Origin of the sequence: Pedobacter foliorum (genome assembly GCF_013266735.1) — a bacterium.
In the GTDB taxonomy this organism is placed as follows: Bacteria; Bacteroidota; Bacteroidia; order Sphingobacteriales; family Sphingobacteriaceae; genus Pedobacter; species Pedobacter foliorum.
In genome coordinates this window covers 1-689,608 of sequence record NZ_JABSNU010000003.1, presented here as the reverse complement: position 1 = coordinate 689,608, position 689,608 = coordinate 1, and the positions used below count along the sequence as shown (strand labels likewise).

The window sequence follows — 689,608 nt, the reverse complement described above, 5'->3', positions numbered from 1 at the left end:
TTTGTACACTTCAAGAAATATTCAAAGAAAAAAGGCATAGTAAGGAAATACTCAGGACGGATCTCACAACAAACAAAAAAGGAAGCCGTATCATCTTTTGATTAATGATACGGCTTCTTTTCTTTACCGTTAAAGTATAGTTAAACTTTAATTTCTACTTCAACACCGCTAGGTAATTCAAGTTTCATTAAAGCATCAACTGTTTTAGAGTTAGAGCTATAAATATCTAACAAACGTTTGTATGCGCATAATTGAAACTGCTCACGAGCTTTTTTGTTCACGTGTGGTGAACGTAAAACTGTGAAGATTTTCTTTTCTGTAGGCAACGGAATTGGTCCGCTAACCACTGCACCCGTAGGTTTAACAGTTTTTACGATTTTCTCAGCAGATTTATCTACTAAGTTGTAATCGTAAGATTTCAATTTAATTCTGATTCTTTGGCTCATGGTATTTATTTAATTAAGGCGCCGGTTAGAGCTATTAATAACCGGCAGCCAATTTATTTTTAATCTACAGATTTAATTCTGCCTTTCGATTTAGCAATTACTTCGTCCTGAACGTTTTTCGGAGCTGGCTCGTAGTGATCAAACTCCATTGTAGAGGTTGCACGACCAGAAGTAATGGTACGTAACTGAGTTACATAACCAAACATCTCAGAAAGAGGTACAGTTGCTTTAATTACTTGAGAACCATTACGTGTATCCATACCTAAAAGTTGACCACGACGACGGTTCATGTCACCGATTACATCTCCCATGTTTTCTTCAGGAGTAAGGATCTCGATTTTCATGATTGGCTCCATCAATACTGGATTACATTTAGGTAATGCCTCACGGTATGCCATTTTAGCTGCAAGTTCAAAAGATAAAGCATCTGAATCGACTGCGTGGAATGAACCATCAATTAAGCGAACTTTCATGTCTGGTAGTGGGTAACCAGCCAATACTCCATTAGCCATAGATGCTGCAAAGCCTTTTTCTACAGAAGGGATAAATTCACGAGGAATTGATCCACCAGTGATTTCGTTAACGAACTGCAATCCACCTTTTTCAAAATCAGCATCGATAGGAGAAATAACAACTTGGATATCCGCGAATTTACCACGACCACCAGATTGTTTTTTATAAGTCTCACGATGTTGAACTGATCCATGAATAGCTTCTTTGTAAGCTACTTGCGGCGCTCCTTGGTTAACTTCTACTTTAAATTCACGTCTTAAACGATCGATCAAAATATCTAAGTGAAGCTCACCCATACCTGAAATTACAGTCTGGCCAGTTTCCTGATCAGTTTGAACTCTAAAAGTAGGATCCTCTTCAGCTAATTTACCTAAACCAATACCCAATTTATCAACGTCAGCCTGAGTTTTAGGCTCAATTGCTAAACCGATAACTGGCTCAGGGAAGTCCATTGACTCAAGAATAATTGGGTTTTTCTCATCACAAAGTGTATCACCCGTTTTGATATCTTTAAATCCTACTACAGCAGCAATATCACCAGCACCTACATTAGGAATTGGGTTTTGCTTGTTAGCGTGCATTTGGAAGATACGAGAGATACGTTCTTTATTTTCAGAACGTGCATTATATACATATGAACCAGCATCTAAGTTACCTGAATAAACACGGATAAAGCACAAACGACCTACGAAAGGATCTGTTGCAATTTTAAATGCTAAAGCTGCAAAAGGCTCATTAACATCCGGTTGACGAGTTACCTCTAATCCAGTTTCTGGGTTAGTACCTGTGATACCATCCACATCCATTGGCGAAGGCAATAATTCCATTACCAAATCAAGCATGGTTTGAACACCTTTGTTTTTGAAAGATGAACCACAAACCATAGGAACGATTTTTGCATCTAAAGTAGCTTTACGTAATGCATCAAGAATTTCGCGCTCAGTGATTGAGTTAGGGTCTTCGAAGAATTTCTCCATCAACGACTCATCATAATCAGCAACAGCTTCTAATAAATTCTCTCTCCATTGAGCAACTTCTTCAACCATATCAGCAGGAATTGGAACCTCAGTAAAGGTCATTCCTTTATCATGCTCATTCCAAACAATACCACGGTTATTGATCAAATCAACAACACCAGTAAAGTTATCTTCAGCACCGATTGGTAATTGCAATGGTACAGCATGACTGCCCAACATATCTTTAACCTGCTTAACAACTTTTAAGAAGTCAGCTCCAGAACGGTCCATTTTATTAACGAAACCAATACGAGGAACTGCATAGTTGTTAGCTAAACGCCAGTTAGTTTCAGATTGAGGCTCAACACCATCAACAGCTGAAAATAAAAACACCAATCCGTCAAGTACACGTAATGAACGGTTTACCTCTACGGTAAAATCCACGTGTCCAGGAGTATCGATAACGTTTACCTGATATTTATTACCGCGGTAAGGCCAGAAAACAGTAGTAGCAGCAGACGTGATTGTTATCCCACGTTCAGCTTCCTGTACCATCCAGTCCATGGTAGATGCACCTTCGTGTACCTCACCAATCTTGTGGTTTACCCCAGCATAATAAAGGATACGCTCAGTAGTTGTGGTTTTACCCGCATCAATGTGAGCCGCGATCCCGATATTTCTAGTAAATTTTAAATCTCTTGACATTATAATAATTTCAAATATTAGAAACGGAAGTGAGAGAACGCTTTGTTAGCTTCAGCCATTTTATGCGTGTCTTCTTTTTTCTTAACTGCTGCACCTTCACCTTTAGCTGCTGAAACGATTTCACCTGCTAATTTTTCTTTCATGGTTTTTTCACCACGTTTACGTGCATAAGAGATTAACCATTTCATGCCTAAAGCAATCTTACGGTCTGGTCTTACTTCTGTAGGAACCTGGAAGTTAGCACCACCAACACGGCGTGATTTAACCTCTACAGCAGGCATTACATTAGCTAAAGCACGTTTCCATACTTCTAAACCGTTCTCACCAGCTTTTTTCTCAGCTAATTCAACAGCATCGTAAAAAATTGAATATGCGATAGATTTTTTCCCATCGTACATCATATTGTTTACAAAACGGGTCACCTGAACATCGTTAAATTTTGGATCAGGAAGGATAATTCTCTTTTTTGGTTTTGACTTTCTCATTTTTCTTTCCTCCTAATTATTTCTTTTTACCTTTTGTTGGTGCCGCTGCTACTTGTCCTGGCTTAGGACGTTTAGTACCATATTTTGAACGACGTTGGTTACGACCAGCAACTCCTGAAGTATCTAAAGCTCCACGGATGATGTGATAACGTACACCTGGTAAATCTTTAACACGTCCACCACGGATCAATACGATTGAGTGCTCCTGTAGGTTGTGACCTTCTCCAGGGATGTAAGCATTAACCTCTTTACCATTGGTTAAACGTACACGTGCAACTTTACGCATTGCTGAGTTTGGTTTTTTAGGGGTAGTGGTATATACACGTGTACATACACCTCTTCGCTGTGGACAGCTGTCCAACGCTGGAGACTTACTCTTGAACTCCAGTGCTACTCTACCTTTTCTAACTAATTGTTGAATGGTTGGCATTGTTCTTTTTTGTTTTTCTTATTTTATTATTTAAAAACTTTACCCCTCAATAAGGGACTGCAAAGGTAAGACAATACATTTTATAAATCAAGGGGTTAACACAAAATTATTACAGCTCTGCAATTAATCCTCATCTAAGCTACCTATTGGCAACCACGGCATTACAGATGTATTTCTTCATTTAAGATATCCAGACAAAGGCCAAAAGCTACATGGCATCTGGTTGTACCGCCAAAAAAAAAGCCCTAACTGGATGCGTGTTAACAAAGGATTAAGATGTAGGACTAAAATGCATAAAAAAGGTATTTTGTAGGACTACAAGTCCTAGCAGAGTCCTATGAAACTCCTTTCAAAGTCCTACAAAAGTCCTTTATGCTATAGGGTATTAATGGAATGTATTCAGAAACAATTTCTCAACTTTTTTCCTTGCCCAGTCAGTCTTACGTAAAAACTTAAGACTTGAGTTCATTGTAGGATTATTGTTAAAACAAGCGATCTTAACAAGAATTCCCAATTCTTCCCACCCATAATGCCATACAAGTTGTTTTAGAATAAACTCGAGTGTTTTTCCGTGCAACGGATTATTTTTCTGCTCATCAATGGCCATGCTACAAAAATAATAAGAATAACTAAATTTGAATACAAATAAAAATATATGAATTTCAAACTAGGAGACTTTGTTCGTTTTGTAGACGAGAACTTAGAAGGATATATCACCAGAATTATCGATAAAGATACTATTGGTGTTACTGATGCAAATGACTTCGAGATACCTGTTTTGGCATCTAAAGTAACATTAGTACACGGGGAAGTTCCTGACGATGATATTGTAACCAATCGTCCCATCGCGGTTATTCCGCAAGCTGAGTTTATTAAAGACGGTGTATTTCTTGCCATTGTAACCGATCAGCACAGTAATTCGGTAGCACACTTTCACATTGCTAACGAAACATCTTTTCAATTACTGGCTAGCCTAACTACAGAAAAGGGCGGAAATTTCAAAGGTGAGTTTGCGAACATCATCCCTCCCCATTCAACTAAAAAGATTTACTCAGACCAACTTGGAGATATACAGATTTGGCCAAAATTTAATATCGAAGTGCTATTTCACACAGCGGCTAATGTTGAACCAAAACCACCGATCATACTAAACAGAAGTATAAAAGGGAAGGATCTTTCGGTAGCAAAAGAAGACATCAGTTTACTTAAACAAAAAGGATGGTTAATTCGCCTTGATGAAGCGGAAACATTAATTGATGCTCAAAAATTAAAAGAAAGCTTTTTCAAAGGCCGTTAGGCAATTTTGTTTAATCGATGGTCATCCTGAGAGCCTAGCATTGGAAAGAATGCAAAAAAGTGGTAATGACAATTTTGTTTAATCGGTCGTCATCCTGAATTTATTTTGCTTCGCAGCTTCTTCGAGGTCAGGACCCCGCAAGAGAAAGGAAGCCTCGCTAGTGCGAGATACCGCTCTTCAGCGGCATGACGACCGCTATATACAACGAGCAGAATAACCTCTTTGTCATTGGTAATTCGTCATACCGGCGAAGGCCAGTATCAGGATCCCTCAAGAGAAAGTCAGCCTTGCTACTGCCAGATACTGAAATAAATTACCAATGACAAAGAGGTTATTCTGCTCGTTGTATATAGCGGTCGTCATGCCGCTGAAGAGCGGTATCTCGCATTTGCCAGAACTTACTTTCTCTTGCGGGATCCTGAAATGAATTCAGGAGGACGACCGAGTATACAAAATTGTCATTACCACTTTTTTGTATTCTTTCTAATGCTAGGCTCTCAGCATGACGAAGTAGCAAGGCCGACTTTACCTTATTTTTTCTTCCATTTATTGTTATCACTATTTATATCCGGCAATAAATTTTCAGGGTCTAATGTAACCGACACAACTTCCTCGGTGGTAGGATAAGGAACCGTCCAAGTGTTATTTCTCATCCAAACATCTACAGGAATCTTTATCTGATCAGTTTTTCCGCTTTTGGTTTTAATCTCCAAAATAATTGGCATTGGCATTTTTTCCAGATTGGCGACTACTATGTTATAGCCTCTAGCTTCTGCCCTGTCAGATTCCGTTACACTAACAATAGCCTGATCCATTTTCCAGTTTTCCAGGAACCAACCTTTCCAAAACCACGAAAGGTCCTCGCCAGCACCATTCTCCATTGAGCGGAAAAAGTCATCAGGCATAGGATGTTTAAAAGCCCAATGATCTATATATTGTCTGAAAGCATAATCAAAACGATCAGCTCCCAGCACCACATTTCTTAAAATATTTAAACCCTGAGCAGGTTTGTAGTATAAGTTTCCACCAATATTGCGTTCTTTCATCGCATCCGGGCTCAACATGATATACTCTACTTCTGGATTTTGCAGTTTTTCGGCAACCTTGTGCATATCTTCAGGAGCCTTTTTGTATTCGCCATTATTAAAGGCAGATGATGATATCCCATTAATGAAAGTATTAAATCCTTCATCCATCCAGCCGTACTTACGCTCATTGCTACCCACAATCATAGGAAACCAGGTGTGGCCAAATTCATGATCTATAACTCCCCATGCACTGCCTTTTTTAGCATTCCAACCACAAAAAACAATTCCAGGATATTCCATCCCTCCAACATTACTGGCTACATTTACCGCCATTGGATATGGATACTCAAACCATTTATTAGAATAATGTTCTATTGATGTTTTAACATATTCTACAGCTCTGCCGTAGCCATCACTCCCATTACTTTCAACAGGGTGTACCGAAACAGCCAACGACTTCTTACCACTTGGCAAATTAATACGCGCTGCATCTAAAACAAATGCTTTTGATGAACCCCATGCAACATCCCTGGCATTTTTGATTCTAAATTTCCAGGTGAGTTTATCTTTAGCTGGGCGAGATTTAGGATCCTTAACTTCAGACTCCGATCTTATTGTGATTGTTTTATCACTTGATTTTGCTTCATTCCATCTCTGTAGTTGCTCTGCTGTAAAAACATCTTGTGGATTTAACAACTCGCCAGACCCCATAACAATATGATTTGCAGGAGCTGTTACAGCGAAATCATAATCGCCATATTCGCAATAGAACTCCCCTGCTCCCCAGTAAGGCAAAGTATTCCACCCTAAAACATCATCATAAACACACATGCGAGGGAACCATTGAGCTATAGAGAATATCTCTCCATTTTTAGTGGTTAAATGCCCCATACGGTCAGACCCATTGATAGGAACAACAAAAGAAAAATTCATTTTAATGGTAACCACATCTCCACCAGCAGCCATCGGCTCATCCAATCTGATCTGCATGCGTGTATCTTCAATCAGGGAACTGAACTTTACCGGCTTCTGTTTTTGTGAAACAGATAATCCTTCTATTTTATATCCTCCGTTTAATTTTTCTCCCCTGGCCCCATATCTACTTCCTGCTGCAATTAATGACGCGCCTCTGGATTCTGGAGAAAACAAATTCTGATCTAACTGCAACCATAAATAAGGTAACTTATCCGGGCTATTATTTTTATAGGTAATGGTAACAGAACCTGTTATTGTATTATTTGCATCATCAAGATTTGCACTTATGGTATAATCTGCATGATTCTGCCAGTATTTTGGCCCTGGGTAACCACTTGCCGATCTATATTCATTCCCATTTTTTGTATAAAACAGCGGACTAAATGCAGCATGAGCGTCGTAATTACTAGAATTTGAATCTGTTTGCTGTGCAACTGTAGTCAAAGCAAATGCACACAACAATACCATTAGTATGGTTGACCTGTAAGACATATAAAAGTTTAAGTTAAAGATTTAGGATTAAAGATATAAAATCCCTTTAATCCACGGGTAATGTAACGGGTTTATTCGTTTTTCTTTAACTTAGGTACTTGGGGTGGTCTTCTTTGAGATGGAGGTAATTTTAACCATTTATGATAAGCCTGAACTGTATAGAACTTATAGTTAAAAGGTCTGGTTGCTTGTACAATACCAACAGTTGGGCGATACAAGGTCATGAAATCTTTTAACTCCTGTCCTTTTAATTTTACCAGATCAGACACATATGCTTCCGTAAAAACACTGTTTATTTCCGCCTCATATCTATCCTTTTCTTCTAACTCTTTCGCCTTAGCCTGTTGCTCTTTATACTTGCCATATCCCAAATTGAGCTTAATACCACCTGCTTTAGAAACATTAGGTTTACCTCTATAGTCATCAGCTTCAACTCGTTTAAATTCTTTGGCCTCTGGATCTGGGCTTAAAATTGTAGGATTTATTTTTGCACTCAAAATCTTTACTTCCTTCAAATTGGTTGAACTTGCCGGAAGGTATACGGTTTTTGGAGAGAGGTTTGTAACATATAATGTATCGTTATGATACCCATTTAATGAAAACTCTAACACATCCCCAACTTTAGCAGCAAGGGTAAACTTACCCGACGCTTTTGTTTTTGTACTTTCACTACTATTGAGATTTCGAACATTTACTTCCTGTAACGGCAAGGTTTTTATTTCAAAATCATAAACAGTTCCCAAGAGGGCATCTTGTGCCAATAATGTTACGGGAGCAAATAGAATCAGTATTAACAAAAGTTTTTTGAGCATATTCAAATATAACGCAGTTTAAAGTATGCGTTAGTTATTTAACAAATATTAACAGCAAAATGTTCGGACTTAATAAGGTATTTTTTTCCTAATTCTATTTTAAAATGTTTTGGTAATTTTCTTCGTTAAAACTAACTAGAACAGCTTTCCCATCTACCTCTACTATTGGACGTTTAATAGCACTGTTATGCATTAGCAAAACCTTAATGGCAGTTTCTTTGCTATTTACTTCCTGCTGTTCTTCAGCACTTAGTTTTTTCCAGGTGGTACCTTTTTTATTAAGCATAATTTCCCAACCAAAAGTATCACACCACTCATTTAATTTTTCGGCAGTAATGCCCTTCTTTTTAAAATCATGAAATTCTGATTTAAAACCATTTTCAACCAACCAAGTCATGGCTTTTTTAACTGTATTGCAATTTGGTATTCCGTATACGATCATACTAGCAAACTTAAAAAAAAGATTTCAAATCATAATTCATCACATTTTTTTAGGGTTTCATCACATTTTAAACTTTAAAAGAAAAAGCCTTTGTAGTATTGCTCCATCAAAATTAATCAACAATCATTAACCTCTTAATTTTACATAAATGAAAAACCTAAACGAATCAACAAAAATTGAGCTATGGACAGCAACAGCGCTCATTATATTTGTCTTTATATTTTCAGCTATCCAAGCCGTCAACATCCATAGCACTTTCCCACAGCCTATTCCATATGAACCTAACTTCTGGGTAAATATGCTGTTTAGGCATATCATTTCTGCCACTTGTTATTTTCTTCTTGCATTATTTGTTAAGCCTGAGCTACAAAAAAAGGACACCAACCCCTCGAATGCTATTTTCTTCGTTTATACGCTAATTCAGGTTTGTGCTTTTACAAACCTTATTGACCACTATCTGCTAATCTTACTGTCTGTAAAAATGATTGCAAACTATTTCAGCAGAGAACTTCAAAATAAAAAAAATTGGCTTCACAGCGACATCACCGTTTTATTTGCAATAACTATATTTCTGCAGGCTTGCTCACTGTTACTTAACAATCCAATAATTATCAGAGCTTCATTCTTCTTTATTTTACCAATTGCAATAGCAAATTATGCGATCCTTGTTTTCGCTGTAATTCCCAATTTGATTGATAAAAAATATCGCTTGCTAAAATTTTCAGGCTATTCATTTCTAACCACAATTCTTTCTTTTGGCATATTAGTGCTTTTATTTAGCATCTTCGATTCCATAGAAAACACCGATATTTTAGGCCCATTAATGGGAATCAATCCTGCTATCCAACTTTTCATAGTCCCAATCTTTGCCTGGAACGTCTATAAATCAAGAAACCGAAAAAACATTGAAGAAATCACATCCTTAAAAACTGAACTTGGTAAATCTGATGCCACACTTAACTTCCTCAAATCACAGATTAATCCTCATTTCTTATTCAATGCGCTAAATACACTTTATGGAACCGCATTACAAGAAAATGCCGAACGCACAGGAGAAGGCATCCAAAAATTGGGAGACATGATGCGTTTTATGCTTCAGGAAAATGTAGAGGATAAAATCTCACTATCACGGGATGTTGAGTATTTGAACAATTACATTGCTCTTCAAAAACTAAGAACTTCAACTTCTTCAGATATCACTATTGAAACTCAAATTGATGAACAGCTCAATGATTTTCAAATAACCCCCATGCTCCTAATCCCATTTGTTGAAAATGCTTTTAAACATGGCATCAGCCTCAAATATCCATCCCATATTAAGATCACGCTACAAACACACGAAAACAAGCTGTTTTTTGACGTTCACAATAGCACACATCCTAAACCAGACAATGACCCGGAAAAATTAAAAAGCGGGATTGGCTTACAAAATGTAAAACAACGTCTGGCACTTCTGTACCCTAATAGTCACGAATTGATCATCAGAGAAAATGCAAAGGAATTTTTTGTCCACTTAACACTTCAGTTGACCAATAATCACTAATTTAGGGCATGATTGCTATTGCAATAGATGACGAACCCATTGCCTTAGATGTAGTAAAAGTACACGCATCTAAAGTACCCTTTATTGAATTGAAAGCCACTTTCACAAATGCGTTTGAAGCCATCACTTACTTGCAGAAAAACAAAGTAGACTTAATTTTTCTTGACATCAAGATGCCTGACATCAGCGGCATTGATTTTCTAAACATCTTAACAAACCCTCCAATGGTAATTTTTACCACAGCATATTCTGAACATGCGGTTAAAGGTTTTGAATTAGATGCAGTTGACTATTTACTAAAACCATTTTCATTGCCCCGCTTTTTAAAAGGTTGTAACAAAGCCCAGGAAATTTATAACCTTAGAAATCATTTAGAAACTGAAGAACAGCCGGCAACAATTTTTATTAAGGATGGCTATGAGCAAATAAAAGTACATATTGAAGACATTCTATTTATAGAAGCTTCTGGAAACTATACACTTGTACACCTTACCAACAACCCTCTTCTGAGCACTAGAATACCAATTGGCGATATGTTATTACTATTACCTGCAGGTAAATTTATAAGAACCCACCGTGCTTTTATAGTCGCAAAAAATAAAATCACCAAATTTGATCGATCACAAATCTGGATCAATCAAGAGACCATTCCAATCGGAGTAACTTATTCTCAATGTTTAAGAGAATTACATTAAATTTATATTTAAATAGTTACCTAACTTGTCTTAACAAGCGCTATCATTGTATTTATTTTTAATTACTTCTATACTTATTAACTTATAATATGTTTAAATTATCTTTTAAACAACAGGTATTAACGGGATTCGCAGTGTCCTTGTTATTTGTTTTGGTATCTGCAATTACATCATATCTAAGCATTGATAAGCTAAGCAAAGATACAAGGTGGCAAAGCCATACCTACGACGTTATCAACTTGGCAAAAGATATTGAATTTCAGGTTTTAAATTCTGAAACAGGAATCCGCGGATTCGTTTTATCTGGAGATAGACAGCACCTCAATCCTTACAATGTTAATTCTTCAAAAATTTTACCAACAATAGCTGAATTAAAAAAATTAACAAGTGATAATCCCGAGCAACAAATCAGGATTGATTCTCTAAATCAGTATGCCCATACTAAGATTGATGAGATGAGAGAAGTGTTACGTATTTATGATTCTAAAGGAAAAGAAGCTGCCGCATTAAGAGTAATGACAGGTTTAGGCCAATTTTACAAGAATCAGATTTTAAAAACAGGGAATCAGATTATTCAGGTTGAAATTCAATTACTCGGAAAAAGAAAATCAGCAATTGTTGAAAGCAGTAAACAAAGTGAATGGGTAGTTTTAGCAAGTGCTATAATTATTTTTTGCTTAATCCTCTTTCTATTCTCTTACATCCGAAAAACTTTTGATCAACAAAAACTGACAGAAAAACAAATTAGAGATTCAAACCTTGAATTAGAAAGAATCTCGGCCGAAAACGAACAAAAAAACTGGCTGCTTTCTGGAGCAACAACTGTTAACGAGGCCATGAGGGGAGAGCAAGAAGTTGAGGAAATGTGTACTAAAATAGTAACATCAATATGTAACTACATAAATGCTCCTATGGGGTCGTTGTTTTTGGTGAACGGTACAAAAAAGACTATTAAATTTATTAGCGGTTATGCATTCGAAATCGCAAAAGGTTCAATAAAAGAATATCAATTTGGTGAAGGACTTGTTGGTCAAACTGCCTTTGAAAAGCAACCAAAACTCCTTAGCAATGTCCCAACTGATTACATTAAAATTCAATCAGGTTTAGGAAATACGCTACCTAGCTCCATATTCCTTCTTCCCATATTATTTGAAGACGAAACGCTTGCTGTAATAGAGTTAGGTCTAAACAAAGAACCGGACTCATCTGTACTATTATTTTTAAATACAATATCCGAGAGTATTGGGGTAGGGATAAATAGTGCAGTAGCCCGAGTTAAACTAAGAGCCTTATTTGAACAAACCCAGCAACAGGCAGAGGAACTGGAAAGCCAACAGGAAGAACTGCGTACAACAAACGAAGAGTTAGTATACAAATCAGAACAACTCCAAGCATCAGAAGAAGAGCTTAGGGTTCAACAAGAAGAACTACGCCAGACCAATGCTGAACTTGAGGAAAAAGCACAATTACTTGAGGAACGTAATATCCTTGTAAACCAGGCCCGTGAGGCGATGAGTTTAAAGGCGGAAGAGCTCGAAATTTCCAGTAAATATAAATCTGAATTTTTGGCTAATATGAGTCATGAATTAAGGACGCCATTAAATAGCATTCTAATTCTGGCAAGAATATTAAAAGAGAACAGACCAGAGAATTTAAATGAAGATCAAATTAAATATGCTGGTGTTATACACAATGCCGGCTCCGATCTTTTAACACTTATTAATGATATTCTCGACCTTTCTAAAATTGAGTCAGGCAAAATAGATCTTACAATTGAACCTGTTAAACCTGATTCCATTAAACAAGATATGGAATCATTGTTTGGTGAGCTTGCCAGAAGCAAAAAAATCACATTTAAAACTACCGTTGAACAAGGTTTACCAGCAGCAATACTCACAGACCTATCAAGAGTTGAGCAGATTGTAAAGAATCTATTATCAAATGCTTTTAAATTTACTCCTGAGCACGGCGAAATATCACTCAGTATAGAAAATACGTCAAGAAACACTCACTTTTATTCTGAGCAATTAAGAAATTCTAACAAGAATATAATAGCAATTGTTGTAAAAGACACAGGAATTGGAATTCCAGAAGATAAGCAGAAGCTAATCTTTGAGGCATTTCAACAAGCCGACGGATCTACAAGCAGAAAATATGGAGGTACCGGTCTTGGGTTATCAATAAGTAAAGAACTTTCTTACATACTTGGCGGTGAAATTCAGGTTCAAAGTGAACCTGGCTTAGGAAGTACATTTACATTATTTATTCCGGAAGAAAACCCAATAAATACTCCTCAGCAAATAATTAATCACTTAAGCGAAGAAGTTAAAGTTACTCCATCTGTTCCGGAACCAGCATTGCATCCAGTTAAAAATAGCACTACGCAAACCTTATTAATTGTTGAAGACGATGTTGTTTTTGCAGATGTGCTAAATGACTATGCAATTGAAAAAGGATTTAAACCACTTCTCGCCCATAGTGGAGATATAGGCCTCGAGATGGCCATTTCGCATTTACCAGATGCAATTGTACTTGACATTATGCTTCCAGTTATGGATGGCTGGACAATACTTAAAAAGCTAAAGGCAGACCCAAGAACTAAACACATCCCTGTGCATATGATGTCGGCGGGCAATGAAAAAGAAAGTAAAGCTAAAAAAGAAGGTGCAATAGGCTTCCTTAAAAAGCCTATTGAAAAGGATCGACTTGATGAGGCATTTGAGTTACTTAGCTCTGCTTATATAAAATATAATTTTAATACTGTATTGGTAATTGAAGATCAAGAACTACATAGCAAAGTTTTAACTCAGCAGCTTACAGAAAAAGGTGTAGATGTAAAACAAGCTTTTACCGGTAAAGAAGCTTTAGCATTTTTAGATAAATATACTTTTGATTGCATTATTTTGGATCTAAAACTTCCGGATATTTCAGGATTTGATTTATTGGATATGATTAAGGCAAAACCTGCCTTGGTTCATGTTCCTGTAATTATAAATACAGCAATGGAATTAAGCGACGAAAAAATGGCTCATATTATGAAATACACTGAGGCCATGGTTTTGAAGTCTAACAAATCAAATGACAGATTAATTGATGAAGTAAGTCTTTTCATGAACAAACTTAAGCAAGACGACAAGCTTACCGTTCAAACGCAAAGTAAAAGTAAAGGCGCAGCTACCATTGAAAAAGCATTAAAAGATAAAACCGTGCTAATAACGGATGATGATATGCGTAATATTTTTGCGCTATCCAGTGCATTGCAACTCTATGATATGAATATTGTAATTGCAAATAACGGACGAGAAGCACTTGAAAAATTAGCAGAAACTGAACAAATAGATCTTGTTCTTATGGATATTATGATGCCTGAAATGGATGGTTACGAAGCTATGAAAGCAATTAGAACAGAGAAACGATTTGCAAAACTTCCAATCATTGCCTTAACTGCAAAAGCTATGAAAAATGACAGAGAGAAATGTATCGAAGCCGGTGCAAATGATTATATTTCTAAACCGGTAGACATGGACAAACTGTTATCAATGTTAAGAGTTTGGCTAAGTTAATATGAATCATCCATCAGATACCATAACATATGAAGAACTGACAGACCTTGTTGATTTTATCAGGAACGTACATGGTTTTGACTTTGGAGATTACTCGGCCGCTTCTCTGAAGCGTAGGGTTACCAGAATTATGCAGCTTCAAAAACTCTCTCTTTTTGATCTAAGAATACTTCTAACAAATGACCCAGATTACTTTGAATCTTTTTTAGTTGAGGTTACTGTAAACGTGACTGAAATGTTCAGAGATCCTCAATTTTATAAATCTGTTGCCACTAATGTAATCCCTTACTTAAGATCTTATCAAAGAATTAAAGTTTGGAACGCAGGTTGCTCTACCGGTGAAGAACTTTATTCATTTGCGATATTGTTCTCAGAAGAGAATTTATATGAAAGATGTTTTTTTTATGGAACAGATATTAATGTGGACGTTTTGGAGTATGCCAGAGATGGTATATACGATTTGCAAAAAATGAAGCAATATTCTGAAAACTTCCATAAAACAGGAACTATACATACGCTATCAGACTACTATACGGCTAAATATGATGCTGCAAAAATCAATCATTCTTTAAAAAAAAATGTATTGTTCTCGGTCCATAATCTAGCTTCGGATGGCGTTTTCAACGAATTTCAAGTAATATCGTGCCGTAATGTTCTTATCTATTTTAATACAGAACTACAAAAAAGAGTAATTGAACTATTTTACAATAGTTTAGCTAATTTTGGTTTTTTATGTTTAGGTTCAAAAGAGACTTTGAGAAGTACAGAAATAGGGCGGTTTAAAACCATTGATAAAAAAAACAACATTTACCAAAAAGTAGGTTAAGCATTAACACTCAGATTAGATAAACCATGGAGAAGATTAACATATTGATTGTTGATGACAGACCTGAAAATATAATAGCGCTTGAGGCTCTATTGCAGAGAAATGATATTAATTTAATAAGTACAACAAATCCAAATGAAGCGCTTAGAATATCCTGGGAAATGGATATTGCCATAGCCTTAGTTGATGTTCAAATGCCAGAAATGGACGGATTTGAGCTTGTTGAAATACTAAAAAGCAACCCTCGTACTAAAGACATATTGATCATTTTTGTTACCGCTATTTCTAAAGAAACAAAATATGCGGTAAAGGGATTAAATACAGGTGCAGTTGATTATTTGTACAAACCACTTGATCCTTTTATTACCTCGGCAAAAGTTGATTCATTTATTCAGTTTGTAAGAAATCAACGCGAAATAAAGGCGAAGAATAAAGAACTTGAAGCTTATCAGAAAGAGCTCATAAAGGCTAAAGAAGAAGCTGAACAAGGTAAAAGAATAAAAGAAAACTTTCTTGCCAATATGAGTCATGAGATACGTACTCCTATTAATGGGATTATTGGTTTGGCTCATTTGTTAGAAAGAACGGAATTAACAGAGGAGCAAAGAGAAATGATCTCTTTACTTGAAATATCTTCTAGTTCATTATTGGGTGTTATTAATGATATATTGGATTTATCAAAAATCGAAGCTGGTAAGTTTAGAATTAACCGAACTCCTACCGACATTGTGAACATATGCAATTCAGTCATTAATCTTTTACGCATAAGAGCCAAAGAAAAAAAACTTGACTTAGATATTGAAATAGATCGCGAATTGCCTACCCATGTTCTTGCAGATTCATTGCGTTTAAACCAGATTTTAATGAATCTGATTGGAAACGCAATAAAGTTTACATCTCAAGGTGGTGTTACCTTAAAAGTAGAAATTATAGACCATAAGGGCAATAATATTAGAGTTCGCTTTTCTGTAGTAGATACAGGAATTGGGATAGCTCCGGAGAACATTGACAAAATATTCGAAACCTTTGAACAAGCTGATGAGCAAACTACCGTGAAATTTGGTGGCACCGGCTTGGGCTTATCTATAGTGAAAAATCTGGCTAAACTTAAAGGTGGTCACTTGGAGGTATTTAGTGAAGAGGGCAAAGGAAGTACCTTTTGTTTTACAAACTGGTATGAGGTTGTAAAAGAGGTATCCCCTGTTCAAAAAGTCATTAAAGAAAACTTCACTCCCTTTAATAACATTAAAATTCTTGTTGCTGAAGATAATCCCATCAATAAATTCTTAATTGTGAAAATCTTAAAAGATTGGATGATTGATACAGATGTTGTAGAGAATGGTAAAGATGCAATCAATAAGCTTAAGGAGAATGATTACGACCTTATTCTGATGGATACATTTATGCCTGTATTAAATGGTCTGGATGCTATAAAGCTGATTAGAGAAGGCTATGCTCAAGGAAAGGAAAACATCCCAATTATTACTTTCTCAGCAGCAGTTATGGAAACCGACACCAAAACAGCTATGGATGCCGGTGCAAATGATGTAATAAGTAAGCCTTTTGAACTGGTAACCCTTCACGAAAAAATAACCAAATACACCACTACTTATTAAAGGCAGTCATCGTTTTTGCTGGTCCGATAGTTACAAAGCTTTTAATTAATTCAATGCTAGTATCTATAAGTGCCGGCAACTCCGGTTGCTCATCCTTATCAAAATTTGATAAGACATAGTCGGCTTGTCTGCCTTTTGGGAAGTCATCACCAATACCAAAACGTAATCGCGGGTAGCCTTGTCCGCCGCATAAGCCCTCGATACTTCTTAGGCCATTATGTCCGGCGCTGCTTCCTTGCATTTTTAATCTAAGCTTCCCCAAAGGTAAAGCGAGATCATCTACAATTACCAATACATTCTCTAATGGAATTCTTAGCTCGTGCATCCAATAATTTACAGCCTTACCGCTTAAATTCATAAAAGTTGTTGGCTTAATTACGTGCATTTTTTTCCCTTTAAACGAAACTTCAGAATAATAAGCAAGTCGTAAATTAGAAAAAGTACCTCCCAGCTGTTTCACTAACTCGTCCGCTATATTAAATCCGATATTATGCCTGGTGTATGCATATTCAGGGCCTATGTTCCCCAAACCAACAATTAAGTATTTCATTATTGCAAAGATAATAGTTTACACGACATAGGTTTTCTATTAGTCTATTTTCACAAAAAAAGCAGCACTAATTATCTTAGTACTGCTTTTTTTATGTTTAGCTAATTCGAATTATTTCTTGTTAGCTACTTGTTCTGCTTGTTTTAACGCTCTTGACATACCAACTGAAACGATAGTATCTTCAGGAGTGTTAGTAATAACGTATTCACCTTTTTGAAGATCACGAACACGGAATAGGTTACCTACTTCTAATTTCGCAATACTAACTTCAATAGTTTGTGGCATGTTTGCAGGCAATGCTTTAACACGAAGTTTACGTAATTTTTGAACTAGTTTACCACCCATTTTAACACCTGGAGAAGTTCCGGTTATTTTAACTGGGATTTCCATAAGGATTTCTTTGTCATCAAATAACTGAAGAAAATCTACATGTAATAATAAGTCCGTTAATGGGTGAAATTGTAATTCTTTGATGATAGCTTTGATTTTTGAACCACCTAAAGTGATTTCAACAAAGTTAGCTTCAGGAGTATAAATAGCATCCTTTAATTCAGTAGTTACTACAGCAAAATGTGCTTGTTCTTTACCACCATACAATACTGCAGGAACTTTACCTTCGTAGCGAAGCTCTTTAGCATCGCGTTTCCCTACGTTCTCTCTTGGAGAACCGCTAATTGCGATTGTTTTCATTTTTTGTTGTTTAAATGTATTGAAACCTTACGGTTTCTATATTATAGTTGTTAATATTAAACGTTAAAAAGGTCACTAATAGAACCATGCTCATTCACATTAGCAATTGCTTTTGCAAATAATGGAGCCGTAGAAAGTACCCTTATTTTTGAACTTTCCTGTTTCAAAGGAATAGTATCCGTTACAATCAGTTCAGTTAACATTGAGTTCTCAATAGTCTCATATGCTTTACCTGATAATACAGGGTGTGTACAAACAGCTCTAACGCTTCTTGCACCTTTTTCCATGATTAAAGCAGCAGCTTTAGCCAATGTACCTGCAGTATCACAAATGTCATCCATTAGAACCACATCTAATCCCACTACGTCTCCTATGATAGACATAGATTCAATCTCATTAGCACGTTTACGACGTTTATCGCAAATCACTACCTCAGCATTAAAGAACTTAGCAAAGGTACGTGCACGGTAAGATCCACCCATATCCGGAGAAGCAATAGTCAAATTTTCAAGTCCTAAACTTTTAATATAAGGAACAAAAATTACTGAACCATCAAGGTGATCAACCGGGATATCAAAAAATCCCTGAATCTGAGCCGCATGCAAATCCATGGTCATGATCCTATGGATACCAGCTGATTTTAAAAGATTTGCTACCAATTTGGCGCCAATAGCTACCCTTGGTTTATCCTTTCTGTCCTGTCTTGCTAATCCATAGTAAGGTACAACCGCTGTTATATAATGTGCAGATGCTCTTTTGGCAGCATCAATCATTAATAACAACTCCATTAAATTATCAGAAGGCTGGTAAGTAGACTGTATAAGGAATACATCACATCCCCTTACTGTTTCATCATATGAAGGTTGGAACTCACCATCGCTAAACTTGCTTAAGGTTACACTACCGAGTGGTTTGCCGTAACTTTCGGCAATTTTATGGGCTAAATCTTTAGTACCGCTACCGGCGAAAAGTTTAACGGGGTTAAATTGCAATGGCATTATTGAAAAGTTTCAATACTGGTTAAAAAAAATCGGATTGTGGTTTAATTCACAATCCGAATATTGTTTAGTTGTCCGACCTGGATTCGAACCAAGACAAACGGTACCAAAAACCGTTGTACTACCCTTATACTATCGGACAATCTCTCATTTAAAAACGGTTGCTTTGAAATGGGAATGCAAATCTACGCACATTTTTCAATTCTGCAAGGGCTGAGCCAAAAAAAATTGAAATAATTTACAACAACTCGTTTTGATCATTTATTACTCCCAATAAATCAAACAGTTAATATCTCACTTTTTTAAAATATTTTTTTTCTTTTATTAGCACAAATGCGACATACTGCCTCAGATTCCGCACAAAATCAGATTTTAGCCCTCTAGATTTTTAAAATTTCAATCCTAAAAACACACTAAAATTTGCGAACAGACAGAAAAAAATCTCTTCTCTGCACAATTTATTTTTAAATGAGACCTCGGGAATTAATGACATTTAAGACAAAGCACACCAGATTTCCTATAGTATTATGGTTAGTAAGGTTTAGAAGGGGCGGAGGCAAAGCCCCAACAACTTCCCAAAAAACAGACAACTTGTCCTAATAGCAATAGACATTTATGTTATAGAGATAAGTTAAATTTGTTAAAGCCGCCATTAGATTATACGATTATCAATCTTATTCTTTATTTTCGGAGGCAATTAATCGCCTTTATATTAGTAACTACTTGATATCGAAATGAATTATTCAAAAATCAATAACATTACCGGTTGGTTCTGTTTTGCAATTGCTACTTTAACCTACATTTTAACACTGGAGCCCTCTGTAAGCTTTTGGGATTGCGGCGAGTTTATCGCCTCTGCTCTAAAAATGCAGGTAGTACACCAACCAGGTGCACCTTTGTTTTTAATGATACAACGCTTTTTCTCATTATTAGCATTTGGAGATAATACTAAAGTAGCTTATTTCATGAACGTTGGTTCTGCAGTTGCTAGTGGTGCTACTATCCTATTCTTGTTCTGGACAATCACTGCGCTGGCCAAAAAGATTTTAGTAAAAGCAAACGAAGAGATATCTAAAGCTAATCTAATCTCGATTATGGGAGCTGGTCTTGTTGGTGCTCTTGCCTACACTTTCTCTGATAGTTTCTGGTTCTCTGCTGTTGAATCTGAAGTATATGCTTTATCTTCATTATTTACAGCTATTGTTTTCTGGGCAATATTAAAATGGGAAGCTCATGCTGATGAGCCTCGTGCCGATAGATGGTTACTATTTATAGCCTATATTATGGGGCTATCTATAGGTATCCACTTACTAAACTTATTAACCATACCTGCAATTGCTTTTGTTTATTATTTTAGAAAAACTAAAAAAGCAACAACTGCAGGCATTGTAAAAACAGCAATAGTTGGTATTTTAATTTTAGCATTTATCCAATATGGTATAATTCAATATGTAGTTTCTTTTGGGGCGTATTTTGACTTGTTCTTTGTAAACACTTTAGGTTTCGGTTTCGGTTCTGGTGTTATTTTCTTTGCGATATTATTAATAACAGGCCTTGTATGGGGTATTAGATATTCTATAAAACACCAAAAGAAAATCTTAAACCTTGCACTATTATCTACCGTACTTATCATATTTGGTTATGGATCTTTTGCAATGATCATTATTCGCGCTAAGGCAGATCCAAACTTAAATAATAGTGATCCAGACAATGCTTTCTCATTTTTAGGTTACCTAAACAGAGAGCAATATGGCGACAGACCTTTGCTCTTCGGTCCGAATTATAACTCTCAAAAAGTTGATATTAAACAAGGTAAAACTATATACAGAAAAGGTGCTGAAAAATACGAAGCTGCTGGTAAAAAAACCGACTACGAGTACGACAGAACTACGCCATTCCCAAGAATGTATAGTGATGACCCCCGACATGTAGCATATTATAAAGATATGATGGGCTTGGATGACACCCACTTCCCTAATCTAATTGATAACATTGGGTTCTTTTTTGGCTATCAAACCGGTCAGATGTATATGCGTTATTTCATGTGGAATTTCGTAGGTCGACAAAATGATGAACAGGGACAAGGAAGTCTCTATGATGGTCAATGGCTAAGCGGTATCAAGCCAATAGATGCTATGCGTTTGGGCGATCAGAGTCACTTGCCTCCGACTATAGTTGACAATAATGCTTACAATAGGTTCTTCTTCCTACCACTTATACTTGGATTAATTGGTGCTATATGGCATTTCCAACGCAACCAAAAAGATGCAGGTATTATAGCCCTATTATTCTTCTTTACTGGTATGGCCATTGTATTGTATCTTAATCAAAAACCTTTGGAACCAAGGGAACGAGATTATGCTTATGCAGGGTCCTTTTATGCCTTTGCCATTTGGATAGGCCTGGGAGCTTTGGCCTTAAAAGAGTGGCTATTTAAAAAGTTAACTCCGGCAACCGGTGCTGCTTTGGCAACAGTGGTAGGGTTATTTGCTGCTCCAGTTATTATGGCTGCACAAGGATGGGATGATCATGATCGTTCTACAAAACTTGTTGCTCATGATATAGCGGTTGATTATTTAGAATCCTGCGCACCAAATGCAATTTTATTCACATACGGTGATAACGACACTTACCCTCTTTGGTACATACAAGAGGTTGAAAATGTACGCCCAGACATCAGACTTGTGAACTTAAGCTTATTTGATACCGACTGGTATATTAATGGCATGAAACGTAAGCAAAACGGGTCTGAGCCATTGCCTATATCAATGAAAGAATCTCAATATGTACAAGGCACAAGAGATGTAATGTACTATCAGGATTACAAAATTAATGGCCCGGTTGAGTTAAAAAACATTTTTGAGGTATTAACTTCTGAAAATGATGAAGATAAAGTTCCTTTAAATGATGGCACAAAAGAAAACTTTATTCCTACTAAAAACTTTAAACTTACGGTAAACCGTGCAGATGTTATTAAAAATGGTGTAGTTAGTGCTGCAGATTCAGCTAAAATTGCTCCGGTTATTGAATGGAAATTCAATAAAAATTACGTTACTAAAGGTACCTTGGCAATGATAGATATTCTAGTTCATAATGACTGGAAAAGACCAATCTATTTCGCTAGTACTGTCCCATCAGAGCAATATAATGGCTTAGATAACTATTTATATAATGAAGGTCTGGCAATACGCTTACTTCCATTGAAATTAGATACTGCTGCCGGAAAAAGCGATCTTATTAATACTCCAGTTCTATACAATAACCTAATGAACAAGTTCAAATGGGGTAATGTAAAGAATGCTCGTTATCTTGATACTCAATCTGCTGATGATGTGTCTATTTTTACAAGTATGTTTAATAATGCCATTACAGGGCTTCTTAAAGAAGGAAAAATTGAAGATGCTAAAAAGGTAGCAAATCGTTATTTCGAGGTAATGCCTGATAAATTTTACGGCATGCGCTCTATGATGGGGGTTTACTATATGGCTGAAAACCTTTACGCTTTAAATGATACCAAAAGAGCTAATGCATTGATTGAAAAGTCAGCTGATTATATACAGAAGGAACTTACCTACCTGGCAGATATATCTAAAAGCAAGAACAAATATGTTGGCGGACAGAATGTACAGATTGGTATGTCGTTCTTAAATCAAATGGCAAAAATCACTGAAGCAAATAAGGAAGTTAAATTGAGTCAGGCTTTGACCAAGCAATTTAACGAACTAGAGGGACGGTTCTCTCAGTACTTTGCACAACAGTAAAGCTCGCATTCTGCTCTTCGGCTGCATTAATTTGGCTCAGAAAAAGAGCCAAAAGAACGCTAGGCCGCTTCGCAAAAAACTCGCTTTCTAGTTCCAAAAAGCATAATGATAAGTTTCTGGTTAATAAGCCAGAAACTTTTTTTTGTCATAAATCTATTATAGATCTAAAACTTAATAACTCTATGTGTAGATTCAAATTTAACATTGATCAACACATAGATATTTACCTGATTGGCTATGAAGTGTGTTAGCTCAACAAATGACTTATTCCACGACTGGAGCTGAATAGATAAATAAAAAAGGCTTGCAATTTTAAAATTGCAAGCCTTTTTTATTTATCTATTCTATTGATCTTTATTTATCTATTCTATTGATCCTTTTGTTCCTTTGAACTAATTATTGACTGAGTCTTTTTTGTTTGCTCCTTTCAACTTGTTACTCCAAGTTGGTTTAACCTTGCATCGGTTAGAAAGCGAGTTTTCTGCGAAGCGGCCTAGCGTTCTTTTGGCTCTTTTTCTGAGCCAAATTAATGCAGCCGAAGAGCAGAATGCGAGCTTACCCTTCTACAACCACTCCCATTGCGCAGAATTTATCAATCCTGGCAGTAATCATTTTCTCAGTTTTTTCTTTAGTAAGCACTTTCAAATCGTCCAGAATCTGTTTTTTGATAGTTCCGGCCATTTGCTCAGGATTCTGATGTGCACCACCAAGAGGTTCTTTTATGATACCATCAATAAGTTTGTTTTTGAACATATCATCAGAAGTCAGCTTTAAACATTCAGCTGCTTTTTCTTTGTAATCCCAACTTCTCCAAAGAATTGAAGAGCAAGATTCCGGAGAAATTACTGAATACCAGGTATGCTCCAACATATATACTTTATCGCCAATACCAATACCTAAGGCACCACCAGACGCTCCTTCACCAACCACAAAACAAATGATTGGCACTTTTAGCACTGACATTTCTAATAAATTTCTTGCAATAGCTTCTCCCTGACCACGCTCTTCAGCTTCAAGCCCAGGATATGCTCCCATCGTATCTATAAAAGAAATAACAGGCTTATTAAACTTCTCGGCCAGTCGCATTAAACGAAGTGCTTTTCTGTAACCTTCAGGATTAGCCATCCCGAAATTGCGATACTGACGCTCTTTGGTATTTTTACCTTTCTGATGACCAATAACCATTACTGTTTGACCATCGATAGTAGCAAAACCACCAATAATTGCTTTATCGTCTCCAACTGTCCTATCGCCATGCATCTCAATAAAGTCATCGCAAATCATGCTGATGTAGTCTAAAGTCTGAGGCCTTTCAGCATGACGAGACATTTGAACTTTTTGCCAGCCTGTTAAATTGCTGTAAAGCGTTTTTTGCGTTTGTCCTAATTTGTCTTCAAGTTCTGCTAAGGTAGCAGACATGTCTACTTTAGTCTTATCAGCAACCTGTTTAACCTTCTCAATTTGCTGAACAAGTTCAGCTAAAGGCTTTTCAAAATCAAATGATGTTTTTATCTGTTCCATAAGCGGGCTGTAAAAATAGACATTTTATTTTAAAAACCTTATTTATTTCAACCTCCATTCAAGGCAGTCCTGCTGTAAATATGATACTCCCCGGGTACCAATATTTTATTATAACTATTTCCGTATAAGGTTATTGATCCACCTCCAATTGCATCGTACCATGTCCCCCCAGCACCGAAGTCTATAATAGCTTCCTTACTTACCACATCAAAATTCCCAATTACCACCACTGTATTTGAACCTTCAATGAGCTTAACATATTTTATCCCTGAACTAAGATTATATGTCGCATCTACTGCATTAAAGATGTTATTCTTCTTTTTCAGATTGATGATTTTTGAATAAGTATTGTATAACGCTTTTCGCTCTTTTTGTTGAAAATACTCCCAATGTATAGGCTTGTTACCTGTTCTTCCATTAAAATCAATGCTAATATCATAACCTAATTCTTCAAACTGCCAGATCATTTTTGGGCCAGGTATAGCAAATAATAAAGCCGCAGCCATCTCTTCTCTTTTTAATGCTGTCGCTAAGTTTTTTACATCGTATGTTGCGGATGCATTGCCATAAGCAAGGTTCTTATACATTGTTCTCTCTTCATCGTGACTTTCAATAAAATTGACCAGGTTCTCAGATTTCCCAAAACCATGTTTTGCAAAGAAAGCCCATGAGAAATCAGAATTATTTAACCACCCCATGGTTGCTTCATTCATATTTACATTTAAATTATTCCAAAGCATCATCCCCTCATCTGCCAATACCTTTTCCTCAGTCGCATCAGCAAAATGCTCCAGTATCACATAAAAATTATTGGCATCTATACTTCTAATATAATTATTATAATCCTTCCAAATTGCTATCCTGCCAGCATCATATGCACTAAAAGCCTCATCACCAACTGAGGCTTTTTGAGTGAAGCCTTTCGACAAATCAAAACGGAAACCATCGATTTTATATTCCTGCATCCAGAACTTCATTACATTTTTAGCAAAAGTTTTTGTAGCACTACTCTCATGATTAAAATCATAGCCCACATTGTAAGGGTGCGTTGCATTGGAATTGAACCAGGGGCTAGTAGCTAATGGCTTACCTGATGACTGATCAAAATAAAGTTGCACCATAGGCGATTGACCAAATGAATGATTCAGAACCATATCCAAAATAACCGCTATCCCACGACCATGGCATTCATCAATAAAATTCTGAAGGGCTGGTTTTGTTCCATAGTATTTATCTGGAGCAAAGTAAAAAGAAGGATTGTAACCCCAACTCAAATTGCCCTCAAATTCATTTACCGGCATCAATTCAATAGCATTGATTCCTAACCCTACTAAATAATCTAGTTTTTCCAGAGTAGATGCATAATTATGTTCGTTTGTAAAATCCCTCAGCAATAGTTCATAAACTACCAGATTATTTTTGGCAGGTCTGATAAATCCGTTCGAATTTTTCCAAGTGTATAGAGACTTATTCCCTTGCATCACACTCACAATACCTGTGGTTTTCCCAACCGGATAGGGTTTTAAACCTGGATAAGTAGTATTGTCAATATAGCTATCATTAGATTGATCCAATACTTTTTCGCAATATGGATCTGCTACCTTTAAATTATCATCCACAAGAAACTGATAGGCATATTCTGTATTAGGATTCAAGTTATCAACCTGTACCCACCATACATTTCCATCTTTAGTATTTTTCATGACTGTAGCTTGCCAGTTATTAAATTCTCCAATTAATGCGACTGACTTCTTTAATGGGGCATAAATGGTGACTATTGCAGAGGTTCCATTATTAATAAACACGACTCCATCCTTTGCCTCCACAGGTAAGTCATTATTAACCGGAGGAACAGGAGTTACAGGTGTAACCGGAATTTCGGGCTCGGGGCTAACTTTAGCTTTTTTGCATGCAGTGGCCAATGCCGATAAAATCAGCACCACCAGATAAATCCTTTTCATGATATTAAAGTTTAAATTCTATTGATCTCTTTCTTCTATCGCAAACTTGTCCGCTAAAGTTGGGTCGATGTTTCGTGGTTCTCTGATAAAAACATAACAAATAATAGCGGCTATAATCATTAATCCTCCACCTAGCTGAACAGCCAACAATCTATCATTATGTAGCACTTCGCGCATTAACCACCCAAAGCCTAAGGAGGCAATTATCTCAGGTAATACAATAAAGAAATTAAAGATCCCCATGTATATTCCAATCTTATCTTTAGGCAAAGACCCGCTCAACATCGCATAAGGCATAGATAAAATACTTGCCCAGGCTACCCCTACCCCCGTCATGCATAAATAAAGCATGTTTTTATCATGTACCCAAGCCACACTAATTAAACCCATTGCACCACATAACAAGCATAAAGCATGTGTAGTCTTTCTGCCTAGTCTATCAGCTATTTTGGGCAAAACAAGTGCAAACAAAAAAGTAACAACACTATAATAAGCCAAAGTTAAACTCCCAAAATCGGCCCCATGCGCATAAACAGGATCACTGGCATCTTTACCACCAAAAACATTTACAGCAACGGCAGTAGTATAATAAAACCACATTAAAAACAGGCCTGGCCATGTAAAAAACTGAACCAATGATACGATTTGCATCCTTTTAGGCATGTTCAATAAAGAATGCCAAATCTCTTTTGCTCCTGCTCCAAAACCCTTGTTACTCTCCAACACTTTTTCTTTATAATCAACATCAGCAGGTGGATATTCATTAGTTGTAAAAACAGTGTACAGTACTGCTGACAAAAAAAAGAAGGCACCAATATAAAACGAGAATTTCACATTTTCCGGGATATGCCCCTGCGCTGCAGTATTACTCAAATGAAAAACATTGTTCATTAACCAAGGCAAAGCCGATGCAATACTTCCGCCAAGGCCAATCATCATACTTTGCATAATAAAACCTCTGTTTACCTGGGAGTCTGGTAATTTATCTGTAACGAAAGCCCTAAAAGGTTCCATTGCCACATTACCTGCAACATCTAAAATCCATAGTAAACCAGCAGCCATCCACAATGCACTACTATGTGGCATAAACACCAAGGCTATAGAACTGATAATAGCACCAGCCATAAAATAAGGCCTCCTCCGCCCCCATTTAGGATGCCATGTCCGATCGCTCAAATAACCAATTATAGGCTGCACAAGTAATCCGGTTAATGGCGCAGCTAAGAACAAAAGTGGCACCTGATCTGGATTTGCACCAAGATTCTCATAAATGCGCCCCATATTGGCACGTTGTAAGTCCCACCCAAACTGAATACCGAAAAAACCGACACTCATGTTAATAATTTGAACTAAACTAAGCTTTGGATTTTCGGTTAGTGTTTTTAAACTCATTTAAGTCGTATTAAAATTCTATAATCTGCGCAGAAACCGGCAGTATTTGTACTTGTATGATGAGCTGGCGATGTAATTTTGATGAGCGTAATCATACCAATTGTTCATTATAAGTAATTGCCTTTTCACCAGAAGGAAAAGTATAAGACTGATTAAATATAGTTATTTCCAATATCTGATTAGAACCATTTATAATCCGAACCTGATCAGCAGTAATTTTCACCTTTAATTGAACACCTCTAAATCCTATGCTAAAGGAAAAATAATTCCATGCTTTTGGTACAAAGGGATTGAATACTAATTGTCCATTACGAACCCTCATTCCTGCAAAGCCCTCTACAATACTCATCCAGGTACCTGCCATAGAAGTTATGTGCAATCCATCCTCGGTATCATTGTTATAATCATCCAAATCTAAACGTGCGGTACGCAGATAAAACTCATATGCTTTCTCTTCATCGTTAAGTTTTGCTGCCAAAATGCTATGTACACATGGCGACAATGAGCTTTCATGAACTGTTCGGCTTTCATAAAAATTGAAGTTTTTCCTTAGCGTTTCCAAGTCATAATCATCTTCAAAGAAGTACATTCCCTGTAGCACATCAGCCTGCTTAATATAACATGATCGTAATATCCTGTCCCAACTCCACTTTTGATTAAGAGGTCGGTCTTCCGCAGGTAAATCTTTAACCAATATCTGCTCCTTATCCATAAACCCATCTTGCTGAAGAAAAACATCTGCTTTGGCATCATAAGGATAATACATTTGATCGGCAACAGCAGTCCAATCGCTAAATTCTTTCTCTTCTTCCAATCTGGTCTTAGCTACTATTTTTTTGTATTCCTTAGGAGCAATCTGTTTTACAACAGATGAAGCTTCTATTGTATATCTTAAGCACCAAGCGGCTAGTTTATTTGTATACCAATTGTTATTAATGTTGTTTTCGTATTCATTAGGCCCTGTTACACCAAGCATTACGAATTTATTCTTATCAGCACTCCAGTTTACACGTTGTTTCCAGAAACGAGCAACCCCTATTAATACTTCTAATCCATATTGAGCAAGATAACTTTCATCCCCTGTATAACGGATATAATTGAAAATAGCAAAAGCTATTGCTCCATTCCTGTGGATTTCCTCAAACGTGATCTCCCATTCATTGTGGCATTCTTCACCATTCATAGTCACCATTGGATACAAAGCAGCACCATCAATAAAACCTAACTTTGCTCCATTTTCAATAGCCTTATCCAATTGTTTATAACGATAAACCAGCAAGTTCTTAGCCACCTCTTCTGGGGCAGTTGACAAATAAAAGGGAATGCAATATGCTTCTGTATCCCAATAAGTAGAACCTCCATATTTTTCGCCAGTAAAGCCTTTTGGACCAATATTCAATCTTGCATCCTTACCTGTATACGTTTGATTCAATTGAAAGATATTAAAGCGAATTGCTTGTTGAGCCGCCACGTCACCATTAATGATGATATCGCTTTCTTCCCATTTTACCGTCCAGGCTAACACCTGCTCTTTCAATAACTTGTAAAAACCTTTATTTACAGCTTTCCCAAGCTTTAATTCAGCAACTGCTAGCAATTGCCCCTTCTCATAATTTTGAGAAGAAAGCGTTGTCACTATTTTATAAATATTTACGGAATCTCCCTTTTTAATCTGAACATTAACTGTCCTGCCAACATATTTATCTTTAGTTACAACATCCAGACTCAATTCTTTACCATTGTAAAGTACAATCGACTTACCTGCGGTGCAAACATCAAACTCGGTTTTCTTGGTCCGTAAAACCAGGTAATCTGCATTACTATCTTGCTGTTGCTTTACTTCATTCCAAAATTTTTCATCATAATTTGCGTCCTGATTTTTCACGTCTCCATCAATAAAAGAAGTGATTGTGATTATTCCTTCAAAATTAACCGGACTAATGCAATAATGTAAAGCCGCTAATTCATCATCAGCAATACTACAGAACCTCATAGCTTCAACACGTACTACTTTCCCATTTTTTAGTTCAGCTGTAAAACTCCGACTTAATGTACCTTCCTTCATATTCAGTACCCGTTTAAAAGCAGATACTCTACAAACATTAAGATCAAGAACTTCATCATCAACTTTAATATCAAGGCCAATCCAATTCGCAGCATTTAGCACTTTAGCAAAGTACTCTGGGTAACCGTTCTTCCACCAACCTACACGGGTTTTATCTGGATAATAAACACCCGCCACATAATTACCTTGCAAGGTTTCTCCAGAGTAGGCTTCTTCAAAATTAGCACGTTGCCCCATACGGCCATTACCAATGCTGAACAAGCTTTCTGATATTTTATTTAGATGAGGATCAAAACCGTCCTCAATAATATTCCACTCATCTGCTTTTATATAATTCTTCATCTTTATTCTACTCTGATATACAACCTGTTGTTACTCTGGTTTACTTTTTATATTTATTAATTGTACAATGACAAGATTTCCTCAATTGTAATTGCTGAGAGATCTTTAATAACCAACTGTGCGCCTGGTAAATTTCCTGTTTCACCAACTCCTATAATCTTCATACCTGCTGCTATAGCTGCCTGTACACCTGCAATGGCATCTTCAAAAACAACGCAATCCTTATTTGCTACCTTAAGTAATTCGGCTCCTTTTACAAACACTTCCGGATCTGGCTTGGAGCTAGTTACTGCGTTACCATCTACAATAGCATCAAAAAAATCTACCAAGCCGGTACGCTCTAAAATGAGCGCCGAATTTTTACTGGCAGAACCCAATGCGGTTTTAACACCTTGTTCCTTCAAATCCTGTAATAGCTTTAACGAACCAGGTAAAACTTCGGCTATAGTCATTTTGCTAATCATAGCTACATACCATGAATTTTTTAAACTAGCCAGTTCTTCTCGCTCTGATTCAGATTTATCTAAGTTTCCCCATTTAAGAATCATATCAAGAGAACACATACGGTTTACTCCTTTCAACTGCTCATTTTGTGCATGGGTAAAATCAAATCCCAAAGAATTTGCCAATTGCTTCCAGGCCTTATAATGATATACTGCAGTGTCTACCAATACACCGTCCAGATCAAATATGCAGGCCATATTTTTGATAGTATTATTCATTTAATTTAATTCAAGTACCAACGTTGTTTTAGCAGGTACAGTAATAGATTTTATGTTATCGAGTCTTTCTTTAGTGATGACATTTGTTGCAGAAACTGCCTTTTCTATTCGTTCTGCAAATCGAGAGGTATTTAGGCTCTTTGCCTGATCATCTACATTTACAATCACCATAACCGTTTTACCACCTTCAGGTTGGTACCTGAAATAAGTATACATCCCGTTTTCTGGCACATACTGCATTAATTTACCTGTTTGTAAAGCAGTGTTACTTTTACGGTAGTTGGCAAGCGTTTTCACAAAATTGAAAGCCTCGTTTTCTTGTGCAGTCCTACCCGATTCAATAAACTTATCTGATTTGTCTGACGGCCATCCTCCAGGAAAATCAGAGCGTACCAAACCATCAGGATTAGAATAGTTTTTCATTAATATCTCTGTACCATAATACAATTGTGGTATACCACGCATGGTTAATAATAAGGCGATCCCAGATTTAAACTTGTCGATATCTTCATTTACCATAGAATAAAACCTACTCATATCATGGTTATCCATAAAAATGACATTACGGTCGGCATCCTGATAAAGAAAATCTTGCGCCAGGGTTGAATAAAGTCTAAAAATGCCATCTGTCCAGCCTGTTTTACCATTCAACGCCTCATAAATAGCATTTTTAATTACTGCGTCAGTTATACCTGGCAACTCTGTATCAAAACCACGGTTTACAGTGTTGCCCCCGGTAAAGAAGGCTTGAGCCGCAGCTGTATGAACCAAAGTTTCACCAAAGATGGAAAGTGTTGGGAACTCTGCTTTTATCTTTTGTGCCCAGTCTTTCATATAGTCAGGATCGTTGTAAGGATAAGTATCCAATCTCAACCCATCAATACCTGCATACTCTACCCACCAAATATGATTTTGAGTAATGTAGTTTTGTACAAACGGATTTCTCTGATTAAAATCAGGCATGGAAGGCACAAACCAACCATCTAGCATTTTCTTTTTATCAGCTTCAGATACATGAGGATCCATAACAGGTTCATCTCGATAGCTAGTTTGTGTGTATACCGGCCATTGATTTACCCAATCTTTCATTGGCATATCATTGTAAAACCAATGTCCTGTACCCATATGATTATGTACAATATCTTTTACAATCTTCAAGCCTTTTTGATGTGCTTTATCTACATAGGTCTTATAAAGGTCTAGAGTGCCATAACGCGGGTCGATCTTGTAGTGATCGGTTGCAGCGTAACCATGATATGAAACCAAAGGCATATCATTTTCTATTTCCGGAGTCATCCATATTGCTGTTACACCAAGATCTTTCAAATAATCCAACTTATTAATCAAGCCCTGGATATCACCACCGTGACGATAATACATAGAATCACGATTCAATTTGGTTTCTCGCATTCCCTTTATCACATCATTTTTAGGGTCACCATTTGCAAAGCGGTCAGGCATCAACAAATAAATTAGATCCTTACTGGTTACACCCTGAATACGGGAAGGGCCATTTTCTCTTTTCTTAAGTTCATACACATACTGCAATTTCTTTTTGTCCCCTTTTGTAAACGCAATAGGAAATTTACCTGGCTTCGTTTCAGCAGCAATTTCAAGATCAAGGAACAAGTAATTTGGATTTTCAACCTTGTTTACCTTTACCAATTTAACCCCTGGATAATTTAACTGCACATCCAAAGTAGCAATATCAGTTCCATGTACTAATAACTGTAACTTTGGGTTGTTCATCCCAACCCACCAAAACATTGGCTCTATACGCTCTAATTGCTGCGCTTGAGACCAATTGGCAAAAAGGGTAAAAAATAAGGCAATAAGTATCTTTCTCATTTTAAAATGGGTTACGTGTCAATTGTATTAAGAACTTCTTTTTTCAAGTGATATCATCCTGAGCTCATTGTATTTTAAGCTCAGGATGAAGACGCCTTTATGTCATTTTTATTCGAATCACATTACTTCGTATAGAAAATATAGTCACCGGTCAAATCGTTGAATAGGATTTTATAGGTCCCTGCCTTCACAATCAGGTTACTTCCATCTCTAACGCCTTTACCATATTTACCTTCTTTATTTGTTGGAGCAGAACCCCAGTTCACATCCCAACCTGAAGCAATTCTGAATTTCAGCTCCGTATCGGCAGCGAATATTTGGGTAATCATCCAGATATGTGGATTAAATGCCGTTTTGCTCATTGCAGTAATATCACCCCAACCATTAAAATTCCCAATAATTCCGATAGAAGGATATACTGTTGCTCCAGTGGTACTGTAAGGAGTGATAGAGAAAGTCATAGCATTTATATTGATCTTTACTGTATAAAATCCCGCAGTTGTTACTTTATAAGTTCCCGGATCAGGGTCAGATCCTTTAGCTTTGAGAGATACACCGTTGCTACCATTATTGCCATATTGGGTATCCCAACTGCCAACAACAGTAATAAATTTAAAGTCGCCGGCATTTAAATATCCAGTATAGATATATGACCCTCTGTCGGTCTCATCACGATACATATAAGTTGGATTGCCGTTGTCCCAACCAAATTCAGAAGCATCACCAACCATATATAGGTTTACATCTCTTAAAATGGAAACGTCATTTGTATAATCAGAGAATTTAGTGAAAGTACCAGAAGTAGCCTCAACACTCCACTTTAATTTAGCAATAGCTGACTGATCCGCTAAGCCCGCAGCAGTAAGCGCAGCATCAAAATCTTTATAGCTTACAGATAAGTTAGAATCCAATCCACTATTGTTTGATGTAAATTCGAACAATGGTGTAGTAAAACTTCCATCAGGTTTTATGAATTTCACCTTATAAGTTACGCTTGCACCAGCTTTTCCTGCAAAAGATTTCTGCCATTTAAAGTTTAATGACTGTGCAGTTAAAATCGGATTGATGGTAATTACGTCCGCACTTGAAACCGGCCCATACAATATAAAGTTAGATACACCATCACCAAATCTGGTTATAGAAATATTAAAGGTATCTCCATTTACTTTTATCGAACCATTGTCGGCAATTACTCGCCATATCAATTCAGCTTTAGCACCATCGGCAATGCCTTTGGCTTTTAAAGCATCATCCAGTTGCTTTTGCGTTAAAGTTAGCTTAGTCGCGTTACCACCATTATCCGACGGGAATTCAACAATAGGCTGCTCAATTGAACCTGTTTTTAAAGCGGCAACAAATTTATAAGTTGGTGCGGTATTTACCCCTGGTTTAGCAGCCGACCAAGTGATTGTTATTGCTTTATTCGGGGTGGCCGAATTTAAGACCAGCATGGTATTGTTAGCTGGAGCTGTTACCGCAAAAGCACCTAGTGCCTCACCCTTCGATGCTTCGTCAAACGTTGTTTTTTTACACCCACATGCAATTATTCCAAATGCCAGAAGTGTATATAATATTTTGTATTTCATCGCCTTAAGATTAATTGAACACTGTATAAATCACTTCTGTAACAGGACCATTGGCAGGTATATCCAGGCCATTAGCATCTTTTACCGTACCTGTAAACTGGTAGGTAAACTTGCTCAATTTGGTTCCTGCAGGTAGTGTAATCACTCTTCCAGGTATAAAAGATGAGGAGAACAGAATAGTTGATTCCTTTACTATAGCAATACCTTGTTTTGAACCAACGACATTACCAGCTGCATCATAAAAGCTAAGTGATACTTTTATATTGGCCATTCTTTGCAGGTTTATATCGGTAGCCAGATTCTGATGAAAATATACCGTCGCCATATCCGTATAATCCAGTTTTGCAGGAAATAGTCTGAATTGTGAAGCAGTAAATACTAAGGGATCAAACTTAAATGGCTTATAATCGGGGGTTTGTTTCGAACCGTCCTTAGCTTTACCTAAAAACCCGAAGTTAATGAGCTCAGCAGGACTCTGACCAAACAATGTTGTTGCGGTAAACTTAAATGTAAATATATTGGTAGCTGTCTTAGTCATCTTCGCATCCTCCGATGAACTACCCCACTGTCCGTTGGTAGTAGCATCTTTACCACCGCCCACGCCATCATTAGAAAAGGCCCATATGTAAACATCATTGGTTCCTGCCAATGGTGTACCGGTAACATCCAATGTTATGGTTACTTCATCCTCAGAGGTAAATGTTGCCGGACTAAAAGTAACCTTTCCCTGTCCTGACGCCCACATTGCACCAAAACTGCATATAATTAGTAATAATATTTTTTTCATGATCAGGTTACTTTTTAGTGAATTCATACTGATAAGAAAGAATTACTTTCCCATTCAATTTTTTATCTTTTTTGATAATCAACTTGCCTGACTTAAGGCTTACATAGGAACCTATGCTTAGACTATTAGTTACTTCCCCATTCTTTAAAGAAATGATAGACGGTGCTTTTGCATCATCTACAGTCCAGCTACCTGAAGTTAACTCTGCTATTTGAGGTGAATTACCCGAATTGATGGTAAATGTAGAAGGATTCCCTTCCGCATCACCCTGAAATGCAAGTACTAGATCAGTATAAGGATATACAGCAGTAATGTCTAACTGTTTATAAGGGAAACCCTTTGTATTAGCATCCTGGTCAATTTGTGTCACTTTAGTTAATCCCCATGTACCCTGAATAGATTTAACAACATTTTGGGGTTCGCCAATCGGGGCAAACTTTTCAGGCTTGCAGCTCCATATCGATAGAATACAGATGGCGAATAGAATATATTGAATACGTTTCATACGTTTATCTTTTAAAATTTAGATTAAAAACAATTGCCTTCTGGATTGCGTTGAAAACTTGTGTTAGTTGCCATCTCTCCTTGAGGAAACTGAAGGACAAATCCTGGGCAGTTCCAAACTGAACCTCTTTTATCAACATTTTCTCCTCTGGCACCAATCCTTTTAATCTCTGATATTCTATTGCCTTCTCCAGCCATTTCGATACTGTGCTCAAAACGGGCATTTGTTTTTATCAATGCAGCACTTGAGTTTGAAGGAATACTTTTTGTACCTGCATACGCCCTATTCAAAATGTCATTAACATCCTTAATAGCTACATCCAGATTGGCGTTATTTTCGGCAGCTGCCTCGGCTCTGATTAGCTTCATTTCAGTAAGATGAATCACCGGCACATTAAATCTATCACTGTTGTATTTGGTTATAACAATATTGCCAGGATATTTCACAGCGTTAAACCATGTTTTTCGTACATCTGAAGAGGTATTTACAGAAGCATAAAAAGCTGATGTAAATTTCATAGTAGGTAGACTAATATCTGATCTAAACTGAGTACGTAATTCTCCTCCTGCTTCATAAGCTCCCCTGGTACTTATAATTTGAAAAATACTTTCTGCTGATCCAGCCTCGGAAAACCGAAGTGAATAAGTTGCATCCAATGTAAACTTTTTGCTTTCAATCACCTGATTGGCATAAGCATAGGCATTGTTAAAATCGTTCATTTGAAAATAAACTTTAGCTAATAGGGCTTTAGCAGCCCACTTGGTTGCATAGCCACCATTAACCTCTGGTAGTTTAATTTCAGCGGCTTTCAAATCTTCTATGATCAAATCATAAACTTGCTTTACTGTGGCTCTAACACCGGCATTAATAGCTGTATTTAATCTTAAAGGAACACCTAGATGACTATTATCAGAACTAAAGCCATACGGCTGCGCAAACAACTTTACTAATTCAAAATGAGAAAGGGCTCGAATAAATTTAGCCTGTCCTTCAAGATTATCGCGCATCGTAGTTGCCTTATCAAGATTCTCCAAAACAGTATTGGCTCTAAAAATAGCTTGATACATATCTTGGTACATATCATTTTTGTAAGCACCAAACACTGATGTTTTACGGCCATAAATTTCACCGAAATCACCATTAAACAATATGCCTTCTAATTGATCAGCCAACATTTCATTAATAGCCTGAATCTTACCCCCAAACATATTTCCTCCACCAACAATTTGGTATGCTGAATTCATTACAGACTTCACTCCTGCCTCATCGGCCAACGCCACTTCTTTAGGAATTGATTCGGGAGGGGGGGCTTCTAAAAATTTCTTACAGCCAGTCCCAGTCCCTGCCAGTACAGATAGTACAATCACCGATTTTAAAATATTTTTATAATTGATTTTCATCTTCTTAGCTTTTATAGTTCATAATTAAAATGAAGTTGACAACCCAAATGTCAGGCTCTTTTGCTGTGGGGTTGTTAAATAAGTAACATTCGGACTTAAATTCCTGTCCTGTGGATTCTCAAAATCTCTTGCTATTTCTGGATCGCCCCCTGGGTATTTACTAAAGGTAAGTAGGTTCATGCCTGAGGCAAATACCTTCAGATTTTGGAGCCTCAATTTATTTGCAAAGCTAACAGGAAGGTTATATGACAATGTTACTTCTCTTAAGCGAACAAATGTTGCATCATATAAAAACATAGTCGAGTTGTACTGCCATTCACTTGAAAGACCAGAATAAGTATTAGTATTCATCGTTAGTCTTGGAAATCTGGCAATATCACCTGGCTTTTGCCAGCGATCAGAAATATCCGATCTTATATTCCAATCTGTAACAATCCCTAACTGGCGTTTTGCAGATCCATCGTACAAATTACCTCCAATGGCGAAAGTAAACAAGGTATTTAATTCAAATCCTTTATAGCTAAAGGTATTGGTTAAACCACCAACATAATCAGGTAGAATCTTTCCAGCAGGCACTCTATTATCCAATGAAAATGTTTTTGTTTCATAACCATCTTTATCTAACCAAATAGGTAAGCCATCAGCCGGATCAACCCCTTTAAAGCGTACAAGAAAGTTCACACCAATAGGATACCCGATTGCAATCCGGGTATCATTGGTACCACCACCTACAGCATCTGGAGTTAGTGCACCCAAACTTAATACCTCATTCCGATTTTTAGAGATATTTAACCTGGTTATCCATTTAAAACTATCCGATTTAATATTAACAGTATTTAAGCTAAGTTCAACTCCTTCATTCAGGATTTCACCAACGTTAACGTAGCCATTTGGGAAACCTGTAGATGGTGAAACTCCACCGTTAAGCAAAGCCCCCGTTGTTTTTTTATTGTAATAAGAAATTTCTCCACTGATCCGGTTATTAAACAAACCAAAGTCAAGACCTAAATCATAATTACGACCTTCTTCCCATTTCAGATCAGGGTTAGCCACATTGGTTGGAAATAAAACAGGATTTCCATTGTAGCTATCTTTAAATTGAAACTGTGGATAATATTGGCCAGGCGGGAAGTTTGCACTACCAACAAGCCCATAACTTGTTCTAAGTTTCAAATTACTAATAACTTTATTACCCTTCAAAAAGTCTTCTTCACTGATATACCAGGATGCAGAAGCTGCAGGGAATGTCCCAAACTTATTATTTGGGCCAAACTTAGATGAACCATCCTGTCTAACTAAAACCTGTAAGTAATATTTGTTATCGTAAGCATAATTAATACGGGCAAATAATGATCTGAAAGTGTCCTTATTAGAACCTGCATAATAAATTAGCGCATTATTAGCTGCTAAATTGGCTACTGCTTTGTTATAACTTTCTTTGTCTTTTGAAAACGGCCCATTTGCATCTCCGCTAATTCCGTTTGTAAATAGGTTTCGGTATGAGTTCTGAGTTTCTGCACCAACGAGAAAATTTAGTTTGTTCTTCTCGGTTAACTGCAAATCATAATTCGCAGTTGCAGTCAAAGTATTATTAAATACCTTAACGGGATATGAATTTGCATTTCCGATGGTAGAATTTCTAAGAGAAGCTGGAGTAAAAATATCATCTTTAATATCCATATTATCGATATTACCAATCAGCTTTACACTTAAATTCTTAACAGGTTTAAATTCCAAAGTTAAACCTGCCAGTGTTCTCTGATTTTTTGTTTTCCAATCTAACAGGTCAACATTTCTTACAGGATTTGCACCTCCACTGAAATAAGTCCCATCTGCGTTATATACAGGATAAATTGGCAAAGCAGTTGACATGGCATCTCCAAGTCCTCCCCCCCAAGCAGCATTTACCCGGGTATTTGTTCCTTTATCATAACCTATGTTTACGCTTGCTCCAAAATAAGATGTAGGCTTTACGTCTATGTTTGTTCTGAAGCCATACCTCTCATAAGAATTTCCCCTCAAGAAACTTTCGTTATTACTGTAGTTTGCAGAAACATAAGTCTTCAGCTTTTCCGTTCCTTGCGTAAAAGACGCGCTTTGATCGTTGCTCCGTCCAGTTTGTGTTAATAAGTCCCACCAATCAGTATTATTTTGTTCTGCCTGCGCCCAGCTTAAACCACCTGGCAAAGGAGCCAAGCCTGTATTGCCGTCATTTGTCCAAGCCTCCTGACGCAATTGCAACCACTCAGGGCCATTCACAAATTCAGGACGATTTGCATAAGTACTTAAACCGTATTTTGTAGATAAATTTATAGTTGGTCTGCCTAATTTCCCTCTTTTCGTGGTAATTAAGATAACCCCATTAGCGCCACGTGAGCCATATATACCGGCTGCCCCAGCATCTTTCAAAATCTCTACGGATTCAATATCATTAGGATTGATAGTTGCCAGAGGATTTTGGTTCATCGCGCCACGATTACCTCCAATAAATGGATCCGCTGTAACCGGAATACCGTCTACTACATAAAGGGGATCTCCTCCAGCACTAATTGAACCAATACCGCGAATCCTGATAACAGAACCGCTTCCGGCTAACCCACTACCTTGAGTTACCTGCACACCAGGAGCCTGTCCTTGTAAGCTAGCCTCAAAACTAGGTGTTGGAATAGATGTCAACTTGTCTCCTGTTATCTTAGAGATGGAACCGGTTACCTCACGTCTGGTTTGGGTGCCATAACCAACAACAACCACTTCATTTAGACTTTGGTTATCCGGTTTCAAGCTAAAATTAGCTACAGTGTTACCGTTAATCCTCACAGATTCTTGTTTGGGCTGATATCCGATATAGCTGATCAACAAGAGTACTTCTCCGTTGTTTAATCCTACAATTTTGTAGGTACCATCGGTACTTGTAAGTGTGCTCTTATTTGAACTTTTAATCTGTACAGAGGCTCCTGGCAAGGGCAGTCCGGCTTCATCGAGTACTTTTCCAACCAGCGAACCGGTCTGGGCTTTTGCCCCAAGTGCTGCTAAAACCAAAAGCACCAAAAGGTAATGCTTTTTTAGGTAAAATACTTTCATATTTAAACTCGTTTTTATGGTGTAATATTTGGTTAACATTAAGTGTATGTAACACTTATGGTAAATTTAGCGCGAACAATGACAATTCAAAATTTTATATCATATTTTTTTTTGACGCCATATTTTATACTTCAAAACATCAAAAAAAGGCAAATAAATTTGCAAGTCGATTTTTCAAAAAACCAAATAAAAAACACATAAGTAACTTAAAATAAGGTTATTAAAAAACAAAATCAATAAAACAAGTGTATAAAATACACTTATCACTTTTCTCTCGGTTTTTCGGGAACGATCCCGGGAACGTTCCCGACACTTTTGAAGTATTTTGTAAAACTTACTAAGCAAGGGAAGAGAAATTCTGCGTGAAATCAGAAAATCATCAGAATTATTTTTCAAAACCGACTATTTTTAACCACTAGAAAAGACCTATTTTTACCTGCTAAAATTATTGATTTTCTATATCAATGATTCCCAAAAAAAATAAGTATTAAAACTAAAAAAACTTAGGATAAAAGGTGTTGTTAGAGAGGAAGAAATCAACACTCTTAACTTGTTTCAGTAGAACGTCTTTTAATCAGCTTTGAGTTCAACACAATCTGTTCATTAGGATCCACTGATTCTGGTGATTCGAGCATTTTAAATAAAAGATTCGCAGCTTCCATACCAATTTTAGTTGCAGGCTGAGTAATTGTTGTTAAAGATGGATTTAACAAGGGCGCAATTTCCAAACTTGAAAAGCCGATAACCTTTAATTGCTCAGGCACAGCTATGTTTAAATCATAACAAGCGTAATAAGTAGCAAAAGCCAATCTTTCTACAGAGGTAAATACTCCATCTGGCTTTAGCTCGGCTAGCATCTGCTTTAAGATCACATTATTTTTATTATAGCTATTTGTACAATCTATCACATAACGATCATCATATGGAATATTATATTTCAAAAGTGCATCAATATATCCCTGCATCCTGAATTTACCAATAGACAAGTTCTTGTTGATTACAAGGTAAGCAATTTGTTTACACCCTTGCTTAATAAGGTGCTGGGTAGCCGCAAAGCTACTGTCATAGTCATTCGTGATTACCCTTGGTGTGATGATATCCTCATAAACCCTATCAAAGAAGACCAAAGGGAGTCGTTTCTGGGTCAATTCATTCAGATAATTATGATCATTTGCTTCTCCAGATACAGACATAATGATCCCATCAGCTCTCCCATTATGCAAATGCCTAATAAAAGAGACTTCTTTCTCGTATACATCATCTGTAGCATAAATCAATATATGATACCCTTTATCACGGGCAATCCGTTCTATACCATGTATGGCTTGAGAAAAGAAGTTATTAGCTAACTCTGGAACAATCACCGCAATAGTTTTACTGCGCTGCTCTCTTAAATTACTTGCGTAATGATTGGGCTGATAATTCAGTTCTTTAGCCATCGCCAATATACGCTCCTTAGTTTCTTTATTAATGTCGCTATTATCTCTAAAAGCTCTTGAAACTGTTGACGTTGATAAATTTAGTGCCTTAGCTAATTGCTTAATATTAACGTTATCCATCCAATTTTAATGATTTATATAGAATCACTAATCCACAGTAAATATAGACGAAAATCCAAACTCATAGCATTAACGTAATTAAATAATATAGCGATTACACCATGTTTGCATATTTATGGTACATTAGCTAAATATCACAGGGATATATATTCTATTTAAGAAGAGGGAGATAATTCATGGCTAAGAAAGTCAAGTTCACTAATGCCAATAAATCTGCATTTTATGCCACAGTACGCTCAAGAGTTGATACCTACTTCACAGAAAATGAACTTTCTACCTTTGCCAATGGACAAATGTGGTTTAAAACATGTTTCTTTCTATCTGGTCTTTTAGCTACATATCTATTAATACTTCTAGGCAATTTAAGCCTACCTGTTATGCTTTTGCTGGCCATTCTATTGGGGATGTTTGGAGCTTTTGTTGGTTTTAATGTTTGTCATGATGCAATACACAAGGCATTTTCACGCTATCAACCAATTAATAAAATATTCAGTTTCGTGTTTAACCTGATCGGCGCCAGTCCTTATGTTTGGAATATCTGTCATAATATAGTGCACCATACCTATACCAATATTGCAGGCCATGATGAAGATATAGATGTTGCTCCTGGCTTAATTCGTTTCTCAGATTCTGAAACTGTTAACAAAGTTCAACGCTACCAACACTTTTATGCTTTTATACTTTATAGCTTTGCTATGCTATCATGGGTATTTAGAAAAGATTATAAAAAATTCTTCCAGAAGAAAATTGGCGAGCATGTTTTAACCCATCCAAAAATCGAATACTTTAAGCTTTTTTTCTACAAAGGAATCTACTATTTTCTGTTTATAGTGCTTCCTTTGATGATAATTGATATCACATGGTGGCAGTTTCTAATTGGTTTCTTAGTGATGCAATTTTCGCAAGGACTCGTACTAGGTCTTGTTTTTCAATTGGCACATGTGGTAGAGGGTACCAGCTTCCCAAATCCCGATAGTTATGGAAATATAGAAGAGGCCTGGGCAGAGCATCAAATGAGAACAACAGCTAATTTTGCGATTGACAGTAAACTAACAGGTTTCCTATGTGGTGGATTAAACCGACAAATAGAACATCACCTATTTCCCAAAATATGTCATATTCACTATCCTGCTATCGGTGGAATAGTTAAGGAGACCGCAGCAGAGTTTGGTCTTCCCTATATTGAGAGTTCTACTTTTGGAGCTGCTTTGGTATCCCATTATAAGACACTTCGCAAACTAGGAAAAGAAACCTATGCTGAGAATAAATACATTAATAAGTCTTCGTGCTTGTTTACCAGAAAAGTTTCTGCAGCTTACTTATAGCTGCTTTAATCAAGTACAAAAAATAAAATACGAGGGGAATAACTAATCATTCAATAAGTATTGCTTTGCAATGGCTTTAAATTCGGCAATCTGAAGATCTATCCAATTTCTATCCTTGTTCAACTCTTCTGCCATTATTTCTGCTATTGCAGGGGCAAGCAACAAGGCTAAACGAGTATCTAGAAATAAAAGCCGCATTCTTCTTGCAAGTATATCTTCTATATTCATCACCAGCTCATTTCTAATCATCCAGATGATTTCCGCTTTAACATACTCAAAATCTGGATGAAGCCTCTCTTTTAAAGCTGGCTCAATTTTCATTAAGTTAATTATTCCGACAGCATCTGCCCCATATAAACTCAAACTACCGGATTGTATTTCTGAAGTATAGCCATGAATCTTAATATTCTGAGTGTTACATTTCTTTTCAATCAATTTACCTAATGATATAGCCCTATCTACCACATCCATTGCCATCCTACGATAAGTGGTCCATTTACCCCCGGTAATGGTAATCAAACCCGATTTGCTAACTATAAGTTTATGGCTTCTGGAAATTTCCTTAGTACTACCGGTGTCTTTATCAGGTGCTGCCAATGGTCTTAATCCGGCAAAAGTTGCCAGAACATCAGATCTTGATGGCGATTTAACAAGGTATTTACCTGCAGTACCTAATATAAAATCAATCTCTTGATCTAGTGGTTTAGGTTCCAGACTATGCTCATCAAGTGGTGTATCAGTAGTTCCCACAAGAACTTTTCCATGCCATGGAACGGCAAACAATACACGCCCATCAGAAGTTTTAGGGATCATTAACGCGCTGTTACCTTGCAAAAACGAATGGTCAAGCACCACATGCGCACCTTGACTAGGCCTCACAATTGGTCGGCAAGTTGGGGTATCCATTTTTAAAATATCATCTACAAATACACCCGTAGCATTAACTACAACTTTTGCCTTTAAAACATACGACTGCCCGCTTTCCAAATCCTGAACAGTAACCCCATTCACTGAATTCTGTTCTTTTGTTAAGCCGGTTACTTTCATATAGTTTAGGGTCACGCCACCATATTCAGAAGCGGTCTGAGCCAAATTCAAAGCCAGCCTGGCATCATCAAACTGACCATCACTATAACTAATACCTCCTATTAACCCATCGATCTTTAACCCTGGAATTGCTTTTAAAACCTTATCCACTGATAGAAAAGATGATTTTTTAAACCCACTTTTCCCAGCCAATAGATCATAAAACTTTAATCCTATCAAATATTTATATTTCGAAAACCAAGAATAGCATGGTATTATAAAATCCTGATCTTTCACTAAATGAGCAGCATTCTTTAAAAGCAAGCCGCGCTCATGCAATGCCTCATAAACCAATCCAATATCTCCCTGAGCTAAATATCTAACACCCCCATGTACAAGTTTAGTACTTCTGCTTGATGTTCCTTTCGCAAAATCAGACTGTTCCAAAAGCAATGTACTATATCCTCGGGATGCAGCATCTACTGCGGTCCCTAATCCTGTAGCGCCACCACCTATAATGATAATATCCCAATCCTGCTGTTTCTCAATACGCTCAATAAATACCGCCCTGTTAAATATCATTTCGATTGTTTTTATATAAGCCATCAATATTTCGTAAACTTTCGTTTAAAACAGAAAGGACAACAAAACGAAACTAAACATAATTATTTTACTATGAAAACAAAATGATTTTTTACTTTTACAAATCCTAGCGAAAGACCCCTAATGATAAACATTGTAGAAAGACACCAGCATATTCTAAACAAAATTCAAGTAAACGGATCACTTGATGTTCATAGTTTATGCAAAGAACTAGATGTTTCCTCTGTTACAATCCGTAAGGATTTGAAACTTCTTGAAGATAAAAATCTTTTATACAGAACTCATGGTGGCGCAACATTAAATAATCCATATACTGTTGATAAACCTGTAAATGAAAAAGAGCTACTACAATCGGCAGAGAAAACAAGGATAGGAATTCTTGCTTCAGAGCTAATTGAAGACAATGACTCAATCATAATAGCTTCTGGCACAACTGTTCTGGCTTTGGCCAGATACATAAAACCAAAAGGCTCATTAACTGTAATCACATCCGCTTTAAATGTTGCTCTTGAGCTTGTTCAGAATTCAAACATAGAAGTGATACAGCTAGGTGGCCTATTGAGAAAAAGCTCATCGTCTGTTACCGGCCCCTATTCCGACAATGTACTAACCAATATTTTTTGCAGCAAACTATTCCTAGGCGTAGATGGAATCGATCTAGAATTCGGACTTACCACAACCAATGCTCTTGAAGCTCATTTAAACCGCCAAATGATAGCGTCTTCGCAAAAAATAATTGTCCTTGCAGATTCTACGAAATTTGGCAAGCGAGGCTTCGGAAGAATATGTGGTATGGAAGAAGTTGATCATATAATTACCGATAGTGGAATTTCAGAACATACAATTAAATCTTTGGAAGGTATGGGAATTAAAATATCTATAATTTAAATGACCTAATTTAAAGTTCACAATAGATTAATATAGCTGATGTACATTTACTATATACATCAGCCCTATGAACAGCGTTTTCAAATTCTTTATCCCGCACGACAAAAAATTTCAGCCACTCTTTGAGCAATCTGGTAAAAATCTAATTACTATTTCAGAAACGCTTTTACTCGCCCTCAGCACGAACGATGTGGACACCCGCAATAAGCACATTAAAAAAATTGAACAGCTAGAGCGAAATGGGAATAAAATCAGACATGCCGCATTTCTAGGACTAAGTAAGAGTATGATCACACCTTTTAGCAGAGCGGATATACACACTCTAGTTAGTGCGCTTTATGATATTTCTGACTACATCCGAGCTGCTGCAATAAGTATCGAAATGTACAATATTATGCAACTTGATAAAACAATGATCAAGCTGGCAAAGCTACTAATAGAAATGTGCAGAGATCTGGATAGTGCCCTTAAAGAATTAAGGAATCTTAAAAATAAAAGCATTATATCCGATGTTTGTTTAAGAATATACAAAGGTGAAAGCAAGGCTGATCAATTATGTAATCTCGCCGTAGCCGGGCTCTTTAAAACTGAAGCTAACCCTATAGAACTCATCAAGCAAAAGGAATTACTACAAACACTCGAAATGGCTACAGACAGGTGTGATGACGCTGCTAATGCACTTGAAGCTATTCTTGTGAAAAATTCTTAATTATCTAAAAAAATAATACTCGAGCTATTGCATATCTAAACATTATTACTTTACTTTGAATCACAAAGTACTTTTATGAAAGAGAAAGAAATCTATACCGAACTAAGCTCTATCAGACATCTGATGGAACGTTCTGCTAAATTCATTTCCTTAAGTGGTTTATCAGGGATTCTGGCGGGTATTTATGCGCTAATAGGTGCCGCATTAGGTTACTATCTCGTGTATGGCCCCTATGGTGGTTTGCAATACCGTAATTATTATATTTCTGAGCAAGAAGTACTTTGGAAGCTATTTCTTATTGCCATTGTAGTTTTGATACTATCATTAGCTACATGCATTGTCCTTACTATAAGAAAAGCGAAAAAGAAAAACCAAAATGTCTGGAATCCAAGCAGCAAAAAATTACTTACCAGTGTTTCTATACCATTATTAACTGGAGGCATTTTTATACTTATCCTTCTACTTAGAGGATACTATGGTGTAATTGCTCCGGCATCCTTAATATTTTATGGCCTTTCGTTAGTAGCAGGCAGCACCTATACTTATACTGATGTTAAGTGGTTAGGCATTCTCGAGATTATACTAGGCTTGTTTGCTACCTTAGTGCCCGGTTACGGAATTGTCTTTTGGACTATCGGATTCGGAATACTACATATTGTTTACGGTACTATCATGCATTTTAAATACGACAGGTGAAATTAGTGTTAGATCATTTTGACAAAGCATTTGAGAACCGGATTCGCCTACAGATTATGAGCGTACTGGTTGCTAATGAGAATTACGACTTTAATTCCCTTAAAGAATTATTGGAAGTAACTGATGGTAACCTTGCGTCCCATTTAAAAGCTCTGGAGAAAGAAGATTACATTATCATTTACAAATCTTTTCAGGGGAAAAAACCAAATACCACTTATGCTGCTTCAGAAAAAGGGAGAGCTGCTTTTATTAAGCATCTTCAGGCTCTCGAAAATTTAATTAAACAACAAAAAATATAATTTTTTTTATCTATTTACTTTGAAAATAAAAGTACTTTTAAAATAACAAAACCATGGACACACTACAAATACCACAACAGAAATCAGCCTTTAGTCAACTCTTAGACTCGGTTGGCGCAAAACTCTTTCTAATCGGAGTCCTTACCTTGCTCCTACTTATTCCTTCTTCTTGGATTCAAATGCTCATTTCTGAAAGAGAAACCCGCCAAGATGAAGCAACAGCTGAAATCGCAGAAAAATGGTCACGCACACAATTAATAGAGAGTCCAGTAATGCAATTGCCTTACAAAACAATGGTTAAAACAATTGATGCAAATGCAAAAATCACTTATAAAGAGCAATTATCAACTATCTATGTGCTTCCTGAAGATTTAATAATCAACAGCCAGGTTAATCCTGAAATCCTACACAGAGGCATATTTGATGCCGTTGTTTATAATACCACACTTAAGATTAGCGGTAAGTTTAGTGAGCTCGAACTAAAGAAATCGGGTATCAATCCCGAAATGATATTATGGGACAAGGTCAAGGTGGTAGCGGGCTTAAGTGACTTTAAGGGGTTAAAGAATAACCCTTCTATAAAACTAGCTAACTTACAGTACACCGCTGAACCTGACTTTGCTACTGAAAACCTTTTTGTCAACAGTCTGGCAGTGCAAGCCAACCTAAGCACAACTAAAAGTTCAGCAATAACTTTTAACTATGACATAAACCTGAGAGGAAGTGGCGAACTTAACTTCCTGCATCTTGGAAAAAGTACATCAGTAGATATAGCGGGAAATTGGGAAAATCCAAGCTTTACCGGAAACTACTTACCAGAAAAACGCAACATCACACAAAAGCAATTTACCGGCAATTGGAAAATGTCAAACTTCAACCGCCCATTTCCGCAGCAATGGGAAGGAAAAAGTAATGCATTTACTCCTCAGAATATAGAAAAAGCCACATTTGGAGTTAAATTCCTTCTGCCTGTTGATCAGTATCAAAAAACGATGCGTTCAGCTAAATACTCCATCTTAATCATCCTATTAAGTTTCATATCTCTATTTTTTATAGAGCTACTAAATAAAATCAAGGTCAACTTACTTCAATATGTACTAATAGGTGCTGCTATGATTATATACTACACCCTACTATTATCTTTTACAGAGCAGATAGGTTTTGCTTTTGCTTACCTAATAGCCTCAATTGCTACAATTATCTTAGTCAGTTCTTTTATAGGGGCATTTCTAAGAAACAAAAAAGCCGCACTCGTTTTTGCTGCTATACTTAGCATTTTTTATGGGTTCATTTATGTAATCATTCAATTACAAGACATGGCTCTTCTTTTTGGAAGTATCGGATTATTCATTACAGTAGCTTGCCTAATGTATTTCTCAGTTAAAATCAACTGGAATAAGCCAGAGCCAACCCAAATTTAGCAATCAATACGCTTCTCAATATATGAGGGTGTCCAAAAAAGGTATTGTCGTCGTCCTGAATTTATTTCAGGATCTTGTTTAAGCAGGTTTGAATAGCACTTGCGAGATCCTGAAATAAATTCAGGACGACGGTGAGCAGAATTAAATAGTAAAAAACCTTTTTAGATGCCCTCACTATATCAAATCACTACCACCTCCATTCACCGGCAATCTTTAGCGGAATTTCCAGATTATTCTCTTTTAAGAAACTCTTTATTACGTTTTCACTTTGCCTCTCTACCGGTAAAACAGGAGTATTTGCTAAACCATAAACTAGCATAGCACTATAGCGTACTGTATTTTTTAGTTCTTGCTCGTCAACCAGTTTAAAAACGTCTCCATCAGAATGGTAATAAGGGCCTGAATTATTAGGCAAATCACCCCCGGTACCACCACCTATTGGAATTCCTTGCAGCATAAAAGGCTGATGATCGCTATGCAACCATGCCCCAGAATAAAACATATTTTTAAACCCTGTATCTATCTTAACAATCTGGCTACCCCATGAAGAAAATAAGTCTTTCATTTCAATTCTGCTGGTAGCAAATCCCTTTGGATCATTGGTCATATCATAGTTCAGCATAAATTTTATCTGATCTAGCGTATTTAAATGCTTTGCAGCTTCTACATATGCTTTGGAACCTAGCAGCCCTTGCTCTTCACCCATAAACAATACAAACTCAACTGTTCTTTTATTCTCAAGTTTCAGCGCTTTATATGTTCTTGCCATATCTATAATCGCAAAGGAACCAATACCATTATCAATAGCTCCTGTAGCCAAATCCCAACTATCTAGATGGCCACCCACTACAATCTTCTCATTAGGCAAATCTGTTCCCTTTAAGGTCGCAATTACATTTCTAGCTTTAATTACTCCCGAGAAATTAGTCATATTTAAACTTGCAAATTGCTGCTGAACTTTCAGTTTCTCCTTAATTCGCATCCCATTTTCCAAACCAATGCAAACCGCAGGTATGGTAATTAACTTACCCGTTACAGATGCAGTTCCCGTAAGCAATACTCCGCCTTTTACTCCATTAATAATAATAATTCCTGAAGCACCATATTTTATAGCAATCGCAGCCTTTTCAGAGCGATGAAGAGCTGGCGTACCTTCTGGAGAACCAGGAAGCACTCCCAAAAACACCAATGCAATTTTTCCTTTTACATTTCCCGCATCTCGCTTATAATCTTCTTCCAGGCCATTACCCAAATCAACCATTTCAGCAATTACATTTGCCTTTACCGGAGAATGGGCAAGCGTTACAGATGTTATTTTAGTTAGGCTATCTTTACTGCCACCAATCTTAGTTTCATTGGTTAAACGGCTCCAACTCTCTACCTCAAAAGGTTGAAATTTCACATCATACCCATAAGATGCCAACAATTTATAAGCATATTCTTCAGCCTTTTCACCATTTGCAGACCCTGTTAATCTATGGCCGATTGATTCAGTCGCATTTTTTAAATTAATGTATGCCTTTGAGTTACTTTGTACCTCTGTATTAATTTTATTAAAAGCAGCACTAAAATTATCCTGTGCCTTAACTTTAATAAAGGCACAAAAAACAAGTAAAAAGAGAGAAATTCTCATAGAAAAACTAATATTATTTTTTACGCTCAGTAGTATATCTTACCAGCTGTTCCAAACCTGTTCTGGCATCTCCTGGTTCAAAACTATGCAGAATATCAAACGCTTCCTGCTGATATTGTATCATTTTCTGATTAGCATAATGTACACCTTCATTTGCATTTACAAAATCAATGATTTCCTGTATTTTCTTAGGATCATCTTCATGATTCTTTACCAGGTTGATCATTCTTTTCCGTTCAGCCTTCTCTGCCCTATTTAAAGCATATATTAAGGGTAGTGTAACCTTTTTCTCTTTAATATCGATACCTAAGGGCTTGCCAACATCATCCGTTCCAAAATCAAAAGTATCATCTTTAATTTGAAAAGCTATCCCTACCTTTTCACCAAATAGGCGCATTTTTTCGATGGTCTCATCATCTGCACCCGCAGATGCGGCGCCACAGGCACAACAAGAAGCAATTAAAGATGCAGTTTTCTGTCTGATTACATCAAAATACAAAGCTTCACTGATATCCATTCTACGGACCTTCTCAATCTGAAGCAATTCACCTTCGCTCATTTGCTTCACAGCTTCAGAAACTATTTGAAGCAAACGAAACTCACCATTATTAACAGATAACAATAAGCCTTTGGCCAGCAAGTAATCACCAACCAAAACAGCAATTTTATTCTTCCAAAGCGCATTTATGGAAAAGAAGCCTCTTCTTTCATAGGCATTATCTACCACATCATCGTGAACTAGTGTTGCCGTATGAAGTAATTCTACCAATGCAGCTCCACGATGTGTAGATTCTATAATACCCCCACAAAGTTTTGCAGCAAAAAAAACGAACATCGGACGGATTTGTTTACCCTTTCTTTTAACAATATAGTGGGTAATACGGTCTAATAACGGAGCATCACTGTGCATCGAGGCTTTGAACTTTTCTTCAAAGACATCAATGTCATTTGCTATTGGTAATTTTATCTGATCTATTCCAGGCATTCAGGTAAAAAATGTGTGTGCAAACATAAATTAAATTCCTTTAAAAGCGTACTTTTAGTAAAAAGTTTAAGATGAAAACAACATTTATAGTACTATCGTCTCTACTTGCACTAGTAATAGTGGTTTATCTGCTAGGTCCAAAACCAAAGCATCCGATCTACGCAACAACGCTCCCTTCAGTTCCTGCGGTTAATCAACTAGAAGATTATGTTAAAAATATAGAAAGCAAACATAAAATTAAACCCAATAATGAGGCTGAGATTGTTTGGGCAGACACAGCCAATAAACAACAAACAGAGTATGCTATAGTTTACTTACATGGCTATTCAGCTTCTAAAGAAGAAGGGAACCCTACCCATATTAATCTCGCCAAAAAGATAAAAGCTAATCTTTACCTCGCACGATTAGCTGATCATGGCATAGATACTGTTTCAGCAATGGAATATTTCACTGCCGACCGCTTATGGGAAAGTGCTAAGCAAGCGCTTGAAATAGGGAAACGACTTGGTAAGAAAGTGATTTTAGTAGGCACCTCTACAGGAGGTACACTGACGCTTAAACTTGCTGCAACGTACCCCGACATTTATAGCATTATTCTTATTTCGCCAAATGTGGCGATTAATGAACAGCTTGCCTTTCTTGCCAACGATCCCTGGGGCCTGCAGATGTCGAGAATAGTAAGAGGTGGGAAAGAAGAAGTAGTAAAGGGTAAATCCGATGAGTACAAAAAATATTGGTACACCCAGTACCGTCTCGAATCAGTAGTGCAGCTAGAAGAATTAGTTGAAACTACTATGAACGAAGAAACCTTCAAAAATGTAAAACAGCCAACACTACTTGTGTATTATTACAAAAATGAGCAGGAACAAGACCCCGTTGTAAAGGTTGATGCCATGCTAAAGATGTATGACGAATTAGGGACCCCAGCCAATTTGAAATCAAAAGTAGCTATTCCTAATGGGGGCAACCACGTTTTGGGTTCGCACATCACGTCCAAGGATCTTGAAAGCGTTCAAAAAGCTATTGATGGTTTCGTAACAAAAACCCTAAAAATAACGGTAAATTAACCCTTCATTGCTTTAGACGGGCAAGCAAAGTCAGTTCTTTTTAATCCGGTAGATTTAATTGCTCCGTAACCACCTGCAATATCCACAACGTGATCAGCTCCCCTGGCTTTAAGAATAGAGGCAGCTATCATAGAACGATAGCCTCCAGCGCAATGAATATAATAAGTTTGCTTAGTATCAATTTCTTTAGTCCACTCATTAATATAGTCCAACGGACGAGTTAAAGTGTTTTCTAAATGCTCTGCCTCATACTCTCCCGGCTTCCTAACATCAAGTGCATTAACATTTGGATTTTCATTAACGATATCCTCAAAAGCATCCGCAGAAATAGAAGTAATCGTATCTACATCCTTTCCACTAGCAGCCCAGGCAGCAATACCGCCTTCTAAATAGCCAATAGTATTATCATATCCTACACGAGCTAAGCGTGTAATAGCCTCTTCTTCTTTTCCCTCTTCAACAATTAGCAATAGGGGTTGCTTCAAATCTGTTATTAAAGCCCCTACCCATGGAGCAAACTGCCCATTAAGCCCAATATTTACTGATGAGGGGATAAAGCCCTTGGCAAACGCCTGAGGATCTCTGGTGTCAAGAATCAAAGCTCCTGTATGATTAACCATCGCTTCAAATTCATTTGGGGCTAAAGGAGTAGATCCTTTTTCATAAACCTCATCAAAACTCTCATAACCATGTTTATTCATAGCAGCATTTTTAGCAAAATACTGTGGTGGAGGTAAAATACCGTTTGTAACCTCCTCTATAAACTGTTCTTTTGTTGCTGCTTTTAGTGCATAATTCACTTCCTTTTGATGCCCAAGAGTATCAAAAGTTTCTTTACTCATGTTCTTACCACAAGCAGAACCAGCGCCATGTGCAGGATAAACCAGTACATCATCGGGCAAGGTTAATATCTTGTTATGCAATGAATCGTATAAAGTACCAGCCATATCCTCAACAGTTAAAGAACCTTGCTGAGCTAAATCAGGCCTACCAACATCACCGATGAATAAAGTATCTCCAGTAAAAATGCAATAAGCTTTGCCGTCCTTATCAGTTAACAAATAAGTTGTAGATTCCGGTGTATGACCAGGTGTGTGTAAGGTAGTAATCGTTAAATCTCCAATTTTAAATTGCTCACCATCTGTAGCAATATGAGATTTAAAGGAAGTTTTAGCAGTGGGTCCATATACAATTTCAGCGCCCGATTTCTCGGCCAAATCAACATGCCCGGATACAAAATCTGCATGAAAATGAGTCTCAAAGATGTACTTTATTTTAGCATTATCTTTCTCAGCTTTCTTTAGATACGGTTCAACTTCGCGCAAAGGATCTATTATAGCCGCCTCCCCATTACTTTCAATATAGTAAGCCGCTTCGGCCAAACAACCCGTATAAATCTGCTCAATATTCATTCCCATATACAAATTTAAGATTATAATCTTCCAGCTAAAAACCTACGCCGCAAATTTACTTTAAACAGTTAATTCGCCTCTTAAAGGCTGTTCTATTAAACGTACCAGTTCATTTCTCTCCAGTCCTTGCCCCATTAGGTACATTAATTTAGTAGTGGTGGCCTCAAAAGTCATATCATAACCACTTATCACTCCCATTTGTTGTAACTGTTTACTGGTTTGGTACATCCCAAGTTCAACAGAACCACGTTGACATTGAGTAATATCAACGATCAGCTTGCCTTTATCGATTGCCTTTTGCAGACATTCAATAAACCATTCAGCTGTAGTTGTATTTCCTGAACCAAATGTTTCCATAATTATAGCATCAACCGGCGAATTGGTTATTGCTTTAACCGCCTGTGGCGAAATGCCAGGATACAATTTAAGCACCCCAATATTTGGATTGAATTTCAAATTCACCTTTATTGCTTTCTCTGGCTGTGGCAAAATATAATTCTTGAAAAAAGAAAGCGTTACGCCTGCTTCTGCCAAAACCGGATAATTTGGCGATCTGAAAGCTTCAAATTTTTCGGCGTTATATTTTATAGACCTGTTACCCCTAAACAATTGGTAATCAAAATATATACATACTTCCGGAATCATTGCTTTTCCAGAATTCTTAGTGGCAGCTATTTCAAGAGCTGTAATTAAATTCTCTTTAGCATCCGTCCTGATTTCCCCGATAGGAAGCTGAGAGCCGGTAAGCACTACTGGCTTTCCAAGATTCTCTAACATAAAGCTTAAAGCAGATGCGGTAAAAGCCATCGTATCCGATCCGTGCAAAATCACAAAACCATCAAACTCCTCATATTTATCGCAAATCAGTTGTGCAAGATCAGCCCAAATCTCTGGTGTCATATTAGAAGAATCCAGAATTGGATCAAAAGAATACACATCAAGATCATAGTTCAGTCGTTTAAGCTCCGGAACATTTTGTTGAATCTGCTTAAAATCAAAAGGGATTAACGTACCTGTTACCGGGTCATTAACCATCCCTATGGTACCACCTGTATATATGATAAGTATTTTAGTCATTATTAAACTTTAAAAACGCTGATAGAGTTTGCTGTAGTTACTGAGGCAATTTCTTCAATACTTGTATTGTAAATCTCTGCTAAGCGCTCTGCAACATGAATAAGGTAGCTGCTTTCATTAGGTTTTCCTCTAAAAGGAACCGGTGCTAAATAAGGAGAGTCTGTTTCCAAAACAACATTTGTTAGTGGAATATTCATTAACACCTCATCTAATCCTGATTTTTTATAGGTTACAACACCTCCAATACCCAGATAAAAGCCAAGATCTATAGCCTGCTTAGCTTGCTCCAAATTTCCTGTAAAACAATGAAAAATACCTCTTAATTTTTCGCCTTTTTCTTGTTCAAGCACTTCAAAAACTTCATCAAAGGCTTCTCTGCAGTGAATCACAATAGGCAAATCAAGATCTTTAGCCCAGTTAATCTGCTCTACAAATGCCGTTTTCTGAATTTCTAAGGTGCTTTTATCCCAGTACAAATCAATCCCTATCTCCCCTATCGCATAGATTTCTCTGTCGACAATACTCTGGCAAATTTCATCCAGTACCAACTCATAATCCTCTTTAACTTCACAAGGGTGAAGTCCTGCCATAGCAAAACAGTTTTTAGGATATTTCTTTACCATTGCATCTATACTGGCAATTGATGCGATATCAACATTAGGTAAAAATAATCGTCCTACATTATTATCAAGGCAGCGCTGCATTAGCAAAGCTTGTTTTTCCTCGTCTGTTTCGTAATACAGGTGCGTGTGGGTATCTGTTAAAAGCATGAGCAAAGTTAATAAAAAACAACAGTAAGCTGACAACAACTGAAAGCCTATCCAAAAAGGATTAAGTCCCAGCTCTATTCAGCATAAATATTGTATCATATTAGACAATAGTCTAACAGAGTCTGACCTGAGTCTAAGGAGAGTCTGAGTTGAGTCTGTCAAGTTAGAAAATGCGGGGGGTCTTATAGCTTTTTTAGGAATCGACAGAGGGCTTTTAAAGGGGGGAGCAATTAAACAAAGTCAATATCATGAATCTTTTCGTCGTCCTGAATTTATTTCAGGATCACTAAAGAGAAAGAAAGCCTTGCTAGTGAGGGGTCCTGAAATAAATTCAGGATGACGACTGTATAAAAAAAGAGCCTTATCAATTTAATGATAAAGGCTCTTTTTTATTCGACTGTTTTTACAGTCTACTTATTATTTTTTAGTTGCAGGAGCAGCAGGAGCTATTGGAGCAATAGTTGCACCAGCTTGAGCTGAAGGTTTTTTAATATCTACAACTTCAATTTCAAAACATAAAGGAGAGAAAGGAGCGATTCCAGCTTGTGGCTGACCACCTTCTCCGTAACCTAATACCGAAGGAATGATTACAGTGATTTTTCCACCTTTACCAATTAATTGGTAAGCTTCGTCAAATCCTGGGATTGCAGCACCGATAGTAAACGGACGTGGAGCATATTTTGCCATAGCGTTATATTTTCCAGCTTCTTTAGCAACAGATTCGATAGAAGTATCAAAAATATTGTCTTTACCGTTTGCTTTTTTAGTAAGCAATTTACCAGTGTAGTTTAACATGATTGTATCACCCGCAACTGGTTTTTGTGCACTACCTGGAGTATTGATTACATAATGTAAACCAGATGCAGTAGTTTGAGTTTTAAGGCTATTATCCTCAATGAATTTTTTAATCTTACCTGCTTCAGAATCTTTTGCTTTAGCAATAGTAGCCTGGTAATCTTTTTGGAAAAACTCCTGAGCTTTCTTTTGGAAAGTTGAATCTGCTTCGCCAGCAGCTTTTTTCAATACTTTTTCAATTTTAACAGTAAACACCATGTAAGTATCTTTTGCATTTGCTGGTGGTTTTGGCTGACCAGAATGCTTAGCCATAGTATCAAGATTTAACTTAAATGTTGCACTATCACCTTCACCAAATAAATAAAGTACATCGTTCATATCACCCTCATAAGCTTTTTTTCCTACTGGAAATATTTGCGGCTGACCTAAATCGAACGTACTTACAATTGTTGAATCTTTTTCAGTTTTTTGGATAAAGTTAATCTTAACAATATCGCCTTCTTTAATTTTTTCAGCTCCTCCAGATTTGTGTATTTGATACATCAAACCGCCCGGTCCTTTTTTGTAGTTGTTACAAGCAGCTAATCCTAATGTTGCTGCGAAAAGAATTACTATACCTTTCTTCATGTGGTTTTATAAATTATTTTTGGTTTCTATTTATACTTTTTAATTATACTTAAAAGGGTTGCCCCTGTTTATTGTAACAATTGGGTTTTATATTCTATCAATACAGATTTAAACTGTTCTATTGTATCTTCTAAATTCTTATCCGACACCCCACCTGCAGCGTTTCTGTGTCCACCGCCGTTAAAGTATTTCTTACAAATCTCATTAGCAGGAAAATCGCCGGTGGAGCGCAAAGATAATTTAACTTTATCAGTTCTTTCAATAATAAATGCAGCAAGTCTGATCCCATTTATAGACAGCGCATAGTTTACTATCCCCTCTGTATCACCTGTAGCAATGTTAAATTTATTTAATTCCTCCTTGGTAACGGAAATAATTGCTGTATTAAACTCTCTGAAAATCTCTAACTTGTTACTTATACAATGACCCAAAAACCTCAGTCTGTTTTCAGTCGCATTATCATATACCAGCTGATGAATCCTCCAGTGCTCAGCACCTAAGTCAATTAAATCGGCAGCCATGCGGTATACATCTGATGTTGCCGAAGGGAACCGAAAAGAGCCCGAATCCGTCATTATACCAGTATACAAACAAGTGGCGATGTCTTTATTCATCCTTGCTCCATCTCCCAGTTCATTTACAATAAACTCATAAACTAACTGAGCTGCTGCACATGCACTAATACTCCAATGACGATAATCATCAAAATCTTCAGGTTCCAGATGATGATCTATCATTAATTTATAGGCATCTGAAGCTCTAACTAACTCACCTAATTCATTAATTCTGGTAAGACTGTTAAAATCAAGACAAAAAATCATTGCTGCTTCTGCAACCAATTCAGCAGATTGCTCTGGTTGCTCTGTATAAATGATCACATCAGAATTGTTAGGAAGCCAGTGCAAAAAATACGGATAGTCAGTTGGGGTAATCACCTTTACATGATGCCCAAGCTGAATCAAATACGCATATAGCCCCAAAGAGGAACCCATTGCATCCCCATCAGGTTTATGATGAGTAGTGATTACTATTTTTTGCGGCGTAGCCAGCAACGACTTTATTTCTGAAATGGACAACATAATTTTCGGTCGCAAAGCTAATGATTTAATGATTAATTGAACCTATTATATTTCTTCTGTAAATCTATTTATTTTAACCCTGCGGAGAGATCGCTGTAATTGTTTTACGCAGTACGGATTATATCTAAGTTTCAAACTTTAATATTAACAGTATAAAACGTAATTTTGCAAAAAAATTGAAATAAATAAAATGACAACGAACAGAACTTTTACCATGATCAAGCCTGATGCTGTTGCAAATGGGCATATCGGTGCAATTATTAATGATATAACTGCAGCTGGCTTTAAAATCATCGCATTAAAATACACTCAATTAACGCCTGAAACTGCTGGTAAATTTTACGAAGTACATAAAGAACGTCCTTTTTATGCTGATTTAGTAAGCTTCATGTCTTCAGGACCTATCGTTGCTGCTATTTTAGAGAAAGATAACGCTATCGAAGATTTCAGAACTCTTATTGGTGCTACCAACCCTGCAGAAGCAGCTGAAGGTACTATCCGTAATAAATATGCTAAATCTATTGATGCAAACGCTGTTCATGGTTCAGATTCTAACGAGAATGCTGCTATCGAAGGTGATTTCTTTTTCACCGCTGCAGAGCGTTTCTAAGACCCGTTTTCATCATTAATCTGGATATGCATCCTTTATGCCTATCGGCATCCTGAGAGCCTAGCATTCGAAAGAATGCAAAAAAGTGGCAATGACAATTTTGTATACTCGGTCGTCATCCTGAATTTATTTCAGGACCCCGCAAGAGAAGGGAAGCCTCGCTAGTGCGAGATACCGCTCTTCAGCGGCATGACGACCGCTATACACAACGAGCAGAATAACCTCTTTGTCATTGGTAATTTATTTCAGGATCTCGTTTAAGCAAGGTTTGAATAGCATGTTCGAGATCCTGAAATAAATTCAGGATGACGACCGTATTAAAATAAGCACCTCAAAAAAAGGTGCTTATTTTTTTATAAAGTTTGTACCTTTCGGAACAAATTTATTAAAATGAAGAAGATCGCAATCGCACTTTTATTACCATTATGCTCTGTTGCAGCACTCGCTCAAACAAGCAAAAAAACTACCCCTGCAAAAAAAGCACCTGCTGCTAAAAGCACAAAAAAACCAATCTCAGCACCTACTTTCAAAACTACACTGGATTCAGCTAGTTATTCTTTTGGAATAACAATGGCCTCTAATATGAAAAAAGATGGCTTGAATGCTCTTAATTACGACTTGTTTGTAAAAGGTCTTCAGGATGCTTTCAACGAAAAGCCATTTGCGCTTACAACACCAGCATCACAAGCTGCCATCAATAATCTGTTTGCAACTTTAAGTAAAAAGAAATTCGGACCTGCAATTGCAGAAGGATCAACATTTCTGGAAAACAACAAGAAACAACCAGGAGTTCAGGTAACAGCAAGCGGATTACAATACCAGGTTATTACAAAAGGTACTGGCATTATGCCTAAAGCTACAGATACTGTACTTGTGCATTACAAAGGTACTTTGTTAAACGGAAAACAATTTGACAGCTCTTACGACAGAAATGAGCCTATATCATTCCCTTTAAATGGTGTAATTGCCGGCTGGACTGAAGGCGTACAATTAATGCCTGCAGGTTCAAAATACAAATTCTTTATCCCATATAACCTTGCCTATGGCGAGCGTGGAGCAGGTCAGGACATCCCTCCTTACAGCACACTTGTATTTGAAATTGAACTACTTAAGGTAAACGGAAAGTAAATATAAAACCATTGGCGTAAGATTTTGTTAAGTAATAAAACAGAAAGCTTATGATGACCAAAAGATTTTTTCCACTTGCAATTATAGTATTTCTAACAACCACATTAACCAGCTGTAAATTAATTGAAGGAATTTTTAAGGCAGGTGTAATGACGGGGGTAATCGTTGTTGTTCTGGTTCTGGCACTAATCATTTGGCTGATCAGTAGAATATTTTAAAGCAAGTACAAACAAAACTACTACAGAAATACAATATCTGTAATCACTTCGGAGCCGGCACGTTCATTAATTTTTTGAATGATGCCGGCCCTAACCATCAGCAATTCATTTTTAACCACTGATGATTCAATCCTTACAAACAACTTTTTATGTGCTATATAAATTTGTGTAGTTCTGTTTGCAACCGCCTTGCCCATTAACTCTGGCCAAAAAGCTACTACAGAAGTCTCATCAAACCGCCCCTTTAATTTGTATACATTAAGTAATTTACCAATACCTTCTTTTAAGGTAATATCTTTAGGTTTACGCATGATTTACTGATCCGTTAATTACTTCAAATAATGTTACCGGCACATTTATCTTATTAAATAATGCCAAAACTCTCTCTCTTCCTGTATCTGTTATAAAAATCTGTCCAAAGTCCTGATGAGACACCAACTCCATTAGTTTGTGCATCCTCCTATCGTCCAGTTTATCAAAAATATCATCTAGCAACAGCAAAGGCTTAAACCCTTTATGTTCCTGAAGATAAGTATATTGAGCCAATTTCAATGCAATTAAAAACGATTTCTGCTGTCCCTGAGAACCGAACTTCTTTAAAGGCATTCCTGTAATGGTAAATAACAGTTCATCTTTATGAATTCCAGTGGTAGTTCTTTCTAAAATCTTATCCTTTTCTATAGATTGTGCTAGCAATTGTTCAAAAGGGGTATCAATTAGCTGACTTTGGTATTGTAAACTTACCTGCTCATTATCCTCTGTTAAAAACTGATAATACTTATCAAACAGGGGAATAAAATCAAGCATAAACTGCTTTCTTTTGGCGAATATCTTCATGCCTGATTGAACCAACTGCTCATTATAAATCTCCAGTAGAGTCGGATCATAGCTTCTGGTTATTGCTATCTGCTTAAATAGCGCATTCCGATTTAACAAATGACGGTTATAAAGAATAAGCTCATCCAAATAATGTGTATCTGTTTGTGAAATCACATTATCCATAAAACGCCTACGTTCCTCACTCCCATCGGTAATGATATTCGTATCATATGGAGAAATCATTACCAAAGGGAACAATCCTATATGATCAGCCAGTTTATCGTATTCCTTTTTATTTCTTTTAAACTGCTTTTTCTGATTTCTTTTTACCCCACAGGTAATTTTTTCATTCTTTTCCTTACGATCAAAATCGCCTTGTATTAAAAATAAATCTTCGGCTGTTTTAATCTGCTGACTATCTATTGGATTAAAATAACCCTTGCAAAGGCACAAATAATGTATTGCATCCAGCAAATTAGTTTTACCGGCGCCATTATTTCCAACAAACGCATTTACTGTTTTCGAAAAACTAATACTCGCATCTGCGTAGTTCTTAAAATTGAGAAGTGTAATATTTTTTAACCACATATTATCAGTAGCCAAAGTTACCGTTTAGCTTTGTTAAATCAGGCTGATGTTAACCTATTTATTTACCCACAAACTTTGGCGTTTTTGATGGTCTGTTACTACGTTAGATTAAGATATTAAACCATCGGTCGGTTCTAATTAACGCTCAGTTCATTAAAGTTTATTTAAATACTCAAAAAAGGGGTTGATACTTTAATGTAAAAATGTATTTTTGCAGTCCTTAATTTTTTTAAATAAAATGTCCACAACAGAAAAAGAAATAAATCAACCGGTAAGAAAGGGTTCTTTTTTACAAGAAAACTCGAAAAGCCTTTTGTTCATTGCAGGTGCTATCATTGTACTAATTGGAATTTACATCTGGTATCAGAGTGTTTATTTAAAAAACAGAGCGGAAGAAGCTTCAGCTAAAATGTATAAAGCAGAGCAATTCTTAGGAGTTGACTCATTAGCCAGCAAAGCTATAAACGGCGAAGGCGGTTACCCAGGATTTGAAAAAATTGCTGATGAGTATGCAAATACTAAATCTGCTAACCTAGCTAATCTTTATTTAGGTGGTATCTATTTACGTAAAGGTGAATACCAAAAAGCGATTGAGTCTTTAGGCAAATATTCTGAAACAGGAAGCCCTGTTGCAGATCCTTTAGCTTTAGGTTTACTTGGTGATGCATATAGCGAGCTAAAAGATTACAAACAAGCAATCACTTACTATAAAAAAGCAGCTGATAAAGCGAGCAACAAATTTACTTCTCCATTGTTCCTTAAAAAACTTGGTTTAGTTTATGAAGTTCAAAAAGAATATAAAGATGCTGCTGAAGCGTATACTAAGATCAAAACTCAGTATCCTCAAAGTCAGGAAGCACAAATGATTGACGAATATATTGCCCGTGCAGAAGCACAAGTAAAATAAGTCATCACAACTTTTATACAAAAGGCCGGTACATTCTGTACTGGCCTTTTTTGTTTAATCGATTGTCCTTATTTAATCGATCGTCATCCTGAATTTATTTCAGGACCCCTCAAGAGAAAATCAGCACCCCTCAAGAAAAAATTAGAGCCTCTCAAGAGAAAGAATGCCTTGCTAGTGCGAGGTCCTGAAATAAATTCAGGATAACGATTGACTAAATAAGGACGATCGATTAAAAAAAATGTCATTACCACTTTTTGCATTTCTTCTAATGCCAGGCTCTCAGAATAACAAATCCCTTATTTTGAAGAACCTTTGCTTAAACAATGCTGGGGAATTATTAGGGCGTTATTAGGGCGATTGGCCCTACCAAGGCCCTAGCAAAGCCCTATCAAGGCCCCAATAACAGAAGCCTCTAAAAACCCAAGAAAAACTCCTGGCTTACAACAGAACAGATGCTTTAATGAATTAGCAGATCATTACTTTTCAATTAAAAAACTTTTATGAATTTTCCCTAAATTTGCCGCATGGCAACACAATTAAAAAACCTGTCTGATTTTTCTCATACAACAGTACCGAATGGAAGCGCTTATAAAATAGCGATAGCAGTAGCAGAATGGAATGCAGAAATTACCGGAAGCCTGTACAATGGCGCGTTAGAAACACTAGTTAAACATGGCGTTGCTGAGGAGAATATCCTTTCAATTGCTGTACCCGGCAGTTTTGAATTAACATCCGCAGCCGATCTTCTTTTACAAAAACACAAAGATCTTGATGCTGTTATTTGTCTTGGCTGCGTAATTCAGGGAGACACTAAACACTTTGATTTTATTTGTGATGCAGTTGCAAATGGTATCACTCAGGTAAGTGTTAAACATAGCAAACCTGTTATTTTTGGTGTTTTAACCACCAATGATCAACAACAAGCGATAGACAGAGCAGGTGGTAAACACGGAAATAAAGGTGATGAAGCCGCTATTACCGCATTAAAAATGGCTGAGCTATCGGCTACAGTCTAAAATTACTTTGATACTTTCTTCAAAAGGTGTAGATTAGAAGAATATATCAATTAAAGATTCATACAGATGAAGAAAGTAGCTATTTTATTACTCGGCGTATTTTTTGCCATATCTGTTTTAGAAGCATGTTCTAACAAGATTTGTCCCGCTTACAATTCGTATCCGGAAGGCAAAAGAAGAAGATGATAACTAAGGCTAAACTTTAGAAAGATATTAGATGCAGTGGAAAAACATTACTGATTTAACTCAAATCAGCGAAATACAACAAAAAGAGGGTTATAGTTTAATATTTAAACACAGCACCCGTTGTTCAGTTAGCTCAATGGCTAAAAGACGTTTTGAATTGGACTGGGAAGCAATACCGGCTGATACCTCCCTATATTTTTTAGATCTAATCAGCTACAGAGATATTTCAGCACAAATAGCTGAGACCTTCCAGGTACATCATGAGTCACCTCAAATCTTATTGATTAAAAATGGCGATTGTATTTTGGATGCTTCTCATAGCGATATCTCTGCTGATGAAGTTGCAGAAGTGATAAAAGAATAACATTACACCATTCAAACATTTCAGTTTTGCAACAATTCAAACCTATTGCTTAACTTTGCCCCATGATCGCACTTCCGGTTGTTTCAGAAAACCCAGTACAACGTAAACCAGATTGGCTTAGAGTAAAGCTTCCTGTAGGTAAAGAATATGCACAAGTTCGTAGCCTTGTAGATACACACAAGCTCCATACGATCTGCGAAAGCGGTAATTGCCCAAATATGGGTGAATGCTGGGGTGCAGGTACTGCCACCTTTATGATTCTTGGAAATATCTGTACTCGCTCCTGCTCATTTTGTGCTGTAGCTACAGGCAGACCTTTGGCTGTTGATTTAGACGAGCCTAACCGTGTTGCTAACTCTGTTAAATTAATGCAGGTAAAACATTGTGTTATTACTTCTGTTGACAGAGATGATTTAAAAGACGGCGGTTCTATTATCTGGGCTGAAACACTACAAGCCATCAGAAGAGAAAGTCCTGAGACTACACTTGAAACACTGATTCCTGATTTCAGAGGCGTATGGGATAACTTATACCGCGTTTTGGAAGAAAGACCTGAGGTGATGTCGCACAACGTAGAAACCGTTAGACGATTAACCAAACAAGTCCGCATCCAGGCAAAATACGACAGAAGCTTAGAGTGCCTAAAACGTATCTCAGAATTTGGATTAAGAACTAAAACAGGTATTATGCTTGGCTTAGGAGAAACAGAGGATGATGTTTTAGAGGCTATGGATGATCTGGTAGCAAATGGGGTTCATATTTTAACCCTTGGCCAATATTTGCAACCTACACGCAACCATCACCCTGTGGTAGACTGGATCCACCCTGATCAGTTTGCTAAATACAAAGAAATAGGATTAGCTAAAGGCTTAAGGTATGTAGAAAGCGGCCCGTTGGTACGTTCTTCTTATCATGCTGAAAAGCATTTGTTTGATTTTTAACTGCCGGTTAATAAAAAAACAAATACTCCTTTCATCTTGTTGTAGTTTCTGTATATTAGCAAACCATTGGCAACTACAAAAAAAATATCGCTATCTGAAGAAGAGCTAGTTAGTAAACTGAAAAATCGGGATACTATTGCTATTCAGGCTTTGTATGATATGTACTCTGGTGCATTGCTAGGTGTTATCTCAAGAATTATTGAGCAAACTGAGGTAGCCGAAGATCTGTTACAAGAAACCTTTATAAAAATATGGAATTCGGCAGATAGCTACGACAGTACTAAGGGCCGACTATTTACATGGATGATGAACATTGCACGCAACTTATCTATCGATAAGGTACGTTCAAAAGATTTTAAAAACTCCAGTAAAAACCAAGATATAGAAAATAACGTAGATTTCATTGACGCACAAAAAGAAGTTACCTTTAATGCGGATATTCTGGGTATTAAAGATATGGTTACTGCGCTCAAGCCAGAATTTAATGATGTACTAAATATGGTGTATTTTAAGGGATATACACATGTGGAAACGGCAGAAGAACTAAATTTACCATTAGGTACCGTAAAAACGCGTATCAGAATGGCTATTATGGAATTAAGAAAGCATTTCAATTAAAGTGGAAGAAGTAAAAGCATATATTGAATCAGGCATACTTGAACTTTACGTTCTGGGGCAATTGAATGCTCAGGAGCAGAAAGAAGTTGAAGCAATGGCATCAAAACATCCTGAAGTAAAACAGGAAATTGAAGCCATTGAAATTGCTATGGAGCAATATGCGCTACAAAATGCCATTAAACCTTCTGAGGGTCTTGGTGATAAGATATTTGAAAAAATTGGACTATCTGACAACCTTGAAAAAGCTGAGCCGATAGTTGCTAAAGCAGTTAATGAGGTTAAACCAACTAAAGAAGCTGTAATTATTCCTTTAAATACAGCTCCATACGAATCTAAAATAAAAACGTTACGCATAGCTCTAGTGGCATGTATTGCACTTTTAGTAGTAAGTGTTATTGCACTTTACAATGCACACAATCAATTAGGTAGTGCAAAAGACCAGATAGCAGAATTAAACCTCAATAACGAGAAGTTTACAAGCACTGTTAATTTCATGAAGCAAAGCAATGCTGATCTGCAAAAGATTATTGACATGGCTAATGATCCTGATTGGAAAACAGTAAAGCTTGCAGGCACAGCTATGGATCCAAAAGCTAAAATGACTGTTTACTGGCATGCCAAAGGTAAGCATGTTATGGTTGACAACTCTAAAATGGATTTACCAGTAAACGATCAACAGCATCAGTATCAACTTTGGGCTATTGTAAACGGGAAACCGGTTGATTTGGGTGTATTTGATGTTAAAGCAGACTCTACCCACATTTTGGTAAATATGAAAGAAACCGGCTCTGCTGCTGCGTTTGCGGTAACTCTTGAAAAAAGAGGAGGCAGCGTAAACCCTACCATGAATCAAATGGTTGTAATAGGTAACGTTTCTATCTAAAGCTTAGCTTAACAGAAAATCTTTTATAGTTCTTGGAATTTGTTCTGCAACCTGAGAAGCGGTTACATTAAAGCTTTTTATTGCCAGATCATCACCTGCTTTACCGTGGAAATAGCAGCCCAGTATTGCAGCATCTTTTGCCGCATAGCCTTGTGCAACATATGCAACAATTATTCCGGTAAGTACATCACCCATTCCACCTTGTGCCATTGCAGGGTTACCTGTAGAATTAATAAATACCTCACCACGTTGACTTACAATGAAGGTATATTGGTTTTTTAAGACAATAACTATTCCTAACTGAATTGCTTTCTTTCTTGCAGTTTGCAATCTATCCCACCAATTGGTATGCTTACCAAATAAACCATCAAACTCTTTTACATGTGGGGTTAATATAGAGTGCTTTTCTATTATAGCCAACAGATCAGGGCGAGATGCCAATATGTTTAAAGCATCAGCATCAGCAATAAAATCTCTTTTTAAAGTGAATAACTGAGCTAATGTTTGCTCTGCTTTTGCTCCCTTACCTAGCCCTGGACCAATAGCAATAGCGCTATACTTAGTTAATGCGTCGTTTTTAAGAAGCGCCTTTCTTTTTATGAACATCACTTCCGGGAGCAATGTATTTAATGCCGTCAATCCACTTTCAGGCATCGAGGTTGTAGTTAAACCTGCCCCTGCATACAAACACCCCTTAGATGTGAGCAATGCAGCCCCCATGGTTTGCTGAGCCCCGGCAATGATTAGCGCATGCCCATAGCTTCCTTTATACGAAAATGCTGCTCTAGGCTTAAATAGCTTTTTAATATCCTCTGGTTCTATTAAGCGAAAAGGAGATGTTTCTTCTTCTTTAGTGGTTTGTTTGCCTAGTCCCTTCCCTACTATCTGCGTTTTACTTTGCGGATCCGAATCAGGGAGGAAAGAGTTTAAAAAAGTAGCCATATGCTTAAAGTCCCATTTCTTTTTTCAAAAATTTACCGGTAAGGCTTATTGGGTTTTGAATTAAGCCCTCAGGAGTACCCTCAAAGATAATTCTACCACCACCTACTCCACCCTCTTCACCAAGATCTATAACCCAATCAGCAACTTTTACCACATCCAGGTTATGTTCAATAACTAATACTGTATTTCCCTTCTCAACCAATTCGTTTAGTACTCCTAATAAGACACTGATGTCTTCAAAGTGTAGTCCTGTAGTTGGTTCATCAAGGATGTAAAATGTTCTTCCTGTATCCTTTTTAGAGAGTTCAGTAGCTAACTTAACACGTTGCGCTTCTCCCCCAGATAAAGTTGTAGATGATTGACCTAAAGTAATATAACCTAAACCAACATCCTTTAAAGTCTTAATTTTACGATAAATTGCCGGCATGTTCTCAAAGAAATCGCAGGCCTCCTCAATACTCATATCCAATACATCACTGATGGACTTACTTCTGTAACGTACTTCTAATGTTTCACGGTTATATCTTTTTCCACCACACTCTTCACAAGGCACTTGCACATCAGGTAAAAAATTCATTTCTATAACCTTCATTCCTCCACCCTGACAGGTTTCGCAACGTCCTCCTTTTACATTAAAAGAAAAGCGACCTGGTTTATACCCTCTGATTTTAGCTTCGGGTAGTTGTACATATAAATTTCTAATGTCTGAAAATACGCCAGTATAAGTAGATGGATTTGACCTAGGTGTACGGCCAATAGGTGCCTGATCTATTTCAATTACTTTATCTATCTCTTTTAAGCCATTGATCTTTTCATAAGGCAATGGATGCTTTTTAGCCCTAAAGAAATGATGATTTAATATAGGATAAAGGGTTTCTGTAATTAAACTTGACTTACCACTGCCTGATACTCCGGTTACAGCAATGAACTTGCCCAATGGGAAATCAACTGAAACATCCTTTAAGTTGTGTCCACTAGCCTTAATAATAGAAAGCTTGTGCCCATTTCCCTTTCTGCGTTTTTCGGGCACTATTATGCCCTTTTTACCATTCAAATAGGCGGCAGTTAAAGTATCTGATTTTAAAATCTCCTCAGGAGTGCCTTGAGCAACAATTTGTCCCCCGTGAGCACCTGCTGCAGGGCCTACATCTATTACATGATCTGCTTCCAGAATCATATCCTTATCATGCTCAACAACAAGCACAGTATTTCCAAGATCCCTAAGATTCTTAAGGGCACCAATTAAACGTTCATTATCACGTTGGTGCAATCCAATACTTGGCTCGTCCAAAATGTACATCACATTCATCAGTTGCGAGCCAATCTGAGTAGCTAACCTTATTCTCTGTGCTTCACCACCTGAAAGTGTACGTGCTGTACGATCTAATGACAGGTAGTTTAAACCTACATCGGTAAGGAACCCTAATCTTGCACGGATTTCTTTAAGGATTTCCTTTGCAATAGTATTCTGTCTATCGTTTAACCTGCTTTCAACATCTACATACCAATTTTTAAGGCTTACGATGTCCATTTCCGCAAGTTCAAATATATTCTTGCCGTCAATTTTAAAGTTCAGGCTTTCTTTCTTTAAACGTGCTCCATTACATACAGGACAGGTTTTTAGCTTACGGAAACTCTCCATATCATCAACCGCACCTTCGCCCTTACGCTCATGTTGTTCTTCTAATAGTTTAATGATCCCGTCAAAAGAAATCTGGTAATTCTGAACGTTCCATTTATTGTATTCAACAGCAACACTTAGCAATTCATGAGTACCGTTAAGAAGGATATTGATATTTTCCTCACCCAGTTTTTCAAGTGGCGTTGAAAGTGAGAAGTTGTATTTTTTTGCAAGAGCCTTTAATACCTGGAAAACCCAAACTTCGCGGTACTCTCCCAAGGGAGCTAACCCACCATTTAGAATACTTAGTTTAGGGTTTGGAATTACCGACTCCTTATCGATTACAAAAATATAACCCAGGCCGTCGCAATTTTCACAGGCTCCATATGGAGAGTTAAAAGAGAAACTATTAGGCTGTGGCTCATCGTAAGAAATACCCGTAGTTGGGCACATTAAAAAGCGACTAAAGTGCGAAACATTATTAGCCTTATCGCTTATTTTAATGATTCCCTTACCCAAGCGCATAGCGGTTTGGAGCGAATCTTGAAGGCGCTTTACATCCTTCCTATCAACAACAAGTCTATCTACTACAATCTCAATATCGTGAATTTTATACCTATCGACCTGCATTTTAGGCGTGATATCTTGTATATCACCATCAATACGAACTTTTACATATCCTTGTTTACGAATCTGTTCAAAAAGCTCACGATAGTGTCCTTTACGACCTTTAACAACGGGTGCCAGTATGTTCACCGGCATGTCATCATATTTATTAAAAATGTTATTCAGAATCTGGTCTTCACTCATGCGCTCCATTTTCTCACCTGTATTATAAGAAAAGGCATCAGCTGCACGAGCATAAAGCAAACGCATAAAATCATAGATCTCAGTAATTGTACCCACAGTAGATCTTGGGTTTTTACTGGTTGTTTTTTGCTCTATTGCAATCACGGGACTTAAGCCAGAGACTTTGTCTACATCAGGTCTTTCCATCCCGCCCATAAACTGGCGCGAATAGGCACTAAAGGTTTCCATATATCTACGCTGTCCTTCGGCATAAATAGTATCAAAAGCCAATGATGATTTACCACTCCCACTTAAGCCGGTAATTACTACCAGCTTATTTCTTGGAAAGGAAACATCTATATTCTTAAGGTTATGCACCCTGGCACCATACACTTCTACATCTTTTTGCTCGCCCAGGTCAATGGTATTTTTGCTCATATATATATTAAAACCAATATGGATATCTGATGATTAAGATAACAATTTCAAAGGCACAAAGGTAAGCCATTATAAGGAAAGATTATCTATTTACCAAACTATGGTTGTGTCATTTTCTGTAGGATGACCGGTACAAACCAATACTCGTCCGGCGGCAATTTCATCGTCCATTAAAATCTCATTATAATCCATACGCACATTACCTTTGATACAATTTGCAGTACAGGTACTACAGATTCCTGCCTTACAACTGTAAGGAACGTCTATATTTTTTTCAAGAGCTGCATTAAGAATCGTTTTATTGTAAGGTACCGAAAGATGATATTCCTTACCTTTTAGATTTAAAACAACTGAATAAGTATTGGTATCCTTTACTTCCTTTTCGGTAGTATCATCCTCATCTACCTCATCTTCAGGCATCACAAAAGTCTCCCTTTTAATCTGAGTTATATCAAACCCCAAATTAAGGAGTGTAATACGACAGGTAACCATATAATCTATTGGCCCACAAGTATAAAACAAAGCCTCTTTACTATCAAACTCCATGTATTCCTTTACTATTTTTTCAATAAGAAACACGTTTAGTCGGGCCATAAGCAGGTTTTTGGATTGACTGGATACATATATTATCCTAAACCTATCCGGATATTTCTCCTGTAGTACATTAAGCTCCTCATAAAAAAGTGTCTCTTCCGGGGAACGACTACTATATATAAGGACGATCTTTGAATTACTTTCTCTTATAAGCGCCGTTTTAATGATTGCAAAAAGAGGTGTAATACCCACTCCGGCTCCAAAAAGAAAAACCGTTCTTTTAATGAGATCTTGTGGGACATAGGTAAACAAACCATTAGGATGCAGAGCATACAAAATATCACCTACAACAGTTCTGTGGTGTAAAAGCCTGGATATTTCTCCATTTTCCACACGTTTTATTGCAATAGCAAGTGGCTCATCAACATCAGGAGAACTACAAAGCGAATATGACCTCCTAAGTTCTTTTCCCTGAATATCAAATACTAATGTTAAAAATTGACCTGCCAAATATTCCGGTCTCGGCCCATCTAAAACATCGAAGGTAAGAACAAGTGTTTCTCCCGGACCATATTTCATGTCTTTTATGCGCAATTTCATCAATCCCATAGGGCAGTAAATTAGCAATTTTCAAATAAAACAAAAAGCCGTTCCAATAATTTGGAACGGCTCTCCCCATTTGCACGTATCTTTCTGTTTCTAGTTTATAGAACTCTGAGTATTACTCTCGTTCACTGCTAACAATCCTCTTGGGGCTGTATAACCGTGACGAACAGGATCTTCCACTATCTCTTTCATGGAAATCAATTTATAAACATAACCACCTGTTTCGTGATTCAGTTTCATTTTGAAATAATTATCCTGATTTTGTTTGTCTATCTGTCTCCTCATGTGACCATCACCTACATTATAGGCTGCTGCTACGAGCGTCCAGCTATCAAAAATACCATAAAGTTCTTTGATGTATTTAGCGGCAGCTATAGTTGATTTACGTAAATTCTTACGTTCATCTACTTTTGAGTTGACTTTTAAACCATATGTACGGGCAGTTGCCGGCATAAATTGCCAAAACCCTGCAGCACCTTTTGGTGATACTCCCGATTTTAATCCTGATTCTACTAAGGGAACATATTTGAAATCCTCAGGAATGCCATATGCGGCAAGGATTGGTTCTATCACAGGGAACCATTCTGCTGCTTTTCTATGCAAGCGATTAGTTTGTAAATTATCGAAGTTAAATTCAGCTAGAATCTTCTTCATTTTACGTTCCACTTTGGCATCCCCTAGTGGTAATGTTTCTTCTGCGAAACTTAATCTTGCCATCAGAGATAATGGCTTTTCAATTGATGTTACTGTTGTATCTTTTGTTGTTGTTTTTTCTTCTTTTGAAAGATTTTTTGTTGCTTGGGGCATGTTGTAAGCAAACACTTTTGCCATAACCAGTAATGAAATAATTACCGTACATGTTATTATGTGTTTCTTTATCATTTTCCTCCTTTTTTTGGTGAATAATATAAAACGCCTGCAAACATACAACATATTTATCTAATTATCAACCTTTTACAAAAAACACCTCCAAAATCCGCGTTTAAACGCTCTGAGGCAAGTTTATTTCAATTGAATGACAACAAGAGAATAAATGTCCAAAAACAGGTGTTTTTCACTAAAAAACCCGGGCCTAAAACCACGAAAACTGAATTAAAAAAACCATGCATTTTTAGAAGAACATTAAGTTGGACTACTGAAATTTATCAAGTAAAAACTACAAAGCTATTACAGTTTCTGCACACTTAAAATTGTGAATTAGAGCAATTTTAGGTAAGTTTGCACCCGCATAAATTATGCAGTTAAAATCGTATCATGATAAAAAACAACAACAGGAACAGTCGGGATGACAAGTCCAAACCGGGAAACCGAAGCACAACTGGCAAAAGACCAAGTGGAACAGAGAGTTCTTACAAAGGAAAAAGCAAGTTTGACGATAGAGAAGGAAAAGATAATAAATTTGGCGCTTCGAAGGACTTTAAGCCAAGAGCGGCGAGAGAAGGAGACAGCAATAGAGAGTACAAACCAAGAGAGGGAGATAGAAAGGATTTTAAACCTAGAGAAGGAGACAGAAAAGATTTCAAACCAAGGGGAAGCAGAGATGGAGATTCCAGAGGCTTTAAACCAAGAACTGAAAATGACTCAAAAGATTTCAAATCAAGAGGGCCAAGAAGTTCAGGTGGTGATTTCAAACCAAGAACAGGTAGAGATGGTGACTCTAAAGGCTTTGCCCCTAGAGGAGCAGCTGGTAAAGATTTTAAACCAAGAACACCAAGAGACGGAGACAGCAGAGATTACAAGCCAAGAGCTTATAAAGAAGGTAGCTCAAGAGAAACTCCTCCAGGAGAAAAAACTCGTAGTTACATAAAGAAAGACAATTTCAGTACTGGTGGTGACAAGCCTTTCAGAAAATTCGATGACAAAAAAAGTCAGACTTCAAGAAGTACTGACAGCAGACCTTTCAGAAAAAGAGATGGAGAAAGTCCTAAATCAGACTTTCAGGCTCGTCCAGATCGCGGAGAACGCGGTGCACGTCCTGAGCGTTTCGATAAAGAGACTGTAATGCGTAGCAGGAAATCTCCTGTTATAAAAGATGATGGTTTAATTCGTTTGAACAGATACATTGCAAATTCAGGAATTTGTTCTCGTCGTAAAGCCGATGAGCTGATCGCTGCAGGTGTAGTATCTGTTAATGGAATGGTTGTTTCTGAATTAGGTCAGAAAGTTGATCCTTCAAAAGACGAAATCCGCTACAATGGCGAATTGCTTAAACGCGAGAAAAAGGTTTACGTTTTATTAAACAAGCCTAAAGATTACATCACTACCACTGATGATCCACAAGAACGTAGAACTGTTATGCAACTTGTTGAAAAAGCAAGTAGAGAACGTATTTATCCTGTTGGAAGATTAGACCGTAACACTACTGGTTTATTATTAATGACCAATGATGGTGATCTGGCTGATAAATTATCTCATCCTAAAAATGGTATTACCAAAATTTACCATGTAGAGTTGAGCAGAAGTTTAAGTCAGGGAGATTTGAATAAAATTCAGTTTGGACTAGAATTAGAAGATGGTATAATTAAACCAGATTCAGTATCTTACGTGACTGGTGGTAGTAAGCGTGAAGTTGGTATTCAGATCCATAGCGGTAAAAACAGGATTGTTCGTAGAATATTTGAACACCTGGGCTATGATGTAGTGAAATTGGATCGCGTAGTTTATGGCAACTTAACTAAAAAAGATCTTCCACGTGGAAGATGGCGCTTCCTTGAAGAACATGAATTGATACAAATCAAACATTTGATTAAATAATTTAAACATGAGAAAATCCTTCCTTTTGCCCATTATTCTTTTAACAATGCAAAGTTGTGCACAGTCAAATGATTACAACTTGATAATTGGTACGTATACGAATACAGGTAAAAGTGAAGGTATCTACACTTATAATTTTAACACCAAAACAGGTGAATCTAAACAGCTAAGTATTGCAAAAGGTGTTGAGAATCCAAGTTACCTTACTGTAAGTCCGGATAATAAATTTGTTTATGCTGTAAATGAAACCGGTAAAACAAGTGCTGTTAGTGCATTTAGTTTTGACGCAGTAAAAGGCGATCTTAAGTTTCTGAATAAACAGGCTACAAATGGTGAAGATCCTTGCTATATCGTTACCGATGAAAAAAATGTAATCTCCGCTAATTATTCTGGAGGTAATGCATCCATTTTTGGCATTGAAAGGAATGGCTCATTAGGCGCGGTGAAACAAATTATACAACACTCTGGAAAAAGCGTTAATAAAGACAGACAAAACAGTCCTCATGTGCATATGGTGTTTTTTACACCAGATCACAAATACCTAATCATTAACGATCTTGGGACTGATAAAGTTTATCTATATAATTACAATATCAACGGAACTAATAATGTTCTTACGCCTCACGACAGTGTAGCAGTTACACCTGGTGCCGGACCTCGACACATTACTTTTAGCAAAGATGGTAAATACGCGTACCTGATTCATGAGATGGATGGAGGCATAACCGTTTTTAGTTACAGCAGTGGTTCTTTAGAAAAAATACAAGAAACAAAAATTACTGAAGACGGATTTACAGGCGAAAATGGCGCAGCAGATATTCACATCTCTCCAGATGGGAAGTTCTTATATGCAACCAACAGAGGCAGTGAAAACAACATCACAATTTTTGCTATTGAAAAAGGCGGCTTATTAAGTAAAAGAGGTCAAACCAGCACTTTAGGCAAAGGCCCAAGGAATTTTGTAATCGACCCTACTGGAAAATACTTGCTGGTTGCACATCAATACACAAATGATGTGGTAGTCTTTGAACGTAATTCACAAACAGGCGAATTAAAAGATACCGGCAAAAGGATTGAAGTAGGCGCTCCTGTGTGTCTGGTTTTTGCACCTAAGAAATAAGACAAAATATAACTTGACTAGTCAACTCATTAAAAAAGAGGGTATATCATGATTTATGATACACCCTCTTTTTTTGCTTTCGTCATTCTGAATTTATTTCAGAATCTCACAACAACTATTCAAAAAACATACTCAAGAGAGATTCTGAAATAAATTCAGAATGACGAAACACTCTTTTTTTACTTTTTAAGCGGCTTTTATACTAAACCGCTTTTACCTTATGCTGTGCTTCGATAACCTTATTATAATAATTAATGTAGTATGGAAGGATCTTTTTCAAATCAAAGTCTTTAGCCCTTATAAAGGCATTTTCTTTAAACTGCTTTAATATCTCATCATTTTCCAAAATATGAATAGCTTTTGACGCCATATCATCAATATCACCAACGTTACTCATGTATCCGCAAAAGCCATCAACATTTAATTCAGGCAATCCACCTGCATTTGAAGTAATAGCCGGAACCTTGCAAGCCATTGCCTCTAATGCTGCCAAACCAAAGCTTTCTGACTCTGAAGGCATTAAGAATAAATCAGAAACAGAAAGGATCTCTTCGATAGCATCTTGCTTTCCCAGGAACCTCACATGCTCACAAATACCCAGATTCCTACAAAGTTGCTCATCATAAGCTCTCTCTGGCCCATCACCAACCATTAATAATTTGGAAGGAATTTTTGCCTGAATCTTTTGAAACATCCTAATTACGTCGGCTGTACGCTTTACCTTTCTAAAGTTTGAGGTATGAATTAGTATCCGCTCATTGTTAGGTGCTATTGCTTTTTTAAAATGATCCTTTGGTTTTAAGCTAAATCTTGAAAAATCAATAAAATTCGGGATAACCTGAATCTCATTTGTAATTTCAAAATGCTTTTCTGTATCATCCTTTAAACTTTGAGATACCGTGGTAACCCCATCTGATTTATTAATAGAAAAAGTAACCACAGGCTTATAGGTCGGATCTTTACCCACAAGTGTGATATCTGTACCATGCAGGGTAGTTACAAATGGAATGTTAATTCCATAGGTTTCTAGAATCTGCTTTGCCATAAATGCTGCAGATGCATGAGGAATTGCATAATGAACATGCAGAATATCCAATTTCTCAAAACGTACTACATCTACCAATTTACTTGCTAATGCAGATTCGTAAGGTGCATAATCAAACAAAGGATAATCCCTAACTGATACTTCGTGATAAAATAAGTTCTCAGAGAAAAAGTCTAACCTAGCAGGTTGACTATATGTTATGAAGTGTACCTGATGACCTTCGTCGGCAAGTGCCTTGCCTAATTCAGTGGCAACTACACCACTACCTCCAAAAGTCGGGTAACAAACGATACCTATTTTCATGAATATTTTTTTACGATGCAAAGTACACTACTTAAACTGAGCTTTATGTTAAACAATTGCAATTATTTAACTTTTTAGTTAATCCTAAGTGTCAATTTAAGATTTCATCTCGGCTTGTATCACAAGATACATTTCATTTGGTCTTTGTGTACCAATGTAATATTCAAATCCATCAGTATCTGTAAGTACTATGGCATCCTTTCCAGAGGAATAGAATCTTATGCTTCCTTTGCGGTGAAGATTGTAAACGGGGTTATTAAATAAGTAATTGCTATAAGTGTCCTTTCTTACCTTAACGATAGAGTTCAAATCTATTTCTACCTTTTTTGCAGACCACAAACCACTAATAATGATTTTCTTATTATCGATAATAGTTTTGTACTGTATTAAAAAAAGTAAAGCAATAGAAACCCCAATGATGCCAAAACCTACTACAAGAAACAAATCCTGTGTATTATCTCGGTCACGTTCATATACATAAGCGGCAAAACAAAATGCGGACATAACCAGCCTGATGCAAATCCTGATATAATCACGTCCGATGTACTGTTTTTCAAAAAAAGCGTAGCGGTTGCTCATTTGTGTAAATTTCAATAAAGTTACTTTTTTTTTGTTTGCGCAGTACCCCTATCTCAGTTAAGATTGTTTAAAAAATGTAATTTGATTATTTTAGATCAAAAATAGCCACTCTTTTTGTGGTAGAGGTTACTTTATACCTATTATCCTGCCTCATCCCTCCTAACCAAATAACTTCTCCATTTCCATTTATCAGAACAGGAATATTATTTTTTTCAATAAGAGGAACTTTTTCATCTATAAAAAAATCACTTAACTTTTTATGGGTTTTCATCCCAAGAGGTATAAACTTATCCCCAGACTGCCATGCCCTTACCACCAAAGGATATAAAAGTTTATCTGCATCAATAAATGCTTTATGCGTATTTTTTTCAAAGTAGGGTTTATCATCAAAAGACATAAATATTTCATGATTCCTCAGAGCCACATTCTTATCATTAACGTGAATAAATGCAATTTCCTGATGTTCATCTTTAGCAGGACTTAAGATTAGGTCATCTCTATCTATAGTAATCCGATGCGTGTTACTATAAAAAGAAGTTCCACTCTGCTTACCCAAGGCTTGTAACAGTTCAACTACTACCAGTTCAGAAAACCCGAAAGGTTTTAGTAGCTCAAACATCAACAAGCGCTGAGGTGTTAATGCCTTAATCTTATCAATTGAGAGATGAATGATACCCTTTCTTTCGATTAGTACTTCTCGTTTTAATTCAGAAACTGCATTTTGAAGTACAAGTTCTGTCTCTGCAAATCTTTGTATATTTTGTGCAAATGTCAGTTCCAGATTAGGATTGATTTCTTTAAGATGAGGAATAACCTTTAAGCGCACCTTATTACGCGCATAATCTGTTGACAAATTTGAACTGTCTTCAACAAAATCAATGTTATTATTTGATATTATTTTATTGATTTGCTCTCGCGAAAGAAAGAGCAGAGGTCTGATAAGTTTATCCCTTTTAGGTAAAATACCATGCAACCCAGCAATTCCGGTTCCTCTTGTTAAATTTAACAAAACAGTTTCTATGGCATCGTCCTGGTGCTGTGCAAGCGCTACAAAACTATAATCATTAGCTCCCCGAATTTCTTCGAACCAGTTGTAGCGCAAATCTCTTGCTGCCATTTGTGTTGAGATCCTTTGTTTTGAAGCGTATTCCTTAGTTTTAAAATGAGTTACATAAAATGGTACCTCTAAAGCCCCCGCAAGCATTCGCACAAAGCTTTCGTCGCGCCGAGATTCATCTGCTCTTAAACTAAAATTGCAATGTGCTATACCAAAATCAAAACCTGCGAGTTTAAAGAGATGAGCCATTAAAACAGAATCCTTTCCCCCGCTAACAGCAAGTAGAATTTTGTCGTTAGCAGTGAAGAGCGCATTATGGCTAATAAAATCTTTAAAATTTTGAATGGGTAACATCTTTCAAAAATATTTAATTAAAATGGTAAGCAAAAAACTAACTTTGTAAAGTGCAGAAAATACGCCTTTTCGTTATCTTTTTAATGTTTCCTTTCTCTTTGCTAGCGCAACAGAGAACCAAAATTATTTTGGATAGTGCTAAACAAGGACATACAGATGGGAAGAAAAACATTTCCTATTTAAACTTCCCTGTATTTATCCATGAGAATGCTACCCTAACTTGTGATAGTGCCGTTTTTTACCAAAACGACAATGTTTTTGAGGCTTTCAATAATGTACACATCAATCAGGGAGATACCATAAACATTTACTCTGACCATCTAACATACAACGGAAACACTAAGATAGCCCATTTAACCAGTAATGTGCGAATGATTGACAAAGAGTCTGTCCTCACTACTAATACATTGGACTATAATATGGCAACCAAAGTTGGCACATATGTAGATGGGGGGAAAATAGTTAACAAAGATGTAACACTAACCAGTAAAAACGGCTATTATTTTTCAAATAGCCGAGACTCATATTTTCGTTATAATGTAGTGGTAGTTACTCCTCAAAGCACCATTAAATCAGATACGCTTAGATATAACACCCTCACCAATTGGGCTTATTTCTATGGACCTACGAATATAAAAGGCAAGGAAGACAATCTTTATACTGAAAATGGAGCCTACAATACTAAAACAGAATACGCTTATTTTGGAAAAAAGAACCTGTATACCAATGGCACAAAATCCTTAAAGGGAGATAGTTTATACTACGATGGAATAGCAGGCTATGGTAAAGCTGTAAGGAATATAATATTTAAGGATACTGCAGATAAGACTATATTATATGGTCAACTTGGCTATTATTACAAAAAAGATGAACGTGCTGTTGTAACCAAAAATGCATACGTGGGTATGGGGACTAAAGACTCTGTGACCATAAACAACAAATTACAACCTGATACTTTATGGCTGGGATCTGATACTTTGGAAACTCAAATGGTGCTTCAAAAAACATTAAGGTTAATTGAGTCACCCGTTCTTAAAAAGAACAATGAGTTAGGCGATCCAGAAAAGCCAAAGAAACAAGACGGATCAACAAAAGCATCTGGCATGACAGCAGAAGAAATCGGACTTTCACCAAAAAAGAAAGATAAAAAGTCAAGCAAAGAGCCTCCTAAATTTGACAGAAAAGCTAATAAAAATATAAAACCGGTAGATAGCACTACTATTAAAGCGGTTAAAGACACATTAACAAAGAAAATTAGCGTACCAAAAGATAGTCTTTCAAAAGACACTATCGCTCAAAAAAAGCCTAATATTCCTCCACTAATTAAAGATTCTTTAAAGAATGTTAAAGATCCGCTAAAAGTTATTAAAACTGATATAGCGGTCAAGAATCCTGATACTTTAGTTAAAAAGGCTGATAGTTTGGTTAAATCAGGAAATCTGGTTAAAAAAGTAGATGGCGCAATTAAGGCTACAGACAGTTTATTAAAGAAAAACGTAAAAGACTCAACAGTTTTTAATCCCTTGGACACAGTAAAAACACGTTCTATTAAGGCTTACCATAATGTTAGGGTTTACAAATCTAACATGCAGGCTATGGCCGATTCGCTATTTTACACCAGTGCAGATTCTACACTAAGATGGTACGGAAGTCCTATTTTGTGGTCTCAAGGTTCCCAACAAACAGGAGATACTATTTATCTGCGATTAAAGAACAACAAACTTAATACACTACAAGTTATCGAAAATGCGTTTCAAGTAAATGTAAATGCAGACTCTGCAAAATTTAATCAGATAAAGGGGAAACTTATCACAGCTTTCTTTAAAGATGGTGAATTAAGTACCATGTTTGTGGACGGAAATGCTGAAAGTGTCTATTACAACAGAGGCAAAGACAGCACCTATACGGACATGAATCAAACTGTAAGTAGCAGGATAAAGATCATGTTTAAAAACAAAGAGATAAACCACATACTTACTGTTAAAGAGCCTGAAGGGGTTCGTGTGCCCGTAACGGAGATGAAAGAAGATGTCTTATTAACAGGATTCACCTGGAAACCCGAATTCCGACCACTTTCTAAAAAGGAGGTCATCAATGGTAAACCAAAGGCTAAGCAACCGGCTTCGAAAAAGCCTGCTATTGGAACAAAAAAATCAGGCCCTCCGGTTAATAAAGTCAAAGGTAAAGGCTCGGTAACTCAGAAAGATTTAGTAAAAACAGCCGTCAAGGAAATTACAAAAGCGGCGTCCAAAGTTGATTCTACAACGCTGGATTCTGTAAAAGCTATTATACCTCAGATTAAGAATTTACCTACTAAAGTTGATTCTTTAAAGAAAATTATTGCTCCTAAAAAACCTGATTCTCTTAAAGCTGATACAAGTAAAAAAATTACGCCTGCTCCTTTAAAAAAGCAATAAGCTTTTTCATTGCAATAGCTCTGTGACTTATAGCATTCTTTTCGGTCATGCTCATTTGGGCAAATGTTCTATCGTAACCATCAGGCATAAATATTGGATCATAGCCAAATCCATCCTCGCCAATAGGAGTATGCGTAATGTTACCATAAACAACTCCTTCAAAAAGATATTTCCTGTTGTTTTTATTTAATGAAATAACTGTTTTAAAATGTGCTTTTCTATTGGCTACCCCCTCCATTTTTCTTAAAACAAGATTAAGGTTTGCTACATCATCTCTAACACCAGAATACCTTGCCGAGTAAATTCCCGGCTCATTGTCTAAAGCATCAATCTCCAAACCGCTATCATCAGCAAAACAATCCAACTTAAAATTTTCAGTTACATAACTGCTTTTAAGTTCAGCGTTTGCTGCAAAAGAATTTCCGGTTTCGGGAATATCAACATCACAACCAATATCTTTAAGATTTAAAACCTTATATTGATTTATAAGAAACTTCCCAACTTCTTCTGCTTTGTGCTTATTATTAGTGGCAAATACCAATTCAGGTAAAATCATAATCCCAATTGTTTCAAACTCCCCCACAATACCTTTTTCCCATTTGTATCTTCGTCCAGCTTTTGCAAAGCCGAAGAAAAGATAAGCTTTACACCACCTTCAGTTACTACCATGTTTTCAGGATGTTTTTTTAACCCCAATTGTTCAGCAGACACACCAAAAGCGAAAACAATAACGCTCGAAAAACGAACTTTCAGCTGCTCATAACTTGCTCCTTTGTATCTAGCATAATTTAGCAAAGCGAAATCACTAGCTGATAGATTAATGGATTTAACAATCTTTCTTAACAACTCTCTCCCCTTTTCGTCACTAACATCATTCTGCTCATCATTAACCAAAATTAGGATATTGCGATTATTGTTACCTAAAAATTTAAAATCCGGTTGCTCCTTTATTAACGAAACCACTGGCTCAGATACTACTGATGGTTGCGCAAGTGAAGGCACCTCTTCTTTTAAGTAAATTTGACTTTCTTCTTTTAATGTGCTATCTGGCTCATTAACAAGGTAAATATCATCTGTAAAAAATAAACGCAGACCTTCTCCGTTAGTTGTAAGTTGGCTAACCATTAATGATAATTTTATTGGAAATCTTTTTTCTGTTAAAATTAGTTAAATATCTCATTATAGTACCTTTATTTATTACTTTTATGCCTTAAAATTATATACCATAAGTCTTTTGTGAGAAAAGTTTACTGTGCCATCATAATCAGTCTTTTTATTACCAGTGCATTCGCTCAAAACGTTGCTGTAGTTAATGGAAAACCAATAAGCAATAAAGAGTTTATGTGGGTCTATAAGAAAAACCATTCTGGCAACGGAAATGCAGCCTATGAAGATTTGCAGACATATTTGGACTTATACATAAATTTTAAACTTAAAGTACTAGAAGCTAAAGAATTAGGCTTAGATAAAGATACAGCATACCTTTCTGAGGTAAAAAATTATGAGCATGCATTGCGCGCGCAAAAGAGAATATCAAAAACAAAACCTGAATATCTTTTCATAATGAATGAATATAAGGATGCTGTTTTAATGTTCAATATCTCGGAGATTAAAGTATGGAACCAAGCGCAGAGCGACGAAAATCAGCTCCGCATTTTTTATGATAAAAACAAAAGCGTTTATTTGCAGAGTTCTTTTGAGGAAGCTAGAGGCCAGATAGTCACAGATTATCAGCAGGAACTGGAAAATGAATGGATAAAAGAATTAAGAAAAAAGTATCCTGTAAAAATTAATCAGGATGAAATAAGAAAATTGGCTAAACAATAAACTCTCAGCCAACAGTATAGTAGTGTTAGATTTGCAAAAAGAATATAATTGAATAACCATATAATGAGGAAATTTTTAATAGTAGCAAGCGGATTGATTTGTTTGTTTTTCAACGTACAGGCTCAAAAGAAAAATATAGATAAAGTTGTTGCTGTCTTAGGTAATAACATCATTTTATTATCAGATTTAAATCAGCAATATGCACAATATTTAAATTCTGGAAACCCTGACGATGAAAAGATAAAGTGCTATATACTTCAGCAGATGCTTGCTCAAAAGCTTCTTAAACAACAAGCTGAGATTGACTCAGTGGTAGTGGAAGAAGGACAGGTTGATGAAGAAGTTGAAAAACGTATGCGTTATCAGATTCAAAAAGCTGGTGGACAGGAAAGATTAGAGCAATTCTTAAATCGTTCTGTGCTTCAGTATAAAGATGAGATCAGACCTGACATTAAAGAGCAGTTGATCTCTAATAAAATGCAACAAAAAATAACTCAGGATGTGAATGTAACTCCTATTGAGGTTAAACGTTATTTCGACTCTTACCAAAAAGATAGTCTTCCTGATATTCCTACTGAATTTGAAGTAGGAGAAATTGTTCTTCATCCAAAACTTACCAAAGCAGAAAAACAAAAATTTTATGATAAGATTGACGCTTTAAGATTAAGGGTAAAAAGTGGTGAAGATTTTGGATTCCTGGCTAAAACCTATTCAGAAGATGGCGGATCTGCTCCCGATGGTGGTGATTTAGGGTTTTTCGATCGTACAAGAATGGTTAAAGAATTTACAGCTTGGGCTTTTAAATTAAAACCAGGTGAAATGTCTCCTGTATTTGAATCTGAGCATGGTTTTCACATTCTTCAGGTTATTGAACGTCGTGGAGAACAAGTTCAGGCACGCCATATCCTTATACGCCCTGAAACTACACCAGCTAGTTTAGAAAGAACTAAACTACAGGCAGACACTATCTACAAAAACATTATAGAGAAGAAACTTCCATTTTCTACAGCAGCTTCTTTATACTCTGACAACAAAGAGTCCCAGTATAATGGAGGAATGCTATTATATGCAGACAACGTTACTGCCAGAACTACATTTATTCCTGCTGACAAACTTGATCCAAAAGTATTTATTGTTGTTGATACAATGAAAGTAGGTGAAGTATCTCAGCCTGTTGCTTTCTCAGATCCTGATGGCAAACAAGGATATAAAATTTTATACTTAAAATCTAAAATCCCACCTCACAAAGGAAACCTTGAGCAAGATTATGCTAAATTCAAAGAAAAAGCACAACAGAGTAAAGTCGACCGTATGCTGAGTGAGTGGTTTGAAAAAAGAAGAGAAAATACTTACATCAGAATTGACGAAGATTATGACAATTGTGATGAATTAAAAATATGGGTTAAAGGATCAACTGCCAAAAAATAACGCTCATGCAGTTTGAAAATGATATAAAAGCAGTAGATGCATTGCATCAGGCATATAATAACATCAAGGCCGAAATAGGAAAGGTTGTTATAGGGCAAGAAGAGGTAGTGAAATCTGTTCTGATTTCCATCTTTAGTAACGGACACTGTCTATTAGTTGGTGTACCGGGTCTAGCTAAAACACTGCTCGTTCAAACTGTTGCAGATGTAATGGATCTTAATTTTAACAGGATTCAATTCACACCAGATTTAATGCCTAGCGATATTATAGGTGCTGAAATATTGGGCGAAGACAGGAACTTTAAGTTCATCAATGGCCCAATATTCTCTAATATCGTTCTTGCGGATGAGATCAATAGAACACCTCCAAAAACTCAGGCTGCATTACTCGAAGCCATGCAGGAGAAAGCTGTTACAGCAGCCGGACAAAGGCATATACTGCCTAATCCATTCTTTGTACTGGCCACTCAGAACCCTATTGAACAAGAAGGAACATATCCTTTACCCGAAGCTCAATTGGATCGATTTATGTTCAATGTCCTATTGAGCTACCCAACGTTTGCTGATGAGCTTACAATTGTCAAAAGTACCACCAGCAATAACGACATTAAGCTTAAAAAGATAATAGATGCTAAGCAGATTCAGTATTTCCAAAAATTGGTGCGCAATATACCAGTAGCGGACAATGTAATTGAATATGCAGTAAAACTGGCGAGCAAAACACGCCCACATACAGCATTAGCGACTGAAGATATTAATAAATATATAAGTTGGGGTGCTGGGCCAAGAGCTTCACAATTCCTTGTTATTGGAGCTAAATGCCATGCGGCAATATCCGGCAAGTACTCCCCGGATATTGAAGATGTTCAAGCTGTAGCTGAAGCAATTTTACGTCACCGTATTGTTCGTAACTACAGAGCTGAGGCTGAAGGGTTATCAATTGAACAGATCATTAAAAATCTGTTTTAGTTTACTATTCTTCTAACGCCTTTTTATAGATATTAGGATAATCCGTCACTATTCCATCTACCCCTAGCCCGATTAAGTATTTCATATCCTTAAAAGAGTTTACAGTCCATGGTATAATCTTTACTCCTGCTTTATGGCAGCGTTCTACTAGCCCCTTACCAACCAATACAGAGTAAGGACTGTAAACAGTCGGCATAAAACCAAGATCGGCAACGTTAGTCTCAAAATCTATCTTTTCATCAATAAGCAAAGCAGTTTTTACCTTTGGATAATTTTCGTGCAAATATTGTAGTGTTCTGATATCAAAAGATTGTATAGTAACCCTCTTAGTAATCTTTTTTCTAATTACAACCTCCATAATCAGATCAACAAACTCTGCCGGTTCCGGATGGAATTCATTATCTCCTTTAGGTATTGTTTTGGTTTCAATACTAAAGTTCGGTTTTGCTAGCTTATTCTTTTTCACATAACTCTCTACAGAATCTATTGTTTCTTCCAAGAGAGGTTTATAGGCACTTATCTTCGCTTGGTATGGAAATCTGCTATGCACTTTACTTCCAACATCAAACTTCTTAATATCTGCATAGTCCATCTTATACATATTATAACTCTTCTGATCTTTAAGAGTTATAGGCTTCCCGTCTGGTCTGGTACTGATTTCAAAATTAAAATAGGGTTCCTGAGACAGCACAACCTTCTTATCCTTAGAAATTACCACATTCATGTTTAGAGTATTCACACCTAAATCAAGCGCACTTAACATCCCTCGGACCGTATTTTCAGGCATTATTCCACGAGCACCCCGATTCCCTTGCAAATCGAATTTCTGCGCCATTGTTTGAAGTGCAGTTAATAGTATTGCTATTGCCAGTATCGTTTTCTTCATTTAATTCATTATGTATAAAAAAGGGCTTCTTAAATCAATTCTTTAAGAAACCCTTTCGTGATAAAATATGATTTATAAAATAACGCTTTCCAGCGCAACATGTTGTTAACGTTCTGCTGGTGTAAATACCAATGCAATAAGATTCCAGTTAAAATCAGCCTGACGTTCATAAACAAACACATAATTGAAACTCTCTCTTAAATCAGCCTTATAATCTACGGTTGCAATGCCATATGTATATGCCAAATCGCCACCGTCAGCTTTATCCACATTCGTAGTTTTTAAAGCCACTTTGCTCATCATGCTATGAAGAAAAGCGATTGCTTTATCTTTACCAATAATAGGTTCATAACCTGGGAACAGCACTCTTGCATCCGAATTCAAAAATCCTGCAAAAGCTGAAACACCATAAGATTTAAGTGTCGCATTTAAAGTCTTCTCTGTGGTAGCAATAATGTTAGCTCCGGTTGCCCTTTCTTTATCATTTAAAAACTTAGGTTTATAGGAATCTTTTGGCTCAATAAATTCTTCATTTACCTTATTTAATGGTTTATTATGTGTTGTACCTAAATCCAAAACAAGTTCCCACTTACCATTTACAGCTTTCCACACAGATAAATACTGTCCGTAAGTAGTTTCCTTGCCTCCTAATGTAAAAGGGCCAGTAGTAAATCCCCAATCTCCACTTCTAGATACTTTTGCATATGCTGGTGTCCAGGTTAAATCTTTAGTATCATCTCCAGTTGCATAAAATGTTTTGGCATTTACAGGATTTGGTCTGAAAACTAAGCCATTTTCAGCCGAAAAGCTGGCAAATGCAGATTTAGCTCCATTTTTAGCCAAAGTAGTGGCAAATTCTTTTTCTGCTTTAACAAGTGATTTAGTGCTACCATCTGATTTTTGAGCGTAAGCACCAATCGTCATGGATGCAACAGCAATTGTATAAAGAAATTTATTCATCATAGTTTTAAATAGTTTCGGTGCTAATATAAGGTTTGAGTATTTTTTTCTTTTAAAAAGTAATTAACAATTGCACAAAACTAGATTTTATTCCATGTTGTACCATCTTTACTGTCTTTCAATTGGATACCCATGCTTTGTAAGCCCAGTCGTATCTTATCTGAAGTAGCATAATCCTTATTTTCTTTAGCCCCTTTCCTGATATCTATTACAAGGTCAAGAACAGAATTTAATTCAGTATTTGAAGTCTCTTCATCCTTTAGACCAAAAATATTAAACACAAAATCATTCATAAGCTTTTTCAACCTTTCAAGCTCAATTTCCGAGATATTACCCTTTCCATCATGAATGGTATTGATAATACGTACTGCTTCAAACAGCTCTGCAATAACAACAGGACTATTAAAGTCATCATTCATTGCTTTTACACAATTGTTGGCTATAGGTTCAATCTCAAAGTCACTATTTGCTGAAGGTGTTAATTTTTCTAATAAATTCACCGCATTCATTAGTCTTCTAAAGCCCTTTTCTGACGCATCAAGTGCCTCATTCGAAAAATCCAAAGTACTTCTATAATGCGCCTGCAACATAAAGAACTTAACCGTCATAGGACTAAAGCCTCTTTCAAGCAATGGGTGATTCCCTGTAAATAGTTCTTCAGGTAAAAAGCCATTTCCAGCAGTTTTTGACATACGCGTCCCGTTTACAGTAAGCATATTAGTATGCATCCAATACTTCGCAGGTTGTTTGTGACTGCAAGCTTCAGATTGTGCAATTTCATTTGTATGATGTGTTGCGGCAAGATCCATACCTCCACCATGAATATCAAATTCATCTCCGAGGTATTTAGCACTCATTGCAGAACATTCTATGTGCCATCCTGGGAAACCAACACCCCAGGGAGATGCCCAACGCATTAGCGTTTCAGGTTTCGCTTTAATCCATAATGCAAAATCCAATCTTCCATGCTTTTCATCTTGTCCGCCTAGCTCTCTTGTGTTAGCCAGCATATCTTCCAAGTTTCGATTGGTTAATATGGTATAATTATATTCCTTACTATATTTTTCTACATCAAAATAAACAGTACCATTTCTTTCATAAGCATAGCCGTTTTTTATGATCTCTTTGATCATTTCAATCTGCTCTATAATATGTCCGGTTGCAGTAGGCTCAATGCTTGGCGGCAGCGTATTAAACATTCTTAACACATCATGAAAACCGAGAGTATATTTCTGTACAATCTCCATCGGCTCCAATTGCTCTAGCTTAGCTCTTTTGGCAAATTTATCATCTCCTTCATCCCTATCTCCTTCCAAATGACCAGCATCAGTAATATTCCGTACGTAGCGCACTTTATACCCACTATACTTCAAATACCTGAAGATTAAATCAAAGGAAATAAAAGTACGACAGTTCCCCAAATGAACATCACTATAAACAGTGGGACCACAAACATACATTCCTACATTAGGAGCATTAAGTGGTTCAAAAAGTTCTTTCTTACGTGTTAGGGTATTATATAAATGTAAGCCTGTATTCATTCTGCAAATGTAAAAATTTTAAGGGTTTAATCTCAAGTCACTACGAACAGGGAAGTGATCTGATAACTTCGCATCAATTATGTGATAATTCATCACTTTTATATCCTTGGTTGTAGCAATATAATCGATTTGAAAATTAGGAAATTTACCATTATAGGTACGCCCCAAGCCCGTTCCTTGTTCTTTAAATGTGTTATTTAACGACTTTGTAAGCTGTGTTACTGCATAAGACGCTGGCGTATCATTAAAATCACCGGCTATCAGAAAAGGCGTATTACACGTTTTCATATGGTCTTTCATGATATCAACCTGCCCGCTTCTTTTAACGAAAGCATTCTTAAGTAGTGTTAAAATTCTTTTCGATGGTACAAGATCTGCATCCATCTTTTGGGTAACCTTATCTATATAGCTGTAATCCTGTTTATCAAATGAAATAGACTGTAAGTGTACATTGTAAACCCTTAGCTTTTGCTTTTTGATTAAGATATCAATATAAATACTGGCATTACCTCCAAAATTTTCTCCAAATGCGATTATACCTCTATTTTTTATTGGATACTTCGAAAATATAGCCAATCCGGTTGCCTCATAATCATTAGCAGAAGAGGGAACAAAGTAGTAATATGGAGTTTTTAATATTAGCTTAAGACTATCTGTAATATCATAAGGGCCTTTACGCCGGGTAAAGTACTCCTGAAAACAAATGATGTCTGGATTTTCCTTTTTTATCAGATCCAGCATCTGTTCTTTAACCGATTCAATGTTCTCCAAACCGTAGGGTTTAAAACTGTGAACATTGTAAGTCATCATTCTAACATGTTCAGGGTCCTTATTTAATTGATCTCCGGATTTGCCAAATATACCTACCGTTGCCGTTAAAGCACCCCAGCCAACAAGAATTAGCAAAACAGTTGCTATTGCAAATGTCCATCTTTTCCTAATACACCACCAGCCAATCATTAAGATGTTAAAAAGGAGAATAAAGGGATAAGCTAAACCAAAGAAAGGAATATACTTATATTCCCGCGGATCAAACCTTCCCGCTACAAAACCAAGCACCAAAGTAATTGCCAAAACAATAGCTGCTAGGCGAACTACTTTATCAATAAATGTTGGTTTGTTTTTCTTCATTAGTCTATATTCCCTACCTCGTGCTAAACTATAAGCATTAGTGATTACTTGCCTTAAACAAGGTCTCCTTTTCCTCTTTTGTTAGTTTATCATATCCCGATTTAGAAATTTTATCTAAAATCGCATCAATTTCATTCTGATCGACCGATGGTTCTTTTTTCTTTACCGATGATTTCGGTGAATTATTTTTAACCACCCTTAATTTTGGCCTTTTCTTAAAGAGATTACTCCAGTCTGTTCCATTCTGAAGCATCTTGATATAGGTAAATCCAATAATTGCCCCTCCAATATGTGCAAAACTCCCTCCCGCATTTTGAGATGTGGTTCCAATCAAGTCGAGTACTATGTAGGCAATTGCCAGATATTTCAATTTCACATCACCAAATAATAAAAGCCTGATGCTATAATCCGGAACCAATGTAGCTGCAGCCACAACGATAGCCATAACAGCTGCCGATGAGCCAATGACATTGCCAGTAGAAATGCTCCCAATAAATACCGGGAAAATATTAAAAGCCAAAGCAAATAATATCGCTCCTGCAAAACCTCCAGCCAAAAACACAAAATGGAATTGACGTGGTTTCAGAAAATCTAAAAAGATTCTGCCCACCCAATAAAGCCACAACATGTTAAATAACAAATGCAGAAAGCCCTCATGGAAGAACTGATAGGTAAGAATCGTATAAAACCTAGTAGGCAGCTTTGCCAATGAAGCAGGAAAACCAAAATACTCTCTTATTATTCCGTCGAAATTAACTCCATTTCCTGACAGGAAAAACGGCACATTTATGAGTGCTACTACAACAAAAACAAGCGTGTTTATGCCAATGTATAAATATGACGGATCGCCGGAATGAAATATTTTGTTCTTTATATCCTTAAATACACTATTATTCATAATACGTATAGAATCTATTATTGTCTTTATCTTTCCAAAGCTTAACCAAAATAAAGCCAATTAATGCGCCTCCCAAGTGGGCATAATGAGCAACCGAATCACCCTGTACTTGTGCAACCCCCATTGTTAATTCAAAAAGAATATATACTGGTATGATATATTTGGCTTTAATTGGCACCGGAATAAACATTATATATAATTCCGTATTAGGATAAAGCATTCCAAAAGCTACCAATAATCCAAATACTGCGCCCGAAGCACCTAACATTGGTCCGTTATAAATGCCAGATAACGTTTCAACTTGAGATGCAGTAAGGTTTTGCAAATGATAGAGTGTTTGTCCAGGTATAGCCGTACCCACTATTTGGTGCACTTCAAATGCCTGAACCGCCCATTGAAGTCCTAATGCACCAAGACCTGTAATCAAGTAAAAATTAAGAAAGCGCTTAGCTCCCCATCTCGATTCCAATACCCCTCCAAACATGTATACAGCAAACATGTTAAAGAAAATATGCATAAAATTTTCGGGACTATGCATAAACATATAGGTAATCGGTTGCCAGATCTTAAAAAAAGGAGAGTCGAAATAAAATACCGAGAGTTTTTCAACAAGTAAATAACCACCCTGACTATCTTTGAACATAAAAGTTGCAGCAAAGAAAATCACATTGATGATCAACAGATTCTTTACTACTGGTGGTATATGTATGTTATTCATTATTTATCAAATTTTTTATCAAGTTCTGTCAATCCAATTGTTTGTATAACCGGCTTTCCACTTATGCTAAAGTTAGGAGTTTTACAAGCAAAAAGTTGCTCAATAAGCATATTCATTTCCACCTGTCCTAGTACTGTACCGCTTTTAATAGCACTATTCCTTGCCATACTTCTGGCCAATGCATCTCTTTTATCCAGTTTCAATTCCTGCTGAGAGTTTTTAAACCCTTCTATCAGGTGCTCAAATAACTGAGTTTCATTTATATTATTACTTCCCAGATCAACAGGAATTCCCTCTATAACTAACGTATTTTTGCCAAACTCTCTTACTTCGAAACCTAAACTTTTTATATCCTCCAGTAAACTTTTTGCCAGTTCATAATCATTGGGGCTTAAAGTAACGGTTTGCGGAAATAAACTTTGCTGTGATGCACCTTTTCGGTCTTCAAGATGCAAAATAAAACGCTCATATAAAACCCTTTCATGTGCGGATTGCTGATCTATAAGCATAAGGCCCGACTTAATCTGTGAGATGATATAGCGATTATGAAGTTGCATCAATTGCTTCTGCACAGGAACAAATTGGTCGTCAGCCTCAGTACCTGCTAATTCAAGAGCAGACTGTTGGGCAGGACTGTGATTTGCAATCTCATAAAGAGAGCCCCAATTTTTTGTACTTGTCGGCATTTTACCACCTCCAGATCCATAGCTTTTAGAAAAACTTGCGTATGAGGTATCTTGACTATAAGATGAATCTCTTGGCGCAGGCTTATCCCCGGCAAAAGGATTAAAATCAGGATTAAAACTAATACTAGGTGGCACTATCTCCTCAGGTGCTTTATGAGTAATCATGCTACTAAAGCCGGTCTCCTGATCAAAATCTATGGTTGGGCTAATATTAAATCTTCCCAACGACCGCTTTACAGCAGAGTGAAGAATCGCATAAATCGACTTTTCATCCAGGTATTTAATCTCAGTTTTAGTAGGATGTACATTTACGTCGATCTTCGCAGGATCGATATCTATAAACAAAACATATAACGGAAAGTTATCATCAGGCAACAACTCTTCATAAGCCCTATTTACGGCGTGATTAAGATAAGGATCTTTAATAAAACGATTGTTTACAAAAAAGAACTGCTCACCCCGGGTCTTTTTAGCAAATTCCGGTTTCCCTATAAATCCTTTTAAATTAATGATAGAAGTATCTTCCTCTACCGGAATTAGGCGTTGATTGTAGTTATTACCAAACAAGTGAACAATACGCTGCTTTAAAGCTGAAGCAGGCAACCTGTAAATTTCAACCCCATCATGATGAAGACTAAAGCCAATGGCAGGGTTTGCCATTGCTACCCGTTGAAATTCGTCAATAATATGACGCATTTCTGCAGGATTGCTTTTTAGGAAGTTCCTTCTTGCAGGAGTATTATAAAATAAGTTCTTTATGCTAATGCTTGTTCCTTCAGCCGCGGCCACAGGTTCTTGCTTTATAAAAGTTGCTCCCTCAATCTCAATCAAAGTTCCTACTTCATCTTCATGCCTGCGAGTTTTCATTTCTACCTGAGCAATCGCTGCAATAGAGGCCATTGCTTCTCCCCTAAAGCCCATCGTTCTAATTGCAAAAAGATCTTCAGCTTTTCGAACTTTCGAGGTAGCATGACGCTCAAAACACATACGAGCATCCGTAATGCTCATCCCACACCCATTATCTATAACTTGTATTAATGCCTTACCGGCATCCTTAACAATCAATTGAATTTTATTGGCTCCTGCGTCTATAGCATTCTCCAATAGCTCTTTTACTGCCGATGCCGGGCGCTGCACCACCTCTCCTGCCGCAATTTGATTAGCAACACTATCGGGTAAAAGTTGTATAATATCTGACATTTATATTCCTTGGTAAAGGTTGCTAATTTATGCAAAATAAGCCTCATATCGGCTCTTCTTTTCAGATAATTGATGTTCATGGACCAGATATTACCATAAAATTACCATTATATTTACAACGCCCTCAACACATCAAAAATTTAATAATTACGTTTACCATAACAAAACCTACATTAAGGGAGAAATACATATATGAGAAAGAATAACCTGGCAGGTATCATTGCAATTAGTTTCCTTGCATTATTTACATTCACGGCCTGTGCTCAGAACCACCAACAAAATGAACAAACCCTTACTATTTTAAACACTATCGAGAACAATACAGTACTTTTAAATAACCATGAAAACATAATCCCTCTGCTAAATCTCGACAAAAAGAACATCGCATCTGTTAGCCTTGGTCTAACCAACCAGACTATATTCGACAGTCTTTTAAATAAATACACAAAAATCACTTCTTTCTCTTCGGCCAACTATCAAAACTCTGCAGCGCTAAATGATCTTGAAGATGACTTAAAATACTTCAACACCATCATTATCTCCCTCCCATCAACTGCAGCAAATGAGATACGGAATATTAACCTTATTAAAAACTTAGCTAGCAATAAGCAAGTTATAGTTTCCTTATTTGGCGATGGCAGAACACTTCCGTCTTTTGATGAAATTAAAGCTCCAATTGTTTGGACTGATCAAAACACTCCTTTAGCTGCCGAAATTATCCCACAGGTAATTTTTGGAGGAATAGGAGTTAGTAAAAAACTTACGGCTAATTTTTCTCCGAAGTACACTGCAAACTCAGGATTTACAACCCTTCCTATTCGCCTAAAATATACGCTTCCTGAAGATGCCAACGTAAATACTGAAAATCTAAAGGAAATAGATAAAATTGCCAACGAAGCCATTAATGCCCGAGCCACCCCCGGAGTTGTTGTCCTTGTAGCTAAAGATGGGAAAGTTATTTTCAATAAAGGCTACGGCACCCACACTTATGACGACAGAAGTCCTGACAAGGTCAATGATATATTCGACCTTGCTTCTGTAACCAAAATTGCTGCTACCACCCCAATTGTTATGCATCTTTTCGAAGAAAAGAAACTCAAACTGGATACAAACATAGGAGCCTACATTCCTAAGGCAAGAGCAACTGCTATGAACAATATTCAGGTAAGAGAGGTAATGTTACATCAGGCAGGATTTATCCCTTACATTCCTTTCCACGACGCCATCAAACCCACAGATCATAGCGCCGATTCATCAGCAGCTTTCCCAACAAAAGTGGCTGATGGATATTACATAAGAAAAGATTACTTCAAAGATGTGATGTGGCCAAAAATGCTAAATGCACCTATCAAAACAAGAGGTAAATATGTATATAGCGACATTAGCATGTATGTAATGAAAGATATTGTTGAGCGCATTAGTGGCGAGCCTTTAAATCAATATGCAAGTGAAATTTTCTACCAACCCCTAGGCATGCAAACTGCAGGATTTCTGCCTAGAAATAGATTCAACAAGGATCGGATTATCCCTACAGAAAACGACACCTATTTCAGAAAAACACTGTTAGTAGGATATGTGCACGACCAGGGAGCGGCCTTAGTTGGTGGTATTTCGGGCCATGCAGGTTTATTTGCAAGTTCAAATGACTTAGCCATTTTATATCAAATGCTACTAAATAAGGGCACTTATGGTGGTCAGCAATATTTCAAACCCGAAACAGTCGATATGTTTACTCAACGACAATCTCCGGTTAGCAGACGAGGCTTAGGGTTTGACAGATGGGACCCTGACCTAACAAAAAAATATCCTTCAGAACTTGCTTCTTCACAAACATATGGTCACACGGGCTATACTGGCACCTGTGTATGGGTTGATCCATCAAGAGATTTAGTCTATATATTTCTTTCTAACAGAGTTAATCCTTCTGTCACCGATAAACTAAGCACAATGAAAATCAGAGGCAGAATAGAAGACGTAATAAACAAGGCAATTGACAAGGGAACAAAATAGCCTAAAACAACAACACAAAACACTGATACACAAACATTACACACCTTTACACATTCAACCACCACAGTCGATATAGAGTCGTTTTTTTCGTAAATTAGATATAACCTTAAATCTATAATTATGAAAAAAATATCAATTATTGCGGCTCTGCTTATGCTTGTCATAGTCTGTAGAGCTCAAACCCCTGATGACGCTATGATGAAAGCCTGGCAAGCATACATGACACCCGGCGAAGTACATAAAATGATGGCTAATGACGATGGTTCATGGAAGGCCGAGGTAACTATGTGGATGAGCCCTGATGCTCCACCCACAAAAAGCCAAGGTTCCTGCATGCAAAGTATGATTCTTGGTGGTCGTTATCAACAATCCTCCTACAAAGGAACAATGATGGGAAAACCTTTTGAGGGCATGGGCCTTATGGGCTACGATAACGCAAAAAAAGTATTTGTAAGCTCCTGGGTTGATAACATGGGCACCGGTATGATGCAAATGGAAGGCACCTGGGATGATGCAACTAAATCAATTACCCTTAAAGGTAAAAGCGTAGACCCAATGACAGGTAAAGACATGGATGTACGGGAAGTACACAAAATAGTTGACAACAAAACCCATATCATGGAAATGTATATGACCACTGATGGAAAAGAAATGAAAACCATGGAAATTAAATTCACCAGAGAATAAAGAGCACTCCAATAAATTTAATTTTACCACAAGGCCCAATTTTGCTCAGAGAAATAGCAAAATTGGGCCTTGTTGCAGACTACTAAATTTATTTTTTTAATCCAATCTCTCTTAATCTTTCATCAAGATATTCACCTGCAGTCATGTCCTCGTAGGCTTTAGGATGACTTGCATCTATACAAGATTCAAGACTTGTTAAGTCCATATCAGAACGTGGGTGTAAAAAGAAAGGAACCGAAAAACGTGAGGTTTTCATTAATTCCCTTGGTGGGTTCACCACTCTGTGGGTAGTAGATTTTAATTTATTATTAGTTAAACGTTGCAACATGTCACCAACATTTACAACAATATCAGTATGATGAGCCTTAATTGGCAACCACTCATTGCTTCTTGTCAACACCTCTAAACCATCGGCACTTGCGCCAATTAGTAAGGTAATCAAATTGATATCTTCATGTGCACCTGCACGAACAGCATCATCAGGCAATGCTTCAGGATCTTGAATAGGAAAATAATGGATACCTCTTAAAATTGAATTTCCATTATGCACATGTTTATCAAAATAATCTATAGGTAACTCAAGATAAGTAGCTATTGCACGCAACAAATGCTTACCGTTACTCTCCAAACGCTGATAAATTTCGCGGGTTACCTCATTAAATCCTGGGATTTCTTCAAGAAATTCATTATCCGGATATTGGCTTTTTATCGGATCATTATCGGTCACTTCCTGACCAATTTGCCAAAACTCCTTTAAGTCAGCCGTTTTAGCTCCCTTTGCCGTTTCTTTTCCTGGACTGGTATAACCACGTTGTCCTGCCAGCTCAACTCTTTCGTATTTTTTCTTCTGTTCAGGAGAAAGCCCAAACATTGACTGAATATTTTTATACAATTGATCAATTAATTCCTGACTTACCCCGTGATTAGTGATGGTTACAAAACCAGAATCATTAAACGCCCGACCCAGTTCGTCAGAGAATTTTTTACGCTGTTCTTCATTTCCATTGATGTATGAACCAAGGTCCAAACAAGGAATATAAGGTGTTGACATAGTAATTTATTTTATGAGTAATAACAATCTAATTTAAGAAACAATTGTTAATAAACCTTAAACGAGAAACCGTAACTTGTATAACATTCTACAAATAACTACCTTAAGTTATTCACATAAACACACCGAAAACAAAATTATCAGATAATTGTAAAGTTAGAATAGAATTGAAATTAATCGAAAACTATATCGCCTCAAGCAGCGTAAGTTTACTTTACAAAAGATTTTCAAATTAGTATTTGAGTTATGAAAAGTATATTCATTATGACCCTAGTCCTTTTATCAGCAATTGGCGCAGATGCACAGTCTAAAAATTCACAAAAGGCCACATTTGGCATGGGATGTTTTTGGTGCTCCGAGGCCCTTTTTCAACGTTTAAATGGAGTTAAGGAGGTTAAATCAGGCTATGAGGGTGGCAATGTGGCTAATCCATCCTACGAAGATGTGTGTACCGGAACTACCGGTCATGCAGAAGTAATCGAGGTTACATATGATCCGGCAAAAATAAAATACGAAGAGCTTCTCGAAGTATTTTGGAAAAGCCATGATCCAACAACCTTAAATCGTCAGGGTGCAGATGTTGGTACCCAGTACCGTTCAGTCGTTTTCTATCATAACGAAGAGCAGAAACAGCTTGCCGAGAAATATAAAAAAGAACTGAATGACACCAAAGCATTTGATAAACCGGTAGTAACTGCTATAAACAAAGCATCTACATTTTATGTAGCAGAAGGATATCACCAAGACTACTTCAATAAAAATTCGAACAAACCTTATTGTCGCCTTGTGATTTTACCTAAAATGGAAAAACTTGAAAAGGTATTTAAAGCAAAGCTTAAACCCTAGAAGTAGCTATAGTAATAACCAAAGAGGCTTTTCAAAAAGGTGGTAATGACGGGTAACGACAATTATATAAGCGTTCGTCATTATTTATTTGATCGTCCTGTTATTTGATCGTCCTGTTATTTGATCGTTATCCTGAATTTATTTCAGGACCTCGCACTAGCATGGCTTCCTTTCTTTTGAGAGGTCCTGAAATAAATTCAGGATAACGAACGCTTATGACTCAAGATTATGACGGCCGCCCATAGCGAACACTTATAACGGCCGCTCATAACGAAAGCGCATAGCCACCCTACCTTTTTTGAACACCACCTTTTTCTTGGTTTAATATTTGATGCCCTCAATCAAAACAGATATCATTCCCTATGAAAAAACAATTCCTATCGATGGCAATAGCTTCAACACTACTATGGAGCTGCAGTAACAACAACAAATCACAAAAAAACACTGATGCATCCTTAATAGATACAGCAACAGCAAAAGATCCAAAAACAGTTGTGGATGCTCACAATGCCAAAACTTCTCTTGATTGGAATGGCACCTATAAAGGCATCACACCATGTGCAGACTGCGAAGGAATTGAAACAGAAGTAACACTAAACAAAGACATGACTTTTATAGTTAAAACAACATATAAAGGTAAAAGCGATAAAGTATTCGAAGAAAAAGGAAGCTTTAAATGGGACGCAACCGGGTCAAAAATTTCTCTTGAAGGCCTAAAAGACAGGCCAAGTCAGTTTTTCGTTGGAGAGAATACCCTAACCCAACTTGATCTTGAAGGAAATAGAATTACAGGAGCATTAGCCGAAAACTATATTCTCAAAAAATAGATGAGATTAAATAAGGCCATTCATAAAGTTATAAAAACACTTTCTGAATGGCCTCAATAATGTACTTATATTCCAATTTTAACGCCAACGTTCAATCCAAGTCCACCTATATTAATGTACGACCTCAAATCATCAGATGGTTTAGTAGAGTCATAATTGGCCTGTCCCTTAACGTTCATCGATGAATTTATAGTTTTGTGATAATTAACATCCCTATCCCCTTTGGGTTGATCATTAAGCGTAAGTTGTTTTGATCCTGCCGGAGTATTAGTTGCGTTCACAACCACAGTTGCTGTTCCATCATATTTCCTAAGCTCTTTATCTTTACCACCAACAGAAACATTTCGATATTCAATTTCAGAGAACAAGCTTATATTATTGCCAATCTTATAATCAAATCCTAAAGCACTCTGAAAACCGATAGTAGGTCTTGGGTTAATGCGCTCTTCCCTTGCCAAAACAAGAGTTGTGCGAGTGCCCGGAGGCGATACCGTTCCCTGCGAGGCCGCGATCTGCCCTGTTTTATCATCTACAGAAGTATTAATCTGCAAATATCCTCCAATAGGAACTATTACACCAATTTTACTATAGGGTTGTAACTTTCCTGCATTCGGAATTCGGAAAACCAATGCAGGCGCAACGTCAAACGCTTTCACCATTCCTACCGCATGCAGACTTAACACATTTGTACCGTTATTGATTACAGTCTGTTTCAGCATGTCTTGCTCTTCGCTCTTAAAATAATTCAGCCCTACTTCAACACCAATAATCTTGTTGAACTGATAACCGCCTATTAATCCCACCCTAAAGCCCTGTCCAAAGGAACCTGTCAATGCAGTTTCAGAAGTAGTCGTGGTAGCACTTGCACCAGTTCCGGTAATAGTTGTAGTTTTATCTCTTGCTAATTGGCCGTTTATTGCAGGAAATTCAACCGGAGTTACTTTCATAAAATAACTACCTGTTGGCTTAATGTAAAAGCCTTTTTCTTGTGCTAATGATGACAGAGAGGCAGTGGCTAATAATACTGCTGATAGAATTAACTTTTTCATATTGGTTAGATTTATTTATATGCATGCATAGCAATAAACGTATCAAACCCGAAAAAAGTTTGTTATCATTTAAAAGTCATAAGCTTTAGTTTTTTTTATTGTTCAACCTAACGTTACTACATTTGCTAACACTGTTATTTTTAAAGCTCCCGTTAGAGCTAAATATAAGTGCAAACAACAAGGAAATAAACTAAAGAATTTGAATATGAGCTTAATTGAAGCCTTAAACTGGCGATACGCCACAAAAAAAATGAATGGTGAAACAGTTTCACAAGATAAAGTTGATCAGATTTTAGCTGCTGCACACTTAGCGCCAACATCTTCAGGTTTACAACCATTTAAAATTATTGTAGTTACCAACCCAGAATTAAAAGAAAAAATTAAAGAAGTGGCTTACGGACAATCTCAAATTACTGATTGTTCTCACTTATTAATCTTTGCTGCATGGGATAATTATACAGAAGAACGCATCAAAGCGGTATTTAATCATACCAACAATGAGCGTGGATTACCTGAATCTGCAACAGCTGATTATGTAAATAGACTTATAGGTTTATATACTGCAAAAACTGAGGAAGAAAACTTCCATCACGCAGCAAAACAATCTTACATCGCTTTTGGTGTTGCTTTAACAGAGGCTGCCATTTTAAAAGTTGATGCTACTCCAATGGAAGGTTTCGATCCAGCAGGAGTTGATCAATTGTTAGGCTTAAGAGAACAAGGATTACGCAGTACTACATTACTTCCATTAGGATACAGAGATGCAAGTGGCGACTGGTTAGCAAACCTTAAAAAGGTACGTACACCTTTATCAGATTTTGTAATCGAGTTTAAATAAACCGGCCAGAAGGTTGAACTAAGTTCAACGTAACAAAAAAAATAAGAAGATCCTGAATTCATTTTCAGGGTCTTTTTTTGTATTAGAGCCCTTCCTGAGTCGCAATGATATGTCAAAATATGTTAAAGATGCGATCCAACTAACCTATTCAGTTCATAAATGAATATATTAGCGTGATTAACAGCATATATTCATTTTGATGAGATTCGTAAAATTTGTAATTGCCCTTATATTCATTTCAACTGCCGTGCAACTTTCTTCATATGCACAGCAAGACAGTATTGTTTTAGATAATATCATGAATAAATCCAAAAAACTCGCGGAAGAACGTCCGACGGAAAGGGTTTATGTGCATTTTGATAAACCTTACTATAGCGTAGCCGATACTATTTGGTTTAAAACATACTTAACAATGGAACAAAATCTTCCTTCCATTTTAAGCAAGGTAGTTTATGTTGATATTATAAATAATAGAGACTCTTTAGTTCAAACCGTAAAATTACCTGTTGTAAAGGGGATTGCTACCGGAAATATTCCACTTACCCCAGGCACATACAAACAAGGGAACTACTACATTAAAGCATATACTTTATGGATGCTAAACTTTGGAGAAGACTTTTTCTTTAGCAAAACCATTCCGATTGGCGAAGCGATAGATAAACAACTGATTACACATTTCAGCTATAAAACGAATCAAACAGATAAAAACCAGAGTATTGAGGCCATAGTTCAATTTAAGAACAGCGAAAATGTTGCACAGGCTAATAAAACCGTAAACTGGAAAGTTACCTCCAATTTTGACGTTGTAAGCAAAGGTAAAGGTACTACAGATCAGAATGGAATCTTAAAAATCAAGATTGACTCACGTAAAAACGAGCCAATTACAAACGGTGAACTTATAACCGATGTAACCTTAAGTGAAACGGATATAGTCACCTCAAACTTCAAACTTAAACCGGTTAAAAACACCAATGACATTCAATTCTTTCCAGAAGGTGGGGATTTAGTTAGTGGTGTAGCCACAAGAATCGGCTTTAAGGCAATAAATGGTGCAGGCTTAGGTATCGATGTAAAAGGTACAATTACTGATAACGGAGGGAATAAACTTACAGACTTTACATCTGCGCATCTGGGTATGGGCTCATTCTATTTAAATACAGAAAATACAAAAACATACACTGCTAACGTTACGTTTAAAGATGGTACTACCAAGAGTTTCGAATTGCCAAAATCAGTTCCATCCGGTATAACACTTCAAGTAACCAATACAGATCCATTAGCTATAGCGCTTAAAATATTTGCCAACGAGGAGTATTTTGCAGCTAACAAAGGAAAATCAGTATTTATTGTTGGTTCCAATGGCGGAATTGTTTATTACGCAGCTAAAACCAAGCTAAACGGCTTAGCTACAAATGCCAAAATCCCTAAAGACAAATTTCCTTCAGGTATCACGCAAATCACCCTATTCAACGAAGCAGGCGCCCCTGTAAGTGAAAGACTTGCATTCAATTATCCAAAAAGCACAGTAAACATAGCCTTAAAGACGGATCTACCTACTTACAAACCAAGACAAAAGGTAAAAATGACCGTAACGGCAAAGAACGGAACAACACCTATTGACGGAAGTTATTCTATCTCTGTTACTGATGATCAGAAAGTACCTGTAAACGAAGACAACGAGATTACCATATTAAGTTCCTTACTCCTTACATCTGAGTTGAAAGGTTATATTGAAAAACCTAATTACTATTTCAACAAACCTGACGAAAAGAAATCATCCGATCTGGATGTATTAATGCTTACCCAAGGTTACCGACGTTTTAATTTCAAAGACATCATGACGGGTCAGCTTACGCCACTAACCATGTTACCTGAACAAGACATGCGAATTTCAGGTACACTGAGAGATCGTACTGGTATGCCGGTAAGAAAAGGAGCATTAAGATTAACTGTTACCGGAAGTAAATATGCCGCAGAGGCATTAACAAATAACACAGGAGTATTTGTTTTCCCTAACCTTAACATTCCCGATTCATCAGAAGTAGTTATCAATGCTAAATACAGCGCCAATGGCTCTAACCTAATGATAATGCTTGATGGACAGGTAGCCGCCCCTATTTCCAAAAACCCTAAACAACTCGACGAAATAGTTAATATAGACAGTGCCCTTGCCCCTTATTTAAACAACAGTAAAAAACAATACAACTACCTGCGCACACTTAAAGAGGTAAAAATTGAGGGAGCTAAAGTAAAGAAACCTAGTCATGCCGATTATCCTTCACTATCCGGATTAAGCAATATCACAGGAACTACTATAGATGGAGATCGTTTTCAGGGATGTAATACATTCGCACTCTGCTTGCAAACTTTAGCTATGGGCTTAACCTATTTTGAGAATAACTTCTATGTAACCAGAGATTACAATCAGGGGAACAAAACACCTGTACAAATTTTCATTAACGGATCACCAAGTGATTACTTTGCATTAACTGCCATTCAATCTTCAGATGTAGAATCGGTTGAAGTATTCCCTAAAGATGAATTGGGAACCGTAAATAGATTGTACGGAACAAATGGTGTATTAGTTGTAAACTTGAAAAAAGCACCTAAGGGTACAAAAATGAGCTTAGCAGAATTTAAAAAGCTTATGCCTGAGGCAAACATTACAAAGTTTAGTCCTAAAGGATTCAGTACTCAAAGAGAATTCTATTCTCCTAAGTATGTAAATGCCGCCAGCACTTATAATTTTAATGACTTAAGAAGCACAATATATTGGAACCCTAAAGTAGTTCCAGATGCTACCGGAGCATTGTCTTTAGAATATTATAATGGAGATGGTAATGGTACATATAGAGCGGTAATAGAAGGGGTAGACAAAGATGGAAATGTATCCCGCTCAGTCTACCGCTATACTGTTAAATAATCGGTTATTCCCCGTTATTTTCAGTCTCTTCATGCTCGCATTTAATTCCGGCATCGGTCATTTTCCATGCCGTGAATTCACTATTTGAATCGTGATTACAATCCCAATAGCCGTAGCCATCTAAGTATCTGCTAAAGTCTTTGCTTATGTTAAGTTTAGTCCCAACAGGTACTTTTAATGTTAAATCAACTTCCTGACCGCGCCAGTTGCCCGTTTTGGCAAATTGCAGCATCGGACTAAATGTTAATAGTGAATCATGCTGTAAGAAATCATAATGAATATTCTGAGCGTTCTTTAATGCTACTTCAAAAGTTTTACCTCTTGCTTTATAGTACTGACTTAAAGAGACTTTTCCGTTTTCACTTTTCTCAATATTCAACCTGATGTTTCTAGGGGCATCAAAATTATGGTCAAGATCAGTTAAGATTCTGCGTCCATTATAATTTCCAGGATCAATACTATAGCGCAAGCTATCCTCTTTTGTAAAAAACCTGGTTCTGTCAATATTCAAAGTATAAGTCTGAAATGCTTTAACATCATTCACCTGAGTAAATTCGGCTCCCTCTTTAAATTCAGAACCTATTTTTACCACATAAAATGTAGTTACAGCCACACCTGCAAGCCAAATAATCAACAATCCAAATGAAAGCGACTTATTCATTGGTCTGCTATTAAATGCTACTCTAATTGAAAAAAGAACTAGAGCCAAAACAGGAATTACACAAACTACAAATGCTGCAAACACTGATACAGTTATATATTCTTGATTAATGATGCTAAGAGGGAACATCTGATAAATATTCGAGTCCCATATCCCAAGCAATGCAGCAAGTATTACTATTAGAGATAAAATAGCTATTCCTCCAAAAGCAATGATACCGGCAGCAATAATTTTGAAAATAACCTTTCCCGTTCCATTTATAAAATTGCCCAATACATCCAAAAATTCAGCGATAAAACCTCTCGAATGATGAACCAATGGTTGCAAATAACTATTGGCAAATCCGCGTAAATTTGCTTCTTCACCCCTCATCGTCATCTTCTCAGCTTTCGTTACCGCTCTTGGAATCATGATCCATAACACTACATAAGCTAATATACCAGACCCACCCAGAAAAATAGTAGCAATAGCAATCAGCCTTACCAAGCGAGATTCTACATCCAGATAATGAGCTAAGCCAGAGCATACACCGGCTATCATTGCCTGATCTGTATCTCTGTAGAGTTTTTTTACACTAAACTGTGGAGGAGCAATATATTCTTCTGTTTCATCTTCTTCAGATGATTCAAAGTCCTTTACCGATCCCATCTGAGCAATAACAGATTGAACGTCCTGAATATTAATCACCTGCTTTTGCTGGTTGTTTAACATTTCGCCAAACATCTCTGCAATTCTGTTCTCTATGTCGGTTACAATTTCGAAATCATCTGCGCTTTTTGCAAAATGCTGTTTTACTTCATTTAAGTAAATTGTCAGCATTTCATAGGCATCCTCTTCTATATGAATAATGGAATTGCCAATATTTATGTTGAGTGTCTTCTTCATTACTTGTTAAGATTTATTTGGTCGTTGGTTTCATTATCGGCAACTTTCTTTGAAGTATTTATAGCATAGGCAAGCTCCTGCCATGTAGAGTCTAGCTGCCCTAATATTGATTTACCCTTTTCAGTAAGTAAATAATACTTTCTGGGCGGCCCAGATGTAGACTCAACCCAGTTATAGCTCAATAGTCCGTTGTTCTTTAAGCGGGTAAGCAAAGGATACAAAGTGCCCTCCACCACAAGCAACCTTGCCGATTTCAATTCGGCTATAATATCCGAAGCGTAAATTTCACCTCTGGATATGATAAGAAGCACACAATATTCCAGTATGCCCTTTCGCATTTGCGTTTGCGTATTTTCTGCTATCATAATACAAAGTTATATGTTTTGTATAGTAATATGCAATACATAGTACTATAAATAATCAAACTTTCATCACAATAACCTGATATACAGCATAATAATTTTAATCAAAAAATCTAATGCTACCTTAAAAACCAAAAATTTGGTTAGAAATGTTAACGAAAAATCATAATTATCAACATTTTAGCGGACAAACATAAGTTTGGCTCACAGTTTGCATTAATCAAATGCATCTACCTGAAAACCATCTACCTATGTTAACTAAAACTCACTCCTTCATTAATTTTTTCGCCAGGCGAAAAGAGGAGGAAATACACAAAGAATTAACGAGAAAACAATGGATTACCGCTGATCGTATAGTAATGATCCTCCTGTTTATAAGTGTAATTGTTGGAGCGATTATTTTCTCCTGATTTAGAGCAGAAGCGTATCTATTCTGTGGGCCTGTACCCTATCCTGATATTCAGACCAGGTATAAATCGTAAAATGGCCATCCTGAGAGGCAACTAAAGCTGTAGCATCTCTCTGATCATGAACAAATTGAGCAGCCGAAAGGTGCCTTGTTCCACCAACTTTAGACGGATGCATTACGATTGCATCACCACCTGTTATCGGCTCTGAAAAGGAAATTTCATCAACGTTATCCTTACCTTTTGCCCGTCCTATTTTTGCTCCAAAAGCCAACAATTCGTACTGACTACTGATAACCGTTGCCCCATCAACAGCAGTTAAACCTGCCAGATGCTCAACTTCTCTTTTTAAAGCAGTTTGCCAGAAAATCTGACTAGCTTCTTTACGATCTTGTTGCAACAATTTAGACAAACCCGAAAAAGATGGCTGCACATAATATTGAATAGGCTTTATAATAGATTGCAACCAATTGCTTGTTTCATTAGGCACAACCAGTAAAGTTCCCCCTCTTCCATGAGCCCTCATAGAAACGGCCAATTGAATAAGCACATTTACAGAATCGTTCCAATAAGAAGGAGCAGTAAGATCTAGCAATGATAAAAGCATCGGCGGACAATCGGGTACGCTCGTACTCATTCCATCAACCATTTTTACCTGATCACCTTTAAGAACAGCGATGTTAGTGAATTTACCGAAACCATAAATTCTTCTATGCTTTATTACCAGCAAAGCCGGTTCAGAAACATCAAGTACAAAACAAAAATTTGGAATGCTAACTGTGGTTCCCCAAATGTAAAGCGCACCATCTTCTTCCCAAACGCCAAGGTGTATACCTGCCCGTTCAACACCCGGTGCCAATTTGGTTAATGTGCCTGGATTTAAGGGTAATCTATTCTTAAATAACAGTGGATTTCCTGCCTGTTGAGGTGGTAAAAACGCGAGCGATATTTTTGGAGAATGCCCTTCCTCTTTACGTAAACTAGCCCAAAAAGTAGCATCAATTATAGCCTCTACAATGCGTGCAGTAGGCAAAGGGGCCAGATCATCCTCTCCGCTATCTCTGGCAGCTGCAAGGTGCGCGGCAAAAATAGCCTCAACTTTAGGGGCAATAATCCTTGCTGCCTGATAGGTAGATTGGTAGATCATGCCCTAAAGTTAACGTATTGAATTTAAAAGTTACAATTTGATATTTATTATCTTTATTTCCTCCACAAAGCGATAAGTTTGTACGATGCTATCTTATACAGAAGAAAACTATTTAAAGGCTTTATTAAAACTGAGCTTTCAAAACGATGAAAAACCCGAGGCAGGCACCAATGAAATGGCAGCCCTTTTGGGTGTTAAGCCTGCTACAGCAACAGACATGTTAAAAAAGCTGAAGGAGAAAGATTTGGTTACCTATAAAAAGTATGGCAAAATATTACTTACAGATAGCGGTAGAAAAAATGCCATCGCTATTTTAAGAAAACACAGGCTTTGGGAAACTTTTCTATATGAAAAGCTTGATTTTAGCTGGGATGAAGTTCATGAAGTTGCCGAACAGTTAGAACATATACAATCAGCCAAATTGGTAAACAAGCTTGATGAGTTCCTTAACTTTCCTGAATTTGATCCGCATGGCGACCCAATTCCAAAAGCAAATGGCGATATGCCGGCCATTGCAAAAACACTGTTATCAGAATTAAAAGCCGGTCAAAACTGCAAAGTGGCCGCAGTTAAAGATACATCTACTTTATTTCTTCAATATCTCGAAAAATTAAAGATTACCATTGGCACTAAAATAAAAGTGCTTGAAGTAATTGCTTTTGATGGTTCATTAAACGTTCAAATTGAGAACGATGAACCCAGAAGTGTATCAATGAAATTTGCAGATAGTTTATTTATTAACCAACTTCCATAATACCCATATATGTCAACCGAAATAAAATGTCCTAACTGCGCACATACTTTCCCTATTGAAGAGGTAATGGCTGAACAATATAAGAAGGAGCTTAGAGAGAAGATGGTTTCCTTTACCAAACAAAAGGAAGAGGACTTTGCAAAAAAACAAAACGAATTTCTAACTCAGCAGAAACAACAGGAGCTTGCCTTTGAAGAACAACAAAAAAAGCAAGCCCAGATCTATGAAGAGAAATTAATTGAAGAAAAGAAACAACTTCAAACTGCCTTGGAAGAAAGCTTGCGCAAAAGCATCGCTACAGATTTCGAGAACAAACTACAAATGCTCGGCAATGCCAATAAAGAAAGCGAAGAGAAGCTAAAGTCTGCCCGCGCCAAAGAGCTCGAATTCCTAAAAAAGGAAGAAGCCATGAGGCAAAAGGAAGAAGAAATGGAGCTTCAATTGCAACGTAAGCTACAAGAGCAGCGTGCTGATATGACCGACCAAATCAGAAAGCAAGAAGCAGAAAAAAACAGCATAAAAGAAACTGAACATCAGTTAAGGGTAAAAGAACTGGAAAAACAGCTCGACGATCAGAAAAAGCTAGCCGAAGAGATGAAGCGTAAAGCTGAGCAAGGCTCCATGCAATTGCAGGGTGAGGTACAAGAGTTAATCCTGGAAGAATTACTTAGAAACGCCTTCCCTTTCGACCTGATTTCTGAAGTTGGTAAAGGTGTTAGAGGTGCAGATTGTGTACACCACGTTAGAAACCAATTTGGGCAAGAATGCGGTAAAATCATCTATGAAAGCAAGCGCACCAAAGATTTCTCAATGGAGTGGATTGAGAAATTAAAAAAGGATATGCGCAGCATGGGTGTTGATGTTGCCGTTATTGTAACCCAGGCCTATCCAAAAGGAATGGATTGCTTTGGCGAAAAAGATGGCGTTTGGATTTGCTCATTTGATGAGGTAAAAGCAGTCTCTTACATCCTTAGAGATGGCATAGTGAAGCTTTTCACTGCTTCAAAATCTCAAGAAAACCGTGGCGATAAAATGCACATGCTTTATGACTATTTAACCAGCAACGAGTTCTCTGAGCAATGGAAAGCCATTAGAGAAGGTTTTATGAGTATGAAACTATCTATTCAAAAAGAACGTGATGCCATGGAAAAACTATGGAAAGCAAGGGAAAAACAGCTTGAAAAAGTATTACTGAATGCGGCACACATCAGAGGCTCTATTGAAGGTATTGCAGGAACAGACAGCATCCAACTGAGCCTTACAGATGACGAAGACGACGCCTTATTGTTAGAATAAAACTGGCTTATGATATACGCAAAAAAGAAAGTACAGCATACCGCACATTTGGCCGCTCAAACGGCCAAAATTATTGCCAATGTTAAAGAACTTCAGGAAAAGAACCTCTTAAGAATTGAAGAAAACGAAGTCCACGTATACCCCGAAATTTGGAAAGACAAGGCCACAGCCCTAAACTGGATTAAATGCCTCCATTTATATTGTATGCTAAAATTGCGATTTAAAGAAAGTGATTCGCTTCTCTTTAAAAATTATACTACCGGAGAACAAATTGGAGCTTATAAAAACAAAAAGGCTAGCGTTTCTATTTTCCCTTAAACCTGCTGGCCCCACCTGGTTTTAACCCAGTTATCCTGTTTCTGCAAGTCCATAAATGTCCATGCTACAAAACGACTAATCTTTTGTCCTTGTGCCATTTCTACAGTTCTAACTTCCGCAACCTTAGCGTATTGAAGCATTTTATGAATAAACGGTAAATTACTGCTCTTCGAAACTAAAGTCGAAAACCAAAGGCATTGATTTGCAAAAGCAGCACTTTCTTCGATCATATTTCTAATAAAACCAACCTCACCACCTTCGTACCAAAGCTCTGTATTTTGTCCGCCAAAATTTAGTGTTACACCCTTTCCCTTTTGCTTGCCCAGGTTGTGCAATTTCCTTTTCGTACCCGCCTGCGCCTCCTCTGCCGAAGAATGGAAAGGTGGATTGCACATACTAAAATCAAACAAATCACCGGGCTTAATAATCCCTTTAAAAATATGGTGCTTATTACTTTGAGGCCTGCAAACCACAGCATTTGCCAACTCCGGATTAGCTGATATAATCGCTTTTGCAGCTCTAATGGCTCCAGAATCAATTTCAGAGCCAACAAAACTCCACCCATACTCCTGATGCCCCACAATCGGATAAACACAATTGGCGCCTATCCCAACATCTAAACCACGTATAGATTTTCGCGTAGGCACAACCCCATTGTTAACAGAAGCAAGCAAATCTGCCAGATAGTGAACATAATCTGCCCTCCCTGGTATAGGCGGACAAAGATAGCCCGCAGGAATATCCCAATAAGAAATGTCATAAAAATGCTTAAGAAGCGCTTTATTAAGGCTCTTAACCGATTCCGGATCAGAAAAATCTATAGATTGATCTCCATACGAATTAACTGCAACGTAGTTTTTAAGCTCTGGATGACTCTTAATCAATTCAGGGAAATCGTACCTAAAGCGATGCTTATTTCTTGGATGTAAGGATGTTTTTTCTGTAGACATTAGTATAAAAATTACCCAAAGTTAAGCGTTCTAGCTAAACAATTGGATATATAAGAAAGCATACCGTACTTTGCGTCTATAATTTCTCAATTTTGAAGATACTATGCTAAAGTTTATAAAAGGATTTGGGTACGCGTTTTCGGGTGTTGCTTATGCCTTTAAAACACAGCTCAATTTTAAGTTTCATGTTGTTGCCCTGTTATTGACTGCCCTGGCCGGATGGTACTTTAAATTATCTGTAAATGAATGGCTTTGGATAGTTATTGCCGCGGCCATTGTATTGATAACTGAACTGATAAATACCGCTATTGAGGTACTTGTCGACTTGGTTTCGCCAGAATATAACCCTAAAGCCAAAATAATTAAAGATGTTGCCGCAGCGAGTGTACTAATAGCAGCAATTGGGGCTGCAATAATTGGCCTTATTATTTTCATTCCTAAAATTTATTAGGTCATGTTGCACAAAACAAGAGGTATTGTTTTAAAAACCACGCTTTACAGCGAAAGCAGTGTGGTGGTGCAGATTTTTACCGAAAAGTTCGGAATCCAGTCGTACATGATTAATGGCGTTAAAAAGCCAAGGGCCAAAATCAGGATGAATATGCTGCAGCCTTTACATCTTGTTGATATGGTAGTGTACCATAAGGCCAACACTGGCATTCAACGTGTTTCTGAGCTCAGACCCTCTCCTATTTTTAGCAGCATCCCGTACGACATTATAAAAAGTACAATGGCCATTTTCATTAATGAAGTATTGTACAAAAGCATAAGACAACAAATGGCAGATGACCATCTGTTTGATTTCATTTTTAATTCCATTTGCTGGTTGGACGAGAGTAATGAACAAAACGTGAATTTCCACCTCGCTTTTCTGCTAAAACTATCAAGGTATTTAGGCTTTGCACCCAGTATGCAAACAAAAAGTGACCAAAGTTACTTCGATTTACAGGAAGGTGAATTCAAGTCGATGCTCCCTGTACATGCCCACTATTTAGAAAAAACAGATGCGATTCTCTTCATTTCTCTATTTGCTTCGCCTTTTGAAAAAATAAATGAAATAAAATTAGAAAATAAAACCCGCAGAGCCATTTTAGATAAAATACTGATTTACTACACTTTACATACAGCTTCTTTTGGAGATATTCGTTCGCATCAAGTTTTAGAAGATATACTTGCGTAAAATCTCACAAAAGTTTTGGAGTTTTAAATTAGAGGTGTATATTTGCACTCCCTAACAATTAGGGCACAATACAGCTAACTCGGCTGGCCTTATAGCAAAAGAGTAGAACCAAAGGGGAGATTAGCTCAGCTGGTTCAGAGCACCTGCCTTACAAGCAGGGGGTCACTGGTTCGAACCCAGTATCTCCCACCAAAACCTAACGAGGATTCGAAGGTTAATGACAACAGCTTACTCAGCTGGTCTTTTCAAACAAAAGAGTAGAACCAAGGGGAGATTAGCTCAGCTGGTTCAGAGCACCTGCCTTACAAGCAGGGGGTCACTGGTTCGAACCCAGTATCTCCCACCAATTAAAAAACCTTTAGAATATTCTAAAGGTTTTTTTGCTTTAAAAGCAATTCGAAGCACCACACTCTTAGAACCACTTGTACTCACTCCAGAATCAGTTAACGCTGATTCCACGGATCAACACCAAATGTTGTGGAGCAGGGATTAAAAATATAGTTTTGTATTTTAATACATTTTTATATTTATGCCATCAGCCACCGCATCCTTGCTCAGATTATTTCTGCCAGACTCTACATTAGAGAACTTCGAATTCAAAGGGGTTATTGAAGATAGTGAAACTTTCCATATCGAACTTGAAGAGTCGAATAATCCTCCTTCTGAATGGGATGGTATTAAAGTTTTATCCAAAGGCTTTTTCCCTCAGATTGTGATTCAGGATTTACTTTTTCGGTTCGATAGCACCCAGAGCCCAAAATATTAAAAAAACCACTTGAAAGGCACTAGCAGGGTTTCAGTTGTTGAGAAAAATGGTGCTCACAAAGTCAGCATAAATCAGCAAAAGTTACGGAGAACCAGATTCACTGAAATACGAAAATGTAGAGCGTATTAATAAAACTATATACTTTTACCCTTTTTTCGTGGTTTAAAACTCATGATAAAATTTTGGGTCAGATTTTTCTTTTGCTCAAGTTCTTTTTGCATTCTGCTAATCGCTGTCTGGGCAAAAAAAGCAGTTAAAATCTCTGTATCCTTATGTTTGGCAGATTGTTTCAAGGCATCAATATAAGTTGATTTTTCAGTTGCACCAATGATTACATGAGGCTGATTGAATTTAGCTAGTATAAAGTTTGATATCAATCGGCCAGTCCGTCCATTCCCATCAGGAAAGGGGTGTAGGTATATAAAAAACTGGTGGAATCTAGCACTAATGTCCATAGGGTGGAGCTCTGCTTTTTCAATCGCATTTTGTGTAGAATTGATTAAAGCCGGCATACGTTTAATACTGGTTTTGTAATCACCAAAGACCGTATCTCCGGCAGCCATTTGTGTATCGGTATATTCGCCTGGTTCGTAGCCCTTTGAAAATTTGATAGTATTTTCAGTTAATATTTTTTGAGTTTGTTTGATCAACACCTCGGTTAAAGGCTGCTGAAGGTTGTTAAACAAAAATTCGTATGCTTTGAAATGATCCAGAATCTCATAGGCTTCATATAGAGATCGGTTTTGTAACTTTAAATTGATTCCATATTCCTTTAATTCTCGGGTTTCGTCGACAGTAAAAGTATTACCCTCCACAGCACAACTATGGGCTGAAAATAAAACCTCGTTGTATTCCCTGAAATCTTCTGTACTAAAACTTTCAGCAATTGTCTTGTTGTATTCTAGTACCAGTAAGTCATATTTCCTAAGCAATTCCTCCATCAGTTACATTTGTGTGCTAAATGAGATGTTATTTTGTCTACATTAATTAACCTTGCAGTATGTAAATCATCAAATGTAGTATTGTAATACTACAAAAATAGCCTATTTTCTCATACTTGTGTTATGTTAATCTTGTAATGACGGAAGCATTTTAAGGAAAAGTGCTTCTCTTTAAAGTCTTTTTTTAGCCCGCACATCAGTTTCAATTAACCGCGCTGTATTGTATCTTGTTTTGAATTCGTTACAATCTGTCTCTAAGTCAATTCTTTCACTAATTTCTTTCTTAATAATTGCGGCTATTTTTTCCAAATCTTCAATAAATTGGTTCGACAAACGTACCATAGGGATCACCAGATTAAATATCAAAACGTAACCATTGGTGAGTTTTTGTAAACCACCCCTAGTCCACCTTTTTTCTAGAAAAACGTGGACTCACCGTGGACTGACTCATACAACATATTAGCTTATTTACGGGTTTCAGTTACAATCAAAAAACAACTTAATAGGGCGTTTATAAATATATTAACCAACATCTCTATTTAATTTAGTATCATAATTAGTACTTTTACTAACAATAACGCAAATAGTTAAGATGAAAAGAAAACTATCTTTAATTGAAGGGACAATGTATGCCGGCGGTAAAACAGCCGTAAACGTTGTCTCATCGGTTACCGTTAAAGGAACCATAAAGGAATCTGATTTACATGCCGCGCTTTTAAAAATTCAAACCAGACATCCCCTATTGAGTGCCAATGTTTGGGAAGATGAAGCACGTATCTCCTATTTCGTTAAGCAGAACCCAATTCAGAAAATTTCAGTTCGTATAGTTAATCGCCAAGCATCCAATGATTGGGAAAAAGAATCTATTACCGAATGCTTAGCACCATTTGACACAAGTGGCGGTACATTGTTTAGATTGGCATGGATAAAAGATGCCGATGTTTCGGACCTAATCTTTGTTGCTCACCATTGCATTTGCGATGGCAGGTCCATTTTAAATCTTATGGACGAAACATTGACCTTGCTGGGACAACCCGAAAAGGAATTAGGCACTTATGAATCCTTTTCTTCAATTCAGAACTTTATTCCAACAGAGATAAGAGATAATAAAGCCAACAAATTAAAGGTTCGACTATTCTCTAAAGTTGCAAAAGTGGTTTTACTGCTTGTGGCTTTCAAAAAAGAGATTAAAAGAGAAAAGCCTTTTTTTATGCATTGGAGATTGAGCAAAGAGGAATCGTTACTAATTGCTGAAAAATGTAAATCGAAAGGAGTTTCTGTGCATGACGCTTTAAGCGTGGCATTTTTAAGAGGCTTTAAGGATATTGAAACCATTAAATCAAATTCCAGGCTTTACTGCGCTGTAGATATGCGAAAGTTTCTTCCCGACGTTAAAAACGACATGCTTTTCGCTTTCCCGGCAATGGTTGGTTTAGATCTACCAAAAAAGAAAACCACGGATTTCTGGAGTCAGGCTAAAGCATTTAAAGATGAGCTGTCAAAAAAAATTGACGAAATGAATGTGAATACGGTATTACTCTATAGCGAATGCCTCTTACCTTCATTGCCCAGAATGACACAATATGCCAAAGCCGACAAAGGAACACATGATTTTACATTATCAAATATGGGAAAAGTAAGTATCAGTGAAAGGTACAATGATCTGGAAGTTGAATCGTTACAGTCTCCATCTACAATTTTTCCTTTTGGCAACCCTACTACCCTATTTACCACGTTTTTTAAGGGGCAAATTGATTTCATCTTCACTTCTGATGAATACTTTATACAACATACCGATGCGCAAACATTAAAAGAAAATGCAATGCTTATGATGCTAAACTAACAGCAAAATTAGGAGGCTTTAGTTAGCTACACTTTCTCAAAAAGTGTAAAAAACAGGATGGTTTTAAAAATACCCGTGGTAAAAATATTTATTTATATTTAAATAAATATTAACGAAATCAAACATGAAACTACTATCAGTATTAGCCTTTTCTGCGCTTGCATTGGCGTCTTGTACCAGTCAAACAGAAACAAAAAAAGCCACATCAGAGCAGCCTATAAACGGAACTTGGAAGCTTATATCAGCAAAAACTATAACAAAAGGAGATACCGTAAGTTCTTTCCCAGTTGAAAACCAGGAAATGATTAAGCAGTTTAATGATACTCATTTCTCTTTCTTCAAGCACGACATTAGTAAAGGCAAAGGAAAAAATGCTGTTTTTGATGCAGGCAGTGGCACCTATACTTTAAACGGAGATAAATACGAAGAACATCTACAATACTGCAGTTACAGAGACTGGGAAGATTTGAAGTTCAGTTTTACGGTAAATATAAAAAACGACACCTTGGTACAACGTGGAATTGAAAAAATAGATAGCCTTAATGTTAATCACGAAATTGTTGAGACCTACGTAAAGGTGAAGTAAGTTGCTTATGGAATTTGACATCAAATTCCATCCTTCTGTAAATTATTGCTTATGAAAACCGCTCTACGTTTAGCACTAGTATTTGCTTGTTGCATTTTTACTTTCACCAATGTTTTTTCGCAACAGGGCAATCTGGTTGGGTACGAAAAAACTTTTAACAAGGCTGATTCACTCGCTTCAAACCAAAATGTAAAAAGTGCGCTTTTTCTTGTTAATGATTTAAACGCTAAGGCAAGAAAAGAGGGGAACACAGTTGCTCTAATTAAGTCGGTTATTTACAGAATCCTTTTTCAGCATTATCTCGACCCAACGAATCTTGCTAAGCTTAACGCTGATTTAAAACAAGATATTCTGGTGGCCAAACAGCCGGAGAAGAGCATACTTCAATCGCTACTCGCTGAAAGCTATTGGAACTATTATCTTCAAAATGTTTATAGAATAAGCCAGAGAACATCCATAGAGGCCGAAACAGGAAATGACATACAGACCTGGTCGGTAAAAAAACTAATCGATGAGACTGGAAATACCTATATGGCTTCCATCGCTGAAGCTAGTTTATTACAGAATACTAAAATCGATATTTTTACTACACTCCTTAACGGAGATAGTACAACACGCTATCTACGGCCTACACTTTACGATCTTTTGGCTCATCGCGCCTTATCTACTTTTAGCAATACGCAAATTGATTTAGTTACTCCACCAATTAACCCTATAAGTTTAAGGGCTAACCTATTTACCGATACCAAAAGTTTTATTGAAGAATCTTTACCAACGGGAGATAGCACTTCAACCAAGCAAAAAGCTTTCATAATTTTCCAAAATCTTTTAAAATTTCATAGTAGCCAAAAGAATACTGCGGCTATGGTTGATTTAGACCTTAAGCGGATAAAATTTGTTTATCAAAGATCCATAAAAGAAGGTATCGGCACTTCGTATTTCGATGCGCTTCAGCAGTTATTGGATAAAGCCAAAGAAACTGAAATCTATTCGGATATACTTTATGAGCAAGCACTGCTTTTCAGAAATGGTTTCTCTAAAAATGGCGAAGAGAAATTAAATTTAGTTAATGCCGTTAAACTGGCAGAGGAAGCAATAAGGGTATACCCTAAGAGCAATGGCGCTATTAACGCAACTAATTTAATTAAGCAAATTAAAGCAAAATCATTGTCAATTCAGCTAAAAGAATACGCACAGCCGAATGCGCCAATGCTAATTGAATACAGCTATCAAAATGTTGACCGAACAACCTTGAGGCTATACAAAATTACTGCAAGTCTAGCTGAAAACACGCAGAACTTTAGAGATACAACCGAATATTTAAGTTTCTTAAAAACACATAAAGAAATTAAGTCATGGAACGTTGATCTGCCATCTACTGCCGACCATAAAAACCATAACATAGTTGATAAGATTGATGGTTTACCAATAGGGAAATATTTATTAATTACTCATAATGAGAATATTAAGGATACTATACCTGATAATTTAGTAAGTAATTTAGCAATTTTCACTGTATCGGGAATGCACTTCAGCACAAGATTTTTAGCTGATCACACCCGACAATATGCGGTTGTAAACAGCACTAGTGGTGAACCTTTAAAAGATGTGAGCATACAGGAACATCAATACCGCTACCCTGGGGAGGAGAATATGTTGCCTCCTCTTAAAACAGACATCAATGGTTTTGCCGCTTCCAATCAATCTCTACGTATAAATTGGGCTACCGCTACATTAAATACTGATACCGTTAATATTGGGGTGAACTCTTACAACTACGGAGAGAAGACACCCACTAAGCGAGTAGTGCTTTTTACTGATCGCCCGATTTATCGTCCTGGTCAAATTGTATATTATAAGGGACTATTCCTCGAGGAATTTGATGGCAAAAACAAAATCCTACCTAATGAAGATATGGAAGTTGTTTTCAGTGATGTAAACAACGAAGACATTAAGACTGTTAACTTAAAAACAAACGAATACGGTACTTTTCAGGGCTCTTTTGATATCCCTATGGGAAAACTAAACGGCCAGATGAATATTAGCACAAAATATGGGCAAGTAGAAGTACAAGTTGAAGAATACAAAAGGCCTACTTTTCAAGTAATCTTTGACAAACCCACTGAGCGGTATAAATTTAATGATACAATTACAGTTAAAGGCAAAGCGATGGCATTTTCTGCCTATACTATTGGAGGTGCTACCGTGAAATATAGAGTTGAGAATAATGGCGACTCAATATCTGATGGAACCACTAAAACTAACCCCGATGGTACCTTTAGCATTAAGTTTTTTGCGACAAGCGAAGAAGACAAAAGCCAAATTATCAATTATGAGATAAATGCCGATGTTACCGACATCAATGGAGAAACAAGATCTGCTAATACAACCATTTATGCAGGCAAAAAAGACATCCGGTTAAATTTGAATTTACCTGAACGAATCTTTTCAAACAACAAAACTGATAGTATTCGTTTCAGCATAAACAACCTGAATAATCAACCCATAAAATCATCCCTTAAGGTACAGTGGTACCAACTTCAATATCCTGGCCGTTTAGCCACTAAAAGCTTTTCTTTTAAAACCCCGGAAAAATATGCTTTAAGTAAGGAAGAGTTTATCAAAAACTTCCCAAATGAGGATTATGGAGGTGATAGTAATCCGGCAAACTGGAAGTCTGTTAAAACAAATGGTGATCAGAATATAAACGCCGAGCTTGGTGTGGGGGCAATAAGTTTAAATAACAACGATTTAAAGCCCGGATACTATAAAGCTTTGTTTACAGCTAAGAATTCGGATAATGACACCATCAACATAGAGAGGGTAATTAGAATCTTTGGTAACTCTCTTGATACCATCCAAACCATGGACGAATGGCTAGTATCGGAAAAGACAATTATAAATCCTGATGAAAGTGCTGTATTTAGAGTTGCGGCATTAAATGCCCGCGCTTCAATATATTATGAGACAAATTATAGAGGGAAAATTAGTGAGAAGTTCTGGATTAAAGGATCGCCAAAACAAAGCATCGTAAATATAGCTCCCAACCCAAACTACGAAGGCACTTTTGCAGTTCAGTTTACCATGACTCAAAACGGCGTAAGCTACAGCTCTCAACAAATTGTAACTGTGGTAAATGAGGCAAAACAATTGGAAATCAAATTTCTAAGCTTTAGGAACAAGTTAGAACCGGGCGAAAAAGAAACATGGAAGCTAAAAATCAGTAATAAGGCCGGAGAGAAACAAATGGCAGAACTTGTTGCGACCTTGTATGATGCCTCGCTTGATGAGCTTAAACCGATGAGCTGGCAAAACATTTATAATGATTATTACACCTATTATAGTTTTAACTGGAATTCAGGTCTCAATAAAGTGAGTCGTGGTAATGATGTGTGGTTTTTACGTAGAAATCAATATTACGGCGGGATTACAGATCGCAAGTATGAACAGCTTAATTTGTTCGGCTTTCAATTCAATGAATACGACAAGAGCTACTTTAATAACTTCGTGCAATACGTCAATCTTAAAAAGATAAATGCCGATATATTGGCATCTGAAAAACGGATTGCTTTGTTGAAAAAGGGAAATCTAGTTTATGGAATTGTAAAAGACGACCAAGGGCTCCCTATTCCGGGTGTGCAGGTTAAGATATCCGGAAAAAGAATGACCTCAACAGATAAGTACGGAATATATGCGCTAAACGCCAAACCAGGAGAGGTATTGAATTTCAATACCCCAGGCTTTTTCAAGCATTCAACAAAGATAACAGCCACCCGAAGAATGGATGTTTCTTTAAGGGAGGACAAAAAAAATCTAGAGGAAGTTGTAATTAGAGGCTATCAAAAAAGAACGAGAGAGGCAACAACAGGCTCTATAATGATTGTATCAGGAAAGGAAGTGCAGGATGTCCCCGTTTCCAATGTAGAACAGCTACTACAAGGAAAGGTTGCCGGATTAAATATACAGAGCGCACCTAAAGTGGCAGGAATAAGCAGCAAACTAGCCAACATTGTAACCCGAACAAATTTCAATGAAAGTGCTTTTTTCTACCCTCAGTTACATACTAACGAATCAGGAGAGATTGATATTGAATTCACCATTCCCCAATCTCTTACGCGGTATAAAATGATGGGTTTTGCTCATACCAAAGATCTCAAAACGGCAAGGATTAGTAGAGAACTGATTACTCAAAAACAACTATCCATTTCTGCTAATGCTCCTCGTTTTTTCCGCGAAGGGGATACCATTTTATTCAGTGCTAAGCTGAACAACCTATCAGGCAAAAAACTTAAAGGTAAAGCTGCATTGGAGTTATCTGATGCGCTAACAGGAAACATCATACAAATCTTTGCGGCGAACACTACTGCAACTCAGAAATTTGATCTGAAAGATAAAGGCAGCGAAGCGATTAAATGGACTTTAATTATCCCCAGAGGAATAAGTGCTCTCGGTTATAAAGTAGTTGCAGAATCGGGGAAATTTAGTGATGGAGAAGAAATGATTATCCCGGTTTTAACTAACTCGATCCTGATTACCGAAACAATGCCCTTAAATGTTCGTGGAAATACCACTAAAACATTTAAGATGGAAAAGCTATTGGAGTCTGGAAAGTCAACTACGATGCGAAATCAGGCGCTGACACTTGAATATACTTCTAACCCGGCATGGTATGCCGTTCAGGCATTACCCTATTTAATGGAATACCCGTATGAATGTGCAGAGCAAACTTTTAGTAGGTTTTATGCCAATAGTTTTGCTTCGGGAATAATTAACAGCTCACCGAAGATAAAGCAGGTATTTGATCAATGGCAACTGCCGGAGAGCGATGCACTATCCTCAAATCTTGAAAAAAATCCGGAACTAAAATCAATATTACTTGAAGAAACGCCTTGGGTAAGAAATGCCAACAATGAGCAAGAGAGAAAAAAACGCTTGTCTGCATTATTCAATTTAGCGCGCATGAGCAATGAGCTCAAAAGCAATTTTGAAAAGCTGCAAAAAATGCAGTATCCAAATGGTTCGTTCCCTTGGTTTAGTGGCATGAGGGAAAACAGGTACATCACCCAGCAGATTGTTTTGGGGATGGCACAACTAAAATTCCTTAAGCTTACTGATGAACAAAACTACCCTGAGTTTAACTCAATGCTGAATAAGGCTATCATTTACTTAGATGGGGAGTTCACTAAAGATTATACTGCGAGCCAATCAAAAACTACTGCCGACTATTTACCGCTGCACTACCTGTATGCACGCAGTTATAGTAAACAGATTAACACCAATATCAACTTCAACAAGGCCTTAGATTATTATCTGAAAAACATCTCTAAAGAGTGGCCAAAAATGGGGATTTACCAGCAAGGTCTTTCTGCGCTTGTATTACACCGAAATGGAAATCATGCCGAGGCGTTAAAAATAGTTAACTCATTAAAAGACCGAAGTCAACAGAGTGATGAAATGGGAATGTTCTGGAGCAGCAATACCAGAGGCTGGTGGTGGTATCAGAGTCCAATAGAAACACAGGCATTACTAATCGAGGTGTTTAACGAAGTAGCTTCAGACATTAAATCAGTGGAAGAAATGAAAATCTGGTTGCTTAAAAACAAGCAAACAAATGATTGGAAAACCACTAAAGCAACTACTGCAGCATGCTATGCCCTATTAATGCAAGGCCATAATTTACTTGAAGAAACGGGTGAATCGAAAATTCTAATAGGCGATAAATCCTTTGAGCAGCTTGGCATAGCTGAGCCAAAGAAAGAAGCTGGTACAGGTTATCAAAAGGTAAGTATTGCCGGCCCTAAGGTTAAGCCTGAAATGGGTAAAATTGAAATCACAAATAATAACAATTCAATTGCCTGGGGAGGCGTATACTGGCAGTACTTTGAGCAACTGGATAAAATTACACCAAGCGAAACAGGCGTAAAGATTAAAAAACAATTGTTTTTAAAGCGTCGAACTGCAAATGGTGATCAGCTTGCCCCATTAAATACATCAATCATACTACAAACAGGAGATTTAGTAAAAGTAAGGATAGAGATCAGTGCAGACCGTGACATGGAATACATTCACCTAAAGGACATGCGATCGTCTGGTTTTGAGCCTGTAAATGTAATCTCTCAATACAAATATCAGGATGGTTTAGGGTATTATGAAAGTACCAAAGATGCCTCAACCAATTTCTTTATGGATTACATGCGTAAAGGGGTTTATGTATTTGAGTATGAATTAAGGGTAAGTCAGGCAGGGAATTTTTCTAATGGGATAACAACGTTGCAATCTATGTACGCTCCGGAATTTAGTACACATTCAGAAGGTATTCGTGTAACAGTAAAACCTTTATAATGCTAAATTTGTAGGATATGTTATTACCTACTGTTGGCATTGAGCAGATCTTCAACCTCCCTTATACCGGAGAGGACTTTAAATTGTTGCGTCATGATCCCATTAACATGCCTCATATTCCTCATGCGCATAAGCATGATTTCTATATGCTGCTAATTATAGGACAAGGTAGCGGAACGCATACTATAGATTTTAGAGAGCATAGCGTGAGCGAAAAGATGGTATTTTTTCTTGCTCCCGGTCAGGCACATCAATGGGATCTTGCAGGAAACACTTCCGGCTATCAATTGATGTTTTCACAAAAATTCTTGACAGCAGGTAGTCAGCGATTGCCTTATTTTAATCTCTCAGCTTTCCCGGTTCTTACTCTCGAAAACGATCAATACCAAACCTTAACGCTAGAATTTGAGCAGATATTAAAAGAGATGTCTACCACAGCACAATTCCAAACAGAATTACTGCAAACCAGATTACAGCTGGTTTTAATTTTATTAAAACGATGGTATTCGCACAGTTTTAACCTGCAAGACACAGCTACCGACAATCGTCTGATTAACTCCTTCCTTACACTTCTAGATCAGCACTACATGGTGCATAGTGAAGTGTCCTTTTATGCCGATGAATTGCATGTTACACCCAATTACCTCAACCAGATTTGCAGAAAGAAATCTGGAATAACCACAGGAGACTATATTCGGGAACGTATTTTACTCGAAGCCAAACGAATGCTTACGCTGACCAACCTCGATATTAAAGAGATTGCTTACGCTCTTGGCTTTAATGACACCTCATATTTCTCCAGATTTTTCAGAAAAAACACCGGAGTTAGTCCGCAAGAATTTCGAAAAACAAATAATTAGTACCCATATTGAGATAATCAGTCCTATTGAGCTGGCTGGTTTAAAGTTAAATTTGCGTATGAATTTTCGAATTGCATCAATCATAGTGCTTACTTGCCTTACAATGAATGCTTGTTCGCAGAATAAAAAAATGGAACAAAATACCTCAGAAATATTCAGCATTATAGCTGCAAATGATAGCACTAAACTCTCGCAATGGCTATCCAACCACAAAAACCTTGAACTCCAAAACAGCAAAGGAGAAACGCCTTTAATGAATGCTACTTATAGCAACAAGGTTACACTTGCAAAAATGCTGATTGATGCCGGAGCTAATGTTAACAAACAGGATAACATGTTAAACAGTCCTTTTTTGTATGCGGGAGCATCGGGTTATCTGGAAATTCTTCAGCTATGCTTAAAAGCTGGAGCTGATTACAAAGTATTTAATCGCTACAATGGCACGGCACTAATTCCTGCTTGCGAAAGAGGTCATATTGCAATCGTTACCGAATTACTTAAAGATAAAAACTATCCAATTGATCACATGAACAAATTGGGCTGGACGGCCTTACTGGAAGCCGTTATTTTAGGTGATGGAAGTAGTAAATACCAAACAATTGTTCAACTTCTGGTAAATGCGGGCTGCGACATTAGCATTAAAGATAAAGATGGCGTTGATGCACTAACGCATGCTAAAAACAGAAATTTTAAAGAAATAACAACAATACTTGCTAAGGCCACTAAAAAATAATCTTCCCCAATGAAAAAACTAATACTATCCATGCTCTTCCTTTTTACCTGTGCCTCTGTGTTTTCACAAAAAAAAGAGGTCGATTTAATTATTAAATCTGCAAATATCATTGATGTTAAAACCGGGGAAATAATAACGGGAAAAGCCATAGCCATTAAAGGCGGTACAATCATTAATGTTTTTAATGAAAAACAGATCAGCGGCTATAAATCCAAGCAAATATTGGATGGAAAAGGCAAATACCTGATCCCTGGACTTTGGGATATGCACATGCATTTTGGTGGCGGCGACTCTTTAATAAATGAGAATAAAAACCTGCTTCCTTTATTTCTAGCATATGGTATCACCACTGTGAGAGATGCTGCTGCTGATATTAGCCCTAGTGTTTTGCAGTGGAGAGATCAAATTGCGGCAGGCAAGTTACTAGGCCCACGCATTTTTACTTCAGGCCCTAAATTGGAAGGCTACAAATCTGTTTGGAAAGGAGATATTGAGGTTGGCAACACCAAGGAAATAGAACTAGCATTAGATTCTCTGCAAAAAATGCATGTTGATTTTGTTAAAATCACAGACAATACATTAAAACCTGATCTCTTTTTAGAAGCGATAAGACTAGCCCGCAAGCGTGGATACAAAGTATCTGCACACATTCCAAGTGCTTTAACTATGGAACAAATTGCAGACGCAGGACTGAGCTCAGTTGAACATTTAGGTTATGCACTTAAAGCCGGTTCGAAAGTTGAAAAAGAGATTTCGGATGAAGTAGCCGCAGGAACTTTAAGAGGTAAAGCGTTTAACCAAAAAGTAATGCAAACTTTTGATGAAACAGCTGCACTTGCTGCCTACAGAAACATGGCCAAACATGGTATGTACCTTACACCAACCCTATCACTAAATTATATACTTACCTATTTTGAGAAAGACAATCATAAAAATGACAGTTACTTGCAATACATTGGTAAAGGTTTGCAAAAAACTTATGAAGGTCGTGTAAAAAGAGTAGAACAAGATGATGCAGAAGCCATTGCTTTTAGACATGAGTTATTCGAAAAAACAGTAACTACGCTCCCTCTTTTACAAAAAGCAGGAGTTAAGATATTAGCAGGAACAGATGCGGGATACTTAAATTCTTATGCATATCCGGGTATTGGCTTACATACTGAACTGGAGCTTTTGGTTAAATATGGTTTAACTCCGTTACAGGCTTTACAAGCATCAGTGGTAAACTCTCCTGAGTTTCTTGGTAAAAAAGAATATGGTAGCATTGCTTCGGGCAAAAAGGCAGATATATTATTACTGGATGAAAACCCTTTGAAAAACATAAGTGCTACTCAAAAGATTTTCACAGTAATTACTGCAGGTAAGGTACTCAACAGAAGTACTCTTAACAGTATGCTTGAGGAGGTTAAGAATTCGCAATAACCTCCTTAAACAATTTTATTTTAGCTGGTATGCCATTATACTTTTCTTGAAAAAAGTAGGGATGTAAACTATTTTCTTAACTGGATCATAACCGATATCGGCAGTGTTTTTCTTTTCCAAATGCGTATCTAGCAACAGCTCAGATGTGCCGTTTGCGAATACGTAATAAATATAACCGCCCCAACTTGAAAATAAGAAATCGCCATTTCCAATAGGCTCAATCCCATCACCACCATTAGGTAATCCGGCTACTTTAATCAGGTCTTTTTTAGCATTTGCTTTTAAAAGGTTTTTACCTCCACCAGCAATGTACAAATCAGCACCAATAGCTTTAAGACCGTTAACTCCATCTATATTTTCTAAATAAACAACGTCTTTATTGTTGATGATCTGATGGATCTTTTTTGTTCTGGAATCTGACACATATACCACCCCTTTATCGCTAACAGTAATGTCGTTCAAAAAAGCTGAACCTGCTATTGGTATAGTAAGTTCCACCTTACCTTTAGGAATATCAATAACAACTACATCCGTTATATCGGCTACATACAATTTGTTACCGTGTATGGCTAATCCTTTTGGAGAATTAAGTCCTGTTACCCAGTCCAGGTTAATCACCTTTCCGTTCATATCGAGCTTTCCTACTCCACCAATTCCATCTTTGGCATCAGCGCTGTTGCCCATAATTGACACATACAATACTCCTGCTTTTGTATCAGGCAGAACAGATTCGGGAAGATTAATAATACTATCTGTTTCCCAGATTTTTTCCAATTTGTGCTGGGCATTTACACTTAAACCAACCAACATTGCAAAAACTAAACTTAAATATTTATTCATAGCGTTTCCTTTAATTGAGATACTTTGGCTATGAAATTACATAAAAACCAACAGATTAGGATAAATATTTTTATGCATTCTATTTCATTTTTTACAATACACACTTACAAATCGAGTTAATTATCTGTTTATTTGTATTTATTAATTTAATACACACACAAATTTAATCTTCTTTGTTATGCTGCTTAGCATTTTAAACTCCGTTTTTTGCGTTGCGTTTATACTATTCGCATATGTGAACCTCAATGACAGCGACTCATGGCTGTGGGTACCCATCTATATGGTGGCTTCCATTTGTTGTGGATTTGCCATTTTTAATCTTTTTTACCCTATCGTATACCTTGTTGCCATATCTTTCTATCTTATTTACGCAATCAAACTCTTTTTTGCGAAAGACGGGGTGCGTGACTGGATAATGAAATACCGAAGACCAAGCTTAGTAGAGAGTATGCAGGCTACCAAACCTTATATTGAAAAAACCAGAGAATTCTTTGGCCTTTTAATCATAAGTGGTGCTCTTGCTATCAACTATTTTGCGGCAATCAATTTATAAAAAAAGAACATCATGCTTTTGATAGATATAGAAGGGATAAAAAGCCTTAATGATCTTTTTCTTCAAATCATTAAACAAAACCTTAGCAGCGATGCTTTGCAATGGCTGGAAACTAAAGTTGAATTGATTAAAACAGAAGAAAAATCGATACAATTAAACCTTACATTTTCGCATCTTCCAAGATTGGCCGGTAAACAGCCAATAGTGTTGCAACCTGAAGACGAAGCAAAGATAGCGCAGCTATTACCTGGCTTTTCATTAAAAGAATGGACTGCTGACAGGTTATCGCGTGTTTGGCTATTGATGCAGGTACCTAATGAAAATAAAGAGGCTTACATCAAAAAAATAAGCGGCTTATTTATCGGTTCAGAAATGAATGAGCAAATAGCACTGTATTCGGCATTGCCATTTTTAAGCTATGCAGAAGAGTGGGTATCCAGATGTGAAGATGGAATTAGAAGCAATATTGGCACCGTACTGGAGGCCATAATGTATCATAATCCTTATCCTGCTCACTTCCTTTCGGAAGGTGCATGGAATCAACTGGTATTGAAAGCATTTTTTACAGATAAAAATGTAAATCATATCGTTGGATTAAATGAAAGATCAAATCAGGCATTAACAGATACATTAAGTGACTATGTGCAAGAGCGTTTAGCTGCTCATAGAACCGTTAATCCGGAAATCTATAAATTGATAGAACAAAAAAATCAGACAATATAAATTTTGAATTATGTGCTGTAATGATAATTTTCAGGAAAGAAATGAAGGAGAAAAAATTCAAACTTCCCTTGATTTAAATGACATCAGCGGGATGAAGTTTTTTGACCCGCATGTTCACATGACCTCTCGTACTACCGATGATTACCAGGCTATGGCTGATGCTGGAATTGTTGCATTAATTGAACCGGCCTTTTGGCTTGGTCAGCCTCGTACCGGCGTAGATAGTTTTACCGATTACTATAGCAGCCTTATTGGTTGGGAAAGATTCAGATCTTCGCAATTCGGTATTAAGCACTATTGTACAATAGGCTTAAACTCTCGTGAGGCTAACAATGAAAAACTAGCTGAGCAAGTAATGGAAGTACTACCTAATTTCATCTTTAAAGAAGGAGTTGTTGGTATTGGCGAAATTGGTTTTGATGACCAGACTGCTGCTGAAGAGAAATATTTCCGTTTACAATTAGAGCTTGCAAAAGAATCAGGTTTGCCTGTACAAATTCATACGCCACACAGGGATAAGAAAAAAGGTACTCAACGCAGTATGGATATTGCTATTGAACATGGCCTTTCGCCATATTCGGTAATTGTAGACCATAATAACGAAGAGACTGTTAAAGAAGTTTTAGACAGAGGTTTCTGGGCGGCATTTACAATTTACCCTTTTACCAAAATGGGCAATGAGCGCATGGTAGAGGTTGTAAAACAATACGGTTCTGAAAGGGTTATGATCAATTCGGCAGCCGATTGGGGTATCTCCGATCCACTTGCTGTGCCTAAAACTGCTGCGCTAATGAAGAAATCAGGAATTAGTCTTGCCGATATTGAGCTGGTTAGTTACCGCAATGCGATTACTGCTTTTGCACAGAGTGGACAGATTGATGAGAATGATTTTCTTTCAGTTAAAAACATAGATCAGAGTCAGAAATTTGAGAGCAATTCAATTCTACGTGGCGGACAGCAACCAAGGGTAGATAAAAACTCTATCATCATCTCCTAATAAAAGTTTGAATTGAAAAAATTATTAGGATACATAAGGCTAATGAGGCCTGCTAATGTGGTTACTTCTGTTGCTGATGTACTTGCTGGTATAGCTATATCGGGTTCTTTTGCTATGTCCACATGGGACAATTTACAGCTACCCGTTATACTGCTTTGCATTTCAACAATAGGCTTGTACAGTGGAGGGATCATCTTTAATGATGTTTTTGATGCTGATCTGGATAAGGTAGAGCGCCCTGAACGTCCAATCCCAAGTGGATTGATCAGTAAAAAAGCGGCTACTATATTTGGAGCGGTATTCTTCTTTATAGGAATTTCGGCAGCAAACCTGTTTAACACTACAACATCTGTATTGGCAGTTGCTATTATGATTGCCTGCCTTACCTATAACAGGTGGGCTAAGCATCATTCTATACTGGGCCCGCTAAACATGGGTTTATGTCGTGGCTTAAACCTTTTACTAGGTGTAAGCATCATTAGTACACAGGTACAACAATGGTGGTTTTTAGCCATTGTGCCTATCATTTACATTGCATCTATTACCATGATTAGCAGAGGCGAGGTACATGGCGGAAGTAAAAAGATGCTTTATTTTGCTGCTGTACTTTATGCTATAGTAATTGCCAGCATACTATTTTTTGCAGTTACCCAAGGCGATTTGCCAATTACCCTGGCATTTATTGTCCCATTTGCAATTATGATATTCACCCCACTCATAAAAGCGATGCAAAATCCAATAGGCCCTAATATAGGTAAAGCGGTAAAATCCGGAGTTATTGCCCTAATATTAATGAATGCAGCCTGGGCAAGTGTATTTGCTGACTGGAAAGTAGCCTTATCAATTGTTATTTTATTACCATTATCAATATTACTAAGTAAGGCATTCGCTGTTACTTAGTCAGGAATTTTCAACTATGAGTTATTTAGAACAGTCGTTTAGTGTAAAATTTGAGTATAAAATATACTTTACCGCTTCGCTATTCGAAACCGGCAATCCCATCTTGGCAAACTTCTTTAAAGAGAAGCCTTCAGAGGCCTTGCGCAAAATATTTTTCGTACTGGATAAGGGTGTTGCTGATGCTCATCCTGAACTTGTACCATCAATTAAAGCTTACTTTGAGCAAAATAAAGATGTACAACTGATAAAGGACATCATGATTGTTCCAGGTGGTGAAGCATCAAAAAATGATACTGCACTTTTTGACCAACTGGTTGAGGCTGTGAATGTATATGGTATCGACAGGCATTCGTACATTGCCGCAATTGGTGGTGGTGCAGTACTTGACCTTGTTGGTTATGCTGCTGCTGTTTCGCACCGTGGCATCAAACACATTCGTATACCAACTACTGTACTTTCACAGAACGATTCTGGTATAGGTGTTAAAAATGGCATTAACTACAATGGTAAAAAGAACTTCCTTGGTACTTTTGCTCCACCTTCGGCTGTATTTAACGACGATAAGTTTTTGCTTACTTTAAGCGATAGAGATTGGCGTTCGGGTATCTCTGAAGCAGTAAAAGTAGCACTGATAAAAGATCCTGAATTCTTTTACTGGATTGAAGACAATGCAGCACAATTGGTTGCACGTGATTTGGATACGATGAATTACCTGATCAAGCGTTGTGCTCAATTGCATTTAAACCACATTGCCGGTGATGATCCATTTGAAACGGGATCAGCCAGACCATTAGATTTTGGTCACTGGAGTGCACATAAACTAGAGCAGCTAAGTAACTTCAGTGTTTTACATGGAGAAGCTGTAGCAATGGGTATTGCTTTAGATAGCACCTATTCTTTCTTAAAAGGAATGTTAACGGAAGAGCAGTTACACCGCATATTAAATGTAATGGTTCACCTATCTTTCGATATTTCTAATCCATTTATCCAGATTAACGATACTGAATCTCCAATTCTTCGTGGTCTTGCAGAATTTCAGGAGCATCTTGGTGGTAAGCTTACCATTACCCTGCTTACTGATTTAGGTACAGGAAAAGAGGTGCACGAAATGGACCATCAGTTATTGATAGAAGCAAGTAATTATGTTTTAAACTTTACCAGAACACACGCTGGTTTACCTATAAGCAGTCACTAAAAATGAAAGTAAACACAGGCCATTTAACCTATTGCACAAACATTCATCCGGGTAAAAACTGGGACGACGATTTTAAAGCACTACAAGAGAATTTCCCGGTTATAAAACAATCTGTTTCTCCAGACCAACCTTTAGGCTTGGGGCTTAGATTGTCTAATGCTTCTAGCCTTGAACTTATTCAGGAAGATACTTTAGCGGAGTTTAAGCAATGGCTTAAAGATAATGATGCCTATGTTTTTACCATGAACGGTTTCCCTTACGGGGAATTTCATCGTACTGTGGTTAAAGAAGATGTACACACGCCGGATTGGACAAACGATTCGCGTAAAGAATATACAATCAGACTTTTTAGAATTCTTGAATCCATATTGCCTGAAGGCATGAATGGCGGAATTTCCACGTCACCACTTAGTTACAGACATTGGTTTAAAACTACTGAGGAATTTATGCAGGCAAAGCGTACTGCTACCTTAAATGTAGTGGAGGTTATTAAAGAACTGGTTACAATCGAGGAGCAAACAGGTAAAACCATGCACCTTGACCTAGAGCCTGAACCAGATGGCATTCTTGAAACAGGGAGAGAGTTTATAGACTGGTTTGAAGCTGATTTATTGCCTCTGGGTATTCCTGCGATTGAAGCTTCATTTAATGTTTCGGCTGCTGAAGCTGAATCATTAATTAAAAAACACCTTTGCTTGTGTTATGATGTTTGTCATTTTGCAATAGGCTATGAAGCTCACGATGAAGTGTTAAAAGAGCTTGAAGCAAAAGGCATTAAAGTTGGTAAAATACAAATCAGCGCGGCTTTAAAGGCTAGTCTTGATAAATCGGAGGCCGACAGAGAAATTATAAAGAGCAGCTTCCAGACTTTTAATGAGCCGACTTACCTGCATCAGGTAGTGGCCTTGAAAAAAGATGGTGGTTTGATTCGCTATTCAGACCTCACTCCTGCCCTTGCAGATTTTGAAAATGAAGAAGCAGCACAATGGAGAGCACATTTCCATGTTCCAATATCAATTAAAGAGATCGGATTATTAGAATCTACTCAGGATGATATTACTGCCGTTCTTGATCTTCAAAAAAACGCTCCGTTTACTGAGCACCTTGAAGTAGAAACCTATACATGGGAAGTACTTCCTGAACAATTAAAAATACCGATCGCCCAATCTATCAGCAATGAATTAAACTGGGTAATTAAAACAAATATATAAGATGAAGAAGACTGTAGTAATAGATGTTGTTGGCTTATCCTCAAACCTTATTGGCAAGCATACTCCCTTTTTAGAACAATACATAAAAGATAAAAACCTTGGTGCAATTGCTCCAATGCTACCAGCAGTAACTACTAGTGTACAATCAACTTATTTAACAGGGAAACAACCTACAGAACATGGCGTAGTTGGAAACGGATGGTACGACCATATCGATTCTGAGATTAAGTTCTGGAAACAATCAAACAAACTGGTACTTGCAGAGAAAATATGGGACAAGGGTAAAAAGGAAGATCCCAATTTTACCTGCGCCAATATGTTCTGGTGGTACAACATGTATTCGAATGCTGATTATAGTGTAACCCCTCGTCCGAACTATTTGGCTGATGGCAGAAAGCTTCCTGATTGCTACTCGGAACCCGCCGAACTACGTGATATTTTACAAGAGAAATTAGGTCAGTTCCCACTATTCCAATTTTGGGGGCCTGGTGCAAATATAAAATCGAGCCGCTGGATTGCTGACGCCTCTATGATTACTGAGGATCTTTACAACCCTACGCTTACACTTATCTATTTACCGCATCTTGATTATTGCTTACAGAAGTTCGGCAATGACTTTAGCAAAATCAGCAAAGAACTTGGTGAGGTAGATGAATTAGTAAAGGATTTGGTTACGTTTTATGAAAAGAAAGGTGCCAACATCATTATCCTTTCTGAATATGGTATCGTTCCGGTAAGTAAACCTGTCCATATCAACAGAGTGTTCAGAGAGAATGGATTATTACAGATTCGTGTAGAGCGAGGTTTGGAGCTTCTGGATGCAGGTGCTTCTAAAGCATTTGTGGTATCAGATCATCAAGTTGCTCACGTTTATATCAATGATCCATCAGTAACTGATCAGGTAAAAGCTATTCTTGAAAAAACTCCTGGCATCGCCATGATTTTAGATAAAGAAGGTAAAAAGAAATACGGAATGGATCATGAAAGAGCCGGTGACTTTGTATTGGTTGCTGAACCGGAAAGCTGGTTTACATACTACTTCTGGCTTGACGATGCTAAAGCTCCTGATTATGCCAGATGTGTGGATATCCATAAAAAACCGGGATATGATCCTGTAGAAATGTTTATGTCTTCGAAACCACGTGCAGCCTATAAACTGCTAAGAAAAAAGGCTGGTTTCCGATATGTAATGGATGTTATTCCATTGGATGCTACTTTGGTGAAGGGATCACATGGAAGTATCAATACACCGGCAGAGTTTCATCCGGTTTTAATTACGGATCAAAAGCTAAACACCGGCAATCTACAGCCTACAGAGATTCATGATCTAATTTGGAAAGCGCTAAAAGGATAACCCTATAGCATTACCAACTTATTTCTATTCTTATTACATTTGGTTCAAGCACACTTAATACAAATGAACCACTATGGACTCAAGAAGAGACTTTATTAAAAAAGCTGCGCTATTGTCTGGAGCAGTAGGATTACCAAATGTAATTCCTATGTCCATTCAAAAAGCAATGGCAATTGAAGCAGATCCCGGATCTACCTTTCACGATGCAGAGCATATTGTAATCCTAATGCAGGAGAACCGCTCATTTGATCATATGTTTGGTAAACTTAAAGGTGTTCGTGGCTTTAATGATCCAAGGGCTTTTACACTTCCTGATAAAGACAAAGTTTGGCTACAAAAGGATAATGAAGGTAAAACCTATGCCCCATTTCATGTAGACATTAATAAAACCAAGATTACCTGGCAAGGTGGACTTCCTCACTCCTGGTCGGATCAGCTTGCCGCCCGAAATAATGGTAAATATGATAAATGGGTACCCGTAAAATCATTGATGTCATTAGGATATTATGATAGAACAGACATCCCATTTTATTATTCTATGGCTGAAGCTTTCACCATTTGCGACCACAACTTCTGCTCATCGCTAACCGGTACTACTCCTAATAGATTATTCTTCTGGACAGGAAATATCCGTCCGGAACTAAACGGAACTTCGATAGCAGCTGTTAACAATTCTCAGGCAGAATCCAGAGACAATGCTTTTGTAGATTGGGATACCTTTCCAGAAGTACTAGAAGACAATGGAATCGATTGGAAAATTTACCAAAATGAAATCTGGACTGCCGATTTGCAAGGGGATAATGTAGACGATTGGTTAGGAAATTATGGAGATAATGCCATTGAGTATGTAAAACGCTACAATGTTAAACTTGCGGCCTATTTTAGGAAGAATGGGGATACGACAAGCAAACCTCCACTTACTGCCGCTCAGGTAACAGAGAAGTACAATAAGCTATCTACACGGGAAAAAAATTTAATAGACAAAGCATTTGCGAGCAACATCAATGCACCGTTTAATTATCTGGAACTTGCTCCGTTTACCTTTACTAATGACGAGGGAAAAGAAGAAACTGTAAGCATTCCTAAAAACGATATATTTTATCAATTCCGATCTGATGTGGATAGTGGCAAGCTCCCTACTGTTTCTTGGCTGGTGGCTCCGCAGAGATTCTCAGATCATACAAGTTCTCCATTGTATGGAACATGGTATGTTTCTGAAGCACTTGACATTTTAACGAAGAACCCAGAAGTATGGAAAAAGACGGTATTCATCCTTACTTATGATGAAAATGATGGCTACTTTGATCACATACCTCCTTACGTAGTTCCAAAACCTAATGATCCATCAAGTGGTAAGGTCTCTGCCGGAATTTCTGTTGATGCAGATTACGAATTTAAAAAGGATAGTCCAATCGGCCTAGGTTATCGTGTACCGATGATTATTGCATCGCCATGGAGCAAAGGCGGCTATGTAAATTCTCAGGTTTTTGACCATACATCCACATTGATGTTTTTAGAAAATCTACTTAGTAAAAAAACAGGGAAGAAAATTCGAAGCAATAAGATTAGCAGTTGGAGAAGAACAATTTGTGGCGACCTTACATCAGCATTCAGACCATCAATTGGAGCTTCATCCATTACACCAACACCTTTAAAAAGAGAACAGGTAGTAACCAATATTCAAAACGCAAAAAACAAACCTGCACAAGTTAAACCAGATCCTTTATCGAAAGCTGAAATAGCATCGGGAGCCTATTTACCACAACAGGAACGTGGAACTAGCAAAGCCTGTGCTTTACCATATCAGTTATTCGCTGAATGTAATTTGGATAGTTCGAAAACTAAAGTTGAACTTCAGCTAGAGGCTGGCAAAGGTAATTTCGGTCAAAAAATAGTGCCTACGGGCGCCCCATTTAATGTTTACACAACCAATCTATATGGTGGACAGGCTGGAAAAACATGGGCGTATGCAGTAACTAACGGAGATAAAATTACTGACAATCTAATGCTGCAGAACTTTGGGGACGGACAATACAATTTATGTATAAGTGCTCCCAATGGATTTTTTAGAGAATTTAAGGGCGACAAAAATGATCCTGCTTTAAAAGTTAGCAGCAAATATGAAGTTAAAGGGTTCTTAAGCAAAAAGCCAAGTGGCAACATTGAACTTATTCTCGAAAACGAAGGTGACCACGATTTAAAAATAAACATTATCGATAATGCTTACAAAAGCGATAATGATAAATCGCTATCCTTAAACTCTAAAAGCAAAAAAGCATTGGTTATTGACCTCCAAAGAAGTTCCGGATGGTATGATTTCACTGTAAAAGTGGAAGGCGCCAGTTTATTTTCTAAGCAATATGCCGGTCATGTTGAAACTGGAGAAGATTCGATAACAGATCCATACATGGGTGGGGTGGTTTAAACCTCTCCCATTTTTTCTTTTGTGGCTACGATTTCCGTTGTTGCAACCTCATTAGCTGCGGTTTTTTCAATTTCAGACACTTGCTCTGTTGAATCCATTTCCTCTTGTATTTCAGGATCAAGTTCCACACAACCTTCCTTATCTTTTTTTGCAAAAATGATGGGATAGATGAGCATCAAGGCACCGGCAATAAATAAAATGCCTGCTAATGACAACATATAATTACTTGATTCCATTTTATTCACACTCATCACTCTATAAGCAATTAGTGCCAGTACGCCCAGTATAAAGGCAATTACTGCTTTCTGAAGTTTTAGTGTTTTAATCATGACCAGAGGGTATTAAGATAGTTTTAAATAATAAACAAAAATCAAACCATTCACGTTAATTACTCGTTGGCCAAAGCAAACATAAATAACCTCTTCACCATCGAAAGTTAAGAGTTCTCTTTGTACAACTATTTTGTCCTTATGTATCAACAATTATCTAGTTATAACATTTAGCTGTCACATTGCCAACATAAACACCTATTTATCACGGCAATAGATATTATTATATGTATCTTGTGCGTTATTCAAAATATGAGCGAAATTACAGACGAAACGCAAGTCGGAACTAACGACAAAAAGAAACTGGCTTTTGAAGAAAAGCTTCAGGAAATTGATAATAAATACTCGAGATGGTTTGGTACAAAAAATAATCCATTTACCGGTGCTCCTGATAAAATCAACAACTATTTCCGTTATTTCTATACCGCTGAAGGCGATATTCAACTTTATCTAAAAGATGGATTACCTCTTGAAATAGGTAAGGATTGCAGAAATGCTTTTAAAGCAGTTTTCAATAACTAATACTGCTAAATCCAATTCTCGACTTTATTTTTTTAAAGCCGATATAATAAGAAAAATAGGTCTCCGCAACTCATCTTGCATTCCAGGAATAGTCTTTAAAGATATTTCATCCGGCTCTGGTTCTACCAGGGCCGTTATTTCAAACCCACTTTTCAGTAAACCATTAACGTATGTGGTTAAGGTTTTATGGTATTTTACAACTTCTTGCCCTAAGAAGTTAGCTTTTCTAATTCCTTCTTTATAGTAATTATCAACCGGCCAATGAATTGGTTCACTATTTTCATTATAAAACCAATCCTGACTCCCGTATGCCGTAAAAACCGGATGCTCAACAGAGAAAACAAATGTTCCGCCAACAGAAAGACATTTGTGTACTTTACGGCAAACATCATCAAAGGATTCCAGATAATGGAAAGCCAAAGAACTCAACACCACATCAAAAGATTCTGCAGGAAAATCAAAATCTTCAATTGCCATCTGCTTATATTCAACAAAAGAAAACTGATTCTTCTGTTTTGCAAAGTCTAGCATTTTTTCTGACAAATCTATTCCAAGAACTGACTCTGCTCCTTGTCCTGCCACATATTGACAATGCCATCCAAAACCGCAGCCCAAATCTAAAACACGTTTACCCTTAGTAATAGGCAGTATTTTCTGAAGCACATGCCATTCTCCGGCGCCTTCCAATCCTTTCACTGAGCGCGTCATCTGACTATACTGATTAAAAAAAGCAGGATTATCGTATTTATTCTCTTTCATAAATCTTGTTAATTATGACTACCTAAAGTTAACTCTTAAAATCTATTCTAACATTTTTTACAACAGCAGATAAACATTAGCATGTGCACTAAAAAACAGACAGTTATTTTTGCTAAAACGACTTATTAACTTCGTGCATTGATTAAAAAATAAATTATATTTGTTTATCATGACCAAATTAAAACATTTACTCCTACTAGTTTGTATTGCGGGATGCCTTACAGCTTGTGAAAAAGATTTCCCTGTAGACAACCATGATCCAATTGCTCAGTTTACAACTGATACAAATGCGATTAGAGCTTTTGTTACAAAAAACGATATTGCTACCAAAAAAGATGATCAATTTGGCATGTTTTATCAGATCATTGCACCTGGTACAGGAAATATAGAGTATAAATCCACTACACAGGTAACGGCAAATTATACTGGAAGATTATTAGATGGAACTGTATTTGAAACCAAGAATGGTGCAGTATTTACAATGGGAGGTTTGATTGGCGGATGGCAAATTGGTATTCCGTTAATTCAAAAAGGTGGTAAGATTCGTTTATTAATCCCTTCTTTTTATGCCTACGGAAATAGAAAAAATGGTCCGGTACCTGCAAATTCAGTACTAGATTTTACAATAGAAATAACTGATTTACAATAAGTAACAAATTAATTTATCGGATTTATCGAATAAAAAAGGAGGCAATAGCCTCCTTTTTCTATGAATAGATTTGCCATAATATTGTCATTTGAAAAATAACTTAGTGTATTTATTACACTATCTAAAAAATATCCTTACATTTGTATTGTTAATACAGCGCAGCTGATTAGTAAAAGATTAAAACAGGCAATGGTGCGATTATTGTCTTAAAGAAAAAGATCCCGTTCATACTGGGTTTATATTTGGTTAAAAAGAGGTAGTGCTTGGATAAGACTACCTTTTTTTTTGTGCCTTACTTTAAGGTTAATCCTTCTTTTCTTTGAAAGCTTTTAAATCCGACTTAATTTTCAGTATCAAATTATAATCTGATACACCCAATAACTCTTCTTTAGTAGGTCTGTATTGCTCTAGGAATAAATCAAGAGAATCGCCTTCCAGTTTAGTAAGAGATGAAATAAAAGACCTTCCAAACCTTGAATCTATATAAGCCTGTTTTTCGTCTTCATGGAGTCTTTTCTTTAATTTATACTGCACATCATTTTTTCGTCCTAATAATCTGGCCAGTTGCAACACATCAATCTTTACAAATTCAAACCGACCTCTTTGCTGATAAGAATTTATAAAAACATCCTTAAACCTAATAGGCCTATAGCTAAACTCCTTTGCAAAATCTTTTCTTAGTTTTAGTGAATCTGCTTTATGATCTCGTTGACCGGAAATAACTACTTCGTTAAGGTTTATAGTGGTTGTATTAAGAAAAACTGTCATTAACGGCAATTTCCAGTCCTTTACGAGAACATATTTCCGATCGTAGCCTAATCCTGAGAACCATATCGTATCCGTTGCCGAAACAATTAGCGTAAAATCCCCCTTAGGGCCACTCATTTTTTGTGTGTGATTCAACTGTATCAATATACCTTCAAGCGGACGTTCAGTTTGGGCATCTACAACCTTACCTTTTATTAATTGCCCACTAACACATAGACTTAACAGCATGAATAACAAAAAGATGGAAGCTTTCAGCATTAGATTTTGTATGGATAAACTAAGCTAACATATTCCCATCAGGCTAATAAAATTTTAACAGTATTTAACTGATGACAATCATATGATAAATAAATGTTTAAACATTTATTACATTTGTACCCGAGAGCGTTAATTTAAAGGGGGTAAGTCGAAAGGCCTATCCCCTTTTCTTATTTCATACCTTTTCTGGTTGCCAATCAAACTCATTTAATTTTTCTTTTCCAGTTCGTCGAATCCTTTTGACCGTTCGTCGTGTATTACACTCTGCTGGTATAAAACAGCTAATCTCTGTGCAACTTTTCCTTTGCTGCAAGCATCTTATTGACAAACAATTAAGAATCTCAAATACACAAAACCATGAAAACCCTTACAAAAACCTTAATCGCTACTGCATTAACAGGAATTATTTTAACATCTTCAACAATGGCGACCTTTGCAGCAACCCCCAGCCACAAACTAGTATCATTTAAAACAGGCACTTTAACCTTTAATAAGGTTACTATTAGTGGAAATGTAAAAGTTATTTTAGTTAAAGGTCAGGAAGAAGAAGTTAGAATTGATGATTACTACAATACTTCGAAAACTACCATCACCAGAAAAGGTTACAATTTATTAATCAATTCAACCGAAAAGTATCCTGTAGTCATTACCGTAACAGTAAAAGATTTGACCAGGATCCAGGCATTTGGCAATGCGTCGGTAGTTACAAAAGGCACACTCAACCTAACATATCTTCAAATCTTTTTAAACGACAATGCTACTGCTGATATAAAAACTAATGCAAACAGCATGTACACCATTCTAAAAGATGCATCGACACTAAAATTAAGTGGAACAGCCGATTCGCACACTTATATGGCCAATAATATGGGGAATATAAATTTTGAAGACTTTGTATGCCAGAAAACTGATAAGCTTACTGCAGAGCAAATCGCATCCAAATAGAAAACACCTCAGGCTTTTAGTATTTCTTTATGATTTTAACCAGCATATCCGCAATAATTTGATACCCTTTATCTGAAGGATGTAAACCATCGTAAGTATCATTAATCGCTTCAGCAGGATAAGGATACTCGTCCGTATCGGGGTTAAAAGGAATATCTTTAAAATCAGGATAGCTATAATTTTTATAGGCTCCTGTTTGAGGATCTTTTAACCTCTTAAATTTTACTAAAGTTTTAAGCTCCATGCCACTCTTATTGTAAAGATCCACGATTTTGAAATGTTCATAACGGCCAATATTATTAACGGCAGCGGCAAATTGAGATAGCATTTGTCCATTTTTGTCTTTGTACGAACCCCAGGCATTGTTATGACTGTCCCCTACATATACGAAATCTACCCGTTGCATAGGAGTAATCAGAACAATTTTAGCATCAGGATTAAGGGTCTTAAGTTTATTAATGATAATGCGGTAGGCTCCATAAACAGTTTTGAGACCGGTGTTGTTAATGTAATCACTAAGAGTTCCCAAAGGCTGTCCTGACCACCAATCATTTGTCCCTAAAAAAACTGAATACACATCAGATTTTTGAATACCCAGATTCTCTATTTCTTTTGCTATACCAACAGCAGTCCAACCATTATGACCTTGGTTAGTGAATTTAACATTGGGCAATTCCTTTACCACTCTACTCATATAACCGCTTGTAATTCGATTACCGGTTTCATCCTGATGATCATTTAAATAAGTAATAGAGTCGCCAATGGCTGTCCATGTAGTTTCTTTTTTGGTAAAGGATGCGAGGGTACAAACAAGAACAAACAGCAATAATATTCTTTTCATTTGGTTACAAATTAGCATTTACTATCTAGTAAACATAAGAATAAAATGCCATGCAATCTACCTCACTACGCTTCTTTTATAAACGGTTTTCACAAACAAAATGGGCTTATCTAATCGGCCAGACCTTACAAGGTAATTTATGATGATTAAAAATATCATATCTTTTTTATTTTACAATACCTGCGAAACGCTGGTAGAACACTGTTGGACTATTTTCATTTTTAGGAGCATACTTGCCTGCAATAATAGGAATGTAAATCACCCTTCTACGGCTCTGTTCACCTATTACAGACGATTGTGCCACACGATGCCATAACCTTCCATCATGAATAGTAAGATCACCTACCTCAGGCACAACTGCAATTTCCTCTGCATCTTCATCATGATCCAGAAAGTACTTCTTTCTAAAAAGCATTTGGTAAAGTCCTTGCTTGTGCGTTCCGGGAATTATCCTTAGTCCACCATTTTCGGGCTCCAGGTTATTTAGGTGTATCCCTACATTAAGCATCGGATTTAACTTTTGTCCATAAAAAACATCCCTCAACCCATCTGTATGCCATCCCATTTTGGTGAATTTACTATCAGGTCCATTTACATAATGATTAAAAACCATCCCATCCTTTTCACTTTCACCAAGTCTGGCTCCAGCACCGGCCAGTTCAAGTAATCCGTTTAATCTTGGGTCAAGCAAAAGACCACTAAAGGTTGAATGATGTTGATTAATAAATGCAAAGCGCTGAACAATAGAAGAACCATCAAGATCACGACCGTACTTAATTGGGACGCCATTGATCTTGTTTACATCTTTTTCTAACCATTTTTTTTGCACCTCAAGTGATGCATCTATAATTGATTTTACAGTTTCGGGTGTAATGAAATTTTTGAAATGGATAAAGCCATTTGTGTTAAAAAAGCTTTTTTGCTCAGCGGTTAAAGTTTCAGCTAATGAAAACTTTGGATATGAAGTTGCCATAGGTCTATTTTATAAAAAATTAAAAGAAGGTATTATTTGAAATCAGAGGTTGGATCTGGAAGACCCTAAGAAATTAACAGCAACAACACTGCATGGGCTTCATCATCTGAAGCATTGCCATGGAGCGATTTAATGAATAGTTGTTATCTGTTTTAATAGACATAGTCTATGTGTTTAGTAGTTTATTTTACAAACATACAAAATATGTTGAATACCAAGCATTTATTTTAAAAAATATTTTCTCACGCTAATTTATTTGATCTTGTAGATTCCGGCGGTAATCTTTTCTATAAGCGATTTGGGCAAAATCCTGTTAGCATATGCGGATATAATATTGGTAAAGCCCGGTATCACTTCTGCCTTTTTATTGAACATTGCTTTAACTCCAATTTCTGCTACAACGTTAGCATCCATATTAAATTTCTCTGCAATATCATTGATAACCGAAAGCCCTGCCCTCTCGGCAAAGCCTGTACCAACAGGGCCTGGACTGATACAGGTTACTGATACTGATGAATCTTTAAGTTCATACCTTATTGCTCTACTAAAAGACAAAACATATGATTTAGTTGCTGCATACATTGCCAGTGTAGGCACCGCCTGATAAGCGGCTGTACTGGAAACATTGAGTATGTAACCTTGTTGGTTTCGTTTTAAAAGAGGCAGTAAATGATAAGTAAGCTCTGTAAGTGCTGTCACATTAAGCTGCAACATATTAAGCTGTTCATCTATTGAAAGACTATCGAATTTGCCCCAAACACCAAACCCCGCATTATTAACAAGTACCGATACAGGAAAAGCATTGTCCTTACACCACTCTGCCACACGCTTAGCCGCTCCCTGTGCAGAAAGATCCATTGCATAAACTTCTACACTAATACCGTATTGAGTAGAAAGCTCCGATTTAAGAGCTGCAAGTTCAGGAGCCGACCTTGCAACAAGCAAGAGGTTATATTTTCTTTTAGCCATAGAAATAGCTATAGACCTTCCTATCCCTTTACTTGCTCCCGTTATTAATGCGTATTGATCCATAAGGCTAAAAATGTAAATTTACAATAAATCAGCTCTAAATATTTTGAAAAACAAAACACTAATTAAAATCATTTCTATCTACTTAGCTTTAGGTGGAATATGGCTACTTACCGGAACACAATTTATTGGCTGGCTTGACCGCCAATACCCGGCTACCGATCTGCGGAGCTTGTATTACTTTAAAAACATCGTATTCTTAATCGGCTCAGCTATGGTTGCCGTAATTGGATTAAATCGCCATTACAGGGGTTTGCTAAGCGCCGAAAGGAAACATAAGATGGAACTTATAGCGCATAAAAAACAACTTAATGACCAGGTAAATCTATATAATACCGTTACCAAGGCTACCAACGATGTAATTTGGGACTATGACATTGTAAACGATAAATTAACCTGGATGAGTGGTTACAAGGAAGTTTTTGGACATGATGACACCCAGATAATCCACAACTCTTTCTGGAGTATGAAAAGGGTACACCCCGATGATCAAGCACGTATTATTTACGAGTTTGAGAGAATTATAAAAGAGGAAGAGTCGAACTGGAAAGCTGAATATAGATATCTTTGTCAGGATGGTAATTACAAACACATTTCAGATCGAGGTTATTTGATCTTTGATGACAATCGTAATCCTATTAGAATGCTTGGCGCAATGCAAGACATTGATGTAAGGGTAAAATATGAAGAGCAGCTAATTGCTCAAAATGAAAAACTGAAGGAAATTGCATGGCATAACTCTCACGAAGTGAGACGACCACTATCTAATCTGCTAGGATTAATTCCCTTGTTAAAAGATGCAGCAGGCAATAAAGAAACATTTGCCAACTTAGTTGGTTTTTTAGAGGTATCTGCAGGGGAACTAGACAATGCAGTATTGAAGATTAATGATCAGATTGACTAATCTTCAAAAGTTAGTATAGGCCCAAAAAAGAAGGGCGGTTCCCAATGAATACTCATTTTGAACCGCCCTTTTTCTTTACTTTACAATTTTATTTAACCGCTAAAGCTTTATCAATTAAAAAATTCAGGTTTGTACGGTGAGCTTTTGTTTGCTCATCAGCTGAAACCGCTCCAACAAGCTGAGTTTTCACTTTTTTCAAAGTAGAAAGTGCAGCAGCTTTACTAGCGTTATCATATCCGCCAGGTGCAGCAACGATACTAGCAATTGCCTTTACAAATTCCGTTTGAAGATTTTGGCGGAACAGGTTAACATTTGTTTTAAGATCCGCAGCAAAAATATCATTTGACAAATCGCTCATTACACTCGCTACAGAATAAGTATTGCCATAAAGACCACTATTGTTTATTCTGCTTAATGTATTTGGGTGCAAAATCTGCGCTAGAGTACTCAACTGTATACCTATAAACATATTCTGAGGTTTAAAATCCTCATTATTACCAAAAAATCCGAATCCACGTCTCTGAGCTTGCAAATAAGGGTACAATGTTTTATCTGCATCAAAGGCGTTAGGTGCAAACACATACTTACCTAATAATGCCATTGCCTTTTTCTGATAAGCCACTGGAACTGGTGTGAATGGTGCAGTGGTTGTTTTCTGTCCAACAAAGCTTCTGTCTACATACACACCGCCAACAAAACGACTCACCGCAGCAGCCATACTTACACGCTGGCCATTAAGCTGCGAATAACGTTGACGTAACTCCTGATAGCTTTGACCAGTTTTACTAAAGCGAGCTTTCAACTTTGGCATCATTGTGTTTACCAACTTGAATCGGTCTTCACCATAAGCCACCATATCATTGGTTTGATCATTAACGTTTACACGTGGATCAATTCCACCACCTGGACTACGCATATCATCCGCATCATTACCAAAGGCAAGTTGTGGGTCAGTACTACGGCTAAGAATCTTGTTTAATCCAGCCTCCTCTTCTGATTCACTAAACGGAGTGTAACCATATTCAATTGCCCATAAATCATACGGTCCGGCTTTTGTAGTATAATAATCACCTTGTTTGCTACGATCACTGCTCACGTTTATTGCAGGGTAATCCATTACCGATCCCTGTAATCCAATTTTACGTGTAAGTGCTACGTCATTCATCTGAGCAGGGGTTAACATTTGGCTGGCTTTCATATTATGATTAAGCCCAAGCGTGTGTCCCATTTCGTGCATGATAAGGTAATACAAGAACTGTTTATGCATTTCACGAACAGTCTCTGCCCTTTTTGCTTCCGGCACATCGGCATCCAGCGCTTCAATAGCTGTTATACCAGCCTGATACTGCATGCTTAATTCCTGAGCCAATGCACAAGAAGCCATGTGGTTTTTATCAAAACCATGTGCATGATCTGGTTTTGAAGAAACAGCTTCAATTGGATTTTCCCAAGGCAGTTTTAATGCAGCATTACCGCCATTAAACAAATCATCGGTAACAACTGTACCTGCTCCCGAACGCCACTCTACAGTGATATCGGCACCAAGAATCTGACCGGTTAAGGGGTTATAAAAGCTTGGACCTATCGCTCCATAAGAAGGATAAGCCGACGATACCCAACGGATTACATTATATGCTATATCAGCAGGGTCCCAACTAGCTGTATCAGACATTTCTTTCATGACAACAGCATTTTTGAAACCTGCTTTCTCGAATGCCTCATTCCATTTCTCCCCAGCTTCTTTTATAATTGGGCGATACTCCAGCGGAGTAGTATTCTCAATCCAAAATACAATAGGCTCAACAGGCTCACTTAAAGCAGCTGAAGGATCTTTCTTTTTAAGGTTCCAGCGACTTATAAAATCTTTGTACGGTGTTGAAGATAAAGAAGTCAGGTTATCTACTTCTGCACCAAAATAACCTACCCTTGGATCATCACGACGTGGACGGAAATCATTTTTAGGAACTTCAAGGAAAGAGTGCTGCATTTTAACCCTCACATAGCGTGCATCAGTAATGTCTTTTCCTCCACCATTCATAGGCACAGGATTATCGTAAGCCAGTTCTACAACTACGTCTGTATTTCCTGGAAATGAACGAATCTTTTGATATTTCGACTTAGAGGTGTTCAAATTCCCTAGATTAAACACAGCACCCGGAGGTAATGTTGGAGGGAAAACAGGTTTAACCGGATCTAGTTTGTCGCCAAGGAAAAGACCATCAACCGAAATTAAGTAGCCTAACGAATCTTGCGCTGCAACTTTATCGCTATAAAAAACAGCATCAGAAACATCAACATTTGCAGATTTACTTACCGGATTTGACTTATCATAATAGAAGTTCGTATTCTTTTGAAGAAGTTCAATTTTATCATCAGATTTCTGAATATAGAATAACCATGTGGTTCTAATCATATTCTGATTCAAGAATAAAGTGGTTGGTCCACCCATCGAAAAACTCTGATAAATATAGTCCTTGCCCAATTGATCTTTTTTAATGTACATCTGAAGACTACCCGTTACAGTATCTCTATACATTGAAAAAAGACCATCAATTTTTTTACTCGATTTAATCTTATCGTTAATACTTGGTTTGGGAGGAGTTGCCTGCGCCTTCTTTAAGGAATCGGCTGCTAATGCCTTTTTTTTCTTTTGTGCAAAAGCGCCACTGGCCAAAAACAGGGCCAGCGATAATAAAGTAATGGTTTTTTTCATAATAATTTAATTGTTCTTTTATAGTTGTAGGTTAGCTATGGGAGTTTGATCGTTTCACGCAAAAAATGTTACTAAAAATATGAAATTTAGCGAACAAAAGAATAAGTGAATATCCCTTTTCTAAAAGGTTCTTTTGGCGGGTTAACCTACCCTTTCAGCTTGTAATTGATACCCAGAATAATGAACATTATAATGAGCCCTGCAATCACGTAGCGGCTTTCATATAAATCTATTTGGGTAATATTAGTTATGGGGGTATTTATTGGAATATTTTGAGGCTCAGCTCTTTCAGCTTCAGTATATTTCCACATTCCGAGCTGTTGTTCTTTTGCTACTGTTTCAGCTTCACTGTAGGCTTCGGGTTTATCAAAACGGAATTTAAGTAAAGCATAAGCATAGCCATCACGTATCATTTGTTCGTTTATATCCACTTCATTAAGCACAACGTACCTTAACAATCTCGAATACCTGTCTCTGTCTTTTGATTTATGATCACTGGTAAGTTCAACGTCTTTACCCTCAATCAGATCTTTCAAATGCTCCTTTGCTTCAATACCATAAAACTCCTTCATCTCAGGAGCATTCATACCTATTAACCTTACACGTTCACCAGACTCGGTTACAAAAGTATCACCATCAACAACCCGTTTAACCTTTGTGAGCTGCCCGAAGCATACACTATGGCTTACAACAATTAAAAAAAGAATTATATACCTCATTTGAGGCGGCAATGATAAGCATAAAAAATTGCTAATTCAACTTAAGATATAGGAAGCGACAACAATGGTATTTTTAATCCCGAGGCCATTATACGTGTTTTACTTCGATGAATAATCGAGGCCCAGAATCCGTATCTTTTGGGAACCATAATCAATAGATCTGCTCGGAATTCAACAATTTCCTTTTCAATCTCTTTGATTACCGCATTGGAATTTACGTTTTTATAATAGTAAGATATTCCTTCTAAGCCATCGTCAATAACACCTACCTGAGGCAAAGCTGCATTCAAAGTTTTTAATTCCTCTACTTTCTCACTTACATTAAAAACCTCTACTTCTGCACTCAAGGCTATTGCCAACTCTTTAATATTAGCTAGTACTTTTTCAGATATACCACTCAAAACATCACAAGCAAAAAGCACATTTTTTGTACCTTCAAATCGGGCTCCCAAAGGCACTGCCAACACAGGTAAGTTAAGCCTCTTAATTGCAGAAGTTGTTGTATTACCCCAAAGATCTTGTTCCAGGGTTTTAGTATTCATCCCCAATACAACAAGAGTAGCCTGATGCTTATCAATTAAGATTTTCAAGGCATCCTGAACAAAAGAGAGGTTCGATTCGTGCTCGGTTTCTATATCATAATCGATAGACAGCGATAATGCTCTTTCAATCAACCGAATCTCATTATCTGTTATCAGTTTTTGTATGCTGGCTGCTGGCAAAAGGGTATTAGCAGCGTGGGTAGGGATTACAAAAGAATTATACAATACAAGCTTTGCGTTATTATGTTTAGCAATAGCAGCGGCATATTCTACAGCATTTTCAGCCACTTCTGAAAAATCTGTGGCTACAATCAGGGCATCCATATTTGAAGTATTTATTACCTATAAATTTAAGCATATACTCTTTCAAAATATAGATTAAAGCCCTGTTAGACCTTTATTTTACTTTAATTTTAGATTTCAATAAAGGTCTCCCAAAAAAACACTTTTACCCATTGCCATTCTTAGGTCATATATAACGTTCAAAACGACACATTAAGACAAATTGCGTTGAATAGTACCATAAAGTGCACGGCCATTTTAGCCACACACTTATCTTTTCTTATCTTTAATTCTTGGTCTAGGAATAATCCAATTGATTTGAAAAATTAAATTGGATTTGCTACTTACTTAAATTATTATCACCATGGTTTTGAATCGAAATGAGATTTTAGCTGCAGCCAATAATATAGTCGTTCCACGCACCACCTTAAAACGCACCTTGTTCGGACCTCGTTCGACCAGGGCCGAACAAAGGGCGAACAAGGCAGCTAGAAAAGCCGTAACAGTCTTAAGAGCCAAAAAAATATTATTTGCTATGTGTAATTATTGTAGCGCTTACTCCAGCTCCACCAACACTTCCATTTATAAAAACAGTGTATATCTTCCCAGCCTCAAAAGTCACATTAGATAGCCCATTACCAACTATCGGAATTACCGCCTGAGTGGTATTGTTTCTAACCTCAAGATTCTTAGCTGCTACAACATCAACTTCCTTAAAAGGCCCAAGTGTTTTCCAACTCAAACCCGGTATTGTGGCAGGAGCCTTTCCATTTGCATCATAGGTAATGATTGTCTGATCGCCAAAGTTGCCATAAGCAACATTAGAAAAAACTGCACCACTACCAGCTAAAGTTAAATCTACATTAGGTGCATCAGGAGAAAAGTTTGCAAACCGAACCTTGGCTTTTCCCGCCACAGGTGCCGTCAAATCATCATAAACTAGCACCAGGCTATCTCTATTTCCAGGGTTCAATTTACTTGGCTTACGTTTAGCTACAGCAAATAAAGTATGATAGTAGCTTGCTATAGGACCATTAGGACCTGCAAAAGAAGCTTTATCTGTTTCCTGAGCAAAGGCAGCACTTCCTCCAAACACGTATGATGATTTATAGCTTGTATTACTCCCCTCTGTGGTATTGTATTGAACTTTGCCGTATTGAGTATCTAAATAACCTGTAGAAGCATTATGAATAACCAAGGCCGTATTTACCTGCCTGGTAAAGTCAAGAAAATTGATTGGTGCGGTAATAGATAATGCATTTACCAATTTAACTTTAGCACTTAGCGGCGGCCTGTCGGCATTATCCGAATCCAGGTACTCCGCTTTTTTGCATGATGTAACAATAGCAATCACTCCTAATATTACTGCAAACTTTATCTTTAAAAATTTCATGATCTGTCTGTTTATTTAGTTAGAACTTAGCCGATAATCTTACAAATGGCTGTATACCTGTATTCGTTCCGGCCTGAGTACCACCGGGTCCCGGATTACGCGTTATATTACTTCCCGGTGCAGGAATACTATAATCACCCAGAACATTAAATAAATTGTTGGCACCTATGGTTGCTTGTATAGTCGGGGTAATCCTATAGCCGGCCGAAACATCAGCTATCCAGATTGGACTAAATACCTGATAGTAATAATCCGGTTTAGGAAAATTGGCATTGAGCTGTGATACTGAAGTTACAGATCCGAAATATACTGCTCGCACAAGAAAGTTCAGTTTATTTAGATTGTATGTTCCCTGTAAGGTTATTTTCTTTGATGGAATGTTGTTTGTTACCCTTGCTTTTTCTGATTCATCAAAAATAATGTAACGGTAAGCCTCTAATCCTTTGGGTGTATTTACTTTGGTCAGCTTAGTTTCAAGGAAATTTGCACTAGCAAGAAAGGTCGCATTTGCTCCATTATTGAACAAGAACTTGTAGCTACCCGTTAACTCAACCCCCTTTGTACTTGTACTAAATGAATTGTAAAAAAACTTAGCCTGTACTGTACCTGTCTGTATAAACAAGGCTCTCACATCAGCGGGCAAATTAGTATCTGTTGCCGAAAAGCGTCCTGTATTACCTACCCTATCTTTAATATCAATCTGATAAGCATCGACCGTAAACTCCACATTTGGTATAGGCGATGAAGTTAGACCCGCAGTATACCCTTTAGATCTTTCCGGTTTTAATTCCGGGATTCCTAATGCCTTTGTTGCGGGATTTACATTATTTGCGGTAACCTGATCAATAGCTACACCATTTTGAAAAGTTGTTGAGGTTTCCGTATAATAAAACTGAGCCAGATCAGGTGCACGGAAACCTGTATTTATCGACCCTCTTACTCCAAGCCAATCAGTAACACTATAACGAGTGGCCCCTTTATATGTAAATACACTTCCGAAATCAGAATAATTCTCAACACGTACAGCGCCCGAAAGCAACCATTTCGAAGTAACATTTAACTCAAGATCTAAATATCCTGCAGAAATAGATCGATTAACATTCACCTCATTTGATGGTCTAAAACCAGCATGAATCTGCGAACCCGGTGATAACCCATTCAGTGGAGTTAAGCCTAACGAAGTGGTATAAGGAATTCCTCCAGACGTAGTATCTATCCCATAAATTGTCCTTAAATCACCTTTTGAATAAGATGCCTCCTCACCTGCAATGATCTGATAACTCTCCACTCGGTACTGTCCGCCAAAGGCAACGTTAAGCCCCTTTAGTACCTTCTCAAAATAACGACTAAAATCTAAACTGGTTGTATTCTGACTTGCATTATAACTACCTGCATCAAACTTACGTGGGGTACGTTGCCCCAAACTTGCATTCAAAGAGTTACTGATCACATTCGAAAAGTCATTAATACCATACACATTGGAAATGTCAACCTTCCAATCTTTTACTTTAGCTTTTACCCCTAAAGCGAATGATTTGTCCGAAATAATGTTATCCATTGCAGGTAAAAAACCGTCAGGATAGATAAAAGTATTGTTACGCTCAGTCCATCCTGGCAACCGATATACTGCTGTAAATTGCGAATTACGGTGACTAATCCCCCCAAACGAATACAGCTCCACATCCTCCTTTAAAGGGACAGAAGCATTAAAGAAAAGCAATCCATCTATAGCCTTATTTGTACTCCCCCGCTGATCAAAATAGTGCCTATCAATACCCCTGCTAGCTATAATGGCATTATCAATTTCCTTTGTATAGATCTGATCAAAACCACGGGTATTGGCTCCGCCGCCATATGCCGGTCCTATATATAAGCCTGCCTCATCATTGCCAACAGGTAGCGATACAGCCTGAGTAGCAAACTCTCCGGTTACATTCAAAAAGCCACCCTTACTTCCCAGTTTCACGCCATAATTGCTGCTAGTTCTGGTGGTTAATCCATCTCCTCGTCTACGAGAACTAGCAGTTGAACTAAGCGACAACTGATCAGTGCTTTTCTTTAACACAATATTGATAACCCCGGCAATTGCATCAGATCCATATTGGGCCGCAGCGCCATCACGCAGTATTTCAATTCTTTCAATAGATCCTGTCGGAATGGAATTCAGGTCGTAACCTGTAGCGCCATTCCCTAATCCACCCCAACTGATATTCGAACTTTTATGTCTTCTTTTACCATTAATCAGCACCAGTAACTGATCTACTCCCAACCCTCTAAGCTGGGCTGTGGATGTTGCCGAAGCAGCGTCACCACCACCTGAAACCGAAGAGTGAAATGACGGAGATACATATTGCAGCAATTGCGTAACTGTTACCTGTGGTGCCGATTCCTGAAGTGCTTTTATATCAATAATATCAACAGGATTTGCTGATGTAAGCTTAGTTCTGTTTGCATTGTTAGACCCTACAATATTCACCTCGCTCAATGAGCTTGATGAGGGTTTAAGGCTAATGTTGATTACCTCTTTACCATCTATTTCGGCCTCCTGTGTTTCATATCCGATATAGGAGAAAATCAACACCCGGCCATTCTTAATGGTAATCTGGTAGGTTCCATCCTCCTTTGTAGCTGGGCCATCATCAAGGCCTTTTACCCTTATAGAAACTCCCGGTATAGGCAAATTATCATCCGAAGAGGTGACAACACCTTTAATTATGCGCCTTTGCGCATATAAGTTTTGCCCATAAACAAGGCTAAAGAACAACAGTACCGGTATAATTTTTTTCATTACGATTTTAGTTAAGTTTAGACAAAAGGTATCCCCTACATGCTTTTGAGCATGCATCCCGTATTGTCATCAATGTTTTAAGATTTAATAATCCGGATCAGTACCTTACTTGTTCAACAAGAATCTGTCGTCAGTGAGCGCCCCTAAAAATGCTACAATATCATCCATGTCCCGATTAGATAGGTTCAAAGGTTTATCTAATGATAAGTCTCTGTTTATACCATCTTTAACCACCACAGACGGATCGTTATAGTATTCCACTACACTGCGTAGCGTTTTAAATTTCCCATTATGCATATAAGGGGCTGTTAAAGCCACGTTACGCAATCCTGGTATTTTAAATTCTCCCAAAACAGTACTGTCCTTTGTTATGCTGAACCTGCCGGCATCATTCAAAGTTTTCCCATTATACAACCCGATATTTTTAAATCTATCAGCTGTAAAATCTTCACCCGAATGGCAATTGTTACAGTTCCCTTTACCTATAAACAGAAGGCGTCCGCGTATGGCAGCTTCCGACATAGCGTTGTCATCTCCATTTATATAGCGGTCATAGGGACTGTTATTTGTTTCCAGCGTCCGTTCAAAAGCAGCAAGTGCTTTCAACAAATTATCTTTATTTGGCGCTGTTTTAAATACTTTTTTAAAAGCGTCTGCATAGAATTTATCATTATTAAGTCGTTCTATTGCCTCATCAATGGTTAAGCCCATTTCATCAGGCGAAGTTATTGGGCCCAAAGCCTGCTCCTCTAGTGATGAGGCACGGCCATCCCAAAAAAAATGGGTTCGACCGGATAAATTGGTTAATCCCGGAGAATTCCGGGATGTTAATTTTCCTCCAATACCCTTACTAAACACTGCTGTATCAGCAAAAGCAAATTCCGGTCTGTGGCACGACGAACAATTAATTGTCCGGTCTTTTGACAATATATTATCAAAAAACAGCTTACTGCCAAGTTGCTCCCTGGTTTGTATCTCGTCGCTACCCGACATGAAACTTAACTGGGTTATCAACAGGAAAACAAAGGCTATCAGTATAAGTATGGTATTTCTTCTTTTCATGATTCTTTTTAAACCGGGCTATTACTGAGCGTTAGCTACCAAGGCTACATCAATATCAAAATCATCATAGATGACTTTATCGCCCAGGTTCTCAAAGAAATTCTTAGAGCGGAACTTAATGTCGTATTTGGTGCGGTCTATCGTTATCTTGGCATTAGCCGTAAGTTTTTTACCATTCACAGCAATCACAGCAGGAAAGCTAACCTCATTGGTTATCCCTTTAATTGTTAGTTTACCTTTAACATTGTATTGATTACCTGTAATTTTAGTGGCTGAGCTGATTACAAAGTTTGCTTTCGGAAATTTCTCTGCACTAAAAAAATCATCACTTTTAAGGTGTCCAACCAATTTAGTATTTGCACTTTCATCAGTAAGATCGGTGACAGTTATAGTACGGGTATCAATATCAAAGCTCCCTGTTTTTAAAGTATTATTATCTACGGTAAAACTGCCATTGCTAACTTTAACAGATCCATTATGTTCGCCCGTGGCTTTTTTTGCCAGCCATGTTAATTTGCTGCCTTCATTGTCTACTTTATACACCAATGCTTTAACAACATGTGTTTTTACAGATGCTATTTTTTTAGCGGAAAAAGCCGAATTATTAGCGTTTTTAGGTTTTTCAGGCCCTGTAAGGATTAGCAATGAAGTTGCTGTAATTGCAGAAAGAGTTAGTATTATTTTCATGTTCTTTATTTAATTTTTTAATGATTTTAAATTCCCTTGGCACAAACCTAAGTTTGCACCAAGGGGGGGGAGAGGGATTTATGTTATTTACCTTTTAAAGTCTCTGCAGATTTTATTGATGCATTTGAAGGCGCTTCTTCAGCAATCAATACATCTAACAAATCGTTAAACTTCTTTTCGTATTCTTTATAGTATTTACCGGTTACTGTGCCTGTATAACCTGTATAAATCTCACGCACCTCACCTTTTCTGTCGATAATTATCGTAGTTGGAAAAGCAATGAATTTGTTAAGTGCCGGTAGTTTCTGAGATACCACCTTTTTATCAGCCAGGCCACCAAACAAGATGTCGTACTTTACATTATACTTGTCCCTTAATTTGCCAAGTGTATACTGCGCATATTGCAAACTATCCTTTTGCTCAAAACCAATAGCAATAGCTTCTACACCACGTTTTTGGTTCTTATTAAACCAAGGCGAAAGAAATATGGTTTGATCTGTGCAGTTAGGGCACCAGGTGCCAACAATTTCAACAATAACCACTTTACCTTTATACTTATCGTCACTTAAAGAAACCGATTTACCGGTAAGATCAGGAAAGGTAAAGTCAAGCTTTTTATAGCCTTCTTTTAAAAAAGTAAGCTTATACGGATCAGGCAATTCAGCCTTATCATCCTTTACACCATCAAATTTAGTATTGTCGTAAATACCTGCCGATATTACACCACTAATGGTACCATCTGCATTAATTTTTCCTTTATAAATTTTAGGACTTGGACCTGTAAAACCAGATAGCACAAACTCATCACCTTGTACAGTACCTTCCAACTCACGACTATCGCCTGTTACCTGCAAAATTACACCGGTAAGCTTATTTCCATTTTGCTTCAATAGCGCTACTTTATTAGGCACTTGTTCTTTCGAATAAAACTTCAATTCCCATTTGCCACTAATGTTTGCTACTGGAGCTACATCTTTACCCGGTTCAACAAAGCGATAATTCTTACCGTGTTCTGCTGTAAATGGGAGCGAATTACCTCTAAAACCTGGAACCAAACTGCGATACTCACCACTTAATGTTCCATCGTCTTCAATTTTGGCAACAAGTGCCGCATCATAGGTATTCATTTTAATAAAAACCGAATCTTTACCTAAGCGAGTTACATGGAAATCATCACGTCTGGTTCCATTCAATAAAGTAAATGTCCCGTGTTCCAAATCCTTACCTTTAAATTCAAAGTTGAATGGCACCTGAGTTTCACTCACATTAAATACACCGCGCCAAACTCCTTCTCTAATTACTTTTCCTACCGGATTCTTATCCAGGGCCCATACTGTAGTACCGAAAAGCAGAGCCAACGATAGTAGTATTAATTCTTTTAAAAAATTGCTCTTATTCATGGTTTAAGTTTTATGATTATACTACTATTTACCTTTTATGGTATTACTTGTCTCCGTAGTTTTCAGTGCTGCTGTTGGTTCTGGTTCAGCCAGTAATTCATCCAATACTTTATTAAATTTCTTTTCATAATCATCATAGTATTTACCTGTTACAGTGCCGGTATAGCCAGTGTAGATTTCTCTTACCTCACCTTTTCTATCGATAATTATGGTTGTCGGAAAAGCAATAAACTTGTTAAGTGCAGGGAGTTTCTGAGCCACCAGCTTTTTATCAGCCAAACCACCAAAAAGTATGTCGTACTTGATATCATATTTATCTCTTAATTTTCCTAGTGTATATTTAGCATACTCCAAGCTATCTTTTTGTTCAAAACCTATTGCTATGGCTTCTACACCACGTTTTTTGTTCTTATTAAACCATGGCGACAAAAACACAGTTTGGTCAGTACAGTTAGGGCACCAAGTACCAATAATCTCTACAATTACCACCTTACCTTTATACTTGTCATCGCTTAGCGAAACAGAGTTGCCTTTCAAATCTGGAAAAGTAAAGTCGAGCTTTTTATAGCCTTCTTTTAAAAAGGTTAGTTTATAAGGATCGGGTAAGTCTGCAACATTATTTTTAGTTGCATCAAATTTGATGTTCTTATAAATTCCAAACCCCTGCTCTCCTGAAAGACTTCCGTCCTCATTTATTTTACCTTTAATGATAAACGGGCTAGGGCCTGTAAAACCAGATAATGCAAATTCATCACCTTGTACTGTACCTTCAATTTCGCGACTATCTCCAACAACAGTCATCACCACGCCTGTAAGTTTGTTTCCGGTCTGTTTTAGTACTGCAATTGAAGCAGGAACCGCTTCTTTACTATATAGTTTAAGCTCCCATTTTCCTGTTAAATCGGCTTTTGGAGCTACATCTTTACCTGGTTCAACAAAGCGATATCCTTTGCCATACTCTGCGGTAAAAGGGAGTGCATTTCCTCTAAAATTTGGCACAAGGCTACGATACTCACCTGTCAGTCTGCCATCATCTTCTATCTTGGCTACCAAAGCGGCATCGTAAGTATTCATTTTAACAAATATGGAATCTTTACCAATTAACTCTACGTGGAAATCATCGCGACGTGTACCATTTAAAAGTGTGAATACCGCATGCTGGGGGTCTTTCCCTTTAAGCTCAAAATTGAATGGAACCTGCGATTCACTCACTGTAAATACACCACGCCAGACACCTTCTTTAATAAATTTTACAGGTCCGGTCTTGGTGCCTGCAAGTGCTGCACCGCTTAATAAAATACCTGCCGACAGGCATTTAGCTTTAAATAAATAATCTTTTAAGTTCATTGTATAGGGTTTTTTAGGTTGTTTAGGAGAATTTTGGACATAAGGATTCCTGCGTCAATAGCCTGGCTATTAAATTCTGACGAATAAATTCAAGAAAATCAATCAGGGAATGCTGTAGAAGCTACATGCACATACAACAACAGAATTTTAAATTTTTCATATCACTAGTCAATTTATATTTCTAAAAATCATTTTTTAGAAAACTTTATAAATCATCTATTAATGGTGGAGTTACTAGATGTTGTCAATAAAAATCATCTACTAAGTGGTGGAGTTTATTAGATTGATGTAAAGGTAATGCTTAGAAATAACAATTCAAAAAAAATCTACTAATTTAGTAGTATTTATTTTTTCTGTTATAATCAACTTATCTTTTGTCCGTTATTGTATATTGTTATCCATTATTAATTAACATCCCGGCATGTTGCAGAAAGCGAGCTGAATGAACTTTCCACCATTGCATAAAGCCACGCAATCTACACAGCCAGGATGTTAATATTTACCATTAAGCTCATTATACATTTACGGGGTTGTATATTGCAGAGAGCCTTTCAACGGTGTAATCTATTTCTTCGATTGTATTATACTTACTAAACGAAAAGCGTACGGTATGTCGGGAAGGGTCTGCATTAATTGCTTTTAGCACATGCGATGCTGAACCTGTAGCACAAGCACTCCCTCCTGAAACTGAAATATTATTCCTGTCCAAGTACCCAAGCAAATCTTCGGCACCTTCATGTTGTGGTAAGCTAACACTTAATACGGTGTAAAGACTGTTATCCGCATCGGCTGAATTCCCGTTAAATTGCACGCCATCAATTTCAGCTTTCAATTTAAAGATCATCCTGTCTTTTAATTTCTGTATATACTTTCCGTGCTCATCAATATCGCGGTAAGCAATCTCCAAAGCTTTTGCCAGACCAATAATCCCATGAATATTTTCCGTTCCGGCACGTAGTCGTCGCTCTTGAGATCCCCCATGAATCAATTTTGAAAGCTGTATTCCGTTTTTGCAATAGATAAAGCCTACTCCTTTCGGCCCATGAAATTTATGTGCCGAGGCAGCTATAAAATGTGCTTTCAGTTTTGAAAGATCATGGCGATAATGCCCAATGGTTTGAACTGTATCCGAATGAAAAATGGCCTTATTGCTACAACAGAGCTGACCAATCAATTCAATGTTATTTAAATTCCCTATTTCATTGTTAGCATGCATTACCGACACAAGAGAACGATCTTTATTCTTCAATAGTTGTTCTAAATGCTCAATATCAAGATTTCCTTTATCATCAGTATTTATAAAACTAAGACATATTTCACCGCGTTTCTTAAGCGCTTCTAGTGTATGCAAGACCGCATGATGTTCAAACGGAGTAGTAATTACGTGTTTTACCTGTTCAGAATACACACTCGATAAGATCGCAGTATTATCAGCTTCCGTACCACCACTTGTAAAAATAATTTCATTTGGGGCCGTATTTAAAAGATTGGCGATGGTATTTCTGGCATTTTCGATGGCGCTTTTTACAATTCTACCATCTTCGTGATGAGATGATGGATTGCCAAAATACTCCAACAGGTAAGGAATAATTTCCTTGTAAACCTCTTTGTCAAGTTGGGTGGTTGCAGCATTGTCTAGATAAATTCTCATTTCTTCCTCCTCTTTTTAATTAATCGTTTATAATTAATCATTCTGTGATGTCAGCTTATGCAGAAGAGGTATAACTCTTTATCATTTTATCTTTCCCCGCATTAGCGGAGCAGGAATTAGCACCTTTTACAAGCACATAAGCCTGTACAGGTTGCTAAGACGTCGTAGGGCCTTTCCCTCTGTCTTTCTGGATAAGTAAATTACAAGAACAACTATTGAGTCGCAAATGTATAAATAAAAACTACTAATTTACTAGACTTTATTAAAATAAATTTTAATCATCACATAATCTTTGGTTTACACAAAATAAAAACCAATATTGAGACTATCCATAAGCAACTTTGGAGCGTGTAAACAATCAATGAGGAAACCGAATTCTTCGCTAAAAGCTATTTAAATATAAATACTACTAATTTAGTAGTATTTATATACATTTGGTCAGGAGGAATTGAATTATGATTAGCCATTTTAACTATTTAGCCTTTGCTATTCCAGCTTTCTTTGTGTTTCTGTTTTTAGAGTATAGGCTTGCTTTAAGTCTAAAAAAAGGGCACTTATTCAAATATGAAAGTTCCATCTCCAACCTCAGCATAGGTATTGCTGAAAGACTTCTTAATCTTTTTATATCTGCAAGTTTCTATAGCCTATTTTTTTGGATTTACACCAACTATGCACTTTTCAGTATACCGAATACATGGTGGGTATGGTTATTATTAATCCTGGTTACTGACCTTGTTTGGTACTGGTACCACCGTTTGGGGCATGAGGTAAATATACTTTGGGCAGCTCATATTGTACATCATCAAAGTGAAGAGTTTAACTTTACCGTATCAGCAAGGATCACCGTTTTTCAGGCCCTGATCAGAAATCTTTTTTGGTGCGTAATCCCACTACTGGGATTTCATCCTGCCATGGTAATTACTATTCTGGTTGTTCATGGTGGATACTCCTTTTTTACCCATACTCAACTGATAAAAAATATGGGTTGGCTGGAACACATACTGGTTTCTCCTTCCATTCATGGCATCCACCATGCCAGCGATGAAAAATATCTTGATAAGAACTACGGCGATGTATTCGTGTTTTGGGACAAAATCTTTGGAACATTTCAAAGAGAAGAAGAACCACCAAAATATGGACTTACACATCCCGTAAAAAGTTACAGCTTCTTATGGCAACACTTCCACTATTATCTGGAAATCTTAGCAGCATGTAAGAGAGAATCGGGCTTAGCCACTAGATTAAAAATAGTCTTTGGCCACCCATCAAGATTGAACCAGGAAATCAGACCCATGCTCGAAAAGAAATACTTGCAACACAAAGTATCTTCTTCATACCGATTCAAATACAGAGGTTATCTGAATATACAAATGATTGTTAGCATAATTCTGTTAACATTAATTACTGGTTTGTATCCCTTCTTTGAAATTTCAGATAAACTATTTGTTGTTGGTTTTATTCTGCTTACACTGATCAATTGCGGAGCCTTAATGGAACAACGAAAATGGATTTACAACCTTGAGTACACTCGTGTGCTTACTATATTCATCTACATTTTTTGGAAACTAGACCATATGGAACTGTTGTTGCCCTTAGTAGTTGTGCTATTCATAGCAGAACAACTATTTCGTATCAGTCATTTGTATCGTCATTATGTACTTAAATACGATAAAATATGACCTCATAAATATTTTGCTATTCCAACCTTTCTTTCTTAAAAAACAACCCCATAGTTTCTCCACTATTCAGGTCAAAGCCGAGAACCTTATTTTTAGCATCACGTCTGATCAGTATATGGCTCAAAAAATCGTAATCCGTAAATAAATGATCTGAGCCCAAAAGGGTTACCTTCCTGTCATTATATCTTTTATTTGAAATCCAAAGCTCCGCTCCCTTTTGTTTAATTTGAAAGCTACAGTCCAGCTCGTCAGAATAATAACTTCCTACATAGGCACCAAGTTCCACTGCCGACAAAGGTCTTTCTGCAACCCGAGAAAGCTCCATTGGTTTTGATAATGCAGGAGTTATCAGCAAAGCTTGTGTTTTTTTCGTTTTAAGATCTGTGCTAAACTGATATTTTACGGATGGTCGGGCAATAATATGGAATAGATTAGTCGATTCCGGCGCTAATGCCGAATTACCGTTTACCACTAGCTCGCCTCCTTTTGAAGCAATGCTAACTTTATATCCATTTGCTGCCAAATAAGTCCCCACCCATCTATTTACAAACATTGAATCCTTTAAAACAATAGTCTGCACAGCAGCCTCCACTACCCCTTGTGGCGGCACTATATTAGTAGGAATAAAAAGTGCAGATAGTTCATCAATCTTCTTGTAAATTTCCGCGTCTCCGCCATTGCCAAACACAACAAATCCCATTTTTAAATCCGGGTAAACTGCAATAATAGTGCGATATCCTGCTAGGCCTCCATTATGCATAAAGCGTTTCTGCCCACGGTAGCTATCAACACTAACCCCCATGGCATAATTAATAGTTTTACCATTATTAAGTTTACCTTGTGTGGTCAACATTTCTATATCCTGCAAGTCTCCTGCCATGGGAGCATAAAAATTTGTGACCCATTTAGCCATATCATTCACATTAGTAAACAGGCCGCCATCACCTAAAGTGTAAACATTTTGCGAAGAGTTATAGAACACACCATTATTATTCCGATAGGAAACTGCTCTATTTTTGATTACCTCACTATAGTCATCGACAAATTTGCTGGACGACATACCCAACGGTTTAAAAATTATTGAGTCTACGTAGTCTCTAAAACTCTTTTTACTTACTTCTTTTACAATCTCAGCCAGCAACACATAATTCGAATTAGAATAAGAAAACTTCTCACCTGGTATGAAATTTAAAGTACGTTGACGCTTGAGTATCTGAATCGCCAGATCTTGAGTGAGCATCCCATCCAAATTTAGCCCAAAGTATTGAGAAAGACCTATGTCATCTCTAATTCCACTTGTGTGGTTTAACAAATTCCTAATTGTAATCTTCTTACCGAAATCATGCATCCAAGGCAAGTAATCTTGAATCTTATCATCTAGCTGCAGTTTTCCACCTCTTGCCAGCAACGCAATAGCATAACCTGCAAACTGTTTGGAAACTGAGCACATGTAAAAGATTGTTTGTGACGTATTTGCGGTTTCATTTTCAAGATTGGCCAATCCAAACCCTTTAGCATATACAAGATCGTTTCCCCTTACAATACCAACAACACAACCGGGAATATCGTTCTTATTCCATTTTTCGAATAGGCGGTCGACCCGGACTATAGTGCTATCTGATAATTTTTGTGCATCTGTAGTTGTACCAAAAATCACAATCACCAAAATTATGATAGCTATTCTTTTTGGAATGAGTTTTTTAGTTATCATCACTATAATAATTTAATAAAAGCTTACTCATACTTCAGGGCATCAACTGCATTTGCCTTTGCAACCTTAACTGTTTGAAAACTCACTGTTATTACCGCAATAAATACAGATAAGAATAAAGCAATCAAAAACGGCCATGCAGTCATTCCAACTTTATAATCATATTTCTGAAGCCACTTTACCACAATTACATAAGCAGCAGGAATAGCAATCATATTGGATAGAATAACCAGTTTTATAAAATCCTTGTTTAAAAGAACAAGAATGCTTTTCAAATCAGCACCCAAAACTTTTCTTATACTAATTTCTTTGCTCCTCTGCTCAGCCATATATAAAGCAAGTCCCAGCAAACCTAAACAAGAAATAAAGATTGCAAAGCAACCGAACAAGTTAGAGAGCACACTCAATAACCGCTCTGTTTTAAGCTTCTCTTCCATACCTTGACTTACAAATTGTAAATCGGCAGGATATGATGGATTAAGTCGCTGACTAATATCTTTGATAGATTGAATGGATTTGCTTAGCGGTTGGTCCGGATTAAGACGAAGCAGTAAAACTTTGCTTTGAGCGATGTTGCAATAAAACACAGTAGGTTTTGACTTTGCACCCAGTTGTTCGTTTGTATAGTCTTTAACAACACCAATTACATTTAGCGATTGATCGCCCCAAGTAATCTTAGAGCCCACCGGATTTTTAAGACCCATAGTTCTCACGGCACTTTCATTTAGCAGTAATGATGTCGCTGTATCAGCAACAAATTTAGGAGAAAAGTCCCTTCCCAACACCATAATCGTCCCTATCGTTTTTACAAAATCAAAGCCTGTACTTCGATAATCTATAATAGAATTATCATTTGCCGCCTTGCCTGGCCAGCTAATGTCCCCTGTTATTGTTCCTCCCTGAGTAAATGAACTTGCAAATTCTGTTGCTGAAACAATGGCTCCGACATTTTTCAGCTCCGTCTTAAAGACCTCCAGTTTCTGCGGCTTTGACCACTCACCTTCCAGATCCAGTTGCACCAGGTTATTCTCATTAAATCCTAAAGGCTTATTCTTTATAAATTGGATTTGGGAATAGATTACAATAGCACAAACGATCATACAAATTGAGATGGTAAACTGTACCACAACAAGTATTTTACGCATTGGCAGTGAGGATTTACCCACTCCTGTAAAGCCTTTTAATACTTTTACAGGTGTAAAGGACGACAAATAAAATGCGGGATAGCTCCCTGCAAGTACACCTGTGAATATGATTAGCGAGAGCAATGTAATCCATGTGTAGGGTGAATTGTAATTGATTCGAATAGAGATATCTAACAGTCTATTAAAATAAGGCAATACTCCTTCCAGCAATACAAATGCGATCAAAATACCAATTAGTGAAAGCACAAGTGATTCCATTACGAACTGTCCAATCAGCATTTTTCTGGAAGCACCAAGTGCTTTACGAACTCCTACTTCTCTTGCCCTTTTTTCTGATCGGGCAGTTGAAAGGTTCATATAATTAATACAGGCGATCAGCAAAACACAGAACGCCAAAAATATAAATAACCTTACATGATCAATCCTTCCTCCAGCAGATTTACCGTTTTCAAAATGATTATAAAGATGAAATTTCCCAAAGGGAAAAAGAAAAGCCTGGAGAGTAGTTTCCTTATCATTTTTCTTGATCAACTGTCTTACCCCAGCATCTGTAGTCTCGAAATTAGCTTTATCTTTTAGCTTGAATAAAGTAAAACAGGTAATGCTTCCCCAACTATTGTTCTTCTCTCCGGGATGCTCCTGCTCAAAAAATGACCAGGGTTGCAATGCTTCGAATTGATGGGTCATATTCTTTGGCAGATCTTCGACTACCGCGGATACCTTAAGAATCTTACGATTATCCCACTTAACACTGCTGCCTAAAACATTAACACTTCCAAATAACCTCTTAGCCGCTGAAGCGGTAAGTAAAACCGAATTGGGCTCACTTAAGGCTGCTTCTGGGTTTCCCTGAATAAACTTATAATTAAATATCTTCAAGAAGTCAGGGTCAACATTTAGGGTCGTCAACTTGAAGTTGTTATTGCCAGTACCAAATAACTTTGTTGACTCGCCCATCGCTATCCTGCTGGCAGTTTCTACCGAGGGTAGGCTTACCAAAGCAGCACCTGCAAGCTTATTGGGAGTTGCGTCTGTTGTTAAAAGTTTCCCATTTACATTTAAGGTAAGTTTAGCGGCGTATATGCGATCTGCATCTTTAAATTGTTTATCGTAGCTCCATTCGTAACCCACATACATCAGGAGCATTAAACAACAGGTCATGCCAATGGCTAATCCTCCGATATTGATCAGAGAAAAACCTTTGTTTTTCCAAAGGTTTCTTAAAGCTATTTTAAAGTTGATTAAAAACATATTTTGGGGTTTTTAATCTCTTACGCCAAAGATATGCCATTCTAAAAAACAAACACACACACTTAAATATCAACAACTTACGTTTACGCCGACAATTTATTGTTCATTTCCGTACAATCTATGTTCATAAATGCACAGGTGGGTTTTTAATAAGAAAAGCGGCTCAGGAAGCCAAAGCCCTCACCGCTAAACTAACTAAACTAACAAATTATGAAGCTGTTATCGTTTTTTTTACAATGATGTAATTATCATTTACTACCGTAATTATAGTTTGGCTTACTTCCCATAGTGATTTTCAATGTACCACCCTTCATGATATCAGCATGCTGTAAATAGCTTTTCCCATATTTTTTTCCATTCAACAAAATGCTTTGGATATAAATATTTTTATCGCTGTTGTTTACGGATTCAACAATAAACTTTTTACCTTCTTCTAAATTAATGGTCGCTTTGTCAAACAGGGGGCTCCCTATGGCATAAGTTCCCGATGCAGGAAATACAGGATAAAAACCTAAAGATGAAAATACATACCATGCCGACATCTGACCACAATCTTCATTTCCAACAATACCATCTGGACGGTCATGATACATTTCTTTTAGAATGTACCGTACTTTTTCAGCTGTTTTCCATTGCAGTCCACCATAGTTGTACAAGTAAGGAATATGATGTCCCGGCTCATTTCCATGTGCATACTGTCCTATCAGGCCTGTCATATCTTCCAACCCTCCCTCATCCTGAAATGGAATTGTAAAAAACTGATCAAGTCGCTTACTAAACTCTTCCTTACCACCCAGTAAACCAACTAATCCATCCACATCCTGTGGTACAAGCCAATTGTATTGCCAGGCGTTCCCTTCTGAGTAAAGCACATTTTTACTTTTAAACGGATCAAAACCAGAAGTCCAATTACCATCTGACAGTTTTCCTTTAAAGAACTTATCCGTAGGATCGAAATATAGTTTATAATTTTCTGCCCGCTTTTTGAAATTGCTATATTCAGTAGTCTTACCCATCTTTTTTGCCATCAAGGCAATGCTTCCATCTCCTACAGCATATTCCATTCCTTTTGCCGTTGAGATTTCCTCTTTATCACTAGGAATTATCTGAAAGTCCTTAGCATACCCCAAGCCAAGCAAGTTAACATCAGAACTCTTTTTTAAAGCCTCAAAAGCCCTTTCACCATCAAATTTTATCCCTTTAATATACGCTTCTGCAACAATCTGTCTGCTAGCCATACCAACCATTGTGCCTGTTTCATTTCCCATAAGGTGCCAAATCGGCAAATGTCCTTGCTGATCATAAATTGCCAGCATTGAGTTTATCATATCAGACGCACGTTTAGGCTGTGTAAGTACGTAAAGTGGATGAGCTGCCCGATAAGTGTCCCAAGTAGAAAAGACGCTATAATTGGTGAACTGAGCATTTTTATATACTTTTTTGTCAGTCCCTCTATAATCTCCGTTATGATCATTAAACAATGACGGGTTAATCATAGTATGATACATCGCTGTATAAAAAATCTTCTTGTTTGCTATATTTTTAGACTCAACTGTTAACTTGGATAATTCCTTGTTCCATTTGTCATCCGCCTGTTTTACCACCTGAGCAAAGTTCCAATTAGGAATTTCTGCTGTTATGTTATCAAGTGCATTCTCTGAACTTACAGGTGATATGCCAACTTTAAGCTCTAGAAGTGCAGGTGCCTTTTCAAAATTAAAGAGTCCTTTAATGGCTTTATCTGTGGCGGTTGTTCCTTCCAATAACGTATTGTTATTATACAATGCAAAGTTTTTTATAGCTATTGATGATTTTATAGCAAAATAGATCCATTGATCTTTAGCCCAGCCTGACGATTTGCGGTATCCCTTGAACGTAAAATCATCTATTTGCTCAATATGAGTTTCCGTAGATTGATCATTTATTCCTTCCTTTAAATCAATGATAACATGTGCTTCTTTTCCCACTGGAAAATGATAGCGATGATATCCTACCCTCTCGGAAGCAGTTAATTCTACATTAACCCCATTGGCAAGCTTTACCGAATAAAACCCAGGCTTCACACGTTCGTTCTTATGCGAAAAGAGGGAGGCATAACCGCTGCCCGGAACATTTTCCTGCCCCTTATCTGTTTTAATGCTTCCTGTATAGGGCATAATGGCTATGTCCGAAAGGTCGCCTATTCCGGTGCCACTTAAATGTGTTTGGGCAAAGCCTCTGATCACACTATCCTGATAGTTATATCCGGAACACCAGTCCCAGCCCTTATAAAAATTATCAGGTCCGACCTGCACACCTCCAAAAGGAACACTGGCGCCAATAAAAACATGACCGTGTGAGCCTGAACCAATAAATGGATCAACAAAATCGGTCAGTTTTTGACTGTTTTTACTTTGTGAAGTGGCTGCATAGGTTATTCCAAAAAGGATAAGGGCAATACAAATACTAAATTTCGTTCTCGTTCTGCAATAAAAAAGATTCATGAATTCTAATTAATGGTTTACTAATGGATTTACATTTGGTGTACTCCACAAATAAAGCAGACAGGATTAATTACATCATAATAAATCCTTAATTGCAATAGAATTATGAAAAAAAACTTAGTTTTTTATGCTATTCGGGTAATGTTAATGAAAATGTAAGCACATTAACTACATTATCATGAACATTTGGATAGTCCTTCTCCTCTCTTTTAAATCCGGCCATTTTTAGAACCTTGATTGAGCTGGCATTGTTTGCCGAAGGAAAAGCTGTTATAGTACTTACACCTAATTCTTCAAACCCATAATTTATAACAGCCGCAATGGTCTCTCTCATCATGCCTTTTCCATGAAATTCAGGAAGTAGCTCGTAACCTATTTCTACGACTTCATTTTCTACATCAAAATTCCACAGGCAAATTGTGCCAATTAAAGTCGGATCGTCCAATAAAGAAATTGCCCAGTAAACACTGGCATTATTTTCAATAAGCTCTCTAATCTTACAAATATGTACCATGGCATCTTCTATGCCTGTGGAGGGTATTCTGCCGGTCATTGCCGCTATTTTTGGATCAGATCGCAATGCATGAAGTTGCAGGGCATCCTGCGCGCATAATTCCCTCAGTACAAGACGGGATGTCTTTAATACCGGGAAAGTTGAAAAGTTAAGTTGTTTCATTAATTAGATAGGGATGTATATTTTAGATAAGGCAAATATAATGTTAAGTCTGACGTGATTAGCTTCATACTTAATACAACTACCACACTAACTGCGAAATTGCAAATTTATTTTGTTCCTATCCACAATTAGCCAAGATACCAGAGCTATCCGGGCTGTTTAAAAGCTTTAAACAACACTTCAATTTCTCATTCTAATAACTTAACTTTGCATCCTTAATTTTTGGAGATACTTGATTGATGTATAGGGAATTTAAACAGTTAGAACTAGCTAAAATAGGAAAAGAGATACTTGATTTTTGGAAAGCAGAGAACATCTTTGAAAAAAGTATCTCTACACGCTCAAAATCAAACCCATTTACTTTTTATGAGGGTCCGCCTTCTGCAAATGGAATGCCTGGTATTCACCACGTAATGGCGCGTGCTATTAAAGATATTTTCTGTCGTTATAAAACCATTAAAGGATTCCAGGTAAAAAGAAAAGCAGGATGGGATACGCACGGACTTCCTGTAGAGCTAGGAACTGAGAAGGAACTTGGCATCACCAAAGAAGACATTGGTAAAACCATTTCAATTGAAGAGTACAACGAAGCCTGTAAAAGGACCGTAATGCGCTATACCGATGTATGGAACGACTTGACTGAAAAAATGGGCTATTGGGTAGATATGGATGACCCATACATTACCTATAAGTCGAAATATATGGAGTCAGTATGGTGGCTTTTAAAACAGATTTACGATAAAGGTTTACTTTATAAAGGTTATACCATTCAACCTTATTCGCCAAAAGCGGGAACAGGATTAAGCTCACACGAGGTAAATCAACCTGGAGCATACCGAGATGTAACCGACACTACTATTGTAGCTCAATTTAAATCACTACCAGATACATTACCTGCATTCCTGAATGGTTTTGGAGATATCCATTTCATGGCATGGACAACCACTCCATGGACTCTACCGTCAAACACCGCCTTAACGGTTGGCCCGAAAATAGACTATGTACTCGTAAAGACTTTTAACCAGTACACTTACCTTCCAGTAAATGTAATCTTAGCTAAAAACCTGGTTGGGAAACAATTTAACAAAATCTATTTTGAAAGCACAGATGCTGAAGATTTCAGCAATTTCAAAGAAGGTGACAAAAAGATCCCTTATCAGATTTTAGCAGAATGCAAAGGTGCTGATCTGGTAGGCGTTAAATACGAACAGCTATTACCTTATACCTTACCTTACCAAAACCCTGAAAACGCTTTCCGCGTGATTTCAGGAGACTTCGTTACAACTGAAGATGGAACTGGTATTGTACACACTGCGCCAACCTTTGGTGCAGATGATGCTAAAGTAGCTAAAGAAGCTACACCTGAGGTTCCCCCTATGTTGGTCTTGGATGAGAATGGCTCTCCTGTTCCGTTGGTAGACTTACAAGGAAGATTTACTTCTCACCTAGGCGATTTGGCTGGTAAGTATGTAAAAAACGAATATTACAATGAAGGCGAAGCTCCGGAAAAATCTGTTGACGTAGAGATTGCTATCCGCCTGAAGGAAGAGAACAAAGCTTTTAAAGTAGAGAAATATGTTCACAGTTACCCACACAGCTGGAGAACTGATGAGCCTCTTTTATATTACCCGTTAGATTCCTGGTTCATCAAAGTAACTGACATCAAAGACAGGATGTTTGACTTGAACGAAACCATTAACTGGAAGCCAAAATCTACAGGCGAGGGACGTTTTGGAAACTGGCTGAAAAATGCAAATGACTGGAACTTGTCGCGCTCAAGATATTGGGGAATTCCATTGCCAATCTGGAGAACAGAAGATAAGAAAGAAGAAATATTAATTGGTTCCGTTGAAGAACTTTATAATGCTATAGAAAAATCCATAGAAGCCGGCTTTATGACTAAAAATCCTTTTAAAGGATTTGAAATAGGTAATATGTCGGAAGCTAACTATGGTTTAATAGACCTGCATAAAAATGTTGTGGATGAGATTGTATTGGTTTCGCCATCAGGAAAATCAATGAGTCGTGAAAGTGACTTGATTGATGTATGGTTTGACTCTGGCGCAATGCCTTATGCGCAATGGCACTATCCTTTTGAAAATAAGGACAAAATTGATGAGCAAAAGGATTTCCCTGCTGATTTTATAGCTGAAGGTGTTGACCAAACCCGTGGATGGTTCTATACTTTACATGCCATCAGCTCACTGGTATTTGACAAAGTTGCCTATAAAAACGTAGTTTCAAACGGACTAGTGCTAGACAAAAACGGGCAGAAAATGTCGAAACGTTTAGGTAATGCGGCTGATCCGTTTAAAACATTAGAAGAATACGGCCCAGATGCTACGCGTTGGTATATGATATCTAATGCAAACCCATGGGACAACTTAAAGTTCGACATTGAAGGAATAGCAGAGGTCCGTCGTAAGTTCTTTGGAACACTTTACAACACCTACGCTTTCTTTGCACTATACGCAAACATCGACAAGTTTGAAATAGATCAAAATAACCTGACCCCAGTTGCTGAGCGCAGTGAGCTTGACAGATGGATCTTATCTCTATTACAAACATTAATTGCCGAAGTTGATGAAAGCTATGCTGCTTATGAACCGACTAAAGCTGCAAGAGCAATTCAATCATTTGTAGACGAACACTTAAGTAACTGGTATATCCGCTTATCTCGCCGCCGCTTCTGGAAAGGTGAAATGACTGCGGATAAAAAAGCTGCCTATGAGACTTTGTATGCTTGCTTAACAAGTATTTCACAACTAATGTCGCCTATTGCTCCTTTCTTTGCTGATTGGTTATTCCAGAATTTAACTGCAGGTGATGCTGAGAATGAAGTTGAATCTGTACACCTTGCTCTACTTAAAGAAGCTGACCAAAGTTTGATTGATACAGAGCTTAATGAACGTATGCGCTTAGCACAAGACATATCATCAATGGTATTGTCGTTGCGTAAAAAAACAAGCATTAATGTTCGTCAGCCCTTGGCTAAAATATTGATCCCGGTATTGGATAGTAAATTTGCAGAAAGAGTTGAATTAGTTAAAGAATTAATCTTGTCGGAAACGAATATTAAGGATATTGAGTATATTACCGACACTGCCGGTTTCATTACCAAAAAGATCAAACCTAACTTCAAAGCGTTGGGTCCTAAAGTTGGTAAAGACATGAAAATGGTTGCTGAAGTAGTAAACAACATGACACAGGAACAATTGAGTCAGTTTGAAAATGACGGCAAATTTGAAATTACTGGCACTAATTATGTGATCGAGTTGAGCGATGTGGAGATCATGGCTGAAGATATACCAGGATGGCAAGTAACAAATATGGGTAACTTAACTGTGGCTCTTGACGTTACCATAACTGACGACCTGAAGCAGGAAGGATTATCTCGTGAACTAATTAACAGAATACAGAATTTAAGGAAAGAACTTAATTTCGAAGTTACAGATAGAATTACTGTGACTTTACAAAACCATAATTTAGTAGCTGCAGCGGTAGCTCAAAATAAAACATACATTTGCTCGGAAATTTTAGCAGATGACCTTAAATTAACAGAAAGTTTAGATAATGGAAACAAAATAGTAATCGATGATGTTGAATTACAAATTTCGATTGCCAAACAATAATTATTATGGAAAAAGCTACAAAAACAAGGTACTCTGACAGTGAACTTCAAGAATTTAAAGAATTGATTCAGGAAAAACTACGTATGGCCAGAGAAGAGTTTCTTGACTTAACGAACTCTCTAAGCAGTCCTAATTCTAACGGAACAGAAGATACTTCTGGCACTTACAAAACGCTTGAAGATGGCTCTGCAACTCTTGAAAAAGAACAATTAAACCAACTGGCTGCACGTCAGAAAAAATTCATCGAGAATTTAGAGGCTGCATTGGTACGTATTGAAAACAAAACCTATGGTATTTGCAGAGAAACGGGTAAACTAATTCAAAAAGAACGTTTACGTGCTGTACCTCACGCAACTTTAAGTATGGAAGCTAAACTGAAGCAGTCGTAATGAAAGGCTATACAAAACCTTTAATAATAATTTTCCTGGTTTTACTTGCTGATCAGGTTTTAAAAACCTGGATCAAGACCAATATGTTTATGGGTCAGGAATTTAAGATCATAGGCAACTGGTTTATTATCCATTTCACGGAAAACAACGGAATGGCCTTTGGCCTCGAATTCGGTGGCGAGTTTGGCAAACTAGCTTTATCACTATTCAGAATAGCCGCTGTTGCCGGAATTGGTTATGGATTGCATTACCTGATACAGAAAAAATATCATCGTGGTCTGATCCTAAATGTGGCACTTATATTTGCCGGTGCATTAGGTAACATTATAGACTCTGTACTATATGGTAAAATATATGGGTATGCAGGATGGTTTCATGGCAGAGTGGTGGACATGTTCTACTTCCCTATCTGGGAAGGTCATTTCCCTACATGGTTTCCAATATGGGGTGGAGAAGATTTCATCTTCTTTAGACCTGTATTCAATATTGCAGACGCGGCCATATCTGTTGGTGTAATTATTATACTTGTGTTCCAGAAAACTTACTTTAAGGAAGAATTTAAAGAAGAAATTGGGCCTAATAATGAGATAGTTGAAGAATAATTTTATGTTTTACGCTAATAATTTGTGGAATTGGTATGGTAATTTCATCTAACTATTAAATACACAAAAGAAAAACATTTATCATTATGAAAAAGTTATTAACCCTTGCCTTCGTTTCCTTATTAAGTATAAGTGCTATGGCTCAACAAGTAGATTTAAGAAAAAAGATTAGTGTTAGTGGTTCTGCGGAAACTGAAGTTACTCCAGACATTATTTACATCAGTATCTCTTTAAAAGAATATTTAAAAGATAACAATAGTAAGAAAAAAGTAGAGATTACTACTTTGGAAAGCCAGTTGTATGCTGCGGTTCAAAAAGCAGGTATTGAAAAAGGAAACCTAACAATCAACGACTTATCAAGCTATGCTATGGTAACTGAGAAGAAGAAAAACCCTGACTATCTGGCTAGTAAACAGTATCGCTTAAAAGTATCTGATTTGAATAAATGGAATGACATCATTGGTGCTATAGACCCTAAAGGAATTGCCTATACCAATGTTGATAGTTACGACTATTCAAAAATTGAAGCACTTAAAAAAGAACTGAAAATTAAAGCACTTCAAGCTGCTAAAGAAAAAGCATCTTACCTTGTTGAAGCCCTTGGCGATAAGCTAGGTAGTGTAATTGACATTCAGGAAGTAAACAATGAGCAATATCCACAGCCAATGTATCGTAATGTAATGATGATGAAAGCCGAAAGCGCTGATATGGCTGGAGGAGCTGCTCCTGAGATTGATTTTAAAAAAATAAAACTGAACTATATAATGAATACAGTATTCGAAATTAAATAGTAGTAGTGACTACTTGAGTAGACAGTTTTAATAAAATACCTTTAAAAAACCTATCAATAACTTTTGGTAGGTTTTTTGTTATTTAGATATTATCACAAAATTCAAATCGTATGAAAAGATTAATTTACTCTTTGGTGCTAGTTTTCACATTGGCAATCAGCGCAAACACAGTTTCAGCAGCAGGAAAGACAGACAAGATTAAAACTGAAATGACTGCCGAGCAACAAATTCAGCTTAAACAGATCACTGATCGTGTTCAAGAGATTAAATCGATGGATAAATCAAATTTATCGAAATCTGAAAGAAAAGAGTTACGTCAGGAATTGAGAGGATTGAAAAAGCAAGCTAATGCATTAGGTGGCGGTGTTTACCTTTCTGTTGGAGCAATCATTATCATCATCTTATTGTTGATTCTTATTCTATAGAACATCCTATTAACATCTACCTATAAAAAAGGCTTCTCAAGTTGAGAAGCCTTTTTTTGTTGATAATGTTTTATTTAGTTAATCGATGTATTCAAAACCTGTGTATTTTACCAATGCCTCAGGAATTTTAATGCCTTTTTCAGTTTGATTATTTTCAAGAATAGCGGCAACAATACGAGGCAACGCTAATGCGCTTCCATTTAATGTATGTGCTAATTGCGTTTTACCAGAAGCGCCTTTAAACCTTAATTTAAGTCTATTACTCTGGTAAGTTTCAAAGTTAGACACTGAAGAAACCTCTAACCAGCGTTGCTGTGCTGCACTCCAAACTTCCATATCGTAAGTCATCGCTGAAGTAAAGCCCATATCACCACCGCACAAACGCAAAACACGATAATGTAAACCTAACTCTTGAAGTAATGATTGAACATAAGCACTCATGTCTTCTAGAACCTCATAAGATTTATCAGGATGAACAACTTGTACAATTTCAACTTTATCGAACTGATGCAAACGATTTAAGCCACGTACATGTGCACCATATGATCCAGCCTCTCTACGGAAGCATGGTGTATATGCTGTATTTTTTACTGGAAGCTCTTCTTCTTTTAAAATAACATCACGATAAAGATTGGTTACAGGTACCTCAGCAGTCGGGATAAGATATAAGTTATCTACACCGGCATGGTACATCTGTCCTTCTTTATCCGGTAATTGTCCGGTACCAAATCCTGAAGCTTCGTTAACTAAATGTGGCACCTGCATTTCTCTATAGCCCTTTTCTGTTGCATGATCTAAAAAGAAATTAATAAGAGCCCTTTGCAAACGCGCTCCTTTACCTTTATACACGGGGAAACCAGCACCTGTTATTTTTGTACCTAGTTCAAAATCTATAATATCGTATTTAGCTGTTAATTCCCAATGTGGCAATGCACTTTCTGGTAAGTCAGCCGGGCTACCATGTTCATAAACAACTTCATTGTCTTCCGCTGCACTTCCTGTTTTAACCAGGTGATGTGGCAGGTTAGGCAATTGTACAATCAAACCATATAATGTAGCTTCTACTTCAGTCAACTGATCTGAAAGGTTTTTATGTTCTTCCTTATTTGATGTAGTTTCTGCTTTAAGCACTTCTGCTTCTTCTTTCTTACCACTACGCATTAACTCACCAATCTGTTTTGCAGCTGCATTAGCTACAGCGGAAAGGTTATCCAGCGAGGTTTGAACTTGTCTTCGTTCTTCGTCAATTTTAATAATTTCATCAACCAATTCAGGGTGCTTAAAATTACGTACACTTAGTCCTTCTAAAACTTTCTCTCTATTTTCGCGGATATAGTTAACTTGCAGCATTATTTTATTTTTTAAACAAAGATAATAACTTAACTCGTGATTGCGAACGCAGTAGCACAATACGAGCCCTAAAATTATGGAAGGTAAACTATTTCTTGTGCCCACCCCTATCGGAAACCTAGAAGACATGACCTTCAGGGCAATCCGAATTTTAAAAGAAGCTGATGTGATCCTTGCTGAGGATACTCGTACCAGCGCCCCTATGCTAAAGCATTTCGGAATCGACAAAAAAGCGTATTCACATCACCAACACAATGAACATCAAGCTACTTCAGAAATCATTAAATTTCTGAAAGAGGGAAAAACAGTAGCCTTGATTTCAGACGCAGGAACTCCTGCAATATCCGACCCGGGCTTTTTTCTGGTTAGAGAAGCAATCAAAAATGATTTGGCAGTAGAATGTTTGCCTGGAGCTACAGCATTTGTACCCGCTTTAGTAAATTCTGGACTTCCTTCGGACTCCTTTGTTTTTGAAGGTTTTTTACCTGTTAAAAAAGGTAGACAAACACGCTTTAAAAAACTAGCAGAGGAAGAAAGAACAATTGTATTATATGAAAGTCCGCATCGGTTACTTAAAACACTTGAAGAATTTGCACAATATTTAGGTGCAGACCGCCAGGCATCAGTAAGTCGTGAGTTGACAAAACTTTATGAAGAAACTGTGAGAGGCACTTTAGCAGAAATTAAATCACATTTTGAAAACAATATATTAAAAGGAGAATTCGTAATTTGTATTTCAGGAGCTGAAGAACAAGTGAAGAAAAAGAATAAATATAAAGCCGACGAAGATTAGGGTTCAATTTTTGATAACTGAAACTGAAATTCTTATAAAGAAACACCATGATACTAATAGATAGATTTTTAAGTGATGAGCAGGACCCAAAAGCTGTAGAAAAAGTTTTAGGCAAACTGAATGACATGTTAACCAGCAACGAGGAATTAATTTACATAGCTGTACAAAAAAAACCAGCTGTAAACCTTTTACCTGACTGCATTGCTGTAAGTAACAAACGTATATTTTATTGTGAGCCCGGCAATTTTGGGATCACCATGAACTTCAAAGACATTTCATGGAAGAGCATCAAAGAGGTTTCTTTTAAAGAAGAATTATTCGGCTCTAAATTTATCTGCGTACCATTACACGGAGAAAATATCATTACAGAATATATTCCTAAAGTTCAAGCTCGTAAATTATACCAAGCTGCTTATGAACAATTGGAAAGCTTTAAAGAACAACAAAGACAACTTGATCTTGAAGAAAGAAGATCATCAACATCGCCAGTAACCGTAAATACTTTACCTGCCCCAGAGCCAGTACAGGAAGAAGAGCCACAAGCATTCTTTTCTCAACCCCCAGCGGCTCCAGTAGTAGTACCGGTTGAAGAGCCAGAAGATGAAACTACATTAAAGCTAAGAAAATTAAAAAGCCTGTACGATAAACACCTGATTACTCAGGAAGAATATGAAGCCAAGAAAGCTGATATTTTAGATAGCTTATAATGAAATTTAAAAACACTGCTCTCCTTGCTTTACTAAGTGCGTTTTTAATGTGGCTGGCATGGCCCCCTATTAAGTTTACCACTCCGTTGTTATTAATTGGCCTTGTTCCACTACTTATTGCCTTAGAAAAGATTATACAAAGTGACGTCCCTAAAAAGGGGAAGCGTGTTTTCTTAACAGCCGGATTAACTTTTCTTATTTGGAATACAGCATGTATTTACTGGGTGTATAATGCCATTAGTGCGGTAAATGGCCCTGTGGTATCATTATTTGTATCACTTATTCCATTTGGCTTAGGTGCCTTATTAATGACCTTTGCCTTCTGGCTATATTACAGATTAGGTAGATTGGTAAATAAATACATCGCCTATCTGGGGTTAATATGCTTTTATATTGCCATGGAATTTCTGCATCAGAGCTGGGATCTTGCCTTTCCATGGATGAATTTGGGTAATGGTTTATCTGGAATGCACCAGCTGGCACAATGGTATGAATATACCGGTGTTTATGGTGGTTCATTTTGGATTTTATTAAGTAACATTATTGCTTTTGAGGCTTTTAAAGCACTTAAATCCAGAGAGACTGTGGGATTTGCAAAATTCAAATTTGCGCTCATCTGGTTTATTACTTTGGCATCTCCTATTGCATTATCCTTAACCTTATATAATAAATACGAAGAGAAGTCAGTTCCGGTTAATGTAGTAGCGGTACAACCAAACATAGATCCATATAAAAAGTTTGGAGGTATTTCTGCAAGTGAGCAACTTAAAGTTCTTACCTACTTATCTGATTCTGTTGCCCAACCTAGTACAGAATATTTTATCTGGCCTGAAACAGCTATTCCAAGTGGTTCTGATGAAGACAGAATCCGTACCAATTCTGAATTTTTAGCTGCTCAGCAGTTCCTTGAAAAGTATAAAAATGGCAGCATAATTAGTGGAATCGAGAGTTTTAAGTTCTATAACAACAAACAAACCCCTTCTGCAAGACAATATGATAACAGCACCTATGTAGATGTTTTTAATGCTGCATTACAGATTGAGAACTCTGCCAACGTGCAGTTTTACCATAAATCTAAATTGGTACCTGGAGTAGAGAAAATGCCATTCCCTGAAGCATTATCCATATTGGCTCCTGTTTTTGAAGGTTTTGGTGGTACAGTTGGTGGTTATGGTTGGCAAAAAGATCCTCAAGTATTTTATTCATATGGAGGCGTTGGCGCTGTTCCTGTAATTTGCTACGAATCAATATGGGGAGGTTGGGTAGCTGAAGCTGTCAAGAATGGCGCTCAGTTTGTCGCTATTGTAACCAATGATGGTTGGTGGGGAAACACATCAGGAAAAGACCAACACATGCTATATGCCACGCTAAGGGCTATAGAAACCCGAAGATATGTGGTAAGATCTGCCAATACCGGCATCTCTTGCTTTATTAACCAAAAGGGTGATATCATTAAGCAAACCAAATGGTGGACCAGGACAGCTATTAAAGCAGATATAAATTTAAACGATGACCTCACCTTTTATGTAAGAAACGGTGATTTTATCCCTAAAATCTTGTCTGTATTAGCTGCACTAATTGCTTTAATTATTCCTTATAGGAAATGGGTTAGGAAGTAATTACGAAAGGTATTTCCCTACAATTGGCATCCTTCGCCCCATACCAAATGCTTTAGGAGAAACCCTCAATATCGGCGGTGTTTGATAACGTTTAAACTCCGCTGAATTTACCATTTTAAGGATTCTTCTTACCAATGCTTCATCATAACCTTGTGCAATGATTGCGGATGAGCTTTGCTTAAGCTCTATGTATTGAAACAAAATCTTATCAAGAACATCATAATCAGGCAAGGAATCAGAATCTTTTTGACCCGGTCTTAACTCGGCTGATGGTGGTTTAACAATAGAATTCTCCGGTATTACTACCCCATCCTTATTGATATAATTTGCAAGTTGATATACCTGAGTTTTATATACATCACCAATTACACCGATTGCACCACACATATCACCATATAACGTTCCATACCCTACGGCACATTCACTTTTATTTGATGTATTCAATAAGATATAGCCAAACTTATTAGACATTGCCATCACAATAATCCCTCTACATCTTGCCTGAATGTTCTCTTCAGTAAGGTTAAATGGTAATCCCTTAAAAGCAGACGCCATCATACTATCAAATGCATTAGCTGCTTCTTTGATTGGAATAATTTCATGCTGACAACCAATATTTTTAACCAGATCAAGCGCATCCTGTATAGAGTGGTCCGACGAATATTTTGAAGGCATTAACACAGCCATTACATTTTCAGCTCCTAATGCACGACAAGCCAAGGCACAAACAATAGCAGAATCAATCCCTCCGGAAAGGCCCAATACTGCTTTTTTAAAGCCTGATTTAGCAAAATAATCCTTAATCCCTAAAACCAACGCTTCATAAATCTGCTCAATATCTGGAACTGCCCTATGTGTTTTAGGCGCATATCCTTTAATCACATCGCCTTCAACCTCATAAATCTTTAGCTCTTCCTTAAAATAAGCCATCTCATCCAAAAGATTGCCTTCCTTATCAAATGCCAAAGAACCACCATCAAAAACGATTTCGGTTTGTGCCCCTACCTGATTTACATACAACAAAGGAAGCTTATATTTCTTAGCATTATCTGCAAGAACCACTACCCTTTCGTCGTCATGACAGTAGGAAAACGGTGATGCAGCAATATTGATCATCAGATCAGGACCTTGCTTAATCAGTTCATCCATTGGATTAGAAACATACAATGGATTATTGTTGATGTTCCATAGGTCTTCACAAATGGTTAAAGCTATTTTACGACCTTTAAACGTTATACACTCAAACTGAGTAGCAGGTTCAAAATAACGGTATTCATCAAATACATCGTAATTAGGAAGCAATGCTTTTTTTGCAATAGCTTTTACTTTACCCTCTTCAATAAAATATGCAGCATTGTACAGGTCTTTACCCGCAAGCACTTCATTTTTTACAGGTAGGCCAACAATACAAGCGATTCCTTTACAATGAGTGGCAATCTCCTGAGCAGCAGTTTCGCACAAGCCAATAAATTCATCAAACTCTAAAAAATCACGTGGCGGATAACCACAGATGGCCAGTTCAGCAAAAACAACAAGATCAGCTCCTTTATCCTTTGCCAGCTGGATATTATCAATTATTTTTTTTGTATTGTATTCAAAATTACCAATGTGATAGTTGAGTTGCGCAAGTGCTATATTCATGTGCTTGTAATTGTAGAAAATTCTGTAACAGGAACCTAAGTAAGATTATTAAAAGAAAACACCAAAATTAATACCAATATAATGATTACGGACATTGTTGTTTTTATCAGTTGTAATGTCGGTAAATCCATTATTATAGGTAAGTCCGGCAGCGATACTTGCATTTCCACTAAGTTCGAATTCTGCACCTCCGCCTAATATCAAACCTGCGCGATATAACTTAATGGTTTTAGAAATGTTCTCGTCACGAGTTGTTGCTTTTCCACTAGCATCAGAATCTTGTTTAGCTCCAATATTAAAATCGTTTGATAATCCAAACTGGCCATACCATTTAATATCATTCATTTTAACAGTTTTTAGCTTAAGCGTAAGTGGCACTTCGATATACTGGAGCTTATATTTAAGCTCATAAGGTATTTGTGTTGGGGGATTAGTTTCCTGAGTAATGACCTGTGTACTTTTACCATTAATGGTGGTAATGGTAAGCCCTGTTGCAAAGCTATAATTCTCAGCAAAATTGAAATCGCCCATTAAACCGTATGAGAATCCAAGTGCAACTCCATTACTTTTACCTACTTGTGGTTTTACCCAACCAATTGTTGGATGAGCGGTTAATCCAAGTCTGAAACCATAATTTGGAGATGGTGCGTATTGTGCGAAAACACTTCCCGTTACAAACAATAATAGTATTGCGATAAATGTGCGTTTCATATAAATATATTTTCCTTTAATGCCTATGAAGCTTGAATAAACTTACTTTATATTTGTTTATAATGATATATAACGTAAAATTTCATCAAAGCTATCTATTTTTTCTATTTGTGTCCGTTTTTTTTTCGTCGGTGCTGGTTTCATGTACTCAAAGCACTAAACCTGATGTGAGCTCAGTACAATTAGAGATTAAGATTGCGCGGTTTGACAAAGATCTGTTTGCCGGAAAATCCAAAGATCTTAAGGAAACTGATGAGCTTCTCAAAAAAAAATACGGTGCCTTTTATGATGATTATGTGCACAGAATGGTTGGTAATTTTGACTACACGAATGAGCAAATTCTAACAACACTATATCAGGACTCTGCTTACTCTGATTTAAACAAAGAGGTTGATAGTGTTTTTAAGGATATTAAACCCATAGAAAAAGATTTATCTGAAACATTTAAATATATCCTTCATTACTACCCAAAAGCAAAAGTCCCTCAGTTTATATCTTTTGTTTCCGGTTTTGCTGTGCAGACTCCAATTGGTGATAGTTATATGGGTATTGGACTGGATATGTTTATGGGTAAAAACAATAAGTTTTACAAAGCAATAATACAAAGTGTACCAACTTACCTATCGCGACGTTTTACTCCTGAATATATTGTTCCACGAATAACTGAAACATATGCACGTGAAGAACTGTTTCATGAACGTGACGAAGACAGAACGTTACTTTCAAAAATGATTCAGAACGGAAAGATTTTGTATTTTATGGACAAGGTACTCGATGATAAAGTTGCAGACTCAGTTAAAATAGGGTACACTCAAAAACAATTAGACTGGTGTAAAACCTTTGAAAGCGACATATGGGCCTATTATCTTCAGAACAACCTGTTATTCGAAACAGATTATCAGAAAATACAAGTGCTTTTGAGCGAGGGGCCTTTTACTCCCGGACTTGGCGAAAGAAACGAATCTGCACCTAAACTGGGCATTTGGACTGGATGGCAAATTGTAAGAAAGTACATGCATGAAAATAAAGAAGTTACCTTGCAACAGTTAATGGCTGATCAGGATGCTCAAAAAATATTAAATTTATCAAAGTACAAACCTAAATAATGCTAAATGACTAAAATTGGGATCGTATTATCTGGTGGCGGAATCAGAGGGATTGCACACCTTGGCGTTTTAAAGGCATTTGGAAATGCAGGTATTAAGTTTAGTCACATTAGCGGCACCAGTGCCGGTTCAATTGCAGGTGCACTATTTGCCTCAGGTATCGACCCGGAGGATATTTTAAATATTTTTATAAAAACAAAACTGCTGAAATTTTTAAGGCCTGCAGTTGGATCATTAGGTATAGTAAACATCGAAAATACATCGAGTTTATTTAAAGAATACTTCCCTGATGATAGAATAGAAAGCCTCAAAATTCCACTTACCATTGCTACTACTAACTTTAGCAAAGGAGAACTCGTATATTTCAACAAAGGCCCACTCATTAGAAGTATACAGGCATCAAGTTGCATTCCCGGAATTTTTAGGCCAATTATGATTGATGATGAAATGTATGTTGATGGTGGTATTTTAAATAACTTTCCGGTTGAACCCCTATTAAACAACTGTGATTTCATTATCGGATCGTCCTGCAACCACTTAAAACCTGTAGAAAAGATCACCAATATTACAGCTTTAATGGCAAGAGCTGGATTAATGTCTGTAAATAAAGATATGGAAGAAAAGGCTGCTTTTTGCAATGTGCTAATTGAACCAAAAGGCATGGGCGAAATCAGCACCTTCGATATGAAAAAAGCGGAAACGATCTACTGGCTTGCGTACGAAGAAACGCTAAAAGCTATTAAAAATAATGAAAGCCTCAAGAACCTAATACAAGTTCCGATTAAAGAACTGAAATAGCTTTTAGAGGAACCAAAGCATCGCCGTCCATAACCGGAATAGCTGTACAAAGATTTAACTGCAAACAGAACTGTACATCTTCTTCTATGTTTAGTTCGGCCAATCTGTGACTATGAGAAGACTTATGAAGGTAAGTCCTCAAGTCATCTTTCGCTAGTTGATATAGGTCTTCGGCTGCTACAGAAGAATCATCAAAATGTGTAAACTCCTTACGCAATTCGGCAACTACTGCCCCTGCAAACAAGGTATCTTCCAGATTAAATTTATCTTTCCAACCGGCACAAAGCAGTAAAACACTTTTATCCTGAGTTTTAAGCCAGTTGCACAAAGCCTGTAAGTTTAAAAACGAGCCCATCACAACCTGATGCGCTCGTTTTCTTGCCAAATGAAGGGCTTTTGTACCATTAGTGGTAGTGAGTACTACAGTTCTGCCTCCAACTTTTTCAGTTGTATATGAAAATGGTGAGTTTCCAAAGTCGTATCCTTCAACCACCTGCCCATCTCGTTCAGCTGCCAACAAAAATCCTTTATCAGAATAATTAAGACAATCTTCAACATTTGCTACCGGTATAATTGCAGTTGCGCCGTTATCTATTCCGTATACAATGGACGATGTAGCTCTGAGTACATCAATAACTACTACGATGCTATCTTCAATTGCATACAGATCTAATAATGCGGGCGTTAAACAAACTTCTATACTTTTGTGCATTGACAGGATTGGCTTTTATTTATAAAAAGGGAACTTAACTACTTTAGCTTTAATTTTATTGTTACGGATATTGATAAAAATCTCAGTTCCTTCTTTATCCATACCTTTTGAAATGTAGCCCATTCCAATTGCTTTTTGTAAAGACGGAGCTTGAGTACCGGATGTAACTTTACCAATTACATTACCTTCTGCATCAACGATCTCGTAATCATGACGAGGAATTCCTCTGTCAATCATTTCAAATCCAATTAATTTACGGGTTATTCCAGCTTCTTTTTGAGCCAATAAAGCATCAGAATTAGTGAATTTCTTAGTGAATTTAGTAATCCATCCTAATCCAGCTTCAATTGGTGAAGTGGTATCATCAATATCATTTCCGTATAAACAAAAACCCATTTCTAAACGTAAAGTATCACGGGCACCTAAACCAATAGGCTTAATATTGAAAGGTTCACCAGCTTCAAAAATTGCGTTCCAGATTTTCTCAGCATGTTCATTATCAAAGTAGATTTCGAAACCTCCGGCACCAGTGTAACCAGTAGCAGAGATTACTACATTATCAACACCTGCAAATGTACCTTTAACAAAGTTGTAGTACTCCATAGAAGCAAGATCAACATCTGTTAAACCTTGTAAGGCTTCTGCTGCTTTAGGGCCTTGTATTGCAAGCAAAGATGTTTTATCAGAAATATTGTGCGTTTCTACACCTTTATCATTGAATTTCTGAATCCAATTCCAATCCTTATCTATGTTAGAAGCATTAACAACCAGCATATAGGTTTTTTCATCTATGCGATAAACCAATAAGTCATCAACAATACCTCCATCTTCATTTGGAAGGCAAGAGTATTGCACTTTTCCATCGTAAAGTTTTGAAGCATCATTGCTGGTAACACGTTGAATTAAATCAAGCGCATTTTCGCCCTTTAAAATAAATTCGCCCATATGGCTAACGTCAAAAACGCCAACACTGTTTCTAACCACGGCGTGTTCTGCATTTATACCTTCGTATTGAACCGGCATATTGTAACCTGCAAATGGCACCATTTTAGCCCCTAAAGAGATGTGTTTTTCTGTTAATGCGGTATTCTTCATATTCTATATCTGTAAAAACGTGGGCAAAGGTATATAAAATTTAAGCACTTACTAACTTTTGGTAGACTTTCAACATCCTTTTGGAGATCGTAAAAAAGTCGTGATCACGTTCTACTGTTTTCCTTGCATTTTCACCTATTTCACGCCATTTTTTAGGATTGGTGATGCATTGCAGAATAGACCTGTAAAACTCATCAGCGGTATTAGCAATAAGAATATCTTTACCATGCTCGCACTTGATCCCTTCGGCGGCCATACTTGTAGCAATAATACATTTACTCATGGCCATACCTTCAATAATCTTTACCCTCATTCCACTACCAGACAAGAGCGGAACTATCATAATCGCTTTAGAATTTATAAACTCTACGGCGTCAAAAATTTCACCTTCTACTACCAGATTTTCTGAGTCGTACTCAAAAAACTCTCTGGGCATATTTTTTCCGGCAATATAGAAACGGAGTTCACTACTTAATTTTTCTATATCAGGCCATATTTCATCGAGAAACCACTCCAATCCTTCCTTATTTGGTCGCCAATCCATTGCCCCCAGATGGAACAATGTCGGGAAGCTAGTTTTTGAAGGATCAGTAACATATTTTTCAAAATCAAGCGCCACAGGAAAAACTTCAAGAGCAGTTTCACAACCGAATCGAAGAATACTTTGTCTATCCTGCTCACTGATGGCAAACACCTGATGAAACCTGTTCATTTGTTCCGTTTCATAAACCTTTAACCGGCGCGCAAGAAATTGCAAATATCTGCGGCGGGGTGTAAACTTTTCTGTTCTGGCAATACGTTCCCAAACATCAAATTCTATATTATGTGCCCGGTAAACTACTTTAGCTTTACTGTTTTCCTTAACAACATCTAAATACGGCACAACAAAAAGCCCTTCAAATTGAATAATATCAAACTCACTCTCCTTTAAAATCTCTTCTAGAATTTTAGCCGCATCATCATCAAAATACCTCGAAACGTTATAAGATTGATTCGAGAAAATATTAAATAATGCACCCCACACATTTACTTCGGTGTCTAAACTGAATGAGTGAAATTTTATACCATCAAAAACAGGATCATAAATATCATCTACATCGACTCTATGCTTGTTAGTGTTGATACTAAATAGCGTAATTTCAACACCAAGCTGTAGCAATCCCTTAATAGTATTGTAAACTACTATCGGATATCCGCTGTTTGGCGGAAAAGGGACCCTATTTGTAAGAATTAATATTTTCAAATCATGTGAAAATACTAATTATCCTTCGTTTTCAGAAAACAGAGCCAGTTGCGGATTACTAATTGTGAAAGTTTTACGATGAAATGGCGACAATCCATGCTCTAAAGCTGCCATTCTATGTACAATTGTAGGATAACCTTTATTCTGTTGCCACTGATAATGAGGATATTGCAAAGATATATTCTCCATAAACTCATCTCTATGTGTTTTAGCAAGAATAGAGGCTGCTGCTATATTTAAATACTTACCATCACCCTTAACAATGCAAGTATGAGGGATATTTGGATATGCTTTAAAGCGATTTCCATCTATACTCAGGTATTGTGGTTGTACAGTTAACTTTTCTACAGCCCTGTGCATCGCAAGAAAGGACGCATTTAAGATATTAATATTGTCAATCTCCAGGTTATCAACTTCTGCTACCGCCCAGGCAATTGCTTCCTTTTCTATAATTACTCTTAAATTACAGCGTTGTTTATGGGTAAGTTTCTTAGAGTCGGTTAACTCTCCTGCAATAAAATCAGGAGGCAAAATTACGGCAGCTGCAAATACAGGCCCTGCCAAACAACCTCTTCCAGCCTCATCACATCCGGCCTCTAATAATTCATTCTGATAACTGTTCAATAACATATTACAACAAAGTTAGTAAATTTAAAAGGTGCAGCTACACGGAGATATTTTGTGACTTGACATCAAATGCATCCCGTAATCCTATTGCCAATAAATTAAATGCATATACGGTAAGCATAATTGCAAGTCCGGGCAAAATGGCTAGATATGCCGCATCCATAATTATGTATCCATAATGCTCCTTAATCATACCACCCCAACTTGCCATTGGTGGTTGGGCCCCAAAGCCTAAAAAGCTCAACCCTGATTCCAAAAGTATTGCCGAAGCAAAATTTGCTGAAGCAACAACCAATATTGGACCAGCAATGTTTGGCAAGATATGTTTTATGATGATTCTTGGAGAAGAGTACCCAAGTGCTTTTGAGGCTTCTACAAACTCCACTTCTTTTAGTGCCAATACTTGTCCGCGAACCAAACGGGCTACATCAACCCAGGTAGATAAGCCGACAGCAATAAATATTTGCCAGAAGCCTTTACCAAGCGCAAAGGAAATTGCAATAACGAGCAGCAAGGATGGCAACGACCAAATTACATTCATAAACCAGCTAATAGCCACATCAGTTTTACCCCCAAAATAGCCAGCCAATGCGCCTAAACTAACCCCAATAAAAAGAGAAATGAGGACGGCCATTAGTCCAACAGATAAAGAAACACGAATTCCAAGAATAAGCCTACTTAGGAGGTCACGTCCATAAACATCTGTACCCAACCAAAAGGTTTGGTTGTAATGATTACTCCCTTTAAGCAAAGGGAAGCTTGTCTCCTCAGCCTGTTCATCATCACCAATATATGCCCTTGCATAAACCTTCCCCTGATATTCACGATAAGAAGTAATAGGTATACTTTTAAAATCGGCCTCCTGACCATAGAGCATCTTCTCAAAAAAGTTAACCTGCCTAATGTTTTTACTTCTGCTGATGATTAAAAAATCAAAAGATCTTCCCGGTTTCTTATTGGTAAGTTGAAGATGCATGGTATTGGCATTCGGGGTCTGATCAGGAGTAATTGCATAACCCAGAATACCCATAAGGATAAGCATGATGATAAATAATAACCCTCCCAAAGCCAGTTTATTTTTCCTAAACCGTCTCCAGACTTTTCTTGAAGGGCTATTGCTTATTTCCACTATTTTACCATTCTTCCTTTCCAGTTATATTTCCCGGAGTTCCCGGCAATACCAATGTAAACGATATAAACCATATGCAATATGTTCAGAACCGGTAGTAGAACCAATAATTTTCGTCGTTTTGCAAAACCAGTCACGTCATATAAAAATAAGAATTCGACTATAATTTTTGCTAATATCTGAAAGATGGCAAGTTTAAAATAGAACCCTATAAACAAACCAACACCAAGGTTCATCAGTACACTTAGGTTAAACAGCCAAATGCAAACACCTAAAACTATAATAGATTTGTTTTTATACCTCGTACTTTTCGAAGCCCAGCGTTTCCTCTGCTGAATAAATTCCTTTAAAGTGGATTTGGCATGAGTGTAAACAATGGCATTCCTGTTTTTTAAAAATCCAATGTTATTACTATATCGGGCTGCTATTTTATGCAAAAGCAACTCATCATCGCCCGAAGCCAGATCATCAATCCCCTTAAAGCCACCAACTTCATAAAAAGCTTCCTTTTCATAAGCCAGATTGGCTCCATTACAAGTAGAAGGCTGTTTATTTCCTATTGTTGATGCACCTAAACCTATCAAGTAAAGGAACTCCAGTGATTGAGCACGCTCAAAGAAACTTCTCTCCTGAAAATAAGCAACCGGCGAAGAAATCATTTTATAATCTCCCGCTTCATAAAACTGGACAACCGTTTTTAACCATTCGGGCCCCATTCTACAATCTGCATCTGTAGTAATTATTAAAGTACCACTTGACTGTCCTATCGCAGTTTGTATTGCCTTCTTTTTATAAGAATTTAATGGTTGATCTTCATTAAGGCAAATTAGCTTAATGCCTCTATTTGCATACGACCCTATAATTCCAGCAGTGTTGTCTGTCGAATGATCATCTATAAAGATGATTTCTGTAAGGGCTTTACTATAATTTTGTTCAAGCAGATCTTCTATTGTTTTAGAAATATTTGTTTCTTCATTACGTGCAGCCACCAAAATAGATACTTTAGTTTTCCCTTCACTTTCCGAAGTCTTAAAATACACTAGACTGTGCCATCCTTTTATGAACGCAATAACCACTATTACATATAAAATGGTCAAAAAAGAGGAGAGGTAACTAACTGCGCTGAATATTTCCAAAGAAATTAAGTTTAAAAACGAAATAAGTGCCTAATATAGCAGGAATTATAATATTTATTAACCAGATACTAGCTGTACATGCTATAACTGCAACATTCTGATCTGTTATTGAACTAAAGAAGTACGATGCAGTAACACTCCTAACGCCAATATCAAAAAGATCAAGAGAAGGTAAAGTAGATTGAACAAAAAACAGAATACTTACCATCATCAAAATATCCAAATAATGTAATTCTGGTATCAGCCAATAAAAAAGGATAAAATATTGCGTACTAAACACAACATATCTTGCCAAACAAAACAAAAGTATATTTAATAATTCCTTTTTCTGATAACGTGCAAGAATACTATAGAACTTTTTGTATTTACGTGTAAAACGCATGGAAACCAAAATGCCGTTTAGCCATTTTATATTGAAATAGAAAATGATAAAAAACGAGCAAAACATTGTAGAAAGGATTACCAGTGCATAAAACAAACGATAATCTATATTGACAAATTTGTAAATGAATAAGCATAATGCAATGGCACCGAATACATTGGTAAGCACCATTTGGCCAATATTCCCGACTGCCATGGCCACCACCCCCACAATCCTTCTTTTGGGCGATAAAAAGAAAACCCGGCCACCGTATTCCCCAATTCTATTAGGTGTAAAAACTGCCCAGGTTAAACCACAAAATACGGACTCAATAGATCTCCAGACACTAATTTTCTCTATTCCTGAAATTAACCTTCTCCATTTTAAAGCCTCCAGACCCCAGTTCAAAAACATGAGTACAACAACCGTAGTCATAACCAAAATGATTTCTGACTGAGGAATTTGTTGTAACAGGCTTCTAAATGAGCTTAAATTCTCATTATCTGACAGTTTGTTATAAATGATCCAAAAGGCAAATACAACAATTGCTGTTTTTATGAAGTAAGAAAGTAGTTTTTTGTACTGCGATGTCAACTTTTTTGCATTTACTATCTGCAAATATGCTTAATATTGTTTTATGTTGGCTGAAAAAAAGGAAAGGGTGATTATGGGTATAGACCCGGGAACTTCAATAATGGGCTACGGAGTAGTACTGGAGAAGGGAAGTAAAATTGAATTAGTTACCATGGGGATAGTGAGGATGGATCATATGGACGACCACTTTTTGAAGCTTCAGCGTATTTTTGAAAAGACAGTAACACTTTTGGATGAATTTAAACCCGATTTTCTGGCACTTGAAGCTCCTTTTTATGGGAAAAACATTCAGGTGATGCTAAAATTAGGTCGTGCGCAAGGTGTAGCAATGGCAGCGGCCCTGTCCAGAAATATTCCGATCACAGAATATGCACCTCGAAAAGTTAAGCAGTCTATAACAGGAAGCGGAAATGCCAGCAAAGAACAAGTAGCTGCCATGCTGCAACGATTGTTAAATTTTAAGGAAACACCCGAATTTCTGGATGCTACCGATGGACTAGCTGTTGCTGTTTGCCATTCATTTCAGAAGGTAAGCACCAGCGGAGCAGGTAAATCCTACTCCGGCTGGGAAGCGTTTGCTAAAGACAATAAAAAGCGCCTTAAGCAGTAACTTAATTGGCGCTTGCTACTTTTCTTTTTCGATAGTATTTAAAGCTGAAGTATGCGGCTACTCCAATTAATATCCATACCCATAAGTTCATCGCAACGAGTATAAATTCTTTAAAAATATACCATCCGTTCTGAAAGCTTAATCCTAATCTGGTAAAAAAGTTTGGGCGGTAACTATACAAATCATCATTTCCAACTAGAATGCTCTTAACTGTATTGTCCTGATAAAAATTAAGTGTAATTGTGCTATACTGAACCTTGCTATCGATCATCAGATTTTCAATCTTTTTATCTACGTAATCATCTTTAAGAGATAGGGAGGTTTCAACATTATTACTTTTCTTATTGGCATGCTTATTAAGCTGATCCACGGCCTCAACTCTATTCTGATTCTTTAGTTTATTACTCAGATAAACAATACTCTGATCATCCATTTTCAGTGATTGCTGGTCAATAAATACAGCCATCTTCGCCACTTTATTTGTAAACTCATCCAGCTTTTCTGAAGGAACTTTTGCTATTATTAATCCTTCAGTCCGATAAGAAGTAAGTTCCAATAATGAGTCGGCCGAATACTTTACCTTTTCAGTTTGCTGAATATTGCTTTGCACAGTAAACTCTGCAACAGTTCCTCCTTCTGCTTTGATAGCCGAGCTTAATTTCTCTTTCGTATTCTGCACATCCTTAACCCGGAAACGCATATCTGCCGTCTTGATAATTTTTTCACTTAAAAGTGAATCCGTTGTTTCGATATTTGCAGAAGTTGAATCTGAATTATCCATTTTTGATTCTTTATTTGCATTACAAGAAAACAAAGCTATTGTGAATACACAATAAATTAAATATTTTTTCATAGTATTAATAGTTGACGTTTCTTCTTAATACAAAATATGAAATTAGGTAACCTTAAAATTCCTTCAAATAAGACCCTTAATACTTTAATCTATATAAATGTTACAAAAAAACGTCCTCACTAGCCATTGCTAATGAGGACGTTCCTAAAAATTTATGTTTTAAATACTATGCGTCTAATATTTTAAATACGCCTTTACAAGCGATTACAGCTCCTACACCCAAGATTGCCCAAGAGATAATAGAAAGTGTGGTAGAGTCACCAGCAAAGCGTAAAAAAACGCCTAAAATACCAACTAAAACCCCAATGGTTATCAATTTATAAATTGATGTATCATTAGCCCTTTTCATGCTTTCTGTATTGTGCTTTGGTGTCTGTTCCATTCTACTGTTTTTATTTACTGCGCAAAAATAATATTTTTTAAACTAATACAGCATATTACGCTGATCTTTTTATATCACTCAATTCTATCCGTTCAAAGCAGCTGCACCACTTACAATCTCTGTAAGCTCTGTGGTAATTGCAGCCTGACGAGCCTGGTTGTATGAAAGTTTTAAAGCTTTCAATAAGTCACCGGCATTTTCAGTTGCTTTATCCATTGATGTCATACGGGCACCATGCTCTGAAGCATGAGAATCCAATACAGCTTTGTACAATTGAATCTTAATTGACTTAGGTATTAACTGCTCAACTATTTCCTCCTGAGAAGGCTCTAAAATATAGTCTACATTAGAAGATTTCTCTTCTGCAGCATCCTGCCCGTTAGTTAATGGAATTAGTTGTTCTGTTGTTAAAATTTGAACAGCAGCATTTTTAAATCTGTTGTATACCAATTCAACTCTATCATAATCGCCTTTAGCAAAGCCTGCCATGATAGTATCAGTGATTTTGGTTACATTTTCGAAAGTAAGATCAGCATATACTTCGTTATTGTTTCCAATTACGCTGTAGTTACGTTTTTCGTAGAAATCCTGAGCTTTCTTACCGATAGCAACTATACTTACATTACCGTTTTTAAACTGTTCGCTATACTTATCGGCAATTAAATTATTAGTAGCTTTAATTACGTTCATATTAAACGCACCAGCCAAACCACGGTTAGAAGAAACCACAATGATCAAAACCTTGTTAGGCTCACGCTCTTGTATAAAAGGTGATGATGATCCTTCTAAACTTGCAGAAAGATTTCCTAAGATCTCTTTTAGCTTGGTAGCATAGGGACGTAACTGTATGATAGCATTAGTTGCACGCTTCAACTTAGCAGCCGAAACCATTTTCATGGCTTTGGTAATCTGCTGAGTAGATTGTACTGATGCTATTCGAATTCTTACTTCTTTTAAATTAGCCATTCTTCTTTATCTTCAGTTCAGCTTTATTAGTATTTACTTGAAAGCTCTTTAGCCACAGTTTCTAATACTCCAGTGATTGAATCATCTAACTTACCAGCTTTTAACGCTTTTAAAGTTTCTGGATGACGCAATTCTAATTGTTGTAAATATTCAGCTTCAAACTCTCTTACTTTATTTACAGGAACTGAACGCATTAAGTTTTTAGTACCGATGTAAATAATAGCAACTTGTTTCTCAACAGTCATTGGAGAGAACTGACCTTGTTTCAAAATCTCTACGTTACGAGAACCTTTATCAAGAACTGATTTAGTAGCAGCATCAAGATCTGAACCGAATTTAGAGAAAGCCTCTAACTCACGGTATTGAGCCTGATCTAATTTTAATGTACCTGCAACTTTCTTCATCGACTTGATCTGAGCGTTACCACCCACACGTGATACCGAGATACCTACGTTGATTGCCGGACGAACACCTGCGTTGAATAAGTTACTTTCTAAGAAGATTTGACCGTCAGTAATTGAAATTACGTTAGTAGGGATATATGCAGAAACGTCACCAGCTTGAGTTTCGATAATAGGTAATGCAGTTAATGAACCACCACCTTTAACGATACCTTTTAATGATTCTGGTAAATCGTTCATTGCTTGTGCGATCTCGTCATTTGAGTTGATCTTAGCAGCACGCTCTAATAAACGACTGTGAAGATAGAACACGTCACCTGGATAAGCCTCACGACCCGGTGGACGACGTAATAACAATGACACCTCACGGTAAGCAACAGCTTGTTTAGATAAATCATCATAAACAATTAAAGCTGGTCTTCCAGTATCACGGAAAAACTCACCTATCGCTGCACCAGAGAAAGGAGCATAAAACTGCAATGGAGCAGGTTCGGCAGCAGAAGCAGCAACAACTACTGTATATGGCATTGCACCGTTCTCTTCAAGAGTACGTACAATGTTTGCTACAGTACTTGCTTTTTGACCGCAAGCTACATATATACAGAATACAGGGTTACCTGCTTCATAAAATTCTTTTTGATTGATAATGGTATCAATACATACAGCTGTTTTACCAATCTGACGATCGCCAATAACAAGCTCACGTTGACCACGGCCAATAGGAATCATCCCATCGATAGCTTTAATACCAGTTTGTAAAGGCTCAGTTACCGGCTGACGATAAATTACACCAGGTGCTTTACGTTCAATCGGCATTTCATAAGTCTCTCCTAAAATAGGACCTTTACCGTCGATTGGCTCGCCAAGTGTGTTAACAACACGACCTAACATACCTTCACCAACTTTAATAGAGGCAATTTTTTTAGTACGTTTAATAGTATCACCTTCTTTGATTTTGTCTGAAGGGCCCAATAGAACCACACCAACATTATCTTCTTCAAGGTTCAAAACAATACCTTGCAAGCCGGTTTCAAATTCAACTAATTCGCCCGATTGAACTTTAGTTAAACCATAAACACGGGCAATACCATCACCCACCTGCAATACGGTGCCAACTTCTTCAAGTTCTGCTTCTGATTTGAAGCCCGCCAATTGTTGCCTGATAATTGCCGATACTTCGTCTGGTCTTACCTCTACCATAATTTTATATTATTTCTTTTGTAAATTCAGTATATGTTATCTCTTGTTATATCATCTCAGGATTAAACAATCCCCAGAGTAAATTCTTTTTTAAGTTTACTTAAACCACTTGAAATACTTGCATCAAATTGTTTATCTCCAACTTTTAAAATAAAACCACCAATTAGTTTGTCATTAACTTTTTCTTTAACAACAACTTCATTAGCTCCTATTTCCTTTTTAACAATAGCTATGATTTCAGCTCTGCTTGCAGGTGTAAGTTCAACTGCAGAAGTTACCTCTGCTGTAACAATACCTTTAATTGCATTGTATTGTGCAATAAAAGATTTTGTTGTATCAAATAAAATCGAAGAACGACCTTTGCTTACAAGCAATTTCATAAAGGCAGTTGTAACCTTATGAACTTTAGCACCAAATATGTTCTCTAAAATCCCTGCTTTTTTATCTAGGGGAACTATTGGGTTTTTAAGGATAGCTTCTAATTCAGAATTATCATTAATTACCTTTTCTAAAAAGACCATATCATTTTTGATCTCTTCTAAAGCGTTTTGCTCAATAGAAAGATCTATTAGTGATTTGGCGTATCTCGATGCTGCTTTATTTTCTGACATTTTCTTTGGTATATCTAGCTAAACAAACTATAAATTAGTTTAATTCAACATCTTTTAAAAGATTAGCAACTAAATCCTGTTGTTTTGCTTTATCTTCAAGCTGACTACGTAATACACGCTCAGCAATTTCTAAAGATAAACTTGAAACTTGACTCTTAAGCTCTGCTAAAGCAGCTTTCTTTTGATTCTCGATTTCAATTTTAGCCTTTTCAATTAATTTAGCGCCTTCAGTATGAGCTTGTGTTTTTGCTTCATGAACAATGCTATCTTTTAATGCTTTTGCCTCTTTTAAGATATGATCACGTTCTGCACGAGCTTCTTTCATCAACTCCTCATTCTGAGCAGTTAAACGAGCCATTTCATGTTTTGCAAGTTCAGCTTTGTTTAAAGCTTCATCAATTGATTGCTCACGTTCATGAATAGCAGCAAGAATGGGTTTCCATGCAAATTTCTTAAGCAATATTAATAAGCAAACAAATGCGACTGCTGTCCAAAAAACTAATCCTATGGTAGGGGTTACTAATTCCATTTTATATAATACTTTTAAACTTATTCTTCTTTATTAAGGCAGGTAGATAACCAATCGTTATATACCCGCCTAAAATTTTTCAGTTTGAGTTATTAAACACCTAAGCCTAATAATGCAACTACTACACCGAATAAAGCAGCACCCTCAATAAGAGCGGCAGCAATAATCATTGCAGTCTGAATTTTTGATGCAGCTTCTGGCTGACGAGCAATACCTTCCATTGCTTTTCCACCTACTTGACCGATACCGATACCGGCACCAATTACTGCTAAACCGGCACCTATCGCCGCGATTGAACCTACCATAACTAATTTAATTTATATAATTTGTAAAAAATAGTTTCTAATTAATGATGTTCTTCTACTGCCATACCAATAAACAAGGCAGTAAGTAATGTAAATATAAAGGCTTGTAAAAATGCTACCAGTAATTCTAACACATCCATAAACAATACGAAAGCAACAGATACCGGCGCAATAGCCAATGTTTTAAAAATAAATATCAATGAGATCAAACTCAATACGATAATGTGACCAGCAGTAATGTTAGCAAACAAACGAACCATTAATGCAAAGGGCTTAGAAATTACACCTACAACCTCAACTACTACCATAAGTGGCCATAACCAGAAAGGTACGTTAGGTAAAAAGATGTGTTTCCAGTAATATTTGTTACCGTTAATGTTTACAATAATCATAGTAAACAATGAAAGCACAAAGGTTAATGAGATGTTACCAGTTACGTTGGCACCTCCTGGAAAAATAGGAATCAAACCTAAAACGTTGTTAATCCAGATAAAGAAAAACACAGTTAATAAGTAAGGCATAAACTTAGCGTGCTTATGTCCGATATTTGGTTTAGCAATATCATCTCTTACAAAAAGAATGATCGGCTCAACAAATGATTGCAAACCTTTTGGCGCTTTACCAACACGTTTTTTATACGCAGCAGCAACAGATATAAATATTACAAGGATAATCGCTATTGCAATAAACATTGCAGCAACATTCTTAGTAATAGAAAAATCAAGGATTTTAGATGAAGCAGCTTCATCTACCTGACCGTCAGCACCAACAATTTTAATCTTGTCGTTAACTAAACGGTAAGTATTCTTTGCACCTGCATAATCATGTTCACCGTGATGAAATTGACCTGAAGAGAAAAACTCTAAGCCGGCATCCGGAGTATACAATATTACAGGAAGCGGGATCGATAAATGACCCCAAAGATGCCACATATGCGAATCCGCAATATGTTCCATAATCACTTTGGTAGGTTCAAACTTCTCTTCTCCATGTCCGGCGCCATGAGCACCTTCGGTATGAGCTGCATTTACAGCAGTATCAGCAGAAACAACGGCAGTATCCGCTTGAGCAAAAACTCGAGACGAAACCGACAGAAACGCTAAAAAAAGCGTAAAAACAACAATTAACCTTTTCACTTTAAACTCAAAAACGTGGCTACAATCCATTTAGTCGCAGATTTTTACTATTTATTTTGGTGGCGCAAGTTACGTAACAAAGAGTATATTTCAAAGAAGCTGAACAATAAATATAAAGAAAAAAAATTCAGCACAAAAATTAGCCCCTTTTCCTTAGCATTTAGACTGTAAATCAGCACGAAAGCCAAAGAAAAAAACATTTTCACTGCAATAGCCCCCATAATCGCCATAATCCCTACTTCTGGATTACGTTTCAGGCCCAAATCAGCACAGAAATAAGCAACATAGGTAATGCCGGCAAAGAAAGAATATATGAGCCAGAACTTACTAGTCAGAATGCGGGCATCAGGGAAAATTATCGGCAACAAATAGGCTATACCAGCCAAAACTATACAATACAGTAAATAAGAAACAGTAAAACGCGCTAGACTCAAAATTTATATTTTTTTACAAAAGTAGGTATTTACCTTGGCTTAAAATAATCAACTTTAGTTTTTATTCAACTGTTTTACAACTTGATACATAGCTACGCCAACTCCTATCAAACTAAATATTGCTGTTATAATAAGCGTCTTACTCCCTCTATGTTTATCAATTTTATAACCGATAAAGGCAAATACACCTATTATAGCAATCATTTGAAAACTAATTGAAGAATATTTAGCAAACGTGTTTAAGCCTTTTTTCTTTTCTTCAGGATCTGTCATAAACTGATATAGTTAAATAAAATCGGTTTTGTTAAGAAGTTATAGTTGAATAAAATACTTTTGTATATATTTTGTATATATTTTGTTTTTATAAGCATCAACTAAATCTGTATTTTTTGAAAAATTACGCGATCTACAATTTAAAGGTAATATTATTTAGCTTATGCGTCTGCATAGTTTACTCCTGCAGCACTCACAAAGATACTGCTTCAAGCAGAGGCATGCAAAACTTAACCGCTCGCTACAATTACATATATAACTCTAAGGTTCTTTTAATAACTCACCAACAAGAACTTGCAGAAACCTATGTGGACAATTATGACCAGATATTACCCGTATTTTTAGGTCCGGTAACAGACAACAATGAGGTAAATACCTCACTGAATCTAAAGCCAATGGATGATATTATTAAAAAAGCACAAACCATCATCCTCGAAAAAAGTTATAGCAACTATACCGATGATGCTTATATATTACTAGGAAAAGCTAACTTTTTTAACGGTAATTATTTTAACGCCGCAGAGTATTTTGATTATACTGCCAGAACCTATAAAAAAAACATAAACAGTTATCTGGAGGCACTGAACTGGAAAGCGCGTAGTCTTATGCAACTTAAAAGAATCAGTGAGGCCAACAAAGTACTAGATACTCTTGAATCTATCCTTCCAGATATTAAAAAGAAAAGAAATCTAGCTGAGCCCTTTGCTACCCTGGCACAAATGTGCATCTATCTGGATAATAATGCAGCAGCTATTTCTTATTTAAAAGATGCAATTAAAGCTGGTGCAGGAACTGACAATAGAATAAGGTGGACTTATATTCTTGCTCAACTTTATGAAAAACAAAAAAACTATCCTGACGCGTTAATAAACTACAGAAAGGTAGTAAAAAGCAATGCACCTTTTGAAATGTATTTTAATGCTAACCTAAATCAAATTAAGTTAAAAACACTTGAAGGTGGTCCGCGGAAGGCCAACAAACAGAATCAATTGCTTGGTTTGTTAAAAGACGATAAAAACCTGGATTATAATGATCAGGTATATTTTCAAATCGCGGAAAGTCATGCTGCTGATGAGGAATTCAAAGAAGCACTAAAATATTATGAATTATCTATTCAGAAAAGCACAACAAACCAATATCAAAAGGGTCTTTCTTATTTAAGAATTGCCGATTTAAACTTCAAGGTTTTCAAGGATTACCTTAAAGCAAAATCTTATTACGACAGTACTGTGAATACGCTTCCTAAAACCTATCCGGGATATGATCTTATTCTTAAGAAAAACTTAAACCTTCAGTATTTAACCAATCGGTATCAGATTATAAGTATTGAAGACACGCTACAAAGCATTGCAAAATTACCCGAAGCTAGTCGTGCAGAAAAAATAAAGCTGTTAGCTAATCCTGTAGCAGCCGCTGTTCAGGCTTCAAATACAAATTCCTCTTCAACTGGGGGTTACCAACCTACTTATGGACGTAACAACAATGCTCAGTTACAAAGTTCATTTTATTTCAGCAATCCAACGGCAATCACCATTGGATTTTCAGACTTCAAAAGAAAGTGGGGAAATAGAAAATTAGAGAACAACTGGCGCCAAAGTATCAGAACATCTGCACAGGAAACTTCACAAGAAATTGCCAACAACATAAACACGCCAATTAGTCCTGATGAAGCAGCACCTGTTGTGAAAGACGCCCAAACTCTTGTAAAACAATACACAGACTCTCTACCTGTTACGCCTGAACTGCTGGCAAAATCTAACCAAAAGATAATTGATGCATATTACGAAATTGCGAGTTTCTACTTACAGGAGCTAAATAGCCCTAAAGAAGCAGCAGAAGCGTATCAGTTGTTGCTAAACCGATTCCCGGCAAACAACCATCTTGATGCAACTTATTATAGCTTGTTTTTAATAAACAAAGGTATTGACGAACCTAAATCAATCGACTTTAAAAACAAAGTACTTAAAGATTTCCCTTCATCTATTTACGCAAAGATCATTATTGATCCGTCATTCTCTCTAAGACAGTCTGAGCTTGAAACGGCAATCAATACACAATACAATGAAATCTTTGATCAATACTTAAAAAAAGATTTCAATACGGTTATCAGTCGGGTAAACGAAACTTCAAAAAGTAGTTCAGGTAGTTTTCTTGCGCCACAGTTTGCTTATTTAAAAGCAATTGCTATTGGAAGAACAAGCAAAGTAGATGCTTTATTAACAGCCTTCGGTAGTATTACTGAACAATTTCCGGACGACAAACTGATTACTCCATTAGTTAAAGGGAATCTTACCTATATAAATGAACATCTTGCCGATTTTCAGAAAAGAGATACGGCTCTTATAGATTTTGATCCAAATGAGCCACCTTATTTTGGTCCACGCATACCAACCCCTACAGTTTCAAAAGCCAAGGAGCCGGTTGCGCTTGAAAAACCAGATCAGACGGCAAAAATTCAGGAAATAGCTAAACCTGTAACGTCACAACCAACAACTCCAGATGCTCCAAAAGCTCCGGCAGTAAAGGTTGATGGTCCTTTCAGTACGGCTGTATCAACAGTTTATTACTACGTAATAGATGTGGCTGATGGCTCGTTAACTCTTAGTTCATCTCGTTTTGGCATTGGCCAGTTTAACCGCGGAAACTATGCTGGGAGTAATCTAAAACACCAGTTAAAAGAATTTGACAATGATCAACTCATTTATGTGGGGAACTTTAGTAATTTTGACGACGCAAAAACCTATGCGGCCGGAATCACTCCACAGCTAAAACAAATTATGAAAGTTCCCGTTAATATTTACACCGGTTTCATCATTAGCAAAGAGAATTTCGATAAGCTTACCAGTAAAACTTTGTTGGATAAGTATATAGAATTTTATAAAAACAACTATTAAAAATGAGGAAAGCACTTTCCCAGGAGGACATTAGAAAGTATAACTTTACATTATGGAAATTATTAATCGGGGGAATCGCTTTGTTTGCCCTGTTTATTGTTTGCATTGGATTTGGATTATTTGGAGAGCTCCCATCATTCAGAGATATTGAACACCCTAAAAGCAATCAGGCATCAGAAATTGTAACTGATGATGGCAGGGTTCTAGGCACCTACTTTGTACAAAACCGATCAAATGTAACCTACCCGGAAATTTCACCAAATGTAATTAATGCCTTAATTGCAACCGAAGACATCAGATTCAGGGAACATTCGGGCATCGATTTCAAACGTACATTTACTATATTCCTTTATGCGATTGTAGGTAAAAAACAAGGAGGTAGTACCATTACTCAACAACTTGCTTTGAATCTATTTTCTGAAGAAGGAAGACAAAAAAACTTTGCCAAACGTATCCTACAGAAATTTCAGGAATGGGTTATTGCAGTAAAATTAGAGCGCAACTACACCAAGGAAGAGATTATTGTTATGTACCTTAATACGGTAGATTTCGGGAATCAGGCTTACGGAATTAAGTCAGCTGCAAGAGTTTATTTCAACACAACTCCCGATAAATTGAGTGTTTCACAAGCAGCAACTCTTGTCGGTATCCTAAAAGGTATTACGAGATACTCTCCTACCCGTAACCCTGATCGTGCTTTAGCCAGAAGAAATACAATTATGGGGCTCATGGTTAAAGAGGACCTCCTTACTCAGCAACAATTTGATACCGAACAGCAAAAACCTTTAGGTTTAAGGTTTAGCGCAGCAACTGTAAACGACGGAATTGCGCCATATTTCAGGGCAGTATTAAAAAACGACATTAGAAAAATATTTGAAGAACGATCGATAACAAAACCAGATGGCACCCCGTATGACCTTGACAGAGATGGTTTAAAAATCATCACAACCTTAAACTACGATATGCAGGTTGCAGCTGAGGATGCGCAAAAGGAATACATGAAAACCCTTCAGCAATCATTTACAAACAGCTGGAAAGGCAGAAATCCATTTAAAGGAAAAGAAGCCCAGATAGAGCAAGGTGTTAAAAGATCTGACAGATATAAAGCATTACAGCTTGAAGGCAAATCAGAAGCGGAGATTAAAGAAGACTTTAATACACCAACTCGCTTAACCATCTTTACCTGGAAAGGTAATATAGATACTTTAATGAAGCCAATTGACTCAGTAAAGTACTACAAAATGCTATTAAGAAATGCAATGATGGCCATGGACCCGCAAACAGGATATGTTAAAGCCTGGGTTGGCGGCATTAATTATGAGCATTTTAAATATGATCAGGTTAAAATGGGAACAAGACAGGTTGGTTCAACAGCGAAACCTTTTACCTATGCTGTGGCAATAGAAAATGGTTACTCGCCTTGCTTTTCTGTACTTAATGAACCTGTTACTATTGAGATTCCTGGCAGTCCACCATGGACTCCTCGCTCTGGAGGTACTGTTCCCGGTTATTTAACTCTACAAAAAGGACTCGCACTTTCACAAAACTATATTGCCGCCTATTTAATGAAGCAGGTAGGACCAACTGCTGTAGCCACTCTTGCTAAAAAAATGGGTATTACATCAGAGGTTCCCGCTTATCCATCAATAGCATTAGGCTCATTTGATGCTTCTGTTTATGATATGGTTGGAGCATACAGTGTTTTCGCGAATAAAGGTGTTTGGACCAAGCCAATGTATATTCTAAGAATAGAAGATAAGAACGGTGTAGTACTGCACAGCGAAAAAGCTATCCCGGTTCCGGCGATGAATGAAGAAGTTGCATATGTAATGACTCGTATGCTAAGAGGTGTAATAACGAATGGAACTGGCTGGAGGTTAGCCGGTAAATTTGGCATCAAAACACCAATTGGCGGTAAAACGGGAACGACACAAAACAACTCAGATGGATGGTTTATGGGTATCAGTCCGCAACTGGTTGCAGGTGTATGGACAGGTTGCGAAGACCGTGCATTTCACTTTACCAGTACCGCACAAGGTGATGGAGCTACCACAGCCTTACCTATCTTTGCCGGTTTCATGAAACGCGTATATGCAAATCCTAAAATAAATATCTCTAAAGCAGATTTCGAACCTCCTAAGAGTGGCGTTTCCATCACTTTTGACTGTAACCAGTACCAACAACAGGAGCAAAAAACTGAACTTGATGAGAAATTAGGTTTTTAACCACCTTAATCTGTCTTAAATTCAATGAGTGCTTTTGACCATAAAAAGGCTGTTAGTGATATTCCTCATAAACCTGGTGTATACCAGTTTTGGGATAGCGAAGGCATCCTAATTTATATCGGTAAAGCAAAAGATTTAAGGAACAGGGTTGGCTCCTATTTCAATAAGGATAATCAAATGAATGGAAAAACAAGGGTACTTGTTTCCAAGATCAGAAAGATTTCCTTTACCATTGTTGATACAGAAATTGATGCGTGGCTGCTTGAAAACAGTTTGATAAAGAAGCATCAGCCAAGGTATAATATCATGCTTAAGGATGATAAAACATACCCTTGGATTATTATAAAGAAGGAAGCTTTCCCACGTGTGTACTGGACCCGAAAGATGGTTAAAGATGGCTCCACTTATTTTGGCCCTTATGCTTCCGTTGGCATGATGCACACCATTCTGGATCTAATTAAAGAAACATATCCGCTACGTACCTGTAACCTCCCACTTACAGATAAAAACATAAGCGATGGCAAATTTAAAGTTTGCCTGGAATATCAGATTGGTAACTGCAAGGGGCCTTGTCAAGCTTACCAAACACATGAGGACTACGACAACAGCATAGAAGAGATTAAAGACATCCTCAATGGAAAAATCGGGAATGTAATACGTGATGTAAAACAGGTAATTAAAAATGCTGTAGATCAGCTAAATTTTGAATATGCACATCAGTACCAGTTAAAACTTCAAGTACTTGAAAAATATCAAAGTAAATCGACTGTAGTAAATAGCGCCATTACCAATATAGATGTCGTGAGTATTGCTTCTGATGAACGGTACGCTTTCGTGAATTATCTGAAAGTAATGAATGGTAGTATTATTCAAACGCAGACCATTGAAATCAAGAAACGATTAGATGAAACTGATGAAGAATTATTAACTATTGCAATAACAGAGTTCAGAACAAAATTCCACAGTACATCTAAAGAGATTATCGTTCCCTTCGACATTGCACTTCTTGACACTAACCTTAAATTCACAGTACCCAAGCTAGGGGAAAAGAAAAAATTACTGGAACTCTCTCAAAAGAACGTACTATTTTTCAAGAAGGAAAAGTTAAATCAATACGAAAAGCTTAATCCGGACTTGAGAACAGACCGCATCCTTAGTCAAATGCAGAAGGATTTAAGGCTAACTCAGTTACCAAAACATATAGAATGCTTTGATAACTCCAACTTCCAGGGCAAGTATCCTGTGTCGGCAATTGTAGTTTTTAAGGATGCCAAGCCTTCAAAAAAGGATTACAGGCATTTTAATGTAAAAACAGTTGAAGGTCCTAACGATTTCGCTACAATGGAAGAGGCCGTTTACAGGCGATATAAGCGCATGTTGGAAGAAGAGAATGCATTACCTCAACTTATCATCATTGACGGCGGTAAAGGCCAGCTATCATCTGCATTAACAAGCTTAAAAAAGCTGGGTATAGACAAAAAGGTTACGGTAATAGGAATTGCCAAGCGCCTGGAAGAGTTATATTATCCTGGAGACTCTTTTCCGTTATACCTTGATAAGAAATCTGAAACACTAAAAGTGATTCAGCAATTAAGAGATGAAGCCCACAGGTTTGGTATTACTTTCCATAGAAAGAAGCGGGATCAGGGAACTTTAAAAACGGAATTAGAGCAAATAGAAGGTATAGGTAAAACTACTGCCGATAAATTATTGAGGCATTTCAAATCTGTAAAGAAAATAAAAGAAGCCTCAGAGGCCGAACTGGCCGAGGTTTTAAACAAGGCGCAAACTCAAAAGCTTTTGAGTTATTTTACTAAACAAAACGCCCCAATGTAAAACATTGAAGCGTTTATAATATCTAAATCTTGTCTTAGTATTCCCAAAGACTTTGCTCGAAGTCAGAAATTGATTTCTTTATACGTTCAGACTCATATAGCTTCCTGGGATCTTTAGGATCTGTAAGTCCTAACATGTCCACAATGTTTTTATTTCCAGGGTTTGTTTCCTTAACTACATAACTAGAGAATAACCTTCTAACGAAGAAATCATCGAAAGTTAAAGTAGAAGCATCATTCCCAGGATTGGTTAGGCGCTTTTTACTTAACAACTCACGGGCATCATCGTAGTAAACCCAAAATACTGGCTGCCAGTGCCCTTCAATCTCTTTCATTGGAGCAATACCAACTATTCTAGGCTCAAACACAGAACGTTTGGAATCTAAAATCCAATCTTCCTTTATTCTATATTTTAAAAACTCATCTGATCTTAATCTCCTCAAAGAAGGCTCAGCAATTTTACCGGTCGCAGAATCAGCCACTCCTTCACTCACCCCTCTTGCACTTTGTAAAGCTTCCTGAGCTGTTAAAGCAATGCGGAATGAATCATTATCATCAAGAATCTTACCAGCTGTTGTATCTTTATTAGAATACACTGTTAGTTCCTCGTTTCCAATTGCTTCTAACAATACATCAATTAATTTAGCATCTTCAGATTTAAGCACTGAGTTGATCGTATCTCTTAAATCAATTTCACGCCAAATTCTTTTAGCATAATAAACATCCTCTTCCCTTACATCAGCATAGGGAACCATTACGTTACTATCGATATCCTTTCGCACAGCAAACCCATCCTTCGGAGGGGTTTTGATCTTAGTTTTCTTAGCTGAATCCGCCTTAGCCGGAACCGCAGGAACCTGAGCATAAGCACCAACACTTAACAACAATAATGCAACAATACCTAAGACATTTTTCATAATATTCTATTTTGCTACAAATGTAATTCCATCTAAAACTTTCTGTCTCCCATCTGGCCCTTCGCAAACAATATCCTTAAAGATAACTGTTGCATTAGGTTTAATAGAGTTTAAAGCCCCTTTAATCTGTCCGCTAAATCCACCACCATTACATTGAATGGTAACAGCATCGGCTTTAGGGTTAATAAAAGTAGCAGAAAATCTGATCACTTTGAATTTAACGTCAAATACGAAATCTTCAAGTTGAGTTTCAATTCCACCAGCTCCTTCCAACCATTCCAAAGGAACATTTCCTCCAGCTTTTCCTTTAACATATGCTCTAGGTGTAGGCAAACCTTTAACTCTGAATTGCTGGGACCCTAAATTTAATGTTTTACCTGCATTAGTTGCAGAAACACTTATATTCAATGTTTTGCCAACCTGTCCACCGTCAACATTAACTGTATACTTACCGTTGCTTCCTGAAATAGATCCGCCCGAAATAGAAGCGTGAACGCTCTCTAAAGGAAAACCTGCAGCCGAAACTGAGAAAGGGTTAGGTATACCTGCATAAATAACATTCATTTTATCAGGAGATACCGTTGCCGAAGGTTTCGCTACCTGATAACTTTGTTCAGCAGTTGGATATTCTTTAATCTGACCATCAGTTTGTCTAACTCTGATTATACCTTTCCATCTGAAAACACCAACACTACCAGTACTTCCTGAATAAGTTCCTTTTCCTTCTTTAACAGACAATGCACTTCCACCCACAGAAATCTCAGGATTAGATCTTGAATCGCTGGCAGTTAAGAAAACCTGAGCAGTGTATGGCTGGCCTTGTACCACATATGAACTTGGTGCAACAGCAACAGCCTCGAACTGGTCTAAATTTACAAGTGCCTTATCCATATTACCGAATAATTTCTTTACAATTTCAGCTTCCGCATTTTTAACATCAGATTGGATCTTAGTTAAAATGGTATTAGCTGCAGTAAGCGGAGTACCTTCGCTAAAATTAATGTCTTCCCATTTTTTATTGCCATTGATACTTTTCTCAGCATCCTTAGCTTCAAGCGTAAAAGTTACCCCTGCACGATCTTTTTCATCCAGCAAAGTAATTAATTTTTCGCGGGTCTCATTTATTTTAGTTTTTAGCTTCTGACCTTCCTTCTGGTTAATCATAATGCCTTGTGCAATATCAAGGTTTGCTCTTTCAACAAGATCACCTGTTTCTTCATCAATACCTTTGCCTTCAGCATTAAACTGATCTTTCAGCTTTTGCACATAGTTATTCAACTCATCTGCATATGCTTTGGCTTTATTTGCTTTTTCCCAAATTGGTTGAGCCCTTGCAGGTTCATCCTTCAGCTTTGTATTTTGAAAAGATGTAAATAATTGCTCTATACTTGTGTTTACATTATTTTTTGAGCTAACTAAACTGTCGTTGATATTTTTAAAAGCATTTAGTATAGTATCTGATACGTTTAAAGCGAGCATAGCTAACAATACCAAATACATGATATTGATCATCTTCTGTCTCGTTGTTTGTTTTCCTCCGGCCATTCTAAATAAGGTCTGTTTGGTTAATTAATAAATAAGTAATTACTAATTATCCGCGAGGCTGATTCATAGCAGATAACATATTGCCATAAATAGCATTCAATGATGCCAGGTTTTTAGCCAGTTTACCCACTTCGTCTTTAAACTGTTTAGAGTCTTCCATCGACTCATTAAAGTTATTCATAGTAAGTGATAAGTTCTGGTAAAACTTATTCATAGATTTCAAGTGAGCGCTTGAATCCTGCAACTCTAATTCATATACAGCATTTAAAGCCGATAAATTTTTAGCTAAAGTATTAACCTGCTCATGGTAAGATTTAGAAGCAACATTGCTTTCACCCATTTCAACCAATTGAGAAGTGGCTTTTTCAAAAGCGTTGTTTAAGTTATCAAAACTTGCAGATGCACCTTTAATTTTACCTGTAAACTCAGCTGTTGCTGTTGAAACATCAGCAACGTTAGATATAGCAGCAACTTTATCACCGAATGTACGTAGACCTGTTCCCAAACTTTCAATCAATTCCGGACCAATCTTAGCATCTACTAACATTTTATCTAAAGCAGCGGTTGAAGAAAAACTTGCCGCAGGTGCAGCAACGGGTCTTGCCGAAGCCTTTGGTAATTCACCATCAAAATCATCTCTTAATTCAGGATATACTCTTTCCCATGCTGGTTCTGGCTCAGGCTGGATAAATCCGGTAAGTGCAAAAAGAATTGCCTCTACTCCTAGTCCGGCACCAATCATATAGTTACCCCAAACACCACCAAGGTGAAGGATTTTGAAAAGTGCACCAAGAATTACAACACTTGCACCAAGCGATATAGCTAAGTGCATCTTATCAAATTTTCTATTTGCTGCCATGTTTATTAAATAAGGATTTTTGGTTTTAAAGTTTTAGTGGTTTGTTAGTTTTTGTAAGAAATATCAGTTCCAGGATATGCAGAAATACATCTGAAACCAATATAGGATCTTGCTTCATCCTGATACTCATAAGTACCAACAGAGTTTTGAAGGAAGAAACCTATATCTTTCCATGAGCCTCCTCTTACAACTTTACGTTTTTTGTATTTGCTGTCAGAGGTTTTGGCTACATAAGTAAAATTAGGGTTAAAATCGTGTAGCATCGGAGCAGATGATGGATTGTATGCTGTTATTGTCCACTCGGCAACATTACCTGCCATATTATACAACCCATAGTCATTCGGGAAATAAGATTTAACATTTACGGTATATAAACCCCCATCATCAGAGTAATTTCCTCTACCAACTTTAAAGTTCGCCTGCATACATCCTTTGGTATTGCGCACATAAGGTCCGCCCCATGGATATTTTGTTTTCACATTACCACCTCTGGCAGCATATTCAAACTGTGCATCACTTGGCAATTGATACTCAGGTCTGGCATTAAGGGGTTGTTTTCTAGCTACAGCAACAGATTCATAGAACCTTGTACGCCATACACAAAATGCAGAAGCTTGTTCCCAGTTTACACCAACTACAGGATAATCATCATATGATGGATGATTAAAATAAGTTTTAACCATAGGGTCATTCTGAGAATAAGAATAATCTACCTTCCAAACCATCGTATCAGGATAAACCGGAATAGATGAATGGTGATTAGGATTGGAAGGATCAGGCAAATCAGTGTAAGTAACTATGAAATCCTGTCTTTTTTTAGATGGATCATTCCTACCTTCAGCAGCCAGATCAGTACTTACATAACTATAAGCATATCTTAATTTTCTGATATCAATTTCATTTCTTCCAGGAATAGCATCAGCACCGCTATAGTACATATCGGTTAATTTACTGCCATATCCGCCACTTTTATTACTCCACAATTGCGATCCGTTCCCAACCTTTCTCCAGTCGATATTTCTTGTTCCACCAAGAGGAGTTGAGCCTGCCGGACCTTGTGGCTGTGCCTGAAAATAAGCAGGAGCACCAGATGGGCCTAAAGAAGTTACAGCTATTGAATCTCTAACCCAGTTTACAAACTGCCTGTATTCTGCATTTGTAATCTCGGTCTGATCCATGAAAAATGCGCTAAAGGAAGTCATTTTACTTGGAGAACTCTGTGAGTTATTAATATCTTCATCAGATATACCTATAAGAGTTCTGCCAGGAGGTATATATACCATCCCCAAAGGAATCCTATTATTTCTGAATTTCTTATTGTATACCCCAACCAGTTCTCCCTGGCCTCCCTTTCCACAACTAGAAAGTAATATTGTAACAATAAAAAAACCTAATAAGTATCTGTTTCTCATATTAGCGTCAAGCAATTTCCTAACAATTTTATCAATAATGATTGATATATACAATTATTGAGGGCAAAAATATGCTTAAAGACTAAAATGAACAGAATTTAATTCGAAATAATACAACAAAAAACACTTTAACGAAATAAGGCTTAACAAAAAGTTAAGCCTTATTTGCTATTTGTTAGACTTTTTTATATAATTCTCTATAGCCATAATCATCGAAGGGGCCTCCGGTGAAGGTGCAGCTATATCTACAATCAAACCTGCATCTTTAACAGCTTTATGCGTATTTACTCCAAAAGCAGCGATACGCGTGTTGTTCTGTTTAAATTCAGGGAAATTGGTAAACAACGACTGAATACTTGATGGACTAAAGAAACCAATGACGTCATAAAATACCTCAGCCAGATCAGAAAGATCCGAAACTACTGTTCTAAATAGCACGGCTGGTGTAAAATCATAACCATTCTTTTGCAAGAAATTCATTGTATCCTCTGTAGCCATATCTGAGCAAGGGTAAAGGAATTTTTCTCCGGCATGTTTTTTCAACACTTCAGCCAAATCTGCTGCAGTTTGCTTTCCAAAAAAGATTTTACGTTTTCTATACTGAATGTACTTCTGCAGATACAAAGCAGTAGATTCTGAAATACAAAAATACTTCAGATCGGCAGGCACTTCATATCTCATTTCTTCACAAATTCTGAAAAAATGATCAACAGCGTTTCTACTGGTAAATACCACTGAAGTGAAATCACTTAATGTAATCTTGTCCTTTCTAAAATCCCTGGCAGGCACTCCTTCAACATGAATAAATGATCTGAAATCAATTTTCAAGTTATACTTTTTTGCCAAGTCAAAATAAGGAGATTTCTCCGTTTCTGGTTTAGGTAATGTGATTAAGATACTCTTTACCTTACGCAACCTATCTTCTGTCTTTTCTTGCATTTTACAAATTACACGGTTATAATCCTATTGCCTTGATTAAAATTAATATAGGGCAAATTTCGAGGGCACAAAAGTACAAAAACAAATAGACTTTTGAAAATCGATGATGAGATAAAATATTAACTCCTGCCCTTATAAATTGAAAAGCAAAGATCACGCCTAACAGTATAAAAGAGATCGCAATGTAGTAAGGGCCATACTTTAAGGGGGATAATGCGAAAGCCACAACCAGCGGAATAAAGATTAATGAGAGGTTAAAATAACTCAAATATAATATTGTAACATATTCATTAACCGGTTTCTGAATGTTAAAAAGATGCCCTAATATCCTTAAAAGAACAATTTTCATAATATACAAAACCACAATAAGGATAGAAATACTGAGGTAAAATTGAAAGCCAGTCCCTGGAAAAGAAATGTGATAAAAGCCCGAAACGAGATAAAAAAACATTCCGATTGTAAATCCAAACTGAACGAATAAAAGCAAAAATGGCCACGATGTAAACAGATTATCCTCCTTATTTAGGTTGTTCAATACCCTGTTACTAAAAAAGGATTGCACAATTGTTTGCAACTGTTTATTAAAGGATATTTTCAGCACTGCAAATAAAACTAAGAGTAGAGCAACTACAGCAGGCACCCAAAGCGCACCTTTTGGCACCGGTTTCCCTAACCGATACTTGCTCACTTTCATTGTCGTAAGCTCCTTATATCTTGAAAGTAAATTAGACCGACCTTCCACATTTGCTTTAATGATGCTGTCCATAATCATATGTTTATTGATCATGGAATCTGGAAAAAGCCAGCTATGAGTCATTATGGAGTCCGTCACAAATTTTTGGCGCGCCAGAAAAGCCGGATCCTTTACAAATTTACGTGTATAGGTATTTGCTGCTGCAACAGTATCTACAACCTCCTGTTCTACCTGCGCATAAGCTCGGTTAAAGCTCAAAATAAAAAAAAACGAGACAACAAGAATAATACGACTCAAATTCATTGCTCCAAATTTAGATAAAACTTTTGAAGATCATACCAAGACCTTCTTCTATGCTCGCTGCAGGTTTGGTTCACACTCCTCTAAAAAACTTTACTATTTAGCATTCATCAACTAACCGTTGTCATTTAAAAAAAGTCGTTTTTTTACTATTAATCTAACCATCATAACTTGAAATTTGAATACATCCTTATTAAATTTTCTTGTATGAAAACTCATCAATCACTATTACTCCCTATCCTGGTACTACTGGGTCTAGGAATGTTGATGTTACTCACTGTAGCATCGTTGCTAAGTTGATCAAATATTACTGTGGCTTCGGCAAAAAAGCTTAAAGGACTCTATAATTTTTGATGTTCTGCCATGCAGCTGAATAAACTGAAACGCACGAAACATCTCAACTCCCTTTATATCGACAATACTAAGTTCATTCCTTTTCAATTCACCAACAATAGTTTGCATCGACAAAAATGCTGCAGATTCTGAGTGTAAAAGGTATTGTTTAATGCTGACATTACTTTCGAGTTGCAATTCAATTCGTAGATCTTTAAGGTTTATACCAACCTCACTTAATGCTTTCGAAATCACATCAAGTGTACCAGAACCATGCTCTCTTAGCACCAACGGTAAATCCAATAACTGTTGGGGAACAATCTCTCCTTTTCTAGCCAAAGGATTCCCAGATTTTGTCACCAAAACCAATTCATCATCACTAAATTTCTCATAATTTATCTGCGGATAGTGCATTTGCCCTTCAACTATTGCCACATCAATCTTTTCCCCTATTACCTGTTGGGTTATAGATTCTGTATTACCTCTTGTAAAGGTGAATTGAATTTCGGGATATGCTGTCTTAAATAAAGCCAGAATTTTGGGCATAATAGTTTGAGCCAATGTGGTACTTGCCCCTATACGAAGATTTCCTTTAAGCCCATCATTTAACTGGGCTAGCTCACTTTCAAACAATAAATATGTTTCAAATATTTTTGTAGCATATTTTAATAAAATATTCCCGGCAGTAGTAAGGGCAATATGATTCCCATTGCGAACAAATAATGCCGTATTTAACTGCTTTTCAAGTTCACGAATATGCCTGGTTACCGCAGGTTGCGTAATAAATAGCTCGGCAGCAGCCTTAGTAAAACTAAGTTTTAACGCAACTGTCTGGAATACCTTTAACCGGAAATCAAATATCATATGCGCAAGATATAAATATCCATAGAATTATGTAATGACTAGTGATAACATTTCGTTATACCCTATAACGATAAACATCTTTAGAGTTAAATCCATTAATGCCATCTTTGATTTACACACAAACGAAAGATCATGTTAAGAAACCAATTAAAATTTCTAGAACGGCAATGCGCAATGATTCCAAAGAAAGTAGTTACGGCTGCTGTTCTCCTTGAAATCTATTTCGCCGTTATTGGAGCTGCATCTTTAATTAGCGGCTGTAACGGAGAAAAGAAACCCGTACAGCAAAATGTAGCTCAAACCACAAAGGATATTGCAATGGCCCCCAAAGAGGTATGGCAAGCTCCTGATGAAAGCACTATTCCCAAAAATACCAAGGGCGAAATGATCCGCTATGGCAAAGATTTAATTGCTAATACCTCTGCTTACTTTGGACCTAAAGGTAGATTAGGTATATTTACTAACGGATTGAATTGCCAAAACTGCCATTTAGATGCCGGCACAAGAATATTTGGAAATAATTATGCCGCAGTGATGAGTAGCTACCCTAAAGTTACTGCACGAGCTGGAAAAGTAACCAGTCCTGCTGCCCGGATTAAAGGTTGCTTTGAGCGCAGTCTGAATGGTAAAATGCCTGATTCTACATCCAAAGAAATAAGAGCAATGCTAGCTTACATGGAATGGCTTAATCAGGGTGTAAAATACCCAGAAAATATGTACGGAAGAGGAACAGAGAAAATAGCATTAATGGATCGACCAGCCGACCCTAAAAAGGGTGCCTTGCTTTATTCTTCTAAGTGCCAAAGTTGCCATGGAGGAAAAGGTGAGGGTATTGCTATTGCCGGAGGAAAAACCTTTGTTTATCCGCCGCTATGGGGCAAACTAAGTTATAATGATGGCGCAGGAATATATCGCCTCTCTAATTTTGCCGGATTTATTAAGAATAATATGCCATTTGGAGCTACTTATAAAAATCCAATATTAACAGATGAAGAGTCATGGGACATCGCAGCTTTTGTTAACTCGCAGCCACGCCCCCATAAAGACCAACATGCTGATTATCCTGACTTAAAAAAGAAACCAATTGATGCACCATACGGTCCATACGGCGATCAGTTTTCTGAAAAACAACATAAATACGGACCATTTCAACCCATTAAAAACACATATAAAACCAAAACATAAATGAAAAATTTAACTAAGTACATCTTTGCGATCTTATTATTTATCGCCATAAAACCTGCAATGGCTCAAAACGCTAAAGAGTTTCAAGCAGCAAAAAGTAAAAACAAACAATACAATGCCTTATACGCGCTAAACAGTGGAGATGAGCAAAAGATAACCGGAACTTTAAGAAATATTAAAAACGCATTGGAAGATCCACGCCTAAAAGGAAAGCTTCATATTGAGTTGATTGCCTTTAGTGCTGGCGTAGCAGTTTATGATAAAAACAGCCCTTTTAAAGAAACCTTACTTGATTTAAAATCCCGAGGAGTAGACCTTGTTCAATGCGAAAATACCATTAGAGAACGCAAAATTGAGAAAAGCTCTTTATATGATTTCATAAACTATGTTCCTAGCGGCAACGGTGAAATTATCCTTCGTCATTATGACGGATGGGCAATTGTGCACCCATAACCATCTTTTAATAAAGCCTTAAGCACTTAATAATGAATAAAACAAAACTAATCATACTTATACTAACGGTACTATTTTTCAATAATTCAATTGTAAAAGCACAGGATCATCGTTTCGATCCGCCATGGAATACACCTCCAGAAGCAAAGGTTCAGTTTACCATCCCCGGGATCGATAATATCCCTGACATTTATGGCGATATAAACGACCCTCAATTGGTTGTATTTTTTGCTGGCAACCAGTTTATGGTTATCGACGATTTAATGAAGGCTTTTAAACTTAAATACCCTCAGTATACCCGTGTGCTTGCAGAAACCCTGCCTCCAGGCATTTTAGCAAAGCAGATTAAAGAAGGCAGTATTGTTATTGGCAATATGCGCATAACCTTAAAACCGGATGTATACACAGCTGGTAAAACCAGAATTGATGAAACCCCTGAATGGTTTAGCAGAACTGAGCTTTATGCTAAGAACAAACTCGCTATTATGACCCGTAAAGGAAACCCAAAACAGGTAAAAAAACTAGCGGACCTTGGCCGCAGCGATGTTCGCGTAAGCATGCCAAATCCTGAATGGGAAGGAATTGGAAAACGTATTGAAGAAGCTTACAGAAAAGTGGGTGGTGAGGCGCTTAGAAACACCATTATGCAGACTAAAGTAAAAGACTCTACCACATACCTAACTCAAATTCATCACAGACAAACGCCTATGCGTATTTTGTATGAGCAAAGCGATGCAGGACCCGTTTGGTACTCAGAAGTGCATTATCAGAAAATGATTGGCCACCCAATTGAGTCAATCGAAATTCCTGAAAATGAAAACATCAAAGCTCAATATTATGCCGGACAACTTAAAAAAGCACCACATCCTAAAGCAGCAAAAGACTTTATGGATTTTCTAGTAAGTAAAGAAGCTAATGCCATTTACAGCAAATACGGTTTTGAACTCCCTTAAATAAAAGGGAGTTCAAATCTCATCTAAACGCATACCAATAAGTAGTTGCGGCACAGTCAGCCTCACCATCTGCCCAACCCAACATTTCCAGATCATATTTAAAATCTGTTTTAAAGGTTACTCCATCAAGATTTCTTGTTCTGGTAAAAGTGTTATGTCCATAAGAGTCTTCCTTATCTGCTCTGGGTGCGTTGGCAAAAGGAGATTGATAAAGTACTACCGGTGCCCATGAAGTGTTATAGTAATCTTCTGCACCGGTGCCAAATTCAGAAGGGAAAGTTTCACCATCTACATATAACTTCTGATCACCCTCTCCATACCATGTATGCATGTAATTGAAAACTGCAAAGCTATCCCCTAATAAAATACCTTTCCCCTTAATCTTATTAAGCTGCCACTCAATTGCTCCTGTTCCATCCCATTTCTTTATAGGCACTTTTTCCGAAAACTTCCAGAAAGCATTAAAATACATGCTACTACTATTCCATGAATAAGGTTGACTAATTGCTTTTAAGGTTATCGACACCGATTCATCACCTTGATTTTCCAATGATATTGTAGCAGATTTTTGGTAAGGCATTGTCCATCTGGATATAATTTTTCCCTCCGCAGTAACAGTTCTATACCAACTTTGAAGAGGTTTGCCGCCGACTCCAGATCCAGAAAAATCGCCTATGGGGCATTTCACACTTTCCTCGCCATCAAACTTAATCTTAAGTATCGTTGACCTCAATAGCTTCTCCAAACTACTGTTATCTTTACCAGAAACCTCTATACTCAAAAACTTAACCGCATTAGATCCTTTAGGCAAGTTTACAGAAGCCACCTGCTTTGGCAAAATAGTCTGGTTTATTAAAGATTGCTTTCCTTTAGTAATGTTTACAGGATTTAAAAGCTGAGCATTAACCTTTTCCATTAAACCGGTTAAATTACGAGTCTCTTTTAGGCTGAAAGTCCTAACTGTTGTATTAGGTGCATATTTTCGGAAATTAATTTGATAGTACCTTGGTTCTTTAACTTCAGGTTCGGCATCTTCCCAGGTAACCTTACAATGTTTTGCATAAGGCATGGGTAGATAAAGTGTACTTCCTCCCTTTTCTAAAGGTTCATAGCTCGAATGTGGAATCAGTAAGGCAGGCCCTGGTTTTAGGTCTATCTTCATCAGATCGTAAGAGGGGATAAGAATTTCCGGTGTTGAACTATTATCAAAATAAATCCTCAGTTTGCCTGCCCTTTTAAAAGTGGTTATCCAGAAACGCACTAACGCGCCCGGCCCCTTTTCATCTAACATTACATATTCTTTACGCCCATCCTTTTGCTCAACTCTTATAAATTGTGATTTATCGCCATTGGCAAACCATCCAGGTTTATCCGGTGAGATAGAAAGACGGTCGTAACTGCTAGCCATACCGGCACTATAATAAGGCTCGGGCCAATAAGTAACAGTATTAAAATCTGTCATTTCTTTAAGTAAGGAGGCTGTGGTTACAGTTTGAGCATGCCCTATCAATCCGACAGATACCAGCAGTAGGATTAAAATACCTTTTGTAAACTTTTGCATATGATCAAACTCCTCTACTTTTTACCAGAAAAATCAACCTGAACAATGTTCTTATTCGGCTTTATCCTGAAAACTGTTTTATCATTAGGCTTGCTAAAAGCACCTTTAATGGCCTTAATAGAATAATCCATTCCCTCAAACTGGCAATCAATTTTATTAGCATTAATTGCTTTAAAAGGAAGTACAGCATTTTCCGCAGCAGTCATATCTAAAAACCAATCCATAGGCTTGCCTCCTTTTACACTTAGAATCATTTGTTTTTCATCAATATCCATCACCAAAGTGGCAGTCTTGTCTTTTAGCGGCCATACTACATGCAGTTTTCCAGCGGTCGGGCTTTCTATAATTGGCGCACCACCTTCAAGCAATACTTCTTTGCCATCTATCAATGCTTTAAAACGCATACCTGCTATTGTTCCTGGCTTACTCCAAATATAGCCATCTACAAATGGAAGCGTAAAAAAGGAGCATTCATTAGATGTTGCTTTGTTCTTTGTATAAACCGACGGGAAGTCCTCATTAAAAATATGAATATCGCGGAAGTTTAAAGTCCCATTTTCCCACAATAAATTAACACGATAAAACCTGCTGTTGAACCAAACTGTTTTACGGTTGCTTCCTGGGAGATCATTATTTACCGTAACAGAAGTTGCCGGAGTAACCTTGTAATTGTCTTTAAACCATTGTCCAGATTCTGCCAGTGTTTCCACTTTTACTTTTTTCTCATCTCTAAGCTTAGCAATTAATGGCAATTGAATTTGAAATCCTTTCGACATAGCATCCCATGTAAAGGAATTCTCCTGACCTGCCTGTGTGTAGGCAAATTCCATCGATTCCCCTTCAACAAATTCTTTAAAGAACCAGTTTACCCATGTAGCATCACCTCCTGCAGCAGGATATACAGGCTCTAGGGTTATCACACCTTGTCTGTCGCTTCCCAAACCATTATCATACTGACGAATCGGATCGCTACCCAGCATCCTGAAAATAGGAACCGGCAATTGATTCTTTTCATTTTGTGCCGGCATATAAGAGTTTATTTTACTTGGGTAATAAGCCTGGTTCCAATAGCCGCCCCACAAGGTATAGCCATCTGTACCCACCTGATCTTTACAATTGCTGGATGCTACGATGTGGTATTTTTCGTACAAATAATTTAAGGTATGAGAATCGATAAACCATGAGCCTACCGATTTAGGATAATAGCCAAAAATGTTTTTAAAATCTGCCATGTATACATCTGCCAGTTTTTCGCGTTCTTCAGGAGTATATCCTGTAGAAAAGCCGATATCAGCATGCCAGTCCCAAGGATAGCGACCACGCCATTTGAGCCCTGCCTTCTCTACCATTGGCTGTGGAATTTCCCACCAAGCCCCAATTTCAAAAGCATCCTTAGGTAAGCTTTTTAACAGTTTTTGATAACGGCTATCCATCAACGCATCATACTGCAATAAAAAAGTACCACCTAAGTTGTATTTTTTCATCATCTCAACTTGCTTAACTACGGTTTGATACAACACTTCTTCCGTAATTTTCGGATCTCTGGGTTCTAGCAAACGGATAAAGTTTACAATATTGATGACCTTAGGTTTAGGTTTTTCTTTTGTATGGCCAGATAGTGGGGTAACCACTCCTGCAATGAAACAAAATAAATAGAGAAAGTTGGTTTTTATCAGTGTGTAATTGGTTTTCATTGATTATGAAACTATCAAAAGGTGCTTTTGAGTAAGAAAATATTTGGTTAAACTACAACCACAAATTTAATGTTATGAAATCTTTAACCATCCTGTACTGTTATGTATACCCCACCCTATATATCAAAAAGTACAAAGAAAATGTACTTTACTATAAAAGCCCTATTTTAATTTCAATTTAGCTTTGGTACATATTCCGATAATACACTCATTATGAAATTCACCCTCTTACTTTCCGCTTTTCTATTTTTCTTTTATAACACTTGTTCTTCTTTTGAAGGGAGCAATAATGACATTAAGCACAACCTTAAGGCTAAAGCCATTACTATCACTACTCCTGACAAAAAAACATCGATTACAATTGATTATTCGAGTGGCTGTGTAATTAAACAATTGAGTTTAAATGGCAAAAATGTACTGTCCTCTTCAGGCGTTTACACCGGAATCAGAACCAACAAGGCTAGCTTCTCCTCTTCAGATCAGAATAGCGGTGTAACGGTAGCAAAGAACACAAACGGGGTAGTATTAAGTGGTATTAGCTATGGTAATGAGGCTATCTCAGTTAAGGAAGTTTGGGATTTTAAACTGAAAGGCAATAAAATAACTTGGAATATCACCCGTGAGTACACGAATACTATCCAGTTGGAAGAAATGGCTTTCCCTAAGTGGAACTTTGCCAACCTATCAGTTTGGAAAGGTGGAATTATGGATAATGGAGGTATGGTTTGGTGCAAATACCTTAAGCAGGTAAATGATACTTACGGTGTACATACAGGCGGAGTTACATTCTGGAATACCGACTCCGGGGATGCACTAAGAATCGCAGCAAAAACAGAAAAGGGGGAAGAGATTGCTGCAAAATATTCGCACAGCGATAAAAATGAATTCACCTGTACACAACTAGTAACCGATACACAATTAAAACAACGCTATGATTTAAGCAGATTTGTCTCACAAAGGGCTGATGTATTTGCTCCTTTTGAAGTTAAAAAGGGAAAAGTAAAAGTAAGTTTCGAATTGCAATATGTTGACTATAATCGTGAATACTCTAAAGGCACATTACCCGGCATTGACGCTATCGCCGTACGCGAGCTCCTGAATACAACCGGAAGATATGGTGTAGTGGATAATAATATAATAGGTGCAAATGGCTGGCTAACCAATTGGAAGTGCCTACACGAGCCTTTCTTTGCTCAGATTGGGATGGCGGTTAACGACCCTAACTATACCAAAAACATGTCATCAACACTGGATCAGGAACGTGATCTAGCCATGCTTAGCGATGGTCGTGTTTTATCACGCTGGCACAATGCCGCGGGTGACGAGATACCAGGAACCTACAATTCCAAAACCGGATATTATGAGGCAATGTGGGGCTATACTATAGATTCTCAAACTGGCTATGTAATTAATGCAAGTGAACAATTTGATTTGAATGGAAACATTGATTGGTTGCGCTCACATCAATTGAGTTGTGAAAAAGCTTTGGATTGGCTAATCAGACGCGACTCAAACAATAACGGCATTTTTGAAATGATGAACAATGGTATTGCGGATCAAAAAGCCAGCGACTGGTTAGATATTGTATGGGCAAGTTTTGAAAACTCTTTTGTAAACGCTCAATTATATGAAGCATTAACCCTATGGTCAAAATGTGAAAAGGTATTGGGCAATCAGCAGAAAGCAGATTATTATTCAGCAGTGGCTTCACGTTTAAAAACTGCATTTAACAAGCCTATTGAAGAAGGTGGCTTTTGGTCGTCATCCAAAAAGCAATATGTATACTGGCGCGACAAAGATGGCTCCGTACATGGTGACAACCTGGTTACCCCGGTAAATTTCGCAGCTATTGCATTTGGTATATGTGATGATCCAGAAAGAACAGCAATGATCCTTGATCAGATAGAGCAGAGAACTGCCGCTGAAAATCTTTTTCACTGGCCTTTATGTTTTGATTCTTTCAAAAGAGAAGAAGTTAGTGAAGGCAACTGGCCTTTTCCACGATACGAGAATGGCGATATATTTCCAACCTGGGGCTACCTTGGCGTAAGGGCTTATGCAAATTACGATAAGGCCATTGCACTCAAATACATCAATAATCTCCTCAACCAATATAAAAAGGACGGGCTTTCTTCTCAGCGATATAGCAGAACTACCCAACTCGGATTAGGAGATGATATATTGGCCGGCATAAGCACAAGTATAACCGCTCTGTATAGAGATATCTATGGAATTCGCCCCAAATGGAACAGAATGGGTTTAGAACCGAACATGAGTAATACCCTGAATGGAACAAAGTTCTCCTATACAAACCGCAACACGGTTTATAACCTTGAGCTAAGTGTTAACGACTACTTAATGCGCACCCCTGGTTTTTCAATCAAAAGCAAAGAAGGCTTTGGGGCAAATAAAACAGGCAATGTCCTTACCTATTATCCCAACAACGAAGAAACTATGGTTCTTCAGATTAGTGCTGCTACCAATCGAAGTATTAAAATGGAAATCAATTCATGGGAAACCAATGCTTTTGCATGGATGGTTACCTCACTTGATAAATATCAATTTACAATTAAAGGATTGGAAGCCAATCAAAATTACCAATTAACCATAAATGGTGTGATTAAGAAGATAAAATCAAAAGGTGACGGTAGTTTTTTAGTTGAGCATCTTTGCAAATCAGCCACTAAATTTGCTATTGAAAAGTCTTAGGTCCAGTTAAAGATTAGGTGTCGAAAACCTATATTTTCAGTTACCTTTGCCTTTATGTCCAGAATAAAACTAGACCCTGAATATCAATGAATTAAACCACAAAAATAACAAACGAGTAACACAAAACACTACATCTGAGGATGTAAATTTTATCTGTAAATACCAAAGTGAAATCTCGGTTTCGTAGGTCGCAAATGCACGAGGAGCATAATTATCTGCTCAGCCCACGATTTCGGGATTGCTTTTGGTCCCGCTGCTTTAATTCATAGATTTGAGTGAAAACCTTTGTAGGATGCAAAGTCATTTGTCCTAATCTCTGCTCGATATCCTTCCACTTATATTTACCTTCAAGCATTTCAATAGGCTCATTAAAATTAATGTCCTTATGATAATCTAGTGCTTTAATCACCATAGAGGGATTTCTTGATGAATATTTCGCCTCATAAGCATCAACCATTTGTGATAGTGTCATGAAAGAAGAAAGATATGCAATATCAATAAAGTCCTTTAATCTCGTTCCATTACCAGAAATGGCATTAAGTTTCATTGCAGCAATATCATCAGGAGAAGCCATGCGCACACTATCAAAGTTTAATAATGGTTTAACCAATGGATAATTGTGTGTAATAAGGTCAACTTTAACCCCATCAATTTCTCCCTTAAGGGTGTTTTTAGATTGATAATCCAACTGAAATTTATATTTATCTTCCAGATCAGACAGCATCTGGTTGTCATCAAATGAAGCTATAGTAAACAAATCCAGATCAATGCTTATCCGATGGCCAATTTGCAAAGACAAGGCCGTTCCGCCGACTAGGAAAAAAGCCCTCAGCAATTCATCATTCATTAAAGTGTTTAAGAGTTCCAGTGTAGATTCACTGACTGTTTCTTTTCGTAGCATTTCATTGAAGTTAAGGGTATATTAAACTGATGGCTTACAAAGCTCATATCTTTATCATTTAGATAAGCCAAATTTTTAATGGCCAATTTTACCCCTGCAACCCCATATTTGTTTAATATAAAATACCAGTCTTTTGGCCATCCTCGCTCAATTACCCTTTGAACAACTAAATCACGCATTTCGTTATAATCAAAATCACTGAGGTTAAACTCCCAGAGCAATTTTGGATTAAGGGTTACATCAGGAAAATTTTTATAGTCACCAAAATACATAATCTTTCTTTCCTACACTATTTAACAAAAATACGGAATATCCATGTTAAAGGCAATAAAAATATAAAGAATGAGAGGGATCGTCGTAGACTGATTTTACTAAAAAAATCTCTCTATAATCTCAAAACAGCATCTCTTCGGGTTTAATCGGATCAGCTCCTTATGACCTCCATATTCCTGACGAAAGACATTATCTTCTGCACACAAGTCATTTTTATACCTTATTTTTGCCAGATGTCCAGCATTTATATCCACATTCCATTTTGCAAGAAAGCCTGCACCTATTGTGACTTTCATTTCAGCACCTCATTAAAGTATGTAGATGAGATGACTGATGCTATTTGCGAGGAGATTATTCGTAAGAAATCCAGAATAACAGACCAGGTTGGCACTATTTATTTTGGAGGAGGAACCCCATCGGTACTCCCATCTAAAGGGTTTGAGAAAATATTTAATACCATAACCAAGCACTTTTCGGTATCATCAGATGCGGAAATTACCATAGAGGCAAACCCTGACGATCTTGATGCTAAAAAGATCAGTGAATTAAGGCAACTACCCGTTAACAGATTCAGTATTGGAATACAATCTTTTTTTGATGAAGACCTAATCTGGATGAACAGGGCGCACAATGCAGGAGAAGCCGAAACTTGTATTAAACGCAGTCAGGATGCAGGATTTGAAAACTTAAGTATCGACCTTATTTATGGTTACCCGTTACTAACTGACAACAAGTGGCTCAGCAATATCAATAAAGCCATTGAGTTCCAAACGCCACATATTTCGGCATATTCATTAACAGTTGAGCCTCGCACAGCACTTGCAAGTGCTATAAAAAAAGGCAAACAAACTCCTGTTAACGACGAACAAAGTGCGTCACAGTTTATCACGCTTATTGATAAATTAAAAGAAGGTGGCTTTGAGCATTATGAGATTTCTAACTTTAGCAAACCCGACAACTATGCCGTGCATAACACCAATTACTGGCGCGGCATTCCATATTTAGGAATAGGGCCTTCTGCTCATGGTTTTAGTGGTACAACGCGATACCTTAATATTGCAAACAATGCTGCTTACTTAAGCGAATTACAAGCAGGTAAGCTTGCTGAAACCATCGAAGAACTTAGCCTTTACGATAGGTTTAACGAGTACATAATGACTTCACTCAGAACAATGTGGGGCACTAGTTTAAATAAAATTGAAGCAGATTTTGGTAAAGTCTTTTTAACAGACACGATTAAAAACATAAGGCCATTCATAGAAAAAAACTGGCTGCTAAATCAGGATAACCATCTTATTTTAACTTCAGATGGAAAGTTATTCGCAGATCATATCGCATCTGAGTTATTTGTAACAGAAGATGATCACCTTAAATATTAAGTAATGAATAATAAAGTTGTTTGGATTACCGGGGCATCATCGGGAATTGGCGAAGCTCTCGTTTATGAATACAATAAAGCAGGTGCAAAACTAATCATCTCCTCACGCAATCGCGATGAGTTATATAGGGTTAAAACTACTTGCAAAAACCCTGTAAACATTCATGTGTTGCCGTTAGATCTTGAAAATACGGCTTCCTTAAGTGGAAAAGCAGAAGAGGCCATTCGTATTTATGGTCGCATTGATATTTTAATCAATAGCGGTGGAATTAGTCAGCGTGGATTGGCATTAGAGACTGACCTTGAAACCGAACAACGATTAATGAATGTTAACTTTTGGGGAACCGCTATTCTAAGCAAGGCTGTATTGCCCAATATGATTGCAAATGGAGGTGGTAATATTGTTTGCGTAAGTAGTTTGGTTGGAAAATTTGGAACAAGAATGCGTTCTGCTTATTCGGCATCTAAACATGCATTACACGGATATTTTGACTCGCTTAGGTCAGAAGTGTATGACAAGAATATAAACATTACTATTATATGCCCTGGGTTCATTAAAACCAAGGTAACTCTTAATGCTTTAACAGCAGATGGCACTCCTCAGGGCACTATGGATAGCGCACAGGAAAACGGAATGCTGGCAGAAGATTGTGCTAAACAAATCGTTCAAGCGGTTAAAGCAAACAAGGAGGAAGTATATATTGGAGGCAAGGAAGTGAAGGGTGTTTTATTCAAAAGGCTTTTCCCATTAAGATTCTCTAAATACCTTAGGACAGCAAAAGTTACCTGATATAATGGCAATGATTTGTAATGTCTCAAAATTGCAAACGTTTGCGCAATCATTTCTATATCAAAGCAGTAATAAAGCAAAAAGGGAACGTCATGACGTTCCCTTTTTGCTTTATTACTTTATTGGTTTAATCCAGTAAGAATACTCATGCTTTACAAAAGGAACCCTATATTCCTCAAGTGGCATAGAACCCCAACTGTCAATTCCCTGAACGCCGCTTTGAATCAAATCCAGGTGCATATAAATTTTATCACGTTTTACCAACTCTCCTGAATGGTATTGCTGTTTCTGCTCCTCCGGATCCAAATCATTTAATGAATATGGTAGTGCCGAGAAATTCAATAAACTATCAGCCATACCAAAGCTTAAGCCTTTGCCTTTTTTATCAGTAAAGTTTACCCAACGCACATCTGTTTTGTTCCCACTTTCTTGAGGGCGAGCATATGGAAAATATTGCTCATCAATAGTCTGGGTGTACAAACCAACAAATGAACCTGTTTTACGATCCCAATAGTTCTCTCCGGGGCCACGACCATAGAATTTTATATTATTAAATTCCTTACTCAATTGCAGATCATTACCAATGCGCTGCATTAATGGATATTTCCCTTTGATGGCTGTAAATCTGTTGTCAACTTTAACTGTTCCGTCAGCTTTGATTGTAAATATTTGCGTTACACTTGCATCACCGTTTATCAATTCTTTTGTAAAAGTTGCAGTTACATCGCCAGAGGTTTCTTGCTTAACATCTGCCAGACTTAGTTTACCCTCAGTATAAGCATTACGCCATTTTCTTAAGCTACTGTTAAAACCTGCACCGATATCATTATCTGTAGGTGCACGCCAAAATGCAGGTGTTGGCCCCTCACTAAGCAATTGAGTTCCTTTAACATTGTAACCGCTCATAGTACCATTTGTCGCATCAAATGTTATAAAAAAGTCTTTACCCTTTACAAGGGTTTTTCCCGACTCTTTTTCAATGGACAACTTGCCATTAACAGGTGTTACCTCAAGAGGTTTAGCAGAGCCACTCCATACAAACTGTTCGGCCGCTATATTGTATGCAACAGGAAGAAATGGTTCTTCTTGTTTAAGGTTATAATAAACATTTAAGAAGTACTCTGCACCATGCTTAGCCTTGGTTTTAATAGGCAAACTTATCTCCTTTTCTGTTCTAGGCGTTATATTTAAAGTATTCAGATTCCCTTTTTCTATCACCTTTCCGTTCTCCAGAAGCTCCCAAACAAGGCCCACGTTATCAAGGTTTTTAAAGAAATAAGAGTTATTGATGTTGATCTTATTGTCGCCTTTGTAAGCAGTTTTGATGTATTGATAAACCTTTTTCACTTCAACCGCCATAGGTGTCATTCCTCTGTAGTTGGTAACCACACCTTTTACGCAGAAATCATTATCGCTAAAATCCTGATTAACCGGACCACTTAGAGGGAAATCCCCACCATAAGCATTGATGCGTTTACCATTTTTCACCGTATCAATTGCCTGATCAATCCATTCCCAGATAAAACCACCCTGTAAATTTGGCTGACTTTCTATCACGTCCCAATATTCTTTAAAGTTACCCAAGCTGTTACCCATAATGTGAGCAAATTCGCTCATAATTAGCGGTCTGTCTGGTTTGCTGTTTGCATACTCTTTAAGCCAGTTCGGATCTGGATATTGAGGAACAATCATATCAGTGTTGTAATCCTCCTCTGCACGTTCATATTGTACTGGCCTGATGTCATTTGATTTTAACCAATCATACCCCTCATAGAAATTCGAACCATTACCGGCTTCGTTTCCTAACGACCACGTAATTACTGATGAATGATTTTTATCGCGCTCATACATTCTTTTAATACGTTCCAAATGAGGGATTCTCCACTGCTTATCATTACCTAACGTATACGCCAAGTCATAATAACGACCATGAGATTCTATATTTGCCTCATCAACAACATAAAGACCATACTCATCACAAAGCTCCATCCAATACGGATCAGGAGGATAATGAGAATGTCTTACTGAATTTACATTCAGCTTTTTCATCATCTCCATATCTTTTCGCATATCAGCATGAGTAAGGGTATGCCCTTGTGTTGCATTGTGCTCATGTCTGTTAACCCCTTTAAAGAATACCCTCTTACCATTCACAAGGAAATTATTATTCACAAGCTCAACAGTACGGAAACCTATTCGCTGAGGAATAACTTCTAATACCTCTCCTTTTTTATCTTTTAAAGTGATGAAAAGCGTATAAAGATTTGGTGTCTCTGCTGTCCATGATGCTACATTCTCAATCTGAGTGCTAAAGCTTACAGTACTTTTATAATTTCCAAGAACTGTTTTAACACCCTTAGTTTCGTCTTTATAAACCGATTTCCCTTTAGGGTCTACTAAGTTCAGTTCAACAGCAAAAGTATCCGGCTTGCTGTGCATGGCATTTTTCTCTATCTTATAGTTGTCTATTTCCGCTGTTAAAGAAAGAACTCCATTTTTATAAGATTTATCAAGTGTGGCTATTGATTTGAAATCTCTTATGTCCAATTTCGGAGTGGCATACAAATAAACATCACGCTCTATTCCAGATATGCGCCACATATCCTGGCACTCCAAATAACTGCCATCACTCCAACGGTAAACTTGCAAAGCGATCAGATTCTCTCCCGGTTTTACATATTTTGTAATGTCGAATTCTGCGGCAAGCTTACTATCTTCACTATAGCCTACTTTTTTACCATTAACCCAAATATAAAAGGCTGATTTTACAGCTCCAAGATGAATAAACACCTGTTTTCCGTCCCAGTTTTTTGGGATGGTAATTTTTTTCCTGTAGGATCCAACCGGATTATTATCTACAGGAATATCAAATGGAGGATTCATTCTAGCCCCGGTATTTTTGCGCCCTGCAAATTCGTAAGGTTGATTTACATAGATTGGTAAGCCATATCCGTTGGTTTCCCAATTCGCTGGAACTTTAAAATTGTCCCACTTACTATCATCAAAATCCGTTTTAAAGAAATCTTCCGGTCGCTTACGCGGATCCTGAACCCAATTAAATTTCCATTGACCGTTTAGTGTTAAAAAGTAGCTAGATTTCTCTTTCTCTCTTTTAGAAGCCAGATCCTGATTTTCAAATGCAAACGCTGATGCCCGCATTGGCATTCTATTTACAGAAACCACTTCGGGTGTTTGCAATTCAGTAGGTAATTGCTGCCCAATTACTGCCGAAGTGGCCAATAATAGAGATAGGGTGGTAAAAAAAGTTTTCATCTGAATAATTAGATTGTATTATCTGCAGTCGAACCTAAATATATTTTGGCTAAAACATTAGCGCAAACGTTTGACTTAATTTTAGTTTAATGTTTTTATCATCGTTTTCATACATTTAATTTATAACACAAACTACACATAAATGAACACGAAAAGAACCACATTGTTTCTGCTTGCATTTCAGTTTTTACTTAGCACCATCTGCCTGGCAAAAACAAAAGATAAAGCAGAACCTGAAACCATTACCATACCGATTGGCGGCAATGGATGGGTAAACGAAAATGCTACCGCCAAGATTAAAAATGATGGTATTGCCAATTGGTCGGCCGCTAGCGATGTAATTACCATTTATTTTAGAACCGAAGCTGCAGGAACTGCAGAATTTGCGCTAAAATTGAGCGTCCCTGAAGGAAAAAGTAAAATAAGTTTAACAGCAGAAGGCACTACTCTTGTTAAAGAGGTAGGAAACCTTGGCTCTGCCGTTGTTAAAATAGGAAGTATTAACATTAAAAACCCTGGCTATGTAAAAGTAGAATTAAAGGGCTTATCGAAAACCGGTGGTGTTTTTGCAGAAATATCTGACCTATTAGTTAGCGGAACTGACATTTTAAAAGGAGCAGCATACGTTAAAAACAACGAAGGAAATTACTTTTACTGGGGTCACAGAGGCCCATCTGTACATTTAGGATACAAAATACCTGCCGAAGCAGAAAATAATACAGAATGGTTTTATAATGAAATCCAGGTTCCAGTTGGTGAAGATAAACAGGGAACTTATTTCATGTCTAATGGATTTAGCGGAGGATATTTCGGAATGCAAGTGAACTCACCGACAGAACGTAGAGTGTTGTTTTCTATCTGGAGCCCTTTCTCTACTGATGATCCTAAATCTATTCCTGATAGCATGAAGGTAGTATTACTTAAAAAAGGTAGTACAACTAAAACAGGCGAATTTGGCAATGAAGGCTCTGGCGGACAAAGCTATATGCTTTATCCCTGGAAAGCAGGTAAGAGTTATGCTTTCTTAATAAGAGCACAGCCTGATATGGCAAAAAAGACAACTACCTATACTGCCTATTTTAAAGATTTAGAAAAGGGAAACTGGCAGCTTGTAGCCAGCTTTGACCGTCCAAAATCTGGAGAATACTTAAAAGGGCTTCACTCCTTTCTAGAGAACTTCAACCCATCAACCGGCGATCAATCGCGCAAGGCAAATTATAAAAACCAATGGGCTATTGATTCCGAAGGAAACTGGCATGAAGTTACCGCAGCAACATTTACTGCTGATAATACTGCGAGAGAAAACTACAGAAAAGATTATGCAGGAGGAACAGAAGGTTCATCGTTCTTTTTAAAGAATTGTGGCTTTTTTAATGATTTCACTCCTATAAGGACTCCTTTACAAAGGAAAGCATCAGGAAAAGAACATCCTGAAATTGATTTCAAGAAACTGCCGTAAGGGGTAGTTTCTTGAGGATGGTGTCAGATCCTTAAATAAATTCAGGATCTGACACCATCTTTTTAACTCATCACTCCTATTTTCGTGCCGTTCCAGTCAGGAAAAAGCACTTTATCATTATTGATTTTTAAATGCTTGTCTGCCACTTCGCTAAATACCGCTCTAAAATCGGTGGTAACAGCAAGGTCCCTTCCATCTTCAAGGTTTTCAATTGCCATCGGATTTACTATTCCATGCACCAGCCCGCCATTTACTCCATTTCCAAGAATAAAATTGCATGAAGCCCGACCATGATCAGTACCACCTGTTCCGTTTTGTTTTACCGTACGGCCAAATTCAGTCATAGTCATAACCGTTACATCATCCTGCATAGTACCCATATCTGCCCAAAAAGCCATAATACTCTCACTAAGGTCATTTACATTTCTTGCAAAGATTCCCGTTTCTCTACCCTGATTAAAGTGCGTATCCCAACCTCCCGATTCAGCAAATGCCACTTCCATTCCTACATTCATCTTAATGAGCTGTGCAATCTGTTTTAATGAATTCCCTAAAGCCGAATTAGGATAAATAGCTCCATTGATAGGTTTATAATTTTTTACATCCGTTTTTTGAAGCATTTTTATGGCCTCAAAACTCTCCTTTCCAGTTTCTTTTAATAGTCCCGAAGAGGTTTTATCGTACAAATCTTCAAAGCTTTTGGCCGCCATATTAGCTCCATTAACATTACCCTTCATTTGAATATTGAAATCTTGTAAACTGCCAATGGCTACAGCAGGGTTATCACCATAAAATGATCTTGGCAAAGATGATGTTAGGCTTACTCCCCTAAGAGCTGTCTCCCCATCATGCCCAAGCAAACCAACAGCCCTATTTAACCATCCGCTATCAGTGCCTTTTTTAAAAGGTGTACCCGACTCCATGTAATCCTGTGCATCAAAATGTGAACGTGTATTGTTTGGAGATCCTATCCCATGTACTATCCCCATTCTTTTCTCCCTAAATACCTTCTCAAAAGCACTCATCGAAGGGTGTAACCCAAAACGACCATCCAAATCTATTAATGGATTATTGCCTGATGACTTAGCCGCAGACATGAACAACGAGGGCCTTGCGTTTTTTAAATATTCGTCAGTAAACGGTGTTACTGCCATGAGGCCATCCATCGCTCCGCGCTGAAAAATGCAGACTAATATTTTCTTTCTTTCAAAAAGGCCAGGTTGCTTTATACCTGCAACTGCATTTACAATAAAACCTGGTATTCCTCCCATCCCTATTCCGAATAAGGCTAAACCTCCCGCTTTTAAAAATCCTCTTCTTGATGTCATAATAGTTCTTCTAGTTTAAACCTATTTACGCTGAAATTCCGGAGAGCCAAGGATTATACCTACTACCTGAGCAAGTTCCGACCCTTTTTTATTGATTTTGTTATTTTTTACAATAGCCATTCCATCATCATTACCCATCGTATTAGCAGCTTTTTCTACTTTCTTATCTAAATCAGGTTCTTTAAGCAAAGGTTTCAATCTTTTTATCGTAGCATCAAGATTACGCTCCGGCATAATGATCTTACTGTATGTCGTTAGCGCCGCTTCAGCACTTTCCGGTTCATGGTTGTTGTTTAACGCTTCCAGATCAATCTTTACTCCGGGGATACGTTGTGAGGCAAGCGCTAAACCAAAATTCATTCGATTTAATAAAGCACCTGTATTGATCCAATATTGTCCTCTATCAGGAAACCCCGTAGGTGCCTGATAATAGTACATCTTCTGGCCCATTTTACTAATCCAGCTAAACAATTGATAGGGTTGTGTAATTTTAGCATCCAAGCTACGTACTGCGCTAATGGCAAGTTCAAAAGGCGATTTGGTTTTTTCCCTTAAAGCATCGGCATTCCAGAACTCAGAAGAAGAAACCATAGCAATCAGCACCTGTTTTATATCTCCATCAGTTTTCATAAATGTTTTTGACATTTTATCTATCAATTTTGGAGAAGGCTGATCGCTCACAAACCTTGTTGCTATCTTTTTTGAAATAAACTTTGCTGTAGAAGGATTGTGAGCAAGCATGGTTAATAAGGTTACCCCCTCTTCATACCCACCATTGGCAGAGAAACGCTTACCAAGAACTGTTTTCTCTCCATTGTCATGTTTAGTCGGTACGAATAAGAAATCTCCCTGATGCACAAAACCTTGCTTTTCGAGGTTATCAGCGCCCACCTTATCCATCAATTTTTTCATTGCTGAGCCATAACCTTCCTCACCCATTGGAGCGATGGTCCATCCGGTTAATACTCTTGCAGCCTGAGTTACATCATTCTGAGTATATCCTCCATCTACACCAAGGGTATGCAATTCCATTACCTCACGGGCATAGTTCTCATTTAATCCGCCCTGTTTCTTTTTAAACTGCATTTTCTTAACCCTTGTCTCTCCATTCATTAGGCTCGAGTCCTTTTGGGCTATCGGAACAGGCTGTCCGCTACTGTTAAAATTATCCAGATAAATGAGCATTGCAGGAGATTTTGCTGTAGCCAATAGCAGATCACTGAATTTCCCGGTTACATTAGGTCTGATTACATCCCGCTCAAAAGCAGGGATAAATGGCGCACACTGATTTTTGATAATGGAAACATTAAAGTGATTGAACCAGAAATCGGTAAGCAGTTCCCGTAATTGATTATTGGTATAGGTAGCTCTTAATATTTTTTGGTTAATAAACTGACGATACAACTCCTGTGGAGCTTTTAATCCGTTCATTTCCATATAATTTTTAATCTGTTTTCTATAAGCAACCTGATCTCCTTTATTTACGGAATCTTTATTTATCACACCATCTTTAATAGCCATACGTAAAACCCTTGCTCCTCTAGGGTACTTATTTTCTACCTCTGTATTGGTTAAATTGATATCATCAAGCTTAGCTAGCATTGTATCGAGCTCCTTGTCCTCAATATTCCCTTCTAATTGTTGCATAAACCATTTCTCCAAACCGGTTTTCAGAACACGATCTACATCTCCTATGCTAGCACCATAAGTAAATCTGCTTAAAAGATGAGCCGCAGCCTGCCGTTCGGTTAAGCCGGCCTGCTTGTAAGGAAACTTGAATTTTAAGGACATTGGCTCTCTCTGAAATGAAGAAAAGAGGATAGTGAGAAACAAGACAAATAGAAACGAAAAGAAAATCCTTATTGGTGCTTTCATAGTTATCTTGTTGAATTATATTGGTATGACAATTAAAACGTCAAAAAGATTAATCAGAATATAACTTATTCTAAAATAAGCAAATCCATTAAAGAACTTCCATCGTATATATTGCTAGAGCGTTGAAAATTTAATATCTCGATGACTTTTAGGGTGGTGATCGAGATGGCCGGTGTAATTGAAAAAGCACCGGCTTTTGTTTTATCAGAATTTCCCAATTCACACATCTATTTGAAGGGTACCGGCTCTATACCGAGTATGCCGGCTCGAGAATAATCAGGCTTTTCTGAGGGGTTTCTCAGGCTCTTCCCAGGCCTACCTGAGGTAAAACGCCTGAGTTGTCCCTGCTCAAAACCTGCTTTAGCCCTGGGTAATCTGCCGATGGATTCAGCCCGGCTTTACACATATTTTGAGGATTTGATAGCTGTTCATAGAATGACATATTCAAGATTCTGACCTCTTGGAAGCTGCGAGCAAAATAAATTAAGAATGGGGTTATGGAGACAAGGATTTTTTTCTCTAAGTTTGCTTTAAATAAGGTCGGTAAACAGGCATTTAGTCGTTAACAAGTATCTTATCATTAAAACTTATGAGCTTTATTTTAAAGCCGGTAGATACCGTTGAGAGCATCAGCCCTGCTGATTTTAAGAAAAATTATTTAGATGCCAGACGCCCTTTAATTATTAAAGGACTAACAAAAACATGGCCGGCGAGAGAAAAGTGGACTACTGACTATTTAAAAGAAATAGGTGGCGATTTGAAAGTAAGTTTAATGGACAACTCTAAAGCTGATCCATCAAAGCCTATTAATGCATCGGTAGCTGAAATGAGATTTGGAGACTATCTTGATCTTATTAAATCTAAACCAACTGAATTAAGAATCTTTTTCTTTAATCTGTTTAAGCATGTTCCCGGCTTGGTTGATGACATCGTTATCCCTAAAGATTTGATGGGTGGCTTTATTGAAAGCATGCCTGCAATGTTTTTTGGAGGATCAAACTCAGTTACTTTTTTACACTACGATATAGATTTACCTCACCTTTTCCATACTCATTTTGGTGGAAGAAAGCATATTATTCTATTTGATAACAAATGGAAAAAACGCCTATACTGTATTCCTAACGCAACTTATGCCTTAGAGGATTATGATGTAGCTAACCCAGACTTTGAGAAATTCCCGGCACTTAAGGGAGTTGAGGGTTATGAGGTTTTCCTTGAACATGGAGATACTTTATTTATGCCTACTGGTATGTGGCATTGGATGAAATACCTTGACGGGTCTTTCTCACTAAGCTTAAGGGCTTGGGACGCTTCGATTACCAGAAAAGCTCAGAGTGTATTTAACCTGGCAATAAAAGGTGGTTTAGATAGTGTGTTGAAAATGGCTTTTAAAGCTCCATATGCAAAATGGAGAGAACGTTTAGCAATAAAACGCGCTGAGAGAGCATTAGCAAACGGCAGCCCTAAATAGGCTGTCGAAACATCTCTGTCTGAGGTATTTTTACAACTGGATAACATTATTAACACCTCAAACTTTTACCTTCGATAATTCGTTTATAATGAATATATGAGAGGTTTCCATTTTTCTAATTTCCAACCGGATGATCTGCCTAAAGGTGGCTTTGATGAATTGCTTAAGCTTTTCACCCAGCTACTGAATTACACTGCGGGTGATGCAGCAGAAACACTTGCATGGATGAACGAGTTGGACAAGAAATACAAGTTCACAAACAATGAGTATGGGATGGGCAACTTTATTGATGATCTTAAAGAAAAAGGTTATCTGAAAGAAAACCCAGCCAATGGAGACTTAAGCATAACCGCAAAAACAGAGCAAACCATACGTAAGTCTGCCCTTGAAGAGATCTTCGGCAAGTTAAAAAAAGCCGGCAAGGGAAATCACAACACCAATATATCAGGCATTGGTGAAGAAAAAAATGCAGACAGAAGAGAATTTACTTTTGGTGATAGTTTAGATCAGATTGACATTACTGCATCCATTCAAAATGCTCAAATAAACCATGGCATTACCAACTTCACTTTAACAGAACGAGATCTGGAAGTAGAAGAAAAAGACTATAAAACTCTTACTTCTACTGTATTAATGATAGATATCTCGCACTCTATGATCTTGTATGGTGAAGATAGAATTACTCCAGCCAAAAAGGTGGCAATGGCGCTTGCTGAGCTTATAAAAACAAGATATCCTAAAGATACACTCGATATAGTAGTATTTGGCAATGATGCCTGGCCTATATCAATAAAGGATTTGCCTTATTTACAGGTAGGGCCATATCATACAAATACTTTTGCTGGATTAGAGTTGGCAGCCGATTTATTACGCCGCCGCAAAACTCATAACAAACAGATCTTCATGATCACTGATGGTAAACCTACTTGTTTAAAAGAGAATGGCAGGTACTATAAAAACAGCATGGGGCTTGATAGAAAGGTGATTAATAAAACGCTGAATATGGCCGCGCAATGCAAACGCCTCAATATTCCAATCACCACATTTATGATAGCTCAAGACCCCTACCTTCAACAGTTCGTAAGAGAATTTACACAAATTAATGGTGGAAGAGCCTTTTATAGTTCTTTAACTGGTCTGGGAGAGTACATATTTGAAGATTACATAAAGAACAGACGCAAAACGGTGAGATAAAAATAAGACATGGATTACAACAACATAAAAACACTTGGCCAATTAAAAGCCTCAAGCTATAAATCGTTATCCGTAAAAGACGAGCTCCGTAAAAATCTGATCATTCAGCTCCAAAATAAGGATGCTGGATTTGAAGGTATTTTAGGTTATGATGAAACTGTAATTCCTGAGTTGCAAACAGCTATTCTATCACGCCATAATATTTTATTACTGGGTTTACGTGGGCAAGCAAAAACACGAATTGCCAGGTTAATGGTAAACCTTTTAGATGAATACATACCATACATAAGCGGAAGTGAGATTTTTGATGATCCATTGAACCCTATTTCCTGGTATGCAAAGCACGAAATTTTGATTCATGGCGACAATACTCCTGTGAGCTGGCAACACCGTAGCGAAAGGTATACTGAAAAGCTAGCTACTCCTGATGTAACTGTAGCCGACTTAATTGGTGATGTTGACCCTATTAAGGCTGCAACCTTAAAATTGACCTATAACGATGAACGTGTAATTCACTTTGGTTTAATACCCAGAGCACACAGGAGCATATTTGTAATTAATGAGCTGCCAGATTTGCAAGCTCGCATACAGGTAGCATTGTTTAATATGCTTCAGGAAAAAGACATTCAGATAAGAGGTTTCAAATTACGTTTACCTTTAGATGTTCAGTTTGTTTTTACAGCAAATCCTGAAGATTATACCAATAGAGGTTCAATTGTAACGCCTCTTAAAGACCGTATTGAGAGTCAGATTTTGACCCACTACCCCAAAACAATTGAGATATCAAGAATGATCACTTTTCAGGAAGCCAAGCTAACTGAAGAGCAGAAAGCAAATATTGAAGTAGACGGGTTAGTAAAAGACCTGATAGAGCAGGTAGCATTTGAGGCGAGAAAAAGTGAATTCATTGATCAAAAATCAGGAGTATCAGCTAGACTAACTATTACTGCATATGAAAATCTGATTAGTACTGCAGAGCGAAGAATGCTAATAAATGGAGAGAAAAGCACTTCTGTTAGGCTTTCGGATCTAGTTGGTATCATCCCGGCTGTAACAGGCAAAATTGAGCTTGTTTATGAGGGAGAATTGGAAGGCCCGGCAAAAGTTGCAAATACACTTATTGGAAAAGCAATTAAAACATCTTTCGCCAGATATTTCCCTGATCCGGAAAGAGCCAAAAAAAGCAAAACTGCAAATCCATATAATGAGATTACAGAATGGTTTACTGAAGGAAATACTTTAGACATTGCAGACTCCCTCGGCCAGAAAAAATATGAAAAACAGCTTATGGAGGTTAATGGATTATATGATCTTGTTAAGAAATTTCATGCTAAGCTAAGTGAGGCTCAAACTTTATTGCTAATGGAATTTGTATTACATGGCTTGGCAGAATATTCGCAATTAAACAAAAAATATCTTGAAGGAGGATTCGGATTCTCGGATATGTTTGAAAGCTTATTTAACACTGAGTTAGGGGATGATGATGACGATATTAATTTCAGATAGTTTTACTATAAAAAACACTTAAATGGGAAGATTACCCGCACTTATACTTTTATCTATTTTTCTGCTGGCTTTTGATTACTACTGTTACCGTGCAGTGTTATCAGTATTTAAAAAATGGAAGCCTGCCACAAAAAAAACATTCTCTGTAATTTGGTGGACTTATACTGGCATTCTTGTAATAGGGGTATTTGCGGCTATCTATGTACCATCTTACTTACCACTATACTTAAGCCTACGCTCTGTTATACTTGTGGCTTTCTTTTTAACGCTGATTTGTAAGGTAGTAATGTTACCGTTTTTATTAATAGATGACATCAGAAGATTAATCATTAAAATAAACAGACATTTTAAAAATAAGAATACCGTTCGTTCTAGTGAAAAAGTTGCTGTTGCTGACCCTATTGGGGAGCCAATAAGCCGCTCATCATTTATAATCAAAGCAGGTTTACTTACTGCGGCAGTCCCCCTAAGTTCTCTTACATGGGGCATCTCCTCAGGAGCATACGACTACAAGGTAAAACGGAGAACATTAATTCTCCCTAATCTACCAAAGGCATTTGAAGGTATTAGGTTTGGTCAGATTTCAGACATTCACTCAGGAAGTTTTTACAATAAGAAAGCTGTACAGGGTGGCGTGGATATGTTGTTGGCAGAAAAACCTGATTTTATCTTCTTCACAGGAGATCTTGTAAACGATATGGCTACTGAAATGCGTGATTATCAAGATTTGTTCAGCAAGGTTAAAGCACCTCTGGGTGTTTATTCTGTGTTGGGTAATCACGATTATGGTGATTATCATTTCGGTGGTGGCCCCTCAGCTGCTAAAGCCAAAAATCTGCAAGACGTTATTAAAACCCATAAAGTAATGGGTTGGGATTTATTAATGAATCAACATCGACGCCTAAAAGTAGATGGTGAGGAGATTGGAATATTAGGAATTGAAAACTGGGGAATGGGTCGTTTCCCTAAATATGGCAGGATGGACCTGGCAACTAAGGATACTCATGATTTACCGGTGAAACTCCTTCTATCTCATGATCCTTCTCACTGGAGGCAAGAGGTGCTGAAAAAATATCCGCAAATAGATGCCATGTTTAGCGGTCACACACACGGTATGCAATTTGGGGTTAGAACTGAACATTATCAGTGGAGCCCAATACAATACATTTATAAAGAATGGGCAGGCCTTTACCAAGAGCAAAATCAACAACTGTACGTAAATGTTGGTTACGGATTTTTAGGCTACCCAGGAAGGGTTGGAATTTTACCGGAAATAACGATATTTGAGTTGAAGCGGGCTTAATTAATCCGCTTCATGCAAATGATTAAAAGAGTACTCCTTTCTATTCTTGATTTCTTACTGTTTAGCAACCTGTTCATTGGCATTTGCGCCGTTGCTCAGGGCTTGGTAACTTATCATCTTTTGCATGTTCCAGCCGATAAATATATCCTTGCTTTCCTATTCTTTTCTACTGTAGGGCTTTACAATTTTAGTATGCTGTTAGCAAAACCCAAAGACCCGGGAAACTCTCCCTATATTAGGGTTAGGTGGATATTCTCGCATCATCGTCTAATCATTTCGATTACCTTGATCTGTATTTTGTGCTTAATCCCTTTGGGTTTATGGTATCTCAGTTTTGAATCAAAACTGCTAATGGTGTTTACAGGACTAATGGCCGCTGGGTACAATATACCTTTCTTAACACTTAACAAGCAGCAAATTGGTTTAAGAAACATTCCTGGCATTAAGCTATTCCTTATAGCCCTGGTATGGTCTGTCAGTTGTGTACTATTACCAATAGTAGAACTGGAGCGTAGCAGTCCGATCAATATTTCCACAGCTGAGACACTTTTGTTGATCGCCAAGCGCTTTTTATTCATTGCAGCTATCACTGTTCCATTTGACATTAGAGATCTGTTCCAGGACAAGCTATATGCCCTTAAAACAATACCTGTAATGCTAGGAGAGAAAAAAGCATACCTATTCTGCCAATTCTTATTGGGTCTCTATATTGTACTCCTGGTTCTGTTTAAACAAGCAACAACTGGAGATATCCTTGCGCTCAGCCTAACCATAATCCTAACAGGATGGTTAATTTTTAAATCAAACATCAAAAAGAATGAATATTACTATTTCTTCTTTTTAGATGGCACCATGCTCTTACAATATCTCGCGCTATTATTATTTGCTTCTTTTACGTTCCTTTAAATTACGCAGGATTAAAGCGGTAACCAACACCCCTTACTGTTTGTAGCAATTGTGGGTTATCGGGATTAAGCTCTATCTTTTTACGTAAGCGCACAATATGCATATCAAGAGTTCTTGTATTCACATCAGAATTATATCCCCAAACAACTAACATAAGTTCATCTCTATTAATTACTTTATTAGGGTTTCTTAAAAAGTAAAGTAAAATTCTGTTCTCAAGAATAGTAAGTTCGATCTTTTTCCCATTTCTGAAAAGGGTGTGAACATTAGGATGATGTTCCATATTTCCAAAACGATGAACTTCCGAGCGATCATTATTAAGCAAATATTTAACCTTACTATCTAGCATCGCTACCAAAACATCCATATTAAATGGCTTGGTTACATAATCAGAAACACCAAAATTATATGCATCTATTTTATCTACATCCTGGGCTTTAGCTGTCAGCATGATAATAAGATTTTCAAATCCTTGTTTACGAACTTCTTCGCAAACTTCTGCTCCCTGCTTGCCTGGCAACATCCAATCTAAAAGAACAATATCTGGTTGCTCGTCCATTATCATTTTTTCTGCCGCTAAGCCGTCACCAACCTCTAAAACATCATAACCTTCAGCTTTTAAACGATGTACAACCAGAAAGCGTAAATTCTCGTCATCTTCAACTATCAGTATTTTAATTCCCTTAGACATATTTTTTTATTTATTTCACTATAAATGCAAACGTATAATGACTCTAGTCATTATATGGTAATACAATTTTAAATTCTGTTCCCTTATCAATTTTACTTTTCACCGTAATCTCGCCACTCATAAAGTTAACGAGTTCCTTACAGAAAGCCAAGCCAAGCCCCACACTTCCATTTTGGTTGTACTGGTTTTGAATGCGGAAAAACTTCTTAAAGATATTATTAATTTCTGACGAAGGAATCCCTATTCCCTGATCAATAAACCGAAATACTACCTTTCCCTTTATTAAACGGGCAGATATATGAAGACGTTTACGTTCTACAGGTGAATATTTATATGCATTTTCTGCCAGATTGTCGAATAGACTTCCAAGCAACACCGGATCAGTAATAAATGTTTTGAAGCCATTGACATCAAAGGTAAAATCAAAGTCAGGGTATTTAAGCCGATGCGATTCAACCGTACTCTCAATAAAATCAGCAATATTAATTTTCTCTGAATTTAGCTGTATTGCTTTGTTTTCTATTTGCGTAAAAGCAAGCAGCTTATTCATTAATCCATTCAGTTTATCAGCCTCCTCATCAAGGATTTTTCCATAAAGTTTTAATTCCTTATCTGTAAGGCTCGAAGCACTTTTAATATTGTTCCCCGCTATTTTAATTACACTCACGGGTGTTTTAAATTCATGAGTAAGGTTATTCATGAAATCATACTGAAGTTTAAACATCTTCTGATTAATGTTCAGGTTTCTATAAATCAAAAATGCCACCAATACCAAAATGCTGTAAAAAAGAAAAACTCCTAAAGCTATCGGCAAAAAATAACTCAGAATCTCTTTATCAATAAAGGATTTTGAAGAAATGAAATAAAGTTTATAGTCCGAAAATGGCCCAGGCAACGTTATTTCAGTAGTAACATACAATGAAGATGTTTCAATGGGATCGTAAGTTAGAGGCTCAATTTTGATATATTGATATAGCAATGGCCTGGAATTAATAATCCTTATTTTATATGGATCTAACTGGAAGGAAAGCATATCCTGCTGATAAACAGGCTGTGGATTTAAAACCCTCCTCATCATGGCTTTGTACATTTTAAGATCCTCTATTCTTGGGATATTCAAATAGGTAATCTTGTTGGATCTTACATTACTAAAGTTACTAAAGAGTTCATCCTGACTAGGTATACGATTAGTATCAAGACTTTCGATATAGGTAACCAGCTTTAGGGCTAAAGCATTAAAATCGTCTCCAGCAATAAAATTACGCGTATTCTCACTCGAAAAAAGCTTAACAGAATCCATTGGCACCAAGCTTCCAAACTGATAAATACTTTTAGGTCCAAAGGAGAACTTTCCAATATTTAATCCGTCGCTTACAGGAGTATTTTTAACTTCAGAATCATAAAATATCACTTTAGATACAAATGGATACTCCAGCAGTACAGTATCAACAAAGCTTGCGGCAGTTGCCGAATCCAGATAGCCGTTGTAATAAGAAACTTCGGGAAGTTTTTTCTGAAAGAAATCGTTATACGGTTTAATGCTTTGCTCCAATACATTTACTTTCTCAGAGACAAATTGATTTTCTATATACTTTGTACTAAACCTATGAGCCAACAAAAGAGATAGCGAAAAAAGCACCAACATCAGAATGATGAAGGTGAGTATTAATGGGAAATTCTTACGATAACCGCTTTTCTTCTCTGAAGACATGAGGTTGAATTTACTTCTTTTTTAGGTTAACTTCTAAAAACGATTCAAGGGCAGTATATAGTTTCTGTCTTCCTTCATCATTTTTACTATGAAACGGATCGCCATCATTTTCCAAATAGGTTACGCTTATATTTCGCTTTTGGAGATTTTTAACGAACTGCATCGTTTCGCCGGCATTCATATTAGGGTCTTTAGTATTTTGGGCAATAAATATGGGTTTCTCTATCCTATCAACCTGAAATAAGGGTGAAGATTGACGCATCTTATCTACATCCGTTAGCGGATTGCCTATAACCTCATAATACATTTGCAGTTTCGGTTTTAAGAACGGCGGTATCGATTTTAGATAAGTGAATAAATTAATAACTGCTGAATTTGATGCTCCGCAAGCATAAGTTTTATTTTCAGAATACAAGCCATTAAGTGCAATGTATCCACCGAAGCCACTTCCGTATATTCCAATCCTTTTAGGATCTGCTATTTTCTTACTTATCAGCCATTTAACACCGTCGTTAATGTCATGTTGTATTTTACACCCCCATTGTTTAAAACCTGCGGCCATGAAAGCTTTTCCATAGCCTGAGGAGCCTCTGTAATTTACCTGAAAAACAGCATAACCCCTATTTGCCAGGAACTGCACTTCGGGATTATAACCCCAGCTATCTCTTGCTACAGGTCCATCATGGGGCAACACTACAACAGGTAAATTCTCGGACTTTTTGTTTAATGGCAGTGTTAAATACCCCTCTATTTTCATCCCATCTCTCGTCATGTAGCTAATGGGTTTCATTTCACACATGTCTTCTTCATTAATGGCAGAATTGAAGTCGCTTAACTTTCTTATTTTTCCTTTTGCCTGGAAATAAATATAGTATGATCCCGGATTCCGATCTGTAAACGTTCTAACTATAAAAACGGTTTCGGCTTTATCTCGATCTATTATCCTTGTTTCCGTTTTAGGCAGTAACTTATCTAAATTATTATATAATAACTTTACTGAATCGTCAAGATAATGCTTCTCCTTTTTCCAGGTTTCATAAACGACAAAAGACATTTTCCCTTTTCTTCTGGAGTATTGGGCATCTGTAATATTAATGTTTTCATCACCAAACAAAACCTTAATTTCTTTACCAGATTTACAATCAAGTTCAACAAGGGCTGCTTTATCCCTGTTTACATTAGAAATCGCATAAATAACATTGGGCTTATTTTTAGAAAAAGCTATTGGTCGTAATGTAGTTTTAAAATTATTGGTTACTATAGGCTTAAAAGCCTGATCCTCTTTTTCTCTATACAGCAAGGTCTCATTTACGCCATCGCTGCTAGTTGCCAACCGGAGTTTACCTTCAGAGTCTGTTGTCCAATCGGTAATATTTCCTGGGTTTTTAGCGGCCATATCCATTTTTCCATTACGAACATTTAAGCGATAAACATCAAAAACTGTCGAATCTCTTTTATTAGATGATACAAGGAGGTATTTATCATCCATAAGTTGATCATCCAAAACCTTTATCCTGCTCTTTTCATTATTGGTCAGTTGTCGCTCATTACTGCCGTCCTTGTTAATAATGAATATATCAGAAAGTCTTAGCGCCTGATCTGTTTCTTTATAATAAATGAGTTCATCTTTATTTACCCAAAAATAAAAAATGATGCTCTTTTCCTTTAATTGAGTTATCCTTTTCCCCTTACCAGTTTCAATATCCTCTACATACAAATTTTGATTCTTGCCATCTAACCTTAAGTAAGACAAGTTTCTTGCATCAGGAGAAATTCTATAGCCGATCCTATTTTGCGATTTAAAAAAATCGTCGATAGGCATTACCCTCACTCCTTCCTGTTGTGTACAAGCTAAAGCAAAAAGTGATAAGAAAAGAAGAAAGTACTTTTTATATACAACCATATCATTTTTCTGCTTACAAAGCTACGCAACACTGTTAGTGTAAGTTTAGTTTACACTAATATTGTTACCGTATAACCAAATATCAATATGCTCAAAATAAATTAAATATTTACTTAATGTGAATTATCTATTAGGCACAATTAAGCTTTAAACCAATAAAAAAACTAATAAAAGCCTCATAACCAAAGGGAATAAGTATTAAGTAATACAAAACATTCTTTGAGTAACATTTAAAATACGTATTGATGTTTTTACCAATAGAAAGGAAATTAGGATTCAAATCATTATTTTAGGGTCTCTATTGATAGCCCCCCCGATGAAAAAATTAATCCTGTCCTTATTTTTCTGTTATGCAAGCTTTCTTTGTTCTGCTCAAAGCAATGCAGATGAAGGGTTGGCTTTTCAATATTACCAACAAGGTCAATATCAGGAAGCATCCATTTTACTGGAAAAACTATTTAATACAACCAAAAACGACACCTACTTTGATCTGTATTACACCTCTCTTATTAAGCTCAAAAAACTGGAAGAGGCTGAAAAAATTGCAAAAAAACTGATTAAGCAGAATCCGAAAAACCTACATTATACCATGGCACTTGCTCGGGTTTATCAGGAAAAAGGACAATTGGATGCTGCAAATAAGGCATACATGGAAACGTTGAATAATTTACCTGCCGACGAATTCAAGATAAGAGAGGTTGCAAATATCTTTTATAGTTTTCAGGCCTATGACCTCGCCATATCAACCTTTCTACAGGGCAGAAAGATCTTAAACAACGAAAAAATCTTCACTTACGAACTTCTAAGCATCTATCGCTACAAAAAGGACAAGAATATGCTTGTACAGGAATATATCAATGCACTTCCACAAATGCCCGAGCTATTACCTCAGGCAGAAAGTGTACTATCCTCCGTCCTGGAAGACAATGCTGATTATCTTATTCTACAGGCTGCCTTATTAAAAAAAATACAGAAAGAGCCACAAACAGAAATCTATACCAAACTTTTGATATGGCAATACCTCCAGCAGCAGGAGTATGAAATGGCATTAAGACAATTGATAGCACAAGACAAGCGTATAAAAGACGATGGCGCAATATTGTTTAATACGGCTAACACTTTTCTAGCTAACCAGGCTTATACTACAGCCATAAAGGCCTTTGAATACATCGTTAGCAAAGGCAAGGAAAACCCATACTTTTTATCAGCGAGGATAGAAATGATAAGTGCAAAATATCAGATGGCAACTACCGGTCAATTTGACAAAAAGGCTATTACTGATTTAGGAGCTGAGTATACTGCTATCATTGAAGAGTATGGAAAAACAGCACAGACAGTGTTTGCAATGAAGAAATTGGCTAATCTGCAAGCATACTATCTTAATGATTTAAGCAAAGCGGAAAAAACACTTGAAGATGCATTAGCAATTAACGGTCTCTCAGCAGCCGAGACCGGCCAAATGAAACTTGATCTCGGTGACATCTATATTTTAACACAACAACCATGGGAGGCTTTTTTAATTTATGAGCAGGTTGCTAAGCAATTTGAAAATCAGGCTGTAGGCAATGAAGCTCACTTTCGTTCGGCTAAACTTTCCTTTTATCAAGGTAATTTTTCTTATGCAAAATCTCAGGCAGATGTTTTAAAGGCATCTACTTCTCAATTAATTGCAAACGATGCGTTAAACTTGAGTTTAATGATTTCTGATAATTTGCAGTCAAAAACAGATAGTAATGCACTTAAGATGTATGCAGATGCTGAGATGCTTGAATTTAGAAATCTGCCGGCTAAAGCCCTCACAAAACTGGACAGCATTGCATTAGCTTTCCCAAACAATAGTTTAACGGATGATATTCTAATGGCGAAATCAAGGATATACATCAAAACAAATGATATAAACAATGCAGTAAAGGTGCTTAAAGAGCTCATAGATCAACAAGGAACTAGTCTTTGGGCTGATGATGCCTTATTTACATTAGCAGATCTCTACGAGAGAAATTTAAAGAATAATGAAGAAGCCAAAATACTATATCAAAAACTAATTAATGATTATCCCGGAAGTATGTTTACCACAGAAGCGCGAAAGCGTTTTAGAAAACTTCGTGGAGATAATATTGGTACATAGTTCTATCTTTGTACTATGTTATTATACAATGTAACCACAATTATTGAAGATAATTCGGCAGACCGCTGGCTTCAATGGATGCAGGAAATCCACATCCAACAAGTAATGGAAACAGGCCTATTTGTATCCTACAAACTTCTAAAAGTAATCGACTCCCCAAACGAAGGTGTAACGTACTGCGCGCAGTATATAACTGAGAACATGGACAATTACTTAGAATATAAGGATAAACATGCCCCTTCGTTACAAGACAAAGTAAATGAGAACTTCAAAAACCAACAAGTTTCCTTTACTTCTTTAATGGAATATCTCGCTTAAACTCTTTTATGAATATTACAAAAACTCCTATTTCCGATCTTTTAGTTATTGAGCCCAAAGTCTGGAAAGACAATCGTGGATATTTTTACGAAAGCTATAATTCAAAGTTGTTTGCTGATGCAGGCATAAATGCCGACTTTGTTCAAGACAATCAATCATTTTCTCAGAAAGGTGCATTACGTGGGCTTCATGCTCAAAAAGCGCCCTTTGCACAAGGAAAATTAGTACGGGTTTTACAAGGAAAGGTTTTAGATATAGCAGTAGATATCAGAAAGCAATCAGATACATACGGCCAATATTTTAGTATTGAGCTAAGTAGCGAAAACCATAAGCAATTATGGGTACCTCCTGGGTTTTTGCATGGATTCTTAACTCTTGAAGATAATACTATTTTCACCTATAAAGTAACCAGTTACTACGATAAAGCTTCAGAAATTGGTGTAATATGGAATGATGCTGACTTAAATATAGACTGGAATAGCAACATTACAAAAGAAGATTTATTGCTCTCTGAAAAAGATCTGGTACTACCAGCTTTCAAAGACTTTGATAGTCCTTTTTAAGTCTTGTTATATTTACAAATAAACTTAAATAAAAGTGCCCCGTTAAAATCTTAACGGGGCACTTTTATTTTTGCCAAAAAGCGAGTTTTCTATGAAAAGGCCTTAGAACTTCCCCTTCGAAGTTCAGCCTTAGAATAGAACAGCGAGCTTTTATTTTATTGCTTGATCAAATCGTAAAGTTCATCCAATTTTGGAGAAAGTACAATCTCTATTCTACGATTCTTGCTTCTACCTTCTGCCGTTGTATTCGCATCAAGAGGTTGAAATTCTCCCTTACCTGTTGCTGTCATACGAACACTTTCAACCTTACTAACTTCAGTTAAGTAACGAACTACAGAGGTTGATCTTAAAACACTTAAATCCCAGTTGTCTTTAATTTGCCCAAGGTTAGTGATTTTTTGAGAATCAGTATGTCCTTCAACGGCTATATTAATTTCCGGCTGCTGTTTCAATACATCCGCCAGTTGACTCAAAGCCTGTTTTCCCTTTTCATCAATAATGATACTTCCGGAAGGAAATAATAATTTATCCGTTAGCGACACATATACTTTCCCGTTTCTAATTTCAACAGTTAAACCATTTTTAGTAAAGCCTAAAAGAGCTTGCTGTAATTTTTCTTTTAACTGATTTGTTGCTTCATCGCGCTTACGCAAGATTTCTTCAACTTCCTTTAAGCGTTGTTCTCGCTTTTTAAGATCGTTAGAAAGCTTACTGATCTCTGTAGAGCTGTTATTCTTTAGCTTGGCATAATTACTATCCATTTCAGAATACTTGCCCTTTAAATCATTTAATGCACTACTTAAGCCAGTAGTATCTTTTCTTAATCTTGCGATAAGACTTTCAAGGCTCTCATTCTTCGCTTGCGAATCACTCCAGCCAGTGCGTAATGAATCTTGAGTGGCAAGTAATGACTTGTATTTTTTAGGAGATAGAACAACGCAGGAGCTGAATGCACTGACAAACAGTCCAACGAATAAGAATAAACTAATTTTTTTCATTAATGTGTTATTAATTTAGTGATTAAGAAAACGCGCACAAGCCTATTGATTTAGGCTCTAACCCTATACGCGTTTTTCGATAAATTTATTGCGCTACTGCGTTTCTCAAAAATAGAATAAAAGGATAAACACTTTCAAAAGCAGTTTTCAACTTATCAACGATTTCTGGTTTTAAGAACTCGTCATCTTTTAAAGGGCAGATTGCAATAAAGCTCTTTAATTTTAACAACTCTATTTGAGGATGATCCGTTTCATAGCCTTTTGGAGCTTTTTTTAGCTTATCTTCTTCACTTAAACTAAAAATATTCTTAAAGCTTTTTGCTTCAATTATGCTCAGAAATTCTGAAGTATTATAATCAATTTCTTCTCTGACACTTTTTAAAACTGATGCTTCAGGCATCCAGAACCCTGCTCCTAGAAAGCACTCCCCTGGCTGTATATGAAGATAGTATCCAGGACCATGAATATCACTTCCTTTGATATTAAAGGAAATACCAAAATTATTCTTGTAAGGGTCTTTGTTTTTACTAAAACGAACATCCCTATAAATACGAAGCAGACATTTTTTAGCGGGGGTATCAATAGAAAATTCAGGATCTATTGCAGCTAGCTTAGGAATCAGCTGATCAATAAAAGCCAATACATCAGCTTTTGCAGTTTCATACCTGTTTTTGTTTTCGGCAAACCATTCACGGTTGTTGTTTTGAGCTACATCAGTAATAAAAACGAGTGTTTCTGGCTTAATCATGGTTTATCGTAATAGGCGTTATACTTTATTTTTGGAGATAGCCAATGTAATAAAATCACCCGGGAATAACGATAATTGAATGGAGCTAAAATTAAGCATCCGGTAAAGATTACAGAGAGATAAAGCCATAAAGATTCGAACTCAAGGTTTCCACCTGACAATACATAAGTCGCTATTCCTAATGCAATCATTTCAGCGCAATTCATTGCATAACTCACATACATTGCTGCATAAAAATAACCAGGTTCTATTTCAAAGCGCTGACCACAATGTCCGCATACAGTATTGGTATGCTGTATGTTAAAACCGTAAAGACTTCCGGTAAAGATGTCTCCTCTTCTGCATTGAGGGCATTTTCCATGAACGAGCGCATATAACTTAGATGTTTTCTGCATAGCTGACAGTTTTTTTTCGGTACTTCACATACCACAACACGCCCATTCCGGATATTAGAAGATATGGGATAGCCAAAAGATATAAAATACCTGAATTTAGACCTTTTCCCTGTGTATTACCATTCTTTACACTTTGTTCTGCACTTACAGTACACATTGCACATTGTGCATTCGCACTATTCGAAGATGATACTGTCAACAGAATCATAAAGAGGAAGATAACTGCTATCTTTTTCATGTTGCAAATATAGGTAAAGAAACATTTATAAAAGGAAATGAAGCGCAATAAGCCTGTCATTAAATAAAAAAGCCCTCTGCCTTATAGGGCAGAGGGCCTAACAGAAGCTGGTTAAACACAGCTTCTCAAAATATCTTAAAAATTATAATAGGGAGATATCATTAGATATACAACTACGCCTGTTACAGCTACATATAACCATACTGGGTAAGCCCATCTTACAATCTTCTTATGACGCTCCACTTGCATATTAAATCCTCTTAAAAAGCTTACAAGGATTAATGGCAGTACGATAATAGCAAGGATAATATGGGTGGCAAGGATAAAGAAATAAATATAACGGGTAGAGCCTACAGCAGCCAATTCAACTGCCGATAGTATACCATCATGATCTATATCTCCAAACTTAGTGTCTTTTTCATAAAGATGAAAAACGATATAAAAAAGTAGAAAGATTGCTGAAAGGATAAATGTAATTACATTAGTCACCTTGTGAGCTTGTATGTTCTTTCTTTTTATAAAAATTAAAGATACCACAAGCAGTACTGAACAGGTTGCATTAATACCTCCAATAATATGAGGAAACAGATATATGAACGATGGCTTATTTTCCGGTGGTGGAATTAGCTTTAATGCAATAACAACAAGTAAAACAACTGCCGTTACAATCCATATTAATCTTAAAAAAAACTTATCGTTAAAATTCATATCCTATCAATTTAGAACTTCTTATCTACCGTCTCTAGAGTTCCTTAACTCTTCTGCTAACAACACTTTAATTTCATCATCTAGTTTTAATAAGGCTTCACGGCTGGTAGCCTCGTAATAACCTCTTATGCGACGATGAGTATCAAGCAATACAAGCATATTGCTATGAATAAATTTACGCTCAGAACCAATCTGCTCTTGATGCGCATCTAAGGCCAATCCCTTTTTTACTAATGTAAATAACTGGGTACTATCTCCAGTTAACAAATCCCATTTTCCTGCATTTGCGGAAAGTGTTTTAGCGAAATTCGAAAGCACTTGAGGTTTGTCAGTCTGAGGATCAATACTGATTCCTACAAAATGAATAGCCTTATTATGCTGATAAGTTTCATTAAAACCCTTCATTGCCTTTGTAGTAAATCCTGCGCCATTTACCTCGCCTTTACTATAGAACAAACTAACTATTAAAATCTTATTGTTATAGCTACTTAAGCTAACAGAATCACCATTTTGATTAACTAATTTAAAATCATTAACCTCATGGTAAATTGTATCCGGCACTTTATTACCCCTCACAGAATGAAATGTACTGGCTACTACTTTCTCACCAAAAATAGGAAGTGGTTTATACCTGTTTTTCCCTTTTTCCTGGAGTAAATAATACAAAAATCCTGGTACCGCTAATATGGTGACCAGGATTAAGATTTTTTTTATTGGAGTACCCTTCATTAAACTAAAGGCATATGTAAGTGTAAGTATCCGCCTTCAATTAACATCAAAACAATAAAGTAAAAGATAAAAATAAACACAACGGATAAAGAAACCTGAAGTCCTACTTTCTCATATTTAAGGTGCATAAAGTATGCAACAATATAAAATGCTTTTAATAAAGTTAATGCGATGTAAACGAAGTTACCTACGTGCTGAGACATATGACCACCTGGTATAAGAACCAAGGCAATAATAAACTCAATTACTGTGATTGCAAGCAGGATACCAAATACCTGCCATATTTTCTTTTTGTCTAACCCAGCATGTTCACCATGTGCATGCTCGTCGTGAGAGTGATCTGTATGTATTTCTGACATAATATTTTAATTGAGAAAGATTAAACTAGATAGAAGAATGTAAACACGAATACCCAAACAAGATCAACAAAGTGCCAGTATAAACCAACCTTTTCAACCATTAAGTAATGACCGCGTTTTTCGAAAGTACCATTAATTGTCATACATAAAATGATGATATTAATGATCACACCACTAAATACGTGGAATCCGTGGAATCCTGTAATTGTAAAGAACAGGTTTGAGAACTGAAGTGCAGATACTGTAGATACTTCACCAGTAAACAAATGATGTAAGGTTTCCATTGTTGGAATCTTTCCCCAACCAAACCCTTCATGGAACAAATGCGTCCATTCTGCAGCCTGACAACCAAGGAACATTAAACCACCTATAATAGTAGCAACCATCCACCATACTACTTCTTTTTTAGAGCGTCTGTGACCGGCCTCTACTGCAAGTACCATAGTTACCGAGCTCATGATCAAAATAAACGTCATAATACCCACAAAAACCAGTGGTGCACCTTTATCGGCTATGCCTGGAATAGATTGGAAAACCAAATCCGGATCTGGCCATGTAAACTTACTGAAGCGCTGTGCTCCGTAATAGATCAATAATGACGAAAATGTGAATGCATCAGAAACCAGAAAAAACCACATCATTATTTTGCCGTACTCTACTGACCACGGCGAGCGGCCCCCACTCCATGGAGTAGTTTTTACCTGATCTAATTGTGATAATGAACTCATTTTGTAAATAGTAATAGTTTGTTAAAAATTCTAACTGTTCAAAAGTAAAAAAACATACAGATATATCCATAATATATCTATAAAATGCCAAAATATAGAAGCAATTTCCATCCGGTACTTGCGCGTTTCTACGGGCATTTCTTTATAAGCCCCAATAAGGGCATTTAATACAATACATAAACCTGCGAAAATGTGTAGTAAGTGGAAACCTGAAACTACATAGATAACAGAGATAGCAGCATTATTATTTACCATTGCTGCTCCGCTATTATATAGAGACGACCAAGCTTCTACCTGCAGATATCCAAATACTATTCCCAGACCAATTGTTAGCCATAAGAACAATCTTTGTTTTGAAATTTGACCATTTCTTAATGCTCTTGATGCCAGAAATAAGCAAATACTGCTACATAATAATGCAGCTGTGCTATAAATGAAAACATCAGGCAGTACCAATCCGTGGCCCTTACCTTTTGAGGCTGCGAAAACAATATAATAACTTGTCCAACCCCCAAACATAATAGTAGAAGAAACAACAAACAACCAGATAACAAACTTTTTAGGTCTGGTATCTATAGGTGTTGAAGAATTCATGTCTTCTTTATTTAATGTGTGTACCATTTTTAATTATTTAGCTATAAAATCAAAAAATAAAATCACTTGCACTAATGGCAGATAAAAAAAGGAACAGAACATTACCTTTCTTGCACTTGCCAAATCCATATTAACCCACATTTTAAACGCTAGCCACGCAAATATCAATCCTGCAACTAATGATACTCCGGCTATATAATATCCCCCAAATCCATAAAATGTAGGCAATAAACTAACCGGTATCAATATTAACGTGCTGAGAAACGTTATAAATGCACTTGTTTTATCTCTTTTTGTAGTCGGCAATAATCTAAACCCTGCCTTTTTGTAATCATCATCAAGTACCCAGGCAATCGACCAGAAATGTGGGAACTGCCATACAAATTGCACCAGGAAAAGTATAACTGCTATTTCATCTATTTTTCCATGAGCTGCAACATATCCAATAAGCGGAGGCAAAGCTCCCGGAATGGCACCAACAAACACAGCAATAGGCGACTTACGCTTTAAAGGAGTATAAGCAAAAGCATACAAAAATATCGAAAACACTGACAATAGACCAGTTTCGATATTTAGTTTACCCAATAACCATGTTCCAAGCATCCCCATTACTAATCCAGATACTAAACCTTGACCTGTAGTCATATGTCCTGCAGGCATAGGACGATCTTTTGTTCGAGTCATTAGCTTGTCCAGGTCAACTTCAATTACTTCGTTGAAGCAATTTGCCGCAGACGTAACAAGGAATCCACCTGCTATCAGAATAAGCCACTTAGTCCAGTCTATACCAGGAACTACTCCGGCAATTTCTACCTGCGATCCAATTAAAAAAGTAACCGATGCAGAAAAAACAACCAGAAAGGTAAGTCTGAATTTAATGAGCTTAGAAAAATCTGTTAAAAACTGTTTCAAATTATATATAATTAATGCTCTTGATTGTAAGTATCTGTTTTGTAAACCAACAAATACAGATAATATTGCAGACTAAACAATAAGGTTGAAAATAAAATATGTAATGCCTGAGCATAAGGTGGTAATGCAAAGTTCGACAATATTAATCCGCTCACTATCTGAATAATCAAAACGATTGCTATTGAATTAGCTACCATCAAAGCTGTCGCTTTACCATTAAACCTGTCTTTAACCAGTTTATAGATAATAATGTTCAATATTAGAACCAACATTGCCGAATCCCTATGATAAGAGAAAATCTTGCCCACTTTAGTTAGCCAAATTTCACGGTCATTATACATTAAGGCTTTTGAAACTGCATCTACAGCTTCTCTTACTTCTGTCCCTAAAACAATTTGTAGTATACTTACTACTATCGCAAAAAAGATTAAAACCTTTAACCAAACAACCTTTGCCATAACTATTGTTACTGACTTATGCATTTGTTGTGCATAATTATAGGTATAAACCAATATGGCAAGAATAACTAAAGCGAGTAACATATGAACGGTAACAATCCATGGAACCAGATTAGTCGATACTACAATAGATCCCAGCCATGCCTGAAAAGCAACAACTACTAAATTTAACCAACTTAGTACAAGTATACGCTTTGCTGTTTTACGGTAAGTAAAAGAATAAACAAAAAGTCCAACTAATAGAAATCCCGTTATGGCACCCATTAACCGATTAATATATTCAGTCCAGGTTTTCCCAACATTAAAAGTCTCAGGCTGTAAAATAGATTCATCATGTCTGATACTATCAGCAAGGTGTCCTTTACCCAACTTATCAAGTGTTTTAGCAAAACGCTCGTTCTTTACAACGCGTTCAGCTACATACTTTTCTTTGTAATCAGCGGGTAACTGCGAAGCTGAAGTTGGAGGTACGTACTGATCAAAACACTTTGGCCAATCAGGGCAACCCATGCCGGAACCGGTACTACGTACTATCCCCCCTGCTAAAATTAGCAGCAAGGTTACAACTATCGTTATAAGGTTTAGCCTGATAAATCTCTTCTCAGATTTAGGAACCATGGTATGTATTAGATTTAAAAAAAATGAGGTATCTGTTGTAAGTATTTACCTACTGCAGATACCTCATCATATTATAAACTATAAGCTAGTCTAATTTTGTTTTGCCTGTAGCTGCTGCTTCTTTCTCTTCCCATTCTCTTTGTATACGCTCAGCTTCAGCGTTTCCTTCAAAATCATGAGGCATATTTGAGCTCATAGTTTGAGAGAAAGGCACTGTTTGAGGAATAAAGTCTTCCTCAGCACCTGGTTTGCTATAGTCATATGGCCAACGATAAACAGTTGGAATCTCACCTGGCCAGTTACCATGTAAACGCTCTACAGGAGTAGTCCACTCTAGTGTATTTGCGCCCCAAGGGTTTTGAGATGATACCTTACCTTTGAAGATTGAATAGAAGAAGTTAAATAAGAATGCAACCTGAGCTAAAGCAGCAATAATTGCAGACCATGTAACTAAAATATTTACAGTAACCCATTTCTGCATAAACTCAAATTCAGTGAATGCATAATAACGACGAGGAACTCCATCAAGACCTAAGAAGTGTAATGGGAAGAACACTAAATAAGCACAGATAAATGTGATCCAGAAGTGTAAATAACCAAGTTTACTGCTCATTAATCTTCCAAACATTTTAGGGAAGTAATGGTAAACACCTGCAAGCATACCAAATATTGCAGCAGATCCCATTACAAGGTGGAAGTGAGCAATAACAAAGTAAGTATCATGCAAGTTAATATCTAATGAAGCATTACCTAAAAATATACCGGTTAATCCACCAGATATAAAGAAAGATACCATACCAATAGCAAATAACATTGCTGGAGTAAATCTGATATTACCTCTCCATAATGTTGCTAACCAGTTGAATGTTTTAACCGCTGAAGGAACAGCAATAATCAATGTGGTAATCATAAACACACCGCCTAATAATGGGTTCATACCCGTTACAAACATGTGGTGACCCCAAACGATGAATGATAATATTGTGATACCGATTAATGAATAAATCATCGCATGGTAACCGAAAATTGGTTTTCTTGCATTCACAGACATGATCTCTGAAGACAATCCCATCGCAGGCATAATTACAATATATACCTCAGGGTGTCCTAAGAACCAGAATAAGTGTTGCCATAAAATTGGTGATCCACCTTCATTAGGCAATACCTGAGTACCCATAACAATATCAGAAAGATAGAAACTCGTTCCAAAGCTACGGTCAAATACTAATAATACAACACCTGCAACTAATACAGGGAAAGATAAGATACCTAAAATAGCTGTTAAGAAAAACGCCCATATTGTTAATGGCATTTTCCATAAGTCCATTCCTTTTGTACGCATGTTTAAGATAGTACTTACATAGTTGATACCACCCATTAAAGATGAAGCAACGAAAAGTACCATACTAATTAACCATAAGGTCATACCTAAACCAGAACCACTAATAGCAGTTGGTAATGCAGATAATGGTGGATAAACCGTCCATCCAGCACTTGCAGGTCCAGTTTGGATAAAGAATGAACTCATCATGATCACACAAGCTGTAAAGAAGAACCAGTATGAAAGCATGTTAAGGAATGGCGATGCCATATCTCTTGCTCCAATTTGAAGCGGGATTAATAAGTTACTAAAAGTACCACTCAAACCAGCCGTCAATACAAAGAATACCATGATGGTACCATGTATGGTAACTAATGCTAAATAAAAGTCAGGTTTAATCCTTCCACCTTCAGCCCATTTACCTAAAAATGTTTCTAAAAGAGGGAAACTTTTATCCGGCCAAGCCAATTGTATACGGAACAATATAGATAAGCCCATTGCTATAACAGCCATGATAATACCAGTTATCAAGAACTGCTTAGCGATCATCTTGTGATCCTGACTAAAGACGTACTTCGTTAAAAAAGTCTCTTTGTGATGACCATGATCATCATGGCTATCGTGGTTATGTGTATCGTGTAATGATATAGTTGACATAATGTGCTATTCCAGTATTGTTATTTTTTTAAAGCTATTTGATTCGTTTTAACTGCAGAAGTATCTTTTGCAGCGCTATCAGCAGGAGCTGCAGCAGCTGGTTCAGTTGCAGGAGCCGAAGCTACAGGCAAATTAAATTGCTTCCTTAAATCATCAGTTAAGTATGTTGGTAATTCAGCAACCCAAGCATCATATTCCGCTTGTGAAACAACTTTAACCTCTCTTTGCATTTTGTAGTGACCATCACCACAAATCTTGTTACATAAGAACAAATATTTAAACTTAGGATCATTTGTTTTAGCTTTCATCTCCTCAGTAGTAATTGTAGGAGTGAATTCAAAATATGATGTCATACCTGGTACAGTATTCAACTGAACTCTAAAATGTGGCATATAAAAACTATGGATCACATCTTTACTGGTAAGAATCAAACGAACCGGCTTATTAACTGGAATAACCATAACTTCTGCAAGTTGATCATCCAATGTCTTTTTATCTTTAAAATCAATTCCCAAAGCATTGTCTGAAGTAATTAATTTATAGTTTTTTAAACCAACTACACCATCAGCACCTGCATAACGAATTGCCCAGGCAAACTGAGATGAAGTTATCTCAATACTAATAGGCTTATTGTTAGGGTCTTCAACTTTATAGAAAATAGATCTCCATGTAAGGAATCCCATAAGCACAAGAACTGTTAGAACTAAAGCTGGAATGATAGTCCAGATACGTTCAATAGTATTGTTATGAGGATAGTAATAAGCTTTTCTTTTTCCGCTATGTTTATAGAAATAAGCGAAAGCAAATAAAAGAATATGTGTTACAATGAAAACAATAGTAGTAAGAATCAATGTAATATTGAACATCTGATCGATTTTCTTACCATGCTCAGAAGCTGCCTCAGGTAAGATCATGTTTCCATGAACTGTATATTCCCAATATACTCCATATAAACCTACTATAAGGAACAAGGCGAATAAACCTCCGTTTACTGCATCCCAGTTAATTCCTTTCGGTTTATCTTGAGCCTCACGGGTCAATTCATAAACCTTTAATGCCTTACCAACTATTGCTACAAATAAGCAAACCAGTAAAAATGCAAGAACATAGAACGTTGCCGTTTTATAAATCGGCCCCATATCAACAGGTTTCTCAGCGGTTGCAGCGGCCGCCTGTGCAAACGCGCTTGTATTTGCAAATGCAGTTACAATCACTGCTAGTGCCGCTATTGTTTTATTACTTATTAATTTTCTTAGACTCATTTCCTTAAAAGTAGTAACACTGTACTTCTATTATACTATTATTTATTATATCCTATCCAGATCACCTATTACAAATGGTGATTTAAACTTTCTTGTAAAAATGGATGGTTTTTTGCAATCAAAGGTTTCTTGCTTAATCCATTTAAAACGGTAAAGGTAAACAAACCTACAAAACCTATTGCAGTACCAACTTCAATAATACCAAAACCATGGTGTTCCTCAACAGTTCCTGGCATAATCATTTGGTAATAATCAACCCAGTGACCACATAATACAATGATCGATACTGTCAATAAAATATTTTCCTGTCTTTTATTATCTCTGTCCATTAACAGCAATAACGGTGCAAGGAAGTTTAAAACTAAATTCAGGTAGAACCAGAACTCATAGTTATCAAATCTTTTGTAAAAATATACTGTCTCCTCTGGCATATTTGCATAGTAGATAAGCAAGAACTGAGCAAACCATACATAGGTCCAGAAGATAGAGAAACCAAAGATAAACTGACCTAAGTTATGTAAGTGACTGTTGTTTACCCAAGCCATATAACCTGATTTCCTTAAAAGGATAAGGATAATAGCTATAGTAGCTAAACTGCTAACCCACATTGCTGCAAAGTTATACCATCCAAACATTGTAGAGAACCAGTGTGCTTCAAGTGACATCACAGTATCGAAAGCAAATATTGGTGTAGTAAATCCGTAGATCACAAGAAATACACATGAATACTTAAAGCTTTTTCTGTATGAATTTAAGCCACCCTCTAAATCTTCGTTATTAGATAATTTAGCAAGTAATAAAGCGAAAAAGCTATATACACCTAAGAAGATTACCTGACGGGCCATAAAGAAAGGCACATTTAGAAATGCTGACTTACCTTGTATTAATTTATCAAAGTTTTCGCTTTTAGGATCGGTTAAACCCGGAGCATTCCAATGATGATATAAATTGTGAGTATATAAACCTGCAGCCATAACAGCAATTAAAATCACTACCGCAATTGGTAATGCTTTAGCCATTGCTTGAGGTACACGTAGTATAGCTGCAGACCAACCAGCCTGTGCTACAAATTGAACAGCTAAAAAGAATGCGCCTGACATACAAACACAAGCGAAGTAATAAGCCATTAATAACAGGTTAGCAAAAGTACGCTCGTGAAGCGCCTCAGCCGAAAAGCCGTAGCCTATAGCCAATAATCCTATTACTATAGCGATTATGCTTAGGTTCTTTGCTTTACCTGTAAACTCAAACTGCTCAGTTAAATTATAATTGTGAGTTCCCATTTATTTCTTCTTTTCTATTTTGCTTTTTGTAATTGTTGTACATAAAGTACTACTTTCCATCTCTCTTCTGGTGACAATTGAGAACCATAAGCTCCCATCATGTTAACACCATATTTAATTGTATGATAAATCTTACCTGCAGAAAGATCTTTCATTAAACCTCCTCTTGAAGAGGTTTTCTCAGGATCATGAAATGATGGAACACCATTAATTTTTTCCAATTTAACAAGGTGACCTTGTCCATCACCTTCTTTACCGTGGCAAGGAGAGCAAAATGCATTAAATAAATGCTGTCCTTGTAAAAGGTTTTGTTCAGTTAGTGGCAAACTGTTAATCAATTTAACGCCCGCATCTTCGTAACCTTCTTTTGTGTTTGGATAAACATCCTCCTCAACAAATCCAACCGGAGCAGTATGCTTTGGTGGAGTCTGTGCGGTTTGTCCGTTTGCAAAGTTTTTATTTGCCTGATCCGGATTGTAAGCAATCGGATCATACATATTCCTTGCGTATTCTAAGCCCGTACTACGTTTATCTCTGCATGCTGAAAAAATTACAGCAGTGGCAAGAATACAAAACGAGGTTAAAACTACTTTATTCCTATTCATAGCTAACATACTTCCTTTCATTATACTTTACTTCTAAAGCACCAGCTTCTTTTAATAAATTATCAATTTTACTGTGCTCAGCATTTTCTTTTGCATCAATTGCAATAATAAACCTGTCATCTGTCGCTCTTAAATCCATTACTCTTGGAGCTCTTCCCGGGAATAAATGGGTTGAAGCATAATAAGAACCAACAAGACCAAAAGCACAAAATAAAATGGTAAGCTCAAACGTAATTGGAATAAAATCCGGCAATGCGAAATGCGGTTTACCACCAATGTTAATTGGCCAATCATACGCTGCAGCAAAGTACACAAATGACAACATGGTCATTGTACCAGTAATTCCAAAAAAGAAAGCTGCTATATCCAACCTTGAACGTTTAACACCAAGCTTTGCTTCAATACCGTGGATAGGCATCGGTGTATAAACATCATGTATCTTAATGTTATTATCCTGCAATTTTTGAATTCCATGCATCATTTCATCAGGATCACCAAAACTGCCTAAAATATATTTGATATTATTCATTGTTATATTTTTGCGTAATCTTCTTGTTTAACACTATCAAATTTCTCTAAAGACTCAATGTATTCTTCTACATGTTCTTTTTCAAGATGACCTTCTTTAATCTGTTCTAATTTAGATTGCTCACTTGCAGTCTTAAGTAGTAATTTAACCTCTGCAATAGCAATTGAAGGCAATACCCTTAAGAATAATAAGAACAAAGTAAAGAACACTCCTATCGATCCTACAAAGACACCTACGTCAACCCAAGATGGATAGAACATAGCCCAGCTTGATGGAAGGTAATCACGGTGTAATGAAGTTACAATGATTACGAAACGCTCAAACCACATACCTATGTTTACTACAATAGATAAAATCCATGTTGCAGCAATGCTGGTACGAATCTTTTTGAACCATAACAACTGCGGAGAAATTACGTTACATGTCATCATCATCCAGTATGCCCACCAGTAAGGTCCAGTTGAACGGTTGATGAAAGCATATTGCTCATATTCAGAACCTGAATACCAGGCGATGAAGAATTCTGTTAAGTAAGCAACACCTACGATAGATCCTGTTAAGATGATGATTTTATTCATCGACTCAATGTGGAACATGGTGATGTAGTTTTCAAGACCTAATACTTTACGTGCAACCAATAATAAGGTTAACACCATCGCAAATCCTGAGAAGATCGCCCCTGCTACGAAATAAGGAGGGAAGATCGTAGTGTGCCATCCTGGAATTACTGAAGTTGCAAAGTCCATAGATACAATCGTGTGTACCGAAAGTACAAGAGGTGTCGAGATACCTGCTAAGATTATAGATACAGCTTCAAAACGTTGCCAGGTTTTAACGTTACCAGCCCATCCGAATGACATGATTGAATAAACTTTACGTCTTAAACCCGTTGCACGGTCACGAATAGTCGCGATATCAGGTAATAGACCTGTATACCAGAATAAAAGTGATACCGAGAAGTAAGTAGAGATTGCAAACATATCCCAAACCAAAGGAGAGTTAAAGTTAACCCAAAGTGATCCGAATTGATTTGGTAAAGGAAGCACCCAATATGCTAACCATGGTCTACCCATGTGGGATACAACATATGTAGCCGCACAAATAACGGCAAATATGGTCATCGCCTCAGCAGAGCGGTTAATAGAGTTTCGCCAGTTCTGACGGAAGAGTAATAATACCGCCGAAATCAACGTTCCTGCGTGACCAATACCTACCCACCAAACGAAACCGGTGATATCCCATGCCCATCCTACTGTTTTATTTAAACCCCATGCTCCGATACCGAACCAGAAGGTATAACCTACGGATACTACCCAAAGGGTAGCACCGCAAAGTGCAACTATAAATCCAATCCACCATGCCCTGTTAGGCTTATTCTCTACAGGCATTAAAATATCATCCGTAATTTTTGCATACGTGATATTCTTGCCGGTGATTAATGGTTCTCTTAATATTGATTCCTTATGTCCTGACATAATTTATTTTCTTTAATATCAGCTTACGCTTGTACTGTTGTATCTGTATTTCTAATTTTTGTCATATAACCTATACCCGGTTGTACGTTTATCTCTTCTAAAACATAGTAAATGCGTTCACTACGTAATGCTTTAGATACTTCCGAGTCAGGATCATTGCCATCTCCAAATATGATTGCATTTGCAGAACAAGCTTGCTGACAAGCCATTTTGATATCACCATCTTTCAATGGACGTTTCTCAATTTTAGCTTGTAATTTACCAGCCTGAATACGCTGAATACACATAGAGCATTTCTCCATTACCCCTCTTGAACGTGTAGTTACATCAGGGTTAAGTACCAACTGAGTAAATTCATTATTCAAGTAGTTGTCAAAGCGTGAATCATTCCAGTAGTTAAACCAGTTGAAACGACGTACTTTATACGGACAGTTATTTGCACAGTAACGAGTACCTACACAACGGTTATAAGCCATATGGTTCAAACCATCTGATGAGTGTACTGTTGCCAATACCGGACAAACAGTCTCACAAGGTGCATGATCACAGTGCTGACAAAGCATTGGTTGGTGTACTACAGAAACATTATCAAGATTGTCTAAGTGAGCAATTTCTTTTTCTTTAGTTACTGAATTGATACCATTTCCATGTTCACCATGAGCTTCTTCTGCATGACTTTCACCTTCAACATTAAAGCTGTAGTAACGATCAATACGAATCCAGTGCATCTCTCTACGTCTGCGAACTTCAGTCTTACCTACAACAGGAATGTTATTTTCCACGTTACAAGCAACAATACAAGAACCACAACCAGTACAAGCATTCAAATCGATTGCCATAACCCAGTTGTTACCTGGTTTCTCATATTTATCCCACAGATCGTAAGATTTATGTTTTGCATGGTCATTACCTGAACCAGCAGCAGGATTCTTTTTATATTCTGTAAAAGTAGCTTCGCGAATAATATTTCTACCCTCAAAAGAGTGGTGAGTTTGCGTTTGAGCTAATTCTTCAGTCTTTCCTGTTCCAGAAAGTTTAACTGTAGTGGCATATTTAGATGTACCATTAGTAAAGCTCACAAATGGATAAGCATTTTTACCAACGTTATCTCCAGCTTTACCAACCTTTGTACGTCCGTAACCTAAAGCGACAGAAGCAGTTCCTTGAGCTTGTCCAGGCTGAATAAGCACTGGTAACTCAATTTCATAACCTTTATCATCTTTTATTGAAACAATATCAAACTCTTTAAAGCCTAATTCTTTTGCAAATTTAGGAGCTAAAGCAATGTAGTTATCCCAAGTTACTTTAGATACAGGATCAGGAAGCTCTTGTAAGAATGCGTTGTTAGCATGCTTACCGTCTCTCATTGGAATACTTTCGTAAACCTGTAATTCGATATCCTTAGCTAAAGCTTTGCTGTTGTTTATAATTGATGGAATTACAGCAGTAAGTGATAAACCAAATGTATAAGTACCTGCTGGTTTCAATGCCGAAGCAAAAACACCTTTTTGCAATACATCTTGCCATGTTTTACCTAAAGCAGGTAAAATACTTTTCTCCCAGTTATTACGTACATACTGATAATATTCTTTAACCGGACCATTAGACCAGATTAAAAGACTTTCCTCAGCCTGACGTGAATTAAATACAGGGTTGATAGTTGGTTGTACAATTGAGTAATATCCTTCGTATGCATTAGCATCACCCCACGACTCCAAATAGTTGTTGTTAATGGCGATTACATTACATAATGTAGAAGTCTCATCTCTTCTGTCAGAGAAAGAAACTTTTAAATCTACTTTAGCTAAACCATCAGTAAATCCTTTAGCATTAGCAACATCGTAAGCCGGGTTGCTATCTAAGAAAAATACTGCAGCAACTTCACCTCTACCCATTTCGTTGATAAATTCAGCAAATTCTGCGTCATTACCTGCGTAACGTTTACAAGGATTATCAAGATCTATAGTAGTACCGTAGCTACCAATTGCCGAATTGATTGCATTTACCAAGATTTGGGTAGATACATCATTCGAACCTGAAACTACAAGTGACTTTCCTTTATTTTGTAATAACTCTTTAGCTATTAATTTAAGTGCTTTATCAGCAGTAACATTATTAGGTAAAGCAGCACCCGCTAAAGCGTTTCCTGTAATTGCATTATACAAAGCAATTAAAGCAGGGCCTTCTTCTGATAATTTAACCGGAACACGAGTATCTGCGTTTGTTCCTGTTAAACTCATACCAGCTTCAAATTGGAAATGGCGAGACATTTTACCAGCTTTCAAAGATTTGTGATCTCTGTTAGAAACATATTGAGAAGTAAATTCTTCTCCGCTAATCCAGGTACCTAAAAAGTCTGCCCCGAAACTTACAATCAGGTCAGCCTTATCAAAGTTATATTTAGGAATAACAGCTTTACCAAAGCTATTTTCATTTGCTTTAATAATACCTGTATAAGAAACTGCATCATACTGAACATGCTTAGTAGTAGGATAAGCAGTTGTAAAGTCAGCAACAACCGCTTTAGTAGAAGGGCTGCTTACTGAAGATGAAACAATACGAATTTTCTTTCCAGATGCTTTTGCTTTATTTAACTCTGCTTGTACAAACTTATCAATCTCAGCCCAGTTAGTTTCTGCATCTTTTAATACAGGAGCTTTAAGTTTTGAAACATCATAAAGATCCAACACAGAGGCTTGAGCCTGAGCATCAGTACCACAATTAAACGTTCCTGCATTAGGATTTGGTTCAATCTTAATTGGTCTTCCCTCTCTGGTTTTAACTAAAACACTTTGTCCGTTAAAACTTGAAACATAGTAGTTCGGTATCCCCGGAACCACTTCTTCAGGTTTAACCAGGTAAGGAATTGATTTGTGAACAGGAGCAGTTTGACAAGCTGCCAGTGTTACCGCACCTAACCCAAAGCCTAAAGCTTTTAAAAAGTCACGGCGTGGAGTTACTGTACTTAACCCTGCTTCATTTAAAACATCTTCTATTGGAAGTGGCTCAGCAAATTCGTTTTTGTTATTTTCAACAAAATCCGGAGTGTTTTTATACTCTTCTAAGCCTTTCCAGTATTTTTTATTGCTTTCCATTTAAGCTATATTACTGTTTATCGAACGTTCTTTTATTAAACTCTAATTAATAGTGGCACTTACCACACTCTAAACCACCCAAAGCTGCAGGAGTGATTTTCTCACCTTTCTTGATTTTCTCATGCGCTTCTATAATTTTATCATAGAATGCATTTCCTTTAGTCTCAAGTTTAGCGTCTTTATGACAGTTAATACACCATTTCATGGTAAGTGGAGAGTACTGATAAATCTCATCCATTGTATCAACCGGACCATGACATGCGAAACAAACAGGTTCATTAGGTTTTAAGCCTTTTTCTTTTCTGATAGCTTCTTCACCTACAACAACGTGTTGAGAGTGGTTAAAGTAAGCAAAGTCAGGAAGGTTGTGAACACGAACCCACTCAACTGGTTTTTCTTTCGAGTGATCGTAAGTCATAGTCGCAGGATCATATCCAAGCGCCGTATAGATCTTTTGAATCTCTGGAGAAATCTCACCATCATATTTTTCTGTTGCCTGTACTGATTTGTGACAGTTCATACAAACATTCAAAGATGGAATAGTTGAGTTTTTTGATTTAAATGCACCAGCATGGCAATACTGACAATCAATCTGATTGGTACCAGCATGAAGCTCATGTGAGAATTTGATTGGTTGAACCGGTTGGTAACCTGTATGAACACCTGTATTCCACATTCCCATCCATCCAAATGAACCTAAGGTTACAATTAGACATAGTATAAAGAAGAATACAAATTTCTTGTTTTTAAATAACCCTTTAATACCTGCTCCGAAAGAAACGTTATCTTCCTCAGCAAGAACAACTCCTTGCTTTTGAAGTATTAAACGCTCTAACATTTTCACTGCACGACCTAAAACGACCAATACAAGAATAGATATTAGGATAATTGCGGCAACACCTGCAAGTGAAAAATTAGAAACACCTTCTGAAGCTCCTTCAGTCGCTGCTTTCTCTCCTTCTTTCTTCGGCTCACCCGCTTTAGCGTAAGCTATAATGTTTTTAATTTGATCATCAGTCAAACGTGGAAATGTTGTCATCTCTGCAGCTGAGAACTTCGAAGCCTCTATAGCTTGTTTGTCTCCTGCGTCAACTAACGACTTCCAGTTTCTGATCCACTTGATTGCGAAAGCTTCATCAAGTTCATTAAGTTTTGCTGTTAGTGCAGGACCAGTACTGTTACGATCTAACTGGTGACAAGAATTACAATTATCCTTAAATAGTTTGCGGCCCTCTACTACATCTTGTGCCTGTGTTGCAGAAACGATTAAAACAGATAGAGCCGTAAACATGAATGCCGACTTCCAAACTCTTCTAACGATCAATGAGATATCCCTCATAATGAGTATTTTATGCTATTTTTTAAAAAACTTTATAAACGTTACTGGCTTCTAAACTTAGGTCCTCCACCAAAACGTCCACAAAAGTAAAATTTATTAACTTACCAATGACAAATAAATGACAGTAAATACAATTTATAATCAATCTAAATAGTTCGTTTTTTATGCTTTAAACGACGAAAATCAGCAATTTTTTAAAAATCACTGATTCTCTTTTAAGTCCTACTTTCAAAGCAGGACTTGTTAATTTAAATTACATTTTTAATATCCACGCAAAGATCAACGGCGCAACGATAGTTGCATCAGATTCTACGATGAATTTAGGTGTATGTATATCTAGCTTACCCCAAGTAATCTTTTCATTAGGAACTGCTCCTGAATACGACCCATAAGAAGTAGTCGAATCAGAGATCTGACAGAAGTAACTCCAGAATGGAATATTCTCCATTTCCATATCCTGATATAACATAGGAACTACGCAAATAGGAAAATCTCCGGCTATACCACCACCAATTTGGAAAAATCCAATTCCTTTACCTTCGCTATTATTGATATACCAGTCAGCTAACCAACCCATGTACTCAATACCACTTTTCATTGTAGTTGCCTTAACTTCTGATTTCATTACGTAAGAAGCGAAGATATTACCCATTGTAGAGTCTTCCCATCCTGGTACCACGATTGGCAGATTCTTTTCTGCTGCCGCCAACATCCATGAGTTTTTAGGATCAATTTCATAATACTGCTCCAAGTCTCCACTTAAAAGCATTTTATACATAAACTCATGAGGGAAATAACGTTCACCTGCATCATCAGCATCTTTCCAGATTTTGTAAATATGCTTTTGCAATCTACGAAACGCTTCCTCTTCAGGAATACAAGTATCAGTAACACGGTTGTAATGGTTCTCTAACAAATCCCACTCGTCCTGAGGGCTCAAGTCGCGATAGTTAGGTACTCTTTTATAATGTGAGTGCGCAACAAGGTTCATGATATCTTCTTCCAGATTTGCACCTGTACATGAAATAATTGAAACTTTATCCTGACGAATCATCTCAGCCAATGAAATTCCCAACTCCGCGGTACTCATCGCGCCAGCCAGCGTGATCATCATTTTACCACCTTCATCTAAGTGTGTTTCATATCCTTTAGCAGCATCCATCATTGCGGCTGCATTAAAATGGAGATAATTGCGCTCCATGAATTGAGATATAGGTCCTCTTGTTGTACTCATTTTGATCTTAATTTTGTTGTCGCAAAAATAGGCAAATAATCTTAATGCCCTAATTGTACTTCATCTCAACTTTAAAACCTCAATAATTATCCCCATCCCTCCCTCCCCTATTCTACCTTCATGACATCAAAACAAGCATATCTCCTCATTTAAATCCACTTCTAACCCCTTGTAAAATTATAGTTAACCTAACTCAATAACATTCAATTTCAATTCGAAATACTGGCCTCAAACTTGCTATGCAGAACAGATAATTAAATATTTCTACTATTTTAGGCCAATGAAGAAGATTTCCCTTTGCACCATATTTGTTTTAATAGCCGTAAACTCGATGGCGCAAAAGAAACTAATAGAACGTTACCTATCCAATAAAACAGATTCCTCCCGCAGGGCGAGCTTTATGCCTGTTCCTGTTTTTAGATATACTCAAGAAATAGGACTTGAGTTTGGTATCGGGGCGCTTTACTCTACTTACCTCGATAGAAAAGATCTTAATAATAGAAGTTCTAATTTCTCTACAGTTCTTTCCGCATCTACTAAAGGCCAATATAACATATCATTAAAAGGAGATGTTTGGACTAAACAAAACACACACCATTATATTGCAGAGGTACGTTTCAAAAGAATGCCATTTAACTTTTATGGTGTAGGCAATGAAACTCTGGCGGCAAACGAAGACAGACTAATACAAGGTTACGCTAAAGTTGGACTGGAAGCTGAAAAGCTACTTGCACCCCATCTGTACACAGGACTATCTCTTGGTTTTGAGAACTATCATTTTACAGATAAAGAGGTGGGCGGTATTTTTACTACCGATCAAACATTAATACACAAAGTTGGAGGCTCTGTATTCTATGTAGGAATTTCTCAAACCTACGACACCCGAAATTCTAACAATTACACCACTAAAGGATTCTACGGAAAGGTAACTTATCAGTACGCTCCTGATTTCTGGGGAGGCGAGAACTTTACAGGAAGCTTAATAAAAGCCAATGTTCGCAACTTCTGGTCATTGTCGCCCAAATTTGTAATCGGAGTAAACGGCTTATTCCATTCTGTTCAGGGGAAGAACATTCCATTTTATTTATTGCAACAAATGGGTAATGATGAAATGATGAGGGGCTATTATACCGGACGATATAGAGAACAAAATTTACTTGCCGGCCAGGCAGAACTACGCTATCGTTATAACAACAGATTTGGAGCAGCCATATTTGGTGGCGCAGGACAGGTATTTCACAACGGTGATCTATCTCTTAAAAGTTTCAAACCTTCCTACGGAGCGGGCGGGCGCTATTTCTTTGATCCTGAAAAAGGCTTAAGTGTTCGTGTAGATTATGGCATCGGCGAAAAACGTGCAAATGAGAAACGCCAAACCGGTTTTTACATCAGTTTGGCGGAGGCGTTTTAAATTCATTTAAAATTCCTTGATTTCCTTTAGTACTTTATAAGTGCCTGCCCTCAAATTGAATCTTACAAAAGGAACATCTTTAACTTCCGCTTTCCCTTTTTCGGTAAAGCTTACATTCTTTGCCAATGCGATATGCTCAGTGCCGTTAAATTTAATCTTATCTGCTTTGATACTGATCCGATCATTACTCATTTTTACATCACCATAAAGCAACACGTCTGCAAACCCTTTTACATAAATCACAGAGTCCTGTGCTGAATAAGAAAATTTACCATAACCATCGTCTACATCCAGACCCATTGGTCGGCGAAATACTTTTTGCTGTCCATCTGATTGGAACCTGTAGGAGATAGTATCTGAAGGGGGCACTTCCTTAACTCTGTATATTTCTATCATGGAGCCGTATCCCTTGCCATATTTAGCTTTTATTTCTTCATCTTTATCCAAGCCGCTCCTAAAACTTATATTATAACCTTTGAATTGACCAGCCCCCAAAGATTTAAACTCCTGCTCAGAGTATTGCTTACCATTGAAAACAAGTAGTAACTTTTCACCTCTGTCTAAACTTACCGATCCTCCAGCACCATTCTTCAGCATTATACTGATCTTATCATAACGACTTCCATCCTGACGTTTCTGCGGATATCGAATGTAGACCTTGCCCGACGCAAAGGCTTTATTCCTTATAATCGCGTTTTCTTTGTCAATTTTTGTGGCATACTCAATTTCATTGTGATGAGTAGTGATCTTGATTTTGCTACCAATGCTCGTCGTCCCACTTATACAAGCAGGACTTATCTTTGTGAGAATGTCTTTATCATAAGATTTGCCATCTATAATCACCTCAGAATATTTGTTGGCCGAAGGATCATCAATCATCCACAGGGTATCAGAGGAAGCTTCCATGACGTCAGGCTTTTCCGTTTTTAATGCTTCCTGAGTCATAGTAGGCTGTAAAGAAACACTTTCATTATGGGAAGGTGTAACAGGTCTTTGTTTTATTGTTTCATCAGGAAGACGTGCATAAACTACTTGCACAGCAAAGGCCCATGTTAGTACCAGCCCTACGGGTAGCACTGCGAGATACGTTAACTTTTTCATATTTTTTGATTGATTTGTGAAAAGCATTTTGATTCTTCCTTTTAGTGGGTTACGGACAAAACTATGCGCCAAAGAAGGATTATTTTTCTTTACTGCCATAGCCAGCAGCAGATTGGCGTAAGGTGTATCGCCTATAGTCAAAGAAGTTTCCCTATCAGCTTCATATTCATGCACTTGTTCCAGCGCGCTATCGTACAAGTAAATTAAAGGGTTGAACCATAACAGCGCTTTACAGGTAGAGAGGAGGAGTTTGTCGACTGAATGATATCTGGCAACATGTACTTGCTCATGCTGTAGGATCACCTTCATTTCTTCCTCAGTTAACTCCTCCTGGTCTACAAAAACGTAGTTTAAAAACGAGCAGTTGGTAAAACCATCGGGTTTAAAAACAACCTTTAGTCGGCCGACCTTCAGGTTCACCTTTCGGGTATATTTTAGCAGTTGCAGAGCCTGAAAGATAAACACCCCAAACATAATAACCGCGATTATCCAGTAACAGGCAAAAAGAACTTCCTGCCAATTGATTGGCATTCTGCCTTCAATAGTTTGGGGCAACGGGCTTGGATTAGCCAGAGCAGGGTTTCGAAGGTCTGTAAAGTTGTTGGTATGAACTGTGACATCCTGTTTCAACTGCGCAGGGTCAATGGCAGATCTTTGCACCTGAAGCTGCATAGCCGGTATGACAAAACTAATGATCAGCGTAGTTAGCAGGTAGGTCCTGTTGGTGCTGAAAAAAGTGAGCCGTTGCAGGCATAAATGATAAAAGGCATAAAACAGCGCCATGCAGGCGCTTACTTTTAGCAGGTAGACTAACCATTCCATATTACTTTTTACTTTTGTAAGTGAGCGAATCTTTTATTCTATCAGCCACGCTGGGACGTTTTAGAAATCGTTTTTAGTGAACACCTAGAAATCAGGAGTTCCCGAAAGCACTTCGTAGGCTCCCTTGTCAATATCAATTTTCAGTAAAGCACCCTCAACGGCTTTCTTTCTTCCTTGGAAAGTAACACTCGCATTTTGCACGATCGCCGTGCGTGTTTTTGCATCAAACTGGATTTTGTCCCCATTCAGGGTGCTCCGCTTACCGTTAATGATTTTAGCATTTCCAAACAGTGTGATATATTGCTTATCTTTGCTATAGACCACGGAATCCGTCGCCCTATATTCAAATTTCTCATCCCCGTTTTCTGAAATGACTGTTGAAGAACCTCGTGTCACGCTCGGTCTTTGCCTTGTTGTATTGATATCTTCATTCTCAAATAACAGGATCAGGTCGTATTGATCACCGTATTTGCTGAACAACTCCGGATCATCTTTGGTGTACCCATATTTTATGCCGGTCATGTTATAGGCATAGTTACCGCTCATTTTTAGTGCTTGTTTTTCAGAAAAGATCTTTCCGTCAATAGATAAAGCAATCCGATAATTCTTCGGGAAAGAAGCTTGAGCGAAACTACTGCCGAATCTGACAAGGATTTCATCCTGTTTATGTCCATACAACGTAACTGGATACCTGCTGTAAAACCTGCCTTCGGCTTTCATTCGTCTTCTGATTTTTGCAGTTTTTATTTCTGCTTTCGTCGCATACGTTATTTCGTTTTTCCAGGTAGAGATTTCAGCCTTTCTATAGGAAAACTTTGCATGACTCATACAGGCAGGACTGATCCTTGTCAATATTTCTGAGGGGTATTCTTTTCCATCGATGAACACCTCTGGATTTTCGCCCAATTCAACGTTGTCTATAAGTCTTACCCGGGCCTCAGGTTCTTCCTTGGTTTCCGGCAACGGCTGCTTGCTGACGGTAGCTTCTTTACCTCTGGTCAAGGCCACGCTGAGCGGGGTTGACCGTTGCAGTACAAGCTTTTGAGAAACGGACGAGTCGTCCACAGCGCTTTCTTTACTTTCAGCATATACGATCTGTACGCCAAACAGCCATAGCAGTGCCAGCCCAGCCGGCACAAAAGAGAGGTACGTTAATTTTTTCATACTTTTTGATTGGTTAGTAAACAACATTTTAATACGTTCCTTTACAGGGTTCTTCACGAAACTATGTACGAGTGGCGCATGTCGGCTGCTGACAGCAAGTGTTAGCAACAGGTTCGCGTAAATCGTATTGCCCATGAGGGAGGAAGTTTCTTTATCTGCCTCATACTCATGAGCCTGCTCCAGGGCCCTACCGTAGAAATATATAGGCGGACTGAACCATAATAATGCTTTGCAAATGCCGAACAATATCTTATCTGCAGAATGGTACTGTGCCGCATGTACACTTTCATGATGCATAACTGCCGTCAGAGTATCTTCATCAAGTCCCTCCTGGTCAATAAAAATATAGTTCAGGAAGGAACAATTGGTGAACCGCCCGGTTTTCTGTACAATCTTGAGTGGTCCCACTACTGCTACAACTTTCCGGCTGTGCCAGAGTAGCATAGCAATTTGTAAGAGTAATACTAAAAGGATAGTCAGAGCTACGCCAAAATAAACTGTACTGAGAATATTTACCCAGTTCAACTCCGGAGCGGGAACAACTGGCCGGATTGGTAACGACGCTGACATTTGACCTTCGCGAATGGGCCTGGCATTTGCAATTGGAAATACCTCCACTGAAGACTCACTAGCATAGCCCACTGTAGCCAATGGCCGCGGTGCATCTGATTTTAGCTGCACCTGCAGCACTGGGATCAAAAAACTCAGGAGCATTGTACTTAGCAGGTAAAACCTGTTCAGGCTGAAGAAGGTGAGCTTTTGAAAGAAAAAATGATAGAGCGCATAAAACAAACCAAGACAGGCACTTACTTTAAGCAGATAGCTAAGCCATTCCATATTATTTCTTGTTTTTGTTGATGAGCGATTGCAATTCTTCTATATCGGCGGGGCTGAGCGTCTGTTCCTTCACCATAAAAGAAAGCAAGCTAGCAGGTGAACTATCAAAGTAGCCTGAAAACAGTTTATTGAAAGTGGTCTTAGTATAGTCATCCTTGCTAATAGCAGGGAAATACTCATAAGTTTTACCATAGGCCTTATATCCCAGATAACCCTTTTTCTCTAGAAGTCTTACTATTGATGAAATGGTATTATAGGGAGGCTTAGGTTCCTCTTCCATTTCTTCGATGATATCTTTTACAAATGCTTTCCGGAGTTTCCAGATGATTTGCATAATACGTTCTTCTGCTTTGGTTAATTCTTCCATAACCTAAAGCTATAACTTATATTTCAGTTTTACAACTGCTTTTTAAGTTTATAAACTGAAAAAGCAGTTGTAAAACATAACAAACTGATTACCAGTTCGATTATTTTAAAACTTTATTTTAAAGTGTTCTTTTGCTTGTCCTTTTCTAAAATAAACCAGCCCTATCCAGAACAAATCAACTGTAACAACCACATCCGAATGATTCTTAATCTCCTCCCAGGCTTCTTTCATCCCCTTGCTCCAATAAATATCATCAAATATCAGCAACGAGTTTTCTTGAACCTTAGGCAAACACCATTTGAAATAATTTAATGTAGCCTCTTTTCTATGATTGCCATCAATATATACAAAATCGAGCTTTTCTGCATTTGCTATAACATCAGGAAGCAACACATCAAAATTCCCAACCTGCAACTCAACATTTTCTAAATCCAGCTCCTTAAAATTATTATAAGCGACCTTTGCAGTTTCCGGGCAACCTTCAATTGTAATAACCTCAGCTTCAGGGCATGCTTTCGATAAATAAGCCGTTGTTATACCCAAGCAAGTCCCCAATTCAATAATGCTTTTTGGATTATTATCCTTTGCTAAACGATAAATCAATTGCGCTAAAGCAGGGTTCTTCAATGCGTTCTTTGCAATCTGACTTACCTTCTTTGTGCGGTTCTTATTTAAATGAGAACCTGCTCCCAAATCAGTCACAGTAATTAAAGAATCGTCATTAAAAAGTTTTTTTCTCTGCGCTTCAATACTTTTGTATTCAATTTTAGACTTAAAATCGTAAATTACCTCATCCGTAAGTTTATAAACAAATGGGGAATGGGTACCATGCCTACTTTTTGAGGTAAAGCGATGCTTCAGATAATCACTGATAAAGTTAAAAACCATAGCCGCAAAAATAGGAATTCAAATTTGTATGTTTAATGGAAAACATTAAAGAAATAACTGCTTTAGTAAAACTTCTTGATGATCCCGATCAGGAGATCTATCAACACGTTGAAGGACGACTGCTTGAATATGGCAATGAGGTCATCGATTATCTTGAAAATGTATGGGAGCATTCATTAGATTCTTTACTTCAGGAAAGAATTGAAAACCTTGTTCACAAAATACAGTTCGCTAATGTAAAAGAAGATCTCAATTTGTGGTATCAAAGTGGGGCATTTGATTTATTACAAGGTGCGCTGGTTATTAACAGATATCAATATCCAGACCTTGATGAAGATAAAATAATTCTCCAGATCGAGGAAATAAAAAGAGAGATCTGGCTAGGGTTACAGTATGAGATGAGTTCTATAGAAAAGATAAAGCTCATTAATCATATCTTTTACAATATTTACGGCTTTAGTGGAAATACCAAAAACCACCATGATCCTCAAAACTCTTATATTAATCAGGTACTAGAGAGTAAAAAAGGAAATCAGATTTCTCTTGCCATCATTTATTCTACACTTGCACAAAAGCTAGACATCCCCGTTTATGGAGTAAATCTGCCTCAGCACTTTATTTTGGGATATATAGATGAAAGTAAACGTGAAGAACAAGAGTTCGGTGTACTTTTTTATATCAACGCATTTAACAAGGGGGCTATATTTGGTAAGCACGATGTAGACCAATTTCTTCGTCAGCTAAACCTTGATCCTCTTCCGGGCTTTTATGCACCTTGCAGCAATGTAGAGATCATTAGACGCGTAATTCGTAACCTAATATCCGCTTACGAAAACCTCGGTTCAAAAGAAAAGGTCCAAGAGCTTAAAGAGTTACAGGATATCCTGGCAAACACCGAGCTTTAAGCTATAGAAACCTATTACTCTTCATCCAATTCGTTAGCCTTTCAAACCAATCGTCTGACGTAGTAGTATTCTTCAAGCCAAAACCATGTCCGCCGTTCTGATATAAATGCATCTCAGCTTTAACTTTATTAGCTACCAAAGCCTGATTAAAAATAATGCTATTTTGCACAGGCACTCCATAGTCATCATTAGCATGAACCAGAAATGTAGGTGGTGTTTCTGGCGTTACATGACGCTCATTCGAAAAGTATTCTTTCTGCGCTTGTGTAGCATTTGCTCCGGCCAAATTATTAGCAGAACCTGTATGCGGCGATTCTAAAAAAGAAACAACAGGGTATATTAAGATAGAGAAATCTGGTCTCAAGCTTAGCTTCTCCTTGTTCTCAATTTTTATATCATTATAATGAACTGTTAATGTAGATGCCAAATGTCCTCCTGCCGAGAAACCCATAATCCCAATTTTTCCTGGATCAACGTTCCATTTCTTGGCTTGCTTTCTTACCAGATAAATAGCTTGCTCAGCATCCATTAGCGGCCCAAATGACTTATCAACCATAATAGCATCATCTGGCAAACGGTACTTTAAAACAAAAGCAGCCACCCCTACATCAGTAAACCGCTTTGCAACATTATACCCTTCATGATTAATAGCTAAAATACCATATCCACCACCAGGGCAAATTATAACAGCTGCTCCGGTAGCTTTTTCCTTTGCAGGCAAAAACACAGTGAGTGTGGGTTCAGACACTTTACTAACGCGTATTATCCCATCTTCTCCCACAGGAGCTGTTTCTTTAAAATCAGCAGGTGTTGGTTTTGATCCCGGTATTGCGCCGGGATACAATTTAACTATTTCCTGTGCCTTCAAACTAACTGTACACATTAGTATCATCAAAATTGAGGTAAAACATTTCATCTTTAAAATTCCATTAAATATGCCTTTAAAAAGTCGTTAATATCTCCATCCAACACAGCCTGCGGATTTGAGGTCTGGTAATTGGTCCGATGATCTTTCACCCTCCTGTCATCCAGCACATAGCTCCTGATCTGCGATCCCCACTCTATCTTTTTCTTGCTTCCTTCTACCAAAGCTGTAGCTTCCATACGCTTACGCATCTCAATCTCATAAAGCTGCGATTTCAATAAACGAATAGCATTTTCTTTATTCTGAAGTTGTGAACGCGACTCCTGATTCTTAATGATGATCCCAGAAGGTTTATGATACAGACGAACTGCGGTTTCTACCTTATTTACATTCTGTCCACCAGCACCTCCAGACCTAAAGGTCTCAAACTCTATCTCTGAATCTTTTACTTCAATCTCTATAGTGTCATCTACTAATGGATATACATAAACTGATGCAAAAGAAGTGTGTCTTCTTGCATTGGAATCGAATGGAGAAATCCTCACAAGGCGATGCACCCCATTTTCCCCCTTCAAATATCCGTAAGCAAATTCACCTGAAATTTCAATTGTAACTGTTTTAACACCTGCAACCTCCCCTTCCTGATAATCTTGTTCACTTACTTTATATCCATTTTTCTCTGCCCACATTAAGTACATACGCATTAGCATATAGGCCCAATCGCAACTTTCTGTACCTCCGGCTCCGGCTGTGATCTGCATTACTGCATTCAGCTGGTCTTCCTTGGTTTTAAGCATATTCTTTAACTCCAGATCTTCTACAGCATTTACGCACAGATCAAATTGTTCCTGCATTTCTGCTTCAGTGGCGTCTCCACTCTGCCAGAAGTCGAAAAGAACCTGAGTATCTTCCATCAGGCTATTGACATGTTGCCAGCCATCAGTCCATACCTTTTTCGAGTTAATTTCAGCAATATGTTTTTCAGCTTTCTTTGGGTCGTCCCAAAAATTTGGTTGCAAGGTAAGTTCCTGCTCAATACGGATATCTTCTAATCGATTCTCGACGTCAAAGATACCTCCTCAGCGACGCTACTCTGTCCCTTAAATCCTGAATTTGTTCTTTTGTCATAATCACAAATATATAATTATAAAACAAAAAAACAGGGTGCATCATGCTTATGATACACCCTGTTTTTTGATACAGCCCGTTTTTTTTGTCCCCGTCATCCTGAATTTATTTCAGGACCTCTCAAGAGAAAGGAAGCCATACTAGTGCGAGGTCCTGAAATAAATTCAGGATGACGACAGATTTAAACAATCTGTGATTGCTAATCAATTAAGCCAATTAATTAAAAAGTCCCTTTAATTTATCAATAATCCCATCACCTTTACCTTCTTCACCTGCGGCGGCATCCTTATTACCTGTAAACATTCCGGTAATATCCGAAAGATCAAATTTACCGTCAGGGCCTGCAATATGTCCTATTACATCTTTAAAATTAAATGAACTATCGTTTGGATCATTCGTCTTATTTACAAACTTCTCCATTATCCCTGGTATAATGGAAGCCGCTATATTTTTAGCAGAATCCAAATTAATACCTAAACCTGCCAACTTTTCCGTAAAACCTGAGGATGCCTGCTCAACAACAGAGCTTACATTCCCACTTTTAAACGTATCTACTAAACCTGCAATATCACCTGATGACAGCTTTTCTTTAAGCGCGTCAATAATAGAACCTGATGCAGCACTAATAGCTGCTTCGTTTTGTTCATTTGGAACTTCACTATTATTCACAATAGCGTCCTGAACATTTTCTGTTACTAATTGTTTTAAATTCTCAATCATAGCTAGTTTTATTTAACAGCAATTGCATTGCCTTTTATATTTAAATATACCTAAAATAATTCTCATGTATATACTTCATATTAAACTATGTTTATCATTAAAATATTAAATCTCAACTTTCAAATTTTGTGAAATAAAATAAACCGTTACATTTACAAAAACACTAATAATATGCTTCCTACAGTAAACTTTACAGAAACGGCCGCCTATAAGTATCTGGCAGATCACTTTATAAACATCAATGAAAAAAGCTTAAAGCAACTATTTGCAGAAGATGAGGCACGCTTTGAGAAATTCTCATTAGTATTTGAAGATATCTTGGTCGACTATTCGAAAAACAGAATTGATGATACCACTATAGCTTTACTTATTCAATTAGCAAGAGAATGTAAATTAGACGAGGCTATAAAAGCAATGTTTGGCGGAGATAAAATTAACCAAACAGAGGGCCGACAAGTACTTCACGTTGCATTACGTGAACCTGCTGATGGCGAAATTTTAGTAGAAGGAAAGAATGTTGTTAAAGATGTTCACCATGTGCTTTCCAAAATGGAAAAATTCAGCAATGCAATCATATCAGGTAGCTGGAAAGGTTATACAGGTAAAGCTATTACTGATGTAGTAAACATTGGCATTGGCGGTTCTGATTTAGGCCCTGTAATGGTTACCGAAGCTTTAAAGGCATATAAAAACCATTTAAATATGCATTTCGTATCAAACATAGATGGTACGCACATTGCAGAAACATTAAAACAGGTTAACCCTGAAACAACACTGTTCTTAATTGCTTCAAAAACCTTCACCACTCAGGAAACAATGACCAATGCAAATACTGCAAGAAGCTGGTTCCTGGATAAAGGTGGTAAAGCAGAAGACGTAGCAAAACATTTCGCAGCCTTATCAACCAATGCAAAAGATGTTTCCGCATTTGGAATCGACACGGAAAACATGTTCGAATTCTGGGATTGGGTTGGCGGAAGATATTCTTTATGGAGTGCTATCGGATTGCCAATTTCATTGAGCATAGGCTTCGACAACTTCAAACAATTATTAGCAGGAGCTCATGCTGCAGATCAACACTTCGAAACTGCAGAATTTGAAATCAACATCCCGGTACTATTGGGGCTTATAGGTGTTTGGTACATCAATTTCTTTAACGCAGAAACACAAGCTATTTTACCTTACGATCAATATATGCATCGCTTTGCTGCTTATTTCCAACAAGGTGATATGGAAAGCAATGGCAAACATGTAGACCGTAATGGCAATGATGTAACCTACGAAACAGGTCCCATTATTTGGGGCGAACCAGGAACAAATGGTCAACATGCCTTTTATCAATTAATACACCAGGGTACACGCCTTATTCCATGCGATTTTATCGCCCCTGCTCAAAGTTTAAATCCTATTGGAGATCATCACCCAATTCTTTTGTCAAACTTCTTTGCTCAAACAGAAGCATTGATGAATGGAAAAACCAAAGAGCAAGTAGTTGCAGAACTTAAAAAAGAAGGAAAATCAGACGAGGAGATCAATAAACTAGCTCCATTTAAAGTTTTTGAAGGCAACAGACCAACTAACTCAATCCTTTTAAAGAAAGTTACGCCGTTTAGCTTAGGAAATTTAATAGCTATTTACGAGCACAAGATTTTTGTGCAAGGAATTATATGGAATATCTTCAGCTTCGATCAATGGGGTGTTGAGCTTGGAAAACAGCTTGCAAAAAGTATTTTACCAGAACTTACAGATAATAAAGATGTTTCATCTCACGATGGATCAACCAATGGATTGATCAATCAATATAAGGCCTGGAGAAGCTAGTTATCAAACATGTGACAATAAAACGCGTTTCGGCATTAAACCTTTTGTATGTTAATTTGTTCTAATACAACAGAGTAGCATGATCATATTTATGATTAAAAAGGTTTAATGCTATTTTATTTGTAAATTGATTATATATAAACATTTAAAAGAACATATCATGAAGACGCTTAAAAACACATTATTACTAGCTTTTTTGTTTGTAGCAGTACAAGTTTCCGCGCAAACAGATAAAGAAACTACAGCTAAATTGGTAGATGCCAAAACATTGGTATTTAATGCTACAACTGCATTACCAATGGCAAACATGGATCTTAATAAGGTTATGGCGAGATTTCCGGGTGGACAAGGAGCTGGAGCAATTCAACTTAGCGGTTCTCAATATCAGCTAATAATAGCTAAAGATAGTGTAGAAGCATATTTACCATATTACGGTAGGGCTTTTAGTGCAAACATTGGCTCTACTGATTCCGGAATCAAGTTCAAATCTAAAGATTTCACTTACAAAACCGATAAAAAGAAAAAAGGTGGATGGCTGATAACCATTAAACCAAAAGACGTTAAAGATGTACAAACACTTACTTTAAGTGTTGGAGAAAAAGGATACGCAGTGTTAAATGTGACCAGTACCTACAGACAACCAATTGCATTTAACGGCTTCATTAGCGAGCCTGCTGCACCATCTAATAATACACCGGCTAAATAATTCAAGAAAGGCGTTAGTTCCCTTTTACAGGAACTAACGCTATTTCAAATAACTTAGGCCATTTCTTTCCCGTAACAAACAAGCGCTTGCCTTGTTTATCCCAGGCTATACCGTTTAAAACATCATTTAAGATACTATCTTCCGATTTAAAGTATCCTTTAGGCAATAAACCATTCAAATCAATCTTTTGCTCTACAATGCCTGTTTTAGGATTTATTACTACTAAATAATTCTGCTGATAGATATTAGCGTAGATCTTTCCGTCTATATATTCAAGCTCGTTAATAGAATCAACCGCTCCAAGGTTATCATAAACATCAATCGCACTCTCATCTTTAAAAGTATCTTTATTCATGAAATAAAGGCGGTTTGAGCCATCTGACATGATTAACTGCTTACCATCAAAACATAAGCCCCAGCCCTCTCTACTTGTTTGATAAGGAAAAGTGCCCAGTTGTTTAAAGGTTTTGGCATCATATACAAAACCCTGGTTTGCTTTATAAGTTAACATTACAACTTTATCACCAACAAGTGTAGATCCTTCACCAAAATACTGTTTATCAAGATCTATCTTTTGCAAAGCTTTACCGGTAGCCAAATCCACCCATCTCAATGTCGAAAAACCATTTTCACCTGTACTTTCAAGGAGCCTTCCATTGTGATATTCTAATCCTTGAGTATATGATGAGGTATCATGAGGGTAAGTTTTAACAATTTTATAGCTGAACATCTCAGGCTTTAAAGCCGACTTTAAAACAATATTAATCGTAGAGGTATCTTTTTGACTTCCATCATCAGTTATCGCCGTAATCAACTTATAACCTACTGCAAATCCATCTGTTTTTACAGTTATGGGTTCAACACCATTTTTCGTTGTAATCACCTTACCATCTACCAGGTAAGTAACCGACTTAATCTGGTTGTCTTTGGGAGCATCCAGTTCAACTTTTACGTCATCACCCAAACTAAAGGTCTGTCCTTGTTCAGGAGCCTTAAATCCCACTATAGAAACAGTAGGCTCATTCTTACATGAAATGACAACTGAAACACCGAATAGCAGAGAAAGAAACGGTATTACCTTAAAGAAATTGGTATTATTTTTAACTTGGCCAGAATGCATCTTCTATATGATTTATTTTATAAAGGTGTTTATTTTCAAAAACAATTGCAATAACATCGAAGCGAATTTCTCCCTCATGGTTATTCATTTCTATATAGGCAGATGAAGCATACTCCAATTGCCTTTCCTTCTTAATGCTTACAAAATCCTCGGGTTCGCCATAATCTGTTGAGCTTCGTGTTTTTACTTCAACAAAAATTATTGTTCCCCCTGGTTAGCTATAACGTCAACTTCAACTCTTCCGTGTCTCCAATTCATTTTTAGTATCCGGTAACCCAGATTTTCTAAATATTCCTTGGCAATATCTTCACCGCGCTTACCTAAATCGTTATGACTAGCCATTACTTTAATATAACTGTCCCCAAATATTTAGAGATATCTCTTTCCACGCCTTTTATCATAATATGGCGCTGCATTAAAATCTCCTGATTTACAGGATCTGTCTCACTGGCAAGTTCCTTTGTTATATCGGTAAGCATCTTGCCAATTTTACCCTTTTTAAGATGATAAAGACCTCCAAAAATCGTCTTCTTTAAGTTTATACTTTCATCCCTAACGTAAATATTATGTCTGTTTTCCCAGTTTTCACTCAATGAATAAGGAGAAGTTGATAGTGTAATCGCAAGATCGACAATCCTTCTGTCCTCATTCTTAATAAACTGACTTGCAACAGGAAGATGCCCGTTCTCTATTTCATCCCTGTAAGTGTTGATAATAAGCTTACATATTTCATCTTCAAAACTAACATCAGCTAAATTCTGTATGATAAAAGATCCAATGTACATATTATCTATCTTATCCCAGGTAACCAGCTCATGCCCAAATGCCAATAGCAATCGAACAATTTCTCGCTCCTGTATCAGGTTATGATCTGTAGGTTCAACCTGCTCTACCGGTCCGGCCGACTCACCCGGATTCTCAAAAAGATTATCCGGCGGTCCATCCTGCTGATAAGGATTTTGCTGATATGAGCTTGGTTGAAATGACGATTGCTGAGGTTGATTACCTCCACTTGCCTTTTTAAATTTGGCAGCCCTAATTTTATTTAACTCAGAAAGTAATATCCTTTCCTCAACCTGCAACAAACCACTGCACTCTCTAATAAAAACAGAGGCCTTAATATCATCAGGTATCTTAGCAATACTTTCTACAATATCCCTAATAATACCAGCCCTTTTTATCGGGTCAGTTCCAGCTTCTTTTAATAAGATGCTGGCCTTGTATAAGATGAAATCCTTCCGGTTATCTTCAATGTATTTCTTAAACTCTCCCGATCCTACATGATGCATGTACGAATCCGGATCATGTCCATCAGGAAAAAGAACAACCTTAACGTTCAATCCCTCTTCAAGGATCATATCCAATCCACGCAAAGAGGCTTTTATACCCGCAGCATCACCATCATAAAGGATAGTAACATTTTCAGAGAACCTACCTATCAGCCTTATCTGTTCAGTGGTTAACGACGTTCCGGAAGATGCCACAACATTTTCTATTCCTGCCTGGTGAACAGCCAAAACATCGGCATATCCTTCAACCAGATAGCAGTTGTCAGCATCTCTAATTGCTTTCTTAGCATGAAACAAACCATAAAGCACATTAGATTTATGGTAAATGTCACTCTCCGGAGAGTTTACATACTTAGGTACATTTTTATCAGTTTTTAATGTTCTACCACCAAAACCAATTATCCTACCCGTAAAATTATGAATCGGAAATAGAACCCTCCCCCTAAAGCGATCGTAAAGCCTGCCCTTATCATTTCTGATTGCAAGACCCGTTTTTTCCAGATACTCTTCCTTATGTCCTGCTCCAACAGCACTCTGAATCAAAGCATCCCATGAATCAGGCGAATAACCCAGTTGGAATTTCTTTAGTATATCCTCTCTAAAGCCACGTTCCTTAAAATAACTTAAGCCAATTGCCCTGCCATCCTCGCCTGTCCAAAGTTCATTGGCAAAGTAATTTGCAGCAAACTCAGAAACGATATATAAGCTCTCACGAGCATTTTGCGCTTCTATATTTTGAGGCGACTGAACAGTCTCCTCTACTTCAATATTGTATTTATTGGCAAGAAATTTAAGAGCCTCCGGATAGGAGTACTTCTCATGATCCATGATAAAGTGAACAGAGTCGCCCCCTTTACCACATCCAAAACACTTATAAATACCCTTAGCCACCGATACGTGAAACGAAGGTGTTTTCTCATTATGAAATGGACAATTTCCTATTAAACTTGTACCGCGTTTTTTTAGAGTTACAAAATCACCAACCACCTCCTCAATACGAGCGGTTTCTGTGATTTTATTTATGGTATCCTGATCAATCATTCCCTATTATTTATCCTCTCCCTTCCAAATGCAGCAAAACGCTGAAATCTATTTTACCAATGGCAATAACTTATCAGCTAAAGTTTGATTGCCTTTTTCATTTAAGTGCACACCATCAGAAGTTAAAATGCCTTTATCCTTATCTTCAGAATTATGCTCTGTGTTGTAAGTTTTAAATATTGTCCTCAAATCGCATAGGGGAAGACTATTTTTAGCTGCCAGTTCTCTTATTGCTCCAGAATACTTATCTAAATCTCCATCCATTTCATTTGCGCCATTCTTTTTCTCTCCAATTACTGCCGGAGTACAAAGAACAACCTTTGCTCCATTTGCCTGAATCTTATTGATTAATGCCTGATAGAACTTAATGAACTTATCGTAATCAGTTCCTGTTCTGCTCGACTGCTTATGCCAAACATCATTAACCCCAATATAGATAACTACCAGATTTGGTTTTTTATTTAACACATCTTCTTCCATACGAAGATAAAGGTCGTATACTTTATTACCTCCAATACCCGCACCAATAACCTCATACTTTGTCGGATCAAGTGCCTTTTTTATCAGATCAACATAACCACCCGGCTCTACACCGGCCTGAGTAATAGAATCACCAAAGAAGATGATCTTTTTGGGTTTATTATTCATGGCAGAAAAAAATAACACAACAAGAAATGCAGACAGTAATGCTAGTGGTTTGAAGTAAGTTTTCATCATTATAATTTTTAATAGCAAAAGCCTAAAGAGCTTATTACGAAGTTAAAAAATTACTTGCCTTTTCCAAGGTGATAATCTTTATGTACTATCAAAAAGCTAGCTCTTTCTTCCTTCTTTAAAGGATAATCCCAATTCCCTTGATAAGAGATTTTAGTAGGCAGCTTCTCATCACCAAAATAACTGGTTTCTATGTTCATCTGTACATTAAAATCAAACAGCATATTGCTATACTTCATATCAACATAGCGACCAAGGATTTCAAAATTACGTTTATCAAAAATAGTAGTAAGCTCCTTAATCATCAATCCGTCTTTAGTCCAATTGCTCAAATCTTTCTTCATTGTAACTTTAAACCGATATACAGGAATAGAATCCAGGTAGGTACCACTGTAATAACTATAATCGTAGTATTGGCGCATATTAGCAGTAAATATTGCTGTTTTATCACCTATAAAAGGCAACCCTTTAATTGGCTTTCCCGGTGCAAATATTAAAGTCTTTAATTTATCCTTATATCCTGCATTTGCTCCGTCTGCCTTGCCTTTCGCATCCTCTTCAGAAAACTCAGTTTTGTAGGCATTCAGAAAGATAAAATCAAACATTTCAATCGTGTATAATTGATATTTACCATTCTTTCTATATAGCTTTCCGGTGTCCTGTTTTGCAATATACACCATCTTTTCAGGGCCCTCTGCAGTATGTTTAATCTTACGATAAATCCTGCCATCTACCTTGTTTTTTTTATCATAAGAGTAGATGTTGTTCTCTGCCGTGAAATTATACTTTTTCATATTCTTGAAAGCTTTATAAAAGCTTTCATCAGTAATAATGGCGTTGATAAAAGTCTCTACCCCAAATTTCTGAGCAGAGATATTTACAGCAGAATCGAGTTGTATTGTTTTAATGGTATCCGGATTAAAACGATCAATCTCCTGAGAAAATCCTTTTAAAGTAAATCCCATTAAATTAATTCCAATTAATACTGCTAGCAAAAGTATTTTCTTCATCTATTCTAATTTTGTAGTCGCCATTAATGGTTAGCGCTCATTGTAATGGGCGTTTCGTCGTAATAAACACACGTTGTAATAAACACCCGTCATCCTGAATTTATTTCAGGACCTCGCACATAACAGATTACCTTTCTCTTGAGAGGTCCTGAAATAAATTCAGGATGACGAGAGTATCAACATAACGAGTGCAAGCACCCTATATTACTAATTTCCCAATTGCTTAAGCGCAATAAAGGCCATTAACCCTGTAGAGGTCTTTAAAGCATCCTCATCAATATCAAAGTTAGGCGTATGAACAGAATACGTAGTTCCCTTTTCTTTATTCCCGGTACCCAATCTGTAAAAACAAGCATCAGTAACCTGCGAATAGTAAGCGAAATCCTCGGCAGCCATCCATATATCCAAATCAATCACATTCTCTTTACCCAAGTAATCCTCTGCAAAAGCACGTGCATTTGCAGTTAGTTTTTCTTCATTAATCAGGTACGGATAACCATCCATGATTCTAAAATCACAGCTACCACCCATACTTTCGGCAATACCTTCAGCCATTTTCTTCATTAAACGCTTAGCCTCTTTACGCCATTCTTCGTTTAAAGTTCTAAAAGTACCTTCAATTTTCACCTCATTAGGGATGATGTTTGTTGCACCATTTGCCTGTACCTTTCCAAAAGAAAGCACCGAAGGCAATCTTGGATCTGCATTTCTACTCACAATCTGTTGCAATGCAATAATAATATGCGAAGTGATCAATACAGGATCTATATTTTGATGAGGTTGTGCACCATGTCCTCCTTTTCCATGAACTGTAACATACAATTCATCGGTAGATGCCATATAAATACCCGAACGGAAACCAACTTTACCGGTATCAATTAAAGGCATTACATGCTGTCCAACTATCGACTGTGGCTTAGGATTCTCTAGTACTCCTTCTTTAATCATAATGCTAGCACCGCCAGGTAAAACTTCCTCAGCAGGCTGAAAGATTAATTTTATAGTACCACCAAATTCAGCCTTTAAGCTATTTAAGATGTAAGCACTTCCTAATAAAGAAGAACTATGTACATCATGCCCACAAGCATGCATTACCCCTGCATTTTTAGATGCATATGGTTTTTCATTAGCTTCCAATATTGGCAATGCATCCATATCGGCACGCAATGCGATGATGTTATCAGATGGAAGATCTCCTTTAATAATCCCAACAACACCCGTATTGGCCATATCAGAAAAAGGAATACCCCAATCTGTTAAATGTTTTTTAATAAATGCTGAAGTTTCGAACTCCTTAAACGAAAGTTCCGGATTTGAATGAAGATGCTGACGGTAGCCAACAACCTGCTCAAATATATCATTAGAGAGTGCCTGGATCTTATCTTTCTGTATCATCGCTGTATTCTAAATTAGGTGCATTAATTTTTTCCCTGAAAACAAATAAAGTAGGGAAAGTACTTCTTAGTTCATTCATAAATCGCTGAGCTTCCAGGCGTGTCCGAAAATCTCCAACCCTTAAATAATAGTTTGGCTCTTTATAAGTGATATAAGTATTAACAGATGGGTAAAGTGAATTAAATTTTGATTGCTCGTTAAAAACCTGTCTTCTGTCTGAACCATAAAACACCTGAACTCTGTATCCCATTTGAGAAACCACTGGTCCCGGTTTAACAGTTACAGCACCAGAGCCTGCAGGCTTAGTATTTAACGCAATGCGTTTTGCTATTAAACTATCTATCATCGGATCCTTAATTATGGTAACCTGACCTCTAGTTTGAGCAAACAAACCGAAAGAGGAACAACAGAATAACGCAGCAAATAGTAGTTTCATGAACAAGGCTTTAAAAAAAGAATGCCGATTTTTTACAAAAATCGGCATTCTTTATCTTTATTACAAATTACAATCCTGCACCGTGACAGTTTTTGTATTTCTTACCACTTCCGCAAGGACATGGTTCGTTTCTTCCAATTACAGTATCCTTACGGATTGGCTGCTGAGGCACATGCTCACGGGTATCATCCATTTGAGCAACATCAGCTGAACTTGTAGCCTGAGTAAATTCAGGTTTAGACATTTTCAATTTGCTTGGTGCCGGTCTTGGAGCCTGAGCTTCTCTTACATCATTAGGATCGGTTTGTACCGGAATTCCGCCTTTATATAAGAAACTAACTACCTCTTTATTTACCGCATTTAACATATTTTTAAATAAGTTAAACGCTTCCATTTTATAGATGATCAATGGATCTTTTTGCTCGTATACCGCATTCTGTACAGATTGCTTTAACTCATCCATTTCACGTAAATGCTCTTTCCACGACTCATCAATAAGCGCAAGAACAATTGTTTTCTCGAAAGATCTTGTAACCTCACGACCACCATTGTCAATCGCTTTTTTCAAACCTACAGGAACCTGAACACTACGGATACCGTCAGTAAATGGAACAATAATTTGCTCTATCTGCTCACCGCGCTCCTGATATACCTGCTCTAATACCGGCATTGCCTGAGCAATAATCGCATCAGATTTTCTTGAATAGAATGCAGTTACTTCATCAAATAATTTATCAGTTAAATGATTAACGCCTTTAGAACTGAATTCAGCCTCATCAATAGTAGTATCAGCAGAGAAGTTTTTAATTACTTCAAGTTTAAACCCTTCGTAATTTCCTTCTTCTTTGTATTCAGTTACAATATCTTCAGCAACATCAAACACCATATTGCTCATATCTACATCTAAACGCTCACCGAACAAGGCGTTTTTACGTTTAGCATAAATAACAGAACGCTGAGAGTTCATAACGTCATCATACTCAAGCAAACGCTTACGAATACCAAAGTTGTTTTCCTCTACTTTTTTCTGTGCACGTTCAATAGATTTGGTGATCATAGAATGTTGAATCACTTCACCATCCTCAATACCCATTCTAACCATGATATTAGAGATTCTTTCAGAACCAAATAACCTCATTAAGTTATCCTCAAGTGACACGAAGAATTGAGATGAACCCGGATCTCCCTGACGACCTGCACGACCACGTAACTGTCTGTCAACACGACGAGACTCATGACGCTCTGTACCAACAATTGCCAAACCACCGGCATCTTTAACGCCTGGGCCTAATTTAATATCCGTACCACGACCAGCCATGTTGGTTGCAATAGTAACCTGACCAGCTTGTCCAGCTTCAGCAACAATATCTGCCTCTTTCTGGTGCATCTTAGCGTTCAACACATTATGTTTAATACCTCTCAGCTTCAACATACGGCTAAGTAACTCTGAAATCTCAACCGAAGTTGTACCCACCAATACAGGACGGCCAGCTTCTGTTAATTTCACAATCTCTTCTGCAACCGCATTGTATTTTTCACGAACTGTACGGTAAACATAATCCTGATGATCTTTTCTTGAAATAACTCTGTTTGTAGGTATCTCTACCACATCCAATTTATAGATAGACCAAAACTCGCCAGCTTCTGTTGTAGCTGTACCCGTCATACCGCAAAGTTTGTGGTACATACGGAAGAAGTTCTGTAAAGTAACCGTAGCGTAAGTTTGCGAAGCATCTTCAACTTTTACGTTTTCTTTTGCTTCAATTGCCTGGTGTAAACCATCAGAATAACGACGGCCATCCATAATACGACCAGTCTGCTCATCTACAATTTTAATTTTACCTTCATCAATGATATACTCAACATCGATTTCAAATAAAGTATATGCTTTCAATAACTGGTTCACAGAGTGAATACGTTCCGCTTTGATTGAATAATCACGCATCAAGGCATCTTTCTGAGCAATTTTCTCTTCGTTGCTCAATGCAGATTTCTCTATGTCAGCAATCTCAGTACCTACGTCTGGTAATACAAAGAAATTGTGGTCTTCACCAGATTTGGTGATCAGCTCAATACCTTTTTCAGTTAATTCAACCTGATTGTTTTTCTCATCAATATGGAAATACAATTCAGCATCAACCTTAGGCATGTTCTTAGACTGATCTGCCATGTAATGGTTTTCAGTTTTCAATAAGGTTTGTTTTACACTACCCTCACTTAAAAACTTGATCAACGCTTTATTTTTAGGTAAACCACGGTGAGCACGTAAAAGCGCAACACCACCTTCTCCCTCATCAGGACCGGTTTTACCATCATTAATTAACTTCTTAGCTTCATTTAAAGCTTTAGTTACATATTCTCTTTGTGCAGCTACCAAACGCTCGATGCGTGGTTTTAATTCATGAAACTCATGCTGATCGCCAAAAGGAACCGGACCTGATATAATTAATGGAGTACGGGCATCATCAATTAAAACTGAATCGACCTCATCCACCATTGCAAAATGCAATTTACGTTGTACCAGTTGGTCAGGAGTTTGCGACATATTGTCACGCAAATAATCGAAACCAAACTCGTTATTAGTACCATAAGTAATATCAGCAAGGTATGCATCTCTACGTTCCTGAGAGTTTGGCTCGTGTTTATCGATACAATCAACCTTTAAACCGTGGAATTCGAATAAAGGACCATTCCACTCCGAGTCACGTCGTGCAAGGTAATCATTCACCGTAACGATGTGAACACCTTGTCCCGCAAGTGCATTCAGGTAAGCAGGCAGCGTACTTACTAAGGTTTTACCCTCACCCGTAGCCATCTCTGCAATTTTACCATTGTGCAACACCATACCACCAATCAACTGAACATCGTAGTGTACCATGTTCCATGCAACCTCAGTACCTGCAGCATCCCATTTGTTAGCCCAAAGTGCTTTATCCCCTTGTATTACAACATTCTTTTTGCGAGCAGCGTAATCACGGTCAAACTGAGTAGCTGTAACTTCTAGTTGATCATTTTCAGAGAAACGTCTTGAAGTTTCTTTTACCACTGCAAATGCAGCAGGCAAAATTTCCGACAATACCACTTCTAATTCTTTATCACGATCTTTAATTAAAGCATCAATCTGATCATAAATAGCTGTTTTCTCAGCTAATGATAATTCCTGATTCTCTGCATCGGTTTTTAAACCGCTTATTTTACCGTCTATTTCCGTTAAAGCTTTTGCAATAACATCTTTAAAGTAAACTGTTTTATTACGCAATTCATCATTGCTTAGTGCAGAAAGCTTTGCGTATTCTTCGTTTATTTTAACTACTATAGGCTGTAATGCCTTAATATCTCTTTCTGATTTGCTTCCAAAAACTTTGGCTAAAAATCCTAACATGTTTTATGTTTGTGTTTGTTTATTATTCTTATTAAAAACTATAAAATGACAACAACCAAGCCATTACAGGCCTATAAGCCAGAATGTCAGTTGTCAGTGCGCTCAATGCTTTTGCCTCACGCTCATCCTGAATTCATTTCAGGACCTCGCATCTGCAAAGTCGTACCTTTCTCTTGCTAGATCCCGAAATAAATTCAGGATGACGTGGCATCAGAATAGCGTAACTTCTTTGAGTTCAGGATGACGACGAATACTAAAAATTAGGGGCTGTTATTCTTGGGCTTTTCCCTTATTTCAAGGTCAGAAATACTTTGATTATGAGCCCTATATTTGATGATATGTGTTTCAGGAAGTACTCCTATAGCCGTTAAAGCACTATAAGATAAGAAAAACGGGTACCTCGAATCGTCAGGCTGACTTGAGCGAACAGTTGCCTGTTCAGTGCTCACCTGCTGCTTGTTGCAGTACTTTTCAGTTATGAGTCTTAGCCCCTCAACCCGCTCAGCTTTGGCCAAATGGGTAAGACTAAAAAATACAAGTGATAAAGTAACAATGTGTCTCATGTTGGCGGCAAATCTAATTTTAATCTTTTAAAAACCGAAATCTATTGACAAACAACCTTTTCTAAGCATATTTTATGCCGAATATTAAACTTAAACTGTGATAATTTAGCTAAAGCGGTATATTTGCCCAAACAGACCCAACAATTAAATCATATATAGATGAATATCTTACTATTAGGATCAGGAGGAAGAGAAAGTGCCTTTGCCTGGAAAATGAGCCACTCTCCCCTTTGCTCTCAATTATTTATTGCACCTGGTAATGGTGGTACAGGCGCTTATGGAAAAAACATAAACCTTAACATCAATAATTTTGAAGCCGTAAAAGCATTAGTTCTTAAAGAAAATATCGAACTGGTAGTGGTTGGCCCCGAAGAACCTTTAGTAAATGGTATTCATGATTTTTTTGCTGAAGATGAAAGCTTATCAAAAATCCCGGTTATCGGGCCAAAAAAAGAAGGTGCAATTTTAGAAGGCAGTAAAGACTTCTCTAAACAATTTATGGCGCGCCATGGCATCCCTACGGCAAGCTCACGTTCTTTCACAGCTAAAACTTTAGAAGAAGGCTTAACTTACCTACAGTCTCACCCACTTCCTGTTGTATTAAAAGCAGATGGATTGGCTTCAGGAAAAGGTGTTTTAATTATCGACAACGCTGAAGAAGCGCAGGAAGAATTAAAACTAATGCTTAGCGGTAAGTTTGGCGATGCCGGAACAACCGTGGTAATTGAAGAATTTTTGAGCGGTATCGAGCTTTCGGTATTTGTACTTACAGATGGCGAAAACTATGTAATACTTCCTGAAGCAAAAGATTACAAACGTATCGGACAAGCAGACACCGGCTTAAACACAGGTGGTATGGGCTCAGTATCTCCGGTTCCTTTTGCAAACAAAGCATTTTTGGATGAGGTTGAGCGTGATATTATTATCCCAACTGTTAATGGTTTAAAGAAAGACAAAATCAATTATACCGGTTTCATCTTCTTCGGCTTAATTAAAGTAAACGAGAAACCTTTTGTAATAGAATATAACTGTCGCATGGGCGATCCGGAAACGGAAAGTGTAGTTCCAAGAATCGAGAACGACCTTGTAGAACTTTTCATGGCTACTGCTAAAAAGAAATTAAAAGACTATAAATTAAATATCAGTCCTAAAAACGCTGCAACTGTAATGATTGTTGCTGGTGGATATCCAGGAGAATACGAAAAAGGTAAAGCCATTACGGGTATTGATAATGTACGCCAGTCTTTAGTATTCCACGCAGGAACAGCTCTTGAAGGTGGTGTTGTAAAAACGAATGGTGGTCGTGTTATCGCCATTAGCAGCTTACAAGATAGCCAGTTTGAAGCATTGCAATCAGCAACAGCTGATGCAGCCCGTATTTACTTTGATGGCAAATACTTTAGAGAAGATATCGGATTCGATTTAGTGTAATTAGAGGCTTCGGTTATGGGGGCCTTGGTAGGGCCCTGATAGGGTGTTGCTAGGGCCTTGATAGGGCCATCGCCCTCTGAACGCCCTGATAATACACCGGCATTACTTAACCATGATACTTTAAAGGAAAGCATACTATAAAAAAAGCCTCCGATCAATATTGATCGGAGGCTTTTGCTTTTACATTCGTTATCCTGAATTCATTTCAGTACCACTCAAGAGAAAGAACACCTTACTGGTGCGAGGTCCTGAAATGAATTCAGGATAACGAATGATTAGATAATAATCGAATAAATAACGATCAATTAAATACCGATACTACTTAGATTTTGCAGCGCCTAATACTTCAGCTAGTTTAGCTTGTAATTCTTCACCTCTTATATCTTTAGCAATAATTTTTCCTGTTGGATCAATCAGATAGTTAGCAGGAATACTGCGGATGCCATACAGCTTTGCAGCAGCATTGTCCCAGAATTTAAGATCTGATACATGAGTCCATGTTAAACCATCATCTTTAATCGCTTTTAGCCAGTCTTCTTTTTTACCTGGTCTGTCTAAAGAAACACCAAGAACAGTAAAGTTTTTGTCTTTAAAATTATTGTAAGCTTTAACTACGTTAGGGTTCTCACCACGACATGGTCCACACCATGAAGCCCAAAAATCAAGCAACACATACTTCCCTTTAAAGTCAGATAACTTAACAGGCTTATCATTTACATCATTTTGAGTAAAATCAATGGCTATTGAACCAACAGCATTCTTTTTAGATGCAGAAAGCATTGTAGCGATACTCTTACCGAGTTCTGTAGCTTTAACTTCGGCAGAAAACTTATTAAAATCAGGCTCCAAAACAGTTGGGTTAACATCAGGGCCAATTGTACCGGCAAATGCTACCAAAGCAACATAAGAATCGCGGTTAGCTAAATAAAACTGTTTATTGATATCGCCAAGCTCTTTCTGAATTGCTTCATCACGAGCATAAACGGTTTTCAAATAGTTTTCATCCTTTTTCTCTTCGGCAGTTTTGGCGCTGTATTCAGCATGTAATGCCGCATTTTTCTCCATTACAGATTTAGTGATGGCCTTATATTTAAGGTTGTCATCATTTACGGCTGATGCTTTTACAACTGCATGCTTAACAGAATCGGTAGCAGAATTTATCGCTACAGTCTTAGGCTCCAGGTAAAAAGTGAAAACATCTACAGATGCAGGATTTTTAGCATCAGGAGCTGTGTTATCATGAGCAACCCTGATAGCAGCTTGAGTAACTCCTGCCAATGGGCCAGTAAACGAAAATTTTCCTCCGGTGATAACCGCCGAATCAACAACCTGATTTCCTCCGGCACTATAGTATAAAAATGCTTTGGCTGGAGTATTTAAATTCCCAACCTTAGCCTGCAATGTAAATTTACTCTGAGCCATAGCTGCAACGGGCAATAAACAAACTGCAGTAATCAATAATTTCCTCATATTTTGTTCTTTAATTTTATCAAGCATTCAATCCTTTTATTATATAATGATGTGCCTGAACTCAAATATAAAATTCAAGTCCCTACATAACGCAATAAAAAATGTAAAATTATAATAGCTTTTGGAAGGTACGCCACCATAAATCGGGCATTTCTCCATTTACAGCAGTGGTATAATCGTCGTAACGACACGGTACTAAGTGAAAACGCTCATTTTTAGAGATCCCTGTCGGATAAGGCACCTGCATCCACCATCTGTCTGATTTTTTACTTTTCACAAACAACATCTCCCCTGTTCCATCATTTAAACTGGCTCTATAAATAAGGTATTGAGATTTAGGCGTAAGCGGGAAATCCTTTTTACGGTTGTAAAAGCCGTCAACAAAATACCAAACCATTTGAGCAAGCAACATAGCTGTCTGTCCATTAGTATCGAAGGCAGGATTAAACTCGTAAAACCCGATAGAAGTAAGCTTATCGCTCATCCCCGCATATCTTGCTATACGACATGCCTGCTCACCATAAAAACCATTTGGACCCGCGTTTGCGTTTGCCGCTGCATCTGATGAGCGGATAGCACCAATATCAAAGCTGATCATATTCGCGTTGCGAACAATGGGCTCTGTTAAACTGATATCATCTGCAAATTCACCTAACCGGTGTACATCAAAATATAGCTTATTCATTACCTTTAAACTTTCCTGATTCACATAATAGGTTTGGTAACCGATATTGCTAAAATTGAAAAGGTAATTGGGTTGGTGTAATAAAATCTTATTTAAATAGGTGTCTGATTTTGCAGCAAGTCCTTCCTGATCTTCTTCATCAAGGTCAAATCTACTATCTACAACTACCAGATCGACTTTTTGTTCCAGACTTTCGTAAGCCAGATATTGAGCATAAGTTAAGTCTTGTCCGCCACCAATAATGATAGGAACAATGTTTAGCTTAATCAGTTCAGATACCACCATTTTTAATGCTACATAGGTATCCGAAATTGAAGCTCCCGCTTTTATATTACCCAGATCTATAATTTTACTGGTGTAAGCGCCCTCATTTAAGCTGTAAAACTGTGCGCGCAAATAGTCGGGAGCCAAGCCACAGCCCTCATTATTTACAGAAGCGCGGTCATCTTGTACTCCAAAAATGGCAATATCGTATTCATTTTCTTCAAGGTCAGGAAATTTATCTGTGTAAAAAGTGGCCTTCAAACCTAGCTGACTGGTATAGAATCCCGCTTTTGGCGAAAATTTCTCTGGACTTAAAGGTGAAAAAAAATCTGATAAAGACATATAGTACTATAAATGTATGCCATCAAATATCTATTTTTGAGAGCATATTTTAATGAACATCCTAAAAAAAATGAAATGATATTAGTTACCGGCGCCACTGGATTTTTAGGAGCAGAATTAATAAATCAATTAACTGAGTCGGGTGTAAAGGTAAAAGCATTAAAACGCGAGCACTCTATTATACCCCAATCAATAAGTAACAACGTCAATATTGAATGGTTTGTTGCGGACATAAATGACATTTCTTCACTTGAGGATGCCTTTGATGGCATCGATCAGGTTTACCACTGTGCGGCATTGGTTTCTTTTAATCCGAAGGATAAAACCAAATTGCTAAAAGTTAATATCGAAGGCACCAGCAACATTGTAAACCTTTGTGCAGAAAATAACGCACGTTTGGTTCATGTGAGCTCAGTTGCCGCTTTAGGAAATGCTAAAAAAGGACAACTGATTACTGAAAAAGATTTCTGGGAGTACGATTCGAAAGCACATTCATACGCTATCTCTAAATACGAGGGTGAAATGGAGGTTTGGCGTGGAATAGCCGAGGGCTTAGATGCTGTAATTGTAAATCCATCAGTAATTATTGGTAGCGGAGCAGGCTTTGAAGGTAGCGGTGCAATATTTAAACTGGTAAAAGACGGCTTGTCGTATTATACCAAAGGTGCTACCGGAATTGTTGATGTGTATGATGTGGCGAAAAGTATGATTTCGTTAATGAACAGTAAAGAAACCGGCGAACGTTACACCATTTCGTCGGAAAATTACCATTATCAACAGTTTTTTGGAGAAATTGCGCAAGGTTTTAACGTAAAAGCGCCTGCTAAAGAAGCCAAACCATGGATGCTTGGCATTGCATGGAGGGCTGCTAAACTGGCCTCGCTATTTACAGGAAAGCCTGCAGCATTAACAAGCGATGCTGCAAGAAGTAGCTTAAATGAAAGTTTATACAGTAACGAAAAAATAAAGAATACAATAGGAATACAATTTAAACCACTTAAGCAAAGCATTGGAGAAGTTTGCGAAGGGTTAAAGAACAACTAAAATGAAGCAGAAAAACATTTACATTATTGATTTTGACAGCACCTTTACACAGGTAGAGGCTTTAGATGAGCTGGCCCGTATCTCTCTTAAAAAACATCCTGAGAAAGACGCTATCTTTCAGAAGATTGAGGATTACACCAACCTTGCAATGGAAGGAAAGCTTTCTTTTGGCGAGAGTTTGGCTCAAAGGGTTAAACTTTTGGAGGCTGATGAAGATCATTTAAAACAACTCATTAAGCATTTAAAGAAAAAAGTTTCTGCCTCTTTTTCGCGTAATGCCGAATTCTTTAAAAAACATGCAGATGAGGTTTTAATAGTTTCCGGTGGTTTTAAAGAATTTATCACTCCTGTGGTAAGTAAGTTTCATATTAAAAAAGAGAACATTTACGCCAACACTTTTGTAACTACCGGTGATGGTAAAATAATTGATTACGACCACTCCAACCCTTTAAGTGAAGAGGGCGGTAAGGTTAAATTGATGCAACAACTAAACCTTGAAGGCGATCTTTATGGTATTGGTGATGGCTATTCTGATTTCCAGCTTCGTGAAAGTGGTATGATCAAGAAATTTTATGCTTTCACTGAAAATATTTCGAGAGAGAGTATTGTTAAAAAGGCCGACCATGTTACCCCAAGTTTTGATGAGTTCTTGTATGTAAACAATTTACCAAGAGCGATATCTTATCCTAAAAACAGGATTCTATGCCTGATTATTGGTGATGCTGATCCAATGAGTATTGAATTGCTTAAAAAAGATGGTTTCTCTGTTCGTCATAAAACTACTTTCGAGGAGAAATATGTTGCCGATGTACACATGATGCTTTTGGCTGATGGCGAGAAAATTGAGCATGAAAAACTTAAAAGAGCAGTTAAGCTTAAAACCATAGGTTGCATTGGAAGTGCAAAAAACAAGATTGATATTGCTACCTGTACTGAACAAGGTATTGTAGTTTTTGAAGATCCAAAACATAATCCTCGTAACATAGATTTCATTCCGAAAAGGATGATTGATTTTATGAATACGGGCACAACTTATCTTAGCAGTAACTTCCCTAACCTGCAATTACCTAGAATCGAGAAATCGCACAGGTTAATTCACATTCATAAAAACGTGCCGGGTATTATGGCTAAAATAAATACCGTTTTTGCCAAGCACGACATTAACATTGTTGGTCAGTTTTTGATGACTAATCCTGAAATAGGTTATGTGATTACAGATATTAATGCGGAGTACGACAAGCAATTGTTTAAATCATTAAAAAAGATTGAACACACTATAAAATTCAGAGTATTGTATTAGGCCTTTGCCCTCAAACTTGATTAGATTTATAGTATGGAACTTACACCTCAGATAAAAGAAAAACTGGACAAGCTGCAGGAAAAGTATGCCGCTATGGGGCAGGATATGTCGGCCTATTTGGATGGTTTGTTGTATGCTGATTTCTTAACTTATTGGGATTACATCCACCTGGATACTTTGCTGAGTTTACAGAATCCGAAAACGCCTTTTCCTGATGAAGAGATTTTTATCATGTATCATCAGATTACTGAGCTATATTTTAAACTTGCGCTTCATGAGTGTAAACAGATTTCGGGTAATGAGGAATTAACAGCTGAGTTCTTTACTGATCGGGTAAGACGCATTAATGCTTACTTTAATGCCTTGGTTACTTCGTTTGAGGTGATGGTTAACGGGATGGATAAGGATCAGTTTCTGAAATTCAGAATGTCGTTGTTACCGGCAAGCGGTTTTCAATCCGGACAGTATCGCATGATTGAGATTTCGGCAACTGATTTTATAAGGCTGGTAGATAAAAGTAAAAGAGAAGAGCTTGCGGATAAAAGTGTTGAAGAGCAATTTGAATTTATTTACTGGAAGTTTGGCGCTACAGAATTGGCAAGCGGCAAACAAACGCTTACTTTAAAGCAGTTTATTAATAAGTATGCCGCTCAGTTTTTACAGCTGATAAAGGACAGACAGGAAAGCAATTTCTCTGCCCTATATCATAAACTATTAAAGCAGGGACACGACGTTTCTGCTTTGGCAGATGAGCTTAGAAAGCTAGATTTATACGTGAATGTAGAATGGCCATTGTCTCATTACAAATCGGCAGTGAGGTATCTGGAAAGAGATCCTGTTGATATTGCAGCTACCGGAGGTACCAACTGGCAGAAGTATTTACCTCCCCGTTTTCAGAAAAGAATATTCTATCCTTTCTTGTGGACTGAAGAACAAATTGAGGAATGGGGTAAGGGATGGGTACTTAGTGTGTTGAAAACACTTAGAAATGAGGGATAAACATCATCAAATTGCAAAATAATAGAGAATAAACATTGCTTTTTTTACTAAATTTGCAGTAATAAAATACAAGTCAAAATGAACGAGACATTGGATATAACAGTAACCAAGACTGAGCAAACCAGATTAACAGTAACAGATTTCTCTCAATTACCTTTCGGAAAGGTATTTTCCGATCACATGTTTATCGCAGAATATGAAAATGGTGAGTGGACAAACCTACAGGTATTACCTTACGGTCCCATTCTAATGAGCCCTGCAATTTCTGCCCTTCACTATGGACAGGCAATTTTTGAAGGGATGAAAGCTTATCGTTTAGCTGATGGCAAAGTCAGTGTTTTCAGACCAGAGAAAAACTTTGAGCGTTTCAATAAATCAGCAACTCGCATGGCTATGCCGAGCATCCCTCAGGATATTTTTATGCAAGGGATTGCAGCGCTGATTGAGATCGACAACAAGTGGATCCCTAGTCAGGATGGTTATTCTTTATACATTCGTCCGGTGATGTTTGCTACAGATCCTTATTTGGGTGTTAAAGCTTCTGACAAGTATACTTTTGCTTTATTAACTACCCCAACAGGCCCTTATTACAGCAAAGCTTTAAAAGTTAAAATTGAAACTGAATTTACCCGTGCTGATGAGGGTGGTGTTGGTTATGCTAAAACCGCAGGAAACTATGCACGTTCTTTATATCCATTTGCAGAAGCTCAAAAAGAAGGCTTTGATCAGTTAATCTGGACAGATGCTGTTTCTCATGAGTATATTGAAGAAGCAGGAACTGCTAATTTAATCTTCGTAATTGATGGTAAATTGGTAACTCCCTCTGTAAGAAGCACTGTTTTAGATGGTGTAACACGCGACACAATTATCAAACTTGCTAAAAACGCAGGTATTGAAGTTGAAGAAAGACGCGTTAGTGTGAAAGAAGTAATTGAAGGAATTGAAAATGGCAGGTTAACTGATGCTTTTGCAGCAGGAACCGCAGCAACAGTAACTCCAATTGGTGAAATCGGATATGAGGGTAAGGTCTATACTTTAACCGATCCTTCTACTCGTACCGTTTCGGCAGGTATTGCTAAAACATTGAATGATATCCGTTACGGATTGATTCCAGATGAATTTGGTTGGAACTGGATCGTATAATCGTTAGATTATCTTTGTAAGACTACCTTTTAAAATTATATAGCGCCCGTTAAAAAGGGCGCTTTTTTTATGCAATCGTCATCCTGAATTTATTTCAGGATCCCTCATTTGCTAGGTTACCTTCCTCTTGTGAGATCCTGAAAATAAATTCAGGAAGACGTGACACATATGGATTTTCAGGAATGTAAACCAGATGATAACCGCCATCTTGCAGCCCCTTTAAGAGTGCTTCATCAGGAACTTCTTTAAAAACAATAGTTGACAACACCTGGCTTGGAATTAGTCTTATCTTCACCAATGCATCGATCAATTTCTTCTTGAAATAGACCTCCCTGAATTTCTTATTTTTAAGACTACATTCTATTTCCTCTGCTCCCTTGAAATAAAAATTAGGATTAATCTTTTTAAATGCGACCAGAGGTAAATTAAGTCCAGCTGCAAATTTCTCCATTTCACGCTCAGATATTTTATATACAAAGTTTCCTACAGGCTCGTAGGAGAATCTGTTTTTCCATAGCAGATTTGCGAATTTGCTTTTAACTGCAGAAAAGATATTCAACAAAAAAAGCAATCCTGACATTTTAGAAATCGGGTCTTGAGGCTCTATCACCAAAATACCTTTCTTGGCTACCCTAATCATTTCATATAGGGCTGCATATGGCCGTGGAAAGTGATGATATGCTTCCTTACACAACAAATAATCAAATTGATCATCATCATAAGACAGTTGCTCTGCATTTTGCATACTAAAGCTATCTATTACACCCTCCTTTTGAGCAATATGAAGAAAATCGATATTTAAATCAGATGCAGTGGCTCTGATGCCCTTTCTAAGGATATACTGAGCATCAAAACCATAAGCGTCACCTACGGTAAGCCAAGTTTTGTGTCTATTTTTTAATAATGGATCAAGGCAACTAAAAAATATACTTTGAAGCCAAACACCCAGATTATCTTTAACACGAACATCTTTGCTTTTCTTTAAGTAATCAACTTTAGACTGTTCTGTTGGAAATTGCAGATTGTACCATCCTTCGTGTCTTTCGTAGCTTTCTTTGTTGAACATTTGTTGTACCTCCATAGAAAGATTACGCCTTGAAATGATAAAATGTTGGGAGAAAAATTTATTTATTATTTACCCAACGTTTGGCTATCAGCTCACGTAATACCTATAAGAAACTTATGTATATTCGACTCCTTAACCATTTAAATGAGCCCTTCCGCTAAAAAAACCATAAAGCTCGTAAAAGGCTGCATGGCCAATGAACGCTCGGCGCAGGAGGGTTTGTATAAGCAATTTTATACAGACATGCTACGGTTATGCATCAGATATCTCAAAACAAATGACCTTGCAAAAGAGGCATTAAATCAAGGCTTTCTAAAGGTATTCCAGAACATTAATTCATTTGATGATAAGAAAGGAGAATTGAACGCATGGGTAGCAACTATCATGATTAGAACATGCATAGACATTAAGCGTAAGGAACTTAAGTTTACAACAGACATTGATGAGGCTGGAATTACTGAAAATGTATTTGTATCGCCAGCCATTTTGGATAAGCTATATGCAGAAGATCTAATAGGTATGATCAGATTTCTACCTGATGCTACTCAAATGGTATTCAACTTATCTGTAATTGATGGATATTCCCATAAAGAAATTAGTGAGCAATTAAACATAACAGAAAGCACTTCCAGATGGCATTTATCTGAAGGAAAAAAACAATTAAGAGTTTTACTTGAACCTCGTGGAGCGGGTCATGATTATCCAACTGAACATAAAAAAGGAGCAAGATGAGAAATTCAGGATGGAATCATAAACTTTGGAAGAAAAAGCTCAATGAGCTTCCCGTAGAAATAGATTTGAACTCTGCCTGGTCGGAGATGCAGTCTATTTTAGATCATAACTTACCACTTAGTGACTTACCTAAAAGTGATGGCTTAGCAAAAACAATTGGCAACAAAATAGTTTCTATGCTTGGATATATATTACCTGCCGCAGCAATGATTGCCGGATTAATCTATTTTACGACGAAACAACCGAAAGCAGAAAAATCTATAAACGCAAAACAGATTAATAAGAATTCTCTGTTAAAAACCCCTGATATCTTAAAGGTAAATGATAGCGCAAAAGACAGCAATCAGCCTAAGGATAGTCTATCCTCCCATACCGCGTTTAGCATTAAGATTAATCAAAACACACTGCATTCTTCTCACTCTGAGAAAGATATCACTGAGGATCAGGCAGTATTAACCCAAGCTAGTTCGGCCAATCCCAACAGTACTGAGGCTATTAAAACACTTCCTGATCTTTCAAATCAACAAATAACCAGTTCAATTGACCATGCTGGATTTAATTCAAATGTTTCCTTATTTACTAATCGAAATGTGGGGTTCTTTAATATAAATACACGGATGATCAATTTGAGTGCTTATAACAAGCGGAGCGAAAAGGATGAAAGGATTTACAAAAAGACCAAACGTAAGAAAAGCGTAAAAATTAAGGAGCAGAAAGAAATTTATACCCCTCAATACAATTATAGCTTTGAAGCAGGGCTTAATGTTTACCAGTCTAACCAAAATATTTTTCTTGGTGCAAATGCTGCATATGCAATAAACAAACGACTAATCGTAAACGCAGGCCTTAGACTTAGTTTGGCTAATGTTGTGGAGGGAAGCTATACACACCCGAGTTACAATTTAAAAGATTCAGCTAAAAAAGAAGACTTAACAATACTAGACCACCGACAATTAACCACTGCAGACATACCTCTAGGCTTGGAATATAAAATTTCAAATAGAGTTAGCATAAAAGCCGGTCCAGTTCTTAGTTTCCTAATTAAAAACGGTGGAATGGGAAGTAAATTAGGTACTGTTAAAAACCTATTTGATACTGTTTACAACAGTAAAAAGATTAACAACTCACTTGCCAATTCAACTACAAACAAACTTAACATTGGTTTCTCGACAGGATTAAGCGTCCGTTTCAAACAATTTAATATTGAAGCCGGCTATAGGCAAAATTTTGTCCCCTATAAAGTAAGCAGCGACTTAGGTTCTTATAAAAAAGATTTTAAAACCTTTCAGATTGGAATAGGATATAACATTAAATAAGTCTTTTTTCAATAAATAAGACAACATCTTGCTTACATTTTTCGGAAAGTACTTATACTTTAGTAATTTCCGCGGCGCTTAGGCGCATTATTAAAACTAACAGTACCCACAGCATGAAAAAACTATTACTTACCTGTTTAGCGATGTCGTTATTTATTACCAGATCAGAGGCTCAGCTTAAAAAACTTTCTCAGCAGCAAATCTTTGGCGGACAGCCTTCACTAACTAAATCTATTAACACAGTAACCGGCTGGAGTGATGACAATCATTACATCGAAGTGGACTCCAAAGATCATAGTTTGTATGCCGTAGATGTTAAGTCTGGTAAAAGAACACCTTATACTCCACCTCCAAAAAGCAATGTAAATGTAACAGTAAAAGACAATGACGTTTACATTCAATACGGCAAAGATGAAGCAAAACGCTTAACTAATGGCAAGGATGAAGAGAAAAACCCAACCTTATCTCCAGATGGAAAACATGTAGCGTTTACACGAAATAATGATTTGTATTCGGTTGATGTTGAAACAGGAAAAGAGATCAGATATACCAATGATGGGACTGATGTAATTTATAACGGTTGGTCTTCTTGGGTATATTATGAGGAGATTCTCGGCAGGTCTACCAACTACAAAGCTTTCTGGTGGTCGCCAGATAGTAAGAACATTGCATTTATGCGTTTCGACGACACCAAAGTTCCTATGTTTCCAATTAATGGATCGACAGGGCAACATGGTTATACGGAAAAAACACGTTATCCTAAAGCTGGGGATCCAAACCCAGAAGTAAGAGTAGGCTTTGTTCCGGTAACCGGAGGCTCTGTTGTTTGGGCTGACTTTAATGAAAAAGACGATCAATATTTCGGTACTCCTTATTGGAGTTTTGATGGAAGTAATTTAATGGTGCAATGGATGAACCGCGGACAGGACAACTTAAAGTTTTATGCTGTAAACCCTATTAATGGTTCTAAAAAGGAAATCTATGATGAGAAACAACCTTCATGGGTAGACTTAGATTATGATGGTCGTATTGAATATTTAGGTGATAAAAAATATTACATCCTTAAAAGTGATAAAACAGGATGGGCACATTTCTATTTATATACTTTAGACGGAAAGTTGGTAAACCCATTAACTAGTGGTAAATGGCAGGTTACCAACCTTATTCATGTTGACGAAAAAAATAAAGTGGTTTACTTTATGGCGCGTAAAGAAGCTTCGACAAGAACAGATTTTTATAGCGTAAGCTACAATGGTAAAAACTTAAAGCGATTAACATTTGGTGATTATTCTAATCAAGTATTGATGTCACCTAATGGGTCGTATTTTATCACTACCTATTCAAATGTTTCTACTCCAACTAAAAGAACATTACTTAACAATAAAGGAACCATAATTAAAGAGCTTGGCGATAGTAAATCTGATGATTTTGCACAGTTCAACTATGGCAAAACAGAAATGATTAGCATCCCTACTGATGACGGCTATAACTTACCTGCTGTGATCACCTACCCTACTGATTTTGATCAGAATAAAAAGTACCCTGTAGTAATGAGTATCTACGGCGGTCCTAATGCAGGAAACGTAACTAATACCTGGAAAGGAACTGGTGGACAATGGTGGGCTAATGAAGGAATAATACAGATATCTGTAGATCATCGCGCATCAGGTCAGTTTGGTAAAGAGGGCGTTGCTTTAATGCACCGCAACTTAGGTAAATGGGAAATGAAAGATTATACTACTGCCGCCAGATGGTTAAAAGCTAAAAACTGGGTTGATAATAAAAAACTATTAATTACCGGCCATAGCTATGGTGGTTACATGACTTGTCTTGCATTAACTAAAGGAGCTGATGATTTTGATTTTGGTTATGCCGGAGCTCCTGTTACCAGCTGGGAATTATACGACTCTCATTATACTGAGCGCTTTATGGATACCCCACAAGAGAACCCTGAAGGATATAAAAATGGATCAGTATTAACTTACGTTGACAATTACAAAGGCTTACTTAGAATTATGCATGGAGATATGGATGATAACGTGCATATGCAAAACACCATACAATTGATAGATAAGCTTCAAAACGCGAACAAACATTTTGAATTAATGATCTACCCAGGTGGAAGACATGGATGGGGTGGAGTTAAATCTGCTCATGATAAAGCCGAACGTTTCCGTTTTTACTATCAGAACCTTTTGAATAAACCGGTACCAGAAGAGTTGCTTAAATAAATAGTAAATTTTTATCATCTTTAGTTATGAAATTATTTAACTGTTTTATTGGAACTGCATTGTTAATGTCGGCCTTTTCGGGTATGGCACAAACTAAATCCGCACCTCTTGAAAAGGGCAGAACTTTAATATGGAGTGATGAGTTCAATTACAAAGGCCTTCCGGATTCTACCAAATGGGATTATGAGGAAGGATTTGTAAGAAACCGAGAAAAACAGTTTTATACCAGGGCAAGATTAAAAAACTGCTATGTAAAACATGGTAAACTTGTTATTAAGTCGCTAAAGGAAAAATATAAAGATGCTGAATATACGTCGGCAAGTATCAACACACTTGGCAAACAGCAGTTCGCTGGAGATCTCCGTATTGAAATAAGAGCAAAGATCCCATCAGGAAAGGGCATTTGGCCCGCCCTTTGGATGATGGGATCAAATATAAAACAGGTAGGATGGCCTAAATGTGTAGAATTTGACATTATGGAATTTGTAGGCCATACGCCATCAACCATTCATGGAACTCTACATTGGTCGGACACCAGTTTAAAAGATCCTAATGGGCACAAAAGCAGTGGTGCTCATATAAAAATGGATGATATCCATAAAAAATACCACATTTATGGCTTAGAGAGAAAAGGTGATAGTGTAAAAGTTTTTGTTGACAACCAGTACTACTTCAGTATGGCGGCTCCGGCAGCTGCATACAAGGATTCATTTACCTCTCCATTATATCTTCTTATGAATACCGCTATTGGTGGTGAATGGGGTGGTGATATTGACGATTCTATATTTCCTCAAAAGTTCCAAGTGGATTATGTGCGGGTTTACAAATTAGATTAAGGTTACACCTAAAGCGTCAATCGTTTTAACTTAACGCTGAGTTAATACTGTAAGTTTACTTTTAACAGGTGAAGAAACTTACTTTAAATAGTATTACGATTGGTTTAATTCTACTTAGTTTTTCATTACCTGTTTTTGGAGTTTACAATCAGACAGCTACAAAAGGTGATATCAATACACTGATCAAGAAAGATCCCAATTCTGCCTTTATAAATATAAAGGCGCAATTAAATATTGCATTAAAGCAAAATGATCTAATGACTGCTGCAAAATACTATCAATATTTTGGAGAGATATTCTATCATCAGGCAGCCTATTCTCAAGCTATAAATTATTACTACAAGGCAGATCGCATATTCAGAAATCAGAAAGATCAAGCTAATCTGGCTGAAAACCTCAACAAAATAGGAGAAACATATTACTACAGCAGGCAATATAAAACCGCACTGTCTAAATTTCAAGAAGCTTTAAATATCTTCAAAAAGATAGGTAACGGGGCAGGCATAGCAGAGTGTTATGGCCTTATTGGCCAAACCTATGAGAAAAGCAGCAAGTATGAAAGCGCTATGAAATATCAGCAATTAGCTCTTACTGCTTACAAGAAAGAAAAGAACCAAACCGGCATTGCAAAGATTTATGAAAACTTAGGCAGCATTTATGAAGACAAGCTCCATCTTGATTCTGCCCTCAAATACTATTCATTATCATTAAAACTAAATGAAGCCGCAGCAAATGATCTTGCCCAAATAGAAATCGTAAATAACATTGGTGACGTTTACAGAAAAACAGGGCGGTATGCTGAAGCAATGACTTATACCCGCAAGGCCGAACATATGGCCTTAGTTATGAATGACCAATATCAGCTAAGTAGTGCCTATAGAGATTTATCAAAAACATTTGATCTGATTAAAAAATATGATAGCGCCTATCATTACAGCGAGCTTGGCCGTAATATTTTCCTAAAAATCTATACTGCTGACAATAACAAGCAATTAGCCTTACTGCAAACCTTATTTGAAATGCAACAAAAGGACGATGCGATTGTAAGGTTTGAGAATGAAAGAAAGGCAAATCAATATATCATCATTGCTATTGTAATGATCATATTATTATTGGTTCTACTAGGGATAAGTATCATTAGCCGACAGCGCTTAAAGCTCCGAAACGAACAGAAGCTTAATGAGCAAAATAACATGCTTTATGAAATACAGAAGAAAGCAATAAAAGCTGAACTTGAACTTAAAAGCAAGGAATTAACCAACAATACACTTCATGTAATTCAAAGCAATCAGTTTCTGGACGAGTTAAAAGAGGAAATCTCGGCTATGATAAAGGACGAAAAAAGAGATCAGAAAAGACAACTCCAGCAGATCATGATGAAAATAAATCAAAACATTAATCATGACAGGCATTGGAAAGAATTCTCTGCCCTATTTGAACAAATTCATCAGGTCTTTTTTGATAATCTGAAAAGTCACAGCGATGATTTAACAGCAAACGACATCCGTTTAGTAGCTCTTATAAAGATGAATGTAAGTTCGAAAGATATGTCCGTTATTTTTGGAATTTCTCAGGATAGCTTACGTGTTGCGCGTTACCGTCTGCGTAAAAAACTGAACATCCCTCAAGGAGAAAATCTAAGTTCTTTTATACAAACCCTCTAACAAAACCATCACCTCCCAGGGCTTAACAAACTGTTAACATAACGCTAACTGAATGATAATGGCGACTTTAGTTACACACAAACACCTAAACAACAGCAACTTAAAAACATTATGTTCACGCTGTATCCGTTCTGTATACAGCATTTGTAACGCTGTATACATTTTGTACACGCATCAAATATAAAACCTCATTCCTTGATTGACACATTTGCACCATAGTTTAAAAACACAACCACCACAAACAAATTATCAGGAAAATGAAGTCAATTTTACAAGTTCTTTTTTGCTTATTAATGGGTGTTGCCACAGCCAGTGCAACCAGTTTAAAAGGCTATGTTTTTGATCAGAAAACAGGTGAAGCTTTAGTAGGCGCGTCAGTATATCTGGAAAATACTGACAAGGCAGTATTAACAGGATTGGATGGCTCGTTTGAGATCAAACACCCACCCGCCGGAAACTTCACTTTAAAAGTATCGTACATTATGTACAAAGTATTATCTAAACAGATTACAATACTTAAAGAAGATAATCCAACCATCAAAATCTACCTTTCCGAAACGAAGGAGAAAGAATTAAGTGAGGTAGTTATTTCAGCAAAAAATGATGGTTCTGCAGAAAAAACTGCAAGACGTATTGAGCAGAAATCTACCCAACTAATTAATGTCGTATCCGGCAAAGCAATGGAGATCTCGCCCGATTTAACGGTTGCAAATGTTATTCAACGTGTATCAGGAGTTTCAGTTGAAAGGAGCAATAGTGGCGATGGGCAATACGCTATTCTTAGAGGAATGGACAAAAGGTACAACTACACCCTGGTTAATGGAATAAAAATACCTAGTCCAGATAATAAATACCGCTATGTGCCTTTGGATATTTTCCCATCAGAACTTCTAGACAGATTGGAAGTATATAAAACCTTAACCCCGAACCTAGAAGGCGATGCCATAGGTGGTGTGGTAAACATGGTAATGAAAGATGCACCGCAAAAACTACAGATCAATGCAAATCTTGCAGGGGGCTATAGTCAGTTATTTATTGATCGTGATTTCACCACATTTGATGCTTCGTCAGTTCATCCTAAATCTCCATATGAGATTAACGGAAAAGACTACAAAGCTACCCAGGCAGACTTCCCAAGGGGCACTGCAGACTACAAGTCGAGCCACCCCTCTCCTAATATTGTAGGGGGATTATCTATAGGGCAACGTTTTCTTGACAATAAGCTTGGGGTAATCATTGCAGGAAGCTATCAGAACACTTATCGTGGTAGTGACGGCACTTTCTACCGCTCATCTGCAGCCAATGCATCAAACAAATTTGCGACAATCACAAGCATGAATGAACGCCAGTATTCTGAGCAACAGAAACGTTATGGTTTTCATGGCAAGTTAGATTACGCATTTAATGAGAACAACAAACTAAGTCTTTACAATGCTTATGTAGATTTGAATAGCATACAGGTTAGAGAGGAGAAATCTACAGATTTCTCTACCGGTTATGATCCTATAGCAGGAAAAGCACAACTAGAATATGCTACACGATCACGCGTAACAGAGCAACAGATTTACAATAGCACACTACATGGAGAACATCAGATCATTCCTGATAAATTAAAGGTATCCTGGTCGGCCGTTTATTCGTCTGCTAAAAATGAAGTGCCGGATAATACCACCATCACCTTAAGCGGAAAACGTGAGAACTTTATGGATAGCCGTACTGTTGCAAAAACAAACGGAACTACCCATCGTTGGGAACGTAACACAGATGAAGACAAGGCTGGATATCTTGACATCAGCTATAAAGTTCCTGTTGGAGGATTAAAAGTAGAGTTCTCTGCCGGGGGATTATACCGTGATAAACAACGTAGCAGTTTCTTTAACAATTACACCTTAACTCCAGTAAATACTGCTGCTCAATATGGTATTGATTTTAATAATTATACTGAAATAGACTGGACAGTTCAAACTCCGGGTGGAGCGGTAAATAATCCACTCACTTATGATGCTTCAGAAAAACTAGCTGCCGGTTATGGAATGTTTAACATCAGCAAAGATGACATCGAGGTAGTTGGTGGATTACGTATTGAACATACCGATCAAGGTTACACAATGCTTTTCCCTGCCGGAGAACTTCGCCCGAAGGGTAATCAGATTTATACAGACTTTCTTCCGTCTTTAAATGTGAAGTATAAACTGAGCGGAAAGCAACAATTAAGAGCATCCTATTTCCGTTCTTTAAACCGCCCGGGATTTTATGAGCTTATTCCAGGAGGTGTGGTTCAGGATGATTACAAAGAAAAGGGAGATCCGGATCTTAAGCGCGCCATTGCCGACAACTTCGATTTGCGCTATGAATTATTTCCAAACAGTAGTGATCAATTGCTAGTTGGAACATTCTATAAGGCCATTAAAAACCCTATAGAATATAGCTTCCAGGCAGACCCAACCCGTCCGCAGGATACCTATTATTTACCGGGTAATTTCGGAACTGCAAGAAATTACGGTTTGGAAATTGACTATATCAAATTTATAAACCAGTTCGGAATAAAGGCCAACTATACCTATACACATTCCAGAATTACAACTCCAAAAGATCTGTTAACTATAGATCCGGAAACTAATGATTCAAAAAAGATCTCGGTGATGCAATCGCGACCACTTTACGGACAATCTGAACACATTGCCAATCTTTCCCTAATCTATAAAAACAGTAAAAGTGGATGGGATGCACAAGTTTCAGGATCCTATACTGGCCCGCGAATTAATACGGTATCGCAATTTCTGGACAATGACCTTTGGCAAAAAGGCTTTATTCAAATGGACGCATCTGCTGAGAAAAAATTCAAGAAAAACATTAGCATATTCATAAAAGCCGGGAACTTGTTAAACACTCCATCTAAGCTATTTATTAAGGGAATTAACCCAGCAAATGCAGACACAGGCAATCAGTTTGATGGTAAAACACTGATTCGCAATGATTATTATGAGCAAACATATTTGCTAGGCTTGCGCTATAAATTATAAATCAATCTTATTCATTATAAAAGAGAAAAAAAATGAAAGTAAAATATTTATTTATCTACCTGGTCATAGCAACCTCCATCTTTACAGGATGCAAAAAGGCCAATATTGATGTCGATCCTGATACTGGGAATGGAACTGTTGTAGGTGATGTTTCAGGAATCTGGCTAAAAGGAAGTACACAATTCATTAAAGGCGACATTATAATTCCGGAAGGTAAATCTCTAACCATTGAAGAGGGAGTTACCATTATAATGGATACCATTGCAAAGCCGGAGATTATTGTAAAGGGGAATTTATATGCACAAGGTACTGCTGCTCTTCCTATAAAATTCACAGTAGCTGAAGAATTTAGAACTGAGGCAAAAAAATTTGGCAGACTTTGGGGAGGTATTCTTGCTGCACCAAGCTGTGAAGAATTATTACTTGACCATACCATAATAGAATATGCCGGTGCCACCACTTCTGATGCCTCAACTTCTGTTAAGCAACATTTGTACAAAGCAGTTGCAGGAGAAAACTTACCTGCGCTTTGGTTTTCGAATGTAAATGGCAAATTGGTAGTAACAAACAGTATTTTCAGAAACCTACAGGAAGATTGCACTTACATAGACGGGGGTAAAGTCATATTTGCAAACAATTCCTTTTACACTACAGGAGTTACCGGTGGCGAGGCCATCAACTTAAAATCTGGTTGTTTGGCTGATGTAGCCTATAATTTAGTTTACAGCACAAATACCAATGCCTTAAAATTATCAAATAGTGGCGATCGTACGCCACAGGCTTACATTGTGGTTTACAACAACACCATGGTAAATACTGGATGGCGACGCCCTACTGCAAAGGGAGGATCAATCTGGGTAGAGTCAACAGTACGTGTAAGCGTTTACAACAATATGTTTGCGAATACGCGTTTTGGAATTAAGAGAGATACCAAAAAGCCAGAGGATGACAGATCTGTATTTGGGAATAATTACTATTATGGATTTAATCAGACCACTGTTGATCAGTTTCAACCGACAAAGGAAATCATTGCAGGCACTAATGATGTAATCAGTAAAACAGCTGGCGACAATGATCCTATGTTCTCAAACTACCCGCTAAATACTCCTGTTGACAATTCAGCTTTTAATACCTCATGGGACTTTCATTTGAAGCCTGGGTCTCCGGCCCTTGGAAAAGGCACGACAAGTTTTACCAGACATTATGCCTCAGGATTGGTTTTGAATGGAATCACCTACAAATCACCTGAACCATCTGGTTACATTGGCGCATTTGGCACAAACTAATTTATAAATCGAGAGCAAAGAATAAGAAAAATATTAAATCAATACTAATGAATAAATTTAACCTGATTACTACACTTTCGACAATACTTATGTTGTTGAACATTGCCTGTACCCAACAAAAACATGATACTACTGAAGCAGTAAAACCTTTATATGTTACGGAACCTGTACAATTTGATTCTGATGATCCTGCAATATGGGTTAACCCTGAAGATCCTTCCAAATCATTAGTGATTGGTACGGATAAAGATGAAAATGGGGGACTATATGTTTTCGACCTCAAAGGAAAGATCATTAAGGATAAAACTGTAAAAGGATTAAAAAGACCCAACAATGTAGACATTGCCTATGGTCTGGTACTAGGTGGCAAAAAAGTTGACATTGCTGTAGCTACAGAACGAATGACTCACAAACTACGGGTATTTTCTTTACCCGATATGAAGCCAATAGACAATGGGGGGCTACCAGTGTTTGAAGGCGAAACGGGAGAAATGTATAGGGACCTAATGGGCATTGCTTTATATACTAATCCACAGGGGCAGATTTATGCTGTTGCCGGTAGAAAGACAGGGCCAAAGGATGGTTCCTACTTATGGCAGTACTTACTTGAGGACGATGGTTCAGGAAAACTTAAGGCTACACTAAAAAGGAAATTCGGAAAGTACAGCGGCAAAAAAGAGATCGAAGCTATTGCTGTAGATAATGAGCTAGGATATATCTATTACTCAGATGAGCAATTTGGAGTTCGCAAATATTATGCGGATCCTGCTAAAGGAAACGAAGAGCTTGCTCTTTTTGCAAAAGAGGGCTTTACAGAAGATAATGAGGGAATCAGCATTTATAAAACATCGGATAGTACGGGCTATATATTAGTATCTGACCAGTCAGCAAATCATTTTCAGGTGTTTACCCGCGAAGGTGATAAAAGCCCTAACAACCACCCAATGATCACAAGTATCAAGGTTTCAACCAATCAAAGTGATGGTTCTGACATTTATTCAAAACCACTTAACGATGACTTTAAGCACGGTATTTTTGTAGCAATGAGCGATAACAAAACGTTTCAATATTACAGGTGGGAAGACCTGGCAGGTAAATTATTAAAAGTAAATTGATAGTAGATTTATTGTCGCTCGGATTTTAATTTCTGGGCGACAATAATTAAGAAATCATAGCCCATGCTTTTCTCTAATCGCCTTGCGTTTTTGCCTGATAAGTCTGCGCTTTTCTCTATCCGCTTTGATCTTCTCAAATTTTGCGATTTGCTCCCGTATCTTTTTTTCCTTTTCAGGTGTTACACCAACACTATATTTTATCCCCTGAAAAAGTGTTTTCCAAATAAAACTAAAGAATGATGCTGTTTTTTCCCTTTCGAATTTTATTGGTGCAGCTACTAGTACGCCATCTGCTTTAGGATTATCAGAATTAATGATCATTGCGTTTGCCAAAAAAGACATCAAGCCTTGCCTTACTAAATGATCTCTGCCTTCTTCCTTTTTAAGCAGTGCGACAGAAAGATCATTGAAAGCAAATTTAACTTTACCGGTTGCAAGGCTTTCATTAGCATCAATATTAAACTCAAGCTTTTTTACGTGGCCGCTTTTAACTTCAACCATGCCTAGTGGCCGGGTAATTCTATTTAAAACCCTTCCGTCCATACCACCTAAAGTTCCTGAATAAGAAAAAGCGCCGTCTTTAGCTGTAAGATTAAACTTGAATTTCACATCCAATTTACCCTGCCCCATCATATAGCTTGTTAGATTGGCAAACATAAAAGGGTTTTTGTCTTTAATTTTTTCGGAATTGGTGATGTTGGTAATGCTTCCGGAAGTTTTCTCAAAAGTGATTCTCCCCTTTTGCTTACTACCTCTATCAAACTCAGCATAGGTTAAATCTATATCACTTAGATTAAGTTGCTTAACCGTTAACAGCCCATTAACTTTTTGTAATAGTTGATGAGGGTACTTCCCTATCTTAATTTCGGTTCTTTTAGGTAGCTCATTATTATTAAAAACAGAAATGGAACCATTGCTTATATTCATCTCGGTAGCATACAGTTCCTGTTTACGTACATACAAAGGCAGGTTTATCCCTTCCAGGCTAATGTTACTCATTTGGATATCAAACCTATCCTTTGAATAACCGACAGTCTTTCCAAAACTCATTTCATCAAAACGCGGAACAACACTAAAACTCTTGATGTTCAGCTTGCCAGATGATGCCACAAAATCAAGTTGATTAAGGTTGATGTGATATAAACTATCCGGTGTTGCGAAAGTGTAATTATTTAAATTTATCACCACATCTTTAAGCAGATAAAACCGACTGGTATCTCTGACTGAGTTTTTATCAATCAGCCAGTTTTTTAATGTGACGTTAAGATTCTTAATAGAATCGACTTCTGGAATCGCCGAATTTTTATTAACGTATTTGAAGCTTATATTTTTAAGGTCGATGGTTTTTACTTTAAGCTCCTTTACAAATTTAGAAATGTAGTCGTAAGGAGATTTATCGGAAAATGGTTTTTTGAGTTCATTAAATGGCAGCTGTTTATTTACCATTACAATGTTAGGATTATCAAACAAAAGGAGATCAATTTTCACCTTTTTATATCTCAGCAAATCAAAAGGATGGAAATTTTTTATAGCAAGTTCCTTTAGCTGTATATAGTAGATGTTATTTGGCGCATGTTTTAGGCCAACCATCTTCTTTAGGATATTAGTATCCGGTGTAATTTTAACGTCCGATAATGAAGCTCTTCCCGTAATAAAATTAGTGCTGACATCAGAGAATTCTATACTATATAAACTGTCCGTAGAATTTAAAACAAGGTCTCTAACTTGTGCTTTAATTATAGGCTGAAATTTGGAACTTAGGTGCCTGGATGCCACAACCAGCAATAAAATAAAAAAGAGCATGATCCCGGAAACCCATTTAAGTGTACTATAACTCTTTCGGACTTTTTTGATCATAGGCCTTAGTGGTTTAACCTAATATACGAATTTATTAATCAGACGTTATAAATCGGCCTTTTTTCTTTCTGTACGTTCTTTTCTTCTTGCTTCTCTTTTTTCACGTCTCTCTTGTTTTTTATCCTTTATTTTCTCCATTGCTTCTTCAGGTGTTTTTACAGGCACACTCCCTAATCCAACTGTTTCGCGCATGCCTATAAAAATACCTTTCCACAATAAATTAAAAAATGAAGCGGCGGGCGTTCTCTCAAAGACAACTCTAGCTTTTCGAGGAGCGGCGCCTTTACTTGGATTGGCATCTTCAATTAGCAGACTATTTGCTAAGAAAGACAAGAACCCCTTCTTTTTACCAATGCCTCCATTTTCACCCTCTTTAAGAAGCTTTATCTTAAGGTTTTTATAATAGAAGTGAACTACACCTGAAGCCCCTTTCACATTAGCCTGGATATCGAAATCAGTTCCCTGCATTTGCCCGCTTTCAATTTCAACTAAGCCCATGTTTTTTACCATAGGGTTTAAAACCACCATATCCATCGGGCCTACATTTCCCTTATAGCTAAAAGCGGCATTTTTATCTGTTAAATTAAAGTTTATGGTAATATTTATACGGCTTGTTTTCATTACCAAGGCAGTTAATTTAGCAATGGCATGATTGCTCTTTACTAATTGAAGGGAGTCGTTAGTTAGGTTGAGAATATTTCCGCTAAGATTCTGAAAATATACTGTCCCTCTTTTTTGAGTGATCGGATTATACTCTGTATAAGCAACATCGATATTAGACAACTTTACACTATCAATAATTGTTTCAATAGGCAGTCTTTTGAGTGCTATATGAGGGAAGTTTCGAGCCTTATCGAAATTAGGCGGAGCAGGTAATTCTCTATTCACAAAAATACCTGCTTTTGCAGGACCAATACTCAGGCTCCTTGCATATAAATTGCCTTCTGAACTTAATTTAGTAAAATCTACTCCGTTAAAAGCAATCTCATTAAACGTTAAATCACATCGGTCTTTTCCATATTTATATTTCCTTGTAAAGGTAAGGTCCGGGTAAAGAGGAATCATTTGTAAGCCCTTTATACGAATAGCTTTATTTTTTACAGAACCTGCAACAGTATCTATCTTAATTGTGTACATTTTATCTTTACCTGTAGACCGATAACCTGTCAATTCAAAATTGATATCCTTGGTGTAATAAAAACGAGTGGTATCAAACTGAGACAGAGAATCGACAAGTAGGTCATTCACATTGATATTTAAGTGCTTTATAGAATTCAATGGTTTTGAAGTAGCTCCATTGATATAATCAAAATCGGCATCTATTATTTTAATAGTTTTTACATGAATAGATTTTAATGATTTAGAGATTTGATCATACAAACTACCTTTATATGCAACTGTATCTGTTTTTTTTACAACCTTATAATGGATCACATTAATGGAGGGTTGCTCCATGATAATGGAATTCATGGTTATTCGTTTCTTAAAGTAGGCAGTAAGCACGCCTATCCGACTTAATTGAAGGCGTGCCAGCTTTATCTGAAATAGATTAGTTGGAGCAAGTTTAAGCTCTTTTAACTGATTAAAAACAGTCGTATCAGGAGTTAATGTAACGCTATCTAACACGGCGCTACCAGTTATGAGGTTAAGGCGAATATCTCTAAAATCAATTCTATAAAGTTTCTGAGAGCCCTTGTAAACGCCATCTTTGATCTTTTCGGTAAGAAGCGGTTTCCATTTTGCACTAAAATATAAAGCCGCACTTCCAACGACAAGGATCAGGACGGCAACAACGCCTCCCAGCCATTTTAATAATTTGTATTTTCCATATTTTTTAGTCGCCATATATAGTGTAACCTGCAATATCAAGGCCATAATGAAAAATAGAGTTGGCTATTGTCACAAAATATTCATTTAGCATTCTGCCAATTTGTCATTTGTAAATTAAATTACGTATTTTTGAAGCCCATAAAACAATTGACCATTTATGATTGATTTACAGTTGACAGATAAGAAACATGATGAAGAGCGCCAAGGCGAGGCCTTAATTGTTGATGCACCATTGGTGCGCAATGGCCGCAAACTGTATATCGAAAGTTATGGTTGCCAAATGAATTTTGCGGATAGCGAAATTGTTGCATCTATATTATTAGATCAGGGATTTGAAACTACCGGTGACTATAAGGAAGCCGATGTAGTCTTTATAAACACTTGTTCCATTCGTGAAAATGCGGAGCAAAGAGTTCGTAATCGTCTGTCGCAATTTGGTGTAGAAAAGCGTAGAAACCCGAAACTTATTGTAGGTGTTTTAGGCTGTATGGCTGAACGCTTGAAATCTAAATTTCTTGAAGAAGAAAAATTGGTTGATGTAGTGGTTGGCCCGGATGCATACCGTGAATTGCCGCAGCTGTTAAGTGAGGTAGAAAGTGGCCATAAAGCCATCAATGTATTACTATCACGTGAAGAGACTTACGCGGACATTAGTCCTGTTAGATTAAACGGCAATGGCATTACCGCATTTATTTCTATTATGCGCGGTTGCGACAATATGTGTTCTTTTTGCGTAGTACCTTTCACAAGAGGTCGCGAGCGCAGCAGAGATCCGCATTCGATTATGGCTGAGGCTCAAGATCTATTTGACCGTGGCTATAAAGAAGTTACTTTACTTGGTCAGAATGTAGATTCTTACAAATGGAAAGGTACTGATAGTGAAGAAAGCACTGAAATTGAGGTTAACTTTGCTCAATTACTTGAAAAGGTTGCCTTGATTAGCCCTGAATTGAGAATTCGTTTCTCTACCTCACACCCTAAAGACATTACTGACGAAGTTTTATATACTATAGCTAAACACAATAATATCTGCAATTACATCCACTTACCTGTTCAATCAGGAAGTAGCAGAGTATTGGAATTAATGAATCGTACTTACACAAGAGAATGGTACATTAACAGAATTGATGCCATTAGGAATATTATTCCTGATTGCGCAATTTCATCTGATATCATTGCTGGTTTTTGCACCGAAACGGAAGAAGAGCACCAGGAAACACTTAGTATTATGGATTATGTGAAATATGATTTCGCATTTACCTTTAGTTATTCTGAGCGTCCGGGAACTCTTGCAGCACGGAAATTTGAAGATGATATTCCTGAAGAGGTAAAAAAACGCAGATTAAGTGAAATCCTGTTAAAACAACAAGAAACTTCTTTATATCGTTTACAACAATTTGTTGGCAAAACTGTTAGGATTTTAGTAGAGGGCACTTCTAAGAAATCGGATAAAGATTTCTGTGGAAGAAATGATCAGAATGCAATGGTAGTTTTCCCGGCAACAGAAGGGGTTACGGCTGGTCAATATGTTAATGTACATATAGATCGTTGTACTTCGGCAACCTTACTGGGAACTGTTGTAGTTGAAGAACCTGAGATTGTTTAATTAAACACAGATTACATTGGACGTACAAGACATAAAAAACCGTTTTGGGATAATTGGTGGTTCTCCGCTGTTAAACCGGGCTATAGATATTGCCAGACAGGTGGCACCAACTGACATGTCTGTTTTAATTACCGGTGAAAGTGGTAGTGGTAAAGAGGTATTTTCTCATATCATTCACCAAATGAGCACACGTAAACATGGAGCTTTCATAGCAGTAAACTGTGGTGCTATCCCAGAGGGAACAATTGACTCTGAACTCTTCGGACACGAAAAAGGATCTTTTACTGGAGCCCACGAAGCCCGTAAAGGCTATTTTGAAGTAGCTAATGGTGGTACAATATTTCTTGATGAAGTTGCTGAGCTGCCTTTAGGCACTCAAGCCCGCCTGTTACGTATTCTTGAAAGCGGCGAATACCTTAGGGTAGGATCATCCAAAGTACAAAAAACTGATGTAAGGATTATTGCAGCTACAAATGTTGATGTTTATAACCGCGTTAAATCGGGTAAATTCCGTGAAGACTTATATTATAGATTAAATACTGTTCCATTACGTATTCCTGCTTTGCATGAACGTAAAGAAGACATTTATTTATTATTCAGAAAATTCTCTGCAGATTTCAGCGATAAGTACCGCAGTCCGGGTATACAACTTGAACCTGATGCGATACAAATACTAAGCAATTATAGCTGGCCGGGAAATGTAAGACAGTTGAAAAATATTGCAGAACAAATTTGCGTTCTGGAGAAAGAACGAAATGTAAGTGCCGCAGCTTTACTAAACTATATTCCTAATGAAAGCGCCAACAATTTACCTGTAGCAATTAACGGCAATAGTAAAGAAGACTATACAGAAAGAGATATTCTTTACAAGGTTCTTTTTGATATGAAAAAGGACATGATGGAATTGAAAAAGCTTGTAGCTGAAATCATTCAGAGTGGAGGAAATACTTCACACATCATGGCTGACAATCCTCATTACATCAACCAGCTTTATCAAGAGGTAGATCAGACGTTTGGGAATGAACAAGCTACACTGACTATTAAAAAGCCAGTTCAGAATACCCCTGTGGACTACAACTATACCCATGAAGCGGAGGAAGTAGAAGAATCTTTATCATTAATAGACAAAGAATCTGATCTGATCAAAAAAGCCTTAAAGAAACATAAAGGCAAACGTAAATTTGCAGCTCAGGAACTAGGCATCTCAGAACGAACGTTATATAGAAAAATTAAAGAACTGAATTTAAACTAAGGATGAAAAATTTATCTATAATCATATTGTTATTCTTTTTAATCGGGTGCAAAATAAGCCTAGACGGAGCTTCTATTCCCCCTGACATGAAAACAATTAGCGTTAAAGTTTTTGAAAACAACGCTCCATTAGTCGTAGCATCTTTAAGCTCGCAGTTTACAGAGGAATTGAAAACACGTATCAGAAACCAGACGAAGTTAAGTATTACTCCAAATGACGCACAGGCCATTTTCACTGGAAATATTACAGGGTACGGCATCACTCCGGTAGCAATAACAGATAATAAGCAACCTACAGCCGGTGCAAACAGGCTATCAATAACAGTTAATGTTAAATACGTAAACAATCTTGATTCCACAAAAAACTTTGAGCAATCTTTTGAGCGTCATAAAGATTTTAAACTAGCTGGAAACCTTCAAGCACAAGAACCTGGCTTAATTAAAGACGTTACTGCTCAGCTCACTGAAGATATTTTTAACAGAGCTTTTGCACAATGGTAGGCTAAAGTAGAGATCAATTATTAACTTAGCAACGTGGAGCAGGATATAAATATTAAAGAACAGCTAACAGGATTCATTGCCGTACCTGAGAAAGTATCTCAGTATGATATAGCTATGCTAAAAAATCTTGCAGAGCAGTACCCTTATTTTCAACCTGTTCATCTTCTACTTGCCAAAGCTACCTTAAACGCAGATGAAAGCAATCGTAGCCTAGCTACTGCTGCTTTATATACTAATGGCCAGTTACTGCATAACTTTCTTCATGAAACGGAAAGCCTGGAATCAGTTAATTTCAATATCATTAACTCTTCTTCTTTCGGTGTTTTTGACAATAATCCTGAAACTTTAGATGAGGTTATCATTGATGAAGTGCCAGCGGAATCGGAAGAACTCAAGGTAACAGATGACCAGGAGACTTTTGACGAAATTGGCGAAGTTAATATACATGACTATAAAGCGCATGAAATTGATCAGCCTCCAATTAATGAAAACAAAGAGAACCCAGAGGACGATCTTGTATTAGAGAATATCGTTGCTACAGACTTCTTTGCATTTCAGGAAAACTTTAAGGTTGAACCTTTATCTGAAACAATAGCATTCACAGAGCCCCAGATAGAAGAATATAAAGAAGAGGAATCCATCACTGAAGAGGAGCCGATTATAATCAGCAAATATGATGATGATCAGTTGCCTTATACGTTTTTATGGTGGCTGGCGAAAACAAGGAAAGAGCATCAGCAAATATTTCAACCTTATGCTTCACCTAAACAAGTTAAACATCACCAGGAAGCTAAACCTGATAGAAATAGAAAATCCAATGAGCTTCAGCAGCAATATGTGGAGAACATATTTCACATGCAAAGCCCGTTTGAAGAAGAGGAAGAAAGCGAATATTCTCCCAATGAATTCAGAAATCGCTCAAAAGGCGATGAAATTATTGAAAGCTTCATAAAGAATGAGCCTCAGATAAGTCCGCCAAAACCGGAACAAATCAACAACGAAAACAAAGCGAAAAAAAGTGCAGAGGATCATAATGACCTGGTATCTGAAACGCTGGCAAACATCTATATTGAGCAGATGCTTTATGACAAGGCCATAGAGACTTATGAAAAATTAAGTTTGATGTTTCCAGAAAAAAGCCGTTACTTTGCCGACCTTATTCAATCGATAGAAAAAAAAATTTAACAACCTAACATACTATGCTTTTCTTAATTATTTTATTAATCATCATTTGTATTGCCTTAGCGCTATTTGTTTTGATACAAAATCCTAAAGGTGGTGGTCTGGCAACAGGCGGATCTGGCAGTAATATGTTTGGTGTTCAACGTACAGGCGACGTTTTAGAAAAAGGAACCTGGATTTTATTAGCCCTTGTTGTAGTGGTTACTTTATCAATTACAACTATTGCTAAATCTGGAGGTTCTTCATCAACTGGAGCCGGTTCTAAAATTCAAGAGCAACTTGACAAAACTCCTACTCCATCTCCAATTGGAGGCGGTGCAACTACAGCTCCTGCTCCGGCAAATACGCCACCAGCTGCTGCTGACACTACAAAAAAATAAGTTCTTATATCCATAAGAATGCAAAATCCCGGCAGGTTTAATACCTTCCGGGATTTTTTATGCCCCTGCCACTCTGACACAAAAATAGTTTACGATAATCCATTAGCTGACAAGGCTACGTAAATTTGTCAACCTTAAGCGCGTTGGCATAAAAACTGATATGTTCTTTCCTGCGTAATTAATTTACTTTTACATTTATAAATCTAAAAACAAAACAATAATAAGTTATGGCTTTAAACTTTAAACCTAATGCAGATAGAGTAGTTGTTGAAGCTGCTGCTGCAGAAGAAAAAACAGCTTCTGGTATTTATATCCCTGATACCGCTAAAGAAAAACCTCAACAAGGAATCGTAGTAGCTGTTGGACCTGGTAAATATGCTGACCAAACCGGAAATCTAATCCCATTAAGTGTTAAGGTTGGTGATCAGGTTTTATATAGCAAATATGGTGGCACTGAAGTTACCATTGAAGGTACTGAGTATTTAATTATGAGAGATTCTGATATCTTAGGAACTCTTTAATCCAAGTATAATTATTGAAATGAAATTGGCTAAGCCTTAACTCGTCTTAGCTTAAACAAGAATCAAAAAAAATAAAATGGCAAAACAAGTAAAATATAATGTAGAAGCCCGTGACGCGCTGAAAAGAGGCGTTGATATTTTGGCTAATGCTGTAAAAGTAACTTTAGGACCTAAAGGTCGCAACGTAATTATTGACAAAAAATTTGGCTCACCTGCTATCACTAAAGATGGTGTTACGGTAGCTAAAGAAATTGAATTGAAAGATCCAATTGAGAACATGGGTGCTCAAATGGTTAAAGAAGTAGCTTCTAAAACTGCTGATATCGCAGGTGATGGAACTACAACTGCAACTGTTTTAGCTCAGGCAATTGTAACTGCAGGTATTAAAAACGTAGCTGCGGGTGCAAATCCAATGGACTTAAAACGCGGTATTGATAAAGCCGTTACTGCTATTGTTGAGAACTTAAAAGCTCAATCACAAACTGTAGGTGAAGACAACAACAAAATCAAACAAGTTGCGTCTATCTCTGCAAACAATGACGAAGTTATCGGTGCATTAATCGCTGAGGCTATGGGCAAAGTTGGTAAAGATGGCGTTATCACTGTTGAAGAAGCAAAAGGTACTGAAACTGAAGTAAAAACAGTTGAAGGTATGCAATTTGACCGTGGTTACTTATCTCCATATTTTGTAACCAATGCTGATAAAATGGAAGCGGAATTAGAAAACCCTTACATTTTGATCTATGACAAAAAGATCAGCAACATGAAAGAATTGTTGCCTGTATTGGAAAAACAAGTTCAAACTGGTAAACCTCTATTGATCATCGCTGAAGATTTAGATGGTGAAGCTTTAGCTACTTTAGTAGTTAACAAAATCCGTGGTTCTCTGAAAGTTGTTGCTGTTAAAGCTCCAGGTTTCGGTGACAGAAGAAAAGCAATGTTAGAAGACATCGCTATCTTAACTGGTGGTACTGTTATCTCTGAAGAAAGAGGTTATAAATTAGAAAATGCTGACCTTACTTATTTAGGTACTGCTGAGAAAGTTATTGTTGACAAAGACAATACTACAATCATCAATGGTGCTGGTCAGTCTGAAGACATCAAAGCTCGTGTTAACCAGATCAAAGCTCAAATTGAGACTACTACATCTGATTATGACAAAGAGAAATTACAAGAGCGTTTGGCTAAATTAGCTGGCGGTGTTGCAGTTCTTTATGTTGGTGCAGCTTCTGAAGTTGAAATGAAAGAGAAAAAAGACCGTGTTGATGATGCTTTACATGCAACTCGCGCAGCGGTTGAAGAAGGTATCGTAGCTGGTGGTGGTGTTGCTTTCATCCGTGCTATTGAAGCATTAGATGGCATGAAAGGTTCAAATGATGATGAAACTACTGGTATCCAGATCATTCGTCGTGCTATTGAAGAGCCTTTACGTCAGATTTGCCAAAATGCAGGTATCGAAGGTTCTATCGTTGTACAAAAAGTTAAAGAAGGTAAAGCTGACTTCGGTTACAATGCCCGTACTGATGTATATGAAAACTTAATTGCTGCTGGTGTTATCGATCCAACTAAAGTTGGTCGTGTAGCATTAGAAAATGCAGCTTCTATTGCAGCTATGTTATTAACAACTGAAGTTGTTTTAGCTGATGATCCGGAAGATGCTCCTGCAGGTGCTGGTATGCCTCCAATGGGTGGTGGTGGTATGGGTGGAATGATGTAATCATCATTTCCCTTACACTTAAACAAAAAGACCCGCTGAGAACAGCGGGTCTTTTTGTTTTAAATCTTTGTTATATTTAGATAGTTAAAATATGATGGAGAATATCTTAGAAAACAGTCATTTCATTACAGCTACTGAAGTGAATAAATTTTTAATGGCAACATTGCTATGTGGTTTAATTGGTGCTGAGCGAGAGTTTAGAAGCAAACAGGCTGGATTAAAGACAATGATTATGATTGGCCTTGGTTCTACCCTCTTCACAATTCTATCTGTAAAAATTGGACTTAGCAGTCATGACCGTATAGCCTCCAATATTGTTACCGGCATAGGCTTTTTAGGAGCGGGAGTTATCTTCAAAGAAGACAATCAGGTCAAAGGTTTAACTACTGCCTGTGTAATATGGATTGTAGCGGCAATTGGGATGGCTATTGGGGCTGGATATTATGAACAGGCAATTGGAGTAACTCTGGTGGTTCTTGTAGCATTATTCACTTTTCCCTATCTGGAAGAAATGGTGGAACAGCGCTTTACCAAAAGGGTCTACAGAATAGTTAAAAGGTTCGAAAATGAAAGCCTAGAGAAGTATGAAGAGGACATTAAAACTTCTAAACTAAAACTCACCAGAGGCAAACAGGAACTCGCCAACGGCATCATTAGTGGAACATGGATAGCTATAGGGAGTCCTAAAAATCACAAAAGATTTGTAGATCGGATGCTTGAGGATAGAAATATCATAGCATTTGACTTTTAAGTTTTAGCTTTGCATTATGCAAAGGGAACAGATCTCGGTATTCGATATTTTTAAGATAGGAATTGGACCATCAAGTTCACATACACTTGGGCCATGGAGAGCGGCACAACAATTTACTGCTTCATTAAAGCAACAAAACTTATTAGATGATGTAGAGCAAATAAAGATTTTGCTTTATGGATCATTAGCCAAAACTGGTAAAGGGCATGGCACTGACATTGCCATATTACTGGGATTAAACGGAGCAGATCCAGTCACTTTTGACGTGAATGCAATTGACTGCACAGTTGAATCTATCAAAAAAGATCAATTGCTAAACCTGGCAGGAGAGAAATCTATTGCCTTCAATTACACCGAAGATCTTGTATTTCTTTTTTTTGAAAGCCTACCCTTTCACCCCAATGCAGTTACATTTCAAGCTTTTCTAACAACCGGGAAAGCTGTATCAGAAACTTATTACTCTATAGGTGGTGGTTTTGTAGTTAAAGAAGGTGAAGACGGCAAAGAAAAAGAACAGGTAGACTTACCTTTCCCTATTGAAAAGGCAGGAGACCTATTACACTGGTGCCTAACTACGGGACTTAAGGTTTCTGAGGTGGTAATGGAAAATGAACTCGCCTGGCGCACAGAAGCTGTTACCAGAGCAGGGATTTTACAGCACTTTAATGTAATGAAAGATTGCATCTACAGAGGATGTCATACTTCCGGCTTTTTACCTGGCGGATTAAATGTAGCGAGGAGAGCCGCAGCGCTCAATAAAAAATTAATGTGCAATAGTGTTTACACCAACTATGAAAATTGGGTAATGGCCATTAGAGCCGGCGGTAATGGCTTTAATTATACGCTGGACTGGGTAAGTTGTTTCGCGCTGGCTGTTAATGAAGAAAATGCTTCATTTGGCCGTGTAGTAACCGCACCAACAAATGGTGCCGCAGGAGTTATCCCGGCAGTATTGCAGTACTTTATCACCTTCTGTAATGGCTTTGACGAAGAAAAAATTACACAGTTTATTGCTTGTGCATCTGAAATAGGAAGCATCTTCAAAAAGGGAGCTACTATATCAGCCGCGATGGGCGGTTGTCAGGCGGAGATTGGCGTATCTTCAGCAATGGCGGCTGCTGCGCTTACTGAGTGTTTAGGAGGGTCTCAGAGACAAGTTTTAATGGCCGCTGAAATAGCCATGGAACATCATTTAGGCCTTACCTGCGATCCTATTGGCGGTTTAGTTCAAATACCTTGCATAGAAAGAAATACTATGGGTGCTATAAAAGCCATTACGGCAAGCCAACTTGCATTGCAAAGCAATCCGGATAAAGCAAAAGTAAGTTTAGATGCTGTAGTAAATACAATGTGGGAAACAGCTTTGGATATGAACTCAAAATATAAGGAAACATCAGATGGTGGTTTAGCTACCAATATTCCAATAAGTTTACCTGAGTGCTAAAATCTTATCATTAGATTTTCTGTTGTGCTTTAATAGAAAGATATCTGTTGATTACATTAATCGTTAGCTTTTCTGGCGGCGTAAGGATGCTTAATATTCCATGCTTGGCAAGTTCTTTAACGATTAGTTTTTTCTCATAAGCGAATTTACTGGCAATGGTTTTAATATAAATCCCTTCCACATCTCTTACTTCTTCCTCAGTAAGAGATTTTAGTTCTGTATTTTCAAAAAATACAATTAGTAATAAATGGAATTTAGCAATGCGCTTTAAGAACGGTAGCTGCCTGTTTAATGCAGACATACTTTCAAAATTTGTAAAGAAAACAATCAGGCTACGCTGTTTCATAACACCGCGGATACTGGTATATAGAGCTTCCATATTCGTTTCAAGATACCTTGTTTTCTCTTTATATAATACGCTCATAATTTTACCAAGCTGAGCAGGTTTTCTATCAGCAGGCACGATACTTCCGGTTTTTTCAGCTATTGTAATTAAACCTGCTTTATCCTCTTTTAACAAGGCTACATTAGAAAGAACCAAACTTGCATTAATGGCATAATCCAATAAGCTCAAGCCTTCAAAAGGCATTTTCATGGCTCTTGATTTATCTATTACACAGTAAACATGCTGAGCTTTTTCATCGGTAAAAGAGTTAACCATCAGCTCTCCTTTTCGGGCAGTTGCTTTCCAGTTAACCGTCCTATAATCATCACCTTGCACGTAGTTTTTTACCTGATCAAACTCCAGACTATGGCCAATCCTTCTTATCTTTTTTATTCCAATTTCATTTAATCTATTCGAAATAGCCATCAATTCATACCTTCTTAACTGAAGGAAAGAGGGATAAACAGGAACTGTTACTTCTTCTCCAAAATTGAATCTTCTTACAATTAAGCCAAGAGGCGAACTAACGTATAAACGAATGAGGCCAAATACATATTCTCCTCTTTTAGTTGGACGTAAAGTATAATTGATTGTTTTATGCTCACGGGCCTTTAAACTACTGCTAAACCAGATATCCCTTTTTTGAAACTGTAAAGGGATTTCATCAATAATTCCCACTTTGGTTGCAAAAGAATAAAAGCTTTCAATGTAAATATGTAGTTCGTTTTCGTCACCGTTACTTAGTCTTTCCGGAAGATCTCTTCTTAAAAAGAATCCTTTCTCCTGGCGATAAAGCATAATTAGATCTATAACCATCATTGACATCAATATCCAAAAAATAATGAATGGAATATCGCCAAGCCATGGCAAAAAGAAGGAGAACAGGAACAAAGTAACACACAGCCCAATTCCTGCAAATAGCCTTTTACCTAAAAACAGGTCTTTATAATATGTCTTAAAAAAGTTTTTCAACAGCTTAAGTATTACCTTGGGATCTCTAATTTTTGAATAATCTGTGCAACTACATCAGCAGGTGTAAGCCCCTCCATTTCCTTATCCGGTGTTAGCATAATTCTGTGTGCAAGTACAGGAGCCGCTACTTTAATAATATCTTCTGGTGTAACAAAATCACGTCCCTGCATTGCGGCAATAGCTTTAGCACTATTAATCATGGCCAGAGATGCACGCGGCGAAGCGCCCAGGTAAAGTGACTTATTGTTTCTTGTCTCGTGAGTTATCCTTGCTGCATATTCTATTAGCTTAGGCTCAACATGTAAAGCCTTTATGATGGCTCTGCATTTTTTGATTTTATCAATGCTTAAAACGGCTTTAACTGCATTTATTTCTACCTCCAGCTTTTGCTGATGTTGATTTTGAAGAATGATAATCTCTTCTTCCAAAGTAGGGTATTTTACCTCTATTTTAAATAGAAAACGATCAAGCTGAGCCTCAGGCAATCTATAAGTACCTTCCTGTTCAATTGGATTCTGAGTGGCCAAAACCATAAAAGGTTCATCCATTGGATAAGTGTGGCCATCGACAGTTATCTGTCGCTCTTCCATCACTTCAAACAAAGCTGACTGTGTTTTTGCCGGAGCCCTGTTAATTTCATCTACCAATATAATATGGCCAAATATTGGCCCTTTCCTATACTCAAATGATGAAGATCTTGGATCAAACACTGAAGTCCCCAACACATCTGAAGGCATTAAATCAGGAGTAAACTGAATTCTAGAAAAAGAGGCATCAATACTCTTTGCAACAAGTTTAGCACTTAAAGTTTTAGCTACCCCAGGAACACCCTCAAGCAAAATATGGCCATCAGCTAGTAAAGCCGCAATAAGAAAATCAATCGTTTCCTTTTGTCCAATAATAATACTGCTCAGTGATTGTCTTATCTGATCAACAGCCTGATTAAGTTCAGTTAAGTCGGTTCTTTCATTAAAAATTTCCGGTTCCATAGTTTATTGAGCTTGTTTGTAAAATCTTTCAATTAGTTTATTAAGGTTAATCAGTGAGCTATCATCAACACGTTGATTATTGTTTATCTCGTTTACGATGAGAAACAATTGATCAATTGTCTCCTCAGGAACACCTGATTTAAAATGTAATGCTTGCTTCAATTCGTTATCCAGTGATCCCGTTTTCAGCGCATAAGTGCTTCTGATATGTTCAAGAAAATAGTTTATCTTCTTTCTTGCAATATCCCTGTTATCTCTTTGTTGATAGTATACTTTGCCTACCACTTTAACAAAATCCAGCGATGAGTTTTTTAGTGGTTCTATTACAGGGATTATCCGCTGTCTACGCTTCATTTCAAACAAGACAAAGATGATCAATCCTGCCATTGCTATATAATATGCCCAGCGTAATGACTCATTCTTAAAGATGACACGCAGAATTGCTGAATCATCAATATTTCCCCTCGTATTATGTTCGTCCCAGAGCAAACTTGCTGAAGCTGGGAGGTAAGATAAAGCCTTGGCTGCATAATCAGCACCCAGAGGATTTAGTAAGCTGTAATTAGTTAACAGTTGAGGATTAGGCAAAATGTATATGCTGCCTTTGCCATAGGTGTATTTAATAAAGTTAGGTTTCCCTTCAATATTTTTGCCCAGTACCGTTACCCTTGAGGTATCAAACGAACTAAAATACTGCTCGGCTATTTGCTTTCCAAAAGTATAATCAGATTTAGCTTTTAAAGCCGGATTGGTAAAATTAACACCTGTCGACTTTTCAACTGAATAATTATAAGATGATCCTATCTCTAATTTAAGGGTATCTCTCAAAGTTTTGCCAAAATCAAAAGCAGCAATAAATGCATTATTACCTTGTTCTACAAAGTTTATCAGCTCCCTAAAGTCTAACTTATCAACTTCAATTGAATGAGAGATAAAAAGATAATTAACGTTTTTAAAACTGCTATCCTTTAAAGTATTGTATATAGGATCTCTAGTTACCCTCACATCTTTTTTGGGAAATAACTCGTGTATTTGATGAAACAGAATATATGTGCCGAACGGAATCTTGTCCTCTTTTAAATAAGTAGATGTCCAATTTGTTGGCGTCGGCTTATAATATTGAGCCACCAGATAAGCCACCAAAAGCACTGCACTCACAATAAGGTATCTTCTTAATCCTTTCATGAGCTATGCAAATTAAACCGTTCAAAAGTATCCTTTATCGTATTAAAGTTCTCCTTATCAATAAAAAACTCTCCATACCAAACATATTCAAATTGATGAGTAAGCCTACTGAATTCTCTTTTTTTATCCGGATCATTAATTTCACTAATATAAGTCTGATTCGTTTTTTCCGGAAGCCAGTGAATAAGATCTTTATCACTCAAATTCTTAAGTGCCCGTAAATATAAAAGTCTAACAGCTAGCCTATAATTAGAACTTGAAATTGCCTTTTCAATCTCTTCATTAAAATTGATTTCATGAATATTATCATCAGATTCACTATAAGGAACTTCTACTTCTTTAGACTTACGGGAAAATATCTTAAGGTCAGCTCCTGCTATCTTCAACACTATAAAAACCACTAACGCAATAAGTGCAACAATTACGAAATACTTTATTGCTCCTCCAGACACTTTATTCCTCAAAATCTGGTTTATCATATCCCAGAACCATTTCCAAAATCTGTCCCATAAACTAAGTTCAGGAGCAGGGGCATCATCATAAATGAAGTCTGCTTCTTTACTGTATGTACTAAGCTTATTTTTATCAATCTTCCGCAATTCAACTTTAGTCATATCCAATCTAACCTCCATTTTTTTTGCAGTAGAATCCATCGCCCCTGCTTCAGCATGAACCTGTGGAACTCCAAAAAAAAGAAAGATAAAGAGCAGTAAACGCATATTAGTAATCCTCAGGTGTAGAGTTTACGTCAGCCCCTGACTTCCCTAGTTGATTTATTCTTTCAAATAGTCCAGTATTATCCATACGCTCTACCAAATTGAAATAGCACAACGTTACACCTATAATTGGCAAAATCATAAACACCTGACATACATATTGAATAATAGTAGATACAATAATAGCTAAGCTATTAAAACCACCTGCTCCTTTGGCAAAACCAGAAACCAAAGTAAGTATAATTGCCGGCAGAGAAGCCATTGACATACATGCGTAAGAGATAATCCAAATTACAAATATTGCTCCTGCAGTTGCCCACCATTGATCTTTTAATAACTTGAAAGAACGACTAAAGGAATATTCAAAGCTCCCGTTTTCCAATACCATTACTGAATAAAAAATAGACATTGCCGGAAAAACATATACAAAGGGGAAAAAGCAAAACAGAAAGCAAATGACAAGAAAAATAACTATAGCAAAACTGCTGGCGAAAACCCTAAGAAAATAGTATTTGAAATATGCCCAAACCTCCTCTACCGTAGGCGCTTGATTGCCTTTTTGTACATATAAAGCTATAAAGCACAAGATCGAAACACTTATAGCTGTATAATTTAGCATAGACAACACGATCACAAGGAAATAATTTAACGTAAACACATCGTATAATCTTTGAATTCCATAAACAGTCGACTGACCGTTCCCGTAACCAAATGCCACTTTTTGAATTCCCAGCTGATACATTATTGCTGCTATCATTCCTGCCAGTACAAAGAACCCGCATAAATAAATGTATGTTTTCATTAATGGTTTAAAGTTCTGTTTCAAAAACTGAAACATATCATTAATGATCTCTCCAAACTCTCTAATTTTTCTAAATTCTAATTTCTCCGACATTGTTTATATTTTGATTGCGCTTAACAAGTTGGGCCGGGTATAAAACTACATACCAAACCATAAATAATAGTGATCCTCCAAGAATGGATACACTTAACCAAACTGGCATATTAGTATGCCTTGTAACAAAACTTTCAAAGATTGCTGCCACCACAATTATGGGCAATATCCCTAATGCTATCTTAGTCCCATCTTTTGCACTATTGACAAATGCCTGAAGACGAGTATATGTTTTAGGAAACAACAAGCCATGGCCTAAAACCAGACCTGCACCACCGGCAATAATAATAGCAGATATTTCTAAAGTTCCATGAATCCATATTACTAGGATAGATTCCATTCCAAGCCCCTTACTAAAAAAGTAATACTCAAATGAGCCTAGCATAATTCCATTCCTTAGAATAAAAAAGACAGGCCCAATAGACAAGAAAATTCCGCTCACAAACATTATTAGTGATACATAAATATTGTTTGCCGCAATCATAAAAAACATACTAATCTCACCTTGTGTTTTATAAACGCCAAATGGATCACCCTTTGCAATATTTTCATTGGTCATATTAACATAACCATCTCCGAGAATTAACCTTATAAAAGTATCATCGTATTTCGCTGATAAAACCCCGATTAAGCTTGAGATCACAAAGAAGATTAAAGAATATAAAAGTTGTTTGCGATAAGTATAAAAAAGCATGGGAAGTTCAAATTTCCAAAACTCAACAAATGCATTGCGGTCTTCTTTTTTGTTCTTGTAAATAGACTGGTGTAGTAATGCCGCTATTCCATTTAAATACTCCGTTGTCTTAGACTTTGGATAAAATGTTTTGGCGTAGGCCAGATCATTCGTAATGTCTACAAACCTATCCGCAAGTTCATCAGGTGTTGCTACGCTCATTTGCTCGTATGACTTCCACTTAGCGGAATTCTGTTTAACAAACAACGATTCTCTCATAGGTTTTGCGAGGGCTTTAATTTTTATGTAAAATAGCACAAAAAACAATCTTACAAGAAAAATTCACAATCATTATTTTATTTCTCCTGAACATTTCTTTCCTTTAAATTTTATCTAAGTTTGAGTTTATATGGAAACAATACAGGTAAACACTAGTCAGCATGTAGCAATTGATTATCCGGTGGCAGGATTAGGAGAACGAGTGGCTGCCCGATTAATTGACCTGGGCGCATTTATAGTAGTTGGAGGCCTACTCATGCTATTAACTATGCTTGGCATAAGCGTTCAATCAAACATCCTCATCATTTCCATCTGGTCAATTTTTGGAGCTTGTTATGTTTTCTACAACCTTATTACCGAAATCTTTATGAATGGCCAAAGCATTGGAAAAAGGCTTCTAAAAATAAAGGTGATTAGCTTAAATGGGGGCCAACCCAGCATAGGACAATATTTCATTCGCTGGGTATTCAGACTAGTAGATTTTTCGTTAACTGCTCAGGTAGGTGGGCTAATTTGCGTTGCTGCAACAGAAAAAAAACAACGAATTGGTGATATAGTTGCTGGCACTACGCTCATAAAAACAGTTCCCCGTACTGATTTTAATCACATTGCTTTTCATCCTGTGGAAGATGCGTATACCCCTGTTTTTGCATACGTCGATCAGCTCACTGATAGGGATGCGGAACTAATTCATGAAGTGATAAGCACCTTTCATAAAACAAATAATGCTGATTTAATTTACACCATGTCCGAAAGAATCTCGACACATCTTGCCATCACTATCCCTGCCGGCATGAACGAGTTAGATTTCTTAAAAACAGTAATTAAAGATTATAGATATATCACTTCAAGAACAGATTAAGCAAAGGCTATTTCAAATTCTTTAAGACCTCAGGAGCCACATTTACCGCCCAGCTCATATACATTTTACCCGAAGGATGTAAACCGTCACTGGCTACCAGCGATCTATCTGAGAGCGCTAATCTGGAAGCCGGAGTAATGTCTGTATAACTTAAGCCAGCAGCTAATGTTTCTTCTTTATTAATTGCGTTAAAAGCGTCAATCTCTTCAGCAATAGTTTGTTGATCTCTGCCACTTTGCAAGCCAAATGTAGTAACTCCCCAATCTGGAATTGATATTACAAAAACATGCGTCTTTTTATCTTTGGTAAAGTTAATTGCGGTTTGTAAAAGCTCCTTAAATTCTTTCCGATAAACATCTTTTGATTCGCCCCTATATTGATTGTTTACCCCGATTAGTAATGTAACAATATCATATTTATGTTCAGGAAATCCTGAATCCTTAATACCTGCTTGCAATTCACTCGTCGTCCAACCGGTTCTTGCCACTATAGCCGGTGGATTTATGATAAGTCCCTTTGCTGTAAGCTCCTTTACCAATTGACTTGGAAAGTTCTCATTACGCGGCACAGCTTCGCCAATGGTATACGAATCACCAAGAGCAATATAGTTAAGCTGTTTGCCTTTATTTGGATCTATTGGAGGTATTGTATCTACGGGTTTTACCAATGTATCGACAGGCTTGATTATGGTATCAACTGGCTTCACAAGAGTATCCGCAGGTTTATTGTCATCCATAGATTTTAAATCTCCCTTTTTACAGGATAATATTAGTAAAAATGAAAAGATTAATATTGAAAATCTCATATTCCATACTTACGCAATAATTATAGTTACAGATTTCCTGAGTACAACTGTATTAATGATTATGAGGCACCCACATTTTATAAACATAGCTTATCAACACAATTGAACCTGTAATGAGGTACAGTGTCTTAACTAATTTATCGCTTCTTTTGCCAAACCAGTAATTAGCCGATAAGCCCACAATAAAAGTAATAAGAAGAGGAACTGTCGGCGGATACATATCAAAACCCTTTTCCCAATCCCCTTTCAGGAGAAATAGCAATGAGCGTTGAAAGCCACACCCCGGACAGTCAATATTGAAGATATATTTAAACGGGCAGGGAATAAAAAAAATATCCGCCTTGTCTAAAAATGAAGACCAGGCGGATAAGATATATGTTATAAATACTAACAATTAAACTTCTGGTGTGGTTGGAGGTTTGTTAAATGGATCGTTGAATGGATTGTTATTACCAAAAGGATTGTTAGGATTATTAAAGCCATTTTGTGCTTCTTTGGCAGATGGGCCTAAATATTTGGCATCCCCAAAACCTAATAGTGGTATAAAAACAAATGGCAGAAGAACCATTCCAACTGTATACCCTTCGGTTTTCCCGAAGCTTTTACTCAACAGATTCACAAGCCAAATACCAAATATAGGAGAAGTACAAGGTATAATTAACCAAAGAATCCAAATTGTGGGTTTACCAACAATTTCTATCAGTACAATAGCATTATAGATAGGAATAATAGCAGCCCAGCCTGGTTTTCCGGCCTTTTCAAAAATTTTCCATAATCCTATATAGGTTAAAACTAGAAGGAGAAGGTAAATGGTTATTGCGCCTGCGCCTATACCGGCAGCGGCTGAAGAGTACTCTGAATTGTAGTCCATAGGGTTTTTGAGTTTTAATTTATATAAAGATAATCTTTATGTCAAAAAATCAAAATTTATACCCTCTTTTTCTCAACTAGAAGATCAGACTAACTGCATATTAAAAAGGCTGGCAATATGCCCTTTAAGTTTACCTTCAACCTCTGCAACATCTACAGGATAACCCAATTCACGCTGTATTGATGTTACGTCCTTATCATCAATACCACAAGGAACAATGTTTTTAAAGTAATTCAAGTCTGCATTTACATTAAATGCAAATCCATGCATGGTTACCCATCTGCTGCACCTTACACCTAGGGCACATATTTTTCGCGCCTTCTCATTATCAGCATCAAGCCACACACCGGTATAACCTGTATACCTGCCAGCTTTAATTCCATAATCGTTCAGTGTTAAAATAACGGCCTCTTCAAGTGTTCTTAAGTAAAGATGGATATCCGTAAAGAAATTATCCAGATCAAGGATCGGGTAACCTACAATTTGTCCGGGGCCATGGTATGTTATATCTCCACCACGATTAATCTTATAATAAGTAGCCTCTTTTTCTAATAATCCTTGTTCGTCAAGTAACAAGTTCTCAGGATGGCCGCTTTTACCCAAAGTATAAACATGAGGATGTTCGCAAAACACCAGATAATTTGGCGTTTCCAGCGTAGTATTATTTGATCGGTTTTGTGTCTTTAAAGCCACGGTCTGATTGAACAAGATCTCCTGCTTATCCCAGGCATCCTGATAATCAATAAGGCCCCAATCTATAAATTCAACTTTTTTATTCATTTTTATGAAGAGTTAAGCTACCACATAGCCTAACATATAGCCATCGTTAGTTTTAAAATAATGTACGGTGAGTTCCTGAGTTCCTTCAGGAAGGTCTACAAGCGCATTAAGACTTCCCTCGTCTTTAAGTTTAAAAGGCTTAATATGAATGTCACGTTTAAACTCAAGTCCTTTCCTACCATGCCATTTGTAAATGGCTTCTTTTGCACACCAGCAAACATATAATCCATTGGTATTGTCACCAATCTGTTTTTGAGAAAGTTCCGAGTCAGAAAGAAACTTATTTCTAATGCTCTTTATTTTATGCTTAATAAGTTCTATATCAACTCCCACCTTTTTCTTTTTCCCAACAATAACCGAAGCATAATCATAGGAGTGACTTAAAGAAATATGGTAGCCAAGATTCGGGAGATAAGGCTTACCATGCTCGTCCATACGACAATCAATATACTCCGAAGTATTAAGCATTGTTCTTAGCAGAACCCTTGTACTTAACCAGTGAAGTAAACGCTTTCCATTATTTAACGATGAAATAACATCAAGCTCATGCTGTTTCAGTTGTAACCCTGACATCAGTTGCTCTTCAGTTTCTTCGATTTTCCATACGGCAAGTATGGTATCGTCGTCAATATTTTTATTAAAAACTACAGGCATCTCTATTTTAGAAAAACTATGCAAAAGTATCTTAAATTAATCATAATTTCGTCCAAATACTATATAAAATGATACTTTCGGATAAACGAATTCTTCAAGAAATAGATAAGGGAACCATTATAATAGAGCCTTTTAATCCAGAATGCCTTGGCACAAACTCATATGATGTTCATTTGGGCAAATACCTCGCTACTTATAAAGACAGAATTCTTGATGCAAAAGCACACAATAAAATAGAACATTTCGAAATTCCTAAAGACGGATTCGTACTTCATCCCGGCACATTGTACCTTGGTGTAACTTTAGAATATACAGAAACCCATGCCCACATTCCTTTTCTCGAAGGAAAATCAAGTACCGGTCGTTTAGGTATCGATATACATGCAACAGCGGGTAAAGGTGATGTTGGTTTTTGCAATACCTGGACTTTAGAAATTTCATGTGCACAGCCAGTGAGGGTGTACGCAGGCATGCCAATTGGACAGTTAATCTATTTTATGGTTGAAGGTGATATTCAAACCATGTACAACACTAAAATCAATGCTAAATACAACAATAAAACTACAAAACCCGTAGAAAGCATGATGTGGAAGAATAAGTTCTAAGCGTAATATTTCGTATATTGAGACTTTATTTGGTAAGGCTCATATTTATGAAACGTAAGCTAATTCTTCCTCTGTTATTATTGTTTGGGGCATTTATAATTTTTGCCTATACAGCAGATGACGATCCTTTTACAGAGCTGATAAAAAAGCTTGAGGTATATATTGAAAAGTATCCTCAGGAAAAAGTACACATTCATCTGGATAAACCTTACTACGCTATCGGCGATGATATTTGGTTTAAAGCCTACGTTATAAATGCCCAAACAGGAAAGCCCTCAACAATTAGCAATGCGATATATGTTGAGCTGATCAATGAAAAAGATTCAGTAAAAAAGCAAATTAAACTACCTCTTATCTCAGGATTTACCTGGGGTGACTTTAAGCTTCCGGATTCCTTTACCGAAGGAAACTACCGAATTAGAGCATATACTCAGTGGATGAAAAATGCAGGTACTGAGTTTTTCTTTGATAAAACTATAAAGATTGGCAATTCGTGGGCAAATAATGTTTTCACTAACACTAATTATACCTATAGCAAACAAAACGAAGCTGAAAAAGTAGATGCCCGAGTTAAGTTTACCGACAAAGAAGGCACACCATACGCTCAAAATGAAGTTACCTACGAAGTTCAGCTAAATTTTAGAAGTTTAGCAAAAGGAAAGGCCCTTACCAATGAACAGGGCGAAGTAAACATCAGTTTCTTAAACACCCAGCCCACACTATATAAATCAGGAAAGATCATTACCACACTAACCCTTCCTGATAAGAAAAAGATCATTAAAGAAATCCCCGTTAAAGCGACATCAAATACTGTTGATGTTCAGTTCTTCCCGGAAAGTGGAAACCTGGTAGAAGACTTACCAAATAAGATTGGAATCAAGGCGGTAAATGCATCAGGATTAGGCGAAGATGTAAAAGGTGTAATCATAGATAACGATGGACAAGAGGTTACTCAATTTAGCACTCAACACTTAGGAATAGGCAACTTTGTACTTAACCCTCAGCCAGGCAAAACTTATACCGCCAGGGTTAGTTATAAAGACGGATCTGAAAGTTCTGTAAACTTACCTCGGGTATTACAAAGCGGCTACATTATTACAACCAACACTACTACGGAAAATGTAATAGTTAAAATCATGCTAAGTACCGGTTTACTGGGGCCAGGCGAATTAAAACTAGTAGCTCAAAACAATGGAAATATTTGTTTCGTATCTAAGGCTTCATCTCAAAAACAAATTATTACTGCTTCTATTCCAAAAAAAGATTTGCCTTCAGGCATTATCCAACTAACACTATTTTCTGCTCAGAATACTCCAGTTGCTGAACGCCTTGTTTTTGTAAATAATATGACGGACAGGATAACAACAACCGTCTCTACAGCTAAAAAGACTTATGGACCAAAAGAAAAGGTTAGTGTAGATCTTCAGGCTGCCTTTGCCGATAAACCTACCCAAGCAAGCTTTTCTATCTCTGTTACCAATACCGCATCAGTTAAGCCTGATGAAGAAAATGAAAGCAATATTTTCACTACCCTCTTGCTTACATCTGACCTTATTGGGTACATAGAAAAACCGAACTATTACTTTTTAAATGATGATCCGAAAACCCAGCAAGACCTAGACAATTTAATGCTAACCCAAGGCTGGCGCAGAATATTATGGAAAAACATCATTAATAATGCCGCCCCAAACATCCGTTATGAAGCCGAAAAATCACTAAAAATCAGCGGTGTCATTACAAGTTATGGGGGTAAACCAATACCCAATGCCAAGGTCTCCTTACTTTCTTCTTCAGGAGGACTTTTCGTTATAGATACAATATCCGACGCTCAGGGTCGATTCAATTTTGACAAGTTGTCCTTTAATGATAGCACAAAGTTCATCGTACAGGGTAGAACCGCTAAAAACAAAAAAAGTGTAGAGATTGTACTTGATGTTGTTTCTGGGCAAGTAGTTACCAAAAACAAAAATACCGGAGACATTGAAGTTAATGTAAATGAGGCTTTATCAGGGTATCTGAAGCAAAGCGAAAATTACTTTAACGATTTAACCAAACGAGGAATACTCGAGCGAACTATCCTGTTAAAGGAAGTCAATATTGTTGAGAAGAAAAACAAGGCCAAGAACTCTTCAAATCTAAATGGTGCCGGAAACGCCGACGCTATAATTAGTGCTGACCAGCTTCAATACTGTACAACACTATCGCAATGTTTACAGGGGCGTGTTGCCGGTTTAATTATTAAAAACGGTGTTCCGTATTTACTGAGAAACGGAAACACACCTATGTCTATTGTTCTTGATGGCATGCGCATGGAGGCTGAGTTTCTTGACAACATAAACCCTGTTGATATTGAAACCATTGAAGTATTAAAATCTGTTGGCAATACAGCAATTTATGGCAGCCAGGGTGGTGGTGGCATATTGGTAATAACCACAAAACGCGGTGGCGGCTATTCAAGTGCGTCAACATTTACTCCAGGCATCATACCCTTTACACCTAAAGGTTACTATACCTCAAGAGAATTCTACTCTCCTAGATATGACGTTCCAGATAACAAACCTGATTACAGAACCACTATTTATTGGAGTCCAAATATTATAACAAACGAAAGTGGAAAAGCTGAGTTCAACTATTTCAATTCAGATGAACCGGGAACCTACAGAGTAGTTATAGAGGGCATGGATATGCTCGGAAATTTAGCGCATACAGTTTACACCTATGAAGTAAAATAAATATAAATGAATACAATTAAAGTCACCATAAAAGACCACCTAAGCATCATCACACTCGACAGAGGCAAATCGAATGCACTAAACCGAGAAATGATTACTGAGTTAAATGACATACTAATAAACATCTCTGGCGACCCAAATATCGCAGGTGTCATTATCACAGGCAAGGAACATTTCTTTTCCGCAGGATTGGATCTTATTGAATTGTACAACTACTCGGAACAAGAAGCTGAATCTTTCTGGCACCTGTTTCTAAATTTCACAGCAACCATAACTTCGTTTAAAAAGCCATTAGTTGCTGCTGTAAATGGCCATAGTCCAGCTGGGGGATGTGTAATTGCACTTGCCTGCGATTACAGAATTATGGCTGAAGGGAAATACATTATTGGATTAAATGAGGTTCCGGTGGGTATAATTGTACCGAACAGTATTTTCAACCTTTACTCATTTTGGATTGGCCAGGCCAACGCTACACGAAGCCTTTTAGAAGGCAAACTATTTACTCCAGAAGAGGCGTTACAGGTTGGGTTAATTGACGAGGTTGTAAACCCGGCAAGTATTCTTACAGCTGCTGAGAGAAAAATAAGAAAATACATGGCCATGGAGCGTAATACCTGGGAACAGAGCAAGCTCAACATCAGAAAAGATTTAATAGCAGCGACTACTGCAGATCAGAGCGAAGCACTACAAGTAATGCTAAAACAATGGTGGGCACCTACAACCCGTAGTATTTTAAAAACAATTATTGATAACCTGCAAAAGAAATAAGCGATGTTCAATCAGCCGATGTTAAGAGACGATGCTCTAAAAGGAAAAACAATTGTAATTACCGGAGGTGGTACCGGCTTAGGTAAAGCTATGGGTACTTACTTTCTTAAATTAGGTGCTAATTTGGTTATCACCAGCCGCAAGTTTGATGTGCTTCAGAAAACGGCATTGGAAATGGAAAAAGAAACTGGTGGCAAAGTACTCGCTCTTGCCTGCGATGTAAGAGAATATGAACAAGTGGAACATGTATTGGCAGAGACTTTAAAAACCTTTGGAAAAGTTGATAGCTTGCTTAACAATGCTGCCGGAAATTTCATTTCACCAACCGAGCGTCTATCAGCCAATGCATTCTCATCCATAATAGATATTGTTTTAAAAGGCTCGGTAAACTGTACATTGGCTTTCGGTAAACACTGGATAAAGGAAAAACAACATGCCAGCGTTTTAAACATTGTAACTACTTATGCTTTTACAGGGTCTGCTTACGTAGTACCATCGGCATGTGCAAAAGGCGGTGTGCTAGCTATGACTCGTTCTTTAGCGGTTGAATGGGGTAAATATGGTATCCGAACAAACGCCATTGCACCGGGTCCTTTTCCTACTAAGGGCGCGTGGGAACGCTTGTTACCTGGAGATTTGGCAGAGAAATTCGATTTCAAAAACAGAGTTCCATTAAAACGTGTTGGAGATCATCAGGAACTGGCTAATCTTGCAGCATTTCTAATCAGTGATTTTGCAGGTTACATCAATGGAGAAGTAATTACCATCGACGGTGGTGAATGGCTACAAGGAGCTGGTCAATTTAATGGTCTCGAAGCCATTCCAAACGAAATGTGGGATGCCTTTGAGCAAATGACAAGATCAGCAAAGGGAAGCTAGCACTTAAACACAAAGTAAGCTTACCATCTGATTAATGCACTGGCCCATGTAAAGCCAGAGCCAAAGGCTGCTAGACAAACAAGGTCACCATCTTTAATTTTGCCTTCTTCCCAAGCTTCGCAAAGCGCAATAGGGACGGAGGCGGCTGTGGTATTTCCGTATTTCTGAATATTATTAAACACCTTATCATCACTTAGGCCTAACAGGTGCTGTACATACTGACTTATTCTAAGATTAGCCTGATGAGGCACCAACATATCAATATCCTTCTCCGTAAGATTATTGGCACTAAGCGCTTCTTTTATTACCTCAGGAAATTTCACTACAGCTTTTTTAAACACCGCAGGCCCATCCATGTATGGTAGCGCTGCGCCGCTTTCTAACTGCTCAGTTGTCATAAACAGTCCACCTAGCTCCTTATCAGGATAGCTTGGTTTATCTTTAAGCCATTTATTTGCCGAAGCACCTGGATAATACATAGCCAAAATCTCAGCATCAGCACCATCACTATGTAAATGCGTGCTTAATATCCCCTGATTTTCCTTTTGTGTTGGTTGCAAAACAACTGCACCTGCCCCATCGCCAAATATTACAGAAACATTTCTACTTCGTGTTTCAAAATCCATAGCAAAGGAGTGCTTTTCACTACCCACCACAAGTATGTTTTTATACATCCCGGTTTTGATAAACTGATCTGCTACCGATAGCGCATAAACAAATCCTGAGCATTGATTTCTGATATCCAACGCACCTATTTCCTTCATCTTCATTTCGCGTTGCAGCAATACCCCGCAACCCGGGAAGTAATAATCAGGACTAAGTGTAGCAAAAATAATGAAGTCGACATCCTGTGCAGTAATGCCTGCTCGCTCTATGGCAATTTTAGCTGCCTCAACACCCATAGTTGTGGTTGTTTCTTCGAACCTATCGGCAAAACGGCGCTCCTTGATTCCCGTACGCTCCTGTATCCATTCATCGTTTGTATCCATAAAACGAGATAAGTCGTTATTAGAATAAACATTTTTGGGCACATAATAGCCAATACCGGCAATCTTTGAACGCTGCATTATATTTGAGTTTAATACAAATTTTAAGCAAAAATAACTTTAACTGCAACATTATTTTGAAATAAGCTTATTTTTGTAATATGTCAACAGAAACCAAAGAGGAAACATTTACATTAGAAGAGATTCTTACCTCATTAAAAACAGTTCACCGCCTAATATTATGGAACGATGATGTAAATACTTTTGACCATGTAATTCATTGCATGATGAAATATTTGGATTATTCTGAAACTCAGGCAGAAAAAATTGCATGGGAGGTTCACAACAAAGGCAAATGCGCTGTTTTAGAAGGTTCCTTTACTGAAATGGAAGTTTACCGTAAAATTCTTCAGCAAGAAGGATTAACAGTTTCTGTAGATTAAACTGTACTCTTAAATATTTCAAGTAATTCCTGCTGCGTACTTTGGGTTTTATCCTTAGCATACCATCCGTGGAGTTTTTCGGCGATTTCCATCATATCGGTAGTCTCCTTTTTCCATTTCGCTAATAACTCCTGCAAGACATCAGGTCTTGGACCCCATTTTTTCACTACATCTCCATTTTCATCCAATATCAGCAATACTGGAATCGCTCTGCCACCATTAGTAAGATGCGCATCAATTAGCGGCAAATTTTTATCCCTCAACACAAATTTCAGTTCAAATTTATCGCCAAAAGAAGTAGCAATTTTATCGAACACAGGCACAATCTGAGCTGCATCTCCACACCATCCTTCAGAAATCACTAAAAAACGATACTTGTTTTTTACAGCGTTAAGTACATTTAGAAAGTCATCATTTAGTTTAACAGTCTTATCAACTCTGTTCATCCGCTGCACATTCATTTTAGTATAATGTAACATTGCATCAGAATCATCTGGACCAGTTGTTTTATGCTGTAACAAAAGTTCATTAATCAGGTTCCTGTACTCCTGATAAGTCATTCCTTCGTTAAGGAAAAATTTATTGTAGTCAATCATATCCTTGCTGTAATAAAATAGTTACTCCTTTATAATTAAACTTTCCCGCCGTTTCTTTGTCCCTCCTTAAACAAACCTAAAAAAAGAAAGATCCGAATGAAGAATTCTACGTGCAAAGTACTGTTTTTAGCGATTGCCTTTTGTATTACAACTGTAAAACTTAATGCCCAAACTAATACAGAGGGCCAAATTACAGCTAAAGTTGTAGATGCTCAAAGTAATGAAACAGTACCATTTGCTACTGCTACTATCCTTAACAGAAAAACAAAAGCAATTATTAAAGGTGCCCAAACTGATGTTAATGGCAATTTATTAATCAAGGGACTACCAAAAGGAGTCTTTACTTTCAAAATAAGCTATGTTGGCTACCAAACAATGGTTAGAGACTCTGTTTCTATTTCTGATGCTCAAAACCAAATCAATCTGGGAACAATCAAAATGAAACCGGCCAAAGGAACGGTATTAAATGAAGTTGCCATAACAGCTCAAAAAAGTGCTATCCAACTTGGTATAGATAAAAAAGTTTTCTCTGTTGATCAAAGTTTGGTTAGCGAAGGTGGATCTGCTTCGGATTTACTTCAAAACGTACCTTCAGTCCAAACAGATATTGATGGCAATGTAAGCCTTAGAGGTTCAACCGGAGTAAAGGTACTGATAGATGGTAAACCATCATTAATAGCAGGCGGAAACGTTGCGCAAATCCTGCAATCAATTCCAGCTAGCTCTATTGAAAGCGTTGAACTGATTACTAACCCATCAGCAAAGTATGATGCAGAAGGGCAATCAGGAATTATCAATATCGTATTAAAGAAGAACAAAAAATTAGGCCTAAATGGATCTGTAGCATTAAGTGCGGGTAATCGCGATAACTATAATGCGAGCACAAACATGAGCTTTCAAAACAAAAAGATAAACCTTTATGGTAATTATGGTTACCGTTATGGCAATCGTTTGGGTGGTGGATATAGCAATATCACTTATTTAGACACCCCTTTCCCAACTGTTTTTGCCAATCAAAACACAGATTCAAAATCACTGGACAAGGGCCACAACCTAAAAGCGGGCATAGACTACAGTATTGCTGAGAAAAGCGTAATTAGCTTCTCAGGGGGCTTTAATGCAAGAGACAATGACAGGAATGAGTTTCTTAACATAGACAAGCTTGACGGTCTTAAAAACCCGCTAGAATTAAGCAACAGAAACAACTCCAATAAAGGTTTCGGGAACAGTTACGATCTTAATCTTGACTTCAATCAGAAGTTTAAAAAACCAAGGGAAGAACTAACCTTTAATCTAGGCTTCTCTGAAGGCACAAATGACAACGATCAGGTTTACAGTACAAACATTTACAATGTTGATGGAGACCCCGTTAATTCATTGCCGGCTATCCTACGAAATGATGGAAGTGGTTTCAACAGAAACTATAACATCCAAACCGATTATACCTTGCCAATTGGCAAAGCCGGGAAAATCGAAGCGGGTTACAGAAGTCAAATCCGTTTAGCAGAAAATACTGCATTCTCTGACCAATTTAATAACCTGACCGGAGAATATGAGGTAAACTATGCCTTAACCAACGAATTTAATAGCAAAGATCAAGTGCATGCCCTTTATTTCAATTACCAGAATCAGGTTAAAAACTTTGGCTATCAGGTTGGTGTAAGAGCTGAAGACGCAACACTAGATACTCGTTTAGGGATGTACAACAAGTTTAATCAGATAGATTATATCCCTGGAAAGGTAGCTTACACAAGATTATACCCAAGCGTATACCTAACTCAAAAATTTAAAGGAGAACAACAAGTACAACTTAGCTATAGCAGAAGGGTTAACAGACCAAGAGGATGGGATACAAACCCATTTCTTGATGTATCCGATCCGCTTAACTACCGTCAGGGTAATCCTAATCTAAAACCAGAGGATGTACACGCTTTTGAGCTTAGCTATAGCAAATTTTGGCCTAAAGTAACATTCACTTCCAGCGCTTATATGCGTCAGACTAACGACGTAATCCAAAGAGTAAGAACAGAGCCAGATGAAAATGGGATTACTATTGTTACCCCACAAAACTTAACCAGACAATTAGCTAGCGGAATTGAATTAATAGGTAGAGTTGACGTAGCTAAGGCCTGGAACTTTACAACCAACGTAAACTTGTATCAAAGTAAAATTAACGGAGTTCCTGCTTTTGGAATTGTAGAAAACTCAGGTTTTAGCTGGAATGCCAACTTAACCAATAACTTCGTTTTACCTTATAATATTTCACTTCAAATAAGAGGCGACTACCGTGCACCTGAAGTAATGGCGCAAGGTAAAAGAAATGCAATGTACGGTGTAGATGCAGGCGCTAAGTATGATTTCAAAAACAAAAAATCATCATTAAGTTTAAACATTAGAGACGTATTTAGCACCAGAAGATGGAGTATGACTACAAATGGAACCAATTCTGTAATCGACTTCAGAAGATTCATGCAAGGAACCATGGCCAATTTAACTTACTCCTATCGCTTTGGTAAAAATGATTTTAGCTTCAAAAAGACTAAGAAACAAGATCAACAGGACTCCAGACCTGACGAAGAATCATTTTAGTTAATTTGTATATTGCGGACATGGAAAATACAAATCCCTGGAAAACCATCGAAAGCAATAAGATATATGAGAACAACTGGATCGGTTTAACCGAACACCAGGTTATCAATCCATCAGGTGGCAAAGGGATTTATGGTGAAGTGCATTTCAAAAACATCGCCATAGGAATTTTGCCACTTGATAATGAACTCAACACATGGCTGGTTGGGCAATATAGATTCCCAATAAAAGCATATAGTTGGGAAATCCCCGAAGGCGGCGGAGCGCTATCGGCAGACCCTTTAGATGGCGCCAAGCGCGAACTAATTGAAGAAACCGGACTTATAGCTACCGACTGGATTGAAATTCAACGGATGCATCTGTCAAATTCAGTAAGTGATGAGCTTGCCGTTATTTACGTTGCTAAAGGACTAACCCAAGGTGCGTCATCACCCGAAGAAACCGAACAGCTTGTTATAAAAAAACTGCCATTTAATGATGCCTATCAAATGGTTATCAATGGAGAAATTACCGACAGCATGAGTGTTGCAGCCATTCTGAAAACTAAAATTCTACTACAGGAAGGTCATTTATAATCAAAATACAGTAATTTTGTTCAGCTTATACCGAATAAACTATGAATAAGTTTTTAGGCTATATCTTTAGCCCCATCTTTTATCTTTTTTTCTTTTTATCGCTCGTTATATTCCAGCCAATTCAGTGGGTTTGTTACCGCCTGTTTGGATATAAAGCCCATAAAACTTCGGTTGACATCCTGAATTTCTTCCTAACCTACTGTGATATATTCTTAGGCTCATCGATAACATTTAAAAACGATCATGACCTTCCTTTAGACAGACCTATCATCTTTGTTGCCAACCATCAAAGTATGTACGACATCCCAGCTTTAATTTTCTTTTTAAGAAAGCACCATGTTAAATTCATTTCTAAAATTGAATTAACAAAAGGTATTCCGTCAATTTCATTTAACCTGAAACATGGTGGTGGCGCAAACATAGATCGTAAGGACAGCAAGCAAGCCATTTCTGAAATTATAAAACTTGGCAGAAGAATGAAAGATAACACATGGTCCACCATGATCTTTCCTGAAGGCACGCGTGCAAAAGACGGTAATATGAAAAGCTTTCAGGTTGGTGGTATTGCAACCTTGTTAAAGATTGTACCTAACGCCCTGATAGTTCCTGTAGCAATAGAAAACTCCTGGAAACTGGTTCAGTATGGAGCTTACCCTTTAAGCTTTGGAGAGCGCTTAAAATGGACTGTTTTAAATCCAATAGAACCCGCGGGGAGAAATCCTGAGGTTGTCGTTCTTGAAGCTGAAAATGCAATAAGAGCTAAGCTAAATCAAGCTGCTGCTCTGTAACGATAAACGGCTGTAACAGTAAGCACTATCGTCATCCTGAATTTATTTCAGGACCTCACACTAGCAAGGCTTTCTTTCTCTTGAGAGGTCCTGAAATAAATTCAGGATGACGAAAACCCCAGAGCTTTAATGACAAAAACCAAAGGTTTGATGATAAAAACCGTACTTCTAATTATATATTCTTATTATCAATGTGTTTAAAAAACTCATCACGATAAGTATCGCCAATTGGGATAATCTTACCACAAATAGAAATACGACTCCGTTCTATGCTCTCTATTTTATCAAGAGAAATGATATAAGATTTATGAACCCTTACAAACTGACCCTTTGGCAAAGTCTCGTCCATTTTTTTCATATTCTGTAAAGTAATAACCCGTTCTGCCTTAGTATAAATAGAGATATAATCTTTTAATCCCTCTATATAGAGAATATCATCAAGTTGAATCTTTTGAATTTTATGCTCTGTTTTAACGAAAATAAAGTCCTGAATAGGATTTGCAGGTGTCGAAGAAGGAGCAGATGCTACAAATGATTGCGGAGCAGCCACCGGTTCTGCAATTTTAACTTGATTATGAACCTTCTCTACCGCCTTGTAAAAACGATCAAATGCAATCGGTTTTAACAGGTAATCCGATACATTTAAATCATAGCTTTCAAGCGCATATTGCGAATAAGCGGTAGTTAATATGTAATTAGCCTTCCCGTTAGCTATCTTAAGAAACTGTATACCTGTAAGCTCAGGCATCTGAATGTCTAGAAATACCAAATCAATGCCTCCAGCCTGAACAAGCTGTAAAGCCTCAATAGCGTTCTCAGTGCGCTTCACTAATTCTAGAAACGGAACCTTCGAAACGTAGTCCTCTATAATATCAAGTGCCAACGGTTCATCATCAACCGCAATACATTTTAACTTTATCATATATCAAGCATTAACTCACTGGTGTAATGGGTAGCCGAATTTACAATATTTAATTTATACCTATCGGGATAAAGTAATTGCAATCTTCGTTCAACATTGTTTAAACCTACGCCGCCCACTTCATCCTTATTATATTTATTCTTTTTATTGGTTATACTAAAATGCAATATCTTCTGATTGGCGATAATATTGATCTTAATTGGATTTTTAGGATCATTAGCTACTCCATGCTTAAATGCATTCTCTACAAATGATATCAATATTAAAGGCACAATCTGTTGATTATCAATTTCGCCGTTCATAGTAAATTCTACAGCAGCCCCATCCTTAAACCTTAATTTCTGCAGTTCTATAAAGCTTTGAACGTATTCAATTTCCTTACTTAAGGAAACCCAGCTGTCGTTACTTTCGTAGATCATGTACCGCATTATTTCCGAAAGCTTTAATATCGCATCAGCAGTTTTATCAGATTTCTGATAAGCCAGTGAGTAAATATTATTTAAGGAGTTAAAAAGAAAGTGAGGGTTCAATTGCGATTTTAAGAATTGAAGCTCCATTTCCTTCTTTTCACTTTCCAGATTTCTTTGAGTGCGTTCGTTTCCAAACCAATCAATAGCCAGTCTAAGCAAGGAACTAACCACAATGAAAAAGCCCGAAATAAACAATGCACTAATTGCATAATTGGCAATAGACCTTTCCTGAACAACCCCATTACTATCCATGTGTTGTAAGATAGTTTCGGGATGTAATACGGCAATTACAGTTTTTAAGAAACTCATTACCACCATTAACAGAATAATGGATACGATATAAAGGCCATACCGCTTATTCTCTTTAATCAATAAAGGAATTAGTAGGGTATAATTAATATAAAAAATGGAAATGTGGATTAATCCGGAATAACCAAAGTTTACCGCAAGGCTATACAAAGACACCGGTTCTTTACTATAAATAACCACCGCAGTTACAAACAGAAGAATAAAAAGCCAGAAGAGAATATGTACAATAACAGAGTTTCTACTTTTCATTTAAACAACAACTAAACTTAATTCCATAGGTCCAAAATAAATTAATCTGCTTGTTTAAGCAGTTTGCTTTCGACGAACTGGCATTTTTTTTCTACCAAATCGCAAAATAGAGCAACTAATCACAAAACTATTCAATTTAACCGTTTATCTAGGATAATATACACTTGGTCTAAAAGATTTTAGTAGCATTTTTTTATTTATTCTATTTGTTTCATCAAAACAAAACGATTATGAAAAAGTTAGCAAACGTGTCGCCATTTTTACTTTTACTAGTTCCTGTTTTTATCATGGTATTATTAACCGTTACTACTAGTATATCAAATAGCCACAGTGAAGATGTTGCTTTAAAAGCTTCATCAGCTGCCAAAACCGAAATGGTAAAAGTAAGCAACCCTTTCTCTAAATAAGAGAATGGTACTATATATAGGTGCAATAAAATCATTTCATGCCTTAACAGGATTGATGATGGATAGCAAGCAATAAAGTGGATTTATTGCACCACAAAAAATAAGTTTAGTTTTAGTTAATAGTAAGGAATGGCGGTTTATACCGCCATTTTCTTTTACACATTAGTTTTCCCTTCGTACTTCCTCACGCGATACTTTATTTTAATAAACACTTAGCTTCACTAAAGATTTTTCCTCAAATATTTTGAAAACTAAATAATTAGTTTTAAGTTTATACTAAGGATTTAGTTATACAAATATTGCGCAGTATAAGTAAAGCTAAAAACCAACTAAAAACTAAACTAATAATTCATGGAAATTAAGGATTTAACAAAGGCAGAAGAACAGATTATGCAGATTTTATGGCAGATAGAGAAAGGATTCGTTAAAGATGTAATGGATTTCCTGCCAGAGCCTAAACCGGCCTATAACACTGTTTCTACAATTATCCGAATACTGGAAGTAAAAGGATTTATTGCTCACGAGGCCTTTGGTAAGGCTCATAAGTATTACCCTTTAATTAGTAAGGAAGAATACAAACGCCATGCTACAGAGAAGCTGTTGGGCAATTATTTTGAAAACTCAGTGGAAAGTATGTTCTCTTTCTTTGTTAAGGAAGAAAAGCTTGATCTGAGTGATGTTGATGAAATTCTTAAAATGATTAACAAAATTAAAAACAGACCAAGATGACCTGGGCACATTATATTCTTCAAGTCAATATCTACTTAGTTGTATTTTATGGCTTTTATAAGTTATTGTTAGACAAAGAAACTTATTTTTTACTAAACAGAATCTATCTGGTTTCTGCCGGGATATTCTCACTCGCCATTCCTTTTATACGGCTCGAATGGTTTAGCACACAACCAGCTGTTCAACCGGTTTACACCGGAGCTGTTCAGATAAACGACTTCATTACACAAATGGCAGTCGTACAAGACGACCCGGAGCGATTTAATCTGGGGAATACACTTGTATTTATTTACCTCACGGGCATCTTGTTCTTTGTAATCAGATTTATAGTTCAGTTAATCTCTGTTCAAGTATTATTGAAGGCAAAAAAAAGTGGATCGGCATTCTCATTTTTCAAGAAAAAAGTAGTTGACCAGGATCTTCCTGAGGTTCAAACGATTCAAAAACATGAGGAAATTCACATCAGACAGTGGCACACCCTTGATGTACTCTTTTTTGAACTGCTGGGAATAATCACATGGTTTAATCCTATAATCTATTTCTATAAAACAACGGTTAAGCATATCCACGAATATCTGGCCGATGAAGAGGCCGCAAACTTTCAGGGAGATAAAGAGGAATATGCGTTATTACTACTAAGCCGTGCATTTAAAGTTCCCACAAATACACTCACAAACAGTTTTTTTAATAAATCACTAATTAAAAAAAGAATTTATATGTTACACAAACAACGCTCTCGCAAAACTGCTATACTAAAATATGGAATGTTTGTTCCTCTGTTTGCAATTGCCTTAATCATGTCTTCGGCAACCATCCGTAACAATGAGGAAATTAAAAAAGTGGCTGAGGAAATTCCAATGGAAGAACCTTTAAAACTAGTTCAAGAAGCTATCAAAACAACCATTGCTGCTCCCTTTGTATCAGATTCTAAGTCATTAATAAATGAAGCAAAAAAAGAACTTTTAACATCAAATACTGCAGGTATAGATTCATCATGGAACGAATTTTATAAATACTTAAAAAAATCAGTAAGGTATCCTGTAAATGCTCAAAATTCGAATATTCAGGGAGTGAGTCAAATAAAATTCACCGTTAAAAATGGAGCAATTGAGGGTGTAAGTGTTGCTACGAAAGCATTAGGTGGAGGATGTGATGCAGAGGTAATGAGAGCTATATTAACTTATCCGGGCTTTAAAGCAAATAATGACGGAAAGTACAGCCTCCCCTTTTCATTCGCACTGATGGGTAGCGAAAACACTACTACTTCCAATAAAGTAAAACCTGCTGTTGTTAGTGGTTATAGCCAATTGAGTGAGCTTTCTATATTCGGCTATAAACCGAAAACAACTGACAAAAATGAAAGCTTGAGCGAAGTGGTTATTAGAGCAGGCGAAGAAACCGCAAACGCGCAAAGTGGGAAAGTATATGATTTTGTATCACTAGAAGCACAACCTACTTTTCCTGGAGGAATGGATCAGTTTTATGAGTACTTAAAGAGAAGTGTTAGGTATCCAAAAGAAGCTTTTGAAAATAAAGTAGAAGGTAAAGTATTTCTAAGTTTTGTTGTTGAAACAGATGGCTCATTAACAGATATCAAGGTAGATAGAAAACTTGGCAGCGGTACAGATGAAGAAGCAGTAAGGGTGCTAGAGGAAAGTCCAAAATGGAATCCAGGAGTTCAGGATGGTCACAAGGTAAGGGTAAAATATAACATCCCTATAAGCTTTTCATTAAACAAAACCACTCTCAATTTGCAAGGAAAAGTACAAGGAATACAAATCATAGATAATAAACTCGAAGTTAGCGATAGTAATCTAAAACCATTGTACTTCGTTGATGGAGAAAAAGTGGAGGGACTTAAACTATCAAGCATAAATCCGAATGACATTGCTTCAATCGAAGTACTTAAAAGTAAAACAGCAACAGAAATATACGGGGAAGAGGCAAAAGATGGAGTAATAAAAATTACTACTAAAGCTAAACAAACACCTGATTTAAAGAAGAAAGAAACCAATGAGAAAGTTTATGACTTTGTCTCAACAACTACACAACCTTCATTCCCAGGTGGCATGAAAAAGTTCTACGACTTCTTAAAGAAAACAGTAAGATACCCTAAAGAAGCACAGGAGAAAAACATTCAGGGAAAAGTTTTCGTTTCCATGATCGTTGAAACAGACGGTTCTTTAACTGACATCAAAGTAGACAGAAAACTTGGTGGAGGCACAGATGAGGAAGCAGTAAGGGTTCTGAAAGCAAGTCCTAAGTGGACTCCCGGAACTCAGGGAGGCAAAAAAGTAAGAGTTAAATACAACATACCGATTTCGTTTACGCTCTCAAAATAATGCTCTAAAAACACAAAACCCCAGCTAAAATAGCCGGGGTTTTGTGTGTAATACCCTTGTCTCGTTAGATAAATCTATTAAATAGATTCCTCAGATACAAATTTTGCAGAATAAAAATCTCTATTCATACGTGCGATATTCTCTAATGATATTCCTTTAGGGCATTCAGCTTCACATGCTCCGGTATTAGTACAGTTACCAAAACCTTCTGCATCCATCTGAGCAACCATACTCTGAACCCTGCGGTAACGTTCTGGCTGACCCTGAGGCAATTGTGCCAATTGAGATACTTTTGCAGATACGAATAACATTGCAGAAGCATTTTTACAGGTAGCAACACAAGCACCACAACCTATACAAGCCGCAGCCTCAAAAGCTGAATCTGCCTGAACTTTAGGAATAGGCAAGTTGTTAGCATCCTGAGCATTTCCCGTATTTACTGATATAAACCCTCCTGAAGCGATAATTCTATCGAATGCAGTACGATCTACCATCAAATCTTTTATTACCGGAAAAGCCTTCGCACGCCATGGCTCAACAACAATGGTATCACCATCATTAAATGAACGCATGTGTAACTGGCAGGTAGTGATACCTTCTTTTGGTCCGTGTGGTCTTCCGTCGATGAACATAGAACATGCCCCACAAATTCCTTCCCTGCAATCATGATCAAAAACAACCGGTTCTTCACCTTTAGCAACCAGGTCTTCGTTAAGCACGTCGAACATTTCTAAGAAAGACATATCAGGAGATACTTCTGATATTTTGTAATCTACTAAACCGCCTTTGGCTTTGTTATTCTTTTGACGCCAGATTTTTAGCGTTAAATTCATATTTCCTGTACTCATAATATTGAGATTTTAGTACTTAGCTATTTATAACTTCTTTGTGCAACTTTGATATTTTCGAACTTCAATTCTTCTTTATGAAGTTCAAAAGTTACATCACCTTTATATTCCCATGCAGAAACGTAAGCATAGTTTTCATCATCACGTAATGCTTCACCTTCTTCAGTTTGATATTCTTCTCTGAAGTGGCCACCACATGATTCATTCCTGTTCAATGCATCCATACACATCAACTCACCAAGCTCAATAAAGTCTGCCACACGACCAGCTTTCTCAAGTTCAGGGTTCATTTCATCTGAACTGCCCGGCACACGTAAATCGCTCCAAAACTCTTTACGAAGCTGCTGAATCTCAGCAATACCTTCTTTAAGACCTTTTTCATTACGTGCCATACCACATTTATCCCACATGATCTTTCCTAATTTCTTATGGAAATGATCTACAGATTTAGTTCCTTTAATAGATAAAAACTTGTCAAGGATTGCTTTTGCACTAGCTTCAGCTTCTACAAACGCAGGGTGATCCTGTGGAATTGGTTTAGTAGCCAATTCTTTTGAAAGGTAAGCTCCAATAGTATATGGAAGAACAAAATAACCATCTGCTAAACCTTGCATTAATGCAGATGCCCCCAAACGGTTAGCACCGTGATCTGAGAAGTTAGCCTCACCTAAAGCATATAAGCCAGGTACAGTAGTCATTAAGTTATAATCTACCCATAAACCACCCATTGTATAGTGAACAGCAGGATAAATACGCATTGGCAATTCATAAGGATCTTCTCCGGTGATTTGCGCATACATATCAAATAGGTTACCGTATTTTTCTTTGATTACCTCACGACCTAATTTCATACAGGTTTCTTTATCCGGATTGTGGATATTGTGCTTATTAGCCTCAATGCGGCCATAACGCTCTGTATTCTCTTTAAAGTCAAGGTAAACAGCAAGCTTAGATTTACCTACACCATAACCTGCATCACAACGCTCTTTAGCTGCACGAGAGGCAACATCACGAGGAACAAGGTTACCGAAAGCAGGATATCTGCGCTCTAAGTAATAATCTCTTTCATCTTCAGGAATTTCTGAAGCTTTACGTGTATCGTCTTTTTTCTTAGGAACCCAGATACGTCCGTCGTTACGTAACGACTCAGACATCAAGGTCAGTTTAGACTGATGATCTCCAGAAACAGGGATACAAGTAGGGTGAATTTGAGTGTAGCATGGGTTGCCAAAGAAAGCACCTTTTTTGTGCGCTTTCCATGCTGCAGTTACGTTACTTCCCATTGCATTTGTAGACAAGTAGAATACGTTTCCGTAACCTCCACTGCACAATAATACAGCGTGACCAGAATGACGCTCAAGCTCGCCGGTAAGTAAGTTACGTGCAATAATACCTTTTGCTTTTCCTTCAACTACAACCACTTCAAGCATTTCATGGCGGGTAAACATTTCAACTTTACCCATTCCTACCTGACGCTCTAAAGCGCTATATGCTCCTAAAAGCAATTGCTGACCGGTTTGTCCGGCAGCATAAAATGTTCTCTGAACTTGTGTACCACCAAAAGAACGGTTGTCTAACAAGCCACCATATTCTCTTGCCAAAGGCACACCTTGTGCCACACACTGATCAATAATATTAGTACTTACCTCAGCCAAACGGTGTACGTTAGCTTCTCTTGCACGGTAATCACCACCTTTTATTGTGTCATAAAATAAGCGATAAGTACTATCACCATCATTCTGATAATTTTTTGCTGCATTGATACCGCCTTGAGCTGCAATTGAGTGCGCTCTTCTTGGCGAATCCTGAAAACAAAAACATTTAACCTTATAACCCATTTCGGCAAGGGTTGCTGCCGCAGAGGCACCAGCTAATCCAGAACCTACTACAATTATTTCGATGCTTCTTTTATTGGATGGATTAACCAATGGCATAGACGAACGTAGTTTAGTCCATTTATCGGTTAATTCTCCTTCGGGTATATGAGCATTTAATTCTGCCATGTTATTTAAAGTTAAGATCAAAAATTATTTAATACAACCCAGGTACATCACAATGGGCATCAATGCAAAAAGCAAAGGAATAATGATAGAAAACCAAAAGCCGAATCCTTTGATAAGCGGAGTATATTTCTTGTGGTTCCAGCCTAAAGTCTGAAATGCAGAAGAAAAACCGTGTAATAAGTGATAAGCCAATGAAACCATTGCTAATACATAAAGTAATACCAACAAAGGATCTTTAAATGTCTCTACCATTACAGCAAACAAATCATGATTTCCATTCGCATCTACTGTAGGAATACCTGTAAAACGAGACATTACCCAGAATTTAGAGATGTGAACAATAAGGAAGATCAACAATAAAGTACCTAACAAGCCCATTGAGCGAGAGTACCATTTACTGTTAGCTGAACCGTTATTTACCGCATACCTTTCAGGTCTTGCTGCACGATTTTGAAAAACAAGCCTAAATCCTTGAACAATGTGAGCAAGTAAACCGGCAAACAACACAACTTCCATTGCGCGGATTATCCAGTTAGTACCCATAAAATGTGCTCCCATGTTAAAGGTTAAGCCACCGTCATTAACAATTATCAAAGCATTGATGAAACAATGCACGACAAGGAATGAGATAAGGAACAGGCCGGTGATACCCATTATTAATTTTTTTCCTATAGATGAGGAAAAAGCGTTTCCGAAACTAGCCATTAGAATTATATTTTAGTTCTGTAGTGCAAAAGTATTTAATAAAAGAATTAATTGGTTAATTTCAAGGACAAATCGGCTATTTAGAAACATTCTAATATTACAATATTATGATAAATGAAAAACGGGGAACAACTTTCGTTGTCCCCCGTTCCAATTATAGAAAAATGCGATTAGAAGCTGAATGTATAATTTCCATTCGGTCCAACACCTGAAATGGTAGTCATACCATTTTTAGATGATGGCAATGCGTCTTCTACGTCTTTAGCATTGTTTACCGACTTACCATTCACTGTTGTGATCAACATTCCATTAGGCACATCTACAGAATCAAACAGCTTACCTGTTTGAATATTAGTAACAACAACGCCATTTTTAACGCCATACTTAGCTTTCAATTCCGAAGGAGCAGGTATAAACGAAGCTCCTAGTTTACTAATTGTAGCCCCTGTTGGTTTTCCGCTAGCAGCTAACGTTGGTGAAACTTTCTTCACATCATCCCCTTTCAAGGTAATAGATGTGCTTTTTTCTGAGCCGTTTCTTAAATAAGTAAGCTGAACTTTATCACCAGGACTCAAACGTCCAATTTTCTCTTGCAAATCTGGTGAGTCGTAAATCACAGCTCCCTCAACTTTTTTAATGATATCTCCTTTTTGTAAACCTGCAGCTGCAGCTCCACTGTTTGGAAGTACACCGGTAATATAAAGCCCGGTATTTTCTTTAACCTGAAATTTCTCAGCCATATCTGCATCTAGCGGTGCAAACGTTACTCCAATGTAGCCACGTCTAACTTCACCATACTTTCTGAAGTCATCAAGAATCTTTTTCGCAAGGTTAATCGGAATAGCAAAGCCATAACCAACATTAGTACCTGTTTGCGATGCAATAGCGGCATTAATACCAATTAATTCTCCGTTTGCATTTACCAATGCACCACCGCTGTTACCTGGGTTAATAGCAGCATCAGTCTGAATGAAAGATTCTATACTGGTATTAGTACGATCAGGCACCTTACCTGTTCTTTGGTATTCTTCATACTCTTCTTGAGTCGGTTGATTCTGATTTTTTGCTAAAATACCAATGCTACGAGATTTCGCACTTACAATACCTGCCGTAACAGTTGTTTGCAAATCTAGCGGGAACCCTACAGCCAATACCCATTCACCAACCTGAACGTTGTCAGAATTTCCCATTTTTATCACAGGAAGATCTGTAGCATCTACTTTAATAAGGGCCAGATCAGTATTTGGATCTTTACCAATCACTTTCGCACTCACCTTACGTCTGTCCGACAAAACAACTTCAATTTTATCTGCATTATCAACCACGTGGTTATTCGTTACGATATACCCATCCGAAGTTAATATTACTCCAGAACCCGAAGCTGCCTGAGGTGCACGTTGCATTCTTCTGCCACCGCCACCACCAAATAATTGATCAAACATATCCATTGGAGATGAATCTCCATTAGATGCCGAGTATGAAGTTCTGATGTGTACTACAGCAGGCGAAACTGCCGCCGCCGCCTCAACAAAATCAACTGACCCTGCTGAAGACACCTTTGAATTACTTGCAAAAAGTACTTTTTGCTGATCTTGAAACGATAATTGAGCAGTCCTTGGCTCAAATAATTTATAACCGCCAATTGCAGCCGCACCACCTATAAATGCAGCCAACACTATTAATCCTATTCTTTTCATTTATATATTGTTTAATTTTATCTTTTATTATAAACTCATACGATTCTCATATTTGCTTACAAATGCTTTTCTTTTCATTGATTTAATCAAATTTAGTACCATATCAACGATATTTGCATCTGTAATAAGTCACGAATACTGTTAAAAAATGTTAAATGAATATCACCCATTAAAGATGAACACTCACTTCTTCAAATACCAAGGCGCAGGTAACGATTTCATTCTGATTGACAATCGGGATCTTTCCTTTAAATATACGGATAACAATGCTGTTTTACAACTATGTAACAGGCGTTTTGGCATTGGAGCAGACGGTTTAATGCTTTTACAGAACCATGCTGACTATGATTTTGAGATGCTTTATTTTAATGCTGATGGCAACCTTGGAAGTATGTGTGGCAACGGAGGCCGATGCATTGTAGCATTTGCCAAACACCTGGGTATAATTGACCAAGAGACTGATTTTTTGGCAGTTGACGGCCCGCACTATGCCAAAATTTCAGAAGAAGGCACTTGGGTAGACCTTCAAATGATCGATATAGATACCATTAATAAAGATGGTGATGCTTATGTTCTAAATACAGGCTCTCCCCATTACGTAGCAGAAATGCAAAATTTAAAGGACTACGATGTCTATCAGAATGGCAAAGCCATTAGAAATAACGAGACCTATAAAAAAGAAGGGATCAATGTGAACTTTGTAGAGGACAAAGGTGATCACTTGTTCGTACGTACTTTCGAAAGAGGCGTAGAAGATGAAACTTATGCATGTGGAACCGGAGTAACCGCCGTTGCACTTTCAATGGCTCAACACAATCATCAAAGCGGACACATAGAAACCCCTATTAAAGTACTGGGCGGAGACCTTAAAATCCAGTTCGACTACGATGGCAAACAGTTTACCAACGTATTCTTATGTGGACCAGCTAAACAAGTTTTCGAAGGAGAGATTAGTATTTAACAAATACTATCTCTCTGCAAGATGAGCCGCAACAGCAATCTTAATTTCCCCAAAAGAATAATCTCTACCTAAGTATTCTCTTATTGGATTCATCTGTAGCGTCTTTAATTCTGTTATAGCATCCAATATCTTATCCAGTTTTTTCGAGCCAATGATATCTTTTGCTGAGATTTCTTGCTTAGCAACATAATAGGCCAGATGACCTTCAATAGTACCTATTACCATTTTACGTTCAGAAGCTATCTCTGCTATTGTTTTACCTTCTTTTAGCAACACAAGCGACAGCTCTTTAGTATCAACTTTAGGCGCTTTTTCAACTTTAGCTTTACTGCTGCCCGATTTTGCTTTAGTCGTTTTAGATTTCTTCTCTGTAAAATCAAGTGTACCTGTCATAGCAAATACCTTTTCCATTTGAGATGCACGCTTAGCCTGATCAATCAGTTCGTTAACATCCTTTTTAGTAAATTCTACCCCATCTATGGTAGCCTTCAACAAAGCCGTTGCTTTACTGATCTTCTTTACTTGCTCATAAAACAAGGCTTCCATCTCTAATAGCTCTGTTAAAAAGGCAATAACTTGTTTATCCTGCTTTACCAATTCCATCCGCTCAAAGATTCGTTTAGAGAATCCAGATAACAATGGATTAAAATAGTTCTCGGCGGCAGCAGTCCGTTCTAGCAATGCAGATAACCCATCCTCAGTTTTAACCTGCGACAAGCGCTGTATTTGCCCCAAAAACTTATTTGCATGAGCTTTCACCTCACTCAGATCTTTTAACAGCTGCGCAGCCCATTTATGGTGCTTTTGCTTAGCAGATTTATTGATGTCCTTAGTATAAGAATGTACATGATCGTACACATAGTTATCAAGCGGATTCAAATCGAAACACTGCAACAGATAGTTACGCAAGAACATATCACTCTCCTCTTTAATCTGAGCTTCCAAGCGAGCGGGCTCTTGCTTATTTCTGGAGAAGAAAGTAACATTTTGATCCTGTCGGATGCCAGATCCTGAAATCAAAGAAGTAAGTATCAAACCATCTAATGACCTAAGACGCGAAAGTGCCACATAAATTTGTCCCGGTGCAAATGCATTTCCAATATCTATGATCGCCTTTTCAAAAGTTAAACCCTGACTCTTGTGCACTGTAATCGCCCAAGCCAGTTTTAGAGGGTACTGAGTAAAAGTACCGGCCAAATCCTCATGTATTTCGCCTGTAACCTTATCAGTAGTATACTTTATATTTTTCCAGGTATACTTCTCCAGAATGATTTTCTCTCTACTCCCCTCCGCCTGTACCTCAATCTGGTCTGTTTTTAATGATGTAACAACCGCTATTTTACCATTAAAGAAACGCTGTTCTCCGGTAGGATCATTTTTAATGAACATTACCTGGGCACCCACCTTAAGCTCCAAAATATGCTCTGCTGGGTATGAGTACTCACTAAAATCATCTTCAATTTTAGCAACATATAAATACGAGGCGGCCTTTAATTCCTCAAGACTTTGTTTATTCAACGTATCAGCCTTATTATTATGAGTAGTTAAAGTGATGTATTTATCATTTATTGATGGCTTAAAATCTGCTTTATAATACCTCTCCAACAAAGCCACATCCTGAGCCGTTACCGTATTATTCCTTAAATTATTAAGCAGATTTATGAAAACTTCATCTGCTTGCCTGTAAATCTTTTCAAGCTCTATGTATATCGGCGGACTACTTTGCAATGCAAGAGCGTCAAAGAAATAAGCACTTTTATAAAACTGCCCTAGTAAATTCCATTCGTTAGATTTTACCACTGGCGGCAACTGATGCAAATCACCAATAAACAAAACTTGCACCCCGCCAAAACTCGCGGAGTTATTTTTTCTGATGTAACGCAAAATCATGTCTATTGCATCCAGCAAATCTGCGCGCAGCATACTTACCTCATCAATAATCAGCAGTTCCATATCAGTAATCACCTTACGCTTTGCGGCAGTCATATTTAAATGCCTTACAATAGATTTTGGTGTGTTGTACTGTTGATTGTAATGATCTCCATCGGCATCAGGTTGTTTTGGCAAATAGGTTCCAAAAGGCAACTGAAACAAAGAATGTATAGTAACTCCCGCAGCATTTATTGCAGCAATACCTGTAGGTGCAGCAATAACAGCTTTTTTATGGGTAAGCTCAATTAACTTCCGCAGAAATGTGGTTTTACCTGTTCCCGCCTTTCCGGTTAGGAATATATGTTTAGAAGTATAATTGACAAACCTTGCGGCAAGTTCTGCAGGATTAGCACTCTCAGAATTCGACATGGGCCAAAGTTAACAAGAACTACAACTTAAACCTAATCGGTAAAAAATGCGTTACAATCAACATTTTAACATTGTTTAACAAACTTTAACAATTCCGTAATTTAATTACTAAAGTTTTAGTTATATCTTGTGCTGACCAAAATTCATGCTATGAAACTAACCTCTCTAACACTCCTGCTGGTATTTAGCTCGATGTTATTGTTTGCACAAAACCCCTATTCCATAAAAGGGGCTGTAGTAGATACCGCTGCTACCTACAAAATGGTTAATACCACAATAACCGTATTAAACCAAAAAGATTCAACCCTTGTAAAGTACACCCGAGCTACTCCCGAAGGAACCTTTGCTTTAAACAACTTAAAGTCGGGTAAATTTATCCTCATGGTAACGTACCCCGGTTATGCCGATTATATTGAGGATTTCGACCTAGACTCTGCCAAGTCAAGTAAAGATTTCGGAAACATAAATGTAATCCTTAAAGCTACCCTTTTAGAAGGCGTCATCATCAAAGGGAAAGTCGCCGCAATTAAAATAAAGGGCGATACCACAGAATTTAATGCAGGCAGCTATGCCATACAACCCAATTCAAAAGTAGAAGACTTACTAAAACAACTACCCGGCATACAGGTCGATAAAGATGGAAAAATCACAGCCCAAGGGCAAACAGTAAATAAAGTATTGGTAGATGGTGAAGAGTTTTTTGGCGATGACCCTACCCTTGTAACTAAAAACCTTCGCGCCGATATGGTCGATAAAGTGCAGCTTTATGATAAGAAAAGTGATCAGGCCGCATTTACCGGAATTGATGATGGAGAAAAAAACAAAACAATTAACATCAAATTAAAAGAAGACAAGAAGAACGGCTACTTCGGAAAAGTTGAAGGCGGCATAGGCACCGACAAATTCTATAAAGGGCAGGCTATGTTTAATGCATTTAAAGGCAAGCAGAAGTTTTCCGCCTATGGCATTACCGGCAATACTGGTCAAACCGGATTAGGCTGGGGCGACAGAGATAAATACGGAGGCAGTAGCATGGAGTTTTCTGATGACGGCGGAATGATGTTCTTTTCCGGGGGCAATGATGATTTCGAATCATGGGACGGCCAATACAATGGCCAGGGTATCCCTACTGCTCATAGCGGAGGATTGCATTACGAAAACAAATGGAATAGCGATAAACATGCTATTAACTCAAACTACAAAATAGGCTCAATCGGCGTAGAAGGGACGAGAGAAAATCTGACTCAAAACAACCTTCCGGGTGGACTAATAAACAGTAGCTCTAATCAGACTTTTGATAATCTAATGTTCAGACAAAAAGCTGATGTAACCTATACTATAAAAATGGATTCAACATCAACATTAAAGTTAATGATTGATGGAACATTGAAAAACAGCAAAACAAGAGAAGACAATATTTCAGCAAGTTTAAGAGGGGATAATACCCGACAAAACACAGGCATGAGGTCATTAAATAACGATGGCAATCAGCAATTGTTTAATGCAAGCGCCTTCTGGACCAAAAAACTTAAGAAAAAAGGAAGAACACTATCTGTAAATGTTAAACAGGCAGTAAATGAAGATGACACAAAAGGTTATCTGGATTCAAAAAGTGAGTTTTTTGATATCCAGGGAGTTTTAGACAGCACATTATTGGTTAATCAATATAAAACCAACAAAACCAGTAATTCGGCATTTAACACCAACATGACCTATACAGAGCCACTTTCTAAAGCGTTGTCTCTCGTGTTAAGCTATGGCCTTGGAATCAACAACAGCAATTCTGATCGCAAATCTTTTAATAAAGGAGCATCCGGTGAGTATGACATACTAGATAGACAGTTCAGTAACGACTTTGATTTGGATCAACTCTCAAACCAAGGTGGGGCAACATTCAACTTTAAGAAAGATAAGTCAACAATAAACTTAGGCACCAAGGTAAGTACTGTAAGCTTTAGACAGTTTGACGCTTATACGAACAAAACCTTTAAGAGAAATTTCATGAACTGGAATCCTCAAGTGTCTTATCAATATAGGTTTTCTCAGCAAAAATCGATATACCTGGGTTATTACGGTAATACAAGCCAACCTAGTATAGATCAGATCCAACCGGTAAGGGTAAATACCGATCCATTAAATGAAAGTATCGGTAACCCAAATTTAAAACCATCTTTTAGAAGCAGTATAAACCTATACTACAACTCTTACAAGGTATTAAGCGATCAATACGTATATATTAATGGTGGATATTCGTTTACAACAAATGCCATTATAAACCATACTACAACTGATGGTCAGGGTAAAAACTTTTATCAATCTATAAACCTGCACGACAAAAGCCCTTACAACTACAACTTTAACTTTGGCACGAACAAGAAAATTAAAGCTTTAGACATGAACGTAGGCCTTAACCTTCGTACAAACGGAAGTGTAAACTACACACAAGTGAGTGACACGGTTAGAACTGAACTAAACACCAGTAAATCTTACAGCTATTCTGGCGGACTGAACATTTCCAAATACAAAGAAAAGAAATATGATTTCCGAATTTCGGGTGGTCCAAGTTATAACATCATCACATCTTCTTTGCAAACCAGAAGTAACAATAAAGGATGGGGATTTCAGGGCGATGCGAGCTTTAACGTATATCTGCCTGGTAAAATACAGATTGGCTCAGATGCAGATTATCAGTTTACTGCAAAAACTCAAACCTTTTCTCAGGATTTGGAACGTTTCATCTGGAATGCTTCTATATCTAAGAAATTCTTTAAGCAAGAAAACTTAAGAGTTTCACTTTCCGGAAACGATTTACTTAACCAGAATGTAGGCTTTAGCAGGTATGCAAATGGCAACATGGTTACTCAAAACAGTTACACAACTATACAAAGGTATTTTATGTGCACACTTAGTTGGGATTTTAATAAAATGGGCGGTTCAGCTCCTAAAAAATAAGAATATGAAACAGAAACTTATAATATTCAGCGTTTGCTTACTATTTAATATAAGCAGCCTGTTTGCACAGAATGTAAGATTTGCTACCGATGGCGTAATAGAATTTGAGAAAAGCGCGAACATGTTTGCCATCATGAAGAAACGAGTAGAAAAGAGCTCGAGCAGCTATATGCAAGATGCTTACGATGCTTACAGAAAGAATCAACCTCAATTCAAAGTATTAAAAAGCACGTTAGCTTTTTCAAAGGATAAAACTTTATATACCCCTATAGCCGACGAAAATGCCTCAAGAGGATATTTCTTTAGCGATCCTGCAACCGAACAATGCAACGTAACCTATACTGATCTTGCGTCGGGCATGTTTACCACTCAGAAAAAAGTTTACGAAGAAACCTTTTTGGTAAAAGACACTACAAGAAAGATAAATTGGAAAATAACCAGCGAAATGCGTACAATAGCAGGCTATGAGTGCCGCAGAGCGAATGCTATTATTCTCGATTCTATTTATGTAGTAGCATTTTACACTGATAAAATTCCTGTATCAGGAGGTCCCGAGTCATTTACAGGCTTACCAGGGATGATCCTTGGTGTTGCCTTACCTCACGAAAACATAACCTGGTTTGCAAAAACAGTAACAGACAAACCTGTAACTGCAAATGAGCTAAAGGTTCCTGTCAAAGGCAAAGCCTCAAACAATAAAACCTTAAGAGAAACGATTAACGCGGCTCTTAAAGATTGGGGAGATTATGCTCAATATGCTTTAAAAGCCTTTCTGCTTTAATAACTTTTCTTCTTTAATTTACAAGCAGTTTATACCCCTTACCATGAACATTAAGAATCTCTACCTTAGGGTCTTCCCTAAGGTATTTTCTTAACTTACTTAAAAACACATCCATACTGCGGCCATTAAAGTAATTGTCATCATGCCAAATACTTAATAAGGCTTCCTCTCTGGTAAGAACAGCATTCTTTTTTAAGCATAACAGCTGAAGCAATTCAGCCTCTTTAGTAGAGAGTTTTTGCTGTTGACCTTTATAATCTATCAGCTGAGTGGTATAATCAAAAGTATAATCACCAATTTGAAATAACGTTTGGGCACTACCAGGCTCAGGCGTGTCCTTTACAGCTACCCTTTTTAATAAGGCATTTATTCTTAATAAAAGCTCTTCAATTCTAAAAGGCTTAGTAATGTAATCATCGCCGCCAAGATCATAGGCTGATGCCTTATCTTCCATCATAGCTTTAGCTGTGGCAAAAATAATAGGCACATCCTGATTGATCTTTCTAATTTCTTTACCTAGTGTAAATCCATCCTTTTTAGGCATCATCACATCAAGTATACACAAATCGAAATCCTGCTTTGTAAAAGCTTTTAATCCTTCATCGCCATCAACACACAGAACAACGTCAAATTTGCCCTTAAGCTGGAGGTAATCCTGTAAGAGAAGCCCCAAATTCGGATCGTCCTCTACCAATAAAATTCTTTTCATGTGTGTGTCGTTAATTATGGTTTAATGCTAAGCTTATTTCAAATACAGTTCCCTTATCCTTTTCACTATGCACCTTTATTGTCCCACCCATCTGGTTAACTATATCCTGCACATAATTTAATCCAAGGCCAAAGCCTTTTACATCGTGCAGGTTACCCGTTGGAACTCTGTAAAACTGATCAAAAATACGTTTGGTTTGATCTTTAGTCATTCCTATACCTTCGTCTGAGATTTCTATAATCAGATTTTTGGCAGTATTTCTTGTACTAATATTTATTTTAGGGATTTCTCCGCTATACTTATTTGCGTTATCTACTAAGTTATAAATCACATTAGAAAGATGTAGTTCATCTCCATAAATAGTAGAGTTTTCGGCATTAAGATTTAAGTTAACTATTGCATTTCTCTTTTGTAACTGTAGTCCCATGCTATCTACAACCGCAGCAATTACATCATTAAGATTAACCTCATTTTCTTCCAGCTTCAGTTCTTTTTTCTCTAATCTGGCGATACTTAAAACACGCTCAATGTGATTACCGAGGCGAACATTTTCATCGTATATGATCCCTGCCAATCTACTGATCCTAGCCTTATCCTCAACAATCTCCGGGTCTTTGAGGGCCTCGCTGGCAATCATAATTGTGGCCACCGGCGTCTTAAATTCATGGGTCATGTTGTTAATGAAATCTGTTTTCATTTCAGAAATCTTTTTCTGTTTCATGATTGCATAAATGGTATAAGCAAAAATGAAGATCAGCACAAACAGTAAAGCTGCTGATGAAGCCATAGTGGCCCACATATTACTCAGAATTAAAGAATTTTTATCAGGGAAGCTAATGTATAGCATTCCGGGATCTCTAATTACATAATTATAAAGAGTAGCTTTAAATGTATTTTTAGGCAGCGCATTGTTGATGTTGTTTACCGCTTTTATATATACCAGTGAGTCCTTTTCTGCAAGACTTACCCAAAAATCGTAATTCAGGGTAATGTTTCTATTCAAAAGTTCCTTTTGAATCAATGTATCCAGGCTCTCTTTCGAGATCATTTTACTTAAGGGTACATTAGCCTCCCTCATTTCCTGGGCAACATCCTTAACCTGACTAAAAATATCTGACTCACTCTTTAAAGGAATAGTGTCCGACATCAGTCTTGCCATTCCATCTTCATATTTCCTTTTAGCAAGGTTATTTTCGAGCTGAAATTTACGTGCAAGTTCATCGCTTACTGTTGGCACGCTAATCAGTACACTTTTTTCCGTTACGGGGTTCAGTGCATGATACCTAATTGTATCCGGCAACTGGTTGGAAGCAATTATAAACGAATTTGTTTCCTGTGGAATAAAGATTGATTTGCGTTGCTCTCCAAGAAAGTTTCCGTATGCATCTAGCCTAACATTCACATCTAAATGTATAGGTGATTTTAAAGGATTATTCAAATCAGATGCAGCAAGGTATTCTGCTTCTGTAATTAATATTGGATCGCGATATGATTTTTTAATCTCTAAATCATTCTGATTTAAGTCAGCAACGATTAATTTACGTTGCTCAAGCAATCGCTTTTGTTCCTGATCTTTAAAGTGTTCTTTAAATTCGACCAGCAATTCAGCCTGATTACGTACATCAGCCTCACGATCTCGCTCTAATTGCTTATCTCTTTTGTTAATATAAAGGGCCGCAGTTCGTTTCTGAACTTTATTAACCACACTATTAAGTGCTTGATTAACATCCTGTTCAAAAAGCTGAGATTTAAGATTATAAGCCTCCCTTATATAATACAACTGCATTACAAACACCCCAAGCAAAGCTATGGTCATAAGGCCGGTGATTAACCAAAGGCTTCTTTTCTTCATATTGAATATTCAAAATTAACGAAGCATTAACAGAAACGCTTTAATTTAACAAATTTTAACAGTCGAATCAGACTTCATCCAGACATTTTAGTTTTTCTTGCTGCAATTAAACCGGTCACTTTCATACAGTATCCAGAGGGAAATCCGATCGGGATCAACCAGGTTTTGCCCAGGTATTACGCAGGCTCAACTCAGGCGATTTACCTCACGTTAGCCTGAGAAGAGCCTGAGAAACCCCTCAGAAAAGCCTCATTATTCCCGAGCCGGTATACAGTCGGAACCGAGGCGAAACCGAAACCAATGTTAAAAAAAATGCCGCCCTAATTTAGGACGGCACGGTGGTCAATTTGTTTATTTAAAAAAGATCTTTAGAAAGGAAGATCATCTTCCTCGCCCGGTGCGCTGCTTAAATCAGCAGGCGGAGCATATGCTGGAGTAGATGCTGCTGCGCTATTTGTTAACGCATTAATACGCCATACTACTAAACTGTTAAAATAAGATGTTTTTCCGGCTTTATCAGTCCACGGACGACCACGTAAGTTAAATGCTACTTCTACATCATCTCCTGGCTTTAAGCTATCAAACAAAGCTGTTTTATCTTGTAAAGCCTCAAACCTGATGTATTCAGGATAGGTAGGGTTTTCTGCATATTCTATGATAAGGTCGCGTTTCTTAAAAGTCTCACTCACCTGCTGTAATGCACCAATTTCATGCACTTTTCCTTTTAATTCCATAACAAATACTATTTTATTCTACTACGAAGTTCAAATCTCTATATTTTTATTGATAACTTCGTACAATTAATTATGCAAGTTTTCCACACAAAAAGTAAGGTTATCATAACCTGCAATAAGCGCCTGTCGCCGTATTTGCTAGAAGAAGTTAAAGCCCTTGGCTATGACGTAGTAAGGGATTTCCCTACGGGCCTAGAATTAGACATCACTTTGTCTGAATGTATTCGATTAAATTTGAATTTAAGGTGCGCCAGCCAGATTTTATACTGCTTAAAGAGCTTTAAAGCCGGAAACCCGGAAGAGCTTTACCGCGAAATGGTTGACATGCCATGGGAGGAATTAATTGATTTCTCAGGTTATTTTTCTGTAACCTCAAATGTTGATAACCCAACTATTACTACTCCACTTTTTGCTAATTTAAAAGTAAAAGATGCAATAGTTGATCGCATTAAAGACAAAAAAGGTATCCGTCCTAATTCAGGTTCTGATGCCAATAAAGCTGTGGTACATTTATATTGGAAAGATAACGACGCAGATGTATTTATTGATACATCAGGCGAAACGCTAGCCAAACATGGTTATCGTAAAATTCCGGGTAAAGCACCAATGTTAGAAGCCCTTGCTGCCGCAACAGTATTGAGCACAAAATGGGATCAAAAGTCTCCTTTTGTAAACCCAATGTGCGGTTCAGGAACACTAGCCATCGAAGCCGCTTTAATTGCCACAAACCGCAGACCAGGCTTATTTCGTATGAACTATGGCTTTATGCACATCATAGGATACGACGAGCAGGTATTTTTTAATGAAAGAAGAATCTTAAAAGATCAGGTAATAAAAAATGTTGACTTACAGATTATCGCTACCGACATCTCTGAAGATGCAGTAGATGTAAGTCGCAAAAATGCGAAAACGGCAGGTGTAGATACCATGATCACTTTCGAAGTTTGTGATTTCGCTGAAACACAAGTTCCAGAAGGTGGCAAAGGTGTAGTAGTATTTAATCCGGAGTATGGTGAGCGTTTAGGGGTACATTCTAAATTAGAATCAACCTACAAGCGTATGGGTGATTTTATGAAACAAGAATGCAAAGGGTATTTTGGATACATCTTTACAGGAAACCCTGATCTTGCTAAAAAAATCGGACTAAAAGCTACCCGCAAAATAGAATTCTATAACGGAAAACTAGATTGTCGTATGCTTGAGTATGAATTGTACGACGGTACAAGAAGACCTGAAGGCGAAAGACCAACTAAGGACTAAGCCTATGAATCCGATAATTGAGAAAACTATTCAATTTGTTAAGGAAACATTAGCAGGTGCAGAAGCCGGACACGATTGGTTCCATATTGAACGTGTTTATAAAACTGCCTTAACAATTAATGCCCAAGAAAAAGGCGATGAATTAATTGTTGCACTGGCTGCTTTGCTGCATGATATTGCTGATCCTAAATTTAACAATGGTGATGAGGAAATTGGTCCGCGTATAGCCGGTGATTTCCTTAAAAGTATCAATGTCGATTCAACAATCATTGAACACGTAAAACAGATTATTATAAACCTAAGCTACAAAGCTAGCTTAGGTACTGTTACTTTTCATTCGAAAGAGTTGGATATTGTTCAGGATGCCGACAGGCTTGATGCCATTGGCGCCATCGGGATTGCCCGCGCTTTTACATATGGTGGCTATAAAAATCGTGTGCTTTACGATCCCGAGATTAAGCCTAACCTGAATATGAGTAAAGAAGAATATAAAAATAGTACCGGACCTACCGTTAACCATTTTTACGAAAAACTATTCTTACTCAAGGACTTAATGAAAACTCCTTCTGGAAAAAATATCGCCCAGCAACGTCATAATTTCATGCAGGAATACCTCGATCAGTTTTATGCTGAATGGGACGGAATAAAGTAAAATAATTGTAAATTGCCTGCACCCTGTAAGCGCTCTATCTTACAGTTAATTTGAACAATAAAATGAAATTAAGTGTATTAGTTTTAATTGCAGCATTGGCTGTTGGTATGTCAATAGGCCTTGTAAATTTCTACTTTCAGCATAGCTGGTACTTTATGCTGATGTCTTTCGGCGTTTCCTTTTTAACATGTTTTATTGTTTTTTATTACCTGCTCGAGAAATACATTTACTCTAAAATAGTACTTATATATAAGTTGATCCACAACCTAAAATTAGGTAAGGATCTTAAAGATGCATTAGGCGAATATGTAAGTTCCGACCCAATTAATGATGTACAGCAAGAGGTTAAAGAATGGGCCGGCGCAAAAAAACGTGAAATTGATGTTTTAAAGAAACAAGAACAATTCAGAAGAGAATTCCTTTCTAATGTTTCGCATGAATTTAAAACACCTCTTTTCGCTATACAGGGCTACATAGACACCTTACAGGATTGCCTGGTTGACGATCCTGAAATGGCCGAAAAGTTTTTAAAAAAGGCCGGTAAAAATGTTGAAAGATTAAGCTATTTAATAAATGACCTCGACTCAATCTCTAAATTAGAAACCGGAGAAATTCCAATCAATTACGAGAAGTTTGACTTTGTTTTATTAGCAAAAGAGGTAATGGATGTTTTGGAAGACAAAGCCAAAATCAGAGAGATAACCTTGTCTTTTAAAGAAAAATACACCCATCCGGCTTTTGTAAACGCTGATAGAGAAAAAATAAGACAGGTAATGATAAACCTGATCCAGAATTCACTTAAGTACGGTAAAGAGCATGGAGGCTCAACTGCAATAAAAATATTTGAGCTTCATGACCAGTATTTAATTGAAGTAACTGATGATGGAATAGGTATTGATGAGAAACATCTGCCTCGCCTATTTGAGCGTTTTTATAGAATTGACTCGCACAGATCAAGAGAAGAAGGTGGAACGGGGCTTGGTTTAGCTATCGTAAAACACATCCTGGAAGCTCATCAGCAAATCATTTCTGTAAGAAGCACGTTACAGATTGGAACCACATTTGCCTTTACACTTCAAAAGGTTGGCTAACCATAATTACCTTAGTTAAAAAAACTTAACACTTAACATTAACTTAACATTGTACTCATACTTTTGTATCATATTTTATAAAAGATGAATAGTATTTTTAAGTTCTTCACCCCTAAAGACAAAAAGTTCCAACCGCTATTTGAACAAGCTGGAAGTAATATATTGAAAATTTCTGAAGCCTTATTGCTTGCTTTAACAGCAACTGATATGGAAAAAAGAAAAGAATATATTAAGGAAGTTGAACGCTTAGAGCACGTAGGTGATGATATTACTCACTCAATTTTTCTTGAGCTTAGTAAAAATTTCATCACTCCGTTTGACAGGGAAGACATCCATGCATTGGCTAGTGCTGTTGATGATATCGCAGATTACATCCATGCTTCCGCAAGCAACATTGAATTATACAATGTGAAAAACATTGGTGATGCAATGATCAAACTTGCAGAACTATTGGTAGAAATGTGTACCGACTTAGATAAAGCAATCAAAGAATTAAGAAGTTTTAAAAATATTCGTGTTATCGCTGATGCCTGCGTAAGGATCAACAGTGGCGAGAATCAGGCTGATTATGTTTGTAATTTAGCAATTGCCCGTTTGTTTGAGTTTGAAACCAACGCAATTGAATTGATCAAACAAAAAGAGGTTCTTCAAACCCTTGAAATGGCTACTGATAAATGTGAAGATGCGGCTAATGTGCTGGAATCTATTTTGGTAAAGAACGCTTAAACCTTCAAAAAATGGTAACTACCTTATTGGTTGTTGTAATCGTTCTGGCAATAGGATTCGATTATATTAATGGCTTTCACGATGCGGCAAATTCAATTGCTACCATCGTTTCTACAAAAGTGCTTTCTCCTTTTCAGGCAGTGCTATGGGCAGCGGTATTTAACTTTGCTGCTTACTTTTACTTTACAGATCATAAAGTGGCTAACACTATAGCCAAAACAGTGGTTGAGAACTTTATTACACTTGAAGTTATTCTTGCAGGCCTTATTGCTGCTATTACCTGGAATCTTTTTACCTGGTGGTTTGGTATCCCTTCAAGTTCTTCGCATACCTTAATTGGTGGTTTTGCTGGCGCCGGAATGGCAAAAGCTGCTACTGTAGGTGCAAGTGTAATGTCGGCAATTAACCTGGCTCCAATTTTAAAAGTTGTTGCTTTTATAGTTCTGGCACCGGTAATTGGTATGGTAATCTCAGTTATTATCTCGATCATCATTTTACATATATCTAAAAATGCAAGGCCTTCTGTAGCCGAGAAATGGTTTAAAAGATTACAGTTAATCTCTTCAGCTGCGTTAAGCTTTACCCACGGCGGCAATGATGCTCAAAAAGTAATGGGTATTATTTATGTTGCCATGGTTGCTGCAAACGTGTTAAAAACTGGAGATACAATGCCTGAATGGGTTCCAATTTCTTGTTACGCTGCAATTGCATTAGGTACCATGAGCGGTGGTTGGAAAATTGTTAAAACCATGGGTTCTAAAATCACTAAAGTAAATGCTTTTGAAGGTGTAGCTGCAGAATCTGCAGGTGCGGTAACCTTGGGTATTACTGAGCATTTTGGTATTCCAGTTTCTACAACCCACACCATTACAGGATCTATTGTAGGTGTTGGTTTATTAAAAAGGGTATCAGCAGTACGTTGGGGAGTTACAGTTAGCTTACTATGGGCATGGGTTTTAACCATCCCTGTATCTGCAACATTAGCCGCAATTGTTTACGGCGTAATACACTTGTTTTTCTAGAATTCTATTAGAATAGATACATTAGGATTTCCTGTTTCAGGCACAATCCATTTAGAGCCATCCGTTATTAAGCGGATGGCTTCTTTATTATATTTCTCGTTGATACCGTTTACTACGGTAATATTTCTCGGCTTGCCGTTCTTAACAGTAAACTTAAGCTCTACAGATTTACCAATTTTAGCTTCTTTATTGAAACGGTTTTCCTTTTCCAGATATGCTTTAAATTCGGCCCAGCCTATCGCCGGAGCAGAAGCTGCTTCAATATTCACCCCAGCTACTTTACCTTGCAGCAATTGTTCTACATTGGCAACCGGAACATCCGGTACCACGTTACCACTAGCAACAACGGCTTTCTTATCTTGCTTCTGAAAGCCTCTAACTGCAACCTCATTCAATGCTTTTCCCTCTTCCGCTGGGTTCGCATTCGTATCGCTTACCTCTTTTGCTACAGCTGCCGGAGCTGCCGATACGGTTATTGCTTCTGTAGCCCTGGCATCTGCTCTTTCTGCAGACACACTTCTCACTCTTGCTTTTGAATTGGCTGCGTAAGCATTAGTTTTCAAGTCCTTTATCGCCTTATCAATTTCTGTGGGCACTTGATCTGCGGCTTGAGTTCCTATTGCTCCTTTATCAACTTCGGAAACAGCTTTTTCAGTAGTTTTAGCTTTTACAGCAGCTATTGCATCCGCACTTTTAATTGCGGTATCATCATTAGCTTTTGGGGCAATATTTATATCAATCTTTTTAGGTCGTTTAGATGCCATCTCCTGATAGCTCACCTGTTTCATCCAGAAAATAATTCCAACAGAGATAAATATCACCGCCGCTGTAGCTGCAATACTTAAACGCTGCCAGGTAATTACTGTTGCTTTCTTAGTAGAATTATGCTCAGCAACACGATCGTGTAATTGTTTTTGGAGTAATGATAGAGATTCAAGAGATCGCTTAGGCGACATACTTAACCCAGCCAGAGCTTCTGCCACAAAAGGATCTTCGAGCGCTTCCCGCTCAACCCTGTTCATAGTTTTTGCATCAAGCTTACCATCAAGATAATCTTCTAAAACTGCTATATCTAACCAATCGTTATTCACCACTATTCTTTTCTATACAAATTTTTAAGTTCCTTTTACCGTTCTGAATATAGCTCTTAACTTTAAGCATCTCATAACCGGTAATATCTGCTACTTCCTTATAACATTTCTCTTGCAAATAGAACAAGTCTACACTCACACGCTGTTCTTCTGGCAGTGTTTCCATACACTTTTCCATAACGGTTAGCTTCGTCTCTTTTGTATCATCAATATCAAGATGCACAAAATCTGTGTTTTCCACAAAAGTATCTTCTAATGAAACGGTTGTATTCTTTGAATTCTTGCGTAAAGCCATTAAACAGTGGTTACGAGACAAAACATGTAACCAGCTTTTAAAGTTTTGAACTTCGTGAAGTTTAAGCTTCAGAACCAGTTCTTCAAAGATCTGCATTACTGCATCTTTGCTCTGTTCCTCATCTTTCAAATAATTTAAACAAACCCCAAATACAAGGTGCATGTATTTGTTATAAAGAACACCCAATGATTCCAGATCGCCGCTTTGCTTGTAGCGTGCAATTAAAGCAGCGTCGTCCTGCTCCTGTATTCTGGCATTATTCTTTATGAACTTCAAAGGGCTTTTCAGGTATAATTTTCTCAAGTATAAAAATATTTTTCGAGACTGTTATGGAAATTCTTTATTGGACACATCATCAGAACAAATTAAAGATTATGAAAAAGTTATGGCTACCCTTAATTGTTGTCTTGTTGCTTACTTCCTTCAAGGCGGCTGAAGTTTCTGTTAAAACGATTACTGGAACGGTAACAGAAAAGAAAACCGGAGCTCCATTAAAAGGTGTGCTCATCACCTCATTGCCCGATCAGAAAAGTACAACAACTGACAAGCGGGGGAAATATACAATAACGGTTTCAAAAGAATCGACGACGCTCATTTTCACTTACATTGGATTTGAGTCTGCAAAGCTTAAAATCAATGGCAAGGTAGTAAACGCAGCCCTTGATGAAAATAAAAAAATATTGAATGAGGTTGTTATTAAGGCAGATCAGATACAAAGAGATGAAGTTCCAATTCCTGAGTCATTTACTGTTAGGGGTAAAATGGCCCAAAATGTTCCGGTTGCCAACGTGGAACAAATGCTGCAAGGTAAGGTTTCGGGAATTAACATGGTGTCAAAAGGAAAGGCATACATTATAAATCAGCCCACTGAAAGCGAAAGCTATGCTTCAATAAATGAAAACCAATTCAAAACAGCTTTAAAAAATCCACTTTCTACATTCTCTATTGATGTAGATGCGGCCTCTTACTCCAACGTGCGCAGGTTCATTAACAATGGCGGATTGCCTCCTGCTGATGCAGTAAGGATAGAGGAAATGATCAACTACTTTGATTACGATTATCCTCAGCCAAAAGGTAAAGATCCAATTAATATTATCACTGAGATAGCTGATGCCCCTTGGAATACCAGCCATAAACTGGTTAAAATAGGCTTACAGGGCCGTAAAATTTCGACAGAGAAACTACCTGCTTCCAATTTGGTATTCCTTATCGATGTATCCGGATCGATGAATCAAGCTAATAAACTTCCGCTACTTGTTTCATCTTTTAAACTGTTAACTGAACAACTAAGATCATCAGACAAAGTAGCTATTGTGGTATATGCAGGCACTTCAGGCTTAGTACTGCCTTCAACTCCGGGCGATCAAAAGACCAAGATTAAAGATGCCTTAGATAAGCTAAGTGCCGGTGGATCTACCGCGGGTGGTGAAGGAATAGAACTGGCTTACAAAGTGGCGTCGGAAAACTTCATCAAAGGAGGAAACAATAGAGTGATCTTAGCTACAGATGGAGACTTTAACGTCGGCTCATCAAGCGATGAGGATATGGAAAAGCTAATTGAAAAGAAACGCAAAAGTGGGGTATTTTTAACCACTCTAGGCTATGGAATGGGAAATTACAAGGATAGTAAAATGGAAGTTCTTGCGAACAAAGGCAACGGGAATTATGCTTACATCGACAATATCACAGAAGCAAGAAAAGTTTTGGTAAATGAATTTGGCGGAACGCTATTTACTATTGCAAAAGATGTAAAACTACAAGTAGAATTTAATCCATCGAAAGTACAATCCTACAGATTAATTGGCTACGAAAACCGCATGCTAAAAGCAAGAGATTTTAATGATGACCAAAAAGATGCAGGTGAGCTTGGATCTGGCCACACTGTAACTGCTCTATATGAAGTTATACCGATTGGCGTAAAGAGTGCCTTTTCTGGCAGTGTGGATGATTTAAAATACCAAAGTAATAACAAGCCTGTTATTATGGGAAATAATAAAGAGCTACTAACTGTTAAACTTCGTTATAAACAACCTGATGGTAATGTGAGCAAGTTAATTGAACAACCGGTAATTGATAACAGGATTCCTTTTGATAAAACGACTAACAATTTTAGATTTAGTGCCGCAGTTGCTGAATTTGGAATGTTATTAAGACAGTCTGATTTCCGCCAGAATTCAAGTTTTGATCAGGTAATTCGCAATGCGCAAAATGCTGTGGGCACTGACAATGAAGGCTATCGATCTGAATTCATCAAATTAGCTAAATCAGCCAAATTATTGGCTAAAGATTTGTTAAGTTTGGAGGATAAGACAGCATTAAATGAAAAAAACTAAAATTTATCTGATAGCATTATTAGCCGCAACATTAAGCAGTTGTGATGTACAGAGCCAGGCACAAATAGGAAAGATATTAAATCAGGTTCAAACCGGTGGTACTCCATCAACTTCTGAAATGGGGTTGGGAATTAAACAAGCTTTAGAATTAGGTACTTCACGCGGGGCAGATTTACTTTCGGCAAAGGACGGTTTTTTAGGCAACATGGCTGTTAAAATACTTTTCCCTCCTGAGGCACAAAAAGTAGAGAAAACCTTACGTAGCGTTGGCTTAGGTTCTCTTGCGGATAATGTAATTACCAGCTTAAACCGTGCGGCAGAAGATGCAGCTAAAGAGGCTAAGCCAATTTTCATATCTGCCATAAAACAGATGACAATTGCTGATGCCACAAATATTTTACTTGGCAGTAAAGATGCAGCAACTAATTATTTTAAAAGGGTAACTACAGACCAGCTAATGGAAAAATTTAAACCTGTTATTACAGCCAGTTTAAGTAAGGTAGGCGCTACAAAATATTGGGGTGATGCTGCTGGTCAGTACAATAAAATTCCTTTGGTTAAACCCGTATCAACAGACCTTTCGGCCTATGTTGCACAGAAAGCCATTGATGGAATGTTTATACAGGTAGCTCAAGAAGAATTAAAAATCAGAGACAATCTTGGAGCAAGATCTACCCCATTATTACAGAAAGTTTTCGGCTACGCGGATAAGAAAAAATAGCACAAACATCCTCGCCATTTTGTACGGATGCTTTATATAAAGCTGAAAATGATATATTTGCAGCCGTACAAATTTTAAATTCTTAAATTATGGCAAGGAAGAAGGATAGAACAACCATCATCTTTGTAAACAACAATCAAAACTCAAATAAGCCTATACAGGTTCCAAGCAGCTATATAGTTCACTGGAAAAAGTATGTATTTGGACTGTTGGGTATCTTTGTTTTTTTACTAGGAATGATAGTCTATCTGTCATACAATATGACATTAGTTGAATCATCAAAAGAGCTCCTGAGCAAACAATTACTGGAGACTAAAAATATATCTAAAACCTCTACCGCGTTAGATACTTCGGCATTAAAAAAGCATTACGAATCAATCGACAAGAAGCTATTGACTATAAATAAATTTCTGAAAGCACGTGGAATAAAAACTATTCATAAAAATGAAGGAGGAGAGGGTAATTCCGATCTGTTGTCTGTTGATGAAATAGGTAAATTCTATGAAGGTTATCTGAATAAGATGATTGATTATGTTGCTTTTACTCCAATTGGCTATCCTCATTTTGGCGCAATCACTTCCGGTTATGGGCATCGTGAAAACCCCTTCTCAGGTCAAAACATTGAAACACACAAAGGCCTGGATATTAAAGGAAAGCAAGGCGAGCTAGTTAAAAGTACCGCCAGCGGAAAAGTAACTTATGCCGGCCGCAGAGGCGGTTATGGCAATTGCATAGTAATTAACCATGGCAATGGCTTTGAAACTTACTATGGTCATTTGTCGAGAATATTAATTAGTCAGGGCGAGCAGGTAAAAGCAGGTGAGAACATTGGAAAAATTGGCTCTACAGGCAGATCTACAGGCCCGCACTTACATTACGAAATCCATAAGAACGGTAAAATAATCAATCCCAGATCTTTTTTAACACTCGAATAATGTTCAAGAAAACAAAACAAACTCAGTTGCCGGATATTAATCAACAGGAAATTTCGACATTAATAGGCGATGGCTTTGTGCTCAACGGAGAGCTTACAGGTGCATCGGTAATAAGAATTGATGGCAAGGTAACTGGAAATGTAAAAACCGGAAACGGCATTATTCTTGGCGAAAAGGGCATAATTATAGGTGATATTGAAACTACCTCCGCAATTATTTACGGAACGGTTAACGGGAAAGTAAAGGTTAGCCAACTTGAAATAAAAAAAACCGGAAAGGTAAATGGTGACATTAAAACTGAAACACTAGAAATAGAATTAGGCGCTCAATACAACGGAAATCTGGAGATGAAAAAGCTAATCCACGTTGAAGAGAAAACCGTTTGATGTGTGACGGAAAAAGGTTACTTTTATACAGATAATGCAAACAACATAAAAGTATATTGGATTTTAAAGATTTTAATTTTAACCCTGACTTATTTGAAGGGTTATCGGCAATGGGTTTTCGTGACGCCACACCTATCCAGCAACAGGCAATTCCACTAATTTTAAGTAAAAAAGATTTAATTGCCTGTGCACAAACGGGAACTGGAAAAACCGGGGCCTACCTTTTGCCAATCATGAATATGATTGCAGCAACTGAAGAACGTCACAACAATACTTTGATTCTTGCTCCTACAAGAGAGCTTGCCCAGCAAATAGACTTGCAGGTTGAAGCACTTTCCTATTTTACAAACATCAGCTCTTTAACTGTGTATGGTGGTGGTGATGGGATTGCTTATGAGCAACAAAAGAGATCGATGCGTGATGGGGTTGATATTATTATTGCCACCCCCGGCCGCTTAATTTCTCACCTTTCATCAGGTGTTTTAAAGTTAGATCAATTGCAGCATCTTGTATTGGATGAAGCAGACAGAATGCTTGATATGGGCTTTTATGATGACATTATGCGCATCGTAAGCTATTTACCTGAACAAAGACAGACAGTGATGTTTTCTGCAACCATGCCTCCAAAAATTAGGAAGCTGGCAGGAACGCTACTGAAACATCCTGAACAAATTAACATAGCACTTTCTAAGCCCGCCGAAGGAATATCACAACAGGTTTATCTTATTCATGATGAACAAAAAGTGCCTTTGCTTACCGCTATTCTAAAAACCGATGAATTTAAAAGCATCATTGTTTTTGCGTCGACTAAGGAAAAGGTAAAAAATCTGGGTAAAGTTTTCAGAAATCTGGGACTTAAGGCTGAAGCTTTCCATTCTGATCTTGGTCAAAAAGAAAGAGAGAGCATATTACTGAAGTTTAAAAACAGACAACTCCCTATAATTATTGGTACGGATGTTTTAAGTCGTGGTATTGATGTAGAGGGAATTGATTTGGTAATCAACTTTGATGTACCTCACGATGCTGAAGACTATGTACACCGCATTGGCAGAACTGCAAGGGCGGCGACTAAAGGCACTGCCATCACATTGGTTAACAATAGAGATAAGCGCAAATTAGCCAGTATTGAAAAGCTAATTGAAAAACAAATTGAAAGAATGCCTTTACCCGAACACCTGGGAGAAGCACCTCTTGAAACAGCTGCTGATACTTCAGAAAAACCAGCAAATAGCGCTAAACCAAAACGTAAATTCTGGAAGAAAAAGCCCGCTAAAAAGACAGGAACGTAGTATAAAACTATGATATTTTAAACTGGGGTTTTGTATCTTTACTTTTATGCAAAACCTCCCTCCTTTAGCTGAACGCATGCGTCCGCAAAATCTGGACGAATATGTCGGCCAGAAACATTTAGTAGGGCCTGATGCTGTACTAAGAAAGGCCATACAAAGCGGACAGCTCCCCTCAATGATTTTTTGGGGACCTCCGGGTGTTGGCAAAACTACCCTTGCTTATATTATTTCTCAAACACTTGATCGTCCGTTTTTTAATCTGAGTGCTATAAATTCAGGAGTAAAAGACATCAGAGATGTTATTGATAGAGCCGCCCAGCTTAAAAACAGTTTAATGGGCTTACCCATTTTATTTATTGATGAGATTCATCGCTTTAGCAAATCACAACAAGATAGTTTACTTGGCGCAGTTGAGCGTGGCCTGGTAACTTTAATAGGTGCTACAACCGAAAACCCATCTTTCGAGGTAATCTCCGCTTTGCTTTCCAGATGTCAGGTTTATATTTTGAAGGCATTAGATGAAACTGAGCTTTCCGGACTATTACAAACGGCAATTAAAAAGGATGTTGTTTTAAAGGGAAAGAAGATCACTATTAAGGAACATGAAGCATTAATCAGGCTATCTGGTGGAGACGCCAGAAAGTTGTTAAATGTTTTAGAAATTGCTGTAAATGGAATTGGAGGTAATAAACTGACCTTAAATAATGAAAACGTTCTGGCTCATGCCCAACAGAATCTGGCATTATATGACAAGGCTGGGGAACAACATTATGATATCATATCAGCTTTTATTAAATCCATAAGAGGTAGTGACCCTAACGCGGCTGTTTATTGGTTGGCAAGAATGATTGAGGGTGGAGAAGACCCCTTGTTTATTGCCCGAAGACTACTAATTCTTTCATCAGAAGATATAGGGAATGCCAATCCAAATGCATTGTTACTGGCAAATAATTGTTTCCAGGCAGTAAACGTGATCGGGTATCCTGAGTCAAGGATTATCCTCTCTCAGGCGGTTACTTATCTGGCTTCTTCTGCAAAAAGTAATGCCTCTTACGAAGCAATAAACAGTGCACAGGCTTTGGTGAGACAAACAGGTAATCTGCCTGTCCCACTACATATAAGAAATGCACCAACCAAGCTCATGAAGAACATTGGTTATGGCAAAGACTATGAATATTCGCATGCTTATGAAGGAAACTTTTCTGCCCAGGAATACCTTCCTGAGGAAATAAGCGGCACTAAACTATATGACCCGGGGAAGAATCCCGCAGAGGAAAAGTTAAGAGAAAAATTAAAACAGAACTGGAAAAACAAATACAATTATTAATATGCTCATCACTTTTCTAAATCACCAATGGAAAGCCTTTTGGCGCTCAAAGAATAAAGGGGGCTCTATTGCTGCACAAATCTTTATTGGCCTTATTCTTCTCTATTTACTTGCTGTAGCAGTTTTAGTTGGGCTTAGCCTCGAGATTTTGATTGAGAAATCATTTCCCGGAAAGGATGTATTGGTGGTATTTAATGGCTTCATTTTATATTATTTTGCCGTTGAAATGATCATGAGACTGCAGTTGCAGGACTTGCCTACATTGAGCATCATCCCTTATCTGCATCTTAAAATTCCGAAACAAACCATTGTTAACTTCTTAAATGTAAGGGCACTATTTTCGGCATTCAACATCTTACCTTTATTTATATTCATTCCCTTTTGCGTTACGGCAATCGCTGATATTTATGGGTCATTTACAGCCATAATGTATATTGTCGCAATTATTTCACTTGCAATTTTTAATAATTACACTGCGCTTTACGTAAAGAGATTAAGCATATCTAATTTAAAAGTGGTCCCGATAATGCTTGCGCTGATTTTCACACTCGGACTCCTGGAGTATTTCAAAGTATTTTCAATTGCAGCAATATCAAATAGTGTATTTAGTATAATTTCTACACATCCATTAGCTGCATTAGGGTTTAGTTTATTTGCCCTTATCATGTTTCTGGTAAACTCCAAATATCTTCGCATGAATCTCTATACTGAGGAACTTAGTAGAAATGACGAAAAAAAAACCAGCACAGACTACCCTATCCTTGGTCGTTTTGGAGAGATAGGAAACTTGGCTGCTTTAGAGCTAAAACTAATTCTAAGACACAAAAGAACACGTTCAAGTATCATTATGTGTGTGATCTTTGTTTTTTATGGCTTTCTTTTTTATAAGAAAGACTTTTTGAAAAATGACAATTTCGCTGCCGTGCTATTTGCCGCAGTTTTTATGACAGGAAGCCTTATCAGTATTTATGGTCAATTTATGTTTGGTTGGCAAGCCGCTCATTTTGATGGGTTGTTAGTTAACAAAATCGACTTTAGAAAATTCATTAAAGCCAAGTTTCTACTGTTCACCATCATGTCAACTTTTACCACATTGATTATAAGTTTATATGGTTTTATCAGTTGGAAGATATTGGCCGTACAGTTTGCTGCATATCTATACAATATTGGCATAGGCACTATAATAGTATTGTATTTTGCAACTAGAAATTACAGAGCAATAGACTTAACCAAAGCAGCTGCATTTAATTTTCAGGGTGTTGGTGCCAGTCAGTGGGTATTAGGTTTACCTTATTTTTTGCTGCCTTACGTAATTTTTATGCCTTTCTATTTTGCAGGCCTACCCTATTGGGGACTTATTGCTCTAGGAGTATTGGGTGCCGCAGCACTTTTAACCCGAGAATTTTGGGTAACCTTTTTGCTGAATCAATTTAATAAAAGAAAATATAACATTGCCGAAGGCTTTAGAGAATAATCATGATGCTAGAAATTTCAAATCTTAAAAAAGTATACGGAAACAAAACCGTTGTAAATATTGAGGAATTACAGATCAATGCAGGAGAGACTATTGGCTTGGTGGGAAATAATGGTGCTGGAAAAACAACATTGTTTAGAATGCTGCTCGATTTGATCCGTCCTAATACCGGACAAATCTTATCTAAAGGTGAAAATGTAGCAAAACATGATAAGTGGAAAGATTATACCGCCTCTTATCTGGATGAAGGTTTCCTGATAGACTACCTAACAGCTGAGGAATATTTCACTTTCATAGGTGGCTTGCATAACTTTAGTCCGGCTCATGTAATGGATTATTTAACTCAGTATACTGAGTTCTTTAACGATGAGATATTGAGTAAAGGGAAATATATTCGAGATTTTTCAAAAGGCAATCAGAATAAAATCGGTATTGCCGCTGCGCTTATGCAAAATCCGGAACTACTGATACTGGATGAGCCTTTTGCTAATCTTGATCCGACTACTCAAATCAGATTAAAAGCTTTGATTAAGAATTTAAAGCAGGAACATAAAATGACAACCTTAATATCCAGTCATGATTTAAACCACGTTACAGATGTGTGTGACAGGATTGTTCTTTTAGAAAAGGGCTTAGTAATTAAAGATTTCCTTACTGATGAAAACACATTGAAAGAATTAGAAGAATATTTTTCAGAATAATACTTGATTGTACTGAATTCTAGTCGCTTTCATACAAATTAAAATACGAAGTTGTCCTTTTGTAACATTTATGTTGGTTAAAATTGGTGATACAAGACAATAAAAACAGAAAAAAATAAAACTGGCATTAGGTTTGAGTTAGGCTCAAAGTAAAACAAACAATTATATTATGATTACTTCAAAGTTTAAAATAGCAACATTTAGTATCGCTCTTTCTCTTGGTGCAATGGCATTTCAAGGTTGCGATAGTTTAACAAAAACACAAAAAGGAGCTGGTATTGGTGCTGCAGCAGGTGGTGTTCTTGGTGCTATTATTGGTAAAAAAGCTGGTAATACAGCTGTTGGTGCTATTATTGGTGCTGCAGTTGGTGGTACTGCCGGTGGTTTTATTGGTAAAAGAATGGACAAACAAGCAGCTGAAATACAGAATGCTATTCCAAATGCTGAAGTTATCCGTGAAGGAGAAGGTATTATTGTTAAGTTCGATAGCGGTATCCTTTTTGGTTTCGATAAAGCAGATTTAACTGCTCAAGCTAAAACAAACGTTAAATCATTAGCAGGATCGTTAAACCAATATCCTGGAACAGACATTAAAATCATTGGTCATACTGACAACAAAGGTACTGAGACGTACAACATGGCATTATCTGAAAGAAGAGCTGCTGCCGTTAAAGCATATGCAGTTTCTCAAGGTGTTCCTGCATCTCGTTTGATCACTTTAGGTAAAGGTTTTTCTGAGCCAATTGCTGACAACGCAACTGAAGAAGGAAGAGCTGCTAACCGTAGAGTTGAGGTTGTTATCGTTGCTAACGATCAATTGAAAAAAGAAGCTCAACAACAAGGCAAATAAGAACATTTACATCTACCTATAAAATAAAACCCCGTCGTACTATGTACTTCGGGGTTTTTACTTTTTATGATATATCTTCCTTATTGGTAGATATCTTCAAAATAATCTATAGCAAGGGATTTAAGAAGTAATTCCTGCTCCATCATTGCAAATGAAGGAACTGCTTTTACAAGTTTCCAATGGGGCCATCCGTCCTGGTCTAATCCTTCCAATTCATAGAATCCCATTTCACTTAATAAACGACAAGTAGCAATATGCATTAGCTCTTCCTTTTGGCGTTTACTATACTTCCCCGGGCCTTTCCCTAACTCCTGAACACCAATCAAAAACAATATAACTTTTAGATCGGGTACATCAGAATCAAATTCCTGTGCTATCTTTTGTTGCAAAATTTTCCATTTCGCATGTATTTCTGCAGGTTTCATATTACAAAGATACAATTAGACGTGAAGCTTTATTACAATAATATTAAGGGTTTAGTAAAGTGATTTCTTATTTTTAGCGGAATGTTATAGAGGTTACAATAGCTTCGAGGAATTAAAAGGAAATTATATTAAAATGGAAAAAAAAATTATAACAGGCGTAATGGCCTACGGAATGTCTGGAAAGGTATTTCATGTCCCTTTTGTTGATGCACATCCAGGTTTTAAATTACATGCTGTAACTGAACGTAACCAAAAGCAGGCTGCTGAAGATTATCCGGGTGTGATTAGTTATAATACAATTGATGATTTGATAGCTGATGATGCGATTGAACTTATCATCATAAACACTCCTAACTATACACATTTTGATTATGCTACCAAATCATTAAGTGCCGGAAAGCATATTTTGGTTGAAAAACCATTTACTGCAACTTCTGCAGAGGCAAAAGAACTTTTTGAGTTGGCCGACCGTATGGGGAAAAAGATACTCTTTTACCAAAACAGAAGATGGGATAGTGATTTCATCGCAGTTCGTGAGGTTATTGAAAGTGGGAAGCTTGGAAAATTAAACGAAATTCACTTTCGCTACGACAGATATAGATTAGCTATTGGCCCTAAAACTTTTAAAGAAGAGCCTATTGCAGCAAGTGGATTAATGTATGACCTGGGACCTCACCTTTTGGATCAGGCCATCAGCATATTTGGAAAACCTGAAACATTCCATAAAATCCTTGGCAAAAACCGTGCAGGCACTAAGGTTGATGATTATTTCACTATCCATTTGGGTTACCCGAACAGTGTCAATATTTTTGTTCATTCAAATCTACTGGTAGTTGATCCGCTACCTGCTTTTACCTTACACGGAGAAAAAGGTTCATTACATAAAGAAAAATCTGACATTCAGGAAGAGCAATTGTTAAAAAGAATGAAACCTTCTGATCCTGCCTACGGAATTGAGCGTGAAGGAAAAGAAGGAAAATTGACATTAATTGATGAAGAAGGAAATAAAACAGTACATACCGTACCTTCTTTAAAGGGAAGCTACCTATCTCTATTTGAAACAGTTTATCAAAGTATTGTTAATGATGCTCCATATCCGGTTACTCAAGATCAGGTGATTACTCAACTAGAAATTCTGGAAGCATAAAAAATGGAAAGTTTATTTATTCTTATACCAATATTATTACTGGTAGTTTACTTTATTCTTAGAAAAGATAATCGCCATAGTTATGTGCGTTTAAGCGAGGGGGATAAAGAGTTACTATTTAAAAACGTAAGTTATTACCAGCAATTGGAAGTGGATGATAAACTCAAATTTGAAGAGAAAATTTCAGAATTCTTAAGCTATGTCCGAATTGAAGGTGTTGGAACTGAGATTAGTGTTTTAGATAAGCTTTTAATTGCTTCAAGTGCCATTATTCCGATTTTTAGCTTTAACAATTGGAAGTATAATAACTTGAGCACTGTAGTTTTATACCCCGACACCTTTAATACTGAATTTCAATACGAAGGTGGAGAAAGAAGGGTTATGGGCATGGTTGGAAATGGTTTTATGAATGGGCAGATGATCTTATCGAGATCTGCCCTTCTACAAGGTTTTTCTAATAGTGCGGATAAGGAGAACACAGCAATTCATGAGTTTGTACACCTGTTAGATAAATCTGATGGAGCCACAGATGGTGTTCCACAAAACCTGATGAAACATGAATACACCATTCCATGGGTTAAAATGATTCATGAGGAAATACAACGGATTGAAAAGGGAAAATCAGATATTAACCCTTATGCAATTACAAATGAGGCTGAGTTTTTTGCTGTTGTTTCAGAATATTTCTTCGAAAAACCTGATCAGTTTAATGAAAAACATCCTGAACTATACGATACCTTGTCTAAAATATTCTTACAAGATCCTGCAAAGAAAACGCTATAAACTTCCTAATAGTGCGACATTAAATTCTGTTGGTATTTCTATATGTGGGATATGACCACAAGCTTCGAATTCTATAATCTTAGCCCCAGGAATTTTGGCTGCAGTTTGTTTACCCAGAAGCTTGTATTGTCCGTATAGTGCCTGCTGATCAGGGCTAAGTAACCCTTTACCCACAACTGTCTTATCCTCTTTACCAATAAACAGAATTGTTGGCACCTTAATATTATAGAATTCGTAAACCACCGGTTGTTCATAAATCATAGTATACGTCATGGCTGCAACCTTAGCCCATCGAGGGAAATCACCGCTATAAGTTACACCTCCGGCAATGCGAACAAGCTCTTCATACTCCGCTTTCCAAACAGTGAAATACGAACTTTGATAATATTTCCTTATGCTTTCTGCAGTTGCAGTTAGTTCCTTTTTATATTGATCCTCTGTACTTCCATAAGGTATAAATCGACGATAGTCCTCTAATCCGATAGGGTTTTCCAACAATAACTTCTCTGTTTTCTCAGGATACATCAGTGCAAATCGCGTAGCTAACATACCCCCCATAGAATGACCAAGAATACTGGCTTTTGTAATACCCAGGGCATCCAATAATTCTTTATTCCATCGGGCCATTTCATGAAAACTATAATGAATGTAAGCCTTTGAAGATTTACCAAACCCAATTTGGTCAGGTACTATAACTCTGAACCCTCGGCTTGTCAATGCCTTTATGACATTCGTCCAATAATATCCGGCAAAGTTTTTACCATGAAACAATACCACTGTTCTTCCGTTTACTAACTGAGTTGGTGGAATATCCATATACGCCATTCTAAGGTCTTGCCCCTCAGTATTAACTGCAAAATATTTTACAGGATAGGCGTACTTAACATTTTCTAAATTGATAGATATGGTATCACTTTTTTGAGCGAATACAGCAGTCGCTGTACATAATAAAACAATGATAGATAAGGATATCGCTTTTAACATAGGTTAGTTTTAAAATGAAACAATAATAAGGTAGTGAAAGTTCTAAACTTAAGCATTATTTATAATTTTGCTTAAATATAAACAAAGAATGAGCATTCATTATTTAGGTTTGGAAAGGTTAAGCCTTAACCAGATCACAAAAATCGTTGCTGAAAAGCAATCCATTGAATTATCTGATGCTGCTATCGAAAGAATTGAAAAGTGCAGAAAGTATCTGGACAATAAATTGAATCATAACGATGCCCCCATCTATGGAATAAACACAGGTTTTGGTTACTTACAAAATGTAAAAATTGAGGCAGAAATGCTATCTCAATTACAACATAACCTACTTTTATCTCATGCTTGTGGTACAGGAGAAGAAGTGCCGACAGAAATTGTTCGGCTGATGCTTTTACTGAAAATACAATCGCTCAATTATGGTCATTCTGCAATAGCCTTAACTACAGTTCAAAGACTTGTAGCCTTTTATAACAATGATATTCTTCCGGTAATCTATACCCAGGGATCATTGGGAGCCTCTGGTGACTTAGCCCCCCTTGCGCATCTGGCATTGCCATTAATAGGTGAAGGTACCGTAACCTATAAAGGAGAGAAAACTACTACTGCTGACTTATACCGTACATTGGATTGGCAACCACTTGTTCTCCAATCTAAAGAGGGTTTGGCACTAATAAATGGTACTCAGTTTATGAGTGCGTACGGAGTTTACTGCCTTTCAAAGGCACAAAATCTTGCAAATTGGGCTGATGCTATTGCAGCTACCTCTATTGATAGCTTTGATTGCAGAATTGATCCATTTGATGACCTCAGCCACCTAATCAGACCGCATGCCGGTCAAGTGCAGACTGCGGCAAATATTAGCAAATGGCTGGAAGGAAGTGAGCTGATTAAGCAGGAAGGCAAGCAGACTCAAGACCCTTATTCATTTAGATGTGTACCACAAGTTCACGGAGCAAGTAAAGACAGCATCAATTACATACAGTCAGTTTTTGAAACGGAGATAAACTCTGTTACTGATAACCCTAATGTTTTTCCTGATGAAGACAGGATTATCTCTGCTGGCAATTTCCATGGTCAGCCATTAGCATTAACACTTGACTTTATGTGTCTTGCTTTGGCAGAATTTGGATCGATATCTGAAAGGCGAACTTTTCAACTGATCTCAGGACAGCGAGGCCTGCCTCCTTTTCTTGTTAAAAATGCCGGATTAAATTCTGGGCTAATGATAACTCAATATACTGCTGCATCTATTGCCAGTGAAAACAAGCAGCTATGCACACCGGCATCTGTAGATAGTATTGTTTCGAGTAATGGACAGGAAGATCACGTAAGCATGGGTGCTAATGCAGCCACCAAATGCTTGAGGGTTGTAAATAATTTGGAGAGAATTTTGGCGATTGAGTTGTTAACCGCAGCACAGGCTTTAGAATTTAGAAGACCTCTTAAAACATCTCCTGAATTAGAAAAATTGATTTCAGCTTTCAGGAAAGAAATACCAGCTCATGAAAATGATAGATTACTCTCCATTGAGATTCAGAAATCTGTGCAGTTTTTAAGGGAATATAGAGGGATTTAGAAGCTTAAAAGCATGTGGTATTAAAGCGAATGTTTTTACCGCGATCGTTATCCTGCTGAAAATACTATCGCAGTAAAAACATTCTTTTAATACCACATACCTTAACACATTACTTTTTCAAAGTAAACGGAATATTCACCCCAAAAGTGATATTGCGTCCCTGATTGTAAATACCAAGCGTCTGATCTTCATCACTTAATCTTCCAGGCTTAAATCTACTTAAATGGTCATAATATGCTTTATCCAGTAAATTCTTACCTGCAACATAAATCGTGATATCTTGATTTTTGCTCAACTTAACTGTTGTTCCAATTGAGGCATTTAAGAGTGTGTAACCTGATGAAGGTTGCTCAAAACTATCTACTTTGCTTTGCTTAAAGAAATTATCTATCCCTACAGAAAGATAAGAATGATCCAAACCATTTATTTTTGGCTCAAAGCGCAATTCATTACGCAACGTTGCTGCCGGAATAAAAGGTAACGATTCTTTGGTAGTACGATTTGTTGCGCGAGTAAAAGAAAACCCATTCTCTAAATGGATAAAGCTAACAGGGTGTAAAGTTAAAGATGCTTCTATCCCTCTTAAAAAAGCATTGTTCTGAACAAAGTTATACACAGGAAAGTTTCTACCATCCACTTCTTTTGTAGCTCCATTAGTACTGTAATAAATGTAATCGTTGATGTAATTTGCGAAGCCGCCTAAGCTGGCACTTAGGTATTTGTTCTCATAATCGAATGAGGCATCAAATTGATAACTCTGCTCAGGCTTAAGGTTCGGATTACCTACCTCATAACGAAATACTCCCTCGTGAACGCCATTAGAAGATAACTCTGCAATATTTGGTGCTCTAAAAGCACTTCCCAAATTCGTTTTAAAGCTAAGCTCATCATTAAACTCATGTGTATAACCAAGGGCACCGGTAATATGAGAAAACTTATTACTAAAAGCATTAAAGTCTACATCATCAGTATGAAAATCTTTACCTGTCATTTTTCTATAGTCGAAACGGGCACCCACATTAAATGTGTTCTTGTCCCATGTTTTCTTAACAAAAGCAAAGCCTCCAAATGCTTGACTATCAAAATCTGGAATTAGCTGTTCTAATCCACCTGTATTTAAACTATGAATAAACTCACCCGAAACACCAATTACGGGTGCCCAGCCATTTATTTCATTAAAAGAATACTTTAGATCATAACTATAGGTATAACTGTTTAAAAACAGACTAGGATCCTCTCCTGCTGCCGACAGCTCTCTTCTGAGGTTATGCTGATAGCCTAAAGTTGCCTTTAAACTTCCATCTCCCAATAAAATATTACTATTTAAAGCGATTTTATAGTGACGAACGTCTTGTTTTGGAAATGCCAATGTTCTATCCTTATTCTGATCATCAGTAAATACCGCACCTTCATCATTTGCAAGCTGCCCTTCTTCATTTCTTACGGGCTCATAAAATCCAATATTTGTACGAAAACTGGATGCATCTAAATGTGCATATCCCCATCTTTTGTTCAGCCCAATCTGACCTTCAAAATTAGATTCATTGAATCCAGAATTAGGGACATATTCTGTTGGTGTTTGATATGAATAAGCATTTTTATAGGAACCTCTAGCTCTATAAACAAAACCATTTTCATTACCCTGAAGCATTAAAGAGCTACCTGTTAAACCATTATTTGTTGCATAGTTAGTTAAGAATTCGCCTTTCAAATACCCCTCAGGAACCGGAAGCGCATCGAGTATATTAATAACTCCCCCTAAAGCATCTGAACCATACATTAAACTTGCAGGCCCTTTTAATACCTCAACCCTATCTGCACTGTACTGATCAATTTCAATACCATGTTCATCTCCCCATTGCTGTCCTTGTTGCTTCACCCCATTATTTAGCGTTACCACCCTGTTGTAGCTTAATCCACGAATAACCGGTTTTGATATACCAGCTCCAGTTGTGATCTGAGATACCCCTGGAGTACGGGATATCGCGTCTATTAAATTGGTTGATGGGCGATACAACAGATCAGCCTTGCTAACAGTTGCAATAGATGTACTATTTTTCTTATTATCGGAACTATTCGCCGATCCTGTAATAACCACTTCTCTTCCCTCAATTACACTCGACTTTAAAGCGAACTCCATTGAGCCTACCGTCTTAAAATCGACAGTTTGTGTTATAGTTTGGTATCCTACATACCTAATCTGCACCAGGAAATTTCCGTGTGCAGGAACATTTTTGAGGATAAATTCACCTGATTCATTTGTCATAGCGGATACTCGAAGATCAGGGATTAAAATTGACGCTCCTGGTAGTGGTTGCTTAGTTTCAGCATCAATCACTTTACCCTTCAATTCTATTAATTCAGCGGCAAAACTATTAGCTGATAATAATGTATATAGTAGTACAACTAGCAAAAATTGTATCTTTTTCATGAATGTATTTATATGAGTACAAAACCAGCTCTAAGATTAAACAGGCTTTATTTGAGTGTATAAAAATCATGAAGCACCGCATAAAAAATGCAGCCTCATGAAAACAATAAATTATTTAAGAATTAAACTACAGGAGGGCCTCTTAACCCTAAGCTAATCAACTCAGCATAAGAACTGCTGATTGCTTCTACGGGTTTTAAAACAGGTTTGCTAACCTGATATATAGTGTAGTGAGAATGTGTAGTGATGTAATCTTTTTCGAAATGAGCCGCACAAATTAAACAAGTATCAGCATGGTTGCGAATATGATATTGATGTTTACAGGTTTCCCCATTTTTGGCACAGGTAGTCTCTTCCTCATGATGATTATGAAGAATGCTAAACGGAGTAAGTGCAATGGAAAAGACCATTAACAAAACAACCGAGATAGCTCTATTGATATGTAAAACCTTTTCTTTCAATTTCAAAGACCAAACTTAACCAATTCTATATAATTCTATACATTTGTCTGGTAACATTGCCTTTATATGACTGCTATTATGAATTTAAATCTTGATCTCAGTAAAAAAAATACACCAACAGGCACCACATTAACCTGTAAAGGGTGGGTGCAGGAAGCTGCATTAAGAATGTTATTAAACAACCTTGATCCAGACGTAGCTGAACGTCCTGAAGAGCTTATTGTTTATGGTGGTCGTGGTAAAGCTGCAAGAAATAAAGAAGCCCTGGCGCTAATCATTAAAGCCTTGCAAAATCTGGAAGATACAGAAACCCTGTTAATACAATCTGGGAAACCAGTTGGAGTATTACCAACACATAAGGATGCACCAAGGGTTTTGATATCAAATTCTCAGCTGGTTCCTAAATGGGCTACCCAACAACATTTTGATGAGCTGGAAGATAAGGGTTTAATGATGTATGGCCAGATGACTGCAGGTTCATGGATCTACATCGGTTCGCAAGGCATAGTACAAGGCACTTACGAAACCTATTCCGCGTTAGCGAAAAAACACTTCAATAGCAATTTAAAGAACACTTTAAATGTTACAGCTGGTCTAGGTGGCATGGGTGGTGCCCAACCACTAGCAATAACAATGAATCAAGGTGTTTGTTTAGCCGCTGAAGTTGAAGAATGGCGTATTCAGAAAAGATTGGAAACACGCTACATCGACGAAATTGAACACAATATAGATGCTGCAATTGACAGGGCATTACAATACAAACAAGAAGGCAAAGCATTATCAATTGGTGTAGTTTGTAATGCAGTTGAGTTACTACAGCGATTGATTGATAGAAATATTACACCAGATACATTAACAGATCAAACCTCTGCACATGATCCTTTAATTGGATACTTCCCTGAAGGATTAAGTGTTTCAGAAGCTAACACTTTGCGCAAAGCGAATCCCGAAAAGTATGTAGAATTGTCTTATGCTACCATGGCTAAGCATGTGCGACAAATGCTGGAATTACAGCGTCGTGGCGCTATCACATTTGACTACGGGAACAATCTGCGTGGCCGGGCACTGGAGGTAGGGGTTAAAGATGCATTTGACTTCCCTGGTTTCGTTCCGGCTTATATCCGTCCACTATTCTGCGAGGGAAAAGGTCCTTTTAGATGGGCGGCCTTAAGTGGTGACCCACAAGATATTTATGAAACCGACAAACTGATTCTTGAGCTATTCCCTGAAAATGAAAGCTTAAAACAGTGGATTACCATGGCTCAGGAACGTATTGCCTTTCAGGGCTTACCCGCCAGAATTTGCTGGCTTGGACAAGGAGAACGAGAAAAAGCAGGTGTGGCATTTAACAAACTAGTAGCCGAAGGAAAAGTAAAAGCTCCAATTGTAATTGGTCGAGATCACTTAGATACAGGCTCTGTCGCCTCCCCTAATCGGGAAACCGAAGCTATGTTAGACGGTTCCGATGCTGTAGCAGATTGGCCTATTCTTAACGCACTCATCAATACTGCGGGTGGAGCAAGCTGGGTTTCATTACACCATGGTGGTGGAGTAGGAATCGGATACTCTATCCATGCGGGGATGGTAATAGTTGCAGATGGCACAGCTGATGCCGAAGTTAGAATTAAAAGGGTATTACATAATGACCCTGCAATGGGGGTTATCAGACATGCTGATGCCGGATATGATATTGCAAAAGACACTTTAAGAAAACACCGTTTAGGCTTATGACAACGAACGAAGAACTTATCCGCCACTTTTACACCAGTTTTCAAAATAAGGACGTAAAGGCAATGCAAAACTGCTACGCTGATAACGCAACCTTTAGCGATCCGGTTTTTAGTAATTTAGATGCAAATCAGGTGCGTGCAATGTGGGCCATGCTCATCAAAAGCGGTAAGGATATGCGAATTGAATTCAAAAATATCTCCGGCAATGGGACCGGAGGCAGTGCTGAATGGGATGCATATTATACTTTTTCTGCTACCGGGAACAAAGTGATCAACCGTGTTAAAGCTTCCTTTCTAATTGAGAATGGCAAAATTGTAAAACATACGGATGATTTTAATTTCCATACATGGGCCAAACAAGCCCTTGGATTTACAGGACTTGTATTAGGATGGACAGGATTTTTAAGAAACAAAATCAGTACAAAAGCAAAAGGAAACCTGGAAGCCTTTATGGCTTCCTCAAAAGGCTAACTAACTTTTAACTGCTCAATGATAGCCGCAACAGTTAATTTCTCTTGCTGACCACTGTGCATGTCTTTTAATGTTAACACACCGGTGCTCATTTCATCGCTACCGATCAATACTACATAAGGGATATGCTTATCATCAGCATAGCTCATTTGCTTTTTAAGCTTCGCTGAAGAAGGATAAAGCTCTGCGGCTATATTTGCGCTACGTAGTTGCTGTAAGATCGGCAGAGCGTATCTTTCAGCGTCCTTATCAAAGTTACTGATCAGAACCTTGGTACCAGCAGCAGTAGATTCAGGAAAAAGATTCAATTCCAACAATACGTCATAAATTCTATCTGCTCCAAAAGACACACCTACCCCGGTTAAGCCTTTTAAACCAAACATACCGGTTAAGTCATCATATCTTCCTCCACCTCCGATGCTACCCATGGCAACTTCATTGGTTTTAACTTCAAATATGCAGCCCGTATAATAATTTAATCCTCTTGCAAGGGTAATATCTAATTCAACGTTTGGCTTTAAAGATGTATCAGCTTTAAGCATTGAAGCTACATAATCAAATACCGATTCTATCTCTTCAACACCTTTAAGTCCCGTTTCCGAAACTGCCAATACTGTTTTCAAACTAGCAAGCTTTTGCTCATTGGTTCCTTCCAGCAAGATAACAGGCTTTAACCTATCAATATCCGCCTCAGTAAACCCACGTTCTAATAACTCTTTAATTACACCATCCAAGCCAATTTTATCAAGCTTATCGATAGCTACAGTCATGTCTATAATTAGCTCAGGCTTACCTACAACTTCAGCAATTCCTGATAATATCTTACGGTTATTGATCTTGATTGTGAAATCCTTTAAACCAAGATTGCTTAACGCTTCCTGATAGATCAATATAAACTCTGCTTCATTTAATAAACTATCCGAACCTACAACATCCACATCACACTGATAAAACTCTCTGTAACGTCCTTTCTGCGGTCTATCAGCACGCCATACCGGCTGCACCTGAAAACGTTTAAAAGGAAGAGAAATATCATTCTGATGCATCACAACGTAGCGGGCAAAAGGCACCGTTAAATCATAGCGTAATGCTTTTTCACTAATAGATGAAATAACAGCATTTGAGTTTGCCTGTGCAAGTAACTCAGGCTTTACTTTCGAAAGGTAATCGCCACTGTTTAAGATCTTAAATATCAGTTTATCACCCTCATCGCCATATTTACCAGTTAAAGTTGATAGGTTCTCCATTGAGGGAGTTTGTATCTCTGCATAACCATATTTTTTAAACACCGTTTTAACAGTATCAAAAATATAGTTGCGTTTCACCATTTCTTGTGGAGAAAAATCTCTGGTTCCTTTTGCTAAAGAGGGTTTGATATTCGACATGAGCGCAAAAGTACAAAAAGTAACAGTTATGCTCCTCGTCATCCTGAATTTATTTCAGGACCCCCGCACCTACTATTCCCAACTTTTATGATAGCTGCTCCTTCTCGGATCCTGAAATAAATTCAGGATGACGTAAATAAAAAAAGGTTGTCTGCTTTATGGGCAAACAACCTTTAATATTTTATATGATTTACCTGTTAAAATCTAACTGGTATATTTTCCGATTAAACCAATAATCTGATTGGCTCTTCTAGCAATCCTTTAAGTGTTTGTAAGAAGGCAGCACCTGTAGCGCCATCAACAACGCGGTGATCACAGCCTAAGCTTAGTTTCATCACATTACCTGGTACAACTGCTCCGTTTTTAACAACCGGAATTTGTTGTATTGCACCTACTGATAAAATTGCACCATCCGGAGAGTTGATGATTGATGTAAATTCATCAATACCAAACATACCCAAATTAGAAACAGTAAAAGTAGAACCTTCCCAATCTGATGGTTGTAATTTTTTAGCTTTCGCTTTCTGTCCGTACTCCTTAACTTCTGCTGAGATATGAGATAATGACTTACCATCTGCAAAACGAACTACAGGAACTAACAAACCATCTTCTACAGCCATAGCAACACCAATGTTAGTATGCTCATTGAAGCGGATTTTATCTCCACGCCATGAAGAGTTAACTGCTGGATGTTGTTTTAACGCAACAGCAACCGCTTTGATTATAATATCATTGAACGAAACCTTAACCGGAGCTACAGCATTAATAGCCGTACGTGCAGTCATTGCATTGTCCATATCAATACTAATATTCAAGTAGAAATGTGGAGCAGTGAACAAGCTCTCTGCTAAACGTTTGGCAATTACCTTACGCATTTGCGATACTGGTTTCTCAGTAAATCTTTCTTCACCAACATATTGAGGAATAACTGGCGCAGCTTTCCCTGCAGCTGGAGCTGAAGAAGATTCAGCAGCTTTAGCGGCAGGCTTAAAGTTCTCAATATCTTTTTTAATGATACGACCACCATCTGCACTACCTGCAACCTGGCTAAGATCAATACCTTTTTCCTGAGCAATTTTTTTAGCTAATGGAGATGCTTTTACGCGATCTGTACTTGCAGAAGCAGCAGGAGCTTCTTCTTTCGCAACTGATGTAGAAGATTTCTCTTCAACAGGAGCGTCAGATTTTTTATCAGCAGCAGGTTTTGCCGGAGCATCACCCTGATTAAGTATTCCACTAATGTCAGTTCCTTGCGGACCTACAATAGCAATAATACCATTTACTTTAGCCGCTTGTCCTTTTTCAACACCAATATGTAATAAAGTTCCGTCTGCATAACCCATTACTTCCATAGTAGCCTTATCGGTTTCTACATCAGCAAGAATATCATCATTTTTAACTGTATCACCTACTTTTTTATGCCATTCAGCAATTACGCCTTCAGTCATTGTATCACTTAATAAAGGCATACGAACAACAGTAACACCTTGTTTTTCAAGATCTGCGTCAGTTAATGCAGGAGCTGAAGCAGTTTCTTTTTTCTCTTCAACAGGTTTACTTGCTGCAGGCTCTTCTTTAGCAGGTGTTGCACCAGCTTCAGCATCTAGAGCTGCTTTATAATCTTCACCTTCTTTACCAATTACAGCAATTATAGCATCAACAGGAACAGCTTTACCTTCTTCTACACCAATGTACAAAATGGTACCATCCCAATATGATTCTAAATCCATGGTTGCCTTATCGGTTTCCACTTCGGCCATAACATCGCCGCTTTTAACTTTATCGCCAACTTTTTTATGCCACTTAGCCATAACACCTTCTGTCATGGTATCGCTCATCTTGGGCATTCTAACTATTTCAGCCATTCTATATATCTATTGAAATGCGTTCTAAATTAATCTTGTACGTATGGGTAGTCTTGTTGCACATAAACATCAGTAAATAATTCTGATGCTTCAGGCCAAGGTGACTCTTCAGCAAATTTAACAGACTCATCAACAATCTGTTTAACTTTATTTTCGATTTCCTCGATCCAAGCCTGATCTGCATATTTCTCTTTAAGAATAGCTTCTCTTACAGTTTCAATAGGATCTTTAGCTTTGTACTCTTCTAATTCGTCTTTAGTACGATATTTAGCAGGGTCAGACATAGAGTGCCCTCTGTAACGGTAAGTTCTCATTTCTAAGAAAGTTGGTCCTTCACCGTTTCTTGCACGTTGAGCAGCCTCATCCATTGCATTGTGAACAGCAACAGGATCCATCCCGTCAACCGGTGCACATGGCATATCGAAACCTAAACCGATTTTATAAAGATCAAGCATGTTAGTGGTACGCTCAACTGAAGTTCCCATTGCGTAACCATTGTTTTCGCAAACAAATATTACAGGTAATTTCCAAAGCATCGCCATATTGAAAGTCTCATTTAAAGCTCCCTGACGAACTGCTCCGTCACCCATATAGCAAACATTTACATTTTTAGTGCCTTTATATTTTTCAGCAAATGCAATACCTGCTCCAAGAGGAATTTGTCCCCCTACAATACCGTGGCCTCCATAAAAATTAAATTCCTTACTAAACATGTGCATAGAACCACCTTTGCCTTTTGAGCAACCTGTAGCTTTACCATACATTTCGGCCATAATGCTGTTAGCACTTACGCCTTTTGCCAATGCATGAGCATGATCACGGTAGGTAGTAATCATGGAATCTTCCTGATTTAATGCAGAAATAGCTCCCGCAACTACGGCTTCCTGGCCAATATACAAATGACAAAATCCACGGATTTTCTGTTGTCCGTATAATTGTCCAGTTTTTTCTTCGAATTTGCGCATCAGCAACATCGACTCAAACCACTTCAGATAGGTATCTTTATTAATTTCTACTGCACTCATTGTTGGGTGTTGATTTTTATTTACGAGAGCAAATCTACTTCTTTATTGCAACATATCGAAGAAAATGATGTAAAATGCACACTAAGGTTACAAAAAATGTTAATAACTTTTAATATTAGGTCTGTGACATTTGGATAACATTTGTAAAATACATATGTTTGCCATCCAAACAATAAGCCCGCAGTGGTGTACGTTTAAGTGTAAGTGCTTTTTACCCAAACTTAACAGTATAACATGATAAAAAAGTTTTTGTTGTCTTCCCTAGTTGTATTGTGCAGCCTCTCGGCCTTAAACGCACAAACAAAAACAAAAGAAACTAATAAATTAGAAGATCCTGACAATTTAGCCTCACAATATTTTTCGCAAGTGATGGGCGTTGCCGTTGATGCAACTTCTAACATTAAACTGTATAAATTCATTTACGAATGGATTGGAACTCCCTACAGATTTGGTGGAAATACGAGCAAAGGCATTGATTGTTCGGCATTTACAAAAGCCATTTACGATAAAGTTTTCAACACTACTATATTAAGAAACTCAAGAGATATTTTTAGCATGGTTGATCCATTGTCTAAAGATGAACTGAAAGAAGGTGATCTTGTATTCTTTAAAATAAAAAGCAGAAGCATTACGCACATCGGAATCTATTTGGGGGATAACCGTTTTGCTCACGCTTCATCAACACGTGGTGTTGTAATCAGTAATTTAAATGAACCTTATTACTCTAGATATTTCTATAAAGGCGGAAGAATAATTGATGCTGTAAAGAATGATCTAATTGAGGAATAAGATTCTTTTTGAATATAAAGCATTTAAGTCCTCCTGATATTTTGGGAGGATTTTTTTTTATCAATTAAAAATGAGACTTCTAAGTATAAGCCTTTTAAACATCTTGTTTAGCTTAATCCTGCTAAGCTGTACCACAACAACAGCATCCACCGCTGATCTTTCACAAATTCAGGACACCACACAAAAAGACACTACAGTTTTAAAAAAAGATACCCTTTCCATAATTGCTGTAGGCGATATTATGATTGGTTCTGCATATCCTGATAAATCAAACCTACCAAAAGACGATGCGATAAATAGCTTCAAAAATGTAGACACTTTTTTAAAAGGAGATATTGTCTTTGGAAATCTTGAAGGATGTTTCCTCAACAGTGGTAAGTCTACAAAATGCAAAGACACCATTGGGAATAGCTGCTTTGCATTTAGAATGCCCGAAAGGTATGCCGGAATCATAAAAAATGCAGGATTCAATTTATTAAGTATTGCAAATAACCATGTTGGTGATTTCGGCCTTAAAGGCAGAGAAAAAACCGCAACTATCCTTGATTCACTAAACATAAATTATGCGGGGCTGCAGTCGCACCCATCAGTTATTTTCGAAAAGGATAGTATCAAATATGCATTCTGTGCCTTTGCACCTAATGAGAATACCGTTTCAATCAATAAGCTCGACAGTGCTAAATCGCTTGTAGCAAGGTTAAAAACGCAGGCTGACGTTGTTATTGTTTCCTTCCATGGCGGTGGCGAAGGCGCCAAATTTGAACATGTACCAAGAACAAACGAAATATTTTACGAAGAAAACAGAGGCAATGTATATTCCTTTGCTCATGGTGTAATAGACGCAGGGGCTGACGTTGTTCTTGGTCATGGCCCCCATGTTACCAGAGCAGTAGAGGTTTATAAAAACAAATTCATTGCTTATAGTTTAGGCAATTTTTGTACTTACGGAATGTTTAGCCTTAAAGGCCCTAACGGCTTTGCCCCATTGCTACAGCTTAAAATCAAATCGAACGGCGACTTTATTCTTGCTGATATTATTTCAGTAAAGCAGAATAAGATTAGCAATTTAACTCTGGACACCAACTATACCGCCTTTAAAAAGATCCAATGGCTAACTAATACCGATTTCCCTGAACATCAGTTAAATTTCTCTGGTAACGGTCGTATTGAATTAAAAAAAGACTAAGCCTCATCTTTTGTATTCTTTATTAAACCTATACCGGATACAAAGAATATAACCCCAATAACGGCAACTACAATCAACTCTCTAGCCTGTACAGTGTGCTGAACATACCCGTACCCAGCATAAATAAGCCCTACTATTCCCAAAACAGTTAAGATAGTTCCAAAAGTTCGTTTAACATTCATAAGGTAAATTTTAGTTAGATTAATTAACTAATGCAATATCTATGCCCGATAGTTCGTATCTTAACTTATTCATTATCATAATTAACAAAACGCTATGGAATACACTTTTTACATCATTCTTTTTATTGCAGCAGTGATATTAATCAGTTCATTTGTAACTGTTAAACAAGGCACAATTGCAGTAGTAACTATTTTCGGAAAATACAGGAGACTACTAAGTCCCGGGCTAAGCTTAAAAATACCCTTGATTGAAAATATTCACTCCAGAATTTCAATACAAAACAGATCTGTAGAGCTTTCTTTCCAGGCAGTAACGCAGGATCAGGCCAATGTATATTTCAAAGCCATGTTACTTTATTCTGTAATTAACCATGATGAAGAAACAATTAAGAACGTTGCCTTTAAATTCGTTGACTCTACAAACTTAATGCAGGCACTAATCCGTACCATTGAAGGCTCCATAAGAGCCTATGTAGCCACACAAAAGCAAGCAAATGTACTTGCCCAAAGAAACGAAATAGTAGACCACGTTAAGCATCAGATAGATCAGGTATTAGAAAGCTGGGGTTATCACTTACAGGATTTACAACTTAACGACATTACATTTGATGAAGAGATTATGCGCTCTATGAGTCGCGTGGTAGCCTCAAACAACTTAAAAGCCGCAGCCGAAAATGAAGGTCAGGCTTTATTGATTACAAAAACAAAAGGAGCAGAAGCAGATGGTAATGCCATTAAAATTGCAGCCGCAGCAGAACGTGAGGCAGCTCAACTTAGAGGTCAGGGTATTGCGTTATTCCGTGCAGAAGTTGCTCATGGTATGACTAAAGCAGCTCAAGAAATGGAAGAGGCTAATCTGGATATTTCAGTTATTCTTTTCACAATGTGGACTGAATCTATTAAACAATTTGCTGAAAACAGCGATGGCAATGTGATCTTCCTTGATGGATCTACTGAGGGTATGAACCGAACAATGAAAGAAATGATGGCGATGCAAATGCAAAAAACCGCTGAAAAGAAGAAATAAAGTTCAAGACAAAAACTCTATTAAAACAAGAGCGGCGACTAGAATTCTAGTCGCCGCTCTTGTTTTACACTCATTTATAACGAATCGTTATTTGAATTCTGCGTTTGTTGTTTTAACAACCGCTTTATCTTTAGGGTTAGTAACCTTCATAAGGTCCAACATTACTTTTAAGCTTTCTTCTTCAACAAAGTCAAAGCTCTCTTCCTTATTTATTTTATCACCTTTTTTAACTGGCGGAAGACCTCTTTCTGCTCTTAACAAATTCGTTTTCTCCAATGCTTTAGCTTCTAGGCTATCGCGTTCAGCTTTAAGTTTTGCTTCATTTAAAGTAATTGAGACTTCTTTCTCTCTCTTCTTCATATCGGCAATATCCTGATTAAGGATTTTGTAATCTAAAGATTGAGCCATTCTTTCCTCATGAAGTTTAACCAATTCAGGTTTAATCGGATTAAGATCTGCTACAGGCGTAAAATTAGATCTCTTAATCTCATCCCATGGTAGTGCCGATTTTTCAGTATCCTCTCCTATTTTATCCATTGGATATAAAGAAGGGAATTCAATATCCGGCATTACACCTTTATGCTGTGTACTACTTCCGGTTATACGATAGAACTTAGCCATTGTCAAATTGATCTGACCTAACTGAGGAGGTGCCACACCATCTTTACCTGCTGCTCCACCCGCTACATTTTTACCAACCAAAGCGGCAAGTCTTTGCAAAATAGATGGATTTACCAGCTGATTCATATCTATAGACGACTGTACGGTTCCTTTACCATAAGTTTGAGTTCCCATGATAATACCACGACCATAATCCTGAATTGCACCTGCAAAAATCTCAGATGCAGAAGCGCTCAATCGATCAACCATCACACCAAATGGACCAGTCCAAAGTGCACCTGGATTAGTGTCCTCATCAACTTCAATAGCGCCTTTGATATCCTTAACCTGCACAACAGGTCCTTTATCAATAAATAAACCAGTAAGATCGATGGCTTCTACCAATGATCCACCGCCATTAGCTCTAAGGTCCATTACAATGGCATCAACCTTATCACGATTTTTAAGGGTATCAATTAATAACCTTACGTCACGAGTTGTACTTTTATAATTAGGATCACCTGCTCTTGCAGCTTTAAAATCAGCATAGAATGCAGGAACGGTAATTATACCAATCTTATATGGTTTTCCATCAGATTGAATTGTTTTAACTTTTTTCTTAGCAGACTGCTCTTCCATAACAATCTTTTCTCTCACCAGCTCAACAATCACCGGTTTAGAAGAAAGATCCATACCTACAGGAATTATTTTCAATCTAACCTTAGTTCCTTTAGGACCTTTAATTTTAGCAACAGAGTTTTCTATTCTCCATCCGATAATGTCCTCAAACTCTGCACTTCCTTGTGCTACACCCACAATTCTATCGCCAGCACTCAATAGCTTGCTCTTAAAGGCGGGACCACCCGGAATGATCTCCGAAATCTTAAGAACCTCATTCTCTAATTGTAGTCTTGCACCGATTCCTTCAAAAGAACGTGCCATATCTTCATTAAAAGCCTGAGCATTAGTAGGATTAAAATAATTAGTATGTGGATCAATAGTTTCAGTAAAAGCATCCATAATGGTCTGGAAGATGTCCTGATTATTAACTTTGGCTGCCTGGGATTTTAAATTTTGATATCTCTTGGTTAAGGTCTCAACATTTTTAGCTTCAGGTGTACCTGCAATTTTCAGGTTAACAAGTTCATACTTTACTTTCTTTTTCCAAATGTCATTTAATGCGGTAGTTGATGTTGCCCACGGCATCTTTTCACGATCAAAAACGTAACTATCGTTCTGATTAAAATCATACTTAGTTTTTATTTGATTCAATGAATATGCAATCCATTCATTATATCTTTTTAGGTACACATTGAAAATATAAAATGGAGCATTTAGACTACCCGCTCTGAAATCATCGTCCAGAGAAAATCTAAACTTCTCAAATTCCTTTATATCAGAAGCAAGAAAATAATACTTATAAGGATCCAAATCCTTAATGTATTTGTCTAACACCACAGAAGATATTGAATCGTTAACTTTTATTTTTTTGTAATTATAGTTCTCTATGAGGGTAACTATCTCCTTACATACCAGTGCTTGTTTTTCATCGGGCACAATATTACTTACACCCTGCACCATTTGCTGTGGTTGTGGTGATGCATGACATGCGAGTACAGCGGCGGTAAAGGTTACCAATAATATTCTTTTCAACATCTCTTTTGCTATTTTAAAATCCATTTTTATAATCCAACACTAATATGATACCAATTTCATAAATAAACAGAAAAGAGACAGTATTATTACTGTCTCTTTTCTGTAAACTTACGAAAGTTATCGAAATACTATTAAAAAAATTAAACTTAAAAACACCTTCAAACACAGAAGATTACAATAATGTATTTTTATTTCTTCTTTGATGATTTTTTTACGGCCTTAGTAGCTGCAATAGCAGGAAGCATTGATCTGGCATCTTTAATCTGATTTTTAAATTCGACGTTATTAGCCGATTTGGCCAAAATCTCCGCTCTGTCCAGATCCTTAGCCGCCAAAGAATACTCCTTTTTCCTGATCTTTACATTTGCTGAACCTAAAACCGACTCTATATAAGCTGAACTATTCCCTAGCTGCTTGGCCAAAATGCCTTGCTGAGTATAAAACCATAATGATTGAACAGGCTTATTTAAGGCAAGGTAAATCCTACCCAATTGGCTATAAGATTCCATCTGACCGTTTCTACTACCCATTTTCGAGTAGTTTTTTAACGCCACATTTAAAACCACTTGTTCCGCTTCAACAAAATGCGCCAGCTGATAATGAGCATTACTTAATCTCATCAAGGCTTCGCCATAGCGAGCAAATTGCTTAGAACTATTGTATTCAAAAGCAGCCTTACCAAACAATGTTACGGCTTCATTTAGCTCCCCATTTTTTTCATTTTTCTCGGCTTCAGCAAAATAAGTGTCTCCCTCTTTCTCATCGAGATTAGATACTACAATATTTATAGCTCCACTTCCCTGTAGGGGTTGCTGAGGCAGAAAATGACTGGTTTGAGTCATTGCTCGATTTGATATAATCAGAAAAATGATTGCTAACCAACTCTTGTTCATACGGTAAAGATATAACAAAAGTAGTAAACAAGCACTATCTCTTTGGGCTAACTTGCTAAGAAACAAGCTCAGATGCTAAACAGTTCCTCCCATTAAAGGATCTGTTTTAGTCTCAACACCGGTTTCTACATGTCCCGAAAATCGTTCTTCAAAAACATCATTCCCTTGTAGTCTTACGCTGAAATCATACCAGTTATAAGATTTTGAAAGGTCTAAAATAACACTCACTTTCCCTCCTGCAGCCACTAATTTATTTTGATGACCTTTACCATAGCTATTGTCCACTATTATAAACGTTTGTGGTTTGGAGCTGTTATTAGCAACATCAACTTTAATATTACCGGTTAGCTTATTTGGATTAAGCCGGTTACGCTCATAGCCCACATTTACCTTTACTTGAGGGCTATTCCTATTTCCAATAAATTCTCTATAAAACCCATTTGGACCATTCACTCGCAAATGGTAAGCTTCATTTTCAAATGCATTAACCGGCCAACTATAACTTAACTGATCTCCAGCAGAAACAGCAAACGACCAATTTCTTGAAACTTCATCTTTACTTATTTCATCGTTATACTTTACAGGAACACTTACCGTAAATGGAGAACCTGCCGCTTTCTCATTAAATACTTTATTAGCCGATATAAAATTGATTTCGAAACTATTTTTATCCCCCCTTAATCCTCCATCCACATACAATTCATAAGGTAAAGCACAGGAAGATCGTATTCCTTTTTCCTGCAGTAACATTCCCGCTTTCTGATCTGCAATTTTTCTGATCTCTGTATCAGAAAGCTTTTTGAATCCTATTGGATCTGCTTTAAACTTGGCATTGTATATAGTTTCCACATTTTTATCTCGATCAAGAAAAGCGATCTTTTCTAACTTATTGCCATTATAAGGACTAAAAGCAGAGGTAAGATCTCCGCAAATGGTACGGCGCCACTTGCTAATATTATCAAGCTTTATGTTCTTTTTGAATTTTCTATTTACAAATCCTTCCAAAAACTGTAAAGACGAAGTGTGGTCAAAAACTTCAGAACACACCTTACCTCCTCTGCTCCACGGAGAAGCAATAACCATCGGCACTCTAAAACCAAGTCCTATTGGAGCCTCACGTGCCTGATTTTTAGGAATCCCTTGTTTTAGTTCATTCTCTAAGCGAACATGCTCTATTTCGGTTTCTATTCCCTTTGAACATTTTCCGGTTCCGGGTATTTTGGCATCTGAGATTGAAAAAGGAGGAATATGATCATAATAACCATCATTCTCATCATAAGTAACAATAAATATCGTTTTCTTCCAAACCTCAGGGTTCTTAGTTAAAATATCGAGAATCTCTGATACATACCAGGCGCCATACCACGGAGCACTTGGATGGTCGGAGAAGTTTTGCGGACCAGCAAGCCACGATACAACAGGTAGTTTCCCTGTATTTACATCTTGCCTGAATTGATGAAGCAAATCGCCTTTTGGCACAGTCACCTTACGCTCTGCACCTTCATCATTATAGGTAAGCGCTGTAATGGATCGAAAATTAGCATCACCAGAATTAATTACAAAAGCACTTTTATAGAGATGCTTTTCTTTGTCAGTTAACTTCTCATAGCTTTCTCTGTTCCATTTTGAAAGTTCGCTACGGGCATTATCTAATACTTCCTGTTTTTTTCTAATACTTTCAAGAGCCTTTTTCCCATCCTCCTCACTAGATGGAGTTCTTTCCTGCAGTTTATTAATTTCACCGGGAAGCCCCTCTGCTTGTTTCTGTAGATTTGTTATGTACCGCTCGGAGAACTTAACATTATAAGCTTTAAAAAATTCAAGGAGGTTACAGCCAAAGTTGGATAACCATGAACGTTCTTCGTCGACAAAACCGCCCCCACAACTTAGATCATTTTGATAGAATTTCCATGGAATGTTATTCTCTGCCAATAATTCGGGGAACGTGCCCCAAGGCATATTTCCATAACCAAAGTCTGTATTTCTAATGTTTGCTTTTGGGATGCCGTCTTCTTCATGAGTAATTTTACCTGTCCAGAAGAAAGAACGATTAGGTGTAGTACTAGTCATTGCAGAACAAAAGTTCTGATCGCAAACCGTAAAGGCATCAGCCATACTATAATTAAATGGCAAATCTTCTCGGGTATAATAACCTAAAGTTAAAGGCATATCAGCATATGCTTTATTGCCCGATCTTTTTGCTGGAAGCCACTTGTCATACTTCCCAAAGTTATTGGCATCTACCTGGCTAGCTCTCGAATGAGGCAAATCGCCCATCCAGGTAACTTTTGTATCTTTTATATTTAATCGAAATGGAGAGTAGGTATTGCCCGCTGCATCAGTTTGAAACCATACCGGTTTTTTATCCGGTAAATGAACGGCCCGAGGATCATTAAAACCTCTTACCCCCTGCAAGGTTCCAAAACAGTGGTCAAATGAGCGATTTTCCTGCATTAATATAACCACATGTTCAGCATCAAGATAGGTACTACCCATTTCGGGATTTATGGCAAATGCCCTTTGTATTGCCGAAGGCATAACAGTTGCCATGGCTGTACCGCCAGATAGTAACGCTACCTTTTTTAAAAAATCTCTACGTGAATCCATTTCGTTAATAATTAAATGTTCGTGCAACAAAGCCGCAGGTCAAATATCTTTCACGAAATTAAAATTAGTGTTAGCTGGTAGTTAATCTACAACAAATACAGTATTATAGCTGTTACGTTAAACTCAATTATCAGGTATTATTATGGGAAGACCTGCAGGCTGTCATCAAAAGAAGCCCAAACCATATACGGATGAGAATCCAGATGATAAATCTCTCCTTGCGAAGAAATACCTATTACACCTGCAAAACCATCAATTAACTTCAACTCTGCAAATGATTTTTCACAAGCATCCTTTAAGCTAAAACCATCTGTTACACGGGTAACTATCTTTGCTGCCAAAGCAGTATTTACAATATCCTCTCCAACCCCCGTACAAGAAATGCCGGCAAACGGATTGGCAAAATTGCCTGCTACAGTTGCAGAATCACTAACCCTGCATGGAATTTCGAAGCCTTTTCCACCTGTTGAGGTTGCTGCAGCAATATTTCCGTCGGCATCTAATGCAACACATCCAACAGTTCCCTTTCTTTCTTGCTGGTTTAATTTAGCCTGATATTCTAGTCTTCTTTGCGAGGTAATTGGATCAAAATATCCAAATCCGTTTTTGGTTGCAAAAGCTGAAGCTCCTTCACCACTTAGAACCCTGTCTTCATAGCCTAACAATTTCTCAGAAACCTGAATAGGATTTTTTACATCCTCAATATTGATAACTCCACTAAATTTTTGAGTTTTCCCATCCATTAGGGAGGCACTTAAACGGACTTTTCCGTCACTTTGGATTTGCGACCCCAAGCCAGCATTAAACAATTCGTCATCTTCCAGCAAACTCACAGTATAAACTACCGTTTCCAGCGCTGTATGAGTTTGCAAATAATTATGCGCTTGTGTAACTATAGCCGACAGGGCTTGCTGTTTTGCTTTTTTCGTTTCCTGATTGGTATCCGATTCACTAAAGAATCCACCATGTATAATTACTTTCATCCTAATCTGCTGAAACAACTTTTGGATGATGAATAGTTAATTTATGTTCTGTAAGATTATAAGTGTCGCCATCACACATTACATGTACAATCATGTTTTTAATAGAAACAGGTTGACCCATTTCAACGTCGGTTAAGTTCGTATCAGCCATATCTCTACCATCAACCAAAATAACCATTCCACTACCTATAGCTTCCATGTTATTTCCTTCAGATATATATAACCCTGTATCTTCACCTAAACCAATACCTAAAATACCCGGATTACTTGCCGTAGCATATAACAAGCGACCTATTCTACCTCTTTGTACAAAATGTGTATCTACAATTACTCCATCAATAAAGCCTAGTCCACCGGTAATTTTAACCTCTCCTTTTAAAAGTGCATCCTTAGAACTTCCCTGATAGATCATATTTTTGGAAGATGCCGCAGCCCCAGCAGATGTTCCTGCAATTACTACAGGTTCATTCTGATATTTATCTAATAAAATTTGATGAATGGATGTACCTCCAAATATTGATGACAACCGAAGCTGATCTCCTCCGGTAAAAATGATTACATCGGCAGCTTTTACCCTTTCACAATTCTCAATTGAGTTGGCTTGTTCACGATTGTTAATGTTTAACACACCAACATCTTGCACATCAAGTTGAGCAAATGCCTTTATATACTCTTCGCCAACTTTCTCTGGAATAAGTGATGCCGTGGTGATGATTTCGAATCTTGATTTATTATCTTTTATAGATTCAACAGTGATTTTCTTTAAAATACCCCTTTCAAAAAAGTTCATATTTTGGGGCAACCCGAACTGAGTTTCAGTAAAACTTCCGGTATTTATTGCACCCCCTATAATAATTAATTTACCCTTCGGAGTCATTTCAAATATTTATATTTCCAATAGGGCCAAACTTAGATAAAATTGATTTGTAATGCAATTTTATCATCTATTCAGAAAAATTTCAGCTTTTAAATCGAACCGTATTGTTAACTATAACAAATAAGACTAAACTAGGACTCTTATAGGACTTTCGTAGGAGTTTTGTAGGACTATAGTCCTACAAAACTCCTTTTTTATACATTTCACAGTCTGGCCTATCACCCTTTTTAAATAAGGCCCGCTCAAGATCCTCTCATTCCTACCTCTAAAGCCGCGGAGTTAACTTTAAATAATAGCCCTTAAAACAGGTCATATTCTTGCTTTTCATCTGTTTAAAACACCAATTAACAATTTCATTATTTAAACTTTACCTCTAAATTATTTACACAAAATATATTCACAATTAATTGGATTAATAACAGCATAATTCTCGGAAAATATTTATACTTTAATCTCTCCATTTAAAGCATAGAGTAATCCGGGTAAAAGTTCGAAATACTTTTAAAAATATGCTATAAAAAAGCCAAGAGCATTTTCTTCAAAGAGAACAACAGTAAACAATAAACTTATTTAAGCTTAGCGTGTTATAGAACTAACGTTAGGCAACGTTAATCATAAAAGAACAAATTTATACCAATGAAAATATTAGGCATACAGGTGCTCCGTGGACCAAACATTTGGTCGATAAACAGAAAAAAATTGATCCAAATGAGACTGGATCTGGGAGAAATGGAGCAGAGGCCAACCAATCTTATCGAAGGATTTAGAGAACGTATTGAAAAATTGATCCCATCCTTGCAAACACATCGATGCTCTAAAGGCGAACCCGGTGGTTTTTTAGCAAGGATTGAGGAAGGCACCTGGATGGGTCATGTAATTGAACATATTGCATTAGAAATTCAAACTCTGGCAGGAATGGATACCGGATTCGGAAGAACTAGACAAACCAAAACAGAAGGCATTTACAATGTCGTTTTTAGCTACATTGAGGAGAAAGCTGGTATTTATGCCGCCGAAGCCTCTGTTCAAATTGCTGAAGCACTAATCAACGACCATGAGTATGATCTGGAGACAGATATACAGCGTATGCGTGAGCTTAGAGAAATGGAAAGATTGGGGCCAAGCACAGGTTCTATCGTAGATGAAGCAATTTCAAGAGATATCCCTTGGATAAGGCTAAACAAGAGTTCTCTTGTACAGTTAGGTTATGGCAAAAATCAGGTACGCTTTCGCGCAACCATGACAGAGAGAACGAATAGCATAGCCGTTGATATTGCCGGCAACAAGGACGAAACCAAAAGGCTATTGCAGGACTCAGCTATTCCAGTTGCCAAAGGAGTAACCATATCTGACATTGAAGACCTGCCGGATGCAATAAGAAAGGTAGGTTTTCCATTGGTATTTAAACCTTTAGACGGAAATCATGGTAGAGGGGCTACCATTAATGTAAAAACGGAGGAAGCAGCCAAAGAAGCTTTTGAATATGCTAAAAACTACTCCAGAAGAATAATCATTGAACGTTTTATTACAGGATATGATTTTAGAATTCTGGTAATAGATCATAAAATGGTTGCAGCGGCTTTGCGTGTGCCTGCACATGTTACAGGCAATGGGCAAAGCACTGTTCAGGAATTAATAAATAAGGAAAACGAAGACCCAAGAAGAGGCTATGGCCACGAAAACGTTTTAACCGAAATAACGGTAGACAGGGATACTTTGGATTTGCTTGCAAAAAAGGATTACACACTAGATTCTATCCCTCCGCAGGGCGAAACCGTTTATTTAAAATCAACTGCCAACTTAAGTACAGGAGGTACATCAATTGATGTTACAGATCTGGTTCATCCACAAAACATATTTATAAGTGAGCGTATTTCCAGAATAATTGGCTTAGACATATGTGGGATAGATATCATGGCAGAAAACTTAACACAGCCACTTCCAGAAAATGGAGGTGTTGTTTTGGAAGTGAATGCTGCTCCTGGTTTCAGAATGCACCTTGCGCCAAGCGAAGGCCTGCCTAGAAACGTTGCTGCTCCTGTTATTGACATGTTATACCCTCCGGGTAAAGATGCGCGGATTCCGATCATTGCCGTTACCGGTACCAATGGAAAAACGACTACAACCAGACTAATTGCTCATATTGTTAAAAGCAATGGAACAAGGGTTGGTTTTACAACTTCTGATGGTATTTATGTCCAAAACACTAAGCTAATGAAGGGGGATACAACAGGCCCGATTAGTGCAGAGTTTATTTTAAGAGATCCTACTGTAGAGTTTGCGGTATTGGAAACTGCACGTGGTGGTATTTTAAGAGCCGGATTAGGATTTAACAAGTGCGATATCGGGGTTGTAACCAATATTCAGGAGGACCATTTGGGAATATCAGACATCCATACTTTGGATGATCTTTGCAGGGTAAAAGCCGTAGTAATTGGTGCAGTAAAAAGAAATGGTTGGAGTGTGCTTAACGCAGATAATAAATACTGTATAAAAATTGCCAACAATGCAGATAGCAACATTGCCTTTTTTAGCATGGATGAGAAAAATCCGGTTATTACAGAGCACTGCAAAAAAGGTGGCATTGCGGCTATTTATGAGAACGGTTACATCACCATTAAAAAAGGCGATTGGAAAATAAGAGTAGAAAAGGTTACACACATTCCTTTAACCTTTGGTGGCAGTGTCGATTTTATGATCCAGAATGTACTTGCTGCTACGCTTGCTACTTTCTTATGGGGATATAAAATTGAAGACATCAGAATGTCATTAGAAACCTTTATACCTTCGGCAGCTCAAACTCCGGGCAGGATGAACACTTTTAAATTTAAAGAGTTCAAAATTCTTGTTGATTTTGCTCATAATCCCGATGGTTTTAACGGCATAAAAGCCTATTTACAAACTATTGAAGCTACAGAACATGTAGGTGTAATATCTGGCACAGGCGACAGAAGAGATGAGGATATAAAAGAAACAGCCAGAATTGCAGCGCAGATGTTTGATAGAGTTATCATCTGTCAGGAGAAATACCTGAGGGGTCGTGATCAACAGGAGATAATTGATTTATTGATAGCGGGTATTCGCGAGGTAAAACCAGAGATGGAAATTACGATTAATAATAACGGAAATGACTGTTTGAAATACATTATCGCAACTGCGAAATCTGGGTCCTACATCACCATTTTAAGTGACACAATTGACAATGCAATTGGTAAGGTTTCAGAATACTTAGATAAGGAATTTGGGGTATAGCCCAAGAATAACAGGCTAAAATGATGGCATGTATCATTAGCCCGTCGTCATCCTGAATTTATTTCAGGACCTCGTTTAAGCAGGTTTTGAATAGCTTCTACAAGGTCCTGAAATAAATTCAGGATGACGTTCTTACCTTTTTGTACGCCCTATTTTTTAATTTCCTTATAGTTTACTAAGTATCAAATACCCTAAATGCATTTCATCTTTTGGGAGACCTGCAGCTGGACTGATATGTAGCATATAATGTTCTTTCATACTAGCAGGAAGTATGTCCTCAATTTCAAACACATCATCCACATCTACGCCATATTTATCATCAATGTGTGATGTTGCACCTTCAAAACCGGCATGCTTGTAGAATGCTGTTTCTTTTGCTTGTTTAATAGCAATGGCCTTTTCATTAGCAACAGCTAACATTTTATAATGTAGCTCATCAAACTCACCCTCCTTATATCCACCCAGGTTTAAAAAGAAAAGTTTATCAGCTGTTACTTGTTCATTTCGGTTTACCACCTTAACCTGATACCCATCAACTTCTGTTACCTCGCGCCAGGCATCGATATGTATTTTACCATTTGCCTCTGGCCAAAAAGCCATGATCTCTTCTTTGATATCCTTTAATGAATTACCTACTGTAAAGAAAACATCATGCTGCTCAGTAAACCTGCCTCGAGGTGTGCAGCCCAATAGCAACATAAATAGTTTCGGCGATTCCATTATAAGTTACGATTCTTTAAGTTCTTCAATCAGTTGTTTACAACGTGCTTCTATTTCTAAAAACACCGGTTCAAAAAGGGCGCTATCGAAATATGGATCTGTTACTTCATTTTCGTCAAGTAAAAATAGTTTAACTTTTTTACGCTGTTCTTCGCCTGTTGCCAGTCGTTGAACATCTCTTAAATTATTGCTATCCATTACAAGAATGCTATCAAATTCGTCAAACATTTGTTTATTGAAATGTCTGGCTCTTTGCTTAGAAATATCGTATCCAAAGTTTTTGGCAACCGCTATGCTCCTTTTATCAGCAGGTTGATTTACATGCCAATCACCAGTTCCTGCCGAAGCAACTTCCCAACCTAATTCTTGTTCATTTACCAAATGCCTCATAATACCCTCAGCCAATGGCGAGCGACAAATATTACCAAGGCAAACCATTAAAATCTTCATTATTTATAAATATCGTTAAGAATGTTTGCCAAACAAACACCTCCTTTTAACAGTTGTTCATTTAAAAGGTTTACAAAATCGAAGTTGTATTTATAACTTAGCTTATCCTCTGGCTTTGTGTTCTCGTAAATTCTATTACAAGCCTGGTAAGATCCATAAACAAAATCTTTAAGGGAACTGCTTTTCCATACGGCCAATTGCTCATTATTAGGATAGTTAATAGCATTTGCATACTCAGTATAACTTAGCTGCTGGTATTCTATTAATGACTCATCCCACACCCTATGCAAATTAGATTTCTCAGCAAACCAGGTAACAAAAACTTTATTACCACCTAAATCTTCTTTGCGAGCCGTGTGCATTGGTTGATTTAAATCGCCAACAAGGTGTACCAGCAAACGCATAGCAAGTTTTTTTTGATCTGGTGTACTTTGCTTGTTTTTCAAAACAGAGATCATTTGTGGAACCTTGTTGTAGACATTGGCCGCAGTGTCTTTGTCTAAAAAGTCAAACACCCCTTGTTTATCCAATCCTCCGGGTAAGTTTACAAAATGCCAATTGTACAAGTAATTGTAAGACGGGTCTGATTTAATGAAATCACCCCAATTACTTGCCATTGCTAGGCTTTCATTACCCAAAACTTCTTTAATCCCCTTTTTTGCTCTTTTAGTAAGATGACTTTCAGCTATCTGCCCTACTATTCTATGGCCAAGCATTCCCCAAGCACCTGCACTTAATGGCATATAGGCTATTATTGAGAAAACTATAATACCTTTAAAAATCTTACCTACTCTTTTCATCTTTATCTACTTTTTAATTGCTCAGCATTTATTATAAGCTCTGCGGAGTACAAATTATCTTCTCCTGAAGCTTCAAATCAACTTCTCTTTGATTATCTGTTCCTTGAAGTACCAACCTACTTGTATCTGCCGTCTTAATTTTAAAGGTTTTAATATATTGTCCTATTTGATAGCATCCTGAAATCTTCTGTTTGTAATTGGATTTGGTGAAAGTACCAGTTAAGAAAATACTATCAGATTTAACCTGATAAGTCCCCTTAGCATATTCCTGCCATACTCCATTATTAAAGCAAGAATCAGCATAGTAATTCACTTTCGAATGGGTAACAAAGTCAACATAAAATGAATCACAGGTGAATTTGAATTTATGCTGTGTATAATTCAGTAATTTATCTGCATTTGGCACACTATCCTGATTCCAAATTCCCTGTAAAATTGGTGATCCCTCTCCTTGTACATTAGGCAGCCTCCTACAGGAGAATACAACGCACAGGATAAACAACACCGGAAACAATAATCTCCACATATATGGGTATTTATTCATTTCCTATTTTAAGCTACCTACCATGTCTTCCGGACGAACCCACTCATCAAATTGCTCTCCTGTAAGCAAGCCTAATTCTATTGAAGCTTCACGTAGGGTTTTGTTTTCTTTATGCGCTTTCTTAGCTATTTTAGCAGCATTTTCATATCCAACATGAGGATTTAAAGCCGTAACCAGCATCAAAGAATTTTGTAAATGTTTCTTGATTTCAGGCAGGTTAGGTAAAATACCTTCAGCACATTTATCATTGAATGAAACACAAGCATCACCAATTAATCTTCCTGATTGCAAAACATTAGCAGCGATAACCGGCTTGAAAACATTCAATTCAAAATGGCCGTTACTACCACCAATACCAACGGTAACATCATTACCCATTACCTGAGCACAAACCATAGTCATAGCTTCTGGCTGAGTAGGATTAACTTTACCCGGCATAATAGATGAACCTGGTTCATTATCAGGAATAATGATCTCACCTATTCCGCAACGAGGACCAGAGCTTAACATCCTTACATCATTTGCTATCTTCATTAAAGAAACAGCTGTACGCTTGTAAGCTCCCGAAAGTTCAACCATTGCATCATGAGCCGCAAGCGCCTCGAATTTATTAGGGGCAGTTACAAAAGGAAGTCCGGTTAGTTCTGCAATTTTCTTAGCAACCAAAACATCATATCCTTTAGGGGTATTTAATCCGGTCCCAACAGCTGTACCACCTAAAGCAAGCTCGCTTATCATTACCAAAGCATTTTTTACAGCCCTGATGCTATTATCTATTTGTTGTACGTATCCGGAAAATTCCTGACCCAATGTTAAAGGAGTAGCATCCATAAAATGGGTACGTCCTGTTTTAACGATGTCATTAAATTCAATTGCTTTTTTATGTAATGTGTTGCGCAATTTTTCTAATCCAGGGATGGTAATTTCTACTGCTTGTTTGTAAGCAGCAATATGCATAGCTGTAGGATAGGTATCGTTTGATGATTGAGATTTGTTGACATCATCATTAGGATGTAACACTTTTTTATCATCAGCCAATGCGCCACCGTTTAAAACATGAGCACGGTTTGCAATTACCTCATTGGCATTCATGTTACTTTGAGTACCAGAACCTGTTTGCCAGATTACTAATGGAAACTGATCATCTAAGCTACCTGCAACTACTTCATCACAAGCTTTTGCAATTAACTCAGCTTTTTCTTTTGTCAAAACACCAAGCTCAGTATTCGCTAAAGCTGCCGCTTTTTTCAAATAACCAAATGCACGTATAACCTCCTTTGGCATTGAAGCCTCCGGTCCAATTTTAAAGTTATTGCGCGAACGTTCTGTTTGTGCACCCCAATATTTATCAGCAGGCACTTGTACCTCGCCCATGGTATCGTGTTCTATTCTGAAACTCATAGTATTGAAAAATTATTTTGTTCAAATTTAACCTTTTTGCCCCTTAAAGGAAATTTATTTAGAAACGTTACACAAACATTAACATTAGAAAGTGATTATTAGTAAAACGAATACTGCGCAAAACAATACCTCTACTATTTCAAACACTGCCTTTACTGTTTTATGCTTTTAGTTTTGCTATTATTGTTACAGGTTTGATGAGAATTAAACTTAACGCTATGAAAAAAATCATCTTCCTATTTCTCAGCTTCTTTATTTCGGTTTTTATAGTAAATGCGCAAAAAGGCATCAACTTTTCTCGAACCTCCATGGCGGGAGGGAAACTACTCATGTGTGTAGACAGTTCAGCGAAAAATGTCTTTTATGCACAGATGTTCCCCAATCAGCCCCGCACATCCTTTAATTATTTACCTGAAGTCAACGATGTTAGTATCCAGATTTATTTTAGAAAGAATATTAATACACAGCACTTTCGGTACACAATTTTAGCCGATAATAAGCCAATAGTGGTCAATAAGTCGATCGACAGAACGCAACTAAAAGATGTGGACAGGGGGGACGAAGAAGTATTCAGGTCTACAACACTTGGCGTTTTTCCTATAAAAGGAAAAACCATTACAACATTAATCTACAGCATAGAAAAACCTCTCGATATTGACAAAGCTGTTTTTTACGGGAAGCCTATTCCAAGAGCAAGGATTAAAGCTCTTTCAAAGCGCTTCGCGACTGACAAAGGCGTTGACTATAGCTATATAACCGACCCTAAAGAAAAAACAAACCTTTTTTTTGCCGAAAAAGACAACGAACTAACCATTGTAAAAGACAGATCCGATATTGATTATGTCTACTACACCTCAATTAAAGATAAGCAAACAAATAAAATAATCTTCGAATCAACTGCCTGGAATTATGGCGGCTACGTTGATGAATCGCATGAGTTGTCACCTTATGTAAAAATCGATAAAAATGTTTTCAAAAAATCTGGGGATTATGAAATCATAATTCAGCCATTAATTAAATGGAATGGATGCCATGATTGTGATATTTCACCAAAAGAAATAGAAAAATACATAACCAGATATACGCTTGTTATATCTTTAGATAAGGAAAACTATACCAAAAAGGAACTTTTAATCTATACGCTTATCGTCGCATTTTCAATTGGATCGGCCTTTCTTGTGATCCTTTACTTCAACAAAAAAAGAAACAAAAAAAAACTGGCAGAAAAAGAGCAGCAAAAAAACATTGCAAAGCTCCAACTGAACTCCATTCGTTCTCAATTAAACCCTCATTTTCTATTTAATGCCCTCTCTGGCATTCAAAATTTAATGAACAAGAACGAAATAGACAATGCCAATAAATACCTTTCTAAATTTGCGCGGTTAACTCGTAACGTACTTGATGACAAAGAACTGATTAGTTTATCACAAGAAAAGACTTTACTAGACGATTACCTACAAATGGAGCAATTGCGGTTCGGCTTTAAGTACGAAATTATTCACTCTGAAGACTTAGATCTAGCTAACATAGAAATACCAAGTATGCTGTTGCAACCTTTTGTAGAAAATGCAGTGAAGCACGGCATATCGCAAAAAGCTACTGATGGAAAAATTATGATCACATTTATTAAGCAAGCAAATGATTTGGTGTTAACTGTTACCGATAATGGAAATGGATTTGACACAGAAAAAAAACACAATGGTTTGGGTTTGCTATTAAGTGACAGTAGACTAGCACTCTTAAATAGTATTTATAAAGAAAATCGCTTTACTTTAGATCTACAATCATCCACTAATGGCACTAAAATAAGCTTAGCATTAACCGATTGGCTGTAATATAATGAGGGCAATTTTAATAGATGACGAAAATTCTAACTTAGAAAACCTACGGACTTTGTTAGGAAAGCATTGTCCGCAGGTAACTATAATGGCAACAGCACAAAATGTTAGTGATGCGGTTGATGCCATTGGAAAATATTTACCTCATTTAGTGTTTCTGGATATTCAAATGGGCAAGCAAACAGGCTTTGATGTACTAAAACTGCTCCCAATGCGTAATTTCGAAGTTATTTTTGTTACCGCTTACGACCAATATGGCATACAAGCAGTAAAATTTGCTGCCTTAGATTATCTTTTGAAACCCATTGATATTGAAGAATTGATAATTGCTGTAAGCAAAGCCGAACATAAATTGGCGACACAAATACAAACTTCGCAGCTCGATTTTTTACTGCAACAACTAAAAAAGCCAGAAACGAATGTTAACAAAATTGCCCTACAGATGCAAAGCGAAATAAGGTATGTTACTTTATCAGAAATCATACGCTGCGAAGCAGATAATACCTATACCTATTTCTTTTTGGCGAATACTGAAAAAATATTGGTTTCTAAATCGCTCAAAGAATATGCAGATTTACTACGCCCCAAAGGATTTTTAAGAACTCACCAAAGCCATTTAGTAAATCCAAAATATGTAAAAAGCTGGTTAAAAGAAGACGGTGGTATTCTACTCTTAACCTCTGGAGAAAAAATACCCGTCTCTAAACCCAACAAAGAAACAGTTAAACAAGCATTGCAACAGCTCTAGACCAATTTACTTTTACTCAAAGCAATGTTTAAAACTCTTTTACGTTAAAAGCATTAATATTCCTTATTTTTCGGGCTTTTAAACTGTACACACAATTCATGAGTTATCGTAATATTTTAGCAGTGGCTTCAGTGGCCGCCTTTTTATTTATTGCCTGTTCAAATTCCAGAAAAAGCACAACATTACAAGAGCCGAGTAAAGAACGGACTGCTTCCGACGATAAAGCTGACAGTGTCCTTTTATCATACGATCCTGCCAAAGGTGATAAGTGGATCGCTGATTTTGTACAGAATCTTCATAAGAAATATGGTTTTAATGGAAATATGCTGGTTGCTAAGGACGGCAAGATTCTTTACGAAAAGGCAATTGGATGGGCAGATTACCTACACCGCGACAGCTTAAAGATAAACTCTGAGTTTGAACTTGCATCGGTAACTAAAACTTTTACCGGAACTGCCATCATGCAATTAGTAGAGCAGGGTAAACTCTCATTAGATGATGATGTAAAAAAGTTTTACCCTAACTTTCCGTACGACGGAATTAAAGTAAAACTGCTTCTTTCACACCGCAGTGGCATGATGAACTATGTATATTTCATCGATGATATATGGCGCAAAGAAAAGCGCGATATGAAAAAAGGAGTATCTAATCAAGAGGTTATGCAAGTAATCGCTGACAAAAAACCAAACCCATACGCCAAACCGGATACTCGCTTTCATTACAACAACTCGAACTACATGGTGCTTGCCGCAATCATAGAGAAAGTTACAGGTAAGACTTACGCCGACTATATGATGGAAAACATCTTTAAACCGGCCGGTTTAAAGCATACTCATGTTTATTCAACTACAGTTTACCCAAAAATACCTGTCGATGTTGTTGGACATGACCGTACATGGAGATACTCCGTAGCACAAAACTTCCTTGATGGCCCTGTTGGTGATAAAGGTATTTATAGTACGCTGCATGACTTGGTTCTGTTTGACAAGGCTTTAAAAAATGGAAGATTACTAAAACAAGCTAGCCTTGATTCTGCTTATGTTGGTCGTAACAAAGCAATCAATGGTCACTTTAATTACGGTTATGGGTGGCGCTTATTTGATGGAGAAAATGGTCGTAAAGTAGTTTATCATACAGGATGGTGGCATGGATTCAGACACATTTATGTGCGTGATGTTCAGAAAAACATTGTTATTATATTCTTAGGCAACCTTACAAACGGAAGTTTGTTACATCTGGATGAGCTATACAAATACCTTAAAACACCTATTATACGTAAAGGTGCTTATTCAGGTTCAGGATCACTACCAGGAAGCGACGAGGATTAATCTTTAAGATATTTTATCAAATGCTATACCTCTGCTCCTTTTAGAGAGGTAAGTTTTTAACAGGCTATTTTGAGGATTCTCCAGGTGAGGATCCTCAGAAAGTGTCTCAATAACAGTATTCCGAGCTTCTTGTAATATCAACTGATCTTTTGCAAGATCTGCAAGCTTAAGTTCCAACACACCACTTTGCTGCGTTCCTGAAATATCACCAGGTCCTCTAAGCTGTAAGTCTATTTCTGAAATCTCAAATCCGTTATTGGTTTTTACCATAGTATCTAAACGGAGTCTGCCATCTGCACTTAACTTATTCCCCGACATTAGAATACAAAACGATTGCTCGGCACCCCTACCCACTCTTCCACGTAACTGATGTAGTTGAGATAATCCAAAGCGCTCTGCATTTTCAATAACCATTACGGAAGCATTTGGCACATTTACACCAACCTCAATTACAGTTGTTGCAACCATTATCTGTGTTTTATGATCAATGAAGCGTTGCATTTCATATTGCTTATCAGCATTGCTCATTTTTCCATGCACTATACTAATCTGATAATCGGGCATTGGAAACTGATAGCTTAGCTGCTCGATTCCTGCTTCGAGATGTAAAAGATCTAATTTCTCACTCTCCTTTATCAAAGGGTAAACAATATAAACCTGACGACCTTTCTTTATCTCTTCTTTCATGAAGCCAAACATCCTCAGCCGTTGGCCTTCATATAAGTGCTTTGTTTCAATTGGTTTTCTTCCTACTGGTAATTCGTCTATTACAGATACATCAAGGTCTCCATACAACGTCATAGCCAGTGTACGAGGAATTGGTGTTGCCGTCATCACCAATATGTGCGGTGGTATAGAATTTTTTCTCCAAAGCTTAGCTCTTTGCTCAACTCCAAAACGATGCTGCTCATCAATTACAACAAGAGCTAAATTCTTAAATACTACCTTATCTTCTATTAATGCATGCGTACCAACCAGAATATCAATTTCACCTGCCTCTAACTCTTTATGAAGCTGTGTTCTTTGCTTTTTTGTACTGCTTCCGGTAAGGATAGCAACTTTCACTAAGCGATCCTTTAACAGATCAACAATGGACTGATAATGTTGACGCGCCAATATCTCTGTAGGGGCCATCATACATGCCTGATAACCATTGTCGCTTGCAAGCAGCATACTCATCAAAGCAACAACTGTTTTACCACTACCTACGTCACCTTGCACCAATCGGTTCATTTGAATTCCTCGTTGGGTATCCAGCCTAACCTCTTTTATCACTCGTTTCTGTGCATTTGTTAATTCAAACGGCAGAATTTCTTTATAAAAGGTGTTTACTCTTTCTCCGACGATATCAAATGAATGCCCTTTAAATCTCATCTCCCTCAACTGCTTATTATGTAGCAATTGAAGCTGAATAAAAAACAGCTCTTCAAATTTCAACCTTCTCTCGGCAGACTTTAGCGACTTAATATCCTTAGGAAAATGTATGTTTAGCAAAGCTTCTTTTCTGCCAACCATTTGGTACTTGTCCAGAATATATGGGGGAACTGTTTCTGTGATTTCCTTTAGATTCTGCTCGATTAATAAGGTCTGCAATTTTTGAATCCCCTTACTATCTAAGAAAAACTTCTTTAACTTTTCAGTTGAATGATATACGGGTTGCAAAGTTAAATTACCAGTGATGGTTGCAGGTCTTGGATAGGTCTCTAATTCTGGGTGTGAAATACTAAAAGAACCATTAAATACAGTTGGCTTACCAAATACAATGTAAACCTTTCCCTTGGAGACATTTTCATCAACCCATTTCAAGCTTTGAAACCAAACCAGCTCTATTGATCCGGTCTCGTCAGTAAGTCTTGCTACGAGGCGCTTTTTGTGTTTCTCGCCTATTTGTTCCTTACCCGTAATTCTACCCAATATTTGCACATAGGGTAGTTCAGGATCTAACTCACTTATCTTATAAAATCGGGTTCTGTCAATATATCTGAAAGGATAAAAATTCAGAAGATTTTCATAGGTGAAAATACCTAACTCTTTTTGAAAAAGTTCAGCACGTTTAGGCCCTACGCCTTTAAGAAATTCTATAGTCGTATCTAAGGTAGAAACAAACAAAGCTTTAAATATTTTTTCTATTAAATGTAAAGATATCTTTTATTATGCCCCAATTAAATACAATAACTGAAACTAATAATAGCAAATAGGCTGATAGCTTATGAGAATCAATATGCTCATCAAAATAAAAGATAGCGACAGCAAACGCAATAAGCGGGTTTATATAAATAATAATCCCAAGTGTAGATGAAGGGATTCCTATTAATGCATACAAACTCAGGAATAATGGGATGATAGTAAACACTACAGCTACCACAGTTATATTCCCCCAGAACCATAAATCAGATGGAAAAGACTCGTGCTTGCTAATGTAAAATGGCAGCATCAAAAGTACCGCGAATCCAATTTGAGTGGCCAATACATTTAGCTTATCCAAGTTTTGCATTTTACGTTGAAGAATCAAGTAGAAAGCATATAATGTTGCAATAACTACAGACCATGCTACTTCTACAAAAGATCCACTGGCCAGCAGAATAATGCTAAATAAAGCGATACCTAAAGATATAAGCTTTAACCTTGACAACTCTTCTTTTAAAAGGACAAAACCACCAAATGCTGTAATTAATGGGCAAACCATATAAGCGAATGCAGCAGACTGTAAGCTAACATTATTTACCGCATAGATGTAGGTATACCAATTTGATGTTAAAAGCATAGTTGACCCTACAACCTGTAGCGCAATTTTTCTCTTCTCCTTTCCTGTTATTGAAGATAGATAGGCTATGTCCTTTTTTAGGTACTTTCGTCTGAAAAGAAAAATAGCTATCCAAATAAAAACTAATGAAGTAAAAATCCGATAGTATAAAATCTCCTCGGAAGGAAATTCTTTAAGATTTCTTAATGGAATCGAAAAGAATCCCCAGATTGCAAAAGATAAAATGCCAGCAAAAAAATACTTAAGATTAGACTTTGGCAAAACTTAACCTTTGTATGCGGTCATAGATATCTCTACGTTCACGCCTTTTGGTAAGCCTTTCACAGCTACTGTTTCACGTGCAGGATAGTTCTTATGAAAGAATGAGCCATATATTTCATTTACTTCAGCAAATAAAGACATATCAGACAAGAAAATAGTTGTCTTAACTACATCTTCAAAACCATAAGAAGCTTCTAATAGAACAGCCTTAATATTTCTCATTACCTGATGGGTTTCTTCCGCAATTGAAGATTGCATCACCTCTCCTGATTCAGGATTTATTGCAACCTGACCAGATAAAAATAAAAAGCCATTAGCTATTACTGCCTGACTGTAAGGACCTATTGGAGCCGGAGCATTCGTTGTGTTTATTATTTTATTCATTTCAGTAAAATCAAGTCAATTAGTTTCCATAAAATACCTGCAACAAAAATCGTAATAGCTATTGCATTGATAATGTGCATTATCTTAATATTAGTGTTAGTGGGCCTATTAGGGTCTTTTTTTCTAAACAAGTACATACGACTACAAACTTAGAGAAAATAGTTTTAAATACAATTTATTAGCATTTTGACAGCCTCAATTATACGACCAGAATTGTTATCTATCTGATAAAATTTATGATTGAGTTATTCCAATTGCATAGACCATATAAATAAAAAAAGAGGGCTCCAATCTGGAACCCTCTTTTTAGTATTGTTGTTAGAAATTATTAGTTTCTAGCTGTTTCAACACGACGATTTTGGATACGACCTTCTTCAGTATCGTTAGAAGCAATTGGATTAGCTTCGCCAAAACCTTTAGTTACAACTTGACTAGCGTTAACACCAGAGTTAACTAAGTAAGTTTTAACAGAGTTAGCTCTGTCTTTAGATAATTTCAAATTGTATGCAGCAGTACCTTCGCTTGAAGCGTAACCGTTTACAGCTACTTTACCACCGTTTTCACGCAATACTGAAGATAATTTATCTAAAGTAGGGTAAGCTTCAGTTTTTAAAACTGATGAGTTAAATTCAAATTGGATAGTTTCAAAACCAGTTACATTGCTAACAGGAGTTTCAGTTACTTTAGGTAGAGGACATCCTGAACCATCAACAGCAGTACCTGCAGGAGTTCCTGGGCATTTGTCAAATTGATCAGAAACACCGTCACCGTCAGAATCTTTTTTCAAACCTTCAACAGCTTGCTCAACATTTGCAACACGAGCTTTTAAAGCTTCAACTTCTTGACGTAATGAAGGATCTTTCAATTCATCATACATTAAAGCAAGTGGGTTAACCCAATCCAAGTTCGGTTTAGATTTAGATCCTAAAGAGAATTCTAAACCAGCATATCCATAAGAGAATTTATCTTTGTTAGAAGCACCATTTTTGTAAGTAGCATCAAAGTTATCTCCGTCGATGAAGTGCATAGTATAACCTAAGTTAAATGATACACGCTCAGAAACTTTGAACTTAACACCAGCACCAACTGGAATATAAGCTTCTTTAACATAAGTTTTAGAATCATGTCTGTTATTTGCATCACCTATAGCATTGTCTTTCCAGTCAACACCGTCAACTTTAGGAGCATAAGCGATTAAACCGTAACCAGCAGTAACGAAGAAGTTAACTGAGTTCTCACGACGTAAAAAATCAACAGTTGCAACGTTAACAACACCTCTGATGTCAGCTGAATAACCGATTTCAGTTTCGAATTCTTTAGGAGTAGTTGAAGCATTTTGGTTAGATCCAGATACTTTTCCACGGAAAATGTTACCTTCAATACCAAATGCATGACCTAATTGTTTTCTCAATGAAATACCGTAACCTAAGTTTACGTCCATTTTATTGAAATCATTAGTACCACCGATAGCAACAAATGGAGATAAAACACCACCGTTGATTCCGAAGGACCAAGATCTGTACTGTCCTCTTCCACCAAATACCTTGGCTGAAGAAGAAGAACCAGTAGCTTCCTGAGCGTTAGCAAGAGAGGTTACTCCCATTAACGCAACAAAAGAAACTGCTAGACTCTTTTTTAAAGTAGAATAATTCATAATTTTCTTTTTTAAGGTTAAACAAATTTTAATTGTATGTTTTTTTTGTGTAGCAAAATTAAACAAATTTTTAATTTCTCAAAACACTTGTACAAACTCTGTTCCAAATTTATTAAATACCGACAATTATGCAAACATAATGCGAATACTATTTATATTTTATATTAAAAAAATGTCAAATGAAATGAATCTACCCTGCCAAGCACTCAATTAAGCCCAAAAACAATGCTTACAGGCATGTACAACAGATTTTCAACAACAAACATATGTATGAACAAGCAAACAAAAGAGTCCTCTAAAATCAAAACAATCGCAGCTTCTTGGTGTTTGTCCTAATCACGTACACATCAAAGTCCTGTTTTTAAGACAAATTTGTGTCCTAAACCCATTGGTCTGTAAACTTATAAATGTTAAAATCCGGTCTTTTTAGGGCTTCAGCCATTTCTGAGTGAAGTTTAACTTTATCAACATTCCTCATTCGATGGTGTTGTATAATTTTAAATGCCTTTTCAGCTAGTAAAGACACCTTTCTGGTATTATCAGATTTAATGGGCTCCATTAGCCAATCACACAGTTCATTTATACCTTCATTTTTATCCGCTACGGTTTTAAAGACTGGTATTTGCTGATGAGACACCAGTTTTTTTAAATTATTAGTAAATGTATCAGCCCCTTCCCGATCCGCTTTATTAACAACAAACCCTTGAGCTATCTCCATAATTCCAGATTTTATATTCTGAATCTCATCACCTGACTCCGGAACAAGTACTACAACCGTTTTATCTGCAAGCCCAGCTATTTCAATTTCAGATTGTCCTACACCTACCGTTTCGACAAAAATCATATCAAAGTTGGCCGACCTCATTACGTCAATCATCTCTATCGTTTTTGCGGAAATCCCCCCCAAAGTGCCCCTTGTTGCTACAGATCGTATGTACACATTCGGGTTATTAAACTGCTGAGACATCCGTATACGGTCGCCAAGCAATGAACCAAAATTAAATGGAGATGTCGGATCGACTGCCAAAATGGCTATTTTCTTATTCAGCTTAACAAATTGGTCAGTTATGGCATTAACCAACGTACTTTTCCCTGCACCAGGAGGCCCTGTAATTCCAATTACCGGAACTGCTGATTTAACATTAAGCATACGCAAAATATCTGCAGAAGGCGCAATATCATTTTCAACCAATGTTAAAGCTCTTGCTAAGGCAATAAAGCTGCCTTCCTCGATTCCTTTTAAAAGAGCATTCATTGTTTTCATCAATAAAACTATCTTTGTTCTACAAAGGAATAGAATTTATTCATTACTTAACCAGTTATTCCTAACATCTTTTTTTACGCCAAAATGTCGATACCAAAAATTATACACCAAACATTCAAATCAAAGAATTTACCATTAATTACGCGATGGCATATCTCCAAATTTCTAAAGAGAAATCCGGACTATATTTATGAGTTTTATGACGATGAAAGGATTGACAAGTTCATCTCCGAAGAGTTTGATGAAGAAACATATAGGCTATATAAAAGATTGAATATTGGTGCTGCCAAAGCAGACTTTTTCAGATATGCCATTTTATTAAAAAAAGGGGGAGTATATCTGGATATTGATTGTAATGTTAAAAAGAATTTTAGTCATTTTATCAACCCTGATGATGTGGCGATACTATCTCCTGAAAAGAATCCTATTTGCTATGTACAATGGGCATTATTTTATGAAGCCGGCCACCCCTTCCTTCAAAGAACCATGGAGCTGATGCTGGAGAATATTAGAAGAAATGAATACCCACATGATGTACATAAGATGACAGGGCCCACTGTATACACCGCCGCGATTAATGATTGTTTATCAAAAAACCCGGACATACCACACAGAGCATTTGGCATAGAATATGCACCATACCTAAAAGATAAGTACAAACTAGCAAAGTTTTTCTTATATGAAAAGAAGTCGAATCACTGGAAAAAACTACAGGTCACTTCAACTGTATTGAAACCCGAATAAATTCAAACAAGATAACACTCATATGGAAGTGACAAATTTTACTGAATTATAAATTAGTCTGCACAAGTTGTAAATTTGAGCCTTCATCCCAATCTACCTAATGCAAAAAAAAATAACAGCTGCTTTATTAATCTCTACTTACAACTGGCCTGAGGCATTGGATTTAGTTCTATCCAATGTTCTACTCCAGTCAAAAATGCCGGATGAAATACTTATTGCAGATGATGGGTCTACCGATGAGACCAGAACAATTATTGAAAAGTACAAAAAACTATTCAAAGTTCCAATAGTCCATTTTTGGCAGGAAGATAATGGATTTAGGAAAACGCTTATATTAAATAAAGCTATTGCTGGTGCAAAGAGCGACTACATTATTGAAATAGATGGCGACATCATCATTCATAGAAAGTTTATTGAAGATCATTTAAATTTCGCTAGGGCTGGTTCCTTCGTAAGGGCAAGTCGTGGTTATATAAATGAAGAGTACTCGGCCAAGTTGATCAACAAGGACACTTCTAAAATTAATATCTTCAGTAAAAATATAGCCAATTTTTTCAGTGTTATACGTATCCCTTTTCTATGGCCTCTTTTCCAAAAAAAATACAAAATCAAAGGCGCCGAACTATATGAAATTCATGGGTGCAATATGGCCTTTTGGCGTTCGGATGCGATAAAAGTAAATGGCTACAATGAGAGTTTTATTGGGTGGGGTCCAGAGGACAAAGAATTCATTGCTCGTTTACTAAATATAGGAATAAAAAAACGTTTTCTGAAATTGGGAGCCGTTGCATTCCATATATATCACAAAGAAAATTCCAGAGCTCAGTTAGCGGAAAACGAGGCTTTATTTAAGGAAACTATAGCCCTTAAAAAGGTTTATTGTGAATCTGGCATAAACAAATACCTATAGTCATGAACAACAAAATCTCCGCAACTCTTGTTATATCCACATATAATTGGCCAAAGGCACTTGAACTTGTCTTCAAGAGCGTTTTGAATTTAAGAGTCCTCCCTGATGAAATCATTATTGCAGATGATGGCTCAGATGAAAGAACCAAATCAATAATTGAAGCATTCAAAAAACAGATACAAATTCCTGTAAAACACTTTTGGCAGGAAGATATTGGCTTTAGGAAAACCATTATCATGAATAGAGCTATCTCTTCTGCATCTGGCAATTACATCATACAAATAGATGGCGATATTATTTTGCATCCCAAATTTATTGCCGATCACATTGAAGAGGCTCAGCATGGTTACTACATAAAAGGAAGCCGATCAATGCTTTCTCCTAACCTGACCAATACAATTATAAACACCAAAAATATACACATCAGTTCCCTAACTCCAGGAGTCGGCAGTAAAATAAATGCAAGCTACTTACCCATCCTTTCGGGCTTATTTAAAGGCAACCACTTTCGGTCAAACAACCTTAGAGGTTGTAATTTTTCATTTTGGAAAAACGACTTTATTACAGTAAACGGTTACAACAATGAATTAGAGGGTTGGGGTCATGAGGACATTGAGCTTGCCGCCAGGTTAACAAATCTTGGGATAAGACAAAGACAATTAAAATTGAAAGCAGTTTGCTTCCACCTTCATCACAAAATAAACTCCAGACATAATGAAGATATAAACTTCAAAAAATATCTAAATACTGTAAAAAAGAAAACAGTCCGTTGTAAGAATGGAATTATAGAAGAGTCAGTGTAACCATTGTTACTAAAAGCGTCATCTTTATTATCTTCCATTTATTTAATCTAAACCAGCTAGGTTTTTCCTTAACAAACCCCATTTCAATACGCTCTCCAAAACCTGACAGGTTACCCTTTAATAAACTTTCAAAAAGGTAACCTGCTTCATAACAGTTCTTGATCCAAAAAAGATTCAACGCAACAGAAAACGAAACCTCCTTTGATTTATAAAGCATCTTAATCACATTCGTTAAAACCTCTGCAAAAAGAATTAGGAACATCAATAGAAACAACTCATTAACCGAAGAAAGAATCACAACTAGAGGCGAAAAAATCAATAAAAGAAAAAGACACTCTGAGGTATTCAGGAAATCATGATAAGTATAAGGCTTAATTGTGCTGAGGATGGCAATATCTGCTGCACCACGCCCATATCTAAAGATTCTCTCCGTTTGGACAGCCCCATTATTCCACCACGGATGTTCTACAACTGCGTCTGGTACGGGAATATACTTTTCCTTGTGTAATAAGCTATTCCGAAGTAGAAACTCGATGTCCTCTCCCCCTTTACTTAGCTTTTCGTTAAATAAAGTTAGATCCATTTTTTCCCTATTTAACATAACATTCGCTGTAGGCACCCAGACCAAAGGTTTGTTCTCTAGAGCGGCCTTAAAATGCCCAGTTGTCCCACTGATATCCATAGCTAGAGTAGCCGAATTAAATGGCTTAGGGAAATTGGTTACCCCCGCAAAACCAATTGAATCCTGATTCTTTTGAATCGCTTCAACATATGCAGTCAATAGCCTTTTAGAAGGAATAATATCGTCATCCAGTAATAAGACCCATTTACCACTACCTAAACGAATACCATTATTACGGGTTTTAGAAAACCCCAAATTCACTTCATTTCTAATCAGATTAATTTTATTGTCTGTAGCTAATTTTAAAATCTGATCCGGTATAACTAATGATGGATTATCTGCAACAATGTAAAAATTTACTAAAAACCCATTGGGCCTTTCAACATTATAAATATTTAAAAGTATATTTTCATCTAACCTAAAAGAAGGTATAACTATGTCAATTGAACTGCTTTGATACATGAAATACAAATATACACCGTTTTATACTACGTCGCCATTTTAACAAACTTGAACATGGCAAACTACCCGGCTTCTGCTGATAATAACAAAACCAAAATTAACGATAATTATAGCAAAAAAATAATTTCAACGGTTATTGTCAAAAGAAGAGTCGCAGAAATATAGGTAGGTTAAATGAATCCTAACTCAAAAAAACTAAATAGTGTGTACCTTTGCTTTTTAATTACTTGTTTTACACAACAAAATTAGCATAACAGATAAACTACTAAATATATCTCGATGAAAATCTATTTCAGATTACTTTCCTTTGCAAAACCGATAGAAAAATTTGCTATACCCTATGTTATCACCACAGTTCTTTCTGTTATATTTAGTGTACTGAACCTTACTTTACTAGCGCCATTATTTGAAACTTTAATCTCTAAAACGCCCACTAAAAGTGCCGGACTGGCCGACAATGCAGCTTCAGCATTTAATATTACTGCTCAGTTCAAAGAGTTTGTAAACTCATCAATAATCACAAACGGACAAGAGAAAACCTTAACTTATATCTGTATCATTATTGTCATCTCTGTTTTACTTTCTAATATATTCAGATATTTCTCTCAACGAACAATGGAAGATTTAAGGGTTCACACCTTACTTAATCTACGGAAAACAGTGTTTGAAAATGTAATGAACTTACATGTTGGCTATTTCAATAACGAACGTAAAGGAGACATTATATCAAAAGTTTCTGCCGATGTACAAGTTGTACAATTTACAGTTACAAATACACTACAAGTAGTATTTAAAGAGCCTCTTACACTCATTTTCTACGTTTTGGTGCTCTTATCAATTTCCGTAAAGCTAACACTATTCTCCTTACTAGTCATTCCAATTTCGGCTTTTGTAATAAGCAAAATTGTAAAAAGAATAAAACATCAAGCTAAGGAAGCTCACGAGTCATTTGCAAAAATGATTGGGTTTTTGGATGAAGCTCTGGGCGGGATAAAGATTATCAAAGCATTTAACGCTTCTGAGAGAGTAAAGGACAAGTTCCACAATGAGAATGTTTTTTACTCAAATATTAATCGGAAGATGGTAAGACGCCAGCAACTTGGATCTCCCCTCTCTGAATTCTTAAGCATTGTAATGGTCTCATTCATAGTTTGGTATGGGGGGCGTTTAATTATTAGTAATCAACCAGGAGCATTATCAACAAGTCAATTTATCGCATATATAGCTATATTTTCGCAAGTAATGCGCCCGGCTAAAGCCCTTACTGATTCCTTTAGCGGAATACATACCGGAATAGCTGCCGGAGAACGTGTTCTCGATTTAATTGACACCAAGCCAGAACAGGTTAACAAGCCAAATGCAAAAGAAATATCTTCTTTCAATAATTCCCTGGTTTTTGAAAATGTCTCATTTTCATATGAATCAAAAGAGGTACTAAGGAACATTAATCTTACTATTGAAAAGGGTAAAACTGTAGCATTAGTTGGACCTTCGGGAGGGGGAAAAAGTACCCTTATGGATTTGATACTCAGATTCCATGACCCTAAATCAGGGCATATTAAAATTGATGGACTCGACTATGCAGACTTAACTGTAGAGAGCATTCGTTCTCAACTGGGTATGGTTAATCAGGAATCTATTTTATTTAATGATACCATATTTAACAATATAGCCTTTGCCAAACCAAACGCAACCGAAGAGGAGGTAATTGCCGCTGCAAAAATTGCTAACGCACATGAGTTCATCCTACAGACTGAAAATGGTTATCAGACTTATACCGGCGATAGAGGAAACAAATTGTCAGGCGGTCAAAAACAGCGCTTATGTATTGCAAGAGCCGTTTTAGCAAACCCACCGATTATGCTTCTTGACGAGGCAACCTCAGCCCTAGATACAGAATCAGAAAAACTTGTTCAGGATGCTCTAAACAAATTGATGGAAAATCGTACTTCAGTTGTAATTGCTCACAGATTAAGTACAATACATGGTGCTGATCTTATCATTGTTATTGACAAGGGAGAGATTATTGAAACCGGAACACATCAGGAGTTGGTTAACTATAATGGCCTCTACAAAAAGTTAATTGAATTACAAACATTTAGCTAATTCAAAAAGAAGGAATAAAATTCAATGAAAAAAGGCATTACCGTTATTATTTGTACTTATAATGGAGCACCTAGGCTTTCAGAAACACTAAATCATCTTGCCGCTCAGGTTGTTCCAAAAAACTTAAACTGGGAGATTCTCCTTGTAGACAATGCATCAACAGACGGCACATCCGTCCTCGCAACAGAGATATGGGAAAAACATAATGTTAAAAATGTTCCCTTAAACATTGCCTACGAAAGTACCCCTGGCAAATTATTTGCTTTTCAAAAAGGAATAACCTTAGCTAACTATGAGTATTTTATAATCTGTGATGACGATAATTGGCTAAGCCAGGATTATGTGAATATTGCATTTAACATTCTGGATAAAAACCCTAGAATTGGAGCCGCTGGCGGTCAGGCTATTGCTGTAGCAGAAGATGGCGCTAACTTCCCTGAATGGTTCGAGGCAGCTAAAGAAGGATATGCTGTAGGAGAGCAAGCCAAAAACACGGGTAGTATCACTTATAGAGCGAGCCTATGGGGAGCAGGGTTAGCATCAAGAACACAACTCTACTTGGACACCTACAAGACATTCCCTTCACTTTTAATAGATAAAAATAATCAAAGAATATTAACGGCAGAAGATACCGAATACTGCTTAAGGATCGTTCTTAAAGGGTATCAATTATATTATGATTCTAATTTATCTTTGAAACACTATATCACATCAGGAAGGCTGACATTGAATTATAAAAATAGTTTATATGACAATTTTAGTAATGCCAATTCAATTATGGACGATTACTATTTGGCATTAAAATTTGGCCCTAATGGTACATTGAGCCTATTTAATAGAGTAAGGTTAACTTTAATCACTCCAATTAGATATATTTTCTCTTCATCCACAAAAAAAACAAGACAAAGAAAGATTCTGAGTTATTTACTACCATCTATTATTTCTCCGGATTCAATTACCTCGAAAATAAAAAAACTCATGTCGGGATAACTGAATCTTTACATCTAATCCTATAAAACAAGAGTCCAAAAAATTCATTATGCTTAAAAAGATTAAAAGATTCGCAGAAAATATTACTGCTTTATCCAAATATTCTAACATAAAAACACAACTTTCAAAGAAAAGAAATATTTACTTTTTCTTTCCCTCCTGGTCTTTTGGAGGTGCAGAACGTGTCCATGTAGATATTATGAATCTTTTTAATGACCCTAAACCACTTTGTTTTATTACAGACAGGTCCATAACTAACGGATTCCAAAAAGAATTTCAGGCAGCCGCCGATGTCATTGAGCTGGGCAGGTGGGCTGAGAAAAAAGAGCTTAAACAACACCTGTTCAAAAAGTTAGCTGAAGCAATAAACGCACAGGAAAGTCCGGTAGTTTCTGGTTGGTGTAGTAGGTTTATGTATGATCTGATTCCTCTTTTGGAGCCTCATGTTCAGGTAATAGATATCATGCATAATTTTACAGATGATGACAAAGGGATAGAATGGTACAGCATCCCTCATGTGCCTAGAATAAACAAAAGGATAGTGGTAGGAAAGGTACTGATTCAACAATTTAAAGAATTGTACCGACTAAATAATGTACCAGATAAGTATTTAGAAAAATTGACAGTCATCCAGAATAAAATCGCCTTTGACGATTTTTTTCCTGTAAAAGATTACGAAGGGGTATTACAGATTCTTTTCGTTGCCCGAAATAGCCCAGAGAAACGACCTAATGTGCTTATCAGGATTGCAGAAATCTGTCACCAGCTAAACCTGCCTATTGAATTTAAAATTATCGGCGATTTTAAAGCGGAAGAAACAGCCGTTCCGCCGAATTCACTGATTATTGGAGAGGTCCACGATAAAACTATCTTAAATAACTATTACAAAGAAGGACATTTATTACTGCTTACCTCGCATAGAGAAAGCTGGGGACTTGTTGTTTTTGAGGGGATGAACATGGGCGTTGTGCCAATATCAACGAATGTTGGCGAGCTTTCAAATTATATTTCTACCAAAAAAGAAAATGGAATTCTAGTTGAGAATCTCGATAACATAGAGGATCTTGCAATGTTATTTGTTAAGGAACTAGAAATCTTTGTCAAAAACAGATCGCTCTTAAAGAGTTTTAGTAACAATGCTTTTAATACTATAAAGCAACTCTCTGATGAATGTGATTTTGATGAGGCATACAGAAGGGAATTGTCCGTAGTGGCCAAATAATATCCTTTTTTATATAATTATCGCTCATAACCCTAATTCCGCGCATCAACATTATCCTGTTCAGCATGAATCCAAAAATAACAGTTTTTATGGCTGCTTACAACGCAGCAAATTATATAAGTGAGTCTATTCAAAGTATTTTAGACCAAACTTTTGAAAACTTTGAATTATTGATCGTGAATGATGGCTCTACAGATAAAACGGTTGATGTAATAAACAATTTTAAAGATCCCAGGATTAGGTTAATTCATAATGATAAAAACCGAGGCTTAACATATACGAGGAATGTAGTTGTAAATGAAGCTATGGGCGAATATATCGCTATATTGGATAGTGATGATGTTGCTATACATAATCGCTTAGAACTTCAATACAACTTCTTTCAGGAACATCCGGATTTTGCATTATGCGGCGGACATGGTGCTGTTATAGACGAAGTTGGTACTCCAGTAGTTGATAACCGATTTACTGTTCCTACAGACCCCGATAAAATAAAAATGACGCTGCTCTTTCAAAATACCTATATCAACTCAACAGTAATGTATAAAACAGCCGTATTAAGAGAATTAAACGGCTACAACGACTATGCCCCGGCTGAGGATTATGAACTATTTATACGAATTTCGGACAAATATCCTGTAGGTAACTTAGATTCCATTCTGGTAAAATACAGAATTCATGGCAGCAACACCTCCATAGTACAATCCGAACTCGGCAGGACAAAAGTTCGTTCAATTAAAGAGAAGCAGCTTAATAAGCTCCAAATAAAGGCTGACAAAAAATTAACCGATGCATTTCTCAGCATATTAGAATGGAATTACAGCGCATCCAATTTCACAGACTATATTTCCTTATTCACCAAATTAAAGGCAGCAAACAGGTCTTTAAATAAATATCCTGAAATACCCTTTGAAATGATGTTGTTTAACTATTGGTTTGAAATAATCTATGCCAAAAAAGCCAAAATGAATGCGCTTTCGCTATTACTAAATAAGAATATTTTTAAATGGTCTTATGTAAGTTTCCGTCAGCTTAGAAAGGCATTTAAGCTTTCAATCAAAGGACTAGGCCAATTATCTAACTAAAAGAGTATGATGCCTGGCCACAATATCCCCCATTTTACTAAAATATTATAAACAATTCAATGAAAGTTATCAGATTTCTAGGTGGTTTAGGCAATCAAATGTTTCAATATAGCTTGTATAAGTCCTTGCAGAATAAATTCCCAAATGTTAAGGCAGATTTACAAGGGTATAATGACTACCCACTACATAATGGGTTTGAATTGGAGAATATCTTTGGTGTAAAAATAAACAAAGTCTCTTCGTTTACGAGTAACTTATATTACAATAAAAAATGGGTTTATAGAAAACTTAGGCGAATACTTGGTCTCAAGAATACTTATACAGAAGAAAAAACACTCTTTTCTTTCGACGAATCGATTCTGAAGAACCCAAAAACAGGATACTATTGGGGCTACTGGCAAAATCTTGAATATTTTGAGAATATTGCCGATGAGATAAGAAGCGATTTCAAATTTACAGCCCCTCTTTCTACGGAAAACCAACAGATTTTAGATCAGATTAAACTTAAGAATAGCGTTTCCATTCACATCAGAAGAGGAGATTACCTTATAGACCCACTTCTTGGTGGATTATGTGGCCTCGAGTATTATAAACAGGCACTTAACTTCATCCAATCCAATATAACCTCTCCTGATTTCTTTATTTTCTCTGATGACATCCTTTGGTGTACAGAAAATCTAAAGCTAGATAACTGTACCTTTATCTCTTGGAATAAAGGATTGTCTAGCTACATTGATATGCAATTAATGAGCGCCTGCAAGCATAACATCATTGCCAACAGCAGCTTTAGCTGGTGGGCAGCCTGGCTTAATCCAAACCCTAATAAGATTGTTGTCGGCCCTAAAAAGTGGGTAAATCATACTGATCCGGATGTCCGTATGTCATTTCCGAAAAACTGGATCAGCTTGTAGTTGTTCTTCTCAAAATATTAACCTAATACATTAATGAAAAAAGTTGCCTATATCTATCAAACAAATAACAAATGGAGTTACGCAGCTAAAACTGTGGCCAATGGGTTTAAAAATGCTTTTATAGATCGTGGTGATACCTTTAGATTTTTTGACATAAGTAAGCTCGAAAATTCTTTTTGGCCAGCAGAAAAGCTCAAACTCCTCGCTTTTAGCCCTGATATTATATTCACTTCAGTAGACAATATTCCTTATCTACCTTTAAATAGGCTTAAATCTACAGCTCTTGTTCTTTGGGGGTCTTTCTATTCACCTTGTGATTACGAACCACAAATTGATACAATACTTAAAAAGACCAAACAGACCTTAAATAAATACAGCTCAAAACACAATATATTGATTTGGTCTCAGCATGACGAGCTGATTAATGAAAGGTTTTTTTCAGGCTATCAAAAAGAATTGGGCCTAAAATTTATTCAGGTGCTCCATTGTGCAGATAAAACAAAGTACACAAAACCGCTAATAGCCCCTGAGTTCGACTTTTTATGGGTCGGAAATGTTGGTCACCGCATCACAACATACAAGTCTTTTATAGAGCCTTTAAAAAGAGAATTCAGCAACTATCTGGAATATACAGAACATAACATGATTAATCCTGAAACAATTGAAACCAAGCAATTGTACAGCCGTTCATTTATCACCCCAAATGTTCATACAGAAGCCCAAATTAAAAACAAAATATTACTTAACGAACGTGTTTTTACCTCAACTATGCTTGGTGGGTTTCAAATCTGCGACAACTTGCTAGCCAGGAAATATTTTAATGAACATGAATTGGTAATTGCTACTAAAAGCAGCGATTTTATAGAAAAAACAAACCACTATATTTCTCATCCGAATGAGCGAATCGAAATGATCGAAAAAATGCAGCTAAGTATTCTAAAAAACCACACTTATTTTAATAGGATTGACGACATATTAGCCGCTTTATAAAACATAAAAAAAGGCGCTTTAAAAAATTTTAAAGCGCCTTTTATATATTATCAAGTTTTTACAACTTCCTTTTAACTTCTACTTGTTCGTAAGCTTCAACAATGTCACCTACTTCAATATTGTTAAAGTTATGGATATTCAATCCGCACTCGTAACCTCTCGATACTTCTTTCACATCATCTTTATAACGTTTCAATGAAGCTAGTTCTCCAGTGTAAATTACTACACCATCTCTAACGATACGGATCTTACTGTTACGTGTAATTGTACCATCCAATACCATACATCCGGCGATTGTACCCACCTTAGTGATTTTAAAGGTATCTCTGATCTCCACGTTAGCGGTGATTTTCTCTTCAAATTCTGGAGCCAACATACCTTCCATCGCCGCTTTGATCTCGTTGATCGCATCGTAGATGATAGAATATAAGCGGATATCTATCTGCTCAGCTTCGGCCAATTTACGCGCTCCTGGCGAAGGACGTACCTGGAAACCGATGATGATCGCATCAGAAGCAGAAGCTAACAATACATCAGATTCAGAAATCTGACCTACCGCTTTACCAATAATATTGATTTGAATCTCTGGAGTAGACAATTTCAATAATGAGTCAGATAATGCCTCGATTGAACCATCCACATCACCTTTAACGATCAAATTAAGCTCTTTAAAGTTACCGATTGCCAAACGACGACCGATCTCATCAAGAGTAATGTGTTTCTGAGTACGAAGACCCTGCTCACGCATTAATTGTAAACGTTTGTTTGCAATCTCTCTTGCTTCAACTTCACTTTCAAGTGCATTAAATCGATCACCTGCTGTAGGTGCACCTTGCATACCCAATACCTGTACTGGTACTGATGGGCCTGCTTTATCTACTTTCTGTCCACGTTCATTAAATAACGCTTTAACTTTTCCACTGTAGCTACCTGCTAAAATAGGATCACCTATTTTCAACGTACCTGCTTGTACAAGAACTGTAGTAACAATACCACGACCTTTATCTAGTGTAGCTTCAATTACGCTACCTGTAGCACGTTTGTTAGGGTTGGCTTTAAGATCAAGCATTTCTGCTTCTAATAATACCTTTTCTAATAACAAGTCTACGTTTAATCCACTTTTACCTGAGATCTCCTGCGACTGGAAAGTACCTCCCCAATCCTCTACCAGGATATTCATTGTTGATAATTGCTCGCGTATTTTTTCTGAGTTAGCACCCGGCTTGTCAATTTTTGTAAAGGCAAACACCAATGGTACACCAGCAGCCTGCGCATGGTTGATAGCCTCTTTTGTTTGAGGCATCACTGCATCATCCGCCGCTACAACAATAATTGCAATATCTGCTACCTTAGCACCACGAGCACGCATCGCTGTAAAGGCTTCGTGACCCGGTGTATCTAAGAAAGTAACTTGTTTACCAGTTGGCGTAGTTACCATGTAAGCACCAATGTGTTGGGTAATACCACCCGCCTCACCGGCAACCACATTCGCTTTACGAATATAATCCAGTAGTGATGTTTTACCGTGATCCACGTGTCCCATAATGGTAACAACAGGAGCTCTTGGTAATAAATCTTCTTCCGAATCTTCTTCTTCGATAACAATATCGCTTTCATCATCCGGTTTAACGAATTGAATTTCGTAACCAAACTCATCAGCAACAATTGTTAAGGTTTCAGCATCTAAACGTTGGTTTATCGATACAAACATTCCCAAACTCATACAAGTTGCGATAATCTTTGTAACCGGCTCATCCATCATTGTAGCCAATTCATTTGCCGTAACAAACTCAGTAACCTTTAATACTCTAGATTGCAATTCTTGTTCCATTGCAGCCTCATCAGCTGAAAGGGCAACATCATCACGTTTTTGACGACGCAATTTAGCACGCTGAGCAAATTTACCAGATTTACCAGCTCCACTTAAACGAGCAAGTGTTGCTTTAATCTGATCTTGTATTTCTTTTTCCGTAGGTTCTTCTTTCGGACCGCTATGACCAGGACCTCCTGGTTTACTGTTCCTAAAGTTAGGCCTGTTGGCTGTATTATTAGTGTTATTTCTAAAATCCGGTCTATTGCTAAACGTAGGAGCAGGTTTTGGCTGCCCTGGTTGTCCAGGCTGTGCACCTTGCTGATTACCAGCTGCAGGTTGTTGGCCATGACCACCTTGTCCCGGATGTCCTCCTGGAGTTTTCTTACGTTTACGTTTTCTCTTCGCATCTGCGCTATCTGCAGAAGATGCTACTGGCTGAGACTTACGATCAGGTGTAGTTGGTAAAACAATTTTACCAATAATATTAGGTCCAGAAAGTTTTACAGAACGAGCTTTAATTACTTCTGTTTCTTCAGGTTTTTCAACCTTAGGAGCTACAGGAGGAGTTGCAGGCACTACTTTAGGTGCCACAGGCTCTGGAGCTTTCACTACAACAGGCTGTTCTACAACTTTAGGCTGCTCAACCACTACCGGTTTAACTTCTTCTACTGGTTTTACAACTTCAGCTTTAACCTCTTCAACCGGTTTTTCAACTTTCTCTACAGGTTTTTCTTCCTTCACAACTTCCTTAGGAGCTTCTACAACTACCGGAGCTTTAGGCTCTGGTGCCGGAGTAGGCGCTGGGGCAGCTGCTGGAGCTTCTTCAGTTTTAACCGGGCGTGTTTTAGAATTTAAATCATCAAGATTTATTTTTCCAACTATTTTAACACCTGGTAAAGAGCTTTCTTCTACCTTTTCTACCGGAGTTTCCGGAGCAGCCGGTTTAACCGGAGCTTCTTCCTTAGGCTTCTCAGCTGGAGGAGTATACGAATGAAGATTCTTAATTAAAACGCCTTCGTTTTCGAATTCAACATTTTTTCTAGGAGCCTCAGCAACTTTCTCAGTTACTTCTGGTTCATCACGACGAATTTTACCAATAACAATTTGATTGGCTTCTTCTTTAACGATTTTATCGCCCTGAAACTCTTTTAACAGCGCATTATACATGTCGCGAGAGAGCTTAGTAGTGGGTTTATTCTCAACAGAAAAGCCTTTCTTTTCCAGGAACTCAACGGCCGTAGCTATCCCTACGTTAAGTTCCTTAACTGCTTTAAATAAAATTATTGGTTTGTCGTCTGACATTGATATCCTATTTTTTCTTTAATTCTTATACAAAAGTAACGTTTATTCTTATTTATTTCATCTGTAAGTCATGAGTTTTTGTATTATTCAAATTCTGATTTTAAAATACTCATCACTTCCTTGATGGTTTCTTCCTCCAAATCGGTACGTTTAACCAATTCATCAACAGAAAGTGCTAACACACTTTTAGCAGTATCACATCCAATGGCTTTCAGCTCATCGATGATCCAGCTATCAATCTCATCCGAGAATTCTTCTATATCCACATCCTCATCTTCTTCACCAGCTTCACGGTAAACATCAATCTCATAGCCGGTTAACTTACCTGCAAGTTTAATGTTATGACCACCGCGACCAATTGCAAGTGATACCTGATCAGGCTTCAAATAAACAGAAGCATGTTTTGTTTCATCATCTAATTTAATAGATGTGATTTTAGCAGGGCTTAATGCTCTGGTGATATATAATGAAATGTTGTTTGTAAAGTTAATTACGTCAATATTTTCATTTTTAAGCTCTCTTACAATACCATGTATACGAGAACCTTTCATACCAACACAAGCTCCTACCGGGTCAATTCTATCATCGTAAGATTCTACAGCAACTTTAGCTCTCTCTCCTGGCTCACGAACAATTTTCTTAATGGTAATTAAACCATCGAAAATCTCTGGAACCTCGATTTCGAATAAGCGTTGTAAAAACTCAGGTGCAATTCTAGAGATGATAATTTTTGGAGTACTATTTACCATATCCACTTTAAGGATTACGGCACGTACAGTATCACCTTTTTTGAAATAATCAGCAGGGATCTGTTCAGTTTTAGGCATCATTAATTCGTTGCCTTCATCATCAAGAACCAAAGTTTCTTTTTTCCAAACCTGATAAACCTCTCCAGTTACAATCTCACCAACTCTGTCTTTATATTTTTTAAAGATTTCGTCTTTTTCAAGTTCTAATACTTTCGAAACAAGAGTTTGGCGGGCAGCTAAAATAGCTCTTCTTCCAAAACTCTCTAAAGTGATCTGCTCAATGTAATCGTCACCAACTTCCATATCCGGATCCAACTGTTTAACCTCAGCAAGTTCAATTTCTAAATCGTCGTCCTCAGAAAAGCCATCTTCCATCACTTTTCTAGTACGCCAGATCTCTAAATCTCCGTTATCCGGGTTAACAATTACGTCACAATTCTCATCAGTACCATATTTTTTGCGCAACATACTGCGAAATACCTCTTCCAGCACACTAATTACTGTAGGGCGGTCGATGTTCTTGAACTCCTTGAACTCCTGAAATGAATCGATTAAATTAATATTGCTCATTTTTATTTAAATGAAATTAAAACCTTTGTTTCTGTTATACTACTAAAGTCGATTCCGGTTTCTACCAGTATCGCCTTTTTTCCTTTTTCTTTCACTTTTGCCTCTATAGTGATGCCATTATCATCTACAGAAAGCAATTTACCTTCTTTCACATCGCCACCAGTAAGCTTTACACTTAACTCGCGACCAATGTTTTTATCATATTGTCTTTTCAGTCTCAATGGCTCACCAACACCGGGAGATGAAACTTCTAAGTTATAAGCTTTATCAATGGTGTTTTCTTCTTCCAAATGAAAACCAACATGTCTGCTAATGGCTGCGCAATCCTGTATAGTGATTCCTTCATCGCCGTCAACATGGATAATCAGTTTATTATTTGGCAGCATTTTCACCTCAACAAGAAACAGTTCCGGTCTGTCCGAAATTTTTTCTTCTACTAATTCTGTTACTCTTTTTTCTATCTGCATAACCAATTCACCAATAATAGAAAAGAGGGGACTTCTGCCCCCTCTTACCTCTATTACCGTGCAAATGTAAGAAATATTTTTGCAAATTAAAAATGCTATAACACAATCACTTCTAAAGTGATATAGATCTACTTTCTTCGCGCCTGCTTCGGAGCTACTGCGAGCTTTGTTCGGAGAAAGGCACCTGTTCTCCGAACAAAGCTCGCAGAAAGTACGTCTATGGTACGAATCAGCCAATAAACTGTTACGATTGAATTCTTATCTGGTTAATACCCTCTGTGTGGGTTTTACTCCGTAACTCAATTCGCCTTTCATAATATCTTCAGCATTACCAAAACGCGCGTTTAAATACGTTATCACTAAGTAATCGCGGTTCTTTACAAATGGCTTTTCGGGAACAAATACTACTTCATTGCCCTTAACGCTTATATTTCCATCAATGGGCATCTCCTTTATAGCAGTGTCTTTTTCAGATGGCGTTTGCAAAACTGAGATCAGATTATGAAAAACCGAGTCGGCCGCGGGAGCATTTTTTAGCTGTAAAAGGCCTACCTCGTTTATATTGCCAAATACAATGGAAGAACTATCAACAGAGAAACCTATTAAAAGTGGCTTACTATTTGTAGATGTACATGCAAAAACAGAGGAAATGGCACAAAATGCCAGGAACACTTTAACAAAATACTTAAGCATAACACTAAATTACGCATTATGAAACTAATTGTAGAAATTTTATTGATGGGCCTTGCGGTATTTCTGGGCGCCAAAATTGTACCCGGAGTACAGGTAGACGGCTATGGATCTGCAATTATTGCAGCTGTACTAATTGCCTTGGCGAATTCAACAATTGGCCTTATCCTAAGGGTATTTACATTTCCGATCAACTTCCTTACACTAGGATTAATGTCATTCATCATCAGTGTTTTAATGATAATGCTAGTTGATTATTTAATGGCTGGATTTAATACTACCGGATTTTGGGCTGCCGCTTTGTTGGCAATAGCAATCGCTATAATTAAGGCGGTATTCGGAGCTATCGCCGGTTCTGATAAAGATTAGGGTTAAAAAGCATCCTGTTAAAAACGAGAACGTTTTAACAGGATGCTTCTTTTAATTTACCTAAAGAATACTCACAAGATCTGCTGGCGAATAATTTATAGATTTTAATGTTTTATCATCCTTAGTTCTATAAACTAAAAACAAAGAATCCTCCTCTTTGAAATACGAATCACTATCGTCCTTAGCTTTATAATGAGCTATCGTTTGGTTTGCCTCTTCTTCTGATTTACATGCTTTGCTCATATTTGAACGATGTACTTCATCAAATAGGTCTTTAAATTTATCCGCAAGTCCGAATTCTAAAATAGCTCCGGCCAAAACGTATTGAATATCACATAAAGCATCAGCTACCTCAACCAAATTATTGTCTTCAATTGCTTGCTGTAGCTCTTTTACTTCCTCAACAAGTAATGAAACTCTTAAGTCACTTCTTTGTTTTGATGGAATAATTGGCGATTTCTCTATAGGGTGCTTAAATGTTTTGTGAAATTCGGCTACCTGATTCAATGAATTTGACTCTTTCATGCTTTAATTTGATTTATTAATTCTTCTATTTTTTACTGCTTTATTACCCAATTCAAGGCGCTACTTAGTTACCTTTTTCTTTTACATGATCGGCCAGTTCATATCCACCTTGCTCACTTTTATCTTCTAAAAACAGCAATACTATTAATGAAATGATAGGAATAAGAAATGAGATAAAAAACCAGAACCAAAACTTCCTGCCCATGCTTTTTGCAAGTATTCCTGCAACAAGCTGAGGTATCAGCATAACACATAAAAGAAGTATTTCGGGCATAATTCTTTGTTTTTACAAGCCATAATAGACTTATAAAAACAAAGATAGTAAATACGATTATTTAACGAATAATCTCTCGGGAGATTACCATTTTTTGAATTTCAGATGTTCCTTCGTATATCTGGGTAATCTTGGCATCTCGCATCAATCGTTCAACATGGTATTCTTTTACAAATCCATAACCACCATGTATTTGAACAGCCTCAACCGTTACATCCATAGCTACTTTTGATGCATAAAGTTTGGCCATTGACCCCGCCAAAGTATAAGATTGCCCTTGATCTTTTAACCACGCTGCTTTATAAACCAGCATCCGTGCTGCTTCAATACTAGTTGCCATGTCGGCCAGTTTAAAGGCGATAGCCTGATGTTCTGAAATAGGCTTACCAAATGACTTGCGCTGTTTAGCATAACTTAATGCCAATTCATATGCCCCTGCAGCAATGCCGAGTGCTTGTGCAGCAATACCAATTCGTCCACCTTCAAGAGTTTTCATTGCAAACTTAAACCCGAATCCGTCTTCACCAATTCTGTTCTCTTTTGGCACTTTAACATCGTTGAACATTAAAGAATGGGTATCTGATCCGCGGATTCCTAGTTTATTCTCTTTAGGGCCAACAGTAAAACCTTCCGTGCCTTTCTCAACAATAAACGCATTTATACCTTTATGTTTTAATGCCTTATTGGTTTGTGCAATCACAAGATATGTTGAGGCAGTGCTGCCATTGGTTATCCAATTCTTAGTGCCATTTAACAGGTAATAATCACCCTTATCTTCGGCAGTTGTTTGTTGCGATGTTGCATCAGAACCAGCTTCAGGTTCCGACAAACAAAAGGCTCCAATCTTTTCGCCGGATGCCAAAGGCTTTAAATATTTTTCTTTTTGAAACTCAGAGCCGAATGCCTCCAAGCCATAACACACCAACGAGTTGTTTACAGAAACAACTACAGAAGCGGATGCGTCTACTTTAGACAACTCTTCCATTACCAGTACATACGAAAGCGCATCCATACCGCTACCGCTATACTTTTCTGAAACCATCATCCCTAAAAAGCCTAGCTCACCAAGCTTTTTTACTTGTTCTGCAGGAAACTTCTGGTGTTCATCTCTTTCAATAACTCCAGGCTTAAGTTCATTTTGTGCAAAATCCCTCGCAGCCTGTTGAATCATCAATTGTTCTTCACTTAGTTGAAATAGCATAATTATATATAATAAAAAAATACCTACCGCCAAATTTAGTATTTCTCAACCAAATTACTATGGTAGCATAGTATTATTTTTTATAATGTAATTACAGCCTATTTCAGCAAATGATTATTATCATCAGGAAAAACCAATATAGGATGGTATTTTTTTGCTTCTTCTATTGGTAAAGATCCGTAAGACATGATGATAAGTATATCACCTACCTGAACTTTACGGGCTGTAGCTCCATTTAAACAAACGGTTCCTGTTCCTCTTTCACCTTTTATTACATAGGTTTCAAAACGCTCGCCGTTATTGTTATTTACGATCTGCACTTTCTCGTTTGCAATAATTTGGGCCGCATCCATTAGATCTTCATCAATGGTAATGCTACCAACATAATTCAGTTCTGCCTGTGTTACTTTAACACGGTGGATCTTCGATTTTAATATCTCGATAATCATAACGCAAAGTTAGATAAAGTTTGTGAATGAATGTTTCCCGTTTTTCAGCTAAGTATCATATTATCGATAAGCCTTGTTTGGCCAACTTTTGCCGCTACAAGTGCTATAATATTCTGGTCTTTTTTATCTGTTTCCGGAAGTAATGTTTTACCATCAGCAATGGTAAAATAATCAAGCTCAACCCCAGGTGTTTCTTCAATTAGCTCTTTAGCCTTTTGTAATAGCTCTGGTATACTTTTGCTCTTGAAATTTTCGTGTACATAATTAAGGGCACGACTTAAAACTAACGCGTTTTCTCTATCGGTAGTATTAAGATGGATATTTCTTGAACTCATAGCTAGTCCGTCATCTTCTCTAATGATTGGGCAGGAGATAATTTGAACCGGAAGTTTAAAATAGGCTACCATGTTCTGAATCATGAGTACCTGTTGATAGTCCTTTTGTCCAAAAAATGCAATATCAGGCTCCACAGCATCGAACAGCTTTTTTACGATTTGAGTAACCCCTTGATAGTGCCCTTTTCTAAATTCGCCTTCTAAAAGAAATTCTGCAGGACCAAGATCAATATGCCATGTCTCCTCGGTTGGATACATTTCCTTTACCGAAGGCATAAATACTACATCGCATCCAGCTTCTTTTAGCATAGCCATATCATGCTCTAAAGGGCGCGGATACTTCTCTAAATCTTTAGGATCTGTAAATTGAGTGGGGTTAACAAAAATGCTGCATACCACTATATCAGCCTGCTGTTGAGCCATCTTTATTAACGACACATGGCCTTTATGCAGCGCACCCATAGTTGGCACTAAAGCAATTTTCTGCTGAGCCAATTTAATTGGACCAAGCAACGACTTTAACGCCGCGATAGTATTTAGAACTTCCAAACCAGCTTATAAAATTTCAGGGGGCAAAGTTGGTTATTTATCCATTCCCAACAAAACATCTTGCGTATTATATTGATAAATGTTATTATTTTGCTTACCTTTGCCCCTTGATAATCTTTTCTTTAACATAAATTTTTATTTACGAATATGGAGATGGCAAAAACGAAGCTACTGATTGTTACACACGAGATGTCGCCTTTCCTTGAACTCACAAAGATTTCAGAAATTACCCGTCAGTTACCTCAGGCAATGCAGGATAAAGGTTTTGAAATCCGTATTTTAATGCCAAGGTTTGGGAACATTAATGAAAGAAGGAACAGATTACACGAGGTTATCCGTCTCTCAGGTATGAACATCATTATTGATGACAATGACAACCCATTGATCATTAAGGTGGCCTCAATTCCGGCAGCGAGAATGCAGGTTTATTTCTTGGATAATGAAGATTATTTCCAACGCAAGTATGTATTTAGAGATAAAGAGGACAAGTTCTATGCTGATAATGACGAGAGAACTATTTTCTTCTGTAAAGGTGCACTTGAAACTGTTAAAAAATTAGGTTGGTCTCCAGATATCGTTCATTGCCATGGCTGGATGACTTCTTTAGTACCTGCATACATTAAAACTACTTATAAAAACGATCCTACTTTTAAAAATTCAAAAGTGGTGTATTCAATTTATGAGGACTGTTTCTCTGAAACAATGAACACTGATTTGTATAAAAAAGCAGTTATGAACTCTATGACTGTTGAAGATACCAAAGCATTTGAAAAAGCTGATTGTAGCGCTTTGCATATTGGAGCCATAACTTACTCTGATGCAGTAGTGTTAGCTGATGAGAAAATAAATGCTGATGTGTTAAAATTTGTTAAAGATTCTAATAAGCCAACTTTAGCTTTTAATTTAACCGAAAATTTCGAGAATTTCTATTCATTGTATGAAGAGATTTCTGACGAAGAATTGGTTTCACTAGCATAAACTCAGGTATTTTAAAATATGAAATTTATAAAACAAGACTTATTGACCCTGTTAATAGGTCTTTTTCTTTTTGCATCTTGTAAAGATGCCAATACTATCGGTCTTACACCTGAAGGCGACTCTCCTATTAAAGGTGTTTTAGATAATACCGTGCTTGTTGAATCTAAAACTGTTCTTGATTCTCCAACTGCTTCAATTGGACTGGTTAGACATCCCCTAGGAAACATAACTGGCGATCCTATTTTTGGAAAAACTGAGGCCAGCCTTTCGATGACAGTATCACTTCCTTCTAACAGCTACAGCTTTGGTGGAATTCCTGCAGTGGATTCGGCAATACTTGTTTTGCCTTACTCTACTCAATTTTACGGCGATACAACAACTACTGAATATACTTTTACCGTTAAACAACTTAAGGATGATCTTTCTGCACAAAAGGTCTTTTTAAGTAATAAAGTTTGGCCTGTAGAAGCTGATGCGGCTCCTGCTTTTACCACAAAGCTGAAACCAAAAACTCCTTTAAAAATTACTGATATAGTGAACGGGAAACCGGATACACTTAAAGTTGTTGTCCCTCAATTAAGAATAAAACTTAGCAATGCATTTATTCAGTCTAAAATTGTAAACTTAGACTCGGCATTGAGATCTACCAATCTTAAGTTTGCTGCTCAATTTAAAGGCTTACAGGTAACTGCTAAAGCAAACGGACCTGGTGGTGTAATGTTTGTTAATTTTGGTGGTACTGATTCTAAAATTGAGATCTACTACAAAAAACAAGTTGGCACAAGCGTTATTGAAAAAGATACTGTAGCGGTTAATTTCCCAATCTCATCAGGCTCAGGCCCAATTGCAGCATACGTTAAACATGATTATGATGGCACTGTGGTTAAAGAACAACTAGATGTTCCAAGCCCTGCAACCCCTTATAAGGTTACTTACCTGCAAGCACTTTCTGGAGTAAGAAATAAAATTGCTTTCCCTGATCTAAAAGCTTTTGTAGAAAAAGTAAAGGCTGGTAATCCAAATGCTCGTGTGGTTATTAACAGAGCTGAATTGGTTGTTAATATTAGCAATGGAACTGATGTATCTCCATGGAATCCGGCACAAAGATTGTCACTTTACAGACTTGACATAGCCGGACAAAGAGTGAATTTAATAGATAACATTGCTCCTACTCAAGCCAGCAACAATCCATCTTATGCTGGATCAGAAGCTGCATTTGGTGGCTTTTACGACACTGTAAATAAAAGATACATATTCACTGTAACGGCTTATCTACAATCTTTGATTGATGAGAAGACTAAAGATTACGGCACTTATCTTTCGCCAAGTTCACTTACAGAATACAATATTTTCCCTTCATTAACCTCTGGAGCACGCTCAATCATTAACACGGCGACTCCCGGAACGAATGAAAAAGGCCTTAAGTTAAACATCTACTATACCAGAGTTGATTAACTAAATTAATTTAACACACTATTGCGTTTATATCCTCCGAGATCATTAATTTCGGAGGATACTTTTTTTAAACCCATTTAGTATGTGCGGAATAGTTGGTTATATCGGTCACAGAGAAGCTTGGCCAATCGTTATTAAAGGATTAAAAAGATTAGAATACCGTGGGTACGACAGTGCCGGTATTGCACTTATTTCTGACACGAAATTAAACATCTACAAGAAGGCGGGCAAGGTAACGGAATTAGAAAATTTTGCCGCAGGTAAAGACCTTTCCGGAACTATCGGCATCGGCCACACCAGATGGGCAACCCATGGCGCTCCATCAGATAGAAATTCCCATCCACATACTTCTAATAATGGCAAGCTTACCATAATCCACAATGGAATTATCGAAAACTATGCTACGCTTAAAGAAGAGCTAAAAACAAGAGGACACGAGTTTAAAAGTGATACCGACACTGAAGTTTTAGTTCACTTAATTGAAGAGATTTATAAAAATGAAAAGGTAGATCTGCTTGAAGCAGTTCGATTAGCCTTGCGCGAGGTTAATGGGGCTTATGCCATTGTTCTAATGGACGAAGAACATCCTGACCAATTAATAGCGGCAAGAAAAGGTAGTCCAATGGTAATAGGTGTTGGAGACGGAGAGTATTTTATCGCCTCGGATGCCACCCCCATCGTTGAATACACTAAAAACGTAATCTATTTAAACGACAACGAAATTGCTTTTATCAAACGCGATGAGCTATTGATTAAACGATTGGATAATGTTGTTCAAACCCCTTACGTGCAAGCGCTAGAGCTTAAACTCGAAATGCTTGAAAAAGGTGGCTATGAACATTTCATGCTAAAAGAAATCTTTGAGCAATCGCGCTCCATAAGGGATTGTATGCGTGGGCGCATTTACCCAAATGAAGGTAAAGTACAATTAGGAGGAATAAAAGAATACGCCGACAAGCTAAAAAATATTGATCGCATTATCATTGTTGCTTGTGGCACTTCCTGGCATGCAGGCTTAGTAGGAGAATATCTAATTGAGGAATATGCACGAATTCCTGTAGAAGTTGAATATGCCTCAGAGTTTAGGTACAGAAATCCTATAATTACTGAAAAAGATATTGTAATTGCTATTTCTCAATCGGGCGAAACCGCCGATACAATGGCGGCTATTGAAATGGCAAAAGAAAAAGGAGCTACCATTTTTGGTGTATGTAATGTTGTTGGCGCTTCTATACCAAGGCTTACTGATGCAGGCGTTTATACACATGCAGGCCCTGAAATTGGAGTTGCATCCACCAAAGCCTTCACCGCTCAGGTTACGGTACTTACTTTGATGGCCTTTTACATGGCCCAGCAAAAAGGCACCATCGCTAATTCCAAATTAATTGAATTACTTACTGAGTTAGATTGTATTCCGGAAAAAATTCAAATTGCACTTGAATCCAATGAACTCATAAAGGAAATTGCCCAGAAATTTAAAGATTCAAGAAATTGCTTATTCCTTGGTAGAGGAAGTGGCTTTCCTGTGGCGCTAGAAGGAGCTTTAAAGCTCAAGGAGATCTCTTATATACATGCAGAGGGTTATCCGGCCGCTGAGATGAAACACGGGCCCATTGCCTTAATTGACGAAGAAATGCCTGTAGTTGTTATTGCTACTAAAAACTCCTCTTACGAGAAGGTAATTAGTAATATTCAGGAAGTAAAGGCTAGAAAGGGAATTGTTTTGGCAATTGTTACCGAAGGGGATGTTGAAGTAAGAAAGATGGTTGACTATTGCATAGAGATTCCTGATGCCAGCGAAGCATTTTTACCATTGCTGGCTACAATCCCCCTTCAATTACTATCTTACCATATAGCAGTTTTGAGAGGTTGCAATGTTGATCAGCCAAGGAACCTGGCCAAATCAGTTACTGTAGAATAAACGAGAGCATCTGAGATAAAAATGGCTGCCTTATTAAGTTGAGGCAGCCATTTTTTATATCCGGTTTAGAAAGGTAGATCTCCTGAAGCGTCAGTAGGATCTATATAATCCGTTTCGCTTTTTGGTGTACTATTTTCTCCCGTGGCAGGTGTTTGTTCAAAATCACTTTTTCTGCCCAGAATAGTAAAATTCTCTGCAACCACCTCGGTAACATACTTTTTTACTCTCTCTTTGTCTTCGAATGAACGGGTACGAAGCTTACCTTCAATGTAAACAAGCTTACCCTTTTGCAAATACTTTGAGGCTACTTCTGCTAAACCTCTCCACAAAACAATGTTATGCCATTCTGTTTGCTCTATTCGTTTGCCATCTTTGTTATACGTTTCTGATGTTGCCAATGGGAAACTAGCTACTGTTACACCACCATCTAAATGTCTGACTTCAGGATCTTTTCCTAAATGTCCTACTAAAATAACTTTGTTAATACCTGACATGAATTCTGAATTTACTAATTAACTGAATAAGAGCTTATAAAATTTGTGATCACTTTAGGTTGCGGCAATTCGTCGAACTCTTGTAATGAAACCCATTTTATTTCTGCATTCTGATTAAAGTTAATGATATAATTATCTAAAGCAAAAAATTGAACATATATAGTTTGGTGGGTTAATAAATGTTTTTTCTGCTCTAAAGGAGTGATTGTACAGGTATCGCCAAAACCATCCTTTAACTTATCCAGGAATTGTCCTTGTACCTCAGTATAATTATCATCGGTTTCTATCAAAGGAAAATCATACAGTTCCTGCCAGATATCTCCCGGATTCCTTTTATTAACTAAGATTTCATCACCCTCAATACACACCAAATAATTAAAATAACGGGTGCGTTTTTTAAGTTTCTTCTCCTTAACGGGAAGTACATTTACAAGTTCATTTTTGCTGGCAAAACAATCAGATTGAACAGGGCATGATTGACAGGAAGGAGATTTAGGTTTACATTGCAATGCGCCAAACTCCATAATTGCCTGATTATATACAGAAGGCTCCTGCCCGACTATTAGTTTTTGAGCCAGTTCTATAAATTGCTTTTTACCTGAAGTACTATTTATTGGTGTATCGATTCCAAAATACCTAGACAATACCCGAAAAACATTTCCATCAAGAACTGGTTTCATCTCATTGGAAGAAAAGGATGATATTGCTGCCGCAGTATAGTCGCCTATCCCCTTTAAACGGATAAGATCGTCGTATTTAGTGGGAAACTTTCCGTCATAAATTTCCTGAATTTGTCGTGCAGTATAAAGCATATTTCTTCCTCTGGAATAATACCCTAAACCCTGCCAAAGTTTTAAAATTTGGGTTTCAGATGCTGCAGCAAAAGCGGTAATTGTTGGATAATTTTCTAAAAACCTATTGAAATAAGGTAACCCCTGTTCAACCCGTGTTTGTTGAAGAATGATTTCGGATAACCAAATAACATAAGCATCCGTCGTACCCCGCCATGGCAGATCTCTTTTATTATTTAAATACCATTTTACTATTTCCGTTTGAAAAATCATAAGGACAAAAATACAGCGTTATTAATTTGTTTTCGGCAAAACTTGCAATTCTCTGATACAATGTGAAACAAATAAATCATCTTTTATTTTCCTATCTCATTAAAAAGCAATACTTTTGCAACCCCAAATCACTTATAAAGTATATAATACACTATAAATAAATAATAGAATATGACTAAGGCAGATATTATTTCAGAAATATCAACAAAAACAGGAATTGAAAAGGTAGATGTACAAGAAACCGTTGAGGCATTTTTCAAAGTGATCAAGAACAGTATGATCGGAGGAGAGAATGTATATGTTAGAGGTTTTGGTAGTTTTGTTGTAAAAAAGAGAGCGCAAAAAACTGCGAGAAATATTTCTAAAAACACTGCGATTATTATCCCAGAGCACTTTGTTCCAAGTTTTAAACCAGCAAAAGTTTTTGTTGACAAAGTAAAGAACAATTCAAAAAAAGTAAGCGTAGAAGCTTAATCAACTTATGCTAAACAATATCCGTTCAAAACAAATTATCATAATTGGAGCAATAGTATTGCTTGGAGCGTTTTTGTTTACAAGGGATATTAAAGGTTTAGTTAAGCCAAAAGAGCAAACGAGCAATGTTCCTGCTGCAGGGCCAATGGCTTCAGAGGCTCCTCAGCCAATTAGTTTGGAAGAAGTTTCGGCTTCTGGGAAAACTCTGATCAGCCCTAACTTTGCTGCTGAAATCACTTCACTTGAGAATGCATTTAAAGCTGCTGCTGATAAAGATAAAATCGCGTCGGCAAAAGTACTTGCTCAAAAATGGGATGATGTTGAACAAAGCGCACCAAGTGCTTTATACCTTGAGATTATAGCCAATCAAGAGAAAACCTTAAACAGTTGGTTAGTTACCGGAGACCGCTTCTTAAAAGCGTTTGATAGCTCTAGAGACAGTTTATTACAACCTGCATTATTACAGAGAGCAAATGCTGCTTATACTAATGCAATGAGTATTGACTCGACAAGCAATGATGCGAAGACCGGTTTAGGTATCACAATTGTGGATGGATTGGGAATGCCGATGAAAGGTATTGCATTATTAATGGATGTGGTAAAAAAAGACCCAAAGAATTTGAAAGCGAATATGAGTTTAGGTACATTTGCAATCAAATCTGGTCAGTTTGACAAAGCCATCACCAGATTTAACAACATTATCACCATTAAGCCTTCTCCAGATGCTTACTTCTATTTAGCTACAGCTTACGAAAGCCTCGGCAAAAATACAGATGCAATTGATGCTTATTTGAAGAGTAAAAAGCTAGCTGCAAATCCTAAGTTATCTAAATTTATTGATGACAAAGTATTGGAGCTAAAGAGTAAAAATTAATAAACAGATTTAAAAAATATTTAAAATTCAAGACTATGCCAAGCGGTAAAAAAAGAAAAAGACATAAAATGGCTACCCACAAACGCAAAAAACGTTTAAGAAAAAACAGACATAAGAAAAAATAATTTTTCTTATTGATTTGCACAGAAATAAGGCTACGATGAGATCTTAGCCTTATTTTTCGTTGCAAATGTTTTTTTTATTTGTCCATGTGTTAATAAGGCATTTATTGCCTTAAAATCTGTAGCTTTTGGTAAAAGAATTAATTATAGATTCCTCTCCACTGGGAGTAACCATAGCTTTAGTTGAAGACAAACAACTTGTAGAACTTCATAAAGAACAGATCAACAACAACTACGCCGTTGGCGACATTTATTTAGGCCGCATTAAAAAAATTATGCCGGGTCTAAATGCTGCGTTCGTAGATGTTGGTTATGAAAAAGATGCATTCTTGCATTATTTTGATCTCGGTCCTCAAGTTCAATCTTTAATTAAGCTAACTAAAATCAAGCGTAACGGCTCTGTTAATGGCACTCTACTGGATAATTTCAAGCTAGAAGGAGACATTAACAAAGCAGGCAAAATATCAGAAGTGGTAAGCAAGAATCTTGTTTTACCTGTTCAGATAGCAAAAGAGCCAATTTCAACCAAAGGTCCTCGTTTAAGTTCAGACCTTTCAATAGCCGGCAGATATATTGTATTAGTTCCTTTCTCTAATGTAATTTCTATTTCCAAAAAGATTAAAAGCAATACCGAACGTAATCGTTTAAAAAAGATTATTGAAAGTATTAAGCCTAAAAACTTTGGGGTAATTATCAGAACCGTTTCAGAAGGTAAAGGTGTTGCAGAACTCCAGAAAGATCTTCTAGATTCTGTAGCTAAATGGGAAAGCTTCATTAAAAAGCTTCCTGATGCAGAACCATCTAAACGGGTTTGGGGAGAAATGGATCGTACATCAACATTAATCCGTGATATTTTAAGCACTGATTTTACTAATGTTTATGTAAGCGATAATAACCTGTTTGAAGACATTCGTTCTTATGTTCATGAAATCTCTCCAGAAATGGAAAAGATTGTAAAATTATACAAACATAAGGAGCCTATTTTTGAGCATTTCGGTATTGAAAAACAAATTAAGAACTCTTTCGGTAAAACTGTAAACTTAGCAGGAGGAGCTTACCTTGTAGTTGAACATACCGAAGCCCTTCATGTGGTTGATGTAAACAGCGGAAACAGAACTGCGAGCAAAGAAAATCAGGAAGACAATGCTTTACAGGTTAATAAAGAAGCCGCTAAAGAAATTGCCCGCCAACTTCGTTTAAGGGATATGGGTGGTATTGTAGTAATCGATTTTATCGACATGCACAAACCTACCAATCGTAAAATGTTGTTCGATTATCTGAAGGATCTGATGTTGCTGGATCGTGCCAAGCACACCATATTGCCTCCAAGTAAGTTTGGCCTTGTTCAAATTACACGCCAGCGTGTAAGACCAGAAATGAACATTGTAACCAGTGAGAAATGCCCTACCTGCGACGGTACGGGGGAAATTAAGGCCAGTATTGTTTTAATGGATGACATTGAAAATAACCTGACCTATATTTTGCAGGAGCAAAACGAAAAAAATATTACGCTTTGTGTACACCCGTATATTGAAGCTTTCATTAAAAAGGGTTTTATCTCTTTACAGTGGAAATGGTTTTTTAAATTCGGACAACGAATCAAAATCAGAGCAGTCTCATCTTATAATTTGACTGAGTTTCACTTTCTTTCTTCAAAAGACGAAGAAATTAAATTGTAAGTTTTAACTTAATTAACAAACAGGCCCGATTTCTATGAAATTGGGCCTGTTTGTTTTAATAGAATTAAGCATAAATTCGTAGAATTAAATCGTAATCAAATTGGCTAAAACTAAATCAGCATATTTCTGTCAAAGTTGTGGATATGAATCGGCAAAGTGGCTTGGAAGATGTCCATCTTGTAATGAATGGAACACCTTTGTAGAGGAAATCATAGAGAAAACAAGTGCTAAAGTTCCTTCCTGGAAAACATCAACCGGTACCCAACGCTTAAATAAACCATCTAAAGTTGATGATATTCAATCTATAAGTGAAGACAGAACTTTAACAGGAGATCTGGAGCTCGACAGAGTATTAGGAGGCGGCCTGGTTGCCGGATCAGTTATTCTAATAGGTGGAGAACCCGGCATTGGGAAATCTACACTGATGCTTCAGTTGGCGCTAAATATCTCCGGCAAAAAAATCCTATACGTATCAGGTGAAGAAAGCGAACAGCAGATCAAAATGAGAGCAGAACGCATCACTAAATCACCTAAGGCTGATTGCTATATCCTTACAGAAACTTCTACTCAAAATATTTTTAAGCAAATTGAGGCCCTTGAACCGAACATCATAATAGTTGATTCGATACAAACCCTTCACTCCTCAAATATTGATTCAACCCCAGGAAGTGTGTCTCAGGTTAGAGAATGTACCGCCGAATTACTCAGGTTTGCAAAGGAAACTGATACCCCTGTATTTCTAATCGGCCATATCACTAAAGACGGAACCATTGCAGGACCAAAAATCCTTGAACACATGGTTGACACTGTTTTACAATTTGAAGGCGACAGACATCATGTATACCGTATTTTACGCTCTATAAAGAACCGTTTTGGTGCAGCGGCTGAATTGGGAATTTATGCCATGCATAGTACCGGTTTGAGAGAAGTATCCAACCCATCTGAAATCTTATTATCACAACGTGATGAAGAGATGAGCGGAATTGCCATATCAGCTACTTTAGAAGGCGCCAGACCAATGTTAATAGAAACACAGGCGTTGGTTAGCGCAGCGGCATACGGAACGCCTCAGCGCTCAGCAAATGGCTTTGACACTAAAAGAATGAATATGCTCCTTGCCGTGCTGGAAAAAAGATGTGGTTTTAGATTAAGTACTCGTGACGTATTCTTAAATATCGCCGGTGGTATTAAAGTTGAAGATCCAGCGATTGACCTCGCTATTATGGTTGCAATAATCTCTTCCCATGAGGATATAGCCATTTCTTCTAAAATTTGCTTTGCAGCTGAAGTTGGTCTATCCGGAGAAATCAGAGCCGTTAATAGAATAGAGCAACGTATCTCTGAGGCAGAAAAACTTGGGTTCGAAAGAATCTTTATCTCAAACTATAATTTAAAAGGGCTAATATTAGATCGATTTAAAATTGAGATAACTCCGGTAAGGAAAATTGAGGATGTATTTTCATTACTATTTGGGTAACTAATTAAATGTTTAAACAGCTATCGCTGTGTATATTTTACGTTTAGTTTCCACATGTTGGGGATATTATTTCCCTTTAAAATATTTGCCACAAATCCACATAAAACTCACATAAACCTAATTACAAGCAAGTTACACCACGTAAAAAGGCTTAAATATAAACTGGCCGGCTAATTGCAATTACCTACATGTTATCAGTCATTTATGAATGGTAATAAACAATAGGGATGATTATCCTCGTTATCGTAAGATAGCGAGGATTTTTTCATTTTAAGCCAAAGTAATTGTAATTTAGAACCCATTAAAAAGGTTCTCCTTTTTGATATTTGATTGATTAAACCCTGCCTTCTCCGAGGCAGGGTTATTTTTTATATCCCGTATTCATTCCACGAATTAAATGGTAGAGGAAAGTTAAATTTTAATACCTTTAAATCTTAAAATCTCTTAACCTTATAATAATGATTATAATATTTATTATCCTCTCCGTTATTTTGATATTTGGCGTCAGCATATATAATTCGCTGATTGGCAAAAAAAATCAGGTAACCAATGCTTTCTCTGCCATTGATGTTATGCTTAAAAAACGTTTCGATTTACTTCCTAACTTAATTGAAACTGTTAAACAATATATGCAGTACGAAGGAGACCTATTAACCAAGGTAGTAGAATTACGTGCCAAAGCCGGTAGTCCAAACTTAAGTAACGAAGAAAGGTTAGACCTTGACAAGCAATTAAGTTCAAGTGTGAAAGGCCTAATGGTAAACGTAGAGAACTATCCGGATCTAAAAGCAAATCAGAACTTTTTGAACCTACAAAGTACATGGACTGAAAGCGAAGAACAAATTGCTGCTGCCAGAAGAACTTATAATGCTTCGGTTACAGACTACAACAATGCCATCATGATGTTTCCCGGAAATATTTTTGCAGGGATGATGAACTACCAACCTATTGCTGTACTAGCCAACACTGAGGAGGAGCGTAAAAACATAAGTGCTAAAGACCTTTTTAATAACTAATGGCAGAAGAAACTGCAGCTCTACCTTCTCTACAAACTGTACTCAATGAACTTGAAGTACAAAGAAAAGAGCTCTCAAACTTAAAGATAAAAGCATATTTATTCCTTGCTTCGGGCATAACACTTATAGCTATAGGTGCTATGTTGGGTAGCCTGGTAATTGCCGGAGCCATTTGTGGTGGTATACTCATAATTTTTTCCATTGTATTTTTCAGTAAAGCCGGCCAAAAATTTAGTGATTACAGAGATCAATTTAAACAAAGAGTAGTTTCTTCAGCATTAAAATCTATAGATCAAAGCCTCAAGATTGAATATAAGTATGGATTGCCCGAGAACGACTTTATTAATTCTCAGTTATTTACCCAACGTCCGGACAGATACACTAGTGAGGATCAAATTTATGGCAATGCAGGTAAAACGCAGTTCGCTTTCTCTGAAGTTCATGCAGAGTACAAGACTGAGACTCAAACAAAAAACGGTAGACAAGAGCATTGGCATACCATTTTAAAAGGAATCGTATTTTGGGCCGATTTTAACAAGAACTTTAATGGATTGACAGTAGTTAAGCCTAAAGACATGGGTAACGCTCTGGGCGCCTGGATATCCGACAAAATGCCAATCTTCTCTTCGTCTAGCAAACAGCTTGTAAAGCTTGAAAGCCCTGAATTTAACAAGGCTTTTGTTACCTATTCGACCGACCAAGTGGAAGCCAGATACATTCTGACTCCTGCAATGATGGAACGACTATGCGAACTAAACGACAAAAGTGGCGCAACAATCTCTGTATCTTTTATTGGCTCTTACGTTTACATTGCCTTCCCACTAGAAAAGGATTACTTTGAACCTCCTGTATTTAAAAGCCTGCTCACCACCAAATCATTAGATGAAGATCTTAGCATAATTCGTTTTATGTATTCAATTATTGCCGAATTGGACCTTAACACAAGGATCTGGGGCAAGGAATAAAAATTAGTTAAAATAAAAAAAGTCCCTTTCGGGACTTTATATTATTTAGATAAATACATTGATTTGTCTTTAATCAATTTCCTGAAGTAAGGATCTTCAGTATCTTTGATAAACCTGATGGCCTCACCTGTCGATTTCATTTCCGGACCTAACTCCTTAGTAACTTCAGGGAATTTGTAGAAAGAGAATACCGGTTCTTTAATTGCATAACCCTCCAGCTTACGCTCGATTGTAAAATCTTTCAGTTTATTTACACCCAGCATCACTTTGGCAGCAATGTTAATATAAGGAACATCATAAGCCTTAGCAATGAAAGGAACAGTCCTTGACGCCCTTGGATTAGCCTCAATTACATATACTTTCTCATCTTTAACCGCAAACTGAATATTCAGCAAACCGATCACATTTAGTGCTCTTGCAATCTTTTTAGAGTAAACCTCCATGTCGTTCATTACCTTTTCAGATAAGCTGAAAGGTGGCAACACCGCACTAGAGTCTCCGGAGTGAATACCGGCTGGTTCAATATGCTCCATCAATCCAATGATATGAACATCTTCACCATCACTGATTGAGTCTGATTCTGTTTCTTCAGCTCTATCAAGGAAGTGATCAATAAGCACCCTGTTTCCAGGTAAGTCACCTAATAATTTTACTACAGCTTTTTCAAGATCCTCATCGTTAATAACAATGCTCATCCCTTGTCCGCCCAGTACATAACTTGGTCTTACTAATACCGGATAGCCTACTTCATTTGCTACAACAATTGCTTCTTCAGCATTCTCTGCAACACCATATTTTGGATATGGAATCTCTAGTTCTTTTAAAAGATCAGAGAAGCGACCTCTATCCTCGGCAACATCCATATCATTATATGAAGTACCAATTATCTTAATTCCATTCTCTTGAAGCTTTTCAGCCATTTTTAAGGCAGTTTGACCACCAAGCTGAACAATTACTCCAACTGGATTTTCAAGTTCTATAATTTCTCGTACATGCTCCCAGAACACAGGCTCAAAGTATAGCTTATCTGCCATGTTAAAGTCTGTAGAAACAGTTTCAGGATTACAGTTAATCATGATAGCCTCGAAACCGGTTTCTTTAGCTGCTAATAGTCCGTGTACACAAGAGTAATCAAACTCGATACCTTGTCCGATACGGTTAGGTCCAGAACCTAAAACAATCACTTTCTTTTTATCAGACGGGATCGACTCATTCTCTTCTTCAAAAGTTGAGTAGTAATAAGGTGTTTGTGCAGCAAACTCAGCAGCACAAGTATCTACCATTTTATAAACACGTCTAATACCTAAAGATTTTCTGCGCTCATAAACCTCATCTTCCGTTACATTTCCAAGCAGATAAGCGATCTGAATATCAGAGAAGCCTTTCTGTTTTAAGGTAAAGAAGAAATCTTTAGGGATATTATTTAGCGAATAACGTTTCAATTCTGTTTCCAGCTGAACTAATTCATGAATTTGCGATAAGAACCATTTATCGATACGGGTAACTTTCCTGATCGACTCCAATGGTACACCCATGCTCATGGCATCTTTAATCAGGAATAAACGATTCCAGCTTGGATGCTCAAGACCATGCATGATCTCTTCGATACTACGGCTATGTTTACCATCAGCACCCAAACCTGCTCTGCCAATTTCCAAACTCTGACAAGCTTTTTGTATTGCTTCAATAAAAGTACGTCCGATGGCCATTACCTCACCTACAGATTTCATCTGTAAGCCCAATTCCGTGTTAGCGCCTTTAAATTTATCGAAGTTCCAACGAGGAACTTTCACAATCACATAATCAAGTGTTGGCTCAAAATATGCTGATGTAGTTTTTGTAATCTGGTTTTCTAATTCATCCAGATTATAGCCTATAGCCAGTTTAGCTGCAATTTTAGCAATTGGATAACCGGTAGCCTTACTTGCCAATGCTGACGAGCGAGATACCCTTGGGTTAATCTCAATTGCGATAATTTCATCGTTATCAGGATTAACCGAGAACTGCACATTACAACCTCCAGCGAAGTTTCCTATTGCACGCATCATTTTGATCGCCTGGTTACGCATATCCTGGTAGCAGCGATCAGATAATGTCATTGCAGGCGCCACAGTGATCGAGTCGCCAGTATGGATGCCCATTGGATCAAAATTTTCAATAGAACAGATAATGATCACATTGTCATTACTGTCCCTTAACAATTCCAATTCATATTCTTTCCAACCTAAAACAGCTTGTTCTACCAACACCTCATGTGTAGGAGAAGCTTCAAGTCCTCGTTTTAAAGCCTGGTCAAATTCTTCCTTCCTGTGTACGAACCCACCACCAAAACCACCTAATGTATATGAAGGGCGAATTACTAGTGGATAACCAATTTCCTGGGCAGCTTCTTTACCTTCGAGGAAAGAATTGGCAATTTTTGAAGTTGCAACTCCTACACCTATATCAACCATTAACTGGCGGAAGGCTTCACGGTTTTCGGTTTTTTCGATTGCAGCAACATCTACACCGATCACCCTTACTCCATATTTCTCCCATATTCCACGTTCAGATGCTTCAATACAAAGATTCAATGCTGTTTGGCCACCCATGGTAGGCAATACTGCATCAATTTTACGTTCTTGTAAGATCTGCTCGATAGAATCTACGGTCAATGGCCATAGGTAAACATGATCACCGATTACTTTATCGGTCATAATGGTCGCAGGATTGGAATTAATGATCGAAACTTCGATTCCCTCTTCTTTTAAAGATAAGGCGGCTTGAGATCCTGAGTAATCAAACTCACAAGCTTGACCGATGATAATAGGACCTGATCCGATGATGAGTACCGAGCGTATGGAGGTGTCTTTAGGCATAAGGCTTTAAAAAGTCTAAAGTTATAAGGGTAAAAAATGCAATTATTGTAGACTGGAATTGTCTTAGAGATTTCTTTAGTATCATTAAAGATCCCCGACTCTTCTGTCGGGATGCAAAGTTACGCTTTTGATCATTATAAATCAGGTATTTTTTCAAAAACCCTCATAAACAGAAAAAGAGGCTCAATAGCCTCCCATTTAAACTTTAATCCACAGATTTATTGCTTAAGTCTTATTTGTCCAACATCAGTTGTGGTACTATCCAACACAGCAACGTTTATTAAAGATGCATCTCTACTAGGAAGCTTGCCTTTAATCCATACTACATAGGTTCCCGGTTTTACATTACTAATGGTAAAATTCTCTCCATTAATATTAGCCTTTAATGTATCACTTCCCGATATGGCTATCACCTGTACTACGCTGTCTACAGAGGAAACTTTCCCTTTAATACCGCCATCTTTAATTGTAACGAATGCAAATAATAACAGCGAGAATGCTGTAATTAACAAAAAATTCACACTTATCCTTTTCATGGGTAGTCAATTAATCCTTTACCATTTCTCCTATCAAACGTTCAATCGAATAGTATCATTACGTAGTAATCATATTATTTTTTCAAATACAGCTTTAATTACAATCAGATGATTATAAGTATAAGAGGTATAATATTGTGAATACGTTTAGGATAATTACTTTTGGCAAATGTTTGATGTTTTAAAAGACAGTTTTACGCAGTTATTTCTACAAACCGGATTACTGGAATGGTTCGGCGTTTTCACAGGAATATTGTGTGTGTGGCTAGCAGCCAAAAACAATATCTACAACTGGCCTATTGCCATAGTTAGTGTTGTTATCTATATCTTCATCTTCTTCGAATCTAAGTTGTACGCAGATATGGGTTTACAGGTCTATTTTTTTGCCATGAATGTTTATGGCTGGTACTTTTGGAGTAAAAACAGAAATAATCCCGAAGCATCTAGACCAATTGCGATTATAACCCAAAAAGAAATTATCCTGTCTATTTTAGGCGTAATTGTTTTTACGGCAATACTAGGTTTTGTACTTAAGAAAAACACAGATGCCTCTTTCCCATTTTTAGATAGCTTTTGTACTGCATGTAGTTTAATAGCGCAGATATTTCTTGCAAGAAAGGTATTGCAAAACTGGCTAATCTGGATTTTTGTTGACATTATATATGTAGGCATGTACATCTCGAAAGATTTGTATGCTACAGCAGTTATGTATGCGTTATATGTCTATATTGCCTCAGTAGGCTATTTAGATTGGAGGAGAACTTATCGTGAACAGACCCATTAAAAAGATAGCTATTGTTGGTCCGGAGAGTACCGGAAAATCAACCATTACCCAGCAACTTGCAAAACAGTACAATACCTTGTGGGTACCAGAATATGCCCGTTATTATTGTGCAGCATTAACTGAGCCTTGTAATTTACAAGATGAGGTGAATATGTTTCACGGACAGTTGGCACTTGAAGATTCTATCCTTGCTATCGCCGAAAAAGATCTGATTTTCTGTGATACAACCTTCATCACTGTAAAAATATGGAGTGACGAGGTTTTTGGAGAAACTCCGCAGATTGTTCTGGATGCACTTCCAAAATACAATTACGACTTATACTTACTGATGGATATTGATCTGCCATGGCAAGAAGATCCTCTTCGTGATTTCCCTCATAAACGCGAGCATTTCCTGCAAGTTTGGCACAAAGAACTTAACACGCTAAACGCAGCATATGTTATCGTTAGCGGACAGGGAGATGATAGGCTAAATAATGCAATTACAGCTGTAGAAACATTCCTTAAAAACGCCTAGCAATCTCATTATTCTCTTGTTCTTGAACGCAAATATACTGTTATAAAAAAAATCAATACCTTTGTGCTATCAAAAAGGGGTGCCTTGTTTTGTAAAAAACACAAAAACAGGCTGAGAGCATACCCATTATATCTTTAAACAGATATATGCACCTGATCCGGATAATGCCGGCGGAGGGATTGGAGTTATGGAGTTTAACTGGGCTGTAAGTACCCCTTACTTGCAGTGGTTTAACTAAAAGAAACAAGAAATTGAAAAAATTAATGATCACAGCGCTTGCTGTGTTGCTATTACCAGTCTTGGTAAAAGCGCAATTCACCATTTCGGGTAGTATATCCGAAAAATCAAATGCTACATTACCTGGCGCTACTATTAAGTTAAAAAACAAATCCGCCGGAACAACTGCTGATAAACAAGGAAAATACGAATTAACCAATTTAAAATCAGGAAGCTACACTCTATTAATAAGTTACCTTGGGTATCAAACAATAGAAAAAAACATAACCATTAATTCAAATCAAATATTCGATTTTGTTTTAGTACAATCAGCTTTCCTTGCTGATGAGGTTATTGTAAGTGCAACCCGTGCAAATGAAAAATCTGCAACCACTTATAAAAACATTAGCAAAGCAGACATCGAACAAAACAACTTCGGACAGGATCTTCCCTTTATACTAAACAACACACCTGGTGTGGTTGTTACTTCTGATGCCGGTGCAGGTGTAGGGTATACAGGCATTAGGATACGAGGTAGCGATGCAAGCAGGATAAACATTACTGTAAATGGAATCCCGTATAATGACAGCGAAAGCCAGGGCACATTTTGGGTAAATATGCCTGATTTTGCTTCTTCAGTTGACAACATCCAAATCCAACGTGGTGTGGGTACGTCAACAAATGGCGCTGGTGCATTCGGAGGAAGTCTGAACATTCAAACTACATCAAGTTCAGAAAATCCTTATGCAGAAATAAATAATACTTACGGAAGCTTCAACACGCTTAAAAACACGGTTAAGGTAGGTACCGGTCTTATAGATGGTAAATGGAGCTTTGATGGCCGTTTATCAAGAATTAATTCTGACGGGTTTATTGATCGTGCAGCATCTAATCTTAAATCATACTTCCTATCAGGCGCTTACCATGGAAAAAGTGATATACTACGTATAAATGTATTCTCAGGAGCAGAAGAAACATACCAAGCCTGGAATGGTGTTCCAGAGGCTAAACTGCGAGGAGATATTGAAGCTCTAAAAGAACATTACAATAACAACCTTGGTTATCTATACAATACGAAAGCAGATTCTTTAAATCTCTTTAATTCGGATAACAGAAAATACAATCAGTTCCTTTACAAGGATCAAAATGATAATTACAAACAAAATCATTATCAGGCTTTATACGCAAAGCAGTTTAACGAGAAATTCTCATTCAATGGTGCTCTGCACTTAACTCAAGGTGAAGGCTATTTTGAAGAATACAAAAACGATCAGAAATTTAAGAAGTATGGATTGCCAAATGTAGTAGTTGGCGGAACCACTATCGAAAAAACAAATCTGATTCGTCGCCGTTGGTTAGATAATGATTTTTACGGAGTTACTTATGCCTTTACTTACCAACCTCAGTCTAGTTTAAATTTCACCCTTGGAGGAGCATATAATCAATACAGAGGTAAACATTTTGGACAAATTATATGGGCAGAATATGCATCTACGGCAACTAATGACTACCATTACTACGATGGCAAAGGAAATAAAGATGACTTCAATAGCTACTTTAAAGTAAACTATAGTCCAGTATCTCAATTAAGCTTATTTGCAGATGTACAATACAGAAATGTACAATATGATATCTCTGGAACTGACAAGAATCGTAGAAATTTAGACTTCAAGAACAACTACAATTTCTTTAATCCTAAAGTCGGAGCAACTTATTTCTTAAATGATTTAAGCAATTTTTATGCATCATTTAGTGTTGCCAATAAAGAGCCAAATCGCGACGATTTCACAAACTTAAAAGAAGGACTGGCAGTTCCCAAACCAGAACGCTTAAACAATGTAGAGGCTGGTTATCGTTTTAAAAACAGCGACTTTAATGCTGGCGTAAACGTATATGGGATGTTCTATAAAGATCAATTGATCTTTACTGGAGAAATCAATGAATACTCTGATGCATACCGCCAAAATGTAGACAAGAGTTACAGGATTGGATTAGAGCTCGATGCTTCTTACATTATCAGTTCCCACTTTGCAGTTAATGCCAATGCAGCATTCAGTAGAAATAAGATCAAGAATTATATAGATTATGTATCTGAATATGATGCAGATTATAACTTAATTAATGTACAAGCTACAAATTATGCTAATCCAGACATCTCTTTTTCACCAAATGCGGTGTTATTCGGAGAGTTAGTTTATAAGCCGGTAGCTGGTTTTGCTATTGCTTTGCAAAGCAAATATGTGAGCAAACAATACATGGACAACACTCAAAACGAAAGTCGCAAACTCAATGCATATTGGGTAAATAATGCAAGGTTAGGTTATGATTTTAATATTAAAGGAATTAAAAACATAAACATAGGTCTACTGGCCAACAACATTCTGAACAAAAAATACGAAAGTAATGGGTACACCTACAGTTCAATTTACCCATGGGGAACTACAACAGAGAACTTTTACTTCCCTCAGGCCGGAACTAATTTCTTACTTTCGCTAAATTTGAAATTTTAATACCATGAAGAAGTTCATCGAAAAACTACATTTTATTACGCACGACATTGATCAGTTAACGCATACCGAACAAGCACAAATAGCTTGTGAGGCAGGGGCAAAATGGATTCAATATCGCTGTTTAACTAAAAACGACGATGAACTTTTAGAAGATATCAATGTGATTGCTGAAATCTGTGACGATTGGGGGGCTACCCTAATCGTTACAGATCACATTCACCTTAATGGTAAAGCCGACATACAGGGTTTCCATATTGAGGATATGGATGCTGATTTCACAAAGCTTAGAGCTCAATTAGGAGAAGCAGTAACTATTGGTGGTTCTTCGAACACGGTTGAAGGCCTAATCAGACTTGCTAAAGAGGGTGCAGATTATGCCGGATTTGGTCCCTTTAGAGAAACCACAACAAAACCCAACAATGCTCCCCATATTGGTATAGAAGGTTATAAAAAAGCAATGGCAACACTAAATCAAAATGGCATTACCCTGCCTGTTCTAGCAGTAGGTGGCGTTACCTCCGATGATATAGAAGCCATTATGGAAACTGGTGTTTTTGGCATAGCTGCCTCAGCAGCAATAAATCAGGCTGAAGACATGCGAGAAGCATATCTTACATTTTATGACAAGATTATGTAATTGCAGTAAAAATAATCTCAATATTTATTTGTCTATCCACTACATTTGTTCAAAACATTTTTCCTTTTGGACAATACCGAAATCATAAAAAAACCGGATCCTTTTTACGCTGTTCTGCTTTATAGAGAATTCAGATCTTACCTGGGCATGCGTTTCTTTTTTACATTCGCTTACCAAATGCAAGCCGTTATCATTGGCTTTCATGTCTATCATTTAACAGAAGATCCCCTTGCCTTAGGGCTCGTTGGCCTTTGTGAAGCCATTCCCGCAATTGGGATAGCCTTATACGGAGGATATATTGCAGATAAATCAGAAAAAAGGGGGCTTTTACTTAAAGTATTCTTTGGTGTTTTTCTGTGTTCCCTAGTAATGCTTATTGTTACATCTAAACAGATGCATACTTATATCCCCTCAAGTTACATTGTACCCATCATGTACCTTATGGTTTTCGGGATAGGAATAGCCAGAGGGTTCTTCAGCCCTGCAACATTCTCTTTAATGGCGCAGATAATTCCTAAAAGATTGTATCCTAAATCCAGCACCTGGAATAGTACAAGCTGGCAGCTTGCTTCAATACTTGGACCAATGGCTGGCGGTTTAATTTACGGCTACTATGGCATAACGGTAACTTACTATGTAATCATTGCCTTCATATCGATCTCATTAGTTTGTATTTTCTTTTTAAAATCTCATCCACCAACCTTTATTCCAAAAGAAAGTATTGTAAAAAGCCTAACTGAAGGAGTACAATTTGTATTTAAAAATAAAATGATGCTTGGTGCAATGAGTCTCGACCTGTTTTCTGTGTTTTTTGGTGGGGCAGTAGCCCTGCTACCGGTATTTGCCAATGACATCCTTAAAGTAGGCCCAGAGGGATTAGGACTTATGCGAGCAGCAGCCTCTACAGGCGCTGTACTCACCATGCTTATAATGACCGTTTATTCTCCTATGAATAAGCCATGGAGAAATCTTTTAATTGCTGTCACAGGATTTGGAACGAGTATCATCTGCTATGGTCTATCTAAAAACTTCTATTTAACACTTGCGCTTCTATTTATGGAAGGTGCCTTCGATAGTGTTAGTGTAATCATCAGATCCACCATCATGCAATTGCTAACACCAGACGATATGCGCGGACGTGTATCCGCTGTAAATAGCATGTTTATTGGTTCTTCAAATGAGATAGGAGCATTTGAGTCTGGGCTAACTGCGAAACTGATGAGAACAGTACCCGCTGTAGTATTTGGAGGTAGTATGACCATTCTTGTTGCAGGCATCACCTATCTCAAAACAAAAAATTTAACAAAACTGACCCTACAAGAAATCAATGAGCACAATGATCCTTCATCATTAAGTTGATAAGGCTATTTTTTATTCATTCGCCTTCTAATACTAAAGCTCAATAATTTTTTTTGGCTTCTAAAACTACCTAGGCTTTTAGTCGGGTATTGTTCGGCTCTCGTTCGCCCCCGGCCGAACAAGGGCCGAACAAGGTGCGTTTAAAGGTGGTGTTAAAGACGACTATATTATAGGTTGAAATTTGGATCTAATTAGGGCTCATAACTTTAGTAGTAAGATCAAGGTAAGTCGATCATTTAATTAAAACATCAATTGTATTCTATCGATGTTTTAATTAAATGTAAGCAAAATATAAATCCACCATTACATTGCATGCGTTTTACCGCGCTATTCGACGCAATTATACGGAATAAGTCCTTTTGGCCGTTTTAGATGACATTTAAATGGCAATAGATGATCTTTCACCAACCTGTTGTCTCCACATCGCATAATATAAACCACTTTGGAGCACTAGCTCGTCATGAGTCCCTTGTTCTATTACATTCCCCTTCTCTAATACATAAATCCTATCCGCGTGCTTAATTGTAGATAAGCGGTGGGCAATTAATATCGTCATGTGATTATCTATATCAGATACCTCTTTAATTGTTGCTGTAATCTCTTCTTCAGTTAAAGAATCTAATGATGATGTAGCTTCGTCAAACACAAGAATATCTGGTTTACGAAGTAAGGCTCTAGCAATAGATAAGCGCTGTTTTTCGCCACCAGAAACTTTCACACCACCTTCGCCAATCATGGTATCCAAACCTTTATCGGCTCTTGCCAATAAATTCTGACAAGCTGCCTGATGCAATACCCTCATACATTCTTCATCAGTAGCCTCAGGCCTTACAAACTGTAAGTTCTCTCTTATTGTTCCAGAAAACAATTGCGTATCCTGCGTTACAAAACCTATTTTTTCTCGTAATACATCTAGATCAATATTTGTGGCAACAACTCCATTATACTTAATCGCTCCAGCCTTGGGCTGATATAACCCAACCAAAAGTTTAACAAGAGTAGTTTTACCAGAACCGGATGGTCCAACAAAGGCAATCGTTTCGCCAATATTGGTTTCAAAATTGATACCATTTAAGGCATTTGTAGAGGCCGATTGATGTTTAAAGCTAACTTCATCAAACTCCAATTTCTTGATTTTAGCAATTGAGGTTGGATTATCAGGTTTCTTATCCTTTGGAATAGACATGATCCGCTCAAAATTATTTAAAGACACCTCTGTTTCTCTATAAATATTAATGATATTTCCCAATTCCTGTAATGGGCCAAAAATGAAGAAAGAGTAAATAAACAACGAGAAGAATTCACCTACAGTAATTCTTCCGGCAAATATCAGGTACATCATTAAAAAGAGCAGTCCATTACGCAGTAAATTCACAAACGTTCCCTGAATAAAGCTTAAACTACGAATGTATTTCACCTTTTTAAGCTCTAAGCCCAAAATCTTGGTGGTTGTAGTGTTTAGCCTGTTTATCTCTTGTTTAGCAAGTCCTAGACTTTTCACTAACTCTATATTGCGCAGAGATTCTGTAGTTGAACCTGCAAGAGAGGTAGTTTCGGCTACGATGTTCTTTTGAACTTTCTTAATCCGCTTGCTCAGAACTGAACTTAAGAATCCAAGTAAGGGAATAGAAGAAAAGTACACCACCGCAATAACCCAATACACAGAAATGGCGTAAACAGTTACAAAAATGATTCCTATAATACTTGTAAATAGGACATTTATTACTGCCTGAACAAGTTTTTCAGTATCTAATCTAACTTTTTGTAGAATACCTAATGTTTCACCGCTACGCTGATCCTCGAAAACCTGATAAGGTAGCTCCAAAGAATGAGCAAGACCATCAGAATATATTTTAGCACCTAATCTTTGAGTAATTACATTTACATAATAATCTTGAAAATTCTTGGCAATACGAGAAACCATTGCCGCTCCCATAGCCAATAAAATAAGTACACCTGCTCCTTTTATAAACTCGTCTGTACTATAATGCTTATAGTTAGTAACGTATTTATCAATGATTAAGCGAAAAACATACGGATCTAGAAAAGAAAATATCTGATTAACTGCAGCCAGAAAAAGAGCTAGAAGTATTAACCCTTTATAGTTTTTTAAATAGCTGAATAAGATTTTCATAAATAAAATTTGTTAAAAATAAACAAAGGGAATGAAGCATTAACCTCATTCCCTTTAATTTACGTATAAATTATAATCTTGACTTAAACAGTCATGATATCTTTCTCTTTTGCTTCAGCGTGTTTATCGATTTTTATAATATAAGCATCGGTAATTTTTTGAACTTCGCCTTCACCGGTTTTGATTTCATCATCAGAAACACTCTCACCTTTCAATTTTTTAATCCTTTCGTTAGCATCTTTACGGATGTTACGAACAGTAATACGACCTCTTTCAGCTTCTTCCTTAACCTTTTTCACTAAATCTTTTCTACGCTCTTCAGTTAGAGGCGGAACTACCAAACGAATGATAATACCATCGTTTTGAGGATTAATACCGATGTTAGCTTCCATAATTGCACGTTCAATAGGAACTAGTAACGCTTTTTCCCAAGGCTGAATAAGCAATGTACGCGCATCAGGAGTATTGATACTTGCAACCTGACTCAAAGGAGTTGGATTTCCGTAATAATCAACCATAATACCATCTAGCATACCAGCTGAAGCTTTTCCTGCACGAATTTTCGTCAGTTCCGACTCGCAGTGCAAAATGGCCTTGTCCATGGTAGCCTGAGTATCTTGTAATTGTTTCTTTATGAGGTCATTCATGATGTGTAAAATTTAACCAAACTTATATAAAATTTATTGCGATTAGTTTTTAACAAGTGTACCTATGCCATCGCCATTAGCGATTTTCATAAAATTACCTGTTTTGTTCATATCAAAAACAATAATTGGAAGTTTATTCTCTTCGCAAAGTGTAAAGGCAGTCATATCCATTACGTTTAACCCATTTGCGTAAACCTCTTTAAATGTAATTTCTGAATATTTTGTTGCTGTAGGATCTTTCTCCGGATCTGCGGTATAAATACCATCAACGCGGGTTCCTTTTAAAACAACATCAGCTTTTATCTCGATAGCGCGTAAAGCAGCTGCCGAATCAGTAGTAAAATATGGGTTACCGGTACCAGCTCCAAAAATTACAACACGTCCTTTTTCAAGGTGACGTACAGCTCTTCTACGGATAAATGGCTCACAGATTTGTTCCATTTTTATTGCTGTAAGTAATCTTGTTTTAAGACCTACTTTTTCAAGCGCATCTTGCAATGCCATACTGTTAATTACGGTAGCTAACATACCCATATAATCAGCTTGAGCACGGTCCATCCCAGATTTTTCGGCGCTTAAACCTCTAAAAATGTTTCCTCCACCAATAACAATTGCTATTTCAAGGCCTTTGGCATGTACTGCCTTAATGTCTTCAGCATATTGCTTTACAACCTCATTATCAATACCATACTGCTTATCGCCCATTAGCGACTCGCCACTTAATTTCAATAGGATCCGTTTATACTTCATGACTCCAAAAATAACTATTTGTTTTAATTAATAAGGCTCAAATGTTCAACTCCCTCTGCAAAAACTTTTATCAGGTCTAAATTCTCAGAAAGTAATACCAAATTGGCTCTATTACCAACCTTTAAATTACCAATTTTAGCACCCAGATCCATAAGTTTTGCAGGGTTCTGTGATGCCAAGTTCAAAGCATCTGCCAATGGGATGTCGCAATGCTTCACACAGTTTTGTACAGCTTGCAACATTGTAATATTAGACCCTGATAAAGTCCCATCAGGAGTAATGAATTTGTCACCTAAAAGTTGATGCTGATAAGGGCCGATATTACATGAAGTAACTGCATCAGTTATCAAAAACATTCTTTCCTTAAGCAGTCTATAACTCATTTTTACAATTTCAAAATCCACATGGCGTCCGTCTGCAATGATACTTGCCATTGCCTTAGGGTGACTAAACACCGCTGCAGGCAAATTTGGCGATCTATGATGAATCGAAGGCATAGCATTAAATAAATGCGTTGTGGTTTTAAAGCCCATATCATAAGCAGCCCTAGCCTGTTCAAAATTTGCATCACTATGCCCCAGAGATAATACGATATCATTATCGAGCAGGTAATTTATTACCTCATCATCCTGAAGTTCGGCAGCTATGGTCATCATTTTCACGGTACCATCTGCATACTCAAGTAACCTTTTCATCTCATCAAGAGATGCCTTGCAAATGAATTTTTCTATGTGTGCCCCTCTGCGTTTTGCATTAATATGAGGGCCTTCCAAATGAAGCCCCAGGAAGCCTTTGGCTTCGCTACGATAAGCTTTTGCCGCAGCTATAGACCGATTTACTACTTCAGGAGTATTTGTTGCTACACAAGCTAAAAAGCTTGTAGTTCCCTTACTTAGCAAATCCAAATCCATTTGCTTTAATGTTTCTGCTGTCGGATAGGCAGAAAAAAGATTCTTACCACTCCCATAAATCTGCAGGTCGATAAAGCCAGGGCTTAGATAGCTTCCTTCAGCATCTACAATTTCATATCCATTTGGAATCTCTTCAGTGCTGATTTTTACGATTTCACCACCATCAATTAAAATATTATGATCTATGATTTGCGGACCATCTGCGAAGAACTTACAATTTTTAATAGCTAACATACAAATAGAATTATGCTCAAACTTAGATTTTAAAAAGCGTTTATCAGAATATTTCATGCACAAAAAAGGTCCCTTGAAAACAAGGAACCTTTCTTATATCAATGTAAAAGCAATTAAGCTCCTAATTGTACGCGTTTAAATGCAGTAACAGTTAAACCGTTAGCAGTATCATTTAAGAATTTACGAACATCTTTAGATGAATCTTTAACAAATTCCTGGTTTAATAAAGTACTGTCTTTGTAGAATTTATTCAATTTACCAGCAGCAATTTTTTCTACCATTTCTTCAGGTTTACCTTCAGCACGGATTTGTTCTTTAGCGATTTCAGTTTCACGCTCAATAGTAGTAGCATCAACATCAGCTTTATCTAAAGCAACTGGGTTCATAGCAGCAATTTGCATTGCAACATCTTTACCAGCTTCGTCAACACCAGCAACATCTTGGTTTAAAGCAACCAAAACACCCAAACGGTAGTTACCGTGGATGTAAGGAACAACTTTATCACCTGAAACAGTTTCGAATTTAGAGATACCAATTTTCTCACCGATTTTACCAGTGTTTTCGATAATGATATCAGAAACTTTCTGACCATCAACTTCTAAAGATAAAAGCTCTTCTAATGAAGCTGGATTTTTATCGATAGCTAAATCAGTAAATTTATTAGCTAAAGCAACGAAATCAGCATTTTTAGCAACAAAGTCAGTTTCGCAGTTTAATTCAACAACAACACCACGTTTGCCATCAGCTGTAGCTTTAGCAATAACAACTCCTTCGTTAGAATCACGATCCTGACGTGAAGCTGCTACTTTAGCACCTTTTTTACGTAAGTAATCAACCGCAGCTTCGAAATCACCGTTAGCTTCGATTAATGCTTTTTTGCAGTCCATCATACCAGCACCGGTTTGTTGGCGCAATTTGTTTACATCTGCTGCAGAAATTTGTACTGTAGACATTTTATTTCCTTTTTAAGTTATTATCAAAAATTATGGGTTGTACGTGATAGTTGTAAGTAAAACCTCCAACGCACAGCATACAACCCAAATTATACTATTAATTAAGCTTCTTCGCTTGTACCTTCTTCGGTTTCAGCTTCGCTACCTACTTTTTTTCTTCTTGCACCAGGAGCAGCAGCTTCAGGAGCATCAGCAGCAGCTTTAGCAGCTACAGCTTCTTTTTCAGTTTCCTCGTCTTTTTCACGTTTGCGCTCATCTAAACCTTCTTCAATTGCTTTGATGATAACATCAGTAATTAAAGAGATAGATTTAGTTGCATCATCATTCGCAGGGATTGGGAAATCGATGTTTGAAGGATCAGAGTTAGTATCAACCATTGCAAAAGTTGGAATGTTTAATTTCAACGCTTCGCTAACAGCGATGTGCTCTTTTTTAACGTCAATTAAAAAGATAGCAGCTGGTAAACGGTTTAAATCCGCGATACCACCTAATAAGCTTTCTAATTTGATACGCTCACGCTGAATCATTAAACGCTCCTTTTTAGAAAGGATTGAATAAGTACCGTCTTTAGTCATTTTATCGATGGTAACCATCTTCTTGATTGACTTACGTACAGTAGCAAAGTTAGTTAACATACCACCTAACCAACGTTCAGTTACGAAAGGCATGTTTACTTTTTTTGCTTGCTCAGCAACGATTTCTTTAGCTTGTTTCTTAGTTGCTACGAAAAGAATCTTACGACCAGATTTAACGATCTGTTTGATTGCTGAAGCAGCTTCTTCAGTTTTAGTTAAAGTTTTATTTAAATCTATAATGTGGATACCATTGCGCTCCATGAAAATGTAAGGCGCCATTTTTGGGTTCCATTTACGGGTAAGGTGACCAAAGTGTACACCTGCATCCAATAAGTCTTGATATGTAGTTCTTGCCATTGTTTTGTCTCCTTAAGATTAACGTTTACTGAATTGGAATTTCTTACGTGCTTTTTTACGTCCTGGTTTCTTACGTTCAACCATACGCATATCACGGGTCATTAACCCTTTAGCACGTAATGCTGGTTTTTTCTCAGCATCTAATTCAACAATAGCTTTAGCGATAGCTAAACGAACTGCTTCTGCTTGACCTTTAACACCACCACCTGCTACATTTACATTAACATCATACTGACCAGTTAGTTCAGAAACTTCGAACGATTGGTTAACGATGTATTGTAATGGTAACGTTGGGAAATATTCTTTGTGGTCTTTACCATTTACGGTAATAGTTCCGTTGCCTTCTTTTAAATAGATACGTGCAACAGCTGTTTTTCTTCTTCCTGAAGTGTTTGTAACTGACATTTCTTCTTTAATTAAAGTTTAATGGTTTTTGGTGATTGTGCCTCGTGCGGATGCTCTGAACCTGCGTAAACATATAAGTTGGTGTATAATTTAGCACCAAGTTTTGTTTTAGGTAACATACCACGAACAGCTTTCTCGATAACACGTTTTGGGTGTTTAGCCATTAACTCTTTTGGAGAAATGAAGCGTTGACCACCTGGGTATCCAGTGTAAGAAGTATAAATTTTCTCTGAAAATTTATTTCCTGTCAACTTAACCTTGTCTGCATTAATAACGATAACGTTATCACCGCAGTCTACGTGTGGGGTATACTCAGGCTTGTTTTTACCACGGATGATCATTGCGATCTTCGATGACAAGCGCCCCAAAATCTCGCCTTGTGCGTCAACAACAACCCACTGTTTGTTAACAGTTTTTGCATTGGCAGAGACAGTTTTGTAACTTAACGTATTCACTTGCTTGTATTTAATTTGTTTAACAATTATTTATTCCCCCTAAATTTTAGGGACTGCAAAGATAGTGTAATATATTTAATTGTCAAACAGTTGAAGAAATATTATTCCAATAATAAAAATGCACCCTTAACATAAAAAACATTACCCCATCATTTCCAGACTACATCAACGCCCTATAACCAAGCTCCGCACCACCACTAACCGGCAAAATTGTTCCGGTAATAAACCTCGCCTTTTCCGATAGCAGAAAGACACAGGCATCGGCAATCACATCCCCTTCAGGACAATAGCCCAATGGATGTATCTTATCTAAATATTGCTCTATTGATGCTGAATTGGGCTGTTCCTTACTCCATTCACGCAGCATCGGTGTCCAAACCCCAGCAGGCAATACCGCATTTACCCTTATTTTATATTGCGCATAATCAAGCGCCATCGATTTCGTTAGTGCGTTCATTGCACCTTTAGTACCTGTGTAGGCAGCGTGGTTCTCCTGACCTATCTCCCCCACAAGACTACTTGTATTTAAAATACATCCTTTTGATTTTTTTAATGCCTCAAATCCAAATCGTGTAGTATACATCACACTTTTCAAATTCACATTCATTAAATAATCCCACTCTTCATCACTCGTTTCATGTAAAGGTTTAGACGGCGATGCCACACCTGCATTATTATGGATCGCATCTAACTTTCCGTAGCGCGCTATGGTCTCTGCAATCGCAGCTTCAACATCAAGAGCCTTAGATACATCACATACAATTCCCAGATGTGCAGATCCCAATTGCTCTACCGCCTCTTCAACTGGCTTAGCCGAAGACGCCGCAACAACAACATTTGCTCCGGCTTCAGCATACGCCTTTGCACATTCAAAACCAATCCCCGCTGAACCTCCCGTGAGGAAAATAACTTTACCGGATAATAATTGCATATTCAATATTTTTCTATAAATCTTTCTATTTGTTATTTAAAGGGCACTCCCTTTAATCTGTATGAAAAACCTCTTCCATATTTGTCCAGATCTGCTTTTTAGCAGCTGCTTCAGGCAAAGGTTGTTGGCATGGATCGGTTTCCTTCCACCATTTCTGAGTATCAGGATCATCTGCCATCTTCTTCATATCCGCATCAAAATTGGTCCCCACATATTCAAAATAACTGAACAAATAATAGGCTTCACCTATCTTTTGCAGATAGATAGAGTAATTTCGGATGTTACATTCTTTTATTTTTTTCAGCACAGAAGGCCAGGCATTCGCGTGTAATTTTTTATAATAATCTAGCTTTTCCGGCTTTAGCCCCGTTACAGAACCAAATCGTTTAACATCAACTGTCGCGGCTTTTTCTTTACATCCTGTAAAAAAAACACCAACAAAAAACACAAGGAGAATATATCTTTTCATTTTATCTGAATATATAGTACAACACACCTGTAACCAATAAAAGCAATCCCGAAAGCACTTTATAATTTCCTAACCCTTTCCATGCTGGTCCCTGCAAAGGCTCTAATGGCGATTTCCAATAAAGCTGAGCGCTCTCTTCCGTATGTTGCACCGGATAGATATAAGAAAAGCTTACCTGGATAACCACACAGGTGCAAAAAAGGTAAAATGCCATCATCATAAATGGTATGTGACCAATCAGCGTTTCAGGAAATAACTTGTTAATAGCAAATACCACAACCCCTAAAACAGAACCAATCCATAGGGTTAATTTGGCCGATTGAGCAGATGCTCCTTTCCAAAACACACCCAATAAAAACACACAAGTTATGGGTGGAGCAATATGAGCAATGATATCATTAATACCACTAAATATACTTTCGTATCTATTAAGCAAAGGCAATAGCCCTAACGAAAACACCAACGCAATCCCCGCAGCTATCTTCCCTATCCGGATTAATTGTTTATCCGATGCTTCAGGGCGATAACGTTGATACATATCATAACTCACCAATGTTGAAATAGAATTTAATGCCCCCGAAACCTGGCTCATTAAGCCAGATAAAAGTGCCGCCACTAAAACACCAATCAATCCGGAAGGGAGCAATTGAGTAATCATCAATGTATAAATCCCTTTTGAGTTTACATTTCCTTTGTCATCAAGACCTAAACTGCTTACATCTAAATGGCCCGACTGCACCAAGGTATAGGCAAACAAACCTGGCAATACAAAAATAAAAACCGGTAAAATCTTTATAAATCCGCAAAACAAAGGACCTACCCTTGCGTGGTTTTCATCTTTAGCACCAAGCACACGCTGCACAATAGTCTGATCTGCGCACCAGTACCAGATACCCAAAATAGGGTAACCCAAAAACACGGTATACCAAGGCATACCACTGCTATCACCATGCGGACGTAGCATAGAAAGCTTATCCATTTCACCTTTGCTTTTTAACACATCGGTCATTGATTCCCATCCTCCCATTTTATTAAAGGCCGCGTAGCTGATGATAAATGCTCCTGCAAGCAAAACCACCGTTTGAATAGACTCTGTTACAACTACCGCTTTTAACCCTCCAATTATGGTATAAATAGCAGTGATCACACAAATTACAATCACACTCACATACATATTAAGCCCAAATAGCGTTTTCAAGACAATTCCACCGGCCAACATTGAGAATGCAATATGAATAATTATTGCTGACACCACTGAAATCACTGCCAGCCAATCACGACTAGAGCGATCATAGCGTTTCTCCAGAAAATCTGGTAGTGTAGCTACTCCTGACTTAATATAAAATGGAACAAAAAACAACGACAGCAGGATAAGTGTAAAGGCGGCCATCCATTCGAAATTACCGTTAAGCAGGCCGCTATCAAAACCACTTTGTGCTAAGCTAACCAAATGAACTGTAGAAATATTTGTGGCAAAAAGAGCCAGGCCAATTGCAGGCCATTTTAAAGTCTTACCAGCTAAAAAATACTCTCCGGCAGCATTTGCTTTACTTTTACGTCGGTGACTAATGCCCGCCCATAAACCTATAGCTAAAATACCCAAGATGTATATTATAGTAATACTTAAGTCTAATGATTTTAACATTGCTTATGTTCTTAAGGTTTAATTTAAAGGTTTCAAATCGCAACTACTGCCAGGCTCCATAGGTGTTTTATAAACACCACCCTCTATAATTACCGGATGTACAAAGTGTTTTTGCAAATGAGGGATGTGCTCCAAAAACAAAGCCTCATGCCCCATTGAAATATGATTAAATAACACCAAATGCTGATGAAGCTGCCCCATATCACCCACATGTGGCACCACAGGCACTCCATATTTACGACAAAGTAAACTTATAGTGACAAATTCACTTACACCTCCAACCCTTACTGCATCAACCTGCATAAAACCTGCAGATCCGGTTTGCAAATAATTCTTAAAGATAATCCGGTTTGGCACATGCTCTCCCAATGCAAGTTTGGTTGGAGCTATAGCATCGGCCAATGTTTTATGAGCAAGTATATCATCTGGGTGAGTTGGCTCTTCTATCCAATAGGGATTCATACCCTGCAACTCTTTACATATTTTTAATGCCTGAGGTAATGTCCATTGCTGATTTGCATCCAGCATCACCTTTACATCATCTCCTGCTACTTCACGCACAATGTGCGATCTGCGAATATCTCTTTGCGGATCTGTACTTCCAACCTTTAGCTTCATAGCAGTAAAGCCTTCAGCAATGGCTTTTTTACAATTTTCACGAACCTTCTCGTCTGAGTAATTAAACCAGCCGATAGAAGTATCATACCCCGGATAACCTTGGGTAATAATTTGCTTACGGCCTTCTTTGCCTACCTGATTATCCGTTAATAATTGCAAAGCTTGACTACTCGTAAGTTCATCTTCTAAATAAGATAAATCTAGTGTATTAACAATTTCCTGAGGCGATAAGTCACTTAACAATTTCCAAAGAGGCACTCCTCTCTTTTTAGCCCAAAGATCATAGCACGCATTAGTAACCGAAGCAAGAGCCAAATGCACTATGCCTTTATGCGGTCCAAGCCACCTAAACTGTTGCTCATTGGACAGTCGATTAAATACACTTCCAAAATCAGACATTAATTCTTCAATATCTTTTCCTTTAAGTTGCTCTGCATAAAACTGTGCAGCTTTACAAACAAGATCATTTCCCTCACCAAGAGTAAATGCAAAACCTGTCCCTACCAAACCGCTGTCATCAATCAGATTGGTTACTGCATAAGAATATATGGGGTCACGATGAATGGCATCGCTGCCTGCCCCCTTAGCTAACGGAAACCTTGCATCCTGTATATTTATACTTTTAATCATAAATCTAAATTAGCGTCTTAAGTCCCTTCAAACAATGCATTATACTTCTGTTTTAATGAATTATTCTATTACTTGAAATAATTTTCGATTCAACTGTTTATAACAAGTCTAAATAAGCTATATTTGACCCGACTCATTAAACGCTAGGGCATTGTCAGAAAAAACAAATACAGATTACGGTAAAAATCCACTTCGGATTGACGAACAAGCGTTCGAAACCATATACAATCTGTATTGGGAAAAAGTCTATGCCGTTTGTTACAATAATATCCGGGAAATAGAACCTGCCAAGGAGATGGTGCAGGATATCTTTAAATCACTCTGGGAACGCCGCGATGAACTTGAACTCGAAAAGGTAAGCAACTACCTAATCAGATCTGCTAAATTTAAAACATTCGAATACATCAGAAATAAAGTGAGCAGACAAAAGCATGTAACTATCAAAATGCAATACTCCTGCTCGTCAAGTAACTGTACTGAAGAGGATGTTTTATTTAACAATCTTAAAGAAAAAGTGAATATCCTGGTTGACACCTTACCCTGCCAATGCAAAAGAGTTTATAAGATGAGTCGCGAGCAGGGACTTAGTAATAAAGAAATTGCCTCTGCTCTTCTAATAACTGAGCGTGCAGTTGAATACCATATTACCAAAGCAATGAGCGTACTTAAAATTAAGCTTGCTCCTTATAACAATTAATTCTCAACAAGACTTACGGGAATTACAGGGTTATGCTACTTACACTTAAAGCGGTAATTTTATATAAGTTTATATTACTTTTACCAAAAAGACCTATAGTTTAGGTAACTGTAAAGCCATTATGAATATCAATCAAGAGCTCATAGAGAGATACCATAGAGATGAGTGCACCAAAGAGGAGCGCACAGCAGTAGAAGATTGGCTGTTTGCAGATGATTTTGCAGAAGAGCTTGACCTTCCTATTGGCGAAAACAAGGCTGAACACAAAACCTCTATATGGAATGAAATAGCTCCTACACTACCTAAAGACCGTATTACTAAAAATCATTCATTTTCATTCTGGAAAGGTGCTGTTGCTGCCTCACTTGTTTTCGGGCTACTTGGTATTGGCTTTTATCAGTTTACATTAAAAACAAAGAATGATTCTCCTCAATTTGTATCCGTTGATAACACTTCAGCAATAAACGTCAAACACCTTGATGCAAATGGTTATAATATTTCCGTTGGGCCAAATACGTTTGCAAAAATAAATTATACAACAGGCACCGTCGATCTTTCAGGAAGCATGTTAATATCTCCTAAGAAAGATGTAGAACTTAGGTTCAAAGGAAGTAATGAAAAAATATCTTTAAAAATGGGGCAGACGTATATTATTCTTAACGGAAAAACAGGTGAGGATAAGATCATTGTGGTTAGCGAAAGGAACCTGATGGACTTGCCTCCTGTGTTACAAAAACAAATTACAAATCAGTTCAGCATTTAATCAAACCCTAAATCCTCCTTGCAAGAACAAAAAATATATCAGTCTGCTAAAAAGGCAATTCTCTTATTAGCCTCACTAATCATTTCATTCTGTTATTATTCATGCTCCCAAAAACCAGACAACAGCAATGCACTGGTCAACAAGAAATATAGCATGTATATTCTCGGAAAAGATGGCAAAGAGTATATTATTGAAACTAACTCCTTAGAAAGCGGAAAAATATTACCTGAAAAGCAAGGAGCTATTTTGGATGCAAAAGCAATGGACAGGGACATCATTGTTAAAAATGGCAGCTATTATCATTTAAATAGAAAGAAGGCTACATTATCTAAATACAATCTTCAGAATGATTCACTAAATTCTACTGCATCTATCCCACTAAAAGATTTTTCAATAGAAAATTATTTCTGGCTAGGTGCAGATTCTCTGTTACTTACAGGATTAGACATTAAAGGTTTTAAGCAAGCAAAGTATGTTGTAATTGAAGCCAAAAAGATGAAGTTAATTTCATCCGGGAACCTTGCTATTCCTCGGCCCTCAGGAAAGTTCACTTCTATGTCAATTGGCTTTGTCGAATTGCGTAAAAACCATCTCTTCCTGGGCTATACATATCACCAGCAGCTAAGCCCTTCTAATTACACGACTAGTGACACTACTTACATTGCCGAGCTGCGTTATCCTCAAATGAATCTTTTAAAGATTGACAAGGACACCCGATCAACCTATCCGGGCGGCATAAACACAGTGCAGTCTTATTCCTTCAATGATGAACATAACAATTATTATTTCATGTCATGTCCGGGAATAGCACTTGGCAATCGCCCTGATTTACCTACGGGGATATTTAGAATCAAAGCTCGAGAAGAGCATCTGGACAAGGACTACTTCATTAACATATCTTCATCACTAATAAATAACCATGCTTATGGCCTGTGGTATCTTGGGAACAACAAGGCCATTATCAGAAGTGAAAGAAAGGATCTTTTTAAAGGCCTCAGCGATCATTACAGTACTGCTCATTTTGAATTCTATCTAATTGATCTGGCCGAAGCAAAAGTTCTTAAAAAACTAAACCTTCCGCTCGATAAAGGAACAAGAAGAGAATGCGTTATTGTAAAAGACAATGTAGCTTACATTGCCGTAAACTCAAGTACTCAAGGTAACTTTATATGGATCTACAATATCCAAACAGGCAGTTTAAAAAAAGGCCTTGAACTAGCCGGCAACACCGATTTTATTATGCGCATCGATAATCTAAATCCTTAGAATTAAATTATTTTAATATTTTTTGTTTTCCACCTTCGGGAAACTTGTGCTTATGCTACTTACAGTATAAATACACAATATTAAAATAGAATGCAATTTCATAAAATCCTCTTTTCATTTATAATTAGCACTTTCGCTCTTAACTCTTTTGCACAAAACTCAATAGTTGTTTCTGGAAATGTTAAAGATAGCACCGAGGTTATATCTGGGGCATCTATACTATTAAAAGGAACCAAAACCGGAACACTAACAAATGCAAGTGGTTATTTTGAATTAACGGATATTAATCCTGGTTCATATACAATAATTGTATCCTACTTAGGTTACATCGCCCAATCAAAACAAATCTTAGTAAAAGAAAACCAAAAGCTTTCCATTGATTTTTTCTTAAAGAAAGATCTCCACCAACTTGGAAATGTGGATGTATTTGGAAAAACAAAATCACAGGAATTAAAAGAGTCTGGATTCTCAGTAAATACTATCGATACCCGAAAACTAGCAAATACCACTGCAGATCTTAATCAAATCTTAAATAGAAGCACAGGAGTAAAAATCAGGGAGCAAGGGGGATTAGGTTCTGATTTTAAATTCTCCTTAAATGGACTTTCAGGCAAACAAGTCCGCTTCTTTTTAGACGGCATTCCAATGGAAAACTTTGGGGGTTCTCTATCTCTAAATAATATCCCCGTTAATCTTGCCGAAAGGATTGATATCTACAAAGGGGTAGTTCCGGTAGAGCTTGGTGCTGATGCACTTGGTGGAGCAGTAAACATCATTACAGATCAGCACACTAAAAAATTCCTGGATGCGAGTTACAGCTACGGTTCTTTTAATACAAGCCGAGCAGCCTTAAATAGTCGATTTACCGATCAGAAAACGGGCATAATCTTTAACGTAAGTGGCTTTCACAACTACTCGGATAACGACTATATGATGCGTAACAATCCTAAATATGATGCCCCGATCAAGGTAAACGAGAACAACCAAGTTGTAGAAAGAGATGCCAGACGCTTTCATGATGCCTATCGATCAACGATGGGGCAATTCGACGCTGGGTTAACAAACAAATCATGGGCAGATCAAATTACGCTAGGCCTTGTATATTCTTCCTTATATAAGGAAATACAAACCGGCGCCAGTCAAAATAAAGTTTTTGGAGGTGTTAACAACCGAGAAAATTTCCTGATGCCAAGTATTAAATACAAGAAAACTGACTTTCTATTAAAGGGCTTGACAATGAATACTACTGCTTCTGTTTCAATTAACAAGTCTCAGGTTACCGATACAGCCAACAACATCTACGGTTGGGGCGGAAAAGGACGTGAAGACCTAATTGCAGGAGAACTAAATGGTGTAAAATCCATTTTTCATTACAGAAATAATGCAGCAAGTATAAGAACAAACTTTAATTACATTATTGATGCTAATCAAAGTATTAATTTGAACTATGCATTTAATCATTTTGGTCGTACGGGTAGAGAAGAGCTAGGTAAAGTACAAAGCAACACCTTTGATATCCCTAATACTATAGCTAAAAACATTATAGGGTTAGCTTACCAGGTGAATCTTCTTGATGATCGACTGTTGACTTCCGTATTCACCAAGTATTACGCATTCAGCTCTTTTGTGAGAGACGCAGTTTATTACAGTGCAGAAAACAGCTGGGTAAAGAACGACACTCGTTCCAGTAAGGATTATTTTGGTTATGGGATGGCAACAAGATTTAAATTCACTCCCCATGCAGGTGTAAAAGTTTCATATGAACATGCTTATAGACTCCAGGAATCCGAAGAACTTTTTGGTAACGGAATTGATGTTTCTTCAAACATCGATTTAAGACCAGAACAAAGTGACAATATAAATGCAGGTCTATATTACGATCAAATTTTTAACAAGCACCACTTTGCTATTGAAGCAAGTTACTTTTTCAGAAATGCAAAGGACTTTATCTACTTCATTCCTACCGGTGGTATTTACTCTTATTACGATAATATTGGCAAAGCGAAAATTAATGGTGTTGAAGCCGAGGTTCGTTACTCCTATAACCAACTATTAGAAGCCTCAGTAAATGCGAGTTATCAAACTGCAAAAAACAATCAACAGTATGAGCCTGGAACTACTATTCCAGACCAGACTTTTGGAGATAGAATACCAAATCAACCATGGTTATACGGCAATGCCAATGTAGGAATAGGGAAAAATGACTTATTCCAAAAAGGTACCCGGATACAATTTAACTGGTCCACCCAATATGTTCATTGGTTTTACCTTAACTGGGAAAGTCGTGGCAGTAAAGAATCTAAAAATAAGATTCCGCAGCAGCTTGTACACAATGCAGCGCTATCTTACTCTTTCAATAAAGGAAAATACAACATATCCGCAGAGTGTATGAACCTTACGGATGAGTTAACCTACGATAATTTCAGGCTTCAAAAACCTGGAAGATCATTCTTCATGAAACTTAGATACTTCATTAAATAACTCAAAGAAAATAAAAGTTCAAAATCAATATTATGTCTATACCATTTAAAAAATCAGCGGCTGGACTATGCCTGGCCGTATTAGTAGCAGGATTTAGCTCTTGTAAAAAAGATGAGAAAAAACCATCTACAGAAGAACCTGCAACAGAAAGCACTTATAGCTTAAGAGTGACATCCGGAACTCCTGCAGCCACTTATATTTTACAAACTGGCGCTATAACTTCAGGAACTATCAACACTGCAGGAAATGGTGCAGAAACCAAATTAACCACCATGACCACAAAGAATGGCTTTTACTATGGAATTGACAATGATTCTGGTAACCTGGTTAAATATACTTCAAACAATAAAACCAATACTATTATTAAGGAGATTCCATTCACCCAAATCAGTTGGGCATTTTACTCGAGTTTCTACAAATGGAAAGATGATAAAACCTTAGTATTATTCAGCAGTAACTCTGCCATCCAATTTGAATATGCTATCCTGAATGTTGAAACCATGGCCATTACAGCTAGCGGAAAAATCAATGTTCCCGGCTTAAAAGCAGGCCATTATTTCTGGGGATATAACGCTGCTTTTATTGGCGAAAAATTCTACCTAACCTATACACAAAACAGAAACAGCGACGATATTTCTGAGGAGGTAACCTATCTGGCAACGATGGATTACCCTGCTATGAACAATATTACAGTTACTCAGGACTCCCGCTTTACCCTACCTCAACATTACACCTTGAATATGCCTGCTTCATTTACAGAAAATGGAGTAGCTTACTTCTTAGCTTCACCAAACATCTGGACAACAGCTAACAAAAATGCACCATTCGCCATTTACAGAGTAAAAGGAGGCGCTACTCAGATAGACCCTGATTACTTCTATGAACTTACAGATAGGAGCAAAGAAGAAGCTCTAGGCCTGTTCTATATTGGAAATGGAAAGGCAATTACCAAAATCCTGGACAAAACAAAGATCACAGGTTCAGGCTCATACGGCGATGCATATATCACTGAATATTATGTTATTGATGTTGCTAACAAGACTAAAACAAAAATCAACATCCCAAAAAGCCTTAGCGGATCTTTCTCAGAAAACGTGCTTGTAGAAAACGGAATTGTATCTATTGCTGCTAATACTGTTGATGGCTTCTATATCTATCAATACAACATTAACACAGCCGCTGTAACTCGTGGCGCTAAATTAGAAGGTGTTAGTGGATTAACCCGTCTCGAGAAAATAAAATAATATCTACTTTATACTCCCGGACCTATTAAATCTGGGAGTATAAAGTCATTTTAACAATTAAAACCCAAACTCTGGCTTTTTAAATGACTTTCAAAAAAATCAATGCCTGGTTTCATTTATGGTTGGGACTGGCTTCTGGAATTATAGTAGTTATCCTAAGTATTACAGGCTGCGTACTGGTATTTAAACAGGAAATTAAGAGCCTGAGCTCACCTTGGTTTCATGTTAAAAAATCAAACGACAACGATAAGTTCCTACCTCCTTCTGTACTTTACAAGTCCGTTCAAAAGAGGTTGCCTACCAAACAGCCGGAGTCAATTTGGTACTATGGAGAAAATCGTACCGCACAAATCACTATACATGAATCAGACTCTATTGTATATGTAAATCCATATACTTCAGAGGTGATTGCGATGGTTGATCATGAAGATAATTTTCATTTTTTTGAGGAGGGTCATTTTAACCTTTGGCTACCAGAAAAGATAGGGCATCAGGTTGTTGGCTGGGGAACATTTATTTTCTTTTTATTGCTTATAAGTGGCCTTATTTTATGGTGGCCAAAAAAATGGAATAAAAAAACACGCGAGCAGAGTTTTAAAATAAAATGGCGTGCAAAATTTAAACGGGTAAACTACGACCTACACAATGTGCTCGGTTTCTACTCGATCATTATAGCAATTATAATGGCATTTACCGCACTGATGATGAGCTTCACGTGGTTTAACAAAAGTGTGTATTGGATGGCAGGAGGAGAAAACAAACCTCGCATACAGGCATTATCTGATACAAGCAGCAATCCTCAGTCAAATATGCTTGCTCAGGTTGATAAGGCATGGTATAAAGGTATAAACGAAATTGCGGAGTTTAACCGTCATGATATCCTGATGCATTTTCCAGAGAAAGCATCAGATCCGATTTACGTTTGTACAGATATGTACAAGGGGACATGGCGGGATGTTTATCTAGATCAACATACACTTGAAGAATTACCTGCATCAAATAAAAAACTAAGGGATGAGGATCTTGCATCATGGATTAGGCGCTCTAATTACGGTTTGCATGTAGGCTTATTTGCTGGACTCCCGACAAAAATCATTTACTTTCTTGCCAGTCTCATATGTGCGAGTTTACCTATTACCGGATTCTATGTTTGGTGGGGTAAAAAGAAAAAAGCAGCAAGAAAAACGGAACTACTCACACTACCTTCTTAAACATATTCTATGAAAACATGCCACAATAAAGCAAGCCTAAAGCTTGCTACAGGAACCCTATTACCCATTATTTTGTTGATATTTTTTGTCACTTTTCAAACGCTTTGCTACGCACAAATGAATGGCAATATATCAGGAAAGATAGTTGATCCTGGGGGTGCCCCAATAGAATATATTTCTGTAGGTCTCCTTTATGAAGATGGCAAAATATTAAAGGGAGTACTGAGTGATTCAACAGGAAAATTCTCGTTTTCGGCAATCCCTGATGGAAAATACCTTGTAAAGATTAGCGGGGTAAGCTATCATCCACTTACTACCGAAATACTTGTAATATCCATAGAAAACCGAAAACTTGACCTCGGCCTTTTAAAATTGAAGGAAGATAGCAAACTACTAAACGCAGTCGTCATCTCTGCACAGAAAAAGCTAATAGAGCAGACTATCGATAAGACCATAATTAACGTAGAAAACAGCATCTTGTCTGAAGGTAATACCGCATTAGAACTCCTCGAAAAAGCTCCCGGCGTTAAAGTTGGTGAAGACGGGCAAATTTCATTAAAGGGGCGTTCTGGCGTACTGGTTATGATTAACGGAAAATCCACCTACCTCTCACCAAAGGAGTTAAGCACACTACTAAAAGGAACCAATTCCTCTTCTATTTCAAAAATAGAAATTATGAATAATCCATCTGCAAAATATGATGCTGCCGGAAATGGAGGCATCATCAATATACAGATGAAGAAAAACATGAAAACAGGCTTAAATGGATCGGTATCTTTAAACGGCGGGGCAAGCAGAAATGCACGCTATGGTAGTGCATTAGACCTAAACTACCGAAACAACAAAGTCAATATTTATGGAAGCTATGACTACGGTTATCGTGGTGAAACTGAATATCTGGATTTCGTGAGGCGTTTTTATGATAGTGGCAATTCCGGATCAATTCCAAACCGAACCTCTTATCAGGATACTGAAACGGATGAACCATTACACACAAATAACTTCAGAGTTGGTCTTGATTATGATTTGGACAGTTCCAACACCATCGGTTTTCTTATAAACGGGAATGTCGGAAAATATACGCATGACAGCAAGACGGGCAATAGACTAATTGCAGCTGACGGAACAATGATTAGCCATATGGCTACAACAAACTATGATCAACAGAGCTGGAAAAACTTAACCTATAATGTAAACTACCTTCATAAATTCAAAAAGGAAGGAAGAACATTCTCTGCCGATGCAGATTTTGCAAGTAACAGTTTTACTTCAAATTTAAATCTAAAAACCACAACACTACAATCCACCGATGGGCAAGCCGGAGCAACAACAAGCAGACGCGGATATGTGCCTGCAATAACGGATGTTTATTTGGCTAAAGTAGATTACACAGATCCACTAAGCAAAACTATAAAATTAGAAAGCGGACTAAAAAGCAGTGTTATTCAATCTGACAACAACCTCCGCTATGATATTTTAAACAATGGCAATTGGGAGTATGACAACAATGGAAGTAACCATTTCAAGTATAAAGAACAGATACACGCAGGTTACATCAACATTAATAAAGATTTTAAAGGTTTTAGTGTACAGGCAGGTTTAAGAGGAGAATACACAAAAACTCAAGGTCACCAAATAACTACAGATTCATTATTAACCCGCAGCTACTTCCAACTGTTTCCAAGTATTTTCATTAATAAACCCATTGGGGCCAATCACCAAATTCAAGCTGCGTACAGCAGAAGAATAGAAAGGCCAGATTATGGTGACCTCAATCCTTTCAGAGTCTTTAGAGATCCTTTACTTTTCTATCAGGGTAATCCATTCTTAAAACCAGAACTGATCAATACATTTCAGTTGAGTCATAGCTTTAAGGGAAAATATACTACAGCAATAAACTATAATCAAACTACCGATGTGATTACCTGGCTAAGCGGTCAAATAGATTCATTAAATACCACTTTTGAATCTCCTCAAAACTTAAGCAGGTTAATTAACTATGGCATTAGCTTCACTGCATCTACCACATTTTTCAATTGGTGGAATGGAACGCATTTCGCCAATGTTTTCCGTAACGAGTATAAAGGGAACGTGCAAAACAATACGTTCAACAACAATACAACAAGCTTTAGCTTCAACTCTCAAAACTCATTTAAAGCCGGCAAGGGTTATACAATGGAGTTAAGTGGCTTTTATTACTCTGGTTCAGTTTATGGCATATCAACCTACAAAGGGAGTTACGCAATATCAACAGGTGTACAAAAGACAATATTGCAAGACAAAGGAAACATTAAGCTAATGGTAAATGATATATTCCAATCTGACAGGTATAGAGAACAAACAAAATACCAGAATATAGATATGTATACCAACAAAAGACCTGATAGTCGTCGTATAATGCTATCAATTTCTTATCGATTTGGCAATCAAAACCAAGATAATAAAGATAGAAGAACTGGAAGTGAAGATATTCAGAACAGAGTTAAGGGCGGCGGATAAATAATCCGCCAATTTGAATTATTATACCTGCAATTAAGCAAATACTAATCGCAATATAGAGCCAGCTATTTCCAAAATAATCATGTTCAAAAGAAGATAAAATCACGTTGTAAGTCCATACTACCAAAAAACCAGCAAACACCGACATGAGCACACCAAGTATAAAATATATCGCTGTAGGTTTTAGGCCTTTCTCAACATTCCTAATCGTTAGCGCACTAAAGGCAATCACTATAAGAATTCCAATCATTGCATAAGATGTGCTGTTTAGCAAGTAGAACAAAAAGTACACTATAGCTAACACAATATTAATAAATGATATAGATTTTAACATCTGTTAAAGATACTGATTCAATTACAGGGACAGTTCCTTACAGACTAAGAAAAAATGTTAAAACAACAGAACCATTCTGCTTTATTTTTGTTTAACTTTCATAAAACAACATTCTTATGAAGAAAGAAACTAAAATAATTGCAGGTATATTAGCAGGAGTAGCTCTTGGCACAGCAATAGCAATAATATTATCATCAGACAAAGAAGGTGAAATGAAAGGCAAAGTAACCGATTGGTTTTGCGATTTATTAGATTCTTCTAAAGACAAGCTGTCAGATGTTTCAGATAAAGTAAAAGATACCATTGCAAAAGTAAGAGCATAATATATACTTAATGAAGATTGCTTTTCATGGTGCAGCGCGTGCTGTAACTGGTAGTAAACACCTTATTACCCTTAACAACAACATTCAAATTTTATTAGATTGCGGCCTTTTTCAAGGCATGGGGGATATCACAGAAGGTCTAAACGAAAACTTTGGGTTTGATCCTGCAAAGGTTACCTACATGGTTTTATCTCATGCACATATAGACCATTGCGGATTGTTACCAAAATTGGTTTCTGAAGGCTTTAGCGGCCCAATATATTGTACTCCTGCAACCAGAGATCTAGCCAGAATTTTATTATTGGATTCAGCAAAAATACAAATGCAGGATGCTGAATATGCAAACAAGAAAATTAAACGGGTAGAAGATCAGGTAACGCCTCTATATACCGACAAAGACGTTAACCAAACACTTAGTCAGTTTAAAACCGTTCCCTACGATCAGGATTTTTCCATTGACCCCAACATAAGTCTCCTGCTTACAGATGCCGGGCATATTGTTGGTAGCGCAGCTGTTCATCTTAAAATAACGGAGGATGGAAAGGTAACTCACGTTACATTTAGTGGTGATGTTGGCCGATACGGTGATTTGCTTTTAAAAAGTCCACAAACATTCCCTCAGGCCGATTATATCGTCATGGAATCTACCTATGGTGATTCTTTACATGCAGATCTGGAACCCATAGAGAATATGTTATTACAGATTATTAAGAACACCTGTGAGGTTAAGAAAGGGAAAGTGATTATCCCGGCTTTTAGTGTTGGTCGTACGCAAGAATTACTTTATGCATTAAATAGTCTGGAATTGAAAAAACAACTGCCGGATGTTCGTTATTATGTAGATAGCCCTCTTTCTCTTGAAGCTACCCAGGTATTAAAAAATCATCCTGAGGTATATAACAATGGTGTTAAAGAAGTCTTCAAAGTAGACAATGACATATTTGATTTCAAAGGCTTAAAGTTTATAGAGAGTGTTGAGGAATCAAAATCATTAAACAGTGATGAACGTCCTTGTGTAATTATATCTTCGTCAGGAATGGCGGAAGGCGGAAGGGTAAGACATCACATCAGAAACAACATCAGTGACCGGAAAAATACCATTTTAATGGTAGGCTACGCGACTTCAAATTCATTGGCGGGTAGATTAATTGCCGGACAAAAAAAGGTTTGGTTATTTGGTCAGGAATATGATGTACAAGCTGAGGTGCAATCCATAAAATCAATGAGTGCACATGGTGATTATGAGGATCTGTTACAATTTCTATCGGTACAAGACCCCACAAAAGTTAAGCAACTATTCCTTGTTCATGGAGAGTATGAAGTGCAGCAAAAATTTGCGCCACGCATCATTAACAATGGTTTTAAAATTGTAAACATTCCTGAATATCATCAGGAGTTTCAATTATAACAAGTAAAGGTTTTTATCTTTGCCTTCATGGATGTTTTCGGTGAAGCTTTAAAAGACCAATTTACAAAACCACCAGCTGAAACCTTATGGGTACATAATTCTTATGATGAACCTGAAGAAATGCCGGTTGATGTTTACTTCAGAGGTGAGGATGAAATGCCAGAACTTGAGCTTAAGGCTTTAGAACTGTGCAAGGGAAAAGTACTGGATGTTGGTGCCGGTGTAGGTAGTCATGCCCTCATTTTACAAAAGCGTGGACTAAATGTTACAGGCATGGATATTTCTGCCCCTGCAGTTACCATTATGAAACAACGTGGCTTAAAACAAGCCATCGAAGGAAATATCCTTACCTATAAAGAAGATACTTACGATACACTCTTGTTTATGATGAATGGCATTGGACTAACAGGATCAATAGCAGGGCTGAAAGCTTTTTTAAAGCACGTTAAGAACCTGGTAAACCCTGGTGGCCAATTGGTGTTTGATAGTTCAGATTTATCTTACTTGTACCAGGAGATCCCCTTCCCTCTTAACGGCTATTACGGAGAAGTGAGTTTTAGGTACGAATATAAAAGCATTAAAGGCAATTGGTTTAAATGGGTTTATGTAGATCAGAAAACCCTTAAAGAGATTGCTCAGCAATCTGGTTGGGATGCCGAAATAATTTTTGAAGACGATCACGATCAATATTTAGCACGGTTAACATTAAGCAAATAAACAATTATGCTTGAACTTATTAAACAACCCTGGCCTTGGTATACATCGGGCCTGGCCATCAGTTTTATTATGGTAATTCTGGTCTTTTTTGGTAAATCCTTTGGCTTTTCATCAAACCTGCGAACCATGTGCAGTATGCTGGGGGCAGGTAAATGGGTAAGCTTCTTTAATTTCGACTGGAAGGCACAGCGATGGAATTTACTTTTCCTTATAGGATCTGTAATTGGCGGATTTATCTCAGCTAATTGGCTTCAATCAGATGCTCCATTAAATTTATCTCAAGCTACTATTGATGATCTCCAAAAACTTAACATACCGTTTGACGGGAACATTGTCCCTTCCGCATTGTTTAGCTGGGATTTTGTGGCTACAGGAAAAGGGTTGTTGATTTTTCTTGGAGGAGGTTTCTTAATTGGATTTGGAACCCGATATGCAGGTGGCTGTACATCTGGCCATGCAATCAGTGGTTTGTCAAACCTACAAGTCCCTTCACTCATTGCGGTTATCGGCTTTTTTATAGGCGGACTGGTGATGACCCACTTAATTTTTCCATTAATCTTTTAAGCAGTAGCTCATGATGAAATCAGTTAAATATATTCTTGCCGGCATACTGTTCGGCATTATTATGAGTAAATCAGAAGCCATATCGTGGTATCGTATTCAGGAAATGTTCAGGTTTCAATCGTTCCACATGTTTGGCATTATTGGTACCGCTGTAATTACAGGAGTAATTGCGGTTTGGTTAATGAAAAAAATGAAATCTCATGATATTGAAGGCAACCCAATTTCATTTACAGATAAACAAAAAGCATGGCGCAGATATTTATTTGGCGGCACCATATTTGGATTGGGATGGGCACTTACAGGCGCTTGTCCGGGACCAGTTTTTGTACTGCTCGGACAAGGCTACCTGGTTATGATAGTGGTAATAATTGGTTCGCTGTTGGGCACATTTGTTTACGGCTTATTAAAAAACCGCTTACCTCATTAGCCTAAGCTTTTTCTTCCCAAATGGAAGCAATATTTACGATGGTTTGAACTGCTTTTTCCATGTCTTGTACCGATGCCCATTCTTGCTTGCCATGAAACGCATGCTCACCTGCAAAAATATTAGGACAAGGTAAGCCCATAAATGAAAGACGAGAACCATCGGTACCTCCTCTAATACTTTGTTGTTTAGGCACAATTCCAGCTCTTTTAATTGCTTCAACTCCGTATTCAATTACCTGTGGGTATTGATCTAATACCTGCTTCATATTACGGTACTGCTCCTTTATTTTCAACTCATAAGTTGAGTTTGGAAAATCTTCGATAATATTCTGAACCGTTGCATCCAATAATTCGCCATAGGAGCTCAGTTGCTCATCATTAAAAGCGCGAAGAATAAAACGAGCTTCAGCTTGCTCAACACTACCTCCAATAGTTACCGGATGGATAAACCCTTCTTTAAGCTCTGTTGACTCAGGAGAAAGACAATCTACCGGCAGTGCACTAATTACGTCCGATAAAATCTTTATTGCGCTTTCCATTTTTCCCTTTGCAAAACCCGGATGTGTGCTTACGCCCTTTATTGTTAATACAGCTCCATCAGCAGAAAATGTCTCATCCTCTATTGAGCCTAAGGTTTCGCCATCAATTGTATACCCAAAATCGGCACCAAGCTTTTTCAAGTCTGCCTTATCTACTCCACGTCCAATCTCTTCATCAGGGGTAAATAGAATTCTGATTTTTCCGTGCTTAATTTCGGGATGTTCAATTAAAAAAGCAGCCGCTTCCATTATTTCCGCAAGTCCCGCTTTGTTATCCGCACCAAGAAGTGTTGTTCCACTTGCAGTAATAATATCATTCCCTATCTGGTCCTTTAAATCCGGATGTTCTGCCATTTTTAAGATGATAGATTTATCATCAGGAAGTACCAAATCCTGTCCTTGATAATTAACATGAATAATAGGTTTTACATCCTTGCCACTACAATCAGGAGAAGTATCCATATGTGAACAGAAACAAATTACAGGAACCTCTTTTTCTGTGGTAGAAGGTATAGTTGCATACACATAGCCAAATTCATCAAGATGTGCATCTGTAATACCCATTTCCAAAAGTTCTGCTACAAGCACCTTTCCAAGGTCCTTTTGCTTATCTGTTGATGGAGTGGTTTCAGATAACGGATCTGATTGAGTATCAATTTGAACGTACTTTGTGAACCTACCTTGAAGTGTTTTGTTATTATTTTGATATTTTAGCATATTCATATAGAAAGAACAAAGTTATATATAAGATTATTAAATAGGTTCGAAACTTAAAGAAGAAACTTTGAAAACAACAGTTATCTCATTCCTGGCCCTTTTACTTTGTTTAACCGCCACTGCACAATCTAATTTTTACAAGCTTAGCCTTGGAGGCGGTGCCGGGCTTACCCAATCGTTTACTGACTACGAAAAAAGCAAATTCGGAAAGACTATTTACGGCGTTGGTGAATTTTTTTTCACTCCGTTTATTAGTCTCGGGGGTGAAGGTCAGATTGGCCGCATTAAAGGTGAGACTCGTGATGTTGACCTTAAGCCCACTCAATTACTTAACTCATACAAATCATTTACAATTAATAGCAAGCTATATTTAGGCGCATTAATTGATTATAAAAGAAATGGCTTTTCTAATACCATAAAAGGCCTTTATTTTGGCGCGGGATTAGGTGGTGTATTAAATAACGTTCGCGGAGCCGAACAGCCTAGAACCAAAGACCTCATTATTCCTCTTAATCTTGGCTATACCTATTATTTCCCAGACAGATCGGGATATTACAGATATGGAATTAATGCAAATTATCAAAATACCATTAGTCTTGACGGAGGAATAGATGGAAATGAAAAAACTTCTCATACAGATGTATACACGTATTTCTCTATAGGCATCAGGTACCAGTTTGGTCCGATGGGGCTTTCCAGAAAAACGCTATTTTAAGCATACCTTCGCCTACATCAACAATAAATGAAGTGCTACCTCATCATCTTACTTTTATTAATAGCAATGGACACATCAGCACAGTTAACACCATATGAGTTAAGCGGTAAAAAAGAAACCGCAACTTATTACGAAGCCATTAAACATTATGAACTTTTAGATAAAACATATGAACAGGCAAAGCTGCTGACTTATGGTAATACCGACTTTGGCAAACCTTTACACTTATTGGTTTTATCAAAAGATAAAATATTTGATCCTATTGCAATAAGAAAAAGCAACAAGCGCATTTTACTAATAAACAACGGCATACACCCGGGAGAGCCAGAGGGTATTGACGCCAGCATGATGCTTGCCAGAGACTTACTAAAAGACAATTTATTACCTAAGGATGTAGTAATCTGTATTATTCCGGTTTATAACATTGATGGCAGTTTTAATAGAACAGGAACTTCGAGGGCAAACCAAAATGGCCCTGTGGCGTATGGCTTTAGAGGAAACAGCAAAAATTACGACCTCAACAGAGATTTCATAAAAACAGACTCAAAGAACTCTCATTCTTTTCAGGAAATCTTTAACATTTGGCAGCCGGAGATATTTGTAGATACGCACACCAGTAATGGTGCAGACTATCAATATGTAATGACGCTTATCCCTACTCATAAGGACAAGTTGAACCCTATCCTATCTGGCTATATGACCAAAACGATGTTGCCATCTCTATATACTGAGATGAAAAAAGTTGGGTATGAAATGATTCCTTATGTAAATTCCGTTGAGGAAACACCAGATGAAGGGATTACAGGCTTTTTGGAATCAGCAAGGTATTCTACAGGATACACAACCCTGCACAATACAATTGGCTTTATGCCCGAAACTCATATGCTAAAAGATTATGACAAAAGAGTTGATGCAACATATAAGCTTCTCCAAATCTATATCGACATAGTAGTTCGTGATGCAAAAGTAATTGGAGAGAATAAACAAAGGGCAGATGAAGAGACTACAAATCAAGTTGAGTTTCCAATAGAATGGACCCTCAATAAAAATGTAGCTGATGATTTGGAGTTCAAAGGATATGCAGCAAAGCAAAAACCAAGTGAAGTAAGCGGACTAGATCGTTTGTATTACGACAGAAATGAGCCATATACTAAGACCATAAAATATTGGAACACCTATCAGCCTTCAGTTACCATTACAAAGCCGATTGCTTATATCATTCCAAAAGCATGGGACAAAATAATTGATCTGTTAAAGCTTAACAATGTAAAAGTACAGCAATTGCAAAAGGATACTCAAATTGATGTCGAATCGTATTACATCAGTGATTACAAAACAGTAAGTGCCCCATTTGAAGGACATTACCTGCATTCTTCAGTAAAAGTCAGCCCTGTAAAACAGGCATTGCAATTTTACGAAGGTGATTATGTAGTTTATACAAACCAACCTGTCAACAGATATATTATAGAAACACTTGAGCCCCAAGGCATGGATTCCTTTTTCAATTGGAATTTCTTTGATGCAATACTTGGGATGAAAGAACACTTCAGTGCTTATGTTTTTGAAGATACTGCTGCGGAATTATTAAAGAAAAATCCAGAGCTAAAGAAAAAACTTGAGGCTCAAAAGGCCAAAGACAGCGGTTTTAGTAAAAATGCTGAGGCACAGCTTGACTTTATCTATAAAAATTCTGATTATTACGAAAAAACGCACTCTCGATACCCCATAGCCCGTTTATTAAACGACACAAAATTAATCCTTAAATAACAATGGAATACCTTCAGCATACACCAGTAGCCTCAATAATCTTTGTCTTTACCATTATTACGAGTATATACGCCTTTAACGACCCTGGGTTGTTTGGCAAATTCATGCTACATCCATATAGTGTGTCTCGCAGGTATAAAGTTTATACACTGATAACAAGCGGATTGATCCATGCAGATTGGATGCACTTAATTTTTAATATGATGACCTTCTTTTTCTTTGCTTTTCAACTTGAGGCAATGATAGGTTCATGGCAGTTTGGTGTGGTCTATTTTATGGGTTTAATTTTAAGCGATATCCCATCTGTAATAAAGCATAAAAACGACATGTGGTATAACAGCTTAGGTGCTTCAGGAGCAATAAGCGCAGTATTGTTTAGCTACATTCTATTTCAGCCCTTTACTTCCATGATGATATTTCCTTTACCAATTCCAATTTGGGCTATAATATTTGGGCCACTCTACCTGGTATATTGTGTATATGCATCCAGACATTCACGAGACCACATTAACCATGATGCTCACTTTTTTGGTGCCCTTGCCGGATTAATTGTTACTGTACTAATTGTTCCGGGAACAATTCCTCATTTCTTAAGTCAGATAATTGCAAAAATAGGCTAGGTAGTAGCTGGTAAACTTGATGGATTAAAATAACTGATTGGGTTTGTTGGATCCTTAATGATTTCGAAAAGCGTATGATCCCATGGTTTCCAGAAATCCTGCAAAACCTGAGCATACGTTTTATGTTGCCAGTGATCAAAAAGAGCCTTATTCAAGGTGCCTCTCAATGGCATTGCATCAATATAAATTGAGCCTTCAACAGGTAATATTGCATATTCCGGCAGCCTGTTGAACAAATAAGCCGAGTAGAAAAAACGTGCACAAAGCTCTTCAAACTGCTGTGGCGAAAGTGCTGAATCACCAATTTGATCTAACAACTCCTGATGGTATTTTTTATTCGTTCCATTATCCTGCAGGCAGGCAATGATGCCGAAGTCTTTTAATTTCAAAGAGAAAGTCATTGTGTTGATCTCATCCCTAAAACTAAAAGCCGTGTCCTGCTTTTCCAATGGAACAACAATTATTGACCATGGTTTAAAATCTTCAAATATTACATCAGTATAAATACCCTGGATCATCGTATGCAGATTTCCAAACTTATGCATTAACCCTTGCGACATGTTTACTCCATCAGCACTTAATTGCTGCTGACGAACGGCCGCATTCATTTCTACATAAATAAGGCTATACATGAATTTACCAATCCATCTGAACAGCTCAACCTCATCAAGCTTAGAAACTTCTTCATAGCCTTTTGAAAAAGCATTAGAAATTTTCTCTTCTAAAGGCTCAATAAAATTAGTGAGCACCTCAGTACTGCATGGCACCTTTAAGCTATTGTACGAACGTATGCTTTCATCAAGCAATTTAATCTGCTCCTCTCCGCTAAAGTTGGCGACTTTTAAAAGCCATTCAGGTAAAATACCGATCTCAGTTATTGGTGCAGAAAACGTATCTCCACTAAGAAAGCAGTTTTTATACTTAAAATCGAAGTTTTTAAACGGTTGATATATTGTGCTATTCATACTAGGCGCAATATTAGGCATATTATTTTTACATTAGCGGCAGCACCCATTTTTTTAACTTTGATATTACTTAAAGCTTTTTTAGCTCATGCAGGTAAACGCCAAACCATATCAACTGGAATTAAAACATCCTTTTTCTATTGCCAAATTCACCAGAACAAGTACCCCTCTTATGCTGATAAAGCTTACCTATGAAGGGGTTGATGGATATGGCGAAGCATCAATGGTTCCTTATATGGGCGAAAGTTTAGAAAGTGCCGCAGCTTTTTTAAACAAGATAGATTGGAAAAGATTCACTTACCCTTTTAATTTCAAGGAGGCAATTGCATATCTTGATGAGATTGAAAGTGGTCACCCTGCTATAAAAGCGGCGATAGATATTGCATTGAACGACATAAATGGCAAGATTTTAAACAAGCCATGCTATGAAATTTATGGCGCCAACCCGTTAAAAATGCCTGTAACATCTTTTACTATAGGAATTGATACCCTTGAAGTTATAAGGAAAAAAGTAGCCGATGCCAAAGGATTTAAGGTGCTAAAAATAAAACTCGGCAGAGACAACGATAAAGAGCTTATCGATACGATAAGAAGTGTAAGTAATTTGCCTTTATATATTGATGCCAATCAGGGGTGGAAAGACAAAGCTCAAGCTATTGATATGATCTATTGGTTACACGATAAGGGGGCATTGCTGATAGAACAGCCAATGGATAAAACCAACCTGGATGGAAATGCCTGGCTAACCGGCAGAAGTCCAATCCCTATTATAGCTGACGAAGCGGTGCAGCGTTTATTAGACATGGACGCATTAAAAGGCGCCTATCATGGCATTAATGTAAAGCTGATGAAAAGTGCAGGTATGTATGAGGCTCACCAAATGATCCTAAAGGCACGTTCATTTGGAATGAAGGTTCTTATTGGTTGTATGAGCGAAACTTCGTGTGCAACACAAGCTGGAATTGCATTAGCTCCGTTGTGCGATTGGGCAGATTTGGATGGCCCATCATTAACCAAAAACAATCCATTTAAATCACCAGAAATGGTGGATGGTAAATATTCATTAAAATACCTTCCCGGTCTTGGCCTGGAAGGTATTCCTAAAGATCTTTTTACTTGTTCTTAAGCGTACTACGCATCTCTTTTACGAGTTGAAGCTTTTGATATAGGAAGAACCCTGCGGTAACCACAAAAAGCGCTACTATTGGGTATTTTCCATTATTAAAAGCCCAAAATATCCCATACCCCGACAAGATAACTCCCAGGTTGTAAAAAACATTTAAAGCTACTTTCTTAAACATACCTTAGTAAACTTGCATATCAGGATCAAAAGCTTCCTGCCAAGCCAGAATGCCTCCTTTAAGATTATACAAATTGGTTAAACCAAGCTGTTGTTCTAATTGCATTACTGCCATAGCACTTCTTTTACCACTTCTGCACTGCATAATTACCGGTTTATCGGTAGCAATTTTATCCGCTTCAATTAAAATACCACCCAAAGGGATATTCTCTCCGTTAAGGTTTGAAGTTTCGTATTCAAATGGCTCTCTAACATCGATCAACTGAAAATCTTCTTTATTATCAATCTTTGCTTTAAGCTCCTCAACTGTTATTTCCTTAATCATATCATTTTGATTTTTTCAAACTTAGATAAAGTTACGCAAGTATCCACAAGAGTAAAAGGAAACATTACAAAAAAGTGAATATCTGTAACAACTAAGTATGTCGGGCGTTTAATAGTAAGTCTTTGCTAACTTTGGCCTTAACATCATGAATTCAGTATCACGTTTCTTTTGGTTCTGCTCAGGAGTACACATTTCTACACTTGAAAAACACCCTACAGAACATAATAAATACATTGGCATCGGTGCCACCATCTTCTTTACCGGATTATTTGCGGCTCTTTCTGGTGGCTACGCTATGTATTTCGTTTTCAAGGGCGATTCTACGGCGCTTCCATTTGCTTTTCTTTTTGGCTTAATATGGGGTCTTGCCATTTTTAACATGGATCGTTACATCGTTTCAAGTATTAATAAAAGTGCTTCTACCAGCAAGCAGGTGTTACAGGCAACCCCACGTATCTTACTTGCTATCATGATCGGGATTGTTATCTCTCGTCCGCTTGAATTAAAAATATTCGACAAGGAGATTAAGGAACGCTTAAAGGTTACTTATTTAACCAATCAGCGATCAAAAATTGACACACTTAATGCTGCTTTTGGCAATAAATACAAAATTGAGCTTGCTAAACTTAAAGATGTAAAAGCTCAGCGAGATTCTATGGAAAGTGGAATAAAGGTTGACAGACAAAAACTAAATTTCGAAATCTTCGGAAACAAAACAACTGAAACTTCAGGGATTATGGGCTATGGCCCATATGCCAAAAGAAAGGAAGCAGAACTGAAGCAACGGGAGCAAAACCTCGACACCTTATCAGCAGATGTGCGAAAACTAGAGGGTTTTGTTGATGGAAGAAAGCAGTTTGATGGCTTAATGAGTGAAAAATTATATACCAGCAAACAACTTGATAGCTTAACCAGCATAGCCGGTTTTGCCGACAGAAACTCTGCCTTAGGTCAATTAAGTATTCGGCCTGATGGTAAAAAAGATGTAAATACTTCACTAGCAGTAACGTTTATTGGCTTGTTATTTATTTTCTTTGAATGCTTACCCGTTTTTGTTAAATTGATGAGCAGCAGAGGGCCATACGACAGATCTGTAGAAAATATAGAAACTGCCCAGATGTACGAATCTGATAAAGACAAAGACTATGAAATAAGTGTTATCGATGGCGTTCACGACACACGTGTTTCAACGGAGATAAACAGAAGAAAAAACGCATTGAATTCTAATTAACATATATGAGAAAGGCCCTATACTTCTTTTTTGTGCTTCTAATTGCACAACAAGCAAACGCACAAGACATCAATAAAATAATCACAAAAGATTATGTCGACAGACTCATCAAAACCCTAAGCAGCGACGATATGCAGGGCAGAGGGACTTTTACTCCCGGCATTGATAAGGCCGCAACTTTTATTGAATCGGAGTTTAAAAAAATTGGTTTAAAGCCCCTTGAAGGACAAACAGGTTATCGTCAATCCTTTTTCAAATATCAGCTAAAACCTGAGGCTACATCCGTTTCAATTGACGGTACTGCTGTTGACCCAACAAACATAATGGTGTTTGGTAATACTTCAGAAAACTTATCTTTTGATAATACAAACAGTGATGGGTGGATAAAACTTGATCCATCTAAACCTTTCATGGATCAGTTCAGACCAATTAGCAGAAGCGGGAAGAAACAACTGATATTAGTTGATGCAAAATTTGCTGATGCATTTAACAGAATCAAAGGATATCTTGAGAAAGGCAGCATATTGGACGAAAAAGATTTAAACGCAAAAGCCACCGCTCTTGTTTTTGTACTCGATAAGGATACAGTTGCGAACAATTTCAAAGTAGAGCTTAAAAACTCCTTTGCAAAAATGCCCTTGTTTAATGTTGCAGGTATGATTCCTGGTAAATCAAAAGCCAAAGAACTGGTAATATTTTCTGGTCATTACGATCACCTAGGCATTATCCAAGCTGATGGACAAGATAGTATTGCAAATGGCGCTGATGATGATGCATCCGGCACAACTGCTATGATCGCTTTGGCAAAGTACTACAAGAAATTAAACAACAATGAACGTACTTTAATATTTGTTGCTTTTACAGCAGAAGAGATTGGAGGATTTGGTGCCAGACATTTTTCAGAGAAACTAAACCCTGATGATGTTGTAGCCATGTTTAACATAGAAATGATTGGCAAGGAAAGTAAGTTTGGTAAAAATACTGCCTTTATAACAGGTTACGATAAATCGGATTTCGGACAGATTTTACAGAAAAACCTTAAAGGAACGAAGTTCACTTTCCACCCAGATCCATATCCACAGCAAAACCTATTCTATAGAAGTGACAATGCGACCTTGGCCGCACTTGGCGTTCCGGCGCACACCATTAGTACCGATCAAATAGATATTGATAAGTTTTATCATACTGTAAAAGACGAATACAGCACATTAGATTCAGAGAATATATTGGCAACCATACAAGGGATTGCAAAGAGTGCAATAAGTATTGTAAAAGGTATTGATACACCAACAAGGATTCCGAAACTGGAAAAAAACTAGAATTATAGGATGGTCTTTTCCATCACATAATCGTCCATTACGAAACCGTTACCGATATCAAGGATAACGGTTTCTTTTATTATAAACCCAGCCTTTTCATAAAAGTCCTTGGCCCTATTATTCTTGTTTACATTTAACTGAAGTGATTTTGCTCCGGCTCTTTTCACCAAATTAAAAACTTCGTTGATTAACAGCTTACCTACTCCTCTTCCATGCGTTTGAGGTAAAACATATAACTTATGCAATTTAAAGGAATGATTTTCAGGCTCAAAAATAGAGAAGCTAGCAAAGCCCAGATCTATATCATCTTCCTCAGCAATCAAAAAGGCATACCCCTTTTGTAATTGCGAAAGCAACTCTCCCCGGTTATACATTTTCTCCAACATGTAGTCAATTTGTTCTGTTGAAAGATACTCAGCGTAAGTAATCCGCCAGGTTCTATCTGCCAAATCTTGAATAGTAGCAATATCCTCTTCCTTAGCTTTCCTTAAAATTATCATATACAGGTTTCTTCTTCAATTACAGCCCTTCGCCAATAAATAAGTATGGCACATTGAATGTAAACTCAACAAAGCCATCATTTATTACCTCAAAGTTGTTATTTTCCGTTTGCTTTAAATTACTCGTTTCAAAATAAGAGACTACGTCAATGTTAAAAACACTGCCTTTAGGCTTCCACACATTAAATCCGGATTTAATGGCATATGATTTCTCCGTTTCAGTAAATACAACAATATTTATTGCATCAATATAGCTTCCCAATTCTCTTAAGTTACTTTCTGAATCAATAATGTTTACCGCAGGATATTTCTCTGCGATCAAGTAATCTAAAACAGCATCCAACTCCTCTGATTTGGCATGGATAACCTTAGTGTTTTCCTGAAAATCCTGATCACTTGAATTAACCACAACATCCACTTTTAAACCAAGGCTAATTACCTTCTCATAAACCGCAGCGCTAACTATTAATGTTGGACTCCACTCTAATAGCTGGCCAAGATACTCTTCATTAAAAGCACCTAAATGGTGGATATATAGTGCTGGTTCTTGTTTCTCGCGAATGATATGATGTGACGACATAGGGCAAAGATATCCTATTATTTTTTCTTATTTAAGTTTCAAATCAGAGACATGCTTTTCATCCAGAAAATGCACCGCCCAAACCATTCATCAAAAGAAGGTGCTGTTAAAAAACCATGCTCTCCTTTAGCATAAATATGCAGCTCTCCTGAAACCTTATTTTCTTTAAGGGCCCTATAGAATTCCATGCTATTAGCTACAGGCACAACCTGATCAGCATCAGAATGGATTAAAATCGAAGGAGGAGTTTCAGCAGTTACCTGCAACTCATTAGAGTACAGTTTTATCTTTTCTTCCGTTGGTGAAGGCCCAAGAAGATTATCTCTTGAGCCAATATGACCAATCTTATTGGTAAAGGAAATAACAGGATTTATGAGTAACATAAAATCAGGCCTAAGACTAGTCCCTTTCCCATTCTCTACAACAGCCGTTTTAAAATGTGTTCCTGCAGTGGCGGCAAGATGCCCTCCTGCAGAAAAGCCCAGAATACCTATTTTATTTGGATCAACATTCCATTCCTTAGCATTCTGCCTCACTATTTTAATTGCCTGTTGAGCATCTTGCAACGGGCCAATAGATTTATCTAACATTGTCTTATCGCTCGGCAATCTGTATTTTAACACGAAAGCCGTTACGCCCATTTTAGCAAATGCTCTGGCTGCATCACTGCCCTCTCTTTTTGTAAGCAGAACATGATACCCACCACCTGGGCAAATAATAACCGCAGTTCCATTCCCTAAACCCTTTGGAGGCAAGAAAACAGAAAGAGTAGGAATGGAAACGTTAGAAGTTAAACTATCTACGTCTCCATTAGCTGTTCTCAGTTCATCATTAGTTACAGACCTGGAGTTTGGTATTTTATCTGGATACAATGGCATCACCTCTTGAGCCTTACAGTATGGAACCACAAGCACTAGCGATAAAAACGCAAAGCTGAATAACTTACTCAAAATTGATCCAATCTACACTTATTAAATCTCTATTTGGTTGGGTATTTTTTACAAACACGAAATAAAGATCATGCTTACCTCCAGGATTTTTTATAGCAGTACTTAGTTCCGTATACTTCTCCCAGTTACCTGTTTTGGTAAAATCGACAGTACTAATCACCTCACCTTTTGGCGAATCAATATGAACTTCAATAGTTCCATTATGGCTTGCTGAGGCATAGTAATAAGTAAGTTTATCAATATTTCTTAAGTCGATGTTTTTTAGCACGAAATAAGACTTATTGTGGATGCTACCAACATACGTATCACTTTTATCTACATTGTGAAACACATCAGCATCCTCTGCCTGTACTTTTGCCGGACGCAATACAATCGTTTCCTTTTTTGTTAACGGGGTTATTGCTCCACCTTTATCGGTATAAGAAGCAGAGAAAATATACCTACCCTGATCCTTATTGCCCAAATGCTGTTTTAATGCCACAGATCCTTGCTGCGGTAGCGCAACATTGGCCTTTTTAGCATTTAAACTTAAAATATACTTAACAATCTCAGTTGCATCATCATTAGAAATCTGAGGATGGGCACTCATCGCATGCTCTCCCCAAACACCACCTCCACCAACAATAATCTTTTTAGCCAAACGACCTACAGCCTCTTTGTTACCAGAATAACGCTGAGCAACCTGCATAAATGATGGACCAACTGATTTGCCATTTATCTGGTGACAAGCCTTACAATCGCTTTTAGCGACTAATGATTTACCGAAATTATATGTCGGCGAAATCTCCTGATGGCCTATCAGCGCCTGGTTGCTTTCTACTTTGGCAATAAAGTCAAGATTCACTTTTACTTTCTTTACATCTATAACCTTATCCTCATTATCCTTCACATCAACTTTATAATTAAAATTAGTAGCCTTAGGGAAAAAGAAAGAACTATTGCTGGTAGTATTTATTGCTACCTGAGGCATAGTGTTACCTACTTTAATCACAACTGTGTCTAGTCCGCTTTTACCGGCTAAATCTGTTACTTTTAAAATGGCTTTATAGACGCCATTTTTTTGGAATGTGTAGGCAACATTTTGGTCTGTTGACGCTACCTTATCTCCCTCAAAACGCCATTCGTACGACAATTTATCATCGTCATCATTATCAAAGCTTTTTGAATTAAAGGCAACCTTGTATGGCGCAATTCCAATAGTATCTTTAGTTTCAATTTTAGCAACCGGAGCACGATTTCCACCATTGTAATCAATACGAACCAAACGGGCATCAACATTGTCTATCCCGTAAACAGATCCATATTCTAACATATAAAACGATCCTTCCGGACCAACTTCTATATCAATAGGACGTCTGAAATCACCGTTAGTTTCCATGAAAGGTTCCATACGTACATAATTTTGGTTTTCATCCAGGCGTACTGCAAACACCCAGTTTCTCATCCAATCGTACATAAACAAAGCCTTATCATAATACTCAGGGAATTTCGTATCAGATTTAAGCGCTGCATTATAATGATAAACAGGACCACCCATAGCACATCTACCACCCTGCCCTAAAGCAGGAAACTCTTCCGATCTGTTGTAAGGATACCACACCATCGCTTTAGTTGGCGGAGGAAGAACTTTAGCGCCTGTATTATACGGCGAATTGTTTGTTGCTCCATTGATGTCAAAAAGTGGGCCTACCTTTAAGGTTGCTCCTTTCCCTCTTGTCGCAAAGTCTACTTCTTTGTAAGGTTTGCTATCTCCTACAAAATATGGCCAACCAAAATTTCCTGCTTTTTTTGCCTGATTAAATTCATCATAACCACGTGGGCCTTGCAAGCCGTCCTCGCCAGAATCTGGTCCAACTTCGCCCCAGTACACGATTCCTGTTTCTGCATCAACAGACATACGATAAGGATTACGACAACCCATTACATAAATTTCAGGGCGAGTTTTCGGCGTTCCTTTAGCAAATAAGTTCCCTTCAGGAATAGTATAACTTCCATCTGCTTCAGGATGAATACGCAAAATCTTACCACGTAGGTCATTTGTATTTCCAGCAGAACGTTCTGCACTATATACTAACCTGTTGTCCATTCGATCAATAGGAGCAAAACCATCCGATTCAAAAGGAACAGTATTATCTCCTGTTGAAATGTATAGGTTTTTATGTTTATCCCAAGCTAAAGAACCACCAGTGTGAGCACTTACCTCAAGGTCAATTGGCACCTCTATTATAATCTGTTCAGATTTAAGATCAAGTTCATTTTCCTTATTGATTTTAAAACGAGAAATATGTTGCTTGTACTTATCACCCGTTGAAGCTGTATAGAAGAAATACAAATAGCTATTGGTTGCAAAATCTGGGTCGATGGTGATCCCCAATAAACCATTAAGGTATTTATCTACCGCTTTAACAGGGAATTTATAAACCAATGTTGTTTTCTTATCCGCAGGATCATATACATAAAAATTACCCGCACGCTCAATGAAAAACACTCTTCCATCAGGAGCTACAGATAATTCCATAGGCTCATTTAAATCATTAGATAATATTGTTTTAGTAAAACGATTATCTTCTGGCTTTTTAACCGCGTAGGCTTTAGAATAATCCAATGTTACATTGCTACCAATTGCATATTTAATACCACCCAACAGGTGCTTTAAAAATAATGGCTCACTAAAGCTTTCATCTGTATGTCCGCCACCAGTGTAAAAAGCACGACCCCCATCGAATTCATGATACCATGCAATAGGATGATTATCTCCGTTCTCTCCACCCTCGTAAGTACTTTCATCAAGTTTAGCAACAACTTTTAGGTCTCCCTGTATGTTTTTATAATTATACCATTCATCCGTACGCTCCCATCTTTTAGGCAATCCTTTAGTAGATATATGTGTTGTATCAATAACATCTATAGTTGCCTTACGCACATTTGAATTACTTGGATGACTCATAAAGTAAGCTCCAACAAGCTTATTGTACCAAGGCCAATCGTATTCAGTATCAGCAGCAGCATGAACGCCCGCATAACCACCTCCAGATTGAATGTATCTTTCAAAAGCTACCTGCTCATCAGAGTTTAACACATTCATTGTTGTGCTTAAGAAAATTACGGCGCTATAGTTTTTTAAACTATCTTGAACAAAATAGGCTGCGTTTTTAGTCGTGTCTACAATAAAGTTATTCTCTTTACCTAGCTTTTGTATCGCAGCAATACCAGCCGGAATAGAAGAATGATAAAAGCCTTTAGTTTTTGAAAACACAAGAATTCGTGCTGGTTTTACTGGTGTAGTAATGGCAGAAATAGGAGCAGCAGCGGTTTTAGGCACTACCGTTTTACAAGCATAAAATACAACAGAAGTACAAACTGTTGAAAATACAGCAAGAGAAATTTTAAAGTATTTAGTTTTAATCATAAAGGAATTTAGTTAATGTGGCTCTCCACCAAAAGAATTTTGAGGAGAACTTGTGAATTAATGAGCGTTCTAATTACTGAAGGAACTTTGGTTAACTACTCACAATCACTAGGTTTAGGTTATCAATACAGGTCATTTAGAAGTAAACTTAGCAATTATATTGAAAAAGATTTCAACTAATGTCAGATAGTTTGGGCTTAGCGTAAGATTACTGAGATTAGGATGCATCCACTTTTCCATCTCTCAAAATTCTCAAACTGAAAAAACCCAAACAAACCAACTGACAATTAAACAATTAGATTAAATATTCATCTAAATTTAACATATTAATTCTTATAAATTTATTAAATTGTATCACATTTAATTTCAACCCTATGCTGAAAAAAACACTAATAGCAGGCATGGCATTTCTAATGCTCTCTTGTGGTAATCAAAAAAAAGAAGAAAGCGATTCAGGTACTGGCAGTCTTATCGACAACGTTAGCAATCTGAATAAAGTAGCCAAATCTGCGGATAAGATGGAAGAATTGTCTACCAAGCTAAAAAAACTAACTCCCTTAACAAACGACGAACTTAAGGCTGCAGTTCCCGAAACGCTTGACGGATTGAAAAGAAAGAGTTTCAGTGCGGGAGGTTACGCCGTAACCGGTCTGAGTACAATTGAAGCAGAGTACGGTGATGATACTAAATATGTAAAAGTGGGGATTATTGATGGTGCAGGTGAATCTGGAAGTGCTATCATTTCCTTAATGGCCATGACATTAAGTATGGACAAAGAATCGGAGTCTAATGGTACAGTCACTAAAACAGTAGACGTTAATGGCATTCGCTCAATAACTGAGGAAACCAAATCTGAAAACTCAGTTAGCTCGTCCATCAAATTCCTTTATAAAGACAGGTATTCTGTAAGCTTAGACGGAACAGGATATACGCTTCCGGAATTAGAGTCATTCCTTAAAAGCGTAAAACTTGACGAATTAAAATAATTTGTAAAGCACTGCTTTCAATTAAAAAGCCTTTAGAGGAATTCTAAAGGCTTTTTAATTGATCTCTTTATTTAACCTGCGTTATAAACATAGAACTTCTTATCTCTTATGGGCTGTCCTTTTATCTCTAAATACTGTCCCTTTTTGTCTCTTGTGCTTTTTATCACAAACGGCTCATCACTCGCTTTACACGCATCATAAGCTAGTTTTAGGCGATCAATATGTGTATCGGCACCCACTTTCCATTTTTTACCCGAATACCAAAAATAAGCAGAAAAATTTCTTGTGCTTCCTAGCATTTTTCCATCAAGCCTAATATGAGTTGGATTTAATTCTTTGTATGGAAGAACTCCTTTAACATAAAACTCACTAAAATCTTTATATTCCGGAATAACGTTTATTGTACTCATAATTAATTTTTGTGCAATTTACATCAAATCCTATTCTGGTAATAATTTTAGAGACATTATTGTTTTGTTTCATCGAATCTCCCTCTATTGTGATAGTTGTTGAATGATAAATTCATAGAATAAATACTTATATTGAACTATTAACCATTCTCAATATGAAACCCTATTTAACCCTGTTAATCACACTAACGGCAATAAGTTATGGCTTTTCACAACAACTGCGGGTTGCCAAAAACAAAACTTTTGAAATCACTAGCCGTACAATCGATACTTTAGTCGCCAAATCTGATGAATCATTTACTTATGCATTTCGATCATTAGGCAAAAACTCGGAAGGCAACAATATTTTTGAGTGCAAAATTGTAAAAGCATTTATCAAGAGTAACAAAAAGGTATTGCTGAATACCGACTCGCTAAAAAAGACTAATTTCATGTCTACAGGCGTACTCTTTCCCATTGCCATGCTCAACAAGCCTTTTACCGTAACTTTAAATAACAAAGGAAAGATAATCAGTGTAGATCAACTGCAAGATCAATTAAAATCTACTCTCAGCACATGGAACTTGAATCCTGAAATTGAACAACAACTACTAAACAATGCAGGTGACGGTTTTACAGCCCAAATGCAAGGCCTATTCTATCAATTCCCTGACAAAGCATTAACAACTCAAAGCACTTGGGAAAATAAAGACACCGGCGCCAAGTTCAAGATCGTGGCAAATAAGGCGGGGGTACTGAAGCTAAATATGTCAGAAACGCGCAAAGATGGGTCAACCACCAATTCAAAATATTCATTTGATTCAAAAACAGGTTTAATTCTTAACGAATTCACCAAAACCAATTTTGCATCAAAAGTTACAGACTTCTCATCGGGTGCAGAAAAAACTGAGCAGGCGGAGGTCATCACAATGAAAAAACTAAGTAATACAACAACCATTGCCAAACCAGATTCCACTTGGATGGACATGGCTGTTAAGTTGAGCTACTGGAGCAATGAATTGAAAACAAGAGGGGAATATGATTCTTTAAAAGTTAAAAAGTCCTTAGAAGCTTTCAACCCCAAATTTAAAAACGATGCTTATTATACTGTTAGTAAACTTAATTTAATCCAGCAAACTGGAAACGACTACAATTACCAGGTCTATTCGGATGCCCTAATGAAAACCCCAAACGAGTACCTTAAAGACCAAAACAGTCACCTACACAACAAGATAGGAGCCGCCTTGGATAAGGGAAGTGCAGCAGAAGCTTACGCAGTAAGTAGATACTTCTACAATACACCTTCATTCACGCAGTGGGTACAACAGTCTTTTGCTCAAAACTTCATTGGTGAACACGATTATCCTGGGCGGAAAGAAATGGATCGTAAAAGCGCAGAGCTGATTCAGATGTTTATATCCGATAAAAATCCCATTTATCTCCAAAAAACAAGGCCATTAAATCTTTGGACAAAAGCCAAAGCAGATTCAAAAAATGCTACATTACAACTAGCAACTGCAATGGCTTTCAACAAAATGGGTGACGCCGAAATGAAGGAAGGCAATGGTGGCAGGTATGCATTACTGATGTACAACTTGTTGCTGGATGTAAACAAAAAAGAGGCAGCAGATTCATTGTTAAGCACCGCAATTATAAAACTTCAAAAATACACTACAGATAGCCTTAACAAAGAGCGCTACGAAAGTCAGAACATGCTGGCTCATGCTTACTACTTAAAGTTCCTTTCGGTAGTAAAAACAGATTCGACTAAGGCTATTGCTTATCTAGCTAGGGCAGCCGAATACTCACCAAAGAACAATAAAGAGAAAGCTTATGCTAGCTTTTATGATCGGGTTTTCCTAAAATCTAGAGAAAGCTATCGCGATGACTATATTGACCAACTCTTAAGTTTAGGCAATGAACAGGAAGCTTTGAAATTATTGGCTGTCCAAATCAATTCGAGTCCTGAAACTCTTAGTGATATGCAGAAACGTTTTGAGACTAAGTTTCCTAGCCGCAGTTTTAAGACCTTCTTTATGGATCACATTATCTCCACATGGCAGAATGCACCCGAATTTAAGGTAAAGAATATCGATGGCAAGGAACATATACTGTCAGATTTCAAAAACAAATGGTTGGTACTCGATTTTTGGGGCACCTGGTGTGGCCCTTGCAAGGAAGAACTACCAGATGTGAATAAATTCTATACAGAATTGACAGAGGGCAAGCATGGCGATTCAAATTTTCTAAGTGTTGCCTGTTATGATACAGAAGAAAAAGTAAAAGGCTTTTTGGAATTAAATAAGTATACGATACCCGTAGCAATGTCTGACAATAAGATCCAAAAAGATTATAAAGTTAATGGATACCCTTCAAAGATCATTATCTCGCCTGATGGACGCATGCTTAATGTTCAATTTGGTAAGGACTGGAAAGGGATTCTGAAGAAGTTTAATGAAATATATGCAAGCCAATAATGGACAGATTATGATAACATGTCCATTATTAGGTTAGTTCATTTTTGACCTTAAAATAGTAATAGGATTACTACCGAGTCTTTTAATCTATCACTTTATCAATTTTGGATAGAACAAGGCACCCACATAATTCGCCCCTTTTCTAGCCCCTTGAAACAAAAAAGCCAGCAGTTATGTATAACTACTGGCAAAGTAAGTGGTTCCGACGAGAATCGAACTCTTCGGATAACTCCTTGGATGATTCATTTCCTGCCAACTCTTGCCTAAGCCGATAGAGCGGCGAACTAACCTTCTAAAATGGAGATCAGATCTCCGTTAATATAAAAGACTTCTTTTCCTTCTTTTACAGCCTGCAGAATACCTGCATCAACAAGCTCGGCAAAATATTTAGTAAGGGTTGTCCTTGAGCTAATCCCCAGCAAATCACCAATAAACTTAGGTTTAATGTAAGGTTGACTAAAAATCGCCTCGTTAACCTCTTTATTGTACCATTTTATTCGCCCCCTTGCGTGTTCAAGGGTAGCCTCCATTTGGTCCAGAATACTAACGATTAATTGACTTGTTAATAGTGCCGTCTTCTCTATAGCCTCTAGCATATAAAGTATCCACGGTTTCCATGATCCTCTTTGAGTTACAATACCCAAATTGTAGTAATATTCGTCTTTATTTGCAATGATGTATTTCGATAAGTACAAAACTGGCTGATCCAATAATCCCTTATGCACCAGGTACAACAGGTTTAATATCCGCCCAGTTCTCCCATTTCCGTCACGAAAAGGGTGTATGGCCTCAAATTGATAATGAGCGATACACATTTTAATCAAAGGGTCGGAGGAATGTTTTCGATCGTCATTTAAATACTCCAATAGATTTTCCATTAAAGGCTCAAGAACTCCCACACCTCTTGGGGGAGTGTAAATAACCTCACCTGCACGAAATTCACTTTGTCCGCGATTGATTACTGTTAACGATTGAGGAGCGCGTAAACCATCTGTAGAATTTTTGATTTTCCTGAAAATCCCCGTAATACAATCCAGATCAATTGTTGCTTTATCAAGCAGCAAATCATATCCTTGCCACAATGCCTCTCTATATCTTAACACTTCTTTCGTGCCGACATTAGCATCACTTTCTTTCACTGAATCTGACACCGCCTTATACAACTCGTCTTCAGTAGTAAAAATATTCTCTATAGCCGTTGATGCTTTCGCCTCCTGCAAAGCTATCGTATTTATCAGCATATAAGGATTTGGTAATCTTTTTACTGTACTGTTTGCCGCAGCAAGTGCCCGCGATGTAGTTACGAGTTTTTTTAGAATTTCTATATCCTCTACGTCCTTAGATGGAGGAAGCAATGGAAGATCATTAAAAGGCTTAGCTCTATCGTAGGCCATACACGTGTTCACTTTACGGTAAAAAACTGGACATATATACAAATTAAAGCATAAATATGAACATATTAACTACACGTGTTCATATTTTTATAAAAACTGGACACGTTACACATATGTGTCCAGTTTTTAATGTGCTATTATATATATGTCCAGATTTTGAAATAAATAAAGCCTTCAGAAATTAATCCAAAGGCCTTCATCTAAATTTATTATCCGATATAAAAACTTTCGAATAATCTTTCCCAAGTTATTATCAAGGTGGCAAAGTAAGTGGTCCCGACGAGAATCGAACTTTCCGGATAACCATCATATTTTCAATGAATTACAAATGGTTAAAATTAGCACTCATCGAATAACTCACTTTTTTGAATACGTTTTAGCTGCAATTGCTATATGCTAAGTTACAAAAAACTTTAACTAGATCGAATAATTTTATTGTTCAGCATGGTTACATATATTGTTTCGTTTAAAGCAAAAGTCGATAGCCTATATCAAAGACAAATTTCGTTCAAATAGATGACGAAGTTCCGCGATTAAACCCACTTCCCATTTCGCTTCAAACTGGTTCTTCTCCACTTTCATTAAAATATACAGCCTTGGATCATGGCAATAATAAGGACAAAAAATCGATTTGTATTTTTTCAAAAAGATTAAGGATTAAGGCAATATCTTTTAGCTATTCATTTAACAACAAATACCCTTGACGTTGTAATTGGCATCTATCCAAAGAAAACTTCTAACTGACTTTTTCACTATCATACATTCGTCACCTGTTTTTAAAACGTCCGTGAGACCGAACAATCTATATGTGCAAATGAAATAAAAGTGACTGAAACCTATAGAAATGGCTAAGCTAAAATAAGCATTTGTCATAGAGTTTAACAAAAGTAACCTAAATGGTTTTCAGAAATCGAATCTTCCTAAGATCGTCAAAACTAAAATTGATTATAATAAAATTGACTTTCCCAATAATATCTCTTTCAGGAATGTATCCATAGCTCCGGCTGTCAAGGGATAAAGCCTTATTATCGCCCAACAAAAAATAATAACTGCATCTCAAATTAATATTTGTGGCCAAGTTATTTCTTATTTTCTCTTGTAATACTTGTATCCCCTCATCACCAAGCTCACTTTCTAAAATACCGTTGTATCTTTCCAAATTTTGGGAATTAACAACAATTGTACTCCCTTTCCTGATGATCTTAGCTATTCTTTTTATAAGTAATGTACCAACTTTATCCGGACTGTTAAAAATCACCACATCATTGACCTTGGGTTTGAGATTACTATAAAACCGATGAAAGCCCCAATCTCTTTTTTTATCTTTTTCATTTACTGCAGGGATCCAGGTAAGAATATTGATAAACGGGATGTCTGAATATCTGGCAGGAATTACAGCGCCATAGCTATGCTTATTGACCCAAATCCAATCACCTACATGAATTGATGGTTCCATACTGGGACTGGGGACATGAAGTGGTTCACCAATAAACAGTCTGAATAGAATAATTGCAAAAAGCATTGCTAGAATCTTAAAGACTCCAGCGCTCATTTTTGTTATCTGATATTTACTTGCCCTCTTTAACATACAAGAGTAAAGTGTAACCATCATCATATACATGAAATACCTGATTCAACTTACGTAAAAATGCAGGGATACTACTTTTCTTTAATACAAACCCGGCACGCTCTAGTTCGCCTCGTCTCTCACTATCGTACATAGGAATAGCAACAAACATTTTTTGTGAAGTGTATGGAATAAAACTTCCTTCAATAACGTGATTATTGAAATATTCAGACATGTAAAATCTTGACACACCCCCTTTTGCCGTTCCAAACGAAATAGGGCCAAAACCTGTTGTGTACAGATCAAGTCTCTTACCATTATAATAATTTTTATAAAGATAGGCTGCCAAATTTACCTGTCCGTACCCAGCAGGTTTAAAAATGAAGAGGAGTCCCGCAAAATTCCATAAAAAGAAAATAAACAATAATGTTGCCCTAACTGATTTTTTTGGAAAAGTCTGTGCCTTTTGAAAGAGGATTTGGTAAGCTTCGATCAACATTAAAGGAACAAAGTTAATGAGAGGAAATAGAAACCTAGTTTCCTTGTGCGATATCATAATATGAGCAAGAATATAAGGGATAATACACCATACAATAAGGCTTTTTGGTTTAAAAAGAATTAGCAAAATAAATGACACCAAAATTGTACATCCAATAAAAAAAGATGGACGGTTTAAAATCTCAATAATATAAAAATACCATGGTGATACACCATAGGAACTTGCGACATTGTCAAGTAAGTTCACCTTAAAATAGTTATAGGGAACAATATTAAATGATTCATAGTAGAGATAGTCAAGAAAAGTGCAAATTATTACCACTATCACAAAGCCAAAACAAATGAAGAATAAATCCAAAAGTCTTATTTTTCTCGTTAGCAATAGCCAAAAAAAGATACCGACAACACACAATGCCATTTGAAATCGAAATTCGAAACTCAGCCCCAATAGAACTCCAATTGTGAGATAATGTAGTCTACCATTCTTGTTTAAGTTTATCAATGCAACGGATATTAGCAAAAATAATCCTGCCCAGGTCTCTGATGAGAATCTAATATTAATTATTGGAAGGAACCACAAACAAAAGGAAATGAACAAAAAGCCAATCCTATTTTCTTTATTTATTAAGGTCTCAAAACTTCTCATAAATAACGAGATCGCATATACAGCCAACATCCCAGTAAGAATGCGCAGTACCGAAGCAATAAAAAAAGGATTATGGATTCCGGTGAAATTACAGAGTTTTATGATAATTAATGCAATATATGGTTGAAGAGAAGGTCTTATCTGAGCATTATATTCCCAAGTAAGAGTAGAGCCATCATTCCAGCCAGCTTTTAGGCCCGCAAATTCTATAATCTGGTAATGCTCATCAAAATGATGATAGCCATCACTAAATACCGTTGCAATAATATAAATCAACGCAATAACCAATAAAATGACTAAGCGAAAACGTGTATGGAATATTACTGGATTTTTCATAAGCCAATTTATTATGAAGCAGATAAATTAGCCAAGTCCTTTTTTAACAAATGTGTTATTCTATTTTTAACAGATTCAGAGTCATGCCACTCATAAGTTCTTGTATGAGAATATTTCCCTAGATAAATTAAAAATAATATCACACCTACCAGCAATGACTTTTTAATATAGTGATTTGATCTGCCATAGAGAAGATAAAGGTAATAGAATATAATAAAACCGATACCAATGGAAGAAATATAGGCATATCTATCTGCAACCACCGCATGTCTTGATAGTGGTATAATATGTAACGCTAGTAGAATATGTAATGTAAAAATGGCAATACCAATAAAAAATGGCGGAGACTTTATTACCTTCCAGAAAGAGAAACCGATTACACAAATCAATAGCGGATAAATTAGTATCCAATTCGGCAATGGACTCCCTACGTTTGAAGGAAAAGGATATAAATAATATAACTTAAAGGGGAATACTATTTTTAGCAAATACTCAAAGTATGCATAAGATCCCAAAAAAAACCGCTGCCAAATTGGGTATGTTGCCTCTTTGCTTAGAACCCCATAACCTGCTTCCAACTGTGAAAGCATCGTAAGAATCCCAAAAGAAAGGGACAGCACAAAAAATGGAATTACCCCCCTCCAGGTTTTCCATTCAAAAAATTGATATCCGTACATTAAGTTTAAAACCATCATCCACAATGGGAATATCACTGCCTGCTCTTTTCCAAAAAAAGAGCAGGTAAAGAAGAGGGCTGTTAACAAATAATGCTTCAATTCTTTTCTTTCCAAATATGAAATGTAGCTGATAGTCGCCAAAAGATAAAAGGTCGCATAGATTAAAACTTTAGATGCACTTATCCAAGATACGGCCTCGACATTAAACGGATGTATACCAAAATAAAGGCTGATGAGAAAAGAGATGATCAATGCGTGATCCGCTTTAATTGCACTTACATTACGTAAAAGCTTAATACTGATAAAAAAAATTAAAATAATATTAATGATATGTATCACTAAACATGCAAAATGAAACACATAAGAATCGTATCCAAAAAAACGATATAGGAATAAGTAGAAAAGCTCATTAAAAGGCGCATATTGCGAGCTGTAGAATTCCAGGAATATAGCGGATATATTCTCAAAATTAACTCCCCCTTCAGTATATCTATTTACAACCACCCATTGGTCATCCCAATTCATTAAGAACCTGTTATCCAATATTGGAAAGTAAACAAGAAAAGTACCGATAACCAAAAGTATGATATACGAACTGACACGATAGCCCCATGTCATTTTTCTAAAGTTGAGCTTCATATTACAGAAAAATTAATAATTAAACTAAAGATGACCTATTACGGTTCCATGAACTTTGACCACAAAGGGAGCTTTCCTGTAGTTGGTTTCAAGCATTATTTCCCTTGTAAATTGCCCCTCATCTGTTAGAACGATACTAGCATTAACGGTATCTCTTTTGCCAGACTCAATGTTATACTTCCCCTCCTTTTCAGATCTAATGCATCCACAGTAAGATTTTATTCCCATAACCCAGCAGTTAAAAGATGTGTTATTTTCTATTGCAAAAGAAAAACTGTACTTCTTTCTTAGCTTTATTTCCCCTAAATCTATATCCTTTGGAAGAACATCTATTGTTCCTCCCGTATCCAGGACACCGAATTTATTAATAATGCTAAGAAAATAATCATCTCTAAAAACGAGGTTTATGTCTTCCTTAACAAGAAAAATAGAAGACATTATACCTTTATCATCCAATAAAAAATAGAATGGTTTGTGAAGTTCAGAAAGTGAAAATAGATTTTTATCATTACGTACATCAACCAAATATACCGGAAATGGCACTGTTCGGTTATACAACTTCAAATCTCTAGGATTGGAACTAACACTATTAGCTATAATAAATGGTGTAGGAATTGATAATTCACCTTTTTTCTTTAAGTATTCAATAGCTTCCTTTGAACACATATCACATCCATAGTTATCCATATATATGCCTAGCCGTTTCCCCTTAACAATTTCTTCAAGCCTAAGTGAATGACCCGAAGTATCTCTAAATAAGATACTATCGTTAATATCCAATTTCATCTGATCAATCTGACTTAGAAAATTCTCCTTTAAAATTGTTACATTGTTCTGGTTATGCTCAAAAGCGATGAATTTATTATTGTAATAGACAATCACAGTTGCAAGTACAACGATAAAAAACAAACCGATAATAACTGGTATTTTCATAGGATTAGAATTTATTGAGATTGTAGACAAACAAAATAGGATTACCATCTTCCTTTAAGTTATCAACAAGCTTTTTATCGGATTTGTCTAGCAAGCTACGTTTTCGTTCATCCCACGATCTGACGATATTTTTAATGAGAAAAGGTTCCCATACTTTGCAAAATCTTTCATTGTCAATAGCAAAAGATGGCATTATATCACCTATCAAATTTATTAATCTCTGAGGAGTTGGGTTTTGTAGAGAATATTCACCTGTCAGTGATCCAAATATCATATTGCCAGTTTTTTTAGAATAGAATAACGGAAAAACATATCTGGAATTTTCTATAATACCAAAACAAGCAACATCATCTGTTGCACTAAAATAGCCCTCGAATGCCTGATCCCTTGGTTTCATTAACTCCTTAGAGATCTCAAGCTGATCCAGATCATCAAAATAATTCTTTTGAAAATGTAAAACAAATGCTGGTTCTTTTGATTTTTCAGCTATGGACCATACCGTATCAGGAGACAACAATGTGAAATAGTATAAATTTTTACCAAACTCCATAAGCGGATATTGAGATGACCTTACAAATTCAGATTTTCTTAATGCTGTTCCATATTGGAAAGATTTGTAAATTGGATTTTGAATGCTGTCGGCTACTATAAGCTGGTTAAGATCTACCGCGGGCGTATTTATATTAGTATATAGCCCGGTGTTTAATATCAGTTTATCTTTTAGATACCTATGTGAATTAAACAAGAACCTCAATTGCTGTCGGCCCACAACATTCCCGTCATAATCATATGTGATTAACTTCCGGCCGTCTAGATCCAGGGCGCTCAAGACGTGCTTATCCTTGTTTAATGTCGCATCACTTAAACTAATATACTCTGACGGCCCTTGTCCTTTCTTACCAATTGTCTTTAAGAAATGTCCTTTTTCATCAAATTTTAAAATAGCATTATTCTTACGGTCAAAAATGAACAAAAACCCAGAATCTAAAAAAACCTGCTCGACATTTCCAATTAAACTTTCTTCAGTTGTTTCCAACTCTATAACGGAAAAATTCTTCACCAAGCTTTCTTTTTTCATGCTGGATAGAACTGACGGCACCTTGACGATAATTGGATCGCCTTTGGTTTCTGCCAAATACTTAATTTCGCTATTACTGCTGTAGCCAAGATCATTGTCTCTTTTTTTTGAGCTACATGATACAAGAAAGCAAAAAAAAGCAAGTATCCCTAAAAAATATAATTTCATTACTATTCGGTTAAAATTGAGAGTTAAACATTAATTTTTATAAACTTTAAAGCAGGGCTATAATGATAGCCCGCTTTAAGAGATTTCAGCATTTAAATTGTAACAGTTGGTCGAGGGCAACTTTGTGCAGCAGGGTCACAGCTAGATGTACATGATGTACAAGCTGTAAAACTACCTGACGAATTTGAAGTACAAGAGCAAAAGCTTCCTGTAATGGTGAAAGTCTGAGAACCGCTGTTACCACTAGAAGTATTCATACTACCGCCCATGCTAGCCCCAGGAGCACTAATCCCAACACTACCACCAACACTTGTGTTAGAGTTGTATCCTTGCTGGCAGGTAATCTGAATAGATTGGCAATTTCGGTCATACTTCTTCACACCGGAACTACTCGAACTACTCGAACTGCTTGAACTTCCTGACGTACTTCCAAGGGGAGTGGCTGCCAGCGCTTCACCAAACAAGTTTCCCATTCCATAGTTGCTGGAAGCATGTTTAAAATTTAAAACAAGGGCGAACAATATGGCGATCGCCCCAAAAATTAGCTTGACGTTTTTCATGTTTAAAAAAATTTAAAGGTTATATTTTATTAAGTATGTATTCCATACAATTTTTTGCACAGAATAGCAGATGGTTTAGATAGGGCGAGCTCAGCAAGAGCTCTAAGGAAACCAACTATCTAAAAAAGTTAGTGTTCTAAACATATTGGTGAAAGCGTTAATAAAGAGAATCTATAGAAGCCTTACTCTTAAAACTAATATATGATTATTTACTCATATTTCATTTTTTTTAAAAAAATAAATATTAAAAATCCTTTTCATTTTTTGCCAACTAGAAAAAGTGGTAAAAATAGTACTATAGCAAAAATCGCGGTGATCAGTCCACCCATAATTCCTACCGCAAGAACAAACCAGAATCCACCGTAGTCACCAAACAGCAGATAAGGAACAAACCCCAGAATAGTTGATAAAAAAGTTAGCAGAATTGGAACGATTTTGGAATTCCAAACATTAAAATATGTCTCTAAAATGGGGACACCTGTGGCATTACTACTTTGTCTGTTTATTTCATCAATAATATAGATACATGAATTGACAGCAACGACTGTAACAATAAATAAAGAAACCATCCCCCCTCCATTAAAGTCGAGGTGAAACAAATAAAATGTTAGAAAAACACCTATATAACTAATAGGGACAAACACAACGAGTGATAAGGCTTGTGAAACTGAGTTAAACAAGATAGCAGTTGTAGAGAACATGATAAGAATTAGTAAAAAGAGGGTCTGATATTTCTGAGTAACAACTATATCAGAACGCCAGTCAACATATTTTTCAACAGAATAACCGAGGGGCAACCTTTTACTTAGGTCACTTATCTCTTCTTTCATAATGCTCTCAGCCTGCAAATTCGAACCTGTATAGTCAAATTGTAGAAATAGTTGATATCGTTGGTTCAACTTCAATATTTCCTTTGGTATCTGTTGTCTTTTTATTCTAGAAACGCTTTCAACCACATAGGTGCGGTCTTTAATATTGTTCGGGTTCTTCTTTAGTGACCAAAGGTCTAGGTTATGATATTGTTGTGATAACAGCACTACTTTTTCCACACTTCCATTAATATTTATTACTTCTGATGAGGCACCCATATTTGATGCATTTAATGATATAAAGAAATCCCTTGCAGACATTTTATTCGCCGCTAACTGTTGTTTATTTAGATCGAAATAATATTCCTCATAATCATCCGGAAAATCAAGAAATCTTGGATTAACAGATACTTTTTTTATTCGGCGATGGGTAAGAAACCTTTTACTAAGACTATCACCCCATGCAGTAAGTTCATCATAGTTGTACCCGGACAAAATGACGCCATACATCCCAGCCATTAGCCTTACGTCGTTTGAAAATACTTGATTGTCTATTCCATAAATTTGCCAACTACCTCCTCCAATAGCCAAAGCCTTATCTATAACCCTATTCTTTATAAAATATTGAAGTCTATTCTTCAGACAGTCCTGAGTAAAGATTACGTCTATAGAAGCTTGTCTTGCCCCTGCTATTCTTGTCTGAAATTGTTTAATCTCCTTAAAACCTGTCAAAAATTCTTCCATATGCCCCACCATCTCATTGATTTGGTCAATTGTTGTACCACTTGGCATTGAAGCAACTATCTTTAAAACCTCATTACCATCGCTTTCAATGAAAGTTGTTTTGTTGGGTACATTCTCTACAAAAAGACGGAGGGTCCCTCCTAGTACCTTATTAATAACCGGCCTTATTTTATCCTTGATAATTTGATCGTCAAATATTTTATTGTATATTCTAGCAAACCCATTATCACCTTCAATTTTATCGGGGATTAAAAATACTGGAAGTCCGAATGTAAGAAGTAGAAAGAGGAATACCAACTTCTTTTTCCGATTCAAAAAGTAAATTATTCTTTTATACAATAAAGTGATTTTGGTATTTTTTTTTATAGTGAAGTCACCATGCAATTCATTTTTTTTTGATTCCGCACCCCAGTTTGAAAAGCTCTCCAGAAACGCTGGCACATAAAACAAGACTAATAAAAGGGATATAACAATATTTACAGTAATAACTTTTGCGAAATCAATAAAATTTAAAATAAAGGATTCATTTTGCGTATATATCAAAGACAAACCTCCAATAATGGTAATTCCGGAGGTCATTATCGCTAAGAAAATTCTACGGTTTCCCGTTTGAACGATGTGTGCTGACATCATAATTACATTGTCTACTATAATCGTCAGTGATATTGTTATCGCAGCCAGAGTATAAAGATGAATCTCCAATTTCAACAAATAATAAAACACACAGGCACAGAGAAAATTCACAATCATACTAGTAGCCACCAAAAACAAATGCAAAAAACTTCTTTTGATTAAAAAAATCAATACTAACAAAGACAAGACCGATAATGCGACACGGAGATATATTTTTCCTAACTCATGACTAACATTGGTTGTTGCATCATATACCAAATTGACTTCAAATACATCATTTTTGATTTTACAAATCTCAGCCATGACTTTTTTCACTTCCTCACTTAGTCTTAGCTGATTAGCAGTTTGACTGGACGTTAAATTTATATAAATCGAATTTAAACCATTAACCCTATAATAACTGGATGGCAGTTCTTCCTTTTGAACTACACTTACCAACCTATCCAGACTAATTGAAATTCCCTCCTTATTTATTACTGTTATAGAAGCGGGGTTGAATCTTTCATCATCACTTCCTCGAAAAAGGACACGCATCAATTTATCTGATCCGTTTGTCCGATCAGTTTTCGTCACTCCCAAGAATGATTTTCGGTAATGGGATTGAATAGCATTTTCCAAGTCAGTAGATGCTAGTTTATAAACTTTCAGTTGCTTGTCATCATATTTCACTTCCCAAACTATTGATCTCGCTCCACTGACTTCAATATTAAAAATCCCTTGAATGGTACTTAATTTATTTTTTATAACATTTTCAACATAGGAATGTATCTCATTTGGCGAAACAACAGAATTTACCGTATAACTCATGAAAGGACGTGCAGATTCACTGTCCGGATGGTCCACAGATATTGACGGATAAGATACTTCATCCGAAAGTTCTGACCATGTTTGTCTAATGATTGTTGAGATTTCAAAACGTGCAAGATCTACCGGGGTATGTTTGTCAAGCTCCAGTGTAATACTTCCCCAACCATTACTTGATACAGAATAAATGTTACCCACTCCCTTAAGACGTAACAACATGGCTTCAAGTTTAGATGTTGCTTCCATCTCAACAACTCTTGCGGAGCTCTGCGGCATTGCGAAGGACACAGTGATTCGTGGTAGCTCTCCTGAAGGTGAGAGCTTAACAGGAATTAATGGCAACAACAATAGCCCAACTAAAGCGCAACAAGCGAATAATGTGAGTATAGTGAAAGATGAAATATTCTTTATTGAAGACAATTTTCGAATTTTATAAATTAATAGGCTTGTTCTCTTTAAAATCGTATAATGTAAGTTTCCTTAGTTTGAAATAATTTTGCCAATAACTTCTTAAGACAATCATATAATTTCTTTGTGCCGTTTGCATTCTGTTATTAGCGAGAGTGAGGCTACTGATATCCGTCTTTCCAATCATAAAGCGTTGTTTGTTTTGTTCATAAGCTTTTTTGGAAATCTCAAGTGCCTTTGAGGCTGTTTTAATCAATCCAGTTTGTATGGAAAAGTCACCCAAGGTCATAGATACTTCTTTTTCGATTTTAATCTCAGTTTCCTCGGCACTTAGTCTAGTTGTAGCCAAATTATTCTTGGCAACGTTATAATTTCCACGCCTTACTCCCCAGTCCAAAATAGGGACTGTTATACTGATTGATGCAAAGATTTGTTGTAGCGGTTTAGAATAAGACTGGGATAAGGTATTACCAATTTGATTATAACCAATTGTAGAAAATAACCCAATGCTATATCTTGATTCGATTTTTGTCTTTTCCACGATCTGCTGGAATGTGAGTACCTGTTGTTTACCTTCCATGATGTCTGGATTATTCAACCTCGCATAACGCAACGCATCTACCTCATTAATATTTAATGACTTAGGAGGTTCAGGAACGATTACCTTAATATGAGTATCTCTATGTCTGTTTAAATTTGTGGCCAGCGCGAACATAGCTCTTTGAAGTTCCATGTTTGTAGTTTTAATAGTATTCTGGGCATTCATAAAATCCAGTTGTAATGTTAAAAGATCAGCCTCCTCAATAGAAAGTATTTTAAATTTTTCCTTCCCAATTGTTAAAATTGAATCAATATTGACCAAATTCTCCTGGGCCAATTCATATTCAGATTGAGCAATTGCCAAATCAAAGAAATACTGCGCAGTAATTTCAGCATTTTCTTCAACGCTATATATAAACCGACGCTCCGCCTGTGTATATTTTAGAGGAGCAATCCGTTTTTCCCATTTAAATTGGTTGTAGCCGACAAGGTCCTGCTGATATCCTACCTTAATGGGTACAGATGAATATTGTTGAAAATCATTTTCACCAAAGTTTTTCAGATAATTCAAACCAGATTCGACAAAAACAACTCCTCCTGTCAAATCAATATTCTGCTGTAAATTAATTTTCGCATCGCTGAAGTATGACAATTGCCTGCGGTAAGTGTCGATATTCAGATCTGAATTATAACGTCTGATAAAATCCTTAGAATAGTTGGCAGGCGAGGTAGATAAAGACAAAGAAGGAAGCCTATTTGCCTTGAAAGAACGATATGCCCAGTATTCAGCAGAAAAAATATTTCTTGCACGAAAAACCTGAAGCGAATTTTCGCGGGCGAGTGATATAGCGGCTGATAGATCGAGCATTACGGTCGACATATCCTGGGCATGTAAGCTTAGTGATAATAATCCTAAGCAAACACTAAGTATAACTAATTTTATCTTTTTTTTCATTGTCTTTATTTTCACTATGTCGATATATCACCCAGTACAATAATGGTATGAGATAAATACTCACAATTGTTCCAATGATCATTGATGCAATCATCGCAATTGCGAGTGGTCTCTGAAGTTCAGATCCGATATCATTTGTAAATAAAATAGGAACCATTGACAATATAGATGTCAAAGCCGTCATAATAATAGCTCTCAAACGACGTTCGCCAGCGAGATGGATTGCTACTTTTAAAGGTTTTCCAGCGCGGCGCTGTTCATTGATGACATCAATTTTGAGGATCGAATCATTAATAATTACTCCAATTATTACAATCAATCCTATACCACTCATTAAATTTAACGTATGACCACATGCCCAAAGAACTAATAATGAAAAGCCGATATCAATCGGAATTTCAGCAAGGATTATCAACGGCTGAAGAAAACTCTCAAATTGTGATGCCAAAATAAAATACATTAATACTAGAGAGACTAGCAACACAATCACCAGTTCCTTTAATAACTTTTGATCGGAAAAGAAGCTGCCCGAGAGACTCACCTGCCAATCAGATGTTTGGTCTATTACAGTTTTTGCTGCACTTATAAATTTATCAGGTTGAGTGATTTTTGAATAAATTAATGGAATATGTTCGCCATTTTTACCGGCAACAATTTGTTTAACGTCTGCCATCTGAGTAATCTCAACTACCGAGTTCAGCGGTATGGAAATTGTGCTATTTGATGAATACCCCTTTATCAAGGTGCGCTGTAAAACCCGTTCAATGCTTTCCTGTTTACAGGAAATGACAATGGGAAGGTATTGTTGGTAAGAATGAAGTATGGTAACCTGATTATCATTCAACGCAGTCTTTAAAGCTTGATATAATTGATTCTGATTAATACCAAATAGAAGTAGTTTCTCATGTTTGGGAATGATTAAATATTGGATTTCGATTGGCACACCCTCAGAAGATTCTCCTGTAAGCATACTCATTTTATTCTCTATTTTATTGATCGAGGACAGATCTGGAACATCCTCATCATTTTTAGCGTGCAGCTCCAATACAAATTTAGGCGAGCTTGACTCAAATATCTTCTCAAAGATGTTATCTGGTGGAGAAAATGAAACTAAAGATTTCGCATAATGAATATGGAGCCAGTCTACAATTTTTTTCTGTAGAATAGCCACTTGCTTTGGTTCATCAGTTTTGATATAAAGTTGGGTCTCAGAAGGGCTCAGTTCCTTCTCTTTATCAAGCAAATACTGCCGCTCTCCTACATAAGCAGCACTACTATTTGCACCCTCAATGACATGCAGCAAAGAATATATACGGGTGAGGTTTTCATCCACATGAATGTTCTCATTCCAGTCTATAGATACATTTGTTTCGACATAATCAAGCTTTGGTAATGTCGAAGTTGGCATATATCGAAAAAGAACAACGCACAATGGAATACTAAACAAGAGAATCGATAGAAATATCAATTTGTGTTTAAACACAAGTCTAATCCCTTTGGTATACAGAGGAAAAATAACCCTATCAATTTTTTCTTGGCTCTTGGACAAAATAGGATCAAAAGCACTAAACTCTTTGCGTGTATACATAATTTTATACAGGACAGGTAGCAGTAAAATCCCTGTTAAAAAAGAGATTGTCAAGCCAATTGTAACGGCTATCGCCTGTGCCGTAAAAATTGCACCGGCTATACCGCTCATAAATATCAATGGGGCAAAAATTGCGATCGACGTAAGGGTCGAGCTAAAAATTGGAAGAATAACTTCATTCACTCCTTTTTCGCAAGCATCATCAATCAGATAACCAAGATTAACGTATTGGGTGATGATATCCGATACTACAATTGAACTATCCATCATATTCCCTAGTGCAAGTATAAGACCTGCCAATGTGATGATATTAATAGACTGGTGAAATAATCGAAAAAAAATAAAAGAAATAATCAGAGCTACAATCATCACTATCCCATTTATGATTGGGAATTTTAAATTTCCAAGAAAGAAAAGCGCCACAATGAATACCAATATGAACCCTTGTGTAAGATTTTGCTGGAGGTTATTAATAGTAAAATCAAGCAGTTCAGTTTGGTTCCTATTAATAGTAAATTCAATATCAGGAAAAGAATGCTCCAAATCGTTAACAATTACGTCCATGGATTTTCTTAAAGATTGAATTGTTTCATCTGATTGCTTAATAATTGCAAGAGTAATTGCCCTTTTCCCGTCAACTAGAGAAATACCTGATTCATTCTTCTTAACAATTTCAACATCAGCAAAATCTTTTAACTGGAAAATTCGTTCGTTCTTTTCTATGTATATATTTTTTACATCATCCAATGTTCTTAGAACCGATGAAAACTTAACATTATAATGGTAGCGACCCTGTCTGACAATCATACTTCCAGGCTCAATATTATTAGCAAAAAGAGACTGCTCTATATCATTAAGATTTAAATTAGCAGATTCCATTTTATCAAAATCTGGTGAAATTTTCAAATTTCTATACATTAAACCTGTCATATCCGCCATCGCTACCTCAGGCAATTGCTCAAATCGCCTTTTCACCACATTCTCAGCAAAATCAGATAATTCGAGAAACTTTTCCTCATCAACAGGCATACCTTGTTTATCACTTTTCAAAGAAAGATTGATATAAAATACCGGCAGATCAGTTGAACTTGCTTTTATTACTCTAGGTCTTGACGTCCCTTGAGGGAAACTATTCATTGTGGCATCAATCTTTTCATTAACTTCAATAAACGCAAGATCTGTATTAGTTCCATACTCAAACTTTAAAGTAATCGTCGCTGTTCCGTCCCTTGTCTCACTTTTAATATCGCGAAGGCTATTAATTTGAGAAACCTGGAGCCTAACCGGCTTTATAATGGAGTTTTCCATTTCTCGCGCCGACATATTGGATCCGGAACATTTAATAGTAATCTGCGGAATAGGAATATCTGGCAGTAATGATATAGGCAGAGTAGAGTATGAAACAACTCCAAGTATGCTGCAAACAATAAAAACCATTATTACCGAAACTGGTCGTAGAAAAAGTGCTCGAATCATCAGCCTGTCATTAATTCATACATGCAGAAACTTACTGGACAATACGCACTTTTGAATTGTGTGCCAATGTTTGATTTCCAGTTATGATAATGGTATCACCTTCCTTTAAAGTCTCACTGGAAATAGAGAATTCATTAGAATTTTCGAACTCTGTCGTTATGTAATTCCATCGCGCCTTTCCTTGAACCAATGAAAAAACAACCTGCCTGCCTGTTCGTTGAACTACAGCCTGTTTTGGGACGACCATTTGCTTTTTTAGCCAACGACTAATCACAACATGAACGTTCATACCTTCTATCAACTGGGAATTATATCTGACTCTACCCTTAATTTTAACTACGCCATTTTCATCAATCAAAGGGTTGATCTCTATTATCTTTCCCTTGGCACTAATACTGGAGTTTGAGAAGGGGGTAACATTAAAATCATCACCAACCCTCACATTCGCAAGTTCCGTTTCCAGGAGTGGAAACAAAACTTCTAATTCTTTAGAATCAATAATATTACAGAACGTCTCATTTGGAGCAGACAGCGAATTAACATTTAAAAAAAGATTAGCAACCTCCCCTTCAATTGGTGAGGTCAGAAGGGCATGCTGAAGTTCAGATTTACTCATATCATACCGAATCTGGGCGGAATTTAATCCACTTTTTAGCCTAGCAAGTTTCTTCAAATCTTCTGGCGCTTTATTGATATCGTTTAATTTATATCCCTGACCGATGAGCATATTTTGATACTCTAAATTTGCCTGCCCTAATAGATTGTAACTTTGCTCAACATTTTTCTCCAATGTATAAGTATCTAGTTCAGCAATCTTTTGGCCTTTTACAACATGCATTCCGTTGTGAACAAAAATCCGGGTTATAATCTCCTGATTAACAAACTTCAGAGCAACTATATTTTTAGCTTTAATTTTTCCATTACTTATTATTTCCTGTCCAAAATCAGACAAAACCAATTTACTAACCTGAACCTCTTCTGGATTATCAACCATTGGTTTAGACGGGCGAACCTGATCTTTGGGCTCGGCTGAATTGCATGCTAAACAGAATCCAAATAAATAAAAAAATGATAAAGCATTTGTAAGTTTTACCAGAAATGAGGTGTTAGAGATGTAGAGCATTATAAAAGATAGTTAAAATGTTTGAGCGTCTTAGGATAATAAAAATATATTATGCAGATTTTGAGAGCCATAATTTTTATAATAATTTTATTTAAGATTCAAATTCGAAAAAAAAAATTACTTATTTCAATTTTTTTTTAAATTAGTAATCACTAAACGCTCAACATCATGGATTACGCTCGAATTCAAAATTTCACAAATTTTAATAAAAAGCTATTTAAGTTTGGACTGGTTGGTTGCACTGGGTTAGCCATAGATTTCTTTATAACCTGGGCTTTTAGCTACATTTTTAATCTAAATTTTATAGTATCCTCTGGATTTGGATTTGTAATTGCAACAATTAGCAACTATAATTTGAACAGGCGGTGGACCTTTCGAGGCATTGGTCAAACTAACAAATCGCGTTTTCGCGCCTTCTTTGCCGTTAGTCTCACCGGACTGATTCTTAGCTCCGTCCTGCTTAACCATCTAACGAAAACACTAAAAATTGAAGAATACCTTAGCAAAGTATTGACAGTAATGGTAGTGTTTATTTGGAATTTTGGTGCCAATAATTTTGTGACATTCAAAAATCGGCCTAAGGTAATTCACCCCTCAGACATTGTCTAGCCTCTATTACAATAAGTATAAATACCCAAAAACTTCACATGCTCGCTAACGAAAAAAAAACTGCATTAATCATTGGTGCAGGCCCCGCGGGTCTGACCGCTGCCTACGAATTGCTCAATAGAACAGATGTTCTTCCAATTATTATTGAAAAATCGAATGAAATAGGTGGAATTTCAAGAACTGCCATATACAAAGGTAACCGCATAGATATTGGCGGACATCGTTTTTTCTCAAAATCAAATCGGGTACTAAACTGGTGGCGAATGTTTATGCCAGTTGAAGAAGATTCCAAAGATCTAGAGCCTAAAAAAAAAACTAATGTAATGCTTATCAAGAATAGACTTTCCAGAATATTCTATTTGAGGACATTTTTTGAATATCCAATCAAACTTAATCTTGATACAATAACGAAACTCGGGTTTTATAGAATGGTAAAAATAGGCATAAGTTATCTATCAATTCGCTTAAGCCCTATTGAACAGGAAAACAATTTAGAAGATTTTTTCATTAACCGATTTGGCAAAGAACTCTACAGTACATTTTTCAAAGATTACACAGAAAAAGTCTGGGGTATGCCCTGCAATGAAATTAAGGCTGAGTGGGGTGCACAGCGCATAAAAGGCTTGTCTGTATCAAAAGCTCTAAAGCATGCAATAAGATCGATTGTAAAAAGTAAATCTTCTTTCGGAGACAAAGAAGTGGAGACAACTTTAATAGATAAGTTTATGTACCCCCGACTTGGCCCCGGACAGCTGTGGGAAATCGTTGCTGAAGAAATTAAGAAAACAGAAGGAATAATGATTCACAACCAAGAAGTGGTTAAAATAGACTGGCTCACTGACGACTGTGTTGAAGTTACTGTCTCTGATACCGAGACTAAGGAAACTAAAGTTTTCAAAGGGAACTATCTGTTTTCGACAATGCCAATAAAAGACCTTGTTAATAGCCTAACTAATGTAAATGACAAAGATATTGTCCGTATTGCAAATGACTTAGCTTACCGAGATTTTATAACTGTAGGTCTTCTCCTGAAAAAGCTAAAAATTAGTGATTCAAAAAGTAAATTTAATACAAAGGCCCTAATTCGTGACAATTGGATATACATACAAGAAAATGATGTGCATATAGGGCGTCTCCAAATCTTTAATAACTGGAGCATTGATTTACTGTCAGATAAAACAAATGTTTGGATTGGCTTAGAATATTTCTGTAACGAGGGCGATAATTTATGGTCAATGAAGGATGATGAATTTATCACATTTGCTATAGGAGAACTTAAGAAACTTGACATCATTGAGATAGAAGATGTATTGGACGGTACGATTATCAAAGTACCGAAAGCTTACCCAGCATATTTTGGCAGTTACGATCAAATTAGTACGGTCACGAAGTACCTCGATTCCTTCAAAAATATGTTTTTAATTGGTAGGAATGGAATGCATAAGTACAACAATCAGGATCATTCCATGTTAACAGCAATGCTTGCAGTTGATAATCTGATATCCGGTCGTTCCGATAAAACAAATATCTGGGAAGTAAACACAGAAAATGATTACCATGAAGAAACCAATGAGAGATAACACAAAGATATTTAAACTAAACCCTAAATATTTGGTGTTATTATTTTCTGTTTATGTTGTCATTTCAGTTTTGTTCATATATAACTTCAAAGCTGAAATGACAAATATAAAATTGCACAAGCCTGGTTCTAGTGAATTAAACATCTCATTCCCCTTCGATTCCCAAACAGACGCACCAAAAGATACATACAGCTATCACATAACTTTAAAAAACACCGTTTTGTTCTCGGGGAAACTTCATATTATTCCTGATGACTGCGTAGAAGAAATCAAAATTAATGACAAGGTCTTAACCAAAAGTCAACCACTGACAAACAACTGTGACTGCATTAATGGTTTCTATATAGATATTAAGAAGCAACTTATAAATGGAACAAATTATGTTCAGATAAAAGTCAAGAACAACATTGGACATTTTGGCATTAATGTAATTGATAAAACTTTTTACGAAAAATACATTATCTGGGGATTTATACTTCTTATGCTATTTACAATGAATATAAATCCATTTTTGCTTTTTCTAAAAAGAAAAATGCTTCTTGTTTACCATGGCCACAAGTCTATTATCAAAATAATTAGTATACAGATAGCAGCATTGACGATAACATTTATTATGACATATTTATTGCCAAACCAGCCAATATGGTTTTGGTGCTTGCTTTCTCAATTTCTATTATTAATTGCTATTCCAACGACCTTCTCCATTTATCATAATTTTAATTTTGGGAAAATTATTGCCTCACTTTGGACAGTTATGCTATTGTTACTTATAGTAAATCTAAAGTATCTTTCTCATGATTTATTTTCATATGACTATCAGGGACATTTGGATTATGTCAATTATATGGTCAGTTATGGAGAAGCGCCTCTTTCTTCAGGAGGATGGTCATTTTATCATCCATCCTTGTACTACAGATTCGCTGCATTGTTTTGGAATCTGCTAGATACTAATAATCAATTGCCCGAAGCCTTTTTCTTCAAATCCATACAGGCCTCATCACTATTGATTTTCATTCTTTACTGTTACTGGTCATTGAAAACCATCGATTTCGTCTTCAAGAAACTTATTGCTTCACATAAAAAACCAGATAAGAAAGTGATTAAAACAGTTTACCTGCTAACTACAACAGCATTTTTAGCATGGCCTTCCAACCCAATGACATCTGCCAGAGTTGGTAATGACGTATTATTTTATCTCTTTTTCGCAATGTCCATTTATTTCACATTAAAATGGTGGAGTACCGATCAAATCACGCCATTTCTAATCGCTCTTTTATGCGCTTTGTTGGATATTTGGTCAAAAACAAACGGTTTTATTCTTCTTGGAATCATCAGCATCCTTCTAGCATACAAATACTTAAAATACATACAAACAAACAAAATCCTCCTTGGTATAGCCAACCTGAAATATCTATATAAATTTATCGCGATAATCTGTATATCAGCAATATCCTCCTACTATACCTTTGGAGAGCGATTTGAACATTACCAAAAAGACCCTAATACAAGGTTTGTTGTAAGTAACGCCGGTGGACTATCAAATAGACTCCTTGTTGACCGTGGATGGCAAAGTTTCACAACCTTTGACGTTGAAAAATTTGTTAAAATACCATTTACTAGTTCAATTGACGATAACAAAGGAAGAAATTCCTTTTGGTATTATTTAGCAAAAACAAGTCTTTTTGGCGAATTTCAGCTTCATTCATCTTTCACTATTTTTCTTGCCCATTCTCTTAGCTTCCTGTTTTTATTTATTATTATTATTATTGCAATCGGCCTAATAACAGCTTTTTACAATTTAAAAGATAACTTTCCGACTATAGTTTCTACGTTGGTCATGCTAGCAGCTATGATATTTTTCCGAATTCTATACCCTTACTCCAGTTCAAGTGACTTTAGGTACATTTTCCCTTGCATTCTTCCCTCTTTGCTTTTGGTTGCCCTCGGCATGTTTTCTTTGGCTAGAAACCGGGCACTCCTATTTATTAGTTACTCTCTTTTTATAGCATTTGTGGGGATCGCATTTATTTTTCAACTAATCTTTATTTTCTTAGTTTCATAGGCTATCCGTCACGGTTTTATTTACCAATATTATATTTTTTGCATATTCATCAGAAATAACTAAAAGGCAACGATGTTGTATATTTTTCGGCCTCATTAGCAAAGTTTTTCGCAATAGCAGCGTGAAGCATTTTTATCACCTGTCTGTAAGAACAAAGACCAGCCACGTTAATCTTACCACTAACCCTTAATGTTCCAAACAAACCAGACTTGTATTCAACAGCTCGCTTGGCTGAAACATTTATTAAATTTTGATCTAATGAAGCAATACCAACAGCAGAAAAAGTTGCTGATTTATAAAAAGGTATCCATAACCGACCAGTTTCTAATGAGTCCACTTTAATGACAATGATCGGTCCCTTTCCATTTAATTTCTTATATAATGTGTCTTTTCTTGATATAACTACAATAGGAACTTCCTTATTGGCAAAGTTTGATCTCGCTCTGTAGATATTGATATTTTCTCCTCTATTTATAACCGACCAATTTACTTTTGAAGCAACACTTAATTCAGAATGATAGAGATTGGGGGCCAAAAGATTCATTTCTACCATAACTATCACAACAACCAGTAAACCAATTAATACTAGCATGATTTTCTTAATAGATGCCATTTAAATACCAAGTTAAAAAATATAAAACAATTTAAATTGTTGATTGAATAAAAATTAGAGTTAAAGAAATACCTAGCTTTACCATCAGACTTCCGTCACCACCATCTCCCGAGAAAGGGATTCTCTTGTATCCGTCATCTTTTCAGTAAATTAAAATATTAGATTAGGTCTCACCAATTGCTCATCTAACTTAACTACAAGTTAGTCACAATTGCTTATTACTAATTTAAGAAGAATTATTTGCTTTCCAACTTATCCTAACGAATTAGTAATGCTAGATAATCTAGTCGTAAAGTTGTAGACGGATAAGACCAAATCCTGTCTGCGTTAACTTCTTGAGCAGGTAAGCAAATATTATATCTACTAAATACGTTCGACTTTAATCACTTCCATCGCCCTCTACAGAGAATCGAACACCTTGGATAACCATCATATTTTCAATGAATTAAAAATAACAAAAATTGATACTCACCGAATAACTCACTGGCTTGAATACTCCCTAGCTGCAATTGCTATCCTGCCGATATACTAATAAAAATAAAACCCTACATTATGGGCTCCCTAGAACCTCAACAAGCCCGAATTTAATATTCTATAATACATGGCTTGAGATGAGACATCAAAGGTCCTTGCAAGATTCTTAATGTCATCTTCACTTCCGAGATCGAAATCTATTTTATCTATTTCTTTTTTTAAAAGGTGGTCTGGCATTAGTACATAGGCGGCAAAAGTATTTGCTTCGCGTTCCAGCACTTGCGTATCTTCAGTAAGACCAGAATGAGTGCTTCTAAAGAGAGCTTTTAATCCTTTATCCATAAACATAGAAGCTTGGTCTTTATGTAGACAATAATGACCACATTCATGAGCTATAGTAAAGCGCCTTCTTACCCTGGATTCATTTTGATTATACCCTATGGTTCCTTGGCCTTCTTCTATGACCAGAACACCGGATATATTATCGTCAAATGCAAAAGGGGTCAGCCTAAGACCCATTTTTTTTGCTACATCTTCAATTTTAACTGGCAGAGTATTAATCTGTAGTTCACTTATAATTTCTTCTGCCCTTTTCCTGATCGTTTGAATTGTTTGCGGATGGACTCGTTTCAGCATCATTTTTTTATTTGCTTAATAAATTGATTCATGGAGCTTTTTACTCTCTCATTTAGATCTACATCTGAACTTGCAATAATTGAACCGAAATCGACTTCCTTGTGTTTATTTTCCTCAACTGGAAGTCTCTTGATATTTAACTCATATGGAATTAGATCAATATAATCAACTTTTAAAATACCGGCTATCCTAATCAGCAAGTATAATGAAGGTCGTTGTCGTCCTTTTTCTATATTAACGACTGAAGCCCTGGTCATATTAACTAATTCTGAAAATACTTCTTGATTGATCCCAGCCTTTAATCTAAAATTTCGGATTCGTTCTCCGATTTCTTCATAAAATTTTTCTTCAGATTGAGCTATCATAAGTGTTTGATTTTTAGTAGAGTGAGACAAAGATCGGTATAATTTAGAAATAATCCAAATGATTTTGTAAAAATATACACATAAATTTGTTTGTAAAATTTTGCAGATTCATTTTTTTGTCTTACGTTTGTATCGGAAGCAAATGTGCAGACAAAAAAAAGCCAAGATGCGAAAGCAGCTCAGCTAGTAATTTTTACAGGAATTCAACAGGTTTTGCCAACCTTGTTAAAAACTTGCTTTTGATCGTGGTTGTTCAAATGTAAGGGGTTCTATTCAAATTACCAAGCGAATAGAGATTATTCTATTGAGTCGCGCCAACTTGGATGGTTATTAATTTTAAATTTTAGATAGGCAATTACCCGTTTTTCTGACCACTATCGGTCGTTTTCACACAGCTGCTCAAGATATTGGGCGAGTAATTCCACAATTTATAATTTTTAATATTAATACAATGCAAGAAGAAAAAAATGGTCCAGTAAAGCCAAAAGTTTACATAGCTATAGTTAATGAAATAGAAATAGCCGTTTATAAAGCCCTAAATACTGGTGCTGAAATTTTAACAGCAGCAGGCTTTGAGCATTTACAATGCCATACGCTGTATCAAAAATTGAAAGGATGTGACTTCGAAAAGGTGTCACTTGATCAGGCTATTGATTTATCTAATCCTGGAATTGAACGTTTTACAACCAAGGGGCCTGATGTCTTCCATTATAACGTCGACAATGAACCCGAGATGACTGATAAATCTGAACTAACAGCTCATCAGATTTTATTAGCGAAAGGTATCAACCCTAACAATCATTATTTGATCCAAGTTTTGACTGTGGGAAATGTCAGTTATGCTGACAATCCGAGCCAGCCTATTAAAATGATTTGTACCGGTATGGATTTCATTTCCGGAAAATGGCAAGATTTGGTTGATATTGAAGAATATGGTAAACAATGCAAGCCTGTTCCCCCAGCTAAACTGTATCGGATAAAAGTAGATAAAGGGTATCATACTTGGCCTAAGAGGTATATTACAGTCCCTCAACTAATCGAATTTGAATATCCAAATAATACCAAACCTGTAGAGGTCTATAAGTTTCTTAATACCAGTCCTAAGCCTATTAAGCTTAAGCCTGATGAGATGGTCGATCTTACTGAAAAATGTCTAGTAAGATTTACTATTCAGCCAAAAGAACAGGAAGATGGTTTATCTGATGATCATATTCAGGAAGAGCCAGTTGAAGAAACCGTAAAGATCAGAAGAGACTTTACATTGCCCGAAGAAGATATTGAATTTTTAGATAACCTTGGCCTCCTTTGGGAGGCCATTGCCAATCAACCAGGCATGTGGGTTATGATCCATGATTATCCTATCCCTGTAGGGTACAATGTCCAAAAAGCTGAGGTCGCTTTGCTGATTTCTTCTCATTATCCTGCCGCTGAAATTGATATGGCTTATTTTCACCCATCCCTTATTAAGGTCTCAGGAAGGACAATTAATAATGTTTTTGACCAAGTGATAGATGGCAAGAACTTTCAAGGGTGGTCCAGACATCGCAAGCCGGGAGAATGGCGTCCAGGAGTGGATAACATTGCTACGCATTTATGTTTGGTGGACAATTGGTTGGTAAAGGATATAACTAGATAGCTATGAACAAAATACGATTAGCTGGCTTTCACTACCAGCAGTTGAAGCAGCATTTATTTCCTGGAGATAACAAGGAAGCTGTCGCGGTCGCATTATGTGGCCGTAGTGTCCATGGAAATAACCATACTTTAGTCGTTCAAGACTTGCTATTGGTTCCGCATGATATTTGCGAACGTAAAGGTGATTATGTTCGCTGGCCGACGGATGTGATTAACCCCTTTTTGGAAAAAGCGGCAAAGCATAAACTAGCACTTGTTAAGATCCATTGCCACCCAGGACCTGGTGTCCACGAGTTTTTTTCTGATTTGGATAATGAGTCTGATTATCGTTTATTCAAAAGTATAAATGCATGGATTGATGATGATCTGCCACATGCAAGTTGTATCATGTTGCCTGACGGACGATTATTCGGACGATTTTTCAACCATAAAATGGAGATTGAGGTTGTTCATAAGATCTCTGTAGCTGGGAGCAATGTGGAGAACTGGAATTATGATAATTCGGCTTCTGGTATATCCGATGAGTACCAACGTCGTAATCTCCAGGCATTCGGGAAGAAAACTGTCCATATGTTAAATACCATGAAAGTTGGCGTAGTTGGCTGTTCTGGTACGGGCAGCCCCGTAATTGAACAGTTGAAACGCTTAGGAGTAGGTACTTTAGTGTTGGTTGATCCGGATTTTACGGATACAGTAAACCTCAACAGAATTATTGGGTCGACTCAAGCTGACGCGGCTCAAAAGGCTATGAAGGTTGATGTTATGAAAAGAGGTATAGTCGAAGTAGGGATGGGCACTACAGTCATAACTTTTGCTACTCATATTTCCAGCCGGGAAGTGGTCAAAGAACTTGCTGAATGTGATTTTCTCATTAGCTGTGTAGATGGTGCAGAAGGTAGGCATATTCTTAATTTGATCTCATCATTTTATGTAATTCCTTTTATAGATATGGGCGTTAAGTTAAATGCCGATGGTGAAGGTGGTATTAAGAATATATTTGGAACGGTTCATTATATCCAGCCAGGGGGGTCAAGTTTATTGAGCAGACAGCAGTATAGTATTGAAAGATTGCGTGCAGAATCTATCAACCGTACTGATAGAGCAGAATATGAAAGAAATCAATATCTGGCAAATGTAAATGAATCTCATCCGGCAGTAATCAGTATCAATATGCAGGTTGCAGCTACGGCGATTAATGATTTTCTTGCAAGAATCCATCCCTATAGAAATCAGGATAATTCGGAAATCGATGCAATTAAGATTGATTTCGCTGACGCGACTTCCTATCCGGATAAGATTACGGATACGTGCCCATTTTTTTCAAAACTTGTTGGCAAGGGCGATGTAGCTCCCTTGTTAAATAATGCAGAGTTAAGCGATGTTAAGAAAGATATTTGATTGGTTTATACAGCTTTTCCATAGGGAGAAGCTGTATAAGTATGAATTCGCAGATGATATACCAGATAAAACTAGTCCTTATACAGTTTATCTGATTGGCAATCAAGGTTACTATTGGCAGGCTGTGATGATTTGTCCATGTGGCTGTAGAAAATTGTTACATATGAACTTAATGGATGATTATGATCCATATTGGAATTATATACTCGACGGAAAAGTGATTTCCTTGGCTCCATCCATAAATCGATTGGTCGGATGCAAAAGTCATTTTTTTGTTACCAACGGAAAAATCGAATGGTGTTAACCCCCTAATTCCTACATTTTAGCATAAAAACAAACAATCTGAAAAACATTTTTCAGATTGTTTGTTTTTATGCTAGTTATAATTAGATTTAAATTATAAATTTATTTAATCATTATTAATACATTTGCACCCTAAATAACGCGATTCATTTATCTCAATCAAAATGGCAAAACTTCAACCATCACAGATTTTTGTTCCTGGAGCAGAAATAAAGGCTGTTAAATTAAGGCAGTCCGCTGCTTTTAAGCAGGCAATTGAAGCAACCATGAAACTACAACAAGAAGTTCTGAAACTTAAGAATGTAGATCAGGAAACCCTGAAATTGGTTGTTCAATTATAGTTAATAGTGGAGATTCTTCCTTATTCTGAAGATAATCTTGCTTCAGTCCTATCTAATAAATTTACGACCTCAGATCTTGTAAAAAACAAAAAACACTATGATTATTTCAAGAATTACCTTGGGATAGACGGTTTGAATGTTAAAACAATTCTGGTTGAAACGGACTATATCAGTCGTGACTATTTACATGATTATGCGTCCTATTATGCGTTATGCTTTGAAAAATATGAGAAGGTTTGCAAAAGAATTCATTTTTTCGACAATGAATTTGATGAAGATATCTTTTCAGCCGAGATTTTAAAAACACCAGAACAATCAGCAAAATTTTGGAAGCATTACGTTGGATTTATTGTTATTAAACCCATTCCTGTAAAAATGATTGGCTATACCGTTTTGAAGACGTATTCAAATGGCAATCAAATTCAGGATCGTAATTTTTGGGGCTTAAGAGAATACGATATTCATTTATACGGAACTTGTATTAAACTTAGATCTTTAGCCTTTCAGGAACAGGACTCAGTTTTGGCTGCTTGCGCAACGACCGCAATCTGGTCAATGCTAAATAAGGCAGCGGTCGATCATCATACAATTTTAAAGTCACCTAGTTTAATCACTAAAGATGCAGATAATGTTTCTCCTGATGGAAGTAGACTTTTCCCCAACAAAGGGTTGAGCATACTACAAATATCTCAGGCGATCCTAAATTCAGGTCTTGTTTCAGAAATAAAGGACGGTGATCTTCGAGTTAGTGCTTATCCTTATAAGGTGGTGAGCAATCGCTATCTGAAAAAGATAATTAACGCTTATTCGCCAATTGGAATTCCAATTATTTTAGTCATTTATGTTCCAAGTGGGGGTGACCATGGCCTGCATGCCATCACGGTTTCCGGATTTAAAAATACGGCACCGGTTTCTATTCCCCCGCAAGAAGAAATCAGCTATTTGTCGGATACTATTGAACGTATCTATGCCCACGATGACCAATGGGGGCCATTTGCTAGAATTCAACTACTGAATCTATGTGAATTGCAAACACCTTGGACGGAGCATGATCCACAAAAAAGGCCTACGGTGGTCACCAATATTGTCGTACCTGTCTACCCTAAAATAAGAATCGCTTATGAAGATCTCGAGGTAATTGTCTTGGGGCTTGACCGAATCCTCACTTTCTTTTTTACAAATAGAATCGTGGCTGACCTGGTGTGGGATATCAAAATAGAATACAGTGAAAACTATAAGTCTCAAATCAAAAAATCGCAACTCGATGATAAAGAGAAAATAGAGATTCTCAATACGAGTTTGCCTAAATATGTTTGGATTGCGGCGTGTTATGTTGGAGACTATAAGCTTTTATGCTTTACATTTGATGCGACAAACATAAATAATGCAATGATTGGTATCAATGTAATCTCTTATCTACCTGTTAGTATAAAAGATACACTTGTACAGTTCTTGAAGAAGAATAAAGGAACCTTGCAATATTTGTTTGCGCATATGGCGAGCGAAAAATACTATGAATTTCTAATAGAGAAATTAAAGTAAAGTCAAAGAATGAAAATCATTGAATTCAGAGGTGAAAAAATCTTTGCAACAACATTCTCCCGCTAACAGTGTAAGCATTTTCAAATACCTACTAATGGCGTTGCATAACTTAGTCCTTCAAATTCAGAGCTTTGTGAATATTTTGGCAGAAAAAGGAAACTAGAGAATCGTTAACTTGACCGAATTCTAGCTCTCAACTAACATTGAAAAGAATTATAACATTATCCTTTCGCACCATCCCATAAGAATTCAATATTGAATAACTCTTTAGGGTGTACTTTAAGCCCTTTAGCAATTTTATAAATAGTTGCAAGCTTCAAGTCAACTCTCCCCTTCTCGATATTAATAAGTTGAGGATGCTCTATTTCTGCAATTAAAGCAAATTGCCGAACCCCTAATCCCCGCTCTTCCCTTAGCCCTTTTATTCGCTTACCGAGCTTATCTCTCAATGAATCTAAATCATCAATATTCATGATGGAAGATCACACTTGTTAAAAAAAGAATTGGTATAGCTAAATATACCATTAAAATTTATTATCTTAGTGAATGAATCAACTATAATTAATATGTAATGTTATTTTTGTAATTCTTCTAAAATGATATTGGAAGCATTACACTAGAGTCTTGTACTGGAAAACTGGTAATTCGAAAGGACACAAGACGACGGTGAAGATGCTCACGCTAAAATGGCGTGGGCTCTTTTTGTCGTGTCCCGGGTATACCAGTACCTCCAGTACGATAAATTGAGCTCCACGCCATTTAGCGTTAACTCCGTTTACGACTCATAATAATTGCTAACTAACTATTATTAATATGAACTTTATCAGTTATAAGATCAAGGACGAACACCGTAATTTTCTCAAATTCAGCCAGGGCGATGAAAAAGGTTTGGAGTATTTTTACAATCGCTTTTACCCTTCTTTATACCATAAAAGAAAAAGGTACATTAAAGATGATATCAACGCGGACTGCATCGTTAACGAAGCCTTTCTACGGCTTTGGTTGATCAGAAGTAGCATCACCGACCCAAAGCACATCCAAACCTTTCTCCTTGATACCACATTCGAGGCATGCAAAGCCTTCTACAGAACCTCTAAGCATAACTTCCAGCGGAATATGCTCAGGCTTGATGAGATCGAAAATTACCAAGAATTCATGGCGGGCTGTAGTCCTGAAGAAGCACTGGGTCCAGATGAGGTCATCTACCAGGAAGAACTCGATGAGCGCCTAAAGCAACAATGGCGACAAGTTGAAGTGGTCATACCCAATCTTACCGAAAACCAGCAATTATTTATCAAGCTTTGCCTAAAATACGCTTTCAACTATGAACGCATTGCCTGGCACATTGGCGGCATTTCAGATTATCAGGTAGCCCGAACCGTGGAAAAAACACTGGAAACACTAAAGTCCATCCTAACCAGTTCCGGGAAACTCGAGACTGCAGGAAAAACCAGCAAATTCCAATTCGAAGGCGATCTGGACAAAGAACAATCCAGTATCCTGCACATGCGCTATGAACTCCAATACAGTTTTGAAGAGATCGCCAGAGCCTTAAATTTAAGTCCAGAGCACATCAAAAGAAGTTTTGTGCAAGCCTATACCAAAGTAAAAAACTAACGCTATGGAAAAAGACACGATGATTCTTACCCGTAAGATCCAGCTGCTGATTGATTCCGACGACAAAGAAGTGATCAAAGCCGCAAAAGATCAGTTGTACAGCTGGCAGCGGATTTGTTTCCGCGCCGCCAATCTGATCATGAGCCATCATTTCATCCAGCAGCAGGTCAAAGACTTCTTCTACCTTACCGAAGAGATCAAACTTAAACTGGCTGATCAGAAGAAAGATGAAAAAGGCATCCTGAAATCTTCCCGGCCAAATACCACTTACCGTTTGCTCTCCAATCATTTCAAGGGACAGATCCCTACCAATATCCTCAGCAATTTAAACCATAGCCTGATTTCCCATTTCAACAACGAGAAGGCTGCCTACTGGAAAGGAGAGAAATCACTGAGTAATTATAAGAAAAACCTCCCGCTCCCTTTTGGATCAGAAGTCATCACCAGATTCGATACCACACCGGATAACAAGAATTTCAGCTTCAAATTGTTCCAGATCCCCTTCAGGACCTATCTTGGAAAAGACAGATCAGATAAAAAGGCACTATTGAACAAGATAAAAAGCGGAACGCTAAGACTCCATACCAGTAAGCTCTATATCGATCAGGGTAAAGTCTTTTTATTAGCAGCGATCGGGCTAGAGAAAGAACAACATATATTGGATACTTCCGTCATTGCCGAAGCCTCACTTTCCATAGAACACCCGGTAACCGTCAAAATCGGCAGCTACGAACTCAGCATTGGAAATAAGGAAGAGTTTCTCCACCGCAGGCTAGCGATACGGGCAGCCATAGAAAGGGTAAAAAAAGGCACCCCCTTTAACCGGGGCGGACACGGAAAAAAGAGAAAAAGAAAAAGCCTGGAGGAGTACCAGGATTTGGAAAAAAGATATGTGGACTATAAATTACATGTGTACAGCCGCAAACTCATAGACCTTTGCGTAAAGTACCATGCAGCCACCCTGATCCTGGTCAATCAACAGCAAAAAGAAGAAATTGCCAAAGAAGATCCTTTTCTGCTACAAAACTGGAGCTACTTCAGTTTGAAAGATAAAATCAACTATAAAGCAGAAAAAGCAGGGATTCAGGTCATCATAGAATAACAACATTAAAGAGGCTGCTTGTACAGCCGTAGGGTGAGACAAAAATGTACTCACTAAGTCTAACAGGTCATACAACCGCTATGGGCTCTATTGATTTGAAAAATAGCCAGAAACCAACGCTGTAACCATCAGCGTAATGATTGGTTATCCCTCTTACCGGCTAATTTTCACATTTAGAGAATGGCGACTATATGTTAAAACCAAGATGCTCGATGTAGAATCATTTTTGCATAAACGCCAAAGCAAAAACCACCAGTTTTTGCAGGCCCCAAATGTGCGTGGGGATTATTGCACCTTCTATTTAATCCTCTACCTTTTGCAATTAGACGACCCATGCCCTCTTCTAAATGCGTTTATCGATAAGCAGGTAAGTAAGCACCATAAACAGCGAGCCCAATAATATCCAAACCAGCCATCGCATCATCACATGATAATATTCAGGCGTTCTTACCTGCTCCGGGAACAAAGTAAACCTGATCTGTCTGACAATTGGTTTCGGCCCTTTTTCTATTGTTTGATTAATTCCAACAAACCCTTTAAGGATCGCCAGATTCACCGCAGAAAGGTCGGGCTGTGGCGCTTTGACTTCTATAGTTTCATACTTATGCTCAAAGCTTGCAATTAACGCCTTATTATCCTCGATCAGGGTTTTGAGCTCATTGTCTTTATCCGCTAATCTCCTTTCCAGATGTTCTATTGTTTTTTGTGTTTTCTCGCTCTGCTCCAGCACCTCTTCCAGGATTTCTTTTATTGATGTTTCATTTAAGTCCATAAGAATTGATTTTAAATTGATAATCCCTTAGTTTGCTTGCGCTCTAGTTCTTCCGCTTTATCCTGCTGTATTTGCTGCTCAGCAATCTTGAGCTGACGGCTAAGCTGAGCGTTGATATTTGCGAGGCTGTACCCTACTTCACTCCCCTTGAACCTGACTTGCTTTTTGTCGGTGAAGGCGATGCCCCTACTCAGTTCTACCTGGTAACCTCGTTTTTCCATTCTGGCTTTTACCGCTTCAATGGACGTGGATTTGCTAATAGCCCATACTAATGTCTTTTTGAGTAATTCCTTTCGGTTGTCTATCCTTTTGGCTTTTGCCACCCGCTTCTCGGCTTGCAAAAAACGGTTAGGACTTAGGACAGGAGTTAAATTATATAACTTCTCGATTTTCCGGCAAAATTGCGCCATTCGCTTATAGCTGTTGCTATCGCTGGCGGTTTTGCCATCATAACCGACCCGATTAGCCACAATGTGGATATGCTCATGAAGGGTATCAGAATGGCTAATGACAACAAACTGATTCTGATCAAATCCAAATTCTTCCGCCATTGCTATGGCGATGTCTGCCTTCTGCTGTTTGGTCAGCAAGGCCGCATCGCCGTAGGCAAAGCTCAGTGAAGCATGAAATACAGGCTTTGCCAGCTTTGGATTAAGTTTACTTACTGCCACCAGTTGTCTGACCACCTGTTTCCTAGTGCCAAAACAGTTGTTGTAATGAATTACGTCAGCCTGCTTCTTGGCCATTTCTTCAAGTTGCAGTTCTTTGCTCTCCTGTAGTCTCCCTTCATGCAGGTAGCCAAGGCAACCCCGAAAGCTTTTACCAGTGGCTATTTTCCCAATCATTTTAAATAGACCTCTACTTCTTCCACAAGCTTTTGAACGGCCCTGACTTCCTGATTGATCAAAGCCCTGTCCTTTGCATTTAGGTCTTCTCCCGAATTGCGCTTGCGGGCAATCTGGTTGAGATTGGCCGCCATGTGATTTAGGGTACCGGTAAATTGAAGTACCTCTTTTGGGAGGGTTTTCAATTTTACCTTAACAGCACCTTTTAAGCCAAGCTCCCGAAGATAGACCGAGGCGCTGAGGTTCAGTTTTCTGGCGTTAAGTTGAATTAGTTTCTTTTCAATGAGATTACACATCACTGTAAGAGAAGCAGCTCTTTTAAGTGATACTTTGGGGCGTCCTCCTTTATTCCTTTTTATTTTATCATACTGATTGATCATGGCTGATACTGTTACTGTCATAGTTCAAGGATTCATAAAATTCACTCATCCGGCACTTTTAGCGAAGCTCACCCCATGAATCCTAAGCGCAGCGTGGATGAATGGGGCCAGCGTTTCGACCCCGTCGAAACATAGCTGGCTCCGCTATATCGCATAGGCAAACGGGCTAGCAGTGCACCGCAACAGCAGGTGCATCTGATACCTGGTCTGCCGGGTGCTCCAGCTTCCAGGCCAGGCTGGCATGCCAGGGACGGTAACTGGGTCTATAGCCAACCAACTCCCTTTCAATGGGCTCACGGAGACACTTATGATAAGTTGCCGTAAATAAGGCGGCAAAATAAATTCATGTGCGTTGCAAACGGCATGGGGTCTTTGCCTATCCGGCTCAATGTCGGCAGGAATCTTTTAATGGCATTCCGGCTTCAAAGTTATACCTGCTCCGCATAATCTTCACCGTAGTTCAACAACATTACGCTACTGGCAAGGCGCGGATGATATGATGGCCAATATCCAATAAGCCCATTATCGACCAAATCCTTCATACACTTATGATACGTAGAAAAAGAATGGATAGCCGAATGTTCCATCAACTCCCTCCTTGAAACCCGAAAAGGGTTTTGTAATGCTGCCTTGGCATGATACATTAGAATTGCCGAGTAAAGACTGAGGTGTGATTGACGGAAATGGTTATTCGCTCTGACCAGTTTCAGAAAGCTCGTCAGTTGTTCTGCCGTCCCTATCATGAGTTCCCGATTTCCCCCATTAACTGAACAATATCTGCATAGGCATAATAGAATATACCACCTATCTTTTCATAGGGAAGCATGCCCTTGATGCGTAGGTTCTGTAAAGTGCCCGCTGAAATCTTCAGCAGCTTTCTGACCTCTGAACTGCGAAGCCAGTGCGCGATTGTTACATCATCTGATTTGATAGTCTGTTTGATCTCCTCTATAAGTTCGGACTTGAACTTCAGGAGCTCCTCTTTGGTTAGGATCTCGATCTGCATAATTACCTCTATTTTTAAGTTTACAGGGTAAATTTGTAGAGGAAAATGGCGGACACAATGACCATCGGTTTAGTGTGGTCATATACAACAGACGAACCCGTTGCTATTTCTCATTCGGATTTATGAGTACGATTTTGAAAAGTTGATGTTCTGGTTGGATGGAAGTGCCTTTTATCGATACATCTCCTTTCTTTTCCACAAAGTAGTTGCGGGCGGTTTCGATGGGAATGTCCTTTCCTCCATGTGAGAAATATTTGGCGATCATTTTTGCGTAAGGAATTTTATGGTCGCTCTTGAGCAGCTTTCTACCCGACGGCAGTCGTACTTCGCGCAGCTGTTGCAAGATATCGATTAATGTTGGCAAGTGGCCATCATCGATTAGGATCTTAAGCTCAACTTCATATTTGTTAAGTTCTGCAAACTTTACACTCAGTTTTTCGATTTCTGCTTTTTGATTTTGGATAAGTCCATCCTTTTCGTCGATAACGATATGCGATGGTCTGGCATTCCATTGGTCAATGCCATTGAGGTATCTTTTGAACTGTTGGAGCTTTTCAATACTGTTCCTATGGATTGCGTGGTTTCTTGAAAATGGATCTTTTGCCTCATAATGCCTGACCCTATTCACCACGATTTGCCAAACATGGAGGAAGAAATCTTCTTCACTTGAAAGATTGTTTTCCAAGGCGTAATTTAAGTGATGTCTATAATAATCAGAAAAGACTGTTTCATCCATTCTGTAGATCTTCAACAGAAAGTGGTTGTCATCATGACTATGCGACAAGCCCATGAGGGTTCCTAGATCAAATGGATGGGCAGAAAAAGAAAAACGTTTGCGGGGTTTGAAATAATTAGTAGGCATATTAAAGTAACTTCAATTATCACAATTTATTAAAATTTGCTTTGATTTTGTGGATCATATACATATATTGGTACAAATAAACTTTAACGTTCTCAGCTTAAAAAGAGCATATACAGTAGTAAATAAAAATTATAAATATTACTTTTTTTACTCTAAAACTCTCCTTATTTGCTGAACCTAATAAATATGGATTCAGAACAATTACTTCGTATTAAGAGTGCAATGATAATCTATTCGCTCGAAACCGCATTGGGAGATTATGTATTAAATGCAGATGACATTAATGTTATAACTGAAAAAAACGTTGATTCAATTGCAGACAGAGAACTGTCAAAAGGTCAAAGCATAGATCGAAATAACATCCAGTTGCTTGTAGAATCGAGCTACCTTGATGAAATCTTCAATATGGCAATCGATTCGACTAGGGGTACTTCTTTTGAGTCAAAAATGCTTGACTTGAAAAACTTCTGTATGTTCATGAATATATTTGACATTAGGAATGCAATTAGTCACCCAAATAGACCATTTCCTGATGCTTATTGGTTTCGAGCAGCGGCCATTGCGAGTGATCCACTAGTATTGCAACTAGGACTTGGTGATATTAGACAGGCTTTAAATGCTGCTATTTCAGGAAATTTAACATCGCCACCAGATGAATGGCTTAATAATGTTAATTGGGCTATCCCAAATACTCTACCTTCTTCATTTGATCACGAAATCACAGGTTTATTTGGAAGAGATAAAGAAACAAAAGATTTGGAAGCAACCTTATCAAAAGTCAGGAATAATCTAATCGCCTTAGTCGCACCTGGAGGAGTAGGAAAAACAGCCTTAATCCTCCAATTCTTGAAAGATATAAGCTTAAGTCTAGAATGGAATAATAAAATTGATGCAATTGTATTTTGTACTTTAAAAAACGAAAGATTAACTGCGGACGGCATTGAAGTTATTGAGGCAATAAATGGTATAAATCAAATAAAGGATTCTATTTATGAAGATTTGGCGACTTTGTACAGTGATAAGCAGTTTGGCAATTTTGAAGAAGCTTGCATAGTATTAGATAATGAAAAAATATTAATATGCATTGATAATCTTGAAACCCTTCTAGTACATTCTCAACATGAGTTCATTGAATTCAATCAATCGCTTCCGCTTCTTTGGAGGGTCATTGTTACCAGCCGTATTTCGATAGATTCTGCCACAACAGTTCCTCTGTCAACACTGGTTAAAAGACATGCAGTAAATTTAAGCAGAAGCTATTTTAAGAGGCGAGGCATTAGTGACTTCCGTCAAGAAGACCTTGAGTTGATTGCGACTAAAGCAAATAATAATCCTTTAGCGATCAGACTAACTATTGATTTATACCTAAAAGGTGTGGATATTTCTGGATCAATAAATAAATCACAAAAAGATATTGCATCCTTCTCATACACTAATCTAATTGAGTCATTGACTGAAAATTCGATTGCAATTTTAGAATCAATCTATGTAACTGGAGAATCTAGCAAATCTGAGCTTATTGATTTATTAGAACTATCAAATGAGGAAATATCAGAATCTTTAAATGAATTATCGAAGACAAGTTTAATCGTAAGATCAACAAGCGATACAGGTAATGACTTATTCAACTTAAGTGATTCTATTCGAGACTTATTATTAATAAACCCCAGGAACATTTCCATCCGCAATGAAATATCGCAAAATATAAAAGATCGAAAAGTCAAAATTCAAGAGCAACTTAACCGAAATCATCTTTTAGGCATCAATGAATTCGATTTTGATTTTATTTCGTCAGATATCGCCGAGTCTATACGATCTCTTATTATTGATTTAAATAGAGTTCTTGGGAGACCACACAACAAGCGTAGCCATACAGAACTTGTGCGGTTGAAGAACAGGTTTAGTGAATTAATCGCATATAATTCTAATAATCACGAGCTTTTATTTCATTTCTCGAGGATTCTACAAGCTCTTCAAGATGAGGGAAATACTCAAAAGATATTAGAAAAAGCCATAAGCTTGGATGAAAATAATCCAAGATATCTTATGGCAAAGGCGTTAAATTATTTTCATAAAAAAGATTACCCTATTGCCCAGCCTATTTTCGACAGCCTTCTCGAAGCCGAGTTCAATCGACCTGAAAAATCTTCAAAAAAATACGCTGCATCCTTGACAAAACTCCACTTCCTTTGTCTATTGTTTCAAGGTGAATACACCAAAATAATCGAAGAGACAAAAACTTGGGGATCTGATCCTGACTGGTCAGTTATGATGGGAACATACAGAGCTTCTGCTTTCAAAAGAAGTGTAGAATTAAATAGAAATACTGAGGATATAGAAAAAGCATTCACGGAAGTTCTAAATATTTTTAACGAAATTTTTAAAAATGAAGATTACCCACTGATTGCATGTATCGAAGTAAATAAAATGTTGAAAGATTTAATCCATATCGGTAGCGACCGCTTACCATATTCAGAAGATTTCCTCTACAAATATGTAAGTTTCATTGCTGATCATTTTTTTAATATCATTTTAAACTTGAAAGATCAATCAATCGATTCTACCGAAAATAAATTATTTTTAGAAAAATTGTATTTATTTAGCTTCAAGGCAAATCTAAATCCTCTAACATTATCCCGCTGGTATTCTCCAGAAAGAGAAGAAGTTTATGATGATGAGCACATGCGAGAGCTCAAAGCCGATGGGTACACAATAGTTAAAGTATATAATTTGCCAGAAGGAAATTTTGGTATGTCCTCTTATATGTTTGCAAACGACAATCTTAACAACCAGTTCTATCTTAATGTACACAAATTTGATCTTGGATGGAGTAAATGGGGATACATCAAAGTTGGGGATAAATTAGCTGTCAAATATGAAACACTAAAAAGAGGCGCAACTACTCCTGCGAGTGATATTAGAATAATAGATAAATTTGAAAACGCAATTTCAGATAAGTATAACTAAAGGAAAAATAGTTATTCATTAAAAACTGTTATGGTAGCAATTGCAACAAAAAAATGCAAACAAAAAGGTTGCGTCGGGGAGTTACTTTTTTAAAATCTTCCCAAATAGACATTAAACGCTAAGAAATGCAAAAGATCAACTCCTTTCTCCATCAAGTTGAATACTAAACGCAGGTATTAGACAACAAATTCCTATTTCCCTCTTCCATATTTCTGGTTTAGCAAAGCCATGTCTTTCCCGACTTTTAAATCAAGAACTTTCGCATAATGTTGTGTCGTTTTAATACTCTTATGACCAAGCATTTTAGATACTGTTTCAATTGGTACATTATTGTTCAAGGTTACGGTCGTAGCGAAAGTATGGCGCGCCATATGAAAAGTTAAAGATTTGGTGATCCCGCACACATCGGCTATTTCTTTCAGGTAGCTGTTCATTCTTTGATTGCTTAACACAGGAAACATAAGCCCTTTATTGACACATTCCGGGTGAACACTGTAACAATCGACCAGATCAATGGCCCTACTCATAAGTGGAATATGAGTTATCGATCCCGTTTTCTCCCGATCAGTAAAAATCCACAGATTACCATCTAAACCTGTCTTAAGATCTGTATGGCGAAGCTTTTTCACATCTATGTAAGCAAGTCCAGTATAGCAGCTGAAAACAAATATATCACGTACCTGGGCAAGTCTTTGAATACCAAAATGTTTTTGGGCAACCATATCTAACTCCTCCTGGGTCAGATATTCTCTCTCTTTAGCCTGAGCTGTATTCTTGTAGAAAACAAAAGGGTCTTCTCTAATCCAACGGAAGGCCAAGCACAGGTTTGTAATTTTTTGAAAATGCACCATATACTTAGCAGCAGTTGTTGGACAACAACCCTTATCTGAGCGGAGATAAAACTCATATCCATTCACAAAAGCATAATCGACAACACATACTTCAACATCAGGCTTCTTATAGCATTTCAGCAGATAAGAACTCATATGGGAAAAAGAAGTTTTATATCCTTTAAGTGTATTCTGCTTAAAACCCTTACCTATTAACGCTTCAATTTTTGCATTGTGATCAGCAAAAACTTCCATCAAATAATGCGGTTTATCGGCAACTCCCAAATACCTATTCTTAATCACCTGGGCAGTTATTTTGACACCCTCTCTTATCAACCGTGTGTGAATTTCTTCGATCCGCGTTTCTAGGCTCTCCAGGTGACGATTAAGCAGCCTCGTATCTTCTCTATCACCTTTACCTCTATTGACTCTAGAGGACCACTTCTTAGGATCACAATCACGACCAGTAGACAGCTCTTTAGGAATCCCTTCTACAGTAATTCGCATGTAAATAGGCTTAGGCTTCCCCTGTACATAATTTTTCGGCTTTTTGAGATAAAAAAGCAAAGAATAATTTGCATTCATAATTTACTCATTTTAATGTGAACAAAATTAGAATTGCAGCCACCTATAAACAAGATGTACATTTAACGAACATGCTCTTTATCAGAGATTTACCCCACACCCAGTGAGTCAGCATTTTCAAAGTGGTGACTCACCGAATTACTCACTTTAAAAACGGTAAAAGTTGAATAATTTGGCACCTCACTAAAACAAAAAAGCCTCCAAATCATCGATTTGCAGGCTTTTGTACGTTTTGTTACTCTTTTCAGTGGTCCCGACGAGAATCGAACTCATATCTAAAGTTTAGGAAACTTCTATTCTATCCGTTGAACTACGGGACCAATAATTATGATTTTAATTCGGGCAAATATAGGAATAAAATAATTGCACTATAATGCTTTTTAAAACAAATTTGACTCATTTATTAGCCAATCTTATAGCCCTACGCAATAAAAAGATTTACTTAAAAATATACCAATCTGCCCATTTCTTTATCCAGCTTACCCGTTCCTTTATGAAACGCGGGTGGTAAAAGAAATTAGACCAATCTTCAAAGTTATCATGATGAAAACCAAAATAGAAAATCCACCATGCAAAACCAAAATAAGGTATCGCACTTAGCTCCTCGTCAGAAAGAGGCCTAACACTCCTATATGCTGCAATGAAAACACCAAAATCCTCATCTGCTTCCTTCTGAGTCATTTTATTAGATAGAACCTGTAAAAAGAAATGCGCATAAAATGATGCCAGATCATTAACTAAATGTCCTTTTCCAGCAAAGTCAAAATCAAAGAAAGTTATCGAGCCATCATCTTTAAAATGAAAGTTTTTAGGTAAGAAATCATAATGACAATACCCGTAATTAAATTTACTCAGGTCTAAAGCTTCAATTTTCTTCATAACCCGAGCACAAGTCTGTACCAAATAACGATACTCCTCATCCATATCTTTAAAATCAGGCTTAATTCGCTTTATCGGATCAAGGATCATCGTATCTAAGCCGTAGGATTTTCTCGGCCAGGAAAGTTCCACCGAAGAGCTGATACTATGAATCAGCGCCATTTCCTTACCAACAGTTTCAAGATCTTGAGCGCTCAAATCCTGATGTACACTTCCGTGAGCATAGGCGAATAAAACCCCATACCTTATTCCCTCAGCGGCATTAAAAGACTGTATAAATGAGCCTGATAAATCAGCAAGTGGTCGCGCTACCTTAGCCCCGCCTTTGTATAAAGCATTTAGCAGCTCTAGCTCCGCCTTAATTTCATTTAGATTACGGTGAGCGTCCCGATAAATTTTAAAAATATATTTATCATTTTCATTACTAAGAACATAAGTATCGCCAACATTGCGTATCAGAATACGACAACTTGTTTTAGCAAATCCGTACTGTTGATTAATAAGGTCTCCTACTGCCGAAGCACAGAGTACAGAATATTGCGTTGGGAAGATTTGCATACTTCAAATTTAATATTCTTATGCAGAATAGAAACCTCCTTATCAGTCTATTTCCCCACAGGCTTCTGCCAAAAATACGCTGGGTTACTAACGCCAGTACTTTTGCGCTCAGCGCCATTCTTTTTCCACGACTTTATGGTATCGAACTTACCCGGAAATAAATTTAGATATTCCACGGGAGGTGCATTTTCCACATAAGTCTCTACACCCCAGGCACTATTTACGGAGCACTGAATCCAGTATAGATTCTTAGACATATAATAACCTAAATAATACTCCTTAGTCTGTTTACTTCTGTTGTTCCAGTTTGCATCCTCGTTCAAAACAAGATCCGAATCATTTATCAACCTCTCTCTAACCTCTTCAACGCTAAGCAAATTCCCCTTTTTATCACTTACATAAGCATTAAAAGTAGGATCCATCCATAACCATTTATCAAAAGTATTTGACCAAACAACTGTTATAGCATGACTATCATTATCGGTTGTATCTTTTGGATTGCAGGAAACCACTCTTGACTTAAACCCTTCGGCCTGATAAGCATCCCGCAAAATAGTCGCCATCATTCGGCAGTTTACACCTCTGTTCTCTTTCCGACATACAGCAATTAAATCACTGGCATTTCTGGAAGGCGGGTTAGACGCGCCGCCATCATGGCGAACAGAATTGTGCGCCCACAACAATAGATTCTTTATTCTGCTAGTCTCATCCCCATTGCCAGCCACCGAATCCAGATTAAACTCTTCTTTTAACTTAATCAGTTCTGGCGCATCAGGCAACTGATAAGTAAATACAGCAAGCCCAACCACCTTTTCATTCCGATAAGGTTTCGATTTTTTCAGTATATAGTTCATATCCCATTTTTCTCTCATCAATTGCACCACACTCTTGAAACGTTTGTCCTCATGAAGATTCGCAAAATCAGGATCCTTTAATGTACCCGAATAATTAGAGTATCCAAGTTCTATCGCCTTTTCAAGAGTGCTCAGTGCCGCCTGCTTTTTACCCACCAGGTTCTGATAACAAGCCAGATTATAATACATATCAGAATAGTAAGCTCTACCGGAAGCCTTAATATCTGATGCCCCATGTTCGTACTTATCTAACCATTCCGTAACTAGCCTAATTGCTTCCACATAATTCTTTTTATCGGTAGCTGTGCCCCGTTGATTCTCTAGAACTTTAGTATAGGACTTAAAATCCTCGGTTTCTTTAGAAAGTTTTTGCTGAGCAACCGAACAAATCACAAGGATAAAACAACTAAGAGTTGTTAGTATAATTTTCTTCATACCATTTGGCTTTTACAATTAGACACGCTATGAATCAACATATTGCACCTGTGCTTTAAAATTATTTTAATAACATTGTAAGTCACAAAAAAGGACTATAATCACTCTTATAATTCCCAACTTGTATATTTTTTCACCACTGTTTTATAATCATCGCTAAAAGGAATGAGTAGATACACATCATTTGGCAACAGGAGTAATTTGGTGGGATAAGATTGCACCTTAAAGTCTTTCTCTACCTTATTGTCCGACATCAGCACCTTATAAGAGAATTTCTTTTTCTCCATAAACTCGTCCACGAGGTTCTTTTTGTCGTAACAAGCGATAGTAGTAACATTGAGTTTATCAGGCACAGGATTGTTTACATGGAGGTCTTCAATCTTGTCAATCTCGGCCACACAGGCTCCACACCACGTGCCCCAAAAATCAATAAACAGGAATTTCCCTTTATTGCTGGCGCTACTAATCTCCGTTCCGCTACGCTCTTTCAGATTAAACTTGGGTGAGGCCGGAAGCTTTTCCTTAAGCGCTTGCCTAAAGAAACTTTTAAAATCACCATTCGGGTAAGCTTTAAGGTATTTCTCTTTGAGAATAGCATACCTATCAGGCTCCACAATAACCATATCAACATATTTCTTGAGCATTTCCTCGGCCGAGATACCCGTTGCACCGGCCGCGTTAAGATATAGCTCAGTGTAGTTCCTCTCTGCCAAGTATGGGTATTCATGACTGATGATATATTTGTCCTCGATCTGCTCTTCTTGTGTTGGTAGGTAATCACTGGCGAGCTGTAAATATTTCACACTATTTTTAGGCTCCAGTATGCTTTTTCTGTAATACGCATCAGCAAGTTGTTTGCGCAAAACAAGTCTTTGAGGGGCAACATGAAACCGATGGAAAAACTGGTCTTGCGGATCTCCTTCAAAAGGTTTACTAAACTTTGTTATATCATTTCTGAACATCTCAATACTATAGTCCAGGTATGCAATTCGTATAGAATCGGGCACTTTTAAGCTCGTCATGCGGTCGTAAATCAATAGACGATACCTACCATAATTGTCGAACACACCATTAAACCGATCATTGGCCAAAATTTCAATTTCTTTAGGCGTGCTCGCAAGAGTGGCTGTAATATATGGCTCAATGCCATCAAAAAGTGAAGAAAGCTTAGGTATGTTCAGCTTCTGAACAGCCATAACCATTTCCTGAATCTTAAGTAAATCGGCTCTGCTAGTATTGGTATTATACACCTCTTTACAGATATCAAAATGAATCAGATCAGCCACATGAGCTGTATTTGAAGGATACTTTCCGTCACGTGAAAACTTCGTGAACATAACTTTGAGGGCGTTTACAAATCCTACTGTATTGCGATTCTGATATTCAATTTTTGCCTTAGCCGCCACCGCAGCATCATTACGCAGGTATTCCACCGGAATCTTTTCAATCAGTTTCATTTTGCCCTCGTAATCAAACCAAGAAAGAAGTTCAGCCGCGGCAGCATTAAATTCGTAGTCATCAGGTTTGGCCAATTTGGACAAAGAATCTAATTTATGTCTCGCAATATCATCAATACCTATTTTACCTTTACTTTCTCGATACCACGTACTCAGATCCTCCACTGCTCTGGTTGCTTTTTTAATTGGCGTGTTATAATTCTTGAAATCGGTTTGACGCGAAAACTCTTCAAACAAGTCGATAGGAGCTTTCAAACCTGCAATATTTGATGATTTTACAGCAAACCACCAAGAGTCCTGATCCTCGTGTCTGGAGGCTCTACCAGGAATACTACCCTTCGACAGAGAGTCAACATAAGCGATTTTTGTTACTCCAGAACCTTCATCAACAAGAATCTCCTTCTTTACAGTAATGGAATCATCTGTCTTCCCAGCCTCAAAGCTGCGGAACGTAGTGTCTAACTTGGCTAAGCCGTTGCGGTGAAAAGCGAGATGAGCCTGTCTAATAAAAACTGCCGGATGGGTTGAGTACTTAATAAAATCTGCATTTGGAGAGCCATATTTATTTTCGGGAATCTTTTCGATTGCCGCCTGACGGGTCATTCTGGCCGCAAGACTATCCAATCCATTAATATGGATCACTTTACCAGTTGAATCCATACTAAAAGTAACAGGTGATTTGATCAACACCGCATCGATCAAATTGCTAATATCATTATCATCAGAAGTAGATCGCTCATAAGAATCGAGAATCCTACCATTATGTGAGGTATATTTGATGCGCCGTATAAGCTGCATTTTCATATTGTAGATGTTGTTTTTAACGTTAATTACATCAAACTTGTATGCAGAAAAGTTAAGGCTTTTATATTGCGTCGAATGGACAGAGCTGCTTAAATCAAGATATTCATAGGTAAACTTCTGACCTTTTCTGAGCTTCAGTTTCTGGCCATAAGAAAGGTTTACACTTAGAAGAGCCAGGCAAAGTAATAGATATTTCATGAGCGCTAATTTTGTTTAGATACAAACCGATTCTTGAAGATAAAGAAAAAAGAGGTGTGGTCTGCTAAACAAAAAAATGATTTAACTTTCTTTAACACAGCCACATCACTTTATTCTATCTTTTGGCTAAAGTCAGTCCACGTTCAGTCCACGTTTTACTAGAAAAAAGGTGGAGTCAGCATGCACTCACCCTTAAAGGACTGTGGACACAATAATACCTCCGCACAAACCGCCTAACCTCTGCTCTATTTTAAAGACTTTTATAACTGAAGAAGCCCATTTCCTGTTTGCTACAGAGAAATGGGCTTCAATAATATTTAAAACGCGCCAGTAGCGCAATCAGCTTATCTGATTATCTGATTATGCTACCGTTGCTATGATTTTGAACTGGCGATACGAAAGCTAGTTTGCCATCGGAATCCTCCGACATTAAGATCATTCCCTGAGACAGGATTCCTTTAATTTCACGAGGAGCAAGGTTTACAACTAAACTAACTTGTTGCCCAATTACCTCTTCTGGTTTATAAAATTCGGCGATACCCGAAACAACAGTTCGCTGATCTATACCTGTATCAAGAGTAAGTTTAAGCAGTTTTTTAGTCTTTTCAACCTTTTCTGCTGCCACAATTGTAGCTACCCTAATGTCAATTGCAGTAAACTGCTCAAATTGGATATTCTCTTTCGCAGGCTCCACAACAGCTGTTGAAGCTATATTATCAGCCTTGCTTTGGTTAAGCTTATCTATTTGTGCTTGTACGGTTTCGTCTTCAATTTTATCGAACAACAATACTGCTTCGTTAATCTGATGTCCACGTTTTAAGAGCCCCATTTTACCTGCATCTTCCCATAAATGACCACCGTAGTTCAGCATTTTTTGCAGTTTATCGGCAGTAAATGGTAAGAATGGCTCAATCAGTATTTCTATGGTAGCAGCAATTTGCAAGCTGATATTTAAGATGGTACGTACACGATCTTCGTCAGTTTTTATTACTTTCCAAGGCTCAGTATCGGCAAGGTATTTATTACCCAAACGAGCAACATTCATTACCTCAGCCAAAGCCTCTCTGAAACGATAGTTTTCTATCGAAGCACTTACTTTTGCAGGGAATGCAGCCAAATCGTCAATTACTTGCTGATCTTCTGGCGTGATAACCATACATGTTGGCACTTTACCATCAAAATACTTATGGGTTAAAACCACTACCCTGTTAATGAAGTTACCTAAAATGGCAACCAATTCATTGTTATTTCTTGCCTGAAAATCTTTCCAGGTAAAGTCGTTATCCTTTGTTTCTGGAGCTGTAGCGGTTAAAACGTAGCGTAAAACATCTTGCTTATCTTTAAACTCTACAAGATATTCATCAAGCCAAACAGCCCAGTTTTTAGAAGTCGATATTTTTTGACCTTCTAGGTTCAGGAATTCATTTGCGGGTACATTATCAGCCAATATATAATCGCCATGAGCCATTAACATTGCCGGAAAAATAACACAGTGGAATACGATATTGTCTTTACCGATAAAGTGAACCAGTTTGGTTTCATCGTCTTTCCAATATTGTTCCCAATTGCCATTTTCAACACCATTTTGGTTGATGTAATATTCTTCGGCTTTAGGGTTCCAAATACCTAAACGAGCATATTCGAAAAGTTCTTTTGTTGCCGAGATGTAACCGATAGGCGCATCAAACCATACATACAGAACTTTACCATCTGCACCTTTAACCGGAACTTTAATTCCCCAGTCAAGGTCTCTGGTCATCGCACGAGGCTGTAAACCCGCGTTTAACCAACTTTGGCACTGCCCATAAACATTTGGTCTCCACTCTTTATGGCTTTCAATATATGTTCTTAATTGATCTTCGTATTTATCAAGTGGTAAAAACCAGTTTTTGGTTTCTTTCCTTACCGGTTTTTCGCCAGATAAGGTAGATTTAGGATTGATAAGATCAGTTGCATTTAAAGTACTTCCACAGTTTTCGCACTGATCGCCATATGCATTCTCGTTACCACACTTAGGGCAAGTACCGGTAATATATCTGTCAGCTAAGAAAGTCTGTGCTTTTTCATCATAATACTGCTCGGTTACTTCTTCTGTAAAAACACCTTTATTGTAAAGTGTTTCGAAAAAGTCAGACGCAGTTTGATGGTGCATCAGCGAAGATGTACGGTGATAAATATCAAATGAAACACCAAGTTCTTTAAAAGAATCTCCAATAATTTTATGGTATTTATCTACTATCGCCTGAGGTGTAGTTCCTTCTTTTTTGGCCTTTAGGGTAATGGGAACACCATTTTCATCAGATCCACAAATAAACTTTACATCTCTTTTATTAGAGCGAAGGTACCTTACATAGGTATCGGCAGGCAAATAAACGCCAGCCAGGTGTCCAATGTGTACCGGTCCGTTAGTATATGGCAATGCTGCCGTAACTGTATATCTCTTTATTTTACTGTTATCCAAAACTATTTTTATTATTTTGTCAAAGATAAGTGTTTTACTAATGATTAAACAGCCAGCATATTTAAAAAAAGGTGACAAAATTGCAATAGTTTGTCCAGCCAAGAAATTACCCCGCAGCATTGCTTATGCAATCAGCGTTTTTGAGACTTGGGGGTTGGAAGTTGTAATCGGTAAAACGGTACACGCTGCGCACAATCAATTTGCCGGCGACGATAGTTTAAGGGCTCAGGATCTGCAAACTTTTTTAGATGATCCGGAGATTAAGGCGATTATAGCTGGCAGAGGCGGTTATGGGACAATCCGAATTATAGATGACCTGGACTTTACTGAGTTTATAGCTCATCCAAAGTGGATTATTGGCTTTAGCGACATAACCATCCTACTTTCTCATTTGCTTGCACAGTTTAATATGCAGAGCATTCATGGCCAAATGCCATATACTTTTGACACAGCCTCTCCCGAATCTTTGGAATCGCTAAGGCAAGCTTTATTTGGCGAAAGCATCAGCTATGAATGTCCTTCTGGTGGTTTCTCAAACAAGGTAGGCAGTGTCGAAGGAGTGCTAATTGGTGGTAATTTAACGCTTTTGGTAATGACCCAAGGTTCGGTATCAGAAATGGATTATACCGACAAAATCTTGTTCTTAGAGGATGTTGGAGAACACGAATATTCTATAGACAGGATGATACGCATGCTTAAACGCAGTGGTAAACTGGCAAAGTTAAAAGGATTAATTGTAGGTGCCTTTAACGAGGTTGAAGCAGAAACTATTCCATTTGGCTCTAGCCCCGAAGAGGTGATTTGGGAAATTGTAAAGGAGTATGATTATCCTGTTTGCTTTAACTTCCCTACAGGTCATGTTGATGACAATAGAGCTTTAATATTAGGAAATTTTGTTAAATTAGCAGTAGAGGAGAAAAACGCGACCTTACATTCTCCTAAAACGCTAACTTAAAACCAGATTAAACAAGAATACAGTTTGATCTGCTTCTAAATAAAAAGAAAACTAAATAGTATTTCGCTACCTGATATATTATTTAAACATTAAACCAATGAGAAACATTTTATTAATACTTCTTTCAGTAGGCCTTTTTGAAAGCCAGGTTGCTCTATGTCAAGATAAAACAGATACAATCCAAAGAACTCTTGCTCTTAATAAAATTACCGATGTATTTAATACTCAAATGGATGTTCAAAGAGGACTTTATAATGGGTTGGAATATTATCCTTATAATCGTTTGTTTAAGGGATCTGCAAATTTCCTAAATGAAAAAGATTGGAAAAAAGCAGATGTAATTTATAATCAAGTTTTATTTAAAAATGTCATAGCAAAATATGACCTGGCAAAAGACTTACTTGTAGTTTTGGACACAAACACCAATATATCCTTTACCCCAATTAGTGAAAGGGTAAGCGACTTCTGGCTAATGGATCATCATTTTGTATATCTAAATATTCAGAATAACATCATTTCTCCTGGTTTCTACGATTTACGAACGGATGGAAAGACCAAACTCTACGTAAAAAGATCCAAGACGATAAAAAACACCAATGATGGTGTTTCAGCTCTGGAAAAAATATTCCTAGAACGTGTTGACTATTATATCGAGGAAGAAGGATCCTTTTATAGGATAAATTCTAAAGGAAGCTTTTTAAACTTCTTTAAAGATAAAAAAGCTAAAGTAAGAGACTACTTAAAGCAAAACAAGATAAACTATTCTGAAAATAATGAAAATTACCTGATTAAGGGAACCATGTACTACGAAACTTTGAAATAAATGACAACAAAAAAGACGCTCTTTCTTCTTGTTTTTATCCTTTGTATACTCTCCAAAATATCGGCTCAGGAAAACAAGACTATAATCAATGAGAATTTTCAAAAGGCAAAAATTGATCAGATAGTTAAAGAACTAGAACTTAAATCTACCCTTCAGTTTTTCTACAATGAGAAAGATTTTGACAATTATGCCTTTAGCTTCAAGGCGGAGAACCTCCCAATTAATCAATTTTTAGATAGCTTATTCTTCAAAACCGATATCAGATATTCAATATATAATAATCAGATATTTCTGACAAAAGGAAAAGAAATAAACTTTGAAATAGCCTCAGTCCATTCAAAAGACCCTGAATTAAAAGATGAAGAATCTCTTTCAAATACCCATGAGCTTTCAGGCGAAATTCCCCTCGCCCGAGTTGCGAACAAACTATATGAAGTTGGTCAAAAATCGAATGAGTTACCTACAGGCACATCTGTTTTATCTGGCTTTATAATTAGTAACAGAACAGGCGAGATAGTTCCAGATGCCACAATTTTCCTTCAGAACAATACTTCTGCATTAGGTGCAACTAATAATAGTGGCTATTTTAGCATTACACTACCATCCGGAAAAAATAAGCTTTTAATTAAATCTCTGGGGATGCAGGATGCTTATCGACAAATTATGCTTTACACAAACGGCAGACTTAATTTCGAACTTCAGCCACAAGTTTTCACCTTAAATGAAGTTAATATCTCTGCAGAGAAAATAAGAAATGTTAAAGCTGTAGAACTTGGGGTAAACAGGCTAGATATAAAAAGCATAAAGCAAGTTCCGGTTGTATTTGGCGAAGCAGATATTTTAAGAGTTGTTTTAACCCTCCCTGGGGTGAAGTCTGTTGGAGAAGCGAGTACCGGGTTTAATGTACGCGGCGGTTCCACAGATCAAAACCTTGTCTTACTAAATGATGTTACGGTTTTTAGTCCGGCTCATTTTTTTGGTTTTTTCTCTGCATTTAACCCGGAGTTAGTTAGAGATATAGAGCTGTATAAAAGCAGTATCCCCCAAAAGTATGGAGGGCGGCTATCGTCGGTTTTAGAAGTAACCAACAGGGAAGGAAATAAGAATAAGTTTACAGGATCGGCAGGAATAGGCCTTTTAACCAGCCGTTTAAATATTGAAGGCCCAATTGACAGTGGAAAAACATCCTTCCTATTTGGAGGCAGAACCACTTACGCCAACTGGCTTCTTAATCTTTTGCCAAAAGAGTATAAAAATAGTCGCGCATCCTTTTACGATTTTAACCTCGATATAAGTCATAAAATAAATGAAAAAAATAGTCTGCTACTATCATCTTATTTCAGTGCCGATAAATTTAAGCTCAACAGCGACACTAGTTATAAATACGCCAACAATAATCTATCCTTAAGGTGGAAACACGTATTTAATGAAAAATTATATGGGAATCTGATGGGGTCCTATTCAGGATATAACTACAATGTCCAGTCTGAATCGAACCCAATAACCGCATACAATCTTTTTTTCGGAGTTAAACAAGGTAGCGCAAAGGCCGACTTTAGTTATGTATTGAACAATCAACACACAATAGATTTTGGAATCAATACCATATATTACAATCTAAGTCCCGGAGAATATACTCCTTCAGGAGAATCTTCTTTAGTGAGCACTAAGCTCATTGCCAATGAAAAAGCACTAGAAACTGCAATTTATATCGGTGATCGATTTGACATAAGTTCAAAACTATCTGTAAACCTTGGACTTCGCTATAGCCTTTATAACTACCTCGGTCCGAACACTGTAAACAATTATGCCCCGGGATTACCAATAGAAGAGAATAATAAAACCGGATCTAAAACTTATGGATCAGGAAAGATTATAAGGACTTATCAAAACCCTGAAATCAGGGCTTCCTTTAGATATAGCATCGCAGATAATTTATCGGTAAAGGGTGGCTACAATACGTTGAACCAATACATACACCTCCTTTCCAATTCAACATCCATATCTCCAACAGACATATGGAAACTTAGCGACCCTAATATCAAACCACAAAAGGGCAGCCAGATTTCTCTTGGAATTTACAAGAACAACAAATCAAACACCATTGAATTCTCTGCTGAAGGCTACTATAAAAAACTAAAGGATTACCTTGATTATAAAAGCGGAGCTACCTTGGTTTTAAATGATCATATCGAGACGGATGTAGTAAGAACAGAAGGAGAAGCATATGGTGCGGAGTTCATGATAAAAAAGAATGCTGGCGCCTTAAATGGGTGGGTTAGCTATACCTATTCAAGAACCTTGTTACGCATGACAGACGCAAGCCAAGGCGATCTGATTAACAATGGAGCATATTACCCAGGAAATGCCGACAAACCTCACGATTTTAACTTTACTGGCAATTATAGATTCACGCATAGATATAGTATGTCAATTAATATTGCATACAGTACTGGCAGACCAATAACATTACCAATAGCCAAATACGAATATGCCGGTTCCATTCGCGTATTATACTCAGATAGGAATCAATATAGGATTCCTGATTATTTCAGGTCCGATATCTCATTTAATATCGAAGGCAATCACAAAATTAAACAACTAACCCATAATTCATGGACCATCGGAGTATATAACCTAACTGGTCGGCAAAATGCGTATTCAACCTATTTTACTTCCAATAACGGATCTATTAATGGATATAAGCTCTCCATATTTGCCACCGCAATTCCTTTCATCAACTATAATATCAGATTTTAAACTATGAAAAAATACTTCCTATTTTATATGTGTTTGGTCTTATGGTCATGTAAAAAACCATATACACCAGAGGTTATCACAAAAGACGTAAACTATCTCGTTGTAGAGGGCTTTATAAATGCAGGGGGAGATTCTACTATCATCACTTTAAGCCGCACATCAAACTTAACAGACACACAATCTAAACCAGAATTACATGCCATAGTTGTAGTGGAGGGCGATGACAATAAGACCTATAACATAGGAGAAAAAGGAAACGGTAAATATGGTGAATGGGCATTGCCAATTGGAAATCCGACAAAGTATCGTTTAAAAATAATAACGACAAACGGTAATATCTATTTATCAGATTTTGTAGAGCCTAAGATAAGTCCTAAAATTGATGACATCTCATGGGATATTAAACCAGATGGCCTTCAAATTAACGCAAGTAGCCATGATGTAAATAACAATAGCAGATATTATCGATTCGAATACGATCAAACTTGGCAATTTGTTTCCAATTACTTCTCCTCAATAATTTTGAAAGGGGATAAATTAGTAAAGAGAAACCCGGACACAGAAGATATTTACTCCTGTTTTGGAAATGATCATTCCAGCCAAATTACGGTAGCATCAACAGCTCGGCTTACTAATGATATTTTGTCTAAAGCCCCTATACTATTTATTCGTTCAAACGAAGAAAAGCTATCCATTAAATATAGTATTCTACTTAAACAGTACACAATGTCTGAGAAGGAATATAAATACTGGGAAACGCTCAAGAAAAACACGGAGAATTTAGGTTCAATATTCGATCCACAGCCCTCATTTGTATTGGGAAATCTAAAATGCACAAACAATCCGGATGAAAAAGTACTCGGTTATATTGGCGCGGGATCGGCAAGCACAAAAAGAATATTTATTGACAAAGCGGAGCTTCCTCAAACTTGGGAAAAAGAAGAACTATTTACATGTAAACTGGATTCTCTTCATATTTCAGAGACGGGCGTTATTTTCAATAATCCAAATAAAGCTACACCTGTTTATGCCGTATATGGTTTTAAAGGATTTGTAGAAGCTTATTATGTATCAAGTGTATTTTGCGTCGATTGTACAACAAGGGGCACTAAAACCAAACCGAATTTCTGGCCACAATAACACATCTATATGAAACACAAAATTCTGACAGGGATTTTAGTAAAAATAATTGTTTTACTCCTGGCTTTAAATGCGAACTCCCAAACACTTGAAAGTTTGGAAAATGCTTTTACTAAATATCATCAAACACATCTTCAGGAAAAGTTGTTTGTCCATTCAGATAAAGAAAGCTATCTAGCAACAGAAATAATCTGGTTTAAAATCTATAATGTGGATGGAATATTAAATAGCCCTTTAAACTTGAGTAAAATAGCCTATGTTGAAATTTTAGATGCAGCTAACAACGCGATTCAGCAAGTAAAAATTTCATTAAATGAGGGCTCTGGATCTGGATCCATCTATTTGCCCACAACTGTCAGTTCGGGAAATTACAAGCTAAGGGCTTATACCAACTGGATGAAAAATTTTGATGCTCAATACTACTTCGAAAAGCAAATCCGTATCATAAATACTCAAAGCGCCCTTATAACCGACCAACAAAACAGCGATGAGGACATTGATATTCAATTCTTTCCTGAAGGCGGAACTATGATAACCGGAATAAACGGTAAAGTGGCCTGTAAGGTTATAGGAAAAGATGGAAAAGGACTTGCCTACATAGCATCTATTGTTAATCATAATGACACTATAACGCGTTTTAGTTCACTTAAATTTGGTATCGGAACATTTCAGCTTAAGCCATCTGCCGATTTGGAATATAAGTGTATACTGACGGTTAATGGCAAAAAGATCGTAAAATCTCTCCCCAAAGTTGAACTACAAGGATATGCAATGCAAATAGCAGATACCACTTCAGGTAAGATTCGCATTGATATTTCGACAACTGTAAATACCTCCGAAATGATTTATCTGATCGCCCACAGCAGCCACGTCATTAAGGATGCGCAAGGGATAAAAACGAATCAAGGAAAGGCTTCGTTCATTATTGATAAAGAGAAATTAGCCTCAGGGATTTCAAATTTCACCATTTTTAATTCATCAGGAGTTCCAATTTGCGGGCGATTGTTTTTTAAGCCTGTTGAACAGGTTTTAAATATCAATGCAAGTACAGACAAGCAAGAATATCCCTTGCGAAAAATGGTCACCGTACAAGTTTCTGCGATAGATCAGCAGAAGACACACCAAATTGCCAATCTATCGCTTTCTGTATTTAAAACAGATGCGCTCCAGACAGACAATAAAGAGCACATTTTAAGCTATCTATGGTTAAAGTCTGAGCTGAAAGGATATATTGAATCTCCTGACTACTATTTCAAAAATATGCCTGAAACTATTGCAGCTGCTGACAATCTGATGCTGACTAATGGGTGGCGTAAATATACTTGGGATAATGTACTGAACAATAAACAGCAAATACTAAAATTTCTTCCCGAAAATGAAGGTCATCTGATCACAGGAAAAGCAACAGATAAGTTCGGAAATGCCCTGAATAATGTTGGGTTATTTTTTTCTGTTCCCGGAAACCAAGCAAAAATATCCAGTACCAATACCAAACCTGATGGATCTTTTACATTCAACGTTAAGGAATATTTTGGCGATAATGAAGTCGTTCTTCAAATCAATTCACTGAAAGACACAACATCTACAATTACCCTTTACAGCCCATTTTCAGAGCAGCATTCCAATGTAAAATATCCTTCTTTAGACCTTTCACAATTTAAAACCGCAGACCTTACTGCCTGGAACAGGAACAACGTAATTCAAAATTCCTATTTTGGACTCAAACTAAGGGAAATGTTTCAATATCCTTCGGATACATCTGCTTTTTATGTAAATCCATTTAAACGATATATGATGAATGATTATGTTCGTTTTCCTACTATGAAAGAAGTATTCAGAGAATTCGTTTCAGAGGTGTACATGGTAAAGGAAACAGGTGAAACAGGATTGAGAGTGATAACACCCAATGGCTTACTCAATTCCAATCCGTTAATAATATTAAATGGCACACCTATTTTCAATACCGCAAAACTCATGAAAATTGACCCACATAAAATAAGGTCTATAGAAATCATAAATCACAGGTACTTTTTAGGAAATAGACTTGAAGATGGTATATTGAATTTTTCTACTTACAAAAATGATATGGCAGGATATGAAATTGAACCTAATGCTTTGGTTTTAGACTACGAAGGCCTACAACAAAAAACAGTATTTTACGCCCCCGTTTATGAGAATAAAGCACAGATTGAAAGCAAATTACCTGACTTCAGAACAGTTATGTCATGGATTCCTGAATTTAAAACCAATGAACAAGGCCATAAAAAATTATCTTTTTATACCTCTGATCTGCCTGGCACATATATAGGAATAATTCAAGGTATTACAAGTAGTGGTAATGCAGGATACACCTCTTTTAAATTTGAGGTGCAAAACTAAATGAAAAACGATGAGCCCGTATCATTAATCAAAAATAGATTTATGATACAGGCTCTTTTTATGAATAAATCGCCCTCGTTAGAGGGAAATATCCTTAGACTAGTATTGATCTTCTACAAACTGAGATCTTCTATGACCAGAAAGAATATAAGTCTTTCCGTCTGTCTCAGTTGAATACTTTACATATATACTGTCTGCTATTGTTTTACTTCCTTTAAGTTTAGTAGCATCAAGCAATACTTTACCTTCCAAAACTTTGAAGCCTTTATTCGGTGTAAATGCAATATTAGTTCCATCTCCGCTGATTGTTTTAGCGGGAACATTACAAGCAACTTTACCTAACAATCCGTAAGGTACAGCACTGGTTAACATTTTCATCCAAACAATATTGTTTACGTTATCAGAAGTATTGTATGTGCTAAGTGTAGCATAAGTTGGTCTTGCTGCTGACCCATCTTCATTGTAAACATGAACATACCATTCACCAGAGATCGGATATACTGGTGAAACTACCACCTCTGGATGATCCTTTTTACAGCTCGCAGCGGTTAACCCAACTAAAACGAGTACTGAATATATTAATCTATTTGATTTCATAATTTCTTCTTAAAAATTTAAAACTACTGTTTGTGCCACCACATTTTAGTGTTGATAGCAACTGCTTTGGGAGTATTAGGGTTAAAGTCTGCAGATACCTTTGGATATAATAATCTTCTAGGAATTTCAGTACCACCTAAACTTGAATTAATTGAAATGGTATATTCACCTTTAACATAACTAGGAGACTCCGCACTAACAGTACTGATAGCTGGATACCCTGTTCTGTTTTGGTCAAAGAATGAATCCCAAGCCTGGCAACGAACAGCTGCTACCCATTTTTGAGTAATGATTGCTTTAACCATTTGCTCTGTTGTACCGCCTTTAAATTCATATGCTCCATTTGGTTGAATGAAAGATTCTGCGCTTTTACCCCATCTTGCAAATGCAAGCGTTACAGCCGCATCATATGCAGTTTTGGCTTTTCCGGCATCACCTAAACGTGCCCAAGCTTCTGCTTGCAAGAATTTAGATTCAGCAGCTGAAGCAAAATAAACTGGATCAGTAGCAGCTAATACAGCTCTTGATGTATTGTTAGTTTGTAAACCTGTAATTGTAAAGTTACCTTGATCTAAACCGATATAATCATTTTTAGCTGGTTGACCTTCTGGAACTTCCACTTTTGCTAATTCAAAGAAATCAGAAATACGTGGATCTTTGTTTTCTTTCAAGAAGTTTAATAAAGTATTACTTGCCTTAATGTTAAAGAAAGTATTCAATTTACGTCTGTCGTACTCATAAAGAGGGTTTGATTTACTTTCAAGATCAGCAAAGCCAGTCATTTTTGCATCTAAAGTAGACAAGAAATCTCCTTCAGTTAATAAAGCCTGAATTGCAGCCTGATTAGCTGTAAAATCTCTCATAAGGAGCTTAAGCTTCAAAGTTTTTGCAAATTTAATCCATTGAGCTATATCACCTTGAAAAATAAAATCTTCATTTCCGATTCTTGGTAATGCAATTGCCTCAGCACCTTTTGAAATTGCTTCGTCAAGTTGAGCTATTAATTTAGCATTTACAACTTTACCATCTTCCCAATGAGGAGCTTTGTTTTTATCACCAGTTAAACCTTCAGTATATGGTAACTGGCTATACAAATCAACTAATACATGGTAATCAAGAACAGACATTACAGAAGCCGGAATATAATAGTTCCATGCACCTGAAGCTTTTGACATTTCCATAGTCAAAGACAAGTCTTTTAATCCACCACCAAAAACGCTAGTCCAGATGCTGTTATAATCAGCAACACCAACAGAGTACTGATCTAAAGTTTTATACTGAGCAGAGGTATTGTTTTGAGTATAATGTTGCGACCAAAAAGCTCCAATATTCTGTATATCACCACCAATTTTAGAAGCCGAATAAGCGATACCTGTAGGCAACAACAATTTAGGTGTTGCTTCAGTTGGCAAATAAGGGTCCCTGTTTATATCTAAATCACTTTTACATCCAACTACTGAAACCAGTGTTGCCATGTATAGTCCGATTATTTTTAATTTCTTCATTTCTTTAATGTTAATAGATTAGAAAGTAACTTTTAAACTTCCACCAATAGTTCTAACTGTTGGGCCTGCGGCAAATTCTCCAAAATTTGAAGTGATATCATTACCGTAGTTTGATCCTTCAGGATCAACAAAATTGTTTGAATCTGGCGTGAAAATCAATAAGTTTCTACCTACTAAACTTACATCGATGTTCTGTAATTTTAGTTTTGATACAAATGTTTTTGGTAATGAGTAAGTAAATACTACTTCACGAAGTTTAATGTAATCACGTTTTAAAACAGCATGCTCATACATAGAGTTGTTGCTTGAAGAACCCCAATAAGCATAAACATTATTCACAGCTATCTGATTTGTATTTTCAGCATAAGTCATTGCTCCGTTTACTACACCTGTTTCTTTAACAGAGTTAGGAATTAGGAATGGCTGACGGAAGTTGAAAGTAGTTTCCGTAGAGTTACCTACGAAGTTGTTTAACTGAGAAGTATACGAGTAGAAGTACCCACCTTTACGCCAATCTACTAAAGCAGAAAGAGAGAAGCTTTTATAGGTGAATTTGTTAGAGAATCCTACCTCAAAATCAGGACCAGACTGACCAACTGTTTTCTTGTCAACTAAGTCCATTTTTGGTAATCCGTTAGCAAGAACAACAACTTTACCTGCATCAGGACCAGATTTTACTCTTTCTACCTGAGGAACTTTATAAACTCCTAAAGGCTGGCCAACTTCAGCTACAAAATCAACTGAATAGGCGTTGTAGAATTGATATTGTTTAACACCATCAAATAATGAAAGAACTTTACTGATGTTTTTAGTGAAGTTAACACCAACATTCCATTGGAAATCTTCGCTTCTAACAGGAGTTCCGGTTAAACCGATCTCAAAACCTCTGTTTTGGATGTTACCGATATTGATAGTTCTTGTAGTATATCCAGTTTCAGCAGGAAGCGTTGCGTTAATGATTTGATCTTTAGTTTTTCTGTTATAGTAAGAAACATCTAAACCTAAGCGGTTATTAAAGAAACGACCTTCTCCACCAAATTCAATCTCAGTAGTCATTTCCGGACGCAAATCAAGATTACCTAAACGTTTGTTATGTTGTAATCCAGCAACACCGCCAATAGGCAATAAAAGGTTTCCGTTAGGAAGCGGTGCAGACCCGTTTTGGTAAGTGTTATAAATTAGATAAGGACTTGCATCATTACCTGTTTTACCATAAGCAGCACGTACTTTAAGCAAGTTTACGTTATCAGATTTAAGTTCTTTAAACAAATCTGTAACAATTAATGAAGCATTTGCTCCAGCATAAAAATAGCTGTTTCTGTTAACCGGTAATGTAGACGACCAGTCATTTCTTAAAGCTACGTTTACGTATAAATAATCTTTGAAAGAGAAATCAAATGCACCAAATGCACCAAATAAACGTCTTCTTACATCCTTAGACTCAAGTACAGGTGCGCTGCTTGTGTTTAATAAACTGTACCATCCCGGTACATTTAAACCTGTAACGAATGCATCTAGTGAATTGTAACCTCTTTGGTTGTAGTTACCACCAGCTGTTGCGTTTAAGCTTATGTCATCAGTTAATTTATAATCTCCCTGTAACATCACGGTCGCATCAATCTGATCATTTTTTCTATAGTTTTCACCATATCTACCAGTAACCGGAGCTTTTCCGCCATCAGCAGAGAATGAACCTGGAGTATATTTGATAACTGAACCATAGTCTCTTAATCTAGTGCTAGAAAAGTCACCACCTAAACGACCAACCGCAGTTAATCCTTTAGCCAATTGATATGATAAATCAACTTTACCATAAACACGGTCATCCTGAGCAACAGCTTTGTTATCTTGAACAACTTTATATGGATTTGAAGCATACAAAGTGTAGAAGTTATCGTAGTTGTTGTATTTGTTATTATAATCTTTTAATGATGTAAGGTTGATATCAACAGGAGTTTGAATTAATTCCTGAAATAACGTTTTACCACCATCTGCACTTCCTTGACCGCTGAAGATCAAGTTTGCATCTTTTCTAACATAATTTAAGCTAAAATTCGCTGTAAACTTGTCGTATTTAGTCGTTCCTCTTAATGAGAAGTTGTTTCTTTTGTATCTGTCAACGTTACCTGGAGTAATACCTCTTTGTCCAACATTTCCGTAAGAGAAAATTAAAGATGTGTGCTCGCCACCTCCTGAAATTGAGATCTCATTGGTATGATCTAAACCGGTATCATAGAAATTACGAACGTTATCTTCAGCATAAGCATATGCTTTTTGTTGACGAACGCCATCAACCTCAGTACCCCATTCTCTGGTAAGTCCATTTAATCTTGGTCCCCATGATCCATTCTCTTCAAAAGCAAAGTTAGGCCATCCTTGACCGAATTGATTTTGAGTAGTGGTAGTCATCAAAACATTACTGAAGTTTATTGCTCCGTTATAAGTAATTTTTAGTTTTTGATTTTGCTTAGCAGATTTTGTGGTAATCATTACAACACCGTGTGCTGCTCTTGAACCGTATAATGCTGTTGCTGAAGCTCCTTTTAAAATATCCATTGACTCGATATCATCAGGATTGATGTCATTTACCTGATTCCCTAAGTCAACAGTTCTGGTTGAAGTAACTGTTGTAGCGTTGTTATCGTTGATTGGAACTCCATCAACAACATACAATGGCTGATTGCCAGTGAATGATGAAACACCACGAATGATTACTTTAGTAGATCCACCAACTGAACCAGAGTTAGAGATACTAACACCAGCTACCTTACCCTGAACACCTGATAACGCATTTACGTTATTTGCAGCAGTAATATCAGCAGCTTTAATTGTTGAATTTGCATACCCTAATGTTCTAGCTTGTTTAGTTTGACCCATTGCAGTTACTACAACCTCGCCCAAAAGATTTGCGTCTGAGGCTAAAACTGCGTTAAGAACGCCTGAAGTTCCAATTGCTCTACTTTGAGCTACATACCCGATGTAAGAAAATTCAATTGTGGTTACTGATTCTGAAATACTTAGTGAGTATTTACCTGTTGCGTCGGTCATCGTTCCGACTTTTGTACCTTTTACTACTACGGTTACACCGGGCAATGGTAGCCCATCATCTTTACCTGTAACTGTACCAGTGATCGTCCGTTGCTGTGCCATTGCCGAGAAAGCAAAAAGCATAGCCACGAACAAACTTTGTAGAAGTTTTTTCATGAATAATAAAATTTAGGTTAGTTAATAATCGCCTAATATATAACCGAATTTTCTATGCAAGCATATTTTTCAAACCACCAACACAACAAATGACTATAAAATGACAATTATATTTATTGCAAAAAACACAAAAACAAGCATAAATAACAAACTAAATTTCGATAATTTAAGAAATAAACGCCTTTAATTTCTAATTCATCAAAAAAATCAGATCATTAACAAATTAAAAGCGGGTGCGAATATAACAAGGATTTCTATAAAGAAATATCACATAAAGTTGGCTCAATTTATGTGATGTCCGTTTTCGATACAGTTAAAAAAGCAGCAATGCTCATCATACTTAAAAAACTAAAACAGATAAGAAGAGCCTGTATATAAATAAAATAGGAGCTTCTTTAGTCAAGGAATACTACCTAACACAGCCGCGAACCTAATCATTGAGCAGCTACGAATTACCATTATTGAGGCGCGTTTGGACATGTGCTTTCACTAGAATTTGTGCGCAGTCTTGGTACTAACAAAAAAGGATGGCCGAAAAATATTTCGGCCATCCTTTTTTTAACCCATAGATAGGTAATAACAAAGTTCTAAAATTATTCTTCTACTGGCTTATCTATTAAAACTTTTACCTTTTGACCAGCAGCATCAGCATTCTGACCAATTGTTAAAGCTTTTCCGTCCTCAGTTTGAGCTTTTAAAAGTGTAAATGTTGCCGTACTTGGAGTTGCCGCACCTGCAGGAATGGTAAACTTTACAGTTCCTGCTTTTGATTCTTTGGCAATCTCTGCGGTTCCACTTGCTACAGTAACAGCACCTTCAACCTTATAAGTTATCGTTATCTTTTGTTGAATACTTGTGCGTAATTGCAAGTCAACAGTAACTACGTCTCCAGGAGCGGCATCGATATCGCTTAAATCCTTAATGGTTACATAAGGAGGTAAACTATTGCTAAAATCAAAGTTATCGCCTGGAGATTCATGCTTTTTGCATGATTGGAACATAACAATTGATAGAAGCGAAACTAAAACTATAATCTTTTTCATATCTTCTCTTTAATTAAAGGTCAAACCACATTTTTTCTGTGAATTTAATTGTATTCTTAGGTGCATTAGGGTTTACAGAGATCTCGTTAGTGATAGGATACTCAAATCTTCTGAATAATGGTCCAGCTGGCGCTCCAATTGGCAATTTCAAAGCTGGCGTCTCCGAACCTTCCGGTCCAGATCTCCTCCATTGTGTAAAGGCATCAATACCTCTATCCATCTTGTCCACCCAATGGTGCATATCTATCAATTTAACCCCAGCTTCTGCATTAGTTATTGCCGGTAATGTAGCAGCAAACGTAGCAGCAGTTCCTGCGTCTACACCGTAATACTTACAAGACTCCTCTACTGCCTTTTTATACAATGTAGTCGCTTTACCCAAGTCAACAGGAACACCTAGACCACGAGCATAAATTTCTGCCTCATAGAAAAGCTCTTCTTGATATGTAAATAAAACCTCTGGTGCGGACGCCGATTGTAAATCAGTAGAGATTCTTACATTCACGTCGTCATCCGCTGTTTCGCCATTCTCTACACCAAAATAGTCAGTTGCTTTAGCTGGCTTGGTAAAAAATTTAGGCAATCTTGGATCTTTTAATGGGCGCATAAAGTCTACAACATTTTTAGTTCCAAAGAAGAAGTTAACCTCTCCATTATATTGCTCATTAATTGCAAATTTAGGATTCTTCTTACCTGCAACATCCTGATAAGGGACTAAACAGTTGTCATCAGCACTAGAAATACGGTTATTTGTAGCCCCGATTAATGTGCCAATTGCAGCAGCTTTACTCGGATCTTTATCAACCATAGTCATCAAGATCCTTAACTTAACGGAATTCGCTAGTCTTCTCCATTTATTCAGGTCGCCATTGTACTTAAACAAGTCATAATCCACTATTTTCAAAGGACTAGCATCATCAAACTGTTTCAATGCATCGTCAATTAAAGTAATACATCCTTCTAAAACATCTTTCTGCGCATCAAACTTAGGATAAGATATAGTTGTATTCCATGCTTCAGAAAAAGGGATATCACCAAATACTGTAGATGTTTCATAAACAGACATTGCCAAAACAACCTTACACTGAGCAGCAGCATTATTATTTACAGGATTTGCAGATTCAGCAAGCTTTATCGCCTCCTTTAAGTTTCCTCCAACAGAGGTATAGTAGGTTCTCCATGAGTTTCCATTACTAAACGAGGAAATATCATATTGTTCTTCTGATGGAACTCCCCATCCTGTTGGATTATCTCCTCCCGTTGCAATTGACTGTCCGGCCAATGCAAAAGGAATATATAAATCCCCGCTTGATCTTAAGTTGATATAAGATGTTACTGCATAAGAAAAAAGCAATTTAGGATCAACTCTTTCTGCTGTATTTGGATTTGTATTTATATCCAGATACTTTTTGCAGGATGATAATGAAAGGCTGGATGCCAATACAAAAATCAATATATATATATAGGTCTTTTTCATTTTTCTATAATCTAAATTTTGAAACGTAAGTTAAATCCAATCGTTCTGGTTGAAGGGAAATTATTAAACTCTACTCCCTCTCCATTACTATTTGCTCCAAAAAGGTTAGACTCAGGGTCTATATGAGGAACGTAAGATTTGATAATCCATAAGTTACGACCTTCAATACCAACTTCCATTCCTTTAAAGAATTTCACTTTATTTTGTAAAAATCCGTTAGGTACTTTATATGATAAGCTAACCTCTCTTAATTTTACAAAAGAAGAATTGAAAATACTCGATTCGGTATTGGTAGAAGTGTATTGTCCCCAATAATCTTGCATACTCTGAACAGGAACTGTATTAGGTGAATATCCTGAACCTGTTTCAATCACACCTTTATCAATAAAGATATTACCGCGATTTGCCAATGTCTCTTTAGCAAGACCTGTGCTTCTCAATGTAGCTACAGTATTTGAGAACATAACACCGCCTTCTCTAATGTCAACAAGGAAACTTAAATTGAAATTCTTATAAGTGAACGAGTTATTGATTCCCATTGTCCAATCAGGAGCGGTACTTCCAAGTCTTTTGTCTTTTACAATTTTACGTAAACCAGTACTTGCATCCATTACGATATCACCAGCATCATTACGTTCCCATGCAGAGCCATAGATACCGAAAGATTTTCCTGTTTCTGCTTTAATCTGCAAACCACTCCATCCGCTCGCAATAGAATAAGAAGCAACATCAGATGGTAATGTAACAGTTTGTTTATTTGTCGCGAAATTTACGCCTAGGTTCCAGCTAAAATCAGTTACCTTAACAGGGATCAAGCCTAATGTTACCTCAATTCCTTTGTTTCTTACCGACCCAGCATTTACAGTTTTAAGTGCAAATCCAGTAGATTGTGGCAAGGCTAAGTTAACAATCTGATCTTTTGTGTTTGTATTGTAATAAGTAACATCCAAACTGATTCTGCTCTGAAGAAACTTCAACTCAGTTCCAAACTCTAATGAACTCTGGTTCTGAGGTTTTAAGTTAGGATTAGGAATTATTGAAGGAATACTATAACCTAGCACTCCATTAAACGGAAATGTTGATCCAAATCCATATTGAGCAAATGCTGTAGTCTGACCAGAGTAAGCAAAAGCCAAACGATATGGTTGACTATCACTACCAACATTCGCCCAACTCGCTCTCAACTTACCATAACTTAACCAGTCGTTGTTATCCTTCATAAGTTCGCTAAATACGAAACCTGAACTCACAGATGGGTAGAAGTAGGAATTATTAGCCTTAGAAAGTGTAGAACTGAAGTCATTACGTCCAGTTACGTTCAAATAAAGATAATCTTTATAAGAAAGACCCGCATCTCCATAAAAACCAACTATTCTACTTTTAGCCGACGAGTTCTGGTTAATTACTGAAGCTGCATTGGAGAAATTATATAATCCATCAACAGTAAGGTTCTGTGCCAATGCCTGATCTGTTCTATTGAAATTTTCGTAAATGTTATTACCAACAATCACTTTCAAGGATAGGTCAGGTGTTAATTTAGTATCAACAGTTGCAATCAAATCATTATTAATTACCCTATTGTAAAGGTTTGCACTAATGAAACTTCCTGTTAAAGCACCTATTGTGCCGTTTTTGGTAGGCAGGAATCTGTTTTCGTTATAGAAATCTGTTCCAATGTTATTTGATATCGTTAACCATGTTGCTGGTTTATACGTAAGTACACCATTTCCAAATACTCGGTCAACTACATTTGTTGAAGTATTATAATTAATGATCCAGTAAGGGTTGTTACCATTTCTGCTTGGAGTAATAGTAATTTGTTCCTTTGTTATTGGATCAACATAGTTATTTTTAATTTGCTCAATATCAAAGTTTGTTGGAAGATAATTTGCACCGATTAAAACGTTAGGGTCGTTAGAACTTTGAGTTGGCATACCCTCACCTTTAGTCCTGGTATAATTTACACTTCCTCTAACATCAAATTTATCCGATATTTTACGTCCAGCGTTAAAGGTTAATGCGTTTTTATTTAATTTCTGTTTATCAACTATACCTGTTTGTATCGTACTGGTATAACCTAAACGATAATCACCTTTTTCATCAGCACCATCAAAAGATATTGAATTGATATAAGTCTGGCCTGTTTTATAAAAGTTTTTAGCATTATCTGGGTGAGCTACCAGAGGGCCATCAACTCCAAGGAAATCAGTAAAATTACGCCCTGCAACTTCAGTTAATTTTGGACCCCATCCATTTAATGACGCTCTGTTATATAAACCTTGTGTTCCCTGAGCATATTCATCCTGAAGATCAGGAAGTTTTAAGATATTATCAAAACGAGTTGAGGAGTTAAACGAAATATTAGATTGTCCTTTAGATCCTCTTTTAGTTGTGATCACAATCGCACCGTTTTTAGCTCTTGCACCATATAAAGCCGTCGCAGCAGCACCTTTTAGCACAACCATGGATTCCACATCATCTGAGTTAATGTCTGACGCGCGGTTTCCGAAATCAGTTCCGGCACTACCTTGAGGTACTGCACCAGCTGAGGTCGAAATCTGAGGAGCACCGTTATTTATAGGTAAACCATCAACTACAAAAAGTGGTTGGCCAGCATCATTAAAAGAAGAACTTCCGCGAATGATGATTTTTGCAGAACCACCTAACGTTCCAGATTGAGCGTTAATTCTAACCCCCGCTACTTTACCCGTTAGTGAGTTTACGATGTTGGTCTCTCTTGCTTTAGTGATTTCCTCACCGCTAACCTTTGTTACAGAATAACCGAGAGATTTTGCTTCACGTTTAATACCCATTGCAGTTACCACAACTTCCGTTAACGATTTAGAATCTGATTCTAAAACTGCATTAATAGTACTCCCTGAAATAGTTACCGTTTGAGAAGTGTAGCCTAAGTAAGAGAAAATTAATTCGGTTGAACCTGATGGTACAGATAGCGCGTACTTACCATCTCCACCTGTTTGAGTTCCATTTTTGGAGCCTTTAACTAAAACAGTTACTCCTGGAAGTGGTTTTCCATCTTCCTTATCCGTAACTGTACCAGTAATTGTTCGATCTTGCGCCATTGCAGCCCCTGCAACAAACAACAAAATGAACAAACTTTGTAGAAGTTTTTTCATAAAAAATTAAATTTTAGGTTAGTTAATAATACTTAAATATACGATTTTGATATGCTAGCATAGATGTTTTATTGCTTCCCTAATTTAAATGACAATAAAATGACATTAAATAAACGCTATTAAGAATGCAAAATACATGTTTTGCCAAACATTATACTGAAATACGAAGCAAAACTACGCTTTTAATCAAAAAAAACAACCTAAATACTATTATTCAAAATATTTAACTTTTTTTAACGTGTTAGATTACAATAATTAACTATATAAAAATTCAATTGTTGTTAATTTTAACTCCAAAAAAAATTAATTGACCAAGAAGACCGCATTGGTAAACATCTGCTTTCCGTTTTCCCAAAACGATCTGAACAGCACATCACTTCCAAGATAGATTACTGTTCCCTTAGAAATGGACTGAATCCCAAATAACAATCCACTATTCAATTTCCTCAAAACGCCTGCTCCAACAACACCTGCTACATAACTATTTGGCTTTAAAACCCCTACATTCCAATCTTTATTTAAAAGTTCATAAATTTTATCGTCTGTTTTTAATGCGTAATAATACGTTCCCAATCCAGCCGTAATAGGATGACTCCTATCTAAATCAACCTTAAAAATTGCTCCAGGTATGGCTTCCGACAAATCATCAAGATTGCGTTCTCCGTACTTTCTTACATCATTAACCTTTGATTCATTTTTTGAACTTTCTCTCAACTTAATATTAAAAGGTTTTTTACCCGCAGCGCTAGAAATTGCATCCTCAAACAGAATTACCTTACCTCCATTCTCTATCCAACTCTCCAATTTATCATTAATGTCCTCTCCATAATTTCCATCAGTCATAATCAGGGTATTAATTTTGTTTATATCCAGATTATCTATGTTATGTGCAGCAATCATCGTTACAGGATAGTTCAACTCTTGCTCAAAGAAATGCCATGCCTCTCCAACACCTTGAGTAGAAATACCTGTACCAGCCACTATCGCTACCTTAGGGACACTTAAAATTGGATAAACTGACGAACCGAAATCCTTTCCTTTATCTACATAACCACTCGCGGAAGTATAAACTACGGTATTTAGATCCTTCTGGATGCGAGCAATCTTGGCCGCAAGGTTTCTAACCAGACGCTCATTCTCAGTTCTGTACACCAGTAGTGACCCCGAAGGAAACACTTTATTCCCAATAGTAAACTCCTGCTCTGCTGATCGCACCTTAATCCCCGCCTTTTGCAGGGCGATAAGAACCTGAGCATCTTCTATCGAATTCCATCTAAAAATCCATGCATAAGGTTTCTCAGCCACATCCGACTGTTCCTTGCTCTCCTCTAAGGCAGCGTAACTTCCCCTTACAGATTCTTTGGTAGCATAGGATTTTAAACCGAAGGCGTAAGGCAGCGCCCACGCAGTAATATCGTAAGTATTAGAATCGCTAACAGCTGTTTGAGGTTCAAACAACACATTAGCTAAAACAGCTTTAGGCTGCAGTAGGTTTACAATTAAATCGTTCCTCTCTACTTTAAATCCTTCTACCTTTTTTGTTTCATAATTGTATCCACGTAAGTTTTTATCTGATCCAAAGCCATACTCAATGCCATTTTTCTTTAATAGCGCAGCCAGCTTTTTAATTCTACTTAAGTTCTCCGCCTTTATTATATATGATTTATAAATACCCGGAGGGTTTGAGACTGCTTTTTCAAAATAAAGCTTAAACTCATGAACAAGTTTATCCGCATTTTTTGAAACAGTTTCAATTGTAGCCATACTGGTAGCATAGTGGTGGCTTATTCTATCTTTAAGCGTCAGTGTGTCTCCATCTAAAGTAATTACCGCCAATCCAGCCCCAATCCCCCCTTGCTCATAAGTCATCCCAACTGCACCATTATATAAAGGATAAGTGTCGCCATAAGATGGATATAACAAATCGAATCGTTCTTTAGTGAAGTACTGCCATCCGTTTTCATCAAAATACTTTGCATTATTTTTCCCTACAGTAACCTGGAATTCACGCTGCCAAGGGGTAATATCTTGATGAATTGGCTCAGCAGCCGGGGCAAAATAATAAGGCTCATTATAGCTTTGCTCATGAAAATCTACATGAACTTCAGGCATCCATTCATGATATAGCTTTAGGCGTTGTTGCGTTTCAACCTGTGTCTGCCATGCCCAATCTCTATTTAAATCAAAATAATAGTGGTTAGATCTACCTCCTGGCCAAGGCTCTGAATGCTCCCTTGCCATCGGATTAGGGTTTGGCTTATGACCGCTCACTGAATTAAAATAATTCACATACCTTTCTCTTCCATCCGGATTAAGACATGGATCTATAATAATAACGGTGTTTTTTAGCCAATCCTGAATTTCATTAGTTTTAGCCTCAGCCAACGTAAATATGGTTTTCATTGCAGTTTCTGTAGAACTAGCTTCATTTCCATGTACATTATAGCTTAGCCATAGTATCGCCGGTTGTTTTCCTTTTTGCTCGTTTGATGATTGCGCTTTACTCAGACTCAGATTATACTTTCTGATTTGCTCTAAGTCATCTATATTCTCTTTTGCAGAGATAACAGCGACGAGTAATTCTCTTCCTTCATAAGTTTTGCCATAGTTTACAAGCTTTATGTTCTTTTCTTTACCAGAGATGTATTTAAAGTAGTCGACCACTTTATCATGGGCCGTAAATTTGCTCCCAAGAGCATAACCTAAAAATTCATCAGGAGATTTTGTTTGAGCATCAACAACACTCAAGCCAGCTAGTAAAAACAGAAAAGGAAGTAGAAAATATTTCATATCGACGAATTAAGACTCCAAAATACTAAAGAATATTTTTTGTTTCTCTTTCATAGTGTAATTTTACCATATTAATTATTCAATTTATCTATGACGGCTATCGAATCCCTTTACCAGCACTACTTAAAACATCCTGTTATATGTACAGATACAAGGAATATAACTCCGGGATGCTTGTTTTTCGCCTTAAGGGGAGATAATTTCGACGCGAACACTTTTGCCGAAAAAGCGCTGACTAATGGCGCCGCATATGCTATTATAGATAACCTGGCTTACAAAACCAGTAAGCAATGTATTTTAGTACCTGATGTATTGAGCACATTACAGGATTTAGCCAAACATCACCGTGCTCAGTTAAACATACCTGTAATAGGTTTAACTGGCAGTAACGGAAAAACAACCACTAAAGAACTCATAAAAGCCGTTCTTTCAGAAAAGTATAAAACCTTTGCTACCAAAGGCAATTTAAATAACCATATTGGTGTGCCTCTGTCTATTTTATCATTAACAAATGATACCGAGATTGCAGTAATTGAGATGGGCGCCAACCATCAAAAGGAAATAGAGTTTTTGTGTACTATTGCCAAGCCAACCCATGGACTGATTACTAATGTTGGCATGGCCCATCTTGATGGCTTTGGGGGATTTGAAGGGGTTAAAAAAGGCAAAGCCGAGCTTTATGCCTACCTAAAGAACAACCATGGCATTGCCTTTATAAATAGGAACAATCCTTACCTAATGGAAATGAATGCTGCTGCAAACTTAGATAAGGTAGTTTATTTTGGCACTGAAGCTACAGATGTGATATCTGGAAAGTTGGTTAAAACAGATCCATTAATTGAAATCTCCTGGTCAGATAAGACCGGTAGTTATGAAACGTCTGTTAATTTAACCGGGTCATATAATTTCGAGAACATACTTGCGGCTATATGTATCGGAGCGTTTTTCGATGTTACTCCTGAACAAATAAACAAGGGCCTTTCAGGATATTTCCCTAACAACAATCGCTCACAAATCACAAAAACTGAGAACAATACGGTGATATGTGATTTTTATAATGCTAACCCTAGCAGCATGACTGCAGCTTTAAACAACATCTCATTACTATCTGCTTCGCAGAAAGCAGTGATAATAGGTGATATGTTTGAACTAGGTGATGAATCTGCTGAACAGCATGATCTTATTGCCAAACAGGCTGAGCAGCTTAATGTGAAAACGCTAGTTTTTATTGGAAAATACTTTTACACACTAAAGGATAAGTATAAAGGAAACTTCTTTAGCACACCTTCAGAAGCTCATGAGTTTTTAAAAGAAAACCCTATAAAGGATAATATGGTACTTTTAAAAGGCTCCAGAGGTATGGCGCTGGAGCAACTGTTACCATTGTTATAGTAAATACTAATTACTACTTCTTGCCTCTACTTTTATACCCGCATCACTGATCTCAGCAAGCGGATTATCGCGCATATTCTGTTCTATTTCCAGAAGATACTTCCCTGCAGCAGGGAATTTATAATTGGTAAGCAATGGCAAATTATAGGTAAACAAATTACCTGAACCCGAACCATTCCACTGCCCATCAGGCTGTGCTAACCTATACTCATAGCGCCTCGTATGCTTTTTTTGCCCTCCTCCACTAATGTGAAATAGCACAAAAATATTAGAGTACCTGTAATCTGCGGTATGGCGCAGTTTAAAATAAATATTATAAGGTTTACTGCTATCCGTAATTTCAACCAAGGTTTTAACCTTATTAGGGTAACTCCAGTTACGTGCAGGCATCGACATATTGCTGTCTACAAGCGTGTTGGTATCACATCCACTAAAAAAGAGAACGATTAAAACAGAAGACAGCAGTAAAACTTTTAAATTATTCATCCTTAGGCTTTTCCTTTTGTTTTTTCCTACGGTTATTGTTTCTATTCCTATTCTTATTTGCCAATGGCTGACCACCTTCAGCGCCCGCTTGTGCAGGAGCTGAACCCTCAATAGGCTGAGCTATATCTGGATTACTCTCCTTTTTAATCTGATCATTCCTATTATTCCCCTTAGGCTGTTGCCCTTGTTTAGGGTTTTGAACGGGCTTATCTCCCTGTCCAGCTTTTAATCCCTGAGGAGGTTTAACACCTTGAATTGGCTTACCGCCTTGTGCAGGCTTAGCATTTTGAACATTAGCAGGTTTTGCTCCTTGGGCGGGTTTATTAGGATTTTGAACAGGCTTGTTCGCGTTTTGAGCTGGCTTAGGGCCTTTCTCAGGTCTATTTCCACGATCTCTATTCTCGTTACCTCTGTTCGCGTTGTTCTTATTATTTTTATTGCCTTTATTTCTAGGCTTATCATCCAAACGAGTTAAACTATCTTGCCCAACAACGTTTTCATAATCAGGTATTTTCTCAACTAAAGTTACCGGAGTTAACTCAATTGCCTCTTCTTTAAGGTTAACTGGTTTTTGTCCGCGCTTATTCATTGCCATGATCTCTTTAACACGGTCTACCTTTAGTGGAATCCAATCCTCAGTATTAGGATAGCTGAACCACATTACCTTTTTAAAGATGTCAGTTTTTTGATGACGAGCTACTCCGATCTCCGTTTGCAAACTTTCAATACGATCAGGAATATCCTTTAACGCATCTAAATACGTATCCAACTCATAATTTAAACAGCATTTTAGCTTACCGCATTGTCCGGCTAGCTTTAAAGTATTTAAAGAAAGATTCTGATACCTTGCCGCAGCTGTTGATACTGTTTTAAAGTTAGTTAACCAGGTAGAGCAGCACAATTCGCGACCGCAAGATCCAATTCCACCTAATCTTCCAGCTTCCTGACGCATACCAATCTGGCGCATTTCAATACGGATTCTAAAGGTTTCTGCCATCTTTTTAATCAGCTCTCTAAAGTCAACACGACCTTCTGCTGTATAAAAAAACGTAGCTTTAGTTTTATCTCCCTGATAATCAACATCACTGATTTTCATAGATAAACGTAAGTCTAAAGCAAGAGTACGTGCTTTATGCATCGTTTCCCACTCTAAGCCTTTAGCTATTTTCCATTTCTCTACATCAGCTTCAGTAGCTTTCCTATAAACTTTTCTTGTTACCTGATCCATAGTAGCTTTACGGCGTTTCATCTGCATACGTACCAGCTCTCCTGTTAAGGAAACATGGCCTATGTCATATCCACCGGTAGGGCCTTCAACCGCGATTAACTCCCCTATTTCTAGGTATATGTTCTCGCTATTCAAGAAAAATTCTTTCCTTGCGCCCTTAAATTTAACTTCTATTACTTGAAAAGGTATATAATTTGAAGGCATGTCAAGATTAGACAGCCAGTCGTAAACTTCCATTTTTCCGCATCCTCCAGTAAGGCAAGAGCCATTACTTTTGCAACCCGAGGGGGCACATCCGCCACCTGTAGAACAACTTCCACATCCCATAATTAACCGTATATATATTGAGTCCCTTTCGGGAGCGTTTTAAACTTAATTATTTTTACTAACTGTAAAGATACATCTAAAAACAGAATTTTAGGATTTGCATTTCTCTCGATATGATAATGCGCCTTTTCCAATTCTGATATAATGGCATCCGCCATACTTAGATTAAGTACATGAGTTGATAACCTTTTTGCCGTTTCCATAGCCGAAACTGGTAGCTTAACCAAGTCCTCTGCACCACTTAACAACAAGCTACACTCCCTTAAAAAGCTAATGCCGTACTTTAAAAAATTCTTTTGGTTTTCTCTTCCCCAACCGGCAATCTGCTCTACAAAGGCGGTTAAATCTAAAACCCTGTTGCCGTATCCCATTCGCAACCATTCGGCAAATTTATCGGCATTTTCGTTTTGCGTATTGGCCACCAATTGCTTGGCTTCTATCAAATTCCCATCAGCCAAAAAGCTATATTCTGTAGCCTGATTTTCTGATAAACCAAACTCATCCATCAAATAACTTTCGACAGTTGCATGAGGCAATTTAGGAACCTTAACAATTTGCGTCCGCGACAACAAAGTAGAAAGAATCTGCTCTTGATTGTTTGCAACTAAAATGAATAAGGTATTTTGAGGGGGTTCTTCAATAATCTTTAACAATGAATTGCCCTCTTTATCTAAATATTCGGGCAGCCACATGATCAGAACTTTCGTCTCTGCTTCAAAAGCTTTATAACTTAATTTTTTGATGATATCATGACACTCGGCTATGTTAATATTGGCCTGTTTATTCTCTGCGCTCAGCTTAGAACGCCAAATATCCATGTCAAAATAAGGGTCGGCCAGCACCATACTTCTCCATTCATCCAGAACATCTACAGCCGTTTTTACGTCTTTAGAAGCAAAAAATGGATAAGAAAAATGTAAATCAGGGTGAATATATCTTTCATACTTTCGGCACGAAGAACATTCGCCACAGCTATCATCAACCTGTTTATCAAGGCAGTTAATATACTGGGCATAGGCGATGGCTAAAGGCAAAGCACCACTTCCTTCTGACGAAAGAAACAACTGCGCATGACTTATCCTATTCTCAGCAACTGTTTGTATCAATTGCTGTTTTATGCTCTCCTGTCCTATTATATTCTTAAACTGCATTTGGTGCAAAATAGCAAAATTTTAAGACTTGCCATTATTTGCCCTTAAAGTTAACCAACAGTCAACAGATAATGGCTTGGTTTGGCTTTTCTTTGAGCCTGGGTTGGGTTTGCTTCGGATAAAAGTACCTGTTCTCCGAAGCAAACCCAACCAAATCCTCACTCAGTCCCGAATAAGCCGAAGCCCGGGTACCTCCCAGAATTTATTATCTTTGCCAATATGCCCAGAATTTTAGCTTTTGATTATGGAACCAAACGTATCGGATTAGCCGTTACAGACCCTTTGCAAATTATTGCAACCGGATTGGACACCGTACATCCTAAAGACGCAATAGAATATTTAAAGAAATACTTTCTAACGGAACAGGTAGAGGCTTTTGTTTTTGGTGATCCAAAGCAAATGGATGGCACACCTTCCGATTCTGCCCAGCATGTAAAAGGGTTCGCAAAAACATTAAGAAGAACCTTTCCTGATATTCCGCAATACTGGATTGATGAGCGTTTTACCTCTAAACTTGCGCATCAAACAATTATGCAGAGCGGATTAAAAAAACACGACAGACAAAATAAAGAACGTGTTGATACTATTGCAGCCACCATTATTTTGCAATATTTTATGGAACAGCACCGTTAATAGTTTGCATTTATAGAAATTATATGAGCCTTATCAGCGATGACATGCAGCAGCTTTTGCTTAATTACTGCGAACCAGAAAGCGAACTGCTACAAAGAATAGACAGAGAAACCAATCTAAAAGTGCTAATGCCGCGTATGCTTTCTGGTCATTACCAGGGTCGGGTGCTTAGTTTTTTAAGTAAAATGGTAAGTCCAAAGCGCATTTTGGAAATCGGAACCTTTACAGGCTATGCTACTCTTTGCCTCGCCGAAGGCCTAACGGAAGACGGAATCTTATATACGTTAGATATAAATGAGGAACTTGAAGAAATGGTTCGCCGAAACTTTGCTCAGTCTGAGTACAACAGCAAAATAAAATACATTCTTGGTGATGCCACTCAAACAGTAAACACGCTTGACGAAACTTTTGACCTTGTGTTTATTGATGCTGACAAGAAAAACAATGGAACTTATTATGATCTTGTTTTCAACAGAATCAGGCCTGGTGGGCTCATTATAGTAGACAATGTGCTGTGGAGTGGAAAAGTACTGAACACCAATCAGGATAAAGACACTAAAAATATCACTACATTTAATGACAAAATTGCGGCAGATGACCGTGTAGAAAAGCTCATTCTACCTGTTAGAGATGGGTTATTTATCATCAGAAAAAAATAAAGTATGGTCAGATCATTACTGTTTGTTTGGCTTTGCGTTTTAGCCATAACGTTTAGCGCCAAGGCCCAAACCACAGCCGAATATATTGCAGAAAATGTAGAGTATGCACAAACGCTAATGCGGGAACATAAAATTCCTGCCAGTGTTATTCTTGCTGTTGCAATACATGAATCGGCTTCCGGCACAAGTAAAATTGCCAGATATCTGAACAATCACTTCGGGATTAAAGGCCCGAATAGCAATACCGAAATCCGTTCGTCGTATAGAGACTATCCGTCACCTAAAGAATCTTATGATAGCTTTTTGGAGTTTTTAAAAAGCCGCTCTTCTCTTAGTCCGCTTTTTGACAAGTATGATCAATTTGATTATAGAAGCTGGGCCAGAGGTATTCAGCGTGGCGGTTATGCAAGAAGCAGAACCTGGGCATCTCAAATTATTGGCATCATCAAGAGAAACAATCTTTCGCAATACGATGAGAGGCCAGATGATTATGTAGAACCACCTGCACCGGTTGTTAGTAGAACACACAGATCTTCAAAGAAATCAAGATCGACATATATTGTTAAAAAAGGCGACAGCCTTAACAAAATAGCAAAATCGAGGGGAACAACCGCTGCCTCGATAATGAAAAAAAATGGGTTAAAAGGCGCTGCACTTAAACCCGGACAAAAACTTAAACTATAATGAACAAAAGATTAATCATCCTGGCCGTAGCCATTCTATTTTTCTCTGCTTGTAAATCAAGAAAATTAAGCCGCAACAATAAAGAAATTGAAAAAGCAGCGAACAAAGCAAACCCTGATTATAAGTCGCGCACTACTACAGCTTATATTGATGAGTTTAAAGGCGTAGCAATAGAGGAGATGAATAAATATGGCATTCCTGCAAGTATTACCCTTGCACAGGGCATCATTGAGTCGGGAAGTGGAAACAGCGATCTTGCAAAATATGCGAACAACCACTTTGGTATTAAATGTACTTCTGAGTGGAAAGGAAAGGGGTATTATAAAGAAGATGATAAGGTAGATGATTGTTTCAGGGTTTATAAAGACGCCCGAGAATCATACAAAGACCACTCTGAATTTTTAAAAAGAAAGCGTTATAGCGCCCTTTTTGAATTGGATAAAAACGATTACAAAAACTGGGCTCTTGGTTTAAAACAAGCCGGTTATGCTACTAATCCTAAATATCCGGATCTATTAATTAACATCATTGAAAAGTACCAATTGTATTTTTACGACATGCCTGAATCGGAAAATGAGAAGTTAAAACGTGAAGACCGTGTATTCTCAGAAATTAACGCGAATATCCCTCAGGAGAAGAAAAAATTCACACCTGTGGCTACTCCACCTTCAAAACAGATTGTTAAAGCCCCCGATACCTTAAAAATAAGCACACCAGCTGTAAATGACAGCACGCTCTATGCAAAACCGGCAACTAAAGATAACCCATATACGGTGAAACAAGGTGATACCCTTTACAATATTTCTAAACGCTTTAATATCTCAGTTGATGATATAAAAACAATAAATAATCTGGCTGACACTGGCATTAAAATTGGCCAAAAGCTTGTGTTAGTTAAATAATGTTAATGTTTATTAAGCGCAGATAGTTATCTTGTAGTTTTGTATCTCAAATGAGATTTTTCAGCCTGTTATTAATCCTTTATTGCTCTGCATTAGCTGCCATGGCTCAAACGGCCACGGTTAAAGGCTTTGTTATTGATAAAGATTCGAAGCTTCGCCTGGCTAAAGTTTATATTTACAACGCAAGTAAAGATGAGGGAATATACAATACGCCAAAGGGCGAATTTGCTATAAATGCTTCTGTAGGGGATACGCTGTATGCTGTATTGCAAGGTTATGCCGTTGACACCCTTGTACATAGTGGACAGAAATCGGTATACTTTCAGCTAAAGTCTCTGGGTATCAATTTACGCGAAGTATCTATTACTGGAAGAAAATACACGCCAAAAGAATTGCACGCCAAAACTTTAAAAGAGTACAAATACGCGCTGGATAAGGGCAAAGCTAAGGACCTATTAAATCTTGGATTGGGTGGCGCAGGATTAGGTATTGATGCCATTTACAACTTGTTAAGTCGCGATGGTAAAAATGCACGACATCTTCAGAAAATATTGGAGCGTGATTATAATGAGGCCATCATAGATTATAGGTTTACGCCTGATTATGTAAAAAAGGTGTTGCAAATAGGTGACTATGAGATTGAGGATTTCATGCAACAATACCGGCCTACTTATCAATTCGTTTTAACGGCTTCAGATTATGCTTTTGTTGTATATTTAAGAAACAGTTATGCAAGCTACAAACGCAATCCAGCTGCTTTTAGACTACAACCACTGCCAAAAATAACAGTAGAAGAATTTTGAGACCCCTCTTTCTCATATCATCTAAACTGCCCGCCAATGCAATGGCTATTTTCCCTTTTATTATTTTAAAAAACAAGGCTCTAAAGGTTGATAAGGTCTTAATTAACCATGAGCGTATACACTTTAAACAGCAACTCGAATTGCTAATTATACCATTCTATATTTTGTACTTATTGAATTACCTGATCAACCTGATCAGGTACAAGAATCATTATTTGGCTTATTTTAACATCCTCTTTGAAAAAGAAGCCTATCACTTTGACGACGACCTTTCTTATTTAACTCATAGAAAGGTATTTGCATGGATTAGATTTGCCAAGAAAAACGCTTAAATAAATAGCTATTTAATAATTAGTTTATTAATAAACTTTTAATAAGTCACATTTTTGTTTTTCTTTGTAGTAATGAAGAGTTTTAATATCTGCCTCTTGTTATTGTTTATCACCTCATCAAGCCTGATCGCTCAGGAGATTGATACTGTGCCTATTGAAACCAAAGGGCTGGAGATAAAATTAAAGCGTAGCCCCTTGCCATCAAGGACAGGGATACTTAATTATACACCGGTAAAAATTCCTCCGGTGGTTATAGCTGAAAAAATCAACTACTGGAAAACCAGGACTAATGTTGGGATTAATATTAATCAGGGAACCTTTTCAAATAACTGGAAAGCAGGGGGAGTAAATTCGTTCGCTCTTGGTGGAGCGATCGATTACCGGGCTGAGTATAGAAAAGAGGGCTATGGTTATATCAGTCAGGTCATGCTTGAATATGGTAAGATCAAAAATAAAGATCAGCTACAAAAGAAAACAAGGGATAGGATTTTTTGGGATAACAAGGCCGACTTACGCTTATCCAAAAGCTGGTATTTTTTTGGATCTGTAACCTTTGAATCTCAATTTGACAATGGATATGCATATTTCCGAAACAACAAGAATGAAGAAAGAGATACACTGGTCTCTAAGTTCATGTCTCCAGGCTATTTGACAGAATCAATTGGTTTTGAGTATAAGCCAGTAGGTTATTTTTCAACTAGGATCGGTACCGGTACTGCAAGACAGACGTTTAAACTAGACACTACTTTCAACCAACAATTTAATGGGGGAAACTTCGGTGTAGAGCGAGGCAAAAAATTCAAAAATGAGCTCGCTTTTCAGATCGTAAGTAATTTTGACAAACAGATCTTTAAGAACGTAAACCTAATGGCAAGGTATCAAATGTTCATTCCTTATGACAGAAAATTAGAACATATTGACCATCGCCTTGATGTGGAGCTAAGATCCCAGATAAACAGGTTAATGAATGTAACACTTCGAGGAGTGGGCCTGTTTGATAAAGATTCTGACAAGGAAATACAGGCAAGTCAATCCCTGGCAATTGGTATAGCATTTACGTTCCCTCGTTAATATTCTACATAAAGATTACGGATATTGTTATCTGTATCCCGCAAAATTAATAACTTTGCAATTCACAAAAAATTGAACACTAAGCATTAAAGAAAATGTTTGAAAATTTACAGGATAAGTTAGACCGTGCGTTTAAGGTTTTAAAAGGACAAGGAAGTATTACAGAGATCAACGTGGCCGAGACCATGAAAGAAATCCGTAAGGCCTTATTAGACGCCGACGTAAATTATAAAACAGCTAAAAGCTTTACCGATGAGGTTAAAGAGAAAGCATTAGGCTTAAATGTTCTTACCTCTGTTTCTCCGGGCCAGTTACTTACCAAGGTAATGAACGATGAGCTTACCGCTTTAATGGGTGGTGAAGTAACAGAGTTAGATTTAAAAAACAATCCTACTATTATCCTTATTGCCGGATTAAACGGTGCTGGTAAAACAACATTTACCGGTAAACTGGCTAACTTCCTTAAAAGTAAAGGCAAAAAACCTTTATTGGTAGCCGGTGACGTATATCGCCCTGCAGCAGTAGATCAGTTACAGATTTTAGGTGAGCAAATTGGAGTACCTGTTTATTCGAACATTGCCTCTAAAGATCCCGTTGGCATTGCCTTAGAAGGTATTGCTGAAGGTAAAAAACAAAACAATAATGTAATCATTATAGATACGGCCGGTCGTTTAGCGATAGATGAGCAGATGATGGATGAGATCGCTGCCGTAAAAGCCAGTACTAAACCGCACGAAATCCTGTTTGTTGTTGATGCCATGACCGGACAGGATGCGGTTAACACGGCAAAAGCATTTAACGATAGATTGGACTTTACCGGTGTTGTATTAACCAAATTAGATGGTGATACACGTGGTGGTGCTGCTTTATCAATTAAATCTGTAGTAAATAAACCAATTAAGTTTATTGGTACAGGTGAGAAAATGGAAGCTCTTGATGTATTTTATCCTGAAAGGATGGCTTCAAGGATTCTAGGTATGGGTGACGTGGTTTCCCTTGTTGAACGCGCTCAACAGCAGTTTGACGAAAAGGAAGCAGCTGAACTTCAAAAGAAAATCCGCAAAAACAAGTTTGATTTTAACGATTTCTACAATCAGATCCAACAGATCAAAAAAATGGGTAACATGAAAGACCTTATGGGCATGATACCGGGTGTTGGAAAAATGATGAAGAACGTTGAGATTGAAGATGATGCATTCAAAAGTGTTGAGGCTGTAATTCAGTCGATGACTAAATTTGAGCGTGAAAACCCTGATAGTATCCAACAAAGCAGACGTTTACGTATTGCTAAAGGTTCGGGTACAAAAATTGAAGAGGTTACTAAACTCATCAAACAATTTGAAGATATGCGTAAGGTGATGAAGCAATTCTCTAATCCTGCTGCTGCTGCAAAAATGATGAAGAACATGCCGAAAATGCCGCAAGGCAGAATGTAATTGCAATAAATCTTACAAATTCCAACCACTTAAGGTCTAAATCAGCATAGTTTAGTAGTACACTTACGTATTCATAAACTATGCTCATAAAAACCTTTGGAAGTGCCGTTTTCGGAGTAAATGCATTAACCATTACCATCGAGGTAAGTATAGGAGGGGGAAACCGATATCATATTGTTGGCCTTCCTGACAATGCTATTAAGGAAAGCTTAAGAAGGGTTGAAAGCGCTATTCAATCGGCAGGGCTAAAAATGCCTCGCCAAAAGATCGTCATCAATCTTGCTCCTGCAGACATTCGTAAAGAAGGGTCTTCTTATGACCTGCCAATTGCCATTGGGATTCTTGCTGCTTCAGGACAAATAGAAATCCCTGAAATAGGCCAATACTTCATCATGGGAGAGTTATCTCTGGATGGCAGCCTCCAATCTATAAAAGGTGCACTACCTATCTCTATACAAGCTAAAAAGGCCGGATTTAAAGGTTTTATCCTTCCCAAGGATAACTCAAGGGAGGCTGCAATAGTAAGTGACCTGCTAGTGTATGGGATGAAGAACCTGGCAGAGGTAGTTTCTTTTTTTAATGGTTCAGAAATCCATGAACCTGTTGTTGTAAACACAAGGAATGAGTTCTTTAATAATGTGAGCAGCTATCCTCATGATTTTTCTGATGTAAAAGGACAAGAGAACATAAAGCGCGCACTAGAGATTGCCGCAGCAGGTGGACATAACCTCATTTTAATTGGCCCTCCAGGTGCCGGAAAAACCATGCTGGCAAAGCGACTGCCAACCATTTTACCTCCTTTAAATCTGCAAGAGGCACTGGAAACTACAAAAATACATTCCGTTGCAGGCAAGCTAAGCGCAGCAGATACCTTGATGACAGAAAGGCCATACCGAAGCCCCCATCACACGATTTCGGATATTGCATTAGTTGGTGGAGGCGCAAGCCCTCAACCAGGGGAAATCTCTTTGGCTCATAACGGAGTGTTATTTTTAGATGAGTTGCCGGAATTTAAAAGAAGCGTATTAGAAGTAATGCGCCAACCCCTTGAAGACAGACAGGTTACAGTCTCCCGCTCGAAATTAAGTGTTGAGTACCCAGCAAGCTTTATGCTTATTGCCTCAATGAATCCTTGTCCCTGTGGCTTTTATAACCACCCAGAGAAGGAATGTACCTGTGGGCCGGGTATTGTCCAGAAATACCTTAGTAAAATATCAGGGCCACTTTTAGATCGTATAGATTTACATGTAGAAGTTACTCCCGTAAACTTTAACGAGCTCACCTCTGCTTTTGAAGCTGAAAAGAGCGAAAAGATACGGGATAGGGTTATTAAGGCCCGGGCCATTCAAGACGATCGCTTTGCGGCCATCACTACCCTTCACTACAATGCCCAGATGAGCCCCAACATGGTTCGTAACATTTGTAAGATCAATGATTCCGGACAGGTATTGATAAAGCAGGCCATGGAAAAACTAGGGCTATCTGCCAGAGCTTACGACCGCATTTTAAAAGTATCCAGAACCATTGCAGACCTTGATGGAAGTCCTGATATTGAACTTGAGCATCTGGCTGAGGCCATACATTACCGCAGTCTTGATCGTGACAGCTGGGCTGGTTAATCCAGCTCTTCTTCCAGATCATCCTCGTCTTCCTCTTCAGGAACATAAGCCATGATCTCTCTGCCAATGCTATTGATCTCTTCATCTATTTCAAAAACGGGAATAGCTGTTTCAGGATCAAGCTTTAACCATTGCAGGTCTGTGTCTTTTTGTATGTGAGCATACTCTTTGCCATCTTTAAAGATTACATAAGTATCATTTCCTTCTGGAAATACGGCGTAATCAATATTTCCAATTGTAATGTCGAAGGGCTGTTGCATAGTATTATTCTTTTTATATCCGGCCGTATTATTAACGCAATGTTGAGTAATTATAAAACTGCATTTTTCCGGTTCCCGTAATGTTTATTGTTTTTGTTTCATTAACGCCATTAGCTCCTGTTAAATTAAGCGTAATGGTATTCTCTCCCTTTTGTAAAGGGATTCTTGCATATCGAATCTCGCTAGGTAAAGTTTGCCAGTTTCGGGTATCTGCCTTTTCAGAAAGCAAGCTGTACAGCTGCATTCCAAAACCCAATCCTTCAAGTAGGGTATTGTCTTTCCCGTCCTTTCCATTTCCCTTTGAGCTGGCTTTAAGCACATATTCTGCACTTTTCTTTACTGCCAAACGGGTAAGTATTTTACCCATCTCTTTAGCAAACCGCTGATCTAGTGTTTTAAAAGCAAGTTCATTAATATCTTCTGCCTTTTCAAAACCTATTGTAGACTGGCCATTGGTAATTGTAGCGCCGCTAAAATAAGGCTGTTGAGCGACATATTTGGGATAGGTGGCCCTTAGGCTATTCACTGAGTTTAAATCAATGTCACCGCTACCATAAGCCGAATTATAAGGAATAAACAAGGTTCCTGCTACATTGGTAAACACCAAATCTCCATTGGAACCCCTAATAAGAGAAAAAATAAACTCCTCCTGCTGTTTAACAGGCGCCAGTCCATTTTCCCAAAAAAGAATAAGTGTTCCGCCCTCATTAGTTTTCTCAGGTTGATACTTTAAATTAAATAGCTGCTCAAAGCGAACCAGTTCTTCCTTAAAACCATTTGCATCTGCCATTCTCAGCACGTCTAACTCCAGATCCTTTGGTAACGTTGTCCCATAGTAAGTTTTGTTTGAACTGTTTAAATACACCTCCGCAGCGTTCCTATAGGCTATGAAAGCATTATTTACATCTCCATCACTTTCATAAATAAGCCCTTGAAGCATCAAAGAAAATGCATCTTTAGAATACCTGTTTTCCTTATTATTAAACTTATCTCCCTGTTCTTGCGATTGCAAACTAATCCTTCGGGCTTCAACTATTGCATCTTCAGTTTTATGGAGATACAAGTAATTAAGTGCTTTATAGTAATGGATCATAAACTTTTCAAAGTCTTCTCCCTTATAAGCCTGAGTCATCGGATTTACAAGAGTTCCAACAACAGCATCCATCGCTCCGCCAATTCCATTCTCTAATAGTTGGTCGGCCTCATTAAAATAACGATTGCTATTTTCATAGTCACCGATTAAGTGGCTCGATTTTCCCTTCTCCATCAAAAACAGCAACTTATTGCGTGGCTTCTGAATCAAGCGATTCTTATCAAGCTCCTTAACTGCTTCATTATAATTCCCTGTGGCTATTTGTTTATAATACCCAGCAATTTTCTCATTATAAGAGGCACAGCTAAAAAGAAAAAGCATCAATCCTAAAAGAACTGATGCCTTAAGCTTATTCTTACTATTATTTGTCATACTGTTATTTTAGCAGGATCAGTATCCTACTAGTTCTTAACGTATTTAGCAATTTTCTTGTCGCCTATCCAAACAACCTCATTGGTTTGAATATCTGTAAGCTCCAGGTTCACCTGATAATACACTACTTTTTTGCGTTTATGAGAATCAACAATAGAGTTGATTGAACCTTGCAAAATATAGTCGGCGCCATTCTCTAAACCAAACTTTTTCATGGTAGAAACGGAAGCATTGTCTTGTTGATCTGCTTTCTCTGCACGCAGTTCTTCTCTCTTCTTTCCACCTTGAACTAAACGCACACGCTCACTTTGAACAAATGCCTGCTCAACATCTTTAACGAATGTTTCAGCATCAATATGTTCATGGCTTTTGTTTTGAACAAGTCCAACTACCACAACCGGTTTTTTACCTGCTTTAGATTCAAGGTGTGTAGATAACCATTTAGCCCCTAAAACACTCTGGGTCATTTCCTGAGCTACCATTCTAGAGTCGCTATTGTTCCAGTTTCCACTTACATCAACAGTGTCAGTAGTGTTAATTCTTGTTACTTGTCTGGAGCATGACGAGATCACTAGACCAGAAACTGCTATTGCAGCAAGGGTTAATATTTTTTTAAACTGCATTTTATTAAATATGATTTTATGTAAATGTTGTATTTTATCTCCCGGTTAACTACCAGCCGAAACCGACTCCGCAATATCCCCAGTGATTGTTATGGCGATGTCCCCAACCGAAATTTAAGGAAGGATAAAAGTAGGAGTTCCCGTAATATGGATAGCTATACAAGCTACTCTCATAATTACGTTCCCGGCGAAGTTTACGGCGCTCCTCTCTCGCTTCGTACCAATCGTATGCTTTATAAGTATTTTGAACGGTGGTACCCTGATCGCGAGTTAATGAATCAGACAAGTTCATGTATTTAGCTCGTGCTATTTCGTATCTCGGATTTTGGTCCTGAACCAAACTAGCTTGCTGTGCATAGCTATTGGTTGCAAATGCAACCCCGGCAATTAAGCCTGCAATAATCATCAAAGTCCTTTTCATTGTATAAAGGTTTAACTAACAGCAAAATTAATTAATATTTTTATTGATTTCCCAATAGATTTACAATCCGAGTGTCAATAATCAGGTTAAAAAATGTTAAATCTTAAGGCTTTTCAATTGCTCAATAAATTCTATAAATTTTGAGCTCGCATAATTCGCCGCTCCCGATTCGTTATACGAAAGCCTGCCTTGCTTATCAAAAACAATAGTTGTTGGTAATGTCCCTTTAAAAAGAGTTTCAGGAATATTACTTGCTACGGAATAAACCGGCATTTTATAGCTTCTGGCATCCATATATTTCTGTGATTTAACCAAATCACTATCTGCATCGACCATGATGAATACTACATCCTTATCATCTTTGTACTGCTCGTAAAGTTTATTGATAGAAGGCATTTCTGCCAGACAAGGAGGACACCAGGTAGCCCAGAAATTAATAAATATCACCTTTCCTTTTAATGCCCCAAGATCTACAACCTTTCCGGATTTATCTTCAAATTTAATCCCGGACAAATCAGCCGAAGGCGTTTCTGCTGCTATTGGCTCTGTTTTAGGTTTAAATAAACCAATCTCCATTAGTCCTTGTATCAAAAATGCTTTGGCAGAAGGAACAAATAAAATTACCAGAAACAATGCTATAAAAATAGCATTCACAATATTCTTTTTAGTCATCATCTCTTTCATAGCCTGGCAAAGTTACGCCTTTAAAAATAAAGGCTAAAAATCGAGCTTTAACCTTACCCCCGTACCAATCAATCTAAGGTTTTCTTTAGAAACCTCTTTCATTGGAACTTTCATAAATGGCTCTATTGAGACGGCTTTACCTTTAGATATTTTTTGCTTATACCCGAATGAAAAATTATAAAAGCCGATATATCTTCCATCTTTTATTTCAGATTCAGACTCAGGTGCTTGCTCTACCACTCTTTCATTAATGGCAAATGTTTTTAGCTGATCCAGACCAGCATCAGAATTTACAGCGCGTTCAACTACTTTTTCCTGAATATAACTATTACTCTGTTTCTGATTGATCACTGCAAATGCCGAAACCCCAACATTCGCATAAAGATTCTTACTTACATGATACTTAATCTCAAGTGGAATATCTATTCCTGAAATTTTTGCCTCAATAGATTCCAGATTTTTACTTCCATTTGCAATGAAGCTGCTGCTAACCGTAGCTGGTAAGTTTTTTGTAGCTGCCATCTCACTATAAGATACACCGGAGTTTAAGGAAATCTTATCTGTTAAAGCATACCCCATGCTTATTCCATATCCCATATTAAGCTTTTTGGTATTACCAAAAGAAGGTGAAACAACCAGTCCCATTTCCCATTTGTCCTGATGTTGGTTAGTAGAGGTCTTTGCCAATGCCTCCCCTTGATTCTTCCTGGTTTCATTATTAAGGAAATCCTGAATACCTAAAGCCTTACTTTCTATAGCTGTTGGGTTAGCTTGTGTTTTTGCAACATCCGTTACAGGCTCAATAACCTTAGTCTCAACAGCTGGAGCAGAAGTCACAACGGTGTTTTCTTTAACAATAATAGTTTCATCAGAGGTTATTGCTAATATATTTGACGCCTCATGAACACGGGCTGTATTAGCTTCCGCATTCTTAGACTGCTTAGGTTCTATTTGAACAGGCGTTTCCTTTACAGTTTCTATTTCTGCAGAAGGCCTGGATGATTCTTGTGGTTTAAGCTGTACGTTTTGCACTGGCACTTGTACAGTCGCTTTCTGTTTAAACAACATAATGCCTGCGCCAACAACCAATAATACTGCGGCTGCGCTACTTAAACGCCATAACCATATTACGGGCAAAGTCTTTTTGCCCTCATTTTTATTAAAGTTTTCCCATGAACCCGGAACATATTCTTCCTCATGGCCCAACAGGCTTTCCCTTATATGAGCAATTAACTCATCTTCAGATTCTTTCATATGATCAGTTGGTTGCATATGAATTAATTAATGTTCTTGAATACAGCTCTCTCAACTTATTCTTTGCTCGCGTTAAATATACTCTACTTGAGCTCTCTGGAATGTTCAGCATCTTCGATATCTCATCGTGCGAGAACCCTTCTATTTCATACATATTAAAAATCAACCGGTGTGTTTCCGGCAATTGACTAAGAAGCTTTAAAATATCTTGTACATTCAATTGCGTAACCGCATTCACCTGTGTTAACGGTTGCTGATCCTCGCTGATGTCATCCATATATAAATGTGTCTTCTTTGTTCTCAAAAAATCTATCGCAGTGCGCGATGAAATCCTCGCTATCCAGCCTTTAAAGGCTTTTTGTGTTTCGGTATTGTCTTTTGGTAAACTGAATTGATTTATTCCTTTAAAAATCTTTATAAAACTATCATTTACAAGCTCTTCCGAGTCATTTCTGTCATTTACATAACGCAAAACAACCCCCATAAGATAGCCGTAAAATGATTTATAGATCATTTCTTTACTCTTGTTGTCATTCTTCAAACACCCCGCTATGATATCCTCAAACCCGAGCATTCTGTTTCTGCACCATTAAGAATTCTTCTAATAATCATATTTTATAGTGTCCGGCAATTCAAATAAATCTTTTTAAGCCGACCTAAAAATTAAAGGCCGGCTTATTATCAATTAATATTGGTGACTGTAAATAACAGCTCCAACTTTCATCTCATCTGTTGTTGCTGATTTAAGGCCTTTTACCCAAATTGTATAGATCTTTCCTTGCTCAATTTTTTGGTCAACTAAAGAGGCAACCTCAACACCTTCATTATTCTTGATCTTAAATGTCACTTTATCACCAGCATCAATACTTTCAAAGTTACTATATTCTTTAAACAACTTATTAGTAACAACTGGCGCATCTTTTCCAACTATCCCAAGGTTTAATGCCGGAGCATCAGGACTAAGGTTGATGAAACGCAATTTAGCTTTACCTGCACCAGCCATAGTTACAGAATCTTTAACTAACAAAAACTTCGCTTTATCAAACGTATCAATGATAAAAAGTGAATACGCCATTTGGTCAACAAGTTTTAATTTTTCAGTCAAAACTGTAGCTGTAGATCCTTTTTTAGTGATTTTAACATCTCTATCTCCCGAATAAATCTGCAAGTAATTGATTTTATTGGTATAGGCAAAATCATCTCTGTTTGCTTTAGTTTCTCCAACATAAAAATCCAATTTTTCTGTAGTTGGTGAGGCATGGATCACGCCCATAATTGATATAGGCTGTGGTGTATAGTCTATTCTATCTTTAGAACAAGAAACCAACACGGCAGATACCGTAACAGCAGTAAAAAGTGTCTTTAATTTGTTTGAAATTTTCATAATAATTTGTCTTTTTACCCCAAAACGACTCTCATCATCAAAACGCTACACCTGTATTAAAAAAAATCCCACCATGAATTCTATCATGGCGGGATCTAAACAATATATTAATCTGAAATTCTAGATCAACTCAACGCTTCTGCTTACAAAAGCAGTTAATTCTGCTCCTGTTAACATTCCCTGAGCAAGTAAAGCAAGGTCTACTGCTTGTTTGGCAAGTAACCCCTGTTCTTCCTCATTGTCTGTTTTTAAGATCTTTCCAATCAACTTATGGTTTCCATTAATAGCTACTTTATAACTATCAGGCATATTGCCATAAAAACCCATTCCGCCACCCATTTGAGCCATGTCCTTCATACGGCGCATAAACTCATCCATAGTTACTGTAACAGGCAATTCATCAGGATTTAACCCAACAACCTCTACATGCATACCTGGTTTAGTGATTGCTTTTTCAAAAATACCTGCTACTTTTTTACTCTGCTCCTCAGTAAGTACTGATTCAATAGCCTCATCCTTTTCAACTAGCTTATCAGCTACACTTGAATCTACACGCTTTAAAGCCGTTTTTTCTAGCTTTTGCTCCAGGTGACTAACAAAGTGATTATCAATCGGAGAGTTCATTAACAAAACGTCGTAATCCTTTTTGTTGGCCGATTGGATAAAGCTATCTTGTTTTGAAGGATCATTTGAATAGATATAAACTACCTGTCCGTTTTTATCCGTCTGGAAATCTTTAACTTTTTCGCGGTACTCATCAAAAGTGAAGTTCTCATTTTTGGTGTTTGTTAGCAATGCGAAATCCTTGGCTTTATCATTAAATTTCTCTTCGCTAACCATTCCGTATTTAACGAATAGACCAATATCTCCCCACTTTTCTTCATATCCTTTGCGGTCTTTGTTAAATAGCTCCTGAAGCTTATCAGCAACCTTTTTAGTGATATAGCTGTTGATCTTTTTAACATTACTATCCGCTTGTAAAAAGCTTCTTGAAACGTTCAAAGGAATATCAGGAGAGTCAATAACACCATGTAATAACATTAAAAACTCAGGCACAATATCTTTTACCTCATCTGTAATAAATACCTGGCGCGAAAACAATTTGATTTTGTTGCGTTGCATGTCAAAATCATTTTTCACTTTAGGGAAGTATAATACACCTGTTAAGTTGAAAGGATAATCTACATTTAGGTGAATCCAGAATAAAGGATCTTCAGAGAATGGATATAATTGCTTGTAAAATGCAAGGTAATCCGCATCTGACAAATCTGCAGGCGCCTTTGTCCAGATTGGATTAGTTGTATTGATGATATTGTCAACCTCAGCACCTATAGTTTTTGGCTTTCCTTCTTCATCTTCACCATCAGGTTCCTGAACGGTTTTTGTTCCAAACTTGATTGGTACAGGTAAAAACTTACCGTATTTGTCAAGAATCTCTTCTATCTTATGGTTATCCAAAAACTCTTCAGACTCGGCATTAACGTGAAGCGTAATTTCTGTACCACGTGTTGCTCTGCTACCTGCAGTAATTTCAAACTCAGTGCTACCATCGCAAACCCATTTAGCAGGCTCTGCTCCTTCTTGATATGATAAGGTTTGAATCTCTACCAAATCAGCCACCATAAAGGCAGAATAAAAGCCTAAACCAAATTTACCAATGATTTCATTCGCATCTTTGGCGTCTTTAAACTTCTCTACAAACTCACTTGCGCCAGAAAATGCTACCTGATTGATATATTTTTTGATCTCTTCAGCAGTCATTCCCAAACCATTATCAGTAATTGTAATGGTTTTCTTTTCTTTATCGACAGCTACCTCTACTAAAGGGCTTCCAAGCTCTCCACTGTACTGACCAAGAGCTGCTAAACGCTTAATTTTTTGTACCGCATCAACGGCATTCGAAACAAGTTCTCTTAAAAAGATCTCGTTATCGGAATACAGGAATTTCTTGATGATTGGGAAAATGTTCTCCGTGTGAATGGATATGGTTCCTTTTTCTTCTATGCTCATATGTTAACTCATTTTTAAGTACATACACCACTATCAAGGGATGTTCCAAAACACTTTTGTTGTCAAATTGACAGGAAATACCAGCTACACGACATCTTTTTTGTATACTTGAACTATCCTTTGATTAACATCTCTTTACAATGAATATAGACCTTTTCAAAAAACTCTTTGAAGAAGACTGCATCTCCGAAGAATCCTTCGAGAAAATAAAAAACACATCTCATGCACCATTATTTTCGTTGCATTGGGAATTAAAAACTTTGCTTTATCTGGGGGTAGTACTCTTAAGTACCGGACTAGGTATTCTGATCTATAAAAATATAGATACAATTGGCCATCAGGTCATTTTACTTATCATTGCAGCTATTAGTGGGGGTTGCTTTTTTTATTGTTTTAAACACAAAAAACCATTTAATAAAGAACAGATAAAATCTCCTAATTCCTTTTTTGATTATATCCTCCTATTAGCTTGCCTTAGTTTTTTATCTTTTGTGGGCTATTTACAATTTCAATATACTGTATTTGGAACAAACTATGGGATGGCAACCTTCATTCCAATGCTTGTCTTGTTTTATATCGCTTATGAATTTGATCATTTGGGTATTTTAGCAATGGGTATAACTAATCTAGCCGTCTGGATGGGGGTATCTGTAACCCCAAAACAATTGCTTTTAAACACTGATTTTAATAGTCAGACTGTTATTTTTACTTACATTTTTTTAGGATTATTACTCCTGCTGGCGGCGTACTTAAGCGCTCGCTTTAATTTTAAGAAGCACTTTAGATTTACCTATCAGCATTTTGGAGTACATCTGTCCTTTATCTCTCTGCTTGCCGGCTATTTCTTTTATTACGATTTAGGTATTTCATTTTTGTTCATGCTAACACTATTTGTTTTAGCCTACTACATTTACACGGACTCATTTAAATACAACTCATTTTACTTCATATTATTGGTTGTTCTTTATACGTACATCGCAATTAGCAGCCTGGTATTAAGAGCTCTTTTCTCAATGAAGGATGATGCCTCAATCACGCTTTCATTCATGTATTTTATTGGCTCGGCAATAGGCATTATCTTTCTGTTAATTAACCTCAACAAAAAAATTAAAACGGCATGATCATTTATAATAACCTTTGGCTTGCTAATTTATTAATCAGGGAAGAAGCAGAAAAAGCCCGTAATGCCGATGCGATAAGTATCGATGAGCAAAAGAAAATAGAAGATAAATACCCTGTTGGTTTTTATACCCCTAATATTTTTATTAGGGTGGGTCTCTTTATTCTCACCTGTATAATTGTATTGTTTTCAGGTGGATTAATTACCCTTATGGTGAGCGATATGCACATTCTTGATACCTGGGGTTATTATTTATTTCTTGGGATCGTTACCTATATAGCCCTGGAAGTAATGATAAAAAGCAGTAATCACTATAAATCAGGTGTTGACGATGCCCTAATGTGGATTTCAGGAGGGTTATTTGTAGCTGTATTTATTATAATACAATTCAATACTACTAACGACATCTCCTATTCTCGCATTTCCTTTTTTATATTTCTGTTAGCCCTGTATTATGCGCTGCGCTTTACAGACATGCTAATGACCGCAGTAAGTTTACTTGCGCTTATTGCAACGATATTTTCAGTCTGGAAAGGCCTTTCTTCATGGGGAATGTCAACAATGCCTTTTTTGATAATGATAGTTTGTTCAGGCCTCTATCTTTTATCCAAAGGGCTTATCAGAAAAAAGCTTACCATCTATTACGCCAATTGTTTGAGTGTTGTACAAATCATTAGTCTACTCTTATTATATTTCGCTGGAAATTACTTTATTGTTCAATCACTTAGCACTACAGAAGCCTATGCAGGTACTTATAATTTGGGAGAGCCTAGGGAAGCAAAAGTTCCCTTTGCCGCTTTTTTCTGGATCTGGACCATTGCAATTCCTTTTGTATATATGTATTTAGGACTAAGAAAGAAGGATGTAATCTTGCTTAGATCTGGATTATTACTAATTGCAATCGCAGTATTTACCTTTAGAACCTATTACAATGTGATGCCAATAGAAGGTGCGCTTTGCATTATCGGAGCTATACTTTTAGGAATTTCTTACAGCGTAATCAAATACTTAAAAACACCAAAATATGGATTTACTTATGAGGACCTTAATGAAGACAATTTAATGGATAAACTAAAAGTTGAATCACTTATCGTTTCAGAAACATTCTCGGGCACTCAGGTCCAAAATGACCAGACCAGATTTGGTGGCGGCAATTTTGGTGGTGGTGGGGCCAGTGGTAATTTTTAAAAGAATTCATTATATTGAGTTAACTTAATCTCTTAATAATGAATTCTTCCAAATTAAAAGCAATGCAGACTATACATCTTGCATTCTGTGTGGCCATAATTGTGATGGCCGCAACATCGTACTTAACAGTTAAAGATCGCCTTTCTATTGATACAAGTTTAAATCAACCAGAGGTGTTCTTCCCCCTATTTCCAATACTTGGAATCATTTCCCTAATAGCTGGACAATACCTGTACAAACAACAAATATCAAATCTTCAGGATCTATCTGCAGAGGATAAAATCAATAAATACCAAGTCGCGTTTATAATTCGTGCAGCGCTTTTTGAGTTCCCTTCACTACTAAACACCATAGGTTTTCTGGTAAGTGGCAATATCATTTTTCTCATTGCAAGCCTTATTTTCTTTGTTTTTTTACTGGCAACAAGGCCCAAAAAACAGACCATCATTGACGAATTGAACTTGAGCTATCCCGACACAGAAAAATTATAATCGCATGATATATTTCTCTGTATCTTTGCATGATTAATGGAATACAACGTTCACACTTTGCCCAATGGCATCCGCATACTTCATGTACCATCAGCATCTGCAATATCTCATGCCTGCATTATTATAAATAGCGGATCGAGAGATGAGAGCGACGAAAATGCAGGTCTGGCTCACTTTATTGAGCACCTGATCTTTAAGCGTACAGAGAAACGCAGTACAAACCAGATTTTAAATAGGCTTGAAAGTGTTGGTGCAGACCTAAATGCTTATACTACTAAAGAGTATACCTGTATCCATGCTTCGTTTTTAAACCCTTATCTGGACAGAACTCTCGAGCTTTTTAACGATATCGTTTTTCACTCTACATTTCCTGAAGATGAAATGGATAAAGAAAAGAGCGTCGTACTGGATGAGATTGCTTCTTACCTTGATCAACCTGAGGAAGCTATTTATGATGATTTTGAAGACCTGGTATTCTCAGGACACCCTCTTGGTCGCAACATACTTGGAACAACGGACAGCGTAAGCAAGATCACTCAAAAAGACATTCATCAGTTTATAAAAGAGAACTACCATACAGATAAAATGGTGATCGCCGTGTTGGGCAATTATTCTCTAAATAAGGTGGTAAAAATTGGATCAAAACACTACTCAGACATTCCTGAAAACCTATATAGATCAACCAGAGAAGCTCCTTTAAAAGCTCCTGTGGTTACTAAAACATTTAATAAGCCTATTCAGCAGGCTCACGCAATGCTGGGTAGTCAGGCGTACTCTTTACACCATCCTTACAAAACAGGCCTGTTATTACTAAATAATCTGCTGGGTGGTAATGGAATGAGCTCTATATTAAACCTTCAAATCAGAGAGAAGTATGGAATTGCTTACACCATTGAATCTGGCTACAGTCCTTTAAGTGATACAGGTATTTTTACGCTTTATTTTGGCACCGATAAGGAGAAAGTAAACAAAGCCAGCTCTCTTATTTTTAAAGAGCTTAAAAAGCTTCGTGACAACCCATTTAGCGAGGTGCAACTCCAAAAAGCTAAAAATAAATTCATCGGACAGATAGCCCTTGGCGAAGAAAACCGAATCGGGCTCATTATTTCAATGGCAAAAAGCCTTATCGATTATGATAAAATAGATGATCTACAGACTGTTTTCAACAAAATACAGGCCGTCTCAACAACAGATATTGGTAATATTACCAATGAAATATTAGATGAAAGTAATCTTAGTGCCCTAACTTTTTATCCTTTAGGGTAATATTTGTATTTTTGCAGCATGAAGTTACCCATTGTAGCATACGGAGATCCGGTTTTGAAAAAAGTATGCGCTCCAATTGACGAGACATACCCGGACCTGGCACAGCTAATCACCAATATGTTCGACACCATGTATAATGCAAGCGGTGTTGGCTTGGCAGCCCCTCAAATAGGACTACCAATACGTTTGTTTATTGTTGATACAGGCGCTGATGAAAAAGATAAAACCCGTTTTAAAAAGGTATTCATCAATGCTGAAATTCTTGAAGAAACAGGAGAAGCCTGGGCTTTTAATGAAGGGTGTTTAAGTATTCCTGACATTAGAGAGGATGTGATGCGTAAACCGAATGTCCTTATCGAATATTATGATGAGAACTGGGAGCTTCATACCGAAGAGTTCACAGGTATGCCTGCACGTGTTATTCAACACGAATACGACCACATAGAAGGTACTTTGTTTACTGATAAATTAGGATTGTTACGCAAGAGAATGCTTCAAAGCAAACTGGATGCGATTTCTAAAGGCAATATAAAGGCTGATTATAAGATGCGTTTTCCTCACCAGAGTAAAGGCAAAAGACACTAGTTATCAGAGCTTCGGCTCTTATCCCCCTTAAAGATAGATTGCATTAGTTTACCCCATGCAAATGGATTAAGCAGGGGATTAGTCTGAACCATATTCTTATTTAAAGACCTGTCGTGATTTGTTCTGAAATTCGAACTTTGGATTTCACCGCCATCCCTTGGAAGGGTTTGCATTAATCCCGACAGGCTTTCTTGTGATAGGTTTCTATAGGCTATAGCATAATCATCATCTGCTATCTTCATTGACATAAAGTCTCTGGTGAACTCCTCCACAGTTGCCCAGGGATAAACCCTAACGGTAGGAAGGTTAATGATCTCAGCCTTCAATTTAATCATTGCCGTATACTTCGTATCATTAATTACAGTAGGAACAGGTAACAATAAGTCCCTATAACCAACTGCAGTATACAAAATTGTATCTCCAGGATGGGCTATAAAAGAGAAGAATCCCTTGTAATTAGCCGCATATCGCTGCTCCTTGTCTGATAAGTTTGTAACAGTTACATAAGGCACAACAGTATTGCTATCCACATCGGTTATAATTCCGGAAAATTGGATCAATTTCTTATCTGCAGTAGTTTGCTGCGCAAATACCGAAGAAACGAAAAGAAGCAAGATTAAGGTGAACGAATACTTCATGTTACAAAATTAGCTGTATTTAATAAAACGGCTAGTTAAATAGTGTTAAATCGTTTATACCGGCTCAGCCAAGTTTATAGCAACTACTGAGGTAATTTGAGGTACTGCCTTCATAATTGCTTGCTCAATGCCCGCTTTCATAGTCATAAAGCTCATTTTGCAGGATCCGCAGTTACCTAATAATTTTAATTTAACTACATTCTCCGGCGTAATCTCTTCAATAGCAACATCTCCACCATCCGCGATTAAATACGGACGAATGGTCTCTAATGCCTGCTCTACTTGTTCTGTTAAATTCATTGGTTATATTTTATTAAAGTATAAAAATAGTAAATTTTTAGCAATTAACAGTTTGCGCATTGCTTATCGCCACTTGCTGAGCAACCTTCCCTGCAATTTCAGCAAAAGCCCCTGAGATCTTACTTTCGGTATTTAAGGCTATAGGCGCACCATTATCTCCTGCTTCTGAAATGCTTTGTACAATTGGAATTTCACCTAAAAAAGGCACATTAAAAGATTGCGCAAGTCCTTTTCCCCCATCTTTTCCAAAGATATAATACTTATTCTCAGGTAACTCCTCAGGCGTAAAATAAGCCATATTTTCGATAACTCCTAAAACAGGAATATTAATGCCCGGCATTTTAAACATTGCCAAACCTTTACGTGTATCTGCCAAAGCAACCTGCTGAGGTGTTGTAACAATAACAGCTCCGGTAATTGGGAAGCTCTGTGTAATGGTGATGTGAATATCTCCGGTGCCTGGGGGAAGATCCACAATCAGATAATCAAGTTCGCCCCAGTCTGCATCATTAAATAATTGCTTAACAGCATTTGAAGCCATTGGCCCACGCCACGGCACAGGCTGATCAGGATCAGCAAAGAAACCAAGCGACAATAGCTTTATGCCGTATTTTTCAATCGGCAAAATAAGTGTTTTGCCGTCTTCCGTTTCTCTTGCACTAGGCTTTGCCCCAACCAAATCAAACATGGTGGGTACAGAGGGACCATAAATATCCGCATCTATCAACCCAACCTTTGCTCCATCAGCGGCTAATGATACTGCCAGATTACTTGCAACAGTCGATTTTCCAACACCTCCTTTACCAGATGAAACCAAAATAATATTTCTGATATCTTTTAACTGGGTGGTATCCATAGGTTTGGTTACTCTTGAGGTAATATTGATACTCACCTCCGCTTCCTGACTAACAAAATGCTTTACTGCATTCAGGCAAGCGTTTTTAAGCATATCCTTCATAGGGCATGCAGGAGTAGTCAACTCTAAAGTAAAACTTACGTTTTTATCTTCTATTTTTAAATCTTTGATCATGTTCAAAGTCACCAGATCTTTTTTAAGATCAGGATCTTCAACATTTCTCAAGGCTGCTAGGACTTGTTCTGGGCTAATAATCATTGTTACAAATTTAACTAAAACTCCCCAAGCATTCATGACCCTTCTTTACATTATTGCAAATGGGTGAATATTTTTAGCCCATTCTATTCAATATTGGGTTTTTAGTGTAATTTTAACGCGAAATAAACATTAGTATTTAACGTTTAGCAATAAATATTTTATTCTACAGCATGCTTCTTCCAAAAATTAATATCCCTAAAAAATACATAAAGATAGGCGCGTGGGTTTTAGGTAGTTTTCTTGTGGTTTGTGTTACGCTAGGTGCTATAGCTTACAACAAAAGGGAAGCTTTATTAAAGAAAATAATGGCTAAAGCAATAGCCAAAGCGGATAAAGACTTTAATCTGGATATTAAAATCGGATCAGCTGGTTTTAGTGGACTAAGTACTGTTCACATGACCGACATCTCTGTTGTGCCAAAAGACAGAGACACATTAACCACCATAAACGATCTAACTGTAGGTGTTAAGTTATTCCCACTAATTGTTGGTGATGTAAAATTATCGGAGGTTATCCTTAATACAGGCAAAATAAATATTGTATTTAAAGATTCCCTAAGCAATCTTGATTTCATTTTAAAACGCAAAAAGAAAGATACCACAGAGAAAAAATCTAAAGTAGACTTGGGTGATTTAGCGCACAACCTATTGAATCAATTTCTGTATAAGATTCCGGACAACATGGAGGTTAAAAACCTAATGTTAGCTGTTAATGACAACGATACTGCACGTTTATCCTTTTTAACCACTACTGCAACAATAGACGATGGCGATTTAACGTCCACCGTGCTTGTAAATGATAAAGATGCAACCTGGCATATAAATGGAAAGTTAAAACCAGGTAAAAAACAGTTAGATGTAATGCTTTTTGCAGAAAATGGCCCTGTTCAACTTCAATATCTTAACAAGAAATTACAAGCAAAATTAAGCTTTGATACGGTTAGAACCGAGATGAAAAATGCGGAATATAGTGGTGATGATTTCAAAATTGAAGGCTCATGGTCTGTAAAGAATCTACTTATCAATCATCCAAAAATTGCACCTAATGATGTGATAGTACCCGATGCTAAAATTGATGCCAACATGCTTATTGGGCCAAACTACGTTACGCTGGACAGCTCATCAACCGTATTTCTAAAAAACGCATCAATACACCCCTATTTAAAATATACGCTTTCTCCGAACAAAATCTATGAGGTGAAAGTTCGCGCTCCAGAACAGGATGCGCAAGACCTATTCAACTCTTTTCCCCAAGGATTATTCGAATCACTAGAAGGCTTAAAAGTTAGCGGAAAACTTAAATATGACCTGGACTTTTACCTTGACACCTCATTGCCTGATAGTGTTAAGTTTTCATCAGGCCTAACCCCTTCAAACTTTAAAATACTAAAATGGGGGAAAACCAACTTGCAAAAAATCAATAAAGACTTTGTATACACTCCTTACGAGAATGGAAAACCTATGCGGGATATCCTTATAGGGCCTTCCAATCCAAATTTCACTCCGCTTTCGGAGGTTTCGAGTAACTTTAAAAACGCAATATTAACCTCTGAAGACCCTTCTTTCTTTACCCACAAAGGCTTTGTTCAGGAATCAATCCGTAAATCATTTGCCATAAACTTTAAAGAGAAAAAGTTTGTTCGTGGAGGAAGTACAATTTCAATGCAATTGGTTAAAAATGTTTTCTTGAGTCGACAAAAAACCCTTGCCCGCAAAGCTGAGGAAATATTAATCGTGTGGCTGATAGAAAACAACCACCTTACCACCAAGAACAGAATGCTTGAAGTCTATTTTAACATTATTGAAATGGGACAAAACGTTTATGGTATTGGTGAGGCAACAAGACATTATTTTGGCAAAAAACCATCGGATTTAAATATTGGAGAGGGTATATTTCTTGCAAACATAGTTCCTCGTCCTAAAATTGCTCTCTACAAATTCAGAGGCGATGGTGGGCTTAAAGACTACATGTATCCGTACTTTAAATACATAGGGAATATTATGGCCAAAAGAGGCCTTACTCCTCCTGACACCAGCGGATATGGCTTTTACAACGTACGCCTTAGAGAGGGATTAAGACAATATCTATTGCCCGACACCACTACAATTGACACGAATACTTTTGACGGCGATGACCCTCTGCCTGCCATTGAAACTCACGATGAATCAAAGAACCTTTTTGATCGTTTATTTGGTGGAGAAGCGAAAAAAGATTCTACATCAAAACCTGCTATCCAGGTTGATTCTGTTAAGAAAAGCCGGAAAGAACTAAGGGAAGAAAAGAGAGAACAGCGCAGAAAAGAGAAAGAGCTAGAAGAACTTGAAAAGCAGAAAAAAGAAAACCAATAGCCTATCCCTTTTTGGTTAATCTCATAAATATGAATAAAATTCAGATAGAAGATAAAGAGTTTGAAATCCTAATTCAAAATGACAACATTGCAAAACGCACCCGTTTAATCGGCATCCAAATAAATGTTGATTACGAAGATCGTTGCCCAATATTCATAGGGGTACTAAATGGCAGCTTTTTATTTATGGCCGACCTATTAAAGGAGATCAACATATCCTGCGAAATCGGGTTCATCAAAGTATCTTCTTATCAAGGAACCGAAAGCAGCGGTAACATTAGAGAAACCCTTGGCTTGCCTAATGATCTAAAGGATAGAGATGTTATTCTTGTAGAAGATATCGTCGACACCGGATTTACCTTAAGCTATATCCTTTCAGAAGTATACAAACAAAACCCTGCATCCGTTAAGGTTTGCTCTCTATTGTTAAAACCTACAGCCCTAAAAAGCCCAATAGACGAGTTAGAATATGTCGGTTTTGAAATCGCTAATGAATTTGTGGTTGGCTACGGATTAGACTATAATGGCTTAGGAAGAAATCTAAATGATATCTACAGAGCCAAATCTGTTGCCCCTCTTTTACCGTAATCCGATATTTTTTTCCCAATTTTGCACTACACATATTACTAAACAGAATGACCATACACAAAGAAGGATACACCACCATAGCAGTATCATTGCTCTTCATTTTTATTATTAATGCCGTTGTTGACTATAAATTTGCAGACATTACCTGGTTAAGGTGGTTAATATATATTTTCTCTTTTGCACTATTTGTTATCGTACTACAGTTCTTCAGAAACCCAAGTCGCACGTTTACCACCGGTGATAACTTGGTAATTTGCCCTGCCGATGGAAAAGTTGTTGTTATAGAAGAAACTGAGGAAGGCGAGTACTTTAAAGATAAAAGATTACAGGTGTCTATATTTATGTCACCTGTAAACGTACACATCAATAGAAACCCAATCTCTGGAGTGGTTAAGTTCTTTAAATATCATCCAGGTAAATATCTGGCTGCATGGAATCCAAAATCATCAACAGAAAACGAACGTACAACTGTTGTGGTTGAACATAAAAATGGTACCTCGGTATTATTCAGACAAATTGCAGGAGCTCTTGCTAGACGTATTGTTTGGTATGTTAAAGAAGGTGATAATGTTGCGCAAACTGAGCAATTTGGCTTTATTAAATTTGGATCAAGAGTAGATATCTTTTTACCAATCGGCACCAAGGTTAACCTTGAACTTGATCAGGTTGTAAAAGGAGGGATTACTGTTTTAGCTGAACTTTCTTAGAAGACTTTCTCAATAAAAAGAGAGGCCTGATCATCATGATGATCAGGCCTCTCTTTTTATGCCGGTTTTTCTCCGGAAGGCGCATCACTTACCGACCTTTGCGTTGGATAAGCAAACTCAGATCTATAGGTTTCCACTATCTCAATAAGCTTAAAATTAATATCTTCCTTTACTTTAACATACTTGCTGTGCTCCATACTTATTACCAAATACACAACCTGTACATGCAATGCAAAATCACCAAAATTATCAAAAGTGGCATAACCATCTCTGGTGTTTTTATTATTCTTTAGATATTCATTAATAGCCTCTACTATCTTCCTTACATCCTCGCTTTTTGTTTCATAGGTTAACCCTATCTGAAAGTTTACTCTTCTATAATCCCTCAAAGTAACATTTTCCAGCACACCATCAATCATTGCCCTGTTCGGGATAACAATAGTCGTCTTGTCTGGACTTATTAGCCAGGTGCTCCTAAAACCAACCTTCTGAATGGTTCCTTCAATTCCATCAACCTTAACCACATCGCCAACAGTAAAAGGCTTATCTAAAAATATGGTGAAAGACCCAATTAAGTTCTCTAAACTCTCTTTAGCAGCCAGTGCAATAGCTATACCTCCAATGCCTAAACCGGTAATTAGCGTCAACACATTAACCTCGAAAACAAAACCAAGCAGCACAAAGAACCCTAAAAAGCAAATTAGAGTCTTCGTTAGCTCTTTTAAAAATGGGATTAACTGATCATCGGCCTTGTTATTGGTTAATGATGCCTTATACTTTAAAACGTGAGCTATAAAGTCAATAATTCTTAAAATGATCCAGAATATTGAAAGGATGATCAGGAATAAAAAAACCTTGTCTATGCAATCGCCTATACTTACCTCAAGCTTAGATTTCGACCTATGCCACATAACAACATCAAGAGGATATTTTAATTGATTTACGGCAAGATAAAGCGTGCAAAAGGTAATAAAAGATTCGATCGGTTTTAAAAGTAAAGCCACAAAAGTGTTGTCTTTAATATCTTCCGCAAACTTTTTAAATGCAGTAAAAATTAAAAGACTAAACAAACGAGACACGAGTCTTTTAAAAATGAGGCCCAGCAATATGAACCCTACAAAAAGGCAATATTGCTTTATTGTATTACCCCAAAATACCTGATCGAAAAAATTAATATCCATAGATTATACCAATTGTTTTAATGCAATCTCAAACGCTGTTTCAGACAAACCTGTACTAGCCGTAGATTGTCTGTAAATATCATTCATTGCTTTATATATTACATCAGATGCATCCGAAAAAATAGCATCATCACTCATCTCAACATTTCTTTGCATTAAATATGCAAATACCCTTGCCATACCGCAATTAGAAATAAAGTCAGGAATTACAGCAACGTGATTATCTGCATGCTCCATAATGCTACCAAAGAAAATCTCTTTGTCAGCAAAAGGAACATTCGCGCCACATGCAATAACCTCAAGTCCACCAATTATCAGCTGATCTACCTCCTCCTGCTGCACTAAACGAGAAGCAGCGGCAGGGACAAATATTTGAGCTCCGATACTCCAAATCTCCTTACTTGCCTCTTCAAAAGACATCATTGAAGGTGATACCAATGTATTTCCAACCCTGTTGTTAAACAAGTCTACAATTTCTTGTTTAGAAAAGCCATTCGTGTTTATCAATCCACCAACACGATCAATTATGCCGACAATTTTTACTCCGTTTTGGGCAAGATAATATCCTGCTGCTGCCGCAACATTCCCCCAGCCTTGGATAATTGCCTTTTTATCGGTTAAATCACCTCCCCATATCTTGTAAAAATGCTTAATTGATTCCGCTACCCCATAGCCAGTAATCATATCGGCCACCTTATACTTTCTTTTAATATCCGGAGTATAGTTCAAATCTTCAAGAACCTTTGAAACGCCATAGCGCAGTTGACCAATTTGGTGAATGCGCTCATTCTCCCTTGCCTGATAATGTCCATTAATCACCCCTTCTTGTGGATGCCATAGGCCATAATTTTCAGTTATAGGAATAACCTCATGAATTTCATCGATATTTAAGTCGCCTCCGGTACCGTAATAACTCTTTAGCAAAGGCATTACAGCCTTATACCATCGTTCCAAAACCTGTACTTTTCTGGGATCAGAAGGATCAAAATTAATTCCTGATTTGGCTCCGCCGATTGGGGGACCAGAAACAGTAAACTTCACCTCCATTGTCTTAGCCAAGGACTCAACTTCTCTTTTATCGAGACCTTTGCGCATTCGGGTTCCTCCACCCGCGGCACCGCCACGTAATGAATTAATGACTACCCAACCTTCAGCTTCAGACTCCTTATCCTTCCACTCAAAAACAATCTCAGGCCGTTTGTCCTCAAATTTTTTTAATAGTTCTTTCATCAATGTTTAGTTTATTTTCAAGATGAAACTGAGCAGATCATTACACTTTCAGATAGCACAATGACCCACCTAGTTAAATCTAAATAAGTTAGTTACACAAACTTATATAAAAGCAACTAAGCATTTACAATACATCATTAAAATAATGACAAACTAGAACTAATTAAAGCCAACAAGCGTGGTGCCGGTGCAAACAAAAAAACCTCCCCGATATAATCGGGAAGGTCATTATGCTTTTCCTAAAAGAATTAAACTCTTTTAGATTTGATACGAGCTGCTTTACCGGTTAATTCACGTAGATAGAATAATTTCGATCTGCGAACTTTACCGTGACTGTTAACCTCAACTTTAGCGATGTTTGGAGAATTTATCGGGAAGATACGTTCAACACCAACACCATTAGACATTTTACGAACGGTAAACGTTTCGTTAGCACCAACGCTATTACGTTGTAACACTACGCCTTGGTAAATTTGAATACGTTCTTTATTACCTTCGCGAATTTTATAGTGAACACTCACTGTATCTCCTGATTTGAATGCAGGAAACTCATTTTTTGCGATTACCTGCTCTTCAACAAATTTTACTAAATCCATGATTTTAAGCTATTAAGCCGATTTTTTGTTGTTTAAAATCGGACTGCAATATTAGGAATTTTATTTTAAAAATAAAAGCGATTTTTATTTTTTTCCACATTCTTTATAATTTCCACATTATCAAAAGCCAGTCTGCTCATTCTAACAATCAATTATTAAGCCAACAAAGCCCCTAGATTGGGCCTTAAAGCGCCCTATATAACTAAATGCTAACAGACTCAGCGTTATGATATTCAATTATCAAATTCCTTAAATCTTCACAATGAGTTTCCTGATTTGTCAATGCGCCCATCTCCATCTTAAACATAACCTCAAGTTTTCTCACCATTTCGTAAGGAATATCTGCCTTATCCGTCACTTTTAGCTTCCTGTAATTATGAAAAGTATTCGATGCAATTCCAAGCTCCCGCGGAATAATTCTTAATGCAGCCTTATAATCAGACAAGTTTAAAGCCCTTATAGCTGCGTCGATTTTATATTTCCTTTGATCTTTCATTAAATGATTTCCGAATTTATAAGCTCATCAAGCGTTTTCCCTTTTATAGTCTTATTCAACAAACCTCCCGGCTCAAGCTTAAACAACTGCTCAAACAGAACCACAATTTCATGAGGAATATCCTGAGAATCATTGTAAAGAATATTTCGATAATTATGCAGCGTATTAAGAGAAATCCCTATATACCTTGGAATCTTCCTTATTGCTTCGCGATGGTGATCAATCGAACGCTTTAGCAGGCACTCATTGATCTTGTACTTCCTGGGAGCACTATCACTGACCTTCAGTTTTTTCATACATAGTTAGTTTAATTTGGTTACACTTATTTTTTGTATTTTTATCAAAATAATGTGTCGCTATTCATAATTTTATAGCATAAATACACTAAATATTTTAAGTGATAGCCAAATTTATACGTAATTTTTTATGGCACTAAAGAGTATAGTCGACGAACTACTCAAAGAAGAAGGCAGATCAATGACTTGGCTTTCTGTAGAAATGGGGAAAACCTTTGATGGCCTGAAACTAAGTTTAACAAGAGGATCAATAAAATATAATGATATTATAGCGATGGCAAAAGTGCTTGAAGTACCTCCCGCTACCTTCTTTCAAACGGAAGTAACCCCATACAACAATAAGACAGCACAAAGCCTTGTGGGCGACCAAAAAGGAGAATACGCTGATCTAAAGAACAATTTAAAAAATTGTAAAGAGATGCTTACAACACTAAAAGATCAGATAAAAGATAAGGATAAGATTATTTCGCTTCTAAGCAAAGAAGACTAATCTTCAAGCAAATCAGGTCGACGTTGTTGTGTTCTGGCAAGTGCCTGGTCGTGACGCCATTCATTGATTTTGGCCTCATGTCCGCTTAGCAGAACATCCGGAACCTTGTGACCATTCCAATCAGCCGGGCGGGTATAAACTGGAGCATCCAATAACTCCCCCTGAAAGCTGTCAGACAATGCCGATGTTTCATCATTGAGAACCCCTGGAATAAGCCTTACAATCGCATCAACCAAAACGGCCGCAGGAAGCTCTCCACCGGACAAAACGTAATCCCCAATAGAAATCTCGCGCGTAACAAATAAATCCCGTATACGCTGGTCTATGCCTTTATAGTGACCACACAGAATCATTATATTGCCCATTCCGGATAACTCATTCGCTATCGTCTGGTTAAAGGTCACACCATCCGGACTCATAAAAATTACCTCATCGTAATCACGTTCCGCTTTTAACCCTTCAATGCACCTGGCAAAGGGCTCAATAGACATCACCATTCCGCTACCTCCACCGTAAGGATAATCATCTACACTTTTTTGCTTGTTTGTGGCATAATCCCTAAGGTTATGCACTACAATCTCAGCAATCCCCTTCTTCTGAGCGCGTTGTAAAATAGAATGGGCAAAAGGACTATCTAAAAGCCCAGGTAAAACGGTTATAATGTCGAAACGCATGATGCAAAGATAAAATTAAGCATTGATATATATGTCCAATAAGCCCTCAGGCAAATCAACAAGCATAGTACCTTCATCCTCATCAATCTCAACAATCATGTCATCATTTAAAGGAAACAGGATTTCTTTACTCTGATAAGATACTGTAGCAACAAATTGTTGAGGGTACTCATTTACTTCAATGATTTCACCAAGCTCACCATGTGTCTCATCAAAAACAACGAATCCTTTTAAATCATTATAATGAAAATCTTCATCAGAACGATCAGGCATCTTAGTTAAAGGCAGATAGATTTTCTTTCTTAAAAGAGGCTGGGCTTTATCAATATGATCGATGTCGTCAAAATAGAAATTACCTGTATTGTTAGTCTGAAGCTTATAAGTAGATACAAAGAAAGGCACCATCTTACCATTTATATCAGCAAAAACTACATCTAGATCTAGCAAGTCCGGCTCATCATACTCAAAAAACAACTGCACTTCACCCTTCAACCCTTTTGTTTTGGTGATGTATCCTATATAAAATGCTTCTTCTATTTTCATCGGTATTATTAATTTTAAAGAGAGAGTATTCTAATCATACTCCTCTTTATCCAGAATCTATTTTGCTCAACGTCATCCTGAATTTATTTCAGGCCCTCTCACTTGCCTAAAAACTGCTCAAGAGAGATCCTGAAATAAATTCAGGATGACGCTCGCTTTTACTTTCACAAAAGTCCAAATAAAAAAAATAGCGAAGAAATCATTTAAAAGATTCTTCGCTATTATTCAGAATAAGAAAAATACTATGCTTCTTCTTTGTTTTCTTCTGTACCTTCTGCAGCAGGAGCTTCTTCAGTTGCAGCTTCAGCTACTGGAGCCTCTTCAACAACTTCTTCTTCTACAACTTCTTCTACCGGTGCATTTTTAATTGCAAGGGCAGCAGCACGGTCAGCATTTTTCTTAGCTTCAGCAGCTAAAGCCGCTTTTCTAACTTCATCTTTCGATTTAGTTAAGCCATCTTTTTTACCTTCAATTCTACCGTCTTTAGCGCTTAACCACTCAGCAAATTTAACTTCTGCTTGTTCTGCTGTTAACGCACCTTTTTTAACACCACCTTCTAAGTGTTTTTTGTATAAAACACCTTTGTAAGAAAGGATAGCACGACAAGTATCCGTAGGCTCAGCACCTTTGTTTACCCAGTCTAAAGTTTTGTCAAAGTTAATCTCGATAGTAGCTGGATTGGTGTTTGGGTTGTATGAACCTAAACGCTCAATGAATTTACCATCTCTTGGTGAACGGGAATCCGCTACCACAACGTGGAAAAAAGGTTTACCTTTTTTACCGAATCTTTGCAATCTGATTTTAGTTGCCATTTCTCTTTAAGTTTATGTATTCAACATAGTTCCCGGAGCTTCATGCTTGCGGGGTTGCAAAAGTAAGTAAAATACTAATGATTAACAAGATGCAATAATTTTAAATTCATTTAACATAACTGTCTCCCCAATTAAAGATATTTGGAACAAACGACTTACAATGAGAATAGCCATAGACATGGACGAGGTTCTAGCCGATCCAATACACAAATTTATACACCTTTATAACCGCGACCACGGAATCCCACTTGATTTAGTTATCGAACCAGGAAATGAAATTTACCACCACATGCCCGAACACATCAACCACAAATGGTTCGATTACATAAATGAAAAAGGTTTTTTCAGAGACCTCCCATTAATAGAGGGCAGTGTAGAAGCCGTAAAGAAACTTCAAGAGCATCATGATGTTTACATTGTTTCTGCAGCAACAGAGTTTAGAAACTCTCTTGAAGACAAGCTTGACTGGCTTTCAGACCATTTTCCCTTTATTACCTGGAGGAATATCATGTTCTGCGGAGATAAAATTGTTGATGTAGATGTAATGATTGACGATAGAGCCAAAAACTTTATTGGCTTTAAAGGCCGAAAACTATTGTTCTCCTCTCCACACAATTTATTGCTAACAGACTATGAGCGTGTAGATACCTGGCAACAGGTGCTGGATAAATTATTGTAACAAATTAATAAAATCATCATCAAACCTAAAAAACCAATTAAAAGATGCTAATTACAACAACCAATTCAGTAGAAGGCAAAAAAGTAGTTAAATACATAGGCCTTGTAAGTGGCGAAACCATTATCGGTGCCAATATTTTTAAAGATCTATTTGCCGGAATACGAGACATCGTTGGAGGCAGATCAGGATCGTATGAACAAGTATTAAGAGAAGGCAAAAACACGGCAATCAATGAGATGCAGCAATATGCAGCCGCAATGGGCGCCAATGCAATTATTGGAGTAGATCTAGATTATGAAACAGTGGGTAGTGGGGGCAGCATGCTAATGGTAGCTGCAACAGGAACCGCAGTAATAATAGAATAATACAACAAAGGCCCTAAAAATTTAGGGCCTTTGTTGTATTATAATGATAATATCTCTACCAATTTTAACCAGGCAGGACTAATCTCTTTTGCATCAATATGCTTTATAGCATGATTAAATGGCGTAAAAACAATTTCCTTATTCTTTTGCCCAACCATTACGCCGGTCTGACCTGCTATAAGCCCCTCTACAGCAACCACACCTAAACGGCTAGCCAAAACCCTATCCATGCAACTTGGCTTACCACCACGCTGAATATGGCCTAATACAGAAACTCTGATATCATAAGCAGGGAATTTCTTTTTCAATGCCTCACCAACATTAAAACCACCACCAATCTCATCACCCTCAGCAACAATAATTATTTTCGAAGCTTTATCCTTACGACCGGTTTCAAGTCTGGTAATCAAACCATCAATACCCATATTTGCCTCAGGAATCATGATCGCCTCAGCGCCCACACCGATACCACTTCTTAAAGCAATAAGACCAGAATCACGACCCATAACTTCAACAATAAATAAACGGTCATGTGACTCTGCAGTATCTCTAATTTTATCTACAGCATTAATAACTGTATTAATTGCCGTATCATAACCAATTGTAAAATCAGTTCCTTCAAGATCATTGTCTATAGTTCCAGGCAAACCAATAACAGGGAAATCAAATTCGTGAGTAAACAAATCTGCTCCTGTAAAAGTACCATCACCACCAATAACAATTAATGCATCAATGTTATTTTTCTTTAATTGGTCGTAAGCCTGCTCTCTTCCTTCCTTGGTTCTGAATGAATCACTCCTTGCCGTCTTTAAAATAGTTCCGCCACGTTGAATGATATTTGCTACCGACTTACGGTCCATCTCAATAAAGTCGCCATTCACCAGTCCTTCGTAGCCTCTTAAAATACCAGTAACCTGCAAATCGTAGTAAACTGCTGCCCTTACTACTGCTCTTATTGCAGCGTTCATTCCGGGAGCATCGCCTCCAGATGTTAATACACCTATGTTTTTAATCTTATTCATTTGGTTTTTCAGCTTGTTTGAATTTATCTAAACCACTTTGTAAATATGCAGCATATTCTTTTGCATCAAAAATTGCTCCCTGTGGTTTAACTAGGGGATTTAAATCATGTCCCGCCAATACATAGAAAGGCTGAGAGTTAGATCCATATTTTGTAGCCTGGAAATCACCATTCCATTTACCCAGATCATCTGTAGTTGTTCTCAGAATCTCTGAATAGTGAATTTTTTCCTTAGGCATTTTAATTTTGCGTTCATCTACATAAAGCTGTATCAAAACGTATTCATTAATTATACGTCCAACCTCAGCATCTATCCAGATATTGTCTTCCATTTTACGGCAGTTAACACACGACCAGCCGGTAAAATCCAACATGATCGGTTTATTTACCTTTTTGGCATAAGCCAATCCTTCTTCCAGATCGAAAAATGGATTAAAACCAATTGGCTTTTTAAATACGTCATCGTATTTCACTTTAGAAGGAAACTCAGCATCTACTTTTGCATGGGATGCTCCATTGCCACTAAGAATAAAATCCTGAGTATTCATTGGAGGTGCCAAACCACTTAAAACACTTACCGGCGCACCCCATAAACCAGGCACCATATAAACGGCAAATGAAAATGAAAATATAGCAAGAAACAATCTTGGCACCGAAACGTATGGCAAATCACTGTCATGCGAAAACTTAAGCTTTCCTAATAAATAAAGACCCATTAAGAAGAAGATCACAATCCATAATACAAGGAACACCTCACGATCAAACCATTCCCAATGCCAAACTAAGTCGGCAGCAGAAAGAAACTTCAATGCTAAAGCAAGCTCTAGAAAACCAAGACAAACCTTTACACTATTTAACCAGCCACCTGATTTAGGCATGCTGCTTAAAAAGCCAGGGAATATTGCCGACAATGTAAATGGAAGTGCTAAAGCTAACGAAAAGCCAAACATCCCAACTGCCGGAGCAAGTAGCTCACCTTTTGAACTCGCATCAACAAGTAATGTTCCTATAATAGGCCCGGTACACGAGAATGAAACTAAAGCCAGAGAAGCAGCCATAAAAAAGATGCCCCCTAAACCCTTGCTGTTGTCAGCCTTATTATCAATTTTATTGACGAAAGAACTTGGCAATGTGATCTCAAACGCTCCAAAAAAGGAGATTGCAAAAACCACTAGTAATATAAAGAAGAAGAAGTTAAACAACCCGCTGCTACTTAACGCATTTAAACCAGCAGAGCCAAATATTACGGTAATTAGCAACCCAAAGGCTACATAAATAACAATGATTGAAAGCCCATAAATAAATGCCTGACCAATTCCTTTACTCTTACTGCCAGCTCTTTTAGTGAAATAACTAATAGTAAGCGGTACCATCGGGAATATACACGGCATTAAAAAGGCTAAAAAACCTCCAACAAGACCGGCAATAAAAGTTTGCCAAAGTGTTTTTTCATGATCAGCCGCATCAGATGAAGCTGTTGCAACAGGTTTACCCTGTGCTTTTTCTACTGTAGCGCTCTGCACTACTGTATCTTTTTTTAAAGTATCCTTTACAATGTTGTTTACTGCACTATCCTGCGCAGATCCAACTTCAGTAAACACCAGATCATCTGTCCCGGTTGAATCCTGACTCTGAGTAGCGGCAAATCCATGCCCCGCAAATGTTATAACAAAAAGAAAGAACAAGCTCAGTGTTAAAAGTATTTTTTTCATCCGCATTCCTATTTCCTGTTTTAAACACCACAAAAACATTCGTTTTCATGATGAGGGCGTGAAATTACTTATAATTTTTTATTTAAAGGTTGTGTTGTAGCCCCTAAGCATTAATTTTACCATGAGCTAATAATCTTTTAAAACGTCTTAAACAAAAAAAGCCTAATCAACTTAATTGATATAGGCTCTTTTTTTGCATATCGTCCTGAAATAAATTACGAATGATAGAGATCATTCCTCATGCTGAATTTATTTCAGCATCTCTCAAGAAAAAGAAAGCCTTGCTAGTGCGAGGTCCTGAAATAAATTCAGGATGACGACAAGATTAAATAACTGCGTCCCTTTCTCTTAACCATATCCGATTACTTTACCGGAATACTGAAACTTACTTCTTCAGGAGGTAAACATTGCTTATCGTTACAAACCATAAATTCCACTTTTCCCTTTACAGTAGTAGCTCCTGTATTCAATTTAATTTTTTGCTGAAAAGTTACTCCATTTCCGAAATAGCTAACGTTCATTTTAAAATTCTCATCGAAATAATTTATTGCTTTTGGCTCTGTAGTTTTTCCAACAAGCGTAAAATCCTTTGAAGGTGTAAAAGTAAATTCTGTTTTACTTGGTCCACCCGGTTTTACATGCTGCGAGTAAATGTGCCATCCATCTTCAATATTGGCTTTAATATAAAGAACCGCTTCTGTTTTGCTCAACTTCTTAGCGGCATATGCCCAGGTAACAGGTTTCTCAATTTGAGCAACTGCTCCTAAAACTGTAAATAAGACTAATGATAATACCAAACTTATTCTTTTCATCTGTAATTGTTTTTTATTTTTTTCTAATCCTTTAAAAATTCGACCTCTTTAAAGTTATATATTCTTTCCTTACCGGAGGTAAAAAGAATTAATTGCCCTGCCTCCGTAATTCCGGTTAATGTAGCTTCAAAAACCTCGCCATTCTGTCGGTACAAACCCAGTTCGTTAAATCTGTACAGGTTTTCAAGGTAATATTTCATCAGGCTATTGTAATTTCCTGTTTTCAATTTGAGATATTCACTTTCAATACGGCTACAAACTTCTGCTAATAGCTCAATTAAATTAACATCGTGCTGTAAAATTTCATATAACGAAGTTGCTACATTAGTCTTTTCAACATCAAATTTTTGCTGATTAACGTTCAATCCTATGCCAACAATGCTTGATTTAAATGCCGCTCCGGAGATGCTGTTTTCTATTAAAACACCCCCTATTTTACGGTCTTTATAGTAAACATCATTAGGCCACTTCACCTTCACTCCATCCGCCACAAAGTGCCCTAATGCCTTGTTAATCGCATTACTAACAGCAACATTTAGCATAAACTGCTTGTTTATAGGTAGGAATGAAGGCTTCAAAAATATACTGAAAGTAAGGTTTAGTCCCGGCTCACTATACCAGGTGTTTTCCTGCTGCCCTCTACCCGCAAATTGGTTATCTGCCATAATAACAGTTCCTTCGGGTAATGGCTCGGAATTTGACACCATCATCTTCAAAAAGTTATTAGTAGAATCAACCGCTGATAATCTGATAAGATTTTGACCAACAAATAATGTTGAAAAAGTGTTATTTTGCAAGTGTTGATTGTATATTTGTTTATCAAAATTAAAACATTTTAATGGTAAAAAAGAAAATTGTAAACCTTTCTACATACCTCTCAGAAATAGCCGTACATGGCATACAGGAAAAAAAAGGCAATGATATTGTCCGCCTGGACCTAAGAGATTTAAACAGTTCCGTTTCTGACTACTTTATCATCTGCAGTGCAACCTCAGCCACTCAGGTTAAGGCTATTGCCGACAGTGTAGAAGAAGAAATCTATAAAAACACCCAAACTAATCCGTGGCGCAAAGAGGGGCAAGAAGCCGCTGAATGGATAATCCTGGATTATTTTGATGTTGTAGTCCACATATTTAAAACTGAAAAGCGAGACTTTTATGGGATAGAAGACCTATGGGGCGATGCCCAGGCAACCTCCTATAAAAGCGCATAATCATTTACTTCCACATTTTTTGATATAACGATGAAAGAGAACCCGAATACAAAACCCAAATTAATAAAGAGAATTCCAAATATTCCGAAGAAGCCTCAAAAAGGTTCCAAATTCAATATTTTTTGGGTTTATGCAGCAATTATTTTAGGCCTGATATTACTACAGTTCCTATTTAGCACCGATAACAGCAAGAAAATTACCTATCCACAGTTCGAAAAAGAAATGTTGTTAACTGGTGATGTACAAAGACTGGTCGCCTACAAACACGAAGACCTTGTAAAGGTTGAGGTATTCATTAAAAAGGATAAAATAGATCAGCCTAAGTACAAAGAATACCAAAGCAAAAGCAATTTCGGCCCAAATAATGGTCCTTTGGCTTATTTTACTGCCGGATCAATGGATGCGCTTGATGCACAATTAAAAGATTCACAGAAAAACCTTCCTCCAGATCAGCAGATTTTAGCAGAAAAAGAAACCAGACAAAGTTCATTTAACTCATGGTTCTTCACTGTAATTATCCCTGTACTGTTATTCATAGGCTTCTGGATCTTCATTATGCGCCGTATGGGCGGTGGAGCTGGCGGTGGTGGTGGTCAGATTTTCAATATCGGAAAATCTAAAGCGACCCTTTTCGATAAAGAGAGCCAGGTAAATGTAACATTTAATGATGTTGCAGGCCTTGAAGAAGCAAAACAAGAGGTAATGGAAATTGTAGATTTCCTTAAAAACCCTAAAAAATACACCAACCTGGGCGGTAAAATACCTAAAGGAGCCCTATTAGTAGGCTCACCAGGTACCGGTAAAACATTATTAGCGAAAGCTGTTGCCGGCGAAGCACAAGTTCCATTCTTCTCACTTTCAGGTTCTGATTTCGTTGAAATGTTTGTGGGTGTTGGAGCATCACGTGTTCGTGATTTGTTTAAACAAGCTAAAGACAAAGCACCTTGTATCATCTTCATTGATGAGGTAGATGCTATCGGTCGTGCCCGTGGTAAAAACAGTATGATGGGTGGTAATGATGAGCGCGAAAATACCCTAAACCAACTATTGGTTGAAATGGATGGATTCGGTACCGATTCAGGTATCATCATCCTTGCAGCAACCAACAGACCGGATGTGTTAGACGCGGCATTGTTAAGACCAGGAAGGTTTGACAGACAAATCTCAATCGATAAACCAGATTTAGTAGGTCGTGAGCAGATTTTCAAAGTTCACCTTACCCCTATTAAAACATCTCAGGAAGTTGATGCAAAAAAACTTTCTGCTCAAACTCCGGGCTTTGCAGGAGCTGAAATTGCCAACGTTTGTAATGAGGCTGCGCTTATCGCTGCCCGTCGCAATAAAGAAAGCGTTGACATGCAAGACTTCCAGGATGCAATTGACCGGGTTATTGGTGGTTTAGAGAAGAAAAACAAAATCATCTCACCAGAAGAGAAAAGAATAGTTGCTTATCACGAAGCTGGTCACGCAATTGCAGGTTGGTACCTGGAACATGCAGATCCACTAGTAAAAGTATCTATTGTCCCTCGTGGTGTTGCCGCTTTAGGATACGCACAATACCTACCTAAAGAGCAGTTCTTATATACTACTGAGCAATTAACTGACGGTATGTGTATGACAATGGGTGGTAGAGTAGCTGAAGACATTGTATTCGGTAAAATCTCTACAGGAGCCCAAAATGACCTTGAGAGAATTACCAAGCTATCTTATGCAATGGTAACTATCTACGGTATGAACAGCACCATTGGTAACGTTTCATTCCACGACCCTCAAAATGAGTACAACTTCAATAAACCATACTCAGAGAAAACATCTGAAATGATTGATAATGAAGTTCGTATACTAATTTCAGAGGTTTACGAAAGAACAAAACAATTGCTTATAGACAAAAGAGATGGCTTAGAAAAGCTTGCTCAGAAACTAATAGAAAAAGAGATTCTTTTCCAGGCAGATTTAGAAGAAATCTTAGGAAAACGTCCTTTTGACAACCGCACTACTTACGATGAGTTTGTAAACGGTACAGGCGATCAAAAGCCTGCTGCAGAAGGCCTTTTACATGAAGGTGTTGGTGAAACAACTGATCCATCAGCTTCTATCACGCCAACTAATACAGAGTCTTAATTACAATATTTATGGGGCAGCCATTTCGCAATAACGAAATGGCTGCAAATCCCCTTTTTTATGCAAGAAAATATTTCCTCCAAAGAGTTAATGCTGAAAAAGATAAGGAAGGCGCTTCTTGAAAAAAGAGACAACCCTTATCCAAACCTAGAAGATACCCCACTATACACTGAAAATACAGAGTACCCCGAGGTATTATTTGCAGAACAACTTACTGCCGTTTCAGGAAACTTCATTTACTGTGAAAACGGAATAGAGTTTATTGAAAACATCCTTCAGCTTGCAGACCGTTTTAACTGGCGTAAAATTTACTGCTGGGAGCCCGAATTGCAAGAACTATTATCAGAATACGAATTCCCCTTTTATAAAACAGACAAAGATTTTGACCTTGCAGAGGTCGGAATTACACTTTGCGAAGCACTAATAGCGCGCAATGGATCAGTTATGGTTTCCAACCAAAATGCAGCCGGCCGCAGGTTAAGTATCTTCCCTCATCACCACATTGTTATTGCCAGAACCGGACAACTTGTAATGGATCTTAAAGACGCATTTAAGCTTATAAAAGATAAATATGGCAATCAAATCCCATCAATGATCAGCACCATTACAGGCCCAAGCAGAACGGCAGATATTGAAAAAACTTTGGTTCTCGGAGCTCATGGACCAAAAGAATTATTTGTATTTTTAATTGAAGATTTCGCTTAAAATTTTTATTTCTAATATAATAGTTCTATTTTTATACTGTATACCAAAACAGTCTGCGGTTCATAATGAGCAATAAAACAAACTTACACTCGGTTATTACAGGTACAGGTAGCTATATTCCCGAAAACGTCATTACTGGCGCCTCTTTTTTAAACTCTACATTTTACGATAATGGGGTGGCTTTAGAAAAAGACATCAACGAAGTAATTAACAAATTTGCAGAGATCACAGAGATCCTGGAAAGACGTTATGTAGATGAAGATATTGTAAATAGCGACATTGCTGCAATAGCCGCTCAACGCGCAATTGATGATGCCGGAATCGACAAAGAATCACTAGACCATATCATCTTCTGTCATAATTTCGGAGACGTAAGAAGCGGTAGCAACAGAATGGATATCCTCCCTTCTTTGGCTGCCAAAGTAAAGCAAACCCTTCACATCAAAAACCCTGATTGCGTTGCATACGACATCATTTTTGGTTGCCCTGGTTGGGTACAAGGGGCAATACAGGCCAATTACCTAATTCAAAGTGGTGATGCTAAAAGAGTAATGGTTATTGGAGCAGAAACGCTATCCAGAATAACCGACCCTCACGATCGTGACAGCATGATATTTTCTGACGGTGCTGCAGCCGTTATTTTTGAAGCCCAGGATTCAGAAAATCCTTTAGGAATCATTGCCCATAAAACACAAACCTTTGCTGTTGATTATGCTTCATTGCTAGTAATGGGCAAAAGCAATAATCCTAATGAATCTAATGGCAATACGTACCTTAAAATGAACGGACGCAAGCTTTATGAGTTTGCTGTTATAAACGTTCCTCAAGTGGTAAAAAAGGCTATAGACAAAGCAGGAATAGACATTAGCGACATCAAGACAGTTTTCATACATCAGGCAAACGGGAAAATGGATACTGCCATCATGAAGCGTTTATTTAAGCTTTACGATTTGGATACCGTACCCGAAAACCTTGTTCCTATGACCATTTCCTGGTTAGGTAATAGCTCAGTGGCTACCATACCTACCCTTTTGGATCTTGTTCTTAAGGGAAAAGTGGAAGGCTATAAAGTAAAGAAAGGTGAATATGCAGTATTTGCATCAGTGGGCGCCGGAATGCACATCAACGCGTTTGTATATCGTTTTTAGTCTGCGCTTTTATCTATTCTTTTAATGCCGGCTTTTGCTTGGGTTTCAATGCTGCTTTCATAATCATGGTTTTTCATCTGAATAGCAATATTGAAAAAGGCTTTAGCTTTTGGGAAGTTCCCTTTCTTTTCATAGATCTTCCCAATCTGTAATGCAGAATTTGCAGCAAAATAATACTTTAGGTTTTTGCCCGTATTAATTGCATTTTGATAGTTTGTAAGCGCTATATCGTCCTTTCCCAGCTCATCATTTAAGCGCCCTAAACGATAATAGTATTCAGTTCTGTCTCTACCTGGAGCAAAGTCCTCTCCTTTGCTATCTTTTAGCTCTTCCAGGGCTTTAATATAATAGCCTCCATCAAATAGTAGCCTAGCCTTTAACAGGTCTTTATTTGCCACAGATTCTCCCGCCTCATTAAGCGCTTGTTTGTCTTTTTCCTGATAAGTATATCCTACTGACTTAACTTTGTTCATAAACGCAGAATAAGCGCCTGTATCGCCTTTTAACAAAGAAACCCATCCAATACGCAGGTTCGCATCCTTAATGTAATTAACGCCTTTATTTTGCTGTAAAAATCGATTAAAGTTCTGTACAGATGAATAATCTAATTTATTGAGCTTTGCAGATCCCAGTAAAAATTCGAGATAAGGAAAAGACTGGTACTCCGCTCCCGCTGGCCTATTGTTTAAAATACTGATGGCCTCATCATTGTGCCCATTCCTCGAACAAACCAATGCCTGCAAATATGTTTTTAATAGACTGCTATCTGCAATTCTGGAAGTATATTTCATTGTTTTAGGGTATGCCGACGGGCTATGCGCAATGTCGTTTAGCACAAACACGTAATAAAACACTACTTCTTCATAAAACGGTTCAAATTTAGATTGAGGTAAGCTTTCCGACAGCTTATCTAGCATAGCAATCCCACTTTGTAGATTTCCTTTTATGCCAAATGTAGAGAGTGTGCTCTTCAAAATCCCATCAGGCAAATTGCCCAAAAAAGCATTGATCAACCCCAGGCCTTTCACATTTAAGGCAAATGCCGGAAACTTCTTGTTATTATCTTGTAGCAAACCATTGGCCTTTTTAATTTCTCTGGCGGCAGTAAAATATTCACCATAACGGCCTCTAATCAAGGCCCACTGTAAGTTTATCTCTGCCTGAGCGTACAAATAATATGGAGATGATTCATCGCCGTCGGCAATTAGATCCAACCGCTTAGATTTATTCTCCTTTAGCCTGTCAAATTCATCTTTGCTCTCGGTAGTAAGCAAATAAAAATAGTCAACGTAGTTTTCCAATAAAGGAACAATTCCATTATCAGGATGAAGCTTTTTTTCTGCAGCAATTAGCTGTCTGGCAGCATTTAGCTTAAGTTCAAATATGTTCTGATAAGCCTTTTGACAGTTTGCGTTAAAGTCAAAATTTGCATAAATAGCTGTTGGTGATAGCAGCAACAGCATAATCAGAACACATTTACATACAGAACCGGAAATCATATTCATAATAGAGGCAAAAATTAACTAAATCAGTTGCAGCTTTCTTTAAGCAAAAATTCTTCCATAAAAAAGGCCAGAACATAATTCTGGCCTTTTAATAAATTCTTTTACTCGATATCCTATTTGCTCGCTTAAGCTGGCAATTCTTCGTGAGTAAGTGCTTCATCAACTAAGATTCTTCCGCAATGCTCGCAAACTATGATTTTCTTGCGTTGACGGATATCCAATTGACGTTGAGGTGGAATCTGGTTGAAACAACCTGAACATGAATCACGATCAATGGTAACAACAGCAAGACCGTTATTAGCATTACCTCTTAATCTCTTATAAGCTGTTAAAAGTCTCTCCTCGATTTGAGTTTCAGCCTTTTCAGCTTTTTTATTCAATGACTGCTCTTCTTTTTCAGTTTCAGCGGTAATTGTTTGTAATTCCCCTCTTTTTATCTCAAGATCTTTTTTTCTTGACTCTAAATCAGCAAGTGCTTTTTCATAAACATCAGTTTTTGAAGTAATGTCAAAACCAAACTCTCTGATTTTTTTCTCGCAAACCTGAATTTCAAGAGTCTGAATCTCAACCTCTTTAGTTAAAGCGTCGTACTCACGATTGTTTTTAACATCTTTTAACTGGGTCTCGTATTTTTTGATCAGGCCTTGAGCTTCCTTGATCATATTTTTACGCGTTACAATGGCATCTTCGGTATCATCCAATTCACTTTTGAATTTTTGTATACGTGTTTCCAGTCCTTCAACCTCATCTTCAAGGTCAGCTACTTCCATTGGTAATTCACCACGTATCTGACGTATTTTATCGATCTTAGTATGTAAGGTTTGTAATTCGTATAAAGCTTTTAGCTTTTGCTCTACAGTTTGTTCCATTAAATGAAATAATTTATGGGGTTTGTGTTATGCTCCGTTAAACGGATTGCAAAGTTAGGAAATTTTTCTTGAATAATATCTATCAACAAATTAGATGTAAATTGTTCACTCTCAAAGTGTCCGATATCAGCGATAACCAATTTTTCATCAGCATCAAAAAACTCATGGTATTTAAAATCTGCGGTTACAAAAGCATCGGCTCCGGCAGCAATGGCGTCCTTAAGCAGAAAACTGCCTGATCCACCACAAACCGCAACCTTTCTAATCCGCTTAGGTAGCAATTTAGTGTGTCTAATTACTACTGCGTCCATTCTGTCCTTAACCAAATTTAGGAAATCCTTTCCGTCCATTTCTTCTTCAAGCCAACCAATCATCCCTGCTCCAACCGTTTCTAAACGGTTTTCCAGGGCGTAAATATCATAAGCAACTTCTTCGTAAGGATGATTTTCGAACAAGGCTAAAAGCACTTTTCTCTCATCTTGAGCTAAAAATACCGTTTCAATTCTTATTTCAGGTTCATGATGCTGAACGCCTTTTTCGCCTACAAAAGCATTGGTATCCTCGCCACCTTTAAATGTTCCGGTGCCTTCGGTATTAAAACTACACTCGCTGTAGTCACTAATCTGACCCGCTCCTGCCTCAAATAATGCAGATCTCAGGACAGAAGCCTGAGCAGTCGGACAAAATGTCACTAGTTTTTTCAAAAGAGATCCCTTAGGGGTCAATATCTTTATGTTTTTTAGTCCAAGGCGCTGACTGATTACTCCATTAACGCCATATTTCACATGATCAAGATTAGTATGAATAGCATACAACGCAATATTATGCCTAATTGCCTTCAATACAACCCGCTCCACATAGTTTTTACCGGTAAGCTTTTTAAGCCCTTTAAAAACTATTGGATGATGCGTTATGATTAAATTACAATTCTGAGCAATTGCTTCATCTACAATGGCCTCTGTGCAATCAAGCGCAACCAGGGCCCCATGTATATCCTGATCAGGATGCCCAATCAGTAACCCCGAATTATCGTAATCTTCCTGATAATTTAATGGAGCAAACGCTTCCAGATGCTTTATTAAAATCGCTAATCTCATAAAATGTAAATTTACAATATGAAGAACAAATTTTCACTTTAAAATAAAAATGGTTTAAAATAAAAAAGAGGCTGTACAAAAGCACAATCCTCTTTATTTATGTCTATTTATGGCTTACGGCCCAGCGCACTCATTCTCTCTCGATCGTCCTGAATTTATTTCAGCATCTCGCACTAGCAAAGCTTTCTTCCTCTTGAGAGATGCTGAAATAAATTCAGCACAACGATGTAAGCGATCAAACATGGCGGTATAGGCGCTATAACTAACCTACTGAATATTTCCCATTTTAACCATTTGCAAACTTTCAAATACCATGCGCTGATTGTACTCAAAAGCAAGGTTTTTATGGTTTACTAAGTCAATTATAGTTCCTATAAAGCACAATCCGATTGTAAAGAAATACAAAACCCCCATACCAATCTGATTCACTAAAAACCTTGGCAATCCCGGAACAAAGAACCCTAAAATGCAATAAAGCACCATATCATCCGGATTTCTTCTTTTGCTTCCGTAAATCATTAAAAACCCTCTCAACTGTTGTTCACTAAATCCAGTAGTTGCAGTCTGCAAGTACGAATATTCCTGAGGCGTGATACCCGGTAACGTCATAAATGGTGAATCAAACATATCCTTCCTCCTTATATTTTAAAAACTTAATACTTAATTTTATGAGTATAACAATCCTGTATATAATAATCAGCAGGGCAGGTATTCCAAACCAATGGAGCTTAATGCTCTCTGCAATATTACCATGAAACAACTGCGTTAGCGCTCTTCCAATTCCACATCCCGGACACCAATCTATCCCCATGTTTGCTAGCGGACAAAGGGTAAAATGATGTTCATGTCCATGCAATTCTGGTTTTGCTAAAGCTAGCAACACTAAAGCCGATATCCAAAAAATGAGTTCTAATGGTATGCGGCTCAGCATTTTCATGTTATCCTCTTTTTACTTTAGATTGATTAATAGACACATTGTTACATCTAAAGCTAATCATAAATCTTACATTTGTGTTGTGAACATCCGCGACTTAATTAATCGATACAAAACAGATGAACGCGTTGTAGCATTGGCAAAGGCCCTTAACTCGGGCAAAGGTAATAAACTTCAACTAAAAGGACTAGTTGGTTCTGCCGATGCAACAATTGCAATAGCTACCTATTTTCTGCTCCACAAACCAATTTTATTTGTGTTACCGGATAGGGAAGAGGCGTCTTATTTTCTGGCCGATCTGGAAAGCATTCTGGATAAAGAAGTCCTTTTATTTCCATCTTCTTTCCGAAAAGCTTTCGAATTTACACAGGTAGATACCGCAAATGTACTTGCCAGGGCCGAAGTATTAAACGAACTAAATCACCATTCTGAATATGGAAAAATAGTAGTTACATACCCCGAAGCCCTTGCAGAAAAAGTAATAAACCGCTCTGTTCTCGAGAAAAACACCCTTGAAATCAGTCTGGGCGCTAAGCTAGGCATCGATTTCATCAACGAGTTCCTAATCGATTATGAGTTTAACCGCACCGAGTTTGTTTACGAGCCCGGTCAGTTTTCAATCCGCGGTGGTATAGTAGATATCTTCTCTTTCTCGCACGATTTGCCTTACCGAATAGAGTTTTTTGGTGATGAAATTGAAAGCATCCGTACTTTCGAAATAGAAAGTCAACTATCAGTAGAGGACGTAAAAAGCCTTACCATCATCCCAAATGTTCAATCTAAATACCTAACAGAAAGCAACATTAGCTTGCTTGATTATATAGAAAACGACACTCAGCTCTGGTTTAAGGACGTAGAGTTTACTCTCGACATCATCAAATCCGGCTATAAAAAGGCTGTTGAACTTTGGAAAGCTTTACCCGTAAAAGAAAAACAGGAAAACCAAGACTGGATAGACCCTAAATTCGCCTTTACTGATGAGAAAATGACAGCAGATATGCTTCAGGATTTCCTTTTAGTAGAGTTTGGAAAGCAGTTCTTCTACAAAACAGAGCAGGTTTTTCAGTTCGAAACCAAACCTCAGCCGTCCTTTAATAAAGACTTTAGCCTGCTTATTCATAACATTAAAGAGAATGAAAAGCAAGGCATTCATAACTTCATATTTAGCTCCTCAACCAAGCAAACCGAACGTTTATACGCCATACTAGACGATATAGACAAAACAGCAAAGTTTACCCCGGTAAACATTCCATTGAGAGAAGGATTTGTAGATGCGCAACAACATGTGGCCTTTTATACAGACCATCAGATTTTCGATCGTTTCTACAAATACAAGCTTAAAAGGGGCTATCAGCGCAGTCAGGCTATTACTTTAAAAGAACTTAGAGATTTAAAGCCCGGCGATTTTGTAACCCATATAGACCACGGAATAGGCAAGTATGCAGGTTTAGAAAAGGTAGAAGTAAACGGAAAAACTCAGGAAATGATCCGTTTGGTATATGCAGACAACGATTTGCTGTACGTAAACATCAACTCCTTAAATCGCATTGCAAAATACAGCGGAAAAGACGGCACCGCACCTAAAATGAATAAGCTTGGTACCGAAGCATGGGACAAGCTTAAAAAGACTACCAAAAAAAAAGTTAAAGATATAGCCCGCGATCTGATTAAGCTTTATGCCTTAAGAAAATCGCAGGTAGGTACCGCATTTGCACCAGACGGCTATCTGGAAACAGAACTGGAGGCATCTTTCATTTATGAAGATACCCCGGATCAGGAAAAGGCCACCAGCGACGTTAAAAAGGACATGGAAGCCCCACATCCAATGGATAGGCTTGTATGTGGCGACGTAGGCTTCGGTAAAACAGAAATCGCCATACGTGCTGCCTTTAAAGCCGTTGCCAATGGCAAACAGGCGGCTGTTTTAGTGCCAACCACCATTCTAGCCCTGCAACATTTCAAAACCTTTTCGGGCCGTTTAAAAGACTTCCCATGTACTGTCGATTACATCAACCGTTTTAAAACCAACAAGCAGATAAAAGAGACGCTTGCTAATGTAGCAGAAGGAAAAGTAGACATCATTATCGGCACACACCGCTTGCTTAGCAAGGATGTAAAATTCAAAGATCTGGGCATCATGATTATCGATGAAGAACAGAAATTCGGCGTTACATCAAAGGAAAAACTGAAGGCACTAAGGGTAAATGTAGATACCCTAACCCTTACAGCAACACCGATTCCACGTACCCTGCACTTCTCGTTAATGGGAGCGAGGGATCTTTCAATCATGAGTACTCCGCCACCAAACAGGCAGGCTGTAAATACAGAATTACACGTTTTTAATGATAAACTGATCCAGGAATCTGTTCAGTATGAACTTGATCGTGGTGGACAGGTGTTCTTTATCCATAACCGCGTAAACGACCTTCCTCAATTGGGCGGTTTAATACAAAAACTAGTTCCAAAAGCACGCATCGGTATTGCCCACGGGCAACTAGATGGTGATGCTCTCGAAGATGTAATGCTCGACTTCATTAACGGTGAAAAAGATGTATTGGTGGCCACAACAATTATTGAGGCCGGTTTAGATATTCCAAACGCAAACACCATCATCATTAACCACGCCCACATGTTCGGGCTAAGCGACCTTCACCAAATGCGTGGCAGGGTAGGTAGATCCAACAAAAAGGCTTTCTGTTACCTGCTTAGTCCACCGCTTTCTACGCTAACCTCCGAGGCGCGCAAAAGGCTAAGTGCAATTGAAGAGTTTTCGGACCTTGGGAGCGGCTTTAACATTGCCATGAGGGATTTAGACATCCGCGGTAGTGGAAACCTGCTAGGAGCAGAGCAAAGTGGCTTTATCGCCGAAATAGGATTCGAAATGTATCATAAAATCCTTGATGAAGCCATTCAGGAGCTAAAAGCCGACGAATTTAAAGGCTTATTTAAGGATGAACCTGAACGTGCCTTTGTTACTTTTACCCAGATAGACACCGATTTGGAATTATACATTCCTGATGATTATGTAACCAACATTACCGAAAGGTATAATTTATATACTGAGCTATCTAAAATAGAGAACGAAACGCAATTAAAAGCCTTTGAGCTAAGTTTAAAAGACAGATTTGGGCCTGTTCCAAAGCCTGTTAAAACCATGCTTAATGTGCTAAGATTACAATGGGTAGCCAAAAAACTAGCTTTCGAGAAGATCACTTTCAAAAAAGGCACTTTACGCGGTTATTTCATTACAGATAAGCAATCGTCATTCTTTGATTCAACAATGTTCAATAAAATATTGCACTTTGCGCAGGTTCACCCTCGATTGTGCAACTTGAAAGAAGTTAAAGACAGCCTCAGAATTGCCTTTGACAATCTTAACACAGTTGATGAAGCAGTAGAAATGCTAGAAATGGTGGTCAATTAATTTAAAGCGAAATGAATCCCCAAATACTGAAAGATCTGGTAACCATGCAAATGCCTTTTGGCAAATATAAAGGCCGTATTTTGTGCGATTTGCCAGAAACCTATCTGGTTTGGTTTCATACAAAAGGTTTTCCTCCGGGAAAACTTGGCGAAATGCTTGGTACGCTTTATGAAATTAAATTGAATGGGTTGGAGTATTTGCTTCAGCCACTAAAAGGCCCTAAGCGTTAATCGTAATTTTCCTTAGAATTTACTCGAGTCTTGTCCCTAACTTGGCTTGACTCAGTCCACAGTGAGTCCACGTTTTTCCAGAAAAAAGGTGGAGTCAGGGTAGACTCAACGTTTATTCACTGTGCTCTCATATGAGACCACTCCAGAGCAAGCCTCCTAGCTCATCAAAATAACAACTAGCGAATTATCAGGTACAGGTAAGTGTAAACTACTGGTGCGGCAATCAAGAGGCCATCAAACCTGTCTAACAAACCGCCATGGCCCGGTAAAAATGTACCCGAATCCTTAACGTCAAGGCTTCGTTTCAGCATAGACTCCACAAGATCTCCAAGTGTACCGAAACTTGCGATTAAAAGTGCCATTCCGGCCCAAATCCAGCTGCTTATTTCTGTAAATTGTAATGAGATAAGGTACGAGGCTAATACGGCTGTAAACATTCCTCCAAAGAAACCTTCCCATGATTTTTTAGGAGAATGGCGCTCAAAAAGACGTGTTTTTCCGAATTTCATACCAAACAGGTACGCACCTGTATCGTTTGCCCAAAGCATTAGCAAAAAGGCAAGGGGTAAATGGAAGCTATATTCGGGGCTGTTAACCAAAAAACCAAGTGAATAAAAGAAACAAAACGGCGTTGTAACGTACACAAAGCCCACAAAAGTGTAAGATATATTGGCAAAAGGGATTTTTGCCTTTTTATACAGCTCGCTAATAAATACCGAAAATAACAACGGTACTAAAAGCAACATATATTTGGTTTCGAACTGTAAATAATGGTATCCTGCGGTCATTAAAAAGATTAATGTAGCAGCAAAAAGAGCAATATTTCTATGTGGTCTTATTCCGGCAGTTTTAATCAGTTTAAAGAATTCCAGTAAGGCCGCAAGGCTCAATAGCAGATAAAAAATAGTAAATGTGTAGCCACCTAAAAAGATGGAACCCAGCATCACGATAGTAAAAAAGAAAGCGGTTATTGCTCTGGTTTTCATTAAATATTGTTTTCTAAAATGTATTGCTTCGCCTGATCCAGATGATCTGGATGTACAAGGACTGATAATATGCCAAAAGAGGTGTAAGATGAGTCCTTTTTATTTAAAACCACTGCATCTATATCTATTGCCATTAGTCCTTGTTTAAGGATTTCTGCCTGAAATTGGTCTTCTGTTTCGTAAACTTTAATCCAGTTGCTGTTCATATGATTTTGAGGTTTTAGTTTTAAAATAGTTGAATACCAGAATTGTTAAAATGAAACTAATCAGGTATCCGTACCAGGCAAAATGACTTGTATTGTCGGCTTCAGACAAAGGTATATTGTTTTTTTGCATATACCATGCTGCACATACTGCATAAGCATTATTTAAAAAGTGAGCCAGCATTGCATACCACAAACTGCCACTAAAATAATAGATGTATCCGAAGCCGGCACCCAATAATAAGCGCGGTAAAAAGCCATAAAACTGTAAGTGTATTGCACTAAAAAGAAATGCTGAAGCCCAGATTGCAACATGCGGATTATTAAAAATTCTTCCGAAGGAGCGTTGTACAGCCCCTCTGAACATCAATTCTTCGGCTATGCCGGGTAATAAGGCTATTAAAAAAAGATTAGCTACCAGCTCGTTAATATGCTGCATTTTTAAGAGCAACAATGTGGTTTGCATAGCCTCGTCTTCTTTCTGTCGCATCCAGCTTTCTATGGATTGTAGGAAATCAGGAAGTATCATTTTCTGATTAATTACCGCCGTCCATTCCATAAAAGGCATGGAAACCGCCATAATTAAAAAGACTAAAAGCAACAGGTTTGTCTCTGGTTTTTTAAAACCATAAAACACATTTATTTTCTTTTTTTCGGTTATAGCCAATAACAAAGGGGGGGCTAAAAACAATCCTACTGATTGCGCTATTAGCAGGATTTGCAATGCAGGTCGGTATTTTTCTTCGCCACCGGAAAGTATTACCGGATTGGTAAGCGCTCCAAATCCATAAATGGCAACTATAATAGCAAGTCCTATAAGTAGAAAAATAAAAATACCTGCTACTGCGTATCCCAGGAGCATAAGTAGCTGCGTATAAGGACTATTTTCGTCTTGTTGCTTTTGTATGAAACTCATTATTTTGATTATTTGTACCTTTGCAGCTTGAAATTTGCATTGAAGATAGAAAAATGTCTGTAAAGATAGGAAATATTGACCTGGGAGAGTTCCCTTTATTGCTTGCACCGATGGAAGATGTGAGCGATCCTCCTTTTCGTTTTGTTTGTAAACAAAGCGGGGTAGATATGATGTATACCGAATTTATTTCGTCGGAAGGATTAATCAGAGACGCTGCAAAAAGTAGGGCTAAGCTTGATATTTTTGAGTATGAGCGTCCTATTGGTATCCAAATTTTTGGAAGTGAGATTGAGCATATGAGAGAGGCTACTGAAATTGCTACTCTGGCTAAGCCTGATCTGATGGACATTAATTATGGTTGTCCGGTTAAAAACGTTGCTTGCAGAGGGGCTGGAGCTAGTTTGCTTCAGGATATCGATAAGATGGTTAAAATGACAGAAGCTGTTGTAAAAGCTACTCATTTGCCTGTAACGGTTAAAACCAGATTGGGCTGGGACGACAATACCAAAAATGTTGAAGAGGTTGCAGAACGACTACAAGACATTGGTATCCAGGCTTTAACTATCCATGGTAGAACCAGGGCTCAGCTGTACAAAGGTGAGGCTGACTGGACATTAATTAGAGAAATTAAAAGAAATCCACGGATAAAAATTCCAATATTTGGTAATGGAGATGTGGACAGCATACAAAAAGCGGCTGATTGGCGTTTAGAATATGAGATTGATGGCATCATGATTGGCCGTGCTGCTATTGGTTATCCTTGGATATTCAGGGAAATTAGACACTTTTTTAATACCGGTGAAACATTAGCCGGACCAAGTGTTGAAGAGCGTGTAAACGTGTGCAGAACGCATTTTGAGAAATCAATTGCATGGAAAGGGCCTAAAGTGGGTGTATTCGAAATGAGACGCCACTATGCCAATTATTTTAAGGGTTTACCAGATTTTAAACCTTATAGAATGCTACTTGTCAAAGAAGATAACATAGAAACTATCCATAGTATCTTAGATGAAGTGGCAGATAAATATCATAATATTGTCCCTGTTGGGGAAATGGCTTGATTTTTGAAAAACATTAGTATAAATAAATTTGTAATGGTTACAGCAATAACAGAAGGTGTTAAAATTTCGGTAGAAACAGTGTATCAGGATGAATATTCAAATCCAGGAAATGATCACTACGTTTTTGCTTATCGCATCAATATAGAAAACCTCTCAGATTACGCAATACAGCTTAAAAGACGCCAATGGTTGATTTTTGATTCAAGCGGCACTCAAAGAGAAGTAGAAGGCGAAGGTGTTGTCGGTTTACAGCCTGTAATTGAGCCTGGAGAGAGCCATTCGTACGTTTCAGGATGTAATTTAACGACTGACATGGGTACCATGACAGGCAGCTATTTAATGGCTCGTTTGGTTGATGATACTGAATTTACTGTTGGTATTCCTAAATTTAGTTTAATTGCTGCTTACAGATTGAACTAACCTTTTTGTCTACCAAATAGTACGGAAACAAAATAGATTAGGTTAGTCATGGCTCCTAATGCAGCTACCACATAAGTCATGGCTGCCCACCAAAGGGCATCTTTTGCCTGAGTATTTTCTTCGGATGTATAAAGCACTTCTTTATTGTTTTTAAGCCATATTAGCGCTCTTCTGCTGGCATCAAACTCTACAGGTAGTGTAATTACACTAAAAATGGTAATTAGCGCTAATCCTGCCACGCCAATGGTTAAAACAAAAGGATTAAAGGTAAATGCTATTAGCAAAACTCCCAGTATCAATACCCATTGTAAAAGGTTAGAGGTAATACTTACCAAAGGAACCATATTGGTTCTGAGGTTTAACCAGCTGTATGATTTAGCCTGTTGTAAGGCATGGCCACACTCATGAGCGGCAACTGCAGCTGCTGCAACGCTACGCCCATAGTAAACATCTGTACTTAGGTTAACTGTTCTATCTGCTGGATTGTAATGATCTGATAATTGTCCATCGGTACTCATCACCCTCACATCAAATATCCCATTGTCGTGTAGCATTTTCTCTGCTACTTCTTTTCCCGAAAATCCCGAATTCAATTGTGTTTCTGCATATTTCGAAAATTTACTTCTAAATCTCCATTGTACAAACATGCTTAATATTAGAACCGGGATTATTAAAAACAAATAAATTCCCATTATTTTAGTTTTGTCTATTAGTTGTTTTTAATCAAAAACTGTTCCCAATTGCCCTGAAAATCAAAAAATAACATAATTTTATATTATGTCTGCATTCATTTCTTATTGGGAAAAAAAGCACTTCTTTAATTATGATATCATCATCATAGGAAGCGGAATTGTGGGCCTTAATGCGGCTATTTACTTAAAAACTAAATCTCCCAATTTAAGTGTTGTTGTGCTGGAAAGGGGCTTTCTGCCTTCAGGAGCGAGCACAAAGAATGCAGGCTTTGCTTGTTTTGGGAGTGTTTCTGAACTGATAGAGCAGGAGAAAATTATAGGAACTACCGGTTTATATAATTTAATCGATAAACGTTGGAATGGTTTGTTAAAGCTTCGTAAACTATTAGGAGATAGTTCTATCTCATTTAATAATTATGGTGGTTATGAATTATTTAAGCCATTAGAAAATGAATTATCTTCATTGTGTGTGTCTAAAATTGGGCATTACAATAATATTTTAAAGGAAATATCCGGTAAAAAGGATGTTTTTAAAACTGCACCTCATAAAATTGCTGAATTTGGCGTTAAAGGTATTGAAGTGCTTTTAGAAAATACTTTAGAAGCTCAAATTGATCCCGGAAAAATGATGTTTGGCTTGCTTGATAAAGCAAGAGAACTGGGTATAGTTGTTTTTAATTCTTGCTCAGTTGCTGAATTGCGAGAAGAAGGGGATAGACAGATAATTGTTACTCCTGATGGTAACTTTAGCTGTAAAAGGGTGCTTTTATGTAATAATGCCTTTGTAAAAGACTTGCTTCCATCATTGGATATTGTCCCCGGAAGAGGACAGGTAATTATCACTAAACCTATAAAGGATTTAAAAATAAAAGGTACTTTTCATTACGATAAGGGTTATTATTATTTTAGAAATATAGATGGCAGAGTGCTTTTAGGTGGAGGTAGAAATCTGAATTTTAAAGCAGAAGAGACTACTGAATTTGGTAATACTGAATTGGTTCAAAATGCCCTGCTAAAATTATTGTCGGAAGTAATTTTACCTGATTATTCTTTTGAAATAGAACAAAACTGGAGTGGCATAATGGCCTTTGGATCTTCGATTGATCCTATAATTAAAGCTATAAAACCCAATGTTTTCTGCGCAGTAAGGTGTAATGGAATGGGGATTGCTATGGGTACTCAAACTGGGGAAGATGCTGCCAGGCTTGTTCTTGATTCACTATAATCCAATAAAATAATTACTATTTATTTTTGCATTTTAAAGTTATTATGGTCACTTTTGATAACAATATTAGTATGGAAATAGCAGGAATAGTATTATTAGTTGTCATCTTAGTAGCCCTCATTTTTTTATTGTTTAAAAAACCAGCGGCTAATCAAAATCATATTGCTCTTTTAGAGTTAAAAGAACTTGAACACCAAAAATCATTGAATTGGTTAAAGGAAGAAAAGTTGAAAATGGAAGATGAACTGAATGATCTTCGACTCAATTATATGAATGAGCGCAGTAAGGTTATTAAAGCTGAAGAATCGCTTATTGCACAACGCGAAAAACAGATTGAACAGGATAAATATATTGCCGAGCTGCAACAAAGATTTAAACTGGAATTTGAAAATATAGCTAATAAAGTTCTTGAAGAAAAAACAGCAAGATTTACTGAACAGAATCGTACCAATCTTGATATTATTTTAAATCCATTTAAAGAAAACATCAAAGCTTTTGAGGAGAAAGTTGATAAAGTTTACAAATCTGAATCTGACGAGAGAAATATCTTAAAGGGTGTGATCTCTCAATTAATGGATCAGACCAAGCAAATTCAGGAAGATGCCAATAATTTAACCAAGGCGCTGAAAGGTGATAATAAAAAACAAGGAAACTGGGGCGAGGTAATACTTGAACGTGTTCTGGAAAGATCAGGTTTAGTAAAGGATAGAGAGTACAGGATACAGACCAGTTTAAGCTCTTCTGATGGGGGTAGGATGCAACCGGATGTTATTATTGACCTTCCGGACGATAAACATATTATAATCGATTCTAAGGTATCCTTATTAGCTTATGAGCGTTTGGTTACTGCAGAGAGTGATGAGGATAAAGAACTGCATTTAAAACAGCATCTTATTTCTATTAAAACTCATATACAAGGCTTATCTGCTAAGAATTACCATGAGCTTTATCAGATCAATTCTCCTGATTTTGTATTACTTTTTATACCTATAGAATCTTCTTTTGGTATAGCTGTTCAACAAGATGCTGAGCTTTTTAATTATGCCTGGGACAGGAAAGTGGTGATTGTAAGTCCTTCTACTTTACTGGCTACTTTACGCACCATTGCAAGTATTTGGAAACAGGAAAGACAGAATAGAAATGTACTTGAAATTGCACGTTTAAGTGGCAATATGTATGATAAATTTGTTGGCTTTTTAACTGATATGGAGGGTATTGGAAAGAATATTAAACAAAGCCAGGATGCTTACGATAAGGCTTTAAATAAGCTTTCTACGGGTTCAGGTAATCTTTCTACTACTTCTGAGAAAATCAAGAAATTAGGTGCCAAAGCTACTAAGCAGATTGACACCAAATTTCTGGACGCTAACTTACCTGAAGAGGAAGATAGCTTATAATTTAAATGCATTCCATCCTTGTGCTTTTAATTCGTGCACAACATTGGATTTAGAGATCATTTTACAACCTGAGTTTTTATCTGTAATGTGACCAATAATGGTAATATCCACATCATTTTTTAACTTAGGATAGTCTTCTTGTTTAATGGTAAATAGCAATTCATAATCTTCACCACCACTTAAAGCACAAACAGTAGGATCTAAGCCTAATTCACGTGCTGTTTCATAAGTCATTGGATCAATTGGAATTTTTTCTTCGTAAAGGTTACATCCTTTTTCTGATTGTTGACAGAGGTGTAATATTTCGGAAGCTAAGCCATCAGACACATCAATCATTGATGTTGGTTTTATTTCCATTTGGGCTAAAAGATCAACAATATCTCTTCTTCCTTCAGGTTTTAACTGACGTTCAATAATGTAATCTTTACCTTCTAAATCTGGTTGAATATTAGGGTTTTCCAAGAAAATTAGCTTCTCTCTTTCTAAGATTTGCATACCAACGTAAGCACCTCCTAAATCTCCTGAAACACATAAAAGATCGCCTTCACCGGCTCCATTTCTATAAACAACATCGTCTTTATCAGCATAACCAATGCTGGTTACACTAATCACCAATCCTTGTTTGCTTGCAGAAGTATCGCCACCAATAAGATCAATATTGAATTTATTGCAGGCAAGTTCAATTCCTTTATAAATTTCTTCTACAGCCTCCAATGGAAATTTGCTCGACAAGCCAACAGAAACTGTTACTTGAGTTGCAATACCATTCATAGCGTAAATGTCGCTTAGGTTTACTTGAACTGCTTTATAGCCCAAATGCATCAAGGGTACATAAGCCAGATCAAAATGTATTCCTTCAAGCAAAAGATCTGTGGAAATCAGTACTTGTTTATCTTTAAAATTTAATACTGCAGCGTCGTCTCCAATGCCTTTTATACTGCTCTCATGTCTTATTTTGAAAGTATCTGTTAAATGCTTTATCAGCCCAAATTCTCCCAACTCTGAAATATCAGTTCTTTCTTTATTCTCAAACATTATATTGTTGTTTTACAGTAAATTAACATAGTTATCAACATTCATTTTTCTACTAATTAAGCCACTTTTTATAGTGAATTAAAACCCTCGTCATCATCAATTAAAGCTCTCGTCATCCTGAATTTATTTCAGGACCACTCAAGAGAAAAGAAGCCCTGCTAATGCGAGATCCTGAAATAAATTCAGGATGACGAGGGTATTATTAGATTTTTATAAGACTAACTTTATAAGCCTAAATTTACAAGCCCAAATTTGCAGAAATCTCAAGCATTCTTTCAATCGGTTTTCTTGCCCTTACAATGATATCTTCAGGCACTGTTACCTCAGGACTTTCATTTTTTAAGCATAAATAAAGCTTTTCTAATGTATTTCTTTTCATATATGGGCAGTCATTACATGCACAATTGTTGTTTGGTGGTGCAGGAATGAAGGTTTTTGTCGGATTTGCCTTCTCCATTTGATGAATAATACCACTTTCTGTTGCTACAATGAACTCCTGAGCGTCGCTATTGATAGAATATTTTAATAATCCTGTTGTAGAGCCAATATAATCAGCCATTTTTAGCACAGCTTCTTCACATTCCGGGTGCGCAATAAATTTTGCATTAGGATGGCGCTCTTTTAGCTTGGTTATTTTCTCTCTTGAAAATATTTCGTGCACCATACACGCTCCATTCCACAACACAAGATCTCTTCCGGTCTTTTTTGCTACCCAGGCACCTAGATTTTTATCTGGTCCGAAGATTATTTTCTGATCTTTTGGTAAACTTTCAACAATTTGAACAGCATTTGTGGACGTGCAAACGATATCACTCAATGCCTTCAGTTCTGCTGTACAGTTTACATAGGTAATTACCAGGTGATCAGGGTATTTTTCTTTAAATTTCTTAAATAAATGAGGTGGGCAACTATCTGCTAATGAGCAACCTGCCTTTACATCTGGTAATAAAACTTTTTTACTAGGAGAAAGAATTTTAGCAGTCTCTGCCATAAAATGTACTCCGGCAAAAACAATGATATCTGCCTCAGTCTTAGCAGCTTCCTGAGAAAGTCCTAAACTATCTCCAATATAGTCTGCTATATCCTGAATATCAGGCTCCTGGTAGTAATGAGCCAGTATAATCGCATTCTTTTCCTTTTTTAATTTTTCAATTTCTTCAAAAAGGTCAAGTGTGGGATCGATCTTTTCATCTACAAAACCTTTTCTGTTAATTTCCTCTAAGGTGTCCATTTTAATGAGTTGATATTTTCTTTTTAACGTTTCGTTTTTTAATGAAGTACAAAGAACAGGATAAATTTTAATTATCTGTTTTGGAACTTTTGTAAATGTACGGAGCTTTCAACACTTCAATAAATTATAATTATTTAATATAAATAGATTTCTATTGTTTATTAGTGTGTTAGTATTGTTTAAAAGTACTTCAAAAAAATGCGTCTTTATGACTTATTAGTAACTTATTAACATTTATATTACATTTTTAACAAAAATATCGGCTGATTTACAACGATATATTAATTGAAGCTAAAACTTATCAATACGAATATGTTTATTGTTAGTTGGTGAATAAAAAGTTAATAACCCTAGTGTTTATGCTTAAAAATAAGTTAAAATATTGTGTCGAATTACCATTTTAGCTTAGCTTTAAACATTCAAATAAAATTGTTCTATTTATTTAGACAAGTAGTTAACAATTATATCAACGTTGTTAACAAAGTAGTGGAAATAACACATTTTAATGAGAAAAGTAGATTTTTTGGTCATAGGATCGGGTATTGCTGGTTTGAGCTTTGCATTGAAGGCAGCTAAACATGGTAAGGTATTAATTGTAACTAAGTCAAATGAGGACGAATCCAATACAAAATATGCCCAGGGTGGAGTTGCTGTAGTTGTTGATAAAGATGATTCTTTTGAAAAACATATAGAAGATACTCTGATTGCCGGCGACGGTTTATGTGATAAACATATTGTAGAAGTAGTTGTTACTGAGGGGCCTCAGCGTATACAAGAGATCATTGACTATGGGACAAATTTTGATAGGGATGGTGCTGGCGTATATGATTTAGCTAAAGAGGGTGGGCATTCTGAACACCGTGTTTTGCACTATAAAGATGTAACAGGCTATGAAATCGAAAGTGTGTTATTAAAGCAGATTCATCAGAATGATAACATAGAGATATTAACACATTACTTCTGTTTAGAGTTAATTACCCAACATCATCAGGGTATACATGTTGATAAAGGTAGTGAAGATATTAACTGTTATGGTATATATGCCTTTAACACAGAGCTTAACGATGTGGAAAAGATATTGGCAAATGTGACTATCATGGCTTCTGGTGGTGCGGGACACATCTATTCTAGCACAACAAATCCAGTTATTGCAACGGGTGATGGAATGGCGATGGTTTATAGAGCAAAAGGAAAAGTTAGGAATATGGAGTTTATTCAGTTCCATCCGACAGCTTTATACAACCCTGGCGAGTATCCTGCCTTCTTAATTTCGGAGGCTGTACGTGGTTTTGGAGGAGTACTTAGAAGGAAGAATGGTGATGAATTTATGTACGAATATGATAAGCGTGGATCATTAGCACCGAGGGATATTGTGGCGAGAGCTATAGATGCTGAAATGAAAAAATCGGGTGAGGATTTCGTATATCTGGACATTAGAAATAGAAAAAAGGCTGATATTTTGGCTCATTTTCCTAATATATATGCTAAATGTTTATCCATAGGTATAGATATGACAAAGGATCTTATACCGGTTACTCCCGCTGCTCATTACATGTGTGGTGGTATATTGGTTGATGAGTTTGGAAGATCGACTATAAAAAATTTATATGCTTGTGGAGAGTGTTCTTCGACAGGTTTGCATGGTGCCAATAGATTGGCTTCTAATTCGTTACTGGAAGCGCCTGTTTTTGCACATCGTATATTTGAACATGCGATAGCTCATTTTATGGATAATGTGATTCCTGATAATATTCCGGAATGGAATGATCATGGTGTTACGCAGTCAAATGAGGATATATTGGTTACTCATAATTTAAGAGAAACTCAGAAATTGATGAGTGATTATGTGGGTATTGTTCGTTCGGATTTCAGGTTAGAACGGGCTATGAGACGCCTGTATTTGTTGTATCAGGAAACGGAAGATTTCTATAAAGGAAATAAGGTTTCTGTAAAACTTTGTGAGCTGAGAAATGTTATTCAGGTTGCGTTCATTGTTATTAAATCGGCAATGGCTAGAAAGGAGAGTAGGGGACTTCATTTTACCACTGATTATCCTAAACATTCAGAACAATTAACCGATACAATTTTTTAATTATGCCAGTTATATTACCAGTTAAAGATGTACATCCTAGGTGGGATGAAAATTGTTTTATTGCTCCAAATGCCACTATAGTAGGTGATGTAGTTATGGGGAAAAATTGCTCTGTTTGGTTTAATGCAGTGATTAGAGGCGATGTAAATAGTATTACTATTGGTAATGACAGCAATATTCAGGATGGTGCTGTTATTCATGCTACGTATTTAAAAGCAGCTACAAAAATTGGAAATAGAGTATCTATTGGGCACAATGCTATCGTTCATGGTTGTACTTTGCATGACCATATATTGGTTGGTATGGGGGCTATTATAATGGACAATGCTGTTGTTGAAGATTATACCATTATAGCTGCCGGAGCGGTTGTTTTGGAGAATACTCATTGCGAAAGTGGCTTTATTTATGCCGGAACTCCTGCAAAAAAAATAAAGCCCATTACCGAAGAGCAAAGGGCTTTATTAAACAAGTTACCAGACAATTACATTATGTATTCTGACTGGTTTAGATAGTTTATTCTTTAGGAATAGTAATTACTTCATTTCTTTCCCAGTTTGGTCTTATAGATAGTTCTTTAGGCTCATTCCATATCTTTTCTGGTTGTAAACCGAGGGGCACATTTCCGGTGTCCCATACACCGTTTTTATTGGTGTCATAAGTTATCCTTATGAAATATTTTCCTCCTTTGTAATTGCTAAAAGTTACTGTAGTATCTTGTTTTACTAAAATGGTGTTCACCAGATTTTTATTACCATCAATAATGTCTAAAATGTAGCTTTTCTGTTTTTCCGGAGGTACAATTTTAACTTTTAAGGTTCCATAATCGTCTTTTTTACCAAGCTCCAAAGTTGTCTTTATTTCTTTGTTTTGAGCTTTAAAAATGGCTGTAAATGCACCAGGGGCAAACTTGATATCATAGATAGTTTTTTGCTTCCAGGCATGTCTGAAATAAAAAGAGAGATGATCTAGACTATCTTTAGTTACAGTGAAATTTTTGTTATCTACAGAGTCTTCTAATAGGGTTATTTTACTGGCATCAAAACTTTCTATTGGAAAGTTGAAAGTGAATTTTAATGTTCGGCCTGGAGGTAGTGTACGATTGTCAAGATTATTTATTGCTGTTAATGTTCTGGTATAGGTTTCTTTTTTACCTCTTGTAAGCGTTGATGTTTGAAGTAATTTGCCGTTTTCTTTGATACTTATTTTGGTTGAATCGAAGCTTAGATCGGTAAGCCAAATTTTTAATGAATCGTTGTTTTTACTGAATTTGATTATTTTGGATGCATCTAAAGCAGGGGGATCTATTACAGTAACTTCTGGTTTTTTTAGCTTTTGATTAAAGTTAAAAGTTATACTTCCATCAGGATTTAAACGTTTGTCTAAGATTCTGAATTTGGTTGCATCTTCTCTAAATAGTTTTACATTCACACTATCGAGGTTTTTAGTTAGAACTATAGAATCCTTTATAAAACCAATATCTTCAGTGCCTTGTTGATAGATTTTATCTCCATTTTTCTCTTTTAGAACGTACAATTTGTAGGTATCACTTCTTAAATTTTTTAAGCTATAATTGCCGCTACTATCTGTTAAAGTATAGAATGAGGGTTTTCCTTTACCGAAAAGCGTATCTCTGTTTAGGGGAAGTATAAAAGCAAGTGCATCTAGTTCCGGCTCTCCAGTTAAGGAATTTGTCACTTTCCCTTTGATAGTTAATGAATCTAGCTTCGGACCGGTAGAGAATACGTATGTTAAATTTTTAACCGGATTGGATTCGTTCACGTCAGCAATAGCTTTTCCGAAATTTAAAGTATAGGTGGTATTTTTTTCGAGACTGTCTGGAAAGGTAATCTCTAGTTTTTTTCCTTTTGTTTTTAGGACTGGAGGTTTAGGCATTTCAGGAGAAACGGAGAATTCTTTGAACTCATTCTGTATCTTAAAATATTCGTCAAATTCAATGACAACTTTTTTGGCTGTAAAATTTGTGGTCAGATCTTTTGGTTCCATTTTTAAAACCTTAGGTGGTGTAGTATCTCTTGGACCTCCCTGGGGCTGCTGAATACTTGCACAGCTATAAATTAAGGCAATTAGTAAAAATAGAGCTGTGAAATTTCTTATTAAAACTATGTTGTTGTTATTAGCCATTTATATGAGTTGTATTGAAATTAAACCTTTTTTTAATGGATATTATTAAAACTTTTTAAAAGTGTCTTAAATCGCTTTAAAACAAGCCTGTTTTTAAGACACTCTGTTGGTATTTAAATTATTATTATACAGTTAGTTACGGCTTATTTACTAATATGGACCATTAAAACTGATATATCAGATGGCGAAACTCCTGAAATTCGGGATGCCTGACCAAGAGTTCTTGGTTTTATCTTCAATAATTTTTCTCTGGCCTCTTTTGATAAAGATACCAATTGTGAATAGTCAAAATTTGGATTGATATCTTTGTCTTCCATCTTTTGCATTTTATTTACAATTTCCTGTTCTTTTTCGAAATAGCTTTCGTACTTGATTTTTATTTCAGCTTGCTCGATGGTTTCTTTATCGAACTGATCCAGGAATTCATTAAAGCTAGGATTGACTGTTCTTATGTCATTTATGCCAACTTGTGGGCGACTTAATAAGTTAAATACCTTAACCGTCTGATTTAGAGCACTTGTGCCTAATTCTTCTAAAAGGGCATTAGCTTGAACCATGTCAATTGCCTGTTTTTTAGAGAATTCGACAATTGCATCAGAGTTCGCTACTTTTTTCTTTACAAGATCTAAGCGCTCGTCGTTTATTAAACCAAGATTGTGGCCAATAGGGGAGAGCCTGATGTCTGCATTATCTTGTCTAAGTAAAAGTCTGTGTTCTGCTCTTGAAGTGAACATTCTATAAGGCTCTTCGGTTCCTTTAGTTACGAGGTCATCAATTAAAACACCAATATAAGATTCAGAGCGTTTCATGATGAGTTCATGTTTGTCTTTTACCTTCTGATGTGCATTGATTCCAGCTATAAAGCCTTGACTAGCAGCCTCTTCGTATCCTGTAGTGCCATTTATTTGACCTGCAAAGAACAGATTACTGATCAATTTGGTCTCAAGAGTTAACGACAATTGGGTAGGTGGAAAGTAGTCGTATTCTATGGCATATCCAGGTCTGAACATCTTTGCATTTTCAAATCCTGGGATCTTGGTTAGTGCTTTATACTGTACATCTTCAGGCAAGGAAGTAGAGAATCCATTAACGTATATCTCACAGGTATTCCATCCCTCAGGCTCTACAAATATTTGATGTCTTTCGCGTTCAGCAAACCTATTGATTTTATCTTCAATTGAAGGACAGTATCTAGGACCTAATCCTTTGATGCGTCCTGTAAACATTGGAGACTTTTCAAATCCTTCTTTTAATGTCTCATGAACTTCTGAGTTGGTATATGTAATCCAGCAACAGCGTTGTTCGGTTGGCCTGGCTACATCGGTATAGGAGAAGCGGCCAGGGTTTTCGTCGCCCCACTGTTCTTCCATTACACTGTAATTTAAAGAGCGTCCATCTATGCGGGGTGGGGTACCAGTTTTCATTCTGCCGGCTTCAAATCCTAACTCTGTAAGTTGTTCAGTTATTCCGGTTGCTGCCTTTTCTCCCGTGCGACCACCACCAAATTTCTTCTCTCCAACATGGATAACCCCATTTAAAAATGTTCCATTTGTAAGCACAACTGACTTGCCTTTTATCTCAACTCCTAGTGAAGTTTTGACTCCGACTACAGTGTTGTTTTTAATAATTAGACTGCTAACCATGTCTTGCCAGAAGTCTACATTAGGAGTTCTCTCTAAAGCTAAGCGCCATTCCTCTGCGAATCTTTTGCGATCATTCTGAGTTCTTGGACTCCACATAGCCGGACCTTTTGAAAGATTTAGCATACGAAATTGAAGAGTTGTCTTGTCGCTGATGATTCCAGAGTAGCCACCCATCGCATCAATTTCTCTAACGATTTGTCCTTTTGCTACTCCACCCATAGCGGGATTGCAACTCATTTGTGCGATGGTTTCCATATTCATTGTAATCAACAAAACAGAGGAACCAAGGTTCGCTGCCGCTGCTGCAGCTTCACAACCTGCGTGTCCTGCACCGACAACAATTACATCATATTCATTAAACATAACTTAGTATATTTTGTATGTTCCACGTGAAACTCTGAGCCCTCTGGGGCGATTGTTTCACGTGGAACGTGTTTGCAAAGATATTAATTAAAGATGCGTTAGAGCGCGTTAAATAAGCTCTAACGAGTGTGTTTAATTTTGAAATAACGGTTAAAAAGGTCTTTTGAGGGGTGTTTGAAATAATAGACCCCTGTGTTGAATAAGTTTTTTTGATTTTTGAATCACGCGTGGAACTGCTATTTGTACACAATGATTTAGCGTTCAGCGAAGCTACTTCGCCGTCATTTAATTCAAAAAAACAGATTTCAGTTATCCTTTTCATCGTTGTTTTTTATTTTTCAGAAAGGGTTAACCATCTCTCTGTTGCGGTGTCCATTTCACTAGTTAGCGTTTCAATAGACTTGGTGACAGCTTGAATTTCGATATAATTAGCGCTGTCAATTTCTAAAAGAGATTGAGTTAGTTTTTCTATTTCAGATTCGATCTGAGAAATCCTTGAGTCAAGATCTTCTAATTCTTTCTGCTCCTTGTAGCTTAATTTTTTTTGAGCAACTGGGGTAGGAGTAGAGACTTGAGTTTCTTTCTTTTTTACTTCTGGTTTTTCTTTTGCAGCATCAAGACTCAGTCTGTATTCTGAATAGTTTCCATTATAAATGGTTACCTCTCCGTTTCCTTCCATTATGAATAGTTGCTCGCTCATTTTATCTAGCAAGTATCTATCATGGGAAACAAGAATTAATACACCTGGGAAGTTCTCAAGAAATTCTTCAAGAACATTTAGTGTGTCAATATCAAGATCGTTTGTTGGCTCATCCAGAATTAGAAAATTTGGGTTTTGCATTAAGACTTTCATCAGGTGCAAACGCTTTTTTTCGCCCCCACTTAATTTCTCAACCATGCCATGTTGTTTCTTCGGCGGGAAGAGGAATAAGGTTAAAAGTGCGGAAGCGGAGATCGTTTGTCCATCTGCCATTTTAATATATTCGGCATCAGATTTTACAATATCAATAACACGTTCTTTTTCATTGAATGCTAACCCCCCTTGTTTATAGTAACCATAAACAGTAGTTTCTCCTGTGCTAACTTTACCTTTTTCTGGCTTAAGAAAACCGGTGATGATATTTAATAACGTAGATTTTCCAGTTCCATTTTTACCCGCCAAGCCAATTCTATCTGCGCGTTTAAAAGTGTAGCTGAAATCATTTATGATTTTTTTATCATCAAATGACTGACCGATATGATCTAACTCAAGAATTTTGTTTCCCTGACGCGCCATTTTTACATTTAAAGTAATGCTTTGATTGTCAGTTCTTTGCTTGGTTTTGCTATCTAAGTCGTAAAATGCGTCAATTCTAGCTTGAGATTTGGTTCCCCGGGCCTGTGGCATCCTCCTCATCCACTCTAATTCTTTCTTTAAAAGATTTTTGTTCTTTTGAAAAGTGCTTTCGTCGGCAGCTTCTCTTTCAAATTTCTTTTCAAGGAAGTAAGCGTAGTTACCATTGTAGTTATATATTTTACCTCTATCTAACTCAACGATTGTGTTACATACATTATCCAGGAAGTAACGATCGTGCGTAACCAAAAGGATTGTTTTGTTCCCTGAGGTAAGCAATTTCTCCAGCCATTCAATTGTATCTATATCCAAGTGATTGGTAGGCTCATCTAATACATAAATCTCAGGATCTTCTATAAGTAGTTTCGCTAATGCTAAGCGCTTTTTCTGTCCACCGGATAGGGTAGATATCTGCTGTTGCAAATGATTAATGCCCATTCGGCTTAAGATGGTTTTTATCTCATGCTCATATTCCCAAGCATTGTGTTCGCTTAATTCTTCATACAGACGATTTAATGTTTTTTCATCTGGGTTTGGGTCCTCTATTAGCTCTTCATATTCTTTGATGAGCTGTTGTTGTTTATTTTCTAGCGAAAAAATAAAGTCACTAATAGAATAACCCTCAGGAAAAGAGGGCTCCTGATCAAGAAATCCGATTTTTACGGATTTATTCTTTACAATTTTTCCTTCCAATGGAGAAAACCTTTCGGCAAGAAGTTTTAACAAGGTGCTTTTTCCGGCACCGTTAATACCTACCAACGCTACGCGTTGCCCAGTTTGGATTCCAAGGGTTAAGTTTTTAAATAGCCATTCGTCGTGATAAGCATGGCCTAAATTTTCGGCTGCAATAAGTGTGCTCAAAGTCTGTGTTTAACGATATTAGAGATAAGAAATTACTACAAAAGTAAGCAATAATTATTTGGTATGTAGTTGGTCCTATTTAATATAAAGGATTTTGATCTCCAACAAACATAAGTCTTGGCATTTAATGTAACAGAAAAGTTGCATAATGCTTAAGAAATAAAATTTAAAACAGATTTTGCAGACAAATAGCCCTGAAAAATGACCTTTATAGCTTGCTTTGGCTGCAATAATTGGGGCTGTTCCAATGTCTTTATCAGAAAAGCATTAAAGGGCCTTAAAAAGCCTGAAAAGAGGATAAAACAGCTTTTACACTTTTTAGAAAAAAAAGAAGATTTGGTGCTCGTTTTTGACCGAAGAATCCGGCCGATTTGATCAAAATATAATTTAGAATGAATCTTAAGAATTCGCTAGAAGAGCGAGGTAGTGATCTTCACGATCAGTCATCTTTGTTTTTGCCGCTTTGCCTTTGTCTTTGTATCCTAAAAGGTGAAGGGCTCCATGAATCATTACTCTACACAATTCTTGTTCGACAGTGTGCTTAAATGTTGCTGCGTTTTCCTTTATTCGCTCAATGCTTATAAATATATCGCCTACAATCGTTTTAAGCTCTTCAGAGTTATCAAAAGTGATCACGTCAGTATAAGTGTCATGATTAAGATAATCCTGGTTTATACGCAATAAATATTCGTCTGAGCAGAGGATAAAATTTAATTCCTTTAACTGATACCCTTCTGCTTCAACAGCAGACTTAAGCCAATTCTTAATGATTGTCTTTTTTTTAACGGTATAATTGGTGTCTTCAGTAAAAAAATTAACGCTCGCTTTGCTCATCAGATCATAAATTATTGGGGCAAATTTAGCAATTTAAAATACTCAGTTATTTTCTTTTTGTAAAAGAAGTTTAAATCAGGGGGCAGTTTCTGAAGCCATTCTGTTTCTGATTGCTGAGTTTTTTTAAATTTCTCGAGCATTTGTTTGTAGGATGGAGGGAAGTCTTTAGCTGATTTCGCTTCTCTTTTTGAATCCTGATCTTGTTCGCGCTCGGCATTTTCTGCATCAAGTAATTTTGTGAGGATGCTTTTTTGACGATTAAGGGTTTCTTGCTCTATTTTTTTATTAACTAAATCACTTTCAGTCGCCTTCATGTCCTGAATCATTTGATTGAGGTTTCCAAGGCCGTTTTTACCGTCTTTATTTTGGTCTTGATTTATCTTTTGAAGAGCTTCTCTGATCATTTGCTGTTGCTGCGCCATTTTAGCAAACTCTTGGCTCATTTGTCCTTTAGGTGCGGTGCCTTTGTTTCCATTCTTTTGGAGCTCCTCTCTAGCCTTTTGCATGCTGTTGTTAAGCTGTTTTTGCATCTGCTGAAGTTGTTGCATACTGCCCTTTCCGCTAGATTTTCCGCCCCCACTAGATTTTCCACTTTTCTTCATGTTTTGCACCTGATCAAGCGCTTCATTTAGCATTAGTGTAAGGTTGTTGATCGAAGTCATGGTGTATTGCTGATTCTTGTTGGCGAGACCAGTATTTCTTTCACCAAGGTTTTCGAGACTCTTATCAATGTTGAAATTGATCTTTTGCATCTCTTCGTTAACTGCAGTTTCGATCTGTGGCACTCTTTTGCTGAGGGAGAACAAACTATCGGCAATGGTCTTCATGTTGTCTTTAATGCTGCGTTGTTTCTGAACGTTTTGCGTATAAAGAGGGTCATTGCTATTCATGCTTTTTAGATTCAGCATTACCTTTTCCTGGTCAAAAGAAGTGTTTAACAAATTTTTTAATAGCTGACGCAGTTCCTGAATGTTTAGGTTGCTTTCCATTTCTGCGGATTCCTGCTGCATCTGTTCCATCTCCTTCGCTAACTTTTCCATTTGCTCAGCAGCCTTTTGTTGGCTCTTAGAAGCATCTTTTTTGTTATTCTGGTCTAATTTGTTCTCGCTATCTTTTTGTTGTTGCTTAATCTCTGATGTTTCTTTTTCTGGATTTTTAAATGGATTAGGGCGCTCCATTTGCTGATTTTTATCATCCAGTTTTTTAAGCTCTTTTTTGATGTCATCAAATTCGCTAGACAGCTTTTTCTGCTCTTCATTTAATTTATCAGATGAGGCGTCTTTTTCAGAACTTTTCTTAGACAGCTCCTTTTGTTCTTTAGCAAGATCATTTAGCCTATCAGTATTGTTCTTTAAATTCTGTTCAAATTCAAGCTGTTTATAGAGTTCCAGAATTCTATCAAGTTCATTCTTTAATGATTTATTGTCCATTTGCATTTTGGACAGTTCGTTTTGGGTTTGATCCTTGTTATTTTCCTCCATTAGACTTTGAAGTTTTTGGAGCAATTCTTTGGTTTTTTCATTAAGAACATTATTAAACAGATCATCTATTTTCTTCTGCTTCTCAATTAATTCGTCCTTTAAGGCGTTGTTTTCTTCTTTCTGAAGCGTGTTCTTTTCATTTAAGGACTTTACCTCATCTACCGCCTTTTCGAGCTGCTGCTGCTTATCTAATAGCTGCTCAATCTGTTTTTTATCGTCGAAATTGAGCTGTTTTTTATCTAAAAGGGTTTCACCAAGCTTTTTACTTTCTTTTTCAACCTCGGAAGCCAGTTTAATGGCTTTTTCCATCTTCTGTTTAAGTTCTGTACTTCCCTGATTTAATTTTTCTGCTACCTGTTGTTGTGTAGGGACTTCGAATATCTTTATAGCTGATTTAGTCTTTTTTGGACCATTAACGGCATCATTATCTGCTACCTCGAAATAATACTCGAGGGCTTGTCCTGGTTTTAGAGGGGTTTCATTTAAATTCCAAAGAAAGAAAAAAGCATTTTCAAGTTGGTTTTTCTTTAGGGTTAAGGATTTGGTTACAGTGCTTTTTAGTACACCATTTTCTTTGATATTATATTGGAATTTTAAAGCACTAAATCCGTGATCATCTGATATGTTTCCTGAAAAATACAGCGCTTTACTGCTTATGGAGTCAGGGGTTTCTACAATTGAGATATTAGGGAACTCATCTTTAATAATGTCAATTTGATGTGATAGGGAGTCTTTACTGTTTATAAAGCTGTTTTTAGGGATAATCTGATATCCCGTGTTTTCCTGCAGCTTTTTAGTGAAGCTAAAGCTGTTGTTCTCTGAGTTTAGCGCATATTGTTTGTTGGCAATGATGAAGCTAAGATTATTACTGTTCTCTGTATTTAATGACCAGGTTACTGTGGTTCCCTCAGGCAAAAGTAGATCGCCTGCATTTTGAATTACCTCTTCTTTTTTATTCAGATAGGTTGGGTATTGGAGCTTAGCCGTAATATTTAATACAGAAGGGCGAGGTTTAACTTCTATTGTGTGGGAGAGTGAATTGAAGCCTCCACCGGAGAACTGGATTGTTTTGTTCTTTTGAAGGTTTTTGAAGGTGTATGTAAAGCGGTCAGCGCCTTCTTTTTCTAGTTTGTAGGTGTTGGCCGCATCTGAAACATATACTTCCTGAGGGAGTTGATTTCCTGTTATTTTAAGCTTTATGATTAAATCATCACCCTGCGGAACTATTAGGCTCTTGTTTAGCATTACAAAACTAAAAGGAGCCTTAGGTAGAATTTCTTTATTGTATTGAACAAAGCTACTGGTTCCTTCTTTTAAAATGGTTGGTGCAATTATCCCGATAAGAAGAATGATTGAAAGTGGTAGCAGGATATATTTAATATATTTTTTATTGTCTTTAAGCTTGATTGCGCTGGCAAATGGAATCGGTCTAAGCTCGGTTATTTTCTGATCTATTCCGGCTAGAATTAATTGATTGTTATTTGGATTTTGATTGGCAAGCGCCTGTAATTGAAGGGTGTTTAGTAACTTATCTTTTACATTAAAAAAGTGGTCACCAATTAATGTAGCCGCTTCTTCAATACTTAAATTCTTACTTAGTTTGAAATATAAAAGAGCAGGTTTTATAATAAGAAATGATATTACAGCTACAGAAAGGGCTAAAAAGGAGAAAAAAAGTGTGGTTTTTGTGCCTACTCCCGGGTTTGTATAGTAAACAAAGAGAAAGAGAAAAAGATAAAATATGAGGAGTAGCGTAAGAGCATAAATGCATCCCCGTAAAAGCTTGTTTAGATAAAACTTTTGCGTAAACTCATTAACTTTAGCTATTAAAATGTCGTAATTGTTATTCATTAAAACAGTGGAATGGGTAATAAAGTTAGAAAATAACTTTAAGAAAACGTTTACATAAACATTTAACGAGTATTTTTAGAAAAAGTATTTTTATGAAATCATCAATTTTAGTCATCACCCTTATGGCGTTATTTACGAAAAGTTTTGATCCTCAACCCGAAACAAATATTAAAGGATCTTCCTGGAATAAGAACCCTGTTATTGCTCATAGAGGAGCCTGGAAAAAGAACAATTTGCCTGAGAATTCTATTGCTTCACTTAAAGAAGCGGCTAGATTAGGGTGCTATGGTTCTGAGTTTGATGTTCATATGACCTCGGATAGTGTTTTGGTGATTAACCATGATGCTGACTTTTACGGACTTCATATTGCGGAGGTGACATACAAAGAGCTTTTAACTAAGCAGCATCCTAATGGCGAGTATATTCCTACTTTGGAGGCGTATTTAAAGGAGGGGATAAAGCAGAAGAAAATGAAGTTGATTCTGGAGATAAAACCTTCGAAGGCGAATCCAAAAAGAGATCTGGAAATGACTGATCGGGTGGTTGCTATGGTTAAGAAATTGAAAGCTAAAGAATGGGTTGATTACATTAGTTTTAGCTATGATATTTTGAAGCGTGTTTTGGTGTTGGATCCTAAAGCTAAAGTGGCTTATTTAAACGGAGATGCTTCATTAGAAAAACTTAAAGGAGATGGGTTTTATGGAGCTGATTATCACTATAGTGTTTACCAAAAAGGGGAATGGTTTGCAAAGGCTAAAGAATTGGGTTTAACCATTAATGCCTGGACGGTAAACAATGTTGATGATATGAAATGGCTGCTTAAAAATAAGGTAGAGTTTATTACTACAAACGAGCCTGAGTTGGCTTTTGAGACTATTAAAGCAGAGAATAAATAATTGCTATAAAAACAAAAAAGCATCGCAGGTTATCTGCGATGCTGTACAATTTATGTTTTTAATAATCTAGATTACTTTAACATTAATCGCATTCAACCCTTTTTTACCGCTTTCAACATCGTATTCAACTTTGTCGTTTTCACGAATTTCATCGATAAGGCCTGTTGAATGTACAAAAATTTCGCTATCTCCGTTTGCAGGGATGATGAATCCGAAACCTTTAGTTACATTAAAAAATTTTACTGTTCCTTCTTGCATTGTATTATTTATTAAAAAATTAAGTGTGCAATGTACATATTATTTTTTTATTAAAATGCAAATGATTTGTTTTTTGACGTACAGAAAATGAGAAAAGCATCATTTATTGGTCTTTTTTCCCTGAACAACCAATTTAATTTCGCTAGAATGAGGTATTCCAAGTGTTTTGCCCGGCGTAACTGCCAGGAGATTTTGAAGATAAACGCTAATAATTGCTTCTAACGACTTTTTTCGTGCCTCTTTGTGTTCGGGCAGAACATTACCGAATGTGGTTAAATACATTTTTCCGTTAGCATTTACTAAGACATTAAATTCATAAGCGAAGTCCTTGTAAGCCTTGTCAATGTCGATACGATAGTAAGGAAATAAATAATCGTAGGATAGTGTTCTGCCTTTAAAAGGATCAATTGTGGTTATTTTTTTTACCTTGATGAGCTTGCTGACAGGCGTAAATTCTACGGGCTGTCTGCCTGCGAAGGCACTATCTAAATTTTGCGGATTACGGTTGGAACGTGCAGAGAGCCATTGGACGTAAAGTGTATCAGCTTTGGAAGGTTTTTGTAACTCTTCGGCTGTGGTTTTTAATACATTTTTTAGGTAATTATCTGAGTAGTAGGTGATGTTGACATCAGATCTTATGTCTTTCGAAATCTCCTTTTTTTGAAGGTGAAGCCTTTGAAATACAAGACTATCCTTGCTTATCTTTTTTATACGGAAATATTCATTTGCGAAATTATACACGTCGCCATGATCAAACATAAGGAAAAAGGGTTGCATCTTTTTCTTTTGGGGGCTATAAGCCATCACGGTATCATTTGATTTGAACTGGATAATCCATGACGGTTCTTGTTGAAACCCCATTTCATTAAAGGAAAGACCATTGCTAAACCGGCGTTTTACTTCCTGATATCGAATGCCGATGATCGAATCAAATGAGAGCTTTTTTACGACTTTTTTCTCTTCTTTAGGGGTATTGCAGCCGTAAGATGTAAGGAGTAGGATTAAGCTTAGTAGTGTCGTTAAATGGGGTATCTTTATCATATTGGTACTTGTTCCTGATATATAAATTGGGGCTTCATTTAGCTTAAAAAAGCTGTTTCTTATCCATATGGAAAGGGTAAAAATAAATATTTATATCCGTTTCTTCAATTTTATAAGTTTGATGAGCAGGTCTCCGTTCCTGTTGATAGAGAGGAAAATACCACGACCATCTCCAGAGCGCAATGTTTTTGTAATATCGTTAAGATTTAATGTTTTGGTGCTAGTGAAATTGATAGATATAATTTCATCACCTTCGTGGATATCGGCTAATTGGGCGGGAGAATTAGGCTCAATTCTACTTATAAAGTAACGCTTTTCGGGTTCTTCTTCGACATAGACTTCAATGCCCGACATATCGTGTTCAAATGGACGGCTGAAAAATTGATTTTTTTTAAGGTACATGATTTCATTTGCATAATCGAATGTGATATTGAATCTGCTTAGTATTTCAGAACCAAGATTGCCATTCCTATTTAAAATCAATGTTTTCGCAGCTACATCATCATATATTGGGTAAGAGGAAATGACATCGTTTAATTCAAAGTTTCCGATCCTCATTTTAGGAACACGACCTACATTTCCGCTAATTGGGCCGCCTAGACCGATTCCAAGATTTGCAGGGATGGCATTGGGAGGTATGGGGAAAGGCTTTTCGTTTAGAGTTTCTAATGAAATGGCATGGCTAGCACCATTATCAACAACAACCTTTGCATTGATGGAGCCTAGCTCTTTAATGTCTAGCTCTACGTTTATGTATGGTTTACTATTGATGATTTGCAAAGGAATAATTTCACCCTTTATTTTCTTCTTGGTTCCTGGTAAATTAAAAATTACTCTTTTGGAAGAGTAATTTATTTCGACAGTAAAGCTATTGAAGAAGTAATAGCCTAAGAGGCCATAAATTCTGGTTCCCATGTAATTAGAGAGGCCTAGGATATCTGATTTTAGTATCGCCGTTGGTATGTAGTCGATATTTGCTTTGCCAATCTGAGCAGAAATTTGGTTGGAAAGAAATGCATCTATTTCCATTCCTTTTCCAAGCCCACTTATTTTTATTGGACGAAGATCTTTAAGGTTTAATTCTTGGACAATTGTTGTGTCTGTAATTACTAGAGGGCCAACGCCGGTATCCAAAATGAAATTGTAAGGCCCCTTGTTATTGATGTACAAAGGGATGATAATTAGGTTGCGAATGAGGGTGAAATTAACAGCACTTTTTGTTCGGGAGCCATTAAAACCAAATTGCTGAGCTTTTGATGCATATGGAGTGCAAATTCCAATTGTTAAGGGAATTAGAATAACTTTTAAGAAAAAGAAATTAACAGCACGCATAAGCGGATTCATTGAACTAATTTAATAAATTAGTAGTCAGTATGTGTAGATCTCAATTTAAAATTAATGGCTTGTTTCTTTTATTAGCTGTTTCTGCTGGCCTTTTTTTAAGTAGTTGCGCTGTTGATCGTCGCATGTCAAGAAAGGTAAATGGCCTTTTTAAAGAGTCTGAGGTGTTAAAGAAGCACTATGTGGGGTTTGCTTTATACGATATGTCTACTGAAAAAATGGTGTTTGAAAATAATGCAGATAAGTACTTTACCCCGGCATCAAATACTAAATTATTTACCTTTTATGGGGGATTAAAAATAACACCTGACTCAATTCCTGCATTGCGGTATATTGAACGGGGAGACTCCCTTATATTTTGGGGGACAGGAGATCCCTCTTTTTTATATGCAAAATTTAAGGGAACAAGAGCTTTTGATTTTTTAAAGACAACAAATAAGCAACTTTATTTTGCGCCGGGAAGGTACTCTGGTGATTTCTATGGAAAAGGCTGGCAATGGGACGATTACAACGATTATTATCAGTCAGAGATTAATGAGTTTCCAATAATGGGAAACTTGCTTGAGGCTAAGGAAAATAAGGGTGCGCTGACTGTTTCTCCTCAGCTGTTTGCCGATTGCGTTACCCCGGATTCTTCATCAAAAGAGGCCTCCTTTTTGATAAAACGGGATTTCAATACAAACAGATTTAATTATCCTGCTATAAAGGTGCCAGAGGGCTATACCCAAGAGGTTCCGTATAAAGTTAGCTTGTCTACAACACTTGCCTTATTGTCTGATACGCTTAATAAAGAGGTTGGGTTGATTAGGATGAAAATGCCCACAAATGCCAAGACAGTATATTCTTTAAAAGCCGATTCCGTTTTTAAAGAGATGATGGTGCCGAGTGATAATTTTATAGCAGAACAGTTGCTTCTGGTTTATTGCAATCAAATTGGTGAAGGTTTGAGTGCTGAAAAGGCAATACAATACATCAAAGAAAACTATTTAAATGGGCTACAAGATAAGCCGGTATGGGTTGATGGCTCTGGGCTGTCGAGGTATAATTTGGTTACACCTAGGGACATTATAACGCTTCTGGAGCTAATCTATAAAGAGGTGAATGACCAAAAGAGATTGTTTGCAATGCTTCCGGCAGGAGGTAAGAGCGGAACCTTGAAAAACGCTTACCCCAAAACGAATGAACCTTTTGTTTTTGGAAAAACAGGAACCCTATCAAATATTCATTGTCAGAGTGGGTACGTTGTAACCAAGAAAAATAGGGTGTATTTGTTCTCTTTTATGAATAATAATTTTGTATCATCTACAACTGCGGTGAGAGACGAAATGGGTAAAATTATTACCTATATTCATGAAAACTATTAGACTATAGCTTTTCAAAAGGGATGTCCATTAGTGGGTATTTCTTCCATCCAATGAAATCAAAATGCCACCATTCGTTACTTAGCACTCGGAATCCGTGAGATTGCATTGTGGTTATCAGTAAGGCCCTGTTTTTTATTACAGCTGGCGGTAGATTTGAATAGGATGGGGAGGCTTCACGAGCAAAGCTATCGTATGGTGTAGGCATTTGTACTTCTTTCCCGGTTTTTAAATCGATTAACGTTAGGTCAATAGCGCAACCGCGATTGTGTTTAGAGCCTTTTTTAGGGTTTGCTACAAAATTTTTATTCTTAGCTTTTTTGTAGAAAGCTAGTGTAATGGTATAGGGGCGGTATCCATCAAATATTTTTAACCCATATCCCTTTTTGTTAAGGGCTGATTGTACTCTCTTTAGTTGTGCTACAACAGGTCTTCTGGCAAAGGCCCGAGCCTCTTTGTACATTACCTGATTCATGAAATTATTTCTTGTAGCATACCTGATATCGAGCGCAATATTTGGTATTGCCTTTTTGATTTCTATGAGTTGGTTATTAGGGTCGTCGATGTATGATGAGCGATAATCTTCATAGAAATTGATCACCTGTAGCCCATAAGGATTGCCAGTTGTTTTTTGAGCCCATGTAAATAATGGGGTGAGCAGCAATAGGCACAAGTATTTTTTCATCCTCTGGGCTATTGATTTGAGACGACTAGCAACTCAATGTCCTTGTATGGAAGGTTATACATGTTTGCAAGATCTTTGTTCGTTAAATGTCCTTGATAGATGTATAGCGCTTCTCTGATACCAGGTTTACTCCACACAACATTCATTAATCCGCCCATATCGCCTATATCCACAAGAATTGGAGTAAATATATTTGTAAGGGCATAAGAGGCCGTTCTAGGTACGCGCGAAGCGATATTAGGAACGCAATAATGGATTACATCATGTTTTCTAAATACCGGATCTTTATGGTTTGTTACTTCGGATGTTTCAAAACATCCACCCTGATCAATACTTACGTCAATTACAACAGAATTGGGCTTCATTCTGGTTACCATTTCTTCCATTACGATGCATGGGCTTCTTCCGTGCTTTGCTCTAATTGCTCCAATGACAACATCACAAGTGGTAATTGCTTTTCCAAGAACAATTGGTTGCATAACCGAAGTGAAAACACGACTTCCGAGGTTGTTTTGAAGCCGTCTAAGACGATAAATAGAGCTGTCGAACACTTTCACTTCTGCTCCTAGCGCAAGGGCTGTACGCGCAGCATATTCGCCAACGGTTCCTGCTCCAAGAATTACGATCTCAGTTGGCGGGACACCGGTAAAGCCACCAAGCATGAGGCCTTTTCCTCCTGTTACGTTACTGAGGTATTCTGCAGCAATAAAAATTGATGTTGCGCCAACAATTTCGCTCATTGCACGTACTACACTCAGGATGTTTCCTTCGTCCCTTAGGTTTTCGAAGCAAATGGCATTGATTTTCTTATTAAGAAGGGCTTTAAGGTAGGTTTCTTTTAATCCGCCCATTTGAAGTGCGGATATTAAAGTTTGCCCCTTATGCATTAGAGCAACTTCCTCTAAAGTTGGCGGAGCTATTTTTACCAGGATATCGGCGTTAAAAACATCTTTTTTGTTAAAAGCGATGATTGCGCCTTGTTCGCTATAGTCGTTATCGGAAAAGTTTGAGCCTACCCCCGCGCCGGTTTCTATAACAACCTTATGGCCATTATTGACCAAAAGGGCAACGGATAATGGGGTTAGGGCAATTCGGTTTTCCTGAAATGAGATTTCTTTTGGAATGCCAATATACAAACTATTGCTTTTCTGACTGGTTTCTGACATTGTCTCTTTAGGCTGTAAAAGCCCTTTTTGAGCAATGGAGGCCATACCTTCGCGTAATCCTGTAGCCATATTTGTTTATGTGATATTTTAGCTTGAAATTAAGAAAAATAACCTAAAAACTAAGGTTTGCCATTTTATATTTTATTGATGGACAGTAGCCTCTCGTTTTCGCTTAACATTTTGATCTCAACTTTTATATAGTGCTCTGGCAATAACTCTTCAACCTTTTCAGGCCATTCAATAAAGCAGGTGTTTCCAGAATAAAAGTATTCTTCATAACCGATGTCGTACGCTTCCTGAAGGTTTTTAATGCGATAGAAATCGAAATGGTAAAAAGTATTGCCTTCTGCTTCATATTCGTTTACAATAGAGAAGGTTGGGCTGGAAACCAGTTCTTTTACGCCTAAGGCTTTAGCTAAAACCTTAATAAAAGTTGTTTTTCCAGCCCCCATGTCGCCTTCGAAAACAAATATCTTTTCAGCTCCGGCAAAATCTAAAAGGGAAATAGCGGCTTGATCTAAATCAGACAAGCTGTTTACATTAATATTCATTGTTATTTTGAACTGTATGTGGCAATTGGTATGATCATCTCTTCTAAAGAAATACCTCCGTGTTGGAAGGTTTCATTATAATAGTTTACAAACTGGTTATAGTTGTTCTGGTAAACAAAATAACGGTCTTCTTTAGCAAAGATATAATTTGAACTGATGTTGATTTTTGGTAATTGAGCTTCATGAGGGTTTTTAATTAGAAAAACCTCTTTTGCATTGAAGTTAAGATTACGCCCTTGTTTGTAGCGAAGGTTTGTATTGGTGTTTCTATCGCCAATAACTTTGCTTGGGTGCTTTACCCTAATGGTACCGTGATCTGTTGTAATGACGACCTTAACGTTCTTCTGAGCTATTTTTTTCAAAAGATCCATTAGTGGTGAATGCTCAAACCATGACAAGGTTAATGACCTGTAAGCGGCGTCGTCGTTAGCTAACTCACGAATCATCTGCATGTCTGTACGGGCATGTGATAGCATATCGACAAAGTTATATACAATGGCGTTAAACTCGTTTTGAAGCAAGTTGTTAACCTGCTCATTTAATGCTTTTCCGTCATCATAAGTTAGTATTTTGTTATAGCTGAACTTACAGTCTTTGCGTAGACTGCGTTTAATCTGGTCAGCTAAGAAGGCACCTTCGTGCATGTTTTTTCCGCCCTCATCGTCGTCGTTTTGCCATAAACCAGGGAAACGTTTTTCCATCTCTAAAGGCATTAAGCCTGAAAATATAGAATTACGTGCATATTGGGTTGCTGTAGGCAATATACTCGAATAGGTATCCTCTTCATCCAAACGGAAGTGCTCAGTAATTAGGGGATTGATAATTCTCCATTGATCATAACGTAAGTTATCAATAAGGATAAAAAAGACCGGAACATTGTTGCTTAGCAAAGGGAACACTTTTTTCTTTAAGAGCTCATTTGATAACAACGGAGCTTTACCTTTTCCGTTAACCCAACCCAGATAATGATCTTCGATGAATTTTGAGAACTGCATGTTGGCCTCTGACTTTTGCATGGTTAGAATTTCATGCATCTGTGGGTCATCAAGTTTTTCCAGCTCAAGCTCCCAGAATACTAGTTTTTTATAAACATCTACCCATTCATCATAGCTCAGTTTGTCATTCAATGTCATGCCCAAACGTCTGAAGTCTTGTTGATAGGCCATGGATGTCCTCTCGCTTACCAGGCGCTTGTTGTCTATTATTTTTTTTATGGTCAACAAAACCTGCTTAGGGTTAACCGGCTTAATAAGGTAATCATCTATTTTAGATCCAATGGCGTCCTCCATTAAGTTTTCTTCTTCACTTTTGGTAATTAGTACAACAGGGACATCGTTTCTAATATTTTTGATTGCCGTAAGCGTTTCAAGACCACTCATTCCGGGCATGTTTTCATCAAGAAAAACAAGGTCAAAGTGTTCTTTACCAAATGCTTCAAGAGCATCATTACCATTGGTATAAGTAGTAACGTGGTATCCCTTTTCGTTTAAAAGTAATATATGTGGTTTTAATAAGTTTATCTCATCGTCGGCCCATAGAATCTTGGTTTCCTGCATTATCGTATTTCTATAATGTGAATTTAATTTGTCAAAAAGAGAGCGTGTCTTTCTTACTATGGATAAAAATAGCAATTTTTGTACCGTATAATTTATTTTTAAGGATTGAACAAAAAGAAAATAATAAATGATCCGGTATATGGATTCATAAACATTCCTTCAGAAATAGTATTTGATCTGATATCTCATCCGTATTTTCAAAGGTTGAGGTATATAAAGCAATTGGGAATGACCCATTTGGTATATCCGGGGGCATTACACACCCGTTTTCACCATGCTTTAGGAGCAATGCATCTGATGGGATTGGCTATTGAAATTCTGAGAAGCAAGGGGCATGAGATTAACAGGGAAGAAGAAGAGGCTGCCACAATTGCAATCTTACTACATGACATCGGACATGGTCCTTTTTCACATGCACTCGAATATTCGCTGGTTCATGGAATAAAGCATGAAGATATTTCCATGTTAATTATGGAGAAGCTGAATGCTGAGTTTGATGGCCGGTTAACCCCCGCAATTAATATTTTTAAAGGTAAATACCATAAGAACTTTCTTGCTCAACTTGTTTCTGGTCAGTTAGATCTGGATAGAATGGATTATCTGAACAGAGACAGCTTCTTTACAGGAGTAAGCGAAGGAGTAATTAGTTTTGACCGCATTATTAAGATGTTTAATGTGCTGGATGATAATCTGGTAATTGAGGAAAAGGGTATTTATTCTATTGAGAATTTCTTGATATCCAGAAGACTGATGTATTGGCAGGTTTATTTGCATAAAACTGTTATTGCGGGAGAGATGGTGCTGGTTAAAATTCTGAAACGCGCAAAGGAACTGGCAGTAAAAGGAGAAACTCTTTTTGCTACTCCAGCCCTTCAGCATTTTTTAAAAAATGATGTTACTGAAGAGGATTTCTTTTCTGCAGACATTCATTTATCCATGTTTACTAAGCTTGACGATCAGGATATATTTGCTTCAATAAAAGTTTGGCGCGACCATCCTGACAGGATATTGGCACAGTTATGTAAAATGCTTACCAATAGGAATCTCTATAAAGTAGAGATTACAAATGATGCTCCTGATCAGTCCAGAGTAGATGTACTTAAGGAAAACACTGCAGAATTTTTAAAGCTTACTGAGGATGAAGTGTCCTATTTTGTCTTTACAGACGTAGTGAGAAACAGGGCTTATGATGCAGGACACAGCAATATTAATATACTACTGAAAAACAATATCATAATTGATATTGCAAAAGCATCAGATTTATCTAACTTAGAATCTTTAGACAAAACAGTGAAAAAGCACATATTATGCTATCCAAGGATAATTTAGCATACTTTAACAAAATAATTAATTTTTAATCCCGTTTTTAGTTTCTTAAATCTAAGAAGGAATTATAATAACCTAAATAGGTTTATTTGTTCATATCAATTTAACATATAACTTTGTAAAATGCAATTTACTGCCAAGCAGATAAGCGAATTTATAAATGGCACCATTGAGGGCGACGAAAATGCAAAAGTCGAAGAGCTTTCTAAAATAGAAGATGGTAAGCCTGGATCTTTGTGCTTTTTGTCTAATCCTAAATACGAGAATTATTTATATTCTACCAATGCTTCTGTAGTCATTGTTAGTCAAGATTTCTTGCCATCACAGGCAGTGAAAAGTACCTTGATTAAGGTTGCAGATCCCTATAGTGCATTTTCTGTCCTGTTAGATCGATATAATGAGGTAATTAGTCAGTTGGGTGATTCTTCAGGAATTGAGCAGCCTTCTTTCGTTCATCCTACCGCAAAACTAGGCAAGAATGTTTTTGTTGCTGCTTTTTCTTATATCGCAGAGAACGTTGAAATAGGAGATAATTCGAAAATATTAGCTCAGGTTTATGTAGGCCCGGATACCAAAATTGGAACCGGATGTACTATTTTTCCTGGGGTAAAGATTTATAATAGAACTGTTATTGGTGATCGCGTTTTTATACACGCGAATACAGTAGTAGGAAGTGATGGCTTTGGATTTGCTCCACAACCAGACGGAACATATTCAAAAATTGCCCAAATTGGTAATGTTGTTATTGAAGATGATGTAGAAATTGGCGCCAATACAACAATAGATAGGGCAACAATGGGCTCAACTTTTATAAGAAAAGGGGTTAAGCTTGACAATCTAATTCAAATTGCGCACAACGTTGATGTTGGTGAGCATAGTGTTGTAGCTGCACAAACCGGTATTTCTGGAAGTACTAAACTCGGCGAAAAGTCGGTAGTTGGTGGCCAGGTTGGTATCGCAGGGCATCTTTCTCTGGCAAAAGGGACGCAGATAGGCGCTCAGGCTGGAATTAATTTTAGCACAACGGAAGAGAATAAACAATGGCACGGCAGTCCTGCTCAACCATTAAGAGACTGGATGCGTGCATCTGTAATATTTAAACAGCTGCCTTCTGTCGAAAAAAGAATTGCAGCTTTAGAAACAACTATTTCGCAATTAAGAGCCTTAATTGAACAAAAAAGTACAATACAAGATAATAATGAACGTTAAACAAAAGACCATAAAAAACGAAGTTTCCGTAAAAGGGGTAGGCCTGCATACTGGAGCAAATGTTACATTAACTTTTTGTCCGGCGCCTGAAAATCATGGATTTAAATTCCAAAGAATTGATTTACCCGGAAGCCCAATCGTTGATGCAGATTGTGATAATGTTACTGACACAGCCAGAGGAACAACTATTTCTCAGAATGGGGCTAGTGTAAGTACCGTTGAGCACGTTATGGCCTCGCTTGTTGGTATGGATCTGGATAACGTCCTTATGAAAGTGGACGGTCCTGAAACACCAATTATGGATGGTAGTGCAATTCTGTTTTTGGATGCACTTGAAGCCGCAGGAATACAGCAACAGGAAGTAGATCGTGAGTATTTCCAAATACCACACAACATTACTTATGCTGAGCCTGATAGAAAGGTAGAGATTGTTGCAATGCCTCTTGATGATTATAGGTTTACCTGTATGATCGATTATAATTCACCGGTATTGGGAAGTCAGCACGCTGGCATTTCAAGTATTGCTGAATTTAAAAAGGAAATTGCGTCATGCAGAACCTTCTGTTTCTTGCATGAACTTGAATATCAATTGCAAAACAACCTGATTAAAGGTGGTGATTTAAATAATGCTATTGTTATTGTAGATAAGGAAGTTACGAAAGAAGAACTGGACCATTTAGCTACGATATTTAACAGAAAAGCGATTGAAGTTGCTCCGCAAGGGATATTAAATAACATGGAATTAAGGTATCAAAACGAGCCTGCCAGACATAAATTATTAGATATGATTGGTGATTTAGCGCTTGTTGGGGTACACTTGAAAGGTCATATTATGGCAGCTCGTCCTGGTCACGCAGCAAATGTTGCATTTGCTAAAAAGATCAAGGCAGCAATCAAAAAAGAAAAAAATAAAAAGGTACAGCATGTTTATGATCCATCGGTAAAGCCACTTTATGATGTGGTTCAGATTATGGATATTTTACCACATAGACAACCCTTTTTGTTTATCGATAAAATATTGGAACTTTCTAAAACACACGTAGTTGGTGTTAAGAATGTAACAATGAACGAAGAGTTTTTTAAAGGACATTTCCCTGGAGCACCAGTTTTTCCAGGTGTAATTCAGATTGAGGCAATGGCTCAAACTGGAGGTATTTTGGTATTGAGTACAGTTCCAGATCCAAGAAATTACCTTACTTTGTTCTTAAAAATAGATAACGTCCGCTTTAGGGCTCAGGTATCGCCAGGCGATACTATTGTTTTCAGATGCGATTTGATGGAGCCTATCAGAAGGGGAATTGCCCAGATGAAAGGCGTCGGAATGGTTGGAGGCAAAGTAGTTGTGGAAGCAGAGATGATGGCACAAATTGTAAAAGTAAAAGATAGCGAACCCGTAGCATGATACAACCCCTAGCGTATATACACCCACAGGCAAAAATTGCCGACAATGTGGTAATTGAACCTTTTGCAGTAATACATAAGGATGTTGAGATCGGTGAAGGAACCTGGATCGGATCTAACGTTGTCATCATGGATGGCGCTCGTATTGGAAAGAATTGCCGGGTTTTCCCTGGCTCTGTGATCTCCGGAGTCCCTCAGGATTTAAAGTTTGCAGGAGAGGTAACTACAGCTGAAATTGGAGATAATACCACAATCAGAGAGTGTGTTACTATTAACAGAGGAACAAAAGATAAATGGAAGACTGTAATAGGCAGTAACTGTCTTATACAGGCGTATTCACATATTGCCCATGACTGCGAAGTTGGGGATTATTGCATTTTTTCGAACAGTACAACCCTTGCAGGCCACATCACAATTGGTAATTATGTTGTGTTAGCAGGATTGGTAGCTATTCATCAATTTGTAAAAGTGGGCGCTCATGCCTTTGTTACCGGTGGTTCATTGGTAAGAAAAGATGTTCCTCCTTACGTTAAGGCGGCAAGAGAGCCGCTTTCGTATGCAGGTATTAACTCTGTTGGTTTAAGAAGAAGAGGTTTCTCTTCTGAAAAGATTAATGAAATACAGGAGATTTACAGGGTATTATTTGTGAAACATAATAACGTTACAAAGGCGTTAGATATGATTGAAGCAGAATTTAAGCCTACAGAAATCCGCGACGAAATTGTAGATTTTATCAGAAACTCTAATAGAGGCGTGATGAAGGGCTTTGGCTCTGGGAGCTAATTGATCATCAATGACAATTACTTTACAGGACATTGGGCGAAGATTTAACCAGGAGTGGATTTTTAAAGGAATAAACTATCAATTCAATTCTGGCGGTAAATACGCAATTTTAGGCCCAAATGGTTCTGGAAAATCCACTCTATTGAGTGTTATATTAGGTAATTTATCTCCATCTGAAGGTATTATTACTTATGATCAAGAAAAGAGTATAGCGGTAGAAAAAATATATCAGTATGTTAGTTTTGCCGCTCCTTACTTAGATCTGATTGAAGAATTCACACTACAGGAAACTATAGATTTCCATTTCAAGTTTAAGCAGCTTCACAAGGATTTTGATGAAGGGATGGTGTTAGAGCTGCTTGGACTAAAGAAATCGCAAGACAAGGCTTTAAAGCACTTCTCCTCAGGAATGAAACAGAGAACTAAGCTTGTTCTAGCCTGTTGCACGGAAACACCGATACTTTTATTGGATGAACCCACCTCAAATCTGGATAAGCAAGGGGTTTCGTGGTATCATGAGTTAATAGAGCGTTTTACAGACAACAGACTTGTAATTGTAGGCTCTAATCAGGAAGCAGAATATTCTTTTTGTAACCATTTTGTTCAAATCACGGATTATAAATAACAAAAATTATATTTGTGTAGAGGCTAAAAGCGGTCGATTTGAGCGTTAAAGAACGATAAAAATAAATTTTTAAATTACTATTGTAGAATTAATAAATAGTTTATACCTTTGCGGCACGAAAAAGAGCCGATGGTATGGGCAAAATTTCATAATAAAATGGCAAAGGCATCAGAAGTAAAAAGTGGTAATATCCTTCGTTTTAACGGAGAATTAGTGCAAGTGGAAGAGTTTCTACACCGTACACCAGGTAACTTACGAGCTTTTTATCAAGCCAAAATGAGGAACGTAAAAACAGGGAAACTTGTAGAATATAGGTTCCGAGTTGATGAGGATGTTGAGATTTGCCGTGTTGAAACCAGCGATTACCAGTATTTGTATGAAGATGGTGAGGCACTAGTAGTAATGGATAATACTACTTACGAGCAATTTAACATACCGAAGGCATTATTTGGTAAAAGCCTTCGCTTTTTAAAAGAAGGAACGAATGTAATTGTAGCATTTGAAAGTGAAGAGCCAATTATGGCACAAGCACCTTCGCATGTTGAATTAGAAATAACATACTCTGAGCCTGCAGTTAAGGGCGATACATCTACAAACGCATTAAAATATGCAACTGTAGAGACAGGAGTTGAAATAAAAGTCCCAATGTTTATCAATCAGGGCGATAAAGTTAAGGTTGATACACGTACTGGTGACTATGTTGAAAGAGTAAAATAAGAATTTTCATAGTTTAGTTTTAGGTTTAGGTTGATTGTGGCTTCGGAGTGGTTCCCGAAGCCATCTTTTTTTATCTTTGTTTTTAATGAGAAGGCATTTTCCGCTATTTAAAGGAGGTGTCTCGATGAAATAAATGCAAACTAAAGGAGATGAAAAAGGCAGAACTTAGAAAAATCGCACTGAACCAGAGAAAATTTCTCTCTTCCTCAGCTGTCTCAAAACTTTCCCTCCAATTGTTATCTCATTTCTCTAAGCTGGATTTTTCAGGAGTAAAGACGATACATGTTTTTTTGCCTATTGCAGAGAAAAATGAACCTGATACATTTCTTTTCATTGATTGGCTCAGAAACAACCATCCTGATGTTAAGATTATTGTCCCAAAGGCAGACTTTGAAACGGCTTTAATGAGCAACTATGTTTACTCCGGTAGGGAAGACCTACAGAAAAACTTGTATAATATTCTTGAGCCTCAAAAAGCAGAGCTACATAATGGGGATGTTGAAATGGTTCTTGTTCCTTTGCTTGGATTTGATGAACGAGGCTACAGAGTTGGCTACGGAAAAGGCTTTTATGACCGATTTTTAGAGGGATTAACAACTTTAAAAGTTGGGATTTCTTTTTTTGAACCTGCAGATAATATCGAGGATGTTAATGAGCATGATATCCAATTGGATCTATGCATTACGCCTCATAAAGTATATGATTTCAGAAAATCAGTGATTAAGTAAGCAATGCTTTTACCCGTAAGGGAGCTTGTTCTTCCGTCAGCCATCTCAGCGGCCCCTTCGCAGATGTGCAAATAAGCAAACCGTTTTGATGATCCTAAAATGAGTCTTCTAATGTCGTTTAGGCTAAACCCGGATGGTGTAGCTGCACTGGAAAGGACGTTTTCTATGCTATCAAGATCGATTTCTAAGCCAGGAGTCTCAAAATCATTTATTAGTTGATCCCAGGCACTTAAAAGCGAGTCCTTAAGAAGAATGTCGTCAAAGAAGACAGCCTGTATTTTTTCATTTGCTTCTATTTCTTTTAGGATAGCCGCATTGTTGTAGCTCTGGTGTAGGCCAAAGATGCCGTATTTGGACATATAACCATCTTTTAAGGCATAACTGAAGCTGTTGCCGCTATGTCTGCCGTTTGGCTCTCTTAAGTCAGCATGGGCATCTATATTGATGATGTCAACTGCTTGCTTTTTAGCCATTGAGAGGGCCTTTATTATAGGGTATGCATTATTGTGCCCCCCTCCAATTACAATAGGGATTTTACCTGCTGATACAATTTTAACGATACATGCAGAAACTGCCTCATCTATTTCGGATACTTTTTGCTGCAATCCATCAATGCTATCATTTTTGGGATCAGTAAAATCAAAATGACCTAGTACGATTAATTCTGATCCATCTAAGAAACGGTTACTTTGTGTATTTAGGAATGCTTTTAGAGCAGGGTTCCAGGCTGTTGATGCCCCAGGCAGACCGTAATTAGCTCTTACTCCAATATCCTCAGGAATTCCAAGCAGAACAAAGCGGGCACCCGAAGCATTAAGGTCTTCTAAAGAAGAAATAACCTCCACACGTTCGCCTAGCTTTGTTTCTCCGGTTCTAACATTAACAAGCTTTAGAACATCGTTTTTGCTGTAAATCCTTAGACCATCCATTAGCATATTTCTCCGTTTAAAACTACTTTTTCTATTTGAGACTGCCCAAAACTATAGGGCAGGTAAGCTAAAGAACTCATTGGTCTAGTGATGAACAGATTCGCCCTTTTTCCAACGGCAATGCTTCCTACAGTTTCGGATAGTTGCATTGCTGCAGCACCATTTAAAGTAGCCGCATTAATTGCTTCTTCTGGCAGCATCTTTAATTTAATACAGCCTAAAGAAACTACGAAATTCATGTTCCCTGATGGAGTAGAGCCGGGGTTAAAATCTGAGGCTAAAGCAACAGGGATATCAGCATTGATTAGTCCACGGGCATTTGCAAAGGGAATACCAAGGTACAAAGAGCAGGATGGGAGTAGTGTCGCGATTGTATTGCTACTGCTTATGCTGCGAACCACATCTTCATCCGTAACCTCTAGGTGATCCACCGAGATAGCATGGTGTTTTACGCCCACCTGAACGGCGCCCGAAATGGATAATTGATTCGCATGTATTTTAGGAGGCAGGCCATATTTTGCTCCCACTTCTAACAATTTCTCAGTCTCATCAACTGAGAAAAAGCCCTTTTCGCAAAAAACATCAATATAATCAGCTAACCCTTCATCTGCTATTTTAGGAAGCATTTTGTCTATAATGAGCTTAATGTAGCTGTTATGGTCATTTTTATAATCTTCGGGGTAAGTATGCGCGGCAAGGAATGACGCTTTAATTGGAATTTTAAAAGCCTCTTTAAGTCGCCTAATAACCCTAAGCATTTTTAATTCACTGTCTAAGGTTAAGCCATAGCCGCTCTTAATTTCAACAGCACCGGTTCCTTGCTTAATCATGTCTTTTAAGCGCATGGAAGCGCTTTCAAACAGATGATCCTCGGTTTCGTTTTGAAGTTTCCGAGCAGAATTCAAAATACCTCCCCCTGCGGCGGCTATTTCTTCATAGCTTTTGCCTTGAATCTTCATTACAAATTCTTCCTCTCTGGACGCTGCAAACACAATATGCGTATGTGAGTCGCACCAAGAGGGGAAAACATAACCTCCCTTAGCAGAAATGGAGGTTAATGATGTAGGTAAGTTGGTCGGAAGGTTATCCATACTGCCAAAATCGGCTATTAATCCATCCTCACATAATATCCAGGCATTGTTTATTGCAGGCAAGGTATTCATGCTACTGCCCTTTAAAACAGAAATGTTTTTAGGGTGAGTGCCAACAAGCGAGCCAATATCTGTTATTAAGAGGGCCGACATAGATTATGGATTTAGTTCCAATAAAACAGGACAATGGTCTGAATGAACAGCGTCAGGAAGTATGCTGACGCTGTTCAGCTTATTCAAAAGAGGTTGAGTTGCTAAGTGGTAATCAATACGCCACCCAAGGTTCTTTGCTCTTGAATTTGCCCTGAAACTCCACCATGTGTAATGATGAGGATCCTTATTGAAGTGCCTAAAAGTATCAATGAATCCATTATTTAAAAACAACTCCATCCATTCGCGTTCTTCTGGTAAGAAGCCTGAAGAGTTCGCATTTGATTTCGGGTTATGGATATCAATGGCAGTATGGCAAATGTTATAATCCCCAGAAATTATCAAATTAGGATGCTCTTTGCGTAGTTCACCGATATATGTGTCGAAGAAACGCATGAACTCATACTTTTTAACCTGTCTGTCGTCTCCACTTGATCCTGATGGCATGTAGAGGCTCATTAAAGAGAAATCGTCAAAATCAGCCCTCAAAATGCGGCCTTCTTTGTCTATCCATTCTTCTCCGCAACCATACTCAACGTGGTTTGGCTTTATTTTAGTTAAGATGGCAACTCCGCTATAGCCTTTTTTCTCTGCCGGAAACCAGTAATGGTGATACCCCAATTGCTCAATTAGAACCAGGATCTCCGGAATCTGCGAAGGCAATGCTTTAACTTCCTGCAAGCAAACCATATCGGCATCAGTTGACTGCAACCAGCCAAAAAAGTTTTTAGTTGATGCAGAGCGAATGCCGTTAACATTGTAAGAGATAATCTTCATAAAATATATATTGGTACTGAATTAATTAATTGTAAATGACTCGTTTTTAATCGGTTTGGCTAATTGTTTTTCTAGCCTTTTTGCTGCGCGTCTTTTTAAAACTGAAACTGTCATCTTCACATCGGCAACGGGTCGATCATTAGAATCTTTAGCCACAGCGGCAATTTTATCTACCATATCTAAACCTTGAACTACCTCTCCAAAAACGGTGTAGTTTCTGTCTAAGTGAGGAGTGCCACCTAAAGTTTTATAGATTTCTCTTTGCCAAACCGGTATTTTAAAATTAAGACGATTTGCTTCTAAAGCATCCAACTCCTGATCAGTAAATTTTTTACCCTGCACAATGTAGAATTGAGAACCGCTAGAAGCTTTTTCTGGATTATTATCTCTTGCAGCCCCTAATGCACCCTTTTTGTGAAATAAACTATCTCTAAACTCAGCAGGAACGGTGTAACCAACGGTTCCTTCCCCAAGCAAATCTCCCTGTTTTGCAGTTTTTGAATCGGGATCGCCACCTTGAATCATGAAATCTTTAATAATCCGATGAAACAAAGTGCCCTCATAAACGCCTTTTTTAACCAGAGATATCATGTTGTCGCGGTGTTGAGGCGTTTCATTGTAAAGCATAATTATGCATTCGCCCATATCTGTTTTAATCTTTATGTATTGATGTTTTGGCTTTGCCGCAAAGGCAGTTAAAGCACCTAAACACAGTAGCAAGGTAAGAATTCTGTTCATTAATATTAATACGTTTTTGGAGCTAAGGTAAGTTAAAAATGGCTTTATTGATATGAGCTTCATTTCAATTTTATTCATTACCTTTCTTATCATACATCAAGAGTGGTTCAGCCAAAGGGATGTAGTTTTGTAAAATTAATAACTCAAAAAAATTATGAAAAAGGTATTTTTATTCCTGGTTGCAATTTCAATCAGTGTTGCGTCTTTCGCACAAACAAAGTGGACAGTAGATCCAATGCATTCATTTGTGAATTTCTCGGTAAAACACATGGGAATCTCTTTTGTAGATGGATCATTCAAAAAATTTGATGGTGCTGTTACAGCTGCTAAAGCGGATTTAACAGATGCTAAAATCAGCTTTTCTGTTGATGTAAATAGCATTTCTACTAGTGTTGAGCCTCGCGATAAGCACTTAAAATCAGATGATTTTTTTAATGCTGAAACTTTTCCATACATGACTTTCGAAAGCACTTCATTTAAAAAATTGAAAGGTAACAACTATGAGTTGAGCGGAAAATTAACAATCCGTGATGTAACTAAAGATGTAAAGTTCAGTGTTGTATATGGCGGAACGGCTAAAGATCAGCAAGGAAATACCAAAGCTGGTTTTTCTGCAACCACAACCATCAATCGTTTAGATTATAACATCAAATATGATCCAACTGGAATGGGTGTTGGTAAAGACGTTAAAATAGGCTTGAACCTGGAATTTGTTCAGGCTAAATAGTTAATTATAGCCGGCCTGGTTAATGCACTCGCATTAATCAGGCCAGCTGTTTAATTCTTAATCATCATGACAAACTTATCTCAATTCAAAACATTCACAAGTGGATTGTCAATTCAGGAAAACCTTATGCCTGTTCTATTTGTAGGTCATGGATCTCCAATGAATGGGATTGAGGACAATGAGTTTAGTGCTAAATGGGCCTCTATGGCTCAAAATATACCACTTCCAACCGCTGTGCTGGTAGTTTCTGCCCATTGGTTTACCAAAGGCACGCACATTACCGCGATGGATTTCCCTAAAACCATTCATGATTTTGGAGGGTTTCCTCAAGAGCTTTTTGACGTCAATTATCCGGCACCTGGAAATCCGGAGCTGGCTACTGAAGCAGCTGGACTTATACATAGCACTCACGTAGGTTTAGATCACGATTGGGGGCTCGACCATGGCGCATGGACAGTTGTAAGGCACATGTACCCAGAGGCAAACATTCCGGTACTGCAATTGAGTATCGATTATACCAAAGACGCCCGCTATCACTATGAACTAGCCAAAGAATTACAACTCTTAAGAAAAAAAGGCGTTTTAATTCTTGGAAGCGGAAATATGGTGCATAATCTTAGGATGATGAGTTGGGCAATGATCAATGGCGGAGGCTACGATTGGGCTTTACAAATGAACGACAAGTTTAAAAGCCTGATATTAAACAACGAACATCAGCCATTAATGAACTATCAATCGTTGGGTAAAGAGGCGATGCTTGCCATCCCTACTCCAGAGCATTACCTGCCTTTAATGTACACCTTAGGCCTAAAAAATGATAACGAGGAAATTTCCTTATTCAATGATAAAGCTGTTGGTGGCTCATTAACAATGACTTCTGTTAAAGTAGGCTAGCTACATTAGCTTTTTCAGCCACTTTAATACCCAATCCTTACCATGATAAGGAGGGTAAATCATTCCGGTCATATCCAGTTTAGATTGAAAAACAACGGCTCTTTCATGGCTAAATGACTTAAAGCCAAATTCTCCATGGCAATTTCCCATACCACTTCCATTTACACCGCCAAAAGGAAGTTTAGGGTTTGAGATATGGATTAATACATCGTTAACACAAGTGCCTCCTGCGCTGGTATTTGCTATAATTTTGCTGATGTTCTCTTTGCTGTCACTAAAAATATACAAAGCCAATGGCTTGCTTTTTTTATTGATGCGATCAATTACTTCGTCTAAGGTTTTATAAGTGATGATTGGCAATACCGGACCAAAAATTTCTTCGTTCATGATGCTCGAATCATCCTTTAGCCCCGTAAGAAGCGTAGGGTTAATCGTTTGATTCCCTTCGTCGGTTTCACCACCTAAGGCCACATTAGCACCTTTATTTGTTGCATCTGCAATTAGTTCTGTCAGTCTTTTAAAATGCCTGTCGTTTATGATTTTGGCGTAAACCGAATGGTCGATGGTATTGTTTCCATTGCAGAACATCTTGTTTACATGGTCTTTGTAATGCCCGATAAACTCTGTTTGCAGCGCTTCGGGAATAAAAACATAGTCAGGAGCGATACAGGTTTGTCCGGCATTCATTAATTTCCCCCATACAATCTTTTCTGCTGCATTCTTTAAGTTGGCAGTCGTGTCAATTATGGTTGGCGATTTGCCTCCCAATTCCAATGTTACCGAGGTTAGGTTTTTTGCTGCGGCTTCCATTACTACTTTTCCGATGGCAGTACTCCCGGTAAAGAAAATATGATCAAAAGGCAGCTCCAGCAGCGCTGTAGAAACCGATGCATCCCCTTCAAAGCAGCAAATTTCCTGATCTTCAAAGCATTCGGTAATGATCCGAGCAATAATTGCACTGGCTGCAGGACTAAGCTCTGACGGCTTTAATATGGCGCAATTTCCGGCGGCAATTGCCGATATTAAAGGCGCCATTAGCAATTGAAAAGGGTAATTCCATGGCGAAATGATCAGGCAAACGCCCTTTGGCTCATAGTAAAGTCTGTTTTTCGCGAAAAGGTTAGTTATTGTTTTGCCGACATGCCTTGGCCTCATCCATTTTCCCAGATGCTTAATTGCAAAATCAATTTCAGCGTAAGTAAATATCAATTCGGTAACGGCAGCTTCAAACTGACTTTTGCGCAAATCCTGTTGTAATGCCGCATAAACCTCAGTTTCGTGCTTTTCTATACCGCGCTTTAATGCTTTTAATTTATTAATTCTTTGTGCGGCATTGCTTGTCCTAAGCGTATATTTATGCGCTTGCTGGGCATTAAAAACAGAGTTTATAGTTTGAGTCATGTTAGCTTGCCAAACCGGCCTAAAATTGTTAAAATAGGTTAAATTAATTATCCTTAAGTGCTATTGTATTGAAAATAGATTCATTTAAGGGATATTGCACATGTAAAATAAATATACAAAATGAAAAGGGGATTTTTTACTGCACTCGCTACTATATTATTTCTTCAATTGGGGAATGCCCAAACCATCAAGACCGGCGTTTTGATTATTGGTGATGGAAGTAATGCGGTAGGGGCAAGTATTCAATCCAGTGTTTCCGGTGCAAAAACAGTTCTATTGCTACCCGGGCAAGACTTTGAGGCAACACTACCAAGTGGAAATTTATCTTCCGGAGTAGAAGCCGACCTGATCAAGAGGTTAAAGGTTTCAGATCAAAGTAAAGAGGTTCAGGAAAAGGCATTTGGTGATAAAGCTAAAGTCAGTTTAGCCATAAAGTCATGGACAGATACCCTTAAAAATTTAACCATAATAAAGAATGCAAGCTGGTTAAAGCTAAAGAGATCAGGCAGTGGTTGGAGTGTTCAGCTAAGTGATGGCAGGACGGTGAAAGCTACCGCTTTAATAAATGCAGACAGGTCAGGAAAGGTTAATGAAGCCATAATGGTGCAAAACGTAAACAAACCCTGGCATGCGCTTACTTACGATAACAACCTGTATAGAACAAGTATTGCTGCAGGGCAACAAGTCCAAAACGTTTCTTCAAACCTCCTCTTTGTAAGTGATTTGCTTATTCCGAACCAGGAGAATCTTGTGGTACTAAACCCACAAACGGAAAGCGTCATCACGGGACAAGCTGCGGGTGCTTTGGCCGCTTATGCTGCCTTTTTCAAAACAAAAATTTCTCAGGCGCCTTTAAAAGAGATCCAGGGAGAATTAATTAGGTACCAGTTATCACCTATGCCATTTGCAGACATTAAGCCAACAGATTCCAACTGGAAATCCATTCAGTTCCTTGGGCTTTCTGGTTTTCTGAAAGCGGATATTGTAAATGGAGTCGCTAATTTCAAACCAGAACAATTGGTTTCAACCGCAGAAATAAAGGAGCCAATTAAGGAGTATTACTATAAAGCGCAGATCTGGTTTGATGATAATAAAGAGACTCAAATGACCCTTGGGTCTACCCTGAGCCTTGTTTGTTATGTGGGCGGTAAATCGCCTAAAAATACAGAAGACGAGATTAAGAAGAATTGGAGTAAAGTATATAAGGTTAAAACTGAGTACGATCCAAAGCGTAACATTACGCGCAGAGAATTTGCTGTTCTGGTAAATGATTATTTAAAGCCTTTTGGGGTTAATATCGATAAATCCGGAAGGGTATTGAGGTAAAAACATAAAATAGATAAAAACTAATTTTTTATTCTGAGTTATAGATTGTGTCTATGTGCCTATCAAGATTAAGTATCTGTTATATCTTGAATATGGTTGTTTTTGAGTCGCGATAGCCTTACCTTTGCACCATCAAAAAAGAACAATAAATACAAATTATAATTATGGCTATAGTAGGAAAAAAATTCCCAAGTGTTAGTATCGATGCGATGTCAGAAATGGGTGACGATTTAAAGATCAATGTATTTGAAGAAGCAGTAAGCAAAGGAAAAAAGGTTTTATTATTCTGGTATCCAAAAGATTTTACTTTTGTTTGTCCAACAGAATTACACGCTTTTCAAGCAGCGTTACCTGACTTTGAAAAAAGAAACACAATTGTAATTGGTGCATCATGCGATACAAACGAAGTTCACTTCGCATGGTTAAACACTCCAAAAGATAACGGCGGTATCGAAGGTGTAACTTACCCGATTTTAGCTGATACTCACAGACATTTATCTAACATCTTAGGTATTGTTGAGCAAGAAGTTGAATATGATGAAGAAGGAAATGAGTCATTCACTGGTTCAAACGTTACTTACAGAGCAACTTACTTAATCGACGAAACTGGTAAAGTATTCCACGAAAGCGTTAACGATATGCCAGTAGGTAGAAACGTTAAAGAATATTTACGCTTAATTGATGCTTATGCTCACGTTCAGAAACATGGCGAAGTTTGTCCTGCAAACTGGGAAGAAGGTAAAGAAGCAATGAATGCAAACAGAACTGGCGTAGCTGAGTACTTAAGCGCTAACTAATCAATAAATAAAAATTATGTTTTTAGAATTAACAGAAGATAATCTTCAACAATATGTTGCTGAAAACAAGAAAGTAATGGTTCAGTACGCTGCATCTTGGTGCGGTAACTGTCGAATCATGAAGCCGAAGTTTAAGAAACTAGCTGCTGAAAACGAAGATGTTGCTTTCTTGATTGTGGATGCCGAAAAACTTCCGGATTCACGCAAACTGGCAACAGTGGACAATCTACCAACCTTTGCAGCCTTTGAAGGTGGCGTTTTGGTAGAGCAGGTTCAAACGAACAAAGCAGAAGTATTAAATGAATTATTTAATAAAATAAAGTAATGAAAATTCCGGTTATAAGACAGCTATTCCAAAATAGTACTCCAGAAAATCTTGAAGCAACTTTAACTGTTTTAGAAGCTTTTTGTGAATTCAGAGGGGTAAGTGAGGAAGAAATTGATGTAGCAGGAGAGATGATTACCAATATCTGCGGAGCGCTTGAGGTTCATGCGAACGTACAAGCAGGAGCGGCTGAGAAAGATGCATTAAATGCATTTGGACAGAAGGTAATGGGATCTATTGACAGATAGGCATTAATTTAGCAACATAATAAAAAAGGGGATCTCAACGTGATCCCCTTTTTTATTGCTTAAGCTTTTACGCCAAATTACGCCCTGCATTTACAATGCCATACACAGTTCTAATGGCAAGCTTCTCATACGCTTGTTTCTCTTCTTCTGTTAGCTCGTTTTGTAGCTGCTCTAACGCATAATGCTGGATAAGTACCAATGGCAATACAATCTTCTCTCTAACGGCAATAGAACGCTTCTCTACAGGATAATTCTCCATTAATGTCTCATGACCAGCTAACTTTAAAAGCATCTCCTTAGAAAGCATAAATTCATCAAATAGAATCTTCCAGAAAGCACCGTACTCTTTGTCGTTTATAAAGTGAGCAGTAACCGCAAAATCTGATTTACTCATCGACATCATACAGTTGTCAATGATTGTTTTAAAGTAACCCGATTCCTGATAGGTTTTAACAACCTTATCCCAGTTCCCTGCTAGCTCCTGACTTTTCAATGCCGTACCCATACCATAAAACCCTGGAATGTTCTGTTTAAGCTGACTCCATGCCGTAACAAAGCTAATCGCTCTTAAGTCTTCCAGCTTTAATGCGCCACCAGCATTTCTCTTAACGGGTCTGCTGCTAATGGTAATTTTCGACAACAAAGTAAGCGGAGAGAATTTCTCCAAATAGCTTAAAAACAATGGATGTTTACGTAGTGCAACAAACGACTCGTAGCTTTCCTGTGCCATTAAATCCAATAGGTTTTTATGAACAGGGTCTAATAAAATGTTATGTCTTTCTTTAACGCCTGCCGATATACCTGCGTTTATCAATTGTTCAATGTTAAATTCAGCACTGTCAATAGAGCCATACTGAGAACTGATTGTTTGTCCCTGAATGGTTAGCTGAATGTTTTTGTTCGCAATTTCTTTACCCATTGAGGCATAGAAACGGTGCGTTTTACCTCCACCTCTTGATGGTGGACCACCGCGGCCATCAAAAAATGCAAGTTGAATATTGTGTTTGTTTGCTGTTTCTGTTAAAGCAACTTTGGCGTTAAAAATTGACCAGTTTGCCATTAAATAACCACCGTCTTTTGTACTGTCAGAGAAACCAAGCATAATATCTTGCTTGTTGCCCCTTTTCTGTAAATGTTTCTTGTAAACCGGATGAGCATACAAAGTTTCCATAATTGCAGCAGCATCTGCAAGGTCATGTACAGTTTCAAATAGTGGAACAAAATCGATAGAAAGATTGTCTTGTTCCCATCCATTCCATAAGAAAAGCTCCATTAACTGTAAAATATCGCTCGCTTGCTGGCAGTTACTGATGATGAAACGGTGACAAGCAAGTTCTCCGTTGCTTTTTTGTATTTGCTTAACCTCAGTAATGGTTTGCAAGGTGTCCTGAACCAATGAATCAGCCTTGTCGCTATGCGAAACTCTGGCGCTTTTAAAGGTCAGGGCTTTAATTTTATCTTCTTCCGATAAGCTATCATAGTTCTCAGGGAACATAGAATTGATCGGTTTGCTTTGTCTGCAATAAGCATGAACGTCCCTTAAAACTCGGCTATCTTGTCTGATGTCAAGAGAAGCAAAGTGGCTACCGTAAAGCTCAACCTTACGAATCAGGTCAGAAACAATATCAGCAAAGAGGCCGTCGTGGCTATCAATAAGCGTATTTTTAATTTTATTCAGGTGTTCAATCAAAAAGTCCGAAATGTTCTCCATTTCGATATTCGGATCGAAAGCATTTTTGTACAAGATGTCATGAACTACTGAAATAGGCTCGTCAACACCTCTAAAGGTGATGCGTCTCTTTAGGTTTCTAAAGTCGCGGTAGTAGCATCTGAACAAGATCTGACGAAGCATTTTTGATACCTGTACAGTCGATTCAGTATGTACATTCGGGTTACCATCTCTATCGCCACCTGGCCAAAAACCTAATTCTATAATCTTTTTAGACTCCAGGTTGTAATCATTTAAGCTTTTGTCTATTTCCGATTGGATGTTTGCAGCTGCAAAATAGAACACGTTTTCAAGATACCACGCCAAGCTCAGTGCCTCATCAACCGGGGTTGGCGATTTTTTATTGAAAAACGGTGTTTTACCTAATTGCTGAAGTAAAAGGTGGATGCTGGTGATGTCGTTTATCTTAATGGCTGCGGTAAGGTCTGTAATGATCGACAATACGCTACCAGGATAAAACTGAGTAGGGTGTGCGGTTAATACCAATCTTAAAGAGAATTCTTCAATCAGTTTTTCTATTTTCTGATTTAAAGAACTGTCGTCAATTCCTTTTTTTAGATAAGCTAGCAAAGCGTTATGCTCATCAGAAGCGTTAAGTTTATTAAAAGATGCATCTTCAACAGCATCAAATAATACCACCTGGCGCTCTATGTATTGGATAAATCTGAACAGAAGATCAATCACGTCCTTGGCTCCGTTATTTTGCGTGTACTTCTTAAAAAAAGCATTGATAATTTCCGCCGGAGTTTCATGGTTATTTACACCATCTTCACAGTATTTTATAAACAGCGGCAACAGGGTGCCGGTGTCTTTAATTTTGTAAAAAGGAAGGGTAAGGAAAAGGCTATTGTAGAGTTCAAAACGGGATACTACTTCGTTGTTAAATACTGATTCTCTCTGACCTTTTGCGCGTTGTTTCTGCATCATATTTAAAGGGTATTTTTTCGCGCTTAAGCTACCAAAAATGATTCAAAAAAAAGACCCAAAAGTGCTATTAATTTAATTTTGATTTTTTTCCAAAAAAAACTAACTTAGTACCATAGAGGTTAAACAAATCCTTTTAAACTTATGTGCTGATTTGAGTGCGGAAACGCAATAAATCAAGCAATTTAATTGTTAATTTTTTGGGGTAAAATAGCCGTTAAGATTTTCTTAACGGCTATTTTGTTTAATGTAAATCTGCCGGAACTTCAACATTCTTTTTGAACTTCTGAAGATACAACAGCGGAATCGAGCACAAAAGTATCAAACCGGCCACCCAATATGCGTCACTATAGGTAAGCAATAATGACTGTTTGGTAAGCGTTCCTTCGATGGCTTTTATAGCCAAAGATTTTGCGTCTAAATAGTTATATCCCTTGGCCATAAAATTCTTTATAAAGCCATTAAAACGATCGGTAAATGCAGGGTTATATTCATTAATATTTACTAGTAAATTACTGCGGTGAAAACCTTGGCGAACATGTATCAAAGTAGTTAATGCAGCGATACCAAAAGAACCTCCAAGTTGTCTCATCATGTTGTTCAAACCTGAACCTTGTCCTATCTCAGCACCTTTTAAATCCTGGATGGCCAAAGTGGTTAGCGGAACAAACAATAAAGCCATACCCACACCTCTTATCATCAACGGTAGGAAGAAGTCGTTAGTTCCCGATTGCAGTGTCGATTTGCTCAGCATTGAACAGAATACGAAGAACAGGAACATCCCAATGGTAGCCATAAACTGTGCTGGAATACCTTTTTTAAGGAATATCCCAATAAATGGCATCATTACGATGGTACATAAACCACCCGGGAATAGCAATTCTCCGGTTTGCAAGGCTGAAAAGCCTAGCAAATTCTGACAAAATACAGGGAACACGAAAACGGATCCATAAAGCCCGAAACCTAAAATGAACGAGGTAAACATACCTACAGAGAAACTCCTGTGGCGCATAATCTTAAAGTTCACAATAGGGTGGTCAGTACTCAATTCTCTCCAAATAAACAGCAGCAAACCAAGTACAGATGTAATTGCAAGTCCTGTAATGTAAGGGGTGGCAAACCAATCTTCACTTTCGCCTTTTTCAAGTACGGTCTGTAAACTTCCAACAGCAATTGCAAGTAATGCAATACCCCACCAGTCTACAGGCATCCCTTTTCCGTCCTTAGGCGTCTCTCGCACAAACATGTACGTACAGTAGGCTGCCAGAATCCCGACGGGAATGTTTACGTAAAAAATTAAAGGCCATGAACTGATCTCCAATAAATACCCACCAATTGTTGGCCCTACGGTTGGCCCTACAACGGCACCAAGGCCAAATAAGGCAGTAGCAATACCAACATCTTCACGAGGCCAGGTTTCAATTAATATGGCCTGAGCAGTCGAAATTAAGCCCCCTCCGGCTAGTCCCTGTAATATACGGAACATGATCAGCTCTTCGAGGTTGGTTGCATTTCCACAAAGGAAAGATGCGATGGTAAATAGGATGATAGAGAACAGGAAATAGTTTTTTCGGCCAAATCTACTACCAAGCCATCCCGACATAGGTAGTACGATTACGTTGGCCACGGCATAGCCGGTGGATAACCAGGCAACATCCTCAAGGGTGGCGCCCAGGTTACCTTGTATTTGGGGTATAGCAACGTTTACAATAGTGGTATCAATCAGCTCCAATAGCGAAGCTGTGATCACTGTAAAGGTTATTATCCACTTTTTTAAACCTTTCTCGGCCATTTTTAGTCTTTTATAGAAACAGAAACCTTAACACTCATACCAGGACGTAATCTTTCCATAATATCTTTAGGTGCTTTCGTGATTTTTATTTTTACCGGAACACGTTGTACTACTTTTACAAAGTTACCTGTAGCATTATCAGGAGGCAATAACGATCCTTTTGCACCGGTAATAGGAGCAAAGTTGTAAACCTCACCTTCAACTTCAGCACCAGGATAAGCATCAACTTCTACTTTAACTTTTAATCCCGGTTTGATGTCCTCAAGCTGAGTTTCTTTAAAATTTGCAGTAACATAAATGCTGTTGTCATTTACAATAGAAAACAACGACTGGCCAGCTTGTACCAACTGTCCTTTTTGAACATTCTTTTTAGAAACGATTCCCGTTGCAGGCGCTTTTATGTCGGTGTATGACAGCTGTAATTTAGCAAAATCTACTTCCGACTGATGTTGAGTAACTCCGGTATTGCTTACAATTAATTGCGATTGAGTAGTTCCAACTTGCTTAACTGCGGCATTGTATTGGTCGTTTGCAGCAGTAAAAGCAGCCTGGGCCGATTCTTTTTGTGCCTTAGCCTGGTCAAATTGCTGTTGTGTAATCGAGCCATCTTTAATCAGGTTTGCATATCGCTCGTAATCTTTCTGAGCTAATGACAACTTAACTTTAGCAGCTTCAATATTCGCCTTTGCAGTACTTGTATTGGCGGCAGTAGCAGCAATTTGCGACTCCGAAACACCAACGCCTGCACTTGCACCTTTTTGTCCTGCCATAGCTTGTTCCAGCTTCACTTTGTAATCGCTATCATCAAGCGTTACCAGAACATCACCTTCTTTTACAGGGGTGTTTTCTTCAAATTTAATCTCCTTTACATATCCCCCAACACGAGCAACCACCGGGCTAATATCGCCGTCAATCTGCGCATCATCCGTATCTACGTGTTTGCTGTAATAAATATACTCTTTGGTGCCAAATATGGCTCCAATTACAATTAATACCCCTAATATGATTGGTATAACTTTGTTTTTCTTTTTCTTTTCAGTTGTCATTGCTGTAATTTGTTATGGTAGTTATTGGGAGATTTTTCCTGTTGATTTTAATAATGTGTAGTAGGCAAGTCCGGCATCTGCTTTGGCCAGTTCTAAATTGATTTTAGCTTGATACAATAAGGTTTCAGCATCAATACGGTCTATAGCAGAGGCAACATTGTTTTTATATTTCGAAGCCAATAAGTTGTCGTTTTCAGTAGCCTGAGCAATTGAAGTTTCAAGCACTTTAATTTTGCTTAAAGTCAATTGGTAATCCTGATAGTTTTTGTTGATCTCAGTTTTAACCTGATCTGATAAAATACCCTTTTGGATATCTACATTTTTCTGTTGAATCCTGGCTTCAGTTACCTTATTCTTGGTAGTCCATAAGCTTCCAATGTTCCATGAAATATTAGCTCCAAGGGTCATCGGAACGATGTATTGGTTGGTAGGAGGAATAAATTTGCCGCTTGGATTGATGTAATACAAGTTAGCACCAACACCAACTGTAGGCATTGTACTGGCCTGGATAGATTTGATGTTTATGTCGGCAACCTTGTTTTGTAAATCGACCTGTTTTAACTCCTGACGATTAGATAAGGCTAAATCCATATAGGATGATAATGGCGAAACCGTTTTTAATGCATTATCAGGATCGGCAATTTCAATATCTGTGGCTTCATCAAGTCCCAATAAAATATCAAGGTTGTAATTAATTACTTTCCTGTTGTTTTCAATCTCCATTTCGGTTAGCGAAACGTTCGCTTGTTGCAATTGGAACCTTAAAACGTCGTTTTTAGTAACTATACCCTGCTCAAAAAAGCGTTGCGATTGCTTTAATTGTCCGGCAATAGATTCCAGGTTCTGGGCAACAACCTTTTTGCTTTGCAAAACCTTAAATAAAGAATAATAGGTGTTTATCACCGCATAGCTCACTTCTTCCCTGTTTTTGTCAGCATCTAAGCGAGCAACATCAGTAAGCAATTTTGTAGATGCTTCTGCATATTTCAATTTACCACCTCCGTATACTATCTGTTCTACTGCCGCTGTACCTACAAAGGCATCTGCTCTATTTGGTAAGTGAATTGGATCTGCGCTACCCAGGCTCAATTTATTGGTAGGGATTTCTGCGTGGCTGTATAAAAATGAAGTTGTGGCAGTGGGTAATGCGTTGTCTTTAACTGATTCGAGCTTAGCAACAGCCTCATCAATTTTACTCTGCGAGAGCTTTAAATTCTTGCTGTTGGTTATGCCTAGCTCAATTGCCTCCTGTAGGCTTAGCTTTTTTATGTTTTGTGCATACAGCATTCCGGGAAATAGAAATGCCACAAAACTTAGTTTAATGGTGTTGTGTATCATTGTTGGGGTGTTAGATAAATGGTGATGAGGTCTTTCAAATGGGTAATCAAGCGGTCGGTAATAACTTTTCTGTCTTCTTTGTTGTTGATGTCAAGTGTCGTTCCTGAGGTTATTTTAGAAGGGGAGATGGCTACATAACTGATGGTGCCCATAACGGTGGCAATTAGCATTTTAACGTCTACTTTTCTGAAGCTTCCATCTTCAATTCCGTCTTCTATAATATGTTGAATGACCAAAAGGTTTTCGGCCATTGCATTTTTTATGGTGATAAACATTTCAGGTCTTTGCGATAAAGAAAGCTCTCTGTGCATCATTTTATGAAAAGCGTGATTGCAAAGGATGCGGGTGGCATAGCCATCGACAACTTTTAATAGCTTTTCCATGCCGGATAGTTTGTCTTTGCTAATGCTATTCAGCTCTTCTTTGAATCCTTGTATCCGCATATTCATCATTTCAACGAATACGCCTTCTTTTGAGCCAAAATAGTAGTTAATCATAGCCATATTTGCGCCTGCCTCTTTCGCAATCTGACGGGTTGAGGCTCCTTCATATCCTAATTCCGAGAACAGCTTTGAAGCTGCTTCTAAAATGTTCGATCTCTTATCTGCTTTTTCCATGTAATCAAATTGTGACAGCAAAATTAATCAATCGATTGATTAATTTATGGCTATTTTTATTGAGGTAATGTTTGTTGACTTTGAGTTGACAAAAGTCAATTTGTAAGGCGGGCGCTGTGATGTGCGGTGCGTCAAGCACACACGTTATGTGCGCTCGTTTAAGGGCGTTCGTCATCCTGAATTTATTTCAGGACCTCTCAAGCGCTATTCCTCCCAACTAGTGCGAGGTCCTGAAATAAATTCAGGATGACGGGTGCTTAAACAAAAAAAGAAGCCGTATCATTAATCAAAAGATGATACGGCTTCCTTTTTTGTTTGTTGTGAGATCCGTCCTGAGTATTTCCTTACTATGCCTTTTTTCTTTGAATATTTCTTGAAGTGTACAAA

The 689,608-nt window shown here is 37.2% G+C and carries 597 protein-coding genes, 3 tRNA genes and 1 riboswitch; of the genes, 266 read left to right on the top strand and 334 right to left on the bottom strand.

The features are described from left to right. Positions 1 to 140: 140 nt before the first annotated feature. From rpsJ to HQN83_RS09725, 5 genes are all read right to left on the bottom strand, one after another. A complete protein-coding gene (gene rpsJ / locus HQN83_RS09745) occupies positions 141 to 446 on the bottom strand; it encodes a 30S ribosomal protein S10 (RefSeq protein WP_008244591.1) in 306 nt (101 codons plus the stop codon). A 59-nt stretch (positions 447 to 505) separates the two neighbouring features. Then, the gene (gene fusA / locus HQN83_RS09740; protein WP_173090133.1) at positions 506 to 2,620 is read right to left on the bottom strand and encodes an elongation factor G; all 2,115 of its coding nucleotides are present in this window, start codon (positions 2,618 to 2,620) and stop codon (positions 506 to 508) included. A 17-nt stretch (positions 2,621 to 2,637) separates the two neighbouring features. Beyond that, positions 2,638 to 3,105, bottom strand: coding sequence for a 30S ribosomal protein S7 (gene rpsG / locus HQN83_RS09735; protein WP_108205134.1), 468 nt, complete (start codon positions 3,103 to 3,105; stop codon positions 2,638 to 2,640). Positions 3,106 to 3,121: 16 nt separating this feature from the next. Next, positions 3,122 to 3,535: a 30S ribosomal protein S12 gene (rpsL, locus tag HQN83_RS09730; RefSeq protein WP_008244597.1), complete on the bottom strand. Its 414-nt coding sequence runs from the start codon at positions 3,533 to 3,535 to the stop codon at positions 3,122 to 3,124. A gap of 385 nt (positions 3,536 to 3,920) precedes the next feature. Continuing rightward, positions 3,921 to 4,142 carry a VF530 family protein gene (locus HQN83_RS09725; protein ID WP_173090132.1) on the bottom strand — a complete coding sequence of 74 codons (222 nt, stop codon included), beginning with the start codon at positions 4,140 to 4,142 and terminating at the stop codon, positions 3,921 to 3,923. 48 nt (positions 4,143 to 4,190) lie between these two features. Here HQN83_RS09725 and HQN83_RS09720 point away from each other — a divergent pair, with 48 nt between their 5' ends. Continuing rightward, positions 4,191 to 4,832 carry a hypothetical protein gene (locus HQN83_RS09720; protein WP_173090131.1) on the top strand — a complete coding sequence of 214 codons (642 nt, stop codon included), beginning with the start codon at positions 4,191 to 4,193 and terminating at the stop codon, positions 4,830 to 4,832. Between the two features lie 530 nt (positions 4,833 to 5,362). Here the strand turns inward: HQN83_RS09720 and HQN83_RS09715 are convergent. The 3 genes from HQN83_RS09715 to HQN83_RS09705 form a co-directional block, all read right to left on the bottom strand. Continuing rightward, positions 5,363 to 7,327 carry a M1 family metallopeptidase gene (locus HQN83_RS09715; RefSeq protein WP_173090130.1) on the bottom strand — a complete coding sequence of 655 codons (1,965 nt, stop codon included), beginning with the start codon at positions 7,325 to 7,327 and terminating at the stop codon, positions 5,363 to 5,365. Positions 7,328 to 7,398: 71 nt separating this feature from the next. After that, positions 7,399 to 8,139: a hypothetical protein gene (locus HQN83_RS09710; RefSeq protein WP_173090129.1), complete on the bottom strand. Its 741-nt coding sequence runs from the start codon at positions 8,137 to 8,139 to the stop codon at positions 7,399 to 7,401. 94 nt (positions 8,140 to 8,233) lie between these two features. Then, the gene (locus tag HQN83_RS09705) at positions 8,234 to 8,581 is read right to left on the bottom strand and encodes a Spx/MgsR family RNA polymerase-binding regulatory protein (protein ID WP_173090128.1); all 348 of its coding nucleotides are present in this window, start codon (positions 8,579 to 8,581) and stop codon (positions 8,234 to 8,236) included. A 148-nt stretch (positions 8,582 to 8,729) separates the two neighbouring features. On the opposite strand from HQN83_RS09705, the gene HQN83_RS09700 reads away from it, so the two are divergent. The 5 genes from HQN83_RS09700 (at position 8,730) to HQN83_RS09680 (ending at position 16,824) form a co-directional block, all read left to right on the top strand. Then, positions 8,730 to 10,124, top strand: a complete 1,395-nt coding sequence (locus HQN83_RS09700; protein ID WP_173090127.1) for a sensor histidine kinase — start codon at positions 8,730 to 8,732, stop codon at positions 10,122 to 10,124. Between the two features lie 8 nt (positions 10,125 to 10,132). Beyond that, positions 10,133 to 10,819: a LytR/AlgR family response regulator transcription factor gene (locus tag HQN83_RS09695; RefSeq protein ID WP_173090126.1), complete on the top strand. Its 687-nt coding sequence runs from the start codon at positions 10,133 to 10,135 to the stop codon at positions 10,817 to 10,819. An 89-nt stretch (positions 10,820 to 10,908) separates the two neighbouring features. Further along, on the top strand, positions 10,909 to 14,382 hold the full coding sequence (locus HQN83_RS09690; RefSeq protein ID WP_173090125.1) for a hybrid sensor histidine kinase/response regulator: 3,474 nt from the start codon (positions 10,909 to 10,911) through the stop codon (positions 14,380 to 14,382). Position 14,383: 1 nt separating this feature from the next. Beyond that, on the top strand, positions 14,384 to 15,208 hold the full coding sequence (locus HQN83_RS09685; protein WP_173090124.1) for a CheR family methyltransferase: 825 nt from the start codon (positions 14,384 to 14,386) through the stop codon (positions 15,206 to 15,208). Positions 15,209 to 15,234: 26 nt separating this feature from the next. Next, the gene (locus HQN83_RS09680; protein ID WP_173090123.1) at positions 15,235 to 16,824 is read left to right on the top strand and encodes a response regulator; all 1,590 of its coding nucleotides are present in this window, start codon (positions 15,235 to 15,237) and stop codon (positions 16,822 to 16,824) included. Here the strand turns inward: HQN83_RS09680 and pth are convergent. The 3 genes from pth to HQN83_RS09665 all read right to left on the bottom strand — a co-directional run bounded on the left by pth (position 16,814) and on the right by HQN83_RS09665 (position 19,062). Then, positions 16,814 to 17,374: an aminoacyl-tRNA hydrolase gene (gene pth / locus HQN83_RS09675; protein WP_173090122.1), complete on the bottom strand. Its 561-nt coding sequence runs from the start codon at positions 17,372 to 17,374 to the stop codon at positions 16,814 to 16,816. The genes HQN83_RS09680 and pth overlap by 11 nt on opposite strands. Positions 17,375 to 17,485: 111 nt before the next feature. After that, the gene (locus HQN83_RS09670) at positions 17,486 to 18,064 is read right to left on the bottom strand and encodes a 50S ribosomal protein L25/general stress protein Ctc (protein WP_173090121.1); all 579 of its coding nucleotides are present in this window, start codon (positions 18,062 to 18,064) and stop codon (positions 17,486 to 17,488) included. A gap of 56 nt (positions 18,065 to 18,120) precedes the next feature. Continuing rightward, complete coding sequence (locus tag HQN83_RS09665) at positions 18,121 to 19,062, bottom strand: ribose-phosphate pyrophosphokinase (RefSeq protein ID WP_173090120.1); 942 nt, start codon at positions 19,060 to 19,062, stop codon at positions 18,121 to 18,123. 734 nt (positions 19,063 to 19,796) lie between these two features. Between HQN83_RS09665 and HQN83_RS09660 the strand changes: the two genes are divergently transcribed. Further along, positions 19,797 to 22,823, top strand: a complete 3,027-nt coding sequence (locus HQN83_RS09660) for a DUF2723 domain-containing protein (protein WP_173090119.1) — start codon at positions 19,797 to 19,799, stop codon at positions 22,821 to 22,823. Positions 22,824 to 23,378: 555 nt separating this feature from the next. Here the strand turns inward: HQN83_RS09660 and HQN83_RS09655 are convergent. The 12 genes from HQN83_RS09655 to HQN83_RS09600 form a co-directional block, all read right to left on the bottom strand. Further along, a complete protein-coding gene (locus HQN83_RS09655) occupies positions 23,379 to 24,344 on the bottom strand; it encodes an acetyl-CoA carboxylase carboxyltransferase subunit alpha (RefSeq protein WP_173090118.1) in 966 nt (321 codons plus the stop codon). A 47-nt stretch (positions 24,345 to 24,391) separates the two neighbouring features. After that, positions 24,392 to 26,305, bottom strand: coding sequence for an alpha-amylase family glycosyl hydrolase (locus HQN83_RS09650; RefSeq protein ID WP_173090117.1), 1,914 nt, complete (start codon positions 26,303 to 26,305; stop codon positions 24,392 to 24,394). 18 nt (positions 26,306 to 26,323) lie between these two features. Next, the gene (locus HQN83_RS09645; RefSeq protein WP_173090116.1) at positions 26,324 to 27,697 is read right to left on the bottom strand and encodes an MFS transporter; all 1,374 of its coding nucleotides are present in this window, start codon (positions 27,695 to 27,697) and stop codon (positions 26,324 to 26,326) included. Positions 27,698 to 27,788: 91 nt separating this feature from the next. Continuing rightward, positions 27,789 to 30,104, bottom strand: a complete 2,316-nt coding sequence (locus HQN83_RS09640; protein WP_173090115.1) for a glycoside hydrolase family 65 protein — start codon at positions 30,102 to 30,104, stop codon at positions 27,789 to 27,791. A gap of 56 nt (positions 30,105 to 30,160) precedes the next feature. After that, complete coding sequence (gene pgmB / locus HQN83_RS09635; protein WP_173090114.1) at positions 30,161 to 30,826, bottom strand: beta-phosphoglucomutase; 666 nt, start codon at positions 30,824 to 30,826, stop codon at positions 30,161 to 30,163. Next, a complete protein-coding gene (locus HQN83_RS09630) occupies positions 30,827 to 32,674 on the bottom strand; it encodes a glycoside hydrolase family 13 protein (protein ID WP_173090113.1) in 1,848 nt (615 codons plus the stop codon). It lies immediately after the preceding gene. 122 nt (positions 32,675 to 32,796) lie between these two features. Next, positions 32,797 to 34,260, bottom strand: coding sequence for a SusE domain-containing protein (locus HQN83_RS09625; protein ID WP_173090112.1), 1,464 nt, complete (start codon positions 34,258 to 34,260; stop codon positions 32,797 to 32,799). Positions 34,261 to 34,270: 10 nt separating this feature from the next. After that, positions 34,271 to 35,047, bottom strand: coding sequence for a hypothetical protein (locus tag HQN83_RS09620; protein ID WP_173090111.1), 777 nt, complete (start codon positions 35,045 to 35,047; stop codon positions 34,271 to 34,273). 7 nt (positions 35,048 to 35,054) lie between these two features. Continuing rightward, positions 35,055 to 35,552, bottom strand: a complete 498-nt coding sequence (locus HQN83_RS09615) for a DUF5004 domain-containing protein (RefSeq protein WP_173090110.1) — start codon at positions 35,550 to 35,552, stop codon at positions 35,055 to 35,057. 23 nt (positions 35,553 to 35,575) lie between these two features. Then, positions 35,576 to 36,952: a RagB/SusD family nutrient uptake outer membrane protein gene (locus HQN83_RS09610; RefSeq protein ID WP_173090109.1), complete on the bottom strand. Its 1,377-nt coding sequence runs from the start codon at positions 36,950 to 36,952 to the stop codon at positions 35,576 to 35,578. A 24-nt stretch (positions 36,953 to 36,976) separates the two neighbouring features. Further along, entirely contained in the window at positions 36,977 to 40,033 is a 3,057-nt protein-coding gene (locus HQN83_RS09605; RefSeq protein WP_173090108.1) for a SusC/RagA family TonB-linked outer membrane protein, read from the bottom strand. A 545-nt stretch (positions 40,034 to 40,578) separates the two neighbouring features. Continuing rightward, entirely contained in the window at positions 40,579 to 41,592 is a 1,014-nt protein-coding gene (locus tag HQN83_RS09600; RefSeq protein WP_173090107.1) for a LacI family DNA-binding transcriptional regulator, read from the bottom strand. A 176-nt stretch (positions 41,593 to 41,768) separates the two neighbouring features. Between HQN83_RS09600 and HQN83_RS09595 the strand changes: the two genes are divergently transcribed. Continuing rightward, positions 41,769 to 42,917 carry a fatty acid desaturase family protein gene (locus tag HQN83_RS09595; protein ID WP_173090106.1) on the top strand — a complete coding sequence of 383 codons (1,149 nt, stop codon included), beginning with the start codon at positions 41,769 to 41,771 and terminating at the stop codon, positions 42,915 to 42,917. Positions 42,918 to 42,959: 42 nt separating this feature from the next. Here the strand turns inward: HQN83_RS09595 and HQN83_RS09590 are convergent, their stop codons facing one another. After that, positions 42,960 to 44,525, bottom strand: a complete 1,566-nt coding sequence (locus HQN83_RS09590; protein ID WP_173090105.1) for a glycerol-3-phosphate dehydrogenase/oxidase — start codon at positions 44,523 to 44,525, stop codon at positions 42,960 to 42,962. Between the two features lie 144 nt (positions 44,526 to 44,669). Between HQN83_RS09590 and HQN83_RS09585 the strand changes: the two genes are divergently transcribed. The 5 genes from HQN83_RS09585 to creD all read left to right on the top strand — a co-directional run bounded on the left by HQN83_RS09585 (position 44,670) and on the right by creD (position 48,559). Beyond that, entirely contained in the window at positions 44,670 to 45,434 is a 765-nt protein-coding gene (locus tag HQN83_RS09585; protein ID WP_173090104.1) for a DeoR/GlpR family DNA-binding transcription regulator, read from the top strand. 67 nt (positions 45,435 to 45,501) lie between these two features. After that, positions 45,502 to 46,143, top strand: a complete 642-nt coding sequence (locus tag HQN83_RS09580; RefSeq protein WP_173090103.1) for a DUF47 domain-containing protein — start codon at positions 45,502 to 45,504, stop codon at positions 46,141 to 46,143. Between the two features lie 75 nt (positions 46,144 to 46,218). Beyond that, positions 46,219 to 46,839: a hypothetical protein gene (locus HQN83_RS09575; protein WP_173090102.1), complete on the top strand. Its 621-nt coding sequence runs from the start codon at positions 46,219 to 46,221 to the stop codon at positions 46,837 to 46,839. After that, a complete protein-coding gene (locus HQN83_RS09570) occupies positions 46,836 to 47,138 on the top strand; it encodes a winged helix-turn-helix domain-containing protein (protein ID WP_173090101.1) in 303 nt (100 codons plus the stop codon). The genes HQN83_RS09575 and HQN83_RS09570 overlap by 4 nt, the downstream gene beginning before the upstream one ends. Positions 47,139 to 47,191: 53 nt before the next feature. Then, complete coding sequence (creD, locus tag HQN83_RS09565; RefSeq protein WP_173090100.1) at positions 47,192 to 48,559, top strand: cell envelope integrity protein CreD; 1,368 nt, start codon at positions 47,192 to 47,194, stop codon at positions 48,557 to 48,559. Between the two features lie 187 nt (positions 48,560 to 48,746). Here creD and HQN83_RS09560 read toward each other — a convergent pair whose 3' ends face one another. Together HQN83_RS09560 and HQN83_RS09555 are read right to left on the bottom strand one after the other, a co-directional pair. Next, complete coding sequence (locus tag HQN83_RS09560) at positions 48,747 to 50,192, bottom strand: M28 family peptidase (protein WP_173090099.1); 1,446 nt, start codon at positions 50,190 to 50,192, stop codon at positions 48,747 to 48,749. Positions 50,193 to 50,205: 13 nt separating this feature from the next. Continuing rightward, positions 50,206 to 51,177 carry a polyprenyl synthetase family protein gene (locus tag HQN83_RS09555; RefSeq protein WP_173090098.1) on the bottom strand — a complete coding sequence of 324 codons (972 nt, stop codon included), beginning with the start codon at positions 51,175 to 51,177 and terminating at the stop codon, positions 50,206 to 50,208. A 71-nt stretch (positions 51,178 to 51,248) separates the two neighbouring features. On the opposite strand from HQN83_RS09555, the gene HQN83_RS09550 reads away from it, so the two are divergent. Further along, entirely contained in the window at positions 51,249 to 52,244 is a 996-nt protein-coding gene (locus tag HQN83_RS09550; RefSeq protein ID WP_173090097.1) for an alpha/beta hydrolase, read from the top strand. Here HQN83_RS09550 and HQN83_RS09545 read toward each other — a convergent pair. The 5 genes from HQN83_RS09545 to HQN83_RS09525 all read right to left on the bottom strand — a co-directional run bounded on the left by HQN83_RS09545 (position 52,241) and on the right by HQN83_RS09525 (position 58,004). Further along, entirely contained in the window at positions 52,241 to 53,662 is a 1,422-nt protein-coding gene (locus HQN83_RS09545) for an MBL fold metallo-hydrolase (protein WP_246254412.1), read from the bottom strand. The two genes, HQN83_RS09550 and HQN83_RS09545, sit on opposite strands and share 4 nt — an antisense overlap. A 54-nt stretch (positions 53,663 to 53,716) precedes the next feature. Next, positions 53,717 to 54,733 carry an asparaginase gene (locus HQN83_RS09540; RefSeq protein WP_173090096.1) on the bottom strand — a complete coding sequence of 339 codons (1,017 nt, stop codon included), beginning with the start codon at positions 54,731 to 54,733 and terminating at the stop codon, positions 53,717 to 53,719. Positions 54,734 to 54,735: 2 nt separating this feature from the next. Then, complete coding sequence (locus HQN83_RS09535) at positions 54,736 to 55,503, bottom strand: TatD family hydrolase (RefSeq protein ID WP_173090095.1); 768 nt, start codon at positions 55,501 to 55,503, stop codon at positions 54,736 to 54,738. Positions 55,504 to 55,920: 417 nt separating this feature from the next. Beyond that, positions 55,921 to 56,925, bottom strand: coding sequence for an FKBP-type peptidyl-prolyl cis-trans isomerase (locus HQN83_RS09530; protein ID WP_173090094.1), 1,005 nt, complete (start codon positions 56,923 to 56,925; stop codon positions 55,921 to 55,923). A 68-nt stretch (positions 56,926 to 56,993) separates the two neighbouring features. Next, positions 56,994 to 58,004, bottom strand: a complete 1,011-nt coding sequence (locus tag HQN83_RS09525) for a DHH family phosphoesterase (RefSeq protein ID WP_173090158.1) — start codon at positions 58,002 to 58,004, stop codon at positions 56,994 to 56,996. 190 nt (positions 58,005 to 58,194) lie between these two features. Here HQN83_RS09525 and HQN83_RS09520 point away from each other — a divergent pair, with 190 nt between their 5' ends. The 3 genes from HQN83_RS09520 to HQN83_RS09510 all read left to right on the top strand — a co-directional run bounded on the left by HQN83_RS09520 (position 58,195) and on the right by HQN83_RS09510 (position 59,960). Further along, complete coding sequence (locus tag HQN83_RS09520; RefSeq protein WP_108205087.1) at positions 58,195 to 58,614, top strand: nucleoside-diphosphate kinase; 420 nt, start codon at positions 58,195 to 58,197, stop codon at positions 58,612 to 58,614. A gap of 390 nt (positions 58,615 to 59,004) precedes the next feature. Further along, the gene (locus HQN83_RS09515) at positions 59,005 to 59,742 is read left to right on the top strand and encodes an FKBP-type peptidyl-prolyl cis-trans isomerase (protein WP_173090093.1); all 738 of its coding nucleotides are present in this window, start codon (positions 59,005 to 59,007) and stop codon (positions 59,740 to 59,742) included. Between the two features lie 50 nt (positions 59,743 to 59,792). Then, positions 59,793 to 59,960: a hypothetical protein gene (locus HQN83_RS09510; protein WP_173090092.1), complete on the top strand. Its 168-nt coding sequence runs from the start codon at positions 59,793 to 59,795 to the stop codon at positions 59,958 to 59,960. A gap of 20 nt (positions 59,961 to 59,980) precedes the next feature. Here the strand turns inward: HQN83_RS09510 and HQN83_RS09505 are convergent, their stop codons facing one another. After that, on the bottom strand, positions 59,981 to 60,271 hold the full coding sequence (locus HQN83_RS09505) for a DUF721 domain-containing protein (RefSeq protein ID WP_173090091.1): 291 nt from the start codon (positions 60,269 to 60,271) through the stop codon (positions 59,981 to 59,983). Beyond that, on the bottom strand, positions 60,264 to 61,367 hold the full coding sequence (recF, locus tag HQN83_RS09500; RefSeq protein WP_173090157.1) for a DNA replication/repair protein RecF: 1,104 nt from the start codon (positions 61,365 to 61,367) through the stop codon (positions 60,264 to 60,266). The genes HQN83_RS09505 and recF overlap by 8 nt, the downstream gene beginning before the upstream one ends. Positions 61,368 to 61,605: 238 nt before the next feature. Between recF and HQN83_RS09495 the strand changes: the two genes are divergently transcribed. The 6 genes from HQN83_RS09495 (at position 61,606) to HQN83_RS09470 (ending at position 66,282) form a co-directional block, all read left to right on the top strand. Beyond that, positions 61,606 to 62,274 (top strand): tetratricopeptide repeat protein, encoded by a 669-nt coding sequence (locus HQN83_RS09495; RefSeq protein WP_173090090.1) that lies wholly within the window; start codon positions 61,606 to 61,608, stop codon positions 62,272 to 62,274. A gap of 524 nt (positions 62,275 to 62,798) precedes the next feature. Further along, entirely contained in the window at positions 62,799 to 63,290 is a 492-nt protein-coding gene (gene ribH, locus HQN83_RS09490) for a 6,7-dimethyl-8-ribityllumazine synthase (protein WP_173090089.1), read from the top strand. 217 nt (positions 63,291 to 63,507) lie between these two features. Then, on the top strand, positions 63,508 to 63,840 hold the full coding sequence (gene ytxJ / locus HQN83_RS09485; RefSeq protein ID WP_173090088.1) for a bacillithiol system redox-active protein YtxJ: 333 nt from the start codon (positions 63,508 to 63,510) through the stop codon (positions 63,838 to 63,840). 62 nt (positions 63,841 to 63,902) lie between these two features. After that, positions 63,903 to 64,781 (top strand): lipoyl synthase, encoded by an 879-nt coding sequence (lipA, locus tag HQN83_RS09480; RefSeq protein ID WP_068891398.1) that lies wholly within the window; start codon positions 63,903 to 63,905, stop codon positions 64,779 to 64,781. A gap of 66 nt (positions 64,782 to 64,847) precedes the next feature. Beyond that, a complete protein-coding gene (locus HQN83_RS09475) occupies positions 64,848 to 65,399 on the top strand; it encodes an RNA polymerase sigma factor (RefSeq protein ID WP_173090087.1) in 552 nt (183 codons plus the stop codon). 1 nt (position 65,400) lies between these two features. After that, complete coding sequence (locus HQN83_RS09470; protein WP_173090086.1) at positions 65,401 to 66,282, top strand: anti-sigma factor; 882 nt, start codon at positions 65,401 to 65,403, stop codon at positions 66,280 to 66,282. Positions 66,283 to 66,285: 3 nt separating this feature from the next. Here HQN83_RS09470 and HQN83_RS09465 read toward each other — a convergent pair whose 3' ends face one another. From HQN83_RS09465 to HQN83_RS09450, 4 genes are all read right to left on the bottom strand, one after another. Then, positions 66,286 to 67,224, bottom strand: coding sequence for an NAD(P)H-hydrate dehydratase (locus HQN83_RS09465; protein WP_173090085.1), 939 nt, complete (start codon positions 67,222 to 67,224; stop codon positions 66,286 to 66,288). 4 nt (positions 67,225 to 67,228) lie between these two features. After that, positions 67,229 to 70,072, bottom strand: a complete 2,844-nt coding sequence (uvrA, locus tag HQN83_RS09460; protein WP_173090084.1) for an excinuclease ABC subunit UvrA — start codon at positions 70,070 to 70,072, stop codon at positions 67,229 to 67,231. Between the two features lie 90 nt (positions 70,073 to 70,162). Then, positions 70,163 to 71,215 (bottom strand): ferredoxin--NADP reductase, encoded by a 1,053-nt coding sequence (locus HQN83_RS09455; RefSeq protein ID WP_173090083.1) that lies wholly within the window; start codon positions 71,213 to 71,215, stop codon positions 70,163 to 70,165. A 90-nt stretch (positions 71,216 to 71,305) separates the two neighbouring features. Further along, on the bottom strand, positions 71,306 to 72,094 hold the full coding sequence (locus tag HQN83_RS09450; protein ID WP_173090082.1) for a lytic transglycosylase domain-containing protein: 789 nt from the start codon (positions 72,092 to 72,094) through the stop codon (positions 71,306 to 71,308). A gap of 372 nt (positions 72,095 to 72,466) precedes the next feature. Between HQN83_RS09450 and HQN83_RS09445 the strand changes: the two genes are divergently transcribed. Further along, complete coding sequence (locus HQN83_RS09445; RefSeq protein ID WP_173090081.1) at positions 72,467 to 73,966, top strand: pseudouridine synthase; 1,500 nt, start codon at positions 72,467 to 72,469, stop codon at positions 73,964 to 73,966. A 7-nt stretch (positions 73,967 to 73,973) separates the two neighbouring features. Next, positions 73,974 to 75,086 (top strand): lactonase family protein, encoded by a 1,113-nt coding sequence (locus tag HQN83_RS09440; RefSeq protein WP_173090080.1) that lies wholly within the window; start codon positions 73,974 to 73,976, stop codon positions 75,084 to 75,086. Between the two features lie 202 nt (positions 75,087 to 75,288). On the opposite strand, the gene bshA is transcribed toward HQN83_RS09440, so the two are convergent. The 3 genes from bshA to tilS form a co-directional block, all read right to left on the bottom strand. Beyond that, a complete protein-coding gene (bshA, locus tag HQN83_RS09435; RefSeq protein WP_173090079.1) occupies positions 75,289 to 76,434 on the bottom strand; it encodes an N-acetyl-alpha-D-glucosaminyl L-malate synthase BshA in 1,146 nt (381 codons plus the stop codon). A 96-nt stretch (positions 76,435 to 76,530) separates the two neighbouring features. Beyond that, positions 76,531 to 77,013, bottom strand: coding sequence for a hypothetical protein (locus tag HQN83_RS09430; protein WP_173090078.1), 483 nt, complete (start codon positions 77,011 to 77,013; stop codon positions 76,531 to 76,533). Between the two features lie 85 nt (positions 77,014 to 77,098). Continuing rightward, positions 77,099 to 78,424 carry a tRNA lysidine(34) synthetase TilS gene (gene tilS, locus HQN83_RS09425; protein ID WP_173090077.1) on the bottom strand — a complete coding sequence of 442 codons (1,326 nt, stop codon included), beginning with the start codon at positions 78,422 to 78,424 and terminating at the stop codon, positions 77,099 to 77,101. A gap of 50 nt (positions 78,425 to 78,474) precedes the next feature. Here tilS and HQN83_RS09420 point away from each other — a divergent pair, with 50 nt between their 5' ends. Next, complete coding sequence (locus HQN83_RS09420) at positions 78,475 to 80,841, top strand: OstA-like protein (protein WP_173090076.1); 2,367 nt, start codon at positions 78,475 to 78,477, stop codon at positions 80,839 to 80,841. Here the strand turns inward: HQN83_RS09420 and rdgB are convergent. Both rdgB and HQN83_RS09410 read right to left on the bottom strand, forming a co-directional pair. After that, a complete protein-coding gene (gene rdgB, locus HQN83_RS09415; RefSeq protein WP_173090075.1) occupies positions 80,813 to 81,397 on the bottom strand; it encodes an RdgB/HAM1 family non-canonical purine NTP pyrophosphatase in 585 nt (194 codons plus the stop codon). The two genes, HQN83_RS09420 and rdgB, sit on opposite strands and share 29 nt — an antisense overlap. Next, complete coding sequence (locus tag HQN83_RS09410) at positions 81,394 to 81,966, bottom strand: hypothetical protein (RefSeq protein WP_173090074.1); 573 nt, start codon at positions 81,964 to 81,966, stop codon at positions 81,394 to 81,396. The genes rdgB and HQN83_RS09410 overlap by 4 nt, the downstream gene beginning before the upstream one ends. A 111-nt stretch (positions 81,967 to 82,077) precedes the next feature. On the opposite strand from HQN83_RS09410, the gene HQN83_RS09405 reads away from it, so the two are divergent. The 3 genes from HQN83_RS09405 to HQN83_RS09395 all read left to right on the top strand — a co-directional run bounded on the left by HQN83_RS09405 (position 82,078) and on the right by HQN83_RS09395 (position 85,064). Then, on the top strand, positions 82,078 to 82,668 hold the full coding sequence (locus tag HQN83_RS09405; protein ID WP_173090073.1) for a hypothetical protein: 591 nt from the start codon (positions 82,078 to 82,080) through the stop codon (positions 82,666 to 82,668). A gap of 63 nt (positions 82,669 to 82,731) precedes the next feature. Next, positions 82,732 to 84,096: a peptidylprolyl isomerase gene (locus HQN83_RS09400; RefSeq protein ID WP_173090072.1), complete on the top strand. Its 1,365-nt coding sequence runs from the start codon at positions 82,732 to 82,734 to the stop codon at positions 84,094 to 84,096. Between the two features lie 5 nt (positions 84,097 to 84,101). Continuing rightward, on the top strand, positions 84,102 to 85,064 hold the full coding sequence (locus HQN83_RS09395; protein WP_173090071.1) for an AAA family ATPase: 963 nt from the start codon (positions 84,102 to 84,104) through the stop codon (positions 85,062 to 85,064). Positions 85,065 to 85,068: 4 nt separating this feature from the next. Here HQN83_RS09395 and HQN83_RS09390 read toward each other — a convergent pair whose 3' ends face one another. The 7 genes from HQN83_RS09390 to mutL all read right to left on the bottom strand — a co-directional run bounded on the left by HQN83_RS09390 (position 85,069) and on the right by mutL (position 93,084). After that, positions 85,069 to 85,950, bottom strand: coding sequence for a glycerophosphodiester phosphodiesterase family protein (locus HQN83_RS09390; RefSeq protein WP_173090070.1), 882 nt, complete (start codon positions 85,948 to 85,950; stop codon positions 85,069 to 85,071). A 105-nt stretch (positions 85,951 to 86,055) separates the two neighbouring features. After that, positions 86,056 to 86,913 (bottom strand): nuclear transport factor 2 family protein, encoded by an 858-nt coding sequence (locus HQN83_RS09385; RefSeq protein ID WP_173090069.1) that lies wholly within the window; start codon positions 86,911 to 86,913, stop codon positions 86,056 to 86,058. Positions 86,914 to 86,990: 77 nt separating this feature from the next. Continuing rightward, positions 86,991 to 88,451, bottom strand: a complete 1,461-nt coding sequence (gene cysS, locus HQN83_RS09380; RefSeq protein WP_173090068.1) for a cysteine--tRNA ligase — start codon at positions 88,449 to 88,451, stop codon at positions 86,991 to 86,993. Positions 88,452 to 88,469: 18 nt separating this feature from the next. Then, positions 88,470 to 89,582 carry an endonuclease/exonuclease/phosphatase family protein gene (locus HQN83_RS09375; protein WP_173090067.1) on the bottom strand — a complete coding sequence of 371 codons (1,113 nt, stop codon included), beginning with the start codon at positions 89,580 to 89,582 and terminating at the stop codon, positions 88,470 to 88,472. 37 nt (positions 89,583 to 89,619) lie between these two features. Then, positions 89,620 to 90,480, bottom strand: a complete 861-nt coding sequence (locus HQN83_RS09370) for a rhomboid family intramembrane serine protease (RefSeq protein WP_173090066.1) — start codon at positions 90,478 to 90,480, stop codon at positions 89,620 to 89,622. Continuing rightward, the gene (locus HQN83_RS09365) at positions 90,473 to 91,198 is read right to left on the bottom strand and encodes a rhomboid family intramembrane serine protease (protein WP_173090065.1); all 726 of its coding nucleotides are present in this window, start codon (positions 91,196 to 91,198) and stop codon (positions 90,473 to 90,475) included. The genes HQN83_RS09370 and HQN83_RS09365 overlap by 8 nt, the downstream gene beginning before the upstream one ends. Then, on the bottom strand, positions 91,198 to 93,084 hold the full coding sequence (gene mutL / locus HQN83_RS09360) for a DNA mismatch repair endonuclease MutL (RefSeq protein WP_173090064.1): 1,887 nt from the start codon (positions 93,082 to 93,084) through the stop codon (positions 91,198 to 91,200). The genes HQN83_RS09365 and mutL overlap by 1 nt, the downstream gene beginning before the upstream one ends. Before the next feature lie 192 nt (positions 93,085 to 93,276). Here mutL and HQN83_RS09355 point away from each other — a divergent pair, with 192 nt between their 5' ends. After that, positions 93,277 to 95,094, top strand: coding sequence for a serine hydrolase domain-containing protein (locus HQN83_RS09355; RefSeq protein ID WP_173090063.1), 1,818 nt, complete (start codon positions 93,277 to 93,279; stop codon positions 95,092 to 95,094). Positions 95,095 to 95,214: 120 nt separating this feature from the next. Further along, a complete protein-coding gene (locus HQN83_RS09350; RefSeq protein ID WP_173090062.1) occupies positions 95,215 to 95,781 on the top strand; it encodes a DUF1579 domain-containing protein in 567 nt (188 codons plus the stop codon). 88 nt (positions 95,782 to 95,869) lie between these two features. Here HQN83_RS09350 and HQN83_RS09345 read toward each other — a convergent pair whose 3' ends face one another. Then, on the bottom strand, positions 95,870 to 96,832 hold the full coding sequence (locus HQN83_RS09345; RefSeq protein ID WP_173090061.1) for an isopenicillin N synthase family dioxygenase: 963 nt from the start codon (positions 96,830 to 96,832) through the stop codon (positions 95,870 to 95,872). Positions 96,833 to 97,078: 246 nt separating this feature from the next. Between HQN83_RS09345 and msrA the strand changes: the two genes are divergently transcribed. Together msrA and HQN83_RS09335 are read left to right on the top strand one after the other, a co-directional pair. Then, positions 97,079 to 97,678: a peptide-methionine (S)-S-oxide reductase MsrA gene (gene msrA / locus HQN83_RS09340; RefSeq protein WP_173090060.1), complete on the top strand. Its 600-nt coding sequence runs from the start codon at positions 97,079 to 97,081 to the stop codon at positions 97,676 to 97,678. A 362-nt stretch (positions 97,679 to 98,040) separates the two neighbouring features. Beyond that, entirely contained in the window at positions 98,041 to 98,505 is a 465-nt protein-coding gene (locus tag HQN83_RS09335; protein WP_173090059.1) for a copper resistance protein NlpE, read from the top strand. Between the two features lie 65 nt (positions 98,506 to 98,570). On the opposite strand, the gene HQN83_RS09330 is transcribed toward HQN83_RS09335, so the two are convergent. Further along, complete coding sequence (locus HQN83_RS09330; RefSeq protein ID WP_173090058.1) at positions 98,571 to 99,554, bottom strand: outer membrane beta-barrel protein; 984 nt, start codon at positions 99,552 to 99,554, stop codon at positions 98,571 to 98,573. A gap of 205 nt (positions 99,555 to 99,759) precedes the next feature. Between HQN83_RS09330 and HQN83_RS09325 the strand changes: the two genes are divergently transcribed. Then, the gene (locus HQN83_RS09325) at positions 99,760 to 100,392 is read left to right on the top strand and encodes an NAD(P)H-dependent oxidoreductase (RefSeq protein WP_173090057.1); all 633 of its coding nucleotides are present in this window, start codon (positions 99,760 to 99,762) and stop codon (positions 100,390 to 100,392) included. 199 nt (positions 100,393 to 100,591) lie between these two features. Beyond that, positions 100,592 to 103,315, top strand: coding sequence for a carboxypeptidase-like regulatory domain-containing protein (locus HQN83_RS09320; RefSeq protein ID WP_173090056.1), 2,724 nt, complete (start codon positions 100,592 to 100,594; stop codon positions 103,313 to 103,315). A 4-nt stretch (positions 103,316 to 103,319) separates the two neighbouring features. On the opposite strand, the gene HQN83_RS09315 is transcribed toward HQN83_RS09320, so the two are convergent. The 3 genes from HQN83_RS09315 to HQN83_RS09305 all read right to left on the bottom strand — a co-directional run bounded on the left by HQN83_RS09315 (position 103,320) and on the right by HQN83_RS09305 (position 106,777). Next, on the bottom strand, positions 103,320 to 104,861 hold the full coding sequence (locus HQN83_RS09315; RefSeq protein ID WP_173090055.1) for a PspC domain-containing protein: 1,542 nt from the start codon (positions 104,859 to 104,861) through the stop codon (positions 103,320 to 103,322). After that, entirely contained in the window at positions 104,861 to 105,226 is a 366-nt protein-coding gene (locus HQN83_RS09310) for a PadR family transcriptional regulator (protein ID WP_173090054.1), read from the bottom strand. The genes HQN83_RS09315 and HQN83_RS09310 overlap by 1 nt, the downstream gene beginning before the upstream one ends. Positions 105,227 to 105,634: 408 nt before the next feature. Further along, positions 105,635 to 106,777 (bottom strand): putative sensor domain DACNV-containing protein, encoded by a 1,143-nt coding sequence (locus HQN83_RS09305; protein WP_173090053.1) that lies wholly within the window; start codon positions 106,775 to 106,777, stop codon positions 105,635 to 105,637. An 85-nt stretch (positions 106,778 to 106,862) separates the two neighbouring features. On the opposite strand from HQN83_RS09305, the gene HQN83_RS09300 reads away from it, so the two are divergent. From HQN83_RS09300 to HQN83_RS09290, 3 genes are read left to right on the top strand one after another with little or no spacing between them, the layout of a single operon-like run. After that, a complete protein-coding gene (locus tag HQN83_RS09300) occupies positions 106,863 to 107,531 on the top strand; it encodes a metal-dependent transcriptional regulator (protein ID WP_173090052.1) in 669 nt (222 codons plus the stop codon). A gap of 9 nt (positions 107,532 to 107,540) precedes the next feature. Then, on the top strand, positions 107,541 to 108,827 hold the full coding sequence (locus HQN83_RS09295) for a DUF2130 domain-containing protein (RefSeq protein ID WP_173090051.1): 1,287 nt from the start codon (positions 107,541 to 107,543) through the stop codon (positions 108,825 to 108,827). 9 nt (positions 108,828 to 108,836) lie between these two features. After that, positions 108,837 to 109,145 (top strand): hypothetical protein, encoded by a 309-nt coding sequence (locus HQN83_RS09290; protein WP_173090050.1) that lies wholly within the window; start codon positions 108,837 to 108,839, stop codon positions 109,143 to 109,145. Here HQN83_RS09290 and rlmF read toward each other — a convergent pair. Further along, positions 109,142 to 110,095, bottom strand: a complete 954-nt coding sequence (rlmF, locus tag HQN83_RS09285) for a 23S rRNA (adenine(1618)-N(6))-methyltransferase RlmF (protein WP_173090049.1) — start codon at positions 110,093 to 110,095, stop codon at positions 109,142 to 109,144. The genes HQN83_RS09290 and rlmF overlap by 4 nt on opposite strands. Before the next feature lie 103 nt (positions 110,096 to 110,198). Between rlmF and HQN83_RS09280 the strand changes: the two genes are divergently transcribed. From HQN83_RS09280 to HQN83_RS09260, 5 genes are all read left to right on the top strand, one after another. Further along, the gene (locus HQN83_RS09280; RefSeq protein ID WP_173090048.1) at positions 110,199 to 110,546 is read left to right on the top strand and encodes a diacylglycerol kinase family protein; all 348 of its coding nucleotides are present in this window, start codon (positions 110,199 to 110,201) and stop codon (positions 110,544 to 110,546) included. A gap of 3 nt (positions 110,547 to 110,549) precedes the next feature. Further along, positions 110,550 to 111,275 carry a DNA repair protein RecO gene (gene recO / locus HQN83_RS09275; protein WP_173090047.1) on the top strand — a complete coding sequence of 242 codons (726 nt, stop codon included), beginning with the start codon at positions 110,550 to 110,552 and terminating at the stop codon, positions 111,273 to 111,275. A gap of 114 nt (positions 111,276 to 111,389) precedes the next feature. After that, positions 111,390 to 111,467: transfer RNA gene (locus tag HQN83_RS09270), tRNA-Val, on the top strand. Between the two features lie 76 nt (positions 111,468 to 111,543). After that, positions 111,544 to 111,621 (top strand) — tRNA-Val (locus HQN83_RS09265). Positions 111,622 to 111,804: 183 nt separating this feature from the next. Then, positions 111,805 to 112,041, top strand: a complete 237-nt coding sequence (locus tag HQN83_RS09260) for a hypothetical protein (protein ID WP_173090046.1) — start codon at positions 111,805 to 111,807, stop codon at positions 112,039 to 112,041. Positions 112,042 to 112,175: 134 nt separating this feature from the next. Here the strand turns inward: HQN83_RS09260 and HQN83_RS09255 are convergent, their stop codons facing one another. Continuing rightward, positions 112,176 to 112,982 (bottom strand): Fic family protein, encoded by an 807-nt coding sequence (locus tag HQN83_RS09255; RefSeq protein ID WP_217277361.1) that lies wholly within the window; start codon positions 112,980 to 112,982, stop codon positions 112,176 to 112,178. Positions 112,983 to 113,574: 592 nt separating this feature from the next. Here HQN83_RS09255 and HQN83_RS09250 point away from each other — a divergent pair. The 6 genes from HQN83_RS09250 (at position 113,575) to HQN83_RS09225 (ending at position 124,768) form a co-directional block, all read left to right on the top strand. Continuing rightward, a complete protein-coding gene (locus tag HQN83_RS09250) occupies positions 113,575 to 114,825 on the top strand; it encodes a condensation domain-containing protein (protein ID WP_173090045.1) in 1,251 nt (416 codons plus the stop codon). A gap of 124 nt (positions 114,826 to 114,949) precedes the next feature. Further along, positions 114,950 to 115,411: a lipocalin family protein gene (locus HQN83_RS09245; RefSeq protein ID WP_173090044.1), complete on the top strand. Its 462-nt coding sequence runs from the start codon at positions 114,950 to 114,952 to the stop codon at positions 115,409 to 115,411. Positions 115,412 to 115,462: 51 nt separating this feature from the next. Beyond that, positions 115,463 to 121,753: an alpha-2-macroglobulin family protein gene (locus HQN83_RS09240; RefSeq protein WP_173090043.1), complete on the top strand. Its 6,291-nt coding sequence runs from the start codon at positions 115,463 to 115,465 to the stop codon at positions 121,751 to 121,753. Positions 121,754 to 121,770: 17 nt separating this feature from the next. Then, on the top strand, positions 121,771 to 122,613 hold the full coding sequence (locus tag HQN83_RS09235; RefSeq protein WP_173090042.1) for a helix-turn-helix domain-containing protein: 843 nt from the start codon (positions 121,771 to 121,773) through the stop codon (positions 122,611 to 122,613). Between the two features lie 130 nt (positions 122,614 to 122,743). Beyond that, on the top strand, positions 122,744 to 123,346 hold the full coding sequence (locus HQN83_RS09230; protein WP_246254410.1) for an ankyrin repeat domain-containing protein: 603 nt from the start codon (positions 122,744 to 122,746) through the stop codon (positions 123,344 to 123,346). A gap of 9 nt (positions 123,347 to 123,355) precedes the next feature. Next, a complete protein-coding gene (locus HQN83_RS09225) occupies positions 123,356 to 124,768 on the top strand; it encodes an amidohydrolase family protein (protein ID WP_173090040.1) in 1,413 nt (470 codons plus the stop codon). A gap of 15 nt (positions 124,769 to 124,783) precedes the next feature. On the opposite strand, the gene HQN83_RS09220 is transcribed toward HQN83_RS09225, so the two are convergent. After that, positions 124,784 to 125,608: an NHL repeat-containing protein gene (locus tag HQN83_RS09220; RefSeq protein ID WP_173090039.1), complete on the bottom strand. Its 825-nt coding sequence runs from the start codon at positions 125,606 to 125,608 to the stop codon at positions 124,784 to 124,786. A gap of 178 nt (positions 125,609 to 125,786) precedes the next feature. On the opposite strand from HQN83_RS09220, the gene HQN83_RS09215 reads away from it, so the two are divergent. From HQN83_RS09215 to HQN83_RS09180, 8 genes are all read left to right on the top strand, one after another. After that, positions 125,787 to 126,161: a transmembrane 220 family protein gene (locus HQN83_RS09215; protein WP_173090038.1), complete on the top strand. Its 375-nt coding sequence runs from the start codon at positions 125,787 to 125,789 to the stop codon at positions 126,159 to 126,161. 12 nt (positions 126,162 to 126,173) lie between these two features. Then, the gene (locus tag HQN83_RS09210) at positions 126,174 to 126,884 is read left to right on the top strand and encodes an EboA domain-containing protein (protein WP_173090037.1); all 711 of its coding nucleotides are present in this window, start codon (positions 126,174 to 126,176) and stop codon (positions 126,882 to 126,884) included. A 10-nt stretch (positions 126,885 to 126,894) separates the two neighbouring features. After that, positions 126,895 to 127,881 (top strand): TatD family hydrolase, encoded by a 987-nt coding sequence (locus HQN83_RS09205; protein WP_173090036.1) that lies wholly within the window; start codon positions 126,895 to 126,897, stop codon positions 127,879 to 127,881. A 12-nt stretch (positions 127,882 to 127,893) separates the two neighbouring features. Beyond that, complete coding sequence (gene eboC / locus HQN83_RS09200) at positions 127,894 to 128,781, top strand: UbiA-like protein EboC (protein WP_217277360.1); 888 nt, start codon at positions 127,894 to 127,896, stop codon at positions 128,779 to 128,781. A gap of 16 nt (positions 128,782 to 128,797) precedes the next feature. Then, positions 128,798 to 129,976 (top strand): 3-dehydroquinate synthase, encoded by a 1,179-nt coding sequence (locus tag HQN83_RS09195; protein ID WP_173090035.1) that lies wholly within the window; start codon positions 128,798 to 128,800, stop codon positions 129,974 to 129,976. A gap of 2 nt (positions 129,977 to 129,978) precedes the next feature. Then, positions 129,979 to 131,187 carry a metabolite traffic protein EboE gene (eboE, locus tag HQN83_RS09190; RefSeq protein WP_173090034.1) on the top strand — a complete coding sequence of 403 codons (1,209 nt, stop codon included), beginning with the start codon at positions 129,979 to 129,981 and terminating at the stop codon, positions 131,185 to 131,187. Between the two features lies 1 nt (position 131,188). Beyond that, positions 131,189 to 132,541 carry an alkaline phosphatase family protein gene (locus HQN83_RS09185; RefSeq protein WP_173090033.1) on the top strand — a complete coding sequence of 451 codons (1,353 nt, stop codon included), beginning with the start codon at positions 131,189 to 131,191 and terminating at the stop codon, positions 132,539 to 132,541. A 73-nt stretch (positions 132,542 to 132,614) separates the two neighbouring features. Next, complete coding sequence (locus HQN83_RS09180; RefSeq protein WP_173090032.1) at positions 132,615 to 134,966, top strand: phosphocholine-specific phospholipase C; 2,352 nt, start codon at positions 132,615 to 132,617, stop codon at positions 134,964 to 134,966. Here HQN83_RS09180 and HQN83_RS09175 read toward each other — a convergent pair. Next, positions 134,963 to 135,295, bottom strand: a complete 333-nt coding sequence (locus HQN83_RS09175; RefSeq protein WP_173090031.1) for an isoleucyl-tRNA synthetase — start codon at positions 135,293 to 135,295, stop codon at positions 134,963 to 134,965. The genes HQN83_RS09180 and HQN83_RS09175 overlap by 4 nt on opposite strands. Before the next feature lie 252 nt (positions 135,296 to 135,547). Between HQN83_RS09175 and HQN83_RS09170 the strand changes: the two genes are divergently transcribed. Further along, on the top strand, positions 135,548 to 135,817 hold the full coding sequence (locus HQN83_RS09170) for a hypothetical protein (RefSeq protein ID WP_173090030.1): 270 nt from the start codon (positions 135,548 to 135,550) through the stop codon (positions 135,815 to 135,817). A 24-nt stretch (positions 135,818 to 135,841) separates the two neighbouring features. On the opposite strand, the gene HQN83_RS09165 is transcribed toward HQN83_RS09170, so the two are convergent. Next, on the bottom strand, positions 135,842 to 136,576 hold the full coding sequence (locus HQN83_RS09165; RefSeq protein WP_173090029.1) for a class I SAM-dependent methyltransferase: 735 nt from the start codon (positions 136,574 to 136,576) through the stop codon (positions 135,842 to 135,844). A gap of 169 nt (positions 136,577 to 136,745) precedes the next feature. On the opposite strand from HQN83_RS09165, the gene HQN83_RS09160 reads away from it, so the two are divergent. Further along, positions 136,746 to 137,225, top strand: a complete 480-nt coding sequence (locus HQN83_RS09160; RefSeq protein ID WP_173090028.1) for an FKBP-type peptidyl-prolyl cis-trans isomerase — start codon at positions 136,746 to 136,748, stop codon at positions 137,223 to 137,225. A gap of 303 nt (positions 137,226 to 137,528) precedes the next feature. Here HQN83_RS09160 and HQN83_RS09155 read toward each other — a convergent pair whose 3' ends face one another. Continuing rightward, on the bottom strand, positions 137,529 to 138,251 hold the full coding sequence (locus tag HQN83_RS09155; RefSeq protein WP_173090027.1) for a carboxypeptidase-like regulatory domain-containing protein: 723 nt from the start codon (positions 138,249 to 138,251) through the stop codon (positions 137,529 to 137,531). Between the two features lie 357 nt (positions 138,252 to 138,608). On the opposite strand from HQN83_RS09155, the gene HQN83_RS09150 reads away from it, so the two are divergent. Then, complete coding sequence (locus tag HQN83_RS09150) at positions 138,609 to 139,196, top strand: GIN domain-containing protein (RefSeq protein ID WP_173090026.1); 588 nt, start codon at positions 138,609 to 138,611, stop codon at positions 139,194 to 139,196. A gap of 16 nt (positions 139,197 to 139,212) precedes the next feature. On the opposite strand, the gene HQN83_RS09145 is transcribed toward HQN83_RS09150, so the two are convergent. From HQN83_RS09145 to HQN83_RS09135, 3 genes are all read right to left on the bottom strand, one after another. Then, positions 139,213 to 140,037: an SGNH/GDSL hydrolase family protein gene (locus HQN83_RS09145; RefSeq protein ID WP_173090025.1), complete on the bottom strand. Its 825-nt coding sequence runs from the start codon at positions 140,035 to 140,037 to the stop codon at positions 139,213 to 139,215. Positions 140,038 to 140,203: 166 nt separating this feature from the next. Then, entirely contained in the window at positions 140,204 to 141,010 is an 807-nt protein-coding gene (locus HQN83_RS09140; RefSeq protein ID WP_173090024.1) for a phytanoyl-CoA dioxygenase family protein, read from the bottom strand. 252 nt (positions 141,011 to 141,262) lie between these two features. Continuing rightward, entirely contained in the window at positions 141,263 to 142,042 is a 780-nt protein-coding gene (locus HQN83_RS09135) for an SDR family NAD(P)-dependent oxidoreductase (protein WP_173090023.1), read from the bottom strand. 43 nt (positions 142,043 to 142,085) lie between these two features. Between HQN83_RS09135 and HQN83_RS09130 the strand changes: the two genes are divergently transcribed. Beyond that, entirely contained in the window at positions 142,086 to 142,943 is an 858-nt protein-coding gene (locus tag HQN83_RS09130; RefSeq protein WP_173090022.1) for a PAS domain-containing protein, read from the top strand. A gap of 88 nt (positions 142,944 to 143,031) precedes the next feature. On the opposite strand, the gene HQN83_RS09125 is transcribed toward HQN83_RS09130, so the two are convergent. The 10 genes from HQN83_RS09125 to HQN83_RS09080 form a co-directional block, all read right to left on the bottom strand. Further along, positions 143,032 to 145,656 (bottom strand): zinc-dependent metalloprotease, encoded by a 2,625-nt coding sequence (locus HQN83_RS09125; protein ID WP_173090021.1) that lies wholly within the window; start codon positions 145,654 to 145,656, stop codon positions 143,032 to 143,034. Positions 145,657 to 145,802: 146 nt separating this feature from the next. Then, a complete protein-coding gene (locus HQN83_RS09120) occupies positions 145,803 to 146,375 on the bottom strand; it encodes a thermonuclease family protein (protein ID WP_173090020.1) in 573 nt (190 codons plus the stop codon). A 41-nt stretch (positions 146,376 to 146,416) separates the two neighbouring features. After that, positions 146,417 to 147,241 (bottom strand): universal stress protein, encoded by an 825-nt coding sequence (locus HQN83_RS09115; RefSeq protein WP_173090019.1) that lies wholly within the window; start codon positions 147,239 to 147,241, stop codon positions 146,417 to 146,419. Between the two features lie 484 nt (positions 147,242 to 147,725). After that, the gene (locus HQN83_RS09110; RefSeq protein WP_173090018.1) at positions 147,726 to 148,592 is read right to left on the bottom strand and encodes a DUF4397 domain-containing protein; all 867 of its coding nucleotides are present in this window, start codon (positions 148,590 to 148,592) and stop codon (positions 147,726 to 147,728) included. Between the two features lie 19 nt (positions 148,593 to 148,611). Next, complete coding sequence (locus tag HQN83_RS09105) at positions 148,612 to 151,380, bottom strand: TonB-dependent receptor (RefSeq protein ID WP_173090017.1); 2,769 nt, start codon at positions 151,378 to 151,380, stop codon at positions 148,612 to 148,614. A 105-nt stretch (positions 151,381 to 151,485) separates the two neighbouring features. Beyond that, the gene (locus HQN83_RS09100) at positions 151,486 to 152,442 is read right to left on the bottom strand and encodes a cytochrome-c peroxidase (RefSeq protein WP_173090016.1); all 957 of its coding nucleotides are present in this window, start codon (positions 152,440 to 152,442) and stop codon (positions 151,486 to 151,488) included. A gap of 21 nt (positions 152,443 to 152,463) precedes the next feature. Further along, complete coding sequence (locus tag HQN83_RS09095) at positions 152,464 to 153,129, bottom strand: YceI family protein (RefSeq protein WP_173090015.1); 666 nt, start codon at positions 153,127 to 153,129, stop codon at positions 152,464 to 152,466. Between the two features lie 83 nt (positions 153,130 to 153,212). After that, positions 153,213 to 154,529: a peroxiredoxin family protein gene (locus HQN83_RS09090; RefSeq protein WP_173090014.1), complete on the bottom strand. Its 1,317-nt coding sequence runs from the start codon at positions 154,527 to 154,529 to the stop codon at positions 153,213 to 153,215. 24 nt (positions 154,530 to 154,553) lie between these two features. Beyond that, positions 154,554 to 155,876, bottom strand: coding sequence for a peroxiredoxin family protein (locus HQN83_RS09085; protein WP_173090013.1), 1,323 nt, complete (start codon positions 155,874 to 155,876; stop codon positions 154,554 to 154,556). Positions 155,877 to 156,390: 514 nt separating this feature from the next. Beyond that, a complete protein-coding gene (locus HQN83_RS09080; RefSeq protein ID WP_173090012.1) occupies positions 156,391 to 157,527 on the bottom strand; it encodes a cysteine desulfurase family protein in 1,137 nt (378 codons plus the stop codon). Positions 157,528 to 157,610: 83 nt separating this feature from the next. After that, positions 157,611 to 157,725: riboswitch (SAM riboswitch) on the bottom strand. A gap of 257 nt (positions 157,726 to 157,982) precedes the next feature. Between HQN83_RS09080 and HQN83_RS09075 the strand changes: the two genes are divergently transcribed. Continuing rightward, entirely contained in the window at positions 157,983 to 159,206 is a 1,224-nt protein-coding gene (locus HQN83_RS09075; RefSeq protein ID WP_217277358.1) for a sterol desaturase family protein, read from the top strand. A 16-nt stretch (positions 159,207 to 159,222) separates the two neighbouring features. Here the strand turns inward: HQN83_RS09075 and HQN83_RS09070 are convergent, their stop codons facing one another. The 4 genes from HQN83_RS09070 to HQN83_RS09055 form a co-directional block, all read right to left on the bottom strand. After that, a complete protein-coding gene (locus HQN83_RS09070; protein WP_173090011.1) occupies positions 159,223 to 160,917 on the bottom strand; it encodes a serine hydrolase domain-containing protein in 1,695 nt (564 codons plus the stop codon). A gap of 23 nt (positions 160,918 to 160,940) precedes the next feature. Continuing rightward, a complete protein-coding gene (locus HQN83_RS09065; protein WP_173090010.1) occupies positions 160,941 to 163,313 on the bottom strand; it encodes an ABC transporter permease in 2,373 nt (790 codons plus the stop codon). A 248-nt stretch (positions 163,314 to 163,561) separates the two neighbouring features. Next, positions 163,562 to 165,796, bottom strand: a complete 2,235-nt coding sequence (locus HQN83_RS09060; RefSeq protein ID WP_173090009.1) for a GH92 family glycosyl hydrolase — start codon at positions 165,794 to 165,796, stop codon at positions 163,562 to 163,564. Between the two features lie 130 nt (positions 165,797 to 165,926). After that, on the bottom strand, positions 165,927 to 166,472 hold the full coding sequence (locus tag HQN83_RS09055; protein WP_173090008.1) for a GNAT family N-acetyltransferase: 546 nt from the start codon (positions 166,470 to 166,472) through the stop codon (positions 165,927 to 165,929). 239 nt (positions 166,473 to 166,711) lie between these two features. Between HQN83_RS09055 and ileS the strand changes: the two genes are divergently transcribed. The 5 genes from ileS (at position 166,712) to HQN83_RS09030 (ending at position 172,311) form a co-directional block, all read left to right on the top strand. Next, a complete protein-coding gene (gene ileS / locus HQN83_RS09050) occupies positions 166,712 to 170,104 on the top strand; it encodes an isoleucine--tRNA ligase (RefSeq protein ID WP_173090007.1) in 3,393 nt (1,130 codons plus the stop codon). 5 nt (positions 170,105 to 170,109) lie between these two features. Further along, positions 170,110 to 170,493 (top strand): TraR/DksA family transcriptional regulator, encoded by a 384-nt coding sequence (locus HQN83_RS09045; RefSeq protein ID WP_068891888.1) that lies wholly within the window; start codon positions 170,110 to 170,112, stop codon positions 170,491 to 170,493. Next, positions 170,493 to 171,095, top strand: coding sequence for a lipoprotein signal peptidase (locus HQN83_RS09040; protein ID WP_173090006.1), 603 nt, complete (start codon positions 170,493 to 170,495; stop codon positions 171,093 to 171,095). The genes HQN83_RS09045 and HQN83_RS09040 overlap by 1 nt, the downstream gene beginning before the upstream one ends. Positions 171,096 to 171,181: 86 nt before the next feature. After that, entirely contained in the window at positions 171,182 to 171,886 is a 705-nt protein-coding gene (locus HQN83_RS09035; protein ID WP_173090005.1) for an SIMPL domain-containing protein, read from the top strand. A gap of 110 nt (positions 171,887 to 171,996) precedes the next feature. Next, entirely contained in the window at positions 171,997 to 172,311 is a 315-nt protein-coding gene (locus tag HQN83_RS09030) for a hypothetical protein (RefSeq protein ID WP_173090004.1), read from the top strand. 78 nt (positions 172,312 to 172,389) lie between these two features. Here HQN83_RS09030 and serS read toward each other — a convergent pair whose 3' ends face one another. Further along, positions 172,390 to 173,661: a serine--tRNA ligase gene (gene serS, locus HQN83_RS09025; RefSeq protein WP_173090003.1), complete on the bottom strand. Its 1,272-nt coding sequence runs from the start codon at positions 173,659 to 173,661 to the stop codon at positions 172,390 to 172,392. Between the two features lie 76 nt (positions 173,662 to 173,737). Between serS and rsmI the strand changes: the two genes are divergently transcribed. Genes rsmI through lnt form a run of 3 tightly spaced genes read left to right on the top strand, consistent with a single transcriptional unit; the run spans position 173,738 to position 176,780 of the window. Beyond that, positions 173,738 to 174,454: a 16S rRNA (cytidine(1402)-2'-O)-methyltransferase gene (rsmI, locus tag HQN83_RS09020; protein WP_173090002.1), complete on the top strand. Its 717-nt coding sequence runs from the start codon at positions 173,738 to 173,740 to the stop codon at positions 174,452 to 174,454. A 47-nt stretch (positions 174,455 to 174,501) separates the two neighbouring features. Continuing rightward, entirely contained in the window at positions 174,502 to 175,161 is a 660-nt protein-coding gene (locus HQN83_RS09015) for a PH domain-containing protein (RefSeq protein ID WP_173090001.1), read from the top strand. Beyond that, on the top strand, positions 175,161 to 176,780 hold the full coding sequence (gene lnt, locus HQN83_RS09010) for an apolipoprotein N-acyltransferase (protein ID WP_173090000.1): 1,620 nt from the start codon (positions 175,161 to 175,163) through the stop codon (positions 176,778 to 176,780). The genes HQN83_RS09015 and lnt overlap by 1 nt, the downstream gene beginning before the upstream one ends. Here the strand turns inward: lnt and HQN83_RS09005 are convergent, their stop codons facing one another. Beyond that, on the bottom strand, positions 176,781 to 178,421 hold the full coding sequence (locus HQN83_RS09005) for an NAD+ synthase (protein ID WP_173089999.1): 1,641 nt from the start codon (positions 178,419 to 178,421) through the stop codon (positions 176,781 to 176,783). Between the two features lie 48 nt (positions 178,422 to 178,469). After that, on the bottom strand, positions 178,470 to 179,132 hold the full coding sequence (locus tag HQN83_RS09000) for a porin family protein (protein ID WP_173089998.1): 663 nt from the start codon (positions 179,130 to 179,132) through the stop codon (positions 178,470 to 178,472). A 62-nt stretch (positions 179,133 to 179,194) separates the two neighbouring features. Here HQN83_RS09000 and gldB point away from each other — a divergent pair, with 62 nt between their 5' ends. Together gldB and HQN83_RS08990 are read left to right on the top strand one after the other, a co-directional pair. Beyond that, positions 179,195 to 180,238, top strand: coding sequence for a gliding motility lipoprotein GldB (gene gldB, locus HQN83_RS08995; RefSeq protein WP_173089997.1), 1,044 nt, complete (start codon positions 179,195 to 179,197; stop codon positions 180,236 to 180,238). Positions 180,239 to 180,244: 6 nt separating this feature from the next. Beyond that, entirely contained in the window at positions 180,245 to 181,036 is a 792-nt protein-coding gene (locus HQN83_RS08990) for a patatin-like phospholipase family protein (RefSeq protein ID WP_173089996.1), read from the top strand. On the opposite strand, the gene HQN83_RS08985 is transcribed toward HQN83_RS08990, so the two are convergent. From HQN83_RS08985 to HQN83_RS08955, 7 genes are read right to left on the bottom strand one after another with little or no spacing between them, the layout of a single operon-like run. Next, a complete protein-coding gene (locus HQN83_RS08985; RefSeq protein ID WP_173089995.1) occupies positions 181,020 to 181,748 on the bottom strand; it encodes a 2-phosphosulfolactate phosphatase in 729 nt (242 codons plus the stop codon). The two genes, HQN83_RS08990 and HQN83_RS08985, sit on opposite strands and share 17 nt — an antisense overlap. A gap of 15 nt (positions 181,749 to 181,763) precedes the next feature. Continuing rightward, positions 181,764 to 182,843, bottom strand: a complete 1,080-nt coding sequence (gcvT, locus tag HQN83_RS08980) for a glycine cleavage system aminomethyltransferase GcvT (RefSeq protein WP_173089994.1) — start codon at positions 182,841 to 182,843, stop codon at positions 181,764 to 181,766. A 40-nt stretch (positions 182,844 to 182,883) separates the two neighbouring features. Then, positions 182,884 to 184,086, bottom strand: a complete 1,203-nt coding sequence (locus tag HQN83_RS08975; RefSeq protein ID WP_173089993.1) for a glycosyltransferase family 4 protein — start codon at positions 184,084 to 184,086, stop codon at positions 182,884 to 182,886. 18 nt (positions 184,087 to 184,104) lie between these two features. Further along, positions 184,105 to 184,716 (bottom strand): ribonuclease HII, encoded by a 612-nt coding sequence (locus HQN83_RS08970; RefSeq protein ID WP_173089992.1) that lies wholly within the window; start codon positions 184,714 to 184,716, stop codon positions 184,105 to 184,107. Positions 184,717 to 184,750: 34 nt separating this feature from the next. Then, entirely contained in the window at positions 184,751 to 185,842 is a 1,092-nt protein-coding gene (locus HQN83_RS08965) for an ABC transporter permease (RefSeq protein ID WP_173089991.1), read from the bottom strand. Continuing rightward, positions 185,842 to 186,978: a glycosyltransferase family 2 protein gene (locus HQN83_RS08960; protein ID WP_173089990.1), complete on the bottom strand. Its 1,137-nt coding sequence runs from the start codon at positions 186,976 to 186,978 to the stop codon at positions 185,842 to 185,844. Before HQN83_RS08960 ends, HQN83_RS08965 begins: the two co-directional genes overlap by 1 nt. Continuing rightward, complete coding sequence (locus HQN83_RS08955; RefSeq protein WP_173090153.1) at positions 186,956 to 187,933, bottom strand: hypothetical protein; 978 nt, start codon at positions 187,931 to 187,933, stop codon at positions 186,956 to 186,958. The genes HQN83_RS08960 and HQN83_RS08955 overlap by 23 nt, the downstream gene beginning before the upstream one ends. 43 nt (positions 187,934 to 187,976) lie before the next feature. Here HQN83_RS08955 and ruvC point away from each other — a divergent pair, with 43 nt between their 5' ends. Then, entirely contained in the window at positions 187,977 to 188,543 is a 567-nt protein-coding gene (gene ruvC / locus HQN83_RS08950; RefSeq protein WP_173089989.1) for a crossover junction endodeoxyribonuclease RuvC, read from the top strand. Between the two features lies 1 nt (position 188,544). Here the strand turns inward: ruvC and HQN83_RS08945 are convergent, their stop codons facing one another. The 10 genes from HQN83_RS08945 to HQN83_RS08900 all read right to left on the bottom strand — a co-directional run bounded on the left by HQN83_RS08945 (position 188,545) and on the right by HQN83_RS08900 (position 195,633). Beyond that, entirely contained in the window at positions 188,545 to 189,396 is an 852-nt protein-coding gene (locus HQN83_RS08945; RefSeq protein ID WP_173089988.1) for a DUF4349 domain-containing protein, read from the bottom strand. 166 nt (positions 189,397 to 189,562) lie between these two features. Beyond that, the gene (locus HQN83_RS08940; RefSeq protein WP_173089987.1) at positions 189,563 to 189,778 is read right to left on the bottom strand and encodes a hypothetical protein; all 216 of its coding nucleotides are present in this window, start codon (positions 189,776 to 189,778) and stop codon (positions 189,563 to 189,565) included. 84 nt (positions 189,779 to 189,862) lie between these two features. Next, positions 189,863 to 190,744, bottom strand: a complete 882-nt coding sequence (gene atpG, locus HQN83_RS08935; protein ID WP_173089986.1) for an ATP synthase F1 subunit gamma — start codon at positions 190,742 to 190,744, stop codon at positions 189,863 to 189,865. A gap of 26 nt (positions 190,745 to 190,770) precedes the next feature. Then, positions 190,771 to 192,345: a F0F1 ATP synthase subunit alpha gene (gene atpA, locus HQN83_RS08930; RefSeq protein ID WP_108204987.1), complete on the bottom strand. Its 1,575-nt coding sequence runs from the start codon at positions 192,343 to 192,345 to the stop codon at positions 190,771 to 190,773. Between the two features lie 62 nt (positions 192,346 to 192,407). Then, positions 192,408 to 192,956, bottom strand: coding sequence for an ATP synthase F1 subunit delta (atpH, locus tag HQN83_RS08925; RefSeq protein WP_173089985.1), 549 nt, complete (start codon positions 192,954 to 192,956; stop codon positions 192,408 to 192,410). A gap of 34 nt (positions 192,957 to 192,990) precedes the next feature. Next, positions 192,991 to 193,485: a F0F1 ATP synthase subunit B gene (locus tag HQN83_RS08920; RefSeq protein WP_173089984.1), complete on the bottom strand. Its 495-nt coding sequence runs from the start codon at positions 193,483 to 193,485 to the stop codon at positions 192,991 to 192,993. A 92-nt stretch (positions 193,486 to 193,577) separates the two neighbouring features. Then, positions 193,578 to 193,790: an ATP synthase F0 subunit C gene (atpE, locus tag HQN83_RS08915; RefSeq protein WP_048907663.1), complete on the bottom strand. Its 213-nt coding sequence runs from the start codon at positions 193,788 to 193,790 to the stop codon at positions 193,578 to 193,580. A gap of 41 nt (positions 193,791 to 193,831) precedes the next feature. Beyond that, a complete protein-coding gene (gene atpB, locus HQN83_RS08910) occupies positions 193,832 to 194,956 on the bottom strand; it encodes a F0F1 ATP synthase subunit A (RefSeq protein WP_173089983.1) in 1,125 nt (374 codons plus the stop codon). Between the two features lie 17 nt (positions 194,957 to 194,973). Continuing rightward, a complete protein-coding gene (locus tag HQN83_RS08905) occupies positions 194,974 to 195,312 on the bottom strand; it encodes a hypothetical protein (protein WP_246254406.1) in 339 nt (112 codons plus the stop codon). A 102-nt stretch (positions 195,313 to 195,414) separates the two neighbouring features. Beyond that, positions 195,415 to 195,633 carry an AtpZ/AtpI family protein gene (locus HQN83_RS08900; protein ID WP_173089982.1) on the bottom strand — a complete coding sequence of 73 codons (219 nt, stop codon included), beginning with the start codon at positions 195,631 to 195,633 and terminating at the stop codon, positions 195,415 to 195,417. 71 nt (positions 195,634 to 195,704) lie between these two features. Between HQN83_RS08900 and porW the strand changes: the two genes are divergently transcribed. Genes porW through uvrC form a run of 3 tightly spaced genes read left to right on the top strand, consistent with a single transcriptional unit; the run spans position 195,705 to position 202,588 of the window. Continuing rightward, the gene (porW, locus tag HQN83_RS08895; RefSeq protein WP_455430298.1) at positions 195,705 to 198,527 is read left to right on the top strand and encodes a type IX secretion system periplasmic lipoprotein PorW/SprE; all 2,823 of its coding nucleotides are present in this window, start codon (positions 195,705 to 195,707) and stop codon (positions 198,525 to 198,527) included. A gap of 2 nt (positions 198,528 to 198,529) precedes the next feature. Further along, on the top strand, positions 198,530 to 200,752 hold the full coding sequence (locus HQN83_RS08890) for a penicillin-binding protein 1A (protein WP_173089980.1): 2,223 nt from the start codon (positions 198,530 to 198,532) through the stop codon (positions 200,750 to 200,752). A 24-nt stretch (positions 200,753 to 200,776) separates the two neighbouring features. Further along, complete coding sequence (gene uvrC / locus HQN83_RS08885) at positions 200,777 to 202,588, top strand: excinuclease ABC subunit UvrC (protein ID WP_173089979.1); 1,812 nt, start codon at positions 200,777 to 200,779, stop codon at positions 202,586 to 202,588. A gap of 34 nt (positions 202,589 to 202,622) precedes the next feature. Here uvrC and porN read toward each other — a convergent pair whose 3' ends face one another. From porN to HQN83_RS08850, 7 genes are all read right to left on the bottom strand, one after another. Continuing rightward, positions 202,623 to 203,504: a type IX secretion system ring subunit PorN/GldN gene (gene porN / locus HQN83_RS08880; protein ID WP_173089978.1), complete on the bottom strand. Its 882-nt coding sequence runs from the start codon at positions 203,502 to 203,504 to the stop codon at positions 202,623 to 202,625. Positions 203,505 to 203,510: 6 nt separating this feature from the next. After that, positions 203,511 to 205,049, bottom strand: a complete 1,539-nt coding sequence (porM, locus tag HQN83_RS08875; RefSeq protein WP_173089977.1) for a type IX secretion system motor protein PorM/GldM — start codon at positions 205,047 to 205,049, stop codon at positions 203,511 to 203,513. Positions 205,050 to 205,095: 46 nt separating this feature from the next. After that, positions 205,096 to 205,908, bottom strand: coding sequence for a type IX secretion system motor protein PorL/GldL (gene porL, locus HQN83_RS08870; RefSeq protein WP_173089976.1), 813 nt, complete (start codon positions 205,906 to 205,908; stop codon positions 205,096 to 205,098). 44 nt (positions 205,909 to 205,952) lie between these two features. After that, positions 205,953 to 207,320 carry a T9SS ring complex lipoprotein PorK/GldK gene (gene porK, locus HQN83_RS08865; protein WP_173089975.1) on the bottom strand — a complete coding sequence of 456 codons (1,368 nt, stop codon included), beginning with the start codon at positions 207,318 to 207,320 and terminating at the stop codon, positions 205,953 to 205,955. Between the two features lie 168 nt (positions 207,321 to 207,488). Beyond that, positions 207,489 to 208,259 (bottom strand): uroporphyrinogen-III synthase, encoded by a 771-nt coding sequence (locus HQN83_RS08860; RefSeq protein WP_173089974.1) that lies wholly within the window; start codon positions 208,257 to 208,259, stop codon positions 207,489 to 207,491. A 16-nt stretch (positions 208,260 to 208,275) separates the two neighbouring features. Beyond that, the gene (locus tag HQN83_RS08855; protein ID WP_173089973.1) at positions 208,276 to 209,256 is read right to left on the bottom strand and encodes a DUF4271 domain-containing protein; all 981 of its coding nucleotides are present in this window, start codon (positions 209,254 to 209,256) and stop codon (positions 208,276 to 208,278) included. A 297-nt stretch (positions 209,257 to 209,553) separates the two neighbouring features. Continuing rightward, complete coding sequence (locus tag HQN83_RS08850) at positions 209,554 to 210,450, bottom strand: LysR family transcriptional regulator (RefSeq protein ID WP_173089972.1); 897 nt, start codon at positions 210,448 to 210,450, stop codon at positions 209,554 to 209,556. A 132-nt stretch (positions 210,451 to 210,582) separates the two neighbouring features. On the opposite strand from HQN83_RS08850, the gene HQN83_RS08845 reads away from it, so the two are divergent. The 3 genes from HQN83_RS08845 to HQN83_RS08835 are packed head-to-tail and all read left to right on the top strand — an operon-like array spanning position 210,583 to position 213,041. After that, positions 210,583 to 211,635 carry a c-type cytochrome gene (locus tag HQN83_RS08845; protein ID WP_173089971.1) on the top strand — a complete coding sequence of 351 codons (1,053 nt, stop codon included), beginning with the start codon at positions 210,583 to 210,585 and terminating at the stop codon, positions 211,633 to 211,635. Continuing rightward, complete coding sequence (locus tag HQN83_RS08840) at positions 211,636 to 212,088, top strand: DsrE family protein (RefSeq protein ID WP_173089970.1); 453 nt, start codon at positions 211,636 to 211,638, stop codon at positions 212,086 to 212,088. Positions 212,089 to 212,120: 32 nt separating this feature from the next. After that, entirely contained in the window at positions 212,121 to 213,041 is a 921-nt protein-coding gene (locus HQN83_RS08835; protein ID WP_173089969.1) for a molybdate ABC transporter substrate-binding protein, read from the top strand. A gap of 19 nt (positions 213,042 to 213,060) precedes the next feature. Here the strand turns inward: HQN83_RS08835 and HQN83_RS08830 are convergent, their stop codons facing one another. Continuing rightward, entirely contained in the window at positions 213,061 to 214,602 is a 1,542-nt protein-coding gene (locus HQN83_RS08830; protein ID WP_173089968.1) for a glycoside hydrolase family 172 protein, read from the bottom strand. Between the two features lie 14 nt (positions 214,603 to 214,616). Continuing rightward, positions 214,617 to 216,296, bottom strand: a complete 1,680-nt coding sequence (locus tag HQN83_RS08825; RefSeq protein ID WP_173089967.1) for a hypothetical protein — start codon at positions 216,294 to 216,296, stop codon at positions 214,617 to 214,619. A gap of 213 nt (positions 216,297 to 216,509) precedes the next feature. Between HQN83_RS08825 and HQN83_RS08820 the strand changes: the two genes are divergently transcribed. Continuing rightward, positions 216,510 to 219,005, top strand: coding sequence for an alpha-L-rhamnosidase-related protein (locus tag HQN83_RS08820; RefSeq protein WP_173089966.1), 2,496 nt, complete (start codon positions 216,510 to 216,512; stop codon positions 219,003 to 219,005). A gap of 211 nt (positions 219,006 to 219,216) precedes the next feature. On the opposite strand, the gene HQN83_RS08815 is transcribed toward HQN83_RS08820, so the two are convergent. Then, a complete protein-coding gene (locus HQN83_RS08815) occupies positions 219,217 to 219,906 on the bottom strand; it encodes a nucleotidyl transferase AbiEii/AbiGii toxin family protein (protein WP_173089965.1) in 690 nt (229 codons plus the stop codon). Further along, positions 219,861 to 220,178 carry a DUF6922 domain-containing protein gene (locus HQN83_RS08810; protein WP_173089964.1) on the bottom strand — a complete coding sequence of 106 codons (318 nt, stop codon included), beginning with the start codon at positions 220,176 to 220,178 and terminating at the stop codon, positions 219,861 to 219,863. Before HQN83_RS08810 ends, HQN83_RS08815 begins: the two co-directional genes overlap by 46 nt. A gap of 234 nt (positions 220,179 to 220,412) precedes the next feature. On the opposite strand from HQN83_RS08810, the gene hemW reads away from it, so the two are divergent. Then, the gene (hemW, locus tag HQN83_RS08805; RefSeq protein ID WP_173089963.1) at positions 220,413 to 221,558 is read left to right on the top strand and encodes a radical SAM family heme chaperone HemW; all 1,146 of its coding nucleotides are present in this window, start codon (positions 220,413 to 220,415) and stop codon (positions 221,556 to 221,558) included. A 3-nt stretch (positions 221,559 to 221,561) separates the two neighbouring features. Further along, entirely contained in the window at positions 221,562 to 222,347 is a 786-nt protein-coding gene (locus HQN83_RS08800; protein WP_173089962.1) for an SDR family oxidoreductase, read from the top strand. A 114-nt stretch (positions 222,348 to 222,461) separates the two neighbouring features. On the opposite strand, the gene HQN83_RS08795 is transcribed toward HQN83_RS08800, so the two are convergent. Continuing rightward, positions 222,462 to 225,620: a glycoside hydrolase family 2 TIM barrel-domain containing protein gene (locus HQN83_RS08795; RefSeq protein WP_173089961.1), complete on the bottom strand. Its 3,159-nt coding sequence runs from the start codon at positions 225,618 to 225,620 to the stop codon at positions 222,462 to 222,464. 142 nt (positions 225,621 to 225,762) lie between these two features. Here HQN83_RS08795 and HQN83_RS08790 point away from each other — a divergent pair, with 142 nt between their 5' ends. Beyond that, on the top strand, positions 225,763 to 227,079 hold the full coding sequence (locus HQN83_RS08790) for a DUF3472 domain-containing protein (protein ID WP_173089960.1): 1,317 nt from the start codon (positions 225,763 to 225,765) through the stop codon (positions 227,077 to 227,079). Between the two features lie 62 nt (positions 227,080 to 227,141). Here HQN83_RS08790 and HQN83_RS08785 read toward each other — a convergent pair whose 3' ends face one another. Together HQN83_RS08785 and HQN83_RS08780 are read right to left on the bottom strand one after the other, a co-directional pair. Beyond that, positions 227,142 to 228,407 (bottom strand): DUF1501 domain-containing protein, encoded by a 1,266-nt coding sequence (locus HQN83_RS08785; protein ID WP_173089959.1) that lies wholly within the window; start codon positions 228,405 to 228,407, stop codon positions 227,142 to 227,144. A gap of 21 nt (positions 228,408 to 228,428) precedes the next feature. After that, on the bottom strand, positions 228,429 to 230,282 hold the full coding sequence (locus tag HQN83_RS08780) for a DUF1800 domain-containing protein (RefSeq protein ID WP_173089958.1): 1,854 nt from the start codon (positions 230,280 to 230,282) through the stop codon (positions 228,429 to 228,431). A gap of 589 nt (positions 230,283 to 230,871) precedes the next feature. Between HQN83_RS08780 and HQN83_RS08775 the strand changes: the two genes are divergently transcribed. From HQN83_RS08775 to HQN83_RS08755, 5 genes are all read left to right on the top strand, one after another. Continuing rightward, entirely contained in the window at positions 230,872 to 231,753 is an 882-nt protein-coding gene (locus HQN83_RS08775) for a cupin-like domain-containing protein (RefSeq protein ID WP_173089957.1), read from the top strand. 96 nt (positions 231,754 to 231,849) lie between these two features. Continuing rightward, positions 231,850 to 232,947: a vWA domain-containing protein gene (locus tag HQN83_RS08770; RefSeq protein ID WP_173089956.1), complete on the top strand. Its 1,098-nt coding sequence runs from the start codon at positions 231,850 to 231,852 to the stop codon at positions 232,945 to 232,947. A gap of 9 nt (positions 232,948 to 232,956) precedes the next feature. Beyond that, positions 232,957 to 234,453: a sigma 54-interacting transcriptional regulator gene (locus HQN83_RS08765; RefSeq protein WP_173089955.1), complete on the top strand. Its 1,497-nt coding sequence runs from the start codon at positions 232,957 to 232,959 to the stop codon at positions 234,451 to 234,453. Between the two features lie 22 nt (positions 234,454 to 234,475). Then, positions 234,476 to 235,756 (top strand): metallophosphoesterase, encoded by a 1,281-nt coding sequence (locus HQN83_RS08760; protein ID WP_173089954.1) that lies wholly within the window; start codon positions 234,476 to 234,478, stop codon positions 235,754 to 235,756. Positions 235,757 to 235,774: 18 nt separating this feature from the next. After that, positions 235,775 to 236,662, top strand: coding sequence for a UbiA prenyltransferase family protein (locus HQN83_RS08755; protein WP_173089953.1), 888 nt, complete (start codon positions 235,775 to 235,777; stop codon positions 236,660 to 236,662). Between the two features lies 1 nt (position 236,663). Here HQN83_RS08755 and HQN83_RS08750 read toward each other — a convergent pair whose 3' ends face one another. The 3 genes from HQN83_RS08750 to HQN83_RS08740 are packed head-to-tail and all read right to left on the bottom strand — an operon-like array spanning position 236,664 to position 240,967. Then, positions 236,664 to 237,353 (bottom strand): response regulator transcription factor, encoded by a 690-nt coding sequence (locus tag HQN83_RS08750; RefSeq protein WP_173089952.1) that lies wholly within the window; start codon positions 237,351 to 237,353, stop codon positions 236,664 to 236,666. Positions 237,354 to 237,396: 43 nt separating this feature from the next. Next, on the bottom strand, positions 237,397 to 239,064 hold the full coding sequence (locus tag HQN83_RS08745; protein ID WP_173089951.1) for a sensor histidine kinase: 1,668 nt from the start codon (positions 239,062 to 239,064) through the stop codon (positions 237,397 to 237,399). 10 nt (positions 239,065 to 239,074) lie between these two features. Continuing rightward, the gene (locus HQN83_RS08740) at positions 239,075 to 240,967 is read right to left on the bottom strand and encodes a S9 family peptidase (RefSeq protein ID WP_173089950.1); all 1,893 of its coding nucleotides are present in this window, start codon (positions 240,965 to 240,967) and stop codon (positions 239,075 to 239,077) included. 316 nt (positions 240,968 to 241,283) lie between these two features. On the opposite strand from HQN83_RS08740, the gene HQN83_RS08735 reads away from it, so the two are divergent. The 3 genes from HQN83_RS08735 to rfbC are packed head-to-tail and all read left to right on the top strand — an operon-like array spanning position 241,284 to position 243,973. Further along, on the top strand, positions 241,284 to 243,092 hold the full coding sequence (locus HQN83_RS08735; protein ID WP_173089949.1) for a tetratricopeptide repeat protein: 1,809 nt from the start codon (positions 241,284 to 241,286) through the stop codon (positions 243,090 to 243,092). A gap of 15 nt (positions 243,093 to 243,107) precedes the next feature. Continuing rightward, complete coding sequence (locus HQN83_RS08730; protein ID WP_173089948.1) at positions 243,108 to 243,410, top strand: DUF4286 family protein; 303 nt, start codon at positions 243,108 to 243,110, stop codon at positions 243,408 to 243,410. 8 nt (positions 243,411 to 243,418) lie between these two features. Further along, positions 243,419 to 243,973, top strand: a complete 555-nt coding sequence (gene rfbC, locus HQN83_RS08725; RefSeq protein ID WP_173089947.1) for a dTDP-4-dehydrorhamnose 3,5-epimerase — start codon at positions 243,419 to 243,421, stop codon at positions 243,971 to 243,973. Positions 243,974 to 244,128: 155 nt separating this feature from the next. Here rfbC and HQN83_RS08720 read toward each other — a convergent pair whose 3' ends face one another. From HQN83_RS08720 to HQN83_RS08625, 20 genes are all read right to left on the bottom strand, one after another. Then, positions 244,129 to 244,971, bottom strand: coding sequence for an OmpA/MotB family protein (locus tag HQN83_RS08720; protein WP_173089946.1), 843 nt, complete (start codon positions 244,969 to 244,971; stop codon positions 244,129 to 244,131). An 85-nt stretch (positions 244,972 to 245,056) separates the two neighbouring features. Beyond that, positions 245,057 to 245,719: a DUF2461 domain-containing protein gene (locus HQN83_RS08715; RefSeq protein ID WP_173089945.1), complete on the bottom strand. Its 663-nt coding sequence runs from the start codon at positions 245,717 to 245,719 to the stop codon at positions 245,057 to 245,059. After that, positions 245,716 to 246,114 carry a DUF983 domain-containing protein gene (locus tag HQN83_RS08710; protein WP_173089944.1) on the bottom strand — a complete coding sequence of 133 codons (399 nt, stop codon included), beginning with the start codon at positions 246,112 to 246,114 and terminating at the stop codon, positions 245,716 to 245,718. Before HQN83_RS08710 ends, HQN83_RS08715 begins: the two co-directional genes overlap by 4 nt. After that, positions 246,098 to 246,352: a hypothetical protein gene (locus HQN83_RS08705; protein ID WP_173089943.1), complete on the bottom strand. Its 255-nt coding sequence runs from the start codon at positions 246,350 to 246,352 to the stop codon at positions 246,098 to 246,100. Before HQN83_RS08705 ends, HQN83_RS08710 begins: the two co-directional genes overlap by 17 nt. Positions 246,353 to 246,487: 135 nt before the next feature. After that, a complete protein-coding gene (locus HQN83_RS08700; protein ID WP_173089942.1) occupies positions 246,488 to 247,060 on the bottom strand; it encodes a DUF420 domain-containing protein in 573 nt (190 codons plus the stop codon). A gap of 21 nt (positions 247,061 to 247,081) precedes the next feature. Next, on the bottom strand, positions 247,082 to 247,789 hold the full coding sequence (locus tag HQN83_RS08695) for an SCO family protein (protein ID WP_173089941.1): 708 nt from the start codon (positions 247,787 to 247,789) through the stop codon (positions 247,082 to 247,084). Continuing rightward, positions 247,789 to 248,148 carry a cytochrome C oxidase subunit IV family protein gene (locus tag HQN83_RS08690; protein ID WP_173089940.1) on the bottom strand — a complete coding sequence of 120 codons (360 nt, stop codon included), beginning with the start codon at positions 248,146 to 248,148 and terminating at the stop codon, positions 247,789 to 247,791. The genes HQN83_RS08695 and HQN83_RS08690 overlap by 1 nt, the downstream gene beginning before the upstream one ends. Positions 248,149 to 248,168: 20 nt before the next feature. Continuing rightward, on the bottom strand, positions 248,169 to 248,876 hold the full coding sequence (locus HQN83_RS08685; protein WP_173089939.1) for a cytochrome c oxidase subunit 3: 708 nt from the start codon (positions 248,874 to 248,876) through the stop codon (positions 248,169 to 248,171). Positions 248,877 to 248,906: 30 nt separating this feature from the next. Beyond that, on the bottom strand, positions 248,907 to 249,497 hold the full coding sequence (locus tag HQN83_RS08680; protein ID WP_173089938.1) for a cytochrome c oxidase subunit 3: 591 nt from the start codon (positions 249,495 to 249,497) through the stop codon (positions 248,907 to 248,909). A gap of 6 nt (positions 249,498 to 249,503) precedes the next feature. Beyond that, entirely contained in the window at positions 249,504 to 250,382 is an 879-nt protein-coding gene (cyoE, locus tag HQN83_RS08675) for a heme o synthase (protein ID WP_173089937.1), read from the bottom strand. A gap of 11 nt (positions 250,383 to 250,393) precedes the next feature. Beyond that, positions 250,394 to 251,458, bottom strand: coding sequence for a COX15/CtaA family protein (locus HQN83_RS08670; protein ID WP_173089936.1), 1,065 nt, complete (start codon positions 251,456 to 251,458; stop codon positions 250,394 to 250,396). An 85-nt stretch (positions 251,459 to 251,543) separates the two neighbouring features. Next, the gene (locus HQN83_RS08665; protein ID WP_173089935.1) at positions 251,544 to 253,436 is read right to left on the bottom strand and encodes a cytochrome c oxidase subunit I; all 1,893 of its coding nucleotides are present in this window, start codon (positions 253,434 to 253,436) and stop codon (positions 251,544 to 251,546) included. 20 nt (positions 253,437 to 253,456) lie between these two features. Beyond that, positions 253,457 to 254,698 (bottom strand): cytochrome c oxidase subunit II, encoded by a 1,242-nt coding sequence (locus tag HQN83_RS08660; protein WP_173089934.1) that lies wholly within the window; start codon positions 254,696 to 254,698, stop codon positions 253,457 to 253,459. 68 nt (positions 254,699 to 254,766) lie between these two features. Beyond that, positions 254,767 to 255,981, bottom strand: coding sequence for a quinol:cytochrome C oxidoreductase (locus tag HQN83_RS08655; RefSeq protein WP_173089933.1), 1,215 nt, complete (start codon positions 255,979 to 255,981; stop codon positions 254,767 to 254,769). A 14-nt stretch (positions 255,982 to 255,995) separates the two neighbouring features. Next, positions 255,996 to 256,586: a c-type cytochrome gene (locus HQN83_RS08650; protein WP_317172496.1), complete on the bottom strand. Its 591-nt coding sequence runs from the start codon at positions 256,584 to 256,586 to the stop codon at positions 255,996 to 255,998. Beyond that, positions 256,579 to 257,115, bottom strand: coding sequence for a DUF3341 domain-containing protein (locus tag HQN83_RS08645; RefSeq protein ID WP_173089931.1), 537 nt, complete (start codon positions 257,113 to 257,115; stop codon positions 256,579 to 256,581). Before HQN83_RS08645 ends, HQN83_RS08650 begins: the two co-directional genes overlap by 8 nt. Positions 257,116 to 257,117: 2 nt before the next feature. Next, complete coding sequence (gene nrfD / locus HQN83_RS08640) at positions 257,118 to 258,590, bottom strand: NrfD/PsrC family molybdoenzyme membrane anchor subunit (protein WP_173089930.1); 1,473 nt, start codon at positions 258,588 to 258,590, stop codon at positions 257,118 to 257,120. 23 nt (positions 258,591 to 258,613) lie between these two features. Next, positions 258,614 to 261,685, bottom strand: coding sequence for a TAT-variant-translocated molybdopterin oxidoreductase (locus HQN83_RS08635; RefSeq protein WP_173089929.1), 3,072 nt, complete (start codon positions 261,683 to 261,685; stop codon positions 258,614 to 258,616). 46 nt (positions 261,686 to 261,731) lie between these two features. Continuing rightward, positions 261,732 to 263,024 carry a c-type cytochrome gene (locus tag HQN83_RS08630; RefSeq protein ID WP_246254402.1) on the bottom strand — a complete coding sequence of 431 codons (1,293 nt, stop codon included), beginning with the start codon at positions 263,022 to 263,024 and terminating at the stop codon, positions 261,732 to 261,734. 253 nt (positions 263,025 to 263,277) lie between these two features. Continuing rightward, a complete protein-coding gene (locus tag HQN83_RS08625; RefSeq protein WP_173089928.1) occupies positions 263,278 to 264,258 on the bottom strand; it encodes a deoxyhypusine synthase family protein in 981 nt (326 codons plus the stop codon). Between the two features lie 280 nt (positions 264,259 to 264,538). Here HQN83_RS08625 and HQN83_RS08620 point away from each other — a divergent pair, with 280 nt between their 5' ends. Further along, positions 264,539 to 265,669 (top strand): BamA/TamA family outer membrane protein, encoded by a 1,131-nt coding sequence (locus HQN83_RS08620; protein WP_173089927.1) that lies wholly within the window; start codon positions 264,539 to 264,541, stop codon positions 265,667 to 265,669. Between the two features lie 6 nt (positions 265,670 to 265,675). Here HQN83_RS08620 and HQN83_RS08615 read toward each other — a convergent pair whose 3' ends face one another. The 4 genes from HQN83_RS08615 to HQN83_RS08600 all read right to left on the bottom strand — a co-directional run bounded on the left by HQN83_RS08615 (position 265,676) and on the right by HQN83_RS08600 (position 270,848). Further along, a complete protein-coding gene (locus HQN83_RS08615; RefSeq protein WP_173089926.1) occupies positions 265,676 to 267,592 on the bottom strand; it encodes a M56 family metallopeptidase in 1,917 nt (638 codons plus the stop codon). Positions 267,593 to 267,676: 84 nt separating this feature from the next. Beyond that, positions 267,677 to 269,593 carry a hypothetical protein gene (locus HQN83_RS08610; protein WP_173089925.1) on the bottom strand — a complete coding sequence of 639 codons (1,917 nt, stop codon included), beginning with the start codon at positions 269,591 to 269,593 and terminating at the stop codon, positions 267,677 to 267,679. Position 269,594: 1 nt separating this feature from the next. Next, positions 269,595 to 269,960 carry a BlaI/MecI/CopY family transcriptional regulator gene (locus HQN83_RS08605; RefSeq protein ID WP_173089924.1) on the bottom strand — a complete coding sequence of 122 codons (366 nt, stop codon included), beginning with the start codon at positions 269,958 to 269,960 and terminating at the stop codon, positions 269,595 to 269,597. Between the two features lie 105 nt (positions 269,961 to 270,065). Continuing rightward, positions 270,066 to 270,848 (bottom strand): O-methyltransferase, encoded by a 783-nt coding sequence (locus HQN83_RS08600; RefSeq protein WP_173089923.1) that lies wholly within the window; start codon positions 270,846 to 270,848, stop codon positions 270,066 to 270,068. 35 nt (positions 270,849 to 270,883) lie between these two features. On the opposite strand from HQN83_RS08600, the gene HQN83_RS08595 reads away from it, so the two are divergent. Then, on the top strand, positions 270,884 to 271,753 hold the full coding sequence (locus HQN83_RS08595; RefSeq protein ID WP_173089922.1) for a transglutaminase-like domain-containing protein: 870 nt from the start codon (positions 270,884 to 270,886) through the stop codon (positions 271,751 to 271,753). A gap of 1 nt (position 271,754) precedes the next feature. Here the strand turns inward: HQN83_RS08595 and HQN83_RS08590 are convergent, their stop codons facing one another. The 3 genes from HQN83_RS08590 to HQN83_RS08580 all read right to left on the bottom strand — a co-directional run bounded on the left by HQN83_RS08590 (position 271,755) and on the right by HQN83_RS08580 (position 274,466). Next, complete coding sequence (locus tag HQN83_RS08590) at positions 271,755 to 272,645, bottom strand: alpha/beta hydrolase (RefSeq protein WP_246254400.1); 891 nt, start codon at positions 272,643 to 272,645, stop codon at positions 271,755 to 271,757. A gap of 26 nt (positions 272,646 to 272,671) precedes the next feature. After that, positions 272,672 to 273,746 (bottom strand): peptide chain release factor 2 gene (gene prfB / locus HQN83_RS08585; RefSeq protein ID WP_173089920.1). Its coding sequence is split into 2 segments (ribosomal slippage): positions 272,672 to 273,685 and positions 273,687 to 273,746, totalling 1,074 coding nucleotides; the frame shifts between segments, so codons are not numbered across the junction. A gap of 216 nt (positions 273,747 to 273,962) precedes the next feature. Continuing rightward, positions 273,963 to 274,466, bottom strand: coding sequence for a DUF937 domain-containing protein (locus HQN83_RS08580; protein ID WP_173089919.1), 504 nt, complete (start codon positions 274,464 to 274,466; stop codon positions 273,963 to 273,965). 171 nt (positions 274,467 to 274,637) lie between these two features. Between HQN83_RS08580 and pgi the strand changes: the two genes are divergently transcribed. Both pgi and HQN83_RS08570 read left to right on the top strand, forming a co-directional pair. Next, positions 274,638 to 276,287, top strand: coding sequence for a glucose-6-phosphate isomerase (gene pgi / locus HQN83_RS08575; RefSeq protein WP_173089918.1), 1,650 nt, complete (start codon positions 274,638 to 274,640; stop codon positions 276,285 to 276,287). A gap of 160 nt (positions 276,288 to 276,447) precedes the next feature. After that, positions 276,448 to 276,993, top strand: coding sequence for a DUF4251 domain-containing protein (locus HQN83_RS08570; protein ID WP_173089917.1), 546 nt, complete (start codon positions 276,448 to 276,450; stop codon positions 276,991 to 276,993). A gap of 13 nt (positions 276,994 to 277,006) precedes the next feature. On the opposite strand, the gene HQN83_RS08565 is transcribed toward HQN83_RS08570, so the two are convergent. The 10 genes from HQN83_RS08565 to HQN83_RS08525 form a co-directional block, all read right to left on the bottom strand. After that, on the bottom strand, positions 277,007 to 278,113 hold the full coding sequence (locus HQN83_RS08565) for a glutaminyl-peptide cyclotransferase (protein WP_173089916.1): 1,107 nt from the start codon (positions 278,111 to 278,113) through the stop codon (positions 277,007 to 277,009). Then, the gene (locus HQN83_RS25440) at positions 278,094 to 278,312 is read right to left on the bottom strand and encodes a YraN family protein (RefSeq protein WP_317172497.1); all 219 of its coding nucleotides are present in this window, start codon (positions 278,310 to 278,312) and stop codon (positions 278,094 to 278,096) included. Before HQN83_RS25440 ends, HQN83_RS08565 begins: the two co-directional genes overlap by 20 nt. Then, positions 278,312 to 278,455 (bottom strand): YraN family protein, encoded by a 144-nt coding sequence (locus tag HQN83_RS25435; RefSeq protein ID WP_317172495.1) that lies wholly within the window; start codon positions 278,453 to 278,455, stop codon positions 278,312 to 278,314. The genes HQN83_RS25440 and HQN83_RS25435 overlap by 1 nt, the downstream gene beginning before the upstream one ends. Continuing rightward, positions 278,455 to 280,443 (bottom strand): DNA primase, encoded by a 1,989-nt coding sequence (gene dnaG / locus HQN83_RS08555; RefSeq protein ID WP_173089915.1) that lies wholly within the window; start codon positions 280,441 to 280,443, stop codon positions 278,455 to 278,457. Before dnaG ends, HQN83_RS25435 begins: the two co-directional genes overlap by 1 nt. Positions 280,444 to 280,491: 48 nt before the next feature. Continuing rightward, entirely contained in the window at positions 280,492 to 281,160 is a 669-nt protein-coding gene (locus HQN83_RS08550; protein ID WP_246254398.1) for an SGNH/GDSL hydrolase family protein, read from the bottom strand. Between the two features lie 50 nt (positions 281,161 to 281,210). Further along, positions 281,211 to 282,167: a hypothetical protein gene (locus HQN83_RS08545; protein WP_173089914.1), complete on the bottom strand. Its 957-nt coding sequence runs from the start codon at positions 282,165 to 282,167 to the stop codon at positions 281,211 to 281,213. A 207-nt stretch (positions 282,168 to 282,374) separates the two neighbouring features. Then, positions 282,375 to 283,562 carry a M20 metallopeptidase family protein gene (locus tag HQN83_RS08540; protein ID WP_173089913.1) on the bottom strand — a complete coding sequence of 396 codons (1,188 nt, stop codon included), beginning with the start codon at positions 283,560 to 283,562 and terminating at the stop codon, positions 282,375 to 282,377. Continuing rightward, a complete protein-coding gene (locus HQN83_RS08535) occupies positions 283,546 to 283,998 on the bottom strand; it encodes an SPOR domain-containing protein (RefSeq protein ID WP_246254395.1) in 453 nt (150 codons plus the stop codon). Before HQN83_RS08535 ends, HQN83_RS08540 begins: the two co-directional genes overlap by 17 nt. 67 nt (positions 283,999 to 284,065) lie before the next feature. After that, entirely contained in the window at positions 284,066 to 287,380 is a 3,315-nt protein-coding gene (gene secA / locus HQN83_RS08530) for a preprotein translocase subunit SecA (protein ID WP_173089911.1), read from the bottom strand. Positions 287,381 to 287,640: 260 nt separating this feature from the next. Further along, on the bottom strand, positions 287,641 to 287,943 hold the full coding sequence (locus HQN83_RS08525; protein ID WP_173089910.1) for a hypothetical protein: 303 nt from the start codon (positions 287,941 to 287,943) through the stop codon (positions 287,641 to 287,643). 159 nt (positions 287,944 to 288,102) lie between these two features. Between HQN83_RS08525 and purD the strand changes: the two genes are divergently transcribed. Then, the gene (purD, locus tag HQN83_RS08520) at positions 288,103 to 289,374 is read left to right on the top strand and encodes a phosphoribosylamine--glycine ligase (RefSeq protein WP_173089909.1); all 1,272 of its coding nucleotides are present in this window, start codon (positions 288,103 to 288,105) and stop codon (positions 289,372 to 289,374) included. 318 nt (positions 289,375 to 289,692) lie between these two features. Here the strand turns inward: purD and HQN83_RS08515 are convergent, their stop codons facing one another. Next, positions 289,693 to 290,844: a TlpA disulfide reductase family protein gene (locus tag HQN83_RS08515; RefSeq protein ID WP_173089908.1), complete on the bottom strand. Its 1,152-nt coding sequence runs from the start codon at positions 290,842 to 290,844 to the stop codon at positions 289,693 to 289,695. 109 nt (positions 290,845 to 290,953) lie between these two features. Then, entirely contained in the window at positions 290,954 to 292,135 is a 1,182-nt protein-coding gene (locus HQN83_RS08510; RefSeq protein WP_173089907.1) for a formimidoylglutamase, read from the bottom strand. Between the two features lie 75 nt (positions 292,136 to 292,210). Here HQN83_RS08510 and HQN83_RS08505 point away from each other — a divergent pair, with 75 nt between their 5' ends. The 4 genes from HQN83_RS08505 to HQN83_RS08490 all read left to right on the top strand — a co-directional run bounded on the left by HQN83_RS08505 (position 292,211) and on the right by HQN83_RS08490 (position 296,621). Continuing rightward, positions 292,211 to 293,179: an SDR family NAD(P)-dependent oxidoreductase gene (locus HQN83_RS08505; protein WP_173089906.1), complete on the top strand. Its 969-nt coding sequence runs from the start codon at positions 292,211 to 292,213 to the stop codon at positions 293,177 to 293,179. Position 293,180: 1 nt separating this feature from the next. Next, positions 293,181 to 294,479, top strand: coding sequence for an HAD-IB family phosphatase (locus HQN83_RS08500; RefSeq protein ID WP_173089905.1), 1,299 nt, complete (start codon positions 293,181 to 293,183; stop codon positions 294,477 to 294,479). 33 nt (positions 294,480 to 294,512) lie between these two features. After that, the gene (locus HQN83_RS08495; RefSeq protein ID WP_173089904.1) at positions 294,513 to 295,478 is read left to right on the top strand and encodes a tryptophan 2,3-dioxygenase family protein; all 966 of its coding nucleotides are present in this window, start codon (positions 294,513 to 294,515) and stop codon (positions 295,476 to 295,478) included. Between the two features lie 78 nt (positions 295,479 to 295,556). After that, a complete protein-coding gene (locus HQN83_RS08490; RefSeq protein WP_173089903.1) occupies positions 295,557 to 296,621 on the top strand; it encodes a branched-chain amino acid aminotransferase in 1,065 nt (354 codons plus the stop codon). A 94-nt stretch (positions 296,622 to 296,715) separates the two neighbouring features. On the opposite strand, the gene HQN83_RS08485 is transcribed toward HQN83_RS08490, so the two are convergent. Next, positions 296,716 to 297,687, bottom strand: a complete 972-nt coding sequence (locus HQN83_RS08485; protein WP_173089902.1) for a class I SAM-dependent methyltransferase — start codon at positions 297,685 to 297,687, stop codon at positions 296,716 to 296,718. 144 nt (positions 297,688 to 297,831) lie between these two features. On the opposite strand from HQN83_RS08485, the gene HQN83_RS08480 reads away from it, so the two are divergent. From HQN83_RS08480 to HQN83_RS08445, 8 genes are all read left to right on the top strand, one after another. After that, complete coding sequence (locus HQN83_RS08480) at positions 297,832 to 298,419, top strand: RNA polymerase sigma factor (RefSeq protein WP_173089901.1); 588 nt, start codon at positions 297,832 to 297,834, stop codon at positions 298,417 to 298,419. After that, a complete protein-coding gene (locus HQN83_RS08475) occupies positions 298,416 to 299,735 on the top strand; it encodes an outer membrane beta-barrel protein (protein ID WP_173089900.1) in 1,320 nt (439 codons plus the stop codon). Before HQN83_RS08480 ends, HQN83_RS08475 begins: the two co-directional genes overlap by 4 nt. Before the next feature lie 113 nt (positions 299,736 to 299,848). Beyond that, positions 299,849 to 301,966 carry a S9 family peptidase gene (locus tag HQN83_RS08470; RefSeq protein WP_173089899.1) on the top strand — a complete coding sequence of 706 codons (2,118 nt, stop codon included), beginning with the start codon at positions 299,849 to 299,851 and terminating at the stop codon, positions 301,964 to 301,966. 26 nt (positions 301,967 to 301,992) lie between these two features. Continuing rightward, a complete protein-coding gene (locus tag HQN83_RS08465; RefSeq protein WP_173089898.1) occupies positions 301,993 to 302,802 on the top strand; it encodes a glycoside hydrolase family 16 protein in 810 nt (269 codons plus the stop codon). Between the two features lie 68 nt (positions 302,803 to 302,870). Further along, positions 302,871 to 304,466: a tetratricopeptide repeat protein gene (locus HQN83_RS08460; protein ID WP_173089897.1), complete on the top strand. Its 1,596-nt coding sequence runs from the start codon at positions 302,871 to 302,873 to the stop codon at positions 304,464 to 304,466. A gap of 257 nt (positions 304,467 to 304,723) precedes the next feature. Further along, on the top strand, positions 304,724 to 307,489 hold the full coding sequence (locus tag HQN83_RS08455) for a TonB-dependent receptor (RefSeq protein ID WP_173089896.1): 2,766 nt from the start codon (positions 304,724 to 304,726) through the stop codon (positions 307,487 to 307,489). A gap of 32 nt (positions 307,490 to 307,521) precedes the next feature. After that, the gene (locus tag HQN83_RS08450) at positions 307,522 to 308,775 is read left to right on the top strand and encodes a right-handed parallel beta-helix repeat-containing protein (protein ID WP_173089895.1); all 1,254 of its coding nucleotides are present in this window, start codon (positions 307,522 to 307,524) and stop codon (positions 308,773 to 308,775) included. Between the two features lie 47 nt (positions 308,776 to 308,822). After that, a complete protein-coding gene (locus HQN83_RS08445; RefSeq protein ID WP_173089894.1) occupies positions 308,823 to 309,890 on the top strand; it encodes a phytase in 1,068 nt (355 codons plus the stop codon). Positions 309,891 to 309,944: 54 nt separating this feature from the next. Here the strand turns inward: HQN83_RS08445 and HQN83_RS08440 are convergent, their stop codons facing one another. Together HQN83_RS08440 and HQN83_RS08435 are read right to left on the bottom strand one after the other, a co-directional pair. Next, a complete protein-coding gene (locus HQN83_RS08440) occupies positions 309,945 to 311,747 on the bottom strand; it encodes a hypothetical protein (protein WP_173089893.1) in 1,803 nt (600 codons plus the stop codon). A 45-nt stretch (positions 311,748 to 311,792) separates the two neighbouring features. Beyond that, on the bottom strand, positions 311,793 to 313,622 hold the full coding sequence (locus HQN83_RS08435; protein ID WP_246254393.1) for an AsmA family protein: 1,830 nt from the start codon (positions 313,620 to 313,622) through the stop codon (positions 311,793 to 311,795). Positions 313,623 to 313,734: 112 nt separating this feature from the next. Between HQN83_RS08435 and miaB the strand changes: the two genes are divergently transcribed. From miaB to HQN83_RS08390, 9 genes are all read left to right on the top strand, one after another. Continuing rightward, complete coding sequence (gene miaB, locus HQN83_RS08430; RefSeq protein WP_173089892.1) at positions 313,735 to 315,183, top strand: tRNA (N6-isopentenyl adenosine(37)-C2)-methylthiotransferase MiaB; 1,449 nt, start codon at positions 313,735 to 313,737, stop codon at positions 315,181 to 315,183. A gap of 16 nt (positions 315,184 to 315,199) precedes the next feature. Then, entirely contained in the window at positions 315,200 to 316,435 is a 1,236-nt protein-coding gene (locus HQN83_RS08425) for a sigma-54 interaction domain-containing protein (protein WP_173089891.1), read from the top strand. Positions 316,436 to 316,521: 86 nt separating this feature from the next. After that, a complete protein-coding gene (locus HQN83_RS08420) occupies positions 316,522 to 316,935 on the top strand; it encodes an LptE family protein (RefSeq protein ID WP_317172494.1) in 414 nt (137 codons plus the stop codon). 33 nt (positions 316,936 to 316,968) lie between these two features. Next, positions 316,969 to 318,120 (top strand): hypothetical protein, encoded by a 1,152-nt coding sequence (locus HQN83_RS08415; RefSeq protein WP_173089889.1) that lies wholly within the window; start codon positions 316,969 to 316,971, stop codon positions 318,118 to 318,120. A gap of 14 nt (positions 318,121 to 318,134) precedes the next feature. Next, positions 318,135 to 318,497, top strand: coding sequence for a preprotein translocase subunit SecG (gene secG / locus HQN83_RS08410; RefSeq protein WP_173089888.1), 363 nt, complete (start codon positions 318,135 to 318,137; stop codon positions 318,495 to 318,497). 227 nt (positions 318,498 to 318,724) lie between these two features. After that, positions 318,725 to 319,018 (top strand): co-chaperone GroES, encoded by a 294-nt coding sequence (gene groES, locus HQN83_RS08405; RefSeq protein WP_048907794.1) that lies wholly within the window; start codon positions 318,725 to 318,727, stop codon positions 319,016 to 319,018. 76 nt (positions 319,019 to 319,094) lie between these two features. Beyond that, a complete protein-coding gene (groL, locus tag HQN83_RS08400) occupies positions 319,095 to 320,735 on the top strand; it encodes a chaperonin GroEL (RefSeq protein WP_173089887.1) in 1,641 nt (546 codons plus the stop codon). A 91-nt stretch (positions 320,736 to 320,826) separates the two neighbouring features. After that, positions 320,827 to 321,486 (top strand): MgtC/SapB family protein, encoded by a 660-nt coding sequence (locus HQN83_RS08395; protein ID WP_246254385.1) that lies wholly within the window; start codon positions 320,827 to 320,829, stop codon positions 321,484 to 321,486. A 16-nt stretch (positions 321,487 to 321,502) separates the two neighbouring features. Continuing rightward, positions 321,503 to 322,930, top strand: coding sequence for an L-serine ammonia-lyase (locus HQN83_RS08390; protein ID WP_173089886.1), 1,428 nt, complete (start codon positions 321,503 to 321,505; stop codon positions 322,928 to 322,930). A gap of 10 nt (positions 322,931 to 322,940) precedes the next feature. On the opposite strand, the gene HQN83_RS08385 is transcribed toward HQN83_RS08390, so the two are convergent. From HQN83_RS08385 to HQN83_RS08360, 6 genes are read right to left on the bottom strand one after another with little or no spacing between them, the layout of a single operon-like run. Then, entirely contained in the window at positions 322,941 to 324,287 is a 1,347-nt protein-coding gene (locus tag HQN83_RS08385; RefSeq protein ID WP_173089885.1) for a DUF58 domain-containing protein, read from the bottom strand. Positions 324,288 to 324,298: 11 nt separating this feature from the next. Then, a complete protein-coding gene (locus tag HQN83_RS08380) occupies positions 324,299 to 325,276 on the bottom strand; it encodes an AAA family ATPase (protein WP_173089884.1) in 978 nt (325 codons plus the stop codon). A 3-nt stretch (positions 325,277 to 325,279) separates the two neighbouring features. Further along, positions 325,280 to 326,461, bottom strand: coding sequence for a DUF4350 domain-containing protein (locus HQN83_RS08375; RefSeq protein ID WP_173089883.1), 1,182 nt, complete (start codon positions 326,459 to 326,461; stop codon positions 325,280 to 325,282). Next, complete coding sequence (locus HQN83_RS08370) at positions 326,458 to 327,180, bottom strand: DUF4129 domain-containing protein (protein WP_173089882.1); 723 nt, start codon at positions 327,178 to 327,180, stop codon at positions 326,458 to 326,460. The genes HQN83_RS08375 and HQN83_RS08370 overlap by 4 nt, the downstream gene beginning before the upstream one ends. Position 327,181: 1 nt before the next feature. Then, positions 327,182 to 328,072: a hypothetical protein gene (locus tag HQN83_RS08365; protein ID WP_173089881.1), complete on the bottom strand. Its 891-nt coding sequence runs from the start codon at positions 328,070 to 328,072 to the stop codon at positions 327,182 to 327,184. Next, positions 328,050 to 329,024, bottom strand: coding sequence for a stage II sporulation protein M (locus HQN83_RS08360; RefSeq protein WP_173089880.1), 975 nt, complete (start codon positions 329,022 to 329,024; stop codon positions 328,050 to 328,052). The genes HQN83_RS08365 and HQN83_RS08360 overlap by 23 nt, the downstream gene beginning before the upstream one ends. A 130-nt stretch (positions 329,025 to 329,154) precedes the next feature. On the opposite strand from HQN83_RS08360, the gene HQN83_RS08355 reads away from it, so the two are divergent. Then, positions 329,155 to 329,886 (top strand): RDD family protein, encoded by a 732-nt coding sequence (locus HQN83_RS08355; RefSeq protein WP_173089879.1) that lies wholly within the window; start codon positions 329,155 to 329,157, stop codon positions 329,884 to 329,886. A 7-nt stretch (positions 329,887 to 329,893) separates the two neighbouring features. On the opposite strand, the gene HQN83_RS08350 is transcribed toward HQN83_RS08355, so the two are convergent. The 5 genes from HQN83_RS08350 to HQN83_RS08330 all read right to left on the bottom strand — a co-directional run bounded on the left by HQN83_RS08350 (position 329,894) and on the right by HQN83_RS08330 (position 332,996). Continuing rightward, the gene (locus HQN83_RS08350; RefSeq protein WP_173089878.1) at positions 329,894 to 330,622 is read right to left on the bottom strand and encodes an SGNH/GDSL hydrolase family protein; all 729 of its coding nucleotides are present in this window, start codon (positions 330,620 to 330,622) and stop codon (positions 329,894 to 329,896) included. A 121-nt stretch (positions 330,623 to 330,743) separates the two neighbouring features. Continuing rightward, positions 330,744 to 331,085: a DUF2752 domain-containing protein gene (locus tag HQN83_RS25380; RefSeq protein ID WP_217277357.1), complete on the bottom strand. Its 342-nt coding sequence runs from the start codon at positions 331,083 to 331,085 to the stop codon at positions 330,744 to 330,746. Further along, a complete protein-coding gene (locus HQN83_RS08340; RefSeq protein ID WP_173089877.1) occupies positions 331,086 to 331,562 on the bottom strand; it encodes a DUF5684 domain-containing protein in 477 nt (158 codons plus the stop codon). Between the two features lie 84 nt (positions 331,563 to 331,646). Further along, the gene (lipB, locus tag HQN83_RS08335; protein WP_173089876.1) at positions 331,647 to 332,342 is read right to left on the bottom strand and encodes a lipoyl(octanoyl) transferase LipB; all 696 of its coding nucleotides are present in this window, start codon (positions 332,340 to 332,342) and stop codon (positions 331,647 to 331,649) included. Positions 332,343 to 332,354: 12 nt separating this feature from the next. Next, positions 332,355 to 332,996 (bottom strand): 4'-phosphopantetheinyl transferase family protein, encoded by a 642-nt coding sequence (locus HQN83_RS08330; RefSeq protein WP_173089875.1) that lies wholly within the window; start codon positions 332,994 to 332,996, stop codon positions 332,355 to 332,357. A 68-nt stretch (positions 332,997 to 333,064) separates the two neighbouring features. Here HQN83_RS08330 and dcd point away from each other — a divergent pair, with 68 nt between their 5' ends. Genes dcd through HQN83_RS08310 form a run of 4 tightly spaced genes read left to right on the top strand, consistent with a single transcriptional unit; the run spans position 333,065 to position 337,980 of the window. Continuing rightward, on the top strand, positions 333,065 to 333,601 hold the full coding sequence (gene dcd / locus HQN83_RS08325; RefSeq protein WP_173089874.1) for a dCTP deaminase: 537 nt from the start codon (positions 333,065 to 333,067) through the stop codon (positions 333,599 to 333,601). Positions 333,602 to 333,648: 47 nt separating this feature from the next. After that, positions 333,649 to 336,333, top strand: a complete 2,685-nt coding sequence (locus tag HQN83_RS08320; RefSeq protein ID WP_173089873.1) for a TonB-dependent receptor plug domain-containing protein — start codon at positions 333,649 to 333,651, stop codon at positions 336,331 to 336,333. Positions 336,334 to 336,339: 6 nt separating this feature from the next. Beyond that, positions 336,340 to 337,101 (top strand): enoyl-CoA hydratase/isomerase family protein, encoded by a 762-nt coding sequence (locus HQN83_RS08315; protein ID WP_173089872.1) that lies wholly within the window; start codon positions 336,340 to 336,342, stop codon positions 337,099 to 337,101. Positions 337,102 to 337,104: 3 nt separating this feature from the next. After that, positions 337,105 to 337,980 carry an SDR family oxidoreductase gene (locus tag HQN83_RS08310; RefSeq protein WP_173089871.1) on the top strand — a complete coding sequence of 292 codons (876 nt, stop codon included), beginning with the start codon at positions 337,105 to 337,107 and terminating at the stop codon, positions 337,978 to 337,980. Positions 337,981 to 338,000: 20 nt separating this feature from the next. Here the strand turns inward: HQN83_RS08310 and HQN83_RS08305 are convergent, their stop codons facing one another. After that, entirely contained in the window at positions 338,001 to 339,047 is a 1,047-nt protein-coding gene (locus HQN83_RS08305; RefSeq protein WP_173089870.1) for a 3-oxoacyl-ACP synthase III family protein, read from the bottom strand. Positions 339,048 to 339,127: 80 nt separating this feature from the next. Here HQN83_RS08305 and HQN83_RS08300 point away from each other — a divergent pair, with 80 nt between their 5' ends. Then, positions 339,128 to 339,409, top strand: a complete 282-nt coding sequence (locus tag HQN83_RS08300) for an ATP-dependent Clp protease adaptor ClpS (RefSeq protein ID WP_048907811.1) — start codon at positions 339,128 to 339,130, stop codon at positions 339,407 to 339,409. Here the strand turns inward: HQN83_RS08300 and HQN83_RS08295 are convergent. Next, a complete protein-coding gene (locus HQN83_RS08295; RefSeq protein ID WP_173089869.1) occupies positions 339,406 to 340,005 on the bottom strand; it encodes a thioredoxin family protein in 600 nt (199 codons plus the stop codon). The two genes, HQN83_RS08300 and HQN83_RS08295, sit on opposite strands and share 4 nt — an antisense overlap. A gap of 96 nt (positions 340,006 to 340,101) precedes the next feature. On the opposite strand from HQN83_RS08295, the gene HQN83_RS08290 reads away from it, so the two are divergent. From HQN83_RS08290 to HQN83_RS08280, 3 genes are read left to right on the top strand one after another with little or no spacing between them, the layout of a single operon-like run. Beyond that, positions 340,102 to 342,594 (top strand): outer membrane beta-barrel family protein, encoded by a 2,493-nt coding sequence (locus HQN83_RS08290; protein ID WP_173089868.1) that lies wholly within the window; start codon positions 340,102 to 340,104, stop codon positions 342,592 to 342,594. Between the two features lie 20 nt (positions 342,595 to 342,614). Then, positions 342,615 to 343,169, top strand: a complete 555-nt coding sequence (locus HQN83_RS08285; protein WP_173089867.1) for an NUDIX domain-containing protein — start codon at positions 342,615 to 342,617, stop codon at positions 343,167 to 343,169. A 41-nt stretch (positions 343,170 to 343,210) separates the two neighbouring features. Then, positions 343,211 to 343,957 (top strand): lysophospholipid acyltransferase family protein, encoded by a 747-nt coding sequence (locus HQN83_RS08280; protein ID WP_173089866.1) that lies wholly within the window; start codon positions 343,211 to 343,213, stop codon positions 343,955 to 343,957. 172 nt (positions 343,958 to 344,129) lie between these two features. Here the strand turns inward: HQN83_RS08280 and HQN83_RS08275 are convergent, their stop codons facing one another. Together HQN83_RS08275 and HQN83_RS08270 are read right to left on the bottom strand one after the other, a co-directional pair. Continuing rightward, entirely contained in the window at positions 344,130 to 344,879 is a 750-nt protein-coding gene (locus HQN83_RS08275; RefSeq protein WP_173089865.1) for a LytR/AlgR family response regulator transcription factor, read from the bottom strand. After that, positions 344,876 to 345,907 (bottom strand): sensor histidine kinase, encoded by a 1,032-nt coding sequence (locus HQN83_RS08270; protein WP_173089864.1) that lies wholly within the window; start codon positions 345,905 to 345,907, stop codon positions 344,876 to 344,878. Before HQN83_RS08270 ends, HQN83_RS08275 begins: the two co-directional genes overlap by 4 nt. Before the next feature lie 230 nt (positions 345,908 to 346,137). Between HQN83_RS08270 and HQN83_RS08265 the strand changes: the two genes are divergently transcribed. The 3 genes from HQN83_RS08265 (at position 346,138) to HQN83_RS25280 (ending at position 349,385) form a co-directional block, all read left to right on the top strand. Further along, the gene (locus tag HQN83_RS08265; RefSeq protein WP_173089863.1) at positions 346,138 to 346,314 is read left to right on the top strand and encodes a hypothetical protein; all 177 of its coding nucleotides are present in this window, start codon (positions 346,138 to 346,140) and stop codon (positions 346,312 to 346,314) included. Between the two features lie 351 nt (positions 346,315 to 346,665). Further along, entirely contained in the window at positions 346,666 to 347,043 is a 378-nt protein-coding gene (locus tag HQN83_RS08260) for a BlaI/MecI/CopY family transcriptional regulator (RefSeq protein ID WP_108204869.1), read from the top strand. Beyond that, a complete protein-coding gene (locus tag HQN83_RS25280) occupies positions 347,040 to 349,385 on the top strand; it encodes a M56 family metallopeptidase (RefSeq protein ID WP_246254382.1) in 2,346 nt (781 codons plus the stop codon). The genes HQN83_RS08260 and HQN83_RS25280 overlap by 4 nt, the downstream gene beginning before the upstream one ends. A 77-nt stretch (positions 349,386 to 349,462) precedes the next feature. Here HQN83_RS25280 and HQN83_RS08240 read toward each other — a convergent pair whose 3' ends face one another. The 4 genes from HQN83_RS08240 to HQN83_RS08225 all read right to left on the bottom strand — a co-directional run bounded on the left by HQN83_RS08240 (position 349,463) and on the right by HQN83_RS08225 (position 354,638). Next, the gene (locus HQN83_RS08240; protein ID WP_173089862.1) at positions 349,463 to 350,233 is read right to left on the bottom strand and encodes a succinate dehydrogenase/fumarate reductase iron-sulfur subunit; all 771 of its coding nucleotides are present in this window, start codon (positions 350,231 to 350,233) and stop codon (positions 349,463 to 349,465) included. A gap of 23 nt (positions 350,234 to 350,256) precedes the next feature. Further along, the gene (locus tag HQN83_RS08235; RefSeq protein ID WP_173089861.1) at positions 350,257 to 352,236 is read right to left on the bottom strand and encodes a fumarate reductase/succinate dehydrogenase flavoprotein subunit; all 1,980 of its coding nucleotides are present in this window, start codon (positions 352,234 to 352,236) and stop codon (positions 350,257 to 350,259) included. A gap of 24 nt (positions 352,237 to 352,260) precedes the next feature. After that, a complete protein-coding gene (locus HQN83_RS08230; RefSeq protein ID WP_173089860.1) occupies positions 352,261 to 352,941 on the bottom strand; it encodes a succinate dehydrogenase cytochrome b subunit in 681 nt (226 codons plus the stop codon). 170 nt (positions 352,942 to 353,111) lie between these two features. Then, positions 353,112 to 354,638 (bottom strand): Do family serine endopeptidase, encoded by a 1,527-nt coding sequence (locus HQN83_RS08225; protein WP_173089859.1) that lies wholly within the window; start codon positions 354,636 to 354,638, stop codon positions 353,112 to 353,114. Between the two features lie 175 nt (positions 354,639 to 354,813). Between HQN83_RS08225 and dapF the strand changes: the two genes are divergently transcribed. After that, a complete protein-coding gene (gene dapF / locus HQN83_RS08220; protein WP_173090145.1) occupies positions 354,814 to 355,599 on the top strand; it encodes a diaminopimelate epimerase in 786 nt (261 codons plus the stop codon). A gap of 6 nt (positions 355,600 to 355,605) precedes the next feature. Here dapF and HQN83_RS08215 read toward each other — a convergent pair whose 3' ends face one another. Next, on the bottom strand, positions 355,606 to 357,900 hold the full coding sequence (locus tag HQN83_RS08215) for a helix-turn-helix domain-containing protein (protein WP_173089858.1): 2,295 nt from the start codon (positions 357,898 to 357,900) through the stop codon (positions 355,606 to 355,608). A 150-nt stretch (positions 357,901 to 358,050) separates the two neighbouring features. On the opposite strand from HQN83_RS08215, the gene HQN83_RS08210 reads away from it, so the two are divergent. Then, entirely contained in the window at positions 358,051 to 360,852 is a 2,802-nt protein-coding gene (locus tag HQN83_RS08210) for an outer membrane beta-barrel family protein (RefSeq protein ID WP_173089857.1), read from the top strand. 4 nt (positions 360,853 to 360,856) lie between these two features. Beyond that, positions 360,857 to 361,633 carry a GLPGLI family protein gene (locus HQN83_RS08205; RefSeq protein WP_173089856.1) on the top strand — a complete coding sequence of 259 codons (777 nt, stop codon included), beginning with the start codon at positions 360,857 to 360,859 and terminating at the stop codon, positions 361,631 to 361,633. Positions 361,634 to 361,646: 13 nt separating this feature from the next. Here the strand turns inward: HQN83_RS08205 and HQN83_RS08200 are convergent, their stop codons facing one another. The 3 genes from HQN83_RS08200 to HQN83_RS08190 form a co-directional block, all read right to left on the bottom strand. Further along, positions 361,647 to 362,342: a response regulator transcription factor gene (locus HQN83_RS08200; RefSeq protein WP_173089855.1), complete on the bottom strand. Its 696-nt coding sequence runs from the start codon at positions 362,340 to 362,342 to the stop codon at positions 361,647 to 361,649. 10 nt (positions 362,343 to 362,352) lie between these two features. Then, positions 362,353 to 364,194, bottom strand: a complete 1,842-nt coding sequence (locus tag HQN83_RS08195) for a sensor histidine kinase (RefSeq protein ID WP_173089854.1) — start codon at positions 364,192 to 364,194, stop codon at positions 362,353 to 362,355. Positions 364,195 to 364,562: 368 nt separating this feature from the next. Beyond that, the gene (locus HQN83_RS08190; RefSeq protein ID WP_173089853.1) at positions 364,563 to 364,928 is read right to left on the bottom strand and encodes a DUF3127 domain-containing protein; all 366 of its coding nucleotides are present in this window, start codon (positions 364,926 to 364,928) and stop codon (positions 364,563 to 364,565) included. Between the two features lie 72 nt (positions 364,929 to 365,000). On the opposite strand from HQN83_RS08190, the gene HQN83_RS08185 reads away from it, so the two are divergent. From HQN83_RS08185 to HQN83_RS08165, 5 genes are all read left to right on the top strand, one after another. Continuing rightward, the gene (locus HQN83_RS08185; RefSeq protein ID WP_173089852.1) at positions 365,001 to 366,188 is read left to right on the top strand and encodes a THUMP domain-containing class I SAM-dependent RNA methyltransferase; all 1,188 of its coding nucleotides are present in this window, start codon (positions 365,001 to 365,003) and stop codon (positions 366,186 to 366,188) included. Between the two features lie 4 nt (positions 366,189 to 366,192). After that, positions 366,193 to 366,840, top strand: a complete 648-nt coding sequence (locus tag HQN83_RS08180) for an HD domain-containing protein (RefSeq protein WP_173089851.1) — start codon at positions 366,193 to 366,195, stop codon at positions 366,838 to 366,840. Positions 366,841 to 366,902: 62 nt separating this feature from the next. Next, positions 366,903 to 367,931, top strand: a complete 1,029-nt coding sequence (locus HQN83_RS08175; RefSeq protein WP_173089850.1) for a sensor histidine kinase — start codon at positions 366,903 to 366,905, stop codon at positions 367,929 to 367,931. Positions 367,932 to 368,015: 84 nt separating this feature from the next. Further along, a complete protein-coding gene (locus tag HQN83_RS08170; RefSeq protein WP_108204854.1) occupies positions 368,016 to 368,657 on the top strand; it encodes a DUF47 domain-containing protein in 642 nt (213 codons plus the stop codon). An 11-nt stretch (positions 368,658 to 368,668) separates the two neighbouring features. After that, positions 368,669 to 369,679 (top strand): inorganic phosphate transporter, encoded by a 1,011-nt coding sequence (locus tag HQN83_RS08165; RefSeq protein ID WP_173089849.1) that lies wholly within the window; start codon positions 368,669 to 368,671, stop codon positions 369,677 to 369,679. On the opposite strand, the gene HQN83_RS08160 is transcribed toward HQN83_RS08165, so the two are convergent. Together HQN83_RS08160 and HQN83_RS08155 are read right to left on the bottom strand one after the other, a co-directional pair. Further along, positions 369,676 to 370,770: a hypothetical protein gene (locus tag HQN83_RS08160; RefSeq protein WP_173089848.1), complete on the bottom strand. Its 1,095-nt coding sequence runs from the start codon at positions 370,768 to 370,770 to the stop codon at positions 369,676 to 369,678. The two genes, HQN83_RS08165 and HQN83_RS08160, sit on opposite strands and share 4 nt — an antisense overlap. Further along, positions 370,763 to 371,341, bottom strand: coding sequence for an RNA polymerase sigma factor (locus tag HQN83_RS08155; RefSeq protein ID WP_173090144.1), 579 nt, complete (start codon positions 371,339 to 371,341; stop codon positions 370,763 to 370,765). The genes HQN83_RS08160 and HQN83_RS08155 overlap by 8 nt, the downstream gene beginning before the upstream one ends. A gap of 98 nt (positions 371,342 to 371,439) precedes the next feature. Between HQN83_RS08155 and HQN83_RS08150 the strand changes: the two genes are divergently transcribed. From HQN83_RS08150 to HQN83_RS08110, 9 genes are all read left to right on the top strand, one after another. After that, a complete protein-coding gene (locus HQN83_RS08150) occupies positions 371,440 to 373,398 on the top strand; it encodes a vWA domain-containing protein (RefSeq protein WP_173089847.1) in 1,959 nt (652 codons plus the stop codon). Continuing rightward, positions 373,385 to 374,119 (top strand): DUF4197 domain-containing protein, encoded by a 735-nt coding sequence (locus tag HQN83_RS08145; protein ID WP_173089846.1) that lies wholly within the window; start codon positions 373,385 to 373,387, stop codon positions 374,117 to 374,119. The genes HQN83_RS08150 and HQN83_RS08145 overlap by 14 nt, the downstream gene beginning before the upstream one ends. A gap of 89 nt (positions 374,120 to 374,208) precedes the next feature. Next, positions 374,209 to 375,054 (top strand): M23 family metallopeptidase, encoded by an 846-nt coding sequence (locus tag HQN83_RS08140; protein WP_173089845.1) that lies wholly within the window; start codon positions 374,209 to 374,211, stop codon positions 375,052 to 375,054. Continuing rightward, complete coding sequence (locus HQN83_RS08135) at positions 375,054 to 375,440, top strand: bactofilin family protein (protein ID WP_173089844.1); 387 nt, start codon at positions 375,054 to 375,056, stop codon at positions 375,438 to 375,440. The genes HQN83_RS08140 and HQN83_RS08135 overlap by 1 nt, the downstream gene beginning before the upstream one ends. A 56-nt stretch (positions 375,441 to 375,496) precedes the next feature. Continuing rightward, positions 375,497 to 376,729, top strand: coding sequence for a DEAD/DEAH box helicase (locus tag HQN83_RS08130; RefSeq protein ID WP_173089843.1), 1,233 nt, complete (start codon positions 375,497 to 375,499; stop codon positions 376,727 to 376,729). 46 nt (positions 376,730 to 376,775) lie between these two features. Further along, complete coding sequence (locus HQN83_RS08125; protein WP_173089842.1) at positions 376,776 to 378,056, top strand: replication-associated recombination protein A; 1,281 nt, start codon at positions 376,776 to 376,778, stop codon at positions 378,054 to 378,056. A 1-nt stretch (position 378,057) separates the two neighbouring features. Continuing rightward, the gene (locus tag HQN83_RS08120) at positions 378,058 to 379,530 is read left to right on the top strand and encodes a DUF5687 family protein (protein WP_173089841.1); all 1,473 of its coding nucleotides are present in this window, start codon (positions 378,058 to 378,060) and stop codon (positions 379,528 to 379,530) included. 2 nt (positions 379,531 to 379,532) lie between these two features. Further along, positions 379,533 to 380,231: an ABC transporter ATP-binding protein gene (locus HQN83_RS08115; protein ID WP_173089840.1), complete on the top strand. Its 699-nt coding sequence runs from the start codon at positions 379,533 to 379,535 to the stop codon at positions 380,229 to 380,231. Positions 380,232 to 380,400: 169 nt separating this feature from the next. Beyond that, a complete protein-coding gene (locus HQN83_RS08110) occupies positions 380,401 to 381,081 on the top strand; it encodes an OmpA family protein (protein WP_173089839.1) in 681 nt (226 codons plus the stop codon). 80 nt (positions 381,082 to 381,161) lie between these two features. Here HQN83_RS08110 and HQN83_RS08105 read toward each other — a convergent pair whose 3' ends face one another. Then, the gene (locus tag HQN83_RS08105) at positions 381,162 to 381,506 is read right to left on the bottom strand and encodes a hypothetical protein (RefSeq protein ID WP_173089838.1); all 345 of its coding nucleotides are present in this window, start codon (positions 381,504 to 381,506) and stop codon (positions 381,162 to 381,164) included. Positions 381,507 to 381,639: 133 nt separating this feature from the next. Here HQN83_RS08105 and HQN83_RS08100 point away from each other — a divergent pair, with 133 nt between their 5' ends. Next, positions 381,640 to 382,653 (top strand): Gfo/Idh/MocA family oxidoreductase, encoded by a 1,014-nt coding sequence (locus HQN83_RS08100; RefSeq protein WP_173089837.1) that lies wholly within the window; start codon positions 381,640 to 381,642, stop codon positions 382,651 to 382,653. 3 nt (positions 382,654 to 382,656) lie between these two features. Beyond that, on the top strand, positions 382,657 to 383,436 hold the full coding sequence (locus HQN83_RS08095; RefSeq protein ID WP_173089836.1) for a M90 family metallopeptidase: 780 nt from the start codon (positions 382,657 to 382,659) through the stop codon (positions 383,434 to 383,436). On the opposite strand, the gene HQN83_RS08090 is transcribed toward HQN83_RS08095, so the two are convergent. Further along, positions 383,431 to 384,420 (bottom strand): alpha/beta fold hydrolase, encoded by a 990-nt coding sequence (locus HQN83_RS08090; protein ID WP_173089835.1) that lies wholly within the window; start codon positions 384,418 to 384,420, stop codon positions 383,431 to 383,433. The genes HQN83_RS08095 and HQN83_RS08090 overlap by 6 nt on opposite strands. An 88-nt stretch (positions 384,421 to 384,508) precedes the next feature. On the opposite strand from HQN83_RS08090, the gene hutH reads away from it, so the two are divergent. Then, on the top strand, positions 384,509 to 385,999 hold the full coding sequence (gene hutH / locus HQN83_RS08085; protein ID WP_173089834.1) for a histidine ammonia-lyase: 1,491 nt from the start codon (positions 384,509 to 384,511) through the stop codon (positions 385,997 to 385,999). A 109-nt stretch (positions 386,000 to 386,108) separates the two neighbouring features. Here the strand turns inward: hutH and HQN83_RS08080 are convergent, their stop codons facing one another. Both HQN83_RS08080 and HQN83_RS08075 read right to left on the bottom strand, forming a co-directional pair. After that, complete coding sequence (locus tag HQN83_RS08080; protein WP_173089833.1) at positions 386,109 to 388,430, bottom strand: TonB-dependent receptor; 2,322 nt, start codon at positions 388,428 to 388,430, stop codon at positions 386,109 to 386,111. 122 nt (positions 388,431 to 388,552) lie between these two features. After that, the gene (locus HQN83_RS08075; protein WP_173089832.1) at positions 388,553 to 388,897 is read right to left on the bottom strand and encodes a hypothetical protein; all 345 of its coding nucleotides are present in this window, start codon (positions 388,895 to 388,897) and stop codon (positions 388,553 to 388,555) included. 72 nt (positions 388,898 to 388,969) lie between these two features. On the opposite strand from HQN83_RS08075, the gene hutU reads away from it, so the two are divergent. Both hutU and HQN83_RS08065 read left to right on the top strand, forming a co-directional pair. After that, on the top strand, positions 388,970 to 390,622 hold the full coding sequence (hutU, locus tag HQN83_RS08070; RefSeq protein WP_173089831.1) for a urocanate hydratase: 1,653 nt from the start codon (positions 388,970 to 388,972) through the stop codon (positions 390,620 to 390,622). Beyond that, positions 390,619 to 391,092 (top strand): nuclear transport factor 2 family protein, encoded by a 474-nt coding sequence (locus tag HQN83_RS08065; protein WP_173089830.1) that lies wholly within the window; start codon positions 390,619 to 390,621, stop codon positions 391,090 to 391,092. The genes hutU and HQN83_RS08065 overlap by 4 nt, the downstream gene beginning before the upstream one ends. Here the strand turns inward: HQN83_RS08065 and hisS are convergent. The 3 genes from hisS to pdhA all read right to left on the bottom strand — a co-directional run bounded on the left by hisS (position 391,089) and on the right by pdhA (position 395,367). After that, positions 391,089 to 392,477: a histidine--tRNA ligase gene (gene hisS, locus HQN83_RS08060; protein WP_173089829.1), complete on the bottom strand. Its 1,389-nt coding sequence runs from the start codon at positions 392,475 to 392,477 to the stop codon at positions 391,089 to 391,091. The two genes, HQN83_RS08065 and hisS, sit on opposite strands and share 4 nt — an antisense overlap. 224 nt (positions 392,478 to 392,701) lie before the next feature. Next, entirely contained in the window at positions 392,702 to 394,342 is a 1,641-nt protein-coding gene (locus HQN83_RS08055) for a pyruvate dehydrogenase complex dihydrolipoamide acetyltransferase (protein ID WP_173089828.1), read from the bottom strand. Between the two features lie 29 nt (positions 394,343 to 394,371). Then, on the bottom strand, positions 394,372 to 395,367 hold the full coding sequence (gene pdhA / locus HQN83_RS08050) for a pyruvate dehydrogenase (acetyl-transferring) E1 component subunit alpha (RefSeq protein ID WP_108204833.1): 996 nt from the start codon (positions 395,365 to 395,367) through the stop codon (positions 394,372 to 394,374). A gap of 234 nt (positions 395,368 to 395,601) precedes the next feature. Between pdhA and HQN83_RS08045 the strand changes: the two genes are divergently transcribed. Then, positions 395,602 to 396,156: a C40 family peptidase gene (locus HQN83_RS08045; protein ID WP_173089827.1), complete on the top strand. Its 555-nt coding sequence runs from the start codon at positions 395,602 to 395,604 to the stop codon at positions 396,154 to 396,156. Between the two features lie 70 nt (positions 396,157 to 396,226). Beyond that, complete coding sequence (locus HQN83_RS08040) at positions 396,227 to 397,342, top strand: CapA family protein (protein WP_173089826.1); 1,116 nt, start codon at positions 396,227 to 396,229, stop codon at positions 397,340 to 397,342. Here HQN83_RS08040 and HQN83_RS08035 read toward each other — a convergent pair. Further along, a complete protein-coding gene (locus tag HQN83_RS08035; protein WP_173089825.1) occupies positions 397,339 to 397,524 on the bottom strand; it encodes a hypothetical protein in 186 nt (61 codons plus the stop codon). The two genes, HQN83_RS08040 and HQN83_RS08035, sit on opposite strands and share 4 nt — an antisense overlap. Positions 397,525 to 397,618: 94 nt before the next feature. On the opposite strand from HQN83_RS08035, the gene HQN83_RS08030 reads away from it, so the two are divergent. After that, entirely contained in the window at positions 397,619 to 398,551 is a 933-nt protein-coding gene (locus HQN83_RS08030; RefSeq protein ID WP_173089824.1) for an SPFH domain-containing protein, read from the top strand. An 87-nt stretch (positions 398,552 to 398,638) separates the two neighbouring features. Here the strand turns inward: HQN83_RS08030 and HQN83_RS08025 are convergent, their stop codons facing one another. The 5 genes from HQN83_RS08025 to HQN83_RS08005 all read right to left on the bottom strand — a co-directional run bounded on the left by HQN83_RS08025 (position 398,639) and on the right by HQN83_RS08005 (position 406,167). Further along, positions 398,639 to 400,831: a carboxy terminal-processing peptidase gene (locus HQN83_RS08025; RefSeq protein WP_173089823.1), complete on the bottom strand. Its 2,193-nt coding sequence runs from the start codon at positions 400,829 to 400,831 to the stop codon at positions 398,639 to 398,641. 164 nt (positions 400,832 to 400,995) lie between these two features. Next, positions 400,996 to 401,700, bottom strand: a complete 705-nt coding sequence (locus tag HQN83_RS08020) for a tetratricopeptide repeat protein (RefSeq protein ID WP_173089822.1) — start codon at positions 401,698 to 401,700, stop codon at positions 400,996 to 400,998. Between the two features lie 75 nt (positions 401,701 to 401,775). Next, the gene (locus HQN83_RS08015) at positions 401,776 to 404,307 is read right to left on the bottom strand and encodes a phosphocholine-specific phospholipase C (RefSeq protein WP_173089821.1); all 2,532 of its coding nucleotides are present in this window, start codon (positions 404,305 to 404,307) and stop codon (positions 401,776 to 401,778) included. A 140-nt stretch (positions 404,308 to 404,447) separates the two neighbouring features. Continuing rightward, positions 404,448 to 405,290 carry an isoaspartyl peptidase/L-asparaginase gene (locus HQN83_RS08010; RefSeq protein ID WP_173089820.1) on the bottom strand — a complete coding sequence of 281 codons (843 nt, stop codon included), beginning with the start codon at positions 405,288 to 405,290 and terminating at the stop codon, positions 404,448 to 404,450. A 1-nt stretch (position 405,291) separates the two neighbouring features. Continuing rightward, a complete protein-coding gene (locus tag HQN83_RS08005) occupies positions 405,292 to 406,167 on the bottom strand; it encodes a cyanophycinase (RefSeq protein ID WP_173089819.1) in 876 nt (291 codons plus the stop codon). A gap of 636 nt (positions 406,168 to 406,803) precedes the next feature. Between HQN83_RS08005 and cphA the strand changes: the two genes are divergently transcribed. Beyond that, positions 406,804 to 409,419: a cyanophycin synthetase gene (gene cphA / locus HQN83_RS08000; RefSeq protein ID WP_173089818.1), complete on the top strand. Its 2,616-nt coding sequence runs from the start codon at positions 406,804 to 406,806 to the stop codon at positions 409,417 to 409,419. Positions 409,420 to 409,584: 165 nt separating this feature from the next. Here cphA and HQN83_RS07995 read toward each other — a convergent pair whose 3' ends face one another. The 5 genes from HQN83_RS07995 to fumC are packed head-to-tail and all read right to left on the bottom strand — an operon-like array spanning position 409,585 to position 413,334. Then, a complete protein-coding gene (locus tag HQN83_RS07995; RefSeq protein ID WP_173089817.1) occupies positions 409,585 to 410,139 on the bottom strand; it encodes a DUF1543 domain-containing protein in 555 nt (184 codons plus the stop codon). Positions 410,140 to 410,145: 6 nt separating this feature from the next. Continuing rightward, entirely contained in the window at positions 410,146 to 410,589 is a 444-nt protein-coding gene (locus HQN83_RS07990) for a low molecular weight protein-tyrosine-phosphatase (RefSeq protein WP_173089816.1), read from the bottom strand. Next, a complete protein-coding gene (locus HQN83_RS07985; RefSeq protein WP_173089815.1) occupies positions 410,589 to 411,389 on the bottom strand; it encodes a S1/P1 nuclease in 801 nt (266 codons plus the stop codon). Before HQN83_RS07985 ends, HQN83_RS07990 begins: the two co-directional genes overlap by 1 nt. A 31-nt stretch (positions 411,390 to 411,420) precedes the next feature. Beyond that, the gene (locus tag HQN83_RS07980) at positions 411,421 to 411,933 is read right to left on the bottom strand and encodes a fumarate hydratase (protein ID WP_246254380.1); all 513 of its coding nucleotides are present in this window, start codon (positions 411,931 to 411,933) and stop codon (positions 411,421 to 411,423) included. Between the two features lie 3 nt (positions 411,934 to 411,936). Continuing rightward, the gene (gene fumC, locus HQN83_RS07975) at positions 411,937 to 413,334 is read right to left on the bottom strand and encodes a class II fumarate hydratase (protein WP_173089814.1); all 1,398 of its coding nucleotides are present in this window, start codon (positions 413,332 to 413,334) and stop codon (positions 411,937 to 411,939) included. 218 nt (positions 413,335 to 413,552) lie between these two features. Here fumC and HQN83_RS07970 point away from each other — a divergent pair, with 218 nt between their 5' ends. The 3 genes from HQN83_RS07970 to HQN83_RS07960 all read left to right on the top strand — a co-directional run bounded on the left by HQN83_RS07970 (position 413,553) and on the right by HQN83_RS07960 (position 417,248). Then, positions 413,553 to 415,169, top strand: coding sequence for a histidine kinase (locus HQN83_RS07970; protein ID WP_173089813.1), 1,617 nt, complete (start codon positions 413,553 to 413,555; stop codon positions 415,167 to 415,169). Positions 415,170 to 415,173: 4 nt separating this feature from the next. Continuing rightward, positions 415,174 to 415,920, top strand: a complete 747-nt coding sequence (locus tag HQN83_RS07965) for a LytR/AlgR family response regulator transcription factor (protein WP_173089812.1) — start codon at positions 415,174 to 415,176, stop codon at positions 415,918 to 415,920. Between the two features lie 98 nt (positions 415,921 to 416,018). Continuing rightward, on the top strand, positions 416,019 to 417,248 hold the full coding sequence (locus tag HQN83_RS07960; protein WP_173089811.1) for a serine hydrolase domain-containing protein: 1,230 nt from the start codon (positions 416,019 to 416,021) through the stop codon (positions 417,246 to 417,248). 3 nt (positions 417,249 to 417,251) lie between these two features. Here HQN83_RS07960 and recG read toward each other — a convergent pair whose 3' ends face one another. The 6 genes from recG to meaB all read right to left on the bottom strand — a co-directional run bounded on the left by recG (position 417,252) and on the right by meaB (position 423,566). After that, positions 417,252 to 419,357: an ATP-dependent DNA helicase RecG gene (gene recG, locus HQN83_RS07955; protein WP_173089810.1), complete on the bottom strand. Its 2,106-nt coding sequence runs from the start codon at positions 419,355 to 419,357 to the stop codon at positions 417,252 to 417,254. A gap of 4 nt (positions 419,358 to 419,361) precedes the next feature. Next, a complete protein-coding gene (locus HQN83_RS07950) occupies positions 419,362 to 420,273 on the bottom strand; it encodes an EamA family transporter (RefSeq protein ID WP_173089809.1) in 912 nt (303 codons plus the stop codon). 3 nt (positions 420,274 to 420,276) lie between these two features. Further along, entirely contained in the window at positions 420,277 to 420,657 is a 381-nt protein-coding gene (locus HQN83_RS07945) for a RidA family protein (protein WP_173089808.1), read from the bottom strand. After that, entirely contained in the window at positions 420,654 to 420,794 is a 141-nt protein-coding gene (locus HQN83_RS25430) for a DUF6728 family protein (RefSeq protein ID WP_317172493.1), read from the bottom strand. The genes HQN83_RS07945 and HQN83_RS25430 overlap by 4 nt, the downstream gene beginning before the upstream one ends. 191 nt (positions 420,795 to 420,985) lie before the next feature. Next, a complete protein-coding gene (locus tag HQN83_RS07940; RefSeq protein ID WP_173089807.1) occupies positions 420,986 to 422,311 on the bottom strand; it encodes an OmpA family protein in 1,326 nt (441 codons plus the stop codon). A gap of 379 nt (positions 422,312 to 422,690) precedes the next feature. After that, complete coding sequence (meaB, locus tag HQN83_RS07935) at positions 422,691 to 423,566, bottom strand: methylmalonyl Co-A mutase-associated GTPase MeaB (protein WP_246254378.1); 876 nt, start codon at positions 423,564 to 423,566, stop codon at positions 422,691 to 422,693. A gap of 93 nt (positions 423,567 to 423,659) precedes the next feature. Between meaB and HQN83_RS07930 the strand changes: the two genes are divergently transcribed. The 3 genes from HQN83_RS07930 (at position 423,660) to HQN83_RS07920 (ending at position 426,032) form a co-directional block, all read left to right on the top strand. After that, a complete protein-coding gene (locus tag HQN83_RS07930) occupies positions 423,660 to 424,319 on the top strand; it encodes a glycosyltransferase family 32 protein (protein WP_173089805.1) in 660 nt (219 codons plus the stop codon). Positions 424,320 to 424,419: 100 nt separating this feature from the next. Further along, positions 424,420 to 425,229 carry a glycosyltransferase family 2 protein gene (locus HQN83_RS07925; protein WP_173089804.1) on the top strand — a complete coding sequence of 270 codons (810 nt, stop codon included), beginning with the start codon at positions 424,420 to 424,422 and terminating at the stop codon, positions 425,227 to 425,229. 2 nt (positions 425,230 to 425,231) lie between these two features. Beyond that, positions 425,232 to 426,032: a glycosyltransferase family 2 protein gene (locus tag HQN83_RS07920; protein WP_217277355.1), complete on the top strand. Its 801-nt coding sequence runs from the start codon at positions 425,232 to 425,234 to the stop codon at positions 426,030 to 426,032. Here HQN83_RS07920 and HQN83_RS07915 read toward each other — a convergent pair. Beyond that, positions 426,013 to 427,116 carry a glycosyltransferase family 2 protein gene (locus tag HQN83_RS07915; RefSeq protein WP_173089803.1) on the bottom strand — a complete coding sequence of 368 codons (1,104 nt, stop codon included), beginning with the start codon at positions 427,114 to 427,116 and terminating at the stop codon, positions 426,013 to 426,015. The two genes, HQN83_RS07920 and HQN83_RS07915, sit on opposite strands and share 20 nt — an antisense overlap. Positions 427,117 to 427,395: 279 nt before the next feature. On the opposite strand from HQN83_RS07915, the gene HQN83_RS07910 reads away from it, so the two are divergent. The 6 genes from HQN83_RS07910 to HQN83_RS07885 all read left to right on the top strand — a co-directional run bounded on the left by HQN83_RS07910 (position 427,396) and on the right by HQN83_RS07885 (position 434,420). Next, the gene (locus HQN83_RS07910; RefSeq protein ID WP_173089802.1) at positions 427,396 to 429,222 is read left to right on the top strand and encodes an ABC transporter ATP-binding protein; all 1,827 of its coding nucleotides are present in this window, start codon (positions 427,396 to 427,398) and stop codon (positions 429,220 to 429,222) included. Positions 429,223 to 429,246: 24 nt separating this feature from the next. Further along, the gene (locus tag HQN83_RS07905) at positions 429,247 to 430,212 is read left to right on the top strand and encodes a glycosyltransferase (RefSeq protein WP_173089801.1); all 966 of its coding nucleotides are present in this window, start codon (positions 429,247 to 429,249) and stop codon (positions 430,210 to 430,212) included. Between the two features lie 49 nt (positions 430,213 to 430,261). Beyond that, positions 430,262 to 431,434: a glycosyltransferase family 4 protein gene (locus tag HQN83_RS07900; protein WP_173089800.1), complete on the top strand. Its 1,173-nt coding sequence runs from the start codon at positions 430,262 to 430,264 to the stop codon at positions 431,432 to 431,434. Positions 431,435 to 431,499: 65 nt separating this feature from the next. Next, positions 431,500 to 432,519, top strand: a complete 1,020-nt coding sequence (locus HQN83_RS07895; protein WP_173089799.1) for a glycosyltransferase family 2 protein — start codon at positions 431,500 to 431,502, stop codon at positions 432,517 to 432,519. A 59-nt stretch (positions 432,520 to 432,578) separates the two neighbouring features. Continuing rightward, the gene (locus HQN83_RS07890) at positions 432,579 to 433,430 is read left to right on the top strand and encodes an alpha-1,2-fucosyltransferase (protein WP_173089798.1); all 852 of its coding nucleotides are present in this window, start codon (positions 432,579 to 432,581) and stop codon (positions 433,428 to 433,430) included. A gap of 33 nt (positions 433,431 to 433,463) precedes the next feature. After that, on the top strand, positions 433,464 to 434,420 hold the full coding sequence (locus tag HQN83_RS07885) for a glycosyltransferase family protein (protein WP_173089797.1): 957 nt from the start codon (positions 433,464 to 433,466) through the stop codon (positions 434,418 to 434,420). A gap of 58 nt (positions 434,421 to 434,478) precedes the next feature. Here HQN83_RS07885 and infB read toward each other — a convergent pair whose 3' ends face one another. The 4 genes from infB to HQN83_RS07865 all read right to left on the bottom strand — a co-directional run bounded on the left by infB (position 434,479) and on the right by HQN83_RS07865 (position 440,014). Further along, complete coding sequence (infB, locus tag HQN83_RS07880) at positions 434,479 to 437,535, bottom strand: translation initiation factor IF-2 (RefSeq protein WP_173089796.1); 3,057 nt, start codon at positions 437,533 to 437,535, stop codon at positions 434,479 to 434,481. Positions 437,536 to 437,618: 83 nt separating this feature from the next. Beyond that, positions 437,619 to 438,854 (bottom strand): transcription termination factor NusA, encoded by a 1,236-nt coding sequence (nusA, locus tag HQN83_RS07875; protein ID WP_108204798.1) that lies wholly within the window; start codon positions 438,852 to 438,854, stop codon positions 437,619 to 437,621. 2 nt (positions 438,855 to 438,856) lie between these two features. After that, entirely contained in the window at positions 438,857 to 439,321 is a 465-nt protein-coding gene (rimP, locus tag HQN83_RS07870; protein ID WP_173089795.1) for a ribosome assembly cofactor RimP, read from the bottom strand. Between the two features lie 258 nt (positions 439,322 to 439,579). Beyond that, entirely contained in the window at positions 439,580 to 440,014 is a 435-nt protein-coding gene (locus HQN83_RS07865; protein WP_173089794.1) for a hypothetical protein, read from the bottom strand. Positions 440,015 to 440,032: 18 nt separating this feature from the next. Between HQN83_RS07865 and HQN83_RS07860 the strand changes: the two genes are divergently transcribed. Next, positions 440,033 to 440,380, top strand: a complete 348-nt coding sequence (locus tag HQN83_RS07860; RefSeq protein WP_173089793.1) for a phage holin family protein — start codon at positions 440,033 to 440,035, stop codon at positions 440,378 to 440,380. 60 nt (positions 440,381 to 440,440) lie between these two features. Here HQN83_RS07860 and HQN83_RS07855 read toward each other — a convergent pair whose 3' ends face one another. From HQN83_RS07855 to panC, 5 genes are all read right to left on the bottom strand, one after another. Continuing rightward, on the bottom strand, positions 440,441 to 440,905 hold the full coding sequence (locus HQN83_RS07855) for a pyrophosphohydrolase domain-containing protein (protein WP_173089792.1): 465 nt from the start codon (positions 440,903 to 440,905) through the stop codon (positions 440,441 to 440,443). Between the two features lie 64 nt (positions 440,906 to 440,969). Further along, complete coding sequence (locus HQN83_RS07850; protein WP_173089791.1) at positions 440,970 to 441,179, bottom strand: hypothetical protein; 210 nt, start codon at positions 441,177 to 441,179, stop codon at positions 440,970 to 440,972. Between the two features lie 61 nt (positions 441,180 to 441,240). Beyond that, positions 441,241 to 442,380 (bottom strand): acyl-CoA dehydrogenase, encoded by a 1,140-nt coding sequence (locus HQN83_RS07845; protein ID WP_173089790.1) that lies wholly within the window; start codon positions 442,378 to 442,380, stop codon positions 441,241 to 441,243. A 98-nt stretch (positions 442,381 to 442,478) separates the two neighbouring features. Further along, positions 442,479 to 442,829, bottom strand: a complete 351-nt coding sequence (gene panD / locus HQN83_RS07840; protein WP_048907888.1) for an aspartate 1-decarboxylase — start codon at positions 442,827 to 442,829, stop codon at positions 442,479 to 442,481. A 44-nt stretch (positions 442,830 to 442,873) separates the two neighbouring features. Further along, positions 442,874 to 443,713, bottom strand: coding sequence for a pantoate--beta-alanine ligase (gene panC / locus HQN83_RS07835; protein ID WP_173089789.1), 840 nt, complete (start codon positions 443,711 to 443,713; stop codon positions 442,874 to 442,876). A 153-nt stretch (positions 443,714 to 443,866) separates the two neighbouring features. Between panC and HQN83_RS07830 the strand changes: the two genes are divergently transcribed. The 3 genes from HQN83_RS07830 to glmS all read left to right on the top strand — a co-directional run bounded on the left by HQN83_RS07830 (position 443,867) and on the right by glmS (position 448,067). Next, entirely contained in the window at positions 443,867 to 444,691 is an 825-nt protein-coding gene (locus HQN83_RS07830) for a glycogen/starch synthase (protein WP_246254368.1), read from the top strand. A gap of 18 nt (positions 444,692 to 444,709) precedes the next feature. After that, entirely contained in the window at positions 444,710 to 446,146 is a 1,437-nt protein-coding gene (locus HQN83_RS07825; RefSeq protein ID WP_173089787.1) for a DUF4270 family protein, read from the top strand. A gap of 82 nt (positions 446,147 to 446,228) precedes the next feature. Further along, positions 446,229 to 448,067: a glutamine--fructose-6-phosphate transaminase (isomerizing) gene (gene glmS / locus HQN83_RS07820; protein ID WP_173089786.1), complete on the top strand. Its 1,839-nt coding sequence runs from the start codon at positions 446,229 to 446,231 to the stop codon at positions 448,065 to 448,067. Between the two features lie 65 nt (positions 448,068 to 448,132). Here the strand turns inward: glmS and HQN83_RS07815 are convergent, their stop codons facing one another. Then, positions 448,133 to 448,561 carry a single-stranded DNA-binding protein gene (locus HQN83_RS07815; RefSeq protein WP_173089785.1) on the bottom strand — a complete coding sequence of 143 codons (429 nt, stop codon included), beginning with the start codon at positions 448,559 to 448,561 and terminating at the stop codon, positions 448,133 to 448,135. Positions 448,562 to 448,575: 14 nt separating this feature from the next. Further along, positions 448,576 to 449,625: an A/G-specific adenine glycosylase gene (mutY, locus tag HQN83_RS07810; RefSeq protein ID WP_173089784.1), complete on the bottom strand. Its 1,050-nt coding sequence runs from the start codon at positions 449,623 to 449,625 to the stop codon at positions 448,576 to 448,578. A gap of 171 nt (positions 449,626 to 449,796) precedes the next feature. On the opposite strand from mutY, the gene HQN83_RS07805 reads away from it, so the two are divergent. The 6 genes from HQN83_RS07805 to HQN83_RS07780 all read left to right on the top strand — a co-directional run bounded on the left by HQN83_RS07805 (position 449,797) and on the right by HQN83_RS07780 (position 456,232). Then, the gene (locus HQN83_RS07805; RefSeq protein WP_008240139.1) at positions 449,797 to 450,099 is read left to right on the top strand and encodes an HU family DNA-binding protein; all 303 of its coding nucleotides are present in this window, start codon (positions 449,797 to 449,799) and stop codon (positions 450,097 to 450,099) included. Between the two features lie 7 nt (positions 450,100 to 450,106). Then, a complete protein-coding gene (locus HQN83_RS07800) occupies positions 450,107 to 450,973 on the top strand; it encodes a tetratricopeptide repeat protein (protein ID WP_173089783.1) in 867 nt (288 codons plus the stop codon). Positions 450,974 to 451,223: 250 nt separating this feature from the next. After that, the gene (locus HQN83_RS07795; RefSeq protein WP_173089782.1) at positions 451,224 to 452,774 is read left to right on the top strand and encodes an Rne/Rng family ribonuclease; all 1,551 of its coding nucleotides are present in this window, start codon (positions 451,224 to 451,226) and stop codon (positions 452,772 to 452,774) included. A gap of 100 nt (positions 452,775 to 452,874) precedes the next feature. Then, positions 452,875 to 454,251, top strand: a complete 1,377-nt coding sequence (gene radA, locus HQN83_RS07790; protein ID WP_173089781.1) for a DNA repair protein RadA — start codon at positions 452,875 to 452,877, stop codon at positions 454,249 to 454,251. A gap of 458 nt (positions 454,252 to 454,709) precedes the next feature. Further along, complete coding sequence (locus HQN83_RS07785) at positions 454,710 to 455,267, top strand: LemA family protein (RefSeq protein ID WP_173089780.1); 558 nt, start codon at positions 454,710 to 454,712, stop codon at positions 455,265 to 455,267. Continuing rightward, a complete protein-coding gene (locus tag HQN83_RS07780) occupies positions 455,267 to 456,232 on the top strand; it encodes a DUF3137 domain-containing protein (protein WP_173089779.1) in 966 nt (321 codons plus the stop codon). The genes HQN83_RS07785 and HQN83_RS07780 overlap by 1 nt, the downstream gene beginning before the upstream one ends. Before the next feature lie 41 nt (positions 456,233 to 456,273). Here HQN83_RS07780 and carB read toward each other — a convergent pair whose 3' ends face one another. Both carB and HQN83_RS07770 read right to left on the bottom strand, forming a co-directional pair. Continuing rightward, a complete protein-coding gene (carB, locus tag HQN83_RS07775) occupies positions 456,274 to 459,090 on the bottom strand; it encodes a carbamoyl-phosphate synthase large subunit (protein WP_173089778.1) in 2,817 nt (938 codons plus the stop codon). A gap of 218 nt (positions 459,091 to 459,308) precedes the next feature. Continuing rightward, positions 459,309 to 459,626 (bottom strand): carboxypeptidase regulatory-like domain-containing protein, encoded by a 318-nt coding sequence (locus HQN83_RS07770; protein WP_173089777.1) that lies wholly within the window; start codon positions 459,624 to 459,626, stop codon positions 459,309 to 459,311. Positions 459,627 to 459,795: 169 nt separating this feature from the next. On the opposite strand from HQN83_RS07770, the gene pnuC reads away from it, so the two are divergent. The 5 genes from pnuC (at position 459,796) to HQN83_RS07745 (ending at position 465,649) form a co-directional block, all read left to right on the top strand. Continuing rightward, on the top strand, positions 459,796 to 460,410 hold the full coding sequence (pnuC, locus tag HQN83_RS07765; RefSeq protein WP_173089776.1) for a nicotinamide riboside transporter PnuC: 615 nt from the start codon (positions 459,796 to 459,798) through the stop codon (positions 460,408 to 460,410). Beyond that, on the top strand, positions 460,394 to 460,927 hold the full coding sequence (locus HQN83_RS07760) for an AAA family ATPase (RefSeq protein WP_173089775.1): 534 nt from the start codon (positions 460,394 to 460,396) through the stop codon (positions 460,925 to 460,927). Before pnuC ends, HQN83_RS07760 begins: the two co-directional genes overlap by 17 nt. A 263-nt stretch (positions 460,928 to 461,190) precedes the next feature. Then, on the top strand, positions 461,191 to 463,653 hold the full coding sequence (locus HQN83_RS07755; protein WP_173089774.1) for a TonB-dependent receptor: 2,463 nt from the start codon (positions 461,191 to 461,193) through the stop codon (positions 463,651 to 463,653). 4 nt (positions 463,654 to 463,657) lie between these two features. Next, a complete protein-coding gene (locus tag HQN83_RS07750) occupies positions 463,658 to 464,290 on the top strand; it encodes a thiamine phosphate synthase (protein ID WP_173089773.1) in 633 nt (210 codons plus the stop codon). Between the two features lie 66 nt (positions 464,291 to 464,356). After that, positions 464,357 to 465,649: an MFS transporter gene (locus HQN83_RS07745; RefSeq protein ID WP_246254365.1), complete on the top strand. Its 1,293-nt coding sequence runs from the start codon at positions 464,357 to 464,359 to the stop codon at positions 465,647 to 465,649. A 379-nt stretch (positions 465,650 to 466,028) separates the two neighbouring features. On the opposite strand, the gene HQN83_RS07740 is transcribed toward HQN83_RS07745, so the two are convergent. The 12 genes from HQN83_RS07740 to HQN83_RS07685 all read right to left on the bottom strand — a co-directional run bounded on the left by HQN83_RS07740 (position 466,029) and on the right by HQN83_RS07685 (position 477,363). Then, positions 466,029 to 467,783 (bottom strand): ABC transporter ATP-binding protein, encoded by a 1,755-nt coding sequence (locus tag HQN83_RS07740; RefSeq protein WP_173089771.1) that lies wholly within the window; start codon positions 467,781 to 467,783, stop codon positions 466,029 to 466,031. An 83-nt stretch (positions 467,784 to 467,866) separates the two neighbouring features. Beyond that, the gene (gene frr, locus HQN83_RS07735) at positions 467,867 to 468,430 is read right to left on the bottom strand and encodes a ribosome recycling factor (RefSeq protein WP_173089770.1); all 564 of its coding nucleotides are present in this window, start codon (positions 468,428 to 468,430) and stop codon (positions 467,867 to 467,869) included. Between the two features lie 42 nt (positions 468,431 to 468,472). Continuing rightward, a complete protein-coding gene (gene pyrH, locus HQN83_RS07730; protein WP_048907908.1) occupies positions 468,473 to 469,180 on the bottom strand; it encodes a UMP kinase in 708 nt (235 codons plus the stop codon). A gap of 23 nt (positions 469,181 to 469,203) precedes the next feature. Continuing rightward, a complete protein-coding gene (gene nagA / locus HQN83_RS07725; RefSeq protein WP_173089769.1) occupies positions 469,204 to 470,325 on the bottom strand; it encodes an N-acetylglucosamine-6-phosphate deacetylase in 1,122 nt (373 codons plus the stop codon). A 113-nt stretch (positions 470,326 to 470,438) separates the two neighbouring features. Beyond that, positions 470,439 to 471,278 (bottom strand): translation elongation factor Ts, encoded by an 840-nt coding sequence (gene tsf / locus HQN83_RS07720; protein WP_173089768.1) that lies wholly within the window; start codon positions 471,276 to 471,278, stop codon positions 470,439 to 470,441. 101 nt (positions 471,279 to 471,379) lie between these two features. Next, on the bottom strand, positions 471,380 to 472,210 hold the full coding sequence (gene rpsB, locus HQN83_RS07715; protein ID WP_173089767.1) for a 30S ribosomal protein S2: 831 nt from the start codon (positions 472,208 to 472,210) through the stop codon (positions 471,380 to 471,382). Between the two features lie 18 nt (positions 472,211 to 472,228). Further along, entirely contained in the window at positions 472,229 to 472,615 is a 387-nt protein-coding gene (gene rpsI, locus HQN83_RS07710) for a 30S ribosomal protein S9 (RefSeq protein WP_173089766.1), read from the bottom strand. Positions 472,616 to 472,626: 11 nt separating this feature from the next. Then, positions 472,627 to 473,070, bottom strand: a complete 444-nt coding sequence (rplM, locus tag HQN83_RS07705; protein WP_048907936.1) for a 50S ribosomal protein L13 — start codon at positions 473,068 to 473,070, stop codon at positions 472,627 to 472,629. 160 nt (positions 473,071 to 473,230) lie between these two features. After that, the gene (locus HQN83_RS07700; RefSeq protein ID WP_173089765.1) at positions 473,231 to 474,001 is read right to left on the bottom strand and encodes an SDR family NAD(P)-dependent oxidoreductase; all 771 of its coding nucleotides are present in this window, start codon (positions 473,999 to 474,001) and stop codon (positions 473,231 to 473,233) included. A gap of 52 nt (positions 474,002 to 474,053) precedes the next feature. After that, on the bottom strand, positions 474,054 to 474,470 hold the full coding sequence (locus tag HQN83_RS07695) for an L-rhamnose mutarotase (RefSeq protein WP_173089764.1): 417 nt from the start codon (positions 474,468 to 474,470) through the stop codon (positions 474,054 to 474,056). Between the two features lies 1 nt (position 474,471). Beyond that, entirely contained in the window at positions 474,472 to 476,115 is a 1,644-nt protein-coding gene (locus HQN83_RS07690) for a sodium:solute symporter (RefSeq protein WP_173089763.1), read from the bottom strand. Positions 476,116 to 476,133: 18 nt separating this feature from the next. After that, on the bottom strand, positions 476,134 to 477,363 hold the full coding sequence (locus HQN83_RS07685; protein ID WP_173089762.1) for an enolase C-terminal domain-like protein: 1,230 nt from the start codon (positions 477,361 to 477,363) through the stop codon (positions 476,134 to 476,136). A gap of 151 nt (positions 477,364 to 477,514) precedes the next feature. Here HQN83_RS07685 and HQN83_RS07680 point away from each other — a divergent pair, with 151 nt between their 5' ends. From HQN83_RS07680 to HQN83_RS07650, 7 genes are all read left to right on the top strand, one after another. Next, positions 477,515 to 478,060, top strand: coding sequence for a sigma-70 family RNA polymerase sigma factor (locus HQN83_RS07680; RefSeq protein WP_173089761.1), 546 nt, complete (start codon positions 477,515 to 477,517; stop codon positions 478,058 to 478,060). 121 nt (positions 478,061 to 478,181) lie between these two features. Continuing rightward, the gene (locus HQN83_RS07675) at positions 478,182 to 478,823 is read left to right on the top strand and encodes a hypothetical protein (RefSeq protein ID WP_173089760.1); all 642 of its coding nucleotides are present in this window, start codon (positions 478,182 to 478,184) and stop codon (positions 478,821 to 478,823) included. Between the two features lie 18 nt (positions 478,824 to 478,841). Next, positions 478,842 to 480,089 carry a DUF4374 domain-containing protein gene (locus HQN83_RS07670; protein WP_173089759.1) on the top strand — a complete coding sequence of 416 codons (1,248 nt, stop codon included), beginning with the start codon at positions 478,842 to 478,844 and terminating at the stop codon, positions 480,087 to 480,089. A 90-nt stretch (positions 480,090 to 480,179) separates the two neighbouring features. Then, positions 480,180 to 482,570, top strand: a complete 2,391-nt coding sequence (locus tag HQN83_RS07665; RefSeq protein ID WP_173089758.1) for a TonB-dependent receptor — start codon at positions 480,180 to 480,182, stop codon at positions 482,568 to 482,570. Between the two features lie 32 nt (positions 482,571 to 482,602). Then, the gene (locus HQN83_RS07660; protein WP_173089757.1) at positions 482,603 to 483,814 is read left to right on the top strand and encodes a hypothetical protein; all 1,212 of its coding nucleotides are present in this window, start codon (positions 482,603 to 482,605) and stop codon (positions 483,812 to 483,814) included. 83 nt (positions 483,815 to 483,897) lie between these two features. After that, positions 483,898 to 485,025, top strand: a complete 1,128-nt coding sequence (locus tag HQN83_RS07655; protein ID WP_173089756.1) for a PepSY-associated TM helix domain-containing protein — start codon at positions 483,898 to 483,900, stop codon at positions 485,023 to 485,025. A 9-nt stretch (positions 485,026 to 485,034) separates the two neighbouring features. Then, a complete protein-coding gene (locus HQN83_RS07650) occupies positions 485,035 to 487,524 on the top strand; it encodes a TonB-dependent receptor domain-containing protein (RefSeq protein WP_173089755.1) in 2,490 nt (829 codons plus the stop codon). On the opposite strand, the gene HQN83_RS07645 is transcribed toward HQN83_RS07650, so the two are convergent. Next, a complete protein-coding gene (locus HQN83_RS07645; RefSeq protein WP_173089754.1) occupies positions 487,508 to 487,858 on the bottom strand; it encodes a hypothetical protein in 351 nt (116 codons plus the stop codon). The two genes, HQN83_RS07650 and HQN83_RS07645, sit on opposite strands and share 17 nt — an antisense overlap. Before the next feature lie 116 nt (positions 487,859 to 487,974). On the opposite strand from HQN83_RS07645, the gene HQN83_RS07640 reads away from it, so the two are divergent. From HQN83_RS07640 to HQN83_RS07620, 5 genes are read left to right on the top strand one after another with little or no spacing between them, the layout of a single operon-like run. Then, positions 487,975 to 488,181, top strand: a complete 207-nt coding sequence (locus tag HQN83_RS07640) for a YtxH domain-containing protein (protein ID WP_173089753.1) — start codon at positions 487,975 to 487,977, stop codon at positions 488,179 to 488,181. A 10-nt stretch (positions 488,182 to 488,191) separates the two neighbouring features. After that, on the top strand, positions 488,192 to 489,589 hold the full coding sequence (locus HQN83_RS07635) for an MBL fold metallo-hydrolase RNA specificity domain-containing protein (RefSeq protein WP_173089752.1): 1,398 nt from the start codon (positions 488,192 to 488,194) through the stop codon (positions 489,587 to 489,589). A 27-nt stretch (positions 489,590 to 489,616) separates the two neighbouring features. Next, positions 489,617 to 490,306 (top strand): class I SAM-dependent methyltransferase, encoded by a 690-nt coding sequence (locus tag HQN83_RS07630; protein ID WP_173089751.1) that lies wholly within the window; start codon positions 489,617 to 489,619, stop codon positions 490,304 to 490,306. A gap of 6 nt (positions 490,307 to 490,312) precedes the next feature. Continuing rightward, positions 490,313 to 490,870 carry a YeeE/YedE family protein gene (locus HQN83_RS07625; RefSeq protein ID WP_173089750.1) on the top strand — a complete coding sequence of 186 codons (558 nt, stop codon included), beginning with the start codon at positions 490,313 to 490,315 and terminating at the stop codon, positions 490,868 to 490,870. A gap of 10 nt (positions 490,871 to 490,880) precedes the next feature. Further along, entirely contained in the window at positions 490,881 to 491,297 is a 417-nt protein-coding gene (locus tag HQN83_RS07620; RefSeq protein WP_217277354.1) for a DUF6691 family protein, read from the top strand. Between the two features lies 1 nt (position 491,298). Here the strand turns inward: HQN83_RS07620 and pepT are convergent, their stop codons facing one another. Next, positions 491,299 to 492,552 carry a peptidase T gene (pepT, locus tag HQN83_RS07615; RefSeq protein ID WP_173090140.1) on the bottom strand — a complete coding sequence of 418 codons (1,254 nt, stop codon included), beginning with the start codon at positions 492,550 to 492,552 and terminating at the stop codon, positions 491,299 to 491,301. 67 nt (positions 492,553 to 492,619) lie between these two features. On the opposite strand from pepT, the gene HQN83_RS07610 reads away from it, so the two are divergent. From HQN83_RS07610 to HQN83_RS07600, 3 genes are read left to right on the top strand one after another with little or no spacing between them, the layout of a single operon-like run. Beyond that, a complete protein-coding gene (locus HQN83_RS07610; RefSeq protein ID WP_173089749.1) occupies positions 492,620 to 493,267 on the top strand; it encodes an outer membrane beta-barrel protein in 648 nt (215 codons plus the stop codon). Between the two features lie 27 nt (positions 493,268 to 493,294). Next, positions 493,295 to 495,034, top strand: coding sequence for a M14 family zinc carboxypeptidase (locus tag HQN83_RS07605; RefSeq protein ID WP_173089748.1), 1,740 nt, complete (start codon positions 493,295 to 493,297; stop codon positions 495,032 to 495,034). 2 nt (positions 495,035 to 495,036) lie between these two features. Then, positions 495,037 to 495,654 carry a rhomboid family intramembrane serine protease gene (locus tag HQN83_RS07600; protein ID WP_173089747.1) on the top strand — a complete coding sequence of 206 codons (618 nt, stop codon included), beginning with the start codon at positions 495,037 to 495,039 and terminating at the stop codon, positions 495,652 to 495,654. On the opposite strand, the gene HQN83_RS07595 is transcribed toward HQN83_RS07600, so the two are convergent. Beyond that, positions 495,651 to 496,619 carry a hypothetical protein gene (locus HQN83_RS07595; protein ID WP_173089746.1) on the bottom strand — a complete coding sequence of 323 codons (969 nt, stop codon included), beginning with the start codon at positions 496,617 to 496,619 and terminating at the stop codon, positions 495,651 to 495,653. The genes HQN83_RS07600 and HQN83_RS07595 overlap by 4 nt on opposite strands. 88 nt (positions 496,620 to 496,707) lie before the next feature. Between HQN83_RS07595 and HQN83_RS07590 the strand changes: the two genes are divergently transcribed. Then, on the top strand, positions 496,708 to 497,745 hold the full coding sequence (locus HQN83_RS07590; protein ID WP_173089745.1) for a dipeptide epimerase: 1,038 nt from the start codon (positions 496,708 to 496,710) through the stop codon (positions 497,743 to 497,745). On the opposite strand, the gene HQN83_RS07585 is transcribed toward HQN83_RS07590, so the two are convergent. Beyond that, complete coding sequence (locus HQN83_RS07585) at positions 497,732 to 497,920, bottom strand: DUF6358 family protein (protein ID WP_108204747.1); 189 nt, start codon at positions 497,918 to 497,920, stop codon at positions 497,732 to 497,734. The two genes, HQN83_RS07590 and HQN83_RS07585, sit on opposite strands and share 14 nt — an antisense overlap. Positions 497,921 to 497,923: 3 nt before the next feature. After that, a complete protein-coding gene (locus HQN83_RS07580) occupies positions 497,924 to 498,241 on the bottom strand; it encodes a rhodanese-like domain-containing protein (RefSeq protein WP_173090139.1) in 318 nt (105 codons plus the stop codon). Positions 498,242 to 498,389: 148 nt separating this feature from the next. Between HQN83_RS07580 and HQN83_RS07575 the strand changes: the two genes are divergently transcribed. Both HQN83_RS07575 and HQN83_RS07570 read left to right on the top strand, forming a co-directional pair. Beyond that, entirely contained in the window at positions 498,390 to 499,475 is a 1,086-nt protein-coding gene (locus HQN83_RS07575) for a DUF4407 domain-containing protein (protein ID WP_173089744.1), read from the top strand. A 5-nt stretch (positions 499,476 to 499,480) separates the two neighbouring features. Continuing rightward, entirely contained in the window at positions 499,481 to 500,794 is a 1,314-nt protein-coding gene (locus HQN83_RS07570) for a M20/M25/M40 family metallo-hydrolase (RefSeq protein WP_173089743.1), read from the top strand. A 2-nt stretch (positions 500,795 to 500,796) separates the two neighbouring features. Here the strand turns inward: HQN83_RS07570 and HQN83_RS07565 are convergent, their stop codons facing one another. From HQN83_RS07565 to HQN83_RS07550, 4 genes are read right to left on the bottom strand one after another with little or no spacing between them, the layout of a single operon-like run. Continuing rightward, positions 500,797 to 501,294 carry a GNAT family N-acetyltransferase gene (locus tag HQN83_RS07565; RefSeq protein WP_173089742.1) on the bottom strand — a complete coding sequence of 166 codons (498 nt, stop codon included), beginning with the start codon at positions 501,292 to 501,294 and terminating at the stop codon, positions 500,797 to 500,799. A gap of 19 nt (positions 501,295 to 501,313) precedes the next feature. After that, entirely contained in the window at positions 501,314 to 501,874 is a 561-nt protein-coding gene (locus tag HQN83_RS07560) for a thiamine pyrophosphokinase (protein ID WP_173089741.1), read from the bottom strand. 38 nt (positions 501,875 to 501,912) lie between these two features. Further along, complete coding sequence (locus HQN83_RS07555; protein WP_246254362.1) at positions 501,913 to 502,824, bottom strand: alpha/beta hydrolase; 912 nt, start codon at positions 502,822 to 502,824, stop codon at positions 501,913 to 501,915. Beyond that, complete coding sequence (locus HQN83_RS07550; protein WP_173089740.1) at positions 502,817 to 506,233, bottom strand: ThuA domain-containing protein; 3,417 nt, start codon at positions 506,231 to 506,233, stop codon at positions 502,817 to 502,819. The genes HQN83_RS07555 and HQN83_RS07550 overlap by 8 nt, the downstream gene beginning before the upstream one ends. 374 nt (positions 506,234 to 506,607) lie before the next feature. On the opposite strand from HQN83_RS07550, the gene HQN83_RS07545 reads away from it, so the two are divergent. Next, entirely contained in the window at positions 506,608 to 507,219 is a 612-nt protein-coding gene (locus HQN83_RS07545) for a hypothetical protein (protein ID WP_173089739.1), read from the top strand. A gap of 71 nt (positions 507,220 to 507,290) precedes the next feature. On the opposite strand, the gene HQN83_RS07540 is transcribed toward HQN83_RS07545, so the two are convergent. Continuing rightward, on the bottom strand, positions 507,291 to 507,629 hold the full coding sequence (locus HQN83_RS07540; protein WP_173089738.1) for a hypothetical protein: 339 nt from the start codon (positions 507,627 to 507,629) through the stop codon (positions 507,291 to 507,293). A 155-nt stretch (positions 507,630 to 507,784) separates the two neighbouring features. Between HQN83_RS07540 and HQN83_RS07535 the strand changes: the two genes are divergently transcribed. Then, positions 507,785 to 510,085 carry a DUF6263 family protein gene (locus HQN83_RS07535; RefSeq protein ID WP_173089737.1) on the top strand — a complete coding sequence of 767 codons (2,301 nt, stop codon included), beginning with the start codon at positions 507,785 to 507,787 and terminating at the stop codon, positions 510,083 to 510,085. A gap of 284 nt (positions 510,086 to 510,369) precedes the next feature. Here HQN83_RS07535 and HQN83_RS07530 read toward each other — a convergent pair whose 3' ends face one another. From HQN83_RS07530 to HQN83_RS07480, 11 genes are all read right to left on the bottom strand, one after another. Next, positions 510,370 to 511,479 carry a Fic family protein gene (locus tag HQN83_RS07530; RefSeq protein WP_173089736.1) on the bottom strand — a complete coding sequence of 370 codons (1,110 nt, stop codon included), beginning with the start codon at positions 511,477 to 511,479 and terminating at the stop codon, positions 510,370 to 510,372. 892 nt (positions 511,480 to 512,371) lie between these two features. Then, positions 512,372 to 513,031, bottom strand: coding sequence for a signal peptidase I (gene lepB / locus HQN83_RS07525; RefSeq protein ID WP_173089735.1), 660 nt, complete (start codon positions 513,029 to 513,031; stop codon positions 512,372 to 512,374). 16 nt (positions 513,032 to 513,047) lie between these two features. After that, positions 513,048 to 514,526, bottom strand: coding sequence for a glycosyltransferase family protein (locus tag HQN83_RS07520; protein WP_173089734.1), 1,479 nt, complete (start codon positions 514,524 to 514,526; stop codon positions 513,048 to 513,050). Positions 514,527 to 514,537: 11 nt separating this feature from the next. After that, entirely contained in the window at positions 514,538 to 515,842 is a 1,305-nt protein-coding gene (locus HQN83_RS07515; protein WP_173089733.1) for a hypothetical protein, read from the bottom strand. Between the two features lie 24 nt (positions 515,843 to 515,866). Beyond that, positions 515,867 to 516,775, bottom strand: a complete 909-nt coding sequence (locus tag HQN83_RS07510) for a DUF1573 domain-containing protein (protein WP_173089732.1) — start codon at positions 516,773 to 516,775, stop codon at positions 515,867 to 515,869. Positions 516,776 to 516,779: 4 nt separating this feature from the next. Next, the gene (locus HQN83_RS07505; protein ID WP_173089731.1) at positions 516,780 to 518,021 is read right to left on the bottom strand and encodes a 6-bladed beta-propeller; all 1,242 of its coding nucleotides are present in this window, start codon (positions 518,019 to 518,021) and stop codon (positions 516,780 to 516,782) included. Between the two features lie 92 nt (positions 518,022 to 518,113). After that, positions 518,114 to 518,581: a hypothetical protein gene (locus tag HQN83_RS07500; protein ID WP_173089730.1), complete on the bottom strand. Its 468-nt coding sequence runs from the start codon at positions 518,579 to 518,581 to the stop codon at positions 518,114 to 518,116. A 257-nt stretch (positions 518,582 to 518,838) separates the two neighbouring features. After that, positions 518,839 to 521,913, bottom strand: a complete 3,075-nt coding sequence (locus HQN83_RS07495) for an efflux RND transporter permease subunit (protein WP_246254416.1) — start codon at positions 521,911 to 521,913, stop codon at positions 518,839 to 518,841. Between the two features lie 88 nt (positions 521,914 to 522,001). Further along, a complete protein-coding gene (locus HQN83_RS07490) occupies positions 522,002 to 523,474 on the bottom strand; it encodes a TolC family protein (RefSeq protein WP_173089728.1) in 1,473 nt (490 codons plus the stop codon). Then, positions 523,443 to 526,499, bottom strand: a complete 3,057-nt coding sequence (locus tag HQN83_RS07485; protein ID WP_246254414.1) for an efflux RND transporter permease subunit — start codon at positions 526,497 to 526,499, stop codon at positions 523,443 to 523,445. The genes HQN83_RS07490 and HQN83_RS07485 overlap by 32 nt, the downstream gene beginning before the upstream one ends. A 70-nt stretch (positions 526,500 to 526,569) precedes the next feature. After that, a complete protein-coding gene (locus HQN83_RS07480) occupies positions 526,570 to 527,532 on the bottom strand; it encodes an efflux RND transporter periplasmic adaptor subunit (protein WP_173089726.1) in 963 nt (320 codons plus the stop codon). Positions 527,533 to 527,829: 297 nt separating this feature from the next. Here HQN83_RS07480 and HQN83_RS25505 point away from each other — a divergent pair, with 297 nt between their 5' ends. The 3 genes from HQN83_RS25505 to HQN83_RS07465 are packed head-to-tail and all read left to right on the top strand — an operon-like array spanning position 527,830 to position 531,912. Further along, entirely contained in the window at positions 527,830 to 528,270 is a 441-nt protein-coding gene (locus HQN83_RS25505; RefSeq protein WP_173089725.1) for a GtrA family protein, read from the top strand. Positions 528,271 to 528,308: 38 nt separating this feature from the next. After that, positions 528,309 to 529,850 carry an NAD(P)/FAD-dependent oxidoreductase gene (locus tag HQN83_RS07470; RefSeq protein WP_173089724.1) on the top strand — a complete coding sequence of 514 codons (1,542 nt, stop codon included), beginning with the start codon at positions 528,309 to 528,311 and terminating at the stop codon, positions 529,848 to 529,850. Beyond that, positions 529,828 to 531,912 carry a hypothetical protein gene (locus HQN83_RS07465; RefSeq protein ID WP_173089723.1) on the top strand — a complete coding sequence of 695 codons (2,085 nt, stop codon included), beginning with the start codon at positions 529,828 to 529,830 and terminating at the stop codon, positions 531,910 to 531,912. The genes HQN83_RS07470 and HQN83_RS07465 overlap by 23 nt, the downstream gene beginning before the upstream one ends. 49 nt (positions 531,913 to 531,961) lie before the next feature. Here HQN83_RS07465 and HQN83_RS07460 read toward each other — a convergent pair whose 3' ends face one another. The 3 genes from HQN83_RS07460 to HQN83_RS07450 all read right to left on the bottom strand — a co-directional run bounded on the left by HQN83_RS07460 (position 531,962) and on the right by HQN83_RS07450 (position 534,000). Continuing rightward, positions 531,962 to 532,525: a hypothetical protein gene (locus HQN83_RS07460; protein WP_173089722.1), complete on the bottom strand. Its 564-nt coding sequence runs from the start codon at positions 532,523 to 532,525 to the stop codon at positions 531,962 to 531,964. Between the two features lie 561 nt (positions 532,526 to 533,086). Further along, positions 533,087 to 533,638, bottom strand: a complete 552-nt coding sequence (locus HQN83_RS07455; RefSeq protein ID WP_173089721.1) for an ImmA/IrrE family metallo-endopeptidase — start codon at positions 533,636 to 533,638, stop codon at positions 533,087 to 533,089. Continuing rightward, complete coding sequence (locus HQN83_RS07450) at positions 533,635 to 534,000, bottom strand: helix-turn-helix domain-containing protein (RefSeq protein WP_173089720.1); 366 nt, start codon at positions 533,998 to 534,000, stop codon at positions 533,635 to 533,637. Before HQN83_RS07450 ends, HQN83_RS07455 begins: the two co-directional genes overlap by 4 nt. 451 nt (positions 534,001 to 534,451) lie before the next feature. On the opposite strand from HQN83_RS07450, the gene HQN83_RS07445 reads away from it, so the two are divergent. The 5 genes from HQN83_RS07445 (at position 534,452) to HQN83_RS07430 (ending at position 539,219) form a co-directional block, all read left to right on the top strand. Beyond that, positions 534,452 to 535,636 carry an E2/UBC family protein gene (locus tag HQN83_RS07445; protein WP_173089719.1) on the top strand — a complete coding sequence of 395 codons (1,185 nt, stop codon included), beginning with the start codon at positions 534,452 to 534,454 and terminating at the stop codon, positions 535,634 to 535,636. 2 nt (positions 535,637 to 535,638) lie between these two features. Beyond that, on the top strand, positions 535,639 to 537,033 hold the full coding sequence (locus tag HQN83_RS07440; RefSeq protein WP_173089718.1) for a HesA/MoeB/ThiF family protein: 1,395 nt from the start codon (positions 535,639 to 535,641) through the stop codon (positions 537,031 to 537,033). Then, positions 537,014 to 537,337 carry a DUF6527 family protein gene (locus HQN83_RS25500; protein ID WP_394353501.1) on the top strand — a complete coding sequence of 108 codons (324 nt, stop codon included), beginning with the start codon at positions 537,014 to 537,016 and terminating at the stop codon, positions 537,335 to 537,337. The genes HQN83_RS07440 and HQN83_RS25500 overlap by 20 nt, the downstream gene beginning before the upstream one ends. Before the next feature lie 163 nt (positions 537,338 to 537,500). Further along, positions 537,501 to 537,677 (top strand): hypothetical protein, encoded by a 177-nt coding sequence (locus tag HQN83_RS07435; protein ID WP_173089717.1) that lies wholly within the window; start codon positions 537,501 to 537,503, stop codon positions 537,675 to 537,677. Positions 537,678 to 537,683: 6 nt separating this feature from the next. Then, positions 537,684 to 539,219, top strand: coding sequence for a hypothetical protein (locus HQN83_RS07430; RefSeq protein WP_173089716.1), 1,536 nt, complete (start codon positions 537,684 to 537,686; stop codon positions 539,217 to 539,219). 221 nt (positions 539,220 to 539,440) lie between these two features. Here HQN83_RS07430 and HQN83_RS07425 read toward each other — a convergent pair whose 3' ends face one another. Next, on the bottom strand, positions 539,441 to 539,692 hold the full coding sequence (locus HQN83_RS07425; RefSeq protein WP_173089715.1) for a helix-turn-helix domain-containing protein: 252 nt from the start codon (positions 539,690 to 539,692) through the stop codon (positions 539,441 to 539,443). Between the two features lie 340 nt (positions 539,693 to 540,032). On the opposite strand from HQN83_RS07425, the gene HQN83_RS07420 reads away from it, so the two are divergent. Both HQN83_RS07420 and HQN83_RS07415 read left to right on the top strand, forming a co-directional pair. Further along, a complete protein-coding gene (locus HQN83_RS07420) occupies positions 540,033 to 540,836 on the top strand; it encodes a sigma-70 family RNA polymerase sigma factor (protein WP_173089714.1) in 804 nt (267 codons plus the stop codon). Positions 540,837 to 540,840: 4 nt separating this feature from the next. After that, the gene (locus tag HQN83_RS07415; RefSeq protein WP_173089713.1) at positions 540,841 to 541,938 is read left to right on the top strand and encodes a hypothetical protein; all 1,098 of its coding nucleotides are present in this window, start codon (positions 540,841 to 540,843) and stop codon (positions 541,936 to 541,938) included. A gap of 343 nt (positions 541,939 to 542,281) precedes the next feature. Here HQN83_RS07415 and HQN83_RS07410 read toward each other — a convergent pair whose 3' ends face one another. From HQN83_RS07410 to HQN83_RS07390, 5 genes are all read right to left on the bottom strand, one after another. Beyond that, positions 542,282 to 542,710, bottom strand: a complete 429-nt coding sequence (locus HQN83_RS07410; protein ID WP_173089712.1) for a hypothetical protein — start codon at positions 542,708 to 542,710, stop codon at positions 542,282 to 542,284. A gap of 11 nt (positions 542,711 to 542,721) precedes the next feature. After that, a complete protein-coding gene (locus HQN83_RS07405) occupies positions 542,722 to 543,555 on the bottom strand; it encodes a relaxase/mobilization nuclease domain-containing protein (RefSeq protein ID WP_173089711.1) in 834 nt (277 codons plus the stop codon). Then, entirely contained in the window at positions 543,552 to 543,956 is a 405-nt protein-coding gene (locus HQN83_RS07400; protein WP_173089710.1) for a plasmid mobilization protein, read from the bottom strand. The genes HQN83_RS07405 and HQN83_RS07400 overlap by 4 nt, the downstream gene beginning before the upstream one ends. 718 nt (positions 543,957 to 544,674) lie before the next feature. Continuing rightward, a complete protein-coding gene (locus HQN83_RS07395) occupies positions 544,675 to 544,941 on the bottom strand; it encodes a helix-turn-helix domain-containing protein (RefSeq protein WP_173089709.1) in 267 nt (88 codons plus the stop codon). A 103-nt stretch (positions 544,942 to 545,044) separates the two neighbouring features. Further along, positions 545,045 to 545,803, bottom strand: coding sequence for a hypothetical protein (locus HQN83_RS07390; RefSeq protein WP_173089708.1), 759 nt, complete (start codon positions 545,801 to 545,803; stop codon positions 545,045 to 545,047). A gap of 186 nt (positions 545,804 to 545,989) precedes the next feature. On the opposite strand from HQN83_RS07390, the gene HQN83_RS07385 reads away from it, so the two are divergent. Further along, positions 545,990 to 548,770 (top strand): ATP-binding protein, encoded by a 2,781-nt coding sequence (locus HQN83_RS07385; RefSeq protein WP_173089707.1) that lies wholly within the window; start codon positions 545,990 to 545,992, stop codon positions 548,768 to 548,770. A gap of 191 nt (positions 548,771 to 548,961) precedes the next feature. Here the strand turns inward: HQN83_RS07385 and HQN83_RS07380 are convergent, their stop codons facing one another. The 6 genes from HQN83_RS07380 to metG form a co-directional block, all read right to left on the bottom strand. Continuing rightward, complete coding sequence (locus HQN83_RS07380) at positions 548,962 to 550,185, bottom strand: site-specific integrase (protein ID WP_173089706.1); 1,224 nt, start codon at positions 550,183 to 550,185, stop codon at positions 548,962 to 548,964. Positions 550,186 to 550,433: 248 nt separating this feature from the next. Beyond that, positions 550,434 to 550,505, bottom strand: a tRNA-Arg gene (locus tag HQN83_RS07375). A 118-nt stretch (positions 550,506 to 550,623) separates the two neighbouring features. Further along, on the bottom strand, positions 550,624 to 551,622 hold the full coding sequence (locus tag HQN83_RS07370; RefSeq protein ID WP_173089705.1) for a phosphotransferase enzyme family protein: 999 nt from the start codon (positions 551,620 to 551,622) through the stop codon (positions 550,624 to 550,626). A 47-nt stretch (positions 551,623 to 551,669) separates the two neighbouring features. Next, positions 551,670 to 552,911: a transglutaminase-like domain-containing protein gene (locus tag HQN83_RS07365; protein ID WP_173089704.1), complete on the bottom strand. Its 1,242-nt coding sequence runs from the start codon at positions 552,909 to 552,911 to the stop codon at positions 551,670 to 551,672. Between the two features lie 107 nt (positions 552,912 to 553,018). Then, positions 553,019 to 555,370, bottom strand: coding sequence for a DUF6263 family protein (locus HQN83_RS07360; RefSeq protein WP_173089703.1), 2,352 nt, complete (start codon positions 555,368 to 555,370; stop codon positions 553,019 to 553,021). A gap of 352 nt (positions 555,371 to 555,722) precedes the next feature. Then, positions 555,723 to 557,831 (bottom strand): methionine--tRNA ligase, encoded by a 2,109-nt coding sequence (gene metG / locus HQN83_RS07355; RefSeq protein ID WP_173089702.1) that lies wholly within the window; start codon positions 557,829 to 557,831, stop codon positions 555,723 to 555,725. Between the two features lie 40 nt (positions 557,832 to 557,871). Here metG and HQN83_RS07350 point away from each other — a divergent pair, with 40 nt between their 5' ends. From HQN83_RS07350 to HQN83_RS07330, 5 genes are all read left to right on the top strand, one after another. Continuing rightward, positions 557,872 to 558,786: a S66 peptidase family protein gene (locus HQN83_RS07350; RefSeq protein WP_173089701.1), complete on the top strand. Its 915-nt coding sequence runs from the start codon at positions 557,872 to 557,874 to the stop codon at positions 558,784 to 558,786. Positions 558,787 to 558,883: 97 nt separating this feature from the next. Then, the gene (locus HQN83_RS07345; RefSeq protein ID WP_173089700.1) at positions 558,884 to 559,609 is read left to right on the top strand and encodes a hypothetical protein; all 726 of its coding nucleotides are present in this window, start codon (positions 558,884 to 558,886) and stop codon (positions 559,607 to 559,609) included. Continuing rightward, the gene (locus HQN83_RS07340) at positions 559,610 to 562,369 is read left to right on the top strand and encodes a TonB-dependent receptor (RefSeq protein ID WP_173089699.1); all 2,760 of its coding nucleotides are present in this window, start codon (positions 559,610 to 559,612) and stop codon (positions 562,367 to 562,369) included. A 3-nt stretch (positions 562,370 to 562,372) separates the two neighbouring features. Next, entirely contained in the window at positions 562,373 to 563,509 is a 1,137-nt protein-coding gene (locus tag HQN83_RS07335; RefSeq protein ID WP_173089698.1) for a DUF4249 domain-containing protein, read from the top strand. A gap of 9 nt (positions 563,510 to 563,518) precedes the next feature. Continuing rightward, a complete protein-coding gene (locus tag HQN83_RS07330) occupies positions 563,519 to 565,888 on the top strand; it encodes an Ig-like domain-containing protein (RefSeq protein WP_173089697.1) in 2,370 nt (789 codons plus the stop codon). A 99-nt stretch (positions 565,889 to 565,987) separates the two neighbouring features. Here HQN83_RS07330 and HQN83_RS07325 read toward each other — a convergent pair whose 3' ends face one another. The 7 genes from HQN83_RS07325 to HQN83_RS07295 form a co-directional block, all read right to left on the bottom strand. Further along, positions 565,988 to 566,485 (bottom strand): lipid-binding protein, encoded by a 498-nt coding sequence (locus HQN83_RS07325; protein WP_173089696.1) that lies wholly within the window; start codon positions 566,483 to 566,485, stop codon positions 565,988 to 565,990. Between the two features lie 23 nt (positions 566,486 to 566,508). After that, the gene (locus HQN83_RS07320; protein WP_173089695.1) at positions 566,509 to 567,990 is read right to left on the bottom strand and encodes a SusD/RagB family nutrient-binding outer membrane lipoprotein; all 1,482 of its coding nucleotides are present in this window, start codon (positions 567,988 to 567,990) and stop codon (positions 566,509 to 566,511) included. 18 nt (positions 567,991 to 568,008) lie between these two features. Continuing rightward, complete coding sequence (locus HQN83_RS07315) at positions 568,009 to 571,194, bottom strand: SusC/RagA family TonB-linked outer membrane protein (RefSeq protein ID WP_173089694.1); 3,186 nt, start codon at positions 571,192 to 571,194, stop codon at positions 568,009 to 568,011. 593 nt (positions 571,195 to 571,787) lie between these two features. After that, a complete protein-coding gene (locus HQN83_RS07310) occupies positions 571,788 to 572,237 on the bottom strand; it encodes a hypothetical protein (RefSeq protein WP_173089693.1) in 450 nt (149 codons plus the stop codon). A 13-nt stretch (positions 572,238 to 572,250) separates the two neighbouring features. Beyond that, entirely contained in the window at positions 572,251 to 573,714 is a 1,464-nt protein-coding gene (locus HQN83_RS07305) for a SusD/RagB family nutrient-binding outer membrane lipoprotein (protein ID WP_173089692.1), read from the bottom strand. Positions 573,715 to 573,725: 11 nt separating this feature from the next. Then, positions 573,726 to 576,851, bottom strand: coding sequence for a SusC/RagA family TonB-linked outer membrane protein (locus HQN83_RS07300; RefSeq protein WP_173089691.1), 3,126 nt, complete (start codon positions 576,849 to 576,851; stop codon positions 573,726 to 573,728). A 303-nt stretch (positions 576,852 to 577,154) separates the two neighbouring features. Next, on the bottom strand, positions 577,155 to 579,641 hold the full coding sequence (locus HQN83_RS07295) for a M14 metallopeptidase family protein (protein WP_173089690.1): 2,487 nt from the start codon (positions 579,639 to 579,641) through the stop codon (positions 577,155 to 577,157). Positions 579,642 to 579,731: 90 nt separating this feature from the next. Here HQN83_RS07295 and HQN83_RS07290 point away from each other — a divergent pair, with 90 nt between their 5' ends. Next, the gene (locus tag HQN83_RS07290; RefSeq protein ID WP_173089689.1) at positions 579,732 to 581,033 is read left to right on the top strand and encodes a UDP-N-acetylmuramoyl-tripeptide--D-alanyl-D-alanine ligase; all 1,302 of its coding nucleotides are present in this window, start codon (positions 579,732 to 579,734) and stop codon (positions 581,031 to 581,033) included. Between the two features lie 6 nt (positions 581,034 to 581,039). On the opposite strand, the gene HQN83_RS07285 is transcribed toward HQN83_RS07290, so the two are convergent. Genes HQN83_RS07285 through HQN83_RS07275 form a run of 3 tightly spaced genes read right to left on the bottom strand, consistent with a single transcriptional unit; the run spans position 581,040 to position 584,225 of the window. After that, positions 581,040 to 581,519: a gliding motility lipoprotein GldH gene (locus HQN83_RS07285; RefSeq protein WP_173089688.1), complete on the bottom strand. Its 480-nt coding sequence runs from the start codon at positions 581,517 to 581,519 to the stop codon at positions 581,040 to 581,042. Continuing rightward, complete coding sequence (ricT, locus tag HQN83_RS07280; protein ID WP_173089687.1) at positions 581,512 to 583,074, bottom strand: regulatory iron-sulfur-containing complex subunit RicT; 1,563 nt, start codon at positions 583,072 to 583,074, stop codon at positions 581,512 to 581,514. The genes HQN83_RS07285 and ricT overlap by 8 nt, the downstream gene beginning before the upstream one ends. A 2-nt stretch (positions 583,075 to 583,076) precedes the next feature. Beyond that, positions 583,077 to 584,225 carry a DNA polymerase III subunit gene (locus HQN83_RS07275; RefSeq protein WP_173089686.1) on the bottom strand — a complete coding sequence of 383 codons (1,149 nt, stop codon included), beginning with the start codon at positions 584,223 to 584,225 and terminating at the stop codon, positions 583,077 to 583,079. Between the two features lie 219 nt (positions 584,226 to 584,444). Here HQN83_RS07275 and ruvX point away from each other — a divergent pair, with 219 nt between their 5' ends. The 9 genes from ruvX (at position 584,445) to HQN83_RS07230 (ending at position 592,364) form a co-directional block, all read left to right on the top strand. After that, positions 584,445 to 584,858, top strand: coding sequence for a Holliday junction resolvase RuvX (gene ruvX, locus HQN83_RS07270; protein WP_173089685.1), 414 nt, complete (start codon positions 584,445 to 584,447; stop codon positions 584,856 to 584,858). Between the two features lie 23 nt (positions 584,859 to 584,881). Beyond that, the gene (locus tag HQN83_RS07265; protein WP_173089684.1) at positions 584,882 to 585,517 is read left to right on the top strand and encodes an O-methyltransferase; all 636 of its coding nucleotides are present in this window, start codon (positions 584,882 to 584,884) and stop codon (positions 585,515 to 585,517) included. A 3-nt stretch (positions 585,518 to 585,520) separates the two neighbouring features. Then, entirely contained in the window at positions 585,521 to 586,201 is a 681-nt protein-coding gene (locus tag HQN83_RS07260) for a glucosaminidase domain-containing protein (protein ID WP_173089683.1), read from the top strand. Further along, positions 586,201 to 587,103 (top strand): glucosaminidase domain-containing protein, encoded by a 903-nt coding sequence (locus tag HQN83_RS07255; protein WP_173089682.1) that lies wholly within the window; start codon positions 586,201 to 586,203, stop codon positions 587,101 to 587,103. The genes HQN83_RS07260 and HQN83_RS07255 overlap by 1 nt, the downstream gene beginning before the upstream one ends. A 50-nt stretch (positions 587,104 to 587,153) precedes the next feature. Further along, positions 587,154 to 587,906, top strand: coding sequence for a hypothetical protein (locus HQN83_RS07250; RefSeq protein ID WP_173089681.1), 753 nt, complete (start codon positions 587,154 to 587,156; stop codon positions 587,904 to 587,906). Continuing rightward, on the top strand, positions 587,903 to 588,238 hold the full coding sequence (locus HQN83_RS07245; protein WP_217277352.1) for a hypothetical protein: 336 nt from the start codon (positions 587,903 to 587,905) through the stop codon (positions 588,236 to 588,238). The genes HQN83_RS07250 and HQN83_RS07245 overlap by 4 nt, the downstream gene beginning before the upstream one ends. 72 nt (positions 588,239 to 588,310) lie before the next feature. Beyond that, entirely contained in the window at positions 588,311 to 589,309 is a 999-nt protein-coding gene (locus HQN83_RS07240; RefSeq protein ID WP_173089680.1) for a DUF3078 domain-containing protein, read from the top strand. A gap of 95 nt (positions 589,310 to 589,404) precedes the next feature. Then, positions 589,405 to 590,745, top strand: a complete 1,341-nt coding sequence (gene ffh, locus HQN83_RS07235) for a signal recognition particle protein (protein ID WP_173089679.1) — start codon at positions 589,405 to 589,407, stop codon at positions 590,743 to 590,745. 80 nt (positions 590,746 to 590,825) lie between these two features. Beyond that, entirely contained in the window at positions 590,826 to 592,364 is a 1,539-nt protein-coding gene (locus HQN83_RS07230; RefSeq protein ID WP_173089678.1) for a YifB family Mg chelatase-like AAA ATPase, read from the top strand. Here HQN83_RS07230 and HQN83_RS07225 read toward each other — a convergent pair. The 9 genes from HQN83_RS07225 to htpG form a co-directional block, all read right to left on the bottom strand. After that, on the bottom strand, positions 592,361 to 592,624 hold the full coding sequence (locus HQN83_RS07225) for a hypothetical protein (protein ID WP_173089677.1): 264 nt from the start codon (positions 592,622 to 592,624) through the stop codon (positions 592,361 to 592,363). The two genes, HQN83_RS07230 and HQN83_RS07225, sit on opposite strands and share 4 nt — an antisense overlap. A 31-nt stretch (positions 592,625 to 592,655) precedes the next feature. Beyond that, positions 592,656 to 594,089, bottom strand: a complete 1,434-nt coding sequence (locus tag HQN83_RS07220) for a COG3014 family protein (RefSeq protein WP_173089676.1) — start codon at positions 594,087 to 594,089, stop codon at positions 592,656 to 592,658. A 29-nt stretch (positions 594,090 to 594,118) separates the two neighbouring features. Further along, positions 594,119 to 594,712, bottom strand: coding sequence for a penicillin-binding protein activator LpoB (locus HQN83_RS07215; protein WP_173089675.1), 594 nt, complete (start codon positions 594,710 to 594,712; stop codon positions 594,119 to 594,121). Positions 594,713 to 594,761: 49 nt separating this feature from the next. Next, positions 594,762 to 595,133: a hypothetical protein gene (locus tag HQN83_RS07210; RefSeq protein ID WP_173089674.1), complete on the bottom strand. Its 372-nt coding sequence runs from the start codon at positions 595,131 to 595,133 to the stop codon at positions 594,762 to 594,764. 96 nt (positions 595,134 to 595,229) lie between these two features. Further along, positions 595,230 to 595,817, bottom strand: a complete 588-nt coding sequence (locus HQN83_RS07205) for a TlpA family protein disulfide reductase (protein ID WP_173089673.1) — start codon at positions 595,815 to 595,817, stop codon at positions 595,230 to 595,232. A gap of 33 nt (positions 595,818 to 595,850) precedes the next feature. Further along, entirely contained in the window at positions 595,851 to 597,071 is a 1,221-nt protein-coding gene (locus HQN83_RS07200; protein WP_173089672.1) for a porin family protein, read from the bottom strand. A 4-nt stretch (positions 597,072 to 597,075) separates the two neighbouring features. After that, a complete protein-coding gene (locus HQN83_RS07195; protein WP_173089671.1) occupies positions 597,076 to 597,645 on the bottom strand; it encodes an RNA polymerase sigma factor in 570 nt (189 codons plus the stop codon). Between the two features lie 111 nt (positions 597,646 to 597,756). Next, entirely contained in the window at positions 597,757 to 598,455 is a 699-nt protein-coding gene (locus tag HQN83_RS07190) for a DUF4397 domain-containing protein (protein WP_173089670.1), read from the bottom strand. Between the two features lie 120 nt (positions 598,456 to 598,575). Beyond that, on the bottom strand, positions 598,576 to 600,465 hold the full coding sequence (htpG, locus tag HQN83_RS07185) for a molecular chaperone HtpG (protein WP_217277351.1): 1,890 nt from the start codon (positions 600,463 to 600,465) through the stop codon (positions 598,576 to 598,578). A 140-nt stretch (positions 600,466 to 600,605) separates the two neighbouring features. Here htpG and HQN83_RS07180 point away from each other — a divergent pair, with 140 nt between their 5' ends. Genes HQN83_RS07180 through def form a run of 5 tightly spaced genes read left to right on the top strand, consistent with a single transcriptional unit; the run spans position 600,606 to position 605,115 of the window. Further along, positions 600,606 to 601,586, top strand: coding sequence for a DUF2157 domain-containing protein (locus HQN83_RS07180; RefSeq protein ID WP_173089669.1), 981 nt, complete (start codon positions 600,606 to 600,608; stop codon positions 601,584 to 601,586). After that, entirely contained in the window at positions 601,583 to 602,773 is a 1,191-nt protein-coding gene (locus tag HQN83_RS07175; RefSeq protein WP_173089668.1) for a hypothetical protein, read from the top strand. Before HQN83_RS07180 ends, HQN83_RS07175 begins: the two co-directional genes overlap by 4 nt. Positions 602,774 to 602,811: 38 nt before the next feature. Next, the gene (locus HQN83_RS07170; RefSeq protein ID WP_173089667.1) at positions 602,812 to 603,264 is read left to right on the top strand and encodes a hypothetical protein; all 453 of its coding nucleotides are present in this window, start codon (positions 602,812 to 602,814) and stop codon (positions 603,262 to 603,264) included. Positions 603,265 to 603,300: 36 nt separating this feature from the next. Next, positions 603,301 to 604,530, top strand: coding sequence for a M16 family metallopeptidase (locus tag HQN83_RS07165; protein WP_173089666.1), 1,230 nt, complete (start codon positions 603,301 to 603,303; stop codon positions 604,528 to 604,530). 18 nt (positions 604,531 to 604,548) lie between these two features. Beyond that, a complete protein-coding gene (gene def / locus HQN83_RS07160; protein WP_173089665.1) occupies positions 604,549 to 605,115 on the top strand; it encodes a peptide deformylase in 567 nt (188 codons plus the stop codon). On the opposite strand, the gene HQN83_RS07155 is transcribed toward def, so the two are convergent. From HQN83_RS07155 to HQN83_RS07145, 3 genes are read right to left on the bottom strand one after another with little or no spacing between them, the layout of a single operon-like run. Next, a complete protein-coding gene (locus HQN83_RS07155; protein WP_173089664.1) occupies positions 605,112 to 605,753 on the bottom strand; it encodes a peptidase associated/transthyretin-like domain-containing protein in 642 nt (213 codons plus the stop codon). The two genes, def and HQN83_RS07155, sit on opposite strands and share 4 nt — an antisense overlap. Positions 605,754 to 605,807: 54 nt before the next feature. Continuing rightward, positions 605,808 to 606,053 (bottom strand): NifU family protein, encoded by a 246-nt coding sequence (locus tag HQN83_RS07150; RefSeq protein WP_048908103.1) that lies wholly within the window; start codon positions 606,051 to 606,053, stop codon positions 605,808 to 605,810. A 37-nt stretch (positions 606,054 to 606,090) separates the two neighbouring features. After that, the gene (locus HQN83_RS07145) at positions 606,091 to 607,167 is read right to left on the bottom strand and encodes an Mrp/NBP35 family ATP-binding protein (RefSeq protein WP_173089663.1); all 1,077 of its coding nucleotides are present in this window, start codon (positions 607,165 to 607,167) and stop codon (positions 606,091 to 606,093) included. Between the two features lie 170 nt (positions 607,168 to 607,337). Between HQN83_RS07145 and HQN83_RS07140 the strand changes: the two genes are divergently transcribed. From HQN83_RS07140 to HQN83_RS07130, 3 genes are read left to right on the top strand one after another with little or no spacing between them, the layout of a single operon-like run. Then, positions 607,338 to 609,515: a transglycosylase domain-containing protein gene (locus HQN83_RS07140; RefSeq protein ID WP_173089662.1), complete on the top strand. Its 2,178-nt coding sequence runs from the start codon at positions 607,338 to 607,340 to the stop codon at positions 609,513 to 609,515. Positions 609,516 to 609,544: 29 nt separating this feature from the next. Next, positions 609,545 to 610,102: a hypoxanthine phosphoribosyltransferase gene (gene hpt, locus HQN83_RS07135; protein WP_173089661.1), complete on the top strand. Its 558-nt coding sequence runs from the start codon at positions 609,545 to 609,547 to the stop codon at positions 610,100 to 610,102. A gap of 47 nt (positions 610,103 to 610,149) precedes the next feature. Beyond that, a complete protein-coding gene (locus HQN83_RS07130) occupies positions 610,150 to 610,809 on the top strand; it encodes a phosphatidylserine decarboxylase family protein (RefSeq protein WP_173089660.1) in 660 nt (219 codons plus the stop codon). 56 nt (positions 610,810 to 610,865) lie between these two features. On the opposite strand, the gene HQN83_RS07125 is transcribed toward HQN83_RS07130, so the two are convergent. The 5 genes from HQN83_RS07125 to HQN83_RS07105 all read right to left on the bottom strand — a co-directional run bounded on the left by HQN83_RS07125 (position 610,866) and on the right by HQN83_RS07105 (position 614,608). Beyond that, positions 610,866 to 611,990 (bottom strand): mechanosensitive ion channel family protein, encoded by a 1,125-nt coding sequence (locus tag HQN83_RS07125; protein WP_173089659.1) that lies wholly within the window; start codon positions 611,988 to 611,990, stop codon positions 610,866 to 610,868. A 3-nt stretch (positions 611,991 to 611,993) separates the two neighbouring features. Further along, positions 611,994 to 613,220 (bottom strand): Glu/Leu/Phe/Val dehydrogenase dimerization domain-containing protein, encoded by a 1,227-nt coding sequence (locus HQN83_RS07120; protein ID WP_173089658.1) that lies wholly within the window; start codon positions 613,218 to 613,220, stop codon positions 611,994 to 611,996. Positions 613,221 to 613,468: 248 nt separating this feature from the next. Continuing rightward, entirely contained in the window at positions 613,469 to 613,816 is a 348-nt protein-coding gene (gene rplS / locus HQN83_RS07115; RefSeq protein WP_048908108.1) for a 50S ribosomal protein L19, read from the bottom strand. 202 nt (positions 613,817 to 614,018) lie between these two features. Beyond that, positions 614,019 to 614,312: a hypothetical protein gene (locus HQN83_RS07110; protein ID WP_173089657.1), complete on the bottom strand. Its 294-nt coding sequence runs from the start codon at positions 614,310 to 614,312 to the stop codon at positions 614,019 to 614,021. Then, positions 614,312 to 614,608: a hypothetical protein gene (locus HQN83_RS07105; protein ID WP_173089656.1), complete on the bottom strand. Its 297-nt coding sequence runs from the start codon at positions 614,606 to 614,608 to the stop codon at positions 614,312 to 614,314. The genes HQN83_RS07110 and HQN83_RS07105 overlap by 1 nt, the downstream gene beginning before the upstream one ends. A 130-nt stretch (positions 614,609 to 614,738) precedes the next feature. On the opposite strand from HQN83_RS07105, the gene HQN83_RS07100 reads away from it, so the two are divergent. Then, a complete protein-coding gene (locus HQN83_RS07100; RefSeq protein WP_173089655.1) occupies positions 614,739 to 615,098 on the top strand; it encodes a hypothetical protein in 360 nt (119 codons plus the stop codon). Here HQN83_RS07100 and trmD read toward each other — a convergent pair. The 3 genes from trmD to HQN83_RS07085 form a co-directional block, all read right to left on the bottom strand. Next, entirely contained in the window at positions 615,095 to 615,772 is a 678-nt protein-coding gene (gene trmD / locus HQN83_RS07095) for a tRNA (guanosine(37)-N1)-methyltransferase TrmD (RefSeq protein ID WP_173089654.1), read from the bottom strand. The two genes, HQN83_RS07100 and trmD, sit on opposite strands and share 4 nt — an antisense overlap. A gap of 15 nt (positions 615,773 to 615,787) precedes the next feature. Then, entirely contained in the window at positions 615,788 to 616,315 is a 528-nt protein-coding gene (gene rimM / locus HQN83_RS07090) for a ribosome maturation factor RimM (protein ID WP_173089653.1), read from the bottom strand. A gap of 242 nt (positions 616,316 to 616,557) precedes the next feature. Next, positions 616,558 to 617,127, bottom strand: a complete 570-nt coding sequence (locus HQN83_RS07085) for a 30S ribosomal protein S16 (protein ID WP_173089652.1) — start codon at positions 617,125 to 617,127, stop codon at positions 616,558 to 616,560. Between the two features lie 160 nt (positions 617,128 to 617,287). On the opposite strand from HQN83_RS07085, the gene HQN83_RS07080 reads away from it, so the two are divergent. After that, positions 617,288 to 617,806, top strand: coding sequence for a 5' nucleotidase, NT5C type (locus tag HQN83_RS07080; RefSeq protein WP_246254357.1), 519 nt, complete (start codon positions 617,288 to 617,290; stop codon positions 617,804 to 617,806). Between the two features lie 44 nt (positions 617,807 to 617,850). Then, positions 617,851 to 618,171 (top strand): YbjQ family protein, encoded by a 321-nt coding sequence (locus HQN83_RS07075; protein ID WP_173089651.1) that lies wholly within the window; start codon positions 617,851 to 617,853, stop codon positions 618,169 to 618,171. A 38-nt stretch (positions 618,172 to 618,209) separates the two neighbouring features. Here the strand turns inward: HQN83_RS07075 and pfkA are convergent, their stop codons facing one another. From pfkA to HQN83_RS07055, 4 genes are all read right to left on the bottom strand, one after another. Continuing rightward, positions 618,210 to 619,193 carry a 6-phosphofructokinase gene (gene pfkA / locus HQN83_RS07070; RefSeq protein ID WP_173089650.1) on the bottom strand — a complete coding sequence of 328 codons (984 nt, stop codon included), beginning with the start codon at positions 619,191 to 619,193 and terminating at the stop codon, positions 618,210 to 618,212. After that, positions 619,186 to 620,904 carry a protein-disulfide reductase DsbD family protein gene (locus tag HQN83_RS07065; protein ID WP_173089649.1) on the bottom strand — a complete coding sequence of 573 codons (1,719 nt, stop codon included), beginning with the start codon at positions 620,902 to 620,904 and terminating at the stop codon, positions 619,186 to 619,188. The genes pfkA and HQN83_RS07065 overlap by 8 nt, the downstream gene beginning before the upstream one ends. 362 nt (positions 620,905 to 621,266) lie before the next feature. After that, entirely contained in the window at positions 621,267 to 621,716 is a 450-nt protein-coding gene (locus HQN83_RS07060; RefSeq protein WP_173089648.1) for a protein-disulfide reductase DsbD N-terminal domain-containing protein, read from the bottom strand. A gap of 23 nt (positions 621,717 to 621,739) precedes the next feature. Next, positions 621,740 to 622,513 (bottom strand): biotin--[acetyl-CoA-carboxylase] ligase, encoded by a 774-nt coding sequence (locus HQN83_RS07055; RefSeq protein ID WP_173089647.1) that lies wholly within the window; start codon positions 622,511 to 622,513, stop codon positions 621,740 to 621,742. Between the two features lie 41 nt (positions 622,514 to 622,554). Between HQN83_RS07055 and rsfS the strand changes: the two genes are divergently transcribed. The 4 genes from rsfS (at position 622,555) to HQN83_RS07035 (ending at position 626,903) form a co-directional block, all read left to right on the top strand. Beyond that, positions 622,555 to 622,929, top strand: a complete 375-nt coding sequence (rsfS, locus tag HQN83_RS07050; RefSeq protein ID WP_173089646.1) for a ribosome silencing factor — start codon at positions 622,555 to 622,557, stop codon at positions 622,927 to 622,929. A gap of 30 nt (positions 622,930 to 622,959) precedes the next feature. Further along, positions 622,960 to 625,050, top strand: coding sequence for an ATP-dependent zinc metalloprotease FtsH (ftsH, locus tag HQN83_RS07045; protein WP_173089645.1), 2,091 nt, complete (start codon positions 622,960 to 622,962; stop codon positions 625,048 to 625,050). Between the two features lie 60 nt (positions 625,051 to 625,110). Next, complete coding sequence (locus HQN83_RS07040; protein WP_173089644.1) at positions 625,111 to 625,755, top strand: LutC/YkgG family protein; 645 nt, start codon at positions 625,111 to 625,113, stop codon at positions 625,753 to 625,755. Between the two features lie 65 nt (positions 625,756 to 625,820). After that, a complete protein-coding gene (locus HQN83_RS07035; RefSeq protein WP_173089643.1) occupies positions 625,821 to 626,903 on the top strand; it encodes a 3-oxoacyl-ACP synthase III family protein in 1,083 nt (360 codons plus the stop codon). Here the strand turns inward: HQN83_RS07035 and HQN83_RS07030 are convergent. The 5 genes from HQN83_RS07030 to HQN83_RS07010 all read right to left on the bottom strand — a co-directional run bounded on the left by HQN83_RS07030 (position 626,900) and on the right by HQN83_RS07010 (position 631,311). Beyond that, entirely contained in the window at positions 626,900 to 628,366 is a 1,467-nt protein-coding gene (locus tag HQN83_RS07030) for a tetratricopeptide repeat protein (RefSeq protein WP_246254353.1), read from the bottom strand. The two genes, HQN83_RS07035 and HQN83_RS07030, sit on opposite strands and share 4 nt — an antisense overlap. Before the next feature lie 167 nt (positions 628,367 to 628,533). Further along, on the bottom strand, positions 628,534 to 629,277 hold the full coding sequence (locus HQN83_RS07025; protein WP_173089641.1) for a zinc ribbon domain-containing protein: 744 nt from the start codon (positions 629,275 to 629,277) through the stop codon (positions 628,534 to 628,536). Continuing rightward, positions 629,277 to 630,374, bottom strand: coding sequence for a Nif3-like dinuclear metal center hexameric protein (locus tag HQN83_RS07020; protein ID WP_173089640.1), 1,098 nt, complete (start codon positions 630,372 to 630,374; stop codon positions 629,277 to 629,279). Before HQN83_RS07020 ends, HQN83_RS07025 begins: the two co-directional genes overlap by 1 nt. Positions 630,375 to 630,641: 267 nt before the next feature. Further along, positions 630,642 to 631,001, bottom strand: a complete 360-nt coding sequence (locus HQN83_RS07015) for a TM2 domain-containing protein (protein ID WP_173089639.1) — start codon at positions 630,999 to 631,001, stop codon at positions 630,642 to 630,644. Continuing rightward, positions 630,994 to 631,311, bottom strand: a complete 318-nt coding sequence (locus HQN83_RS07010) for a DUF2752 domain-containing protein (protein ID WP_173089638.1) — start codon at positions 631,309 to 631,311, stop codon at positions 630,994 to 630,996. The genes HQN83_RS07015 and HQN83_RS07010 overlap by 8 nt, the downstream gene beginning before the upstream one ends. Before the next feature lie 79 nt (positions 631,312 to 631,390). On the opposite strand from HQN83_RS07010, the gene mfd reads away from it, so the two are divergent. Further along, positions 631,391 to 634,732, top strand: coding sequence for a transcription-repair coupling factor (mfd, locus tag HQN83_RS07005; protein ID WP_173089637.1), 3,342 nt, complete (start codon positions 631,391 to 631,393; stop codon positions 634,730 to 634,732). Positions 634,733 to 634,743: 11 nt separating this feature from the next. Further along, a complete protein-coding gene (locus HQN83_RS07000) occupies positions 634,744 to 634,962 on the top strand; it encodes a DUF3820 family protein (RefSeq protein WP_173089636.1) in 219 nt (72 codons plus the stop codon). 176 nt (positions 634,963 to 635,138) lie between these two features. Here the strand turns inward: HQN83_RS07000 and HQN83_RS06995 are convergent, their stop codons facing one another. From HQN83_RS06995 to HQN83_RS06985, 3 genes are read right to left on the bottom strand one after another with little or no spacing between them, the layout of a single operon-like run. Further along, positions 635,139 to 635,948 carry a phosphatidate cytidylyltransferase gene (locus HQN83_RS06995; RefSeq protein ID WP_173089635.1) on the bottom strand — a complete coding sequence of 270 codons (810 nt, stop codon included), beginning with the start codon at positions 635,946 to 635,948 and terminating at the stop codon, positions 635,139 to 635,141. Next, on the bottom strand, positions 635,948 to 636,154 hold the full coding sequence (locus HQN83_RS06990) for a putative signal transducing protein (RefSeq protein WP_173089634.1): 207 nt from the start codon (positions 636,152 to 636,154) through the stop codon (positions 635,948 to 635,950). Before HQN83_RS06990 ends, HQN83_RS06995 begins: the two co-directional genes overlap by 1 nt. Beyond that, complete coding sequence (locus HQN83_RS06985; RefSeq protein ID WP_173089633.1) at positions 636,135 to 637,067, bottom strand: CPBP family intramembrane glutamic endopeptidase; 933 nt, start codon at positions 637,065 to 637,067, stop codon at positions 636,135 to 636,137. The genes HQN83_RS06990 and HQN83_RS06985 overlap by 20 nt, the downstream gene beginning before the upstream one ends. A 53-nt stretch (positions 637,068 to 637,120) precedes the next feature. On the opposite strand from HQN83_RS06985, the gene dusB reads away from it, so the two are divergent. Both dusB and apaG read left to right on the top strand, forming a co-directional pair. Further along, positions 637,121 to 638,128, top strand: coding sequence for a tRNA dihydrouridine synthase DusB (gene dusB / locus HQN83_RS06980; protein WP_173089632.1), 1,008 nt, complete (start codon positions 637,121 to 637,123; stop codon positions 638,126 to 638,128). 33 nt (positions 638,129 to 638,161) lie between these two features. Beyond that, positions 638,162 to 638,548 carry a Co2+/Mg2+ efflux protein ApaG gene (gene apaG / locus HQN83_RS06975; protein WP_173089631.1) on the top strand — a complete coding sequence of 129 codons (387 nt, stop codon included), beginning with the start codon at positions 638,162 to 638,164 and terminating at the stop codon, positions 638,546 to 638,548. Here apaG and HQN83_RS06970 read toward each other — a convergent pair. Further along, positions 638,545 to 639,240 (bottom strand): zinc metallopeptidase, encoded by a 696-nt coding sequence (locus tag HQN83_RS06970; protein ID WP_173089630.1) that lies wholly within the window; start codon positions 639,238 to 639,240, stop codon positions 638,545 to 638,547. The two genes, apaG and HQN83_RS06970, sit on opposite strands and share 4 nt — an antisense overlap. An 85-nt stretch (positions 639,241 to 639,325) precedes the next feature. Here HQN83_RS06970 and HQN83_RS06965 point away from each other — a divergent pair, with 85 nt between their 5' ends. Both HQN83_RS06965 and HQN83_RS06960 read left to right on the top strand, forming a co-directional pair. After that, the gene (locus HQN83_RS06965; protein ID WP_173089629.1) at positions 639,326 to 640,465 is read left to right on the top strand and encodes an NAD(P)/FAD-dependent oxidoreductase; all 1,140 of its coding nucleotides are present in this window, start codon (positions 639,326 to 639,328) and stop codon (positions 640,463 to 640,465) included. A 71-nt stretch (positions 640,466 to 640,536) separates the two neighbouring features. Then, positions 640,537 to 641,862, top strand: a complete 1,326-nt coding sequence (locus HQN83_RS06960) for a DNA recombination protein RmuC (protein WP_173089628.1) — start codon at positions 640,537 to 640,539, stop codon at positions 641,860 to 641,862. Here HQN83_RS06960 and thiL read toward each other — a convergent pair. Both thiL and nadA read right to left on the bottom strand, forming a co-directional pair. Continuing rightward, positions 641,857 to 642,897, bottom strand: a complete 1,041-nt coding sequence (thiL, locus tag HQN83_RS06955; RefSeq protein WP_173089627.1) for a thiamine-phosphate kinase — start codon at positions 642,895 to 642,897, stop codon at positions 641,857 to 641,859. The two genes, HQN83_RS06960 and thiL, sit on opposite strands and share 6 nt — an antisense overlap. Before the next feature lie 238 nt (positions 642,898 to 643,135). After that, positions 643,136 to 644,128, bottom strand: a complete 993-nt coding sequence (gene nadA, locus HQN83_RS06950) for a quinolinate synthase NadA (RefSeq protein WP_173089626.1) — start codon at positions 644,126 to 644,128, stop codon at positions 643,136 to 643,138. Positions 644,129 to 644,633: 505 nt separating this feature from the next. Between nadA and nadB the strand changes: the two genes are divergently transcribed. Further along, a complete protein-coding gene (nadB, locus tag HQN83_RS06945) occupies positions 644,634 to 646,220 on the top strand; it encodes an L-aspartate oxidase (protein ID WP_173089625.1) in 1,587 nt (528 codons plus the stop codon). A 2-nt stretch (positions 646,221 to 646,222) separates the two neighbouring features. Beyond that, positions 646,223 to 646,732, top strand: a complete 510-nt coding sequence (locus tag HQN83_RS06940; RefSeq protein ID WP_173089624.1) for a gamma carbonic anhydrase family protein — start codon at positions 646,223 to 646,225, stop codon at positions 646,730 to 646,732. 1 nt (position 646,733) lies between these two features. Here HQN83_RS06940 and HQN83_RS06935 read toward each other — a convergent pair whose 3' ends face one another. The 5 genes from HQN83_RS06935 to HQN83_RS06915 form a co-directional block, all read right to left on the bottom strand. Further along, the gene (locus HQN83_RS06935) at positions 646,734 to 648,362 is read right to left on the bottom strand and encodes an Ig-like domain-containing protein (protein WP_173089623.1); all 1,629 of its coding nucleotides are present in this window, start codon (positions 648,360 to 648,362) and stop codon (positions 646,734 to 646,736) included. Between the two features lie 143 nt (positions 648,363 to 648,505). After that, complete coding sequence (gene mnmG, locus HQN83_RS06930) at positions 648,506 to 650,368, bottom strand: tRNA uridine-5-carboxymethylaminomethyl(34) synthesis enzyme MnmG (protein WP_173089622.1); 1,863 nt, start codon at positions 650,366 to 650,368, stop codon at positions 648,506 to 648,508. Positions 650,369 to 650,699: 331 nt separating this feature from the next. Beyond that, on the bottom strand, positions 650,700 to 652,562 hold the full coding sequence (locus HQN83_RS06925) for an ABC-F family ATP-binding cassette domain-containing protein (RefSeq protein WP_173089621.1): 1,863 nt from the start codon (positions 652,560 to 652,562) through the stop codon (positions 650,700 to 650,702). 399 nt (positions 652,563 to 652,961) lie between these two features. Continuing rightward, the gene (ybeY, locus tag HQN83_RS06920; protein WP_173089620.1) at positions 652,962 to 653,396 is read right to left on the bottom strand and encodes an rRNA maturation RNase YbeY; all 435 of its coding nucleotides are present in this window, start codon (positions 653,394 to 653,396) and stop codon (positions 652,962 to 652,964) included. Positions 653,397 to 653,407: 11 nt separating this feature from the next. Then, positions 653,408 to 656,728, bottom strand: a complete 3,321-nt coding sequence (locus tag HQN83_RS06915; protein ID WP_173089619.1) for a DUF4175 family protein — start codon at positions 656,726 to 656,728, stop codon at positions 653,408 to 653,410. A 92-nt stretch (positions 656,729 to 656,820) separates the two neighbouring features. Here HQN83_RS06915 and HQN83_RS06910 point away from each other — a divergent pair, with 92 nt between their 5' ends. Next, positions 656,821 to 657,624, top strand: coding sequence for a glycerophosphodiester phosphodiesterase (locus HQN83_RS06910; protein WP_173089618.1), 804 nt, complete (start codon positions 656,821 to 656,823; stop codon positions 657,622 to 657,624). A 66-nt stretch (positions 657,625 to 657,690) separates the two neighbouring features. On the opposite strand, the gene HQN83_RS06905 is transcribed toward HQN83_RS06910, so the two are convergent. The 3 genes from HQN83_RS06905 to HQN83_RS06895 all read right to left on the bottom strand — a co-directional run bounded on the left by HQN83_RS06905 (position 657,691) and on the right by HQN83_RS06895 (position 660,267). Beyond that, positions 657,691 to 657,882, bottom strand: coding sequence for a cold-shock protein (locus HQN83_RS06905; protein WP_008241764.1), 192 nt, complete (start codon positions 657,880 to 657,882; stop codon positions 657,691 to 657,693). 99 nt (positions 657,883 to 657,981) lie between these two features. Next, positions 657,982 to 658,923 (bottom strand): hypothetical protein, encoded by a 942-nt coding sequence (locus tag HQN83_RS06900; RefSeq protein ID WP_173089617.1) that lies wholly within the window; start codon positions 658,921 to 658,923, stop codon positions 657,982 to 657,984. A 90-nt stretch (positions 658,924 to 659,013) separates the two neighbouring features. Next, positions 659,014 to 660,267 carry an aspartyl protease family protein gene (locus tag HQN83_RS06895; RefSeq protein WP_173089616.1) on the bottom strand — a complete coding sequence of 418 codons (1,254 nt, stop codon included), beginning with the start codon at positions 660,265 to 660,267 and terminating at the stop codon, positions 659,014 to 659,016. A 29-nt stretch (positions 660,268 to 660,296) separates the two neighbouring features. On the opposite strand from HQN83_RS06895, the gene HQN83_RS06890 reads away from it, so the two are divergent. Beyond that, complete coding sequence (locus HQN83_RS06890) at positions 660,297 to 661,628, top strand: D-alanyl-D-alanine carboxypeptidase/D-alanyl-D-alanine-endopeptidase (protein WP_173089615.1); 1,332 nt, start codon at positions 660,297 to 660,299, stop codon at positions 661,626 to 661,628. 1 nt (position 661,629) lies between these two features. On the opposite strand, the gene HQN83_RS06885 is transcribed toward HQN83_RS06890, so the two are convergent. From HQN83_RS06885 to porX, 4 genes are all read right to left on the bottom strand, one after another. Continuing rightward, positions 661,630 to 662,310, bottom strand: a complete 681-nt coding sequence (locus HQN83_RS06885; protein WP_173089614.1) for a M15 family metallopeptidase — start codon at positions 662,308 to 662,310, stop codon at positions 661,630 to 661,632. A gap of 8 nt (positions 662,311 to 662,318) precedes the next feature. Then, a complete protein-coding gene (locus HQN83_RS06880) occupies positions 662,319 to 663,545 on the bottom strand; it encodes an alanine dehydrogenase (RefSeq protein ID WP_173089613.1) in 1,227 nt (408 codons plus the stop codon). Between the two features lie 65 nt (positions 663,546 to 663,610). Beyond that, positions 663,611 to 664,027 (bottom strand): tRNA (adenosine(37)-N6)-threonylcarbamoyltransferase complex ATPase subunit type 1 TsaE, encoded by a 417-nt coding sequence (gene tsaE, locus HQN83_RS06875; RefSeq protein WP_173089612.1) that lies wholly within the window; start codon positions 664,025 to 664,027, stop codon positions 663,611 to 663,613. A gap of 2 nt (positions 664,028 to 664,029) precedes the next feature. Then, complete coding sequence (gene porX / locus HQN83_RS06870; RefSeq protein WP_173089611.1) at positions 664,030 to 665,583, bottom strand: T9SS response regulator signal transducer PorX; 1,554 nt, start codon at positions 665,581 to 665,583, stop codon at positions 664,030 to 664,032. Between the two features lie 105 nt (positions 665,584 to 665,688). On the opposite strand from porX, the gene HQN83_RS06865 reads away from it, so the two are divergent. The 7 genes from HQN83_RS06865 (at position 665,689) to HQN83_RS06835 (ending at position 672,372) form a co-directional block, all read left to right on the top strand. Next, positions 665,689 to 666,912 carry an HD domain-containing protein gene (locus HQN83_RS06865; RefSeq protein WP_173089610.1) on the top strand — a complete coding sequence of 408 codons (1,224 nt, stop codon included), beginning with the start codon at positions 665,689 to 665,691 and terminating at the stop codon, positions 666,910 to 666,912. A 120-nt stretch (positions 666,913 to 667,032) separates the two neighbouring features. Next, positions 667,033 to 668,118: a UDP-3-O-(3-hydroxymyristoyl)glucosamine N-acyltransferase gene (gene lpxD / locus HQN83_RS06860; protein ID WP_173089609.1), complete on the top strand. Its 1,086-nt coding sequence runs from the start codon at positions 667,033 to 667,035 to the stop codon at positions 668,116 to 668,118. Next, complete coding sequence (locus tag HQN83_RS06855) at positions 668,108 to 669,520, top strand: bifunctional UDP-3-O-[3-hydroxymyristoyl] N-acetylglucosamine deacetylase/3-hydroxyacyl-ACP dehydratase (RefSeq protein WP_173089608.1); 1,413 nt, start codon at positions 668,108 to 668,110, stop codon at positions 669,518 to 669,520. Before lpxD ends, HQN83_RS06855 begins: the two co-directional genes overlap by 11 nt. After that, positions 669,517 to 670,302, top strand: coding sequence for an acyl-ACP--UDP-N-acetylglucosamine O-acyltransferase (gene lpxA, locus HQN83_RS06850; protein ID WP_048908154.1), 786 nt, complete (start codon positions 669,517 to 669,519; stop codon positions 670,300 to 670,302). The genes HQN83_RS06855 and lpxA overlap by 4 nt, the downstream gene beginning before the upstream one ends. A 10-nt stretch (positions 670,303 to 670,312) precedes the next feature. Next, on the top strand, positions 670,313 to 670,927 hold the full coding sequence (locus tag HQN83_RS06845; RefSeq protein WP_173089607.1) for an ABC transporter ATP-binding protein: 615 nt from the start codon (positions 670,313 to 670,315) through the stop codon (positions 670,925 to 670,927). A 156-nt stretch (positions 670,928 to 671,083) separates the two neighbouring features. After that, the gene (gene efp, locus HQN83_RS06840) at positions 671,084 to 671,644 is read left to right on the top strand and encodes an elongation factor P (RefSeq protein ID WP_173089606.1); all 561 of its coding nucleotides are present in this window, start codon (positions 671,084 to 671,086) and stop codon (positions 671,642 to 671,644) included. Positions 671,645 to 671,793: 149 nt separating this feature from the next. Further along, entirely contained in the window at positions 671,794 to 672,372 is a 579-nt protein-coding gene (locus HQN83_RS06835) for a 5-formyltetrahydrofolate cyclo-ligase (RefSeq protein WP_173089605.1), read from the top strand. Here the strand turns inward: HQN83_RS06835 and HQN83_RS06830 are convergent. The 4 genes from HQN83_RS06830 to HQN83_RS06815 are packed head-to-tail and all read right to left on the bottom strand — an operon-like array spanning position 672,333 to position 676,057. Next, positions 672,333 to 673,307 (bottom strand): formimidoylglutamase, encoded by a 975-nt coding sequence (locus HQN83_RS06830; RefSeq protein ID WP_246254349.1) that lies wholly within the window; start codon positions 673,305 to 673,307, stop codon positions 672,333 to 672,335. The genes HQN83_RS06835 and HQN83_RS06830 overlap by 40 nt on opposite strands. Beyond that, positions 673,301 to 674,545, bottom strand: a complete 1,245-nt coding sequence (hutI, locus tag HQN83_RS06825) for an imidazolonepropionase (protein ID WP_173089604.1) — start codon at positions 674,543 to 674,545, stop codon at positions 673,301 to 673,303. The genes HQN83_RS06830 and hutI overlap by 7 nt, the downstream gene beginning before the upstream one ends. 3 nt (positions 674,546 to 674,548) lie before the next feature. Continuing rightward, a complete protein-coding gene (locus HQN83_RS06820; protein WP_173089603.1) occupies positions 674,549 to 675,319 on the bottom strand; it encodes an exodeoxyribonuclease III in 771 nt (256 codons plus the stop codon). A 21-nt stretch (positions 675,320 to 675,340) separates the two neighbouring features. Next, positions 675,341 to 676,057 carry a peptidylprolyl isomerase gene (locus HQN83_RS06815; protein WP_173089602.1) on the bottom strand — a complete coding sequence of 239 codons (717 nt, stop codon included), beginning with the start codon at positions 676,055 to 676,057 and terminating at the stop codon, positions 675,341 to 675,343. Between the two features lie 154 nt (positions 676,058 to 676,211). Between HQN83_RS06815 and HQN83_RS06810 the strand changes: the two genes are divergently transcribed. Next, positions 676,212 to 676,784 (top strand): YceI family protein, encoded by a 573-nt coding sequence (locus tag HQN83_RS06810; protein ID WP_173089601.1) that lies wholly within the window; start codon positions 676,212 to 676,214, stop codon positions 676,782 to 676,784. Positions 676,785 to 676,850: 66 nt separating this feature from the next. Then, entirely contained in the window at positions 676,851 to 677,678 is an 828-nt protein-coding gene (gene ygiD, locus HQN83_RS06805; protein WP_173089600.1) for a 4,5-DOPA-extradiol-dioxygenase, read from the top strand. Here the strand turns inward: ygiD and HQN83_RS06800 are convergent, their stop codons facing one another. Continuing rightward, complete coding sequence (locus tag HQN83_RS06800; protein ID WP_173089599.1) at positions 677,679 to 679,079, bottom strand: aldehyde dehydrogenase family protein; 1,401 nt, start codon at positions 679,077 to 679,079, stop codon at positions 677,679 to 677,681. Positions 679,080 to 679,199: 120 nt separating this feature from the next. On the opposite strand from HQN83_RS06800, the gene HQN83_RS06795 reads away from it, so the two are divergent. From HQN83_RS06795 to HQN83_RS06780, 4 genes are all read left to right on the top strand, one after another. Next, on the top strand, positions 679,200 to 680,405 hold the full coding sequence (locus HQN83_RS06795; RefSeq protein ID WP_173089598.1) for a hypothetical protein: 1,206 nt from the start codon (positions 679,200 to 679,202) through the stop codon (positions 680,403 to 680,405). 164 nt (positions 680,406 to 680,569) lie between these two features. Beyond that, positions 680,570 to 681,202: a peroxiredoxin gene (locus HQN83_RS06790; protein ID WP_173089597.1), complete on the top strand. Its 633-nt coding sequence runs from the start codon at positions 680,570 to 680,572 to the stop codon at positions 681,200 to 681,202. Between the two features lie 16 nt (positions 681,203 to 681,218). After that, complete coding sequence (locus HQN83_RS06785; protein WP_173089596.1) at positions 681,219 to 681,527, top strand: thioredoxin family protein; 309 nt, start codon at positions 681,219 to 681,221, stop codon at positions 681,525 to 681,527. Next, entirely contained in the window at positions 681,527 to 681,775 is a 249-nt protein-coding gene (locus HQN83_RS06780) for a DUF6952 family protein (RefSeq protein WP_173089595.1), read from the top strand. Before HQN83_RS06785 ends, HQN83_RS06780 begins: the two co-directional genes overlap by 1 nt. Before the next feature lie 67 nt (positions 681,776 to 681,842). On the opposite strand, the gene HQN83_RS06775 is transcribed toward HQN83_RS06780, so the two are convergent. The 5 genes from HQN83_RS06775 to HQN83_RS06755 all read right to left on the bottom strand — a co-directional run bounded on the left by HQN83_RS06775 (position 681,843) and on the right by HQN83_RS06755 (position 689,221). Then, a complete protein-coding gene (locus tag HQN83_RS06775) occupies positions 681,843 to 684,431 on the bottom strand; it encodes a phosphoenolpyruvate carboxylase (protein ID WP_173089594.1) in 2,589 nt (862 codons plus the stop codon). Between the two features lie 241 nt (positions 684,432 to 684,672). Beyond that, the gene (locus HQN83_RS06770; RefSeq protein ID WP_173089593.1) at positions 684,673 to 686,220 is read right to left on the bottom strand and encodes a DHA2 family efflux MFS transporter permease subunit; all 1,548 of its coding nucleotides are present in this window, start codon (positions 686,218 to 686,220) and stop codon (positions 684,673 to 684,675) included. Positions 686,221 to 686,222: 2 nt separating this feature from the next. Next, complete coding sequence (locus tag HQN83_RS06765) at positions 686,223 to 687,266, bottom strand: HlyD family secretion protein (RefSeq protein ID WP_173089592.1); 1,044 nt, start codon at positions 687,264 to 687,266, stop codon at positions 686,223 to 686,225. Between the two features lie 21 nt (positions 687,267 to 687,287). After that, on the bottom strand, positions 687,288 to 688,604 hold the full coding sequence (locus HQN83_RS06760) for a TolC family protein (RefSeq protein WP_173089591.1): 1,317 nt from the start codon (positions 688,602 to 688,604) through the stop codon (positions 687,288 to 687,290). Further along, positions 688,601 to 689,221: a TetR/AcrR family transcriptional regulator gene (locus HQN83_RS06755; protein ID WP_173089590.1), complete on the bottom strand. Its 621-nt coding sequence runs from the start codon at positions 689,219 to 689,221 to the stop codon at positions 688,601 to 688,603. Before HQN83_RS06755 ends, HQN83_RS06760 begins: the two co-directional genes overlap by 4 nt. Positions 689,222 to 689,608 lie beyond the last annotated feature (387 nt).

What these genes read in the sequence shown, in the direction of transcription:
- pyrH (WP_048907908.1), bottom strand. Translation starts at nt 469,180, where the DNA reads ATGAAGTATAAACGGATCCTATTGAAATTAAGTGGCGAGTCGCTAATG.
- HQN83_RS07890 (WP_173089798.1), top strand. Translation starts at nt 432,579, where the DNA reads ATGAAAGTTATCAGATTTCTAGGTGGTTTAGGCAATCAAATGTTTCAA.
- HQN83_RS08395 (WP_246254385.1), top strand. Translation starts at nt 320,827, where the DNA reads ATGATGGAGAATATCTTAGAAAACAGTCATTTCATTACAGCTACTGAA.
- HQN83_RS08100 (WP_173089837.1), top strand. Translation starts at nt 381,640, where the DNA reads ATGGAAAAAAAAATTATAACAGGCGTAATGGCCTACGGAATGTCTGGA.
- HQN83_RS06800 (WP_173089599.1), bottom strand. Translation starts at nt 679,079, where the DNA reads ATGACTCAAACTATAAACTCTGTTTTTAATGCCCAGCAAGCGCATAAA.
- HQN83_RS08710 (WP_173089944.1), bottom strand. Translation starts at nt 246,114, where the DNA reads ATGCAGAAAACATCTAAGTTATATGCGCTCGTTCATGGAAAATGCCCT.
- miaB (WP_173089892.1), top strand. Translation starts at nt 313,735, where the DNA reads ATGATTGATTTACAGTTGACAGATAAGAAACATGATGAAGAGCGCCAA.
- HQN83_RS09370 (WP_173090066.1), bottom strand. Translation starts at nt 90,480, where the DNA reads ATGAATAATAGTGTATTTAAGGATATAAAGAACAAAATATTTCATTCC.
- HQN83_RS08210 (WP_173089857.1), top strand. Translation starts at nt 358,051, where the DNA reads ATGAAACTAACCTCTCTAACACTCCTGCTGGTATTTAGCTCGATGTTA.
- HQN83_RS07845 (WP_173089790.1), bottom strand. Translation starts at nt 442,380, where the DNA reads ATGCTATTTCAACTAAGTGAAGAACAATTGATGATTCAACAGGCTGCG.
- HQN83_RS07035 (WP_173089643.1), top strand. Translation starts at nt 625,821, where the DNA reads ATGAGCAATAAAACAAACTTACACTCGGTTATTACAGGTACAGGTAGC.
- HQN83_RS08840 (WP_173089970.1), top strand. Translation starts at nt 211,636, where the DNA reads ATGAAAAATTTAACTAAGTACATCTTTGCGATCTTATTATTTATCGCC.
- HQN83_RS07415 (WP_173089713.1), top strand. Translation starts at nt 540,841, where the DNA reads ATGGAAAAAGACACGATGATTCTTACCCGTAAGATCCAGCTGCTGATT.
- HQN83_RS07220 (WP_173089676.1), bottom strand. Translation starts at nt 594,089, where the DNA reads ATGACAAATAATAGTAAGAATAAGCTTAAGGCATCAGTTCTTTTAGGA.
- HQN83_RS06905 (WP_008241764.1), bottom strand. Translation starts at nt 657,882, where the DNA reads ATGCAAGAAGGAACAGTAAAATTTTTTAATGTAACTAAAGGTTTCGGA.
- HQN83_RS06960 (WP_173089628.1), top strand. Translation starts at nt 640,537, where the DNA reads ATGGAAATAGCAGGAATAGTATTATTAGTTGTCATCTTAGTAGCCCTC.
- HQN83_RS08040 (WP_173089826.1), top strand. Translation starts at nt 396,227, where the DNA reads ATGAGACTTCTAAGTATAAGCCTTTTAAACATCTTGTTTAGCTTAATC.
- groES (WP_048907794.1), top strand. Translation starts at nt 318,725, where the DNA reads ATGGCTTTAAACTTTAAACCTAATGCAGATAGAGTAGTTGTTGAAGCT.
- HQN83_RS07370 (WP_173089705.1), bottom strand. Translation starts at nt 551,622, where the DNA reads ATGCAAATCTTCCCAACGCAATATTCTGTACTCTGTGCTTCGGCAGTA.
- HQN83_RS07040 (WP_173089644.1), top strand. Translation starts at nt 625,111, where the DNA reads ATGCAAGAAAATATTTCCTCCAAAGAGTTAATGCTGAAAAAGATAAGG.
- HQN83_RS09600 (WP_173090107.1), bottom strand. Translation starts at nt 41,592, where the DNA reads ATGGATAACGTTAATATTAAGCAATTAGCTAAGGCACTAAATTTATCA.
- creD (WP_173090100.1), top strand. Translation starts at nt 47,192, where the DNA reads ATGGACACACTACAAATACCACAACAGAAATCAGCCTTTAGTCAACTC.
- HQN83_RS09720 (WP_173090131.1), top strand. Translation starts at nt 4,191, where the DNA reads ATGAATTTCAAACTAGGAGACTTTGTTCGTTTTGTAGACGAGAACTTA.
- HQN83_RS08780 (WP_173089958.1), bottom strand. Translation starts at nt 230,282, where the DNA reads ATGAAAGCACCAATAAGGATTTTCTTTTCGTTTCTATTTGTCTTGTTT.
- HQN83_RS07990 (WP_173089816.1), bottom strand. Translation starts at nt 410,589, where the DNA reads ATGAAGATTTTAATGGTTTGCCTTGGTAATATTTGTCGCTCGCCATTG.
- HQN83_RS09550 (WP_173090097.1), top strand. Translation starts at nt 51,249, where the DNA reads ATGAAAACAACATTTATAGTACTATCGTCTCTACTTGCACTAGTAATA.
- HQN83_RS07205 (WP_173089673.1), bottom strand. Translation starts at nt 595,817, where the DNA reads ATGAAAGAGATGATGACTAAAAAGAATATTGTGAATGCTATTTTTATA.
- HQN83_RS08635 (WP_173089929.1), bottom strand. Translation starts at nt 261,685, where the DNA reads ATGGAAAGCAATAAAAAATACTGGAAAGGCTTAGAAGAGTATAAAAAC.
- HQN83_RS09205 (WP_173090036.1), top strand. Translation starts at nt 126,895, where the DNA reads ATGTGCTGTAATGATAATTTTCAGGAAAGAAATGAAGGAGAAAAAATT.
- rpsB (WP_173089767.1), bottom strand. Translation starts at nt 472,210, where the DNA reads ATGGCAAGAACTACATATCAAGACTTATTGGATGCAGGTGTACACTTT.
- HQN83_RS07325 (WP_173089696.1), bottom strand. Translation starts at nt 566,485, where the DNA reads ATGAAATCAAATAGATTAATATATTCAGTACTCGTTTTAGTTGGGTTA.
- HQN83_RS07460 (WP_173089722.1), bottom strand. Translation starts at nt 532,525, where the DNA reads ATGGCATCTATTAAGAAAATCATGCTAGTATTAATTGGTTTACTGGTT.
- hutU (WP_173089831.1), top strand. Translation starts at nt 388,970, where the DNA reads ATGAATTTAAATCTTGATCTCAGTAAAAAAAATACACCAACAGGCACC.
- HQN83_RS08890 (WP_173089980.1), top strand. Translation starts at nt 198,530, where the DNA reads ATGAGGAAAGCACTTTCCCAGGAGGACATTAGAAAGTATAACTTTACA.
- HQN83_RS09555 (WP_173090098.1), bottom strand. Translation starts at nt 51,177, where the DNA reads ATGCCTGGAATAGATCAGATAAAATTACCAATAGCAAATGACATTGAT.
- HQN83_RS07450 (WP_173089720.1), bottom strand. Translation starts at nt 534,000, where the DNA reads ATGATAGCTCAATCTGAAGAAAAATTTTATGAAGAAATCGGAGAACGA.
- hutH (WP_173089834.1), top strand. Translation starts at nt 384,509, where the DNA reads ATGAGCATTCATTATTTAGGTTTGGAAAGGTTAAGCCTTAACCAGATC.
- HQN83_RS09630 (WP_173090113.1), bottom strand. Translation starts at nt 32,674, where the DNA reads ATGAGAAAGATACTTATTGCCTTATTTTTTACCCTTTTTGCCAATTGG.
- HQN83_RS09230 (WP_246254410.1), top strand. Translation starts at nt 122,744, where the DNA reads ATGGAACAAAATACCTCAGAAATATTCAGCATTATAGCTGCAAATGAT.
- HQN83_RS08985 (WP_173089995.1), bottom strand. Translation starts at nt 181,748, where the DNA reads ATGCACAAAAGTATAGAAGTTTGTTTAACGCCCGCATTATTAGATCTG.
- HQN83_RS08855 (WP_173089973.1), bottom strand. Translation starts at nt 209,256, where the DNA reads ATGAATTTGAGTCGTATTATTCTTGTTGTCTCGTTTTTTTTTATTTTG.
- HQN83_RS07920 (WP_217277355.1), top strand. Translation starts at nt 425,232, where the DNA reads ATGAACAACAAAATCTCCGCAACTCTTGTTATATCCACATATAATTGG.
- HQN83_RS07195 (WP_173089671.1), bottom strand. Translation starts at nt 597,645, where the DNA reads ATGCTCGGGTTTGAGGATATCATAGCGGGGTGTTTGAAGAATGACAAC.
- HQN83_RS09105 (WP_173090017.1), bottom strand. Translation starts at nt 151,380, where the DNA reads ATGAAAAAAATTATACCGGTACTGTTGTTCTTTAGCCTTGTTTATGGG.
- HQN83_RS08045 (WP_173089827.1), top strand. Translation starts at nt 395,602, where the DNA reads ATGATAAAAAAGTTTTTGTTGTCTTCCCTAGTTGTATTGTGCAGCCTC.
- HQN83_RS08510 (WP_173089907.1), bottom strand. Translation starts at nt 292,135, where the DNA reads ATGTCTTTATCAGATTTTTTTTCACCTTTAAGTCCAGAGAAATTTTCG.
- HQN83_RS07330 (WP_173089697.1), top strand. Translation starts at nt 563,519, where the DNA reads ATGAAACACAAAATTCTGACAGGGATTTTAGTAAAAATAATTGTTTTA.
- HQN83_RS09375 (WP_173090067.1), bottom strand. Translation starts at nt 89,582, where the DNA reads ATGAAGAAAAACAAACCAACATTTATTGATAAAGTAGTTCGCCTAGCA.
- recO (WP_173090047.1), top strand. Translation starts at nt 110,550, where the DNA reads ATGTTGCACAAAACAAGAGGTATTGTTTTAAAAACCACGCTTTACAGC.
- HQN83_RS08590 (WP_246254400.1), bottom strand. Translation starts at nt 272,645, where the DNA reads ATGATACTAATGTGTACAGTTAGTTTGAAGGCACAGGAAATAGTTAAA.
- HQN83_RS09000 (WP_173089998.1), bottom strand. Translation starts at nt 179,132, where the DNA reads ATGAAACGCACATTTATCGCAATACTATTATTGTTTGTAACGGGAAGT.
- HQN83_RS09495 (WP_173090090.1), top strand. Translation starts at nt 61,606, where the DNA reads ATGTCCACAACAGAAAAAGAAATAAATCAACCGGTAAGAAAGGGTTCT.
- HQN83_RS07625 (WP_173089750.1), top strand. Translation starts at nt 490,313, where the DNA reads ATGCTTGAACTTATTAAACAACCCTGGCCTTGGTATACATCGGGCCTG.
- HQN83_RS08455 (WP_173089896.1), top strand. Translation starts at nt 304,724, where the DNA reads ATGAAGTCAATTTTACAAGTTCTTTTTTGCTTATTAATGGGTGTTGCC.
- HQN83_RS08205 (WP_173089856.1), top strand. Translation starts at nt 360,857, where the DNA reads ATGAAACAGAAACTTATAATATTCAGCGTTTGCTTACTATTTAATATA.
- HQN83_RS07015 (WP_173089639.1), bottom strand. Translation starts at nt 631,001, where the DNA reads ATGTTTGATTCACCATTTATGACGTTACCGGGTATCACGCCTCAGGAA.
- HQN83_RS09195 (WP_173090035.1), top strand. Translation starts at nt 128,798, where the DNA reads ATGAGTTATTTAGAACAGTCGTTTAGTGTAAAATTTGAGTATAAAATA.
- HQN83_RS07020 (WP_173089640.1), bottom strand. Translation starts at nt 630,374, where the DNA reads ATGAGATTAGCGATTTTAATAAAGCATCTGGAAGCGTTTGCTCCATTA.
- HQN83_RS09520 (WP_108205087.1), top strand. Translation starts at nt 58,195, where the DNA reads ATGACAACGAACAGAACTTTTACCATGATCAAGCCTGATGCTGTTGCA.
- rdgB (WP_173090075.1), bottom strand. Translation starts at nt 81,397, where the DNA reads ATGATTTTACCTGAATTGGTATTTGCCACTAATAATAAGCACAAAGCA.
- HQN83_RS07190 (WP_173089670.1), bottom strand. Translation starts at nt 598,455, where the DNA reads ATGAAAATTTCAAACAAATTAAAGACACTTTTTACTGCTGTTACGGTA.
- HQN83_RS09690 (WP_173090125.1), top strand. Translation starts at nt 10,909, where the DNA reads ATGTTTAAATTATCTTTTAAACAACAGGTATTAACGGGATTCGCAGTG.
- HQN83_RS08825 (WP_173089967.1), bottom strand. Translation starts at nt 216,296, where the DNA reads ATGAAAACCAATTACACACTGATAAAAACCAACTTTCTCTATTTATTT.
- pnuC (WP_173089776.1), top strand. Translation starts at nt 459,796, where the DNA reads ATGTTTGATGTTTTAAAAGACAGTTTTACGCAGTTATTTCTACAAACC.
- HQN83_RS09605 (WP_173090108.1), bottom strand. Translation starts at nt 40,033, where the DNA reads ATGAAAGTATTTTACCTAAAAAAGCATTACCTTTTGGTGCTTTTGGTT.
- HQN83_RS07560 (WP_173089741.1), bottom strand. Translation starts at nt 501,874, where the DNA reads ATGTCGTCACATCATATCATTCGCGAGAAACAAGAACCAGCACTATAT.
- HQN83_RS08800 (WP_173089962.1), top strand. Translation starts at nt 221,562, where the DNA reads ATGAATAATAAAGTTGTTTGGATTACCGGGGCATCATCGGGAATTGGC.
- HQN83_RS07150 (WP_048908103.1), bottom strand. Translation starts at nt 606,053, where the DNA reads ATGAATTTAACAGAACAAGTAGAGCAGGCATTAGAGACCATTCGTCCG.
- HQN83_RS09580 (WP_173090103.1), top strand. Translation starts at nt 45,502, where the DNA reads ATGAACAGCGTTTTCAAATTCTTTATCCCGCACGACAAAAAATTTCAG.
- HQN83_RS09530 (WP_173090094.1), bottom strand. Translation starts at nt 56,925, where the DNA reads ATGAAGAAAGGTATAGTAATTCTTTTCGCAGCAACATTAGGATTAGCT.
- ffh (WP_173089679.1), top strand. Translation starts at nt 589,405, where the DNA reads ATGTTTGAAAATTTACAGGATAAGTTAGACCGTGCGTTTAAGGTTTTA.
- HQN83_RS06895 (WP_173089616.1), bottom strand. Translation starts at nt 660,267, where the DNA reads ATGAATCCGCTTATGCGTGCTGTTAATTTCTTTTTCTTAAAAGTTATT.
- HQN83_RS07350 (WP_173089701.1), top strand. Translation starts at nt 557,872, where the DNA reads ATGATTAAACAGCCAGCATATTTAAAAAAAGGTGACAAAATTGCAATA.
- HQN83_RS08350 (WP_173089878.1), bottom strand. Translation starts at nt 330,622, where the DNA reads ATGGATGACAATAAACCTGCGGATACTCTTGTGAAGCCAGTTGATACC.
- rsfS (WP_173089646.1), top strand. Translation starts at nt 622,555, where the DNA reads ATGGTAAAAAAGAAAATTGTAAACCTTTCTACATACCTCTCAGAAATA.
- porM (WP_173089977.1), bottom strand. Translation starts at nt 205,049, where the DNA reads ATGGCCGGAGGAAAACAAACAACGAGACAGAAGATGATCAATATCATG.
- HQN83_RS08900 (WP_173089982.1), bottom strand. Translation starts at nt 195,633, where the DNA reads ATGACAGATCCTGAAGAAAAGAAAAAAGGCTTAAACACGTTTGCTAAA.
- HQN83_RS08505 (WP_173089906.1), top strand. Translation starts at nt 292,211, where the DNA reads ATGATATTAGTTACCGGCGCCACTGGATTTTTAGGAGCAGAATTAATA.
- HQN83_RS06935 (WP_173089623.1), bottom strand. Translation starts at nt 648,362, where the DNA reads ATGGCTAATAACAACAACATAGTTTTAATAAGAAATTTCACAGCTCTA.
- atpA (WP_108204987.1), bottom strand. Translation starts at nt 192,345, where the DNA reads ATGGTAGAGGTAAGACCAGACGAAGTATCGGCAATTATCAGGCAACAA.
- HQN83_RS06845 (WP_173089607.1), top strand. Translation starts at nt 670,313, where the DNA reads ATGACAATTACTTTACAGGACATTGGGCGAAGATTTAACCAGGAGTGG.
- HQN83_RS09095 (WP_173090015.1), bottom strand. Translation starts at nt 153,129, where the DNA reads ATGAAAATAATACTAACTCTTTCTGCAATTACAGCAACTTCATTGCTA.
- HQN83_RS09650 (WP_173090117.1), bottom strand. Translation starts at nt 26,305, where the DNA reads ATGAAAAGGATTTATCTGGTGGTGCTGATTTTATCGGCATTGGCCACT.
- HQN83_RS08365 (WP_173089881.1), bottom strand. Translation starts at nt 328,072, where the DNA reads ATGTCGGAGAAATTAGAATTTAGAAAAATTAGAGAGTTTGGAGAGATC.
- HQN83_RS08860 (WP_173089974.1), bottom strand. Translation starts at nt 208,259, where the DNA reads ATGCAAGAAAAGACAGAAGATAGGTTGCGTAAGGTAAAGAGTATCTTA.
- nadB (WP_173089625.1), top strand. Translation starts at nt 644,634, where the DNA reads ATGAGAAAAGTAGATTTTTTGGTCATAGGATCGGGTATTGCTGGTTTG.
- rplS (WP_048908108.1), bottom strand. Translation starts at nt 613,816, where the DNA reads ATGGATTTAGTAAAATTTGTTGAAGAGCAGGTAATCGCAAAAAATGAG.
- HQN83_RS07770 (WP_173089777.1), bottom strand. Translation starts at nt 459,626, where the DNA reads ATGAAAAGGATAAGTGTGAATTTTTTGTTAATTACAGCATTCTCGCTG.
- HQN83_RS06940 (WP_173089624.1), top strand. Translation starts at nt 646,223, where the DNA reads ATGCCAGTTATATTACCAGTTAAAGATGTACATCCTAGGTGGGATGAA.
- HQN83_RS08815 (WP_173089965.1), bottom strand. Translation starts at nt 219,906, where the DNA reads ATGCTACGAAAAGAAACAGTCAGTGAATCTACACTGGAACTCTTAAAC.
- HQN83_RS09135 (WP_173090023.1), bottom strand. Translation starts at nt 142,042, where the DNA reads ATGGATCAATACGCATTAATAACGGGAGCAAGTAAAGGGATAGGAAGG.
- HQN83_RS08300 (WP_048907811.1), top strand. Translation starts at nt 339,128, where the DNA reads ATGTCAACAGAAACCAAAGAGGAAACATTTACATTAGAAGAGATTCTT.
- groL (WP_173089887.1), top strand. Translation starts at nt 319,095, where the DNA reads ATGGCAAAACAAGTAAAATATAATGTAGAAGCCCGTGACGCGCTGAAA.
- atpH (WP_173089985.1), bottom strand. Translation starts at nt 192,956, where the DNA reads ATGTCAGAAAATAAAGCAGCATCGAGATACGCCAAATCACTAATAGAT.
- HQN83_RS07980 (WP_246254380.1), bottom strand. Translation starts at nt 411,933, where the DNA reads ATGAATAAATACCCATATATGTGGAGATTATTGTTTCCGGTGTTGTTT.
- HQN83_RS08645 (WP_173089931.1), bottom strand. Translation starts at nt 257,115, where the DNA reads ATGAATAATATCAAATATATTTTAGGCAGTTTTGGTGATCCTGATGAA.
- HQN83_RS07540 (WP_173089738.1), bottom strand. Translation starts at nt 507,629, where the DNA reads ATGAGTACAATAAACGTTATTCCGGAATATAAAGATTTTAGTGAGTTT.
- HQN83_RS09125 (WP_173090021.1), bottom strand. Translation starts at nt 145,656, where the DNA reads ATGAAAAAAACCATTACTTTATTATCGCTGGCCCTGTTTTTGGCCAGT.
- fumC (WP_173089814.1), bottom strand. Translation starts at nt 413,334, where the DNA reads ATGAGTTTCAGAATAGAACACGATACCATGGGCGAGGTACAAGTGCCT.
- uvrC (WP_173089979.1), top strand. Translation starts at nt 200,777, where the DNA reads ATGAGTGCTTTTGACCATAAAAAGGCTGTTAGTGATATTCCTCATAAA.
- HQN83_RS09355 (WP_173090063.1), top strand. Translation starts at nt 93,277, where the DNA reads ATGAGAAAGAATAACCTGGCAGGTATCATTGCAATTAGTTTCCTTGCA.
- HQN83_RS08605 (WP_173089924.1), bottom strand. Translation starts at nt 269,960, where the DNA reads ATGGAAGAATTAACCAAAGCAGAAGAACGTATTATGCAAATCATCTGG.
- nusA (WP_108204798.1), bottom strand. Translation starts at nt 438,854, where the DNA reads ATGAGCAATATTAATTTAATCGATTCATTTCAGGAGTTCAAGGAGTTC.
- HQN83_RS07365 (WP_173089704.1), bottom strand. Translation starts at nt 552,911, where the DNA reads ATGAAGAAAATTATACTAACAACTCTTAGTTGTTTTATCCTTGTGATT.
- hemW (WP_173089963.1), top strand. Translation starts at nt 220,413, where the DNA reads ATGTCCAGCATTTATATCCACATTCCATTTTGCAAGAAAGCCTGCACC.
- HQN83_RS09185 (WP_173090033.1), top strand. Translation starts at nt 131,189, where the DNA reads ATGAAGAAGACTGTAGTAATAGATGTTGTTGGCTTATCCTCAAACCTT.
- pth (WP_173090122.1), bottom strand. Translation starts at nt 17,374, where the DNA reads ATGAAATACTTAATTGTTGGTTTGGGGAACATAGGCCCTGAATATGCA.
- HQN83_RS09035 (WP_173090005.1), top strand. Translation starts at nt 171,182, where the DNA reads ATGAAAAAGTTATTAACCCTTGCCTTCGTTTCCTTATTAAGTATAAGT.
- carB (WP_173089778.1), bottom strand. Translation starts at nt 459,090, where the DNA reads ATGCCTAAAGACACCTCCATACGCTCGGTACTCATCATCGGATCAGGT.
- HQN83_RS07585 (WP_108204747.1), bottom strand. Translation starts at nt 497,920, where the DNA reads ATGTTTAAGAAAGTAGCTTTAAATGTTTTTTACAACCTGGGAGTTATC.
- HQN83_RS09315 (WP_173090055.1), bottom strand. Translation starts at nt 104,861, where the DNA reads ATGAAGAAGACACTCAACATAAATATTGGCAATTCCATTATTCATATA.
- HQN83_RS07500 (WP_173089730.1), bottom strand. Translation starts at nt 518,581, where the DNA reads ATGAAAAACGTCAAGCTAATTTTTGGGGCGATCGCCATATTGTTCGCC.
- HQN83_RS06995 (WP_173089635.1), bottom strand. Translation starts at nt 635,948, where the DNA reads ATGAAAACCAGAGCAATAACCGCTTTCTTTTTTACTATCGTGATGCTG.
- HQN83_RS08200 (WP_173089855.1), bottom strand. Translation starts at nt 362,342, where the DNA reads ATGAAAAGAATTTTATTGGTAGAGGACGATCCGAATTTGGGGCTTCTC.
- HQN83_RS09300 (WP_173090052.1), top strand. Translation starts at nt 106,863, where the DNA reads ATGCTATCTTATACAGAAGAAAACTATTTAAAGGCTTTATTAAAACTG.
- HQN83_RS06990 (WP_173089634.1), bottom strand. Translation starts at nt 636,154, where the DNA reads ATGAACAGCAACTGGATTAAAGTTTACGAAACAGAAGACCAATTTCAG.
- HQN83_RS09090 (WP_173090014.1), bottom strand. Translation starts at nt 154,529, where the DNA reads ATGAATAAGAGCAATTTTTTAAAAGAATTAATACTACTATCGTTGGCT.
- HQN83_RS07400 (WP_173089710.1), bottom strand. Translation starts at nt 543,956, where the DNA reads ATGACAGTAACAGTATCAGCCATGATCAATCAGTATGATAAAATAAAA.
- pgmB (WP_173090114.1), bottom strand. Translation starts at nt 30,826, where the DNA reads ATGAATAATACTATCAAAAATATGGCCTGCATATTTGATCTGGACGGT.
- HQN83_RS07360 (WP_173089703.1), bottom strand. Translation starts at nt 555,370, where the DNA reads ATGAAATATCTATTACTTTGCCTGGCTCTTCTAAGTGTAAACCTTTCT.
- HQN83_RS09465 (WP_173090085.1), bottom strand. Translation starts at nt 67,224, where the DNA reads ATGGCTACTTTTTTAAACTCTTTCCTCCCTGATTCGGATCCGCAAAGT.
- HQN83_RS07130 (WP_173089660.1), top strand. Translation starts at nt 610,150, where the DNA reads ATGACCATACACAAAGAAGGATACACCACCATAGCAGTATCATTGCTC.
- ruvC (WP_173089989.1), top strand. Translation starts at nt 187,977, where the DNA reads ATGTTGGCTGAAAAAAAGGAAAGGGTGATTATGGGTATAGACCCGGGA.
- HQN83_RS09515 (WP_173090093.1), top strand. Translation starts at nt 59,005, where the DNA reads ATGAAGAAGATCGCAATCGCACTTTTATTACCATTATGCTCTGTTGCA.
- HQN83_RS08720 (WP_173089946.1), bottom strand. Translation starts at nt 244,971, where the DNA reads ATGAAAAAAATTAGTTTATTCTTATTCGTTGGACTGTTTGTCAGTGCA.
- HQN83_RS08540 (WP_173089913.1), bottom strand. Translation starts at nt 283,562, where the DNA reads ATGATACAGAAAGATAAGATCCAGGCACTCTCTAATGATATATTTGAG.
- HQN83_RS07545 (WP_173089739.1), top strand. Translation starts at nt 506,608, where the DNA reads ATGCTGAAAAAAACACTAATAGCAGGCATGGCATTTCTAATGCTCTCT.
- HQN83_RS09510 (WP_173090092.1), top strand. Translation starts at nt 59,793, where the DNA reads ATGATGACCAAAAGATTTTTTCCACTTGCAATTATAGTATTTCTAACA.
- HQN83_RS08940 (WP_173089987.1), bottom strand. Translation starts at nt 189,778, where the DNA reads ATGGAACAGACACCAAAGCACAATACAGAAAGCATGAAAAGGGCTAAT.
- HQN83_RS07755 (WP_173089774.1), top strand. Translation starts at nt 461,191, where the DNA reads ATGATCACAGCGCTTGCTGTGTTGCTATTACCAGTCTTGGTAAAAGCG.
- HQN83_RS08690 (WP_173089940.1), bottom strand. Translation starts at nt 248,148, where the DNA reads ATGTCAGAAATACATACAGATCACTCTCACGACGAGCATGCACATGGT.
- HQN83_RS07380 (WP_173089706.1), bottom strand. Translation starts at nt 550,185, where the DNA reads ATGAATGCAAATTATTCTTTGCTTTTTTATCTCAAAAAGCCGAAAAAT.
- HQN83_RS08760 (WP_173089954.1), top strand. Translation starts at nt 234,476, where the DNA reads ATGGGAAGATTACCCGCACTTATACTTTTATCTATTTTTCTGCTGGCT.
- HQN83_RS07120 (WP_173089658.1), bottom strand. Translation starts at nt 613,220, where the DNA reads ATGAAAGAACTATTAAAAAAATTTGAGGACAAACGGCCTGAGATTGTT.
- HQN83_RS07970 (WP_173089813.1), top strand. Translation starts at nt 413,553, where the DNA reads ATGAAAAAAATCATCTTCCTATTTCTCAGCTTCTTTATTTCGGTTTTT.
- HQN83_RS08145 (WP_173089846.1), top strand. Translation starts at nt 373,385, where the DNA reads ATGAAAAAAACTAAAATTTATCTGATAGCATTATTAGCCGCAACATTA.
- HQN83_RS07420 (WP_173089714.1), top strand. Translation starts at nt 540,033, where the DNA reads ATGAACTTTATCAGTTATAAGATCAAGGACGAACACCGTAATTTTCTC.
- lpxD (WP_173089609.1), top strand. Translation starts at nt 667,033, where the DNA reads ATGCAATTTACTGCCAAGCAGATAAGCGAATTTATAAATGGCACCATT.
- HQN83_RS09160 (WP_173090028.1), top strand. Translation starts at nt 136,746, where the DNA reads ATGACCAAATTAAAACATTTACTCCTACTAGTTTGTATTGCGGGATGC.
- HQN83_RS07660 (WP_173089757.1), top strand. Translation starts at nt 482,603, where the DNA reads ATGTCTATACCATTTAAAAAATCAGCGGCTGGACTATGCCTGGCCGTA.
- HQN83_RS07590 (WP_173089745.1), top strand. Translation starts at nt 496,708, where the DNA reads ATGCAGGTAAACGCCAAACCATATCAACTGGAATTAAAACATCCTTTT.
- tilS (WP_173090077.1), bottom strand. Translation starts at nt 78,424, where the DNA reads ATGTTACCCATTCAAAATTTTAAAGATTTTATTAGCCATAATGCGCTC.
- HQN83_RS07320 (WP_173089695.1), bottom strand. Translation starts at nt 567,990, where the DNA reads ATGAAGAAATTAAAAATAATCGGACTATACATGGCAACACTGGTTTCA.
- HQN83_RS07340 (WP_173089699.1), top strand. Translation starts at nt 559,610, where the DNA reads ATGACAACAAAAAAGACGCTCTTTCTTCTTGTTTTTATCCTTTGTATA.
- HQN83_RS07305 (WP_173089692.1), bottom strand. Translation starts at nt 573,714, where the DNA reads ATGAAAAAGACCTATATATATATATTGATTTTTGTATTGGCATCCAGC.
- HQN83_RS07985 (WP_173089815.1), bottom strand. Translation starts at nt 411,389, where the DNA reads ATGAAAAGAGTAGGTAAGATTTTTAAAGGTATTATAGTTTTCTCAATA.
- HQN83_RS09695 (WP_173090126.1), top strand. Translation starts at nt 10,133, where the DNA reads ATGATTGCTATTGCAATAGATGACGAACCCATTGCCTTAGATGTAGTA.
- HQN83_RS09535 (WP_173090095.1), bottom strand. Translation starts at nt 55,503, where the DNA reads ATGCTTTTAACAGATACCCACACGCACCTGTATTACGAAACAGACGAG.
- HQN83_RS08650 (WP_317172496.1), bottom strand. Translation starts at nt 256,586, where the DNA reads ATGAATAGGAATAAAGTAGTTTTAACCTCGTTTTGTATTCTTGCCACT.
- HQN83_RS06820 (WP_173089603.1), bottom strand. Translation starts at nt 675,319, where the DNA reads ATGAAGATTATCTCTTACAATGTTAACGGCATTCGCTCTGCATCAACT.
- HQN83_RS07200 (WP_173089672.1), bottom strand. Translation starts at nt 597,071, where the DNA reads ATGAAAGAATCTGAAGATGAGTTAATTGCTCATATAAGGGAAAGCCTG.
- tsf (WP_173089768.1), bottom strand. Translation starts at nt 471,278, where the DNA reads ATGTCTACAGTACAAATTTCTGCAGCAGATGTAAACAAATTGCGCCAA.
- HQN83_RS08135 (WP_173089844.1), top strand. Translation starts at nt 375,054, where the DNA reads ATGTTCAAGAAAACAAAACAAACTCAGTTGCCGGATATTAATCAACAG.
- msrA (WP_173090060.1), top strand. Translation starts at nt 97,079, where the DNA reads ATGAAAAGTATATTCATTATGACCCTAGTCCTTTTATCAGCAATTGGC.
- HQN83_RS09590 (WP_173090105.1), bottom strand. Translation starts at nt 44,525, where the DNA reads ATGATATTTAACAGGGCGGTATTTATTGAGCGTATTGAGAAACAGCAG.
- HQN83_RS07480 (WP_173089726.1), bottom strand. Translation starts at nt 527,532, where the DNA reads ATGGTTGATAATCCAGAAGAGGTTCAGGTTAGTAAATTGGTTTTGTCT.
- HQN83_RS07605 (WP_173089748.1), top strand. Translation starts at nt 493,295, where the DNA reads ATGAAGTGCTACCTCATCATCTTACTTTTATTAATAGCAATGGACACA.
- HQN83_RS08750 (WP_173089952.1), bottom strand. Translation starts at nt 237,353, where the DNA reads ATGTCTAAGGGAATTAAAATACTGATAGTTGAAGATGACGAGAATTTA.
- HQN83_RS09390 (WP_173090070.1), bottom strand. Translation starts at nt 85,950, where the DNA reads ATGAAGAAAACGATACTGGCAATAGCAATACTATTAACTGCACTTCAA.
- HQN83_RS08150 (WP_173089847.1), top strand. Translation starts at nt 371,440, where the DNA reads ATGAAAAAGTTATGGCTACCCTTAATTGTTGTCTTGTTGCTTACTTCC.
- HQN83_RS08810 (WP_173089964.1), bottom strand. Translation starts at nt 220,178, where the DNA reads ATGTATTTTGGTGACTATAAAAATTTTCCTGATGTAACCCTTAATCCA.
- HQN83_RS07805 (WP_008240139.1), top strand. Translation starts at nt 449,797, where the DNA reads ATGACTAAGGCAGATATTATTTCAGAAATATCAACAAAAACAGGAATT.
- HQN83_RS08035 (WP_173089825.1), bottom strand. Translation starts at nt 397,524, where the DNA reads ATGAATGTTAAACGAACTTTTGGAACTATCTTAACTGTTTTGGGAATA.
- gldB (WP_173089997.1), top strand. Translation starts at nt 179,195, where the DNA reads ATGATATATAACGTAAAATTTCATCAAAGCTATCTATTTTTTCTATTT.
- HQN83_RS08115 (WP_173089840.1), top strand. Translation starts at nt 379,533, where the DNA reads ATGATGCTAGAAATTTCAAATCTTAAAAAAGTATACGGAAACAAAACC.
- HQN83_RS07485 (WP_246254414.1), bottom strand. Translation starts at nt 526,499, where the DNA reads ATGGTTTTTATTGTTTGCAGCATACTTGGAGTTGTTTCATACTCTACT.
- HQN83_RS08305 (WP_173089870.1), bottom strand. Translation starts at nt 339,047, where the DNA reads ATGCAGCGTTCAAAGATTGCCGGTATTGGCTATTATGTGCCCAAAAAT.
- HQN83_RS09430 (WP_173090078.1), bottom strand. Translation starts at nt 77,013, where the DNA reads ATGAGCAACCGCTACGCTTTTTTTGAAAAACAGTACATCGGACGTGAT.
- HQN83_RS08990 (WP_173089996.1), top strand. Translation starts at nt 180,245, where the DNA reads ATGACTAAAATTGGGATCGTATTATCTGGTGGCGGAATCAGAGGGATT.
- HQN83_RS07395 (WP_173089709.1), bottom strand. Translation starts at nt 544,941, where the DNA reads ATGCAGATCGAGATCCTAACCAAAGAGGAGCTCCTGAAGTTCAAGTCC.
- HQN83_RS09455 (WP_173090083.1), bottom strand. Translation starts at nt 71,215, where the DNA reads ATGGGATTGATGAAATTGCGCATAAAAGACATGAAATATGGTCCGGGA.
- HQN83_RS08695 (WP_173089941.1), bottom strand. Translation starts at nt 247,789, where the DNA reads ATGAAGGGTACTCCAATAAAAAAAATCTTAATCCTGGTCACCATATTA.
- HQN83_RS09080 (WP_173090012.1), bottom strand. Translation starts at nt 157,527, where the DNA reads ATGAGAATTTATCTAGACAATGCTGCAACCACCCAACTTGACAAAGAG.
- HQN83_RS09545 (WP_246254412.1), bottom strand. Translation starts at nt 53,662, where the DNA reads ATGGGAATGAATATTGAGCAGATTTATACGGGTTGTTTGGCCGAAGCG.
- HQN83_RS07995 (WP_173089817.1), bottom strand. Translation starts at nt 410,139, where the DNA reads ATGGAATCGCCGAAACTATTTATGTTGCTATTGGGCTGCACACCTCGA.
- HQN83_RS07690 (WP_173089763.1), bottom strand. Translation starts at nt 476,115, where the DNA reads ATGTTAAAATCATTAGACTTAAGTATTACTATAATATACATCTTGGGT.
- HQN83_RS08610 (WP_173089925.1), bottom strand. Translation starts at nt 269,593, where the DNA reads ATGGAATGGCTTAGCTATCTGCTTAAAGTAAGTGCCTGTCTTGGTTTG.
- HQN83_RS07915 (WP_173089803.1), bottom strand. Translation starts at nt 427,116, where the DNA reads ATGTATCAAAGCAGTTCAATTGACATAGTTATACCTTCTTTTAGGTTA.
- HQN83_RS07125 (WP_173089659.1), bottom strand. Translation starts at nt 611,990, where the DNA reads ATGGATATTAATTTTTTCGATCAGGTATTTTGGGGTAATACAATAAAG.
- HQN83_RS25430 (WP_317172493.1), bottom strand. Translation starts at nt 420,794, where the DNA reads ATGTACTTGTTTAGAAAAAAAGACCCTAATAGGCCCACTAACACTAAT.
- HQN83_RS08715 (WP_173089945.1), bottom strand. Translation starts at nt 245,719, where the DNA reads ATGATTAAGCCAGAAACACTCGTTTTTATTACTGATGTAGCTCAAAAC.
- ruvX (WP_173089685.1), top strand. Translation starts at nt 584,445, where the DNA reads ATGCCCAGAATTTTAGCTTTTGATTATGGAACCAAACGTATCGGATTA.
- HQN83_RS09060 (WP_173090009.1), bottom strand. Translation starts at nt 165,796, where the DNA reads ATGAATCTTTTTTATTGCAGAACGAGAACGAAATTTAGTATTTGTATT.
- HQN83_RS07065 (WP_173089649.1), bottom strand. Translation starts at nt 620,904, where the DNA reads ATGAAAAAAATACTTTTAACACTGAGCTTGTTCTTTCTTTTTGTTATA.
- HQN83_RS06780 (WP_173089595.1), top strand. Translation starts at nt 681,527, where the DNA reads ATGAAAATTCCGGTTATAAGACAGCTATTCCAAAATAGTACTCCAGAA.
- HQN83_RS08110 (WP_173089839.1), top strand. Translation starts at nt 380,401, where the DNA reads ATGATTACTTCAAAGTTTAAAATAGCAACATTTAGTATCGCTCTTTCT.
- HQN83_RS08055 (WP_173089828.1), bottom strand. Translation starts at nt 394,342, where the DNA reads ATGGCTGAAATAGTTAGAATGCCCAAGATGAGCGATACCATGACAGAA.
- HQN83_RS07030 (WP_246254353.1), bottom strand. Translation starts at nt 628,366, where the DNA reads ATGCTGTTGCTGCTATCACCAACAGCTATTTATGCAAATTTTGACTTT.
- HQN83_RS09040 (WP_173090006.1), top strand. Translation starts at nt 170,493, where the DNA reads ATGAAAGGCTATACAAAACCTTTAATAATAATTTTCCTGGTTTTACTT.
- HQN83_RS08370 (WP_173089882.1), bottom strand. Translation starts at nt 327,180, where the DNA reads ATGCGTTTACTGCTCTTTATCTTTCTTTTTTTTGGAGTTCCACAGGTT.
- ftsH (WP_173089645.1), top strand. Translation starts at nt 622,960, where the DNA reads ATGAAAGAGAACCCGAATACAAAACCCAAATTAATAAAGAGAATTCCA.
- HQN83_RS08850 (WP_173089972.1), bottom strand. Translation starts at nt 210,450, where the DNA reads ATGATATTTGATTTCCGGTTAAAGGTATTCCAGACAGTTGCGTTAAAA.
- HQN83_RS09245 (WP_173090044.1), top strand. Translation starts at nt 114,950, where the DNA reads ATGAAACTACTATCAGTATTAGCCTTTTCTGCGCTTGCATTGGCGTCT.
- HQN83_RS07850 (WP_173089791.1), bottom strand. Translation starts at nt 441,179, where the DNA reads ATGCCCGAAATACTTCTTTTATGTGTTATGCTGATACCTCAGCTTGTT.
- pfkA (WP_173089650.1), bottom strand. Translation starts at nt 619,193, where the DNA reads ATGAATAAGATTAAAAACATAGGTGTATTAACATCTGGAGGCGATGCT.
- HQN83_RS09100 (WP_173090016.1), bottom strand. Translation starts at nt 152,442, where the DNA reads ATGAAAAGAAGAAATACCATACTTATACTGATAGCCTTTGTTTTCCTG.
- HQN83_RS08445 (WP_173089894.1), top strand. Translation starts at nt 308,823, where the DNA reads ATGAATAAATTTAACCTGATTACTACACTTTCGACAATACTTATGTTG.
- HQN83_RS06965 (WP_173089629.1), top strand. Translation starts at nt 639,326, where the DNA reads ATGTCTGCATTCATTTCTTATTGGGAAAAAAAGCACTTCTTTAATTAT.
- dusB (WP_173089632.1), top strand. Translation starts at nt 637,121, where the DNA reads ATGTCTGTAAAGATAGGAAATATTGACCTGGGAGAGTTCCCTTTATTG.
- HQN83_RS06970 (WP_173089630.1), bottom strand. Translation starts at nt 639,240, where the DNA reads ATGGGAATTTATTTGTTTTTAATAATCCCGGTTCTAATATTAAGCATG.
- HQN83_RS08435 (WP_246254393.1), bottom strand. Translation starts at nt 313,622, where the DNA reads ATGGCCTTGATATTGCAGGTTACACTATATATGGCGACTAAAAAATAT.
- HQN83_RS07860 (WP_173089793.1), top strand. Translation starts at nt 440,033, where the DNA reads ATGAAACTAATTGTAGAAATTTTATTGATGGGCCTTGCGGTATTTCTG.
- HQN83_RS07655 (WP_173089756.1), top strand. Translation starts at nt 483,898, where the DNA reads ATGACTTTCAAAAAAATCAATGCCTGGTTTCATTTATGGTTGGGACTG.
- HQN83_RS09585 (WP_173090104.1), top strand. Translation starts at nt 44,670, where the DNA reads ATGATAAACATTGTAGAAAGACACCAGCATATTCTAAACAAAATTCAA.
- HQN83_RS08165 (WP_173089849.1), top strand. Translation starts at nt 368,669, where the DNA reads ATGGTAACTACCTTATTGGTTGTTGTAATCGTTCTGGCAATAGGATTC.
- HQN83_RS07260 (WP_173089683.1), top strand. Translation starts at nt 585,521, where the DNA reads ATGGTCAGATCATTACTGTTTGTTTGGCTTTGCGTTTTAGCCATAACG.
- HQN83_RS09055 (WP_173090008.1), bottom strand. Translation starts at nt 166,472, where the DNA reads ATGAAACAACTTAACTTTTCAACTTTCCCGGTATTAAAGACATCCCGT.
- HQN83_RS09260 (WP_173090046.1), top strand. Translation starts at nt 111,805, where the DNA reads ATGCCATCAGCCACCGCATCCTTGCTCAGATTATTTCTGCCAGACTCT.
- HQN83_RS07895 (WP_173089799.1), top strand. Translation starts at nt 431,500, where the DNA reads ATGAATCCAAAAATAACAGTTTTTATGGCTGCTTACAACGCAGCAAAT.
- HQN83_RS07345 (WP_173089700.1), top strand. Translation starts at nt 558,884, where the DNA reads ATGAGAAACATTTTATTAATACTTCTTTCAGTAGGCCTTTTTGAAAGC.
- HQN83_RS08015 (WP_173089821.1), bottom strand. Translation starts at nt 404,307, where the DNA reads ATGGATTCACGTAGAGATTTTTTAAAAAAGGTAGCGTTACTATCTGGC.
- efp (WP_173089606.1), top strand. Translation starts at nt 671,084, where the DNA reads ATGGCAAAGGCATCAGAAGTAAAAAGTGGTAATATCCTTCGTTTTAAC.
- HQN83_RS09320 (WP_173090056.1), top strand. Translation starts at nt 100,592, where the DNA reads ATGAGATTCGTAAAATTTGTAATTGCCCTTATATTCATTTCAACTGCC.
- HQN83_RS09705 (WP_173090128.1), bottom strand. Translation starts at nt 8,581, where the DNA reads ATGATCGTATACGGAATACCAAATTGCAATACAGTTAAAAAAGCCATG.
- HQN83_RS07100 (WP_173089655.1), top strand. Translation starts at nt 614,739, where the DNA reads ATGGCACTAAAGAGTATAGTCGACGAACTACTCAAAGAAGAAGGCAGA.
- HQN83_RS08660 (WP_173089934.1), bottom strand. Translation starts at nt 254,698, where the DNA reads ATGAGTCTAAGAAAATTAATAAGTAATAAAACAATAGCGGCACTAGCA.
- infB (WP_173089796.1), bottom strand. Translation starts at nt 437,535, where the DNA reads ATGTCAGACGACAAACCAATAATTTTATTTAAAGCAGTTAAGGAACTT.
- HQN83_RS07455 (WP_173089721.1), bottom strand. Translation starts at nt 533,638, where the DNA reads ATGATGCTGAAACGAGTCCATCCGCAAACAATTCAAACGATCAGGAAA.
- HQN83_RS07575 (WP_173089744.1), top strand. Translation starts at nt 498,390, where the DNA reads ATGAATTCAGTATCACGTTTCTTTTGGTTCTGCTCAGGAGTACACATT.
- HQN83_RS08420 (WP_317172494.1), top strand. Translation starts at nt 316,522, where the DNA reads ATGAAAACAATTAGCGTTAAAGTTTTTGAAAACAACGCTCCATTAGTC.
- HQN83_RS08310 (WP_173089871.1), top strand. Translation starts at nt 337,105, where the DNA reads ATGTTCAATCAGCCGATGTTAAGAGACGATGCTCTAAAAGGAAAAACA.
- rpsI (WP_173089766.1), bottom strand. Translation starts at nt 472,615, where the DNA reads ATGTCAGTTACAAACACTTCAGGAAGAAGAAAAACAGCTGTTGCACGT.
- pgi (WP_173089918.1), top strand. Translation starts at nt 274,638, where the DNA reads ATGCTTCCTACAGTAAACTTTACAGAAACGGCCGCCTATAAGTATCTG.
- HQN83_RS09620 (WP_173090111.1), bottom strand. Translation starts at nt 35,047, where the DNA reads ATGAAAAAAATATTATTACTAATTATATGCAGTTTTGGTGCAATGTGG.
- thiL (WP_173089627.1), bottom strand. Translation starts at nt 642,897, where the DNA reads ATGTTTGAGAATAAAGAAAGAACTGATATTTCAGAGTTGGGAGAATTT.
- HQN83_RS09685 (WP_173090124.1), top strand. Translation starts at nt 14,384, where the DNA reads ATGAATCATCCATCAGATACCATAACATATGAAGAACTGACAGACCTT.
- HQN83_RS06910 (WP_173089618.1), top strand. Translation starts at nt 656,821, where the DNA reads ATGAAATCATCAATTTTAGTCATCACCCTTATGGCGTTATTTACGAAA.
- HQN83_RS09255 (WP_217277361.1), bottom strand. Translation starts at nt 112,982, where the DNA reads ATGGAGGAATTGCTTAGGAAATATGACTTACTGGTACTAGAATACAAC.
- HQN83_RS07685 (WP_173089762.1), bottom strand. Translation starts at nt 477,363, where the DNA reads ATGATTAAAAGTATAAATATACAGGATGCAAGGTTTCCGTTAGCTAAG.
- HQN83_RS08095 (WP_173089836.1), top strand. Translation starts at nt 382,657, where the DNA reads ATGGAAAGTTTATTTATTCTTATACCAATATTATTACTGGTAGTTTAC.
- HQN83_RS08265 (WP_173089863.1), top strand. Translation starts at nt 346,138, where the DNA reads ATGAAAAAGTTAGCAAACGTGTCGCCATTTTTACTTTTACTAGTTCCT.
- HQN83_RS09015 (WP_173090001.1), top strand. Translation starts at nt 174,502, where the DNA reads ATGATACTAATAGATAGATTTTTAAGTGATGAGCAGGACCCAAAAGCT.
- HQN83_RS07945 (WP_173089808.1), bottom strand. Translation starts at nt 420,657, where the DNA reads ATGAATAAAATAATAAACACAACGAATGCTCCGGCTCCAATAGGTCCT.
- HQN83_RS09295 (WP_173090051.1), top strand. Translation starts at nt 107,541, where the DNA reads ATGTCAACCGAAATAAAATGTCCTAACTGCGCACATACTTTCCCTATT.
- HQN83_RS07965 (WP_173089812.1), top strand. Translation starts at nt 415,174, where the DNA reads ATGAGGGCAATTTTAATAGATGACGAAAATTCTAACTTAGAAAACCTA.
- lnt (WP_173090000.1), top strand. Translation starts at nt 175,161, where the DNA reads ATGAAATTTAAAAACACTGCTCTCCTTGCTTTACTAAGTGCGTTTTTA.
- HQN83_RS08375 (WP_173089883.1), bottom strand. Translation starts at nt 326,461, where the DNA reads ATGAAAGGATTAAGAAGATACCTTATTGTGAGTGCAGTGCTTTTGGTG.
- HQN83_RS08665 (WP_173089935.1), bottom strand. Translation starts at nt 253,436, where the DNA reads ATGTCAACTATATCATTACACGATACACATAACCACGATAGCCATGAT.
- hpt (WP_173089661.1), top strand. Translation starts at nt 609,545, where the DNA reads ATGAATAAAATTCAGATAGAAGATAAAGAGTTTGAAATCCTAATTCAA.
- meaB (WP_246254378.1), bottom strand. Translation starts at nt 423,566, where the DNA reads ATGAATGCTCTTTTAAAAGGAATCGAGGAAGGCAGCTTTATTGCCTTA.
- HQN83_RS09065 (WP_173090010.1), bottom strand. Translation starts at nt 163,313, where the DNA reads ATGTTTTTAATCAACTTTAAAATAGCTTTAAGAAACCTTTGGAAAAAC.
- porL (WP_173089976.1), bottom strand. Translation starts at nt 205,908, where the DNA reads ATGGCAGCAAATAGAAAATTTGATAAGATGCACTTAGCTATATCGCTT.
- HQN83_RS08320 (WP_173089873.1), top strand. Translation starts at nt 333,649, where the DNA reads ATGAAACGTAAGCTAATTCTTCCTCTGTTATTATTGTTTGGGGCATTT.
- HQN83_RS07565 (WP_173089742.1), bottom strand. Translation starts at nt 501,294, where the DNA reads ATGATAATTTTAAGGAAAGCTAAGGAAGAGGATATTGCTACTATTCAA.
- HQN83_RS07800 (WP_173089783.1), top strand. Translation starts at nt 450,107, where the DNA reads ATGCTAAACAATATCCGTTCAAAACAAATTATCATAATTGGAGCAATA.
- HQN83_RS07285 (WP_173089688.1), bottom strand. Translation starts at nt 581,519, where the DNA reads ATGAATAATTTAAAAGTTTTACTGCTGTCTTCTGTTTTAATCGTTCTC.
- HQN83_RS06885 (WP_173089614.1), bottom strand. Translation starts at nt 662,310, where the DNA reads ATGAAAAAATACTTGTGCCTATTGCTGCTCACCCCATTATTTACATGG.
- rfbC (WP_173089947.1), top strand. Translation starts at nt 243,419, where the DNA reads ATGAATATTACAAAAACTCCTATTTCCGATCTTTTAGTTATTGAGCCC.
- mutY (WP_173089784.1), bottom strand. Translation starts at nt 449,625, where the DNA reads ATGATTTTTCAAACGGAAATAGTAAAATGGTATTTAAATAATAAAAGA.
- HQN83_RS07645 (WP_173089754.1), bottom strand. Translation starts at nt 487,858, where the DNA reads ATGTTAAAATCTATATCATTTATTAATATTGTGTTAGCTATAGTGTAC.
- secA (WP_173089911.1), bottom strand. Translation starts at nt 287,380, where the DNA reads ATGTTAGGATTTTTAGCCAAAGTTTTTGGAAGCAAATCAGAAAGAGAT.
- HQN83_RS07905 (WP_173089801.1), top strand. Translation starts at nt 429,247, where the DNA reads ATGAAAAAAGGCATTACCGTTATTATTTGTACTTATAATGGAGCACCT.
- HQN83_RS07440 (WP_173089718.1), top strand. Translation starts at nt 535,639, where the DNA reads ATGAACAAAATACGATTAGCTGGCTTTCACTACCAGCAGTTGAAGCAG.
- HQN83_RS08020 (WP_173089822.1), bottom strand. Translation starts at nt 401,700, where the DNA reads ATGAACAAGAGTTGGTTAGCAATCATTTTTCTGATTATATCAAATCGA.
- ygiD (WP_173089600.1), top strand. Translation starts at nt 676,851, where the DNA reads ATGACAAACTTATCTCAATTCAAAACATTCACAAGTGGATTGTCAATT.
- frr (WP_173089770.1), bottom strand. Translation starts at nt 468,430, where the DNA reads ATGAATGACCTCATAAAGAAACAATTACAAGATACTCAGGCTACCATG.
- HQN83_RS08295 (WP_173089869.1), bottom strand. Translation starts at nt 340,005, where the DNA reads ATGATTGACTACAATAAATTTTTCCTTAACGAAGGAATGACTTATCAG.
- HQN83_RS07060 (WP_173089648.1), bottom strand. Translation starts at nt 621,716, where the DNA reads ATGAAAAGAATAAGTTTGGTATTATCATTAGTCTTATTTACAGTTTTA.
- HQN83_RS09290 (WP_173090050.1), top strand. Translation starts at nt 108,837, where the DNA reads ATGATATACGCAAAAAAGAAAGTACAGCATACCGCACATTTGGCCGCT.
- HQN83_RS07600 (WP_173089747.1), top strand. Translation starts at nt 495,037, where the DNA reads ATGGAATACCTTCAGCATACACCAGTAGCCTCAATAATCTTTGTCTTT.
- HQN83_RS08680 (WP_173089938.1), bottom strand. Translation starts at nt 249,497, where the DNA reads ATGGTACACACATTAAATAAAGAAGACATGAATTCTTCAACACCTATA.
- HQN83_RS08490 (WP_173089903.1), top strand. Translation starts at nt 295,557, where the DNA reads ATGAACGAGACATTGGATATAACAGTAACCAAGACTGAGCAAACCAGA.
- HQN83_RS07695 (WP_173089764.1), bottom strand. Translation starts at nt 474,470, where the DNA reads ATGAAAAGATATATTCTCCTTGTGTTTTTTGTTGGTGTTTTTTTTACA.
- HQN83_RS08340 (WP_173089877.1), bottom strand. Translation starts at nt 331,562, where the DNA reads ATGGACTACAATTCAGAGTACTCTTCAGCCGCTGCCGGTATAGGCGCA.
- HQN83_RS08275 (WP_173089865.1), bottom strand. Translation starts at nt 344,879, where the DNA reads ATGATAAAGTTAAAATGTATTGCGGTTGATGATGAACCGTTGGCACTT.
- HQN83_RS07900 (WP_173089800.1), top strand. Translation starts at nt 430,262, where the DNA reads ATGCTTAAAAAGATTAAAAGATTCGCAGAAAATATTACTGCTTTATCC.
- HQN83_RS07250 (WP_173089681.1), top strand. Translation starts at nt 587,154, where the DNA reads ATGAGATTTTTCAGCCTGTTATTAATCCTTTATTGCTCTGCATTAGCT.
- HQN83_RS08970 (WP_173089992.1), bottom strand. Translation starts at nt 184,716, where the DNA reads ATGTTATTGAACAGTTATCAGAATGAATTATTAGAGGCCGGATGTGAT.
- HQN83_RS06775 (WP_173089594.1), bottom strand. Translation starts at nt 684,431, where the DNA reads ATGATGCAGAAACAACGCGCAAAAGGTCAGAGAGAATCAGTATTTAAC.
- HQN83_RS07595 (WP_173089746.1), bottom strand. Translation starts at nt 496,619, where the DNA reads ATGAATAGCACAATATATCAACCGTTTAAAAACTTCGATTTTAAGTAT.
- nagA (WP_173089769.1), bottom strand. Translation starts at nt 470,325, where the DNA reads ATGTTAGCTATTAAAAATTGTAAGTTCTTCGCAGATGGTCCGCAAATC.
- HQN83_RS07075 (WP_173089651.1), top strand. Translation starts at nt 617,851, where the DNA reads ATGCTAATTACAACAACCAATTCAGTAGAAGGCAAAAAAGTAGTTAAA.
- HQN83_RS09305 (WP_173090053.1), bottom strand. Translation starts at nt 106,777, where the DNA reads ATGATCTACCAATCTACCTATCAGGCAGCAAGGATTATTGCCCCTAAA.
- HQN83_RS09175 (WP_173090031.1), bottom strand. Translation starts at nt 135,295, where the DNA reads ATGATTAAAACACTAAAACTTCAGAAAGCAGTAATTGCCTTTATACTG.
- HQN83_RS09645 (WP_173090116.1), bottom strand. Translation starts at nt 27,697, where the DNA reads ATGAGTTTAAAAACACTAACCGAAAATCCAAAGCTTAGTTTAGTTCAA.
- HQN83_RS08820 (WP_173089966.1), top strand. Translation starts at nt 216,510, where the DNA reads ATGAAATTCACCCTCTTACTTTCCGCTTTTCTATTTTTCTTTTATAAC.
- HQN83_RS08495 (WP_173089904.1), top strand. Translation starts at nt 294,513, where the DNA reads ATGGAACTTACACCTCAGATAAAAGAAAAACTGGACAAGCTGCAGGAA.
- HQN83_RS09660 (WP_173090119.1), top strand. Translation starts at nt 19,797, where the DNA reads ATGAATTATTCAAAAATCAATAACATTACCGGTTGGTTCTGTTTTGCA.
- HQN83_RS07080 (WP_246254357.1), top strand. Translation starts at nt 617,288, where the DNA reads ATGAGAATAGCCATAGACATGGACGAGGTTCTAGCCGATCCAATACAC.
- HQN83_RS07025 (WP_173089641.1), bottom strand. Translation starts at nt 629,277, where the DNA reads ATGGAACAAACTGTAGAGCAAAAGCTAAAAGCTTTATACGAATTACAA.
- HQN83_RS09680 (WP_173090123.1), top strand. Translation starts at nt 15,235, where the DNA reads ATGGAGAAGATTAACATATTGATTGTTGATGACAGACCTGAAAATATA.
- hutI (WP_173089604.1), bottom strand. Translation starts at nt 674,545, where the DNA reads ATGTCGGCCCTCTTAATAACAGATATTGGCTCGCTTGTTGGCACTCAC.
- lipB (WP_173089876.1), bottom strand. Translation starts at nt 332,342, where the DNA reads ATGAATAAAAAAGTTGAATTTATAGATTGGGGCCTTATTGATTATCAG.
- lepB (WP_173089735.1), bottom strand. Translation starts at nt 513,031, where the DNA reads ATGAGCGCTGGAGTCTTTAAGATTCTAGCAATGCTTTTTGCAATTATT.
- HQN83_RS08105 (WP_173089838.1), bottom strand. Translation starts at nt 381,506, where the DNA reads ATGAAACCTGCAGAAATACATGCGAAATGGAAAATTTTGCAACAAAAG.
- HQN83_RS08570 (WP_173089917.1), top strand. Translation starts at nt 276,448, where the DNA reads ATGAAGACGCTTAAAAACACATTATTACTAGCTTTTTTGTTTGTAGCA.
- HQN83_RS07175 (WP_173089668.1), top strand. Translation starts at nt 601,583, where the DNA reads ATGATCATTTATAATAACCTTTGGCTTGCTAATTTATTAATCAGGGAA.
- HQN83_RS09410 (WP_173090074.1), bottom strand. Translation starts at nt 81,966, where the DNA reads ATGGTTAGCCAACTTACAACTAACGGAGAAGGTCTGCGTTTATTTTTT.
- dnaG (WP_173089915.1), bottom strand. Translation starts at nt 280,443, where the DNA reads ATGATTGATCAGGATACCATAAATAAAATCACAGAAACCGCTCGTATT.
- HQN83_RS09250 (WP_173090045.1), top strand. Translation starts at nt 113,575, where the DNA reads ATGAAAAGAAAACTATCTTTAATTGAAGGGACAATGTATGCCGGCGGT.
- HQN83_RS09700 (WP_173090127.1), top strand. Translation starts at nt 8,730, where the DNA reads ATGAAAAACCTAAACGAATCAACAAAAATTGAGCTATGGACAGCAACA.
- HQN83_RS09165 (WP_173090029.1), bottom strand. Translation starts at nt 136,576, where the DNA reads ATGAAAGAGAATAAATACGATAATCCTGCTTTTTTTAATCAGTATAGT.
- HQN83_RS08580 (WP_173089919.1), bottom strand. Translation starts at nt 274,466, where the DNA reads ATGATTGAGAATTTAAAACAATTAGTAACAGAAAATGTTCAGGACGCT.
- HQN83_RS07275 (WP_173089686.1), bottom strand. Translation starts at nt 584,225, where the DNA reads ATGCAGTTTAAGAATATAATAGGACAGGAGAGCATAAAACAGCAATTG.
- HQN83_RS09445 (WP_173090081.1), top strand. Translation starts at nt 72,467, where the DNA reads ATGATAAAAAACAACAACAGGAACAGTCGGGATGACAAGTCCAAACCG.
- HQN83_RS08215 (WP_173089858.1), bottom strand. Translation starts at nt 357,900, where the DNA reads ATGTCGAATTCTGAGAGTGCTAATCCTGCAGAACTTGCCGCAAGGTTT.
- HQN83_RS07780 (WP_173089779.1), top strand. Translation starts at nt 455,267, where the DNA reads ATGGCAGAAGAAACTGCAGCTCTACCTTCTCTACAAACTGTACTCAAT.
- HQN83_RS07750 (WP_173089773.1), top strand. Translation starts at nt 463,658, where the DNA reads ATGAAGAAGTTCATCGAAAAACTACATTTTATTACGCACGACATTGAT.
- HQN83_RS08450 (WP_173089895.1), top strand. Translation starts at nt 307,522, where the DNA reads ATGAAAGTAAAATATTTATTTATCTACCTGGTCATAGCAACCTCCATC.
- uvrA (WP_173090084.1), bottom strand. Translation starts at nt 70,072, where the DNA reads ATGAGCAAAAATACCATTGACCTGGGCGAGCAAAAAGATGTAGAAGTG.
- HQN83_RS07230 (WP_173089678.1), top strand. Translation starts at nt 590,826, where the DNA reads ATGCTCATAAAAACCTTTGGAAGTGCCGTTTTCGGAGTAAATGCATTA.
- HQN83_RS25435 (WP_317172495.1), bottom strand. Translation starts at nt 278,455, where the DNA reads ATGGCTAGTCATAACGATTTAGGTAAGCGCGGTGAAGATATTGCCAAG.
- rimP (WP_173089795.1), bottom strand. Translation starts at nt 439,321, where the DNA reads ATGCAGATAGAAAAAAGAGTAACAGAATTAGTAGAAGAAAAAATTTCG.
- HQN83_RS08225 (WP_173089859.1), bottom strand. Translation starts at nt 354,638, where the DNA reads ATGAAAAGAATAGGATTAATAGTGTTGGCTGCATTTATAGGTGGTGCG.
- HQN83_RS09725 (WP_173090132.1), bottom strand. Translation starts at nt 4,142, where the DNA reads ATGGCCATTGATGAGCAGAAAAATAATCCGTTGCACGGAAAAACACTC.
- HQN83_RS07110 (WP_173089657.1), bottom strand. Translation starts at nt 614,312, where the DNA reads ATGAAAGATCAAAGGAAATATAAAATCGACGCAGCTATAAGGGCTTTA.
- porK (WP_173089975.1), bottom strand. Translation starts at nt 207,320, where the DNA reads ATGAGAAACAGATACTTATTAGGTTTTTTTATTGTTACAATATTACTT.
- HQN83_RS09215 (WP_173090038.1), top strand. Translation starts at nt 125,787, where the DNA reads ATGCTGCTTAGCATTTTAAACTCCGTTTTTTGCGTTGCGTTTATACTA.
- ytxJ (WP_173090088.1), top strand. Translation starts at nt 63,508, where the DNA reads ATGCAGTGGAAAAACATTACTGATTTAACTCAAATCAGCGAAATACAA.
- HQN83_RS08090 (WP_173089835.1), bottom strand. Translation starts at nt 384,420, where the DNA reads ATGTTAAAAGCGATATCCTTATCTATCATTGTTTTATTATGTACAGCG.
- HQN83_RS06890 (WP_173089615.1), top strand. Translation starts at nt 660,297, where the DNA reads ATGTGTAGATCTCAATTTAAAATTAATGGCTTGTTTCTTTTATTAGCT.
- HQN83_RS08185 (WP_173089852.1), top strand. Translation starts at nt 365,001, where the DNA reads ATGCAAGTTTTCCACACAAAAAGTAAGGTTATCATAACCTGCAATAAG.
- HQN83_RS08390 (WP_173089886.1), top strand. Translation starts at nt 321,503, where the DNA reads ATGCAAAGGGAACAGATCTCGGTATTCGATATTTTTAAGATAGGAATT.
- HQN83_RS09710 (WP_173090129.1), bottom strand. Translation starts at nt 8,139, where the DNA reads ATGCTCAAAAAACTTTTGTTAATACTGATTCTATTTGCTCCCGTAACA.
- HQN83_RS08545 (WP_173089914.1), bottom strand. Translation starts at nt 282,167, where the DNA reads ATGAAGAAAATACTTTTGCTAGCAGTATTAATTGGAATTAATTTAATG.
- HQN83_RS09120 (WP_173090020.1), bottom strand. Translation starts at nt 146,375, where the DNA reads ATGAGGTATATAATTCTTTTTTTAATTGTTGTAAGCCATAGTGTATGC.
- HQN83_RS07255 (WP_173089682.1), top strand. Translation starts at nt 586,201, where the DNA reads ATGAACAAAAGATTAATCATCCTGGCCGTAGCCATTCTATTTTTCTCT.
- HQN83_RS09070 (WP_173090011.1), bottom strand. Translation starts at nt 160,917, where the DNA reads ATGATAACTAAAAAACTCATTCCAAAAAGAATAGCTATCATAATTTTG.
- HQN83_RS09115 (WP_173090019.1), bottom strand. Translation starts at nt 147,241, where the DNA reads ATGGATGCCCTGATTGTAGCCACAGATTTTTCAGAAGTGGCTGAAAAT.
- HQN83_RS08945 (WP_173089988.1), bottom strand. Translation starts at nt 189,396, where the DNA reads ATGAAAAAATATTTAATTTATTGTGTATTCACAATAGCTTTGTTTTCT.
- HQN83_RS09310 (WP_173090054.1), bottom strand. Translation starts at nt 105,226, where the DNA reads ATGATAGCAGAAAATACGCAAACGCAAATGCGAAAGGGCATACTGGAA.
- HQN83_RS09640 (WP_173090115.1), bottom strand. Translation starts at nt 30,104, where the DNA reads ATGAAGAATTATATAAAAGCAGATGAGTGGAATATTATTGAGGACGGT.
- HQN83_RS07010 (WP_173089638.1), bottom strand. Translation starts at nt 631,311, where the DNA reads ATGAAAATGCTGAGCCGCATACCATTAGAACTCATTTTTTGGATATCG.
- recF (WP_173090157.1), bottom strand. Translation starts at nt 61,367, where the DNA reads ATGTGGTTAAAAAATATTACACTTCTCAATTTTAAGAACTACGCAGAT.
- HQN83_RS07140 (WP_173089662.1), top strand. Translation starts at nt 607,338, where the DNA reads ATGCTTCTTCCAAAAATTAATATCCCTAAAAAATACATAAAGATAGGC.
- HQN83_RS07425 (WP_173089715.1), bottom strand. Translation starts at nt 539,692, where the DNA reads ATGAATATTGATGATTTAGATTCATTGAGAGATAAGCTCGGTAAGCGA.
- fusA (WP_173090133.1), bottom strand. Translation starts at nt 2,620, where the DNA reads ATGTCAAGAGATTTAAAATTTACTAGAAATATCGGGATCGCGGCTCAC.
- HQN83_RS07315 (WP_173089694.1), bottom strand. Translation starts at nt 571,194, where the DNA reads ATGAAAAAACTTCTACAAAGTTTGTTCGTGGCTATGCTTTTTGCTTTC.
- HQN83_RS09540 (WP_173090096.1), bottom strand. Translation starts at nt 54,733, where the DNA reads ATGACTAAAATACTTATCATATATACAGGTGGTACCATAGGGATGGTT.
- lipA (WP_068891398.1), top strand. Translation starts at nt 63,903, where the DNA reads ATGATCGCACTTCCGGTTGTTTCAGAAAACCCAGTACAACGTAAACCA.
- HQN83_RS08685 (WP_173089939.1), bottom strand. Translation starts at nt 248,876, where the DNA reads ATGAGTTCATTATCACAATTAGATCAGGTAAAAACTACTCCATGGAGT.
- HQN83_RS09665 (WP_173090120.1), bottom strand. Translation starts at nt 19,062, where the DNA reads ATGCCATTGCAATTTAACCCCGTTAAACTTTTCGCCGGTAGCGGTACT.
- HQN83_RS06855 (WP_173089608.1), top strand. Translation starts at nt 668,108, where the DNA reads ATGAACGTTAAACAAAAGACCATAAAAAACGAAGTTTCCGTAAAAGGG.
- HQN83_RS07855 (WP_173089792.1), bottom strand. Translation starts at nt 440,905, where the DNA reads ATGAAAGAGTCAAATTCATTGAATCAGGTAGCCGAATTTCACAAAACA.
- HQN83_RS06810 (WP_173089601.1), top strand. Translation starts at nt 676,212, where the DNA reads ATGAAAAAGGTATTTTTATTCCTGGTTGCAATTTCAATCAGTGTTGCG.
- atpG (WP_173089986.1), bottom strand. Translation starts at nt 190,744, where the DNA reads ATGGCTAATTTAAAAGAAGTAAGAATTCGAATAGCATCAGTACAATCT.
- HQN83_RS07265 (WP_173089684.1), top strand. Translation starts at nt 584,882, where the DNA reads ATGAGCCTTATCAGCGATGACATGCAGCAGCTTTTGCTTAATTACTGC.
- HQN83_RS08795 (WP_173089961.1), bottom strand. Translation starts at nt 225,620, where the DNA reads ATGAAAACTTTTTTTACCACCCTATCTCTATTATTGGCCACTTCGGCA.
- HQN83_RS08620 (WP_173089927.1), top strand. Translation starts at nt 264,539, where the DNA reads ATGAAGAAGATTTCCCTTTGCACCATATTTGTTTTAATAGCCGTAAAC.
- HQN83_RS06770 (WP_173089593.1), bottom strand. Translation starts at nt 686,220, where the DNA reads ATGGCCGAGAAAGGTTTAAAAAAGTGGATAATAACCTTTACAGTGATC.
- HQN83_RS07155 (WP_173089664.1), bottom strand. Translation starts at nt 605,753, where the DNA reads ATGAAGTATTCGTTCACCTTAATCTTGCTTCTTTTCGTTTCTTCGGTA.
- nadA (WP_173089626.1), bottom strand. Translation starts at nt 644,128, where the DNA reads ATGGACACCTTAGAGGAAATTAACAGAAAAGGTTTTGTAGATGAAAAG.
- HQN83_RS08830 (WP_173089968.1), bottom strand. Translation starts at nt 214,602, where the DNA reads ATGCAAAAGTTTACAAAAGGTATTTTAATCCTACTGCTGGTATCTGTC.
- lpxA (WP_048908154.1), top strand. Translation starts at nt 669,517, where the DNA reads ATGATACAACCCCTAGCGTATATACACCCACAGGCAAAAATTGCCGAC.
- HQN83_RS09335 (WP_173090059.1), top strand. Translation starts at nt 98,041, where the DNA reads ATGAAAAAACAATTCCTATCGATGGCAATAGCTTCAACACTACTATGG.
- rlmF (WP_173090049.1), bottom strand. Translation starts at nt 110,095, where the DNA reads ATGTCTACAGAAAAAACATCCTTACATCCAAGAAATAAGCATCGCTTT.
- HQN83_RS07740 (WP_173089771.1), bottom strand. Translation starts at nt 467,783, where the DNA reads ATGAAAATCTTATTCAGCTATTTAAAAAACTATAAAGGGTTAATACTT.
- ribH (WP_173090089.1), top strand. Translation starts at nt 62,799, where the DNA reads ATGGCAACACAATTAAAAAACCTGTCTGATTTTTCTCATACAACAGTA.
- HQN83_RS08755 (WP_173089953.1), top strand. Translation starts at nt 235,775, where the DNA reads ATGATTAAAAGAGTACTCCTTTCTATTCTTGATTTCTTACTGTTTAGC.
- HQN83_RS08120 (WP_173089841.1), top strand. Translation starts at nt 378,058, where the DNA reads ATGCTCATCACTTTTCTAAATCACCAATGGAAAGCCTTTTGGCGCTCA.
- HQN83_RS06915 (WP_173089619.1), bottom strand. Translation starts at nt 656,728, where the DNA reads ATGAATAACAATTACGACATTTTAATAGCTAAAGTTAATGAGTTTACG.
- HQN83_RS09670 (WP_173090121.1), bottom strand. Translation starts at nt 18,064, where the DNA reads ATGAAAACAATCGCAATTAGCGGTTCTCCAAGAGAGAACGTAGGGAAA.
- HQN83_RS07535 (WP_173089737.1), top strand. Translation starts at nt 507,785, where the DNA reads ATGAAACCCTATTTAACCCTGTTAATCACACTAACGGCAATAAGTTAT.
- HQN83_RS07620 (WP_217277354.1), top strand. Translation starts at nt 490,881, where the DNA reads ATGATGAAATCAGTTAAATATATTCTTGCCGGCATACTGTTCGGCATT.
- HQN83_RS08655 (WP_173089933.1), bottom strand. Translation starts at nt 255,981, where the DNA reads ATGGGAACTCACAATTATAATTTAACTGAGCAGTTTGAGTTTACAGGT.
- mnmG (WP_173089622.1), bottom strand. Translation starts at nt 650,368, where the DNA reads ATGTTTAATGAATATGATGTAATTGTTGTCGGTGCAGGACACGCAGGT.
- pepT (WP_173090140.1), bottom strand. Translation starts at nt 492,552, where the DNA reads ATGCTAAAATATCAAAATAATAACAAAACACTTCAAGGTAGGTTCACA.
- HQN83_RS25500 (WP_394353501.1), top strand. Translation starts at nt 537,014, where the DNA reads ATGTTAAGAAAGATATTTGATTGGTTTATACAGCTTTTCCATAGGGAG.
- HQN83_RS07865 (WP_173089794.1), bottom strand. Translation starts at nt 440,014, where the DNA reads ATGCTTAAGTATTTTGTTAAAGTGTTCCTGGCATTTTGTGCCATTTCC.
- HQN83_RS09075 (WP_217277358.1), top strand. Translation starts at nt 157,983, where the DNA reads ATGATTAGCCATTTTAACTATTTAGCCTTTGCTATTCCAGCTTTCTTT.
- HQN83_RS09525 (WP_173090158.1), bottom strand. Translation starts at nt 58,004, where the DNA reads ATGTTGTCCATTTCAGAAATAAAGTCGTTGCTGGCTACGCCGCAAAAA.
- HQN83_RS08550 (WP_246254398.1), bottom strand. Translation starts at nt 281,160, where the DNA reads ATGATGAAAACTTACTTCAAACCACTAGCATTACTGTCTGCATTTCTT.
- HQN83_RS07445 (WP_173089719.1), top strand. Translation starts at nt 534,452, where the DNA reads ATGCAAGAAGAAAAAAATGGTCCAGTAAAGCCAAAAGTTTACATAGCT.
- HQN83_RS08700 (WP_173089942.1), bottom strand. Translation starts at nt 247,060, where the DNA reads ATGAATTTTAACGATAAGTTTTTTTTAAGATTAATATGGATTGTAACG.
- HQN83_RS07240 (WP_173089680.1), top strand. Translation starts at nt 588,311, where the DNA reads ATGAAGAGTTTTAATATCTGCCTCTTGTTATTGTTTATCACCTCATCA.
- serS (WP_173090003.1), bottom strand. Translation starts at nt 173,661, where the DNA reads ATGCTGCAAGTTAACTATATCCGCGAAAATAGAGAGAAAGTTTTAGAA.
- HQN83_RS07390 (WP_173089708.1), bottom strand. Translation starts at nt 545,803, where the DNA reads ATGCCTACTAATTATTTCAAACCCCGCAAACGTTTTTCTTTTTCTGCC.
- HQN83_RS08140 (WP_173089845.1), top strand. Translation starts at nt 374,209, where the DNA reads ATGGCAAGGAAGAAGGATAGAACAACCATCATCTTTGTAAACAACAAT.
- cysS (WP_173090068.1), bottom strand. Translation starts at nt 88,451, where the DNA reads ATGAATACAGGCTTACATTTATATAATACCCTAACACGTAAGAAAGAA.
- ricT (WP_173089687.1), bottom strand. Translation starts at nt 583,074, where the DNA reads ATGGGATGTGGAAGTTGTTCTACAGGTGGCGGATGTGCCCCCTCGGGT.
- secG (WP_173089888.1), top strand. Translation starts at nt 318,135, where the DNA reads ATGCTTTTCTTAATTATTTTATTAATCATCATTTGTATTGCCTTAGCG.
- def (WP_173089665.1), top strand. Translation starts at nt 604,549, where the DNA reads ATGAAGTTACCCATTGTAGCATACGGAGATCCGGTTTTGAAAAAAGTA.
- HQN83_RS08125 (WP_173089842.1), top strand. Translation starts at nt 376,776, where the DNA reads ATGCAAAACCTCCCTCCTTTAGCTGAACGCATGCGTCCGCAAAATCTG.
- HQN83_RS07700 (WP_173089765.1), bottom strand. Translation starts at nt 474,001, where the DNA reads ATGCAATTATTATCCGGTAAAGTTATTTTCCTCACGGGAGGTTCAGCG.
- HQN83_RS07630 (WP_173089751.1), top strand. Translation starts at nt 489,617, where the DNA reads ATGGATGTTTTCGGTGAAGCTTTAAAAGACCAATTTACAAAACCACCA.
- HQN83_RS07925 (WP_173089804.1), top strand. Translation starts at nt 424,420, where the DNA reads ATGCAAAAAAAAATAACAGCTGCTTTATTAATCTCTACTTACAACTGG.
- HQN83_RS06830 (WP_246254349.1), bottom strand. Translation starts at nt 673,307, where the DNA reads ATGCTAATGGATGGTCTAAGGATTTACAGCAAAAACGATGTTCTAAAG.
- HQN83_RS08235 (WP_173089861.1), bottom strand. Translation starts at nt 352,236, where the DNA reads ATGGCAGAATTAAATGCTCATATACCCGAAGGAGAATTAACCGATAAA.
- HQN83_RS09045 (WP_068891888.1), top strand. Translation starts at nt 170,110, where the DNA reads ATGGAAAAAGCTACAAAAACAAGGTACTCTGACAGTGAACTTCAAGAA.
- rpsG (WP_108205134.1), bottom strand. Translation starts at nt 3,105, where the DNA reads ATGAGAAAGTCAAAACCAAAAAAGAGAATTATCCTTCCTGATCCAAAA.
- HQN83_RS08845 (WP_173089971.1), top strand. Translation starts at nt 210,583, where the DNA reads ATGTTAAGAAACCAATTAAAATTTCTAGAACGGCAATGCGCAATGATT.
- HQN83_RS08600 (WP_173089923.1), bottom strand. Translation starts at nt 270,848, where the DNA reads ATGGTTTTTAACTTTATCAGTGATTATCTGAAGCATCGCTTTACCTCA.
- HQN83_RS09575 (WP_173090102.1), top strand. Translation starts at nt 46,219, where the DNA reads ATGAAAGAGAAAGAAATCTATACCGAACTAAGCTCTATCAGACATCTG.
- HQN83_RS09170 (WP_173090030.1), top strand. Translation starts at nt 135,548, where the DNA reads ATGAGCGAAATTACAGACGAAACGCAAGTCGGAACTAACGACAAAAAG.
- rpsL (WP_008244597.1), bottom strand. Translation starts at nt 3,535, where the DNA reads ATGCCAACCATTCAACAATTAGTTAGAAAAGGTAGAGTAGCACTGGAG.
- atpE (WP_048907663.1), bottom strand. Translation starts at nt 193,790, where the DNA reads ATGGTAGGTTCAATCGCGGCGATAGGTGCCGGTTTAGCAGTAATTGGT.
- HQN83_RS07335 (WP_173089698.1), top strand. Translation starts at nt 562,373, where the DNA reads ATGAAAAAATACTTCCTATTTTATATGTGTTTGGTCTTATGGTCATGT.
- HQN83_RS07225 (WP_173089677.1), bottom strand. Translation starts at nt 592,624, where the DNA reads ATGCAACAGCCCTTCGACATTACAATTGGAAATATTGATTACGCCGTA.
- HQN83_RS07000 (WP_173089636.1), top strand. Translation starts at nt 634,744, where the DNA reads ATGAATCCCCAAATACTGAAAGATCTGGTAACCATGCAAATGCCTTTT.
- HQN83_RS09225 (WP_173090040.1), top strand. Translation starts at nt 123,356, where the DNA reads ATGAAAAAACTAATACTATCCATGCTCTTCCTTTTTACCTGTGCCTCT.
- HQN83_RS07170 (WP_173089667.1), top strand. Translation starts at nt 602,812, where the DNA reads ATGAATTCTTCCAAATTAAAAGCAATGCAGACTATACATCTTGCATTC.
- eboE (WP_173090034.1), top strand. Translation starts at nt 129,979, where the DNA reads ATGAAAGTAAACACAGGCCATTTAACCTATTGCACAAACATTCATCCG.
- purD (WP_173089909.1), top strand. Translation starts at nt 288,103, where the DNA reads ATGAATATCTTACTATTAGGATCAGGAGGAAGAGAAAGTGCCTTTGCC.
- apaG (WP_173089631.1), top strand. Translation starts at nt 638,162, where the DNA reads ATGGTTACAGCAATAACAGAAGGTGTTAAAATTTCGGTAGAAACAGTG.
- HQN83_RS08025 (WP_173089823.1), bottom strand. Translation starts at nt 400,831, where the DNA reads ATGGATTTTAAAATAGCAAAAGAGATGTTGAAAAGAATATTATTGGTA.
- HQN83_RS09450 (WP_173090082.1), bottom strand. Translation starts at nt 72,094, where the DNA reads ATGATAAAGAAACACATAATAACATGTACGGTAATTATTTCATTACTG.
- HQN83_RS07215 (WP_173089675.1), bottom strand. Translation starts at nt 594,712, where the DNA reads ATGCAGTTTAAAAAAATATTAACCCTTGCTGCAATAGCAGTTTCTGGT.
- HQN83_RS08535 (WP_246254395.1), bottom strand. Translation starts at nt 283,998, where the DNA reads ATGAAACTACTATTTGCTGCGTTATTCTGTTGTTCCTCTTTCGGTTTG.
- HQN83_RS08745 (WP_173089951.1), bottom strand. Translation starts at nt 239,064, where the DNA reads ATGTCTTCAGAGAAGAAAAGCGGTTATCGTAAGAATTTCCCATTAATA.
- HQN83_RS07830 (WP_246254368.1), top strand. Translation starts at nt 443,867, where the DNA reads ATGGCAAAAACGAAGCTACTGATTGTTACACACGAGATGTCGCCTTTC.
- bshA (WP_173090079.1), bottom strand. Translation starts at nt 76,434, where the DNA reads ATGAAAATAGGTATCGTTTGTTACCCGACTTTTGGAGGTAGTGGTGTA.
- HQN83_RS09140 (WP_173090024.1), bottom strand. Translation starts at nt 141,010, where the DNA reads ATGGCAACTTCATATCCAAAGTTTTCATTAGCTGAAACTTTAACCGCT.
- HQN83_RS08485 (WP_173089902.1), bottom strand. Translation starts at nt 297,687, where the DNA reads ATGTTCAACAAAGAAAGCTACGAAAGACACGAAGGATGGTACAATCTG.
- nrfD (WP_173089930.1), bottom strand. Translation starts at nt 258,590, where the DNA reads ATGTCAGGACATAAGGAATCAATATTAAGAGAACCATTAATCACCGGC.
- HQN83_RS08630 (WP_246254402.1), bottom strand. Translation starts at nt 263,024, where the DNA reads ATGAGGGATATCTCATTGATCGTTAGAAGAGTTTGGAAGTCGGCATTC.
- HQN83_RS09210 (WP_173090037.1), top strand. Translation starts at nt 126,174, where the DNA reads ATGCTTTTGATAGATATAGAAGGGATAAAAAGCCTTAATGATCTTTTT.
- HQN83_RS09085 (WP_173090013.1), bottom strand. Translation starts at nt 155,876, where the DNA reads ATGAACTTAAAAGATTATTTATTTAAAGCTAAATGCCTGTCGGCAGGT.
- HQN83_RS08625 (WP_173089928.1), bottom strand. Translation starts at nt 264,258, where the DNA reads ATGAGTACAACAAGAGGACCTATATCTCAATTCATGGAGCGCAATTAT.
- HQN83_RS07785 (WP_173089780.1), top strand. Translation starts at nt 454,710, where the DNA reads ATGATTATAATATTTATTATCCTCTCCGTTATTTTGATATTTGGCGTC.
- HQN83_RS06880 (WP_173089613.1), bottom strand. Translation starts at nt 663,545, where the DNA reads ATGGCTACAGGATTACGCGAAGGTATGGCCTCCATTGCTCAAAAAGGG.
- HQN83_RS08180 (WP_173089851.1), top strand. Translation starts at nt 366,193, where the DNA reads ATGAATCCGATAATTGAGAAAACTATTCAATTTGTTAAGGAAACATTA.
- cphA (WP_173089818.1), top strand. Translation starts at nt 406,804, where the DNA reads ATGAAAATATTAGGCATACAGGTGCTCCGTGGACCAAACATTTGGTCG.
- htpG (WP_217277351.1), bottom strand. Translation starts at nt 600,465, where the DNA reads ATGAGCATAGAAGAAAAAGGAACCATATCCATTCACACGGAGAACATT.
- panD (WP_048907888.1), bottom strand. Translation starts at nt 442,829, where the DNA reads ATGATTATCGAGATATTAAAATCGAAGATCCACCGTGTTAAAGTAACA.
- HQN83_RS07940 (WP_173089807.1), bottom strand. Translation starts at nt 422,311, where the DNA reads ATGAATTATTCTACTTTAAAAAAGAGTCTAGCAGTTTCTTTTGTTGCG.
- HQN83_RS09365 (WP_173090065.1), bottom strand. Translation starts at nt 91,198, where the DNA reads ATGAATAACATACATATACCACCAGTAGTAAAGAATCTGTTGATCATC.
- HQN83_RS09595 (WP_173090106.1), top strand. Translation starts at nt 41,769, where the DNA reads ATGGCTAAGAAAGTCAAGTTCACTAATGCCAATAAATCTGCATTTTAT.
- HQN83_RS25280 (WP_246254382.1), top strand. Translation starts at nt 347,040, where the DNA reads ATGACCTGGGCACATTATATTCTTCAAGTCAATATCTACTTAGTTGTA.
- glmS (WP_173089786.1), top strand. Translation starts at nt 446,229, where the DNA reads ATGTGCGGAATAGTTGGTTATATCGGTCACAGAGAAGCTTGGCCAATC.
- HQN83_RS09345 (WP_173090061.1), bottom strand. Translation starts at nt 96,832, where the DNA reads ATGTCAACACCTTATATTCCTTGTTTGGACCTTGGTTCATACATCAAT.
- HQN83_RS09150 (WP_173090026.1), top strand. Translation starts at nt 138,609, where the DNA reads ATGAAAACCCTTACAAAAACCTTAATCGCTACTGCATTAACAGGAATT.
- HQN83_RS08280 (WP_173089866.1), top strand. Translation starts at nt 343,211, where the DNA reads ATGAATAAGTTTTTAGGCTATATCTTTAGCCCCATCTTTTATCTTTTT.
- HQN83_RS07550 (WP_173089740.1), bottom strand. Translation starts at nt 506,233, where the DNA reads ATGATTAAAACTAAATACTTTAAAATTTCTCTTGCTGTATTTTCAACA.
- tsaE (WP_173089612.1), bottom strand. Translation starts at nt 664,027, where the DNA reads ATGAATATTAATGTAAACAGCTTGTCTGATTTAGATCAAGCCGCTATT.
- HQN83_RS08565 (WP_173089916.1), bottom strand. Translation starts at nt 278,113, where the DNA reads ATGCATTCTGGCCAAGTTAAAAATAATACCAATTTCTTTAAGGTAATA.
- pdhA (WP_108204833.1), bottom strand. Translation starts at nt 395,367, where the DNA reads ATGAGTGCAGTAGAAATTAATAAAGATACCTATCTGAAGTGGTTTGAG.
- HQN83_RS09350 (WP_173090062.1), top strand. Translation starts at nt 95,215, where the DNA reads ATGAAAAAAATATCAATTATTGCGGCTCTGCTTATGCTTGTCATAGTC.
- HQN83_RS07180 (WP_173089669.1), top strand. Translation starts at nt 600,606, where the DNA reads ATGAATATAGACCTTTTCAAAAAACTCTTTGAAGAAGACTGCATCTCC.
- HQN83_RS07290 (WP_173089689.1), top strand. Translation starts at nt 579,732, where the DNA reads ATGACGGCTATCGAATCCCTTTACCAGCACTACTTAAAACATCCTGTT.
- HQN83_RS07960 (WP_173089811.1), top strand. Translation starts at nt 416,019, where the DNA reads ATGAGTTATCGTAATATTTTAGCAGTGGCTTCAGTGGCCGCCTTTTTA.
- HQN83_RS07435 (WP_173089717.1), top strand. Translation starts at nt 537,501, where the DNA reads ATGGCAAAACTTCAACCATCACAGATTTTTGTTCCTGGAGCAGAAATA.
- dapF (WP_173090145.1), top strand. Translation starts at nt 354,814, where the DNA reads ATGAACACTCACTTCTTCAAATACCAAGGCGCAGGTAACGATTTCATT.
- HQN83_RS07085 (WP_173089652.1), bottom strand. Translation starts at nt 617,127, where the DNA reads ATGGCAACTAAAATCAGATTGCAAAGATTCGGTAAAAAAGGTAAACCT.
- HQN83_RS06985 (WP_173089633.1), bottom strand. Translation starts at nt 637,067, where the DNA reads ATGAGTTTCATACAAAAGCAACAAGACGAAAATAGTCCTTATACGCAG.
- HQN83_RS07910 (WP_173089802.1), top strand. Translation starts at nt 427,396, where the DNA reads ATGAAAATCTATTTCAGATTACTTTCCTTTGCAAAACCGATAGAAAAA.
- HQN83_RS07470 (WP_173089724.1), top strand. Translation starts at nt 528,309, where the DNA reads ATGCTCGCTAACGAAAAAAAAACTGCATTAATCATTGGTGCAGGCCCC.
- HQN83_RS06760 (WP_173089591.1), bottom strand. Translation starts at nt 688,604, where the DNA reads ATGATACACAACACCATTAAACTAAGTTTTGTGGCATTTCTATTTCCC.
- HQN83_RS08730 (WP_173089948.1), top strand. Translation starts at nt 243,108, where the DNA reads ATGTTATTATACAATGTAACCACAATTATTGAAGATAATTCGGCAGAC.
- HQN83_RS07930 (WP_173089805.1), top strand. Translation starts at nt 423,660, where the DNA reads ATGTCGATACCAAAAATTATACACCAAACATTCAAATCAAAGAATTTA.
- HQN83_RS09240 (WP_173090043.1), top strand. Translation starts at nt 115,463, where the DNA reads ATGAAAACCGCTCTACGTTTAGCACTAGTATTTGCTTGTTGCATTTTT.
- HQN83_RS08260 (WP_108204869.1), top strand. Translation starts at nt 346,666, where the DNA reads ATGGAAATTAAGGATTTAACAAAGGCAGAAGAACAGATTATGCAGATT.
- HQN83_RS09625 (WP_173090112.1), bottom strand. Translation starts at nt 34,260, where the DNA reads ATGAAATACAAAATATTATATACACTTCTGGCATTTGGAATAATTGCA.
- HQN83_RS06785 (WP_173089596.1), top strand. Translation starts at nt 681,219, where the DNA reads ATGTTTTTAGAATTAACAGAAGATAATCTTCAACAATATGTTGCTGAA.
- HQN83_RS08775 (WP_173089957.1), top strand. Translation starts at nt 230,872, where the DNA reads ATGAGCTTTATTTTAAAGCCGGTAGATACCGTTGAGAGCATCAGCCCT.
- trmD (WP_173089654.1), bottom strand. Translation starts at nt 615,772, where the DNA reads ATGCGTTTCGACATTATAACCGTTTTACCTGGGCTTTTAGATAGTCCT.
- HQN83_RS07675 (WP_173089760.1), top strand. Translation starts at nt 478,182, where the DNA reads ATGAATATCAATCAAGAGCTCATAGAGAGATACCATAGAGATGAGTGC.
- ileS (WP_173090007.1), top strand. Translation starts at nt 166,712, where the DNA reads ATGTATAGGGAATTTAAACAGTTAGAACTAGCTAAAATAGGAAAAGAG.
- HQN83_RS08360 (WP_173089880.1), bottom strand. Translation starts at nt 329,024, where the DNA reads ATGAGAGAATCGTTGTTTGTTAAACAGAATTCCGCTAAGTGGAAGTCA.
- HQN83_RS07490 (WP_173089728.1), bottom strand. Translation starts at nt 523,474, where the DNA reads ATGAAAAAAAAGATAAAATTAGTTATACTTAGTGTTTGCTTAGGATTA.
- HQN83_RS07650 (WP_173089755.1), top strand. Translation starts at nt 485,035, where the DNA reads ATGAAAACATGCCACAATAAAGCAAGCCTAAAGCTTGCTACAGGAACC.
- HQN83_RS09715 (WP_173090130.1), bottom strand. Translation starts at nt 7,327, where the DNA reads ATGTCTTACAGGTCAACCATACTAATGGTATTGTTGTGTGCATTTGCT.
- HQN83_RS07825 (WP_173089787.1), top strand. Translation starts at nt 444,710, where the DNA reads ATGAAATTTATAAAACAAGACTTATTGACCCTGTTAATAGGTCTTTTT.
- HQN83_RS09655 (WP_173090118.1), bottom strand. Translation starts at nt 24,344, where the DNA reads ATGGAACAGATAAAAACATCATTTGATTTTGAAAAGCCTTTAGCTGAA.
- HQN83_RS07515 (WP_173089733.1), bottom strand. Translation starts at nt 515,842, where the DNA reads ATGAAGCTCAACTTTAGAAAAATGACATGGGGCTATCGTGTCAGTTCG.
- HQN83_RS07295 (WP_173089690.1), bottom strand. Translation starts at nt 579,641, where the DNA reads ATGAAATATTTTCTACTTCCTTTTCTGTTTTTACTAGCTGGCTTGAGT.
- HQN83_RS08770 (WP_173089956.1), top strand. Translation starts at nt 231,850, where the DNA reads ATGAGAGGTTTCCATTTTTCTAATTTCCAACCGGATGATCTGCCTAAA.
- HQN83_RS08190 (WP_173089853.1), bottom strand. Translation starts at nt 364,928, where the DNA reads ATGGAATTAAAAGGAAAAGTGCATGAAATTGGTGCATTACAGCAGGTG.
- HQN83_RS08475 (WP_173089900.1), top strand. Translation starts at nt 298,416, where the DNA reads ATGAGAAATTCAGGATGGAATCATAAACTTTGGAAGAAAAAGCTCAAT.
- HQN83_RS06795 (WP_173089598.1), top strand. Translation starts at nt 679,200, where the DNA reads ATGAAAAGGGGATTTTTTACTGCACTCGCTACTATATTATTTCTTCAA.
- HQN83_RS08010 (WP_173089820.1), bottom strand. Translation starts at nt 405,290, where the DNA reads ATGAAAGTAATTATACATGGTGGATTCTTTAGTGAATCGGATACCAAT.
- HQN83_RS08175 (WP_173089850.1), top strand. Translation starts at nt 366,903, where the DNA reads ATGAAATTAAGTGTATTAGTTTTAATTGCAGCATTGGCTGTTGGTATG.
- HQN83_RS08290 (WP_173089868.1), top strand. Translation starts at nt 340,102, where the DNA reads ATGAAGAATTCTACGTGCAAAGTACTGTTTTTAGCGATTGCCTTTTGT.
- HQN83_RS09395 (WP_173090071.1), top strand. Translation starts at nt 84,102, where the DNA reads ATGCAGTTTGAAAATGATATAAAAGCAGTAGATGCATTGCATCAGGCA.
- HQN83_RS07530 (WP_173089736.1), bottom strand. Translation starts at nt 511,479, where the DNA reads ATGGCCTACGATAGAGCTAAGCCTTTTAATGATCTTCCATTGCTTCCT.
- porN (WP_173089978.1), bottom strand. Translation starts at nt 203,504, where the DNA reads ATGAAAAATGTCTTAGGTATTGTTGCATTATTGTTGTTAAGTGTTGGT.
- dcd (WP_173089874.1), top strand. Translation starts at nt 333,065, where the DNA reads ATGATACTTTCGGATAAACGAATTCTTCAAGAAATAGATAAGGGAACC.
- HQN83_RS07465 (WP_173089723.1), top strand. Translation starts at nt 529,828, where the DNA reads ATGAAGAAACCAATGAGAGATAACACAAAGATATTTAAACTAAACCCT.
- HQN83_RS08525 (WP_173089910.1), bottom strand. Translation starts at nt 287,943, where the DNA reads ATGAGACACATTGTTACTTTATCACTTGTATTTTTTAGTCTTACCCAT.
- HQN83_RS09325 (WP_173090057.1), top strand. Translation starts at nt 99,760, where the DNA reads ATGAGCTTAATTGAAGCCTTAAACTGGCGATACGCCACAAAAAAAATG.
- HQN83_RS06790 (WP_173089597.1), top strand. Translation starts at nt 680,570, where the DNA reads ATGGCTATAGTAGGAAAAAAATTCCCAAGTGTTAGTATCGATGCGATG.
- HQN83_RS07520 (WP_173089734.1), bottom strand. Translation starts at nt 514,526, where the DNA reads ATGAAAAATCCAGTAATATTCCATACACGTTTTCGCTTAGTCATTTTA.
- HQN83_RS09440 (WP_173090080.1), top strand. Translation starts at nt 73,974, where the DNA reads ATGAGAAAATCCTTCCTTTTGCCCATTATTCTTTTAACAATGCAAAGT.
- HQN83_RS08670 (WP_173089936.1), bottom strand. Translation starts at nt 251,458, where the DNA reads ATGGTTCCTAAATCTGAGAAGAGATTTATCAGGCTAAACCTTATAACG.
- HQN83_RS06815 (WP_173089602.1), bottom strand. Translation starts at nt 676,057, where the DNA reads ATGAACAGAATTCTTACCTTGCTACTGTGTTTAGGTGCTTTAACTGCC.
- HQN83_RS08465 (WP_173089898.1), top strand. Translation starts at nt 301,993, where the DNA reads ATGAAATTATTTAACTGTTTTATTGGAACTGCATTGTTAATGTCGGCC.
- HQN83_RS08170 (WP_108204854.1), top strand. Translation starts at nt 368,016, where the DNA reads ATGAATAGTATTTTTAAGTTCTTCACCCCTAAAGACAAAAAGTTCCAA.
- HQN83_RS07165 (WP_173089666.1), top strand. Translation starts at nt 603,301, where the DNA reads ATGGAATACAACGTTCACACTTTGCCCAATGGCATCCGCATACTTCAT.
- hisS (WP_173089829.1), bottom strand. Translation starts at nt 392,477, where the DNA reads ATGTCGAATATCAAACCCTCTTTAGCAAAAGGAACCAGAGATTTTTCT.
- HQN83_RS07410 (WP_173089712.1), bottom strand. Translation starts at nt 542,710, where the DNA reads ATGGACTTAAATGAAACATCAATAAAAGAAATCCTGGAAGAGGTGCTG.
- HQN83_RS08470 (WP_173089899.1), top strand. Translation starts at nt 299,849, where the DNA reads ATGAAAAAACTATTACTTACCTGTTTAGCGATGTCGTTATTTATTACC.
- HQN83_RS09505 (WP_173090091.1), bottom strand. Translation starts at nt 60,271, where the DNA reads ATGCGTAAACCTAAAGATATTACCTTAAAAGAAGGTATTGGTAAATTA.
- rpsJ (WP_008244591.1), bottom strand. Translation starts at nt 446, where the DNA reads ATGAGCCAAAGAATCAGAATTAAATTGAAATCTTACGATTACAACTTA.
- HQN83_RS08500 (WP_173089905.1), top strand. Translation starts at nt 293,181, where the DNA reads ATGAAGCAGAAAAACATTTACATTATTGATTTTGACAGCACCTTTACA.
- HQN83_RS09280 (WP_173090048.1), top strand. Translation starts at nt 110,199, where the DNA reads ATGCTAAAGTTTATAAAAGGATTTGGGTACGCGTTTTCGGGTGTTGCT.
- HQN83_RS08355 (WP_173089879.1), top strand. Translation starts at nt 329,155, where the DNA reads ATGGAAACAATACAGGTAAACACTAGTCAGCATGTAGCAATTGATTAT.
- HQN83_RS08615 (WP_173089926.1), bottom strand. Translation starts at nt 267,592, where the DNA reads ATGGAATGGTTAGTCTACCTGCTAAAAGTAAGCGCCTGCATGGCGCTG.
- HQN83_RS09235 (WP_173090042.1), top strand. Translation starts at nt 121,771, where the DNA reads ATGTTATTACCTACTGTTGGCATTGAGCAGATCTTCAACCTCCCTTAT.
- HQN83_RS09005 (WP_173089999.1), bottom strand. Translation starts at nt 178,421, where the DNA reads ATGAATATAGCACTTGCGCAACTCAACTATCACATTGGTAATTTTGAA.
- HQN83_RS08270 (WP_173089864.1), bottom strand. Translation starts at nt 345,907, where the DNA reads ATGAAAAGTAGAAACTCTGTTATTGTACATATTCTCTTCTGGCTTTTT.
- HQN83_RS07405 (WP_173089711.1), bottom strand. Translation starts at nt 543,555, where the DNA reads ATGATTGGGAAAATAGCCACTGGTAAAAGCTTTCGGGGTTGCCTTGGC.
- HQN83_RS06765 (WP_173089592.1), bottom strand. Translation starts at nt 687,266, where the DNA reads ATGACAACTGAAAAGAAAAAGAAAAACAAAGTTATACCAATCATATTA.
- HQN83_RS07385 (WP_173089707.1), top strand. Translation starts at nt 545,990, where the DNA reads ATGGATTCAGAACAATTACTTCGTATTAAGAGTGCAATGATAATCTAT.
- HQN83_RS08740 (WP_173089950.1), bottom strand. Translation starts at nt 240,967, where the DNA reads ATGGTTGTATATAAAAAGTACTTTCTTCTTTTCTTATCACTTTTTGCT.
- HQN83_RS09220 (WP_173090039.1), bottom strand. Translation starts at nt 125,608, where the DNA reads ATGAATAAATATTTAAGTTTAGTTTTTGCAATGTTGGTTGGTTTAAGT.
- HQN83_RS08920 (WP_173089984.1), bottom strand. Translation starts at nt 193,485, where the DNA reads ATGGAATTAGTAACCCCTACCATAGGATTAGTTTTTTGGACAGCAGTC.
- HQN83_RS06755 (WP_173089590.1), bottom strand. Translation starts at nt 689,221, where the DNA reads ATGGAAAAAGCAGATAAGAGATCGAACATTTTAGAAGCAGCTTCAAAG.
- HQN83_RS07640 (WP_173089753.1), top strand. Translation starts at nt 487,975, where the DNA reads ATGAAGAAAGAAACTAAAATAATTGCAGGTATATTAGCAGGAGTAGCT.
- HQN83_RS08230 (WP_173089860.1), bottom strand. Translation starts at nt 352,941, where the DNA reads ATGGCTAGTTTCGGAAACGCTTTTTCCTCATCTATAGGAAAAAAATTA.
- porX (WP_173089611.1), bottom strand. Translation starts at nt 665,583, where the DNA reads ATGCAGGAAACCAAGATTCTATGGGCCGACGATGAGATAAACTTATTA.
- ybeY (WP_173089620.1), bottom strand. Translation starts at nt 653,396, where the DNA reads ATGAGCAAAGCGAGCGTTAATTTTTTTACTGAAGACACCAATTATACC.
- HQN83_RS08735 (WP_173089949.1), top strand. Translation starts at nt 241,284, where the DNA reads ATGAAAAAATTAATCCTGTCCTTATTTTTCTGTTATGCAAGCTTTCTT.
- HQN83_RS07505 (WP_173089731.1), bottom strand. Translation starts at nt 518,021, where the DNA reads ATGAAATTATATTTTTTAGGGATACTTGCTTTTTTTTGCTTTCTTGTA.
- HQN83_RS08195 (WP_173089854.1), bottom strand. Translation starts at nt 364,194, where the DNA reads ATGAAGAAAAGAAGCCTTTGGTTAATCACCGGCCTTATGACCATAGCT.
- HQN83_RS08065 (WP_173089830.1), top strand. Translation starts at nt 390,619, where the DNA reads ATGACAACGAACGAAGAACTTATCCGCCACTTTTACACCAGTTTTCAA.
- HQN83_RS09615 (WP_173090110.1), bottom strand. Translation starts at nt 35,552, where the DNA reads ATGAAACGTATTCAATATATTCTATTCGCCATCTGTATTCTATCGATA.
- HQN83_RS08785 (WP_173089959.1), bottom strand. Translation starts at nt 228,407, where the DNA reads ATGACATCAAGAAGAGGATTTTTAAAAGCGGGAGGTTTAGCCTTATTC.
- HQN83_RS09330 (WP_173090058.1), bottom strand. Translation starts at nt 99,554, where the DNA reads ATGAAAAAGTTAATTCTATCAGCAGTATTATTAGCCACTGCCTCTCTG.
- HQN83_RS09385 (WP_173090069.1), bottom strand. Translation starts at nt 86,913, where the DNA reads ATGATGAATAAATTTCTTTATACAATTGCTGTTGCATCCATGACGATT.
- HQN83_RS08315 (WP_173089872.1), top strand. Translation starts at nt 336,340, where the DNA reads ATGAATACAATTAAAGTCACCATAAAAGACCACCTAAGCATCATCACA.
- atpB (WP_173089983.1), bottom strand. Translation starts at nt 194,956, where the DNA reads ATGGATTGTAGCCACGTTTTTGAGTTTAAAGTGAAAAGGTTAATTGTT.
- rsmI (WP_173090002.1), top strand. Translation starts at nt 173,738, where the DNA reads ATGGAAGGTAAACTATTTCTTGTGCCCACCCCTATCGGAAACCTAGAA.
- HQN83_RS07310 (WP_173089693.1), bottom strand. Translation starts at nt 572,237, where the DNA reads ATGAAAAAGATTATAGTTTTAGTTTCGCTTCTATCAATTGTTATGTTC.
- gcvT (WP_173089994.1), bottom strand. Translation starts at nt 182,843, where the DNA reads ATGAAGAATACCGCATTAACAGAAAAACACATCTCTTTAGGGGCTAAA.
- HQN83_RS07635 (WP_173089752.1), top strand. Translation starts at nt 488,192, where the DNA reads ATGAAGATTGCTTTTCATGGTGCAGCGCGTGCTGTAACTGGTAGTAAA.
- HQN83_RS08240 (WP_173089862.1), bottom strand. Translation starts at nt 350,233, where the DNA reads ATGAGTACAGGAAATATGAATTTAACGCTAAAAATCTGGCGTCAAAAG.
- mutL (WP_173090064.1), bottom strand. Translation starts at nt 93,084, where the DNA reads ATGTCAGATATTATACAACTTTTACCCGATAGTGTTGCTAATCAAATT.
- HQN83_RS08380 (WP_173089884.1), bottom strand. Translation starts at nt 325,276, where the DNA reads ATGGAACCGGAAATTTTTAATGAAAGAACCGACTTAACTGAACTTAAT.
- HQN83_RS25505 (WP_173089725.1), top strand. Translation starts at nt 527,830, where the DNA reads ATGGATTACGCTCGAATTCAAAATTTCACAAATTTTAATAAAAAGCTA.
- HQN83_RS08330 (WP_173089875.1), bottom strand. Translation starts at nt 332,996, where the DNA reads ATGCCTGTAGTTTTTAATAAAAATATTGACGACGATACCATACTTGCC.
- HQN83_RS07885 (WP_173089797.1), top strand. Translation starts at nt 433,464, where the DNA reads ATGAAAAAAGTTGCCTATATCTATCAAACAAATAACAAATGGAGTTAC.
- HQN83_RS06835 (WP_173089605.1), top strand. Translation starts at nt 671,794, where the DNA reads ATGAAAAAGGCAGAACTTAGAAAAATCGCACTGAACCAGAGAAAATTT.
- HQN83_RS06900 (WP_173089617.1), bottom strand. Translation starts at nt 658,923, where the DNA reads ATGATAAAGATACCCCATTTAACGACACTACTAAGCTTAATCCTACTC.
- HQN83_RS09030 (WP_173090004.1), top strand. Translation starts at nt 171,997, where the DNA reads ATGAAAAGATTAATTTACTCTTTGGTGCTAGTTTTCACATTGGCAATC.
- HQN83_RS08005 (WP_173089819.1), bottom strand. Translation starts at nt 406,167, where the DNA reads ATGACTCCGAAGGGTAAATTAATTATTATAGGGGGTGCAATAAATACC.
- HQN83_RS08765 (WP_173089955.1), top strand. Translation starts at nt 232,957, where the DNA reads ATGGATTACAACAACATAAAAACACTTGGCCAATTAAAAGCCTCAAGC.
- HQN83_RS07665 (WP_173089758.1), top strand. Translation starts at nt 480,180, where the DNA reads ATGCAATTTCATAAAATCCTCTTTTCATTTATAATTAGCACTTTCGCT.
- HQN83_RS07570 (WP_173089743.1), top strand. Translation starts at nt 499,481, where the DNA reads ATGAGAAAGGCCCTATACTTCTTTTTTGTGCTTCTAATTGCACAACAA.
- HQN83_RS07145 (WP_173089663.1), bottom strand. Translation starts at nt 607,167, where the DNA reads ATGATTATTAGCCCAGAACAAGTCCTAGCAGCCTTGAGAAATGTTGAA.
- HQN83_RS09145 (WP_173090025.1), bottom strand. Translation starts at nt 140,037, where the DNA reads ATGAAAAGAATATTATTGCTGTTTGTTCTTGTTTGTACCCTCGCATCC.
- HQN83_RS07105 (WP_173089656.1), bottom strand. Translation starts at nt 614,608, where the DNA reads ATGAAAAAACTGAAGGTCAGTGATAGTGCTCCCAGGAAGTACAAGATC.
- HQN83_RS09560 (WP_173090099.1), bottom strand. Translation starts at nt 50,192, where the DNA reads ATGAGAATTTCTCTCTTTTTACTTGTTTTTTGTGCCTTTATTAAAGTT.
- HQN83_RS08595 (WP_173089922.1), top strand. Translation starts at nt 270,884, where the DNA reads ATGGAAAACATTAAAGAAATAACTGCTTTAGTAAAACTTCTTGATGAT.
- HQN83_RS08030 (WP_173089824.1), top strand. Translation starts at nt 397,619, where the DNA reads ATGGAATACACTTTTTACATCATTCTTTTTATTGCAGCAGTGATATTA.
- HQN83_RS08790 (WP_173089960.1), top strand. Translation starts at nt 225,763, where the DNA reads ATGAACACGAAAAGAACCACATTGTTTCTGCTTGCATTTCAGTTTTTA.
- HQN83_RS07300 (WP_173089691.1), bottom strand. Translation starts at nt 576,851, where the DNA reads ATGAAAAAACTTCTACAAAGTTTGTTCATTTTGTTGTTTGTTGCAGGG.
- HQN83_RS07510 (WP_173089732.1), bottom strand. Translation starts at nt 516,775, where the DNA reads ATGAAAATACCAGTTATTATCGGTTTGTTTTTTATCGTTGTACTTGCA.
- rimM (WP_173089653.1), bottom strand. Translation starts at nt 616,315, where the DNA reads ATGAAAATAGAAGAAGCATTTTATATAGGATACATCACCAAAACAAAA.
- HQN83_RS09400 (WP_173090072.1), top strand. Translation starts at nt 82,732, where the DNA reads ATGAGGAAATTTTTAATAGTAGCAAGCGGATTGATTTGTTTGTTTTTC.
- HQN83_RS09155 (WP_173090027.1), bottom strand. Translation starts at nt 138,251, where the DNA reads ATGCTGAAAGCTTCCATCTTTTTGTTATTCATGCTGTTAAGTCTATGT.
- HQN83_RS08515 (WP_173089908.1), bottom strand. Translation starts at nt 290,844, where the DNA reads ATGAGGAAATTATTGATTACTGCAGTTTGTTTATTGCCCGTTGCAGCT.
- HQN83_RS08705 (WP_173089943.1), bottom strand. Translation starts at nt 246,352, where the DNA reads ATGAAAAAGATAGCAGTTATCTTCCTCTTTATGATTCTGTTGACAGTA.
- HQN83_RS09110 (WP_173090018.1), bottom strand. Translation starts at nt 148,592, where the DNA reads ATGAAATTTTTAAAGATAAAGTTTGCAGTAATATTAGGAGTGATTGCT.
- HQN83_RS08080 (WP_173089833.1), bottom strand. Translation starts at nt 388,430, where the DNA reads ATGAAAAAGATACAATTTTTGCTAGTTGTACTACTATATACATTATTA.
- HQN83_RS07210 (WP_173089674.1), bottom strand. Translation starts at nt 595,133, where the DNA reads ATGAAAAGGACTTTGATGATTATTGCAGGCTTAATTGCCGGGGTTGCA.
- HQN83_RS07815 (WP_173089785.1), bottom strand. Translation starts at nt 448,561, where the DNA reads ATGTCAGGTATTAACAAAGTTATTTTAGTAGGACATTTAGGAAAAGAT.
- HQN83_RS08440 (WP_173089893.1), bottom strand. Translation starts at nt 311,747, where the DNA reads ATGATCAAAAAAGTCCGAAAGAGTTATAGTACACTTAAATGGGTTTCC.
- HQN83_RS09180 (WP_173090032.1), top strand. Translation starts at nt 132,615, where the DNA reads ATGGACTCAAGAAGAGACTTTATTAAAAAAGCTGCGCTATTGTCTGGA.
- HQN83_RS08835 (WP_173089969.1), top strand. Translation starts at nt 212,121, where the DNA reads ATGAATAAAACAAAACTAATCATACTTATACTAACGGTACTATTTTTC.
- HQN83_RS08480 (WP_173089901.1), top strand. Translation starts at nt 297,832, where the DNA reads ATGAGCCCTTCCGCTAAAAAAACCATAAAGCTCGTAAAAGGCTGCATG.
- HQN83_RS09610 (WP_173090109.1), bottom strand. Translation starts at nt 36,952, where the DNA reads ATGAAAATCAATTATAAAAATATTTTAAAATCGGTGATTGTACTATCT.
- HQN83_RS08285 (WP_173089867.1), top strand. Translation starts at nt 342,615, where the DNA reads ATGGAAAATACAAATCCCTGGAAAACCATCGAAAGCAATAAGATATAT.